This window comes from Acinetobacter sp. PW68, from assembly GCF_020982655.1.
Lineage (GTDB): Bacteria > Pseudomonadota > Gammaproteobacteria > Pseudomonadales > Moraxellaceae > Acinetobacter > Acinetobacter towneri_A.
This window is the reverse complement of the sequence record NZ_JAHZSX010000001.1, coordinates 1,729,040-2,651,785: the sequence shown is the minus strand read 5'-3', so window position 1 is coordinate 2,651,785 and position 922,746 is coordinate 1,729,040. Positions and strand designations below refer to the sequence as shown.

At 41.3% G+C, this 922,746-nt stretch carries 803 protein-coding genes, 33 tRNA genes, 6 rRNA genes, 2 other RNA genes, 40 pseudogenes, 6 CRISPR repeat arrays, 1 riboswitch and 3 other annotated features (2 of these 894 only partly in view); of the genes and pseudogenes, 517 read left to right on the top strand and 367 right to left on the bottom strand.

Annotation, left to right across the window (positions count from 1 at the left end; all coding sequences use genetic code 11):
- Window positions 1-1,369 (top strand): annotated as a pseudogene (locus K1T76_RS15055) (ATP-binding protein) (it extends 2,009 nt beyond the left edge of the window).
- Entirely contained in the window at window positions 1,362-2,558 is a 1,197-nt protein-coding gene (locus K1T76_RS12665; RefSeq protein ID WP_004974289.1) for a Wadjet anti-phage system protein JetD domain-containing protein, read from the top strand. Before K1T76_RS15055 ends, K1T76_RS12665 begins: the two are co-directional and overlap by 8 nt.
- A 31-nt stretch (window positions 2,559-2,589) precedes the next feature.
- Window positions 2,590-3,037: a CRISPR direct-repeat array (repeat unit 28 nt; unit sequence CTTCTAAACCATCTGGGCGATGGCAAAC).
- Between the two features lie 66 nt (window positions 3,038-3,103).
- Here K1T76_RS12665 and K1T76_RS12660 read toward each other — a convergent pair.
- From K1T76_RS12660 to K1T76_RS12635, 6 genes are all read right to left on the bottom strand, one after another.
- A protein-coding gene (locus K1T76_RS12660) for an IS3 family transposase (RefSeq protein ID WP_230244509.1) occupies window positions 3,104-4,323 on the bottom strand; the annotation gives its coding sequence in 2 pieces (ribosomal slippage) (window positions 3,104-4,047 and window positions 4,047-4,323; 1,221 coding nt in all).
- Window positions 3,932-4,048: a sequence feature (AL1L pseudoknot), on the bottom strand. (Overlaps the previous gene by 117 nt.)
- Window positions 4,324-4,414: 91 nt before the next feature.
- Window positions 4,415-7,203: a CRISPR direct-repeat array (repeat unit 28 nt; unit sequence CTTCTAAACCATCTGGGCGATGGCAAAC).
- 96 nt (window positions 7,204-7,299) lie between these two features.
- On the bottom strand, window positions 7,300-8,253 hold the full coding sequence (gene cas1f / locus K1T76_RS12655) for a type I-F CRISPR-associated endonuclease Cas1f (RefSeq protein ID WP_070154190.1): 954 nt from the start codon (window positions 8,251-8,253) through the stop codon (window positions 7,300-7,302).
- 2 nt (window positions 8,254-8,255) lie between these two features.
- On the bottom strand, window positions 8,256-8,927 hold the full coding sequence (locus K1T76_RS12650) for a type I-F CRISPR-associated endoribonuclease Cas6/Csy4 (protein WP_070154192.1): 672 nt from the start codon (window positions 8,925-8,927) through the stop codon (window positions 8,256-8,258).
- A 1-nt stretch (window position 8,928) separates the two neighbouring features.
- The gene (gene csy3 / locus K1T76_RS12645; RefSeq protein WP_070154194.1) at window positions 8,929-10,035 is read right to left on the bottom strand and encodes a type I-F CRISPR-associated protein Csy3; all 1,107 of its coding nucleotides are present in this window, start codon (window positions 10,033-10,035) and stop codon (window positions 8,929-8,931) included.
- A gap of 5 nt (window positions 10,036-10,040) precedes the next feature.
- Window positions 10,041-10,964: a type I-F CRISPR-associated protein Csy2 gene (gene csy2 / locus K1T76_RS12640; protein ID WP_230245527.1), complete on the bottom strand. Its 924-nt coding sequence runs from the start codon at window positions 10,962-10,964 to the stop codon at window positions 10,041-10,043.
- Window positions 10,961-12,133, bottom strand: coding sequence for a type I-F CRISPR-associated protein Csy1 (locus K1T76_RS12635; RefSeq protein ID WP_070154197.1), 1,173 nt, complete (start codon window positions 12,131-12,133; stop codon window positions 10,961-10,963). Before K1T76_RS12635 ends, csy2 begins: the two co-directional genes overlap by 4 nt.
- Before the next feature lie 868 nt (window positions 12,134-13,001).
- Between K1T76_RS12635 and cas3f the strand changes: the two genes are divergently transcribed.
- A complete protein-coding gene (gene cas3f, locus K1T76_RS12630) occupies window positions 13,002-16,190 on the top strand; it encodes a type I-F CRISPR-associated helicase Cas3f (protein ID WP_070153712.1) in 3,189 nt (1,062 codons plus the stop codon).
- 65 nt (window positions 16,191-16,255) lie between these two features.
- Here cas3f and K1T76_RS12625 read toward each other — a convergent pair whose 3' ends face one another.
- From K1T76_RS12625 to K1T76_RS12605, 5 genes and pseudogenes are all read right to left on the bottom strand, one after another.
- On the bottom strand, window positions 16,256-17,515 hold the full coding sequence (locus K1T76_RS12625; RefSeq protein WP_070153709.1) for a type II toxin-antitoxin system HipA family toxin: 1,260 nt from the start codon (window positions 17,513-17,515) through the stop codon (window positions 16,256-16,258).
- Between the two features lie 4 nt (window positions 17,516-17,519).
- Window positions 17,520-17,822 carry a helix-turn-helix transcriptional regulator gene (locus K1T76_RS12620; RefSeq protein WP_070153706.1) on the bottom strand — a complete coding sequence of 101 codons (303 nt, stop codon included), beginning with the start codon at window positions 17,820-17,822 and terminating at the stop codon, window positions 17,520-17,522.
- 568 nt (window positions 17,823-18,390) lie between these two features.
- Window positions 18,391-18,618: pseudogene (locus K1T76_RS12615) on the bottom strand (VF530 family DNA-binding protein); the annotation flags it as partial.
- 143 nt (window positions 18,619-18,761) lie between these two features.
- On the bottom strand, window positions 18,762-19,490 hold the full coding sequence (locus K1T76_RS12610) for an alpha-ketoglutarate-dependent dioxygenase AlkB family protein (protein WP_230245526.1): 729 nt from the start codon (window positions 19,488-19,490) through the stop codon (window positions 18,762-18,764).
- A gap of 15 nt (window positions 19,491-19,505) precedes the next feature.
- Entirely contained in the window at window positions 19,506-20,351 is an 846-nt protein-coding gene (locus K1T76_RS12605; protein ID WP_230245525.1) for a class I SAM-dependent methyltransferase, read from the bottom strand.
- A 945-nt stretch (window positions 20,352-21,296) separates the two neighbouring features.
- A CRISPR array of direct repeats spans window positions 21,297-22,244; the repeat unit is 37 nt; unit sequence GTCTTAATCCCTTATCAGCAGGGAAGTCTGTTCAGAC.
- Window positions 22,245-22,491: 247 nt separating this feature from the next.
- Between K1T76_RS12605 and cas2 (K1T76_RS12600) the strand changes: the two genes are divergently transcribed.
- The 15 genes from cas2 (K1T76_RS12600) to csx2 all read left to right on the top strand — a co-directional run bounded on the left by cas2 (K1T76_RS12600) (window position 22,492) and on the right by csx2 (window position 36,065).
- The gene (gene cas2, locus K1T76_RS12600) at window positions 22,492-22,770 is read left to right on the top strand and encodes a CRISPR-associated endonuclease Cas2 (protein WP_326845741.1); all 279 of its coding nucleotides are present in this window, start codon (window positions 22,492-22,494) and stop codon (window positions 22,768-22,770) included.
- Between the two features lie 34 nt (window positions 22,771-22,804).
- Complete coding sequence (gene cas1 / locus K1T76_RS12595) at window positions 22,805-23,746, top strand: CRISPR-associated endonuclease Cas1 (protein ID WP_230245524.1); 942 nt, start codon at window positions 22,805-22,807, stop codon at window positions 23,744-23,746.
- 17 nt (window positions 23,747-23,763) lie between these two features.
- Window positions 23,764-24,057, top strand: a complete 294-nt coding sequence (gene cas2, locus K1T76_RS12590) for a CRISPR-associated endonuclease Cas2 (RefSeq protein WP_180187086.1) — start codon at window positions 23,764-23,766, stop codon at window positions 24,055-24,057.
- A gap of 98 nt (window positions 24,058-24,155) precedes the next feature.
- Window positions 24,156-24,884: a hypothetical protein gene (locus K1T76_RS12585; protein ID WP_230245523.1), complete on the top strand. Its 729-nt coding sequence runs from the start codon at window positions 24,156-24,158 to the stop codon at window positions 24,882-24,884.
- Complete coding sequence (locus K1T76_RS12580; protein ID WP_230245522.1) at window positions 24,874-25,272, top strand: hypothetical protein; 399 nt, start codon at window positions 24,874-24,876, stop codon at window positions 25,270-25,272. The genes K1T76_RS12585 and K1T76_RS12580 overlap by 11 nt, the downstream gene beginning before the upstream one ends.
- A 49-nt stretch (window positions 25,273-25,321) precedes the next feature.
- Window positions 25,322-25,852 (top strand): GreA/GreB family elongation factor, encoded by a 531-nt coding sequence (locus K1T76_RS12575; protein ID WP_180187083.1) that lies wholly within the window; start codon window positions 25,322-25,324, stop codon window positions 25,850-25,852.
- Window positions 25,853-25,870: 18 nt separating this feature from the next.
- Window positions 25,871-26,494: a dTMP kinase gene (locus tag K1T76_RS12570; protein WP_230245521.1), complete on the top strand. Its 624-nt coding sequence runs from the start codon at window positions 25,871-25,873 to the stop codon at window positions 26,492-26,494.
- Between the two features lie 36 nt (window positions 26,495-26,530).
- Window positions 26,531-27,721, top strand: a complete 1,191-nt coding sequence (csm6, locus tag K1T76_RS12565) for a CRISPR-associated ring nuclease Csm6 (protein WP_230245520.1) — start codon at window positions 26,531-26,533, stop codon at window positions 27,719-27,721.
- Window positions 27,722-27,749: 28 nt separating this feature from the next.
- Complete coding sequence (gene cas10 / locus K1T76_RS12560) at window positions 27,750-30,218, top strand: type III-A CRISPR-associated protein Cas10/Csm1 (RefSeq protein WP_230245519.1); 2,469 nt, start codon at window positions 27,750-27,752, stop codon at window positions 30,216-30,218.
- A 17-nt stretch (window positions 30,219-30,235) separates the two neighbouring features.
- Window positions 30,236-30,610 carry a type III-A CRISPR-associated protein Csm2 gene (gene csm2, locus K1T76_RS12555; protein WP_004956687.1) on the top strand — a complete coding sequence of 125 codons (375 nt, stop codon included), beginning with the start codon at window positions 30,236-30,238 and terminating at the stop codon, window positions 30,608-30,610.
- 21 nt (window positions 30,611-30,631) lie between these two features.
- Window positions 30,632-31,357 (top strand): type III-A CRISPR-associated RAMP protein Csm3, encoded by a 726-nt coding sequence (gene csm3 / locus K1T76_RS12550; protein WP_230245518.1) that lies wholly within the window; start codon window positions 30,632-30,634, stop codon window positions 31,355-31,357.
- A 13-nt stretch (window positions 31,358-31,370) separates the two neighbouring features.
- Complete coding sequence (gene csm4 / locus K1T76_RS12545) at window positions 31,371-32,354, top strand: type III-A CRISPR-associated RAMP protein Csm4 (protein WP_230245517.1); 984 nt, start codon at window positions 31,371-31,373, stop codon at window positions 32,352-32,354.
- A complete protein-coding gene (csm5, locus tag K1T76_RS12540) occupies window positions 32,351-33,982 on the top strand; it encodes a type III-A CRISPR-associated RAMP protein Csm5 (RefSeq protein WP_230245516.1) in 1,632 nt (543 codons plus the stop codon). Before csm4 ends, csm5 begins: the two co-directional genes overlap by 4 nt.
- Window positions 33,979-34,899: a CRISPR system precrRNA processing endoribonuclease RAMP protein Cas6 gene (gene cas6, locus K1T76_RS15050; RefSeq protein WP_180187077.1), complete on the top strand. Its 921-nt coding sequence runs from the start codon at window positions 33,979-33,981 to the stop codon at window positions 34,897-34,899. Before csm5 ends, cas6 begins: the two co-directional genes overlap by 4 nt.
- Entirely contained in the window at window positions 34,899-36,065 is a 1,167-nt protein-coding gene (csx2, locus tag K1T76_RS12530) for a TIGR02221 family CRISPR-associated protein (RefSeq protein ID WP_230245515.1), read from the top strand. The genes cas6 and csx2 overlap by 1 nt, the downstream gene beginning before the upstream one ends.
- Window positions 36,066-36,092: 27 nt before the next feature.
- Here the strand turns inward: csx2 and K1T76_RS12525 are convergent, their stop codons facing one another.
- The 3 genes from K1T76_RS12525 to K1T76_RS12515 form a co-directional block, all read right to left on the bottom strand.
- Window positions 36,093-36,659 carry a hypothetical protein gene (locus tag K1T76_RS12525; protein ID WP_230245514.1) on the bottom strand — a complete coding sequence of 189 codons (567 nt, stop codon included), beginning with the start codon at window positions 36,657-36,659 and terminating at the stop codon, window positions 36,093-36,095.
- A gap of 16 nt (window positions 36,660-36,675) precedes the next feature.
- Complete coding sequence (locus tag K1T76_RS12520; RefSeq protein WP_230245513.1) at window positions 36,676-37,173, bottom strand: hypothetical protein; 498 nt, start codon at window positions 37,171-37,173, stop codon at window positions 36,676-36,678.
- A gap of 109 nt (window positions 37,174-37,282) precedes the next feature.
- Window positions 37,283-37,576 (bottom strand): hypothetical protein, encoded by a 294-nt coding sequence (locus K1T76_RS12515; RefSeq protein WP_004681132.1) that lies wholly within the window; start codon window positions 37,574-37,576, stop codon window positions 37,283-37,285.
- Between the two features lie 530 nt (window positions 37,577-38,106).
- Window positions 38,107-40,108: a CRISPR direct-repeat array (repeat unit 37 nt; unit sequence GTCTTAATCCCTTATCTACAGGGAAGTCTGTTCAGAC).
- Window positions 40,109-40,193: 85 nt separating this feature from the next.
- Here K1T76_RS12515 and K1T76_RS12510 point away from each other — a divergent pair.
- The 7 genes and pseudogenes from K1T76_RS12510 to K1T76_RS12480 form a co-directional block, all read left to right on the top strand.
- Window positions 40,194-40,577 carry a transposase gene (locus K1T76_RS12510; RefSeq protein WP_230245512.1) on the top strand — a complete coding sequence of 128 codons (384 nt, stop codon included), beginning with the start codon at window positions 40,194-40,196 and terminating at the stop codon, window positions 40,575-40,577.
- Window positions 40,574-40,909 (top strand): IS66 family insertion sequence element accessory protein TnpB, encoded by a 336-nt coding sequence (gene tnpB, locus K1T76_RS12505; RefSeq protein ID WP_165382150.1) that lies wholly within the window; start codon window positions 40,574-40,576, stop codon window positions 40,907-40,909. The genes K1T76_RS12510 and tnpB (K1T76_RS12505) overlap by 4 nt, the downstream gene beginning before the upstream one ends.
- 74 nt (window positions 40,910-40,983) lie before the next feature.
- A pseudogene (gene tnpC / locus K1T76_RS12500) lies at window positions 40,984-42,162 on the top strand (IS66 family transposase); the annotation flags it as partial.
- An 85-nt stretch (window positions 42,163-42,247) separates the two neighbouring features.
- Window positions 42,248-42,631, top strand: coding sequence for a transposase (locus tag K1T76_RS12495; RefSeq protein WP_230243836.1), 384 nt, complete (start codon window positions 42,248-42,250; stop codon window positions 42,629-42,631).
- The gene (gene tnpB, locus K1T76_RS12490) at window positions 42,628-42,963 is read left to right on the top strand and encodes an IS66 family insertion sequence element accessory protein TnpB (protein ID WP_000618091.1); all 336 of its coding nucleotides are present in this window, start codon (window positions 42,628-42,630) and stop codon (window positions 42,961-42,963) included. The genes K1T76_RS12495 and tnpB (K1T76_RS12490) overlap by 4 nt, the downstream gene beginning before the upstream one ends.
- Window positions 42,964-43,037: 74 nt before the next feature.
- Window positions 43,038-44,642, top strand: a complete 1,605-nt coding sequence (tnpC, locus tag K1T76_RS12485) for an IS66 family transposase (RefSeq protein ID WP_230243837.1) — start codon at window positions 43,038-43,040, stop codon at window positions 44,640-44,642.
- A 31-nt stretch (window positions 44,643-44,673) separates the two neighbouring features.
- Window positions 44,674-45,129, top strand: a pseudogene (locus K1T76_RS12480) (IS66 family transposase); the annotation flags it as partial.
- Window positions 45,130-45,200: 71 nt separating this feature from the next.
- A CRISPR array of direct repeats spans window positions 45,201-45,656; the repeat unit is 37 nt; unit sequence GTCTTAATCCCTTATCTACAGGGAAGTCTGTTCAGAC.
- 138 nt (window positions 45,657-45,794) lie between these two features.
- Window positions 45,795-46,742: a CRISPR direct-repeat array (repeat unit 37 nt; unit sequence GTCTTAATCCCTTATCTACAGGGAAGTCTGTTCAGAC).
- Between the two features lie 196 nt (window positions 46,743-46,938).
- Here the strand turns inward: K1T76_RS12480 and csx16 are convergent.
- Together csx16 and K1T76_RS12470 are read right to left on the bottom strand one after the other, a co-directional pair.
- Complete coding sequence (csx16, locus tag K1T76_RS12475) at window positions 46,939-47,241, bottom strand: CRISPR-associated protein Csx16 (protein WP_230245511.1); 303 nt, start codon at window positions 47,239-47,241, stop codon at window positions 46,939-46,941.
- Window positions 47,242-47,302: 61 nt separating this feature from the next.
- The gene (locus K1T76_RS12470) at window positions 47,303-48,511 is read right to left on the bottom strand and encodes a Card1-like endonuclease domain-containing protein (RefSeq protein WP_230245510.1); all 1,209 of its coding nucleotides are present in this window, start codon (window positions 48,509-48,511) and stop codon (window positions 47,303-47,305) included.
- Between the two features lie 173 nt (window positions 48,512-48,684).
- On the opposite strand from K1T76_RS12470, the pseudogene K1T76_RS12465 reads away from it, so the two are divergent.
- A pseudogene (locus tag K1T76_RS12465) lies at window positions 48,685-48,813 on the top strand (IS3 family transposase); the annotation flags it as partial.
- 155 nt (window positions 48,814-48,968) lie between these two features.
- Here K1T76_RS12465 and K1T76_RS12460 read toward each other — a convergent pair.
- Genes K1T76_RS12460 through K1T76_RS12450 form a run of 3 tightly spaced genes read right to left on the bottom strand, consistent with a single transcriptional unit; the run spans window position 48,969 to window position 55,133 of the window.
- Window positions 48,969-52,202 (bottom strand): site-specific integrase, encoded by a 3,234-nt coding sequence (locus tag K1T76_RS12460; RefSeq protein WP_230245509.1) that lies wholly within the window; start codon window positions 52,200-52,202, stop codon window positions 48,969-48,971.
- Window positions 52,186-54,459 carry a hypothetical protein gene (locus K1T76_RS12455; RefSeq protein ID WP_230245508.1) on the bottom strand — a complete coding sequence of 758 codons (2,274 nt, stop codon included), beginning with the start codon at window positions 54,457-54,459 and terminating at the stop codon, window positions 52,186-52,188. The genes K1T76_RS12460 and K1T76_RS12455 overlap by 17 nt, the downstream gene beginning before the upstream one ends.
- Window positions 54,459-55,133 (bottom strand): hypothetical protein, encoded by a 675-nt coding sequence (locus tag K1T76_RS12450; protein WP_230245507.1) that lies wholly within the window; start codon window positions 55,131-55,133, stop codon window positions 54,459-54,461. The genes K1T76_RS12455 and K1T76_RS12450 overlap by 1 nt, the downstream gene beginning before the upstream one ends.
- Window positions 55,134-55,496: 363 nt before the next feature.
- Between K1T76_RS12450 and K1T76_RS15045 the strand changes: the two are divergent.
- Window positions 55,497-55,734, top strand: a pseudogene (locus K1T76_RS15045) (hypothetical protein).
- Window positions 55,735-55,803: 69 nt separating this feature from the next.
- Here K1T76_RS15045 and K1T76_RS12445 read toward each other — a convergent pair.
- A complete protein-coding gene (locus K1T76_RS12445) occupies window positions 55,804-56,118 on the bottom strand; it encodes a hypothetical protein (protein ID WP_230245506.1) in 315 nt (104 codons plus the stop codon).
- Window positions 56,119-56,218: 100 nt separating this feature from the next.
- Window positions 56,219-56,548 carry a DUF4236 domain-containing protein gene (locus K1T76_RS12440; protein WP_230245505.1) on the bottom strand — a complete coding sequence of 110 codons (330 nt, stop codon included), beginning with the start codon at window positions 56,546-56,548 and terminating at the stop codon, window positions 56,219-56,221.
- A 151-nt stretch (window positions 56,549-56,699) separates the two neighbouring features.
- Here K1T76_RS12440 and K1T76_RS12435 point away from each other — a divergent pair, with 151 nt between their 5' ends.
- From K1T76_RS12435 to K1T76_RS12405, 8 genes and pseudogenes are all read left to right on the top strand, one after another.
- Window positions 56,700-57,290 carry a class I SAM-dependent methyltransferase gene (locus tag K1T76_RS12435; RefSeq protein ID WP_230245504.1) on the top strand — a complete coding sequence of 197 codons (591 nt, stop codon included), beginning with the start codon at window positions 56,700-56,702 and terminating at the stop codon, window positions 57,288-57,290.
- A 2-nt stretch (window positions 57,291-57,292) separates the two neighbouring features.
- Entirely contained in the window at window positions 57,293-58,336 is a 1,044-nt protein-coding gene (locus K1T76_RS12430; RefSeq protein WP_230245503.1) for an HNH endonuclease, read from the top strand.
- A 225-nt stretch (window positions 58,337-58,561) separates the two neighbouring features.
- Window positions 58,562-60,130 (top strand): type I restriction-modification system subunit M, encoded by a 1,569-nt coding sequence (locus K1T76_RS12425; RefSeq protein ID WP_230245502.1) that lies wholly within the window; start codon window positions 58,562-58,564, stop codon window positions 60,128-60,130.
- Window positions 60,130-60,606: pseudogene (locus K1T76_RS15150) on the top strand (restriction endonuclease subunit S); the annotation flags it as partial. The gene K1T76_RS12425 and the pseudogene K1T76_RS15150, both read left to right, overlap by 1 nt.
- Window positions 60,595-61,329 (top strand): annotated as a pseudogene (locus tag K1T76_RS15145) (restriction endonuclease subunit S); the annotation flags it as partial. The pseudogenes K1T76_RS15150 and K1T76_RS15145, both read left to right, overlap by 12 nt.
- A 58-nt stretch (window positions 61,330-61,387) precedes the next feature.
- Complete coding sequence (locus K1T76_RS12415) at window positions 61,388-62,515, top strand: PD-(D/E)XK nuclease family protein (RefSeq protein ID WP_230245500.1); 1,128 nt, start codon at window positions 61,388-61,390, stop codon at window positions 62,513-62,515.
- Between the two features lie 11 nt (window positions 62,516-62,526).
- Window positions 62,527-62,874: a hypothetical protein gene (locus K1T76_RS12410; RefSeq protein ID WP_230245499.1), complete on the top strand. Its 348-nt coding sequence runs from the start codon at window positions 62,527-62,529 to the stop codon at window positions 62,872-62,874.
- A 92-nt stretch (window positions 62,875-62,966) separates the two neighbouring features.
- A complete protein-coding gene (locus K1T76_RS12405; RefSeq protein ID WP_230245498.1) occupies window positions 62,967-65,843 on the top strand; it encodes a type I restriction endonuclease subunit R in 2,877 nt (958 codons plus the stop codon).
- Window positions 65,844-65,973: 130 nt separating this feature from the next.
- Here the strand turns inward: K1T76_RS12405 and K1T76_RS12400 are convergent.
- The 6 genes and pseudogenes from K1T76_RS12400 to K1T76_RS12375 form a co-directional block, all read right to left on the bottom strand.
- Window positions 65,974-66,392: pseudogene (locus tag K1T76_RS12400) on the bottom strand (ATP-binding protein); the annotation flags it as partial.
- A gap of 51 nt (window positions 66,393-66,443) precedes the next feature.
- Window positions 66,444-67,190 carry an ATP-binding protein gene (locus K1T76_RS12395; RefSeq protein WP_230245497.1) on the bottom strand — a complete coding sequence of 249 codons (747 nt, stop codon included), beginning with the start codon at window positions 67,188-67,190 and terminating at the stop codon, window positions 66,444-66,446.
- A gap of 10 nt (window positions 67,191-67,200) precedes the next feature.
- A complete protein-coding gene (locus K1T76_RS12390; protein ID WP_180059991.1) occupies window positions 67,201-67,755 on the bottom strand; it encodes a DUF1376 domain-containing protein in 555 nt (184 codons plus the stop codon).
- A 65-nt stretch (window positions 67,756-67,820) separates the two neighbouring features.
- Complete coding sequence (locus K1T76_RS12385; protein ID WP_001084945.1) at window positions 67,821-68,072, bottom strand: hypothetical protein; 252 nt, start codon at window positions 68,070-68,072, stop codon at window positions 67,821-67,823.
- Window positions 68,062-69,246: a site-specific integrase gene (locus K1T76_RS12380; protein WP_230245496.1), complete on the bottom strand. Its 1,185-nt coding sequence runs from the start codon at window positions 69,244-69,246 to the stop codon at window positions 68,062-68,064. The genes K1T76_RS12385 and K1T76_RS12380 overlap by 11 nt, the downstream gene beginning before the upstream one ends.
- A 19-nt stretch (window positions 69,247-69,265) precedes the next feature.
- Window positions 69,266-69,475: a hypothetical protein gene (locus K1T76_RS12375; protein WP_000122748.1), complete on the bottom strand. Its 210-nt coding sequence runs from the start codon at window positions 69,473-69,475 to the stop codon at window positions 69,266-69,268.
- A 112-nt stretch (window positions 69,476-69,587) separates the two neighbouring features.
- On the opposite strand from K1T76_RS12375, the gene K1T76_RS12370 reads away from it, so the two are divergent.
- Entirely contained in the window at window positions 69,588-69,815 is a 228-nt protein-coding gene (locus tag K1T76_RS12370; RefSeq protein WP_004974343.1) for a helix-turn-helix domain-containing protein, read from the top strand.
- A gap of 327 nt (window positions 69,816-70,142) precedes the next feature.
- Here the strand turns inward: K1T76_RS12370 and K1T76_RS12365 are convergent.
- The 8 genes from K1T76_RS12365 to ribBA all read right to left on the bottom strand — a co-directional run bounded on the left by K1T76_RS12365 (window position 70,143) and on the right by ribBA (window position 77,267).
- A tRNA-Gly gene (locus K1T76_RS12365) sits at window positions 70,143-70,218 on the bottom strand.
- Between the two features lie 312 nt (window positions 70,219-70,530).
- Complete coding sequence (gene glmS, locus K1T76_RS12360) at window positions 70,531-72,372, bottom strand: glutamine--fructose-6-phosphate transaminase (isomerizing) (protein WP_230245495.1); 1,842 nt, start codon at window positions 72,370-72,372, stop codon at window positions 70,531-70,533.
- 12 nt (window positions 72,373-72,384) lie between these two features.
- Entirely contained in the window at window positions 72,385-73,749 is a 1,365-nt protein-coding gene (gene glmU / locus K1T76_RS12355; RefSeq protein ID WP_230245494.1) for a bifunctional UDP-N-acetylglucosamine diphosphorylase/glucosamine-1-phosphate N-acetyltransferase GlmU, read from the bottom strand.
- Between the two features lie 18 nt (window positions 73,750-73,767).
- Complete coding sequence (locus K1T76_RS12350; RefSeq protein ID WP_096902633.1) at window positions 73,768-74,289, bottom strand: phosphatidylglycerophosphatase A family protein; 522 nt, start codon at window positions 74,287-74,289, stop codon at window positions 73,768-73,770.
- Window positions 74,255-75,184 (bottom strand): thiamine-phosphate kinase, encoded by a 930-nt coding sequence (gene thiL, locus K1T76_RS12345; protein ID WP_131260657.1) that lies wholly within the window; start codon window positions 75,182-75,184, stop codon window positions 74,255-74,257. Before thiL ends, K1T76_RS12350 begins: the two co-directional genes overlap by 35 nt.
- 25 nt (window positions 75,185-75,209) lie before the next feature.
- Window positions 75,210-75,659: a transcription antitermination factor NusB gene (nusB, locus tag K1T76_RS12340; RefSeq protein ID WP_004974349.1), complete on the bottom strand. Its 450-nt coding sequence runs from the start codon at window positions 75,657-75,659 to the stop codon at window positions 75,210-75,212.
- A gap of 4 nt (window positions 75,660-75,663) precedes the next feature.
- Window positions 75,664-76,134 carry a 6,7-dimethyl-8-ribityllumazine synthase gene (ribH, locus tag K1T76_RS12335; RefSeq protein WP_230245493.1) on the bottom strand — a complete coding sequence of 157 codons (471 nt, stop codon included), beginning with the start codon at window positions 76,132-76,134 and terminating at the stop codon, window positions 75,664-75,666.
- Window positions 76,135-76,145: 11 nt separating this feature from the next.
- Complete coding sequence (ribBA, locus tag K1T76_RS12330) at window positions 76,146-77,267, bottom strand: bifunctional 3,4-dihydroxy-2-butanone-4-phosphate synthase/GTP cyclohydrolase II (protein WP_230245492.1); 1,122 nt, start codon at window positions 77,265-77,267, stop codon at window positions 76,146-76,148.
- A 954-nt stretch (window positions 77,268-78,221) separates the two neighbouring features.
- Here ribBA and K1T76_RS12325 point away from each other — a divergent pair.
- Entirely contained in the window at window positions 78,222-78,872 is a 651-nt protein-coding gene (locus tag K1T76_RS12325; protein WP_004974358.1) for a response regulator, read from the top strand.
- Between the two features lie 216 nt (window positions 78,873-79,088).
- Here K1T76_RS12325 and K1T76_RS14970 read toward each other — a convergent pair whose 3' ends face one another.
- The 3 genes from K1T76_RS14970 to K1T76_RS12315 form a co-directional block, all read right to left on the bottom strand.
- A complete protein-coding gene (locus K1T76_RS14970; RefSeq protein ID WP_265937583.1) occupies window positions 79,089-79,217 on the bottom strand; it encodes a hypothetical protein in 129 nt (42 codons plus the stop codon).
- An 87-nt stretch (window positions 79,218-79,304) separates the two neighbouring features.
- Window positions 79,305-80,395, bottom strand: a protein-coding gene (locus K1T76_RS12320) for an IS4-like element ISAba1 family transposase (protein WP_114318428.1) whose coding sequence is annotated in 2 segments (ribosomal slippage) — window positions 79,305-79,855 and window positions 79,855-80,395 — 1,092 coding nt in all. Because the reading frame shifts where the segments join, the coding sequence is not laid out codon by codon here.
- Between the two features lie 217 nt (window positions 80,396-80,612).
- Window positions 80,613-80,703: transfer RNA gene (locus K1T76_RS12315), tRNA-Ser, on the bottom strand.
- A gap of 119 nt (window positions 80,704-80,822) precedes the next feature.
- Between K1T76_RS12315 and K1T76_RS12310 the strand changes: the two genes are divergently transcribed.
- A complete protein-coding gene (locus K1T76_RS12310) occupies window positions 80,823-82,703 on the top strand; it encodes a potassium transporter Kup (protein ID WP_019838239.1) in 1,881 nt (626 codons plus the stop codon).
- 82 nt (window positions 82,704-82,785) lie between these two features.
- Here the strand turns inward: K1T76_RS12310 and K1T76_RS12305 are convergent, their stop codons facing one another.
- The gene (locus K1T76_RS12305; protein ID WP_230245491.1) at window positions 82,786-83,388 is read right to left on the bottom strand and encodes a hypothetical protein; all 603 of its coding nucleotides are present in this window, start codon (window positions 83,386-83,388) and stop codon (window positions 82,786-82,788) included.
- Window positions 83,389-83,730: 342 nt separating this feature from the next.
- Between K1T76_RS12305 and K1T76_RS12300 the strand changes: the two genes are divergently transcribed.
- On the top strand, window positions 83,731-84,807 hold the full coding sequence (locus K1T76_RS12300; RefSeq protein ID WP_230245490.1) for a DNA/RNA non-specific endonuclease: 1,077 nt from the start codon (window positions 83,731-83,733) through the stop codon (window positions 84,805-84,807).
- Window positions 84,808-84,856: 49 nt separating this feature from the next.
- Window positions 84,857-85,102, top strand: a complete 246-nt coding sequence (locus K1T76_RS12295) for a hypothetical protein (protein WP_004974374.1) — start codon at window positions 84,857-84,859, stop codon at window positions 85,100-85,102.
- Window positions 85,103-85,211: 109 nt separating this feature from the next.
- Here K1T76_RS12295 and aqpZ read toward each other — a convergent pair.
- Window positions 85,212-85,841 (bottom strand): annotated as a pseudogene (gene aqpZ, locus K1T76_RS12290) (aquaporin Z).
- Between the two features lie 156 nt (window positions 85,842-85,997).
- Window positions 85,998-86,756, bottom strand: a complete 759-nt coding sequence (hisF, locus tag K1T76_RS12285) for an imidazole glycerol phosphate synthase subunit HisF (RefSeq protein WP_019838234.1) — start codon at window positions 86,754-86,756, stop codon at window positions 85,998-86,000.
- Between the two features lie 113 nt (window positions 86,757-86,869).
- Here hisF and K1T76_RS12280 point away from each other — a divergent pair, with 113 nt between their 5' ends.
- From K1T76_RS12280 to K1T76_RS12270, 3 genes are read left to right on the top strand one after another with little or no spacing between them, the layout of a single operon-like run.
- Window positions 86,870-87,820: a homoserine kinase gene (locus K1T76_RS12280; protein ID WP_230245489.1), complete on the top strand. Its 951-nt coding sequence runs from the start codon at window positions 86,870-86,872 to the stop codon at window positions 87,818-87,820.
- A 12-nt stretch (window positions 87,821-87,832) separates the two neighbouring features.
- Window positions 87,833-88,462 carry a DUF1294 domain-containing protein gene (locus K1T76_RS12275; protein WP_230245488.1) on the top strand — a complete coding sequence of 210 codons (630 nt, stop codon included), beginning with the start codon at window positions 87,833-87,835 and terminating at the stop codon, window positions 88,460-88,462.
- A 40-nt stretch (window positions 88,463-88,502) separates the two neighbouring features.
- Entirely contained in the window at window positions 88,503-88,907 is a 405-nt protein-coding gene (locus K1T76_RS12270; RefSeq protein ID WP_070153613.1) for a DUF4870 family protein, read from the top strand.
- Window positions 88,908-88,960: 53 nt separating this feature from the next.
- Here the strand turns inward: K1T76_RS12270 and K1T76_RS12265 are convergent, their stop codons facing one another.
- From K1T76_RS12265 to hisB, 6 genes are all read right to left on the bottom strand, one after another.
- Window positions 88,961-89,851, bottom strand: a complete 891-nt coding sequence (locus K1T76_RS12265) for a DMT family transporter (RefSeq protein WP_230245487.1) — start codon at window positions 89,849-89,851, stop codon at window positions 88,961-88,963.
- A 99-nt stretch (window positions 89,852-89,950) separates the two neighbouring features.
- The gene (gene hisA / locus K1T76_RS12260) at window positions 89,951-90,682 is read right to left on the bottom strand and encodes a 1-(5-phosphoribosyl)-5-[(5-phosphoribosylamino)methylideneamino]imidazole-4-carboxamide isomerase (protein WP_019838229.1); all 732 of its coding nucleotides are present in this window, start codon (window positions 90,680-90,682) and stop codon (window positions 89,951-89,953) included.
- A gap of 67 nt (window positions 90,683-90,749) precedes the next feature.
- A complete protein-coding gene (locus K1T76_RS12255; RefSeq protein ID WP_070153604.1) occupies window positions 90,750-91,427 on the bottom strand; it encodes a 3'-5' exonuclease in 678 nt (225 codons plus the stop codon).
- 169 nt (window positions 91,428-91,596) lie between these two features.
- Window positions 91,597-92,067 carry a DUF805 domain-containing protein gene (locus K1T76_RS12250; protein WP_070153601.1) on the bottom strand — a complete coding sequence of 157 codons (471 nt, stop codon included), beginning with the start codon at window positions 92,065-92,067 and terminating at the stop codon, window positions 91,597-91,599.
- Window positions 92,068-92,313: 246 nt separating this feature from the next.
- On the bottom strand, window positions 92,314-92,931 hold the full coding sequence (gene hisH, locus K1T76_RS12245) for an imidazole glycerol phosphate synthase subunit HisH (RefSeq protein WP_070153599.1): 618 nt from the start codon (window positions 92,929-92,931) through the stop codon (window positions 92,314-92,316).
- Window positions 92,931-93,524: an imidazoleglycerol-phosphate dehydratase HisB gene (hisB, locus tag K1T76_RS12240; protein ID WP_096902642.1), complete on the bottom strand. Its 594-nt coding sequence runs from the start codon at window positions 93,522-93,524 to the stop codon at window positions 92,931-92,933. Before hisB ends, hisH begins: the two co-directional genes overlap by 1 nt.
- Window positions 93,525-93,621: 97 nt before the next feature.
- Between hisB and K1T76_RS12235 the strand changes: the two genes are divergently transcribed.
- The 5 genes from K1T76_RS12235 (at window position 93,622) to K1T76_RS12215 (ending at window position 95,820) form a co-directional block, all read left to right on the top strand.
- Entirely contained in the window at window positions 93,622-93,999 is a 378-nt protein-coding gene (locus K1T76_RS12235; protein WP_019838225.1) for a GNAT family N-acetyltransferase, read from the top strand.
- Between the two features lie 142 nt (window positions 94,000-94,141).
- Window positions 94,142-94,217, top strand: a tRNA-Phe gene (locus K1T76_RS12230).
- A 133-nt stretch (window positions 94,218-94,350) separates the two neighbouring features.
- A tRNA-Phe gene (locus tag K1T76_RS12225) sits at window positions 94,351-94,426 on the top strand.
- 166 nt (window positions 94,427-94,592) lie between these two features.
- Entirely contained in the window at window positions 94,593-95,327 is a 735-nt protein-coding gene (locus K1T76_RS12220; RefSeq protein WP_019838224.1) for a class I SAM-dependent methyltransferase, read from the top strand.
- A 97-nt stretch (window positions 95,328-95,424) separates the two neighbouring features.
- Window positions 95,425-95,820, top strand: a complete 396-nt coding sequence (locus K1T76_RS12215) for a hypothetical protein (protein ID WP_230245486.1) — start codon at window positions 95,425-95,427, stop codon at window positions 95,818-95,820.
- Window positions 95,821-95,926: 106 nt separating this feature from the next.
- On the opposite strand, the gene K1T76_RS12210 is transcribed toward K1T76_RS12215, so the two are convergent.
- The 3 genes from K1T76_RS12210 to ompR all read right to left on the bottom strand — a co-directional run bounded on the left by K1T76_RS12210 (window position 95,927) and on the right by ompR (window position 100,152).
- Window positions 95,927-97,450 (bottom strand): acetyl-CoA hydrolase/transferase family protein, encoded by a 1,524-nt coding sequence (locus K1T76_RS12210; RefSeq protein WP_004974412.1) that lies wholly within the window; start codon window positions 97,448-97,450, stop codon window positions 95,927-95,929.
- Between the two features lie 308 nt (window positions 97,451-97,758).
- Window positions 97,759-99,219: an ATP-binding protein gene (locus tag K1T76_RS12205; protein ID WP_230245485.1), complete on the bottom strand. Its 1,461-nt coding sequence runs from the start codon at window positions 99,217-99,219 to the stop codon at window positions 97,759-97,761.
- Window positions 99,220-99,387: 168 nt separating this feature from the next.
- Complete coding sequence (gene ompR, locus K1T76_RS12200; RefSeq protein ID WP_004974415.1) at window positions 99,388-100,152, bottom strand: osmolarity response regulator transcription factor OmpR; 765 nt, start codon at window positions 100,150-100,152, stop codon at window positions 99,388-99,390.
- A 347-nt stretch (window positions 100,153-100,499) separates the two neighbouring features.
- On the opposite strand from ompR, the gene K1T76_RS12195 reads away from it, so the two are divergent.
- Complete coding sequence (locus tag K1T76_RS12195) at window positions 100,500-102,851, top strand: Tex family protein (protein WP_230245484.1); 2,352 nt, start codon at window positions 100,500-100,502, stop codon at window positions 102,849-102,851.
- Window positions 102,852-102,940: 89 nt separating this feature from the next.
- Here the strand turns inward: K1T76_RS12195 and K1T76_RS12190 are convergent, their stop codons facing one another.
- From K1T76_RS12190 to K1T76_RS12180, 3 genes are all read right to left on the bottom strand, one after another.
- Complete coding sequence (locus K1T76_RS12190) at window positions 102,941-103,252, bottom strand: hypothetical protein (RefSeq protein ID WP_019838218.1); 312 nt, start codon at window positions 103,250-103,252, stop codon at window positions 102,941-102,943.
- Between the two features lie 211 nt (window positions 103,253-103,463).
- On the bottom strand, window positions 103,464-104,351 hold the full coding sequence (locus K1T76_RS12185; protein WP_019838217.1) for an SDR family NAD(P)-dependent oxidoreductase: 888 nt from the start codon (window positions 104,349-104,351) through the stop codon (window positions 103,464-103,466).
- Window positions 104,352-104,658: 307 nt separating this feature from the next.
- Window positions 104,659-105,936, bottom strand: a complete 1,278-nt coding sequence (locus K1T76_RS12180) for an O-acetylhomoserine aminocarboxypropyltransferase/cysteine synthase family protein (RefSeq protein ID WP_019838216.1) — start codon at window positions 105,934-105,936, stop codon at window positions 104,659-104,661.
- Between the two features lie 281 nt (window positions 105,937-106,217).
- On the opposite strand from K1T76_RS12180, the gene ettA reads away from it, so the two are divergent.
- On the top strand, window positions 106,218-107,879 hold the full coding sequence (gene ettA, locus K1T76_RS12175; RefSeq protein WP_004974427.1) for an energy-dependent translational throttle protein EttA: 1,662 nt from the start codon (window positions 106,218-106,220) through the stop codon (window positions 107,877-107,879).
- A gap of 128 nt (window positions 107,880-108,007) precedes the next feature.
- Here ettA and K1T76_RS12170 read toward each other — a convergent pair whose 3' ends face one another.
- The 5 genes from K1T76_RS12170 to K1T76_RS12150 all read right to left on the bottom strand — a co-directional run bounded on the left by K1T76_RS12170 (window position 108,008) and on the right by K1T76_RS12150 (window position 110,685).
- On the bottom strand, window positions 108,008-108,349 hold the full coding sequence (locus K1T76_RS12170) for a hypothetical protein (RefSeq protein WP_230245483.1): 342 nt from the start codon (window positions 108,347-108,349) through the stop codon (window positions 108,008-108,010).
- Window positions 108,350-108,502: 153 nt separating this feature from the next.
- Window positions 108,503-108,578 (bottom strand) — tRNA-Glu (locus K1T76_RS12165).
- A 36-nt stretch (window positions 108,579-108,614) separates the two neighbouring features.
- Window positions 108,615-108,690: transfer RNA gene (locus tag K1T76_RS12160), tRNA-Ala, on the bottom strand.
- A gap of 57 nt (window positions 108,691-108,747) precedes the next feature.
- Complete coding sequence (gltX, locus tag K1T76_RS12155; RefSeq protein ID WP_230245482.1) at window positions 108,748-110,256, bottom strand: glutamate--tRNA ligase; 1,509 nt, start codon at window positions 110,254-110,256, stop codon at window positions 108,748-108,750.
- Between the two features lie 141 nt (window positions 110,257-110,397).
- A complete protein-coding gene (locus K1T76_RS12150) occupies window positions 110,398-110,685 on the bottom strand; it encodes a hypothetical protein (RefSeq protein ID WP_019838212.1) in 288 nt (95 codons plus the stop codon).
- 205 nt (window positions 110,686-110,890) lie between these two features.
- On the opposite strand from K1T76_RS12150, the gene K1T76_RS12145 reads away from it, so the two are divergent.
- From K1T76_RS12145 to K1T76_RS12100, 10 genes are all read left to right on the top strand, one after another.
- Window positions 110,891-111,981, top strand: a protein-coding gene (locus tag K1T76_RS12145; RefSeq protein WP_114318428.1) for an IS4-like element ISAba1 family transposase whose coding sequence is annotated in 2 segments (ribosomal slippage) — window positions 110,891-111,431 and window positions 111,431-111,981 — 1,092 coding nt in all. Because the reading frame shifts where the segments join, the coding sequence is not laid out codon by codon here.
- Between the two features lie 297 nt (window positions 111,982-112,278).
- A complete protein-coding gene (locus K1T76_RS12140; RefSeq protein WP_230245436.1) occupies window positions 112,279-113,337 on the top strand; it encodes an RNA-guided endonuclease InsQ/TnpB family protein in 1,059 nt (352 codons plus the stop codon).
- A 209-nt stretch (window positions 113,338-113,546) separates the two neighbouring features.
- Window positions 113,547-114,560 carry a sulfate ABC transporter substrate-binding protein gene (locus tag K1T76_RS12135; protein WP_230245481.1) on the top strand — a complete coding sequence of 338 codons (1,014 nt, stop codon included), beginning with the start codon at window positions 113,547-113,549 and terminating at the stop codon, window positions 114,558-114,560.
- Window positions 114,561-114,756: 196 nt separating this feature from the next.
- Window positions 114,757-115,668, top strand: coding sequence for a 16S rRNA (cytosine(1402)-N(4))-methyltransferase RsmH (rsmH, locus tag K1T76_RS12130; RefSeq protein WP_230245480.1), 912 nt, complete (start codon window positions 114,757-114,759; stop codon window positions 115,666-115,668).
- A gap of 11 nt (window positions 115,669-115,679) precedes the next feature.
- Window positions 115,680-116,009, top strand: coding sequence for a cell division protein FtsL (ftsL, locus tag K1T76_RS12125; RefSeq protein ID WP_372238848.1), 330 nt, complete (start codon window positions 115,680-115,682; stop codon window positions 116,007-116,009).
- 12 nt (window positions 116,010-116,021) lie between these two features.
- Window positions 116,022-117,845: a penicillin-binding protein PBP3 gene (gene ftsI / locus K1T76_RS12120; protein ID WP_230245479.1), complete on the top strand. Its 1,824-nt coding sequence runs from the start codon at window positions 116,022-116,024 to the stop codon at window positions 117,843-117,845.
- A gap of 10 nt (window positions 117,846-117,855) precedes the next feature.
- The gene (locus K1T76_RS12115) at window positions 117,856-119,349 is read left to right on the top strand and encodes a UDP-N-acetylmuramoyl-L-alanyl-D-glutamate--2,6-diaminopimelate ligase (RefSeq protein ID WP_230245478.1); all 1,494 of its coding nucleotides are present in this window, start codon (window positions 117,856-117,858) and stop codon (window positions 119,347-119,349) included.
- A gap of 9 nt (window positions 119,350-119,358) precedes the next feature.
- Complete coding sequence (locus K1T76_RS12110; RefSeq protein ID WP_230245477.1) at window positions 119,359-120,768, top strand: UDP-N-acetylmuramoyl-tripeptide--D-alanyl-D-alanine ligase; 1,410 nt, start codon at window positions 119,359-119,361, stop codon at window positions 120,766-120,768.
- Window positions 120,769-121,887 (top strand): phospho-N-acetylmuramoyl-pentapeptide-transferase, encoded by a 1,119-nt coding sequence (gene mraY / locus K1T76_RS12105; RefSeq protein WP_230245476.1) that lies wholly within the window; start codon window positions 120,769-120,771, stop codon window positions 121,885-121,887. It abuts the gene before it with no gap.
- Window positions 121,888-121,958: 71 nt separating this feature from the next.
- Complete coding sequence (locus K1T76_RS12100; protein ID WP_230245475.1) at window positions 121,959-122,762, top strand: putative RNA methyltransferase; 804 nt, start codon at window positions 121,959-121,961, stop codon at window positions 122,760-122,762.
- Between the two features lie 70 nt (window positions 122,763-122,832).
- On the opposite strand, the gene ponA is transcribed toward K1T76_RS12100, so the two are convergent.
- A complete protein-coding gene (gene ponA, locus K1T76_RS12095) occupies window positions 122,833-125,385 on the bottom strand; it encodes a penicillin-binding protein PBP1a (RefSeq protein WP_230245474.1) in 2,553 nt (850 codons plus the stop codon).
- 169 nt (window positions 125,386-125,554) lie between these two features.
- Between ponA and K1T76_RS12090 the strand changes: the two genes are divergently transcribed.
- From K1T76_RS12090 to K1T76_RS12015, 16 genes are all read left to right on the top strand, one after another.
- Window positions 125,555-126,613 (top strand): pilus assembly protein PilM, encoded by a 1,059-nt coding sequence (locus K1T76_RS12090; protein WP_230245473.1) that lies wholly within the window; start codon window positions 125,555-125,557, stop codon window positions 126,611-126,613.
- Window positions 126,613-127,248 carry a PilN domain-containing protein gene (locus K1T76_RS12085; RefSeq protein WP_230245472.1) on the top strand — a complete coding sequence of 212 codons (636 nt, stop codon included), beginning with the start codon at window positions 126,613-126,615 and terminating at the stop codon, window positions 127,246-127,248. Before K1T76_RS12090 ends, K1T76_RS12085 begins: the two co-directional genes overlap by 1 nt.
- Window positions 127,245-127,952 carry a type 4a pilus biogenesis protein PilO gene (locus K1T76_RS12080; RefSeq protein ID WP_230245471.1) on the top strand — a complete coding sequence of 236 codons (708 nt, stop codon included), beginning with the start codon at window positions 127,245-127,247 and terminating at the stop codon, window positions 127,950-127,952. The genes K1T76_RS12085 and K1T76_RS12080 overlap by 4 nt, the downstream gene beginning before the upstream one ends.
- Entirely contained in the window at window positions 127,952-128,476 is a 525-nt protein-coding gene (locus tag K1T76_RS12075) for a pilus assembly protein PilP (RefSeq protein ID WP_230245470.1), read from the top strand. The genes K1T76_RS12080 and K1T76_RS12075 overlap by 1 nt, the downstream gene beginning before the upstream one ends.
- Window positions 128,477-128,536: 60 nt before the next feature.
- On the top strand, window positions 128,537-130,678 hold the full coding sequence (pilQ, locus tag K1T76_RS12070) for a type IV pilus secretin PilQ family protein (protein ID WP_230245664.1): 2,142 nt from the start codon (window positions 128,537-128,539) through the stop codon (window positions 130,676-130,678).
- 37 nt (window positions 130,679-130,715) lie between these two features.
- Window positions 130,716-131,258: a shikimate kinase AroK gene (gene aroK / locus K1T76_RS12065; RefSeq protein ID WP_230245469.1), complete on the top strand. Its 543-nt coding sequence runs from the start codon at window positions 130,716-130,718 to the stop codon at window positions 131,256-131,258.
- Window positions 131,259-131,277: 19 nt separating this feature from the next.
- Window positions 131,278-132,357: a 3-dehydroquinate synthase gene (gene aroB / locus K1T76_RS12060; protein WP_230245468.1), complete on the top strand. Its 1,080-nt coding sequence runs from the start codon at window positions 131,278-131,280 to the stop codon at window positions 132,355-132,357.
- 9 nt (window positions 132,358-132,366) lie between these two features.
- Window positions 132,367-133,212, top strand: coding sequence for a hypothetical protein (locus K1T76_RS12055; RefSeq protein ID WP_230245467.1), 846 nt, complete (start codon window positions 132,367-132,369; stop codon window positions 133,210-133,212).
- A 545-nt stretch (window positions 133,213-133,757) separates the two neighbouring features.
- A complete protein-coding gene (gene gltB / locus K1T76_RS12050) occupies window positions 133,758-138,233 on the top strand; it encodes a glutamate synthase large subunit (protein WP_230245466.1) in 4,476 nt (1,491 codons plus the stop codon).
- Window positions 138,234-138,324: 91 nt separating this feature from the next.
- Window positions 138,325-139,746 (top strand): FAD-dependent oxidoreductase, encoded by a 1,422-nt coding sequence (locus K1T76_RS12045; RefSeq protein ID WP_230245465.1) that lies wholly within the window; start codon window positions 138,325-138,327, stop codon window positions 139,744-139,746.
- A 291-nt stretch (window positions 139,747-140,037) separates the two neighbouring features.
- Window positions 140,038-140,628 carry a LemA family protein gene (locus K1T76_RS12040; protein WP_019836149.1) on the top strand — a complete coding sequence of 197 codons (591 nt, stop codon included), beginning with the start codon at window positions 140,038-140,040 and terminating at the stop codon, window positions 140,626-140,628.
- Window positions 140,629-140,647: 19 nt separating this feature from the next.
- A complete protein-coding gene (locus tag K1T76_RS12035) occupies window positions 140,648-141,754 on the top strand; it encodes a TPM domain-containing protein (protein ID WP_230245464.1) in 1,107 nt (368 codons plus the stop codon).
- Window positions 141,748-142,308: a TPM domain-containing protein gene (locus tag K1T76_RS12030; protein ID WP_230245463.1), complete on the top strand. Its 561-nt coding sequence runs from the start codon at window positions 141,748-141,750 to the stop codon at window positions 142,306-142,308. The genes K1T76_RS12035 and K1T76_RS12030 overlap by 7 nt, the downstream gene beginning before the upstream one ends.
- A 580-nt stretch (window positions 142,309-142,888) precedes the next feature.
- A complete protein-coding gene (locus tag K1T76_RS12025; RefSeq protein ID WP_017400556.1) occupies window positions 142,889-143,401 on the top strand; it encodes a hypothetical protein in 513 nt (170 codons plus the stop codon).
- Between the two features lie 316 nt (window positions 143,402-143,717).
- The gene (locus K1T76_RS12020; RefSeq protein WP_005018086.1) at window positions 143,718-144,077 is read left to right on the top strand and encodes an antitoxin Xre/MbcA/ParS toxin-binding domain-containing protein; all 360 of its coding nucleotides are present in this window, start codon (window positions 143,718-143,720) and stop codon (window positions 144,075-144,077) included.
- A 98-nt stretch (window positions 144,078-144,175) separates the two neighbouring features.
- On the top strand, window positions 144,176-144,961 hold the full coding sequence (locus K1T76_RS12015; RefSeq protein WP_061519882.1) for a hypothetical protein: 786 nt from the start codon (window positions 144,176-144,178) through the stop codon (window positions 144,959-144,961).
- A gap of 31 nt (window positions 144,962-144,992) precedes the next feature.
- Here K1T76_RS12015 and K1T76_RS12010 read toward each other — a convergent pair.
- From K1T76_RS12010 to K1T76_RS11995, 4 genes and pseudogenes are all read right to left on the bottom strand, one after another.
- Window positions 144,993-145,196, bottom strand: a pseudogene (locus tag K1T76_RS12010) (HAD family hydrolase); the annotation flags it as partial.
- A gap of 40 nt (window positions 145,197-145,236) precedes the next feature.
- Window positions 145,237-146,421, bottom strand: a pseudogene (locus K1T76_RS12005) (IS3 family transposase).
- Window positions 146,030-146,146: a sequence feature (AL1L pseudoknot), on the bottom strand. It overlaps the preceding pseudogene by 117 nt.
- A gap of 46 nt (window positions 146,422-146,467) precedes the next feature.
- Window positions 146,468-146,890, bottom strand: a pseudogene (locus tag K1T76_RS12000) (HAD hydrolase-like protein); the annotation flags it as partial.
- A gap of 103 nt (window positions 146,891-146,993) precedes the next feature.
- Window positions 146,994-147,260 carry a hypothetical protein gene (locus K1T76_RS11995; RefSeq protein ID WP_004281168.1) on the bottom strand — a complete coding sequence of 89 codons (267 nt, stop codon included), beginning with the start codon at window positions 147,258-147,260 and terminating at the stop codon, window positions 146,994-146,996.
- Window positions 147,261-147,420: 160 nt separating this feature from the next.
- On the opposite strand from K1T76_RS11995, the gene K1T76_RS11990 reads away from it, so the two are divergent.
- Entirely contained in the window at window positions 147,421-147,630 is a 210-nt protein-coding gene (locus K1T76_RS11990) for a helix-turn-helix domain-containing protein (RefSeq protein ID WP_136143662.1), read from the top strand.
- Window positions 147,631-147,700: 70 nt separating this feature from the next.
- On the opposite strand, the gene K1T76_RS11985 is transcribed toward K1T76_RS11990, so the two are convergent.
- Window positions 147,701-148,126, bottom strand: coding sequence for a hypothetical protein (locus K1T76_RS11985; protein ID WP_136143661.1), 426 nt, complete (start codon window positions 148,124-148,126; stop codon window positions 147,701-147,703).
- Window positions 148,127-148,141: 15 nt separating this feature from the next.
- Window positions 148,142-148,525: a helix-turn-helix domain-containing protein gene (locus K1T76_RS11980; RefSeq protein ID WP_136143660.1), complete on the bottom strand. Its 384-nt coding sequence runs from the start codon at window positions 148,523-148,525 to the stop codon at window positions 148,142-148,144.
- 497 nt (window positions 148,526-149,022) lie between these two features.
- Between K1T76_RS11980 and K1T76_RS11975 the strand changes: the two genes are divergently transcribed.
- Genes K1T76_RS11975 through K1T76_RS11960 form a run of 4 tightly spaced genes read left to right on the top strand, consistent with a single transcriptional unit; the run spans window position 149,023 to window position 154,795 of the window.
- Complete coding sequence (locus tag K1T76_RS11975) at window positions 149,023-150,450, top strand: tyrosine-type recombinase/integrase (RefSeq protein ID WP_230245461.1); 1,428 nt, start codon at window positions 149,023-149,025, stop codon at window positions 150,448-150,450.
- Complete coding sequence (locus K1T76_RS11970) at window positions 150,447-152,384, top strand: hypothetical protein (RefSeq protein WP_230245460.1); 1,938 nt, start codon at window positions 150,447-150,449, stop codon at window positions 152,382-152,384. The genes K1T76_RS11975 and K1T76_RS11970 overlap by 4 nt, the downstream gene beginning before the upstream one ends.
- Window positions 152,381-154,438: a hypothetical protein gene (locus tag K1T76_RS11965; protein ID WP_230245459.1), complete on the top strand. Its 2,058-nt coding sequence runs from the start codon at window positions 152,381-152,383 to the stop codon at window positions 154,436-154,438. Before K1T76_RS11970 ends, K1T76_RS11965 begins: the two co-directional genes overlap by 4 nt.
- A 3-nt stretch (window positions 154,439-154,441) precedes the next feature.
- Window positions 154,442-154,795, top strand: coding sequence for a hypothetical protein (locus K1T76_RS11960; protein WP_230245458.1), 354 nt, complete (start codon window positions 154,442-154,444; stop codon window positions 154,793-154,795).
- Window positions 154,796-154,822: 27 nt separating this feature from the next.
- On the opposite strand, the gene K1T76_RS11955 is transcribed toward K1T76_RS11960, so the two are convergent.
- The 4 genes and pseudogenes from K1T76_RS11955 to K1T76_RS11940 all read right to left on the bottom strand — a co-directional run.
- Entirely contained in the window at window positions 154,823-155,167 is a 345-nt protein-coding gene (locus K1T76_RS11955) for a pilin (RefSeq protein ID WP_230245663.1), read from the bottom strand.
- Between the two features lie 5 nt (window positions 155,168-155,172).
- Window positions 155,173-155,266, bottom strand: a pseudogene (locus K1T76_RS15140) (prepilin-type N-terminal cleavage/methylation domain-containing protein); the annotation flags it as partial.
- Window positions 155,267-155,618: 352 nt separating this feature from the next.
- Window positions 155,619-155,873: a type II toxin-antitoxin system Phd/YefM family antitoxin gene (locus tag K1T76_RS11945; RefSeq protein WP_230245457.1), complete on the bottom strand. Its 255-nt coding sequence runs from the start codon at window positions 155,871-155,873 to the stop codon at window positions 155,619-155,621.
- An 83-nt stretch (window positions 155,874-155,956) separates the two neighbouring features.
- Window positions 155,957-156,079: pseudogene (locus K1T76_RS11940) on the bottom strand (type II toxin -antitoxin system TacA 1-like antitoxin); the annotation flags it as partial.
- A 348-nt stretch (window positions 156,080-156,427) separates the two neighbouring features.
- Here K1T76_RS11940 and K1T76_RS11935 point away from each other — a divergent pair.
- The 5 genes from K1T76_RS11935 (at window position 156,428) to K1T76_RS11915 (ending at window position 160,901) form a co-directional block, all read left to right on the top strand.
- Window positions 156,428-156,826 carry a pilin gene (locus K1T76_RS11935; protein ID WP_230245456.1) on the top strand — a complete coding sequence of 133 codons (399 nt, stop codon included), beginning with the start codon at window positions 156,428-156,430 and terminating at the stop codon, window positions 156,824-156,826.
- Window positions 156,827-156,845: 19 nt separating this feature from the next.
- Window positions 156,846-158,408, top strand: coding sequence for an O-antigen ligase family protein (locus tag K1T76_RS11930; RefSeq protein WP_230245455.1), 1,563 nt, complete (start codon window positions 156,846-156,848; stop codon window positions 158,406-158,408).
- Between the two features lie 114 nt (window positions 158,409-158,522).
- Entirely contained in the window at window positions 158,523-160,154 is a 1,632-nt protein-coding gene (locus K1T76_RS11925) for a PglL family O-oligosaccharyltransferase (RefSeq protein WP_230245454.1), read from the top strand.
- Window positions 160,155-160,372: 218 nt separating this feature from the next.
- Window positions 160,373-160,615, top strand: coding sequence for a type II toxin-antitoxin system ParD family antitoxin (locus K1T76_RS11920; protein WP_019836164.1), 243 nt, complete (start codon window positions 160,373-160,375; stop codon window positions 160,613-160,615).
- Window positions 160,608-160,901, top strand: coding sequence for a type II toxin-antitoxin system RelE/ParE family toxin (locus K1T76_RS11915; protein WP_179989812.1), 294 nt, complete (start codon window positions 160,608-160,610; stop codon window positions 160,899-160,901). Before K1T76_RS11920 ends, K1T76_RS11915 begins: the two co-directional genes overlap by 8 nt.
- Window positions 160,902-161,070: 169 nt before the next feature.
- On the opposite strand, the gene bfr is transcribed toward K1T76_RS11915, so the two are convergent.
- The 6 genes from bfr to gmk all read right to left on the bottom strand — a co-directional run bounded on the left by bfr (window position 161,071) and on the right by gmk (window position 165,967).
- Complete coding sequence (gene bfr / locus K1T76_RS11910; RefSeq protein ID WP_131260631.1) at window positions 161,071-161,535, bottom strand: heteropolymeric bacterioferritin subunit Bfr; 465 nt, start codon at window positions 161,533-161,535, stop codon at window positions 161,071-161,073.
- Between the two features lie 251 nt (window positions 161,536-161,786).
- A complete protein-coding gene (locus K1T76_RS11905) occupies window positions 161,787-161,981 on the bottom strand; it encodes a bacterioferritin-associated ferredoxin (protein ID WP_178866789.1) in 195 nt (64 codons plus the stop codon).
- 172 nt (window positions 161,982-162,153) lie between these two features.
- Window positions 162,154-162,537, bottom strand: a complete 384-nt coding sequence (locus K1T76_RS11900; RefSeq protein ID WP_230245453.1) for a RidA family protein — start codon at window positions 162,535-162,537, stop codon at window positions 162,154-162,156.
- Window positions 162,538-162,660: 123 nt separating this feature from the next.
- A complete protein-coding gene (locus tag K1T76_RS11895) occupies window positions 162,661-164,763 on the bottom strand; it encodes a RelA/SpoT family protein (RefSeq protein WP_230245452.1) in 2,103 nt (700 codons plus the stop codon).
- Between the two features lie 222 nt (window positions 164,764-164,985).
- Entirely contained in the window at window positions 164,986-165,267 is a 282-nt protein-coding gene (gene rpoZ, locus K1T76_RS11890) for a DNA-directed RNA polymerase subunit omega (protein WP_004809957.1), read from the bottom strand.
- A 76-nt stretch (window positions 165,268-165,343) separates the two neighbouring features.
- On the bottom strand, window positions 165,344-165,967 hold the full coding sequence (gene gmk / locus K1T76_RS11885) for a guanylate kinase (protein WP_179989816.1): 624 nt from the start codon (window positions 165,965-165,967) through the stop codon (window positions 165,344-165,346).
- Between the two features lie 134 nt (window positions 165,968-166,101).
- On the opposite strand from gmk, the gene ispH reads away from it, so the two are divergent.
- The 6 genes and pseudogenes from ispH (at window position 166,102) to K1T76_RS11855 (ending at window position 170,724) form a co-directional block, all read left to right on the top strand.
- Window positions 166,102-167,052 carry a 4-hydroxy-3-methylbut-2-enyl diphosphate reductase gene (ispH, locus tag K1T76_RS11880; protein WP_230245451.1) on the top strand — a complete coding sequence of 317 codons (951 nt, stop codon included), beginning with the start codon at window positions 166,102-166,104 and terminating at the stop codon, window positions 167,050-167,052.
- Between the two features lie 165 nt (window positions 167,053-167,217).
- Window positions 167,218-167,335, top strand: a pseudogene (locus K1T76_RS15135) (prepilin-type N-terminal cleavage/methylation domain-containing protein); the annotation flags it as partial.
- Window positions 167,336-167,669: 334 nt separating this feature from the next.
- Window positions 167,670-168,146 carry a pilus assembly FimT family protein gene (locus K1T76_RS11870; RefSeq protein ID WP_230245450.1) on the top strand — a complete coding sequence of 159 codons (477 nt, stop codon included), beginning with the start codon at window positions 167,670-167,672 and terminating at the stop codon, window positions 168,144-168,146.
- Window positions 168,121-168,540 (top strand): PulJ/GspJ family protein, encoded by a 420-nt coding sequence (locus K1T76_RS11865; RefSeq protein ID WP_230245449.1) that lies wholly within the window; start codon window positions 168,121-168,123, stop codon window positions 168,538-168,540. Before K1T76_RS11870 ends, K1T76_RS11865 begins: the two co-directional genes overlap by 26 nt.
- A gap of 11 nt (window positions 168,541-168,551) precedes the next feature.
- Window positions 168,552-169,265, top strand: a complete 714-nt coding sequence (locus tag K1T76_RS11860; protein ID WP_230245448.1) for a prepilin-type N-terminal cleavage/methylation domain-containing protein — start codon at window positions 168,552-168,554, stop codon at window positions 169,263-169,265.
- Window positions 169,266-169,332: 67 nt separating this feature from the next.
- A complete protein-coding gene (locus tag K1T76_RS11855; RefSeq protein WP_230245447.1) occupies window positions 169,333-170,724 on the top strand; it encodes a hypothetical protein in 1,392 nt (463 codons plus the stop codon).
- A 137-nt stretch (window positions 170,725-170,861) separates the two neighbouring features.
- On the opposite strand, the gene tnpC (K1T76_RS11850) is transcribed toward K1T76_RS11855, so the two are convergent.
- The 3 genes from tnpC (K1T76_RS11850) to K1T76_RS11840 all read right to left on the bottom strand — a co-directional run bounded on the left by tnpC (K1T76_RS11850) (window position 170,862) and on the right by K1T76_RS11840 (window position 173,256).
- Window positions 170,862-172,466, bottom strand: coding sequence for an IS66 family transposase (gene tnpC, locus K1T76_RS11850; RefSeq protein ID WP_230243837.1), 1,605 nt, complete (start codon window positions 172,464-172,466; stop codon window positions 170,862-170,864).
- A 74-nt stretch (window positions 172,467-172,540) separates the two neighbouring features.
- Entirely contained in the window at window positions 172,541-172,876 is a 336-nt protein-coding gene (gene tnpB / locus K1T76_RS11845; RefSeq protein WP_000618091.1) for an IS66 family insertion sequence element accessory protein TnpB, read from the bottom strand.
- Window positions 172,873-173,256: a transposase gene (locus tag K1T76_RS11840; RefSeq protein WP_230243836.1), complete on the bottom strand. Its 384-nt coding sequence runs from the start codon at window positions 173,254-173,256 to the stop codon at window positions 172,873-172,875. Before K1T76_RS11840 ends, tnpB (K1T76_RS11845) begins: the two co-directional genes overlap by 4 nt.
- A gap of 432 nt (window positions 173,257-173,688) precedes the next feature.
- Here K1T76_RS11840 and rpsP point away from each other — a divergent pair, with 432 nt between their 5' ends.
- From rpsP to rplS, 4 genes are all read left to right on the top strand, one after another.
- On the top strand, window positions 173,689-173,946 hold the full coding sequence (rpsP, locus tag K1T76_RS11835; protein WP_004974526.1) for a 30S ribosomal protein S16: 258 nt from the start codon (window positions 173,689-173,691) through the stop codon (window positions 173,944-173,946).
- A gap of 27 nt (window positions 173,947-173,973) precedes the next feature.
- Complete coding sequence (gene rimM / locus K1T76_RS11830) at window positions 173,974-174,522, top strand: ribosome maturation factor RimM (protein WP_230245446.1); 549 nt, start codon at window positions 173,974-173,976, stop codon at window positions 174,520-174,522.
- 42 nt (window positions 174,523-174,564) lie between these two features.
- On the top strand, window positions 174,565-175,305 hold the full coding sequence (gene trmD / locus K1T76_RS11825; protein ID WP_230245445.1) for a tRNA (guanosine(37)-N1)-methyltransferase TrmD: 741 nt from the start codon (window positions 174,565-174,567) through the stop codon (window positions 175,303-175,305).
- 206 nt (window positions 175,306-175,511) lie between these two features.
- Window positions 175,512-175,883 (top strand): 50S ribosomal protein L19, encoded by a 372-nt coding sequence (rplS, locus tag K1T76_RS11820; RefSeq protein ID WP_004974529.1) that lies wholly within the window; start codon window positions 175,512-175,514, stop codon window positions 175,881-175,883.
- Between the two features lie 68 nt (window positions 175,884-175,951).
- Here the strand turns inward: rplS and K1T76_RS11815 are convergent, their stop codons facing one another.
- The 3 genes from K1T76_RS11815 to K1T76_RS11805 form a co-directional block, all read right to left on the bottom strand.
- The gene (locus K1T76_RS11815; RefSeq protein WP_230245444.1) at window positions 175,952-176,920 is read right to left on the bottom strand and encodes a lipase family alpha/beta hydrolase; all 969 of its coding nucleotides are present in this window, start codon (window positions 176,918-176,920) and stop codon (window positions 175,952-175,954) included.
- A 179-nt stretch (window positions 176,921-177,099) separates the two neighbouring features.
- A complete protein-coding gene (locus K1T76_RS11810; RefSeq protein WP_442780685.1) occupies window positions 177,100-178,080 on the bottom strand; it encodes an esterase/lipase family protein in 981 nt (326 codons plus the stop codon).
- 351 nt (window positions 178,081-178,431) lie between these two features.
- On the bottom strand, window positions 178,432-179,460 hold the full coding sequence (locus K1T76_RS11805; protein WP_230245443.1) for a lipase secretion chaperone: 1,029 nt from the start codon (window positions 179,458-179,460) through the stop codon (window positions 178,432-178,434).
- A 144-nt stretch (window positions 179,461-179,604) separates the two neighbouring features.
- Between K1T76_RS11805 and truB the strand changes: the two genes are divergently transcribed.
- Together truB and K1T76_RS11795 are read left to right on the top strand one after the other, a co-directional pair.
- Window positions 179,605-180,510 carry a tRNA pseudouridine(55) synthase TruB gene (gene truB, locus K1T76_RS11800; protein WP_230245442.1) on the top strand — a complete coding sequence of 302 codons (906 nt, stop codon included), beginning with the start codon at window positions 179,605-179,607 and terminating at the stop codon, window positions 180,508-180,510.
- A gap of 211 nt (window positions 180,511-180,721) precedes the next feature.
- A complete protein-coding gene (locus K1T76_RS11795) occupies window positions 180,722-181,180 on the top strand; it encodes a hemerythrin domain-containing protein (protein WP_230245441.1) in 459 nt (152 codons plus the stop codon).
- A gap of 13 nt (window positions 181,181-181,193) precedes the next feature.
- Here K1T76_RS11795 and K1T76_RS11790 read toward each other — a convergent pair whose 3' ends face one another.
- Together K1T76_RS11790 and serA are read right to left on the bottom strand one after the other, a co-directional pair.
- On the bottom strand, window positions 181,194-182,072 hold the full coding sequence (locus K1T76_RS11790; RefSeq protein ID WP_019836183.1) for an EamA family transporter: 879 nt from the start codon (window positions 182,070-182,072) through the stop codon (window positions 181,194-181,196).
- Window positions 182,073-182,233: 161 nt separating this feature from the next.
- Window positions 182,234-183,466, bottom strand: coding sequence for a phosphoglycerate dehydrogenase (gene serA / locus K1T76_RS11785; RefSeq protein ID WP_004974541.1), 1,233 nt, complete (start codon window positions 183,464-183,466; stop codon window positions 182,234-182,236).
- A 348-nt stretch (window positions 183,467-183,814) separates the two neighbouring features.
- On the opposite strand from serA, the gene K1T76_RS11780 reads away from it, so the two are divergent.
- From K1T76_RS11780 to craA, 4 genes and pseudogenes are all read left to right on the top strand, one after another.
- On the top strand, window positions 183,815-185,224 hold the full coding sequence (locus K1T76_RS11780) for an FAD-binding oxidoreductase (protein ID WP_230245440.1): 1,410 nt from the start codon (window positions 183,815-183,817) through the stop codon (window positions 185,222-185,224).
- Window positions 185,225-185,363: 139 nt separating this feature from the next.
- On the top strand, window positions 185,364-185,735 hold the full coding sequence (locus K1T76_RS11775; RefSeq protein WP_019836185.1) for a hypothetical protein: 372 nt from the start codon (window positions 185,364-185,366) through the stop codon (window positions 185,733-185,735).
- Between the two features lie 176 nt (window positions 185,736-185,911).
- A pseudogene (locus K1T76_RS15035) lies at window positions 185,912-186,021 on the top strand (pirin family protein); the annotation flags it as partial.
- A gap of 181 nt (window positions 186,022-186,202) precedes the next feature.
- Complete coding sequence (gene craA / locus K1T76_RS11765; RefSeq protein WP_019836187.1) at window positions 186,203-187,432, top strand: chloramphenicol efflux MFS transporter CraA; 1,230 nt, start codon at window positions 186,203-186,205, stop codon at window positions 187,430-187,432.
- 123 nt (window positions 187,433-187,555) lie between these two features.
- On the opposite strand, the gene K1T76_RS11760 is transcribed toward craA, so the two are convergent.
- From K1T76_RS11760 to K1T76_RS11745, 4 genes are all read right to left on the bottom strand, one after another.
- Window positions 187,556-187,852 carry a DUF3817 domain-containing protein gene (locus tag K1T76_RS11760; protein WP_004974548.1) on the bottom strand — a complete coding sequence of 99 codons (297 nt, stop codon included), beginning with the start codon at window positions 187,850-187,852 and terminating at the stop codon, window positions 187,556-187,558.
- A 340-nt stretch (window positions 187,853-188,192) separates the two neighbouring features.
- Window positions 188,193-188,735 (bottom strand): superoxide dismutase family protein, encoded by a 543-nt coding sequence (gene sodC / locus K1T76_RS11755; RefSeq protein WP_230245439.1) that lies wholly within the window; start codon window positions 188,733-188,735, stop codon window positions 188,193-188,195.
- Between the two features lie 163 nt (window positions 188,736-188,898).
- Window positions 188,899-190,038: an AI-2E family transporter gene (locus tag K1T76_RS11750; RefSeq protein ID WP_230245438.1), complete on the bottom strand. Its 1,140-nt coding sequence runs from the start codon at window positions 190,036-190,038 to the stop codon at window positions 188,899-188,901.
- A gap of 108 nt (window positions 190,039-190,146) precedes the next feature.
- Entirely contained in the window at window positions 190,147-190,791 is a 645-nt protein-coding gene (locus K1T76_RS11745; protein WP_019836190.1) for a ParA family protein, read from the bottom strand.
- A gap of 117 nt (window positions 190,792-190,908) precedes the next feature.
- On the opposite strand from K1T76_RS11745, the gene K1T76_RS11740 reads away from it, so the two are divergent.
- The gene (locus tag K1T76_RS11740; RefSeq protein ID WP_230245437.1) at window positions 190,909-191,382 is read left to right on the top strand and encodes a Holliday junction resolvase-like protein; all 474 of its coding nucleotides are present in this window, start codon (window positions 190,909-190,911) and stop codon (window positions 191,380-191,382) included.
- Window positions 191,383-191,444: 62 nt separating this feature from the next.
- On the opposite strand, the gene K1T76_RS11735 is transcribed toward K1T76_RS11740, so the two are convergent.
- Entirely contained in the window at window positions 191,445-192,029 is a 585-nt protein-coding gene (locus tag K1T76_RS11735; protein ID WP_230245660.1) for a class I SAM-dependent methyltransferase, read from the bottom strand.
- Window positions 192,030-192,211: 182 nt separating this feature from the next.
- Between K1T76_RS11735 and K1T76_RS11730 the strand changes: the two genes are divergently transcribed.
- Window positions 192,212-193,270, top strand: coding sequence for an RNA-guided endonuclease InsQ/TnpB family protein (locus tag K1T76_RS11730; protein WP_230245436.1), 1,059 nt, complete (start codon window positions 192,212-192,214; stop codon window positions 193,268-193,270).
- Between the two features lie 194 nt (window positions 193,271-193,464).
- Window positions 193,465-194,031, top strand: a complete 567-nt coding sequence (locus tag K1T76_RS11725) for a hypothetical protein (RefSeq protein ID WP_019836898.1) — start codon at window positions 193,465-193,467, stop codon at window positions 194,029-194,031.
- A gap of 166 nt (window positions 194,032-194,197) precedes the next feature.
- Here the strand turns inward: K1T76_RS11725 and K1T76_RS11720 are convergent, their stop codons facing one another.
- Complete coding sequence (locus K1T76_RS11720; RefSeq protein WP_230245435.1) at window positions 194,198-194,530, bottom strand: HopJ type III effector protein; 333 nt, start codon at window positions 194,528-194,530, stop codon at window positions 194,198-194,200.
- A 181-nt stretch (window positions 194,531-194,711) separates the two neighbouring features.
- Here K1T76_RS11720 and crcB point away from each other — a divergent pair, with 181 nt between their 5' ends.
- Entirely contained in the window at window positions 194,712-195,089 is a 378-nt protein-coding gene (gene crcB, locus K1T76_RS11715; RefSeq protein WP_019836897.1) for a fluoride efflux transporter CrcB, read from the top strand.
- 195 nt (window positions 195,090-195,284) lie between these two features.
- Here crcB and K1T76_RS11710 read toward each other — a convergent pair whose 3' ends face one another.
- The 4 genes from K1T76_RS11710 to K1T76_RS11695 form a co-directional block, all read right to left on the bottom strand.
- Window positions 195,285-195,539, bottom strand: a complete 255-nt coding sequence (locus K1T76_RS11710; RefSeq protein ID WP_019836896.1) for a type B 50S ribosomal protein L31 — start codon at window positions 195,537-195,539, stop codon at window positions 195,285-195,287.
- 123 nt (window positions 195,540-195,662) lie between these two features.
- On the bottom strand, window positions 195,663-196,961 hold the full coding sequence (locus K1T76_RS11705) for an ABC1 kinase family protein (protein ID WP_230245434.1): 1,299 nt from the start codon (window positions 196,959-196,961) through the stop codon (window positions 195,663-195,665).
- A gap of 147 nt (window positions 196,962-197,108) precedes the next feature.
- Complete coding sequence (locus tag K1T76_RS11700) at window positions 197,109-198,473, bottom strand: MATE family efflux transporter (protein WP_326845738.1); 1,365 nt, start codon at window positions 198,471-198,473, stop codon at window positions 197,109-197,111.
- A 38-nt stretch (window positions 198,474-198,511) separates the two neighbouring features.
- Window positions 198,512-198,973: a DMT family transporter gene (locus K1T76_RS11695; RefSeq protein ID WP_230245433.1), complete on the bottom strand. Its 462-nt coding sequence runs from the start codon at window positions 198,971-198,973 to the stop codon at window positions 198,512-198,514.
- Window positions 198,974-199,095: 122 nt separating this feature from the next.
- Between K1T76_RS11695 and hemW the strand changes: the two genes are divergently transcribed.
- Entirely contained in the window at window positions 199,096-200,250 is a 1,155-nt protein-coding gene (gene hemW / locus K1T76_RS11690; RefSeq protein ID WP_230245432.1) for a radical SAM family heme chaperone HemW, read from the top strand.
- Between the two features lie 129 nt (window positions 200,251-200,379).
- On the opposite strand, the gene K1T76_RS11685 is transcribed toward hemW, so the two are convergent.
- The 4 genes from K1T76_RS11685 to hemF all read right to left on the bottom strand — a co-directional run bounded on the left by K1T76_RS11685 (window position 200,380) and on the right by hemF (window position 204,975).
- Window positions 200,380-202,203 (bottom strand): acyl-CoA dehydrogenase C-terminal domain-containing protein, encoded by a 1,824-nt coding sequence (locus K1T76_RS11685; protein ID WP_019836892.1) that lies wholly within the window; start codon window positions 202,201-202,203, stop codon window positions 200,380-200,382.
- Window positions 202,204-202,619: 416 nt separating this feature from the next.
- The gene (gene aroE / locus K1T76_RS11680; protein ID WP_230245431.1) at window positions 202,620-203,408 is read right to left on the bottom strand and encodes a shikimate dehydrogenase; all 789 of its coding nucleotides are present in this window, start codon (window positions 203,406-203,408) and stop codon (window positions 202,620-202,622) included.
- Between the two features lie 96 nt (window positions 203,409-203,504).
- Entirely contained in the window at window positions 203,505-203,711 is a 207-nt protein-coding gene (locus tag K1T76_RS11675; RefSeq protein WP_004974627.1) for a hypothetical protein, read from the bottom strand.
- A gap of 319 nt (window positions 203,712-204,030) precedes the next feature.
- Window positions 204,031-204,975: an oxygen-dependent coproporphyrinogen oxidase gene (gene hemF, locus K1T76_RS11670; protein WP_230245430.1), complete on the bottom strand. Its 945-nt coding sequence runs from the start codon at window positions 204,973-204,975 to the stop codon at window positions 204,031-204,033.
- A gap of 231 nt (window positions 204,976-205,206) precedes the next feature.
- Here hemF and hemN point away from each other — a divergent pair, with 231 nt between their 5' ends.
- Window positions 205,207-206,580 (top strand): oxygen-independent coproporphyrinogen III oxidase, encoded by a 1,374-nt coding sequence (gene hemN, locus K1T76_RS11665; protein ID WP_230245429.1) that lies wholly within the window; start codon window positions 205,207-205,209, stop codon window positions 206,578-206,580.
- 45 nt (window positions 206,581-206,625) lie between these two features.
- Here hemN and ribA read toward each other — a convergent pair whose 3' ends face one another.
- Window positions 206,626-207,228, bottom strand: coding sequence for a GTP cyclohydrolase II (gene ribA / locus K1T76_RS11660; protein ID WP_019836887.1), 603 nt, complete (start codon window positions 207,226-207,228; stop codon window positions 206,626-206,628).
- 308 nt (window positions 207,229-207,536) lie between these two features.
- Here ribA and dxs point away from each other — a divergent pair, with 308 nt between their 5' ends.
- The 9 genes from dxs to K1T76_RS11615 all read left to right on the top strand — a co-directional run bounded on the left by dxs (window position 207,537) and on the right by K1T76_RS11615 (window position 217,652).
- Window positions 207,537-209,447, top strand: coding sequence for a 1-deoxy-D-xylulose-5-phosphate synthase (gene dxs / locus K1T76_RS11655; RefSeq protein WP_230245428.1), 1,911 nt, complete (start codon window positions 207,537-207,539; stop codon window positions 209,445-209,447).
- A gap of 104 nt (window positions 209,448-209,551) precedes the next feature.
- Entirely contained in the window at window positions 209,552-210,382 is an 831-nt protein-coding gene (locus K1T76_RS11650) for an inositol monophosphatase family protein (protein ID WP_230245427.1), read from the top strand.
- Between the two features lie 487 nt (window positions 210,383-210,869).
- Window positions 210,870-212,720 carry a DEAD/DEAH box helicase gene (locus K1T76_RS11645; protein ID WP_019836884.1) on the top strand — a complete coding sequence of 617 codons (1,851 nt, stop codon included), beginning with the start codon at window positions 210,870-210,872 and terminating at the stop codon, window positions 212,718-212,720.
- 388 nt (window positions 212,721-213,108) lie between these two features.
- Entirely contained in the window at window positions 213,109-213,927 is an 819-nt protein-coding gene (locus K1T76_RS11640; protein ID WP_026438077.1) for an ABC transporter ATP-binding protein, read from the top strand.
- Window positions 213,924-214,703, top strand: coding sequence for a lipid asymmetry maintenance ABC transporter permease subunit MlaE (gene mlaE / locus K1T76_RS11635; RefSeq protein WP_019836882.1), 780 nt, complete (start codon window positions 213,924-213,926; stop codon window positions 214,701-214,703). Before K1T76_RS11640 ends, mlaE begins: the two co-directional genes overlap by 4 nt.
- Window positions 214,703-215,380, top strand: a complete 678-nt coding sequence (mlaD, locus tag K1T76_RS11630; protein ID WP_230245426.1) for an outer membrane lipid asymmetry maintenance protein MlaD — start codon at window positions 214,703-214,705, stop codon at window positions 215,378-215,380. The genes mlaE and mlaD overlap by 1 nt, the downstream gene beginning before the upstream one ends.
- Window positions 215,381-215,395: 15 nt before the next feature.
- Entirely contained in the window at window positions 215,396-216,031 is a 636-nt protein-coding gene (locus tag K1T76_RS11625; protein WP_004974651.1) for an MlaC/ttg2D family ABC transporter substrate-binding protein, read from the top strand.
- Between the two features lie 12 nt (window positions 216,032-216,043).
- On the top strand, window positions 216,044-216,331 hold the full coding sequence (locus K1T76_RS11620; protein ID WP_230245425.1) for an STAS domain-containing protein: 288 nt from the start codon (window positions 216,044-216,046) through the stop codon (window positions 216,329-216,331).
- Between the two features lie 98 nt (window positions 216,332-216,429).
- Window positions 216,430-217,652 (top strand): IS3 family transposase gene (locus tag K1T76_RS11615; RefSeq protein ID WP_230244305.1). Its coding sequence is split into 2 segments (ribosomal slippage): window positions 216,430-216,766 and window positions 216,766-217,652, totalling 1,224 coding nucleotides; the frame shifts between segments, so codons are not numbered across the junction.
- 111 nt (window positions 217,653-217,763) lie between these two features.
- On the opposite strand, the gene K1T76_RS11610 is transcribed toward K1T76_RS11615, so the two are convergent.
- The gene (locus K1T76_RS11610) at window positions 217,764-218,777 is read right to left on the bottom strand and encodes a CorA family divalent cation transporter (RefSeq protein ID WP_230245424.1); all 1,014 of its coding nucleotides are present in this window, start codon (window positions 218,775-218,777) and stop codon (window positions 217,764-217,766) included.
- Window positions 218,778-218,930: 153 nt separating this feature from the next.
- Between K1T76_RS11610 and K1T76_RS11605 the strand changes: the two genes are divergently transcribed.
- Both K1T76_RS11605 and K1T76_RS11600 read left to right on the top strand, forming a co-directional pair.
- A complete protein-coding gene (locus K1T76_RS11605; protein WP_230245423.1) occupies window positions 218,931-219,533 on the top strand; it encodes a TIGR00730 family Rossman fold protein in 603 nt (200 codons plus the stop codon).
- Window position 219,534: 1 nt separating this feature from the next.
- Window positions 219,535-219,948 (top strand): NUDIX hydrolase, encoded by a 414-nt coding sequence (locus K1T76_RS11600; RefSeq protein ID WP_230245422.1) that lies wholly within the window; start codon window positions 219,535-219,537, stop codon window positions 219,946-219,948.
- A gap of 78 nt (window positions 219,949-220,026) precedes the next feature.
- Here K1T76_RS11600 and K1T76_RS11595 read toward each other — a convergent pair whose 3' ends face one another.
- Window positions 220,027-220,662, bottom strand: coding sequence for a ComF family protein (locus K1T76_RS11595; protein WP_230245421.1), 636 nt, complete (start codon window positions 220,660-220,662; stop codon window positions 220,027-220,029).
- Window positions 220,663-220,680: 18 nt separating this feature from the next.
- Window positions 220,681-222,726 (bottom strand): ATP-dependent DNA helicase RecG, encoded by a 2,046-nt coding sequence (recG, locus tag K1T76_RS11590; protein WP_230245420.1) that lies wholly within the window; start codon window positions 222,724-222,726, stop codon window positions 220,681-220,683.
- Window positions 222,727-222,762: 36 nt separating this feature from the next.
- Between recG and K1T76_RS11585 the strand changes: the two genes are divergently transcribed.
- The gene (locus K1T76_RS11585; RefSeq protein WP_019836873.1) at window positions 222,763-223,596 is read left to right on the top strand and encodes an NAD-dependent epimerase/dehydratase family protein; all 834 of its coding nucleotides are present in this window, start codon (window positions 222,763-222,765) and stop codon (window positions 223,594-223,596) included.
- A gap of 126 nt (window positions 223,597-223,722) precedes the next feature.
- Here the strand turns inward: K1T76_RS11585 and plsB are convergent, their stop codons facing one another.
- Window positions 223,723-226,287: a glycerol-3-phosphate 1-O-acyltransferase PlsB gene (gene plsB, locus K1T76_RS11580; protein ID WP_230245419.1), complete on the bottom strand. Its 2,565-nt coding sequence runs from the start codon at window positions 226,285-226,287 to the stop codon at window positions 223,723-223,725.
- Between the two features lie 304 nt (window positions 226,288-226,591).
- Between plsB and K1T76_RS11575 the strand changes: the two genes are divergently transcribed.
- Entirely contained in the window at window positions 226,592-227,464 is an 873-nt protein-coding gene (locus K1T76_RS11575) for an acyl-CoA thioesterase (RefSeq protein ID WP_230245418.1), read from the top strand.
- A gap of 158 nt (window positions 227,465-227,622) precedes the next feature.
- Window positions 227,623-228,864, top strand: a complete 1,242-nt coding sequence (locus tag K1T76_RS11570) for a dicarboxylate/amino acid:cation symporter (RefSeq protein WP_230245417.1) — start codon at window positions 227,623-227,625, stop codon at window positions 228,862-228,864.
- 78 nt (window positions 228,865-228,942) lie between these two features.
- Here K1T76_RS11570 and K1T76_RS11565 read toward each other — a convergent pair whose 3' ends face one another.
- From K1T76_RS11565 to K1T76_RS11540, 6 genes are all read right to left on the bottom strand, one after another.
- Window positions 228,943-229,356, bottom strand: coding sequence for a VOC family protein (locus tag K1T76_RS11565; RefSeq protein ID WP_230245416.1), 414 nt, complete (start codon window positions 229,354-229,356; stop codon window positions 228,943-228,945).
- Between the two features lie 215 nt (window positions 229,357-229,571).
- Window positions 229,572-230,414, bottom strand: coding sequence for a ribosome biogenesis GTP-binding protein YihA/YsxC (yihA, locus tag K1T76_RS11560; protein ID WP_230245415.1), 843 nt, complete (start codon window positions 230,412-230,414; stop codon window positions 229,572-229,574).
- Between the two features lie 131 nt (window positions 230,415-230,545).
- A complete protein-coding gene (locus K1T76_RS11555) occupies window positions 230,546-230,989 on the bottom strand; it encodes an RrF2 family transcriptional regulator (RefSeq protein WP_230245414.1) in 444 nt (147 codons plus the stop codon).
- A gap of 92 nt (window positions 230,990-231,081) precedes the next feature.
- On the bottom strand, window positions 231,082-232,293 hold the full coding sequence (gene hmpA / locus K1T76_RS11550; protein ID WP_230245413.1) for an NO-inducible flavohemoprotein: 1,212 nt from the start codon (window positions 232,291-232,293) through the stop codon (window positions 231,082-231,084).
- Between the two features lie 239 nt (window positions 232,294-232,532).
- Window positions 232,533-234,116 carry a helicase HerA-like domain-containing protein gene (locus K1T76_RS11545; protein WP_230245412.1) on the bottom strand — a complete coding sequence of 528 codons (1,584 nt, stop codon included), beginning with the start codon at window positions 234,114-234,116 and terminating at the stop codon, window positions 232,533-232,535.
- A 51-nt stretch (window positions 234,117-234,167) separates the two neighbouring features.
- Window positions 234,168-235,358, bottom strand: coding sequence for a PLP-dependent transferase (locus tag K1T76_RS11540; RefSeq protein ID WP_230245411.1), 1,191 nt, complete (start codon window positions 235,356-235,358; stop codon window positions 234,168-234,170).
- Between the two features lie 160 nt (window positions 235,359-235,518).
- Between K1T76_RS11540 and K1T76_RS11535 the strand changes: the two genes are divergently transcribed.
- The 30 genes and pseudogenes from K1T76_RS11535 (at window position 235,519) to K1T76_RS11390 (ending at window position 251,783) form a co-directional block, all read left to right on the top strand.
- Entirely contained in the window at window positions 235,519-236,256 is a 738-nt protein-coding gene (locus tag K1T76_RS11535; protein ID WP_019836863.1) for a type 1 glutamine amidotransferase, read from the top strand.
- 278 nt (window positions 236,257-236,534) lie between these two features.
- A complete protein-coding gene (gene rpsJ / locus K1T76_RS11530; protein ID WP_000070912.1) occupies window positions 236,535-236,846 on the top strand; it encodes a 30S ribosomal protein S10 in 312 nt (103 codons plus the stop codon).
- 59 nt (window positions 236,847-236,905) lie between these two features.
- The gene (rplC, locus tag K1T76_RS11525) at window positions 236,906-237,544 is read left to right on the top strand and encodes a 50S ribosomal protein L3 (protein WP_230245410.1); all 639 of its coding nucleotides are present in this window, start codon (window positions 236,906-236,908) and stop codon (window positions 237,542-237,544) included.
- A gap of 11 nt (window positions 237,545-237,555) precedes the next feature.
- A complete protein-coding gene (gene rplD, locus K1T76_RS11520; RefSeq protein ID WP_019836861.1) occupies window positions 237,556-238,158 on the top strand; it encodes a 50S ribosomal protein L4 in 603 nt (200 codons plus the stop codon).
- Window positions 238,155-238,475 carry a 50S ribosomal protein L23 gene (rplW, locus tag K1T76_RS11515; protein WP_004974703.1) on the top strand — a complete coding sequence of 107 codons (321 nt, stop codon included), beginning with the start codon at window positions 238,155-238,157 and terminating at the stop codon, window positions 238,473-238,475. The genes rplD and rplW overlap by 4 nt, the downstream gene beginning before the upstream one ends.
- Before the next feature lie 11 nt (window positions 238,476-238,486).
- Window positions 238,487-239,311, top strand: a complete 825-nt coding sequence (gene rplB, locus K1T76_RS11510) for a 50S ribosomal protein L2 (RefSeq protein WP_004974706.1) — start codon at window positions 238,487-238,489, stop codon at window positions 239,309-239,311.
- A gap of 19 nt (window positions 239,312-239,330) precedes the next feature.
- On the top strand, window positions 239,331-239,606 hold the full coding sequence (gene rpsS, locus K1T76_RS11505; protein WP_004673001.1) for a 30S ribosomal protein S19: 276 nt from the start codon (window positions 239,331-239,333) through the stop codon (window positions 239,604-239,606).
- Between the two features lie 11 nt (window positions 239,607-239,617).
- Window positions 239,618-239,947, top strand: a complete 330-nt coding sequence (gene rplV, locus K1T76_RS11500) for a 50S ribosomal protein L22 (RefSeq protein ID WP_001982638.1) — start codon at window positions 239,618-239,620, stop codon at window positions 239,945-239,947.
- 1 nt (window position 239,948) lies between these two features.
- A pseudogene (gene rpsC / locus K1T76_RS11495) lies at window positions 239,949-240,765 on the top strand (30S ribosomal protein S3).
- Window positions 240,705-241,118 carry a 50S ribosomal protein L16 gene (gene rplP, locus K1T76_RS11490; RefSeq protein WP_004691317.1) on the top strand — a complete coding sequence of 138 codons (414 nt, stop codon included), beginning with the start codon at window positions 240,705-240,707 and terminating at the stop codon, window positions 241,116-241,118. Before rpsC ends, rplP begins: the two are co-directional and overlap by 61 nt.
- Complete coding sequence (gene rpmC, locus K1T76_RS11485; protein WP_004650482.1) at window positions 241,118-241,315, top strand: 50S ribosomal protein L29; 198 nt, start codon at window positions 241,118-241,120, stop codon at window positions 241,313-241,315. Before rplP ends, rpmC begins: the two co-directional genes overlap by 1 nt.
- The gene (gene rpsQ / locus K1T76_RS11480; protein WP_019836860.1) at window positions 241,312-241,569 is read left to right on the top strand and encodes a 30S ribosomal protein S17; all 258 of its coding nucleotides are present in this window, start codon (window positions 241,312-241,314) and stop codon (window positions 241,567-241,569) included. The genes rpmC and rpsQ overlap by 4 nt, the downstream gene beginning before the upstream one ends.
- Before the next feature lie 91 nt (window positions 241,570-241,660).
- Window positions 241,661-242,029 (top strand): 50S ribosomal protein L14, encoded by a 369-nt coding sequence (gene rplN, locus K1T76_RS11475; protein WP_001982634.1) that lies wholly within the window; start codon window positions 241,661-241,663, stop codon window positions 242,027-242,029.
- A gap of 9 nt (window positions 242,030-242,038) precedes the next feature.
- Window positions 242,039-242,356 carry a 50S ribosomal protein L24 gene (gene rplX / locus K1T76_RS11470; protein ID WP_004974717.1) on the top strand — a complete coding sequence of 106 codons (318 nt, stop codon included), beginning with the start codon at window positions 242,039-242,041 and terminating at the stop codon, window positions 242,354-242,356.
- A 16-nt stretch (window positions 242,357-242,372) separates the two neighbouring features.
- Entirely contained in the window at window positions 242,373-242,909 is a 537-nt protein-coding gene (gene rplE / locus K1T76_RS11465; RefSeq protein WP_004974719.1) for a 50S ribosomal protein L5, read from the top strand.
- Window positions 242,910-242,918: 9 nt separating this feature from the next.
- The gene (gene rpsN, locus K1T76_RS11460) at window positions 242,919-243,224 is read left to right on the top strand and encodes a 30S ribosomal protein S14 (protein ID WP_004825185.1); all 306 of its coding nucleotides are present in this window, start codon (window positions 242,919-242,921) and stop codon (window positions 243,222-243,224) included.
- Between the two features lie 12 nt (window positions 243,225-243,236).
- Window positions 243,237-243,632: a 30S ribosomal protein S8 gene (gene rpsH / locus K1T76_RS11455; RefSeq protein ID WP_004974720.1), complete on the top strand. Its 396-nt coding sequence runs from the start codon at window positions 243,237-243,239 to the stop codon at window positions 243,630-243,632.
- Between the two features lie 16 nt (window positions 243,633-243,648).
- Complete coding sequence (gene rplF, locus K1T76_RS11450) at window positions 243,649-244,182, top strand: 50S ribosomal protein L6 (protein ID WP_004974722.1); 534 nt, start codon at window positions 243,649-243,651, stop codon at window positions 244,180-244,182.
- Window positions 244,183-244,196: 14 nt separating this feature from the next.
- A complete protein-coding gene (rplR, locus tag K1T76_RS11445; protein ID WP_004281497.1) occupies window positions 244,197-244,547 on the top strand; it encodes a 50S ribosomal protein L18 in 351 nt (116 codons plus the stop codon).
- A gap of 2 nt (window positions 244,548-244,549) precedes the next feature.
- On the top strand, window positions 244,550-245,047 hold the full coding sequence (rpsE, locus tag K1T76_RS11440) for a 30S ribosomal protein S5 (protein ID WP_004974725.1): 498 nt from the start codon (window positions 244,550-244,552) through the stop codon (window positions 245,045-245,047).
- A 6-nt stretch (window positions 245,048-245,053) separates the two neighbouring features.
- On the top strand, window positions 245,054-245,230 hold the full coding sequence (gene rpmD, locus K1T76_RS11435) for a 50S ribosomal protein L30 (protein ID WP_004786899.1): 177 nt from the start codon (window positions 245,054-245,056) through the stop codon (window positions 245,228-245,230).
- Window positions 245,231-245,233: 3 nt separating this feature from the next.
- Entirely contained in the window at window positions 245,234-245,674 is a 441-nt protein-coding gene (rplO, locus tag K1T76_RS11430) for a 50S ribosomal protein L15 (RefSeq protein ID WP_004974728.1), read from the top strand.
- A 45-nt stretch (window positions 245,675-245,719) separates the two neighbouring features.
- Window positions 245,720-247,039, top strand: a complete 1,320-nt coding sequence (gene secY, locus K1T76_RS11425) for a preprotein translocase subunit SecY (RefSeq protein WP_230245658.1) — start codon at window positions 245,720-245,722, stop codon at window positions 247,037-247,039.
- Between the two features lie 20 nt (window positions 247,040-247,059).
- Window positions 247,060-247,176 (top strand): 50S ribosomal protein L36, encoded by a 117-nt coding sequence (gene rpmJ, locus K1T76_RS11420; RefSeq protein WP_000867907.1) that lies wholly within the window; start codon window positions 247,060-247,062, stop codon window positions 247,174-247,176.
- A gap of 107 nt (window positions 247,177-247,283) precedes the next feature.
- Window positions 247,284-247,640 carry a 30S ribosomal protein S13 gene (gene rpsM, locus K1T76_RS11415; protein ID WP_004974734.1) on the top strand — a complete coding sequence of 119 codons (357 nt, stop codon included), beginning with the start codon at window positions 247,284-247,286 and terminating at the stop codon, window positions 247,638-247,640.
- Window positions 247,641-247,659: 19 nt separating this feature from the next.
- On the top strand, window positions 247,660-248,046 hold the full coding sequence (gene rpsK / locus K1T76_RS11410; protein WP_001040166.1) for a 30S ribosomal protein S11: 387 nt from the start codon (window positions 247,660-247,662) through the stop codon (window positions 248,044-248,046).
- 12 nt (window positions 248,047-248,058) lie between these two features.
- On the top strand, window positions 248,059-248,685 hold the full coding sequence (gene rpsD, locus K1T76_RS11405) for a 30S ribosomal protein S4 (RefSeq protein ID WP_004786890.1): 627 nt from the start codon (window positions 248,059-248,061) through the stop codon (window positions 248,683-248,685).
- 17 nt (window positions 248,686-248,702) lie between these two features.
- Window positions 248,703-249,710, top strand: coding sequence for a DNA-directed RNA polymerase subunit alpha (locus K1T76_RS11400; protein ID WP_230245409.1), 1,008 nt, complete (start codon window positions 248,703-248,705; stop codon window positions 249,708-249,710).
- A gap of 18 nt (window positions 249,711-249,728) precedes the next feature.
- On the top strand, window positions 249,729-250,094 hold the full coding sequence (gene rplQ, locus K1T76_RS11395; protein ID WP_004974746.1) for a 50S ribosomal protein L17: 366 nt from the start codon (window positions 249,729-249,731) through the stop codon (window positions 250,092-250,094).
- Window positions 250,095-250,292: 198 nt separating this feature from the next.
- Window positions 250,293-251,783: a flavin-containing monooxygenase gene (locus tag K1T76_RS11390; protein ID WP_230245408.1), complete on the top strand. Its 1,491-nt coding sequence runs from the start codon at window positions 250,293-250,295 to the stop codon at window positions 251,781-251,783.
- A gap of 81 nt (window positions 251,784-251,864) precedes the next feature.
- Here the strand turns inward: K1T76_RS11390 and K1T76_RS11385 are convergent, their stop codons facing one another.
- Window positions 251,865-253,037, bottom strand: coding sequence for an acyl-CoA dehydrogenase family protein (locus K1T76_RS11385; RefSeq protein WP_019836856.1), 1,173 nt, complete (start codon window positions 253,035-253,037; stop codon window positions 251,865-251,867).
- Window positions 253,038-253,222: 185 nt separating this feature from the next.
- On the opposite strand from K1T76_RS11385, the gene K1T76_RS11380 reads away from it, so the two are divergent.
- The 5 genes from K1T76_RS11380 to K1T76_RS11360 all read left to right on the top strand — a co-directional run bounded on the left by K1T76_RS11380 (window position 253,223) and on the right by K1T76_RS11360 (window position 258,489).
- Window positions 253,223-253,480 carry an FAD assembly factor SdhE gene (locus K1T76_RS11380; protein WP_004974752.1) on the top strand — a complete coding sequence of 86 codons (258 nt, stop codon included), beginning with the start codon at window positions 253,223-253,225 and terminating at the stop codon, window positions 253,478-253,480.
- 49 nt (window positions 253,481-253,529) lie between these two features.
- The gene (locus K1T76_RS11375) at window positions 253,530-253,895 is read left to right on the top strand and encodes a hypothetical protein (protein WP_230245407.1); all 366 of its coding nucleotides are present in this window, start codon (window positions 253,530-253,532) and stop codon (window positions 253,893-253,895) included.
- 445 nt (window positions 253,896-254,340) lie between these two features.
- A complete protein-coding gene (locus tag K1T76_RS11370; RefSeq protein ID WP_004974758.1) occupies window positions 254,341-255,387 on the top strand; it encodes a hypothetical protein in 1,047 nt (348 codons plus the stop codon).
- A 103-nt stretch (window positions 255,388-255,490) separates the two neighbouring features.
- Window positions 255,491-256,072 carry a rhombosortase gene (rrtA, locus tag K1T76_RS11365; protein WP_070153792.1) on the top strand — a complete coding sequence of 194 codons (582 nt, stop codon included), beginning with the start codon at window positions 255,491-255,493 and terminating at the stop codon, window positions 256,070-256,072.
- 209 nt (window positions 256,073-256,281) lie between these two features.
- Window positions 256,282-258,489, top strand: coding sequence for a TRAP transporter large permease subunit (locus tag K1T76_RS11360; protein ID WP_019836851.1), 2,208 nt, complete (start codon window positions 256,282-256,284; stop codon window positions 258,487-258,489).
- Window positions 258,490-258,594: 105 nt separating this feature from the next.
- On the opposite strand, the gene K1T76_RS11355 is transcribed toward K1T76_RS11360, so the two are convergent.
- The 5 genes from K1T76_RS11355 to rnr form a co-directional block, all read right to left on the bottom strand.
- Complete coding sequence (locus K1T76_RS11355) at window positions 258,595-259,488, bottom strand: DMT family transporter (protein ID WP_230245406.1); 894 nt, start codon at window positions 259,486-259,488, stop codon at window positions 258,595-258,597.
- Window positions 259,489-259,589: 101 nt separating this feature from the next.
- Entirely contained in the window at window positions 259,590-260,000 is a 411-nt protein-coding gene (locus tag K1T76_RS11350; RefSeq protein WP_230245405.1) for a hypothetical protein, read from the bottom strand.
- 21 nt (window positions 260,001-260,021) lie between these two features.
- Entirely contained in the window at window positions 260,022-260,231 is a 210-nt protein-coding gene (locus K1T76_RS11345; protein WP_171062592.1) for a YheV family putative zinc ribbon protein, read from the bottom strand.
- Between the two features lie 40 nt (window positions 260,232-260,271).
- Complete coding sequence (locus K1T76_RS11340; RefSeq protein WP_230245404.1) at window positions 260,272-262,311, bottom strand: M3 family metallopeptidase; 2,040 nt, start codon at window positions 262,309-262,311, stop codon at window positions 260,272-260,274.
- Between the two features lie 187 nt (window positions 262,312-262,498).
- Window positions 262,499-264,922: a ribonuclease R gene (rnr, locus tag K1T76_RS11335; RefSeq protein ID WP_230245403.1), complete on the bottom strand. Its 2,424-nt coding sequence runs from the start codon at window positions 264,920-264,922 to the stop codon at window positions 262,499-262,501.
- Between the two features lie 264 nt (window positions 264,923-265,186).
- Here rnr and K1T76_RS11330 point away from each other — a divergent pair.
- The 6 genes from K1T76_RS11330 (at window position 265,187) to K1T76_RS11305 (ending at window position 267,155) form a co-directional block, all read left to right on the top strand.
- Window positions 265,187-265,276: transfer RNA gene (locus K1T76_RS11330), tRNA-Ser, on the top strand.
- Window positions 265,277-265,291: 15 nt separating this feature from the next.
- Window positions 265,292-265,368, top strand: a tRNA-Arg gene (locus K1T76_RS11325).
- A 49-nt stretch (window positions 265,369-265,417) separates the two neighbouring features.
- A tRNA-Arg gene (locus K1T76_RS11320) sits at window positions 265,418-265,494 on the top strand.
- Window positions 265,495-265,708: 214 nt separating this feature from the next.
- Window positions 265,709-265,785: transfer RNA gene (locus tag K1T76_RS11315), tRNA-Arg, on the top strand.
- 193 nt (window positions 265,786-265,978) lie between these two features.
- Complete coding sequence (locus K1T76_RS11310) at window positions 265,979-266,476, top strand: YcxB family protein (RefSeq protein WP_019836845.1); 498 nt, start codon at window positions 265,979-265,981, stop codon at window positions 266,474-266,476.
- A gap of 34 nt (window positions 266,477-266,510) precedes the next feature.
- Window positions 266,511-267,155, top strand: coding sequence for a fumarylacetoacetate hydrolase family protein (locus K1T76_RS11305; protein ID WP_326845737.1), 645 nt, complete (start codon window positions 266,511-266,513; stop codon window positions 267,153-267,155).
- A 70-nt stretch (window positions 267,156-267,225) separates the two neighbouring features.
- Here the strand turns inward: K1T76_RS11305 and msrA are convergent, their stop codons facing one another.
- The 7 genes from msrA to lgt form a co-directional block, all read right to left on the bottom strand.
- Complete coding sequence (gene msrA, locus K1T76_RS11300; protein WP_019836843.1) at window positions 267,226-267,747, bottom strand: peptide-methionine (S)-S-oxide reductase MsrA; 522 nt, start codon at window positions 267,745-267,747, stop codon at window positions 267,226-267,228.
- A 62-nt stretch (window positions 267,748-267,809) separates the two neighbouring features.
- The gene (locus K1T76_RS11295) at window positions 267,810-268,277 is read right to left on the bottom strand and encodes an META domain-containing protein (RefSeq protein ID WP_026438072.1); all 468 of its coding nucleotides are present in this window, start codon (window positions 268,275-268,277) and stop codon (window positions 267,810-267,812) included.
- Between the two features lie 151 nt (window positions 268,278-268,428).
- Window positions 268,429-269,484, bottom strand: coding sequence for an Lnb N-terminal periplasmic domain-containing protein (locus K1T76_RS11290; protein ID WP_230245402.1), 1,056 nt, complete (start codon window positions 269,482-269,484; stop codon window positions 268,429-268,431).
- Between the two features lie 70 nt (window positions 269,485-269,554).
- Window positions 269,555-270,067 (bottom strand): dihydrofolate reductase, encoded by a 513-nt coding sequence (locus K1T76_RS11285; protein ID WP_230245401.1) that lies wholly within the window; start codon window positions 270,065-270,067, stop codon window positions 269,555-269,557.
- A gap of 91 nt (window positions 270,068-270,158) precedes the next feature.
- The gene (gene thyA / locus K1T76_RS11280; RefSeq protein ID WP_004974795.1) at window positions 270,159-271,001 is read right to left on the bottom strand and encodes a thymidylate synthase; all 843 of its coding nucleotides are present in this window, start codon (window positions 270,999-271,001) and stop codon (window positions 270,159-270,161) included.
- A 98-nt stretch (window positions 271,002-271,099) separates the two neighbouring features.
- Window positions 271,100-271,483 carry an AzlD domain-containing protein gene (locus tag K1T76_RS11275; protein ID WP_070153281.1) on the bottom strand — a complete coding sequence of 128 codons (384 nt, stop codon included), beginning with the start codon at window positions 271,481-271,483 and terminating at the stop codon, window positions 271,100-271,102.
- 111 nt (window positions 271,484-271,594) lie between these two features.
- Window positions 271,595-272,404 (bottom strand): prolipoprotein diacylglyceryl transferase, encoded by an 810-nt coding sequence (lgt, locus tag K1T76_RS11270; RefSeq protein WP_070153278.1) that lies wholly within the window; start codon window positions 272,402-272,404, stop codon window positions 271,595-271,597.
- A gap of 93 nt (window positions 272,405-272,497) precedes the next feature.
- Between lgt and K1T76_RS11265 the strand changes: the two genes are divergently transcribed.
- The gene (locus K1T76_RS11265) at window positions 272,498-273,280 is read left to right on the top strand and encodes an NRDE family protein (RefSeq protein WP_230245400.1); all 783 of its coding nucleotides are present in this window, start codon (window positions 272,498-272,500) and stop codon (window positions 273,278-273,280) included.
- Window positions 273,281-273,320: 40 nt separating this feature from the next.
- Here K1T76_RS11265 and K1T76_RS11260 read toward each other — a convergent pair whose 3' ends face one another.
- The 5 genes from K1T76_RS11260 to rdgB all read right to left on the bottom strand — a co-directional run bounded on the left by K1T76_RS11260 (window position 273,321) and on the right by rdgB (window position 278,100).
- Window positions 273,321-275,636: a PhoX family protein gene (locus K1T76_RS11260; protein ID WP_131260576.1), complete on the bottom strand. Its 2,316-nt coding sequence runs from the start codon at window positions 275,634-275,636 to the stop codon at window positions 273,321-273,323.
- Window positions 275,637-275,808: 172 nt separating this feature from the next.
- On the bottom strand, window positions 275,809-276,594 hold the full coding sequence (gene tatC / locus K1T76_RS11255) for a twin-arginine translocase subunit TatC (protein ID WP_230245399.1): 786 nt from the start codon (window positions 276,592-276,594) through the stop codon (window positions 275,809-275,811).
- Window positions 276,591-277,061, bottom strand: coding sequence for a Sec-independent protein translocase protein TatB (gene tatB / locus K1T76_RS11250; RefSeq protein WP_167846331.1), 471 nt, complete (start codon window positions 277,059-277,061; stop codon window positions 276,591-276,593). The genes tatC and tatB overlap by 4 nt, the downstream gene beginning before the upstream one ends.
- An 18-nt stretch (window positions 277,062-277,079) precedes the next feature.
- Window positions 277,080-277,304, bottom strand: coding sequence for a Sec-independent protein translocase subunit TatA (gene tatA / locus K1T76_RS11245; RefSeq protein WP_004974820.1), 225 nt, complete (start codon window positions 277,302-277,304; stop codon window positions 277,080-277,082).
- A gap of 169 nt (window positions 277,305-277,473) precedes the next feature.
- The gene (rdgB, locus tag K1T76_RS11240) at window positions 277,474-278,100 is read right to left on the bottom strand and encodes an RdgB/HAM1 family non-canonical purine NTP pyrophosphatase (protein WP_004974822.1); all 627 of its coding nucleotides are present in this window, start codon (window positions 278,098-278,100) and stop codon (window positions 277,474-277,476) included.
- A 130-nt stretch (window positions 278,101-278,230) separates the two neighbouring features.
- Here rdgB and K1T76_RS11235 point away from each other — a divergent pair, with 130 nt between their 5' ends.
- Window positions 278,231-278,476: a cytoplasmic protein gene (locus tag K1T76_RS11235; RefSeq protein ID WP_230245398.1), complete on the top strand. Its 246-nt coding sequence runs from the start codon at window positions 278,231-278,233 to the stop codon at window positions 278,474-278,476.
- 49 nt (window positions 278,477-278,525) lie between these two features.
- On the opposite strand, the gene K1T76_RS11230 is transcribed toward K1T76_RS11235, so the two are convergent.
- The 8 genes from K1T76_RS11230 to K1T76_RS11195 form a co-directional block, all read right to left on the bottom strand.
- A complete protein-coding gene (locus K1T76_RS11230; RefSeq protein ID WP_230245397.1) occupies window positions 278,526-279,116 on the bottom strand; it encodes a tetratricopeptide repeat protein in 591 nt (196 codons plus the stop codon).
- The gene (gene metW, locus K1T76_RS11225) at window positions 279,113-279,706 is read right to left on the bottom strand and encodes a methionine biosynthesis protein MetW (protein ID WP_230245396.1); all 594 of its coding nucleotides are present in this window, start codon (window positions 279,704-279,706) and stop codon (window positions 279,113-279,115) included. The genes K1T76_RS11230 and metW overlap by 4 nt, the downstream gene beginning before the upstream one ends.
- Window positions 279,706-280,866 carry a homoserine O-succinyltransferase MetX gene (gene metX, locus K1T76_RS11220; RefSeq protein WP_019836832.1) on the bottom strand — a complete coding sequence of 387 codons (1,161 nt, stop codon included), beginning with the start codon at window positions 280,864-280,866 and terminating at the stop codon, window positions 279,706-279,708. The genes metW and metX overlap by 1 nt, the downstream gene beginning before the upstream one ends.
- Before the next feature lie 93 nt (window positions 280,867-280,959).
- Window positions 280,960-282,657 (bottom strand): 2-isopropylmalate synthase, encoded by a 1,698-nt coding sequence (leuA, locus tag K1T76_RS11215; protein ID WP_019836831.1) that lies wholly within the window; start codon window positions 282,655-282,657, stop codon window positions 280,960-280,962.
- Window positions 282,658-282,881: 224 nt separating this feature from the next.
- Window positions 282,882-283,991, bottom strand: a complete 1,110-nt coding sequence (locus K1T76_RS11210) for an alpha-hydroxy acid oxidase (RefSeq protein ID WP_230245395.1) — start codon at window positions 283,989-283,991, stop codon at window positions 282,882-282,884.
- On the bottom strand, window positions 283,988-284,671 hold the full coding sequence (locus K1T76_RS11205) for a Fe2+-dependent dioxygenase (protein WP_230245394.1): 684 nt from the start codon (window positions 284,669-284,671) through the stop codon (window positions 283,988-283,990). Before K1T76_RS11205 ends, K1T76_RS11210 begins: the two co-directional genes overlap by 4 nt.
- A gap of 159 nt (window positions 284,672-284,830) precedes the next feature.
- On the bottom strand, window positions 284,831-287,065 hold the full coding sequence (locus K1T76_RS11200) for a catecholate siderophore receptor Fiu (RefSeq protein ID WP_230245393.1): 2,235 nt from the start codon (window positions 287,063-287,065) through the stop codon (window positions 284,831-284,833).
- A 293-nt stretch (window positions 287,066-287,358) separates the two neighbouring features.
- The gene (locus K1T76_RS11195) at window positions 287,359-289,500 is read right to left on the bottom strand and encodes a TonB-dependent receptor domain-containing protein (protein ID WP_230245392.1); all 2,142 of its coding nucleotides are present in this window, start codon (window positions 289,498-289,500) and stop codon (window positions 287,359-287,361) included.
- A 265-nt stretch (window positions 289,501-289,765) separates the two neighbouring features.
- Here K1T76_RS11195 and tig point away from each other — a divergent pair, with 265 nt between their 5' ends.
- The 4 genes and pseudogenes from tig (at window position 289,766) to K1T76_RS11175 (ending at window position 294,144) form a co-directional block, all read left to right on the top strand.
- Window positions 289,766-291,097 (top strand): trigger factor, encoded by a 1,332-nt coding sequence (gene tig, locus K1T76_RS11190; protein ID WP_179995942.1) that lies wholly within the window; start codon window positions 289,766-289,768, stop codon window positions 291,095-291,097.
- Window positions 291,098-291,288: 191 nt separating this feature from the next.
- The gene (gene clpP / locus K1T76_RS11185; RefSeq protein ID WP_019836825.1) at window positions 291,289-291,894 is read left to right on the top strand and encodes an ATP-dependent Clp endopeptidase proteolytic subunit ClpP; all 606 of its coding nucleotides are present in this window, start codon (window positions 291,289-291,291) and stop codon (window positions 291,892-291,894) included.
- A gap of 29 nt (window positions 291,895-291,923) precedes the next feature.
- Window positions 291,924-293,234 carry an ATP-dependent protease ATP-binding subunit ClpX gene (gene clpX / locus K1T76_RS11180; RefSeq protein WP_194558024.1) on the top strand — a complete coding sequence of 437 codons (1,311 nt, stop codon included), beginning with the start codon at window positions 291,924-291,926 and terminating at the stop codon, window positions 293,232-293,234.
- Window positions 293,235-293,428: 194 nt separating this feature from the next.
- A pseudogene (locus K1T76_RS11175) lies at window positions 293,429-294,144 on the top strand (DUF2846 domain-containing protein).
- A gap of 102 nt (window positions 294,145-294,246) precedes the next feature.
- On the opposite strand, the gene K1T76_RS11170 reads toward K1T76_RS11175, so the two are convergent.
- A complete protein-coding gene (locus K1T76_RS11170) occupies window positions 294,247-295,773 on the bottom strand; it encodes a fumarate hydratase (RefSeq protein WP_004974861.1) in 1,527 nt (508 codons plus the stop codon).
- Between the two features lie 235 nt (window positions 295,774-296,008).
- On the opposite strand from K1T76_RS11170, the gene K1T76_RS11165 reads away from it, so the two are divergent.
- Entirely contained in the window at window positions 296,009-296,620 is a 612-nt protein-coding gene (locus K1T76_RS11165) for a class I SAM-dependent DNA methyltransferase (RefSeq protein ID WP_230245391.1), read from the top strand.
- Between the two features lie 129 nt (window positions 296,621-296,749).
- Here K1T76_RS11165 and pta read toward each other — a convergent pair whose 3' ends face one another.
- From pta to K1T76_RS11145, 4 genes are all read right to left on the bottom strand, one after another.
- Window positions 296,750-298,891 (bottom strand): phosphate acetyltransferase, encoded by a 2,142-nt coding sequence (gene pta, locus K1T76_RS11160; RefSeq protein WP_230245390.1) that lies wholly within the window; start codon window positions 298,889-298,891, stop codon window positions 296,750-296,752.
- A gap of 55 nt (window positions 298,892-298,946) precedes the next feature.
- Window positions 298,947-300,164: an acetate/propionate family kinase gene (locus K1T76_RS11155; protein ID WP_230245389.1), complete on the bottom strand. Its 1,218-nt coding sequence runs from the start codon at window positions 300,162-300,164 to the stop codon at window positions 298,947-298,949.
- Window positions 300,165-300,502: 338 nt separating this feature from the next.
- Window positions 300,503-300,913, bottom strand: coding sequence for a hypothetical protein (locus K1T76_RS11150; protein WP_180072711.1), 411 nt, complete (start codon window positions 300,911-300,913; stop codon window positions 300,503-300,505).
- Window positions 300,914-301,085: 172 nt separating this feature from the next.
- Window positions 301,086-302,351 (bottom strand): glutamate-5-semialdehyde dehydrogenase, encoded by a 1,266-nt coding sequence (locus K1T76_RS11145; protein WP_230245388.1) that lies wholly within the window; start codon window positions 302,349-302,351, stop codon window positions 301,086-301,088.
- A gap of 341 nt (window positions 302,352-302,692) precedes the next feature.
- Between K1T76_RS11145 and K1T76_RS11140 the strand changes: the two are divergent.
- Window positions 302,693-304,026: pseudogene (locus K1T76_RS11140) on the top strand (alpha/beta fold hydrolase).
- A 61-nt stretch (window positions 304,027-304,087) separates the two neighbouring features.
- Here K1T76_RS11140 and K1T76_RS11135 read toward each other — a convergent pair.
- Together K1T76_RS11135 and nagZ are read right to left on the bottom strand one after the other, a co-directional pair.
- A complete protein-coding gene (locus K1T76_RS11135) occupies window positions 304,088-304,978 on the bottom strand; it encodes a class I SAM-dependent methyltransferase (protein WP_230245657.1) in 891 nt (296 codons plus the stop codon).
- A gap of 245 nt (window positions 304,979-305,223) precedes the next feature.
- Window positions 305,224-306,327 (bottom strand): beta-N-acetylhexosaminidase, encoded by a 1,104-nt coding sequence (gene nagZ, locus K1T76_RS11130; RefSeq protein ID WP_026438068.1) that lies wholly within the window; start codon window positions 306,325-306,327, stop codon window positions 305,224-305,226.
- 195 nt (window positions 306,328-306,522) lie between these two features.
- Between nagZ and K1T76_RS11125 the strand changes: the two genes are divergently transcribed.
- The 12 genes and pseudogenes from K1T76_RS11125 to K1T76_RS11070 all read left to right on the top strand — a co-directional run bounded on the left by K1T76_RS11125 (window position 306,523) and on the right by K1T76_RS11070 (window position 321,401).
- Window positions 306,523-308,721 carry a carboxy terminal-processing peptidase gene (locus K1T76_RS11125; protein ID WP_230245387.1) on the top strand — a complete coding sequence of 733 codons (2,199 nt, stop codon included), beginning with the start codon at window positions 306,523-306,525 and terminating at the stop codon, window positions 308,719-308,721.
- Window positions 308,722-309,048: 327 nt separating this feature from the next.
- On the top strand, window positions 309,049-311,115 hold the full coding sequence (locus K1T76_RS11120; protein ID WP_230245656.1) for a putative bifunctional diguanylate cyclase/phosphodiesterase: 2,067 nt from the start codon (window positions 309,049-309,051) through the stop codon (window positions 311,113-311,115).
- A 3-nt stretch (window positions 311,116-311,118) separates the two neighbouring features.
- Window positions 311,119-311,343 (top strand): annotated as a pseudogene (locus K1T76_RS11115) (Fic family protein); the annotation flags it as partial.
- A gap of 186 nt (window positions 311,344-311,529) precedes the next feature.
- On the top strand, window positions 311,530-312,291 hold the full coding sequence (locus K1T76_RS11110) for a PP2C family protein-serine/threonine phosphatase (protein ID WP_230245386.1): 762 nt from the start codon (window positions 311,530-311,532) through the stop codon (window positions 312,289-312,291).
- A gap of 21 nt (window positions 312,292-312,312) precedes the next feature.
- On the top strand, window positions 312,313-312,525 hold the full coding sequence (locus tag K1T76_RS11105) for a DNA translocase FtsK (RefSeq protein ID WP_126117759.1): 213 nt from the start codon (window positions 312,313-312,315) through the stop codon (window positions 312,523-312,525).
- A gap of 43 nt (window positions 312,526-312,568) precedes the next feature.
- Window positions 312,569-313,978, top strand: a complete 1,410-nt coding sequence (locus K1T76_RS11100) for a DUF262 domain-containing protein (RefSeq protein ID WP_230245385.1) — start codon at window positions 312,569-312,571, stop codon at window positions 313,976-313,978.
- A gap of 13 nt (window positions 313,979-313,991) precedes the next feature.
- Window positions 313,992-316,034 (top strand): GmrSD restriction endonuclease domain-containing protein, encoded by a 2,043-nt coding sequence (locus tag K1T76_RS11095; protein WP_230245384.1) that lies wholly within the window; start codon window positions 313,992-313,994, stop codon window positions 316,032-316,034.
- Between the two features lie 130 nt (window positions 316,035-316,164).
- Window positions 316,165-317,757: a peptide chain release factor 3 gene (locus tag K1T76_RS11090; RefSeq protein ID WP_230245383.1), complete on the top strand. Its 1,593-nt coding sequence runs from the start codon at window positions 316,165-316,167 to the stop codon at window positions 317,755-317,757.
- A 97-nt stretch (window positions 317,758-317,854) separates the two neighbouring features.
- Window positions 317,855-318,670 carry a hypothetical protein gene (locus tag K1T76_RS11085; protein WP_230245382.1) on the top strand — a complete coding sequence of 272 codons (816 nt, stop codon included), beginning with the start codon at window positions 317,855-317,857 and terminating at the stop codon, window positions 318,668-318,670.
- A gap of 49 nt (window positions 318,671-318,719) precedes the next feature.
- Window positions 318,720-319,733, top strand: coding sequence for an RsiV family protein (locus tag K1T76_RS11080; protein WP_230245381.1), 1,014 nt, complete (start codon window positions 318,720-318,722; stop codon window positions 319,731-319,733).
- A gap of 1 nt (window position 319,734) precedes the next feature.
- On the top strand, window positions 319,735-320,559 hold the full coding sequence (locus tag K1T76_RS11075) for a TatD family hydrolase (protein ID WP_230245380.1): 825 nt from the start codon (window positions 319,735-319,737) through the stop codon (window positions 320,557-320,559).
- Between the two features lie 68 nt (window positions 320,560-320,627).
- A complete protein-coding gene (locus K1T76_RS11070) occupies window positions 320,628-321,401 on the top strand; it encodes a tRNA threonylcarbamoyladenosine dehydratase (RefSeq protein ID WP_070153201.1) in 774 nt (257 codons plus the stop codon).
- 63 nt (window positions 321,402-321,464) lie between these two features.
- Here the strand turns inward: K1T76_RS11070 and dusA are convergent, their stop codons facing one another.
- Window positions 321,465-322,487 (bottom strand): tRNA dihydrouridine(20/20a) synthase DusA, encoded by a 1,023-nt coding sequence (gene dusA / locus K1T76_RS11065; RefSeq protein ID WP_230245379.1) that lies wholly within the window; start codon window positions 322,485-322,487, stop codon window positions 321,465-321,467.
- Window positions 322,488-322,719: 232 nt separating this feature from the next.
- Here dusA and K1T76_RS11060 point away from each other — a divergent pair, with 232 nt between their 5' ends.
- The gene (locus K1T76_RS11060; RefSeq protein WP_019836708.1) at window positions 322,720-323,367 is read left to right on the top strand and encodes a hypothetical protein; all 648 of its coding nucleotides are present in this window, start codon (window positions 322,720-322,722) and stop codon (window positions 323,365-323,367) included.
- 28 nt (window positions 323,368-323,395) lie between these two features.
- Here the strand turns inward: K1T76_RS11060 and K1T76_RS11055 are convergent, their stop codons facing one another.
- Window positions 323,396-324,583 carry an MFS transporter gene (locus K1T76_RS11055; RefSeq protein ID WP_019836709.1) on the bottom strand — a complete coding sequence of 396 codons (1,188 nt, stop codon included), beginning with the start codon at window positions 324,581-324,583 and terminating at the stop codon, window positions 323,396-323,398.
- Between the two features lie 94 nt (window positions 324,584-324,677).
- Window positions 324,678-324,788, bottom strand: a pseudogene (locus tag K1T76_RS11050) (DMT family transporter); the annotation flags it as partial.
- An 862-nt stretch (window positions 324,789-325,650) separates the two neighbouring features.
- Here K1T76_RS11050 and K1T76_RS11045 point away from each other — a divergent pair.
- From K1T76_RS11045 to K1T76_RS11025, 5 genes are all read left to right on the top strand, one after another.
- On the top strand, window positions 325,651-326,778 hold the full coding sequence (locus K1T76_RS11045) for a Re/Si-specific NAD(P)(+) transhydrogenase subunit alpha (protein ID WP_019836710.1): 1,128 nt from the start codon (window positions 325,651-325,653) through the stop codon (window positions 326,776-326,778).
- Between the two features lie 11 nt (window positions 326,779-326,789).
- Window positions 326,790-327,113, top strand: coding sequence for a proton-translocating transhydrogenase family protein (locus tag K1T76_RS11040; protein WP_004974924.1), 324 nt, complete (start codon window positions 326,790-326,792; stop codon window positions 327,111-327,113).
- A 3-nt stretch (window positions 327,114-327,116) separates the two neighbouring features.
- Window positions 327,117-328,562: an NAD(P)(+) transhydrogenase (Re/Si-specific) subunit beta gene (locus K1T76_RS11035; RefSeq protein WP_019836711.1), complete on the top strand. Its 1,446-nt coding sequence runs from the start codon at window positions 327,117-327,119 to the stop codon at window positions 328,560-328,562.
- A 349-nt stretch (window positions 328,563-328,911) separates the two neighbouring features.
- On the top strand, window positions 328,912-330,171 hold the full coding sequence (locus tag K1T76_RS11030; protein WP_374706586.1) for an ammonium transporter: 1,260 nt from the start codon (window positions 328,912-328,914) through the stop codon (window positions 330,169-330,171).
- A gap of 18 nt (window positions 330,172-330,189) precedes the next feature.
- Entirely contained in the window at window positions 330,190-330,798 is a 609-nt protein-coding gene (locus K1T76_RS11025) for a hypothetical protein (protein WP_019836713.1), read from the top strand.
- Between the two features lie 56 nt (window positions 330,799-330,854).
- Here K1T76_RS11025 and rsfS read toward each other — a convergent pair whose 3' ends face one another.
- The 4 genes from rsfS to K1T76_RS11005 all read right to left on the bottom strand — a co-directional run bounded on the left by rsfS (window position 330,855) and on the right by K1T76_RS11005 (window position 333,920).
- The gene (gene rsfS / locus K1T76_RS11020) at window positions 330,855-331,262 is read right to left on the bottom strand and encodes a ribosome silencing factor (RefSeq protein WP_019836714.1); all 408 of its coding nucleotides are present in this window, start codon (window positions 331,260-331,262) and stop codon (window positions 330,855-330,857) included.
- A gap of 84 nt (window positions 331,263-331,346) precedes the next feature.
- Complete coding sequence (locus tag K1T76_RS11015; RefSeq protein WP_019836715.1) at window positions 331,347-332,132, bottom strand: hydroxypyruvate isomerase family protein; 786 nt, start codon at window positions 332,130-332,132, stop codon at window positions 331,347-331,349.
- 45 nt (window positions 332,133-332,177) lie between these two features.
- The gene (locus tag K1T76_RS11010; protein ID WP_019836716.1) at window positions 332,178-333,044 is read right to left on the bottom strand and encodes an NAD(P)-dependent oxidoreductase; all 867 of its coding nucleotides are present in this window, start codon (window positions 333,042-333,044) and stop codon (window positions 332,178-332,180) included.
- A 90-nt stretch (window positions 333,045-333,134) separates the two neighbouring features.
- Window positions 333,135-333,920: a crotonase/enoyl-CoA hydratase family protein gene (locus tag K1T76_RS11005; RefSeq protein ID WP_019836717.1), complete on the bottom strand. Its 786-nt coding sequence runs from the start codon at window positions 333,918-333,920 to the stop codon at window positions 333,135-333,137.
- Window positions 333,921-334,243: 323 nt separating this feature from the next.
- On the opposite strand from K1T76_RS11005, the gene K1T76_RS11000 reads away from it, so the two are divergent.
- Entirely contained in the window at window positions 334,244-335,302 is a 1,059-nt protein-coding gene (locus tag K1T76_RS11000) for an RNA-guided endonuclease InsQ/TnpB family protein (RefSeq protein ID WP_230245378.1), read from the top strand.
- 20 nt (window positions 335,303-335,322) lie between these two features.
- On the opposite strand, the gene K1T76_RS10995 is transcribed toward K1T76_RS11000, so the two are convergent.
- Window positions 335,323-338,142: a GacS-like sensor histidine kinase gene (locus K1T76_RS10995; protein ID WP_230245377.1), complete on the bottom strand. Its 2,820-nt coding sequence runs from the start codon at window positions 338,140-338,142 to the stop codon at window positions 335,323-335,325.
- Window positions 338,143-338,464: 322 nt separating this feature from the next.
- Here K1T76_RS10995 and cysM point away from each other — a divergent pair, with 322 nt between their 5' ends.
- The 5 genes from cysM to K1T76_RS10970 all read left to right on the top strand — a co-directional run bounded on the left by cysM (window position 338,465) and on the right by K1T76_RS10970 (window position 344,811).
- Complete coding sequence (cysM, locus tag K1T76_RS10990) at window positions 338,465-339,394, top strand: cysteine synthase CysM (protein WP_019836386.1); 930 nt, start codon at window positions 338,465-338,467, stop codon at window positions 339,392-339,394.
- A gap of 43 nt (window positions 339,395-339,437) precedes the next feature.
- The gene (locus K1T76_RS10985; RefSeq protein WP_230245376.1) at window positions 339,438-340,313 is read left to right on the top strand and encodes a 3'-5' exonuclease; all 876 of its coding nucleotides are present in this window, start codon (window positions 339,438-339,440) and stop codon (window positions 340,311-340,313) included.
- Between the two features lie 6 nt (window positions 340,314-340,319).
- The gene (rlmD, locus tag K1T76_RS10980; RefSeq protein WP_019836388.1) at window positions 340,320-341,711 is read left to right on the top strand and encodes a 23S rRNA (uracil(1939)-C(5))-methyltransferase RlmD; all 1,392 of its coding nucleotides are present in this window, start codon (window positions 340,320-340,322) and stop codon (window positions 341,709-341,711) included.
- A 29-nt stretch (window positions 341,712-341,740) separates the two neighbouring features.
- Complete coding sequence (locus K1T76_RS10975) at window positions 341,741-344,047, top strand: RelA/SpoT family protein (RefSeq protein ID WP_230245375.1); 2,307 nt, start codon at window positions 341,741-341,743, stop codon at window positions 344,045-344,047.
- A gap of 110 nt (window positions 344,048-344,157) precedes the next feature.
- Window positions 344,158-344,811: a 4'-phosphopantetheinyl transferase family protein gene (locus K1T76_RS10970; protein ID WP_019836389.1), complete on the top strand. Its 654-nt coding sequence runs from the start codon at window positions 344,158-344,160 to the stop codon at window positions 344,809-344,811.
- A 93-nt stretch (window positions 344,812-344,904) separates the two neighbouring features.
- Here K1T76_RS10970 and secF read toward each other — a convergent pair whose 3' ends face one another.
- The 4 genes from secF to tgt all read right to left on the bottom strand — a co-directional run bounded on the left by secF (window position 344,905) and on the right by tgt (window position 349,400).
- Complete coding sequence (gene secF, locus K1T76_RS10965) at window positions 344,905-345,882, bottom strand: protein translocase subunit SecF (RefSeq protein WP_230245655.1); 978 nt, start codon at window positions 345,880-345,882, stop codon at window positions 344,905-344,907.
- A gap of 8 nt (window positions 345,883-345,890) precedes the next feature.
- A complete protein-coding gene (secD, locus tag K1T76_RS10960; protein WP_230245374.1) occupies window positions 345,891-347,786 on the bottom strand; it encodes a protein translocase subunit SecD in 1,896 nt (631 codons plus the stop codon).
- 51 nt (window positions 347,787-347,837) lie between these two features.
- Entirely contained in the window at window positions 347,838-348,167 is a 330-nt protein-coding gene (yajC, locus tag K1T76_RS10955; RefSeq protein WP_004974939.1) for a preprotein translocase subunit YajC, read from the bottom strand.
- 102 nt (window positions 348,168-348,269) lie between these two features.
- On the bottom strand, window positions 348,270-349,400 hold the full coding sequence (tgt, locus tag K1T76_RS10950) for a tRNA guanosine(34) transglycosylase Tgt (RefSeq protein WP_230245373.1): 1,131 nt from the start codon (window positions 349,398-349,400) through the stop codon (window positions 348,270-348,272).
- A gap of 365 nt (window positions 349,401-349,765) precedes the next feature.
- Between tgt and K1T76_RS10945 the strand changes: the two genes are divergently transcribed.
- On the top strand, window positions 349,766-350,740 hold the full coding sequence (locus tag K1T76_RS10945; RefSeq protein ID WP_230245372.1) for a sensor domain-containing diguanylate cyclase: 975 nt from the start codon (window positions 349,766-349,768) through the stop codon (window positions 350,738-350,740).
- Window positions 350,741-350,801: 61 nt separating this feature from the next.
- Here K1T76_RS10945 and K1T76_RS10940 read toward each other — a convergent pair whose 3' ends face one another.
- Genes K1T76_RS10940 through queA form a run of 3 tightly spaced genes read right to left on the bottom strand, consistent with a single transcriptional unit; the run spans window position 350,802 to window position 353,483 of the window.
- Window positions 350,802-351,368 (bottom strand): LemA family protein, encoded by a 567-nt coding sequence (locus K1T76_RS10940; RefSeq protein ID WP_230245371.1) that lies wholly within the window; start codon window positions 351,366-351,368, stop codon window positions 350,802-350,804.
- Between the two features lie 23 nt (window positions 351,369-351,391).
- Complete coding sequence (locus K1T76_RS10935) at window positions 351,392-352,420, bottom strand: hypothetical protein (RefSeq protein WP_230245370.1); 1,029 nt, start codon at window positions 352,418-352,420, stop codon at window positions 351,392-351,394.
- A gap of 25 nt (window positions 352,421-352,445) precedes the next feature.
- Window positions 352,446-353,483: a tRNA preQ1(34) S-adenosylmethionine ribosyltransferase-isomerase QueA gene (gene queA, locus K1T76_RS10930; RefSeq protein WP_070152800.1), complete on the bottom strand. Its 1,038-nt coding sequence runs from the start codon at window positions 353,481-353,483 to the stop codon at window positions 352,446-352,448.
- A 177-nt stretch (window positions 353,484-353,660) separates the two neighbouring features.
- Here queA and K1T76_RS10925 point away from each other — a divergent pair.
- A tRNA-Leu gene (locus K1T76_RS10925) sits at window positions 353,661-353,747 on the top strand.
- A gap of 273 nt (window positions 353,748-354,020) precedes the next feature.
- On the opposite strand, the gene K1T76_RS10920 is transcribed toward K1T76_RS10925, so the two are convergent.
- Together K1T76_RS10920 and K1T76_RS10915 are read right to left on the bottom strand one after the other, a co-directional pair.
- Complete coding sequence (locus K1T76_RS10920; RefSeq protein ID WP_230245369.1) at window positions 354,021-354,320, bottom strand: HNH endonuclease; 300 nt, start codon at window positions 354,318-354,320, stop codon at window positions 354,021-354,023.
- A 191-nt stretch (window positions 354,321-354,511) separates the two neighbouring features.
- Window positions 354,512-356,746 carry an NADP-dependent isocitrate dehydrogenase gene (locus tag K1T76_RS10915; RefSeq protein ID WP_230245368.1) on the bottom strand — a complete coding sequence of 745 codons (2,235 nt, stop codon included), beginning with the start codon at window positions 356,744-356,746 and terminating at the stop codon, window positions 354,512-354,514.
- Between the two features lie 815 nt (window positions 356,747-357,561).
- On the opposite strand from K1T76_RS10915, the gene K1T76_RS10910 reads away from it, so the two are divergent.
- A complete protein-coding gene (locus tag K1T76_RS10910; protein ID WP_230245367.1) occupies window positions 357,562-358,830 on the top strand; it encodes a sensor histidine kinase in 1,269 nt (422 codons plus the stop codon).
- 96 nt (window positions 358,831-358,926) lie between these two features.
- Here the strand turns inward: K1T76_RS10910 and K1T76_RS10905 are convergent, their stop codons facing one another.
- Genes K1T76_RS10905 through K1T76_RS10895 form a run of 3 tightly spaced genes read right to left on the bottom strand, consistent with a single transcriptional unit; the run spans window position 358,927 to window position 363,695 of the window.
- On the bottom strand, window positions 358,927-360,363 hold the full coding sequence (locus tag K1T76_RS10905) for an efflux transporter outer membrane subunit (RefSeq protein ID WP_230245654.1): 1,437 nt from the start codon (window positions 360,361-360,363) through the stop codon (window positions 358,927-358,929).
- Window positions 360,364-360,385: 22 nt separating this feature from the next.
- The gene (locus K1T76_RS10900; RefSeq protein ID WP_230245366.1) at window positions 360,386-362,359 is read right to left on the bottom strand and encodes a MacB family efflux pump subunit; all 1,974 of its coding nucleotides are present in this window, start codon (window positions 362,357-362,359) and stop codon (window positions 360,386-360,388) included.
- 1 nt (window position 362,360) lies between these two features.
- Window positions 362,361-363,695, bottom strand: a complete 1,335-nt coding sequence (locus K1T76_RS10895; RefSeq protein WP_230245365.1) for an efflux RND transporter periplasmic adaptor subunit — start codon at window positions 363,693-363,695, stop codon at window positions 362,361-362,363.
- Window positions 363,696-364,132: 437 nt separating this feature from the next.
- On the opposite strand from K1T76_RS10895, the gene K1T76_RS10890 reads away from it, so the two are divergent.
- Window positions 364,133-364,558: a bacteriohemerythrin gene (locus K1T76_RS10890; RefSeq protein ID WP_230245653.1), complete on the top strand. Its 426-nt coding sequence runs from the start codon at window positions 364,133-364,135 to the stop codon at window positions 364,556-364,558.
- 54 nt (window positions 364,559-364,612) lie between these two features.
- Here K1T76_RS10890 and holA read toward each other — a convergent pair whose 3' ends face one another.
- The 4 genes from holA to K1T76_RS10870 form a co-directional block, all read right to left on the bottom strand.
- Window positions 364,613-365,611 (bottom strand): DNA polymerase III subunit delta, encoded by a 999-nt coding sequence (holA, locus tag K1T76_RS10885; protein ID WP_070152780.1) that lies wholly within the window; start codon window positions 365,609-365,611, stop codon window positions 364,613-364,615.
- An 18-nt stretch (window positions 365,612-365,629) separates the two neighbouring features.
- A complete protein-coding gene (locus K1T76_RS10880) occupies window positions 365,630-366,160 on the bottom strand; it encodes an LPS-assembly lipoprotein LptE (RefSeq protein ID WP_230245364.1) in 531 nt (176 codons plus the stop codon).
- A gap of 202 nt (window positions 366,161-366,362) precedes the next feature.
- Window positions 366,363-368,984 (bottom strand): leucine--tRNA ligase, encoded by a 2,622-nt coding sequence (leuS, locus tag K1T76_RS10875; protein ID WP_230245363.1) that lies wholly within the window; start codon window positions 368,982-368,984, stop codon window positions 366,363-366,365.
- A 154-nt stretch (window positions 368,985-369,138) separates the two neighbouring features.
- Complete coding sequence (locus tag K1T76_RS10870) at window positions 369,139-369,474, bottom strand: DUF4124 domain-containing protein (protein ID WP_394804452.1); 336 nt, start codon at window positions 369,472-369,474, stop codon at window positions 369,139-369,141.
- Between the two features lie 730 nt (window positions 369,475-370,204).
- Here K1T76_RS10870 and K1T76_RS10865 point away from each other — a divergent pair.
- The 3 genes from K1T76_RS10865 (at window position 370,205) to ilvC (ending at window position 373,563) form a co-directional block, all read left to right on the top strand.
- Window positions 370,205-371,932, top strand: a complete 1,728-nt coding sequence (locus K1T76_RS10865; protein ID WP_230245362.1) for an acetolactate synthase 3 large subunit — start codon at window positions 370,205-370,207, stop codon at window positions 371,930-371,932.
- On the top strand, window positions 371,929-372,420 hold the full coding sequence (gene ilvN / locus K1T76_RS10860; RefSeq protein WP_004974986.1) for an acetolactate synthase small subunit: 492 nt from the start codon (window positions 371,929-371,931) through the stop codon (window positions 372,418-372,420). The genes K1T76_RS10865 and ilvN overlap by 4 nt, the downstream gene beginning before the upstream one ends.
- Window positions 372,421-372,546: 126 nt before the next feature.
- Window positions 372,547-373,563, top strand: coding sequence for a ketol-acid reductoisomerase (gene ilvC / locus K1T76_RS10855; protein ID WP_004974988.1), 1,017 nt, complete (start codon window positions 372,547-372,549; stop codon window positions 373,561-373,563).
- A 284-nt stretch (window positions 373,564-373,847) separates the two neighbouring features.
- On the opposite strand, the gene K1T76_RS10850 is transcribed toward ilvC, so the two are convergent.
- Entirely contained in the window at window positions 373,848-375,017 is a 1,170-nt protein-coding gene (locus tag K1T76_RS10850; protein WP_230245361.1) for a nucleotide sugar dehydrogenase, read from the bottom strand.
- 177 nt (window positions 375,018-375,194) lie between these two features.
- On the opposite strand from K1T76_RS10850, the gene K1T76_RS10845 reads away from it, so the two are divergent.
- Together K1T76_RS10845 and K1T76_RS10840 are read left to right on the top strand one after the other, a co-directional pair.
- Entirely contained in the window at window positions 375,195-376,085 is an 891-nt protein-coding gene (locus tag K1T76_RS10845; protein ID WP_230245360.1) for a mitochondrial fission ELM1 family protein, read from the top strand.
- Between the two features lie 13 nt (window positions 376,086-376,098).
- On the top strand, window positions 376,099-376,905 hold the full coding sequence (locus tag K1T76_RS10840) for a polysaccharide deacetylase family protein (protein WP_230245359.1): 807 nt from the start codon (window positions 376,099-376,101) through the stop codon (window positions 376,903-376,905).
- Here the strand turns inward: K1T76_RS10840 and K1T76_RS10835 are convergent.
- Both K1T76_RS10835 and K1T76_RS10830 read right to left on the bottom strand, forming a co-directional pair.
- Window positions 376,902-377,840 (bottom strand): glycosyltransferase family 2 protein, encoded by a 939-nt coding sequence (locus tag K1T76_RS10835; protein ID WP_230245358.1) that lies wholly within the window; start codon window positions 377,838-377,840, stop codon window positions 376,902-376,904. The genes K1T76_RS10840 and K1T76_RS10835 overlap by 4 nt on opposite strands.
- A 1-nt stretch (window position 377,841) precedes the next feature.
- Window positions 377,842-378,810 (bottom strand): ELM1/GtrOC1 family putative glycosyltransferase, encoded by a 969-nt coding sequence (locus K1T76_RS10830; protein ID WP_034685952.1) that lies wholly within the window; start codon window positions 378,808-378,810, stop codon window positions 377,842-377,844.
- 176 nt (window positions 378,811-378,986) lie between these two features.
- Here K1T76_RS10830 and K1T76_RS10825 point away from each other — a divergent pair, with 176 nt between their 5' ends.
- Genes K1T76_RS10825 through K1T76_RS10815 form a run of 3 tightly spaced genes read left to right on the top strand, consistent with a single transcriptional unit; the run spans window position 378,987 to window position 382,007 of the window.
- On the top strand, window positions 378,987-380,072 hold the full coding sequence (locus tag K1T76_RS10825; protein ID WP_230245357.1) for a glycosyltransferase family 4 protein: 1,086 nt from the start codon (window positions 378,987-378,989) through the stop codon (window positions 380,070-380,072).
- Between the two features lie 58 nt (window positions 380,073-380,130).
- Window positions 380,131-381,282, top strand: coding sequence for a UDP-galactopyranose mutase (gene glf / locus K1T76_RS10820; protein WP_230245356.1), 1,152 nt, complete (start codon window positions 380,131-380,133; stop codon window positions 381,280-381,282).
- Window positions 381,282-382,007: a DUF4422 domain-containing protein gene (locus K1T76_RS10815; RefSeq protein WP_230245355.1), complete on the top strand. Its 726-nt coding sequence runs from the start codon at window positions 381,282-381,284 to the stop codon at window positions 382,005-382,007. The genes glf and K1T76_RS10815 overlap by 1 nt, the downstream gene beginning before the upstream one ends.
- Window positions 382,008-382,114: 107 nt before the next feature.
- Here the strand turns inward: K1T76_RS10815 and K1T76_RS10810 are convergent, their stop codons facing one another.
- The 4 genes from K1T76_RS10810 to K1T76_RS10795 form a co-directional block, all read right to left on the bottom strand.
- The gene (locus tag K1T76_RS10810; RefSeq protein ID WP_230245354.1) at window positions 382,115-383,005 is read right to left on the bottom strand and encodes a capsular polysaccharide synthesis protein; all 891 of its coding nucleotides are present in this window, start codon (window positions 383,003-383,005) and stop codon (window positions 382,115-382,117) included.
- Window positions 383,006-383,044: 39 nt separating this feature from the next.
- The gene (locus K1T76_RS10805) at window positions 383,045-383,263 is read right to left on the bottom strand and encodes a hypothetical protein (RefSeq protein WP_034686420.1); all 219 of its coding nucleotides are present in this window, start codon (window positions 383,261-383,263) and stop codon (window positions 383,045-383,047) included.
- Between the two features lie 114 nt (window positions 383,264-383,377).
- Window positions 383,378-385,162 carry an aspartate--tRNA ligase gene (gene aspS, locus K1T76_RS10800; RefSeq protein ID WP_230245353.1) on the bottom strand — a complete coding sequence of 595 codons (1,785 nt, stop codon included), beginning with the start codon at window positions 385,160-385,162 and terminating at the stop codon, window positions 383,378-383,380.
- A 195-nt stretch (window positions 385,163-385,357) separates the two neighbouring features.
- Window positions 385,358-386,122 (bottom strand): DUF4184 family protein, encoded by a 765-nt coding sequence (locus K1T76_RS10795; protein WP_230245352.1) that lies wholly within the window; start codon window positions 386,120-386,122, stop codon window positions 385,358-385,360.
- Between the two features lie 148 nt (window positions 386,123-386,270).
- Between K1T76_RS10795 and znuD the strand changes: the two genes are divergently transcribed.
- Both znuD and K1T76_RS10785 read left to right on the top strand, forming a co-directional pair.
- A complete protein-coding gene (znuD, locus tag K1T76_RS10790) occupies window positions 386,271-388,406 on the top strand; it encodes a zinc piracy TonB-dependent receptor ZnuD (protein WP_230245351.1) in 2,136 nt (711 codons plus the stop codon).
- 105 nt (window positions 388,407-388,511) lie between these two features.
- Window positions 388,512-389,975 (top strand): phospholipase D family protein, encoded by a 1,464-nt coding sequence (locus K1T76_RS10785; protein WP_230245350.1) that lies wholly within the window; start codon window positions 388,512-388,514, stop codon window positions 389,973-389,975.
- 68 nt (window positions 389,976-390,043) lie between these two features.
- Here K1T76_RS10785 and K1T76_RS10780 read toward each other — a convergent pair whose 3' ends face one another.
- Window positions 390,044-390,496 (bottom strand): hypothetical protein, encoded by a 453-nt coding sequence (locus K1T76_RS10780; protein ID WP_004975032.1) that lies wholly within the window; start codon window positions 390,494-390,496, stop codon window positions 390,044-390,046.
- A 179-nt stretch (window positions 390,497-390,675) separates the two neighbouring features.
- On the opposite strand from K1T76_RS10780, the gene K1T76_RS10775 reads away from it, so the two are divergent.
- A complete protein-coding gene (locus K1T76_RS10775) occupies window positions 390,676-391,146 on the top strand; it encodes an RcnB family protein (protein ID WP_004975035.1) in 471 nt (156 codons plus the stop codon).
- A gap of 78 nt (window positions 391,147-391,224) precedes the next feature.
- Here the strand turns inward: K1T76_RS10775 and K1T76_RS10770 are convergent, their stop codons facing one another.
- From K1T76_RS10770 to K1T76_RS10755, 4 genes are all read right to left on the bottom strand, one after another.
- Window positions 391,225-391,734, bottom strand: coding sequence for a phosphate-starvation-inducible protein PsiE (locus K1T76_RS10770; RefSeq protein WP_004975036.1), 510 nt, complete (start codon window positions 391,732-391,734; stop codon window positions 391,225-391,227).
- A gap of 139 nt (window positions 391,735-391,873) precedes the next feature.
- Window positions 391,874-393,655 (bottom strand): acyl-CoA dehydrogenase C-terminal domain-containing protein, encoded by a 1,782-nt coding sequence (locus K1T76_RS10765; RefSeq protein WP_230245349.1) that lies wholly within the window; start codon window positions 393,653-393,655, stop codon window positions 391,874-391,876.
- A gap of 203 nt (window positions 393,656-393,858) precedes the next feature.
- Window positions 393,859-395,661 (bottom strand): acyl-CoA dehydrogenase C-terminal domain-containing protein, encoded by a 1,803-nt coding sequence (locus tag K1T76_RS10760; RefSeq protein WP_230245652.1) that lies wholly within the window; start codon window positions 395,659-395,661, stop codon window positions 393,859-393,861.
- A 309-nt stretch (window positions 395,662-395,970) separates the two neighbouring features.
- On the bottom strand, window positions 395,971-396,588 hold the full coding sequence (locus K1T76_RS10755) for a hypothetical protein (protein WP_230245348.1): 618 nt from the start codon (window positions 396,586-396,588) through the stop codon (window positions 395,971-395,973).
- A 139-nt stretch (window positions 396,589-396,727) separates the two neighbouring features.
- Between K1T76_RS10755 and baeS the strand changes: the two genes are divergently transcribed.
- The gene (gene baeS, locus K1T76_RS10750) at window positions 396,728-398,380 is read left to right on the top strand and encodes a sensor histidine kinase efflux regulator BaeS (protein ID WP_230245347.1); all 1,653 of its coding nucleotides are present in this window, start codon (window positions 396,728-396,730) and stop codon (window positions 398,378-398,380) included.
- Window positions 398,381-398,400: 20 nt separating this feature from the next.
- Window positions 398,401-399,087 carry a response regulator gene (locus K1T76_RS10745; protein ID WP_168418565.1) on the top strand — a complete coding sequence of 229 codons (687 nt, stop codon included), beginning with the start codon at window positions 398,401-398,403 and terminating at the stop codon, window positions 399,085-399,087.
- A gap of 108 nt (window positions 399,088-399,195) precedes the next feature.
- Here K1T76_RS10745 and K1T76_RS10740 read toward each other — a convergent pair whose 3' ends face one another.
- From K1T76_RS10740 to K1T76_RS10715, 6 genes are all read right to left on the bottom strand, one after another.
- Window positions 399,196-399,582, bottom strand: a complete 387-nt coding sequence (locus K1T76_RS10740) for an MmcQ/YjbR family DNA-binding protein (RefSeq protein WP_230245346.1) — start codon at window positions 399,580-399,582, stop codon at window positions 399,196-399,198.
- A 106-nt stretch (window positions 399,583-399,688) separates the two neighbouring features.
- Complete coding sequence (locus K1T76_RS10735) at window positions 399,689-401,134, bottom strand: protein adenylyltransferase SelO (protein WP_230245345.1); 1,446 nt, start codon at window positions 401,132-401,134, stop codon at window positions 399,689-399,691.
- Window positions 401,135-401,259: 125 nt separating this feature from the next.
- The gene (locus tag K1T76_RS10730; protein WP_230245344.1) at window positions 401,260-402,426 is read right to left on the bottom strand and encodes an acyl-CoA desaturase; all 1,167 of its coding nucleotides are present in this window, start codon (window positions 402,424-402,426) and stop codon (window positions 401,260-401,262) included.
- A 291-nt stretch (window positions 402,427-402,717) separates the two neighbouring features.
- Window positions 402,718-403,431 carry a glycerophosphodiester phosphodiesterase gene (locus K1T76_RS10725; RefSeq protein WP_230245343.1) on the bottom strand — a complete coding sequence of 238 codons (714 nt, stop codon included), beginning with the start codon at window positions 403,429-403,431 and terminating at the stop codon, window positions 402,718-402,720.
- A gap of 155 nt (window positions 403,432-403,586) precedes the next feature.
- Window positions 403,587-404,171, bottom strand: a complete 585-nt coding sequence (locus K1T76_RS10720; protein WP_230245342.1) for a cob(I)yrinic acid a,c-diamide adenosyltransferase — start codon at window positions 404,169-404,171, stop codon at window positions 403,587-403,589.
- A gap of 139 nt (window positions 404,172-404,310) precedes the next feature.
- Window positions 404,311-406,191, bottom strand: a complete 1,881-nt coding sequence (locus K1T76_RS10715) for a TonB-dependent receptor plug domain-containing protein (protein WP_004975058.1) — start codon at window positions 406,189-406,191, stop codon at window positions 404,311-404,313.
- Window positions 406,192-406,227: 36 nt separating this feature from the next.
- A riboswitch (cobalamin riboswitch) is annotated at window positions 406,228-406,451 on the bottom strand.
- Between the two features lie 192 nt (window positions 406,452-406,643).
- Between K1T76_RS10715 and K1T76_RS10710 the strand changes: the two genes are divergently transcribed.
- The 23 genes and pseudogenes from K1T76_RS10710 (at window position 406,644) to der (ending at window position 432,099) form a co-directional block, all read left to right on the top strand.
- Window positions 406,644-407,297, top strand: coding sequence for a phosphoribosylanthranilate isomerase (locus tag K1T76_RS10710; protein WP_019836282.1), 654 nt, complete (start codon window positions 406,644-406,646; stop codon window positions 407,295-407,297).
- A complete protein-coding gene (gene trpB / locus K1T76_RS10705) occupies window positions 407,269-408,513 on the top strand; it encodes a tryptophan synthase subunit beta (RefSeq protein WP_004975067.1) in 1,245 nt (414 codons plus the stop codon). The genes K1T76_RS10710 and trpB overlap by 29 nt, the downstream gene beginning before the upstream one ends.
- 174 nt (window positions 408,514-408,687) lie before the next feature.
- Entirely contained in the window at window positions 408,688-409,209 is a 522-nt protein-coding gene (locus tag K1T76_RS10700) for a DUF1543 domain-containing protein (RefSeq protein WP_230245341.1), read from the top strand.
- A gap of 200 nt (window positions 409,210-409,409) precedes the next feature.
- Window positions 409,410-410,401: pseudogene (locus K1T76_RS10695) on the top strand (DUF2804 domain-containing protein).
- Between the two features lie 179 nt (window positions 410,402-410,580).
- Window positions 410,581-411,387: an enoyl-ACP reductase FabI gene (locus tag K1T76_RS10690; protein WP_230245340.1), complete on the top strand. Its 807-nt coding sequence runs from the start codon at window positions 410,581-410,583 to the stop codon at window positions 411,385-411,387.
- A gap of 173 nt (window positions 411,388-411,560) precedes the next feature.
- Window positions 411,561-414,305: a bifunctional [glutamate--ammonia ligase]-adenylyl-L-tyrosine phosphorylase/[glutamate--ammonia-ligase] adenylyltransferase gene (gene glnE / locus K1T76_RS10685; protein ID WP_230245339.1), complete on the top strand. Its 2,745-nt coding sequence runs from the start codon at window positions 411,561-411,563 to the stop codon at window positions 414,303-414,305.
- A gap of 34 nt (window positions 414,306-414,339) precedes the next feature.
- Window positions 414,340-415,266, top strand: coding sequence for a branched-chain amino acid transaminase (locus K1T76_RS10680; protein WP_019836287.1), 927 nt, complete (start codon window positions 414,340-414,342; stop codon window positions 415,264-415,266).
- 753 nt (window positions 415,267-416,019) lie between these two features.
- Window positions 416,020-416,550, top strand: a complete 531-nt coding sequence (locus tag K1T76_RS10675) for a hypothetical protein (protein WP_230245338.1) — start codon at window positions 416,020-416,022, stop codon at window positions 416,548-416,550.
- 98 nt (window positions 416,551-416,648) lie between these two features.
- Window positions 416,649-417,365 carry a fimbrial biogenesis chaperone gene (locus K1T76_RS10670; RefSeq protein WP_230245337.1) on the top strand — a complete coding sequence of 239 codons (717 nt, stop codon included), beginning with the start codon at window positions 416,649-416,651 and terminating at the stop codon, window positions 417,363-417,365.
- A 3-nt stretch (window positions 417,366-417,368) separates the two neighbouring features.
- Window positions 417,369-419,678, top strand: a complete 2,310-nt coding sequence (locus K1T76_RS10665) for a fimbria/pilus outer membrane usher protein (RefSeq protein WP_230245336.1) — start codon at window positions 417,369-417,371, stop codon at window positions 419,676-419,678.
- A 31-nt stretch (window positions 419,679-419,709) separates the two neighbouring features.
- The gene (locus K1T76_RS10660; protein WP_230245335.1) at window positions 419,710-420,135 is read left to right on the top strand and encodes a hypothetical protein; all 426 of its coding nucleotides are present in this window, start codon (window positions 419,710-419,712) and stop codon (window positions 420,133-420,135) included.
- Between the two features lie 219 nt (window positions 420,136-420,354).
- Complete coding sequence (locus tag K1T76_RS10655; protein ID WP_230245334.1) at window positions 420,355-421,638, top strand: glycosyltransferase family 4 protein; 1,284 nt, start codon at window positions 420,355-420,357, stop codon at window positions 421,636-421,638.
- A gap of 25 nt (window positions 421,639-421,663) precedes the next feature.
- Complete coding sequence (locus K1T76_RS10650) at window positions 421,664-422,215, top strand: phosphatase PAP2 family protein (RefSeq protein ID WP_230245333.1); 552 nt, start codon at window positions 421,664-421,666, stop codon at window positions 422,213-422,215.
- A 100-nt stretch (window positions 422,216-422,315) separates the two neighbouring features.
- Complete coding sequence (gene iscX, locus K1T76_RS10645; RefSeq protein ID WP_104852473.1) at window positions 422,316-422,516, top strand: Fe-S cluster assembly protein IscX; 201 nt, start codon at window positions 422,316-422,318, stop codon at window positions 422,514-422,516.
- A 162-nt stretch (window positions 422,517-422,678) separates the two neighbouring features.
- The gene (gene ndk, locus K1T76_RS10640) at window positions 422,679-423,110 is read left to right on the top strand and encodes a nucleoside-diphosphate kinase (protein WP_004975092.1); all 432 of its coding nucleotides are present in this window, start codon (window positions 422,679-422,681) and stop codon (window positions 423,108-423,110) included.
- Between the two features lie 138 nt (window positions 423,111-423,248).
- Window positions 423,249-424,481, top strand: coding sequence for a 23S rRNA (adenine(2503)-C(2))-methyltransferase RlmN (gene rlmN, locus K1T76_RS10635; protein WP_019836294.1), 1,233 nt, complete (start codon window positions 423,249-423,251; stop codon window positions 424,479-424,481).
- A 54-nt stretch (window positions 424,482-424,535) separates the two neighbouring features.
- Entirely contained in the window at window positions 424,536-425,345 is an 810-nt protein-coding gene (gene pilW / locus K1T76_RS10630; protein WP_019836295.1) for a type IV pilus biogenesis/stability protein PilW, read from the top strand.
- Entirely contained in the window at window positions 425,336-426,145 is an 810-nt protein-coding gene (locus K1T76_RS10625) for a helix-turn-helix domain-containing protein (protein ID WP_230245332.1), read from the top strand. Before pilW ends, K1T76_RS10625 begins: the two co-directional genes overlap by 10 nt.
- 22 nt (window positions 426,146-426,167) lie before the next feature.
- Window positions 426,168-427,289: a flavodoxin-dependent (E)-4-hydroxy-3-methylbut-2-enyl-diphosphate synthase gene (ispG, locus tag K1T76_RS10620; RefSeq protein WP_019836297.1), complete on the top strand. Its 1,122-nt coding sequence runs from the start codon at window positions 426,168-426,170 to the stop codon at window positions 427,287-427,289.
- A gap of 3 nt (window positions 427,290-427,292) precedes the next feature.
- Entirely contained in the window at window positions 427,293-428,588 is a 1,296-nt protein-coding gene (hisS, locus tag K1T76_RS10615) for a histidine--tRNA ligase (RefSeq protein WP_019836298.1), read from the top strand.
- Window positions 428,589-428,618: 30 nt separating this feature from the next.
- Entirely contained in the window at window positions 428,619-429,320 is a 702-nt protein-coding gene (locus K1T76_RS10610; RefSeq protein WP_019836299.1) for a YfgM family protein, read from the top strand.
- Complete coding sequence (gene bamB / locus K1T76_RS10605; protein WP_230245331.1) at window positions 429,320-430,468, top strand: outer membrane protein assembly factor BamB; 1,149 nt, start codon at window positions 429,320-429,322, stop codon at window positions 430,466-430,468. The genes K1T76_RS10610 and bamB overlap by 1 nt, the downstream gene beginning before the upstream one ends.
- Before the next feature lie 218 nt (window positions 430,469-430,686).
- Window positions 430,687-432,099 carry a ribosome biogenesis GTPase Der gene (gene der, locus K1T76_RS10600; protein ID WP_019836301.1) on the top strand — a complete coding sequence of 471 codons (1,413 nt, stop codon included), beginning with the start codon at window positions 430,687-430,689 and terminating at the stop codon, window positions 432,097-432,099.
- 91 nt (window positions 432,100-432,190) lie between these two features.
- On the opposite strand, the gene K1T76_RS10595 is transcribed toward der, so the two are convergent.
- The gene (locus K1T76_RS10595; RefSeq protein ID WP_019836302.1) at window positions 432,191-432,964 is read right to left on the bottom strand and encodes an SDR family oxidoreductase; all 774 of its coding nucleotides are present in this window, start codon (window positions 432,962-432,964) and stop codon (window positions 432,191-432,193) included.
- Between the two features lie 107 nt (window positions 432,965-433,071).
- On the opposite strand from K1T76_RS10595, the gene mazG reads away from it, so the two are divergent.
- From mazG to yjgA, 9 genes are all read left to right on the top strand, one after another.
- Window positions 433,072-433,833: a nucleoside triphosphate pyrophosphohydrolase gene (gene mazG, locus K1T76_RS10590; RefSeq protein WP_019836303.1), complete on the top strand. Its 762-nt coding sequence runs from the start codon at window positions 433,072-433,074 to the stop codon at window positions 433,831-433,833.
- A gap of 16 nt (window positions 433,834-433,849) precedes the next feature.
- Window positions 433,850-434,317 carry a ComEA family DNA-binding protein gene (locus K1T76_RS10585; protein WP_019836304.1) on the top strand — a complete coding sequence of 156 codons (468 nt, stop codon included), beginning with the start codon at window positions 433,850-433,852 and terminating at the stop codon, window positions 434,315-434,317.
- A gap of 129 nt (window positions 434,318-434,446) precedes the next feature.
- Window positions 434,447-435,913, top strand: coding sequence for a polynucleotide adenylyltransferase PcnB (gene pcnB, locus K1T76_RS10580; protein WP_230245330.1), 1,467 nt, complete (start codon window positions 434,447-434,449; stop codon window positions 435,911-435,913).
- Window positions 435,910-436,398 carry a 2-amino-4-hydroxy-6-hydroxymethyldihydropteridine diphosphokinase gene (gene folK, locus K1T76_RS10575; RefSeq protein WP_230245329.1) on the top strand — a complete coding sequence of 163 codons (489 nt, stop codon included), beginning with the start codon at window positions 435,910-435,912 and terminating at the stop codon, window positions 436,396-436,398. The genes pcnB and folK overlap by 4 nt, the downstream gene beginning before the upstream one ends.
- 49 nt (window positions 436,399-436,447) lie before the next feature.
- Complete coding sequence (gene panB, locus K1T76_RS10570) at window positions 436,448-437,257, top strand: 3-methyl-2-oxobutanoate hydroxymethyltransferase (protein WP_019836307.1); 810 nt, start codon at window positions 436,448-436,450, stop codon at window positions 437,255-437,257.
- Window position 437,258: 1 nt separating this feature from the next.
- Complete coding sequence (gene panC, locus K1T76_RS10565) at window positions 437,259-438,104, top strand: pantoate--beta-alanine ligase (protein ID WP_019836308.1); 846 nt, start codon at window positions 437,259-437,261, stop codon at window positions 438,102-438,104.
- 24 nt (window positions 438,105-438,128) lie between these two features.
- Entirely contained in the window at window positions 438,129-438,980 is an 852-nt protein-coding gene (gene rapZ / locus K1T76_RS10560; protein WP_019836309.1) for an RNase adapter RapZ, read from the top strand.
- The gene (locus tag K1T76_RS10555) at window positions 438,977-439,246 is read left to right on the top strand and encodes an HPr family phosphocarrier protein (RefSeq protein ID WP_019836310.1); all 270 of its coding nucleotides are present in this window, start codon (window positions 438,977-438,979) and stop codon (window positions 439,244-439,246) included. Before rapZ ends, K1T76_RS10555 begins: the two co-directional genes overlap by 4 nt.
- 2 nt (window positions 439,247-439,248) lie before the next feature.
- Window positions 439,249-439,782 (top strand): ribosome biogenesis factor YjgA, encoded by a 534-nt coding sequence (yjgA, locus tag K1T76_RS10550; protein WP_019836311.1) that lies wholly within the window; start codon window positions 439,249-439,251, stop codon window positions 439,780-439,782.
- Between the two features lie 113 nt (window positions 439,783-439,895).
- Here the strand turns inward: yjgA and K1T76_RS10545 are convergent, their stop codons facing one another.
- Complete coding sequence (locus K1T76_RS10545; protein ID WP_070154836.1) at window positions 439,896-441,542, bottom strand: acyl-CoA synthetase; 1,647 nt, start codon at window positions 441,540-441,542, stop codon at window positions 439,896-439,898.
- A 1,209-nt stretch (window positions 441,543-442,751) separates the two neighbouring features.
- Here K1T76_RS10545 and thrS point away from each other — a divergent pair.
- On the top strand, window positions 442,752-444,674 hold the full coding sequence (gene thrS, locus K1T76_RS10540) for a threonine--tRNA ligase (protein ID WP_019836315.1): 1,923 nt from the start codon (window positions 442,752-442,754) through the stop codon (window positions 444,672-444,674).
- 5 nt (window positions 444,675-444,679) lie between these two features.
- Window positions 444,680-445,228, top strand: coding sequence for a translation initiation factor IF-3 (gene infC, locus K1T76_RS10535; RefSeq protein WP_074964463.1), 549 nt, complete (start codon window positions 444,680-444,682; stop codon window positions 445,226-445,228).
- 269 nt (window positions 445,229-445,497) lie between these two features.
- Here infC and K1T76_RS10530 read toward each other — a convergent pair whose 3' ends face one another.
- Window positions 445,498-445,854, bottom strand: a complete 357-nt coding sequence (locus tag K1T76_RS10530) for a hypothetical protein (RefSeq protein WP_019836318.1) — start codon at window positions 445,852-445,854, stop codon at window positions 445,498-445,500.
- A 91-nt stretch (window positions 445,855-445,945) separates the two neighbouring features.
- A complete protein-coding gene (locus tag K1T76_RS10525; RefSeq protein WP_019836319.1) occupies window positions 445,946-446,419 on the bottom strand; it encodes an Hsp20 family protein in 474 nt (157 codons plus the stop codon).
- A gap of 278 nt (window positions 446,420-446,697) precedes the next feature.
- On the opposite strand from K1T76_RS10525, the gene K1T76_RS10520 reads away from it, so the two are divergent.
- From K1T76_RS10520 to K1T76_RS10510, 3 genes are all read left to right on the top strand, one after another.
- On the top strand, window positions 446,698-447,315 hold the full coding sequence (locus K1T76_RS10520) for a glutathione S-transferase N-terminal domain-containing protein (RefSeq protein ID WP_230245328.1): 618 nt from the start codon (window positions 446,698-446,700) through the stop codon (window positions 447,313-447,315).
- A 72-nt stretch (window positions 447,316-447,387) separates the two neighbouring features.
- The gene (locus K1T76_RS10515) at window positions 447,388-447,672 is read left to right on the top strand and encodes a hypothetical protein (protein WP_019836321.1); all 285 of its coding nucleotides are present in this window, start codon (window positions 447,388-447,390) and stop codon (window positions 447,670-447,672) included.
- 8 nt (window positions 447,673-447,680) lie between these two features.
- Window positions 447,681-448,109, top strand: a complete 429-nt coding sequence (locus tag K1T76_RS10510) for a YqaA family protein (RefSeq protein WP_019836322.1) — start codon at window positions 447,681-447,683, stop codon at window positions 448,107-448,109.
- Between the two features lie 28 nt (window positions 448,110-448,137).
- Here K1T76_RS10510 and K1T76_RS10505 read toward each other — a convergent pair whose 3' ends face one another.
- Complete coding sequence (locus K1T76_RS10505; protein ID WP_230245651.1) at window positions 448,138-448,896, bottom strand: energy transducer TonB; 759 nt, start codon at window positions 448,894-448,896, stop codon at window positions 448,138-448,140.
- 338 nt (window positions 448,897-449,234) lie between these two features.
- Between K1T76_RS10505 and rpmI the strand changes: the two genes are divergently transcribed.
- The gene (gene rpmI / locus K1T76_RS10500; RefSeq protein WP_004975152.1) at window positions 449,235-449,429 is read left to right on the top strand and encodes a 50S ribosomal protein L35; all 195 of its coding nucleotides are present in this window, start codon (window positions 449,235-449,237) and stop codon (window positions 449,427-449,429) included.
- An 11-nt stretch (window positions 449,430-449,440) separates the two neighbouring features.
- On the top strand, window positions 449,441-449,800 hold the full coding sequence (gene rplT / locus K1T76_RS10495; protein WP_230245327.1) for a 50S ribosomal protein L20: 360 nt from the start codon (window positions 449,441-449,443) through the stop codon (window positions 449,798-449,800).
- A 330-nt stretch (window positions 449,801-450,130) separates the two neighbouring features.
- Here rplT and K1T76_RS10490 read toward each other — a convergent pair whose 3' ends face one another.
- Window positions 450,131-451,159 (bottom strand): hypothetical protein, encoded by a 1,029-nt coding sequence (locus tag K1T76_RS10490; protein ID WP_230245326.1) that lies wholly within the window; start codon window positions 451,157-451,159, stop codon window positions 450,131-450,133.
- A gap of 159 nt (window positions 451,160-451,318) precedes the next feature.
- Here K1T76_RS10490 and pheS point away from each other — a divergent pair, with 159 nt between their 5' ends.
- From pheS to K1T76_RS10475, 3 genes are all read left to right on the top strand, one after another.
- Window positions 451,319-452,299, top strand: coding sequence for a phenylalanine--tRNA ligase subunit alpha (gene pheS / locus K1T76_RS10485; RefSeq protein WP_230245325.1), 981 nt, complete (start codon window positions 451,319-451,321; stop codon window positions 452,297-452,299).
- Between the two features lie 172 nt (window positions 452,300-452,471).
- Complete coding sequence (gene pheT / locus K1T76_RS10480; RefSeq protein ID WP_230245324.1) at window positions 452,472-454,853, top strand: phenylalanine--tRNA ligase subunit beta; 2,382 nt, start codon at window positions 452,472-452,474, stop codon at window positions 454,851-454,853.
- Complete coding sequence (locus K1T76_RS10475) at window positions 454,850-455,146, top strand: integration host factor subunit alpha (protein ID WP_004649746.1); 297 nt, start codon at window positions 454,850-454,852, stop codon at window positions 455,144-455,146. Before pheT ends, K1T76_RS10475 begins: the two co-directional genes overlap by 4 nt.
- Window positions 455,147-455,338: 192 nt before the next feature.
- Here K1T76_RS10475 and tnpC (K1T76_RS10470) read toward each other — a convergent pair whose 3' ends face one another.
- The 6 genes from tnpC (K1T76_RS10470) to trxA form a co-directional block, all read right to left on the bottom strand.
- Window positions 455,339-456,985 (bottom strand): IS66 family transposase, encoded by a 1,647-nt coding sequence (gene tnpC, locus K1T76_RS10470; RefSeq protein WP_230243708.1) that lies wholly within the window; start codon window positions 456,983-456,985, stop codon window positions 455,339-455,341.
- Window positions 456,986-457,059: 74 nt separating this feature from the next.
- Window positions 457,060-457,395 carry an IS66 family insertion sequence element accessory protein TnpB gene (gene tnpB / locus K1T76_RS10465; RefSeq protein ID WP_171489061.1) on the bottom strand — a complete coding sequence of 112 codons (336 nt, stop codon included), beginning with the start codon at window positions 457,393-457,395 and terminating at the stop codon, window positions 457,060-457,062.
- Window positions 457,392-457,775, bottom strand: coding sequence for an IS66-like element accessory protein TnpA (tnpA, locus tag K1T76_RS10460; RefSeq protein ID WP_004691518.1), 384 nt, complete (start codon window positions 457,773-457,775; stop codon window positions 457,392-457,394). Before tnpA ends, tnpB (K1T76_RS10465) begins: the two co-directional genes overlap by 4 nt.
- 362 nt (window positions 457,776-458,137) lie before the next feature.
- The gene (locus K1T76_RS10455) at window positions 458,138-458,437 is read right to left on the bottom strand and encodes a hypothetical protein (RefSeq protein ID WP_178318761.1); all 300 of its coding nucleotides are present in this window, start codon (window positions 458,435-458,437) and stop codon (window positions 458,138-458,140) included.
- Between the two features lie 421 nt (window positions 458,438-458,858).
- Window positions 458,859-460,127 carry a transcription termination factor Rho gene (gene rho, locus K1T76_RS10450; RefSeq protein WP_004975162.1) on the bottom strand — a complete coding sequence of 423 codons (1,269 nt, stop codon included), beginning with the start codon at window positions 460,125-460,127 and terminating at the stop codon, window positions 458,859-458,861.
- 335 nt (window positions 460,128-460,462) lie between these two features.
- Window positions 460,463-460,789 (bottom strand): thioredoxin, encoded by a 327-nt coding sequence (gene trxA, locus K1T76_RS10445; RefSeq protein ID WP_004975164.1) that lies wholly within the window; start codon window positions 460,787-460,789, stop codon window positions 460,463-460,465.
- A gap of 263 nt (window positions 460,790-461,052) precedes the next feature.
- Here trxA and ppx point away from each other — a divergent pair, with 263 nt between their 5' ends.
- From ppx to K1T76_RS10420, 5 genes are read left to right on the top strand one after another with little or no spacing between them, the layout of a single operon-like run.
- Window positions 461,053-462,573 carry an exopolyphosphatase gene (gene ppx, locus K1T76_RS10440; protein ID WP_004975167.1) on the top strand — a complete coding sequence of 507 codons (1,521 nt, stop codon included), beginning with the start codon at window positions 461,053-461,055 and terminating at the stop codon, window positions 462,571-462,573.
- 32 nt (window positions 462,574-462,605) lie between these two features.
- Window positions 462,606-463,427 (top strand): acetyl-CoA carboxylase carboxyltransferase subunit alpha, encoded by an 822-nt coding sequence (locus K1T76_RS10435; protein WP_019838189.1) that lies wholly within the window; start codon window positions 462,606-462,608, stop codon window positions 463,425-463,427.
- The gene (gene tilS / locus K1T76_RS10430; protein WP_230245323.1) at window positions 463,364-464,710 is read left to right on the top strand and encodes a tRNA lysidine(34) synthetase TilS; all 1,347 of its coding nucleotides are present in this window, start codon (window positions 463,364-463,366) and stop codon (window positions 464,708-464,710) included. Before K1T76_RS10435 ends, tilS begins: the two co-directional genes overlap by 64 nt.
- 30 nt (window positions 464,711-464,740) lie before the next feature.
- Entirely contained in the window at window positions 464,741-465,568 is an 828-nt protein-coding gene (gene proC / locus K1T76_RS10425) for a pyrroline-5-carboxylate reductase (RefSeq protein WP_230245322.1), read from the top strand.
- A 42-nt stretch (window positions 465,569-465,610) separates the two neighbouring features.
- Entirely contained in the window at window positions 465,611-466,180 is a 570-nt protein-coding gene (locus tag K1T76_RS10420; protein WP_180112611.1) for a YggT family protein, read from the top strand.
- A gap of 160 nt (window positions 466,181-466,340) precedes the next feature.
- On the opposite strand, the gene polA is transcribed toward K1T76_RS10420, so the two are convergent.
- Entirely contained in the window at window positions 466,341-469,100 is a 2,760-nt protein-coding gene (polA, locus tag K1T76_RS10415; protein ID WP_230245321.1) for a DNA polymerase I, read from the bottom strand.
- A 182-nt stretch (window positions 469,101-469,282) separates the two neighbouring features.
- On the opposite strand from polA, the gene K1T76_RS10410 reads away from it, so the two are divergent.
- Entirely contained in the window at window positions 469,283-472,276 is a 2,994-nt protein-coding gene (locus K1T76_RS10410; RefSeq protein WP_230245320.1) for a DUF2339 domain-containing protein, read from the top strand.
- Between the two features lie 48 nt (window positions 472,277-472,324).
- Here K1T76_RS10410 and K1T76_RS10405 read toward each other — a convergent pair whose 3' ends face one another.
- Window positions 472,325-473,248, bottom strand: a complete 924-nt coding sequence (locus K1T76_RS10405) for a mechanosensitive ion channel family protein (RefSeq protein WP_096902425.1) — start codon at window positions 473,246-473,248, stop codon at window positions 472,325-472,327.
- Window positions 473,249-473,257: 9 nt separating this feature from the next.
- Window positions 473,258-474,079, bottom strand: a complete 822-nt coding sequence (locus K1T76_RS10400; protein WP_230245319.1) for a hypothetical protein — start codon at window positions 474,077-474,079, stop codon at window positions 473,258-473,260.
- 102 nt (window positions 474,080-474,181) lie between these two features.
- Here K1T76_RS10400 and gspE point away from each other — a divergent pair, with 102 nt between their 5' ends.
- Window positions 474,182-475,669: a type II secretion system ATPase GspE gene (gspE, locus tag K1T76_RS10395; protein ID WP_230245318.1), complete on the top strand. Its 1,488-nt coding sequence runs from the start codon at window positions 474,182-474,184 to the stop codon at window positions 475,667-475,669.
- Window positions 475,670-475,745: 76 nt separating this feature from the next.
- On the opposite strand, the gene K1T76_RS10390 is transcribed toward gspE, so the two are convergent.
- The 4 genes from K1T76_RS10390 to K1T76_RS10375 all read right to left on the bottom strand — a co-directional run bounded on the left by K1T76_RS10390 (window position 475,746) and on the right by K1T76_RS10375 (window position 479,226).
- Window positions 475,746-476,570 (bottom strand): carbon-nitrogen hydrolase family protein, encoded by an 825-nt coding sequence (locus tag K1T76_RS10390; protein ID WP_230245317.1) that lies wholly within the window; start codon window positions 476,568-476,570, stop codon window positions 475,746-475,748.
- A gap of 21 nt (window positions 476,571-476,591) precedes the next feature.
- On the bottom strand, window positions 476,592-477,119 hold the full coding sequence (gigB, locus tag K1T76_RS10385) for an anti-anti-sigma factor GigB (RefSeq protein ID WP_019838180.1): 528 nt from the start codon (window positions 477,117-477,119) through the stop codon (window positions 476,592-476,594).
- A 113-nt stretch (window positions 477,120-477,232) separates the two neighbouring features.
- Window positions 477,233-478,201: an RsbU family protein phosphatase GigA gene (gigA, locus tag K1T76_RS10380; RefSeq protein ID WP_019838179.1), complete on the bottom strand. Its 969-nt coding sequence runs from the start codon at window positions 478,199-478,201 to the stop codon at window positions 477,233-477,235.
- A gap of 101 nt (window positions 478,202-478,302) precedes the next feature.
- On the bottom strand, window positions 478,303-479,226 hold the full coding sequence (locus tag K1T76_RS10375; RefSeq protein WP_230245316.1) for an MlaA family lipoprotein: 924 nt from the start codon (window positions 479,224-479,226) through the stop codon (window positions 478,303-478,305).
- 546 nt (window positions 479,227-479,772) lie between these two features.
- On the opposite strand from K1T76_RS10375, the gene K1T76_RS10370 reads away from it, so the two are divergent.
- The 5 genes from K1T76_RS10370 to rrf (K1T76_RS10350) all read left to right on the top strand — a co-directional run bounded on the left by K1T76_RS10370 (window position 479,773) and on the right by rrf (K1T76_RS10350) (window position 485,225).
- Window positions 479,773-481,311 (top strand): 16S ribosomal RNA (locus tag K1T76_RS10370).
- Window positions 481,312-481,370: 59 nt separating this feature from the next.
- Window positions 481,371-481,447, top strand: a tRNA-Ile gene (locus K1T76_RS10365).
- A gap of 70 nt (window positions 481,448-481,517) precedes the next feature.
- Window positions 481,518-481,593 (top strand) — tRNA-Ala (locus K1T76_RS10360).
- 411 nt (window positions 481,594-482,004) lie between these two features.
- A 23S ribosomal RNA gene (locus K1T76_RS10355) occupies window positions 482,005-484,898 on the top strand.
- A 212-nt stretch (window positions 484,899-485,110) separates the two neighbouring features.
- Window positions 485,111-485,225 (top strand): 5S ribosomal RNA (gene rrf, locus K1T76_RS10350).
- Together the 16S, 23S and 5S rRNA genes with 2 tRNA genes alongside form the textbook arrangement of a ribosomal RNA operon.
- A gap of 92 nt (window positions 485,226-485,317) precedes the next feature.
- Here the strand turns inward: rrf (K1T76_RS10350) and K1T76_RS10345 are convergent.
- On the bottom strand, window positions 485,318-485,971 hold the full coding sequence (locus K1T76_RS10345) for an FAD-dependent oxidoreductase (RefSeq protein WP_230245315.1): 654 nt from the start codon (window positions 485,969-485,971) through the stop codon (window positions 485,318-485,320).
- A gap of 811 nt (window positions 485,972-486,782) precedes the next feature.
- Here K1T76_RS10345 and K1T76_RS10340 point away from each other — a divergent pair.
- The 3 genes from K1T76_RS10340 (at window position 486,783) to K1T76_RS10330 (ending at window position 492,077) form a co-directional block, all read left to right on the top strand.
- Window positions 486,783-487,673 carry a hypothetical protein gene (locus tag K1T76_RS10340; RefSeq protein ID WP_230245314.1) on the top strand — a complete coding sequence of 297 codons (891 nt, stop codon included), beginning with the start codon at window positions 486,783-486,785 and terminating at the stop codon, window positions 487,671-487,673.
- Window positions 487,674-487,706: 33 nt separating this feature from the next.
- Window positions 487,707-488,408, top strand: a complete 702-nt coding sequence (locus K1T76_RS10335; protein WP_004730370.1) for an IS1 family transposase — start codon at window positions 487,707-487,709, stop codon at window positions 488,406-488,408.
- Window positions 488,409-488,576: 168 nt separating this feature from the next.
- Window positions 488,577-492,077, top strand: coding sequence for a hypothetical protein (locus tag K1T76_RS10330; protein ID WP_230245313.1), 3,501 nt, complete (start codon window positions 488,577-488,579; stop codon window positions 492,075-492,077).
- A 157-nt stretch (window positions 492,078-492,234) separates the two neighbouring features.
- On the opposite strand, the gene K1T76_RS10325 is transcribed toward K1T76_RS10330, so the two are convergent.
- Entirely contained in the window at window positions 492,235-492,657 is a 423-nt protein-coding gene (locus tag K1T76_RS10325; RefSeq protein ID WP_230245312.1) for a beta-lactamase hydrolase domain-containing protein, read from the bottom strand.
- The gene (locus K1T76_RS10320) at window positions 492,650-492,985 is read right to left on the bottom strand and encodes a TIGR01244 family sulfur transferase (RefSeq protein WP_019838040.1); all 336 of its coding nucleotides are present in this window, start codon (window positions 492,983-492,985) and stop codon (window positions 492,650-492,652) included. Before K1T76_RS10320 ends, K1T76_RS10325 begins: the two co-directional genes overlap by 8 nt.
- Window positions 492,986-493,109: 124 nt before the next feature.
- On the opposite strand from K1T76_RS10320, the gene K1T76_RS10315 reads away from it, so the two are divergent.
- The 3 genes from K1T76_RS10315 to K1T76_RS10305 all read left to right on the top strand — a co-directional run bounded on the left by K1T76_RS10315 (window position 493,110) and on the right by K1T76_RS10305 (window position 494,911).
- Window positions 493,110-494,009 carry an alpha/beta hydrolase gene (locus K1T76_RS10315; protein ID WP_230245311.1) on the top strand — a complete coding sequence of 300 codons (900 nt, stop codon included), beginning with the start codon at window positions 493,110-493,112 and terminating at the stop codon, window positions 494,007-494,009.
- The gene (trxC, locus tag K1T76_RS10310; RefSeq protein WP_230245310.1) at window positions 494,006-494,437 is read left to right on the top strand and encodes a thioredoxin TrxC; all 432 of its coding nucleotides are present in this window, start codon (window positions 494,006-494,008) and stop codon (window positions 494,435-494,437) included. Before K1T76_RS10315 ends, trxC begins: the two co-directional genes overlap by 4 nt.
- 96 nt (window positions 494,438-494,533) lie before the next feature.
- The gene (locus K1T76_RS10305; RefSeq protein WP_228748483.1) at window positions 494,534-494,911 is read left to right on the top strand and encodes an acyl-CoA thioesterase; all 378 of its coding nucleotides are present in this window, start codon (window positions 494,534-494,536) and stop codon (window positions 494,909-494,911) included.
- An 85-nt stretch (window positions 494,912-494,996) separates the two neighbouring features.
- Here the strand turns inward: K1T76_RS10305 and K1T76_RS10300 are convergent, their stop codons facing one another.
- The gene (locus K1T76_RS10300; protein ID WP_096902415.1) at window positions 494,997-495,500 is read right to left on the bottom strand and encodes a DUF4442 domain-containing protein; all 504 of its coding nucleotides are present in this window, start codon (window positions 495,498-495,500) and stop codon (window positions 494,997-494,999) included.
- A 12-nt stretch (window positions 495,501-495,512) separates the two neighbouring features.
- Complete coding sequence (locus tag K1T76_RS10295) at window positions 495,513-496,001, bottom strand: YajQ family cyclic di-GMP-binding protein (RefSeq protein ID WP_019838035.1); 489 nt, start codon at window positions 495,999-496,001, stop codon at window positions 495,513-495,515.
- Window positions 496,002-496,093: 92 nt separating this feature from the next.
- On the opposite strand from K1T76_RS10295, the gene K1T76_RS10290 reads away from it, so the two are divergent.
- Window positions 496,094-496,408: a rhodanese-like domain-containing protein gene (locus K1T76_RS10290; RefSeq protein ID WP_004976235.1), complete on the top strand. Its 315-nt coding sequence runs from the start codon at window positions 496,094-496,096 to the stop codon at window positions 496,406-496,408.
- Window positions 496,409-496,487: 79 nt separating this feature from the next.
- On the opposite strand, the gene mnmC is transcribed toward K1T76_RS10290, so the two are convergent.
- The 4 genes from mnmC to K1T76_RS10270 are packed head-to-tail and all read right to left on the bottom strand — an operon-like array spanning window position 496,488 to window position 499,840.
- Entirely contained in the window at window positions 496,488-498,398 is a 1,911-nt protein-coding gene (gene mnmC / locus K1T76_RS10285; RefSeq protein ID WP_230245309.1) for an FAD-dependent 5-carboxymethylaminomethyl-2-thiouridine(34) oxidoreductase MnmC, read from the bottom strand.
- Between the two features lie 37 nt (window positions 498,399-498,435).
- On the bottom strand, window positions 498,436-498,891 hold the full coding sequence (locus tag K1T76_RS10280) for a hypothetical protein (RefSeq protein WP_004976237.1): 456 nt from the start codon (window positions 498,889-498,891) through the stop codon (window positions 498,436-498,438).
- Window positions 498,892-498,896: 5 nt separating this feature from the next.
- Window positions 498,897-499,199 (bottom strand): YciI family protein, encoded by a 303-nt coding sequence (locus K1T76_RS10275; RefSeq protein WP_004976238.1) that lies wholly within the window; start codon window positions 499,197-499,199, stop codon window positions 498,897-498,899.
- 29 nt (window positions 499,200-499,228) lie between these two features.
- Window positions 499,229-499,840, bottom strand: a complete 612-nt coding sequence (locus tag K1T76_RS10270) for a septation protein IspZ (protein ID WP_180006147.1) — start codon at window positions 499,838-499,840, stop codon at window positions 499,229-499,231.
- A gap of 45 nt (window positions 499,841-499,885) precedes the next feature.
- Between K1T76_RS10270 and K1T76_RS10265 the strand changes: the two genes are divergently transcribed.
- Entirely contained in the window at window positions 499,886-500,740 is an 855-nt protein-coding gene (locus K1T76_RS10265) for a PHP domain-containing protein (RefSeq protein ID WP_070153844.1), read from the top strand.
- A 51-nt stretch (window positions 500,741-500,791) separates the two neighbouring features.
- On the opposite strand, the gene K1T76_RS10260 is transcribed toward K1T76_RS10265, so the two are convergent.
- Together K1T76_RS10260 and radC are read right to left on the bottom strand one after the other, a co-directional pair.
- Window positions 500,792-501,700 carry a bestrophin family protein gene (locus K1T76_RS10260; protein ID WP_070153846.1) on the bottom strand — a complete coding sequence of 303 codons (909 nt, stop codon included), beginning with the start codon at window positions 501,698-501,700 and terminating at the stop codon, window positions 500,792-500,794.
- Window positions 501,701-501,768: 68 nt separating this feature from the next.
- On the bottom strand, window positions 501,769-502,467 hold the full coding sequence (gene radC / locus K1T76_RS10255) for a RadC family protein (protein ID WP_104853058.1): 699 nt from the start codon (window positions 502,465-502,467) through the stop codon (window positions 501,769-501,771).
- A gap of 113 nt (window positions 502,468-502,580) precedes the next feature.
- Between radC and coaBC the strand changes: the two genes are divergently transcribed.
- Window positions 502,581-503,855, top strand: coding sequence for a bifunctional phosphopantothenoylcysteine decarboxylase/phosphopantothenate--cysteine ligase CoaBC (gene coaBC, locus K1T76_RS10250; protein ID WP_230245308.1), 1,275 nt, complete (start codon window positions 502,581-502,583; stop codon window positions 503,853-503,855).
- An 81-nt stretch (window positions 503,856-503,936) separates the two neighbouring features.
- On the opposite strand, the gene secB is transcribed toward coaBC, so the two are convergent.
- The 4 genes from secB to rsgA all read right to left on the bottom strand — a co-directional run bounded on the left by secB (window position 503,937) and on the right by rsgA (window position 506,278).
- Window positions 503,937-504,395 carry a protein-export chaperone SecB gene (secB, locus tag K1T76_RS10245; RefSeq protein WP_070153851.1) on the bottom strand — a complete coding sequence of 153 codons (459 nt, stop codon included), beginning with the start codon at window positions 504,393-504,395 and terminating at the stop codon, window positions 503,937-503,939.
- A 34-nt stretch (window positions 504,396-504,429) separates the two neighbouring features.
- Window positions 504,430-504,684 (bottom strand): glutaredoxin 3, encoded by a 255-nt coding sequence (gene grxC, locus K1T76_RS10240; protein WP_004976247.1) that lies wholly within the window; start codon window positions 504,682-504,684, stop codon window positions 504,430-504,432.
- 33 nt (window positions 504,685-504,717) lie between these two features.
- Complete coding sequence (locus K1T76_RS10235) at window positions 504,718-505,125, bottom strand: rhodanese-like domain-containing protein (RefSeq protein WP_004976250.1); 408 nt, start codon at window positions 505,123-505,125, stop codon at window positions 504,718-504,720.
- A gap of 94 nt (window positions 505,126-505,219) precedes the next feature.
- Complete coding sequence (rsgA, locus tag K1T76_RS10230) at window positions 505,220-506,278, bottom strand: small ribosomal subunit biogenesis GTPase RsgA (RefSeq protein WP_096902409.1); 1,059 nt, start codon at window positions 506,276-506,278, stop codon at window positions 505,220-505,222.
- 123 nt (window positions 506,279-506,401) lie between these two features.
- Here rsgA and orn point away from each other — a divergent pair, with 123 nt between their 5' ends.
- A complete protein-coding gene (orn, locus tag K1T76_RS10225) occupies window positions 506,402-506,959 on the top strand; it encodes an oligoribonuclease (RefSeq protein ID WP_004976254.1) in 558 nt (185 codons plus the stop codon).
- 209 nt (window positions 506,960-507,168) lie between these two features.
- Here the strand turns inward: orn and K1T76_RS10220 are convergent, their stop codons facing one another.
- The gene (locus K1T76_RS10220; RefSeq protein WP_019838023.1) at window positions 507,169-508,044 is read right to left on the bottom strand and encodes a metal-dependent hydrolase; all 876 of its coding nucleotides are present in this window, start codon (window positions 508,042-508,044) and stop codon (window positions 507,169-507,171) included.
- A gap of 132 nt (window positions 508,045-508,176) precedes the next feature.
- Between K1T76_RS10220 and K1T76_RS10215 the strand changes: the two genes are divergently transcribed.
- The 5 genes from K1T76_RS10215 (at window position 508,177) to K1T76_RS10195 (ending at window position 513,682) form a co-directional block, all read left to right on the top strand.
- Window positions 508,177-509,244 carry an AraC family transcriptional regulator gene (locus tag K1T76_RS10215; protein WP_230245307.1) on the top strand — a complete coding sequence of 356 codons (1,068 nt, stop codon included), beginning with the start codon at window positions 508,177-508,179 and terminating at the stop codon, window positions 509,242-509,244.
- A gap of 406 nt (window positions 509,245-509,650) precedes the next feature.
- Window positions 509,651-510,454 (top strand): tryptophan synthase subunit alpha, encoded by an 804-nt coding sequence (trpA, locus tag K1T76_RS10210; protein WP_230245306.1) that lies wholly within the window; start codon window positions 509,651-509,653, stop codon window positions 510,452-510,454.
- On the top strand, window positions 510,451-511,347 hold the full coding sequence (gene accD, locus K1T76_RS10205; protein ID WP_019838021.1) for an acetyl-CoA carboxylase, carboxyltransferase subunit beta: 897 nt from the start codon (window positions 510,451-510,453) through the stop codon (window positions 511,345-511,347). The genes trpA and accD overlap by 4 nt, the downstream gene beginning before the upstream one ends.
- Complete coding sequence (gene folC / locus K1T76_RS10200) at window positions 511,344-512,627, top strand: bifunctional tetrahydrofolate synthase/dihydrofolate synthase (protein ID WP_230245305.1); 1,284 nt, start codon at window positions 511,344-511,346, stop codon at window positions 512,625-512,627. Before accD ends, folC begins: the two co-directional genes overlap by 4 nt.
- The gene (locus tag K1T76_RS10195) at window positions 512,618-513,682 is read left to right on the top strand and encodes an SPOR domain-containing protein (RefSeq protein WP_435653761.1); all 1,065 of its coding nucleotides are present in this window, start codon (window positions 512,618-512,620) and stop codon (window positions 513,680-513,682) included. Before folC ends, K1T76_RS10195 begins: the two co-directional genes overlap by 10 nt.
- 62 nt (window positions 513,683-513,744) lie before the next feature.
- Here the strand turns inward: K1T76_RS10195 and K1T76_RS10190 are convergent, their stop codons facing one another.
- Together K1T76_RS10190 and K1T76_RS10185 are read right to left on the bottom strand one after the other, a co-directional pair.
- A complete protein-coding gene (locus K1T76_RS10190; protein WP_230245303.1) occupies window positions 513,745-514,569 on the bottom strand; it encodes an MBL fold metallo-hydrolase in 825 nt (274 codons plus the stop codon).
- A gap of 132 nt (window positions 514,570-514,701) precedes the next feature.
- Window positions 514,702-515,343, bottom strand: a complete 642-nt coding sequence (locus K1T76_RS10185; protein WP_136144594.1) for a peroxiredoxin — start codon at window positions 515,341-515,343, stop codon at window positions 514,702-514,704.
- A 338-nt stretch (window positions 515,344-515,681) separates the two neighbouring features.
- On the opposite strand from K1T76_RS10185, the gene secA reads away from it, so the two are divergent.
- The 8 genes from secA (at window position 515,682) to K1T76_RS10145 (ending at window position 522,115) form a co-directional block, all read left to right on the top strand.
- Window positions 515,682-518,396 carry a preprotein translocase subunit SecA gene (secA, locus tag K1T76_RS10180; RefSeq protein WP_230245302.1) on the top strand — a complete coding sequence of 905 codons (2,715 nt, stop codon included), beginning with the start codon at window positions 515,682-515,684 and terminating at the stop codon, window positions 518,394-518,396.
- A gap of 162 nt (window positions 518,397-518,558) precedes the next feature.
- A complete protein-coding gene (locus tag K1T76_RS10175; RefSeq protein ID WP_230245301.1) occupies window positions 518,559-518,915 on the top strand; it encodes a hypothetical protein in 357 nt (118 codons plus the stop codon).
- 197 nt (window positions 518,916-519,112) lie between these two features.
- Entirely contained in the window at window positions 519,113-520,333 is a 1,221-nt protein-coding gene (gene argJ, locus K1T76_RS10170) for a bifunctional glutamate N-acetyltransferase/amino-acid acetyltransferase ArgJ (protein ID WP_230245300.1), read from the top strand.
- Between the two features lie 149 nt (window positions 520,334-520,482).
- Window positions 520,483-521,550: a quinolinate synthase NadA gene (gene nadA / locus K1T76_RS10165; protein ID WP_230245298.1), complete on the top strand. Its 1,068-nt coding sequence runs from the start codon at window positions 520,483-520,485 to the stop codon at window positions 521,548-521,550.
- Between the two features lie 154 nt (window positions 521,551-521,704).
- A tRNA-Pro gene (locus K1T76_RS10160) sits at window positions 521,705-521,781 on the top strand.
- Window positions 521,782-521,827: 46 nt separating this feature from the next.
- Window positions 521,828-521,904 (top strand) — tRNA-Arg (locus tag K1T76_RS10155).
- A gap of 40 nt (window positions 521,905-521,944) precedes the next feature.
- Window positions 521,945-522,020: transfer RNA gene (locus tag K1T76_RS10150), tRNA-His, on the top strand.
- 18 nt (window positions 522,021-522,038) lie between these two features.
- Window positions 522,039-522,115: transfer RNA gene (locus K1T76_RS10145), tRNA-Pro, on the top strand.
- A gap of 190 nt (window positions 522,116-522,305) precedes the next feature.
- Here K1T76_RS10145 and K1T76_RS15130 read toward each other — a convergent pair.
- A pseudogene (locus tag K1T76_RS15130) lies at window positions 522,306-522,455 on the bottom strand (YfiR/HmsC family protein); the annotation flags it as partial.
- Between the two features lie 856 nt (window positions 522,456-523,311).
- Here K1T76_RS15130 and K1T76_RS10140 point away from each other — a divergent pair.
- From K1T76_RS10140 to hisC (K1T76_RS10085), 12 genes are all read left to right on the top strand, one after another.
- Window positions 523,312-524,850: ribosomal RNA gene (locus K1T76_RS10140) — 16S ribosomal RNA — on the top strand.
- A 59-nt stretch (window positions 524,851-524,909) separates the two neighbouring features.
- Window positions 524,910-524,986, top strand: a tRNA-Ile gene (locus K1T76_RS10135).
- Between the two features lie 103 nt (window positions 524,987-525,089).
- Window positions 525,090-525,165: transfer RNA gene (locus K1T76_RS10130), tRNA-Ala, on the top strand.
- Between the two features lie 386 nt (window positions 525,166-525,551).
- A 23S ribosomal RNA gene (locus K1T76_RS10125) occupies window positions 525,552-528,445 on the top strand.
- Window positions 528,446-528,657: 212 nt separating this feature from the next.
- Window positions 528,658-528,772 (top strand): 5S ribosomal RNA (rrf, locus tag K1T76_RS10120).
- Between the two features lie 210 nt (window positions 528,773-528,982).
- Window positions 528,983-530,437 carry an RNA polymerase factor sigma-54 gene (locus K1T76_RS10115; RefSeq protein WP_230245296.1) on the top strand — a complete coding sequence of 485 codons (1,455 nt, stop codon included), beginning with the start codon at window positions 528,983-528,985 and terminating at the stop codon, window positions 530,435-530,437.
- A gap of 168 nt (window positions 530,438-530,605) precedes the next feature.
- The gene (gene hpf, locus K1T76_RS10110; RefSeq protein ID WP_004975196.1) at window positions 530,606-530,938 is read left to right on the top strand and encodes a ribosome hibernation-promoting factor, HPF/YfiA family; all 333 of its coding nucleotides are present in this window, start codon (window positions 530,606-530,608) and stop codon (window positions 530,936-530,938) included.
- Between the two features lie 139 nt (window positions 530,939-531,077).
- Window positions 531,078-531,329, top strand: a complete 252-nt coding sequence (gene ibaG / locus K1T76_RS10105) for a BolA family iron metabolism protein IbaG (RefSeq protein ID WP_004975198.1) — start codon at window positions 531,078-531,080, stop codon at window positions 531,327-531,329.
- Between the two features lie 7 nt (window positions 531,330-531,336).
- Window positions 531,337-532,593: a UDP-N-acetylglucosamine 1-carboxyvinyltransferase gene (gene murA / locus K1T76_RS10100; RefSeq protein WP_230245294.1), complete on the top strand. Its 1,257-nt coding sequence runs from the start codon at window positions 531,337-531,339 to the stop codon at window positions 532,591-532,593.
- Window positions 532,593-533,288 carry an ATP phosphoribosyltransferase gene (gene hisG, locus K1T76_RS10095; protein WP_070155719.1) on the top strand — a complete coding sequence of 232 codons (696 nt, stop codon included), beginning with the start codon at window positions 532,593-532,595 and terminating at the stop codon, window positions 533,286-533,288. The genes murA and hisG overlap by 1 nt, the downstream gene beginning before the upstream one ends.
- Window positions 533,289-533,482: 194 nt before the next feature.
- Window positions 533,483-534,784, top strand: a complete 1,302-nt coding sequence (gene hisD, locus K1T76_RS10090; protein WP_230245288.1) for a histidinol dehydrogenase — start codon at window positions 533,483-533,485, stop codon at window positions 534,782-534,784.
- 177 nt (window positions 534,785-534,961) lie between these two features.
- The gene (gene hisC, locus K1T76_RS10085; RefSeq protein ID WP_230245287.1) at window positions 534,962-536,050 is read left to right on the top strand and encodes a histidinol-phosphate transaminase; all 1,089 of its coding nucleotides are present in this window, start codon (window positions 534,962-534,964) and stop codon (window positions 536,048-536,050) included.
- 66 nt (window positions 536,051-536,116) lie between these two features.
- On the opposite strand, the gene pabB is transcribed toward hisC (K1T76_RS10085), so the two are convergent.
- Entirely contained in the window at window positions 536,117-537,457 is a 1,341-nt protein-coding gene (gene pabB / locus K1T76_RS10080; protein WP_230245285.1) for an aminodeoxychorismate synthase component I, read from the bottom strand.
- Between the two features lie 125 nt (window positions 537,458-537,582).
- On the opposite strand from pabB, the gene filF reads away from it, so the two are divergent.
- On the top strand, window positions 537,583-538,554 hold the full coding sequence (gene filF, locus K1T76_RS10075) for a putative pilus system protein FilF (protein WP_230245283.1): 972 nt from the start codon (window positions 537,583-537,585) through the stop codon (window positions 538,552-538,554).
- Between the two features lie 99 nt (window positions 538,555-538,653).
- On the opposite strand, the gene K1T76_RS10070 is transcribed toward filF, so the two are convergent.
- A complete protein-coding gene (locus K1T76_RS10070; RefSeq protein ID WP_230245281.1) occupies window positions 538,654-539,202 on the bottom strand; it encodes an NUDIX hydrolase in 549 nt (182 codons plus the stop codon).
- Between the two features lie 123 nt (window positions 539,203-539,325).
- Here K1T76_RS10070 and K1T76_RS10065 point away from each other — a divergent pair, with 123 nt between their 5' ends.
- From K1T76_RS10065 to K1T76_RS10025, 9 genes are all read left to right on the top strand, one after another.
- Window positions 539,326-539,922, top strand: a complete 597-nt coding sequence (locus K1T76_RS10065; protein ID WP_004975226.1) for a CoA pyrophosphatase — start codon at window positions 539,326-539,328, stop codon at window positions 539,920-539,922.
- 31 nt (window positions 539,923-539,953) lie between these two features.
- Window positions 539,954-540,484 (top strand): gamma carbonic anhydrase family protein, encoded by a 531-nt coding sequence (locus tag K1T76_RS10060; protein ID WP_019837199.1) that lies wholly within the window; start codon window positions 539,954-539,956, stop codon window positions 540,482-540,484.
- 160 nt (window positions 540,485-540,644) lie between these two features.
- On the top strand, window positions 540,645-541,310 hold the full coding sequence (tsaB, locus tag K1T76_RS10055; protein ID WP_019837200.1) for a tRNA (adenosine(37)-N6)-threonylcarbamoyltransferase complex dimerization subunit type 1 TsaB: 666 nt from the start codon (window positions 540,645-540,647) through the stop codon (window positions 541,308-541,310).
- Between the two features lie 12 nt (window positions 541,311-541,322).
- Window positions 541,323-542,147 carry an undecaprenyl-diphosphate phosphatase gene (locus tag K1T76_RS10050; RefSeq protein WP_070154325.1) on the top strand — a complete coding sequence of 275 codons (825 nt, stop codon included), beginning with the start codon at window positions 541,323-541,325 and terminating at the stop codon, window positions 542,145-542,147.
- A complete protein-coding gene (locus tag K1T76_RS10045; protein WP_070154324.1) occupies window positions 542,141-542,962 on the top strand; it encodes a class I SAM-dependent methyltransferase in 822 nt (273 codons plus the stop codon). Before K1T76_RS10050 ends, K1T76_RS10045 begins: the two co-directional genes overlap by 7 nt.
- 146 nt (window positions 542,963-543,108) lie before the next feature.
- The gene (locus K1T76_RS10040; RefSeq protein ID WP_230245280.1) at window positions 543,109-544,518 is read left to right on the top strand and encodes a C13 family peptidase; all 1,410 of its coding nucleotides are present in this window, start codon (window positions 543,109-543,111) and stop codon (window positions 544,516-544,518) included.
- A gap of 18 nt (window positions 544,519-544,536) precedes the next feature.
- Window positions 544,537-545,376, top strand: a complete 840-nt coding sequence (gene fghA / locus K1T76_RS10035) for an S-formylglutathione hydrolase (protein ID WP_230245278.1) — start codon at window positions 544,537-544,539, stop codon at window positions 545,374-545,376.
- Window positions 545,377-545,543: 167 nt separating this feature from the next.
- Window positions 545,544-546,647, top strand: coding sequence for a YjgN family protein (locus K1T76_RS10030; protein ID WP_230245276.1), 1,104 nt, complete (start codon window positions 545,544-545,546; stop codon window positions 546,645-546,647).
- A 14-nt stretch (window positions 546,648-546,661) separates the two neighbouring features.
- Entirely contained in the window at window positions 546,662-547,693 is a 1,032-nt protein-coding gene (locus K1T76_RS10025; protein WP_230245275.1) for a M48 family metallopeptidase, read from the top strand.
- A 10-nt stretch (window positions 547,694-547,703) separates the two neighbouring features.
- On the opposite strand, the gene K1T76_RS10020 is transcribed toward K1T76_RS10025, so the two are convergent.
- Entirely contained in the window at window positions 547,704-547,985 is a 282-nt protein-coding gene (locus K1T76_RS10020) for a DUF2218 domain-containing protein (protein ID WP_230245273.1), read from the bottom strand.
- Between the two features lie 230 nt (window positions 547,986-548,215).
- On the opposite strand from K1T76_RS10020, the gene rpe reads away from it, so the two are divergent.
- The 8 genes from rpe (at window position 548,216) to K1T76_RS09980 (ending at window position 555,752) form a co-directional block, all read left to right on the top strand.
- Window positions 548,216-548,902, top strand: coding sequence for a ribulose-phosphate 3-epimerase (rpe, locus tag K1T76_RS10015; RefSeq protein WP_230245272.1), 687 nt, complete (start codon window positions 548,216-548,218; stop codon window positions 548,900-548,902).
- A gap of 473 nt (window positions 548,903-549,375) precedes the next feature.
- On the top strand, window positions 549,376-549,843 hold the full coding sequence (locus K1T76_RS10010) for a hypothetical protein (protein ID WP_230245268.1): 468 nt from the start codon (window positions 549,376-549,378) through the stop codon (window positions 549,841-549,843).
- A gap of 45 nt (window positions 549,844-549,888) precedes the next feature.
- Window positions 549,889-551,886 carry a multicopper oxidase domain-containing protein gene (locus tag K1T76_RS10005; protein ID WP_230245267.1) on the top strand — a complete coding sequence of 666 codons (1,998 nt, stop codon included), beginning with the start codon at window positions 549,889-549,891 and terminating at the stop codon, window positions 551,884-551,886.
- Window positions 551,873-552,817: a copper resistance protein B gene (locus K1T76_RS10000; protein WP_230245264.1), complete on the top strand. Its 945-nt coding sequence runs from the start codon at window positions 551,873-551,875 to the stop codon at window positions 552,815-552,817. Before K1T76_RS10005 ends, K1T76_RS10000 begins: the two co-directional genes overlap by 14 nt.
- Window positions 552,818-552,939: 122 nt before the next feature.
- Window positions 552,940-554,001 (top strand): cation transporter, encoded by a 1,062-nt coding sequence (locus K1T76_RS09995; RefSeq protein ID WP_230245263.1) that lies wholly within the window; start codon window positions 552,940-552,942, stop codon window positions 553,999-554,001.
- A 152-nt stretch (window positions 554,002-554,153) separates the two neighbouring features.
- Window positions 554,154-554,471 carry a DMT family transporter gene (locus K1T76_RS09990; RefSeq protein ID WP_230245262.1) on the top strand — a complete coding sequence of 106 codons (318 nt, stop codon included), beginning with the start codon at window positions 554,154-554,156 and terminating at the stop codon, window positions 554,469-554,471.
- A gap of 98 nt (window positions 554,472-554,569) precedes the next feature.
- Window positions 554,570-555,061: a methylated-DNA--[protein]-cysteine S-methyltransferase gene (locus tag K1T76_RS09985; protein ID WP_230245261.1), complete on the top strand. Its 492-nt coding sequence runs from the start codon at window positions 554,570-554,572 to the stop codon at window positions 555,059-555,061.
- Window positions 555,062-555,113: 52 nt separating this feature from the next.
- Complete coding sequence (locus K1T76_RS09980) at window positions 555,114-555,752, top strand: nuclease-related domain-containing protein (protein WP_230245259.1); 639 nt, start codon at window positions 555,114-555,116, stop codon at window positions 555,750-555,752.
- A gap of 61 nt (window positions 555,753-555,813) precedes the next feature.
- Here K1T76_RS09980 and K1T76_RS09975 read toward each other — a convergent pair whose 3' ends face one another.
- On the bottom strand, window positions 555,814-556,581 hold the full coding sequence (locus K1T76_RS09975) for a hydroxymethylpyrimidine/phosphomethylpyrimidine kinase (RefSeq protein ID WP_230245258.1): 768 nt from the start codon (window positions 556,579-556,581) through the stop codon (window positions 555,814-555,816).
- Window positions 556,582-556,669: 88 nt separating this feature from the next.
- On the opposite strand from K1T76_RS09975, the gene K1T76_RS09970 reads away from it, so the two are divergent.
- Window positions 556,670-557,332: an HAD-IA family hydrolase gene (locus tag K1T76_RS09970; RefSeq protein WP_230245256.1), complete on the top strand. Its 663-nt coding sequence runs from the start codon at window positions 556,670-556,672 to the stop codon at window positions 557,330-557,332.
- A gap of 87 nt (window positions 557,333-557,419) precedes the next feature.
- Window positions 557,420-557,782, top strand: a complete 363-nt coding sequence (locus K1T76_RS09965) for a hypothetical protein (protein WP_230245255.1) — start codon at window positions 557,420-557,422, stop codon at window positions 557,780-557,782.
- Between the two features lie 114 nt (window positions 557,783-557,896).
- Here the strand turns inward: K1T76_RS09965 and hemJ are convergent, their stop codons facing one another.
- Both hemJ and K1T76_RS09955 read right to left on the bottom strand, forming a co-directional pair.
- Window positions 557,897-558,349, bottom strand: coding sequence for a protoporphyrinogen oxidase HemJ (hemJ, locus tag K1T76_RS09960; protein ID WP_230245254.1), 453 nt, complete (start codon window positions 558,347-558,349; stop codon window positions 557,897-557,899).
- An 18-nt stretch (window positions 558,350-558,367) separates the two neighbouring features.
- Window positions 558,368-559,597: a beta-ketoacyl synthase N-terminal-like domain-containing protein gene (locus tag K1T76_RS09955; RefSeq protein ID WP_230245253.1), complete on the bottom strand. Its 1,230-nt coding sequence runs from the start codon at window positions 559,595-559,597 to the stop codon at window positions 558,368-558,370.
- A 284-nt stretch (window positions 559,598-559,881) separates the two neighbouring features.
- Here K1T76_RS09955 and K1T76_RS09950 point away from each other — a divergent pair, with 284 nt between their 5' ends.
- The 7 genes from K1T76_RS09950 (at window position 559,882) to rimI (ending at window position 567,922) form a co-directional block, all read left to right on the top strand.
- The gene (locus K1T76_RS09950; protein WP_230245252.1) at window positions 559,882-561,387 is read left to right on the top strand and encodes an EcsC family protein; all 1,506 of its coding nucleotides are present in this window, start codon (window positions 559,882-559,884) and stop codon (window positions 561,385-561,387) included.
- A 138-nt stretch (window positions 561,388-561,525) separates the two neighbouring features.
- Window positions 561,526-561,900 carry a 30S ribosomal protein S12 gene (gene rpsL / locus K1T76_RS09945; protein WP_019837219.1) on the top strand — a complete coding sequence of 125 codons (375 nt, stop codon included), beginning with the start codon at window positions 561,526-561,528 and terminating at the stop codon, window positions 561,898-561,900.
- A gap of 179 nt (window positions 561,901-562,079) precedes the next feature.
- Window positions 562,080-562,550 carry a 30S ribosomal protein S7 gene (gene rpsG, locus K1T76_RS09940; RefSeq protein WP_180064740.1) on the top strand — a complete coding sequence of 157 codons (471 nt, stop codon included), beginning with the start codon at window positions 562,080-562,082 and terminating at the stop codon, window positions 562,548-562,550.
- A gap of 130 nt (window positions 562,551-562,680) precedes the next feature.
- Window positions 562,681-564,816 carry an elongation factor G gene (gene fusA, locus K1T76_RS09935; RefSeq protein ID WP_230245251.1) on the top strand — a complete coding sequence of 712 codons (2,136 nt, stop codon included), beginning with the start codon at window positions 562,681-562,683 and terminating at the stop codon, window positions 564,814-564,816.
- 95 nt (window positions 564,817-564,911) lie between these two features.
- Window positions 564,912-566,102, top strand: a complete 1,191-nt coding sequence (tuf, locus tag K1T76_RS09930) for an elongation factor Tu (protein ID WP_230243906.1) — start codon at window positions 564,912-564,914, stop codon at window positions 566,100-566,102.
- A gap of 374 nt (window positions 566,103-566,476) precedes the next feature.
- Window positions 566,477-567,358 (top strand): metal-dependent hydrolase, encoded by an 882-nt coding sequence (locus tag K1T76_RS09925; RefSeq protein ID WP_230245250.1) that lies wholly within the window; start codon window positions 566,477-566,479, stop codon window positions 567,356-567,358.
- A gap of 105 nt (window positions 567,359-567,463) precedes the next feature.
- On the top strand, window positions 567,464-567,922 hold the full coding sequence (rimI, locus tag K1T76_RS09920; RefSeq protein WP_230245249.1) for a ribosomal protein S18-alanine N-acetyltransferase: 459 nt from the start codon (window positions 567,464-567,466) through the stop codon (window positions 567,920-567,922).
- Between the two features lie 39 nt (window positions 567,923-567,961).
- Here the strand turns inward: rimI and K1T76_RS09915 are convergent, their stop codons facing one another.
- From K1T76_RS09915 to trxB, 3 genes are all read right to left on the bottom strand, one after another.
- Entirely contained in the window at window positions 567,962-568,777 is an 816-nt protein-coding gene (locus tag K1T76_RS09915) for an arginyltransferase (RefSeq protein ID WP_230245247.1), read from the bottom strand.
- 24 nt (window positions 568,778-568,801) lie between these two features.
- Window positions 568,802-569,533 (bottom strand): leucyl/phenylalanyl-tRNA--protein transferase, encoded by a 732-nt coding sequence (aat, locus tag K1T76_RS09910; protein WP_230245242.1) that lies wholly within the window; start codon window positions 569,531-569,533, stop codon window positions 568,802-568,804.
- A gap of 107 nt (window positions 569,534-569,640) precedes the next feature.
- The gene (gene trxB, locus K1T76_RS09905) at window positions 569,641-570,594 is read right to left on the bottom strand and encodes a thioredoxin-disulfide reductase (protein ID WP_070154293.1); all 954 of its coding nucleotides are present in this window, start codon (window positions 570,592-570,594) and stop codon (window positions 569,641-569,643) included.
- Window positions 570,595-570,935: 341 nt separating this feature from the next.
- Here trxB and K1T76_RS09900 point away from each other — a divergent pair, with 341 nt between their 5' ends.
- Entirely contained in the window at window positions 570,936-574,121 is a 3,186-nt protein-coding gene (locus K1T76_RS09900; protein WP_230245650.1) for a DNA translocase FtsK, read from the top strand.
- Window positions 574,122-574,246: 125 nt separating this feature from the next.
- Here K1T76_RS09900 and K1T76_RS09895 read toward each other — a convergent pair whose 3' ends face one another.
- The 6 genes from K1T76_RS09895 to K1T76_RS09870 form a co-directional block, all read right to left on the bottom strand.
- On the bottom strand, window positions 574,247-574,534 hold the full coding sequence (locus K1T76_RS09895) for a PA4642 family protein (RefSeq protein WP_004975291.1): 288 nt from the start codon (window positions 574,532-574,534) through the stop codon (window positions 574,247-574,249).
- Between the two features lie 93 nt (window positions 574,535-574,627).
- Entirely contained in the window at window positions 574,628-574,900 is a 273-nt protein-coding gene (gene minE, locus K1T76_RS09890) for a cell division topological specificity factor MinE (protein ID WP_004975292.1), read from the bottom strand.
- Window positions 574,901-574,902: 2 nt separating this feature from the next.
- Window positions 574,903-575,715: a septum site-determining protein MinD gene (gene minD / locus K1T76_RS09885; RefSeq protein WP_004975294.1), complete on the bottom strand. Its 813-nt coding sequence runs from the start codon at window positions 575,713-575,715 to the stop codon at window positions 574,903-574,905.
- A 69-nt stretch (window positions 575,716-575,784) separates the two neighbouring features.
- A complete protein-coding gene (gene minC / locus K1T76_RS09880; RefSeq protein WP_019838277.1) occupies window positions 575,785-576,507 on the bottom strand; it encodes a septum site-determining protein MinC in 723 nt (240 codons plus the stop codon).
- Window positions 576,508-576,646: 139 nt separating this feature from the next.
- A complete protein-coding gene (locus K1T76_RS09875; RefSeq protein WP_019838278.1) occupies window positions 576,647-577,705 on the bottom strand; it encodes a hypothetical protein in 1,059 nt (352 codons plus the stop codon).
- Window positions 577,706-577,721: 16 nt separating this feature from the next.
- Window positions 577,722-578,648, bottom strand: a complete 927-nt coding sequence (locus tag K1T76_RS09870; RefSeq protein ID WP_230245237.1) for an acyltransferase — start codon at window positions 578,646-578,648, stop codon at window positions 577,722-577,724.
- 256 nt (window positions 578,649-578,904) lie between these two features.
- On the opposite strand from K1T76_RS09870, the gene K1T76_RS09865 reads away from it, so the two are divergent.
- The 10 genes from K1T76_RS09865 to K1T76_RS09820 all read left to right on the top strand — a co-directional run bounded on the left by K1T76_RS09865 (window position 578,905) and on the right by K1T76_RS09820 (window position 589,216).
- Window positions 578,905-579,558 carry an OmpA family protein gene (locus K1T76_RS09865; RefSeq protein ID WP_019838280.1) on the top strand — a complete coding sequence of 218 codons (654 nt, stop codon included), beginning with the start codon at window positions 578,905-578,907 and terminating at the stop codon, window positions 579,556-579,558.
- A 178-nt stretch (window positions 579,559-579,736) separates the two neighbouring features.
- The gene (locus tag K1T76_RS09860; protein WP_019838281.1) at window positions 579,737-581,776 is read left to right on the top strand and encodes a UvrD-helicase domain-containing protein; all 2,040 of its coding nucleotides are present in this window, start codon (window positions 579,737-579,739) and stop codon (window positions 581,774-581,776) included.
- A gap of 90 nt (window positions 581,777-581,866) precedes the next feature.
- On the top strand, window positions 581,867-582,319 hold the full coding sequence (dut, locus tag K1T76_RS09855; RefSeq protein WP_019838282.1) for a dUTP diphosphatase: 453 nt from the start codon (window positions 581,867-581,869) through the stop codon (window positions 582,317-582,319).
- A gap of 220 nt (window positions 582,320-582,539) precedes the next feature.
- Window positions 582,540-583,982, top strand: a complete 1,443-nt coding sequence (locus K1T76_RS09850; RefSeq protein WP_019838283.1) for a phosphomannomutase/phosphoglucomutase — start codon at window positions 582,540-582,542, stop codon at window positions 583,980-583,982.
- Between the two features lie 10 nt (window positions 583,983-583,992).
- A complete protein-coding gene (gene argB, locus K1T76_RS09845; RefSeq protein ID WP_230245236.1) occupies window positions 583,993-584,898 on the top strand; it encodes an acetylglutamate kinase in 906 nt (301 codons plus the stop codon).
- A 209-nt stretch (window positions 584,899-585,107) separates the two neighbouring features.
- Window positions 585,108-585,908 (top strand): GNAT family N-acetyltransferase, encoded by an 801-nt coding sequence (locus tag K1T76_RS09840; RefSeq protein WP_070154347.1) that lies wholly within the window; start codon window positions 585,108-585,110, stop codon window positions 585,906-585,908.
- Between the two features lie 148 nt (window positions 585,909-586,056).
- Window positions 586,057-586,905: a class II glutamine amidotransferase gene (locus K1T76_RS09835; RefSeq protein ID WP_070154279.1), complete on the top strand. Its 849-nt coding sequence runs from the start codon at window positions 586,057-586,059 to the stop codon at window positions 586,903-586,905.
- A 262-nt stretch (window positions 586,906-587,167) separates the two neighbouring features.
- Window positions 587,168-587,623: a bacteriohemerythrin gene (locus tag K1T76_RS09830; RefSeq protein ID WP_026438250.1), complete on the top strand. Its 456-nt coding sequence runs from the start codon at window positions 587,168-587,170 to the stop codon at window positions 587,621-587,623.
- Between the two features lie 190 nt (window positions 587,624-587,813).
- The gene (locus K1T76_RS09825) at window positions 587,814-588,899 is read left to right on the top strand and encodes a hypothetical protein (protein ID WP_230245235.1); all 1,086 of its coding nucleotides are present in this window, start codon (window positions 587,814-587,816) and stop codon (window positions 588,897-588,899) included.
- Window positions 588,896-589,216 carry an RnfH family protein gene (locus tag K1T76_RS09820; RefSeq protein WP_070154276.1) on the top strand — a complete coding sequence of 107 codons (321 nt, stop codon included), beginning with the start codon at window positions 588,896-588,898 and terminating at the stop codon, window positions 589,214-589,216. The genes K1T76_RS09825 and K1T76_RS09820 overlap by 4 nt, the downstream gene beginning before the upstream one ends.
- Before the next feature lie 55 nt (window positions 589,217-589,271).
- Here K1T76_RS09820 and K1T76_RS09815 read toward each other — a convergent pair whose 3' ends face one another.
- Window positions 589,272-589,670, bottom strand: a complete 399-nt coding sequence (locus tag K1T76_RS09815; RefSeq protein ID WP_004975323.1) for an outer membrane protein assembly factor BamE — start codon at window positions 589,668-589,670, stop codon at window positions 589,272-589,274.
- 117 nt (window positions 589,671-589,787) lie between these two features.
- Here K1T76_RS09815 and fur point away from each other — a divergent pair, with 117 nt between their 5' ends.
- Window positions 589,788-590,225 carry a ferric iron uptake transcriptional regulator gene (gene fur, locus K1T76_RS09810; RefSeq protein WP_019838290.1) on the top strand — a complete coding sequence of 146 codons (438 nt, stop codon included), beginning with the start codon at window positions 589,788-589,790 and terminating at the stop codon, window positions 590,223-590,225.
- Between the two features lie 63 nt (window positions 590,226-590,288).
- Here the strand turns inward: fur and K1T76_RS09805 are convergent, their stop codons facing one another.
- On the bottom strand, window positions 590,289-591,407 hold the full coding sequence (locus K1T76_RS09805; protein WP_230245234.1) for a PilT/PilU family type 4a pilus ATPase: 1,119 nt from the start codon (window positions 591,405-591,407) through the stop codon (window positions 590,289-590,291).
- Between the two features lie 21 nt (window positions 591,408-591,428).
- Window positions 591,429-592,466, bottom strand: a complete 1,038-nt coding sequence (locus K1T76_RS09800; protein WP_019838292.1) for a type IV pilus twitching motility protein PilT — start codon at window positions 592,464-592,466, stop codon at window positions 591,429-591,431.
- Window positions 592,467-592,590: 124 nt separating this feature from the next.
- Here K1T76_RS09800 and K1T76_RS09795 point away from each other — a divergent pair, with 124 nt between their 5' ends.
- Window positions 592,591-593,280 carry a YggS family pyridoxal phosphate-dependent enzyme gene (locus K1T76_RS09795; RefSeq protein WP_019838293.1) on the top strand — a complete coding sequence of 230 codons (690 nt, stop codon included), beginning with the start codon at window positions 592,591-592,593 and terminating at the stop codon, window positions 593,278-593,280.
- Window positions 593,281-594,054: 774 nt separating this feature from the next.
- Here K1T76_RS09795 and K1T76_RS09790 read toward each other — a convergent pair.
- The gene (locus tag K1T76_RS09790; protein WP_230245233.1) at window positions 594,055-597,666 is read right to left on the bottom strand and encodes an AAA family ATPase; all 3,612 of its coding nucleotides are present in this window, start codon (window positions 597,664-597,666) and stop codon (window positions 594,055-594,057) included.
- A 9-nt stretch (window positions 597,667-597,675) separates the two neighbouring features.
- Window positions 597,676-598,926, bottom strand: a complete 1,251-nt coding sequence (locus tag K1T76_RS09785) for an exonuclease SbcCD subunit D (RefSeq protein WP_019838296.1) — start codon at window positions 598,924-598,926, stop codon at window positions 597,676-597,678.
- Between the two features lie 481 nt (window positions 598,927-599,407).
- Here K1T76_RS09785 and K1T76_RS09780 point away from each other — a divergent pair, with 481 nt between their 5' ends.
- Both K1T76_RS09780 and K1T76_RS09775 read left to right on the top strand, forming a co-directional pair.
- Window positions 599,408-599,863: an ABZJ_00895 family protein gene (locus K1T76_RS09780; RefSeq protein ID WP_070154271.1), complete on the top strand. Its 456-nt coding sequence runs from the start codon at window positions 599,408-599,410 to the stop codon at window positions 599,861-599,863.
- Between the two features lie 125 nt (window positions 599,864-599,988).
- Window positions 599,989-600,906, top strand: coding sequence for a TIGR01777 family oxidoreductase (locus K1T76_RS09775; RefSeq protein ID WP_230245232.1), 918 nt, complete (start codon window positions 599,989-599,991; stop codon window positions 600,904-600,906).
- A 20-nt stretch (window positions 600,907-600,926) separates the two neighbouring features.
- Here the strand turns inward: K1T76_RS09775 and K1T76_RS09770 are convergent, their stop codons facing one another.
- Together K1T76_RS09770 and hemB are read right to left on the bottom strand one after the other, a co-directional pair.
- Window positions 600,927-602,045, bottom strand: a complete 1,119-nt coding sequence (locus tag K1T76_RS09770; RefSeq protein WP_070154268.1) for an NAD(P)/FAD-dependent oxidoreductase — start codon at window positions 602,043-602,045, stop codon at window positions 600,927-600,929.
- Between the two features lie 14 nt (window positions 602,046-602,059).
- Window positions 602,060-603,073 (bottom strand): porphobilinogen synthase, encoded by a 1,014-nt coding sequence (gene hemB / locus K1T76_RS09765; protein WP_230245231.1) that lies wholly within the window; start codon window positions 603,071-603,073, stop codon window positions 602,060-602,062.
- Window positions 603,074-603,193: 120 nt separating this feature from the next.
- Here hemB and K1T76_RS09760 point away from each other — a divergent pair, with 120 nt between their 5' ends.
- The gene (locus K1T76_RS09760; protein WP_019838301.1) at window positions 603,194-603,691 is read left to right on the top strand and encodes a thioesterase family protein; all 498 of its coding nucleotides are present in this window, start codon (window positions 603,194-603,196) and stop codon (window positions 603,689-603,691) included.
- Window positions 603,692-604,054: 363 nt separating this feature from the next.
- Here K1T76_RS09760 and K1T76_RS09755 read toward each other — a convergent pair.
- Window positions 604,055-605,377: pseudogene (locus tag K1T76_RS09755) on the bottom strand (TonB-dependent siderophore receptor); the annotation flags it as partial.
- An 87-nt stretch (window positions 605,378-605,464) separates the two neighbouring features.
- Between K1T76_RS09755 and K1T76_RS09750 the strand changes: the two are divergent.
- The 3 genes from K1T76_RS09750 (at window position 605,465) to tnpC (K1T76_RS09740) (ending at window position 607,880) form a co-directional block, all read left to right on the top strand.
- A complete protein-coding gene (locus tag K1T76_RS09750; RefSeq protein WP_130122116.1) occupies window positions 605,465-605,848 on the top strand; it encodes a transposase in 384 nt (127 codons plus the stop codon).
- On the top strand, window positions 605,845-606,180 hold the full coding sequence (tnpB, locus tag K1T76_RS09745; protein WP_165382150.1) for an IS66 family insertion sequence element accessory protein TnpB: 336 nt from the start codon (window positions 605,845-605,847) through the stop codon (window positions 606,178-606,180). Before K1T76_RS09750 ends, tnpB (K1T76_RS09745) begins: the two co-directional genes overlap by 4 nt.
- A gap of 74 nt (window positions 606,181-606,254) precedes the next feature.
- Window positions 606,255-607,880 carry an IS66 family transposase gene (tnpC, locus tag K1T76_RS09740; RefSeq protein ID WP_230243835.1) on the top strand — a complete coding sequence of 542 codons (1,626 nt, stop codon included), beginning with the start codon at window positions 606,255-606,257 and terminating at the stop codon, window positions 607,878-607,880.
- 29 nt (window positions 607,881-607,909) lie between these two features.
- Here the strand turns inward: tnpC (K1T76_RS09740) and K1T76_RS09735 are convergent.
- Window positions 607,910-608,766: pseudogene (locus K1T76_RS09735) on the bottom strand (TonB-dependent siderophore receptor); the annotation flags it as partial.
- Between the two features lie 392 nt (window positions 608,767-609,158).
- Between K1T76_RS09735 and K1T76_RS09730 the strand changes: the two are divergent.
- A protein-coding gene (locus tag K1T76_RS09730; RefSeq protein WP_180106673.1) for an IS3 family transposase occupies window positions 609,159-610,378 on the top strand; the annotation gives its coding sequence in 2 pieces (ribosomal slippage) (window positions 609,159-609,435 and window positions 609,435-610,378; 1,221 coding nt in all).
- Window positions 609,434-609,550, top strand: a sequence feature (AL1L pseudoknot). Its footprint overlaps the gene before it by 117 nt.
- A gap of 40 nt (window positions 610,379-610,418) precedes the next feature.
- Here K1T76_RS09730 and K1T76_RS09725 read toward each other — a convergent pair.
- Together K1T76_RS09725 and ssrA are read right to left on the bottom strand one after the other, a co-directional pair.
- Window positions 610,419-610,975: pseudogene (locus K1T76_RS09725) on the bottom strand (tyrosine-type recombinase/integrase); the annotation flags it as partial.
- A gap of 179 nt (window positions 610,976-611,154) precedes the next feature.
- Window positions 611,155-611,514: a transfer-messenger RNA gene (gene ssrA, locus K1T76_RS09720) on the bottom strand.
- A 128-nt stretch (window positions 611,515-611,642) separates the two neighbouring features.
- Between ssrA and glpK the strand changes: the two genes are divergently transcribed.
- The gene (gene glpK, locus K1T76_RS09715) at window positions 611,643-613,127 is read left to right on the top strand and encodes a glycerol kinase GlpK (RefSeq protein WP_230245230.1); all 1,485 of its coding nucleotides are present in this window, start codon (window positions 611,643-611,645) and stop codon (window positions 613,125-613,127) included.
- 131 nt (window positions 613,128-613,258) lie between these two features.
- Here glpK and K1T76_RS09710 read toward each other — a convergent pair whose 3' ends face one another.
- Both K1T76_RS09710 and K1T76_RS09705 read right to left on the bottom strand, forming a co-directional pair.
- The gene (locus tag K1T76_RS09710) at window positions 613,259-614,617 is read right to left on the bottom strand and encodes an NAD(P)-binding domain-containing protein (RefSeq protein ID WP_230245229.1); all 1,359 of its coding nucleotides are present in this window, start codon (window positions 614,615-614,617) and stop codon (window positions 613,259-613,261) included.
- 627 nt (window positions 614,618-615,244) lie between these two features.
- Window positions 615,245-615,451, bottom strand: a complete 207-nt coding sequence (locus K1T76_RS09705) for a hypothetical protein (RefSeq protein WP_019838358.1) — start codon at window positions 615,449-615,451, stop codon at window positions 615,245-615,247.
- A 398-nt stretch (window positions 615,452-615,849) separates the two neighbouring features.
- Between K1T76_RS09705 and sbmA the strand changes: the two genes are divergently transcribed.
- On the top strand, window positions 615,850-617,043 hold the full coding sequence (gene sbmA / locus K1T76_RS09700; protein ID WP_230245228.1) for a peptide antibiotic transporter SbmA: 1,194 nt from the start codon (window positions 615,850-615,852) through the stop codon (window positions 617,041-617,043).
- 314 nt (window positions 617,044-617,357) lie between these two features.
- Window positions 617,358-618,290, top strand: coding sequence for a hypothetical protein (locus tag K1T76_RS09695; RefSeq protein WP_230245227.1), 933 nt, complete (start codon window positions 617,358-617,360; stop codon window positions 618,288-618,290).
- A gap of 216 nt (window positions 618,291-618,506) precedes the next feature.
- Here K1T76_RS09695 and K1T76_RS09690 read toward each other — a convergent pair whose 3' ends face one another.
- Window positions 618,507-619,112, bottom strand: a complete 606-nt coding sequence (locus tag K1T76_RS09690; protein ID WP_326845736.1) for a hypothetical protein — start codon at window positions 619,110-619,112, stop codon at window positions 618,507-618,509.
- A gap of 77 nt (window positions 619,113-619,189) precedes the next feature.
- Between K1T76_RS09690 and K1T76_RS09685 the strand changes: the two genes are divergently transcribed.
- Window positions 619,190-620,404: a hypothetical protein gene (locus K1T76_RS09685; protein ID WP_230245225.1), complete on the top strand. Its 1,215-nt coding sequence runs from the start codon at window positions 619,190-619,192 to the stop codon at window positions 620,402-620,404.
- 29 nt (window positions 620,405-620,433) lie between these two features.
- Here K1T76_RS09685 and gatB read toward each other — a convergent pair whose 3' ends face one another.
- From gatB to gatC, 3 genes are read right to left on the bottom strand one after another with little or no spacing between them, the layout of a single operon-like run.
- Window positions 620,434-621,909 (bottom strand): Asp-tRNA(Asn)/Glu-tRNA(Gln) amidotransferase subunit GatB, encoded by a 1,476-nt coding sequence (gene gatB / locus K1T76_RS09680; protein ID WP_230245224.1) that lies wholly within the window; start codon window positions 621,907-621,909, stop codon window positions 620,434-620,436.
- Window positions 621,909-623,387 (bottom strand): Asp-tRNA(Asn)/Glu-tRNA(Gln) amidotransferase subunit GatA, encoded by a 1,479-nt coding sequence (gene gatA / locus K1T76_RS09675; protein WP_230245223.1) that lies wholly within the window; start codon window positions 623,385-623,387, stop codon window positions 621,909-621,911. The genes gatB and gatA overlap by 1 nt, the downstream gene beginning before the upstream one ends.
- 52 nt (window positions 623,388-623,439) lie before the next feature.
- The gene (gatC, locus tag K1T76_RS09670) at window positions 623,440-623,754 is read right to left on the bottom strand and encodes an Asp-tRNA(Asn)/Glu-tRNA(Gln) amidotransferase subunit GatC (protein ID WP_004975405.1); all 315 of its coding nucleotides are present in this window, start codon (window positions 623,752-623,754) and stop codon (window positions 623,440-623,442) included.
- A gap of 137 nt (window positions 623,755-623,891) precedes the next feature.
- On the opposite strand from gatC, the gene K1T76_RS09665 reads away from it, so the two are divergent.
- The 6 genes from K1T76_RS09665 (at window position 623,892) to K1T76_RS09640 (ending at window position 628,653) form a co-directional block, all read left to right on the top strand.
- Window positions 623,892-624,938 carry a rod shape-determining protein gene (locus K1T76_RS09665; RefSeq protein ID WP_326845735.1) on the top strand — a complete coding sequence of 349 codons (1,047 nt, stop codon included), beginning with the start codon at window positions 623,892-623,894 and terminating at the stop codon, window positions 624,936-624,938.
- A 16-nt stretch (window positions 624,939-624,954) separates the two neighbouring features.
- Window positions 624,955-625,812, top strand: coding sequence for a rod shape-determining protein MreC (gene mreC, locus K1T76_RS09660; RefSeq protein WP_019838366.1), 858 nt, complete (start codon window positions 624,955-624,957; stop codon window positions 625,810-625,812).
- The gene (gene mreD, locus K1T76_RS09655) at window positions 625,799-626,305 is read left to right on the top strand and encodes a rod shape-determining protein MreD (protein ID WP_230245222.1); all 507 of its coding nucleotides are present in this window, start codon (window positions 625,799-625,801) and stop codon (window positions 626,303-626,305) included. The genes mreC and mreD overlap by 14 nt, the downstream gene beginning before the upstream one ends.
- Window positions 626,293-626,859, top strand: a complete 567-nt coding sequence (locus K1T76_RS09650) for a Maf-like protein (RefSeq protein WP_230245221.1) — start codon at window positions 626,293-626,295, stop codon at window positions 626,857-626,859. Before mreD ends, K1T76_RS09650 begins: the two co-directional genes overlap by 13 nt.
- Window positions 626,860-626,898: 39 nt before the next feature.
- Window positions 626,899-628,353, top strand: a complete 1,455-nt coding sequence (gene rng, locus K1T76_RS09645; protein WP_230245220.1) for a ribonuclease G — start codon at window positions 626,899-626,901, stop codon at window positions 628,351-628,353.
- A gap of 129 nt (window positions 628,354-628,482) precedes the next feature.
- Window positions 628,483-628,653: a PA1571 family protein gene (locus tag K1T76_RS09640; RefSeq protein ID WP_019838370.1), complete on the top strand. Its 171-nt coding sequence runs from the start codon at window positions 628,483-628,485 to the stop codon at window positions 628,651-628,653.
- 42 nt (window positions 628,654-628,695) lie between these two features.
- Here K1T76_RS09640 and K1T76_RS09635 read toward each other — a convergent pair whose 3' ends face one another.
- Entirely contained in the window at window positions 628,696-630,075 is a 1,380-nt protein-coding gene (locus K1T76_RS09635) for a WS/DGAT/MGAT family O-acyltransferase (RefSeq protein ID WP_070155090.1), read from the bottom strand.
- A 191-nt stretch (window positions 630,076-630,266) separates the two neighbouring features.
- On the bottom strand, window positions 630,267-630,998 hold the full coding sequence (locus K1T76_RS09630; RefSeq protein ID WP_070155088.1) for a phosphoadenylyl-sulfate reductase: 732 nt from the start codon (window positions 630,996-630,998) through the stop codon (window positions 630,267-630,269).
- A 193-nt stretch (window positions 630,999-631,191) separates the two neighbouring features.
- Here K1T76_RS09630 and thrH point away from each other — a divergent pair, with 193 nt between their 5' ends.
- Window positions 631,192-631,809: a bifunctional phosphoserine phosphatase/homoserine phosphotransferase ThrH gene (gene thrH / locus K1T76_RS09625; RefSeq protein WP_230245219.1), complete on the top strand. Its 618-nt coding sequence runs from the start codon at window positions 631,192-631,194 to the stop codon at window positions 631,807-631,809.
- A gap of 72 nt (window positions 631,810-631,881) precedes the next feature.
- On the opposite strand, the gene K1T76_RS09620 is transcribed toward thrH, so the two are convergent.
- The 6 genes from K1T76_RS09620 to K1T76_RS09595 form a co-directional block, all read right to left on the bottom strand.
- Entirely contained in the window at window positions 631,882-633,102 is a 1,221-nt protein-coding gene (locus K1T76_RS09620) for an OmpP1/FadL family transporter (RefSeq protein WP_230245218.1), read from the bottom strand.
- Window positions 633,103-633,413: 311 nt separating this feature from the next.
- Window positions 633,414-634,742 carry an OmpP1/FadL family transporter gene (locus K1T76_RS09615; RefSeq protein WP_178896259.1) on the bottom strand — a complete coding sequence of 443 codons (1,329 nt, stop codon included), beginning with the start codon at window positions 634,740-634,742 and terminating at the stop codon, window positions 633,414-633,416.
- A 355-nt stretch (window positions 634,743-635,097) separates the two neighbouring features.
- Window positions 635,098-636,720, bottom strand: a complete 1,623-nt coding sequence (locus K1T76_RS09610; protein WP_230245217.1) for an ABC transporter permease — start codon at window positions 636,718-636,720, stop codon at window positions 635,098-635,100.
- Between the two features lie 87 nt (window positions 636,721-636,807).
- Window positions 636,808-637,824 carry an extracellular solute-binding protein gene (locus K1T76_RS09605; RefSeq protein ID WP_230245216.1) on the bottom strand — a complete coding sequence of 339 codons (1,017 nt, stop codon included), beginning with the start codon at window positions 637,822-637,824 and terminating at the stop codon, window positions 636,808-636,810.
- A 34-nt stretch (window positions 637,825-637,858) separates the two neighbouring features.
- Window positions 637,859-638,977, bottom strand: coding sequence for an ABC transporter ATP-binding protein (locus K1T76_RS09600; protein ID WP_230245215.1), 1,119 nt, complete (start codon window positions 638,975-638,977; stop codon window positions 637,859-637,861).
- Window positions 638,978-639,240: 263 nt separating this feature from the next.
- On the bottom strand, window positions 639,241-640,596 hold the full coding sequence (locus K1T76_RS09595) for an amino acid permease (protein WP_230245648.1): 1,356 nt from the start codon (window positions 640,594-640,596) through the stop codon (window positions 639,241-639,243).
- Between the two features lie 320 nt (window positions 640,597-640,916).
- On the opposite strand from K1T76_RS09595, the gene prpF reads away from it, so the two are divergent.
- Window positions 640,917-642,107, top strand: a complete 1,191-nt coding sequence (gene prpF / locus K1T76_RS09590) for a 2-methylaconitate cis-trans isomerase PrpF (RefSeq protein ID WP_230245214.1) — start codon at window positions 640,917-640,919, stop codon at window positions 642,105-642,107.
- Between the two features lie 156 nt (window positions 642,108-642,263).
- Entirely contained in the window at window positions 642,264-643,199 is a 936-nt protein-coding gene (locus tag K1T76_RS09585; RefSeq protein ID WP_268259898.1) for a farnesyl diphosphate synthase, read from the top strand.
- A gap of 121 nt (window positions 643,200-643,320) precedes the next feature.
- On the opposite strand, the gene K1T76_RS09580 is transcribed toward K1T76_RS09585, so the two are convergent.
- A complete protein-coding gene (locus K1T76_RS09580) occupies window positions 643,321-643,677 on the bottom strand; it encodes a hypothetical protein (protein ID WP_070155072.1) in 357 nt (118 codons plus the stop codon).
- Between the two features lie 439 nt (window positions 643,678-644,116).
- Between K1T76_RS09580 and ndhC the strand changes: the two genes are divergently transcribed.
- The 16 genes from ndhC to K1T76_RS09500 all read left to right on the top strand — a co-directional run bounded on the left by ndhC (window position 644,117) and on the right by K1T76_RS09500 (window position 660,985).
- Window positions 644,117-644,662, top strand: coding sequence for an NADH-quinone oxidoreductase subunit A (gene ndhC / locus K1T76_RS09575; RefSeq protein ID WP_004975445.1), 546 nt, complete (start codon window positions 644,117-644,119; stop codon window positions 644,660-644,662).
- Window positions 644,663-644,668: 6 nt separating this feature from the next.
- Window positions 644,669-645,346, top strand: a complete 678-nt coding sequence (locus K1T76_RS09570) for a NuoB/complex I 20 kDa subunit family protein (RefSeq protein WP_004975447.1) — start codon at window positions 644,669-644,671, stop codon at window positions 645,344-645,346.
- An 85-nt stretch (window positions 645,347-645,431) separates the two neighbouring features.
- On the top strand, window positions 645,432-647,219 hold the full coding sequence (nuoC, locus tag K1T76_RS09565) for an NADH-quinone oxidoreductase subunit C/D (protein ID WP_004975450.1): 1,788 nt from the start codon (window positions 645,432-645,434) through the stop codon (window positions 647,217-647,219).
- 14 nt (window positions 647,220-647,233) lie between these two features.
- Window positions 647,234-647,743 carry an NADH-quinone oxidoreductase subunit NuoE gene (nuoE, locus tag K1T76_RS09560; RefSeq protein ID WP_004975451.1) on the top strand — a complete coding sequence of 170 codons (510 nt, stop codon included), beginning with the start codon at window positions 647,234-647,236 and terminating at the stop codon, window positions 647,741-647,743.
- The gene (gene nuoF, locus K1T76_RS09555) at window positions 647,740-649,077 is read left to right on the top strand and encodes an NADH-quinone oxidoreductase subunit NuoF (protein WP_230245213.1); all 1,338 of its coding nucleotides are present in this window, start codon (window positions 647,740-647,742) and stop codon (window positions 649,075-649,077) included. Before nuoE ends, nuoF begins: the two co-directional genes overlap by 4 nt.
- Before the next feature lie 11 nt (window positions 649,078-649,088).
- Complete coding sequence (gene nuoG, locus K1T76_RS09550; protein ID WP_230245212.1) at window positions 649,089-651,773, top strand: NADH-quinone oxidoreductase subunit NuoG; 2,685 nt, start codon at window positions 649,089-649,091, stop codon at window positions 651,771-651,773.
- A gap of 3 nt (window positions 651,774-651,776) precedes the next feature.
- The gene (gene nuoH, locus K1T76_RS09545; RefSeq protein WP_004975457.1) at window positions 651,777-652,796 is read left to right on the top strand and encodes an NADH-quinone oxidoreductase subunit NuoH; all 1,020 of its coding nucleotides are present in this window, start codon (window positions 651,777-651,779) and stop codon (window positions 652,794-652,796) included.
- A gap of 18 nt (window positions 652,797-652,814) precedes the next feature.
- The gene (gene nuoI / locus K1T76_RS09540; protein WP_004975460.1) at window positions 652,815-653,357 is read left to right on the top strand and encodes an NADH-quinone oxidoreductase subunit NuoI; all 543 of its coding nucleotides are present in this window, start codon (window positions 652,815-652,817) and stop codon (window positions 653,355-653,357) included.
- Complete coding sequence (nuoJ, locus tag K1T76_RS09535; protein ID WP_019836331.1) at window positions 653,357-653,875, top strand: NADH-quinone oxidoreductase subunit J; 519 nt, start codon at window positions 653,357-653,359, stop codon at window positions 653,873-653,875. Before nuoI ends, nuoJ begins: the two co-directional genes overlap by 1 nt.
- Window positions 653,875-654,183, top strand: coding sequence for an NADH-quinone oxidoreductase subunit NuoK (gene nuoK, locus K1T76_RS09530; protein WP_004975463.1), 309 nt, complete (start codon window positions 653,875-653,877; stop codon window positions 654,181-654,183). Before nuoJ ends, nuoK begins: the two co-directional genes overlap by 1 nt.
- On the top strand, window positions 654,180-656,075 hold the full coding sequence (nuoL, locus tag K1T76_RS09525; RefSeq protein ID WP_230245211.1) for an NADH-quinone oxidoreductase subunit L: 1,896 nt from the start codon (window positions 654,180-654,182) through the stop codon (window positions 656,073-656,075). The genes nuoK and nuoL overlap by 4 nt, the downstream gene beginning before the upstream one ends.
- A gap of 1 nt (window position 656,076) precedes the next feature.
- Window positions 656,077-657,690: an NADH-quinone oxidoreductase subunit M gene (gene nuoM / locus K1T76_RS09520; RefSeq protein WP_167846183.1), complete on the top strand. Its 1,614-nt coding sequence runs from the start codon at window positions 656,077-656,079 to the stop codon at window positions 657,688-657,690.
- A 3-nt stretch (window positions 657,691-657,693) separates the two neighbouring features.
- Window positions 657,694-659,187 carry an NADH-quinone oxidoreductase subunit NuoN gene (gene nuoN, locus K1T76_RS09515; RefSeq protein ID WP_230245210.1) on the top strand — a complete coding sequence of 498 codons (1,494 nt, stop codon included), beginning with the start codon at window positions 657,694-657,696 and terminating at the stop codon, window positions 659,185-659,187.
- A gap of 126 nt (window positions 659,188-659,313) precedes the next feature.
- Window positions 659,314-659,949 (top strand): uracil phosphoribosyltransferase, encoded by a 636-nt coding sequence (gene upp, locus K1T76_RS09510; protein WP_004975475.1) that lies wholly within the window; start codon window positions 659,314-659,316, stop codon window positions 659,947-659,949.
- Window positions 659,950-660,030: 81 nt separating this feature from the next.
- A complete protein-coding gene (locus K1T76_RS09505; protein WP_070155053.1) occupies window positions 660,031-660,324 on the top strand; it encodes a cold-shock protein in 294 nt (97 codons plus the stop codon).
- 85 nt (window positions 660,325-660,409) lie between these two features.
- Window positions 660,410-660,985 (top strand): cold shock domain-containing protein, encoded by a 576-nt coding sequence (locus K1T76_RS09500; protein ID WP_230245209.1) that lies wholly within the window; start codon window positions 660,410-660,412, stop codon window positions 660,983-660,985.
- Window positions 660,986-661,024: 39 nt separating this feature from the next.
- Here K1T76_RS09500 and gigC read toward each other — a convergent pair whose 3' ends face one another.
- Window positions 661,025-661,906 carry a LysR family transcriptional regulator GigC gene (gene gigC / locus K1T76_RS09495; RefSeq protein ID WP_019837525.1) on the bottom strand — a complete coding sequence of 294 codons (882 nt, stop codon included), beginning with the start codon at window positions 661,904-661,906 and terminating at the stop codon, window positions 661,025-661,027.
- Between the two features lie 84 nt (window positions 661,907-661,990).
- Here gigC and K1T76_RS09490 point away from each other — a divergent pair, with 84 nt between their 5' ends.
- Window positions 661,991-662,752, top strand: a complete 762-nt coding sequence (locus K1T76_RS09490; protein ID WP_019837524.1) for a ferredoxin--NADP reductase — start codon at window positions 661,991-661,993, stop codon at window positions 662,750-662,752.
- Window positions 662,753-663,571: 819 nt separating this feature from the next.
- Here the strand turns inward: K1T76_RS09490 and K1T76_RS09485 are convergent.
- Window positions 663,572-663,994 carry a hypothetical protein gene (locus K1T76_RS09485; RefSeq protein WP_230245208.1) on the bottom strand — a complete coding sequence of 141 codons (423 nt, stop codon included), beginning with the start codon at window positions 663,992-663,994 and terminating at the stop codon, window positions 663,572-663,574.
- A 201-nt stretch (window positions 663,995-664,195) separates the two neighbouring features.
- Here K1T76_RS09485 and K1T76_RS09480 point away from each other — a divergent pair, with 201 nt between their 5' ends.
- The 4 genes from K1T76_RS09480 (at window position 664,196) to K1T76_RS09465 (ending at window position 667,053) form a co-directional block, all read left to right on the top strand.
- Window positions 664,196-664,474, top strand: coding sequence for a hypothetical protein (locus K1T76_RS09480; RefSeq protein WP_019837522.1), 279 nt, complete (start codon window positions 664,196-664,198; stop codon window positions 664,472-664,474).
- Window positions 664,475-664,728: 254 nt separating this feature from the next.
- Window positions 664,729-666,450 carry a mechanosensitive ion channel gene (locus K1T76_RS09475; RefSeq protein WP_230245207.1) on the top strand — a complete coding sequence of 574 codons (1,722 nt, stop codon included), beginning with the start codon at window positions 664,729-664,731 and terminating at the stop codon, window positions 666,448-666,450.
- Window positions 666,451-666,545: 95 nt separating this feature from the next.
- Window positions 666,546-666,716 carry a hypothetical protein gene (locus K1T76_RS09470; RefSeq protein ID WP_004975491.1) on the top strand — a complete coding sequence of 57 codons (171 nt, stop codon included), beginning with the start codon at window positions 666,546-666,548 and terminating at the stop codon, window positions 666,714-666,716.
- 169 nt (window positions 666,717-666,885) lie between these two features.
- A complete protein-coding gene (locus K1T76_RS09465) occupies window positions 666,886-667,053 on the top strand; it encodes a hypothetical protein (RefSeq protein ID WP_004975492.1) in 168 nt (55 codons plus the stop codon).
- 183 nt (window positions 667,054-667,236) lie between these two features.
- Here K1T76_RS09465 and K1T76_RS09460 read toward each other — a convergent pair whose 3' ends face one another.
- The 5 genes and pseudogenes from K1T76_RS09460 to K1T76_RS09440 form a co-directional block, all read right to left on the bottom strand.
- A complete protein-coding gene (locus K1T76_RS09460; RefSeq protein WP_019837518.1) occupies window positions 667,237-668,433 on the bottom strand; it encodes an NAD(P)/FAD-dependent oxidoreductase in 1,197 nt (398 codons plus the stop codon).
- A gap of 53 nt (window positions 668,434-668,486) precedes the next feature.
- On the bottom strand, window positions 668,487-669,359 hold the full coding sequence (locus tag K1T76_RS09455) for a 1-aminocyclopropane-1-carboxylate deaminase/D-cysteine desulfhydrase (protein ID WP_019837517.1): 873 nt from the start codon (window positions 669,357-669,359) through the stop codon (window positions 668,487-668,489).
- A 68-nt stretch (window positions 669,360-669,427) separates the two neighbouring features.
- Window positions 669,428-669,619: pseudogene (locus K1T76_RS09450) on the bottom strand (HlyD family secretion protein); the annotation flags it as partial.
- A pseudogene (locus tag K1T76_RS09445) lies at window positions 669,614-670,000 on the bottom strand (IS4-like element ISAba33 family transposase); the annotation flags it as partial. The pseudogenes K1T76_RS09445 and K1T76_RS09450, both read right to left, overlap by 6 nt.
- Before the next feature lie 135 nt (window positions 670,001-670,135).
- Complete coding sequence (locus tag K1T76_RS09440) at window positions 670,136-671,758, bottom strand: oleate hydratase (RefSeq protein ID WP_019837515.1); 1,623 nt, start codon at window positions 671,756-671,758, stop codon at window positions 670,136-670,138.
- Window positions 671,759-672,113: 355 nt separating this feature from the next.
- On the opposite strand from K1T76_RS09440, the gene K1T76_RS09435 reads away from it, so the two are divergent.
- Window positions 672,114-672,737 carry a LysE family translocator gene (locus tag K1T76_RS09435; RefSeq protein ID WP_019837514.1) on the top strand — a complete coding sequence of 208 codons (624 nt, stop codon included), beginning with the start codon at window positions 672,114-672,116 and terminating at the stop codon, window positions 672,735-672,737.
- A gap of 61 nt (window positions 672,738-672,798) precedes the next feature.
- Here the strand turns inward: K1T76_RS09435 and K1T76_RS09430 are convergent, their stop codons facing one another.
- Together K1T76_RS09430 and K1T76_RS09425 are read right to left on the bottom strand one after the other, a co-directional pair.
- A complete protein-coding gene (locus tag K1T76_RS09430) occupies window positions 672,799-673,767 on the bottom strand; it encodes an MBL fold metallo-hydrolase (protein WP_019837513.1) in 969 nt (322 codons plus the stop codon).
- Between the two features lie 15 nt (window positions 673,768-673,782).
- On the bottom strand, window positions 673,783-674,013 hold the full coding sequence (locus K1T76_RS09425; RefSeq protein ID WP_230245206.1) for a hypothetical protein: 231 nt from the start codon (window positions 674,011-674,013) through the stop codon (window positions 673,783-673,785).
- A 51-nt stretch (window positions 674,014-674,064) separates the two neighbouring features.
- Between K1T76_RS09425 and K1T76_RS09420 the strand changes: the two genes are divergently transcribed.
- The 3 genes from K1T76_RS09420 (at window position 674,065) to tnpC (K1T76_RS09410) (ending at window position 676,522) form a co-directional block, all read left to right on the top strand.
- The gene (locus tag K1T76_RS09420; RefSeq protein WP_019383553.1) at window positions 674,065-674,448 is read left to right on the top strand and encodes a transposase; all 384 of its coding nucleotides are present in this window, start codon (window positions 674,065-674,067) and stop codon (window positions 674,446-674,448) included.
- A complete protein-coding gene (tnpB, locus tag K1T76_RS09415) occupies window positions 674,445-674,780 on the top strand; it encodes an IS66 family insertion sequence element accessory protein TnpB (RefSeq protein WP_004828548.1) in 336 nt (111 codons plus the stop codon). The genes K1T76_RS09420 and tnpB (K1T76_RS09415) overlap by 4 nt, the downstream gene beginning before the upstream one ends.
- 74 nt (window positions 674,781-674,854) lie before the next feature.
- Complete coding sequence (gene tnpC, locus K1T76_RS09410) at window positions 674,855-676,522, top strand: IS66 family transposase (protein ID WP_230245205.1); 1,668 nt, start codon at window positions 674,855-674,857, stop codon at window positions 676,520-676,522.
- Between the two features lie 16 nt (window positions 676,523-676,538).
- On the opposite strand, the gene K1T76_RS09405 is transcribed toward tnpC (K1T76_RS09410), so the two are convergent.
- The gene (locus K1T76_RS09405) at window positions 676,539-677,888 is read right to left on the bottom strand and encodes an ATP-dependent nuclease (RefSeq protein WP_230245204.1); all 1,350 of its coding nucleotides are present in this window, start codon (window positions 677,886-677,888) and stop codon (window positions 676,539-676,541) included.
- A 92-nt stretch (window positions 677,889-677,980) separates the two neighbouring features.
- Window positions 677,981-680,038 carry a methionine--tRNA ligase gene (gene metG / locus K1T76_RS09400; protein WP_026438169.1) on the bottom strand — a complete coding sequence of 686 codons (2,058 nt, stop codon included), beginning with the start codon at window positions 680,036-680,038 and terminating at the stop codon, window positions 677,981-677,983.
- Window positions 680,039-680,314: 276 nt separating this feature from the next.
- Here metG and apbC point away from each other — a divergent pair, with 276 nt between their 5' ends.
- From apbC to K1T76_RS09370, 6 genes are all read left to right on the top strand, one after another.
- Entirely contained in the window at window positions 680,315-681,568 is a 1,254-nt protein-coding gene (gene apbC / locus K1T76_RS09395; protein ID WP_230245203.1) for an iron-sulfur cluster carrier protein ApbC, read from the top strand.
- Between the two features lie 376 nt (window positions 681,569-681,944).
- Window positions 681,945-682,538, top strand: a complete 594-nt coding sequence (locus K1T76_RS09390) for a LysE family translocator (RefSeq protein WP_019837508.1) — start codon at window positions 681,945-681,947, stop codon at window positions 682,536-682,538.
- 415 nt (window positions 682,539-682,953) lie between these two features.
- A complete protein-coding gene (dcd, locus tag K1T76_RS09385) occupies window positions 682,954-683,523 on the top strand; it encodes a dCTP deaminase (protein WP_004975507.1) in 570 nt (189 codons plus the stop codon).
- 242 nt (window positions 683,524-683,765) lie between these two features.
- Window positions 683,766-685,769, top strand: coding sequence for a hypothetical protein (locus K1T76_RS09380; protein WP_230245202.1), 2,004 nt, complete (start codon window positions 683,766-683,768; stop codon window positions 685,767-685,769).
- Window positions 685,770-685,782: 13 nt separating this feature from the next.
- Complete coding sequence (locus K1T76_RS09375; protein ID WP_004975509.1) at window positions 685,783-686,499, top strand: hypothetical protein; 717 nt, start codon at window positions 685,783-685,785, stop codon at window positions 686,497-686,499.
- 33 nt (window positions 686,500-686,532) lie between these two features.
- Window positions 686,533-686,943, top strand: coding sequence for a DUF6160 family protein (locus tag K1T76_RS09370; protein WP_230245201.1), 411 nt, complete (start codon window positions 686,533-686,535; stop codon window positions 686,941-686,943).
- 29 nt (window positions 686,944-686,972) lie between these two features.
- On the opposite strand, the gene K1T76_RS09365 is transcribed toward K1T76_RS09370, so the two are convergent.
- A complete protein-coding gene (locus tag K1T76_RS09365) occupies window positions 686,973-687,905 on the bottom strand; it encodes an IS5-like element IS17 family transposase (protein WP_104852498.1) in 933 nt (310 codons plus the stop codon).
- Window positions 687,906-687,946: 41 nt separating this feature from the next.
- Here K1T76_RS09365 and K1T76_RS09360 point away from each other — a divergent pair, with 41 nt between their 5' ends.
- A complete protein-coding gene (locus K1T76_RS09360; protein ID WP_230245200.1) occupies window positions 687,947-689,827 on the top strand; it encodes a hypothetical protein in 1,881 nt (626 codons plus the stop codon).
- Between the two features lie 14 nt (window positions 689,828-689,841).
- Entirely contained in the window at window positions 689,842-691,266 is a 1,425-nt protein-coding gene (locus K1T76_RS09355; RefSeq protein ID WP_019837502.1) for a hypothetical protein, read from the top strand.
- A gap of 58 nt (window positions 691,267-691,324) precedes the next feature.
- On the opposite strand, the gene K1T76_RS09350 is transcribed toward K1T76_RS09355, so the two are convergent.
- From K1T76_RS09350 to K1T76_RS09335, 4 genes are all read right to left on the bottom strand, one after another.
- Complete coding sequence (locus K1T76_RS09350; RefSeq protein WP_230245199.1) at window positions 691,325-693,040, bottom strand: proline--tRNA ligase; 1,716 nt, start codon at window positions 693,038-693,040, stop codon at window positions 691,325-691,327.
- A gap of 123 nt (window positions 693,041-693,163) precedes the next feature.
- On the bottom strand, window positions 693,164-696,268 hold the full coding sequence (locus K1T76_RS09345) for an efflux RND transporter permease subunit (protein ID WP_230245198.1): 3,105 nt from the start codon (window positions 696,266-696,268) through the stop codon (window positions 693,164-693,166).
- Between the two features lie 63 nt (window positions 696,269-696,331).
- On the bottom strand, window positions 696,332-697,465 hold the full coding sequence (locus K1T76_RS09340) for an efflux RND transporter periplasmic adaptor subunit (protein ID WP_019837499.1): 1,134 nt from the start codon (window positions 697,463-697,465) through the stop codon (window positions 696,332-696,334).
- A gap of 52 nt (window positions 697,466-697,517) precedes the next feature.
- Window positions 697,518-698,099, bottom strand: a complete 582-nt coding sequence (locus K1T76_RS09335; RefSeq protein ID WP_171066656.1) for a hypothetical protein — start codon at window positions 698,097-698,099, stop codon at window positions 697,518-697,520.
- Between the two features lie 338 nt (window positions 698,100-698,437).
- On the opposite strand from K1T76_RS09335, the gene pilG reads away from it, so the two are divergent.
- The 6 genes from pilG to K1T76_RS09305 all read left to right on the top strand — a co-directional run bounded on the left by pilG (window position 698,438) and on the right by K1T76_RS09305 (window position 707,078).
- Entirely contained in the window at window positions 698,438-698,821 is a 384-nt protein-coding gene (pilG, locus tag K1T76_RS09330; RefSeq protein ID WP_004975524.1) for a twitching motility response regulator PilG, read from the top strand.
- Between the two features lie 36 nt (window positions 698,822-698,857).
- Entirely contained in the window at window positions 698,858-699,226 is a 369-nt protein-coding gene (locus tag K1T76_RS09325) for a response regulator (protein ID WP_019837497.1), read from the top strand.
- A gap of 3 nt (window positions 699,227-699,229) precedes the next feature.
- Window positions 699,230-699,766 carry a chemotaxis protein CheW gene (locus tag K1T76_RS09320; protein WP_019837496.1) on the top strand — a complete coding sequence of 179 codons (537 nt, stop codon included), beginning with the start codon at window positions 699,230-699,232 and terminating at the stop codon, window positions 699,764-699,766.
- Between the two features lie 45 nt (window positions 699,767-699,811).
- Window positions 699,812-701,887 carry a methyl-accepting chemotaxis protein gene (locus K1T76_RS09315; RefSeq protein WP_019837495.1) on the top strand — a complete coding sequence of 692 codons (2,076 nt, stop codon included), beginning with the start codon at window positions 699,812-699,814 and terminating at the stop codon, window positions 701,885-701,887.
- 169 nt (window positions 701,888-702,056) lie between these two features.
- The gene (locus K1T76_RS09310) at window positions 702,057-706,616 is read left to right on the top strand and encodes a hybrid sensor histidine kinase/response regulator (RefSeq protein ID WP_230245197.1); all 4,560 of its coding nucleotides are present in this window, start codon (window positions 702,057-702,059) and stop codon (window positions 706,614-706,616) included.
- Window positions 706,617-706,619: 3 nt separating this feature from the next.
- Complete coding sequence (locus tag K1T76_RS09305) at window positions 706,620-707,078, top strand: hypothetical protein (protein ID WP_230245196.1); 459 nt, start codon at window positions 706,620-706,622, stop codon at window positions 707,076-707,078.
- Between the two features lie 82 nt (window positions 707,079-707,160).
- Here the strand turns inward: K1T76_RS09305 and dapE are convergent, their stop codons facing one another.
- The 3 genes from dapE to K1T76_RS09290 all read right to left on the bottom strand — a co-directional run bounded on the left by dapE (window position 707,161) and on the right by K1T76_RS09290 (window position 709,586).
- Complete coding sequence (gene dapE, locus K1T76_RS09300) at window positions 707,161-708,294, bottom strand: succinyl-diaminopimelate desuccinylase (RefSeq protein WP_230245195.1); 1,134 nt, start codon at window positions 708,292-708,294, stop codon at window positions 707,161-707,163.
- Between the two features lie 140 nt (window positions 708,295-708,434).
- Window positions 708,435-708,581 carry an entericidin A/B family lipoprotein gene (locus K1T76_RS09295; RefSeq protein ID WP_019837491.1) on the bottom strand — a complete coding sequence of 49 codons (147 nt, stop codon included), beginning with the start codon at window positions 708,579-708,581 and terminating at the stop codon, window positions 708,435-708,437.
- A gap of 120 nt (window positions 708,582-708,701) precedes the next feature.
- Window positions 708,702-709,586 (bottom strand): DUF1853 family protein, encoded by an 885-nt coding sequence (locus K1T76_RS09290; protein WP_230245194.1) that lies wholly within the window; start codon window positions 709,584-709,586, stop codon window positions 708,702-708,704.
- An 87-nt stretch (window positions 709,587-709,673) separates the two neighbouring features.
- On the opposite strand from K1T76_RS09290, the gene K1T76_RS09285 reads away from it, so the two are divergent.
- The 11 genes from K1T76_RS09285 to K1T76_RS09235 all read left to right on the top strand — a co-directional run bounded on the left by K1T76_RS09285 (window position 709,674) and on the right by K1T76_RS09235 (window position 712,403).
- Window positions 709,674-710,054, top strand: coding sequence for a YbaN family protein (locus tag K1T76_RS09285; RefSeq protein WP_019837489.1), 381 nt, complete (start codon window positions 709,674-709,676; stop codon window positions 710,052-710,054).
- A 9-nt stretch (window positions 710,055-710,063) separates the two neighbouring features.
- Complete coding sequence (gene elsL, locus K1T76_RS09280) at window positions 710,064-710,588, top strand: cell wall-recycling L,D-carboxypeptidase ElsL (RefSeq protein WP_019837488.1); 525 nt, start codon at window positions 710,064-710,066, stop codon at window positions 710,586-710,588.
- Between the two features lie 271 nt (window positions 710,589-710,859).
- Window positions 710,860-710,935: transfer RNA gene (locus tag K1T76_RS09275), tRNA-Val, on the top strand.
- Between the two features lie 26 nt (window positions 710,936-710,961).
- A tRNA-Asp gene (locus K1T76_RS09270) sits at window positions 710,962-711,038 on the top strand.
- 51 nt (window positions 711,039-711,089) lie between these two features.
- A tRNA-Asp gene (locus K1T76_RS09265) sits at window positions 711,090-711,166 on the top strand.
- A 20-nt stretch (window positions 711,167-711,186) separates the two neighbouring features.
- Window positions 711,187-711,262, top strand: a tRNA-Val gene (locus K1T76_RS09260).
- Window positions 711,263-711,276: 14 nt separating this feature from the next.
- Window positions 711,277-711,353 (top strand) — tRNA-Asp (locus K1T76_RS09255).
- Between the two features lie 101 nt (window positions 711,354-711,454).
- Window positions 711,455-711,530 (top strand) — tRNA-Val (locus K1T76_RS09250).
- A 65-nt stretch (window positions 711,531-711,595) separates the two neighbouring features.
- A tRNA-Asp gene (locus K1T76_RS09245) sits at window positions 711,596-711,672 on the top strand.
- Between the two features lie 97 nt (window positions 711,673-711,769).
- Window positions 711,770-711,845: transfer RNA gene (locus K1T76_RS09240), tRNA-Val, on the top strand.
- A gap of 96 nt (window positions 711,846-711,941) precedes the next feature.
- A complete protein-coding gene (locus K1T76_RS09235; RefSeq protein ID WP_230245193.1) occupies window positions 711,942-712,403 on the top strand; it encodes a DUF2750 domain-containing protein in 462 nt (153 codons plus the stop codon).
- A gap of 26 nt (window positions 712,404-712,429) precedes the next feature.
- Here K1T76_RS09235 and K1T76_RS09230 read toward each other — a convergent pair whose 3' ends face one another.
- The 4 genes from K1T76_RS09230 to yccS form a co-directional block, all read right to left on the bottom strand.
- Window positions 712,430-713,248 (bottom strand): YdcF family protein, encoded by an 819-nt coding sequence (locus tag K1T76_RS09230; RefSeq protein ID WP_230245192.1) that lies wholly within the window; start codon window positions 713,246-713,248, stop codon window positions 712,430-712,432.
- Between the two features lie 121 nt (window positions 713,249-713,369).
- A complete protein-coding gene (locus K1T76_RS09225; protein WP_230245191.1) occupies window positions 713,370-715,988 on the bottom strand; it encodes a PepSY domain-containing protein in 2,619 nt (872 codons plus the stop codon).
- A gap of 154 nt (window positions 715,989-716,142) precedes the next feature.
- Window positions 716,143-716,703: a YcxB family protein gene (locus K1T76_RS09220; RefSeq protein ID WP_019837484.1), complete on the bottom strand. Its 561-nt coding sequence runs from the start codon at window positions 716,701-716,703 to the stop codon at window positions 716,143-716,145.
- Window positions 716,704-716,850: 147 nt separating this feature from the next.
- A complete protein-coding gene (yccS, locus tag K1T76_RS09215; RefSeq protein ID WP_230245646.1) occupies window positions 716,851-719,025 on the bottom strand; it encodes a YccS family putative transporter in 2,175 nt (724 codons plus the stop codon).
- Window positions 719,026-719,274: 249 nt separating this feature from the next.
- Between yccS and K1T76_RS09210 the strand changes: the two genes are divergently transcribed.
- The 3 genes from K1T76_RS09210 (at window position 719,275) to gltS (ending at window position 723,978) form a co-directional block, all read left to right on the top strand.
- Window positions 719,275-720,459 (top strand): multidrug effflux MFS transporter, encoded by a 1,185-nt coding sequence (locus tag K1T76_RS09210; RefSeq protein WP_230245645.1) that lies wholly within the window; start codon window positions 719,275-719,277, stop codon window positions 720,457-720,459.
- Between the two features lie 400 nt (window positions 720,460-720,859).
- The gene (locus tag K1T76_RS09205) at window positions 720,860-722,122 is read left to right on the top strand and encodes a DcaP family trimeric outer membrane transporter (protein ID WP_230245190.1); all 1,263 of its coding nucleotides are present in this window, start codon (window positions 720,860-720,862) and stop codon (window positions 722,120-722,122) included.
- A gap of 614 nt (window positions 722,123-722,736) precedes the next feature.
- Complete coding sequence (gltS, locus tag K1T76_RS09200) at window positions 722,737-723,978, top strand: sodium/glutamate symporter (protein ID WP_230245189.1); 1,242 nt, start codon at window positions 722,737-722,739, stop codon at window positions 723,976-723,978.
- Between the two features lie 90 nt (window positions 723,979-724,068).
- On the opposite strand, the gene chrA is transcribed toward gltS, so the two are convergent.
- On the bottom strand, window positions 724,069-725,295 hold the full coding sequence (gene chrA / locus K1T76_RS09195; protein WP_230245188.1) for a chromate efflux transporter: 1,227 nt from the start codon (window positions 725,293-725,295) through the stop codon (window positions 724,069-724,071).
- A gap of 270 nt (window positions 725,296-725,565) precedes the next feature.
- On the opposite strand from chrA, the gene K1T76_RS09190 reads away from it, so the two are divergent.
- The 3 genes from K1T76_RS09190 (at window position 725,566) to K1T76_RS09180 (ending at window position 727,944) form a co-directional block, all read left to right on the top strand.
- Entirely contained in the window at window positions 725,566-726,540 is a 975-nt protein-coding gene (locus K1T76_RS09190) for a patatin-like phospholipase family protein (RefSeq protein WP_162164697.1), read from the top strand.
- Between the two features lie 355 nt (window positions 726,541-726,895).
- Window positions 726,896-727,066, top strand: a complete 171-nt coding sequence (locus K1T76_RS09185; RefSeq protein WP_165492551.1) for a hypothetical protein — start codon at window positions 726,896-726,898, stop codon at window positions 727,064-727,066.
- A gap of 356 nt (window positions 727,067-727,422) precedes the next feature.
- Entirely contained in the window at window positions 727,423-727,944 is a 522-nt protein-coding gene (locus K1T76_RS09180) for an acyl-CoA thioesterase (protein WP_230245187.1), read from the top strand.
- A gap of 185 nt (window positions 727,945-728,129) precedes the next feature.
- On the opposite strand, the gene K1T76_RS09175 is transcribed toward K1T76_RS09180, so the two are convergent.
- Window positions 728,130-728,342, bottom strand: coding sequence for a hypothetical protein (locus tag K1T76_RS09175; RefSeq protein ID WP_070152569.1), 213 nt, complete (start codon window positions 728,340-728,342; stop codon window positions 728,130-728,132).
- 518 nt (window positions 728,343-728,860) lie between these two features.
- On the opposite strand from K1T76_RS09175, the gene K1T76_RS09170 reads away from it, so the two are divergent.
- From K1T76_RS09170 to K1T76_RS09155, 4 genes are all read left to right on the top strand, one after another.
- Complete coding sequence (locus K1T76_RS09170) at window positions 728,861-729,883, top strand: CobW family GTP-binding protein (protein WP_230245186.1); 1,023 nt, start codon at window positions 728,861-728,863, stop codon at window positions 729,881-729,883.
- Window positions 729,884-729,975: 92 nt separating this feature from the next.
- Window positions 729,976-730,506: a YaeQ family protein gene (locus tag K1T76_RS09165; RefSeq protein WP_230245185.1), complete on the top strand. Its 531-nt coding sequence runs from the start codon at window positions 729,976-729,978 to the stop codon at window positions 730,504-730,506.
- 58 nt (window positions 730,507-730,564) lie between these two features.
- Window positions 730,565-730,906: an FKBP-type peptidyl-prolyl cis-trans isomerase gene (locus K1T76_RS09160; RefSeq protein WP_004977304.1), complete on the top strand. Its 342-nt coding sequence runs from the start codon at window positions 730,565-730,567 to the stop codon at window positions 730,904-730,906.
- Between the two features lie 161 nt (window positions 730,907-731,067).
- Window positions 731,068-732,909: a diguanylate cyclase domain-containing protein gene (locus K1T76_RS09155; RefSeq protein ID WP_442780677.1), complete on the top strand. Its 1,842-nt coding sequence runs from the start codon at window positions 731,068-731,070 to the stop codon at window positions 732,907-732,909.
- Between the two features lie 81 nt (window positions 732,910-732,990).
- Here K1T76_RS09155 and K1T76_RS09150 read toward each other — a convergent pair whose 3' ends face one another.
- Window positions 732,991-733,254 carry a thioredoxin family protein gene (locus K1T76_RS09150; protein WP_230245183.1) on the bottom strand — a complete coding sequence of 88 codons (264 nt, stop codon included), beginning with the start codon at window positions 733,252-733,254 and terminating at the stop codon, window positions 732,991-732,993.
- A 153-nt stretch (window positions 733,255-733,407) separates the two neighbouring features.
- Here K1T76_RS09150 and K1T76_RS09145 point away from each other — a divergent pair, with 153 nt between their 5' ends.
- Window positions 733,408-734,400, top strand: a complete 993-nt coding sequence (locus tag K1T76_RS09145) for an NAD(P)H-quinone oxidoreductase (protein WP_230245182.1) — start codon at window positions 733,408-733,410, stop codon at window positions 734,398-734,400.
- A 369-nt stretch (window positions 734,401-734,769) separates the two neighbouring features.
- Complete coding sequence (locus K1T76_RS09140) at window positions 734,770-735,276, top strand: hypothetical protein (protein ID WP_230245181.1); 507 nt, start codon at window positions 734,770-734,772, stop codon at window positions 735,274-735,276.
- A 134-nt stretch (window positions 735,277-735,410) separates the two neighbouring features.
- Here the strand turns inward: K1T76_RS09140 and K1T76_RS09135 are convergent, their stop codons facing one another.
- A complete protein-coding gene (locus K1T76_RS09135; protein WP_230245180.1) occupies window positions 735,411-736,739 on the bottom strand; it encodes a hemolysin family protein in 1,329 nt (442 codons plus the stop codon).
- Window positions 736,740-736,876: 137 nt separating this feature from the next.
- A complete protein-coding gene (locus K1T76_RS09130) occupies window positions 736,877-737,866 on the bottom strand; it encodes a LysR family transcriptional regulator (protein WP_019837830.1) in 990 nt (329 codons plus the stop codon).
- Between the two features lie 641 nt (window positions 737,867-738,507).
- Between K1T76_RS09130 and K1T76_RS09125 the strand changes: the two genes are divergently transcribed.
- Window positions 738,508-740,109, top strand: coding sequence for an isocitrate lyase (locus tag K1T76_RS09125; protein WP_230245179.1), 1,602 nt, complete (start codon window positions 738,508-738,510; stop codon window positions 740,107-740,109).
- Window positions 740,110-740,249: 140 nt separating this feature from the next.
- Here K1T76_RS09125 and K1T76_RS09120 read toward each other — a convergent pair whose 3' ends face one another.
- Window positions 740,250-741,068, bottom strand: coding sequence for a hypothetical protein (locus K1T76_RS09120; RefSeq protein ID WP_230245178.1), 819 nt, complete (start codon window positions 741,066-741,068; stop codon window positions 740,250-740,252).
- A gap of 425 nt (window positions 741,069-741,493) precedes the next feature.
- Between K1T76_RS09120 and K1T76_RS09115 the strand changes: the two genes are divergently transcribed.
- On the top strand, window positions 741,494-742,042 hold the full coding sequence (locus K1T76_RS09115) for a 1-acyl-sn-glycerol-3-phosphate acyltransferase (RefSeq protein WP_230245644.1): 549 nt from the start codon (window positions 741,494-741,496) through the stop codon (window positions 742,040-742,042).
- A 45-nt stretch (window positions 742,043-742,087) separates the two neighbouring features.
- Here K1T76_RS09115 and ykgO read toward each other — a convergent pair whose 3' ends face one another.
- The 3 genes from ykgO to mrdA all read right to left on the bottom strand — a co-directional run bounded on the left by ykgO (window position 742,088) and on the right by mrdA (window position 744,965).
- The gene (ykgO, locus tag K1T76_RS09110; protein ID WP_026438469.1) at window positions 742,088-742,210 is read right to left on the bottom strand and encodes a type B 50S ribosomal protein L36; all 123 of its coding nucleotides are present in this window, start codon (window positions 742,208-742,210) and stop codon (window positions 742,088-742,090) included.
- A 103-nt stretch (window positions 742,211-742,313) separates the two neighbouring features.
- A complete protein-coding gene (rsmD, locus tag K1T76_RS09105) occupies window positions 742,314-742,871 on the bottom strand; it encodes a 16S rRNA (guanine(966)-N(2))-methyltransferase RsmD (RefSeq protein WP_230245177.1) in 558 nt (185 codons plus the stop codon).
- 3 nt (window positions 742,872-742,874) lie between these two features.
- Window positions 742,875-744,965 carry a penicillin-binding protein 2 gene (gene mrdA / locus K1T76_RS09100; protein ID WP_230245176.1) on the bottom strand — a complete coding sequence of 697 codons (2,091 nt, stop codon included), beginning with the start codon at window positions 744,963-744,965 and terminating at the stop codon, window positions 742,875-742,877.
- 254 nt (window positions 744,966-745,219) lie between these two features.
- Here mrdA and K1T76_RS09095 point away from each other — a divergent pair, with 254 nt between their 5' ends.
- The 4 genes from K1T76_RS09095 to K1T76_RS09080 all read left to right on the top strand — a co-directional run bounded on the left by K1T76_RS09095 (window position 745,220) and on the right by K1T76_RS09080 (window position 748,183).
- Window positions 745,220-745,738 (top strand): hypothetical protein, encoded by a 519-nt coding sequence (locus K1T76_RS09095; protein WP_070152526.1) that lies wholly within the window; start codon window positions 745,220-745,222, stop codon window positions 745,736-745,738.
- Between the two features lie 63 nt (window positions 745,739-745,801).
- Window positions 745,802-747,118: a hypothetical protein gene (locus tag K1T76_RS09090; RefSeq protein ID WP_070152523.1), complete on the top strand. Its 1,317-nt coding sequence runs from the start codon at window positions 745,802-745,804 to the stop codon at window positions 747,116-747,118.
- A 78-nt stretch (window positions 747,119-747,196) separates the two neighbouring features.
- A complete protein-coding gene (gene adk / locus K1T76_RS09085) occupies window positions 747,197-747,856 on the top strand; it encodes an adenylate kinase (protein ID WP_070152520.1) in 660 nt (219 codons plus the stop codon).
- A gap of 129 nt (window positions 747,857-747,985) precedes the next feature.
- Entirely contained in the window at window positions 747,986-748,183 is a 198-nt protein-coding gene (locus K1T76_RS09080; protein ID WP_070152517.1) for a hypothetical protein, read from the top strand.
- Window positions 748,184-748,306: 123 nt separating this feature from the next.
- Here K1T76_RS09080 and nth read toward each other — a convergent pair whose 3' ends face one another.
- Window positions 748,307-748,996: an endonuclease III gene (gene nth, locus K1T76_RS09075; protein ID WP_070152701.1), complete on the bottom strand. Its 690-nt coding sequence runs from the start codon at window positions 748,994-748,996 to the stop codon at window positions 748,307-748,309.
- A gap of 92 nt (window positions 748,997-749,088) precedes the next feature.
- Window positions 749,089-749,883, bottom strand: a complete 795-nt coding sequence (locus tag K1T76_RS09070; protein ID WP_070152514.1) for an RnfABCDGE type electron transport complex subunit B — start codon at window positions 749,881-749,883, stop codon at window positions 749,089-749,091.
- A gap of 356 nt (window positions 749,884-750,239) precedes the next feature.
- Between K1T76_RS09070 and gdhA the strand changes: the two genes are divergently transcribed.
- Complete coding sequence (gdhA, locus tag K1T76_RS09065) at window positions 750,240-751,583, top strand: NADP-specific glutamate dehydrogenase (RefSeq protein ID WP_019837844.1); 1,344 nt, start codon at window positions 750,240-750,242, stop codon at window positions 751,581-751,583.
- A gap of 76 nt (window positions 751,584-751,659) precedes the next feature.
- On the opposite strand, the gene K1T76_RS09060 is transcribed toward gdhA, so the two are convergent.
- Both K1T76_RS09060 and rlmH read right to left on the bottom strand, forming a co-directional pair.
- The gene (locus K1T76_RS09060) at window positions 751,660-752,436 is read right to left on the bottom strand and encodes a dioxygenase family protein (protein WP_026438205.1); all 777 of its coding nucleotides are present in this window, start codon (window positions 752,434-752,436) and stop codon (window positions 751,660-751,662) included.
- A 147-nt stretch (window positions 752,437-752,583) separates the two neighbouring features.
- Window positions 752,584-753,066 (bottom strand): 23S rRNA (pseudouridine(1915)-N(3))-methyltransferase RlmH, encoded by a 483-nt coding sequence (gene rlmH / locus K1T76_RS09055; protein ID WP_026438445.1) that lies wholly within the window; start codon window positions 753,064-753,066, stop codon window positions 752,584-752,586.
- A gap of 157 nt (window positions 753,067-753,223) precedes the next feature.
- Between rlmH and K1T76_RS09050 the strand changes: the two genes are divergently transcribed.
- Window positions 753,224-754,189: a M28 family peptidase gene (locus tag K1T76_RS09050; RefSeq protein WP_442780675.1), complete on the top strand. Its 966-nt coding sequence runs from the start codon at window positions 753,224-753,226 to the stop codon at window positions 754,187-754,189.
- A gap of 358 nt (window positions 754,190-754,547) precedes the next feature.
- Here the strand turns inward: K1T76_RS09050 and lon are convergent, their stop codons facing one another.
- On the bottom strand, window positions 754,548-756,974 hold the full coding sequence (gene lon, locus K1T76_RS09045) for an endopeptidase La (RefSeq protein WP_230245175.1): 2,427 nt from the start codon (window positions 756,972-756,974) through the stop codon (window positions 754,548-754,550).
- Between the two features lie 148 nt (window positions 756,975-757,122).
- Window positions 757,123-757,725, bottom strand: a complete 603-nt coding sequence (locus K1T76_RS09040) for a 5-formyltetrahydrofolate cyclo-ligase (RefSeq protein ID WP_230245174.1) — start codon at window positions 757,723-757,725, stop codon at window positions 757,123-757,125.
- A gap of 748 nt (window positions 757,726-758,473) precedes the next feature.
- On the opposite strand from K1T76_RS09040, the gene lldP reads away from it, so the two are divergent.
- From lldP to dld, 4 genes and pseudogenes are all read left to right on the top strand, one after another.
- Window positions 758,474-760,144 (top strand): L-lactate permease, encoded by a 1,671-nt coding sequence (gene lldP / locus K1T76_RS09035; protein WP_230245173.1) that lies wholly within the window; start codon window positions 758,474-758,476, stop codon window positions 760,142-760,144.
- A 24-nt stretch (window positions 760,145-760,168) separates the two neighbouring features.
- Window positions 760,169-760,918, top strand: coding sequence for a transcriptional regulator LldR (gene lldR / locus K1T76_RS09030; protein ID WP_230245172.1), 750 nt, complete (start codon window positions 760,169-760,171; stop codon window positions 760,916-760,918).
- On the top strand, window positions 760,915-762,069 hold the full coding sequence (lldD, locus tag K1T76_RS09025) for an FMN-dependent L-lactate dehydrogenase LldD (protein WP_016659249.1): 1,155 nt from the start codon (window positions 760,915-760,917) through the stop codon (window positions 762,067-762,069). The genes lldR and lldD overlap by 4 nt, the downstream gene beginning before the upstream one ends.
- A 90-nt stretch (window positions 762,070-762,159) precedes the next feature.
- Window positions 762,160-763,365, top strand: a pseudogene (gene dld / locus K1T76_RS09020) (D-lactate dehydrogenase); the annotation flags it as partial.
- Here dld and K1T76_RS09015 read toward each other — a convergent pair.
- Window positions 763,357-764,447 (bottom strand): IS4-like element ISAba1 family transposase gene (locus K1T76_RS09015; RefSeq protein ID WP_085940413.1). Its coding sequence is split into 2 segments (ribosomal slippage): window positions 763,357-763,907 and window positions 763,907-764,447, totalling 1,092 coding nucleotides; the frame shifts between segments, so codons are not numbered across the junction. The pseudogene dld and the gene K1T76_RS09015 sit on opposite strands and share 9 nt — an antisense overlap.
- A gap of 71 nt (window positions 764,448-764,518) precedes the next feature.
- Between K1T76_RS09015 and K1T76_RS09010 the strand changes: the two are divergent.
- The 6 genes and pseudogenes from K1T76_RS09010 to K1T76_RS08985 form a co-directional block, all read left to right on the top strand.
- Window positions 764,519-765,064: pseudogene (locus tag K1T76_RS09010) on the top strand (D-lactate dehydrogenase); the annotation flags it as partial.
- A gap of 48 nt (window positions 765,065-765,112) precedes the next feature.
- Window positions 765,113-766,012: a LysR family transcriptional regulator gene (locus tag K1T76_RS09005; protein WP_230245171.1), complete on the top strand. Its 900-nt coding sequence runs from the start codon at window positions 765,113-765,115 to the stop codon at window positions 766,010-766,012.
- Window positions 766,013-767,052: 1,040 nt separating this feature from the next.
- Window positions 767,053-768,626, top strand: a pseudogene (locus tag K1T76_RS09000) (sensor domain-containing diguanylate cyclase).
- 42 nt (window positions 768,627-768,668) lie between these two features.
- The gene (locus K1T76_RS08995; RefSeq protein WP_230245170.1) at window positions 768,669-769,799 is read left to right on the top strand and encodes a DUF389 domain-containing protein; all 1,131 of its coding nucleotides are present in this window, start codon (window positions 768,669-768,671) and stop codon (window positions 769,797-769,799) included.
- Between the two features lie 173 nt (window positions 769,800-769,972).
- On the top strand, window positions 769,973-770,350 hold the full coding sequence (locus tag K1T76_RS08990; protein WP_230245169.1) for a diacylglycerol kinase: 378 nt from the start codon (window positions 769,973-769,975) through the stop codon (window positions 770,348-770,350).
- 58 nt (window positions 770,351-770,408) lie between these two features.
- The gene (locus tag K1T76_RS08985) at window positions 770,409-771,095 is read left to right on the top strand and encodes a phosphatase PAP2 family protein (RefSeq protein WP_230245168.1); all 687 of its coding nucleotides are present in this window, start codon (window positions 770,409-770,411) and stop codon (window positions 771,093-771,095) included.
- 9 nt (window positions 771,096-771,104) lie between these two features.
- Here K1T76_RS08985 and K1T76_RS08980 read toward each other — a convergent pair whose 3' ends face one another.
- From K1T76_RS08980 to K1T76_RS08950, 7 genes and pseudogenes are all read right to left on the bottom strand, one after another.
- Window positions 771,105-772,418 (bottom strand): ATP-binding protein, encoded by a 1,314-nt coding sequence (locus K1T76_RS08980; RefSeq protein ID WP_230245167.1) that lies wholly within the window; start codon window positions 772,416-772,418, stop codon window positions 771,105-771,107.
- Complete coding sequence (locus K1T76_RS08975) at window positions 772,418-773,095, bottom strand: response regulator transcription factor (RefSeq protein ID WP_070152486.1); 678 nt, start codon at window positions 773,093-773,095, stop codon at window positions 772,418-772,420. The genes K1T76_RS08980 and K1T76_RS08975 overlap by 1 nt, the downstream gene beginning before the upstream one ends.
- Window positions 773,088-774,809, bottom strand: coding sequence for a phosphoethanolamine transferase (locus tag K1T76_RS08970; RefSeq protein WP_230245166.1), 1,722 nt, complete (start codon window positions 774,807-774,809; stop codon window positions 773,088-773,090). The genes K1T76_RS08975 and K1T76_RS08970 overlap by 8 nt, the downstream gene beginning before the upstream one ends.
- Before the next feature lie 241 nt (window positions 774,810-775,050).
- Window positions 775,051-775,752 carry a VIT1/CCC1 transporter family protein gene (locus K1T76_RS08965; RefSeq protein ID WP_230245165.1) on the bottom strand — a complete coding sequence of 234 codons (702 nt, stop codon included), beginning with the start codon at window positions 775,750-775,752 and terminating at the stop codon, window positions 775,051-775,053.
- A 104-nt stretch (window positions 775,753-775,856) separates the two neighbouring features.
- A pseudogene (locus tag K1T76_RS08960) lies at window positions 775,857-776,078 on the bottom strand (transposase); the annotation flags it as partial.
- A 101-nt stretch (window positions 776,079-776,179) separates the two neighbouring features.
- Window positions 776,180-776,572, bottom strand: a complete 393-nt coding sequence (cueR, locus tag K1T76_RS08955) for a Cu(I)-responsive transcriptional regulator (RefSeq protein ID WP_131261754.1) — start codon at window positions 776,570-776,572, stop codon at window positions 776,180-776,182.
- Between the two features lie 58 nt (window positions 776,573-776,630).
- Window positions 776,631-779,102, bottom strand: coding sequence for a heavy metal translocating P-type ATPase (locus K1T76_RS08950; RefSeq protein ID WP_230245164.1), 2,472 nt, complete (start codon window positions 779,100-779,102; stop codon window positions 776,631-776,633).
- Window positions 779,103-779,260: 158 nt separating this feature from the next.
- Between K1T76_RS08950 and K1T76_RS08945 the strand changes: the two genes are divergently transcribed.
- The 6 genes from K1T76_RS08945 to K1T76_RS08920 all read left to right on the top strand — a co-directional run bounded on the left by K1T76_RS08945 (window position 779,261) and on the right by K1T76_RS08920 (window position 783,397).
- Entirely contained in the window at window positions 779,261-779,455 is a 195-nt protein-coding gene (locus K1T76_RS08945; protein ID WP_019836376.1) for a heavy-metal-associated domain-containing protein, read from the top strand.
- A gap of 503 nt (window positions 779,456-779,958) precedes the next feature.
- Window positions 779,959-780,960, top strand: a complete 1,002-nt coding sequence (locus tag K1T76_RS08940; RefSeq protein ID WP_230245163.1) for a putative oxygenase MesX — start codon at window positions 779,959-779,961, stop codon at window positions 780,958-780,960.
- A gap of 26 nt (window positions 780,961-780,986) precedes the next feature.
- Window positions 780,987-782,015, top strand: a complete 1,029-nt coding sequence (locus tag K1T76_RS08935) for a methionine synthase (protein WP_070152464.1) — start codon at window positions 780,987-780,989, stop codon at window positions 782,013-782,015.
- A gap of 122 nt (window positions 782,016-782,137) precedes the next feature.
- Window positions 782,138-782,632 (top strand): flavin reductase, encoded by a 495-nt coding sequence (locus K1T76_RS08930; protein ID WP_070152461.1) that lies wholly within the window; start codon window positions 782,138-782,140, stop codon window positions 782,630-782,632.
- Window positions 782,633-782,703: 71 nt separating this feature from the next.
- Window positions 782,704-782,994 carry a type II toxin-antitoxin system HigB family toxin gene (locus tag K1T76_RS08925; RefSeq protein WP_019836372.1) on the top strand — a complete coding sequence of 97 codons (291 nt, stop codon included), beginning with the start codon at window positions 782,704-782,706 and terminating at the stop codon, window positions 782,992-782,994.
- Between the two features lies 1 nt (window position 782,995).
- Window positions 782,996-783,397, top strand: a complete 402-nt coding sequence (locus tag K1T76_RS08920; RefSeq protein ID WP_004970519.1) for a helix-turn-helix domain-containing protein — start codon at window positions 782,996-782,998, stop codon at window positions 783,395-783,397.
- Between the two features lie 47 nt (window positions 783,398-783,444).
- Here K1T76_RS08920 and ssrS read toward each other — a convergent pair.
- From ssrS to K1T76_RS08905, 3 genes are all read right to left on the bottom strand, one after another.
- A non-coding RNA gene (gene ssrS, locus K1T76_RS08915) (6S RNA) lies at window positions 783,445-783,627 on the bottom strand.
- Between the two features lie 110 nt (window positions 783,628-783,737).
- Window positions 783,738-784,022 (bottom strand): cell division protein ZapA, encoded by a 285-nt coding sequence (locus tag K1T76_RS08910; RefSeq protein ID WP_004970518.1) that lies wholly within the window; start codon window positions 784,020-784,022, stop codon window positions 783,738-783,740.
- A gap of 1 nt (window position 784,023) precedes the next feature.
- The gene (locus tag K1T76_RS08905; protein WP_019836370.1) at window positions 784,024-784,575 is read right to left on the bottom strand and encodes a hypothetical protein; all 552 of its coding nucleotides are present in this window, start codon (window positions 784,573-784,575) and stop codon (window positions 784,024-784,026) included.
- A gap of 64 nt (window positions 784,576-784,639) precedes the next feature.
- Between K1T76_RS08905 and K1T76_RS08900 the strand changes: the two genes are divergently transcribed.
- The 5 genes from K1T76_RS08900 (at window position 784,640) to K1T76_RS08880 (ending at window position 789,877) form a co-directional block, all read left to right on the top strand.
- Entirely contained in the window at window positions 784,640-785,278 is a 639-nt protein-coding gene (locus K1T76_RS08900) for a UPF0149 family protein (protein ID WP_004970514.1), read from the top strand.
- 93 nt (window positions 785,279-785,371) lie between these two features.
- Window positions 785,372-786,706, top strand: a complete 1,335-nt coding sequence (gene pepP / locus K1T76_RS08895) for a Xaa-Pro aminopeptidase (RefSeq protein ID WP_019836369.1) — start codon at window positions 785,372-785,374, stop codon at window positions 786,704-786,706.
- A gap of 291 nt (window positions 786,707-786,997) precedes the next feature.
- Complete coding sequence (ubiH, locus tag K1T76_RS08890) at window positions 786,998-788,206, top strand: 2-octaprenyl-6-methoxyphenyl hydroxylase (protein WP_230245162.1); 1,209 nt, start codon at window positions 786,998-787,000, stop codon at window positions 788,204-788,206.
- On the top strand, window positions 788,203-789,453 hold the full coding sequence (locus K1T76_RS08885) for an FAD-dependent monooxygenase (protein ID WP_230245161.1): 1,251 nt from the start codon (window positions 788,203-788,205) through the stop codon (window positions 789,451-789,453). Before ubiH ends, K1T76_RS08885 begins: the two co-directional genes overlap by 4 nt.
- A gap of 175 nt (window positions 789,454-789,628) precedes the next feature.
- Entirely contained in the window at window positions 789,629-789,877 is a 249-nt protein-coding gene (locus K1T76_RS08880) for a hypothetical protein (RefSeq protein WP_019836366.1), read from the top strand.
- A gap of 190 nt (window positions 789,878-790,067) precedes the next feature.
- Here the strand turns inward: K1T76_RS08880 and rsmI are convergent, their stop codons facing one another.
- Window positions 790,068-790,910: a 16S rRNA (cytidine(1402)-2'-O)-methyltransferase gene (gene rsmI / locus K1T76_RS08875; RefSeq protein WP_070152449.1), complete on the bottom strand. Its 843-nt coding sequence runs from the start codon at window positions 790,908-790,910 to the stop codon at window positions 790,068-790,070.
- Between the two features lie 203 nt (window positions 790,911-791,113).
- Between rsmI and K1T76_RS08870 the strand changes: the two genes are divergently transcribed.
- The 3 genes from K1T76_RS08870 to K1T76_RS08860 all read left to right on the top strand — a co-directional run bounded on the left by K1T76_RS08870 (window position 791,114) and on the right by K1T76_RS08860 (window position 793,207).
- Window positions 791,114-791,542: a YraN family protein gene (locus K1T76_RS08870; protein ID WP_230245160.1), complete on the top strand. Its 429-nt coding sequence runs from the start codon at window positions 791,114-791,116 to the stop codon at window positions 791,540-791,542.
- Window positions 791,543-791,652: 110 nt separating this feature from the next.
- The gene (locus K1T76_RS08865; RefSeq protein ID WP_019836362.1) at window positions 791,653-792,330 is read left to right on the top strand and encodes a BON domain-containing protein; all 678 of its coding nucleotides are present in this window, start codon (window positions 791,653-791,655) and stop codon (window positions 792,328-792,330) included.
- The gene (locus K1T76_RS08860; RefSeq protein ID WP_230245159.1) at window positions 792,320-793,207 is read left to right on the top strand and encodes an alpha/beta hydrolase; all 888 of its coding nucleotides are present in this window, start codon (window positions 792,320-792,322) and stop codon (window positions 793,205-793,207) included. The genes K1T76_RS08865 and K1T76_RS08860 overlap by 11 nt, the downstream gene beginning before the upstream one ends.
- Before the next feature lie 95 nt (window positions 793,208-793,302).
- Here K1T76_RS08860 and nudC read toward each other — a convergent pair whose 3' ends face one another.
- The 3 genes from nudC to dnaQ form a co-directional block, all read right to left on the bottom strand.
- Window positions 793,303-794,076 (bottom strand): NAD(+) diphosphatase, encoded by a 774-nt coding sequence (gene nudC, locus K1T76_RS08855; RefSeq protein ID WP_070152435.1) that lies wholly within the window; start codon window positions 794,074-794,076, stop codon window positions 793,303-793,305.
- Window positions 794,073-795,719, bottom strand: a complete 1,647-nt coding sequence (locus tag K1T76_RS08850; RefSeq protein ID WP_230245158.1) for a chemotaxis protein — start codon at window positions 795,717-795,719, stop codon at window positions 794,073-794,075. Before K1T76_RS08850 ends, nudC begins: the two co-directional genes overlap by 4 nt.
- A gap of 128 nt (window positions 795,720-795,847) precedes the next feature.
- Window positions 795,848-797,326: a DNA polymerase III subunit epsilon gene (dnaQ, locus tag K1T76_RS08845; RefSeq protein WP_230245157.1), complete on the bottom strand. Its 1,479-nt coding sequence runs from the start codon at window positions 797,324-797,326 to the stop codon at window positions 795,848-795,850.
- Between the two features lie 212 nt (window positions 797,327-797,538).
- Between dnaQ and K1T76_RS08840 the strand changes: the two genes are divergently transcribed.
- The 6 genes and pseudogenes from K1T76_RS08840 to K1T76_RS08815 form a co-directional block, all read left to right on the top strand.
- Complete coding sequence (locus tag K1T76_RS08840; RefSeq protein ID WP_230245156.1) at window positions 797,539-800,808, top strand: lytic transglycosylase; 3,270 nt, start codon at window positions 797,539-797,541, stop codon at window positions 800,806-800,808.
- A gap of 65 nt (window positions 800,809-800,873) precedes the next feature.
- Window positions 800,874-802,721, top strand: a complete 1,848-nt coding sequence (locus K1T76_RS08835; protein WP_230245155.1) for an extracellular solute-binding protein — start codon at window positions 800,874-800,876, stop codon at window positions 802,719-802,721.
- Between the two features lie 64 nt (window positions 802,722-802,785).
- Window positions 802,786-803,856 carry a microcin C ABC transporter permease YejB gene (locus tag K1T76_RS08830; RefSeq protein ID WP_230245154.1) on the top strand — a complete coding sequence of 357 codons (1,071 nt, stop codon included), beginning with the start codon at window positions 802,786-802,788 and terminating at the stop codon, window positions 803,854-803,856.
- The gene (locus K1T76_RS08825; protein WP_019836356.1) at window positions 803,856-804,866 is read left to right on the top strand and encodes an ABC transporter permease; all 1,011 of its coding nucleotides are present in this window, start codon (window positions 803,856-803,858) and stop codon (window positions 804,864-804,866) included. The genes K1T76_RS08830 and K1T76_RS08825 overlap by 1 nt, the downstream gene beginning before the upstream one ends.
- The gene (locus K1T76_RS08820) at window positions 804,844-806,445 is read left to right on the top strand and encodes an ABC transporter ATP-binding protein (protein ID WP_230245642.1); all 1,602 of its coding nucleotides are present in this window, start codon (window positions 804,844-804,846) and stop codon (window positions 806,443-806,445) included. Before K1T76_RS08825 ends, K1T76_RS08820 begins: the two co-directional genes overlap by 23 nt.
- A 141-nt stretch (window positions 806,446-806,586) precedes the next feature.
- Window positions 806,587-807,475 (top strand): annotated as a pseudogene (locus tag K1T76_RS08815) (NADH:flavin oxidoreductase/NADH oxidase family protein); the annotation flags it as partial.
- A gap of 22 nt (window positions 807,476-807,497) precedes the next feature.
- Here the strand turns inward: K1T76_RS08815 and K1T76_RS08810 are convergent.
- Both K1T76_RS08810 and K1T76_RS08805 read right to left on the bottom strand, forming a co-directional pair.
- A protein-coding gene (locus tag K1T76_RS08810; protein WP_085940413.1) for an IS4-like element ISAba1 family transposase occupies window positions 807,498-808,588 on the bottom strand; the annotation gives its coding sequence in 2 pieces (ribosomal slippage) (window positions 807,498-808,048 and window positions 808,048-808,588; 1,092 coding nt in all).
- Between the two features lie 133 nt (window positions 808,589-808,721).
- The gene (locus K1T76_RS08805) at window positions 808,722-809,552 is read right to left on the bottom strand and encodes an OXA-134 family carbapenem-hydrolyzing class D beta-lactamase OXA-235 (protein ID WP_000854009.1); all 831 of its coding nucleotides are present in this window, start codon (window positions 809,550-809,552) and stop codon (window positions 808,722-808,724) included.
- Window positions 809,553-809,637: 85 nt separating this feature from the next.
- Between K1T76_RS08805 and K1T76_RS08800 the strand changes: the two genes are divergently transcribed.
- Window positions 809,638-810,728 (top strand): IS4-like element ISAba1 family transposase gene (locus tag K1T76_RS08800; RefSeq protein WP_085940413.1). Its coding sequence is split into 2 segments (ribosomal slippage): window positions 809,638-810,178 and window positions 810,178-810,728, totalling 1,092 coding nucleotides; the frame shifts between segments, so codons are not numbered across the junction.
- A gap of 19 nt (window positions 810,729-810,747) precedes the next feature.
- Window positions 810,748-811,107, top strand: a pseudogene (locus K1T76_RS08795) (NADH oxidase); the annotation flags it as partial.
- 65 nt (window positions 811,108-811,172) lie between these two features.
- Here K1T76_RS08795 and K1T76_RS08790 read toward each other — a convergent pair.
- The 10 genes from K1T76_RS08790 to pyrC form a co-directional block, all read right to left on the bottom strand.
- Window positions 811,173-812,594: an iron-containing redox enzyme family protein gene (locus tag K1T76_RS08790; protein WP_019836353.1), complete on the bottom strand. Its 1,422-nt coding sequence runs from the start codon at window positions 812,592-812,594 to the stop codon at window positions 811,173-811,175.
- 322 nt (window positions 812,595-812,916) lie between these two features.
- Window positions 812,917-813,780, bottom strand: coding sequence for an IS982 family transposase (locus K1T76_RS08785; protein ID WP_004679438.1), 864 nt, complete (start codon window positions 813,778-813,780; stop codon window positions 812,917-812,919).
- A gap of 113 nt (window positions 813,781-813,893) precedes the next feature.
- Window positions 813,894-813,969 (bottom strand) — tRNA-Glu (locus K1T76_RS08780).
- Window positions 813,970-814,014: 45 nt separating this feature from the next.
- Window positions 814,015-814,090: transfer RNA gene (locus tag K1T76_RS08775), tRNA-Glu, on the bottom strand.
- Window positions 814,091-814,114: 24 nt separating this feature from the next.
- Window positions 814,115-814,190 (bottom strand) — tRNA-Glu (locus K1T76_RS08770).
- A 291-nt stretch (window positions 814,191-814,481) separates the two neighbouring features.
- Window positions 814,482-815,897, bottom strand: a complete 1,416-nt coding sequence (locus tag K1T76_RS08765) for an amino acid permease (protein WP_070152415.1) — start codon at window positions 815,895-815,897, stop codon at window positions 814,482-814,484.
- 110 nt (window positions 815,898-816,007) lie between these two features.
- Window positions 816,008-816,083 (bottom strand) — tRNA-Glu (locus K1T76_RS08760).
- A 149-nt stretch (window positions 816,084-816,232) separates the two neighbouring features.
- On the bottom strand, window positions 816,233-816,391 hold the full coding sequence (locus K1T76_RS08755; protein WP_019836351.1) for a hypothetical protein: 159 nt from the start codon (window positions 816,389-816,391) through the stop codon (window positions 816,233-816,235).
- A gap of 215 nt (window positions 816,392-816,606) precedes the next feature.
- Window positions 816,607-817,269, bottom strand: coding sequence for a ribonuclease T (rnt, locus tag K1T76_RS08750; RefSeq protein ID WP_034606721.1), 663 nt, complete (start codon window positions 817,267-817,269; stop codon window positions 816,607-816,609).
- A complete protein-coding gene (gene pyrC / locus K1T76_RS08745) occupies window positions 817,254-818,288 on the bottom strand; it encodes a dihydroorotase (protein WP_019836349.1) in 1,035 nt (344 codons plus the stop codon). Before pyrC ends, rnt begins: the two co-directional genes overlap by 16 nt.
- Before the next feature lie 194 nt (window positions 818,289-818,482).
- On the opposite strand from pyrC, the gene K1T76_RS08740 reads away from it, so the two are divergent.
- On the top strand, window positions 818,483-819,742 hold the full coding sequence (locus tag K1T76_RS08740) for a GGDEF domain-containing protein (RefSeq protein ID WP_026438014.1): 1,260 nt from the start codon (window positions 818,483-818,485) through the stop codon (window positions 819,740-819,742).
- Between the two features lie 111 nt (window positions 819,743-819,853).
- On the opposite strand, the gene argG is transcribed toward K1T76_RS08740, so the two are convergent.
- Window positions 819,854-821,197: an argininosuccinate synthase gene (gene argG / locus K1T76_RS08735; protein ID WP_230245153.1), complete on the bottom strand. Its 1,344-nt coding sequence runs from the start codon at window positions 821,195-821,197 to the stop codon at window positions 819,854-819,856.
- A 647-nt stretch (window positions 821,198-821,844) separates the two neighbouring features.
- Here argG and K1T76_RS08730 point away from each other — a divergent pair.
- The 9 genes from K1T76_RS08730 to epmA all read left to right on the top strand — a co-directional run bounded on the left by K1T76_RS08730 (window position 821,845) and on the right by epmA (window position 836,282).
- Window positions 821,845-823,878 carry an NADPH-dependent 2,4-dienoyl-CoA reductase gene (locus K1T76_RS08730; RefSeq protein WP_230245152.1) on the top strand — a complete coding sequence of 678 codons (2,034 nt, stop codon included), beginning with the start codon at window positions 821,845-821,847 and terminating at the stop codon, window positions 823,876-823,878.
- A gap of 129 nt (window positions 823,879-824,007) precedes the next feature.
- Window positions 824,008-824,097, top strand: a tRNA-Ser gene (locus K1T76_RS08725).
- A gap of 768 nt (window positions 824,098-824,865) precedes the next feature.
- Complete coding sequence (locus K1T76_RS08720; protein WP_230245151.1) at window positions 824,866-826,323, top strand: TolC family protein; 1,458 nt, start codon at window positions 824,866-824,868, stop codon at window positions 826,321-826,323.
- Window positions 826,324-826,378: 55 nt separating this feature from the next.
- A complete protein-coding gene (locus K1T76_RS08715) occupies window positions 826,379-827,542 on the top strand; it encodes a biotin/lipoyl-binding protein (RefSeq protein WP_230245150.1) in 1,164 nt (387 codons plus the stop codon).
- The gene (locus tag K1T76_RS08710) at window positions 827,542-828,684 is read left to right on the top strand and encodes an ABC transporter permease (protein ID WP_070152395.1); all 1,143 of its coding nucleotides are present in this window, start codon (window positions 827,542-827,544) and stop codon (window positions 828,682-828,684) included. The genes K1T76_RS08715 and K1T76_RS08710 overlap by 1 nt, the downstream gene beginning before the upstream one ends.
- Window positions 828,668-829,786, top strand: a complete 1,119-nt coding sequence (locus K1T76_RS08705; RefSeq protein ID WP_019836549.1) for an ABC transporter permease — start codon at window positions 828,668-828,670, stop codon at window positions 829,784-829,786. The genes K1T76_RS08710 and K1T76_RS08705 overlap by 17 nt, the downstream gene beginning before the upstream one ends.
- Window positions 829,787-830,195: 409 nt before the next feature.
- Window positions 830,196-834,032, top strand: a complete 3,837-nt coding sequence (gene purL, locus K1T76_RS08700) for a phosphoribosylformylglycinamidine synthase (RefSeq protein WP_230245149.1) — start codon at window positions 830,196-830,198, stop codon at window positions 834,030-834,032.
- A gap of 205 nt (window positions 834,033-834,237) precedes the next feature.
- A complete protein-coding gene (locus K1T76_RS08695) occupies window positions 834,238-835,305 on the top strand; it encodes a 4-phosphoerythronate dehydrogenase (RefSeq protein WP_230245148.1) in 1,068 nt (355 codons plus the stop codon).
- Complete coding sequence (gene epmA, locus K1T76_RS08690) at window positions 835,302-836,282, top strand: EF-P lysine aminoacylase EpmA (protein ID WP_230245147.1); 981 nt, start codon at window positions 835,302-835,304, stop codon at window positions 836,280-836,282. The genes K1T76_RS08695 and epmA overlap by 4 nt, the downstream gene beginning before the upstream one ends.
- Window positions 836,283-836,470: 188 nt before the next feature.
- Here epmA and K1T76_RS08685 read toward each other — a convergent pair whose 3' ends face one another.
- The 6 genes from K1T76_RS08685 to ahcY all read right to left on the bottom strand — a co-directional run bounded on the left by K1T76_RS08685 (window position 836,471) and on the right by ahcY (window position 846,437).
- On the bottom strand, window positions 836,471-837,706 hold the full coding sequence (locus K1T76_RS08685) for a multifunctional CCA addition/repair protein (RefSeq protein WP_230245146.1): 1,236 nt from the start codon (window positions 837,704-837,706) through the stop codon (window positions 836,471-836,473).
- Between the two features lie 90 nt (window positions 837,707-837,796).
- A complete protein-coding gene (locus tag K1T76_RS08680; protein ID WP_230245145.1) occupies window positions 837,797-840,076 on the bottom strand; it encodes an NADP-dependent malic enzyme in 2,280 nt (759 codons plus the stop codon).
- Window positions 840,077-840,220: 144 nt separating this feature from the next.
- Window positions 840,221-843,091, bottom strand: a complete 2,871-nt coding sequence (locus K1T76_RS08675; protein ID WP_230245144.1) for a bifunctional diguanylate cyclase/phosphodiesterase — start codon at window positions 843,089-843,091, stop codon at window positions 840,221-840,223.
- A gap of 185 nt (window positions 843,092-843,276) precedes the next feature.
- The gene (locus tag K1T76_RS08670; protein WP_019836555.1) at window positions 843,277-843,993 is read right to left on the bottom strand and encodes a 16S rRNA (uracil(1498)-N(3))-methyltransferase; all 717 of its coding nucleotides are present in this window, start codon (window positions 843,991-843,993) and stop codon (window positions 843,277-843,279) included.
- A 41-nt stretch (window positions 843,994-844,034) separates the two neighbouring features.
- On the bottom strand, window positions 844,035-844,871 hold the full coding sequence (gene metF / locus K1T76_RS08665) for a methylenetetrahydrofolate reductase [NAD(P)H] (protein ID WP_004972760.1): 837 nt from the start codon (window positions 844,869-844,871) through the stop codon (window positions 844,035-844,037).
- A 183-nt stretch (window positions 844,872-845,054) separates the two neighbouring features.
- Window positions 845,055-846,437, bottom strand: coding sequence for an adenosylhomocysteinase (gene ahcY, locus K1T76_RS08660; RefSeq protein WP_004972762.1), 1,383 nt, complete (start codon window positions 846,435-846,437; stop codon window positions 845,055-845,057).
- A gap of 220 nt (window positions 846,438-846,657) precedes the next feature.
- On the opposite strand from ahcY, the gene K1T76_RS08655 reads away from it, so the two are divergent.
- Entirely contained in the window at window positions 846,658-847,164 is a 507-nt protein-coding gene (locus tag K1T76_RS08655; protein ID WP_026438038.1) for a cysteine peptidase family C39 domain-containing protein, read from the top strand.
- An 89-nt stretch (window positions 847,165-847,253) separates the two neighbouring features.
- Here K1T76_RS08655 and K1T76_RS08650 read toward each other — a convergent pair whose 3' ends face one another.
- Window positions 847,254-847,766 carry a tetratricopeptide repeat protein gene (locus K1T76_RS08650; RefSeq protein WP_026438039.1) on the bottom strand — a complete coding sequence of 171 codons (513 nt, stop codon included), beginning with the start codon at window positions 847,764-847,766 and terminating at the stop codon, window positions 847,254-847,256.
- A gap of 207 nt (window positions 847,767-847,973) precedes the next feature.
- Between K1T76_RS08650 and K1T76_RS08645 the strand changes: the two genes are divergently transcribed.
- Complete coding sequence (locus K1T76_RS08645) at window positions 847,974-848,234, top strand: hypothetical protein (RefSeq protein ID WP_019836558.1); 261 nt, start codon at window positions 847,974-847,976, stop codon at window positions 848,232-848,234.
- Between the two features lie 76 nt (window positions 848,235-848,310).
- On the opposite strand, the pseudogene K1T76_RS08640 reads toward K1T76_RS08645, so the two are convergent.
- Together K1T76_RS08640 and lipA are read right to left on the bottom strand one after the other, a co-directional pair.
- Window positions 848,311-848,454: pseudogene (locus K1T76_RS08640) on the bottom strand (carboxymuconolactone decarboxylase family protein); the annotation flags it as partial.
- A gap of 134 nt (window positions 848,455-848,588) precedes the next feature.
- Window positions 848,589-849,602 (bottom strand): lipoyl synthase, encoded by a 1,014-nt coding sequence (gene lipA, locus K1T76_RS08635; protein WP_230245143.1) that lies wholly within the window; start codon window positions 849,600-849,602, stop codon window positions 848,589-848,591.
- Window positions 849,603-849,889: 287 nt separating this feature from the next.
- Here lipA and sthA point away from each other — a divergent pair, with 287 nt between their 5' ends.
- On the top strand, window positions 849,890-851,305 hold the full coding sequence (sthA, locus tag K1T76_RS08630; protein WP_019836561.1) for a Si-specific NAD(P)(+) transhydrogenase: 1,416 nt from the start codon (window positions 849,890-849,892) through the stop codon (window positions 851,303-851,305).
- A gap of 128 nt (window positions 851,306-851,433) precedes the next feature.
- Here the strand turns inward: sthA and K1T76_RS08625 are convergent, their stop codons facing one another.
- From K1T76_RS08625 to map, 5 genes are all read right to left on the bottom strand, one after another.
- Window positions 851,434-851,859, bottom strand: coding sequence for a VOC family protein (locus tag K1T76_RS08625; RefSeq protein WP_019836562.1), 426 nt, complete (start codon window positions 851,857-851,859; stop codon window positions 851,434-851,436).
- Between the two features lie 67 nt (window positions 851,860-851,926).
- Complete coding sequence (locus K1T76_RS14965) at window positions 851,927-852,061, bottom strand: hypothetical protein (RefSeq protein WP_019836563.1); 135 nt, start codon at window positions 852,059-852,061, stop codon at window positions 851,927-851,929.
- The gene (locus K1T76_RS08620) at window positions 852,054-853,265 is read right to left on the bottom strand and encodes an MFS transporter (protein WP_019836564.1); all 1,212 of its coding nucleotides are present in this window, start codon (window positions 853,263-853,265) and stop codon (window positions 852,054-852,056) included. Before K1T76_RS08620 ends, K1T76_RS14965 begins: the two co-directional genes overlap by 8 nt.
- Before the next feature lie 195 nt (window positions 853,266-853,460).
- Window positions 853,461-854,513, bottom strand: a complete 1,053-nt coding sequence (locus tag K1T76_RS08615) for an OmpW/AlkL family protein (protein WP_230245142.1) — start codon at window positions 854,511-854,513, stop codon at window positions 853,461-853,463.
- A gap of 315 nt (window positions 854,514-854,828) precedes the next feature.
- On the bottom strand, window positions 854,829-855,656 hold the full coding sequence (gene map / locus K1T76_RS08610) for a type I methionyl aminopeptidase (protein WP_230245141.1): 828 nt from the start codon (window positions 855,654-855,656) through the stop codon (window positions 854,829-854,831).
- A gap of 207 nt (window positions 855,657-855,863) precedes the next feature.
- On the opposite strand from map, the gene rpsB reads away from it, so the two are divergent.
- From rpsB to K1T76_RS08595, 3 genes are all read left to right on the top strand, one after another.
- Window positions 855,864-856,610, top strand: coding sequence for a 30S ribosomal protein S2 (gene rpsB, locus K1T76_RS08605; protein WP_019836567.1), 747 nt, complete (start codon window positions 855,864-855,866; stop codon window positions 856,608-856,610).
- A gap of 143 nt (window positions 856,611-856,753) precedes the next feature.
- Window positions 856,754-857,629 carry a translation elongation factor Ts gene (gene tsf, locus K1T76_RS08600; RefSeq protein WP_019836568.1) on the top strand — a complete coding sequence of 292 codons (876 nt, stop codon included), beginning with the start codon at window positions 856,754-856,756 and terminating at the stop codon, window positions 857,627-857,629.
- A gap of 189 nt (window positions 857,630-857,818) precedes the next feature.
- Window positions 857,819-858,343 (top strand): DUF3465 domain-containing protein, encoded by a 525-nt coding sequence (locus K1T76_RS08595; protein WP_070152688.1) that lies wholly within the window; start codon window positions 857,819-857,821, stop codon window positions 858,341-858,343.
- 34 nt (window positions 858,344-858,377) lie between these two features.
- Here K1T76_RS08595 and K1T76_RS08590 read toward each other — a convergent pair whose 3' ends face one another.
- The 7 genes from K1T76_RS08590 to K1T76_RS08560 form a co-directional block, all read right to left on the bottom strand.
- Window positions 858,378-858,833: an Mpo1 family 2-hydroxy fatty acid dioxygenase gene (locus K1T76_RS08590; protein WP_019836570.1), complete on the bottom strand. Its 456-nt coding sequence runs from the start codon at window positions 858,831-858,833 to the stop codon at window positions 858,378-858,380.
- Between the two features lie 231 nt (window positions 858,834-859,064).
- Complete coding sequence (locus tag K1T76_RS08585) at window positions 859,065-859,673, bottom strand: septal ring lytic transglycosylase RlpA family protein (RefSeq protein ID WP_019836571.1); 609 nt, start codon at window positions 859,671-859,673, stop codon at window positions 859,065-859,067.
- 295 nt (window positions 859,674-859,968) lie between these two features.
- On the bottom strand, window positions 859,969-860,970 hold the full coding sequence (gene mltB, locus K1T76_RS08580; RefSeq protein WP_019836572.1) for a lytic murein transglycosylase B: 1,002 nt from the start codon (window positions 860,968-860,970) through the stop codon (window positions 859,969-859,971).
- Window positions 860,971-861,421: 451 nt separating this feature from the next.
- Window positions 861,422-862,072 (bottom strand): hypothetical protein, encoded by a 651-nt coding sequence (locus K1T76_RS08575; RefSeq protein WP_070152374.1) that lies wholly within the window; start codon window positions 862,070-862,072, stop codon window positions 861,422-861,424.
- 18 nt (window positions 862,073-862,090) lie between these two features.
- On the bottom strand, window positions 862,091-862,906 hold the full coding sequence (gene queF, locus K1T76_RS08570; RefSeq protein WP_004972810.1) for an NADPH-dependent 7-cyano-7-deazaguanine reductase QueF: 816 nt from the start codon (window positions 862,904-862,906) through the stop codon (window positions 862,091-862,093).
- Window positions 862,906-863,679 (bottom strand): ABC transporter permease, encoded by a 774-nt coding sequence (locus K1T76_RS08565; protein ID WP_230245140.1) that lies wholly within the window; start codon window positions 863,677-863,679, stop codon window positions 862,906-862,908. Before K1T76_RS08565 ends, queF begins: the two co-directional genes overlap by 1 nt.
- Window positions 863,676-864,611 carry an ABC transporter ATP-binding protein gene (locus K1T76_RS08560; RefSeq protein WP_230245139.1) on the bottom strand — a complete coding sequence of 312 codons (936 nt, stop codon included), beginning with the start codon at window positions 864,609-864,611 and terminating at the stop codon, window positions 863,676-863,678. Before K1T76_RS08560 ends, K1T76_RS08565 begins: the two co-directional genes overlap by 4 nt.
- 179 nt (window positions 864,612-864,790) lie before the next feature.
- On the opposite strand from K1T76_RS08560, the gene K1T76_RS08555 reads away from it, so the two are divergent.
- Both K1T76_RS08555 and K1T76_RS08550 read left to right on the top strand, forming a co-directional pair.
- Window positions 864,791-864,866, top strand: a tRNA-Arg gene (locus tag K1T76_RS08555).
- Between the two features lie 214 nt (window positions 864,867-865,080).
- Complete coding sequence (locus tag K1T76_RS08550; protein WP_158006182.1) at window positions 865,081-865,242, top strand: hypothetical protein; 162 nt, start codon at window positions 865,081-865,083, stop codon at window positions 865,240-865,242.
- A 391-nt stretch (window positions 865,243-865,633) separates the two neighbouring features.
- Here the strand turns inward: K1T76_RS08550 and K1T76_RS08545 are convergent.
- From K1T76_RS08545 to K1T76_RS08525, 5 genes and pseudogenes are all read right to left on the bottom strand, one after another.
- Window positions 865,634-866,709, bottom strand: a protein-coding gene (locus K1T76_RS08545; RefSeq protein ID WP_101235257.1) for an IS3 family transposase whose coding sequence is annotated in 2 segments (ribosomal slippage) — window positions 865,634-866,457 and window positions 866,457-866,709 — 1,077 coding nt in all. Because the reading frame shifts where the segments join, the coding sequence is not laid out codon by codon here.
- Window positions 866,710-866,801: 92 nt separating this feature from the next.
- Window positions 866,802-867,155, bottom strand: a complete 354-nt coding sequence (locus K1T76_RS08540; protein WP_070152361.1) for a hypothetical protein — start codon at window positions 867,153-867,155, stop codon at window positions 866,802-866,804.
- Between the two features lie 209 nt (window positions 867,156-867,364).
- Window positions 867,365-867,559 carry a hypothetical protein gene (locus K1T76_RS08535; RefSeq protein ID WP_019836642.1) on the bottom strand — a complete coding sequence of 65 codons (195 nt, stop codon included), beginning with the start codon at window positions 867,557-867,559 and terminating at the stop codon, window positions 867,365-867,367.
- A 42-nt stretch (window positions 867,560-867,601) separates the two neighbouring features.
- Window positions 867,602-868,702 (bottom strand): annotated as a pseudogene (locus K1T76_RS08530) (IS3 family transposase).
- Window positions 868,703-868,794: 92 nt separating this feature from the next.
- A pseudogene (locus tag K1T76_RS08525) lies at window positions 868,795-869,093 on the bottom strand (helix-turn-helix domain-containing protein); the annotation flags it as partial.
- Window positions 869,094-870,159: 1,066 nt separating this feature from the next.
- Between K1T76_RS08525 and K1T76_RS08520 the strand changes: the two are divergent.
- Window positions 870,160-870,378: a hypothetical protein gene (locus tag K1T76_RS08520; RefSeq protein ID WP_004972907.1), complete on the top strand. Its 219-nt coding sequence runs from the start codon at window positions 870,160-870,162 to the stop codon at window positions 870,376-870,378.
- 97 nt (window positions 870,379-870,475) lie between these two features.
- Here K1T76_RS08520 and K1T76_RS08515 read toward each other — a convergent pair.
- The 3 genes and pseudogenes from K1T76_RS08515 to K1T76_RS08505 form a co-directional block, all read right to left on the bottom strand.
- Window positions 870,476-870,844: pseudogene (locus K1T76_RS08515) on the bottom strand (hypothetical protein).
- 225 nt (window positions 870,845-871,069) lie between these two features.
- Window positions 871,070-871,759: a hypothetical protein gene (locus K1T76_RS08510; protein WP_019836646.1), complete on the bottom strand. Its 690-nt coding sequence runs from the start codon at window positions 871,757-871,759 to the stop codon at window positions 871,070-871,072.
- Between the two features lie 110 nt (window positions 871,760-871,869).
- Entirely contained in the window at window positions 871,870-872,568 is a 699-nt protein-coding gene (locus tag K1T76_RS08505) for an exonuclease domain-containing protein (protein ID WP_019836647.1), read from the bottom strand.
- A 150-nt stretch (window positions 872,569-872,718) separates the two neighbouring features.
- Between K1T76_RS08505 and K1T76_RS08500 the strand changes: the two genes are divergently transcribed.
- The 15 genes from K1T76_RS08500 (at window position 872,719) to ahpF (ending at window position 894,362) form a co-directional block, all read left to right on the top strand.
- A protein-coding gene (locus K1T76_RS08500) for an IS4-like element ISAba1 family transposase (protein WP_114318428.1) occupies window positions 872,719-873,809 on the top strand; the annotation gives its coding sequence in 2 pieces (ribosomal slippage) (window positions 872,719-873,259 and window positions 873,259-873,809; 1,092 coding nt in all).
- Between the two features lie 200 nt (window positions 873,810-874,009).
- Window positions 874,010-875,242 (top strand): alpha/beta hydrolase, encoded by a 1,233-nt coding sequence (locus K1T76_RS08495; protein WP_230245138.1) that lies wholly within the window; start codon window positions 874,010-874,012, stop codon window positions 875,240-875,242.
- 177 nt (window positions 875,243-875,419) lie between these two features.
- Window positions 875,420-876,673, top strand: a complete 1,254-nt coding sequence (glyA, locus tag K1T76_RS08490; protein ID WP_019836649.1) for a serine hydroxymethyltransferase — start codon at window positions 875,420-875,422, stop codon at window positions 876,671-876,673.
- A gap of 148 nt (window positions 876,674-876,821) precedes the next feature.
- Entirely contained in the window at window positions 876,822-878,288 is a 1,467-nt protein-coding gene (gmtY, locus tag K1T76_RS08485) for a gamma-mobile-trio recombinase GmtY (protein ID WP_180112503.1), read from the top strand.
- Window positions 878,289-878,290: 2 nt separating this feature from the next.
- On the top strand, window positions 878,291-880,921 hold the full coding sequence (gene gmtZ / locus K1T76_RS08480; protein WP_180112502.1) for a gamma-mobile-trio integrase GmtZ: 2,631 nt from the start codon (window positions 878,291-878,293) through the stop codon (window positions 880,919-880,921).
- Window positions 880,921-881,589 carry a gamma-mobile-trio protein GmtX gene (gene gmtX, locus K1T76_RS08475; RefSeq protein WP_180112501.1) on the top strand — a complete coding sequence of 223 codons (669 nt, stop codon included), beginning with the start codon at window positions 880,921-880,923 and terminating at the stop codon, window positions 881,587-881,589. The genes gmtZ and gmtX overlap by 1 nt, the downstream gene beginning before the upstream one ends.
- Entirely contained in the window at window positions 881,582-881,998 is a 417-nt protein-coding gene (locus K1T76_RS08470; RefSeq protein WP_180112500.1) for a hypothetical protein, read from the top strand. Before gmtX ends, K1T76_RS08470 begins: the two co-directional genes overlap by 8 nt.
- Window positions 881,995-884,202, top strand: a complete 2,208-nt coding sequence (locus K1T76_RS08465) for an ATP-dependent DNA helicase (protein ID WP_180112499.1) — start codon at window positions 881,995-881,997, stop codon at window positions 884,200-884,202. The genes K1T76_RS08470 and K1T76_RS08465 overlap by 4 nt, the downstream gene beginning before the upstream one ends.
- Window positions 884,203-884,295: 93 nt before the next feature.
- Window positions 884,296-885,822 (top strand): site-specific DNA-methyltransferase, encoded by a 1,527-nt coding sequence (locus K1T76_RS08460; protein WP_180112498.1) that lies wholly within the window; start codon window positions 884,296-884,298, stop codon window positions 885,820-885,822.
- A 15-nt stretch (window positions 885,823-885,837) separates the two neighbouring features.
- Window positions 885,838-888,540 carry a DEAD/DEAH box helicase gene (locus K1T76_RS08455; RefSeq protein ID WP_180112497.1) on the top strand — a complete coding sequence of 901 codons (2,703 nt, stop codon included), beginning with the start codon at window positions 885,838-885,840 and terminating at the stop codon, window positions 888,538-888,540.
- A 482-nt stretch (window positions 888,541-889,022) separates the two neighbouring features.
- The gene (rnk, locus tag K1T76_RS08450; protein WP_004972920.1) at window positions 889,023-889,427 is read left to right on the top strand and encodes a nucleoside diphosphate kinase regulator; all 405 of its coding nucleotides are present in this window, start codon (window positions 889,023-889,025) and stop codon (window positions 889,425-889,427) included.
- Window positions 889,428-889,640: 213 nt separating this feature from the next.
- Window positions 889,641-890,432, top strand: coding sequence for a hypothetical protein (locus K1T76_RS08445; protein ID WP_019836650.1), 792 nt, complete (start codon window positions 889,641-889,643; stop codon window positions 890,430-890,432).
- Window positions 890,433-890,462: 30 nt separating this feature from the next.
- Complete coding sequence (locus K1T76_RS08440; protein WP_019836651.1) at window positions 890,463-891,590, top strand: toxic anion resistance protein; 1,128 nt, start codon at window positions 890,463-890,465, stop codon at window positions 891,588-891,590.
- Window positions 891,591-891,645: 55 nt separating this feature from the next.
- The gene (locus tag K1T76_RS08435) at window positions 891,646-892,563 is read left to right on the top strand and encodes a hypothetical protein (protein ID WP_019836652.1); all 918 of its coding nucleotides are present in this window, start codon (window positions 891,646-891,648) and stop codon (window positions 892,561-892,563) included.
- A 233-nt stretch (window positions 892,564-892,796) separates the two neighbouring features.
- Window positions 892,797-894,362: an alkyl hydroperoxide reductase subunit F gene (gene ahpF / locus K1T76_RS08430; protein ID WP_019836653.1), complete on the top strand. Its 1,566-nt coding sequence runs from the start codon at window positions 892,797-892,799 to the stop codon at window positions 894,360-894,362.
- 235 nt (window positions 894,363-894,597) lie between these two features.
- On the opposite strand, the gene K1T76_RS08425 is transcribed toward ahpF, so the two are convergent.
- The 3 genes from K1T76_RS08425 to arsC form a co-directional block, all read right to left on the bottom strand.
- Window positions 894,598-894,867: a YfhL family 4Fe-4S dicluster ferredoxin gene (locus K1T76_RS08425; RefSeq protein ID WP_019836654.1), complete on the bottom strand. Its 270-nt coding sequence runs from the start codon at window positions 894,865-894,867 to the stop codon at window positions 894,598-894,600.
- Window positions 894,868-894,894: 27 nt separating this feature from the next.
- The gene (gene trhP / locus K1T76_RS08420) at window positions 894,895-896,277 is read right to left on the bottom strand and encodes a prephenate-dependent tRNA uridine(34) hydroxylase TrhP (protein ID WP_230245137.1); all 1,383 of its coding nucleotides are present in this window, start codon (window positions 896,275-896,277) and stop codon (window positions 894,895-894,897) included.
- Window positions 896,278-896,500: 223 nt separating this feature from the next.
- Entirely contained in the window at window positions 896,501-896,929 is a 429-nt protein-coding gene (gene arsC, locus K1T76_RS08415; RefSeq protein ID WP_070152349.1) for an arsenate reductase (glutaredoxin), read from the bottom strand.
- Window positions 896,930-897,027: 98 nt separating this feature from the next.
- Here arsC and K1T76_RS08410 point away from each other — a divergent pair, with 98 nt between their 5' ends.
- The 3 genes from K1T76_RS08410 (at window position 897,028) to arsH (ending at window position 899,182) form a co-directional block, all read left to right on the top strand.
- Window positions 897,028-897,345 (top strand): ArsR/SmtB family transcription factor, encoded by a 318-nt coding sequence (locus K1T76_RS08410; protein WP_070152346.1) that lies wholly within the window; start codon window positions 897,028-897,030, stop codon window positions 897,343-897,345.
- Between the two features lie 4 nt (window positions 897,346-897,349).
- Window positions 897,350-898,408 (top strand): ACR3 family arsenite efflux transporter, encoded by a 1,059-nt coding sequence (gene arsB / locus K1T76_RS08405; protein ID WP_070152343.1) that lies wholly within the window; start codon window positions 897,350-897,352, stop codon window positions 898,406-898,408.
- Window positions 898,409-898,480: 72 nt separating this feature from the next.
- A complete protein-coding gene (gene arsH / locus K1T76_RS08400; protein ID WP_070152340.1) occupies window positions 898,481-899,182 on the top strand; it encodes an arsenical resistance protein ArsH in 702 nt (233 codons plus the stop codon).
- 50 nt (window positions 899,183-899,232) lie between these two features.
- Here arsH and K1T76_RS08395 read toward each other — a convergent pair whose 3' ends face one another.
- Window positions 899,233-899,634 carry a MerR family transcriptional regulator gene (locus K1T76_RS08395; RefSeq protein WP_070152337.1) on the bottom strand — a complete coding sequence of 134 codons (402 nt, stop codon included), beginning with the start codon at window positions 899,632-899,634 and terminating at the stop codon, window positions 899,233-899,235.
- Between the two features lie 75 nt (window positions 899,635-899,709).
- Between K1T76_RS08395 and K1T76_RS08390 the strand changes: the two genes are divergently transcribed.
- The 3 genes from K1T76_RS08390 to K1T76_RS08380 all read left to right on the top strand — a co-directional run bounded on the left by K1T76_RS08390 (window position 899,710) and on the right by K1T76_RS08380 (window position 901,016).
- Entirely contained in the window at window positions 899,710-900,330 is a 621-nt protein-coding gene (locus K1T76_RS08390; RefSeq protein ID WP_070152334.1) for a cation transporter, read from the top strand.
- 225 nt (window positions 900,331-900,555) lie between these two features.
- Entirely contained in the window at window positions 900,556-900,810 is a 255-nt protein-coding gene (locus K1T76_RS08385; RefSeq protein WP_019836661.1) for a hypothetical protein, read from the top strand.
- Window positions 900,811-900,830: 20 nt separating this feature from the next.
- Window positions 900,831-901,016 (top strand): hypothetical protein, encoded by a 186-nt coding sequence (locus tag K1T76_RS08380; RefSeq protein WP_004972947.1) that lies wholly within the window; start codon window positions 900,831-900,833, stop codon window positions 901,014-901,016.
- 59 nt (window positions 901,017-901,075) lie between these two features.
- Here K1T76_RS08380 and K1T76_RS08375 read toward each other — a convergent pair whose 3' ends face one another.
- The gene (locus tag K1T76_RS08375) at window positions 901,076-901,855 is read right to left on the bottom strand and encodes a ferredoxin--NADP reductase (RefSeq protein WP_019836662.1); all 780 of its coding nucleotides are present in this window, start codon (window positions 901,853-901,855) and stop codon (window positions 901,076-901,078) included.
- A gap of 102 nt (window positions 901,856-901,957) precedes the next feature.
- On the opposite strand from K1T76_RS08375, the gene tsaA reads away from it, so the two are divergent.
- Window positions 901,958-902,713: a tRNA (N6-threonylcarbamoyladenosine(37)-N6)-methyltransferase TrmO gene (tsaA, locus tag K1T76_RS08370; RefSeq protein WP_034606831.1), complete on the top strand. Its 756-nt coding sequence runs from the start codon at window positions 901,958-901,960 to the stop codon at window positions 902,711-902,713.
- Here tsaA and K1T76_RS08365 read toward each other — a convergent pair.
- Window positions 902,710-903,912: pseudogene (locus tag K1T76_RS08365) on the bottom strand (MgtC/SapB family protein). The gene tsaA and the pseudogene K1T76_RS08365 overlap by 4 nt on opposite strands.
- 248 nt (window positions 903,913-904,160) lie before the next feature.
- On the opposite strand from K1T76_RS08365, the gene K1T76_RS08360 reads away from it, so the two are divergent.
- From K1T76_RS08360 to K1T76_RS08345, 4 genes are all read left to right on the top strand, one after another.
- Window positions 904,161-905,918, top strand: a complete 1,758-nt coding sequence (locus K1T76_RS08360; protein WP_230245136.1) for a GspE/PulE family protein — start codon at window positions 904,161-904,163, stop codon at window positions 905,916-905,918.
- Between the two features lie 113 nt (window positions 905,919-906,031).
- The gene (locus K1T76_RS08355; RefSeq protein WP_070152328.1) at window positions 906,032-906,388 is read left to right on the top strand and encodes a NirD/YgiW/YdeI family stress tolerance protein; all 357 of its coding nucleotides are present in this window, start codon (window positions 906,032-906,034) and stop codon (window positions 906,386-906,388) included.
- Between the two features lie 143 nt (window positions 906,389-906,531).
- On the top strand, window positions 906,532-907,194 hold the full coding sequence (locus tag K1T76_RS08350; protein WP_230245135.1) for a response regulator transcription factor: 663 nt from the start codon (window positions 906,532-906,534) through the stop codon (window positions 907,192-907,194).
- 17 nt (window positions 907,195-907,211) lie between these two features.
- Window positions 907,212-908,561, top strand: a complete 1,350-nt coding sequence (locus tag K1T76_RS08345) for a sensor histidine kinase (protein WP_230245134.1) — start codon at window positions 907,212-907,214, stop codon at window positions 908,559-908,561.
- 111 nt (window positions 908,562-908,672) lie between these two features.
- Here K1T76_RS08345 and hemP read toward each other — a convergent pair whose 3' ends face one another.
- Window positions 908,673-908,843: a hemin uptake protein HemP gene (gene hemP, locus K1T76_RS08340; protein ID WP_004972965.1), complete on the bottom strand. Its 171-nt coding sequence runs from the start codon at window positions 908,841-908,843 to the stop codon at window positions 908,673-908,675.
- Window positions 908,844-908,981: 138 nt separating this feature from the next.
- On the opposite strand from hemP, the gene K1T76_RS08335 reads away from it, so the two are divergent.
- Window positions 908,982-909,881: an NUDIX domain-containing protein gene (locus tag K1T76_RS08335; protein WP_230245133.1), complete on the top strand. Its 900-nt coding sequence runs from the start codon at window positions 908,982-908,984 to the stop codon at window positions 909,879-909,881.
- Window positions 909,882-909,960: 79 nt separating this feature from the next.
- On the opposite strand, the gene K1T76_RS08330 is transcribed toward K1T76_RS08335, so the two are convergent.
- Window positions 909,961-910,470 (bottom strand): tetratricopeptide repeat protein, encoded by a 510-nt coding sequence (locus K1T76_RS08330; protein ID WP_230245132.1) that lies wholly within the window; start codon window positions 910,468-910,470, stop codon window positions 909,961-909,963.
- Window positions 910,471-910,551: 81 nt separating this feature from the next.
- Entirely contained in the window at window positions 910,552-912,945 is a 2,394-nt protein-coding gene (mrcB, locus tag K1T76_RS08325) for a penicillin-binding protein 1B (RefSeq protein ID WP_230245131.1), read from the bottom strand.
- A 179-nt stretch (window positions 912,946-913,124) separates the two neighbouring features.
- Between mrcB and K1T76_RS08320 the strand changes: the two genes are divergently transcribed.
- Window positions 913,125-914,042, top strand: coding sequence for an NAD(+) kinase (locus K1T76_RS08320; RefSeq protein WP_230245641.1), 918 nt, complete (start codon window positions 913,125-913,127; stop codon window positions 914,040-914,042).
- Window positions 914,042-914,311, top strand: a complete 270-nt coding sequence (locus K1T76_RS08315) for a YeaC family protein (protein ID WP_168417984.1) — start codon at window positions 914,042-914,044, stop codon at window positions 914,309-914,311. The genes K1T76_RS08320 and K1T76_RS08315 overlap by 1 nt, the downstream gene beginning before the upstream one ends.
- Window positions 914,312-914,408: 97 nt before the next feature.
- On the opposite strand, the gene K1T76_RS08310 is transcribed toward K1T76_RS08315, so the two are convergent.
- Window positions 914,409-915,419, bottom strand: a complete 1,011-nt coding sequence (locus K1T76_RS08310; protein ID WP_230245130.1) for a glycosyl transferase family protein — start codon at window positions 915,417-915,419, stop codon at window positions 914,409-914,411.
- A 241-nt stretch (window positions 915,420-915,660) separates the two neighbouring features.
- Between K1T76_RS08310 and K1T76_RS08305 the strand changes: the two genes are divergently transcribed.
- From K1T76_RS08305 to yaaA, 6 genes are all read left to right on the top strand, one after another.
- Window positions 915,661-916,803, top strand: a complete 1,143-nt coding sequence (locus tag K1T76_RS08305; RefSeq protein ID WP_230245129.1) for an acyl-CoA dehydrogenase family protein — start codon at window positions 915,661-915,663, stop codon at window positions 916,801-916,803.
- Between the two features lie 342 nt (window positions 916,804-917,145).
- Window positions 917,146-918,255: a prephenate dehydratase gene (gene pheA, locus K1T76_RS08300; protein WP_230245128.1), complete on the top strand. Its 1,110-nt coding sequence runs from the start codon at window positions 917,146-917,148 to the stop codon at window positions 918,253-918,255.
- Window positions 918,256-918,327: 72 nt separating this feature from the next.
- Window positions 918,328-919,419, top strand: a complete 1,092-nt coding sequence (hisC, locus tag K1T76_RS08295; protein WP_230245127.1) for a histidinol-phosphate transaminase — start codon at window positions 918,328-918,330, stop codon at window positions 919,417-919,419.
- A 3-nt stretch (window positions 919,420-919,422) separates the two neighbouring features.
- Window positions 919,423-921,669: a bifunctional prephenate dehydrogenase/3-phosphoshikimate 1-carboxyvinyltransferase gene (locus tag K1T76_RS08290; RefSeq protein WP_230245126.1), complete on the top strand. Its 2,247-nt coding sequence runs from the start codon at window positions 919,423-919,425 to the stop codon at window positions 921,667-921,669.
- 135 nt (window positions 921,670-921,804) lie between these two features.
- A complete protein-coding gene (locus K1T76_RS08285; RefSeq protein WP_230245125.1) occupies window positions 921,805-922,170 on the top strand; it encodes a hypothetical protein in 366 nt (121 codons plus the stop codon).
- 428 nt (window positions 922,171-922,598) lie between these two features.
- Window positions 922,599-922,746, top strand: partial view of a peroxide stress protein YaaA gene (gene yaaA / locus K1T76_RS08280; protein ID WP_230245124.1) — the beginning only. The gene runs 632 nt beyond the window's last position; the window shows 148 of its 780 coding nt (coding positions 1-148); its start codon is at window positions 922,599-922,601; its stop codon lies off the right edge, out of view.

Genomic DNA, 922,746 nt, shown 5'->3' with positions numbered 1-922,746 from the left:
AATGTTACGTTACCAATGGGATATGATAAATATTCCTTATTGGACAGAGCGCCAGCAACAGACCAGCAATGACTTGCAACATTTACAGCGGGCAGATACCAATATTGAACAAGCTCGACAACGTTGGGAGCTTGCAAAAGAGGAATTAAAACAACTACAGGAACAGAAAGGACAGTTACAACACACTTGGGGGAAACTCAAACAGAAACTCAGTGATGCAGAAAAACAACAACAACAAGCGCAAAAGGCAGCAAACCAAGGTGTCCCAGAACAAGCCAGAGAACTGTTGCTACAGCGTATAGGAGAAACACCTCGGTTGGAGGATGCTTATCTTACTGCTGTGGAAAAAGAGCTAGAGCGTTTAATTGAACATACCAGCAACCAAAATACCTCAGCAAAAAATAGCGCAACGTACATTATTGGTCAGTTTCGTGGCAAGGATAAATGGTCACATATTGCATTACAACGTGAATGGGCAGTTGGTTTGGCCGCATTGGATGATTGCGTTGCCTATTTTCATGAACTAGAAAAGGAAGGTTTGCCTGCCTTAGTTGAACAGTTTGAACAGCGTCTGCAAAAACATACCATGCAGTCTTTAAGTGTGATTCAGAATCGCCTTGAGGCAGATAGAGAAGAAATTACTGACCGTATTGCCATAATTAATCAGGTTTTACGGCGTACAGAATTTAAGTCTGGCAGCTATCTAAGACTAGGATACAAAAAGGAAAAGTATCCACACGTCATAGATTTTGAGCAAAAACTAAAATGGGTCGTATCTAGTATTAATAGTATTGAATATGAACAACGTTTTAAAAAGTTAGCTGAATTAATTTCTATTTTAGAAAAAGCGAGTAACTCGGTTACAGCGCATACTTTTGAAAGCCAGCGTTTACTTGATCCTCGTCATCAAATGTCTTTCTATGCAGAAGAAGTCGATTTGGCTACAGAAGAAATACGAGATGTTTTGGAGTCATCGAGTGGTAAATCTGGCGGAGAAAAAGAATCATTTGCTGGAACCATTGTGGCAGCGAGTTTGGCTTATGTATTAACACCAGACGGCTATGATTATCCAATCTACAGTACAGTGTTTTTAGATGAAGTTTTTTCAAACACAGCTGAAGCGGTTAGTCGTCGAGTACTCAAAGTATTTAAGGCGTTGAAAATTCATGTCAATTTAATCACACCTTATAAAAACTTGAATTTAGCGCGTGAGTCAGCACGTTCTTTATTAATTGCCGAGCGTGATATTGAGAAACATGAAAGTCATTTATGTGAAATTACTTGGCAGGAAATTGATGAAAAAATGGCGCAAAAACAACAGCAACTGCATAGAGAGGCACAACAGTTTGGGGTGCAGTTAGATGCCTAAAATTGAGAAGTGGGGATTACTTCCAAATACCGTTTTGGGTATTTTGCATAAAAAAGAATGGGAAAATCGTCGAAATTTAAAGCAGCGGTTGTTAAATCAACGTCCTTTTCCAATCGAAATTTCACTGAAAGTGCCCACAGACCAACAAGCTAGAGATAATTTGGGTCATTTTCATGCTTTTTTTAAAGCGTGGACAGATTTTGCTTATCCTGAACTGGTTGAATGGCAAGAACGGCAGTATCGACAACTTTCAGAACAACGTGTTCCAGTAAAGTTACGAATTTTTTCTTTACAGCAGCTTACTGAGCTTTTAGGAACAGAGCAACAACTTGAAAACTGGTTGGATAAAATATCCAGCTTTTTGAAGCAGTCTTTTGTGCATGATCGTCATCAGCACCGTTTATTTCAAACTTTAATTCATCATTTAGAGCAGATAGAACGCTATAGCCAACAAGAATGGCAATGGTTGATTCAGCTGATTGAACAGCTGAAACCGAATATGGGGGCAGGGCTTTATTTAAGGGCCTTGCCATTAAGCGCTGTAAACACGAAGTTTCTTGAGCAGAACTTATTGCTGACGGAGGCAATTTGCAATGTACTTTATGATGATGAGATCGTACTGGCTGGAGGGTTGTTGGCATGGCTAGATTGCTTAGATAGCCCCAAAGGTTGGTTGACGATCAAACCCGTCTGCCCAAATGTGCAGGAAAAATTGGGAGGACTCCCCGTTTTTCAATTGTCCACAGAGGTGCTAGATCAATTTGAGTTACCTGCGGAACGAATAATTGTAGTTGAAAATATTCAGTCAGGTTTAGCGTGCCCTTACTTGGAAAATAGTATTGTGGTTTGTGGTGGGGGTAAAAATATTACATGGATGAAGGCCAAGTGGTTACAGTATAAACAGGTTTTTTATTGGGGAGATATCGACTCTGAAGGTTTAAATATTTTAAGTATGGTTCGGCAAAAAATTCCACACGTGATTGCTTTAATGATGGATGAAGCCACAGTGTTACAGTTCCAAAATCATATGGTGGATGAACCAGACTCTATTTTTAGTGAGCCACAATATCTCACTGCTGACGAGTTAAAATTATTTCATGATTTGCGTGCACAGACATTTAAAAATAGGCGTTTAGAGCAAGAGCGCATTTCGGTTGATTGGGTGCATCGTTATTTAGAGTTACTTTGAAAATTAATTTGATTGATAATAAGGGGTGTAATGTTTAAACCATGTAGGCGATGGCAAACAAATTAGATTTGCAGCTGGAAAGCCACCAAAACTTCTAAACCATCTAGGCGATGGCAAACTATATTGAGCGCTTTAGAAACTGCATGAAAATCTTCTAAACCATCTAGGCGATGGCAAACTCAAAAATTACCAAATGGTCTGATTCTTCAATCTTCTAAACCATCTGGGCGATGGCAAACAACTTGCATCCTCTAATTGATTCCAATATATACTTCTAAACCATCTGGGCGATGGCAAACAAACTATAAAGTTAAGAAAAAAAAGGGATTGACTTCTAAACCATCTGGGCGATGGCAAACGATGCGGAAAATTGTGGATGGCGCACCTGATTCTTCTAAACCATCTGGGCGATGGCAAACTAAATCTATCGTGGATCAAGGCCAGTCAATCTCTTCTAAACCATCTGGGCGATGGCAAACGACACAGGCAACTGAAATCAAACGCCCTGAACCGTACCGGGTTTATCGGAGACTTTTTTATTTAAGTTAGGCCACCTGACCTAACGGGTTAATCTTATCATAGTACATTGCTTCAAACTCAAAAGGGGATACATAACCCAGTACACTGTGTACACGCTTTTTATTGAACCAATCTACCCAGTTTAGTGTCGCAAGTTGTACATCTGCTAAACCTTGCCAATCTGCTTTTAAATATTCAATCACCTCTGTTTTGTATAAGCCATTCACCGTTTCAGCCAGTGCATTATCGTATGAATCACCAGTCGTACCGACTGATGCTCGTAAATTTGCAGCTTCTAAACGATTGGTATAGCGAATAGAAAGATATTGAACACCTCTATCGGAATGATGAATCACATTCTTTGGCATGCCTCGATCGTGCAATGCTTGCTCCAATGCATCGAGCACCATATCTGTATTCATCCGTGTAGATACTTTCCATCCAACAATTGCTCGTGAGAACACATCAATAATAAAGGCGGTATAGACCCAGCCTGAATTTGTTTGAATATAGGTAAAGTCAGCAACCCACAAGTGATTAGGCTGATCAGCTCTAAAATTCCGTTTCACCAAGTCAGGTGCTCGTTTTTGGTCATCTCGGCTACGGGTGGTTTGTTTATTCTTACCACGCCAAACACCTTGTATACCTAGCTTTTTCATTAATCGAGCAACAGTACAGCGTGCAATAATATAGCCTTCACGTTTCAGTTTTTGCCAGACTTTACGTACACCATACCGACCTGAACTTTCCTTCCAAATTCGTTTAATCTCCTCAGCATGATGCAAGTCATGTAAATCTCGCTTTGCTCGATGTTCTGGATTTTCGCAGAGATCTAGAGTCCGGTAATAGGTTGAGGGTGCGATCGGTAAAATTCTACAAATCGCCTCGACTCCGTACAGCTCTTTATTATTATGGATAAAATCCACCATTATTTGTGTGGGCGGTCGAGCTCCGCCTGGGCGAAAAAAGCGGCTGCTTTACGTAGAATCTCATTGGCGCGTTGCAGTTCTTTATTTTCACGTTCGAGTTGTTTAATACGTTCTTGATCTGAAAGCTGCTGTACTTTAACTGGATTTAGTTTATCTAAATATTTTTGATACCAAACACGTAGTGTTTCAGGAGTACAACCTATCTTGGGAGCAATAGCGGTGATCGCAGCCCAATTCGATGGATAATCTTTTTCAGATTCAATCAATAATTGAACCGCTCTTTCTCTGATTTCAGGGGTATATTTTAATTTTGTCATCGGGATAGTCTCTCAGAATATTGACTCTCCGACAAACCCGGTACGGTTCAGATGGCAAACCAGTATTATTGCTTCAATATCCAATCGGGCAACTTCTAAACCATCTGGGCGATGGCAAACTCTTGGAAGTAGTGTAGGGGTGACTTGTCGTACTTCTAAACCATCTGGGCGATGGCAAACATTTTCGGCAGCATGAATCAAAATGCCCTGCTCTTCTAAACCATCTGGGCGATGGCAAACCACTATCAGCAGCAATGGATTTGGTTTTATCTCTTCTAAACCATCTGGGCGATGGCAAACACCATGGCTATTTTGCAAGCTATAAAATATAACTTCTAAACCATCTGGGCGATGGCAAACAAGGGTGACCTCACCAAAGCTATTGGGAAATTCTTCTAAACCATCTGGGCGATGGCAAACGCAATGGCTGCCTTGCTTCAGGTTACTGAGCACTTCTAAACCATCTGGGCGATGGCAAACTCTCGACAGGCTTTATACAACCGCCGAGTGAACTTCTAAACCATCTGGGCGATGGCAAACAATCGGTGTTAGATCATGCCGAATTACTTTGGCTTCTAAACCATCTGGGCGATGGCAAACCATACCCGCCTGCCAATGTAGAACTGAATGGTCTTCTAAACCATCTGGGCGATGGCAAACGGAAGCGTCTGTCTTTTTCTTCAATAGGCAATCTTCTAAACCATCTGGGCGATGGCAAACGTACCCATTTTAGAAATAGGAGTTTAGGCAATCTTCTAAACCATCTGGGCGATGGCAAACCATAAATATTATGCCCTAACAATAATTTTGCACTTCTAAACCATCTGGGCGATGGCAAACTTGTTTATAGTCTGGCATAGGTGCAGGGGATTCTTCTAAACCATCTGGGCGATGGCAAACATCAATACGCTTGTTTACATCCTCACGCAAACCTTCTAAACCATCTGGGCGATGGCAAACGATAGCGGAAACGCCAGTATTTACCGCCAGATCTTCTAAACCATCTGGGCGATGGCAAACGATAGCGGAAACGCCAGTATTTACCGCCAGATCTTCTAAACCATCTGGGCGATGGCAAACGATGCGTACTTGTCTGTCTACTATTCGCACAGCTTCTAAACCATCTGGGCGATGGCAAACTTCGTCCTCCTTCGCCGTAATCTTCTGCTTCTCTTCTAAACCATCTGGGCGATGGCAAACTTATCGCGCCTTCTGGTGCGGTTCTGGGTTCTCTTCTAAACCATCTGGGCGATGGCAAACGCTCAGATTGATCGTAACCGTTCAAAGATTGACTTCTAAACCATCTGGGCGATGGCAAACATTACAATGGAGTAATCTTCCACTTAAACTCTCTTCTAAACCATCTGGGCGATGGCAAACGTTCAACCATCGCAGGTCGTTCAAACACTAAACTTCTAAACCATCTGGGCGATGGCAAACAAACGCCGCGCATTTATTGATTCGGGCGGTTTCTTCTAAACCATCTGGGCGATGGCAAACACGCACTGCGCGCCGTGGTCAAAGAAAACGAACTTCTAAACCATCTGGGCGATGGCAAACGCATATTTTGAAGTTTGGATCTTTGTGCGGATCTTCTAAACCATCTGGGCGATGGCAAACCTGGTGTCACGCCATACCACAAAATCGTCAGTCTTCTAAACCATCTGGGCGATGGCAAACGCATACCCCTAGAAAGAATAAAGGTCAGCATACTTCTAAACCATCTGGGCGATGGCAAACAATGTGTTTCATTTCATGCCCTTTCCCACATACTTCTAAACCATCTGGGCGATGGCAAACCTTTGGTTAAGCCACCCAACAACCCGCCTTTACTTCTAAACCATCTGGGCGATGGCAAACACGGTGTCGGATGAATTTAGAAAACTGGTTGACTTCTAAACCATCTGGGCGATGGCAAACTGCAAGATTTTTTTGTTGGCGCTTTCGAGAATCTTCTAAACCATCTGGGCGATGGCAAACACCTTGCGCCGAAAAATACATATTCACGGCTTCTTCTAAACCATCTGGGCGATGGCAAACTCTGTGAAGCCATCATTCCTTCTGCTGTTGGTCTTCTAAACCATCTGGGCGATGGCAAACGTGTTGCACGTATTGCACAAGTACACCAGGAACTTCTAAACCATCTGGGCGATGGCAAACAAGTCGGTTTAGATGGCTTCATTCCGATGCCTCTTCTAAACCATCTGGGCGATGGCAAACGTCAAGGCGGATCGATATACAACTTTGTGAGACTTCTAAACCATCTGGGCGATGGCAAACCGAGAGCGTCCTGATCTGTGCAACAAAACTATCTTCTAAACCATCTGGGCGATGGCAAACCTTAGGAATGAAGTTGAGCCAAAATTTAAGGACTTCTAAACCATCTGGGCGATGGCAAACTTGGCGATCAATACACCCGATCTTGGGTTTCTCTTCTAAACCATCTGGGCGATGGCAAACAGATGCGGTCAAAGTCCTTATTAATTGCAGGTCTTCTAAACCATCTGGGCGATGGCAAACTTCCAAAAGATGGCTGTTGGTGCTGAGACTATCTTCTAAACCATCTGGGCGATGGCAAACGGTCGGTGTATGGCGTGCTTCGGAAAATGAATCTTCTAAACCATCTGGGCGATGGCAAACTAGCACCCTACACAGCTATTGCTGATATTGATCTTCTAAACCATCTGGGCGATGGCAAACTAGGTTGGCTAAAATCTATAGCCTGTTCTTCTCTTCTAAACCATCTGGGCGATGGCAAACAATCATTACAATCTCAAGATGATTTATTCAGTCTTCTAAACCATCTGGGCGATGGCAAACCTGCATAATTTCAGGGTCAATTCCTGAGTTTACTTCTAAACCATCTGGGCGATGGCAAACTAGAACTTTTATCATAAAAAGCTCTAGATAATAATGATATAGGTTTTTAAAGAGTGAAAATAGATCAAAAAAACAAAAATCAATAAACTTTTGAAATCATTTGATTTTATTGCATAGCTCAGAAATGAAGTTAAACATATAGTCTAAGACATCCTGATCTTGGCAGGATTCAATCAGTTGCATTCTAAACTCTTTTTGATTATGTCCATTTTTGGCAGAAATAAACGCTTGTGGCATAACAAAAGCATCTTTTACTAAATCTGCAATATCGAAAACTAAACCACCACGACGTGTCTTACCGTGCAAAATAGGTAAGGCAAAACTTATTCCCATACCATTTAGTGTGACAGAAGCATAACCATAAGCAATGTAATTACCATGATCTAGATAACTATTGGCAATATCACGTAAGGACTCATGCGACCCTTTTCCTTCCTCACGGCTAAATTCAAAATTTAAACCCGATGCAAGTTGTTTATAGAGACTTTTTGCCCAACGGCCTTCGGCTGCTAATAATTCTGTTTGATTATTTGCCAAATCAATATCTTGTAGAAAACGTGTCATAGCAATGGGGTCAAGCGATATACCGTGTTGTATTAAGTTGATATTCTTTTTCCATGCTTTTTCAGTAATAGACACACGTTCGCTTAGTAAAACTTTAGCCATCAGTAAGCGAGCATCATCTTCAAGCCAAGCTCTCATCCACGTTTGCATATATTCGGTTGGGCGATATTCACTTTGTGGTGCGAGGAAAGTGAGATCAAGTGATGAAAAGAGAGGAGAACCGCCTGAACCACAAAATCCAACCATAACATTAGATTCTGCCAAACGACGGGCGGCAGCATCGGTTAAGGAGCTGCCTTTACCGAGCAATAAGAACGCCGTATTTTTTTCAGGAATATTATAAAAATGTTCCATCGGTTGAAGGTTATCCGTCAGATACACAATCCGATCATCTTTGAGCATGACACGTACCCGCTCAAGGTAAAATACACAGGCTCGTTTAGATAACATCAGAGCACGACTGCGTTGCTGACGGAAATCACTCATTTTTATACCTCAAACACAGGTAATGCGAAAGCGTGTTGTTTTCGTGCTAGGCCATACCCATCAGGCAAACCACTTTTTAACACGTTAACATCCTTGTAATTTTCAGGAAGTCCAAAATTTTCTTCCTCAAAATTAATATCAAAAATCTCAATAGGAACCGTAAAACTTTGCCCAGTACTTTGACTAATGACCTTAAAGTAAGGAAGTTTCTTGGCTTTATTAAGGCGTTTGGTGTGTAAACTTTCTCGTTCAGGATAATTCTTTAAAAAATTGGGTTCAGCTTTTAAGGTTGGTAATCGAAAACGAAAATAACAGCGCCAACCCGTCACCTTTGCTATAGGTACAGCAACAGGATGATTGAGTACAGCATAGTCCCTGATTTTCCAATGACCTTTAATGCGCTCAACCAATTGATCTAAATCATCTTGTTCCGATGCAAAAATACGTAAAACATCATAATTTGGTGTTATGGGATAATTATATTTTGCTTCTTTGGTCAGCATTTTTCGTTGCTGGCGTGGTGAAATTTCTAAAGCTAAGGCAAATTTTTCTGGCATTTTTCGAAAAGCACCATGCACAATACTGTAAATTTGATTGCGCAGATGGGTGAGGGTAAGCTCACCATCATCCGCACTGTCTAAAATACGAATATCAAGATAATAGTTGGGTTGCATATTACTCTCCCTCAGAGTAAACGCCGCCACGAACTAAGCAGGCTATTAAGAACATACCTTTATCGCTATTTGGGTCTAAACTGCGAATTTCTTTTAAAATATCAAAAGCAGAATCTTTTTTCTTTTTGTCTACACGGAAAAAGTCCTGTGCGTCTAGGCTTGCGCCATTTGGCTCTACAGGAATTGGTTTACTATCATTTTCTAAAAATTTGTCATACCAAGTATCAATGGTGCGTAAGGCATTACCAATTTTTTGGTCACGAATCGCTGCTTGTCCCAAAAACTGATTATCATTTGCTTCCTTTAGAGGGAACTTGGGATTTAATTGGTAAAGAGAACGTGAAAAACCATCTTGTTTCTTTTCTAAATAGTTTTGAGATGGAAAGACTTCAATACCGCCCATGCCAAAATCTACAATCGCTTCAATATGTAATCCTGAATTGACATCTCCTTGCATGCCTTTAACTAAGATATTGGCAATTTTATTTTCACTTTCAGAAACATCATCAAATGATTTTAGGCTGTAATCCAAAGCATTAAATTCAGCAATTAATTTATAGCTTTTAGTCGTCTGACTTTGATCATGTTCAATAATTTCGCTGACTTTAATCGAAATATGTTCTGCAACGCTGCGATTACGCCATAACCAACGTCCATTGACAATATTACGCACGTAGCGACAAGCAACTTCTTGTAGGCCTTTGCTTTCTTTCGCCTTTATTACGAAATCTGCAAATGCTTTTCTAAATTCTTTTTCTTGTGCTTTTTCTTCGGGTTTTCCTTTACCTGTCGAACTAGCAAAAAATATATGTTTTAAATCAATAAAACGTAAATCCCATTTGACTAGAAGCTTAGCATCGGGCAAAAGTTTCGCCGATTCTGTCATTTGAATATTGGAAACTTCACGGGCGATAGAGTTACCCGAAGCAGCACCTTTATCTTTATTGCCTGCCACGTTTTGAGTACCACGAATACCATGATACATCACATGTAGCGCTTCTTCTTTGCCATCAGCATGCAAATGATAGAAGGCAGCATCACTGATTAATGTTCCGCGTTGTAAAGAAAGGCTACCCGGTAATTTTTTGAAATTTTCAAATGTAGACATGATGTTTATTCCTTATAAATGTCAATTAGTTGTTGAACTGTTGATTTTTGTTGCAATAAAAAAACGTCATCTTGAATCCAGTGATACGACCATTGGATTTGTTCTAAATAGTCATCGGGATAAATTGATGTTTCAAGGCGGATTTCATTCAAGATTGAATTAAGTGAGTGATATTGAATCAAGCCTGTTAAAGGCTCTGCATAGGCATGCTGGGTTTCATCCTGATCATCGGCATGGCGAATCCCAGTACGATCAGCAGTTGGTTGTTCAAGTAAGGCATAACCTAAAGTTGTTGCAGAAAGCCATGCTAAGTTTTCATTCGGTAAATGTTCTAAAATAGGTGTATCACTATTTTTAGCTTGCGGACGATGCGCTAAAAGTTGGCTAAAGGCTTGTAAGCGATTTACTTGATATGCTTTTTGATAGGCGGTTAATAAATCATTCCTGTCATGAATTAAAAAGCCAGAGCTGATCTGAGCCAAGGCATCTTCAGCATCATTAAAATCTTGAATTTTCCCAAACTCGAGAATATGACCGCCTGCAAATTTACTTCTTTTGATAGTTTGAACTAATGTGTCTAGATCTGGACGTCTAGCGTCAAATTCAATCACTAAACTGAACAGCAAATGACAGCTTGCAGTAGGCTGTAGTGAAAGCGCATATTTATTTTTTGATGAGTAATCTGTTTTACCAATGAATGTCGCGCCGCGTCGTTGTGCTGGAGTGAAGCGACCATAAGCTTCTCCACCAAGTGGTTGTATATCATGGTGCACATAATAAAAACCAAGATCTTCAGCTTCAATTTGACGAGCAAGATGATGGCTAAACATGGCAGCAGCCATCAGTGGAGCACCACCCATAATTAAGCCAGTGCTCTGAAAATTTGCTGCTTGCACTTTAATGTATGGAATAACGACGAAGCAACTCATTTTAAAAGCTCCTGAATACGACGTGAGAGGAAGCTTTTGGCATCAGCTTCCGATAGGCTAATGTCAACCGTATTTTTAATCTCTTTTTTCCAATAACTGTGTTTCGTGATTCGTCTTGCTAAATCATCTGCAAAAAGCTGTTGCCAATCTTCAAATTGTTGTAGTTCAGGATTAATTAAGCCTTGAGCGATCAGAGATACACGCGGATGGCTCCACCTCGATTTTCTCTCCAACACTTTTAAACTAGGCAAATCATTTGCAACAGCCTTTAAAATTTGGAGGATGTCTTGCCCTTGTTGCAGAACATCATCGATAACTTTCTGAATAGTGGTTAATTCTGCTGCACGTGTTTGCATATTTGAAAAAGGGGCGTGTATACCATGTTCATGGAAGCCTACCTTCAAACTTAGTTTTTGTTGTTCAATCAAAGATTTTGCATATGTAGTCAATTCCTGATACATCGCTCGATTGATATAGGCATTTGAAATTTGGTAATCAAAGCCTTTATAAAAATACTGAAAAGCTAAACGAGTTTTTGGATCTAGGGTGGGTGAGCCAAGAACAATAGGGCGTTGTATTGCACGCATTAAAGGTGGAGTGCCACAATTTTGAACGTTGCTTCCACCTATGCCAAATACTGCTGACTTAATATTTTTGAGCTTTGAGTCTTTTCCCTCTACTTTACGTAGTTCTTTAATTGCTTCAAGTTTTTCATTAAGTACCAAATTCAAACCTGGTGCTGCAAGAGGGCTAATAGAAAGATATTCATCACTATTATACGGAATCAATAATTGACGCATACGAATATCGATTGTGTTTAGCCCACAAGAAAAGCCTTTTGATAATACTTTTTTAAAATGAGGTCGTAGAGTGAATACATTCTGTTGAAACTCTTCATCTAGTGTGGACGTATCTTCATTCAGTTGTACTGCATTTATCACTTTAAATAATGTGGCTGTGTTACCTGAGTTAGTATGGTAAGTAACAGGAATTAAAATATTTTCATTTAATAAAGTTCGAACAGAGATATAGGGTAGATCTAAATGTGCGGAATTAGAGACTCTTATACCTCCTCCTTTAATATTGGAATTAGTGATCTTTAGACTATGGTGAACAGATTCAGCCAAGGCTTGTTGATAGATATCTTCATCGAGATGTTTTGAAGTCATTATTAGATACTCTGTAATCTTTGGAAAACGTATGACTATTTTTAAAAATTCTATTCAGGTTATTTTTCTTCTTAAAAGAAGTCTTAACACTGATGATTGGTTGTTAAGAGTGATTAAGCTTTGATCAAATATAATCTTAAAAAAACCTTTAAGCAAGCAAGAAAAGTAAAACAAAAGAAAATAATACGCTATTGGGTAATATTATTTATATTTTTAGAAGTTATTAGTTGATTGTTTGAAAAATATTCACTATATTTTGGCTGTGTGCCAATAGGTTGTATGATTTTTTCCATTTTTAATGGTTTAGAAAAATAGGGTATTCCTTTTTTTTGTTGTTAATCATGGTCTTCCATCGCTAAGATGGTTAAATACCCTATTGGTTTTCTTTTGGAGGTCACGCTAGTCTGTCCGTCAAAAACTAGGCTAGCGTGATTGAATAATATCTGGAGATACTGTCCTAGATTTAAGCGTTCCAAATTATGGCTTGGCTATGCAAGATCTGAAAGTAGTGGTTTTATGGTTCACCGTAAAATAATTGTTCAACATAAATCAGGTGAAATGGAATACATCCATCAGATAAGAATTACAAATAAGAGACTTGTGTGGTTGGACAAAACTTTAAGTAGAGTTTTTGACACTTGTATATAAGTAAGAGCAAGTTAGTAGAATTCAATAGCCAAATTAAATCTACTACTTGTTATTCTTAAAATTTAAGAGAATGGGAGAAATTAAAAAAGCCAAAGTAAATATATGAATACAGTTTTAAAATTTTTTAAAATCAAATACTTGTGTTTTGTATTTCAGTATTCTTGGTGGTTTTTAATACAGCATTGTCCAACGACTTTCAATTTTTAATATGGTTTAGATTATGCACTGCATTCTAATATCCGCTTGTGAAAAACGCGCTTTAAAAAAGACCAGAGCTGTTTTAGATAGCTATGCAATTCGCACTGGGCAAAGTTCATGGCAGGCACCTATGACCATGGAAGGACTTAAAGAAATTCGTAGCGCACTGAAAAAAACGGCAACACGTCAAACTGCCGTAGCAGCTTATGTGAATTATGGTATGCGCAGAATGAAATTGGTTTGGGTCGTAGGCTCTAAGCATCGTTTTACTTTAGAGGGCGCTTATCCAGTTGCTTCGACATCTAAACAACAAAAGCAGCTGCAAGTGCCTGATTGGGTTCGAGCAGCAAGTTTACTTGCAGGTGCTGCAGGTGATGTACATGACATTGGTAAGGCTTCTGAGCATTTTCAAAGCAAATTAATTCCTGCGATGGCGGGACAGATGCTCAAAGATGATGTACGACATGAATGGTTGTCGATGAAACTATTGCAGCAAATGCGTAAAAATAACTGGAATTGGCCAGAAGCATGGAAAAATATTGATCGTAACTTAACAGATTTAACCCTAGGCGAACGCACTAAGATAAGAAAACAATTTTTGCTGAATGAATTAGAAGCTGTGGATTATTTGGTGGTCACACATCATGGTTTATTGGGAGATAACAACTGGTATCCAAATGCGGATTTGCATGTCAGGGAAAAACATCCTCGTGTAGAACAATTCACCTGTGCGGGTGATTTAAATGACAGCATATTTAAAAGTCACCAAAACCGTATGGCCCGCTTAGCGAAAATGACCCAAGCAACGGAAGATCAACAGTTATATTGGAAAGCTTTAGCACTACATAGCCGCGCAGCACTCATTCATGCAGACCATACCGTTTCTGCGGAACAGTTTTCTGAAACAAAACCTGAAAATGTCAGCCTATTTGCCAATACAAAGATAAAAAATAGTCCACAAGGCAAAAAGGAGCGAATGCAAGATCAACCTCTGGATTGGCATTTGCAGCAGGTTGGAGATCGTGCTGCGTATATCGCCACAAAAATGATGACAGATTTGAATCTTGCTGGTTTAAGTGAACAAACGGTTGAGTTTATCTGTCAGCCTTCTACTTTACCCAGATTTCAGTGGCAAAATTTGGTTGCTCATGCCTTACAAAAGCAAATCAATAAAATGCCAGATACCCCTTGCTTATTGCTGAATATTGCAGGAACGGGGAGTGGTAAAACCAGAATGAACCTGCGTGCAGCATGTATATTAAGACCGAATGATCCACGCCTTGCCATTGCACTGAATCTTCGCTCATTAACGTTACAGACTGGTGATGCACTTAAAAGCTCCATGAATCTGTCGGATGATGAAATTGCCGTGATTATTGGTGATCATGTCAGCCAAAAGTTATTTAATGAAAGTCGTGCAAATGCGTCTGTGGCTGATGAAGATGAAAATTTACCAGAACCTGTATTTGATGCTTATGCACAGGATCAAGACTTACCACAGTGGTTGCATCCTCTATTTACTAAAATAGTCAAAGGAAAAAGGGGAGTAGATAAAGTTGCTCAAAATGTTTTAGCCTCGCCTTTATTGGTATCCACGATTGATTATTTAATCGCGGCAGGCGAACCACACCGACAAGGGCATCATGTTAAAGCATTGCTCAGAATTATGAGCAGTGACCTGATTTTAGATGAAATTGATGGTTATGAACCTAAATCATTAATCGCTGTATTGCGTTTAGTCCAATTGGCTGCAATGTATGGTCGTCATGTCATTTGTTCATCTGCAACGCTTTCAGCAACAGTCGCAGATAGCATTTACCGCGCTTTTGAATCAGGAGTCGAGCTTCGCGCAGCCTTATATAAGGAACCACAAAAATTTATTGCAGCGATTGCAGACAATGAATTGAAGCCTAAAATACTGGTACAAAAAAGCCATGAACCATCAGTATTTAATCAGGTTTATCAACAGCATTTAGATGAGTTGCAGCACGTTCTTACGGTTAAAGCAGAACAGCCATATCGTTTGGCACGTTTAGCCAGTATTGAAAATCCTTCTGTTGATCAATGGAAAAGGACGATTTTGGAGCAGACAGAAGCTCTACATCAACAACATCGATGGTCACTTAAAAAACAGGACAAAAAACTTTCATTTGGTTTAATCCGTGTGGCAAATATCAAACATGCTATTGATTTAGCAAAGCATTTATCAGGCCGACTACCACATGCACAGATTGCTTGTTACCATGCTCATGATTGGCTAATTTCACGATTCCACAAAGAAAAACGACTCGACTTTTTGCTCACGCGGCATAAAAATGGCACAAAACGCCCAACGGGAAATGAACATATTTATACGGATGAAGAGATATTAAATATCGTTCAGACCTCTAACGCTATAGATATTCCATTGATTGTGATTGCGACGCCTGTAGAAGAAGTTGGGCGCGATCATGATTTTGACTGGGCGATTATTGATGCTTCAAGTGTGCAGTCGATAGTTCAGACAGCAGGGCGTGTTAATCGACATCGCTTAAATATTGTGCAACATCCCAACATTGTAATTCCACAATTTAACTATAAATACTGTGCAAATAAAGATAGAACTCAGCCAAAAAAGCAGGCGGTATTTAATCGGCCTGGTTATGAAGGTTATGTGGACACCAAAAAACAATATAAATCGCAAGATTTATCGCAACTTTTGCCTTGGTCTAATAATGAACTGGTGGTTGATGCCAGACTTAGATTCAATGCCAATACCTGCGACTTTACAAAATATGATGATGAACAAATTCAAAAGTTTAATCAGGACTTTTTTGCTTCAGAAGGTGAACAACTCTTTTCTAATATTCAGGTGAATGCAGCTTTGCTAACGGAACAGTTATATAAAGATACATGTCTAAGAGATATGCAAAATCAGGAAGTATATAGCTTTGATGTTGAGGATGATGAATTATCTATTTATCAGCATTTTCCAGATTCCGTAGAACTGAATATTCAGACTGGAAAATATGAGCAAGCTGTTAAAAGTGTCACCTTTAATATTGAACCAGCTCCTGATAATGCTTGGTTGAGTTTATCACCTGCGCAACTCAAGGAGCTAACATTAGAGTATGGGCTTGCAGTGCAAGAGGGATGTAAGTTGTCTTTGTCTGTTTATAATGACCAAAGCCCGCAGTGGATATACCATCTTGGGTTCGGGGTTTATCACTGATCTGTTATTGATTAAATTTTATATGTATTTCCAGATTGCTTTTGATTAAATCGGATGGTTTATATTCAATTCAATAAATGAATATTATGCTCAATCCTATTTTGGATCATTTGGAGAGTTTCAGATCTAATTTGTTCAGGTAATAGATCATGAGCAATCTTCGTAAATCGGCTGGCAACTTCGCAAATTGAGTTAATCATTTCATCAACCTCTTGAATAGAAAGCTCTGCTTCCTGAATGCCCAGTTTGACAATGGCAGACCGAGTAATATCCAGTGCTTCACCCATAATATCCATTTGATGATATCCACCTGGGCCTTCACAGAAAGTAACGTCGTAGGCTGGGGCGAGTTTCCATTGTCCATTTTGAGACATTAAAAACGAAAAGTTTTTGCAATGATCATCTCGATTATTGAACACCACATTGAAAACAGCGCGCTTGAATGCAATCGCTTTTTCGCGAATATCATTGGTACAAAAGTGTGTAGCACGAAGAAAGTTGCTGTAGTCTAAACTCCCAGGTGATTTAAAATCAGCCCCTGTAAAGGCAGCTAAACTTTGCATAGGGATGCGCATGCCATCGCAGCGGTCAAATCTTTTTGAGGCAAATGCAGTTAGGCCATTCGGAAGAGTGAAGTATTGGGTGTCTGGGGTGTCAATATGACAATGACGCAAACATTCTGCATAAACAGTTTCAATTGCACAAACTTCAGGATGCTCTTGCTGAGCGGGAAATTTGATCAGCCAAGCTTCATGTTGATGTGAGTGAACTGTTGAGAATTCATTAGTGACAGGATCACGATAAACAAGTGCTTTTGGCCTTGCACCTTGTGGAGACCCGCCCATAATTAATAAATGCTGTAAAAATTCGGCACCTTCTCCTTTGAGAACTTCCTGAACTTCTTGAGCGAGTCTTAGCAATGGAATATTTTCAGCTAATGTTAACTCGGATGCTGAAGGTTCAAAGGATAATGCCCCCATTGTATGTGTACTAATATACGTGAGGCGTTCTAAAGGCCCAACTCGTGCTGGATTAAGTCCATTTTTTTTAAATAAGCGATCCATCAGGAGCATGCCCCAGCCATCGGGTAAGGCATCGTATATAGGGCCTGGTAATCCCATTTGATGTGCAGGAAAGTTCTTTCTTAATGGGTCACCTTTTAGCGGAAGTAGGTAAGATGAAAGCTCTAAACCTTTACTAATTGCTTCTGCGCTGTATTCAAAAGCAATCAATGGTCGACCTGTGATTGCAGTTGAGGAAACTAGTGTGCCCCAAAGCCAATATTCGCCCCATCCATTGTAGTAAACATCAAGTTTTTTGAGCATGGATTCATTTCCTTTTGATACGTTGGCGAGCCGTATTACTCTCATAGCGGAGCATGTCATCTACACTATTTAAATGTGGTTTGAAAAGTTCCTCTAATTCTTTTAATCGGCCGAGCACCATGGCAACACGTACTAAATTTTCAAATGAAACATTTCGACCAGCTTCTAGATTAGATACAGTATTCACACCAATACCCGCACGCGCAGCAACATCTGCCTGAGTCATTTCCAGATAAAGACGTTCTTTACGAAGCCTCTCACATAATAAAGCAACAACTTCTTCAGGTTTTTTGAATATTAAATCCATAATATTGTGTTTTACATTGTGATATCACCATTAAAACACAAAAAAATGGATTTATGAAATTATGCCAGTTGGTCGATAATGAGATGCTTGATTGGCTGATGAGATTCTATTGGATTAAAGAAATCTAATGATTTTAATGCATTTATTTTTTGCAACTACCTACGAATATGTCGTATTTGGGGCCCGAAACTGTGAAATAAAAGATAATAAAGAAAGTATGATTGGGGATAACATAATATAAAATCAATAAAAAAGCCCCCATCTTTCGATGAGGGTTTTTTGAATTTGGAGCGGGAAACGAGACTCGAACTCGCGACCCCAACCTTGGCAAGAGTCACCGACATAAAATACACTAAATAACATAATTAGTATTTTAATAAACTCTATATATAACAGTTATATAGAGTTTTTATTTTGTGTGGTGTAATTTAAGGTAGGGTGGGGTACTTTGATTTTTGGTCACTAATTTATTGTGATAATCAACAATAATAACCAACATACACATGCTTAATCTAAAGGTGTTTTACTGACTGGTATAATTTTATAATGAGAGGGGTGTTGCCTGGGGCTACGGTTTCTGTTTTGCCTTTTGGCGTAAGACGTACAAATATAAGCTTTCTACTTTTTCACGTGCCCATGGTGTGGTACGCAAGAATCGCAATGATGATTTAACACTTGGGTCTATGCAAAAACATCTAATTTCAATTTTACGACTTAAGCCTTCAAAGCCACCGTAGTAATCCAATAATTCATCCAAAATGTCAGCAAGTTTTTTGCCGTGGAGTGGCTCATTGGATCAATCGTATTTGGCAAAGGAAGCAATTATGACCTAGGTCAGGTAGGAAAAACTAGCTTTGAGTATTTGTGATAATCATAAAGGGAAAGCCTGAATGATTGGTTGCTTACCCTGTACATTACTTTGAGAGAATTGAAAATTCGTTAGATTATTTCACGAAAAGTCATATTTAATCTTCCATGTTTAATTTTTGTCTGCTTAGGTACGCTATGTTGCCAAAAATGTTGTATTTCACCCTGCATAATTAAAAGGTCACCATGACCTAAATTAATTTCAATTTTATCAGCATGGTCATCATTACGTCTGAGTAAAAAGCGACGAGCTTCTCCGAAGTTTAATGAGGCGATAGTGGGGTTTTTACCTAACTCAGGTTCAGCATCTGTATGCCATGAAATATGATCTTGTCCACTTCGATACCAATTCAGTAAAACACTATTAAAAGGAGTATCGTTGATTGTAGAAAGTTGCTCTCTCATCCAAAGCAATGCCGGATTCCAAGGATGAGGGTGAAGTAAGATCCCTGAATATTTATAGCTCTTCCCTGTATCACCATACCAAGCTGATACACGTGGTAATTCATGTTTTTTACCGTAGAGTTTTACAGTATCTTGTTGCCAAGCAATATTTGTCCATTTAAGTTCATTAATATTATCAACATCATGCCAATTCGTATTTTCCCAATCGTAATGATCATTTTCAAAGAATACAGCCAAAGTGCGATCAGCTATTTTTTTCTCAATGAATTTGGGTATATAAATTAAGCTACCATAAGGGATTTTAATTTCAAAACCCCTACCACAAGCTGTAGGTTGACTTGCATATTGTTTGGTGCCAAAACAAGTTGTCTCTGATGCGAAAAGATCTTCTATCATGATTAGATTCCTATTTTATAGTTTCGCAGCATAGACACGAACAGGCGCTTTACGCATGGAAGTCTTTTGTGATGTATAGCGATATTCTTCAACTTCAATTGTGCCAGTTGTATTTAAATAAATCGTATTCGGGCGGGTCAATTCATGTAAAGCATCAAAGCCACGGTTGCCTGAAGAAAAATCAGGGCTGACGGCAAATATAAAATTTTCATTGGGCTGCATTTTAATGAGTTGTGTGAGCTTTGATAAGCTAAATATGCCAGCGCTATACATATCTAGAATGTTATTAAACAAATGAAAGCATGGATATTGTTTGATATTTGATGCTAGGTAGTCAGGCTCTAATTCATCAAATGTACAGGCTAAAGCGATCACTTCTATATTTATTTCTGCTGCTTTAGCTTTTTTTTCAATCCAATAAACAGCACGTTTTAAAGCACGAGCAGAGGGTTCAATCAGGACCAATTTCAAACATTTAATTTGAAGTTTTGACTCAATTAGATGATCTATAAAAGCTAGAGAGGCAATGCCTTGTCCACAGCCATAGTCAACTACACAGGCTTCAATTGGCTGTGTAATTTTAAAATGTGGCATCACTTGGACATAGTCAATAATCGTTCGCATTCGTTGATAATGGGCTAAGCCATACAGTGTCATATATGAAGTGAGATCATCAAATTGCTGAAGTGGATTTTTAGCACGAGCAGTACGATTGCAAAAAGCTGAATAGTTAAAATTTGCTTGTAAATAATGTTTGAAAAACTCAATATTACCTTGGCAAATGTCTTTAAAGTCGGTTGAGTCAATAGAGCTTAAAAACTGCTCTTCTAGTTTATCTTTGTATTGTAATAATGCGTTCATGAATCATCCAAATATATAAAACTTGGATGTACTTTATGATGGAATATTCTTTTATATATTTTTCATAAGCTTACGATAATTTTTGATATAAGTGCTTTATTCAAGCCTAAAATTTTGATTTGTATGTAAAAAAATTGCCATTATAAGCAGGAAAATCCTATCAGATATATGAGAAAGTAGAAATTCTACTTTTTCAAAACCTCTTAATCCCTTATTTTACGCCTTCTTCGAAACAGTGTTTCTCAGAGAGGCTCAGGAAGTCTGTTCAGACTGTGGGAGCAGGCTAAACTAGGCATGACGCCTTTGTCTTAATCCCTTATCAGCAGGGAAGTCCAAAAATACGACCTAGAATCAAATAGTCTTGCGCTTGGATTGAGCGTTGCTCAATTTGTTCCAAGCTCACCCATTATCAGCAGGGAAGTCTGTTCAGACTTGCGTACATTTATGGCTTGATCGCCATTGTAAAGTCTTAATCCCTTATCAGCAGGGAAGTCCAAAAATACGACCTAGAATCAAATAGTCTTGCGCTTGGATTGAGCGTTGCTCAATTTGTTCCAAGCTCACCCATTATCAGCAGGGAAGTCTTTTCAGACTGGCTGTTTTGCTCGTGCTATGGTTAAATCAGCGTCTTAATCCCTTATCAGCAGGGAAGTCCAAAAATACGACCTAGAATCAAATAGTCTTGCGCTTGGATTGAGCGTTGCTCAATTTGTTCCAAGCTCACCCATTATCAGCAGGGAAGTCTTTTCAGACTGACTGTTTTGCTCGTGCTATGGTTAAATCAGCGTCTTAATCCCTTATCAGCAGGGAAGTCCAAAAATACGACCTAGATTCAAATAGTCTTGCGCTTGGATTGAGCGTTGCTCAATTTATTCCAAGCTCACCCATTATCAGCAGGTAAGTCTTTTCAGACGATAAGGCTGAAAGATACCGTAAGCAAATAACGTCTTAATCCCTTATCAGCAGGGAAGTCTGTTCAGACTGGTTCCGTTATATTCTTAAAGGGTTTTAAATTGTCTTAATCCCTTATCAGCAGGGAAGTCTGTTCAGACAAAGCAGTCTTCTTTATCTGTTGAAAAAAGAGGGTCTTAATCCCTTATCAGCAGGGAAGTCTGTTCAGACAAATCTGATATTTTCACTATTGCAAATTCAGTTGTCTTAATCCCTTATCAGCAGGGAAGTCTGTTCAGACTAAATAATGTCGAAACATACCTCTTAATTGAGGTGTCTTAATCCCTTATCAGCAGGGAAGTCTGTTCAGACATTTGCGTGAACTAAAACACATGATAGAAAACGGGTCTTAATCCCTTATCAGCAGGGAAGTCTGTTCAGACGCTATCCTTAACATCAATCATTTTGATTTCTCTGTCTTAATCCCTTATCAGCAGGGAAGTCTGTTCAGACGTTTGAAAGAGAGCTTTTAGAAGAAGCTCAAGAGTCTTAATCCCTTATCAGCAGGGAAGTCTGTTCAGACAACCCTTCTGTTCTTGTTATATCTTTCTCAATGTCTTAATCCCTTATCAGCAGGGAAGTCTGTTCAGACTTCTAGGAACAATTGGTTCTGGTGTGGATTTTGGTCTTAATCCCTTATCAGCAGGGAAGTCTGTTCAGACTGTGGAAGTAAAAGAGGATGGTGAAGATCTTATCGTCTTAATCCCTTATCAGCAGGGAAGTCTGTTCAGACTTGATCGGACTGAGACCAAGACGACCGAGTGAGTCTTAATCCCTTATCAGCAGGGAAGTCTGTTCAGACTTTGGATTCCAACCAGAGCAGGAAGATGAACGCTGTCTTAATCCCTTATCAGCAGGGAAGTCTGTTCAGACCTGTAATTCATCATATTGCTAAGAGCGCGTCTGTCTTAATCCCTTATCAGCAGGGAAGTCTGTTCAGACTCTAACCTCATTTTTTCTTGTTGTAAAGCAGACACTTATAAAGCTCAAATATGACAAAGTATGTATCACTAAAGTTGCTGTATGACAAAATGTTTCACATTTTTTCTTATAAATATAAAAATCAATTACTTGAGTGAGTAAAGTGCATTTTTCTAAGTCAATCGGATTTTTGTAAGCTTGCATTTTGAACATCCAAAGATTTTTCAGGCTAGCGTAAAAATTATATCAGTAGCAGAGAGATCATTAAATGCGTAATTACTTAGGGATGTATGACGTAAGTTGTCCACGACATCGAAGTACATTGTTTAGACTTTTGAGTGCATATGGGATTCATCAACAGAAATCCGTATTTGAATGCGTGTTAAATACAGACTTTAGAAAACAAATGATCATCCAAATGCAATCACTGCCAAATGATCAGCCTCAAAGAATTATTCTTATTCAAATCTATCCAAATCATCAGGATACGGTTTATTTGGGCGCTGCTAAACGTTTGCCAGCAAGTAACTGTTTATATATAGCTTAAAACATAATTGTAGCCTGCTTAGAGGTAATTGCACATGCAAACTTTGTATATAGATCGAAGAGATACTCGACTTGATGTGGATCGTGAGCGCATCTTGGTACATAGTCCTTCACTTCCTAGGCCACTTTCCATTGCATTTACATATTTATCATCTATTGTCATCAGTGCCAAAACACAATTACACAGTCATGTGTTACTAGCATGTGCTAGCCGCGGAATTCCTGTCATTATTCTGGATCCACGTTCTTGTGAGTCTCATGCGCAATATATTCCGCCATCAAGTAAAGTTGTTCATAGAAAAATTAAACAATTTGAAGTGTTAGACCAAGATGGCAGGCGATTAGGATATGCCAAACAGCTAGTATATTCGCAAGCTTTACAGCAATATAAATTACTCCGATATTGGTTTAAAAATAGGGAAATTGAGCAGACGAACCAGGATCAATTGATTGAACGGCTCAAAACAATAATAAAAATGATAAGTACATGCCAGAGTCTTGAGCAGTTACGGGGCTTGGAAGGAGCAAGTGCAAAAATTATCTTTTATACGATGTCGTTACTTGTACCTGCGTGGTGTAAGTTCAAAGGCCGCAATCGCCGGCCACCAAGAGATCCCATCAATGTTTTATTATCTTTGTCATATAGTCTCATTTATGCTGAATGTACGCGTGCTTTAACAGCGCATGCCATTGACCCAATGTTAGGCTTCTATCATGAGCCTGTGCATGGTCGTTATTCACTAGCCTGTGATTTAACAGAACGTATTCGTACTGATATTGAAAAATGGGTCATCCAGCTGATATTGGAAGAGCATTTAAGACCTCCGCATTTTACATCTTCTGAACAATATCCTTGTGTATTAAATAAAGACGGACGCGCAATTTTTTATCCGCTATGGGAAAGGCGCTTTAAAGTATGGAAAAAGTACATCAGGATGAATGCACAGCAATGGGCAAGAACTATTGATCAGAGCTAAGGCTAAGAGGAAATACCATGTCAGCAAACGAATCACATTGGATTTGCAGTTATGATATTTGTCATCCAAAACGCTTGAATAAAGTGCATCGTGTTTTATGCGCGTTAGGAATTGCTATAAATTACTCAGTATTCTATTTAGCGTTGAGAGCTGAACAATTTAAAAAATTAGTCAAACAAATTGAAAAGCTGATTCACCCTGAAGATGATGTCAGATTCTATCGTACCGTTGCTTTGCATCGTGCCGTTGTGATAGGTACGCTCAGTCCCTTCGGTATTCAGCTGCTGAATGCTCAAGGACAACTGCTTTAATCATAAAAACTGGATAAAAACATAAGCTTGTAAAATCTGAGTAAAATTAAAATTCATCATTAAATAGCTTCACCAACGATAAGAACAGGGTGAAGCACATGATGAATACTAAAGCTCAAAACTTATTACAACACTACGCATCTCAGCTCGATCAATTTTTTGCTGTTCATCAAGACGCCAATGCGACTTTGTCAGATTGGTTAGCTTCAAATTTTTCAACCCATCAAATGATCGAATTGTTGCAATGCATTTTGGCAGATCAACACAGCCTCGCGCAAATTTCGGCACGCTCTTATCAACACGGTAACGGCTTTTTAAAAGTTGTGTTGTTGGACCATGGTTATAAGTTGCGTCTGCATATTTGGTTTGCAGGTCAAACGTGTGAAGAAAATATTCATGACCATCGTTGGAGTTTTTCTTCACTTATCTTAGCTGGAGCATTGACAAGTGAGATGTGGAAAGACGATCAGTCTGGCCAACAGTTTCAAGAATATGAATACCATGCCGCTACACCACAGCGGGCACCTTACAAGCTTGATCTGGGTTTAAAACATCTGAGCTTAGACAACGTGCAGATAAATACCGTGGGTGATCATTACGTGATGCCTAAAGGCAAACTGCATCGCATCATGAATCCAGGACATCAGTTGGTTGCGACCATGATGTGCAGTGCGCCAACCGAACAGGGCACGACGCGTCTTATTCCCATGCACGCTGGCATTGATCCAAATATTCAACCACCCAAAACAACTGCTGCGTATTTGGCATCAGCCCTAAGCGCATTTTTACAACATTTGCAATTACAGGATGCTCAATATGCTGCCTAAAACAGACCTTATTCATCAAATGCTTGAAAAAAATCGTATTCAATCGCTTGACACTCAACATTTGCAGCGACGTCAACAGCAGGAACTGATGAGTTTAAAGCAGTTGCAACAACGCCAGCCAAATTATCTGAATGATTATGATCAGCTGTTTCGTTATGTGACTTTGTGGTTATTACAACAGGGCTATGACCTTACCCCTCATGAACCACATCAGGTCTTAAAAAACGTCTGCTTATTTCACCTTCCTGATGTGGATATACAGGGCTTAATCAAACATCGCCATCAATTAAAGAAGGGCATGATTCAAAAATCAGATGCCAAACTTTGGGAAGAGCTGGTGTTTTGTCTAGATGATTTAAAAGCACTTTTACAAGCTTACGATTTATAAATTTCGATACGCTTTTCAATACACTAAAACCAAAATGATAGAGGCAAATATGCAGACTGATATGGAACACAATATTTTAATGACCCAAATTGGCTATGAAAATTTGCTTTGCAAAATAGCTGAAAAAGAAAAGGAATATGATCAGGTACGTGATCATCGTCAGGTCGCTTTTGAGCTGTCAGGCGATGGCTGGCATGACAACCCAGAATTCAATCGTATGCAGCAGCTTGAAGCCAATTTAAACCATACACTAAAAACACTGAACGACCGCTTAGATGTCATGAAATTCATTGATATTCATGATGATATGCGTAATGTGCAGCAAGTTGAAGTCGGTAGTATTGTGCAATTACGTCGTTACGATTTAGCCGATGATTCAGAACAAGAAGAAATCTGGGAAATCCGTGGTTTTGATGAAACAAATATAAAGCTGAAGCATTTGGCATATAACGCACCATTAGCGGAAAAAATCATGCATTTACATGTTGGTGATGTCGCAGAAGAAGTACAGATTGGCTCGCGTCACTTTGATATTGAAGTGTTGGCATTGTTTAAAACCCGTGAAAACGCCGGAATTTAATACAAGAGTTGTATAGAAATGTATATTGCAATTGAAGGCACCAAAGGCACAGGCAAATCGACTTTGCTTGAGAACTTGGAACATAAACTGCAACAAGAAGGAATTGATTTCCAAATGTTTGCACCGACCAAGGCTATGCCAAAAGATACGTGGTGGGAAAAAGCTTATGCTGACCATTGTCAGGATGATGTATATCTCGATTCTTTATATACGGCTCGGGCAAACTATCATGCATCAAAAATTGACTTTAATGCTTCGCTGGTCTTGGGTGACCGCAGCATGCTGACAAGCTTTGTGACCCGATGGCCTCATGATGATCTGAATCGTTTGGTACCCTATTTAAATCAAATTCGTCAAAAAGAATTTTTGGTGCCCTTACCTGATTTGGTATTTTATCTTGACTTGCCTTTAGAGGTGACTTTGGCTCGACTGGCGCAACGTGAACGTCATTATGGTTTATTGGATGAAAAAGTGGAGCGTTTGCAGCAAGCACAGCAGGCATATAACACTTTGTTGCAGTACAAAGATCAATTAGGTTTTGCCAATATGCAGTATCAATTAATTGATGCCAACCAACATCCTGAAGATGTACTGGAAAATGTATATGCTTTAGTTTTAAAACATCTAGAAAAATGTGAATGATTTCAATAGAATTGAAAAAATTGGGGTTTTGTTATTATGAAAAAAAATATTTTATTACTTGTAACGGGCGGAACACCCCAAATCATTACAGAAACGATTTGGGCGTTAGCATGCGATCCACAGCATAATGAACAATGGGTTCCAGATGAAGTTCATATCATCAGTACACGTTATGGTTTAAATGAAGTAAAAAATAAACTTTTGGGCAAGGATAAGATTCTTACTCGAATGAAAAACGAATATGCTCAAATTGCTAATCTGAGATTAGAGGAGAATTTTCTGCACTGTTTTACCGATCAAGAAGGTAATGAGCTTGAAGACTTAAGAACGCCTGAGGAAAATGAATTTGCAGCAAATTTAATTTGTGAAAAAATTCGCTATTTTAGTTCTGATGAAAAAGTGAGTTTGCATGTTTCAATTGCAGGTGGTCGTAAAACTATGGGGTTTTATGCAGGTTATGCGTTGTCCCTATATGGACGTGCGCAAGACCGTATGTCACATGTGTTGGTTGATGAAAAATTTGAAAAAGGAATTAATTTCTACTATCCATCAAAAAATGAAAACGATTTCATTATTGATCGAGAAAATAAAACCATTGGTCTTTCTAAAGATGCTCAAGTGTGGTTGGCGCAGATTCCTTTTGTACGTTTACGTACCTCATTACCTGAAGAAAGTCTGATCAAAAAAGCTAACTTCAGTGATGTGGTGAATGCAATCAACATGGCATCACAACCAATTAAACTCATTTTAGATGTAAAGCAGCAAAAAGTAATTATTGGTCAAAAAGAGTGTGAATTGTCATCTCGCGAATTTGCTTTCTATTATTGGTTTGTAAAAAATAAATTAAATAGAGCAGATGATATTGTTGCACCTGAAAAAGGAATTGTTGCATCTTCTGCAAATAAAGTTATTTATCCACAAATGATTAAATTGGCAGCAGATTATCTCAGTTTTTATAAGCCATTAAAAGGCTTTATGGGAAATGATAAAGTGGAAGAAACTTTGCAGTTTGGAATGGAACGTACATTCTTTGATGAGCGAAAAACTTCAGTTTTAAAAGCATTTAAGAAAACGTTTGGTTTAGACTTAGCTAATAAAATCGAGATTAAAAATATTGCACGATTACGTGGCACAAAAGGATTAAGTAAAGAACAAAAGCTAGCCTTACAAGGTAAATATGCACTTGAGCTGCATGATTCAAACATCGAAATTATTGGTAATTTTTAAAAAATAGTTATTAAGAAGGGGAATTATAATGTCGGTTGCTGAACAGCAAATCGAGCAAGCTCTGGCAACGTGGAGCAGTTATTTTTTACAAGTTGTCAGTTTTGCCCAAAGAGCTGAAATTATTGCATTTCAGGAAAATTTATCAACGTGTGAAGAACTCAATCAGCTTTACAGCAAACTTGAGGTTTTTTTACCTAATACATTTAAGAAATATAAAGATTCTATTATTCAGGAATTGTCGTCTCTTTCTGAACAGAACATGCTGGCACAGAGTGTTGCTATAGCTTTGGGTCTAAATGATCAATCAAAAAAACAGTTTTTTGATAACCATCAGAAAGGGGTTTCTTTAAAGGACGCTCAGAATAGACGTTTATTTAGTTTGTTGGAACAGATTCAGCAAGATAAACAAACAAGTGAATTGCAATATAAACAGCCTTTAAATACTTTAAGCCCAATATCATTATTTCCATCTGAAAACTCACTTGGTCAGACTTATACGGTGCTGTGGGATAAATTTATCCATGATTTGAAAAAAATCCCAATAAGCCATCAAAAGAATCTAAATATGTGGTTGGATCATTTTGATAGCTTATGGCAAATTTATGCACAAGCAATGCCTGCAGTGGTTTCGAACGACTTTATTTCTGAGTCATCGGCGTATGATCTAGCAAAAGTAAGCTCAGCACTTTTGATGGCGAAGAAACAAGCACCAGATATAGATACACCTTATTTATTGATACAAGGTGATTTCTTCGGTATTCAAAACTTTATTTTTGCTAGCGGTGGAGACACGGCTAAGCATGCAGCTAAGCTTTTGCGTGGACGTTCATTTTACGTATCTTTAATGGTTGAATGTGCCGCGTTAAAGATTGTCGAAAATCTTGGATTAAACAGTTCAAGTATTGTTCAGAATGCGGCTGGGAAATTTCTGATTGTCGCTGGAAATACAGCGCAAAATATTTTGGCCCTAGAAAAAATTCAGACTGAATTGAATGAATGGTTCTTAAAATATACCTATGGTTTATCTTCGCTAGGATTAGCTTGGACAGCTGTAGATGAAGAACAGTTTAAGCTTCAGGATACTGATAATAACTTCCAACAGGTGATGAAAAAACTGTTCGCTGTGCTTGAACGCAAAAAACTTTCCAATTTCGATCTATGTGGATCTGATTTACGTCCAACTGTGTTCGAAGGCTATCTTGATTCTTTTGACAATCGTTTAGGTGTTTGTGAGCTCAGCGGTTTTGCTCCTGCTACAATGCAATTTAGAAATTCGGTGGCAGTAAGTGATCTATCTCGTGATCATGTCATTGTGGGAGAAGCTTTAGCAAAACCTGCACTTCAACGTTTGATTATTTCAAAAGAGTCCATTGATCAAAGTGATAAATCATTAAAAGTCAGTTTATTTGGATACAGCATCCGATTTACTGAAGATGAAGAGATTTCAGGTAAATTTGGACCAAGTATTCAAGAGCATAAGATTCAACGTTTTTATGATTTCAGCTTAGCTCAAAATATGGAGGATCACGCTTGGCATGGTTATGCAAAGCGTCATATTAATAGCTACGTGCCTGTATTTAATAGCATTCCAGATGCTTTGGATTTGAGCCGTTATCCTGAATCAGAAAGGAATATCGAAACTGGTGTTTTAAAGAACTTCAATCACTTAGCCTATGATAATAAACAGCTGAATGAAAATTCTAAATGGCAGGGCATTGCTGCTTTAGCAGTGCTGAAAGGAGATATTGATAATTTAGGTACCATATTTCAGCAAGGTCAAAAACGTCCTAGTTTTACCAAAAGTGCCTTGCTTTCACGTCAGGTGAATGCGTTTTTTGCAGTGTATTTGCCAGCTCTATGCAAGGAGAAATACCGTAATAGCTATACGGTATTTGCAGGTGGTGATGACTTTTTTCTGATTGGTCCTTGGTATGAAATTATTTGTTTGGCTGCAGAAATGCGAAATAAATTTCATGAATATTGTGCCAACAATGAAAAATTACATTTTTCTGCAGGAGTGTTGCTGACTAAGCCTGGTGCACCTGTGAATCAGTTAGCCGAGCGTACTGAATCAGCATTAGAACTTGCAAAAAATGCGCTAGATCCGCAAGGCGAAGCATCTAAGAACAATGTGTATTGCCTAGAGCAAGTCATGAAGTGGAGTGATTTTGAACAAGTCGTTCAAGCATGTCACGATCTTAAAGACATACAGACACAATATGGGTTAAGTACAGCCTTTTTATATGCTTTACTGACATGGTGTGATATGGCTGAGCAAGAACATTTGCAGCCAGAGATGACACTTTGGCGTTCACAGCTATATTACAAGATTTACCGGCACTTAGAATCACTGCCTGCTTATAAGGGCAATAAAGATGCATTAAGAAAAAGTAGTTCTGATCTGGCAGTGATATTTGCCAAAAACTTAGAAAAATTTAAAGGCCGTTACCGTGTAGCCGTCACAACACATCTTTACCGTTATCGAAAATCAGCATAAATAAGGGGAATTAGAAAATGGCAATTAATTTAAAAGAGCCGAGTGATACATTATTTTCTGATGTTGCTGAGCACTATGCTCAGCGTATTGCAGATGCTGGGCAGCAGAGAAAAAACCGTAGTACTCAGCTTCGCGGTTTTTATGATGAAATTTTAAATTGGGAATCTCGTTCACGCCAAATGAATGATCAGCAGTTTAAAGAAAGTATTCCTTTGATCAAAATGCTGATTGCCAAAGTGACTTATGCTAAAGGCCGTGACCATGTCACTCAGGAATATGTAGATTTAATGCGTGAGTGTATTGCCCAAGTCAGTGATCGATCTACCTTGAGAAACTGCAAGCTGTTTTTTGAAGCATTTATGGGCTTTTATAAAGTTTATGGACCAAAATAATTTAATTTTTAGAGATTTATCATGCAATTAAATAACATTATTACTTTAGAAGCGACTTTAGAATTAGTAACTGGTTTACATATTGGTGCAGGTTCAGAAGAACTGCATATTGGTGGTATTGATAACCCAGTATTGAAACATCCATTTAATAATCAACCTTATATTCCCGGTTCGAGTTTAAAAGGCAAAATGCGTGCAATGCTTGAATGGAAAGCTGGAACCGTGAGTGTATCAAATGGCAAACCAGTAGATAAAAACACCTTGGCTAAGCTGAAAAACCAAGAAGAAAAATATGCACAAGCAAAATTAATCGCACAAGTTTTTGGTATCTCAGGTGATGCGAATGCTGCCGATTTAGCCGAAGAACTTGGACCTACGCGTATCAGTGTATGGGATGCACATTTGACGGAAAACTGGATTAATGAGCGTTTGATAAATGCCCAAAGCTTCACCGAGGCGAAGAGTGAAAACGTGATTGACCGTATTAAAGGTGTTGCAGAGCATCCACGTCAAAGTGAGCGGGTACCATCTGGTGCACAATTTAACTTTAAAGTCACTATTCGTCAGCTTGAAAATGATGATACAGAACAGCTGTTGAAGACTGTCTTATCAGGGCTAAAACTGTTAGAACTTGATGGTATTGGTGGCAGTGGTTCCCGTGGTTACGGCAAAATTAAATTTATAGGATTAAAACAGAATAATCAGGATATTCAGCAGACTTTTGATCAGTTAAATGCATTTGCATAAGTTGGGGCTATCCATGAGTTATCAGCTTTATAGGGTAAAGATACGCCCTGATAGTGCATTTGTGACAGCATTGGCTGCAGATACGCTGTTCGGTCATGTGTGCTGGGCAATTCGTCATCAGTTTGGTGAAACTAAGTTGAACGAATTACTGACAGGCTACACTGAAGATCAGCCATTTTTAGTCGTTGGTCAGCCGATTCCAGAAAATAAATTGCCTCGTCCGCATTTGCCTTTGGAAATTTTAGGTTTTGATTTAAGTGATGCTTCAAAACGTAAGCAGATTAAGAAACGCAAGTGGATAAAATTTGAAGAGGAATTGCTTAAAGCATCCTGTCAAACATGGGGGCAATATGCGACTTCAGACTTTGATCTAACAGATGAAAATCACCATTCACAATATGAATGGCAGGTTGAAAATACGCGTACGCATAATAGCCTTAGTCGAATCACAGGTTCAACGGGTGATGCTGAAGAAGGATTCTCACCTTACCAGAGAAAGCAGATATGGTTTCATCCAAAGGCTGTTTTTGATTGCTACATCGTTTTGGATGAGTCACGTTTTTCAATTCAGGAATTCACCGCTGTTTTTGAACAGATAGGTGCCTTCGGTTATGGTAAAGAAGCTTCTTCAGGCTTAGGTAAATTCACGCTGCTTTCAATAGATGCATGTGATTTTACAACTAAGTCGGAACATAATGCTTATTTGACTTTAGGACCGTGTTTACCGCAAGGCGGGCAATGGAAGCCTAGAGACTGCTATTATACTACTACAGTGAAATTTGGACGGCATGGTGCAGAAGCAGTCTATATGGGAAGTCCTTTTAAAAATCCCGTATTGATGGCTGAAACGGGCAGTGTATTCACACCACAGTCGATGAGCTCAAAGCTGTTTATTGGACGAGGTGTGACAGGTATTTCAAAAACGATTCAGCAAACTGTACATCAAGGTTATGCCCCAGTCCTAAGTGTTCAAATCGAGCAAGGAGCTGACAGATGAATTTTATCGAATCTAAAGCTGTTCAAATCACAACCTTAAGCCCTGTGCAATTAGGCAGCGGGGATGATTTTTATCCAACAAATTATGTGATTACAGATGACGGTTGGCTGCATCATTTTGATGAGTTAGCATTATCTTATGCCTTAAAAGGCAATTTGAGTAAGTTAAGCAATGCTTTGGAAAGTCAGCGTGGCGATGACATGATTCTGTCAATCCAAAGACTGATTCGAGAATATTCTAAGGATTTATCCAAACTAGCATTTTACAGTTTGCCGGTTTCACAAGGTTTTTTAACTTTCTATAAAAGCCGTATTGGACAGATTGCACAACGTGAAACTGGCAATAAACGGGTTGTTAATCGTTTGCAAATTTCACGGACCTTTATTCATCCTCATAAGCATGTACCTGTGATTCCAGGAAGTGCATTAAAAGGGGCAATACGCACGGCGATCGTGAATGATCTTGCTCAGCATGATATTGCTGAATTAAAACGTTTAGCGAGTGATCGTCAAGGCAGTAAAAAAGTTCAGGAAAAGGTTTTAAGTTACAGCCGTGTCAATGAAGACCCGATGAAGTTTTTTAAAGTCAGTGATGCTGAATATCAGCATAGCTACTTGCCGACAGAAATTATGTTTTCCGTGAGTCGTAAACGTAAACCTAAAGCAAATTATGAACCGGCTGAAGGCGTTTCAACCTATATGGAAGTTATTTCTCCATATCGTTTTCAGGCGTTCACTTCGGATCTGCGGTTTGTTGAAGCATTTGACCACAAGCAAAATACAGCTATTCCAACTTCTTTTGCTGAAGTGGCAAAAGTTTGTAATGCATATTATTTACCTAAACTGAAACTTGAGTTAGAACAGTTAAGTCAGCAGGCTGATTATTTGGATTCGAACTATGTAGCAGCAATTAATCATCTGATTGAATCTGAATGGGAAACGATGCTGAAAGCAAACAAAATTTTTGTTTTGCGTTTAGGTAAATTTAGTGGTGCACAAGATAAAACGCTGGATGGTTTGAAGCGTATCAAAATTCTTACACCCAAAGATCAGCCCAATGAGGAGCGTTCTGAAACCACGGAAGTCCGTTTAGCAGCTGAAATTGATGTTAAACAAAAGCATGGCTTACTGCCATTCGGTTGGGTGCTTGTGCAGCAGCAAGGTGTTCATTTGCCTAAAACCGCAGAGCTTTTAGATCAACTTGCTGTCAAACGCAGTTCTAAAGTTTTTCAGGAACAAGCAGTGCAGCTGAAGCAAGAAAAACATGACGCCCAGCAGCAGCTAGAGGAGCAGCGAGCACAGCAAGCACAAGCAGAGCAAGCCAAGCTCGAAAAGCAGCAGCAGGAGCAATCTGCGAAAGAAGCTATAGAAGCCAAAAAAGCTCAAATGACGGAAGAACAACAGTTGATTTTTGAACTGAAGTTAAAAACCGAGCAGGATAAAACTTCAAAAGGTGCTGGCAGTGCTTTATATAATGAATTGCGTGAGTTAATTATTGTAGCACAAGCATGGTCAGCTGAAGATAAAGCCGCACTGCGTGAAGAGGCAAAAGCTATTTTTAAACAATTGGGGGTTGATCCAAAAGCCAACAAACCGAAAGAGCTTCTAAAAATGGTGCCTGCATTGTGAGTTTAAAAGCACTTCAATTTCAAATACATGTTAAGCAGGAAGAGGATATTCTTCTTCCTGCTTTTTCTGGTTCAATGCTTAGAGGTGCATTTGGGCATTCTTTAAGGAAGATCGCCTGTATTACACGTATGCCTGACTGTAATCTATGTCCGCTAAAACATAATTGTAGTTACATTCGTATTTTTGAAACTGAGAAACTGTTTGATGACATTTCTCAATACGGTCAAGCTCAAAATCCGTATGCATTGCAGGTTGCACATTTAAGTAATCAAAAAATTGAAAAAGGACAGCACTGGTCTTTTTCGATGACATTGGTAGGAAAGGCAATTGATGATTTACCCATCGTGATGTTTGCTTGGCAAAAAGCTTTAGAGCGAGGACTAACTCATCAACGGATTATGTGTACATTGGTCAAGATTAGCCAAGGCGATGCGACCTTATATGATCCTTTAATCAATAAGTTTTTCCCTGCTCATATTTCAGAATTTAATCCTGTTCAGTCAATACCAGCCAAAAGGCTGCGTTTGACTTTTGAAAGTCCGGTCAGGCTCAAGCACAACGGTGAGTATATTTTAGAGGCATCTAAGCTGCATCCACAGCAAGTTTTATTGCGCCTGTATCAGCGTATCCAAAATTACTGCAGACAGCATGGGGAAGTGATGCCGATTGAGTTTGAACAGTTGAAGCCTGCATTGGATCAAATGCAAGGTCAAGCGATTGAACTGAATAAGAATCAAATCATCAGATTTTCGAACAGACAAAAGCAGCAGATTCAGCTGCAAGGGCTTGTTGGAACTTATGAATTATCTGGTTATCTCGACCCATGGCTACCTTTGTTGGAGTTTGGTCAAACGATTCATTTAGGCAAAAATGCCACACATGGCTTGGGGCAGTATAAAATAGAGCAGGTTTGCTAATGGTTACATTGGTGAGTTTTTTAGGAAAAGGTCAACATAATAGCGGCTATCGGGATACCGATTATATTTTTGATGATGGTGACGTCTATGCCCATCAGAAATATATTGGTCTAGCACTGCAGAAAAAACTTGAAGCAGACAAAGTCATTCTGCTTGGAACGTCAAGCAGCATGTGGGATGTATTCTTAGAGGCAGGCAGTGACGCACTTGAAGAACAATGGTTTTCTTTAAGTGATGCCGTAAAAACATCGTCAGTGACTGAAGAATTGCTGCAGCCTTTCGAACAGTATTTACAGCAGCAGTTAAATGTACAAGTAAGATGTATCTTAATTCCTTTTGCAAGAACTACGCAGGAGCAGATTGAGATTTTATCTGTTTTAGCGAATGCGCTGTCCGAACATGAAGACATTATACTGGACGTTACTCACGGCTTCCGGCATCTTCCAATGCTGTCTTTGGTTGCAGCTCGGTTTTTAAAAGTCCTTAAGTTTGTTCATGTACAGCATATTTACTATGGCGCTCTGGATATGACATCAGCAGAAGGCACACCTGTACTCAAGCTAGATGGATTGTTGAACTTATTAGATTGGATTGATGCTTTAGGTAAATTTGACAAAGATGGCGATTATGGTGAATTTTCTGAACTATTAATCAAAGAGGGGCTAACTCTTTCGGATGTCGAGCAGCTTAAGCAAGCTGCTTTCTACGAAAGAACTTCCAATAGCAGTAAAGCAAAAGAAAAGTTATCTACTCTATTTGCCAAACTTGAACAGATCAATACCCCTATATTTAATTTATTCAAGACGCAATTAATGAAGCGTTTAACTTGGTTTAAAGCCGCTAACCGTGGTTTACGTGAACAGCAGTTGGCACAAGAGTATTTTTCACGTCGTGATTATTTGCGAGCAGTAATTTACGCTATGGAAGGGATGATTTCTCAATATCTTTACGAACAAAAACAAGATGAAAACGATTTTTCTATTCGTAAAGATGCCCAAAATAAACTAAAAAACAAAGATTCTTTTAGAAAACTTACTTATCTTCGTAATGCCTTGGCTCATGGTGTGAAACCAGAAGATCGACAAAATGATATTCTTGCATCACTTGGTGATGAGCAAAAAATGCAACAGAGTCTAAGAGACCGATTCAAACATTTGCTTAAGTAAATGACAGCAAACTTTACAGTAAAAGAACTAAGCGCCTAAACGGCGCTGTTCAAGTCGAGCATACCATTCACGTCCAGGTTTTCCAGTATGTAAACGTATATGCTGTTTAAGTTGAGCAGTAGCTTCATTTAAGCTACGTAGATCTTTTAAAAAGCTCTCACTCTCAGCTTTATATGCGTCGATTGCTGTTTTTATTTGGGCATGGATGTCACGTTGCTGCCTAAGCATCTGTTGAATTTGCTTTTTTTCAGCCCCCGAAGCTTCTTCACGCTGTTGTTTGAGTTGGCCAATGGTCTCTCCTGAGCATTTTAGTTGAGTATATAAACCATTCAGCACTTTTTTTGTACTTGCATATAATTCAAATGCTTGATCTGCAGTTTGTTTAGACGCATGGTGCATTTCAATATATTTTTTATATTCCTGATATTCTGCTGTACTTTTTAACGCGGCTTGAATTTTTTCACGTTGTTGTGCAGTTTCACGACGTACTTGGCTACGTTTACGTTCCCAGCGATCATGCTGTGATTTGGTTTCGGCATCAAGTAAATAAAGAACGGCCGCTCCGATAGCAACACCTGCGAGTATGGGTAGCATTTCATTTCCCCTTTGTTCAACGAACATCTTTTAGATCTAATTGTGGACTAGATAGATCAATACCAAATTGATGATAGGCATCCATGAGTGTTTGATTTAAACGTGAGGTTTCTTCACGGTTTAACTCAATTTGTTTAAGTATCTGTTGCCACAGTGACATCAATGTCGTTTTGTTCGTTGGATCTTGTTCCTGTGCAATCAAATTTAAGATCATTATGCATTGCTCTTGGGCATGATCTTGCTGTTGTTTTTGCAAGGCAATCAATTGCTTATTGTGTTTTAAGCAAGTTTTGAATGCGCTAGATAATGCATCAATACGTTTGATTTCTGTCTTATGATTGAGCTCAATCTCTGCACGTATGATCTTTGACTGCTCATGCATTTGTTTGCGTTGAAATTCTAATTCAGCAACAGCACGTTTATAGTGCGCAATTTCACTCACCATATTACTAACGGCTTTAATGCCTTCTTGTACTGCCATTAAGCCCGCAGTTTGTGGAACTAAAGGATTCATTAATATTTCTCCATACGCTTTTAAACGTCAAATGAATGGTGCGATTTAGCAACTGAAAAGGATGTAAATAATCAATGGATACAATACAAAATCCATGGTTTTCCTGTTTTTATTTTTTGAGCAGGCTGAAGTCCCGGTTGCGGAACATGGTCAGGACTTTGCCATTGGTGGCTGTGACCAAATGCATGCCATTCATATTTTTAAGCATCGGGCAAATATCGGCATACTTATTTATTTCTTTATGACCAATGCTGTAGTAAATCGCATGGCGGTGAAATTGTTTACGGCCAAAACGTAATAAATGTGCAATATGTTGTTGCTGTATACCGCGTTGTGTACGTCGTTTATAGGCATGTACGCTTAAGCCTAATGCAATATCTTCGAAATTTAAATAACACGTCATTTTCTTACCCTCTAGTTCGCTTGGTGTATAGAGAATAAGAGATATTTTTGATTTATTTTTTAAACGTAAGCTTATAAAAAGCCATCAAGATGGTGTCTTGATGGCTTTTAAAATTGCTTATTTAGGGAAGAATCTAAAAGATACTATCGAGGGTGCACGTCTAACTCAAGCAAAGCTTTCGTCTTGCACTCGGGCAAAGCAGTGCTTTGCTGTTCCTCGTTCATCCCTTATCTACAGGGAAGTCTGTTCAGACCGACGAAACCGACGAAAAGCTTCAGGGTTTAAAGTCTTAATCCCTTATCTACAGGGAAGTCTGTTCAGACTATCCAACAATATCAAATCGACTCTGAACTGTTGTCTTAATCCCTTATCTACAGGGAAGTCTGTTCAGACTATGGCAATCCGATTCAGTGAGAAGACTAGCATGTCTTAATCCCTTATTTTACGCCTTCTTCGAAACAGTGTTTCTCAGAAAGGCTCAGGAAGTCTGTTCAGACTTATTGAGATTGAGCATCGTATTCTGAGCCTATAGTCTTAATCCCTTATCTACAGGGAAGTCTGTTTAGACGTTTCCGAACTCTTTGGACTCACCGTTGACCAAGTCTTAATCCCTTATCTACAGGGAAGTCTGTTTAGACACTGACGTGGATTTTGCCATGAACTTTGACTTCGTCTTAATCCCTTATCTACAGGGAAGTCTGTTCAGACAATTAACATGAAAGCAATTATCGTAGCAGCTGTAGTCTTAATCCCTTATCTACAGGGAAGTCTGTTCAGACCTAAGGTTAATGAGTTACTGAACAGTATCTCAGAGTCTTAATCCCTTATCTACAGGGAAGTCTGTTCAGACTATCCAACAATATCAAATCGACTCTGAACTGTTGTCTTAATCCCTTATCTACAGGGAAGTCTGTTCAGACTTTAAAAAAGGATATATTCCATGAAACATTTAAGTCTTAATCCCTTATCTACAGGGAAGTCTGTTCAGACGTTGGCGCCGCGCAATTTCACGTAGAGCCTGTGTCTTAATCCCTTATCTACAGGGAAGTCTGTTCAGACTTTGACATGTTAGATAAACGTTATCGTGTAGCAGTCTTAATCCCTTATCTACAGGGAAGTCTGTTCAGACGTGACCGCGCTCGTGAATTACTGATCGTCCCACCGTCTTAATCCCTTATCTACAGGGAAGTCTGTTCAGACCCCTGACACTCCATTAGAATTTCATCACCTATCTGTCTTAATCCCTTATCTACAGGGAAGTCTGTTCAGACTATATAATAAAATATCTTGAAGCACTTCAAAGGTCTTAATCCCTTATCTACAGGGAAGTCTGTTCAGACTATAAAAGTAGTTTGGATGTTTAGCCACATCTAGTCTTAATCCCTTATCTACAGGGAAGTCTGTTCAGACGAAAGCAGCTATACAAATAGGCTTAATCTGATGTCTTAATCCCTTATCTACAGGGAAGTCTGTTCAGACACAACAGGGTTCTTGTATACGTCACGATACAAGTGTCTTAATCCCTTATCTACAGGGAAGTCTGTTCAGACCTTGAGGAGATGGTAAATAATCTGCCATCAATGTCTTAATCCCTTATCTACAGGGAAGTCTGTTCAGACTATATTGCGCTTGGTTACAAGGGCAAGCAAGTGTCTTAATCCCTTATCTACAGGGAAGTCTGTTCAGACATTTAACAATCCGCTTATACGCGGAAAACCCAGGGTCTTAATCCCTTATCTACAGGGAAGTCTGTTTAGACACTGACGTGGATTTTGCCATGAACTTTGACTTCGTCTTAATCCCTTATCTACAGGGAAGTCTGTTCAGACTTATAAGAACGCTAAAGCTAAGCTGGATATGAGTCTTAATCCCTTATCTACAGGGAAGTCTGTTCAGACTGATGCAAAAGGTTCATACTCGTGCCAAGTATTCGTCTTAATCCCTTATCTACAGGGAAGTCTGTTCAGACAGAGGTATATCTCAGAAGAAGTAGCCGTTAATCCGTCTTAATCCCTTATCTACAGGGAAGTCTGTTCAGACCCAAAATCCAATGTCTGATTGCCCATGGGGTGATGTCTTAATCCCTTATCTACAGGGAAGTCTGTTCAGACGAGGGTACATATCCTATTCCGCAAGATTGTCTCGTCTTAATCCCTTATCTACAGGGAAGTCTGTTCAGACTTTGACATGTTAGATAAACGTTATCGTGTAGCAGTCTTAATCCCTTATCTACAGGGAAGTCTGTTCAGACGTGACCGCGCTCGTGAATTACTGATCGTCCCACCGTCTTAATCCCTTATCTACAGGGAAGTCTGTTCAGACCCCTGACACTCCATTAGAATTTCATCACCTATCTGTCTTAATCCCTTATCTACAGGGAAGTCTGTTCAGACTGTGGCAAACTCTGTAGTACTTGAATTACAGAAGTCTTAATCCCTTATCTACAGGGAAGTCTGTTCAGACGATGGATCTTGGCTCTTGGCTCCGATTCATCCGTCTTAATCCCTTATCTACAGGGAAGTCTGTTCAGACGTAAGCGTCCGCTGAACACACCTTCTGAATTCATCCTATAAGCCTTAATTTAGTCCCCACTTAGAAACAAGTGGGGACTTAATCCATGAACATGGATATATATTCAGCAACACCTCCTGTTGCTAAAAAACGCCGAAAATACAGCAAAGAATTCAAACTCAGTATTGTCAATGCCTGCAAAAATCCTAATACCTCGATCGCTTCGGTCGCACTGCAACATAGTATTAATGCCAACCTTGTCAGTCGTTGGATCAGGATCTTCAGCCATCATGATGGTGCCGTGCAGGATCCTACTCATGTGAATCCAGCATTTATTGCTTTGCCTTACACTGCTGCAATCAGCCAACCTATTGATGAGAGGATCACGTTGTGTATCACCGTGCCTCATACGAATAATGATATTCAGCTAAAATGGCAGACATCAGAAATACCTGTCTTGGCAGAATTACTCAAGGCACTTGCAACATGATCCGCATTGATGAAATCTGGTTGTCTACTCAGCCCATGGACATGCGTGCAGGTATGGATACGACCATGGCTCAGGTGGTGAGAGCCTTTGGCTACATCAAACCGCATTGCGCCTACCTGTTCTGTAATAAACGTGGCCATCGTATGAAAGTGCTGGTACATGATGGACTGGGCATCTGGCTGTGTGCCAGGCGGCTGGAACAGGGAAAATTCCACTGGGCTCAAGTTCACCAAGGTGAAACCGTGGTCCTCAACCCGGAACAGTTACAGGCATTAATCCAGGGTTTGCCCTGGCAGCGCATTGGACGACAGCAAGTGGTAACAATGCTCTAAACCAAGCTCGGCTATTCTGCTATTCTCCAAACGTTCTATTTCATTCTCTTCATGACCTCAGGCATACTGCGGTCATGAATACGCTGCCTGACTTAAGCCAACTGACCCATGAACAACTGCTGGAATTTACCCGGCAGTTGGCGATGCAGCATCAGTCTCTAGCACAATCAAACCAGCAATTAGATGCCAGAGTTCAACATCTTGAAGTCACCAATCAGCAATTAGATTCTAAAGTTCAACATCTTTCTATTCTCAATCAAAAATACGAGCATGAACTGGCGCTGTTTAAAAAGCACAAATTCGCCCAAAAGAATGAACACTTAACGGCAAAACAAATCCATCTGTGGGATGAAGCGGTTGAAGAAGATATTGCCGCGGTTGATCTAGAACTGGAACGGCTAAATGCAGATAAAACCAATGCAGCGACACACAAAGCCAAAACCAATAAACCTAAACGTCGACCACTGCCAGATCATCTACACACCATCCGTATTGAGCATGAACCTGCATCAACCCAATGTGCTTGTGGATGCCAACTCCGGCGTATCGGCGAAGATGTCAGTGAAAAACTGCATTTCAGACCGGCACAGTTCTATAAGGAACAGCATGTGCGTGGTAAATGGGTCTGTGATCAGTGTGACACCCTGACTCAGCAAGCGATGCCCGCCTATGTGATTGATAAAGGCATTGCTTCACCTGAACTGCTCAGCCATGTTTTGGTATCGAAATATGCCGATCATTTGCCGCTGTACCGTCAACGTCTGATCTATCAGCGGGCGGGAATCGAACTTTCTAGATCAACTTTATCTGACTGGATAGGTCGCTGCGGTGTAGAACTGGAACCTCTGGCCAATGCCTTAAAAGAGGTGGTACTACAACAGCAGGTGCTGCATGCAGATGAAACACCGGTCACCATCATGCGGATGGGTGAGAATGATAAAAAACCGAAGAAAGGTTATGTCTGGGCCTATGCCACTACACAGTACAATCCAGTTCAGGCGGTGATCTATGACTTTCAGGATAGTCGTTCAGGCCAGCATGCTGCAGAGTTCTTGAAAGGCTGGCAGGGTTATCTAGTCTGTGATGATTACAGTGGTTATAAAGCACGCTTCAAATCAGGTCAGGTCATTGAGGTGGGCTGCATGGCCCATGCACGTCGTAAATTCCATGAACTGCATGTAACTGGGAAAAGTCAGGTCGCTGAACAGGCATTGGTGCTGATTCAGAAACTGTATGCGATAGAAGCAGAACTGTAAGCATCCGGCTAACACAGCCTTACCAAGCGATCCTATAAGCCTTAATTTAGTTCCCACCTAAAAACAAGTGGGGACTTAATCCATGAACATGGATATATATTCAGCAACACCTCCTGTTGCTAAAAAACGCAGAACATACAGCAAAGAATTCAAACTCAGTATTGTCAATGCCTGTAAAAATCCTAATACCTCGATCGCTTCGGTCGCACTGCAACATAGTATTAATGCCAACCTTGTCAGTCGTTGGATCAGGATCTTCAGGCATCATGAGGGTGCCGTGCAGGATCCTACTCATGTGAATCCAGCATTTATTGCTTTGCCTTACACTGCTGCAATCAGCCAACCTATTGATGAGAGGATCACGTTGTGTATCACCGTGCCTCATACGAATAATGATATTCAGCTAAAATGGCAGACATCAGAAATACCTGCCTTGGCAGAATTACTCAAGGCACTTGCAACATGATCCGCATTGATGAAATCTGGTTGTCTACTCAGCCCATGGACATGCGTGCAGGTATGGATACGACCATGGCCCAGGTGGTGAGAGCCTTTGGCTACATCAAACCGCATTGTGCTTACCTGTTCTGTAATAAACGTGGCCATCGTATGAAAGTGTTGGTACATGATGGACTGGGCATCTGGCTGTGTGCCCGGCGTTTGGAACAGGGTAAATTTCACTGGGCTCAAGTTCACCAAGGTGAAACCGTGGCCCTCAGCCCGGAACAGTTACAGGCACTGATCCAGGGTTTGCCCTGGCAGCGCATTGGACGACAGCAGGTAGTGACGATGCTCTAAACCAGGTTGGTGCATTCTGCTATTCTCCAAACGTTCTATTTCATTCTCTTCATGACCTCAGGCATACTGCGGTCATGAATACACTGCCTGACTTAAACCAACTGACCCATGAACAACTGCTGGAATTTACCAGACAGTTGGCAATGCAGCATCAGTCTCTGGCACAATCAAATCAAGAATTAGAAAAATCAAACCAGCAATTGGATGCCAAAGTTCAGCATCTTTCTATTCTCAATCAAAAATACGAGCATGAACTGGCGCTGTTTAAAAAGCACGAATTCGCCCAAAAGAATGAACACTTAACGGCAAAACAAATCCATCTGTGGGATGAAGCGGTTGAAGAAGATATTGCCGCGGTTGATCTAGAACTGGAACGGCTAAATGCAGATAAAACCAATGCAGCGACACACAAAGCAACAGTCAACAAACCTAAACGTCGACCACTGCCAGATCATCTACACACCATCCGTATTGAGCATGAACCTGCATCAACCCAATGTGCTTGTGGCTGCCAACTCCGTCGTATCGGCGAAGATGTCAGTGAAAAACTGCATTTCAGACCGGCACAGTTCTATAAGGAACAGCATGTGCGTGGTAAATGGGTCTGTGATCAGTGTGACACTCTGACTCAGCAAGCGATGCCCGCCTATGTGATTGATAAAGGCATTGCTTCACCTGAATTGCTCAGCCATGTGCTGGTATCGAAGTATGCCGATCATTTGCCGCTGTACCGTCAACGTCTGATCTATCAGCGGGCGGGAATCGAACTTTCTAGATCAACTTTATCTGACTGGATAGGTCGCTGCGGTGTAGAACTGGAACCTCTGGCCAATGCCTTAAAAGAGGTGGTACTACAACAGCAGGTGCTGCATGCAGATGAAACACCGGTCACCATCATGCGGATGGGTGAGAATGATAAAAAACCGAAGAAAGGTTATGTCTGGGCCTATGCCACTACACAGTACAATCCAGTTCAGGCGGTGATCTATGACTTTCAGGATAGTCGTTCAGGCCAGCATGCTGAAGAGTTCTTGAAAGGCTGGCAGGGCTATCTAGTCTGTGATGATTACAGTGGTTATAAAGCACGCTTTAAATCAGGCGATGTCATTGAGGTGGGCTGCATGGCGCATGCACGTCGTAAATTCCATGAACTGCATGTAACTGGGAAAAGTCAGGTCGCTGAACAGGCATTAGTGCTGATTCAGAAACTGTATGCGATAGAAGCAGAGCTCAGGAAAAAGACCGATGGTACAGCGGAAGACCGCCGCGAATACCGACAACAGCATAGTCAACCAGTGATGCAACAACTATATGAATGGCTCAACCAACATCATCTGACAGTGCCATCGAGTTCTCCCACCGCCAAGGCCATCAATTACACTCTGAAGCGTTGGCCAGCTTTAAGCCGCTATCTGGATGATGGCAATCTACCGATTTGCAATAATTGGGTCGAGAATCAGATGCGTCCCTGGGCGTTGGGGCGCAAGAACTGGCTGTTTGCAGGTTCGCTGCGCAGTGGTCAGCGAGCGGCAAACATCATGACGTTAATCCAGTCAGCAAAGCTGAATGGCTTGGATCCGTATGCCTATTTAAGTGATGTGCTGAAAAGGCTGCCGACACATAAAGTGACCCAGATTGAAGAATTGCTGCCGCACTGCTGGAAACCTAAATCGAATTAAAAAATAGGTATGGGATTCAGCGGACGCTTACGCAGAACTCAGGAAAAAGACCGATAGTACAGCGGAAGACCGCTGCGAATACCGACAACAGCATAGTCAACCAGTGATGCAACAACTATATGAATGGCTCAACCAACATCATCTGACGGTGCCATCGAGTTCTCCCACCGCCAAGGCCATCAATTACACTCTGAAGCGTTGGCCAGCTTTAAGCCGCTATTTGGATGATGGCAATCTACCGATTTGCAATAATTGGGTAGAGAATCAAATGCGACCTTGGGCCTTAGGGCGCAAGAACTGGCTGTTTGCTGGCTCGCTGCGCAGCGGCCAGCGAGCGGCGAATATCATGACTTTAATCCAGTCAGCAAAGCTGAATGGCTTGGATCCGTATGCCTATTTAAGTGATGTGCTGAAAAGGTTACCGACACACAAAGTGACCCAAATTGAAGAATTGCTACCACACCGCTGGAAACCTAAATCGAATTAAAAAATAGGTATGGGATTCAGCGGACGCTTACGTTCAGACTATATAATAAAATATCTTGAAGCACTTCAAAGGTCTTAATCCCTTATCTACAGGGAAGTCTGTTCAGACTATAAAAGTAGTTTGGATGTTTAGCCACATCTAGTCTTAATCCCTTATCTACAGGGAAGTCTGTTCAGACGAAAGCAGCTATACAAATAGGCTTAATCTGATGTCTTAATCCCTTATCTACAGGGAAGTCTGTTCAGACACAACAGGGTTCTTGTATACGTCACGATACAAGTGTCTTAATCCCTTATCTACAGGGAAGTCTGTTCAGACCTTGAGGAGATGGTAAATAATCTGCCATCAATGTCTTAATCCCTTATCTACAGGGAAGTCTGTTCAGACTATATTGCGCTTGGTTACAAGGGCAAGCAAGTGTCTTAATCCCTTATCTACAGGGAAGTCTGTTCAGACATTTAACAATCCGCTTATACGCGGAAAACCCAGGGTCTTAATCCCTTATCTACAGGGAAGTCTGTTCAGACGTCATACAATCGTCGTGAAGTAAACGCATTCATTGTCTTAATCCCTTATTTTACGCCTTCTTCGAAACAGTGTTTCTCAGAAAGGCTCAGGAAGTCTGTTCAGACCTATTAGTAATAATACGGACTATATCTACTGGTCGTCTTAATCCCTTATCTACAGGGAAGTCTGTTCAGACTTATAAGAACGCTAAAGCTAAGCTGGATATGAGTCTTAATCCCTTATCTACAGGGAAGTCTGTTCAGACAGAGGTATATCTCAGAAGAAGTAGCCGTTAATCCGTCTTAATCCCTTATCTACAGGGAAGTCTGTTCAGACCCAAAATCCAATGTCTGATTGCCCATGGGGTGATGTCTTAATCCCTTATCTACAGGGAAGTCTGTTCAGACGAGGGTACATATCCTATTCCGCAAGATTGTCTCGTCTTAATCCCTTATCTACAGGGAAGTCTGTTCAGACGTTTCAGTGCAGTAACAAGTCAATCTGTAATGTGTCTTAATCCCTTATCTACAGGGAAGTCTGTTCAGACTATACCGCTTACAATGATGGACATGGGTTGGAGTCTTAATCCCTTATCTACAGGGAAGTCTGTTCAGACTATAGAGGGATTCAAAATGAAATTCTTAAAAGGTCTTAATCCCTTATCTACAGGGAAGTCTGTTCAGACTGTAAATCAAGCTCTAACTCCAGATATCCGTCAGCGTCTTAATCCCTTATCTACAGGGAAGTCTGTTCAGACCTTATCGTACTTGCTGTTATTGCTGCTGGTGAGTCTTAATCCCTTATCTACAGGGAAGTCTGTTCAGACAGACCGTTCTGTTGGTATTACCTCAGCGGATGGTCTTAATCCCTTATCTACAGGGAAGTCTGTTCAGACATACAGCTGAACTTAATCGTTGGATTGCTTTTGTCTTAATCCCTTATCTACAGGGAAGTCTGTTCAGACATTAACAGCACTAGCACTCATTCTATCTAAATAGGTCTTAATCCCTTATCTACAGGGAAGTCTGTTCAGACTGCTGAGCATGAAGAGTTGTTACGTACTCTATTCGTCTTAATCCCTTATCTACAGGGAAGTCTGTTCAGACTCTACCTCTATTTTTTTCTTTTGTAAAGCAAAGGCTTATAGAGGCTAAATATTTCAAAGTATGTATCAGTAAAGTTGCTGTATGACAAAATATTTCACAGTTTTTCTTATAAATATAAAAAACAATATGTTGTGATAATTTTTGTGCGAATATCATGTCAATACATGAATTGTAATCCCATACACGGGCGTGCTGATCAAATTGGGTTAGGGCGTACAACATAAAATTCCTCCAATCGGATATGACAATCGCGTAATTGTTGTGCGCTTAATTCTAAACCTCTGAAATGTGCAGGCACATGCATGGATAAATGAACATACCGAATACCTCGCACATGCAAGTCTGCAACCAAATGAATAGGTAAAGTCCCGATTACCGTATCTTCAGCACGCAGTTCATTAAAATTTGCTAAATGGGTAACATGCACATCGTAATGTACATGCTCCTCTTTAGCCCATTCTAATGCACCTTTATGGCGAGTAATAAAGTAAACGGTCATCTTATTTTCCACATCATTCAATATGTAAAAGCATGCCATAGATCAACTACAAACGTATGATCTATAAGCTTATACCTTGACTGATACTTGCCGATTCGGGCTGTAGCCATTCTGAAATAAGCTGACTTAAATTGAGTAAATCACGTTCTTGGAATATCCGAATTTCAGAATTATTGGCACGAGTTAAGTTGTAATCTTTTAAACTATACAGCGAAATAACCGCTTGTTTTTGATTGATTCCACCAAAATCTTGCAAAGAAGATAATTTATACAAAACATCTTTAGCTTGTTCATGTGCCATCGTTTTAGCTGTTTTACATTCTATACAATATAAATGAGCATGATGAATAAACATGACATCCATTTCATTTGGAGTATCTTTCTTTTTTAATTCAACATTAATAGCAAGTTCTGCCTGTGGGTTTAAACCAATAAGTGCTTTATAGCATTCATAGCCACTGTAGACTTCCAACCAGCCACCTTTCATATAATCTCGTGTTTCTTCAGATTTAAATTGAATTACACTTGAGGTGCTGTCAAATGAAAAGAAAGCTTCTTGACTAATTTGTGCTAGGACCTCTAAACCTTCGGCTTGTTCCGCTTGAATATTGTCAAAATGAACATTCAAACTGTTTTCATCATCCGACATAGAAGCCAATTTATTAATAAATGAGCAAAAGCGTCGTCCTTTTTGGAAATCATTTTTCATTACATCAATTAAGATTTGTGCATAGCGCAATTGTTCAAGTGAAATATCGGTGATTGGCTGTTGCTTTGTAATCTGGTAGCCGCGTGACAGCACACGTTGCTGCATATTTAGATTGCTGTTGATTGGGTAGACAATTTGGTTGGTCTGCCGTTGATACCAAACAACGTGCTGACCACGACTTTGGTAAAAACTTTCCGCACGTGCTGAACCCAAAAGCATAGATGCACGATCCATTGCAATACTCATCAGTTTTGTGCCACCTGTAGTATTAAAGATAAAACGATCTTTAGCTGGATGTTGGTTTGCCCAATTCAAAATCATTTCTTGGATGGCAAACATATTGGATTCTTCATAGCCGTTTGGAATATTTAATATCTCAATAGTTGCTTGGCTAATAAGTTTTAAACTTTGCACTAAAAGATCAGTCTTACCTTGTTGATCCATATACGTGGTGCTGAGTACTGTAATTTTATCAATAATGCTCTTATTTTCGATGAAATAACGGGCAGATTCTAAATTTGCTTCAGGATGGCCAGTAGTACTAAGAACTAAGATTCGCATATATTTTATCTGGTTATCAGGGGCTTATGAATAATTATATCTGATAACTTATTTGAGTACTAAATCAAAAAAAGACCACCAACTTGAGGTGAACCGTACCGAGTTTGTTGGAGCCCCATTTTCTTGAGATAAGAAGGATTGCTTCGCAAGACGTAGCAAAGCGTAGTGTCCCGATGAAAAAAGTAAAATATACCCCCGAAATCAGAGAAATAGCAGTTCAATAATTAATAGAATACGAAAAAGATTATCCATCGAATTGGGCCGCAATTACAGCTAAGATTGGCTGTACGCCTGAAACACTTTGTATTCTTGTTAAAGTACAATAGATAATAGTCTGACCATTGAAAATAAGAGGTATTTTACTATTTTAATAGTTATATAATAGCGAAAACTGACTATATTTTACTATTAAAATAGAATTATAGAGGGGTATACAACACACCATGGAAATCATAAATTAATCAGTTTTAAAAAGTTCCTCTTGGTGTAATGCAGCGATAGGTCTATGCAGGGTAACAGGCGCTATGTCATCTAACTCATTAAGCTGAACAGATCGTGGGCGACCAATACATGCTAGATGTAAGCAAAATTTAAATGCAGCAAGAGCATGACCATCTTTTACTGAGTAGAGTTGTAGACGAGGAAATTCCTCTTGAGTTGATGGATGTTTATCTGTTGATGCTTTTGCTAATTTGAAAAGTTGAGGCTGTTGTTTAGCATCTAACTTTGTTTGCAAATCTTGTCCAAGTAAGTGCCAAAATTTGGCAGGAAATAAAGCCTTAACTTGGGAGTAAAAATGTTCGAGTTGATCGATATCCTTCCAGCGATAATGGATACCTGTGTGTGATGCGGTCACTCGATTCAAAAAAATATTCAGGACGCTTGCAATTTGTATTGGATTTTTACGAGCTATTTTCTGTAGATGTTCAAAAAAATAAGTCACCGCATGAAGCTCTTCAGCGCTATCAAGCATTGCTGGTTTTAAGTGGGTTGAGCTATCAATACTAAATAAACGTGGATTCCCTTTTTTTGATTTAATGTTTGCTAAATTTAGAGCATTTTCATACCAATAATTGACGAGTTCTTCTGGCAAGCACATACGTTGAGCTGTACTTTTTGGATCGTTAGTAGTCTCCAATATATTGAGCGTTTCATAGAAGCGTTGAAGTGAAATTTTAGAATCTTCTGTTCCAACAAAGAAAGCAAAAAAATCATGGGATTGATCTATTTCTAACGACAGTTCATCTAAAATGTCAGTAGCATTACTTTGAAGCCATTTTGTTCGATCGTTCAATAATATAGTTGCTAGAGCGGCCTGGTTTTTTTCAAAATTAAAGTCTTTTTCATCATTTGTTATTTGCAAATTTTTAAACGTTGCATTGTGGCCCATAATTTTTTTAGCCAATTCATTAGGCATATCTGGATGATGTTTTAGTAGTTTTTGACCAGCGATCAGATAACTTAAATGAATATAGCTTTTGAATGTTTCAACTGGCTCTATATGTCCTAAGAGATGTGCAATAACAAACCAATGGTTTTGTCCATGTTGATTTTGAAGTAGCTCAGCTCGAATTTTTTGATATTCGTTTTCGCTATAGTCGGTTAGCTTTTGCACAAGTGGTGCATATTCACAGTTCAGTAAAAGCGATAAATGATTCGCTGCAGTGTGACGAAAAGAGTGAAAGGAGTAATGATGCCCTTTAAAGATCTGATTTAATATCAGTTTTAGGGGTACGGTGACAGTGTGTTTATTCAGTTTTTTATTTTCATTCAAGTTGCTGAATAAATATAAACTTTTCTTATTCTCTAAACGTTTTTCAACAACAAAATCGCTAAAGAATTGGTACTCATCATCTTTTAGCAAAGCGTATGCAGGCACAATCCGTTCCGCACTATCCGTTTTGAGCAGATGTTGATTCCCTTGTTTTTTTGAACCATAAGGTTGAACCCAGATAGAAAATTGATTTAAACCCTCGATATCTTTTACACGTAACCCGAGTATTTCGTTAATACGCATACCAGTACGGTAAGCCAAAATATAAATAATTTTTAATAATTTATAGTGATGGTCTGAGATGGATTGGTCATGTAAGAGCTGATTTAACTTCTTTAATATGACCTGGAAGGCTGTATGACCAATGATGCGTGCACGAGGTCTACTTTGCGATGCAATAAATTCAAGTTCGAAATCTTCCGCTTGAAAAACAATTTGTTGAAAGGTGTGAAAGCGTTTCAACATGCGGATTGTTTGGTCTTTAGATTTTTTAAACTCAGGTCGATCTGCTTCATCAGCAAGTCGTGTATTGCTAATGATTTGTTGATAGATTTTGTTCAGCAGATCATTAATGTCATCGTCGGCATCGAAGTATTGTAAGGCATGAGTTAAAAACGGTTCCGCGATCCGGGTGTAATATGTATAGATTGAACTATCTGCGAGTTTTTGATTATCTTGAAATACCTTCGTGTACTGAGTTGTATCAAAATCAAAGGTGGCTGATAATTTTTTTATTTGCTCTGAACTTGGTAGATAGAGACTGATGAGCCACAAAATAATACGTTTAGAAAACTCATTAAACTGCTCTTGGTGACGCAGGCAAAAATCAATAATGAGTTCAGCAATAGGTTGGTCCGTTGATGATGTGCGAATTATTTTCAGCAAGTTTTTATGAATAAATATCACATTCTCTACTGCTTCAGACGTATTGAGATCTGGTAGGACTTTGGCTGTAGAAGAGACATTTCGTTCGATTTCATCACTTAATTGAGTTTTAAATTTTGGGAATGCAAAGTTTTCAAACTCATGTTCTGATAAACCACACGTGAGTGTGTTTTCTAACAAACATTGTGAAAGGGCAGGATCAACATCTGCATTCTGCAGTTGTAGCCAATTAAAATTGGCGTAGTCACGTAAAAACTTAAAAGTCTTTTTGGTGTATGGATGTTTTATTTTTTGAAAAATGAGGTGCAGATACGCATTCACGTCTAGACTGATGTCACGAATTTGTCTTGTATTGAAGTGAATGAGCCAGAGTCGTGTGAGTTGATCTGGAACAAAATTACGTGATTTTCGAATAGTTTTTTCATCAACAAATAGATCGCCATAGCTTGGAGAAAGTGGCTCTAAAAAGATGATATTAAAATCGCAAATTTTTTGGATTTTTTCAGGGTTTTTTAAATGTTCGAGCAAAGCATTTAATGAAGCTGTTTGATTTAATCCACCGTATAACATTGAGCAAAGCAGAATATTCCCAATAATTTCATCATCAGAAAAAGCGGAACTATCTTGAGCAAGAATCCAGTAATCCCACAGTTTTTCGAGGATGATGTCAATTTCATGACCGGCTTGGATCCAATCTAAGGTGAAAATTGGTTCATCGCGTTTCATCTCAAAGGTGAGATAAGGTAGTGGGAGGTCTAGGTTATTACTTTTATTGAGGTCTTTGATATATGTTCGGAAGAATTCATGAGCATATTTTTTCCAGGCAAGATTCGGTGCTTTACGTTTAATAAACTCATAAATTGCAGGATAAGCTTGAATTAAGTCTTCATTTGAGAATTTTTGTTCATCAAAGTATTGTCGGAGCTCTTGTTCTGCACCAGCTCGTATGTCGTTTTTAGACTTATCTCGTTTGAATTGACGTCTGTCTTCAGCATAGCGTTTTTCTGAGATTTTTTTATTGCGTGATGACATGAGCTTCAACACCTGTAATTTTAAAATATGTTTTCATTTGCTCTAAAACATCTGCAATTTTAGAAAATTGAGAGAGCGATAAACTGGAAAATGGATGTGCTGCTTCTTGTTGCATTAGTTCATGCCCAAATAGAGCTAAAATTTCAGGTTCAGAAAATTTATGAGTCAAAAATGCACGAGCTGTGTGGCGATGCCAATTTTCATGAGCAAGTCCTAATTCAGGATGGAAATTTTTGACTGTATAAGGTCTTAGTGGTGTCCACTTGTTATTTTGAATGATTCCAAGCAAGGGTAACTTACTTGTTTCTATTTGTTGTATAGCATCACTTAAAGCAGGATGACTCATCATGATTTGAGTCGAAAAATATTCTAAAAATTTAAGGAATTTTTTTATCTCTTCAACTAAAAATGAACAAAGCGGAATGAGGCGTCCGAATCCATTACGGCCGCCTACTTCTTTGTCAGAAACCATCAAAATTTGGCGTTTTAAATTAAAGTTTTTAAGAAATCCAGGGAATTCAGCAACGGGGCGTGCTGCTGTAAAAAGAAGGAGGATATGCCATAGCCAGATATTATAATGATTAAAGATTGAAATTAGATCATCTTCGGCTTGTGAAAAAATATTAAATTTCAATACAGCAAAAATCTCTGTAATGACCTGTGGTTTTGGAGCTTTACGACTACCAAAATGAGTTATTGAATCAGGGAGCGAACGTACACAGCTTTCATATGTGCTTGCTACATCTGCACAAAGTGATTTTAGAATATCAATATATTGTGCATGTAATCGTGGAATATTCTGATGACAATAAGAAATAGATGATGACTGATTGGCATCAATCCCTGTGATTAAATCTGCGAGTTGTTTATTCCCTGTTTTTGCAAGAACCGTATGATGCAGTAGAGAACTCACCTTTACGACAGACAGTTTTGGAATCAATAATTCTTGTCTTAATTTGCGTAAATATTGCTGTATATCATCGAAACTAACCGAATCCATTTTGCGGAGATCCTCAATGAATAGATTCGGGATTGGAATGTCTAAATAGATCGTCTGATTAAGTAAGCTTGTTGAATACTCAAAATCACGGTTCTCAAATACATTAAATTTACTGTTTAAGAAGAATTGATCATTTTTATGGATCAATTTTTGGCGGTTATTTAAGTTTTTAGCTCGCTTGCTTTGTATATATAGCCACTCATTCACACTGTTGCCTGTCAAAAATGCGAGCATCAGGATTAAAGCACTTTTATTTTGATGTTCAGAGTAGTCCACATGAAGTCTTTTCAGTAGATGGTTCACGCTAGATGGATTCGGAAAAAAACTACTCGACGTGAGTAAATGTTCTTTGCGTTGAATATGTTTTGCAACAAGCGGTAGAACATAGCTTTGACTCGTTTCTGAATGTGCTGCGAGTGGTGTGACGTCAGTTGGATTGACAACAATTTGCCGATTAATCGGCTCATCGATTAAGGTTTCTATACTTAGTGCTTTAGGCGAGGCCCCTTTTTTTATTTCGATACTTTCTTCAATGAATTGTTCTTCATCAAGAAACTGATGTTGAAGCTGCGTATCGATACTTGCACGTGCAATCTTCGCTTTGTTTTTTAAAATGTAGTTAAAAGTAATGCGAATATCATTGAGTAGATTGCGATCAAACTCAGGCAATTCATCCGTATCTAATGTGATCAGATGTTGAATAAATTGTTCTAAGCTCTGTGTTGGATCTTGAAGATAGGTACTCCAGAGACGTTGATACTCTTTTGTATTTTGATATTTTTTTTCAGTATCTAAATTTTTATTTGCAGTCCTAAAGCGCTGGAATAAGCGCTTTACGGTATTGAAGTGTTCTGTGTGTGCTTGTTTAAAAAGCTCTGGTTTAAGCTCAGGAAGAGCAATTAAATAAATTGCCGCTTTTAAAACTAGAATATTCCAATTTTTTGCATGCGTCTGCGATTCAGGTAATTGCGCAATTGAATTGATGTATGACGTAATGGGTAAATCACTAATCTTAACTTTTTTCGTGAACGCGATTACCGGAGGTGTCGGCAGTTGCGAATCAAAGTCTACATCGATATCAAAGTAATCAAGATTGAGACCAACCAGAAAATTGTCAGTCTGTTGAGAAGACAATAGTTTAACCACAAAGTTGATATGTTGCGTACGTTCATATTGCTCATCACCAAACAGTTTTTCTAGTGTTTTTCGCAGTGAAATAGCTGGCAAATCAATATGCTCGTTTAGATTGTTCGACACTATGATCTCCAAATTTTTTCTGCACTCAGATCGCTATTTGAGTGATCTAAGAGATCTTTTACACATCTGCTGTGTAATGATAATTCATTAAAAATCTGTGTACGTTCTTGCTTGATCTTTTTCATCCGCTGATTGAGTTGGTTTCGAGAGCATGAAAGCAAGTGTGCAAGTAACTCTAGGCTCATTTGATGGTGTGGCTTCAAAGATGATTTTTTGTTAAGAGTTAATAGTGTTTGACGTGAAAGATGTGTGTTAATTAAATGCAATGTTTTTCGTGGATTTAACGACCGAATATCAAATTTTGAAGTTCTAATGAATTGAATAAATTCACGACTGCATAATTCCATCAGAAATGCTAACTCATCATCTGAAAAAGATTGTTGATGGTGAATAATTAAAGTGACTTCATTAATATCTTGCTTTAAATAGCTAAGATATAAGTGAATATTATTGAAAATGGAGTAGCCATCAAATTCTGAAGTTTTCCACACATGGAGTTCTTTTATGCGATTAGAAATATCTAAATCTGCAGTGAGATTTTTAAACATATTTAAGTAGCATAAGTTGAAACCATACGCTTGTGGATGAATGGTGATTCTGCTTTTTTTGAAATTTTTTAGAGTACTTATCTGTGTTGCTGGAAACTTCAAAAGTAGTTCAGATGTCAGATCCATGTGTGCTATTGAATAAAAATAATACAGCAATATTCACGTATATTTAGAGTTTTTGAATATGGCAGGAGGTATCATTTTTTCCTTGTTTTTAAAGTTTATTTATTATTGAAAGTTTCAAATTTTCCTCCTCGATTAGATACTCACTATTAGTTAGCTATATTTGTGAGTTGGCAAAAAATATCATGTTTCTATTATGATGTTCACATAGCAGATTACAATGAATACAGTAGGGATGAGTATAGTTGATTATTACAATAACAATGCTCAAATTTGATCTTTTTTAATGGTAATTAAAACCAAACAGGAATCAATTTTTGATAAGTATATAGATAAATTTAACTTGATTGATGGAGAGAACCAAGTATGGAAATTAAACAACTGAAACAGGTAGAAGTCGTTACAGATGATGTATGTGATGTACAACCAATCAACGAAACTGGAGTTTGGAACTTTATCGGTGCATTGGGGTTATGGCTCCAAGCATGATGGTGAAAAATGTTTCATTTATGCCCTGGCGACATTGAAAAAAGAGAGAGTCGATGAGTTTATGTTTGATGAAAATTTTGACCCTTCGACCCTAGAGGGGTTAGGCTTGAAGTGAACCTATCATCACGATAGGTTCTAAGAATCCAGAAAATACTGATTCATATCCACGCTAGCAGCTTCATTTTTAATGGCGAGTAAGGGATTCAGGAAAAATATTTTTCTTTGCTTCGAGGTCACTGAGTTCGGAAAATGCTTGAATACCGCCTGCGGCTTTAATTCCATCTAAAGCAACGGATAGAGCTTCCTGATCTGACGGGAATGTTTCATCCCATACCGTAGAAGTACCATTTTGGTTTACCACTTCCAGTGTCCAGTCACTATCAGGCAGTCGATAAATGAGAATTTCGACCTGCTGATTATGTTCCTGTAAAACTTGAGATAAGGGAGAGTCGATTAAATCATTTTCATCATAATCGTGAGTATGGTGATTGTCTGACATCAGAGGCAACCTTTATTGTACTTAACATCCGTCCATAGTAATGAATGAATCAGATTTTGCCTAGCAGGAGGAATATTATCGGTAAAAAGAGCGGTAAATTCTAAAAAAGAATTGCCCCGACAATAAAACAAAATAATCCAAAAATCACCCAAATCCAGACATTCGACCTAGGTTGCTCGGTATCTGATGTATAGAGCGGTTGTTGTTCCTGAGCAGGATTTTCTTGGTTGCCAACTCTGTTCTTATAGGGCTGGTGTTTTGAATAGGATAGGCCTGTGCCAGGAATACCAACGCTGGTTCGCGTACCTTTTTTGCCAATATTTAAAGAAGCACCAGGTTTACCAATGCTTGCACTGCTGATGCCTTTATGCGTCAGATTGATTTTTAATCCAGGTAATATTTTAATACTCTTGCGAAATCTGAAGCCCATATTTTTTCCATTTACAAGAACCAGTTTGGTTTCTATCTCAGTTGTCCAGATACAGTGAAATAAGAGTTTGATTCATTCATAGGACTGATCATTTGACTTATCTAGTGAAATATCAGTATGTTCTTTAACATAAGATATTGGCTTTTAGACAATGAATCAAACATCAAATTATTACAATCAACATGCTCAAGCATTTTTTGAAAATACCTATCAGGTTGAGATGGAAAGTCTTTACGCACCATTTCTAAGATATATGCCGGAACAGGCATTGATCCTGGATTTGGGCTGTGGTTCGGGTCGGGACACTTTGGCATTTAAGAAAAAAGGCTATCAAGTTGAGGCAATTGATTATTCTACCGAGCTGGTTGAAAAGGCGAGAAAGCTGACAGGCATCGAGGTACGTCAGCAAAGTTTTTATGAGCTGAATGAAGTAGCTAAGTATGATGGGATTTGGGCCTGTGCTTCTCTTTTACACTGTGAAAGAGATCGCCTGACTGAAGTGCTGGCGCGCATATTTAAAGCATTAAAGCCAAATGGTGTGTGTTATATGTCTTTTAAATATGGAAATACAGATCGTGAGAAAGAGGGGCGTAGCTTTACTGATCTAAATGAGCAGCAAGCTCATGACTTACTCAAACAAATCGACCAGGCTTTACTTTTACAGCAATGGATTACAGTAGATAAACGTCCAGACCGTACAGAAGAGTGGTTAAATATCCTGATTAGAAAAATGCAGGCTTAGCCATGTTATTTAGTACAGCTGAAATACCAAAACCTCAAGAACAGCTGAAATTCTTGAAGCATATTCAGCAGATATTGCAGTCAGGGACTTTTACTTCGACATATAAGTTTGCTTTGCTGATAAGTATCACGCGTCTGGCGATTGAACAGGGTCAAGATACCGGTGCTGCCTTGCATTTGGACTATCAGGATATTGCGGAAAAGTTTATTGACCTGTACTGGAAACAGTCTCTGCCGTTTCAGTTTAACCAGTATGAGCCTTTTACTATTCATCAAAGCACTGGTAAGCAGGCAAAGATCATCAGTGAAATTCAGAATGCACAGCAACAATTCAAGACCTTGGCCGCGTTGAGAAAGAATGTACTTTACTGGAATAGGCTGAAGCGAACAGTTGCGACAACGGTTAAGCAAATGCCGGTAGTATATTTGCAGAATTTGAATGGTCAAACCATAGAGTTTCTCTATAGTCTTGAAGATTCCAAGCAGTCCCTCAAGCTGTTGCCCAAGGTGATGTATTGCTTAAGACAATTTAGTGAAATCATTGAAGAGTTGTGCCAGAAGCGCTGGATTGATTTTGTTCGGCTAAACAAGCAGAACCTAGTGGTACTGGATGGTTTGCCTGATCTAGATGAATTCATGTTTGCCCCAAGTCGCAATCAACTGGGGAAGGTCGCGGACTTCTTAATTGACGTACAGCAATGCCAGTGTTTTTACTGTGGCAAAAGCCTAAAAAATTCAAAATATGCCGTGGATCATTTTATTCCATGGTCATTATATCCTGCCGATACCGGACATAATTTTGTCCTGGCGGATGAAAAGTGCAACTCACAAAAAAGTAATTATTTGGCGTCAGAACAATTTCTGCAACAGTGGCAGGAGCGGAACTATCTACATGATCAATCTATTGTTCGGGAAATTTCTCAATTAGGTTTTTTAACCGATCTGCAACGTTCGCATCGGGTTGCCGACTGGGCGTATAAGCAGGCAATAGAGAATGAATATTTAGTCTGGCTAGGTGGAAAAGATAAACATATATTAGGTGTTTAGTCCCATATCTGGAGTACTTTAATGTCTTTATTTTTCTGTAGTGAAGATTACTGGAGTAGGCTGCTATATAGTTTAGATTATGTCTCTATCTAGCGCCTGAATTGACAGATTACATCGCTTGACCACGACAATTCATGTCCTTGTCCACCTTTTTACTGCTGCATAATTTAGAATTTTAGGTAAAATCATTTTATTAATGATTTACTTATTTGGACTTCTATAACAATGACCCAAGTACAACTGCAACAATTACAAAAACAACTTTGGAATATTGCCAATACTTTGCGTGGCACCATGGGCGCTGATGAATTCCGTGATTACATTCTGGGTTTTATTTTCTTTAAATATTTATCGGAAAAGTCGGTGAACTTTGCCAATGAATTGCTCGATGGCGAAGACCTCAGCTTTTTAGAGTTAGATGAAAATAATCCTGAGCATGTGCCATACATCGAAGAAATTAAAAAGAATGCCATTGCCGAAGTCGGTTATGCGCTCACACCAAAACAGCTATTCCACACTCTCGCCGAGCGTAGTCGTCAGGGCGAATTCATTCTGGATGATTTAACTGCGACCTTAAAATCGATTGAACAAAGCACGTTAGGCACCGACTCTGCCGATGACTTTGCCAACCTGTTTGAAGATTTGGATCTAAACTCGACCAAGCTCGGCAATAATGCCAGTGACCGTAATGCACTGGTGGCGAAAGTCCTCAGTCATTTAGATGATATTGATTTTGATATTAGTAATACCGAAGCCGATGTACTGGGGGATGCTTACGAATACCTGATTGGTGAATTTGCCTCAGGCGCGGGCAAAAAAGCGGGGGAATTTTACACCCCGCAAACGGTATCGACTTTATTGGCAAAGATTGTCACCCAAGGCAAAGACCGTTTACGTTCAGTCTATGACCCGACTTGTGGTTCAGGTTCGTTGTTGCTTCGGGTAAAACGTGAAGTGAAAGATGTCGATATGATTTACGGTCAGGAGATGAACCGTACCACCTACAACTTGGCACGCATGAACATGATTCTACATGATGTGCATTTTGCCAAGTTCGACATCAAGCAGGAAAATACTTTAACCCGTCCGCAGCATTTAGATAAAAAGTTTGATGCTGTGGTGGCCAATCCGCCATTTTCTGCAAAATGGTCTGCCGATCCGTTATTTTTACAAGATGAACGCTTTGCCGCGTATGGCAAACTGGCGCCAAGTTCTAAAGCCGATATGGCTTTTGTACAGCACATGCTGTATCAACTGGATGACAATGGCACCATGGCGGTGGTGTTACCGCATGGCGTATTGTTCCGTGGTTCGAGTGAGGGCGTGATTCGTCAGTATTTGATTGAACAGTTGAATGTGGTGGATGCCATTATTGGTTTACCCGCCAATATTTTCTATGGCACTTCAATTCCGACCTGTATTTTGGTGTTGAAGAAAAACCGTGAGCAGAGCGGTAATATTCTATTTATTGATGCCAGCAATGATTTTGAAAAGCAGAAGAACCAAAACAAGTTATTGCCTGAGCATTTGGATAAGATTGTTGCGGCATTTGAAAAGCGTGAAAATATTGAAAAGTATGCGCATGTCGCGACTTTACAGGAAGTGAAAGACAACGATTACAATCTGAATATTCCGCGTTATGTAGATACCTTTGAAGCGGAAACCGAGATTGATTTAGATGCGATTGCAAAACAGCTTCAAGCTTTGGAACAAGACAGCCAAAAAACCGATGCGGTGATTGCAGATTTTTGCAAAGAGCTAGGCATTGCTTCGCCTTTTGCGGAGGTGAAGTAATGGCTTCGCCTAAGTTACGTTTTAAAGAGTTTGATGGGGATTGGTGTATATCACCTTTAAAAAATCTTTGTAAAATTAATCAAGGATTGCAAATTGCAATTGAGGAGCGTTTTCTAGAAGATGCTGAAAATAGGTTTTTTTACATTACAAATGAATTTCTCAGAGATGGTGCTAAAAAAAGCTATTTTATCGAGAATCCTCCTATCTCAGTAAGATGTAAATCAGAAGATATTTTGATGACTAGAACAGGAAATACTGGTCAGGTAGTTACTAATGTTGAAGGTGCATTTCACAATAACTTTTTTAAAATTGATTTTGATAGAAAGCAGATTGATAAAAACTTTTTTGTTGAGTTTTTAAGAAAAAATACAACTCAGCATTTGATTCTGAAATATGCAGGTGCATCTACGATCCCCGATCTTAATCACTCGGATTTTTATCGTATTCAGATGCCTATAACCTCAATAGATGAACAAACCAAAATCGCTTCTTTTCTTTCCGCAGTGGATGAAAAGATTAGCCAACTCACGCAAAAACATGAGCTGCTCAGCCAATACAAACAAGGCATGATGCAAAAGCTATTTAGCCAGCAGATTCGTTTTAAGGCGGATGATGGCAGTGAGTTTGGGGAGTGGGAGGAAATAGTACTTAGTGATGTTGCTACACGAATCAAGCGGAAGAATAAAGAAGATAATCAGAATGCACTAACTATCTCTGCTCAAATGGGACTAGTAAATCAACAAGAATACTTCAGCAAACAGATTGCATCTCGTGATTTGACTAAGTACTACTTATTGCATAAGGGAGAATTTGCTTATAACAAGAGCTATTCTGCGGGTTATCCAATGGGAGCAATTAAACGTCTAAAGCTATATGAAAAAGGCGTTGTTTCTACACTTTATATTTGTTTCTCACTAAATACAGAAATCAATTCTGATTTTTTTGAACATTATGTAGAAAGCGGTGCTTTGGTTCCTGAGTTGGAAAAAATTGCACAAGAAGGTGCTAGAAATCATGGTTTATTAAATATTAGCCTTCAAGAGTTTTTTGAGGTTGCTCTTTTTAAACCTTGCCTAGAAGAACAAACCAAAATAGCAAACTTCTTGTCCTCTATCGACCAAAAAATTGAAGTGGTGGCAGAGCAAATTGAACAGGCGAAAACGTGGAAAAAAGGCTTGTTGCAGCAGATGTTTGTTTAATTTTTTAAAGCCAAATCTTATAGGGAGGTTTGGCTTTTTAGATTAGAAAGGAGGAAATATGGCGGAATTAGACGATAAAGAATTACAAAGATATGAAAATTTATTGCTTAAAGCACAGCAGCATAAAACCCCTGAGCGGGAACTAACGATCTTTGATACTGCTGTGAATAGTCACTATGAAAATCCTACAACTGAATTATTAGCATTCTTTTTAGATCCTGAGCAAAAACATGGATTAGGTTCTAGTTTTTATAATGGATTTATAGAAGTAATTCGGGATTTATCTGGATATCAAGATATTGAATTGGGTCAATTTGTTCAGTTACAGACCCAACAATCAACTCAAGGAAATAAATTCATTGATTTGTGGTTGGAAACTGATAGTGCTTTGATCATCGTAGAAATTAAAGTTCATCATATACAAAATAATCCATTTGATGATTATGTTGTATGGGGCAAAGAAAAATTAGCAGAGATTAATAAAGATTTATCTGAATCAGCAACAGAAAAACAGCTCGTTCTTTTGATTTTAAGCCCAAATGGTGTGAGCCGAATTAAGCAGTGGTCTGGTCTGTCATTTACAGATTTATCTGAAAATGTTCAAAGAGCGTTAGGTTCACAGTTAATCGCTAATCCACTTAGTAAATGGCTCATATTCGCGCGAGATTTCTTATTACATTTAAATAGTTTTCATGAGCTACTGGATCTAAATATGGAAAAGGTTAATTTTGTTGTTGAAAATATGAAAAGCATTCAAGAATTAGTAAATCTACGTGAAGAGTGCTATCAAGAGATCATTGATCATATTAATAATAAGATTCAAGAAAAAATAGAGGATTATAAAGTCGGTATGCGAAGACACAATTGGGATGGTACCCCTGCATTGCGTTTTATTGGTAATCATTGGAAAGATTGGTCTGATACAGTATTAAATTTACATGTTAATGAATCCCCAATGAGTTGTAGCGTAAATATGTATATTCAGCATCCGACGGATGAAATTGTTAAAAAAGCTAAAGTGCTACTCAAAAAGAGTCCCTTTCCAATATCTGAACAAAGATATGAACAGAACAATAAATTTTGGGGAGCACACTTTAAATTTAATGCATTTAATTTAGAGGAAGTTACCCAGCTTATTATCTTTACCCAGCAGATTCTGAATAAAGTTGAAACTGAGTGGAAATAAGAATTTAGGTTGTGGCTCAGCAAATTGAACAAGCCAAAACTTGGAAAAAAGGCTTGATTGAAGGTCGAAAGCCCAACTACTGCATTTCAGCCGATGTTGCTGAGCATACAGATCAAAAAACTGAATATCTAGAGATGCGTGGTTTGGATGATCAGCATTATCAGGGACTGATTTTGGAATATTTAAAAAAGTTTGGTCAAGCCAAGCGTTCTGAGTTAGAAAAACTATTACTTGATAAGCTACCTCAAGTTTTAGATGAATCAAAAAAAATTAATAGAATTAGGAATCTAATGCAGAAAATGCGCTTAAATGGCTTAATTAAAACAGAAGGTAAAACTTGGAAAATAGCTAAGAAATAGCTAAAAATAACTAAGCTTAGTTATTTTTAGCTAAATTTAGTTATTTTGTTGCATAAATAATTGTTAAACATGGTTTTAATTAAGAGAAAATAATGACAGTACAGAGCGAATACCAACTTGAAAATGAACTGATGGGCCAGCTGCAACAATTGGGTTATGCCTCAGTGACGCTCAAGGACGAACGCCAGCTGCTGTCAAACCTGAAAACTCAAATTGAACGAGCTAATGGCCTGGCACCTTTGTCTGAAACCGAGTGGAAACAGGTCATCAGTTTTTTGAACACGGGCACAGTGTTTGAACGCGCCAAGAATCTGCGTGATCTGTTCCCAGTCAAATTTGATGATGGAACCAGTAAACACCTTTTTTTCCTGTCTGATGATCCTAGCAAAAATATTTATCAAGTCACCAATCAAATCAACATCGATCACCGCGACTATAATGGCAGAACCAGCCGTTTTGATGTGACCTTACTGGTCAATGGTTTGCCTTTGGTACAGATTGAGCTAAAAAAGCGCGGTATGGAAATTGCCGAAGCCTTTAATCAAACCCAACGCTATATTCGTGAAGCCTATTGGGCTGGGCAAGGGCTATTTGGCTTTATCCAGTTGTTTGTGATTAGTAATGGTGCCAATTCCCGTTATTACTCCAACGGCACCACAGGCATCGAGTTTGCCTTTCCATGGGCCGATGTCAGCAACAAACACATCAATGAAATTGTCGACTTTGCCGAAGCTTTTTTCAATCAGCAGCATCTGACCCAAATGCTGACTCAGTACATGGTGCTGCTAGAAACCACCAAAAGCCTGATGGTGCTGCGTCCCTATCAGATTTATGCGGTGCAGAAAATTGTGGAGCATGTGCAAAACTCCGATCAGAACGGCTATATCTGGCACACTACAGGTTCAGGCAAAACCCTGACTTCATTTAAAGCCAGTCAGATCATCATGCAAATGCCCGATGTTGAAAAGGTCTTGTTTGTGGTCGATCGTAACGACCTCGATACGCAAACCTCACGCGAATTTAATGCTTTTAAAGCCGACAGCGTCGACAGCACCGATAACACATCGACCTTGGTAAAACAGCTCGATCAACGACATGACAAACTGATTGTGACCACCATCCAAAAGCTCAATCGGGCCATCAGCACTGAACGTTATTTAGAATCGATTGATTATCTTAAAAATAAAAAAGTGGTCTTTATTTTTGATGAATGTCATCGCAGTCAATTTGGTGAGACCCATCAGAACATCAAAAAATTCTTCAGCAATGCACAAATGTTTGGTTTTACCGGTACGCCTATTTTTGAAAAGAACAGCCAAAGCAAAGCAGGTTTAAAACTCACCACAGATTACCTGTTTAATGAGTGTTTGCATAAATACGTGATTGTCGATGCCATCCGTGATCGTAACGTCTTGCAGTTCCAAATTGATTATCGGGGCAAATACACCGCCAAAGGCATGGCGACGAATGAAAGTTATGAGGAAGATGTAGAAGGCATCGATACCAAAGAACTGTATGATAATCCGCAACGCCTTGAAATGATTACCCGCTACATTGTCAATATTCACGATACCAAAACCCGTAATCGTGAGTTCACCGCGATGTTCTGTGTCAGTTCGGTCGAAACACTGACCCAATATTACGACCTCTTTGAAAAGGTGCAGGCTGAAAAACAAATTGAAGATGAAGCACAAGGTCGGATATTTAAACCGTTGACCATTGCCACCATCTTTTCCTATGCGGCAAATGAGGCTGTACCGACTGATGACTTAACTGGCTTGATTCACGAAGAAGCCGCAGATATTCCAACTCAGGTCAACTCATCCAGTCGGGATAAGCTAGATCGATACATTGCCAATTACAACCGACAGTTTAAAACCAACTACAATTCTGGTGATCAATTTTATGCGTACTACCGCGACATTGCACAGCGCGTAAAAAACAGACAGATTGATATTCTAATCGTGGTCAATATGTTCCTCACGGGATTTGACTCTAAGCCGTTAAATACCTTGTATGTCGATAAAAACCTAAAATATCATGGCTTGATTCAAGCATTCTCACGCACCAACCGTGTCTATAACGATAAAAAACCATTTGGCAATATCATCTGTTTCCGCAACCTAAAACGTGCAACAGATGAAGCACTGGCACTATTTTCCAATAAAGAAACGACCAAGATTGTACTTGTTCCCAGCTATGCGGAAATCGAACAGGATTATCAAGCTGCGGTGAGCAAATTGTTTGCCTTAACGCCCAATTACCAATCAGTCGATGATCTTGTTACTGAAGAACAGCAACTCGAATTTATTAAAGCTTTCCGTGAAGTGATGCGCTACAACGCCCAGCTACAAACTTTCATTGAATATGATCAAGACCAAACACAACTCGATAAACAGCACTTTGCGAATTTTGCCTCTAAGTATGCTGACCTATGTCGTGCCGTTAGAAAGACCACCAAGAAAGAAAAAGTATCGGTATTGGATGATGTCGATTTTCAACTGGATTTACTGCACAGTGATCGCATTAATGTGGGTTATATCATCAACCTCCTACAGCTTGTTGTTGATACGGACTCAGAGGACAAACGTCAGAAGTACCAAGCGCAAATTTACGATTTAATCAGTAGCGATATTAGCTTGCACGATAAGCAAGACCTGATTCAAAAATTCATTGAAGAAAACATACCTAAGATGATCAATGGTCAAAGCGTCCAAACGGCTTTTGCTGCATTCTGGGATGCTGAAAAAGAACAGGCCTATCAGCATCTTTGTAAAGAAGAAAACCTGAAACCAGAAGCCATGAAGCAGGTTCTGGAGCATTATGAGTTCACCAAACGCCTACCACGTAAAGAAGAGTTGAAGGACTTACCAAACTATAAGGTTAAGCTGTTTGAGCGGGAGAACGTGTTTAGCAATTTGCTGGTCAAGACACGCCAGTTGATTGAAAAGTTTTATGTGGGGTTTTAAATTGTCAAAGAAGTAAAGCACCTTAGTGGTGCTTTACTTCTTTAGGTGTATGCATTTGTTCCACCCTTTCTAAGACAGTGGCAGAGAACGGTGTCAACGGCATTCTAAAATTGACCCCTTTGACCTCGTATTAAGTTTCAACCTGTGGCTGAATCCCTATTCTTTTTTTATCCTTCAAACGATAACTCTCAACCGATATTTGTACCACATGACAGTGATGCAATAACGATCTAACATCGCAGCGGTCAACGTGACATCATCCTCAAACGACTTAGACCATTGGCTAAATGGTAAGTTACTCGTCAATATCGTACTGCCTTTTTCATAACGCTTGGCAATCACGTTAAAGAACAGATTCGCTTCTTCACGTCCAAAGGGCAAATAACCAATTTCATCGATAATCAATAATTTCGGGGCGAGTATCACGCGTTGCATATAGGTTTTCAATTTACCTTGCTGATAGGCTGTACTGAGTTACAGCATGAAATCGGCGGCGGTAATAAACTTGGTTTTGACATTGCTCATGATGGCCTTATAGGGAATCTTTAGAAAGAAAGCCAATCATCTCAGCAAGATAATTGGCTTAAGTGAGAGTCACGATTATCCGCTTATTCGTCGGTCATCCCAATAACACGGCACTACAATCAAATGGTTCTCATGTAACCGAGACCATAATCTTACACCTAAATCCCGCTGCATATTTTGGACTGTGAAATTGGAAATCAGCAGGGTAGATTTCATATTGTCATAACGACTATACAAAACCTTATGCACCATCTCCAGGCGTTTTTCATGCCGGTCATGCAGGCCATATTCATCAATCACCAATAAATCAAAACTGGAGAAATGGTCGATGACTTCTTTCTCAGAGCTCGAAGCATCTGACCAGGTATCCATCATTTTTTGAGCAATTTCTGCACTGGTATAGTAGCGTGCAGATTTTGTACTGTTATGCAGAATGTTGCGAATAATTGATGCACTCAGATGGGTTTTACCTGTACCCGGTGTACCAATCATCAACATGTTCGGGTTGTGGTCAGAAATAATTTGCTGTGCAAAGGCCTGACATAGTTTGATGGCATTGTCTTGTGCAGGGCATGCAACTACATAATTCTTGAAGCCACGATCCAGGTAGCGTTTATTGAGCCCTGAATTTTTAATTTTCTGTTGTAGCAATCGCTGTTGCAGTTCATTCTCATAGGCTGCATGTGAGTGATGGACGGTTTCTTTGGCACACAATTTACAGAGCCTGTGACCAGCAATTTCCATCAGGGGTATATGGTGGGTAGCGCAAAGTGTTTCCGTTGTTTCTGCGCGAAACTGGAGTGTTTTAAGCATGGTATTCATGACTGATCTCCTAAATCCACTTTGAATTTTCTAAAAAACTCTCATTTTTTTCTTCAAAATTTGAAGATGAAGATGAAGATGAAGATGAAGATGAAGATGAAGATGAAGATGAAGGGCATGGTTCAAGCATGACTTGAGTAATACTCGGGCTCTTCTCAGGAGCTGCTTGAGTATTTACTTTTCGTTGCTTGGTTGATGCTTGAGCATTACTAGCGGATTTCCCCCAACGTGCCTGAGCTGCATTTTTAGCTTTATCAGATTTCATTTGCTGATTTTGCAATGCCTGGCTTTTTAAACTGGTTAAAAAATTTGAATGAATCTGCTCAGATTCGATTTCAAACAATTCCAGGGCCATTAGCGTATTCAACAAAGTTTTAGCCTTGGTATGTTGCGATAATTTTGTGATGCTACATACAGTAGCTAGGTCATGAGGAATGGCACCATTTTTCCAGAAATCCATCATTAACAGTAGGGTTGCACCAATTTGTTCTGCCGTCATTCGTGCAAATTTTGCCTGTAGGTCGCCAATATAGAGTGGCATCCAAATTGAAATATCTTTATGCATGTGTTCACCTTTTTATAGGTATAAAGGGGCTGAGGTCATCAATTAGATGACCTTATATGTTTGTTTTATGAGTGAGCGAGACTCATTAAGCGGAGACGGGCCTGTTGAGCCAAGTCATCGTAATGAGCTTGCCCTTCATCCAGCATTCGCTGTAGCCAAAGTCTTAATGCTTGGTGATCATCGAAGCATTTATTGATTTCCAGCAAAAAGGCCAGATTATGTAGTTTGGGAATGTGTAGCTCATGGATTAATTCACGAGCGACCATATCTGCTTCAGGACTGACGACTACACCGCCAAAGAAAGCTTTACTGTTCATGTGTAAGCTCCTCTGTAGTGAGTCTCTCCAGCATGGCTTCAAAAGCACTGCCATCGCGACGGGTAACATTCGGAATGTAGCGGCTATAGACTCGGAACAACATTTCAGTGGTTGAATGCCCCAATTGGCGTGCGACCCATTCTGGATTTTCACCTGCCGCCAGCCAGAGCGTTGCTGCTGTATGGCGTGTCTGATAAGCACGACGAGGCGTTAATCCTAAAAAGCACAGGATAGGGTGCCATACACGCTTATTAACTAAACGGTAGTCTAGAGGACCGCCATCACGGTTACAGAAGACGAAGTCCGATTTTCCGTTGTTGAGGCTTTTCTGTTGCAGAAAGGCTTGGTATACCCGGTCATTCATCTGGATCGTGCGGTCAGAACCATACGTTTTGGTTCCACCAAGAACACCATTCACTAACGCTTCACGGATATGGATCTCACGACGTTGCAAGTCGATATTTTTCCATTGAAGGCCATCGATTTCACTGGTACGCATACCTGTGAAAAAGCGAATGGTGTAATAAGGCCTAAAGTCCTCACGCACCGCAGTGAGAATTTTATGCACCTCTTCCAGAGAAAAAGGTGTGACTTCGATCTTACTTTCCTTCAGATTGTTTATATTTTTATACGGCGACTCAAAATCGTATCGTTCTGCCGCATCATTCAGTATCATACGTAAAGGCGTCATGATTTGATTGATCCTCGATGCTTTCAGACTTGTTTGATCTTTTCCGTGTGTCACTTTGGCGAGGGAAGCACGGAAGTTCAGCAAGTCTGACTTCTTAATTTTTGAGAGAACCTGATTACCAAAAGCGGGGATCAAATAGTTTTTGATTACAATTGAAACCTTTTGTTGATATGAATCTCTCCATTCAATTTGTTTCTGTTTAAACCACAATTCAGCAAACTCTTTAAAAAGAGGAACCTTGGTTTGTACAGCGATTTGCTGACTTCTTTTTTCCTTAAACTCCTCAACACGTTTACTTTTTGGAAAATACTTTTCGTATTCAAAAGTTCCCAAAGTAATTTCAGCTTGAAGCTGCTCGAGACGTTTTTTTAAAATTCGGCGATTATAGGCATTGTCTTCAAGATTGGTTGTCTCTCTGCAACGGATGCCCATGTAGCGAAAATCGGCAATGAGTTTGCCACTTCTTTCCCGGATGGTAGCCATCGGTTAAACCTCCTGAACCTTATTGAAGAGCATCCATACTTAAACCAGTGAATTTAAGCATTTCAGTTTCAATACGTTCCCAAACAAAAAGAATTTTGCGACCACCAAAAGGACGGATGTAATGAACACCTTCAATAAAGACACTGTCCTTCAGTTGGTTGCGAATAGTACGAGCGTCGTACTGGATTTTTTCAGCCAGTTGCTGGGCTGTGAGATAGGTATATGACATAATAGAGCCTCATATTTTTTACTAGGTAACTAGGAAAAATTATTCCTAAGACATAAATTATCATATTTTTATGTTGTTGCAAGTACTTTTTATGATTTAAATAGGAAATTATATGATTATTTCAAACTTGGCAGTTTTATTAGCAGAAAGGAAACTTAAGGTTGCTGATTTGGTGAGAAGTACTGGAATTAATAAATCTACTTTACATAAACTTTATAATGATGAATCTGTACGGATTGATTTTGAAACCATTGATAAAATTTGTATTGCATTAGATGTGGAAGTGGGTGATTTATTGGTTTTTAAGAAAATTGATAATAATCAAAATGATAATAGCTAGTTTGGTCACAATTGGTCACATCAAAAAGTGAAATGGTTACAAATCCTTGATCGTTTGGTAAAAAACATCTTGTTTTGAAGAGAATAGGGTGATTTTTTACCTTCAAAAAAAGCTCTGAAAGTGGTGATCGATTGAAGACATTTAAGGTTAATTGAGACCATTTTTATTGTTGTGGGCACGCCATGGTCACATCTTGGTCACAAAATACAAATTACATTAAAAATATTTTTTATTGAATCGAATAACACAGGAAGAAGATTTTTTAAAAAATATAATAAAATCAACAAGAAAAAAGCCCTAATCTTTCGACTAGGGCTTTTTTGAATCTGGAGCGGGAAACGAGACTCGAACTCGCGACCCCAACCTTGGCAAGGTTGTGCTCTACCAACTGAGCTATTCCCGCATGCGGTGTATAATACATGATGCAAAAATAGGGTCAATCATTTTTTGCATGTCATTGTACTGACTGAATAAATAAACAACATTTTTAGAAAATAGTGTGGTTAAATGACTTAGGTTATTTGTTTTTATAAAAGTTTTCATTGTCTGCAAAAGTTTCAATATCGCTTGCTATGCACTGTAGTCATGCGAAAAATAAAAAGTATAAGACATAAAAAATCCGCAGCACTAAATTTCTAAGAAAGAAGCCGACTGCGGATTTTTTAGGTGATTCAAAATAATTTTATTAAATTTAAATCATTGAATTTAATCAATATTATTCCACTGTTACGCTTTTTGCCAAGTTTCTAGGCTGGTCGACATCTGTACCACGTAAAACCGCCACATGGTAAGACAACAACTGCACAGGAATACTATACACAATTGGCGCAAGCAACGCGCTGACCTGTGGTACATAAACCACATGCTGGCGTTCTTTATCTGCAGGAATGCCGCTGTGTTCATCTGCAAATACAAACAGCTCACCACCACGTGCCTGTACTTCTTCCATATTGGATTTCAGTTTATCCAGCATGTCATCTTGCGGTGCTAAAATCACCACAGGCATGTCATTATCGACCAATGCCAATGGGCCGTGCTTTAATTCACCCGCAGCATAACCTTCTGCGTGAATATATGAAATTTCTTTCAGTTTTAACGCACCTTCCAAGGCAATTGGGAATTGTGTGCCACGACCCAAGAACAAGCAGTGATTTTTCTCTACAAACAATTCAGACAAACGTAAAATTGCCGTATCATTTTGCAAAGTATCTAAAATCACTTTTGGTGTGTGCCACAAGCCTGCAATAATTTCAGCTGTATCTGTCGCTGCTATTGCATTTTTCACCTGACCAATTTTGAGCACCAACAGCATTAATGCTGCCAACTGTGTGGTAAAGGCTTTGGTCGATGCCACACCAATTTCAGGACCTGCAAGCGTCAACAAACTATGATGGGTTTCACGCACCATAGATGAAGTCGCTACGTTACAAATGGTCATGGTGCTAATATTTAAGCCTTTTGCAGCAGCACGTTTTTGCGTGTCGCGTAAAGCAGCTAAAGTATCTGCAGTTTCACCCGATTGTGAAATGCACACATACAACGTATTATTCACAATCACTGGCGTGCGATAACGGTATTCGCTGGCAATTTCCACATGACATGGCAAGTTAATCAGCTGTTCAAACCAATATTTTGCAATCATCCCCGCATGGTAGCTGGTACCACAGGCAATAATCTGTACCTGTTGAATCTTGGCAAAATCAAGCTCGGCATCTTTCAGGAAATCTTCACGTAAAGCGTTGCCATTCAATGCTTGTGAAATGGTTTGTTGAATTGCTTCAGGCTGCTCATAAATTTCTTTGAGCATGTAGTGTTTATATTCACCCTTCGATGCATTGCTTACAGTTGCATCCAGCTCTTTTACAGGGCGTTGAACCGTTTGACCATTTACAAAAACTTCAATGCTGTGGCGGGTTAAGCGGGCAATATCACCTTCTTCCAAATACATGAAACGGTTGGTAATTGGCAATAACGCCAATTGGTCTGAACTGATAAAGTTTTCGCCAATACCGACACCAATCACCAAAGGCGAACCTTCACGTACCGTGATCAACTCATCTGGATAATCGGTATGGATAATACCTAATGCATAGGCACCCTTAAGTTGTGGTACCACTTGTTGAACCGCAGTCAGTAAACCTGCTGCAGTTTTTAAGGCATGATTGACCAAATGTGCAACCACTTCGGTATCGGTTTGAGAGTTGAAAACGTAGCCTAAAGTTTCCAGCTCGTCTTTCAGTTCTTGATAATTTTCGATAATACCGTTGTGTACGACAGCAACATTGCCAGAAATATGCGGATGTGCATTGTTTTCAGTCGGTTTACCATGTGTTGCCCAACGCGTGTGCGCAATACCGAGTGAACCTGTTATTTGAGAATCGAGTACTGCTTGCTCAAGATTTGCGACTTTACCGACACGGCGCTCACGCAAGACCTGACCTTGACTAATCAGTGCCAAACCTGCGGAATCGTAACCGCGATATTCTAAACGCTTTAAACCTTCAATGAGGATATTGGTAATACTACGTTCTGCAACGCCACCGACAATACCGCACATAGGAACTTCCTCTTATTTTTTCAATTTTTGTGGACGTTGATAATTTTCTTTAGTGAACTGTTTAGAACGTTCCACAGCTAAACACTGTTCTGCAACATCACGGGTAATAGTCGAGCCTGCGCCTACCGTTGCACCATTGGCAATGGTGACAGGTGCAACCAATGAACTATTTGAGCCAATAAAGACGTGGTCACCAATAATGGTTTTAAACTTATTGGCACCATCATAATTGCAAGTAATTGTACCTGCACCAATATTGCTGCCTGCACCCACTTCGGCATCCCCTAAGTAGGTAAAGTGGTTGGCTTTGGAGCCTAAACCAATTTGACTGTTTTTCACTTCAACAAAGTTGCCAATATGTACTTCATTGGCCAATATCGCACCCGGACGTAAACGAGAAAATGGACCAATTTGTGCATCTTCGCCCACAACCGCTTGGTCAAATACGCTATACGGCTGAACTTTAGTGCCCGCAGCAATTTTAGTGTTTTTAAGAATACAACCTGCACCAATTTCTACGCCATCACCCAGTTCGCAATCGCCTTCGATAATCACGTTAATGTCAATGCGAACGTCTTTACCTGCAGTGAGATTACCACGTAAATCAAAACGGGTTGGGTCAATTAAATGCACACCTTGTTGCATGAGTTGCTTGGCTTGGAAGTTCTGGAATTCACGTTCTAAAGCAGCCAATTGCACACGGTCATTCACGCCTTCTACTTCAAAAGCCAGTTGAGGTTCTACCGATGCAACTACTAAACCATCGGCAATTGCCATCGCCACAATATCGGTCAGGTAATATTCACCCTGCGCATTGTTATTGCTCAGTTTTGGCAGCCATTCATGTAATTTGGCATTGCTGACGCAGTAAATACCCGTGTTGATTTCTTGAATTTGACGCTGTGCTTCAGATGCATCTTTATGTTCAACAATCGCTTGAATTTTACCGTTTTCACGCACAATACGACCATAACCCGTAGCATCGGCAAGGGTGAGTGTCACCAATCCAATTTGGGTTTCACGTGAAACATCGAGCAGCTTTTGTAAAGTTTGCTCTGTAATACAAGGCACATCACCCGATAAAATCAGAGATACGCCATCTTGTGGTAAAACAGGCAAGGTGACTTTCACTGCATGGCCTGTGCCGAGCTGTTCCGCTTGTTCGACCCACTGCACCTGTTCATGTGCAAACGCATTTTGAACCAAAGTACCGCCGTGACCGTAAATGGTAATAATATGATCGGCTTGTAATTTTTTTGCGGTATCGATCACGTGACCCAAGAGTGGGCGTCCTGCAAGAGGTTGTAATACTTTTGGTAAATTTGAACGCATGCGCGTGCCTTTACCTGCTGCAAGAATAATCACGGTGGTAGACATGTTGAATCCTAGTGATGGCTAAACCAAAGTAAAAGATAAATAAATATAAATACATAATGCGGCCCAAAGACCCGCAATAATATCGTCCAGCATGATGCCAAAACCACCCTCGACCCGACGGTCAATCACACGTATTGGCCAAGGTTTCCACACATCAAATAGTCGGAATAGGGCAAAACCCACAATTACCCAGACCCAGCTGATTTGATTGATAAAAATCAGGGGTAAAAAGGTAATCGATTGTCCTGCAAATTCATCCCAAACAATACGACCATCATCATGTACGCCCATAACCTGTGCAGTACGTCCACAGATATATATGCCAACGAGGGACATGATGGCAATGGCAAAAAGGCTTGGAATGAAACCAAGCGCGAACCAAATGGGAATGAACAGTAGGGCAAAGGCCGAACCAAAGGTACCAGGAGCTTTGGGTAGTAGACCTGAACCGAAGCCAACACCACAGCATACAATCAGTCGGTCAGTCCAAGACATGGCTTTGAAATTAATCGCGGGTTTTTGCAAAGTGTTGGTATCCATGAAAATGAAGTGAACGATCTACGCCATTCTGTTCAAAGCTTAAGCGGTTTTGATTGTTAATTTTGCCAATAATATGAATAGGGGTATTCAGCGGTTTTTGCAAAAGCTGCTGATAATTTTGTGGGCTTATTGTAAAGCATAACTCATAGTCATCGCCACCTGCCAAGGCATATTGCCACTGCTTTTGTTGTGGTAATTCGGTTAATGCAGCATCTATAGGCAGTTGGCTGAGTTCAATACAAGCACCGACCTGAGAGGCTTTGAGAATATGCCCTAAATCTTGTGCCAAGCCATCTGAAACATCAATCATGCTTGAAGCCAGACCTTTGAGTTGTTGCCCGAGTTGGCAGCGAGGTGTCGGGTAGTCTAAGCGTTGTTTTAAGGGGTGATCGAGATGATCTAAACCAAAAGCGGCATCGCCGACTTGTCCGCTGACACAAATATAATCGCCGACTTGTGCGCCTGAACGTGGAATTGCTTGCCCTTGTTCAATCCAGCCTAAGGCGGTAACGGAAATGGTGAGATGCGGGCTTTGTGTGGTATCTCCACCTATTAAACTTACCCCGAATTGATCGCAACAATCATGTAAACCCTGACTAAACCCTTTGAGCCAGTCATGATCAATTTGGGGTAGGCTCAATGCCAGTAAAATACTGTGTGGGGTGGCACCCATGGCGGCAATGTCAGATAAATTGACCGCAACCGATTTCCAACCAATCGCATGTGGGTTGGTATCGAGGGGGAAATGTCGTCCAGCGACTAAAGTGTCGGCACAAATGACCAATTGTTGTTGCGGCGGAGGGGTGAGCAGAGCTGAGTCATCACCGACACCTAAATCGACTGCATCGGGACGCGGTCTGTTGAAATAGGTCTCAATAATGGAAAACTCAGCCATACAACAATCGACTCAATACTTTGAATTAGTTGCTTTGTTGCTTTTCTGCTGCACGTAAGCTGTTGGCAAGACGGTCTAATACACCATTGATGTATTTGTGGCTGTCTGCACCACCAAAGTGTTTTGCCAATTCAATCGCTTCATCCAATACCACACGGTATGGAATTTCCAGATGTTGTTCTAACTCATAAGCACCTAAACGTAAGGTGGCGAGTTCAACACCATCGAGTGCTTGAATGTCACGATCAAGAACAGGCACCAGTAATGCATCCAATGCTTCATGATTGGCAACCACTTGAGTCAACAATTCATGATAATAGCCGAGATCCACTTTGTGCATGGCATTTTCCACACGGGTACGTGCTTCAATTTCATGTACTGGATTGTGGCTCATCTGCCATTCATAAATACCTTGCACAGCAAAACGACGTGCTTTACGTTTTGCTGCATAAGTTGCTTGAAGTGTTTGCGACATAGCGTTAAATAGCCTTTAACAAGTTAACCATTTCAATTGCAGTTAAGGCAGCTTCACTTCCTTTATTACCTGCTTTTGTTCCAGAGCGTTCAATCGCTTGTTCAATACTATCCGTAGTCAATACACCGTTAATCACAGGTAAGCCTGTATCTAAACCCACCACGCCTAAACCTTTGGCACATTCGCCTGCAACAAAGTCAAAATGTGGTGTGCTACCGCGTATTACTGCGCCGAGTGCAATAATCGCGTCATAACCATTCGTTGCAGCTAATTTTTTAGCTACAACAGGAAGTTCCCAAGCGCCTGGTGCATGAACAACGGTGATATTATCCTCTGATACGCCATGACGTTTCAATGTGTCAATTGCGCCATCAAGCAAATGCTCAACCACAAAACTATTAAAACGACCGACTAAAATCGCATAACGGCCTTCGCTAGCGAGATGTAATAAACCTTCAATACGGCGAATTGCCATAGCAACCTCGATTATTTCTCTGATGTTGGATCTGCGGTGACGTATTCCACCACTTCTAAGTTAAAGCCTGATAAAGCATTGAAACGTAATGGTGAGCTGAGCAGCTTCATTTTTTCAACACCTAAATCACGTAAAATTTGTGCACCGACGCCAATGGTTTGATACTGCTGTGATAATGCAGCATTGGCTTTGCCCTGTTTCGGGGTTTTAAGGCTGTCTAGGGCAGGGCCCAAGTCTTGCAATTGAGCTTGACCAATCCAGACCAAAACACCACGTTCACTGTTGGCAATTTCTTTTAAAGCACGGTCTAAATTCCACGTTGCCGAAGCATCTTCTTTTTTAAGCTTGAGTAAATCACGGGTTGGATTAAAACCATGCACACGTACTGTAGTAACGCCTTCTTTTGGTTCGCCCTTGACCAATGCTAAGTGAATGTCTGGGTTGCCCAGTTCACGGTAGCGATATAAGTCAAAAGTACCATATTCAGTGTCGATGCTTTGCTGATCCAAACGTTCTACGGTTTGCTCATTGGTCATGCGATAGTGGATTAAATCGGCAATGGTGCCAATTTTTAATCCGTGCTTTTCAGCAAAAATTTCTAAATCTGGACGACGTGCCATGGTGCCGTCTTCATTGATGATTTCACAAATTACCGATGCAGGCTCTAAACCTGCCAAACGGGCAAGATCACAACCTGCTTCGGTATGTCCTGCACGGTGCAATACACCACCTGGCTGTGCCATGAGTGGGAAAATATGCCCAGGCTGAACAATATCGGCAGGCTTGGCATGTGCAGCGACAGCGGTTTGAATGGTATGCGCACGTTCTGCGGCAGAAATACCCGTGGTAATGCCTTCAGCAGCTTCAATCGACAAAGTAAAGTTCGTACCGTGTTGTGCACCATTGGCATCAACCATTAACGGTAGGTTTAATTGCTGGCAACGGTCACGACTTAAGGTTAAGCAAACAAGACCACGCGCGTGTGTGATCATGAAGTTGATATCTTCAGGGCGAACGTGGGTTGCGGCAATGACTAAATCACCTTCATTTTCACGATCTTCATCATCCATGAGGATGACCATTTTTCCTGCACGGATATCTGCTACAAGCTCTTCGACAGTATTGAGCGGCATCAATCTTCACCTTCTTATTTGTCTGAAACGACATTGAATGAAAGAGATGCATAGTCTAACGTTTTTTTACCTGTTTTGCCTATGCTTATCATTTTCATTGCGTGATTTATGGTTATACACAGTGTCATCAGGCTTGGAAAGAGGCGAAAATGAGGATTTGCTGCGTTGCTGTAGATTGTTTAAGCAATTGAGATGAAATGCAAAATCTGTGAAAAATAAAATTGTATTAGTTATTAGGAATCATCGTCCTTATCGTTGCCTTCACGTGAACCCACTTAGGTTTTGGGAAAGGCAAGAATTGGGAAGACTTTGAACAGAAATATTTTAAAAGTTTAGAGGGGCTGGTTGTCAACGATACTGTCTAGGATCAGATGCATGCACGTGTAGCAGTCCTCAACAGATGTACGCAATTAGGTCGAGCACTTACCTAAGTTACGCCTTAAATTTGGTTCATTTCGGGGGCTTTGTCTTTCAAATCTTTGTGCAATAAACCCGTCGATTTAAATAGAAGTGACAGATGCAATGGTCTGTGAAAGCGGTTTTTTAATGCGAAATGGTATAACTGATAAGTTTATGAAAAATGAAAGGAGGGAATGAGCAAGCATCTTAAAAACAGAGTAATTTTTAAAGCAATTTTAATCTTATTCGCTTCATTCTCAGCTCAGTATTTTAAGTGGGCAGGTTAATCTGACCTGAATTATTCCAGTTAAAGCCCTAACCACTAATTGCTTGAAATATCAACTATATGTTTAAGAGTAGATGCGATTGAGGGACTGCAACAAAACGATGAGATGAAATACAGAATAAATAGCAGTTTTTATTTGAAATTTAAAAATAAACACTTTTCTGTGATTAATTGCACAATAAATGCAAAAAAGTCATGTCTTGCATATCCTTAATTGTCTTTGTGTGGTTAGAATATAACAACTGTGCCCAAGATCTCTCACGTCTGTTATGAATATATTAATCGTTGATGATCATCCGCTGTTTCGCCACGCCTTAATTCAGGCGGTTCGTTATAGCTTACCGCAAGCTCAAATTCATGAAACTGCTGCAGTCAATGAATTGTACGAGCGTTTGGAAAATGGACCTGAGCCTGATCTTGTTTTATTGGACTTGAATTTACCAGGGGCATCGGGCTTTTCTGCATTGGTGCATGTGCGTGCGCAATATCCATCTATCCCAATTATTGTGGTGTCCGCTCACGAAGAAGCATCGATTATTCAACGTTCAATTGCGCATGGGGCGATGGGTTATATCCCAAAATCGGCACATCCGAGCCATATTGGTGAAGCGATTCGTCAAGTTTTAGAAGGTGAGATTTGGTTGCCACCTAACCTGGCTGCGAATGTTAATTTTGACCCACGTGCTGCAGATGAAACGGCTTTGGCTGAACGTATTCAATCATTAACACCTCAGCAATTTCGTGTATTGATGATGGTGGCAGAAGGTTTGTTGAATAAACAAATTGCCTATGAATTGGATGTTTCTGAAGCAACGATTAAAGCGCACGTAACCGCAATTTTCCGTAAATTAGGTGTGCAAAATCGTACTCAGGCGGTATTGGCAATCAATGCATTAAATATTGAAGAAAAGAAAATGTAATATGTGACTGATCTGTAAAAGATGAGTTTAAAGCCGCTGTGTTGATCTTGAAGATTGAGCAGCGGTTTTTTTAGGTGTGTGGTTGATAAGAGGGTGATGCCAACAAAGTTGTTGATATGCCACCGTTTTAAGCTGTAGTGAGCTTTGTTGCTTAAATATTTTGCAAGATACTAATTTTTAAAGGTTTGTTGAGATTTAAAAATAAATATAATAAAATCATGTTTTTAGATATTTGTACAACAAAGCCCCACCGTCGTCAGGATGTCTTTGCTTCTTTGTACCATTTATATCGAAACGGAAGTATTTAACTTTAATTGCATCGAGCTTGTTGGATTCTTTAGCCATGAAGCAATCCTCACTTGTTGGTACTTTTTCTGAAAAAATAAAAAAACTCGATAGAGTGTTCGTTTTTCTCTCTGTACACGACAAATTTCACAGAACCCTTATCCTATCAGGATTCTGCTTTCTTAAAATTGCCAAAATTTCCTTAAACTCTTCTTTTTTCCCAAAACCAATTAAACGCTGAATCGCCATTTGAACATAGTCTAAACCATAGCGAAATAAACTCATTGAGAGTCGTCCATGCTTCTTTATTTTTATCGCTTTTTTTTGATCATGTTGCCATTCACCCGTTAAGTAACACCAACAGAAGCTTATAGCTAACACCGCAATCAATTTTTTCACTCGTCTAGGGTCTGTCAAGCGCGTATTTTCAAGATTAAACCCGCGTCCTTTGAGACAACTGAATAAGGTTTCAATTTCCCAGCGTAATGCATAATCCTGAATAGCATTGGCATTAAACTGAGGAGAAACGACGAGTAAAAGCTCTCCATTTTCTAACTGTAGTGCACTTATATATAGTTTCACCCGACCAACCAAAATCCGTCGTTTACGACATTCAATTTGACCAACTTTAAGATGGCGAAATAAATCACTAATTTTATGATTCTTTCCTAAATGATTGGTGACAATGAAGTTTTTTTAACACGAATGCAGAAGTTGATGTCTTGTTCAATTAACCATGTAAACCACTGCTCACCGATAAACTCTCTGTCTGCGAACACATTCACAATACGGTCTTTACCAAAAATGGCTATAAAGCGTTGAATCAAAGCAATACGCTCTTTCGTATCTGAATTTCCACGTTTATTAAGCAATGTCCAAAGGATAGGTATCGCTATTCCACGATAAACGATTGCGAGCATCAGGATATTAATATTTCGTTTTCCCCATTTCCAATTGGTTCTATCTAAAGTCAGTTGCACTTGGTCGAATGAAAACATATTGAAAATCAACTGAGAAATTTGACGATAATCAAAATACTGACCTGCAAAGAAGCGCTGCATACGTCGATAAAATGATTGTGGTAAGCACTTGATGGGCAAGGCTTTAGATGCAGAAGAAAGATTACATGTTTGCTTTAAAATAATCACAAGCATGATGAGCGCAAAGCACTTTAAATGTGACTTGTTCCATTTTAGAGATTTGTTTAAGATAAGATATAACTCATTGAGATGTGTCATAGTATTCGTCGTTAGAAAACAATTATTGTGACATTATTTCAATGAGTTATCTATTTTTGTCGTGTACAGAGCGTTTTTCTATAGATACCAACAAATATACCGACAAAGATGTCGGGATACTACTGGACTGCGCCGTAGTGTACAGGCGTAAAAAAAGGCTTAAACCCTTTAGATTTAAGCCTTTTGCACTACGGTTCAGTCCAGTAGAAATCAAATTTGGCGGTGAAAGAGGGATTCGAACCCTCGATACGCTATTAACGTATACACACTTTCCAGGCGTGCTCCTTCAGCCACTCGGACACTTCACCATAGGCGGTGGATAATAACCAAAAAATAGCACAAAGCCAAGTTGAAACATTTGATTTAGAGAAAAACTTTCAGCGTAGTGCTATGATTCTCAAAAATACCGTCTAAATCGAAGACACCTATGCAAAGTACTGCAAAAAAAGCAGCCTTACCCGTCATTACCTTGGCTGCGCTTGGCGTCGTATTTGGGGATATCGGAACCAGCCCCCTGTACGCCTTCCGACAAACTTTTTTAACGGCCCATCTTGCAATTACTCAAGCCAGTGTATTGGGAATTTTATCCCTGATTTTCTGGTGCATGATGCTCACCATCAGCTTCAAATACGTCACCATCATTATGCGTGCCGATAACAATGGCGAAGGCGGGATCATGTCATTATTGGCATTGAACCTGCGTACCACTCGCATTGCCGAAGACAAAAAAATCTTTCTGATCGCACTTGGCTTTATTGGCGCATCACTTTTCTTTGGCGATGGCATTATTACCCCCGCCATTTCAGTATTGTCAGCCATTGAAGGGCTAAGTATTGCCACACCTATATTTAATCAATGGCTCGTACCGCTCTCAATTGGTATTTTGGCGGGACTGTTCATTGTGCAGCGTCATGGTACCGGCACGATGGGCAAATTTTTTGGACCACTGACTTTGCTGTGGTTTTTAGCGATTGGCGGTGCGGGGCTGCTCAGTATCATCCAAACTCCGTTTGTATTGGCCATGGTCAGTCCACATTGGGCGTTTAACTTTGTAGTAGACCAACCCTTTGTTGCATTTCTCACTATGGGCGCCGTAATTTTGACCATGACAGGTGGCGAAGCACTCTATGCCGATATGGGACATTTTGGGCGGATGCCCATTCGCCTTGCGTGGTTTTTAATTGTCTTACCTTGTTTGTTATTGAATTACGCGGGACAAGGCGCATTACTGCTACGCAACCCTGCAGCAATTGAAAATCCGTTCTATATGTTGGTGCCTGAATGGGGCTTATATCCGATGATTGGTCTAGCCACAGCTGCAGCAGTGATCGCTTCTCAAGCGGTGATTACAGGGGTATTTTCAATGGTCAATCAGGCCATTCAATTGCGTTATTTGCCACGCCTGACCGTACGTCACACGTCCGATGTCGAACGTGGTCAAATCTATTTGCCATTCATTAACTGGGCCTTATTTATTTCGGTGCTCATCTTAATTTTACTGTTTGAAAATAGTGCCAATCTTGCCAGTGCCTATGGTGTGGCAGTGACCATGACCATGCTGTGTGGCACTATTTTAATTTCAGTGTTGGCCTATGGTTTTTGGCGTTGGCCGATGTGGAAGGTTGCCCTTTTTGCTGTGCCATTTTTAACACTAGATTTAATTTTTGTGGCTTCGACCTCGCTCAAAATTGTAGCGGGTGGCTGGGTACCAATTTTAATTGGCGCCATCATGTATACCATTTTAATGACGTGGAAAGATGGTCGTGCATTGGTTTTCAATCGTTTGGAAAAAGATGCTTTGCCGATAGACCTGTTCATTCACAGTATTAGTCTGGGCAACGAAACCATGTTCGTCCCTGGTGATGCGATTTTCCTGACAGGTACGCCTAACATCGTGCCGCATGCCATGCTGCATAATATTAAGCACAACAAGGTGTTACATGAACGTAATATCATGGTAACAGTTATCACGCGTGATATTCCATTTGTGCCGCAAGAAGATCGGATTCAAGTCGAAAAACTGGATGATCGTTTTTATCGAATTACCATGTACTACGGTTTTAAAGATCAACCGAATATTCCGAATGCCTTGAAACAAGCTTATGAACAGCTTGAGTTTGAATTCGATATGATGCAAATGAGTTTCTTTATTTCGCGTGATCGGATTGTGCATACGGTGGGCGATGGTATGTCACCGTGGCGTGAAAAACTGTTTATTTCAATGCAGCGCAATACCAGTCCAGTGAGTGATTTCTATCAAATTCCAACCAACCGTGTGGTGGAGTTGGGTAGTCAAATCGAAATTTAAAAATCACTCAACAGCTTGAAAAAACCAGCATTGCATCGTGCTGGTTTTTTATTTTTAACTCAAGCTTAGTCTTAAATTGATCCTATTGTTCAGTATCATTTGGCTGCAGATGATTTATTTCATTGTCATTTAAATCTGCGTCCTGTGCGGCAGGTGCTGTGGTTTCAAGCCGCTTAGTCATGGGCAGATTGACTGTTGACTCTTCAGGTGCAGCAGGGCTTGCTGGTGCAGCATTGAACGCTTCTGCGGTGACATCTACATCATTGCCAGCATTCACAGGTAAATCGGCTGAAGATGACAATAAGGGAGCAGAAGGGGCTGGTATGTGTTGTTCGTTCATCTGCTCAGCCTGCGCTGCGTGTTGAAGTTCAGATTCAGTTCTAGCAGGCATGGTCACTGGTACATGGTTTTGAGCCCGATTAGCTTGTTCAGCAGAAATTTGGTTTGCAGGTTGTTGCGCCATATTTTCTATTGGACTTGGTAAGTTTGCATCTGCACTCGATACAATCCGTATTTGACCATTGGCAATTAATTCTTGTAGTGACCCTGTTTGTCCATTAATCGTGGTGCTTATTTTTACCTTAGATAAGCTTTCCAAAGTATCACCTGCCTGAATGGGTGGTTCGGCAAAGGCAGAAATGCTGATGCTGCTGACCAAAGCACAAGCACAAAGATGAAAACGCATGTATTTCTCCATCAAAACTCGCAAGAAAAAGTTAAAACCAATTTAAATCGTCAATCACACCTAGCTTGAGCATCGTAATATGCTTAGGTGTCTTTGGACGATGTTTTAAGGTGTATTTAGCTTGGCAGATTCGCTGAAAGGGATGCAATCAAACCTACTAAACCTAATCTAGAGTGATGTCAAAAGTGCTTAAAACTCAGGTTGTGTGTGGCTTTTGTGGTGTTATAGCGCAGGTTTTGTATAATTGTTAGGCGAACAAGAGGTGCTTCATATACAAGCTGTGAGTGGATTGTTAAGCTCGGGCAAACTCTGCGGATATAGAGCGAAGTCACAGTAACGGTTATGGCAAGAAAACGGCGCAATTCCACCAATATTTGGACTCAAATTTTCAATCAAAACAGTTTGAAGGTGCTGCTTGGTGTAGTAGCAACTGGCAGTTTTGTGATTGCTTTTGGTCAAGAAAAAATTAGCCAGTGGACTTCACTGGTCCCGAGCACAGGTAATAGTGCTTGCTTAACTCAGTTTTATCGGGAAACGCCGCCCTATTTGCTGAAAAATAGCCTGCAAAAAAACAGCTATCCGCTTTGTTTTAATGACTTTAATGTGATGTATTCAGGGGTATCCAAAACTCCCTTATGGGTGGCAGAAGCTTTAACACCTGCGCGATTGAGCCAACGGATTCCGCGTGAAGATAACTTTCATGAAGAACCGCGCGTCAAAGCCGAGCATCGTGCAACTTTGCAGGATTATCGTGGTTCGGGTTATGACCGTGGACACATGGCTCCGAATGCTGACATGACCAACTTGGCAGCCCAGTTTGACAGTTTTTCTTTGGCAAATATGGTTCCGCAATCCCCTAAAAATAATCAGCAGGTTTGGCGTGAACTTGAAGAAGCTACGCGTGCGGTGGTGACCAAACAAAAGCAAGATGTGTACGTGATTACGGGGCCAAGTTTTAATGCCAAACGTCTAAAAACCATTGGCCAAGGGGTTATTGTGCCGACTGCGGTGTATAAAGCCGTGTATATGCCTAAAACAGGCGCGATAGGCGCTTATTACGCGCCCAATAATGATTCGCTACAGGTGCAAGTGGTGAGTGTCTGCTATTTAGAAGAACAGTTAGGCATCAATTTATTCCCACAATTAACTGAAGAAGAAAAGCGTAATACCTATAAATTGCCGTTGACTGCAAATGCTGTAAAAGCCAATATACCTATTGCTTATTCGCATTGGGATGCAGAAAGTCAGTGTGCGGAAGATGTATCTGCCGAGCAATTACAAGCTTTACAAAACGAATTTAAACGCTCGGGTAGTAGTCCAGCATCGGGCGCTAGCATTGATGCAGATACCCAAGATGCAATTGTGAAGCAATTGATTGAAGCTTTATTGCAATATATTTTACAGTTGTTGAAATCTTAAACTGGGTTAAGATGATGGATATTGCATCCTTCATGCTAAGGTGAATTCAATGTTTAAACCGTTTCAAAATGGGACTGAATCACATGCGATTCATGACTTAACCTTAGAAAATGATTTAGATTGCATCAATGTGTATGGCAATTTGCAAATCAGCAAAGATCAGGCGGGTTTACAGGCAGCCAAAGCACTACAGGCTTTTTTGAATGAAGTTGTTGCAACTTTGGAGCAGACTCCGAATCTGCCTGAAAAGTTAGATCGTCCTGAAGCGGGTGAAATTGAAAACCCATTTTTATAATGGATAAAATTGAAACGGATTGAACTGCCAAGCAACAAGAGATGAAAAAAGCCCGCTATTTTTAAGAGTGGGCTTTTTATTTAGAATCATTCAAATGCAAAGTTTTGAATTAGTCTTCAGCTTTTGCCAAAGCACGATATATTACCGCACCAATCACTGCAACCCAGAAAGCCCCTTAGCTGTCTGAGCACTGCAGTGTCTACAAAGAAGGCTCGCCCGTACTACGTGCATGGATCACCGAAGTATTGCTCACAGAAATGCTGATCAGGTGGATTAAGGTCAGTGCCAAACCAATTGCAATTGGAGCAAAACCTGCAGGCGCACGTTTGTCAGTTGCACCCATAATAATCATCAAGAAACCTGCAGTGAGTACAACTTCAATCATTAAAACTGAGCTAAGTGCGTATTTACCAGGAGATAAATCTCCATAGCCGTTGGTTGCGAAACCACCTGTACCTGCAAAGCCTGCTTGACCTTGAACAATCAGATACAGCACCAATGCCGCTAGCGTTGCACCAATAATTTGTGAAATAATATAAGGCGCCAGTTCTTTGGCTTCAAAACGACCGCCTGCCCATAAACCAATACTGACCGCAGGGTTAAAGTGTCCACCGGAAATGTGCCCAAGTGCATAGGCTGCAGTTAATACGGTCAGACCGAACGCAAGGCATACACCCACAAAACCAATACCTAATTCAGGAAAAGTTGTAGCCAATACCGCACTACCCACAACGATCAAAGGAACACAAGGGGTTCTTAAAGCGAAATATGGGACAGTAGAGGTATTCGGACTCTTTTTTTTGCCTGTTTTGCGCCTAAATAAAAAAAGTGTAATCCGAGGATTACACTTTTGAAACTTAAAATTAAAGTCAAAAACAGTTTTGTTTTTTAAAAATTACAAACGCATTTCAATACCTTGCGCTGCCAAATATTGTTTGGCTTCTGGAATAGTGTGCTGACCAAAGTGGAAAATTGAGGCAGCCAGTACCGCATCGGCGCCGCCTTTTAAAATACCATCTGCCAAGTGCTGTAAATTACCCACACCGCCAGATGCAATCGTCGGTACGGTGACACGGTCATTGATGGCACGCATGAGCGCCAAGTCATAGCCTGCTTGGGTACCATCGGCATCCATTGAAGTGATCAAGAGCTCACCTGCGCCATAGTCAGCCATTTTCACTGCCCATTCAAGCGCATCAATACCCGTTGGTTTACGGCCACCGTGAGTGAAAATTTCCCATTTGTTATCGCCCGTTTTTTTTGCATCAATAGCAACCACAATACATTGCGCGCCAAAACGCTGTGAGGCTTCTTGTACAAATTCAGGGTTAAAGACTGCTGCCGAGTTAATACTGACCTTGTCTGCACCTGCGTTCAGCAATAAGCGGATGTCTTCAACCTTACGCACACCACCCCCCACGGTGAGCGGCACGAACACAGTTTCTGCCATACGCTCTACGGTACGATAGGTCGTATCACGGCCATGATGGGTAGCGGTAATGTCTAAAAAGGTGATTTCATCGGCACCTTGTTCATTATAACGACGCGCCACTTCGACAGGGTCACCTGCATCACGAATATCAAGGAATTGCACGCCCTTGACCACGCGACCATTATCTACGTCTAGGCAAGGAATAATACGTTTCGCTAGCATAAATTTTTCCAATTATTACAGCCGATTATGAAACTCACCCACACAAGCGCTACACCTTGGCAGATGGAGCGGGTATTCTATCAAACTTAGCTCAGGTTTTTCGCAGGTTTTCTATGTCGGTTTATACTCCTTTGACTTTAAAGGAAGTTCAGGTTTTTGCAGCACCATATGGATTGGAGGTGGTCGAGCTGCTTCCCATTCAAGGCGGGATTCAAAACACCAATTATTTTTTGCGTTGCGACAATCAAAACCAGTATGTGCTGACCATTTTTGAAGAATTAGATCAGCAAGCGGCAGGCGAACTCATTCCTGTATTACAGCATTTAGGGCAAGCGGGTTTGCCTGTGGCAGTGCCTTTGTCACACTCAGGACAAGCCATTCATCGTTTAAAAGATAAACCTGCACAAATTGCACCACGTTTAATTGGGCAGCATCCGACACTGACAACAGTGGCACAAGTGGAAGCGATTGCGATTGCACAAGCCAAAATGCATGTGGCGTTACAAAATTTCCCTTTGCAGCGCGATCATGTACGTGATCATGCTTATTGGGCAGGAGTTGCCCGCCAATTAAAACCAAGCATGCAAGTGGCAGATCAAGCCTTATTATCCAAACTTTTGGGCTTGTATGAGGCTTTAACCGCAGTCTATCCGCAGCGTCCTAAAGGTTTTATTCATTCAGATTTATTTCGTGACAATAGCTTGTTCGTAGAGGAGCAGTTGCAGGGCATTTTAGATTTTTATGAATTAAATCAAGATGAATTGCTGTTTGATATTGCAATCACCCTGAATGATTTTTGTACCGATTTTCCAGAGCTCAGCTTAAATGAAAGCAAGGCGATTGCATTTTTAAATGCCTACGAAACGGTGCGTCCTTTAACCGAAGATGAAAAAGCCTGTCTGGAGCTGTATCTGGCAATGGCGGCAGGACGTTTTTGGTTAATGCGTTTGCAGGTGGCTTCTAAAAATGCGGCAGAAGGGCGGACAGGGGCAGATATTTTGCAGAAAAATCCAGATGAAATGCGGAATATGCTTATTGAACGCTTAAAGTTTGTGACGGCTTGAGGGATATAGTACATGCGTGATCAAGGACGTTTAGTCGAATGGTTTGATGAGCAGGGTTATGGGTTTATTCAGCCGAATGACCGTCAAAAAGATCGCGTGTTTTTACACATTAAGGACTTTGCTCGACAAGGGCCACGTCCCATTGTGGGCTGTGCGTTGGAATACACCGTAACTGTGGATGAGCGTGGACGTTACCGAGCGCAGCAAGTGGTGTATTTAAAAGCTTCACAGACCAAAGCAGCCAAGGCAGCTGCTGTGAGTGCAAAAACATCCAACAGCACGCAAAAAATGCAGCCAATGCAAATAGTGTGTGTGGCTTATATTGTTGCTTTGGCTTTGCTGACGCTGTTGGGATTGCTCAGCGGTATGTTGTTATTATTCATCAGTTTGATGAATGCGCTGAGTTATTGGCTGTATGCACAAGATAAAGAAGCTGCACAGCAGGGCGGGCGTCGTATTCCGGAAAATAACTTGCATATTGTGGCTTTTTTAGGGGGATGGCCTGCAGCATGGTTAGCACAACAAAAATTACGCCATAAAACACAAAAACAACCCTTTCGTAAGATTTATTTTTGTACGATAGGCTTAAATATCTTGCTGATTTTATGGTTAATTTCTCCGCTGAATCAGCTTAATACCTAATTGGGAATATTATTCCAGTAACAGGCTTGCCAGGTGCATTATGTCAGACGCAGAACATTCATATTCAGTGGACCAAGACCCACATCGTTTATTGACCATGATTTTATATGTGCTGTATATCGTAGCGATTTTTTCTGCGGGGATATTGGCTGTGATTGCCTTGATCATCAACTATTTAAAACGTAGTGATGTACAAGGTTCAATTTTTGCCAGTCATTTTACTTGGCAAATTCGCAGCTTCTGGTGGTATCTGTTTTGGAATATTGTGGCATTTGTGCCTTTCTTTTTGCTGTTCTTTAGTCCAGATGCGCAAAGCTTTGCCAGTATGACTTTGGCTGCGACACTTTTTTGTTTCGCAGTAGTTGCTATTTCATGGTTATGGATGGTTTACCGTGCTATACGCGGTTTAATTCGTGTGAATGACAATTTACCGATGTATCATTAAATCCACGTTCGTTGGTCTTTTAAGATGTTTTGAGCATCTCACCGAAATGCTGTTTATTCAGCTTTTTGGGATGATGTGTTTCGTTTTAAAAATTTTGGTCGCCATTCGCTGACCAGCACCCCTAAAACCACCAGTAGTCCCCCGAACAACGCCAAAACGGCTAAGCGCTCGCCTGCCAAACGTCCAATCAATGCGGCCCAAACAGGTTCACCTGCATAAATAATAGCCGCTTGCGCAGGGTCGACTTGTCGTTGTGCCCAGTTCATTACCAATTGAATCACGGCACTGGCAATGCCTAAGCCAAGCAAAACAGCAAGGAGTGACCACTGAAATTCGGGCAATTGAGTTTCTCCAACCAATGGCGCAATCGCAAAACACAATAACGATGCACATCCCAGTTGAATGAGAGTCACGCGCTTTAAATTGACCCGATTAGCAAAATAGCCAATTAAAATAATTTCAAAGGCAATCGCAATTGAACCGATTAAAGTAATGGCTTGTCCAAAATTTAACTGAATTGCGCCTAAGCCATTGCCTGTTAAAAAGACCAAGCCTACAAATGCCAAAATAGCACCCAACCATGTCATGATATGCGGACGTTGACCAAAGCATAACCACAGCAACAGCGGTACAAGCGGAACATACAGTGCGGTTAAAAAAGCCGATTCGCTACTGCTGATACTTTGTAGCCCAATGGTTTGAGTGGCATAACCTAGCGCAATGACTGCGCCTATAGCAAAACCTGCATAAAGTTCAACGAGGCTAAAACCACGTAGGCTTCGCCATGAAATTAATCCCACAGCCAAAGTGGCTGCGGCAAAACGTAAGCCTACAAACAGTACGGGACTGCTGAAATTCAAACCGTATTGCACGGTAATGAAGGTTGCACCCCAAATTAAAGTAATCAAAATGAGCGCCAGTTGCGGGGCTTTGCTGCGAAGCATTGGTGAAAGCTGAGACATATAATTTGTAGGAGATGAAAAAACTTAAGATGAGTAAAATAAAAAAGAGGTCCGCAGACCTCTTTAAAATACGCGGCAGAATTACAAAGATTGCTCATCTAAAAGCAACTGTGCTTCACGTAGGCTTAAGGTGCCTTCGTAAATTGCACGACCTGTAATCGCACCTAAAATGCCAGGCTGACCTTTTAGATTGCGTACGTCATCTAAATTGGTTACACCGCCAGAAGCAATCACAGGTAAGCCTGAATATTGTGCCAAGTTCACGGTTTGTTCTACGTTCACACCTTGCATCATGCCATCACGGGCAATATCGGTATAAACAATGCTAGATACACCTGCATCGGCAAAACGCTTGGCTAAATCTGTCGCTTTCACGTCTGTAACGTTGGCCCAGCCATCGGTAGCCACCATGCCATTCATGGCGTCAATGCCGACAATGATGTGTCCTGCGAATTTCTTGCAGGCTTCTTCTACAAAAGTAGGATCTTGTACGGCTTTGGTGCCAATAATCACGAACGATACGCCTGCATCTAAATAGTGTTCAATGGTTTCGAGTGAACGAATACCGCCACCAATTTGAATAGGGAGATCGGGTTGTGATTTTGCAATCGCTTCAACCACAGGTTTATGAATTGGCGTACCTGCGAAAGCGCCGTTTAAATCGACTAAATGCAAGCGACGCGCGCCTTCATTTACCCAGTGTTGTGCTGTTGCCACTGGATCGTCAGAAAATACAGTATCATCTTCCATACGACCTTGTTTTAAACGAACACATTTGCCATCTTTCAGGTCAATTGCAGGGATGATCAGCATGCTTTCGCTCCTTGCCAAAAACTTATTGAATTCAATTTATGCATCTTAACAAAGTATTGTTAAATCTCTAAGCATCTGTTGTAGGTTTTGTTTTAGAGGGACGAATTCGCAATTTGAGTGAACTGTTGGGGATATGCTCGGGCAATAGGCCTAAACGTCCCAATTCTTCAAATATCAATACAGGCGCGTAGGCATCGGCGGCGGCATAGGCAATTTGTGCTTCACTGAGCTGTTTGCGTGCCCAGTTTGATGTACTGATTCTTCGGCTTTTAGGGAAATGAACGTTAAATAATAAGGCCATGGCATTTTTAAGCCCAAGCGGACTTTTAAAACCAAAACTGCCAAAACACTTAGATAATTCAATCACGCTATTCAGTTGTATGCCTTTTTTACGAAATAAATGGGCATCATTTTTCAATCCAAACCCCACTTTAATTTGATCCCGATTGGCAAAAATTGGCTGCAAAAATTGCCAAATGTCATCATTGAGCTGAAATAAATAGGCTTTTTCTAAGGTTGCAAGCTGAATTAAATGCGGGCCTGTAGAAACTTCACCTACATTAAATGTCGGTTTGGATTCAGAATCGAAACCCAAGACAGCTGCAGTTTTCAGTTCAGCTTCAATCGCTCGACATTGTTCTAGATTTTGAATCAGAACAATATTTTGACGGGCAATATTTTCAAACAGTGGCAATTGCCGAATTTCATCAGGGCTAGGCAGGGTACGCAGACGAGTTTGATCCATAACATCCAAAGCGGTAAAGAGGTGGTTTTAGCCTAAAGGGTTTTGCAAAATTTGGCAAAATCTAAAAGATTGAAAATACTGTGTAAGACAAAGATTGAGGTGAATATCCTGAAAAAATAGCCCAACAGATGGGCTATTTTGAAAGATCAATCAAGCGGAATATTTTTGCTTAGAGATTGCTGAATATGCCTGCCGAGAAGCTGCCTATAATTGCCAAAATCATCAGCACAATAAAAATCCAAGCCAGTACTTTTTCCCAACCTGCGGTTTCACGTACCGCACCATAGCTATTTTGACGATCATCGCCAGGTGCAAATACCAAATATAAACCCAAAATAATATTCACCAAAGGCACCAAAATCAGCAAAGACAACCAGCCAGTATGATTACGGTCATGCAAGCGGCGGATGGTGAAAATAAAGCTAAAATAGAACGCCACGATATAAATGACCACGAGCAAGATCATGCCGATGCCCATAGAGCCAGAGCTGAGCTCTAGCAATAAATTAGGTGCAACAACGGCAATAATTGCAATCAGTACTGCAAGCCCCAAGCTGAGCAAACAGTTCCACGCTAAAAATGATAATCGACCAAAACGCCCCGCTGCACTGAGTGCAGAATCTTGTACATATTGACTCATTGTTGTAATTCCTAGATTTTTTGAATTTTCTGTCGCACAGCATATATTTGCGAAAAATCTTGTGAGATATTTCTCTCACATCGCAAACATAGACCAATTATCGACAGCCCCTCAGTTTATTTTGAATAAAAAGGTATAAAACGCTTTAATTTTAAACACAAATCAGTGTGCAATAACAGTGAAAAACATTCACGCATAAATAAAGCCGAGATTAACTCGGCTTTAAAGGGAGGATCATCTTGAAGATCAGATGTTCCATTCCACGAAGTTTTTTAGTAACTGTAAACCCACAGTGTGACTTTTTTCTGGATGGAACTGTGTCGCAAATAAGTTGTCTTGATGCAGAGCCGTACAGAACGTTAAACCGTAATCACAGGTCGCAGCCACGATTTTTTCATCTTGTGGTTCGACATAAAAACTATGCACGAAGTAAAAACGTGCATCTTGTTCAATGTTGTTCCACATAGGGTGGTTCGGGTCACGTTGGTGTACCTGATTCCAGCCCATGTGTGGCACTTTCAAACCTGCTACTTCAGGAAAGCGTTTGACTGTGCCTGCAAAAATACCCAGTGCATCGGCACCGCCATTTTCTTCTGAATGTTGCATCAGCGCCTGCATGCCTACGCAAATTGCCAGTACAGGTTTATTAAAGACCGCGTTGCGTACCACGTCATCAATGCCAGCTTCATGCATGCCTTGCATACAATCACGCATAGCACCCACACCTGGAAACACAATTTTATCGGCTTGTGCAATCAGTTTTGGGTCATTGGTCACATCTACCGTTGCACCCACATGCTCTAAAGCTTTCGCTGCAGAGTGTAAATTTCCCATGCCATAGTCAAGAAGGGCAATTCGGGTCATTAGAGTGTTCCTTTGGTTGATGCCACTGTATTTTCAGCACGTGGATCGACTTCACATGCCATGCGTAAAGCACGTGCAAATGCTTTAAATACGCTCTCAATTTGGTGGTGGCTGTTTTTACCTTTGAGGTTGTCGATGTGCAGCGTCATTAATGCATGGTTGACAAAGCCTTGGAAGAATTCTGAGAATAAATCCACATCAAAAGTACCAATACGCGCGCGGGTAAATGGAATATCCATAAATAAACCCGGACGGCCCGATAAATCCACAATGACACGGCTTAAAGATTCATCAAGCGGTGCATAAAAGTGACCGTAGCGTCGTAAACCTTTTTTATCGCCCAAAGCTTGCGCAAAAGCTTGTCCAAGCGTGATACCACAGTCTTCCACAGTGTGGTGATCATCAATTTCCAAGTCGCCATCACAATGAATATCAATATCAAACAAACCGTGTCGCTTGATTTGATCAATCATATGGTCTAAAAATGGAACTCCAGTGTTGAGTGTGCCTTGACCCGTACCGTCCAGATTCACACGAACTCGAATTTTAGTTTCGTTGGTATTCCTCACCACTTCACTGATACGTTGGGTCATAGACACGTTCCTCAAAAAAACGTCAAAAATGATTGATGTAAAATGTTTTCGCTGTGACGAAGTCTCAGCATATTAGATTGCTCAGGAGGGTTAATCAATGCCTATTACCGTACATGCCTATACTTCACTGGAAAATACCGAAGTGCGCAGCCAGCTTGAGCGACTGTATGATACCAGCCCTGAATTTGGTGATGGGCAAGATGCGGTAAGCCAACTTGAGCAGAACTTGGCTCAGTATACCCTACTTTACACGGCAGAATTTAATACTAAAGTGATTGGTGCGATTTGGTGCACAGGGCAAGATGAGCATCGTACGCTTGAATATATTGTGGTGCATCCTGCAAACCGAGGTCGAGGCGTGGCGGATCGCTTGGTAAGCGAAGTGTGCCGTATGGAAGAAGCCAAAGGTGTGCAGCATTTTCAGCCAGGCTGTGGCGCAATTCATCGTTGTTTAGCACATTTGGGTAAATTGTGAGTCGTCATAGGCACTAAGCCTATAATATCAGGTGATTTTTTATCCAATTTATGCGGGTTTTGCTGTAAAAGTAAACATTTACACTGAAAAGCGAAAAAGACTATTGACGACTTACAGCTGAAACTGTTTAATACGCGTCATTGGCGTGATAGCTCAGTCGGTAGAGCAACGGATTGAAAATCCGTGTGTCCCCAGTTCGATCCTGGGTCTCGCCACCATATTCTAAACGGTTAAACGTTTTCAATCCCTGATCCCATCAGGGATTTTTTTGCCTAAAGTTTATGCGATCAAATAAAAAAGTGATGATTTTTATTGACTATTCAGCCGAGATACGGCTTAATACAGGGCATTGGCGTGATAGCTCAGTCGGTAGAGCAACGGATTGAAAATCCGTGTGTCCCCAGTTCGATCCTGGGTCTCGCCACCATATTCAAAAGCCTCAAACACTGTTTGAGGCTTTTTTTATGCTCCAAATTTTTTCATGTCTAAAACCAAGCCTTGTACTCAAAGCCGCTTGGTATCTTCATCTAAAGTCCACGATCCCTGTAAAAAAAGTGGATTAGAATAAAGGACTCTTGGTCAGGGAATGCAGCATGAAAGATTTGTTTTCGCGGGGTAGCGATTTATATCGTCAGGCACGTCCGCAATATTCCACTGCAATTGTCGATACGATTTTACAGCACGTACCCGAGCGCGGTTTGGCATGGGACTGCGGTGCAGGTTCAGGGCAGTTTACCCAGTTATTAGCACCACATTTTCAACAGATTTTAGCCACAGATTTAAGTCGGGCACAGTTGGATCAAGCCCCACACTGGGCGAATGTGCGTTATCGCGCTTGTTTGGCGCAAGACAGTGGATTGGCAGATGCAAGTGTGGATTTGATTACCGTTGCGCAAGCGATTCACTGGTTTGATTTTGAAGCCTTTTACGCCGAAGTGCATCGGGTGTTAAAACCGCGTGGAGTATTCGCTGCGGTGGGCTATGGGCTGATTCAAGTTGTAGACCCTGGGGTGAATGCAGCAATTCAACGCTTGTATTTTCAGACCTTAAAAGGTTATTGGGATGCTGAGCGCCGTTATATTGATGATTTATATCGCACGATTCCTTTCCCATTTAAAGAAATCGTGACACCTGAACTTTCCCTAAAATATCGCTGGCCGGCAACACAATTGCTGAATTATTTAAACACCTGGTCGGGACTGCAGCATTATTTAAAGCAGCATACAGAGACGCCTTTGCTTGAATTACAACAATTGTTGCAGCAGCAATCTGTTCAAGATTTGGAAATTCGGTTTCCCATTTTGCTGCGTTTAGGTTGTTTGGTATAAAAAATCACTGTTTCGAAATTGCTTTGAGATTAAAATAAGGTTTGGGTGAAAAAGGATATTTCTCCACACGTGTAATGACTGATGTGTGAGGTGTTCTATGTTTAAATTTTTTCCTGCTGTTTTATTCAGCCTTGTGCTGTGCCTTCCTGTGACTGCTTTTGCCAATCTTGATCAGCCTTTACAGGCCTTAGATGACCGTGCATTAAGTGCTGAATATGGGCAATCCAACACCCTGAATTTGGTGCAAGATCAATACCGTTTTACTGCACAAGACCTCGTGAATCAGGTTCGAGCTGAACAAACCGCAGATTTGGCAAATAACTTTGCAGCTTTAAGCTCTCGTTTTTATATTAATCCGCAAGGTCAAACCGTGCTGCAAATTCAACGTGATGTGGTGTCTTTAGGTGTGATTGAAACCACACTCAGTGTGGATGGTTTACGCCAGTTAGGACAGCATTTTATAGATGAATTTAAAGCTTTGGCATTTGAGTAAAATGGAGTGCGTTGTCGCAAATGACCTTGTGACAATCTAAGACATAAAAACTTAAGACATAAAAAAACGCCCTGAAAAATCAGGGCGTTTTTTTATTGCACGCGAATTATGCTGGTTGCGCAGATTCTTGTTGTGCAGGAGTCAACATGTGACCGTGTTCTTCGAAGTTTGCATGCCAAGATAATGCTTCACGAAGTAGGTGAGGAGTGTGACCACCTTTTGCACATGCACGCTCAAAGTAATCATTCAATGCATTGCGGTACATTGGGTGTACACAGTTGTCGATAATCGCACGAGCGCGTTCACGTGGTGCAAGACCGCGTAAATCTGCTAAACCTTGCTCAGTGACTAAGATGTCAACGTCGTGTTCGTTGTGGTCTACATGCGCAGCCATTGGAACGATAGATGAAATGTCACCGCCTTTCGCAATCGATTTAGTCACGAAAATCGCCAAGTGTGCGTTACGCGCGAAGTCACCTGAACCACCAATACCGTTCATCATTTTGGTACCGCATACGTGGGTTGAGTTCACGTTACCGTAAATATCAAACTCAAGTGCAGTGTTAATGCCAATGATGCCTAAACGACGTACTAACTCAGGGAAGTTAGAGATTTCTTGTGGACGTAAAATGAATTTGTCTTTGTAGTGTGCAAGATTACCAAATACGCGATCGCCACATTTTTCAGACAAAGTCATTGAACAGCCAGAAGCGAACTTCATTTTGCCTGCATCAATCAATTCAAACGTACAGTCTTGGAGTACTTCTGAGTACATCACCAAGTCTTCAAAGTTAGAGTGTTTGAAGCCTGTTAATACTGCATTTGCAATTGAACCGATACCTGCTTGTAAAGGTGCCAAGTTTTTCGGTAAACGACCTTGAGCTACTTCGTTTTCAAAGAATGCGATCAAGTGATCTGCAATTGCTTGAGTTTCGTCATCTGGATCGGTCACGTTAGATGGAGAGTCAAGCAAGGTATCGTTAAATACAATACCCACAACTTTTGCAGGGTCTAACTGAATACCTTTGGTTCCAATACGTTGTTCAACGTGAGTTAATGGCACTGGACCACGTGTTGGACGTGCTTCAGGAATATAAATGTCGTGTAGGCCTTCAAATTCTGTACTTACAGTGGTGTTGATTTCGATAATGACTTTATCTGCATATTCAACAAAGCTTGCAGAGTTACCTACAGAAGTTGTTGGAATAATTAGGCTGTCTTCAGTAATTGCAACTGCTTCAACAATCGCGATGTCTGGGCGTTTTAGCGTGTTGTTACGCATTTGCTCAACAGTTTCAGACAAGTGTTGGTCAATGAACATAACTTGACCTTGGTTAATTGCTTTACGCAAGGTGTTGTCTACTTGGAACGGCATACGACGAGCCAAAACACCTGCTTCAGTCAATTGCTTGTCTAAATCATTACCAAGACTTGCGCCAGTAATTAAGTCAATTTTTAAAGGGTTGGTTTTAGCGCGTGCCACCAATGCAAGTGGAACAGCTTTTGCTTCACCCGCACGAGTAAAGCCACTCATACCTACGGTCATACCATCTTGAACGAATTCAGCAGCTTGTTCTGCGCTGATTACTTTGTCGTGGAGGGAGGCTAAACGGATGCGATCTAAAGACATGGCGAACTCTCATAAAATACTTGACTGATACCGATTGTACCGATCAAAAAAAGTATTTTGCATAGGTATTAGGCTAAGGTCTAATTTTCTGCCTAAATGCGCATATAAAAATACTAAATGATACATAATTTATTGAATTTAATATTTTATTTTTATACTAATCGGTAAATGAAAAAATATATTTGATATATTTTTATACAATTTTGATATGCACCATCTGAAATTTTTGCTTTGGTCATCCATCTGATTTGCTGTTGGCCTGAAATTGGTGTAAAGCAAGCCAGATGGAGATCAAATGAATCAGCCGTTTAGAAATGTTCACTCAAACTTTGTTTGATTTTTTCTAGCGTGCCAATATTACTTTTTTCTTCCACAATTTCAGCTTGTAGTGGCAGGGTTATAATGGCCTCTAGACCCCCGTGTTCACGATTTTGAATGGTCAACTCGCCTTGATGAATATCGACAATACGTTTCACAATTGCCAAGCCTAAGCCACTGCCTTGTACGGTGCGGGCTTCATTGCCACGTACAAACGGCTGCATTAAATCGGCAATCTGGTCTTCAGGAATTCCTGTACCATTGTCAGCAACACAAATCCGAATCTGATCCTCTAGCACTTCTGCTGAAAGTTCAATTGGTTCTGCCCCATAGCGTTTGGAGTTGTTAATTAAGTTACCAATCAGACGTTTTAGTGACAAACTACGTGCCTGAATTAGAGGTAATTCCTGTGCAGTATAGCGTATATCCAAAGGTTTAAACTGAATAATCAGTTCCTGCAACAACACATTTAAATCAGTTTCTTGTAATTCTTCATCGGAACCATCACGCATATAAGAAATGAATTGATTCAAAATCGCATCCATATCTTCTACATCGTAAATTAAGCCCTCTTTTAAAAAGTCTTCATCGGGCATCATTTCGGCACTTAAACGAATCCGTGTCAGTGGCGTGCGCAGGTCATGAGAAATACCCGCCAGCATGATCCGACGGTCACGTTCAGTCTGTTCCAAGGTATAAATCATGTGATTAAAGGCTTGGTTGACCTCGCGAATTTCCTGCGGGCCGTGATTGGTTTCCAAATAGGGTGCTTTGCCTGTTTTACTGTAGCTATTGGCGGCATTTTGCAGACGACGCAAAGGACGATTCAGCTGACGTACTAGAGTTAAAATAATCGCTGCAGCAAAAAGCGGAATACCCAAAAGCCAGCCAAAGACCAGTTCAGGGCTGTAGTTGGCATAGGTTTTAAGGGGTTCACGTACCCAGTTGCCATTCATTTCTGGGGTTTGAATCCAAATACGCGGGCTTGGTTTGAACTGGAAATAGACCGTGACATCCTGCATTTTTAATTCAGTTGCCAGTTTCTTTTCTATTTGTTGGGTAAAAAACTCTGCAATGACTTTTTCCCGTACATTGGGAAACTCACGTGGATCGGTTACATATTCAATGCCGACCCGATTTTTAAGCCACGCATCGACATCGACTTCGGCTTCATTGTGAAAAATGCGCAAATCTGGATTGTTTAAAATTTCCAGTTCAACCGCTAAATAGCGGGCGTGTTGTTGAATTTCAGGTAAATACAAGGTGCGCCAAAAGAACCACAACGACATAAACAGGCTAAACAACACCACAAAAACCACCAGTACCGTGGTGCGCATGGCTGCAGAGCGTGGTTTGATTTTGTCCAGAAAACGCTCCCAGCGGGTACGTTTCTTTTCAGAATACGCCACATAGTCGGTAAATTCTTGTGGGTCGATGGGTTCGAGTTTCACATCTTGTCCTGTGGCAGAGGTTGTAAAGCGAATTTAGTAAGTGAAATTTTATGATGAATATACTTGTTATTGGAATGTCTGTTCTTTAAATCTAGCACAATGATCGGTGTGCATAAATGTTGATCATTGCATGAAGATGTGAGGCTGAAGCCTCACATCATTTTCAACTTATTCCGCACCATCTGGAACAAATACATAACCGACACCCCAAACCGTTTGAATATAACGTGCACGGGCAGGGTTTTCTTCAATTAAACGACGTAAACGTGAAACCTGAACATCAATCGAACGCTCCATCGCACCCCATTCACGACCACGCGCCAAATTCATTAACTTGTCACGGGTTAAAGGCTCACGAGGATGTTGTACCAACGCTTTGAGTACTGCAAATTCACCTGTAGTTAGGGTCACGACCTGACCTTCACGTGTCAAAGTACGGGTCGATAAATCGAGTGACCATGGGCCAAAACCAACCACTTCCATTTGCTGACTTGGTGCACCTGGTACCTCGCGCACTTGACGACGCAATACAGCACGAATACGCGCTAACAGCTCATTTGGATTAAACGGTTTTGGTAAATAATCATCTGCACCTGCTTCAAGTCCTGCAATACGGTCAGAGTCACTGCCGCGAGCCGTCAGCATAATAATTGGCGTGTCGATGTTAGATTGACGTAAACGACGGCAAATACTTAAACCATCTTCAACAGGCAGCATAAAATCAAGCACGATTAAAGAGAACAGTTCACGCTGTAACAAACGATCCATTTGTGTCGCATCGTGGGCAGTTTTGACCACAAAGCCCTTATCTTCCAAGAAACGCTGTAACAGGGTACGTAAACGCACATCATCATCCACAACGAGAATGCGTTCAACGCGGTCAGTTTCGCTGTGTACGGTATCTGTTTTTTCAGCAGGTACAACTAAACTCATGATGTGCTCCTTTATTCTTTATTGTCATCGTAAACAAAAAGTTGAGTTGGCTTTGAGTATACGATTCATTGGTATCTATTGCCTATGCTCTAAAGCAACAAATATTGCAGATAAAATCAAGACATAGATACCAAATATATACAGCATTCCCATGCGAAAAACTGACATATTTGTCCGTTTGAGTCTAACATAAGCCTGAATTTTATTTAGATTTATAAAATTTAGCCGAATTGGCAAAAATCGCCAAAAAACCACCATTTATAAAATTCATAAAACAATTGTGGATTTTATAGTCTTGGTCTTTATAATCATGGCTTTTAGTATTTATCCTTGTAGGATCACACACGATGACTGACTTAGTTCAGCAGTTAGCAAAAGAACTTGCCGTACGACCAAATCAAGTAGAATCTGCCATCAAACTGATTGATGAAGGTGCTAGCGTTCCATTTATTGCACGTTACCGTAAAGAAGTGACGCAAGGTTTAGATGACACGCAGCTACGTCAGCTCGATACACGTTTATCGTATTTACGTGATTTATATGAGCGTCGCGAAAAAGTAATAGAATCACTCAAAGAACAAGATAAATTATCTGATGATTTATTGGCACGGGTTAACGCTGCTGAAACCAAAAATGCTTTAGAAGAAATTTACGCGCCTTACCGTCCAAAACGCACCAGTAAATCGTTTAAAGCTAAAGAAGCAGGTTTAGGCCCAATTGCAGCGCAAATTTTTGCAGAACAGGTTGAGCCAAGCGAAGCTTTAGCAGGCTTTAGTCATGCAGACTATCCTGATGCAGACAGTCATCTAGATGCGGTACAACACATTCTGATTGATGAATGGGCACAAAATATTGCCTTAACCACAGAATTAAAAGAAATTTTTGCCAAAACAGCGGTATTAAAAAGCTTGGTTGCTTCTGAAGAGAAAAAAGAAGTGGGCAAAAAATTCCGTGATTACTTCGATTTTTCAGAAAACCTCAACAAAGTGCCTTCACATCGCCTATTGGCGATGTTGCGTGGTCGCCAAGAAAACGTCTTGGGTTTAAAAGTTGATGGTGAAGACAGTGCACCTTTGGCACGTATTGAAACTGAATACAATTTAGATCAAATTCAGCCGCAAGCACGTCAGGACTTTTTAAAGCAAACGGCAAAATTGTTCTGGTTGGGCAAAGTGCGTCCACAAATCGAACATTCATTATTGACTGAAAAGCGTTTGGCTGCCGAAGCTGAAGCGATGGATGTCTTTGCAGAAAACTTGCGTCATTTATTGCTCTCTGCACCTGCAGGTGCGCGTTGTACGCTGGGCGTAGACCCTGGCATCCGTACAGGTGTCAAACTGGCTGTGGTGAACCAATCTGGCGATGTGGTTGCACATAGCACGGTTTATCCATTTGCACCTAAAGAAGACAAAGCAGGCGCGATTGAAGAACTTGCACGTTTATGCCGTGAGCACAATGTTGATTTAATCGCGATTGGTAACGGGACTGCAAGCCGTGAAACTGAAGCGGTTGTGGCAGAAATGATGGCGGCGCACAGTGACTTGAAATTAACACGTGTGTCTGTATCTGAAGCGGGTGCATCTGTGTATTCAGCTTCTGAATTGGCATCGCAAGAGTTGCCAGAACTAGATGTGTCGATTCGTGGTGCAGTGTCGATTGCACGTCGTTTGCAAGACCCATTGGCAGAGTTGGTAAAAATTGATCCAAAATCAATCGGTGTGGGTCAGTATCAACATGACGTGAATCAGGCAGGTTTAGCAAAAACCTTAGAAGCTGTGGTAGAAGACTGTGTGAACTCGGTCGGTGTCGATGTCAACACGGCATCTTCAGCAATTTTGGGTTATATCGCAGGTTTGAATAAAGCCATTGCACAGCAAATTGTTGAATACCGTAAAGAACATGGCCGTTTTGACAATCGGCAAGCTTTGAAAAACGTACCGCGTTTAGGCGAACGTACTTTTGAACAAGCAGCAGGTTTCTTGCGTATTCAGGCAGGTTCTGAGCCTTTGGATGCTTCTGCAGTGCACCCTGAATCTTATGGTTTAGTAGAAAAAATTGTGGCTGCCAAAGCGACCACGGTTAAAGATATTATTGGTAATACTGAAATTATCCGTTCGGTGAATGCTGAAGAATTTGTGGATGAGCAAGTCGGCTTACCAACTATTCAGGATGTTTTGTCTGAATTGGAAAAACCAGGTCGTGACCCACGTCCTGAATTCCGTACGGCTAAATTCCGTGAAGATATTACTGAAGTGGCGCAGTTGACTGAAGGCATGCAGCTTGAAGGTGTTGTAACCAACGTGACCAACTTTGGTGCTTTCGTGGATGTGGGCGTACATCAGGATGGTTTGGTGCATATTTCTGAGTTGGCCAATGAATTTGTGGCTGATCCGCATAAAGTGGTGAAACCAGGTCAAATTGTTCAAGTGCGTGTGTTGCAGGTTGATGTAGAGCGTAACCGTGTGAATTTATCGATGCGTCCTGAAGGTTCGGCTTCACCTGCAAAAGCGGCGCGTGCGCCACGTCGTGATCAAGAGCAACGTACAGAGCGTAAGCCACAGGCGAAACGTCCACAGCAGTCACATCCTCAGTCAGACCGTTCACCAGTGAAAAAACCACAAGCTGCTAAACCGCAAGAAAATAAAATTGGTGGTTTAGGCGCATTGTTGTTACAAGCAGGGATTAAAGGTTCGAAGTAAGCTTTAATTACGCAAACAAAAAGCTCCCGAAATTCGGGAGCTTTTTGTTTTGTGGGTATATTTTTAATCTACAGTTTGATTAATCATTTTTAAATCAACGGCACAATCCAGCTCACTAAAATCAGCATGATTCCCAAATGTCCAAGTTTACGCGTCACTGCCACTAGTTTTGACGGTGGTGCTTCAAGTTGACGAGCATATTCCTGAAGATTTAAACCTTGAGAGGCTTTGCTGCTAAATAAAAATACGCCTAAATCAATACAAATTAAAATCGTGCCTACATCGGCAACAACCTCTAAGAGTTCATATTCTTGCTGATAAAGCGCCGTTGCAACCTGATAACTTAAAAATAAGGCAAAGGCAAAACAGCCATACTGTAAAATGAGGGCTAGTGCTCGCATAATCCATTCAAAATACTTAAAACAGCTGTGTTATAGCATATAAATAAGGTGCAATTGAATGTTTTGTTCAAGCTGCATGGACATAAGATTAGGCTTGTTAACGTTATCTCTTGCAGTAGATGTTGCAAGATTGAAATAACGTAATATGAAATGATCGGAAATAAAATAGGCGATCCGTAGATCGCCTAAAGAAAACTTGAATGTGTATAAATTACCAGTGTTCACCTGGGAACAAGCGTGCATATGCCTTTTGTACCCAGTTCAGTTTTTGCTGCTCGCCTACAGAAGCGGAAGAGCTTGGGAATAGGTTATAACCAATCGACATAAGTTTGTTGTTGATGTCTGGTGCAATCGCATATGTGATTGAAGCCAAACGACCCAAGTGTGTCGCAATTTTCTTCGGACGTTTCACAATCGCATAGGCAATTAAATCTGCTGCTTGCTCAGGTGAAAGGGTGGGTACGTACTTGTAAATTTTGGTTGGTGCGATCATTGGGGTACGAACTAGTGGCATATACACTGATGTAATCGCAATTTTGTGTGTATGCGCTTCTGCAGATAGACAGCGACTAAACGCATCTAGTGCGGCTTTAGATGCCACATAAGCCGAGAAGCGCGTTGCGTTGGCTAATACACCAATCGAGCTGATATTGATGATGTGACCATCTTTGCGGTGCATCATCTGCGGCAAAATATTGAGTACTAAACGTACAGCACCAAAATAGTTGAGCTGCATAGTACGTTCAAAGTCGTGGAAACGATCAACCGACTCATGTACTGCACGACGGATTGAGCGGCCTGCGTTGTTAATTAAAATATCAATATGATCGACAGAGGCGAGAATTTGTTGTGATACAGCATCAATAGAGTCCATATCGTTTAAATCACAAGGGAAAACTGAAGCTTTACCACCACGTGCTTCAATTTCAGCTTTGACTTGTTCAAGCGTTTCCTGAGTACGTGCCACCAAAAGCACATGCGCACCTGCGTCGGCTAGTTTATGTGCTACGGTTAAACCAATACCACTCGATGCACCTGTAATAAGGGCAACTTTACCATTTACACGCTTTTGAAAAAGTTTCTCTAATTTTGGCTTCACGCTAATATTCCTGATTTTGATTCCTGAGTTGTCATTTTTATTGAAAGTGCCGATTCAAATTTCAGATTGAATTTGAACTGTTTTCCTTGGCTTTATGATAGCCGATTTCACAAAAAAAGCTATGCAATAAGTGGTTGAATTTAAAAATGAATTTAGAGTAATTGCTCTATTTTTGTGATTTGTATATCTTTATTTTTACCATAAACTAAAGCTAATGCAAAGACATACAAAGAAAAATTAAAATAAAAAAGCATCCTGTTGAAATTAATCAGCAGGATGTCAGTACAAAGCTTGAACTGATGAGTTTTTATACGGCTGCTAAAGCTTGCTCTAAATCAGCAATTAAGTCATCGGCATGTTCAATCCCGATGGACAAGCGCACCATATCTTCACTCACACCTGCAGCCTTGAGTTCATCTGCACTCAACTGACGGTGAGTGGTGGTCGCAGGGTGGCAAGCTAGACTCTTGGCATCGCCAATATTGACCAAGCGGGTGAATAATTGCAGCGCGTCAATAAAGCGAGTTCCGCCTTCACGACCATCTTGCACACCAAAGGACAGAATTGCAGAAGGTTTGCCTTTTACATATTTTTGCGCCAACGCATGTTGTGGGTGATCTTTTAAACCTGCGTAATTAACCCATTTCACTTTTGGATGTGACTGTAAATATTCCGCGACTTTTTGCGCATTTTCAGTATGGCGTTCCATACGCAGACTTAAGGTTTCTAAACCTTGTAAAATCAGGAATACGTTATGCGGGCTAATCGCTGCACCTGTGTTGCGCAGAGGTACTACACGTGCACGTGCAATAAATGCCGCAGCACCTAAAGCTTCTACATAATTAACCCCGTGATAGCTTGGATCAGGTGTATTTAGCGCTTTAAAACGCTCAGGATATTTGCCCCAAGGGAATTTGCCGCTATCGACAATAATGCCGCCAATAGACGTACCATGACCGCCTATATATTTGGTCAGTGAGTGAATAATAATGTCTGCGCCAAAATCAAATGATTTTTGCAAGACAGGTGTGGCTACGGTGTTATCCACCACCACAGGAATGCCGTATTCATGTGCAATTTTTGCAATCGCTTCAAGGTCAATAATATTGCCCAATGGGTTGCCAATTGACTCTACAAAGACCAGTTTGGTTTTGTCATCAATCAGGTCGCGCAAGCTTTCAGGCTGTTGATAATCGAAGAAACGCACCTCAATGCCTTGTTTAGGCAAGGTGTGGGCAAATAGGTTGTACGTACCGCCATATAAAGTTGATACTGAAGCAATGTTGTCGCCTGCTTCAGTAATGGTTTGAATGGCGTAGGTGATTGCAGCCATACCCGATGCTAAGGCCAAAGCTCCAATCCCGCCTTCAAGCGCTGCAACACGTTGCTCCAATACTGCAGTGGTTGGGTTCATAATACGGGTGTAAATATTGCCTTGTACTTTTAAATCAAATAAATCGGCACCATGTTGCGTATTATCAAAGGCATAAGAAGTGGTTTGGTAAATCGGCACTGCCACGGCTTTGGTGGTTGGTTCTGGGCTATAGCCTGCATGAATCGCCAAGGTTTCGTCTTTATAGGTCATGTTTACTTCATCTTCGTGAGTTAAATTGGCTTGAGTCTAGCACTTTTAAATATGAAAGAAAGTGTAAAAATGCTGCAATATTTAGCTGTAAATTTGATATAGCAGGCAAAAAGTCCTGTGCTTATCCGCTGATCGCTAGACTTGTAACAAAGCATGCAAGATGTTTGTGGTGTCTTATTTTTTCTGCGTATTCAGGTATAATACCCGATTATTTTTTCGCTCATTAGAGCAGGGGCTGCTCATCTGAGCCCCAGATTTGGTTTTCTATTGAGGAGTCCTACGTGGCCCAATATATTTATACGATGAACCGAGTGTCGAAAATGGTTCCGCCTAAGCGCGAAATCTTGAAAGACATCTCCTTATCATTTTTCCCAGGTGCGAAAATTGGTGTGCTTGGTTTAAACGGTGCAGGTAAATCGACTTTGCTCCGTATTATGGCGGGCGTAGATAAAGATTTCTCTGGTGAAGCTCGTGCGCAGCCAGGCATCAAAATTGGTTATCTTGAGCAAGAACCACCACTAGACCCGAGCAAAGATGTACGCGGCAACGTGGAAGATGGTGTGCGTGAAGCTTTAGATGCTTTAGAGCGTTTAGACCAAGTTTTTGCCGAATATGCAGACCCAGATGCAGACTTCGATAAACTTGCAAAAGAGCAAGAGAAGTTAGAAGCGATTATCCAAACTTGGGATGCACACAACCTGAACAATCAGCTTGAACAAGCAGCGGCAGCATTGAATTTGCCAGCTTGGGATGCTGATGTAAATAAATTGTCGGGTGGTGAGCGTCGTCGTGTGGCTTTATGCCGTTTGTTATTGTCTAAACCAGACATGTTACTTCTAGACGAACCGACGAACCACTTGGATGCAGAATCTGTATCTTGGTTAGAGCGTTTCTTAAAAGACTTCCCGGGTACGATTGTGGCAATTACCCACGACCGTTACTTCTTGGATAACGTCGCAGAATGGATTTTAGAACTTGACCGTGGACATGGTATTCCATATCAAGGGAACTACTCTTCATGGTTAGAGCAGAAAAATAACCGTTTAGAGCAAGAGCAGAAGCAAGAAGAGTCTTTTGCGAAAGCCTTGAAAAAAGAATTGGAATGGGTACGTTCTAATGCGAAAGGCCAGCAAAAGAAAAACAAAGCGCGTATGGAGCGTTTTGAAGAGCTTAACTCGCGTGAATTCCAACAGCGTAACGAAACTTCTGAAATTTATATTCCACCTGGCCCACGTTTAGGGAACAAAGTGGTGGAAGTGGAAAACATCAGCAAGTCATTTGGTGATCGCTTACTTTACGAAAACCTTTCCTTTACTGTGCCGCCTGCAGCGATTGTGGGGATTGTCGGTCCAAACGGTGCGGGTAAAACGACTTTATTCCGTATGATGACTGGCGAGCAGCAACCTGATACGGGCAGCGTGACTTTAGGTGACTCGGTAAAAGTGGCTTATGTCGGTCAGATTCGTGACACTCTAGATGATGACAAAACTGTTTGGGAAGAAGTTTCTGGCGGTTTAGACATTTTGAAAGTGGGCGATTATGAAATTGCATCGCGTGCTTATATTGGTCGCTTTAACTTTAAAGGTCAGGATCAGCAAAAACGCGTTGGTGAATTGTCGGGTGGTGAGCGTAACCGTTTACAATTGGCAAAAATTCTACAGCAGGGCGCAAACGTGATCTTGCTGGATGAGCCATCAAACGACTTGGATATTGAAACTTTACGTGCACTGGAAGATGCAATTTTAGTCTTCCCAGGTACAGTGATGGTGGTATCGCACGACCGTTGGTTCCTAGACCGTATTGCAACGCACATCTTGTCATTCGAAGATGAGCAACCAGAATTCTTTACAGGTAACTATACCGAGTTTGAAGAATATCGCCGCAAGAAATATGGTGATGATCTAGCAACTAAGCGTAGCAAATACCGTAAAATTGGCGCTTAAGTCTTAAAACTTGAATTCCCATAAAAAAAACCAGCCGTGAAGGCTGGTTTTTTTTATCTTGCTCGATAATGTGGGCTGGTGATCAACGTAGCAATATTCTGCGTAATTTGCTTGTAGATCAGTGAGGTTTAAACTTCCCACTCATGTGAGCATTCACGGCACTTCCATTGTTTTTGCGACTGCATAAAAGCTTGCATAGAAATTTTGAAATCAGGCAAATCACGATAAAACAAGAAACCTGCAATCACACACAGTACAAATACCGCCACAGTAATGCTTTGTAAGGTTGTACCTGCACCATCACCAAAAATCCACATGGCAATACTGATCAAAACAAGAAGTAATAAGACAAATACCGCTGGAATAAGCATCACCAAGCTTTTTGGCACGACAGGACGCGGTGTTGCTTGACCTGACTGTGCAACAGGCATGATTTTTGGGCTTTGACATTTAGGGCATCGGTATTGCATTACAACTCCAAAATTCTAATCTGATCGTTATTCTAACCAAATGTACGGCAAATCAAAAACAGTCTGTCAGAAAACAGGGCAATAAAAAAGCCCAAGTCATTGCTTGAGCTTTATTATAAGATGAATATAATCGATTTATATTCATCTTGAATATGGCGTCCCTACGGGGATTCGAACCCCGGTTACCGCCGTGAAAGGGCGATGTCCTAGGCCTCTAGACGATAGGGACTTGATGAGGCAACACAGGTAAAGCCTTATTTAAACTTGGTGGAGTCAAGCGGGATCGAACCGCTGACCTCTACAATGCCATTGTAGCGCTCTACCAACTGAGCTATGACCCCAGTCTGTGTGAGCGCAATATTAGGGCTATTGCGCTCACACGTCAACAAAAAAATGAATTAAGCTGGATCAATTGCATCATTTTTCGGCAATTTGATGCTTTCATTCAGTTTTTCCCAGACTTTCACTTCTTTTTTGCTTGGTCCACCAACCACTTCTAAGGCATGACGCAAACGTGCAAAAGTCAGATCAGGGCCAATGGTGACCATGGTTTGCATCACAGGGGTAGATGCAGTTGAACCTGCAATTGCAATAAAGAACGCAGGCATGAAATCACGCAATTTGACTTCCATTTGGTTCGCTAAATCCATCAGGGTTTGGCTCACCGTGTCGTTGTTCCAAGTAAATAGACTTTCTAAACGCCAAATTGCAAATTGCAAGCTTTGACGCACTTGTTCTTCAGACAGTTTTTTACTTTCAAACTGTTCCTTGCTTAAGCTTGGGAAATGGTTGAAGTAATGTGCAGACCAATTGACCGCTTCTGAGAGTAAATGAATACGCGGTTGAATCGCGGCAGCAATCTCTTCCAATTTGGCTCGATCTGCTTTCCAAGCCAATAAGGTATCTAAGAGCTCAGCAGGTGAAAGTGCTTTAATCCATTGACCATTCAGCCAATTGAGTTTTTCTACATCAAAGATAGGGCCGCCCAGTGAGACACGTTGAATATCAAAGTGTTTAATCATTTCGGCTAAAGTGAATTTTTCACTTTCATCTGGCATTGACCAACCCATGCGACCTAAATAGTTCAGCAACGCTTCGGGTAATACACCAATGTCTTTGTAATAGTTAATTGAAGTCGGGTTTTTACGTTTAGATAATTTTGATTTGTCTGGGTTACGCAACAGTGGCATGTGGCACAACACAGGCATATCCCAACCAAAATATTGATAAAGCAATTGGTGTTTCGGTGCCGATGGAATCCATTCTTCACCACGAATCACGTGGGTAATTTGCATCAAATGGTCATCGACCACATTCGCCAAATGGTAAGTTGGTAAGCCATCTGTTTTCAGCAGAATTTGCATATCGACTTGCGCCCATGGAATTTCCACTTCACCGCGCAGCATATCGTTAAATTTACATACGCCTTCGGTTGGCACTTTCATACGAATCACATGCGCTTCGCCTGCCGCTAAACGACGCTGCACTTCATCTGCTGACAAGTTTAAACCACGACCATCGTAGCGTGGGCTTTCACCACGTGCTTGCTGTTCTGCACGCATTTGATCGAGTTCTTCGCTAGTGGCGAAGCAATAGAAAGCATGTCCTTGTTCGACCAATTGCAAGGCATATTGCTTATAAATATCCATACGTTCAGATTGGCGATACGGTGCGTGCGGGCCGCCTACATCCGGACCTTCTGCCCAATTTAAGCCTAACCAACGCAATGAATCCAAAATCATTTTTTCAGATTCAGGGGTTGAACGCAGTTGGTCAGTATCTTCAATACGAAGAATAAACTCACCACCGTGTTGTTTGGCAAAACATAAGTTAAACAAGGCGATATACGCTGTTCCCACGTGCGGGAAACCAGTAGGAGAAGGCGCGATACGAGTACGAACAGTCATAAGCAAAAATTAATTCAAAATGTAAATTGCAACCATTATAACGAAAAAGCCCAAGTACTTAATGTTAAATTCAACATTCTGTACTTGGGCGTTTCAACTGCATTTGAAAAGGGGATCAAAGGCAGTAAGTTTGATGCGGAGTTATGAGTTATCTTGCGGGAATAAGGCTTGTACGAAACGGCTAAAACGCTGATTTTGCAAGGCAAAGAAGTTTTGTGTTGGAGCGACGTGAATAGAAGTCAGTACCTTTAAATCATTATTTGATTCAAATTTTTGCTTATCTGCCTGTTTTTGTTGGGTAAGGGCTTTTTCAATTAAAGAGCCTTTTTCCGCAGTTAAATGGGTCTTACTTTCAGTAGACTTGATCACAGCACTGTGACTGACTGTACTTAAAGTGAGTAATGCTGCGCATATGAGTTTAGATTTCATCTTGATTCCCCCCCTTTCCTTTATGAATGAACTCACAATTTATAAATTGTTTTAATCACTTAAATATTTAATCATAAAAACCTTAACAAAAGCAGACTTTCGTCACACTTTCAATAAGATCTTTATCATTATTTCTCTGTACACGACAAAAATAGATAACTCATTGAAATAATGTCACAATAATTGTTTTCTAACGACGAATACTATGACACATCTCAATGAGTTATATCTTATCTTAAACAAATCTCTAAAATGGAACAAGTCACATTTAAAGTGCTTTGCGCTCATCATGCTTGTGATTATTTTAAAGCAAACATGTAATCTTTCTTCTGCATCTAAAGCCTTGCCCATCAAGTGCTTACCACAATCATTTTATCGACGTATGCAGCGCTTCTTTGCAGGTCAGTATTTTGATTATCGTCAAATTTCTCAGTTGATTTTCAATATGTTTTCATTCGACCAAGTGCAACTGACTTTAGATAGAACCAATTGGAAATGGGGAAAACGAAATATTAATATCCTGATGCTCGCAATCGTTTATCGTGGAATAGCGATACCTATCCTTTGGACATTGCTTAATAAACGTGGAAATTCAGATACGAAAGAGCGTATTGCTTTGATTCAACGCTTTATAGCCATTTTTGGTAAAGACCGTATTGTGAATGTGTTCGCAGACAGAGAGTTTATCGGTGAGCAGTGGTTTACATGGTTAATTGAACAAGACATCAACTTCTGCATTCGTGTTAAAAAAACTTCATTGTCACCAATCATTTAGGAAAGAATCATAAAATTAGTGATTTATTTCGCCATCTTAAAGTTGGTCAAATTGAATGTCGTAAACGACGGATTTTGGTTGGTCGGGTGAAACTATATATAAGTGCACTACAGTTAGAAAATGGAGAGCTTTTACTCGTCGTTTCTCCTCAGTTTAATGCCAATGCTATTCAGGATTATGCATTACGCTGGGAAATTGAAACCTTATTCAGTTGTCTCAAAGGACGCGGGTTTAATCTTGAAAATACGCGCTTGACAGACCCTAGACGAGTGAAAAAATTGATTGCGGTGTTAGCTATAAGCTTCTGTTGGTGTTACTTAACGGGTGAATGGCAACATGATCAAAAAAAAGCGATAAAAATAAAGAAGCATGGACGACTCTCAATGAGTTTATTTCGCTATGGTTTAGACTATGTTCAAATGGCGATTCAGCGTTTAATTGGTTTTGGGAAAAAAGAAGAGTTTAAGGAAATTTTGGCAATTTTAAGAAAGCAGAATCCTGATAGGATAAGGGTTCTGTGAAATTTGTCGTGTACAGAGTCATTATTTACTCACTATATACCGATTTGTCCATTGAGCTTTGGATTAGAACATGTTGTAACAAACAACTGTGGAGATATCGTGAAGATTTTTACAAAAGTCACAATAAAATTAATTTGAGAAGGTTGGTTTGATGTTGTTTATCCACTGGAGCGTAAAACCTCGTGGTTCAGCATGAGGATATAAGCGACTAGGGTAAACCATATGAACGACACGAAATGTCGTTTTAAATACTTGTACTATAGTCATTATTAAGAAAAATATTGTTAAAATAATTGGATGAAGACACTCAAATTACGCATAAAAGACAAACATTGTAAGGTGCTAAATCAGTTAGCATCCGAAGTAAATTTTGTCTGGAATTATGTCAATGATTTGTGTTTTAAACATCTTCAAAGAAAACAACAATTCTTTTCAGCATACGATATTGCAAAATACACGAAAGGCACATCGAAAGAATGCAACTTGCACAGTCAAACTATTCAGGCAGTGACAGAAGAATTGGTCACAAGACGCAAGCAGTTCAAAAAAGCAAAACTAAAATGGCGTGTCAGTAATAAAAAATCAGCTAGACGTTCATTGGGTTGGATACCGTTTAAAAAGGTTGCAATCAAATATGCTGATGGCTATGTTCAATATGGCAAGCATCAATTTAAACTATGGGATAGTTACGGATTAAGTAAATACAATATCAAAACAGGCACATTCGTAGAAGATAGTCGTGGACGTTGGTATGTTTGTCTTGTAGTTGATGCAGTCAAAATAGAAAAAAACAACGCTAAAACCTCAATTGGCATAGATTTAGGTTTAAAAGATTTAGCGACTTGTTCAGATGGCGTAAAACTTAAAGCACCTCAAATCTATCGGCAATATGAACAAAAACTTGGTATTGCTCAACGTGCAAAAAATAAGAAACGTGTCAAAGCCATCCATGCTAAGATTAAAAATGTAAGACAAAACATGCTGCATCAATTCAGCCGAAAATTGGTTAATGAACATGCAGCCATCTTCGTTGGCAATGTGAATGCCAAAGCATTAGCACAAACCAGATTGGCTAAATCAGTGCTAGATGCCAGTTGGACAACACTAAGAACCATGCTCAAGTATAAATGCGAGAACGCAGGGGTATGTTATGAAGAAGTCAATGAAGCCTATACCACCCAAATCTGTTCGTGCTGTGGCTCACGCTCCAGTAGTCCGAAAGGTAGAGCAGGACTTGGAATAAGAGAGTGGCAGTGTGTGGAGTGCGGTACGCTCCATGATCGGGATGTAAATTCCGCACTGAATATTCTTGCGCTCGGACATGAGCGTCTAGCAGTAGGAATCTCCGTCCTTTAGGTCGGGGAGGATGTCAATCACTTTTCATATATCTAATTCATAAAAAGGTATAAACTTTGAATAACGCTGCATCTTAAATTAAATCTAATAAAAACAAATAAATAAAGCTGAATTCATTGAGTTTAAAGATTTTTTTGTGTTTTTACAAATTGCGCAGCGCCTAAGCATTGCATATATTGAGTGATAGATTAAAAGTGATGTGTGTTGTAATGAAAACTCAATTGAAAGCTTTATTGGCTGCTGCTCTATTGGCAACAGGTTTTGCTGCAACGACTGCTCAGGCTGCAGATCGTCAGTTTTTAAATGTATCGTATGATGCAACCCGCGAATTTTATGATGAATTTAACAAGTCGTTTGGTCAGTACTGGAAAAAACGTACAGGTTTAGACGTCAACTTTAAACAATCGCATGGTGGTTCGGGTAAGCAAGCGCGTTCCGTGGTCGATGGTTTAAAGGGCGATGTTGTAACTTTGGCATTAGCGAATGATATTGAAGAAATTGTAAAGTCAGGTCAGATTCAAGCGGGTTGGCAAAAAGAATTTCCTCATAACTCTGCGCCTTATACCTCGACCATCGTCTTTATGGTGCGTAAAGGCAATCCGAAAAAGATTAAAGATTGGAATGATCTAACCAAACCGGGCTTACAAATTATTACCCCAAACCCGAAAACAGGTGGTTTGCCGCGTTGGGTGTATTTGTCGGCTTGGGGTTATGCAGAAAAGCAACCGGGCGGTTCTAAAGCCAAAGCGCAAGAATTTGTAGGTAAGATGTACCACAACGTAAAAGTGATGGATTCGGCAGCACGTGCATCGATGACCACATTCGCTGAACGTGGCATTGGTGATGTGTTGTTGACTTGGGAAAATGAAGCCCTTGTGACTTTAAAAACCTTAGGCAAAGACAAGTTTGATATTGTTTATCCATCTATTTCTATTTTGACTGAACCTTCGGTGGCAATTGTAGATCGTACAGTAGAAAAAAATGGCAATAAATGGTTGGCGAAAGGTTATATCAACTATTTGTATTCGCCTTTAGGTCAGGAAATGGCGGCTAAACATTTCTACCGTCCACGTAATGAAAAAGTCCTTGCAAAATATGCTGCACAATTCCCGAAATTAAAAACTTTCACCATTGATGAAGTGTTCGGTGGTTGGGAAAATGCACAAAAAACCCATTTTGTGAATGGTGCAATTTTCGACCAAATTTATAATGCTAAGCGTTAAGCACATATTCATTGCTGTCTAATCTTTGATTGGATTGGCGCACAAAAAAATCTCTACGGAGATTTTTTTGTGCTTTAAAAGCTCAAAAACGGTTTTCCCTATGAAAAGTAATATTTATCTACAAAAAGACGTTTGGAGCTTTGCCAAAACAAGGTAATAATGTGCAGTTAAATTTTAGCTGTATTGATTGAACCTTATGTCGCATATTTCTGTATTACTTCATGAAACTGTTGATGCCGTGTTGGCAGATCGCAATACAGGAATTTATGTCGATGCTACCTTTGGACGCGGTGGACACACGCGTTTGTTATTATCCAAATTGGATGCGCAGGCGCGAGTCTATGCCTTTGATAAAGATCCACAAGCTTTGGCTGTGGCAGCAGAATTGGCGCAGCAAGATTCTCGCTTTCAAATTATTCATGCCAGTTTTGCCGATATGCAGCAAGCGTTAAATGATTTGGGTGTAATGCAGGTCGATGGTGTGATGGCTGATTTAGGCGTGTCGTCACCACAGCTCGATCAGGCAGAACGCGGTTTTAGCTTTATGAAAGATGGCCCGCTTGATATGCGTATGGACAATTCGCAAGGCCCGACTGCTGCAGAGTGGTTGGTGGATATTGAAGAAGAAGCCTTAGCCAATGTGATTTTTCAATATGGTGAAGAGCGCTATAGCCGCCGTATTGCCAAAGCCATTAAACAGGCGGGTTATATTGAAACCACTGCACAATTGGCTGAAATTGTAAAAGTTGCCCATCCGAAGTGGGAAAAAAACAAACATGCTGCAACGCGTACTTTTCAGGCAATTCGTATTGCGATTAATAAAGAATTAGAAGATATTGAAAACTTCTTGCCACAGGCGGTTGAGGTGTTGAAACCCGAAGGTCGTTTGGCTGTAATTAGTTTCCATTCTTTGGAAGATCGTTTAATTAAACAGTTTATTCAAAAAGAATCGAGCTTGCCTGAAGATTCAGGTTGGGGCTTGCCACAACAGCAACAAGATACACGTCGATTGAAAAAAATCTTACGTGTACGTGCTAGTGATGAAGAAGTCAAAGCCAATCCACGCTCACGCAGCGCATGGCTACGTGTTGCAGAACGATTAGCTTGAAAAGGCCAATAATGAAAACTGAAAGCGTTGAAAAAAATCAATCTCAAGTGCGACTGAAAAAAATGGTCGCCTATTTTATTTTATTGGCGCTGGTGTTTATCAGCGCGATTATGGTGGTGTTTCAGGTGTTTGAATATCGCCATGATTATCGTGAGCTGAGTTCTTATATGCGCGAGCGAGATGACTTAAATGCCGAGTGGGGGCGTTTGTTAATTGAACAGCAGACCTTTGGTGCAACTGCCCAAATTGGCACCCGTGCGGTGACGCAATTGCGCATGTATTCACCGCCTGCACAGCAAACGGTGGTGATTTCTTTGCCTACAACTTCAGCACAACAATAAGGCGAGTCGCACATGGTCGATACGCGCAAAAAGCAAACCCGAAAGAAACAGCAATCGGTAACTGGAAAAAATGCCATTCATGTAGAAATGTGGCGTTTTTACTTAATGTGGGCTGTGGTACTGCTAGTGTTCGTGGCACTGGTGGGACGGGCATTCTATGTGCAAATTATCAATCATGATTTTTTACAAAACAAAGCCAATGCCAATATTTTAAGAACTGAAAAACTAAAAGCCATGCGTGGGGTGATTTATGACCGCAATGGCGTGCCTTTGGCAATTAGTACCCCAATTATGAAAGTGGTGATTGATCCACGTGATTATTTTGACAATAAAAAGCTGTTTGATGAAATTACCGCAGAGCTGGAAAAAAATCCGACTAGCCGTAAATTGCGTCGTCAGTTACCAGATAAAAACTTAAATTTAGATGAACTGGCCGATGCGGTTGGCATGGATCGTCAGGAACTCAAACAAAAAATGAATGAGCGTCCACGCTCACGTTATTTGGTGCTGCAAAAAGAAGTGCCACCGCAACAGGCAGAACTGATTTTAAAACGCAATTTCCAAGGGGTATATACCGAAAAAAACTATAAGCGTTATTACCCACAGCCGCAGCCGAATGCACAAATTATTGGTTTGACCAACAGTGAGGGCACAGGTATTGAAGGCTTGGAAATGCAGCTGAATACCCGTTTGGCTGGTGTAGATGGCGAACAGCAAATCATCCGTGACAAAAAAGGTAACCGAGTTAAAGACCCTGAAGTCATTAAAGAAGTAGAACCGGGTGAAAATATCACCTTAAGTATTGATTCACGTTTGCAGTACATTATGTACCGTGAATTAACCGCAGCAGGTGTCGCCAATAATGCACGTTCGGCAACTGCTATTGCGGTAGATGTCAAAACAGGTGAAATTCTGGCAATGACCAGTTGGCCATCGTATAACCCGAATGACAAAAAAAGCTTATCGAACAAAGATGCGATGCGTAACCGTGGTGCGGTCGATTCTTTTGAGCCGGGTTCGACCATGAAGCCTATGACTGTGGCAATGGCACTGGAAAGCGGTAAATATTCACCGAATACCGTGGTTAATTTAAGTGGTGGCTCAATGCGGGTGGGTAATCACACCATCCGTGATACTCACAACTATGGCTCACTGACTTTGGCGGGGATTATCCAAAAATCGTCAAACGTGGGGGTGGCGAAAATAGCTTTATCTTTACCGTATGCTACCTTACCGACTTTTTATAAGCGTTTAGGATTTGGTGCGCGTTCGGCGGTGAAATTTCCGGGTGAAAGCGCAGGTTTAATCTTGCCGCCAAGCAAATGGAATGTGTCCGAAGTGGCGACCATGTCTTATGGTTATGGTTTGAATGCCACTGTGCTGCAATTGGCAGATGCTTATGCCATGCTTGCCAATAAAGGCGTAAAAATGCCGCTGAGTTTATATAAATTAGAAGAACAGCCCAAAGGTGAACAAATTGTCGATGCTAAAATTGCTGACCAAGTTCTACTGATGATGGAAGCGGTAACTTTGCCAGGTGGTACAGCACGTCAAGCCAATATTCCAGGCTATCGAGTTGCAGGTAAAACGGGTACAGCACATAAACTTCGTGCAGACCGCAAAGGCTATTCACAGACTGAATATCGTGCCTTGTTTGCTGGGGTTGCGCCAGTCAGTGATCCGCGTTTAGCCATGGTGGTCGTGGTGGAAAATCCAAAAGGACAGTATTATGGTGGTTTGGTGGCAGCGCCAGTATTTGCTCGTGTGATGCAAGAATCTTTACGTTTAATGAATGTACCTTTAGATAAACCTTTAGAAACTCCCAACATCCAATAACAGGTGACGCATGTCTATCAGCTTTCAACATATTTACCGCAGTTCTCGCGTTGCAGATTGGATGACACAAGACTTTCAGGGCTTTCAGCTCGACAGCCGCCATGTTACACCAGGGCAAATTTTTATTGCTCTGACCAGTTTGTCGCAGCCTGAAAAAACCGCTCAATTTGCACAAGCCGCTTTAGATCAAGGGGCTTTGGCGGTGATTTCGGAAACTGAACTGGCAGTTGCCAATAATTTGGTAGTGCCTGATGTGCGTCAGCGCATGGGACACTGGCAAAAACAATATTTACAAGCGCGACAGCCCATACCTTTGGCACGTATGCTTGCTGTTACGGGGACCAATGGTAAAACCACCATTTCACGTTTAATTGCCGAATTGTTGATGTTGCAAGCTCAACGCTGTGCGGTAATGGGTACCACGGGCAATGGAATTTTGCCTAATTTGGAAGCTTCAACGCATACCACTTTAGATGCCTTGCAACTGCAAAATGCTTTATACAGCTATGCACAACAAGGCGCAAAATTTGCCGCAATTGAAGCCAGTTCACACGGTTTAGAGCAAGGGCGCTTAAATGGTTGCGATATTGAAATTGCGGTATATAGCAACCTGAGCCGTGACCATTTGGATTATCACGGGACTTTAGAGGCGTATGCTGCAGCCAAAGCGATGCTGTTTCAGTTTTCCAGTTTAAAAGTTGCCATTATCAATTTAGATGATCAATATGCAGGCATCATGTTGCAAGCGGCTCAACAGAATCCTGCTCAACCAAAAATTTTGACCTATTCCACGCAGCAGGCGGCAGATTATCAAGCACAGCAGATTGAATACAGTCTGAATGGCGTACGTTTCCAGCTAAAAACTGCTACGGCAGAATATGTGGTGCAAAGTCCGTTGCTTGGACATTTTAATGTTGAAAATTTGCTGGCGAGTTTAATTGCCGCAGAGCAAGCAGGTTTTGCATTGCCAGATTTAATCCAAACGACTGCACAACTTCAAGGCGCACCGGGGCGTATGCAAGTGTTGCGTGATGCAGAGCGTTTATTTGTAGTGGATTATGCGCATACGCCAGATGCCCTTATTCAGGTGCTGCAAACTCTAAAACGTCATGTCAGCGCACAGCTTTGGGCGGTATTTGGCTGTGGTGGAGATCGGGATCGTGGCAAGCGTCCCCTGATGACTCAAGCGGCATTAGATTATGCCAATGTTGTGCTTTTGACCTCAGATAACCCGCGTACAGAAGATCCTTTGCAAATTTTTGCCGATATGCAAACTGGTGTAGATTTGTCGGTAGCACAGAGCCATGAAATTCATGATCGTCGTGAAGCGATTAAATATGCCGTCAAACATGCGCAATCGGGTGATATTGTCTTGATAGCAGGCAAAGGCCATGAAAATTATCAAGAAATAGATGGGGTAAGACACTGGTTTGACGATGTGGTTGAAGTGCAATCTGCGATTGATGCACAACATTGTTCAGCTACTGCTTATCCTGCCCAATAAGGAATTTGTATGCACACTTCCACCACCAGTACCGCAATTTTAGAACCTTGGACTGCCGAACAACTCAAACAAGCAACACAGGGTTATTGGTTTAATGGGCAAACACCGCAATGCGACATTCAACGTATTTTGACCGATTCACGTCATGCCAAAGCAGGCGATGCCTTTTTGGCTTTAAAAGGTGAGCGTTTTGATGCACATGACTTTGTGGCACAAGTGGCGGCACAGGGTTGTTCTATGGCAATTGTCAGCCAGCCTGTAGACGCAGATATTTGCCAATTGGTCGTGCCTGATACTCGTTTGGCCTTAGGGTACTTGGGCGCATTTCGTCGTCAGCAACATCCACAATTAAAAGTGATTGCGTTAACAGGCAGTAGTGGCAAAACCACCACCAAAGAAATGCTGGGTAGTATTTTGTCGCGTTTGGCACCGACTTTAATTACTCGTGGCAACCTGAATAATGACTTGGGTGTGCCGATGATGTTGTTGGAGTTGAATGCAAGCCATCAATATGCAGTGATGGAATTAGGCGCCAGTCATCAAGGTGAAATCGATTACACATCAAACTTGGTGCAGCCGCAGGTGGCAGGCATTATCAATATTGGTACTGCGCATTTGGGTGAGTTTGGTGGACGTGAGGGCATTTGTCGGGCTAAGTCTGAAATTTATGCACATATTGCCCCACAAGGCACGGCCATTGTCCCTGCTGCCGATGATTTTGCCGAACAGATTCGGCAAGCGGTTCAGTCGGAACAGCGTCTAAGTTTTGGGGAAGGCGGTGATGTATTTGCGACAGACATTCAGTTGCAGCCACAATCGGCAAGTTTTTGTTTAAATACTGCCCAAGGTGTGCGTCAGGTTCATTTACCCTTTGCAGGTGAACACAATGTACAAAATGCCACGGCAGCTGCTGCTTTTGCACTGGCAATTGGCGTAAGTTTAGATGATATTGTCGCAGGCTTAGAGCAGGCACAAGGCGCAAAAGGACGCTTGAACTTTATTCAGCAAGGCACACATTTGTTCATTGACGACACCTATAATGCCAATCCAACCTCTATGCGTGCTGCAGGCGAAGTCCTTGCACAGCAAACAGGGGTGCGAGTTATGGTCATTGGTGATATTGGTGAGTTGGGCAATAGTGCAGCACAACAGCACTATATGTTGGGGCGTGACTTGGTGTCTATTCGTGGCATCAACTTTGTGGTGGCTGTCGGTGAATTTGCACCCGCGACCCAAGAAGGTGCACGTAGTACCCAATATGGAAAAAAATTACAGGCTTTTGTCACTCAAGAACAAGCCTTACCGTTTTTAATTGATCTGGTAAAAACACATCAACCTCAGTCCATGAGTTTCCTATTTAAAGGTTCTCGTTATACCCATATGGAAACGTTGATGGCTGCATTGATGGAGAAAATTTAAATGCTGTTATGGTTATTTGAACAGCTGGCGGGCTATAACAGCTCCTTTCAGGTGGTTCGTTATTTAACATTACGTTCATTACTGAGTGTATTGACTGCGCTTGGCATCGGTTTGGTGCTAGGTCCTGTGATGATTCGTAAACTGCAAGCATTGAAATACGGTCAAGCAGTCAGCTCTTATGCACCTGAAGGACATGCCAAAAAAATGGGTACGCCAACCATGGGCGGGGTATTAATCCTACTTTCCATTGGTATTTCGACCCTATTATGGGCAGATTTATCTAACCCTTATGTCTGGATTGTACTGGCGGTCATGGTGATTTTTGGCGCCGTAGGCTGGGCAGATGACTGGATTAAAATTCGCTACAAAGACAATGCGGGTTTGCCTGCGCGTAAAAAGTTCTTTTGGACTTCGGTCGCATCATTGGGTGCGGGTATTGCATTGTATGTGATTGCAAGCCAACAACCAAATCCTACACAAACCGCAGATATGTTGGATGTGTTGATTCCATTCTTTAAAGATTTCAGCATTCCTTTATCTTTGATTCCACTCGGTGTTGGCTTCATTATCTTTACTTATTTGGTGATTAACGGTGCCTCAAATGCGGTAAACCTGACCGATGGTTTAGATGGCTTGGCGATTATGCCAATCGTGCTGGTTGCGGCCGGTTTGGGTGTATTTGCCTACTTGGCGGGGGATGTTCGTTTTGCTGATTATCTGCACATTCCTTATGTGAAATATGCGTCTGAGTTGGTGGTGATTTGTGCCGCGATGATTGGTGCGGGCTTAGCCTTCCTGTGGTATAACGCGCATCCTGCACAAGTCTTTATGGGCGATGTCGGTGCACTGTCTTTGGGGGCAATGCTGGGTACGATTGCCGTCATGGTACGTCAGGAAATCGTGTTTGCGATTATGGGTGGGGTGTTTGTGGTGGAAGCCATTTCGGTATTCTTGCAAATTGGTTCACTACGTATGCGCAATAAACGGGTATTCTTAATGGCGCCGTTGCATCACCACTATGAAAAGAAAGGCTGGCGTGAAACTCAAGTGGTGATTCGTTTCTGGATTATCACAATTATGCTGGTGGTTTTAGGTTTAATGACTTTAAAATTACGTTAAGCCTATCCAACCGAAAATTTTAAAAGTCGGCACTCGCCGACTTTTTTATGTGGTTCACTCTGGAGAAAATGATGAATTTGCTGATGTGTCCTGTGTGTCGTCAGGTCTTACAACTGCATGACAGAACGTGGCGCTGTGCCAGCAACCACAGTTATGATGTTGCGAAACAAGGCTATGTCAACTTGCATGTCGTGCAGCATAAGCACAGTAAAAATCCGGGGGATACACCTGCTTCGGTGCAGGCACGTCGTGCATTTTTAAGTGCAGGGCATTATGCGCCCTTGCAACAGGCAGTGGTGCAAAAAATTCGCACCTTACGCATCGAAAATTTGTTGGATATTGGCTGTGGTGAAGGCTATTACACCGCTGCCATGCAAGGCGAAGTGTTGCAGTGTGTTGGGGTGGATATTGCCAAGAATGCCGTACAAGTGGCGGCGAAACTGAATCCCGCAGTGACTTGGGTGGTGGGGACAGGGGCAACTTTGCCTGTTTTAGAACATTGTATTGATTTATGTGCCAGCTTGTTTAGCCCAATTCCACAACAGGAAATTTTGCGGGTTTTAAAACCACAAGGCTATTTGTTGGTAGTAACGCCTGCGTCTGAGCATTTATTGGCGATGCGTCAAGCTTTGTTTGAAGAAGTGAAGCCGCATGAACCTGAAAAATTTATCGCTCAATTGCAAGATGACTTTGATTTAGTCGATGCTAGCGTGGTGGAAACGCCGTTACAGCTCAATCAAAACGATTTAAATCATTTAATTGCTATGACACCTTATGCTTACAAAGCCAAAGCAGAGCGTCGTCAGACCTTGGAACAACAAACCCAATTTGATGTGACAGCACAGCATCAAATTTATCTGTTTCAGAAAAAGTAAGCTTGAATAGCCCATAAAAAAAGCCCTCATCTTTACGTAAGAGGGCTTTTTTCTGACTGCATGTCTGTGGTTATAAGACTTCATCAATTAAGTTTTCTAACGCATCGGGAGCAGGTTTAGGTGCTGCATTTGGTTTGGCAGGGCTGTTGTTTGGCGCTTGCATGGCAGGCGGTGCAGTGTTTTCAGGAATTAATACCTCATCGCCTGGTAAATCGTCAAAATCACGCTCAGGCGCACGTGCTGGCGCAACAGGTACAGGTCGATATAGTGGACGTGCCAAAGGCGGTGAAGCACGATAATCCTGCTTCTGTTCTGCATTCATTTGATTGAGTTCACGTTGTGGCGCTTTGGCTTTGCTGTCTAAACTGACCCATGCTTCAGGTGTGCCTTTAAGTGCATTGCCCATAAAATCTGTCCAAATTGGCAGCGCTGCGACACCCCCATATTCACGACGTCCTAAAGTGGTAGGTTGGTCAAAGCCGACCCAAGCTACAGTCACTAGTTTGCCGTTAAAACCTGCAAACCAAGCATCTTTGGCGTCGTTGGTGGTTCCTGTTTTACCGCCAATATCGCCACGACCAATTCTCAGCGCAGCACGTCCAGTACCATGTTGAATTACGTCACGTAAAATATTGGACATATCATACGCCGAGCTAGATTTTAAAATACGTTGTGCCTGTTTGTACTGACTACGCTCTGCCAATAATTGTGGATCCTGTTCAGCTTGTGCCAGTTTTTTATTGGTCACTTCAATCACTTCATCATCGGGCGTGGTGGCTTCGGCACTTTCAGTTGTTTGTTCTTTGGAATTAATACAAGCAATACACGCATATTCAGGATTGGCTTGATAAATCACCTTGCCATAAGCATCTTCAATACGGTTAATGAAGTGCGGTTGAATACGGTAACCACCGTTGGCAAAAGTGGCATAGCCCGTTGCCATTTGAATAGGCAAAACTTGTGGTGTACCTAATGCAATCGTGTAGTTACGCGGAATCTGATCTTCCTGTAAACCAAAATCCATGAATAGTTGGCGGGTACGCTCAATACCGACTTCTTGTAATAAGCGTACCGAAACCGTGTTACGAGATAAATAGAGTGCACGACGTAACGGAATCATGCCTAAATGACGACCATCGGAGTTACGTGGTGACCATTTACCAATGGTGATTGGACTGTCATTGACCATGGTGTGTGGTGTCATACCACGCTCTAAAGCCAGTGCATAGACAAAAGGTTTAATGGTAGAACCTGGTTGGCGCCAACCTTGTAAAGTACGGTTGAATTTGGATTGATAGAAATTATATCCACCCACCAATGCTTCAATGGCGCCGTTATTCGGGTTAATTGCCACCAATTGACCTTGCACTTTAGGTACTTGTACTAATGACCAAGCGGTTTTATTATCATTTGGGCGTAAACGGACAATATCTTTGACTTTTACAATCTGTGCCGCGCGACTTGGCGCATTGCCTATACTATTGGCGTTGCGATAGGGGCGCGCCCAAGACATACCTGACCACGGTACAGTAACCGTTGTGCCATCTTGCATTAACGCTTCAAAAGAATTATTGAGCACTTTGCTAACTTGCGCAGGGTAGGTATTGGCATAAGCACGAAACTCATGCAGAGGCTTGTCATGTGCCTCTGCACCACGCCATCCATGACGACGATCATAGGCTTCTAAACCTTCTTGCACCGCCTGTTCAGCATACATCTGACGTTTGCTGTCTACCGTCGTGTAAACTTTATAGCCCGAATCAACCGCTTGTTCGCCAAATTTACTGACCAGTTCAGCACGTACCATTTCTCCAATATAGGGATGTTTATTGCTAATGCTACGGTCTGGCATATCTAAATTAATGGGTTCAGCAATCGCTTTTTGGTACTCATTTTGGTTGATATACCCTAATTGCAACATGCGTCCTAAAATCCAGTTGCGACGCTCCAAAGCACGCTCAGGATTCACTACAGGATTGTAGCGTGAAGGTGCTTTAGGTAAGCCTGCAATCATAGCCATTTGTGCAATCGACAGTTCTTCTAGGCTTTTGTTGTAATAAATTTTGGCAGCTGCCGCGATACCATAAGCATTTTTACCCAAAAAGATTTTATTGACGTACAAGGTCAAAATTTCTTCTTTGCTCAGATTTTGTTCAATTTTACGTGCTAAAAAGATTTCGGTAAGTTTGCGCTTTAAGGTGCGTTCAGGGCTTAAATAATAATTTTTCGCAACTTGCATGGTAATGGTCGAACCGCCCGTTTGCACATTGGAGCCTGTTACGGCCTCGCTCACCGCGCGCCCCAAACCTTTGAAGCTGATTCCACTGTGTTCAAAAAAAGCAGAATCTTCAGCTGCCAAGAACGCAAAAATGAATTTTTCAGGAATATGTTCGTAGTCGACAGGTACAGAAAGTTTGCCGCCATACTCGGCAATCAGCTCATTATCGGCACTGTACACCTGCAATGGCTTTAGTAATGGTGCTTTTTTTAAGGTGGTCATTTCTGGCAAAGATGGGGCAATATAGAGATACATGCCATAGAAACCCATCGGTATTGCGACCAAAATTATAATTATGATCAAAAAAAATGGATGAACACGACCCGAACAAGATAGCTTTTTCATAACAAGTGCGTTTTAATAAGCGCTAATAGCAAACTAATTGCTGGTCAGTATAGCGAGTAGATTTACGGATTGTTAGATGAATTATTGTATCCGTAAAAAATTATAGACCAGCGCGGATTAGTAGGTTAAATTTTTTTGGGGATAAAAAAATAATAGGAATGGTATTATCGTGCGTAGGTTATATCGTAAGCCAAGTAAGGGGTTAATAGGTGTAGATATTAGTTCTACTTCTGTTAAATTATTAGAACTCTCTGTTAAGAATGGGAGATATTGGGTCGAAAGCTATGCGCTGGTCCCTCTTCCAGAAGGCAGTGTGGTCGAAAAAAACATTCTCAATCCAGAAGCAGTCGGGGATGCGCTTGAACGTGCATTGAACTTAGCAAACACGCAATCTACATCTGCAGCCTTAGCAATTCCAACATCAATGGTAATTACCAAAATCATCGAAATGGATGCAGATATGACCAGCGATGAGCGTGAAGTTCAAATTCGTATGGACGCCGAGCAATATATTCCATTCCCATTAGACGAAGTTAGTCTGGACTTTGAAGTTTTACCAGATCGCTTAGCCAATCCAAACCGAGTCAATGTGTTACTGGTTGCGACACGTTTAGAAAACGTCGAAGCACGAGTAGAAGCATTAGAGTTGGGTGGTTTGAAAGCCAAAATTGCCGATGTCGAAAGTTTTACCATCGAAAATGCCTTTAAAGTGTTCTCCGATACCCTGCCAATGGGTGTGAACACTATTGGTATTTTGGACATTGGTCATAGCATGACTACCTTGTCGGTGCTGCAAAATAACAAAATTATTTATACCCGCGAACAAACCTTTGGTGGTAAGCAGCTGACACAAGAAATTCAAAACCGTTATGGTTTGTCTTATGAAGAAGCAGGTCGCGCGAAAAAAAGCCGTACTTTGCCAGATGACTACGATGTAGAAGTGCTCGAACCGTTCTTAGAGGCGGTGGTGCAACAAGCTGCACGCTCACTGCAGTTTTTCTTTTCATCTTCACAATTTAACGAAATTGATCACATTTTATTGGCAGGGGGGAATGCCAATATTCCAGGTCTTGCGAAGTTGTTGCAGCAAAAACTGGGCTACCGTGTGACCATTGCCAATCCATTCTTGCAAATGGGCTTCTCTCCACAAATCGACATTAAAAAAATTGAAAGTGATGCACCGTCATTGATGGTGGCATGTGGTTTAGCAATGAGGAGTTTTGATTAATGGCAAAGATTAACTTACTCCCTTGGCGCGATGAGCTAAGAGAAAAACGAAAAAAAGAATTTATTGTATTTTGTATTGCAGCGGCTGCTGTTGGGGTGTTATTGGTGACTTTAGCGTGGTTCTTCTATAACGCGAAGTTAGAAGATCAAGAACAAGCCAATCAATTGGTGATCAGCACCAACCAAAACCTAGATGTACAATTAAAATCTTTAGAAGGCTTGCAAGAACAGCGGAATGCTATTGTTGAGCGCATGAAGTTAATTCAGGGCTTGCAAAGTCAGCGTCCAATTGCTGTGCGTTTAGTGGATGAATTGGTGCGTGTGACACCAAGCAATATGTACTTAACCAAAGTGAGTCGGACAGGCAATAAATTTACTTTTGAAGGCAAGGCTGAAAGTCCAAATACAGTGGCTGAATTCTTGCGTAATTTGGAAGCATCGCCTTGGTATCGCAATGCATTTATGAATTCATTCTTAGCCAAAGAAGAAAATAAAGATAAAGCACCAAGCTCTGTGGTTCCTCGTCTAGAGGAAAGTTACGGTACTTTCGTAGTGACTTCAGATTTAGAAGATATTGCGATTCCTGTAACACCAACAGAACCTAATCCAACATCAGCAGCGGGGGCAGCACAATGAGTCTCGATGAATATGATGAAGTAAATCAGGATGCTGCTGTTGCTCCGAAAAAGAAAATGACCGTTGAAAAGTTTTTTCAACAGTTCAATACTCTAGATCCAAACAATTATGGTGCTTGGCCGCTTTCGGTCAAAATTACCTGCTGGATTTTTATTATTTTCTTGATTTTGGCTTTAGGTTATTTTGTCGTGATCAAGCCAAAGTTAGATGCCATTGCAGCAGCACAAGCACAAGAACAAAACTTGTTAAATGAGTTCCGTGAAAAAGATTCTAAATTGCGTAATTTGCAGCAATATCAAGCACAATTACAAGAAATGGAAGCGAACTTTAATCAACAACTTGAACAATTGCCAAAAGAAACTGAAATTCCAGGATTGGTTGAAGATATTAACGTCACTGGCGTGAATTCAGGTTTAAAGTTTAAAAACATTCGTTTAGAGAATGAGATTAGGCAAGAGTTCTTTATTGAACAGCCAATTTCAATTGAAGCAACAGGTGATTACCATGCCTTTGGTTCATTCGTGAGCGGTACAGCAGCATTGCCACGTATTGTGACCATGCACGACTTTGAAATTGTAGCGACTGAAAATACAGACAAGAAAACTGATATTCCGCAAGTAACCTATAAAGCGCAAGCAAAAACTTATCGTTATGTAGGCAGTGCAGATACACAAACTGCGGGTAATGTTGGAGGGGCTGAATAATGAAAATTAAAAAGCTTTCGTTGGCTCTGATGGCGACTTTGTTGATGGTAGGTTGTGATTCACGGATTGATGCTGTGAATACACAAATGGCTGAAATTCGTAATCAGCCGCCACTGCCAATTGAACCCGCACCTGTGTTTGAACCTGCACCAACTTTTAACTATGCAGCACACCAGCTCAAAAGCCCATTTATGCCTAGTTCATTGGCGGCAGAGCTTAAAATAATGGCAGGGAAACGCGTTTATCCGAACCTTGCTCGCCAGTTACAACCCTTGGAAAATTACGCGCTTGAATCACTGACCATGAAAGGCAGTATGCGTCAAAATGGTCAAATTTTGGCATTGATTCAAACACCAGACGGTGAAATTGAGCGTATCCAACGTGGTAGCTATATGGGGGTAAATCATGGTCGTGTAGTAAATATTACACCTACACAAATTGATTTAATCGAAATTATTCCAGATGGTCGTGAAGGTTATGTAGAACGTCCAAGAAGTTTAGTTTTAATTGGGCCTGCGCCATAAATTAAAGGAATAAAAATGAATAACAGTGTGAAAGATTTTATTTTTGGGGATGGTAATACAATGAACAATTTGTTCCGTCAGTTTTCAATGGGTGCAGTCGCAATGGCCGTGATGCAAGTTGCCAATGCCCAAGTCAGCATTACCAACATCGTACCCATGCAAATTCCGGGGCAGGGCACCGAAATTCGTGTGATATTTAATGGTTTGCCACCACAACCTGCTGCATATCAGCTCGAACAACCTTCCCGCTTGATTCTAGATTTTGATAAAGCACAACAAACCCTGAAACAAAACAGTGTTGCTGTTGCGACAAAAGAAGCCAGTTCTGTAGAGGTCAGTTCAGATGCACAGCGTTCACGTTTAACTGTGAACTTAGCAGATGCGGGGGCATTCACCACGCGGGTTGAAGGCAACACCTTTATTTTAAAAATCAACTCAAAAACGGCAACCCCTGCGGCTGCCGTGACTGCTCAACGTAGCGCACAAGGCGTTTCCAATATTGGTTTCCAGCGCGGCGGTGAAGGTGAAGGTCAGGTGGTGATTGATCTACTCGGTAGCAATACGCCTGTAGATGTGCAGCAGCAAGGTAGCAAAATTGTGGTACGTACTTTAGGTAATAAAATACCTGCACATTTGGCGCGTCGTTTAAATGTCAATGATTTTGCAACACCTGTTTCGACCATTGATGCACACAATGATGGCAGCAATGGCGTGATTACTATTCAGGCTGCAGGCAGCTATGAATATATGGCATATCAAGCAGAAGACAAACTAACGATCAGCCTCAAACGCCCGGTTGATAAAAACCCGTTAAAACTTCGTGCAGCGCAAAGCTATACAGGCAAAAAGATTTCATTGGATTTCCAAGACATCGAAGTGCGTCGTGTATTGCAGTTACTGGCTGATTTCACAGGCGTAAACATGGTGGCAGCAGACACCGTGCAAGGTAACATTACCTTACGTTTAAAAGATGTACCTTGGGATCAGGCCTTAGATATTATCTTGAAAAGCAAAAACTTGGATAAGCGTCGTAATGGTAACGTCATCTGGATTGCGCCTGTTTCTGAATTGATTAAAGCCGAAGAAGAGGAAGCTAAGGCGATTGCGCAAAGTGTCAAGTTGGCGCCATTACAAACTGAATATATTCAATTGAACTATGCCAAAGCGGCAGATATTGAGAAGCTGATTACTGATGGTAAAAATGCCTCTAACTCACGTAGTGGTTCCAACACAAGTTCAAGTACTGACCCATTAGGTGATAGTGTGGGCAGCTTGCTCAGCCCTCGCGGTACAGTGTCGGTAGATCCACGTACCAATACCTTAATCATTAATGATACATCGGCAAAAATTGATCAGATTCGTCAAATGATTGATTTGCTTGATGTGTCTGTGAAGCAGGTGATGATTGAAGCACGTATTGTCCGTGCAACCACAGATTTCACCAAAGAAATGGGGGTGAAGTGGGGCATCTTGTCACAAGGGATTACCAACAATAATCACTTGTTAGTCGGTGGTAGTGATACGACCTTGTGGAACTTACGTGAACCAGAAAAAGATGATGATACGGGTGGTTGGAAGTATGAAATTGAACGTCCGCAAAACCTGAATGTCGATTTAGGAGTGACCAGTGCAGGTGCTAGCCGGATTGCCTTTGGTTTAATCAGTTTGTCTGACTTTATGCTAGATTTGGAATTGTCTGCATTACAAGCCGATGGTTACGGTGAAGTGATTTCTACACCAAAAATCCTGACTGCAGATAAGCAAAATGCCAAAGTCGCATCGGGTACTCAAATTCCGTATCAATCTTCTGAGGGTGGAGGTGTCAATGCGGTATCGACCACTGAATTTATTGATGCGACTTTAAGTCTGGATGTGACTCCAAGTATCACACCTGATGGTAAAGTTCAAATGCGATTAAATATTACCAGTGACTCACCAGGTGCAGCAACACCTACAGGTCAGCTCACCATTAACAAAAACGCCGTAAATACCAACGTTTTAGTGGACAATGGTGAAACTGTAGTCTTGGGCGGTATTTTTGAGCAACAAACGGCTAACTCTCAAACCAAGGTTCCATTCTTGGGCGATATTCCTTATATCGGACGTTTATTCCGTAAAGATGTTAAGTCGGAAAACAAACGTGAGTTACTGATTTTTGTTACACCACGAATTGTTAATGACAGTGTTTCAAGAAATCATTAATATATTTTCAATTTAAACAAAATTTATAGGTGACTCCTTGCTAAGCAAAGAGTTTGATACCCTACCAAATATCTATTTGGTAGGGCCGATGGGGGCAGGTAAGACTACTGTAGGACGCCATTTGGCGGAATTGTTAGGGCGTCAATTTCTAGACAGTGATCATGAAATTGAGCGTAAAACAGGCGCTACGATTCCTTGGATCTTTGAAAAAGAAGGCGAACAAGGGTTTCGTGGTCGTGAAACAGCAGTCATTGATGAGTTAACCACACGGCATAAACTTGTACTCGCTACAGGTGGTGGTGCGGTAACTCAAGCCTCGAATCGTGAATTTTTAAAACAACGCGGTATTGTTGTTTATCTATATACTCCTGTTGAAATTCAACTTCAGCGAACCTATCGCGACAAAAATCGTCCTTTACTTCAAGTCGAAAACCCCGAACAAAAATTACGCGATTTGCTTGCAGTGCGTGATCCGTTGTATCGTGAGGTGGCACATTATATTATTGAAACCAATCAGGGTGCTGCACGTGATTTGGCACAAAAAATATTAAATACGATTGTTTCAGAGCAAATATCTTAGGAAGAAAGCGACTCTTTTCATGCAGACTTTACATGTTGAACTCGGCGATCGCCGTTACCCTATTTTTATTGGTAGTGATCTTCAACCCCAAGAACTACTTGCACCTTATATTCAAGGGCGGCAAGTAATGATTGTAACCAATACCACGGTTGCAGCTTTGTATTTAAGTCACTATGTGACCGCTGTTGAAGCACTGGGCAAAAAAGTGGCAACCTGTATTTTGCCTGATGGAGAACAATACAAAGATATTCAGCATCTGACTCTTATTTTCGATGCTTTACTTGAAGCGGGTTTTAACCGCGACTGTACAGTGCTGGCTTTGGGTGGTGGCGTGATTGGCGATATGGCAGGCTTTGCTTCGGCAAGCTTCCAACGTGGGGTGTACTTCATTCAAGTACCGACCACTTTATTGTCACAAGTCGATTCAAGTGTGGGTGGCAAAACCGGGATTAATCATCCACTGGGTAAAAACATGATTGGCGCGTTTCAGCAACCACAAGTGGTGCTGGCCGATATGTCTCAACTAAATACTTTACCTGAGCGCGAGTTGTCTGCAGGCTTAGCCGAAGTCATTAAATATGCTCTTTTGGGAGATGTTGAGTTTCTAGAATGGCTTGAAACGCATATGGAAGCATTAGTGGCGCGTGATCCTGCTGTATTGGCAGAAGCGGTATATCGTTCATGTGCACACAAAGCACGTATTGTTGCCAATGATGAAAAAGAGCAAGGTGAGCGCGCTTTATTGAATCTTGGGCACACCTTTGGGCATGCAATTGAATCTTATTTGGGTTATGGTGAATGGTTACATGGTGAAGCTGTCGGGACAGGAATGGTGATGGCCGCTGATTTATCGCAGCGCATGGGCTGGATTTCTGCCGAAGATCTAGAGCGTACAAAAAAAATCATTTCTCGTGCTAATTTACCGATAGTATGTCCGAAAATTCCACTGGACAAGTTTTTGGCTTATATGGCACATGATAAAAAAGTGTTGAATGGTCAATTGCGTTTGGTGCTCATGAAGCAACTGGGTCAAGCCATCATCACCAAAGAGTTTGACTTAGAATTGATGAAACAGGCGATTATAGCCAATCAAGCATAAAGGCAGCATATGACAGCACTGCGTACACACTGGCAAAAAATTCAACAGTCGATTTGGTTGCTGGGCGCAATGCTGTGTTTATTGGCGGCACTGATTTTTTGGGCGGTGACTGACCGTGACGAACTGGTTGAAATTGAAAAACAACCTGAGTCTGAAATTGATCTGCAAATTCAACCTGAAAAGGTTGCTGCAACCACTTATTTAGGTGGTTTACAAGAAGAAGTTCGACCTTTGGAGCTCACCACGCGATTAACGGCTTCAGGCTTGCATGAGGCTGAATTTCGGGGTACTAAATTTATTCAGGAACAAAAAAATAACAGCACAATTGAATTGTTTCGGGTCAGTGATGAAAACATCATTAAAAGTTTTATTAAAAAGCAAACAGATCGGAGCAAACTGTTTTATATTCGTTTAAGTGGTGAGGGGCAGTCTGAACAATATGTGATGCTATATGGTAGTTTTGGCAATAAACGCGAAGCTGCACATGCATTGACAGCACTGCCATTCAAATTTCCTGAAACCATTCAGCCTGTAGTGGTGCAATTTGCAGATTATCGTCCTTATGTCAATGATTTAGGCGCAGATGAAATTCGATTGAGCACCAAATTATATGCAGTAAATTTACGTCCTGCAGCTGTGCCTGTAATCGATGAAAGTGTTTTAGCGCGTCCACCTGCAACCACAACGACTGCGCCGACTACGCAGGCTGTTGCCCCACAAAATAGTACCACCAGTACTACGATTACCCGCCGTGATCAGGAGGGTAATGTCGTGGATGTACAAAAATCACAAAGTGGTACTGCACCTGTTCAGCCCGATGCAACTGAACCTGAAGTGCGCGATCCTTTTAACTAATCACAAATATTTCCAATATTCTTTTAGCTTCATTTTAGTCATTCAAACCATCGCTTGCCTTTATTTGTTCTATTCTTTTTGTCTATGATTCGCATTGAGCTATTCTGGCTCAGTTGCACCAATTTGATCTAAAAATACTATTCTTCTCATGCATAATTGCGTTCTAAAATGGCGCAGCATGGTGTATAAAAATAATGAAGTGCACAAAAACAGTGCGAATTTGACTTAAAAATGCGATTTTATTTTACATTTATGCGGTGAATGCTGAAATTTGGTTATGGTTGAATAAAAAAATAAAGTTGGCATTATTTTTGCTTTTATTGGTGCGTGAATTGAGTTGTTGTCCCTATTTTGGCGCAAAAAAGATTCAATGATTGTGCGAAACTGTCAAATTTACCTGCTACATTCAAGTGTAAAAGTTGCGTAAATGAGAGATAGGTCATTTACTCTAAGTTGATGTTTAGAGTTGTAAATTGAGTTAAATCGCAAAAACAGATTGTTTAATTGGCCCAATTGGGCAAGTAAAAGAAGGGTACGCTATGCACATGCCATCGCCTAATACTGTAGCTCCCGCTCAAGGTTTATACCAACCGGATGAGTTTAAAGATAACTGTGGTTTCGGTTTAATTGCCCATATGCAGGGTGATGCAAGCCATGATCTCGTCAAGACTGCCATTCATAGCTTAAGTTGCATGACCCACCGTGGTGGTATTGCCGCAGACGGTAAAACGGGCGATGGATGTGGTTTGCTGTTGGCGATGCCAAAGCAATTTTTCCGTGAAGAAGCAAAACGCTTAAGTGACATTACTCTGAGCGAAATTTTTGCAGTGGGTACGGTATTTCTGAACCTTGACCCTGCTTTGGCGACACATGCTAAAAATATCCTGACCAAAGAAATTGAAGCAGAAGGCTGTAAAGTTTTGGCTTGGCGTGTGGTGCCAACCAATAATGACGCATTGGGCGAAATCGCCATGCAGTCTTTGCCTGCTTTTGAGCAAATTATTGTCAATTGCCCATTGGGTGTGACTGAAGTTGAATTTAACCGCAAATTATTCTTGGCGCGTCGTCGTGCCGAGCAGCAATTGACTGCCGATCCATATTTTTATGTGACCACGCTATGCTCAACCGTGATCAGCTATAAAGGTTTGATGATGCCTGCAGCGATTGCAGACTTTTATACCGACCTTGCCGATGAACGTCTGGCATCACATATTGTGGTGTTCCACCAGCGTTTCTCGACCAACACTTTGCCACGTTGGCCGTTGGCGCAGCCTTTCCGTTACTTGGCACACAATGGTGAAATCAACACCATTACCGCCAACCGGAACTGGGCGATGGCACGTACCCCTAAATTTGAAAATCCATTATTGCCAGGTTTGACAGAGCTAAACCCAATTGTAAACCGTACAGGTTCAGACTCCTCTAGCTTGGACAACATGCTGGAAATTCTGGTGGGTGGGGGAATGGATTTATTCCGTGCCTTGCGTATGCTGGTTCCGCCTGCATGGCAGAACGTAGAAACCATTGATGCCGATTTACGTGCTTTCTATGAGTTCAACTCTAAGCACATGGAAGCGTGGGATGGCCCAGCAGGTTTAGTAATTCAGGATGGCCGTCATGCCATCTGTATGCTGGACCGTAATGGCTTACGTCCTGCACGTTGGGTGATTACCAAAAACGGCTACATCACCTTGGCCTCTGAAATTGGGGTGTGGGGTTATGAGCCTGAAGATGTGATTTCTAAAGGACGTGTTGGTCCAGGTCAAATTTTGGTAGTCGATACCTTTACTGGCAAAGTGCTAGATACGCAGGATGTGAATAACCATCTGAAAAGAATGCGTCCTTATCGTGAATGGTTACGTGAAAATTCAATCCGTTTACAAGGTAGCCCAGAGCTTGAAGAATATTTATGTGATCACGGTTTAAAAGGCGATGCCTTAAAAGCTGCACAAAAAATGTTTATGGTGACCTTTGAAGAACGTGACCAGTTATTGCGTCCAATTGCAGAAAGTGGTCAGGAAGCTGTGGGTTCCATGGGTGATGATACGCCAATGGCAGTATTATCACGTCAGGTACGCCATGTGTCGGATTATTTCCGTCAGCAGTTCGCACAGGTAACCAATCCACCGATTGACCCATTGCGTGAATCGATCGTGATGTCTTTGGAAACCTGTTTAGGCCGTGAACAAAACGTATTTGAGCAAGGCCCAGAACATGCAGACCGCTTGATTATTTCAAGCCCTGTACTGACCAATTCCAAAATGCATCAGATTCGTACTTTAGGGCGTAAAGGCTATGAAATTGCCGACATCGATCTGAACTATGCAGAAAGTGAAGGTCTGCAAGCTGCTATTCAGCGTATTTGTGAAGCAGCTGCGCAAGCGGTGCGTGATGGAAAAACTTTATTGGTGCTTACTGATAAAAAAATCCGTGAAGGCTATTTGCCTGCCAATGCCGTCATGGCCACAGGTGCAGTACATCACTACTTAATTCAAGTCGGTTTACGTACCGATGCCAACATTATTGTCGAAACAGGTTTTGCTCGTGACCCACATCAATTTGCAGTATTGCTCGGTTTTGGTGCAACAGCGGTATATCCATATTTGGCTTATGATGTGATCAATGACTTGATTGCCAAAGGTGAATTATTGGGCGATCCAGTCTTTGCGCAAAGCAATTTCCGCAAAGGCATTGAAAAAGGCTTGCTCAAAGTTCTGTCTAAAATGGGTATTTCAACTGTAGCCTCTTACCGTGGTGGACAATTATTTGAAGCGGTTGGTTTGTCTGCTGAAGTGGTGAATACCTGCTTTAGCGGTGTGCCAAGCCGTATTCAGGGGGCAACCTTTGCCGACCTTGAAAATGATCAGAAAAAACTGGCAGACACTGCATGGAAATCACGTAAGCCGATTGATCAGGGTGGTTTGCTGAAATTTGTATTTGGCAAGGAATACCATGCCTTTAACCCAGATGTGATCAATGCCTTACACAAAGCGGTGCGTTCAGGCAATTATGCAGATTTTAAAGAATATGCAGAAATTGTAAATAATCGTCCAATTGCAACCATTCGTGATTTATTCAAGTTAAAAACAGACCATTCCATTGCCTTAGATCAAGTGGAGTCGGTTGAGCAAATCCTGCCACGTTTTGACTCTGCGGGGATGTCTTTGGGTGCGTTATCGCCAGAAGCACATGAAGCGATTGCCATTGCTATGAACACCATTGGTGGGCGTTCAAACTCAGGTGAGGGCGGTGAAGACCCTGCGCGTTATGGCACGATTCGTAACTCAAAAATCAAACAGATTGCTTCAGGGCGTTTCGGGGTAACCCCTGCTTACTTAACCTCTGCAGAAGTGTTGCAGATTAAAGTGGCACAGGGTGCAAAACCGGGTGAAGGTGGTCAGTTACCTGGCGGTAAAGTGAATGGCTTGATTGCACGTTTGCGTTACTCTGTGCCGGGTGTAACTTTGATTTCACCACCACCACACCACGATATTTATTCGATTGAAGACTTGTCACAATTGATTTTTGATTTAAAACAAGTCAATCCACAAGCCATGGTATCGGTCAAGTTGGTATCTGAACCAGGCGTGGGGACCATTGCAGCAGGTGTAGCCAAAGCCTATGCCGACTTCATTACCATCTCGGGCTATGATGGCGGTACAGCAGCATCGCCACTGTCATCTATTCACCATGCAGGTTCGCCGTGGGAATTGGGTTTAAGTGAGGCGCATCAGGCATTACGTGTGAATGACTTGCGTGGCAAAGTTCGTGTGCAAACCGATGGTGGCTTAAAAACTGGCCTAGATGTGGTGAAAGCGGCAATTTTAGGTGCGGAAAGCTTCGGTTTTGGTTCAACCCCAATGATTGCCTTGGGTTGTAAATACTTACGTATTTGCCACTTAAATAACTGCGCAACAGGGGTAGCGACTCAACAAGATCATTTGCGTCAGGAACACTATATTGGTGAACCACAAATGCTGATCAACTTCTTCACTTTCATTGCGGAAGAAACCCGTGAATGGTTAGCCGCATTGGGTGTGGCGAGCTTAAAAGACTTGATTGGCCGTACCGACTTGCTAGAAATTTTACCAGGTGAAACCGAAAAACATGCGCACTTAGATTTAAGTGCCTTGTTGGAATCGCACCCTGCGGCAGAAGGCAAAGCGCAATACTGTCAGGTTGAAGGCAATGCACCGTTTGATAAAGGTATCTTGGCTGAAAAAATGATTGCAGAAATGTTGCCTGCAATTGAAGCAGGTACAGGGGGCGAGTATTACTTTAATGTGAGCAACTGTGACCGTTCAATTGGTGCCCGTATTTCAGGTGAAATTGCGCGTCGTTATGGTAACTTGAGCATGGAACATCATCCTGTCAAATTGAACCTTACGGGTACAGCGGGACAATCTTTAGGTGTTTGGAATGCAGGAGGTTTGCATATCAAACTTGAAGGTGATGCCAATGACTATGTGGGTAAAGGCATGGCGGGTGGACGTATTTCCATCTTCCCACCAAAAGGTTCGCCGTTCCAAACGCAGAATACGGCCATTATTGGTAATACCTGTCTCTATGGTGCAACCGGTGGTAAATTATTTGCTGCAGGTACGGCAGGTGAGCGTTTCGCTGTTCGTAACTCAGGTGCTTTTGCAGTCATTGAAGGTGCTGGCGACCATTGCTGTGAATATATGACAGGCGGGATTGTAACGGTATTGGGCAAAGTGGGACATAACTTCGGTGCAGGTATGACAGGTGGTTTTGCCTATGTACTGGACTTAGATAATGACTTTGTAGACCGTTACAACCATGAACTGATTGAGCTGAATCGTATTTCAACGGAAGCGATGGAAGAACATAAAGCATTCTTAGGACGTATTTTAGATGAACACATTGCCGAAACAGGCAGTGCATGGGCTTATAAAATCCGCCATGAGTTTGATTTCTATAGCCGTAAATTCTGGCTGGTAAAACCAAAAGCTGCCAACTTGCAGACTTTGTTGAAAACCACCCAAGCAGATCCACAATAATCCACGACTCAGCATTCGGCAGATGTGGATAACTTTAGACTTATACCCAGTGTAAATGTCGCGTTATCCACATCCACCTACGGAGAAAGACATGGCAGAACGCCTACATAATGACTTTCAATTTCTGGATGTAGCACGCCAAGATCCAGAGAAAAAAGATCTCGATGTCCGCAAAAATGAGTTTGTGGAAATTTATAAACCGTTTACTGCAGAAGTGGCGGCCAATCAGACCCATCGTTGTTTGGGCTGTGGTAACCCGTACTGTGAATGGAAATGCCCTGTGCATAACTACATTCCGAACTGGCTTAAACTAATTTCGGAAGGTCGTGTTTTTCAGGCGGCAGAATTGTGTCATCAAACCAATACTTTGCCTGAAGTTTGTGGACGGGTTTGTCCACAAGACCGTTTGTGTGAAGGCGCATGTACCTTAAATGATGGTTTTGGTGCAGTGACCATTGGCAATGCCGAAAAGTACATTAACGATACTGCTTTTGCCTTGGGTTGGCGTCCAGATATGTCGCATGTGAAATGGACCGATAAAAAAGTTGCGATTATTGGTGCAGGCCCTGCAGGTTTGGGCTGTGCCGATATCTTGGTGCGTAATGGCGTCAAACCAGTGGTCTTTGACAAACGCCCTGAAATTGGTGGCTTACTGACCTTTGGTATTCCAGAATTTAAAATGGAAAAAGACGTGATGAAACGCCGCCGAGAAATTTTTTCTGGCATGGGGGTTGAATTCCGTTTAAATACCGAAATTGGTACAGATATCACGATTGAACAATTGCTTGCAGATTACGATGCCGTGTTTATGGGCATGGGCACTTATACCTATATGAAAGGTGGATTTGCCGGTGAAGATTTAGATGGTGTTTATGATGCGCTGGATTTCTTGATTGCCAATGTCAACCGTTGCCAAGGCTGGGAAAAAGACCCTGCAGAATACATTAGTGTTGAAGGCAAAAAAGTGATTGTACTGGGTGGTGGGGATACTGCCATGGACTGTAACCGTACATCTATTCGTCAAGGTGCGCAGCAAGTCACTTGTGCCTATCGTCGTGATGAAGCCAATATGCCAGGTTCACGCCGTGAAGTGACCAACGCCCGCGAAGAAGGGGTGAACTTCTTATTTAATCGCCAACCCATTGAAATTGTCGGTGAAAATGGCAAAGTCACAGGTGTTAAAGTGGTCACTACACAATTGGGTGAGCCTGACAGTCGTGGTCGTCGCAGCCCAGAGCCTGTGCCAGGTTCAGAAGAGGTTTTAGCTGCAGATGCGGTATTGCTTGCTTTTGGTTTCCGTGCCAGCCCTGCAGATTGGTTTGCCTCTGCCAATATTGGGGTAGATGGTTCAGGTCGTGTAGTTGCAGCAGAACAGCAAACATTTAAGTTCCAAACGTCTAACCCTAAAATTTTTGCAGGGGGCGATATGGTGCGTGGTTCTGATTTGGTCGTGACTGCAATTTGGGAAGGTCGTCAGGCGGCAGAAGGTATTTTAGATTATTTAGAGATCTAAACGAATTTGTTTTGCTTAGATCTTGAAAGGGCTGAGTTTTAAGGAATTCAGTCCTTTTTTATTGGATATTTTATCCCGCTCATCTTCTTGCGGAATATATTGCCATCCCTGAGCCATATATAGCCTAAGAGCAGAAATCTTAATATCAATTCAATCTGCTGTACAAGGTTATTGTTGGATGTAAACAGTTTGGTGATTCGCTCGATTAAACAAAATACACAAACAGGTCAGAATTTCACGTTAGAATGGAATCATTTCAAACAAATACAAAGAAAATTTAGAGGTTAATTTATGAATTTCACAAAAAAAACCATGCTCGCAGTGGCTTTAACCAGTACTTTGACATTAAGCGGATGTGGCTATAACACCTTACAAGTGAAAGATGAAGCCGTGACAGCATCTTGGTCAGAAGTCCAAAACCAATATCAACGCCGTGCTGATTTAGTGCCAAACTTGGTGAATGTGGTCAAAGGCTATGCCAAGCATGAAGAACAAGTCTTGACTGAAGTCACTCAGGCACGTGCCAATGTCGCAGGCTTAAAAGTGGATAAGTCGGTATTAGAAGACCCTGCGTTATTCCAGAAATATCAGGAAGCACAGGCGCAAATGACCAGTGCCTTATCACGTTTAATTGCGGTGTCTGAAAATTATCCAGACTTAAAAGCCAATGAGCAATTCCGTGATTTACAAGTACAACTAGAAGGCACAGAAAACCGTATTGCCGTGGCGCGTAACCGTTACATCAGCACAGTGCAAGACTTTAACAGCTATGCACGCCAGTTCCCGCAAGTAATGACCGCCAAAGTGATTGGCATGGACACCAAACCAAACTTCAGTGCCGAGCAAAGCGCACAAACTGCACCGAAAGTTTCGTTTGAATAACGCCTAGGAGGATGTCTGGATGCTGCAATCGCACAGCAAGATCTGTATAAATCTAGCGCAGATGCTGCTGCTCATGGCAGTTATGTGTTTCAGCTGCTTGGTATATAGTGAAGTTGCCACTGCAACCGATGAAACTGCCGAAGCTGTGGTGCTAGGTAAAATTGTGCAGCAACAGCATCCTCAAAATGCCAACCCTATCTCTGGTCTTGCAAACTCAGGTCAGCCTACATCGAGCACTCAGCAAGCACCTATAGAAACACCCGTTCAGCAACCGCAAATTGCCAATGATATGGCAGAGGGTAAATCTATCCGTGCTTTGCCGACCTTGAATCAGCCCGTAGTAGATCAAGCCAATTTGCTCACTGCTGCAGAAAAACAGCAAATCAGCCAGCGGATTTTAAATTTACATCAACAAGCCAAAGCACAAATTGGGGTGGTGATTGTACCGACCACAGGGCAGGAGGATATTTTTGATTTTGCCATGCGGGTCGCAGAACAATGGCAGCTCGGTTCTGCCAAGCAAGATAATGGTGTGTTGATGGCAATTGCAGTCAATGACCGTCGGATTCAAATTTTAACAGGTTATGGTTTAGAGGGCGTGCTACCCGATATTGTGGTCAGTCGGATTATTAACCAACGCATTACGCCATATTTTAAGCAAGCGCAATATGCACAAGGCATTGACGCAGGCTTGGCAGAAATTGAACGGATTTTAAACTTAGACCCTGAAGTTGCTGCACAGGCTGCGCAAGAACTGAAGCAACGTCAGGAACAAGCGCTGCAAGAACAACAGGCGCGTGAAAAAACCTTGGGCACTGCTTTATTTATTTTAATTGCAGGGGTAATTGGCTCACTGATTGTTGGAAAACGCTTAAGTGCTTCAACCGCTGCCGTGGCAGGTACAGTGGCAGGTTTGGTCAATGGTGCAGGCTTCATCACTAGTTTAATGATTGGCGCAGGAATTTTCTTTTTACTCATCACTGCCATTGCACAGACCATTTTCCAAATTTTCTTGTCCTCTGCGGGGCGTGGTGGCGGACGTGGCGGTGGCGGTTTTGGTGGTGGGGGCGGTTATAGCGGCGGCGGTGGTGGCTTTGGTGGGGGAGGAGCATCAGGATCATGGTAACTACAACAGATACAACAGAAATTATTACTCAACCGAAAATGGACATTGCAGCCCGTCCGAGTGTAAAGCGTTGGCTGAAGCACTTCTTTTATTTGCCTGCTACTAAGCGTTTCTTTAATGCGCAGGATCAACATGCGATTGCAGAAGCAGTGAGTGCTGCTGAACATGGGCATGTGGGTGAAATTCAGGTGGTGATAGAAGGCTGTTTACCCTCGCGTTTGGCGTATGCGGTAGATACACATACCCGCGCACGCCAGTTGTTTGCAGAGCTAGGTGTTTGGGATACTGAACTAAACAGCGGCGTTTTGCTGTACCTGAATTTGTGTGAACGCAAGGTGGAAATTGTGATTGACCGTGGCATTAAAACAGCGACCACGCAACAGGTGTGGGATGAAGTCTGTGCGCATATTGTGCAGGGTTTGGCACAGCAGCAGTATCGGCAAGCGGTAATCACAGGTGTGCAAGAAATTGGTGAAATTTTGGATGCGTTTTATGACCGTCAGTTGCTAGATCAGCAAAATGAATTGGGCAATGCGCCGATTATTTTGGGATAGATTTTTATCAACCAATCCCTTTCCTTCTTTTAAAGGGGGGGAGGGTTTAGGAGTAATTTTTTAAAAAAACCTTTCCATTTGCAATTCTAGAATTCTACTTTTTTGTGCCATAGATGGTTTCCCATGTTTAAAGTAGAGAAGTACAAAAGTACAAAGACATCCATCGCACAGAACTTAAATTTGCTAAAATATAAATCAAATAACTAAAAAATAGATGATGTAATAATTTAAAAATGTGATCTATTTCTCTAAAAATGACAAAATTTGTTAAGCTGAAATTTTTTAATCTGACAATTATTGTCACTTTTTAACATAAATAAACAGTTAGTTTGAATGTGAAAAAAAAATTATGTGTAAGATGCTGTTTTTTTGCGAGAATTGTCTATAATAAAAGTTGGCACGTTTAGTGCTAAGTATAAAATAGCTTACAAAGCTTATAATTAAATTACCAAACATTTGTGGAGAATGTTTATGAATACGATGCAAAAAGGTTTTACCCTTATCGATACTCCATAAGTGTCCATATAAAATGAACAATCCATAAGTAAGTCAATATGGACATAAAAATAATAAATTTGATATGAAAAATCACTATTATCTTTTTCTACTTTTTTCAATCTCCGTTTTTACTCATGCTCAAGAACTAGACTTCATTCAATATTCAGATATTTCATCAATTCCTCAAATTGTTTTGAATCCAAAAATACAAACAGAACTTCAAACATTGTTAAAGCATGATTATCTAAAATTTCAATCTAATTTTGACAATTACTCAGCGCCATATTTACTGAAAACAGATGAGGCGCTGTATTATGAAGGTCGGTCTGGAAGCACTTTAGATGCTTCATCCGCGATTGTGTTTAAAGATGGGCGATTGTTTGCTGCAATATATTTTTCCAATACCAAGACTTTAAAATACTTTAGCAACGATGCCAGTTGCTCAGAACAGTTACATCCTGCGATTCAAGTTTTTGCTCAGCAGCGTGAAATTCAAGGTATTGAATATGCAACAGCTAGAGCCAATACCGCTTTAAAATATAATTTTGGCCCCGCTTCAAAATGTGAAACCTATTTTAAAAAAATAGGAAGATAGCTGTGTTAGCGGCAGTGTAAAAATGCCCCCCCTAACGGCATTTAAAAACTGCCCCCTTGGTTAATATAGTGGTCGATTTATTGTTCTTGTTCCATCATTGTTCATCAAAAACTTACCTTGGAAGCAGCAGGGCGTGGTGTAAGTATGAATCATCAGGTGTCGGCAAAATTAGCTTATGTGACTATTTCTTGTCGTCTAACAAGTAAGAATAACTGGTATGCTACGAACAGGAATAGGTGATCGTTTTATCTAGTAATTTGTGTGATATTGTTAGATTTAAGGCTTGATCAGTAAAATTAGAGCTTGAGGTGATGCTATGACGTTATTGGAACAGCAGGTAGTACCAGCAGCTGTATTGGGAAAGTCAGTACTTAGGGCTGCCAAACTGCTTTCCCTTAGTCAGTCTCAGCTCGCAATAGTGCTAGATATGGATGTTGAGGCAATCACTCAATTGCAAAACCAACCTGAATTAGATCCAAATTCTAAACAGGGGAAATTAGCACTGTTGCTGATTCGTCTATACCAGGCTTTACATGCTTTGACAGGTGGTGATCAGGCTGCGATGAAGATTTTTTTAACGTCCGAAAATAGAGTCACTAGCGGTATCCCAATTCATCAAATAGAAACGATGAGTGGCTTGATTTCTGTTCTTAATTTTGTTGAAGCCCTTGAGTGACAATATACTCCTATGGACTAACTTACAATCAACTTTCACAAATTATGTTGTGTAACGCATGTAACAAGTTAGAATTATTTAAAAAAGGATAACTAAAAATGCAACCGACTGAATTAAAACAATTACCAGACTGGTTGTTAGAACAGTTACCCCAAATAACTGAACCAGCAATTTTATCACTGCGAGATACGAAACTTGTCGTCACTTACCCTGATCGTATGGAAGCAATTCATGAAAGCTTAAAAGACGTACAACACCAGATCCATCATGTCAAACCTACAGATTTACAGATTTTACCAGAGGTTTATCAATATTTTGGCAAGGATAAAGAGAGTGGAGGCTTATTTTTTAAAACCTCTGAGCATCTTTCTAGTAGTTTGTTTTCCTACACCGATAAAAATAAATTTGAGCATTTACAATCTGCTTTACAGACTGCCTTTGAAAATGAGCAAGCATATCTCGCAAATCCAACAGACTTTTTAACTGCCTATCATTTTATTGATACACACCCAGCTTTCTGGACGGTTATTGGTGATGTACCATCATGGCACTGGAATACATGGGGGCACTGCCAAAATGTTTATCACGGTGCATATAATGATGAAGATAATGGGCAATTAGTGATTTATTTAGAAACTGGCTCACATCTCAATAAAGTAGAAGATGGTGGTAAATTATACCAAGAGCATTATCATGATTATCGTTTAGATGTTTGGGCAAATACGTTTGAACAGGCGTTTATCAAGTTGGCGGCAAAGGTGTATAAGTTTTTTGACCATCAAGGTGTTGAGCGCCTAAATGTGCCACATATAAAACCAGCATGGGTTCTGGAGCTTGAAGAACGAATTGCAGAATTTAAAAAATGGAAAGATGAGGAGCTGTGAGTATTCACTATTAGGTGGCGTCCACGAGTTGTTAAAGTATGTCGCTTAAAACATCTGCCAGCTTTTGCCCACTCTTACGATCAATTAAAGGTGCTGACATACCAAATTCAGTTGGACCACTGTAATCAGCTAAAAGAGTATCTCCAATAAACAAAATGTCTTTGGCATGACATTGTAATTTATCAATTAAATATTGATAAATTTGTGACTCTGGTTTAATTGCTCCAACCTCATAATGAACCGTACCAGGTTTGTCGGAGACTTTTTTATTTAAGTTAGGCCACCTGACCTAACGGATTAATCTTATCATAGTACATTGCTTCAAACTCAAAAGGCGATACATAACCCAGTGCACTGTGTACACGCTTTTTGTTGAACCAATCTACCCAATTTAATGTCGCAAGTTGTACATCCGCTAAACCTTGCCAATCTGCTTTTAAATATTCAATCACCTCTGTTTTGTATAAGCCATTCACCGTTTCAGCCAGAGCATTATCGTATGAATCACCCGTTGTACCGACTGATGCTCGTAAATTTGCTGCTTCTAAACGATTGGTATAGCGAATGGAAAGATATTGCACACCTCTGTCGGAATGATGAATCACATTCTTTGGCATGCCTCGATCATGCAATGCTTGCTCCAGTGCATCAAGTACCATATCTGTATTCATCCGTGTTGATACTTTCCATCCAACAATTGCTCGCGAGAACACATCAATAATAAATGCGGTATATACCCAGCCAGAATTGGTTTGAATATACGTAAAGTCACTGACCCATAATTGGTCAGGTCGATCAGCACTAAAATTCCGTTTCACTAAATCATCTGCTCGTTTTTGATCATCTCGGCTGCGGGTAGTTTGTTTGTTCTTACCACGCCAAACACCTTGTATATCTAGCTTTTTCATCAATCGAGCAACTGTACAACGTGCAATAACATAGCCTTCACGTTTCAATTTTTGCCAAACTTTACGTACACCATATCGACCTAAACTTTCTTTCCAAATACGTTTGATTTGCTCGATGTTCTGGGTTATCAACGAGATCTAAAGCCCGATAATAGGTCGAAGCTGCAATCGGTAAAATTCTACAAATCGCTTCAACGCCATATCGATCTTTATTGTGATGGATAAAATCCACCATTATTTGTGTGGGCGGTCGAGCTCCGCCTGGGCGAAAAAAGCGGCTGCTTTACGTAGAATTTCATTGGCGCGTTGCAGTTCTTTATTTTCGCGTTCCATTTGCTTCATTTTTTCTTGGTCAGATATCTGTTGTACTTTGGCAGGATTTAGTTGATCCATATGCTTTAAATACCAAACACGCAATGTTTCAGGAGTACAACCGATTTTAGGAGCAATAGCTGTGATTGCTGCCCAAGTAGAAGGATAATCTTTTTCAGATTCAATTAGTAATTGAACCGCTCTTTCTCTAATTTCGGGGGTATAGTTTGGTTTTTTCATCGGAATAGTCTCTCAGAATATTGAGTCTCCGACAAACCTGGTACGGTTCATAACTCCAAGCATAAGCATCAAGAGAAGGTAAAAATGAAGAAACAACTTTTCCATATGGCATCGCTAAATTTGAGCATAATGCCAATCTGAATCCCAATTTTTTTAATTCTTCCAAAGTTGATAAGGTATCTTCATACAGTCTAATAGAGCGTAACTCTTTATCTAAATCATGCTCAAGTTCTTGCAGAAATTGGTCTGGAATATTTACTGCTAATCGCTTTGTAAGCTCTGCCAAATTTAAATTATGGGACATAATAAATTTGGCATCATCAGGTTGTGGTTGTCGTCCATTGTCTTTTAGCCATTTCATTAATTTTCTATATGGGGAACGTCTTTTCTCTATTTTTACAAGTGTACCAAACACGTCAAAAATAATGACTGAAGGCTCAATATGGCCTGCTTTTATAAATGATTCCATATTTTTACAACCAATTAAATTGAATTTCACTTTTTATTGAGATTACCATAAGAGCATTGCTATAAAAATTAAGGGAGATATTTGATATCTCCCTTTGATTATTTTATTCACTGAAATTTGCAAACATAATTTTAGGAAAATTTTTCATAAAGTGGCGTCTAACATGATTGAAGTCACTGAGATCATGTTGATTTTTTTCAAAATAATTCACCCAGGCTAAAGTCGCATCTTGGTCATTTAAGTTGGGGTTAACATTCAGAAACAAAGCTAAATCAAATGTACGGTCAATATTAAACTCTTTGATTAGTGCAACAGCAGTTGAACGAACTTCCTCTGAAACAGAGAATTTTGGAGAAAAATAGTTATTCATAGCTGAACTTCCTTAAAAAACTATATAATGAAATTTAGAACGGCTAATTTGTTTTTTAATAAAACAATATAACCTGCTGTAGGTTAAATTATCACGGTAAAAGTTATTTATCAAGTTTAATTAACCTGCTGTAGGTTAATTTTTTAATTTAAAGGTTGTTATGATTAGATGTAGGTTGTCAAATTTGATGGGTGAGCGAAAAATTTTAAAGTTAAGTGAGGTAGCTCAAGCGACTGGTATTAATCGTAATACGCTAACAAGTCTTTACTATGATCGTGCAGTACGAATTGAACTTTCAGTCGCTGATACCTTATGTAAATATTTTAATTGTAATATGCAAGATTTATTTGAATACAGTGAAGAATCGTAAAGCAGGGAGCTAAGTGGTTCATAATCTATTGATAAATTTAAAAATAATATAGAGTCAGCAAAGTTTTATGTTAGTGATAGCTTAAATTTTGATTGATATATTTTTTTGCTAAAAATCTAGCATAAACTCTACCTAGACAAAAAATTACAAGGCATAAAATTAATGTTGACATTAATGGGATCAAAGGCTCCATTAAATTATGTTTCTGAAATATAATACCCGCAAAATTTGGTAAACGTCCCATAATGAAATAGAATCCACCGATTACTAAGGTAAAGATTACCCAACAAATTGCGATAGCATGTTTTTGATAGCGAAAAAATGTCTGATTACGGAATGATGAGATACATTGATTACAATAAGGAAATCTCTGATAGTCTTCATAAGAAAGCATCCCATCACCATTTTTACATGGTAATGAGTGATTAATTGTTAAATTGCCGCCACATACATTGCCTGTATTTGAATGACCGACAGAAACAGAATTATTTGTCATAAGAATCCTAGCTATTTATTTAAGAGTTATATCTCTTCCTGCAACATTCCCAGTATTTGAGTCACCGACCGTAACAATATTACCCTTAGGTGGTTCTGGAGTATTTTGAGTTAATAACCCAGCCAAGATATGTCTTTGTACAGTTTCTGGTGCTTGCCGAAATAATTCAATCAGCATTTTTTCTTGTGTTGCCAGACTTAAAGACTCTCTTTTTCCTGTTAAAACGTAATTAATATCAAAGCCTAATTCCGTAAGTTTAGCAAGATACTCTGCATCTGGAGAGCGTTTGCCATTTTCATAATTAGACTGTGTAGGAATTGCTACACCAACAAATTCAGCTACATCTTTTGCTTTTAAATTCAACCTATTACGTTCTTCTGTTAAAAAAATCTTATTCATTTGAATAAATCCTATTGATTTTAGTTAATCAAACGATTAATATTAATTTGTTAGCGATACTAACATAGTGTAACACGCTCGAGAAAATCATGAACTAACACGCAAGGGTAAACGATATGAAAGGAAAGCCATTCTTGGTTCGGCTACCGAATCCTGAAATTCGTGAGGCTTATCAACGATATTGTTCAGATCATTTAAGAAGTCTTGATGCACAGTCTTCAGTACTGATTATGAGAGAACTTAAAATCCAAGGCTATTTGAATGATTTGTCAAGTATAAATCAAAAAACGCTACAAAAGAGATAGATGCTGTGGGCTAAATTTTAAAAGTAATTATTTTCATTCGGCAAAAAGTATAAAAGCCCATGCGGGAACATGAGCTCTTATGAATGTCTTCATTGCTGATCAGACATTTGTATTTTGATGAATAGGGGCATTTTTGTCAATCCTATATCAAGGTCACTTTTTGCCTGTTTTTTAATAAACAGGAGGCTCAAAATGAGCACAAAACTTAAAAATGGTCAGTCACGCTACCAATCAAAAGCCAAAGTCGTGACCATTAAAAAATTTCAGTTATTGACGTTGGTTAATGCAACCCGTTGTTTAAATGGTGCAGCGTTTGAAAAACATGGTGATGCTTACCTTGAATTCCCTGTAATTGTTCAGGGAGATGGAAGTCCATCAGAAGTTTTTAATCTGTATTTGCTGAAAAAACTTGAGCAAACAATACAGTACGATTTTAAAACTTTTGCATCTATTGCGAATCAGCTTGTTGATTTTCATCGCTTTTTGGAAGATGAACAGCTAGATTGTTTGAAATTCCATAAACTGAAACAGTTGAATGCGATTTTTAAATATCGTACTCGTCTGATTGAGCAAGCGAATGCAGGTCTAATTTCCGCTAGCTCAGCACGTAATCGAATTAATGCCGTTGTGAATTTTTATCGATTTCTTGTTACAGAAGATTTGATCGATCACCAACGTTACGGGCTTCCTTTCCAAGATGTTTACAAATATATTGCCGTCGATAATGAATTTGGTGCACGTAGAAAAATGGCAATCAAGTCGCATGATCTTGCGATTCATGTGCCTGCTAAAGCTCATAATTCTGAAGTGATTGTAGATGGTGGAGAGTTAAGTCCACTGACCGTTGAAGAACAAATAATCATATTAAAAGCATTGCTGAAGTCATCACGTGAATATCAGTTGATGTTCTATCTTGCATTATTCACTGGCGCACGTTTGCAAACTATTTGTACTTTAAGAATCTGTCATTTGCCGGATAAGAAAGTTGATAGTCATAGCTTTATCCATCTGTCAGTTGGATCGGGTACAGGTATTGATACTAAATTTCAAAAGCCGATGACTTTATTAATTCCAGGTTGGTTAGTACAAGATCTTAAAATCTATATTAATAGTGAGCAAGCACGTCAGCGTAGACAGAAGTCCAATTATGGGGATTCAGATAAAAATTATGTATTTCTCACCAAGCTTGGTACGCCTTTCTACACAAGCAAAGCAGAACAGCAAGAACTAACAGAGAAGATTAAAGCCTCTGACTCATTTGGAACTAAACTTAAACTCTATGAAGGCGAAGCGGTGCGCAGTTACTTAAAAGTCGTGCTATTACCAGAAATCCGCTTGATTGATCCACAATTTCAAAGCTTTAAATTTCATGATTTACGTGCCAGCTTTGGTATGAATTTACTGGAAAGCAAGTTACAGCATCTGCCCGAAGGACATTCGGCTATGATAGCTGTCGAATATGTGCAAGCACGCATGGGCCATTGCAACATCAGAACCACTTTACAGTACTTGAACTATAAATCACGATTGCAATGGCGTAGTAAAATTCAGCATGAGTATGAGTCAAACTTGATGCAGTATGTGATGTCTTCTGTCAATTCAGCAGGAGAATTGTCATGAATTTTAGACGCTCTCAGCTTTTTTTGCATATTGCAGATAGCAATAGACAGATTATAGAACATGAACGACTTGTTCTTGCTTGTAAAGATAAAACCGCTGCATTTAGTTTTAAAACTTTAGATATCGGAACTCTCTTTTTTCGTAAAAGAGAATTGTATGAAACTGTATCTGAAAATGAAATTTCTGCATCGTTTGATGAAAAAAGACGTTATTTTTTGCAGTGTTTAACTGACTATTTACTGCAAATGAGCGGATCCGATCTATCAAAAGGATTGTTTTATTATACAAGCAAAACTTTTTTAGACTGGATTGATAGTCAAAACAAAAATTTTGACTTATCGAATAAAGACAGTGTGATCGATGCGTATCGTCGTTATAGCAAATATTTAGTTGATCGCACTTTGCTTACGGATACAGAAGAGGAAAGTTTGGCTGCACATACAGCAAAGCAGTATCAGCGTAATGTAGCCAAATTAATAGCATATGTATTTGACTGTCACGAAATTGATATTGTTAGTCAAGCGATGCAAGTACAGTCTCAGCGTTATGATGTTCCTATATTACCGATTGCGGAGGAAGATCATCAGAAGACTTATGCTACTTTGCTTAATGTATTTCTTGAAATCCACCGTATCGTTGTTCAAGAAGGAAACTTTCCCGCACATTTTCAATCTGTGAATGAAGAAGACTTCTATTTTTACTCGGGCTTTCATCATCAAACTGAAAAACAGCATATCCAGTTTGATATACAGAGTTATTTAGCCAAATATAGCTCGATTCCGACATTGTCAAAGATGTTGGCTGATTTTGAATTAGAAGAAGATAGTGAATATCGAAAGCGTTTACGTGAGAATCGCAATCAAGCCATTCGTAACCTTGAGGAACGTAATAAAGACAAACGACACATGGAGCGAGAGCGACTTGCTTCCTATGGTCTTTGCATCGGCATGCTGTTATTTATCGCAAAAACTGGAGCCAATCTAGATACAGCACAGCAGTTGCAATTCGATACAATGGAAATCTTGCCATCAACACAAGGACGTCGTTTTTCAGGTACAAAAAGCCGCGCAGGTGGAAAGACGGTACACCCTGAATTTGGGGTGAAATTTGAGCCAATTTTTAGAAAAATTTTAGAACTTCGGGCTTGGTATATCCAAGATGAACCATGTGATTTCATCTTTCCGTTACGTAACGAAATTCAACAGTTGGGACCTGTTAGCTACGGCAGATTACAATTAATAAAAAAGTTTTTTCAGCGCATTTTCCCCAAAATGGTTTGGATTACACCGCAACAGTGGCGTAAGCATGTCAGTAGTCAATATGTACAGCTCAGCGATGGAGATTTATTGCTCGAAGCTGAAAAAATGGGACACTCACTCGATACTGCGAAGAAAAACTACAGTCGAACTTCATTTAAAGATGCGAGTCAGCAAATTTCGCAATTCTTTCATGAGTTGCGGGACGTTGCCGTAGAAAAAACTCGAACTGTTGAACGTATTGCTGTGCGAACTTTAGATGAAACTGTTGATGCTCAGATCTTACCTGTAGGTGCATGTATTACAGCAGCTCCACAGCCTGAAAAAGCTATTGGTTTTACCGCACAAGCTCCAACCCCAAACTGCCAACAATTTGAGAATTGCCTGTTCTGTCAACACTATGCAGTCCACGCTGATGAAGAAGATATACGTAAGCTTTTGTCACTAAAAAGTTTACTCGGCTATGTCAAACAAAAAGCTACGGATTTGATTAAATGGGAGTCACAATTCGGTGTGGTTTTACATCGAATTGACGAAGTACTCAACGAATTATCAGATACTTATGAAAATTTACGTGATCGTATTTTTTCAATTCAAGAAGAAGTAGAAAGTGGTGATATGGATGCTTACTGGCTGAATCATTTTGAGCTTTTAATAGATTTGGGGTGGGTGTCATGAGTTCATTTAATTCGTATTTGTATGCCAGTGGCGTTGCTGAGCCGTTTTTACCAGATGAATATCGTTTGGAGAATAATCAGCTGACTGTTCCCACAAGCTTTATTTTATCCCGTATGTCAAATGGCGCAACATTATCTCAATTTGGCGATGATGTTTGGGACTTTTCACCCTATCTGCCGAAGTGTCACTGTAAATTAAATTTTAAGAGCTGGTTGAAACATGCTCGTGAGAATGATTTTCTCTTCTGTCAAATACGTGATGAAATGAAAAAAATCATTTTTGCGTTGCTCTACATCAAAACAGGTAAGTCGATTATTAAAAGTGTTGAGCAACGCCATCTTGTCTTGCGACAGTTTGCTGCAATTGCTTACCGCAATGGTTGCACCTTGACACAATTATTTAGTGATGCAGCCTATATTGCGAAAGTACAAGATGCTTATGCTGGCATCAGTTACCAAAGAGCTAATCATATTAAAGCATTGTTAACAGATTGTTTTGCCTTACAGCAACAGTATCCGTTATTAATTCCAGCTTTTAATACATATCAACCGATTGAGCATTTAGCAAGGCTCGCTGCACAAATACGCTTGCAGTCGGGCAAAGTAGGTCCGCAAACTAAGTTGATTCCATCTCGTATTTATATAAGTTTAATTAATGGGTTAGCAGAGAAATTGAATGAGTTTAATCATTATGTACCTGCTTTACATCAGTGGTTTCAGCGCATTCAACAAGAGCCATCTTTTGCGCGTATGCCACGTGAGTTTAAAGATTATAAAAAAGCCGTGAGTTTTGTGGATGCTCGAGATTTGCTGGGGTTAACTCAGCTTTTTGAGAATCATCAGATTCAAAAACATGCCAACCTCACCCGTTATATGACGCTGATTCAAGGTATGGCCAAGTTGTGGATTCATCTGTTTACAGGGATGCGGGACAATGAAGTAAATCAGCTGTCTTCTGATTGCTATCAAACTATTCAAAGTAACGAGCATCTTGTGCATGTCATTATGGGCTATACATCAAAATTACATGGGGGTGGCAACAAGTCTACCTATTGGATCACGTTTGAAGATATTCAAGTAGGCGTAAATGCAGCACAAAGTATTGGTGAAATATACGCCCTGCTCAACCCACATTATGATATGTCTAATCCTGCTGAATACCCATTATTCCCAACACGATATTCACAAAAACATCGGCATAAAAATAATCGAAATATCATAAATGAAACGGATTTTATCTCTAATTTTGAGGGTGCTCCGACTCGAACACAGTCTAATTTTAATCAGTATTTAAGCCGTATTTCTGTATTGCTTGGAGAGGGGTTGAAAATCACAGAAAGTGATATCGCCGAGCTTGAAGCTTTTGATGGTTTTCGCAACTGGCGTGAAGAAAAGGACTGTCAAATTGGTCAATATTGGAATATCTGTACCCATCAATTTAGACGTTCGCTTGCAGTTTATGGCGCTCGTTCAGGCATGATCGGACTTGGCGCTTTGTCAGTCCAATTTAAGCATCTAACAGAGTCTATGACGTTGTATTACCGTAATAATGCGGTATTTGCACCAAATATTTTAGTGAATGACAGTCAAAAAGAGTTTATTCAAGAACTGGAATATCAGCGATTGGTGCATTCTTATGCTCAGTTTGAAGATGGTGTAATTAATAGTGCTAGCCGTTTACTTGGTGGGGCAGGAACCTATTTGCAGCTACAAAAAGACCGCGAGCAATTACTCACAGTATTTCCAAACCGTGATGAAGCGATTAAGCGTATGAAAAAAGGGGAAATAGCTTACAAGGCTAGCCTGTTTGGTACTTGTACTAATCCTGATTCTTGCGAAAAAATTTCATTTACTGCTATTACGAGCTGTCTGAGCTGTGCATATGCAATTTTCGATATTGCGAGTGCAGAGAAGATGGATAAAGCGGTTCAGAGGCTACAACGAGTACGAGATATGCAACAAAAGGATAGTTTGCTATACGGACAAATGGATAGTGAGATTATGGCATTGAATAAGACCATTCGAAAAATTAAAACTGTGAATATTGAGGGTTAAAACATGAGTGCACTCAATGAATATTATGCTGCTTTAGAGCGTTTAAAAGCGAATAAGCCGACCAAACTGCCTAAAGGTTCTGCCATCAATAACGACACAGTGGCACTAGAAGCTGGACGAAAGCGGGGTTCAATTAAGAAAAGCCGTTATGCTGTATTGGTGGAAGCAATTGGACAGGCTGCAAATGAAGCTGGACAAAATGTTCCATCTACTGCTCAGCAGATAGAGCAAGCAAGGAATAAGACCAAAGCAGTTAAAAGTGATTATGAGCAATTAAAGGAGGACTATGAAAAGCTCCTTGAAAAATGCAATTCACTGCTGTTAGAAAACTTTGAGTTGAAACAAAAACACACCTGAATTAGGTGTGTTTTTAATGACTAAATATTAAACGCCTGTGTTCGCTTTAGTACAACTACCACCAGATGCCGATGGTGTTGTTGCACCAGCCCATTTTAAGGTATTGCCATTGGTATCCAAAGTTGGAGTCCAAGTTACAGTACATCCCACTAGATCAGTTGAACCTGTCACAATAATAGCACCGTCAGTAGTAGTACTCATAGTTACAGTGCCATTAGTTGGAGCTGGAAGACCTGCATATCCTGTTTCAGTGCCAAGTTTTGCCGCGGTATTACAGCTACTTAAACTACCTGCCGTTTGCACACATTCCGCAATCGCAAGTTTTAATGAAGCAATTGATGCATTATTATCAGACCATTTTGCACGTGTCACATAGTCTTTATATTGAGGGATAGCAATCGCAGCCAAAATACCGATAATAGCGACCACAATCATCAGCTCGATCAATGTAAAGCCTTTTTGAGCGTTCATAAACATTCTCCACAAATGTTGTTAATTTAATTATAAGCTTTGTAAGCTATTTTAATATTAGCACTTAACGTGCCAACTTTTATTATAGACAATTTACACAGAAAAACAGCACCTTACACATAAAAAATTTAAGTCTTTTTATTCGATTGTATATTTTTGTTAAAAAGTGACAAATTTTGTCAGGTTGAATTTTATACTTTGGACAAATATTGTCATTGTGTGATGCATATCACATATATTCGATTGTTCTTTTTTAGGTGTTGTGATGTTGTTCTTTATGTTGAAGTCTATCGCTTGAAATTTTCTGGGTATAGTCGGGCGCTATTTCTACCATCGTTAGTGCATCTCAATCTCACTCTTTACTGAGTTTATGACACGTTGTTTCAGATGCTTCAATTTGCGCGATTGAGTCGCGTAACCGTTTTGCATTGGCAGGACTTTTGAGTAGGTACGCTGTTTCTTTAAAGGCATTACAATCATCTAGACTTATTATCAACACGGCTTGTTTATCTTCTCTATTAATAAGTACAGGTGCATGATCGTCTATAACGTAATCGAGTATATCCGCTAAGTTTTCTTGTAGCTCAGCACATGTAATGATTTTCATTTCTGCTCCTTAAAAATTTTTTTATCTAAAAGCTGGGCAGCCTGTTTTAATCGGGTAGGGACCTTATTTTGAGTTTTATATACCTAAACAAATTGTTCAAACTGAGCATGACTTAACTGAATATGAGAGTGTTCTTGTAAAACTTGTGGTGCGTGATTTTGAATTAAATAAATAAAAAACTCGGTGAGTGTAGCGTAACCTAGAGTAGTGGCAGTTCGTTATGCCAATTGCTTTGTTTAAGCATCTAGATGTATTTGTATACATTCATTGTTGGTCATCATTCATCTCCTTTGAGCATAAAATTTTTTATATTTCGCATGACGCATAACAAACATAAAATTTTAAGGTCGGTATGAATACAAAAATATATTTTGGAGATTGCTCATTTTTAATTAGGCGGACTAAAACACGTTTTTAACACCTTATGCATTTTTGAGGATATGGACAAACGTGAAAAATTTGTCGTTATAAAAGCATGTCCATATGGACAAAATATAAAATTGAGTAAATGAATAGAATTCAATAGTTTGGAGCGTGTCTATATAAAGTGACTTATGGAATGTAAACGATTAATGATCGTTGTTGCGATCATTGGTATTTTGGCTGCGATCGCGATTCCAGCTTATACAGACTATACAGTACGTGCTCGTGTAGCAGAAGGTTTGAGTACAGCAGCTGCTATGAAAGCAACAATTTCAGAAAATATTTCTAATGCTGGTGGTGTTGTTAATTCAAATAGTTGTGATGGCGTGCAGACAGTGGGTACATCTAATAAGACGGATAATGTATTATCTGCGACTTGTTCGTCTGGTGTAATTGAAGTAACAATGACGCCTGCTGCAAAAGATGCTGTATTAGTTATGACGCCAACTGCGAATGATGGGGGTGTCAAGTGGGCGTGTTCTGCAAAATCTGGTACGCCAACTAAATATTTGCCAGCAGAATGCCGTTAATCCTACTTAACATTTGATTTTGTCGTTATTAGTATATTTTCTATTAGGGCTAAGTTATCTTAGCCCTAATGCATTTATGCCGTGGCCAAATGCTAGTCAAGATTTTTTTGCTTTTTTATCTATAATTCTATTAACTTTTAATATCATAATATCAAGAAAAACATATACCGATAAAAGTATAATTTATATATATTTTTTTATTATAATTCAAATTTCTTTTCAATTTTTTCTTGATCTTTATATTTTAAAACAAGATTTATTTTTATCATTTCTTTATATTAATGTGTTTTTTTTAAGTGTAATTAATGGAATACATTTGCAAAAAAATAAAGATGAAATTATTAAATTAACTATTTTTTTTACGATAATAGGTTTTATTAGTGTTTTAATTCAACTTTTACAGTGGTTTAGTTTTGATGGTTTTTCATTTATTCTAAAGAGTAGTTTTCTTCGTCCATCTGCCAATATAGGGCAGCCCAATAATTTAGCAACATTATTGTTTATAAGTTTTTTTTCTTTGCTTTATTTATATTACAATAAGATTATAAATATTAATTTTTTTTTAATACTAGATATTTTTTTTGTTTTAGGTATAGCGTTAACTCAATCACGAACTAGTTGGGTTGTTTTTTTTGTATTGTTGGTGCTCTCTTTCACAAGAAGGGATCTTAAATTACTTAAGGTAATATATATTAATGCTATCATATTTTTATTTTTTTTGTTAGTTTTGCCATATAAAAATATTTTATTTAAAGGTGCAGGGTTAACATTATTTGAGCGAGCAGGTTCAGATTATTCAAGACTAGATATTTGGAAGCAGATTTATCTAGCTATAATAGATAAGCCAACTTTAGGGTATGGGTGGAATCAAACATCTATAGCACAGACAAAAACCTCATTAAAGTATCCCTTAAATCTATGGCTAGAATATTCTCATAATTTTTTCTTAGATTTATTTGTTTGGGTTGGAATACCTTTCGGCCTAATAATAATTTTTTTAATTGTTCGATGGTTTTTTTCTGCTTTTAATAAAATAAAGCATACAAATGACTTGATAATATTTTTTGCTATTATTTCTTTTTTTGTGCATTGCATGTTTGAGTTTCCATTTGCATATGCTTATTTTTTAGTGCCAATTGGTTTGTTTATTGGGATAGTTCATAAATTCGATAATAGCAATATTTATTTTAATAGATGGTTTTATTTGGTTATTCTAAGTTGGGTTGTATTTATTTTTATTATAATAATAAAGGATTATATTTTAATAAAGGATAAAATTGAAAAATATTCAAGTGAATATCTGTTTTATAGTAAAGTTACCCCTGTGGAGTATAATGTTAGAGTGTTAGATGGTTTGGATATTGGTGTTGATATTTTGTATTTAAATGATTGTTATGTTGTAAGTAAGTATGATTTTGAAAATGTAAAGGTTGTTTTTTATAGATATCCTACAAATAAAAACTTGGTATCTTATTATAATTATTCAATTTATGAAAATGAGAAAAATAGTAAATCTCTTGATTACATGAAATTGAGATATCCTAACTTTACTGGAAAACTGAGTGATATGAAGTGCAATTAGTAAATTATGCTATTAAAAATACTCGGCAGAGTAAAACTTGAAGTGCTACACAAAGCACTATCATCTTGCTTAAAAAAATATAAGATAGAGCCAGTTTTTTGGTCTATTTTTCCTATGAAATCTGCATTGCTATTTGTGGCTGCCATCCTCATCTCCCTTGCATGGCTATTGCCCATTCACTACCGGCCGTGGGTTACCTATACAGGCGAACTTTACGCATTTTTTGCCCTGTTTGCGCTTGCCGCTTGCCTATTCAAAGAAAAATTACAGATACCAAAAATCAGTCTGCCATTACTGGCACTGTGCTGTGTTCCGCTCATTCAGTGGGGTTTTGGTTTAGTCTACTTCTTTGACAAAGCCTTGCTCAGCAGTGTCTATATCTTCAGTTTTTGGTTAGCGATCATTTTTGGCTATAACCTCACGCAAATCAACAGCGAACGTGAACGCATCTTTACAGGCTTTAGTTATGTGCTACTCGGCGTGGGAAGTATTACCGCATTCATGGCAATTTGCCAGTGGCTCACACTCGATCAATACCTGCCAATGATGGTGGATATAAAAATTGGACAACGCCCTTATGCCAACTTCGCCCAACCGAATAATATGGCGACCTTTTTAGTCATGTCGCTTATGGCATGCCTATATTTATACGAAAAACAAAAACTTAAAACCGTATGGATTGTGATCGCAGCTGCCATGATTTTGGTCGGTGTGGTACTGAGTCAATCGCGGACTTCATGGTTGGCGTCACTGTGTCTCTTGACCTATTTGAGCTATCAACAATACCGTGGCGTGATGCGGATTAAATGGCGCTATAGCTTGCTGTGGTTTGCCGCATTTATCGGGCTGGTTTTTATCGCACCTACTTTTAGTCAATTACTCTCACAAAGTGCAGACCTTTCGGTGCAATCTCGTGATGTAGTACAACGCGCTACAGGTGATATGTCACGCTTGGCAATTTGGCAGCAAATGCTCGCTGCGATTGAACATCAACCGTGGTGGGGCTATGGTTGGCATCAAACCAGCGTGGCGTATGTCACGATTAGTGAATTTGTGCAAGGCCCTGTGTGGATTCGTAGCGCACACAATTTTATTTTAGATTTTTTACTTTGGAATGGTGTGTTGCTCGGTGTGCCATTTTTAGCATATTTGGGCTATTGGGGCTACCAATTGCATAAATATACCCAGTCGGTGGAATCGGTTGTGGGGATTTTAATGGTCGGTGCATTTAGCGTACATGCCATGCTGGAGTTTCCGCAAAATTATGCCTACTTCCTGCTGCCTGCAGGTTTTATCATCGGTATGATTCAGTCACAGCGCGTTGTGAAAGGTCTTACTTTATCTCCACTATATTTGCGCAGCACTTTTGTGGTGGGTGCATTGTTACTAGTGCTGATTTATCGTGATTATGAAGTGATGGTGCCAAAACTAAATCAGTCGGTGCGCTATGAACACACACCTGAAAAAATCACCCATCAAGATCGTATTTTGGTACTCGAAGAATTTAACCGCCGCATTGCGTGGATTCGATTAAATCCGTATAGCCTACAAACGCCTGAACAATTGCAGGATATCCATGAAATTGTGTTGAATTATCCAACCCGCTACGATTTATTGAAATATGCACGCGTATTAGCATTTAACGGTTATGAAGCAGAAGCCAAAAAGCAATTATGGTTGTTAAGCACTTTGTGGCAGGTCAATGTGGATTATGCGACTTTATTGGATGAGGCAAAGCCGCGCTGATTTGTGTAGCGCAAGGAGGGGGATTTGAAAATAGTGAGCCAAATATGGTGAAAATTTTCAATGTTGAAAATCTCTCCCAACTTCTCTTTAAAAAGAGAGGGGGTATTCATTATAAAATTGATTTCATGTGCGAAAATTTAAAGAGATGCTGAAATTTTGTTCAGATAAAGGGAGTTGTGTTAGAATTGTATGATCTATTCACACAATAAGGCATGCTGATGGCGAGAACTACAAGTGTAACAATTGGCCCACAACTCGATGACTTTGTGAGCAAACTGATTGAATCTGGACGTTATGGTTCAACCAGTGAAGTGATGCGATCTGCATTAAGATTATTGGAACAGCAAGAAAATCAAACTGCAGCTTTAAAGCAAGCGATTGAAGCAGGTGAGAACAGTGGAGAAAGTACACTTAGCCTAAAAGATATTGCGGCTCAAGTGAAGCAGAAGCATCGTGTATAAACTATCTAATTTAGCTGTCGATGACTTCACTGCTATTTATGAATACACCTTACTTAATTTTGGTGTAGCTCAGGCTGACCAATACACACAACATTTGGAAAATACCTTTCATTTGTTAGTGAGTTCACCATTGATTGGTTATGTATGTGTAGATATTGGCGAGGGAATACGCCGTCATGATCATCATCAACATGCTATTTTTTATAAAAAACAGGATTATGGCATTTTTATTATTCGGATATTGCATCAACAGATGCATCCCATGAAACATTTTTTTGCGTTATAAATACTTTTTTATAAATCCAAGAATTAAAAATGTGTATCAGCAAAAATATAAATTGATATTGAAAACATCTTCATGAGAGATAGGCAAGATACTGAATTTTAGGTAAAGTGCCCCAAAAAACAAAAGACTGGAAAAACCAGTCTTTTGTGCGATTGAAACGAGATGAATTTTAGAGTTGACTTTGAATATAGTTTTCAATGCCTACCGTTTCAACCAAATCAAGCTGTGTAGTTGCCCAGTCTAGGTACTCTTCTTCTTTCTCTAAAATTTCCTGAACCAAATCACGGGTTACATAGTCCAGTTGTTGCTCTGCCAAAACCACCGCTTTTTGGATTGCTTCAATATTTTCTTGGACTTTACGCACATCGCAGTTCAAAACTTCAACTGTATGCTGACCGATATACAATTTGCCCAAGTGTTGTAAGTTTGGCAGCCCTTCTAAAAATAAAATACGTTCAATAATTTTGTCAGCATGTTTCATTTGACGAATCGACTCTTTATATTCAGCCGAGCCGAGTTGTTCAATGCCCCAATCATTAAACATACGTGAATGTAAAAAATATTGGTTAATCGCAGTCAGGTGATGATACAAAACTTGGTTGAGTTGATTAATCACATCACGATTGCCTTTCATTGCAGCACTCCATCAACAATTTCTGCCTTAAACCGCTTAAGGCAATCTATATTTCTATCTTAAACAAGACTGGGCAAAATGGCGAGTGATTTAGGGAACCGCAAATGAAAATCGCAATCAAAAACAATTAGCTAGGCGGTGTGAAGAAATGTAAGCCAAGAAAAACCCGCTGTAGTCGGAAGCGGGGGAGGAAAAACACGGTAAAAAATTAAAATAACTAAATGTGGGGAATGTATTGGAAAATACGAGCTTTATGCAGCAATAGCAAGACGAGAAGCAATTTGAGCAATTTCATCACTGATGATGGCACGAGTTTCAGGTGCACAGCGACCACAGCACGTACCTAAGTCAAACATATCGCGAATTTCACGATAGCTCTCTGCACCATTCGCAACGGCTTCTTTGATGTCTTGATCTGTAATACCACGGCATAAGCAAACGTACATGAATGCAACCACAATAATTGAAATAAGATAAGTGTTATTATTGATAATTATTATCGTTTGTCAATAAAAATCATTTGAAAAGTCATTTATCATGATTGGGTTTTTGAATAAAAAAATGCCACCTGATAGGTGGCATCACTTAGTGATTTTTAACCAATTGAATAAGTGGAATTTATGAGTTGATGATAACCACACCATCCATTTCAACCAATGCACCTTTAGGTAAGCTGGCTACACCCAGCGCTGCGCGTGCAGGGTAAGGTTGCGCAAAATATTCCCCCATAATTTGATTGACCAATTGGAAGTGAGATAAATCGGTCAGGAAAATATTGAGCTTGGCAATATCGGTCAAAGAGCCACCCGCCGCTTCGCAAACGGCTTTTAAGTTATCAAATACGCGGCGAATTTGCGCTTCAATGCCTTCTACCAATTCCATGCTGTATGGGTCTAAACCAATTTGACCTGATAAATAAACAGTATTGCCCACTAAAATGGCTTGAGAGTAAGTACCAATTGCTGCAGGTGCATTTTCAGTATGGATGACTTGGCGAGACATTGATTTCTCCTAAAATAATGTACGAACATCATAGACCATCCGACTGCATTTCAATAGCCTGATGAGTCTATAATGCAAAATCGGTGAATGTGCGGCACAGTCAAACTATGCAGCCACATTAAATTAACAAGCTTTGGCTTCTTCTGCTATGCTGATGGGGCTCGCTAAACGGCTAATTCGTGGGAAACCGAAGCGCATACGTAAATCACGAATAATTTTGGCAATTTGCTTACGGTTATTCACCACAATATTCACATAGGTTTTGCCATCGTGGCTACGTACCATTTCTACTCCGGTTTTGGCCTTACGACATTGATAGATCAAATCGGAAATTTGTTCGTCATTCATATCCATATCAATGCTGAGATAAGCTGTAAAACTCACGTCATCTACATCTTCTGAAGTCCATTGTAGCGGCATGATATTTTCAGGATGCTGATGTTGCTCATGCAGTAAGTTGTTGCAACGCGCACGATGCACAATCAAGCCACGGCGTGACAAGTTACCCTGAATCGGATCGCCCAGTACAGGGTTGCAACAGTGCGCATATTTCACGTCAATGCCTTCTGTGCCCTGAATCAGACGGTCAGAATGTTCGCTGCTGTCGTGATCGAGTGCGTAAATGTGATTTGCCACCAACTGTGGCAATAAATCACCGACTGCAATTTGCTCAAATAAACGGTCTTTAGAGTCAATATGACGCCATTGCAACACATTTAACCAATCGGCTTCAGTTAAGTCTTGAATCGAGTGATTAAATAATTTCAGCGCACGGTTAAGCGCTTGCTGACCCACCAAACGCTGTTCTTCAATATCCTGATCACGCAGAATATTTTGTAAGGCACGACGGGCTTTTTGGGTATTAATGAAGCTCAGCCAATCTGGGTTGGGTGTAGCTAAAACATCGGTAATGATTTCGACCACTTGCCCGCTGGTGAGTGGTGTGGAAAGTGGTTTGCTTTCGCCATTAATTTTTGTACCGACGGCATGGTTACCTAAGAACAAACTGGCTGCATAGGCAAAATCAACTGCGGTGGCGCCTTGCGGCAATTCATGTAAATGTCCGTGCGGGGTATACACATGAATTTTCTCTTGGTGTAGATAATCCAGTAAATCGCTAAATGTGGTTTTAGCGCATTCACCATCAATCAACACGTTTAAACTTTTCATAGAGGCTTGAATGGCAGAACGGCAGGCTTGCGGTGCGTTTTCACCCAAGACTACGCCAAAACGTGCGGCTTTACGCATCAATTCAGTTTGAATGGTGAGTGATAAGGTGGTTTGTTCACCTTTAAGACGCATCATGAGTGATTGGTTACCGCCTGGCAAAGGGCGACGGATATGATCTTCATAATGCAAGACCTGAAAGTTGTCACGTAAAATATCGGCCAAACGGTCACAGTCAGCAATGCTTTGTAAAATAATTTCAAACGCATGGCTGTGGGTCAGTTCTTGTAGATCAATATCGTTTTTAACAAAGTGGCGCAGTAATTCAATATTATTATTTTTCTTTTTAATACGGCCTGTAATTTGATTGTCTTGCAGCAGGTCGGCAAGATTTTGTTCCCATTTAGACTGGTATTCGCAGCGTTTTGGCTTGGTTTGCAAAAGGGCGGCTTGCACATCGTTATACATATCTAAATCTAGGTTTTGATAACACAAATGTTCAAGGTTATCTGCCATTTCATTCATACCCACGATACGTGCCATAGGTACAAACACATCAAAAGTTTCTTGGGCAATGCGTGCGCGTTTGTCTGGTCGCAGCGCATCTAATGTGGTCATGTTGTGATAACGGTCTGCTAGTTTCACAATAATGACACGTGGATCCTGTAAGGTGGCTTGCAGAATTTTACGGAACGAAGCAGCTTTGTTGTATTCTTTGTCGCTGGAATGGCTCAGCTTGGTTACACCATCGACCAGTTCAGCAACGGTACGTCCGAATTTTTCTGTAATGTCATCTTTGCTGTAGTCAGTATCTTCAATGACATCGTGTAATAGCGCAGCAATGAGCGTGTCGGCATCCAAACGCATGTGTGCCAAAATGCAACTCACCGCAATCGGGTGTAGCACATAAGGTTCACCACTTTTACGGGTAACGCCATCATGCGCATGCTCAGCATAATCACAAGCCGTAAGCACCTGTTCGACTTCACTTACGCTAAGGTAAGGTTCGATCATGGTTTGAAGCTGTTGTTTGGCTTGGCTGACCATCGTGCCTGGCATATAACACCCTTTAAAATACAAGTGATAACGAATTTACAGTTAGACCTTATAATGAAAAGCATATTGCATGACTTGTCAATTTTTTTCATGCCAAAATAGTGATAAATTTGGCATTAATAAATAGGGTCTTAATCCTTATGTTATAACGGTTTTTAGCGCAAGATTAAAGTTCAGACAACAAAAAAGCCTAGTAAAAAACTAGGCTTTTTTAGAAAGTTGTTCTTATTGGAAAGAAAAACCATCTAAATTCAAATTATTTGCAGAAAGTGCAAGGTCAAGACTCGAAGTTTGATAGTCTTGATCACGTTGTTTCAAAATGTCTTTAGAAACGTGACCTTCTGCAATTTCACGTAAAGCAACAACGGTAGGTTTGTCGTTGTCCCACTCAACGGTAGGTTCTATGCCTTGACGTGCCAATTGACGCGCGCGCTTGCTTGCCACTAGTACAAGCTCAAAGCGGTTGTCTACATGGTCTAAACAATCTTCAACGGTAACGCGTGCCATAAGAATTCTCGTTCGAATAATAAATTTAAACAGACTGTGCAGTATAAGGTGCTTTGCTTATAGACTCAAGTTTTAATCACGCGCTTGGCGGGCTAATTAACTTTTCAATCAAGGCTTGATGACGATGTGCCTGCTGCGCCGTCACCAAACGGTTGGCAATAATCACTGCTTCTAAATCGTGCAGGGCTTTATTAAAGTCATCATTAATAATCACATAGTCAAAATTGACATATTGCTGCATGTCTTCAACTGCGCAGCCCAAACGATGCTCAATCACATCGACTGTATCGGTGCCACGGTTAGACAAGCGCTCACGTAAATCAAACTGGCTTGGTGGAAGAATAAAAATTTGCTTCGATTCAGGAAAAAGATTGCGTACTTGCTGAGCACCTTGCCAGTCAATTTCAAGTAACACATCGTGACCTTTGGCTAACTGCTCTTTAACGGTTGCTTGCGCAGTGCCGTAATAATTGCCAAATACTTCTGCATATTCAATAAAACCGCCCTGTTCTATCAAGTCGATAAAATCTTGTTTTTGCGTGAAGTGATAATGCACACCATCGAGTTCGCCGGGACGTTGACCGCGTGTTGTGTGAGAAACTGAAACGTGTAAATTATTCACACGCTCAAGCAGGGCTTTAACGAGGGATGTTTTGCCTGTTCCTGAAGCGGCAGAAACGACAAACAATAGACCCGACATGATATTTTTCCTGATATGATAAAATATCTTCTCTATTTTAGAGTAGACGCCCCTTAAACAAAATAGCCAAGTTGGCTTTTGTTGGCATAAATTTTTAAACATCCCACCTATTTAACTTCAACATAGAGGGTTCTATGGAAATTGTATTGGCGAATCCACGTGGTTTTTGTGCAGGTGTAGACCGAGCAATTGCGATTGTAAATCGTGCCCTTGAGTGTTTTAATCCCCCTATATATGTACGTCACGAAGTGGTACACAATAAATTTGTGGTAGATGACTTACGCCAACGCGGTGCAATTTTTGTTGATGAGCTAGATGAAGTGCCCGATAACAATATCGTGATTTTTAGTGCACATGGCGTATCTAAAGCGGTGCAGCAAGAAGCGGAGCGTCGCGGCTTAAAAGTATTTGATGCGACTTGTCCGTTGGTCACCAAAGTACATATTGAAGTCACCAAATATGCGCGTGAAGGCACAGAGGCGATTTTAATTGGTCACGAAGGACACCCCGAAGTTGAAGGGACGATGGGTCAGTACGACAAGAAAAATGGCGGCGAAATTTATTTGGTAGAAGATGAAGATGATGTTGCGGCTTTAAGCGTGCGTCATCCTGAAAAAGTCGCATTTGTCACCCAGACCACGCTGTCGATTGATGATACTGCCAAAGTAATTGATGCCTTGCGCCAAAAATATCCGAATATTCAGGGACCACGCAAAGACGATATTTGTTATGCCACTCAAAACCGTCAGGACGCAGTGCGTGACTTAGCCAATCAATGTGATGTGGTGTTGGTGGTGGGTTCGCCAAATTCATCTAACTCTAACCGTTTACGTGAGTTGGCTGAACGTATGGGTAAATCAGCTTATTTGGTCGATAATGCAGATGAACTTGAAAAAGATTGGTTTAAGCCAGACAGTAAAATTGGTGTGACAGCTGGCGCATCTGCACCTGAGATTCTCATCAAGCAGGTCATTCAGCGGTTACAGGATTGGGGTGCGACCCCTCCGCAAGAGCTTCAAGGGCGAGAGGAAAATATTACGTTTAGTCTACCTAAAGAGTTACGGATACAAGTGATTCAGGCATAACTGTTAAAGAGGTAACATTCTCTTTAAATTCTTAATTTGACAGATAATTGTATTTTGACAATTATCTGTTTTTTTATGCCTTTTATCCTTTATGTGTTTAGTTTGTAATTAAGTTAGGTATTATTTTTAATAGGGTAAAGTTTTATTACTTGTTTGAGGGGAAATATGCAGCAAATAGAAAGAAGTCAAGGTTTTACCTTAATTGAGCTCATGGTTGTGGTTGCAATTGTGGCGATTTTAGCTGCAATTGCATTGCCTGCTTATGGACAATATATCAAAAAAGCAAGAGCGAACAGTGCAAGTTCCGATTTAGCGACGTTAAGTTTGATGATGGGGCATATCTACCAAAAATCATTAACTTATCCAGCGGCTTCAACAACTACTACAACTGCAACACAAACTTATATTTCGACGAATACAGGTATTAGTTGGACACCTGCAGAAGATGCTAATTTTGTGTATAAAATTTCTTCTCCAGCCGCTACTGGAGATACTGCAGGGACAACCTATAAACTGACCGCAACAGGTCGAAATCAGAATAATGGTTGTGAGTTAACACTGACCGACAAGAATGTGAGAACAATTTCAGGTGGTGCTGCCTGTGGTGGATTAACGTCATGGTAGCGGCATCTAAAGGGGTAACCCTCATTGAATTAATGATTGTGATTGCCATTATTGGGATTTCAGCTGTTGCGCTGATTCCGCTTGGTGCCTCATGGGTTGCTAAAACCCAGGTTGAGAAAACCCAAAAATTGCTGGTTGAGGCTTATAACAAAGCTGTTACGGAAGCAATAAAAAACCCTAATGGCATACGACAAACCGATACTCCCCCAATGGTTGCAAAACTTACGGTAACGAATGGTAGCAGTGGTGCAGAAGGTGTCATTAATGTTAAAGCATCCGATGACAGCACTGTTTTATGGAGTGCAAAATTTCCTGCTACTGTCTCGATTGCGTTAGAGGCACCTAGTGGTTCTACCTGTGCGGCACTTGAATTAAATAACAATGCTGCACGCATAGGTACAACTTGTACTGGTGGCTATATAATATCTCGCTCAGGAGTTTCTAATGTTACAGTTACAGCACAGTTCTAAATATCAGCATCAGGCCGGTATTACACTGATCGAAGTGCTGATTTCTTTACTATTAATGGCGATTATTGGTTTAGGTGGTGCTTACATTGCTGCACGTACGGCTGTGGTACAGAGAGATGGTAACATTCAGCTGCAAACCATCAACAAGATGCGTCAAGTGGCGGTAAAAGCAGATACAATTTGTAGTAATACAAGTAGCATTACAATTAATGGCACAAGTGTTACTACACCATGTACCTTGACTCCAACCACCTATACGGTCAATGCATCAATTAATAGTAATCCACCGCCCACATCTCCGCCTTATTCGGCAAGCGTTACTGTTCAATCACCTTCCATACAGGTAAGTGATTCGGATCAGTTTGTTCCTGTTAAATCAATCATTTCTCCCTGAAGGTGCTTAAAATGAACAGTACAATAAAAAAGCAGCAGGGTATGTCACTGATTGAGATTATGATTGCGCTAACCATCTCTTTGGTTATTATTTTAGCGATATTAAGAGCTTATGTTTCTTTGGGGTATGTCTCTGCTGAAACGACACGCGGTGCCAGCATTGATGCCAATATTATGAAAGGCTTGATTGTTGCTGACCGTATTTTGCAGGGAGTAGGTTATAACATGACTGTACCTACAGATTCTTACGGAAGTTCCAGTGATAAGTTAATTCAAGCCTATGCAGGTACTACGGCAATAACGGCTTCTAATATTGAAACTACAGAAGCTGATGCACTTGTATGGAAATTATCAAGTGGCAATTGCCAAGCATTAAAATCTGAAGGTAAGAGTTTAATTTATTATCTTGGTACAGGTGGTGCAGGATATAGCTGTACGACGTTAGCACTTCCTTCAACAACCACGCCTCCACCTTCACAAACGTTGATTTCCACTGCGGCTACCATGCCGAGTACTGTGCATTCAGATGTAGGAAAAATATCGCTGAAGGTGACTAAATTAACAGGTTCTCATATTTGTACGCCTTTTGGTGTGAGGAATACGACGGCAACGGCAACTGGCGGTAAGTATTATGTAGAAATAAAAGCCAATATTTATGCTACCAGTACCAGTTCTACAGTATCTGCTCTAAGCAATTCAACCTGTTTATTTAATGTGACTACCTAAGGGAGCATTTAATATGTGTAATCATCAAGTTTTTCGAACTATGCGTTTTCCTGTGGGTAGTAGACAAATGCAAAAACAGACTGGCTTTGCTTCTATTTTGCTTATTCTATTGATTGGTCTTGCCTTAACCACTTTGGTTATCGGTATGGTCACGTCTGTACGGAGTTTACAAGATAGTTCATTGACAACTCATGCACAAACGCAGGCGCAGATTAAGTCGGCGATTGGCTATCAAGCTTTAACCGGTTTGTTAAAACCGTTGACCGCTACACAGATTGCTCAAATTAATAATGGCGTGATCAAGGATAATGGCTCCCCAGCAGCGACGATCGCAACATATAAAGTAGTGACTACAACAGAGGGTTGCCCTGCTAGTACAGGCGGTAAGAATTATTTTTGTTATGACATAACCGCAAAAAGCGGCGGCGCTTCTTCCGTAGTTCGGGCAATTTATACAGATATAACAACAGGAGGAGGAAGTTTTAATGGTTCAATATTTGCAGGGGGGCTGCAAATAGGTCATACGAGAAATCTACAAGGTGACCAAACGATACAGGTCGGTGCAGCGCCTGGGGGGGAGAATGGTGTAGTTAAGGGTAATGGTAGTAGCACTTTTTATGATGATCAGGCGCAGTTTACGCTAGCCACAGGTATTACAGTACAGGAATATACGCCAACAAAGTTTATGACTGCTGAAGAATTACGCGCTTCTGCAAATTATATTTTTTATGCAAATGGCAAGTGCGCTAAAAATAATTTGTATGGCGCTAGTATTTATAATACTGAAACAGAACCAGTAACTTGCAGTAGTATTTCTGGTATTACGGTTAGCGGTAGTGGGGCTAGTAAAAAATGGACAATTGATGCTGCCAGTTCAGCAATTCCAGTAGGCGTACTGTGGTTTGAGGGAGAGGTTGATATTAATCTAAATTCCTCTCGTGATTTAGTGAACACAATCATTGCAACTGGAGATATGAAAGTTATTACTACTAACCAAAGCGGGGCTGGTAAGGCTTATGCGCCTTATCATTACTATTTAGAAGCAAGTACAAATGCTGCTACAAAAAAAACTAGAATATGTGGCTCAAGCTCCACTGGTATACCAACACAATATTGCGATACGGCGGGTACACTTAAGGCACTTGATACAGAACTGGCTAAAATTGCAAATATTTTATTCTTAAGTAATAAAAATATAACTTTTGATGTTAAAAGTAATAGCCCTATGAGTCTTTATGGAAATATTATAGGTTCAGGTGGTGCGGGTGGTACTGGGGCTTCTTCAGGTAAATTTACTGGTAACGGAACAATCGATATTAAGGGCAATTTATCCTTTACAGGGGAAGGTCTAACCGTAACAAATGGTACCGTTAATGTAAAATTAAATAGGGGTGACAGCAGTGGAAATGTTACACCGAGTAAAAAAGTCATGACATTATCGGGTTTGCGTTATATGTGAGGCTTTGTTTAAAGGCAGAGCCAAAAAAAAGACTTGAAGATGGGTTTGCTGAATAGGCAAGCCCATTTTTTATGGGTACTCAACCCTGAGTAATGGCATGTTAAACGTAAGCGTCCGCTGAATCCCATACCTATTTTTTAATTCGATTTAGGTTTCCAGCAGTGCGGCAGCAATTCTTCAATCTGGGTCACTTTATGTGTCGGCAGCCTTTTCAGCACATCACTTAAATAGGCATACGGATCCAAGCCATTCAGCTTTGCTGACTGGATTAACGTCATGATGTTTGCCGCTCGCTGACCACTGCGCAGCGAACCTGCAAACAGCCAGTTCTTGCGCCCCAACGCCCAGGGACGCATCTGATTCTCGACCCAATTATTGCAAATCGGTAGATTGCCATCATCCAGATAGCGGCTTAAAGCTGGCCAACGCTTCAGAGTGTAATTGATGGCCTTGGCGGTGGGAGAACTCGATGGCACTGTCAGATGATGTTGGTTGAGCCATTCATATAGTTGTTGCATCACTGGTTGACTATGCTGTTGTCGGTATTCGCGGCGGTCTTCCGCTGTACCATCGGTCTTTTTCCTGAGCTCTGCTTCTATCGCATACAGTTTCTGAATCAGCACTAATGCCTGTTCAGCGACCTGACTTTTCCCAGTTACATGCAGTTCATGGAATTTACGACGTGCATGCGCCATGCAGCCCACCTCAATGACATCGCCTGATTTAAAGCGTGCTTTATAACCACTGTAATCATCACAGACTAGATAGCCCTGCCAGCCTTTCAAGAACTCTTCAGCATGCTGGCCTGAACGACTATCCTGAAAGTCATAGATCACCGCCTGAACTGGATTGTACTGTGTAGTGGCATAGGCCCAGACATAACCTTTCTTCGGTTTTTTATCATTCTCACCCATCCGCATGATGGTGACCGGTGTTTCATCTGCATGCAGCACCTGCTGTTGTAGTACCACCTCTTTTAAGGCATTGGCCAGAGGTTCCAGTTCTACACCGCAGCGACCTATCCAGTCAGATAAAGTTGATCTAGAAAGTTCGATTCCCGCCCGCTGATAGATCAGACGTTGACGGTACAGCGGCAAATGATCGGCATACTTCGATACCAGCACATGGCTGAGCAATTCAGGTGAAGCAATGCCTTTATCAATCACATAGGCGGGCATCGCTTGCTGAGTCAGAGTGTCACACTGATCACAGACCCATTTACCACGCACATGCTGTTCCTTATAGAACTGTGCCGGTCTGAAATGCAGTTTTTCACTGACATCTTCGCCGATACGACGGAGTTGGCAGCCACAAGCACATTGGGTTGATGCAGGTTCATGCTCAATACGGATGGTGTGTAGATGATCTGGCAGTGGTCGACGTTTAGGTTTGTTGACTGTTGCTTTGTGTGTCGCTGCATTGGTTTTATCTGCATTTAGCCGTTCCAGTTCTAGATCAACCGCGGCAATATCTTCTTCAACCGCTTCATCCCACAGATGGATTTGTTTTGCCGTTAAGTGTTCATTCTTTTGGGCGAATTCGTGCTTTTTAAACAGCGCCAGTTCATGCTCGTATTTTTGATTGAGAATAGAAAGATGCTGAACTTTGGCATCCAATTGCTGGTTTGATTTTTCTAATTCTTGATTTGATTGTGCCAGAGACTGATGCTGCATTGCCAACTGTCTGGTAAATTCCAGCAGTTGTTCATGGGTCAGTTGGTTTAAGTCAGGCAGTGTATTCATGACCGCAGTATGCCTGAGGTCATGAAGAGAATGAAATAGAACGTTTGGAGAATAGCAGAATGCACCAACCTGGTTTAGAGCATCGTCACTACCTGCTGTCGTCCAATGCGCTGCCAGGGCAAACCCTGGATCAGTGCCTGTAACTGTTCCGGGCTGAGGGCCACGGTTTCACCTTGGTGAACTTGAGCCCAGTGAAATTTACCCTGTTCCAAACGCCGGGCACACAGCCAGATGCCCAGTCCATCATGTACCAACACTTTCATACGATGGCCACGTTTATTACAGAACAGGTAAGCACAATGCGGTTTGATGTAGCCAAAGGCTCTCACCACCTGGGCCATGGTCGTATCCATACCTGCACGCATGTCCATGGGCTGAGTAGACAACCAGATTTCATCAATGCGGATCATGTTGCAAGTGCCTTGAGTAATTCTGCCAAGGCAGGTATTTCTGATGTCTGCCATTTTAGCTGAATATCATTATTCGTATGAGGCACGGTGATACACAACGTGATCCTCTCATCAATAGGTTGGCTGATTGCAGCAGTGTAAGGCAAAGCAATAAATGCTGGATTCACATGAGTAGGATCCTGCACGGCACCCTCATGATGCCTGAAGATCCTGATCCAACGACTGACAAGGTTGGCATTAATACTATGTTGCAGTGCGACCGAAGCGATCGAGGTATTAGGATTTTTACAGGCATTGACAATACTGAGTTTGAATTCTTTGCTGTATGTTCTGCGTTTTTTAGCAACAGGAGGTGTTGCTGAATATATATCCATGTTCATGGATTAAGTCCCCACTTGTTTTTAGGTGGGAACTAAATTAAGGCTTATAGGATCGCTTGGTAAGGCTGTGTTAGCCGGATGCTTACTGTTAAACTGTAAGCATCCGGCAAAGCACCTCTTTACCAATCTCTCTAATTAGCCTTATGTTAGTCTCCCACTTATTTTTAAGTGGGGACTTAATTTATGACTACAAATATCTATACAGCAACCGTTGGACAAAAGGGACGGATATTAATAGCTGCACAGCTTGTGAACTTTCCGCAACCTCCAACTGCGACGGGCGTTAAAATATAAATTCAAACTGTGGATAAATAAATTTTGATCTTCCTTTCATGGAAAATATAACGTAGAATATCGCCCTCTATGAAAGGGGTTTGAAATGCTGTCGGTGGTCGGCGCAGGGATAATCCGTAAAAATTATAAGGTTGTATCATGGTAGTTATTCGTCTTACTCGTGGTGGTGCTAAAAAGCGTCCATTCTATCAAATCGTTGTAACTGACAGCCGCAATGCGCGTGACGGTCGTTTCATCGAACGTATCGGTTTCTTTAACCCAACAGCGCAAGGTAAAGCAGAAAAACTTCGTTTAGATGCTGACCGTTTTGCACACTGGGTTGCTCAAGGTGCTCAACCGTCTGAACGTGTTGCTTCTTTAGCTGCTCAAGCAAAGAAAGCTGCAGCTGCTGCATAATTTAATTAATTAAGTAGTAGGTAGCCCATGACACCAACACAGAATGTGCCCGAAGATCGTATTCAGATTGGACAGCTACGTTCAGCTTATGGATTAAATGGGTGGCTCTGGGTCTATTCAAATACAGAACCTATGAGCAACATATTTGACTACCTGCCTTGGTACATTGAAACCAAAGCAGGTTGGCAAACTGTCGATGTAAAACGTTGGAAACCACATGGCAAAGGCTTGGTGGTCAGCTTAAAAGGTGTGATTGATCGTACCGCAGCAGACAACTTGGTTGGCGCAAATATCTGGATTTCAAAAGCGCAACTGCCTCAACCAGGCGTGGACGAGTATTATTGGTCTGATTTAAAAGGTCTAACAGTGTTAGGTCTGGACGATGACGAACAAGAAGTGAACCTCGGTCAAATCCATGAACTGTTTGAAACAGGTGCCAATGACGTGATGGTGGTTCGCGCAACTGCCGATAGCGTCGATGGCGAAGAGCGTATGATTCCATGGCATAAAGATGTGGTACAACGCGTTGATCTCGAAGCGGGTCGTATCTACGTGAATTGGGGCGTAGATTATTAATCCTTTCAGGATTCACATAGCAGGAAAATAGAGGAGTCTGCGGTGTTTTTTGCAGTCATTACGCTTTTTCCTGAAATGTTTGAAGCGATTACAGCTTACGGTATTAGCGGACGCGCAGCAAAACGCGATTTAATGCAAATAACTTGTATTAATCCACGCGATTTTGCACAGGGCAACTACAAAAGGGTGGATGAACGTCCATTTGGTGGTGGTCCAGGTATGGTGATGATGGCGGAGCCGTTGGCACAAGCAATCCAACATGCCAAAAACCTTGCACAGCAAGCGGGTGCAGTTCATGTGCCAGTGGTGTATATGTCACCACAAGGCAAAACCCTAAATGAAACTGCAGTACAACAATTCATTGAATATGATGGATTAATTGTATTGTGTGGCCGTTATGAGGGTGTCGATGAGCGTTTAATCCAAAACTATGTTGATCAGGAATGGTCGATTGGAGATTACGTTTTATCGGGTGGCGAGCTACCTGCGATGGTGTTGTTGGACAGTATTATTCGGAGACTTCCGGGTGCTATGTCTGATGAGCAATCTCATGTGCAAGACTCATTTGTGGATGGTCTTTTAGATTGCCCACAATATACCAAGCCAGACCATTTTGAAGGTTTGGATGTCCCTGAAGTATTAAAGTCGGGACATCATGCCAATATTGAAAAATGGCGGTTTTTGCAGCGTTATCAACGGACTTTAGAGCGTCGACCTGAGTTGATTGAAAAAGCTGAGTTGAGCAAGCAGCAAAAAAAATGGCTAAAAGATGAGCGAGGGTGAGTAAAGCATTGCTTTACCCGAGCGCAAGGCGAGAAGCTATGCTTCGAGCAAACTAAACTGCTTAATGTAAATTAAGTACTTAAATAGGCTCTTTATGCATTGAAGCGGTCAGGCATAAAGGGAAAGTCAATCGGGCCTATGCGCTTTAGCCTCTAGACCCAGTGGAAATCAGACCTCTTCTGACCCACACATATTGGAGATACCCCATGAGTGGTAAGCATCCTTTAGTACAAGCTGTTGAGAATGCACAGCTTAAGCAAGACATCCCAGCTTTTGCACCAGGCGATACAGTTATCGTTCAAGTAAAAGTAAAAGAAGGTGATCGTGAGCGTCTTCAAGCATTTGAAGGTGTTGTAATTGCGAAGAAAAACCGTGGTTTGAACTCTGCGTTCACAGTACGTAAAATTTCTAGCGGTGTTGGTGTTGAGCGTGTTTTCCAAACTCACTCTCCAATCGTTGCTAAAATTGAAGTGAAACGTCGCGGTGACGTTCGTCGTGCTAAACTTTATTACCTACGCGAATTGTCTGGTAAAGCTGCACGTATTCGTGAGAAATTACCAGCACGTAAACAAGGTTAATTTTAACTTTGCGTTACTGCTAAAAAATGCGCCGCTTAGGCGCATTTTTTTATGTTTGCTATTGGAATTTATAAGCCTTGTAGTTTTAGGCGGTTAGCATGTTGACGGTAGACATCGACAGGATCTGGGGCAAAGATATCTTTCATGCCCAAGACTTGATTGACTTCATCCAAGTGGTTCCAATAGTAGTTATCACGAATGGTTTTACCAAATTTGGCGCTGCAGCGTGATACCAAACCATCATTATCACGGCCATTATCAATCAATAAACTGGTCGCCAGCATGGCTGAGTCTGGATCAAGTATATTGGTAACAGCCGTATTACCCGTAAATGAATAGAACTGGATGCCTTTTTCTTGATAAGCGCCCTCACCACAACTCGTCGATGGCATACCCATTGGGAATTTGCTGTTAAATTGTGCTGAGCCAGCCAAAGTTAAGCTTTTTGCACTAGCCAACGAATCATGTGGATAGCTGTTTGGGTCTAAACCTTGTGCCCAAGTAATGGTTTTAGAAACTAAATTGACCATATCCATTAATGGTTTTTCGAGTGGTGTGCCTTGTACTTTTAAAATAAAATCAGCCACAGGCGAGCCTTTATTTGGTGAACCGACAGCAGTCAACGATGCGACTTTAGACGGCATCACGCCTGCAACATAACGAATGGTTGGCCCACCATGTGAGTGACCAATTAAGTTGACTTTGCTTGCACCTGTAATTGCAAGAATTTCATCGACTTGTTGTGCCAGTTGTTCACCACGAACTTCCGATGAGTTAAAAGGAGATACACGGGTAGCCCAAGCGTTGGCACCGTTACGTGCTAAATTGGGTAAAATTTGGTACCAATAGTCGACACCTAACTGATCTCCGCCAATATTGATAAAGCCTGCCATACCGTGAGTAAACACAATAGGGTATTTGGTTTTGGCATAACTGGAAATCACGAAGTTAGATTTGACCTGTTCTGCATTGGATGCGTGCACTGTACTGATGGTACTGGCCGCAATTAAGCCCGCAAGGAATAATCCATATTTCATATTATAATATCCTCTATTTTATTGTGCTTTCCTAGCATGACAATTTTTATTGTCAATTGTTATTATTCAGGAGATTTGCATTATTGCAAGTTCCGAATGATGAATGGTTATTGAACTTCTTGCACTTGAGTTTCAAGCACAGGAAGATGGTTTTGCCAAGATTGAAATGAGCTTTACTATTACAAACCTTGTAATTTCAATCGGTTGGCATGTTGTCGATACAGTGCAACTGGGTCAGGTGCAAACAAGCCCGTTAAGCCAAACATCATGTTGGCAAGGTCGGTATGATTTAGTCGGTAGTTGTCACGAATGACGTGTCCAATGTGGGTACTACAACGTGCGACCATGCCATCGTTGTCTAAATTGCCATAAGACAGTGGGCCGAGTTGCATTAAAACAGTGTCAATATCCAGTAAATTGGTGGCTTGTGCTACACCTGTCCATGAATAGTAATGAATCCCGCGATCTACTTTGGCACCGCTGCTGCTGCAATTTGCGGCCAAGGCTGTGGTTGGAAAACGACGGTTAAAATCTGCAGACACTGTTTCGGTTAAAGAAGCCATCGATGCATCAAAATCGACAGGCATGTCTGGCTGTTGCTGCGCCCAAGTAATGAGAGGCGCCACCATATAGTCGCCTAAAATATTAAACGCGGTGCGTGATAAACGATTATTTTGAATATCATCAGCAACTTTGGAGCCACGGAATGTACCTGCAACGCCCGTAATTGATGCCACATATTCAGGTTTGGTGGCAGCTACATAACGTACTGTTGGGCCACCATGTGAGTGACCAATTAAATTGACTTTGGATTTGCCAGTGATTGCCATGACTTCTTCGACTTGGGCAATCAGTTGCTCACCTCGAAATTCAGTACGGTGTGCAGGGGAGAGTTGTGCGGCAAATACGGTTGCGCCATTACGTGCCATATCTGGCAAAATTTGATACCAATAATCCATATTAAAGGTTTCATTGCCAATGCGTGACCATCCGAGCCAGCCGTGTACCATGAGCAATGGATATTTGGTTTTGGCATAGTCAGATTTGGCCTGTTCCTGAATAGGCAACACGCTTGGAGCAGCTTGAGCGACACCCATTGAACCGAGCAAGCAGCCAGTGACAGCCAATGTAATTGCCCGTATGTTAGAGATGATGGTCATAAAACAATCCTGTGTTCTTTATTTTTATTACAAGTGAAGTGGTGGCTTCGCTTCCCTCCTGAAAGCTCAGATATGCAAATTGCCGTTGGTTACGGCACATTATTGTGAGTCATCCTCGACTATTTTTTGTACGCTCAGGTATTTTTTCATGCGTAATTTAGAAAAAACATATCATTTGGGGACAGTTATTGCACATTCCCCCAGAGATTTGTAAATCCACATGCATCTTGATATCTATTTAATATTTATAGACATTTGTATATTAAATCGTTGTGGTGAGTTTGTACTAAAACAGCTTTTCAGGCATAAAAATGGGGCATGTTGAATGCCCCAGTTTCCTATGTAGATATGTTAGTCAGCAAAAGGTAATTTTCCACCTTGATCATGTACCTGTTCAAAGGTTTCTAAACGCAATTGCTCTTGTGGATTTTGAAAATGCTGTCCGCGTAATTGTTTCACGGCTTGTTGCTTGGCTTGATCATTCATTCCACTTTGCATGATTTGATCACGCGTACTTAAATAATCCTCTACTCGTGATTTCCACTGACTGCGTTGCCCATCTAATTGTTCTAAACGCTGAGTTGCTTCAGGACCAACCAGATTTAAACGCATTTGGCGGATTTCAGCAGCAGAACCACCACGTGCTTTAATTGCCGCAGTCAAGCTGCGTAAATCTTGCAAGGTGTTCAGCTGTTCTAAATTTTCTTGCCAATCTTGAGGTAATTGTTTAAATAATTCCTGCAATTGTCGTGCTTTTTCAGCTTCAGATAATTTTTTATCATCCATGACTGCCATGCGCTTTAGGGTATATTCGTGATAGGCATCTTCCGTACCAAATAAACCTTCAATTTCATAATCAGAAAAATATTGTTTACGCAGATTTTGCATGCTGCTAAAAATGCTGCGGTAATATTGCGGATCTTCCTGATTTAAATTCGGTGCTTGCAGTTGTCCAAGCGCATTGCGATAGTCCAAATAACGCTGCCATAAATCTAAAATTTGCGATAAGGCAGGCTCTTTATGTCCTTGTTGAATATACCTTTTAAAATCACCACGAATTTGTTTAATGCTTTTTTCGCCATATTGGGTAATAAAATATTCAAAACAGTTACGGGTTTGCTCATTCACAATCAGACGATGACTTGCATCCAGTTTAAGCTGACAATTGACTTCGGTGTCCTGCTGACTTGGGCTTAAAAAATTTGCAGCAGGGTTATTTTGCATGGCTTGCTGCATGCTCAAAGCTTGAGATGTTTCATCATTTGAGCTTTGCTGGGGTGATGTATGGGCAGAGGTTGATGGTGGCATTAGCCAATACACCAAAGCCGCAATCAGCAGTATCACTACGCCTAAAACAATCCATATTTTATGTTTCTGCATTCCAATGCACCTGTTTATCCATTTTATTTTTTTAATCTTAAGCGCCCAAATATGCCATAAAAGTAAGTCGCTGTTCTAGAAATGTTGTCATTTATCGCGGCAGATTGTTACCATGACGCAGTTTTGCTTTGACCTATGTGTGCTATGAAATCATCTGCTTCAAAAATCCAGCGCCGTGCCGTGAATGGTGTATTTTTATTGAATAAACCTTTGGGCATCAGTTCCAATGCAGCATTGCAAAAAGTGCGTTGGTTATATCGGGCGCAAAAAGCAGGGCATACAGGCGCATTAGATCCATTGGCTTCGGGTTTACTGCCGATTTGTTTGGGTGAAGCGACCAAATTTTCGCACTATTTACTCGATTCGGTGAAACGCTATCAAACCACCATTCAATTGGGACACAGCACCACCACGGGAGATGTCGAGGGTGAAGTGCTGTTGCAGCAGGCTGTACCTGCATTGAGCCAAAAGAGCATTGAACAGGTATTGGCACAATTTCAGGGCGATATTATGCAAGTTCCGCCCATGTATTCTGCCTTAAAAAAAGAAGGGCGTCCGTTGTATGAATTGGCACGACAAGGCATTGAAATTGAACGTGAAGCGCGTCCAGTCACAATTTATGCCATTGAGTTACTGTCTTTTACTGAACAGAGCATCACTTTGGATGTGACTTGTTCTAAAGGCACGTATATTCGTGTTTTAGGTGAAGACATTGCCAAAGCCTTGGGTACTTATGGACATTTGACTTATTTACATCGGATTAAAACAGGACATTTTGACCTGATTCCGAGTTATAGCATTGAATATTTGGAAAGTTTAAGTGAAGCAGAACGTGAGGCTTTATTGCTGCCTGCGTATGCACCTGTGCAGCATTTTCTACACATTCAAGTCCCTGAAGGACGCGCTGAATATTTTAGTCGTGGCATGGAAAGTAATATTGACCATCCTGCAGCAGCGCAAGTGTTGGTCTTTGATGGTGAAAAGTGTTTAGGTTTGGCTGAAATTACAGATAAAAAGCGCTTGGTACCGAAAAGGGTATTAAATCTCTAAATCTTGTTCAGATACATAACTTGAATAAAGTGGGTAAGTGAATTAAAGCTTTCTATACAAATAGTTGCAGGATTTTTGATTGATCTTCTATATAGTAGCTAGAAGATTAAAAAAAACGAAATCAAAAACTGACTCCAAAGCCGATGTGGATGTGCGAGTAGATTCTTATCAATCTGTTCGCCGCGCATGGTTAAACAAAAGAGGTCTGCATATGAATATTTTTGAAGCTTTACGCCAAAGTCACGAGATTCAACGAGATTTAGCCCGCCAACTGACGCAAACTTCAGGTGATAGCCCTGAACGTAGAGCGGTATTTGAACAACTTAAAAATGAATTATTTGCGCATGCAGTGGCAGAAGATCGCTATTTTTATATTCCCTTAATGATGACTGATGCGGGTTTAAATATCACTCGCCATGCTTTGGCAGAGCATCATCAAATGGATGAATTACTCGAACAATTAACCGAAACTGAAATGAGCAACACAGGTTGGTTGGCCATTGCAAAGCAACTGTCAGATAAAGTGCATCATCATTTAAAAGAAGAAGAACATGGCTTTTTTCAGCAGGCAGGCAAAATTTTGTCTGAACAGCAAAAACAAAGTCTAGCCAAGCAATATTTGGCAGAGTATGAAAAATACCAACAGATGTCTAAAGACAGTTTGGTTTAAGCATTATTCTGATTTAAACATTCTGCGGCTGTTTAGATTTTTTTACTGCTCTAAAAGTAACACCGACCGAAGCTAACATAATGCAGCATAAGGCGAGCCATTGCAGTGAAGTAATTTTCTCACCCAACAATACCAAGCCTGTCAGTGCGGCTAAAGCAGGCGACAAACTGGAAAGTGTGCCATAACTCATTTTGCTGAGTTGTTTCAGCGCTTGTAAATCTAAAGCATAAGGAATGGCGGTGGCGAGTACAGCAATGGCAAGTGCTTTGCCCCAATATTGAGTCTCAAACAACGCAGGTGCATTGTTATACAATCCAAATGGGATCAGTGCCAAAGCCGAAATACTGATGGCGATGGTCAGCGCGTGCATGCCAATATTTTGTTGCACCACTTTTTGCCCATAATAAATATAAAAAGCCCAGCACAATCCTGCACCTAAGGCACATGCTGCACCAAACAGACTAAAATGATCACCCTGCGCTTGTCCCCAAGGCACCATAAGAATAATGCCTAAAATCGCCAGCAATACCCAAACATAATCTTTACGGTTTTGAATGGACAATAAAGCCAAACCCAAAGGTCCGACAAACTCTAAACCTACCGCAATACCTTGCGGTAATTTGCCCAAAGACAGATAAAACAGAATATTCATTAAGCCCAAGGCTGCGCTATAGCACAATAAATCACGCCATTTTAACTGTGCGAGCCGCGACAGAATTTGCCATGAGCGAAACATGATTGCCACTATGACACTGGCAAAGCACAGTCGCAAAATCGTCACAGTAAGCGGGTCAAGCACCTGAAACAATTGTTTGGCAAAAGATGCACTAATTTGATAGGAGATCATGGATAAAACCATGAACAACACTGCAGTGAGTTGGGCGTTTGGCATGAGGACAGAAAAATACTCAACAGTGTGAAAATGAGAAAGTCAGGCAGATTATAGCAAGTTTAAAAATACAGAGCTGTGGCAACTCAAGGTCATGCCCATAGATCAGGCATAAAAAACCACAGTACTCAGACTGTGGTTTTTTGTAGCATCAGCGTGTGGTCTTAGAACAAGACACGTACGCGAATTGTGCCTTCAACTTCGTGTAAAGTATCAAGTGCTTCTTTCGATGCAGTTGCATCAACATCCATCACTAAATAACCAACATCACCTTTGGTCATAAGTGATTGACCAGAGATGTTGATGCCATGTTCAGCAAACAGGTTGTTAATTTTAGACAATACACCTGGAATATTTTGGTGAATATGCAATAAACGGTGCTTGCCTTCAGTTAATGGCAATGCAATTTCTGGGAAGTTCACTGCAGACAAAGTCATCCCTTTATCTGAATATGCTACAAACTTCTCTGCCACCTCTAAACCAATATTCGCTTGTGCTTCCATGGTAGAACCACCCACGTGCGGTGTTAAAATCACGTTTGGTAGGTTGCGTAGTGGAGAAACAAATTCTTCACCATTGGCTTTTGGTTCTTTCGGGAATACATCAACTGCAGCACCAGCAATATGACCAGACTTGATGGCGTCTGCCAAATCTTCAATTACCACACAAGTACCACGTGCCGCGTTAATGAAAATTGCGCCTTCTTTCATTTGTGCAAATTGTTCTTTTGCCATGAAATTGCGGGTAGATGGCACATCTGGAACGTGTAAAGAAACCACGTCAGCATTTGCCAATAATTCGCCCATTGAGCCCACTTGACGTGCATTACCTAAAGGTAATTTGGTCACTGCATCATAATAAATGACGTGCATACCCAAGCTTTCAGCCAATACTGAAAGTTGAGAACCAATTGAACCGTAACCCACGATACCTAAAGTTTTACCACGTGTTTCAAATGAACCAACTGCAGACTTGTTCCAGCCACCTGCATGTGTATCGGTTGATTTTTCAGGTACGCGACGTAGCAATAAAATTGCTTCAGCCAATACCAATTCTGCAACCGAACGGGTGTTTGAATAAGGGGCATTGAAAACTGGAATACCACGTTCCATTGCTGCAGTTAAGTTCACTTGGTTTGTACCAATACAGAAACAACCTACCGCAATTAGTTTGTTCGCAGCTTCAAAAACTTCTTCAGTTAGCTGTGTACGTGAACGAATTCCGATGAAATGCGCATCTTTAATCGCTTCTTTTAACGCATCGCCCTCAAGCGCTGTTTTACGATAATCGATGTTGGTATAACCCGCTGCATTTAACACGTCGATTGCGTTTTGGTGTACGCCTTCTAACAACAAGAAACGAATTTTATCTTTAGGTAGTGAAAGATGTTGGCTCATTACGGCTCCGCTACAAAGGCCAAATTTAGTGGCGGTATGATAACATAGGAGACGGGTCGATATACATTTCCTTTATGACCAAGAGTGCAGGTATTTTTTGTCAGATATAATCTCATTCAGAAATATTGGCTTCAATCTCCCTGTAATTTGCGGGTTATATTATCGGAATTGCCAATATTGACGGGTTTTTCAGAAAAATCGCTTATAATAAGCGGCATTCATGAAAGCCAACCCATGCTGTTGCTTTGATGCACAAAATTTTGTCTTAAGCATCTTCATCTAAAATCTTCAGAAGATGTTCAGACAGTCGCTTTTCTTCCTGTTTAATTCTTGCTAGGTCTGCAAACGATGAATGCTCCAGTCGCTTTAACACCTGAGTTATTGACCCAATTAACGGCAATAGTCGGTGAAAACCGTATTAAAACTGATGCTGATAGTCTCCAAAACTGGGGTCGTGACCATACAAAGCATTTTGATCCGAATCCATCGGTCATCGTTTTTCCATCCAGCACGGAACAAGTACAAGCCATTGTGAAACTGGCCAATCAGTTTAAGGTTGCAATTACGCCATCGGGCGGGCGTACTGGTTTATCTGCGGGTGCGGTAGCAGCCAATGGTGAAATTGTCGTTAGCATGGACAAGATGAACCAAATCTTGGAGTTTTTCCCTGCAGACCGTATGGTGCGTGTGCAAGCGGGTGTGGTGACTGAGCAACTACAAAACTATGCCGAAGAACAAGGCATGTATTATCCAGTCGATTTTGCATCTTCAGGTTCTTCACAAATTGGCGGTAATATCGGCACCAATGCGGGCGGTATTAAAGTTATTAAATACGGCATGACTCGTAACTGGGTGCTAGGTTTGACTGTGGTCACTGGCAAAGGAGATATCCTGCGTCTTAATAAAGGCATGATCAAAAATGCAACGGGTTATGCACTGCAACATTTATTTATTGGTGGTGAAGGTACACTCGGTTTAGTGACCGAAGCTGAAATTAAGTTAGAACGCCAACCCCAAGAATTACAAGTAATGGTGTTGGGCGTGCCTGATTTTAATTCGGTGATGCCTGTATTACACGCCTTCCAAGCCAAAATTGATCTGACTGCATTTGAATTCTTTGGTGAATTGGCGATGCAAAAAGTTTTAGATCATGGTCATGTGCAACGTCCATTTGAAACTCAATGTCCATTTTACGTGTTGCTTGAATTTGAAGCGCCATTTGAGCCAATTATGGACAAGGCGATGGAAATTTTCGAACACTGTATGGAACAAGGCTGGGTAATGGATGGCGTATTGAGCCAAAGCCTAGACCAAGTTGAAAGCTTATGGCGTTTGCGTGAAGACATTTCTGAGTCGATTGCACCGTTTATTCCATACAAAAACGATATTTCAGTATTGATTACTCATGTTCCTGCATTTATTCAGGAAATTGATGCAATTGTTGCAGAAAACTATCCTGATTTTGAAATTTGCTGGTTCGGTCATATTGGTGATGGTAACTTGCACCTGAATATTCTAAAACCTGCCGATTTAAGCAAAGACGAATTCTTTGCAAAATGTCAGGTAGTGAATAAGTATGTATTTGATACTGTAAAGAAATATGATGGTTCAATTTCTGCAGAACACGGTGTGGGCATGACCAAAAAACCATATTTGGAATATTCACGTTCGGCTGAAGAAATTGAATATATGAAAGCCTTGAAGCAAGTATTCGACCCTCAGGGCATTATGAATCCAGGCAAATTATTTGATCTGTAATTCATTTGAGTTAATAAAAAACGCATCCTAGAGATGCGTTTTTTATGCTTTTGTTTTAATTTTACATTTCTATGCTAGCGTTTTTGCGCTAACAGGGCATCATGGAAGCATAATTAATAATCAATATTTTGGAGGGGTTATGTTGCGTTTAATCACGGTTTCGGCATTGGGGGTTGCGTTGTTGTCAGGTTGTGCGACCACGCAAAACATTATTTCACAAGTAACGCCTGCAGAAACACCTTTGGCGCAGGTACTCAAACAACGTCCAGATTTGCGTAAAGAACTGGCTACCGTAGAGATTCGTCAATACTTTAACCGTGTCGAAGCACCAACTGCGGCTGAAGTGAAAATTACCGAAACAGGCTTAATGGATGATTCGGTGCGCTCAATTCGTAGCATTTATCACTTTAAAAATATAAATGGACAATGGCAGCAGGGCGATGTGCAAACCGATTACTTATGTGTACGTGGTAAAAATACCAAGACTTTCCAAAGTAAAAAATGTCCTTAAATTGCTGTAGGGCTTAGATAAACCTTGTATCTAAACCCAGATGTTTGAACTGTAAAATGAATTTGAACGCTGGTCTAAAAATGTAACACAGCGCCTGTGGATAATACTCTTCTTATCCACAGCTTTTATTTAGGATGACTTCATTCTAGTCAAAAATGTGTGAGCCTAGCATATCCATCAAAACGCTAGCATTTCTACACTGTAATGATCGCCTCATTGCCGTGGGTAGTTTTATCCTGTACTTTCGGTATTTTCATATTATCAATTGGGTAATACGGTATCGCCTTAACCCGCTGAAGGAGGTGATGCCTAACTTGGTCTGATGTCACATCAAGTACCGCAATTTATTTAACGGACTTAAAAAATGCGCCATAAATTTGCCATTCAACTCTGTTAAACTGCAGCTCAATTTTCTATTTTTATGGGCTAAACGCGGCTGAGTTGCATCGTTTTGTCCTTTATAACTCATGCCACAGCAGCAAAAAAATACCATTCAACGTGCCACACTCATGTTTCCCTTGGCTTTGGTCTTGTTTGAGTTCGCGGTTTATATTGGCAATGACTTGGTTCAACCCGCAATGTTGGCCATCACACAAGATTTTGGTGTCAGTAGTGCATGGGCTGCTTCGTCTATGTCATTTTATTTGCTTGGCGGTGCTTGTGTGGCGTGGTTATTGGGGCCACTCTCTGACCGTTTGGGACGCAAAAAAGTATTATTGGGCGGCGTGGCATTTTTTACCCTAACCTGTTTATTGATCTTATTGACTCAGAATATTGAAAGCTTCCTTGTTCTTCGTTTTTTTCAAGGTTTTGGTTTGTCAGTCATTAGTGCAGTGGGTTATGCGGCTATTCAGGAAAACTTTGCAGAACGTGATGCAATTAAAGTCATGGCGCTCATGGCGAACGTCTCTTTACTTGCTCCCTTGCTCGGCCCAGTCTTAGGTGCATTTATGATTGAGCATGTTTCTTGGCATTGGGGTTTTATCGGCATAGCACTTTTGGCATTTTTGAGTTGGTTTGGTTTGAAAGCCAAAATGCCTGAAACTCAGCAAAGTATTCCTAAACGTCCGTTTCGAGATGTGTGGGATGATTTTAAGCATGTCTTTCAAAATACTAGATTCTTAGGTCTGACATTGGCGCTGCCTTTATTGAGCATGCCTTTAATGTTGTGGATTGCATTATCTCCCGTGATGTTGGTTGAAGATTTAGGCTTTAGCAGTCTGCAATACGGTTTAGCACAGTTTCCTGTTTTGGGTGGTTTGATTTTAGGCAATCTGGTACTGATGAAAGTCATTGACCGTTTACCTTTAGGAAAAACAGTCTTGATTGGTTTACCTTTAATGTTGTTAGGTAGTGTGCTGATCGTATTGGGAGCAATTTGGCAAAGCTATTTTGTTTGGTGTTTGGTGATTGGTATGAGCTTGATTAGTTTCGGTGAGGGAATGAGCTTCTCAGTCTTATATCGTTTCGCCTTAATGTCATCGGAAGTGTCTAAAGGTACTGTTGCTGCTAGTGTTTCAATGCTATTGATGCTGTGCTTTTTTATTGTGATTGAACTGGTACGTGTTTTATATATGCGGTTTGATATTTGGGCGTATAGTTTGGCTTGTTTGGTGCTGATAACGCTCTGGTTTAGTTTGCCACGCATGATGCTTAAACAGGTGATGCAGGAGCGAGTTGCTGCAGGGCAGTTTTAAGGGTTTGAATTTTTTTAGCTGCATCATAAAAAAAGGCGATGTTGTATCGCCTTGCAATATTTGATTTAGAAATCAAATATCAAATAATGTGTAATGTGATAAACGCTAAAAAGGACTTGTAGATTAAGCTTGTACTGGTTGTTCCATCTTTTTCAATTTAGCATCAAAAACAAATGGGCCAAAAGGTAAAATTGATGCAATTAAGCCCAAAATAAACATTTTAAGAGACCATTTTTGTTTTTCACAAACCACAAAAAGCACCACTAAAAATGCGATAAACAATACGCCGTGACCCATACCTACATATTTCACTAAAATTGGGTTATCGAACATATATTTCATTGGCATGGCAATAAATAACAATAATAAGAATGAAATACCTTCTAGGAACCCAACCCAACGTAATGTTTTAATATTCATGCCCAAATCTTTTTCATGTCGATAAAACAGCAGTGTAGCGCAAATAGTGACAATCTCAAAGACGAGCTGTTGCGAGCTCTGCACATTGATGAACTAGATACGATGGCTGCAAAATTGAGCTAATTTTGTGCAAGTTAGTAGCAAGTTATTAAAAAACGAGTAAGTATGGTTATGAAAGACGAACGATATAAAGCAAGAAGAGCTGCATTGAGCGTCGTTTGAGAATAAGCCATAATAAGATAAATTCTACTTTTTGCGGATAAGTCGAAAGGCATGTGTATAACCCTTAACTTATCCACAATTGGTAATAAATGTTTTATTGAAAATGCATCATGCTCGCTTAAATAATCCCACAGGCAATTCGCTCACCGCCGCCGCCCAATGGTTTTGGATGGTCGGCATAGTTATCACCGCCTGCATGAATCATCAAGGCCAATCCTTCAACTTGTGCCAATGTTAAACGGGGTGCAATCACGGTCACTTTGGCTGTTCCGTCGTTTGCAATACTTAAAGCCGGTAAGTCCCCTAAATGTCCTGTCAGCGGCGTACCATGATGCGTGACATTTTTGGGATTATAATGTCCGCCCGCTGCCAAAGCAGCAACCATTTTTCCATCTTTTTCTGCTGCTGCACATGAACCTTTTTCATGGATATGAAAACCTCGTTCGCCTGCAGGGAGTTGTTGGAGTTGGGTGTGAATGACTAAGCCTGCTGCACTGTCACGCAGTTCAACCGTACCTAATTCCTTGCCAATCCCTTGTGCTGAAACAGCATGCATTTTTACAATTTTTGATTTTTGTTGTGTGGTCGCGGTGGTGCTGCAACCCATGAGTACTAGGCCACTAAAAGCAGCAAGACTGGCAAATTTGAGTATTGAGCGCATAAAAGACATCCTGTTTGTTGTGCATAATATTTAGGGATGTCTTGATTGAAGCAAAGTTAGCTCCGTTACAATACAACGTTTGCGTAGTAGTATGTATGTACTGTGTTGAGCTGATTTATTCAGATCAACACAGCCATGTGAGCAATATGATCAGTAAAACAGCTTAATCAAGCTTTGAATTGGATGATGAATCATCTTCAGGGAGATCATGCGCAAGGGTGGCTTTGGGCAACATTAAAGCTTCCGGCTGGTTATTTTCATGCAACCATTCACGCCAAATGGCCAGTAACACGGCCAAAATAACAGGGCCAATAAACAGGCCAATTAGGCCAAAGCTAGCAATGCCACCCAGTACACCAAACATAATCAATAAGAATGGAATTTGGGTTGCACCTGAAATCACCAAGGGGCGAATCACGTTATCGGCAGTGCTGACCACACATACACCCCATGCCATGACTCCAATAGCTTCCATGGTATGCCCTTGGCTAAATAACCAGAGCGACACCGAACCATAAGCTAAAGGTGGGCCAAACGGAATTAAGGCAAATAAGAAAGTCACAATGGTTAGCACCATCGGATTAGGTACCCCAGCGACAAAATAACTTAGGCCTGCGAGTAAAGCCTGCGCAATTGCTGTGAGTCCAACGCCATACACCACAGCACGTGTGGTTTCAGAAATAGTATCTAAATAGTGATGAATACGTGGCCCAATCACCATTTCTAGCGCTTTGCTGACTTGATGCAAAATGGTGTGACCATCGCGGTAGAAAAAGAATAATGACAGCAGGGCAAAACCCAGTTTGATCAGGTTTTTGCTAACTTCATTAATCACCACTTTGCCGTAATTTAAATGCCCTTGAATCCATAAGGAAATGGATTGCACAATGCTATTCGGGTCGTGATTAATTTCTTTAAGGGTACGCGTTACTTCTTTACCAATAATGGGTAAATTGCGAATGAAATCAGGGACATTTAAGTGCCCAGAAAAGACCTGTTTTTGTAATTCGTAATATAAATTACGACCTTCATGTTGCAGAATAAAAATGGCAAAGGTGAGTGGAATTCCCACCACCAAAGTAATCAATAGCATCATTAGGGCTGCACTGAGCGTAGGTCGCTGACCACATAGACGCAGCACAGATTGATACAGTGGCCAACTCATGTAGGCAATAATCGCTGCCCAAACAACAGGAACAATGAAGTATTTGAGGATGTGAAAACTCAAAAAAATCAGGACAAAAAACAGTCCAAACAATAAAATTTTTTGTAATGTTGGCGCGTATTGTTGCACTGAATTCACTGAAACATTCCTAAGGTCATCTGCCATATTAACTGAAAAAAAAGCTCCCGAAAACGAGAGCTTGGTAAGTTCTGGTGAATAAATTCTAAATGGTGGTGACTGTATGCATTAAAACCATTGGCTAGGGTCATCTACAATGGTGTTTAATACAGGTTGCCATTGGTTTTGCATCTGTAAATAAGTTTTTTGGGTTTTATCAAAAATACTGAGACCCTGCATGGCCAATTGTCCGTAAGCGGCACGTTCTGAAATCCAAGCCACAGGTTGTTGTTCAATTTTCTGGAAAAAGTCCTGAATATCTTTAGAGCTGGCAGAGTTGGGTTTAACACGGTTGGCCAGCAATAAAATTTGTACCTTGCCTTTGCGAATGCGCTTAATATCTTGTAAATGCTTTAAAAAGCGACGGGTGGAGTCAATGTCAAAAAATGAAGGTTGTAGTGGCGTGATAATGGCATGTGCTTCACTGATCAATTGCTCGGCATGCTCACCCGATAACGCACCAGGTGCATCAATAATTAAATATTCAATGTTTTTGGGTGCATCGCCAATCGACTTTTCATGACGCCAATCTAAACTTTGAATTGGAGCGGCTGTTTCTGGTCGTTGTTTTAACCATTGCAGCGCAGATTTTTGATTGTCGGCATCCGCCAAAGCAACTTTATAGCCTTTTTGTGCAAGCGCAGATGCTAAACTAATAGCCGTAATGGTTTTTCCACAGCCACCTTTTTGGTTGGCAATTAATATAGTTTTCATGACCCTCGAATCGATTTTAATCTGCTCATCCCTAGCATATCATTGTTTTGTGCTCGGAATATGACAGTTGACAAAAGTCGTATCGAGTTCTGCAAAAAAAGGTTTAGGAAGGTTTTTATGTCAATCTGGATGGCAATGCTGATAGGTGCCTGTATCGGCGTGGTGCTGACCACCTTAATATTAAGTAATAGCCGCAATGGACGGATTAAAGCCGAGTATGAACAATATATTGCAGAAATTGAACTGGCGCATCAGCAGGCGTTATTGCAGGCACAAAAGCGCAGTGTGAATACCAGTCGTGCGGTGCTGAAAGGCAAAATGGCAGAGCAATTGGCACCGATTATGCCCGAATTTCAATATTTACCGAGTGATGCTAAATTTTTAGGTGATCCTGTTGATTATATCGTGTTCGATGGCTATACCAATTATCGGGATGGCGATGGGCGTGCCGAAGATATTGCCATTGTTTTGATTGATATTAAAAGTGGTGGCGCACGTTTGACCAAAGGTCAGCAAGCAATTGCGCAGGCCATTCAACAGGGTAGACTGCGTTTTGAAACCATTCGGATTGATTTTGAAGATTGCGATTAAAATTGCTGCGTACAGCAACGTATCATCATCTTTATTTTTGTGGTGAGATTACACGTAATACTTTATTCCATAGTTGTACGAGGTTTATGTACTCGCGCCAATAACATGCGCTGTGCAAGACTGGGGATATCTGCAGCATCAACATATTGGATTTCACCCAACTCAAAACCAGTTTCCAGTAGGGCAATTTCAATGTCACGGTTTAAGTGACAGCCATCTGCAACTTTCTTTTGAATTGGTGTTAGCAGATGTTGTAAACGCTGAACATTCAAATTTTGTCGATTTAAAACGTGTTCTACGAGGTGCAAAGTACCGCCTGGTTGCAAGACGCGATAAATCTCTCGTAGGCTTTGTTCTAGGTCTGGAATACTGCACAAGGTCCACGTGGACACCACATGCTGCAATTGATCATTTACAAAAGGCAGTTGTTCTGCACTTGCGGTAATCTGCTCAACCACGAACGGTGCTGCATCAATTCGTTGCTGCGCCAATTTGAAAACTGCTGCATTGGGTTCTAAGGCATACACGGTATCTACACCCTGATAAAAAGGTAAATTTAAACCTGTGCCAAAGCCAATTTCCAAAACTTCTCCCGATACGCCCAATAAAAGCTCTCGTCGCAAATCCATTAAGGATGGGGTTTGCATGACTTGATTCAGCAAGTGCGGAAAAATATGTTTTTGAGAAAATTTATCCACTGGAGCGTAAAACCTCGTGGTTCAGCACGAGGATATAAGCGACTAGGGTAAACCATATTAACGACACGAAATGTCTTTTTAAATACTTGTACTATAATCATTATTAAGAAAAATATTGTTAAAATAATTGGATGAAGACACTCAAATTACGCATAAAAGACAAACATTGTAAGGTGCTAAATCAGTTAGCATCCGAAGTAAATTTTGTCTGGAATTATGTCAATGATTTGTGTTTTAAACATCTTCAAAGAAAACAACAATTCTTTTCAGCATACGACATTGCAAAATACACGAAAGGCACATCGAAAGAATGCAACTTGCACAGTCAAACTATTCAGGCAGTGACAGAAGAATTGGTCACAAGACGCAAGCAGTTCAAAAAAGCAAAACTAAAATGGCGTGTCAGTAATAAAAAATCAGCTAGACGTTCATTGGGTTGGATACCGTTTAAAAAGGTTGCAATCAAATATGCTGATGGCTATGTTCAATATGGCAAGCATCAATTTAAACTATGGGATAGTTACGGATTAAGTAAATACAATATCAAAACAGGCACATTCGTAGAAGATAGTCGTGGACGTTGGTATGTTTGTCTTGTAGTTGATGCAGTCAAAATAGAAAAAAACAACGCTAAAACCTCAATTGGCATAGATTTAGGTTTAAAAGATTTAGCGACTTGTTCAGATGGCGTAAAACTTAAAGCACCTCAAATCTATCGGCAATATGAACAAAAACTTGGTATTGCTCAACGTGCAAAAAATAAGAAACGTGTCAAAGCCATCCATGCTAAGATTAAAAATGTAAGACAAAACATGCTGCATCAATTCAGCCGAAAATTGGTTAATGAACATGCAGCCATCTTCGTTGGCAATGTGAATGCCAAAGCATTAGCACAAACCAGATTGGCTAAATCAGTGCTAGATGCCAGTTGGACAACACTAAGAACCATGCTCAAGTATAAATGCGAGAACGCAGGGGTATGTTATGAAGAAGTCAATGAAGCCTATACCACCCAAATCTGTTCGTGCTGTGGCTCACGCTCCAGTAGTCCGAAAGGTAGAGCAGGACTTGGAATAAGAGAATGGCAGTGTGTGGAGTGCGGTACGCTCCATGATCGGGATGTAAATTCCGCACTGAATATTCTTGCGCTCGGACATGAGCGTCTAGCAGTAGGAATCTCCGTCCTTTAGGTCGAGGAGGATGTCAAAGAGCATGTGCAGATCTGATTATGGATTTTATGACCCTAAGCTTAGCTGAAATTACAGGTTTTTGGTCATGCCAGAATAAGCGAATGAATGCATTTTGTTACCAATTTCAACTATTGTATTCATAATCTGTGATTAAGATAAATATAGATAGATGAATTTGTTAGGTAGATTTTAAGATGAACACACATATTTCGCTAAAACTCACGGCATTGTTACTGACTCTGGCTTTGCCATTTTCTGTCTATGCCTCAGTCGAGCGTAATATTGCCAAAGGTCTGCCTCCTGTATTGAAAAGTCAGTCGATTGAAGTGTTGCAACCCTTTAAAGGTGATTTTCGGATTTTGGGTTCAAAAATCTATCAAGATGATGCCCAAGCCAAATTTTCTCCGATTGATTATGCGGTGAGTTGGGGCTTGTTTGCTGAGCCTGAAATTGCCCGTCATATCACAGTCAATCAATATGACCGCTATTTAAACTGGAAAATAGACCGTTTACCTGTGCCTGCTGAACAAGCCATGCAAATGGTATCTAATATGCACATCATTCCTGCTAACCCAAAAATTGCCAAAGACATTCAAAAAGTAAAACGTGGTGATTTGGTGCGTTTAAAAGGTGAGTTGGTCGAAGTGAAAGATCACGACTTGGTTTGGACGTCCTCTCTTACACCAATCGATACGGGGGATGGTGCTTGTGAAGTATTTCGCGTTAGTTCAATTCAGTGGATTGAAAAAGCAAAAAGCTGAGTGTGATGTTTAGTTTAGAGTTTGAATTGTAGATACATGCCGAAACCGCATCTTAAACACGGTAAATAGCTTCAGTATTGCTCCTCGTGAAACGTACACATCCCTAATAAAAAACCGCATGATTAGGTTTAACTTTCATGCGGTTTTTGCTTGGTTAAAATTGTTTTTATTTGGCGCTAAGGGCTAGCGTTTCAAACTGAATACCATCCCAACCGTGCTGCATAAACTGGCGGATATTTTGATGATCAGTCCCTTCAGGTGTTGCAAGTACCGAAGCATAATGTTCTGCAAATAGGCTGAGGGTCTGCGCCTGATTTAAGCCATTGAGTTTCGCAAATGAAAAGATTTTGGCACTGCCTTGATTTTCATTGGCAGCGTTGAGCTGTTGCCCATTTTTAAAAGCAGTTGGCGTGTGGTTGTAACGTGCTTCAATAAATGTAAGCACATCGGTAAAGTTTGCAGTGCCTGCTTCAAGTTGCGCCAATAATTCCTGAGCCATCCTGTTCTCCATTGTGCCTAAAAATATTATGCAGACTAGCGCAATTTTTATAGCAAAGTCTATGTGTTTTTTGAGTGTAAAATGGCATTTAAAATCATGATTCTTGTATAGTGTGACTAAACTTTAATTGTGCGGTGATGGTTCATTCATCCCACTTTTTTTCATTAGGATTCAAAACACAATGAATTGGCTTTTGGTGGCAATGGGCGGTGCAATTGGCGCAAGTTTACGCTATTCTGCCAGCCTGTATTTATTTAAATCTACCCAGCATTTTCCGTGGGCCACGTGGACAGTGAATTTACTCGGTTGTTTTTTAGCGGGTGTATTTTTTGCATATAGTCAAAAATATCCCGCTTTACAGCAGGAAGCGCGTTTATTACTGATGGTGGGTGTTTTAGGTGGCTTTACTACTTTTTCTAGTTTTGGTTTGGAAACTTGGCAACTATTCAGACATGGACAGCAGGGGATGGCGTTTAGTTATGCGCTTTCTAGTGTGGTTTTAGGCGTGATGTTTCTAGGGTTGGGTTTTTATGTAATTCAACAGTTTTTAAAACATTAAATTAGGGTCTGTACCCGATTAATCGTTATGTAGAAGAAAATTACAAATAAAAAAGAAGCCCAAGCTGGAGGAGAGTGCTTGGGCTTTGAAGATAGAGGATATCGCATCGTTTCGATGAGCAATCTTGCTATTTTTAAAATATAAAACAAAAAGCTTAACTGAATATGAAGTGTTTGTGAGATTTTGCAATAAAACTCAAGCTTTGCGTTTGAAACGTGCAAAGCGTTTGTTGAAGCTCGCAACACGTCCTTCATTGCTGGTTTGACGTTGCTCGCCTGTGTAGAACGGATGCGATGCGCTTGAAATATCCAAAGTCACATAAGGATATACCTTGCCTTCATATTCTTTAGTTTGGCTGCTTTGTAAGGTGCTGCCAATCACAAAATAGGCATTGGCGTTGGTGTCGTGGAATAAAACTTCACGATATTCAGGGTGGATATTCGGACGCATGAGATTTCTCCAAACTAAGTGTGCAATTTGAGAAATGTTATAACATAACAATTGATTTAGCAAATAAAACCCAAACAGATTGAGTTTTATTTTCAGCATCCTTTGCTTCGTCCAAAGCTGAGTCTAAGCTCGTGGTGGAACCAGTTCTTCAAAAATATCATTTAAATTATCATGTACTTTTAAATGAATTAAATTCCAATAATGTCCTGAAACGGTACGATTCACCATTAATGTATCGGGAGAAGGCTTAAACACATCCCAATATTTCAGTGAACTTTTGACCAACTCAACACCATCATGATGCGCAGAATTTTCAGCAAAATCATAATGTGTGGTGAGTGGACGCATCAGCACTTCTAACCATTGCAAATATAAATCTTCAGGGAATTTGCCCAATGCAGAAATGGCCTGTAGTGCGTCTAAATGCTGTTCAATTTCGGCAATATCTTGCGCACGTGCAGCATGAATCAGTTGTCTAAAATGATGCACGACATCATTCGACAAAGTTTTGACGCCGCCGTAATCATAAATCACCACAGAACCATCTTGGCGGAACGCAAAGTTGCCCGGATGCGGGTCGCAATGAAAGCGTTTTAAATAAAAGATTTCTTGACCCATGGCACGCAATAAACGTCGTCCCAAAGTGTTGCGGGTACGCTGTGGCCATGTGCTTGCCGTTTCAATACTTTCACCTTGCTCTAGGCTCAATGTGAGGATATGCCGTGATGAATAGTCTTTAAACACTTGCGGGATAATAATTTTATCATCCAAAGCCGCATGAAACGTACGCGCTACTTCTAGGTTTTGTGCCTCAATCTGGTAATTCAGCTCATTGTCTAAACTTTCCTGAATTTCCTGAAATAGACGGTCTTGTAATTTACGGTCTATTTTAAGTACACCCATTAAACGCAGTGCCAAACGGACTTGTTTCAGGTCACTTTCGCAGGCTTCATCGACCCCAGGATATTGCACTTTGACCACCACTTGCTCGCCATTGGGTAAAATGGCTTTATGCACTTGCCCAATAGATGCGGCTGCAAACGGAGTTTCATCAAAGTGTTTAAAAATTTTGTCGAGCGGTTTACCGAGTTCTTTTTCAACTTGTGCCTTAATTTCAGCAAAAGGCATGGCAGGTGCTTGGCGCTGTAATTTACTGATGGCTTTGGCAACTTCAGGCGGAAAAATATCTTTATATTGCGAGGCAATTTGCCCGACTTTCATCACCGCACCTTTCATTTCGCCTAAGGTATCAGCGATTTGGATACCAATATCCTGAAACAATTGGCTGCGTGCCGCATTTTTTTGTTCTTCGTCTGCGGTGATGTTTTTTAACGAGTTCGTTACCGTTTTGGTTGCAATACTTGCTGTCATGCTCGCAAGTTTCATAAAGCGACGACCGGGTGTGCGCGCCGTTTTTGCCATGCGATGTTCCTCAAGATCATCTTTACTATCTTTTGATCATAAGTGTTCGTGAGCAAAATGCCTACTTTTAATTGTTAAAGCATTTATTTTCATCACACGACCCACATGCCAAAACGTATTTCAGCATGCGGGTAAGTAGGCTGAGGTTTATGCTGAAAACTGGCGTTCAAGTCGTCGATTATTGAAATATAAGCGGGTCAGAAGTAACACGCAGGCAATGCTTAAACCGACAATCAGTCCGACCCAAACCCCTGCAGCGCCCATACTGCTATAACGGGTTAAATACACGCCAATGGGGAAGGCCACAACCCAATAAGCGAGCATGGTAATCCACATTGGGCCTTGCGTGTCTTGCATGCCACGCAAACAACCTGCCGCGCTGATTTGCCACGCATCCATGAGTTGATAGGCAATCGCAAATATTAATAAAGACATCGTCACTTGCGCCACTTGCGGGTCACGGGTATAGATTGAAATGATTTCAGGACGGAAAAACCACATCAGTGCCATGGTGGAAAAGGCAAATACAGTTGCAGTTGCAAAGCCCAAGCCTTGTACTTTACGCATGGCGTGTATATTTTGTTCGCCATAATAGGTGCCAATACGAATGGTCAGGGCAATTGCTAAAGACATGGGAATCATAAATAACTGAGATGTGACCGACATGGCAATTTGATGGGCTGCCAGTTTGGTTTCTCCCAAAGGGCTAATCACAATAGCGGCAGTACTAAAAATACTCACTTCAAAGAAAATAGCTAAACCAATGGGCAGTCCTAACAGCAAAATACGTTTAATCCAGACCGCATCAATCGCTTCCCATTGGCTAAATACCTGTGTGCTTTGATAGGCGGGACTTTTAAAAATATAAAATGCCAAAGTTATAAACATTAACCATTGCAAAATGGCAGTGGCAAAACCACAACCCGCACTGCCCAGTTCAGGCATAGGCCCCCAACCATACATAAACATAAAGTTCAGTGGAACCAATAAAGCCAATGCCAACAGACTAATTACGGTCACAGGGCGTGGATAGCCCAATGCTTCTGAATAACCGCGCAAAGCGGCATACATGGTCACGGCAGGCATCCCAAAACCGATGGCATGTAAAAATAAGCCTGCTTTGGGCTGTAAATTTTCAGGCACACCAAATAACGGCAATAGTGCCGGCATGAGCTGTAAAATCAGTCCGGCAATCACGCCTAAAATAAATGCAATCCATAAAGATTGACGGGCGATGGTGGTAATTTTTTCTGGGGTACGTGCGCCTTTGGCTTCGGCGACTAAGGGTGTGGTGGCAATCATAATGCCACTGAACAGCAGCATAATGGGCATCCATAAACCAACCCCAACAGCAATGGCCGCTAAGTCGGTGGCAGACATGTGACCTGCCATAATGGTATCAATTAGACCTAAACCAGCTTGCGCAAATTGTGTGACCAAAATTGGAATCATCAGTTTAAAAAGCTGTTTTAATTCAAAACGGGTCGTGGTCACAGAATGTATATTTGACACAAAAAATCTCAATGGCTGAGGTGCTTAGCGTTTGGGTATTAGCGTTGTAAAGTGAGAAGCACACCAATAAAAATCACTACGCTACCTAGAAGACGTTGCCAGTTGATAGCAACTTTTTCAGTGCCCAGGAACCCAAAATGATCAATCAGCATTGAGGTGACCATTTGTCCAAAAATAATCACCCCAGACAAAGTAAGCAAACTTAGTTTGGGAGCACTATAAATACTCATGCTGATGGCATAAACCCCTAAACATCCGCCAATCCATAAATACCAAGGAATGTTGAGCAAGGTGCTGAGGTTGGGTTTTTCGACTTGCTGAAAAAATACCAGTACGGCTAAAACTATTGTACCAACCAAAAAAGAGAAAAGGGCAGCTTGTAGCGGAGAATATAAATATTCACGCAATTGGCTGTTGATTGCAGTTTGAAATGCCATTGCAATCCCGATGCCCATCGCCAGTGGCAAAATTAAGAGTAATTGGCTGGATATCTTCATCATTTGCACATTTTTTCTTATTTCATATACTCTAGTCTAAAGCAAATTCTAGGCAATACATCGGTGTCTTGCTGTAGTCATGTTAAAATCTGTATCACTGTTTTGATTTTGCATTGAGCCTGTCTTTGAACCCACTTCATCCCATTGATATTCCTTTATCTTTATATATTCACATGCCGTGGTGCGTGCGTAAGTGTCCGTATTGTGATTTTAATTCTCATGCTGTGCCTGACGGTAAATTGAGTTTAGATTTAGAGCAAGAATATCTACAGGCTTTGCTGGAAGATTTTAAAACTCAGACTCAGTTTGCGCAGGGACGAAAAATCCACAGCGTCTTTATTGGCGGTGGTACGCCTTCGCTGATTTCAGCACAGGGTTACCAATGGTTATTTACACAGCTTAAAGCCGTGCTTGCTTTTGAGGATGACTGCGAAATTACGCTGGAAGCCAATCCAGGTACAGTGGAGCATGATCCCTTTGCAGATTATTTGGCTGCAGGCATTAACCGTTTGTCGATTGGCGTGCAGAGTTTTAATACTGAGCATTTAAAAAAATTAGGGCGTATTCATTCTAATGATGATGCGATTGCCGCAATTGGCTTGGTGCGTGAAGCGGGCTTTCAGCGAATTAATGTCGATTTAATGCATGGCTTGCCTGAACAGACTTTGCAGCAGGCACTGCAGGATTTAAAACTGGCAGTGGAACATGGTGCAACGCATATTTCATGGTATCAATTGACCATCGAGCCTAATACTGTATTTTTCCGCACTCAGCCGATTTTACCTGTAGATGATGTCTTGGAAGAAATTCAGGCGCAAGGTGAAGCTTATTTAACTGCGCAAGGTTTTGTGAATTATGAAGTGTCTGCATGGCGTAAAGAGTTGCCGTCTGCGCATAATTTAAATTATTGGCAGTTTGGCGATTATTTGGCGATAGGTGCGGGGGCACATGGTAAAGTGACTATGCCTGATGGTGTGTATCGCTTCCAAAAAACCCGTTTGCCGAAAGATTACTTAGCCAAAGTACCTGCGGAAAACTTGCAGTTTAAAGCAATTGCAGCCGATGAGTTACCGTTTGAATTTATGATGAATGCACTGCGCCTGAATGATGGGGTTGAGGCAAACTTGTATGCTGCCCGTACAGGTTTAAATTTGGAAGATTTGCAGGATATTTTAAATACATTGCGTCAGCGGCAATTGTTGCAGGATGATCCGAAGCGATTGGCATGTACCGCGCAAGGGCATGTGTTTTTAAATTCGGTGTTGGAAGCATTTTTGTGATGCTTTGGGATTAGTCAAAATGGCAGCTGTGAATGATGATTCCAAAAAGATTTTGTAGATGGAAGTTTACAATTCAAAACCAAAAGAGCGCATTACGCGCTCTTTTGGTTTACATTTGCTTAGAATATTTTAGTAATCAAAACTAAAATGTTCTGGTGCTAATGCAGTCATGGTTTTAGATGGGTTGATCATGGCTTCTGCATGACCTTGGGTACGTGGCAATAAACGCTCAAAGTAGAAATCTGCAACTTTGATTTTGGCTTTATAGAACTCAGGTGTTTCCTGACCATTGCCTTCTGCCAATTTGGTCGAAGCCACAGCCGCTTGTTGCGCCCAGAAATAAGCCATCATGACATAACCAGAGAACATCAAGAAATCTACAGAAGCACTGGATACGATGTCACGGTCTTTACGAGCTGCCAACATAATGCGCACGGTTAATGCGTTCCATTGAGCACATAGCTTGGTTAAGTCCCATGCAAAACGACGCATGTATTTGTTACGTGCGTGTTGACCACAGAATTTCAAAATTTCAGCGGTGTAGTCACGAATCACTTTACCCTTAGAGCTTAACAACACTTTACGACCAATCAAGTCGAGTGCCTGAACGCCAGTTGTACCTTCATATAGTGTAGAAATACGTGAATCACGTACAATTTGCTCCATGCCCCATTCTTTAATATAGCCATGACCGCCGTACACTTGCATACCGTGGTTGGCAGCTTCATAACCCAACTCAGTCAAGAAGCCTTTTAAGATTGGGGTATAGAAACCTAAATGGTCATCATGTGCTTCAAAAGCAGCAGTATCACCACGCATTAAAGCGTCGTTCATTTTGTCTGCCAGTTGTGCAGCATGATAAATCATGGCACGACCACCTTCTGCTACGGCTTTTTGTGTTAATAGCATACGACGCACATCGGCATGGTGAATAATGGCATCGGCTACTTTTTCAGGGTCTTTTTTACCTGAAAGGGCACGCATCGACATACGTTCTTTGGCATACGGCAATGCACCTTGGAACGCCAATTCTGCATGGCAAATCCCCTGAATTGCCGTACCAATACGTGCAGTATTCATAAAGGTAAACATGGCATGTAAGCCTTTGTTTGGTTCACCAATCAAATAACCCACGGCATTGTCAAAGTTTAACACCGCAGTTGCTGAGGCTCGGATCCCCATTTTGTGTTCAATAGAACCACAGGTTACAGGATTGCGTTCACCCACCGTACCTTCTGCGGTTGGCAGGAATTTCGGTACGATAAATAATGAAATACCTTTCGTACCTTCCGGTGCTTCTGGGAGGCGTGCTAACACAATATGAATGATGTTTTCAGTCAGGTCATGCTCGCCTGCAGAAATAAAGATTTTGGTGCCTGAAATCGCATAGGTGCCATCGGCTTGCGGTTCTGCTTTGGTTTTTACCTGACCTAAGTCTGTGCCGCACTGTGGTTCAGTCAAACACATGGTGCCTGACCAAGTACCTGCAACCAAGTGTGGTAAATAGGTATCTTTTTGCGCGTCTGTACCAAATTGCATAATGGTATTGATACAACCTATGCTTAAACCCGGATACATTTGGAATGACCAGTTTGCAGTACCCATCATTTCAGATTTAATAAGGTTCAGCGACATTGGCAAGTTTTGACCGCCATATTGCTCAGGATAAGACAGACCTTGCCAACCACCTTGCACAAATTGATCATAAGCTTCTTTAAAGCCTTTAGGTGTGGTCACATTGCCATTTTCAAAATGACAGCCTTCTTCATCGCCTGATTGATTAAGAGGAGAAAGTACATTTTCACAGAAATCTGCTGCACCTTCCAAAATCATATCGACTGTATCTGCGTCCGCAAGTTCACCGTTAGAAAGATTTTTGTAGTGGGTTGGGTAATCAAGCACTTCGTTCATTAAGAAACGAATATCGTGTAATGGGGCTTTATACGCTGGCATAGTCTTAATCCTAATTTAGAAATAGTTTTGGATTATCTGTATCGATATGTTGATTATTCACACTCATGCTTAAAAAACATTGATAAGAATAGCGAATAAAAATGTCAGAAATGCGAATAAATTTTTTAGACAAGGATTAGTTTAGTTTTATCGTGAATCGTGAAGAATAACAAGGTGTAAATCTTTGATTTATTTGTATCATGTTGATTAATAATGCAAATATCAATATTAATACTTTGGTATATTGTGTTTCATAAGCTGCAATTTATATGGTTTTAAGGCGATATACGGTTGTCAATTAACCCAATTTTATGCGAAAAGATCATTTAATTTGCACAGGAAGTTTCAAATACTTTGAGCTAAGGAGCAGAAATCATGCCCCTTTGTGCCGAAAGTCATGGAGGTAGCATAAAACTTTAGAGGAAATCTTTCAGGTCAGGTTTTACGCCATTCCAGATATAAAAAGACTCAATTGCCTGTCCAACCAGCATGCCAAAACCTTCTGAGGTCGGTACGCCACGCGCTTTGGCTTGCTGTAAAAAGCTTGAAGGTTTGCCATAAGCCATTTCATAAGCAAAATTAAATTGCAAACATTCAGGCAAGGTAAGTGCATCTCCCGATAAACTAGCAGACGTCGCATTAATGGCTAAATCAAAATGACCTGTTAAATCGGTGAGCGCCATGGCTCGTAATTCTGCTTGCGGTACAGCGGCTTGCAAGTCGGCAACTAGTTGTTCAGCACGGGCAAGGGTGCGGTTGGCAATCACAATTTTTTTTGCACCTGCTTGTACCAACGGGTAAATTACGCCACGGGTTGCACCGCCAGCGCCAATAATCAAAATATCGCTATGATCTAAATTCCAGCCCAAAGTACGAATCGCATCAACCAAACCCTGACCATCGGTATTGTCGCCATGCAAAACACCATCTTGCATCCACAAGGTATTGACTGCCTTGGCAATTTGGGCTCGTTCGGTCAAGACGCCACATTCAGCAAATGCTTGTTCTTTAAAAGGTACGGTCACATTCATGCCTACGCCGCCATGGCTAAAAAAGTCTGCAACGCTGTCGCTGAAGCCATCAAGCGGCGCAAGGCGTTTGCTGTATTGCAGGTCTATGCCTGTTTTTTTTGCAAAGGCATGATGTAGTTCAGGAGAACGTGATTGTTCAATTGGGTTACCAATCACAGCAAATTGTTTGCGCATTTGCCTAAATCCATGTGCTGAAATGTGCATCAATATACGTCAAATTCAGCGCGGACTAAAGCCTATGAAGGTATAAAAGGGTGGGAGTCTTTGGACTTAAGGATTACAAATTTCTAAAACAGTTTCTAAAACCAAAATAGTGGCAATTACGAACATGGCAATGCCCGCTAAAATGCTGCTGCTAATCGCTAAACCATCTGAAAGATGACTTTCAAAAATAAAGGTCATGCAGATTGAGCCAAGTAACATGGCAAAGGTTGCCCAAAATAGAAAGATTTTGTGTTTGAACAGCGGGCTAAACATGCGGATCTCCTGACATATGTGGCGCAGTGTGATATAAGGCTTTGACAGTTTGATGAATTTGCCTTTGACTCATGATTTGATGATGAATGGTTAAATCCTGTTTGTGCATGGTCAAATAGGGTGCGCGATCACATCATTTATTAAAATCCATCCACACTATCATGACAGTTAATTCATGCTGTGCATATTTATTGATTTGAAAAGAAGCGATAAAGTTTGTAAGTAAAAAAGCGATTCGTGCAAGAATCGCTTTTTTTGAACATTGACTGTGATCTTATTTACACGGCACTGTATGCAGGGTTTGAACCAGTCGCGAGCTTTAACTCGTCTTGAGATTTAACCAATCGCGTGGTTTTAAGTAATAGTCAGTGAGTTTTTTTTCTGCAGAATCTTCTGCCCATTCAGGACGATACGACCATCCCGCCAAGTTCGGTAAGCTGACTAAAATGGATTCAATCCGTCCGCCTGTCTGCAAACCAAATAAAGTACCACGGTCATAGACCAGATTGTATTCCACATAACGTCCACGACGGTAAAGTTGGAATTGGCGTTGTGCTTCAGTATAGGCTTTGTCGCGATTACGCTCAAAAATAGGCAGAATTGCAGTCAAATAACCATTCCCAACCGCCTGAATATAGCTGAAACAGGTATCAAAGTCCCATTGATTCAGGTCATCAAAAAATAAACCACCCACGCCACGCTGTTCATCGCGGTGCTTCAAATAAAAATAGTCATCACACCATTGTTTATGTTCTGCATAGACTTGATTGCCAAAAGGGGCACATAAGTCATGTGCTGTTTGGTGCCATGCCACTACATCTTCATCATTTGGATAAAATGGTGTCAGGTCAAAACCACCACCAAACCACCAAATAGGCGGCTGTCCTTCAGGTTCTGCGACAAATAAACGCACATTGGCATGTGAAGTGGGTACATTTGGGTTTTTCGGATGAATCACCAATGACACGCCCATCGCCTGTGCAGGTGCGCCTGCAATATTCGGATGACGCTCGGTTGCAGATGCAGGCAGTTTGGAAATATTGATATGCGAGAACATCACCCCGCCTTTTTCAACCACCGTACCATTTTGTAAAACGCGGGAACGACCACCGCCACCTTCAGGGCGTTGCCAGTCATCAATTTCAAACTGTGCGCTTCCGCCACCTGCTTGTTCTTGTTGTTCTAAAGCCGCACAAATTCGCGCCTGCAAATCGAGAAGAAATTCCCGTACACGTTGAATATCCGCGTGAGTAGGATGCGACATGGCCACCTCAGCATAAAAATAAAATGGCTTACATCAAAACATAAAACTGTCTAAAAATTAAGGGGTTTATCCAGTTTGCTGCAAATCCATCCGGCAATTGCGTAAGGGGCTTTGTATTTCAGCGTGTATTCCGAGCAAAACACTTGGTTGATTTCCCTGCACAAGCTCAGCACAATAGTTTTTACAATCTAAATTTTATTCAGCAACAATTAACTGAATGGGGCAGAGTGGATGACACAGCAGGCAAATTCTTTAATTCAAAAATACAATGTGCCTGGACCACGTTATACCAGTTATCCAACCGTACCTTATTGGGATGAGGCCACCTTTTCAGCCAAGGCCTGGCAGCAGACGCTGAAGCGTTCGTTTGATGAATCCAATGCCAGCGAAGGCATCAGTCTGTATATTCATTTGCCATTTTGCGAAAGTTTATGCACTTTTTGTGGTTGTCATAAACGCGTCACTAAACGCCATGAAGTCGAGCAGCCATATATTCAGGCCTTATTAAAAGAGTGGGATTTATATTGCCAGTTGCTCGAAAGCACTCCCATCATTAAAGAAATTCATTTGGGCGGTGGCACACCAACTTTCTTTTCTGTTGAGCATTTGACGCAGCTCATTCAAGGCATTTTGGTAAAAGCCAAGGTGGCAGAACAGCACGAATTTAGTTTTGAAGGTCATCCCAATAACACCACCCGCGCACATTTACAGACTTTATATGACTTGGGTTTTCGTCGGGTTAGTTATGGCGTGCAGGATTATAATGAAAAAGTGCAGCGCGCCATTCATCGGATTCAGCCTTTTGAACATGTGCAACGTGTGACCGAGTGGGCGCGTGAAATTGGCTATGATTCTATTTCACATGATCTGGTTTTTGGTTTGCCCTTTCAAAATCTGGAAGATGTATTAAATACCATTGAGCAGACCCAACGTTTAATGCCAGACCGTTTAGCGTTTTACAGTTATGCACATGTGCCATGGATTAAAGGCAATGGGCAGCGTGGTTTTAAAGATGAAGATGTACCTAAAGATGAATTAAAACGTCAGTGCTATGAAGAGGGTAAAAATAGGCTCTTGGCACATGGTTATCATGAAATTGGAATGGATCACTTTGCCTTAGAAAGTGATGGTATGTATCAGTCGTTTAAAAATGGTACCTTGCATCGTAATTTTATGGGCTATACCGCATCTAAAACGCAGCTAATGATTGGCTTGGGTGTTTCATCTATTAGCGACAGTTGGTATAGCTTTGCGCAAAATGAAAAAAGCATTGAAGATTATTATGCACGTTTAGCCTGCAATGAAATTCCTGTGTTTAAAGGGCATGTGCTGGATCGGGAAGATTTGGTGATTCGTCAGCATATTTTGAATTTAATGTGCAGCTTTGAAACCTCTTGGGCTAATCCCGAACTGAACTTTGCAGAAATTGAGCAGGTATTACAGCAATTGCAAGAAATGCAAGAAGATGAATTGCTGTCGATTCAAGATCAGCGCATTCAAATTCTGGAAAAAGGCAAACCCTTTGTGCGCAATATTTGTATGGCCTTTGATTTGCGCTTAAAACGCCGTATGCCAAATAACCGTATTTTTTCGATGACGATTTAAGTAAATCAGGTCTAAATTGCGGCATCCCTAATTAAAAAAGGTGACTTAGAAGTCACCTTTATCATACATGTGCGCCATACGCTCATGCTTGGTTTGCAAATACTCCTCATTGAATGGATTCAAACCCACAGTGAGTGGTACGCGGTCTACCACCGTAATCCCTTGTTCTTGCAATGCTTGAATTTTCAACGGGTTATTGGTAATTAGGCGTACAGCCTTGACCTGCAAATGATCTAGCATAATGCTGCACATGTCATAGCGACGTGCATCGGCAGGTAAATTCAGCATCAAATTGGCATCGACGGTGTCATGTCCTTGATCTTGCAGGGCATAAGCACGAATTTTATTGGTCAAGCCAATGCCGCGGCCTTCTTGGCGTAAATATAAAATCACCCCTTGTCCTGCATCATTAATCAGGCGCTGAGTAGCTTGTAACTGCGGGCCACAATCGCACTTCAAAGACGCGAAAGCATCGCCAGTTAAACATTCTGAGTGGATGCGTACTAAAACAGGTTCGCTAGGTGCGGAGTCTAAACCTTTGGATAATGCCACATGTTCTTCGCCAGTTTCAGGATCTTGAAATACCGTAATCTTGAACTCACCAAATGCGGTCGGTAATCGTGAGGTTGCGACAAACTTAATCGGCACTGTTTAACTCGTGAAATAGTCGATAAATTGTTTAAAGTATAGCGTAATGCCCAGACATTAGTAGAATAGCGAACACGAATTTATACAGAAGATTTTCTTTTTTGTATAAAGCGCACGATAATGGTTGATAAATAGTGAGATTATTCAGGATAATCTACCCACCCAACGTGTGCCCAACTGAAATCACTGCTCAAAACTACATCGCTAGAAATGTGGCTGATTGAAGGTAATACCATTCGGTTATATGATCGAGTAATTCCCATTGACCTCGCTTAGGATTTGCCAGGCTTTAGAAGGCTTTGCCACATATGCTGTATACAGAAATTCCAACTCAACGCCCTGTAACACCATTGCTCGATACGATTGACCATCCGCAGCAATTACGTTTACTCGCGCAAAGCCAGCTTCCACAGGTGGCAGATGAGTTACGTCAATTCATTTTGTATGCCGCAGGTCAAAGTGGAGGACACTTTGGCGCAAACTTAGGCGTGATCGAACTGACTGTTGCGCTGCATTATTGCTTTAATACTCCACAAGACCGCTTAATTTGGGATGTCGGTCATCAGGCTTATCCGCATAAAGCCCTGACAGGACGCCGCGAGCAACTCACCACCATTCGTGCCAAAGATGGCTTGGCTGCATTTCCTGCGCGTGAAGAATCTATTTTTGATACCTTTGGTGTTGGTCACTCCTCAACAGCTATTTCTGCAGGTTTGGGGATGGCATTGGCACGTCGTTATCAGCAAAACCCATGTGAAGTGGTAGCAATTATTGGTGATGGCGCTATGACGGCAGGGATGGCCTTTGAAGCCATGAATGATGCAGTTGCGCATCAGGCCGATATGATGGTGGTGCTGAATGACAACGATATGTCAATTTCATGCAGCACAGGCGGCTTTGCCAAACATCTTGCAGCGATTTGGGAGCGTGGTGAGTCGGTTCATGTCAGTGAAACTGGCGAGGCTTACGTGCAGCCACATCCGAAGTGGACGTATAACTCGCGTTTGCACTGTGCCGCCACTGAAGCTGCAGACAATTTATTTAAAGCCATCGGGTTTGATTATTTCGGCCCTTTCGATGGGCATGATGTTGAACAACTCACACATGTGTTTAATGCGCTGAAAAAACGTAAAGGTCCACGTTTAATTCACGTTTACACCAAAAAAGGCAAAGGTTTTGCGCCTGCAGAAGCCGATCAAATAAAATATCACGCCATTGGTAAAATTCATGCCAAAGCTGGGCCCGTTAGCGCGCCTAAATATTCTGATGTATTTGGGCAGTGGTTATGTGATCAGGCAGAACAAGATTCACGTTTATTGGCCATAACGCCAGCCATGTGCGAAGGTTCAGGCATGGTGCAATTTGCCAAAAAATTTCCAGAACGCTATTTTGATGTCGCGATTGCCGAACAGCATGCCGTGACTTTGGCTGCGGGTATGGCCTGCGAAGGTTTAAAGCCTGTGGTGGCGATTTATTCTACCTTCTTGCAGCGCGGTTATGATCAACTGATTCATGATGTCGCTTTGCAAAATCTGGATGTCACTTTTGGTATCGACCGTGCAGGTTTGGTGGGTGAAGACGGCCCAACCCATGCAGGTGCTTACGACTACGCCTATATGCGTACCGTACCGAATATCGTGATTATGGCGCCAAAAGACGAAAATGAATGTCGTCAAATGCTGCATACGGCTTATTTATATAATGGCCCTGCAGCAGTGCGTTATCCACGCGGGCATGGTTTAGGGGTCGAAATTCAGCAGCAGATGACTGCAATTCCATTGGGACAAGCTGAAATTGTAGCGCTGTTCAATCTACAATATGATGACTACATTTCAGTGCTGGCTTTTGGTAGCCGTGTGCAAGCGGCAGTTGAAGCGGCTGAAGCATTTGCTCAGCAGCACGATGTCGCAGTACGTGTGGTGAATATGCGTTTTGTGAAACCACTGGATGAAAAACTGTTAGCTGAGATTTCAGACAGCACTGCATTATTCGTTACTGTTGAAGAACATGCGATTATGGGTGGTGCGGGCAGTGCCGTGAGTGAATACTTGGCGAAGGCACAGATTGTCAAACCCATCATTCATTTAGGTTTAGAAGACAGTTTTATGCATCAGGCAACACATGCTCAAATGCTGCAACAGGCTGGTTTAGACGCACAAGGCATTGAAAAATCGATGCAAAATACTTGGCAAAAACTGCATCAATCTATACTGAGTTAATTTTTAGCAACACTTCTTCCCCAAAAGCCTCAATATTTGCTAAAATATTGGGGCTTTCATGCATTATTCTTTATCAATCTCTTCAAATTTGTAGTGGGTGTTCAATGGAACCTATGGTGGTGATGGCTGCGCGTGCGGCTCAAACAGTTGGTCAAGAGCTTTTAAAAGCGCATCAGAATCGTCATAAACTCGATCTACAAGTCGAAGAAAAAGGCATTGATGGTCCTGTAACGCGCGTAGATCGTTACCTCGAGCAATTGACCATTGATACTTTACGCAAAAGTTATAAAAATCACAGCTTCCTCGGTGAAGAATTTGGCATGCAGGAAGGTAAAGGTCACGATGCCGACTGGTGCTGGGTAATTGATCCTCTAGACGGCACTTTAAACTTTGTTCACGGTTTCCCTCATTTTTGTATTTCCATTGCAGTGCAACACAAAGGTGTGACACAGCACGGTGTTATTTACGATCCTGTAAAAGATGAATTGTTCTCTGCGAGCCGTGGCCGTGGTGCGATGATGAATCAACGTCGTATTCGTGTAAATGTAAAAGACAGTTTAGATAACACTTTCTTGGCAGTGGGTCATGCTTATCGTGCCAAGCGTGATGGCGAAATTGTTTCTTATGCCAAAAACCATTTTGAAAGTTTATTGAATGTGACAGAAGCAGGCGCTCAATACCGCCGTGCAGGTTCTGCTGCATTGGACTTGGCTTATGTGGCTGCAGGTCGTTTAGATGGCTATTTTGAACTTGGCTTAAAACCGTGGGATATTGCTGCGGGTGAGTTAATTGTGAAAGAAGCGGGCGGTACTGTGGTCGATGCACGTGGTGGCAGCGACTCTATGGAAAATGGTCAAGTTTTAGCATGTTCAATGAAAATGTTAAAACCACTCATGCAAGCGGTTGTTCCAGCTTGGGGCGAAGCAGCGAAATAATCAGCTGATCGTATTTATAGTACCTAAATAGGACATTTAGCAAAGCTCTCATCCTGAGGGCTTTTCTTTTAGCTAATGGTCTAAAACTGCCGGTTTTAAATCTGTTGTTGTCGTCTGCATACTGGTCATAAAAGCACAATCTAACACTGTTTACACAAAAAACAGCCAAAGTCGATTAAATGAGGTGACTTTTAAAATAATCCTGCTATAATTCGCGCACGCACTTAATTTCTGTTCATTACCTGAACATTTCTCTTCTAATCATTGTGTATGCGCGTGCGGTCCAAAGAGAGGACGATATCTCGCGCCCCAATCGCTAAAGCGATTCCTTCAGGTTAAGCCGTAATCATGCGTGCGTTATATCACATCGTCGTTACTCGGATCGCCGCTGAATCTTAAATTGTCAGCGATAATTGCTGTACCGCTTTTTGCCGATGTCCATCTGACTTTATTTAATGGAGCACCCATTTTCAGGGTGAAAATCTCTATGAGCAAAACTTTTGCTGATTTTTCTTTACATGAATCTTTACAACAAGCTTTAGAAGGCTTGAACTTTACTACGCCGACTCCTGTTCAAGAACAATCGATCCCAGCGGCACTTGAAGGTAAAGACTTATTGGTATCTAGCCAAACAGGTTCTGGTAAAACTGCTGCATTTTTACTCCCAACTTTAAACGTATTGGCGAGCCAAGACACTTTCGTACCATTTAAAGAGCGTATGAAAGCTATTACTCAGCCTTCAATTTTAGTGCTTTGCCCAACACGTGAATTGGCTCAACAAGTTAGCCAAGATGCGATTGCATTTGTACGTCACATGAAAGGTGTACGTATTGCAGCAATTATGGGTGGTATGCCTTTTGGTAAGCAAATCCAACAATTAAAAGGTGCGCAAGTGGTTGTAGCGACTCCAGGTCGTTTACTTGACTTGGTGAACCGTCGTCAAATCAAACTTGATAAAGTTGATGCCTTAATTGTAGACGAAGCTGACCGTATGCTCGATTTAGGCTTCTCTGAAGACCTAGAAGCGATTAGCGATTTAGCTGCTAACCGTAAGCAAACCTTAATGTTCTCTGCAACTTTTGCAAGCCGTATTATCACACTTGCAGAACGCATGATGAATGAGCCTGTACGTATTGCGATTGAAACAGGTCACTCAACCAACATGGACATCACCCAGACTTTACACTGGACTGATGGTTTCGAGCACAAGAAAAAATTATTGTCACATTGGTTATCTGATGAAGGTGTAGATCAAGCGGTTGTATTTGCATCTACTCAAGAAGATACCGATATGTTGGCTGAAGAATTGGCTGAAGCGGGTCACTCGGTTGTTGCACTACACGGTGCAATGCCACAAACCGTTCGCAACCGTCGTTTACGCAGCATTCGTGAAGGTCGTGCAAAAATCTTGGTTGCAACAGACGTTGCAGCACGTGGTTTAGACGTACCAACTATTTCTCACGTGATTAACTTCGGTTTACCAATGAAGAATGAAGACTATGTACACCGTATTGGTCGTACAGGTCGTGCGGGTCGTACTGGTAACGCGATTACTTTGGCAACTTACCGTGAGCGCGGCAAAATCCGTGCGTTAGAAGATTTCTTAGATGCACGTTTAAGCGTTTCAGAAATTGAAGGTTTAGAGCCATCTCCACCTCCAGCACGTTCTGGTCGTGACGGTGGTCGTGGTCGTCGTGATGGCGGTCGCGGTGGTCGTGGCGGTTTTGGTGGCGGTCGTCGTTTTGAAGGCGAAAGCAACTTTAAACGTCGTGAAGGCGGTGAAGATCGTCCACGTCGCAGCTTTGATGACAAACCACGTGGCGAACGTCCTGCATTTGGTGAGGATCGTCCGCGTCGCGAGTTCAACTCAGATCGTCCACGCCGTGAAGGTGGTTTCGGTGATCGCCCACAACGTTCATTTGAAGATCGTCCGCGTCGTGAGTTCAATTCAGATCGTCCACGCCGTGAAGGTGGTTTCGGTGATCGTCCACAGCGTTCATTTGAAGATCGTCCACGTCGTGAATTTAATTCAGACCGTCCGCGTCGCGAAGGTGGCTTCAACGATAAGCCGCGTTTTGATGCGAATGATGACAACCGCGGCAACCGCGTAGACTACAAACCACGTCGTGAAGGTAGCTTCGGTGATCGTCCAAAACGTGATTTTGGTGATCGTCCTGCACGTCGTGAAGGTGGTTTTGGTGACCGTCAACCACGTTCGTTTGATGATCGTCCTAAGCGTTCTTTTGGTGGCGAAGATCGTCCACGTCGCGAGTTCAATTCAGATCGTCCACGCCGTGAAGGTGGTTTTGATCGTCCACGTCGTAAATTTAACGACTAAGACCGCGATAGCAATTTGTATAAAGAAAAACCAGTGCTCAGCGCTGGTTTTTTATGATAAAAATTTTTGCTTTAGATAAATAAAATGTATAATAGGTCACGTTTTTAACTCTATTTGCTAATTATGAACATCAGTAGCTTACGATTGCTTATGCAGACGAGAGAGGGAATGATGCCGTTTATTGGTTTAGCACTCATTTTATGCAATTTAGTGTATTATATTATTTCTTCTTACTTTTAAGTTGTTGCTGTCCTAAAAGTGATTTAAATAACAATAATAAGACTGCTTGAACAATATGCGCACATTTTTTAAAAATTTGCTAGATAACATTTTGCGCTTCAATCCTTTATAGTATGCGTGCTGAAAAAATGCAGGAAAACCCTCAGCTATGAATAATCCAATGCCTCAACATGAGCCGTCATTGATTGAAGTCAATGAACTGAGCTTTAAACGAGGAAAACGTGTCATTTATGAAAATGTCAGTTTAAAGATTCGCCGTGGTCAAATTACTGCCATTATGGGACCTTCAGGTACAGGTAAGACTACATTATTACGGTTGATTGGCGGTCAGTTGACTCCCGATCATGGTGATATTCTTCTAGATGGAAAAAATCTTGCGCAAATGTCGCGCCAGGAGTTGTTTGCTGCGCGCGCACGTATGGGCATGTTATTCCAAAGTGGTGCGCTATTTACTGATATGAGCGTATATGAAAACGTTGCATTTCCATTGCGTGCACATACCCAGTTACCTGAACATTTAATTGCGGAGCTGGTGGCTTTAAAACTCGAAGCAGTCGGTTTGCGTGGTACAGAACAACTCCTGCCTGCAGAACTCTCAGGCGGGATGAACCGTCGTGTGGCACTGGCACGTGCAATTGCGTTAGACCCTGAATTGATCATGTACGATGAACCGTTCGCCGGGCAAGACCCGATTGTAAAAGGCGTGTTGACCCGATTAATCCGTTCGTTGCGTGAAGCGTTAGATTTAACCACCATCATTGTCTCGCATGATGTTGCTGAAACTTTATCCATTGCTGATTATATTTATATTGTTGCGGAAGGCGTGATTCAGGGTGAAGGTACACCTGCAGAATTAAAACAGCATGAATCAGCATTTGTGCGTCAGTTCTTAACAGGCGCTGCCGAAGGGCCAGTCGATTATCAATTTAGCCATCGGGCTTATTTAAGTGATGAGGTGCGTTCATGAATGCTATTGCCGCACTAGGTCAACGCGTCATTGAGCGTGTTCGTGGCATTGGTGTCGCCACCCAAATGTTGTTGCAAATTCTGTTTTCAATGCCAACCCTGCTTGGGGTGAAGTTATTCCTGTACCAAATGTACCGTGTTGGCGTGATGTCATTATTGATTATTGCGGTTTCAGGATTATTTATTGGTCTGGTATTGGGCTTACAAGGCTACTCTATTTTGGTCAATATCGGTTCAGAAGCCATGTTAGGCACCATGGTGTCTTTGACTTTGTTACGTGAGCTTGCGCCTGTAGTGGCTGCACTTCTATTTGCAGGACGTGCAGGTTCTGCATTAACTGCAGAAATTGGTCTGATGAAAGCTACAGAGCAATTGGACAGTATGGAAATGATTGGGGTAGACCCACTCAAACGTATCGTGTCACCACGTTTATGGGCGGGAATTATCAGCCTGCCGATGCTGTCCATTATTTTTGCTGCGGTTGGCATTATGGGCGGTAAAATGGTTGGGGTCGATTTTCTAGGTGTCGATGAAGGTTCTTTCTGGAGTGGTATGCAAAGCAACGTCCAGTTTTATAAAGATATTTTCAACGGTACCATTATTAAAAGTTTTGTTTTTGCATTTATTTGTACTTGGATTGCAGTATATCAAGGATATGCCTGTGTCCCTACATCGGAAGGCATTGCGACATCGACCACACGAACCGTGGTGTATTCTTCATTATGTGTTTTAGGTTTTGATTTTGTGTTGACTGCGGTCATGTTCGGAGGTGTTTAATGAAATCACGTACAAGTGAGCTGGCCGTAGGTGTATTTGTCATTTTGACAGGCATTGCATTATTTTTCTTGGCCATGAAAGTCAGTGGATTGGTGGGTACCAATTTGCGCGACAGTTATAATATGACTGCAACATTCGACAACGTGAATGGTTTAAAACCACGCGCTAAAGTCACCATGAGCGGTGTCACGATTGGGCGTGTTCATGATATTAGCTTAGATCCTGTATCACGTTTGGCGACAGTTGAATTTGAACTCGATGGCAAGTTGACCAGTTTTAATCCTGAACAACTGAAAACAGTGCAAAATTATGCACTTGAAGAGTTGCGCTACAGTGCAGAATACCAAGACGCAAGTCCTCAGCAACAAAAAGAAATGGAACAACAACTGTTAGGCAACATGAAATCCATCACCAGTATTGATGAAGATGCTTATATAATGGTAGCAACAAATGGTCTATTGGGTGAGAAATATCTCAAAGTGGTTCCAGGTGGTGGTTTGAACTTTGTGAAGCGTGGTGAAAGAATTGCCAACACGCAAGGCACCATGGATCTAGAAGATTTAATCAGTAAGTTTATTACTGGCGGTGCAGCGAAAACATCCGGCGCAGCGTCAGACGCAGATAAAGATATAGCGACAGCTGAAACAACAGATGCGGAAGTGTCATTTGTTGAGTAATGAAGGAGATTGTCCGTGAAAACACTTTTAAAGCAAACTCTGGCGGTAAGTGTACTTTCGACCATGTTGGCAGGAACTGCATTTGCTGCACCTGCAGAGGCGCCACCAGCTTTTGTGAAAAAAGTTGCCGATAGCTTGATTGCACGTTTAAAAGCAGATCATGCTAAATTGCAGAACAATCCAGCATTGGTCAAAACGATTGTGCGTCAAAACCTTGATCCGTATGTAGATGCGCAAGCATTTACCCGTATTGTGATGGGTACTTATGCAACCAACCAATACAGTTCAGCAGCACAGCGCGCGCAGTTTGAGAAAAACTTCCGTGAAACTTTAATTGAGAATTATGGCACAGCGTTTGCGAAATTTAGCAACCAAAGCTACACCATGCGTCCTTATAAGGCGACCAACAGTAAGAACCCAGTGGTGACTATTGATTTCTTGCATAATGGTGAAAAAATTCCTGTGTCATTCCAGTTAGCAGACAAAGGCAGCCAATGGAAAATCCGAAACATTAACGTTTCGGGTATTGATTTAGGTTTGCAATTCCGTAACCAGTTCGCGGCAAACGTGAAGCGTAATGGTGGCAATATTGATAAAGCCATTGCAACCTTTAAACCAGATGCAGAAGCTGCGGTTGAAAAGAAAAAATAGGTTAGGTGTGGCGTGATTGAATTATCAAATCAGGAATTATGCGTTTCTGGAAAAATAAATTTCAGTAATGCAGAGCAATATTACCAAAAAGGTCTGCAGTTGATTCGTCAGCAGCAGTTACCTTTAGTGGTCAATTTGGCGCAGCTGCAACAGGGGAGCACTTTAGCTTTGGCTGTTTTGGTACAATGGTTGCGTCAGACACCTGAAGCCAAAGGCTTACAGTTTAAAGCGGTTCCTGAAAAAATGATGAAGATCATTCAAGCCTGTCATTTGCAAGATGATTTACAACTGCTCGCCTAAACTGAAAAACCACAAAAAAGCACCTTCTTGTAAGGTGCTTTTTTATTGGTTTAAGTGTCCCGTCCTGAAATAAGTTTACACCTTAAGAGACTTATTTTATGGAACATAAACGAGAACAACGAGTTAAACGTACACAACGTGACTATAGCTTTGCCTTTAAAATGATGGTGGTACATGAAGTAGAAAAAGGGCAAATTACTTATAAGCAAGCTCAGGCAAAATATGGTATTCAAGGAAGATCAACTGTGCTGGTATGGTTACGCAAGCACGGACAACAGGACTGGACTTCGAATATGCCGACTTCTTCTAAACGCCAATTGACACCCCAACAACGAATCCGCCAATTAGAAAAGCAGTTAGCCGCAGAAAAGCTTAAAACTGAATTTATTCAGGATGTGATTTATCACATTGATAAAGAATGTGGGACTGATCTTGGAAAAAAGTATACCGAGCACGTTTCAAAGATTGGCAAAGCCAAAGAAGACTAAGCGTTTCACGTTATTGTCAGTGGTTGGGAATCACCCGACAAGCTTATTATCAAGCAGAAAAACGTGCTCAAATGACTGCACAAGCAACTGAACAAATACTTGAGTTGGTTATGGAATATCGCTGTCTCATGCCAAGTATCGGAACACGTAAGCTGTATTGGCTTATTAAAGGCAAATTGTTGCAACGTGGTTTAAAGTGTGGACGGGATCAGTTATTTAAAATATTGAAAGAAAATAACTTATTGATTCGCCCTAAGCGTCGCTATACAAAAACTACGGATAGCAAGCATTGGATGAAGAAGCATCCAAATTTATTAAAGGATTATTCAGCAGTGCAAGCCAATGAAGTCTTTGTTAGTGATATTACCTATGTTGAGAGTGCTGAAGGTGTGCATTATTTATCCTTGGTGACAGATGCTTATACCCGACAGATTAAAGGTTATAAGTTATCGAATGATATGCGTGCGGAGAATGTTGTGCAGGCTCTACATATGGCGATGCAGCAAGCGACAGATCGAGCGACTAGGATGATTCATCATTCAGATAGAGGTGCTCAATATTGCTCTGAGCTATATCAATCGGCATTGCGCCATTATGGGATATGTCCTTCCATGACAGATGGCAAGGACTGTTATCAGAATGCATTAGCAGAGCGAATTAATGGAATATTAAAGCAGGAGTTTTTAACCACGCGATGTCAAACCATGAAGGAGTTAGATCACTTAATTGCGGAATCTATCATGATTTACAATTGTTATAGACCGCATTTAAGTTTAAATATGAACACCCCGAATCAGATGTATGAGCAAACAAAAACCGAGCTAATTGCTTAACTCGGTTTGAAGTGGAATACTGTCAATCTATTTCAGGACAAGACAAAGTTTCTTGCTGTATTCAACAAGTAAGTGAGATTGCAAATCTCTTTTAAAGGAGCGAGCAAGTCATCAAATCCATTTTTTCCATCTAAAATAAATTAATGGGCCAATAAAGAAGCCTAATAAAATAATACTGACTACAATAAAACTGGTGGCCCCTTTGGCAAAAGGCAACACGTCGGTGTTCATGCCATAAACACTAGCAACCAGCATCGGTGGCGCTAACATACTGGGTAAAATCGAGAATCGACGAATGGTGTCGTTTTGTTCGGTGTTAATGAAGCCCGAAGTTGTGTCGAGTAAGAAACGTACTTTCTGGAATAAGAAGGCATCGTGTTCGACCAGTGAGCGTACATCTTCACTGAGTTCTCGAATGTCGGCATCATAAATATGACTGCCCAACGCGCGCGGACGTGCCAAAAAGGTCAGGACGCGACGTAAATCAATCAAACACAGTTGAGCTTTTCCAAGCATGTCTTCTAATTGTGCCAGTCGGGTAATCATGTCATCGAGGTCTAAAATTTGCTCACGATGACGGTTATTCAGAACTTCTGTGGAATACTTTTCTAAGTCCTTGTGGATATCTTCTAAGATATCCGCAAGTTCGTCTAGTTTAGCTTCAAGCAAGCCTAAAAGTACCCAAGTCGGGTCTTTATAATCAATTTCGTAGTCGTTACGTCGTGCACGCGCTCGAAATGCCCGAAATGCCACTAATTTTTCACCACGTAGGGTAAATAGGCGTTCTTTATGTAAAATAAAGGCAACGGTTTGTACGGTAGCTAAAATACTGGAATGATCTTCAGTTTCGCCATCGACTTGATAGTTTTTATTTTTCGTTAAAAAATAGGTGCTTATGTGTAAAATACCGTCATCATCACGGTAGAATCGCGCCGAAGATGAAATGTCTTCTAAAGACTTTAAAGTGGGTAAATTTTGTGAGTATGCGTCTAGTACCCATTGCTGTTCTTCTTGTGAAGGGGCAATGAGGTCAATCCAGACCAGATCTGGATGCAAATCAAAACCACCGTTAATGGTGGCATCTTCCAGACTACCGCGCTCTGTGGCATAAAAGGCTTCAAGCATTCGTCTTTTCTCCTTGCGCAGTATGGGTTGTGTGGATGGGTGTATTTTAGACAAGGATCTTACTAAATACACTGCTCAGAATGCTATTTTATTTAAAAATCTCCCTGAAGTTTATTTTATGGCATGACAGCCAGATAACATGGTGAAAAAATGATGTCGTCAATTGCTATTTTCTGTGGTTCTGCCTCAGGAAAAGATACTGTTTTTGTTGAAAATGCACGAAAAGTGGGGGAAACCCTGGCTGCACAAGATAAAACTTTAATTTATGGCGGTGGGCGCTCAGGCTTAATGGGGGTGGTGGCAGATAGTACTTTGGCAGCAGGCGGCCGTGCAATTGGCGTTATGCCTGAAAGTTTGGCAGAGTATGAATTGGCGCATCCGCATTTGACTGAATTATATATTGTTGAAAACATGCACGCCCGTAAAATAAAAATGTCAGAATTGGCCGAGGGCTTTATTGCTTTGCCAGGTGGTTCGGGAACGTTAGAAGAAATTTTTGAGCAATGGACGTGGGCACAATTAGGCATTCACTCGAAACCCTGTGCTTTTTTAAATGTTGATGGCTTTTATGATGATTTGCTGAAGTTTTTAAGACAGACCTCTGAAAAAGGATTTACTCAGCCACGTTTTTGTGAGGCATTGATTGTATCGAACTGTATTGACAATATTTTACAGCGATTTGAACAATATAGTGCCCCTGAAATGAAATGGGGAGTGCCTGAGCTAGAGTGGGTGCAGCAGGAATTGGTGAAATAAAATGGCTAAGATCAACAGCAACATTATTACCGTTGCCGCCGCAATAATTTTGAATGCAAAACAGCAGTTATTGGTGGTACGTAAACAGCACACCGCGTGTTTTATGCAAGTCGGTGGCAAGTTAGAACGTAATGAAGCACCTGAAATGACCATGTTGCGAGAAATTGCAGAAGAAATTGGCTGTCAGGCGAAAATTCAACAATTTATTGGTCGCTATGAAACGGCAACGGCCAATGAACCGGATTGCCGATTAGTGAGTTATGTGTATTGGGTGCAGCTTGATCAGACCCCAAAAATTGCTGCTGAAATTGCTGAAATGAAGTGGGTGGATTTGGATGATCGAGATACTTTGTTGGCACCACTGACCCGTGAAGTGGTGATGCCGTGGTTAAGACAATATTTACAACTTGATTAGGCGTTATTGACCATTCGCATATATTTTAAGTGCAACTTTCTCATAAATTGAGCATGCCTAACCGAATAGTTTTATATTTTATTCGGCACTGGCGAGACAAACCGCCTCGACTTTTTGACAGCCAAGCTTGAGTAATTGTTGTTTGAGTGCATGAATTGAACTGCCCGTTGTGACCACATCATCCACAATTAAAACACGACGATAACGGATTTTAGGTGCAGTCTGAATTTGAAATTGCTGTTGGATGTCTTCTAATCGTTCTAAGCGACTTAAGCCTTTTTGCGCGTGCTGTTGCAAGCGGGTCACAGGCTGCCAAATCGGAACCTTTAAATGCCGCGCCAGTCCTTTTGCCAAAAATAAAGATTGATTGTAACCGCGTTCAGTCAGGCGGGTAGAGGAAATTGGCATCGGTACAATGGCTTGAATTTTAGGATAAGACAATTGTTTTAGCGCACCTACCAAAAGCAGTTGGTATTGTAACTGCTGTTCATATTTAAATTGTTGAATGATGCGATTAATTGGATAGTGATAATCAAAGGCGACTTGAATCTGCATTTCTTGACGTTGTACTGCTTGGCTACGCCACGGTAATTCTTGCCAACAGGTTTGACAGACCGAATGTTGCCATTGCGTGTCGCTATGACAGAGCTGACACGGTTGCAGTTGGCGCAGCCATTCTATGCCGCGTTGTACTAGGTTGATTGGCTGAGTCATCTTACGACTGCAATCCTTTTAAACATAGGCATAACGTGGTGCCTCAGGCAGCCAGCGTTTTAGCAAAGCTTCGGCATGTGCAGGATAATCTTTTAAAATTTGCTGTGCTACATGGTGTGCCTGTGCCAGTAAATGATCATCCCGTTCCAGTTTGGCCAGTCGAAAGCCCATATCTCCTGTTTGTTTGGTTCCCAAAAGTTCCCCAGGGCCACGCAGTTCTAAATCTTTTTCTGCAATCACAAAACCATCGTTGGTTTCGCGCATAATCCGCAAGCGTTCTTGTCCATTTTGCGAAAGTGGATTTTTATACAATAAGGCACAAAAACTGGCTTTGGCACCACGTCCAACCCGTCCACGTAACTGATGTAGCTGTGAAAGCCCTAAACGCTCGGCATTTTCGATCACCATAATTGAAGCATTGGGTACATCGACCCCAACCTCAATGACTGTGGTGGCAATCAGTAACTGAAGTTGATTGTCTTTAAATTGCTGCATGACAGCTTGTTTTTCATCTGCTTTCATTTTGCCGTGTACCAGCCCAATATTCAGTTCAGGAAAGCGTTCTTTAATTTCAGCAAAAGTCGCTTCGGCAGCTTGTGCATCTAAGGTTTCCGATTGTTCCACCAAGGTACAAACCCAATAGGCTTGTTTGCCTTCGGCACAATTGCTAGCAATCCGTTGCAGGACTTCTTCACGCCGATCTAGCGGAATGGTCACCGTTTGAATAGGCGTACGTCCTGGTGGTAGCTCATCAATCACTGAAGTATCTAAATCGCCATAGGCGGACATGGCTAAGGTTCGTGGAATAGGGGTTGCAGTCATCACCAATTGATGCGGTGTGGTGTGATTGGTGCCTTTATTGCGCAATGCCAGACGTTGATCGACCCCAAAACGGTGTTGTTCATCAATAATCACCAAACCTAATTTGGCAAATTGTACATTGTCTTGAAACAGCGCATGTGTACCAACCACCAAATTGGCACTGCCATCCTGAATGCTGAGTTCAGCCGCTGCGCGTGCCTTGCCTTTTTGTTTACCAGATAACCACGCCACAGTTAAGCCAAGTGGCTCAAACCATTTTTGAAAGTTCAGATAATGTTGTTCTGCCAAAATTTCAGTCGGTGCCATCAGCGCAACTTGCCAACCTTCTTCTAGGGCATGGCACGCCGCGACTGCAGCAACTAGCGTTTTACCTGCACCTACATCACCTTGTACCAAGCGCAGCATGGGTTTATTACGCTGCAAATCCTGCATGATTTCTTGCGAAACGCGTTGTTGTGCGCCTGTCATTTGAAATGGCATGTTACCGAGTAATGTAGGTGCTAGTTTTTGACTAGGGGCAAATGCAGGTGAGGCAATTTGCTGAATATAAGCCCGTCGGGTCAGTAAACTGACTTGATGCGCCACTAATTCTTCAAAAATCAGGCGTTGCTGCGCAGGGTGAGAACCTTGTGCCAATTGCAGCATATTGGCATTCAAAGGTGGGTGATGAATATACTCCAGCGCCTGTTTGAGTGCATAACCATTGGTCATTTTTTTAGGCAAGAGTTCAGGCAAATCATCACTATGCTGTGCCAAGGCTTGTTTGACGTATTCGCGCAATTTGGCTTGGGTCAACCCATCGGTGCTTGGGTAAATGGCAGTCAGTTGGGTTTTAGGTAGTGGGGTATGTTCAGTGATCAGTTCTAATTCGGGGTGATACATTTCCAGACCACGCGCTCCAACCCGTACTTCGCCAAATACTCTTAAACGATTGCCGAGTTTGGCACGATCTGTAATGCCTTTATAAATATGATAAAAACGTAAGGTGATTTTGCCAAATTCATCTTCTAAATTGATTGCCATTGACTTGCGTTTACCGGGTGGAAAATCCACCCCTTTGACCACGCCTTCGAGTAAATAGCTGCGCCCCACATTTAATTGGTTCATGGGGATGATCGTGCTACGATCTTCATAGTCACGCGGTAGATGAAACAACAAATCATCTGTAGTGAAAATATTTAATTTTTCGAGTAATGCAGCAGAGGCAGAGCCTACCCCTTGCAACTGATGGACTGCAGCCATGTCCCCTCAACTTTAAATGCTATGATTAGGTGCTGAATGCATATTCTATTTATTGGTTATGGTAAAACATCGCAGCGTGTTGCAAAACAACTATTTACGCTCGGTCATCAAATTACCACAATTAGCCGCAGTCCGAAAACAGATCATGATATGACGCATCTGCTTCAGGATATTCAACAGCTCGATTTATCACAGATTCAACCTGTAGATGCCGTTTATGTATTGCTTGCACCGTCTCGGAATACTGCTTTAAGTTCTATAGAAACGTATCAACAGACTTATGTAAATTCTGTGCCGTCGATCGTCGCTGCATTAAAAGATCATCCTGTAAAACGAATTATTGTGGTGTCATCTACACGGGTGTATGGTGAAAACGCAGGTGAACGTATTGATGATGAGACTGTGCCTAAGCCCAAGGATGTGCAAGGGCAGTTGTTGTTGCAGATGGAACATTTGTGGCAACAGGCTTATCCTGAACAATGTGTGATTGTGCGTCCTTCGGGTATTTATGGCGCATCGGTTGCACGCATGCTCAAACTTGCAGAAAGCACGATAAGTTACCCAAATATACATTGGTCAAATCGAATTCATATTGATGATTTGGCAAGTTTTTTGGCATATTTGCTTCACGTGGAACATCCTGAACCAGTTTATATTTGCAGCAACAACCAAGCTCAGTCTTTGCACGAAATGATTTTAAAGATTCAGCGTGAATTCAATTTACCTGAGTTGGTGTTGGAAAGTATGCGTGAAACAGGGAAGCGGATTTTTGCTACTCGCATGGAGAAAATAGGATTTCAGCGCAAACATGAGGATTATTGTGATCATCTAAGAATTACTCAAAGTGATTCACCTGAAATCAAAGAATAAAAATTCTCTTGCTAGGAAAGGGCTAGCGAGAGGTGATTTTTAAAATCTCAAATATTGAGCTTTAATTCAGCCTCATCCCCAACTGTCTGCCTGAGCCATTTATGGCGTAAGAGAAGAACCTTAAAATTACTTCTTCTTACGTTTCAAACGTTTCTTCGCCTGTTGTGCAGCAAGTGCTTCTAACGCCTCACGCAATTCTTCATCGCTAAAGGTGGTGATGTGTTGTAGCATCTGCAAAGTCACATCGTCCAACACTAAATTGGCATATTGTGCGACGTTTTTAAAGTTGTCATCAAACACGATCGCATTGTCACTGTTGGTGCTGATATAACCTTGCTGGGTCAAGACTTTAATAAAGCTCTGGAACAAGGCTTTGTCAAAGAATTCAGGTGAGTTGAATTCATACAGCACTGATAAACGCTGACCGACCAAATGGCTCAATTCTTCGACCTGACGTGCCGAAATATTGCCTGAGCCGCGTTGTGTAATCAGCGCCAGCGTCATGTAATATCGCTCTAAACTTTGCATTACAGGTGCAGCCAAGACCACCAGTTGGTTGTGATCTTCACTGTTTGGTGCAGGAGAAATCAAATTGCCTTCTGTATCTTCAGAAATCAATTTGGCCTGAATTAAAGCTTCTACATAAGCACAAATTTGTTCTTTGAGTTCCTGATCTTGCCATTTTAAGAATAGCTCAGCTTTCAGGAACGGATATAAGGTTCGAATGACATTGATGAGATCGCCACGACGAATAGAACCATTGTGTTTCACTAACGCAGCAATTAATGATGGCAAGACAAAGGCATGCAAAATATTGTTGCGGAAGTAGGTGAGTAACACCGCCTGATTGTCTTCAATCGCGATAATATCGCCCAGAACGTGTTGCACGCGTTTGATCAGTTTGAGTTTTAAGCCGTAGGCAATAATTTCTTTGCCTGACAATGGCGTGACTTGAGTGCGCTCATCGTAAGGCAGGGCAGTGAGCAGATTACGGTAAGTGTCTAGCTGCTTCACACAAATTTCTTCATCCAAGGTATGTTTTGGTGTTGCCAGTAAAATCAGCGATAACAAAGATACTGGGTTAATCACAGCAGCACGGTTAATGTTTTCCAAAATCGCATGTGCGGATGTGTTTACTGCATCTGACACTTGTGGCGGAATTGGATCATCATTTTTTTCAATGCTGATATGTTCTGCATCGTGTTGTTTCAGTACTTCATCTAAAAATACAGGTTCGCCAAAGTTGACATGCACCTTGCCAAAAATCCGTTCAATCTTGCGCATGGTTTTTAAAATGCCGATGAGCGATTCAGATTCTTTTGGCTTGCCTTGCATTTCGCCGACATAGGTTGAGCCTTCCATCAGGCGCTCATAGCCAATATATGTTGGTACAAAAGCAATCGGTTTAGCACGACCACGTAAGTGACTGTGAATGGTCATGGCCAACATGCCCGTTTTAGGGGGTAACAAACGGCCTGTACGTGAACGTCCACCTTCAATAAAGTATTCAAGCGGTGTGTTACGCGACAAAATACTGAATAAATACTCTTTAAAGACGGTGGTATATAAGCCATTGCCACGGAAAGTACGACGGATAAAAAACGCACCACCACCACGGAGCAATTGACCTACAAATGGCATGTTGAGGTTATCGCCCGCAGCAATGTACGGCACCATCATGCCGCGTTTGTAAATTACATAAGACAGCAATAAATAGTCGATATGACTGCGGTGACATGGGGTGTAGATAATTTCATAGTCTTTGGCCAGTTCGCGCACGGTACTGAAATTATGTACTTCCACGCCATCGTATAATTGTGTCCATAAGCGGGTCAGTGCCATATCGGCAAAGCGTACCGCTGCATGAGAATAGTCCGACACAATTTCATTTAAATAGCCGATCGCGCGACGCTCGGCTTCAATCACGCTAATTTTACTGCGCAAACTTTCACGACGAATGGCATCTTGCACATCGGGAGATTTGATTAGACTGAGCATGACATTGCGGCGGTCAGACAAGTCAGGGCCAAGTACGACTTCACGCTGTCCATCTAAGTAATTATTTAGCGTGTTGACAATAAAGGTCGCAGGCGACAGGTTTGGATGCTCAGTTTTGGCATGTTCAATTAAAGCACGTAATGATTGCGGTTCGTGAAATTCCAAATAAGACTGCCGACCATGCACCCCAATATTCATTAACTGCTTGACTGTACCAGGCGTTGCCCAAGTATCGGTAAACAGCAGTTTAAACCACGAATCTTCTTTGTCTGGAGAACGTCCCCACAATACGGTCACAGGGATCAGTTCAATATCAATTTCTGGGTGTTGTTCTAATTGTTCAATTAAACGTAACAAGCGTGGCGGAAAAGCATAAGGTGGTGGATTGAGTAGGTTGTTCTCATCGTGATGCTGTAAAAACAAAATCGAGGCTTTTTCCTTATGTGAGCCGATCACTAAAGGGTCAAGCGCAGGCGTGAGTTTTAAGCGACGTGTTTCGCCATCGACCACCAAAGCATTGCTACGTGAGTGATTTTGCAAGACATAGCAGGTTATCTTGGTGCGAGTAGCGTCTGAGTCTGCATTTTGTGCATCCTTGACAGGGACTTCACCCAAAACATGCGGTGTCACCACAAGGTCAAGCAGCTTACTAGAAAGCTGACGATACATTTGACCAAAACCACGCTTGGACATACTCACTCCTATTTCATCACCTAAGTCCCTAGCCAGTAGGGAATTTATTTTGCGTCATTGTATCTAATAATGGCGCTGCATTTTTAGATAATTTGCATAAATATTGTTAGATTTTATCGTTAAAAATCGTATTTTTAGCAAAATTAATCGGCTAAGTTGTGACACAGTGGTCAGTCTTGGATGGATAAAAGACGCAGAATGTATGGCAAAATAGTAGGCTTGAAAGCGTCATCTTATTTTGACGATTTATTTTTTCATTGACGTCGATTTTGCATCCCAAATTTCCGCCATACATAGGTTAGTTATGAACGCACTCACACAAGAGCTGGTTGAACTTCTTTGTTTAGAAAAGTTAGAAGAAAATATCTACCGAGGTATCAGTCGTAACTTGGTGGGTAAACGTGTTTTTGGTGGACAGGTTTTGGGACAGGCTTTACGTGCTGCATCCTATACCACTGATCGTCCTGCGCACTCATTGCATGCCTATTTCTTGTTTGGTGGCGATGTCAACGCACCTATTATTTATGAAGTTGACCGTTTGCGTGATGGTAAAAGTTTTTCTAGCCGTCAAGTGCGTGCGATTCAGCATGGACGTACCATTTTTACAGCAATGGTGTCCTTTGCACCGCTAGAAGAAGGTTTGAATTATCAAATTTCAGAACCTAACTATCCTGCGGCAGAATCCTTAAAAAACGAAGCGGAACTCAAACAGCATATTGTCGAGTTTGTGCCTGAAAACGTGCGTGCCAGTTTTATGCGTGATCGCTTGGTGGAGATTCGTCCGATTAATCCGAGCAATCCGTTTTTGCCACAGCCTGAAGCCCCTGCTTATGCACATTACATCCGCACTCATGACAGCATTTCGCCAGAGGTGGATGAAGTATCTTTGCATCAGGCGATTGCTGCATTCTATTCAGACTTCACGTTAATGACGACAGCGCTGCGCCCGCATGGTTTGAGCTATTTATCGCCAAGTTTACAATGTGCCAGTATTGACCATAGCATGTATTTCCATAAACCGTTCCGTGTGGATGACTGGATGCTGTACGACATGGAAGCCACCATTAGCTCTAGTTCGCGTGGTTTGAACTTTGGACGTATGTGGCAAAATGGTGAATTGGTGTGTAGCACCAGTCAGGAAGGACTGATTCGTTTACGTGAAATCGAAACGCAATAAATATAGCCTTTTAAAATTCAGATTCATCTGCCGACATCCATGTCGGCTTTTTTATTCTTGAGGCGTGATCTGAATCTTGTCAAAGTAGAAAAAAATACTCGATTCAATTTCGGCCACATGGCATAGTCCAAACATCACATTAAAAAACTCAATTGCGTATGAGCCTCAATACACAAATTCTAATTGCCGCAATTTTGGGCGTGGTGTTTGGTTTTGTTTTGAATCTATTTCCAGACAGCACTTTTTTTAGCGCCAGTTTGTATGGCGTTGGTTTGATGAGCAGTATTTTTATTGGTTTATTAAAAATGTTACTCATACCGCTGATTTTCAGCTCAATTGTGGTCGGCGTGTCGAACTTACAGGCTGTGGGACAATTGAGTCGGGTTTGGAAAATTACGTTGGCATGCTGTGTCACCACCACGACGTTGGCTTTAATTTTAGGTTTGGCATGTGCTCATTTATTTGCAGTTGGTAAAGGCGTAGATATTTTGATGTTTCAAGATGCTATGGCACAACATCAAACCCCAGACACCCTAACGCCATCATCGTTTTTTACCAATTTTATTCAAAACACCTTAATTAATCCGTTTAAAGCTTTTGCCGAGGGTAATGTTTTGGCGGTGGTGATTTTTGCTTTATTGGTGGGTGTGGCATTGGTCAAAGGCGGGGAGCACTTTAAAACGGTGCGTAAACTCAGTCAGCAATTTTTTGAAATCATGATGTTGATGATTGGCTGGGTAATGAAATTAGCACCTTTTGGGATTTTTGCCTTATTGGCGAAATTAGTCGCAACCGAAGATATTTCAGTTCTGAGTCGTTTGGCAGAATTTGCTGCGGTGGTCACAGGCACCACAATTTTTCATGGCGCGGTAGTCTTACCTTTGCTGCTGTGGATATTTGGCAAAATGAACCCGATCACCTTTTTTAAGGGTACACGTGCTGCCTTAATTACGGCTTTTGCCACCAGTTCTAGTTCTGCGACTATGCCACTTTCGATGAAATGTGCGCAGGAAAATTTAGGTGTGCGTCCGCAAACCGCAGGCTTTGTGATTCCGCTCGGTACGCAACTGAATATGGATGGTACGGCACTGTATGAAGCCGCAGCGGCGTTGTTTGTTGCCAATTTAATGGGGCTGGATTTAAGTTTAGGGCAGCAGTTAATTGTCTGTGCCACAGCCATGATCGCGTCTTTGGGCGCACCTGGTATTCCAAGTGCGGGTATGGTGACGATGATTATGGTATTGCAATCTGTGGGCTTGCCTGCAGAAGCGATTGCGATTTTATTGCCAATCGACCGTTTGTTGGATACCGTGCGTACGGTGGTCAATGTACAGGGCGATATGATGATTAGTGTGGTGGTCGATCGGCATACTCGTGATGACCCTGCGCTTCATTCCTGATATTGGGTTTAAAATCGAGTCAAATTTTTGGCATCATCCTATTTTATTGCAGTGGATAAAAGTATGATCCAAAGCAGATTAATCCCAACAAGGGTTGTAGACCACTTCCCAAACATGACCATCTAAGTCCTGAAAATAGCCTGCATAACCACCATAAAAGGTGCTCTGTGCAGGTTTTAAAATTTTTGCACCTGCATTTTGTGCTTGTTTCAATACCTGATCGACCTCAAGAGGACTATGCACATTATGTCCTAATGTGATTTGTGTGGCATTGCTGGCTGTACCTGTCAAGCCTGTATCTTGTTGCAGACTCTGTTTAGACCATAAAGCCAGTTTTAAGCCGGCTTGCAGTTCAAAAAAGACCACCGCACCTTGTTCAAATTCTTGCCCAATAATGCCTTCAGTCGCAAGTCCTAAGCCGTCGCGGTAAAAATCGAGTGCACGTTGTAAATCTTCTACCGCTAAGGTAATCACTGAAATGTGTGCCTGCATGTTTGATCTCCTTATCTCATGTCATTATTGAAGTGGCTAATTGTTATGATCTTGACAGTAGGGCATTTCTGTCTGCGTTGTAAAGTGCAACTTTGGTGGTGAGAAAAATTGTGATTACGCTGTAAAATGTAGGTGGAAATGTAAATAAAAAGTCCTATTCGATATTGAGCGAATAGGACTTTATTTGATAGACCAATAGTCAGTAATTTAATGGATTATTTGGTTTTAGTATCAGATGTGGTTGGATCATCAGTTTCTAAAAATTCAGGCTGATCAACATCAACATCAACATCATCGCCTGTTGCTTCTGGAATGCTGTCTAAATCAAATTGATGCGCTTGTTCTAAGGTGAAGTTCAAACGTCCGCCCATCACACTTGCCAGCTCTTCCAAGCCTTGTTTGTTGAGTGATGAAAATAATTGAATCGAGAAATCCAGTTTCATCTTTTTCAACTGCTGTTTGACTTCAAGCAATACTTTATTGGCTGGGCCACGGTTGAGTTTATCCGATTTGGTGAGCAATACATGCACGAATAATTTACGCGAATACGCCCATTCCAACATCATCACATCAAAGTGTTGTAAGGGATGGCGAATATCCATCAGTAACACCAAACCTTGTAAGCTTTTACGATGAATCAAGTAATTTTCGAGTTCTTTTTGCCACACAATTTTCATGGCTTCAGGTACAGCTGCATAACCATAACCAGGTAAATCGACCAAACGCTGTTCAGGGTTGCCCAAACTAAAGAAGTTGATCATTTGGGTGCGACCTGGTTTTTTAGAAGCACGCGCCAATTGTTTTTGATTGGTTAGCGCATTAATTGCACTGGACTTTCCTGCATTAGAACGTCCTGCAAAAGCCACTTCGTAGCCAGTATCTTCTACACATAAATTCAGTTTAGGCGCACTCATTAAAAACTCGGCTTTACGCAGCCAGTTTAAGGCGCGAACAGAGTATTCAGTAATGGCAGGGTCTACTTTTTTCTCGTAGCTAATTTTCTGCCGTGGCTGTGCTGCCGTCTTACTGTTTTTCGATTTTCCTCTGCTGTGATGCATAACTTAACTTCAATTCATGGTCTACAAACAGCCATTATAAAGCAAGTCATACAGGCAAGCGACCTTTGCGCCCTGCAAGCCCGAAAAAAGCAACATCTAGGATGATATTGCTTTAGCGGTTTAAACTGCTTTTAAAGATGGATCAGCGGAATTGGAGATTGTGAGCTGAACTGTAAATTGGGGACAGGCTGTAATACTTCACTTAAACTGTATTGATCTAAGCTTTGATAAAACTGTTCCATTGCCTGATTAAGAATGCCTTTTAGTCCACATTGCGCACGTAGCACGCAGGGCGGGGAATTACATTCTACAATTTGATTTTCACCTTGCAGGATTCTCACTACTTGACCTAAACGTAAAGGCAGTGTTTCAGGATGCAAACGAATCCCGCCACCTTTGCCACGTGTGGTAATGAGCCATCCTTGCTTACCCATAAAGTGCACAATTTTAACCAGATGGTTCTGGGAAACATGCAAATCCTGTGCAATTTCCGCAATGGTATAGGGTACATCTCGTGGACGCGAGATATACATTAAAATACGCAGCGCATAGTCGGTGAATTTATTTAATTGCATGATCGCACAGATATTTTTTTAAAATACAAATAAATTAAGGCTAGTCTAGCATAACTAGATTAGCCTTACCTATTGGCTTTTAACGCTTTGGATTAGTGGCGAACACCACCTGTACCAAACGCTTCGCTATGGATTTGTTCATCTTTGATGCCACGCGCAAGTAAAGCTTTGCGCTGTTCTGCCATGAATGGCATAGGACCACATAAGTAGTAATCTGCATCGGCTGGTAATAATGCTGCATCTACAGTGCTGAGGTCTAAACGGCCTGCAACATCGTAATCTTGACCCAGTACATCGCCTTCGTTCGGGAACTCATACGCAGTCAACGTATGAATACGTGGACATTTCGCAGTTAAGTCTTGTAGATGCTGTTTCATGGCATGTACTTGTTTGCTACGACATGCGTGAATGAACGTCACAGGTTGTGGTACATCTAAAGTCACCAATTGGTTCAACATCGCAATCATTGGGGTTAAGCCAACGCCGCCACTAATGAAGACATTACGTTTGTTGCTGTCGATGAGGAAGAAGTTACCTGTTGGTGCAGACACTTCAACTTCAGAACCTTCTGGTAATTGGTGCAATACGTTTGATACCCAACCTGCCACTTTATCTGCACCATTGCCTGGCTCACGTTTTACAGAAATACGTAAGTAATCTTGTTGTGGGCTAGTCGATAGCGTGTATTGACGTGGTTGCTTCAAGCCAAGTTCAGGAACAAATACGCGTACTGAAATATATTGACCTGCTTCGTAATTTGGTAAATCGCCACCATCTACTGGCTCGAAGTAAATAGAGGTGATTTCGTCACTTTCTACCACTTTCTTGGCAATTTTAAAGTTGCGCCAGCCTAACCAGCTACCTTTAGTTTGTTGATGCTGTTCGTAGATGGCACGTTCCGCATTAATAAATACCTCAGCCAATTGACCGTAGGCTGCTGCCCAAGCATCAATCAGTGGATCTTCCATCGAAATATTCAACACTTCACTAATAGAATGCAGCAGGTTTTCGCCCACAATATTATAGTCAGGTGCTTGAATGTTTAAGCTCACGTGTTTGTGGGCAATCAGCTCAATGACAGGAGCAAGTACAGATGGATCTTCAATATTTTCAGCATAAGCCAATACAGCACCTGCAAGCGCTTGAGCCTGCGCACCACTACGTTGGTGACCCATGTTAAAGGTTTCTTTTAGATCAGGATTATTTCCCAACATGCGATTATAGAAATAACCTGTGAGTGCGACACCATTTTCACGCAGTACAGGAACAGTTGCTTTTACAAGGTCAATTTGCTGTGGAGTCATGTTCGATCTCTCATGGCTGTTATTTATAAGATGTATTCAAAATACATCTTATAAATAAGGATTGCAACCAATTTTTGGAAAAACCTTAAAAAAATTATGTATTATAAAAATATCCCATAATTTTTAAAGTTTTTATGGAGTTTGTAGATGTGACAGCGAGAGGTTTTTAAGTGTTCATTCAGGTTTTGGGTGGTGCATCCATGAATGAAATTTATACAAACCTCATCGTTTATAACATGCTATTTCTTACCAAATAATGACCCTAACAAACCTCGTACAATTTTCTGTCCTGTAGACCCCCCTAAGCTGCGTGCTGCGCTTTTGGCAAAGGTACCCACAATATCCTGAGTCAGTTTTTCACGCTGTTTGGCAGCGCGCTCTGCTTCTTTTTGCTGTTCGCGGGCTAGACGCTCTTGCTCGCGCGCTTGTTGTTTGGCGAGTGCTTCGGCTTCTTTAGTCTCTTGCTTGGCGCGAGCTTCAGCTTCCTTGGCTTCAATTTTTGCTTGTTCTGCTGCTGCCGCTTGTTGCTGACGTTGCTCAACTTTTTGTTGCAGCATTTCATAAGCACTTTCACGATCTAGCTGCTGCTCATACACGCCTGCAATGACACTTTGGCTGATACAGGCTTGTCGTTCTTCTGTGCTGATTGGGCTAAACGATGAGTAGGGCGGCATTACCCAAGCACGTTCTACAATTTGCGGTGTGCCTTGTTCATCTAAGCAACTAATTAAGGCTTCACCTACCGCAAGTTCGGTAATGGCTTGTTCAACTTTAAAGTCTGGGTTGGCACGGAATGTATCTGCGGCAGTTTTTACTGCTTTTTGGTCTTTGGGTGTAAAAGCACGTAAGGCATGTTGTACGCGGTTTCCCAATTGTCCCAATACGCTTTCAGGTAAGTCCAGCGGGTTTTGGGTCACAAAATAAATCCCCACACCTTTTGAGCGAATCAGACGTACCACTTGTTCAATTTTTTCTTGTAGCGCGCTGCTGGCATTGTCAAATAACAAGTGTGCTTCATCAAAAAAGAATACCAGCTTTGGCTTGTCCATATCGCCCACTTCAGGCAATTGTTCAAACAGTTCCGATAACATCCATAGTAAAAAGGTGGCGTACAGTTTTGGTGTGTTCATGAGTTTGTCTGCAGCCAAGACATTAATATTGCCGCGTCCCTGACTATCGGTCTGAATAAAATCCAAAATATCCAAACTCGGCTCACCAAAGAATTTGTCACCGCCCTGATCGGCTAAAGCCAGTAAATTACGCTGAATTGCACCTAAACTGGCTGGTGAAAGATTGCCATACTCGGCTTTAAATTCACTGGCATGTTCGCTGACATAGGTCAGCATGGCTTTTAAATCTTTAAAATCAATCAGCAATAAACCTTGATCATCGGCAATACGGAATACAGCAGACAACACGCCTTCTTGGGTATCATTCAAATTCAGCATTTGCGCCAATAATAACGGGCCAATTTCAGAAATGGTGGTACGAATTGGATGACCCTGTTCGGCAAATAAATCCCAAAACACCACAGGAGATGCTGCAAACGGAATGCTTTCGATACCTAAGCTCTGAATACGTGCATCGAACTTTGGACTGCTGCTACCTGCTTTGGCTAGACTGGAAACATCGCCTTTGGCATCGGCTAAAAACACGGGTACACCAATTCGTGAAAAGCTTTCTGCCAAGACTTTTAAAGTGACGGTTTTACCTGTACCTGTTGCACCTGCAATTAAACCGTGGCGGTTGGCAAACTGTGAGTGTAAAACCACCTCTTGCTGAACGTCGGCAGTTTTTTTTCCAATAACGATTGCTGTACTCATATTTTTATCCTGATTTATATAGCTATTGTTAAAATGATGATCTGTGCTGCATTAGTCGGTGAAGCGTTGTAAGGCATTTTGAATATCTTGAATTAAATCTGCAGGATGTTCTAGCCCAATACAAAAACGCACCAATAATCCCTCAGCCAAGTGAGAGTGCGCTAGGGTACGCATGGACTTGAGATCGTAAAGCATTACCAAACTTACGGGGCCGCCCCAGCTAAAGCCGAGCTTAAATAAAGATAAAGCATCGCAGAATTGACGTACAGCGGCTAAATCATATTCAGGTTTAAAAATTACGCTGACCAAACCTGCACTGTGCCCATCGCGACAAATTTCTTTCCAATACACATGCCCTGCAGATGTAGCATCGGCAGGATGCAACACCTGAGCAAATTGCGGTTGTAGTTTTAGCCAGTTGAGTAAATCAATCGTACTTTTTGCTTGGTGCTCATAACGTAGTTGCATCGAAGCCAAACTGCGTTGTACTTGCGCGACATCATCACCCGATACACAAATACCTTGAATTGCATGCATACGAAACAGTTGGTGATGTAAATGTTGATCACGGGTCACCACAGAACCCATTAAAATATCACCACCGCCACTTGGGTACTTGGTCAGGGCATGGATGCTTATATCGACACTTAAATGTTCGTCCCCAAAATTGAAAGCATTAAACGCAAGCCCTGCACCCCAAGTGTTATCTAATGCTGTGAGCATGTGATGTGCTTTAGCTTTTTTAACCAATGCTGTTAGGTTTGGAAATTCCAGTGTGACCGATCCTGCCGCTTCTAACCAAATCAGTTTGGCTTGTGCAGAAGGTTGAAAGCTATCAACGTCAATTGGGTTATACACCTGAACTGTAATGCCGTAACGCTGCTCTAAATTACGCAAATGCTCCATGTTAGGGCCGTAAATATTGTCGGCCACCCAAACTTCATCGCCATAACTTAAAAAACAGGAATTAACTAAGTTGATTGCAGACAGGCCGCTAGGCGCCAGTAAGCAATATTGCCCGCCTTCTATTTGTGCAATCTGATCACCAAGTGTAAAGGTGGTGGGTGTGCCATGTGTACCATAACTATAGTCATAAGCATCGGTCCAATGGCGGTTGAATAAGGCATTGGTATTTTCAAAAATAATGGTCGATGCACGAAATAGGGGAGGTTGTACACTTGAAATATATTGTGGGGCACGTCTTGGTGCATGAATTAAAGCAGTTTGAGCATTTTTTTTCACAGGTTCACTCAGGTAAATCAATCTGTATTGGCTTTAGCTTAAGAGAAACACAGACTTTAGGCTATAAAAAATCGGAACTGTTTAAAAATACAACATGACTGTTGAAGTTGGCGCTATTTTTGCAGAAGCTCAGGGGTAGACATGAGAAAGGATGAGTAAAATGCAAGCGCCATTAAGAGTGCATTATTTTCAGCACATTGCTGGAGAAGGGTTCGGAAGTTGCTATTCCTATTTAAAGCAGATGCAGGCACAAATCAGTGCAACAGAATTTTTTGCCTTGCCGCCTGAACAAAATATCGAAATTGAAGCCCTGCCACGGGTAGAAGATGTTGATTTGTTGATTGTGATGGGCGGCGCCATGAGTGTAAACGATGAGGCAAATTTCCCATGGTTGAAAATAGAAAAACGCTGGATTCGTCGCTATTTGTCTCTGGGTAAGCCTGCAATTGGTTTGTGTCTGGGTGGGCAATTAATTGCTAATGCACTTGGCGCAGCAGTCAGTCGTAATCCTGAACAAGAACGTGGTTGGCATGATGTGTATAAGGTCAGTGATGTACCTGCTTCCTGTTTTGAGCTGCCTGATCAAATTAAGGTGATGCAATGGCATGGTGAAACCTTTGAATTACCAAAAGGTGCTATACGCTTAGCTACCAACCCCGTTTGTACCAATCAGCTTTATCAAATAGGCAACCATGTCCTCGGTTTCCAGTTCCATCCTGAAATCACCCCACAGGTACTACAATTGTTTTTAGATAATGATGCCGAGAAAAATATCTTTTCTGGCGCGTATGTGCAAGCGGCTGATGAATTGAAACGCAGCACAAGTCGTCAATTTCAGCCAGGTAATCAATTGCTAAATCGAGCAATTGATTATTTACTCGCACAAACAAGCACTTGAGAGCTAATGGCTGGAATTGATCTATCATTAAATTGGTAGAACATGAAAAATAAAGCAATAAAGGCTAAAAGGGATTTGCTTATGCATTAAACAATCGTTATAATGGGCGACCCTTTATGCAAGGGGGTTAACTGCGAAGAAAGTAGTTAACATCGTGACAGTCGTGGCATCGATCATGACCTTAGTGATAATTCACTGCCTTTGACACTTGCCTTAAATTAGTGGGGTGAGATGCGTCAAGGGTGATTCTTTATATATTTGGCTTGGAGTTAACTGGTATGTCTAACCAGAGAATTCGTATCCGTTTGAAGTCTTTTGATCACCGTCTGATTGATCAATCTGCTCAAGAAATCGTAGAAACCGCTAAGCGTACTGGCGCACAAGTGTGTGGTCCAATCCCGATGCCAACTCGCATCGAACGCTTCAACGTTTTAACATCACCACACGTAAACAAAGATGCGCGTGACCAGTACGAAATTCGTACTTATAAGCGTTTGATCGACATCGTTCAACCTACAGATAAAACTGTTGATGCGTTGATGAAATTAGATCTAGCAGCTGGTGTTGATGTTCAGATTGCATTGGGTTAAGGCTTTCGGTTAATTAACACTCTAAGTTAATTAGGCCGCTTTTTTAGAGGTTTATGCACATGGCTATTGGTTTAGTCGGTCGCAAGTGCGGTATGACCCGTATCTTTACAGATGCTGGTGTTTCTGTACCTGTTACAGTGATTGAGGTTGATCCTAACCGCATCACTCAAATCAAAACGCTTGAAACAGATGGTTATCAAGCAATTCAGGTTACTACTGGTGAACGTCGCGAATCTCGCGTAACTAACGCTCAGAAAGGTCACTTCGCTAAAGCGGGTGTTGCTGCTGGTCGTTTAGTTCAAGAATTTCGTGCTACAGAAGCTGAGCTTGAAGGTCGTGAAGTTGGCGGAACTATCGGTGTAGATTTGTTCACAGTAGGTCAGATCGTTGACGTTACTGGTCAGTCTAAAGGTAAGGGTTTCCAAGGTGGTGTTAAGCGTTGGAACTTCCGTACTCAAGACGCTACTCACGGTAACTCTGTTTCTCACCGTGTTCTAGGTTCTACAGGTCAAAACCAGACACCTGGTCGCGTATTCAAAGGCAAAAAAATGGCTGGCCATTTAGGTGCTGAACGCGTAACTGTACAGGGTCTTGAAATTGTATCTATCGACACAGAGCGTTCAGTTCTTGTTGTTAAAGGTGCGATTCCTGGTGCGACTGGTGGTGACGTAACTGTACGTCCTACGATCAAGGCTTGAGGGGAAATAACGTGAATTTAAATACTGTTTCCGGCTCTGCTGTTGAGTTATCTGAAGTTGCGTTCGGTCGTGAATTCAATGAAGCACTTGTACACCAAGTTGTTACAGCTTACTTAGCTGGTGGTCGTCAAGGCTCTAAAGCTCAGAAATCACGTGCAGACGTTTCTGGCGGTGGTAAAAAACCATTCCGTCAAAAAGGTACTGGCCGCGCTCGTGCTGGTTCTATTCGTAGCCCAATCTGGGTTGGTGGTGGTAAAACTTTTGCTGCTCGTCCACAAGATTGGTCTCAAAAAGTTAACCGCAAAATGTACCGCGGTGCAATGCAATGTATCTTAGCTGAACTTGTTCGCCAAGATCGTCTTGTATTGGTTGAAGAGTTTGTTGTTGAAGCTCCTAAAACTAAAGCATTGCTTGCAAAACTTAACGACTTGAATGCAACTCGCGCATTGATCGTAACTGAAGCTGTAGATGAGAATCTATATCTTGCAGCGCGTAACCTTCCACACGTTGATGTGGTTGATGCTACTGCAATCGATCCTGTTAGCTTGATCGCGTTCGACAAAGTTGTAATGTCTGTTGCTGCTGCTAAGAAAATTGAGGTAGAACTCGGATGAACAACGAACGTTTATATCAAGTCCTACAAGGACCTGTATTTTCAGAAAAAGCACAAGTTTTAGGCGAAACTGCTGGTGTTCAAGTATTCAAAGTTGCATTAAATGCAAACAAACTTGAAATCAAAAAAGCAGTTGAGCAATTATTTGGTGTGGAAGTTGTTAAAGTTAACACGACTATCACTAAAGGTAAGACTAAGCGCTTTGGTCGTACATTGGGGCGCCGTTCTGATGTTAAAAAAGCATACGTCACCCTGAAAGCTGGCCAAGATGTTGAAATGGCTGACTTGGGCGATACCGCTGAAAGCGCAGCGGAATAAGGACGAAATTTATGCCGATTCAAAAATGTAAGCCAACGTCTCCAGGACGTCGCTTTGTAGAGAAAGTCGTTCACGACCATCTTCACAAAGGTGCGCCTTATGCGCCGTTGGTAGAAGCTAAAAAACGTACTGGTGGTCGTAACAACAACGGTCACATTACTACACGTCACGTTGGTGGTGGTCATAAGCAACACTACCGTATCGTAGACTTCAAACGTAATAAAGATGGCATTCCTGCTGTAGTTGAGCGTATTGAATACGATCCAAACCGTACTGCACACATCGCATTGTTGAAGTATGCTGACGGTGAACGTCGTTATATTATTGCGCCTAAAGGTTTACGTGCTGGTGATCAAGTTCAATCTGGTAACGATGCTCCAATTCGTCCAGGTAACTGCTTACCACTTCGTAATATGCCAATCGGTGCTACTCTTCACAACATCGAACTTAAAATCGGTAAAGGTGCTCAATTAGCGCGTTCTGCTGGTACTTCGGTTCAATTGTTGGGTCGTGACGGTTCATACGCTATCGTTCGTCTACGTTCAGGCGAAATGCGTAAAGTGCACGTTGAGTGTCGCGCTGTGTTAGGTGAAGTATCTAACTCAGAAAGCAACCTTCGTTCACTTGGTAAAGCAGGTGCTTCGCGCTGGCGTGGTGTTCGTCCTACCGTTCGTGGTATGGCAATGAACCCGGTTGATCACCCGCACGGTGGTGGTGAAGGGCGTACTAAAGGTATCCAACCTGTAAGCCCATGGGGTCAAAAAGCTAAAGGGTACAAGACACGTACCAACAAGCGTACGACTAAGATGATTATTCGCGACCGTCGCGTTAAGTAACAAGTAAAGGAATCTGACAATGCCTCGTTCTCTGAAAAAAGGCCCATTCGTCGATGCGCACTTGTTCGCTAAGGTTGAAGCGGCAATCGCGGCTAATAACCGTAAGCCGATCAAAACTTGGTCGCGTCGTTCGATGATCCTCCCAGATTTTGTTGGTTTAACAATTTCTGTTCACAATGGTCGTAACCATGTTCCAGTGATTATCTCTGAACATATGGTTGGTCATAAACTCGGTGAATTCGCGCCAACTCGTACCTATCGTGGTCACGGTGTTGACAAGAAGTCTAAACGTTAATAGGTGCTATGATGGAAGTAACTGCTAAATTACGCGGTGCCGCTATCTCGGCACAAAAAGCACGTTTGGTTGCAGATCTTATCCGCGGCAAATCTGTTGCGCATGCACTTAACATTTTAAACTTCAGCAACAAAAAAGCTGCTGTTTTAGTTAAGAAAGCATTGGAATCTGCAATTGCAAATGCTGAACACAATAACAGTTTAGATGTAGACGACCTTAAAGTATCTACGATTTACGTTGATGAAGGCATGAGCCTTAAACGTATTATGCCACGTGCGAAAGGCCGTGCAGATCGTATTACTAAGCGTACTTGTCACATCACCGTTAAGGTAGGGGTTTGATATGGGTCAGAAGGTTCATCCAATCGGTATCCGCCTAGGTGTTGTGAAACGTCATAACGCTAACTGGTATGCGAATCCGAAACAATACGCTGAATACTTGCTTAAAGATCTTCAAGTTCGTGAGTTTTTAACTAAAAAACTTAAGAACGCAATGGTAAGCAATATTCTTATCGAACGTCCAACGGGTGCTGCTAAAGTAACAATTAGCACTGCGCGTCCTGGTATCGTAATCGGTAAAAAAGGCGAAGACATTGAGAAATTACAACGCGAATTAACATCTATTATGGGTGTTCCTGCGCAAGTAAGCATCAACGAAATTGACCGTCCAGACTTAGATGCTCGTTTAGTTGCTGAAGCAATCGCTTCTCAATTAGAAAAGCGTGTAATGTTCCGTCGTGCTATGAAGCGTGCGGTACAGAACTCTATGCGTGCTGGTGCTAAAGGTATCAAAGTTGAAGTTTCTGGTCGTTTAGGTGGTGCAGAGATTGCACGTACTGAATGGTATCGTGAAGGTCGTGTACCTTTGCATACACTTCGTGCGGACATTGACTATGCAACTATGCGTGCTGAAACAACTTACGGTACGATTGGTGTTAAAGTTTGGGTATTCCGTGGTGAAATCTTGGGTGGTATGAAGCAAGTCATGAACCCAGCACCTGCTGAAGAACGTCCAGCTAAACGCGGTCGCGGTCGTGGTGAAGGTCAAGAGCGTCGTGGTCGTCGCAATGATCGTTCTGCTGAAAAAGGAGAATAATCCATGTTGCAACCTAAACGTACTAAATTCCGTAAGGTGCAAAAAGGCCGTAACACTGGCTTAGCGCACCGTGGTAGCTCAGTATCTTTCGGTACTATCGCTCTTAAATCAGTTGAACGTGGTCAAATGACTGCGCGTCAAATTGAAGCGGCACGTCGTACAATCAGCCGTCGTATTAAGCGTGGTGGTAAGATCTTTATCCGTGTATTCCCAGACAAACCAATTACTTCTAAGCCTCTTGAAGTGCGTATGGGTAAAGGTAAAGGTTCTGTGGAATATTGGGTTTGTCAAATCAAACCAGGTAAAGTCTTGTACGAAATTGATGGTGTGAACGAAGAATTGGCGCGTGAAGCATTTACGCTTGCTGCTGCTAAACTTCCGTTTAAAACCACTATCGTGACTCGGACGGTAATGTAATGAAAACTAAAGATCTACGTGAAAAGTCGGTAGAAGAGTTGACAGCTTTGCTTGATGAGCAACAGCTTAACCAATTCCGTCTTCGTATGGCGAAAGCAACTGGTCAATTGGGTAAATCGCATGAAGTTGCGCTTACTCGTAAAACTATTGCACGCATCAAGACCCTCCTTACCGAAAAACAGGGGAACGGGCAATGAGTCAAAATACAGTCCGCACGTTAACTGGCAAAGTTGTAAGCGACAAAATGGAAAAATCTATTGTTGTCCTTATTGAACGCCAAGTTCAACACCCGTTGTATGGCAAATTGATTCGCCGTTCAACTAAATTACACGCTCATGATGAGAACAATACTGCCAAGATTGGTGATGTTGTAACCATCAAAGAAAGCCGCCCAATTTCTAAAACTAAGTCATGGACTTTAGTTGAAGTTGTTGAAGCTGCTGCTGAGTAATTAACGTTCTTGTTGCATCATCGGTCAATTTCGAGTACTCTTTGAGCCTTTCGAAATTGTGACCGGTGATGCTCGGTTTTGGAGTAGGGCAATGATTCAAACCGAAACGATGCTTGACGTAGCTGACAACAGTGGTGCTCGCCGCGTACAATGTATTAAAGTACTAGGTGGCTCACATCGTCGTTATGCTTCTGTTGGCGACATTATTAAAGTTACTGTAAAAGAAGCTATTCCACGCGCACGTGTTAAAAAAGGTGACGTGATGAATGCTGTTGTTGTACGTACAAAGTTCGGTATTCGTCGTCCAGACGGTTCTGTGATCCGTTTTGATGATAACGCTGCTGTTATTTTGAATAACAACAAAGCACCGATTGCAACTCGTATTTTCGGACCAGTGACTCGTGAACTTCGTACTGAACAGTTCATGAAAATCATTTCATTGGCTCCTGAAGTTCTATAAGAGGCAATCATGGCTAAGATTAAAAAAGGCGATCAAGTAATTGTGATCGCAGGTAAAGAAAAAGGCAAACAGGGTACTGTTCTGTCAGTTTCTAATGACCGTGTTAAGGTCGAAGGTCTTAACTTGGTTAAGAAGCACCAGAAGCCAAACCGTGCTACGGGCGCTGAAGGCGGTATCGTAACGCAGGAAGCTTCGCTTCATATCTCAAACGTGGCAATTTTTAATGCTACAACCCAAAAGGCTGACCGTGTTGGTTACCAAACGATTGATGGCGTGAAAACTCGCGTTTATAAATCGAATGGTGAATCAGTGGCGGTGGCGAAGTAATAGGTTGAAATAGGCAATGGCCAGACTTAAAACACGTTACAACGACGAACTTAAGGCTCAATTACAAGAACAATTGGGCGTTAAGAATGTGATGGAGATCCCTCGCATCACTAAAATTACCATCAACATGGGTGTTGGTGCTGCAGCTGCTGACAAGAAATTGTTAGATGGCGCTCTTTCTGATATGCAAGCTATTGCTGGTCAAAAACCAGTTTTAACATTAGCTCGTAAATCAATCGCTGGTTTTAAAATCCGTGATGGTTGGCCGATTGGTTGTAAAGTTACTTTACGCGGCGAACGTATGTACGAATTCTTAGACCGTTTGATCTCTATCGCGATCCCTCGTATCCGTGACTTCCGTGGTTTCTCTTCAAAATCATTCGATGGTCGTGGTAACTATTCTATGGGTCTCAAGGAACAAATCATGTTCCCTGAAATCGATTTCGATAAGATTGATCAAATTCGTGGTATGGACATCACCATTACTACGACTGCTCGCACCGATGACGAAGGCCGTGCGCTTATGCGTGCATTCGGCTTCCCGTTCAAATAAGAGGTCGATATGGCTAAGAAAGGTATGATTAATCGCGAATTGAAACGCGAAGCTACTGTTGCGAAATACGCTGCAAAACGTGCTGAATTAAAAGCTACGATTGCAAACGTAAATGCAAGCGACGAAGAGCGTTTTGAAGCGATGATGAAGTTACAAGCATTACCACGTAATGCGTCTCCAGTACGTCTTCGTAACCGTTGTGGTTTAACTGGTCGTCCTCATGGTTACTTCCGTAAGTTCGGTTTAAGCCGTAACAAATTACGTGACACAGTAATGCAAGGTGATGTACCGGGCGTTGTTAAGGCAAGCTGGTAAGGAGCACTATAAATGAGTATGCAAGATACCGTTGCCGACATGCTAACGCGTGTTCGTAACGCTCAAATGGCAAAGAAACAAACTGTTTCTATGCCTAATTCTAAGTTGAAGGTTGCTATTGCAAACGTACTTCAACAAGAAGGTTATATCGCAAATGTAGAAGTGGCTGACAACGAAGGCAAACCTACATTAACGATTACTTTAAAATACTATGAAGGCAAACCAGTGATTGAAACTGTGAAACGCGTAAGCCGTCCAGGTCTACGTCAGTATCGCGGTAAAGATGCACTTCCAAGCGTTAAGCAAGGTTTAGGTATTGCAATCGTTTCTACAAGCAAAGGCATCATGACTGATCGCGCTGCACGTGCTGCAGGTATCGGTGGTGAAGTTATTGCTTTTGTTTCTTAATAATAGGTGATTCCTCATGTCTCGTGTGGCTAAAGCCCCAGTAACTGTACCTAACGGTGTTACAGTTACTCAGAACGGCCGGCAGGTCGAAGTGAAAGGCAGCAAAGGTACATTGTCTTTCAACCTGCATGCGCTGGTCGAGCTAAAACAGGAAGACGGTATTTTAGCTATTGCTCCTAAAGCTGAGTCGAAAGATGCTTGGATGCAAGCTGGTACTGCTCGCGCTGTGCTTAACAACCTTGTAAAAGGTGTGAGCGAAGGCTTCGAACGTAAGTTGCAATTGATTGGTGTAGGTTATAAAGCTGCGGTAAAAGGTAATGTTGTTAACCTTAACCTTGGTTTTTCACACCCAATCGATTACACCCTTCCTGAAGGTGTAACTGCAGAAACTCCAACTGCAACTGAAATTATCCTTAAATCTGCTGATAAAGCAGCTTTAGGTCAAGTTGCTGCGGATATCCGTGGATACCGTCCACCAGAGCCATATAAAGGTAAAGGTGTTCGTTATTCGGATGAAGTTGTTCTTCGTAAAGAAGCTAAGAAGAAATAAGGCGCGAGGTTCTTATGAACGAAAAGAAACAATCCCGTTTGCGTCGTGCGAAAAGCACACGCTTGCACATCCGTGCATTGGGTGCGACTCGTTTGTGTGTAAACCGCACGCCGCGTCACATCTATGCTCAAGTTATTTCAGCAGATGGTGGTAAAGTTTTAGCGCAAGCTTCAACTTTAGATGCTACTTTACGTGCTGGTACAACTGGTAACGTTGAAGCAGCTCAAAAAGTAGGTGCTTTAATCGCAGAACGCGCGAAAGCAGCTGGCGTAACTAAAGTTGCGTTTGACCGTTCTGGTTTTAAATATCATGGTCGTATCAAAGCCTTGGCTGATGCTGCTCGTGAAAACGGCTTGGAGTTCTAATCATGGCTAAAGTTGAACAAAACGAAGGTCTTGTTGAAAAGCTGGTTGCCGTTGATCGCGTAGCCAAAGTTGTTAAAGGTGGTCGTATCTTCTCTTTCACAGCATTAACTGTTGTGGGTGATGGTAATGGTCGCGTAGGTTTTGGTCGTGGTAAAGCACGTGAAGTTCCAGCTGCTATTTCTAAAGCACTTGAAGCTGCACGTCGTAACATGATCACTATCGAATTGGCAGATGGTACTTTACAACACCCGATTCATGCACGTCATGGCGCAAGCCGTGTTTACATGCAACCAGCATCTGAAGGTACTGGTGTAATTGCGGGTGGTTCTATGCGTGCAGTTTTAGAAGCTGCAGGTGTACGTAACGTATTGACTAAATGCCGTGGTTCTACTAACGCTGCAAACGTAGTCAACGCAACTTTCAATGGTTTGCGTGACATGACAACTCCTGAAAAGGTTGCTGCGAAACGTGGTCTTTCAGTAGAACAAATTCAAGGGTAATCAATCATGAAAACGATTAAAGTTACCCAGACTAAATCTGCATCGCACCGCTTGAAAAATCACAAGCTTAGCCTTAAAGGTTTAGGTCTGCGTCGTATTGGTCATACTGTAGAAGTGCAAGATACGCCTTCTAACCGTGGTATGATCAACCAAGTCTACTATATGGTTAGTGTAGAGGAATAAGCCATGACTCTGCGTTTAAATGAACTTGCACCTGCAGAAGGTGCTAAGCGTGAAGCCCGTCGTCTAGGCCGTGGTATCGGTTCTGGCGTTGGTAAGACTGGTGGTCGTGGTATCAAAGGTCAAAACTCACGTAAGAGCGGTGGTACACGTCCAGGATTCGAAGGTGGTCAAACTGCGTTATATCGTCGTTTACCTAAATTCGGTTTCACTAGCCAAATCGCTTTGAAAACTGCTGAAGTACGTTTATCTGAGCTTGCTAAAGTGGAAGGCGACATTGTTAGCCTTGAAACTTTAAAAGCAGCGAACGTTGTACGTAAAGATATGGCTCGTGCTCGTATCGTACTTTCTGGTGAAATTACTCGCGCATTCACTATTCAAGGTGTTGCTGTGACTAAAGGCGCTAAAGCTGCTGTTGAAGCGGCTGGCGGTAAAGTCGAGGAGTAATCCCCAGTGTCTATGTCTCCTAGTTCTTCAGGTCATGTTCACATGATGAAAGGCCAACCATTTCACGTGAAATACCGTGAAATTATACGCCGAATGATGTTTCTCATTGGTGCGTTGTTGGTATTTCGACTAGGAGCGCATATTCCAGTACCAGGCATTAATAATGCTGCACTTGAACAATTGTTTAATGCAAACCAAGGTACAATCCTTGGTTTGTTTAACATGTTTTCGGGTGGTGCATTAGAGCGGATGTCGATTCTTGCTTTAGGGATCATGCCATACATTTCTGCTTCGATTATCGTACAGTTGATGTCTACCGTGGTTCCTTCGCTTGAAGCCTTGAAAAAAGAAGGCGAGCAAGGCAAACGCAAAATTAATCAATATACGCGCCAAGGTACGTTGTTCCTTGCACTTGTGCAAGCGATCGGGATGTGTGCAGGTTTGATTGGTCAAGGTATTACCTTAACTTCAGGCCTAGCTTTTTACGTTCCAGCTGTGACCTCTTTGGTTGCAGGCACAATGTTCCTAATGTGGTTGGGTGAACAAATTACCGAACGCGGAGTGGGTAATGGTATTTCCATGATCATTTTCGCAGGTATTGTTGCGGGCTTGCCTAATTTAATTATGCAATCCTTCACATCTATTGACAGTGGTCAGTCAAGCCTGATTGGTTTGGTAATTTTTGGTTTATTGTCTTTAGGTGTACTTGCAGCAATTGTGTTTATTGAGAAGGCGCAGCGTCGTATTCCAGTAAACTATGCACAAAAACAACAAGGTCGTCGTGTATTTACTGCTCAGCAAACGCATTTGCCATTAAAAATTAATATGGCAGGTGTGATCCCAGCAATTTTTGCCAGTTCATTGCTTCTGTTCCCAGCGAGCTTAGGTCAATGGGTCGGCAGTGCTGATCCAAATGCTGGGTTAATCAAGCGTAGTCTACAAGACTTGGCATTGGTATTGTCGCCTGGACAACCGTTGTATTTGGTGCTCTTTGGTGCGTTAATTATCTTTTTCTGTTACTTCTACACTGCGCTAGTTTTTAGCCCCAAAGAAGTTTCGGAAAACTTGAAACGCAGCGGAGCTTATGTGCCTGGTATTCGCCCAGGTGAGCAAACTGCTCGTTACTTAGATCATATTCTCAGTCGTTTGACCTTTATTGGCGCGATTTACATCACTGTAGTCTGCTTAATGCCGATGATTCTACAAAGCTCATTTGGAATTCCATTTAGCTTAGGTGGTACATCATTATTAATCGTTGTAGTGGTTGTGATGGACTTTATGGCTCAGCTTCAAGCACATCTCACCTCGCACCAGTACGATAATCAAACGTTAATGAGAAAAACGACTGCTCATCCTAAGGGATAAGCGCACTTAGAGGTTTCATCATGAAAGTACAAGCTTCTGTAAAGAAAATTTGTGGTAGCTGCAAAGTTATCCGTCGTAATGGGGTTATTCGCGTAATTTGCAGCGCAGAACCTCGTCATAAGCAGCGTCAAGGTTAATTTGATTAAGACCTGTTGATTTCAGTAGGCTAATTAGGTTATTATCCGCCCCTCAAGATTTTTGTGGGGCGGTTGATTATCTTAACTGCCTTTTTGGAGAAAATTGAATGGCTCGTATTGCCGGTGTAAACATTCCGGATAACAAGCACGCTGTTATCTCTCTCACTTATATCTTTGGTATTGGTCGTCACACTGCTAAGACTATCTTAGCTGCTGCTGGTATCGCGCCAACAACAAAGATCCGTGAATTAGATGACGCTCAGCTTGATGCGATTCGTGCAGAAGTTGCTAAGGTTCCGACCGAAGGTGACTTACGTCGCGAAATTTCCATGAACATTAAACGTTTAATGGATTTAGGCTGCTACCGCGGTCTTCGTCATCGTCGCAGCTTGCCTGTCCGTGGTCAACGCACCAAAACTAACGCACGTACCCGTAAAGGTCCGCGCAAACCGATTAAGAAATAAGATTTCTGGAAGCTAAAAGATGGCTAAAGATACTCGCACACGCAAGAAGGTCACTCGTACCGTCTCTGAAGGTGTTGCACACATTCACGCTTCTTTTAATAACACCATTGTGACCATTACCGATCGTCAAGGTAATGCACTGGCTTGGGCTACCTCAGGTGGACAAGGCTTCCGTGGATCACGTAAATCAACTCCGTTCGCTGCTCAGGTAGCTGCTGAAGTTGCTGGTAAAGCTGCTTTAGATTACGGTTTGAAAAACTTGGACGTCCTTGTGAAAGGTCCTGGTCCAGGTCGTGAGTCTGCGGTTCGTGCATTAGGTGCAGTGGGTTATAAAATTAACAGCATTACCGATGTGACTCCAATCCCTCACAACGGTTGCCGTCCACCTAAAAAACGTCGCGTGTAAGGAGAAACATTCATGGCTCGTTATATTGGTCCAAAATGCAAACTCTCTCGCCGCGAAGGGACAGACCTGCAACTAAAATCTGGCGTTAAACCATTTGACGTCAAAACTAAAAAACACGCTAAAGCTCCTGGCCAACATGGCGGGGCTCGTGGTGGTAAGCAATCTGAGTACTCACTACAATTACGTGAAAAACAAAAAGTACGTCGTATGTACGGTGTTTTAGAGCGTCAATTTAGTAACTACTATAAAGAAGCTGCTCGTGTGAAAGGTGCAACAGGTGAAAACTTGTTGAAATTGCTCGAAAGCCGTCTTGATAACGTTGTTTATCGCATGGGTTTTGGTTCTACACGTGCAGAAGCTCGTCAGCTTGTATCTCACCGTAGCATTACTTTAAATGGTCGTCGTGTTAACATTGCGTCTATTCAAGTTAAAGCTGGTGATGTAATTGCAGTTCACGAAGGTGCAAAACAACAATTACGTATTAAAAACGCAATTGAATTGGCTGCTCAACGTGGTATCCCTTCATGGATGGAAGTTGACCATTCTAAGCTTGAAGGTACGTTCAAAGCTGCACCAGATCGTTCTGATTTACCTGCTGAAATCAACGAAAGCTTGATTGTAGAATTGTATTCTAAATAATCCTTGAGGTAGCAATAATGACGCGTACTGCAAATGAGTTTCTAACTCCGCAAGCGATCAAGGTCGAAGCGGCAAGCGGGACCTCGGCAAAAGTTATTCTAGAACCATTAGAGCGTGGCTTTGGTCATACTCTTGGTAATGCTTTACGTCGCATCCTTCTTTCTTCTTTACCTGGCGCAGCTGTGGTAGAAGTTGAAATTGAAGGTGTCGAGCACGAGTACAGTACTTTGGAAGGCTTGCAGCAGGACATCGTCGAGCTCTTGCTGAACCTGAAAGGATTGTCTATTAAGCTGTTCGATCAAAATGAAGCTTATTTGACATTGGAAAAACAAGGTCCAGGCGATGTTACTGCTGCAGACCTTCGTTTACCTCATAATGTTGAAGTGGTTAACCCTGAACACTTGATCGGCACTTTAAGTGCTACAGGCAATTTAAAAATGCGCCTGAAAGTTGCTCAAGGTCGTGGTTATGAAACATCTGACTCACGTTTCCCAGAAGGCGAAACTCGCCCTGTAGGTCGTTTGCAGTTAGATGCTTCTTATAGCCCAATCAAACGTGTGTCTTACATCGTAGAAAATGCGCGTGTAGAACAACGTACTGACCTTGACAAGTTGATCATTGATCTTGAAACCAATGGTACAGTTGATCCAGAAGAAGCGATCCGCAAAGCGGCAACAATCTTGCAACAACAAATTGCAATTTTTGTTGATCTTCAGAAAGATCAAACTCCTGTTGCTCAAGAGCCTCGTGAAGAAGTTGACCCTATCTTGCTTCGTCCAGTAGATGATCTAGAGCTTACTGTTCGTTCTGCTAACTGTTTGAAAGCAGAAAATATTTACTACATTGGTGATCTTGTACAGCGTACTGAAGTTGAGCTACTTAAAACGCCTAACTTGGGTAAAAAATCGCTTACAGAGATCAAAGATGTTCTGGCTTCTAAAGGCTTACAGCTCGGCATGCGTTTAGAGAACTGGCCACCGGCTAGTCTCCGTATGGACGATCGTTTCGCCTATCGTAGCCGTTAATTAAGTAGGACTATCACCATGCGTCATCGTAATAGTGGTGTGAAATTAGGCCGTACAAGCAGCCATCGCAAAGCGATGTTCCAAAACTTGGCTAATTCTTTGTTCGAACACGAGTTAATCAAAACAACTGTTCCTAAAGCAAAAGAATTACGTCGTGTTGCTGAGCCTTTAATCACTTTAGCTAAAAACGATACAGTAGCAAACCGTCGTTTAGCGTTTGCTCGTACTCGTTCAGCAGCAACTGTTGGTAAATTATTTACCGTTCTTGGCCCTCGTTACAAAGAGCGTAACGGCGGTTATCTACGTGTTCTTAAAGCGGGCTTCCGTGCGGGTGATGCTGCACCGATGGCTTACGTTGAGCTTGTAGATCGCGAAGTTAAATAATTTCGCCAAGAATAACGCACGTTGTTCAGAAAAAGGCCGGTTTTACCGGTCTTTTTTTATGAAAAAAATAAGTTCAATATCAAAAATATTAAATTGTCCCGAATTGATATAAATTTAAGTGACTTTTGCTTAACTTGACATTGTGTATTGTCAAATATGTGCTTTAATAAAAAACATGATTCAAACTGGATAATAAACATGGATAAGCAGGTTGATATATTAATTATTGGGGCAGGGATTTCTGGCATTGGTTTAGCTGCACATTTGATTCAGAAGTGCCCACAGCGTTCTTTTGAAATTATTGAGCGTCGTCAAAATATTGGTGGCACTTGGGATTTATTTCAATATCCTGGTATTCGTTCTGATTCGGATATGTCGACCTTTGGTTATAATTTTAAACCTTGGAAAAAAACCAATGTACTTGCCGATGGTGCATCTATTAAAGGCTATTTAGCGGAAGTCATTCAAGAAAAAGCCTTGCATTCAAAAATTCATTTTCAGCATCGTGTGCTATCTGCCAATTATAATTCTCAAACACGAAATTGGACACTACGTATTGAAAATGCAGCACAGCAGATTGAAAATTGGGTGGCTAATTTTGTTATAGGCTGTACAGGATATTACAATTACGATCATGGTTTTCAGCCAGATTTCCCGAATCAGCAGGCATTTAAAGGCACATTTATCCACCCACAGCACTGGCCTGAGAATTTAGACTATCGTGGTAAAAAGGTGTTAATTATAGGCAGTGGTGCAACAGCCATTACCTTGGTACCTGCTATGTCGAAAGGTGGTGCAGCGCATGTCACTATGCTACAACGCTCACCGACTTATATAGCTTCTGTGCCTGCAATGGACTTCGTTTATCAGCAAATGCGTAAAGTTTTGCCTGAAGATATTGCATATAAAATCACCCGTGCACGTAACATTGGCATGCAACGCGCCATTTATGTTTTAGCGCAAAAGCAGCCGAAATTACTGCGTACTTTGTTATTGAAATCCATCCAAATCCAGCTCAAGGGCAAGGTAGATATGAAGCATTTCACGCCACATTATAATCCGTGGGATCAACGTTTATGTGTCGTGCCCGATGGTGATTTATTTAAGATTTTGCGCGAAGGTCATGCCTCGATTGAAACGGATCTAATAAATAGATTTACCGAAACTGGTGTGCAATTAAAATCAGGTAAGCATTTGGATGCTGATATTATTGTGTCTGCTACTGGTTTGAATATTCAAATTCTAGGCGGTATTCAAGCCACGATTGATGGTGAACCTTTGGACACATCGAAGCACATGCTATATCAAGGTGTGATGCTGAGTGATGTACCGAATATTGCAATGATTATTGGCTATATTAATGCGTCTTGGACACTGAAAGTGGATGTGGCTGCTGATTATATTTGTCGTTTGCTCAATTATATGGATCGACAAGGTTATGACGAGGTAATTCCTCAAGGTGACCAAACAGAGTTATTGGAAGATACGGTAATGGGCAGTTTGAGTTCGGGCTATATCGCACGTGCTGCTGATGTGATGCCGAAGCAAGGCAAACATGCACCATGGCGAGTGACAAATAACTACTTAGAAGATCGCAAAACCTTAAAACAGGCAAGTTTTGAAGATGGTATTTTAAAGTTCAAACAGACTGTGCCTGTACAGCTGCGTAAACCTAAATTAGTATCTTAAATTGTCGGGTGCGAAAGTTGTATGATTATGATGCAAGGGATTTAAAATCTCTTGCGCCATTTTCATGTTGTGGTAGATATTTTATAAAGAACGTGAAATCAGCTCTTTCATAATTTCATTGGTACCTGCATAAATACGATTGGCCCGATTGTCTAAGTAAGCACGTGCAATTGGATACTCAAGCATATAACCATAGCCACCATGCAGTTGTAGACATTCATCTACCACTTTGGAATACATCTCTGAAATTTTATATTTGGCAGCTGCAGCAGCTTCGACACTGAGTTGTTCTTGAAGTTGTGACAGCATACATTGATCTAAAAAAGCACGACAAAAATCAATTTCGGTGCGTAATTCTGCCAGTTTAAAGCGTGTATTTTGAAAGCTTTGGATGCTTTTGCCAAAGGCTTGTCGTTGCTGAGTATATTGCAGTGTATGCGCAAAAGCAGCTTCCGCACCTGCTTGACAAATTATCGCGACAATCAAGCGCTCCCAAGCCAGTTCTTTCATCAACATGATAAAGCCCATGCCTTCTGTGCCTAATAAATTGCTGCGAGGCACGCGGACATTATCAAAAAATAATTCGCAAGTGTCCTGACCTTTCATGCCAATTTTATTCAGTGGTTTGCCTTTGCTAAATCCAGCTCGATCCGCTTCTACCAGTATTAAAGACAGATTGGCTGAACCTTTGTCTGTGTTCGCTGTTTTACACACCACAATCGCCATGTCGCATAAATAGCCGTTGGTAATAAAAATTTTAGAACCATTAATCAAGTATTCATCGCCATCCAATACCGCAGAGGTGCGTACAGCTTGTAAGTCTGAACCTGTACCGGGTTCAGTCATGGCAATCGCGGTGATCACTTCGCCAGTTGCCATACGAGGTAACCAGTGTTGTTTTTGTTCAGTCGTGCCAAAGTTATGAATGTAATTGGCAACAATATCTGAATGCAGTGAAAAACCTGTGGCACTGTCGCCTGCATAAGCTTGTTCTTCAATCAAAATCATGCTGTATAAGCGGTCTACCCCTGAACCTGCATATTCTTCAGGCATGGTGCTACACAGCAAACCCAAAGCACCTGCTTTACGCCAAAGCTCACGATCTACATGCTGCTGTGCTTCAAATTTTTCAGTATGGGGGATGACTTCTTGTAAATAGAATTTTCGTACCAAATCACGAAAACTGTCGTGTTCAGTATTGAATAAGGTGCGCGGCAACATATTAGCAATGGGGCGAATAGCGGCAGATTGCATTGTTTCATCTTCCTGATGTTGTTATTTTGAATTCACCTTAGAAGAATTCATAGGGGTGAACAAGGTGCAAAAGTTTCAATTGCAGATGCAATATGATGCTTTTGGTCAATGCTGCATAAAAGTCATCGAAACTTTAAAAGGGGTCGGTTAAACTAGCCTGAGTTTATTTTGAATGGGGAATCCGCATGAGTGATGACATCAGCTTAGAAGAACGCAAAGTGATTTACCGTGCCCGTCGTGGTTTAAAGGAAATTGATGTCTATTTTGACCCGTATGTGAAAAATCATTATCTGACTGCCAGTGCGGAAGAAAAACAAATGTTTGCCGATTTGGTTGAGCAGGAAGACCCAGATTTATTGGATTGGTTTATGGAAGTGTCTGAGCCACCACGTCCTGAGTTGAAAGATTTTATTCGTAAACTGAAACATTATGTGCATGGCTAAACAGCAGTTTCAGCTGAAACCTAGTCTCATCGCAATAGTGTTTCAGCTGATGATCGCTCTACTCATCGTTTGGCTTTTGCTGCAAATGTTAACGCCATGGCTAAGCGTTATATGTATTGTCATTATAGGTTGGACATATTTTAAGTTTGTTCGTGCAAACCGAATTCTTGGCTTAGATCAATTAGATGACCGTGAATGGTCAATTTCCTATCTCGTGCCTCGTGTAGTATCACAACAGATTAAAAGTACAGCTCGTCAAACAGAAATTCAGCGTGTGGAATTGCATCAGGTGATAGATCATCAAATTTATATCGTCTTGGAATTTCAGCAAGCTGTTAAACCTGTGGTGATTTGGTGTGATCAGGTTTCTAAGACGCAGTGGAAAGCGCTAAAAGTATTGGCGAAAATGTTCTAATTTGCAGACAGTTGTATATTTTTATTAATTAAAAAAACAATAATTATCATAATGATAAAATTATCATCTATTTTTCATGCCCTGACCAGTCATTTTATATTGGCATATAAGATTACACCAATCGCTATTTTCAGTTATATTAACTCTAGACAATTGTAGATCAATAGCAATCACATTGCTGAAATGCACAGATTTAAATTTGACTAAAAGATTTTTTAAGATAAGCCCGAATTGGGCACCAGTTAATAAGTAGCATGTGCTGAACCGTCGCAATGCTACTTTTTTTTGCCTAAATTTTGTCGGATGACAGATTTTGGTCAATTTTAGTCACTTTAAAACATGGCACAGTTATCCATCTGAAGCAGCAAGTAGTCGCTTTTATTCAGATATTGCTTCTGCTATGTTTGTTGCAATGGACATAAACACAATTATAGAGGACAGGAAAATGTCGCAAGTCCAAAAAATAGGCCAGGGTGTGGCCGTATTTGCAATCACAAGTTTATTATTATCAGGTTGTTCACAAGTGATCAAAACAGGAGCCAATGTCGCTCTTGGATTTACTGAAAAACATATCGTGCCGCCTATTTTAGCAATGGAAGATGCTGAAATGGTGTGTAATTCTGGTAATTCTTTAACCCCCGCCATTATGGCCACCAAAGATATGGGCGCAGACCCAACCCGTGTTGCGGTACTGATGTACTCGGCGGCAGGCATTTGTGCCGAAGAAAAAGCTTTAGATGCTGAATTGCGTTATTTACGTGCAGCAAAAGCAGGGCAAGTGGGCGAAGCGCAAGATGCGCGGATTCAGCAAAAGCGTTGGGCAGCTTTGGCTGCACAGCGTCAATACACAGGCTATCAATTATTTCAGCATCGTTGGGAAAAGAAATACCGGAAACCTTTGGGCGAAGGTTGTCCAAAAATGAACAGTGATATTGATCAAACCGTGTATATGTTGGGGATGTTGAGTGGCTTGCAAGCCATGACCAATGATATTAATTCAGGCGGGGCAGTGCATGTGCCTAAAGACATTGCCGCGATTGTTGAACGTGGCATGACCTGTTTAAATAATGAAAAATTCTGGGGTGCACCAGAGGCCACACGTGCAGTAATATGGACTTTGCTTCCTGGTGCGGGAGATGGTAAACCTGATCCTTATCAAACCTTAAAGCAGTCGATGCAAATTGGTGAAAATAAAGGCGTGCGTTTATCACACGCTTTATATGCGGTTGCTGCCCAAGCCAGTGGTGAAGATGCCAAAATCCGCGATGCACTCAAAGCCTTTTCTAATGCACGCAGTGACGAAAAACCTGTAAATCCACAATTTAAATTGATTGATGCCATGGCGGGAAGCATGGTACAAGGAATTTCAGACCGTTACTGGACTGAACATACAGGTGTGCGTACGGGTGATCAGCAACGTTTCTGGGATGAGCAAGATGATTCATCTGAATTAGATGATTTATTTAATGAGGATACGGCAGCTCAATTGTAAAAATATCAAGATTGCCCAATTCAATATAGACAAGAAGTTTTAGGATTGGGCAATCCGTTTGCCGAAGCACATAACAAGAATAATTTGGAGGATGCAAGCGCCTATGCAATATTCATCTCAATTTCTCAGTCGAAAAATTGTGTTTATTGCGGCATGTATGTCGGTTTCGGCATGTTTGCAGATTTTTGCAGAGCATTTTATTTATTGGTCTACACATTTATTGGATGAATTCTGGCGTTTATGGACAGGGCATTGGGTGCATGTGGGTTGGATTCATTATTTACTCAATATGATCGCCTTTGCCTGTTTACCTTTTATTTTCCCGCATGCCAAAATAGGGCATTTTGTGGCGCTTTTGCTGCTACTACCGCCAGCGATTAGTCTGAGTTTCTTTTACTTGCTTACCGATGTTGATGCCTATGCAGGGCTTTCTGGGGTATTGCATGGTGCTTATGTGGCGGTGGCGTGTGTGCATTTGCTCTATAAAAAAGAACGTGGTTTTGCCGCATTGGTCTTGCTGCTTATTTTATCTAAATTGATTTGGGAAAATACTTTGGGCAGTTTGGGTACAGCAGAATTAATCGGAAGTCCTGTATTAGTTGAGGCACATTTATTGGGAGTGATTTGGGGAGTAATTTTTGCACTCGCTTATATTGGTTGGGTCTATTGCATTGATTCGCATTAAATTTACATCGGAAAGGACTCACAAAAAATCTCACAATTGACCATTTTTACTTAAAAGAAAATCTATATTGTCATTTTAAAAATAACGACGTTCATTCACATTTAAACTGAATGCAAAAATGCTCGATGGAAGATGGATATTCCGTTGAATAAGGACAGACAGAAATTCGAGTGTCTCGGTTTCTGCATAGAATAAAAACAGGAAAATATATGCACAATAACGGACAACGCAGGTCTGGCTTGGCTTTGCTCAGACATATATGGACAGAATGGATTTCTACATTCGTTATTTTGATCTTGTTGCTACTGACCCTCGTTATTGGTACAGGTGAAATGGTACATGGTCAGTTGTTGCGTATGGGTGAACGACTATATGGTGATCCTGCAACGGGTATGCAGTATTCGTTTTTGCGTGCCGAACCCACTACACCTGACTGCGAACGCAACCCCAATATCGATGCGCAGGTACATGCCCAAATGCAAGCCAATGCTGCTGATGAGTTTGCCGATATTTTTGGCACTGCCTCTGAATCCGATGTCCGCGCTTCCATTTTGGCAGCCAAACAAATTTGTGAAGAAAAATTTCAATTTCATGATCAGGCGATTCAGCATATTCAAGCCCATCCAAGCTTGAAAATGTATCGAAACATTGAAACCTCTTTTTTTGGTATTTTTAAATTTGGTACTGAAAACCGTGCCATTTTATTGGTGTTGATGGTGGTCTTTGCCGCGATCAGTGCCACTTTAAAAACCCATCACATTGGTTTACGTGGCCCTGCGACCAAAATTGATTTTATGGTGTATTCGACTTTAATGGTGGTGGCGAATGGTTTCTTAACCTCGTCAAGTATCAGTCAATATCGTTCAGTACTCGATTCAGGCGTGCCAATGAGTGGTGAAACGCAAATCATTTACTGGATGTGGATGATTCTGTTTGCAACTCTGACTTTAATTAGTTTATTCCAGCTTATTAAGCCACCTGCACCGACCCGTGAAGGCGGTAGTTTAGGTCTTGCTTTCCTGAGTGTACCTTTGTATGCCTATATGGCAATTAGTACAGGTTTCTCCTTTACCTTCCTGATGGACTATCCAATGGGGCAAGGGATATACCTGGGCCAGTTGGTCGAATTCTCTAGTATTTTCTTGAACTTGGCTTTGTTTATTTGGGCGGGGATGTTGCTCAAACAAACCCGAATTGTGGATTTGTTCCTGAATATTCTTCGACCGTGGAATTTGGCACCTGAAACCTTGACTTGGCTGATTTTGATTGCCGCAGCATTGCCGACGGCTTATACCGGTGCATCGGGGATTTTTGTCATTGCCGCAGGTGCGATCATTTATAAAGAGGTTTGGAATGCGGGTGGACGACGTCAGTTTGCATTAGCGGCAACTGCCATGTCGGGTTCAATGGGGGTGGTGCTTCGCCCTTGCCTATTAATTGTTGTGGTGGCATCGCTGAACAAAGAAGTCACAACGGACATGCTATATCACTATGGTTTGTATGTGTTTCTCTTGACTTCAACCCTGTTTTTAGTGATTTCGTTGTTCTTTGCTGAAAATAAATTCCGCATTGCTGCACCAAGAATAGCTGCGCCATTGTCCCTACGTGCTATTGGCCCTGTAATGCCCTATATCCTTATTTTTGTGTTGATTTGGCTGTTCTATAAATATGCTTTAGACACCAATATGAATGAATTTACTGCTCCTGTCATGATGCCGGTTATTTTATTGATGATGGTGCTATTTGATAAATTGCGCCATGAACCTGCACCTATTCCAGCCATGGGGCAGTGGGATCAGAGTTTTGATTATAAGCCTACAGCACAACAGACAACAGCTTCATCTGAGCGTTCATTATTGACCGCACCTGATTCACCATTGCGTCAATATGGTTTTTTCAAAGCACTGCATTTATCGACCAGTGAAACGGTGGGTCATATTGGGGCATTGGTGATTTTGATGGCGCTTTCAGTCAGTGTGGGCGGCTATTTAGAACGCATTGAAATTATGGAAGCGTTTCCAACAGACATTAGCAGCATCTTTATTGTGATTAGCCTGATTGTTGCCCTCATGATTTTTGTGGGCATGATTATGGATCCATTCGGTGCGGTGATTCTAATTTCTGCAACGGTTGCGCCTGTAGCTTATCAATATGGGATTCATCCTGCGCATTTCTGGATGATTACCCTAATTGGTTTTGAATTAGGCTATGTGACGCCACCTGTAGCGCTGAATCACTTATTGGCAAGGCAGTCGATTGGAGATGAAGAAGTCGCTGCAGCCGATGCAGAAGTTCGTCATAAATCGTTCTATTATCGTTATGAGCGTTGGATTTTGCCTATGATTGTGATGCTTCCTGCGATGTTGATTATTGCCTATGCACCGTATGCATTTAAGCTATTCGGCTGGTATGAATAAGCACATGGATACTTAATCACTGTCATCTTATTATTTAACAGCACCCTGTAGTTCGCTATGGGGTGTTTTTTTAATAGGTTGATATGCAGGGAATACAAAGCAGCATTATGAATGCGGGGAGTGATGATTCAGGTGTTTTTGTAACAGTGGACTGCACAAAATAATGGCAAGCAAAATCAGGGCAAAGCCAATTAAACTAAATAAGTCTGGCGTTTCATGCCAAAAGCTAAAGCCCCAAATCCCTGCAAAAATAATCGCAATGTAATTTACAGGACCAATTTGCCCTGCAGGGGCAAGACGGTAGGCATTGGACATAAAGATCTGACTGATATTGGCCAGTAATCCTGCACCAATTAAAAAACTCAATTCTTTTAAGTTGTAGGGGCGCCATGACCAAAACATAGGTACAACAGAAATGAGTGTCCCAATCATGCAAAAATAAAACACAATGCGTTCAGGAGGTTCTGTTTGAGTCAGGGCGCGTACTGTGACAAAAGCCATCGCTGCTAAAAAACTGGCACTGAGTCCAACAGCGGACATACTATTAAACATACCTGCATCGGGTTTGGAGACAAATAACACGCCAAATAAACCAATAAATGCAGCCCATAACATTGGTTTGGTGATTTTTTCTTTAAGGAATAGCCATGCAATTAGGGGAATAAAAATAGGCGATGAATAGGTAAAGACCATCGCATTGGACAGTTTTAGATTGGCAATTGCGTAGAAAAAACCATACATGGCGGTTAATCCGACCACTGAACGCCAAGTGTGCATCCATAACTTTTCAGTTTTAAAAAAGCCCAAGCCTTTATTGAAAATGAACGGGATAAAAATAAACAAACCAATAAAGTTACGGAAAAATACCACCGTGGCATTATCAACCGTTTCTGAGGCGTAACGAACGCAGACCCCCATGAGCGAAAACAGAAAGGCAGAGCAGGTTAACAGCATAATTGCTTTGAGCAAATTTTGTTGGGCAGAACCAGAAGATGTCATACAAATAAAGCCAGAATAACCTCAGGCTATTCTAGCTTAAATTGGCTACAACACTGACCATTTATCGTATTTTAAAATGACTGATGTGAAGCAGAGGAGGCTTACTGTGCCAGTTGGGCTTCCAGTATTTTGATTTGCTCTTCTTTCAGTTTAATCAACTCATCGGCATCACTATGTTGCTGTTTTAATAAGGCACGTTGATCATTCAGCTGATTTTGAATGTCATCTAATTTAGCCACTTCTTCTTTGACAAGGGCTGCATTTTCAGATACAGGCGCTTTGAGTAAATCTTCTGTGACCAACTGTTTTGGTGCTGCTTCATCTTCTTGCAATGGCGTTGCTTCAGCAGGTACAGCTTTCGCTACAGGCGCCGTAGTTGGGGCAGTTTCTATAGGCGCAGTATTGTCGCTCTCACCCATCCATTGAAAGATAAATACGGCAATAATGACAATAATTAACCCGCCCGTAATCGCCCATAAAAGCTTAGGGTTATGTCGTTGATCTTCAGTCATGCGTTGTTGAACCTTATTGTTTTACTTTGACTGACGCGGCTTAAACTGGATCACCCCAATTTCATCTGAAACCTCTGGGATTTCAGGTTCATCAATATGTGTTGGACGGTTTTCCGTATAATCACACTCGATGCATTCGATCCATTCAGCTTCGCCAGCGGTGAGCATGACAACCCGATCCATCGCCTGACATTTTGGACATTTTGCGCCTGCAATGAAACGACGTTTAATGGTCATCACGACTCCCCTAACTTCATCTAAAGTTCATAGTTTAAGCGGTTTTAACTGTGTTCGTCCAACCTTGATGACGTAATAGTGCGTCTATTTTTGGCTCGCGTCCGCGGAAATTGATAAATGCGTCAAGGGCTGAATCTTTTCCGCCAACTGCTAGAATAAACTGTCTAAACTGCTTACCCGTTTCGGTATTAAATAGCCCTTCATTTTCAAAGCGATCAAAGGCATCGCTGGCTAAAACCTCTGCCCATTTGTATGAATAATATCCTGCAGCATAACCGCCTGCGAAAATATGGCTGAAGCTGTGCTGGAAGCGGTTGTAGGCTGTAGTTGGCGCAACGGCATAGTTTTGGCGGATATCATTCAGCATAGCTTGAATCTGTTCTGCATTTAAAGCAGGGTTGCTGCGGTGAATACTTAAATCGAACAGGGCAAATTCAATTTGGCGCAGGCTTTGCATTCCCGACTGGAAGAAACGTGCATCTAACAGCGCTTTAAGCAGATGTTCAGGCAGGGTGTCTTGGGTTTCAATATGCGCACTCAGCATATCTAAACTGTCTTGATCCCAAGTCCAGAATTCCATGAATTGGCTTGGTAATTCCACCGCATCCCAAGCGACACCGTGTGTACCTGCCACAGCAATATTATCTACTTCAGTCAGCATGTGATGTAAGCCATGTCCAAATTCATGGAATAGGGTGATGACTTCATCATGCGTTAAAAGCGCGGGTTGATCTGCCACAGGCGGGGTAAAGTTACACACCATATAGCAAATTGGTTTTTGTAAACCCTGTGCCAATTGCATGCGGGAGCGGAAACCACTCATCCATGCGCCGCCGCGTTTGCCGGTACGGGCATATAGATCAAAGTAAAAACCACCAATCACTTGACCTTGCTCTTCAAGTTCAAAATAACGTGCATCAGGGTGCCAAACAGGGGCAGCGCGTTCAATAATATCGACATTGTATAAACGCTTAACGATGCTAAACAGACCTTCAACTACTTTTGGTGCAGGGAAATATGGCTTTAACATTTCTTGTGAAAGGTTAAATCTCTGTAATTTTAATTTTTCAGAATAGTAGCCTGTATCCCATGGTTGCAAGGTATCAATCCCATCTTGAGCTGCAATGGCTTTGAGTTCGGCAATTTCTTGTTCAGCGGGTGCTCGCGCATGTTCTGCCAGTTCACGCAAGAATTGATCGACTGCTTCGACACTTGGTGCCATTTTGCTGGCAAGGGATAATTCTGCATAGTTGTTAAAACCGAGCAATTGCGCCATTTCTTGACGTAAACGCAAGATTTCTTCCATGATCGGGGTGTTGTCAAATTCAGACTGGGCTGATTGATCGGACGCGCGAGTAGTGTATGCCTGATACAAGGTTTCGCGCAAAGCACGATCATCGGCATAGGTCATAATGGCTAAATAGGCAGGAATATCCAGTGTTGCCACAGGTTGTTCTAGCTCGCGTTGCTGACCATATTGTTTCAGCAATTCAACGCTGCTTGGCGGTAAACCTTTGAGCTGATCTTCTGACAATACTTTGTAATAGGCTTGAGTAGCATCCAAGACATGATTGGAAAAGTCCGATGACAGTTGCGATAAACGTGCTGAAATTTCAGCATAGCGTTTTTTGGCTTCGCCTTCTAAGGCCACGCCTGATAGTTTAAAGTCTCGCAAGGCCAGTTGAATTGCGCTTTGTTGTGCAGCAGGCAAATCTTTAAAGGTGTTGGCATCGTGAATATGTTGATAAGTTTGATATAACACCGTGTGCTGACCAAGCCGAGTATAGTAGTCACTTAAATTGGGTAATAACGCCTGATACACTTCACGCGTTTCAGTATTATTCATGACCGCATTTAAATGTGACAGCACGCCCCATGCTTCGCTCATATTATTTTCGAGCTGATCAATCTGTTCTAAAACACTTAATTGCGCCGTAATACTTTCAGGTACTGCAGTCAGCTTATTTAAAAAGCTTTGTCCCTGCTGAATAGCATGCTCAATTTTTTGTTTTAAATCTGCCAGTGTAATTTGATCAAACTGTGGAACAGGTAAAGTTGCTTGCTGTAATTTCATTTTTTGAATGCCATCTAAATTTCTTTCATGATTAATAGATGTAGGGCTTTTGAGGGCTGAAATCAAGGCAAAAGGGCAGATTTAGCTAATCAAGGTGATAACTTTGTCAGAATATGGCTGTTTGAGGCGATCCCAAAAAACAAAAAGAGCCGTAGCTCTTTTTGAAGTGGTTGGAAAAAAGCCGATGCTAGTCAAATTTAGACTTGGCATTGGCTTTTTTCTTTTTCTCTTTAGTCTTTTTCTTGGTTTTTTCTTTCGGTTTTATTTCCGACTTCGCTGAGGTTTTTTTACCATAAGAACTCGGTTTGTTTTTTTGCTTTTTCTTTGTCACAGGTTGCTCACCGTTTTCACTTAAAGTCGCCTTGCTTGGACGCTCAGAAAAAACTTCTTCGGTGGCTTCACGGCTGAATGGTTTTGCCACGCGAGGTGCGCGCATACGAATAGCACGACCTGCATGGGTGAGTTGTTGCATAAGTTCAAAATCAATTTTGCGGTCTTCTAAATTCACAGCCGCCACTTTAATTTTGACTTCATCGCCTAAGCTAAAGCTTTGACCACGTGCTTGTCCAATTAGACTTTGACTTGCTTGATCAAATACAAAGAAGTCATCGCCTAACTGGCTGACATGAATCATACCATCGACATAAAGGTCTTTGAGCGTAACAAATAGACCGAATTCTGCCACTGCAGAAATTATGCCCACAAATTCTTCACCTAAATGCTGCTGCATATAGTGGCATTTTAGCCATGTCGTGACAGAGCGCGAGGCTTCATCGGCACGACGTTCAGTTGCAGAATAATGTTCTCCTGCATCATCTAAAGCTGCGCCCGAAAGTGGGGATGGCTTGTGTCGTAAATGTGCTTTAATGGCACGGTGTAATAACAGGTCAGGGTAGCGGCGAATTGGTGAAGTGAAATGCGTGTAGGCATCATAAGCTAAACCAAAGTGTCCTGCATTGTTGGCACCATAATAGGCCTGCATCATGGAGCGTAATAACACCGCGTGAATACTTGGCGCATCAATACGATCTTTAGTGGCTTCAATCACCGCTTGATAGTCGGCCTGAGTTGGTTGTTCTGGGAAATGTAGCCCAAGTAATTTGACAAAATCACGGACTTTTTGAATACGTGAAAACTCTGGCGGTTCATGCACACGGTACAGCATCGGCACATCATGTTTGAGTGCATATTCTGCTGCTGCGACGTTGGCGAGTAACATACATTCTTCAATCAGTTTATGTGCATCGTTACGGGTGCGGGGCAAAATTTCTTTAATTCCACCTAACTCATCAAAGGTCATGTAGGTTTCAACGGTCTCAAACTCCATGGCATGACGTTCGGCACGTAAGCCTTTCAGCACTTGATACAGTTGGAACAGAGTGTTTAATGATTTGCGCACCTCCCGATCTTCTGGAATTGCCGCACTATCACCCTCAAAATATTGTGCCACTTGGGTATAGGTTAGACGTGCTTTAGAATGCATGACCGATGGATAGAATTCAAAACCTGTGACTCGACCTGCGCGTGACAGTTTTAAATCACAGACCATACATAAACGGTCAACCTGCGGATTGAGTGAACATAAGCCATTCGATAAAGCTTCAGGCAACATTGGCAATACAAAATGTGGGAAATACACCGAAGTCCCACGTTCCTGAGCTTCATTATCTAATGGTTTGCCTGAGCGGACATAATGGCTGACATCGGCAATGGCGACAACGACTCGGTAGCCACCGCCTGGACGTTTTTCGGCGTACACCGCATCGTCAAAGTCGCGGGCATCTTCACCATCAATGGTGACTAAGGGTAAATCGCGTAAATCAATACGTCCTTCACGATCTTGGGCAGTCGGTTCCTGAAAGCTTTCGGCTTCCTGAATGACATCTTCAGGAAATTCATAGGGCAGACCAAATTCTAAAATGGTTTGCGGGATAATAATTTCAGTATCAGCTTTGTCTGCCATCGACTGAATAATATGTCCTGTGGCGAATTCTTCACGGGTTGGATAGTCGTCAATGGCAATGCGAACAGAATCGCCCAGTTTAACTTGGGCATGTTCAATTAGTTCTTTTTCAAGGGTAATGGGTTGATGGCTATTTGGTTGGGCGGGCTGAATAAAATATTCACCATCGTATTCTGACAATTTACCAATGATTTGTTTGACACGACGCTGAGTGACTTCTGTAATAAAGCCCCATGCCTTGCCTTTACGATCTACCGAAGTCTGGCGGACTTTGACTTGATCGCCATTAAACACCAAACGTAGTTCACGTTCAGGCAATAAAATATCTTCATGACCTGCAATATTGGCTGTGCCTAAACCTTTACTGTTGATGTACACCGTGGCGTCATGAGTCGGTTGTTCTGCAGCAAGCTGGAACTTGAATCCATCTTTCATGAGCTGACCATCACGCACCATGGCAATTAAACGATGGCTTAACGCATCAATACTTTTTTGATCGGCAATGGCGAAATGCTCAACCAAGTCTGCATGTGACTGTGCCGCTTGCAGTGTTTCAATAGTTTCTAATATTAAGGTACGGCTTGGAATAGGATTTTCGTAACGTTCGGCTTCAGCTTTCGCTTCAGGATCGACCCAATTTTTCATCATGGAATAAGCTTCATGTCAGAAGGTAGGTTTAGCATAAGTCATGTACGTGAAGACTGCACGTAAATGATTGCAATAATGTGTTTTCTGTCGTTATTTTACGATGTTTCTGGTTTTTGTGTAGTGATTGCCAAAAGTTCAGGCGCAATTGTGGTGATGAATCCTGAAAATTGTTTAAAAAATATTTAATTGAGCAAAAATATGCAAAAATTGTGGTGTCTAAGCTTGCAGTGCTAGCACTTAATTTGTATTATGGCGGCACGTTACGGTGAGATGGGTGAGTGGCTGAAACCACGTCCCTGCTAAGGACGCATACGGGTAACTGTATCGAGGGTTCGAATCCCTCTCTCACCGCCACGCTTTACTTATGTCGCGCTCATAGCTCAGCTGGATAGAGCACTTGGCTACGAACTAAGGGGTCGGGAGTTCGAATCTCTCTGAGCGCACCAATAAGTAAACTGAACAGTAACGTATCGCCTAAATTGGCAAACAAGTAATGCGCTCATAGCTCAGCTGGATAGAGCACTTGGCTACGAACTAAGGGGTCGGGAGTTCGAATCTCTCTGAGCGCACCAACTTGAACAATCAACCGCTTAAATGCGGTTTTTTTGTGCCTGAAATTTGCTGATATAGTGTGTATCTGCATTTACCCGAAGCTAAGCCAATGCAATAATTGTATTTCGGTAAAATTTTTTGAATCGTCGAATATCTGTGCATTTGATTGCAAAATGATGAATTAATACTTAACAGCCAGACAAAAACACGTATAATGCACCCCATCAAGTCGTCGCGCTCATAGCTCAGCTGGATAGAGCACTTGGCTACGAACTAAGGGGTCGGGAGTTCGAATCTCTCTGAGCGCACCAACTTGAAATAAAAAACCGCACTTTTGATGCGGTTTTTTTGCATCTACACTATCTAAAAATGATGAAATTTCTGTGTCAAAAGTATGACTATTGTTTTACATCTGGCTTTGAGCGAATAAACACTAAAAAAATAAGGAATGTGCTCAATCTAGTGTAAGATTTAGCTCAATTTGAATGACTTGATGATGAGCTTATGTCTGACACGCAGCCAGCATTGTCTTTGCGCTATATTTTAAATTTAGAAGAATCTCAAGACGGCTTTGCCCTTGCGACTTTTGGTAAAAAACAATTCACCCGTTTTATTACACCACTGATGAGTGTGGCGATTATCGCTTGGGGCTTTTATTTGGGCTTCGATGGGGTAGGTCGCTATTATGTTGCACTCGGTGCGTTCTTTTTAATCTTGCAAACCTTAATGCGTTATTGGTTTTTGCCAATGATGTTTAAGCGCCAGTTTGTCAAATACCAATTTGGAAAAAGCGAGCAAGGTATTGATTTATTTCAAGACTATGCAGAATTGTATGCCAATGGTCGTAAACAGGTATTTCATTATAACGAGGTGCAAAATTTCGCTGTGGGTAAACTCACCTATATGCTGGAATTGAAAAACCGTACAGTGGTGATTGTGCCGAAACGTGCATTTAATCTGCCTGCAGAACAAACGGTTTTTGAAAATACCTTTAAAAAGTAAGTTCTAATTTTCCCAATTTACGAATTATTTGAGGATGATGATGAGTACACGTCCATCTAAAATTGTCTGTGTCGGTCGCAGTTATGCAGACCATGCCAAAGAATTAGGTAATGCTGTACCTGATCGTCCTGTGTTATTTATTAAACCGCCAAGCAGTTTACGCAGTTTAAGTGATGGGATTACGTGGAATAAGGTCTGGGGCAATTGTCACTATGAATGTGAATTGAGTTTACGCATTGACCATCCTTTAAATGCAGACACAGATCCTGCCAAAGTATTGGATGCTGTAGGTGCAGTGACTTTGGGTCTAGATTTAACTTTGCGTGAGTTGCAGGACGAACTCAAGAAAAAAGGACAGCCGTGGGAACGAGCCAAAGCGTTTGATGGTTCTTGTGTGTTGGCAGACTGGGTGGATGTATCGGAAATTCAGGACTGGAAAAACGTGCACTATCGTTTGGACATTAATGACGAATTACGTCAGCAAGGCGATACCAGTTTATTGATTTTTGATATTGCGGCATTATTGGCAGATATTAGCCAAGTGTTTAGTTTAGAACCTGGTGATGTGGTCATGACTGGTACGCCTGCAGGAGTGGCAGCATTACAGTCGGGCGATCAGTTGAAGATGACCTTACAAGGACGCACTCAGGCATTTGTCTGGACGACATTTGTGAAATAAATAGCGTTGTAAATGGTGAGACTCTAAAAGATGAGTATCACCGTTATTTAATTGCTTTTAAATGAGAAGGTTATACTTTCAGTAAATGCTGAAATTTACTGCGTAATTTATTCAGTTTCGGTGGAATAGAAAAATTGCAGTAGCCCTGATTTGGATTTTTGGCAAAAAAATTCTGATGATAGTCTTCTGCAGGGTAAAATTTAGGCGCTGCACTGAGTTCTGTCACCACATTCACACCTTCGGCTTGTAATGCTGCAATCATCTCGGCTGCAGTTTGTTGCTGTGTAGCATCTAAATAATAAATCACAGAGCGGTATTGTGTGCCGACATCATTGCCCTGACGGTTTAATGTGGTTGGGTCGTGTGTGGCAAAAAATACCTCAAGTAATTGTGTATAGCTGATCTGCTGCTCATCAAAATCAATCAAAATGACTTCTGCATGTCCGCTGTCGCCACGGCAAATATCTTCATAGCTTGGGTTTAAGGTGTGTCCACCTGCATAACCGCTGGTGACTTTTTCTACGCCCTGCAGTTGTAAAAATACAGCTTCGACACACCAGAAACATCCGCCACCAAACAATGCTTGTTGCATGATTTTGTCCTTATATTTTATCAATCAACCATTTTAAGCCTATTTATGGTTAGACTTAGCCATTAACGTACAGCCGTTGGTGTTTCAAATTGAATGAGTAAATTTCCATGACGATCTAGCAATTTCAGGGTTTTACCATAGACCTGATAATGTGTGACTTTATTCAGGGCTTCATGAAATTTCTGATCTAAGTTATTGTTATTTAAGCAAGCCATTCGCGTGGTCGCCAATTGACCCAATTGTAGGGTGTCACGTCCTGCGGTATAGCTAGCGTTGATTCGGTTACAACTATCTGAACCTGAGACTGTTTGTGTGGTGGCATCAAAGTTTAAATATGGCAAGTTTTGGCGGTTTGCTGCAGTATTTAACATACTGTTGCCCAATTGAGTAGCCGTCCATGTACGTTGTACCAAGTTAGCTTGATTGATTGCGGTAATTTGGCTGGTGCTCGTTTGAGTTGGCATATTTTCACATCCAGAGAAAAGCATGACTGAAGCAAATATTGCGAAACCAAAAGATTTTTTAAACATGAGATGATCTCTAATTTTTGAAATTGTTGCTATCTAAACAAATTATGCGCCGTGGCTCTAGTTGAATTTGTATGTTTGCTGCAACTTTTTCAAGAATGGGTGTAGTTTGCTATTTGAATGAATTGTATCTGGACAAAATGACCAAAATAGGTCAAGGCAGCACTTTGTTTTGGTAGGTTGGGTGCGAGTAAGGCGTGCTGATTTTTGCTGAGGAATCGAGCTGTACCCCTTGTCGAATAAGTCTGGAAAAGTCCTGACTGTGGATATTTTTTAAGTTTTCCACACGTGGGTTAATGTGGGCGCGTTGATACCAAGTTTGCATATCCCAACGATGATCCAGCGCATGCAAATCATATAAATAATTGGGTAAATAACCCGAAGCCAACAGGCGATAGTCTGCAGGGAAGCGTTTTTGTGATACTGACTGAATCATATCAAACAACAATGTGGTGCAATTACTGGTCAACGTATTATACCAACGCGCTTTGGCGGCTAAAGCATCGGCTTTATGCAGATATTCCTGAAACAGTGCTTGTGCTTCTTGTGGATTGAGCTGGATCGGGAAAAAATAAACTTGCTCACCCCGAATATTGCTGCGGGTGTAGATGATATCTTTTTCATCGGCAGCGACAAGGCTGAGTTCATATTGCCGAAAGAAGCCACCAATCGCAGAAAACTCTTCGTGTTTTTCTTTGCGAATTTCAATGGAAAAGGTGAGTGGCGCTTGATCGGCAAAGTCAAAACTGACTAAGGTATGCGCAATTTTAGGCCCCATCCAGTAAGAGGTGATGATATTCACCCCCGTAATCTGTTTCAGGTTAAATTGGCGGGTTTCCCAACGTTCGGTATAGCGACCATCGGCATGCCAGTCAAAATTGCGGACATTGTGCAGCGTGACCTGATCTTGTACTTGTTCATAATGCAGCATACGGGCTACTTCAGGGTTCCAGTCACGGTCTTGCTTGGCATCCATCCCAAAATACCAAAACAGCCCCAAGGTAAAACCCAAAAGATAAACCAAAATATCCTGATTGCGACTGAGCAAATGCTGAGTGATATAAATGCCCAAAATGCTGAGGGTGAAGGCTAGCCAAGTCCCAATCAGCACACGGCTCATTAACCAACCCAAAGGCTGATGAATCCACAAGGCCATACTGAGCCAAATAGAAGAAAGAACGACACCTAAACTGAATATGAAATGCAGCATCCGCCATTCCTGAGGCAAAGTTAAATTCCGTTTAAGTCATCATAATCAAATATTGCCAAGGCTGTCAGCATTATTTTTGATAGCGGGCAAACTCAAAGGCAATCCCTGATTTTTCATCGACATGCTGTTCTGAGGCCACTTTTTTAAACTCGGCAGGAATGGCAGGATAATGCGCATCTCCCTGAACATCTAGTTCAATATGTGTCAGTTCCAAACGGTCAGCAATCGGCATAGTTTGGCTAAAAATTTCACCACCACCAATAATAAATAAAGTGTTTGGTTTTTCTGAGGCTTGAACATCGGCAACGGCTTGTTGCAAGGCATCTTCAATGCTATGCGCCACTTTTGTGCCTTCAAATGCCCAGTTTGGGTCGCGGGTAATCACCCAATTGACACGTTTAGGCAGGGTGCGTCCCATCGACTCCAAGGTTTTGCGTCCCATAATCACCACGCCACCTTGGGTGATTTCTTTGAAGTGTTTTAAGTCTGTCGAAATATGCCACGGCAATTGGTTACCCTGACCAATGCAGCGTTGTTGATCCATAGCGACTACGTGTACAACTTCTAAATTTTGAAATGACATAATTAGGCTCGTATTTTCTTAGTCTGCCAAGCATGTTTTGGGGACGTTGGGGCAATTTAAATGTTGAGATGATAAATCTAGCAACAGGCAATTAAACAGCGACAGGTGCTTTAATTGCAGGATGTGACTCATAGCCTACAATTTCAATATCTTCAAATTTAAAATCGAAAATATCTTTGATTTCAGGATTGAGTTTTAACTGACATAACGCCAGTGGTTCACGGCTTAGCTGTAACTGTGCCTGTTCAAAGTGGTTGGCATATAAATGCGTATCGCCACCTGTCCAGACAAAATCTCCGACTTCTAAATCACAGACTTGCGCGATCATGTGGGTTAGTAAAGCATAGCTGGCAATATTAAAAGGCACGCCTAAAAACACATCGGCACTGCGTTGATATAGCTGGCATGAGAGTTTGCCGTTGTGCACAAAAAACTGGAATAAAGTATGGCAAGGCGGTAAAGCAACTTGACCTGCTTCTTTCGGGTTCCAGCCTGACACGATTAAACGACGTGAATTTGGATTGGTTTTAATTTCATTGATTAACCATGCAATTTGATCAAAACCATCTTGCTCATACAGACCATCGGCTTTTTGTGTTGCACCAAAATTACGCCATTGATGTCCGTACACTGGGCCAAGTTCACCTTCAGGACGACCAAAGCGCGCGGTTTGTTCTGCGGTAGACCATTCATCCCAAATACTGACTTTATGTTCTTGTAGATATTTGACGTTAGTATCGCCTTTTAAAAACCATAACAGCTCAATTACGATAGAACGGAAATGTACTTTTTTGGTAGTCAGCAGTGGAAAACCTTGTGCAAGGTTAAAACGCATTTGGTGCCCAAACACTGAACGTGTGCCTGTTCCGGTACGGTCACCTTTGTCGCCACCATGGTCAAGAATATGTTGGAGTAGGTCTAAATACTGGCGCATAGCGTTCTCTGGTCAAGCAAAAGTGAATATTTTTGGTTGGGCGATTCGATGCCCAGTAAATCACAAAGAATAATAGCAGAGTTTTTAAAGTTGTGACTTTATTGTGTGTCGGAAGTGTGATGTTGATGCAGCAATGACAGTGGTGAAAACAGGCAAATAGCCAAAGCGGTAAAGCCAATGCCTTGAGCGCCCGACAGTAAAATTTCACCGTGTTGAATCTGCATGAAAATTATTGCGAGTAACAACGCCAGTGGAATCCAAGTCAATAGTCGTGCCAACCAACCTGTGGGATGTTGTGCAGTAAAATGAATTTTGCAGTAACGACAAATTAAAAAAACAATACCTGTGGCCAGAAACATTAAAATCGCATCGAGCTTTAAGGGTTCTAAGAAGTATACCGCTGCAGTGACCAGCATGATCACCAGCAGCAGGGCAATTTTCTTTGTGATGGTAATCTGTGGGTTAAACCAAAATTCAAGCATGTGAGAGATTGATGTCTGAAAAGTGTAAGTAATAGATAGCACTGTAGCATAAAAAAGGCGAAGATTGACTTCGCCTGAATGGATGAAACCTGCATTTAAATGGGTAGTAGCTTAGCTGTTTTTCTGCGGACCCCAATCATAAATTTTCTTTTGATAGGCATGCCACATCATCCAGATACCGACCAAAATCATTGGCAAGCTCAGGAATTGCCCCTTACTCATCCATGCAATAAAGAGCTGACCATGATCGGGTTCGCGGAAAAATTCGACAACAAAGCGTGCCAAACCATAACCAATCAGGAACAGGGCAGACACTGCCATGCGTGGACGTGGCTTGGAGCTAAACCACCACAGTACAATAAATAGAATTAAACCTTCGCATAAGGCTTGATACAACTGAGATGGATGCCGTACCAATTGCAAAGGATCGGTCGGGAAAATCATCCCCAAGGCAAAGTCAGGATCGGTCACAGGGCGACCATATAACTCACCACCAATAAAATTACCAATACGACCAAACATCAGACCTGTAGGTACACATGGGGCAATAAAATCCAAAGTTTGAAACCACGTCATTTTGTATTTTTTACACCAGAACAGCATGGCTAAAATCACGCCCAGAAAGCCGCCATGGAAACTCATGCCGCCTGTCCAGACTTGGAATAACCACAGTGGATTTTCCAAAAATTGTTCAAAGCCGTAGAAAAACACATAACCGACACGTCCACCAATCACCACGCCCAAAGCGCCGTAAAAGATCAGGTCGGAAACCATGTCTGGTGTCCAGCCACGTTGTTTGGCACGGTAAGTTGCCAAACCCCATGCAAATAAAAATGCCAGTAAATACATCAAGCCATACCAATGGACTTGTAAAGGCCCGAGCGAAATAGCAACGGGGTCAATATTTGGATAGGTGAGCATTCCTGTTCCTTGTGATTCTGTTTTGCACAGATTTTAGCTGAATGTGATGAAAAATGTTGTACATTCAATGTGTAAAGATCAAGAGTTTAAATTATGTGTATTGTGGCATTGGCTTGGCAGGTCTTGACAGACACACCACTGTGTTTGATTTCAAATCGAGATGAGTTCTATCGGCGTCCGACAGCAGCACTGGCAGCATGGTCTGATAGTCCAATTGTTGCAGGGCAAGATTTAGAATCGGGCGGTACGTGGATGGGCATTACCCCATCGGGACGCTGGGCTGTGATTACCAATTATCGTGATGCGAATGATGTTCGTGAATATCCAACTTCACGTGGGCATATTATTCAGGCTTTTTTAGAATCTGAGCAAACGCCTATCCGTTTTGCGCAAGCCTTAGAAAAACAGCAATGTGAATATGCAGGTTTTAATTTATTTGTGGGTGACACCACTCAAGCGGTGTACATGAGTAACCGTGGAGAAGCGCCGCAGGTTTTAGCTAAAGGCGTTTATGTGGTGTCGAATGGATTGATGAGTGACCCTTGGGAGAAAACTGCACGCTTACGCAAACGCTTTACGCAGGAGTTTTTACCGATGCTGCAATTGCCTGATCTTGCAACGGCAGAGCTAAATGCTGCGGCGTGGGATATTTTGCAAGATGAACGCAAAGTTGCATCTGAATTGTTACCTCAAACAGGGATTTCATTGGAGATGGAAGCGTTGTTGTCATCGACTTTTATTCAAAGTCCACTTTACGGTACACGTTGTTCCAATTTTTTACGTATGCAGGCGCAGCAATTTACATGGCTGGAAAAAACACAATATGGTGAGCAAAAGGGAGATATTGTGCAGCAACAGTTGAAGATTGAGGCATAAAAAATGCCGACGTGATGTCGGCATTTTTAATTTATGGATGTTATCCAGCAATTGCTTTGCCGTCTTTACGGGTGATGACAACCGTTGCTGAACGAGGACGTGCAGTTTTATTGTTCATGTCAGTTTGTGTTGCAGGCCAATGGCTGCTTGGCGCATCAAAACTCTTTGAATCTTCACCTGGGTGCTGAACGTTAATAAAGATTGCTTTGTAGTCAGGTGTCATGGTTACACCTGTAATTTCACATTCTTTTGGCCCAACAAGGAAGCGACGTAAGTTTTTATCGGTGACTTGAGCACCAGCAATTGTACTTTGATCACCAACAGTTTTTACAACACCGCCATCACCAACTTGACCAGGTAGTGCTGCTAACATCATACAGTTTGTAACATCTGTATATGCGCCATCATCTGTTTGAATCCAAAGAACACCACGTGGGTCAAACCACATACCATCTGGACTTGAGAAGTCGTTTGCATCGCTTAAATTAGAAAGGTTAATTGTCGGATCCATACTTGCTTCAGCACCAAATAGATAGATATCCCATTCAAATGATGTTGCTGCAGTATTCTCTTCTTTAAAGCGGATAATATGACCATTGACGTTACCTTTACCACCTTCAGGATCGGTGTAGTTACGTGGGTTTGCAGGATCTGTTGCATAGCTTGAACCACGGTTCGAGTTATTGGTTAAAGTCACGTACACTTCACCATTTTCAGGGTTTACAGCAACCCATTCTGGACGATCCATTTTTGTAGCTCCTACAGCATCTGCTGCAAGACGAGCAAAAGTAAGGACATCCGCTTGTGAGCTAAATGGGTAAATAGCGTTTGTTTCGGTTAAGCCATTTTTACCATAAGCCAGTTCAATCCACTCTCCTGTGCCTGATGCATTAAATTTAGCGACATAGAATTTCCCTGAATTCATATATTTGTCGCCAGCTCGATAACCACCATTCACATCTTTAGGATCCCATGTTGCATCTGATACAAATTTGTAGATGTACTCACCGCGCGAGTCATCGCCCATATAGAATGCAAATTTTTGCCCTTCAATTGCGCGGCTGGCGCGACAGTCTTCGTGAGCAAAACGACCTAATGCAGTACGTTTTACTGGGTTTGAGCGGCTATCGAATGGATCAATTTCTACAATCCAGCCAAATGTATTTGGCGCATTACGATAGTCTTGAGTTGCAGACTCTTTGGTTACGTTAGCAGCCCAACGATCATACATGTCTTGAGATTCAAAACCAGCTTCTGCTGTTTCCCAACCATAGCGTGAAGATTTATTCAAATACACGATGCGATCTTGCTCATCGCGTTCTGGAATTTTTTTACCATCAGCATCTAAAATATAAATGATGTTGTTTTTCGCATCACGTTTAACACTACCGTCTGCATTTTTTTCAGTTTGATAAGAGATCTCTAAGCCTAAGCCATAGCGTTTAAGTGCTATTTTTTCAGCTTCACTACGGGCTGAGTATTGGTCTGTACCTGAGCGTTGGAAATAACCAATAAAATTTTCTTCAGCAGTTAAATAAGTGCCCCATGGTGTATAACCATTACCACAGTTATTTTGTGTGCCTCGAGTTTGACGACCAGCGGGAGAGAATGCTGTGTGCAGTAATGGAGAACCAGCTACAGGCCCTGCAAAATCCATGACAGTCGAAGCTGTAATACGACGGTTAAATGGTGATGACTTCACAATCTCTACAGCTTGAGTTTCAGCATTTTTCTTAATATGAACGACTGAAACACCGTGTGCATTTACTTCACGAATCACTTCATCTTCTGGGCGACGTCCATCCTTTTTAGTTGCGCCTTTTGGATGTAAGAAGGTTTGGTTGATATATTCGTGGTTCAAAACCAATAAGCCATGATCTGATGCATTTTCATCATAACGACCAGTTTTAGTACTTAAGCCAAAATAGCTCATGCCATCGTGACAGTCACCAGAGCGGAATTGGAAACTTGGGCCAGATGGAACATCTGCATCTGCATTCCAATTGCTATAAGAAGGATTGATCGAGTCACCTAAAGCATATAATACAGTTGCTTGGTAACCTTCAGGAACAGTAACAATATCATTTAAATTTTTATCTACAGCTTTAAATGTTAATGTTTCAGGCTTGGTATTGGGTTCTTCTTTACTTGTTGGTGGTGTTACATTTGTATCTTCATCATCATCACTACATGCAGATAAAGAAGAAGCTAAAGCTAAAGCTGCTGCACCGCTTGCAGTTTTTTTAATTAAACTGCGACGGCTCATGCGTTGTTCTAGAATGTCACGAAAGTGCGTATTGTCTGAAGTGTTATTATCTAACTCTTGATCTTCATTGTAAGGCATAAAATCAGTCATTTTTTTTCCTAGCAAATTGCTTAGTCGTTTGAAAGTTATATGTAAATTAGTGGCTAAACATGACATGCGGGTTAAGCTTATGTGTCAAACTGATTAAATCCGTTCAGTTGTGATCTACACGCACAAAAAAAGAAGCAACCATGTGCTTCTTTTTAAAATTCAATATTTTAGATTAGCTGTGACTGACTCGGCGCTTCTCAATTAATTTGCCAAAAAACAAACCAATTTCAAACAGCATCCACATCGGAATGGCAAGCATGATCATCGATAAAGCGTCTGGCGGTGTGACAAACATGGCCACAAAAAAACAGCCAACAATAATAAAGCGACGTTTTTCAACCAAAGTTTGCGTAGACACGACACCAATCATAATTAGCAAAAGTGTGACAATTGGAATCTCAAAGGTAAAACCAAAAACCAAAAACAGCTTCAAACAAAACGTAAGATAGCTATTAATGTCGGTCATCGGGGCGACTGTTTCAGGGGAAACGCTAATGAAAAAGTGCAGAATGGATGGCAAGGCGACAAAGTAAGCAAAGCTAATTCCGATATAGAACAAGCAAATACTGCCGATCAGCAAAGGCAGCGCCAAACTTTTTTCTTTTTCATATAACGCTGGTTTTACGAATGCCCAAATCTGATACAAAATAAATGGCATCGCAATGAACAGCGCGACAAAAAAGTTTAGTTTAAACGGCGCCATAAAGGTTGCGGTAACATCAGTCGCAATCATGGTTGATGTATGTGGCAACTGTGCACGTAATGGTTCCGACAATACTTGATAAGTTTTATTGGCAAAGGGCAATAAACAGAAGAATAAGGCAAGAATAAGCCCTACAATTTTAAAAAGATGATTACGCAGCACCATCAAGTGCTTGGTAATTGGCATTTCTTCTAATGCGGCTTGCTCTGCCTTCAAAGGCAAGTGTGAAAGCTCAGAAGCGTTTGATTGACTCATACTGCAACCTTCATTTCAGTATAGGGCGCTGTAGTATGTTGTAGCGCAGATAAATTTGAATGTGATGTCATTTTAGTTTTAGGGAGTAACACCGCAGAGGTTTTTTCAGTATTTAAAACCAAGGTGTAATGATGCTGTTGTAAGGTATTTTTTGATACGGCATGCGGGGAATGTGTGCTTTTTGCAGTTATATCTTCAAATATTTTTTCTTGCTGCATTTCATGCATTTGTGCTTGCATCTTTGCTTCAAGTTCCTGAATACGCGCCATTTCTTGCTGCATTTGCTCGCGTAATTCAGATAAACGCAATTCGCGGTCAATGTCATTTTGAACATTACTGACCATACGTTTAATTTTAGCGTACCACTTGCCGACAAAACGCGCTGCTTCAGGGAGTTTTTCAGGACCCAGCACCAATAATGCAATGATGCCGAAAATCAGCAGTTCCGTCATTCCAATATTGAGCATAATCTCAAACCCTCAGCCTTAATGCTTTACAGTCGAATTTACATCACTGCTATTGGCTTGATGTTCAATCGTACGAGGTTCTTTCAGTTGCGCCGCTTCTGCCTCATCATCTTTTATTGATTTTTTAAAATCTTTGACCGCGCCACCTACATCTTTACCTAAGTTTTTAAGCTTAGATGTACCAAATAATAAAATGACCACAATTGCAAAAATCAGCACGTGCCAAATAGATAATCCTGCCATGATTTAGACCTCTCAATAGTTGAGCCTATCTCAACAGGTCTGTATGACAATGCGGTGACGAATGTGTTGCGATTTGACGACAAGGGATGTTTGACCTGATTTGTAAAGCTTGAAAATAAAACAGCCCGTGTTTGAAAACGGGCTGTAAGATCAATCACATCTGTTAAATCTAAGCTTGTAAACTTGCTTTAAACAGTTGCATCGCCTGACCACGGTGACTGATTTTATTCTTTTCTGCTTTCGACATTTCTGCGCTCGACACTCCCAATTCAGGCAACCAAAAGAGCGGGTCATAGCCAAAACCATTTTCACCACGAGCTTCTGCTAAAATCTCGCCTTTCCAAATACCTTGGAAAATTTGTGGTAATGGATCATCGGCATGTTCAACCAAAGCCAAAACACAAACAAACATACCTTCAATTGCTGCGCCGTCTTGACGTAGTGGTTTGAGTTTATTCAGAAGTTTTTCATTATTAGCTGCATCATTGCCATGTTCACCTGCAAAACGTGCAGAGTAAATTCCTGGTGCGCCGCCTAAAATAGGCACACACAAACCAGAATCATCGGCAATCGCGGGCTTTCCTGAAATTTTCGCGGCATGGCGCGCTTTTAAAATGGCATTTTCAACAAAACTCAAACCATCTTCAACCGCATCTTCAATATTCAATTGACCTTGCGGAATCACTTGCACAGGCAAGTCTAATTGCGCAAACAGGGTTTCAAATTCTGCAATTTTTCCCTTGTTATTGCTTGCTAAAACCAAAGTACCTTGAGCGCGCCAATCAGTTGCAGCCATAATTCAGATCTTAATTCAAAATAATATTGGATATTTTAACGGATTTTTCAGACTTAAAAGTTTAATCTCGCATAGATTTGTTTTTATACATGCTAATAATATTTAGGTTTCAAAAAGTAGGGGAATCATGATGAGCAAAATTTCAGAGATCTACCGTTATACGAGTCAGCACCGTGCATTACTGCAGCAAAGTAAGCGTTGTGGCTGTTTTTACTGTCTGCAAATTTTTACTTATAGCGAAATTGAAGATTGGTGTGATGATGAGCAAACCGCAATGTGTCCGCATTGTGGTATAGATGCGGTATTGGGTTCTGCTGCAGTAGAAGAATTCAGCCCTGAATTGCTACAGGCCATGCAAGCGGTTTATTTCGGATAAGACAAAAAGCACCCGAAGGTGCATGAAGTTAATTTAAGCGCGATTAAATTTATTGTGCTTGAATCCATTTGTCAGCGCGGTCACGTGCTTGACGAATTTGTTCTTGAGTTAAGTTGGCTGCCAAAGCTGTTTTCTTGCCTTCAGACAAAGAAATCACTTTATTGTCGAGCATGCCATCACGGGTAGATAACTCATACCACTGATACGCGCCCATATAGTTTTTCTTTTGTTCTTCCATCATGGCAAGGTTAAAGCTGGCACGGTTATCACCACGGCTAGCCGCCTTTTCAAAATATTGACGTGCCAAGACTTCGTCTTTTTTCGTGCCAATACCATCCGCCAACATACGACCTACATTAAGTTGCGCAGCAGATAAACCTTGATCTGCAGCCGCTTTGTACCAAGCAAACGCTTGACGGCTGTCTTGTTGAACGTCTTTACCTTGTTGATATTTTGTCGCTAAGTAAAATTGTGCCCCTGCTTGACCTGCTTTGGCTGCTTTAATCAAGCCATTAATATCCATAGTTGAATATTGAGCTGCTTGGCTTGCTACAGAAGATGACGGTGAAACATAATCTGCATGGGCTTGAATGTTCAACAGTCCAACCAATAGCGTGGTGCTTAATAATAGTTTTTTCATAGAGCGCTCACTCGATAAATTGCGACTTCACCAAACAAATTAGGCAGATGCTTACTGAGTAAACTATCTTGTTGATTCCCATTCACGGCAAGTCGGTTAATGATGCGAATATTATTTTCGGCACAAAGTGCCTCAAAATCACGAAACGTACATAAATGAATATTTGGGGTGTTGTACCACATATAAGGTAATGCATCTGAAACAGGCATTTTTCCTTTTAAGGCAAGAAAAGAGCGAGTCTTCCAATGCGCAAAGTTTGGAAAGGTAATAATTGCCTGTTTAGCCACACGTACCATATCTCTTAATAATACGTCAGGTGCATCTACTGCTTGCAAGGCTTGTGCCATGACCACATAGTCGAAAGACTGATCGGCAAAGCGGCCAAGCCCCAAATTCAAGTCTTGTTGGATGATATTTAACCCGCGACTGATCGCAATTGCAATCTTTTCTTGATCAATTTCTAATCCGTATGCACGAATATTATGCTGTTTGCTCATGTGTGCCAACAGTTCACCATCGCCACAACCCAAATCGAGTACTTTAGAATTGGGTTTAATCCACTTTTCGGCAAGTTGCTGATCAAGACGCATTACACGGCCTCCTGTGGGGTTGCTTGAAGATGTTCTGTTCCACCCAAGAATGCACGCATGGCTTTCACGTACAGTGGAATTGGGAACAAAAACGAGTCGTGTCCTTGTTCGGCATCAATATCTAAATAGCTCACCGGCTTATGATTGCTAATTAACGCATCCACAATTTCCTGCGAACGCTCAGGGCTAAAACGCCAGTCGGTGGTAAAAGACACCACTAAAAACTTGCATTTTGTATTCGCCATGGCTTTTTGTAAGGATTGTTCGTATTCACGTGCAGGATCAAAATAATCCAGTGCCTTGGTCATAATTAAATAGGTATTGGCATCAAAATTACGGCTAAATTGTTCGCCCTGATAGCGTAAATAGCTTTCGACCTGAAACTCGACATCAAAGCCATACATAAACTTGCCAGATTTTAAGTCACGACCAAATTTCTGTTTCATGGCTTCTTCAGACAAATAAGTGATGTGTCCAACCATGCGCGCCAAAATCAATCCACGTTTTGGATAGCTGTCATGTTCCAAATAACGCCCATGATGAAAATCTGGGTCAGATAAAATCGACTGACGCGCGACTTCGTTAAAAGCAATATTTTGTGCGGAGAGTTTTGGTGCACTGGCAATAATGACGCATTTTTTCAGACGATCAGGATAATCAACCGACCATTGCAAAGCCTGCATGCCACCTAAAGAGCCGCCAATAATTGAATACCAAACCTCAATGCCTAAACGGTCAGACAGCATGGCTTGGGTTTTGACCCAATCTCGCACCGTCACTAAAGGGAAGTCAGGGCCATAGGGACGGTTGTCATTTTCAGGGTTGGGTGATGTGGGCCCCGTAGAGCCGTTGCAGCCACCAATATTGTTTAAGGCCACCACAAAAAAGTGGTTGGTATCAATGGCTTTTCCTGGGCCAATACAGGCATCCCACCAGCCTGCTTTTTTATCGTCGGCATGATGATAACCTGCAGCGTGATGATGCCCTGATAGTGCGTGACAGATTAGAATCGCATTGGATTTATCGGCATTGAGTGTGCCATAAGTTTCGACCATGAGTTCAAAGCGGGGCAGAACACGACCACATTCGAGTTCTAAAGGTTCTTCAAATTGGAATTTTTTTGGAACAACAATGCCTACTGAGTCAGCTGGAAAAGACACGGGAATAATTCGCCTTAAATCCTGAGGATGAATAAATAAAAGGATACCACTTGGGGTATCCTTTTCAAAATGCTTTTACATGTTAGCGCAAGATTATACTGCTGCTGCAACCACTTGATCTGTGCTTAACACACCTTGTTCAATCAAGCGGTTGGTGCAGGCAATAATTGCATCAATAGATGAGGTCACGATGTTGTCATGTACCCCTGCGCCAAAGGCAGATTTACCTGTACCTTTGACTTGCAACTCAATCAATGCCAACGCTTTTGCATGTGCGCCAGAGCTAATGCTGCGTTCTTCATAATTCAAAACATCAATTGGTAATTGAAGTGCATTCAAAATTGCTGAAATTGGGCCATTGCCTTCACCGCGTAAGCGTTGCGTTTCACCGTTCACGACCACATCTAACTCAATGACCTGATTGCCATTTTCATCAGACAACTTGTAGTTTTTCGTCGCATAGTGCGCATCTTTTACTGCAACGTAAGTGTCTTTAAACAAGTTCCAGATTTCGCTTGCGCTAATTTCAGTGCCTTGCTCATCGGTACGTTGTTGCACAATTTGTGAGAATTCGATTTGTAAACGACGTGGTAAAGTCACGTTGTAGTTCGATTCTAACAAGTAAGCAATCCCGCCTTTACCCGATTGTGAGTTGACACGAATCACCGCATCATAGTCACGACCTAAGTCTTTCGGGTCGATTGGCAAGTAAGGCATATCCCAAATTTCTTCGTTTTTCTGGAATTCAAAACCTTTCTTAATCGCGTCTTGGTGTGAACCAGAGAATGCTGTAAACACCAAATCACCTGCATACGGATGACGTGGATGCACTGGCAATCCTGTACATTCTTCAACTGTAGCAATAATTTCGTTGATGTTGGAGAAATCCAACTCTGGTGCAACACCTTGGGTGTACATGTTCAAGGCAATTGCAGCAACGTCTACGTTACCCGTACGTTCACCATTACCAAATACACAACCTTCAACACGGTCTGCACCTGCCATAATTGCCAATTCTGATGCGGCAATACCACAACCACGGTCATTGTGACAGTGTACTGAAATGATCACGCCATCACGACGCGCAATGTTGCGGTGCATCCATTCCACTTGGTCGGCATACACGTTTGGTGTAGACACTTCTACCGTTGCAGGCAAGTTTAAAATGACTTTATTGGTTGGCGATGCTTCCCAAATTTCAGTCACGGCATCACAAACGTCTTTAGCCACTTCCAATTCAGTTGCAGTAAAACATTCTGGGCTGTACTGGAATACCCATTCTGTTTCAGGTTGCTTCGCTGCGTATTCTTTGACTTTGCTAGCTGCATTGATCGCCAATTGTTTGGCACCCGCAACATCAACATTCAAGACTTTGTTGCGGAAGGTTGGCGAGTTGGCATTATAAATATGCACAATCGCACGTTTAGCACCTTGTAAAGATTCAAAAGTACGTGCGATTAAATGGTCACGCGCTTGTACCAAGACTTCAATATACACGTCATCTGGAATATGACCTTCTTCAATCAATTTACGCGTGAAATCGAAGTCAACTTGAGATGCCGATGGGAAACCAATTTCGATGTGTTTAAAACCAATTTTCACAAGCATTTGGAACATTTTGAATTTTTGTTCGATGTTCATTGGCTCAAAGATCGCTTGGTTACCGTCACGTAGGTCGGTACTCATCCAAATTGGCGCTTTGGTAATTTCGTTATTTGGCCATTGGCGGTCTGGTAAGTCGACACGTTGGTACATACGACGGTATTTTTTGCTTGGATCTGCCAACATCATGTGAAAACTCCTTGAATAGTAGCGGTTGCTTCGCGTGGATAACGGCAACTTACTATAAATATAGATTGTGTCTATTCTATCAATTTACAAGCTGTTTTCAGGAGGCTATCGCTAAAAGTAGAATCATGGCACTTGTAAACCAATATCTGTATGTTATTCGATCGGCAAGGGTAATAATTCCCTGTTTTTTACATATACGGCATGTGTTGTGAAATATTTTTCTGCTATTGGCTGTTTTGGTGATAAATATAACTGCTGTTGATTTGTTGGATGCAGTTTGTTCCCATAAGTGCCATTGTGACTTCAAATTCTTCTTTTAACAACTTGATAGTATGCGCTGCCCCTAGCGCGCCTGCAACTGCCAAGCCATAAATATACGGACGACCGACCAAAACTGCATTTGCTCCCAAGGCCAGTGCTTTAAAAATATCTGTGCCACGACGAATACCACTGTCCAATAAAATGGGGAAATCTTGCGGTAAAATTTTTCGCATCGTGCCTAAAATTTGAATTGGGCTGACTGCGGTATCTAAGATTCGACCACCATGATTAGACACAATAATACCGTGTACGCCGTACTGATACGCCTGCTGCGCATCGGCAGGATGTTGAATACCTTTGAGCAAAATAGGCAGTGGGCTGTGTTGTAACAACCACACAATATCTTCCCATATAGCAGCCTGCTGCATCAATCCATCAAAAAGAGGATGCTGATTTTCCTTGAGATGAGAGGTGTTTACAGGTGTTTGATATACTGCCCGAATATGTGCAGGTAATTGAAAATAAGCGCGACGTTCACGATCCCGAATGCCCATGTGTGGTGCATCAACCGTGAGTACAATCGCTTGAAAAGCATGATATTGAGCTTGAAAAATCAAATCCAAAGCGGCTTTACGACTGCCTTGCCAATACAGTTGAAACCATTTTGCTGCGGCTGAAACCTGATTCAGTGCGCTCATTGAGGTGGTGCTTAAATGGCTGAGAATCATGGGCGCTTGCATAGCGGAAGCTGCTTGTGCTGTGGCAATTTCCCCCTGCGGATGAAATAGCTGTTGATAAGCCACGGGAGCTAAAAAAATTGGGTGGGGATAGTGTTCACCAAAGAGCTGAATTTGCGTATTTGCCCCTGAAAAAGAATTTAAATGGCGGGGCAGTAATTGAATATCGGCAAACGCACGTAGATTGTTTTTTAGACTATACTCATCACCCGCAGCGCCTTCTAAATTGGCCCAAGTGGCTGCATCTAAGTGTAATTGTGCCTGTTTTTGATAGTCGGCAATGGTGTGTAAGTGTGGCGGAATGTGATTCAAAGCTGCCAAGGGGAGGCTATTCATAACTGACTCCATTGACGAATCAGATTGTGATAATGTGCAGTCAGTGCCAATACTTCTGCTGTATCTCCAAGTTGTTGACGCAATTGCAAAATAGTCATATCTAAATTGAACAGCATACTGCGTTGCCAGTCATCTTTTACCATACTTTGACACCATGTAAACGCTGCAATTCTTTGACCTGCTGTAACAGGTTCGACCCGATGTAAACTAGTAGCAGGGTACACGATGACATCACCTGCACTGAGTTTGACTTCATGACTACCGTAATTGTCTTCAATAATCAGTACACCGCCCTGATATTCTTCAGGCTCACTTAAAAAAAGGGTCATGGACACATCCGTGCGAATCGGACGTTGTACCTGTGCGCAATATTGCACGGCATTATCAACATGATTGCCATAGGTTGCTGTGTTTTGATAACAATTGAACATCGGCTGGAGGATATGCAAAGGGAGCGCGAACGACTGTAATAAAGTCTGCTGTTTCAGTGCGCTGAGGATGTCTTGTGACAGTGTTGCATAGCTCGGATGTTGCAGGTCAAACTGCAAATTCTGTTTAATTTTCTGTGCTTGAGCCCCTGCACTGAGTTGACCATTTTGCCATGCATCTGCGGTGTCCAATTCAGCACGAATTTGTTGGACTTGCACTTTGCTGAGCACTTTTGGAATGTGAAGCATCATACCGATTCTTCCTGAAAAAGTTTGAATTCAAACAGCCGAACATTCTACAGCGTTGTTCGGCATGCAAAGTACGAGCAATAGATGGTATGAAAAATAATCTATCGCTCGAATCTAAATCCGTAGCCTGTTTTAAGCGGGTTACTACAGATTTGCTATAACTTAGAACTTGTAGTTTAAGCTGATTGCTGCCGAGCGTGGCTGCCCAAGCACGACGCGACCACCACCATTGTTTAGCGTGCTGATGTATTCTTTATCGGCAAGGTTATAAAGGTTTAAATTTAACGAGGCATTATTGTTGAAGTTGTAGCCTGCCAATGCATCAAACACGACATAGCCTGGAATATTTGGCATGTTGGCTGGTGCATTGCTATCAGTCACAACACGTTTTTGTTCATCGACATAACGCGCGCCCAAACCTAATTTAAAGCCCGCCAAGTCATAGGTCGACCATAAACTTGCAGTCCACTCTGGCGACCAACGTTCCGATAAGGTTGTGGCACTCGATGAACGTTGATTCAGTTGTTTCACTTTCATGTGCGCAACGCCTGCAGACAAATTCCAGTTTTCGGTCATTTGACCGACGGCACTCAACTCAATGCCATCGACCCGTTTTTTACCCTCTTGTACAGCAAGCTGAGAAATTGGATCTATAGTCGATTGATTTTCATTTTCTGTACGATATGCTGCAGCAGCTAAAGCCAGTTTCCCTTGGAGTAACTCCCATTTACTGCCTAATTCATAGTGATGGGTTTCTTGAGGCTTGGCATTGATTGCGTCATTGCCCGATTCAGACAGGCTAAAGTTGGCGCTGCCGGGCGGAGTCAGCGATTTTGCATACGCAGCGTAAATGCTGCTATTTAATGTAGGCTTATACACAGCGCCAAGTTTCCAGCTAAACAGCGTATCGTGGGTGCTCAGATCTGTGGCCACCAAAGCATTTCCCCCACGTGGCAGAGTAAGCCCTTGATAATCTGTTTCATAATAATCGACCCGTACGCCACCATTCAGTTGAAAACGCTCCCCAAATTTTAGAGTATCAAATAAATATGCGGCTGCCGTTTGCGTTTCACCATCGGTATAACCACCATTGTAAATTAGTGGCGGCATGGCTTGATTTCGGTCTGGACGATAAAGATTGGCCCACGGTGTATTGGCAGTGGCTTCGCCAGGCATCTGGGTTGCCATGAGTTTGCTAGATTGCTGTTCTTTTAAAAACTCCATGCCTGCAACAACATCATGCTGTACTGCGCCCGTTTTGACACTCCAGTTTAAAGTGCTTTGATTGGCCAGAATTTTATTTTCTTGATCGACGCCTTGGCGGGAGCGGTTCACTTCCCATTCGGCAGGGTTTGATGAACCATTGGTTCGAAGACCATTTGCACCTGTATTGATGCCTGTTAAAACCCGATTCATGTGGGTTTTCGCTACACGGGTGATATTGGTCAGTTGGAGTTGATCGGTTAAATCACTTTCAATTTTCGCGGTGAACATATCAGCATTAACATCTTCATAGTCATTGACATGACCATAAAAATTTTCCCGATTGACCTTAGGCGCAGTGGCTAACAGTGAATCGGTATTGTAAAAGCCTTGCATGCCCACAGTTGGAATGCCACCATCTGGAATATTGCGTTGTCTGATGTGTTGAGAATATAAATAAAGGCGTGTGGCAGTGTTTAATCCAAAGGCAATAGAAGGGGCGATGGCATAACTATTGTTTTCAATATAGTCGCGTCCTTCTATGCCGCCTTCTTGCCCCATCACATTCAGGCGAAAGGCGGTATTTGGATTGATGGCCTGGTTAATATCTGCAGAAAGTCTTGTATGTTGTGCTGTGTTGTAAGTTGCAGAAATTTCCTGACTGCTTTCACTTTGCGGTAATTTGCTGACCAAATTGATATAACCCGATGCTGCACCACGACCCGCTTCTGAACCCGATGGGCCTTTGACAACTTCAATTTGATCAATGTTAAATACATCACGGCTGATTGCGCCTAAATCTCGGACACCATCAACATAGGTCGAGGTTTGGGTGGAAAAACCACGCATTTGAAAGGCATCGCCAGCACTAGTATTGCCATTTTCTCCCAATTGTAGAGTAATGCCTGGTGTATTGCGTAAGGCTTCAACTAAGGACGTTGCGCCTTGTTCTTGTAGCATTTCTTTTTTAATCACAGAAATTGTTTGTGGGGTATCTAACAACGGCTGAGTGTATTTTGCGGAACTTAAGTTATCAGCCTTGTATTTGCTTTCAGCTTCAGATTTAACCGTAATAGTGGGAAGCTGGGTGACGTCATCTTCAGGGTTTGCTGCATGAGCAAGTAGTGGAAGAGAGGCGGCTAAAGCCATCAGTTGCGCAGAGCGGTTGTGTTTGCGACTTTTGATCTGTGCCATTTATGCGATTTCCCTAAGTATGAACCAACACGAGGGCATGCTTTATTCGTTGGTTCAAGCTCAAAATGTGAATAAAGTGTGAAGTTATTGTTATGACGTCTATAACAAGTGTTGCTAATTGTATTGAGAATCATTATCAATCTCAATGTGTGAGCAGTAGGTTTGTGTGGTTTTTATTTGAAAATAATAATCATTATCAATATTTTTATTTAAAAAAACGATACAACAGTAAAAAAGAAGAGAGAAAAGGTAGAAAACCCTGCCGAAGCAGGGTTTAAAAAGAAATTTAAGGCTTAGAAGTCATAAGAAACAGAGAGCCAGTAGTTGCGACCTGCTAAATATGTGCCTTCAGAACTGCGTCCAATAGATAAATATTTATAAGCTTGTTGAGTATCACCATTGATATCAATGTAGTCCATATTTTCAGTAAAATCTTTATCAAGTAAGTTATTTACAGCCGCATTAATACGAATGCGATCATTTAATTGATAACTTGTACCCAAGTTAAAGAGATTATAACCAGAGAACTCATTATTTGTTTGTGTTTCAATGCTTTGCGATCCTGCATCTGTAGGTTTAACGGTATAGCGAGGACGACCAGATTGATATTCATGCTGTAGCCAAATATCGAATGCATCATTTACATGCCAAGTTGAAGTTAAGTTAAGTAAATGTTTTGCAGTTGATTCTAAAGCATAACCTTTATCTTCTCCTTTGGTAATTTCCGATTCGGTAAAGGTATAGGATGCTTTGATATCCCATTCTGGAATAATTTGATACTGTAAAGATGTTTCTAAACCATAAACCTCTGCTTCATCAGCATTAAAGCTCTTACTAAAAGAAGTAACTTTGTTGCTGAAATTAGAACAATCATTGGTTTGACAGCTAAAATTTTTAGAAATAATTTTATCTTTAATTTGGTTAAAGAATGCTGTTGTAGTTAGATTTAAAGTGTCTGTTGGTTGGTAATTAAAACCAATTTCGTAGTTAACTGAGGTTTCAGGCTCTAAGTCTGGGTTTCCTAAACTTGGTGTTGCCCCCTGCCCACTGTAACCATTGATTCCATTATATAAATCTTTAGCTGATGGAGTTTTATAGCCTGTGCTGATACCACCTTTAATTGTTAAGTCAGGAGTCGTATTCCAGACTAGATATGCGCGTGGGCTGAACTGTCCGCCGAAACCGCTGTGATCCTCAAAGCGTCCACCAAAGGTGAAATAAAGATTATTTCTTAATTGCCATTCATTTTCAGCATAGAGTGACCACGTATCTTGAGTAAATTCTTTTCCAATACCTGCGATATCATCGGCAATAGTCGTGTCTTTATACTCGGTACCAATAGTCAGTTTGTGATTTGCAATTGGTGCGACTAAGTGTGAATCTATAACTAAATCAGTATTTTCTAATTTACGCGGTTGTCCTGCCAATGCGGGAAATGCATCTGTTGGAATGGTGCGTCCTTTGGTTTCAGTCGTATTGTGGCTGATATAAGTTTTCCATAAACCGAAGTCATATTGTCCATCGTGACCTGCAGCAATTTGAACTCTATTAAATTCAAGCTCATCTTTATATCCAGCAATGCCACCACGTGAAATAAAGTTACCTAAACGTTGATCAGAGTTATCATATTTTTGTGTTGATGAAAAACCATCTACCCAAAAAGAGTTTTGATCATCCAGTTTAAAGTCTAATTTCGCACCAACATCATAGTTATCTGCTTTGTTTGGACGAGGATCACGACCAGTAGATCCATCAACAATACGCTCTGAACGTTGACGGTCTAAATAGCTACCACGTAGTTGTAAGCCTAAACGGTCATTGATCAGTGGGCCATTGACGATAAAACTGGTTTTCCATGAATCGGCTTCGGCATTGTTTTCCATCACATTACCGCTGATAGTAACATTACCATTCCATTCATCTGACACTTTTTTGGTAATGATATTAATCACACCGCCCATTGCCTCTGAGCCGTAGCGCGTCGCCATAGGGCCACGAATTACTTCAATGCGTTCAATTGCGGCAAGTGGTGGCAAAAATCCATTTGATGTTTCACCAAAACCATTCGGGGTGACATCTGAAGATGTACTTTGACGACGTCCATCAATTAGAATCAGGCTGTAATCATTTCCAAGCCCACGCATTTTCACATTTAGCCCCGACGTTTTACCTACGCCTGAGCGAATATCAATTCCAGGTACATCGGCCAATAAGTCAGCAATGCTGGTGGCATTTTTCTTTTCAATATCTTCTTTTGTTACCACACTAATAGAAGCGGGGGCATTTTTTAGTTCTTGTTCAAAACCTGCCGCTGAAACCACAATTGTGGAAAGTTGGTGGGTTGAAGTCGCATCGGTAGAGGTATTTGCGAAAACAGCAGTAGAGGTTGCCCCAAGTAATGCAAGACACAGCGGGTGTAGGTTGAACTTAGCCATAAAATTATATCTCTAATATGAATCAATGATCCTAATTCAGACCTATATGGTAATTAGAATCATTCATGAAGGAGTTGGTTAATAATAATGATAAGGATTCTTATTTACAACAAGAAATATACACAAAGTTGAAAATTTATAGAAAATAGCACCCTGATTAAAAAAATTCAGTCGAGATCAGAACGTATTTTGTATATCCTTTAATGTTGTCATATAATGTGGCACTTTTTTATAAACTGTTATTACTAACTATATCGAGGAAGCCATGCAAGTAACTTCTGAAGCGGTTTCGGGCGTTGCCCGTCGTTTAAATGTATCTGTACCGACGAGCCGTATTAACGAGCAGTTTGAAGCTCGCTTGAAACGCACTGCCAAAACTGTGAAGATCAACGGCTTCCGTCCAGGTAAAGTGCCTCTAAACGTTGTTCGTCGTGAATACGGTGCGGGTATTTATCAAGAAGTGGTCAACGACATTATTCGTGACACCGTGTTTGAAGCAATCCAACAAGAAAAAATCAATGCTGTGGGTATGCCAAACATCGAAAAAACTGAAATGAAAGACGACGCTTTAGTATATGAAGCGACTGTTGAAGTTTATCCAGAAGTTGAAGTGAAATTTGACGGTTTGGAAGTTGAACGCAAGTCTTCTGAAGTAAATGATAGCGATGTTGAACAAATGCTTGAAAACCTTCAAAAGCAACGTGCTTCTTGGGTTGAAACCAAAGGCATGGCGAAAAAAGACATGCAAGTGACTTTTGACTTTGAAGGCACTGTAGATGGCGAGAAGTTTGAAGGCGGTGAAGCTGAAGACTTTAAACTGGTACTTGGTTCTGGTCGCATGATTCCTGGTTTTGAAGATGGTATCGTGGGCATGAAAAAAGGCGAAGAGAAAGTGATTGATGTAACTTTCCCTGAAGACTACCAAGCAGCAAACCTTGCAGGTAAAGCAGCTCAATTCAAAATCACTGTGAAACTTGTTGAAAAGCAAAAACTTCCAGAAATTGATGCTGAATTCCTACAAATCTTCGGTATTTCTGAAGAAGATGGCGTAGACAAATTAAAAGCTGACGTTCGTAAAAACATGGAACGTGAAGTGAAAAATGGTTTACGTAACCAAGTGAAAGGCGCAACTTTTGATGCACTCGTTGCGGCAAACGAAGTTGAACTTCCAGCAGCGATGGTTGCTCAAGAAGTTGACCGTCAACGTCAGCAAATGATTCAGCAATTCACTCAGCAGTTTGGTGCGCAAGGTGCGAAAGCATTTGACTCAAGCATGCTTCCAGATGAATTGTTCAAAGAACAAGCTGAAAAATCTGTAAAACTAGGCGTATTGGTTAGCAAAGTATTGGCAGATGCTAAACTTGAAGTTGACCAAGCACGTGTAGATGCTTACATCGAAGATATGGCTTCTTCTTATGAAGATCCAAACGAAGTGATTGAATACTTCAAAAATGACAAACAACAGCGTTCACAAATTGAAGCAGTTGTTTTAGAAGATCAGGTTGTAGATCACATCTTGGCTTCTGCAAAAGTGACTGATACATCTGTAAGCTATGAAGACTTATTGAAAGAGCAACAAGCTCGTCAACAAGGCTAATAGGCTTTAGGTAAAAAAGGCGCTTTGTGCGCCTTTTTTATTGCATCGCAGTTTTTGGATTTTTCACAGATCAACAACATTTAACTCAAAATATCTACGATTTAAGCCGTGAATATTTTGCAATTTAGACAATTATCCCTCATATTGTGAACATGAGTCGTGTCACACAAATTTAGGAATAAATAACCATTATGTATGTTCCAACAATTGAAAATGCTTTAATTCCCATGGTGGTCGAACAATCCTCTCGTGGTGAGCGTTCTTTTGATATTTATTCACGTCTTTTACGTGAACGTGTCATTTTCTTAACGGGTGAAGTCGAAGATAATATGGCCAACTTAATTGTGGCGCAGATGTTGTTTTTAGAAGCTGAGAACCCAGATAAAGATATTCACCTTTACATTAACTCACCAGGCGGTTCAGTCACTGCAGGTATGGCAATTTACGATACCATGCAATTTATTAAACCAGATGTCGTGACTTACTGTATGGGACAAGCAGCATCTATGGGCGCCTTCCTGCTCAATGCAGGTGCAAAAGGTAAGCGGTACTGTCTTGAAAATGCCCGTGTCATGATTCATCAGCCGCTGGGTGGTTTCCGTGGTCAGGCATCAGATATTGAAATTCATGCGCGAGAAATTTTATTCATTAAAGAGCGTTTGAATCGTTTAATGGCAGAACATAGTGGTCAGGACTATGAAACTGTCGCAAGAGACACCGACCGTGACAATTTCATGACTGCACAGGCAGCAAAAGAATACGGTCTTGTGGATGAAGTTTTAACAAAACGTCCATAAGTTTTAAAGATTGAAATATTGGAGTGACTATGTCCGAACATCCTCAGGGACAAAAACATTGTTCATTTTGCGGTAAAACGCAGTCTGAAGTCGGGAAGCTGATTGCAGGCGAGGACGCATACATCTGTAATGAATGTGTGGACGTATGCTTAGACTTGGTTCAGACCAGTCAACAAGTTGAGTCGGGTGATTGGGCAACACGTCCATTGCCAAAACCACATGAAATTCGTGCTGCGCTAGACCAGTATGTGATTGGTCAAGATACTGCGAAAAAAACCTTATCGGTTGCAGTGTATAACCATTACAAACGTCTGAAAGTGACCCAGCAAGGGCATAAGTCAGACGATACTGTCGAAATTTCAAAAAGTAACATCATGCTGGTTGGGCCAACAGGTTCGGGTAAAACCTTACTTGCACAGACTTTGGCGCGCCTATTGGATGTTCCTTTTGCAATGGCAGACGCGACCACATTAACCGAAGCGGGTTATGTGGGGGAAGATGTCGAAAACATTGTGCAAAAGCTGTTGCAAAAAGCTGATTACGATGTAGAAAAAGCACAAAAAGGCATTATCTATATCGATGAGATCGACAAAATCACGCGTAAGTCTGAAAATCCATCTATCACCCGTGATGTATCAGGCGAGGGTGTTCAGCAAGCCTTGCTTAAAATGATTGAAGGCACGGTCGCATCTATTCCACCTCAAGGTGGTCGTAAGCATCCGCAGCAAGAATTCATTCAAATTGATACCTCAAATATCTTGTTTATTTGTGGTGGTGCATTCTCTGGTTTAGAGAAAATTGTACAGCAACGTCAGGAAAAAGGTGGGATTGGTTTTACTGCAGACGTGAAGAAAAAAGATGAAGGCAAGAAATTGTCGGATTTATTCCGTCAGGTAGAAGCAACTGACTTGGTGAAGTTTGGTTTAATTCCAGAGTTTATTGGTCGTTTGCCAGTGATTGCAACACTAGATGAACTGGATGAAGATGCATTATTACAAATTCTGACTGAACCCAAAAATGCTTTAACCCGTCAGTATCAATACTTATTCGAGATGGAAAATGTCGATTTAGTCTTTGAAGAGGCGGCTTTACGTGCAGTGGCGAAAAAAGCCCTTGAACGTAATACAGGTGCACGTGGTTTGCGTTCTATTTTAGAAAATGCTTTGCTTGAAACCATGTATGACCTGCCAAGCCGTACCGATGTAGGTACAGTGGTGGTGACTGAGGCTGTGATTGATGAAGGTGCGAAGCCTGAATTTCAGGTCGAGCGTCAAGCCAAAGCTGAAGAGCCAGTTGAAGAAAAAGTCGACTTAAAAGTATTAGACAGCAAAACAGCTTAATTCGCTGTTCGTCTGAAACGTGCCGAAACGCTAGGTTTCGGCACGTTTTTTATTGTCAAAAAAAACAAGGCGGTGTTAATCTTAGTTCAAGGCGAGGACGCCTATTATTCAAAACAACAATTGCAAAATGAATTTGCAGCTTGATTTGCAAAAAACTTAATTTACAAAAATAAGAAACGCAGTGAGGGATAGACATGCGTGGTGTCGCAATCTTGGTCGTGACCAGTTTAATGTTGCTGGGATGTCATGGCAAAAAAACGTGGTGCAACAAACGCAACCACCCAGTACCTTAAAAGTTTTAGATTTAGAACAAAAACCGGGTTTTGTAGAACAGCACCGTTTGGGCATGATGACGATTGGTGGTTGGGTCAATCAAAAACTAGGACAAAATTTTAAACCTGTTCAGGCACAACATGCTGATGCTGCCATCGTGTATTTATATCGGCCAGATTCCAAATGGAACAGACAGGAAATTGTCGCGACCAGTATGTTTATCAACAAACATAGGATTCCAAGTTTATTACACAATCATTATTACTGGGTTGAACTGGCACCGGGCGCGTATCGTCTGAGTGTGAGCCGTCCTTTAGGGGCATTACATTTCCAAAAACCGAAGTATTTGGATTTTCAGGTGCAGGCAGGGCAGTCGTATTTTATTAAATATGATGAAGAAAACTTGAGTACCCGCAAAGAAGTTTCTGGGCCTTTAATGCTCATGCCTGCAAGTACGGCACAACAGGAAATAGCGTTTACTCAATTGAAAACCGAAAGCTATAACTTCGTCGCGGAAGATCAAACCACAGGCAAGTTGCGTAAAAAGCCACAAAAAATCAAGCATGAGAAATATGACCCTGCGGAAGATGTGCACTTAACTCAACCCTTTAAATTGTGGGATCCGAGAACGTGGTAAGGGCTTGTATCTTTATCTCGCGCATCGCTTTCATTCATTTCTAGCAAGCATAAAAAAGCACCCAATTTTGGGTGCTTTTTCGCTTATTACTAAATTGGAATATTATTCTGCTGCTGCATCTACAACAGGAATTTTGCCAATTTTAGCTTGCCAGATTTTTGGTGCAATCGCGTGGATCGATGTACCGTTGACATCAACTGCAACAGACACAGGCATATCTTCTACTTTGAATTTGTAGATTGCTTCCATACCTAAGTCTTCAAAAGCAACCACTTCTGCTTCACGTACTGCTTTAGATACGAGGTAAGCTGCACCACCTACAGCCATGAGGTAAGTCGCTTTGTGATCTTTGATCGCTTCAATTGCTGCAGGACCACGATCTGCCTTACCAATCATACCGAACAAACCAGTGTGTTCTAAGACTTGGCGAGTAAATTTGTCCATACGGGTTGCCGTTGTTGGACCTGCAGGGCCAACGACCTCATCACCAACAGGATCGACAGGGCCAACGTAGTAAATGAATTTGCCTTTTAAGTCGACTGGTAATTCCTCACCATTGTTAATCATGTCGACCATGCGTTTATGTGCAGCATCACGACCTGTGTAAATCGTACCGTTTAATAACAACGTATCGCCCGGCTGCCAAGAGTTCATTTCTTCTTGAGTAATGTTGTCTAAATCTACACGTTTAGATTTAGAAGAATCCCAAGTCACTTCTGGGTAGTCTTCAAGTTTAGGCGCTTGAATATGAGCTACACCTGAACCATCTAACTGGAAGTGTGCGTGACGAGTTGCAGCACAGTTTGGAATCATACCCACAGGTTTTCCTGCAGCGTGGCAAGGGTAGTCTTTAATTTTAATATCAAGAACCGTCGTTAAGCCGCCCAAACCTTGTGCGCCAATACCAAGAGCATTCACTTTCTCGAAGATCTCGATACGGAGCTCTTCCATTTTGTTTTGTGGACCGCGACGTAATAATTCGTCCATGTTGATTTCTTCCATGAGTGCTTCTTTTGCAAGCATCATGGCTTTTTCAGCAGTACCACCAATACCAATACCAAGCATACCCGGTGGACACCAGCCTGCACCCATAGTCGGAACAGTTTTAAGTACCCAATCTACAATTGAGTCAGATGGGTTCAACATTGCCAATTTAGATTTGTTTTCTGAACCACCACCTTTGGCAGCAACTGTGATGTCTACTTTGTTACCCGGAACAAGTTTGTAGTGAATCACTGCAGGGGTGTTGTCTTTGGTATTTTTACGACCAAATGCAGGATCAGCCAATACCGATGCACGAAGTACGTTTGAGTTTTCTAGATAACCTTGACGCACACCTTCGTTAATCGCATCATCCAAGCTCATCGTTAAATCAAATTTAACATCTAAACCCACTTCAAGGAATACGTTTACGATACCAGTATCTTGACAGATTGGACGATGACCTTCTGCACACATACGTGAGTTAATTAAGATTTGTGCAATCGCATCTTTCGCAGCTTTGTTTTCTTCACGATCATAAGCACGGCTCATCGCTTGGATGAAGTCTTGTGGATGATAGTAGGAAATGAACTGAAGCGCGTCTTTGATCGAAGTGATCAAGTCATCTTGCTTGATAATAGTTGTCATATCAAAAATCTCTTGAGCGGGCGGATAGCTAGCGGGCTAAATTATAAGACAAAATGCAGCAATTGTGGGCACTTTGATCAAGCTTTGGGCGAAAGTTTAATAACACTGATCAGCTTTAAAGAATTTGTGAAATATCCATAAAATTATGTCGCCAAAACACAGCATGATTTTGTTGTTTTGTCTGTGTAAATTCAGCTATTTAAAGAACTTTTTTGCAATAGTGATTGAGGTTAATATGAATGATTCCTCGTATTTAGCTGCTCAGATTATCTCTATTTATCGACGGCATGCAAAAGCTTGGACGGACTTGCGTGGTCAGTTGTTATATGAAAAAACTTGGCTGGATCGTTTTCTTGGCCTTTTGCCTGCGCAGGCCAAAATTTTAGATTTAGGCTGTGGTTCGGGGCGTCCAATTGCTGCGTATCTATTGCAACATGGGCATCAACTTACAGGGGTAGATAGCGCGGACAGTATGCTGGAGATGGCGCGTGAACATTTTCCTACACAGTGCTGGATTGAAGCGGATATGCGTACGGTGGACTTGAATCAGTGCTTTGATGGTATTTTGGCGTGGGATAGCTTTTTTCATTTAACGCCAAACGATCAGCGCTGCATGTTCGAGAAATTTGCGCAATGGTCTACCACCAATACGGTTTTAATGTTTAGTAGTGGGCCTGCTGCGGGCGAGGCGATTGGGGAAATGTTTGGTGAGGCACTTTATCATGCCAGTTTGTCGCCAGAAGAATACCGTCAATTGTTAGCACAACATGGTTTTAAGGTATTAGGCATGCAAGCTGAAGATCAGGACTGTGCAGGGCATACGGTGTGGTTGGCGCAGAGGTTTTGAAAAATTCATTGGATGGCGTTAATCAATTTTTGTAGCAGTTTATTTTGTAGTGATCTATGAATCTACAGAGTGGGATAAAAAACCACCCAATTTTTCAATCAGGTGGTTTGTAAAACTTAACTTTACGAATTATTGAGCTGCTTGTTGCTCTGCCTGAATCGCAGTCAATGCAATGGTAAACACAATGTCATCTACCAATGCACCGCGGGATAAGTCATTCACTGGCTTATTCAAGCCTTGTAGCATTGGGCCAACACTCACCACATTGGCAGAACGCTGTACTGCTTTATATGTCGTGTTACCTGTGTTCAAGTCAGGGAAAATGAACACATTGGCGCGACCTGCAACTTGAGAGTTCGGTGCTTTAGAGCGACCAACACTTTCAACCGATGCCGCATCGTACTGTAATGGACCATCAATCAGTAAGTCAGGACGACGCTGTTTTGCAATTTCAGTCGCTTTCGCTACTTTTTCGACGTCAGCACCTGCACCTGAAGTACCCGTTGAGTAAGAAATCATGGCAATACGTGGGTCAATACCAAACGCTTTTGCAGAGTCTGCAGATTGTATCGCAATTTCAGCCAATTGTTCTGCATCTGGGTCTGGGTTAATCGCACAGTCACCGTACACATAGACTTCATCAGGTAACAGCATAAAGAATACTGAAGATACCAATGAATAATCAGGTGCAGTTTTAATGAGCTGGAACGCAGGGCGAACTGTATTGGCTGTAGTATGTACAGCGCCAGACACCAAGCCATCAACCTGATCAAGTGCTAACATCATCGTACCTAATACGACGGTGTCTTGCAGTTGTTCACGTGCTTGAACGTCAGTCAGTTTACCTTTACGCATTGCAACCATTTTTTCGACATAATTTTCACGAATCAAGTCAGGATCGATGATTTCTAAGTCGTGTGGCAGCTCTATACCACGTGCTTTGGCAACATCAACCACCGCTTCTGGTTTTGCCAATAATACGCAGTGGGCAATACCACGTGATTGACAAATCGCTGCGGCTTGAACGGTACGTGGCTCATCACCCTCTGGAAGCACGATACGTTTTTTAGCTGCGATTGATTTTTGCACTAATTCATGACGGAATGCAGAAGGTGATAAACGTGGTTTGTACGAATCGCTAATTAAATGAGACAACCACTCTTGATTGATGTGGCTAGCTACAAAACGGGTAACTTGTTCTGCTCGTTCAGTATCATCTACAGGAATTTCGTTGCTAAGATTTAACAACTGTTGCGCTGTTTCAAATGTGCTTAATTTAGTATGTAAAATTGGCAAGCCATTTTTCACAGCTGCTTGGCAGAATTCTAATGCTGCTGCGCTTGGTGCTTTTTGTTCAGTTAACACCAAACCAGCAAGTGGAATACCATTACTGCTGGCTAAGCTACTGGCAAGCAATACATCGACACGATCAGCACCACTAATAATGAGTTCACCTGCCACAAATTTATGCATTTCGTGTTCAATATTTGATGCAATCAAGCTGCTGTGTAATACACGACGCTGTGCTGCTTCACCTTGGTTAATCCATTCTGCTGAAATGTGCGCAGCCAAATCAGACATGCGTGGTACACTTAAAGTGTTGCTAAAAGGCACTAAGCCAATCACTGGCATGCAGTCTTTACCAATCATTGGATGTGTGGTTTGAATTTTGCTGACAAACTGGTTGGTGTCGCTAATTAAACGTAAATTTGGATCTAGCGTAACAGGAATTTGTGCAGAACCGTCAGGCAAACCTTTGGTGCGCATGAACAATACGCCCGCAGTACGTTCACCAGACGCACCACCAAAGAAACGGAATTGATTGTCTACTTTTGACGCTGTTTTAACCGGATTGTTGATGTCAGCATTGCTCACAATAATGACTTTTGCATCCAGTGCTTTGGCCAAATTTGCATTCAATTCAGTTGCAAATGGATCACGTCCGTTTGGCAATACGCCTTCGACAATAATAATATCGTGATTTTTAGAAATTTCACGATGTAAACGAACTGCATCTTCAAGCAATTCGTCATTTTCATCATTTTTTAAACGCTCAGTCAGTGCAGCATAAGAAATCGGTTCAACTGTTTCATGCTTGAACAGGTGACGATACAATGCAGTCGTACGGTCTGCTTCAGGTTGTAATTCTTGTGAAAAAGGTTTTAAGAAACCTGCTTTTACGCCTTGGCATTCCAAAGCGTAAATTAAACCTAAACATGCTGATGTTAAACCAACACCAATTTCTGTAGGAACCAAAAGTATTGTTTTCATAATTTTTTCTAAATCGTAAAGGGACTGATTGAAAGTGGCTGAGCACTACGATTGCTTAAGCAATCGCAGCGTCACATTCAGACTTTTTTGCAGCTAACTTTAGCTCCTCTGCAACTTGGGCAGTTTCTTGCGCAATACGGCCTTCTTCGTCAGTTGGTACAACCCAAATTTGTGGGCCGCCCGTACCTGCATCAATACGACCTTCAGTACCACGTTTTAAGCTGTCATTGCGTTCTTTACTGAAGTTAAAGCCGAAGTGTGGCAAGTAAGATACCGTTTTTTCACGGATGTAAGCAGAGTTTTCGCCAATACCGCCTGTGAAGAACAAGCCATCTAAGCGTGGTAAACCACAGCTAAGTGCAGCTAAAGATTTAGCTAAACGGTAGCAGAATACTTCAATGGCAAGCGTTGCATCTTCATTACCTTGTTCAGATGCTTCAATGAGGGTGCGCATGTCATTCGATAAGCCTGACAAACCAAGTAAACCACTTTGGCTGTTCAGCATTTTGTCAATTTTGTAAATATCCCAACCTAAGTTGCTTGCAAGGAAGCTGTGTAAGCTTGGGTCTACATCGCCACTACGCGTACCCATCACCAAGCCTTCAAGTGGGGTTAAGCCCATAGACGTATCTACACTTTGACCATTCCAAATTGCACAAGTCGAGCTACCGTTACCTAAGTGAGCAGTTAACCAACCACCTTGTTTAAAGCTGCCAGCCAACTCTGAACCACGCTCTGAAACGTATGCATGGCTTGTACCGTGGAAGCCATAACGACGTACGTTGTGGTCGGTATATAAGAATTTAGGTACTGCATAACGGTATGCACGTGCAGGCATGGTTTGGTGGAATGCAGTATCAAATACAGCCACTTGCGGAAGTTCAGGGAACAAACGCATTGTTGCTTCAATACCTACCAAGTGTGCAGGGTTGTGTAAAGGTGCAAGCGGAGTTGCTTCACGAATACGTTGCACGATTTCTTCGGTTAATAATTCTGCTTTGGTTAAAGTACCGCCGTGTACAACGCGGTGACCAATAGCTTGAGGCTTATATTGAGATAAGCGACCAAGAATAGTTTCCAGTGCTTTTTCATGGTCAGCATGGGGAATAGAAAGTTCGAGCGGCTCACCACCTGCGGTAATACCTTTAATGCGTGCATCAGCAGAACCTAGATTTTCTGCCAAACCAAAGATACGATCTCCAACGCTTTCAGACACGAGTGCATATTTAATAGAAGAAGATCCGCAGTTAATCACTAATACTGATGTAGTCACGTTTATGTACCCGAATTCTAATTGAAGTTATCCCTAGAGAATCAAGCTGCGCGGCAAGGATGGCAAATGGCAATGTGTTGCGCTGCAATCTTGATCAGTATGTATGTTTTATCATGGGTTTTTTGTTGCTCCTAGATAGACTTTAGGAGATTAGACTTAAGCATTATCGACCATGAAATCATAAATAATTAAAATTTATCAGTCCGAAACTTTCATTTATTTATGAAATAACGGTCAATTTTTCTGCTTAATTCCTGTTGTATTCTCTTAACATAGCACACTTCATTGCCTAGACGAGTGGCAAACTGTTTTAAATTATTTCTTAATTTGAATTTGGTTTATTTGGATTTAGCTGCGTACTTAATTTCCGACCAGCGGACAATCACATAAGCAATTAATGCCACCATAAAAAATACCAGCATCATCCAAGCCAAACCTTGCAATGTTTCAATAATGGTGCGGTAAATTTCTAGTACCCAGCGCTCCTGAGTCAGTTCTATTACAATTTTTTTATCATTTTCGGCATAGGTCAGCGGCGTGATGTATTTTTCCATATCGTAAATACGAATGCCTGATGATGTGCCCACCACCATGCCTGCAAACTTGGTGTATTTTGCCCATGCTTCATGGATAGGGTCGTGAATGATACGTGCCAAAATATCATTAATGGAGCCAGAGAATAGACGCATCACCACAAATGACACTAAAAGTGCCAAGGCAAAAGTACTAATAATTAAGTAATAAAACATAAGCAAGGTCACTCTTTTTACTGATTTTTTCTAATCATCAATTTTTAAATTTTAGGCGAGTGTAATTTGAAAGTGTGTAGTGGAACTGTGTCTAAAGCGAGTCGTCGGGTAATGTTCAGCTTCATGTGAAACTGAACATTACATTTAGATGTTGCAAAATTACAAATGGATTTTATTGGCGAATTTGACCATCACCAAAGACCACCCATTTTTGTGAGGTTAGGCCTTCTAAGCCTACAGGGCCACGGGTATGGATTTTGTCGGTTGAAATACCAATTTCAGCACCAAGGCCATATTCAAAACCATCGGCAAAGCGAGTAGATGCATTGATCATGACTGAGCTTGAATCGACCGCAGCAAGGAACTGGCGCGCCAAGCTAAAGTTTTCAGTAATAATCGCATCGGTATGATGTGAACCATATTTATTAATATGTTCAATCGCTTCATCTATGCCTGAAACCACTTTAATCGCCAAAATCGGACCTAGATATTCGGTGTACCAGTCTTCTTCTGTGGCAGTTTTGACGGTCGTGCCTAAAATCTTTTGGGTTGCTGGGCAACCGCGTAATTCGACCTGTTTCTCTGCATACAGTTCTGCAATGCGAGGTAGAAATTGTTCTGCAACTCGCTCATCGACCAACAAGGTTTCCATAGCATTACACACGCCATAACGGTGCGTTTTGGCATTCAGTGCAATTGGTAGCGCTTTTTGCAAGTCAGCCTGTGCTTCTACAAATACGTGACAGTTACCATCTAAATGTTTAATCACTGGTATACGTGCTTCATTGCTGATGCGTTCAATCAGACTTTTACCGCCACGTGGCACAATTACATCCACATATTCAGACATGGTAATCAGTTGCCCGACTGCAGCACGGTCTGAAGTGTTAATCACTTGCACCGAAGTTTCTGGCAAACCTGAAGCTTTTAAACCGTGTTGAATCGCAGTTGCAATGGCTTGATTGGATTCCAATGCTTCAGAACCACCACGTAAAATAATGGCATTGCCTGATTTTAAAGCCAAAGATGCAGCTTCAAGGGTCACGTTCGGACGTGATTCGTAAATCATGCCTACCACACCCAGTGGCACACGCATTTTGCCCAATTGAATACCAGATGGACGGTAAGCCATATCAGTAATTTCACCAATTGGATCCATGAGACCAATCACATCTTTTAGACCTTGTAACATGCCTTTAAAGCGTGCGGGGTTAAGTTCTAAGCGATCAAGCAGTGCGCTATCCAAGTTGTTGTTACGACCTTTGGTCATATCAATTTGGTTGGCAGCTAAAATAGCGGACTCGCTATTTTCCAATGCCGTATAAATAGCCGATAACGCATTGTTTTTAGATTGGGTAGAAGCGCTTGCTAAGACACGAGAGGCTTGGCGTGCTTGTTGTCCTACCGTTTGCATATATTGTTCAATAGACTCTTGCATAGCGGTTTGATCACTTAGAAATTTCAACTCGATATTAGCAGTCTGTGCCTGCACAATGAAGCATCTCGGCAGAAAATTGACTAAATTGTTCAATCTTTACATATTTTTCAATGCTTTCATCTTTAAAATAAATATTTTGAAATGCTTCATGATTTAAAAGTAGATGAGCGGTCATAGAAAATCTTGCGTATAAAATCAGCACCTGTATAGAATGATGCGATAACGACATTGATGTCATTCACAACAATAAGCAGGATGCCACTTTAATTCAGATAAGTGGGTAATCGTTCAATTACGAACACTTGCACAATAAAAATAAAATACGCATGGAGGTAAGGAATATGAATTCCATGATCCAGATGGACACGGATGTACAGGACGCAAGTTCGCATGTCTGTTTTTTTGATATTTACGATAAGCACAGCTTTAAACAACCCGCTCGTACTACTTGGATTAGTGGTTGGAAAGTGGAATACATGGCAATTGCTCAGCCAGAAACCGCTCATTTAACCCCAATTGTGATTATTGGCGGTGCATTCCAAAACTTTAATTCATATAAATATTGTGTGGAACAGCTCTTTCGTGCTGGGCCAATTATTTTAATTGATATGCCATCTATGGGCGCCAATCAGCAAATGACCAACGTCGAAACAGGTGAGTCGGCAGGAAAGTTGGAACTGCACGACTTAGGTCAGATGTTGGGTGACTGGCTAGATATTGTCGGCTTAGATAAAGTGTCCGTCATGGGCATGTCATTGGGTTCGGTGGTGGCATCGTGTCTGGCAGATCAGCGTCCTGAATTGATTGATCGCATGATTTTAATGGGGGTTATGCAAAAGACCCGTAAAAGTTGGCGCATGTTGCTTGAAGAATCGCTGCATTTAATGAAAGAGCAGCGCATGGATGAGTTTGGTCAGGCGGTGATTTTGTACTTGGTCAATCATGCCAAAATGGAACAAACTCGCATGTCTCCGACTGCAAAGCGTTTGTTTTACCGACAAATGGCCGACTTTACCGCCACAGAGCAAGATCGCTACGATGTGAACTGCAACCGTTTATTGCGTTTAACTAATGTGCCTATTCCACAATGTAAGGTTTTGGTGGCGTGTGGGCAATATGATAGTTTTACCTTACCGCATGAAAATGCCAATTTCGCTTTACAGTGCCCGAATATGGAGTTTGCCATGATTGCCAATGCAGATCATGTGCCGCAACTACAGCGCCGTAAAGAAACCATGAATTTGTTTGCGACTTTTTTAAGCGATGAATCTATTCAGGACTTAGATGGCATCATTCCTCTGACACGTGCGCAGTTGTTGACGATGGAACGTCGTGTGAAGCGCGTATTCGGGTGCAAAATCCGCAATGCCATTTACAATATCGTCATTCTGATTTGAACATTGCTACAAACATTATTGAGTTAAACTTCTTTGGTGTATTGCTTAATTTTGAAAATCTAGCGTTGGCGGCACAAGCAGCACAGTATGAACGAGATCTGGCCATAGAGTTACAGGATGAAGAAGGTAGTTTTAGCATTGAATGCTTAATTTTTGAAAGCGATGGGCAACAACTACGTGCATTATTTAAGCATGGTAGTTTTGAGGTGGCAGAGCGTTTGTTGCGTTATGTGGAACGTCAAAAAGTGGCTGCACAAAATTTGGAATCTGTCTGTTAGTCGGTGCAATCAGTTTGCTTAGTTTAAAATTATCCAAAGAAAATAGAAGCAAAATAGCGTGTTAAACCACGCTATTTTTTTTGTAGGCATGAATCATCCAGACTAAATCGCCTAAATGTTCTGTCGTTGTTTTTTCTAAAGAGGTATTTGAAAAATACAGTTGTGGTTGTTGTAGCTGCACTTGCTCAAAACCTGCGCTTTGAAAAAATTGAGTTAATTCCTGCGGAGTTTGAAAGTGGAAAGTGAAAGCACTGCGTGACATCAATTTCAATAAACGGCTGCAGTTCCAAATAAAGCTGGCGAGCTTGTTCTTGACGGGTTCAGGGTAAATATCGGTTAAATAATGTAGTTCTGGAAAGTCTTGGGTGTAGTTACACATGCCATTTAACAGCTGTTGCAGCATGTCTTTGGTGAAGTAGTTAATTAGACCTTCACTAATAATCACCAAGGGCTGCGAGTGGTCAAAATATTCAAAGACTTGTTGAAAGGAGTCACTAAAAATATCGGCGGTGAGCACTGCGGGTGCATCGTTGTCAATTTCTCGTAACGCTTGGGTTTTAATTTGCGCCATATCGGGCAAATCCAATTCACGGTAATTCAGTTCAGGATATTTTTGTCGAAAATTCCAGCTACGTGGTGACAGTCCTGAAGCAATTTCGAGCACTTGTAATTGCGGATGTTGTTGAATTAGTGCGGTTAAGTGAGCATCAATCATTTGATGACGTTGTTTGAGAGTGCTGCGCATACTGCCGCCCACATGACGTTCTGCCCAGTTTTCTAAAGGATGTACCAATTTGGCTAAAAACTTGCCTTTACGGGTGGCAAATACAGGATGTGAAATCCCCATTTGATACCAGATATATCCCGTGTAGTGTGCGGTAAAAGAAATATGTCGATGCGTGGACAATGCAGTCGTGTCTGCTTGAGTGGGTTTGACATCCGAATTGTACATTTCAGTCCTTTTTCCTGTCGTAATTTTGCTGTTCAGGAGTGTTTTTGTCATTTTGGTATAGACCTTAATTGTTTGTATGGTGGTCGTTGTCTTTTTAGGTATGCTTTGACACTCAAGCTGCGTTGTCAGGCATATATTCAAAATACAATAAGTTCATCATAATCAAAAAGGAACACGCTGTCGTGTTCCTTTGTCGTATAAATGCTGTTGAAAAAGTGAAGGCGTGTGGTTAGTTTGTGGTGATCTCAAGTTGCAGCGTTTTTAGTGGCACTTGAATAATTGGTCGGGTCGTGACTGGTTTGCGCTGCGAGTAGCGCGGCACTTTGTTCTTTAAATGCCAAGATACGATCACGGACGCTTCGCCATTCATCGCCTAAATCCAAAACTTCAGTAATCTTAAACTCCGCATTAAGTTTAGGGATTTTACCGCGCATGCGTTCTAAACGTGCCTGATCCGGCAAGGGTAAATCGGCAATCGCACTTAAAGCCAATCGTTGTGCTGCACGGTTGTTGCAGACCAGTCCCATGTCACAACCTGCGACTAAAGCGGCATGAATACGCGCATCGGCATCACCTGCCACACAAGCGGCCTGCATACTTAAATCATCTGAAAAAAGTACACCATCATAGCCCAAGTCTTTGCGAAGCACTTGCTGTAACCAAAATTCAGAAAAACCTGCAGGGTTCAGATCGACCTGATCATAAATGACATGCGCAGGCATGAGCGCATCTAGTTGATTTTGCAGTTGGATAAAGGTTTGCATATCCTGTTGCTGAATTTCGGTAAAAGAACGTGAATCTATCGCAGCAGCAACATGAGAGTCTGCTTTAACCGATCCATGCCCAGGAAAATGTTTGCCTGTGGTTGCCATTCCTGCACGATGCATTCCACGTAAAAAAGCATCTGCCAAAGCAATAATATCGGCAGGACGCGCAGCAAAAGCACGATCTCCAATGACATCACTGATGTCATTTAAATCTAAAACAGGCGCAAAACTAAAATCAATGCCTACCGCTAATACTTCGGTGGCCATCAACCAGCCACATTCTTCGGCTAAATCTAAGGCACGTTCAGGTTCGTTTTGGTATAACTCGCCAAATCTACCCATGGCAGGTAATAGGGTAAAACCTTGTTTTAAGCGTTGTACGCGTCCGCCTTCTTGATCGACTGCAATTAAAATATCAGGGCGCACCTGACGCATGTGGTCGGTCAAGGCGCGTACTTGCGCAGGAGATTGGATATTTCGGGCAAATAAAATGACTCCACCGACTTGCGGAGCGCTTAATAGTTCAATATCTTCTTGAGTAAGTTCTGTGCCAGCGATGTCGAGCATCAATGCGCCAATCATATTGGGTGTCCGTATTCGATTTTTATCAATTAAAAAAACAATACCTGAATTCTGCAATGATTTGCTACATTTTGACAGCACAGATTATGATAAAACTACACGACAGACCCCAATCGAGTTGTATAAGATTTTGAATCTGCTCAATTCATTGTGAAAAGCAGAGATTGGTCAAAAACCAAGGACGTAAATATTTTTATGAAACTTCAAACCATCGCTTGTGCGGTTGCTATTGCAACTGGCGGTTTTTTCTTTTCTCACGCCATTAATGAAGCGATTGCAGCCAATAACACCGCTGCAGTGGCCAACAGTATTGTGCCGACGCAGGAACAAGCTTTGGTTTCGCGTCAATTGGCGACCTTGGTCGATCGTCAGCATTATTTAAATCAGCGTTTGGATGCGTCTACATCTCAGCGTATTTTTGATTTTTATATCGACAGTTTAGACCCTGACCATACTTTGTTTTTGGCAAAGGAAGTTGAACAGTACCGTAAACAGTATGCGGCAACTTTTGGTGCATCCTTAAAAGCGGGTAATTTGGCTGGGCCGTATCAAATTCATACGCAGTACCGTGAGCGTTTAAAACAGTTTTATAATTTCATGTTGGCAGAGCTGAAAAAACCACAAAATTTAAAACAGCCAAATGTCAGTATTGAAACAGATAGAGAAAAAGCACCGTTCTTTAAAACAGAAGCAGAAATGCGTACACATTGGCAAAAAATGCTGGTGTCGCAGCTCATTAACCTGACCATTAGCAAAGAAGAAGAATTGGCAAAACAAAAAGCCATTAAAGAGAACCCTGAATTGACCAATGGTCAGGATTTGGCAAGTCCAGAAGATTTGACTCCAGTTCAGACTCTAACTAAGCGTTATACCCGCCAGTTAGAGCGTATGGATCGTTTAAAGAGCGATGATGTGCTGGATAAAACTTTAAATGCGATGATGCTGACTTATGATCCGCATAGCAATTATTTCCCACCTGTCGATGCGATGGAACTGAATCGTCAAACGACTTTGCAGCTTGAGGGGATTGGGGTGTCGATTCGTCCTGAACGAGGCAATGAAGACTACACCAAAATTGAAACCATTGTTGAAGGTGGCCCTGCCAGTAAAACAGGGCAGGTGAAATCAGGTGACCGCATTATTGGTGTGGCGCAAGATGGCGAAAAAATGGTGGATGTGGTCGGTTGGCCAAGTAATGAAATTGTCGGTTTGATTCGTGGTAAACGTGGCACTAAAGTGACCGTGCGTTTACTTGGGGCTGGTGCTGCCATGAATCAGGCACGTAATGTGACCATTGTGCGTGATGTGATTCAGGAAGAAGATGCGGGAGTTCGTTCACGGACGATTGACATCAAACGTGATGGTCAAACTTATACCTATGGTGTGATTGAAATTCCATCGTTTTATTTGAATTATCGTGCACGTCGTGCAGGCAATGAATATCGCTCGGTGTCGGAAGATACCAACAATGCCCTGAAAAGTTTGGCGGCCAAAAATGTCGCAGGGATTATTATCGATTTACGTAACAACCCTGGCGGTTCACTTGAAGAAGTGGCACGTATGCTCGGGCAAGTAATTAAATCAGGCCCTGTAGTGCAAATTCGTGATGGTAATGGCAACGTGAGCGTATTTGAAGATGACGATGGAGGTGCACAGACTTATGCAGGTCCATTGGCAGTGATGATTAACCTCGCTTCTGCTTCGGCCAGTGAAATTTACTCTGCTGCAATTCAGGACTATCAGCGCGGGATTGTGATTGGTAGCACCACCACAGGTAAAGGTACAGCGCAGGTACAACTCGACACCTTGGCCTATGGTCAGGCGACCTTAACTCAACGTAAGTTCTACCGTATCACAGGCGGAAGTACCCAAAACAAGGGTGTGATTCCAGACATTAAACTGGTGGATATTTACAATGAGGAGTTTGGTGAACGCAAAGCGAAAAATGCCTTGAAGTGGGATACCATTCCAACTGCGCCATTTAAGCGTGAAGGTTCAGTGCAGCCGTATATCACCAAGTTGAGTCAATTGTCACAGCAACGTGTAAAGCTTGATCCGCAATTTCAATATTTAGAACAACGTAAGCAAATTGCCAAACAAACTGAAGATCGCAAAAGTATTGTGTTAGATATTGAACAACGCAGAGCAGAGTTGCTGGCTTTGGAACAACAAACACTGACTGCGGAAAACAAACGCCGTCAGGAAACAGGTTTGAAACCATTTGCCAATTGGGAGAGCTATCAGGCATCCATTGATGCTTTGGCAGAAGCGCGTGCCAAAATGAAGGCGGCACAACGTCCTGCCTTGCCTGAGGAAGAAGCTTTTGTGATTGAAGCAGCGCAGGTGTTGCAAGATTATGCCATGTTACAAAAAGGTGTATCTGAGCCGAATTAACCATAAAACAATGTTAGAGCCTTCATCAAATAGAACCAGCAGCGAAAAGTTGCTGGTTTTTTTTCATCCTCAAGCTAAAAGTAAAATAGCAAACTGCGTATAGTTTTGAGTTAGACAGCTATACGCAGTTTTAAATTGCCATTATTTCATGACGATATATTATTTATTTGACTATTGACCAAAGCAGAATAGTATTAGATTCTAAAATCAATGCGGTCTTTGCTAGATCAATCCGCCGTTCAGGTTGCTTTTTAGTTATTATTTATAAGAGAGTGTGAGATTGAGTAACCAAAAAACAATAAAATATGACAGAGATGGACACATCTAATAATGCATGTACATTATGATCTGAGCTTGGTAATTGGCTCGGTAGCAATCTCAGTATTGGCCTGCTATTTTGCAGTGTCTGTTGAGCAAATGCTCTTTCAAAATGTACAACAACAACTAAAAAAAATTGCATTAATCATGAGTGGTTTGCTGCTAAGTGCGGCAGTGTGGATTATGCACTTTGTGGGCATGTTGGCCTGCCAATTCCCTGCGCCGTATCAGTTTGATCTTAGCTTTACGACCCTGTCTTTTGTTATTGCATTTATCGCCTCTACGTGTGCGGTTTGGCTGACCACACAATCGACCTTGCCTGTGGCGCGTTTGATCCTGAGCGGCATTTTGATGGGGTTGGGCATCTCAGGCATGCACTATACGGGCATGATGGGAATTCAGGTAGAAGGTTACCGTAGTTATTATGATCCCACGATTGTTTTGCTATCTGTATTAGTAGCGATTGGTGGAGCAATACTTACCTTTTGGTTTATGTTTCGCTCCAAGTGCAGAATGGAGCGTCAGGCACAATATAAAATTTTCATCGCGGTGCTCATGAGTCTGAGCATTGTTGCCATGCACTATATAGGCATGGAAGCACTGCATTTTTACTCTACAGCCGATTTGCCTCAATCAGGTCATTTCCAGATCGGGCAAGGACCAGCCCTGTTGGTGGTTATTTTAGTGACCAGTCTGATTTCTGCTGCTGCGGTGGGCGTATCTCTGCTGGAGCTGCGCTTAGAAGAAAAAAGCAGACAATTGTCTTTGGCTAATCGAGAATTAGCCGATCAGGCACTCAAAGATAATCTGACCAAATTGCCCAACCGTTTATATTTAGCTGAATATGCACAATTGCTTTTTTCTGAGCATCGGAAAAAAAATACTAAAATTGCGTTTTTATATATCGACTTAGACCGCTTTAAAGCGGTGAATGATGTATTTGGGCACCATGTTGGCGATCAATTGCTGATTCAGTTGTCTAAACGAGTGCAATCCCACTTAGGTGAAAATACCCAGTTAATAAGAATTGGTGACGATGAATTTCTTTTGGTGATAGAACATACCGATATTGCCGAAGCCACCGTGATTTCTGAAAAAATATTGGAGTTGATTCAGCAAAGTTTCTTAATTGCAGGCAAGGTGATTAATATTTCAGGCAGTATTGGCATTGCGATGTATCCAGAGCATGGCACCAATTTGCAAGATATTTTAATGAATGCCGATGCGGCGATGCTGACCTCTAAATATCAGGGGCGTAACACCAGTTCAGTCTTTAATTATGATCTAGAGTTACTTGAGGCCAAAAGCCAAAGTAAGTTGATTAATGATTTATATAAAGCAGCTGAACAACAACAATTGAAGCTGTTCTATCAGCCAAAGTTTAAAGCCACTGACCATAAAGTTTGTGGCGTAGAAGCTTTAATTCGTTGGTATCATCCCGTGCATGGTTTACTTACCCCAAATATGTTTATTAAAGGGGCTGAAAAGACGGGGTTGATTATTCAAATTGGCTATTGGACGCTAGAAGAAGCCTTTAAACAAATTCAAATTTGGGAAAGATCGGGCGCACCGTTATTCCCTGTGGCTGTGAATTTATCGGCAGTGCAGTTTGAACATAAGCATTTATTTTCGACTTTAGAAAACTTGTTTAAACGCTATGAGATTCAACCCCAACACCTGATGATTGAAGTGACTGAAAGCACGGCAATGCATCATATTGAATCGAGTATTCGTAGTTTTGAGCGTTTGCGTCAAATGGGGATTCAATTGGCGATTGATGATTTTGGTACAGGACATTCGAGCTTTTTATATTTGAAAAAATTGCCAGTCGATGAGTTGAAAATTGACCGTGCTTTTATTTTAGATTTGTGTTCGGGCAGTAAAGAAGAATTAATTTTAGAAAGTATTATTCAATTGGCGATTAAACTAGGTTTAACTGTGACTGCTGAAGGGGTGGAAACGCCATTGCAAGCAGAAATTTTAACCCGTTTGGGCTGTCAACAATTGCAGGGTTATTTATTAGGCTTGCCTATGGATGTTGAGCGTTTAGAAGAGTTGTTTAAACATTCGGCTTAAGTTAGCGATCATGCTACCGCTCCAGCTAGCGGCCAAGTCCAGCGCTTAATTTCAGCAATGAAGCAAGGAGACAGTACTTTCGCTGAGTTGATGCAATTGGTCGGATAAACTCATCGAGCAACGCTCCAAAAGAATTACTTGAATCCTGCTTTAGAAGCCGGCTTGATAGAGCGTACTATTCCAGATAAACCGAAAAGTCCGAAACAAAAGTATCGTCTTAAACCATGATTTAGCTTGAAAAATATTTTATTACATCTTTGCTTAAGTAGTTAGACATGAATGATAATCAAAAAGCGTAAAGTAAGTTTTTAATGAATAATTTATTACTAATCAATAATTTATTTAATATTTTTCTTGATTGTGCTATTGGGGTTTGGTAAAAATAAAACCATTACCAAGTGTGAGATCGGTGTGATGAGTACTTTTGAAATGCAAGGTCTGACATGGAAGGCAAGATCGAAGTATCAACAAGATGCCATATTGATTGAAAATAAGGTTATTCAACATGATGGGCTGATCAGTAAACTTTACAGCCATTCTGAAACAGAATTATGGTGTGTTGCTGTGGCGGATGGGATTAGTAATAGTCCAGTAGCTGAGCAAGCATCCTATACGGTCTTAAAAGCTTTAATGCAAAATAAAAAGATAGAACCTTGTCAAGCATTTACCATTCAGCAGTATCTTGTTGATCAATTAGCACATCAAAAAAATAGTTTTGGAGCCAGTTCAACACTTGCACTCATTCAAAATAATGGCGAACAAGGTTTTGTGACAATTCAACATATTGGGGATAGTCGAGTATATTTGTTTAGCCAGCATGATCAAAAGTGGCACTGCCTGACGAGAGATCACAATTATCTTGAGCAGTTAAGAGAAAGTGGCGAAGTAAAAGCTGGAGAAAACTATGCCAGTATTTATGATGCATTATTACAATACTTTTGTGCTGATCCTTTGCATGAAGTGATGGATTTTACAACAACAGAAGAATATTTGACTGAGAATGATGCCTTATTGGTTTGTACAGATGGTGTGCATGATGTGATGGAGTGTGGGGAATGGCTTCCTTTAAAAGCAGATATGGAGCTTCGAACATGGTTACTCAATATAAAAGCGTCATTAGATTCAAAACAGGCGTATGACAATGTCAGCATGGTCTTAGTACGAGCAAAAATTTAATTCATTGAGAATGGGGAAATTATGCAATCAGACGATCTTTTTGAACGTGCCAAATTATTCATAGAGGAAGTAGGTGTCGTTTCGGTATCGAGTTTACAACGTAAGTTTTTAATTGGATATACTCAAGCAGAACAAGTGCTAAATCAGTTAATTGAAGCAAGTATTTGTGAATCTACAAAAACTTTTGTTCTAGATTATGGGTATGGCTATAAATTGCATCAAGGTATGAAATAACAACTTTAACAATTAAAAAATTTTATTTTTAGGATAATTTTTTATGGCTCAGCATCAAGTTGATCAATTTAAGACAGGGATTTGGACAGTAAAAAATTTGCTATTAAGTTTAGATCAACTGAGTATTCCTGATTATCAGCGTCCATACAAGTGGACTGAAAAAAATTTAAATGCTCTCGTCAATGATATACAAGAACATAAAGATAAATCTGCATATCGATTGGGTACTATCGTATTACACCACGATAAAAATAATACGAGCCTTAAAAATATAAATATTGTGGATGGACAACAACGAACTTTAACTTTAATGCTGCTTGTTTGGGCGGTTATTCAGAAGCAAGAATTAGATTTAGAACGAGAGGATCTGAAAACAGCTTTGAATGAAATATCGAATCAAATTAATGTCTTTATGGATGGGCAAAAATTTAATAGTGATATTAGCCATTACAATATTTATCAGAATTTTAATGTCGCTAAACGGATCATTTCAGTAAACTTTTCGGAACAAGATATTGATTTTTTACTCAATAATTGTCAGGTTGCGGTTTTTATTTTAGATGATGTTTCAGAGGCATTTCAGTTTTTTGATTCACAAAATGCACGTGGTCGTGATTTAGAACCGCATGATCTTTTAAAAGCTTATCATCTACGAGAATTTTCTGCACACGAGCAACATTTAAAAGCCCAAACTGTTGCTCATTGGGAAAGTTTAGACTCGGCTCATTTGGCAAAGTTATTTTCGAACTATCTATTCCGTATTCGTCTTTGGTCAAGAGGAAAGTCCGCAAGATTTTTCAATAAAGATCATGTGCATCTTTTTAAAGGTATTCATCTTGGGCAATCAGAACATCATCCATATTTAGAAGCATTACGCATAGCGCATTATTTTATTGATGATTATAACGCACAATATCAACGGCAAATAGATCGACAAGAAATGAGTTTCCCATTTCAGCTTGATCAAATGATCATTAATGGTCGTCGATTTTTTGAAATGGTTGAGCACTATGAAAAACAGATCAGTAAAGTGGTGGATCATCAAGATCAGTCTGAGAAGATTTCTATATTTGGTGCGACACTACAGGATCGAGCGAATAGAATTATCAAAATATTGAATTCATATGATGCAAGAAATAGGGATGGGGATCGTTATGTGCGAACCTTGTTTGATTCTGCATTGATTTTTTATATCGATAAATTTGCTACAGATCGGTTATCAGAAGCGATTGAAAAGATTTTTATTTGGGCATATCGCTGTCGTATTAGTCAATATTCGGTGCAATTGGCAACGATAGATAATTATGTCCTAGAAAAGAACATATTCAGTTTACTGAAATATGCTCAATCACCCAGTGAGTTAATGGGATGGTCGCTTCCGATAGTCGATAAACAGGAAGGCACTAAAGTTGAGCCTTTGATCACTTTATTTAAAGAACTAAATTATCTCTAACAGGAACATCAGAATGAAAGCAGAGTCAATCCAAGCGCTTAAGGTTCAAGCCCTGTTCGAGAATAAACAGACTTATATTATCCCGATGTATCAGCGTAATTATGCTTGGGGTGAGAAAGAAATTGATCAGTTAATTTTGGATATTCAAGATTATCAAAAGCAATCTGATCAGTTAAATCAAGGGCAGACTCAAGGAAGTAAAAAATATTATATTGGAACGTTGGTTGTTTTTGAGCGTATTGATGGCACTTATGAAATTATCGATGGTCAGCAACGATTTACCACTTTAACCTTGTTAGCGATTTGCCTGAAACGATTATCCAAAGAAGAAAAAATTGTTCTTGATATGTCTTGGTTTAATCAATTCAATCTTGATTTTGAAAGTCGTCCAAAGTCTTCTTTAACGTTTCAGGCTTTACTTAGAGGCGATCATCTACAACATTTAAAATCATCCGAATATAACGCCGATTTAGTTCAGGGGTTTGAGTTGCTACAACGAGCAATCGAAAAAATCATCAATCAAGGCGGTTTGAGTGTTTTTTGCAAATATTTATTTGAAAATGTAGTCATCACACAAGTTTTAGTTCCGAAAGATACTGATCTCAATCATTATTTTGAGGTTATGAATAACCGTGGTGAACAATTAGAAAAGCATGAAATTTTAAAAGCGCAATTGATGAGCGTATTGAATCAAATCAAAGATGAAGCAGATAAAACATCAAGCATGACACTATTTACGAGTATTTGGAACGCGACTGCCAATATGGAGCGTTACGTTCAATATGGTTTTTCCACAACACAGCGTGATGTGATTTTTGGAAAGGATTGGGGTGATTTTGTTCCTGAAAATGCTTCTAGCTTGCTCGAAATTTTTAGCAAAAATGTAGAATCACAAGAACAAACAAATTCGGAAAGCAATTTTCAATCTATTTCTGAAATGTTAAAAAAAGTGCCTGAGCGTATTAGAAATAAAGATACAAAAGAAGAAAAGCCTGAACGATTCAACAGTATTATCAATTTTCCGAATTTCTTGTTACAGGTTTTACAAATTTGGCTAAGTCAAACGAACCGTAATGAAAAAGTGGCATTGGATGATAAGCAACTGATTGATCAATTTGAAAAATATATTCTGTTAAAAGGACAGGGAAACCAAGAGCATGAAAGGGTTATTAAGAATGTAAAAGGTTTTATGTTTACCCTGCTGAAGTGCAAATTTATATTTGATCAATACATAGTTAAGCGGGATTATTCTACGGATCATGATGATTGGAGTATAAAGCGGCTTAAACGATATAAAGATAGTAGTTCGTATGTGAATACATTGGATGGAGATAGTTCTGAAATTACCCAAAAAATTCTATTATTGATGACAGCATTTCATGTTTCCACGCCTACCTTGTCTTATAAGTATTGGTTAAATGGTGTGCTGTATTGGCTTTATCAAAATACAGATAAATCTGAGTCTGACTATTTTAATGCATTACAACATTTAGCGAGAAAGTTTATTTTTCAGCGGTATCTAAATGAAAAACAGATTGATTATTTTGATTTGATTTATGGCAATCAGACATTTGATGATTTTAAAATTGATCAATCCAAACTAAGCTTTGGCAATATTGAAAATAATTTTGTCTTTAACTATTTGGATTTCTTGATTTATTGTGATGCAGAAAATAGCAATGATAAGGTAATCAAAAACTTTAAATTTACGCAACGGAGTTCGGTTGAGCATTTTTATGCACAACAGATAGAGGGAGAGCGTGATAAATTAGATCATGAAAATTTACATCGCTTTGGGAACTTGTGTCTCATTAGTTCAAGTAAAAATTCAAGCATAGGGAATCGCTTGCCAAGTGCTAAACGTGATTATTTTATGCCTGAGATAAGGAAGGGTAAAATTGATACCCTTAAATTGTATTTGATGATTCAAACGCTTGAAGAAGAAAAAGTTTGGAAAAAAGAACAAATCCTAGATCACGAGAAAAAGATGCTTGATTTGTTTGAGTCAGATTACAAAGACTTTTGTGAAATGTGTGTTGGTGAATCTATTCAATAATTTGAATTGTGGATAAATTAGAACATATCAACAATCAATAAAATTTTATTCAAATCTGCTACAATTACGCCAATTTTTCATATTGATTATTTTGATCTTATACACTGCGGTTCTGCAGTAGGTGTCTTGCATGAGTTTTAAAGATGAGTTAGCGGCGCAGGTCGCACAGCGACGTACTTTCGCGATTATTTCCCACCCTGATGCTGGTAAAACCACTATGACAGAAAAACTGCTGTTATGGGGACAGGCTATTCAGGTTGCAGGGATGGTGAAAAGCCGTAAGTCTGATCGTGGTGCTACATCTGACTGGATGGAAATGGAAAAAGAACGTGGCATTTCCATTACGACTTCGGTGATGCAATTCCCATATAAAGACAAAATGATTAACCTACTCGACACCCCGGGGCATGAAGACTTCTCTGAAGATACTTACCGTACTTTAACGGCGGTAGATTCCGCACTGATGGTGATTGATGGTGCGAAAGGTGTCGAAGACCGTACCATTAAATTAATGGACGTATGTCGTATGCGTGACACACCTATCATTTCATTTGTTAACAAAATGGACCGGGAAATTCGTGAGCCACTAGAGTTGTTGGATGAAATTGAAAATGTCCTCAAAATTAAGTGCGTGCCAATTACTTGGCCAATGGGTACAGGTCGTGATTTCGCAGGGGTGTTTAACCTCATCGAAGAAAAATTTTATGTGTATAAATCAGGCTTCGGTTCAATCATTCCCGAGATAGAAGTACGTGATGGCTATAACCATGCAGACTTACGTGAAAAAGTCGGTGAATTGGCATGGGCAGCATTTGAAGAGTCACTTGAATTGGTACAAATGGCGAATGAGCCATTAGACCGTGAAGAATTCTTGGCAGGTCGTCAAACCCCTGTATTATTTGGTACTGCTTTGGGTAACTTCGGTGTAGATCATGTACTGAATGCTTTTAGTGAATATGCGCCACCACCAAAAGCACATCCAACTCAAGAGCGTGTTGTAGAAGCCGATGAAGAAGGCTTTAGTGGTTTTGTATTTAAGATTCAGGCCAATATGGATCCGAAACACCGTGACCGTATTGCATTCATGCGAATTTGTTCAGGGAAGTATGAAAAAGGCATGAAAATGAAACATGTACGCATTGATAAAGATGTGCGTATTAGTGATGCTTTAACCTTTTTAGCAGGTGACCGCCAGCATTTAGAAGAAGCTTGGCCAGGCGATATAATTGGTTTGCATAACCACGGCACTATTCAAATTGGCGATACATTCACTTCAGGTGAGAAGCTACAATTTACAGGTATTCCTCACTTTGCACCTGAAATGTTCCGTCGTGTGCGTTTGAAAGACCCATTGAAGTCCAAACAGCTGCAAAAAGGTCTTAAGGAGCTTTCAGAAGAAGGTGCAACGCAAGTCTTTATGCCACAAAACAGCAATGATTTAATCGTAGGTGCTGTGGGTGTGCTGCAGTTTGAAGTAGTCGCCTATCGCCTGAAAGAAGAATATAAGGTTGATTGTATGTATGAGCCAGTCAGCATCAATACTGTGCGTTGGGTGTCTTGTGCTGATGAGAAAAAATTTAACGAGTTTAAGAAAAAAGCCCACGACCAATTGTCTGTCGATGGGGGTGGCCACTTAACTTATCTCGCACCAAGCCGCGTGAATTTACAGTTAATGCAAGAGCGTTATCCTGATATTGAGTTTAGAAATACGCGTGAGCACTAAGTTCAAGCTTTCAAAAATAAAACAGCTTCATCACGAAGCTGTTTTATTATGGGTGATAAAAGTTAAAATTCATTTAGATAAATGAATTGAGGAAATCATGCAGCTAAAAATGGTTTATCTGGGTGCAATTTTGAGCGGGATGTTTTTGCTTAGCGCCTGTGACTCATCTAAACAAAATAAAAATGCAGATGAGCAAACCTCTATTTTTCAGAAAGATCAGGCAGAAGTTTTACCTTATTTAAATATCAAACAACAGGCGGCAGATATTGCCTTGCCTTTTTGTGAAAATAAAAACTGTATTGAATTAGAGGTGCAAACTTTAAATACCCAAGACGCATGGCTCAACAGTTGGATTGCTAAAAATCAGGCTATGGTGATTCAAGACCAAATCGGCCTAAAACAAAACATGAGTTTGCAGCAAGCCGTAGATGCCTATGTGAAAAAATCCGATGCTTGGCAGGCGCAATTAGATCAAAATAAAGCTTATGAACTAGCGATATATACCCGTATAGCATATCAACGCAATCAATATGTCTTGTTGCAAGTCGGGGTAGATAGCAAACAGGAAGGCACCCAAGTCAAAGAACGCTATTATTTCTTTGTCGCAGATCGGAAGCAGCAAAAAGCCTTGTCTGTTTTAGATGTGATTGATGCCAAACAACAAACCCGTATGAATACTTTTGTACAGCAGGCCTATCAGGATTGGCTCAAAACACAAAGCAGTGACGTGAAAAAAGTAGCACCCGCCAAATTATACTGGGGGCAGGCAGATTGGTTTTTTGATGATCAGGGTTTAGGATTGCATTACCGCACCCATGAAATTGTCAAAAATGGCACGCAGTTAGACATTTACCTAAGCAAAGCACAAACACAACAAGTTTTAAAAGCAGAGATCTATCTATCTATGTTTTAGTAGATGAGTACGATGGTAAGCAAAAATTGATGAAATCAAGGTTGGATCCATGTTGAAAAATAAAAGTATTTTGGCGATTAGTATTTTAATTACAATTTTAGGGATCACTGCATGTCAGCCAAAGAAAACAGAACCTGAAGCGGTCGAGGCGAAGCAAACGCAGACAGAACAGCAAAGCATAAAACTGGTCGGCGATATTGAAAAACTGAATTTATCGTTGCCTAAATGTGATGGAAAAAACTGCCCTGAAATCTCAATTGAACGTTTGAATAGCAATCAGGCCTTTATCGACCATTTTATTGATCAGAAAATTATTCAAGAATTGGCACAAATTTTAGAAATTGCACCACAGCAGGCGGCTTCTGAAGTTGCTGCAATTGACCATGCAGCTTCTGCAGCCAGTGCTACAGATGCACCGGCCAGCAACCCCACTGAAGCAGTCATTGCACAAGTTGAAACTTTGGCACAAAAATTAGAAAAACAAACCTTGCCTTATGTGCAAAGCTTTTTGGCGCTTGATCAGGAACTGAAAGCTTTAAGTTCAAATCATAAAATAAGTTTGATGATTAAGCCTAAAATTTTAAATGCAAATCAGCCTTTGGCAACAGTAGTACTAAATAGCAGTAGTTATTTGGGCGGAGCACATGGTGCATCGGCACAGCAATACTATAATTTTGATTTAGAGAAGAAAAAATTAGTATTGTTAAATGACATTTTGTTAGAGAAGCAGCGTCCACAATTGGAGCGTAAAGCTTATGAAGCGTTTAAACAATGGGTCATTGCATCTGAACTTTCCACCAATGTGGAAGAATATGAGCAAGCGTGGAAATTTAAGCTATCGGAAAATTACTATTTGGGTCAACAAGGTTTAATTTTGCAATATGCGGAATATGAAATCGGTCCTTATGTTGTTGGTTTGCCACGCTTAACCATTCCGTATGCAGAACTACAGGGAATTTTAAAAGCTGCATATTTGCCTGAAACAGAAGCAGCCTCTGAAGCATCAGCACAACCTGCTGAAGCCAGTGCAGCAAACACAACATCAACTAAAGCGAAATCTTAATATGAGCATTGCGCTGTTTGATACGCATACCCATTTTGATGTACCTGATTTTGACTCAGATCGGGATCAATTGGCGTATGCGGCAAAGGCGGCGGGCGTAGAACATTTGGTGTTGATTGGCTTTGTACAATCACGTTTTCAAGATTTAATCGCCACACAACAGTTTTTAAATCAACTTGAGCAGGTGCCACAAAGTCATCTTGCACCAGGCTTGCATCCTTTTTATATTGAACAGCATCAAAGCCAACATCTACAAGATTTAGAGCAGTTTTTGCAACAACAGCATTGTGTCGCTGTGGGCGAAATTGGCTTAGATACTTTTTTAGCTGAACATAAACAGCCCGAAGCGTTTCAAAAGCAGCAAGATTTTTTTGCCGCGCAATTGGAAATCGCTCGTCAGCAACATAAACCTGTACTGCTACATATTCGTAAGGCTCATGCCGAAACCTTAAAAATACTCAAACAGCAACAATTTCAGTTTGGTGGCATCGCACATGCTTTTAGTGGTGGGGTGCAAGAAGCCAAAACACTGATCAAATTGGGTTTTAAAATTGGTGTGACAGGTCAGATTACCAATCCGAATGCAAAAAAACTGCGCCGTGTTGTGCAGGAAATTGGTGCTAAACATTTGGTTTTGGAAACCGACTGCCCCGATATGACGCCTTTATGTTGTCAGACGGATGCCCAATCACGCACCCGTAATACCCCTGCGAATCTAATTTATGTGCTTGAAGGTTTAGCGGATTGTTTAGAAATTGCACCGCAGACTTTAGCCGCACAGCTTTGGCAGAATAGTGTTCAAGTATTAGACTTGCCGAAACTCTAGATGAAACAACACGAAGTCTGCGAAACGCAGTAAAATGCCCACAATTTGAAATTAGATTTGATTGCAGCATGACAGACCTTCTTCAAGATGATGAATATGAACGCCGTTTTGCAGGTGTGGCCAAAATTTATGGCGACAGTGCTTTTCAGCATTATGCCCAAAGTCATGTCATGGTGATTGGAATTGGCGGTGTCGGCTCTTGGGCTGTTGAGGCATTGGCACGTACAGGTATAGGCGAGCTGACACTGGTGGATATGGATGTGGTCGCTGCATCTAATATTAACCGTCAATTACCTGCCATGAGTTCAACTTTGGGATGTGAAAAAATTGATGTCATGGCAGAACGTTGTCGTTCTATTAATCCACGTATCAAAATTAATTTGGTCGATGATTACCTCAGTCCAGACAATGTCAAAGTCTTATTGGCGACGGCACCAGATTTGATTTTAGATTGCATTGATGATGTAAAAGCCAAACTGGCTTTAATGCTGCATTGCCGTTTTAACAAGATTCCTTTGATTGTGTCGGGTGGTGCAGGTGGCAAGCTAGATCCGCTGAAAATTCGAGTGGCAGATTTATCTAAAACTGAACAAGACCCGATGTTGGCAAAATTACGTGCTCAATTACGCAGCAAAGGTATTTGTAAAAAACCAAAAGAAAAGTTTGGGATTACTTGTGTGTACTCTATCGACAATCCATTTTCCAGTGCAAATGTTTGCCCTAGTGCAGGCTTGCGCTGTGGCGGTTATGGTTCGTCAGTCGTGGTTACCTCCAGTTTTGCGATGGTGGCGGTGGCAGAAGTGCTAAAAAAGTTAGATGCTTTACAAGCTAAAAATTCATAAATCAAAGCCATGCAAGGCATGGCTTAGAAAAATTCTCTTTGATTTTTCTTATCTCCAATGAGTTTACTCATTAGGTCGTTGTAGCTGCTGCTCTTTTAAATAGTCTTCTGTACGTTGCATTGCTGCTTGAATATTCACCAGTGCTTGCTCTACATCGGCAAATGTTTTGGCATTGCCGCCACTTAGTGCTTGACGCCATTTACGTGCCCCAGGCAGGTTTTGGAATAAACCTAAAATATGGCGGGTGATGACAGAAAGTGGTGCACCTTGTTGTAGACGTTGTTCAATATACGGCAACATGCGCTGCATAATTTCAAAACGATCAGGCAATTCTAATCCCCATAATTGTCCAAGCTCTGCCAGTAAATAAGGGTTGTGATAGGCTTCGCGACCAATCATTACCCCATCGACATGCTTGAGGTGTTGTTGGGTTTCGGCAAACGTTTTAATTCCACCATTAATTTCAATTAACAATTCAGGGCGGTCTTGTTTTAGACGATACACATCTTCATAACGCAGCGGTGGTACTTCACGGTTTTCTTTAGGTGATAAACCTTGTAATAAGGCAATTCGGGCATGCACGATAAAGTTGTTGCAACCTGTTTGAGCCACGGTATCCACAAAATGGAGCATCTCTGCATAAGAGTGCATGTCGTCAATCCCGATTCGATGTTTTACGGTTACAGGAATATCAACAGCTTGACGCATGGCGGCAATACATTCTGCCACCAAGTCTGGCTCTGCCATTAAACACGCGCCAATTTTATTGTTTTGTACTCGATCACTTGGGCAGCCAACGTTCAAGTTGATTTCATCATAACCCCAGTCTTGTGCCATTTTGCTGCAGGTCGCAAGGTCTTTTGGATTTGAACCACCAAGCTGCAAGACAATAGGATGTTCTTCCTTACTGTAATCTAAATGACGCTTAGCATCACCAAATAAAATCGCGCCTGTGGTCACCATTTCGGTATACAGAATGATATTGGGGTTAAATAAACGTGCAAAAAAACGGTAATCACGGGTAGTCCAATCCATCATCGGGGCAACCGAAATGCGAGGTTGTAAAGTTTGGATGGCACGTGTCATAACCCACCTGAATTGAAAAATAAAAGCACAAGACCGCGCATTATACGGGGTTTAAGTGAAAATCGACAGTGTCCACAACCCACATCCATTGGCATCAACTTTGCTTTGTTCGCTATGAAACACAGCAGCGCAACCGTAGATGCTAAAGCGGAACTGCTCAGTATTTGTATGCGTAGCCGTTTTTTAGTATGTTGAAAAGATAACGATAACGCAGCATAAGAGAGAGAATAAAATGTTGGTGTTAGAAGAAATTTATCGAACTAAGAAAAATGAATTTTCAACGGCATTTAATTTACGCATGCAGCGCAGTTTAAGTTGGTGGAAAAAAGCCATTGATTTTCATGATGATATTGATATGCAATTTATGACAGCATGGGTAGCCTTGAGTGCCTTGTATGCGCAAAGTCAGACAGCAGAGCATACACAACAACAGACCTTGCAGCAATTTGTGCAGCGCATGTATCAAAAAGATGTCGATCAGCGCATGGCGAAAATCATTTGGGACAAATATCCACAAAGTTTAGAGGTGTTGCTGACCAATCCTTATTTGTATCAAAGTTTTTGGGATTGGCGTAATCAAAAAATGACTGAAGCCGAATGGCGTGCAGATTATGAAGTAGAAAAACAGCAGATTATGCAGGCATTGCACATCCATGATTCAGCCACAATTTTGGCGTGTTTATTTAATCGCTTACTGACTTTACAGCAGCAACTTTTACAAGGTGGTACAACCTATAACAGCGCAATCAACCGCAAACAACTCAGCCATGCCAATACTTTATTGTGTGCGTTGATGCCGTGTTTTATCCAAATTTTATTGGAAAATTTAGAAAATGTGGAGTGGAGTCAGCCATTTTATCCTGTGATGCAAATGTCTTAAGCGACTTGCTTGATTGTAATCGCAGCGTTTAAGACATGGCGTGTTGACGTTGATGTTGCCAGTCGAGCAGGGCAAAGCTCATTGCGGCTGCAACAAAACATAAACCAACTAGGCAACTCCACAACCATCCACCGTGTTGCCACGCATAGATTCCCAAGGCAGAACCACAAGCACCGCCAGTAAAATAACTGGTCATATAAATTGAGTTAATCCGCGATTTGGCATCGGGGCGTAAGTGAAAAATTACGTTTTGGTTGCTGCTGTGTACGGTGGCAAGCCCAAGATTAATTAAGCCAAAACCAAGAATATAACTCCATAAGCTAAATTGTCCGTTGTATAGAAAGACCCAACTGATTGCCAATAACGCCAACCCCCCCCACGTCAGCGCTATAACATAGCCACGATCTGCAATTTTTCCTACGTGTTTGGTCGAAAGCGCACCGAATACTCCCACCATTGCCACAATGCCCACCATAAAGTCGGCTAAGCCAAAACTGGATTTGAGTAATACTGCGATGGTAGAAAACAATACGCTCATTGCAGCAAAAACAAACGCACCGATGAAGGCGCGATAGACCAAACGACGTTCTTCTAAAATGAGTTTGCCCATAGACTGAAACACGGCCAAATAGCTGAGTTTGCTTGTTGAGATAAAGGGTAAGCGCGCTTTAAGGACTGCGGCAATGCACAGCATCAGTATTCCACTAATTAGATAAATCACTTTCCAATGGAATAAATTGGACAGTAAACCTGCCAAACTGGTCGAAAGTAAAATACCGACCAGTAAGCCACTCATCAATAAACCAACCACTTCACCCATTTTTTCAGGTTTTACGGTCATGGTGGCAAAGGGAATTAAGACTTGTGCCGCCACAGAAAACAGCCCTGTGATAATCGTGCCAATCCATAGCATGCTTAAATTGCTGGAAAAGGCACATAAAAATAAGCCAATCGAGGCCAAAAACATCAATAGGGGAATGAATTTGGTTTTATTGACAATATCGCCCATAGGCACAATAAACAATAAACCCAGTGCATAAGATACTTGTGCAAAAGTCACCGTCAATGCCACTTGGGATTGCGGAATCTGGAAAGATTGATGAATCGAGTAAATCAGCGGTTGGCAATAATAATTGGCCCCCGCGCATAGGCCACAGGCAATCGCCATCAACCAGAGCAGGGTTTTATCTTGGCTGATGTCGGGTGCAGTGTTCATAGTTATCCTGAGATTTATGGTAAAACGGGGTTGCAGTAGCTCAAAGATTGAATCCAATATTCAACTTCATTAGTGGCAGGATGTCGCCTTTAACTTAATGAGAGAACTTGTTTTTGGACAAGGTGATCATCATCACGCCTACAATATTGAGCATGCAGCCGAACCATTGTATGCCATTTAGATGTTCACCTAAAAATGCTGTCGAGCAAGGCGGATGTAAGAAAAGTGACACTTGCTGCGCACAAAAATGCAAGTTGCATGATAGATAAACACAGATGCGACTGCATGGATAAAGCTGTGTGCTGTATTTGAGCAAGCATAGCCGATCTTATGCAGATGGTCTGATTGAGATGGCATAAATTTTGTAAAAGTAGAGCAAATGGGCTTTGCACGATAATGGTGCAAATTAGCTGAAAATATTACAAAACAGAGAAAATCCATCATCAGACTAAATGACGCACAAAAAAAATGAAAAAAATAGCAACGCTAACTTAGACCTGAGTTGAATAAATTTAAACTTCTTTTAAAAGTTTTACTGTTTGAAATATTCGGTTTTACTCATAAGGCAAAGGTAGGTTTTTCTAAGGTTTTCAGTTGCGCAAAACACTTCTAAATTGAACCTTGTTGTGCAGTGTAAAAATTGTCAAAAAAGTCAATTTGGTGTTTAAGTTTTGCTTTTAGCGCTTAAATGTATAGATATGCAATCTTTTAGCGCTAAGTCGGATTTTCCGAATTAAGTGAAATGCGTGTCAGAATGATCAATGCTTAATTCATTTAAATGTGGTCAACTGCAAGCTCAAAGCATCGCTTTTTTTCTTTTAGACACGCCAAATCGAAGTTTCGCTGAATAATTAGACTTATATTCAAGAAGCAAAACTTATCAATTATATCTCGCAACAATATTTTCATGAATCATCAGTTCAAAATATAGGTATTTATTAAATAAATATTGGGTGGTAATTTAAAAATGTTGCATTAGAATCCAAAAATTCAACAAAACTTATCCTGAGGGGAAAGCATCGTTATCGACGATGTTGACTTAAGAAAAACCAGCTTGAGGAACGCTCATGCAGATCGGAATTCCAACCGAAACTGTTGTCGGTGAAAATCGTGTCGCTGCGACGCCAGAAACAGTAAAGAAGTTGATTAGCGCGGGTCATAGCGTAGTCATTGAACGTGGTGCAGGCATCAAAGCCGCTTATATCGACAGCGCTTATGAACAAGTAGGCGCGACCATGACAGATGATGCTTATCGCGGTAGCCAAATGATTTTGAAAGTTCGTGCCCCAAAGGGTGAGGAAATTCAAAAACTTGCACCGAACAGCACTGTGGTGGCGATGTTTGATCCTTACCGTAATACTGAATTAGACCAATTTGCTGCGGCTCAGGTGTCTGCATTTGCTTTAGAGCTTTTGCCACGTACCTTGTCGCGTGCGCAAAATATGGACGTGTTGTCATCACAAGCCAACTTGGCAGGTTATAAATCTGTATTGTTGGCTGCCGCAGAATATCAACGTATGTTCCCAATGTTAATGACGGCAGCGGGTACTGTAAAACCTGCGCGTGTTGTGATCATGGGTGTAGGTGTTGCGGGCTTGCAAGCGATTGCAACGGCGAAGCGTTTAGGTGCTGTAGTAGAAGCAACTGACTTGCGTCCAACGGCAAAAGATCAGGTGGAATCTTTGGGTGGTAAGTGGTTAGACGTACCAATGTCTGAGGAAGAACAACAAAAAGCTGCCGATGCTGCCAAAAATGGTTACGGCTGGATGCCTGGTGAACAATACATTAAAGACCAAGCGGTGATTGTCGATAAAGCGGTTTCTAATGCGGATATCGTGATCACCACTGCGTTATTGCCAGGTCGTGATGCACCGCGCTTAATCAAAGCGGAAACTGTGGCAAAAATGAAGCCAGGTTCTGTGATTTTAGATATGGCGGTTGAAACGGGTGGTAACGTCGAAGGTTCACAATGCGGTGAAACTGTAGTGACTGCTAATGGTGTAAAAATTTTGGGTATTCCAAATATTCCATCGACTGTATCGACAGAGGCATCTGCACTATACGCGCGTAATGTGTTCAATTTTGTTGAAACATTATTTGATAACGACAAGAACTTCGCATTGAATCCAGAAGAAGAAATTCAGAAAGCATTGCTGGTCACTCATAACGGTCAAGTGCTGTTAAAGCGTGGTTAAGGAGAACTCTCATGGTTGAAACAATTACGATTTTTGTCCTTGCCATCTTCGTAGGTTACTACGTGGTGTGGGGGGTAACACCTGCGTTACATACGCCATTAATGGCAGTAACCAATGCACTTTCTTCAATTATTATTGTAGGTGCGATGATTCAAACTGTCGGTCTACCAATTATGGGTGTAGAAGGCAGTGTCGACTTCCAAACCATTAATGTGGTGAGTGTACTTGGTGCGATTGCTGTGTTCTTGGCAAGCATCAATATTTTCGGTGGTTTTGCAGTGACTGCGCGTATGCTGGAAATGTTCAAACCAAAAGCAAAGAAAAAAGAGGGCTAATGCATGGAATTTATTCGTGAATATGCAGACTGGTTCTATTTAATCGGGGCTGTGCTCTTTATCTTAACTTTACGTGGTTTGTCTGGCCCTAAAACTGCGATTGCGGGCAACCGTTATGGCATGATCGCAATGGCGATTGCAGTCTTGACCACATTCTTCGTGGCAGACAATCCTGTTGTGTGGATGATCCTGGCAGCCATGGCAGCAGGTGCAGTGGTGGGTATTGCCCGCGCACGTACGGTGCCAATGACTCAAATGCCTGAAACTGTAGCCTTAATGCACTCTTTAGTTGGTTTGGCTGCGGTTTTAATTGCGATTGCTGCGATTATTCATAACAACAAGTTGATCGAACTGGGTCCAGACTTGTTGACTGCAAATGGCATTACTTTCCATGAAATGAGCAAGGTTCATTTATTTGAACTGTTTGTAGGCTGTTTCGTGGGTGCGATTACCTTTACCGCATCTGTTTTTGCATACGGTAAATTGGCGGCAAAGAAATGGGCAAAAACCATTTCGGGTGCATGGGTAAAACCTGTTCAAGCGTTAATTTTCCTTGCTATGTTAGGTTTCGGGATTCACTTCTTCCTGAGCGGTAACATGACTTCATTCTGGGCAATGACAGGTCTGGCATTGGCATTCGGTTGGGTATGGATTGCACCAGTGGGTGGCGGTGACATGCCAGTTGTGGTGTCATTGTTGAACTCATTCTCAGGTTGGGCAGCAGCAGGTATTGGTTTCACGCTTGAAAATAACATGCTGATTGTTGCAGGCTCATTGGTCGGTTCTTCAGGTGCGATTCTGTCTTACATTATGTGTAAAGCCATGAACCGTTCAATCATCAACGTATTGTTTGGTGGTGCGATGGGCGGTGCAGCTGCACCAACAGCGGCAGCGGGTGCGCAAGTGCAACGTAACTACCGTTCTGGTTCTGCTGATGATGCTGGCTTCTTGATGTCAAATGCAGACAGCGTGGTGATTGTACCTGGTTATGGTATGGCACAAGGTCGTGCCCAGAATGCGGTAAAAGAATTGGCAAACTTGTTGAAAGAGCAAGGTGTAACAGTTCGCTTTGCGATTCACCCAGTGGCAGGTCGTATGCCAGGTCACATGAACGTATTGCTTGCAGAAGCTGATGTACCGTATGAAGATATCTTGGAAATGGACGAAATCAACTCAGATTTCCCTGCTACAGATGTGGTGTTGGTCATTGGTGCGAATGACGTAGTTAACCCTGCGGCAAAAGATGATCCAAACTCGCCAATTTACGGTATGCCAATTCTTGAAGCGCATAAAGCACGTACCATTATGGTCATCAAGCGCTCTATGGCAACAGGTTATGCTGGTCTAGACAACGACTTGTTCTATAACGACAAGACCATGATGATCTTTGGTGATGCCAAGAAAGTGGTGGAAGATATGACTAAAGCGATTAATGGTACAGGTCACTAATTCTCTCAATCATTCGATTCTAAAAAAATCCCTCTTTATTCAAAGGGGGATTTTTTTATGCCTGAAATATTTTCACTTATGTAGCTCATCTTTTGGGTATGTTTGATGAGAGCCGGAATTCGTGCAAATAAATAACTATTAAACAGGTTCGGATTTTATTTTTGTGATTTAAATTTTTGAAAAATAATAAAAATATATTTTTTAAATGCTCAGAAGAATCCGTAATAAATGGCACTGTTCTTGCATTTCTCTGTTTAAAAGGTAGGGGTGTTGCATGAAAATAAATCATTATATTGCGTTGTTCATTGGGGTATTGGCTCTACCTGCTTATGCAGCAGAGCAAGTTGAAATGATTCAAAATATTCAAGAGATTCGTATTTCACTCGATAGTGTGTGGGTGATTATGGGCGGAATTTTGGTGTTCTTTATGCAAGCCGGATTTGCCATGATTGAAAGTGGTTCGGTACGTAGTAAAAACACCGTCAATGTATTAATGAAAAATTATATGGACGCCTGCTTGGGTGGGCTGGTCTTTTGGATTGTGGGTTTTGGTTTGATGTTTGGGGTCAACCAAAGTGGTTGGTTAGGGACATCGCATTTTTTACCGAATCAGCTTGATGATTGGCATTGGAATCTTTTGTTCTTTCAAATGATGTTCGCTGCTACTGCGACCACCATTGCCAGTGGGGCAATGGCTGAACGGATTCGCTTTGTTGCCTATGTGGTGAGTGCGGCGGTGGTCAATGGTTTGATCTATCCGGTCTTTGGCAGTTGGGCGTGGGGGAGCTTATTTGCAGGAGAGGGTTGGCTCAAAGCCATGGGCTTTATTGATTTTGCCGGCTCTACGGTGGTGCATTCGATTGGAGGATGGGTCGCGCTTGCAGGCATTATCGTGCTCGGCCCACGAATTGGACGTTTTGGGCGTCATGGTCAAGTGCATCATTTGCCTGGGCATAACTTGCCCTTAATTGCCTTGGGTGGTTTTATCTTATGGCTTGCGTGGTTTGGCTTTAATGCTGCCTCCACGGTCAATGCCAATGTCAGCATCGGGCGTATTGCCTTAAATACTCACTTAGCAGCATGTTCCGCTGCAGTGGCTTATATGTTATTTGCACTCCTGATGCGTAAAGCGATTCTCATCAAAACCACGATTAATGCATCGCTTGGGGGCTTAGTCGGCATTACTGCGGGTTGTGCGACTATGAGTCCGATGTTCGCTGTACTGACCGGTTTGGTCGCAGGGTTAATGGTCAGCATTTTGCCTGCACTGCTTGAAAAACTCCGAGTGGATGATGTAGTCGATGCAGTCACCGTGCATGGCTTTTGCGGGGCATGGGGCACACTCGCTGCAGGGCTCTTCTTTGAAAGCAATATGTTTAATACCGAGATTATTCTTGTACAAGCCATGGGGGTGTTTGCGGCCTTTGCATGGGGGTTTGGAGTGGCATTTATTGTATTTAAAACCTTGCATGTCGTCTTGGGCGGCTTACGTGTCAGTGCGCAGCATGAGCAGCGTGGTTTAGATTATACCGAGCATGCGGAACTGTCTTATCCAGAATTTCAGCGTGATATTACCTGTGAAACTGATGACATCACCAAACGCCATTAAATGAGGAGGGAATTCAAGATGAATGCAGAAGTCCTGAATGTTGGACAACGTCGTTTAGCCATTCAACGTGCACTCCAACACTATTTTCATGGGGCACGTTTAGATCAGGTGGTAGGCTATTGGGAGCAGGAATACAGTGCAAAACCAGCCTTTGTGCTCAATCGATTTTTAAGTGAAATTTGCACCACAGAAGAGCTTAAGCAAAACCGTAAAGAAATGCTCAAGCAAGTATTATATGAGCTGACCATCATTGAAAAAGATGAGTTATTGCAGACCAATACGAAGGCACAAACCGTCAACGTTTCAGCGCAATATCATGCCTATATCGATTTTGTTGCTGAGGTGCTGCATGCTGTGCTTGAGCAAGATACAGATGACTTTTTTGATACGTTGAAAATGCAATTATTGAGAGATCGTATTTTGCTGAATGACTCCAGTGCGATGTACAACACGACACTTGCGATGATGGATCGTGCACAAGCCAAAGATCATGCCAAGGCCATTACCAGTTTATATCAGGTGCTGTGTGAGTTTTATGGACCACAACGTTCAGATCAAGTATTTGCGCAAGCTCGGCTAATGATTAAAGCGAAATATCCGGAGGCCGATTTGCATCAATTGCTCTAGTCGTATGCAGGCAATAAAAAAGCGACCGTGAGGGTCGCTTTTTTGAATCTTGGGTTTTACGCTACAGAGTCAGTATCTGTAGGATTGCGCCATAAGCTTTCTAGGTCGTAAAATTTACGTGCTGTTGGGAGCATGATGTGAACAACTACCATACCAAGATCGACCAAAATCCATTCTGCATCACGTTCACCTTCAATACCGATTGGGCGAAAGCCTGCTTTGCGCGCTTCTTCAGCAACATTATCGGCAATAGATTTTACGTGGCGAGTTGAAGTGCCGCTAGCAATTACAATGGCATCTGAAACATTACTAATGCTGCTGACATCAAGTTCAACAATTTCTTTGGCTTTTACATCAAGGAGAGCTTCATGTACAACTTTAAGACAGGTTTGTACGTCATGCTTTTGGGTATTCATTGCAAGATCGTGAGAATTAGAAGCGCCGGGCGATGGTTCTAAATTCATGGAGTGTATAATTTCCTAAAATTATTCATCATCTAATATAGCTGTTTTAGCCTGAAATTTCAAATTGGTTTAATTTCAAGCATTTTAAGGCGAGGCAAAATATTTGTCTTTCCATGCAAATGATTGATTTGACGTAAGACTTGGGCGGTATTCTGCAGCGACATAACCTGAATAAGCACTGAGCTGTAACCATTCAAAAATAGCAGCATAGTCTATCTCGCCCGAGCCAGGTTCATGGCGTCCTGGATTGTCAGCAAACTGGATATGACCAATATCCTGTATGTTTTCTTGCAATGCGCTCAGCACATCTTCGCCCATCATCGCCATATGATAACAGTCGTATTGCATTTTAAGAGCAGGATGTTTGACCGCTTCTAGTATCTCTTGAGCTTGCGCAATATTTTGTACTAAAAAACGAGGCATGTCGGTGCCATTAATCATTTCAAATACAGGCTGAATATGATGTTGAGTGAGCATCGAGCAGGCCAGTTTTAGATTTTCAGCCAGTGTGTTTAAGCACGGTAGTAAATCGGCATCGACAGGTTGTTTGCCTGCCAAAATATTAACGCGGGGGACATTTAACGCTGTGGCATAGCGGATAGCCAACTCTAGGGCATGATGAAATTCAATCTCTTGTCCAGGTACGCCCGCCAAACCATTGCCACCTTGCATGAGGTCACCTGCAGGGACATTAATTAAGCACAGGTTAAGCTGGTGGAGTGTGAGTTGGGTTTGAATTTGCTCAATACTTAGCTCATAGGGAAATTGAATTTCAACATGCTGAAAATCATGTTCCCGTGCAAGGGCAAAGCGTTCAATTAACGGCACTTCGGTAAAAATCATCGACAGATTAACCGCCAGTTTAGACATGCAGATGCTCCTTGCAGGCAAAGATTGGATCAGGAATCAAGCCGATTAAGCTTCGACCTGATGGATAATGGTGGCTAAATCTGCTTCTGCAAAACCCTTGGCTTGATGAGCTTGCAGTTGCGAAAGGGCTTTTTCTGCCACAGGAATCTGTAGCTGAAATTGCGCTGCCAGTTGTAAGGCATTGTTTAAATCTTTAGATAGGGTTTGGACTTTCCATTGCACAGGCTCAAAACTGTGGGTTGCCATGCGTGGCGTTAAAATCTGAAATGGTTTCGAGTCGGCAAAACCACCTGCCAAAGCAGGTGCAAGTAAACGGGTGTCTACGCCTGCCTGTCCAGCTAAAGCAACGGCTTCGGCAATTAGGGTACTGTTGGCAGCAACAATCAGTTGGTTACAGATTTTAGTAGCTTGACCTGTGCCTGTTTCGCCCATACGAGTCACACGTTGTGACAGCACATGATAAATCGGGCTTAATTTTTCGATGGTGTTTGCATCCCCCCCTGCAAAAATCACCAAACTGCCTTGTTCGGCTCCCGCAGTGCCTCCCGAAACAGGTGAGTCAATCCATGTGACCTGTTTGAGGCTGGCTTGCTGCGCTAGCTTTTGGGTTTGATCTACAGACAAACTGGAAAAATCGACTATGACTTGTTGAGCAGTCAAAAATGGCTCAATCTGATCAAAAACGGCTTGGACAGCATGATCATCGGCAAGGCAACTCAAGATCACTGGATATTGTCCAATCTCGCTCAATTGTAGTGATTTCGCCCCTAAGCTGAGCACGGGTTCGCAAGCCGCAGGGCTACGATTCCAAACTGCGACCTCAAAACCTGCCTGAACTAAGCGGGTTGCCATGCGTGTCCCCATAAGTCCCATACCTAAAAAAGCGATTTTTGTGTCACGATCAAAATGCATAGCGCTGATTCTCCATTTTTGCCTACAGTACAAGTCTGGCTTGAAATGTCAATTTAGCCTTTGGTCAAAGTCTGTTGTGTCTGAACTGCATTAAAACTGACGCGGTGCAAAGGTCACTTCAGGATTCTTGTCCTTTTTACGTGCCAGTTGGCTATTTTTACCTAGCAATAATTTTAATTGCCAAATTTTTTCTAAACGTAAAGATTTATTGGGAGAATGTTCCATGGCATCCAGCACTTGTTTGGCTGCAGCCAGTGCATCTGGGGAGCGCTGTGCAATTTCTTCGGCAAGAGTTTGTGCCTTTTGCAAAGGTGTTGCATTTAAATGCGTGACCAAGCCAATTTCTTTGGCATAGTTGGCATCAAAAATACGTGCAGTTAAGGTCAGCTCTTTGGCAAGATCTAGGCCAATTAAACCTTTTAAAGAGCGGCTCAGCCCCATATCAGGCACTAAGCCCCAGCGGCTTTCCATAATCGACATTTGCGTGTCAGGATGAGCGATACGAATATCTGCAGCTAAAGCCAATTGCATTCCTGCGCCAAAACAATAACCTTCAATTGCAGCAATTACAGGTACAGGCAATTGTTGCCAAACGAGAAATGCTTTTTGAAACAGGCTTTGCCCAGGCTTAATTAACTCCCAAGCTGCAAATGCACGGTTTTGTGGGTTATTGAGGTCGGCCAAATCAATGCCTGCACTAAATACGTTTGCTTCCCCTGTTAAAATCACACAACGTAAGCTGCGGTCTTTTTTAAGCTTTTCTGCAGTGCGCACCAATTCTTTGAGTAGGGCAAAACTCATGGCATTGCGTTTGTCTGGGCGGTTCAGGGAAACTGTGGCGATGCCATTATTTTTTTCGATTCGAAGTAAAGTCATGATGTGAGCTCTTATTTTTACTGAGCAAAGCATAGCATGCACAGACCCAAGATAAATGACAGCAGAGTCACGGCCAAAACCGTGGGCTCAGCCTGAAAGAATTGATAAAATTATGTGATGTGCTTCGTGAAACTTATATTTTAAAATACCATTTTTATTTGGACGAAATGACATTCATCCTACTTTATCCACTGGAGCGTAAAACCTCGTGGTTCAGCACGAGAATATAAGCGACTAGAGTAAATCATATGAACGACACGAAATGTCGTTTTAAATACTTGTACTATAGTCACTATTAAGAAAAATACTGTTAAAATAATTAGATGAAGACACTCAAATTACGCATAAAAGACAAACATTGCAAGGTGCTAAATCAGTTAGCATCCGAAGTAAATTTTGTCTGGAATTATGTCAATGATTTGTGTTTTAAACATCTTCAAAGAAAACAACAATTCTTTTCAGCATACGACATTGCAAAATACACGAAAGGCACATCGAAAGAATGCAACTTGCACAGTCAAACTATTCAGGCAGTGACAGAAGAATTGGTCACAAGACGCAAGCAGTTCAAAAAAGCAAAACTAAAATGGCGTGTCAGTAATAAAAAATCAGCTAGACGTTCATTGGGTTGGATACCGTTTAAAAAGATTGCAATCAAATATGCTGATGGCTATGTTCAATATGGCAAGCATCAATTTAAACTATGGGATAGTTACAGATTAAGTAAATACAATATCAAAACAGGCTCATTCGTAGAAGATAGTCGTGGACGTTGGTATGTATGTCTTGTAGTTGATGCAGTCAAAATAGAAAAAAACAACGCTAAAACTTCAATCGGCATAGATTTAGGTTTAAAAGATTTAGCGACTTGTTCAGATGGCGTAAAACTTAAAGCCCCTCAAATCTATCGGCAATATGAACAAAAACTTGGTATTGCTCAACGTGCAAAAAATAAGAAACGTGTCAAAGCCATCCATGCCAAGATTAAAAATGTACGACAAAACATGCTGCATCAATTCAGCCGAAAACTGGTGAATGAACATGCAGCCATCTTCGTTGGCAATGTGAATGCCAAAGCATTAGCGCAGACCAAACTAGCCAAGTCTGTGTTAGATGCCAGTTGGACAACACTAAGAACCATGCTCAAGTATAAATGCGAGAACGCAGGGGTATGTTATGAAGAAGTCAATGAAGCCTATACCACCCAAATTTGTTCGTGCTGTGGCTCACGCTCCAGTAGTCCGAAAGGTAGAGCAGGACTTGGAATAAGAGAATGGCAGTGTGTGGAGTGCGGTACGCTCCATGATCGGGATGTAAATTCCGCACTGAATATTCTTGCGCTCGGACATGAGCGTCTAGCAGTAGGAATCTCCGTCCTTTAGGTCGAGGAGGATGTCAACCACTATGAACTCGTTGCTGTATGTTGAGCAAAAATATGTTCTGCTGCATGTTCCACCTGTTGGATACATGCTTTTAACTCCTGATAACGATTGAGTACTTCCTGCACAAACAGATCATCGGCTTTACGGCGTTCTTTACGCAATGTCGAAACAAACTGTTCAAATGAACCTGTTACTTCTTGCAGGTTTGGCGTGCCAACATAACGGGTTGCACCATACAGACGATGCAACACATGCTCGAGTTGCGGGAAATCTTCGAGTTCAATCAGCTGTTCAATTTCATGCAATTCTGTGGCAAAGCTATCTACCAACATTTTCAGCAAATCCACTGCAAGGTCTTCTTTGTTGGCTGCCAACATTAGGCTTTGTTGCCAATTCAACACCTGTGGGTCTAGCGCTTCAATCACAATGGCTTTATCGATTGCAGGTGGTTTATTAAAACTTTGCGTCGTCCAATGGGTTAAAATCTGGATGATTTGTTCAATCTGAATCGGTTTGGTGACATAGTCATCCATACCAACTTTGAGTAATTTTTGCTTTTCATCGGCAAGTGCATGTGCGGTGAGGGCAATAATAGGCAAGCGTTTGTGGTTTTCTAAAGTCGACTCTAATGAACGAATTGCGCGAGTGGTATCTATCCCTGACATCACAGGCATTTGAATATCCATAAAGATCAGGTCAAAGGGTTGCTGCTCCTGTTCAATACGCTGCTGCAAAATCCCCAACGCTTCCTGACCACTTTGCGCTTTGGTAGTGGTCACATTCAGTTCGCCCAACAAGGCTTCAAGTACAATCAGGTTGGGTAGATGGTCATCCACCGCTAAAACGTGCAGGCCTTTACCATCAAATGATGCAGAATCTTGTTCATCAAAACTGTTTTCATTGTTAAGTAAGTCAATTAATGCTGAACGACTGAGCGGTTGATACAAAGCCCGTGCACGATATTCATTTAATAGGCTTGGGTCTAGCGCCATTTGATAGCCATATACCGCCAAGTTGCCTTGATAACGGGTACGAATTTCTTTTAACAAGGCTTCGGTGTCGCCGCTATGGTCAACAATCAACCAAGTGTTGTCTTGCAGGTCGGATACATCTTTTAAGCGGCTAAATAAATCTAGAATTGAAGCGGCTTCAATATGTCGCACCGCATAATTTTCAAGATAATGACGCAAGATATTGGCTGTGGCAGGGTGCGCCAAATAGGACACTACCTGAATTTCTTTAAAAGTTGGATGCTGCTGAGCATGCGCTTCATCTACCGTAAACAAGGCAGTAAACCAGAAGGTCGAGCCTTTTTCGGTTGGGGCACGTTCCTGATTGTCTTCAAAGCCAATTTGACCTTGCATTAAATGAACCAATTGTTTGGAAATGGCCAAACCTAACCCTGTACCACCAAATTGACGCGTAACCGAAGTATCACCCTGAGAGAACGACTCAAACAGTTTTTTACGGTCTGTGCCGCTTAAACCAATGCCGCTATCCTGTACGCTAAAGTGAATCAGGCATTGTCCAATATCGTCATGTTCCACGCGCGCACGTACAATAATTTCACCATCGGGTGTGAATTTAATCGCATTGGAAATCAGGTTGGTTAAAATTTGTTTAAAGCGTAAAGCATCACCCAACACATGCTGTGGTACGTTGTCGGCAAAGTAAAAAGCCATGTTGATGTGCTTTTGCGCGGCCAACGGCGAGAGCATATCCATCACATCAAAAATGGCTTCTTCTAAATCAAAAGGCGCAGTATCCAGTTCCAGTTTACCGGCATCAATTTTGGAAAAATCCAAGACATCATTAATTAAAGCCAAAAGGTGTGCAGACGACTTACGAATGGTTTGTAAATACAAATTTTGCTCATTACTCAGGTTTTCCTGACGCAATAACAGGTGAATAAAACCATCTATACTGTTCAGCGGGGTTCTGAGTTCGTGACTGATATTGGCCAAAAATACCGATTTGGATTGGTTGGCAGAAATCGCTTGGTCACGTGCCTGACGATAAGTGATGTTCTGTACTTCCAAAGTATCGAGGGTGCGACGCAAGTCATCTTCGGTTTGTTCGGTATGTTCTTTGAGTTCTAAAAAGCTGAAATGCAGGCGTTTTACCACATTGACAATATCCCGCTGCAATAAGCGTAATTCGCCAGTGCTGTTAATGACCATGTGTTGATCGAGTGTATCGGCATTTAGTCGTTGTAGTTGCATGCGAATTTCATACATGGGTGCAATCCAGCGACGTGAATAGAAGTTCAGACACAGCAATAACAGCAATAAAGTCAGTAAGCCTGTGGCAATTAATACAATCATGACCCGATAACGGGCTATTTGTAGCGGTTGATTGTCTAGTTCAATCAGCAACCATGCAGGTCGGTTGATGTCTTGCTGAATTTGCATGCCATACACATGATTGTTTTTATATTGAATTGGGCCAAAAAAATCGGCATTTTTAGGAAATTTGGGCCATTCGTCTTGATCTTGAAAGCCCATGCTTAAACGCCGTGTACCCGAAGCATCAATCAGTGCAGTACGAACCAAATGCTTTTCGTTCATCATATTTTGCATATAAGAACGAGCTTCTTCGTACTTCCACGGAAAGCTAGCCAGTTGATGCAAAGCTGCTTCAGATGGCAACTCAAAACGGGTCAAAATCGCAATTGCCATTTGTCGCTGCTGTGCTTTTGCGGCATTCGAGGTTTCGGATAAAACCAGCATTGTACCGACGCATGCCAAAATCATAATTGGCACAAAAATAAGTGCAATCAGCTGTCCATAAGCATGATTTAAATGTAAGCGCTTAAATAACTTTTTATTGATATTTGCCATGGTTGACGCAGTTCAATCCCTATGTTTGGCAGTTTAGCATGCTTTATTTCTGCTGACTGTGTTTTCATCTGCTTCTGTGCTAGTGATGCCAATTTTCATGGATGCGTAGGCCAATTATAGAAGTTAAGTCGTGTGGATTTAAACGCTATTTGATGTGGATGAAGCAATAAAAAATAAGTCAAAGCAATGAGGGGCCGCAACGATGTAAAGGAATGCATAAATTCTCGGCAGACTCTTGTCGATTTGAGAAAAAGCCAGTGAAAAACGTGCAGGAAGGTGCATTATTTCATACAATAAGCCCACCTTAATATTGGTACAGAGCATGCGTGATACCCAACCAGATTTCCAAAGTGATGAGTTTTTATTAGACCATTATGTGGGCAAAACCCCATTGGTGCGTTTGCAGCGTTTGGCTCAGCATACGCAGGCAACGGTTTTGGCAAAACTGGAAGGAAATAACCCTGCGGGTTCGGTCAAAGACCGTCCTGCCTATAACATGATTATGCAGGCAGAAAAACGCGGTGAAATTCGACCTGGCGATACTTTAATTGAAGCAACCAGTGGTAACACAGGCATTGCTTTGGCAATGGTAGCAGCCATGCGTGGTTATAAAATGCAGCTGATCATGCCTGATAATATGAGTCAGGAGCGTAAAGATGCTATGCGGGCTTATGGGGCAGAACTGATTGAAGTGACCAAAGCCCAAGGCATGGAAGGTGCACGTGATTTGGCTTTGCAAATGCAACGTGAAGGCAAAGGCTTGGTGCTGAATCAATTTGGTAATCCTGACAATGTGCAGGCACACTATCTGACTACAGGCCCTGAAATTTGGCAGCAAACGGGTGGAAAAATCACTCACTTTGTCAGCTCTATGGGTACCACAGGCACTATTATGGGCGTGTCTAAATATTTAAAAGAACAAAATCCAGATATTCAAATTATTGGTTTACAGCCTTCTGACGGTTCAAGCATTGCAGGTATCCGTCGCTGGCCTGAAGCCTATTTACCGACTATTTTTGACCGTAGCCGTGTTGATCGTATTATTGATATTCCGCAAATTGAAGCTGAAAAAACCATGCGCAGACTGGCACAAAAAGAAGGCATCAGTGCGGGAACATCTTCAGGTGGTGCGGTTTGGGCGGCATTAAAAATTGCTGAAGAAAATCCAGATGCAGTCATCGTGTGCATTATTTGTGACCGTGGTGACCGTTATTTATCGACAGGGTTATTCTCTGTTCAAGACCCTGAATAGCCGAAAAGCATTCATTTCTTTGTAGCTGACTGAGTGAAATCGTATGCGTTTACCTGTGCTGATTTTCGATATTGAAACCGTTACCGATTTGAAGTCAGGCGCGCATTTATATCAGCTGAATTTACCTGAGGCTGAGCTTGAACAGGCGTTGATGAAACTGCGTCGGCAAGAAGCGGGCACCGATTTTCAGCGTCTGCCTTTGCATGAAATAGTCTGCATTTCAGGCTTGTGGATTGATGAACACGGCATGAAACTGTTTTCATTTAGCCGAGAACAAGACAGTGAAGCAGCAATGCTGAAAAAGTTTTTGTCTATTTTTGATAAGCGTCATCCAACTTTGGTCAGTTGGAACGGTTCGCAGTTTGATTTGCCAGTGATTTTATTCCGTGCCATGTATCATGGGCTGTCTGCACCAAGTTTATTTGATCAGGGTGAGATTGATCAGCAAAAGCGCTATAACAATTATCAAAACCGTTACCATCAGCGTCATGTCGATTTAATGGATGTGATGGCCATGTTTAATGGTCGTCATTTTCAAAAGTTGGATGACATTGCCTATTTGTTAGGTTTTCCAGGTAAACGCGTAGATGCGGGCTATCATGTTCCTGCATTTATGCAAAGCGGTGAATGGTCGAGGCTGACGCGTTATTGTGAAGGCGATGTCTTAAATACTTGGCTCATTTACCTGCGTTGGCTGCTGCTCAAAGGGCAATTACTGCTTGAAGAGCATACTCAATGGGTACAGCACACCATTCATTATTTGCATACCCAGCCGCAGCATGCAGACTTTTTAAGCGTGTGGCAGCACAGTTCGCAGCAAACTGAATTTACCCGTACAGATTTTCCTGAAAAAAGTGTCAGCACGTCTTCAAATGAACCCGTGATGCCTTTTCAATCTTCCCCATCTTCCGATATTTAGACTGATATGAAGCATCGCAGTAAAAACCGTACCACGCAGCAGGCTGAGTATTGCTTTGATGTGGAATCGTTGTCACATGAAGGGCGAGGGATTGCACACTATACAGCTCAGTCGGGTCATCCTGCTGAAAAGCACGGTAAAACGGTGTTTATTGAAGGAGCTTTGCCCGGTGAAACTGTACGCGCCAAAATTACTCAAAGTAACAAGCGTTTAGAACAAGCCGAATGTTTAGAAGTACTAGGTGAGCCGTCAGCTTTGCGGGTAGCTCCGCCATGTCCGCATTATCAACAATGTGGTGGTTGCAGCATGCAGCATATTCAGGTGGATGAGCAGATTCGATTAAAGCAACAAGTGTTGCAGTCACACTTGCAGCACTTTGCGCAGGTGCAGCCTGAAGAGTGGCTTGCGCCATTACGTTCAAAACGTGAAGATTATCGTCGTAAAGCACGTGTTGGTGTGCGTTATTTGCCCAATCAAGATAAATTGGTGGTCGGTTTTCGTGAGCGCAACAGCAACAAACTGACCAGCATTGATCGTTGCTTGGTGCTTGATCAGGCTTTTGGTTCTTTGACTTGTCTTAAGCAGCTACTCCAAAGTCTAACAGGCAAAGCCCATATTGGTCATATAGAATTGGCCATGGGAGATCAAGAGATTGCTTTGGTGGTACGGCATACAGAAAAATTATCTGCAGCCGATGTCAACCAATTACAACAATTTGCGTTACAGAAACATTGGCAATTGTATTTGCAACCTGAAGGCCCAGACAGTTTACATCGGGTTGATGATCCATACGCGCCTATGCGTTTGCATTATCGTTTAGATGATTTTGATGTAGATTTTGGCTTTCATCCGCAAGACTTTACTCAGGTTAATTCAACCATTAACCCACAGATGGTGAAGCTGGCATGCGATTTGCTTGAGTTAAAATCAGGTGATCGGGTGCTTGATCTGTTTTGTGGATTGGGCAACTTTTCTTTACCACTGGCGCGCTGCGTTGGTGCGACAGGATCAGTGGTTGCAGTTGAAGGTTCTGAGCAGATGGTGCAGCGTGGTGCAGAAAATGCACAGCGCAATGATTTAGATCATGTTAGGTTTTATTCACAAGATTTAACAAAAGATTTTTCGCATCATTCTTGGGCAAATCAAGGATTTGAGGCATTATTAATTGACCCTCCGCGCTCAGGTGCAGAGGAGGTGATGCATTATGTGCCCAAATTTGGTGCAGATAGAATCGTTTATGTGTCGTGTAATCCAGCCACACTCGCAAGGGATGCAGGTGTATTGGTCAAGCAGGGCTATCAATTGAAAAAAGCAGGTGTGATGGACATGTTTACCCATACGGGTCACGTTGAATCCATTGCCTTGTTTCAGAAAGAAAAGCAAATAAACGATTTATAATATGAAGTACATAGAGGTAGGAGAAGGGTATGGTCACAGTACGTGAACAACTTCCTGGGCGTTTAAATGAACTGTCTGAGGAAACGACTGTAGAACATGCCGAGCAAGCCCGACAGGATTTAGCAGAATGGCTAGACCGAGTACGCGGGATTTACGATGGGGCGGCACTTGAACAATTAGAACGCGTTGCCCATTACAACCTAAAAAAAGAGTTAGAAACAGACGTTAGTCATCCATCGCATACCTTGTATACAGGTATTGAGATGGCGAATATTTTGGCGCACTTACATGTCGATGAAGATACTTTGTCTGCAGCGGTGCTCTATCGTAGTGTGCGTGAAAATGTCCTACAGTTAGATGATGTGCGTGAAAAATTTGGTGAAGCAGTGTACGGCTTGATCAAAGGCACCTTGTCGATGGGTAAGTTGTCTGAACTGATTGAGAAAAATAAGCGTTTAGAAGACCACTTTAATAATAACCAGCGTGAACATTTAACAGGCATTTATAAAATGCTGATTTCCATGACAGAAGATGTGCGCGTGGTGTTAATTAAACTGGCAGAACGTACTTATTCATTACGTGAGTTGGCAACTGCTTCCAAAGAACGTCAGGAGCGTGTGGCGCGGGAAATTTTAACCATTTACTCGCCATTGGCACACCGTTTAGGGATTGCCCAACTGAAATGGGAACTCGAAGATTTAGCATTCCGTTATTTGGCACCAGACCGTTATAAAGAAATTGCAACATTGCTGAATGAAAAGCGTTTAGAACGTGAAAATTACATTCAAAGCGTAATTGAGCAATTGCGTACAGAGCTAGGCAATAACGGGATTCATGCCGAAATTAGTGGACGGGTGAAACATATTTATTCGATTTATCGAAAAATGAAGAGTAAAAGCCTCAGCTTTGACCAGCTCTATGACATTCGTGCTGTACGTGTTTTGGTGAAAACCATTCCAGAGTGCTATCACTCGTTGGGTATCGTACATCAATTGTGGCGGCATATTCCGCACCAGTTTGATGATTACATTACCAATCCAAAAGCCAATGGTTATCGCTCATTGCATACTGCAGTGATTGCAGAAAACAAGTCGCTTGAAGTGCAAATTCGTACTTTGGATATGCACGAAGAAGCCGAGCTGGGGGTATGTTCGCACTTCAATTATAAAGAAGGTTCTAAAACCACAGACCACTCGTTCAATCATCGTTTACATTCTTTGCGTTCTGTTTTAGAGCACTATCAGGAACGTAACGATGCCAGTGCACATAAAGAAGATGATGATTCTGAAAACTTTGAACAAATCCAAGAGTTTGAAGATTTTGAAAAAATTTATGTATTCAGCCGTGATGGTGATATTAAAGAATTACCTCGTGGCTCAACAGTGCTGGACTTTGCCTATCATGTGCATACCGAAGTGGGTAACAAATGTTATGCTGCGCGGGTCAATCAGCGCTATGTACCGCTCACCTATAGCTTAAAAACAGGGGAGCAGGTCGAGATTTTGACCAAAAAAGACCGTGAACCGAACCGTGATTGGTTGGTAAACTCTTTAGGATATATTAAAACGGCACGTGCGCGCGATAAACTGCGTCATTGGTTTAGACAGCAGGACCGCAGTAAAAATCTAGAAGTAGGGCGTGAAGTACTCAACAAAGAGCTTTCTCGTTTGGCGATTCATCCAAAAAGTATTGATCTAAATGATTATTGCAATCACTTTAATGTCAAAACTGGTGAAGATATTCTGATTGGTTTGGTTAATGGTGATATTAGCCTGCATGCTTTAATTAATCAGGTCAATCGTCACATGCACTTAGATCAGGATGAACCTGAACTGGTGTTGAAGCCGACTTTGAATCCACGAGCCAGCCATACCTTATCGGCACATGGTATTTTGATTGATGGTTTGGATAACGTTGAACTGCATATCGCACAATGCTGTCAGCCCGTGCATGGTGAGGCGATTGCGGGGTATATCACTCTCAATCGTGGCGTGAGTATTCATAAAGTAGCGTGTTCAGACTATGTGCGCATGATTGGCAATGGACCTGAACGTGCAGTCGAAGCTGACTGGGAAATGCAGCCAACCCGTGGTCAAAGCGTGCAGATTGTGGTGGAAGCCTACGACCGCCGTGGTTTGCTCAAAGACTTAACTCAAGTGATTTTTGCCGATCAAATTAACATTCGTCAGGTGAATACTATTTCTGAAAATGATGGAATTGCCAATATGAAATTGTTGATTGAGGTCAAAGGCTTGGCGCAACTTTCTCGTCTGTTGGCACGTTTGGAGCAGCAACCTGGTATTATCAGTGCACGCCGTTTGGTGCAGGGGAGTTAATCAAAATCGCTTCTAAAAAAACCAGCATTGAGCTGGTTTTTTTCTATATGGCTTGGGGTGTAAATTTCAATTTGCTGTGGGTTAAAGCGAAAGGATTAGGTATATTCAGGATGGGTAAAACAGCTAAAAAAATTCATATAGATGTGTGCCGTATTCATAAAATTTTTGTTCCTGCTGCAACAGATTCACGAACAGAACAAATTCAGCAGCTAAAGCAGGCGATTTACCGTTATCGGAATCAATTGCTCTCAAAATATTTAGCACAGAATATTCAAAATAGTGATATTCAGCGCAATGTGCATGGCAAACCATTTTTGATGACATTCCCTCAATTGCAATTTAACCATAGTCATAGCCGCCAACATTATGCATTGGCAAGCAGTTTTGAGTTGTCAGATGTTGGGATAGACATTGAAGATTTAGACCGTAAGGTGCGTTTTGATGCCTTGGCGCAACATGCGTTTCATCCCAACGAACTCAAATACTGGCAAGATTTGGAACATGACGCCGATTATTGGTTTCGTGTCTGGACAACCAAAGAGGCGGTGCTGAAAGCATCGGGGTTGGGGATTCGTTTAAGCCTAAATGAGTTAGATACCCGGATGCATCCCAGTGCACAGGGCGGTCTTTGTCATCATCCACAGATTGGACATTTTGCTTATCAAAACTTTCGTTTACCAGATTGTATGCTGACTGTAGCATGGCGAGCTGCACCCTCCTGCGCAGGCTTTCAGTTTCCACAGATTGATATTATTCGGCATTAGCATCGCAATATCAGAGCAAATGTCGCAACGTCTAGCCACAAAAAAGCCTATCCAAAGATAGGCTTTTTTTTTGTTGGTGTCAGTAGAAATATATTAAGGAATTTCTTGCTCTTCACCCTCAAATTCTGGTTTAACTTGAACAATGAAGTCCTGACGGTTCAAACCGCGCCATAAGGCAAAGGCTGTACCAATGTAAATAGATGAATATGTTCCGACAAATACACCGACAAACATGGCAATCGAGAACCATTTCAGACCATCACCGCCCATGATCATCATTGCGACTACAACCAATAATAGGGTCATAGAGGTGTGAATGGTACGACGTAAAGTTTCTGTCAGTGCAATGTTCACCACTTCAAGCGGTGTTGCACCACGGATTTTACGGAAGTTTTCACGAATACGGTCAGATACAACAATGTTATCGTTAAGTGAGAAGCCAATAATTGCCAATAACGCTGCCAATACAGTCAGGTCAAATGGCCATTGCATCATGGCAAAAATACCCAGTGTTACAATAATATCGTGGAACAATGACAGTACCGCACCCATTGCCAATTTGAATTCAAAGCGAATGGTGACGTAAACCAGCATCAATAATAGCGCTAAAGCGACAGCGCCCGCAGAACGCACATATAGCTCATTACCGACTTGACCACCCACCACATCAACTTTAGGAACGGTTGCTGCATTATTTGGCAACTGTACCGCAGCGGTAATCGCTTTGGTTAGGTCTTCGGCTTCTACATCGTCTTGTACAGGCATACGTACCATGAGGTCGCGGTCAGAGCCCAGTGTTTGTACCACAGGGTCATTGAAGCCTGCTTTGATTAAAGCATTAGATACATCAGTCGCTTTGACAGGGTTGCTATAGTTAAGTTCTGCCGCAATACCGCCAGTAAAGTCCAAACCTAAATTTAAACCTTTAGTGGCAATAAAGAAGATGCTAGCAACCGTAAGTAGAATAGAAAGCAATGCCGCTGGCAAAGCAATCTTCATAAACGGAATCACGCGCTCATCATCAGGGCGACCGTATTTTTTTGAAGGCAGTTGAGTATTCTCAGTCATCAGTGATCTCCTTAAATGCTCAACTTTTTCAAGTTACGTTTTTTGCCATAAATGATTTGTACAATTGCACGGGTGACTGTAATTGCAGTAAACATCGAGCAGACAATACCAATCATGAGGGTCACCGCAAAGCCTTTGATTGGGCCTGTACCAATCGCAAACAGAATGAATGCCACCAAGAATGTGGTTAAGTTCGAATCGAAAATAGTGTTATACGCTCGGTCATAACCTGCCACAATCGCTTGTTTTGGCGAGGCGCCCCACTTAATTTCTTCTCGTATTCGCTCACAAATCAAGACGTTGGCATCCACCGCCATACCAATAGTGATCACGATACCCGCAATACCTGGTAAGGTGAGTGAAGCACCAATCCAAGACATGACGGTTAAAATCATGGCTAAGTTAAACACTAAAGCGAAGTTGGCAATCAAACCAAACAGGCGGAAGAACACCACCATCCAGATTGCCACCAAAATGAAGCCAATCTGAGTCGACAATACACCTTTATCAATGTTTTCTTGACCCAAGCTTGGACCAATCACACGTTCTTCGACAAAGTACATTGGCGCTGCTAAGGCACCTGCACGAAGCATTAATGCCAATTCAGAGGCTTCTTGTGGAGAATCTAGGCCTGTAATACGGAACTGTGAACCCAATACCGCCTGAATGGTTGCAGCATTAATGACGACAGATTCGGTGTACGGGGTACGTACTTCAGTTTGTGTACCATTTTCATCGGTCACATAGCTAATGCGTTGTTTATTTTCAATAAACAATACCGCCATACGTTTACCCACAGCGTTGCGCGTCGCATCTGCCATGAGCTTGCCGCCCGCAGCATCTAGGGTAATGTTAACTTCAGCACCGCCTGTATCTTGGCTAAAGCCACTTGACGCATTTTGAACACGCTCACCCGTTAAAATACGACTACGGTTCAATAATATTTGGCGGCCACTGTCCAAAGATTCAAAGGCAAAAGCTTCTGTGCCAGGTGGTACAGGACCTGTAAGCTGACCTGTGTATGGATCAATATATTGATCATTTAAGTCAGACACCAAGCGGAATTCGAGGTTCGCAGTACGACCCAAAACACGCTTCGCTTCAGCCGTATCTTGTACGCCTGGCAATTCCACCACAATACGGTTGCTACCTTGGGTTTGCACCAAAGCCTCAGCCACACCTAACTCGTTAATACGGTTACGTAAAGTGGTTAAGTTCTGATTGACCGCATACGACTGAATTTCCTGTTTACGAACATCTGTATAGTTCAGACGTAAGCTAGAACCTTCTGAGGTGGCTACGGCTTGCTGCGTGTACTCATTGCCGTTACGACGCAAGAAATCCATCACCGCATCACGGTCTGCATTATTGGCAAACTGTAGGGTGATGGTGTTGTTGTTCAGCGAAAGGCTATTAAATTTCAGCTTGTTGTCACGCAATTGACGGCGTAAATCGGCGGCTGAAGTTTCCATACGTTGGCTGATGGCCTTGTCCATATCCACTTCTAATAAGAAGTGCACACCACCACGTAAGTCCAGACCTAGCTTCATTGGTTTTGCACCAATTTTTTGTAGCCATTCTGGTGTGGTTGGCGCAAGGTTCAGCGCCACGACATAGTCATCCCCCAAACCGCGACGTAAAGCTTCTTTGGCTTTGAGTTGGGCTTCTGAGGTGTCTAAACGCAACAATGCGGCATTGTTGGTAAAGCTGTTGTCATGACTGGCAATATTTTCTGATTGTAAAATTTGCTCTGCTTTTTGTATGATGCTTTGATCAATTTGGGTACCAGCTTTGGCACCTGAAATTTGAACAGCAGGTTCATCTGGATACAAGCTAGGCAGGGCATATAATGTACTCACCACAAGAACAACAAGGATGAGCAGATATTTCCATGCTGGGTAACGCATTTATTTTCTTCTTAAAATGAAAAAGTCGTGCGTGAGCACGACTCTTTTTGATTAAAGGTTGTTTAATGTGCCTTCAGGAAGAACTGAAATGACACTCGCGCGTTGTACTTTTACTTCTACACCACGGTTCAGCTCTACCACTGCAAAATCACCTTCAATTTTAGTGATTTTACCCATAAGACCACCTGCGAATACCACTTCACTGCCTACGCCCAAGCTTTCAATCAGTGTGCGATGCTCTTTGGCACGCTTTGATTGTGGACGCCAAATCAGGAAGTAGAAAATTGCAATGAAGACTGCAATCATTAAAAGGTTAGCCACAAGGCTTGGTTGTTGTGCAGCTTCACCTGCTGCGTGAGCGGTCGAAATAAAAAGGCTCATTTCATTTTCCTAAACTAAAAACTGGCGATCAGTGATCTGATAATAAATGGGTTTGTTCTGCAATTTACCTTGTCTTTTTACTCAGCGCAAATACTGAAAAGACTAATCTTCAGGACAAGGCGGTACTTCTAGACCACGGCGAGCATAAAAGTCCTGTACAAAGTCATCGAAAGTGCCGTTATCTAAGGCATTGCGAATATCTTGGGTAAAGCGTTGGTAATAACGTAAGTTGTGAATCGTGCCCAACATTGACCCCAACATTTCGCCACATTTTTCTAAATGGAACAAATAGGCGCGGGTAAAATTCTGGCAAGTATAGCAATCACAATGCGGATCGAGCGGGCTTTGGTCATGACGATACTTACTGTTACGAATACGCACTAAGCCATCGGTGACAAAGTAATGACCATTACGCGCATTGCGGGTTGGCATTACGCAATCGAACATATCCACACCACGACGAATTGCTTCAACAATGTCTTCTGGCTTGCCCACGCCCATCAAATAACGTGGTTTATCTTCTGGCATTTTAGCAGGTAAATAATCCAGGACTTTGATCATTTCTTCTTTCGGTTCACCCACCGAAAGACCACCAATGGCATAACCATCAAAACCTATTTCAAGTAAGCCATTTAAAGATTCATCACGTAAATCTTCATACATGCCGCCTTGAATAATCCCGAACAGTGCGTTGCTGTTTTGTAGTTCATCATGGTGATGGGTTTTACAGCGTTTTGCCCAGCGTAAAGACAATTGCAAAGATTTTTGTGCTTCTTCATGCGTTGCAGGATAAGGCGTACATTCGTCAAAAATCATCACGATGTCAGAGTTCAAGGTTTTTTGAATTTCCATCGAGATTTCAGGCGAAAGAAAAACCTTTGACCCATCAATAGGCGAACGGAAGGTCACACCTTCTTCTTTAATTTTACGCATTGCGCCTAAGCTAAACACCTGAAAGCCACCAGAGTCAGTCAAAATAGGCTTATCCCATTTGATGAATTCGTGTAGACCGCCGTGTTGCTGAATCACTTCTAGCCCTGGACGCAAATATAAATGGAAGGTATTGCCTAAAATAATTTGTGCCTGAATTTCTTCGATATCACGTGGCAGCATGCCTTTGACTGTGCCATACGTTCCGACAGGCATAAACACAGGAGTTTCTACCACACCATGAGCAAGCGTTAAACGACCACGACGGGCACGCCCCGACTGACCTAATTTCTCAAACTTCATATATGTTCCAAATCAAGGCGAAAAAACAGTTCGCTGATTGTTCATGCTAAAAGTGCACTATTTTCCTAGATTCTGCACGGAATTGCCAGTTGAGATACGTTTTCCTTGGTAAAAATTACGAGTAAATATTTTGCTCAAATCCATTGCGTTTACATGGGTTAAATTGCTGAATATGTGGGTAATTTCTTCTTTATAGGCTTACTCTTTATTTTGGATTTTATATTTTGAGTAAGTTTCTTTATTTTTGCTCAACTACATGGTTGTTTCAAAGCTGAAGAAGAAAATGTCAATAAGACAGAACAAATTGTAGTCAAAGCTCACTTAAGTTGTTACATTGTAATTAAAATAAATTCATAGGGTGGGCTATGAGTGAAATAAACAGTGCATTAAAGAGTGAAATAAACAGTGCATTAAAAGAAGACCAATTCTATAAAACGCTTTTGGAAACCACGAATGCAATTCCGTGGCAGATTAACTGGAAAACCAAAGCTTTTAGCTACATCGGTCCTCAAATTGAGTCTTTACTGGGTTGGACGCAAGACAGTTGGAAAACTGCACAAGATTGGATTGATCGGATGCATTCTGAAGATCGAGACAAGACCGTAAATATGTGTGTGAGTTTGTCTGATCAAGGTACAGACCACGAAGCTGATTATCGTGCCTTAACCGCTACAGGAGATTATGTCTGGATTCGTGATGTGGTGCATGTGATTCGTGAAAATGACGAAACTGTAGCGATTATTGGGTTTATGTTTGATATTTCTGCACGTAAACAGATGGAGTTGGAACTTGAAGCGCTGAGTCGTAAAAATCTGGCTTTGAGTTTACAAGACCCGCTGACCTTGGTTGCTAATCGAAAGGCGCTCAGCGAGTGTATAGAGAATGAATTTAAACGTGCTTCACGTCATCAACACGCCTTGTCTATCCTGTTTATCGACATCGACCATTTTAAGCCTTATAACGACAATTATGGGCATTTACAAGGTGATCACTGTTTGATTAGCGTGGCGCAGTTGCTTAAACAACACTTTGCACGTGCATCTGACTTTGTGGCTCGCTTTGGTGGTGAAGAATTTGTGGTGCTATTGCCTGAAACGCCGCTGGAAGATGCCGTACAACTTGCTGAAAACTTTAGGCAGGCGGTATATTCACTGGAAATTCCACATACCAAGACTGGGGAAATCACCCAAGTCACTGTGAGTATTGGCGCAAATAGCCATCATCAAAATCAGCAGTATCACAATGTGGTCGATTTTCTGCACTCAGCCGATGAATTATTGTATTTGGCAAAAAATAAGGGGTGTAATCAGGTGCAGTATCTGACACAGTCAAGTGTTTAGTTGAAATCTGAAAAAACAGCAAGCTTCGTGCTTGCTGTTTTATTGACCTATCAAAAATAACTTAAAAGTTTGGACGATAATCAAAACTTTGCGCTGCACTGTTATCACGAAAAGCGCGCACTGGTTTTTTGGCTATGGTTGCAGTATTGATCATGTTGTTAGGAAAAACCTGTATATAATTATTAAATAGTTCAACATTGCGGTTATAAATTGTAATTGCAGCACCGACATTTTCATTCTGCTCATCAATTTCATGCATCATTTTTAAGTACAGTTGATCGGCTTTTAACTCAGGATAATTTTCGACCACCACATTCAAGCTGCGCATCAATTCTTTGCTTAAGGCTTCAACACGTTGTAATTGATGAACATCGGCATTGTTGATGTTTAGGTTCATAATATTTTGACGCAGTTCAGTCACTTTTTCTAAAGTGCCTTTTTCCATTCCTGCATATTGTTCGACCACTGGCGCAAGTTCTTCGAGTGTTTTTAATTTCTGTCGCTCAAAACTGGTCACATCTGCCCATGCACGAATGGTGGCATTGAAATGACGCACGATATTGTTGCGAATTGTTATAACAATCAAGATGATAGCAATAACGACCAAAAGAAAAATTGCGATGCCCATAGTGTTGCCCCAAGACCATTTTCTTATTCAAGAAAATCAACTAAATCGGTTTGTAATTGTTCCAAATAAGGTAATTTAAAAGTGCGTAAGTGTCCACGCAATGCGGAAATATCTTGAATATTTTTTGCTTTACTGGAAATTTCAAACAGGTTGCGATTGCCTAAAAAACACAGCGTGTTCCGCTCAGGGTGAAATAACAAATCACCTTGCTGATGCTGGAAAAAATCATCCAGTTTTAACACCAGAGCGGGGCTGAGTGTGCGCGCCATTTGAATCGCATCACTACCAAAGAAATTGAGTTTTTGATTCAGTCGGATGTCACTGGTATGCCATGGTACATGGTAGGGCGCACCAAAAGTTTTTTTATTGGTGCTAATGGCTAAACCTTGAATTTTCACATCAAAGACAAAGACACCCGATAAATAGCGCACCACTTCTTTGACTTTATAATCATTGCCATTTTTGTCTTTAATGCGGGTTTCACTGACATAACGATATTCAAACACCAAAACCTGATGCTGCTTGCCTTGTTGATCTTGCCAAACGGTACTGGCGTAACGGCGAATTTCATTGGACAGATTCCCTAAATTAAACAAGGGAAATAGACTTTTTAAATGGGCAATCAAATAAACGGGTTGTAAGGTGCGGGCAAGATGTTGCGGTGGTTGCTGCCATGCCAGTTGATAGCGCTGTGCAATGCTTTCTTGTTCTAAAAAGGTGATGACTTCTTCAATCGGGTCGTCTTGCTCATAGGTAATAAATGCCCAAAAAATACAGACTACACCAATCAGTAAACAAAATTGCAGCCAAATATTGCTCGGTTGAATCAAGAGCAATAAGCAGAACAACACCCCCATAATACCAAGCAAAATAGGCAAAACATTTTCAAACTTGAGGGTAATGTCATCTTGCCAAGGGTGCAAACCATCCAAAATTTCTTGATGGCTTTGCGCTTTTTTTCCTATATCCCATAACCGAGCGATATTGCGAAATACCCGCTGATTCTTCTTACGTCGAATATGAATGGAGTGTTTCACGGTATCGAGCGGCATGGCGATATCTTTTACAGTTTGAAAATTAAGACTGAGCTTGATCAATCAGCATGGCATCGCCATAACTAAAGAAACGATAGCGTTCAGCCACAGCATGTTGATACGCCCGCATGACATTTTCACGGCTCGAAAGCGCAGACACCAACATTAATAAGGTTGATTCAGGCAAGTGGAAATTGGTGATCAAACGATCCACCACTTTAAATTGATAACCTGGGTAGATAAAAATTTGCGTATCACCCGACCACGCCGCAAGTTCGCCTGCATGGGCTTGTGCCGCACTTTCCACAGCACGGGTGGCAGTTGTACCCACTGAAATAACTTTGTTGCCTCGTGCTTTGGTTTCACGAATCAGCGCTACGGCAGCCTCAGAAACCTCACACCATTCACTATGCATGATGTGATTGGCAATATCTTCAGTACGTACGGGCAGAAATGTGCCTGCGCCCACATGCAACGTCACAAAGGTTTTTTGAATGCCCTTAGCTTCTAACTGTTGAAGTAGAGCCTCATCAAAGTGCAAGCTAGCAGTGGGGGCGGCAACACTGGCGAGTTTTGTTGGGTCGTTAAATACGGTTTGATAACGTTCGGTATCAATCGCTTCGGCTTCGCGGTTAAAGTAGGGTGGAATTGGCAGCTGACCATAGGCATCTAACACGTCTAAAATAGGCTGTGAAAATTCGACAATAAATAAATTTTCATGACGTCCTTGAATAGTCACTTTTACAGCATCAGGCCCAATAAACAGTTCTGCACCTGCTTTTGGTGAGTTGCTGGCTTTAATATGACAATGGGCAATAAATTGATCTTGCAGACGTTCAACCAAGACCTCAACCGCACCGCCTGTGGCACGTTTACCTTTAAGACGTGCTTTCATGACTTTGGTGTCGTTAAGTATCAGTAAATCGCCTGCTTCGAGTAAATTCAGCAAGTCAGTAAATTGGTGGTCATGATATTGACCTTGAGCATCAAGATGCAGCAGGCGAGAGGCACTACGACTGGCTAGCGGGTAACGAGCAATGAGTTCATCGGGGAGATTAAAATTAAAGTCAGAAAGTTGCATGATAAAAAAAGTTAGATCACTGGAATAACTGCGCCTAGTATATGCTTTTTTAGGTTTTATAGATGAAATTGGTCGATTATAAATCAAAAAAATGACAGCTGATTTAATTTTAAGCAATTGCAAAAGAACTTACGTTGACAAGCTGTCAAAAAAGTTTATGATACCCATCAACACCTACCCGAGGTGGTGAAATTGGTAGACGCGGCGGACTCAAAATCCGCTGTCAGAGATGACGTGTCGGTTCGAGTCCGACCCTCGGGACCATATAAAGGAAAAGCCCTCAAGCATATTAAGACTTGGGGGCTTTTTTATTGTCTGTATATTAATGGGTTGTGCCATTTTTTAGCTCCAGTCTTGATGATTCCATTAGCCACTATTCAGGTGGTCACTTTGGAAAATGAGTACCCAAATGAGTACCTGATTTTTCATTGGTACTCATGGTGGAATCAGATGCTAAGCTTAAATTATTAGATCAATACAATAATCAAATGTGATTGATCGGGTGTCTTATAGGGCTTGTAGTACTTAAAAGCTTTATTAACTATCTAAAGCTACTTTGATGACATCTGCAATTGTCTCAGTGGTGACGCCTCTTTTTCGAGCATTCTCAGAATGGAGCCAAGTTGCTAAGTCTTTATTGCCTTTAGATGCATTACAGCCCACACAACAAATTGCAATATTGGTTAAGGTTGTAATTCTTATATCGTTGATAATGTGTTCCCAAGACTTCTTATTGGCTCTTTCAGTGCCAAACTTTTTGCCGCAATATACACAGCACAGGTCTCGCTCCAAGACCGCATCTTCTATGTGCTTTGGTATTCCCCACGAATTTGCCATTTTAGGTTGTCCTTATTTTATGGCTATAGTCGAATGAAAAATCCTAACCTTTGATAACTCACATTCATAAAATTTAGATCTAAGCATTAAATGAAATAGTTGTCATAACACTATATAAATGAGGGTGTAAAAAAACCAGCACCGAAGCGCTGGTTTTTTACATCACTAACTTAGGTTAGTTTTGCATCAACTTATTGAGCTGCATCAAGAGCAGCATTGAATGTTGGGCTTGGACGCATTACGGCATTCACTTTGGCTTGATCTACTGCGTAGTAACCACCGATATCAACCGATTTACCTTGTACTTCAGCAAGTTCAGCAACAATTTTGTCTTCATTTGCAGCTAAAGTTTGTGCAAGCGGTGCAAACTTCGCTTTTAACTCAGCATCTTGGTTTTGCGCAGCAAGTTCTTCAGCCCAGAATTTTGCCAAGTAGAAGTGGCTGCCACGGTTATCCAATTCGCCAGTACGACGTGATGGAGACTTATCTTTGTCCAGTAATTTGCTGGTCGCTTGATCAAGGGTAGATGCAAGTAATTTCGCACGCGTATTGTTTTCTTTAATGCCCATTTCTTCTAAAGAAGCAGCAAGTGCAAGGAACTCACCTAAAGAATCCCAACGTAAATGGTTTTCTTCAACAAGTTGTTGTACGTGTTTAGGCGCAGAACCACCCGCACCAGTTTCGTACATACCGCCACCCGCCATTAACGGAACGATGGACAGCATTTTCGCAGAAGTACCAAGTTCCATAATTGGGAACAAGTCAGTGAGGTAGTCACGTAAAATGTTACCTGTTACAGAAATGGTATCTAAACCACGCACAACGCGCTCAAGCGTATAGCGCATCGCACGTACTTGAGACATGATTTGAATGTCTAAACCAGTCGTGTCGTGATCTTTTAAGTATTTTTGCACTTTTTTGATCACTTCGTTTTCGTGTGGACGGTACGGGTCTAACCAGAAGATTGCTGGCATACCAGAGTTACGTGCACGAGTTACTGCAAGTTTAACCCAGTCGCGAATAGGTGCGTCTTTCACCTGACACATACGCCAGATATCGCCTTCTTCCACGTTTTGAGACATCAACACTTCACCTGTGTCAATGTCAGTGATGTTTGCAACACCCGCAGCAGGAACTTCAAAAGTCTTGTCGTGTGAACCGTATTCTTCAGCTTTTTGCGCCATCAAACCTACGTTTGGCACAGTGCCCATCGTACGTGGGTCGAAGTTACCATTCCACTTACAGAAATTGATCATTTCTTGGTAAATACGCGCGAAAGTAGACTCAGGCATTACAGCTTTACAGTCGTAAGGCTTGCCGTCAGCACCCCACATTTTACCGCCACCACGAATCATTGCAGGCATAGAAGCATCTACAATTACATCGTTTGGAGAGTGGAAGTTGGTGATGCCTTTTGCAGAATCCACCATTGCAAGTGCAGGGCGGTGTTCTTGGCATGCGTGTAAATCTTCGATGATTTCTTCACGTAAAGAAGTTGGTAAGGTTTCGATCTTTTCATAAAGACCTGCCATACCGTTGTTGACGTTAATGCCAAGTTCTTCAAACAATTTACCGTGTTTTTCAAACGCTTCTTTATAGTAAATTTTCACACAGTGACCAAATACAATTGGGTGTGAAACTTTCATCATGGTCGCTTTTACGTGTAAAGAGAACAAAATGCCTGCTTCTTTACAATCATCCAATTCTTTTTCATAGAAGTCGCAAAGCGCTTTCTTGCTCATGAACATAGAATCGATGATTTCGCCGTCAAGTAACTCTACTTTTTCTTTCAGTACAATGGTTTCACCAGAATGAGTGATGAGTTCCATTTTTACATTACGTGCGCGGTCAAGCGTCATTGATTTTTCGCCATGGTAGAAGTCGCCTTCATCCATGTGTGAAACGTGAGTTTGTGACCATTGCTTCCATTCACCCATAGAGTGAGGGTGTTTTTTTGCATAGTTTTTCACTGCAGCAGGTGCACGACGGTCAGAGTTACCTTCACGTAATACAGGGTTTACTGCTGAGCCTAAGCATTTACCAAAACGAGCGAGTAAAGCTTTCTCTTCTTCAGTATCCGCATTTTCAGGATAGTCAGGAATTGCATAGCCTTTTGCTTGTAATTCCTTGATACATGCAACTAACTGAGCAACTGAAGCACTGATGTTTGGAAGTTTGATGATATTGGTATCTGGATCTTGCGTGAGACGTCCAAGCTCTGCGAGGTTGTCGGCTACCTTCTGTTCTTCGCTTAGGTATTCCGAGAATTCAGAGAGTACGCGTGCTGCGACAGAGATATCACTCTTGACAATCTCGATGCCAGCAGGCTTAGTAAAGGTCTCAATGATCGGCAGTAGAGAGTAGGTCGCCAACAATGGCGCCTCATCGGTCAGTGTATAAATGATTTTTGACTTTCCACCAGCCATATATAGCCCCTTGCTTTGATTGAGTTTTTTAGGAGCGAGATCATGACTCAGCCCCTGCGAACCGATTTGCCTAATTTAACCTTGAGAGTATCGACTCTCTATGCATTTCAGTCAACGTAATTACAGTGATGACGCCATTTCGCTACGAAATGATGTGTCGCATTTGTGCGAATCAAGACACGGCTTAATGTAAAAACGAGCCTGTTTAAACCTAAAAATCGCCTTGAGTATTTAGTGTTGAAATACTAATCAAATCGTTTGATGAACATATGACATCAAAAATATATGTATATTTTATTATAAATTAACCAGTTGAGGGCTCGACTTAAGTCGTATGTTTGATAAATAATCGATGAAAATGATAGGTAGATATATTTATTCTATTTATTTTGTAAATTTATCAATATTTTACATTATTTTTTTACAGTATGATGTAATGTAAATTCTTGTATAGAAGTTGAGATTTTCTTTAAAAACGGCTGTAAATCTACAGATAAAAAGCCTGATTGAGATTCTAAAAGTTAAGATCTATTTTTATGGTCTAAATTTTACAAAAATCGGCGTATTTTTTTGCTGCTTTGAAGCAGTTCGATTCCTCCTCTGAAAGCGTGGTTCATCATGATCTCAACTCTTATTCATGCATAGATGAAAAAACAAGCTCGAAAGAAGAGGTGCCGATTTGTGGCACAGTTTTTTAATGTGTTTGAAAGCTTGTATTTTGTGTTAAAATTTGTAGGTTAACTCTGAATTCAATGGACGAGTTTTGCAGAAAAAATAATTCATAAGGCGGCACACTTTAAAATAACGAGGAAAAAATGAAAATACAGTTGCTGGAAATTGGTCCTGAGACGGAGCAACTCAATGCTTGCAAACTCTCGTTATTATTGGGCGTACATACGCCAAGTAACCAAATTGATGGTTTTTTGAAGTTTGCTCGTCAAATGCTGCAAGTCGATCATGCCATTTTAACTTTTAAAAATGAGCCCTATTTCTGGTATTCCACCACTCAAGTTTTTAAAGCTTTTCGTGCCAATCCAAATGCACAGCTAGGTGCATTCTTTCAGGGTCAGCAACTGATTGAACCCAAGCATCCGCAATATGCGAAGTTTGTGCAGCACATCGCAAGTTTGGGGATAGAAGCTGCGCGCTTAATTGCACTGGATTTACTCAAGACTGATGGAGAGTCAATTGGACAGTTGTTGTTATTTGATCATCGTGAAGAAGCGTTTAGTTTAGGTGCTGTGCCGACAGTGGCAGAGTTTGCTGCAGGTTTGGTGCGTTATATTGAATTAAAAGTTGATTATACTGACTTAAAAGAACTGTATGAACAGCAGTCTGCATTGAATTTTAGTAAAACCAAGTTTTTCCAGATTATTGCGCATGATTTGCGTGCGCCATTTCATGGATTATTGGGTTTTTCCGAGGTTTTGGCGCAAGAGCGCGAAACTTTGGATGATTCTAGTATTCAAAATATAGCTGATTATTTATTCGATACAGCACAATCGACTTATAACTTGTTAGAAAGTTTATTGAATTGGGCAATGGCAGAGGGTGGACGGTTTGTCTACCATCCAATCAATTTTGAGTTGAAACAATCGACCAAAATTGTTTGTAATGTTTTGAAAAGTTTAGCAATTAAGAAAAATATTGAACTCATTGATCAAGTTGAAGAAGGCATTAAAGTCTATGCTGACATCAATATGATTACCTCGGTGATTCAAAACTTGGTCTCGAATGCGCTGAAATTTACCTGTACCGATGGTACAGGCAAAGTCATTTTACGTGCAGAACAAACAGAAACTAGTGTGGATATTTATATCCAAGACACAGGTTTAGGCATGACTGCACAACAACTTGAAACGTTGTTCGAGCCTAAACTGACTGTTAGTTTTAAAGGCACTGCAGGTGAAAAGGGCACCGGTTTAGGTTTGGTCTTGTGTAAGCGTTTTGTCGATTTGAACCACGGGCAAATTGTGGTGGAATCGAAAGAAGGTGTGGGAACGACTTTTAAAGTCAGTTTGCCAATTGCGACCAGTAGCCATCAAGTATTAAGTAAAGAAGCGTTATTATCTGAGAAAACTTAATTTCAAAGTTTATATACAAAGCAAGCAAAAGCCCGTGGATGTTTAAAATCATCCACAGGCTTTTTTTATCGTGATCAATTTAGATCAACTCTTGCATTATTGAATGTTTTGAATCGGACTACCACCCAACGCTTGCAATAAAGTCACATAGGCGTTGTATTGGTTTTGCTTGGTCTGCAATAAACTTAAACGTGCATTGCGGGTGGTTTCTTGTGCATCTAGCAGGTTTTTTAAGGCAATCGCACCATGCCGATAACGCACCTCAGTTAAGCGTTCAGTTTTCTCTGCCAGTGCTAAATTGCGGCTTTGCAGCGCGACTTGTTGATTCAGCGCGGTTCGTGCTGACAGTGCATTTTCGACATCGGCAAAGGCTTTATATAAAGTTTGTCGATATTGCACAATGGCTTTTTCATATTCCAAAGCATTCACTTTTAAATCACGCTGCATATCATTCCATTGCAAAAATGGCAGGGTTAAACCTGCACCTAAAGTGGCAATTGGGTTTTTTAGGGCATCGCTTAAAGAGGTATGCGCGCCTGTACCGACACCTGTACTGAGTGTGCCTGTAAGACTGATGGATGGGTAATAACTGGCTCGATTGGCATCTTTATTGGCCAAAGCTTTACGTAAACGTAATTCGGCTGCACGTAAGTCGGGACGACGTGATAGTAATTCTGCAGGTAAGCCTGCAGTAATGTTGGGTAGACGAACAGCGGCTAAACTTTGTGGTTCATTGATATTCAGCATTTGCACAGGTTGATGCAGTAAAACTGCCAAGGCGGTACGCGTTTCAACTTTTTGCTGTGCAATTTGGCTTAAAGTCGATTTTTGACTTTGTAGGGCTTGCTCGGCTTGGTTTAAATCCAGCCCTGAAACTGCACCCGCACGATATTGTGCATTGACCAATTGATACGTTTTTTGCGTACTGGCAAGGTTTTGTTGTGCGACAACATAGCGTTCATTTAAATAACCCAATTGCCAATATAAATTGGCAGTGGTCGCAATCAGGCTTTGTGCAGTGGCTTGTAAGTCTTGTTCGGTGGCTAAGGCTTCCCAACGTGCAGCTTCAGTCTGATTGACAAGTTTACCGAATAAGTCCAATTCGTAGCTCAGTCTGGGATAATTCAGCGAAATCCCGCGTGCTGCGTCACCATTGCCCTCTAAACTAAATTGATGTTCTGTAGAAATACCTGCATTGCCAATTCGAATGCCTTGCTGACTTTGGCTTTGTTTGGCTTGTAATCTGGCTTGTTGCAAATTCAACCCTGCTACTGCAAGGTCACTGTTACGCGCCAAGACTTGTTCAATCAGTTGATTTAAAGCAGCATCGTGAAAGAGTGTCCACCAACGGTCTGTATTCAGTTGTGCAAGCACTTGCTGGCTTTTTTGCTGATGGTCAAACTGTTGTGGAATATCTACAGCAGGTGCCTGATAAGGTGTTTTGACTACGGCTGCACAACCCACCAAGCTGCTGCCAAGAAAAAGCGCAGTGACGAGTTGGCTGAATTGTCGTGACTTCTGGTTAAATCGCATCATCATTCCTTACTCTAATTCCTTATTCTCTAGATAGCGCATCGACAGGGTTCAGTTGGGCAGCATTACGTGCAGGAATAAAACCGAACACAATTCCAATCAGGCTTGAACAGACAAAAGCGGCTACAATCGAGGTGGTGGAGTACGCCATTTGAAAGGTTCCACCTGCCACATGATTAATCAATTGCCCAATTCCGAGTGCGAGCAAGACGCCAAGTACACCGCCTAAAATACACACTAAAATGGCTTCAATTAAAAATTGCTGCAAAATATCGCTTTGTCGTGCGCCGACTGCCATGCGTACCCCAATTTCTTGGGTGCGTTCTGTGACAGAGACCAACATGATGTTCATTACGCCAATTCCACCCACCACCAGTGAAATCACTGCAATAGCAGAAACCAGTAAGGTCATGGTGGCGGTAGTTTGTTGGATGGTTTCGCGAATACTGTCGGCATTTTGAGTAAATACATCCTGCGCACCATGACGCTGTACCAGCAGACTCAGAATGGCATTTTCTGCTGCAGCACTTGGATATTCATCTTTGACTCGTACAATAATGCTGCGCACATGGCTTTGACCGAGCATGCGACTCATTACCGTAGAGTAAGGCAAATACACATTTAAGCTGTCGGCATTGCCCATCATGCTTTTTTGTTCTTCGACCACGCCAATAATACGGCTGGGTACACTGCCCAATAAAATTACTTGCCCAACTGGGTTGCTGCCATCACTAAAGAAAGTATTTTTGGTATTGTGATCAATCACCACATCTTGCGCTTGTTCCAGTACGCTGTGTTTGTCAAAAGGCTGACCGGACTGGAAATTCATGCCGCGTACATAGAAAAAGTCTTCACTCACACCATTGACTGTGGCGGACGCTTCTGTGTCTTTAAAGCGTACTGTGACGTTGCTATTGACCGATGGGCTGACCCCATCCACATAAGGTTGTTCTGCCAAAGCATCGGCATCTGCAGGAATTAGGGTTTGGAGCTGAGATGAGCGTGAGGTATCGCCAAAACCACGCCCCTGAAACACTGTGATGGTATTGGTGCCTAAACTGCTGATATTCTCTAGAATTTGTTTCTGTGAACCATTGCCGAGTGCCACAACAGATACAACTGAAGCAATCCCGATAATAATCCCGAGCATGGTTAAAAAGGTGCGCATGCGATGTGCATTCATCGCCAGTAGCGCCATGCGGAAGGCTTCACCTAAACGATCAAATACAGAGCGCCAAGCTGAAGTTCTTTTTTGTGGTGGATGTTGCAAGGTTTGTTGGGCAATATCATCCTGGTTGGCAGGTGTGTTGGGCTGATCAGAAATAATAAGCCCATCACTGATTTCAATAATCCGTGTGGCATTTTTAGCGACATTATGGTCATGTGTGACCAAGATGATAGTGTGACCTTTGGCATTCAGCTCACGCAAAATCCGCATCACTTCAATACCGCTATTCTTGTCGAGTGCACCTGTGGGTTCATCGGCAAGAATCACATCACCACCATTCATCAAGGCACGTGCAATCGATACACGTTGTTGTTGTCCACCTGAAAGCTGACTTGGGCGGTTTTGAGTTTTATCGGCTAGACCTAAGTCACTGAGCAACGCAGTCGCGCGTGCTTGTCGTTCTTCAACATCGGCACCTGCATAAATTGCAGGCACTTCGACGTTGCCCGCAGCGCTTAAATCGCCCAATAAGTGATAGCGCTGGAAAATAAAACCAAAATATTCACGACGGAGCTGTGCCAGTTCATCGGCTTCAAGTTGTCGGGTTTCACGTCCTTTGACTTTATAGCTGCCAGTGGTGGGTTGATCAAGACAGCCCAAAATATTCATGAGGGTGGATTTTCCCGAACCCGACTGACCTACAATGGCAACCAATTCACCTGGGTAAATTTTCAGATCAATGCCTTTGAGAATCTGCACTGTAGATTCACCCGCAGGGAATTCACGGGTCAGATTGGTGACCTCTAACAGAGGTTGTGACTGACTCATCTTACATTCTCACTGATGGGCCAACACGACCACCACGCTTCGCCGCATCGTTTGAGGTATCAGAACCATCGGCAATAATGACTTGATCGCCCAGTTTTAGGCCGCGAATGACTTGTACCGTTGCACGGTTGTTTAAGCCAAGCAATACCGATTGTGGTCGAGCTGAACCATCGGCTTGTAGCACGCGTACCATGCCTAAAGAGGCTTTACCTTGATCAACCAAGGCTTTTTCATTGGCTGTCAATTCCAAACGGGCAGGGCGTTTGGCAGAGCTGGCATCGGTATTGTTGCGTTCAGTACGTGCGTTGCTGTCTGAGTTATTGCTGTTGCTACGACTGCGTGAACGGTTTGCACCTTGAACTGCAGCAGCAGGAATGGTCAGTACATTGCGTGCCTCTGCCAAAACAATGGACACTTGTGCGGTCATATTGATGCGTAGCTTGCCGTCTTCATTTGGTACGTCAAATAAAGCGTTGTAGTACACGGCAGAACTTGAAGATGATGAGGTGTTGTTATTGCTTTCGGTATTGATGGATTTGGGTGCAGGTTCTACCTGACGTAAAGTAGCGTAATGTTTTTTCTCGCTGTTGCCCAAGGTAGTGAAATAAACTGTTTGACCTTCTTCGACCTTCATCACATCTGCTTCAGAAATTTCTGCTTTCACGGTCATGGTGTCAAGTTTAGCTAATTTAACAATCGTGGGTGCGCTTTGATTAGCGTTCACGGTTTGACCTTCTTCGGTCACAATTGCGACGACAGTGCCATCCATCGGGGCAAGAATACGGGTGTAACCTAAATTTTCTTTAGACGTGTCTAAAGTTAGGCGTGATTGTTCAATTTGAGCGTTAATGGCAGCAATTTCTGCTTGCGAGGTTTTATAGTTAGCTAAGGCCGTTTCAAGTTCGGCGCGTGATGTCGCATCTTGCGCATACATGGCTTGTTGACGTTGATACTCTGCTGCGACTTTAGCGAGATTGGCTTGTCGAACCGCCAATTGTGCCTGTTGGTTTTTAATATTGGCTTGAGCTGTTTTAAACTCATTTTCCTGTCGTACGGAGTCAATTTGGGCAATCAACTGTCCTTGTTTGACCTGATCGCCTAACCGAACATACATTTTTTTGACTTGACCCGAAACTTGCGCACCAACACTGACCATTTTGGTGGCTTCAAGCACGCCTGTTGCTAAAACCGCACTTTCAATATCACCACGACTCACTTCGGCAGTAATGTATTGTGGTTGTTCTTGTTTTGGTTTTAAAAAATACCAAGCGGCAAATGCCAGCATCAGCGCAATGAGAATTCCCACAATAAGTTTGGTCGATTTTATTTTTGGCATGAGTCAAAAAACAGAAAAAAGAAATTAAAAAGAATTATAGAAGTGAAATAAGGATAAATCGTGAATTTTTTGAAGAAACTGCAAATGAGAATTATTTATTGGTGGTTTGAGCTAGATTTAACACAATCTGAATACTGTATTACATCCATAAAAAAAGGAAAATAGCATCTGCGAATGGGGTGGGGTATTTTGTTTCATCTCTATGATAATTTTATGAAATTTTACGATAAATGCTGAAAAATACAACTATGGTCTAAGTTGATTAAAAACCTTATTTTTTATATGGATTTAAGAATTAAAAGCAGATAGTATTAAATTCCATAAAATAATTATGGATTTAATCATTAGGATAATACGGCATCGGGATGATGCAATAAGACACGATTTTAAGCAAAAAATCTGAGGGGTAAATCATGGAGTAGAGTGAGAAATTTAATATCGGAATTGATGTGATTGACAATCAACATCGACAAATTCTGGACTATATTAATGCGCTAGAAAAAATTCGGGCGACAGGTGCGCGGGAGCAAATCAAGGAAGTTTTGGATGACTTGATTGACTATACGCAATCGCATTTTAGCTTTGAAGAAAACTTGTTGTCACAGGTCAATTATCAATACTTACCATCGCATCGCGGTATTCATGAACTCTTTGTGAAGCGTTTGAATGATTGCCGTCAGCGTTTTGCCAATGGCGAATCGGTAGAACATGACTTGTATCGTTTGTTGTCTAAATGGTTGATTAACCATATTCAGCATGATGATCAGGATTATGTCGATGCAGTACGCGACAATATGCTGCATTATTTGCGTTCGCAGGAACACAAAAAAGGCAAAAGTTGGTTTGCACGTTTCTTTAGCTAATCCGCTGAAAAGCAGACAATTTTAAAAATTATTTTGATGAAGAAGTCTGCTTAATTAAGCTGAGTGAGAAGCAAACAGCGTTTTACCACAGAGTTCTGTAATGGCTTGTAGCACTAAGTGTTCGGGGTTTTCCTTAGACATCCCTTTAATGGCGGCATCAATACGCAATAATAGGGCGGGCCACTGTAAGAAGCTATTTGGATTTAAACGTCGCAAAGCTTGCTGATAAACACTGACTTTGTTTTTCCAAATACCCAGTTGCAAAGCATTTTGTGGTTGTTCAAATAATTGCATCAGCAGGCGCATTTCTTTGCTGATGCTCCACAAAATTAAACTCATGGCTTCACCCGAAGCCATGAGGTATTGAAAGATTTTCATGGCTTGCGCCAGATTTCCTGCCAGTAAAGCATCATTTAAATCGTAAGTGCTATAACGCGATTGATCTTGTAAGCAGGCATGTAGATGTTCAATCTGAATCTGCTGAATTTCAGGAAAGGTGTCACTGACTCGCATCAAACTATTTTTGGCAGCCAAAAGGTTGTGCTCATGATGTTGTTCCAGCCATTGCCACGCATCATGGCCCAATTGAATACCCAGCTTTTCTGCTTCTAAAGCTAAAATCTGTTGCCGATCTTTAGGGTAGTTTGCCGTGAGTGCAACATTGACCCCATTGGCATCAATCAACTGAAAAAAACTAGATTTCAGGCTATTACTATCTTGTTTTGGCATCACCACCAATAGCAAGTTTTGTTCATTGTGCTGAATATAACTTTTCAGTTGTTTGAGTGTGCTGGCATCGGGTTTGATATTGCCGTGTACTTCAACTGCCAATTGACTCGAAAACAGTGACAAACTGTTCAAAGCATTGAATACATTTTTCCAGTCGCTCACGCTATTTAAGTCATAACGCTGGCGTTCAATCTCTTGTTTTTGCCAACTGGCACGAAAAGCATCCAGCAGGTTCTGTTCGAGCAGAGGTTCTTGACCATGCAAAATCCATGCGCCCCGTGCTTCATCGACACGTTTGAGAGCTTGTAGATAGTCAAGTTTCATAAAAAAGCACTCAGAAGCTTATTTCGGGTTTGAATACACAGGTGGATTGACCAGAGGTAAACGGTTCGAAGAAATTTGACGCACAATTTGTTGTGCCACATCATCAATAATCACTTCGTTTAAGAATTTTTGTTCCTGATCATCGGTATTCACCGTTGCGACATCGTATTGATAGCTGCGCGATGCCATGACGGTACGAGGTTCGGTAATCGGGTTGCCTTGCGCATCTTCAATACGGAATGTCACACTCAAACGTAATAAGGTTTCTACCAGTTTGCCATTCAATTCCAAGCGACGTGGCGTAAAGTCAAGTACACGCAGTACATAGGCATTCGGGGCATTACTGAGTTGTACGCCTGCCGTACCCAGATGAATAGAAAGTTTTTCTTCTAATTCTTCAGCATTGCTCGGTAAAGCTAGGCTCATTTTTGAATAAGCCACAGGTGCAATACTTGGGTTGCTGCCTTTAAGATGAAAACCACAGCCGACTGAGCCAGCACTGAGTCCACAAGTTAAAACAATGACTGCTAGACGTTGGCTAAAGTGCATGTGCTGTCCTCTGTAATATTTTCGAAAATTCTAAAGTGGAAGTTGAGAATATCTTGATTGTAGGTGCAAAGCCCGTTGACTGACAACGGGCTTTGTTTGGAAATTGTGAAATCCTTCAGAAAGTTTCTTCTCCCTCTAGGATGAGGGGGTATATATTTGCCTCTCCCTAGCCCTCTCCTAAAAGGATAGGGAAATTAAGGATTTAAACCACCAAATTCACTAACTTATTCGGTACCACAATTTCTTTCTTGGTTGGGCCAGTCAAGAATGGTTGTACTTCTGGTAAGGCTTTGGCAAGTGCAAGAATATCTTCTTTAGAAGCATCTATCGCGACATCGAGCTTGCCACGTAATTTACCATTTACTTGTACCACAATCGTTTGAGTATTGCGGGTTAATGCAGACTCATCGACCACGGGAAATAGAGTAGCGGTTAATTCAATTCCGAACTCTGCCAATAAGGTCTGGCTTAAGTGAGGTGCAAATGGTGCAAGCAAGGTTAATAAAGTCACAATCGCTTCGCGTTCAACTGCAAGGTCTTGTTCGCTCTGTGCTTCAAACTTGTTGCAAGCATTCAAGAGCTCCATCAATGCGGCAATCGCAGTGTTGAACGCATGACGACGCTCAATATCATCCTCTACTTTTTGAATGGTTTCATGGGTTTTGCGGCGTAAGTCTTGTGCTGCTGTAGCAAGTTTGCTGCTGTCAATTGCAGTTACATTACTGCCTTTTTCAAGGAATCCTGCCGCTAAACGCCAAACACGTTTTAAGAAGCGGTTAGCACCTTCAACGCCTGCATCTGACCATTCTAAAGACTGATCGGGTGGTGCAGCGAACATCATAAACACACGTGCAGTATCTGCGCCGTATTGATCAATAATGGCTTGCGGGTCGATACCATTATTTTTCGATTTCGACATTTTTTCCTGACCGCCAACAATCACAGCTTGACCATCGCCCGTATATTTGGCAGAAAGAACACGACCTTTTTCGTCTTTTTCAAGTTCAATATCGGCAGGGTTAAACCAAGTTTTTTTACCGTTTTCTGCTTCACGATAGAAAGTATCTGCCAAGACCATGCCTTGAGTCAGTAAGTTGGCAAATGGTTCATTGCCTTGTACCACGCCTTCATCACGCATGAGTTTGTGGAAGAAACGCGCGTACAATAAGTGCAAGATGGCGTGTTCTACACCACCAATATATTGATTGACTGGCAACCAAGTTTGTGCAGCTTCTTGCTTGACCATACCGCCCGTAAAATCTGGAGATGCATAGCGTGCGTAGTACCAAGATGATTCTACAAAAGTATCCAAAGTGTCGGTTTCACGACGTGCTTCGCCACCACAGCAAGGGCAGGTGGTTTGGTAGAATTCAGGCATTTTATTGAGTGGGTTGCCTGAACCATCTGGCACAACATCGGTAGGTAAAATCACAGGCAGTTGATCTTCTGGAACAGGGACTTGGCCACACTTTTCACAGTTGATCATTGGAATTGGGCAACCCCAATAACGTTGGCGTGAAACACCCCAGTCACGTAAGCGGAATTGTACTTTTACATTGGCTAAACCTTGTGGTTCTAATTTTGCCAATAGTGCATCAAATGCTGCTTGGAAATCTAAACCATCAAATTCGCCTGAATTGACCAATTTACCTTCTTTAGAGCCGTACCATTCTTGCCACTGAGTTGCGTTAAAGCCCGTATCTTCAGCACCTTTGGCATCAATCACTTGAATAATTGGCAATTGGAATTTATTGGCAAATTCAAAATCGCGCTCATCATGAGAAGGTACAGCCATCACTGCGCCAGAACCGTAAGACATCAACACGTAGTTGGCAATCCATACAGGTAGTTCTTTACCTGTTATAGGATGCTTCACAAATAAGCCAGTCGCCATCCCTTTTTTTTCGGCAGTGGCAAGATCAGCTTCCGCCACAGAACCCATACGGCATTCTTCAATAAAGGCTTTTAATTGTGCATTGTTTTCTGCTGCTTTTAACGCCATTGGATGTTCTGCTGCCACAGCCACATAAGTTGCGCCCATTAAGGTGTCGGCACGCGTGGTAAAAACAGTCAGACCCTCTGCATAAACTTCTGGATTTGCCGATGGGAATGTGATTTCCATCCCTTGCGAACGACCAATCCAGTTGCGTTGCATGGTTAAAACTTGCTGTGGCCAACCATTTTTTAAGGTTTCTAAATCATCTAATAGTTCTTGGGCATAATCGGTAATGCGGAAGTAGTACATTGGAATATCACGTTTTTCTACCAATGCACCTGAACGCCAACCACGACCATTTTCGACCTGTTCATTGGCCAACACTGTTTGATCGACAGGATCCCAGTTGACTGTCGAGAGTTTGCGATAAATTAAACCCTTTTTATACAGTTGCACGAATAACCATTGTTCCCAGTGATAATACTCTGGGGTGCAGGTGGCAAATTCACGATCCCAATCTACCGCCAAACCCAATTTTTTCAATTGGTCACGCATGTAAGCGATATTTTCAAAAGTCCATTTAGCAGGGGCAACCTGATGCGCAATCGCTGCATTTTCTGCAGGTAAACCAAAAGCATCCCAACCCATTGGTTGTAAAACGGTTTCACCCTTCAAACGGTGAAAACGACTAATTACATCCCCGATGGTATAGTTACGCACGTGACCCATGTGTAGTTTGCCGCTTGGGTAAGGGAACATCGAGAGGATATAACGACGTGGACCTTCGACAGTGTCGGCAACTTTAAAGGCTTTGCGAGATTCCCAGTCGCTTTGGACTTGAGGTTCAATCGCACTGGCTTGATATTCAGGGTCAATGTGAGTAGTCATAAGGTTAAATCAGGAATAAACGGTTAAAAAAGTGTGTCACACAGCATAGCGCAAAATGCAGATAAATTGAATTTTGCGCGTGGGATTGTGCAGTAAAATTTAAGCGAGTCGAATTTTATGGATTAAAATATCAAACTTGTGGACTGGCACGTTCTTATTGTGCTTGATTTAAAGCAGCATTGGCTTCACGTTGTTGCTGATCCATGAGTGAATTTCCTACAGGATGATTTGTAGTTGGTGTCGTTTGTTGGTTTGTTGCAGTAGGTGCTGGGTTCACAGCAGGATTTGCAGGAGTGGCAACGGTTGGTGCTGAATTTCTCCAGCCATAGGTATCGACTTTACCTTTTTTCTTGGCAGTTTTTGGTGGCGGTGTTGTGGTGTAATGGGTTGAACCATTTGCATCGACCCACTTGTAATATTGTTTTGCAGAAACGGCACTGGTGGCAAAAATTAAAATCAAGCTTGCAGAAAGACAACTCAAGCGGATCATTGGTGTTTTCATGTTTGGACGTCCTGAGCAAAAAGGTAAATGGCAGAAAACCAATTACAAAAAAATTATGTTGGCTAAATTTTAGCAATAATTACCCATGAAGCTAGGATTTATTGACAATTTTTTGATGATTTTTATCTGCAATAGTGCTTGTTTAAAATTGGGGCATGGGCTTGCCTATTTGCGAGTTAAAATAAGCTGAATTACGTTGGTGAATCATAACCAAGCGCTTTATATATTTTTTTAACTCATTCTTTATTTTTATGAATGTAATATGAAAAAATTATAAAAAATTCATCAAATATCTGAAGTTATTTGTTTTATATGGAAATATTAGACTTTGGATTAAATTGTGATGGATGACACAAAGCTTAAAAAATACCCAGTTTATCAATAAAGCAGAAAAAGCCGATTTTTAAACTTGACTTTAGTCAGGTAAACTACAAAAATGCACACTTTAGTTTTATGTGCCTTAGATCGATCACCCTTCGAATAAGTGTCATGTCATGCAATGGGCAACTTCTCTAGCCGAGAAGCTGAACAAAGCTTATAAAATGTGTTTACCCCAACACGTTTTAGATCTCATATTGCTTATACGGTAATCAGATCAGAAATTTTTCCTATTGCCATGAAAACTATGAAATATGTGTGCTATAACAGTGCAGGAATTAATGAACAAAACACTGCAGGTGTCTCCCATTTTGCAGTGACAAGACTAGGGTGAATCACGTTGGAACTTTTATCTGGTGGTGAAATGCTCGTTCGCGCATTGGCGGACGAAGGCGTTGAACATGTTTTTGGATACCCAGGCGGCGCAGTACTTCATATTTACGATGCGTTCTTTCAACAAGACAAAATTAATCATTACCTTGTGCGTCATGAGCAAGCTGCTGGTCATATGGCAGATGCCTACTCGCGTGTAACAGGTAAAACCGGTGTGGTACTGGTGACTTCAGGTCCAGGTGCAACCAACACGGTAACTCCAATTGCAACGGCTTATATGGACTCAATCCCAATGGTGATTTTGTCTGGTCAGGTTGCGAGTCACTTGATTGGTGAAGATGCCTTCCAAGAAACCGATATGGTGGGTATTTCACGTCCAATCGTAAAACATAGTTTCCAAGTGCGCCATGCCAGCGAAATTCCTTCGATTATTAAGAAGGCATTCTATATTGCATCTTCAGGCCGTCCAGGTCCTGTGGTGGTTGATATTCCTAAGGATGCAACCAATCCAACGGAAAAATTTGCGTACGAATATCCAGAAAAAGTGAAGATGCGTTCGTATCAACCGCCGCATCGTGGTCACTCAGGTCAAATTCGTAAAGCGATTGATGAATTATTAAATGCCAAACGTCCTGTGATTTATTCAGGCGGTGGCGTGGTTCAAGGCAATGCATCTGAGCAATTGACTGAACTTGCGCACATTTTGGGCTTTCCTGTAACCAATACATTGATGGGCTTGGGTGCGTTCCCGGGTAATGATCCACAATTTATTGGTATGTTGGGGATGCATGGCACGTATGAAGCTAACATGACCATGCACAACGCTGATGTGATTTTGTGTATTGGTGCGCGTTTTGATGACCGTGTAACCAATAATCCAGCAAAATTCTGTCCAAATGCCAAAGTCATTCATATTGACATTGACCCAGCGACCATTTCAAAAACCATCATGGCACACATTCCAATTGTAGGTGCAGTTGAACCTGTACTTCAGGAAATGTTGGTTCAATTGAAGCAATTAAATGTGTCTAAGCCAAACCCTGAAGCGATTGCTGCATGGTGGAATCAGATTAATGAATGGCGTAAGGTTCATGGTTTGAAATACGACAAACCAACCGATGGCACGATGAAGCCGCAACAAGTGGTTGAAGCTTTAGATAAAGTGACCAATGGTGATGCAATTATTACATCTGACGTTGGTCAGCACCAAATGTTTGGCGCGAACTACTATAAGTACAAGCGTCCACGCCAATGGTTGAACTCTGGCGGTTTAGGAACGATGGGTGTAGGTTTACCGTATGCAATGGCGGCTAAACTGGCATATCCAGATCAACAGGTTGTATGTATTACAGGTGAAGCATCGATTCAGATGTGTATCCAAGAGCTTTCTACCTGTAAGCAATATGGTTTAAACGTTAAGATCTTATGCTTGAATAACCAAGCTTTAGGTATGGTTAAACAATGGCAAGATATGAACTATGAAGGTCGTCACTCAAGTTCTTATGTTGACTCATTGCCTGACTTCCCTAAATTGATGGAAGCTTATGGTCACGTTGGTATTCAAATTAACCATGCCGATGAGCTTGAGTCTAAGCTTGCAGAAGCGATGGCGATTAATGACAAATGCGTATTCATTAATGTCATGGTTGACCGTACAGAGCACGTTTATCCGATGCAAATTGCGGGTCAATCCATGAAAGATATGTGGTTAGGTAAAGGGGAGCGCACAGAATGAGACACATTATTTCCGTTCTCGTTGAAAACGAATCAGGTGCGCTTTCTCGTTTAGTGGGTTTATTCTCTCAACGTGGTTATAACATTGAGACTTTAAATGTTGCACCAACTGAAGACCCAACACTTTCACGCTTAACGCTTACGACTTATGGTGATGATCATAAAATTGAGCAAATCACCAAACAACTGAATAAATTGGTTGAAGTGGTTAAAGTCGTCGACTTGTCAGAAGGTCCACATATTGAACGCGAATTGATGCTAATTAAAGTCAAAGCATCGGGTGCTGCACGTGCTGAAATTAAACGCACTGCTGACATCTTCCGTGGACAAATTGTTGATGTCACACCTACGACTTATACCGTGCAGCTTGCGGGTACAACTGAAAAATTAGATGGTTTTATTGATGCGATTGCAGAAAACACTATTTTAGAAGTTGTGCGTTCAGGTGTGTCGGGAATCGCACGTGGCGAAAAAGTTTTAACCATTTAACTAATTTTATAGTTAATTTTATTCATCGAATTCATTCCATCCCTAAGGATGGAACGCTTACTTTAGTACTGAATAGACAAGTACTTGAGTAAGATAGGAATCCAAAGCATTTTAGCGGAGACAGCAATGCAAATTTTTTACGATAAAGACTGCGACTTATCTATCATTCAATCTAAGAAAGTAGCGATCATTGGTTACGGTTCACAAGGTCACGCGCACGCGCTTAACCTGAAAGATTCTGGTGTAGACGTCACTGTAGGTTTACGTGCTGGTTCTGCTTCATGGAAAAAAGCTGAAAATTCGGGTCTTAAAGTTTCTGAAGTTCCTGCTGCTGTTGCTCAAGCTGACTTAGTTATGATTTTGACTCCAGATGAGTTCCAATCACAACTTTATCGTGACGTGATTGAGCCAAACATCAAGCAAGGCGCAACTTTAGCATTTGCTCACGGTTTCTCTGTACTTTATAACCAAGTTGTCCCACGTGCGGACTTAGACGTCATCATGGTTGCACCTAAAGCACCTGGTCACACTGTACGTTCTGAATTCCAACGTGGTTCAGGTGTTCCTGATCTTATCGCGATTCATCAAGATGCTTCTGGTAATGCACGTAACGTTGCGCTTTCTTACGCTTCAGGTGTGGGTGGTGGTCGTACAGGTATCATCGAAACTTCTTTCCGTGAAGAAACAGAAACAGACCTTTTTGGTGAGCAAGCAGTTCTGTGTGGCGGTGCTGTTGAATTGGTTAAAATGGGCTTCGAAACTCTTGTTGAAGCGGGTTATGCACCAGAAATGGCTTACTTCGAATGCTTACACGAGCTTAAATTGATCGTTGATTTGATGTTCGAAGGCGGTATCGCTGACATGAACTATTCAGTATCTAACAATGCTGAATATGGCGAGTATGTAACAGGTACTGAAGTAATTAATGAACAATCACGTGAAGCAATGCGTAATGCACTTAAACGTATTCAATCTGGTGAATATGCGAAGATGTTCATCCAAGAAGGTGCGTTGAACTACCCATCAATGACAGCTCGTCGTCGTCAAAATGCGGCGCATGGTATCGAAGTTACGGGTAACAAATTACGTGCAATGATGCCTTGGATTCAAGCGAACAAGATCGTAGACAAAGAAAAGAACTAAGGTTGCGTTACGTGCCTTAAAAAATGGGAAAGCAGTGCTTTCCCATTTTTTCGTACTTTGGATTCAAGCGAACAAGATTGTAGACAAAGATAAAAACTAAGTTTTAGTTTAATCTTTAAAAAAACCTTATTTGATATAAGGTTTTTTGCGTATGAAGTAAATATTGCTACGTGCCTTGCGCTTCATTTAAAGCAGTGTTTTGAATTCCTTGCGCTTCGCTCAGAACAATGTTTTCGCTCCTTGTGCTTCATTCACAGTAGGGTTTTGGGTCCTTATGCATTATTCTAATCATCCATCCCAAATACGTCGCGCGTATAGACCTTGTTATGCACATCATGAAGCAGTGAACATTTACGGTTACAGACAATTAAATCAGCACGTTGTTTAAACTCGGCTAAATCGTGAATCACTTTGGAATTTAAAAACTTTTTCTGATCTAATTCGGGTTCATAAATAATCACTTTTATGCCATAGGCTTTCAGATATTGCATCACGCCTTGTATAGCAGAGGCACGAAAATTATCTGAACCACTTTTCATGGTCAGGCGATAAATCCCAACCACTTTGGGTTGCTGTTTGCGAATGGATTCTGCAATAAATTCTTGACGGGTTTGATTGGCATCTACCACGGCTTTAATCAAGTTGCTTGGAACTTGAGCATAGTTTGCCAGTAATTGTTTGGTGTCTTTGGGTAAGCAATATCCGCCATAACCGAAGGATGGGTTATTGTAAAACTGACCAATACGTGAGTCTAAACAGACACCATCAATAATTTGACGTGTGTCTAGGTTGTAGATTTGAGCATAGGTATCTAACTCATTGAAATAAGCGACACGCATCGCCAGAAAAGTATTGGCGAATAGCTTAATCGCTTCGGCTTCGGTAGCTTCGGTAAACAGCACTGGACAGTCTTTTATGATTGAGCCTTCTAACAGCATATTCGCAAAAAGTTTGGCACGTTCTGATTTTTCACCCACAATAATCCGCGAAGGATAAAGGTTGTCATGTAGCGCTTTACCTTCGCGCAAAAATTCAGGTGAAAAAATAATATTTTCGGTGTGATATTTTTGTTTGATGTGTTGGGTAAAACCTACAGGTACAGTGGATTTAATCACCATGGTTGCCAAAGGATTAATCGCCAATACATCTTGAATGACCGCTTCAACACTTTGTGTATTGAAGTAATTGGTCTCTGGGTCATAATCGGTAGGGGTGGCAATAATCACAAAATCGGCATGTTGATAGGCATCGATTTTGCAATGAGTGGCTTGAAAATTTAATTCTGATTTTGTTAAAAATTCAGAAATTTCTTGGTCGCGAATGGGTGAGATGCGTTGATTGAGTAATTTAATTTTTTCTGCTTGAAGATCATAAGCCATGACCTGATGATGTTGAGCAAAAATCATGGCATTAGATAAACCGACGTAACCTGTACCTGCGATTGCGATTTTCATATTCAATCAAATTTCTTATTATTTATATGTTTTTAATGTGGTGAAAATATATTCAAGCTCGATGACGGTTTGGTGAAGGTTATATGTCGAGTCATTGGGGATAGATCGCTTTGCTTACTTTAACTGCTTTGATCGAGTAAAATAATATGATTCGTGCTTTAGATCTGGTGGGTGAATATGCATATTGTATATGTAAGTGATGGCAAGGCTGGTCATCGCTCTCAGGCATTAGGTCTTTTTAAGGCAATGCAAAAGCAAACAGATATTGAGCTCACTTTTGAAGAAATTTCGATTGATCATTTACCATTGTTGAGTTTGTTGGCCGCATATAAGAAACAAAAACTTGCAGCAGTATCGCAGCCACCAGATTATATTGTTGGGGTAGGCAGTCATACACAATTACGTGTTTTTTTGATGGGCAAGGTTTTTCCGCAAGCGAAAACTGTCATTTTAATGAAGCCAAATTTTCCATTGTCTTGGTTTGATTATGTGGCTATTCCTGAACATGATGGTGTACCAGAGCAGGCAAATGTGATTGTTACACAAGGTGCGCTGAATCCAATTGAAAATGAGCAGCGACACATAGCAAACCGTATTTTGATTGCATTAGGTGGTTCATCTAAACGGCATGTTTGGAATGCAGATAAGGTGTTGTCTGCGATTGGGCAGATCGTGCAGCAGAATATGCAGTGTGAGATTATTTTGACGAGTTCTAGGCGTACACCTGCTGATTTTTTAGCGACATTGGCTCAGCAAAGTTTTGCTTCACAATTGCAAATTTTCCCAGTTGAAGAAACGCCGCAGGGTTGGATTTTTGAAGAGATGCAAAAAGCGGAAGCAGTATGGGTGACTGAAGATAGTGTGTCTATGATATACGAGGCACTCACCGCAGGTTGTAAAGTAGGGCTTATTCAGATAGATCGAGTGAAAGAGGATCGGATTACGCGTTCGGTACAGCATTTAGTTGATCAAAAAATTGTATCGAATGCCAGACAAATTGCTCAATTATATTCTACGACTGCTTTTAAAGAAGCAGAGCGTGTGGCAACATATCTTTTAATCAAGTAGCTGTGATTGAATCGTGATTTATATTCTGATTGTTTTATTTATATTGTTGTTCGCATTCAGTTATAAGTACGCATGGTGGAAGCCAGCAGTAGATTGGAATAGACCACGTATATTAATGTATCACATGGTTCGTGAGCATATTCATGGTGCCAAGTTTAATAAATTACGGGTTAAGCCTATTGAGTTTGAAAAGCAAATAGCATGGCTTAAAGCAGAGGGTTTTAACTTTGTAACTATGCAGGAACTGCAGGATAATTGGGGGAATCACCCAGAAAAAACAGTTGCGATTACCTTTGATGATGGCTATTTAGATAACTTGGAAAATGCTTTTCCCATTTTAGAAAAATATCAAAGTAAAGCGACGATTTATGTAGTGGTAGACCGACATGATCGAGATTGGTCAACCTATAAAAAAGCGCACCATAACAGTGGTGAGTTGGCGCGTGAACCAAAGCTGAATGATGAGCAAGTCTGGTTTTTAGCAAATTCTGGTTTGGTGGAAATAGGTTCTCATACGCTAACACATGCCAATTTGGATAAGCTGAATGATGAAGAATGTTTACATGAGTTGGTTGATTCGAAAATTCAGCTAGGGCATTTAACACAACAATCTGTAAATAGTTTTGCCTATCCTTTCGGCATTTATTCTGAGCGCGATGTGCGTTTAGCAGAGCAGGCAGGATATAGTAATGCAGTAACAACACAAGAAGGTATAGATGGAAAAATGCCTGATTTTATGCAGTTACAGAGGATTAAAGTCAGCGGAAAAGATTCATTATTTGCTTTTAAATTACGAATGAAATTGGGGAAGCGGGCTTAATAGCTTTCTCTGCTATTAATTTTCCTTACATGATCTAATTGATTGAAGTAAGTTGTAAGCTTCATCCGATGTTTGTTCCATGTTTGAATTGGATGAAGATGACTTGTTAAGTAAATGACGAAGTCTGAAAATTTTCGCTGGGGTGTGTGGCGTATACTTTTCCAATAGGTTGAAATTGCTTTTTTGATCAGTAGTTTTTTATTTTGTTCAGCAATATCTGGATAGTCTCGGATAAAATCATCAATTGTGAAGAACATATCATGGTGTTGTTGTTCTAGATGGCGGGATAGGCGGTTTTCCCCACGAATAGATTTTGTTTCAGTCTCATCTAAAATAACAAAAACACTATGTAAGTCACTAGAGATTATTTTTTTTGAATATTTGGATAAGTTCAAAGCTAATGATTCATCTTGAATAAATATATTTTCATTGCAACCTTTAGACTTTTGAAATAATTCACGTGTACACATAACGCACATCTGCATAATATTATTTTCAAGTACATAATTTAAAGGTGTTGTGCTAGATTGCCATGTTGCAAGAGTATGCCTCTGAATTTCATTTAGATCGTGAATTTTCACCTTTTCTGCATAACATAAATCGGCATTTTGCTTTTGCATTTCTGCTAAAAACATATTGAGACGATTAGGTGCTAAAATATCATCAGCATCCATGAAAAATAGATAATCGCCAGTTGCAGAAAATGCACCTTGATTTAAGCGAACAGCTGGACCTTTATTATCTGTATTTTGAATGATTTTGATTTTTGGATAAGTCTCTATTAGATATTTACTGTTTTTGCTCCATTGTGGGTCTGTAGAGCAGTCATCTACCACAATAATTTCATGTAAATTTTTATCTTGCGGTTGTAGTGATTCAATGGTTCTATTGAGTAATAAACCTTTATTATAATGAGTGAGGATGACTGAAATCATTTTAATATCCTAAATTACGTTTAAATGCTTGAACAATCGGTCTAATTAAATCTAAGTCTTGGGTGTTTTTTAAATCAGGACGCTTAAAATTCTCTGCCAAATTTTGTCTCTGCATTAGATTGTATTGTAGATATTTACAATTCAAAGGCTCCAAAACAGATTTGGAACTATAAATTGAGCTAACTAAACGGCCACTTTGAATTGTTTCTGCCAGCATGGAGGTACTGTCTTCAGTAACAAAAATATAGCTGGACTGTTGAATAAGCTGCACCAAAGATAAAGCATTTTCAGTTTGAACTAAATGTAATTGAATATTTGAGGGAATAGAGGTCTTTTGAAAATAGCCTTCTAAATTAGGTGTGCGGCGAGAATTGGTAATTAATCCTTTCAACTGATTTTGAGCACAAAAAGCAATAAATTTTTTAATCATTTTTTCAAAATCTTCAGTTGAAAAAGGATGCTCATCTGTCGGACCACCTAAAACTAATAAAGCCGTAGTTTGATCAAGCTGATCATACTGTAAGGTAAAAAAGTCTTTTTTTACTGGAGGGGTAGTTAGCACTACTTGGTCAGAGTCCGTTTTTTGTTCTAGTGCTGTAATGGTACAGTTGACCAACTGTCCATTTACCTTGCGCAAATCGCCCGCATAAAATATTGGAACTTTTAATTTCCGGCTTATCGCAAGGCCATAGAGCAAATTTGGCATGCCTGAACAAATAATACAGTCAATATTTTGCTTGTGTGGCAAATCATTAAAAAGAATATGTGAGCAAAGATCGAATAAATAAGGATACCAAGTCAGTTTTTTTAACAGGCTGATCTGCCATTTTTTTATATCAGGAGTTTCTGCATTTTTTAAAGTTGTTGCATAAGCTGTTTCTAGGCAGTCATATACGCCAAGGCTGGGATTTAAATGTCCAGCACGTTGGTCATGAATGAGGAGAACTGCAAGACTAGGTTTGCTTTTCATAATATTTGAAAGTTTGATCTATCTATTTGGTATGGTAGCAAAATTCATTAAATTTGTCAGAACTGCTAGTTATGAGCTAAGTGTGTAATTTAAGAAAGGGGAATAGATTAAATAAGTTTAAAATATTAGAATATTGAGATAAAGGGTCACTGCTTAAATTGTTTTAAGGTTATATTTTGAAAAAATTGAAGATTATTAATACTGTATATGGTGATGCAACTGGCGGTAGATGGCAAGCTATGTTGAATATTGCCGATACCTTAGAGCAGATAGGAGGACATGAAGTTGTTCTATTGCGTGGTGAGGAAAATAAACATTTAAGCAGTGGTCAACGTCCTATTCATGTAATTCCAAATACTGGATTCTATAGCATTATTGCTGCCATGAAGGTTCGAAATTTTATCCAACAGCAACAACCGGATGCTGTAATCGCTCATAGTGGAAAAGCGGTATGGCTTTTCAAGAATGCTATGATTGGTATGGAAAAGAAAATTCCTGTTATTGCAGTTAATCATAGTCATAATGTGAAACGGACAGTGCGTGCAGATGCATTTATTCATATTACTCCTTATATTCAGGATTTAGTTAAATCAAGGCTCACTAAGGAGCAAGATGAACATAAAATGCATCGTGTCATTTCAAATCTTATGCATTTACCTGATGAGCCAGCACTTCCATCTCCTTTGAAATCTCCACCAACTATTGGCATGCTGACACGAATGATTCCAAATAAGGGAGTTCATGTTGTAATTGAAGCTATACATATACTTAATAAAAGAGGAATATCTATAAATGCTATTCTTGCTGGTGATGGCGAGAATAAACAAGAATATCAAGAAATGGTAAAGAGCTTCGGAATTGAACATCTAGTAAAATTTCCTGGCTGGGTAGATGCTCAACAAAAAGTCGAGATTTATCATCAAGCAGATATGATGGCGATTACCTCATTAACTGATATTCAACCACTCGGTATTTTAGATGCATTTGGCTGGGGAAAGATCGTATTGAGTAGTGATCATATTGGACCTATGCAAGTATGTAAGCATCGTGAAAATGCTTGGGTTAGTAAAGTTGGAGATCCTGAAGACTTGGCTAATGGTATTGAATATCTGATAAATCATCCAGATGAAGCATTAGAAATTGCACAAAATGCAAAACAAGAAGCATTAAATATTTATAGCTTTGAACAAATTGCGAAAGAGCATAATAAGTTTATTTCAGAAGTGGTTGAGTATTTTAATAGTTTAAGAGCAAAGTCTTAAATTTCAACTGTTTTTTAAATATAGAGTTGCGTAAACCTTTAGATTGATAGAGTAAATAATGAATTTTCTTATAGTTGGAGCTGGTTTTACAGGTGCTGTTATTGCCAGAGAGTTGGCCCAACAGGGACATCAAATCACGGTGATTGATCAGCGTTCTCATATTGCTGGAAATTGTCATACTTTACGAGACGAGAATACAGGGATCATGGAGCATGTCTATGGACCACATATTTTTCATACAAGTGATGAATTAGTATGGAAATATATTAATAAGTTTGGTGAGTTTGTTCCTTACATTAATCGTGTGAAAACAACATATAATAATGAAGTATATTCGTTACCAATTAATTTACATACGATTAATCAATTTTATAAAAAAAGTATGAACCCTCAAGAGGCAAAGGATTGGATTAAATCAATTGCATCAGATGATATTCAAGAACCAAAAAACTTTGAGGAGCAAGCTTTAAAGTTTATTGGTAAAGATTTATATGAGTCTTTTTTTAAAGGTTATACTAAAAAACAATGGGGATGTGAACCGAGTAGTTTGCCTGCCAGTATTCTAAAGCGTTTGCCTGTTCGTTTTAATTATGATGATAATTACTTTTCACATAAATATCAGGGTATGCCTCGAGATGGTTATACTTATTTAGTGCAAAATATTTTATCACATGAAAATATTGCTATTAAACTTACTACAAAATTCGATGCTGTATTAAAAAATGAATTTGATCATATCATTTGGACGGGCAAGCTTGATGAGTGGTTTGATTACAAAAAAGGTCATTTAGGTTATAGAACTCTAGATTTTATTAAGTTTGAGGCGGAAGGAGATTTTCAAGGTACTGCAGTAATGAATTATGGAAATGAAGAGGTTCCATTTACACGTATTTCAGAGCACAAGCACTTTACACCTTGGGAAGAACATCATCGAACTATTTATTTTAAAGAATATAGTCGAGCATGCACAGAAAAAGATATTCCTTATTATCCTATTAGATTGGTTGATGACAAAAAAATCTTAGATGAATATATAAAGCTTGCTCGGGATGAGCGAGGAGTAACATTTGCAGGACGATTAGCAACTTATCGTTATATGGATATGGATGTAACAATAAGAGAGGCTTTAGATTTGTCAGAAAAAATGCTTAAAGATATCGTACAAGGAAAACTGATTGAAAGTTTTTACCATCAGGAGGGTATTTCCTGATGAAACATGAGGTCTACATCGCAACGCACAAAGCATATGATTTTCCATATATAGAGCCTTATATTCCGATTCATGTTGGAAAGGAAAACTCATTATTAGATCTAGGTATTATCGGTGATAATACTGGAGATCATATATCTCACCTTAACTCTTCATTTTGTGAATTAACAGCTTTGTATTGGATGTGGAAAAATTCTGAGGCAAAAATATTAGGATTAGTACACTATCGACGTTATTTTGTGAATCAACAAGGTGAGCTACTAACAACAAATGATATTAGCCAATTAGCTGAAAATCATATTTGGGTCGCAAAGAGAAATCAGTTCTTTAAAGTTAAAAAAGTTTTTGGATTAAGATTTTCAAAAAAAGCTATTAGCGTTAAAGAACATTATGAAAAAGATCACTATCTGGCTGACTTTATTTTATTACGTCAAATAATTGAGAAGAATAGTCCTGAATATATTAAGGCATTTGATTGTTTGAGTAATTCGATTAAAGGAATATCTTTATTCAATATGTTTGTCATGCATAAAATTTGGTTAGACAAATACTGTAATTGGATGTTTAAAATTTTATTTGAGCTTGAAAAAGAATTAGATATTTCTTCTTATAATTCATATCAAAAAAGAATATTTGGTTTTTTGTCTGAGCGATTATTTAATGTGTTTTTATTGCATCATAATAATGAAATAAAAGTAAGTGAAATTGATGTCGTAATGAAATAATATTAGACTTCTTGCGTTAGTCACATTTTAAGTAGCCAAAAGCTATATTTTATGAGGCTTTAGCCAATTCAAAAATTAGATAAAACTATACTTTCGCAAGAGGTCTATTATTTGTTTAATATATATTTCTCGTAATATGTGCTGTTGATACTCTGTGATAGGGTATCAACTCTATGAGAAAGCTTATAAATTTTTATACTGTCTTGTTCTAATCGATAATTATTTGTAGGCGTGATAGGTTCGAAAAGTATTTCTGCAAGTAAGAAGATGTTATCCGCTAGATTTTCATTTTGTTCAAGTTGTAATTTAAATGAAGGTATATATTGATATGCTAGTTTAATAATATAATCTAATAAAAAGTAATCAATTACTTTGTTGTTTTTTGACCAATAATTTATTAATGCATCATATATAAATTTAGGGGTTGAGTCATTGGTACCAAATTTTATAAAGTTGCATGACCATTTCCCCTCAGGAAGCCATTTTTTAAAAAAATTTTCTGTACTAGAAAGCGTGAAAAAATTTTTTTTCAAAATTTTTGATGGTATTCCATTTATGCATAAATATGTTGCATCAATCCACATACCTCCATATTGAGATAACAATGCAAATCGAAGTACATCTGAAAAGTGAGCGGGTTGAATAATCTTTTTTTCAAATTTTTGTACTAGAAAATCTGGCATATCAATGAACTTATCATAATTTTTAAGATCTATAATAATTACATTACTATGATTTTTCTGTAGAGATGTGATGCATGTTTTGACAAGTGGAGGGGCATTCTCTATACCTTGTAGCCAACATACCCAGATTATATCGGAAGATGAGTTTGTAGACTGATTTATAGCGTCTACAAATAGGTATCCATTCTGTTCATATAAATATTGAAGTAACGACTTTTGATAGTATTTTTGAGCTGATTTTTCTAAAGAATTTAACCCAAGTTTCTTAAATAATTTGGGGGCTTTTTTAATTAGTCTTAAATAAGTCAAGTTCAAGGGGAACACCAATATTTTGAATGAGTAGGCTAATTTAAATTATTGTTTATCCGCATTCCCCGCCAACACCATATAAATTAGTCCCACAAAAATCACAAATGCACCGCCAATAGAACTTAAGCTAAAGTACAAAATACGGTCATTGGTGTCTAAGGCAAACAGGTTATTGGCCAGAATATAACGCATGAATAACCATTGAGCGACAGCAAATACAATTAGCATAATGCCACGATTACGAACTGCAGGACGCATAGCCATAGTAACGCTCAACTCAAAATTCAAAACGAAGCGCTATTATGCCACTAGCTTAGCTTTATCTCAATTCATAAAAAACCCTGCAAATTTGCAGGGTTCTTCTCACATTCTCAAAACTTATTCTTGAGATTCTGCTTTTGGTTTTTCACGTAAACGAATACCCAAATCACGCAATTGAGTCGCTTCAACTGGTGCTGGTGCTTGAGTCAATGGACATTCAGCTGTCTTAGTTTTCGGGAAGGCAATTACATCACGAATAGACGATGCGCCTGTCATCAACATCACCAAACGGTCTAAACCAAATGCCAAACCACCGTGCGGAGGCGCACCATATTTCAACGCATTCAGTAAGAAGCTGAATTTCTCTTCGGCTTCTTCTTCTTCAATACCTAAAGCTTCAAAAATCGCTTTTTGCATTTCTAAAGTATAAATACGTAGTGAACCACCACCAATTTCAGTACCGTTCAACACCATGTCGTACGCGACAGATAAAGCTTCACCTGGGTTGCTCTTTACATCTTCAACGCTTGATTTTGGCAAAGTGAATGGGTGATGCACAGAGGTCCATTTACCATCATCAGTTTCTTCAAACATTGGGAAATCAACCACCCAAAGCGGTGCCCATTCGCAAGTTGCAAGGTTCAAATCGTGACCAATTTTCACACGAAGTGCACCCATCGCATCGTTTACCACTTTGGCTTTATCTGCACCAAAGAATACGATGTCACCATTTTCAGCGCCTACACGTTTTAATAGATCAAGCACGATTGGCTCAATAAATTTCACGATTGGAGATTGTAAGCCTTCAATACCTTTTTCAAGTTCATTGACTTTGATGTAAGCCAAACCTTTTGCACCGTAGATGCCAACATATTTGGTGTACTCATCAATCGCGCTACGTGGTAATGAACCCGCGCCAGGTACGCGAAGCGCAACAATACGACCTTTAGGGTCTTTCGCAGGGCCTGCAAATACTTTGAACTCAACGTCTTGCATTAAGTCTGCAACATCTACCAATTTCAGTGGAATACGCAAGTCTGGCTTATCAGACGCATAATCTCGCATTGCTTCCGAATATGGCATACGTTGGAATTTTTCGAATTTCACGCCTAGAAGCTCATCGAACATCTTCACGGTCATGCCTTCCATCAAATCCATAATGTCATCGTCACTCATGAACGATGTTTCAATGTCGATTTGAGTAAACTCTGGCTGACGGTCTGCACGTAAATCTTCGTCACGGAAACATTTAGCGATTTGGTAATAACGGTCAATACCGCCCACCATCAACAATTGTTTAAATAATTGTGGAGATTGTGGTAGAGCGTAGAAGCTACCGTTAGATACACGGCTCGGCACTAAATAGTCACGTGCACCTTCAGGCGTTGCACGTGTCAAAATTGGGGTTTCAACATCCAAGAAACCATGATCGTCTAAATAGTTACGAATCAGGTTGGTGACTTTAGAACGGAAACGTAAGCGATCTAACATTTCTGGACGACGGATGTCCAAGAAACGGTATTTCAAACGAATTTCTTCTGAAATGTTGGTATTTTCGTCGTTTAATGGGAACGGAGGCGTTTCAGATGCTGCAAGAACTTCAATTTCCTTGCCTAAAACTTCAATTTGTCCACTGACCATATTGGCATTTTCTGTGCCTGCATAGCGACGACGTACACGACCTGTAATTTTTAATACAAATTCTGAACGTGCTTTGTCTGCAGTTGCAAATGCTTCTGGAGTGTCTGGGTCAATCACGACTTGCACAAGACCATCACGGTCACGCATGTCTAGGAAAATTACGCCACCGTGGTCACGACGACGGTGTACCCAGCCACACAGGGTCACGGTTTGATCAATTTGAGCTTCGGTTAAAGAACCGCAATAATGAGTTCGCATCATAGCGTTAAAAATCCAACTATATGGGTTAAGGAAGCGAATACGTAAACAGCGCACCGCCTTTAGCAAAGGTAGGATTATGCCTCTTTGGGCATGTGGCGACAAGAACTTGCCGCAAAAACAGCGGGTTTTTAGCCGGAATTTGATTGAAACTGAAGAATGTAGGCAGGTGAAAGAGAAAGTAGAGCGATAGAGCTTTTATTCCATCCGCCTTTGAAAATCTAAAATCAGAAATAGCATGCAGCCCAAACTCAACATGAGTAACGCGCCTTGACTAAATTCATTGATGGCGCGTCCCGTAAAATAATATAGTTCGGCTTGCCAAGTCGCATCGGGGATATGCCGTGCATAATCCCAAAGTGAAAAACCACCAAATACAATCGACAAGATAATTAGACCAATGGCATAAACGTGAATTTTAGTGCTTACAGAGCTGAGCTGCCGATGCTTGCGATAATAATCCAGGCTCATCCATAACAAAAAAGGCAGCACCAAAATAGAACTGCCAATTTGCAGTACGCGATGCATTGGATAAATACCTGTTCCTAATTGTACCGATTGTGCTAAAAAATCTTGAAAGGCAAAACTACGAAAGTCGTGATGGGTTAAACCATCCCAAATTAAATGGGTAGCATTGCCAATCAATAAGGCGAGAATCAAGCCACCTACAAACCCAAGTGCAGATTTTATTGTGTTTAGATTTAAAGGGTGATGGATTCCCACAAAGCGATACAATGCAGGGCGATAGAGCAAATACCACAGCGCACAAAAGACAAGCCCCAATAATAAATTTGGATACAGCAATGCTGACCATAAATGAGGAGTGGGATCATGACGCAAAGTAAACAGGCGGTGTAAATCTGGCAACATCGTACCTATTGCGAGAGCAGCGATGGGCAGACGTTGTCCTGAAAGCTTGGCGAGTGGTGGGGCAAGTACCGCATGTGAGAGCGTAAAGGGCATACCAATTCAAAGTAAAGAATATAAAAAATCAAAATAAATTGTGCTGAATAGCTTAATTGAGAATACAGAATAACAATGTTTTTTATTGCAATGTTAATGAAATGTTATATTATAACATTAATTATTTTTACTAATTTGAGCATGGGTCATGTCGTTCCATAAAAATTTAATAACACTTTCCATTTTTTCAGTGCTGACACCTGCAGCATTCGCCAATACTGAAAGCAGTAGCACACAACTGGCAACCATTCAGTTACAAGCACATCCTTTGGTGCAAACTGCTGCAGACTTTGCAGTGGCAGATCATGTGATTGATCAAAAAACGTTGGCAGAGCGCAGTACCACCATTGGTGATGCGATGGCAGATGAGCTAGGTGTATATTCCAATCAATATGGCTCAGGTTCTAGCCGCCCTGTCATTCGTGGACAAGATGGCCCACGGGTTAAAGTGCTGCAACATGCTTCAGAAACTGCCGATGTGTCTATGCTTTCACCAGACCATGCTATCACTGTAGATCCGATTTTAGCCAAACAAGTTGAAATTATTCGTGGCCCATCAACATTACTTTATGGTGCAGGAACGGTTGGTGGCTTAGTTAATGTGACTGATCAAAAGATTCCAACTCAAATGCCAAATAATGGTTTAGAAGGACAGGTAGGTTTACGTTACAACACGGGTAGCGATGAAAAGTTGGCGAGTGCGGGGGTAACTGCAGCACTCAGTGATCAATTTGCGCTGCGTATTGAAGGTTCAAAACGTAAAGCCAATGATTACATCACGCCAAATTATTGGGTAGAACACCATGATGATGAAGCAGGGCATGAAGATCATGATCATGATGATGAAGGCACACATTTAGATAAAGCACGCCGTGTAGACAATACCTTTGCTGAAGGGCAAACCGTGAATATTGGTGGATCATGGATTCATGATCGTGGTTTTGTAGGTGTGTCTTACAGTAACCGTCAAGACAAATATGGATTGCCAGGGCATAGCCATGAATATCATGATTGCCATCCCCATGGAAATAAATTGCATTGCGGAAGTCATGACCCTGCACCACAACCAGATCCACATGACGAACACGAACATGCACATGGTGGCCCGTGGATTGATTTGGAATCACACCGTTATGATTTACGTACTGAGTTTGATCAACCCTTTGCAGGTTTTGATAAACTTCGTGCGCACGCCAGCTTTACCGATTATGAACATGATGAATTAGAAGAAAATAAAGTTATCAGTAACTTTAGAAGTAAAGGCTACGATGCTCGATTAGAGTTGGTTCATCAACCTATTGCGGGTTGGGAAGGGGTGTTTGGTACACAGTATAGTCAGCAAAAAATTGATTTAACTGGACAAGTAGAACAACACGGCGATCATTCTCACGAAACCGTACCTATGCCTGATACCAAAACTCAAAAATATAGTTTATTCGGTTTAGAGCATAAACAATTTGGCGATGTGCATGTTGAACTCGGTGCACGGGTTGAACATCAAAAAATTGATGTCGATGCTCAGAAAAAAGATTATTCAGATACAGGTGTATCTGCTTCTGCCGCAGCCAACTGGCAGTTTGCACCGAACTATAAACTATCCCTTACAGGTTCACATCAGCAGCGTTTACCGTTGGCACAAGAGCTTTATGCAAATGGCATCCACTTTGCAACAAACACTTATGAGCGTGGCAATGCAAATTTAGATGTGGAAAAGTCGAATAATTTAGAACTTGGTTTGCACTATGAAGCTGACAAACTGGATTATTCGTTGCATGTCTATCATAACTGGTTTGATAACTATATTTATGGTGCAACTACTGACCATAAGGAAACTTTCCGTTTAATTGATTATCAACAAGACAAAGCCAAATTCTACGGTACAGAAGCTAAGTTAGGGTATCAGATTAGCCCTGATTATAAACTCAGTGTGTTTGGTGATTATGTGCGTGGTGAAATTGACAATCAAAATGCACCACGTGTACCTGCAGGGCGTTTGGGGACTAAAGTGGATGCCAATTTTGCCGATGGTTGGTCGGGTATGGCGGAATATTATCGTGTCTTTAAACAAGACAAGGTTGCTTATTTAGAGCAAGAAACAGCAGGCTATAATATGGTCAATGTTGGTGTGGCTTATGCAGGCAATTCTGCCAACAAACAAGATTATCGTGTGTATTTTAAAGCCAACAACTTGCTCGATGATGAAGTGTATTCACATGCCTCATTCTTGTCGAATATTCCACAAGTGGGTCGTAACTTTACAGTTGGTGTGGAATTTGGCTTCTAAAATTCAATTTGCTTTGAGCAGGATGTCTGCGTGAAAACACAGAAATCCTCTTGAAAATCCAAACAATTAAACCTAGTCTGAGCGCATCGGACTAGGTTTTTTGTTATGCGTATCTTTCAGCGAATTCATCAAAAATTGAATTGGTCGCCTCGGGCGTATGTGGGACTTATTATAAGTTTTCTGGCTTTAGGTTATTTGTCCTCGGCTATTTACCACAGTCTTAAACCGTTACCAGATGGTCTGAATTACACCGGAAAATTACGCCATGCACCTGTCAAATTTATTGCCGATCAGACCTATATTGATGCGCAAGGTGTTCAGCAACAACAGCATCAAATTTTTAATGAAATTTTAGGGCTGATTGATGCAGCACAAAGCACGATTGTATTGGATATGTTCTTATTTAACTCTGAAGTGGGAACGTCTAAACAGCAGCATCAACCGCTAACGCAGCAACTCACCGATGCTTTAATTCATAAACGTCGGATGCAGCCGAATATTGAAATCAAAGTCATTACTGATCCCATTAATTCGGTATATGGTGGCATCGCACCTGAGCATTATCGTCAATTGCGTCAGGCGGGTATTGACGTGATTGAAACAGATTTGACCCCGCTGCGCGCATCGAATCCGCTGTGGTCGGGGTTTTGGTATCTCTGCTGTCAGGGCATTCCAAATAATGCCGAAAAGGGTTGGCTACCCAGTCCGTTCGGCAAAGATAAAATTACCTTACGTAGTTATTTTAGCTTGCTTAATTTTAAAGCCAACCATCGTAAAACCATGGTGGTCGATACCGCCGAAGGTTGGAAAGCATTGGTCACGTCGTTTAATCCACATGATGGCAGTTCACGTCATTCCAACAGCGCGTTATTGGTGACGGGCAATACTGCAGTAGATGTATTGAAAACAGAACAAGCCGTCGCGCGGATGTCGCAGGGCAATCTGTCTGGGGTGATTGTGGGGGAGTTTGAGGCAGATTCGTCTTATCCTCAAGTGCAAGTCCTCACTGAACAAGCCATTTTAGAGGGCAGTTTGACACTGATTCGCCAGACCAAAGCGCAAGAGCATCTGGATTTGGCGATGTTCTATTTATCGGAGCGACAAATCATCAAGGCACTGATTGCTGCACAACAACGTGGCGTACAAGTGCGAGTATTACTGGACCCGAATAAAGATGCTTTTGGACGTGAAAAAAATGGCATTCCAAATCGACAGGTGGCGGCAGAATTACATGCTGCAGGGGTGAAGGTACGCTGGTGTAATACTCAAGGCGAGCAATGCCACAATAAAATGCTGATGAGATCGAATACCACACAGGCCGAATTGATTTTAGGTTCTGCCAATTTCACCGCACGTAATTTAAAAAACTATAATTTAGAAAGCAACTTGCGTGTGGTCGGACAGGTGCAAGACCCTGTATTTCAGGATGCTCAGCATTATTTTAATACCGCATGGTCAAACCTTGAAGGTAAAAATATGAGTGTGGATTATGCGGTGTATGCCGATGAGTCGAAGTGGAAATATGCGCTGTATCGCTTTATGGAATGGAGTGGTTTATCGACCTTTTGATTTTTAAATTCTATGCCTTGAACTCAAAAATCCCTCTTGTTGTAAGAGGGATTTTTTTGAGCCGAATATTACTTTACAGGATTTGGCGGCACCATTTCATCCAAATCTTTATCACTCATTTGATCTAACTCGGCAATATCGGTTTTGATTTTCCATTGTGCTTCATCATCCACAGGATTGGGTAAACGCGCTTCTAACCAATCACAAACCACATCTGGGCTAAATTCTGGATGGTTACATTGAATTACCCACGATAAAAAATCTTTGGCTTCACCATTCATATACGGTGGCGGTGAAACAGGTAAGAATTGAGTCGGCAAGCGTTCATCTCTGGAAATATAATTCAGCACATGCCCCAACTCCTGCACAGTTTGCCATGCTAACGGATGTTCTACATCAATTTGAAATTTGAACCACCATGCATGCTGACCGTCTGAACCATAAGCGTCTACACGGGCTTGCTGTACACTTGGAACTTTGCAGAAAAACTGATGAAGGCGGTCAAAATTTAATTCAGGCACGAGGTTTCATCCAATTTCAAAAAAAATGTATCTTAGCATAGGGGCTGGAGATATTTCATAAATGGCGAGCCGTGTCGGTGAAATCTGCGGAGATGAAAGTTTAAAATTGCTGATTTTTTATTCATTGTTTATCCTTAATTGGAGCTTAGAATAAAAATATGAAAATAGGAGTGCTAGATATAAAAGTCGCGATTTTAACTGCATTGAGTGGCATGCTATTTTTAGGTGTGTCGATGCAGAGCTTGGCCGAAACCAATCGTTGGGCAGGATATACAGGCGTCAATACACAGCGTGATCAGCATCGTCCTTATTCGCCACAACATCGTCCTGCTTATCCGCAGCATCGACCTTATCATTCACAGCAACCCTATTCCTATCCACCACATTATCCATACCATCAACGACCTGTGCCGCAGTGGGGGCAGCCCACGATTCGTAGTGGCATCAATATTCAATACAATGCGCCAAGTACTGTGCAATATAACCACCAAAGTTACAGTTGGGTAAATGGTGAGCCAAGTAGCGCACATATAGAAAGTTCGACCTATCGTGTGGTGACCGACTGGCAGCACTTGGGTTTACCCGCTCCGCCACGAGGTATGTACTGGATTTTTGAACATGGGCGTTATGTGTTGGTGGCAAATCGTTGAGAAAAAAGTGAAATCATAGACATCAATGCTTCTAGATATTGAGTATCTAGAAGCATTTTTTTGACCTATTTTAGATTTTTACGCCAATTCATCATCTTCTGGGCGAGGGGTTTTGCCTTGTGCTAAAGGCTTTTCACTGTGCTTGTCTCGAATAACGGAAGGGTAATGCCAAGATGCAAAACGCACCACTAAAATTGCAGCGGCTAAAATTAAAATTGAACCAGTAATAATCACTAAATCGAGATCAGCTTTATGGTCGTGTTGAATATCTGAAATTAACAAACGGGTTAGTGCGGTAATGGCAATATAAATTAAAAAACGTACAGGCATGTGATTGGTTTTAAAATAAATACCCACCATTGCCCCCAGTTCTAAATAGATAAAAAGCAATAAGATGTCATCAATAGTGGCATATTGTTTGATGGTGAAAATATCAATTACCGTATGTCCAGCAGACCAAATGACCATACAGCCAATGATAAAGAGCGCAAGATAATGAAAACTTTCTACTGCCCAATTGCCATATTTGTCTAATAGGCTTTCAACTGCTTGAATATTTTTATCTATTTTTGAACGACGTACTGCCATTTTCACCTTCTGTTTAAGTATGGATATTCAGACTTCACCAAAGGTGATGCAAATTTCATGCACAATTTAGAATAGGGATATAAAATTTAGTATAAAAAAACGCCTGATGATTCAGGCGTTTTTGCAGATACTGTATGAATTAAGACTGGTTGGTGAAGTAATCTTCACTGAAGTTCATTACCACTTCTGCACCCGCTTTCACTTTGGTAATGCGTAAAGCTAGTTCTGGCAAAATACGTTGTACAAAGTACAGTGCTAATGACAATTTGTTTTGATAGAACTCACCCTCTTTTTGTTTAGCTGCATTGGCAATGCGCGCAAACATATATGAGAAGCTGAGCAAACCTACCGCATGTAAATAATCAACCGCTGCTGCGTTCGGGAAATCTACATTTTCTTTAGCTGCATTTAAAATGTATTGGGTCACAGATTCAACTTCAGTCGCTGCATCTAAAGTTGCATCTTTAATGAAGTTGAGGTCTGCATCTAAACCATTGGCGAAATCACGGATTTCTGCAATGTATTCTGCAATAAATTCGCCATTACATTTAATAGTTTTACGACCAATTAAGTCTTGCGATTGTACGCCGTTGGTGCCTTCATAAATTTGGGCGATACGTAAATCACGAACACATTGCTCCATACCCCATTCACGGATATAACCATGACCACCGAAGACCATTTGTGAATCAATTACAGCGTTAAATGCAGTATCGGTTAAGTAGGCTTTGGCAATTGGAGTTAACAATGCAACACGCTCATTGGCTTTTTTCACAGCTTCTGCATCGGTAGAGAATTTAGTGATATCCAATTGTTGACCCACATATACCGCAAATGCACGCGAAGCTTCATTATTGGCACGCGCATTAAGTAACATACGACGTACATCGCCATGTACCAAAATGCTGTCTGCAGCTTTGTTTGGTGATTTTACACCCGATGCACTACGACCTTGGATACGGTCAGTCGCATATTGTGCAGCATTTTGATAGGCAAATTCTGATGCGCCTAAACCTTGAATCCCCATTGATAAACGTTCATAGTTCATCATTACGAACATTGCTGCAAGACCTTCGTTTTCTTTACCAACGAGATAACCTTTCGCACCGTCAAAGTTCATCACACAAGTCGCAGAGGCTTTAATGCCCATTTTGTGTTCGATTGAGCCTGGGGCTACAGGGTTGCGTTCACCCAATGAACCATCTTCATTCACCAAGAATTTTGGCACGATGAATAAAGAAATACCGCGTGAACCTGCAGGAGCATCCGGTGTTTTCGCTAAAACTAAGTGAATGATATTTTCTGCAAGGTCGTGATCACCACCTGTAATGAAGATCTTAGTACCTGTAATGTTATAAGTACCATCTTCGTTGCGTTCAGCTTTAGTTTTAATAATCCCTAAATCTGTACCTGCATGCGGTTCAGTTAAGCACATGGTACCTGACCATTCGCCAGAGTAGATTTTAGGTAAATACGTTTCTTTCTGTTCTTGTGATGCATAACTGCTTAACGCCATACCTGCACCGACAGACAGTAGTGGATACAATAAGAATGATGGGTTGGTGGCAAAGAGCATTTCATCTGACAATACTGTCAGCATTTTTGGCATGCCTTGACCGCCCCATTCTTCATCTGCGCCTAAACCAATCCAGCCGCCTTCGGCATATTGTTTAAATGCTTCTTTAAAACCAGCAGGGGTAGTGACTTCGCCATTGTTATAGATCGCGCCTTCTTCATCACCGCTACGGTTAATCGGCAGCGTCACGTTTTGGGCAAATTTTGCCATTTCTTCCAAAATTGCTTCAGCCGTTGCAGCATCAAGATGAGCGAGGTTTTCGTTGTTTTGCCAGAATTGTTCTGCATTGAATACATCATTTAAGATGAATTTCATATCGGCAAGTGGGGCATTATAAATTGGCATGTGAGTTCACCTGTTTATTGTTTGAATCTTGATTCGTTTAGTTCAGTGTAATCTACAATTGTGAATGTTGTAGGCGACTAAAGCGAAAGAATGCTTTATTTATAAAGAAAAAGGACTGCCAATGCTATGACCGTCCTTTCTCAATTTCTGTACTCAAGAGTACAACATTTTGAATATCTAGTTAAATATTCTCAATATTTAGCTTAGAAAGCAAAGTGTTCAGCATCTAATGCAAATAGTGGCTCTACACCTGTTGCAATCACGTCTACGTGTGAGCGAACACGTGGCAAGATTTTCTTGAAGTAGAAACGTGCAGTCGTCACTTTAGCATTGTAGAAGTCTACATCGGTTGTGCCTGCTGCAAGTGCTTCTTGAGCGACCAATGCCATACGTGCCCATAGGTAAGCTAGTGTTACATAACCAGAGAAGTACATGTAGTCTACTGCTGCAGCACCTACTTCCTCAGGGTTTTGCATTGCACGCATACCAATTTGCATGGTCAAATCGCCCCATTCTTTATTGAGCGCTGCGAGCGGTTCAACAAATTCTTGCATTGCTGCGTTGTCTTTGTTGGCTTCTGCAAATTTATGGATGATTTTGGTGAAGTCTTTCAACATTGCACCTTGTGTACCCAAAACTTTACGACCTAACAAATCGATTGCTTGAATTTCAGTTGTACCTTCGTACAAGCATGAAATACGTGTATCACGCACAATTTGTTCCATGCCATGCTCAGAAATGAAGCCATGACCGCCGAAGACTTGCACACCATGTTTTGCAGATTCAGAACCTGTTTCAGTTAAGAATGCTTTTGCAATAGGCGTCAATAAAGACAAGATGTTGTCAGAGAACTTACGTTCTTCTTCAGTTGCACCTTGTTCAACGATATCTGCGTGTAGAGACAACAGATACACTAGTGCGCGACCACCTTCAGCAAACGCTTTTTGAGTCAATAGCATATTGCGTACAGCAGGATGCACAATAATTGGATCTGCTTCTTTTTCAGGAGCTTTCGGACCAGAAAGTGAGCGCATTGCTAAACGGTCTTTGGCATAAGTCAACGCACCTTGGAAAGAACCTTCAGATGCTGCAAGACCTTGTACCGCTGTACCGATACGTGCAGTGTTCATGAACGTGAACATGCAGTTTAGACCACGGTTTTCAGGGCCAATCAAGAAACCTTTCGCATTATCAAAGTTGATGACGCAAGTTGCATTGCCATGAATACCCATTTTGTGTTCGATTGAACCACAACGTACACCATTACGCTCGCCTAAAGAGCCATCTGCATTTACATTGAACTTTGGTACGATAAATAAAGAAATACCCTTAGTACCTTTAGGTGCGCCAGGTAAACGTGCCAATACGATGTGCACGATATTCTCTGCCATGTCATGTTCACCAGCAGAGATAAAGATTTTCTCGCCAGAGATTGCATAGCTGCCGTCTGCTTGTGGTTCAGCTTTGGTACGGATAATACCCAAGTCAGAACCTGCATGAGATTCGGTTAAACACATGGTACCCGTCCACTCACCTGAAACAAGCTTTGGCAGATAGGTTGCTTTTTGTTCATCTGAACCGTGGTGTTCTAAAGTACGTACAGCACCATGAGAAAGACCTGGGTACATGCCCCATGCCCAGTTTGCTGTACCTACCATTTCTGAAATCACGTTACCTAGAGAAACAGGCAGACCTTGACCGCCATATTGCTCTTCAGCAGACAGCGATGGGAAACCGAGTTCGATATATTTTTGATACGCTTCTTTAAAGCCCGTTGGTGTTGTCACCACACCATCATTCCAAGTACATCCTTCACGGTCACCCACTTGGTTTAACGGAGATAATTCGTTTTCACAGAAATCTGCTGCAGCTTCCAAATATTGGTCAACCAATTCACGGCTTACGTTTTCTTGGAATGCAGGTAATTTTGAATAGTGATCTTCGGCATTTAATAATTCATGCAAAACAAATTGCATATCACGTAAAGGCGCTTTGTATTGTGGCATATCGGTTTCCTCAATACTGGTTTGACCAGCGTTATATTTTAAATGGATTTCAGCGCATGCCTTATTAGACATGCCGTGTTGCAATGGTTGTAATCGTGCAACATCTTCTAATTCGGTACAAGCATCTGCATAGCATTTCTTGGTGACTGTAAAGTCAAAGATTTTTACCTTGAAATGGCTAAGTTGTTTGAGTGTAAATAGTTTTGCTGAATTTGAAATGATACAAATAGTCAAAACCGTAAAGAGATATGTCCAATAAAAAAGGCGCAATTTGCGCCTTTTTTATCTATTTATGCTTTTTAGAGTGGTTTAAGCAGCCTTATCCGGTGCTGAAACAGGTGCATTAGGTTGGAAGTGAACGATACATTTGCCATCTATTGTTTGTATGCCGACTTTTAGCTGCACGGCTTTACCATCGGTTTGACCTTGGCAGGCTTTGGTCGCAGCTTGTTGACGCGCTTGACGTTCAGCTAAACGTTGATCGTATTGCTGGGTTAACTCAGCACGTTTGGCATCGGTTAGTGGTTCGCCACGATGCATATGCATGCCACGGAATTCACCACGATCGGCCTGATCGCCACGCATTGGGTGATGTTCACCTCGTTTCATTTTATCGCGGTTCGGTTTAAATGAAATCGCACATGTGCCTTCTAGTGTTTGTTCACCTGCTTTAATTTGAACTGCTGAACCCACCGCTTTGCCATCGCAGGCTTTTTTAATGTCTTGCATGACTTGTTTACGTTCAGTACGCATTTTTTCAAATTGTTTGCGTTGTTCAGGCGTCATGTGACGGTCTTTTTGATAATGACCATGCAAATATTGCGACTGCTTCATATCTTTTGGTGCTTGGGTGGATTGACAGGCAGTCAACGCACCTGCAGATAAAATGCTGGCAGTGGCTAAAGCAATTTTTGTCATCTTATTCATTCTAAATTCCCCCATACAAGAGCATGTGATTTTGGATGATTAAAGATTAAATAATAAAGATGTAGAAACAATGGAGAGTTTTTTCTAGCACTGTTGGTTACAATGCTCAAAATCGACAAAAAAAGCTGAGATTGCGCTTTTGAAAATTCGCCGTATACCCATCGCATTACGCCTGTTCTTAACAGTGCTGCTGACGACCTTGCTGATTACCACGGTCAGCTTGGGGGTATTGCATGTCAATATGCAGCGAAACTTCAGCAAATATGTGGCCGATGTCGAAATGCAAAAGCTGGACTTGCTCACTCAAAACTTGGCAGAAGTCTATGCGGTAATTCACGATTGGGGCAATGCCATTCAGGCGCAAATTCTCCAAATTGAAGGTGAAGCTGCGCCCGATGATTATGACCGTTTATCGCGGTGGTGGTTACGTCGTCAGTATGACATTGCTTTGCAGCAGCGTTATTTTCAGGAACACACCCTCGCCAATGTAAACTCAAGTGTAGTCGAGCCTGAGCCAGGCAAACGACAAGCCAATGCGGAAGAACTTCGCTGGTTAGAGCTGAATTTACCTTCACAATTTCAGCCATTTGAAGGTTTAGTATTTCCTTTGAGTGCCAATCAGAATGCTTTCCGTCCTGATCGTAAAAATGAAGGACACCAAAACACGACAGAATCATCTGGAAAAAAACAATTTATTTCGATGCCTGACCGTTTAGGCTTGAGTTCACGCTTATCTTTATATGATGCCCAGCGGCAATTTGTAGTGGGAGAGCCTGCTGAAACTCAAATTTCCTTTCGTCCAATTATGGTCGGTGAAAAAATCGTGGGTTATCTGGGCTTAAAACCTGTGTTAGATCAGGAAGATGCTTTAAGTATTAATTTTTTTAGTAAACAAACTCGTTATTTATTATTGGCTTATGCTTTAAGTATTTTGGCGAGCTTGATTGCTGCCTTATTGTTGGCGACCTATTTTAAAAAGCCAATTCAGCGCTTATTAAATGGCACACGTGAATTAACCAAAGGCCATTATCAGCATCAGGTCAAGGTCAATCGTAATGATGAGTTGGGTGATTTATCTACCGAATTGAATCATTTGGCGGTGATTTTAGATCAACATGAAACTTCACGTCGTCAGTGGGTGGCTGATACTTCGCATGAATTAAAAACGCCATTGGCGGTGTTGCAGGCGCAAATTGAAGCCATGCAAGATGGTATCCGCAAAGCCACACCAGAGCATTTGGCTGCGATGATGCATCAGGTCAATAGTCTAAAAAAACTCACACAGGATTTATCGGACTTGGCGCAAGCGGAAGCCATGCAGCTGAAATGTTATTTCTCGAGCATTGATCCATGGCAAGTGATTGAGCAGGAAATCGAAAGCTTTAAGCCGAAATTTGAGCAGGCTCAGTTGGACTTGATCGTGTCGGGTGAAGGCACGCAATTACAATTGGATATAGACCGCTTTAAACAAATTATGCTCAACTTGCTCAGTAATAGTATTCGCTATACCGAAGCAGGTGGGCAGGTGCATATTCACACCAGTCAAAGCGCAACCGAGTGGACGGTGTATGTAGATGATAGCCCGTTTGGTTTAAGTGATGAACAATTGGCACGTTTGGGTGAGCGTTTTTATCGTGCCGATGATTCACGCACTCGGGCGACAGGTGGTACAGGTTTAGGTTTGGCCTTATCGGTCAAAATTGCCAAAGCATTAGGCGGAGAGTTAAGTTTTGCTCATTCACCGTTGGGTGGTTTACGCTGCAAATTAAGTTTTCCAAAAATCAAATCTTAATGGACTTTAAGGAATCGTGCATGAAACATATCTTGCTGGTTGAAGATGAAATTGAACTGGCCCAATTGGTACGAGATTATTTAGAAGCTGCTGGATTTGAAGTCAGTATGTTTCATGATGGACAAGAGGCCTATGACAGCTTTTTGCAGCGTAAACCAAGCCTGATGATTTTGGATTTGATGGTACCACGCATGGACGGCCTGACCATTTGCCGCAAAGTACGTGAACAGTCCGATGTGCCAATTATTATGGTCACCGCCCGAACAGAAGAAATTGATCGGGTGCTGGGTTTAAACATGGGGGCAGACGATTATGTTTGTAAGCCTTTTAGTCCAAAAGAATTGGTCGCGCGCGTGCAAGCGGTTTTGCGTCGCTTAGAACGCAAAGTTGAGCCTGAAAGCAATGATTTATTCCGCATGGATAAAGCGCAGCAGCGTATTTGGTATCAGCAAAAAACCTTGAATTTGACCCCGACCGAATTTCGTTTATTGGAATTGTTTTTAGAGCATGTGGGGCAGGTGTATTCAAGAGCGCAATTGCTAGATCATATTAACCCTGACAGTTTTGAAGTAGCTGACCGTGTGATTGATAGCCACATTAAAAACTTACGCCGTAAAATTTCTGACGCTGCCGAAACAGGTAATCGGCATGAATGGATTCAAGCAGTGTATGGTGTAGGCTATCGCTTTGAGTATCCAGAAGAGTAAGTCTCAGGTATAGAAAAAGCGAATCTTGGAAGATTCGCTTTTGTTTTCTTAGTTAGATATTATGTTGAAAAAGTGCAGAGCAAATAGCTTTAAAAAATTTTTATTGACTCAAGTTGCGCTACGCAAAAGCTCAATCCGTTGTCTTTCTACTTTCTTTAATTTTGCGACCACCAGTTCATAAGAATTTAATACCAAATCTTGCACCAGTTGTGCATCTAAGTCCTCATCTGCAAAAATTGAAATCCAGTGCTGTTTGTTCATGTGCCAACCTGCATGGATATACGGATAAAAATCGCGTAGCATGGCGCCATGTTCAGGCTGAACTTTTAGATTGATGATGGCATGACCATTTAAATACAGACTCAGCATAAACACTTTATCAAATACCTTATGCACCAAACAGCCATCGCCAAAAGGTTCGCTTAAGCTCACTTCAGGTAATTTTTCTGCGGTATTGGCAGCAAGTTGATGCAGTGATTTCTGTGTTTGTGCCATTCATCTTCACCTTAAATGTTTATCCTGTGGATAACCACATCTTTATCCACAGAAAATGTGTATAACTTTGCTGGAGTTTTAAACGTCCTATTGCTTAAAAATAGCACTAAGATGAGCAGCTCACCATCACTTCGGGTACATCACTTGGCAAGGGTGCTAAATCTTCAGGCTGTTCTAACTCAGGCTGTTTGCTATACGGTTGGCTGAGTAGGGTAAATAAACGTTCAACTTCTGAAAAATCATCGCGTTCTGCTTGCTCAATTGCCTTTTGCGCCATGTGATTGCGTAAAATATAGTGCGGGTTGGCCTGTTGCATTGCGTCATCTAAAGCTTTTGTATCTTGATGTTCACGAATTTGTAGATACTGTGCCAAGAAGCTTTCCCACTGACGACGATCTAAACAATCATCCAATATTTCTGTGTATTGTTTATTTTGTAGGCGGATAAAACTTTGGGTGTAATCCAGTTGCTCACTTTGCAAAATACGTAAAAAGTTGGTTGCGCAATCAAAACTGTCTTTGTGGAAACTTGGCAGTCCCATTTTTTCACATAAACCGAGTTTATAATGCTCCAAAAAAGTGGGTTCAAAATGTTCTAAACATGCTGCCAGTGCTTGTTTCCAGTGTTCTTTTTGATCTTGGTTTTGCTCAAGCGGAATTAAATTATTCAGCCAAACCCATAAGTTCCAGTGCGCTACACTCGGTTGTTGTTGGTAGGTATAGCGCCCTTGGTAGTCCGAATGGTTGTTGATCCAGTTCGGGCGAAAACGCTCCATAAAACCATAAGGGCCAAAATCTAAAGTAGAGCCAGTGATATTTAAATTATCGGTATTCATCACACCATGCGCAAAACCGACCAATTGCCATTTCGCAATCATCACTGCTGTGCGCTGAATGACTTGGGTGGCAAAGGCGAGTATAGGCTGTTCGGCAGTCAAGCATTCAGGGTAATGCCATTCAATACATTTTTGCACAAATTCAGGTAGTAGTTCGGGTTGATACTGATTGATCCATTCAAAATGACCTAAACGAATATGACAGTCAGAGGTGCGTAATAACATGGCGCCCAGTTCTAGTTTTTCGCGTTGTACGCCTTGTGTAGATGAAGTGAATCCCACCGCATTGCTTGAAGGGACACCAAGTGCATTTAAAGCATGGCCTGCTAAATATTCACGAATTACAGAACGCAAAACCGCACGGCCATCGCCCATACGTGAATAAGGCGTTGAGCCAGCACCTTTTAAATGTAGGTCGATGGTACGTTGTTGAGTGTCCAGCACTTGTGCAATCAGTAAGCCTCGTCCATCTCCCAGTTGACCAGCCCATTGTCCAAATTGATGCCCTGCATACACCATCGCCAAAGCAGGAAATTCTGGAAATGTGGTTTGGCCACTGCAAATTTCTACCCAGTGCTGCTGTTCCTCAGCACTCCATTGCAGCTCTTTTGCCAATGCTGCATTAAAGTGTCCTGCTTTAGCACCTTTTAAGGGTAGGGGCTGCTGTTGATGATAAAGGCGAGCGGACAGTGTGGGATAACGTGGATTAAATTGCATAGTGGGGGAGTGTTTGGCACAAAGTGAGGTTCACTATAGCAAACTTGGACTTTAAAAACTGTAGTCTAAAAATGCATAAAGCCCTGAACAGGTCAGGGCTTTAGCGGAGTATCACAGCACAGTTCTTATTGTGATACTGGATTCTTTTTCAAGTTACGCATTAGCAAATTCAATGTTTCACGATGGTGTGAAAGACGCTGCTCAACCAACTGGAATTCAACTTTGAGTTTGTCATCCATTTGGTGGATTTTTTCAGCCATTGACGCTTTTTTCGCTTGAATTTCTTGCTCTTTTAATTTTGCCCAATCATTTAAAGTTTGGGTAAATGCATCATATTCTTGCGCAATACGGCTTTTCACTTGCACAATGTCATCATTCACATTGTGGCCATAAACTGCCAAGTCTTGCTCGGCGTATTTAAAGCGCATTGCTAACTCTGCTTTTTTAATGTTAAAGCTTGGAATACGACGTAAATTTTTAGCCAAACCTAATTTAGAGCATGTCCAAATTAACCATTTAGTTGGGTCATATTGCCACCATTTTACGCCATTACGATAATCGTATTGGAAAATATGGTGATAGTTATGATAACCCTCGCCCCAAGTGGCAATGGCTAACCAGAAGTTATCACGCGCGGTGTTTTCGTCAGTATAAGGACGTGAACCCCACATGTGGCACAGCGAGTTAATAAAGAAGGTAACATGGTGGCTTAAAATCAGACGCATTAAACCGCCCAATAGCAACACACCCCAAATATCGCCTACAGCCCAGCCAATTGGCACTAAAATGCCAACATGAACTGCAATTACCATTGGCACATAATATTTGTGCTGGAACATCACCAATTTGTCATTTAACAAATCTGGCGCATTTTTAAAGTTTGGCTCTGCGGCAGGGTAGTCACGTAACATCCAGCCCATGTGCGCAAACCAAAAACCATTGTTGATTGAATATGGGTCTTTTTCGACATCATCAACATGGCGGTGATGGGTACGGTGACCTGAACCCCAGAACAAAATACTGTTCTGAACGGCAAAAGTCCCCATAATCATCAAAAGAATTTTTAAAGGAAGCGTAGCTTCGTAGGCACGGTGTGCCCATAAACGGTGATAACCTGCTGTAATACCCAAGCTACTTACGCCAAGTAATACAAACATACTGATCCAAGCGGCTAAGCTAAAATCATGGTGATAGGCATACCAAGGAATTGCAATCACGGCAACAATAGGTAAGAAAACCAGTGCAAAGATGGCAATCCAGTTGATTGGGGCTTTGGGTAAGGGAGCATTCATCTCCAACAGCACTCCTAGAACCTTTGGGAGGTATAAGTAGACGCTTAATCCGTTATAAAATCATGATCTGCCCGAAGGAAATGATCATAGTATTAAAGTTTATAGGGATTAATTTTTTCGCATATTAGCATGAGCGTATTCACGATCACAGCATTATTGTACAGTTGTATTGTACTGGGTGGTAACAGAATATAATGGTATTTGTAGGTTTTTACGAAAATGTGCGGTATGACAGCCAAACCAGCACAGAAAATCTGTTATTTAAACATATATATGCGCTTAGCCTGCACTTTACAAGTGTTGCATCATTAGTTTTGGATAATCGGTAATTAGACCCTGAACACCCAAATCTTTAAGTTGTTTGGCGCGTTCAATTTGATTGACTGTCCAAACACTAATATTCAGTTTGGCCTGTTGTGTGGCCTGAATGAGTGCATTGGTTGCGAGTTCGTTCATCCAGCCAATTTGGCAACACCCTAATGCTAAAGCTTGATCAATGGCTTGGTATTGCAAATCATCTTCTACCAACAAACCACGTTTAAAGCGTGATTCTTGTTGTTGTAATGCCCAATGAATTTTAGGATCAAAACTGGTGATGATGGCGTTGTGCTCAAAACCTTGTAAATGTTGCTCTAGGCTTTGAGTGATTTTTTCGGCATCGGCATGTGAGTTGACTGCTTTAACCTCAACCTCAATATGATCAAAATTTTGAATAATAGTCATGGTCTGATTGAGTAGGGGCGTGGTTTCAACTTTATTCCAGTCTGACCACATCACTGCGTGGTTATAATGGTTTAAATCTTCCAGGCTACATTCGTACAGCGCTTTGTCTTGTCCTGTTGTACGGATGAATTGATCATCGTGCATGACCACTAATGCGTTGTCTTTGAGTTGACGCACATCAAATTCGACGGCACGAATACCAATATTTTGAATATATTCAAAACCACCAAGCGTGTTTTCAGGTGCTTCGCCACGCGCACCGCGATGACCAATTATGCGCATAATGTGCCCATGAATTGAAGGTTTGCTTTCATTTTGCAAGTACGACGTGACAGAGGGATGACAACTCTTATTTTGGTCAGATGGTGTGAAAATTCAAGCACCATCTGCTGTGATTTTTTAGATGTAAAATCAGGACTTTATTTTAGTTTCCGATGTCAGTTACTAATGCTGTCATTGATATTTTTTTGCCAAAGTACTTCGCTGCCACCTTCGGCGCGTTGCAAGCTGCGCGATGCGACAAATAGCCAGTCAGACAGTCGATTTAGTAATTGCAAAGACGGTGCTTGAATATTTTGATCACGGTTGTGTACGGTCATTAAACTGCGCTCTGAACGACGACATACGGCACGGGCTTGATGTGCATAACTGCATGCCAATGTACCTGCAGGCAGAATAAATTCTTTGAGCATTGGCAGGCTTTCATTCATGCGGTCAATGTCTTGTTCTAAGTATTCGATCGCAAGCGGTTGTACGAGGTGGTAATTGGGGATACAGACTTCACCGCCTAAATCGAATAGCCAGTGCTGAATCAGGCTAAGCGATTTGTCCCAAGTGTTTTTGTCTTGAATGTTGCTATGTGTAATTTGTGAGCGCAATACGCCTATGCAGGCATTGAGTTCATCGACATCGCCCAGTGCATGAATGCGTAAGTCGTCTTTGGCGACACGTGAGCCATCACCCAGTCCTGTTGTGCCTGAATCGCCTGTGCGGGTGTAGATTTTGCTTAAACGGTGGCCCATGATCGTTCCTTGTTTGAAAGTGAAAGTTGCGTTTACTTGGTTGTAAGAAATAAAAGCTGGCGCAATAAAAAAGGATAATGTCGGTCATTACATTATCCATAAACTGCGCTGTTTTAAAGTCTTTGTTGTTATGCGGGTTTTAGTAGCGGAAAGTTACACCTGCTGAAGCGAGGCGACCGCCGTTGATGTACCAACCATCACTAAAGTTATCTGCAATTTTGTATTCAACATCTCCGATATTTTGAATATTGCTAAAAACCTTAATATTCGGGTTAATATTCCAGTACATATTTAAATCAACTGTAGCATAACCAGGTACTTTAACTTTGTTTGCATGATCGGCATAAATGTCTGAACGTGCAATTACAGAAGCACTCACTCCATAAGAGGCATTTTCTAGACCGGTGGATAGAGTAAAGGTCTGTTTTGGTCGGTATGCAATATTATTGTTGGTTTTCTTATTTTTTGAATCTGCATAGGCATATTCAGTGGTTAAGAAGATATCTTGCTCTTTCCATTTAAAGCCAATTTCACCACCATTGACTTCAGATTTTTCTATATTGGCAAAGCTTGATTTGTTTTGCCCAAGATAGTTGGTAACAATAAGATTTTTAATGCGAGTGTGATAGGTAGAAAAATATGCTGTTAATTGGTTATTTATTTTTTGATCTACACCAATTTCATAGGCCATACTTTTTTCTGGTTTTAAATTGGGATTACCATAAGTTGGATAAGAACCCTCTACAAAATAATATAACTCTGTCAAAGATGGCGTTTTAAATGCAGAGCCAATATTTGCATAAATGCTTGTGGTTGGTAAAATTTGATAGCGAATAGCGCCTTGTCCAACAGTATGTGTTCCAAACAATTCATTATCTTCGGTGCGAATGCCTACTTGTGTATTTAATTTTTCAGATTTATGTTGATGTTGTAAATAATAACCAACTGAATCTATATCCTGTTTTTCATTTTTTATAGATTTGCTTTCAAAGTTGGACTTTAGATAAGTGCTACCTAATAAAATACTTTGCTGCGGTGTTAATGACCATCGAAGATTTAAATCCCCTTCTTTGTTTTCTGTGTCAAAATGACCAGGTTCGCTGTCTAAGACATATTGATTATCTATAAAGTTAGAAAGTCTTGCAGAAAGTGTTAGGTTATCTTGAAGATCAAATTCAGTATTTACGTTGATTAAACGATTTTCAAAAAAACGTTTAGCTTTATTTTGACTAGTTGCCCAATCATAGAACTGGTTCGTTCCTTCATTTTGGCTAATAGCAATATTCGCTTTTATATTATCTTTATTATCGTATCCGACCTTTGCACTGTATCCTTTTTGATCATAACTCGCTTTTTGGCTTTTATTTTGATAGTCGAGAATTTTGGTTCCATCCGTTTCTAGACGTTGGCCTCTAATCTGTGCATAAAAATTATCCTGTACAAGATCACTACCAATAATAGTTTTATATGTTTTATTTTCTGCATAAATACCAGTAATAAATCCAGAATTTTGGGTTGGAGTTGTTGTTATCATTTGTACAACACCACCAATGGCATCAGTACCATATTGTACTGATGCTGGACCCTTTAGAATTTCAATTTGTTTTAGGTCAGAGGTATCGATAAATGTCGGGAAAAGAGCACTAAAGTGGTTTTGGCTATTTAAACGGGCACCATCTTTAAGAACAAGGGTATGGTTGGATTTTGTACCACGAATTGAAATTTCTGTAGTTTGTCCCATGCCACCATATTGTTTCATAAAAACACTAGGGTCTTTTTGTACTTCATCTGACAAATTTAGAATAGGATTACGCTCAATACTATTTTGATCAATTACATTAATCCGTGCAGGCACATCTTTAATATTTTGTTCACTACGTGAAGCAGTAACAACAAGCGTATCTAAAGCAGCATTCACCACACGCTGATCTTGCGATTCTGCAGCAAAAACTGAAGTTGAAAAACCCATTGCAAGCGCAATTGCGCCCACTAAAGCAGTAGGCTGAAAAAGAGTAGACATGACTTTGCTCCATACATTCACCCCACGTGAATGATTGAGTTAAGGGCACAACAAGCAGGTCTCCGGACTACAATGTGCCAAGCATCTTCTAATTTATGATTGCTTCGCTGTATATCCACCTTCCCATATTGTTCATACAGTGGTGTAAATCATAAGATTTAAATCGATATACGTTTCATGGTTACCGTTGCGGGGGCAGTGTTGGACTTTCACCAACTTCCCTAAAGCTTAAAGCTAGAACTCGTTGCATTTGCGCGAAGTATAAAGTCTGTTCAGCATTTAAACAACGGAAATGTAGAATAATCCGCCTGAACTTCACTCAACCTCTGAAAATTGCATTACAATGATTCGCCCTAATATATGATTTTGTTTGTAAGAACAGACAATTTAAAAGTCACATACAGCAAGATCAGCAAAATGAAGATTGAAAATCAGGATTAGAGTGCAAAACGATGCGTACCCGTACCAAAATTTGCGGAATCACGCGAATTCAAGATATAAACAGTGTGGTACATGCGGGTGCAGATGCAATAGGCTTGGTGTTTTATCCTCCAAGTCCGCGCCATGTGAACATTGAACAAGCACAATGCTTGCTGCAAAACATTCCCGCTTATGTGCAAGTGGTCGGTTTATTTGTCAATGCAACGGCAGAAGAAATTGCCGCTGTACTCAAACAAGTACCTTTAGATATTCTGCAGTTTCATGGCGATGAAACACCGTTGCAATGTCTGCAAATAGCAGAGCAAGTTGGACGTCGATGGTACAAAGCCATTCAGGTCAAACCCGATTTAAATGTGTTGGATGCAATAAAAAGCTATCAACAAGCAGGTGCAAGCGCAGTATTATTAGACGCGTGGCATCCTGAGTTGAAAGGTGGTACAGGACACAGTTTTGACTGGTCAAAATTCCCCAAACTCGATATTCCTTTAATTTTGGCGGGTGGTTTAAACCCTGAAAATATTGAAGATGCAATTCAGACGACTCAAGCCTATGCTGTTGATGTCAGTGGCGGAGTTGAGTCTGCAAAAGGTATTAAAGACCAACAACTCATAGAAAACTTCATGCAAGGAGTCCAACGTGGATCAGCAAAGTACAAATCACAATAACTCAGTGATTGACTATACCCAATTCCCAGATGCAAAAGGGCATTTTGGGATCCATGGCGGACGTTTTGTGTCAGAAACGCTGATGGCGGCTTTACAAGATTTAGAAAAATTGTATTTCCGCATGAAAGATGATCCGCAGTTTTTGGCAGAATTCGACCGCGATCTCGCCTACTATGTAGGTCGTCCTAGTCCTTTGTATTATGCTGAGCGATGGTCAAAAGAGTTGGGTGGTGCGCAAATTTACTTAAAACGTGAAGATTTGAACCATACTGGCTCACATAAAGTGAATAACACCATTGGTCAGGCATTATTGGCAAAACTGTCTGGTAAAAAACGCATTATTGCCGAAACAGGTGCAGGTCAGCACGGTGTAGCAACCGCGACCATTGCCGCTCGTTTAGGCTTAGAATGTGTGGTGTTCATGGGTGCAGAAGACGTCAAACGTCAGGCCATGAACGTGTACCGCATGCGCTTACTCGGGGCAACGGTTGTGCCTGTAGAAAGTGGCTCTAAAACCTTAAAAGATGCCATGAACGAAGCTATGCGTGACTGGGTGACCAATGTCGATTCAACGTATTATGTGATTGGTACTGTGGCAGGCCCACATCCGTATCCGCAATTGGTACGTGATTTCCAATCTATTATTGGTCGTGAAGCACGTCGTCAAATTCAGGAGCAGGCAGGTCGTTTACCTGACGCACTTGTGGCGTGTGTTGGTGGTGGTTCCAATGCGATGGGCTTGTTCTATCCATTCTTGAATGATGCCGAAGTAAAAATGTACGGTGTTGAAGCTGCGGGCTTGGGCATTGAAACAGGCAAGCACTCTGCGCCATTGAATGCAGGACACGTGGGCGTATTACACGGCAACCGTACTTATTTAATGTCTGATGCACAAGGTCAGATCATCGAAACTCACTCTATTTCTGCAGGTCTGGATTATCCGGGTGTAGGGCCAGAACATAGCTTCCTGAAAGATATGCACCGTGTCGATTACGTGCCAATCAATGACCAAGAAGCATTGCAAGGTTTCCGTGATTTAACCCGTATTGAAGGGATTATTCCTGCTTTAGAAAGCTCACATGCTATGGCTTATGTGAGTAAGCTTGCGCCAACGATGGATAAAGATCAAATCATTATTGCGACTGTTTCAGGTCGTGGTGATAAGGATCTAATGACTGTTGCCCGCATTGATGGTGTGGAAATGGTGGATATGTAAATTTCAAGCTCCTTGAAATAAAGCATGCTGTATTTCAATTCAATCGTGCTGAAGCAATTCGGCACGATTTTTTATTTGGAGAATTAAAAAATTCTCGCTACTTTAAATGATCAAGCTTAAAAATCATCAACCCTTAAAGCGATCAAGCTTAGGATATTTGCGTAGGAGTTGGATATGCCCAGTTTATTTATCGTCATGTTAGGTGGGCGTCATGCGCGAGCCAATACTGAAGTGCATGATGTGGTACTCGCGGTAGGAGACTCTTTAGAAGAGACCTATCCTCAACTCAAGCAGGCTTGGTTTGCAGAACTGAAAGGTTTGCATATTGATGCATGGGCGCAAATTAACGGTGTTGAGTTTGAAGGCAAATCCTACTATTTGAAATTTACCGATGCGCAGCCGAATCAGGCAGAAAACCGACTGTATTTGATTAATTTAGGTGGATATGACCCACGTGAATTTGGTGAGTTGCATCGTTATGTGTTGGTGGTAGCACAAAATCCAATGGTGGCAAAACAGCGTGGTAAAGCCTATTTTGCTCAGCACTGGCAAAAACAACATACCGACCGGGTATTAGAAGTGGATGATTATATTGCGATAGATCAGGTGCATGGTCGCTATGTGCAATTGGTTGAAGGGTCATTTTCAGGCAATCGTTGGGAAAATACCTATCTGACTTTGAATGCTGATGCTTAAAAGCATTTAGAATATTGAGGCAGGAATAGATAAAATTATATTTTGTGTATTTAGTGAACGCTCAAACCTTAAAATAGTAAAACAATCTATGTTTTTATAGTTTTTGAACAAAATCATAAGTTGCGGGTTTTTTGTACATGCATTTGTAGGCATAATACGACCAAAGATGAATTGTTTTTAGACAATAGGGAATGTCTTCAATGGATTTAATTCAGGCGAATGGACAACCGCATTATGGACGTTTTAGTGAACTTCCCAAAAAAATTGATTATCAGGCTTACCAATATAAATCACCGTATGGTGAGGTACTATCAGGTTGGCGTAAACGCTTAAAATATAAAAAGTTTAAATTTTGTAGTATTCAACACGAACACTATACCATTGGGCTTGCGATTGCCGATATTGCTTGGGCAGGGCACGGTTTTGTCTATATTTATAATCACATGACGGGCGAAGTGCAGGAATGGAATGCGATTAATTTTTTATCGCGTAATACGGTTTTAGATGAGCAACCGTTATTTAATCAAAGTTTTTTTGAAAAATCGCCATTTCAAATTGAAATTCAACATGCCAATGGTGTGCGTTATATCCGCGTGACCAAATACGGTGAAATTAAACTCAGTGCGCGGATATTTTGTGCAGGTACAGACCCGCTAAGTATGTGTAGCCCAACAGGTATTAATGGCTGGACTTACACTCAAAAACTGACCACGCTCGGCTGTGAAGGCTATTTTATCAATAAAACTGGACAAACCATTCAATTCCATGAGCGTACCTTTGCCTCTTTAGATGACACCTGCGGTTTTTTACGTCCTGAAACAGCATGGTTTTGGTTGTCGTGTAACTTCTGGGATACCGAAAACCGACGTGTAGGCTTGAATTTGGCTTCTGGTGTGAATGAAAGTTTTGGCAACGAAAACTGTTTGTGGATTAATGGCGTGCTGTATCCATTAACAGATGTGTTGTTCCAACCTGAAGATGACTGTTCGTGGAGTATTCGTTCACTGGATCATCGTTTGAATTTAACTGTCAGCACAGGTTGGCGCCGTTATGAAAATCTGAATTTACGTCTGGTCGGCAGTCAATTTAGTCAATGGCAAGCCAAAATAGCGGTACTATTCAACAAGACGATACCGAAATTATTTTGTTAAACGAATACGGCTTGCTTGAACAGCATTATGCCAAGTGGTAGGGCAGATTTTTAATCACGATTGTAGTCACCGCTTGCAGATCAATCCTATAATTTTATCTATCACTCGCTTGAATCGCCATTGAGTTTTTACATAAACGGCAAAAAAAGGTGCATTATGCAATTTCACTATGCGTTCAGAATTGGCATGATATTGCGAAATATATCAAGGTGAGTTTCACATGGCACAAGGTCTTTTGGCGGGTAAGCGTTTTTTAATTGCTGGTATTGCAAGTAAATTATCTATGGCATTTGGTATTGCAGAAGCATTGCATCGTGAAGGTGCAGAATTAGCATTTACTTATCCGAATGAAAAACTCAAAAAACGTGTTGATGACTTCGCTGCACAATTTGGCTCAAGCATTGTACTGCCTTGCGATGTAGGCGTAGATGCAGAAATTGAGCAAGCTTTTGCTGATTTGGCAAAGCATTGGGATGGTTTGGATGGTTTAATTCACTCGATTGGTTTTGCGCCTGCGCATACTTTAGACGGTGACTTTACCGATGTAACAGACCGTGATGGTTTCAAAGTTGCGCATGATATTAGTGCTTATAGCTTTATTGCGATGGCACGTGCTGCAAAACCATTGTTACAAGCGCGCCAAGGTTGTTTATTGACTTTGACGTATCAAGGCTCTGAGCGCGTGATGCCAAACTACAATGTCATGGGTATGGCAAAAGCATCTTTAGAAGCAGGGGTACGTTACTTGGCTTCAAGTTTGGGTGCTGACGGTATTCGTGTAAATGCCATTTCTGCAGGCCCAATTCGTACGCTGGCAGCTTCAGGTATTAAATCGTTCCGTAAAATGTTAGACCTGAATGAAAAAGTTGCACCTTTAAAACGCAACGTGACAATTGAAGATGTCGGTAATGCTGCACTATTCCTCTGCTCACCATGGGCGAATGGTATTACCGGTGAAATTCTGTATGTCGATGCAGGTTTTAACACGGTTGGTATGAGCGCAGAATTAATGCTAGATGCTGAATAAATATTGCATGAAGCAGATAAAACCGAAGTTTAGGCTTCGGTTTTTTTTCGGTGTATTTGAGCAAGAGCTATTTTGCAGATTGCTGTAATTTTATTTTCTTCTTTGGCGCATCTGCTGCTATAAATAGGTTTATTGACAATATTTCAAAATAAAACTGGGTTTTAGGTCTTAAAATGAATGCGGAACAATTGCAAAAAACGTTACATGCCAGTCAATATGCAGAACAAGTCTTGGCAAATCACGAAAGCCTGTTACAGCAGGATTATGCAATTGACCAATTTCTAAAACCGCTGAGTGCAGACTATATTCATCAACTGGTGATTTCCACTTTACAAGACATTCAAGATGAAACCTTGTGGATGAAAACTCTGCGGATTTTACGCGCCCGTTTAATGTTTCGCTGGATTTGGCAAGATGCCAACCAGCTCACCGATGTGGTGACGTTGACGCAGGAACTTTCAGATTTTGCTGATATTTGCGTGCAAGTTGCCAAAGATTTCGCACGGATTCCATTGGTTGCCAAACATGGCGAACCGATAGGATATAACGGAAAAGTCCAAGACTTAATTGTGGTCGCCATGGGCAAGCATGGTGCGCAGGAATTGAATTTATCCAGTGATATCGACTTGATTTTTGCCTTTGATGAACAAGGTGAAACCAATGGACGCAAGTGCATTGAAGTGCAGCAATTCTGCATCTTATGGGGACAAAAACTGATCTATCTATTAGATCATATCACCGCCGATGGTTTTGTTTTCCGTGTCGATATGCGATTACGTCCGTGGGGCGATGGTTCGGCATTGGCAATTAGCCACGTGGCATTGGAAAAATATTTAAGTCAGCATGGACGTGAATGGGAACGCTATGCTTGGATTAAGGCACGTATTATCACAGGCGGGCAAGAAGGTCATGAATTGCTGCAAATGACCCGACCTTTCGTATTCCGCAAGTATGTCGATTACACCGCTTTCGAAGCTATGCGCGAAATGAAAGCTATGATTGAGCGCGAAGTACAGCGCCGTAATATCGAAGACAATATTAAATTAGGTGCAGGTGGTATTCGTGAAGTTGAATTTATTGTGCAGGTTTTTCAGCTCATTTACGGTGGTTCAAAACTAGAATTACAAGACCGCCAATGTTTGGTCAGTTTGCGTCATTTGGGCGAAGCTGAATTGCTAGAACCGCAAGCCGTACTTGATTTAGAAGATGCTTATTTATTTCTGCGTCGAGTAGAACATGCCATTCAAGCCTTGAATGATCAGCAAAGCCAAGCTTTACCAACCGAACCTGAGTTACGTGCACGCATTAGCGATACTTTGGGCTTTGCCGATTGGGATAGCTTTATGCAGACCCTCAATGAAAAGCGTGTCAAAGTCATTTATCAGTTTGAACATTTAATTAAAGAGAATGAACCCGATTCTTTGTTGGAAAATTATAGTCAGCTAGAAAAACAGCTCGATGCTGTACTAGACGACCAAGCGAAAAATTTAGTGCATGAGTTCTGGTATGGGCATGGCATTAAAAAACTTACCGCCAAAGCTTTACAGCGTTTAAAAACTTTTTGGCCACACTTGATTGAAGCGGTGTTGCAGTCGGAAAACCCACAGATGGCGCTTATGCGTTTAATGCCATTGGTCGAATCTGTACTACGTCGTACCGTGTATTTGGTCATGCTGATTGAAAGCAAAGGGGCGTTACAACGCTTGGTGAAAATGGCCACAGTCAGCCCGTGGATTTGTGAAGAATTGACGCAATATCCTGTGTTGCTAGATGAATTTTTATCTATGGATTTTGAATTGCCAAAACGCAGCGATTTGGAAGATTCTTTGCGCCAACAATTGCTGCGCATTGAACTCGATGAAGTTGAAGACCTCATGCGGGTGCTACGTTTATTCAAAAAGTCCAACGTATTGACAGTTGCAGCCAGCGATGTGCTGGCAGAAAGCCACTTGATGAAAGTGTCAGATGCTTTAACCGATATTGCTGAAGTGACCGTAAATGCAGCCCTGCAATTGGCCTATCAAATGATTGTCAAAAAACATGGTTATCCGCTAGATAGTGAAGGGCAGCGTTGTGGTTTGGAGCACAACGCTTTTGCCATTATTGGTTATGGCAAAGTGGGTGGCATTGAAATGGGTTATGGCTCCGATTTGGACGTGGTTTTTATTCACAACATGGATGAACAGGCCGATACCGATGGGATCAAACCGATTAGTGGCTTTGAATTCGCCATGCGGGTGGCACGTAAATTTGTATCTTTAATGACCACACAAACTTTAGATGGTCGTGTTTATGATGTCGATACCCGTTTACGTCCTTCGGGAGATGCGGGTTTATTGGTGACCAGTTTACGGGCCTTTGAGCAATATCAACTCAAAAGCGCGTGGTTATGGGAGCATCAGGCTTTGGTACGTGCGCGCAGTATTGCAGGAGAGCAACAGTTACGTGACAAGTTTGAAGTGTTGCGTTGTAAGATTTTAACCCAGCCGCGTGACGAAGCATATGTCCGCAGCGAAGTGCTGAAAATGCGTCAAAAAATGAAAGATCATTTGGGTTCATCTAAAGAGCAAAAAAAAGATGGAATTTTTCATTTAAAACAGGATGCAGGTGGTATCGTTGATATCGAATTTATGGCACAGTATGCGGTATTAGCCTGGAGTGGGTCGAATCCTGATCTCGCCCATTATTCCGACAACGTAAGAATCCTTGAAGATGCCGCAAAAACAGGTTGCTTATCCAGCGACGATGCGACAGCATTGATTCAAGCTTATCTCCGTGAACGAGCCGAAAGCCACCGCTTAGCTCTTGCAAATCAATCCATGCAAGTCAATGCTGCGGACTGGTACGATACCCGTGAGGTCGTTTGCAAGTTATGGCAAAGATTAATTGATCCGACTGCAACGTCTGCATTGGATTAAAGTGACTATTGTATAAACATTTGGAGTGTGTGCCATGAATTTGGCTGATCGTGATGGTTTTATTTGGCAAGATGGACAATTGGTTGACTGGCGTGATGCAAAAATTCACGTCTTAACGCATACCTTACACTACAGTATGGGTGTGTTTGAGGGTGTCCGCGCTTATGAAACGCCAAACGGAACTGCGATTTTCCGTCTTCAGGACCATACTAAGCGTTTGTTAAACTCTGCAAAAATCTATCAAATGAAAGTCCCATTCGATCAAGCAGCTCTAGAACAGGCGCAAATTGATGTGGTACGTGAAAACAAACTTTCATCGTGCTATTTACGCCCGTTAATCTGGATTGGTTCTGAAAAACTGGGTATTGCTGCAACCAATAACACCATTCATGCTGCGGTTGCGGCTTGGGGTTGGGGTGCATACTTGGGTGAAGAAGCGATGGCTAAAGGTATTCGCGTTAAAACTTCATCTTTTACGCACCATCATCCAAACGTGACTATGTGTAAAGCTAAAGCTTCTGGTAACTACACCTTGTCTATTCTTGCACACCAAGAAGTCGCGCAAGCAGGCTATGATGAAGCGATGTTGATGGACCCACAAGGTTATGTATGCCAAGGTTCTGGCGAAAATGTATTCTTAATTAAAGATGGCGTTTTACATACACCAGACATCGCAGGCGGTGCTTTAGATGGTATTACTCGTCAAACAGTGATCACTATTGCTAAAGACTTAGGTTATGATGTAGTTGAACGCCGTATTACGCGTGATGAATTCTATATTGCTGACGAAGCCTTCTTTACAGGTACAGCGGCAGAAGTTACCCCAATTCGTGAATACGATGACCGTGTGATTGGCTGTGGTTCACGTGGCCCAATTACCACTGAAATTCAAAAAACTTTCTTTGACGCAGTTCAAGGCAAGAATGACAAATATGCACATTGGTTGACTTACGTTAAATAAGTCACGCGTGTGTACCTGAGTCTATATTACTGACTCAGGTGTGATGACCCCATTCAGGCAGTGGCTTGAATGGGGTTTTATTTTGTCTGCTATTGCGTTATTGAACGGCTAAACTTCTTGCGAGGTTTATTTCTCACGTTACAGACATAGATGAATGATTAACTGTTTCTTCGTTGAGTTGGTGATGTAAAAATTTGATCTTTTGAATGAATTCAGCCGTTTAAAGCATGGGTTTTTATAGCGAAGTGCAATCCCTGTAATTGGTGAGATTTGATGTTAAAAATCGTTTAATCTGTCAAATGTGATAGGAGATAGTGAACTCAATACGTGAAAAGTGGATTAAAAAATGAGCTAAAATTTTATTTTTGACCATTCTTTTAAAAATAAACCGACTTAAAATGTAACAAAAGTTAAAATAAAAATGTTGTTAAAGTTAAATAAAAACAATGTGTTGTTTTAAATGTAAATAAATATATTTTTTTTAGTATCCCTAAAATTTGGATCACAAATTTTGGGGAGTGAACTGCTCCCTAGTTTTTTGTGATGTCATTTAAAACAATACTTTAATCTCCTAATTTGCTGAAATTCAAAGTTTATTCAATATTGCGTGAAATAGCGCGTATAGATGGATTTTTGTGAGAAATACCTAAAATGAAGAAACTTGCTAAGGATTGAGTTTCAATAATTCTAACGATATCTCAAGCGAGTGAATGATTAAAAAATGGTTTTTTATAAGAGTTATGGAGAAGTGACATGTCTAAATTTATTAAAACTGCTGCTGCTTTGATGGTTTTCGGAGCTTTTTCAACGGTAACAATGGCGGGTGGTGGTAATAATCCCCCTAAAGACCCTAACCCAACCCCAGTATGTAACGAAGGGCCATGTACAGGAAGTATTCCAATTCAAGTGATTGTGCCTAAGCGCTGTGAACTGAAGGTGAAAACACCAAGTATCTCATTAAAAGATGGTGCAGAAGCTTCAGGTCAATTTATGGTTGGGGCGAATGCAAACTACAACTTATTGGTCGATACCGACAACCGTGTTGGTGGGGGCAAAACAACCAAATCTGCAGCCAAATCAGGTAGCCATGCAGTGGGTTTAACCGTTGAAACCAAGCTTGCAGGTTCATCGTCTGTGATTCAGCTAAATGATCAGCAAACCAACATTGCGCCAGGTAGCAATGGCTGGAATTCTTACAATGTCTTGGTTAAAAGTGATGGCGTAGGTATTTCTAAACCAGCGGGTACTTACACAGATAAATACAACATTCGAGTGTCTTTCTAATTCGCTTGAACTCAATCTGAATCAGTTGGCTTTACCGACAGGGTGGAGTCAACTTTTTAGTCTAAATAAATACAAAATAAGACATTGCTGGGGGAAGCATGAAACGATTATTGAAATATATGCTGATTGCAAGTTGCTTATGTGTAGATGCAGTTTATGCAAATTTGGTGATTTCACCTACACAAATGTATTTGGGCGATAAAGCACGACAACGCAGTGCAACGGTTGTGATGGAAGCCACTGATCTTACCGAACCGAAAAGCTTTGAAATGTTTGCCTATAAATGGTCGCAAAATGCTCAGGGTGAAGATGTACTAGAGCCAGATCAAGACCTTTTAATTAATCCAAAAAACTTTGTTTTACAACCTAATACACAACAAATTATTCGTGTAGGTTTTAGCCGACCACTTTTGAAGGAAGAAATGGCGCAAGAAAAAACTTGGCGCATTGTTTTTAAAGAAATTGCTCCTGTAGTGGACGAAGACGCCTTACAATTTTTATTCACAATTTCTGTTCCTTTATTTGTGGGTAAGCAAGAAGCCATTCAGGTAACAGCAACTCCGCGTTATCAAAATGATCATTTATTTTTAGAGATAGAAAATCATGCTGCATCGCATGTGCAAATTTCTTCAATCAGTATTTTAAATCAACAAAAACAACCTGTCGCAACCACACGTGAAATGAAATATTTGTTGAATCAACAAAAGCACAGCTTTGATATGGGGCAAATCAAACTCAGTGATTTGAAAAATTACATACTCAAACTTGAAACAGATAAAAGTGAGCAAGCCATTGAGTTGAAAATGAAGGGCTAAATCATGCACAGAACTCGACTGTTTTTTGCGCTGCAATGTGTCCTGTGGGGGATACCATTACCTGCCAATGCTGCCAATACTGAAATGGCATTGAATAGTGTTTGGCTGAATGGCGTAGATCGTGTCATTGAAAGTCTGGTGTTGCAGCAGGATGGGCAACGCTATATGGAATGTGAGGTCTTGCAACAACTCGGTTTACAGCAAGACCGTTTGCAAAAACACAGCGCACAAACTCAGTTTTGTTCTGTAACCACCAATGAAATTCAGTCTGAGCAAGACTTTGCGTTGCAAGCGATTAAATTGACCGTACCTGCCAGCTATTTTATTGATACACAATTTACCCAAACGCATGCGATTCCCTCAAAAGCGGACTTGGGTGGCTTTTTAAATTATGATGTGCTGTATGCACGTTATGATAATTACAATGAAATAAATGGCTTGGCGGAGCTTGGTGTTTTTAAAGATTACTGGATTTTTAAAAATGCCATGATGTATCGCAAAGAGGTAGAACAAGATCAAGATAAGCTACTGCGTTTGAATACCAGTTTTGAAATAGAGTTTCCATCACGTTATCAGCGTTTAACCTTGGGTGATAACACCAGCATTTATAATCCATTACTAGATACATTTAGATTTGGCGGTGTATCTTTTGGTTCGAATTTTAGTAGTTATCCAGATTTTATTTATTGGAATGTACCCACCTTAAGAGGCAGTGCTGTACTGCCATCCACAGTCGATTTATACATTAATGGCATCAATTTATATCAACAACAGGTTACGCCTGGACACTATAGCTTAAATACAGGTGCCAATATTCAGCAGTCGGGTGAGGCACAGGTCGTGGTGGAAGATGTATTGGGTAACCGTACCGTACAATCCTTTCCTGTCTATGTCACCACGCAATTACTCAAACCTGGGTTAAATGAATATAACTTTTCTGCAGGCAAGCTGCGTTATGACTATGACTACGTATCGGATGATTATCGTGAGTTTTTTGGCAACTTATATTTCAGACGCGGGATTACCGACAGCACGACCTTAGGCACTAATTTAAATTATAGCAAGGATGTGCAAAATGTTGGTTTGTTATGGACACAAGCTATCAACAAATATGCCTTGTTAGATACGCATGCAGCTTCTAGTCACAGTGATTGGGGCGATGGCTATACCTTTGGCGCTTCGCTAAGCCGAAGTGGAAGTAGGATTGCGCTTGGTGCAAGTCATAAATACTACAGTCCTGAATACCGCGGTTTGGGATATAGCAATACGACGCAAACAGTGGAATACGACAATTTAGCTTATGTCAGTATTTTCAATATTCCTTTAATCAATACCTTAAATGTGAACTATCTAGAGCGCCGTTATCATCCCAATGCAAATAATAGTTTTACAGATAGCCAAATGCTTACAGTCGGTTTTTCTCGTATGTTGGGACGTCAAACCTCAATGTCGTTTTCTTATTATAAAGACTTGAAAATGCAGGATAGCGACGGAGCCTATTTAACCCTGAACTATCAATTTGACCAACGCCGCAGTGCGCAGCTTTCACATAATTTTGCAGAACAAACCCAGTTACGTTATGCGCAAAGCAGCCTAACTCAAAATGGTGTGGATTACACGCTTGCTGTGCGCCATCAGCAAGCTGAAGGAGATATTGGTGTAAATGCTTATACCGCCCTGAAAATGCCGATGGGCAATTTATATTTAAGCCACGATGAAAGTGAGAGCTTTAGCTACAGTCAAGCCAATTATCAGGGTGCATTAGTGTGGTTAGACCGTAAATGGGCCATGACCAAATATGTAGACAATGCTTTTGCTTTGGTGAATGTTGGTGATATTCCAAATGTGGAAGTACTGCGTGCGTTAAGGCCTGTTGGTAAAACCAATCAACACGGCTATGCGTTTGTGCATGACATTGTCCCTTACGTCAATTACGACGTGTCTTTTGATCAAGACCAGTTAGATATGTATGACAGCTTTGAATATTCAAGCCAAAAAGTGATTGGCATGAATCAACGTGGCTATAAAGTGAATTTCCCTGTTCAGCGTACAGGTTTGATTATATTGCGTTTACTTACGCCCGATCAGCAGACCTTTGTGCAGGGCAGTGAAGTGTATTTAAGTGATGATGCAACTGAGTTTGTACCTGTTGGCAGCGATGGAAAAGTACATTTATATGGTGTGAAAGCAGGCAGTTATATGCTTAAGGTTAAAACCAAAGGTGGAAAAGTTTGCCATAGCCAGCTTGAATTACCTCAAGTTAAAGCTGGCACTGTTCCACAAACCAGACAATTAGATTTGATTTGTCAGTAATTATATCAGCAGCATGATTGAGGATGAGAACATGAAAAGATTAGGGATCTTAAAAAAAATAAGTTTGTTGTTGTGTGGTTGTTGGGTCTGTGTTCCTACACAGGCCTGCACTATTGGTTCGGTGAGTGAGTCTTTATTGCAAATGAGCTCACAATACCGTAGTCAGACGGCAACCAGTTTTAATGTGCACTGTGATCGGGGTTATAGCATTCAGTTTAGTAGTCGTAATTTACGGGACAAGCACGGCAGCAGTTTTGTAAGCAATGGTACACACCGTTTACGTACCAGTATGAGCATTATGGGTGCAAAAAATAATCTGTGGAACACACCAATTGAAGGGCAGACTTCTGCATCAGGGCATAAATACAGTGTAGCGGTACAGTTAGATGAACAGCCGAGTTTGACAACGCCAGCAGGACGCTATACCGATGAGTTATATGTTAACTTACTGTTTTAGATGTTTTGATTTATAACAGACTCAAGATGATGTATTGAGCAGGTTGGTATTGAATATCTGCTTTTTTCATCTGTTATTAGGCTAAATGACAGCAAATTATGGGGGTTGCTAGCTTTTTAAAATTGAAAAAAATGACAAACGTGTCACCAAAGCATCATATTACTGCAATGCAGCTGCTCTATGCTAGCAAGTATAAAATAAGAATTGAGCAGAAAGGCGATGAGCAATGTATTGGCAAAGCAGAGCAGTAAATTAGAGCGTTACAGCGATGCATTTAAATTTCATTTCAAACAAGATCAAAAACAAAAAAGCAGCCAGCCTACCTCTGAACTCTCAGACCTTGTCCGCCCACGTTTAAAAATTGCCCTTGTAACAGAAACTTGGCCACCTGAAATTAATGGTGTGGCACGTTCACTGTTGCAGCTTTGCAAAGGATTGCAGGAACTTGGACACAAAATTTTATTGATTCGCCCTGAACAAAAACAAGCCTGCACTCAATTCCAACCGTATCAAGAATGTCTGGTAAAAGCACAAGCCATTCCTAAATATCATAATTTACAATTTGGCTGGCCGCAGTGGTCTAAACTTTCGCAGGCTTTAGATGAGTTTCAACCTGATGTGGTGCATATCGTCACTGAAGGCCCTTTAGGGCTTGCCAGTTTACATATTGCAAAATCAAAAAATATTCCAGTATCAAGTGGTTTTCACTCCGCATTTCAAGATTTTAGCCGTTTTTTCGATTTGGCATTTTTACTCAAGCCAATTCAGCACTATCTAAAATGGTTTCATAACAATACCTCGCTGACGTGTGTGCCAAGTAGCCATACTGAAAAATCATTGCGTCAGTTTGGTGTGCAAGGGCCTTTGGTGGTGGTTGGGCGTGGTGTCGATGTCGAGCACTTCTCTCCTGAGTTTCGTTCAACAGCGCTCAGAGCACGCTGGGGTGCGAGTGAAAATACGCGGGTGATGTTGTATGTCGGGCGTTTATCACCTGAAAAAGAAGTCAATCTTATTATTAATGCCTATCAGCGTATGCCAAAAAATACCGAACAGCCTGTGAAATTGGTGATTGTTGGAGATGGGCCAGACCGTGAGCGTTTAGAAGCCCTGAACACTCAGGGAGATATCATTTTTACAGGTAGTTTAAGTGGCACAGCACTTGCACAAGCCTATGCCAGTGCCGATGTGTTTGCTTTTGCCAGTCAGGTTGAAACCTTTGGCAATGTCGTGTTAGAAGCTATGGCCAGTGGCTTGCCTGTCATTGCTTATGACTATGCTTGCGCACGTTTAAACCTAAAACCGAATGAAACAGGTTGGTTGAGTCCACTCGGTCAGCCAGAAGATTTGGTCGGTCATATCCACCGACTTCCCGATCTTACAACCCTTAGACACATGGGCGAACATGCCCGCAAAGCGACTTTAAATATTGGCTGGCAGTATCCAGTCCAACAATTTGAGCAGGCGTTATATCAGGTGGCGAAGGAGCTACACATGCCATCTTAGCTATACGCCAAAGAGGAGAGAACTGATGAAGTTTAAAAATGCAAAAATAAGAATGCTGGATCTCGACTTAAAAGGCTGTTTGTATCTTAACCATTTTTCCCACTCTCAGCGGGTGGCACAATTTTTTAAAGTCATTAGCCGTTTGGGCGACGGTATTTTCTGGTATGTCATGCTCGCAAGTGCTTGGGTGATGCAGGGCATTGGCTATAGTTTACAAATTATTTATCTGTTGTTAGGCGGTTCTGTCGGTACAGGTATTTATAAATATTTAAAACAAAAAACAGTTCGTCCACGTCCCTATCAGGTACACCAAGTGATCCGTTTAGGTGAGCGTCCGCTAGATCATTTTAGCTTTCCATCGGGTCACACATTACATGCAGTAATGACCACCACAGTGTTGGGTTATATTCAGCCAGTATTGTTGATGTTGATGTTGCCCTTTACGATTTTGGTGGCTATTTCCCGTATGATTTTAGGCTTGCACTATCCGAGTGATGTGGCAGTCGGGGCGATGATTGGCGGTTCAGTGGCGAGTGCGATTATTTTGGCTGCACCTTATGTAAATATTGTTTTATAAGTCTGGATAAAACCAAATCGAAAATTCAGTGCAGAATGGCAGGCAGCCCATGCGAAATTTGTTAAAGTAATCGCTGTCTTGACTAGAATAGGAAGTACACATGGGTTTACGTTGGACAGACAGCATCGACATTGCCATTGAGTTGTATGAGGCGCATCCCGATGTCGATCCGCAATGGATCCGTTTTACCGATTTACACGCTTGGGTTTGTGCTTTGCCTGAGTTTGAAGATAACCCAGAAAAATCGACAGAAGGTTTGTTAGAAGCCATTCAAATGGCGTGGATTGACGAAGCACGTTAAAAATAGTGCTGTGAAGCCAGACGGATTTATCCGATGTCGATCTGCATAATTTGCTTCATATCGAAAAAAGCAATTTTTTTACACATCAAAAGCAGAAAACAGCCCATTATTCGGTATAATGCGGCAAAATTTTCGCGTCAACATTGACTTAAGGAGCCAATCATGGCTATTGAACGTACTTTATCTATCGTAAAACCAGATGCAGTTGCTAAAAACCACATCGGTGACATCTTTGCTCGTTTCGAAAAAGCTGGTCTTAAAATCGTTGCGACTAAAATGAAACACCTTTCTCAAGCTGAAGCTGAAGGCTTCTACGCTGAGCACAAAGAACGTGGTTTCTTTGGTGACCTAGTTGCGTTCATGACTTCTGGTCCAGTTGTTGTTTCAGTTCTTGAAGGTGAAAACGCAGTTCTTGCTCACCGTGAAATTTTAGGTGCGACAAACCCTAAAGAAGCTGCTCCTGGTACAATCCGTGCAGATTTCGCTGTAAGCATCGACGAAAACGCTGCTCACGGTTCAGACTCAGTTGCATCTGCAGAGCGTGAAGTAAACTACTTCTTTGCTCAAACTGAAGTTTGCCCACGTACTCGTTAATACGCAGTATTCAAACCAGATAAGTGTTATTATGCTTATCTGGTTTTTTATTCTCCGAATTTTTATTTTCTGAATAAACCCTTGCTCACCTCTTGAGCATCTCCTTTCATCTTTAGACATGGTTTAGGTAATACACACATGAGTACAGAAGTCCTCGCTGCATCTGCGACAGATGTTCAGCAAGCATCTGCATCCGCTCCTGCACAGTCCAATACTGCAGAGAAAGTGAATCTCCTTGGCATGTCACGTCCACAAATGGAAAAATTCTTTGAAGACTTAGGCGAAAAGAAATTCCGTGCAGGGCAGGTGATGAAATGGATTCACCAGTTTTTTGTCACAGATTTTGCCGAAATGACCAATATTTCTGGCAAGTTACGTGAAAAACTGGAAAAGATTTGTGAAATTAAAGCGCCTGAAGTGGTGCATAAAAACTATTCTAAAGACGGTACGCGTAAGTGGGTGTTCCGTGTGGGCGAAGGTGAAGGCTCACTCGTCGAAACTGTTCTGATTCCTGCAGAAGACAAAACTGGCTCACGCAAAACATTGTGTATATCATCGCAAGTGGGTTGTGCGCTGGACTGTTCATTTTGCTCTACAGGTAAACAAGGCTTCCAGCGTGACTTGACTCAAGCCGAAATTATTGGTCAGTTGTGGATGGCAAACTATTCCTACATGGAAGATGTGCCAGTGGTAGAGCGTGAGCGTTCTGTGACCAACGTGGTGATGATGGGCATGGGTGAACCATTGCTGAATTACGATGCTGTTTTGAATTCTATGCGAATCATGTTAGATGACTTTGCCTATGGTATGTCTAAGCGCCGTGTGACCTTATCTACCTCGGGCGTAGTGCCTAAAATTGATCAATTGGCACAAGACATTGATGTTGCCCTAGCAATTTCTTTACATGCCACCAATAACCAATTACGTGATGAGCTGGTTCCAATCAACAAAAAATATCCGTTGGAACAATTGATTGCGGCTTGTCAGCGTTATATTGGCAAAGATGGCAATGAAAGTGCCCGTAAACACGTGACCATTGAATATGTCATGTTAGATGGTGTGAATGACCATCCTGAACATGCACAGCAAATGATTCAGTTACTCAAGAACCTGCCAAGCAAAATTAATTTGATCCCATTTAATCCATTTCCGCACGCACCGTATGGGCGTTCTAGCCGAAATCGAATTATTTCTTTCCAAAAAACTTTGTCTGATGCAGGTTTTGTGTGTACGATTCGTCAGACACGTGGTGATGATATTGATGCTGCCTGTGGGCAATTGGTCGGACAAGTCGCCGATCGTACCCGTCGTGCAGAGCAGTGGAAAAAGAAAGTTGCAGCGCAAAATGAAATTATACGCTCGCAAGGATAATGACTTGTATAGATAAGCGACTTGCATCGAATTAAGACGCAAAGGGGATGTCCATTGAATAAGCCTGTATTTAAATTCGCACAAATTACAACCGTTTGTATTTCGGCAATTTTTGCTGCAGCTTGTCAAACCACAGCGCCAACGCTCGGACAAAAAGACCCAGAAAAAGCAGTACAAGTACGCACTCAACTTGCCGCAGAATATTTAAAAAATGGCGACTTAGATTCTGCTAAGCGTGCGTTGGATCAAGCTTTGGAAAGCGATTCACGCGATTCATCTGCCAATATGATGATGGGAGTGTTGTTGCAGCAAGAAGGTAGCAAGCTGAATCTAGAAAAAGCCGATGCCTATTTCAAGCGTGCCATTGCTGCTGACCCTCAAAATGCACAAGCGCGTAACAACTATGGTACGTATTTATATCAAGTAGAACGTTATAATGAGGCGATTGAACAGCTCAGTATTGCTGGTGCAACACTGGGTTATGATCAGCGTTTTAGAGCATTAGAAAACGTAGGGCGTATTTATTTAAAGTTGGGTGATGTCGCGAATGCCGAAAAATCATTCAAACAAGCCTTGCAAGCCAACCGCGATTCTTATGTTTCAATGTTAGAGTTGTCTGAAATTTTATATTTAAGACAACAATTTGCACCCGCTCGACAATTGTATGAACAGTTTGTACGTGCGGTCGGGCAAAAAAATCAGGGTGCGCGTGCCTTATGGATTGGGATTCGTTTAGCACGTGCCAATGGCGATCAATTGGGAACTCAGGTTTTAGTGAACCAGCTGCGTGCATTATTTCCCAATAGCCAAGAATACCAACGTTATTTGCAATTACAGTACAGTACTGAGGCCGTATGGAAGTAAATCCTAATTCACCGCAACCATCACAGGGGAGCAATCAGGTACCCCATGCATTAGGAAATGTTCAACGTCCAGGTGAGTACCTTCGTCAAATTCGTGTGAATCAAAAATGCGATCTGGCTGATGTTTCAAAAGATTTGAAAATTCCATTGAAAACACTGACTGCACTTGAGCAGGATGAATATACCGCCTTGCCAGAAGCGACCTTTATTAAAGGTTATTATCGTACCTATGCCAAATATTTGCAGGTCGATGCTTCTGCGATTATTCAGCGTTTTGATGAAATTTATGCCAACGATACAGGGTTGTTGCCAAATCACGCCTTGAACAATTCGCCCATTAAAATTATGGGAAAACTGCCTGGCTCTAACCGTGAACGGAATAAAAAGTGGCTTACTCGTATCGCCATAATTGTGGCGGTATTGCTGTTGTTGTGGGCATTGGTCTCGCTAATTCAAAACTGGATGTCATCTGGTCAAGAGGGGGCAGAACCTGAAATCGCAGTACTGCAATCCGATGTGCAAGTTATTTCAGACAATGCAACAGGCAGCACGCCTGTACTTGCTTCAGGCGATCAGCTGAATTTGCAATTTGCTCGTCCAACTTCAGTGCATATTGTTGACGCTACTGGCAAGGTTTTGGCAACAGGACGTCAAGCTTCTACTTTAAATTTACAAGGCGAAGCCCCGTTTCAAATTCGCTTAGATGATGCGACTGCTGTGTCATTAAGTTTGAACAATGAGTCGATTTCATTATCGCCATACACGGTGAACGGAAAAGCAGAATTCCGTTTATCTCGATAATACAGTAAGGTAAAGCGATATCATGATTGTAAATCCAATTCAACGCCGACCGACCCGTAAAATTCGTGTGGGTTCTGTTTATGTGGGTGGTGATGCGCCCATCAGCATCCAAAGTATGACCAATACAGAAACCTGCGATGTTGCTGCAACTGTGGCACAAATTCAGCGTTGTGTAGATGCGGGGGTAGACATCATGCGTGTTTCTGTACCCACAATGGAATCTGCCGCTGCATTTGGTGAAATTCGTAAGCAAGTCTCTGTGCCGTTGGTGGCAGACATTCACTTTGACTATAAAATTGCGTTGGCGGTTGCCGATGCGGGTGCGGACTGTTTACGGATTAACCCAGGCAATATTGGGTCGGAAGCCAAGATTCGTGAAGTGGTGGCTGCTGCCAAGCATCATGACATTTCTATGCGAATTGGTGTGAATGCGGGATCGTTAGAAAAAGATATTCAGAAAAAATATGGTGAGCCAACAGGCGCAGCATTGCTAGAATCTGCCATGCGTCATATTGATATTTTAGATCGCTTAGATTTTCAGGAATTTAAAATTTCAGTTAAAGCATCGAATGTGTTTTTAACCATGGATGCTTACCGCCTGTTGTCACAACAAATTGATAATCCATTACATTTGGGTGTAACCGAAGCAGGGATTTACCGTACAGGTACGGTTAAGTCAGCAATTGCTTTGGGTGGTCTGCTCATGGAAGGCATTGGTGATACCATGCGTATTTCATTGGCGGCAGAACCTGAAGATGAAGTAAAAATTGGTTTTGATATTCTTAAATCTTTAAGCTTACGTTCAAACGGCATTAACTTCATTGCTTGCCCAAGCTGTTCACGTCAGGAATTTAACGTAATTTCTGTCATGCAGGCCTTGGAAGAGCGTTTGGAAGATATCCGCACGCCTATGGATGTATCGGTTATTGGATGTAAAGTGAATGGCCCAGGCGAAGCCAAAGAGGCGGACATTGGTGTCGTGGGGGCAAGTCCACGTTCGTTGGTATATCGAAATGGTGAAAAAAGCCATTTAATTGATACCAACCAACTTGTTGATGAAATCGAAAGCATGGTTCGTCAACGTGTGACAGAGCTTGAAGAAGCTAAATCTAAAGAGATTATTCGTACAAATTTTTCTGAGTAAGACATGAGTTCAATTGTTGCAATCAAAGGTTTTAATGACATTCTACCTACGCAAACTCCTGCGTGGAGACGTCTAGAGCAACATTTAGCATCACTAATGGATGCTTATGGTTATCAACAAATTCGTTTGCCAATGGTCGAGCAAACCAATTTGTTTAAGCGTTCAATTGGTGATGCGACCGATATTGTTGAAAAAGAAATGTACACCTTTTTGGACAAAGGCAATCCGCCAGAGTCTTTGACTTTGCGTCCTGAAGGTACTGCGGGCTGTGTACGTGCCATGTTAGAGCACAATTTACTACGTGGCGCGACCCCGCGTGTGTGGTATATCGGCCCGATGTTCCGCTATGAAAAGCCGCAAAAAGGCCGTTACCGCCAATTTCATCAGTTTGGTGTAGAAACCTTTGGGGTTGCAACGCCAGACATGGATGCCGAACTGATTTTAATGACCGCACGGTTATGGAAGCGCATGGGCGTTGCCGATAAAGTTCGCTTAGAGTTGAATACTTTGGGTGAGTCGGATGAGCGTGCTGCGTATCGTGCTGCTTTGGTTGAGTTTTTAGAAGCTCACAAGGCCGATTTAGATGAAGATTCTCAGCGTCGTTTAAGTACTAATCCACTGCGTATTTTGGACTCTAAAGATGCTAAAACACAAAGCATCTTAGAAAATGCACCGAAATTACATGATTTTATGGGTGAAGATACCCTAAATCACTTTGCCCAGTTACAGCAATATTTAACAGATGCAGGCATTGATTTTGTAATTAATCAAAAATTGGTACGTGGTCTAGATTATTACAACAAAACAGTATTTGAATGGACAACCACGCATTTAGGTTCGCAAGGCACAGTTTGTGCAGGTGGACGCTACGATGGTTTGGTTGGGCAATTGAAAGGTAAGGCAGATCAGTCAGTACCTGCCGTGGGCTTCGCCATGGGCATTGAGCGTTTATTGTTGTTGCTTGAACAAGTTGAAGATAATACGCCTGTACGTGATTGTGAAGTGTTCTTGTTGGCAGACCCAACAACTCAAGGCAAAGCGTTGGTTTTAGCTGAGCAAATTCGTGACCAATTGGAGCAAGCAGACAGTCCGATTCGCTTAAAAGTTGGTTCACAAGGCTCAATGAAAAGCCAAATGAAAAAAGCCGATCAATCAGGTGCAATCTATGCCTTGATTTTTGGTGAGCGCGAAGCAGAAGCACAGCAATTGGCAGTCAAAACTTTGGCAACTGCTGAGCAAACGACTGTTGCAGTGACCGAAATTGTGCCTTTCATCATTGAAAAATTTTCTTCACAATAAGCCAAATAACATAAGGAAAAGGGTAATCCAATGAGCGCATTGAGTGATGACGAACAACTTGATAGTTTAAAATCGTTTGCGAAAAAATATGGTTCAGCCATGATTAGCGGGATTTTAATTGCGTTGATTGCCTTTTTCGGATGGCAATATTGGCAGAAAAAAACCTTGGCAGAGCAGCAAATGAATACTGCGAAAGTGCAACAATTGATGGATGATGCACGTACAGCAGAAGGCAATCCAGATGCCTTTAGTCAATTGTCTGCAACTGCCGATAAAATTGTGAAAGAAGCCCCGGATTCTGCGCAAGCCATTCAAACCCAATTCTTAATGGCTAAACTCGCTTACGATCAGCAAGATTTTGCTGCCGCAGAAAAAGCCTTAAAGAAAGTTGAAAACTCTAAAGTAAAAGACCAAGGCTTAGTGCAATTGGTTAAGTTGCGTTTGGCTTATGCACAGTTGGCGCAAAAGAAATACGATGAAGCTATTCAAACTTTGGCCGCGGTGACTGATCCTGCATTTAAAGCGACTGCAGATGAAGCGCGTGGCGATGTTTATGTCGCGAAAAATGACCGTGAAAATGCCAAAAAAGCCTATCAAAGTGCATGGGATACTTTGGTGGAACGTAAACAAGAACGTCAAATTTTACAAATAAAACTCGAAAGTGTTGGTGTTTTGGTGGATGATCCTGAAATTGAACGCCCAGTATTAGAAACACAAGTGGATGAGAGCTAATGAATAGAAAGTATAAAATACCGTTTGCACTGACCGTTTTAACCCTCGCTTTAGTGGGGTGTTCTACCAATAAAATTAAAGTTGCAGAAGTTAAGCCAAATCCACTGCCAAAACTTGAGCAAGCACAAAGTCTAGTTCCTGTATTTTCACAAAGCGTTGCATCGACTACATCAGCCGATCCACTACGCCTGCAATTAGATGCCGAAAACGGGGTAATTTATACTGTTGATCCTAAAGGTGAGATGGCAGCCTATCAAGGCAAGCAACGTCTTTGGCAAAAACAAGTGTCTAAGCAAGGCTTAACTGCAGGTGTCAATGCTGCTGATGGCATTGTGGTTGCAGGAAACAGTAAAGGACAATTGTTTGCTTTAGATCAGCAAACAGGTGAGCAAAAGTGGGTTGCACAGTTAACAGGTGCAATTCTTGCGCCATCGTTAATTCAGGCGGGTCGTGTGGTGACTGTAAGTAATGACGGCACGGTATATGCACACAATGCCGAAACAGGTCAGTTGGTGTGGACTTACAACTTGCCAAACGTGCAATTTAGTTTGCGTGGTATGGCTGCACCTGTGGCGCTCGATTCACGTACTGTACTGATTGCTTCTGCAAATGCCTATGTCTATGCACTGGATATTGTGACAGGTGTACCACGTATGCAGCGCCGTGTTGCTATAAGTGAAGGACGTTCAGACATTCAACGCTTAAATGACATTGATGGTGACCCTGTGGTTGCAGGTCAATTCTTGGTGACGACAAGCTACCAAGGTCAGGTCACTGTATTGGATTTGGCTTCACAACAAGTGATTTGGAGTGAAGATGCAAGTAGTACCAAACGCCCAGAAGTCGCGGGGAATGGTGTATTTGTCAGCACTGCAGATGGCAAAATTGCAGCTTATGAAATCACATCTGGGCAAGCACTTTGGGAAAATGACATTTTACTGAACCGTCGTTTATCTAATCCTGTATTGTTTGGAAAATATTTGGTGGTCGGTGATTTAGATGGTGTCTTACATCTCATTGATCCAAGCTCAGGGCAACTGGTTGGACGTTCAAAAACCAATGGCGAAGTCCGTTCTTTGCGTGTAATAGACAATCAACTCTATGTCGCAACGCAAAAGGGCGCATTAAGCGTTTGGCAGAACCGCTAATTTTGTTCTGACTTTTATGCTAAAATAGTTGTCCGTATTTTTACGCGGGGTAATTGAATCATCAATGCCCCGTGTTTTTATTTAATAGGGTGGTCGATGTTCTCTTTGTCGTTTGCGTGGTCGCAACGCTGAATCCAACATCCATACTCTGTTCTTTCTTCCACAGTTTCGGATGTACAGACCATTGAAACTGACTGATCTTGAATAAAGGTTAATCTATGAAACCCGTAATTGCGCTCATTGGTCGTCCGAACGTCGGAAAATCAACGCTGTTTAACCAGATTACCAAGAGCCGTGATGCACTTGTTGCCGACTTTGCGGGTCTGACACGTGACCGCAAATATGGTGATGCAAGCTATCAAAATAAATCTTTCATTGTGGTCGATACCGGCGGTATTGGCGAAAGTGAAGGTGGCATCGACTCATATATGGCTGAACAATCTAAAACAGCCATCCACGAAGCCGATATCATCATTTTTGTAGTCGATGCACGTGCAGGCTTGTTAGCATCGGATGAGCAAATTGCCCGTGAATTGCGTACTTTGGGCAAAAAAGTTTTCTTGGTGGCGAACAAAGTAGATGGCGTACATGCCGAAGCCGCTTTGGTTGAATTCTTTAAATTGGGAATGGGGGAGCCATTGCAAGTGGCTGCTAGTCATGGTCGAGGCGTTCAGCAAATGCTGGAAGACGTTTTGGCAGATGTTCCTGAAGATGAAAATCCAGATGCACATGATCAAGATACAGGTTTGCGTTTAGCCATTATTGGACGTCCAAACGTGGGTAAATCGACACTAGTTAACCGTTTATTGGGCGAAGAACGTGTGGTGGCATACGATCAGCCAGGAACGACCCGTGACTCTGTCTATATTCCGTTTGAGCGCAATGAACGTAAATACACCTTGATTGATACTGCAGGTGTGCGTCGTAAAGGTAAGGTCGATGAAATGATCGAGAAGTTCTCGATTGTGAAAACCTTGCAAGCCATGAAAGATGCACACGTGGTGGTGATTGTGGTGGATGCACGTGATGGCATTGTCGAGCAAGATTTGCACTTAATTGGTTACGCGCTTGAAGCAGGGCGTGCCATGGTGATTGCGATTAACAAATGGGACAATATGTCCGAATATGATCGCAAACAATGTAAATTAGATGTTGAGCGTCGTTTTGACTTTATTCCATGGGCAAAAATTCACCTAATTTCTGCCTTGCATGGTACAGGTGTGGGCGATTTATATCCTTCTATTCACCGTGCCTATGAATCATCGCACTTAAAAGTGTCACCTGCGAAACTGACCCAGATTTTGAATGATGCAACAGATGCACACCATCCGCCTAAGGTTCAAGGTCGTGCCATCAAAATGCGTTATGCACACATGGGTGGACAGAACCCGCCAACCATCGTGATTCATGGGAATAAGGTCGATAAAACCCCTGCAGATTACCGCCGCTATTTAGAAAATGTGTTCCGTAAAGTCTATAAGCTAGAAGGCACACCTGTAAAAATTGAATTTAAAACCTCTGAAAACCCATTTGAAGGACGTAAGTCACAAGTAGATGAGCGCACAGCGGCACGTCGTCGTCGTTATGTGCAGAAGTTTAAGAAAGCCGAGAAGAAGTTTAAGCGAGGCTAAGGCTTAAACTTTGACGAGTTTGATAAAAAAATCCCGAATGTGAATTCGGGATTTTTTTGAGTCACTTAATTTAAATATGATGGGTATCGGACTAATGACGCTTCGCCAATAAGCTATTGGATAGACGATTTAACCATTGCGGACTAATACTCGAAAGTTGCATCAGGGTTTTGGCTTTTAAACCAACTGCACGATGCGTATTGGTAAGAATTGAATCTTTAACCGTCGCTTGCTGATATACCACCTGAGCAACATCTTCTGTTGATAAATGCACACCCATGTTTTGAATGGTGGCTGCATCCATATCTTTAACCATTGCAGTATGTACAAATAGCGGCATGACATCTAAGACCCTAATACCGTATTTTTGCCACTCTATATCTAAACCTTCCGTAATGCCACGCACTGCAAATTTTGAAGCAGAATAAGAAATTAAATCGGCTTGTCCATAAATCGCAGATGCTGAAGATAAGTTAATTACCCGTGCAAAACTTGCTTGTTTTAAATAAGGCAAAGCTGAATGACAGCCGTTCAACACACCATTTACATTCACCGCCATAGTTCGATGATGCGCTTCAATAGGGGTGTTCTCAAATGCACCTGAGTAGAGAATTCCTGCATTATTCACCAAAATATTCAGCTCACCTGCCCATTGGCAAAAATCAGATAATGCAGCTTGCCAACTCGCATAGTCCGCCACATCAAGTAAACCTGCATGTGCACGCTCACCCAATTGGTCTGCCAATTGCCGCGCTTGTGCGAGATGAATATCATAAATACCGACACGGTAACCTTGCTGATAAAACAATTGTGCGATCGCCGCACCAATGCCTTGTGCAGCGCCACTAATCAAGATACTGTGCATTTGAACTTCCTCCCTGATGTTATTTTTGTTGTGCATATCGTCTTTGCTGTCTGAGCATAACAAAAAATAGCTACATTCGTTCAATAAATTGAAATAAGGAACAACCCATGCAGCAATTGCTTTCAATCATGCAACAGTTACGTCAACAATGCCCGTGGGATCAAAAACAAACCCCAGAAAGTTTGACTCAATATGCGATTGAAGAAGCGTATGAAGTTGAAGCGGCGGTACGCTCAGGCAAGGTGGATGATGTACGTGATGAGCTAGGTGATTTGTTGTTGCAAGTGGTGTTTCAGGCACAAATGTATAGCGAGCAAGGTGCATTTAATTTTCAGGATGTGGTGCAAGCCATTTGCGATAAATTGATCCGTCGGCATCCGCATGTGTTTCAGGCTGAGCAGTTTGCGAAGCTCAGCGCAGAAGATGTGGCTGCCTTATGGAAAACCATCAAACAACAAGAAAAACAGGGTAAAGCAAAGTCCCGTTTAGATGAAGTGAAACACGCACCCGCCTTGGTGCAAGCACAGCAAATTCAACAGCATGCGGCACAATTGGCCTTTGATTTTCATACTGTGCAAGATGCTTTTGGTAAGTTAGAAGAAGAATTGCAAGAATTACAACAGGCGATTCAGCAGCAACAATCCGACGAAATACGGGATGAATTTGGTGATTGTTTGTTTTCTTTAATCAATGTTGGGCGTAAACTTGGCGTGTCCAGTGAGATGGCATTATTGGGTACGATTCATAAATTTAGAACACGCTTTGCTTTCATTGAAGATCAGGCCAAATTACAACAAAAAACAATAGAAGATATGACTTTAGAAGAAATGGATCAACTTTGGGAGCAGGCAAAACAACAATTAAAATGACAGGTTTTGCGGCAACATGAATATATCGCAGCAGTTAAAAGCATCTTTTCGCTTTTTTTCTTTCGGATGGCAGTGCTGGCTTGCATTGCTGTTATGCATTATCAGCGCATGGAGTGCAGCACAAAATGTGCAGTCCAGGCCTGCTCAGGTGAATGGTCACAGCTATGATCAAAATTATTTAAAATGGAAAGCGCAGCAAACCGCGCAAGATCAGCGTTTAAGCGCGACTCAAGCCACATCATCAACCACCGAACATTATTTAGCGCGTCCTACTCAGCAAAGTGCGCATTCAAATCAGGTGCGTTTAAATAGTGCTTCACTAGAACAATTGCAGCAATTGTCTGGGGTGGGTATGAAAAAAGCACAAGCGATTGTGGAATACCGAAAACAAAATGGAAAATTTCAAAGTATTGAAGAACTTCAGCAAGTCAAAGGGATTGGACCTGCCTTATTTGCCAAGAATAAGCATAAGTTGGCATTGTAGCTGCAAGCAGAATTTTAGCACTGCACATTGCAAAATTAGCGTGTGAATCAAATTGCCCTTTGATTGTGTTAGGGATATGATTAGCAACATCTTATCTGTTTTACGTTCAGACGTAGGAGACAGCGTCTTTTGCAAACTTTGCGCGCGTCAAAATGTGGTTTATCTACCGCTCAATTACCTTCTTCCATTTTAGATGTTCTAGATGCTTTAACCAAAGCAGGCTATGAAGCCTATATCGTCGGTGGTGGAGTTCGTGACTTAATGTTAGGGCTAAATCCGAAGGATTTTGATGCCGTAACGAATGCTACACCCTCACAAGTGAAAGAAGTTTTCGGACGACGTTGCCGAATTATAGGACGACGTTTTGAGCTGGCGCATGTCTATGCAGGGCGTGAACTAATTGAAGTGGCCACTTTCCGTGCGCCACCGAAAAAAGCTGTGACGTCTGCGGCGGGGATGATTCTGCGCGATAATAACTGGGGCACAATCGAGCAAGATTCTGCCCGTCGTGACTTTTCAATCAATGCGTTGTATTACCAGCCACGTAAAGGCATCGTGCTCGATTTTTGCAATGCGGTAGATGATATTAAGCACAGAAACTTGCGCTTATTGGGCGATCCAACCATACGTTTTGAAGAAGACCCAGTGCGTATGCTGCGTACTTTGCGTTTTGCTGCTAAATTAAATTTCAATATTGATCCAAAAATTCTTAAAATTTTTACGCCTGAAATGACGCAGTTATTGCGTGATGTTTCGCCACACCGTTTATATGATGAGTCGCAAAAACTCTTTACGATGGGACATCTAAACAAAGTCCTGCCGATGTTGATTGAGTTTGGTATTTGGCGTCAGTTATTTGCTGATATCAAACCAGACATCAACTCATTTATTGAACGTGCAGCAAAAAATACCGATCAACGGATTGCGATAGGTAAAACCATCAACCCTGCATTTTTCTATGCGGTGCTGTTGTGGCAACCATTTTTAGAGCGTTGTGACTTTTATCTGTCTAAAGGTGTGGTGGCCTCCGAAGCGCGAGCACAAGCTGGTTTAGATGTACTAAAACGTCAGGCGACACGTACCATTATTCCGCGCTTTGCTGAAACTTTTATTCGTGAAGTCTGGGAAATGCAAACCCGTTTATTGCAGCCGAAACCCCAGCAAATTGAAGCATTGTCTGGGCATGCACGTTTCCGTGCAGGATTTGACTTTTTATTACTGCGTGAAAAATCAGGTGATAGCTCGACTTTAGGGATGGGACAGTGGTGGGATGCCTACCAACTCATGAGCACCGATGAAAAAGAACGTGCGATTGCTCAATACAATCGACTACGAGCCAAAAGCCGCCGTAAAACAGCGCAAGAGCCTGTTGATGTGACACCAGCAACACATGCTCGTGATATGCAGATTGAACCCTTGGTGAATGAGCCTGAGCCTCGTAGTCGTCGGGCCCGTAAAGCCAAACAGTATGAAGAAAATCGAGCACAATTGACTGCGACAGCAAGCAGTTCAGGTATTGGTGCAGATCATCCAATTTTAAAACGTAAACGTGTGCAACGTGATTTAAGCCAAGTGATTTTTGGACCAATACAATGAGCAACATCACCTATATTGGTTTAGGCAGTAATTTGGGCGATTCGCGTCAAATTTTGACTGAAGCGGTGCAAAAACTGGCAACATTGGGGCAAGTGCAGACATCTAAACTGTATCAAAGCCCACCCATGGGACCACAAGATCAGCCGAATTATTTGAATGCTGTGGTACGTTTAGATACCGAACTTGAAGTGTTGGCATTGTTAGATGAATTACAGCGTTTTGAACAAGAGTCAGGTCGGGTACGTTTACGTCATTGGGGTGAGCGTACGCTAGATTTAGACTTGTTAATTTATGCTGATGCCAATATTCAAAATGAACGTCTGACTGTACCGCATGTAGGGGTATTAGAACGTGATTTTGTCGTCATCCCGCTGTTAGATTTAGATGCTAACTTAAGCGTCAAAGGACAATTATTAAAACACTCGCCATTGCTTGAACATCCGAGCTTAACTGTTGTGGATGCAGGCAATTGGGCAGGGCTATAAAGTTTTAAATTAAGCATGCGTGATGCTTTTTCCATAGAGGAATATTTTCATGATTAGTTTAAGTGACCTCAGAAAATTTAAAGCGGAAGGTCGAAAATTCTCCTGCTTAACTTGCTATGATGCAAGCATGGCGAAAGCAATGGAAATTGCTGAAATTGATACGATTTTAATTGGTGATTCTTTGGGTATGTCTATTCAGGGACGTGACTCAACCTTGCCTGTCAGCGTGGCGGATATGGCTTATCACACTGCGGCGGTGCGTCGTGGTAATCAACACGCTTTTATTTTGACTGACTTACCATTTATGAGTTATGCCACCTTAAATGATGCATTGCAAAGCTCCAAAGAAGTGATGCAGGCGGGTGCGCAAATGGTCAAAATGGAAGGTGGTGCATGGCTCAGTGAAACCGTTGCAACACTGACTCGTAATGGTATTCCTGTCTGTGTGCACTTAGGTTTAACGCCACAATCGGTGCATGTATTTGGGGGTTATAAATTACAGGCACGTACCCGGGAAGCTGCAGACAAACTAATTGCTGACTGTAAAGCTGTTGTAGAAGCTGGTGCGGCGATTCTATTATTAGAATGTGTGCCAGCTCAGCTAGGTCAAGAAATTTCTGCCTTGTTCCCTGAAATTCCAGTAATTGGAATTGGCGCGGGCGCAGACACTGATGGTCAGGTATTGGTGGTGCAAGACATGCTGGGGCTGACTTTTGGTCGTGTCGCAAAATTCGTGCGTAACTTCATGAAAGAACAAGCGGGTGAAAATGCGATTTTAGATGCGTTTAAAGCCTATCATGCTGCAGTTCAAGATGGTTCTTTCCCAGCACGTGAACAAACTTTCCAAGTCGAGTTGTAATATGAAAACTGAAACCACAATTCAAGGCTTAGCGGCTTCATTACAGCCTGCACGCGCTGCACGAAAAACCATTGGTTTTGTTCCGACCATGGGCAATTTGCACGAAGGGCATTTAACCTTAGTGCGCGAAGCGAAAAAAATATGTGATGTGGTGGTGGTCAGTATTTTTGTCAATCCAATTCAATTTGGGCCTAATGAAGATTTTGATAGTTATCCACGAACTTTAGACCAAGACAGTCAATTGTTGGCAGAGGTTGGTTGCGACATTATTTTTGCACCTTCAGTTGAGCAAATGTATGGCAACAAACCACGTTTGACCAATATTTCAGTGAGCGAGATTACGGCAGACTTATGTGGTTTGCAGCGTCCTGGACACTTTGATGGTGTTGCGGTGGTCGTGACCAAATTATTCAATATGGTACAGCCAAACTATGCTTTCTTTGGTGAAAAAGACTATCAACAATTGGCAGTCATTCGCCAGTTTGTACGCGACTTGAATATTCCGCTAGAGGTGATTGGTGTGCCAATTGTACGTGCGGCAGATGGTTTGGCACTTAGTTCACGCAATGGTTATTTGAGTGCAGAACAGCGTCAAATTGCACCGACAATCTATCAAAGTTTAAAAGCTGCTGCACAAGCATTACAACAAGGTGAAACTTTGTCGCAAGTGTTAGCGAATATTAAAGCAACATTGACAGCGGCAGGCTTTGTTGTGGACTATGTAGAGGCACGTACAACAGAACTGCAGAAAATTGAAGCATTTAGTGAAGATCTAGTGTTGTTCGTTGCGGCAAAATTGGGCAATACACGTTTAATTGATAATTTGCAGGTCAAACATTCTGCATAGCTGGCAATAGAAGGGTTGCATGCCATGAAACGTATTTTGATCGTAACAGGTCAATCGGGTTCAGGAAAATCTTCGGCATTACAAGTGTTGGAAGATTTGGGTTATTACTGTATTGACAATTTACCTTTGGCATTGCTTCCTGAAATTGTGGATAAACTGGATCAGGAAAATAACTTAGAACAGTTGGCATTGGGGGTAGATGTACGCAGTACCCGTGCCGACTTGCAAGAGTTTGATTTGGTATTTGAACAACTGCAAAAGCATGGTTCAGTCGATATTATTTTTCTGACCACGCAAGATCAGGAATTGATTGCACGTTTTAGCGCATCACGCCGTCCGCATCCACTCTCTAATCGTTTTAAAAGCTTAAATGAATGTATTCAAGAAGAAAAAAACTTGTTGATGCCCATTCAGTTTCGCTCTACGGTACATATTGATACCACTGACAAAAGTGTGCATGATCTAAAACACGTATTATTGTCTAAGCTTGGACAAACCGACAATCTTATTGTAATTTTACAATCCTTTGGCTATAAGCACGGAATTCCCTTAGATGCCGATTATGTGTTTGATGTGCGCCATTTGCCCAATCCACATTGGGATCTGGAGCTTAGGCAATATTCAGGCTTAGATGCCCCTGTGCAGGAATTTTTGCAACAAAGTTCACAAACGCATGAAATGTTTCACGACATTCAGCAGTTTTTAGAAAAATGGTTGCCAGCCTTTGCCGAAGGGCATCGACACTACATTACCATTTCAATTGGCTGTACGGGTGGGCAACACCGTTCAGTTTATATCGTTGATAGACTAAAAAAAGCACTTGAGGCAAAATGGTCTATTCAAGTCTTACACCGAGAAATGAAGCACTGGTCATGATTGACACAACTGTTGACGTAATTAATAAACTAGGTTTACATGCACGGGCATCTGGGAAACTGATTGAAGTGACCACTAAATTCCGTTCGTCAATCCAAATTGGTAAAGGCGACAAATTGGTTGATGCCAAAAATATTATGTCCTTGCTCATGTTAGGTGCAGGCAAGGGAACTACTTTACGCTTGGTGATTGATGGTACAGATGAAGAAAAAGCTTTATCTGATATTCAAGCACTGTTTGCAGCAAAATTTTACGAGGCAGATTAATCGTGGCACGTCGACCGCAACGTTTTACCGAAGATGACTTTGAATCTTTAGAAGGGCGTGCAAGTAAAACCGAACAGAAAAAAGCCGTACAACGTATGGCCGCGCTGGGCGAACAATTGGCGCAGTTAAGTACCAAACAAATTCAAAAACTTCCAGTAGAAGAGCGTTTAATTGATGCTTTACTGGAATTGCAAAGTATTACTTCACATGAAGCACGTCGTCGTCAGTGTCAGCGTATTGGTAAATTGTTGCGTAATGAAGATGAAAGCGTAATTTTGTCTTATTTGACGCCGCAGCAAGGTGCGAAAAAAACCGCACAGTTACAGCGTTGGGTAGAGCGAATTATTAAAGACGGCGACCCTGTGATTAATGATTTTAGTAAAACCTATAAAGCAGCTGAGCGTCATACGCTGCGTCAGCATGTATTGCGTATCCATCGTGATATGAAGCAGGAAATTTCTGCAGAAGAACTTGAAGCATCTAAACTTAAGTTGTTTAACTATGTGCAGCAAGTTGCTTTATTGTCAGAAAGCTAGATTAGCATTACTTATCTAAGAAGATAGATAGTGTGAGCTGATGATTGCACAAAAAACGACTCATGACGAGTCGTTTTTCATTAGGTCTTTTATGTGTATGGATTTTTCAAACTTTAGCTAAACTCACCAACTGAACGCTCTTTGGCCCATTCGCGGAGTACAAATTTTTGTAGTTTACCTGTCGACGTTTTGGGAATTTCAGTAATCACCACCTCCTTTGGCACTTTAAAACGCGCCAAATGTTGACTGCAATAAGCAATAATTTCTTCAGGGCTGACCTGTTTACCTTCTTTTAGTTCAATAAAGGCACACGGGACTTCTTGCCAACGTGGATCTGGTTTTGCCACCACTGCGGCGGTCAAAACTGCAGGATGTTGATACAACACTTCTTCGACTTCGAGTGAAGAAATATTTTCACCACCTGAAATAATTACATCTTTAGAACGGTCAGTAATTTTGGCGTAGCCATCAGGTTGGCAGACAGCTAAATCGCCCGTATGGAACCAGCCACCTGCAAAAGCTTCTGCGGTAGCTTCTGGGTTTTTCAAATAGCCTTTCATCACGATATTACCACGGAACATAATTTCGCCCATGGTTTTGCCATCTTTCGGCACAGGTTGCATGGTTTCAGGGTCTAAAACTTTCATGCCATCTTGCAGCGGATAAGGCACGCCTTGTCGCGAATGTAACTGTGCCTGTTCCTGAATGGATAGGTCGCTCCATCCTGCTTGAGAAGCACACAAAGCAGATGGGCCATAGGTTTCAGTTAAGCCATAAACGTGAGTCACATTAATGCCAATATTGCGCATGCCCTCAATAATTGCTGCTGGCGGCGCAGCACCCGCAACCATCACTTCGACACGGTGATCAAACTGGGTCTTTTTCTGTTCTGGGGTGTTAATAAGCATCGACAAAACAATTGGCGCACCGCAGAAATAATCGACTTTGTGCTCTGCGATTAATTTAAAAATCAGTTCAGGGTCGACTTTACGTAAGCAGATATTGGTGCCACCGTTGGCTGCCATCGTCCATGCAAAACACCAGCCATTACAGTGGAATAGGGGCAGTGTCCATAAGTAGGTCGCACGGGGTGTCATCCCGCAGGCAATAATATTGCTGGCTGCATTAATGTAAGCACCACGATGATGATAGACCACGCCCTTCGGGTTGCCTGTCGTGCCAGACGTATAGTTCAGGCTAATTGCATCCCATTCATCTTGAGGTAAATGCCATTCAAAATTCGGGTCACCAGCAGCCAGCCAAGTTTCATATTCAATCTGTCCGATGCTAAGGGCGTTGGCGGCATGTTCATATTCTGTATCGCTGACATCAATCACATAAACTTCATGATTAACCATCTCTAACGCTTCTTGTGCTAAAGCTGCAAATTCAGGGTCCACCAAAAGCACTTTGGATTCTGCGTGATTAAGCATAAATGCCAGTGTTTTAGCATCCAGACGAGTATTTAAGGTATTCAGCACTGCACCTGCCATTGGTACGGCAAAGTGTGCTTCTAGCATGGCGGGAACATTAGGGAGCAGCACTGAAACAGTATCATTTTTGCTGATGCCTAAATTTTGAAGTTGATGCGCAAATTGGCAGCAGCGCAAATAAGTTTCGCGCCAGGTAATTTGACGGGAACCGTGAATAATTGCGTTTTGGTGAGGGTAAATATAAGCTGCCCGTTCTAAGTAACGTAACGGGGACAAGGCGACAAAGTTCGCAGGGGTACGCGGTAGTTCATCGTATGCGCTGACCATTGTTTTCTCCATATGTGTCGTTATTTTATCCTGCCTAAAACGATAGGGACTTTATGGCCGTTATGCAGTTATGCTTTAGTCGAAAATCTGTTGTTTTTATTTTGAATCACTTGTAAGTACGTTTAAAAATTAGTTTAGGTATAACTAGCAGTTTTTTATCTAATAAAAATAATCACTTATTCTATTATTTGTCTTTTATAGCGTAATAGGCGAAGTTCGTCCAATACTAAAATACATGGCTAAATTCACGTAATTCTCTAAAGTCAAGTTGTTGGCTAATTTTAGTCATGTTCAAAGACGAGATATTATGTTTGTTGGTTATTTATAGTCATAAATTTAAGTCCCTGCTTGTTTTAAGTAGGGACTAAATTAAGGCTTATAGAATGAATTCATAAGGTCTATTCAATGGACGCTTACTTTTATTCAACTCCTTGAACAGCTTAATCTACAGCAAAAATGGGTTAATCCATTTTCATTCAGATTTCAACGACTCCAAGTTTGCGTGCAGCGCGATATTCAATAAACAACTCAAGCAATCGCCAAAGTAAGCGCATGGAATAGGGGAGCGTGACATGCACAGAGATTATTTTTAGAAACTACTCAAAGTTTGCAGCATCAGGATACAGGAACACCACAACTGATTGTGGATATAGCACGTTTTCAGCATAACTTGGATTATGTTGCAGCGCATTTGCCTGCGCGGGTGTAGCTACGACTGGTGATGAAATCGCTAGCGTGTTGGGAAATATTGCAAAATGCAAGCCAAAATCTGAATACGCAACGTTTTATGGTGGCTATTAGATGGGGAGATTATTTTATTTTGAGGATAGTCATCCACACGCCTTATATGGACGCAGCAGCAATCAAGAGTTGGTTCAAGTACCCAAACAGTATCGCATTCAAATAGAGGATTAGGTGTTTTTACGCCAACAGTAGAGTGAGACGGTGTTACCACACTTTGCCGAGGTGTATACCTATCTGCATCAACAATACACGCCTTGGGCAACACTTAGGGAATAAAAACAGCTGAAATACCGATTCTTTGGCTTTTTTAGGACACAATGGTTTAAACCTGTACGCAAGCCGTGTAAAATTTAAGGCGCTTTTTTATTTATACACCGTTTTTATCTTTTGAGGGTCTCCCTTAATCATAATCTCGCGGTGATATGCTCCATGGTACGGGGCATCACTCCTTAAGGATTTTTATCTATGCCTATTATCACTTTGCCAAATGGCGATCAAAAACAGTTTGATCAAGCCGTATCTGTGATGGAAGTTGCTCAAAGCATCGGTCCAGGTCTTGCCAAAAATACAGTTGCTGGACGCGTCAATGACCGTTTGGTAGATGCTTGTGATTTAATCACCGAAGATGCAACCTTACAAATTATCACGCCAAAAGATGAAGAAGGCGTAGAAATTATCCGTCACTCATGTGCGCACTTGGTAGGGCATGCTGTAAAGCAGCTTTTCCCAGAAGCAAAAATGGTGATTGGTCCTGTTATTGAAGAAGGTTTCTACTACGACATCTGGATGCCACGTCCATTTACCTTAGATGACTTGGCTGCTATCGAAGAGCGCATGAAAAAGCTCATCGACCAAGACTATGATGTCGTGAAAAAAATGACCCCGCGTGATGAAGTGATTGCAGAATTTACCGCACGTGGCGAAGAATATAAATTACGTTTGATTGCAGATATGCCAAACGAAACCCAAATGGGCTTGTACTATCACCAAGACTATTTGGATATGTGTCGTGGTCCACACGTACCGAACACTAAATTCTTAAAATCATTTAAATTGACCAAAATCTCGGGTGCTTACTGGCGCGGAGATGCGAAAAACGAACAGTTACAACGTATTTATGGTACGGCTTGGGCAGACAAAAAGCAGCTTGCAGCCTACATCAAACGTATTGAAGAAGCTGAAAAGCGCGACCACCGTAAAATTGGTAAAGCATTAGACTTGTTCCACATGCAGGAAGAAGCACCAGGTATGGTGTTCTGGCATCCAAATGGCTGGACGATTTATCAAGTACTTGAGCAATACATGCGTAAAGTACAACAAGACAACGGTTACCTAGAAATTCGTACCCCGCAAGTGGTCGATTTCACGCTATGGGAAAAATCAGGACATGCTGCCAACTACGCAGACAATATGTTCACGACCCATTCTGAAAACCGTAACTATGCAGTAAAACCAATGAACTGCCCATGTCACGTACAAGTCTTTAACCAAGGGCTAAAGTCGTATCGTGATTTGCCAATTCGTCTGGCAGAATTTGGTTCATGTCACCGTAACGAGCCATCGGGTTCACTGCACGGCATTATGCGCGTACGTGGCTTTACCCAAGATGACGCCCATATTTTCTGTACCAAAGAACAAATTGGGCCAGAAGTTGCAGACTTCATCAGACTGACTTTAGATGTGTATAAAGATTTCGGTTTTGAAGAGGTGCAAATGAAGCTGTCTACACGTCCTGAAAAACGTGTGGGAGATGATGCACTTTGGGATATGGCAGAAAAATCTTTGGCAGATGCTTTGGATGCTGCAGGTCTGGAATGGGAGTTGCAACCAGGCGAAGGCGCGTTCTACGGTCCGAAAATTGAATTCTCACTGAAAGACTGCTTAGGTCGTGTGTGGCAATGTGGTACAATCCAGTGTGACTTTAACTTGCCTGAGCGTTTAGAGGCATCTTATGTCACTGAAGACAATGATCGTGATCAGCCTGTAATGTTGCACCGTGCAATTCTTGGCAGCTTTGAACGATTTATTGGTATACTTATTGAGCACTATGCAGGCTTTATGCCACCATGGTTAGCGCCAGTGCAAGCTTGTGTGATGAATATTACTGACTCACAAGCAGCTGCAAGTGAACAGGTCGTCGCAAAACTTAAAGAAAACGGTATTCGTGCTATTTCTGACTTGAGAAATGAGAAAATCGGCTTTAAGATTCGTGAGCGTACATTAGAGCGTATTCCATACTTATTGGTACTTGGGGACCGTGAAGTGGAAGAGGGAACGGTAAACGTTCGTACTCGCTCAGGAACAAATTTGGGTACTATGTCAATTGATGCTTTCATTGACCTAGTGAAAACAGCCGTCGCAGAACGCGGCCGGTATATTGTGGAGTAACAGCGATTAAACAGCCTGACCGTAATCAACAGGGCGGAAAATCTAACCGTCCTGCTTTGAATGATGAAATTCGTGCAAAAGAAGTCCGTCTTGTAGACGAAAATGGTGAGCAAAAAGGTATTGTAAGCTTGGCTGATGCATTGCGCGCAGCAGAAAGCGTCGACCTTGATTTGGTGGAAATTGTGGCAAATGCCGAACCACCAGTATGTAAAATCATGGACTTTAACAAGCATTTGTTTGATCTAAAGCAAAAGCAGAAAGAAGCGAAGAAAAAACAGCATCAAGTACAGGTGAAAGAAATCAAGCTGCGCCCTGCGACTGATGTTGGCGATTACAACGTAAAATTACGTGCAATTATCAAATTCCTTGAAGAAGGAAACAAGGTAAAAATCACTTTACGCTTCCGTGGTCGTGAAATGGCTCACCAACAGTTAGGTTTGGCTCAATTGCAAAAAGTTGAAGCTGACGTAGTTGAATATGGTGTAGTTGAACAAGCACCAAAAATGGAAGGTCGTCAAATGGGTATGTTGCTTGGTCCTAAAAAGAAAAAGTAAGCACTCATTGAGTCTAAAAAGCCCTGCAATCGCAGGGCTTTTTGATGCTGGTTTTATGAGTCTCGATGGAATTTTAACTTCCAGTGGTCTTGAAGCATTTGAACAATGGCATGACGATGCTGTTTGGAAAAACTGAGTAAATATATCAGGCTGAATTTATGTCTCAGCCAATTGATGAGTTGTTGATGAATAAAAACAAACTCTATGGTTCCCATTTTTCTGTCAAATGCATCCAGATCACTCGTTGAATCGAAAGTTTTTACTTGCCTTTACATCCAAGTAAGTGGTGCATCAAACTGATGATTAATCCGGCAATCATAAATTTCATGTTTTTGAATGCTGAAAGTAATAGGAATGTTCCAAACACTATAATAAATTTTCTGTGGTGTAATGATTAAACGTAAATTCCATAAGACCACTGCGATAGCAATACAGCCTAGATTGTATAAGTGCATGGTCAGTTCCAGCTCAATGAATAGCGTCCAGATTTCTACATAAGTCCTATTATTGCTCCGCCCGATATAGAAAATAACTGAAGTTACCAAGAGCGGTAAGAGAACAAAAAATACGGCTGCAAGTTTAAAGATAGCAACCGGATACTGTTTTATTGAAGGTTGTGCTTTCATCTATGTTTTTATTATGCATTTTTTGAATCTACTATACTGTTATGTATAAAAAAGAAAGACTCCAGTTGGAGTCTTTCTTTGAATAAGCACATTATTCCGTATTCACGGTTTTTTCGGTCACCTTTTCCGGATTTTCTAGCAGTAACTTTTTGCCGATCGGGATTTGTCGCGGCAACTTCTCTTCTGGAATGATACGTTGCAGATCAATCACCAACAGACCATTTTCATAATCGGCTTGTTGTACTTCAATGTGCTCGTCTAAACGCAATGACAGTTTAAAGGAGCGACGGGCAATACCTTTATGCAGATATTCAGTACCTTCGGTTTGCACAACCTCAGGCTTGCCGGAAATGGTCAGTAAACGGTTTTCAAGTGAAATATCCAGCTCGTTTTGGTCGAAACCAGCAGTTGCCACTACAATGCGGTAATGGTTTTCGCCATGTTTTTCAATATTGTAGGGCGGATAGTTGGGTGCATCGCTTTGCATGGCATAATCAATGAAATCATTCAATCGATCAAAACCAATACTGCGACGGAAAAGTGGATGAAGATTGATGTTACTCATTATTAGAACCTCCTGAGGTCAGCAAAGTCTTAAAACAAGAATTTATCTGTCATGATCATCATCGACAGGGCAAAAGATGAAATATCATCCTGATGCAAAAATAAATATGTGTTTGAGTGAAAAAAATTCAAGGAAGAGCGCGAAAATTTTTTATTTTAAGTTTCAAGTAATTGAATAGATAATAAAAATTTATTTTTCGGTGCAATACTTGTTGTTTTTGGTCAGATCTATTATGTTGTTGAAACACCAAAATAAAGGTGCACGGAGCATAGGCACAAATGATTGATTTATATTATTGGGGTACGCCCAACGGTCATAAAATTACAATTGCATTAGAAGAAATGGGCTTGGAATATCAAATTTTCCCCATCAATATTTCAGAAGATGATCAATTTCAGCCAGATTTTTTAAAAATTTCGCCCAATAATAAAATTCCTGCAATTGTCGATCAGAACGGTCCACGTGGTGAGCCAATCTCTGTGTTTGAGTCGGGTGCAATTTTGCAATATCTTGGGCGAAAATCAGGCATGTTCTACCCTAACGATGAGCAAGAACGTGTGGAAGTAGAGCAGTGGCTCATGTGGCAAATGGGTGGTTTTGGTCCAATGTTAGGACAGAATCATCATTTTAGCCGTTATGCACCAGAGAAAATTCCTTATGCGATTGAACGCTATATCAATGAATCCAAGCGTTTGTATGGTGTGTTAAATAAGCAGTTGATGGGGCAAAAATACGTGGCAGGTGAGTATTCAATTGCTGATATGGCTATTTTGCCGTGGGCGTTACGTCATGACTGGCAAAATATTTCGTTGGAAGATTATCCTTATGTACAAGACTATATTACACGTCTGACTGCGCGCCCTGCGGTGCAGAAAGCACTCGCGATTCAAGTTTAAATCTACTTTTATGCTAAGATGCCAGCCACCTGATACCTCACTTTTTCAGGTGGTTTTTTTATTGGATGGGTTATGCAAGAATTTTTTTTAAACTTTACCAAGATTGTTGAAAAAAATGCCAAAGTGTATTGGAGCATTATTTTAGGCATTGTGTCTTGCTTGATCTTATTTGTGGTTGAAGCATTTCATGTGCAGAATATGATTGCGGCTTTAAATAGCACAGATCAGCAGGTTTTACGTGCTGCGATTGAGCCTATTACCCAGCGTTATACATGGGCACGTGCGGCACTTATTTTACTCAGTATTGTTTGGGCGAACTGGGAATATCGTAAAACTAAACGGGCTTTAGGGCTTTAAAATAGTCTATGCTTTGGACGCTATTTGGTTTATTTTTATCTGCATTTGGTGCGGCCACTTTATTGCCTTTGCAGTCCGAAGCCGTGTTGTTGGGGTTGTTATATGAAGGCAGTTATGCACCCATTTGGCTGATTAGCATTGCCAGTCTAGGCAATATTTTAGGTTCTTGTGTGAACTGGTATTTGGGACTCAAGATCGAACATTATAAAGATAAGAAGTGGTTTCCTGTTTCGGCTACACAATTAGAAAAAGCGCAGCACACCTACGCCAAATATGGGTTTTGGTCTTTATTACTCAGTTGGGTGCCGATTATTGGTGATCCAATTGCGTTGATTGCAGGTTTAATGAAAGAACATTTTGCCCGTTTTGTGTTGATGGTGAGTCTTGCCAAAATCGGGCGTTATCTGTTTATTTATTTTGTTTATACGTGGGTTTAAGCAAACAACCCCCTATATCTATCTACACTTATGACTGTTCTTGAACATCACACGTGTCTAAATCAAAATAAATTTCATCTTTTAATTTAGACTTTTTATACAGCCAAAATTGACGCGGTACATCTACTTGGGCAGTTTTCACTGCAGCTAAAACTTGTTGATCAAGCGGATATTGTCCCGAACCTTGTGTCAATTTCACACGTTTCACTTCGCCATGCTTATTCACTTTGAATTGAAACTTTAACTTGCGTGAGTGGTTTTTTAAATCTTCGGCACTTAAGTTTAATTGTGGTTGACTACGATACTTAAATTGAACTTTTTGCTGTTGTTGCTGTGCTAACCATTGTTTAGATTGAAAATCAAACTGGCAATTTTCGTGTTGGTTATCCTGAAATCTTAAATTAAAGCTTTGAAAACCGATGGTCGGAACGGCAGTATCGTCGACATAGGTCGGTTGAATTTCAGCAGTGCGAACCGCTTGTAATAAGGCATCATCTAATTTTTTCAGCCCTGTACTTTCTTGAATAGTGGCTTGACTAATTTTGCCCGTTTCATCTGCATAAATGCGCACAATTGCAGCACGGTTTTGTTGATTTAAATCTTCATTTTTATATTTGGGCTGTGGAAACTTGCGCCATGCTAAGCGTGTGGTGAGATGAGCAGGCAAGGCAGCACTTTTTTGTACTTCGAGTGTGGTTTTTGGTGTTGGTTTCTGCTGCGGTGGTTTTGCATAAAGATGCGACGCACTGAGTCCAAGCAATAGAGTTATATATAAAGATGTTTTCATCATGTTACGGTCTTTTTATCTCACATAGGCCGAGGCGAAGTATTGATTGAATTGAGGATAATCGCAAGGGTAATCCGTAACTTATTGCAAGTTTCTAGGATGTTGATCTGCACAATTTTTGACAGAGCTTTAGCTTTGTTTTGAATTGATGTGGGTGTTCGCAATTCCAGTATTTTTCCTGAGTTTAATTACGGCAAACGAGTGAGGTGATGATCATTTTTTATTTAGCCAATATGCTTTTGTTTTAAGCAAAGATGCTTTAGAATACTCGCTCCCTTACCTGCAGGTCGTTTTTGCAATGGTGCAGACGTGCCGAACAGGTGTTTAAAGAGGTTGTTATGGCTAAGTTAAAAACTCGCCGTGGTGCAGCTAAACGTTTCAAAGCGACTGCTAACGGTTTCAAGCGTAAACAAGCGTTCAAACGCCACATTTTGACCAAAAAATCTGCTAAACGTATCCGTCAATTGCGCGGCTGTGTAATGGTTCACGTGAGTGACGTTGCTGCTGTTCGTGCTATGTGCCCATACATCTAAGGAGATTATAAATGGCTCGTGTAAAACGTGGTGTACAGGCTCATCGCCGTCATAAAAAAATTCTTGCTCGTGCTAAAGGTTACTATGGCGCTCGTTCACGCGTATATCGCGTAGCGTTCCAAGCGGTAATCAAAGCAGGTCAATACGCTTACCGTGACCGTCGTCAAAAGAAACGTCAATTCCGTGCTTTATGGATTGCGCGTATCAATGCGGGCGCTCGTCAAAATGGTTTGTCGTACAGCCGTATGATCGCTGGCTTGAAAAAAGCTCAAGTGATTATCGACCGTCGCGTACTTGCTGACATCGCTATGCAAGACGCAGTTGCATTTGCTGCTTTAGCTACAAAAGCTAAAGATGCATTAGCTGCATAAGTCTTTTATGACTTAAAAAAAAGACCGCATTTGCGGTCTTTTTTTATGCCTGAAATTTGGGGGCTGTTGCCATTTCATAAATGGCTTGCGCTGTAGGCTAAAACTGAGCAGATCAGGCACCAAACGCAGGGAATAGTGGGTCTATTGCCAAGTTTCATAACGCAATCTTAGAAAGTTTTAGCCACAGCCTTTCAGGGCGAGCATATTTTTTGCTGCTATTGCGTTATGTGCCAGTCATTTAGAATGACTAAATTTCCCGTCCCATGCCTTATATCAGCTAAAAAATATGCATCGCCGCAAACATAGACGAATTGTCAACAGACCCTAAGCTTATAAACCAAAATAATAAGCAGCTGCACAAATAACCACAGTCATTAAAATCAGTTTAATCACGGCAGATGTGCCTACTTTATGCGTAGCTGCAGGTGTTGGTATTTGTGGTGAAGCGATGTTTTGTACTTGACTAGGCGTTGATTCAAAAGGATTAGGCGTTTGTACTGGAATGAGCTGCGCGGTCTGATAATGGTTTGCCACCTTAGTGATAAATTTGGCGTGTAAATCCTCAAGTTTCTGAGAAAAATGACGTAAATTGAGTTGCTCACTCGGTTCGAGTTCTGTGCCATCGGCATGATAAGGATGCTGGATTTTACTCTGGATGAATTGATCCAGTGCATCTAATTGATACAGCATTTGATGTGCATACGTAGCAGGGTAGTCTGCGGGAATTAACGCTAAAGTTGGGTGCATGCTTTCAGTTGAGTTTTGAGTCAGATCTGAGCCAAAATAAGGTCTAGTGCTTTGCTCTGGTTCAATAAATTCGGCAGCACAAGGATTTAAAAATAATTCAGAGCGAATAAAGCGATCAATCTCATCCCAGTTGGGGGCTACAAAATCTACATCGAGCTGTTTGGCGAGTTTGTGGCTTAGTTGATAACGCCACATCACTTCCTGACGTAGCTCGCTCTGTTGCGAAACGGGCGCTATAAAATCTTGTTCTGCAGTATACCATTCTGCAAGTTCTTTTCCGAAAATCCAGGCAGATTTGTGCTGTGGCTCGTGGCTTACAATAAAGTGTGCAAAAGGTAATAACTCTACATTGGGATTGGGGTTTTTCTCATCATTTAAAATACTTGCCTGATGTAGGCTTAAACGTCGCACACCTTGTTGTTTAAGATGCTCTAACCAAATTTGAAAGTGTTGTGCCAATAAATGTTGTGACAATAAATCACGAAATTGAATTTGATGCTGGTTAAATACTTGATGCTTGAGCCAATGATTTAAACTTAAATCTTGAGCCAAATATTCATTGCCATAAGTCACAAGGGCAAGTTGCTGTTTCCAAATCTGATCGAGCGCCATAATATCGAGATCTCGTGATGATTGGCTTTATCTTATACTTTTTGTATTTCAAGATGCTAATCTAATTTTCATTACATCGAAGCTTCATCATGGCGACTAAAAACTGTTAGAATACGGGGTTTTTTAATTATTTCTAAATTGTTGCTTTTGAGAGTTACTATGTCACTGGAAGCCCTGACCAATGAAGCGCTCGCTGCAATTGCAGCAGCAGAGGACCTTGCTACACTCGACCAGGTGCGAGTGCAATTTACGGGGAAAAAAAGCCAGCTTGCGGAACAATCCAAAGCACTGGGTAAAATGGACCCTGAACAGCGTAAAGAGTTTGGTGCACAAATTCACACTGTGCGTGAAGTAATCAATGCGGCATTAACTGCGCGTCAATCTGAATTACAACAAGCGGCTTTGGCGCAAAAACTGGCCAATGAAACCGTTGATATTACTTTGCCAGGTCGTGGTCAAAGCATTGGCAGTATTCACCCAGTTACGCAGGTACAGGAACGTATTTGCCAATTCTTTACCAAAACAGGTTTTACCGTGGCTACGGGGCCAGAAGTTGAAGATGACTATCACAACTTTGAAGCGTTGAATATTCCAGGACATCACCCTGCGCGTGCCATGCACGATACTTTCTATTTTGATGTGAATCATTTATTGCGTACACATACGTCTGGCGTACAGATTCGCACCATGGAAAATCAGCAGCCGCCTATTCGTATTGTTTGTCCAGGTCGTGTGTATCGCTGCGACTCAGACCAAACACACTCACCAATGTTCCATCAAATTGAAGGCTTATACGTCGCAGAAAATACCAGTTTTGCAGAACTCAAAGGTTTGTTGATTAACCTATTGAATGAATTCTTTGAAAAAGACTTAAAAGTACGTTTCCGCCCATCTTATTTCCCATTCACAGAGCCAAGTGCTGAAGTGGATATTATGGATGAACGTGGTCGCTGGCTGGAAGTTTTGGGCTGCGGCATGGTGCATCCAAACGTGTTACGCGCTTCAGGCATCGACCCAGAAAAATATAAAGGTTTTGCCTTCGGTTTAGGGGTAGAGCGTTTTGCGATGTTGCGTTATGGCATCAATGACTTGCGTATGTTCTACCAAAATGATGTGCGTTTCTTGCGCCAGTTTGCTTAAAACTTTTTTAAACAACCTTTCCTACAATTAGGAGAGGAGAAAAGAGATTATTATTAGATTTTAAAATCCCTCTAAATCCCTCTTGTAAAGGGGGCTTACGCGAAATAAATAGAAGTGTGGGAATTCCCCTTTTTGTTAAAGAGGGGTTAGGGGAGATTCAGGAAATGAATGTATGAAAATTAGCGAAAATTGGTTACGCACTTGGGTCAACCCAGCTATTGATAGTGAAACCTTATCGAATCAACTCACGATGCTGGGGCTAGAAGTCGATGATATGTCACCAGCAGCAAAGCCATTTACAGGCGTTGTGGTAGGTGAAGTCTTAACGGTTGAACAGCATCCAGATGCTGATCGTTTACGTGTCACTACGGTAAACATTGGTTCAGGTGAGCCATTGCAGATTGTGTGCGGTGCGCCAAACGTACGTGCAGGTATGAAAGCACCTGTGGCAACCATTGGTGCGGTATTGCCAGGCGACTTTAAAATCAAAAAAGGTAAATTGCGTGGTGTGGAATCGCAAGGGATGTTGTGCGGTGCGTCAGAAATTGATCTTGAGGATAAACTTGATGGTTTATTAGAACTGCCTGCAGATGCACCTGTAGGCGTGAATGTACGTGAATACCTTGATCTAGATGACCATGTCATTGATATCAGCATTACGCCTAACCGTGGTGACTGCTTCAGTATTCGTGGTGTGGCTCGTGAAATTGGGGTGATTAACCAATTGTCCGTTAATTCACCTGATATTCAGCCAGTAGCATCAACCATTCACGATGAAAAAACCGTACAAAGTTTGACTGAAGGCTGCCCACGTTATTTAGGTCGTGTGATTAAAAATGTCAATACCAAAGCAGCTACACCTGAGTGGATGGAGCGCGCGTTGGCACGTTCAGGGATCCGTCAACATAGTATTTTGGTAGATATTACTAACTATGTCTTGATTGAATTGGGTCAGCCAATGCACGCTTTTGATGGTGCGAAAATTCAAGGTGGTATCCAAGTTCGACAAGCGACTGCAGCAGAGAAAATGGTGCTGTTAAACGAGCAAGAAGTTGAGTTGCAAGAAGATGTGATGGTGATTGCTGATGATGCAAAAGTATTGGCGATGGCGGGCATCATGGGTGGCTTATCTTCTGCGGTAAGTGATGAAACCACAGAAATTTTCCTTGAATCCGCTTTCTTTGCACCATTGCATATTGCAGGTCGTGCACGTCGTTATGGCCTACATACCGATGCCTCACAGCGTTATGAACGTGGTGTCGATTTTGAATTGCCATTATTGGCCATGAACCGTGCATCCCAACTGATTGCAGAATTAGCGGGTGGCGAATTTGGTCCAATTACAGTGGCAGAACAAGCAGCACACTTACCAACACGTGCAGCAATTCTGTTAAATCAGTCGCAAGTCGATCAGCTCTTGGGCTATCACGTCGATGCGGAATTTATCGCCGATGCTTTAACCCGTTTAGGTTGTCAAGTGACTGTTCAAGCTGAAGGTCAGTGGAGCGTTGTGCCCCCATCGCATCGTTTTGATATGGCAATTTACCAAGACTTAATTGAAGAAATTGCCCGTATTCATGGTTATGACAACATTCAAATCAGTTTGCCTGTGATTGATGTGCAATTGGCAAAATACCAAGATCAGTTTGAAGTTGCTCAATTACGTCAAACTGCAGTGACTTTGGGCTATCAAGAAGCAATTAGCTTTAGTTTTGCCGATGCAAAATTGGAAAAACAATTAAATCCTGCGGTGAACCCGTTGGCATTAGCAAATCCCATTTCGAGCGATTTAGCAGTGATGCGCTCAACACTGTTATCAAGCTTGATTCCATGTGTGCAGTACAACGTGAATCGTCAACAAAATCGTGTGCGTTTCTTTGAGTTGGGATTGCGTTTTGATTATCAACATGCAGTAAGCATTCATGATTTAAAACAAATTCCAACTTTGGCATTGATTGCCGTGGGTGCTAAATACCCAGAATCATGGCATGTCAAGCCACAGCCTATGGACTTCTTTGATTTTAAAGGTGATATTGAAGAAGTTTTAGCTGCAGGTCGTGTACAGGTTGAGTATGTTCGTTCAGAGCGCACTTGGTTGCATCCTGGGCAATCTGCTGAAATTTTAGTAGATGGTCAGTCTATTGGTTACTTGGGTCGTTTGCATCCATCTTTAGAAAATGAGCTAGATCTAGGCACGACATGGGTGGCAGAACTCGATCAAACAGCAGTTTTGCAAACTTATGTATCTAATTTTACAGAATTATCACGTTTTCCATCGGTTAGACGTGATATTGCGCTTTTAATTAGTGATAAGATAAATGTAAGTGAAATTCAGCAACTTATTGAAAAAACGGGTGGAGCACTGTTAGACTCGACTTGGTTATTCGATGTGTATACCGGTAAAGGGGTTGAACAAGGCAAACGTTCTTTGGCTTTTGCCTTGTTATGGCAACACCCAACACGTACACTTGAAGATGCTGAAATTAAATCTGGTATGGATAACATTCTGCAAGTGTTGGAAAACACTTACCAAGCGACATTGAGGGCTTCATGACAGCATTAACAAAAGCAGAAATGGCTGATCATTTAAGTGAGCTCACGAGTTTAAACCGCCGTGAAGCGAAACAAATGGTTGAGTTATTTTTTGATGAGATCAGCCAAGCACTGATCTCTGGCGAACAAGTTAAACTTTCAGGGTTTGGGAACTTCGAGTTACGTGATAAACGTCAACGACCTGGTCGCAACCCAAAAACGGGCGAAGAAATTCCAATTTCAGCACGCCGTGTCGTCACATTCCGCGCAGGGCAGAAATTCCGCCAGCGTGTAGGAAATGAGCAGATCGATTGATCTGCTTTTTTTATGCCTTTCTTATGGTCTTCGCTAGTCAAAGTTGGGTAAACATCATAAATAAAACGGGTATACGGTGTTGTCTGGTTCTTGCACGATATGTGGTTTAGCAAATGTCGAAGATGGAGGTCTAAATCATGTGCTTCGCAGCTGAATAAAAAGTAAGCGTCCGCTGAATCCCATACCTATTTTTTAATTTTGGTCGGATTTCCAGCGGTGTGGCAGTAATTCTTCTATTTGGGTCACTTTATGTGTCGGCAACCTTTTCAGAACATCACTTAAATAGGCATACGGATCCAGCCCATTCAGCTTTGCTGACTGGATTAATGTCATGATATTGGCTGCTCGCTGACCGCTGCGCAGCGAACCTGCAAATAGCCAATTCTTACGTCCCAACGCCCAAGGTCGCATCTGGTTTTCCACCCAATTATTATCTATAGGTAGATTGCCATCATCCAGATAGCGGCTTAAAGCTGGCCAACGCTTCAGAGTGTAATTGATGGCCTTGGCGGTTGGAGAACTCGATGGCACAGTCAGTTGATGTTGGTTAAGCCATTCATACAGTTGTTGCATCACCGGTTGACTATGCTGTTGTCGGTATTCGCGGCGGTCTTCCGCTGTACCATCGGTCTTTTTCCTGAGTTCTGCTTCTATCGCATACAGTTTCTGAATCAGCACTAAGGCCTGTTCAGCGACCTGACTTTTCCCGGTCACATGCAGTTCATGGAATTTACGACGTGCATGGGCCATGCAGCCCACCTCTATGACCTGGCCTGATTTAAAGCGTGCTTTATAACCACTGTAATCATCACAGACCAGATGGCCCTGCCAGCCTTTCAAGAACTCTGCAGCATGCTGGCCTGAACGACTATCCTGAAAGTCATAGATCACCGCCTGAACTGGATTGTACTGTGTAGTGGCATAGGCCCAGACATAACCTTTCTTCGGTTTTTTATCATTCTCACCCATCCGCATGATGGTGACCGGTGTTTCATCTGCATGCAGCACCTGCTGTTGTAGTACCACCTCTTTTAAGGCATTGGCCAGAGGTTCCAGTTCTACACCGCAGCGACCTATCCAGTCAGATAAAGTTGATCTAGAAAGTTCGATTCCCGCCCGCTGATAGATCAGACGTTGACGGTACAGCGGCAAATGATCGGCATATTTCGATACCAAAACATGGCTGAGCAGTTCAGGTGAAGCAATGCCTTTATCAATCACATAGGCGGGCATCGCTTGCTGAGTCAGGGTGTCACACTGATCACAGACCCATTTACCACGCACATGCTGTTCCTTATAGAACTGTGCCGGTCTGAAATGCAGTTTTTCACTGACATCTTCGCCGATACGACGAAGTTGGCAGCCACAAGCACATTGGGTTGATGCAGGTTCATGCTCAATACGGATGGTGTGTAGATGATCTGGCAGTGGTCGACGTTTAGGTTTATTGGTTTTGGCTTTGTGTGTCACTGCATCGGTTTTATCTGCATTCAGCCGTTCCAGTTCTAGATCAACCGCGGCAATATCTTCTTCAACCGCTTCATCCCACAGGTGGATTTGTTTTGCAGTGAGATGTTCGTTTTTACTGCCGAATTTGTGCTTTTTAAACAGCGCAAGTTCATGCTCGTATTTTTGATTGAGAATGGAAAGATGTTGAACTTGAGCATCTAATTGCTGATTGGATACTTCAAGATGCTGAACTTTGGTATCTAATTGTTGGTTTGATTTTTCTAATTCTTGATTTGATTGTGCCAGAGACTGATGCTGCATTGCCAACTGTCTGGTAAATTCCAGCAGTTGTTCATGGGTCAGTTGGCTTAAATCAGGCAGCGTATTCATGACCGCAGTATGCCTGAGGTCATGAGAAGAATGAAATACAACATTTGGAGAATAGCAGAATGGACCAAGCTAGTTTAGAGCATTGTGACCACTTGCTGTCGTCCAATGCGCTGCCAAGGCAAACCCTGGATCAGTGCCTGTAACTGTTCCGGGCTGAGGGCTACGCTTTCACCCTGGTGAACTTTAGCCCAGTGAAATTTGCCCTGTTCCAACCGCCGGGCACACAGCCAGATGCCCAGTCCATCATGTACCAGCACTTTCATGCGATGGCCACGTTTATTACAGAACAGGTAGGCGCAATGCGGTTTAATGTAGCCAAAGGCTTTCATAATCTGCGCCATGACCGTATCCATCCCTGCTCGCATATCCAGAGGTTGGGTAGAAAGCCAGATTTCATCAATGCGGATCATGTTGCAAGTGCCTTGAGTAATTCTGCTAAAGCAGATATTTCTGATACTTGCCATTTCAAGCCAATTTCTGCTTTTGAGTGGGGTAAAGTAATTTGAACCGTTAACATGTCAGTAGGAGTAGGATCTAATGGTGCAGAGCAAGATAAGGCAATAAATGCAGGTTTATTCGGTAGTGGTGAGCGATCATTCCCTGGCTTAGCATCAATTAAGCGAATCCATTTGGATACAAGATTTGTATTCAATCCATGTTGCAAAGCGACTGAAGCAATTGAAACGTCCGGTGCTTTACAAGCCTGAACGATCTGCTGTTTAAATTCAGCACTGTATGTTCTTCGTTTTTTCGCAAGAGATGCGATGGATGTCTGGTGATTTGTAGTCATAAATTTTAGTCCCCACTTGTTTTTAAGTGGGGACTAAATTAAGGCTTATAGGATGAATTCATAAGGTGTGTTCAGCGGACGCTTACAATAAAAAGGCGAGTTGCTTAGATTGTTTGCGAGGCTAAATAACGGCTAGGTCTAAATAAATAGAAATTAACTGCCTTATTTGGGGTAAATAGGGGTATTAGATGAGCCTACTTGTATGGTTATACGTATTAGAGTGGCACGCTAAAGATGAAGAAAATAAAGTGCGAAAAGTGGTACTTAGACGGTTTGATTAATAAACAAATATTTTAAATAAGTTCAAATGTAAATAAAAAAGAGAGCCAAAGGCTCTCTTTTGTACTGCATAATCGTATCGATTATTGAGCAGCAGCTTCAGAAGCAGCAGCAGCAGCGTCTACAGCAGCGTCAGCAGCATCAGTTGCAGCAGCAGCAGCAGTGTCAGCAGCATCAGCAGCAGCGTCTACAGCAACTTCAGCGTCAGAAGCAACTTCAACAGCAGCAGCGTCAGCAGCAGCTTCAGCTTCAGATGCAGCTACAACAGCTTCAGATGCAGCAGCGTTAGCGTCAGCAGCAGCTTCTTCAGTTTTTTTAGCACAACCAACGAAAGCTAAAGTAGTAGCAACTGCAGCAGCAATAGCGATTTTTTTGAATAACATGGCATCACTCTCTAAAATATGAGATTAAAAAAAACCGAAGTTAGTCTGTTGTATGCTTTTATTATTCCTAAATTTTGTTAGGCACTAACAACGCAGGCGCAGTCTAACTGGTCTGCGAATATGCTATCACTGCGCTTTTTGAATTGCTACTAGGTTGATTGAAAAAAAGGCAAAAAAACGCGAAAAATACGTGCTTTTTTAACAGAAAATAACAATTAATTTGGCATTTTAGATTGGAGACTCGCGCGTTAACTGGCTAAAAACTAAAAGATTTTTACTAAATATTTTTTAATAATCATTTACTTAAAAATAAGTTTACATATATCACGTGCAATTGTGTCTTTATGTAAAATTTGTCAACCAAATAAAAAAGCCATCGTTATAAGATGACTTTTTTAGGTGTTCTAATATTTATAGCAGTTTAATTGGCAGCTTTACGTTTCATTTGATCAAAGAAATCGTCATTGGTTTTTGTTTCTTTCATGCGATCAAGCAAGAATTCCATTGCTGCCAATTCATCTTGAGTGTGTAACAATTTACGTAAAATCCAAACCTTACGTAGATTATCTTCACTCATTAAACGCTCTTCACGACGCGTGCCTGATTTCTTGATGTTCATGGCAGGGAAAACACGTTTTTCTGCAATACGGCGGTCTAAGGTGATCTCTTGGTTGCCTGTACCTTTAAACTCTTCGTAAATCACTTCATCCATTTTACTGCCTGTTTCAATCAGTGCTGTTGAAATAATGGTTAGAGAACCACCTTCTTCAATATTACGTGCAGCACCAAAGAAACGTTTTGGACGTTCTAGAGCATGTGCATCCACACCACCCGTTAAAACTTTACCTGAAGATGGTACAACGGTGTTATAGGCACGAGCCAAACGGGTAATCGAATCCAGTAAAATCACGACATCTTTTTTGTGTTCAACCAAACGTTTGGCTTTTTCAATAACCATTTCAGCCACTTGAACGTGACGTGCAGGTGATTCATCAAAGGTTGATGCAATCACTTCACCGCGCACGGTGCGTTCCATTTCCGTCACTTCTTCAGGGCGTTCGTCAATCAGAAGGACGATTAAGAAAACCTCAGGATTGTTGCGCACAATCGACTGGGCGATGTTTTGAAGCAACATGGTTTTACCCGCTTTAGGCGGAGCGACAATAATTGAACGCTGACCTTTACCAATTGGGGCAACCAAATCTACTACACGAGCAGTTAAGTCTTCAGTTGTTCCATTACCCAACTCCATTACCAATTGTTCTGTTGGGAAAAGTGGAGTCAAGTTTTCAAATAAAATTTTATTACGTGAATTTTCAGGGGTGTCGTAGTTAATTTGGTTTACTTTAAGTAAAGCAAAATAACGTTCACCTTCTTTAGGTGGGCGAATGGTCCCTGTAATTGTGTCACCTGTTCGTAGGTTAAAGCGACGAATTTGTGAAGGGCTGACATAAATGTCATCTGGGCCAGCTAGGTATGAACCAGCAGCAGAGCGTAGGAAACCAAAACCATCAGAGAGAATTTCTAGAACGCCATCACCAAAAATCTCTTCACCATTCATGGCATGGCGCTTTAAGATGGCAAAAATAATGTCTTGCTTGCGGTTACGCGCCATTCCTTCAAGGCCCATAAACTCGGCAATCTTGATGAGTTCGCCAATCGGTTTTTTCTTGAGTTCGGTTAAATTCATAGAGATTCTGATAGAATTAAAATTCTGGGGTACAGGTTAGAGAGGGAGCAACATTTAGCCGCATTCATACAATAAAATGAAAGCAATTGTATTTGCACAATAACGATTCAGAGCACTGATTCATTGTTTGATTGAAAAATGTGAAAAACAATTTCTGTTGCCGAGCGGCATTTTTGTGTTGTGTCTTTTCAGAAAGAGGATGAAAGATCCTGCGTTTCCTGAGCATGCAATATAAGAGAGAAACGTCTACTTGTCAATTTGTAGGCAAAAAAAATACGCCAATGCGTGGCGTATTTTTTTCATCATCTCTATAAATAGACGATGGATCCATCGACTTAGATATTTTCGTCAATAAATGCAGTCAATTTAGATTTAGGTGCTGCACCGACTTGCTGTGCAACCACTTCACCATTTTTGAACATAAGTAATGCTGGAATATTGCGGATGTTGTAGTTCACAGCAGTTTGTTCGCAAGAAGTCACATCCACTTTCACAATTTTCACTTTGCCTTGATATTCGTCTGCAAGTACTTCAAGTACTGGTGCAATTGCTTTACATGGCGCACACCAGCCAGCCCAGAAGTCAACCAATACAGGAGTATCTGATTGAAGAACATCTGCTTCGAAGTTTGCATCAGTGGTGTTTACGATGTTGCCAGACATGGATTACGCTCCAAATAATTTTTAAAAATAGCTATACCAATTAGTATTACATAGCCATCTTGAACAAAGTAGGGGGAATCTTTGGATTTTCCATCCAAAATACAAATTTGTCTAATTGATCCTCACGATCACGACAATTCTGTAACACAATTGTCATATATGCAGAATTTTTAAATAGTCGTCAAATTGTGCTGATAAATGGCTTTTAAATTAGGTGTATGTGAATTACTCTAGGCACAATTCTGTCTAGGTTTGTTTGAAGAATGTCTGATTTTTTAATTGATGAAGAGTTACTCGCAGCCATCGATATGGGGTCGAATAGTTTCCACTTAGCCATTGCGCGGGTGGATCATGGTGAAGTAAAAAAAGTGGCATCAATGTCAGAAAAAGTGCAGTTGGCCGCTGGTTTAGATGAAAACAAGAATTTAACCGAAGCAGCACAACAACGTGGTTTGGCATGTTTAGCACGTTTTGTTGGGCGTTTAACTGCGGTACAGTCAAACCGTTTGCGTATTGTTGCCACCAATGCTTTGCGTCAGGCCAAAAACGGACATGAGTTTATTCAAAAAGCTGCAGAAATTTTGCCTAAGCCAATTGAGATTATTGCAGGGCGTGAAGAAGCGCGCTTAATTTATTTGGGTGTATCACACACCATGGCCAATAGTGGTCGTCGTTTAGTGATTGATATTGGTGGTGGTTCGACAGAATTAATTATTGGCGAAGAATTTGAGCCAATTCACACCGAATCTTTACAAATGGGCTGTGTGGCCTATACCAAAGCCTATTTTGCCGATGGTGAAATTAGCAAAAGCAGTTTTGAAAAAGCAGTGGTAGCGGCACGTAAAGAGCTGTATTCAATTGCCAATACCTATAAAGAAGCAGGTTGGGATACCGTTGCAGGCTCGAGCGGCACCATTAAGGCATGTCGCCAAATTACGGTAAATATGGGCTGGAGCAATGAGCAGGAAAATCTGACTCGTGAAGGTTTAGAAAAACTCAAAGACCGTTTGCTCAAGTTTAAACACGTATCAGAAATGGAATTTGATGGTCTAAAAGAAGACCGTCGAGCAGTTTTGCCAGCAGGTTTGGCAATTTTATATGCGGTATTTGATGTATTAGATATCGATAAATTGGTGTATTCCGATGGGGCTTTGCGTGAAGGCGTAATGTATGACTTGTTGGGACGTTTCCAGCATGAAGACATTCGTGATCGCAGTGTACAGGCCTTGATGGGGCGTTATAACTCAGACCCGAAACAGGCTGGACGTGTGGTGAAAACTGCGCAACATTTATTTGACAGCGTGGCAGAATCATTAAAATTAAATAACGAAGATAGTGACTTATTGCGTCGTGCTGCGTACTTACATGAAATTGGTTTAGCCATCAGTCACAGCAGTTATCATCGTCACGGTGCATATTTATTGCAACATTCGGACATTCCCGGTTTCTCACAAATTGACCAAAACTATCTCTCGCATTTGGTCGGCAACCATCGTCGAAAGTTGCGCCAAGACGCGAAAACAGAAGCACTGAAAGCGGGTGGCAATAAAATTGTTTACTTAAGTTTGTTGCTTCGCCTTGCAGTTTTGGTCAACGCAAGTCGTAGCGATGCGATGCTTCCTGCCATTGAATTAAGCATCCGCAATGCGCAACAATGGCAGCTCAGCGTGTCGGGTGATGCCAAACAATGGCCATTGCTTGTCGCTGAATTGCACGATGAACAAGTGCAATTCAAGAATTGGGACATTGAATTGAATATTCAGTCGGAACAATTTGTCGATTAAGATTTGGTTAATTTAGGGATAACAGTCGACTTATGAAAAAAGCTGCTCAATCTAAAGCATGGAAAACCGTGCAAATTGCACGTCATCCTGAACGTCCGCAATTTCTAGACTATGTGGGTGAAATTTTCACTGAATTTGATGCCTTACATGGTGATCGCTTATTTGGTGATGATGGTGCAATGATCGGTGGATTGGCACGCTTTGATGGTCAGCCTGTTATGGTGATAGGTCAACATCGTGGTCGCAGTACCCGCGAAAAATTACAACACAACTTCGGGATGTGTAATCCAGAAGGCTATCGTAAGGCACAGCGTCTTATGGATATGGCAGAGCGTTTTAATCTGCCAGTTTTCACTTTTGTTGATACGATGGGCGCATACCCAGGTGTAGGTGCAGAAGAGCGTGGTCAGGCAGAAGCGATTGCGACCAGCTTGGCACAACTGTCGAACTTAAAAGTACCTGTAATTGCTACAGTATTGGGCGAAGGTGGTTCAGGCGGTGCGTTGGGTATTGGTGTGGCAGACCGTGTGGTGATGTTGTCACACAGTATTTATTCTGTTATTTCACCAGAAGGTTGTGCGTCTATTCTCTGGAAAACTGCAGAAAAAGCCGAACAAGCCAGTGAAGCATTAGCATTGACCGCAGAAAAACTGCAAAAGATTGGTATTGTAGAATACGTGGTTGATGAAGGTGAGGGTGCACATTTAAACCCTGAACACGTCATGCACAGTCTGAAAAATGTGTTAAAAGAAGCTTTGAATGAATTGCAAGCGATGGATGCAACACAACGATGCGAAGAACGTTACCAACGTTTAATGAAGTTTGGCAGCGACAATTTAGGTCTAGCGTCTTAAGTCAACTACAGGCTTTTCCTGCACAGACAAAATTTTTAATCGGATGTAGTGGCGGCATGGATTCCGTGTTGCTACTGCATCTTTTGTCATTTTTGTGTCCTGAAAAAGTACGTGCGATTTACATTGATCACCAATTGCAAAGTCCAAGCGCAGCGTGGGGCGAGTTGGTGCAAGCCACCTGTCAGAATTTAAATGTACCGTGTGTACTGCAAAAAGTCAGTGTGTGTGAGGGCAATCTAGAAAATCAGGCACGTCAGGCGCGTTATCAGGCCTATATGCAGCACTTGGATAGCGACGAAGTTTTAGTGTTGGCGCACCATCAGCAAGATCAGGCGGAAACCGTATTGCTGCGTTTGTTTTCAGGCGCAGGTGTGCAAGGACTTGCTGCCATGAAGGTTGTCGATGTACGGGATGATTTCAGTATTTGGCGTCCGTTATTGGAGGTCTCGCGTGAGCAGATTTGCCAATGGAGTGCTGAATTAAAGCTGGATTATGTGCAAGACCCAAGCAATCAGGATGTGCATTATGACCGAGCATGGGCGAGAGAAATGTTGTGGCCAGTGTTGCAACAACGTTTTCCTAAAATGCAGCAAGCTGTGGCACGTACTGCAAACTTGATGCAAGATACCGAACATATTTTGGCCGAAGTTTTAGCGCAGGATTTAGCGGCTTGCGGTTCAGCTTCGCAGTTGAATTTAATTCAGTTACAACAATTATCTTTGCCACGGCAACGTCAGCTTTTATCGACGTGGATGAAAGGGCAAGCACAATATCGCCCAAGTTATGATATGGTCGATCGTTTGCAGCGAGAAGTGATTCAGGCCAAAGTCGATGCACAAGCGGCGTTACATTGTCAGGATTATTATTATTTGCGTTATCAGCAACAATTATTTCGTTTGCCAAAAGCAGAGTATTTAGCTGCAGAACAGTTTGAGGCAGAAGAACAAGCGTTATGTTTACAGGAAAATCAGACTTTTCAAGTGTGGTCTGGCAGTTATCAACTGCAACAAGCCAAAGTTGGTTTATCTGCAACTTTGCTGAATCGTCGATTAACTTTACGGCCACGTTTAGGTGGTGAAAAAATTCATTTGTATGGTCGGGTGGGTACATGGCCACTGAAAAAAGCTATTCAGGAAGCACAAATTTTTCCGTGGACACGTCATACAATTCAAATATTAAGCCTAGATAATGTTATGCTAGGCGTTTTTAGCCCTAAAGGCTTTTGGCTTGCACAATCGGACTATTGTGTCGCAGATGGATGGCAACCGATTTTAGTCTCTTAACGACAAACAACTCAACGAAGAGCGTGGATCATGAGTGCAGTATTGAATTGTAATATTAGTTTCATTGGCGGTGGCAACATGGCGCAAGCCTTGATTGGTGGTTTGATTGCCAGAGGTTTGCCGCCTACCCGTATTACAGTTTCAGATCCTGTAGAACAAGTACGTGATTTATTGAAAGAAAAAGATGTGCATGTCACTGAGGATAATTTGGCTGCAATCGCACAGGCAGATATTGTCGTATTTGCAGTCAAGCCTCAGGTTTTGGCACAAGTGTTGCGTCCATTGTACGGTCAGTTTGATGATAAACTGGTGATTTCGATTGTTGCAGGCGCAGAAATTGCCACGATTTCTGAGTTATTGGGTACAGAACGTGTGGTGCGTGTAATGCCAAATACACCTGCTTTGGTGCAAACAGGTGCGCATGGTTTGTATGCAACCGAACAGGTCAATAGCACAGACCGTGAATTAGCAAGTCAGGTTTTGGCGGCAACAGGTTTAACCATTTGGGTAAACTCTGAAGCACAAATTGATGCCGTAACTGCTGTATCGGGTTCAGGGCCAGCATATTTTTTCTATTTGATGGAAAGCATGATTCGTGCAGGCAAGAACTTAGGTTTAGATGAAAAAGTTGCGACAGCATTGACCTTGCAAACTGCTTTGGGTGCTGCGCAAATGGCAATTACTAGCTCGAATACACCTGCAGAATTACGCAAAAATGTGACTTCACCAAATGGCACGACCCAAGCTGCGATTGAAGTGTTTGATCATGCACAAATTTCACAAAATATTCAGGCGGCGTTGGCTGCTGCTAAAACGCGTAGTCAAGAATTAGCGCAAGAGTTGAGTGATAGTATTTAATTATTGAAAAACAACGAATTTAAATTTTAGGAAAGTTTAAGTATGGGTGCAAATTCTGCGCTAATTTTTGGCATTATCATTAACGTAGCGATTTTGCTCGTATTCTTCCGTTTCCTAATGCAATTGGCAGCGGTGAGTCCTTATAACCCTGTGGTGCTTTCAACCATTAAAGCCACCAAAATTGTAGATGTATTTGGACGTATCTTTCCAACAGTTGGCAAAGGTCGGGTCAATTCTGCTGCCTTAGCTTTGTTGGTGGTGCTGTATTTACTCAAAATATTTGGTGTCATGTACTTAAATGGTGCGATGCCAAATAGTCCAATTCACTTAGTGATTCTGACTTTTGTGACTATGATTCAGGATTTAATCCGTTTCTGTCGTTATTTGATTTTTGCCACCATTATTTTAAGTTGGGTGGTGATGTTTACTCAATCTCGAGGCCCGTATATTGAAGTGATTCAAGAGTTGGCAGAGCCGTTGTTGGCACCATTTCGTCGTTTATTGCCAAACATGGGGATGATTGATTTGTCGCCTATTATTGCATTTTTGGCTTTATATATCGCTGAAATCATTATGAATCAGGTGGCGATTGTTTTGCTGACAGGCTTATAAGTCGCAATATTCCAGAACCATTAAAAAGGACTCTTGGAGTCCTTTTTAATGCTTGAAGTTTGGACTGACGACCTTAATATGTCTTTGGGAATACAAATAACCTTCACCCTGACCTTCCTTCTCGAAGAAGGAAGGTGCGGAAAAAGAGAGTGCAACGATTTTAGTGTGCTTCATCCCAGTTATTGCCTTGACCGACTTCCACTACCAATGGTACTGAAATTTCTACTACAGATTGCATGACTTCTGCCAACTTTGGTGCGAGTTCATCTGCCGCATCGGCATCCACTTCAAATACCAATTCATCGTGTACTTGCAGCAACATTTTGGCTTGCGCTTGTGGTAACATTTTGTCGACTTCAATCATCGCCATTTTAATAATATCAGCAGCAGAGCCTTGTAATGGTGCGTTAATTGCCGCACGTTCTGCCGCTTTACGTACCATCATATTACGTGCAGCAATATCTGGTGTATAGAGGCGACGACCTAAAATAGTTTCTACAAAACCTTGTTCTAGCGCGACTTGGCGAGTGCGCTGCATATATTCATAAATGCCTGGATAACGCTGAAAGTATTGCTTGATGTAGTTTTGTGATTCTTCACGGGTAAACCCAAGCTGACGGATCAAGCCAAATTCAGACATACCGTAGAGCAGACCGAAGTTTACGGCTTTGGCCTGACGACGCTGATCTGAGGTCACATCTTCTAAAGCAATACCCAAGACTTCTGCTGCAGTACGGCGGTGTACGTCTTGTCCGTGGTTAAAGGCATCGAGCAGGGCATCATCTTGTGAAAAATGCGCCATTAAACGCAATTCAATTTGCGAGTAGTCGGCTGCCAACAACACACGACCTTCAGGGGCGACAAAGGCTTTACGAATTTGACGACCAATTTCGGTACGAATTGGAATGTTTTGTAAGTTTGGATCAGTAGAAGATAAACGTCCTGTCGCAGTCAAAGCTTGGTGATAACTGGTATGCACTCGATGCGTATTGTCGTTGGCTTGTTTCAGCAAACCATCGGTATAGGTGCTTTTTAGTTTAGATAAACCGCGATAGTCTAAAATTAAGCTACTAATCGGATGCTCAATTTTTTCCAAGACACTTTCGCTGGTACTGTATTGACCTGTTGCAGTTTTCTTGCCGCCTTTGAGTCCGAGTTTATCAAATAGGATTTCACCCACTTGTTTTGGTGAGCTGACATTAAAGTTTTCACCTGCCAATTCTACAATTTGGTTTTCTAAATCTTGCATGGTTCGGGCAAAATCGACACCTAATTGATCTAAAAAGTTCAGATCAAGCTGAATGCCGTTTTCTTCCATACTGGTTAGCACACGTGCTACAGGCATTTCAATATTGTGCAAAATATTGACCAATTCAGGATATTTTTGTAGCTTCTCAGACAGCACTTTATATAAACGATAAGTGACATGTGCATCTTCTGCAGCGTAGTGTGCAGCCGTTTCAATTTCAATTTGATTGAATGTTTTTTGCTTGACGCCTTTGCCTGCAATTTGCTCATACGATGTGGTCAGGTGGCTTAAATATAAACGTGCCACATCATCCATGCCGTGACGAGTTGCGACCGAATTGAGTACATAAGAGGCCAACATGGTATCGAAATACCAACCTTGTAAATGAATACCGTGATTTTCAAGCACGTGCGCATCATATTTTAAATGATGACCAATTTTCTCCACCGCATTATTTTCTAAAATAGGTTTGATTTGTGCCAAAACCTGATCACGGTTGAGCTGCTGTGGCGCGCCCGCATAATCATGCGCCAAAGGTACGTAATAGGCATCTTTGGCATCAAATGCGACAGAGAAACCAACAATTTCTGCCACGCGATAATCTAGACTGGTGGTTTCGGTATCAAAGGCGAAGCGTTGTGCAGTTTGCAAGCGTTGCAGCAAAGCATCCCAATGTGCCTGATCTAAAATGGTGTGGTATGTTGCAGCACCAAGTTGATCATCGACACTGCTTTGCGTGGCTTGATCTTCAGTTTCAATTTCATTGGCTGTCGGTGCGGCGACTGTTTTTGCAGCTTGTTTATAATTGCTGTTATTTGGATTATTTGGATGATCGAGCGATTGTAATTGATTACGGAATTCTAGCTCGGTATATAAATTGCGTAAGGCTTCAACATTAGGGTCTTGTAGTTTTAGATCGGCATAACCAAAGTTCAGATCAAGGTCACAAACAATGCTGGCGAGTTGATGATCTAGCGCGATGCCATCGGCATTGTCTTTAATATTTTGTCCGACTTTGCCTTTAATATGATCGACATTTTCTAAAATCGCACCAATCGAGCCATATTCGGTCAGTAGTTTTGCAGCAGTTTTGGCGCCAATGCCGGGCACGCCCATAATACCATCGGAAGCATCACCCATGAGGGTCAGATAATCAATAATTTGATGCGGCCATACGCCAAACTTGTCAAATACAGCCTGAATATCCATTGGCTTTTCTTTGAAGCTGTCTTCAAGGGTAACTTTTTCAGTCACCAACTGCGCCATGTCTTTATCGCCCGTAGAAATCAGTACTTGCTGTCCTTCGGCTTCGGCACGTTTGGCTAAAGTTCCAATAATATCATCGGCTTCTGCGCCTGGTAGCATGTAAAGTGGAATACCCAAAGCACGAATTAAAGCATGTAAGTATGGAATTTGCTGAGAAAGTTCCTCAGGCATACTTGGGCGGTCACCTTTATAAATTGGCGATAGTTCGTGACGGAAAGTCGGCTCAGGCGTATCAAAAATTACCGCCATGTGAGTAGGCTGAGTACGACGCATCAACTTTTGAATCGCAGAGATCGCGCCACGAATAGCATTGGTATGTAAACCAGTTGACGTGGTTAATGGTGGTAGTGCGTGAAAGGCACGAAATAGAAAATATGAGCCATCGACCAAGACAAATGGTGGCATGGATTGATTCCTTCTGCAAATAAGCAGTTTATTGTACGTGATTTTTGCAGTTGTCGCAGAAACTGATTTTTAAGGCAAGTGCTGCCCACGAGCAGTTACCGAATTGCTGATGAATACTGATTCAGATTCGTGCTGGCTGTTGTATGATCGGAGCCATGACAATATCAATAAAATGAAGAGCAATGCAGACAGGGCAGAATGAAATTCGAATCATTTGGTTCATGCTATTAATCATAATTGCAATTGGCGCATGGTGGCTCGATGTGCCGATGCTGAGTTATATCTGTGCAGTTGCTGCGGTGATCAGCGTGATGTTTTTTGTGGGACGAGTGCAGAACTCACTGGAACAGGTTGCAGGGGCACAGTCACAAGTACAACGCCAAAGCTCTAGAACTCCTTTATATATTGCGGCTTTAATTGCTTTTTTAGCGATATTGGTGGATTGGTATTTATTGGCAGCTGTTGCTTTAAGTGTGTGGGTTTTTATGTTACTGCGATGGTTGCATCGTTTGGAACAAGGCCTCTATCAATTACAGCAATTACAAAGTGCTGCTGCCCATACGCATGTCCAAAAGACGAAGACTCAAACACACTTAGTAGAGCATGTTTTAGCTAATACATCTGAGCTTGATGCAGATCTTTCATCGGTTAAGGCAAAGGTGGATGAGACTGTTATATCAACCACTTCTCAACCTGAAATCATCGCTATTCAATCTGATTCCACATTGTCGAGTGCGCCAAACTCGGTTCAGGAACAACCAGCTCATGTTTCTTATCCATCTCAAGATCAAGAATATCCACATCAAGAACATCTTCATCAAGAATATTCCGCTTCCGATTTAGCCAATTCCTCAAGGTCTGCCACACCTTTTGCAACACAGGCACGTGCATCAACTAATAGCTTATTGCAACAAGTTCAATCCTGGCTGTTACATGGCAATCCTGTGTTAAAAGCGGCAATTTCAGTCTTACTCATTGGCGTGGTGTTGCTGTTACGTTTTGCTACTGAGCATTGGCAATTTAGTTTGGCAGTGAAACTTTTGTTCGTTGCTGGTGTGAGTGCTGCAGTGACAGTTTTCGGTTATTTGTTACGCAACAAAAATCGCAGCTTTGCTTTGGGTGTGCAAGGTTTGGGGTTGGCAGGGCTGTGCCTGACTTTATTTTTTGCTTATTACAATTTGGTCATTCCAAATTTAGCTATTGCCAGTCTATGTTTTATTGTGGTGATGTTGCTCACGCTCTGGCTGAGTTTGAAACAACAATCAGTCGAACTTGCCCTCATGGCGATGCTAATTGCTTATTTTGCACCGTTTACTTTACCTGTACGTAATGCCACAGCCATTGAATTTATTGCTTATTATCTGCTGATTAATATTTCGGTTGCCATTTTAAGTAGTTTACGTCCGTGGAAATATTTAAATCAAATCGCATTTTTAATGACGGTTGTGGTGGGTGGCGGTTATGCCTTTTATCATGGTTATATCTTTGAACGGCAGGTGTTAACACTTTTAGTTTTGGCGCATGCGGCTATTTTTATTTGGTTGGGTTTTCGTTTTAGTCAGCTTTTGGCAAAGGATGATGTTGTCACGTTTCAGCTGAAACCTATTTTAGACCTTGCCTTGATTTTTGGTGCACCCATTGTCGGTTATGCTTGTTTATATCTAATGTATTTTGAAGAAACAGCAGAGCAGGCAGCCTTTAGTTTGTTGTTTGCTATGGTTTTTGCAGGTTTGTATTGGCTAACCAAACAGCATCGGCAGACAAAATTTATTGCACAAAGTTATTTCAGTTTGATGCTGATTTTTAGTGTGTTGATTCCACCTATTTTACTGCCTGAACAATGGAGTGTCATTGGTTGGGCATTACAAGGCGTGGCTGTGTTTATTTTTGCCTTTATTCAATATTCTAAAATTAGCCGTTATTTGGCACTAGGTTTGTTTGCCGTAGCGGGCTTATCTGGGCTGTATTATTTAGTAGAGTTGCCTTATTTCGAGCGCAGTATTTATTGGGTACTGAGCCTAAGTTATGCCACGGTTGTGGTGTTTTCCAACAGCCGTGCAGCTTTCAGACAACAACTGAGCACAGCAACCACGAGCGTACTGTGTTTAATGATGTTGTCTGCAACCAGTTTATGGCTATGGTTAGGTTTAGATTACTTTGATGGAGAACTTGCAACCGTACAGACGCTTTTGGCGGTGGTGGTCATTTATTTACTTATCAACGAAGTACTACTTTCTCGTCAAGCGACATGGTCATGGCTATTGCCCAAATGGTTAGGTCTAACGCCAGTTTCGCTCACTGCAGCAGGTTTATTATTCAGCCGTAGCTATGATGGGGCGGTACATTGGATTTCGGACACTGAACGTCTGTTATTTGCCTTGTTTGCAGGCGTGCTCAGTGTGTTGTGGTTGCGTCCTTTATGGACTGTCCTTAGCGACAAAGAATGGGTGAGTTTAGGACTGTTACCCATTTTGGCGATGGCGAGTTTAACGCTGTTACCACAGCATCCGTATAGCAGCGTGGTGATTTTACCATTGCTCTTTGCGGCGTGGTGTTGGTGGCAACAACCGGATTCAGATTGGCGCAAATTTTGGTATGCGCGTAGCAATTTAATCTTTATGTTGATGTGGATGCTATGTTCACAACTTTTGACTGAACACGCATTTTACGGCTATGTACTGCCTATTTTGAATCCATTTGATTTGGTCAGTATCGCCATGTTGGTGGCTATTTTGTGGATGCTGAATCTGCAACGCAAAACCCATTTAGATCAAGGCTTGGCTGCGGTAATTATGATCTTGAGTTTACTGTGGCTAAGTAGTTATGTGCTATTACGTGCCTTACATCTGTATTTGGGAACGCCAATCAACCAGATTGCTGTTTGGCAAGATGCCACTGTGCAGCTCAGTTTGACCTTGCTTTGGGTGGGTTTGGCTTGTATCGCCATGTGGATTGCCAGTCTGAAACAATTACGTGCCTTATGGATTTTAGGCAGCAGTATTTTGGTGATTGTGACCTTAAAATTGGTGCTTTTAGATTTATCTAATATTGGAACTTTAATGCGCGTGCTGTCATTCTTTGCTGCAGGTTTAGGTATGCTACTGATTGCATATATTGCCCCAATTCCTGAGCCAGATCTCGTAAAAAACAACACTTCGCCGTCTTCCAAAGCTTGAGCAGATCCTCAAGTTTAGTTGGAGGCAAAGTGTCGAAGACTGAAACGATTACTTTAAGTCAGGTTCTCGTTTCAGTGCTTGGGCATTGGCATATTGATCAAGTTCTTCATTATTTAAAGGGCGCGATAAAGGATGATCAACAAAACCCATTTTGGGTACAGGAATTTCGATTTGGTTGTCTAGGAAACCATTACGGATACGTTCCTGCATTTCATCACGTACCTTTAAAAAGTTTTCTTGCTGACACCACACCGCAAACAACAATTCAATTGAAGATTCACGGAAAGCTGTAACTGTCACCGCGGGTTTAGGGTCAGACAGCACGAGCGGATATTGATTGGCGACACTGAGCAACACTTCACGCACTTTAATAATATCTTCGTGAAAATTAATCGCGAGGGTAATGGGCACACGTCGGATTGGAAACTTAGACAAGTTGTGTACGGGTGCACGAATCAATTGTTCATTGGGTAAACGCACATAAATATTGTCTTGGGTCAGCAATTTAACTGAAAGTAAGTCAATTGAGATCACTTCACCTTCAATGGTGTGTCCGCGAATCAGGGTGATTTGAATGGTATCGCCCACTTCAAAAGAACCTTCGCCAATCAGGAACATACCACTAATTAAATTGGATGCCGAGGTTTGTGAGGCAAAACCCAAAGCCACGGTTAAAATACCCGCTGCACCTAAAAACACGCTGAGTTTAAAGCCTGCTTCTTTCAGGCTCGCCATCACAAACAGCAGGAAAATAAAGTAAAAAATCCCGCGTCGCCAAACTAAGCGTTGATGCGCATTAAAACGTGCGCCAATAGTGCGTACAAAAGTATTGGAAACAAAACGTGCAATTAAGAAACCAATCAAAGACAATACAATTGCGACCAAAATTTCGGTCAGACGATCTGTATTGATACTGGTAAAAATTCCTTTGAGGCTGTTGGTGATTTCTTTGGAAATATTGGAATCTGCCATAATATCCTCTTAGAAAAATGAATCAAACATATTAAATAAAGCACCTGCCGTTTCACGCGGTGGTTGCAAATAGGTCACTTCACCTGCATGTGGCGGGGTGCGATTTTCAATCCGAATTCGTGGCGGGCGGTCTAAACCTTCATGCATCACTTTAATTTGTGAAGTCCATAAACGACCTGTACTTTCGCTGAAAAATAAAGGCAGCGCAGGCACAGGCACATTCATTCGGTCAAAACGCAATTGTTGATTGCTGGTGTTGTGAAATTCAATAGGCGTGACGGCACGAAATGCACGTGGTTTTAATTGATGTAATTCGGTACGGCCATCGACTGCTGTGGCATAGCAAATTTCACCTGTACGATGATTGGGGCCAAACCAAGTATCTTTCGGGCGAATAATCGGCAAATCAAAAATGGGTTCACGTTGACCATCGACAAAGGCAGACATCCACAACGGTGTGCTGATATACAAGGTGCCGCGTTGCCCCGCAGGAATATAAATTGGATCGACAGGTTTAATCACCACTGAACGGTCTGCCAAACGAGGCATGAGCTGTAATTTACTTTGTGTAGATTTGAACATATAGCGTTCAATTTTCACAGGTTGTGGAAAGGCAAATTCAGGATCATCAATGTTATGCCATTGCTGTTCATAATCGTATTGAACCTGCGGACGATAGTATTCCAAACGCCATTCTTGCATGCCACGTGTCAAACGTACTAAGAGTGAGCCAAATTGCCATGCTTTAGGATGATTGAGCTCAAACTCATAGTCACCCCACCATTTTAATTTAGCTGAATCAGTTTCTGAAATCTCATGATTTTGTGACAATGGCCTATCCCTTTCTTGATAAATCAGCGAAAACAGACTTCACGCTGTCATACGCTTAGAGTACACTCAAATTAAATTTTTTCATCATTATTATAATCGCTGATGCAAGTACTGAAACAATTACAAATACCGTATAGCTTTGCCAAACGCCATGGGGTGTTAATTCGTTATGAGGGCGATCATGCCTTTATTGTACGTCGTGAAAACACGCCGATGCTTGCTATTCAGGAAGCACGTCGTTTTTTGGGGCATCCTGCAAAGCATCAACTTTGTACTGATCAGGAGTTTCACCAATTATTAAGCAGCAGTTTTGCTGGTGATACGGGTGAGTCGCAGCAAGTCGCTGCAGGACTGGAAGATCATCCTGACTTGCTCAGTTTAGCAGATTCTGTTCCAGAAGCAGAAGATCTGATGGATCAGGAAGATGATGCACCGATTGTGCGCTTAATCAATGCCTTACTATCTGAAGCGATTCGGGTCGGTGCATCCGATATTCATATCGAATCTTTTGAGAAAAAATTGTCAGTCCGTTTACGGGTCGATGGTCAGCTACGTGAAATTGTACAACCTCGTCGTGAATTGGCGCCATTGTTGGTGTCACGTATTAAAGTCATGGCTAAGCTTGATATTGCAGAAAAACGTATTCCTCAAGATGGTCGCATTTCGCTCAGACTGGCGGGTCGTGAGGTTGATGTGCGTGTTTCAACGCTACCATCTTCACATGGTGAGCGTGTGGTGATGCGTTTGCTAGACAAGCAAGCAGGTCGTTTAAACATGACGCATTTGGGGTTGATGCAAAATGATTATGATCGCTTAAAGCAACTGGTACATCGACCACACGGGATTATTTTGGTTACAGGGCCGACAGGTTCCGGTAAAACCACGACCTTATATGCTGCCTTATCCGACCTAAATGACGGTTCTAAAAATATTTTGACTGCAGAAGACCCAATTGAATATCAACTAGAAGGGATTGGGCAAACACAGGTCAACACCAAAGTGGATATGACCTTTGCACGTGCTTTAAAAGCAATGCTGCGCCAAGACCCCGATGTGGTGATGGTCGGGGAAATTCGTGACTTGGAAACTGCCGAAATTGCGGTGCAGGCTTCTTTAACTGGTCACTTGGTGTTGTCTACACTACATACCAATACGGCCATTGGTGCAGTCACCCGTTTAAAAGATATGGGCATCGAGCCTTTTTTGCTGTCAAGTTCTTTAATTGGGGTGATCGCACAGCGTTTGGTACGTACCTTATGTTCACAATGTGCCACATGGCATGCTGCAGATGACTTTGAACAAGAACTGTTTAAAAGTGTGACCGATGCAACCGATTTAAAACTTCCGCAACCCAAAGGCTGTGAACATTGCTCACATACAGGTTTTACGGGGCGTACTGCAATTTATGAAATTGTCCCTGTAGATGAAGCGATGCGCCGTTTGATTCATGGTAATGCTGCAGAATATGAACTAGAAGATTATGCACGACAGCAATCGGGTTCTATTCGTGAAGATGGATTGCGTAAGGTATTGGCAGGTAAAACGACCTTGGAAGAAGTGCTACGCGTGACCAATGAAGTGGCTGAATAGCAAAAAAGTAAGATTAGAAATAAAAAAGGGTTGATCACTATATTGCAGATCAACCCTTTTTTATTGAAATTCGATTTTAAAATTGCAATAAACGACGATGCTGCATTAACGGCATCGACTCTCGAATTTTGCTTTGTTCGTCTAAATCAAAAGGCACTGTAATCAGTTGCATACCTTCGTCTTGCACCATTGACAATAGCTGCCCGCGTGAATTGGTAGCGCCTGAATGTCCCCAAGTCTGACGCTTTTCACCATGCCAGCCTTGTTGGGCTGCACCTAAAACCTGACATTGACTGTCCATGCCACGTGCCTGCAAGAGCAATTGCCAGTGCATTTGACCTGTGGTGTAAGTAAAAGCCGATGGCGCGGTTAAAATATTTGCGCCTTGCGCACGTAAAGTTAAGGCTAATTCAGGAAAGCGCAAGTCATAACACACCATTAAGCCAATATTGCCAAATGGTGTTTTCGCAACAACGACTTCAGAACCAGGTTCAAAAAACTTAGATTCCTGATAACCGCCAACAGAGTCACCAACTTGCACATCAAACAAATGAATTTTGTCATATCGTGCTTCAGTTTTTTCTGGGCTAATACATAAACTGACCGTACGCACACGACCATCTGCAATTGTTGAGCCATCAGGGCGATACGGGCAGGGCAATGTACCCGCCACAATCCAGATTTGATATTGATGCGCAAGCTGTTCCAAACGCTGTTGAATACTTTCAAACTGTGCCGCGGTTTCACGTTGTTTACCTGCGGCAAAACATACAAAGTTTTCTGGAAAAACGATCAGTTCAGCGCCATCAGCTTTACTCTGTTGAATCAATGTTTCAATGATTTTGAAGTTTTCTTCAATATCATTTTGCGAGTTCATTTGAGCAACAGAAAGTAAAGTCATCAAAGCATTCCTGAGTGAAGATCAAGCGTTCTGCTGATTTTGCTCAGCACATTGATCGAGATTATCTTGTTCTTTTTGTAGCTGTTTCACCAAAGGTTCGAACATATTTTGGTTGTTTTCATTCAGCTTCATGAGGGTTTTATGGGCATCTAATACTGTGGTGAGCATATTGCTATGTGTGACGTGTTCTTCTACCAGCTCACGCGTGCAGAATGTTGGATCGCCACAGTAATTTAAAATCACAAACACCTGTCCTAAGCCCATGCTATTTGCGAGCGTAGTAATGTCTGGATTGGTAGATAACATAACTGCCTGAATATGATGGATTTGTTTTAGTTTTAAGCCTAGCTTAGCCAATATACCTAAAACTGTACTGTCAATAAATGTAGTTTGGGTTAAATCTACAATTGCACCCACCACATTGGATTGCTGTTCAATTTTACTGAGTAGTTTGTCTAGACTAATACAAGATTGGGCACGCACTTCGCCAAAAAGCTTAAAGATATGCGTTCCATTCAAACTTGCATATTCAACATGACCTGTTGACATATAAATGCCATTTGCAGAGAAGGATTGGATAATTATCCCATAGCGACTATATAGACTCAAGTAGCTTACAGTCGTATATCTAAGGTTAAGAAGTTAACTGGCTGATTTGTTGGTTATTTTGTTCGACACAAACTCAAGATTGCAATGTCATCGGCTACATGATCGGGTGCTTGGAATGATTGATTTTGCAAGTGAAAGACCAATTGTTCAAACTGTTCATTCAAACCACCGCTATAAGGTTCTAACGCACCATCAGAGCAGATAATAAACCGTGCCTGTTTATTTAATACGCACTCAAATTCCTCAACTTCTAAATCTTCAGTCAGTCCTAAAGGAAAACTACTGGTATTTAAAATCCTAGGTGCTTGATTGGGTTCAATAATAATGGCAGGTGGATAATGCCCCGCACTCGACCAGCGCAGCTCATGAGTTTCAATATTTAAAATCCCACTAATCATGGTGATATGCTTTTCAATATTTTCTTGAACCAGCATACCGTTCAGCTTTTTAATCAGTTCGCGCGGTGTTTTGGAGCGACCATGAAATGCAGCCATCCAAGACGTCAGCAAACTACTGGTTACGCCATGCCCAGACACATCGGCCAAATAGAACATGATTTCTTTGTCACTGATTTTCCAGTAATCAAACCAATCGCCCGATAAATAAGCCGAAGGTTTAAATAACGTATCTACACGGTAATTACACAGTTCGATAGGATTCGGTAGTAATTTTTTTTGTAGTTCCGCCGCAGAAGGTAAGTCACGGCTGTCTTGATTGCGTTTATATTGTGCGTCAATTTTGCGTAAGGCTTGCGGTGGATTTTCTGGTAAACGACTCCACAACCAACCTGCTAAAGCGCCTTGTTCCCATGCTTGAACCAATGCCGTCCCTTCATCTTCAAAGGCCAATACAATCGTGGGTAAATTCCATTGATAAGTTAAATAATCTTGCACATCAGCAATTGCAATAATGGTTGGGTCATACAAGCTGATGTCATCTATGTGAATCATTTGCACACTAGGCAGTGTGTCGAGCACCTGTTCTAGATATGGAATATCACGTGTGGGTTGAATGAAATACATAGAGTTTTGTGTTGACCCTGAACCTAAACAAAGCGTTACTATAACAATGCCTGAATACTCAAGGAAAGTAAAAACTCACCTTGAGTAAAATGTTTTACAAATTATTCTGTGCTTTCTTCAGGCAGGTTTATTTCTTCTTGATCATCAAAAAGTTCTTCGGTTTCATCATCTACAAACGAAATATTGTCGGCATCAAGTCCTTTCTTTTCCGCAATTTCAAAGTTTTTACGTTGCAAGTAAATATCCCGAATCGCGGCATATTTGTCACCCTGTAACACTTGCTCTACTTCTAAGAGTTGCGAGCGAGTATCTACGCCGCGCATAACTTGCTCCGACCAATATAAACGGTCATCGTCATCTAAAATGTATTTTTGCGGACGCGCCTGACCATCTACAAGTGTGCCAAAACCATCACGGAAAGTACTTGGACCGTAAATTGGTAACATAACATAAGGCCCTGAAGGGACACCGAAGTAGCCCAAGGTTGTACCAAAATTTTCTTCTTCTGTGTCTAAACCTAAACGACGTGCAGGATCAGCCATTCCTAAAGTTGTAATGGTATTTAAGCTAAAACGACCTAAAGTTTTTGCGGCACGTAAAGGGCGACCTTGAATCAATTGGTTAACCGCATTCCAAGGTTCACCCAAGTTTTTTCGGAACTGACGATATGAGCCGCGCACTTCACCAGGAACTTTCTTTGTATATTGCAATGCAAGTGGACGGGCGACATTACGATCTAGCATGTCGTTGAATGCATAAATTTGACGGTTCAAAGGTTGTAGTGGATCTTTGACTTCATCGGGTTGTGCAGCATTTGCATTCACTTTTAAATCTTTGGCTTTGACACTTTTTAATTCTTTAAGCGCATCCAAACGACTACTTTTAGTTTTAGAAGATGAATCTGCCACAATAACTTCAGCGGTTTCTTCTTGAGCAGCTTCTTTAGTAGAAGGTGTTGCTGCATGTGTTGAGGTGATGAATCCTAAAGAAACAAGGCACACCCAAAGATATTTTTGTTGATACATAAAGAATCCTAGCGCTTAAATCTGAGTAAGCAAAAGCTGTTATATCGCCGATGGGTATATATTAACAGTTAATTGAAACAATGTATTAAAGCAAATTTGCTCAAAATGTGTGTAAAAAAAGCAAAAATGAATAAAAAATAAACACCCGATATATTTCTTTTAAAAAAGGGGTTGCGTGTTAAAATAATTGTCCTATAATGCACATCCATCGGCGGTGATGTAGATTAAAACTTCTGATAAAACAATGACTTGATTGAAATTGATTGGGTTGGGTTTTAGAAAGTAAGTTTAAAATAATTTAAATTACCAGTTGACACTTTAGAAATAAAGCGTAATATAGCCGACCTAGCTTGATGCTGACGAAGCGTTGAGAAGATCATTAAGAGATTATGAAGAACAACTTGTGTGGATTTTTACTGATTGATTGATCGAAATTATTTCATTGATTGATTGGTTTAAATTACTCGAAGTTTATTTGAGCGAAATTTAAGTCAGAAAATTGATGAGCCAGATTTGGAAGTTTAGATTAAAACTTCAAAATGATTTTAACTGAAGAGTTTGATCATGGCTCAGATTGAACGCTGGCGGCAGGCTTAACACATGCAAGTCGAGCGGGCGAGGTTGCTTCGGTAACTGAGCTAGCGGCGGACGGGTGAGTAAAGCTTAGGAATCTGCCTATTAGTGGGGGACAACATTCCGAAAGGGATGCTAATACCGCATACGTCCTACGGGAGAAAGCAGGGGATCACTTGTGACCTTGCGCTAATAGATGAGCCTAAGTCGGATTAGCTAGTTGGTGGGGTAAAGGCCTACCAAGGCGACGATCTGTAGCGGGTCTGAGAGGATGATCCGCCACACTGGGACTGAGACACGGCCCAGACTCCTACGGGAGGCAGCAGTGGGGAATATTGGACAATGGGGGGAACCCTGATCCAGCCATGCCGCGTGTGTGAAGAAGGCCTTTTGGTTGTAAAGCACTTTAAGCGAGGAGGAGGCTTACCTGGTTAATACCTGGGATAAGTGGACGTTACTCGCAGAATAAGCACCGGCTAACTCTGTGCCAGCAGCCGCGGTAATACAGAGGGTGCGAGCGTTAATCGGATTTACTGGGCGTAAAGCGCGCGTAGGTGGTTAATTAAGTCAAATGTGAAATCCCCGAGCTTAACTTGGGAATTGCATTCGATACTGGTTAGCTAGAGTATGGGAGAGGATGGTAGAATTCCAGGTGTAGCGGTGAAATGCGTAGAGATCTGGAGGAATACCGATGGCGAAGGCAGCCATCTGGCCTAATACTGACACTGAGGTGCGAAAGCATGGGGAGCAAACAGGATTAGATACCCTGGTAGTCCATGCCGTAAACGATGTCTACTAGCCGTTGGGGGATTTGATCCTTTAGTGGCGCAGCTAACGCGATAAGTAGACCGCCTGGGGAGTACGGTCGCAAGACTAAAACTCAAATGAATTGACGGGGGCCCGCACAAGCGGTGGAGCATGTGGTTTAATTCGATGCAACGCGAAGAACCTTACCTGGCCTTGACATAGTAGAGACTTTCCAGAGATGGATTGGTGCCTTCGGGAATCTACATACAGGTGCTGCATGGCTGTCGTCAGCTCGTGTCGTGAGATGTTGGGTTAAGTCCCGCAACGAGCGCAACCCTTTTCCTTACTTGCCAGCATTTCGGATGGGAACTTTAAGGATACTGCCAGTGACAAACTGGAGGAAGGCGGGGACGACGTCAAGTCATCATGGCCCTTACGGCCAGGGCTACACACGTGCTACAATGGTCGGTACAAAGGGTTGCTACACAGCGATGTGATGCTAATCTCAAAAAGCCGATCGTAGTCCGGATCGCAGTCTGCAACTCGACTGCGTGAAGTCGGAATCGCTAGTAATCGCGGATCAGAATGCCGCGGTGAATACGTTCCCGGGCCTTGTACACACCGCCCGTCACACCATGGGAGTTTGTTGCACCAGAAGTAGGTAGTCTAACCGCAAGGAGGACGCTTACCACGGTGTGGCCGATGACTGGGGTGAAGTCGTAACAAGGTAGCCGTAGGGGAACCTGCGGCTGGATCACCTCCTTAACGAAAGATTGACGATTGGTAAGAATCCACAACAAGTTGTTCTTCATTGATGTATCTGAGGGTCTGTAGCTCAGTTGGTTAGAGCACACGCTTGATAAGCGTGGGGTCACAAGTTCAAGTCTTGTCAGACCCACCATGACTTTGACCTAGATTGAATCAATCAAGTTACAGGAATTGAAGATACATCGAATCACAGATGATAAGCTGGGGACTTAGCTTAGTTGGTAGAGCGCCTGCTTTGCACGCAGGAGGTCAGGAGTTCGACTCTCCTAGTCTCCACCACGTACTTATTAAGTGCGGGAATAAGCTAAAGATTGCAGAACTTAATAAAAGATCGAAAGAATCGAGAGATTAGATTTGATGGTTTATTAAGTTCTGTGATTTATCACAGTTGACTGCAGTCCGACGAGGATGCAGTGAATCATTAACAGATTGGCAAAAATTGAGTCTGAAATAAATTGTTCAACTCATTTCATTTAAGATTGACAGTAATGCTTCGGTGTTACGGTTTAATTACGAATTGAAATGAGCACTAGCAAATTAACTGAATCAAGCGTTTTGGTATATGAATTTAGATTGAAGCTGTACGGTGCTTAAGTGCACGAGACTTTGAACTGTAGATTAAATAGATCATTGATTTATTTAATTGTCTTAATCCTACTTGTAGGGATTAACGACTGTTTGGGGTTGTATAGTCAAGTAATTAAGTGCATGTGGTGGATGCCTTGGCAGTCAGAGGCGAAGAAAGACGTGATAGCCTGCGAAAAGCTCCGGGGAGGCGGCAAATATCCTTTGATCCGGAGATGTCTGAATGGGGGAACCCACCTACCTTAAGGTAGGTATTGCAACATGAATACATAGTGTTGCAAGGCGAACGAGGGGAAGTGAAACATCTCAGTACCCTTAGGAAAAGAAATCAATTGAGATTCCCTCAGTAGCGGCGAGCGAAAGGGGAAAAGCCCATTAAGTTATGTGTGTTTTAGTGGAATGCTCTGGGAAGTGCAACCATAGTGGGTGATAGTCCTGTACACGAAAGGGCACACATAATGATGACGAGTAGGGCGAGGCACGTGAAACCTTGTCTGAATATGGGGGGACCATCCTCCAAGGCTAAATACTCCTGACTGACCGATAGTGAACCAGTACCGTGAGGGAAAGGCGAAAAGAACCCCTGTGAGGGGAGTGAAATAGATCCTGAAACCGCATGCATACAAGCAGTGGGAGCCGACTTGTTCGGTGACTGCGTACCTTTTGTATAATGGGTCAGCGACTTATATTCAGTAGCGAGGTTAACCGAATAGGGGAGCCGTAGAGAAATCGAGTCTTAATAGGGCGTATAGTTGCTGGGTATAGACCCGAAACCGGGTGATCTATCCATGAGCAGGTTGAAGGTTGGGTAACACTAACTGGAGGACCGAACCCACTGTCGTTGAAAAGCCAGGGGATGACTTGTGGATAGGGGTGAAAGGCTAATCAAACTCGGTGATAGCTGGTTCTCCCCGAAAGCTATTTAGGTAGCGCCTCGGACGAATACCATTGGGGGTAGAGCACTGTTTCGGCTAGGGGGTCATCCCGACTTACCAAACCGATGCAAACTCCGAATACCAATGAGTACTATCCGGGAGACAGACTGCGGGTGCTAACGTCCGTAGTCAAGAGGAAAACAATCCAGACCGCCAGCTAAGGCCCCAAAATCATAGTTAAGTGGGAAACGATGTGGGAAGGCATAGACAGCTAGGAGGTTGGCTTAGAAGCAGCCACCCTTTAAAGAAAGCGTAATAGCTCACTAGTCGAGTCGGCCTGCGCGGAAGATGTAACGGGGCTAAAACTATGTGCCGAAGCTGCGGATGCATAATTTATTATGCGTGGTAGGGGAGCGTTCTGTAAGCCGAAGAAGGTGTATTGAGAAGTATGCTGGAGGTATCAGAAGTGCGAATGCTGACGTGAGTAACGACAAAACGGGTGAAAAACCCGTTCGCTGAAAGACCAAGGGTTCCAGTCCAACGTTAATCGGGGCTGGGTGAGTCGACCCCTAAGGCGAGGCCGAGAGGCGTAGTCGATGGGAAATTGGTTAATATTCCAATACTTCAGTGTAATGCGATGAGAGGACGGAGAAGGTTAAGTCAGCCTGGCGTTGGTAGTCCAGGTGAAAGGAAGTAGGCATGCATCTTAGGCAAATCCGGGGTGCTCTATGCTGAGATCTGATAGCAAGCTGTACTTGTACAGTGAAGTGGCTGATACCCTGCTTCCAGGAAAAGTCTCTAAGCTTCAGTTACACTGGAATCGTACCCGAAACCGACACAGGTGGTCAGGTCGAGTAGACCAAAGCGCTTGAGAGAACTCTGCTGAAGGAACTAGGCAAAATGGTACCGTAACTTCGGGAGAAGGTACGCTGTTGACGGTGATGGGACTTGCTCCCTGAGCGGTTGACAGCCTCAGAAACCAGGCCGCTGCAACTGTTTATTAAAAACATAGCACTCTGCAAACACGAAAGTGGACGTATAGGGTGTGATGCCTGCCCGGTGCTGGAAGGTTAATTGATGGGGTTAGCGTAAGCGAAGCTCTTGATCGAAGCCCCAGTAAACGGCGGCCGTAACTATAACGGTCCTAAGGTAGCGAAATTCCTTGTCGGGTAAGTTCCGACCTGCACGAATGGCATAATGATGGCGGCGCTGTCTCCAGCAGAGGCTCAGTGAAATCGAATTCGCCGTGAAGATGCGGTGTACCCGCGGCTAGACGGAAAGACCCCGTGAACCTTTACTGCAGCTTGACATTGAACTTTGACCTTACTTGTGTAGGATAGGTGGGAGGCTTTGAAACTTGGACGCTAGTCCGAGTGGAGCCGTCCTTGAAATACCACCCTGGTAATGTTGAGGTTCTAACTCTGTCCCGTTATCCGGGACGAGGACCATGTCTGGTGGGTAGTTTGACTGGGGCGGTCTCCTCCTAAAGAGTAACGGAGGAGTACGAAGGTGCGCTCAGCGTGGTCGGAAATCACGCGTAGAGTATAAAGGCAAAAGCGCGCTTAACTGCGAGACCCACAAGTCGAGCAGGTACGAAAGTAGGTCTTAGTGATCCGGTGGTTCTGTATGGAAGGGCCATCGCTCAACGGATAAAAGGTACTCTGGGGATAACAGGCTGATACCGCCCAAGAGTTCATATCGACGGCGGTGTTTGGCACCTCGATGTCGGCTCATCTCATCCTGGGGCTGAAGCAGGTCCCAAGGGTATGGCTGTTCGCCATTTAAAGAGGTACGCGAGCTGGGTTTAGAACGTCGTGAGACAGTTCGGTCCCTATCTACCGTGGGCGCTGGAAATTTGAGAGGATCTGCTCCTAGTACGAGAGGACCAGAGTGGACGAACCTCTGGTGTACCGGTTGTGACGCCAGTCGCATCGCCGGGTAGCTATGTTCGGAAGGGATAACCGCTGAAAGCATCTAAGCGGGAAGCCTACCTCAAGATAAGATTTCCCCGAGGCTTTATGCCTCCTAAAGAGCCGTTGAAGACTACGACGTTGATAGGTTGGATGTGGAAGCATAGCGATATGTGAAGCTGACCAATACTAATTGCTCGTGAGGCTTGACTATACAACACCCAAACAGTTGGGGTTGAATGTTCAATCGATTCAAATCCAATCAGTCAATACAGACTGACCTTGATTTAGTTAAGGCTAAACAATAAAATTCAGACCCAATAGCCAACCTGTTAATAACTCATTTGGAACAAAGTAAGGCATTACATGCAAAAGCATCAAGCAAAAGCAATGTAACTAAGACCCGAACAAGTCCATAACAGTTGTGCTGGCGACAATAGCAAGAGTGAACCACCTGATCCCTTCCCGAACTCAGAAGTGAAACCTCTTCGCGCTGATGGTAGTGTGGGGTTACCCATGTGAGAGTAAGTCATCGCCAGCTCATTATTCAAACACCCTCAACAAACGTTGGGGGTGTTTTTTTATGTCTGTATTAAATTAAAAATTATATAAATAGAAGGCAAAATAAAACCCTCAGGGGGATTTAGTCACAGGTTGAAACTTAATACAAAAGGTCAAAGGGGTCAATTTTAGAATGCCTTTGACAACTTCAATTTTTCTTAGTACCAAAGCTCGACCTCGCTTATCATAAGAAACAAAGCCTGTCGTAAATGCAATATTTTGCTCTTTCAGTTGTTTATAGTTTTGTCCTACAGATGCCATTTCAGGTGAGCTAAACACAATGCCCATGGGTGTTAATGTTTTTATATTTTCAATGTTTGGAAAGCTTAAACAATTATGCACGGCTGCACGCCCTTCATGTGCTGCTTCATGTTGAATGGGAGTATTCGTGTGTGCATCACCCACAATAAAAATAGCATGCTGTCCGAGTTGTTTGGTATGAGGATCAATTGGGAGTTGTTTGATGTTGTTGAAACTTGTATCAATATTTTCAAGTTGAAGCTGATCTAAATAGCTGCGTCTACCCGTGGCAACCAATACATAATCGGCAGTTAAGCTCTGTGTTTGTCCATCTTCTTGATATTCAATTTGCACGCCTTGTTCTGTTCTTTGTAGTTGTGTTGGCAAGGTTTCAAATTTGATATTAAATGCTTCACTGTGTGTATCTTGTGCAAAGATTTGCAGTTCTAGGCTGCTGAGTAAGCTAACTCGATTGCAATGATCCAATGCCTATGACGGTCTAAGATTGCGGTAGACTTTCTAATTCAAAGATTTGATCTGATGTAATTAAGCGTTTGTCAAAATTTTCTTTCCATGCTTGGTCATAATCAGGGTTAGACCCGGCTACAATAATAAAAGCTTTTGTCTGATATAGTTGTTCATTCACTTGAATTGTATAAGCAACTATAGCTAAATTTTAAAAACACTAGCACATGGAAACATCTGTAAAACTTCATTTCCTGTGGTTTTAGGTGTGATGATAAATTAAGTATTCAGCCATATAAAAGTCGCAAAGCCTGAAACTTCGTGATATGCATCCCAACGATCTACCGGCAAGGGCAAAACAATCACGTCATTGGCGTACGTTTGTCATGATTTGGGGTGTATCAATTTTTGCATCTACTGTTAATGTACCTTCTTATGCGTGCTGAATGTGGTTCATGTGATTGGCACAGGAGATGAAGACTTTGCTAGGCATACAGCCAACACGGGCACAGGTGGTGTTCCATGGGCTGTGATTGATGATGAGTAGGTTCTGGGTGTGTTGAATTGCTTCTTTATAGGCGCTGATAACTGCGTGCCTGCAGCAATGTTAGTGAGGTCGTACATGTTGGGTACACTTTTTTATTTTAATAGTTAATAAATATTAATGTCTAACCTTTGCATTGAAATAACTATAATTAATAGGTGATATGATGATTTAATTTGTAGTTTGGAAAATTTACGTTGAATATTTTTGTAATTTTGAGTAAATTCCGTTAAAAGCCGTAAACTATCTTGCGGATCTGTGACATTTATAAAAATGATGGGTACAAACATGACATATTTTATTAATTTAAAAAAATTAGGGGTAAAGTCTACAGTATTGGCTTCTTCTATCGCATTGGTTGCATGTGGCGGTGGAGGAAGTGATGGTTATTACAATACGGATAATAGTAGTACAACTAATCCTCCAAATAGTGGTGGAGACAATACATCAACAACAGACACGTCACAGGTAGCAACACATTTAACAAGAGATTTACAGAGTGCAAGTAGTCAGGAAATTCAATTTGCACCAGATAAGTCAAAAGTTTACTTGGCGGTTAAAGCTTTAAATGCTGACAATGGTGGTATTGCCAACAAAAATATTCGCTTATCAATTGCGACAAATGAGTTTGGTGTAAGCAGCACTAACTCTGTAGTTGCGACTGATGAAAATGGTGTAGCTAAATTTGAAATTAATGTTCCTGCGTTAGCACAAGCTGAAGGTTCAGTACAATTAACTGCTACTGTTGATGGGACTTCAGTTAGTATCCCTTACACTTTAAATATCAAGAAAAGTAGTACGATTGTCAGTGACTATAAAATCAATGTGACCCAGGGCACAGTATTAAATCTACCAAATGGCAGTGTGGATGTTATTGCGACTGTAACAGATGCTAAGGGTGGTATTAAAGCGAATCAGTCTGTTACTTTAAATATGCCTGAAGCGATGCGCGGTAAATTTATTATCACTAATGGCGCAGCAACTCAACAAACAAATGCTCAGGGTGAGGTGAAATATACACTTAAAGCGAGTAGTAATTTTTCATCAGCTGATCTTGCTACTTTTGCGGGTAAGTCTGAAACATTAAGTTTTTTGCTAGTTGATGAACATAAAGCGGAAAAAACTGCAACAGCAGATTTAACATTTAAAGACACGGTGGTGTTTCAAAAAGTATGCTGAAAAAAACAATATGGCTTTTGATAAAATAGAGTTATGAAAATAACGCTACAAATCAAATGTCCTACCTGTCTAAGTAACAATATAAAGAGAAATGGCATCAAAGTAGATGGAAAACAAAACCATCAGTGCAAAGATTGCAAACGTCAATTTATTGGTGATCATGCATTAAGCTATCAAGGGTGTAACTCAGGTATTACCGGCAAGATACTACATTTAATGGTCAGAGGAAGCGGTGTAAGAGATATTGCTGAAGTCGAGCGTATCAGCATTGGCAAGGTATTACGAACCTTAAGTGAATCGATCTATCAGATTCAGCCTAAACAAAGCCACTACGAATGTCTTGAAGTCGATGAACTTTGGACTTTTGTAGGGAATAAGCAAAATAAACAATGGCTTATTTATGCCTACCATCGAGAATCTGGAGAAATTGTTGCTTATGTTTGGGGTAAGCGGGATTTAGCAACGGTTCAACGTCTTAAAGCTAGACTTAAAAAGCTTGGGGTTCAATATGCTCGAATTGCGAGTGATCATTGGGATAGTTTTATCACAGCATTTCAATGTTGCAAGCAAGTGATCGGTAAGTTTTTTACCGTCGGTATTGAAGGTAACAATTGTAGAATTCGTCATCGAATCAGGCGTGGATTTAGGAGAAGTTGCAACTTTTCTAAAAAGCTCGAAAATCATTTTAAAGCCTTTGATTTGACTTTCTTTTACCTTAATAACGGATTTGTTTAACGCCAGCATACTTTTTGAAACACCACCAAAGACACATCTCAGATTGTCTCAACTCTTTCAGTAATTAAGCCAGATCAGGCTGTTGCTGCGAAAAGTACAACACCCGTAAAAATTCAAGTATTAGCAAAGAATGATCAACATGAGCCATTAAGTGGAAAAGAGATTCGTTTGAGCTTTACAAAGGCTGAGCTCGCGTATGGCGTTAAACTCAATAATGCGACTGCTAAAACGAATGCACAAGGTATTGCAGAATTTACGATTAGCACGGCCGATGTTACACATCCACTTGCTTTATCCGACACAGGTATTTCGTTAAGCGCAACCTATACAGATGGTATTAACCTTGCTTCTGGTAGTGTTATCGTTGATGTGGTAACAGAAAATGTAAATGCTTCGGATGCCGAAGCTATTCAGCGTTTAGAAATTGCATCCTCATATAAAGTGAATGCAAAAAATGATTCAGTTGCTGTAACTGTTAAGGCAATTAATAATAAAGGCTTAGCAGCAACTAAAGGTAAGGTTAAACTTGACTTAAATGCTGAGGCAACATCAAATGGTGTAACATTCGATGGGGCTGCGGAAAAAGATTTTGTTGATGGGTTTGCCACTTTTAATATTAAAACAAATGCCCAAACACCTGCTGCAGTAGAAGCATTGGTAAAAGCAGGAATTAAAGCTAATTTTACGACTGATAATGGTGTAAGCAATTCTATTGCTATTACAGTTGCTAATGAAGAAGTTTCTGAAGAAGCGACGCGCTATTTAGCTATAGATCCAATCACTTCTTCGACAGATCCAAAACTAGCGGTATTTGATTATACAAAAACTCAAACTTTCACAGTTAAAGTGAAGGCAGTCGGTGTTAACGGTAGTGCACTAATTGGCGAAACTGTGTCTTTGAATATTGCAGGGTCTTTAAGTGATAAACAGTTGCAAGATTTAGGCTTGAATCATACAGGTCAGTCTTCTAAACAGACAGATGCGGATGGATATGCAACTTTTATTCTTGACTACAAGGCGAATTTATCGCCTGAGCAAGCTGCTTTAGCGATTAAAGGTGTACCGTTAGTTGCGACTTCAGCAAATGGTAAGACACAAACATTGCGTTTGAACTTTAAAGCACCGACAGAGCAAGGTGTGATTGATCTTGATCACTTTACAGTTGATATGTTGGGAGATTTGACTCTAGCAGTTGGCCAAGAGCAAACATTAACTGTTGATGTCACTGCAAAAGGTACAGATGGCGAATTACTTAAAAATCAGCTGATCAGTATTGGTTTAAATGATGCAGCATTAAATAATGGTGTGAGTTACGTTTCTACACAAGCTATTCGCACAGATGTAAATGGTCATGCAAAATTTACAATTAAAGTAAAAGCGGGCAATGTAACTGAACTCACGAATCTAATTGCGAATGGTTTAACGGTAGTCGTGAAATCAACTCGTACAGATGGTTCCGCATTTACTGTTACAAAGAAAGTTGATGTTGCACAACCACCAGTCGTTTTACCAGAGCTTGCAGGTCTTGATATTGCATATGTAGGTAATATTCAAACTGTGTCAGTGCTGGGTGGTGAAGTTCGTGTTAAAATTGTTGCGAAAGATAAAGACAATGCCATTATTCCAAATACGCCAATTCAAATTGCTTTGTCTTCGTTAACTAGCTCACGTGTGTCTTTATCTTCTAACTCGGCTGTAACCAATAGCAAGGGTGAAGCAGAATTTACTGTTCGTGTGGCTGAAGGTGCGTACGATGCAAACTTGATTAAAAATGGTATCGTTTTTGCTGTAGTCGGCACAAGTTTAAATAACCCGAATGACCGTTTACAGCAAACAGGTTCAATTCAAGTTGAGATTCCAAAGGATTCTGTAAACTTACGTTTAACAGCAGATCAATCTAATTTGGAATTAGGTAAGAATTATACAGTGCAAGTAGCCGTTAAGGACGAGCTTGGAGCAAATTCAGCTTATCCTGTGAATTTGGCATTGAATACTGAAGCAATTACAGCTGGTGTGAAACTGAGTGCAGATTTAGTTTCTACGTCAGCTAATGGACAATTACCAGTAACTCTTACATTACCTAAAGATATTCCAGCTGTTGCAAAACAAGCTTTATTAGACAAGGGTATTCAGGTTAAAGGTATTATCACTAACCCTAAAGGCGAAAAGCTTGAAACTACGCTTAGCTTTACGGTAACTGAAGCGATTAACACGAATCACTTAACAATACAGAGTTCTAAAGCGAATTTAAGCACTGCGGGTGACCGTTCAATTATAACTGTTGCATTATTAGATCAAAATAACCAGCCAGTTCGTAATCAACCAGTAAGGCTGTCTGCTAATAACGCAGCTACATTAATTATTGGTACACCAGGAAGTGGGCATCAAACCAATACCAGTGAACCTCAAACAGTGATTACGGATTCAAAAGGTAATGCGTTCTTCTCGGTTGAGATTGATGGAAGTACAGTTGATGCTGATTTATTGATTGCAAGTGGAATCGAGCTAACTGCAAGTCATACTAATGAAGCAGGTACAGTATCTCAAATACACCGTTTAACAGCATTTACACCTGCACCTATTGTGACTCCAACACCTCAACCACAGCCTGCACGTTATAGTCTACGTGTTGCAGCTGCTAAACCAATCATGAATGTACGTAATGATATGACGGATGTTACCGTGACTTTGGTTGATGCTAATGGTGGTGGCATAGCTGATAAGTACGTTGAATTGGCTATTGATAATTTTGCACGTAACGGGGCAATAATTGTAGGAGCATCAGGTTTAACCACGGATGCCAACGGACAAGCCGTATTTAAAGTACAAGTGGATGAGCGTGAACGAGATGGAAATTATGATGCCGCAACATTTGCAAATGAAGATTTACGTTTAACAGCGAAATTTAAAGAAGATGGCTTTATTGATGCGACTCAAGTAACCCAAGTTGATATTGTTCAGGCGGCAGTACAAAATCCAATTGCATCAATTGTAATAGGAGTAAACCCATCGGAAGTTGGTTCATCGGATGATGGAGTTTATTACACACGTAACCTTTCTGTGAGTGTGGTAGATTTTGATGGTAAACCGCTAGCTAATCAAGAAGTTGTGATGGATATTACACCTATTACTTATCGTAAAGGTCAGTACATCTGGAGAAACTCAGTTAAACTAGGTGAAAAAACAGCTAGTGAACAATGGATTGCCGCAGGCGAACGTTATTATGATCTGACGAATCCAAATCATTATGTGCGAAATGGTTTAGTCATGCATAATAGAGGTACGCCAGCTGATGATACAGATGATGTACCTGCAAACCTAAGCACTCAGCCAATCAGTGTTTGTCCGGCAAATGCTTCAGGTGTAGCTATTACTAATCCTGAAGTTATGAATGTACCTGTAAAAGTTCCAACATTCCTAGGGCAAGGAGAAACCGCTAAATATACAACGGATAAAGATGGTAAATTCGATTTTATAATTCGTTATCCAAAAATTTATGCGAATTGGTTAAATGTTCAAATTGGTGCAGCATCTACTATCACTTCATTGCCACAAAGAACAACTTATAATTTAACTTTACCTGCTTTAACTAGCGATTATAGTTCGAATGGTACATTTGGACCTAACCTGGAAAGTCCGTATGGTGTAAATACAACAACATGCCCATAATTAAAAACTAAAAAACAGCGCTTCAGCGCTGTTTTTTTTATGGTGATTTTAATTTAAAAATTAAAGCGAAGTCCCCACACTCACACCCACAGTCGGGCGCACTTGCATCGAATTACATGCACTGAGAACCAAGACACACATCACCACCAATAAAACTTTATTCATGCAACAAACCTTGAGATTTTGCCTGATGAAATAACGCACTAGAACGAGCGCCACTACGACAAATCATCAGAATGGGTTTTGGAAGCTCATTATAATATTTAGCGAATTCAAGAATGTCTGTTTGAGAAATTTTACCGCTGTTGACAGGTTGATAAATCATACTGATCTGGGATTTTTCCGCGATATTGCGTAATTCGCTGACCTTGACCACATTGCCCATTTCTTGATCAGGGCGGTTCACAATCACAGATTTAAAACCTTGCCGCATCAACTGTGAAAATTTGGCAGCATTCATCTGACCTGCAACACTGACTTTGGTATTTAAAGTCTGAACATCGTTTTGAGCGTGACTCAGCGAGATACTGCTGCAGATCAGAATACCGCAAAACACATGTTTGAGGATGTGTTTAGTCATCCAACAAATCCATTTGTTTAGCTAACTGAAATAAGTTGTTTGAGCGGTTACCTGTACGGCAGAACATCAACACAGGTTTTGGCAATTCATTATAGTGATTGGCAAATGCACGAACATCTAACTCGGTAATTTGACCAGACACTACAGGCTGATAAACATAATCCAAACCTGCAGCACGTGCTGCTTCTTCAATTTGTGCACTAGTGGGCTGTTCAGGACCACCTTCCATATCTGGGCGGTTATTAATAATTGACTTAAAACCTTTCTCAAGAACCTGAGTTACATGCTCAGGACCAATTTGACCTGCAAAACCGACTTGTTCAGACATGGGGAACACTCCATCATTTTATTCATGACAATATGCTTTATGATAGCATTAAGCAGATTCATGAGCTGAATGTTCTGAAATATTTATAACGACGATAACGATAAAATATCGCAATGGAGCGCTTATGCATTCCTATATGGTTGAGCCTTTATATGTCAAAAGTGATCATGAGGTGATTGCTGCAGACTTTTATCGCCCTAAATCTATAGAAAAACCCGCGGTGATTCTGATGGCGCATGGTCTGGCGGCCTTGCGGCATTTTAAATTGGTGCAATACGCACAACACTTTGCTCAGGCAGGCTATGCCGTGGTGCTATTTGATTATCGCTATTGGGGCGGAAGTACAGGACGTCCACGTGAGTTGGTGTCCATAGAGGCGCAGTTAGATGACTGGCGCAGCATGATTTCACACATTGCAGAACGTAAATCGATTGATGCCAAACGTATGATTCTGTGGGGGACTTCACTAAGTGGGGGATATGTACTGAGTTTGGCCTCGCGCTTACACAATATTGCCGCAGTCATGGTACAAGTGCCTTTTGTAGATGGTGCGGAAAGTGCCAAGTTGTATCCTTTGCAGCAACTTCCGAAAGCTTTAAAAATTTCCAGTCAGGACTATATGGGAGCAAAGGTGGGGATGTCACCTAAAACACTGGCAGTGGTGGCGCAAAAAGAACTGTGTTTTTTTCCGACTGCAGACAGTTATGCAGGTTATATGTCGATTGTGAACCCCGACCATTATTGGAGTGGGGAAATTCCTGCGCGGGTATTTTTTAATTTGATACGTTATCGTCCCATTCAAGAAGTGCGGCAAATCAACATTCCTGTGTTATTTATTGCCGCACTGCGTGACAGCCTGATTCCAATTGAATCGAGTCGTGAAACCGCCACCAATATTGCACCTTATGTGCAATATGAGGAGTGGGATATACATCATTTCGATATTTATCACGGCGAATGGTTTAAAAAAGCCATTCAGACCCAATTAGAGTTTTTACAGCAACTGTTTGGAGTCAGTAAATGATTATTGTATGCCCTGAATGCGGTGCAAAAAACCGTGTACCTGAAGATAAATTATCTGCCAATCCTGCATGTGGGCAGTGTCATCAAGCGCTGATTCCGCTTGCACCCATTGAATTAAATGAGCAAAATTTCAGTAATTTTATCCAAAATAGTGATTTACCTATTTTGATTGACCTTTGGGCGGACTGGTGTGGCCCTTGTAAAATGATGGCACCACATTTTGCAACAGTCGCTAAGCAAAATCCGCAGGTGGTGTTTGCCAAAATTGATACCGAAGCCAATCCACGTTTAAGCAGCGCGTTTCATGTGCGCAGTATTCCAACACTGGTATTGATGAATAAAAGCAATGAAATTGCTAGAATAAGCGGCGCGCTACGAGCGACTGAATTACAACAATGGTTGGATCAGCATCTCAACGCCCAGTCTTAATGCACTGTTCGTGCTAATTTATTGCAAATGTCCGGAGTGAACGTGTCAGATTCTCATGCAAAACCAGAGGGAGTGCTTTCCCTACAAACAATTGCCATGCCAGCAGATACCAACTGGAGTGGAGATGTCTTTGGAGGCTGGATCGTTTCACAGATGGACTTGGCAGGTGCGATTCATGCCGAGCGTTTTAGTAAAGGACGTTGTGCCACGATTTCCATTAACCAAATGACTTTTTTGGTGCCTGTAAAAGTGGGCGATGTGATCAGTTGCTACACCAAAATTTTGAAAGTGGGCAATACTTCAATTCAAATGCAAATTGAAGTGTGGGACAGCCATGACGATTCACGTGAAGCCGTGCGTGTCACCGAAGGCGTATTTACCTTTGTTGCGGTTGATGTCAAAGGCTCAAAACGTCAGATTCCTGAAGAAGCCAAACAGAAGTTTTTAGAAGCTCAGGCTAGTCAAGCATCATAATTATCAAGCTAATCAACCATCGTAATGAAAAAATCCCAGCACAGTAGCTGGGATTTTTTTATTGGAGAAGAAACAAGTATTAGGCTTATTTCTGCTTTAAATGTGATTTTGACACCCATGCCCACAACATTTCACACTGAATCGGGGCTTCGCCTGATTCATCAATCACACTGACATTGACCAGTGTTTCGCCTTTGTCGGTGCTGTGCATGAGTTGTTGCTGTTCTGGGCTGAGTGTGGCAATGGCTGTCATTGCACCTTGAGTTGGACGTTTAAAGTCCACTTTCAGGCTTTTAATCAGCACAATGGCACTATCAGGTACATTCATAGCAGTCACAAAACCTGTAGCAGTTTCGGCAAGCAGCGCCATAGCACAGGCATGTACCTGTCCAATATGGTTTTGCATGGCTTTATGATTGGCAAGACTGACTACCACTTGCGATGGGGTTACTTCTTGATAGCGAATTTTCGCAGTGCCCACCATCGGCACGACACGACCAAAGGCTTGACTCAAAAGGCGGCTTTGAATGCCTTTCGGCAATTTTGATGTTGCTTTGACCAGTTTGTTTAAGCGATTGGTTGGTGTCATGACATCCCCAAATTAATCTTTAAAGTTGTTAAATTGCAGTGGCAGACCAAATTGTTGCTCTTTCAAGAACGCCATTACTTGTTGCAATGTGTCGCGTTTCTTGTCGGTCACACGAATTTTGTCACCTTGAATAGAAGATTGCACTTTAATGCCACTGTCTTTAATGGCTTTGTTAATTTTTTTTGCGGTATCTGAGTCAAGACCATCTTTAAGTTTGATCACTTGAATCACATTTTTACCCGATGCGGTCATTTTTTGTGGGTCAAGTGCTTGAATGTCGACTTTACGCTTATAGAAGTGATTTTCGAGCATGGTATACACTTGCTCACATTGGAAATCACTTTCAGTGGTAATTTTGATCTCTTTGTTTTTTTCATTGAGGTCGATAGAAACATCTTGACCACGAAAATCGAAACGAGTACCGATTTCTTTTTGTGTGTTTTGAACCGCATGATTCACTTCAAAAAGTTCTAATTCAGAAACAATATCGAAAGAAGGCATAATGAAGACCTTTGCAAATGGAAACAATATCTGAGATGCTAGGGATGTTTTCTTCATTTGCCAAGTGTTGTTTTACATCAAAGGAGTGCGCAATGATCCGTAAACAAGAAATTACAACATTTGAGTTCCCAGCTGACGCGATTATCTGGGATGTACGTGATGCAAGTGCTTATGCCGAAGCTCATGTTAAAGGTGCTGTGAATCAGCCAATTAACGATCTATCAGCAGAGAGCCTCACTCAGGTGTCGGCGGATCAACCCATTTACATTTTATGTGGTGGTGGTAGTAAAGCCCCACGTGCAGCGGAAAAACTAGAAGGTTTGGACAGCTCACGTGAATATGTAGTTTTAATGGGTGGTACACGTGCTGCGCGTGATGCAGGTATGCCTTTGGAACAAGGTCACTAAGTATCCTTAATATGAAGAAAGCGCCGCAAGGCGCTTTTTTGTTGGGTATCGCTTTATTTCTGTTCGCTATAAGCGAGCGTTAGGTTGAAGGCGGAAGAGCTTTAAAATACGGCTTCTTGGTTTTCACCTTTTTCTGAAAGCGTGTAGCTGCTAGTTTTTGTAGTAAATTTTTAGGTACAGGACAGGCTTCTGCTAAAACTTGTGCTGCCAGTATTTCACTGCACAACGGAGCAAATAAAAAGCCTTTGGAACCCAGTCCTGCAAAGCTGTAAATTTCCTGATCATCACGCATTTTACCAAGCAAGGGGAAATAATCTTGACTTTGGGCGCGTAGCGAAGCACGGCCTTGCCAAGTGTCTACAGGGGCTAAATTTTTGGCATAGGCAGGAAATACACTGTGGATAAGTTCGTAGTTATGCACATGGTCTTCTGCCAAGACGTCACAATCTTCCCGATTTGGATAAAACGATGCACCTAAAATCAGTTGATCAGCATTGAGCTGCATACAATAGCCGCCATAGCTATAGGCTTGTGATAATGGCAAAGCCTGATCGGTATTATTTAACCAGCTGACTTGCCCACGAATAGGTTTTAGCACAGGGTAATGCTCAAAAAAAGCACCGCTTTGCAGCGCTGCACAGACGATGACATGATCAAACACTCCAAGTTCAACATCTACGCTGTGTAAAATCAGTTGCTGTGCTGTCGTGGTGATTTGTTTAATTTGAGCTTGCTGAAACTGAATGTGTGGATGTGCAAGAATTTCATCACGAAGTTGATGTGGAGAAATCGCACCTGCTTGTAATAAATTCAAACTGGCAAAATCACATTGTGGCGTGAGTTCGGTTGCATGTTGTGTTGCTAAAATACCTTTTGGGTAGTGTGCGGCTAAACCTAGCAATTCATCGGCATGTTTAAGTGCCATTTGGTGAATCTGCAACGGACGAAATGCTTTGAATGCGGCATAGTGATTTAAAGCATATTGCCATGCCAAAGTCATTAAATGGTCGGCAGTTTGATGAACTGGACAAAGTTTTGGGTTTAACAATGCCAAGGGATTGCCTGAACCACCTGCAAGTGGCGCTGTTTGATCGTAGAGCGTGACTTGATGCCCACGTTGTGCAAATGCCCAAGCACAGCTTAAACCTGCAATTCCTGCGCCTACAATCGCAATATGGCGCTGTTTGGTGGCTGCATTGCGGTTTGTTGCCGCAATTTGTGCCATTTCAGTCTGATCTGCTGTTTGTGGCATCATGTCCGGCGCTTGCCAAACTGCTTTTAGCATTTCCCGTTTATGCCCAAAACCACGTGGGCGGGTAATCTGAATACCGTGTTGTTTTAAGCCACGTTTAAGTACGCCTGCCACACTGAATGAGGCAAAGGTCGTGCCATAGTCTGATAAGGCTACAATGGGGTTCAGTACCGTTTCCTGCCACATATCTGGGTTGCAAGAGGGGGCAAAGCCATCTAAAAACCAAGCGTTTACAGGTGTGGTTTTGGCAATTGCAGGGAATACTTCCTGTGCATCGCCTAGCCATAAATCGAGGCTAAAGCGTTCATCTGGAAAATTTAAACGATGACAGCCTGCTATGGCTGCAGGGTATTGCTGAATCAGCTGTTCAGACAGATGACTCAGTTCTGGCCAAGCGGCTAAGGCACGAATTAGATCGGCTTTGCGGAGTGGAAATTTTTCTACAGAAATGGCGTGCAAGTGACTGTGATTATTAGGACGTACCTGTTGCCACAATTGCCACAGCGCTAAAATATTTAAGCCTGTTCCAAAGCCTGTTTCACCTACGCAAAAATATTCAAAATCGTTGAGTGCTGCCAAGCGGGTGGGTAAGTCGTTGCCCTGTAAAAACACATGCCGCGTTTCGAGCAGGCCATTGTCTTTAGAGAAATACACATCACCAAACTGTTTGGAAATGGGCACATCAATGCCATCGACCAGTTGCCAATCCAGCTCGGCAGTTTGAATAGGCTGAAACAAAACAAAAGTCCTTTAAATGAAAAGGTGCGCAGTCAGATTACCATTGACGACGACGCTTGGTATAAACATAACTGGCAATTAAAAAGCCGAGCAATACGCCAACAGCGAGTGTTGCAGCACCGTATAAAAACATTTGCGCACTGCGTTCACTTTGCAGTACTTGAACTTGCACGCCTAAATTATCGTTTTTAAGTTGCAGTTCCTGATTCTGTGCCAAAGCATCGAGGTTTGCCTGTTCAAGTTGTTGCAAACGTGTGCTCTGATCTTTAATCAAGGCTTTGGTTTTAGCTTCCTGAAGGGCTTTATTTTTGGCAATTTGTTCTGCAGTCAGGGGCTTATCTTGTGCAGGAGTAACCCCATTGGCTGTTGCTACAGCTGCCGTGTTGGTCACAGCAGCAGGAGCAGGTGCAGTAGGTGTGGTTGTGGCTGGCTCAACTGCATATACAGGTGAACTGAGCAGAACAGCAACAACACTGGCAACAACGAAACGCATAGCGCTTATCCTTGAGGGAATGCTTTATTGAATGGCTTAACGTCAATGTGGCTATATACGCCTTCTTTTAAGAAAGGTTCATCTTGTAGCCAAGCATCGAGTGCTTCACGACTGTCAAAATCGACAATCATGGTGCTGCCATAAAAGCCTGCTTGTGGATTGCTTGGGTCTTTTGGCATTGCCCCCGCCACAATTAAGCGACCTTCGGCATCGAGTTGTTGCAAACGTGCAAGATGTGCAGGACGGGTCGCAAGACGTTTTTCCAGTGTACCTTCACGGTCAGTACAACTCAGAACAAATAAAGGCATAGTTACTCTCGAATATCGCAGATCAGAAATTATTCAGATGTTTTAAAGTATTTGCGCAATACAATAAACTGCACAATGATAAAGGAAAACATCACAATCATGTCACCAAAAGCAGTGAATTCGCCCCAATATTTTCCGTCCATAAATAAAAATGCAAAAAATACGTGTAGGAAAGACATGACTGCAAACATGGCTGCCCAAGTATAATTCAGGTTTTTCCAGCCAGCTTCGGTCAAGTTGAATACAGGCCCAAATAAGCGTTGAATCAGTGGTTTACGGTCTTTGCTGAACCATGGTGATAGCAAAAAAGCACCTGCAAATACAATGTTTAAAATGGCAGCTTTCAGGCGAATATAAAAGTCATCGCTTAACATTAAAGTAACGCCACCAAAAATAACGGTCATAAACAGCACAATCCATTGTTGTTTATCTAGACGGAATTTTTGCATGACAAATAATGCGCCATACACCACCAACATGGACATGATTAGACCTGTGGTTGCCACAAGAATATGATTATTATCGACACCGCCTGCAGAGCCGATGAGTTGTAATAATTGATGGTCGGTGTCTTTTGGATCTACAGTTTTGTATAAATAAAAGAAAATAATGAGGGGCACAAAGTCTAAAAGTGCTTTCATGTTAGAGTATCTAAATCTGATTAAATAAATGACATAGTATAAGTGATGCACGGCGTAGATTTACATACACACAGTAATATTTCTGATGGAACTTTGTCACCTGCAGAATTGGTGTCTGCCGCCATTCAACAGGGCATTCATACCTTGGCATTGACTGATCATGACAGCATGGATGGTGTGGCGTTGGCGCGACAAGCGGCACAGGGGCAAGATTTAAAGATTATTTCGGGAGTGGAAATATCTAGCCAATGGTCACGTCCTGCCACTCAAAAAAGCTACAGCGTGCATGTGGTGGCGCTCAATATGCAAAATCCTGCACCTTTACAGGCGCTGCTGGAACAGCAAAAACAAATTCGTGCAGAACGTGCCAAGCAAATTTGTGATTTACTGATTCCGCTTATTGGACAAGATATTTATAACGATGTGCTGCTTAAAGTTGAAGGCGTGGCAGATCGGATTACCCGCACACATATTGCCAAAACCTTACAGGAAAAAGGCATTATAACGCGTGTACAGCAAGCCTTTGATAAATATATTAAAGAAGGCAAAAAGGCTTATGTAAAATTTGACGGCGTGAGTTTAGAAGATACGATTCAGGTAATTCATGACAGTCAGGGCTTTGCCGTGTTGGCGCATCCAACTCGTTATGATTTATCTGCCACCAATATTCGTTATTTGATTGAAATTTTTGCCAAATATGGGGGCGATGCAGTGGAATTGCCGCCTAATATTGACCCTGCATCGACCCGTCAAATGGTGGATCGCATGATTGCTGAACATGGTCTAAAAGTATCTGTTGGCAGCGATTTTCATGGTGAAAATATGCCGTGGATTAAATTGGGTAATATTCCACGGGTCAAAGAAGGGCAAGTGGGGATTTGGGAAAGTTTTGTTGAGTAATTCCCTCATCCCAACCTTCGCCATAGAAAAGAGCTAGGGAGAAGTATTAAATTAAAGCAAATTATGGTCGTGTGCCTGAATTGGTGGTGGCGTTGGTTTACCCAACGTACCCAATAATTCAATTTCAATGGTTCTTACCATGGCATCTAAAGGTAAGTCATTGCTTTGCGTGCCAAAAGGTTCTTCAATTTCAGAACTGAGCGCATCCAGACCTAAAAAAGTATAAGCCAAAATACCGACCAAAAGCGGAGTCGCCAATCCGAGTGTAGACCCTAAACTAAAGGGCAACATAAAACAGAAAAAGTACACTGTTCGGTTAAGTAGGACTGAATACGCAAAAGGGAGCGGTGTGGTAGCAATACGGTCACAACCCGTGAGTACCAAACTCAGCTCTGTGACGTGTTGATTCATTTGTGTGTAAATAATATCGGAAATTTCGCCCTCTTTAAGTGCTTGCATTAACTCCCATTGAATCAAACTGAGCGTGTATTGCGGCGCATTGGCTTGTTGATACAGTTGGGTAATGGCTTGCTGACTCATGCCACTGGTTTGAATTAACTCGGTTGGATTGGCAGTTTGATGACGCAGGCGGTCGCGCAAGACATTGGCAAATACAATGACGTGCTGAATGACGCGTTCACGTCGTGCTTGACTAAGTATACGGCAGTCGCGGTCAAAGTGGCGCGCGTTGGCAATCAGCATGCCCCAAAGTTTACGTGCCTCCCACCAACGGTCATAACAGGCAGAGTTTTTAAAGCCCAAAAAAATCGACAGCACCACCCCAATTAAAGTAAAGCCAACCAAAGGCAATTCTGGAAAATGAAAATAACCAATATAAGACAAACCGCCAATAATGGTGGAGATCAACATCACCACGCCCAAAGGCGGTAAGACCTTCGGTAAAATCGTGCCCCGCCAAGAAAACAACAAATTAAATACGCTTGGTTGATCGACTATCATTTTATTAGAATCATCACAATTTTTTGATGATCTTCTGTGCTTGTGCAGGCTTTGTCAATATGCAAATTTTAAGTGTGCTCAAATTTAAGCAGTTGTTGTTCGGCAAAGGAAAAATTACCTTCACTTGAGATGATACAGTGATCGATCAAACGCAGCTCTAGCAACTGACAGGCTTGCTGAATCTGCTGCGTCAGGATTAAATCTGCACGTGAGGGATGTGGCAATCCGAAAGGATGATTGTGTGCAATCACAATCGCCGTAGCGTGTTGGCTAATTGCAAAACGCAGCAATTGATTAATAGAAATTTCACACGAATTCACTGCGCCATAAAATAACTTTTTAAAGCTGATTTTGCGTAAACAGGCATCTAGACAAAGTACCGCAAACACTTCTTGGGTTTCGCCCAAAAGTTCAAAACGCAAATACTCCATCAAACGTTTGGAGTTGCTAAGCTCTAGCGCATCTTGTTTTAAATGTTCAGCCACATAACGCCGTCCGAGTTCTTTAACTGCCATGAGCTGTGAATATTTACTGTTACCCATGCCGTGAAATTGACACAACTCGGCAATGGGTGCATCGAGTAAAGTAGTGAGATTGCCAAAATGCTGAATTAGCAATCGTGCCAACTCCACCGCAGAATGTTGTTGCGAGCCTGAGCGCAGGAAAATAGCCAGTAGTTCGGCATCAGATAAACTGGCAGCACCATTTTGAATCAGACGTTCACGTGGCCGTTCTTGTTCAGGCCAATGTTTAATAGATAAATGCATTGTTATTTGACTTTTTTATTCTAAATTTGAAACTTAAATCCCAACAGGTCTCTTGGGAATGACATTATTTAATGCTATTGTGAGCGCCACTGCAACAAAAAGGTGGCTTATTTGTGAGCTTCGATTTAAGCGTCCTCCCTCATAAAAACATTATTTTAGCTGTGACAGGTGGCATTGCGGCCTATAAAAGTGCGATTTTAGTGCGTCGTTTAAAGGATGCGGGGTTTAGTGTTCGTGTGGTCATGACCAAGGGGGCACAAGCTTTTATTACACCGCTGACCTTTCAAGCACTGTCTGGCAATCCAGTACATACCGAATTATTAGATACCGAAGCTGAAGCAGGTATGGGGCATATTGAATTGGCACGGTGGGCCGATTTAATTTTGGTTGCGCCCGCCAGTTGCGACACCTTAGCCAAATTTGCTGCAGGTCTGGCCGATGACTTGCTTAGTACTTTATATTTAGCCACTAATGCACCAGTTTGGGTTGCACCAGCCATGAATCAGCAAATGTGGGCCGCCAAAGCCACACAGCGTAATTTAACCACTTTGGTGGAAGATGGCGTGCATGTAATTATGCCCGATGCGGGCGAACAAGCCTGTGGCGATGTTGGTTTAGGGCGTATGCCAGAACCTGAAGATTTGGCGCATCAGGTGACGCAGTATTTTCATCAGGCACAGCGTGCTTTGGTGGAAAAATTTGGCATGTTGGCAGGTAAAAATGTCACCATTACGGCAGGTCCAACCCGCGAAGCTTTAGACCCTGTGCGTTATATTTCTAACCACAGTACAGGCAAAATGGGTTTTTCTTTGGCGGCAGCCTGTTATGCGGCAGGGGCAAAAGTAACGCTTATTGCAGGTCCAGTTAGCTTAGATACACCAAATGGAGTACAGCGTATTAATGTGTCTTCTGCAATTCAAATGCTAGACACTAGTTTGCAAATGCTAGAACAAGGCTGTGATATTTTCATCGCGACAGCCGCAGTGGCAGATTACCGTGTGGCAGAAATTGCTGAACACAAAATTAAAAAATCAGGCGATGAGCTGAATGTGGCCTTGGTGAAAAACCCAGATATTGTTGCGACTATTGCTCAGCAGGAAAAACGTCCATTTATGGTGGGTTTTGCGGCAGAAACTCGCAATGTAGAAGAATATGCAGCGGGTAAATTGGTGGCGAAAAAGCTAGATATGATTGCCTGCAATGATGTTTCCCGTGCCGATATTGGCTTTGCTTCAGATGAAAATGCCATGACCGTATTTTTTGCTGAAAGCTACCACATGGAAAAACGTGATTTGGAAAAAGCCTCGAAGCAAGAAATTGCACAGCAATTGGTTGAGGCGATACATGATGCTTTATATCGTGATCCATCACAGGATGATGAGTTTTAACCTTGAGCGTATATCCATAAGTTAATGACATAAAAAAACCGCTGAAATTTCAGCGGTTTTTTAGCTTAAATACAGCGTAAATTAAGCTTGGCCTTCTGCTGCAGCAGCTTGCGCACGTTGCATATTGGCTTCAAACTCGGCATCGAAGTTGATTGGGGTGAGCAATAATTGCGGGAAGCTGCCTTTGGTGACCATATCATTTACAGATTCACGTAAGAATGGGAACAAAATGTTCGGGCAGTATGCGCCCAGAATATACGGTAAACGCTCTTCTTCAACGCCATCAACTAGGAAAATACCAGCTTGGGTAACATCAACAATAAATGCAGTATCGCCACCGTTGTTGGCTTGAACCACAACTTTTAATGCCACTTCAAAGTGAGTTGGATCAATTTTTTCTGCTGAAGATGACAGGTTGATGTTCAATTCAGGCTGCCATTCTTTGGTAAATACTTGTGCCCCAGGAACTTCAAAAGAAATGTCTTTGGTATAAATACGCTCTAATGCCAATTGTGGTTGAGCTTGTTGTTCTTCACTCATGTTAAATCCTTAAGAGTTGGTTATCGTGTTATGTTTATGCCAATAATTGATCAAGCTTGCCTTCGCGATCTAACGCATATAATTGGTCAAAGCCGCCAATAAATTGGTCATTGATGAAAATTTGTGGAACGGTACGATGATTGGTACGTTGCATTAATTCAACACGTACTTCAGGCGCTTCATTCGACAAATTAATTTCTTTATAGGCAACGCCTTTACGCTCAAGGAGTTGTTTTGCACGAATGCAGTATGGACATACAGTCGTTGAATAAATAGTGACTTCAGCCATGATTGTTCTCCTTGCGAAAAATATTGGGTAAAACTATTTGCTTTTTACTAAAGGTAAACCTTGTGCTTTCCAGTTGCTAATACCGCCATCTAAACGATAGGCATCGGTATGTGCGACCTGTTGTAAAGCACTGCCTGCAACCTGACCCAAGTTACAGATAAAGACCAATGGACGATCTGAGGTTTTTAACTCTTCAACATGCTTGGTAATTTGGCTATAGGGAATATTGCGGCTACCACTGATATGACCTTCACGAAAATCTTTGGCATCACGTAAATCAATCAACATGGCATTTTTAGCTTTGACTAAAATACCCAAAGATTGTGGGGAAATTTTGCGACCATTGCGTTGACCTTCTAACACAAAGAACAACACTACCAATACAGCCAGCGTCCCAAATAAGAAGGGATGATTCCCCATAAATTCGAACCAACGTTCCACAAGTCACCTAATTACAATGTCAAAATTGTTCAAGAGTATAGCGTATAAATATGGCGATCAAAAACACCGCTTCAAGGGCAGCGCCATAATAAAATTAATTTTTTTGTTGCGCTTCGGCAATTTCATCACACAGTCTTAAATAACTGTCTAAACGACGCGATAATATTTCACCTTCTGCAGCAGCCAGTCGCAGCGCACATTGCTTTTCATGTTTATGGGTACAGTTGCGGAATTGGCAATGCCCCAGCAGGTTTTCAATTTCAGGAAAACCATTTTGAATTTTATCTTGGCTTAAGTGCCATAAACCAAATTCACGAATCCCCGGTGAGTCAATTAAGGCTGCACCATCTCCAAAGCCAATTAAGCGGGTAGAGGTTGTGGTGTGTTGTCCAAGTGCTGAGTTTTCTGAAATGATATTGGTCTTTTGCGCCGCTTCAGGCACGATGGCATTAATCAGCGAGCTTTTCCCCACACCCGATTGTCCAACAAAAGCCACCGTTTCACCTGCCAAACGTGCCGCCAAATGTTCTAAATTCGCATCGGACTGGGTTTGCATGACTTCATACCCCAAGTCTTGATATTCCTTAAGCAAGTCTAAAATCGGGTCGTTTTCTTTGAGTAAATCAGATTTGTTTAAAACCAATAAGGCGGGAATATCGGCATCGGCACAAGCAACCAAATAGCGGTCAATCAAGCCCGGTGCAGGTTCAGGCAAAGGCGCAAAAACAATCACAATCAAACTGATATTGGCGGCAACAGGTTTAACTTTGTGATAACGATCAGGTCGGGTCAATAAAGATTGGCGTGGATGAATCGCGGTAATAATTCCTAAACCTGTATTCGGATCGGCTTGCCATTTGACCCGATCTCCCGTCACCAATAATTCTAAATTGGTGCGAGTATGACAGCGCCAAATACTGCCTATTTCGATAGGTTTCCAAAACGGTTCAGGCTCACCTGCGTGCACCACAGGTTTTTCAGGATGAATTTCAGGAACAGATAAAGCCTGCACTTCTAATTGACGACCATAGTGTTGTACCACCAAGCCTTCTAAATCATGTGAAGTGTCAATGTCTGCCTGACGTGACTTGTGTTGTTTTTCAATTCGACGTTGCTGTTGTTCAGTCAATCGACGCTTACGAATTAAAGCCATTCATATCCTAAAAAACCATGAACTCAGGATGGCAAAAATAGCATGAAGCGGGGGCACAGTTACAGCCAAGAAGCAAGAAATTTGCTACTATGTTGTTTTTAAGCCGAATAAGATTGCACATTTATGAGCAGCACGCCTGATACTCGCCTCATTTGGATTGATTTGGAAATGACAGGTTTGGATACCGACAACGACCAAATTATTGAAGTGGCTACCATTGTGACCGATGATCATTTAAATATTTTGGCAGAAGGTCCTGTGCTGGCTGTGCATCAGCCCGATCGTATTTTAAATGCTATGGATGAATGGAATACACGTCAGCATGGACAATCGGGCTTAATTGAGCGTGTGCGTCGCAGCAAACTCACTGCGCAGGATGCAGAGCAGCAAACCATTGAGTTTCTAAAAAAATGGGTCAATCCTAAAACATCGCCAATGTGTGGCAACTCAATTTGCCAAGACCGCCGTTTTTTACACCGTTTAATGCCTGAATTGGAACAGTACTTCCATTATCGTAATCTGGATGTATCGTCAGTGAAAGAGTTGGCAAAGCGCTGGCGTCCAGAAATTATGAGCGGTTTGAAAAAGAATGCGTCGCATTTGGCGATGGATGATATTCGTGATTCGATTGCCGAGCTGAAATATTATCGCCAGTACTTTTTTATTATGAATCAGGACTAAAACCTTTTTCTGCGTAGGAGATGGGGCTGTAACAGTAACAGCGATCTCTTGCGCCAAAACGGTATGAGTCACTCATAAATAAGAAATAATAAGATATGACTCAGCATTGCCTTATGTCTTACTTTATATAGAGATATTAGAGGCAAGTTTGTATAAAGTTAAGCAATGCTGAGGTGTTTATTGGTTAAAAACCAAGCAAAATAAAAGCTTTATTTTCCTGCCTGCCAAAATGCTTCACCTGCCTGAATTGGGTCGCCTGTTTGCGCTAAAGTCTCAAGCCAGACATCATATTGCGCGATAATTGGATGTTGGCTAGGGTGAAAGTCAAGTTTAAACCAATCACGGTATTGTGATTGCATTTTGCGTAACTTCCCTCGTTTGCCAAACAGCCATTGCAAGCCACGTACATTCATTTTAATGCGCTGGGTGCGATTAAACCCATCGCATTTCAGCATGACATTGGCGCGGTACAGGGTAAATCCGAACATTAAACCTGTGGTCAGCACCAACGCCATTTTTCGGGTCACTTCAGGTACATTGCCCACCTGCTGCATTACATCAAACGCCACATCACGATGTTCCATTTCTTCAATCGCATGCCATGCAAATAAGGCGCGGACATAAGGATGTGCATCTTTTAGCGTTTCTTTTTCGCCATAAAAAGTTTCTGCCATGAGTGCAGTTAAATGTTCTGCAGCCGCTGTCATGGCGATATTGTATTGGGGCGAGCGATATTTGAGTTCAAACTTAAACACTTTGTTTAGACGCTGAATAAACTGATCTACAGGCATGCCTTGATCTTTCATAACCTGATTCATTTTGTCGTGTGCAATGCCGTGCTGAGCTTCTTGCCGAATAAAATCGGCAACACGCTGTTTTAAGTCAGGGTCTTGAATTTGATCGCGGAACAAACGAACTGATTGAATGAAATAACGCTCGCCATCAGGAAAAGTCAGGCTCAAAGCATCAAACATGCGGGTCAGAAACGGATCACCCGCAAACCAGTAACGCGGCACATCAGCTAATTTAAAATCGAGATTGCTGCGTACTATGGGCGTAGCATGATATTGGACAAGTGCATTCATTTTATTTTATTTCACTCTGGTCAATCCTGTTTGCAGTATGTCGGGCTTTTGCAGATTTGTTTTGACAGTATTTGCCAGTTTTTATACATTAAACGACAAAAGAAAATGATGCATGTCAAGATGAGCAAGCACATGAGCGAAATTCAAATTCCAAATGGCTATTATCAACTTTATTTACGCTATTTATCAGCACGGGGCAGAGTTCCTGAGCAGCTTGGATTTTCGCCTGCACAATTGCAGCAGTTACAACATGTGTTGGCATTGCCTATGGATACCCAATCGTCTTATCAGTTTTTTAACGAGATCATCCAACACAGTATTCAGTTTTTAGATTGTCCAACGCTCGTTTTTGAATTGGCACGTTATATTCAGCCTGAACATTTTGGCGTGCTTGGCTATATGGCATCGCGTAGTAATAGTGTTGCAGAAGCTATTCAATATATGATGCGTTTTAGTCGTTTGGTGGTAGATGGTACGGCAGCAGTACCGATGCGGCTGGAACAACAACTAGATGCCTTATATTTATCATGGCCATTGGTGGATGAAAAATACAGCTTGGTTCATGAAATGACTTTTGCCTGTATGACTCAATTGGCCATGCAAATTTTTGATTTTCAACACTCTCCGATACGGGAGATTCATTTTGCCCATGCACCGCGTATGGCGATGCTGCATTATGAAAAGTTTTATGGTTGTAAGGTTTTATTTAAGCAAGCGGAATATCAAATTGTTTTAAATTTAGAAAGTCTTAGTTTAAAACCACAGCAAGCCGATCCCTCTTTAATTCATTTACTCACCAAACAAGCTGAAGATGCGATTGCGTTAAAACCACAATTAGAAACCGTGCGGCAACAAGTACAAGAGCTGGTGGCGCATTATTTACGTTATGAACAGCAAGTACCGAATATTGAATGGGTGGCACAGCGTTTATTTCGTTCAGGGCGGACGTTACAGCGTCAGCTTAAACAGGAAGGTACGGGTTTTAAACAGATTCTGGAAATAGAACGGATGCAGCGCTGTGAAAACTTACTACAACAAAATGTGAGTCTAAGCGACATTGCACAGTTGTTGGGTTATTCAGACCAGTCGGCTTTGGCACGTGCTTATAAAGCCTGCACAGGACAGACGCTGCTAAAACGTAAACAGCAATTGCAGCAAGCAGAGAATGATGCATTTTCTATACAGCAAGGTACGCCATAAATCGGATCAATTGGCTCATGATCAACAGGTCATTTTGCGCTAACAGATTGAAGATAAGCGGTTTGCAGCCACGACTGAAACAGCTTTTGCAAGGTTGATAAAGCCTATGATAAATTCTGAAGTTATTTATTTTTATCAAAATTTTTAAATTTAAAAGCTCTGTTGAACAAGTTTCTAAAACCGATAAGCAGGCAAAATTAGGCATCTTTGATCATTGAGAAAAAAGCGCAAATATCAGTAAATGTAGCCTCGCGGTTGTTCTGAATAAATCGTTTTGCAAACAGAAATGCAGCAACCCATGCCTGTACGCTATTCATTGAGTAAAAAATAGCGTTACAATGGGTCAATTTGTATTTCTACAATAGCAAATGTTTCAGTTTTAATCATTCAAGGAAAATACAACCCTATGTCACGTTTAGCCACACGATTTGCACAGCTTGAATCTCAACAACGTAAGGCTTTGGTTTCTTATGTTATGGCAGGTGACCCTCATCCAGAAGTCACAGTTCCGTTGTTACATCAAATGGTCGAGGCAGGGGTAGACATCGTTGAATTAGGTTTGCCGTTTTCAGACCCAATGGCTGATGGTCCAGTGATTGCCCTCGCCGCTGAGCGTGCTTTGGCAGGTGGAACCAATACGCTAGATGCTTTAAACATGGTCAAAGAATTCCGTCAAAAAGATCAGGAAACGCCTGTGGTGTTGATGGGATATTTAAACCCTGTAGAAGTTATTGGTTATGAAAAGTTTGTTGAATATGCACATGACTGTGGTGTAGATGGTGTACTTCTGGTCGATTTACCGCCTGAAGAAGCCCAAGAGTTTGATGAAGTGCTGAATAAATACGGGATGAATCAAATTTTCTTGTTAGCGCCAACTTCTACACCAGAGCGTATTCAATTTGTGGCAAACCAAGCCAGTGGCTTTATTTACTATGTTTCTTTGAAAGGCGTGACGGGTGCAGCAACACTTGATGTTGCAGAAGCAGCGGCCCGCATCCAACAGATTAAAGCTGTAACTTCCGTGCCTGTAGGTGTGGGTTTTGGTATCAGTGATGCTGCATCTGCCAAAACAATGGGCGCGGCTGCCGATGCAGTTATTGTCGGAAGTGCTTTTGTAAAACAATTTGCGAGCTTAGCACCAGAACAAGCCGTCATTGCAACGGTTAATAAAGTGAAGGAGCTTCGAGCTGCGCTCGATGAGTTAGTATGAGTCAAGAAGTGAAAACAGGGAAAATTCTAAGCCCATCGACGCCGTGGACTGCACGTGGTGTACCTGGTATTGAAACACCAGATGAGCAACAATCATTAAAAGCGATCTTTACTGAACCAACGATTGAATGTCCAGAATGTCATGCTTTGGTGACACGTACAGCAATGTCATTCAACGCTTATGTATGTCCACAATGTGATGAACATTTACGCATGAAAGCGCGTGAGCGTTTAACTTGGTTCTTTGACCAAGTGCAAAATGAATTAGGTCAAGAATTCTCTGCTAAAGACCCACTTAAATTTGTAGATAGCAAAGCATATCCTGAGCGTATGACTGAAGCGCAAAAGAAGACGGGTGAAACCGAAGCTTTAGTAGTGATGCAGGGCTTATTAAAAAATATGCCAGTCATTGCTTGCGCATTTGAGTTTGACTTTATGGGCGGCTCAATGGGTACTGTCGTTGGTGACCGTTTTGTGCAAGCCGCTGAACGTGCGATTCAGCAAAAACAACCATTAGTTTGCTTCGCAGCATCGGGTGGTGCGCGTATGCAAGAAGGCATGTTGTCTTTAATGCAAATGGCGCGAACCTCTGCTGCAATTCAACGCATGAAAGAAGCAGGCTTGCCGTACATCGTGGTATTAACTCATCCTGTTTACGGTGGTGTAACTGCATCATTGGCGATGTTGGGTGATGTACACATTGCAGAACCTAAAGCGATGATTGGTTTTGCGGGTAAACGTGTGATTGAGCAAACTGTACGAGAAAAACTCGAAGAGCCGTTCCAACGAGCAGAATACTTACTTGATCATGGTGTGGTCGATCAAATTGTCCATCGTCATGCATTACGTGATACAGTTTATCGTATTCTTGCGAAACTGATGAACTTGCCTTGAACACAGCGCCTCTTGCAACCGATGATTTAAACACATGGCTCAATTATTGGAGCCATGTTCACGTTACAGGTATTGATTTAGGTTTGGAACGGGTCATTCCTGTTGCAGAAAAACTGGGGGTAACCCATCCTAAGGCCAAAGTCATTACAGTTGCGGGAACCAATGGTAAAGGCTCAACCACAACCACTTTAGCGGCTATTCTAAATGCGCAGGGTTATCGGGTTGGGTTGTACCAATCGCCACATATTTACCGTTTTAATGAACGAGTCAAATTAGCAGGCGTCGAGGTCGATGACCAAAGTTTGATTGATGCTTTTGTTCAAGTCGATCAAGCGCGACGTGATTGCGATCTGAGTTTATCTTTCTTTGAAGCCACGACTTTGGCGGCCTTTGTGATTTTTAAAGCACGTGACTGCGATGTGTGGGTGCTTGAAGTCGGTTTAGGTGGGCGTTTAGATGTGGTTAACGTCGTCAATCCAGATGTGGCGGTTATTACCAATATTGGTTTAGACCATGTCGATTGGTTGGGCGATAGCATCGAAAAAATTGCCTATGAGAAAGCAGGCATTATTCGTCCTCACATTCCTGTTATTTTTGCAGGTCAGCAAGATTTGCCTCAGGCTATTCAAGATAAGGCCTTAGCCTGCAATGCCTCCTTATTTGTTTTGAATCGTGATTATTTTTATCGAGAAATGCAAGATGGTGAGTCGTGGATGTTTGCTGCATCGGGTTGCACCTTAAAACTTCCAACAGGCAGCTTGGCGCTCGATAATATTTCAACCGCGGTGGCAGCAGTCTTGCGTAGCGGTTTAGAAATCACCCAAGATGCGATTGCACAAGGTATTCAAACTGCTAAATTGGCAGGGCGTTTTGAAATTCGTCAAATTCAGGGCAAAACTGTGATTTTTGATGCAGGACATAACCCGCATGGCGTTGAATTTTTGTTAAAGCAATTGCGCGATTTCTTAAATTACAATAAACAGTACACTGAAGTAATCAGTGTTTTTTCAATGCTTGCAGATAAAGATATAAATTCTGTGGTTGAGTTATTGAAAGATAGTGTCGTAATGTGGAAAATTGCTACATTAAATGTGCCTCGTGCGGCAGAGATCACAATTTTGGATCAGGCTTTGCAAGGCGAAACAATACAACACTTCGACAGTATACAATTGGCTTTTAAATCAGCACTGGATGAAACTAAAAATAATCAGCTGATTTTGGTATGTGGATCATTTCATACCTTAGAAGCGGTATGGGAGTATTTGGAAGAATGTCAATGAATAACAAACAACGCTGGATGGGTGGCGTTGTTTTATTAGGTGGTGGTGTTTTATTGGCAGCATTGCTTTTAAAAGGGCAAGAAGAAATACATCAAAATAATGTGAAAACCCCAAGCCAAGCCGAACAAGTTCAAGATAAAAATGCCAATCAGGCAGAAATGGTGCAATTGCAACCTTTAACTGTCGATGTGCAAACCGAGCAGCGTCTGCTTGAAGAGCAGCGCCGTGCGCGTGAAAAAGCAGTGGCAGAGCAAGAAGCACGTGCAGCTGAGTTTTTAGCAATGCAGCAACAGGCAGAAGCTGAAGCAGCGCGTAAAGCTGCAGAAGAATATGCTGCCTTAAATGCCTTACGTTCTGGTCAGCAGCAAAGTTCTGACAATATTCCGCCTGAATTGGTCGAAGATGAACAAGTCAAGCAAAAGCGTTTGGCTGAAGAAAAAGCCGCTCAGCAAAAGAAGTTAGAGCAGCTACAGGCAACGGATGCCAAGAAAGCTGCTGAGTTAAAAGCTGCGCAAGAGCGTAGTGCTGCAGAGAAAAAAACAGCAGATGAAAAGCGTTTAGCGGAAGAAAAACGTATTGCAGAAGAGAAGCGCAAAGCGGAAGAACAACGCCAAGCCGATGCAAAACGTAAAGCTGAACAAGAGCGTAAAGCTGAACAAGAACGTAAAGCAGCTGAAGCAAAAAAAGAAGCAGAACGTAAGGCTGCCGAAGAAAAGCGTAAAGCTGAGGAAAAACGCAAAGCTGAAGAAGCTGCCAAGAAAAAGGCTGAGGCTGAAAAAGCACGTAAGTTATTGGAAGAAGGTGATAAACAATGGATGGTACAGGTGGCTTTGGCGGCTAACCAAGCCAATGCCGATGCTTTGGCGGCAAAATTGAAAGCCAAAGGCTATAAAGTCACCCAAAGTCCAACGTCTAAAGGGGTTCGGATTATGGTTGGGCCATCTAAAGACCGTGATGCTGCCGATGCAACCCGTAAGAAAATTACCGCAGACCCAAGTTTGAATATGAAATCTGCATGGGTGATTGATTGGGTGCCGTTAGATAAACGTGACTAGATCATTCGATCAAGATGTTTATTAAAAAAGGATTTAATCTTTCAGGTTAAATCCTTTTTTATTTAGGCTTTTGGTATTTGATATTGCGCTAAGGCAATTGGATCATGTGCGCAAATAATCTCAACTTGTGGTGCAGTTTGAGCCAAATGCTGAATATTCGCTAAAGTCTTTAAACGCATTAAATTATTTTCTGCAAACAAATACTCAACTGTATGTAGTGCTGGGAAGCATTGTTTAGGGTCTAGCTGTGCTTGCGCATAATAAGCATCGCCACAGAAAAATAACCAGCCCTGTGCCTGCCGAATGGCAATGCCACAATGACCAGCGGAGTGTCCAGGCAAAGGAATCAGTAAAATTTCATCCTTAAAAATTGTTAAACCTTGCACACGATTAAAATTAAACCAAGCTTCACCTTGGGTTGGTTCTAAAAAATCCCAATGAGTATGTTGCTGAAATTGCTTAGGTTTATAACGCATGCGATTTTTTAAAGACTTTAAATTGCAGGCTGCCTTGTATTCACTCGCGAGGATATGCACAGTCGCGTTTGGAAAATCAGCAATCCCACCCGCATGATCAAAGTCCAAATGCGATACCAAAATATGTTGCACATCACTGGCCTGATAACCAAGTTGCTGGATTTGCTTGAGTGCGGTCTGGCTTAAGTCGTGTTGAATCCGAGCGGTATGGGTCAGTAATGTGCCTAAACGCTGTTTGGGATGTAAATAATCCTCAACGCCTAAGCCTGTATCGACCAAGACCAAGCCTTGATCTGTTTCTAATAATAGACAATGGCAGACCAATTTTGCCTGCCAACCTTGTTGTCCAAATAAAGGCGCACAGATTGGGCAAAACGTGCCGCAATGTAAATGATGAATGTTGTAGATCACAAAATGACGTTTTTTTATGAATGTTATTTTGCTTATACCTGATCTGTTGTGTGTCGCCAATCACAATCGGATTAACGGAATTGGAGCATAAAAAAGCCTATCCGAAGATAGGCTTGCTCATGTAACACTTAATTAAGTGCGGTTCGGTTGTTTGGTCAAACGTAAATAAGGCTTGATGGCTTTATATCCACTTGGGAAGCGTTCTTTAAGCTCTGCTTCGTCCTGAATGGCAGGCACAATGACCACATCTTCACCATCTTGCCAGTTGGCAGGCGTTGCAACCTTGTAATTGTCAGTCAGTTGTAGTGAATCAATGACACGTAAAATTTCGTGGAAATTACGTCCTGTAGAAGCAGGATAAGTAATGATCAAGCGTACTTTTTTATTTGGATCAATAATGATTAATGAGCGGACAGTCAGTGTTTCGCTGGCATTCGGGTGAATAAAATCGTACAGGGTAGACACTTTACGATCTTGGTCAGCAAGAATTGGGAAATTAACCGTTGTATCTTGAGTTTCGTTAATATCTTGAATCCAGCCTTTATGAGATTCAGCATCATCTACAGAAAGTGCAATCGCTTTGACATTGCGCTTGCTGAATTCATCTTTCAGTTTTGCGGTATAGCCTAGCTCGGTGGTGCAGACAGGTGTGTAATCGGCAGGATGCGAAAATAGAATGCCCCAGCTGTCACCTAAAAATTCATAAAAATCAATGGGGCCTTCATTTGAATCTTGTGTGAAGTTGGGTGCGATGTCACCTAAGCGAATAGTCATTGTGTACCTCTGTCTTGTTTTGTTGTGTGATGTATGCGTACTACTATGCGCCATTCCTTTTGCAGAATTAAATAGTGTTTTTTTATGTGCTTATGAATAATTTGAATATGCTGTGTCATTTTTATTGCATTTTCAAAATAGATTGATGTGTGATTGCTATATATCGTCCGCTCGAAATTTGTTACATTAACTGCTACTTAGCAGCGAGAAATGGCAAGTAGAGATTGGAATTTTTAATAGGTTTTTGTGCAAAACCCTTGTACTTCAAATTTCTAGCACCATAATAACCACTAAGAAAAACCTATTTATTTGACAAGCAAGATTTAGAGAGTTTATTCATGTTGGCAAGTCTGATCGGAGGAATCTTCGGTACTAAAAATGAGCGCGAACTCAAACGCATGCGTAAAATCGTAGACAAGATTAATGCGCTCGAGCCGACGATATCTGCCTTAAGCGATGCAGACTTATCTGCAAAAACCGAAGAATTCAAACAACGTTATAACAAAGGCGAAAGTTTAGATAAATTATTACCAGAAGCATTTGCAGTATGTCGTGAAGCCGCCAAACGTGTCATGAGCATGCGTCACTATGACGTGCAGTTGATTGGTGGTATTACCTTGCATGAAGGTAAAATTGCAGAAATGCGTACAGGTGAAGGTAAAACCCTAATGGGAACTTTGGCCTGTTATTTAAATGCTTTAAGCGGTCAGGGCGTGCACGTCATTACTGTGAACGACTACTTGGCACAGCGTGATGCCGAACTCAACCGCCCTTTATTTGAGTTTTTAGGTTTAAGCATTGGCATTATCTATTCCATGCAAGACCCGACTGAAAAAGCACAGGCTTATCGCGCAGACATTACCTACGGTACCAATAACGAATTTGGTTTCGACTACTTGCGTGACAACATGGTGTTCTCGCTGAGTGAGAAAAAACAGCGTGGCCTGACGTATGCCATTATTGATGAAGTGGACTCGATCTTAATTGATGAAGCACGTACCCCATTAATCATTTCTGGTCAAAGCGATGACTCATCTCAGTTATATGCAGCGATCAATACTATTCCGCCAAAATTGCATCCGCAAAAAGAAGAAAAAGTAGCTGATGGTGGACACTTCTGGATTGATGAAAAACAACGTACTGTAGAAATGACCGAAATTGGTTATGAAATGGTAGAAAATGAACTAATCCAAATGGGTTTATTGGCAGAAGGCGAAAGTCTTTATTCTGCATCTAACCTGAATTTAGTCCATCATGTATCTGCAGCTATTCGTGCTCACTTCCTGTATCAACGTAACGTCCATTACATCATCCATGATGGTGAAGTGATTATTGTTGATGAAAATACAGGTCGTACCATGCCTGGTCGTCGTTGGTCTGAAGGTTTACACCAGGCGGTAGAAGCCAAAGAGGGTTTGGAAATTCAGCCTGAAAACCAGACTTTAGCGACCACAACCTTCCAGAACTATTTCCGTTTATACAAAAAACTGTCAGGAATGACGGGTACTGCAGACACTGAAGCTGCAGAAATGAAAGAAATTTATGGTCTAGATGTTGTTATTATTCCAACGCACCGACCAATGATCCGTAATGACCAAAACGATTTAATTTATTTAAACCGCACAGGCAAATACAACGCGATTATTCAAGAAATTAAACGTGTGCATGAAGCAGGTGTCGCACCCATTCTAATTGGTACAGCGACCATTGAGGCTTCAGAAATTTTATCGGATAAATTACGTGAAGCGGGTATTCAGCACGAAGTATTGAACGCGAAGCAACACGAACGCGAAGCTGACATTATCGCGCAAGCAGGTGCCCCACGTGCGGTGACCATTGCCACGAACATGGCAGGCCGTGGTACAGATATTTTGCTAGGTGGTAACTGGAAAGCCCTGCTAGCCAAAATTGAAAACCCAACCCCTGAAGATGAAGCGCGTTTAAAGGCAGAGTGGGAACAAAATCACGACATGGTGTTAAGTTCAGGTGGCTTACACATTATTGGTTCAGAACGTCACGAATCGCGCCGTATTGACAACCAGTTGCGTGGTCGTGCAGGTCGTCAGGGTGACCCAGGCGTGTCACGTTTCTATTTGTCACTTGAAGATGACTTAATGCGTATTTTCGCAGGTGATCGTGTTGTAGCAATGATGCGTGCTATGGGCTTGCAGGAAGATGAAGCAATTGAACACAAAATGGTGTCACGCTCTATCGAAAATGCACAACGCAAAGTTGAGGCACGTAACTTCGATATTCGTAAAAACTTGTTGAAATACGATGACGTAAATAACGAACAACGTAAGATTATTTATTCACAGCGTGATGATATTCTGGCAGAAAGCACGTTGCAAGACTACATTGAAGAAATGCATCGTGAAGTGGTCACAGGCATGATCGCCAATTATATTCCACCAGAATCCATTCATGATCAGTGGGATATTGATGGTTTAGAGCGTGCCTTGCGTGATGATTTAGGCATTGATTTACCCATTAACCAATGGCTTGAAGATGATCGTCGTCTAGATGAAGAAGCTTTGGTTGAGCGTATTGCCGATGAAGTTGTGGCGCGTTACCGTGCACGTCGTGAGCAAATGGGTGATGAATCTGCCGTGATGTTAGAACGTCACTTTATGCTCAGTTCACTTGATCGTCACTGGAAAGATCATTTGGCGGCTATGGACTATTTGCGTCAAGGGATTCATTTACGTGGTTATGCACAAAAGAACCCTGAACAAGAGTACAAGAAAGAAGCCTTTAACTTGTTTGTGAATATGTTGGGTGTGATTAAAGCCGATGTCGTGACCGATCTTTCGCGTGTGCATGTACCGACACCTGAAGAATTGGCTGCAATGGAAGCACAACAGCAAGCGCAGGCAGAAGCGATGCAGCTTAATCTTTCACATGCCGATGTAGACGGTTTAACGGGCGAAACCTTTGAATCAGAACCACAGTATAGTGCAGCTGAACAAACTATTGTGCCGCCTGTAAGTCGTAACTCGCCATGCCCATGCGGTTCAGGATTAAAATATAAACAGTGTCACGGTAAAATCTAAACCTGACTTATTGCAACTTAAGCAGAACTTCGGTTCTGCTTTTTTGTTTTTTGCTGCAAAAATCTTTGTGGTAATAGTTTTGCAAGATGTGTATAGCATTTGCAGATTGTGGAATTAAATGCTATTTAGTTGCACATGCAATATCCACGTGTGGAACAAAAAATGAAAAAAGTATTAAAACCTTTAATGATTGTTGCCTTGAGCTTGCCTAGCTTCGCATTTGCAAATGCGGCAACCACGACAACGCCTGCAAAAGTACAAGCAGCTGTGGGAGCGACTACAGCTCAGGTACAGGTGGATAATGGTCATGTGACTGTGGCAAGCCCACGCACAGGTATTCGTTATACCTTTGCTAATCCAGATCAGCGTCCAATCGTGCTGCATACTGCAGCGATTGCACCTGCGAATGCTGCAAATGTAAATCGTATTGTGGCTGCTAATCCTGCTTTATCTGCAGCAAGTCAAGAACGTGCAAAACAAGCTTTATTGGGTGAAACCGTGGTTGCGACCAAGCCATAATCCAAATTGAGCCCAATCAGTATAACTTCAGGTGCTTACGTATTAAAGTGAAGATAAAAAACCAGTCCAAACGGGCTGGTTTTTTATATATGACCTTGTTCATGAACAGAAGTAGAATCATATAGGGTGAATGCTCGATTTTTTCTTCAATTTCCACTAAGCTGTGACACTCTCAAATTTGTACTGGAAATTTCAAAATGGCAGTTGGTGACGTCTCTATGCCACATATGCATGTGGTCAAAGGTGTAAAAATTGGTTCAGCAGAGGCTTATGTGCGTTATCAGAACCGACGTGACCTGGTTATTTTTGAATTTGCAGCAGGCTCAAATGTGGTGGGTGTATTTACTCAAAACGCATTCTGCGCCGCGCCTGTGCATGTATCTAAAGCACATTTGACTCAAGGCAATCCGCGTTATTTGGTCATTAACACAGGCAATGCCAATGCGGGTACAGGCAAATTGGGGTTGCAAAATGCAGAAACCACCTGTGCCAAATTGGCTGAATTGGCGGGTGTATCTTCCCAAGAAGTTTTGCCATTTTCTACAGGTGTGATTGGAGAACAATTACCCATGGAACGCTTGGTTGCAGGTTTAGCGCCTGCGTTGGCATCGTTACGTGAGGATGCTTGGCATGATGCTGCGACAGGTATTATGACCACAGATACTACACCAAAAGGTGCTTCTGAGCAGTTTGAGTTGGATGGCATTATTTATAGCATGACAGGCATTTCTAAAGGTGCAGGTATGATTCGCCCGAATATGGCGACCATGCTTAGTTATGTTGCAACCGATGCACCTATTCAACGTGACATCTTGCAGCAATTGCTCAAACACAGCGTAGAACAATCGTTTAACCGTATTACTGTAGATGGCGATACATCGACCAATGATTCATGTATCTTAGCGGCGACAGGTCAGGCGGGTGGCACTGAAATTTGCAGTGAAAATGACCCGCGTTATGCTGTGGTGCTGGATGTTTTGAATCGTGTGATGTTGCGTTTAGCGCAACTGATTATCCGTGATGGTGAAGGTGCAACAAAATTCATTACAGTACGTGTTGAAAGTGGTGCCAATACCCAAGAATGTTGTGATATTGCATACAGCATCGCCCATTCACCATTGGTAAAAACTGCCATTTTTGCCTCAGATCCAAATTGGGGACGTATTCTTGCTGCGATTGGTTATGCAGGCGTGCCAAATTTAGACGTTGAAAAAATTCAGGTTTGGTTAGATGATGTGCAAATTTGTAAAGATGGCGGTGCTGCAGTCGATTATACCGAAGCAGCAGGCGCACGCGTCATGGCGCAAACTGAAATGACCATTCGTGTAAATTTAGGACGTGGTGAAGCGACAGATACAGTCTATACTTGTGACTTATCTTACGATTATGTCAAGATTAACGCGGATTACCGCTCGTAAAATTCAAATTGAGTGATAAAGCCTCCGTTGTGAGGCTTTTTTAGCATTCAATTGGCAAAGGGCTGGTGAATGAGTAAATTGCCCCCATATCATCAGTGACTTGAGTAAGCTTGTGTTCGGGCAAGCATGAAGATAGAGAAGACGTTGTTATGAATGATGCGACCAATTTAATTGCCAATGAAGCCAAATTAATTGTGCAGGCGCATTTAGATCGCTTGGGCGAAACCAAAGAACATCATTTGAGTGAGCAAGCCAAGCAGGAAAAATTTGCGCAAATTCAAGCAGAACTCGAAAAGCGTAATGCTGTCTTGGTCGCCCATTACTATTGCGATCCTGAAGTACAGGAACTGGCTGAATTAACAGGTGGCTGTGTTTCAGATTCACTGGAAATGGCACGTTTTGGTCGTGATCATGAGGCAACCACGTTAGTTGTGGCTGGGGTAAAGTTTATGGGTGAAACTGCCAAAATTTTATCGCCAGAAAAAACCATTCTTATGCCAACTTTAGAAGCGACTTGTTCACTAGATTTAGGTTGCCCTGTCGATGAGTTTGGCCGCTTCTGTGATGCGCATCCTGATCATACAGTTGTGGTTTATGCCAACACATCAGCTGCGGTAAAAGCACGTGCGGATTGGGTCGTCACCTCAAGCTGTGCGGTTGAAATTATTGAACACCTCGATAGTTTAGGTGAAAAAATTATTTGGGCGCCAGATCAGCACTTAGGACGCTATATTCAAAAGAAAACTGGCGCAGATATGCTGCTTTGGGATGGCTCGTGTATTGTGCATGAAGAATTCCGTTCACGCGGTATTGCCAATATGAAAGCCTTGTATCCTGATGCAGCAGTTTTGGTGCATCCAGAATCACCAGAATCTGTTGTTGATGTGGCTGATGCAGTAGGCAGTACCTCGCAACTTATTCAGGCGGCAAAAACTTTGCCACACGAGCGTTTAATTGTGGCAACTGACCGCGGTATTTTCTACAAGATGCAGCAAGCTGTACCAAATAAAATTCTAATTGAAGCCCCAACTGCAGGCGAGGGTGCAACCTGTCGTTCATGCGCACATTGCCCGTGGATGGCGATGAATGAATTAGATGGAATTTTGCATGTATTGCAAACGGGGGATCAAGAAGTATTCGTCGAACCTGCTTTGGCAGAACGTGCTAAATTACCATTAGATCGTATGTTGAATTTCAGTGCGAGCTTAAAACGCTAAAATTGATTGAAAAATATCAAAAAATGTTTGATAAATATACGGTTGAAGCTTTTTTTTAATTTTTTTTAAATATAGGTGTTGACGTCTCCGGGCGTCGCGCCTAGAATGCACACCGTACCGCACGATGTGCGATATACAAAAAGCTGAGATGAATCGGAGCATAGCACAGCCTGGTAGTGCACCTGGTTTGGGACCAGGGGGTCGTAGGTTCGAATCCTACTGCTCCGACCAATTCTTCAAGGCAACGTATCGCATGATATTATGTATCATCGGTCATGCGCCTGTAGCTCAGTTGGATAGAGCATCCGCCTTCTAAGCGGATGGTCACAGGTTCGAATCCTGTCAGGCGCGCCATTATTGTTGGTGGCTTGGTATAAAAGAACCCAACTTGATGGTGGATGTAGCTCAGTTGGTAGAGCCCTGGATTGTGATTCCAGTTGTCGCGGGTTCGAATCCCGTCATTCACCCCAATCTCTTTAAGAGATCAACGGAGCATAGCACAGCCTGGTAGTGCACCTGGTTTGGGACCAGGGGGTCGTAGGTTCGAATCCTACTGCTCCGACCATTATTCTAAATAGAATAGCTGCTAAACAGATATGGTCAAATCAATAAAGATACCGCGTTAAGCGGTTTTTTTATGCCTGAAATTTATGAAAGCCTTATTAGTTTAAAAAGGCTTTGTTGCACAAAGATTTCATAATTATATGATTTTAAAAGTTTTGATTATTTTTGATCCAGAATTAAATTTATTTAAATCATATGCTTACACATTTATGCAACAAAGCCACTTTAGACTGGGTTAAGCTTTCCATATTAACTTTAAAGGCATAATTTTGATTCTTCTTATAGATGCAAAATGCGCTTCCTGTTTCACAGTCTAGATTGTTCATGCTAATAGATAAGGCAGGAAATTGTACTTGAGTATTTAGAGTAAGTTGTTCTTGTACTGAAGAAAGCGTAAAAAAATTAAGATTTGGTAGTTGGTCTGAGCAATATTTCTGAGTGAAATAGAGTGATTGTCATAGTTGTGATGTGAACGCTTGGCTTTTTTAAATTGTTGTGCCATCACATGATTGTCTATGATGCAAAGCTTTGGCGTGTCATGTTCCCATTTTGCGTAAGATAAAATAGGGAATGTAGTGCTATAAAGATTCGATGTGGGTAAAGCACACAAAAGTAGGCGTTAGCATTGCTACAAATGACAGCAAGTTTATTATTTAAAATTTTGAGTCATTGGGCACAACACGAACGAACATAAAAATCGTGTAGCTAATATTTTAAAATAAGCCTACTGTTAATTTTGAGCAAGAATGATACAGATTTAAAATATTTTGCTGAATAAATAACCACTCGAACTGAAAAACGCATAAAACTTAAAAAGAGGGGTTGCTTGTTAAAATAATTGTCCTATAATGCACATCCATCGGCGGTGATGCAGATTAAAACTTCTGATAAAACAATGACTTGATTGAAATTGATTGGGTTGAGTTTTAGAAAGTAAGTTTAAAATAATTTAAATTACCAGTTGACACTTTAGAAATAAAGCGTAATATAGCCGACCTAGCTTGATGCTGACGAAGCGTTGAGAAGATCATTAAGAGATTATGAAGAACAACTTGTGTGGATTTTTACTGATTGATTGATCGAAATTATTTCATTGATTGATTGGTTTAAATTACTCGAAGTTTATTTGAGCGAAATTTAAGTCAGAAAATTGATGAGCCAGATTTGGAAGTTTAGATTAAAACTTCAAAATGATTTTAACTGAAGAGTTTGATCATGGCTCAGATTGAACGCTGGCGGCAGGCTTAACACATGCAAGTCGAGCGGGCGAGGTTGCTTCGGTAACTGAGCTAGCGGCGGACGGGTGAGTAAAGCTTAGGAATCTGCCTATTAGTGGGGGACAACATTCCGAAAGGGATGCTAATACCGCATACGTCCTACGGGAGAAAGCAGGGGATCACTTGTGACCTTGCGCTAATAGATGAGCCTAAGTCGGATTAGCTAGTTGGTGGGGTAAAGGCCTACCAAGGCGACGATCTGTAGCGGGTCTGAGAGGATGATCCGCCACACTGGGACTGAGACACGGCCCAGACTCCTACGGGAGGCAGCAGTGGGGAATATTGGACAATGGGGGGAACCCTGATCCAGCCATGCCGCGTGTGTGAAGAAGGCCTTTTGGTTGTAAAGCACTTTAAGCGAGGAGGAGGCTTACCTGGTTAATACCTGGGATAAGTGGACGTTACTCGCAGAATAAGCACCGGCTAACTCTGTGCCAGCAGCCGCGGTAATACAGAGGGTGCGAGCGTTAATCGGATTTACTGGGCGTAAAGCGCGCGTAGGTGGTTAATTAAGTCAAATGTGAAATCCCCGAGCTTAACTTGGGAATTGCATTCGATACTGGTTAGCTAGAGTATGGGAGAGGATGGTAGAATTCCAGGTGTAGCGGTGAAATGCGTAGAGATCTGGAGGAATACCGATGGCGAAGGCAGCCATCTGGCCTAATACTGACACTGAGGTGCGAAAGCATGGGGAGCAAACAGGATTAGATACCCTGGTAGTCCATGCCGTAAACGATGTCTACTAGCCGTTGGGGGATTTGATCCTTTAGTGGCGCAGCTAACGCGATAAGTAGACCGCCTGGGGAGTACGGTCGCAAGACTAAAACTCAAATGAATTGACGGGGGCCCGCACAAGCGGTGGAGCATGTGGTTTAATTCGATGCAACGCGAAGAACCTTACCTGGCCTTGACATAGTAGAGACTTTCCAGAGATGGATTGGTGCCTTCGGGAATCTACATACAGGTGCTGCATGGCTGTCGTCAGCTCGTGTCGTGAGATGTTGGGTTAAGTCCCGCAACGAGCGCAACCCTTTTCCTTACTTGCCAGCATTTCGGATGGGAACTTTAAGGATACTGCCAGTGACAAACTGGAGGAAGGCGGGGACGACGTCAAGTCATCATGGCCCTTACGGCCAGGGCTACACACGTGCTACAATGGTCGGTACAAAGGGTTGCTACACAGCGATGTGATGCTAATCTCAAAAAGCCGATCGTAGTCCGGATCGCAGTCTGCAACTCGACTGCGTGAAGTCGGAATCGCTAGTAATCGCGGATCAGAATGCCGCGGTGAATACGTTCCCGGGCCTTGTACACACCGCCCGTCACACCATGGGAGTTTGTTGCACCAGAAGTAGGTAGTCTAACCGCAAGGAGGACGCTTACCACGGTGTGGCCGATGACTGGGGTGAAGTCGTAACAAGGTAGCCGTAGGGGAACCTGCGGCTGGATCACCTCCTTAACGAAAGATTGACGATTGGTAAGAATCCACAACAAGTTGTTCTTCATTGATGTATCTGAGGGTCTGTAGCTCAGTTGGTTAGAGCACACGCTTGATAAGCGTGGGGTCACAAGTTCAAGTCTTGTCAGACCCACCATGAGCAAGACTTAAAGCACTGCTTTAAGGCGAAGCGCAAGGCAAACGAACGTGAGTGAGTGCGCAGGCTATAATCTGATACATCGAATCACAGATGATAAGCTGGGGACTTAGCTTAGTTGGTAGAGCGCCTGCTTTGCACGCAGGAGGTCAGGAGTTCGACTCTCCTAGTCTCCACCACGTACTTATTAAGTGCGGGAATAAGCTAAAGATTGCAGAACTTAATAAAAGATCGAAAGAATCGAGAGATTAGATTTGATGGTTTATTAAGTTCTGTGATTTATCACAGTTGACTGCAGTCCGACGAGGATGCAGTGAATCATTAACAGATTGGCAAAAATTGAGTCTGAAATAAATTGTTCAACTCATTTCATATAGGATTGACAGTAATACTTCGGTGTTACGGTTTAATTACGAATTGAAATGAGAACTAGCAAATTAACTGAATCAAGCGTTTTGGTATATGAATTTAGATTGAAGCTGTATGGTGCTTAAGTGCACAGTGCTCTAAACTGAAATGTTGAAGTTACTAACTTGTAGGTAACGTCGACTGTTTGGGGTTGTATAGTCAAGTAATTAAGTGCATGTGGTGGATGCCTTGGCAGTCAGAGGCGAAGAAAGACGTGATAGCCTGCGAAAAGCTCCGGGGAGGCGGCAAATATCCTTTGATCCGGAGATGTCTGAATGGGGGAACCCACCTACCTTAAGGTAGGTATTGCAACATGAATACATAGTGTTGCAAGGCGAACGAGGGGAAGTGAAACATCTCAGTACCCTTAGGAAAAGAAATCAATTGAGATTCCCTCAGTAGCGGCGAGCGAAAGGGGAAAAGCCCATTAAGTTATGTGTGTTTTAGTGGAATGCTCTGGGAAGTGCAACCATAGTGGGTGATAGTCCTGTACACGAAAGGGCACACATAATGATGACGAGTAGGGCGAGGCACGTGAAACCTTGTCTGAATATGGGGGGACCATCCTCCAAGGCTAAATACTCCTGACTGACCGATAGTGAACCAGTACCGTGAGGGAAAGGCGAAAAGAACCCCTGTGAGGGGAGTGAAATAGATCCTGAAACCGCATGCATACAAGCAGTGGGAGCCGACTTGTTCGGTGACTGCGTACCTTTTGTATAATGGGTCAGCGACTTATATTCAGTAGCGAGGTTAACCGAATAGGGGAGCCGTAGAGAAATCGAGTCTTAATAGGGCGTATAGTTGCTGGGTATAGACCCGAAACCGGGTGATCTATCCATGAGCAGGTTGAAGGTTGGGTAACACTAACTGGAGGACCGAACCCACTGTCGTTGAAAAGCCAGGGGATGACTTGTGGATAGGGGTGAAAGGCTAATCAAACTCGGTGATAGCTGGTTCTCCCCGAAAGCTATTTAGGTAGCGCCTCGGACGAATACCATTGGGGGTAGAGCACTGTTTCGGCTAGGGGGTCATCCCGACTTACCAAACCGATGCAAACTCCGAATACCAATGAGTACTATCCGGGAGACAGACTGCGGGTGCTAACGTCCGTAGTCAAGAGGAAAACAATCCAGACCGCCAGCTAAGGCCCCAAAATCATAGTTAAGTGGGAAACGATGTGGGAAGGCATAGACAGCTAGGAGGTTGGCTTAGAAGCAGCCACCCTTTAAAGAAAGCGTAATAGCTCACTAGTCGAGTCGGCCTGCGCGGAAGATGTAACGGGGCTAAAACTATGTGCCGAAGCTGCGGATGCATAATTTATTATGCGTGGTAGGGGAGCGTTCTGTAAGCCGAAGAAGGTGTATTGAGAAGTATGCTGGAGGTATCAGAAGTGCGAATGCTGACGTGAGTAACGACAAAACGGGTGAAAAACCCGTTCGCTGAAAGACCAAGGGTTCCAGTCCAACGTTAATCGGGGCTGGGTGAGTCGACCCCTAAGGCGAGGCCGAGAGGCGTAGTCGATGGGAAATTGGTTAATATTCCAATACTTCAGTGTAATGCGATGAGAGGACGGAGAAGGTTAAGTCAGCCTGGCGTTGGTAGTCCAGGTGAAAGGAAGTAGGCATGCATCTTAGGCAAATCCGGGGTGCTCTATGCTGAGATCTGATAGCAAGCTGTACTTGTACAGTGAAGTGGCTGATACCCTGCTTCCAGGAAAAGTCTCTAAGCTTCAGTTACACTGGAATCGTACCCGAAACCGACACAGGTGGTCAGGTCGAGTAGACCAAAGCGCTTGAGAGAACTCTGCTGAAGGAACTAGGCAAAATGGTACCGTAACTTCGGGAGAAGGTACGCTGTTGACGGTGATGGGACTTGCTCCCTGAGCGGTTGACAGCCTCAGAAACCAGGCCGCTGCAACTGTTTATTAAAAACATAGCACTCTGCAAACACGAAAGTGGACGTATAGGGTGTGATGCCTGCCCGGTGCTGGAAGGTTAATTGATGGGGTTAGCGTAAGCGAAGCTCTTGATCGAAGCCCCAGTAAACGGCGGCCGTAACTATAACGGTCCTAAGGTAGCGAAATTCCTTGTCGGGTAAGTTCCGACCTGCACGAATGGCATAATGATGGCGGCGCTGTCTCCAGCAGAGGCTCAGTGAAATCGAATTCGCCGTGAAGATGCGGTGTACCCGCGGCTAGACGGAAAGACCCCGTGAACCTTTACTGCAGCTTGACATTGAACTTTGACCTTACTTGTGTAGGATAGGTGGGAGGCTTTGAAACTTGGACGCTAGTCCGAGTGGAGCCGTCCTTGAAATACCACCCTGGTAATGTTGAGGTTCTAACTCTGTCCCGTTATCCGGGACGAGGACCATGTCTGGTGGGTAGTTTGACTGGGGCGGTCTCCTCCTAAAGAGTAACGGAGGAGTACGAAGGTGCGCTCAGCGTGGTCGGAAATCACGCGTAGAGTATAAAGGCAAAAGCGCGCTTAACTGCGAGACCCACAAGTCGAGCAGGTACGAAAGTAGGTCTTAGTGATCCGGTGGTTCTGTATGGAAGGGCCATCGCTCAACGGATAAAAGGTACTCTGGGGATAACAGGCTGATACCGCCCAAGAGTTCATATCGACGGCGGTGTTTGGCACCTCGATGTCGGCTCATCTCATCCTGGGGCTGAAGCAGGTCCCAAGGGTATGGCTGTTCGCCATTTAAAGAGGTACGCGAGCTGGGTTTAGAACGTCGTGAGACAGTTCGGTCCCTATCTACCGTGGGCGCTGGAAATTTGAGAGGATCTGCTCCTAGTACGAGAGGACCAGAGTGGACGAACCTCTGGTGTACCGGTTGTGACGCCAGTCGCATCGCCGGGTAGCTATGTTCGGAAGGGATAACCGCTGAAAGCATCTAAGCGGGAAGCCTACCTCAAGATAAGATTTCCCCGAGGCTTTATGCCTCCTAAAGAGCCGTTGAAGACTACGACGTTGATAGGTTGGATGTGGAAGCATAGCGATATGTGAAGCTGACCAATACTAATTGCTCGTGAGGCTTGACTATACAACACCCAAACAGTTGGGGTTGAATGTTCAATCGATTCAAATCCAATCAGTCAATACAGACTGACCTTGATTTAGTTAAGGCTAAACAATAAAATTCAGACCCAATAGCCAACCTGTTAATAACTCATTTGGAACAAAGTAAGGCATTACATGCAAAAGCATCAAGCAAAAGCAATGTAACTAAGACCCGAACAAGTCCATAACAGTTGTGCTGGCGACAATAGCAAGAGTGAACCACCTGATCCCTTCCCGAACTCAGAAGTGAAACCTCTTCGCGCTGATGGTAGTGTGGGGTTACCCATGTGAGAGTAAGTCATCGCCAGCTCATTATTCAAACACCCTCAACTAACGTTGGGGGTGTTTTTTTATGGGGAAAGATAAGTAGAAAAAGAGAATAAATTGAATAGATTTTCTAATTAAAATCTTTATGTTTTTTCATAAATTTATGTTATATCTAATAAAACGGCATAGAAATTGCTTATCAAAAACTTATGTATTAAGTTTTTGAAAAAATAAATTTAAAAGAGTGGTGAAAATGAAGTTATCGGTTGGATTAAAAGTTGCAAACTCCTTGTCGCTGACACCGCAGTTACAACAAGCCATTCGTTTGCTTCAGCTTTCAAGTTTAGAGCTTGAACAAGAAGTTCAAATTCAGTTGGACAGTAACCCTCTATTAGAAAAAGTCGAAGAACAAAGTAGTTTCGAAAGTTTATCCACTTTAGAAGAGCAAGAACATAATCAAAAAGATTTAACCAAAGAATTAAATGCAGATCATCTGCCTAATGACTTGCCTGTCGATACAGACTGGGATGATGTGTACACTCATTTACCCACGAGTTTGGGCACGGCGGAATATGAAGAGCGAGAGGATAATCGTCAAGGGCACTTGGGTTTAAAAGAGCATATGATGCAACAAATCAATCTGTTGCATTTTTCTCAAGTCGAGCAGCTCATTGCTTACTGTATTGTTGATGCTTTGGATGACAATGGTTTCTTGGATTGTGAAATATCGGAAATCACAGCATCTGTGCAACATTTATTGATCTCAATGGAATACGATGATGAAGTTGAAGACGATGAAGTTTTAGTCGTTTTGAAACATATTCAGCGTTTAGATCCAATTGGAATTGGTTCTCGTAATTTGGCGGAATGCTTATCTATTCAGCTTGAAAGTTTGGCTACAGATGTACCGTATCGGCAGGAAGCACTGCAACTATTGCAGCATTATGAGTTATTAATTTCTAATGATTTAGCCAAGTTGATTAAGCAAACGGGTTTAAGCGCCGATCAGCTTCAGCATGCAGTGGCTTTATTAAAAACGTTGAAAGCGCATCCTGGTACTGCATTTGAAGATCAGGAGTCAGACTATCAAATTCCCGATGTGGTGGTCAGTAAAAAGCAGGACCATTGGCAGGTGCAGCTGAATCCTGATGTTGTACCGAAGCTTAGAATCAATTCATTTTATGCCAATATGATTAAACGCGCAGATCAAAGCGAAGAAAATCAATATTTGCGCAATCATATGTTGGATGCAAAAAACTTTATTAAAAGTGTCGATGAGCGTCATAAAACTTTATTAAAAGTCGCGACCTGTATTGTGCAGCATCAACGTGAATTTTTAGAAATTGGTGCTGAAGGAATGAAGCCTCTGATTTTGCGTGATGTCGCCGATGAGGTGGAGTTGCATGAATCTACAGTTTCACGGGTGACGACCAATAAATATATGTTAACTCCGCGCGGTTTATTTGAATTGAAATATTTCTTTTCAAGTCATGTCGGAACTAGTTCGGGTGGAGAAGCATCTTCAACTGCGATTCGAGCCAAGATTAAAAAGTTAATTGCAGATGAAAATCCACGTAAACCTTTGTCAGATAACACAATTGCTAATCTTCTTAAGGAAGAAGGAATTGATGTCGCACGTAGAACGGTTGCGAAATATCGTGAGTCATTAAATATTCCGTCATCTTCTGAGCGAAAAGTCTTGATCTAATTTTTAAAATCGGTCTATTCTAAGGATTCATTATGACCAAATAATGAATCTTTTTTTTGAAGGAATAGTTAGACATGATTTAAAGTGACCTCAGCAGTGTTCTGTTATTTGACAATCAATCATGTGAACTATGCCTTCCTAATTCTAATGAAGGTGAGGGATAGAATTATGCAAATAACAATTCGTGGACATCACTTAGCTATAACCCCTGCAATTGAAGAAAATATTCGACTTAAATTTGCACAAATGACCAAACATCTCGATCAGGTCAATAGTATGCAGGTGAAATTAAGCAAAGATCATCAAATCGATAAACATTCTAAAAAAGGCAGCGCCAATCATATTGCAGAAGCGATTATTCGTTTACCTGGAACGGAGCTTTTTGCGCAGGCCAGTGCTGATGATATGTATACTTCAATTAAGATGATGACAGAAAAATTAAAACGTCAGTTAGAAAAACATCGGAAGATGCAGCTGGATTATCAGCCTTTAGCCATCTAGTCAAAATATGATTTAAAAAAGAGGTTTTGGATAAACCTCTTTTTTTATTGCGATAATGTATAGGATTAATGAATTATTTTTTCTATTTATAGTAAAATGACAGGTTTTTACACCGTTGGTCCTATAAGAGGTCTTTGTGATGAATAGTGAACAGCTCACTGAAATTTTAAAAGCTGCTTTTCCAGAGGCTGAAGTTGCTGTAAGTGGGCAAGGCGGCAAGTTTGATCTTCGTATTGTAGATAATCAGTTTGAAGGTAAGCGTCCTGTTGCTCGTCAACAAGCAGTGTATGCACCATTGAATAGCTATATTGCCAGCGGTGAAGTTCATGCGGTCACAATTCGTGCAATGACACAAGAAGAATGGCGTAAAGCAAGCTTATTTGGAGCTTAATAATTTAATGGATAAATTTTTAATTCAGGGCGGTAATAAGCTCGAAGGTGAAGTGCGCATTTCTGGTGCAAAAAATGCAGCCTTGCCACTTCTTGCTGCAATGATTCTTGCAGAAACACCAATAACATTGAAAAATGTTCCAAATTTAAAAGATGTAAATACCTTGGTGAAGTTGATCGCAGGCTTGGGCATTAATATGTCTTATGAGGGCGATACTGTCATTGCGGATACCTCAACATTGGACAACCAATTTGCACCTTATGAATTAGTCAAAACCATGCGTGCTTCTATTTTGGTGCTTGGTCCATTAGTCGCGCGCTATGGTAGTGCAAAAGTATCTTTGCCTGGTGGCTGTGCAATTGGTTCTCGTCCTGTCGATCAACATCTTAAAGCACTTGAAGCTTTAGGCGCAGAAATTGAAGTTGAGAATGGTTATGTGAATGCCAAAGTCAATGGTCGCCTTAAAGGTGGCGAAGTGGTCTTTGATATGGTCACAGTTGGCGGTACAGAAAATATTCTCATGGCGGCAGTATTGGCAGAAGGTGTGACTACTATTCGTAATGCTGCACGTGAACCTGAAATTACTGATCTTGCGCAAATGCTTATTAAAATGGGCGCTAAAATTGAAGGTTTAGACACCGATACTTTAGTGGTTACAGGTGTTGAGCACTTGCATGGTTGTGAGTATTCGGTGGTTGCTGACCGTATCGAAACGGGTTCTTATTTGGCTGCAGCTGCAATTACAGGCGGTAAAATCAGAACCACACATACCGATCCTGCCTTGCTAGAATCTGTGTTAGATAAGTTTGAAGAAATGGGTGCGGAAGTCACACGTGGCGATGACTGGATTGAACTGGACATGATGGGCAAGCGCCCTAAAGCCGTGAGTTTCAGAACTTTACCACATCCTGAATTTCCAACAGACATGCAAGCACAGTTAATGGCGGTGAATGCGATTGGACGCGGTTTTGCTACCATTTCGGAAACTATTTTTGAAAACCGTTTTATGCATGTCCCTGAGTTGTCACGTATGGGTGCCAATATTCAAGTAGAAGGCAATGATGCGGTGGTGACAGGCGTGGAAAAACTTTCTGCTGCACCTGTTATGGCAACTGATTTACGTGCCTCATTCTCGTTGGTGTTAGCAGCATTGGCGGCAGAAGGCGAAACATTGATTGACCGTATTTATCATATTGATCGCGGTTATGAAAATGTAGAACAAAAGTTACAAGGTTTAGGCGCCCAAATTAAGCGAGTAAATTGATGAATGACATGAGAAACGATGATCCAAATTTTGACGTCATGGGCAATTTTGATCATGGTTTAACTTTGGCATTAAGTAAGGGGCGAATTTTAAAAGAAACTTTGCCTTTATTAGAAACTGCGGGAATTAATTTACTGGAAGACCCAGATAAATCACGTAAGCTAATTTTCCCAACCACACATAAACAAGTGCGTATTTTAATTTTACGTGCTTCTGATGTACCCACTTATGTTGAAAATGGTGCGGCAGATATTGGGGTAGCGGGTAAAGATGTGTTGATGGAGCATGGCGCTCAAAATGTATATGAGCCGCTAGATCTGAAAATTGCCAATTGTAAATTGATGACTGCGGGCAAGGTTGGTATGCAGCGTCCAAAAGGTCGTTTAAAAATTGCCACTAAATACGTGAATTTGACCCGTCAATACTATGCCAGCTTGGGTGAGCAGGTTGATGTCATTAAACTCTATGGTTCAATGGAATTAGCACCATTGGTCGGTTTGGGGGATTACATTGTCGATGTGGTGGATACAGGCAATACTTTGCGTGCCAATGGTTTAGAGCCGTTAGAAGAAATCTGTAAAGTATCTTCACGTTTAATTGTCAACAAAGCCAGTTTTAAGCGTAAGCAAGATTTGCTCAATCCAATTTTGGCACAACTTGAAAAAGCTGTGGCAGAACGCGAGTTGGCAAAATAATCTGCTTAAATCTGTATCCGTCATCCTGTCTTCTCAAAAAACCGTCATTCAATGGCGGTTTTTTATGTTAGTGCATGATTCTGTTCTTGAATGATTTTAAACGTGAATTTCCATCAAAACATACTGCTTTCGCCATGTATAGACTCCCACAAAGCCCTAGAAACAAGGTAAACTAAACTTTTCTATCAAACCTTGTGGGTAAATTGATGCGACGTTTATCGACTCAAGATCAAAGCTTTAAACAAGCCTTTGCAGACTTGTTGGCTTTTGAAACTGTCAGTGATCCTGAACTTTTAAAAACTGTAGATCAAATTATTGCTGATGTACGTCAGCATGGCGATGCTCAGGTTCTTAAACTCACTCAACAGTTCGATCGACATCCAGCGCATCAATTTTCAGAACTTGAGTTAAGTCAGGAACAGCTGAAAGCCGCATTTGATGCTTTAGAGCGCGAAGTTCGTGAGGCATTGGAATTGGCTGCTTTACGTATTCGTGAATTTCACCAAGCGCAAAAACAGGATGGATGGAGTTATGTTGATGCTTTGGGCAATACACTCGGACAAAAAGTCACACCATTAGACCGTGTGGGTATTTATGTGCCAGGTGGTTTGGCGTCTTATCCATCTTCAGTGCTTATGAATGCTGTACCTGCGCATGTTGCTGGTGTGCCTGAAATTATTATGGTTGTGCCTGCACCGAATGGTGAACTCAATCCATTGGTTTTGGCCGCTGCATATTTGGCAGGGGTGACTCGTGTATTTACCATTGGCGGCGCGCAAGCCGTTGCTGCATTGGCTTATGGTACAGAAACTATCCCCTCGGTAGATAAAATTACGGGGCCAGGTAACCGCTTTGTAGCAGCTGCAAAACGTGCTGTGTTTGGTCAGGTTGGCATTGATATGATTGCAGGACCATCCGAAATTTTGGTTTATGCTGAAGGTGAGAATAATCCTGAATGGTTGGCCATGGACTTACTTTCTCAAGCCGAGCATGACACGGTTGCACAATCTATTTTTATGACACCAGATCAGCAATTGCTAAATCAGGTTGAGCAAGCGATTGAACAGCACTTGGCGAATTTGCCTAAAGCTGAAATTGCCCGTACTTCTATTGCAAATCGTGGTGCATTGGTTTTGGTGAAAGATCGCCAAGAGGCGATTGAATTGATCAACCAAGTTGCGCCCGAACACTTAGAATTGTGTATGGATGATCCTCAAGGAATGGCAGAAGAAATTCGTCATGCGGGTGCAATATTTATGGGGCGCTATACACCAGAAGCGATTGGTGATTATTGTGCAGGACCAAACCACGTTTTGCCAACGTCGGGTACGGCACGTTTTTCATCACCATTGGGTGTTTACGATTTCCAAAAACGCTCAAGTCTGATTATGTGTTCGGCTGAGGGTGTGAAGAGCTTGGCGAAAACCGCTGATATTTTAGCGCAGCAGGAAAATCTAGATGCGCATGCACGATCAGCACGTTATCGTTATCAGTAATTAATTAAAAAACTCTCTTTAAAGCTCCTTCTCTCTTTGAGCAAGAAGTATGACTTCGTAAAAGGAGGAGAGCTGCAACCTTTAATTCAGTTTGGCATGGTTTAAACCTTATCCAAACCTTCTCCTGAAAAGAGGGCTTACGCGAGAGTAAGTTGAGTGCATGAACGAGAATATAAAATGAAAATCACAGCAGAACAAATGCGTTTTTGGAGCCCTGAAGTACGTGAGTTAGAGCCTTATGTACCAGGTGAGCAGCCAAAAATCCAAAATTTATTAAAATTAAACACCAATGAAAACCCGTACCCACCTTCACCTAAAGTAGTGGAAGCGGTGCAAAAGGTTTTAGAAAACTCGGCAGATGCATTGCGTTTATATCCAGACCCAGATGCATCTGAACTTAAGCAAGCCATTGCGAAACAGCAAAATATAGCTGTGGAAAATGTCTTTGTTGGCAATGGTTCAGATGAAGTCCTTGCTCATATTTTTAAGGCTTTTTTTGTTCAGGAACAGCCATTACTGTATCCAGATATCACCTATAGCTTTTACCCTGTATATAGTCAATTTTTTGGGGTAAAAACTAAAATTTTGCCTTTAAATGATGATTTTGAAATTGTAGTTGATGATTATAAGCAAGCCAATGGCGGCATTATCATCACCAATCCGAATGCTCCGACCAGTATTGCTTTGGGTTTAAGCGCTATTGAAGAAATTTTACAGGCCAATCCAAATTCTGTGGTCGTGATTGATGAGGCCTATGTCGATTTTGGTGCAGAGTCTGCAGTGAAATTGGTGGAAAAGTATGAGAATCTGGTGGTATGCCAAACCACGTCTAAATCACGTTCTTTGGCAGGTTTACGTGTTGGTTTTGCGATTGCGCAACCACATTTAATTGCCGCACTAGAAGCCGTAAAAAATAGTTTTAACTCCTATCCAATGGATCGTTTTGCCATTGCAGCTGCGGTGGCATCTTTTCAAGATCAGGCGTATTTTGAAGCCCAATGCCAAAAAGTTATTGCTAGCCGTGAGAAATTGGTGATGGATTTAACCAGCTTGGGCTTTAAGATATTGCCATCACACGCCAACTTTATTTTTGCATCACATCCTCAACAGGATGCGGGAGAATTAGCTGCAGCATTACGTGAACGCGGTATTATTGTGCGTTATTTTAATAAACCACGCATCAATCAATATTTGCGCATTACTATTGGTACAGATGATCAAAATCAACGCTTAGTAGATACTTTAAAATACGATATTTTGGCTTAATTGTTAAAATATCGTAGAGGCGAGTGAAGCATTGAATTCACTCGCTTTTTTTGTTTTTGCGACATGCTATTGCGCAGGTTTGTACCAGCGGTTCAATAAGTCCAACATCGCGGAAACCTTGTCAAAACATTCTTGATATTCTGCTTCACAAACAGATGCAATCGTGACTCCGCCACCAGCCCATAATGAAACATCTTGCTGATTTTTTTGAATAGAACGGATCAGAATATTCCAAGAACCCGTTCCATCGGCATCAAAATAACCCATAGAGCCGCAATAGGTGCCACGTGCTGCACCTTCGAGTTCATCTATAATTTGCATGGCACGAATTTTTGGTGCGCCAGTAATTGAGCCACCTGGCAAGGCAGACATCAACACAGCAAAAGGATTCATTTCTGCTTTTAGTGTTGCGCTAACTTCACTGACCATGTGATGCACCTGATTAAAAGACTCGATATGGAATAACTTTGGCGTTTTGACGCTGCCTGTTTCAGCATAAACACTTAAATCATTACGTAATAAATCCACAATCATCACATTTTCGGCCTGATCTTTTTCAGATTCACTTAATTGTTGTTTCGATTGTCGATCTAATTCAGGATCATCATAACGTGGCATGGTGCCTTTAATTGGTTTTGTGGTAATTTTTCGATTTTCCTCAAAATTAATAAAGAGTTCTGGCGAACAACTTAAAACTTCAAAATCACCAATACGTAAATAACCTGCATAAGGTGCATTGGTCAGTTGCCAAAACTTTGCTGCAGTTGCTAAAAGTGGACCTTGAGCCTTAGCGCTAAACTCTTGCGTAAGATTAATTTGATAACAATCTCCCGCGACTATATAGTCTTGAACACGCTGAAAGGCACGTTGGTAATCTGTGAAATTCCAGCGTGCTTGACACTTTTGGCTTAATTGGAACTGTTCAATAACGGCAGATTGGCTGTATAAATTTAAAATAAAATCATAAGTTTGTATTGCATTGTCATCTGAACTATAAAAATACCAGCCATCTGGTTCTTGCTGTAAATAGCTTTTAAATTGACCTAAAAAAGCACTTGGCTGGGCGCGGGATTGCATATTGATGTGTTGCTGTGCTGCAGCATCATACGAAATAAAACCCATTACACTGCAAAATGGGGCAGTGTTTGTATCATTTGAAGTGCCTAGATGAGCTGTTAAATCTAATTGAGTTGGACTTAATTCGTATTGATTGAATGCTGTTTTTTGAAAGTAAAAATGTTGATGGTTTTGCTGCACACAATAGCGTTCGGCCAAAAATGCAATACGCGCCTTTCCATTATTTTGCAAATAAATACAATGTGAAAGTGCTGCCAAAGCTTGCAGAATTTTTGCAGCCTCGCATTCAGGTTCACAGAATAATTTTTTAAAATGAGTAGGATAGGACATAAAGTGTAAACAGCTGAGAGATTTAAAAAGGCTATTTTACATGATTGCAGCACATAAAAAAGTAAATAACCGTTTGTCGGTAAGATGTGGATTGCGACCAACAGCAGTTGAACAAAAAATAACTCGTGAGTGGTGAGTTGATTCGTAAAGTACGTCCTGAGCGAATGGTGGCAGCACCACAAACTACATGGGTCAACCCATTGAATAAACGTATTCAGGGACCATTTCATTTTAGTGTGAATGACAATGCGGCTGATGATTTTAAAATTACCCAAGGTAAGGTGTTTAATGATTATTTAATTGCGGGTACGGAAGGTTTTTATAAATTATTGACCAAATCTACAACAGCAAATCCTTCAGATTATGGTCAATGGCAACAAACCATAGGCACCGATCAGTTCAAAGGATCTTTTGATGCCTACAAATTCTTTTCTGTGAACTTTTTGGATAATCGTGTTTTTAAAACCCAGAAAAATGTACCTTTAGGCAGTCGCTATATTTTCCCAATTTATGCAACCTTGACCTTTAATTTTGATGGTGGAACGACTACAGATACCATCAAATTAGGTATTGTTTTAGATGAGGATGGCAATATTCGTACAGATATAGCACCTAATGCCACAGCAACCGATATGTCTGGTCAATGTGCTGCAATTAGTCAGTCTGCTGCTGAATATGTTGATACAAATGGTGTGCAGCAATACCGTATTGGTGTGTTAGGTGCAACCGATATTGACAATAAAGCAGTCACTTTGCGTATGATTTTAGCCAATCCAAAATTTCATAAACTTGATGGCGCAGTCATTGGTTTAAATACCAAAATTGAAGCGGTTGAAGGTGGGAATGGTCAAGTGGTGGGTGGTGCACGCGCTAATATAGGCAATTTAGTTGCTGCCAACTCTACACGTATTACTTTGTCTGATTTTAATGGCTCAGCAGTGAAGTGGAGCAATATTTATCATGCGCAACTAGCAACTTACGTGGCTCAGAACCCAACTTTAGCAACCGATGCAGATAAAGCTTTGGTGAAAGCTCAAGGTGGAGCTGTAAGTCTAGATGTTGCTGAGTGTTATAACCCAAATAAAGTGCGTATTTAACCTTCATTTTAGGTAACATCGAGATAAAAATAGCCCACTGCGAGAGTGGGCTATTTTTATTCGGATTTCGGGTTGATTCAAATGAACATCATGTGGGGGTTAACCCGTGTGATCGGTACGTGAACCTAAGGTTTCTAAATGAATCGTGAAGTGATTGTTTTTTCGGTCTGCAAAGTAGTGCTGTAAAGTACGTTCTACACTTGGGAACGCCAGTTCAGACCACGGAATCTCATCTTCACTAAACAAACGTGATTCGATGGTTTCTTCACCCGCACCAAATTGACCATTCAACAATTGAGCTTTGAACAGCACATAAATTTGCCCAATCCGAGGAATGTTATACATGCAATAAAGTTGTTCGATTTCAATTTCAGCTTCGGCTTCTTCGCGGGTTTCACGGGCAGAACCTTGCTCCATGGTTTCAAACATTTCCATATAGCCTGCAGGTAAAGTCCACAAACCATAGCGCGGTTCAATTGCACGACGACACAATAATACTTTATTTTCCCAAATGACCAATGCCCCACAAATGACTTTTGGATTGACGTAGTGAATGCTGCCACATGCGCTACACACTTGACGTAATTGCTGATCGCCAAGCGGAATTTTCGTTATTGTTTTTTGCCCACAATTTCCACAAAAGTTCATAGTGATCGTCATTGTTAAAGGGAACTCTCAGAATAACTTAAAATTTCAACTTTGGCATCCTCTCTATCTATTGCCTATCTATTTCAGCTATGATGAAAACTTAGACAAGGAGAATAATAAGGCATGATTGATCATTCGCTCACGCATCTATTACAGCAACGTTTGCGCTTTTCTAAAACGTTCATGGAAGCGCATGCAGCGGTATTGATTGCCATTACCGATGAGTCCGATCCTAAGGTGTTGCTCACACGCCGGTCTACCTTGCTCAATAATCATGCGGGTGAGGTGTCTTTTCCAGGAGGTAAACGCGATCCGCAAGATACCAGTAATATTGTGGTGGCGTTGCGCGAAGCACAGGAAGAAACCGCATTAAATCCATTTGAAGTGCAGTTGATTGGCGATTTGCCCATGCAAAAAGCCCGTAATGGAATGTTAGTCAAACCTGTGGTGGGGCTGATTCCCCCAAAAGTAGAACTAATTCCACAACCTTCAGAAATTGATCGCATCTTTTTTGCCTCTTTACAGCATTTGATGGAAGCGCCACCAACGCCGTATGAAGTGAGCTTTGCACAACAAAAATTATATTTTCCGAGTATGCAGGTTGAAGATGAAGTGGTTTGGGGTTTAACAGCGCGGATGTTAGTGTCTTTATTTGAATATGGTTTGGATTATCGTAAAGAATGGCCGTTTTTGTTAAATTCACCAACATTTAAGAAATAGAAAAATTTTGATGTGAGGATAGGAAAGAACCATGTTGTATAAATTTAAAGGATATGCGCCTAAAGCAATGCGGCAACCGTGGGATGGTTGGGTAGCGGATAATGCCACAGTCATTGGTCAGGTTGAGTTGGGGCAGAAAGTCAGTATTTGGTTTGGGGCTGTGGTGCGCGCCGATAACAGCAAAATCAAATTGGGAAATTTTAGCAATGTTCAGGAAAATGCTGTGTTGCACACCGATGCAGGTATTGAAATGCAGATTGGTGATTATGTGACTATTGGACATCAGGCGATGTTACATGGTTGTACCGTGGGAGATAACAGTCTGATAGGTATTAATGCGGTGGTACTGAATCATGCGGTGATTGGTAAAAACTGTATTATTGGTGCGAATGCTTTAATTCCTGAAGGGAAAGTGATTCCTGATAATTCTGTGGTGATGGGCTCTCCTGGGAAAGTGGTCAAGACATTGGATGAGTCAGCAGCAGCACGTTTAAAAATGAGTGCGCTACACTATGCTGAACATTTTCAACATTTTGTAAACCTAGAGCCTTGCACACTTTAAAATTGAATTTGCATCGTACAATCAAACGCATATTTTCGCTGTAATGACTGAGAGTTTTATACGCAGGAATTGCAATCTGGTACGTGTAAAACCTCGCTTGAATTTTAGGAGTGGAGTATCATAACGCCAATTTTTGATATTTAATTCTTGAAGGTTGTGCATGAAATTGCTGGCATTGGAAACTGCCAATGAGCAGTGTTCCGTTTCGATTGTAGATGAAACACAGGAACTCTTTTTTCAATTAGATGCGCGAGCAAAAGCACAAACGCAAACCATCTTACCGATGATTGAGCAAGGCTTTGCTGAAACTCAAATCAGTACGGCCGAGCTAACTGCAATTGCCTTTAGCCGTGGCCCGGGTTCTTTTAGCGGTGTGCGAATTAATGCGGCAGTGACGCAAGCTTTGGCGTGGTCGCATGATTTGCCTGTAATTCCTGTATCGACTTTGCAGGCATTGGCGCAAGCGGCTTATCGTCTTGAAGGATTAACTGCAGTTACTGTTGTGTTGGATGCACGCATGAATGAAGTGTATATCGCCAGTTATGAGCTAGATGCACAAGGGATTATGCAGGCGGTTGATCAGGAACAATTATTGAATTATAGCGATGCTGCACAGGTGGTACGCTTTCAATTGGTCGGTTCTGGGTCGGGTCTGATTGATCAAGAACAAATACAATACAAAGGCTTAAGTGCAACCGCACAAGATATTGCTACTATTGCACGCGTCTGTGCACAGCAACAGCAATGGGTCAGCGCAGAACAAGCATTGCCTGTTTATTTACGTGACAATGCTTGGAAAAAAATTCCAGAACAAGGCAAGGCATAATTAGGGTTATTTATGGATCTTTTACTGCTGCTCAAAGCAGCAATTATGGGTATTGTAGAAGGGATTACCGAATTTCTACCCATTTCTAGCACAGGACATTTGATTCTAGCTGCAGAGCTAATGGACTTTTGGACCAAAGAAAAAAGTGATGTATTTGTAATTGCCATTCAAATGGGGGCAATTGCAGCGGTCATATATGAGTATTGGGCACGTCTATGGGGCGCAGCCACAGGTATGTTTACAGGCGAAGAAAAAGGTCGACGCTTGGGCTTCGGTCTGATCATAGCATCTATTCCAATTATTCTGATTGGATTGACCTTTGGACAAACAGTAAAAGAGTTACTCTTTAATGATGTTGCCGTGGCGATTGGTTTGATTATTGGCGGCTTTATCATTATGTGGATTGAAAAACATCCACCACAAGTACGTGCTCATGAGGTTGAAGAACTAACTTACCGAGATGCGATTTGGATTGGTCTAATTCAGGTATTGTCGCTGATTCCAGGGACTTCGCGTTCAGGTGCAACCATTATTGGCGCGATGTTCTTGGGTGTGTCGCGTAAAGCAGCAACCGAGTTTTCCTTCTTTTTGGGGATTCCAGTCATTATTGGTGCAGGCTTACTCGACTTGTATCAAAGCTATGATATATTCCAAACCACCGAAGATTGGACCGTACTCAGCTTCGGGATTATTGTTTCATTTGTTTCCGCACTTTTGCTGATCCGTGCATTGGTGGCTTATGTTGCGAAACGTGATTTTATGATTTTTGCTTGGTATCGTATTGCTTCAGGTTTAATCATTTTATTGTTCGCATTCACAGGCTGGAAACTATGGTAAGCGAACTTCGCTTATACACTGAAGCCGAGTGTCTCACTCAAGCACAGCATTATTCTGCTGTGCTTTTATCTAGAGGCGTGCAAACGCGCATTGAAACAGTAGAAAAACTCAATGCGCGTTTTTTGCGTTTGAACCCTGAATTGGCATTGTGTGTCGATGCTGAAGGGCTGTGGTTATGTGCCCATGGCATGAAAATGCAACCCGATTGGAAAGCTGAAACTGGGCGGTTAAAGCGTGCCTCTTTAAAATCGGAAATGATTGCTCGCGCCTGTAATTTGTCGGAAAAACCAAGCCTGATTGATGCTACGGCAGGATTAGGACACGATAGCTTGCTCATGGCACATTTGGGTGCTCAGGTCACATTGTTGGAACGTCATCCGATTCTTTTTACTTTGTTGGAAGATGCTAAACGTCAAGCCGCAGATGATCCTTTTTTAGCAAGTGTTGTTGCTCGTATCCAATTGGTTTTTACAGATTCAGCAGATTATTTACGTGACTGTATAGCGCAGAGTAAAGTGGTTGATGTGGTGTATTTAGATCCGATGTTTCCGCAGCGAGATCAACATCAACAGGCGCAGAAAAAGCAGGCTCAAGTCAAAAAACAAATGCAGTTATTACATTTGCTGTTACCTGAAGATGGGGAAATGGATTTAGGTGATCATTTACTGGGTTTGGCACAGCAAATTGCCAAACGTGTTGTGGTGAAGCGCCCACGTTTAGCAGTATTTTTGGCGGGACAGGAAACCACACATCAATGGCAGGGTGATGCTTGCCGATTTGATGCTTATTTCCAAGCACATTTGAACAACGGGTAGATTTCTACCACTAAAGCAGTGGCAAGCCGTTCAATGCTTCTATAATGCGCAAAGATTTGTTATATAGTTAAAATTGACAATTGATAATTACGACGACAAGCATAAACTTGGAGTGTGGAAACGCGAGCTGCGATTAACAGAATCCTATGATTGACTTCAAACCCTCCATTAATTTTTGGCACGATTTTAAAAGCAACCAAGCCGCGGGCGTTTGGTTATTTTTGGGTTCGCGACGCTCTTTGCAAATTATTCGTCCTTCTATCTTACAACTGATTTTTTGGGGGATTTTAGGCGGTCTTGCCAATACCTTATTCAGTTGGTTGGTGGCGGGAGAAGTGGGGGAATTTAACCCACAGGGGTTGGTTAGTTATGCTTTGTGGCCTTTTATTGCCTTAATTGTCGGAATTATTCTTTCTCAGCGTGTCAATAACCCGCGTTTATTGTTAGTCCCTGCTTTGTTGTGGTTAGTATTAGATACTCACGTTGCTTTATTACAAAGCTTGATTCAATACATGGGCATGATGGATGTCTTACCGTATGTGTTGTATGACTATTTGCCTACCATTTTTATGGTGCTGTTTGTTTGGCAAAGCTTGGCCGTGGTGTGGGTATTTTCACGTGAGCTACATTGGCCGTGGTGGGAACGTGCACTGATTGTTTTGGCGACCTTATTCACTTTGGTGGTTTGGCAAATGTCAGTGAAAAGTCAGCCCATTTGGAAAGTAGAAGAAGTTCCACCAAGTTTAAGCGAAGAAGCTTTTTATGCACAAAGCCGTGTACTGAATAAAGCTTTAGATAGTATTCAATATGGGGAATTTGCCCAATCGCATTGGTACTTTTTAGGCGTTGCAGGGGCGAGCTATCAAGACGTATTTATGTCTGAAATTGAGCGCATTCGTGAACAGTTTGATACCCGTTTTGGCACTTTTGGGCGTTCGATGGTACTCATTAATAACCCAATGACCCGTAATGTAATTCCAATTGCTTCGCAAACCAGTATTGAATTGGCGCTGCGCCGTATTGGGCAACGCATGAACCGTGAAAGTGATGTACTGTTTTTATATATGACCTCACACGGTTTAAAAGATCATTTTGAAATTGAAAATGCGCCACTCGACTTAAATCAGGTCGATCCGAAATGGCTGCGTGATACTTTGGATAAATCGGGTATTCGCTGGCGCGTGATTGTCATTTCAGCTTGTTATTCTGGTAGCTTCGTATCTGCTTTGCAAGATGATAATACCTTGGTGATTACTGCATCGGCAGCAGATCGTGAGTCGTTTGGCTGTTCAAATGAAGCAGACTACACCTATTTTGGCCGTGCCTTTTTTGATCAGGCTATGCGTGAACAAAACTCTTTTGCCAATGCCTTTAATGAAGCCAAAGTGACTGTGGCCAAGTGGGAGCAAGCGCAAGGTTTTGAACCTTCAGAGCCGCAATGGGCAATTGGTAAAAATATGGAATTGATGTTGCCACAATTAGAGCAGCGTTTGTTTCCACAAAAAAGTGTTGCAACATCGGCAGAAATTCAATTGAGTGCGCAGCCTGTTCAATAAGCCAAAGAGGAGAGGGTGATGGAGTTAATTCAGAGCAACCGCTGTTTTGAGGGTGAGCAACGGATTTATCGTTTTCATTCAAATGCTTTACAGACTGAAACTCAGTTTGGCATTTTTTTACCAGAACAAGCTTTGGCGGGGCAGGCATGTCCTGCGGTATTTTATTTGGCGGGTTTAACGTGTAACGAAGAAACTTTTGCGATTAAAGCACATGCGCAGCACATGGCAGCACAATTGGGACTAATCTTGATTAGTCCAGATACTTCACCACGTGGTGAGGCTGTTGCTAAAGGCGACCATTGGGATATTGGACACGGTGCAGGTTTCTATATCAATGCGACACAAGCACCGTGGGCGACACATTACCAAATGGAAACTTTTATCGCAGATGAGCTTTATCAATTGGTACTGCAACAGTTCCCAATTCAGGCACAGCACGTTGGCATCATGGGGCACAGTATGGGCGGTCATGGTGCATTGACCCTTGCGTTTAAATATCGTGAAAAATTTAAGTCCGTGTCTGCTTTCGCTCCGATTTGTGCACCAAGCCAATGCCCGTGGGGTGAAAAAGCATTTTCGAATTATTTAGGTACAGATCAGCAAGTATGGTTACAGCACGATGCGACTGCTTTGGTGCAGGCCAAAGGTGCATTGTTCAGTGAAATTTTGATTGATCAGGGATTGAAAGACCAATTCTACAGTCAGCTCAATCCTGCATTATTTCAGCAAGCTTGTGATACGGTCGGACAAAAATTGAGTTTGCGTGAACAGGCGGGCTATGATCATGGCTATTATTTCATTCAAAGCTTTATAGATCAGCATTTGCAATTTCATGTGGTGCAACTACAAGCAGACTAAGCCATGCACTCAATTTTACACATTGATTTTTAAACTTTTCTAGGCACGTTGTTTCTGTTTAATAGAATGGTGAACGCTTGCTTTTTTACCAATTAGAAAGATTGCTCATTTGGGTTTGAGTTTCTGGGTAAAAGAACGACTGCACAATAAAATAACTAAGGCATCACATGCACAATTCAGAATGGGATTTACCACAACAAACACCGTCATCTTCCCCGTTTTTTCCAGCGGAGCCTACAACGCCGCCTGCGCTGAATCCATTACTTGGACGGATTCATCATTTTCAGTTTCATGGTAGCGCCTCAGAGTATTTTGGCATTTGGATTGTCAATATTTTGTTGATGATTGTAACCTTCGGGCTATATGCACCGTGGGCAAAAGTACGTCGTTTGCGCTATTTTTATGGCAATACCGAATTAATCAAACGCCGTTTTGATTTCACGGGTATCCCACATAAAATTTTATTAGGGCGTTTAATTGCCATTGGAATTTATGTTGCGATCTCGGTGATTTCCAATTATTCAGTCAAAGCCATGCTCATTGGCGTGGTGGCTTTATATTTAGCTGTGCCGTGGTTGATTCGAGCGACCATCCGTTTCAAGGCGCGAAATAGTAAATTTGGTAATGCGCGTTTTTATTTTTCAGGCAGTAACAAAGAAGCCTACTGGGTATTTTTAAAATGTATCGTGATTAATCTGTTTACATTGGGCTTATTTTTTCCTGTATTGGTGTGGATGTATAAGCGTTACTGCCTCGACCATTTATATGCAGGACAGCTTAAATTTAAATTAAAAGCTGACTGGCCTGCTTTTATGCGCGCGATGTATATACCTATTTTCTTATTCTTTGGTATTTTGCTTGCTGTGGGGATGATATTGGCTTTCGCAGGACAGTTAAGTCGAAATCCTGCACAGTTGGTGTGGTTGTTTTTAGCGGTTTATCTGCTGGGGTTGTTTTTAATTTGGCCGCTGATGTCGGCGCGAATTTTTATCACTACATGGAACAATACCAGTATCAGTGGTAGTGAATTTCAGACCGATTGTGGGCAGTGGCACTATACTTGGATTGTGCTGACCAATTGGATTGTGAAAGTTCTGAGTTTGGGGTTAATGACTCCATGGGCAGCCATTCGTTTATATCGCTATCAGGTTGAGTCTTTAAGTCTACATTTAAAAAATGATCCAGATTTGATGATCAATAAACTGCAAGCTGAACATAGCGCACTTGCAGAAGAAATCAGTGATATTTTTGATATTGATGTTTCGCTGTAAGGTGGGAGAGAGATATGGCGGCACAGGTCGTGGATGTGGTGTTTTATGATGGCGTGGTATCTAAACCATGGCCAGCCAAAATCTCGCCTATTGATGCTCAGTCGGTACTCATTTGTTATGGTGAGAACTTACAACAACAACGGCGCTATCATTATCAAGACATGATGTTGGTGGGCGCACTGGGTAAAATTCAGCCTGTCATTGAACTTAAAGACGATGCACGTATTGAGTTTTCTCAAGCCTTGCCTGAGTGGTTTCAACTGCGAAATAAACAGGTGCAGCATTCCATCTGGAAATTGGAACGCACGCCAAGTCTGATCGTATTTAGTCTGGTTTTTGTGTCGTTGATGGTATTTGTCACAGTGCAGTGGGGCATCCCAAGTGCATCCAAATATGTTGCCTTTCAATTGCCTGCGAACACCTTAAATCAAATTGGTGATGAGGCAGAGCGTTATATTTTAGATATGACAGCGCCAAGTCAATTGTCCGCAGTACGTCAGCAGAAAATTTTGGCAGATTATCGCAAGCTCATTGCAGGAGATACACCTGCCAAAGTGCTGTTTCGACAAGGTGATCGCTTAGGAGCGAATGCTTTGGCAATTCCGAATAACACCATTATTTTGACCGATGAATTGGTGGAATTGGCGCAGAATGATCAGGAAATCATTGGTGTTTTGGCACATGAACAAGGGCATTTGGCAGAAAGACACAGTTTGCAACAAGCCTTATCGAGTTTAGGGTTTAGTATTATTTTGCTCGCGATTACAGGTGATGGTACAGATTTAGTTTCGACCTTGCCTGTGGCGCTCGTCGGGGCAAATTATTCACGTAATTTTGAATCTGAAGCAGATCATTATGCTTTAAATACGATGCACGCTCAGGGCATTCCAGCCATTCATTTCGCTCATTTTCTGGAACGTTTGGCAGAAGATGCAGGTGAAGACACCGCCAACAACCCTTTGGATTTTTTGCAAAGCCATCCTTCAACACAAAAACGTATTCAAGCGGTTAAGGATTTTGAACAGACACAGCGTTTAGCGCCTTAACATGAAACAGTTAGTGGTGTTGCCAAACCGCGCTCAATTCTGTTTGTGCCATACGACTTAAATGATCAAGCACGACTTGTTCGAGGTAACTTAAATCTGTTTCAGCCTCTTTGGCTTGAATTTCAACCACAAGCTCATCTGTTTGAGGTGTAAGCAAAATTGTGGCGCTTGGCATCATAATTTGGTATAGGGTTGCATTGTCTACAACGTCAAATTTATGTTTCCAGTGGTTGAGTAGACGCTTGGCAATGCGACTTGCTTGTGTTGTTTGAATATGGGCAGAACTGTTCATCATCTATCTGTTTAAACTAACATTGTGTTTAAATGGGTAAAGACCTTTAGCATAACAAAGCCAGACTGAAAGAACAGTGGAATGCTGCAACAGAGCGTTGCGCATATAGAATTATAAAATTGTAATCTAACTGAATCATCGAACTGAATGATCCAATCGTAACAGAATCCACCACACCAACCAGTCTTTGCTATAATGCGCCTCAATCCAATTTTCAGCTAGGTTCTCCCATGTCCAAGCCTTATTTAATTGCGCCGTCTATTTTATCTGCAGATTTTGCTCGTCTAGGCGAAGAAGTGGAAAATGTACTTCAGGCAGGTGCCGATGTGGTGCATTTTGATGTGATGGATAATCACTATGTACCGAATTTAACTTTCGGTGCAGGTGTGTGTAAGGCATTGAAAAACTATGGTATTACTGCACCAATTGATGTGCATTTGATGGTAAAACCTGTAGACCGAATGATTGGTGATTTTCTTGAAGCGGGTGCAGATATTATCACTTTCCATCCTGAAGCTTCTGAGCATATTGACCGTTCATTACAACTGATTAAATCGGGCGGTGCAAAAGCGGGTTTGGTATTTAACCCTGCTACACCGCTACATTATTTAGATTATGTACTTGATAAAGTCGATCAGATTTTACTCATGAGTGTGAACCCAGGGTTTGGTGGGCAAAAATTCATTCCGATGACTTTAGAGAAATTACGTCAGGCACGTCAAATTATTGATGCGTCAGGTCGTGATATTCGTTTAGAAGTTGATGGCGGTGTAGGACCTGCCAATATTCGTGAAATTGCAGAAGCGGGTGCAGATATGTTTGTTGCAGGTTCAGCAATTTTTGGCAAGCCAAACTATAAAACGGTGATTGATGAAATGCGTGCTGAATTGGCAAAAGTTGGCGCAGTCAAAGTATAAGTTTCTACAATCACAAGGTCTTAAACTGTGGATAACTTTGTAGATAACCGTATGGATATCTATGTTGATAACACTATGGATAAACAGATTAATTTATAAACATTGGTACATCAGTGGTTTATGAATTATACGAAATAAGTATAAAAAGGATTCAATTGAATCCTTTTTGTTTATTTTAAATACACTAAATTTATTGAGTATTTACTCAGTTAATTATAAAAATAAGTTGCTTAATATATAACTTGATTGTTTTAGTTGGCTTTCAAATCGCACGGATTCATTCTGTTTTTAATTGTAGAAGACATTGTGTATAAGTGGAGCTTGAATTATATTGAGTAGATTGTGGATTGCACTTGGCAAAAATGTTCAATTCTTGTGCAAGTTCAGGTCTACATCTTTAATACTCAGGAATTCATTTAGTGCTGACTCAACCCTACAAACAAATGTGGTTTGTTGTCCTAATGACATTTGTCATGGGGTGGAGTGGTATTGTCAGTGCTGCGGTCAAACCTGCACATGATTGGATGATGTCAAATCATGCAGTAGGGTCTGAAAATCGGCATTCTGCAACCGCAGCGAGTGAAATGACATCTTTACCAGATTGTCATACCACAGCTTTACAAACGTATCCTGAAACCAAGCAGCATATATCTGGGCATGATGCCAAGGCCAACCATCATCTCAGTCAGCACACATCCGCAACGGATACCGATTTAAATGCGGCAGATTGTTATGGCTCGGCTGATTTTTCTACTGCTGGCATGAATTGTCAAGACTGTGTGCAGTTGCATTGTCAAAACTTAAACAGTGTGTTGCATGTGCAAGTTCCTGAATTGATTCAACCTATAGCACTCTCATCTGTCAATATTCTATTGCCTGCTTATCACGCTCAACATTTACTTGGGCATTGGCAGCAAATTTTACGTCCACCCAAAGCTTAATCCTGAATTCAAAACACTTTTACGTTTTATTTTAAGGATTAAGTCATGTCTAAATTTTATCAGCCTGCGCTGTTTTTAACAGTCTGTGCCTTGTGTTCGAGTTCTGCATTTGCTGCGGTCAAGGAATATCACCTGACCATTGCAGAACAAACAGTCAATATCACGGGAAAACCTGTTCAACGCATTACGGTTAATGGGCAGTTTCCCGCGCCTGCACTCGAATTTGAAGAGGGTGATGAAGCGGTGATTCACGTTCATAATCAATTAAAAAATCAGGATTCATCTATTCACTGGCATGGTTTATTGTTGCCCGGTTTGATGGATGGTGTACCTGGATTTAACGGTTTTCAAGGGATTAAGCCGCAAGGGCATTTTATTTATCAATTTAAAGTGCGACAAAGTGGTACCTATTGGTATCACGCACATTCCAAAGGTCAGGAACAAGATGGTCTATACGGCTCTTTGGTGATTCATCCTAAAGCCAAGCCAGCCGTAAACGCACATGAATATGCAGATCGTGATTATGTGGTGATGCTGTCAGATTTTCATGAAAAATCTAGCAATCAAATTCAGAAAGATTTAAAAATTTCAGCCGAGTTTTATCAAAATCAGCGTGAAACCTTAGGTGATGTTTGGCGTCAAATACAGCGTGATGGACTAAAAGCCACATGGTCAGACCGTAAAATGTGGAATCAAATGCGTATGCTGAAAACCGACCTTTCCGATGTCACAGGCTATACTTTTTTAATGAATGGCAAGACACCTGAACAGAACTGGACAGGTGCATTCAAGCCAAATGAAAAAGTGCGTTTGCGCTTTATCAATGCCTCTGCCATGTCATTTTATGATGTTCGGATTCCAAACTTAAAAATGACAGTGGTCAGTGCTGATGGTCAGCCAGTCAAACCTGTCACAGTGGATGAATTTCGTATAGGCACTGCGGAAACTTACGATGTGATTGTTCAACCTCAAGCAGCGCACTATCAAATTGAAGCAGAATCGATAGACCGCTCAGGTTTTGCAGTGGGGAGTTTGCAGAGTGAATTTCATTCTGCAAAATCAAATCTACAGCTACCTGCAGCGCGTCCGCGTGCTTTACTCACCATGCAAGATATGGGGCATGCCACAGAGCATTCAGGTGATGATCATTCCAAAATGAATCATGCATCAGTGTCTGAGGTGGATCACTCCAAAATGAACCATGCAACGATGTCTGAGATGAATCACTCCAAAATGAATCATGCGGCAATTGATCATTCGAAAATGAATCATGCTGCGATGTCTGAGATGGATCACTCCAAGATGAATCATGGGGCAATGTCTGAGATGGATCATTCCAAGATGAATCATGCAGCGATGTCTGAAATTGATCATTCCAAAATGAATCATGCATCAATGTCTGAGATGGATCACTCCAAAATGAACCACGCTGCAATGTCTGAAAATGCGAATACACAACATCGTATGCCTTCAGCAGAACACAAAAATGTAGTGGTATATGGATGGGCAAATGCTTCTACACCTGCGGGGCATAAGGCCTTGAATTATGAGGATTTGAAATCGCTGCAGCCACAAGCAGATACACGTGAACCCACCAGTGAATTGGTCGTGCGTTTAGGCGGTACGATGGAGCGTTATATCTGGACAATCAACGGTAAGAAATTTAGTGATGCCACACCGCTCAAGGTGAAATATGGTGAGCGTATTCGGATCAAATTTATCAATGACAGCATGATGGCGCATCCAATGCATTTACATGGCATGTTTATGCAGTTGGAAAATGGTCAAACGGCAGCAGAAATGCCGAATAAACACACATTAATTGTGCCGCCAGGTCAAACTGTAACTGCACTGCTTACTGCAGATGAATTAGGTGAATGGGCAATACATTGTCATTTGCTCTATCACATGAGCGCGGGAATGATGAATAAATTGATTGTAGCGCAGGTGAGTGAAAATGAACCGCTTTCAACCACAGCAATTCAAGCCACTCAAACCTCTTCAGCGACAGCGCAAAAAGGAGCAACACATGCACAACATTAATCTTATTGCGAAAACGGTTTTAAGTATTTCTGTCTGCTGCATCAGTACAGTTGGGCTGGCAGCGACAGAGGAACATAGTGCACATGCTAGTTCCGCAGAGGTTGCAACAATCGCTGCTCAGGAAGATACTCAATCGCATCAATCGCATCAATCGCATCAATCGCATCAATCGCATCAATCGCATCAATCGCATCAATCGCATCAATCGCATCAATCGCATCAATCCGCCTCGCCCGTACAAGAGTTGCAGTCACATGATCATCGTAAAGAACATGGTGCGCAAATATATACGGTGAGCACTTTAGATACACAATGGCAAGTGAACGACCATGCCGAGGGAGTACTCAAATCTGAATTACAAACTCGTATTGGAACTGATGAAAACAAGTTGTTTGTGAAAATTCATAGCGATAAGCACGAATCACAAGCGACTGAATATGATGCCAAGTTGTTATACAGTCGTATGATTTCAGATTTCTGGGATGTGCAAGCAGGTGTGCGTTATCGACATGAAGTGAATCAGCAAGCGCATCAAACAGACCGAGAAAATAAGTTTGACGCTGTGCTTGGCTTACATGGTTTAGCTCCATATTTTTTTGAAACCGATGCTTATTTTTATTTGGGTGAAGATCAATATGCGGCTTTGAGTTTGGAAGCCACACGGGATCTGTTATTGACTCAGAAATTGATTGCACAGCCTTATTTAGATGTAGATGTTATTCTGCAGGATGATGCCAAATATGCGAAAAAAACAGGACTCAACCGCGCGGCTGTGGGGGTGGAAATGCGTTATGAAATCAGCAAGAACATCATGCCGTATATCAGTGCAGGTTATGAATATACGAAAGGCGATCAACACACTGCTTGGCAGTCTGCAACCGATTCCGAGCAGAGCGGCTTATATGCGATAGGCTTGCGTTTCAGGTTTTAATGATTAGGGGTATTTATCAATGATTAAGTCAATGGATCGTTGCTGCTTCTAAATAGAATAGATTGTCCCTAAATACATAGGCTTGGTTTATACTGAGCCTATTGTATTTTTGGGTGTGGCGTATGTCTTCATCAACTCAAGATCCTCAATCGAATCAAGATAAAAACTTAGAAAACCAAAATCTAAACAATACTGGCTGTGGTTGTGATACGCAAAAAAATGTAAACCAGCCTTGTGCAACTGCGCCTACACACTCCAAGTCATGTGGCGATACAGGCTGTGGTTCGTCTTGCGATACAGAAAAAAGCTGTGCTGATCAAAATAGCTGTACATCTGCAACGACTGCCAAGACAGATAAATCAACAGTCGTAGGTTCTGAACTTTTGAGTCCGTGGGTGAGTGCGTACCATATTCCTAAAATGGATTGCGGTGCTGAAGAACAAATGGTGCGAATTGCTTTGGCAGACCATAATGATATTGCTGCCTTATCTTTTGATTTGCCTGCACGACTTTTAAAGGTTAATCACAACAATCAATCTGCCACAGAAATCACCCATAAATTAGAAGCATTGGGTTTGGGTGCTGTGTTACAACAAACTGAAGCCAATACACAAACCGAATTGCCTGTATCTAACAGCGCTGCACAACAAAAAGTGCTGTATGCCTTGCTTGGCATTAATGCTGCTATGTTTTTGGTGGAATTGATTGCAGGTTTAATTGCATCTTCTACAGGGTTAATTGCCGACTCCTTAGATATGTTTGCCGATGCCGCCGTGTATGGTTTGGCACTATTTGTGGTGGGACAATCGGCTAAAAAGCAACTTAAAGCTGCACATCTTTCAGGTTGGGTGCAATTGGCTTTGGCCGCATTGGTGATTGTGGATGTACTGCGTCGTTTCGTCTTGGGCAGCGAACCAGAATCTATGTTGATGATGCTCATTGGCGCTGCTGCATTGGTAGCGAATGTCACCTGTTTATGGCTGATTTCAGGGCATAAGGATGGTGGAACCCTCATGCAGGCTAGTTATATTTTTTCGGCCAATGACGTAATTGTGAATTTAGGCGTGATTATCGCGGGCGGTTTAGTGATGCTCACAGGCTCGAATTATCCAGACCTGATCATTGGCTTAATTGTGGCCATGTTTGTGTTGAATGGTGCGCGCAAAATTTTAAGTTTAAAATAGGTACGGGTACAGTATCGCTGTGCGGTAGCTTAAATTGCAACAGGAGGAACGACCTCCCTTGTTTGGGTTTTTGGAAATAGTCAAAGCGACTAAATACTCGACAAGAAAAATCTTCAGGACGGCCTGATTTCATGATATTGAAGGAGGGCGTTATGGCCTGGATGATGTTGATATTGGCGGGTATTTTTGAAGTGGTTTGGGCATATTCCATGAAGTTGTCTGACGGCTTTAGTAAATTAACGCCCAGTATCGTGACTATCTTTTTTATGATTTTAAGTTTTGCGCTTTTGGCCTATGCCATGCGTACTTTGCCATTAGGCACGGCTTATACGATTTGGACAGGTATAGGCGCAGTCGGTTCATTTTTAGTGGGTGTTTTTGTGTTAGGCGAACCTGCCAGTGCTATGCGTATGTTGGCAGCTGTTCTGATTATTTCAGGTTTGGTGCTTATGAAAATTTCATCTAGCTAACTTGGAATCTGGTCAATTGGCGTGAGCGCTCATTAACAGATCGGTTTGAGTTAAAAACAGGATGAGCTGATACCCAACCTGCTTGAGGAGAAAAAATAATGCAACTGGCATTTACTGAAATGGACACTCCTGTAGGCGTGCTTAAATTGGTGGCTCACGATCATGCATTGGTTGCGGTAATGTGGGATAACGAAGATCATAAACGGGTACGTTTAGCCAATTTAGTTCGACAAGATGATCATCCAATTTTGCTCAAAACTCAGCAGCAACTCCAAGACTATTTTTCAGGTCAGCGTCAGCAATTTGATGTGCCTCTTGATTTTGAAGGCACTGAATTTCAGAAGAAAGTTTGGCAGGCGTTATTAAACATTCCTTTTGGGGAAACTCGCAGTTATAAGCAAATTGCCGAACAAGTTGGTAGTGTCAATGCGATGCGCGCCGTAGGTGCGGCAAATGGCAAAAATCCAATTTCGATTATTGCGCCGTGTCATCGGGTGGTGGGTGCAAGTGGAAAGCTGGTGGGCTTTGCAGGTGGCTTGGATAATAAAGCGATTTTGTTAAAGTTAGAATCATCAACTTCAAAATTTTAAATAACTGATATTAAATAAAAATTTTTGATCTAAATAAAATAGAGCAGAGGAAATGTTAAAAACATTATTGTTACAGTTTTGGTGGCTTATTCTGCTTGTTGCAGGTGTGGGACTGATCAAAATTTTCAAACCTTTTCTAAAGGGAAAGGCGGGGGAACTCGCAGTAAGTATGCATGTGAAGTTGTATTTAGATGAACATTATATTTTGTTGAATGATGTAACTCTGCCTGATGAGTCCGCAGGAACAACTCAAATAGATCATATTTTATTGAGTCCTTTTGGAGTTTTTGTGATTGAAACAAAAAACTATAAAGGCTGGATTTTTGGTGGAGAACGCCAAAAAGTATGGACACAAAAAATTTATAAAAAGAGCTATAAGTTTCAGAATCCTGTCTATCAGAACTATAAGCATATAAAAGTTTTGGAATCAGTATTGAGCGATATTGTCGAGCCTGAATATCTGCATTCTGTGATTGTATTTATGCCAGACTGTGAATTTAAGACCTCCTTGCCTAACAATGTTTTTAAAGGCAGTGCATGGGTTGAGTATGTCAAAGGTTTTCGGCATGAAGTTATTTCACCGATGAAACTGAAACGTATTCAACTGAGAATTGAAAAAGAACTACTGGATAAGTCTTGGAAAACCAATCGTCAGCATGTTGAAAATTTAAAGCAAAGGCACGAACGTTAAAAGTTGCAATAAAAAACCTGATACAGTGTGATCAGGGTATGAAAGAGTTGAACGTTAAATACTAAAACCTTTTCGGAATTTTCTGTCCATTCGGTACAGGCGTTTCCGCATTTTTAAGCACACCAAACAGCCAAGTTTCAGCATGTTGTACCGCTTGTTTCAGTTGATCGCCTAATGCCAAGCGCCCTGCAATAAAACTTGCCAATGAACAACCTGAACCGTGATATTCACCTTCAAGACGTGGACAGCGAGTTTCAGAAATCATTTCATTGTTGATATACAGTGCATTACGAATATGATCAGGAGTATCTTCATGTCCACCTTTGACCAAAACAGCCTGTGCCCCCATTGCAAATAATTTAGCTGTTGCGCATTCTAAATCATCTTCACCCGTTAAAGCACGTAATTCCACAGTATTTGGCGTGATTAACGTCGCCAGTGGAATTAATTCGACAAATGCCTGAACCAAAGTCGCTTGATCGCCTAAAGACCCTCCGCTATTGGCAACCAAAACAGGGTCAAGCACATATAAATAATCAGGATGTGCACGTAAAAAATCTGCCAGTGCTGCAATGTTTTCAGTGGTGCCTAACATGCCCGACTTTACGACTTTAAGGGGCAAATCATTCACCACCGCATTGGCTTGTGCCAATAACAATTCTTTAGAGGTGGCTTCAAAGCCAAACACTTGCTGAGAGTTTTGAATAGTCAGTGCTGTGCAGGCAATTGCTGCATGTGCACCGCTATTGCCAATGGCTTCAATATCAGCCTGTAAACCAGCACCACCCGAAGGGTCTAAACCAGAAAAACAAAGTACTGTTGGTCGCACACACATATCCTTAATTGCTTCTATTTACGTTAGTATAGGCAACTTTGGAATAACTCTCGATAGTCATTTAGGCACATAGGCTGACATTGTGATAAAGAACCTTTTAATTGATTTAGATGGCACGCTGACCGACCCGAAAGAGGGCATTACCGCTTCTGCGCGTTATGGTTTGGCTAAGGTTGGACATCCTATTTCAGATACGGAAAATATTGATTGGATTATCGGGCCGCCCTTAAAAGCCTCTTTGGCAAAATTACTTGATGTAGATGTGCATGACGTATTGGCAGAGCAAGCCTTAGCAGGCTATCGAGAGCGTTTTGCTGCAACAGGCTTGTTTGAAAATCACGTCTTTGATGATGCTGCTGCAACATTGGCAGATTTAAAACAACAAGGCTATAAACTGTTTTTAGCAACAGCCAAGCCTGAAATTTATGCACGCCAAATTTTAGATCATTTCGATTTATTGCAATATTTTGAATATCCCTATGGTAGTGAACTGAATGGTGAGCGTACCAATAAAGCGGATTTAATTGCCTATATTTTGCAGCAAGAACAATTGCAACCTGAACAATGTTTAATGATTGGAGATCGTGAACACGATATTTTCGGTGCGCGAGCCAATGGCATCGATTGTGTTGCAGTCGAATATGGCTATGGTTCGGCTCAGGAGCTAGACTACGCTGCACCAAAATACAGAATTCAGCGTTTTGCGCAAATCTTGTCGGTGCTTGAACAGTTACTTGATGAGTGAGATGCTTACATCTGTTTGCATTTCTAGCGCAGTATTATCACAAAGATCATGTTTCAATATTTAGGGTCTGTTGAAAGAGGGTATGTGATGAAGATATCTAGTCAATTTAATGCAATCGTAGCTGCTCCAATGCTGATAGCTGCCATGTTTATGACAGCGTGTGCCAATCATGCTGTTACATCCACAACACCTGCTGCACAGGTCGAAATGTACACATCATTGCAACATCGACAGTGTGAGCCAGATTCAGGTTTAACCCTTACAGAAATTGTTCAGCGTTTACAGCAGGCACAGATTCAAGTGAAGCATGCCAGTGTAGGTTCAGATGGGCGGATGTATGCACAGGTCTGTGGCGGAGCAGATGGAAAAATTGCTATAGTCACGATTCCTCAATCTCAGCAAAAACAAGCAGCGGCATTGGGTTTTCAGCCTTACTCAGCAATACGCTGATTCAAAGCTTAAATGATGTTTGAGTTGTCATCCATAAAAAACCTCAGCTCCTTGAACTGAGGTTTTTTAAAACCGAATTAGGGTGAGATGTCTAGATGCTTGGCTTTTCAAATTTTAGAGCTGAGGTTTTACCACGACTAAAATTACAATCGCCAATAACAGCACAGTTGGCATTTCATTGAAGAATCGCCAAAACTTGTGTGATTTATAATGCGCATTGCCAATCAGTTTTTGGCGGTAATAGCCACAAACTAAATGGTAAATCACCAATAACCCGACCAATGCTACTTTCAGGTAAAACCATAACGCATCGTGGTAATTGCGGGTCGCATCGCCCCAATCTACCAAAAAGTGTGCCGTAATGAGGGTCGCAATCATCGACGGCCACATAATTCCTCGGTACAACTTGCGCTCCATGATTTCAAAACGCTGATGGCTCAGTGTATCTTCACTCATGGCATGGTAAACATATAAACGTGGTAAGTAGAACAATGCAGCGAACCAGCAAACCACGGCAATAATATGTAATGCTTTTACCCATAAAAAAGCATCAGAAGGTGCATCCATCGACTATCCTATAGGAGATTATTCATCCCACTTCTTGAAAATAAGGCAGGCATTTACACCGCCAAAACCGAAACTGTTACTCATCACAGTATTCAATTTTGTGTTGCGTTTTTCAAGTACGATATCAAATGCTTTCGCGCCTTCATCCAGTTCAGTGACGTTGATGTTTGGTGCAATGAAGTCATTTTGCATCATCAAGACAGAATAAATCGCCTCTTGAACCCCAGCAGCACCTAAGCTGTGACCTGTCATTGACTTCGTTGAGCTGAGAGCAGGCACTTTACCTTCACCAAACGCACGTTCCATGGCTTTTAATTCAGTCACGTCACCTGCTGGAGTAGAAGTACCATGTGTGTTGACATAGTCAATTGCGTCTACACCGTGTTGTTTCGCTTCTTCTAAAGCCATCAAGATACAACGTGTTGCACCTTCACCGCTTGGTGCAACCATATCTGCACCGTCAGAGTTTGCAGCATACGCAACCACTTCAGCTAAGATATTTGCACCACGCGCTTGAGCGTGTTCAAGTGATTCAAGCACCACGAAACCACCACCGCCAGCAATCACGAAACCGTCGCGGTCTGCAGAATACGGACGAGATGCAGTTTCAGGTGTGTCATTGTATTTAGAACATAATGCGCCCATCGCATCAAACAATAAGCTTTGTGACCAGTGATCTTCTTCACCGCCACCTGCAAGCATTAAATCTTGTTTACCCAATTGAATTAGGTTGTAGGCATAACCAATTGCATCTGCAGAAGTTGCGCATGCGCTAGTAATTGAGTGAGCGATCCCTTGTAATTTGAACGCAACGCCCAAGTTAGCTGTAATCGTGTTCGACATGTTACGTGGTACGAAGAAAGGACCAATTTTACGTGCGCCTTTTTCTTCAAGTAACTCGATCATTTCTGCAACAGATGCAGTTGAGTTACCACCAGAACCACCCGCGATACCGTAACGTGGGTTGCCTGCTAAATCTTCTTGCTTTAAGCCAGCATGTTCAATCGCATCGACTGCAGCGTTGTAAGCGTACATCGCACACACGCCCATGAAGCGTTTTAATTTACGGTCAATGTGGTCAAAATTTTGTTCAGCAGCTGCACTAACATGGCTCTTGAAATTCAGTTCAGCATACGTTGGGTTGGAACGTGTTCCAGAAATACCGTTTTGTAAAGAATGAGTCACAGCTTCTAAAGTATTACCAATGCACGAGTTAATGCCCATGCCGGTGATTACAACACGTTTCATCTACAGATCCCTTATATGGTGATAATGTTGAGCCGAACACCGCAATTGCACAGCTGTGCCTGATACGGGATGACTCATGTCTTTCAATTGCGTTCATAATAACAGAAAGAATTTTGAATTCTTATGGCAAATATGATGCCACTTTGCAGCAGTGTTCAAACCACCAAAACACAGCAGAATGGATGCAGGAAGCCAACCAAAAGATACACAATCATATTGAGATAAACTTAGACTACACCTAGTATTTACCTATAAATCATAGAAATTAAAAATGAGGAGTAAGAATGTCAGATTCCAACAATAACCAATCAAGCGGATTCTTCTCGAATGCGATTGGAGTGGCTAAAAAGCTCAGCAGAACAGGCATCCATGTTTTGCAGCAAGTTGCACCAAGTGCTGTAGCGAAGGATGAGCACAGTGCAAAATCAGGACAAATTATTGAAGGTCAGGCGCGTAGCTTTAGTGCTTTTCAAGCACGTCAATATGACAATCCTCAACACATGCTCAGACAGCATGTGCCACAAGTTTCACGTCAGCTTTTAGGTCGTCACTATAACCGCGTCAATCAGGTGGCGAGTTTTGTGTCGCCCGATTTTTCTGACAAAATTTCAGATTATTTATTTGATCAGTTGAATAGTTTTACTTCCAATATTAGCTCAGTTGATGATGTGCTTGATCAGGCTGGTGTACATGATTTAGAAGAATTGACTCAGGATGTGGATCGTTCTAAGCGAATTGGTCAAGCACTCGCAGAACAAAATAAATGGATTGCATCACTGCAAGGCGCATTAACAGGTGCGACAGGAGTAATGGGTTCAACCATTGATGTGCCTGCATCTATTGTGATGTCTTTGCGTACCATTTATCAGGTGGGGCGTGCCTACGGTTTTGAACTGAATAAAGATACTGAGCAAGAAATTGTTCAGTTTATTTTTAAACAAATTGATTTGGGCGTTATTGCAGAAAAGCAAGCAGTGCTGATGGGGCTGAAAACCTTATCCAATATGCTACAAACTCATGATGTGCATCAATTACAAAATATGCTCGGTTCAAGCAATGATTATGAGGCTTTAAAGAAATACTTCTTGAATGAGCAAGGTCAAGTCAAATGGCCTTGGTTGAATCATGTACCTAAGTTCTCTATGCTGAATAAACTTACGCCTGTTGCAACAGCATCGGTCAGTGCTATATATAGCTGGAAATTGGTAGAAGATGTACATCACAAAGCGCAACAAGTATTCTCCAATGCTCGCAGCTATTTAATTCAACATAAAGACAGCAACTTATCTGCCATTCATGCTTATGAAAAGTCGTTAGAATTACTTGCACAGGCTGCGCCTAAACTATTGGAACAGTTAAAAGGTGAAGATAAGGCTCAAGACGATCTAGATGAGTCATTAGATACAAATAACCAAGCTGCAGAACCTTATGATGCGACCACACAAGTACTAACGGATCATCAAAGCATCCGTAAAGTCAAAGTACAGAAAAAATCTGACAAAGTGGACGCAACCGAAACACAGCGAGATGAAAATATTCAGCAAGGTTTAGAAGAATTGGCAGATCAAATGCTAGAGCCACATGCTGAAGTTGCACCGCAAAAACCTGCTGTAACTGCAGAAGGAATTGATGAATATATGCAGGAAGATGCTTTAGAGCCTGTGGAGGATTCAACCCAAGTGACTGAAACTGCTTCTGAAAACTCAGTAACATCAAGCACAGAAAATGCAAAGCAGGTTAAAAAAAAACCGAGAACTCGTACAAGTACTCGTAAGCCAAAAGCTGAATAAAAACAAATGATAAGTAGAAATATGGTTGGTATTTTAACTGCCTATGAAATATTGACCATTTTTCTATCTTCGCTTACAATTGCATGCCCTCAAAAAGTAGTATGTTTTGGGGCTTTTTATTAACGGGAGAATTGCCACATGGCAACAACAAATCAGTTGATCCGTAAGGGTCGTACGACTTTGGTTGAAAAATCAAAAGTTCCTGCGTTGAAGGCTTGTCCACAACGTCGTGGTGTTTGTACACGTGTTTACACAACTACACCTAAAAAACCTAACTCAGCAATGCGTAAAGTTTGCCGTGTTCGCTTAACTTCAGGTTTTGAAGTTTCTAGCTACATCGGTGGTGAAGGTCACAACCTACAAGAGCACAGTGTTGTTCTTATCCGTGGTGGTCGTGTTAAAGACTTACCAGGTGTACGTTACCATACCGTTCGTGGTTCTTTAGACTGTGCTGGCGTGAAAGATCGTAACCAGGCACGTTCTAAATACGGTGCTAAACGTCCTAAGAAATAATCTTTTGAAGATTAACCGCTTAGTTCGTAGAACTGCAATCCTTTATCGTCTCGCTTGTCTGATTTCTGCATTTAATTTTGTGAAATTCAAGCGACGTGTAGTAAGGCCAGCGAAATGCACACGACACTTTGTGCTACGGCTGGATCACCCTGAAGTGTCATATTTATAGGTAGTTTAAAATGCCAAGACGTCGCGTAGTCGCTGCTCGTGAAATCCTTCCGGATCCTAAATTCAGCAGCCAAACAATCGCTAAATTCATGAACCACGTAATGCAAGATGGTAAAAAATCTATTGCTGAAAGTATCGTTTACGGTGCTTTAGACCGCGTTCAAGAAAAATCTAAAGTTGACCCAGTTGAATTTTTTGAAGCTACGCTTGAAAAAGTTCGTCCAATGGTCGAAGTAAAAGCACGCCGTGTTGGTGGTGCTACTTATCAAGTTCCTATGGAAGTGCGCCCATCCCGTCGTACTGCTTTAGCGATGCGTTGGTTGGTAGATGCTGCTGCTAAGCGTTCTGAAAAAACTATGGCTTTACGTCTTGCTGGTGAGTTGCTTGATGCAGCTGAAGGTAAAGGCGCAGCGGTTAAAAAACGTGATGACGTGCATCGTATGGCTGAAGCCAACAAAGCATTCTCTCACTACCGCTTCTAAGCGACTAAAACAGCCCCTATTCAGGAGGGTGATAGCTTGGTTTACGCCAAACTGTCATCGAATCGCTTTAAGCTGTCCGTCAGCTTAAAGCGCCTGTTTTAAACAACAAAATTTAGGAATGCAAGAGATCATGGCACGTCAAACCCCAATTTCTCGTTATCGTAACATTGGTATTTCTGCGCACATTGATGCTGGTAAAACCACGACTACAGAACGTATTTTGTTCTACACAGGTGTATCTCACAAAATTGGTGAAGTACACGATGGTGCAGCAACAATGGACTGGATGGAGCAAGAGCAAGAACGTGGTATTACCATTACTTCTGCTGCTACGACTACATTCTGGTCAGGTATGTCTAAACAGTTCCCTGAACACCGTATCAACGTAATTGATACACCGGGACACGTTGACTTCACCATCGAAGTTGAACGTTCTATGCGTGTTCTTGATGGTGCGTGTATGGTTTACTGTGCTGTAGGTGGTGTACAACCTCAGTCTGAAACTGTATGGCGTCAAGCGAACAAATACCAAGTGCCTCGTTTAGCATTCGTGAACAAGATGGACCGTACGGGTGCCAACTTCTTCCGTGTTGTTGAACAAATGAAGACACGTTTAGGTGCATCTCCAGTACCTGTAGTAATCCCTGTTGGCGCTGAAGAAAACTTCCAAGGCGTAATCGACTTGATCGAAATGAAAGCGATCATTTGGGACGAAGCTTCACAAGGTATGAAGTTTGAATACGGCGAGATCCCAGCTGATCTTCAAGCAACTGCTGAAGAATGGCGTACTAACATGGTTGAAGCTGCTGCTGAAGCTTCTGAAGAGCTAATGGACAAATACCTAGAAGAAGGCGATCTTTCTAAAGAAGATATCGTTAATGGTCTACGTATTCAAACTTTGGCTTGTCAAATTCAACCAATGCTTTGTGGTACAGCATTCAAAAACAAAGGTGTTCAACGTATGTTGGACGCAGTTATTGAATTCTTACCATCGCCTACAGAAGTTAAAGCGATTGAAGGTATTCTTGACGACAAAGCTGAGACTAAAGCGATTCGTGAAGCATCTGACGAAGCTCCGTTCTCTGCACTTGCGTTCAAAATCATGAACGACAAATTCGTAGGTAACTTAACTTTCGTACGTGTTTATTCTGGTGTTCTTAAACAAGGTGATTCTGTTTATAACCCAGTTAAATCTAAACGTGAACGTATCGGTCGTATCGTGCAAATGCACGCGAACGATCGTCAAGACGTTGAAGAAATTCGTGCGGGTGATATCGCTGCGTGTGTAGGTCTTAAAGACGTAACTACAGGTGATACACTTTGTGATGAGAAAAATGTCATCACACTTGAGCGTATGGAATTCCCAGAGCCAGTAATTGCATTGGCTGTTGAACCAAAAACTAAAGCTGACCAAGAAAAAATGTCAATTGCTTTAGGTCGTTTGGCGAAAGAAGATCCATCATTCCGCGTTCGTACAGATGAAGAATCTGGTCAAACGATCATTGCGGGTATGGGTGAACTTCACCTTGACATCATCGTTGACCGTATGAAGCGTGAATTCGGTGTTGAAGCAAACATTGGTAAACCAATGGTTGCGTACCGCGAAACGATCAAAAAGACGATTGAGCAAGAAGGTAAATTCGTACGTCAAACTGGTGGTAAAGGTAAATTCGGTCACGTATACGTACGTTTAGAGCCGCTTGATCCTGAAGCTGGTAAAGACTATGAATTCGCTGAAGAAGTTGTAGGTGGTGTAGTACCTAAAGAATTCTTCGGTGCAGTAGACAAAGGTATCCAAGAACGTATGAAGAATGGTGTCTTAGCTGGTTACCCAGTTGTAGGCATTAAAGCGACATTATTCGACGGTTCATACCACGATGTCGACTCTGACGAATTATCGTTCAAAATGGCGGGTTCTTACGCGTTCCGTGACGGTTTCATGAAAGCAGATCCTGTTCTTCTTGAGCCAATCATGAAAGTTGAAGTAGAAACTCCAGAAGACTACATGGGCGATATCATGGGTGACTTAAACCGTCGTCGTGGTATTGTTCAAGGTATGGACGACTTACCTGGTGGTACTAAAGCAATTCGTGCAGAAGTTCCACTTGCAGAGATGTTTGGTTACGCAACACAAATGCGTTCAATGTCTCAAGGTCGTGCGACTTACTCTATGGAATTTGCTAAATATGCTGAAACTCCACGTAACGTGGCAGAGGGCATCATTGCTAAATTCCAGTCTGGTGGTAAAAAAGGTGACGACGAGTAATCTTTCGATTACTATAAGCGCAAACTAATTTATAGTTAAAAAACCTAATGCTCATGGAGTGATCCTCCATGAGTTGTTTTAAAAAGGAAGATCTCATGGCTAAGGCTAAGTTTGAACGTAATAAGCCACACGTTAACGTGGGCACAATCGGTCACGTTGACCATGGTAAAACAACTTTAACAGCTGCAATTGCAACTGTATGTGCAAAAAAATTCGGTGGTGAAGCGAAAGACTACGCTGCAATCGACTCTGCACCAGAAGAAAAAGCACGTGGTATTACAATTAATACTTCTCACGTAGAATATGACTCTCCAACTCGTCACTACGCGCACGTAGACTGCCCAGGCCACGCCGATTATGTTAAAAACATGATTACTGGTGCTGCTCAGATGGACGGCGCGATCCTTGTATGTGCTGCGACTGACGGTCCAATGCCACAAACTCGTGAACACATCCTTCTTTCTCGTCAGGTAGGTGTACCTTACATCATCGTATTCTTAAACAAATGCGACCTTGTAGACGACGAAGAACTTCTTGAATTGGTTGAAATGGAAGTTCGTGAACTTCTTTCTACTTACGACTTCCCAGGTGATGACACTCCAGTTATCCGTGGTTCAGCTCTTCTTGCGCTTAACGGTGACGCTGGTCAATATGGTGAAGCTGCAGTTGAAGCTCTTGTTGAAGCGCTTGACACTTACATCCCAGAGCCAGTACGTGCAATCGACCAAGCATTCTTAATGCCAATCGAAGACGTATTCTCTATTTCTGGTCGTGGTACAGTAGTAACTGGCCGTGTAGAAACTGGTATCGTGAAAGTAGGCGAAGAAGTTGAAATCGTAGGTATCAAAGACACAGTTAAAACAACTGTAACTGGCGTTGAAATGTTCCGTAAACTTCTAGACGAAGGTCGTGCGGGCGAGAACTGTGGTGTTCTTTTACGTGGTACTAAGCGTGAAGACGTACAACGTGGTCAAGTACTTGCTAAGCCAGGTACAATCAAGCCACACACTAAATTCGATGCGGAAGTATACGTACTTTCTAAAGAAGAAGGTGGTCGTCACACTCCATTCCTTAACGGTTACCGTCCTCAATTCTATTTCCGTACAACTGACGTAACTGGTGCAATCCAGTTGAAAGAAGGCGTTGAAATGGTAATGCCAGGTGACAACGTTGAAATGTCAGTAGAATTAATCCACCCAATCGCAATGGACGCTGGTTTACGCTTTGCGATCCGTGAAGGTGGTCGTACTGTAGGTGCGGGCGTTGTTGCTAAAGTAACAGCATAATCACTTTATAGTGTGAAAAGCGCTCCGTTTGGGGCGCTTTTTTTATGGCTGTATTTTGCGTGCTAGTTTCCAGATGGATGAAAGCTTGCTGTATTGATGGTTGAAATAACGCTCTTTGAACCTTGAATCAATCTACAAAATATTTTATGACCTTCTTTTGCTATGGTGTTAATAGCTTATTTTTTCTCGTAAATAAAAAAATAATTTCACTTATCTTTATTTTTTGTTGCTCATGTCCTGAACTGACAATTGGCTGTCCTTAAGTGCAGTTAAATAACGCACAGAAAACCGTAATATGAAATCATACCGATAAATAAAAAAAAGTGGGTTACAGCGTGAGTAACGTCATGGATGTAGCCTCAGGAGTAAGTAACATGAATGCTAAGTTGAGTGTAAGTGAACGTGCTGGTGCGAGTTTTCCTGTCCGTCGTATGAATTTCAACTTTGATGCTGTACCTGAATATTGGATGAGTGGTAATGCAGGCTTAACTCATTTTATGACTGCTTTATCTGCATTATTCCCTGCAGGAGAGAAGTTTTTTATAGATAGTGTACGTTCGGTGCGTTATCACCCAATGCTGAAAGACAATGCAGATTTACAGAAAGAAATTAGTGCATTTATTGGACAAGAAGCCATGCACACGCATGAGCATGTTAGTTTTAATGCCGCTGCACAGAAATTTGGACATGATGTAGATACTTTAGATCGTTATACAGATATCGTGATTCAAACTAGTCGTAAATTTATAGCAAAGTTAGCTAAACCGATTGGCATTACACAGGAAATGGTAGATTTAACTTCAACTACTGCGCTAGAACATTTTACGGCAACGATTGCTTCACAATTATTGACCAATTCACATATTCAAGAATTGATGACTGATGACACTATGAAAAGCATGTGGTTGTGGCATGCAATTGAAGAAAGTGAACATAAAGCTGTGGCTTATGATGTGTTTGAAGGTGTGTTTGGTAAGGGTTTGAAAGCTTATGCACTACGGACAAGTTCTTTGGTTATCTCGATGCTGACTTTATTTTTAGTACAAAACTATTTTTTATTGCGTTTATTAAAACAAGACAAGCAGTTGAATCTAGAAAATTTACGTATGATTTATCGTTTTGCTTATAGTCCATCTAAAGGGATTATTACCGGCATGGGCAAAGAAATGTTGTTCTATTTCAAGCCGAATTTTCATCCTAACGATTTTGACACCACAGCTTTATTAAATACTTGGAAAGCTAAATTAGGCTTTTAAACTTTTCCCTTTGGTCAGGCAACGCAAGTTGCCTTTTTTTTTACTCGATTTTTTTGTAGTGAAATCTATAATGCCTACATCTTAGAACAGCACAAGATCATTCTTATGATTCGTTTAATGCAGACCCATGATGTCGCTGATGTGGTTGCGATTGAAAATTTGGTACAAAGTCATCCGTGGAGTACCAAACAATTTGCCGAAGCGGTGGACAGTTATCACAGTACCGTGATTGAACACGCAGGGAAAGTGGTGGGTTTTTGTATTTTACAACCTGTGTTGGATGAAGCAAATTTGTTGTTGATGGCGGTACACCCAAGCCAGCAAGGCAAAGGTTTAGGTTATCAACTGCTAGAACATTCTATTGCGGGATTGAAGAATCAACCTGTGCAGATTTTTTTAGAAGTGCGTGAAAGTAATTTAGCTGCGATAGCCCTGTATGAAAAGTCAGGTTTTCATCAAATTGATTTACGTAAAAATTATTATCCTAAAACGGATGGGACACGCGAGCATGCCATTATTATGGTGAAATCTTGTAGTGATGATTTTGCCAGTTTGTTTAAGTAAATCAGATGAAGGTAAAAACTGGTCTTGTGTGAATTCAGTTTATTTGATGATGGAGTTATTCCAACCTAAGGGCAGAGTGGTCATTAAGGAGTTTCCCAACTGCTGCACCTCATCGGTATTTAGGCTGCGGTTAATGCGTCGCCATTGACCATCGAGAAGTAGCTCAAGGGGCACATATTGCGATTTGTAGTTCATTTTGTTGGAATGAGGCACCCAATAGCCTAAGTAAACATATTGCAACTCCAAATGCTGTGCCTGTTCAATTTGTTTTAATACTGCAAATGTTCCGAGTGAGCGACGACTTTCGTCTGGATCAAAAAAGGTATAGACCGCAGAAATACCATCATCTAAATAATCACAGGTCGATACTGCAATTAAGCGATCAGCTTGCCAAACTTCTAAAAAGAAGCTGTTGGTACAACTGTGGATGAGGAATTTTTCAAATTGGTCACGACTGGCAGGGAACATATCGCCATCGGCATGTCGTTCATTTATATAGCGTTCATACAGCGCATAATGTAAATCGCCCGCATCTTGCGGCTTGGTGATTTTGATCTGTAAATCATGATTGCGTTTCCAAGCTTTCTTTTGGGTGCTGTTCATTTTAAATTCAGCGACAGGAATACGCGAAGAAAGGCATTGACGGCACAAATGACATTCTGGGCGATAAACAAAATCGCCACTGCGACGAAAACCGACCCGAGAAAGTTCAGACAAGGTCAGCACATCAATTTTATGTGCAGGGTCTAAAAAAACCATTCGCGCAGATTTTTCAGGTAAATAGCTGCAATCGTGCGGCGGAGTAATGTAATACTGCAAATCATTTAGCAGGGATTTTGGGTGATATGAATTCATTTTCAAGATCCCTCTCTGTTATTCTCATTCAAGTAGGCGCGCATACTGCGCTATTGTTTTACTTGAAAATACACTGTCCTGAAATTTTTTCCAATTGATCGCAGGCTGTTTTACAACATCTTGTAACGATATAAGATAGTCTTGGCGAGAAAGTGTACATGCTCCGAGACTAATTAAATGGTCATTGACCAATTGGCAGTCAATCCAAGGCAATTGTTGTTCTTGTCCGAGCAGCATCAAACTATAAAAAGCCATTTTGGAGACATCGGTACGCTGGCTAAACATAGACTCGCCAAAACAGCTTTTGCCAATACTCACACCATATAAACCACCGACCAAAAGATCTTGCTCCCAAACTTCTACACTATAGCCATAACCTGCTGCAAAAAGCTGACAATAACCTTGAATGATCTCTTCAGAAATCCAAGTTTCATTGGCGTAGCTACGGGGCAAGGCACAATTGCGAATCACTTGTTCAAAGGCATGATTAATAGTAATGCGATAATCTATTTTTTTCATGTTGCGGATTAAAGACTTACTCGGCTGATAATGTTGCGGAATAATTACGCAACGTGGCTCAGGACTCCACCAACAAATAGGATCACCTTCTGAAAACCATGGAAATAAGCCATGTGTATAGGCTTCATATAAGGTTGAAGGGGAAAGGTCTGCACCTACACAAATCAAGCCTTCACCCTCAGGATCAACTTCAATGGGATCGGGGAAAATGAATTGTGAAGCCGGGAGCGTGTGCATATCAATTGCCGTATGAAGTTTTACGATGAACTTGATTTCATCATACCTAAAAATGTCGTGATAAAAAAACCGCTCAAGGAGAGCGGTCTTTAAACTTGGACACTAAATTATTCACCAAGTGCATCTAAATATTTTTCTGCATCCAGTGCTGCCATACAGCCTGAACCTGCAGAAGTAATCGCTTGGCGATAAATGGAATCGGCTACATCACCCGCAGCAAATACGCCAGCCACAGAAGTTTGTGTCGCATTGCCTGCAGTGCCGCTTTGTACTTGGATATAACCATCACGCAAGTTTAATTGACCTTCAAACATGCCTGTATTTGGTTTGTGACCAATTGCAATGAATAAGCCAGACACATCAACATCTTGAGTAGAGCCATCAGTGGTTGATTTTAAACGTACTGAAGTTACGCCTGTGTTGTCGCCCAAGACTTCATCAACTTGGTTATTCCAAAGAATACTGATTTTGCCTTCTTTTTCTTTGGCAAATAAATGATCTTGCAAGATTTTTTCAGATCGAAGTGAATCACGACGATGCACCAATGTCACGTGTGATGCAATGTTAGACAGGTATAATGCTTCTTCAACAGCCGTGTTACCACCACCAACGACCATCACTTTTTGGTTTTTGTAGAAGAAACCATCACAGGTAGCACAAGCACTTACGCCTTGACCCATAAATGCTGCTTCAGATTCTAAACCTAAATATTGTGCAGTCGCACCTGTGCAAATGATTAAAGCATCACAGGTAAATTCTTCCATATCGCCTTTGAGTACAAATGGGCGCACATTCAGGTTCACTTCATTGATATGGTCATACACGATTTCTGTGCCAAAACGCTCTGCATGCGCTTGCATACGCTCCATTAGCGCTGGGCCTGTTAAACCTTCAGGATCGCCTGGCCAGTTATCAACTTCTGTGGTCGTAGTGAGCTGACCACCCAATTGTAAGCCTGCAATTAAGGTCGGTTTTAAGTTGGCACGTGCGGCATAGACTGCGGCACTATAACCTGCAGGGCCTGAACCTAAAATAATTAAACGTGAGTGACGAGCGCTCATGCACAGCATCCTTTTTTTATTTAGAAATTTATGGAATTATACGTGAAACAGGATGAGTTTGCTGTGTGATTAAAGTTGATATTACTGATCATGTAAATCGATTTGAGCTATATAGAAAAAGTTAACAACACACTTCAATAATCTTGCATCTTTTTCTAGGCAACACATGCATAATAGAAGGTCTGTTATAATTTATAGCTTGCTGTGTGATGAAGCTTGCATCGTGAAATGCAACTTAAATGACACAGCTAAATGAAATACAGATGCTCCGAATCAGGTGGCTTTTTAAGACCATCGAACAAACAAAAAACATTGATGAAGAATTGGCGACAGGACAATATATGACTGCGGTGTCGGGTGCTTATGCACATCGCTTAATAGCGACATTATTTTTGGTCTCTTTTGGAATATATCTGTTCCTTGCAACAGTAACCTATACTCCATTTGACCCAGGTTGGATGCATATTTCCAGTGACACCCAACAGGTTTCAAATGCGAGTGGAATCGCAGGTGCGTGGATTGCTGATTTATTGTTTGGCTTTTTAGGTTGGGCGAGTCTGCTTCTTCCTGCTTATTTTTTTATTGAAGCCTTACAAGTCTGGTGGCCACGTAGTTTTTTAAACCGTCCATTTCGTTATGCTGCACAATTCTTCATTTTATTGGCCACTGCAAGTTTGCTGTATTTGTTTTGGCAAGTGCCTGCCGATACGTTAGACAACGCCTCAGGTGGCATCATTGGTTTTGAACTTGGGAAAAGTTTATCGCAAATTTTAACCATTTATGGGGCAACACTTTTTTTAGTCGTCTTTTGGATTTTCTTATTTACCCTCGCATTTGGGGTGAAATGGAACAGAACCTGGGCAACTTTAAAAGCCACACCTGCTTATATGCAAGACTTGTTTTACCGCAATGTGCCTGAAGCAGAATCTGACTTTGACCGTTCCGCACCACAGGTGAAAAAGACCGTTGTCGCTGCTGCACCTGTGGTTGCTGCTGAAGTGGCGTCAACCGATTTAGAACCGAGTGAACCCGTGGTTGCACAGGTGAAACAATCTGAAGTAGCTACGCCACATCCTGCAGCAGAGCGTATGTTTAATCACATGCTGCAACGTGAAGAAGAAGAACAGCAGGCGCAGCAACAGTTATTGGTGCAAGATGAAATTGATGATGTTGAATTAGAAAAAACCATCGAAAAGGCGCATCGCTTAGAACAAGACAGCCAGCGTATTGTTGCGACAGGCGAAGTGTGGCGCGCTTTAAAAGAAAATACCGACAGTCAGCATAACCAAGACATTCATGCTTTATTACGTGCTTCTGAAGAACCAGAGCCACATCTGCAATCAAAGCCTTTTGATGAAGTGCGTCCTGTATCTGCGGCGTCTCAATCCACTGCAAAATTATCATTGGATTGGGATGATGACCAAATTTTTGATGAATTGCTCGCGGCAGTTCCACAAGGCAAAGCTGCAAGTGATTTACATAGCCCATTCCAAAACCATGCGGGAATGGATGCTTTAGATGAGCCTGCGACCCAGCAAGAAACAGTGCGTCCGCACTCGAATCCTGCAATTCACGATTTTAACGATGAACTCAGCAGATTTGAGTCAGATTTTAATCCGCCATCTTCAAATGCTTCGAATACGCAAAATCAGGCTGTACGCCAAGAACGTCATTTGCAGCATGATTTAGACAGTTTAGATGACTTGTTGGTGGATGATCTTTTGGGTGATGAGTTACAGCAAGATGCATTTCAAGATCAAGCGCCTGTAGCGCGTAGTACCAGTAGCTATGCACAAAGTTCTGCTTTTGTTCAGGCACCTATTCAGACGGCAGCCACTGCCGCAGTGATGGCAAACGCAGCGACTGCTACACAGGCTGAACAAGCAGAAAAAGTGGCGTTATCCAAAGAAGCATTTATCGAAGCTTGGCAGGAAACCGCAGGCAAACCACTAGACGAAGATGACTTTGATTTTGATGCGCCCTTGACCGATGCACATGGTCGTCCGATGTCCCGCGCCATGCAGGTTGCAGAAAAACGTCGTGATCTTTCTCCGCTTCCAGGTTTGGATTTGCTCGATAAAGTCGATCCAAACAAAAAAGTGAACTTCACTGCAGAACAATTATCGCGCTTGTCGGAATTGCTGGAAATTAAATTACAGGAATTTAATGTCAAAGCCAAAGTGGTTGAAGCACAGCCTGGCCCTGTTGTGACCCGTTTTGAGCTGGATTTGGCACCCGGGGTCAAAGCGTCGAAAGTGACCAATATTTCCCGTGACTTAGCGCGTTCAATGTCAATGGCATCGGTACGTGTGGTCGAAGTGATTCCGGGCAAGCCGTATATTGGTATTGAGGTACCGAATAGTTCCCGTGAAATGGTACGTTTGATTGAGTTATTACAAACGCCTGCTTTTGAAGATCCAAACGGCATTTTATCTATGGCGATGGGGAAAGATATTTCAGGCAATCCCGTGATTACTGAATTGGGCAAAGCACCGCACATGCTGGTGGCGGGGACGACGGGTTCTGGTAAATCGGTAGCAGTGAACTCGATGATTTTGTCGATGTTGCTGAAATATAAGCCTGATCAATTGCGTTTAATTTTGATTGACCCGAAACAACTGGAGCTCGCTAACTATAATGACATTCCACATTTGTTGACGCCTGTGGTGACTGACATGAAAGATGCGGTCAGTGCTTTAAATTGGTGTGTCAATGAAATGGAACGTCGCTATAAGCTGATGTCTTTCCTAAAAATTCGTAAATTAAGCGACTATAACCGTAAGGTTGAAGAATCTATTGCCAATGGTGAAGATTTAATTGATCCAACTTGGAAACCTGGCGATTCTGCAACGCAGGAACGTGCACCGCGCTTAACGCCATTGCCATCTATTGTCATTGTGGCAGATGAGTTTGCCGACATGATTATGCAAGTAGGAAAGAAAGCGGAAGAAATGATTACCCGTTTAGCACAAAAATCACGTGCAGCAGGGATTCACTTACTTTTGGCAACTCAGCGTCCATCGGTAGATGTGATCACTGGTCTAATTAAAGCCAACATTCCAACTCGTGTGGCTTTACGTGTAAACTCAAAAATTGACTCACGAACTATTTTGGATGCAGGTGGCGCAGAAGATCTGCTCGGTCATGGTGACATGCTGTTTTTAGGGCCAGGTAAAATTGAACCAGAACGTGTACATGGTGCATTTATTTCGGATGATGAAGTCAACCGTATTTGTGATGCATGGCGTGAGCGTGGTGATCCTGACTATGTTGATGAAATCTTGACACCATTTGATGAAGAACCGTCTTCACGTGGTTTTGAAGATGGTGAGGGCAGTCCAGACCGTGATGTGCTATATGATCAGTGTGTGGCGTTTGTGCTAGAAACACGTAAAGTATCGACCTCATCTTTACAGCGGAAATTCAGCTTGGGCTATAACCGTGCAGCGCGTATTGTTGATCAGATGCAAGAGCAAGGTATTGTGAGCGAGCAGGGTGCAAATGGGAAACGTGAAATTTTAGTGTAAAGCTTCATTTTCTGTTTGATCTTGAATCAAGTACTGTAATAAAAAAATCCCGCAATTCAATATTGTGGGATTTTTTTAATTCAAGCGCTTTGGCTGAGTTTAGCCAGAGATTGTATTTAAACAGTTTAAGCAAACTTGGCTAAAACTGCTAAAAAACCATCTTTTTGACGTGGAAATTCAGCAATCACATCGTGAATACGTTGACCTTCAGGATTGGTGGCATTCACATCACGACCATCGGCAACAAATTGTGTCAATAGACGTTCATAGTCGCTTGGACGCATGTGTTTAAATGCGTGATAGAGTACGTGAAAATCTGCATTCACACCTGCAGGTGGTAACTGATTTAAGTAAGCAAACACACGTTCATCCGACCATGCTTCGTTAAAGGTTGCAGGTTGAGATAATGCCATAGCAATCTCCTTTATATTCTTTTGAAAAAATAGGGCAAAATAACTTGTGTTATTTTGCCCTGATTCAATTTGCTTGACTAATCAGTATTCAGATTATCGCTCTTCAGGCAAATTGATATTCATTTCTAGCATTTCAATATTGGCTTCTGAACGTACTGACATTTGAATGTGTTGTTCATCTACCCCACGCACGTAGCGGTTCACCACTTGCATGATTTCTTTCTTCATCTGATCAATTTTTTCTTGGCTTAAGCGTTTACCAAGACCTTGTTCAGAAGCAACAATCACTTTTAAGCGATCTTTTGCTGTTTGTGCGCTAGATGGCTTATCTTCACCGCTAAATAATTTGCTCCAAAATCCTGCCATGTCTACGCTCCAAATAATCGTGCTAACCAGCCCTTAGGTTTCGCTTCAATATGGCGAAACGGACGTTCTTCACCTAAGAATCGTGCAACCAAGTCATCATAAGCCTGACCTGCAGCAGCATCGCTATACAGAATGACAGGTTTACCTTCGTTTGATGCTTGAAGTACGCTCTTACATTCAGGAATTACGCCTAAAGTAGGTACACGTAAAATATCTTTAGAAATGTCATCAATCGTCAGCATTTCTTGTTTATCGGCACGTTCTGGGTTGTAACGTGTAATACACAGGTGCTTACGGATACGGCCTTCGTTTTGTTCTACTTTTTTAGTTTTGCTGTCTAGCATACCAATAATACGGTCAGAGTCACGTACTGAAGAAATTTCAGGGTTAGTCACAATAATCGCTTCATCGGCATGATACATCGCTAAAATAGCGCCGCGCTCAATCCCAGCAGGTGAGTCACAAATAATGTAATCAAACTCTTGTGCAAGCTCATCCATAATACGTGCCACGCCTTCATCGGTCAGGGCATCTTTATCACGGGTTTGTGAGGCTGGAAGAATATAAAGGTTTTCAATATCTTTATCGCGAATTAATGCTTGTTGTAAACGCGCTTCATTATTTAAAACATTCACAAAATCATAAACAACGCGACGTTCACAACCCATAATTAAGTCAAGGTTACGTAAACCCACGTCAAAATCGATAACAACAGTTTTGTGACCACGTAGGGCTAAACCTGTTGCAAAAGATGCACTTGTAGTGGTTTTACCTACGCCACCTTTGCCTGATGTTACGACAACAATTTTCGCCACCGAATCCACTCCTGTTATGGTTTAAATTCCCCTATATTTTCTCGGGGATTTTTGGTGATTATTTATACATTAAAATTGTAGAGCTTCAAATACAAGCTCTTGGTTATCATTTAAGTAAATATGCACAGGTTTTTTGGTCACATGCTGTGGAATGTCGTCCGCAACGCAATATGTGCCTGCAATAGATACCAATTCTGCTTCTAGGGAATGGCAGAAAATTCGTGCTGCAATATTCCCGCCCGCGCCGGCAATGACTCTACCACGTACACTACCATAAATATGTATATTTCCTGAAGCAATCACTTCTGAACCGCTGTTAATGCCTGCGGTTAAAATGATGTCGCCCTGATGCTGTACCAGACATTGGCCTGTACGCAAAATTTCATCGTGATACGACGTAATATGTGCCACTGCAGGTGCCGTTTCAGCGACTTGATTTTCAGCCTGTTGTTCTGCGGCAGGCTCAGGTTTAACTTCCACCACTTGTTCTTTGGTCGCTTTCACTTCCTGAAGTGGGCGGTCTTGTGGAATCACAGGAAATTGAATGGCACGTGCCTGATCGCCCAATAGTCCTTCGGTCACCGCAATTGGCTGTGCCTCTAAACTAATGAGTAATTGAATCAGTGCAATCAGTTCCTGTTCGACTGAACTTTCAATAACCACCAAAACACCTGGTGGAAATGATTTTTGCAACATTGGGCTTAGTTGCTGGCGGATCGCATCATGATCATTGGTGTCTAAGCTAATGCGAATCGCATTGACCAATCTGCCTTTTATCCGTATGTCAGCCATAATAATTCCTTAACACTTCTGACTCTGCTGGTTGTCGAAGTCATATTATAAATAGAGCAAATCCTAGAACAAATTGGGTGAATTCTCTAGTTGCATGACTAAAAATATTTATCCCAATCGTAAAAATGTTAAAACGCACTCATGAAATATTCTGTTGTTGTCCTTCATCTAAAATTTGTTGCCATTGTTTGACTTTTACTTGTTTGCGAATGGCTTCCAAACTTTCAAATACTGCTGACTCTACTAATTTATCAATATGCTGATTATGTTCAACTTCTATCTGACTAATTTTTTCGGCAATCATTTGATACGTCGGGTTGCTGGACTGTGCGTTCGGTTGTGCAAAAGGTTCAATCAAGCCTTGGGTGATGTTTTCGCCTAGTCGCTGACCAATACTTTGAATTTGCTGTTCAATACGACCACCAACCAATGGAATCAGACGCAGAAGCTGAGTCAGCTCAGGCGTATCTTCAATGGCTTGATTGACTACCAGCCCTACATTTTTTGCAATTTGGTGGCGTTGGGCTTGCAACTCTTTACCCAAGGATTCTTGCAGAATATCCGCCAGTGCAATGGCCAGTAACTGACGATGCCGCTCGACCAAATCATCAATAAACTGTTTGTGTGTGGTGCTGGTGGTCAGTTCACGCTGTACGCCATTCAGCACAGTCAGTACCACTCGGCTACTCAGTTCTTCCATCAATAAGCTGTAATAGAAGTTGCCACGTTTATACCAACTATTTGGGATGACTTTATAACCGTGACTATGCAGGTTGTAACCAATCGCGATGGCACGTAATAAACGTAAAAAACGCAATTGCGGAATGATCGCAAGAATTTCATACCAGTGAATAAACGGGAAAAACCACCAACGTTGATGATGTTTGAAAATGATTGCAATACCCCAACGCACGCCCAACTCTACAATTAAAAAAGTGGTAAACCAGCCTTCAGTGATAATCACCCAAGGACGTAACTCGCCCCGATAAAACTGTAAGATTTCAGGCAGGCGAATAAAGTCGAACAGCCATTCACCAAAATCACTCATTAAAATGGCATTGGCACTTAAACAGAACAAGTTAAAGATGATTAAACCCATCAAAAACAAGTCATAAATTAAGGCAATTTTCCAACCCCATGAATCTTTACGTAGGGTATGGAATGAGGATTTGATTACAGGCTCTTCAGACTTTTTCATGGTTCACCTGATTGGGTTAGACCGTTGGGGCAGCAAATTTTTGTTGCATGGATTCAATCAGCTGATCTTTTTCCAACCATAATTCATGCACCCATTGCTGGAAACGCTCACGGTATTCAGCATCATCTTCGTAATTACCACCCAAGACCCAGTCTGGAATGTTGATTTTTCGTAAATTTACCGCAATGCGAGGAACTTCTCCGAGCCAGAACTCGCTATAGCCTGGCACGCCATCTGGGTAAACAATGGTCATATCCACCAAGGCATCAATTTGATCGCCCAAAATATTTAATGCCAACGCTAAACCGCCAGCTTTTGGCTTTAATAAATGTTGATAAGGCGATTGTTGTTGATCATGTTTTTCTTTAGTAAAGCGAGTGCCTTCTAAATAATTTAGCAAGGTAAAGGGCTGACTTAATAATTGTTGGCAGGCTTTACGTGCCTCTTGCATATCACGATCTTTCAGTGCTGGTTTTTTTTCAATTTGTGCTTTGCTGTGACGCTTCATCATTGGGAAGCCTAAAATTTTAAAGGCCTGCCCCACAAAGGGAATAAAGATCAGCTCCCACTTGGTAAAAAAGCGGGTCAAAGGCATGCGGGTTAAACCAAAATATTGATTTACTGTGGTATCGACCCAACTTTGATGGTTACAGGTCATCAGATAACGACCTTGCATGCTCAGCTGCAAATTTTCATCAATGCTGATATCCCATTGGGTATTGGGTAACACATGATCAATCAGCCAGTTATTTACACTGAGCCAACTGTTGGTAATTTGAATATTGGCTTCATCGACCTTACTTGACTGCTTGAAGAGTTTGGTTAAGCCTAAAGCCAACACAGGAGGGCCGTGAAAAAATGTACTGCCAGTAATGACTGTACCCACAGTGAGTCCTTTTGTGATTTTTTTTAATAAAGGCTGTTTTTTTGCTTGCGATGACATATAAATCAATCCTGAAGATAAATCGTCCAATGCGTCACGTATTTGTAGATTACTCCACTATAAATGTTGTTTTTAAAATAAAAAAGTGTAGAAGTGAAAGTGTGTAGAAATTGTGATGAAGTTATACCCAGATTTGTACATGATCATGTATATTTGTAAGTAAAAGTTTTTTTATTAACAAAAAATCAATGGTCTAAGTGTATTTTTTCATTCAATATTCAGCCTGTACAACAAAACACAAGTAAGGAGGCATGCCATGCGTGCATTAGTAATATCGACAGCAGTTGTAGGGGCAATGGTATTAACAGGTTGTCAATCGACTGGTAACAACCTTGGTGGTATGGAATATGACAAAACAGCGTTAGGTACAGTAATTGGTGCTGCTGCAGGTTATGGGGTCTCTAAAAGTAACGCAAACACAAGTGCACAAAACAACCGTGCTGCAGCGATTGGTGCTGTAGTGGGTACTGCTGCGGGTGTTTATCTTGACAATAAAGAAAAACAACTTCGTCAACAAATGGCTGGTACAGGCGTAGAAGTAAACCGTAATGCCGATGGTTCTGTTGGCTTGATCATGCCGGGTAACATCACGTTTGATACGAACAAATCAAACATCAAACCAAACTTCTATTCTACATTGGACAAAGTAGCGCAAACGCTAACCCAAGATAACAAGAGCGGTATTTTGGTAACAGGTTATACTGACAGCACTGGTAACGACGCAATCAACATTCCATTGTCACAAGCACGTGCACAATCGGTTGCAAACTACTTGGCTAGCCGTGGTGTATCAACTTCACGTATTAATGCACAAGGTCACGGTGCTGCAAACCCAATCGCATCGAATGCTACTGCAGAAGGTCGTGAGCAAAACCGTCGTGTAGAAATCAGCATTTATGCGATCCAATAATCTGGCATTGTATAAACTGTAAAGAACCGCCTTCGGGCGGTTTTTTCATGTCAAAAATTTAGTGTTGTCTAATTGCATACTCAGCAAATAGACAATGACGTTGAAAGCAGCATTTTAGATTAGTCATCTTAGGCTGAGATGACTATAATCAAGCTCGAACCGAAATAGAGGAAATACTATGTCACTGGCAAGTCAGTTAAACGACAAGCAACTTGAAGCGATGAAATACACTCAAGGACCCTTGTTAGTGCTTGCAGGGGCGGGTTCAGGTAAAACTTCGGTGATTACCCGAAAAATTGCCTATTTGGTTAAGCATTGCGGGATTCCTGCGCATCGTATTACAGCGATGACTTTTACCAATAAAGCAGCACGAGAAATGAAAGAGCGTGTGACCAAATTGTTGTCACGAGAAGAAGCTAAAGGATTATCGGTTTCGACTTTCCACACCTTTGGTCTGAACTTATTACGTTTTGAATTAAAACACACGCCGTTAAAAGCCAACTTCTCTATTTTAGATGCCGATGACTGCAAACGTATTCTGATGGACTTAATGCACCGCGATAATTTGTCGGGTGCAGAAAGCAAAGAATTGATTGCCAAAGCCATGAAGATGATTTCAGACTGGAAAAATGATCTGATTGCACCAGAGCAGGCGCATACCACCTGCGAAACGCCAGAAGACATCCAATTTGCACATTTATATCAACTTTATGAACGTAATTTACGTGCCTATAACGCGGTAGATTTTGATGATTTAATTGTAATGCCGACACGGCTTTTGCAAGAAAATGCCGAAGTGCGTGACAAGTGGCAAAACCGTGTTCGTTATTTATTGGTCGATGAGTATCAGGATACCAATACCGCACAATATATCTTGGTGAAATTACTTGTAGGTGTGATGGGGCAGTTTACTGCGGTAGGTGATGACGACCAATCGATTTACGCGTGGCGCGGTGCGAAGCCTGAAAATATGGCCTTACTGAAAGACGATTTTCCAAATTTAAAAGTGATTAAACTTGAGCAAAACTATCGCTCGACTAGTCGTATTTTAAAAGCAGCCAACACTGTTATTGGTAATAATCCACATATTTTTGATAAAAAACTCTGGTCAGATAAAGGTCATGGTGAAGTGATTCGGGTGATCACTTGCCGAAACGATGATGATGAATCAGAACGCGTGGTGAAAGACTTACTCACCCATAAGTTAATGAACGGTAAAAGCTGGAAAGATTATGCGATTTTGTATCGTGGTAACTTTCAGGCGCGCATTTTGGAAACCCAATTACGCCAAATGCAAATTCCGTACAAGCTTTCGGGTGGTCAGTCATTCTTCGCGCGTGCTGAAATCAAAGACATCATGAGTTATTTGCGTTTGATTATTAACCCTGAAGATGACAGCGCATTCTTACGCATTATTAACACGCCTAAACGTGCGATTGGCCCTGTGACTTTGGAAAAACTAGGGCTGTTTGCACAGGAAAACCATTTGTCATTATTGGCTGCTGCAGGTGATCAACGCCTGACGATGGCAATTCCGAAAAAAGCCACGACGCAGTTGGCAGAGTTTGCAGATTTTATTGGTAATTTTACTCGTAATTTATTGGAAGATGATGAGCCTGTGCCAATCATCCGTCAAATGATGCTCGAAGCAGGTTATATCGACTACATTAAAGAGCAAGCAGCTACCCCTGCGCAGGAAAAAACCAAGCTGGATAATATCGAAGTTCTATATAGCAGCATCCAAAGTTTGATTAACCGTGCTGAAGATGTCGATGAAAAGAATATTGAAAGCGTGATTCGTAAAATGGTGCTGCTCGATATGCTCGAACAGCAACAGGAAGAAGAAGACACTGATAAAGTCAATTTACTCACCCTGCATGCGTCCAAAGGCTTGGAATTTCCGTACGTGTATTTGATTGGTTTGGAAGAAGAGCTTTTACCGCATAAAAACTCGATTGTGGCAGATACTGTCGAGGAAGAACGCCGTTTGATGTACGTGGGGATTACTCGTGCACGTCAGGGCTTAACCATTACTTTGGCAGAACAGCGCAAAGCGGGCGGGCAAATGAAACAAATGACCCCAAGTCGTTTTTTGGATGAATTACCACAAGATGAATTGGAATGGCTCGGACGTAAGAAAAAGTTAGCCGGTGATGTCGATCCGAAATTACAGGCACAGCATTATTTGGAAAATTTACGTGCCCTGATTAAGCGCTGAAAAACACAGGGGGTGTTGATGCAAGTACAGCATCAAATGGCACATCGAAAATCGAAAGCACATTGAAAATTTAAAAGCAGGATAAACTTCATGAAAGTTCAAGTTAAAGTCTTAGATTCACGTTTAGGCACAGAATGGCCAATGCCAACTTATGCAACCGCAGGTTCGGCAGGTTTGGACTTACGTGCTTGTGTAGACAGCAGCACCGTGATTGAGCCAGGTCAAACTGTATTGGTCAAAACAGGTTTAGCGATTTATATTCAAGATACAGGTTTTGCAGGCATGATTTTGCCGCGTTCAGGCTTGGGTCACAAACATGGCATCGTGTTAGGTAACTTGGTGGGTTTGATTGATTCAGATTATCAGGGTGAGTTGATGGTTTCGGTTTGGAACCGTAGCCAAACTGCATTTAGTCTAGAACCTGGTGAGCGTTTAGCGCAATACGTTTTGGTACCTGTGGTGCAGGCTGAGTTTGAACAGGTGGATGAATTTGTGGCCACTGAACGCGGTGCAGGTGGTTTTGGGCATACGGGTAAAAACTGAGTTTACTGAGGTTTTAGCCTAAATCGTTTGGTAAGGTTTTACCTGAAACTTTACCAACAATTCTTGAAAAGTAACGAAAGATGTACTAATAATGACAAGTAAATCACTAGCTCTGATGAGACCATTGCACATCTATTAAAAAATCTAATTAGAATTTTCAAAATATCTCGAGCCAAGATTTATTCACTTTATGTTGGCTCATCTTTGTAGTTGTAAGCCTATGAACAATCCACAAACACTTTTTCCACAGCATATTTTTCGCGCTTACGACATACGTGGCAAAGAAACTGTGCTGACTGTGAAATTGATAAACGCGATTGCACAAGGATTGGTGCAACAATATCAACAAGAAAAGCAAACTCAAATTAGTATTGGTTATGATGCGCGTTTAAATAGTCCTGCTTATGCTGAAATTGTACGCCAGGTCTTTCTTGCCCATCAATTTCAAGTAAAGATGGTGGGTTGTTGTTCCAGCCCCATGTTGTATTTTATGGCACGACTTACGGCAGGCAATGGCATTATGCTTACGGCCAGTCATAATCCAAAATCAGACAACGGCATTAAATGGATAGTACAGGGCGAACCGCCAAGCCCTGAAATGATTCAACAAGTGGCACACGATGCAGCACCATATTATTTAAATACCGATGTAGCAACATTCCTTGAATTACAACAAGCTGACAATATCTCTCATGAATTTATTGAAGATGCGTGTCAGCAATATCAAAATGCGATATTGCAAGACCTTCATCTGGCACGCACTTATAAAGTTGTGTTGGATGGGATGTATGGCTCGGCTGGGCATTGTGCTGCTCTGGTATTGCAAAAGATGGGTTGCGAGGTAATTGCTTTACGCTGCGAAGCCAATGGTCATTTTCCAGAGCATGCACCCGATCCATCTCAAGAAAAACACTTACAGCATTTAAAAAATGCGGTGCGTGAACATCAGGCAGACATTGGCATTGCTTTAGATGGCGATGGTGATCGTGTCGTCTTGTTGGATGAACGTGCAAATGTACTTTCTGCAGATCGCTTGTTGTCCTTATTTGCAGAAATGTGCTTAAAAACCCATCCTCAGCATCAAGTGGTATTTGATGTAAAATGTTCCACCATGGTACGCAATACCGTACGTGATTTGGGTGGCGAACCAGTGATGATTCGTACAGGTAGCACCTTCTTACGTCGTTATTTGGCGCAGTCGCAAGGCAAAGCTGTATTCGGTGGCGAATATGCAGGACATTATGTATTTAATGATGGACGTGGTTTTGGTTATGACGATGGTATTTACGCAGCGCTGCGCGTGCTGGAATATTTAAGCCATAGTTCATACAGTGGCCTTTCAGCACTGATGCAGAAATACCCTGAGCGTTGCTGCACCGAAGACACTTATATCAGCACACGTAATATTGAACCGAGTATGGTTTTAAATGATGTTGAAAGTTATAGCCATCGCAGTGGGGCAGAATTAAGTAAAATAGATGGTGTAAGACTTGATTTTGAAGATGGATTTGGCATTATTCGAGCATCTAATACAGGCGAATATTTTACGGTGCGTTTTGATGCCGATAATCCATCACGACTGAATGATATTCGCGATACATTTGTTTCCATGTTAAGTGAGCGATATCCTGAAATCGCCCAAGACATTTTAGATGCTCAATAAGGAGAGGCGAATGCCACATCAACAGACTGGTATCGACAAAGCGCAAATTTTGACCGAAGCTTTGCCGTATATTCAACGTTTTGCGGGCAAGACCCTTGTTGTGAAATATGGTGGCAATGCCATGACCGATCCTGAGCTAGAAAGTTCTTTTGCTCGTGATATTGTGTTGTTAAAAACCGTGGGCTTAAACCCAATTGTGGTTCATGGTGGTGGCCCACAAGTGGATTCTATGCTCAAGCAATTGGGACGTGAGTCTGACCGTATTGATGGTATGCGTGTCACCGATCCTGCGACCATGGAAGTTGTAGAGATGGTTTTGGGCGGAAGCGTCAATAAATCTATCGTCAATTTAATTAACCAACATGGCGGTCGTGCCATTGGTTTGACGGGTAAAGATGGTAACTTGATTCGCGCACAGAAATTATTGATGCAAAAAACCACTGAAACAGGCGAAGTACAACAGATTGATCTTGGCTTGGTGGGTGAAGTGGTGGGTGTCAAAACCGATGTGTTGGAAATGTTTACTAGCAGTGACTTTATTCCAGTGATTGCACCTTTGGGTGTCGATGATGCAGGCAATACCTATAACATTAATGCCGATTTAGTCGCAGGTAAAGTTGCTGAAGCATTGGGGGCTGAAAAGTTAATTTTGCTGACCAATATTTCGGGTGTATTAGACGAAAATAAAAAACTGTTAACCGGTTTGACCACTCAGGAAGTGGATCGTTTAATTGATACAGGCGTGATTTACGGTGGTATGATTCCAAAAGTGGGTTGTGCTTTGGATGCCGTTAAAGGCGGTGTAATCAGCGCACATATTGTCGATGGTCGTGTGCCACATGCTACTTTATTGGAAATCTTTACTGATCATGGTGTGGGAACTTTAATTACCAACCGTGTCCAAGTGCGTAAATGAAACTTTAGAAAATGATCCCTAAAAGAGCTTCTCAATTGAAGCTCTTTTTTTGTATAAGACTTTGAGCACAAAACTTAAATTTTTTGATTCAGCATCCTTGAAATCGCTTTATCGCGATCCTGAAATCTTAAAGTTTTAGTCAGTGACACCGCAGTCATCATAGTGTCATGTCGCTGTCCTAGTGTAGGAGAAAACATGAGGTATCTATGATGCTACAAAAATTGAATCAGTATCGTCAGCAGTTTAGCTTTCCTATGGTGAAAGTGGGTAAAGCTCAGAAAAAAAATAGTAAAGCCACACAATATGCATTTGAATGGGTTGAAAATTTAAAGCAACTACAAGAAGTTCAGCGTTTTCGTGCAAAACAATTTTCCAAGCAATTTGGCATTGAATTTGAATCGGGTTTAGATCAGGACTTGTACGATTTTGGCTGTGAACACGCCGTACTTAGAGATAAATCTACGGGCGAAATTGTTGCCTATACCCGTTTAAAACTTTGGCAAGGGCATGAGCTTGCGAATAGTTATAGCGCGCACGAGTTCAAAATTATAGATGAGTTAGGCCATCTCTCGAATATTGTCGAAATGGGGCGTACTTGTGTGCATCCATATTATCGTTCAGGGAAAACACTCTCTATTTTATGGCTAAATTTAGTACCTAAAGTGTTATGGGAAATGCGTGCCAAACACCTGATTGGCTGTGTCAGTATTCGTTTAGAAGGCAATGAAGCGCGGGCTTATCATACTCATCAAGTGATTCAACAATTGGCTGAAAATCAGCGCTGCGATATTCAGTCACAGCAGCCGTTTGAGCCTAGTTGCCCGAGTCACAGTTTTAGCCAAGATGAACGAATTCCTAAATTGTTTGATGTTTATCTGAAAATGAATGCCAAGTTGTCTGAACAAGCATTTTACGATCGTGATTTTAACTGTTTGGACTATTTTGTTTTGTTAGATGTGAAACAGATGGCAAAGCATTTTATTCGCCAAAAGAAAGTAAAAGCATCATAACATCGTGATGAAAAAGAGATTTCTACAGCACTGCATATTTATAGAATGGTGATGTAGAAATCTATTTATATTTTTCAGATTTGAATTATGTACATGGCTGATGCACAATAATCAGATAATTTCATTATTTGTATAAAGATAAGGCCTTATGTGTCAGTTGCTTGGAATGAATTGTGCGACACCTACCGATATTACCTTTTCATTTCGGGGATTTTCGCAGCGCGCAGGAATCACCTCAGACCATTCTGATGGCTTTGGCATTGCTTTTTTTGAAGATAAAGCTTGCCGTTTATTTGTTGATAACCAATCTGCAGTAGAATCACCCATTGCAGAATTGATCCGCAACTATCCCATCAAATCGCGCAATGTGATTGCCCATATTCGTAAAGCGACACAAGGCAAAATTAATTTAGAAAATTCGCATCCGTTTAGTCGTGAGTTGTGGGGACGCGAGTGGATTTTTGCCCATAATGGTGATTTACATGACTTTCATCCACATTTATCAGGTCGTTTTACCCCTGTGGGTAATACCGACAGTGAACGAGCATTTTGTTATTTGTTAGATCAATTGGTAAATCGTTTTGGTTATGATGAACCTAGCCTGACACAAGTTTTTGATCTATTAGTCGAAATATCTCCTACAATAGCAGAACATGGCACCTTTAATTTTTGTTTATCTAATGGTCAGGCATTATTTAGTTATGCAGTGACCAAATTACATTGGTTGGTACGCGCTTATCCATTTCAACCTGCACAATTAATTGATTTAGATGTTGAGGTCGATTTTAGCCAAGTCACCACAGCAGAGGATTGTGTGGCAGTGATTACCACCGAACCTTTGACTCAAAATGAAACATGGACTGCATTTCAACCAGGTGAAATGATTTTATTTCAACATGGACGCCCAATTAAAAGCCAAATGACACATATTGCGCGATTGGAACGAGAGCGTTTAAATCCTGAACTAAGACGGATGACCAAAGCAGATCAATATTAATTTATACGGGTATACATGATTAAAAAATATCCGTTTTATTGTCGTATATTTCAAATAAAACAAGAATAAAAATGTATAAGTTGGTTAAATAATAACTTAGTCTTTTGGTAGACTATTTTGGTTTAAATTAATTTAAATCAATATGTTGAGTTGGTTTTTTGTGTTTTTAGTCAATCCCTACCAATTCACTTCATTTTTATTTAAGGTAAATACGTCTACCATTTACAGTGTGATTATTCATTTATTTCTGTAAGGTGGTCGTATGAAGATGAAATGGGTTCCAGAATACAACACTGGTATCGATGTGATTGACGATCAGCATAGACGTATCCTCGATTACATTAATGAAATTGTTGAAATTAGCGATGCCAGTGATCGAGCACGTGTAAAGCAGATTTTAGATAATATTATTGATTACACTCAGTCGCATTTTACCTTTGAAGAATCTTTACAAGAAGAAGCTGGTTATAAATACCGCGTACCGCATAAACGGGTGCATGATTTATTTATTAAAAAAATTGAGTCTTATCGTGATCGTTTCGAAATGGGGCAATCCATTGAAAGCGAATTGCATGAAGTCCTATCAAAATGGTTAATTAATCATATTCAACACGATGACGCCGATTATGTAGGGGCTGTGAAAGAGAATATGATGGGCATTATTAAAGAAAATGAGAAGAAGAAAGGTAAAGGCTGGTTCGCACGTTTCTTCTCATAAGTCTGAAGCCATAAAAAATGAAAGAATAAAAATTATAAATTCGCGCAGCAAACTAGAGGAGTTGCTGACACTATCATCAATAGATGGAGTGTTAGCAACCTCTCAGACAGTTTGCTTTTTTCTTTTTGAGGTTTTGCTTTTCCTTGATGACAAAGGCAAAATAGCCATAGATTTTTATTAGGACAGCGTCATGCAGGACAATGCTATGTCACGATGGTTATCGCCGCTGATGGCATTTGGTTTATCATTCATTATTATTGCTACACTCGCACCGATGACAGGTATTCAGGTTGAGCGTCAGCTCGACTTTTGGTTATTGTGGTTAGCAACCATGCTGATTTTGGCATTACCGATCACTTATTTGGAAATTGCCTTAGCCAAACGCTCAAAAACGACAGCATTACAAGCACTTTCAAGTTTAACTCGTGATGCCGATGCCTCTCAAAAATGGCGTTTGGTGGGCTGGCTTGCAGTGGTGTTCATTCCATTTTTAGCAGGCGGTTTGTTGTCTAATGCTGCGCAAATTTTAAATCAATATGCCGCTGCGGACTTGGCTAGTCATGTCTTGTTTGTGATTGTGGCTGTTTTAGCACTGGCATTGTCATTAGTGCCGCGTCAAATTTTATTGCTATGTACCACTGTTGCTGTTGTGGCGGCTTTGGTTTTATCGATGGTGATGGGTTCAGAACTTCCTGCATGGCAAGTCACTTCAATTGAGTTTAGCGAATGGGGGAGTGCAACTGTTTTGGCTTTGGTGGCCAGTGGTTTAGGTATGGGCTTGTACTGGCAAACTAGCTTGCAGCAAGCACAGCAACAATCTGCAGCAACCGCAACGGTATTGCCAATTTGGATTGCTCAGCTATTGGCCGTCTTTGCTTTTGCATTCTTTGCCGTACAGGTACAAATTCCAGCACTTGCTCTGGTGGTGGCAACTGTTGCAGCAGCAGCGGTTTTATTGCAATTGGCACGTGAACAATTAGCACAACGTCAAATGGCGGTTGCGATTCAGTGGATTGTATTGATTGCAGCAACTTTGGTTTGGGCAATTCCTGCCATGAGTCCAGTATTTAATTTTGCCTTGTTGCTTTGGGGCTTAGTCATTTGTTTGATTTACGCTATTTTTGCAGGCTGGATTATGAAAATCAGTCATCTGCGTAAAGCCATGAACTTTAGTAGTGAGGCGTTTTATAACATTTGGCGTATTGCGGTACGTGTGGTGTTGCCTGTATCTATCGTAGTTGCAATAGTGGCATTAATTGGACAGTGGTTCGGATGAGTCAAATGGCACAGGTTTGGGTGGCCTATGCCACACCCGAACAACAATGGCATATGACTGTTGCATTTCAGCAGGGCATGACCGTTTTGGATGCAATTCAGCAAAGTGGAATTGCAACAGCAACGACTTTATCTGAACCGTTGATGGTGGGTATTTTTGGTGTACGAGTTGAGCCGCAGCATGTACTTCAAGCAGGTGATCGGGTTGAGATTTATCGTGCTTTAACCATTAATCCGAAAGATATTCGTCGTAACCGTGCCGCAAAGAACCCTGTGGGACGTTATGCCAAAAGCAATCGCTTGAGACAATTGAAATGATTTCAAGACCCCTCAGATGAATTTCAGTGAGGGGTTTCTTTTTATTCTAAAGCGGCTATAGTGGAGGCGCGTTGAGAATCGCTTCTTTCGATCCTGGTAGACCAGGTTGAGATTCTGGAATCGTTTCCAAGCCTTCAACTTTTTCTACTATACCATTTTGATTGAAAAAGATTTTCAAATGCTGACCATGCGCGGCAGGGATCTTGGCTTTTTTAGCATAAGTTCCTGGGATATAGTTGTAAATGTAGTCCCACCGTAGCGGATTCATCGGATCGGCAATGGTTGGACTGCCCAGCAAAAAGCGAACTTGCTGATGACTCATACCGACTTGGACTTTAGACGCTTGAGCTTGGGTTAAAGGTGTACCCTGTGGAATATCGACTTTATAAACGCCCAAGGTCGAACAGCCTGCGAGCAGTGAAGTGACCAATAACGTCAACATGATTTTTTGCATTTTGCTACACTATCCCAAATTAATTATGATGCATTTGATCTTGATTCAGTGTTAGATCATACTGCATCTTAACTTTGTTGCATATTCCAACTTTAATTTTGTTGAGAGACCTTTTTCATGCCTATTTCAAACCAAGAATTACGCAAAGCTGGACTTAAAGTGACCCTTCCACGAATTAAAATCTTAGAATTATTAGAAAATTCAAAACAACATCATTTAAGTGCAGAAGAAATCTACAAAACTTTACTCGATCAGGGTGAAGATGTGGGTTTAGCAACTGTGTATCGTGTGTTAACACAGTTTGAAGCAGCGGGCATTATTGAGCGTCATAATTTTGAGAACAATCATTCTGTGTTTGAAATTATGCAGGAAGATCACCACGATCATCTCGTTTGCTTAAACTGTAGCAAAGTGGTTGAATTTATTAATGATACCATTGAAAAAGAACAGCATGATGTGGCAGAAAAATTTGGTTTTGAGCTTACAGGTCACTCGCTGAATTTATATGGTTATTGTGATGCGCCAGAATGTCGTGAAGCATTACGCAAAAAATAATTTACTAAACGTATAAAAAATAGGCTTGCGTATGCAAGCCTATTTTTTTGTGTTTAAGCGTTGTTATTGCCCATCGAAAGTAATATTCGAGGTTGCATGTAACAATCGCTCGCCGCCTTCTTCGGCAAGTTTGATTTGTAGACGCAAATCGTTTGGCGAGTCGGCGTGTTTGAGCGCATCTTTATAACTAATTTGCTTGGCTTTATAGAGGTCGTATAAAGCTTGGTCAAAGGTTTGCATACCTAATTCACGTGAACGCTTCATTAGGTCTTTAATTTCATGCACATCACCTTTACGGATTAAATCTGCAACTAATGGTGAGTTAATTAAAATTTCAATCGCAGCTCGTCGTGAGTTGCCATCAATAGTTGGGATTAACTGCTGCGCCACAATTGCTTTCAGGTTTAGTGATAAATCCATGAACAACTGGTTATGACGGTCTGCCTCAAAGAAGTGAATAATACGGTCAATGGCTTGGTTAGCATTGTTGGCGTGCAGGGTGGCAAATACCAAATGCCCCGTTTCTGCAAAGGCAATGGCATAATCCATGGTTTCGCGGGAACGAATCTCACCAATTAGAATCACATCAGGCGCTTGTCGTAAGGTGTTTTTTAATGCGATTTCAAAGGAATCGGTATCAATCCCGACTTCACGTTGGGTAATAATACAGCCCGCATGTTCATGCACAAATTCAATCGGGTCTTCAATGGTGATGATATGACCTTTAGAGTTTTGGTTGCGGTAACCAATAATAGATGCCAAAGAAGTCGATTTACCTGTACCCGTTGCGCCTACAAAAATGATGATGCCACGTTTGGTCATCGCCAAATCTTTGAGAATAGGTGGCAGTTTCAAGTCATCCATGGCCGGAATTTTGGTTTCAATCCGACGCAGTACCATGCCCGGCTCATCACGTTGCTGGAATGCGCTGACACGAAAACGTGCTGTTTTTTCGCGGTTGGTGATCGCAAAGTTACACTCACGGGTTTCGGCAAATTCCTTGCGCTGTTTTTCACTCATAATTGAGTTAAGCAGCTGACCGACAATTTCACCTGAGAGCTTACTTTTTGCCACAGGTACAATTTGTCCATGAATTTTCATGGAAGGTTCAACATCGGCTGTAATAAACAAGTCTGATGCTTGTTGCTGAATCATTAAATTCAATAAATCATTAAAGTCCATCGCGTATCTCGAATTTTAAACTTATAAGAATGATTCAGGTTGTTTTGCAACCGTTCGAGCCGTTTGTGGGCTAATCACACCGCGCGATACCAAGTTCTTCAAACTCTGGTCGAGGGTAGTCATACCGTAGTTGGCACCTGTCTGAATTGCCGAGTACATTTGAGCTACTTTATTTTCACGAATCAAGTTTCGCACCGCAGGAATACCAATCATGATTTCATGCGCTGCTACACGGCCACCGCCATTTTTCTTGAGCAGGGATTGTGAAATGACGGCTTGTAAAGATTCAGATAACATGGCGCGTACCATGTCTTTTTCTTCGGCAGGGAATACGTCAATTACACGGTCAATGGTTTTTGCTGCAGAGGTGGTGTGTAGCGTCCCAAATACCAAGTGACCCGTTTCGGCAGCAGTCAGTGCTAAACGAATGGTTTCTAAATCACGCATCTCACCCACTAGAATAATGTCAGGGTCTTCACGCAGTGCTGAACGTAATGCTTCGTTAAAGCCATGCGTATCACGGTGTACTTCACGTTGGTTAACCAAACATTTTTTAGATTGGTGTACAAATTCGATTGGGTCTTCGACGGTCAGAATATGGTCGTAGCGATTGTCATTAATAAAGTCAATCATCGCGGCAAGTGTGGTTGATTTACCTGAACCCGTTGGGCCTGTCACCAATACCAAACCACGTGGATATTCACAAATATCTTTAAAGATTTGTCCCATGCCTAAATCTTCAAGGGTCAAAACTTTAGAAGGAATGGTACGGAATACTGCACCTGCACCACGGTTTTGGTTAAATGCGTTCACACGGAAACGAGCCACGCCTGGGACTTCAAAAGAAAAGTCCGTTTCTAGATTTTCTTCATAATCACGACGTTGTTTATCATTCATAATGTCGTACACTAATTTGTGTACTTCTTTATGTTCTAATGCTGGTAAGTTAATTCGACGAACTTCACCATCCACACGAATCAGTGGTGGCATGCCCGCAGATAAGTGTAAATCCGAAGCGCCGTTTTTAGCGGAGAACGCCAATAATTCTGTAATATCCATGAAAGTCCCCGAGATCAATTAAATCTTAATTATTTTGATAGAATAATACGGCTTTCCATCAGCTTAACCAACTGTTAGTTGCTGGACAAGGTAAAAAAAGATGAATGAAATGAGAAATGCATCAATGAATAATCTGCAGCTTATGCGCACTCAGGTTTTGCAACAAATTCAACAGGCATGCCAGTTGGCACAGCGCGAGCCAAATACGGTGCAATTGTTGGCAGTGTCTAAGACTCATCCGAGTGAAGCCTTGCGTGAAATGTATGCGACAGGGCAGCGCGCTTTTGGCGAAAATTATTTGCAAGAAGCTTTGGATAAAATGCAGGCCCTGAGTGATTTAGAAATTGAATGGCACTTTATTGGGCATGTGCAGCGCAATAAAACCAAACATTTGGCAGAAAAATTTGCATGGGTGAATGGGGTAGATCGTTTGATTATTGCCGAGCGTTTATCGAATCAGCGCGATGCTCAACAAGTGCCCCTGAATATTTGTTTACAAGTAAATATTGATGCGCAAGACACGAAGGATGGTTGTCAGCCGAGCGAAGTTGCAGAATTAGTCCGACAGATCAGCCAATTACCGCATTTAAAACTACGCGGTTTGATGGTGATTCCTGCGCCCAATCACCCGCAAGCTTTTCAGGATGCCAAACAATTGTTTGATGCAGTGAAAGCACAACATGCACAACCTGAAGATTGGGATACTTTGAGTATGGGGATGTCGGGCGATTTAAATGCAGCAATTGCAGCAGGTTCAACTATGGTACGGATTGGTACAGCATTGTTTGGTGCACGTGACTATTCCAAGGCTTAATTGCTAGATGAACAAAGAATCTGCCAAGATTTTGCAAACATTATCTTGTACGTTTTGGCTGACATGAAATGCGGAATTTTGCGGCTAGTGCTGAAGGGTGGATTTTCTTAATATGAACTTATCGGGAAACAGGGAGTTTCCTAAATAAGAAGAATAAGAAATAGAACAACACGGAAGTGCTTGGTACGACAGGAGTTATACCAAAAACTGAATCTAGAAAGCCTCGATAGGATGTCGAGGCTTTTTTAGTTTTGTGTCGTAAAGCTGTCAAAGTTTTGGCTTGTTTAGATTATTTTTAATAACCTTCACGATTTTTAGAAAGCGCCACTTCCGTCCAGTAAATAGGTGAAATAGACATTCAAGATTTATTCTCTATCCAGATTCGAATACGTGCTATTAGTAAAAATAACAAAAAACAGAACTGAAAGAAGCCTGTGAAAATGATGATCCAACCGCTATTTCCTGGTGTTTTTCTTGCATCCAACTCAATGACTAAAGTGCAGACGGTGAGGATGATTTCAAAAATTAAAACCGCTTTAAAAACCCAAGGTTTAGGGAAACGTATTAACCATGTGAGAAAAATAATACTTAAACAGGGCAATACAGCAAAGAGAATAATCGTTTTTATATCCATAAAATTAAGTACTTAAAGTGTGGGTGATTTTAAAATCAACCCAATATAACTTCAGGGAAGCCTAAAATCTGAAATCTCACGGTCATCTCAATAATTCTTCAATCGACAAATAATCTTCAGATTTTAGGCAGTATTGGCTTTTAACCCATCACATTGACTTCACTTGCTCCTGCACCCACAGGTTTGACTTGAATTTGCACAGGAATTCGTTCGTGCATTTCCTGAATATGCGAAATCAACACTACTTTACGTCCCTGACTTTGCAGATGGTCTAAGGCATTCATCACCATATGCAAGGAAGTCGGGTCGAGTGTGCCAAAGCCTTCATCAATAAATAGTGATTCCAGTTTCATTGAACCAGATGCCATATTGGCAATTGCCAGTGCCAAAGCCAAAGAAACTAAAAAGGTTTCCCCACCAGATAAAGACAGGACAGGGCGAATTTCACTGTTCATGTCTAAATCAATAATCGCCAAACCCAAACTGTCAGGAATACGATGCAATTGATAACGCGAACTGAGTGGTAGTAATTGCTGATTGGCGTATTCCACCAAAATATCCAAGTGATGTTCTTGGGCAATTTTCTTAAATTTTGTCCCTTCTTTATGCCCAATTAAATCGTAAATACGTCCCCAACGATATTCTTCAGCTTTGATACTTTCAATTTGAGTCTGGTAGGCTGCAAAAATCCCCTGATTGGTGCGATTCAGGCGTAGTTGCGCCTCAATGTCATTATAGTCTTGCTGTTGTTTGACTTTGTCTGTTTGCAGTGCAGAAAGTTGAGTAGTGACTTCGTCAAAACTTAATTGCGGCTGTTGTTTTAAGTGCTTTTGATATTGCTCTTCTAACGTTTGCCAAGCTGTTTTAGCACTTTCTAGAGTGTTTTGCTGTTGCTGTAGCATCTTGCGTATTTGCTGATGTTCAGCATAAGAAATTTGTAAACATTTATCAATGATGCTGGCTTGAAAGTGCGTGTGTGTCGCTTGCCAAGTTGCAATGTGATGCTGACATTCAGTGTGTTGCTGCATGCGCTGTTGAATTTTACTGTCCAAACCATGTTTTTGTAGTTGTAAGTCTTTTAACACCTGTTCTGCTTGGTTGAGTGCAGTTCGTTGTGTGCTAAGTGCAAGACTTAGTTGCTGTTGTTGCTGATCTAAAGCCTGCTGCCATTCTTGATAGGTCTGATATTCACATCCCGCATGAGTTCTTGTAAGCTGCTTAATTTGATCACGCAGCTCACTTCCTGCAGTTTTAATCTGCTGCAGTTGTAGGGTTTTCTCTGCATGTTGCTGTTGTAAAAATAGCAACTTTTCTTGCACTTGCTGCTGTTGTTGAGTCAGTTGTTCAATCGTTTTGCTCAGTTGAACTTGCTGCTGCTGTAAGTGGTGACGTTGTTCTAACAGTTGCAAGGCATGTTGATAGTACTCAATTGGTTGATTGAGCCAAGCGTTTCTTTGCTCCGTATCCAAAAGTGACAAAATAGGCTGTAAACGCTGAGAGAGGTCTTGGCGTTGTTGAATAGCATATTTGAGTTGTTCTGCCTGCTGTGCAGCATTGCGCCATTGTTTCAGGGTATCGTTTGCTTGTTGAATACTCTGCTGCAAGTGTTGAGTGGATTGATGTGTTGTTGCCCAATGTTGCTGTACGCTTTCAATTTGCTTTGCAACAGGCAGCGCCGCATCCACATCTAATGATAAGGATGCTGTAAGCTGTTGTACCAATGTCTGCTGCTGCTCAAGTTGCTGTTGCAGCTCCAGTTTACGTTGTTGTTGTTGCTGATAAATTGCATTGTATTGACTGCAATCACGCTCCAATTGCTGTAACTGTTTTTGAGCATGCTCAAATTCAGTTTTGGCTTGCTGCAATTGCTGATCCTGCAATTGGTTTAAAGCATCACTGAGTAAGTTTTCATGCTGAATAAACGGATGTTCAAGGCTGCCACACACCATACAAGCTTCATTCGGTTTTAATTGGGCGCGTAAATCCTGCACACTTTGATGCTGCAATAAACGCTGTTGTTCAAAAATCTGCTGTAATTGTTGCAAGGCTTGTTCAGCAATTTGCACTTGCTGCTGTTGGGTTTGAATTTGAGTCTGTGTCTGCTGTTGCAAGCTTAAAGTTTCTTGCTGACGCAGTTGTAACTGCTCAAATAAGGTGATCTGTTGTTGCCATTGTTCAAGTGCTTGTTGCATGCGCTCTAAAACATGCATACTCTTTAAAGCATGTTGTAATTGCTGTTGCTCTGCCGTGAGTTGTTGCTCAAGTTGTTCAGGGTGTTGATATTGTTTTTCCCAAACTAAAAGTTGTTGTTGTATATGTTGTTGTTGCTCAATTAAAGCATCTAATGCAGATTGGAATAGCGTAGGGTTTTGCTGACGTAGCTGCTGTTCAAGCTGCAAATAATCTTGCAGACGTTGCAACGTAAGGGCTAAATTATCATCAAAATTTGCCCATGCCGCAGTCTGTTTGAATTGCTGTTGTAAATGTTGCTGTTGTTGTTGCTCGGTTGCAAGTTGAGTCGTCAGTTGCTTCAAATTATTTTGCACAGGCTGAATTTGCTGCTCTGCAAATAATTTTTGTGCAGCATCCAAAGCGGTATATTGTTGAAGTTTGCTAGAAATTTCATGTTGTAACTGTGCCGCAATTTCAAGTTGTGGTTTCAATTGTTCAACATGCTGCTGCCATGCCTCAAGTTCTTTCTCCGCTTGCTGTTGCTGACTCTTCGCTTGCTGTTGTGCGAGTTCTGCTTGTTGCAAGTTTGGTTCAAATTTCAAAAGCTGCTCATTTAGGTTTTTTAGCTCGTTGTCCGCTTGCTGACGTAAGACAAATTGCTCTCGGATGGTTTGAAATTTATCTAAATGTTTGAGCAATTGTTTTTGCGAAGCGAGCTTAAGATCAGCATCGACTTGAACATCGTATATTTCTTTTTTAGCTTGGGTGCTGGCATAGAGTTCATGGCAATCTTTGTGCCATTTCACATCATTTTCATACAGTTTTTCGGTTTGGGTCAACAAAGCTAACTGCTGACTCAGCTCATGTTTTTGGGCTTCTAAACCTTTCAGTGTTTCCTCGCTGAGGAGCACCACATGCCCCATGACATTTTCAAGATCTGTCCTTTTTTGTTTAATTTCACTAAATTTAACGGCTGCACGTTTACTGACTTCGGTAAAAATTTGCGAATTGGTTAAATATTCAAGCAAATCTGCCCGTTCATGGTCTTTGGCTTTTAGAAATGCCCCGACTTCCGATTGTGCCAATAATACTGCGCGTGTGAATTGTTCAAAACTAAGGCCAATCAGTTGTTCTACAATCGGCGTGGCTTCTGAAATTTTTTGATTTAAAACCCGTTGCTCATCTAGACAGGTAATGGCACGTTCAACTTTTAAGTTTCCATCCACTTTATTATGTGCACGGCGAATTTGCCAACGTGCCGAATAGCGTTTTTGATCGAGCGCGATAAATTCAAGTTCTGCAAAGCCAGAAGTCGTACCACGACGTAAAATATGCTTAGAGTCTTTTAAGGAAATTTCTTTGCCTGCGGTATCGGTCAGACTGCCTGTAGCACCTCTTAAACGTGGAATTTCATCATAAAGTGCCAAACACATGGCATCGAGCAAGGTTGATTTACCTGCACCCGTTTTGCCCGTAATTGCAATTAAACCTGCCTGTGCCAGTGGCTCTTCTTCAAAATTGATGACATGGGTGCCTGCCAAAGATGCCAAATTATTTAAACTTAGACGTAAAATTTTCATGGCAAATCCTTAAGCTTTATTCTGATCAAGTTCGTGTTGGGCTTCGGCCAAAAGCTGTAAAAAATCTTGGCTCACTTCTGGGTCTGGTTGATAACCCATTTTTTCCCATAAATCTAAAAATAATTTTTCAGGCGTTGGCGGTTCTAAATCAATTTTTGATTGTTGCAAGTTCGAGTTTTCACTATTTTGAAAGCGTCGTGCAATACGCAGTAAACGATAGCGGTTGGCAGGTAGTGCTTGTTCAATTTGTTGACGTAAATCAATGGGTGGCGGCGCATCGCTGATATATTCAATTTCTAAAAAATGCCGTGCGCAGACTTCTGCAATTTCATCTTTTGGCAATTGATGAAGTTCTGTGATTAATTCAGAAAGTTCGCAGCGAATCCGAAGCAGCTCTACCGTGCGTGGAATAAGCAAGCTTTCATATTGGAAACGCTGTGCATCTGCCTGCAACGGGTCAATTCTGACCTCAAGAACTTGGTGTTTATAATTCAGCTCGCTAAATGATAAGGGAATGGGTGAACCGCTATAACGGATATGCGGCTTTCCCACCTGTTGCGGTTTGTGTAAGTGTCCAAGTGCGACATAGTCAATCACCTCATCAAACACTGCAGTCGATAAGGCTTCTTCATTCCCCACTACAATGGGGCGTTCTGAGTCAGAAGTTTCGCCGCCTTGCATGTGCGCATGTGACATTAAAATTAAGGCTTGATCGGGCTGTTTACGGGCTTTGGCTTCTGCAATGAGTTGTTGATGCAAATAAGCAACTGCAGATTGATTGTCACTGCTATGTTCATTTAAACCTGTAATTTCTGCACTGCGTAAATAGGGCAGGGTCAGACACCAGGCCACAATATTTTGCGCAGCATCATAAATAGGCACTAAGAGTTTATCTAAATCTAATTTTTGCTCAGCTGTTTTGCCAATCACGCCCACGGCTTTGGCGTTGAAGCGATCTAAAAAGGGTTCAACTTGCTCAATGCGATAGCCAGAGTCATGATTACCAGCAATCATTAAGGTTTGCATGTGTGGCGCAAGCGCATGCGCATCGGTAAGGAATTGGTAGAGTTGTTTTTGAGCGCTCGAAGCAGGATTTACTACATCAAAAATATCGCCTGCAATGAGCAGCGCATTTGGCTGTTTGCTTTTAATTTGAGTTAAGAGCCAATTCAAAAATTCAGTATGTTCATATTCACGTTCATGGTGATGGAAAAATTGTCCCAAATGCCAATCAGACGTATGTAAAAAATGAACAGCCATGCGTGTTCCAATCTTGATGTTGAATTATGAGATAACTTAACATAACTGAGCGCAACACTGCGGCAAAAAACCAGTTTTCTGCTTTTAAAGCGACAATTTAGGTCGCAGAAATTTTAAAGAGAAGAGAAAATAAAATCTGTCGCGATCTGTATAGAAAAATAGGAATAGTCAAAGTCTGATGCTAAATAAGCGAGATAAAAAGGTCTTAAAAAATAAAGACCGACGATTCGAGTGATGATGAAATCGTCGGTCAAAGAAAAACTTGCGATACAGTAAAGCTTGGGCTGCTGTTCAAAGCATGACTGTATGCGATTTATTGCTTTAGTAGGTCACCGAAAATATTGTGGATGCCATACACATTAACGGTTGTTGTGACCTTGTAGCCTATATAACGTCAGGCTTTTGTATTCGGTTGACAATTTCATGAAAAAAAAACCAATTTTTTTTATACTAGGCTGAATCTTTTGTCTGAGTCATTTTCATGGTATCGCTAAGCCGTTATTTTCTCTGGTTTTTCTTGTATTGCTTTGTGATGACCTGTATTTGTGGCGTATTGGCTGCATTGTTACCTGCGGGTGTAGGCGGGATTTTAACTGCAGTGCCTTATTTGGTTGCCATGATTTTAGTGCTGTATAAGTTTTTAAAACAACAACGCCGCGCACCGAATGACAAGGAACGCAAGACATTTACTTTGGGATTTAGCCTGATTTTCTGGGGCTATAACTTGGCATTTTTATTATTAGGTTTGGTCATATTCTCTCGCCAAAACCCAAGCATTTGGCAAGATTTTTTACAATATTTACAACAGCCACAATTTATAAGCGTGGTGGTGATCATGTTTTTATTGATTGCAATTCCACTGTATTTGCTGACTTATTGGTTTTATGGCAAACAAGCACAGCGTATGGCAGTGAAAATGTTTGGCTTGCAAAAATAGTTATTAGTCACTGATTTTATTCAAATACATGATCAGTTATGTGATGATGATTTGCTTAGACTTGAACATTTAGTCTAAATCACGTATAGCTAAAACTATATTTTTCATCATGCTGAGATTGGACAATGCATAAACCTTTGGTGCTGGTAACAGGGGCAAGTGGTTTTATTGGTTCACAATTGTTGCCATTTTTATTGCAACAGGATTATCGGGTGGTGGGGTTAACCCGACAGCCTAATCGAGTATCCAAACATCCTCAATTGCGCTGGATTCAGCAGTTGGATGAACTCGACACCGACAAAATTGATTATGTGATTAATATGGCGGGAGAAAGTATTGGGCAGGGCAGATGGACTGCGGCACGTAAACAAAAATTGCTCGATAGTCGGGTTCAGACCACAGTGCACTTATATCAATATCTTGAAAAGCGCCGTATTTTTCCAAAGTGTATTATTTCAGGTTCGGCTGTAGGGTATTACGGAATTGATCCGCAGGAACAATGGTCAGCAGTATGTACCGAGCACAGTGCGGCACAAGATATTTTTATGTCACAGTTGTGCCAACAATGGGAACAGGCTGCATTAAGCTTCAGTCAGCAAAAAACCAAAATTATGCGCTTGGGCGTGGTGTTTGGACGCGGTGGCGGCATTTTACCGCAAATGTTGTTACCAATTCGTTTAAATGCTGTCGGGCGGATTGGGCATGGACGGCAGCCTGTGGCATGGGTACATATACAAGATGTTTTACAAGTCATTCACTTGTTAATGACGCAAACTGTAGACGCCAAAATTCTGAATGTAGTTGCACCTGAAAAAACCAGTCAACAGGATTTTGCCGAAACTGCAGCTCGGCTTTTAAAACGTCGTCCATTTTTTGTGTTACCTGCTTTTGTCTTACGTGGGCTATTGGGCGAGCAATCACAATTGGTGCTGAATGGGCAATATGTCAAACCCCAAGCCTTAGAGCACGCGGGTTATTGTTTTCAATATCCAAAACTTGAACAGGCGCTAGCGGCTTGTTTAGGTGCATCATCCTCTACTTAAATAGAGGATGATGCTGAACATTATGCATTGATAGCAGTTGAATGTAATTGCTTTGGATCATAAGCAGCAGGATCCACAATTGTCTCTTGCCCAAGCATGAGTTGTCTTAATAACTGCGCTGAAGCAGTGCCCATACATAGGCCATTACGGAAGTGTCCGAAATTCACCCAAACATTATTCAAGTTTGGTACTTTGCCGATATAGGGCACACCTGTAGGCGAGCCTGGACGTAAACCCGCCCATTGTTTCACAATGGGGAATTGTGCCAATTCAGGCACCATTTCAAAACAGGCACTTAAAATATCCTGTTTAATTTGTGGGTCAGGGGAAGTATCAAAACCAACATGACGCATACTTGAACCGCAGAGCACATGCCCATCTTGACGTGGAATCAAGTACATGACCTTGTTCATGCACATGCTGGGTAACCATTGTGCAGGGGTTTTAAACAATACGATTTGCCCTTGCACAGGCTGTATAGGAATCTGTAAACCCAGTTGTGCCGCCCACTGTTGTGACCATGCGCCTGTTGTAAGTACGATATGATCTGCTTGATGTAAACGGCCATCGGCAGATTGAATGGCTTGAATACGATTTTCAATGATCTGAAATTGTTGAATTGGGCAGTGTTCAAAAAATCGCACGCGCGGATGTTGTTTCAAATATTGCGTGAGCGATTGTAATAAGCGCGGATTGCGCACATTGGCAAGCTGTGAAAAATACAGGGCTTGTTGAAATTTGGGATGGATATGCGGGTTAATTTGTTCGAGCTGTTTCCGATTCAGATATTCGGCTTGCTGCATGGTTTCGTGATGACGCTCGGCATAATTTAAACCAATTTCAAAATCATCTTCATCAAAAATCAGCATACCTGTTTCATGGATTTCAAAATTAATGCCTGTGATAGGTTTGAGTTTTTCATTCCATGCTTGGTACTGTGGTTTGGCAAATTTAGCTAAGTCATTGACCGCTTGAGGATAACGCCATGGATACATGGGAGAAAGAATTCCACTCCCTGCCCATGATGCGGCTTGAGCTGCCTGTTGTTGATCAAAAATACTGATAGAGCAACCTTGCTCTACCAGTTCGAGTGCAGACAACAAACCGCTGATGCCTGCACCAATAATTGCGATGTGCATGAAAGCCGCCTATTTTATGCCATATCTTTAAGTTTGAGAGCAGCTTCTTCGGCAAAATACGTCCAAATACCATCTGCACCTGCACGGCGGCAACTCATTAGCGATTCAATAATCACACTGTCCGACAACCAGCCATTTTGAATCGCTGCAGCAAGCATGGCGTATTCACCACTCACTTGATAAACAAAGGTGGGCACACCAAAGTTATCTTTCACTTCACGTACAATGTCTAAATAAGGCATGCCTGGTTTTACAATCACCATGTCTGCACCTTCTTGAATATCCAGTGCAATTTCATGCAGGGCTTCAGCACGGTTGCCAATATCCATTTGATAATTGTATTTGTTGCCGCCTTTTAGGTTACTCGAAGAACCAACGGCATCACGGAACGGACCGTAAAAGCTAGAGGCGTATTTGGCAGAGTAGGCCATGATAGAGGTATAAATATGTCCGTTGCTTTCGAGCGCCTGACGAATCGCCCCAATACGACCATCCATCATATCACTTGGCGCAACGACATCTGCACCCGCTTCGGCATGGCTTAATGCCTGTTTAATTAGATATTCAACGGTTTCATCATTCAATACATAGCCTGTGTCATCAATAATGCCATCTTGACCATGCGTGGTGTATGGGTCGAGTGCACCATCGGTAATCAGAACCATTTCTGGTAATTCTTTTTTCAGCAGACGTAGCGTGTTTTGCACCAAGCCATCTTCACGCCATGCAGCTTCTGCGTTTAGGCTCTTATCTTCTTGTGGCGTGACTGGAAATAAGGCCAGTTTAGATACACCTAGCTGCATTAAACGCTCGGCTTTTTTGAGTAATAAGTCTCCCGATAAACGCTGAATGTTCGGCATGCTTGGAATAACTTGGGTTTGATTTTTTCCTGGTAAAACAAATACAGGATAAATCAAGTGATCTGTGCTTAAGTGAGTTTCGCGAACCATGGCGCGTAATTGATCATTTTTACGGATACGACGCATACGAGTGGCAGGAAATGCAGGGCGATTGAACGTATAGGTCATAAAAATCTCACTGATCGGTATTAAACTAGACAACTATTGTAGCCCCTTAAATTTCATTTGGGCATACATTGAGTTTTTTTATTGTTGGTAAATTGAGTTATTTGGACTTTTGGGCACGTTATGAATAATGCAGAGCAAAATTGGACTGGGAATATACATTTAGGCGCGAAAGTCGATATTGATATCGTGCTAAGACAATTGGTCAATGCATTTAATGAATCGCCATTTTTTCAACACAATGGCATGAGCATGCGTGTGGTAGATGGTCAAATTGAAGCATATATTGAGATGCGACCGTATATGATAGGCAATGTGGCATTTCAAATTTTACATGGTGGCGTTGCTGCAACCATTTTGGATAGTGTGGGTGGTATTGTGGCGATGGGTGAGTTATATAAAAGTAGTAAACCTGATAATTTGCCCGACACCATAAAAAAAGTCACCCGTTTGGCTACAGTAGATATGCGGGTGGATTATTTAGCGCCGGGACGTGGCAAGTATTTTATTGCCCGTGCGGAAACTTTACGTTTAGGGCGTAAAGGTTGCACTATGCGTATGACGATGGTGAATGATGAAGATAAACCCATTGCAACGGCAATAGCGTCTTATGCCTATTAAAATCTAAGCTAGGGCGCAAACCATTGTATTTTAGCTAGGTGTTTATTCCCAGATTTAAATGCTGCCAGATAAGTCTATTCCATACGGTTCACTTGCTCAAAATACCTTTCTGTAAATGTCTTCACGCGGTTGATGGTCAAGGCACGCCAGTTGATTGAGAAGTTTTATACTGGTTTTAATTAAATAATACACTTCAAAATGTGACTTTATTTCTGAAAATTATTGCTGAAAAAGCTTTTACAAATAGGTACGTGCAACAAAGCCCTTTTAAACTCAATTATTTTCAGGAAGGTTAGCCTTTCGACTTAACCTTCTTTTAGATCAATCAGGACTTCATTTAATCTTGGCATTTTTTGGGAAATACTACCTAAATTTAAAGGTTGCCCGTAATACCGCTTGCCGAGATTCACCTTGAGACACCGCTAAATTATTTACACTGGCTGTGTAGTAGGTTTTGTCTAAGATATTATTTAAATTAAATTGGAAAGTGACCGCTTGTTTAGCAATGGTCGTGTCATAACTGACAAAGGCATTGGCAAGCGCATAATCAGGCAGGTCAAAGGTATTTTCCGAATCGCCAGCACGTTTGCCTACATAGTTACCGCTTATACCGAAACGTAAATTACCGTTGTAAAGTTCGCCATACTCATACGCTAGTGCCAAAGATGCAGTATTTTTTGCCACATTCATTAGGCGATTGCCTTCAAGGCCAGTTTCATCTTCAGTTACTTTCGCATCTGTATAGGCATAGGTCAGGGTCGCATCAAGCTGATCGGTTACACGTCCTGTCAGGTCAAGTTCCGCACCTTTAGAACGCACTGCACCTGTCGTATGCAATTCGACTTCATTGGTCGATGAGTTCGTCACTTTAGCTAAGACATTACGCTTTTTAATATCATAGAGGGCAAAGTTGGCTTTAATACGGTCATTTAACTCATATTTCGCGCCAACTTCATAAGACTTGGCTTGTTCAGGTTGAACATCAGAGTCAATAACCGCATTGCCCAAGGGAGCGATTGTAGAGTTCGGTTTAAGTGACTCAGTATAACTGCCATAGAATGAAAGCTGATCATTCCATTTATAGACTAAACCTGCATGTGGAAGCCAAGCATCATCGTTAGTGTTGGTGTTCTCTTTAAACGGTCTGCCACGACCAGCATTCTGTTGATAGTTCAGGTAACGTCCACCCAGTACAGCAATCCATTTTTCATTTAAGTGAATTGCATCTTGCACATAAAAACCAAAGGTATGCAGTTTATCGGTTTGGTCACTATCTGACGCGACCACATTTTGAGATGCTTCAACAGTTGCATAACTTGGATTTAAATAATCTAATGTTGAGCTGCTGCCACGAACCATATCTGGACGGAAATATTTACGGTATTCGATGTCTGAACCAAGTTGAATATCATGCTTTAAACCAAACAGATGGGTTGAACCATTGATGTAGGCTTGAGCATTACTATCTTCACTCTGAGCATTTAAAGTCGCATCGGTACGGCGTGTCACGGTGTGATTGGTAGTATCTAATTTGGTTATGCGTAACTGGTTAGCATCATAAGTTTCGTAGTTGTAGGTATAGCCTAAGTGAGCTGACCAGTTGTCATTAATCTGGTGGTCAACTAACAATTGAGCCAAATGATCTTCGCCTTTCATTTGGTTAAATGCTTCATCTAGACGTTGATATGTAAGCATCCGGCTAACACAGCCTTACCAAGCGATCCTATAAGCCTTAATTTAGTTCCCACCTAAAAACAAGTGGGGACTTAATCCATGAACATGGATATATATTCAGCAACACCTCCTGTTGCTAAAAAACGCAGAACATACAGCAAAGAATTCAAACTCAGTATTGTCAATGCCTGTAAAAATCCTAATACCTCGATCGCTTCGGTCGCACTGCAACATAGTATTAATGCCAACCTTGTCAGTCGTTGGATCAGGATCTTCAGGCATCATGAGGGTGCCGTGCAGGATCCTACTCATGTGAATCCAGCATTTATTGCTTTGCCTTACACTGCTGCAATCAGCCAACCTATTGATGAGAGGATCACGTTGTGTATCACCGTGCCTCATACGAATAATGATATTCAGCTAAAATGGCAGACATCAGAAATACCTGTCTTGGCAGAATTACTCAAGGCACTTGCAACATGATCCGCATTGATGAAATCTGGTTGTCTACTCAGCCCATGGACATGCGTGCAGGTATGGATACGACCATGGCTCAGGTGGTGAGAGCCTTTGGCTACATCAAACCGCATTGCGCCTACCTGTTCTGTAATAAACGTGGCCATCGTATGAAAGTGCTGGTACATGATGGACTGGGCATCTGGCTGTGTGCCAGGCGGCTGGAACAGGGAAAATTCCACTGGGCTCAAGTTCACCAAGGTGAAACCGTGGTCCTCAACCCGGAACAGTTACAGGCATTAATCCAGGGTTTGCCCTGGCAGCGCATTGGACGACAGCAAGTGGTAACAATGCTCTAAACCAAGCTCGGCTATTCTGCTATTCTCCAAACGTTCTATTTCATTCTCTTCATGACCTCAGGCATACTGCGGTCATGAATACGCTGCCTGACTTAAGCCAACTGACCCATGAACAACTGCTGGAATTTACCCGGCAGTTGGCGATGCAGCATCAGTCTCTAGCACAATCAAACCAGCAATTAGATGCCAGAGTTCAACATCTTGAAGTCACCAATCAGCAATTAGATTCTAAAGTTCAACATCTTTCTATTCTCAATCAAAAATACGAGCATGAACTGGCGCTGTTTAAAAAGCACAAATTCGCCCAAAAGAATGAACACTTAACGGCAAAACAAATCCATCTGTGGGATGAAGCGGTTGAAGAAGATATTGCCGCGGTTGATCTAGAACTGGAACGGCTAAATGCAGATAAAACCAATGCAGCGACACACAAAGCCAAAACCAATAAACCTAAACGTCGACCACTGCCAGATCATCTACACACCATCCGTATTGAGCATGAACCTGCATCAACCCAATGTGCTTGTGGATGCCAACTCCGGCGTATCGGCGAAGATGTCAGTGAAAAACTGCATTTCAGACCGGCACAGTTCTATAAGGAACAGCATGTGCGTGGTAAATGGGTCTGTGATCAGTGTGACACCCTGACTCAGCAAGCGATGCCCGCCTATGTGATTGATAAAGGCATTGCTTCACCTGAACTGCTCAGCCATGTTTTGGTATCGAAATATGCCGATCATTTGCCGCTGTACCGTCAACGTCTGATCTATCAGCGGGCGGGAATCGAACTTTCTAGATCAACTTTATCTGACTGGATAGGTCGCTGCGGTGTAGAACTGGAACCTCTGGCCAATGCCTTAAAAGAGGTGGTACTACAACAGCAGGTGCTGCATGCAGATGAAACACCGGTCACCATCATGCGGATGGGTGAGAATGATAAAAAACCGAAGAAAGGTTATGTCTGGGCCTATGCCACTACACAGTACAATCCAGTTCAGGCGGTGATCTATGACTTTCAGGATAGTCGTTCAGGCCAGCATGCTGCAGAGTTCTTGAAAGGCTGGCAGGGTTATCTAGTCTGTGATGATTACAGTGGTTATAAAGCACGCTTTAAATCAGGCCAGGTCATAGAGGTGGGCTGCATGGCCCATGCACGTCGTAAATTCCATGAACTGCATGTAACTGGGAAAAGTCAGGTCGCTGAACAGGCATTAGTGCTGATTCAGAAACTGTATGCCATAGAAGCAGAGCTCAGGAAAAAGACCGATGGTACAGCGGAAGACCGCCGCGAATACCGACAACAGCATAGTCAACCAGTGATGCAACAACTATATGAATGGCTCAACCAACATCATCTGACAGTGCCATCGAGTTCTCCCACCGCCAAGGCCATCAATTACACTCTGAAGCGTTGGCCAGCTTTAAGCCGCTATTTGGATGATGGCAATCTACCGATTTGCAATAATTGGGTAGAGAATCAAATGCGACCTTGGGCGTTGGGACGTAAGAACTGGCTGTTTGCTGGCTCGCTGCGCAGTGGTCAGCGAGCGGCAAACATCATGACGTTAATCCAGTCAGCAAAGCTGAATGGCTTGGATCCGTATGCCTATTTAAGTGATGTGCTGAAAAGGTTACCGACACACAAAGTGACCCAAATTGAAGAATTGCTACCACACCGCTGGAAACCTAAATCGAATTAAAAAATAGGTATGGGATTCAGCGGACGCTTACGTTGATATTTAGAGATCGGTAGGGCTTTATTGGTTTTTGGGTCAAAAACGGTAGAGCGGTCAAAAGGTACATCAAAGTGACGATATTGATAACTCAGGTTCACTTTAGTTTGACCATTATCCCATGCGACAGATGGAGCAATTAAAGTCTGTTTGAGATTACCAAAATTACGCCAGTAGTCTGCATCGGAATGATCTGCAATAAAGCGATAAGCAAAATTACTGTCACCAATTGCACCCGTAGTATCTATGCTTGCACCTAAGCCATTTTTACCTGCTGCATAGCTTGAACCGTAAACGGAAAGTTCAGTTTTCTGAGTCGTCTCAGGTTTTTTTGTAATGACATTGATTACACCACCCGGGTCCATAATGCCATAGAGCAATGAAGAAGGACCTTTTAATACTTCAACTTGTTCAACTGCCGCATTCATGGTTCGGCCTTGCACAATAGGCATACCATTTACGGTAATTGAACCGTCACGGTTATCACCAAAGCCGCGTTTCATGACCGTGTCTTGTGTGCCCCCTAAATATTACCCTGTGTAATGCCGCTGACTTGAGTCAGTGCATTGTCCAAGTTCGCAGGTAAATAATCTTTCATGTATTGCTTAGATACAACGTTAACAGTTTGGGGGCTTTCTAGATTTTTTTGTTTGCCTCTGAGGGTCGACGCCGTTTATGTTGCGATATAACTTGAGTCTGCTTCAGCCTGAACTTTAATCGTTTCTAGTTGTTGCGGTTGAATCACGGTTGCTTCTGCCCAAGACATCATCGGGATGAAGGATAAAATTAAGCAGCTACTATGTTTTAAAATTTCAACAGTAATTAAATTTTTACGTGGGGAGAAAGCAAACATACGTATACCTAAGTAATATAAAAACATGAAAGGCAAAAAAAGAGCGACGATTCAGTGAGGAACAGGATTGCCGACTAGGCTCAAAAAAGTGTGTAAAGTATATATAAATGAGACTCATTTGCAATGACTTGCCAGCAACAAAGCTGCAGGAATAATTAGCGGCCGTTTATATTTATGGTTCACAATTAAATCTATACAGTTAGCTAGAAAAATATAGCTCTTAACCGTGGGGGTAACTCAAGTTTGCTCACAGGCAACATATTTTGTTTTTTGCCTTGTTGCAGACAATTTGTATGACTTCAAGTGGGTTGTAGTCCATAGGTCCAGTGACCTTTGCAAAATTGAACCGTACCGGGTTTGTCGGAGACCACTTTTCTTGAGAGAATGTCCCGATGAAAAAAGTAAAATACACCCCTGAAATCAGAGATAGAGCGGTTCAATTATTGATTGAATCCGAAAAAGATTATCCATCGAATTGGGCTGCGATCACAGCAATTGCGCCTAAGATTGGTTGTACTCCTGAAACACTTCGTGTTTGGTATCAAAAATATTTAGATAAACAAAATCCAGTTAAAGTACAGCAGCTTTCAGACCAAGAACGTATCAAACAACTCGAACGCGAAAATAAAGAACTGCAACGCGCCAATGAGATTCTACGTAAAGCAGCCGCTTTTTTCGCCCAGGCGGAGCTCGACCGCCCACACAAATAATGGTGGATTTTATCCATAACAATAAAGATCGATATGGTGTTGATGCGATTTGTAGGATTTTACCGATCGCAGCTTCAACCTATTACCGAACTTTAGATCTCGCTGACAATCCAGAACATCGAGCGAAACGAGATCTACATGATGAGCATCATGCTGAACAAATTCAACGAATTTGGAAAGAAAGTTCAGGTCGATATGGTGTGCGTAAGGTCTGGCAACAATTGAAACGTGAAGGTTATGTTATCGCACGTTGTACAGTTGCTCGATTGATGCAGAAGCTAGCTATACAAGGTGTTTGGCGTGGTAAGAATAAACAAACCACCCGTAGCCGAGATGATCAAAAAAGAGCAGATGATTTAGTGAAACGTAATTTTAATGCTGATCATCCTGACCAACTGTGGGTGAGTGACTTTACGTATATTCAAACTCATTCAGGCTGGGTCTATACCGCCTTTATTATTGATGTGTTCTCACGAGCAATTGTTGGATGGAAAGTATCTACACGGATGAATACAGATATGGTGCTCGATGCACTTGAGCAAGCATTGCACGATCGAGGCATGCCAAAGAATGTGATTCATCATTCCGATAGAGGTGTTCAATATCTTTCTATTCGCTATACCAATCGTTTAGAAGCTGCAAATTTACGAGCATCAGTCGGTACGACTGGTGATTCATACGATAATGCTTTGGCTGAAACGGTGAATGGCTTATACAAAACAGAGGTGATTGAATATTTAAAAGCAGATTGGCAAGGTTTAGCAGATGTACAACTTGCGACACTAAACTGGGTAGATTGGTTCAATAAAAAGCGTGTACACAGTGCACTGGGTTATGTATCGCCTTTTGAGTTTGAAGCAATGTACTATGATAAGATTAACCCGTTAGGTCAGGTGGCCTAACTTAAATAAAAAAGTCTCCGACAAACCCGGTACGGTTCAAATCGTAAATGTCACGACACATAGCACGGATGCGGTTCACTTGTTCATAAATCTTATGTTCTTGTTGTATCCCTTTTAAATGATTCATCCATTCAATCGGACGGATAGAGGTATATAGGCGTTTACCAAAAACAGGGTAGATATGTTTTTCTAATGCTCCCTTATTTCGAGTCATAGTGTCAGCGACCCATCTATTTTGTTTGGTATCTAACCATTCCTTTGCCGATACTTCAAAAGTGGCATTGTTATCTTCAAGTTCTTTCCGCTTTCGTTCCTGTTTGGTGATGATAGGATTTTCACCTTTACTAATATCCGTAATGAGTTCTTGTGCCTTTTTTCGTGCTAGTTGCCCACTTATTTCAGGATAGCCACCAATACCTAACCACGACCATTTACCATCAGGCTTTTTATATCTTAATTGCCAAGATTTATTTCCATCAGGTTTGACACGGAAATATAAGCCTTTACCGTCTAGCTCCCGATATTCTTTTGATTTAGGCTCAAGGGTTGCAAGTCGGTGGCTGCTAGTGGTCTGCGTTTTATGTCTGTTCTTTTCAGGGCTTGTACACCAACGGATTCAATAAATCTTGCAATGTACATGGTAGTGTACACGGTGTATGTACACTGTAGATAGTTATATTTGGTTATGTTTAGGCAAGAAAAAAGGCTCAATCCCTTTAGAATCAAGCCTTTATCTTTTAAAACTTGGCATATTTTGCCATGTTTTGTTAGGTATATGGTGGAGGTGGCGGGAGTTGAACCCGCGTCCGCCAACACTACACTCGAGAATACTACATGCTTAGATATCGTCTATTATTTTAACACTCTAAGACCCGACGAACAGGGTTCAAAGTGCGATCCTCTAAGTTTGGTATAAAGTCCCGAGGCTCAACTTTATACGGACTTGTGTGCGTGCGCTTCAGTCGGGTTCACTGACCACAAGTATTCAGTGAAGCGGACAAGCTGCCCTTAGGCAGCTAGAGCGTAAGATTCGTCGTTTGCGACTATTTTAATGCAAATTTGATTTACGAGAGAAAATGCGCTCTCGGCATGCATCTATGAGCTTCATCATCAGCGTCGAAGCCAATAACACCCCCATATCACAGCGCTATCATAGCATAGTTGGCAAAAATTACGATGTATTTTCTGCTCAATTAAACATTTCAATGCGCTTAGTTACATAATTGCGCTAATATTTTCTTTTTCAAGTCAAATACAAAAAAATATGGGTTATTTACTAGCACTCGATCAAGGCACAACCTCTAGTCGCGCCATCATCTTCAATGAACACGGACAAGTTCAGGCTACGGCACAACGTGAAACCCAAATTCAGACTCCGCAATCAGGCTGGGTGGAGCAAGATGCCCAAGAAATTTGGTCAAATCAAATTGCAGTGGTGCAACAGGCATTGGCAACTGCAGGTATTTTGGCCAAAGACATTTGCGCAATTGGAGTAACCAATCAACGTGAAACCACAGTAGTGTGGGATAAACGCACAGGCAAACCTCTAGCGCCCGCAATAATTTGGCAAGATCGTCGTGCGGCGGATTGGTGTCATCACTTGATTCAAAATAACCAGATGCAATTGATTCAACAAAAAACGGGTCTGCGTATCGATCCATATTTTAGTGCAGGCAAGCTGGTGTGGCTGCTGGAGCATGTCGGTGGATTAAAAGCATTAGCACAGCAGGGGCATGTGGCTTTTGGCACCATCGACAGTTGGCTAATTTGGAATTTGACCCAAGGTGCAGAGCATGTCATTGAAGCGAGTAATGCCTCAAGAACCATGTTGATGAATTTACATCGTCAAACTTGGGATGAAGAATTGCTGGAATTATTTCAAATTCCTGCATCCGTTCTACCCAAAATTATTGCATCCGATAGTTATATTGCAGATACGGCAACAGGTTTATTGGGCGCAAATATTCCCATTACAGGTATTTTGGGGGATCAGCAAGCGGCATTATTTGGGCAATCTTGTTTGGAGGTTGGCACAGCAAAAAACACCTACGGTACAGGCTGTTTTATGTTGTTCAATACAGGCAATCAGGTGCAGTTTAGTAAAAATAAATTACTCACCACTTTGGCGTGGCAATGTCAAAATCAAACCCATTTTGCCCTAGAGGGCAGTGTCTTTATGGCTGGGGCTGTGGTGCAATGGCTACGGGATGGTTTGGGGATTATTCAACAAAGCTGTGATGTTGAACAACTCGCCAATAGTGTAACTTCGAGCGAAGGGGTGGTGCTAGTTCCGGCTTTTACAGGACTTGGAGCGCCACATTGGGACAGTGAAGCGCGAGCGCTTTTATGTGGAATGTCACGTGGCACGAACAAGGCACATATTGCGCGTGCTGCCTTGGAATCTATTGCATTTCAAGTGTCGGATGTACTTTCTGCGATGCAATCCGATTTAGATCATCCACTGAAAGAACTGCGGGTCGATGGTGGGGCGAGTCAAAATGATATGTTGATGCAATTCCAAGCCGATATTTTAAATGTGCCTGTGTTACGTCCTAAAATGTTGGAATCAACTGCTTGGGGAGCAGCAGCCATGGCAGGTTTAAAGGCGGGTGTATTTTCTGACTTATCTGAAATTTCAGCATCTTGGCAGTTAGATCGGTTATTTGAACCTCAAATGAATGAAGCAGAGCGGGCTGAACATTTAGCGCGTTGGCAACAAGCCTTAAAACGCGCCAAGTCAGATTTATAATGAGCGCTATTTCTTAAATAGCGATAAGTTAAATAAATCTTAAACTACAAGCCTCATCAGCTGTGTTTATCAGGCTTGTAGTTATTTTTTCTTCGTTACAACAAGCGTGCATTGATCTTATAGATCACGCCTTACATTGCCTCACGTTGAGCTTCATCTTCCAAATAACTTTCCAGAGAATCATCTAGTGCATACAGCCATGGTGTGTGATGAGGCTTGGCCATTTTTCCTGTCATCACTGAGCGATAAACTTTATCTCTAAAGCCCATAATATTTTCTTTTTTATGCTTTTTCCATTGCATGAAAATATCGTGTACTGCATCAATATTGAAAGATGGATAGTCGGTCTGCGCAATCAGGCGTTTGATGTAATCACCTTGGAAACGCGCGGATTGTTCATCATTCATTAAGCATTGTTCTTTTTCATGTAAGGCTTGGGTATGGCGTTGCATTTCGTCTGTGCTTGGTAACGCAATTTTGCCCAAAATCACATCACGGACAAACCATGCCTGCGCATCGAACATATTGAAAGTGTACCATTGATCTTGCATGCCTAAATAGAACAAACGAGGATTCTTTTCCCACACCACGCCCTGATATAAACCTAGAGGATAAAGACAGTTATGCGTTCTGAGGCGCAAGTTATCTTCAATAAATGGGAAATGGTGTAAATAGCCCGTACATAAAATAATGGCATCAATTTTGGCCGATGTTCCATCGCCAAAATAAGCAGTATTTTCGTCTACACGCAGTAATTGTGGTTTTTCAGACCAGTTTTTTGGCCACTTAAAGCCCATGGGTTTAGTGCGATAGCAACTGTAAATTTGTTTGGCGCCGTATTTATAGCATTGTGAGCCAATGTCTTCGGCAGAGTAGCTGCTGCCCACCAGCAATACTGTTTTACCTTTAAATTCCAGTGCATCACGGAAATCATGTGCATGTAGAATACGACCATGGAATTGATCAAAGCCTTCATAAACAGGTACGCGCGGGGTAGAAAAATGCCCCGAGGCCACCACGACATAATCAAACTGTTCTGAATAATGACGTTGTTGTGCGTAATCTTCGACATCAACTGTAAATTTTTGCGTCGCATCATCATAATGAATATGTTGAACGGCAGTGTTAAAGCGGACTAAATCTTTCACCTGCGCTTTTTCTGCACGCCCTTGAATATAATCCCACAACACTGCGCGTGGCGGATAAGACGCGATGGGTTTTTTGAAGTGTTCATCAAAAGTATAATCGGCAAATTCTAGTGCTTCTTTAGGGCCATTTGACCATAAATAACGGTACATACTGCCGTGGACAGGTTCACCATGTTCATCTATACCTGTGCGCCAAGTATAGTTCCAGAGTCCACCCCAATCATTTTGTTTTTCGAAACATACAATTTCAGGAACTTGTAGACCTTTGGCCTTTGCTGACTGAAACGCTCTTAATTGGGCCATGCCGCTTGGGCCAGCGCCAATAATTGCAATTCGATCCATTGCTATCTCCATTAGTTTTTGAGTTCTTAATTACTTCTCCAATTTTGAGTGACACAATTCAGGATTTTAAATATCCGCATTATTAAAATAAGCAAATACAATCCTAAATTTAGAGGTCAAATAGACCTTGTCAAAATAGGATGTGAATTAAAAAAATAGAAAAAATAAAATACACAAAAGACAGTAAAAATTGCTTAAGCAACTCATCTTTATAAAAAAATGTATTTTACAAGAAGCATGATCTTATCATAATTTCTGATTGATTTTGGCTTTTCTTAGTTGTAAAAGTGAATTTGAGGTCATTCTGTTAATGTGGTTAATTTTACCTTTTGGTATATTTAATTGATTCTTAAGTAATTTTCCCTATGGTCTCTAAATAGAATTTGGTTAGATTTTTTTAAAATTTGTTTGAATTGAAGTGCTTTAAGGGCGCTGAGAAACTTTTTTGTGAGCTCACTTACAATGATGAAAGATAACAGCAATAAGAAAGCAGAGTAGATGATTGCGATTCGAAGTTCATTGAGTGAGGTTTATCGTTTGTGGAGTAAAGGATAAACAGAGAAACTTAAACATTGGATGAACTAGGCGCACCCAATGTTTTTAATTTTGAGTAGAGATAAAGAAGAATTAAAGTTTACGCCACACCTTATTTTCATCTTCTAAAGCGATAGTAAAGTTAAATTCGTCATCTACGGTCACTAAGTAAGAATTAGGATTAACCAATAGAACTTTTAAAATTGTACCTTGCTCGAATTCAATTGGTGCGCAGTTTTCTTTACGTAGAACAATAGGTTCAAGTAGCTCAATAGCAATGTTTTCTGTTGGAGATTCCATACCGCACCCTAAATGAGTTATTTTTAATCAACTGTATTATATAGTAAATTGATGAATAATCTACACAAAATCGTAAATTTGTGTCGGGTTTAAACATTTGGTATTTAAATGGTTGGTCAAAAAAACGCAATAAATATCTCCAATACTGCATAATTTGACACTTTAAAAATATAGAGAAAAATTGCAATTTCATTTAATTTTTTAGATGAATGGCAAATGAACAGCGCAGTAAAATATAGCCGATTGATGAAATTTACAGTTTTCAGTATAAAAATAAAATTATTGCTGAAAAAACAGCGTATAAAGTATAAAAGTTAAAGTATCCATCCACGCTTTTTTAAGTGGTGAAGGCACTGGGTTTTACATTCCAATTTAAAAAATAAAGGCTTTTTGTCTGCATGTTTAAGTCATTTTTTCCAAATCCAAAGTGGTTTTTTATTTCATTGCTTTTTTGGTTCGCGATCAATCTAGCTTTGTGGTATTCAGGCGGTAGCGCATGGGGCAGTTGGATTGGTTTCCCGCAAGGCTATGCCGAAGCAACATTACCCATCGATGTCAGCCGTTTTTGGTCACCTGCATTTTTATGGTTTTACCTGTGGTTTTTTGTGGCAACGACGCTGTTTGCCATTTTCTGGAAACTTAAAGCAAATCACCCATGGCAGCGCTGGTCGGTATGGGGATCGGCATTCATCCTGTTTAATATTTGGTTTGGGGTACAAGTCAATGTTGTGGTGAATGCTTGGTACAACCCATTTTATGACCTGATTCAAAAAATGCTCAGTAGTGGCGGTGGAGATGTCAATGAACTCTATGCAGGTGTGCTGACCTTTTTATACATCGCCATGGTAGCAGTGACCTTAATGGTTTTGAATTTATTTTTTGTTAGTCACTATGTTTTTCGTTGGCGTACGGCAATGAATAATTATTACACCGCACATTGGGAAAAACTCAGACATATTGAAGGGGCTTCACAGCGTATTCAAGAAGATACCATGCGCTTTGCCAGAACCATGGAAACTTTAGGGGTAAATTTAGTCGAAGCCCTAATGACTTTGTTGGCATTTTTACCTGTGCTGTTTAGTTTGTCTGTGCATGTCAAAGCCCTGCCTATAGTGGGGGAAATTTCGTATGCCTTAGTTTGGGCTGCAGTGGGTTGGGCAGTATTTGGTACAGTGGTGTTAATTGTGGTGGGTGCGAAGTTACCAGGTCTGGAATTTAATAACCAAAAAGTTGAGGCGGCTTATCGTAAAGAATTGGTTTATGGTGAAGATCACGCTGAACGTGCTGATCCGCTGAGTTTAAAAGAACTGTTTAGCAAAGTGCGTTTGAACTATTTCCGTTTATATTTCCACTATGCCTATTTTAACTTGGTACGCATTTGGTACATGCAATTGGACAATATTTACGGTTTATTTGTATTGTTCCCAAGTATTGCCGCAGGGGCTATTACATTAGGTTTGATGATGCAAATTGCCAACGTATTTGGCAAAGTTCGTGAATCTTTTCAGTATCTGATTGCATCTTGGCCAACCATTATTGAGCTCTTGTCTATCTATAAGCGTTTAAAAGCATTTGAATCGACATTGGATTAATAGTTGTGGTGGCGACATCCATGATTTGTTGTGGATGTCGCGTTCACATGTTCAGAACCGTGATTGCAATATAAATAGATCTGAACAGTTGTATAAAAATAATATGAGTGATAGTGTTCAAAATCATAAAAAACTGTGATGAATTGGATTGTTTTATAAAAATATCAAACTCGATTCAAATAAAGCGATGATTATTTAACTATAAAATCAAGGTGTTAGATTTGTTATTTTTCGCCAATTCATATATTTTCATTCCTATAAAAACAATTGAGAATTGAAACGTGACCTGCAAAAAAATACTTTTAATGGGGGGGATGGGCAGCCTATTATTTGGTTGTGCAACAGTCGATCAATATAGCCCAAATTCAGTGAAGCATTTTGCATCTCCACAAGAACTAATTGTTCAAAAAAAATTAAATCAGCCCAGTGGTGGTGCTAAAGAATATGTCTATTATTGGGGCCCGCAGCGTAAAGATCAACCTGCTGAATCTATGCTGCCACGTAAATATCTAGGCAGTTACTGTCAGTCACAAAATGGACGCCTCACCCTTGCCTATAAAAGCTCAATGAGTTTAGTCAAAAATGCATGGTCTAAAAAATTACTCAATACTTATCGAGATGTAAAACAGGGGATTGGGGCATACCGTTGTGTAGGTAATCAGGGTGAAAATTGGATCGTATCCATTGAGCCTGTGGCAGAGCGCCAGTTAGAACAGCGTGGTGAAGCGCGAGAGGTGAGTTTGGTCACTAAAATAATGTCTGAAGATGAAGCACGACGCTTTTACCGTGCGACTTCTGAATCCGCAAAGGCAGGACCTAAAGCAACTCCAAGTAATCCCAAAACAATAAATAAAACCAAAGTTGCTGAAGTGAAAGAAAAACCTGAAGAGAAAAAAGAGCCAGTGGCTGCATCAGTAAAAACAGCTCCACCACGTGTGGTTGAAACACCGCAACAGCAACAGACACGTTTATATGTTGCGGCACGTCGCGATTTAAACAGTGGGCTTAATCAAATTAATGCCTGTAATAATGCGCAACGTGCTTATAACTATGGCAAGTTGCAAGGCGCAGAAGGTACACGTGTTTATACAGAATCTGGCATGTTGGTGGCACGTTGTTTAACGGGAGTTTCGAATTATCGGAGTCGTTTCCCAAATTCAGATGCGCAGGCAAAACGTATTTTGCAGAATTTAGCCAATAATTATAATCATGCAGGGGCTAAGAATATGTTAAGAGGCATGAAATGAGGAGCGCATAATTTCTGATCTGCTCTTCATTTTAAAATTTAAATATTCATCTCTCCCTTGCACCACAGTGCAGTTTATCACTAGTGCTTGTTTTAAAGACCTTTTCAATATCTAATATTAAATTTTTGATGGCATTTAATTGGTAATGGAAGCTCCTTCTCCCACTGGGATGAGTAGTACTGCTGCGCAAGGGGGAGGGTAATTTAAAAGAGAAAACTAAATAAGATCAGGATAAAACTGCTCAAATTCTTGATTCACTGCTTCCCCACGTAATAAATAGCCTTTGGGTTGGATATAACTATAAATTTCCCGTGTTGGCTGTTCATGCCAACCAATATTAAAAGCGCACAGTTTTGGGAAAAACTGCATATAACTATAGTTCAAGTGGTTATGAATCCAATAGGCGAGTTGTTGCCAATTGGCTTGATCTTTTTCATATAGCTCTAAAAATGATGGAATGACAATACACGCCGTTGCCCCATAACCTTTTGCATCGGGGTAGTCCCAAATGTGACTGGCAAAGTTTTTCTCGTTACTGGCGCAGTTATGTCCTTTTTCATTACCAAGTTGGTTTACGCTTGGTGAGCGATACGCCGAGCGAATCGCAATTCGTCCAAATTTTTCTTGTAATGGTTCAAGCAATTGTTCGCACAGTTGTGTGCCTGTGTAGATGGTTTTTTCAGGATGGTCGGGGAAGTTCGGCACACCGTACCAATTGGCGATTTCGCTATAGAGAAAGTCACGCATAAAGAAGGACTTTGACAGCTGGACGCGCCCTAAGTCTTCGAGTTTGGTGATTGAGGTTACTTTTTTGATGTTCATGTTGTTTTAATTTACTAGAGGTAATGAATATTATATAGTAATTGTATGAAAAAATTATTTATAAATATCAGGGCAATATGATTTCAAGATTATATTTTGAATGCTTAACTTGTGATGGGTTTATAATTACTAGAACACAAATTTCTCATGGATTGAAGCAGGAGTTACACTTTACATGTCCACATTGTGAGGCTAATTCTAAATTAGTTTTGTTATTAGATAATCCACCACAGGTGAATATTTCATTCAATGAGTTAGAAAATCTAATTTATGTTGAAAGTGAAGATGTGGATGAAGAAAAATCTTTAGTAGTTAATCTCAGTACAGATTTCACAGTACCAGATGAGGTTAGGAATAAAGAATTATATTCATCATTTTTGTATCAAATGCAGGAAATTCTTAAAGAAGCTTTTGGGGAAAATTATAATCCGGAAAAGATAGATGGAGTAATGGGAGTTTCAAACATTGAAGAAATTTGGAAAGATTTATATAAGGCATACAAATTTAATACCAGAGGAAATTTACTTCAAAGAGATAAAATCATTCAAGGGAAGGAGTTAACCGAGTTAATATTTCGTTTTATAGGGATGTTTATTGGTAGTGAACTGCTAACGAGGGATATGGATATATTTGGAGATTTTTCTAGAAGTATTTTACAAAAAAATAAGACAGAATTTCACAGGTTTGCCAAAGATGAATTATTGCCTAAACTAGAAGAAAAAATTAATGACTATATGGAGGTTTTTGATACTTTCTTTTCAAATTATCAAGAATTTAAGCAAATGAATTTGCAAGCACGTTTAGAGGTTGAAACATTTAAAAATTCGAAGGTTTCGTCAAATAATTTTAAGCGTACAAAAATGATATATGGTGAAATTTTTGAGGTTTTAGGTTCAAATATAAACACGATAGCTTTTTTAAATAATATTGAAAATCAAAGAAAATATAATGAATTTCAAAGTGAAAAATTAACATATCAAAGGTACTTAACTATTGATAAGGCAACAAAGATGAAGTGTTTTGAGGAGAATACAAGTATCTTTAATATTTTTAGTCGGGAATATGATAGTAAATTAAGAAATGCAACTCATCATAAGTGGCTGAAATATAATGAATCTACGCAGATTATCACCTGCCCGATATCTGGCTCTAGTTCTGAAAAAATCACGTTGTCCTATACAGAATATTTATTGAAGACAAATAATATAGTTATGTCACTCATGATTTTACTTTCATTTGAATTAGGAATAGCTTTTAACCTAGGATTTCGCTTAAATAAAAACCCGCTCTAAAGCGGGTTTTTATTTAAAGAAAGATCAGATCAACCAATCAATTTCTTCATCAATTCATTTACTTGCGCAGGGTTAGCTTTGCCTTTCGCAGCTTTCATCACTTGACCAACAAGACCGTTAAAGGCTTTCTCTTTACCAGATTTATACTCTTCAACCATTTTTTCGTTGGCAGCGAGAACTTCTTTAATGATTGCTTCAATCGCGCCTGTATCAGTTTCCTGTTTCAAGCCTTTTTCAGCAATAATTTCATCCGCAGATTTGCCTTCGTCCCACATAAAGCCGAATACTTGCTTTGCAATCTTACCGTTAATTGTGTTGTCCACAATACGCGCGATCATACCGCCAAGTTTTTCCGCAGATACAGGAGAATCAGCCAAATCTAAGCCTGCTTTATTTAAAGCACCTGAGAATTCACCCATTACCCAGTTTGCCGCAATCTTACCTTGTGCAGCACCGCCAGCAGCTTTCACCACTTCTTCATAAAACTCTGACATTTCACGAGTTAATGTAAGCACGTGAGCATCGTAATCAGTTACACCAAAGTCCGCCACGAAACGTGCACGACGTGCAGCAGGAAGCTCAGGCATAGTTGCTTTAATGGCTTCAATTTGCGCATCAGGAATAATCACAGGCAACAAGTCTGGATCAGGGAAGTAGCGGTAATCGTTCGCTTCTTCCTTTGAACGCATTGAACGAGTTTCCATCTTCACAGGGTCGAACAGACGTGTTTCTTGGTCAATCGTGCCATCCCATTCCAAAATTTCCATTTGACGTTCAATTTCAACATTGATCGCTTGTTCAATGAAACGGAATGAGTTCAAGTTTTTAAGCTCACAACGTGTACCGAATGGCTGACCTGGTCGACGTAGCGACACGTTACAGTCCGCACGGAATGAACCTTCTGCCATGTTGCCGTCAGAAATGCCCAACCAACGTACCAAAGTGTGAATTGCTTTAATATAAGCAACCGCTTCTTCAACTGAGCGCATATCGGGTTCAGATACTATTTCCAATAAAGGTGTGCCTGCACGGTTTAAGTCAATGCCTGACATGCCTTCAAATTGGTCATGGATTGATTTACCCGCATCTTCCTCAAGGTGCGCACGAGTTACGCCAATGCGTTTGGTTGTGCCATCTTCAAGTTGAATGTCGATATGACCCAAGCCTACAATCGGGTTGTCCATTTGGCTAATTTGGTAGCCTTTAGGCGAGTCTGGGTAGAAGTAGTTTTTGCGCGCAAACACAGAAGCTTGGTCGATGTAAGCATCAATGCCCAAACCAAAACGGATTGCCAAATCCACCACTTCTTTATTCAGCACTGGCAAAACGCCCGGCATGGCTAAATCAACAAGGCTGGCTTGCGTATTTGGGTCTTGACCAAATTCGGTTGATGAACCTGAGAAAATTTTAGAATGGGTTGCAAGCTGAGTATGAATCTCAATACCAATCACGACTTCCCAACCATCAATCAGGTTTGATTTTGGTTTAGCAGTATTCTTCGCCATTATGCGTTCTCCTCAGCAATTGCAGCGCGTTGAGTATGCCAATCGGTCGCTTGTTGATACTGATGTACCACAGATAGCAGTTGCGATTCAGACCAATAATTGCCAATTAATTGTAAACCCACAGGCAAGTGATCTTGGTCAAAACCAACAGGCGCACTAATTGCAGGTAAGCCCGCTAAGTTCACCGCGATGGTGTAAATATCACCCAAATACATTTCAACAGGGTCTAAAGACGCGCCAATTTTGTAGGCAGTTGTTGGTGCAGTTGGTGCTGCAATCACATCAACCTGTTCAAAGGCTTTTAAGAAGTCTTGCTGAATTAAACGACGTACTTTTTGCGCTTTCACATAGTAAGCATCGTAATAACCCGCAGAAAGAGCATAAGTACCAATCAAGATACGACGTTGCACTTCTGCACCAAAACCTTCAGAACGTGAGCGTTTGTAAAGGTCTAAAATATCTTGAGGATTTTCTGCACGGTAGCCATAACGCACACCATCGTAACGAGAAAGGTTAGACGATGCTTCTGCAGGCGCAATCAGATAGTAGGTGGGTACATAGGCTTCAGTCATGTTGAGATCAATCTCAACCAATACTGCGCCCAATTCTTCTAATTTTTTTAGTGATTCTTCAACACGTGCTTTCACCGCAGCATCTAAACCAGCCACATTGAAGTATTGTTTCGGAATACCAATGCGTAAGCCTTTGAGCGTTGTTGCATTCAGGTTCGCCACATAATCTTCAACCGCTTTATCCATAGAGGTTGAGTCTTTGGCGTCATGACCTGCCATTACATTCATTAAATATGCGCAGTCTTCTGCAGAGCGTGCCATTGGACCTGCCTGATCTAAAGATGATGCATAAGCGATGATGCCGTAACGTGAAACACGTCCGTAAGTTGGTTTGAGACCAGTCAAACCACAGAAAGACGCAGGCTGACGGATTGAACCACCTGTATCTGTACCTGTAGCAAATGGTGCAAGGTCAGCCGCCACGACAGCAGCAGAACCACCTGACGAACCACCCGGTACATGGTCAAGTGCCCATGGGTTTTTGGTCGCGCCATAGAACGAACTTTCAGAGGTTGAACCCATTGCGAATTCGTCCATGTTCACTTTACCCAAAGTGACCAAACCTGCATTTTTACCTTGTGCCACCACAGTTGCGTCATAAGGCGAGATAAAATTGTCCAGCATTTTTGAACCCGCAGAGGTTTTAATGCCTTGAGTACAAAAAATATCTTTATGCGCAACAGGAATACCTGTTAAAGCTGTCGCTTGACCTGCCTGACGCAACGCGTCGGCTGCATCTGCCTGAGCAAGTGCAACCTCATTGGTTACGGTGACATAAGAGCGTACTTGCGGATCAATTTTGGCAATACGTTTTAAATAATGTTCTGTTAGTTCGCGAGAGGAGAATTTGGCTGCCGCTAAACCCTCAGAGATTTCACGAATCGATAAGCGATGTAAATCTGTCATGAGAAAAATTCTTTTACCTTTTTATGAAGTCAAAATGTAACAGCCGAATAAATTATTCAATCACACGTGGAACAAGGTACAAGCCATCCTGAACTGCAGGGGCAACAGCTTGATATTGCTCACGATGATTCTGTTCGGTTACGACGTCTTCACGTAATGGTTGCGGGTGGTCAAATGGACTTTTTAAAGGCTCAACGTCATCGGTATTTATGCCTTTTAAGCTTTCCATCATGCCTAAAATTTTATTTAGACTTTGAGCATACTCAGCAGATTGCGTATCATTGAGTTTAAGACGAGCAAGATGGGCAATTGCTGAAACTGTTTGTGCATTTAAATCTGCAGAATGCTGAGCATCCGAGGTAGACATAACATCACCTAAAATCAGTATTAATAAAAAATTTCAAAATATCGTGCGTTATAATAAGCGATTGACTTGTTCAACGCACCACATTTAGTTAAAGTTGCCAACTTGCGTCCACATAAAGTTTAATCGAGAACGACTCCGTGATTCTAAAACGACTAATTGGCTTGTTTTCGCCAGACCTAGCCATTGATTTAGGTACAGCAAATACACTTATTTATGCGCCAGGACGAGGCATTATATTAAATGAACCGACGGTTGTGGCTATTCGTCACAGCGGTTCACAAAAAATTGTTGCCGCAGTCGGTCTTGATGCCAAACAAATGTTGGGTCGTACCCCAGCAAATATTTCTGCAATTCGCCCAATGAAAGATGGAGTCATCGCTGATTTTGAAGTGACTGAAACCATGCTGAACCAATTTATTGGCAAAGTGCATGAAAAGCGTTTATTCCCACCTGCACCGCGTGTAGTGGTGTGTGTACCATGCAAATCGACTTTGGTAGAGCGCCGTGCGATTCGTGAAGCCGTGTTTAATGCGGGTGCGCGAGATGTACGTTTAATTGAAGAACCCATGGCTGCGGCAATTGGTGCAGGTATGCCAGTCGAGCAAGCTTGTGGTTCAATGGTGGTAGATGTTGGTGGGGGCACGACAGAAATCGCGATCATTTCATTACAAGGTTGTGTTTATTCTGATTCATTGCGTATTGGTGGCGATGTGTTTGATGAGCAAATCATTAACTATGTACGCAAGGCTCATGGTTGTGTGATTGGTGAAACCACAGCAGAAACCATTAAGAAAGAAGTCGGTATGGCTTTGCCAGATGAAGGTGCTAAACCACTGGAAATTGAAGTGCGTGGTCGTAATTTGGCAGAAGGTGTGCCACGTGCCATTACGGTAACTTCTGATGAAATTACCCAAGCTATTTCTGATCCATTACAAAGTATTGTATCGGCAGTAAAATCTGCACTGGAGCAAACTCCACCTGAACTTTCTTCAGATATTGCAGAGCGTGGAATTGTGCTGACTGGTGGTGGTGCGTTAATGCGTAACCTAGACAAGCTTTTGGCACAAGAAACAGGCTTACCTGTGGTGGTTGCTGAAGAACCATTAACTTGCGTGACCCGTGGTGGCGGTAAGGTCTTGGAATTCTTTGATAATCCAAACCACGATATGTTATTTGTTGGCTAATACATAGGATTCGGCGGTGCAAACTAATCTGTTTTCCAGACAACCGCCATCTTTTCGCTCTTTTATCATTGCGGTAATTACTTGCTTGGTCATCCTGTTTTTTAACTGGCGTGTTCCTCATGTAATTCAACCCGCACGTGATGTTTTGTATGCGGCATATAATCCAATTTATGCCCTTGCAAGCTATCCTGTATTGTCGCGAGAATGGCTAAGTCAACAAAGCAAGTCTGAGGCTCAATTGCGTCGTGAAAATACGGCGATGCAGGCAGAGCTATTACAGGCTCAAGTCCGTTTGCAAAAGTTATCTGAACTCTCTGCAGAAAATACCCGCCTGCGTGGTTTACTCGATACTCCTCTAATTATTGATGGACGCATGGAAATTGCCGAAGTGATTGGCACAGATGCCGATCCTTTGCGTCACATTATTGTGATTAACCGTGGTTCACAAAATCAGCTCAAAGTCGGGCAAACCGTTTTGGATGATAAAGGCATTATGGGGCAGATTATCGCTGTGTATCCACACAGTAGCCGTGTCATGTTGCTTTCTGATAAGGAACATTCGCTTTCGGTGCGTTTAGAGCATACAGGCATGCGTGCGATTGTGTCAGGTACTGGCGATTTGGGACGTTTAAAAATGGAATATGTGCCGACCAGTGCCAATATTCAAGTTGGAGAAAAGGTCTATAGCTCAGGCTTGGGCGAGCATTTTCCCGCAGGGTATTTGGTTGGCAGCATTACCAAAATCAGCCGACATAATTCTGGTGAGTTTGCACAAATTGATGTGATGCCTGCAGCACAATTGGCGGGTGGTCATCATGTAGTGGTGCTTTTCTCAGAATCTTTAGCGAAGGAGCAGCCAAATGCCAATCGCTAAAATTGGACAAACTCGACTGGGACAAAATAAGAATAAAGATCCACTATTTCCGATTATTTTTTCTGTAATTGCTGCATCTGTACTCATGGTGTATCCGCTGTCTTATACAGGCTCGGGTTGGCGACCATTGTTTATGTTGATGGTGACCTTGTTTTGGGTGCTTGGGCAACCAACTTGGTGTGGTATTTGGTTTGCCTTTGGTACAGGCTTGTTTGCAGACTTGCTCCTCGATGCACCTTTGGGCATGAATGCCCTAAGTTTTGTGGTGATTACTTTTGTGGCGCGTTTCCTGACTCGTGAGCGCCGTATTATGACGTTTGCGAATTTATGGGTCATTAGTGTAATCGCAATTTTGGCACACCTCGCTTTGATTTGGGTGTTGCAAGTCATGGGTGGGATTCAATTCCCATTTGCGCGTCATTGGCAACCTTTGCTGAGTAGTATTTTACTTTGGCCTGTGCTGTATTATTTCTTGCGAAAATGGCGCATTTAATTCTCGCTTCAAGTTCACCGCGTCGTCGGGAACTCCTACAACAGCTCGGACTTAAATTTGAAATTTACAGTCCAGATATTGATGAATCTATTTTAGCGGGCGAAGATGTAGCCACATATGTTGAACGTTTGGCGTGTGCCAAAGCAGATGCCGTTTTGCAGCTATTTCCTGATGCTATGGTGATTGCTGCCGATACCAGTTTGGGCGTAGATGGGCAGATTTTTGGAAAGCCGGAATCCAAAGCACATGCCTTTGCCATTTGGTCACAACTTTCTGGGCGAAAACATGATGTTTTTTCAGGCGTTTGTGTGGGTACAAAACAGAAAAAATCCAGTATAGTGGTACGTACACAGGTTGAATTTCAATCGCTTAGCCTAGATGATATGGAAAGTTACTGGGCAACAGGTGAGCCCATTGGAAAAGCGGGTGCTTATGCAATTCAAGGCATTGCAGCACGTTATATTCCGCGTATTGAGGGCAGTTATAGCAACGTTGTTGGCTTGCCACTCTATGAAACCGTACAGTTATTACAAACAGTTAAGGCACTAAATTAACTGCTGCACAAAAATCTTTATAATGTTTTGAGTTTTATTATGTCTGACGAGTTGTTGATTAATGTCACACCGATGGAGTGTCGGGTGGCGTTAATTCAAAACGGCACGGTCAATGAATTATTCGTTGAACGTACTGCCAAGCGTGGTCTGGTAGGCAATATTTATAAAGGCAAAGTCGTGCGTGTGTTGCCAGGTATGCAAGCTGCTTTTGTCGATATTGGTTTATCACGTACTGCTTTTTTACATATTAATGACATGATTTGGCCACGTAGCCAGCCGACACCCAATGTATTTGAGTTGTTGCAGCCAGGGCAAATTCTCACGGTACAAGTCATGAAGGATATGCTAGGTACTAAAGGAGCCCGACTGAGTACTGATCTTTCCATTCCTTCGCGTTATTTAGTGTTAATGCCCTATGGTAGTCATATTGGCGTATCACAACGTATTGAATCGAGTGAAGAGCGTGAGCGTCTACGCGGGATCATTGAAACCATTCAGGCCGAGCATAAACTGCCAGGTTCAGTGATTGTTCGCACAGCAGCCGAAGGCGTCGATGAAGCGGCCTTAGTGCAAGATATGTGTTACTTGGCAAAATTGTGGGAATACATTCAGCGTAAACAAAAAAGCATTGCTGTGCCTTCCTTGATTTTTGAAGAGTTGCCCTTACCGCAACGTGTAATTCGTGATTTGGCAAATGATAACACTGCTAAAATTTATGTCGATTCACGTGAAATTCACGCCAAGTTAAAAGAATTTGTGGATGAGTTTGTGCCCAGTATGCACAATCGCCTGATTCATTACCCAGGTGAACGCCCACTGTTCGATTTATACAATGTCGAAGAAGATATTCAAAAAGCATTGCAAACCCGTGTGGCATTAAAGTCGGGTGGTTATTTGATGATTGATCAAACCGAAGCCATGACTACTATTGATGTAAATACGGGTTCTTATGTCGGTGGTCGCACTTTAGAAGACACTGTATTTAAAACCAATATGGAAGCCACGCAGGTCATTGCCCGCCAATTACGTTTGCGTAATTTGGGCGGTATTATCATTATTGACTTCATTGATATGCAAGAAGTGCAGCATCGGGATGAAGTTTTGAGTCAGTTTGAGCGTATGCTTGAACGAGATCATGCCAAGACCAAAATAACCCAAGTATCTGAACTGGGCTTGGTCGAGATGACCCGTAAACGTACCCGTGAATCTTTAGAACATTTACTTTGTGAAGCCTGTCCAACTTGTCAGGGGCGAGGATATGTTAAAACAGCAGAGACAGTGTGTTACGAAATTTTTCGAGAAATTTTAAGATATGCACGTGCATTTGAATCACAACGTGGCTTTACTGTCGTTGCGCATCCAGCAGTGATTGATCGTTTGTTAACTGCAGAAGCGCCAGCAGTGGCAGATTTAGAGCACTTTATTAGCCGTGTAATTAAATTTCAGGTGGAAAATTTATATACGCAAGAGCAATACGATATCATTCTGAGTTGAAATTGTAACAGGATATCGCTAAACAGTTGTTACATCTGAAATTTTACTTTTTTGAGCGAATTCTCAATACTAAGGATACAGCGTAGCCAAAGCCGAATATCTCCTTCGGTTTAGCAAATGAGGTATGTCATGGGTATGAGTGAAGTCGTAATTCAAAAGAGTTTAAAAGTGTTAGATCGTAAAGTGACACATAACGGTTATATTGTGGATGAGCAAGGTAAAGAAACTCAAATTACCACTGCAATGATTAGCGCAGTTTGTCAGCAATTATTAAAACAGTGTCGTACTATTCAAAAATAAGGGGCAGCAATTGCCCCTTAATTGTTTTGATGGATTGGCGTATCAATCCACGATTTTATTGACCCCTTCAGGTGCATCAATAATCTGTTCAAAACGCTGAATTTCATCTTCCAAGTGCTGCAATAAGTTTTGCATTTTGGGTAAGGCTTGACGACAAGCGGTTAAACCAACTTCCAATTTGTCTAAATAGCTAGTCATGGTAATGTTTAAAGCTTGCCCATCTAACACAATTGAAGCAGGATAAAGCGCATCTAGTTTTGCACCATTCCAATACAAAGGTTCACGCGGACCAGGTACATTAGAAATCACCAAGTTAAAGGCCTGACGCTTTGGCATAATACCTGACAAAATATTTAAACCTGCAGCGCCGTAAACAAAAGCACTATAGTTCATAATCTGATTAGGATTCATGCGCTTAAAACGCTGCTTAGAATTTTGCACACTGCGGCGCACAATTCTTAAACGCTCAAGCGGATCTTCTTTGTGTGTACCTAAGTTGGCTAAAATCATGGTGATTCGATTGGATACTTCAGAATCGTCATCACGAATAGAGGCAGGTACCATCGCAATGAGCGGTTTTTTAGGTAAGGCATATTGGCTGAGTAAATACTCACGTAATGCGCCTGAGCAAATTGCCAGCACCACATCATTAATAGTTACACCCAAAGCTTTGGCAATACGGTGCAAACGTGCAAACTCAAAAGATTGAGCGGCAAAACGACGTGAGGCGCTCACACGTTGGTTTAAGATGGTGCTTGGTGCTTGGAAGCTGGAGACATAATCAGGGTTACGTCCCATATCTTTGGCAACAGTTTGTGATACTTCATAAACTGCGCGAGGGGTTGCTTCAAACTGACCTTTAAGTCCACCAAAAATTTTCTTTAAACGGCTGACTTTCGGTTCTTTCAGACGTTTAGCACGTGGGCCTTCTACACACCAAGGTGGTACAATTCTTTTTGCATTTTCGTCGTGCGAAAGGGATTTTTCCACCAAACGCATGCCAGCAATACCATCTACCATGGCATGATGAATTTTAAAGAACATCGCAAAACGATTATCTTCAATACCTTCAATAATATGGCAAGTCCATAAAGGTTTGGCGCGATCAATCAACGAGCTGTGTTCTTGTGAAATATAAGTTAATAATTCACGAATACGGCCTGGCTTTGGCAAGGCGATATGACGGAAGTGATGATCGAGATCGAACTCTTCATCTTCATCCCAAAATAGACCATTGAGCTTATTGTTAAATGGTGCAATAGGCATTGACTTTGAATTGCGAATATCGGCAACCAAGTCTTGAATAAAAGTGTCTGGCGCATGTTCTGGAATTTGGAATAGGAATAATCCACCCACATGCATGGGCTGTTGACGTTTTTCGAGTGACAGGAAAATAAAATCAATAGGGTGTAATGGTCGCATATTGTGGATTGCCTCACTGCAATTTCTACGCCTGTTCTTTGCTGAACGGGCTTTTTAGAGTTATATAAGATTTAATTTCAGTATATCTTTTTTATCAAACAAATATAGTGGTTTTTGCGCCATCATCCGTCAATAAAAATCACAGTAGGTGGGTGATTTTTATTGACCTTAATAGGGTAATAGGGTGGAGATTATTTGAGATTTCCTGCATGCAGACCACATTCTTTGTGCGTTGCTTCTTCCCACCACCAACGACCTTCGCGTTCATGTTGGTTTGGGAGCACAGGGCGGGTGCAAGGTTCACAGCCAATTGAAATAAAACCTTTTTCATGCAAACGATTGTATGGGATTTCCATCATGCGAATGTAGTTCCACACGTCACTGCTTGACCAGTTTGCCAGTGGATTGTATTTAATTAGTTGTTTATTTGGACCAGCAAAACCTGCATCGGCTTGTACCACGGGAATATCTTGGCGTGTACCCGGGCTTTGGTCTTTACGTTGTCCTGTAATCCAGCCATCTAAAGTTGCCAGTTTTTTGCGCAAAGGTTGAACTTTGCGAATTCCGCAACATTCCTGATGTCCATCTTCAAAAAAGCTAAACAAACCTTTTTCTTGTACTAATTGTTGGACTGCTTCGGTTTCAGGAAAGCAAATTTCGATCTCAATATTATAATATTTGCGTACAGTTTCTAAAAATTGATAGGTTTCAGGATGCAAACGTCCTGTATCTAAACTAAATACACGAAATGGCAAACCTAAATTAGACGCCATATCAATCAGTACCACATCCTCTGCACCAGAAAAAGAAATTGCAACTTCACCCTGCTGGTTCAAAGCAAGTTTTAAAATTTCGCTAGGCGATTTGTCAGCATATTCGGTTGCGAGTGCATCAACGATATCTATAGTTGGAATGGTGGTCATAATATGTTCCTAGCATTCGGCTTGGAGAAGCTAAACTTACTGAATTAGGCGCTTATTTTAATAGAATTGTCAAAACTCTATTATCACTAAAAAATAAATGCTTATGAACTAAATAGATTTAAAAAAGAACAAGGCAAAAACCGAATCTTCGGCTATGATAGTGAAAATTTTTATTGGTATTTTGGGAGAACTCATGGAAATCGTATGTCTTGATCTTGAAGGTGTGTTAGTTCCAGAAATTTGGATCAACTTTGCTAAAAAAACTGGAATTAAAGAACTAGAAGCAACTACACGTGATATTCCAGACTACGATGTGTTGATGACTCAGCGTTTAAATATTCTAAAACAGCATGGCTTGGGCTTAAATGATATTCAAGCAGTGATTGCAGACATGGGGCCATTCCCGGGCGCGAAAGAGTTTGTAGAGTGGGTGAGCACACACTTCCAATTGATTATTCTTTCAGACACGTTCTATGAGTTTGCACATCCGTTGATGAAGCAATTGGGCTGGCCAACCATTTTCTGTCACAAATTAGAAACAGATGAAAATGGCATGATTACAGCATACAAATTGCGTCAACCCGACCAAAAGCGCCAGGCAGTTAAAGCCTTACACGGTTTAAATTTCCGTGTAATTGCTGCAGGTGATTCGTATAACGATACAACGATGCTAGGTGAAGCGGACAAAGGTTTCTTATTTGATGCACCTGATAATGTGATTGCCGAATTTCCGCAATTCCCTGCAATTCATGGTTATGCAGCATTAAAAGAAGCAATTCGTGGTGCTTCGTTACGTGATATTCCTGCTTAATCTGAAGCTGAATACAATAAAGGGCATCATTTGATGCCCTTTGTTTTTATGCGATATTAACAGTGCATTGATTTAGAAGCGGTAGCCAATATTTAATCCATATGCAACAGCGTAATTATTTTCAAACTTGCCTGCTTCCGTATGTGCACCTGTGACGGCATCAGCATCACCTAACCAGAAGTATTTAAATCCTGCACCAATGAAATAATTTTCGGTAGGTGAGTAGCGAACACCTGTACCCACACTCCAGTAGCCTTCAGTTGGACCTAAGGTCGTAACAGGGTTGCCGGCACCAGAATCCCAGCCTACAGATACATTACCACCCCAACGATCATTGAACTTACGTCCTACACCAACAGTTGCAGAAATTTGGTCATCTTTATAGTCAATAAGGTTAAATCCATTAGGTTTGGTGGGTACATAACCAGCTTGGCCTAATATTTGAGTAAGCTTGCCAAATTTGTATGGTTGTACTTTAAAATTTGACCAGTCCACCCAGCGAAGGTTTACAAATGCAACGGTGTTCGCCATAATTCCCGTTTGGAAATCTAGATTGACAGATTGTGGTGTTGTTAGTTGTGTTTTACCTGTAGTAGAACTAATTTGCGTCATAGTTGCATCTAGTGTAGGGATTTGGGTAAATCCTATTGCACCAAAGTTTTCATAAGCAGTCATTTCATGCTCAATTTCAGATCGGTAAGTAACAGAAGCTTTAAGTGCGATTTCAGGGATTTGATACGCAACACCCGCTAACCAACCCACAGACTCATCTTCACCTGTTTTAAAATCATAACCATTAAAGGCTGAATATGCAGTACCACGTAAAATAACAGTACCATCTACTGTCTGATATACAGCACCAGCATATAGATTCCAATTTTCATTAGGTTGATAACCCACTAACAGGTTTAAATTTTGGGTATCAACCACAACAGAAGTACTGCCTTGAAATGGTACAGGTCTACTTTCAACAAAATTATTGTTCCCAAAATATTCAGCATCGGCGCCAAAAGGTTGATCGTAAATTAAACCAATCGACACTTTGTTAGTTGCTTGAACTTTTAATGCAGCGTGTGGAAAGTAATAATCACCTGCCATGTCATCTGCTTGGTGTTTATCTTTGTCTTGACCAGATACATTTGGATCTAAAATAGAAATACCTGCTTCTGCATAATTACCCGGTTGTAAAAATGCAGCAATAGATTGACCAGAACGGTCTAAACCAGCAGCTAGCGCAGGTGTAAGTGGGAGAGTGCTAAGTAAAATAGCCGAATAAATTCTATTGAGCTTCATGGTCGTTCCCTGATGCCATCTGTAACAAAAATGTGCTGGGAAAGTAACATAATTTTAAAAAGAGTAAATACTCAGCTCTGTTGAAGAAATGAACTAAGGCGGTTAAATAAAAGGGTTGCTTAGAGTATTTATACTATATTTTTATATTAACTAAATGATAAATAAGAAAATAAAAATAAAAGATAAATTTTAAAAAATTAATATTTGGAGCAGGATTAATTGCTTGTAAAACAAGCAAATGATATGCAAGTGTATAAAATTAGAGTTAAAAAATAAAAACCACTCGAAAGTGGTTTTTATTTAATCAGAGCTTAGAAGCGATAGCCCATTTTTAAGCCGTAACCTAAAGCATGGTTATCTTCAAATTGTGCTACAGAGTTTCCTGTACCAAACATTGATGCAGGTTGAGCTTTAACATCACCTAACCAGAAGTACTTCACACCACCAGCGATAAAGTAGTTTGCAGCAGGTGAGAATTGCAGACCTAGGCCAACATTCCAGTAACCTTCAGTTGGACCTAAAGTTGAAACAGGGTTGCCTGCACCTGAATCCCAACCTACAGAGACATTACCTGCCCATTTTTCATTAAATTTACGGCCTACACCTACAGTAGCTGACCATTGATCATCTGTATAACCAACTAAATCAAAGCCATTTGGATTATCTGGGGTTAAGTTGGCAGCACCTAAAGCTTCTGAAACTGTGCCAAACTGTTCAGGACGAATTGAGAAATCTTCCCAGTTTACCCAACGCACATTAGCAAAAGCTACTGTATCAGCCATTACACCAGTTTGGAAATCAAGGTTTACAGATTGTGGAGTTGTAATCTTGGTAGAAGTATTTTCGTTATATACTGCACCTGGCCCAGGAACTAAACCAGTTAAAATTAAGCTTGTACCATATTCGTTGGTTGCTGCTTCGTGATCAATTTCAGAACGATAAGTTAATGATGCTTTTAATGCAATTTCAGGAATTTGGTAAGCTAAACCTGCAATCCAGCCTACTGCAGAATCTTCTTTCATATCTGCATTATATTGGCCTAATGCAATAGTAGAACCGTATGCGGTACCACGTAGTTGAACATTCCCTTTAATGGTCTGATATACCGCACCACCATATAGATTCCAGTTTTCAGTTGGTTGGAAGCCTACTAGGAATGTTAAATTTTCGGTTGTAACTTCTACTTCAGTTGCTTCTTGGCCGTTATGGAATAAGCCTTGTCCAGCAAATAATGCAGCTGGAAGACCCAAACCTGCTAATGCTGGGTTTGCTCCAGCATCACCAACTGAATAGGCCGCATCAGCACCAAAAGGTTGATCATATAAAAGACCCACTGATAAATTATCAGCTACTTGAAACTTTAATGCTGCACTTGGGAAGTAATAATCTTCGCCCATGTCTGATAGAGAGGTATTCTCAAGACCAGCTAATGCTGCAGGAATAGCAGGGTTAGGAGTATAGCCTGCATTAGCTTTACCAGATACAGATGGATCTAATACAGAAATACCAGCCTCAAAGTAATTACCTGGTTGTAAAAACGCTGCGATAGATTGACCTGAGCGATCTAAAGCTGCTGCAAATGCACCCGTCATTGGTACAGTTGCTAAAATCATTGCTGTGCTTAGTGCTTTTAATTTCATTATACATTTCCCTTGGGCTATAAAGTCTTTTATGACAGTTTTTGTTGATGCTTTAAGCTTTCATCTAGGATGATTTCGGCTTGTATTCACCGAGACCATTTGTTACTCCATGTGACAAAAATATCACATTTAAAATAAGAGTAAATGCTCTAGAAAAAACTATTCAGTATAAAAATTAAACCAAATAGAGTATTTGTTCTAATAAAGAGGTGTTTTTTTTCTATTAGTATTTGATAAATAAGAAATAAAATTAAAAAATTCGCTATTGCTAGAGTGTTTTTGATTGATTAAAAAAAATACTATTTTTACTCTAAAACCCATTGTTGCTCTACATATTTAGCAACAATGGGACAGATCAACGTGGGGTTTTTCCAAGCTTTGCCAATAAAATAACAGGAATCAGACCGACCAATACAATTAGTAAAGCTGCTACTGCGCCATCTTCATAAGTGCCCCTAGACGCTTCTGCATATAGCTGGGTAGCGAGTGTTTCCATATTTAAAGGACGGAGCAATAAAGTTGCTGGCAGCTCTTTCATGCAGTCTACAAAAATTAATAAAGCTGCAGAAATAATGGCAGGACGCAATAATGGCAAGTGCACACGCCATAAAATCGCAAAGCTGTTTTGTCCTAAATTACGTGCAGCATCATCAAAAACACCATGAATACGGTTATGGCCTGACTCAATGCCGCCCACCGAAATAGCTAAAAAACGCACAGCATAAGCATAAATAAGGGTAAAACTGGTGCCGAGGAATAATAAACCTGTGTGTATCCCTAATTTAAATTCTAAAAAGTCGGCAATAGTATGATCAATTTTACCCAAAGCCAGCATGAGACCAATTGCCAAAACCGTTCCTGGAATGGCATAGCCTAAGCTCGAAATGCGGCTAAACCAAGTGTGTTTGCTAAAACGTGCTGCACTGACAATAAAGAAACCAATCAAAATGGTGACGATGGTGGCAATACTAGCAAGTGATAGTGTGTTGATGGATGCTTGGATCAGATAATCTGAGAACCCTGCATATTGAATACGTTTATAGGATTCGACCAATAAATGACTGGTTGGAATTAAAAAGCCAATACAAACAGGAATTAAGCACAAACCTAGTAACACAAGCGCTTTAAGCCCTTTGACCGATTGTGCAGGCATTAAACGGCTGCGTTGAGCCGAGTTCATATAGCGCTGTTTACGCCGACCTAAACGCTCTACTAACACCAATAAGGTAATAATCATCAACATGAAAATGGCAATTTGTGCGGCACTGGCTAAATCGGACTGATTGGTCCAGGTTGAATAAATCGACAAAGTTAAGGTTTTAATGCCTAAAAATTCTGTTGCACCGATATCATTAATGGTTTCCATTAAAACCAGACTGGTACCCACAGCAATCGCAGGACGTGCCAGTGGAATTGCAACACGTAAAAACACTTGATCGGGTTTTAATCCTAATGTACGTGCGACCTCAATTAAACTGGCCGATTGCATCAGAAACATTGCACGGGTACTTAAATACACATACGGATACAGCACAAAGCTAAGCAAGAAAATGCCGCCCCAAACGCTACGAATATTGGGAAACCAAAACTGTTGTAATTCTAAATTAAACCAATCACGCAGAATGCTTTGCACAGGACCAATAGGATGCAAAATGTCGATATAACTATACGCAATAATATAAGTTGGTACAGCTAAAGGCAGCAGTAAGGCCCAATCTAAAAATGCACGACCTCGGAATTGATACGCTGTTACAATCCATGCGCTGCCTGTACCAATCAGGATGGTGAGAATACCCACACCCAACAATAAAAACCCTGTTTCTGCCAACGTGTGTGGAATTACATAACGCAGCAGATGCCCCCAAATTTCGCTATCACCTTGTAATGCTGTCCAAATTAAAGCGAGCACAGGTAAACAGGCGAGTAGCGTCAATAACCCACTGAGCGAAAATAAAAAATTAAATTTATTTTTAAGCATTGCAATAGAGGTACTAAATAAGGGGGAGGGATCAGCTGAGCATCTTACAGTGCAAAGCGCTGCACTGTAAGACAAAAGCAGAAAATTTTAGCGGTTAAATTGGACTTTATCGACCAATAAGTTTGCAGCTTTACGGTGACGTGCAATATCGCTTAAACGAATTGAATCAATATTCAGTTTGCCAAAACTAGCGATAATCGGGTCAATTTTCACCCCAGGTTTGACAGGGTATTCAAAGCCGTTTTGTGCGTAGATGGCTTGCGCATGATCTGAAGCTAAAAACTCGAGCAGTTGTACAGCTTCTTTACGGTTTGGTGCATGTTTAGAAACCACTGCACCCGATACGTTTACATGCGTTCCACCATTTTTAAAACGTGGTAACACAACATTAATCGCATTGCCCCAGCGCTTTTGTTCTGCATCACCTGTACGCATCGTGCCGACATAATAGGTGTTGGCAACGCCAATATCACAAATTTTACCTAAAATATCACGTGCCACATCACGGTCACCACCGCTGGCTGGGCGAGCTAAATTGGCTTTCACACCACGCAACCAAGTTTCGGCTTGTTTTTCACCATGATGGGCAATATAAGCCGCAATCAAACCGGTGTTATATGGATGGTTGCCTGAGCGAATACAGATTTTATTTTTCCATTTTGGATTGGCTAAATCTTCATAAGTAATCGCATTAAGCGGTGTACGGTCTTTAGAGGCATAGACGGCACGTGCACGCATCGACAAGGCATACCAATGACCATTGGCAGCACGTAAATTGGCAGGAATTGCACTATTTAAGGTTTTAGAACTCACGCGCTGAGTTAGACCACTTTCAACCAAATCAACCAAGTTCCCAAAATCTACAGTCAACATCACGTCGGCAGGCGAGCGACGGCCTTCTGCTTTCACACGTTCTAATAAACCATCTTTAATAAAAACCGTATTTACTTTTACCCCAGTTTTTTGGGTAAATTCAGTCAATAAAGTTTGAATGAGCACAGGTTCACGTGTGGTGTATAAATTGACTTCCGCTGCTTGTGCGACACTTGCACCAAATGCAAGTAAACCTGTAACAATTAATGATAGTTTCGACAATGGTTTCATACAATATTCCTAATTAAAAAATTTAAATTGAAATCTAAACCTGAATCGCGGCCTGAGTGGAAGGTGGTGTGGTGGCTGATTGCTCATCAGAAGCCAAGTAATAACAGCTGTTTAAATCGACAGAAACATAGACCTGGTCAGTAGGTTGAATATCTTGAAGGTGGTTCACTTGTGCTAAAAGCGTGAGATCATGATCGCGTAGTTTTAGATGCAGTTGTTGTGCATGACCCATAAAACTGGATGACACAATGCTTGCTGGTAATGCATTTTCACTTGGTGTTTGGCTGAGGCGCAATTGATGCGGACGGAAGCAGCAAACGATTGAGTCTTGAGCGTTTACATGTTCTGGTAAATCAATCTTGCCAAATACAGTGTGAATTTCTTGCTGCTTGATGCGCGTTGGAATTTCATTCAACGAAGAAAAATAACGTGCAGCAAACAACGTTTTCGGCTGTAAATAAAGTTGTTTCGGTGAACCAATTTGAATAATTTGCCCTTGGTGCATCAAAATAATTTGATCGGCAATTTGCAGTGCTTCTTCTGGGTCATGTGTCACGATAACCGTAGTCGTTTCAGTTTGTTTGAGCAGTTGAATGGTGTTTTGACGAATTTGATCACGCAGACGATGATCCAAATTTGAAAAAGGTTCATCCATTAACAAGACTTGTGGTTCTGGTGCTAAGGCGCGCGCTAGGGCAACGCGTTGTTGTTCACCGCCTGAAAGTGTATATGGATAGCTGTCTTTGTGGTGCAGCATGGAAACATGGGCTAAAGCCTGTTTGGCAATAGTTTCCCGCTGCGCTTTGGGAAATTTCTTTAAGCCAAAGATAACATTGTCTAACACACTTAAATGCGGAAAAAGTGCGTAATCTTGAAAGACTAAACCAATATGGCGAGCTTCTGCAGGAATCTGCGCATGTTCACTCCACAAGGTATTCTGTTCTAGTTGAATTGTGCCGCTGCTAGGTGTTTCCAAACCTGCAATCAGACGCAGCATCGTGGTTTTGCCACAGCCTGAATGACCTAATAAACATACAATTTGTCCACTCATTGCCGACCATGTTGCTTGTTGCACTGCAAAACGCGAGCCAAACTTTTTACTGAGCTGTTGAATCGTCAAGACTTTGGCAGGTTGAGCAGCGTACGCATTCATAGTTCATTCACACGACAAATTTTGTGCTCAAATGATAACTAAGAATTCTTCTCATGTAGAGTCTTTTTATCATTTGGAATGTAAATGATGTAGCTTTTGCGACAGAAAAGTTGAAATATCAACTGAAAAGAATAGGTTGGAATTTAAATTATTTTACATGCAATGCTTTATTTAGGGGGCGAAAGAGGATGTTGCACTTAAAAGCAAAAAAGTTACTGCCGAAGCAATAACTTTTTAGTTTTTAGAAATATATGCTGTACAAATTAAGGTTTTTTCGCATTAAGCACTTTAAATAAAATGTACATCAAGACCACCCACACAGGAATCATAATGACTGATTCTTTAAAGCCTTGAGTCCACATAATATAAAGTACCACTGCAATAAACGCTAAAACCAAATAGTTGCTCAATGGTGACCATAGCGCAGGGAACTTGGTTGGAATCGCTAATTTTTTCAGTGTGCTAGTAAATTTGAGGTGAGTCAAACTGATCATCGCCCAGTTTAAAACCAATGCACCCACGACAATATACATGAGGTGGCTTAAAGCTTCTTCAGGAACAAAGTAGTTCAATAATACACAGCCGAAAATTAATACTGCAGAGAATAATACTGCTGGAATTGGCACACCTTGTTTATTCACTTTCAGGAAAATCTTTGGTGCGTTGCCTTGTTTGGCTAAACCAAACAGCATACGGCTGTTGGCATACATCCCACTGTTATATACAGAAAGTGCCGCAGTCAAAATCACGAAATTCAGTAAGTGTGCTGCCCATTCAATGCCCATTTGACTAAAGATCATCACGAATGGACTTTTATCTAACCCGCCTAAATCTAACTGATTCCAAGGCACTAAAGATAATAGAATGGTGAGTGAACCGATATAGAAAACCAGAATACGGAACACCACTTGGTTAATGGCTTTAGGAATGGTTTTTTCAGGATCTTGCGCTTCTGCGGCTGCCATACCAATTAACTCAATGCCGCCAAAGGCAAACATGAGGAATGCCAACATAAAGAACAGACCTTCAAAGCCATTCGGGAAGAAGCCACCATGCGTCCAAAGGTTGCTGAATGATGCGGTTGAATTGGCATCTGCAGAAAGTAAGAGATACAAACCAAAGACAATCATCGAAACCACAGCTGCGACTTTAATGATTGCTAGCCAGAACTCTGATTCACCGTAGAACTTTACATTGCCCAAGTTAATAATGGTAATTACAATGAAAAAGAACAGTGCCGAAGTCCAAGCAGGAATATGCGGCCACCAATAGTTAATATATTTGGCAACTGCGGTGAGTTCTGCCATTGCCACCAAAATATACAAAATCCAGTAATTCCAACCTGCTAAAAAGCCGGGGAATTTACCTGCATATTTATAGGCAAAGTGACTGAATGATCCTGCAACGGGCTCATGAACAATCATTTCCCCCAATTGGCGCATAATTAAAAATGCAATAAGACCACCAATGGCATAACCCAAAATAATAGAGGGGCCAGCAGATTGGATGACCTGCGCGGAACCTAAGAATAAGCCTGTACCAATTGCGCCACCCATGGCAATCAATTGAATATGGCGGTTCTTTAAGCCACGCTGAAGTTGTGAAGACTCGTTGTTCAAAGTATTCAGCCCGACAAGGAAAAAGTGACAAGATTGTAATAGATCAAATTTCATTAGCCTAGTAGCTAGACAATAATGAAATAAATTTATGATAAATATTAAAATACTTTATCGTTTCTATTCGTATAAAAAATAAGTGAATCAATATATTAATTTTATTTTTACTATATAAATCAAGATGACTGGTTAGGTTGAAATTCACCAAATGTTGTTTTTTTATACTTAAGTCAAGGCCGCGATACCTTTTGAATAAAAACCGTTATGATGCAAAAGGGTCTTTTTAAATGGCCATAACAATCAAAAACAAGGGAATAAAATTCATGCGTTTTGCACCACAAGTTAAAATTCCAGCAACATATATGCGTGGCGGTACCAGTAAAGGCGTATTTTTTAAAGTTGATGATTTACCTGCAGCAGCGCAGCAGCCAGGGAAAGTTCGAGATCAAATTTTATTGCGTGTGATTGGCAGTCCAGATCCCTACGCCAAGCAAATTGATGGAATGGGTGGTGCGAGCTCGAGTACTAGTAAAACCGTGATTTTAGCCAAAAGTATTCAACTCGATCACGATGTCGATTATTTATTTGGACAAGTTTCGATTGATCAGCCATTTGTAGATTGGAGTGGTAACTGCGGTAACTTAACAGCTGCAGTCGGGGCGTTTGCAATCAGCAACGGCTTGGTTGATGCCAGTAAAATTCCAGAAAACGGCATTTGTACCGTACGCATTTGGCAAAAAAATATTGAAAAAACCATAATCGCGCATGTGCCAATGATAAATGGTCAGGTGCAAGAAACGGGTGATTTTGAGTTGGATGGCGTGACTTTTCCTGCCGCAGAAGTACAAATTGAATTTTTAGACCCTGCCGATGATGGAGAAGAAGGTGGGGCAATGTTCCCCACTGGAAATGTCGTGGATACTTTGCATGTGCCAGATATTGGAACATTTCAAGCGACTTTTATTAATGCGGGTATCCCAACAATTTTCCTCAATGCAGAAGAAATTGGTTATACAGGCACAGAACTGCAAGATGCAATCAATGGTGATGCACAAGCTTTGGCACGTTTTGAAACCATTCGCGCTTATGGGGCTAAACAAATGGGGCTGATTCAGGAAATTGCTGAAGCTGAAAAACGTCAACATACGCCAAAAATTGCCTTTGTTTCTGCGCCAAAAAGTTATGTATCTTCAAGTGGCAAACAGATTCAGGCTGAAGACACTGATTTGTTAGTCCGTGCATTGTCGATGGGTAAATTACACCATGCCATGATGGGCACTGCAGCTGTCGCAATTGGTACAGCTGCAGCTATTCCAGGAACTTTGGTTAACTTGGCTGCAGGCGGGGGCGAACGTGAAGCTGTACGTTTTGGACATCCATCAGGTACGCTTCGTGTGGGTGCGCAAGCCGTACAGGAAAATGGACAATGGCAAGTGAAAAAAGCCGTGATGAGCCGTAGTGCGCGTGTATTAATGGAAGGTTGGGTGCGTGTACCTGCGGAAACATTAGAATAAGTTTTGCTTTGAACAAATAATAGCTAGCGATATATAGCCTCTATTTCAATAGGGGCTTTTTTATGGCTGGAATGTTATATCAGTTCAGTTAAGGCTTAAAAAACTTTGAATTATAGGTACAATGCAGCTACACAGGTAGCTTACTGCTTATTAGACATGAACCAACAACTCGAGGCGAATGTGTCATCTCTTCACGATTTACAGGCGCATGCATTAACCGCAGCCCAACAACGTATTCAGCCAGACTTGCTTACCGCTTTAGAGGCTTTTGCATTGCCAGAACCGTTAAAATCTGCTGTGCATCATGCAGTCATGTTGGGTGGAAAACGTGTTCGTCCTGCCTTGTGTTATGCCACTGCAGCATTAAGACCGAATCAAAACTCTGCTGCGGTACGCCGTGCTGCGGTTGCGATTGAACTCATTCATTGCTACTCATTGGCTCATGATGATCTGCCATGTATGGATAATGATTTATTGCGTCGTGGGCAACCGACGTGCCATGCGGCGTATGGTGAAGATACAGCACTGTTGGCAGGTGATATTTTACAGTCGATGGCATTTGAAATCTTAGGCAGCCGATTGTTTGATCAGTCTGCTGCGGTAGATCAAGGCATTGTGCTCAAACAGATGCAAATTTTAGCCACTGCTTCTTCAAAAATGGTGTGTGGACAGGTTTTAGACTTGCAGTCTGAAGGTAAACAGGTGGATCAGGCGACTTTGGAAAATATCCACCGTAATAAAACAGGTGCGTTAATTTCTGCAGCCGTGATGATGGCCGCTGTGACAGTGTTTGATGGACGTGATAAAGCGATTCCGCAATTACGTGAATATGCGCAGGCGATTGGTTTAGCCTTTCAGGTGCAAGACGATATTTTAGATATTATTTCGGATACTGAAGTATTGGGTAAAACTGCAGGGAAAGATCAAGAAGTTGAAAAATCGACCTATCCTGCACTCATGGGCTTGGAAAAAGCACAAGCTTATGCACAAGAATTGCACGATCAAGCCTTTGCTGCATTAACATATTTTAAAAACGACAACGTCTTAGAGTTACAGCAGATTTCAGAGTTTTTATTGTCACGTAAAAGCTGAATTATTTGAGATAAGGGGCTTATGGCTCCCGATACTCAAAAGCGAGCAGATGCTCGCTTTTTTTTGCTTTATGAAAGTGTTAGCTGTTTAAAACACACTTTAATGCAGATTCTATACGGCTTTATTCTTGCAGGGTTGCATCGGGTGCCAAAATTGCTTTGCCTTGTTTTAAGCTGTCTAAAGCCTCACGGTTAAAATCTACCAACAAAGAATTGTTTTGTGGATCAATCGCATAACGACTAATTAATTTTTGATCGCCCTGTAAGGTTTCAAGGCGGTATTCATCTGCAATATTCATAATGCCGTCTAAATTAATGGTGGCAGATGCTTTGTCTTGGCGAAATAATTCGTAAATATCACGCAGGTCAAAAATTGCATTTTGTGCATCAGGATGCTTTTCAAAATAATTTTGCAAATGACGAATAAATAATTGCGCAAACATAAAGTAATTTGGTTTGTGGGTATAGTCTAAGCTCATGTGTTTACTCCTTATTATTCAAATTTTAATGCATACTAGGAATAGCACACTCTGGACGAAAAATTAAAGAAACTCAGGGCTTAAGTTGCAAAAAATACACAAACTTTTGTGTGGCTTAAACTAAGCTGAAACCTGAAGTTGCGATGATCTCTCTATAAATTTAAAAACTTTGCAACGAAGCGCTTAATTGGTGTTATGGAAAAAATAATCACAACTGATTTATCTATTTATTAAAGCGATTAAGAGCCCTGCGGAGTAGTGGAATTCTAAAATATCAAGTATTTGAATAAAAAATCATCCGAAAGACTAAGACTTATGAACTAGCAAGTGAAATCATAAATCAGGTACAATTGGCGTGATTAATTTTGTGTTTGGTGTATTTGAAGGCCAATACATACATTCTTTGTTAATAAATAGGCCTGCCAGGAGTTATCCCCGCATGAGTGCCATTACTCCATACGAATGGGCAATTATTGCCTTCGTGATCGGCGTTACATTTTTATGCGTCTTTATGCTGACTGTTCCTTTACTCCTTGGGGGTAAATCATGGGGGCGTGCGAAGCAAGAGCAGTTTGAGTCGGGTGTTGTAGGTGCTGGTGGAGCACGTATCCGCTTATCTGCAAAGTTCTATTTGGTTGCAATTTTCTTCGTTGTTTTCGACTTAGAAGCACTTTATCTATACGCATGGGCAGCTTCTGTTCGTGAAGTAGGTTGGGTGGGCTTTGCAACGGCTGCTGTATTTATTTTAGTTTTACTCGTTGGCTTAATTTATGAATTATCAACTGGTGCGCTGAACTGGGCTCCATCTGATAAGCGTAAAGCAGCAGGGATTAAACCTAAAATTGGTTCGCCAAATATGGATCTTGCAGAAATCACACGCTTTAACTCAATTGAAGAATTGGTAACGGACCCTACCGGTCAAATTCCAGCTCAATCCTCTGGTCGTGTAAAAAAATCTGCGACTACCTCATCTGACAAGGAGTAACTCGGGATGAAATATACCTTAACCCGTGCGAATCCCGATGCTGATCAATATCCACTTCAAGAGCGTCAAATCGTAACCGATCCGCTTGAAGAAGAAGTGAATAAAAATGTGTTCATGACTCGTTTAGAGGACCTGGCACATACAGCAGTAAACTGGGGACGTAAGAACTCAGTTTGGCCGTTTAACTTTGGCACATCGTGCTGCTACGTTGAGTATGCAACCACCTTAACAGGTGTGCATGACTTGTCACGTTTTGGTGCAGAGGTTATTCGTGCTTCACCGCGTCAGGCAGACTTAATGATTGTTGCAGGTACGTGTTTTGTGAAAATGGCACCTGTAATTCAGCGTTTGTACGAGCAAATGCTTGAGCCTAAATGGGTCATATCAATGGGCGCCTGTGCAAACTCAGGTGGTATGTACGACATTTATTCAGTTGTGCAAGGTGTGGATAAAATCATTCCTGTGGATGTGTACATTCCAGGTTGCCCACCGCGTCCTGAAGCATTAATCCAAGCATTGATGTTATTACAAGACCAAATTCAATTAGAGCGTCGTCCGTTGTCAGCGGTGATTGGTGATGATCTTAAGCCAGTGTATAAGCCGAAGATGATGCCAGAACGTGACCGTAAGAATGCGCAGCGTATTGCGGTGAAAAACTTACGCTCTATGGATGAAATTAAATAATTTAAACGTACAAATATTGATGCACCCGACGGGTGTAGTTGTCGTTTAGGTTGACTGAATTTGTATTAAATAGGAAGCCAAGCCAATGGCTGAAACTGACATTGCTATGCCAGAATCAACTGCAGTTGATTCACGCCCAGCATTTGCAATTGTAGAAGAGCTCAAAACCAAATTTGGTGAGAACTTCTACGTGCAAACGACTTTTGAAGATTTTCCAACAGTCTGGGTTGAGCGCGCACGTGTACAAGAAGTTTTAATGTTCTTGCGTACAGTGTCACGTCCATACGTGATGTTGTTCGACTTGTCTGCGGTAGATGAGCGTTTGCGTACTCACCGCGATGGTCTACCTGCGTCTGACTTTACTGTGTTCTATCACTTGTTATCGCTTGAGCGTAACACGGACATTCGTATTAAAGTTGCCTTGAATGAGAGTGATCTCAACATTCCAACAGCAACCAACATTTGGCCAAATGCCAACTGGTACGAGCGTGAAGCTTACGATATGTTTGGTATCAACTTCGAAGGGCATCCAATGCTTCGTCGTATCTTGTTGCCAACATATTGGGAAGGTCATCCTTTACGCAAAGAGTATTCTGCACGTGCAACGGAATATACACCGTATATGCAGAACCAAGCCAAACAAGACTTCGAGCAAGAACACCTTCGCTTTGTGCCTGAAGATTGGGGCTTAAAGCGGGGTAATAAAGACGAAGACTTCATGTTCCTGAACTTGGGTCCTAACCACCCATCTGCGCACGGTGCGTTCCGTGTAATTTTGCAGTTGGATGGTGAAGAAGTGAAAGACTGTGTGCCAGATATCGGCTATCACCACCGTGGTGTGGAAAAGATGGCTGAACGTCAAACTTGGCATTCATTCATTCCGTATACTGACCGTGTGGACTATTTGGGTGGTTGTGCTCAAAACATGCCGTATGTGATGGGTGTGGAACAATTGGCAGGCATTACTGTGCCAGACCGCGCACAATGTATTCGTGTCATGATGTCTGAATTGTTCCGTATCAATAACCACTTATTGTTCATTGGTACTGCAATTCAGGATGCGGGTGGTATGACCCCTGTATTCTATATGTTCGCAGACCGTCAAAAAATCTACGATGCGATTGAAGCCATTACGGGTTACCGTATGCACCCAGCATGGTTCCGTATCGGTGGTACCGCACACGACTTACCAAACAACTGGCAACACCTGATTCGTGAAATCTTAGAGTGGATGCCAAAACGTATGAACGAATACTACACTGCGGCATTACGCAACTCGGTATTCATGGGTCGTACGCAAGGCGTAGCGCAGTATGATGCGAAATCTGCCTTGGCTTGGGGTGTGACAGGTACTGGTTTACGTGCAACAGGTATCGACTTTGACGTGCGTAAATACCGTCCATACAGTGGTTATGAAAACTATGACTTCGAAGTACCTGTAGAGTACGAAGGCGATGCTTACGCACGTGTACTGGTTCACTTCCGTGAAATCGAAGAGTCATTGAAAATCATCAAACAATGTCTAGATAACATGCCATCTGGTCCATATAAAGCAGACCATCCATTGGCTGTTCCACCACCAAAAGACAAGACATTACAAGATATTGAAACCTTGATTACGCACTTCTTAAGCGTGTCTTGGGGTCCTGTAATGCCTGCTGGTGAAGCATCTGTAATGGCAGAAGTGGTGAAAGGTGCATCTAACTATTACTTGACTTCAGATAAGTCGACGATGAGTTACCGTACCCGTATTCGTACACCAACTTTCACGCATTTACAGCAAATGCCTTCTGTGATTAACGGCAGTCTGGTATCTGACTTAATCATTTATTTAGCGACCATTGACGTCGTAATGGCAGACGTGGATCGCTAAGGGGTAAACGCATTATGATGATTTTGACTGATAAAAAGCCACGTGTGAATGTTGAAGGGATTTTAACTGCGGAAGAAATCCATGAAATTGAACATCACATTGGTCATTATCCGTACCCACGTGCAGCATCTTTAGATGCCTTGAAGTGTGTACAGCGCCGTAATGGCTGGGTAGATGACGCGCAGTTAAATGCAATTGCACAGCTTCTCACCATCAGCGTTGCTGATTTAGAAGGTGTTGCAACTTTCTATAACCGTATTTATCGCCAGCCTGTAGGTCGCCACGTGATTTTATTGTGTGACTCGATTGCATGCTTCTTGATGGGTGCAGAAACACTGGCAGAAGCATTCCAACGTGAATTAGGCATTCAGTTTGGTCAAACGACTGCAGATGGTCGTTTCACGTTATTGCCAATTTGCTGTTTAGGAAATTGCGACAAGGGACCTACCTTGATGATTGATGAAGATACTCACGGTTTAGTTGAGGTGACATCGGTGCAACAGTTATTGGAGAAGTATGTATGAATACCGAACCAAGACCAATTTATGGTGACGGTAACCCAGAAACGCATCCATTAACTTGGCGTTTAAGCAAGCAAGAGCACGTGCGTAATGCAGATGATTACGAAGCGCTAGAAGGTTATGCAGGCTTTAAGAAAGCGATTTCTATGCCGCCTAAAGATGTGCTTGAAGTCATTAAAGCTGCGACAGTAAAAGGTCGTGGTGGTGCAGGCTTCCCAGCAGGGATCAAATGGTCACTGATGGCGCCAAACGACAATTCAGGTCCACGTTACCTGATTTGTAATGCTGATGAGATGGAGCCGGGTACTTTCAAAGACCGTTTGTTGATGGAAAAACTTCCTCATCAACTGATTGAAGGTATGTTGATTGCAGCTTATACGCTTGAAGCTACACACGGTTATATCTTTATTCGTGGCGAATACATCGAAGCTGCACAGTACTTAAATGAAGCGATTGAGCAAATTCGTGCCAAAGGTTATTTGGGCGAAAACATTTTAGGTACAGGTTGGGGCTTTGAGCTATACGTGCACACAGGCGCAGGTCGTTATATCTGTGGTGAAGAAACTGCATTGATTAACTCGCTTGAAGGCCGTCGTGCTAACCCACGTACTAAACCACCATTCCCGCAAGTTGCAGGGGCATGGGGTCGTCCAACGATTGTCAACAACGTAGAAACCTATAACAACTTACCTGCAATCATGTTACGTGGTGCAGAGTGGTATATCGGTTTATCTGCAGGCAAATCGAAAGATCCTGGCACAAAAATTTACGGTGCGTCAGGTAAGGTGAAATTCCCTGGTCTATGGGAACTTCCATTTGGTACGACTGCACGTGAAGTGATTGAAGACTATGCGGGTGGCATGCGTGATGGCTTGAAGCTAAAAGCATGGTTACCAGGTGGTGCATCTACTGACTTCTTGGCGGCAGAACACATTGACTTGCCAATGGATGCAGAGAGCATCATGAAAGCAGGTTCACGTTTAGGTACGTGTTTGCTGATGGTGGTCGATGAAACCCAATGTATGGTTTCTGCAACCCGTAACTTAGAAGAATTCTTTGCGCGCGAATCATGTGGTTTCTGTACCCCATGTCGTGATGGCTTACCATGGGCTGTAAAAGCACTCAAAGCAATTGAAAATGGCGAGGGGAAAGAAGAAGACATTCAACATCTTCAAGAACTCACCAAAAAATTGTGGATTGGTAAGACCTTCTGTGCTCACGCACCAGGTGCGATGGAGCCATTAATGGGCGCACTCAAATATTTCCGTAGCGAGTTTGAAGCAAAAGTGGCAAATAGCCGTCCTGCTACTCAAGCTAGCAACGTAGAACAAGCTTAAGGAATTCGACTATGGCTACAATTCATGTCGATGGAAAATCGTACGAAGTCAATGGCTCGGAAAACTTGCTGCAAGCATGTTTGAGCCTTGGGATCGACATTCCGTACTTTTGTTGGCATCCATCCTTAGGTTCTGTCGGTTCTTGCCGTCAATGTGCCGTGACCCAATATGCGAACCCTGAAGATACTCGTGGTCGCTTGGTGATGTCATGTATGACACCTGCTGCTGACAATACCTATATCTCTATTGAAGACAAGGAAGCGACTGAGTTCCGTGCTTCAATTGTAGAGTTCTTGATGACGAACCACCCACACGACTGCCCTGTCTGTGAAGAAGGTGGTCACTGTCATTTACAAGATATGACTGTAATGACGCAGCATGACCGTCGTCGTTATCGCTTCACCAAACGTACGCACTATAACCAAGAGCTAGGTTCGTTCATTGCACATGAAATGAACCGTTGTATCGCATGTTATCGTTGTGTGCGTTACTACAAAGACTATGCAGGCGGTACAGACTTTGGCGTTTATGCCAACGCATCACGTGTGTACTTTGGTCGTCCTGAGTCGGGTACTTTAGAATCTGAATTCTCTGGCAACTTGACTGAAGTATGTCCAACAGGTGTATTTACCGACAAAACGCACTCTGCACGTTATAACCGTAAGTGGGATATGCAATATGCGCCAAGCGTATGCCAAGGCTGTTCTTCTGGCTGTAACATCTCTCCGGGTGAGCGTTATGGCGAATTACGTCGTGTAGAAAACCGCTTTAACGGTGAAGTTAACCAATACTTCCTGTGCGACAAAGGTCGTTTCGGTACAGGTTATGTGAACCGTGAAGATCGTCCACGTCAGCCACAGTTCCGTAATGGTGCGAGTGTAGAAACCATTTCTGTAGATACTGCACTTGATACGATTATTGCCAAAGTTCAAGGCAAAAAAGTTTTGGGTATTGGTTCGCCACGTGCATCGCTTGAATCAAACTTTGCTTTGCGTGAGTTAGTGGGTCAAGACAACTACTCAACAGGCTTATCGCAAAAAGAGCAAAACTTGGTAGAGCTTGCAGCTTCAATCATGCAAACCGAAGGTATTTACAACCCAGGTATGCGTGAAATTGAAGATTACGATGCTGTGTTAATTTTGGGTGAAGATTTAACCCAAACTGCACCACGTATGGCCTTATCTGTCCGTCAAGCGGCGAAAAACAAAGCCAAAGAAATGGCTGCAGAGCGTCGTACCCCAGACTGGCTGGCTGAACCTGTGCAACGTATTGCGCAAGATGCAAAATCACCAATTTATATTTTAGCTGCAACGCAAACTCGTTTAGCCGATGTTGCCACTGGTGAAGTTGTTGCATCTCCAAACGACATTGCACGTCTAGGTTTTGCAATTGCTGCTGCAGTAGCAGGTGATGTGATCACTGGTTTAGATGATGATGCCAAAGCATTTGCACAAACTATTGCCGACACGTTAAAAGCTGCGAAAAAGCCATTGGTGATTTCAGGTACAAGCTTACAAGAAGCTGCCATTATGGAAGCGGCTGCACAAGTGGCACAAAACTTGGGCGCAAATGCAGGTTTAACCCTAACTGTGCCAGAAGTGAACTCAATGGGCTTGGCAATTTTAGGTGGTCAAAGCTTAGAGCAAGCATTTGCACAAGATTATGATGCTGTGATTGTGGTTGAAAATGACTTATACCGTCGTTTACCTGCGGCACAAGTTGATGCCGCTTTGGCAAAAGCACAAGATGTAATCGTGCTTGATCATGCTGAAACAGCAACAGTGCAAAAAGCCAACATCGTACTTTCTGCAGCAAGCTTTGCTGAGGGTGATGGTACTGTAGTGAGCCAAGAAGGTCGTGCACAACGCTTCTTCCAAGTGTATGACCCAAGCTACTACAAACCTGAATTGGCGATTAAGGAATCTTGGCGCTGGTTACACGCACTTGAAACAGGCTTAAAAGGTAAAGCAATTTCTTGGACTGTTTTAGATGACGTGATTGAATCTGTTGCGAAAAATATTCCAACACTTGAAGCAATTCAGGATGTTGCACCAGATGCAGGTTTCCGTGTACATGGCTTGAAAGTTGCGCGTGAACCACGTCGTTACTCAGGTCGTACTGCAATGCGTGCGCCGTTATCTATTCACGAGCCAAAACAACCGACCGATGTCGATTCTGCATTAACTTTCTCTATGGAAGGTTATGTTGGTAACCAAACACCATCGGCACTTGTACCATTTGCATGGTCTGCAGGTTGGAACTCACCACAAGCTTGGAACAAATTCCAAGACAATGTGGGCGGTCACTTAAAAGGTGGTGATTCAGGCATTCGTTTATTCGATCGCTTAGCAAAACGTCCTGCACGTAGCTATGTGGCACCAGCACCTGTGCTAGCTAATCCTGAAAGCTTCCGTTTAATTCCAATGCATCACATTTTTGCATCGGGTGAATTTACGGTGAAAACACCTGTAATGGAAACGCGTATTCCTGAAGCTGTATTTGCTGTAGGCACGCAAGATGCGCAGCGTTTGAATGTACAAGATGGTCAAACAATTACCGTACAAGCAGGTGAAACGTCTATCGAACTGCCAGTACAAGTGATTGAATATTTACCTACAGGTTATATTGGCTACCCAATTGGTCTTGCACCAACGGTATCTCTTGCAGAGCCTGTTTCAGTCGCGGTAGGAGTGTAATTCATGCAACAAGAATTAATCCGTCAGACGCCGCTTTGGGCTGAGAACTGGCCAATTGCCTATTCAGTCATTCAAGCGATTGTCATTTTGCTGGTTGTGGTATTGATTGCTGCACTCATGTCTTTTATTGAGCGTCGTTTACTGGGCTTATGGCAAGACCGTTATGGTCCGAACCGTGTAGGTCCAGGCGGTATGTTCCAGATTGTTGCCGACATGCTGAAAATCATGTTCAAAGAAGACTGGACACCAAAATTTGCCGACAAACTTACCTTCCGTATGGCACCAGCAGTTGCAATGGCAACTGCGGTACTGTCGTTCATGGTTATTCCTGTATCACCTTATTTAGGTGTTGCAGACATGAGCATTGGCCTGTTGTTCTTTATGGCAATGGCAGGTATCGCAGTGTATGCGGTGTTATTTGGTGGTTGGTCATCAAATAACAAATACGCCTTGCTTGGTGGTTTACGTTCAGCCGCGCAAACCATTTCTTATGAAGTGTTCTTGGGTATTTCACTCATGGGTGTGGTTGCAATTGCAGGCTCATTCAACATGCGTGAAATTGTTGAAGCGCAACGTGATGTTTGGTTTGTGATTCCACAATTCTTAGGTTTCTTGATTTTCGTGGTTGCAGGTGTTGCGGTAACTCACCGTCACCCATTTGACCAACCAGAAGCAGAACAAGAATTGGCTGAAGGTTATCACGTAGAATATGGCGGTATGAAGTGGGGTATGTTCTTCGTTGCAGAATATGTCAACGTAGTTCTGATCTCTGCGCTTATCGTGACTTTATTCTTCGGTGGATGGCTTGCGCCGTTTAACCTTGAAATTCCATTCATTCCAGCAGCTTTCTGGTTCATTATCAAAACAGCATTCTTTGTGATGATGTTTGTCTTGGCACGTGGTTCTTTAATGCGTCCACGTTATGACCAAGTGATGAACTTTGGTTGGAAAATTTGCTTGCCATTGGCGCTTGTTAACCTTTTGGTAACTGGTGCTGTGATTCTTATGAATCATTCGGCCTAAGACAGCAGGGAGAACAATATGTTTAAGTTTCTAGCTGGATTTGGGTCAATTGTACGTTCACTGTGGATGGTTTTCTCGCACGTGACACGTAAACGTGACACCATTTTGTATCCGGAAGTACCAGCCGAAGAAATTGTACCTCCACGCTTCCGTGGTCGTATTGTGTTAACACGCGATCCAGATGGCGAAGAGCGTTGTGTTGCATGTAACCTCTGTGCAGTTGCTTGTCCAGTAGGTTGTATTTCGCTGCAAAAAGCAGAACAAGAAGATGGTCGTTGGTATCCAGAGTTTTTCCGTATCAACTTCTCACGCTGTATTTTCTGCGGTATGTGCGAAGAAGCATGTCCAACGACTGCAATTCAATTAACACCTGACTTTGAGTTAGGTGAATATGTGCGTCAAGACTTGGTGTATGAGAAAGAACATTTACTCATTTCAGGTCCTGGTAAATATCCTGACTACAACTTCTACCGTGTAACGGGTATGGCTGTTACAGGTAAAGACAAAGGTCAAGCGCAACGTGAAAGCGCACCTATTGATGTACGGAGTCTATTACCATGATGTGGCCGTTTTATTTGATGGCACTCGTGGCCATTGTTTCTACGGTTCGTGTAGTAACTAACGCGAACCCAGTACATGCTTTATTAAGCCTGATCGTGTCATTACTTGCTGTTGCAGGTATATTCATGATCGTAGGTGCACCATTTGCTGGCGCCTTGGAAATCATTGTTTATGCGGGTGCGATCATGGTCTTGTTCGTATTCGTGGTGATGATGCTCAACCTCGGCCAGCAAACTGTTGAGCAAGAGCGTAAATGGTTGACGTCATCAACTTGGGCATACCCAGCTTTGATGAGCTTCCTGATTGGTTTGGTTTTAGTGTGGTCATTAAGCTCAGACTACACTGCACCAAGCGCGCTTATGGGCACAGAAATGGTGGGTCCAAAAGCAGTGGGTCAAGCACTCTTTACTCAGTACTTATTGTTGGTTGAAGTTGCCGCAATGTTATTACTTGGAGCCTTGGTTGCAGGCTTCCACATCGGTAAACGTGAACCAAGTGCAGAAGAGGAAAAAGAATAATGGGCAACATCCCTTTAGAACATGGTTTGATTGTCGCAACCATTCTTTTTGCACTCGGTTTTTACGGTGTGATGGTGCGACGCAACCTACTATTTATTTTAATGGGCCTTGAAATCATGATGAACGCTGCGGCATTGGCGTTTGTCTTGGCTGGTAGTGCATGGGTACAACCAGATGGTCAGATCATGTTTATCCTGATCTTGACACTTGCTGCGGCAGAGGCGTGTATCGGTCTTGCGATCGTCCTTCAGTTCTATCATCGCTTCCATCATTTGGATGTGGATGCTGCTAGTGAGATGCGCGGATGAGTTATTTATATCTAACAGTATTGTTTCCGCTCATTGGTTTTATCCTTTTAGCGGCAGGGCGTAACAACTTACCTGAAAAAGTTGCTGCGATTATTGGCGTAGGTTCAGTCGGTCTGTCTGCATTATTTGCGTTAATTGCAGGCATGGACTTTGTGAACAACGGTTCAGTTGCAACGACTCAACATTTATGGACTTGGTTCAATGTAGGTGGTCTTGCACCTGCGTTTAGCTTGCACCTAGACGGTTTATCTTTGCTTATGCTGGGCATGATTACAGGCGTGGGTTTCTTAATTCACATCTTTGCATCATGGTATATGCGTGGTGAAGAAGACTTCGCACGTTTCTTCTCTTACTTCAACTTGTTCGTTGCGAGCATGTTATTGTTGGTACTTGGCGATAACTTGGCGTTATTGTTCCTCGGTTGGGAAGGTGTAGGTCTGTGCTCTTACTTGCTGATTGGTTATTACTACCAAAACCCTGCAAATGGTTTTGCAGCAATCAAAGCATTTACCGTAACACGTGTGGGTGACGTTTTCCTACTGATCGCGTTGTTCTTGTTGTATCAACAATTTGGTACGTTGAACACACAATACATCGTAGAAAATGCAGCCAATGTAATGACTCAAAGCTCGTCTATTACCATTTGGACAGCGTTAATGTTGTTCTTGGGTGCTGCGGGTAAATCTGCACAAATTCCGTTGCAAACTTGGTTAGCCGATGCGATGGCAGGTCCTACACCTGTATCTGCATTGATCCACGCTGCGACCATGGTCACTGCGGGTGTTTATTTATGCTGCCGTATGTTCAGCGTATTTGAACTTGCGCCTGAAGTGATGTTATTCATTTCAATTACAGGTGCTGTGACCTTACTGGTTGCTGGTTTTGCAGCATTGGTTCAAACCGACATCAAACGTATTTTGGCTTACTCAACCATGAGTCAGCTAGGCTATATGTTTATGGCAGTTGGTGCAGAAGCATACCAAGCGGGTTTGTTCCACATGCTCACTCACGCATTCTTCAAGGCATTATTATTCTTGTCTTCTGGTGCGGTGATTTTGGCTTACCATCACGAACAAAACATTTTCAAAATGGGCGGCTTGTTCTACAAGAACAAATTCCTGTTTGCATGTTTCGCAATTGGTGGCGGTGCATTGGCAGCGATTCCATTCTTGACCATTGGTTTCTTCTCAAAAGACGCTATTTTGGCAGCAGTTTGGACGCAAAGTCATATCGCAGGTATTCCGCTATATAACACCTTATATTGGGTGGGTGTAGCTGGTGCATTCTTAACATCAATTTATACATTCCGTTTAATTTGGGTTGTATTCTTCGGTAAAGAAAACACACCGTATCACGAGATCAAAGGCGCAACTTATTGGTTCCCATTGGCTGTACTTGCAGTACTTTCAACTGGTTTAGCGATTGTATTAAAAGCGCCAGTCATGAGCATTCTTGATGCTGCAAAAATCCCAGCATTTGTGATTCCTGAAGCATTAGAAGCAGGTGCACATGGTGCAGAGTATGTTGCAATTGGTGTGGCTTTGGCTGGTTTAGCTGTAGGTGTTGTGTTATTTGCCTTTGCTTACGATGCGGTAAAAGGATTCGCACAAACTTCATTGGGTGCAGGTCTTGCCAATATTTGCCGTAATGCACTTGGTTTCGATGCGTTGTATGACATCGTATTTGTAAAACCATACTTGCTGATTGCCAAACTATTAGGTCGTGATCCAGTTGATGGCATGTGGTTAGTACTGCCTGCACTGGTCAAAGGTGGTCATAGCTTCACAAGTTCACGTCAAACGGGCTCATTACGTGAGTACGCATCGAGTATGGCACTTGGTGTTGTGGTCTTACTAATGATCTTGATCGTGATTCAGGTCGTGGGGAAATAAGATGGACGCTCCAAACAATTTAATTCTACCCGCGCTGATCCTTGTTCCGTTCATTGCAGGTTTTATTTGCTGGTTGGTCGATAAACTCGACGATAAATTACCGCGTTACATTGCTTTAGTGGGTATGCTCGTAACTTTGGGCTTAACTATCGCATTGTGGCAAGGTGCCAGCTATAACTACGAATTAGGCGCTCAAGTTCCAACTTGGTCGGCTGAATTTATGTTGCCTTGGATTCAAACCCTAGGCATCAACATTCACTTAGCGGTGGATGGCTTATCTTTACTTATGGTCGGCTTAACTGCATTACTGGGTGTTTTGGCAGTAGGCTGTTCATTTGGTGAGATTCAAAAGAACGTTGGTTTCTTCCACCTTAACCTTTTATGGTCTTTGGGTGGTGTAATTGGTGTATTCCTTGCAATTGACTTGTTCCTATTCTTCTTCTTCTGGGAGATGATGCTTGTACCAATCTACTTCCTGATTGCGTTATGGGGTCATAAAGGTTCAAATGGTCGTTCACGTGTTTATGCTGCAACCAAATTCTTTATCTACACGCAAGTTGCTGGTTTAATCATGTTGGTGGGTATCTTAGGTCTAGTGATCTACGGATACATGATGTCAGGTACGATTTCGTTCAACTACAACTATTTATTAGCTGTAGCGAATACACTTGACGCACAATTACCAGCAGTCGCTTATGCCTTCATGATCTGTTTATTCATCGGTTTTGCGGTAAAACTTCCTGTTTTCCCATTACACGGTTGGTTACCAGATGCGCACGCACAAGCGCCTACAGCGGGTTCTGTCGACCTTGCAGGTATTTTGATTAAAACTGCAGCGTACGGTTTACTACGTTTCGTAATTCCATTCTTCCCAGCGGCATCTGCTCAATTTGCAGACATTGCCATTATTTTGGGTTTAATTGGTGTGTTCTACGGTGCGTGGTGTGCTTTCCAGCAAACCGACATGAAGCGTTTACTAGCTTATACCTCTATTTCGCACATGGGCTTCGTATTACTTGCAATTTATGCAGGTAATATCCTGACTTACCAAGGCTTAATGATCATGATGTTGGCACATGGCTTGTCATCTGCAGCATTGTTCATTATGTGTGGCCAAATTTATGAGCGCGTACACACACGTGACATGCGTTTAATGGGCGGTATTCGTGGTCAATTCCAATACCTTTCATTCTTCCTGATGTTCTTTGTGGCAGCGTTAGTTGGTATTCCTGGTTTAGGTAACTTTATTGGTGAATTCCTGATTTTGATGGGTTCATTCGAGCAGTTCCCAGCCTTCACAATTATTGCGGCAGTGAGCTTGGTCTTTGCAGGTGTATACGGTTTAATCCTGATTCACAAAGCTTTGTTTGGTGTGCCAAATGAAGAGCAAAAACAGCACTATGCAAATCCGTTAAAAGATTTAAATGCACGTGAAGTTGTGATTCTTTTAATCTGTGCACTGGGTCTAGTATGGCTTGGTCTGTATCCACAAACCTTCCTTGATATTTCAAACTCAAGTATGGCGTGGTTAGCGAATAGCTACATCCCAGTTCAAGAAGTAGTTGAAGTTACTCATGAAGTAACAACTCAACTCGAAAATGTGGAGATCCAATAAGCCATGAACTTCACAATGTCATTTTCTGAGCTTATGCCTTTAGCTCCTGTGATGATCGTGGCTTTAACTGCGATTGTCGTGATGATCCTTACTGCAATTAAGCGTAACCATAACTTAATTGCTACAGCATCAGTGGTGGGCTTGAACCTCGCTGCGGCTTACCTTTTACTCATGATGTTTGGTGGGAACTTTGCTCCTGCCAGCGTGATGGGCATGTTTATGATTGATCCGTTCAGCTTGTTATATCAACTTGTGATTCTGATCGCAGCATTGGCATGTTCTACTTTGTCGCATGTGTATATTGAAACGTATAAAGACAACCGCGAAGAACTCTACATCTTAATGTTATGTTCTGTAGCGGGTGCTATGTTGATGGTATCAAGTTCGCACTATGCATCGTTCTTCATTAGCCTTGAGTTAATGTCAATTCCTGTTTATGGCTTATTGGCATATACCCACCAGCGTTCTAAATCTTTAGAAGCGGGTGTGAAGTACTTAGTATTGTCTGCAACTGCATCAGCAATGTTGCTTATGGGTATGGCGTACATTTATGCGTACACAGGTTCATTGTCGTTCTATGACTCTGTTCAAGCATTAATGCAAAACATCCAGCAACCTTTGGTAATTTTAGGTTTAGGCTTAATTGTCTTTGCTGTGGCATTTAAACTGTCTTTGGCGCCATTCCACAAATGGACACCAGACGTTTATGACGGTGCGCCTGCACCAATCGCAACCTTCCTTGCGACTGCAGCGAAAGTAGCAACCATTGGTTTGTTCGTGCGTTACATTTTGGGTTCAGGGGCAATCCTGATCGACTCGATTGTAACTATCATGACCATTATTGCCGTGCTTTCAATTTTGGTGGGTAACTTCCTTGCTGTACGTCAAGTGAACTTGAAACGTATTTTGGCTTACTCATCAATTGCACACTTTGGTTATTTGTTGATTGGTTTGATCAGCATGACTTATGCAAGCTTGGGTAATGTCAGCGTTTATGTGATTACCTATGTCTTGACGACTATTGGCGCGTTTGGTGCAGTGGCATTAATGTCTAGCCCATACAACAACGTAGCAGAAGCTGAAAGTTTGGCTGACTACCGTGGTTTGTTCTGGCGTCGTCCAGTATTGACTGCTGTATTAACCGTGATGATGCTTTCTCTTGCAGGTATTCCACTCACTGCAGGCTTCATTGGTAAGTTCTTGGTGGTGATGGCTGCGGTAACGACTCAGCACTGGTTCTTAGCTGCGATGATTATCGTGGGTTCAGGTATTGGTTTGTACTACTACTTGCGCGTTATGGTGGTGATGTATATGACACCGCCAGACGAACCAAAAATGGATGCTGTCGATCATTGGGGTCAAAAAGTGGGCGGTATTATGGTATTGGCTGCAGCTTTAGCGGTATTGGTGATTGGTGTTTATCCAGACCCAATTATCAAAATTGCACTTGAAGCTGAAATTTTGTCACCAATCCATTTCATGCTGTCACAGCAATAATTTGAAAGAAGTTTAACTTTCAGTCAAAAAGCCTTCATAAATTGAGGGCTTTTTGGTTTATATACACAATAAAAACAGCATATAATAAAAGGATATTTGCTTTTCTTTCCTTTTAGGTGTTCTCCCGTGGCTATTCATGAAATCCGACATCCGCTTATTCGTCATAAATTAGGGCTATTACGTCGTGCTGATATCAGCACCAAAAACTTCCGTGAATTGGCACAAGAAGTCACCATGTTGCTGACTTATGAAGCGACCAAAGATTTGCCTATGGTCGAGCACGAAATTGCGGGTTGGAATGGTGCAGTCACTGTAGACCGTATTGCGGGTAAAAAAATTACGGTGGTGCCTATTTTACGTGCAGGTATTGGCATGTTAGATGGTTTCTTAAACTTGATTCCAAGTGCCAAAGTGTCTGTACTTGGCTTGGAACGTGATGAAGAAACTTTAGAAGCGCGTACGTACTACAAAAAATTAGTACCAGATGTACAAAACCGTATTGCGATGATTATTGACCCTATGCTTGCCACAGGTTCATCTTTAGTGGCAGCGATTGATTTGCTCAAAGCCAGTGGTTGTAAAGACATTCGTGTGATGGTTTTGGTTGCAGCGCCAGAAGGCATTCAACGTGTAGAAGCCGCGCATCCAGATGTGGTGATCTTTACTGCATCGGTAGATGAAGGTTTAAACCAAGATGGTTATATTGTGCCTGGCTTGGGGGATGCAGGCGATAAAATTTTTGGTTCAGTCCAAAAAGATTAAGACGAATATTGGTAAAAAAGAGGCATTAACTGCCTCTTTTTTATATACTCACATATAGTGCAGCTCGTAAAAGGTTAAGCCATGAAATCTGAACAATATCAAGGGAAAATCAAACAATACAATGCCGAAAAAGGCTATGGATTTATTGCCGCACCTGAAGGTGAAGTGTTTTTCCATATCTCAGATTTTCCTGCGGCAGTAGGCGAACCAAAGCGCAATGATCGGGTTAAATTTAATGTGGTCCAAAATCGAGATCGTTACAAAGCCATTAATATTGAACCTGTAGAAGATAAATCTAAGAAAGCGAAAAAAGCCAAAACGGTTGCTGCAAATACGTCAATTACGTCTGCATTGTTATCGAACTTAAAGCGTTAGTTTTAAATATTTTCATGATCAGAAAAGAGGCATTTTCGCCCTTTTTTTATACAATAATCAAAAACTAACGTGTAAAGAGTAATTTATGTTTTTAGAAGGAAAAATAAAAACTTATAACGAAGAACGAGGCTTTGGTTTTATTCAAATAGAAGGAGAGCCTAAAGATTTATTTTTTCATATTAAAGATTTTCCCAATAAAAATATTCCACTAAAAGTGGGAGAAAATCTAAAATTTCGTAAAGTAGAAGAAAATGGCAAGTTCAAAGCAGATAATATTGTCCGTTTAGATATTAAGGTTGCAGTCGAAAGGCATACACCTCAATCAAGGGCAATTCATACGACAAAGCAGAATCATAAAAGACAGCAGAAGTCTGAAAATAACTCATCCAATTTTGTGACTTATATTGGTATATTGATTATATTCGGCTTGGCTTATGCAGTATTTAATAAGTACCAAGCTTGGCAAAATAGCCAGCCTGAAGCTTTATCAGTACAAAAAGTAGTAGAAGTTCCAGTTGTTGAACAGAACTTTACTTGTGATGGGCGTGAGCACTGTAGTCAAATGACGTCTTACGAAGAAGCGTTATTCTTTATACGAAATTGTCCAAATACTAAAATGGACGGTGATGGTGACGGCATACCATGTGAGAGTCAGTTTTAATGGTAAAAAAAAGAGTACCTTGATTGGTACTCCTGTGAATTATTTCGCGTCGCAAAACTTCATAAATGCCCTTAAACCAGGCCCTTGGTATTTCTGACGATGCACCAACATGAATAACGGGCGCGTCAGTTGCCAGAAAGGCGTATCCAAAATTACCAATTGCCCTTTTTCTAGTAAAGGTTCAATCGCCAATCGTGAAATACACGACATACCAATTCCACCTGCGACAATTTTTAAAATCGCTTCGTTATGACCCAAAGTTAAACGAATATTGGCATCAGGCAGGTCTTTTAAAATTGCATTGTCAAATACTTCACGGGTACCTGAACCTTCTTCACGTAAAATCCACTCGGCATCTTCAAAATCTGCAATGCTTAAGGCACGGTTTAACTGCGCTAGAGGATGACTTGGCGCACAGCACACTGCGAGCTCATCATCACGCCAATGAATACATTGGAGTTGTGGTAAGTGACAAGAGCCTTCTATCAAGGCTAAATCTAGCTGAAACTGATTCACAGCTTCAATCATTTGGCGGGTATTGCCCACTTGTAATTGTAAATGCGCCTGTGGTTGAATTTGCAAAAAGTCTGCCATTAAATCAGGCATCAAATAGTCACTAATGGTGAGAGTTGCGCCTAAACGCAAATCGATGCTTTGCAGCTCACCTTTAGCGGCTTGCTCAAATGCTTCACAACGACCCAAAATTTCTAAGGCTTGTGGCAATAAAAAACGACCCAAATCATTTAGTTGTAGACGCTTACCCAAACGGTCAAACAGTGGAGCACCCAAGCCATCCTCCAAATCTGCTAAGGCCATGCTTGCAGCACTTTGGGTGAGCTTAACGGCATCACTGGCTTTGGTTACTGTCCCTTCTTGGGCAACTGCTACAAAAACCGCCAACTGGCGTAAAGTCATGCGCATGAATCAAGCCTTAACATTTAAAAATATTCATAAATTACCCCGACATGCTAACATGAGCACAGTCTTTCATGCCACGATCAAATCATGTCAATTGAAAAATTTACTTTAGAAAAAGTGCTTTCGGTTCATCGTTGGACCAAAACCTTATTTAGCTTCACCATGACCCGACCTGCACATTTTAAATTTACCGCAGGGCAGTTTGCACGTATCGGGTTAAAAGTGGGCGATGAATTGGTAGTACGTGCTTATTCGGTGGTGTCATCGCCCTTTGATGAAACTTTAGAGTTTTTCTCGATTGTCGTGCCAGATGGTGCGTTTACTTCTAACTTGCAGCACCTTCAAGTGGGTGATGAACTGTACTTGGAAAAAATCCCGTATGGTTTTTTGACCTTGGCGCGTTATCAATTGCCTGCGCCACACGATTTATGGTTGTTGGCCACAGGTACAGGTCTTGCACCGTTTTTATCCATGCTGCAAGATTTTGAAACGTGGACAAAATATCAATATATCTATTTGGTTTATAGTGTGCGCACCGAAGCCGAATTGGCTTATGTCGATAAAATTCACGAAATTGCCGAAACTTTTGGCGAAGGGCATACAGGCTTTAAATTTATCCCAATTATCACTCGCGACCCTCAAGCTGATTTACATGATCGTTTGCCTGTATTAATTGAAAATGGTGAACTCGAACAGGCCGCGGGCAGTGTACTCAACCCTGAAACTAGCCATGTGATGTTATGCGGTAACCCTGCCATGGTTGATGATACCAAAGAAGCCTTAAAAACACGTGGTTTAAGCATGAATCGCCGCGGGGAAGGTAATATTGCAGTTGAAAATTATTGGTGAGGATGTGATGCAGCTATTTAAATAACCACTATTTAAATTTCTGGGCAGTATAGGCTTCATGTTTCATATTTATAGTTGCACATACTACACAGGCTGAAATTGAGATAAAACAGGTATCTGTGTAAGATCATGTATTCATTTTAAGATGGACCACTTAGCTCACAACCCATTGCGCTATCTGCGAAATTACATAAACAGTCAGACAAGATAAACACCTTAACACTCAATAGCTGTGGTCGCGTGATCTGCCCGCATTGATTTGGATCATTGAGTTTATGATCATCAACTGAATGTAGAAGTTGCGCAGTATTGCTTTTCTTCATGTGCGAATTATGTATTTCCTGCGGGCAAAGTGAAATATTTAAATTTGCGTAACCACGGGAGCAGCATGGAAGCAGTTGTCAATTATTGCAATTTGACAGTGCCGAATGGAGCAGATGTATTAAGAAAAAATTGGCTCAATCCGTGCGAAAGATACCTCTTTTTCAGAAAATCAAAGTTCAGCATAGCTAAACCATTGCAAGGTAGGCGCTTGAATATGAAAAATATAACGTTGGGTCGTTTGGTGTTATACGTCTAATAAAATACAAAGTATTTGTAAATATTAGGTGCGTTTTACGCCGTTTTTTGGTTGCCTAAATCAAGTTGTAAAGTAAATCTATTTTCACAATTCGCTAAAATTTGGTTGTTGATGTAACTTTCATTATGCATATAAAAACCTCATCTACAATGTTGCAGATGAGGTTTTTTACTTAGCACGATTTCAGATTGAAAACAGCTTTTGAGGGCAATGCTTTAAAGTGATTTTTTTTAAAGAGATTAATGCACAAACATATCCATATATTCGCGGATTTCCTGAATCGCGCTATCGACGTCGCTACTTAGCCAAGTCGGTTCGAAAAAGCCTGCATAATGTTCTAAGCGTTCTTGAGGAACCACCAAACGCACAGGGCATTCTTCTTCAAGTAAGCGCCACGGCAAAATTGGCACTTCATTATCCAAAAATGCAGCAATGTTGCGAATATCAATGATCATGGCATTTACACAATCTGGAAATGGCATGACCGAAAATTCTTCGGTACGACGACGAAAATATTCTAAATCGCTCCAGTTAAGCAGATAGCTTGGCTTGCTAAATTCAATAATACCAATTAAATGCCCATCACGAGTATAGTGCAAGGCACATTGATGAGTGACGTCAGTGTCAAGATCAAGCGATACACTTTGTTGACGATACGCCATAAAATTCAAAGTACACAAAAAAATGGTACGTGATTATAGCGCATTTCTGTGGGAGAGGCAGCTTTGTCCATAAAAGGATGAATTGGTGTCACTTAAGGCATATTACATCTTTTCACCATCTTGCTATGTATTTTCACACAATAAGCGTGAGGAGCTTGTTAGTATAAAAATTCATCAGATAAATACATAAGTGAGGGGAACATGCCACATGATTTGAATAAACCACCTCATGTAAACTCAGCTGAAGATATCAAGCGAAAAAAACGTATTCCAGTATATATGCTTGTACTGGTGGGAATTTTTTTATTGGCACTGTTGGTTTACATGTTGGCGGATCGCAAACCGAGTCCAAATGAAGCGCCTCCTGGGCATCCTAATCCAACCGTACAACAAGCAACGCCAAATAGCACGACTACGGGCACAGCTGGAGATGAAGCACGTGCAGATGACAGCAATACTGCAACAGCAACAGACCAGTAGTTTAGCCTAAGTGTCAAAAAATCGTATTTACTAATTCAGCCTTGCCTAGTTGCAGGGCTTTTTTGTGGATTTTCGCAAGGTTTATTATCCCTCCTTTGTAGAATTGTTGCGATTCTGCATCTCAAGGTTGAATAAAAAATATGCAAATTCTATGGTGGGTAGAGCTTTACTCAATAATTTGAATCGATAAAAAGCAGTTTTGCGCTGCGGCGCAAACCAAAAAATGAATCTAAACACCATGAGGATTAAACAAGATGAATGATTATTTTAATGGCAACCTACATGGTAGAGGTTTTAATGCCATGTATTATTGGGAGCAATTTCAGCCGATTCTGGCGGCTGTTGCAATATTGCTGATCGGATGGGTTGTGGCATTACTTGTGGCTGGAGGGGTTAAAAAAGTCCTGCAAAAATTGGGTACGGATCATAAATTATCAAATGCAACGGGGCATCGTTCAAATATTGAACTGATTGTGTCACGTGTCGTGTTTTGGGTGATTTTAATTATTGCGGTCATTGGAGCGCTAAATGTGTTGAATCTGACCAGTGTCAGTGGACCATTCAGTAATATGATTCAGCAGTTCTTACTGTTTATTCCTTCTTTACTAGCTGCTGTAGCCGTTGCTTTTATTGGGTGGATTTTGGCAAATCTGGTCAAAGTGGGGATGCAAAAACTCTTGGGACGTACCCAGTTGGATGAAAAACTCAGTGCCGATGTCGGTGTGAGTGGCTTAAGTCAAAATATCAGTGAAATTGTTTATTGGCTGATTTTATTGCTGTTCTTGCCAATTGTGTTATCAATTTTAGGCTTAAACGGTCTGTTGTTCCCTGTGCAGAACATGGTGAATGAAGTTGTGCTGTATTTACCGAACATCTTCATTGCAGGCGTGATCGTTTTTGTTGGATACATTCTGGCAAAAATTGTGCGTGGCATTGTCGAAGGTTTATTGGGCAGCCTGAATATTCAACAGCATGCTGAAAAAGTCGGTATCTTCAAAAACTCAAATTTACCTAAATTACTCGGTTCGTTTGTTTTCGCCTTGGTGATCATCACCGCCTTAATCATTGGTTTTGAAGCACTTGGAATTGAAGCCATTTCTCAGCCTGCGACTGCCATGCTGTATGAAATTATGAATGCGATCCCGCATATTATTGCGGCAGGTCTGATTCTTATTTTAGCTTATGTGGTGTCACGTTTTGTAGCCAATATTGTGGTGGAAGTGGTTGCAGGCACAGGAGTCGATGATATTCCTGCCAAACTCGATTTACAGCGCTTTTTAGGTACGACTAAAATTTCATGTGTAGTCGGTTATCTGATCGTATTCTTTACCATGCTATTTGCGGTATCTGAAGCGGCGAACCGTTTGGGCTTTGATCAAGTCAGCGGCTTGATTGCCATGTTTATCCAGTTTGGTGCAGATATCCTGTTGGGTGCTGTTATTTTGGTGGTGGGTTTCTGGCTCGCAAATTTGGTTGCCAAAGTGGTACAGCGTGGTGAATATAACAGCTCACGTTGGTTGGCAAACTTAGTCCGTATTTTAATTATGGGCTTGGTGGTTGCCATGGGCTTACGCGCGATGGGTATTGCCGATTCGATTGTGAACTTGGCCTTTGGTTTAACCCTCGGTTCTGTTGCAGTGGCTTTCGCACTTGCCTTTGGTTTAGGTGGTCGTCAACCTGCAGAGCGTGTGTTAACTGATTTGATTGATAAAGCCAAACGTGAAGCGAATCAACCGAATCCTTTACACAAAACAGAAACGGCAACGTCAGCATCAAACGTGATGACGCCTATTGTATCTGAGCAGCCACAAACGTCTGTAAGTGATGTGACTACAACACCTGAAGCGGCAACTGATCATGCTGTGCCAGATACGTTAAAGGTTGATCCTGAACATCCACCAGTCAATAACCCATTTGGTTCGACAGGTGAGGCTGAGCCAGATGTCGATGAACATCCCAAAAATGACCCGAAATAACCTGTTCAAATTTTGATTTGAATCGCTAAGATGATCGACCAATCACCGTATTGGTCGATTTCTTTTCGGTTTTCATTAAAAAAGAGGAAACGATAATGTCCAAATCAGCACCCGATAAGTTTTTTGCCCCAATCGTGATTGCTGGCATCACCATCGGCTTTTTTGTTGCAGCCTATAAATTTGTTTTTGCCAAGCCAGAAGCCACCGCAAAACCAACTGAAAATGTTGAGAAAAATCATCCAAAAGAGGATAGACCAAGCTCTTAAATTATGTTAAAAATTAATCAACTTTGGCAGGAATGAGCCAAAGACTGATTTGGATAAATCAGATCAATAGCTTGGAAAGCTTGATGAGGGTTTAAGGGAAAAATAAAAAACTTGGGTTTTAACCAAGCTGAAATATTTGAGTCTTAAAATTCGCGCAAGGATGACAATAATGAGAGAAATCAATATGCTAAACAAATTACGTATCAGTTTAAAAGTTCAAGTGGCAAATTCGTTACCTATGCATCAACAAAATGCGGTGCTTAAAATGCAGCAAACTGAATCACGTTTGGCAAATACGCCAAAATTGGTATTATTTCGTACCGATTATTTAGAATAAAATAACAGGATTCACGTATTGCTAAGTCTTTATAGTACGTGACGGTGTTAAAGAAAAAGCCAGTTTAGAAAAAACTGGCTTTTGTCATTTTGCAATTTGATCGGCAAGATCAATATTATTCTGTTTAGACTAGAATCATTTTTATCACATTCATTTGTTTGCATGTTTCATCTAAAAGCAAACTTAAACATACTCCGATGCTGCATGTGCAGATGACCACGCCCATTGGAAATTATAGCCGCCCAAATGTCCTGTCACATCTAAAACTTCACCAACAAAATACAAGCCTTTTTGTTTTTTACTTTCCATAGTTTTAGAGGAAACTTCTTGGGTATCCACTCCACCTAAAGTAACTTCGGCAGTACGATAACCCTCTGTACCCGATGGTTTAACTTCAAAGGCATTTAAACGTGCTGCAATATGTTCTAGCTTGTCATCACTAATATTGCCAACTGCAGTTTCAGAAAGCTCTGGCCAAATTAGTTGCTGTAACTCTACTACTACACTTTTTGGCAAATGTTCACTGAGCAAGGTGCGCAGTAAAACTTTAGGACTGTTTTGTTTTTTATTTTTAAAAAAATCATAGAGTTCTAAGTAAGGCAAAAAGTTAATTTTAAAATTTTGTCCGACATCCCAATAATTAGAAAGCTGTAAGGCACTTGGTCCACTTAAACCACGATGGGTAAATAGCAGTGCTTCGGTAAAACTATTCAGTGAATTTGATAAAGTCACATCCACCGCATTACCGCTTAAACGTGTGGTGACTTCTTTAAAGCTGTCTGAGAAAGTAAACGGCACTAAGCCTGCACGGGTCGGATAAACACGATGACCAAACTGTTTCGCAATTTCATAGCCAACTCCAGAGCCACCTAAAGTTGGAATAGATAAGCCACCAGTCGCCACAACGAGAGATTCACACTGATAAGTGCCTTGATTGGTTTCAATGATAAAACCTGAATCTGTTTGTGCTGTTATGCTTTGTACTTCGCAATGGGTCTGAATCTGAACTCGTTTCGATTTATTGCACTCTGCAAGTAAAAGTTCGAGGATTTCTTTAGCGCCTTTGATTGTAAATAGCTGACCGTGTTTACGTTCTTCATATTCAATACCATATTCGCAGACCAAACCAATAAAATCCCAGTTGGTGTAACGAGTGAGAGCAGAAATGACAAAATGTGGATTATGTGAAATATAATGGTTTGGTTCGACTTCTAAATTGGTGAAATTACATTTACCACCACCAGACATTAGAATCTTTTTACCTACTTTATTGGCTTTTTCTAATACGACAACGGAACGTCCACGTTTACCAGCCTCTGCAGCCAACATCAAGCCTGATGCACCCGCACCTAAAACAACAACATCAACCTGATGAACCATGAGTATTACTCGGTAGACGAAAAGCGAGCAATTATAAAAGATTTGTGGGGGTTTTAATATGCTTTAAGCTTTCCTTGCAACCCACCTGTATGAATGGCCAGAATTCGAGTGTGGGCAGGGAAATGATTGTGCTGGATTAAATCAAGAAGTCCCATCATCATTTTACCTGTATAAATGTGTTCGAGTGGAATTTGATATTTTTGCTCAAAATTTTGAATAAATTTCAATAATTCAGGTGTAGTTTTGGCATAGCCGCCACCACAATAGGCATCGGTTAAAGACCAATTGCTTTTATCGGTCCATTGTTGAATGTCCTGTTTGAGAAAATCACCTTTCAAGGCTGAAAAGCCTAAAATGTGCTGGTGATCTGAACTGCTTTCAATGATGCCTGCAAGAGTTCCACCTGTACCCACGGCACAACAAATTACGTCATAATTTTCTAAATCATCAGGGGAGAGGATTTCCTGTGTCCCTTGAATGGCAAGGGCATTGCTTCCACCTTCAGGAATAATAAAGGCTTGAGGATATTGCTGTTGAAGTTGTTGTAAATATTCCACTTCATGGCGCAGACGATATTCGGCTCGGCTGACAAAATGCAGTTGCATGCCAAAATCTTGCGCTGTTTGTAGGGTAGGATTTAAGTCTTGGGTCGCAAGTTCTTGACCACGAATGATGCCAATACTTTGAAAGCCAAAGCGTTGAGCTGCATAAGCCGTTGCTGCAATATGATTGGAAAATGCACCGCCAAAAGTGAGGACTTGAGAAAAACCTTGCTGTTGTGCTGCCAAGAGGTTGTATTTGAGTTTAAAAAACTTGTTGCCCGAAATCTGGGGATGAATCTGATCAAGGCGTTTGATGGTCAGTTGAACAGGCTGGGGAAGTTCTAATGTTTGATAAGGGGTAGGAAAAGCAATGTGATCAAACATTTTTTTGCGAACGAGAAATGAATTTGACCACATTGTAAATGTATTTGATTGAAAATGTCAGTGTTGGTTTATGAGTCGGTATCCACCGACGTGATCACCGACATACCAGGACGTAGGTTTTCCATGCCTTTTTGTTCTGGATCAATGGCGATGCGTACCGCAATACGTTGAACGACTTTGGTAAAATTTTCTGTGGGACTGTCAGGTTTAAGTACACTGAACTCTGAACCCGCAGCAGTGGAAATCTGCTCCACATGGCCTGGTTTATTGAGCAATGTCCAAACAATAGGTATCGCTATTCCACGATAGATGATGGCTAACATCAAGATATTGATATCTCGTTTTCCCCATTTCCGGTTGGTTCTATCCAAAGTTAATTGGACTTTATCGAATAAAAATATATTGAAAATTAACTGAGAAATTTGACGATAATCGAAATACTGATCTGCAAAGAAGCGTTGTATACGTCGATGAAATGATTGTGGTAAGCACGTGATGGGTAAGGCTTTAGATGCAGAAGAAAGATTACATGTCTGTTTTACAATTAATGCCAGCATAATCAGTGTAAAACATTTTACATGTGACTTGTTCCACTTTAAATATTTGTTTAAGATGAGATGTAACTTATTGAAATGTTTCATCATATTTGTCGTTGGAAAACAAGTATTATGCCATTATTTCAATGAGTTATCTTTTTTTGTCGTGTACAAAGATCGTTTTATCAAAGTAAGTTGAATAACCATAGGGCAGCAATTTACCCTATGGCTTTTTAAAATTTAATGAAAAACTGCTTCCAAAGCATTTAAGCCAACTTTAGGATCGAGTAAACCATTGTAAATCTCTGGAATTTCACGTTCGACACCTAAGAGCTGATAAATGGCAATCATGGCACAACGTACGGAATATTCCACAGTGAAAACCACATCATCTTCAAGCTCTACGAATTGACCTAAGAAAGCAAAGTTGACCGCATTTTCTGGAATGACCAATGGACGATCACCTGCTTTACGACATGCAAATAGGGCAGAGGCATAAGGCATCATTACTGTGGTAATGTCGGTATGTGCCAACACATGATCCAAGATGTCATCGAAACCAAGTTGATGAATCAACTCAATTAAAATCTCTTGACCTGTGGCTTCACTCATCGGTTTTTTAATGTAATCGCCGATATGGTCAATTTCAAAACCATAACCCCATAAGGTGAATTTACCTTCTGGTAAGTCAGCAAAATGCGGTTGAGCTGGAACGACCACAGATAGATGCCAACCAGATTCAAACCAAGTCATGAGTGCACCAGTACCCGGTTCATTTCCTGTGTAATCAATAATCCGTTTTAGCAGCACATCATCATGCATGGTGAGCGTAAAGGATTTCCATTTATGCTCATCAATGTTGCCATAGAAGGTCATTGGACGACCAAAATCAGGAGCTTTTTGAGCCAATGTTTCCCACAAACGCCAGCCATGATCTTGTCGATCACGAATCAGCTCAGGAACATCGAATTTATCGCCATAACGTGAATCAGCCGTAATCGAACCTAAAGTAAAGAGCGCAAGATCATGCTCACCCAGTTGAATTTGTTCAGTGCCTTCTGGAATGTTGACATAAAGTTGGGTTGCCTTACGTTCCTTCGTTTGGGCATCTTCGACAAAGTCTGCATCTGTGACATAACTACCGAAACGAACATCAACGCCTTGTTCCACCAACCAGCGTTGTAGAGGATAAATCATTGAATCATATTGATTGTATTTAGTTCGTTTCACACCTGCTAAGGTATGGATGCGTGGTAATTCTTGAATGAAACGTAGAAAATAACGGCGTAATTCCGCTGCGCTATGCCATTTTTGAAAGGCAAACGTGGTTCGCCACATCCGCCAAAAATTACTTTGGAAAAATGCATCATCAAAAAATTCATCAATACGGCGACTACCGATACGATCTTCTTTTAATGCCAGTAGACGTAACATTTGAGCACGGTTGAGCGTTGATAATCCCAATTTTTGAGCTTCTGCAATAATATGATTTGAGTCGATCAAACGTGCTTGAGCATTGGTTTTAATTTGTTCGTTAAATTCACGACATTCTTCGCGAACAGAAATGTCTGGATTTTCTAAAGATGGGATGCTTGAAAATAAATCCCAAGTACACAAATAAGTTTCATCAGTTAGCATACGCCCACCACGTGTGACCCATGCTTGGTTCGGATTAAGCGGATTATGTCCACCATCCATCGAACCACCAGAAACATTCAATTCTTCTAAAATATGGATATGTTCGGCTGGCACTTTAGCATCACGAATCGCAAAAGCAGCAGCAGCCATACCAGCTATGCCTCCACCTACAATCCAAAGATGTGATTTAGAGCGGTCTAATGTTTTCAATCTTTTATTTTGCATCTGATGTGCCTCGTTTGTAGTTCTAAAGAAAATTAAAGCCGTAATTTTATTATGGGATTATGTGTTTTAAAAATATATGAAAGTTCTGCTAAAAATCGATGATAAATTATTATCAGAAAAAAACTTTAATAGAAAAAATGGATGCACAATAAAATTTTACTGTTCATATGCTATGTTTTAACTGTTTGATATTAAAATTAAATTGAGTTTTTACTCTATTTTTGGTTTTTTACTAAATATCAAATTGCTTGAAAAATCCTTAAATTTATAAACATAAATCAAAAAATTATATCTTCTATTATGGTTTTTTAAGTAAAATAAATAGTTGAAAATTATTCTAATCTTGAGGTCTACCTTGGAATCATTATTGATTTTAGGCTCTATTGCTTTGGCATTAATGCTAGGTGCAATGAGTCCTGGGCCTACCTTTATTTATGTGGCAAAAAATTCGATAGCCATTTCACGTAAGCATGGTTTATTTACTGCTTTAGGCACGGGTACGGGTGCCGCAATTTTTGGTTTATTGGCGGTGATGGGGTTGCAGGCTATTTTATTGGCTGTGCCTTCTGCATATTTTCTGCTTAAAATTTGTGGTGGTTTATATCTGTTATTTTTGGCTTATAAAATAGTGAAGCATGCCAAAGCGCCTATTCAAACCAATCTTGCACATGGACAGCAAATGTCGCTTCGCCGTGCGTTTACCACAGGTTTAATTACGCAGTTATCTAACCCTAAAATTGCAATTGTCTTGGCGAGTATTTTTACAGCTTTGTTGCCTAAAGAAATTCCAACTTATTTCTATGTGGTGTTGCCAGTTTTGTGTTTCTTTATTGATGCAGGTTGGTGTTCATTGGTTGCAGTGGCTTTGTCTGCAGAAAAACCACGTAAAGTCTATTTGAAGTTTAAAGCGGGTTTTGATCGGCTAGCAGGGGCAGTGATGATAGTGCTTGGGTTAAAGCTGATTTTTGGGATGAAGTGACTAATATATAGAGTGCCTTCATTCAAACCTTCTCCTAAAGGGAGAAGGTTTTATAGAATCATTAATCTTTAAAATGAATAGGCATCCATTGATAGCTCTTTCCATCCTGAGAATAAATATGACCGATCCCTGGGAACGGTAAATGTGGAGCGGCAATGGTTTGTCCATTTTTAGCGAAATTAGCAAATTGCTTTAAACGTGTTTGAACAGCTTTTTTCGGGTCTATGTCGTATTCAATTGCCGTTTCAGGTTTATCAAATTGCACAGTATGTGAATGTACGATATCTCCAATAAAGACCACGTTTTCACCTTTGGTTTTTAGTGCATAACTAAAATGTCCCGGTGTATGTCCCGCCGTGTTAATGACTTTAAAGCCCTGAATGTCATCTCCGAGTTTATACGTTTTAAAACCTTGCTTTGTTTGGTAAGGCGCAATCGCTTGTTTAATTTTATCAACCGTGCCTAAGTAATTGGCTTGTTTATCTTTTGGTAATTTTGCCGCTTGTTTGGGATCTAGCCAATATTTTGCTTCATCATCAGATACATAGACTGTCGCATTTGGGAAATTGGCAACGCCATCTTTACTGATTCCACAGACATGATCGGGATGTAGATGTGTGAGTAGAATGGTATCGACTTGTTCAGGTTGATAGCCTGATGCTTTTAGGTTGGTTAAAACTGAACCTAAATGAGCACCAAAACAACTCGCTGCACCGCTATCCACTAATACTAGAGATTTTCCTGTATTAACGAGGAAGGCATTGACGGAGGTTTGTACGCCTTTCTCTTGATCTACATAGTATTTCTTTAAAATCTCGTGAACTTCTTGTTGTGGAATGTCTTTAAACAAGCTTGGTGACATAAAGTTTGTACCATCGAGCAGGGCTGTGATTTGTACGTCACCTGCTTGATATTGGTAGTAATCAGCGACTTGTTTTTGTTGTTCAATGGCAGGTTGAACTGCGTAAATAGCACTGGTGGTTGCTGTGCTTAGAGTTAGTGTTAGGAATAGTGATTTTAAAGCTTTCATAAGATTTCTCATTTATCATAATTCTTGTGAAAATTGTTCATAAACTTGCATAATAAAATTTGATAATTCATGTAAGTAATTTTCACCTTCAGAAGAGTCTCTGAATAGATTCCAACAATAATCAAAAACTTCATCTTTGTCAGTGAATTCAGAGTTGTTGATTATGGCTTGAAAGAAATAATGGTTATTCTCATTGTTAAGGTAGTACTGAAGTAAGCGTCCGCTGAACACACCTTCTGAATTCATCCTATAAGCCTTAATTTAGTTCCCACCTAAAAACAAGTGGGGACTTAATCCATGAACATGGATATATATTCAGCAACACCTCCTGTTGCTAAAAAACGCCGAAAATACAGCAAAGAATTCAAACTCAGTATTGTCAATGCCTGCAAAAATCCTAATACCTCGATCGCTTCGGTCGCACTGCAACATAGTATTAATGCCAACCTTGTCAGTCGTTGGATCAGGATCTTCAGCCATCATGATGGTGCCGTGCAGGATCCTACTCATGTGAATCCAGCATTTATTGCTTTGCCTTACACTGCTGCAATCAGCCAACCTATTGATGAGAGGATCACGTTGTGTATCACCGTGCCTCATACGAATAATGATATTCAGCTAAAATGGCAGACATCAGAAATACCTGCCTTGGCAGAATTACTCAAGGCACTTGCAACATGATCCGCATTGATGAAATCTGGCTTTCTACCCAACCTCTGGATATGCGAGCAGGGATGGATACTGTCATGGCTCAGGTGGTGAGAGCCTTTGGCTACATTAAACCGCATTGTGCTTACCTGTTCTGTAATAAACGTGGCCATCGCATGAAAGTGCTGGTACATGATGGACTGGGCATCTGGCTGTGTGCCCGGCGGCTGGAACAGGGAAAATTCCACTGGGCTAAAGTTCACCAGGGTGAAAGCGTAGCTCTCAACCCGGAACAGTTACAGGCATTAATCCAGGGTTTGCCTTGGCAGCGCATTGGACGACAGCAGGTGGTCACGATGCTCTAAACCAAGCTCGGCTATTCTGCTATCCTCCAAACGTTCTATTTCATTCTTCTCATGACCTCAGGCATACTGCGGTCATGAATACGCTGCCAGATTTAAGCCAACTGACCCATGAACAACTGCTGGAATTCACCCGGCAGTTGGCGATGCAGCATCAACAACTCGCAGAAGATAAACAACAATTAGATGCTCAAGTTCAACATCTGGAAGTATCAAATCAACAATTAGGTACCAAAGTTCAACATCTTGAAGTCACCAATCAGCAATTAGATTCTAAAGTTCAGCATCTTTCTATTCTCAATCAAAAATACGAGCATGAACTGGCGCTGTTTAAACAGCATAAATTCGGCAGTAAAAACGAACATCTCACCGCAAAACAAATCCATCTGTGGGATGAGGCGGTCGAAGAAGATATCGCAGCCGTTGATCTGGAATTAGAACGATTAAATGCAGATAAAACCCATGCAGCGACACAGAAAGCCACAGTCAACAAACCTAAACGTCGACTGCTGCCAGATCATCTACACACCATCCGTATTGAGCATGAACCTGCATCAACCCAATGCAGTTGTGGCTGCCAGTTACGTCGTATCGGCGAAGATATCAGTGAAAAACTGCATTTCAGACCAGCACAGTTCTATAAGGAACAGCATGTACGTGGCAAATGGGTCTGTGATCAGTGCGACACCCTGACTCAGCAAGCGATGCCCGCCTATGTGATTGATAAAGGCATTGCTTCACCTGAATTGCTCAGCCATGTGCTGGTATCGAAGTATGCCGATCATTTGCCGCTGTACCGTCAACGTCTGATCTATCAGCGGGCGGGAATCGAACTTTCTAGATCAACTTTATCTGACTGGATTGGTCGCTGCGGTGTGGAACTGGAACCTCTGGCCAATGCCTTAAAACAGGTGGTGCTGCAACAGCGGGTGATCCATGCCGATGAAACGCCGGTCACCATCATGCGGATGGGTGAGAATAATAAAAAACCGAAGAAAGGTTATGTCTGGGCCTATGCCACTACACAGTACAATCCAGTTCAAGCCGTGATCTATGACTTTCAGGATAGTCGTTCAGGTCAGCATGCTGAAGCGTTCCTGAAAGACTGGCAGGGCCATCTGGTCTGTGATGATTACAGCGGTTATAAAGCACGCTTTAAATCAGGTCAGGTCATTGAGGTGGGCTGCATGGCCCATGCACGTCGTAAATTCCATGAACTGCATGTGACCAAAAAAAGTCAGGTCGCTGAACAGGCATTAGTGCTGATTCAGAAACTGTATGCGATAGAAGCAGAACTCAGGAAAAAGACCGATGGTACAGCGGAAGACCGCCGCGAATACCGACAACAGCATAGTCAACCGGTGATGCAACAACTGTATGAATGGCTCAACCAACATCAACTGACTGTGCCATCGAGTTCTCCCACCGCCAAGGCGATCAATTACACTCTGAAGCGTTGGCCAGCTTTAAGCCGCTATTTGGATGATGGCAATCTACCGATTTGCAATAATTGGGTAGAGAATCAAATGCGACCTTGGGCGTTGGGACGTAAGAACTGGCTGTTTGCTGGCTCGCTGCGCAGCGGCCAACGAGCTGCCAATATCATGACTTTAATCCAGTCAGCAAAGCTGAATGGCTTGGATCCGTATGCCTATTTAAGTGATGTGCTGAAAAGGTTGCCGACACATAAAGTGACTCAGATTGAAGAATTGCTACCACACCGCTGGAAACCTGAACCGAATTAAAAAATAGGCATGGGGTTCAGCGGACGCTTACGTACTGAATAGCTGTATTAGGATGGGAACTTAAATAAAAGCGAGTTAAAAATTTTTCAGGTGATTCATTTGAATATATAAAGTGTAGATTTTGGTGTTCTGGATATCGTATTTCTCCATTTTCTTTAAATTTCATGTCTCCATCTAATACACAAGCATAGCCTGATCTTATTTTTTTATTAGGATATGTTTCTGCGTGACATTTAAAGAAGTTATAAACTTTATCAGCTGTTCCAAGAGGAATAATGTTTATCAGTTCATCAAGCTTTTGAATATTATTTATCTTAGCACAATGCTTTATTCCTCTTGAAATTATTTTTTCTGCTACTTTATCTTCACAATATAAATCTACTAGTGGGAATGACTTAGCATCCATTTTAGTTAATGCTGCACTAACACTAATATTGTTAATTGATTTATACTCTGAAGCGTATGTTTTTTCTATAAAAATTCTTGATTTGGGACTTACGGAATCTAAAACAGTCGAAGAGTGTGAAGTTATAATAAATTGCTTTTTATCAATCTTACTAATATCTCTGATTACATCAATTAGCCTTCTTTGTACTTTCGGATGAAGTCCCATTTCTACTTCGTCAATCAGAATTAAAGATTTTTCTTTAGCTTCGATAATATCAATTAGAATACGAGTTAATACATCTTCACCCGTAGCTGTGTTGAAGCTAGAATATTCAAATGCATTAGTATAGTTGAAAACATCTTTATCATTTACTTTAGCAATAGCCTTAATACTAAACTCCTGCTCTAAAATATAAGAAAGATAATTTTCTAACTTTCTCTTCATCTCAGGAGATAATTTATCAACACTGCTTGTTTTCGCGGTATTAAATACTTTAGCGGTAAAAAATCTTGCTGGTAATATTCTATCTAAATCAATAAAAACCACATCACGAAAAGTAAATTGGGATTCTTTTTTACCAATTCCATTCCACTTGCCAGTTTTAGTTTTTCTTTGTCCACGTTTAGCGCGTTCTAATTTATCACCCTTACGATAAGTAATATGGTATGTCCAATCTTCACATTGTTTATCATGATTTGTAAACTTCATTAGAGAGCTCCAAGTATTTCTCTCTAAATTTCCATTTGTTGGATTTCGACGCATAAATTTTATATGACTACAAGCTAGAGCCATTAAAACAGTTGTCTTCCCCGAGCGATTTGTTCCAGAAATAACAGAGATTGGATGCTGAAAATCTAACTTCAAGTGAGGGATATGTCTAAATCTTTCAAATTCTATATTTTTTAGAAAAAATGGATATAAATTATGGTCATCAATATTTACATTAGAAAAAAAATCATTGTTGGAGTTAATGTTCATATTTTTTGCATAGTATAAATCTTATTTTTATTATAGATTAACTTGATTAAATAAGTTAGCCCTAACAATAAGTTAAGGCTAACATAAAAATCCTAAGACACTTTATCACCAGCTTTAGCACCAGATTCAGGTGAGATCACCCAAACACCTTCGCCATTACCCGCTGCAAGTACCATACCGTTAGAAATACCAAAACGCATTTTACGAGGTGCAAGGTTCGCCACCATTACCACCAATTTGCCTTTTAAGTCTTCAGGTTGGTAGAACTCACGAATACCGCTAAACACGTTACGTGGCTCGGCTTCACCAACATTTAAAGTCAATTGAAGGAGCTTGTCAGAACCTTCAACCGTAGCCACTTCAAGAACTTCTGCAACACGTAAATCAATTTTGACAAAGTCATCAATGGTGATAATTTCCGCTTCACCGACTTTAGGTTCTGCTTTTTTCTCTTTGGCTTTTTCTTTTTTCTTTTCCGTTTTTGGTGCTTCAGCAGGTGCGGCTAAAGAATCTTTAGATGCGTCCACCATTGCTGCAACGGCTTTAGGATCAACACGCTGCATAAGCGGTTGGAATTGAGCAATTTCATGTGCAACGAGGATTTGTTGACGTGATGCAAAGTCAAAGCTTTCAAGTTGTAAGAAAGACTGAACTTGAGCCGCAAGTGTTGGAAGCACTGGAGCCAAGTAAATCGCAAGCTGACGGAATAAGTTAATACCGACTGAGCAAACATCATGAACTTGTTGTTCTTGACCTTCTTGCTTGGCAAGTGCCCACGGTTTTTTCTCATCAATATATTGATTCGCTTTGTCCGCAAGCGCCATGATTTCACGAATAGCAGCAGAGAATTCACGTGCTTCATAGGCTTGAGCAATTGAGTCGCCCGCAGCAATAAAGCTTTGTACTAACTCAGGTTCTGCACAGCTCGCACTTAATTTGTTATCAAATTTGGTGTTGATGAATTTGGCACAACGGCTGGCAATATTCACCACTTTACCTACAAGGTCAGAGTTTACTTTCTGCACAAAATCATCCAGATTTAAGTCAGAGTCTTCAACTTTGTCAGACAGTTTTGAGGCAAAGTAATAGCGTAAAAATTCAGGGTTTAAATGCTGTAAATACGTTTCTGCCTTAATGAATGTGCCGCGAGATTTTGACATTTTTTGACCATTTACAGTCAAAAAGCCATTTACAAATAAACCTGTAGGTGTGCGATAACCCGCACCATCTAACATTGCAGGCCAGAATAATGCGTGGAAATATACGATGTCTTTACCAATGAAGTGGTAGACTTCTTTGTCTGAATCTTTTTTCCAATAATCGTCAAAATTCAGGTCGGGGCGTTTGGTTTTTACGTAGTTTTCAAAACTCGACATATAACCAATTGGTGCATCAACCCAGACATAAAAATATTTATTTGGTGCATCTGGAATTTCAAAACCAAAATATGGCGCATCGCGTGAAATATCCCAGTCATTCAAGCCATTTTCAAACCATTCATCTAATTTGTTGGCAATTGAAACTGGCAAACGACCTTCATCACGCGTCCATTTTTGCAAATATTCGCCAAAATTAGGCAATTTAAAGAAGTAATGATCTGATGATTTTTCTACAGGCGTTGCACCGCTTAAAGTCGATTTTGGATTAATCAGCTCAGTCGCGTTATAGGTTGTGCCGCAAACTTCGCAAGAGTCGCCGTATTGATCTTCTGCTTTACATTTAGGGCAAGTGCCTTTAATAAAACGATCTGATAAGAACATGCCTTTTTCAGGATCAAACAATTGCGTGACAGGACGAACAGCAATATTGCCTGCATCACGGTTTTTAACATAAATTTCGCTGGCACGTGCGCGGTTGGTGTCGCTATGCGTTGAATCATAATGATCAAAATGCACGCCAAAACCGTCAAAATCACGAATGTGTTCTTGTTGCACATTGGCAATTTGCTGTTCAGGGCTAATTCCATTGGCTTCGGCACGCAGCATGATTGCTGTACCATGCGCATCATCCGCACAGACATAAGTCACGTCATGTCCCATTGCACGCATGGCGCGAACCCAGATATCTGCCTGGATATAACCGAGTAAGTGACCCATATGGATCGGGCCATTGGCGTATGGTAGGGCGTTAGTGACTAAAATTTGACGCACGGATATAACTCTCTCATATAGGGCTGATGCAATTTGGGCAATTTTACCTTAGATAGCTCATAGATGCACAAGGGATTCCATGAATTCTTTTCAAATCCGCCTAGAAGTCTAAATACAATATCTAAACAAGGAATAGGTCTGCATTTGTCCATAAATCATGTAAAACCAAGCAATACGCTCAGAATTAAGTATTTCAGTGATAGCACGACTTAACCTTATACTGAATTATCGTTACACTATCAAAATCGCGGTATTTCCAAACTTTGGAGTAAATCTATGTCTTGGCTTTCTTCACTTAAATCAGTTTTTTCACCTTCGCATACGGTGAATGAGGAAGCTATTCAGCACGTGCTACAAAGTTATGTCTTGCCTGAATCTGAACATGCCTTAAAAGATCGTATTTCTCAAGTGAATTTGCAAGGTGACATCCTGCAAATCACCATCAATACTTATCCTGAAGAAAAACAACATTTACAACAAATTCATGATGATTTGGCAGATGCATTAGAAAAATGCGGCATTAAAGAATTGAATATGCATGTGATTCAGCAGAAAACTGGACAGAAAAAAGAAAGTTGTGGGCATCAACATGCTGAAGGTCAAAGCTGCTCAACATCGACCACACAGACCACAGCATCTCATTTACCACCAGTGGTGGATGCTGCAGGTCAAAGTTCTATGCAAGAAGCCGATCCGAATAATCTACCGATTCAAAAAGCTGCGCCACACCAACGTGATGTGCCGAAACATCCGCGTATTCAAAACGTAATTTTGGTATCTTCAGGCAAAGGCGGGGTTGGAAAATCTACCACTACAGTAAATTTGGCTTTAGCTTTGCAAAAGCTCGGCTTAAAAGTTGGCGTATTGGATGCCGATATTTATGGTCCAAGTATTCCGACCATGCTCGGCAATGCAGGCAGAACCCCAATGATTGAAGCCGAGCAGTTTGTACCGTTGGATGCTTTTGGGATGCCTGTGTTATCCATCGGACATTTAACAGGTGACCACAATACACCTGTAGCGTGGCGTGGACCAAAAGCCACAGGTGCATTAATGCAGCTCTTTAATCAAACCTTATGGCCAGATTTAGATGTGTTGATGATTGATATGCCACCAGGAACAGGGGATATTCAACTGACACTTGCACAGCGTATTCCTGTAACGGGAGCGGTAATTGTAACCACACCACAAAATGTTGCCTTAATGGATGCTGTGAAAGGCATCGAACTGTTTAATCGTGTGCAAATTCCTGTCATGGGCGTAATTGAGAATATGTCGACGCATATCTGCTCAAACTGCGGCTACGAAGAACAAATTTTTGGTCAGGGCGGTGGCGATAAACTGGCAGAACAATATGACATTCCGTTGCTTGGGCGTTTACCCTTAAATGTCAGTATTCGTGAAAATGTTGATGCAGGCACGCCGTCAGTGATTGCAGGCGATGATGCTGCCGATAGTTACATTGCGATTGCTCAGCAAATTGCAAAAAAACTGCCTAAAGCTGAAAAAGATCAGAATCGTATTTTTTAATGGGGGATCTCAGCTTGGAATGATCGCAGTTATCGTCATTCAGATGTCGTACTTCAAATTTTAAGTGATCCATCTTTAAAAGCTAAGTCACAATATTTTGAAAATTCGGCTCACTTCGGTGGGCTATCTTTTTTTTTGATTAAAAAACACGCAAACATCTGATTTAAAGGTGTTTAATCTCCAAATACCTTAAAAATGTTAAGAAAAAATGACTTATAAGTTACCATTCGATTAAAAAATATTTTTTAAATAAGTGGTTGAATAAAAATAATAAATCTAAAATGTTAGACTGATCAAAAATTTGTCTTACAAAATATTTTTTGCCAATTGCAATGAACTATTTTAATCTGCGCTCATTCAGTAGTGAGGTCAATGCATGATTTCATGGTTTTTTATCGGTTTAGTGATCACAATTTTATTGACACCAGGGCCAACGAATACCTTGCTTGCATCATCAGGTATTCAGGTTGGTATCCGTAAATCTTTCCGATTAATTCCAGCAGAAGCATTGGGTTATTTGATCTCTATTACACTTTGGGGTGCCTTAATTGGTACGGTGTCTACCCATCTCCCGTTGTTGCCCATCATTCTAAAATTATTCAGTGCAAGCTATATTATTTTCTTGGCGATTAAATTGTGGCGTACGGCCAACGTCGAGCAAAGCTTTAATCAACCCACGATCCGTGCCAGTGAGCTATTTTTAGCGACTTTACTCAACCCTAAGGCATTGTTGTTTGCTTCTGCAATTTTCCCAACAATTGCATGGGTAAAAGCAGACTATTATGTTGCACACATGCTGGCGTTTTTATGTTTAATCGTGCCGATTGCCTTTTTCTGGACTTTTATTGGTTCTGTGCTCGCTAAAAATAAAATTAGCTGGCTCAATCAGTGCAATCTACAAAAAACAGCTTCTATTGTGTTGCTGAGCTTTTCAATTCCTTTAAGTTATTCGGCTTTGTTGAGTCTATAAGGCCAACGTTGTATCCAAAAGTTGTATCTACTGGAAATAGGGTCTGTTGACATTTCATAAATGGCTTGCGCTGTAGGCTAAAACTGAGCAGATCAGGCATGAAACGCAGGGAATAGTGGGTCTCTTGCCAAGTTTCATAACGCAATCTGAGAAAGTTTTAGCCACAGCCTTTCAGGACAAGCATATTTTTTGCTGCTATTGCGTTATGTGCCAGTCATTTAGAATGACTAAATTTCCTGTCCCATGCCTTATATCAGCTAAAAAATATGCGTTGTCGCAAACATAGACGAATTGTCAACAGCCCCTAATCATTGCACTTAAAAAAGCGATGTGAGGGAAACGGCTGGTTTTCATTAACTTAGATTTCAGTTAAAGTACAGCACAGTTAAACATTCATATTTTGGATAGAAAATAAATGGCAATTAAGTCTGATCGTTGGATTCGTGAAATGAGCGAAAAACACGGCATGATTGAACCGTATGCAGAAAACCAAGTTCGCTTTGACGAAAATGGAGAGAAACTCATCTCCTATGGTGTTTCTAGCTATGGTTATGACGTACGTTGTGCACGTGAATTTAAAGTCTTTACCAATGTTCACTCAGCAATTGTCGATCCAAAAAACTTTGATGAAAAAAGTTTTATCGATATTGAATCAGATGTGTGCATCATTCCGCCAAACTCGTTTGCCTTGGCGCGTACCGTTGAATATTTCCGTATTCCGCGCAATGTATTGACAGTGTGTTTAGGTAAATCGACCTATGCACGTTGCGGTATTATTGTGAATGTGACGCCACTGGAACCAGAGTGGGAAGGTCATGTAACTTTAGAATTTTCCAATACCACGAACTTACCTGCACGTATTTATGCAGGCGAAGGTGTGGCACAAATGTTGTTCTTTGAATCAGATGAAGTCTGCGAAACTTCGTACAAAGACCGTGGTGGTAAATATCAAGGGCAGACAGGCGTTACCTTGCCTAAAGCATAAGTTATTAACTCATCATAATTTTTCTGTTGAACAAGCGAGCCAATGTGCTCGCTTTTTTTTCATTCATCGGAAAGCTGTGCAGTTTAGCCAGTTTGTTTTGCATTTGCATAAATATTCAGCATAATTAAATATGAGAATGCTTTGGCATAATCACGTTTTTAAGGATAAAAACACTCAAATAAATAGCCAAGCTCTAGATAAATAAAAAAAGATGCGGAGCATCAGATAAAAGGAAGGTCGAGATGACTGAACACGCAATTACTTACCCTTTTCGTAAGCATTGCTTAGCCACTGCTATAGGCTTACTTTTAGCGAACCCGAGTTATGCTTTACAAGCACTCTCCGATGACTCTTTGTCAAATACCACAGGCGAAGGGGTTGCTTTAGTCCTTGATGACTTCAAAATGGTGTTTCAGCAGCCGAACGACCTATCAACTGGGTCGAGCTATACACGTGGCTTAGAAAACCCAAGTCAATATGATACGGGCTTTATTCGTATTATCCCGACGGGGGAGAATTATCAGAATATTTCAGAACATACCTATAAGAAAGTTTATAATCAGGTTTATGATGCTGAATATTTGGCAGGTGTTTCAACTACATCAACATTATACCAAAGTACCTATACAACGACTTTCAATAACTATAAAACACAAAATTATAGCTCTACAAAAACAGCAGTGAGCAGTGAAATCTCAGTTGGTGTGCGTCAAAGTCTAGTGGCAGAATACTTTGAATCTGACCGAATGAAACAATATTATCAACAGCGTTATAATGACTACTATAATGGTACAATTATTTCTGGATTAACAAATGATGGGACTACCTCATACACGTTAACGGTAGGGCAGGCAAGTAAATCTAGAGAATATGCATCAATAAATACCTATGAAATGATTGAAATTTTATATGGTAATAGAAGTGCTGATACCGTACCTTCAACACAGTGGACGCAAGGGGTTGCAAGAGTTAATCATATTGATCCTAAGGTTGCTCAAACTGTAGAAACTGTAACTCAAGAGCGGCTAAACTATGAAGGGGATAAAATTGCAAACACAGCAGCTTCAAATGCAATCAAAGAATTAGAATTATTAGCAGTAGATAACGCAACTCAAGCAGCAAAAACAGCAGCAGCACAAACTTCAGTGGGTTCACTCAGAACCAAAGCAGATGTCTTTATTTATGGTCTGGCATTATCTAAAAGTGATAACTCTTTAAGCAGTCGTTATAGCAATCAGGGTTTTAACTGGGGTTCTGCAGACAATCCATGGTTATTCCGTGCTGGTACAGAAAAAGTAAAACAATTTAAAAATGTAGAAAAAGATGTCGGTTATTTGGCACTTGAGGCACCGCTCGCAACTACAACGCCAACTGAAAGTGATAATAATATTAAATTGGGCTTTTGGACTGATATTTTTTCGCGTCAGTTGAATTCAAGCGCAGAGGTTGATCCGAGCACTGGAGCACCAAAATCGGGTTTAGATAAAGAGCACCGTTTACGTACTCAGTTTGTTGCCAATGGTTTAAGTTTAAATGGTTCACAGACTCGACTATTTCAGACTTTAGACTCGGATAACCCAAATCATCATCAAACCTTGGGTATGGCAAGTGTATTGCGTTTAAATACCAATGATAATCCTGCGAATTTAAGTTTCACAGACTCAAACTTAGACAGTAAAGGAATTCGCATTAGTACAGCAGCAAAATCAGACACTTTAGATGGAACTGCGGTCACACCAGCAATAGATGGTTCATTGGCACCAGTTTTTCATGATACAGAGGGTTTGTATTTATACAGTCCGAATATCAATTTAGTTTTAGGGAATATGTATCAGCCTTTTGTGGTTGGTTCTGAGGGCAATAATATTGTGCTAGAAGTAACACGTATTCCGAATGTTCCTGAAATTTACAATAAAATTTATCAAAATTATGAAGATGGAAAGGGTGGGTATTTAGGTTCTACAGCATTTACAGGTTCTACGTGTAATGTGGTGAGTTGTGGCACACCGCTAAAAGCCAATGTCAATGACAGTGCTGCGATGTATCAAGGACGTAATGCGACGCATAGTAGTATTGCAATTGGTACTGTAGAACGCTTGCCAAATAATATGTTGCGTGCCAAAGATCATACGGATGCCACAGGTGTTGTATTTAAGGGTGTAGATGGTACTGCTAAGAATCTAGGTTCAGTTGCAATAGATGGTGTGCTGATTCAGCACCTTAAATTTAAAACAACAGGTCTATAAAAGGAGAATCATCATGTTGAAAAAACTGTCTTGTATTGCATTGATGTGTAGTCCTTTGACCCATGCCAATTTAATTGCACTGGAAAATCATGAATTAACGCAGGCTACTGGTCAAGGTGGAGCAGACCTCAGTTGGACGTTATCGTTAAACCATGAATATGCCGAAAATTTAGAACTCAGCAATATTTCTAAATTTAATGGTGGGACTAAACCTACAGAAGTTTATTATCGCTATAGTAAAAATTGTGCTGACAATAATGTGCTTTGTCGTTTAGCGATTGCACCCAATAACCATGAAGATAATAACGGCAATAAAAAATGGCTGGTATTTAAACAAATTCAGGGCACCATACAAATAGATAAATTTTCTTTAGATGGCACGACTATTATTAATCATAAAAATGACCCACAAACGGCAATGCAGCTTAAGTTTTATGATGATAAGCCATTAAAAATAAGAAATTTGGGTTTTGCAACCATGGCGATCGAAACAGGTACAGGGCAGGGAGCAAATGAAGGTTATGCAAATTCAGAGGTATATACCAAATTTCAAGGAAGAAATTATCAACAAGATGGTAGTTATAACTTAGTTCAGCAAGATGTACCTTTGTTTGATCAGGGCGCTGAAAAAGGATTTATGGGCTTAAATATTCACGGCAATATGCACATGTCTGGCAATGTGAAAATATTTAGCTACAACTGTACAGGTTCAGCAGCAAGTCGTTGTTGAATATAGGATTAAGTACAGTATAGGGAAATAACAATGAAAAAAATAATGCAGTTGAATTTATTAACATTGAGCGTACTTTGTGCGCAACAAGTGTATGCTTTAGAGCTGATTGCAGACCAGCATTTGTCTGATGTAAGTGGGCAAGATGGTATTGTAATCACCCATGAAATGTCTAAAGCCACGATTAATCAAGTCAATTGGTATGATCCTGATTTAGTGGCTGGAACTCAACAGGGTTTAGGCTTACATAATGTAGAAATTAAAGGACAGAATAACCAGCCTATTATCAGTAAGCTTGCTTTAGATGTGGGGAAAACTGATGTTGGCGCAGGTGTGCGTATCGATGCGAGTATTGATGCTTTTCAATCGACTGCAGATTTAAACTTGGTCAAAAAAAACTGTGTCGGAAATAGTTGTACTAGGCTTTGTTGCACAAAGATTTGAAATGCAAAGCGCCCCTAATTGAGCCAAATTTAAGGCGTAACTTGGGTAAGTGGTCGACCTAATTCCGTAAATCTGTTGAGGACTGCTACACGTGCATGAATTTCATTCACCTGACTAGGAAAGCTTCTTGCCATTAATTTATCGCCTAATAATTTGATGCAATGCATCTTGGTTTCCACCAAACTGCGGCGATGATAGCCTGACCATTTTTTCCATAATGTCCTGCCTAAACGTTTAACTGTTCGAAGTAATTCATTTCGCTCTAGCGAGCTGATCTTTGTATCTTTCCATGGTTTCGCATTTTTTCTTGGTGGAATCACCGCATGTGCTTGCCGATCTGCAATGACCTGACGGCATTGCTTGGTGTCATAAGCTCCATCGGTATAAACAGAGTCAATCTGCTCATCTTGTGGAATCTGATTAAGTAAATCACCAAGCACCTGTGAATCACTGACATTATTGGTTGTGAGCTGAATAGCGCGTATTTGTAGGGTTTTGGCATCTATACCAATATGTAGTTTACGCCATTGGCGACGATATTCAGCTCCATGTTTCTTGCGTTTCCATTCGCCCTCACCTAGAAACTTCATGCCTGTAGAGTCTACGAGTAGATGCAGCCCATCGCTACTTTTTTGGTAGCTGATTGCAATATCAATATGCTTTTGTCTTCTACAAAGCGTACTGTAATCTGGTGCGGTCCAATTTAATCCGCAAAGTTCAATCAGACTTTGCACAAAGCCAGTGACCATACGTAAAGATAGACGGAATAAGGATTTAATCATTAAGCAGCATTGGATAGCTGCGTCGGAGTAGGTTTGATTTCGCCCTTGTTTGCCTTTTGATGGAGCATACCATTGCGTAGCAGGATCAAACCAAATGACAATATTTCCGCGACTCATGAGTGCTCGGTTATATGCGGGCCAATTGGTTGTGCGGTAGATTTTGTGTGTAGGCTTCTTCATTTGAAAATTATATCGCTGAAAAAGGCTTTACAGATAGGTTTGTGCAACAAAGCCGTTGTACTAAAGAAACACAAAGCTTGGGTCAGTTCGGCTTAGAAACTAAATCACCTTTAAAAGTTTTATTAGAAACCAAAGCAGGTTTATTCAATCAAAATGAAACGGCACATTTAAACTTCCAGTTACAGAATGCCAAAATTAGTCATGGTTTAGGTAAGCATGAATTATCTATGCATGATTTTAACTTTAATTTTGCGACTGACGGCTATATGTACATTGATGCCGATGAGGGATTGGTCTTTACCACTAAAAATGGCACCACCGACCATTTTGTGAATCTTGGACGAGTGAAAGACCTGAGTGATGTTGCTAGTAGCCGACAAAATGCAACCAATCCTGGGGTCAATATTGACTTGCGTTATGATGATAAAAATTTAATTCGCTTTGGTGCATCAGGTGCGGTAAGCAATTCGAAATTGTTTTTTAATGGGCATCAAAAAAATGTTGCCAATTTTGACGTTTCGAATAAGGTCAATGGTGTAATTGAAACTAAAAATACCGCAGTTACAGGCTACGATACTGTGGTGGGGCAAGGTGGTTTGCATTTGGGCTTATCTGCTGATTTTACCAATCAAAATACGGCAGGCTTGGCTGCAGGGCAATTACCAACAACCTTAGAAATTGGGCACACAGGAAAAGGCAGTTATGCGGTTGAGTTTTCGAATTTAAGACCGCTAACCACACGTGATGCACAAGGTGCTTTGCACAATAAAAATGCTTATATTGATTTTGGCGATATTTATATTAATACCGTACAAGCGAAAAACCTCAATTTTTTAGTCAATGAAAATATTAAAAATACCATTGGTGCAACCAGTCCTATTTTAAACCAGTTGCTATCGAGTAAGCTTGAAGGTGACCAGTTCTCACTGATCGCTGTTCGTGGTATGGACTTTCAGTCTATTGCAGCCAAAGCTAGAATTATTTCTGACAACTCTTTAAATGAATTGACAGGAGATGGTGGTTCTTGGGGTATTGGGATTCCAATTTATAATTTAAATGCCAATGTGGCCTTGTCGGGTAAACAATATCTGTCACCTTATGATGGAACGAACAAAACTGGAATTGGTTATAACGCTATTGTTTCTACCGAAGGTTATGGCATTGATTCAAAAACAGGCTTACCAAGTACCACTTCTATTATCTTAATTGACGGGCAAGACAGCCTGCATGCTGGTGAAGCTGTCAACTATTATGCTGGTTTAAGAAATATTGATGCATTAATTCAGTCCGACGGTGTGATTGGTTATGAAGATGAAGGGATTTATATTCGTGCAGATCATTTATTAGTTGCAGCAAAAGCAGAGTTAGCGATTGGACAATTACCAGGTTCGAAATACAACTGCGTCACAGGATCAACTAAATGCGGTGGCTTTGTACCTTACGATAATTTCTCTAAGAAAGATGATGTGTTGACCACAATTGCTTTTAAATTAGATGGCAATGGTGAATTGTTGGTAATTCCTGGAGTGGATCCTACCGATACTAATCCGAACTCAAACTTTTTGTCTTTTGATGCGAACTTTAAGTTTAGAAGTTTAGATAGCACAGAAAAGTCGAATCCGAAGAACTTAGGTAGTTATTTTAGTTTAATTAATGAAGATCAAGTGAATAATGAAACTGTTCAAACTTCTTCTATAAACTTGAATCGAATGGAAGGTCATATAGGTGTTAAAGGAAAAGTAGTCGTTAGTGCAGATACGGTCACTTTAGACAATCAAGTTAAATTTAATTATAAAAATGATATTGCTCAACCCTTTAAAACAAACTTTGCAATGTCTACCAATGGCAATATGCAGAAAATCGCATCTGTCGCGCTTACAGGTGGAACCATGCGCAGCACATTCGGCATTACGCCACGCTAAAGGATAGAAATAAAATGAAAAAAACAATTTTAGTTGCATCTATTTTAAGTACAGCTTTTTCATTCAATTCTGCTCAAGCGATGCAGGCTTTAAATGATGATCAGTTATCTCATGTACAAGGTCAGGCACTTTTGAACCTGATGACTGCGACAGATCAATCACAAGGGCTCAACTTTTATAAGCTGAGTGTTGATGCGCTTATGGAGCTCAATGCCAATATTAAAACACTACAACTAGGTTGTGGCGGTGTAAATAATGCGATTGGTAGTAAAGCGGGATGTGATATTGATATTTCCAATATTGCATTAAGTGGCTTGAATGAATCTTATGATTCAACAGGTAGTCCAAAGTTTAATGGTGAACGTGCGGGTACTAGTGCGCAAATTACTAATCCATTTATTGAATTTGCGATTAGTGGAAATAGTGCGTCAACACGTGAAGTGGTTGGTTTTCGCTTAGGTGCAGAAGAAATTTTAGGTCTCCTGACTTTGGGTACAGATAACGTACAAAACCCCAATGACGGGATTAAAAGTTTCAGTGGTTATATGAAAATGGCACAAACTCAAGGTCATTCATTTACTGAGCAAGCGACATTTGGTATGACCGATGATGAAATTATTTCTGGTCGTTTAAAGGCTTTGGGGCAAACAAGACAGTTTGATAGTAAGCCATTTACAAATGGTGTTAGAACAGAAGGGCATACAGGGATTACAGTTCCTTCTATGAAAGTAGATTTTACTATGCCAGAAACGGTGGTTACGGGTCAACGTATGACTGCTGCCAAAGTGAGTGGTATTCGCTCTTCTATTCCTTCTATTCCTTTAGCTGTTGCAGAGCCGGGTAAGAGTTTACCGGGTAGTGTTCAAGGAACTCCTGATTTCTCTCAAGACCAGCTTTATGTAGAATTCCCTGCTTTATTATTTGGTTCTCTTGGGACACACTCATTCTTTAAAATGGCAGCAGGCTCGAGTTTGGATGAACTTAATATGGATATTACTTTTGTTCAAGCTTTGAATATGATTCACAATATTCCACTCAATGGCACAGGAGGGTATTTATCTCTGCAAAGTAAACCTGTGCATTGGCAAGGAGCCGATCAGGGTGATGTTGCTCAACAAGGGTGGTGGATGTCTTTTAAAGAACCTATACAACTGGGATATTTAGCAACAACAGATAAGGTTGATATTTCTTCGGTATTACCACAAGTAGCTACAGCGATTAGTGACTATTTGCTCAATAAATCCGAACCAATTGATGTTGGTGCTTTTGAGGCTTTAGGTTCTTTGGCTGGCGTAGCTGTTGAAAAAAAATTGAATATTAATGTAGGTCAATTTACGAATTATGCAACAGGAAATCCAGCTACGATTACATTAAAGGATAAGCTTTTAAATAACCAAAACGTTACCCCTAACTGTTATGGTGGTATGAAATTCTGTTAATTCCAAATGAAAAAAATCCCGCAACTTGTGCGGGATTTTTTATGCTTAGTGTTTAATCTTAGTTAGCAATTTTGATTAGTAATTCTTCTTTCGTTAGGTTGCTAGATTCAGCATCACGACGACCTTTATATTCAAAAGTACCTGCATCTAAACCTTTCTCACCAATCACAATACGGTGCGGAATACCTGTAAGCTCAAGATCAGAGAATTTCACCCCAGGACGTTCATTACGATCATCCAGTAATACATCATAACCTGCAGCTTGAAGTTCAGCATAAAGTGCTTCTGCTGCTTCTAATGTACGTGGTGATTTATGTGCGTTCATTGGCACAATCGCAATTTCAAATGGTGCGATGGCTGCAGGCCAAATAATCCCTTTATCATCAAAGTTCTGTTCAATGGCAGAGGCAACCACACGTGTAACACCAATCCCATAGCATCCCATGGTAACAGTAAACGGTTTGCCATCTTCACCAAGAACTTTACAGCCCAAAGCTTCTGAGTATTTAGTACCAAGCTGGAAGATATGACCGACTTCAATACCGCGTTTAATTTGCAGAGTTCCTTTCCCATCGGGAGATGGATCGCCCTCAACGACATTACGTAAATCATAAACTTCAGTATATTGTGCATCGCGCTCCCAGTTTACACCTGTTGCGTGTTGATCAACTTGGTTTGCACCTGCAACGAAGTCAGACAATACCGATGCAGCACGGTCTACAATCACAGTTATGCCTTTTTCGACCAAACCTTGTGGACCAACAAAGCCAGCAGTTAAACCTAACGCTGCAATTTGTGCATCGGTTGCAAAAGTAAGTGGTGCAGCAATTTGTGGATGCTTTTCTGCTTTAATTTCGTTGAGTTCATGATCACCACGCAGGAATAATGCAATCACAGGTATTTGCCCTGATTCATCTGCAACACCTTGAACCAAGAGCGCTTTGACTGACTGGTTGCTATTTGTGCCTAAAAATGCAGAAACTTCCGCAATGGTTTTTTGGTTTGGTGTCTCTACAATGTTGAGTTCTTGCGTTGCAGCAGCACGTTCACCCACCAAAATGGCTTCAGCCATTTCAATATTGGCTGCATAATCAGATTCTGTAGAGAAGGCAATATCATCTTCACCACTTGAAGCCAGAACGTGGAATTCATGTGAACCAGAACCACCAATAGAACCTGTATCTGCTTGTACTGGGCGGAAGTCTAAACCTAAGCGTGAGAAAATTCTGCAGTATGTGTCGTACATGACATCATAGGTTTCTTGTAGGGAGGCTTGATTGGTATGGAAAGAATAAGCATCTTTCATAATAAACTCACGTGAACGCATTACCCCAAAACGTGGTCGAATTTCGTCACGGAATTTAGTTTGAATTTGATAGAAGTTGATTGGCAATTGCTTATAGCTTTGTAATTCATTACGTGCCAAATCAGTAATGACTTCTTCATGTGTTGGACCAAGTACAAAAGGATTGTCGTGGCGGTCTTTAAAGCGCAGTAACTCAGGACCATATTGCACATAACGCCCTGATTCTTCCCAAAGTGAAGCAGGTTGCGTGACAGGCATAAATGTTTCTAAAGCACCTGCGCGGTTCATTTCTTCACGAACAATGGCTTCAACTTTATTTAGCACACGCACACCCATTGGCAGCCAAGTATATAAACCCGAAGCCAATTTACGAATCATACCCGCACGTATCATTAGCTGGTGAGAAATCACCTCGGCATCGTTTGGGGTTTCTCTTAACGTAGCAAATAAAAAGCGACTCGCGCGCATGGAAACTGTCCTAAAAAATGAAGCGTTAAATGGAATTTTTTCAGAGCCGGATTATACAATAAAAATGGGGCTAAGCTTGCGTTAAAATTTAGCCCCTCCATTATACGTCAATGTCGTTTGATGCTATGAAAGCAATTTGCGGGTTTGGTGCAGCATAAAGTTTTTAAAGTCATCTAAGTAAGTAAAAATCACGGGTACAACAACTAAGGTCAGCAGTGTAGACGTAATCACACCACCAATAACAGCATGTGCCATAGGTGCACTTTGCTCACCGCCTTCACCTAGTCCAAGTGCGAGGGGTACCATCCCCATTACCATGGCACTAGTGGTCATTAAAATAGGGCGTAGTCTGGTTTTACCTGCGGTAATAATAGCGTCATAACGTGACTCACCTTGATCCATGGCTTTCTTTATAAAATCAATCAGTAGAATCGCATTTTTGGTCACCAGTCCCATCAGCATAATAATGCCAATAATAGAAAATAGGTTCATGGTGGAATTAAAAATAAACAGCGCCAAGAACACACCAATCAGCGACAACGGCAAAGAAGTCATAATTGCTGCGGGGTGAATAAAGCTGTTAAATTGCGAGCCTAAAACAATATAAATAAATACGATGGAGAGTGTAATTGCTGTGAGTGCATAACCCGCAGATTCGGCCATATCGGCATTGGAACCTTGGGTGTCAAAACTATAGCCCGCAGGGAGCTTAAAATTATCCTGAATTTTTTGTATGTCGGCACCAATGTCACCAGCAGGACGTCCTGCGGTGTTTGCTTCGACCAAAACTTCACGGGCTAAATCACGGCGGTGGATTTGTGCTGCACCTAAACTTTCCTCAAACTTTGCCACACTCGCTAAAGGCACTAAAATATTTTGTCCATTGGCATCGGTTTTTTGTGAAGTTAAATACATATTTTGCACATCGCTCGGCAAGCTACGACGGTTTTCTGTAAGGCGAACATTAACATCGTAGGTTTCGCCATGTTCATCTTGCCATGTAGTGACATCATCCCCTGCAATGAGTGGGCGGATAATATTGGCAATTTGATTCACCGATAGCCCCAAATCGCTAGCAAGGACGCGATTTATATGAACACCTAATGTAGGTTTAGGGGCTTTTAGCGAGCTTTCTAAATCGACAATACCATCCACCTGAGCAATTTCTTTCATAAAGTGGTCAGAAATTTTTTGTAACTCTGCTAAATTAGGGCCTTTAATGGACACCATCACAGGTTTTTGTCCTCCCGAAACTGTTTCATCGGCAGATGCGACAGAGGTGATGGTGATACCTGCAATGCTTTGTAGACGTTGGCGGAATTCGTTATTGAGTTCTGTCAATGTTTGTTCACGTTCATTACGTGGGCTGACAGTTACACGTAAATTAACATGATTTTTCCCGCGATCTGTCACGCTGTTAATGGCCGCGTAAGTTGCACGAACTTCAGGGTGTTGACGAATGATTTGATCTACTTGTTTTAATTTTGCTTGTGAATATTCAAGTGAGGCATCCACAGGTGTTTCAAATTTAATCCGAATTTCACCTTTGTCGGGTACAGGTACAAATTCTGTACCAATAAGTTTAGATAATCCGAGTGCGGCAAATAATGAAGCTACGGCAATCAATAAGGTAATAACGCGAAATCGTAGCGCTAATTTTAAAAGTTTTTCATAATGATGACTTAAATTGTCGAGTTTGTTGGAAATCCAGTTTAAGAAACGTTTTACCCGTCCAGGTTGTTTATTGGGATTGGGTTTTTCTGCCCAATGTGCAGACAGCATTGGGTCTAGGGTAAAACTGACAAACATGGAAATCAGTACTGCAGTACTGACGGTTACACCAAATTGATAGAAAAAACGTCCGATAATCCCGCCCATAAATGCTACAGGTAAAAATACCGCAATAATGGTTAGCGTGGTGGCTAAAACCGCCAAGCCAATTTCTTTAGTGCCATCCAAAGCAGCAGTGACATGGTCTTTGCCCATAGCGGCATGACGCACGATATTTTCACGAACCACAATTGCATCATCAATCAATAAGCCAATACTGAGCGAGAGCGCCAGTAAGGTCATCATGTTGATGGTAAAGCCAAATGCCCAAATAAAGGTGAGTGTACCGAGTAGGGCGATGGGCAGGGTCAATCCTGTAATGGCGGTAGAACGGAATGAACCGAGAAACAATAGTACAATCAGGACGGCTAGAATCGCACCCTCAATAATGGTGCGTGCTACATCACGGATACTGCCACGAATCCCTTTAGAAGAATCCGCCACGACTTTTGCAGTCATGCCTGCAGGCAGTTGGGTTTGAATACGTTCCAAGGTTTTGTAGGTGTTATCTACCACTTCAATGATATTAGAGTCTGAGCTACGCAAGATATCGACAGCAACCGCAGTTTGCCCATTTAGAAACGCACTAGTTTCCAGCTCTGCCTGACTGTCTTGAATTGTAGCCACTTGTTTTAAAAAGATTGGCGCACCATTTTTATTGGCAATAATTAAATCGCCAAAAGCCAGAGGGTGAATGACTTTGGATTGAATTTCGACCACCAATTCACTATTGGCTTGTTTGAGTGTACCGCCTGGCACTTCAATATTTTCAGCTTTGAGGGTATTGATCACCTGATCCACACCTAAGCCCAAACTCATTAATTTTTGTGGATCGACCTCAATTCGAATTTGTCGCTGTGCATCCCCCAATAAATTGACAGTTCCGACGCCAGACACAGTGCGCAGTTGTGGCACAACCTGTTGATCTAAATAGGAACTTAAATCCCGCAAGGACATTTGTGAGGATTCAAAGACAATCGACAGAACCGCATTAGCAGTGGGGTCGTAGCGCTCCACCACAGGGTCTTGAATTTCATCTCGAAAGCCTGCACTGACAGACGAAATTTTATCGCGTACATCTTGTGCTGCCACTGCCGAAGGAACATCTAAATTAAATTCGGCTATAATGGTAGATAACCCTTCACTGGATTGTGAAACCAGTTGTTTGAGTCCAGAAATGGTGTTGATCTGATCTTCCATTTTCTTGGTGATTTCAGATTCAACTGTTTCAGGTGATGCACCCGGATAACTGGTATAAACCACTACAAACGGAAAATCGACGTCAGGAAATTCTTCCACGCCCATACGTTGCCATGAAGCCAAGCCAAGCACCATTAGACAAAACATCATCATGATGGTAAAAACGGGATACTTGACGCTAACTCGGGTAAACCACATAACAACGATCCTGATTTTTTATTTATTGGACATCTGCACTACTGCATTGAGATGAAATTCAATTTATTGAGGGTTATTTTGAATGATCACCTGCTGCTGAATTTGATCGGGGTTGAACACCACTCGACTGACTAGATCACTGCTCTGTAAGCCTTGAATCACAGCAGTATTGTCACTATAGCGCTGTTCTAAAACTGTGATATCCACGCGGGCAATTTTTTGATCTCGAATCACCCAAACATAAGGTTTGTTTTGGATATCGTGAATGGTATTGAGTGGGATGATTTGCCCTGAAATAGTGCTTTTCGCTAAAATATGACCATCCACAAATGCCCCAATACTTAAAGAAGGAAGACGCTCAAGCGGGGTCGCAAAAAACTCAATTTGACGACTGGCTAAATCTGCTACAGGGGAAACGCGACTAATTTGTGCATTAAATATGTTTGCTTGGCCTTGAAGTTGATATTCAATTTTTTGACCAATTTTGAGTGCGGCTTGTAATTCGCTTGGTAATTTTGCTTGAATTTCTAATTGCTTCGGATCGACGATTTCAAATAAGGTTTGTCCTGCAGCCACAGTTTGCCCAGGCTCAACTTGACGTTCTGTAATGATGCCATGAATAGGGCTGGTAATTGTGCCATCTTGATCGGCTTTTAAAGCGATATCAACATTGGCTTGTTGCGCGCGTACACTTTCCATTTGTGCACGGTAATCTAGCTGACTTTGCTCATATTCCACTTGCGAAATAAAACCCTGATCGAGCAAACGCTTTTTTCGTTGCATCATGTTGCGAGCTTGGTTGGCTTGTGCTTGCGTTGCAGCTAAATTGGCGCGAGCTTGAGCCAAACGTGCAGCATTATCCTGATTATTCAAGCGTAGCAAGGTTTGACCACGTTGTACGCTATCGCCCACTTTGACATAGACTGAAGTTGCTGTGGCAGTCACCTGTGCTTGAATACTGCTTTGATTGACTGCACGTACTGTGCCTGTAAAGGCAGTTTTACTAATGGCACTGCCTTGTTGGGGTGTCACTAAATCTTGTTGAATTAATTCTATTTTTTCTGGTGTGGGAGCAACATTTTCTGTTTCATTTTTTTGGCAGGCAGAAAGAAATACACATAACCCAAGTGTACTGATCCGAAGAAGTGGCAAAGGTTGTTGATTAAAAATGAATGAGATACGCTGTGCAATGTGCATGCATATTTGTCCTTATTTTAATGTCAAAATGACAACGCAAAAAAAGCCAGCCCTATTCTAGGGCTTTGAGGCGTTGAATAATTCTGTCGTATTCTGCTTGGGTATTTCGATAGCTTGTTTGTAAAGATTGAATCATGTCTTTTTTTAATTCAATATTTTTTAAGTTATTGTCTAAATTGGTTTTCAGTTGTGGTGGTACAGGCTTAACTTTACGTAAATACTCCATTTCCTGACGTTTAAAACTAATACGGTCAGTTTGGAGTTGCTTGAGTTGTTCTTGTTGAAAGCTAATTTGCTTTTTAATGTGCGCTAAAGTGTTATTTCTCTTAATGGTGGCAGTTTGACTGTTGGTATAGGCTTTTTTTAGACGCTGGTCCGACTCACTCTGACGTGCTTGAGCAGCACGTTGTGGTGCTTTTTTAATATCGGTTTCAGTATTATAGGGACGAGCACGCTGAATCACTTGCATGTTCCGATCCAAAGCCTCATAGCCATAGCGGATATGATTGGGGGTCACATTGCTGCTAATATTGGCTACGCCTTTTTGATCATAATAACGATACCATACTGCTTTATTTTGAGTTTCAGCCATCAATTGAGCAGAGGGAAACAGAAGCAACGCTAGCATCGCCATTTTGAACGACTTTTTGTTTTGTTTTAATTTGACAGCGAGTAATTGTGCAAAATAAGTGCTCACGTTGTCCCCCAAATGAAAGTTGACTAAATTACTTAAATTAAACGTAATATATAGTGTTATATTAGATCAAAATTAGAAATTAAAAAAACACAACCGATAAAAAAATATCGATGGTCACCAGAAAGTGTGAGTGATTTGGTGATAATGGTGTAAAAGTGTAGCTTCGAGCTAAATATGTTCATTGAAACTACAAGTAAAGATATGTTAAAAATACGATCAATGTGTAAAAATTTCTACTCAGTTGCTTGTACAAACAAAATGGGAAGGGTCATTGAATGGACGATAAATTCCAAAATCTAAAAGTCATGGTGATTGATGATTCAAAAACCATTCGCCGTACAGCCGAAACGCTCTTACAACGAGAAGGTTGCGAAGTGGTTACCGCAGTAGATGGATTTGAAGCTTTATCCAAAATTGCAGAATCAAATCCTGATATTGTGTTCGTAGATATTATGATGCCGCGCCTAGATGGTTACCAAACGTGTGCCTTAATTAAAAACTCGCAAAATTACCAAAACATTCCTGTGATTATGCTATCTAGTAAAGATGGTTTATTTGATCAAGCCAAAGGACGTGTTGTGGGTTCTGATGAGTATCTGACTAAACCATTTAGTAAAGATGAATTATTAAACGCCATTCGTAACCACGTGACAGCATAATTATTAGTTAGTTAGATAGATTTATTGGGGAAAATAATGGCTCGTATTCTTATTGTAGATGATTCACCTACAGAAACATTCCGCTTTAGAGAAATCTTGACCAAGCGTGGGTTTGATGTCATTGAAGCAACGAATGGGGCAGATGGCGTGACCATGGCCCAAGCTGAATTACCAGATTTAATATTAATGGATGTAGTTATGCCAGGCGTGAACGGCTTTCAGGCAACACGTCAAATTTCGCGTGGTGATACTACTAAACATATTCCAATTGTAATTGTGAGTACCAAAGATCAGGCCACCGATCGTGTTTGGGGAAAACGCCAAGGTGCAAGCGATTACTTAACTAAGCCTGTTGACGAAAAACAATTAATTGATGTGATTAATCAACACCTTAATGCAGGATAAGTTATGGCTGCAAATGGTTTTATTGAATTACTTCGGCTATCTAAACGTGGAAACAAAAACTACGTAAGTACCGAAAATGAGGTAAACCGCTGGTCTGGTATTGCTTTTGAAATGATGGGGCAATATTTCGTTGCTCCATTAGGAGAAGTTTCTGAGGTGATTTATCCACCGAAATACACGCCAGTACCTAATACCCAGCCTTGGGTAGTAGGTTTAGCGAATATTCGCGGAAGATTACTTTCAGTTTCAGATTTGGCACATTATGTTTCTGGGCAAAGTAGCCAATATTCACCTACTCAAAAGGTAATGTGTATTAGTCATAATGACCATTATGTCGGTTTAGTTGTAGATCAAGTTTTGGGTATACAGCACTTTAATAAGAAAAGTTTCTTTTCTAAACACAATGATTTAGATAGTAATTTACAAGAATATTGTCAGGGGTATTTTCACCAACATAACCAACAATGGCATGTTTTCTTATTGAGTCGTTTATTGCAAAACCCAAAATACATGAACGCATCTATAAAATTTATAAATTAACTGTCGCGCACCTAAAAATGAAGGCGTCAATCGGGGAGAAGCTGCATGGGCTTTAAACTTAAAAAGAAAAATTCAGGCGAAGAAACCGTCCGTAAAGCAAGTGGTCCAGGTTTTTTTGCAAAACTACAGGCGCGAACAGAAGAGTTTGCGAGTGTATTTGGCGAAACAGAAAAATCTAAGCCACTTATTTTAGGTGCAGCTTTTTGTATCCTCTTATCGCTTTTCCTGTTGCTATATCTTTTTTATAGCGTGCCGCGTAATAACGACTTTACCCGTAGTTTGGGTGAATTACGTCTGTTGTCTCAAACCATTTCTCGTCAAGCAACTGAAGCGACTGCATCAGGTACACCTGAATCGATTAAAAACTTAACAGATTCACAAAAAGCCTTTGCTGCTAATTTAGAAACAGTGAAAGACATTCATGCAAATACAGATACCTTGCGCGAAGTAGAAACACAGTGGAAATCAATTTCTGAAAATATTGATTTGATTGCTTCACAACAAAAAATTATTAACCAGCTTTATGACACGAGCATTGCAATTGGTGAAACCATTCCAGGTATTCAGGCGGAATATAATTTGATGGTTGACCAAATGGCACGTCAAGACATGCCAAGTAGCCAAGTGGTTATTGCCAAGAACCAAGTGTTCATTGCAGAGCGTATTTTACGTTCAATCAGTTCTGTATTGACAGGTACAGACAGTTCTCGTGAATCTGCAGATGACTTTAGTGCCGATACCGAAACGTTTGGTGCTTACTTAGCAGCGCAGTTAAATGGTAGTGCAGAACTGGGCGTACAGCGTATTACTCAAGAAGATTTACGTAGTTCATTAGAAGGCATTCAAGCAGAATATGAAGAAGTATTGAAATCTGCAGCTGCAACGGTTTTAAAGAACTCATCACAAATTGTAAAAGTACGTCAGGCATCATCTTCTATTTTTGATCAGTCAGATAAGCTTTTAAACAATTTAAATAAGTTGTCTGGCAGTTCAGGTTGGTCGATTGCGATTCCTGCAATTGGATTGATTGCAGCATTACTTGCATTCTTGTTCTGTGTATTCAAGTTACTTAGTTTACGTGGTGAAGCCGATAAAGCTCGCGTGGTTCGTCTACAAGATGAATATGACCGTAACCAAAACGCGATTTTACGTTTACTTGATGAGATTGCTGACCTTGCGGATGGTGACCTACGTTCTTATGCAACAGTATCGGAAGACTTCACCGGTGCTATTGCCGACTCGATTAACTTTGCGATTGACCAATTACGTGATCTGGTATCTCGTATTCACGAAACATCACACGAAGTTGCACAATATACGGCAACCACACAGAACATTACCAACCAGTTAGCAGAAGCATCTGAGCATCAGGCGCAAGAAATTGCAGGTGCATCAGCCGCTATTAACGAAATGGCCATGTCAATTGACCAAGTATCTGCCAACGCCGAAGAATCAGCAGCGGTAGCAGAACGATCAGTACATATTGCATCGAATGGTGCAGATGTTGTAAACCGTTCAATCGAAGGTATGGATATTATTCGTGAGCAGATTCAAGAAACCTCAAAGCGTATTAAGCGTTTGGGTGAATCTTCACAAGAGATTGGTAACATTGTTGCCTTAATTAATGATATTGCTGACCAAACTAACATTTTGGCATTAAACGCAGCAATTCAGGCATCTATGGCGGGTGAAGCTGGTCGAGGTTTCGCAGTCGTAGCCGACGAGGTACAGCGTCTAGCGGAACGTTCAGCATCTGCAACTAAGCAGATTGAGACACTGGTAAAAACCATTCAGACCGATACCAACGAAGCCGTAATTTCGATGGAACAAACCACATCTGAAGTTGTACGTGGTGCGAACTTATCTAAGGATGCGGGTGTTGCACTGGATGAAATTCAAACGGTATCGAGCAACCTTGCGAAATTGATTTCTAACATTTCGGATGCTGCAAAACTTCAGTCGGCTTCTGCTGGTCACATTGCAACCACGATGAACGTTGTACAGGAAATTACCTCACAAACGACCAGTGCAACTTTTGATACTGCACGTTCGGTATCTGAGTTAGCCAACATGGCAGAATCATTACGTGAATCTGTAACTGACTTTAAACTACCTGAATAAGCGGGATTCCAGCTTGGGGAAAGGTGTACCTATACACAGTTATGGGTACACCATCATTCAGAGATAAAGCATCGCAAAGATGAACTTAACTTTTGGGTTAGGGGCATTCAGGATGGTTACAATTAAGTTGAAGTACCTTTGGGTGCTGAAAACGTAAGAAGCCTTAGCTATGAAAGAAATATTAAAAAATTTAGTCGAAACAATGACGCTTCCTGAAGATAGTTATCTTGAGCAAGATGCGGAAATTCTTGAAATTTTTGTCGAAGAAATTGAAGAAATCTTCGAAGAATTAAATCCATTATTTACAACTTGGTTTGCCAACCCAACAGATCAAGAAACTTTAGTGACTATTCGTCGTCACTTTCACACTTTAAAAGGCTCGGGTCGCATGGTGGGTGCGAAGTCTGCGGGCGAATTGGCATGGACGGTTGAAGATACTTTAAACCGTGTGCTTTCGGGTACGGTAACACTCAATACTGATATTCAAAAATACGCAAAAACTGTTTTCAATCTTTATCAATACAAGCTTTATCCAATTTTTAAACAAGTCGGTTTAATTGATCTTGATTTACGCCCATTGGTGCTTTTAGGACAACAATTACAGCAAAACCAAACTCCTGAACCTGCACTGGAAGAGTTGCTAGTTCTAGCGGATCAACTGACTGCAACTGATATGCCGACAGGACTAGAGTTGGCGGATGCTGCAGTTGAAACAGCAGTTGAATCATCTGAAGATGTAATGACAGCTGAAGAAATGTCTCAGACAGAAGTTGCACAAGAAGCGGCTGCTGATGCGAGCCTATTGGCTGAAACTCTGGCTATTTTTGTGGAAGAAGCTGAAGAGCATTTAGCGACCATTGATCAGTTCTTGGCGCAAGATCAGATTCACTCACAAGACTATAATGGCTTAATCCGTGCTTTACATACACTGCGCGGCAGTTCGTCTATGGCGCAAATTGATCAAGTTTTTCAAGCCAGTTCTAAAGTTGAAAACTTGTTTAAAACATTTGTGCAAGATGAAATTGAATCCACCTCTAAAGAAACTGCGCTGTTGGTGCAATACGCAGAATTTGTCCGTGATTATCTGCATGTACTTCGCCAAGGTTACTGTGATGGTTTAGATGTTATCTATGCAACTTTTAGTAAAGCATGGGATAGCTACGGCTTTAGCACCAGCGATACAGAAGACTCTAATCCTCAAGGTTTGGTATCGAGACTCATCGAACTGAATATTGATCGTTTACTTGATGCTGAATTTGAATTTGATAAATTGGCGCAAGCGCAATTCCCAAGCTATTTAGAAGAACTCAGCGCACAAGCGCAATTATTGGTAGAGCATACTGATAACCGTGCATCAGTGGGTATCCATCAATTTACTGAAGAACTTAAAGCAGCTTACGACAGTGTTTTAGCTAAGCCAATTTTGCTTAACTCTGAATATGGTTATGAGTTATTTGCACAGGCGCACCAAGAGTTTATTCATTTATTTGATACCTTGGCTGCGGGACAGCGTGTTACGGTTACTGAAGATATTCAGAAAACCTTAAATGACTTAACTGCATTCGTGCAGCAAGACATTGATGCAATTGCACTTGAAGATGCAGAAACATCGGTGAGCGACAATGCTGTAGAAAGAGCAGTTGTTGCAGAACCTGATGTGGCGTCTGCTGTAGTTGCTAGCGAAAGTTCGGGCACGGTGAATTTAGCGCAATTGTCACAACGTATTGCATCAGATCAACAAAACATGCATGCCGATGATGCCAATAAAGACTTCGATCCTGAATTGCTGGATATCTTTTTGGAAGAAGCTGAAGAGCTTTTGGTGGGTATGGATGAAGACGTCAATACTTGGTCAAAAGACGCCAGCGACACTTCGGCTTTAAACAACTTAATGCGTTATTTGCACACTTTGAAAGGTGGCGCAAATATGATTTCTGCGACGCATATTGGTTTAATTGCACACAACCTCGAGTCGATTTACGAGCGTATCATTAACAACCAAATTGTTGTATCACCTGCGTTAATTCAAATTATCCGTTTGGTGCAAGATGATATTGCAGACCGTATTCAGACCATTCGCGATGAGCGTGTGGACTATGCTGCGACACAGTCAATTGCTATTTTAGGCAACATTGTCAGCTTGGCACAAGGCGATGCAGATGTGTCAGTCACAAGTGCTGTAACTACAGCGCAGCCTGAACAGGTGATCGAAGCAGAAGAGGTTGATGCACAGCCTGAGTTGGCAGCAAAAGCCTTGCAAGACACGACTGCAGATTTAGCTGAAGATGATATCGCTATTGCTGATGAGGCAAGTCTGGAAGATGCTGTTACTGCGTCATTTGAACCGGTAACACAAACTGCAAGTCATGAAGCAAATGCTGAATCTGAAGATGAGCAATTACATTCAATTGTGGTTGAAACTTTCCGAGAAGAAGCGGAAGAAATTTTGGATGCTGCAGATCAGCGCTTGAAACAATGGTTTGAGCAGCGTAGTGACCGTAGTGTCTTGCTTCAATTACAACGTGCGGCGCACAGCTTAAAAGGCGGTGCACGTATGGCTGAAATTGAATCTGTTGCGCAAATTGCCTATCAACTTGAAAGTGCCTTTGAACAGTTTGCAGTGCATCAATTTAACTCAAATGTTTATGATGCCTTGCTGCAAACCACATTGGCATGGTTGCGTGATGCAATTTTCAAAGCAGATTACACTGATTATGACAGTTTAAAATCTAGCTTATCGGCGATGCAGTTTGTAGATGTATCTGCACAATTGCCTGAGCGGTTAACGCATAACGACTTGTTATCACCAAGCCGTAGTTATGAGTTTGTTCAGGGTGATGGTACAGAACCACCTGCAATGTCAGGTGAGTGGGGCGAAACCACAAAACTAGATAACAGCAATGAGATGATTCGTATCTCTGCCGATTTAGTCGAGAAGATGATTGACTTGTCAGGCGAGAACTCGATTAACCGTTCACGTATTGAAATGGAGCTAGGGCAACTGGGCGGTACGTTGAATGAGATGGAATTGGCGATTAAACGACTTGCCGATCAGTTACGTCGAATGGAAGGCGAGCTAGAATCGCAAATTATTGCCAAACATGGTTCTGAAAACTCACGTTATGCAGACTTTGACCCATTAGAGATGGACCAATATTCATCGTTGAATCAGTTGTCTAAATCTCTGGCAGAATCTGCATCGGACTTGGTGGACTTTAAGAGCACATTGGCTGACAAAATCCGTGATGCCGAAGGTTTGTTATTACAACAATCACGTATTCAGGCCGAAATTCAAGAAAGCTTGATGCGTACACGCCTTGTACCATTCTCGCGTTTATTGCCACGCTTACAACGTATTGTGCGTCAGACTTCATCGACCTTGAACCGTCCGACAGAATTGGTGGTTAATAACACTGAAGGTGAATTAGACCGTACTATTCTAGAACGTTTGGTGACACCTTTTGAACACATGCTGCGTAATGCGGTAGACCATGGTATTGAAGACCCTGTGCAACGTGCTGCTGCTAATAAATCTGAGGTTGGTAAAATTGAACTGAACATCACCCGCCAAGGTACAGATGTTGTGGTGACTTTTGTGGATGATGGTAAGGGTATTGATGATGCCAAGATTAAAGAAAAAGCATTGAGCTTAGGTTTAATCAAAGCTGATCAGAATTTAGATAAAAATGAAATTCTGCAATACATTTTCCACCCAGGTTTTACGACAGCAAAATCGGTTACACAAATTTCAGGTCGTGGTGTGGGCTTAGATGTGGTACAAAGTGAAATTAAGGCACTTGGTGGTCACGTATCAGTAGATTCAACATTGGGTCAAGGTACAACCTTCAGTATTCGCGTACCAACCACGGTTGCGGTATCTGATGCCTTAATGGTAAAAGTTGGTGATCAACAATTTGCTGTACCGTTAGCGCAAATTGACCGTATTGTACGTATAGCACCAACGACCTTGGAATCTTACTTCAACAGCAATGAAGATTTCTTCCAAATTGATAACCAGAACTATAAGTTACGTTACTTATCTGAGTTCGTTGGTAATCAGCCATTGCCGCGTTTAAGCCATGTGGGTCATTCACTACCAGTTCTGTTAATTAAAGGCAGTACAGGTCAAAGTATTGCCTTACTAGTTGATCAGTTGATTGGTTCGCGTGGTCAAATTGTTGTGAAGCCAATTGGACAACAGTTCTCAAGCATTGGTGCAATTGCAGGCGCAACCATTTTGGGTGATGGTCAAGTTTGTTTGATTTTGGATGGTCAGAATATAGCCCGTCAAATTCTTGCAACGCACCGAACTAAACAAGCCAGCGATCAACGTGATATCCAACGTCGTGATACACGCCGCTTAATTATGATTGTGGATGACTCAGTCACCGTACGTAAAGTAACTTCACGTCTGCTTGAGCGTCAAGGTTATGACATCGTGACCGCCAAAGATGGTATCGATGCCATGGAGCAGCTTGAAAACGTCAAACCTGACTTGATGTTGCTGGATATTGAAATGCCACGTATGGATGGTTTTGAGGTAACTAACCTCGTACGCCACCACGATATGCATAACAATCTGCCAATCATCATGATTACGTCCCGTACAGGTGAAAAACACCGTGAGCGCGCGTTTAGCTTAGGTGTGACACACTACATGGGTAAACCGTTCCAAGAGGCAGAATTACTTGCCAATATTGAACAACTATTAGCAGTCAGTCAGGGGTAAACGATGAGTCAGACGAATGGTCCCAATTTACTTGGGCAAATTAGTCAACAAGAGTTGCACCATTTAATCACCGTTTCTACGGGTTTTATTGATGCTTATATTGTTGAATGTCATGGTAAACACCCGATGCTGATACCTCAAAATATTGTGTTATCCGCACTAGATAATGCCACTCAAGTAAAGACTGTAGAATGGCACGAATCGCAATTGCCTGTTTATGCAGTCAATGACCCAGAGAAAAAAATGGGCGTGGCACTGGTTATTGAAGGCGATGAAATGGAGCAGCGTTTTGCTTTGATGTGCAATGAAATGCCTAAAACACTGCGCTTGCGTATTTCTGAAGTGGTAGATGATGACCAACAAAACACGACTGATCCTGCGGTATTCCAATATGTCCGTATGGGTGAGCAGATCTTTCATGTACCAAATTTGCAATACATTCAAGAAAACTTAACGGCTTAACCGCAATTTTCTAAGTTGTAAAACAGAAAAGGAACTCCAATAGAGTTCCTTTTCTGTTTTTTGTAACTAACTCTTATTCAATTTAAGTGAGTAACCCTTCTAAAATCTGCTCATAAATTTCCGCTAAGGGTTCTAAATCAGCCACATCAACGTGCTCGTTAATTTGGTGAATGGTGGCATTGAGTAGGCCTAACTCCAACACTTGCGCTCCTGTTGGCGCAATGAAACGACCATCGGAAGTGCCGCCACTGGTCGATAATTCTGTTTCAACACCTGTGACATTGCGAATGGCCTGACGTGCAGCATTGACCAATTCACCCACAGGGGTTAAAAATGGCAAACCTGAAAGTGTCCACTCGATATCATAATCGACTTGATGGTGATCTAAAATTTGCAACACACGTGCTTTTAGTTCATCTGCCGTCACTTCAGTCGAATAACGGAAGTTAAAGGTCACGGTCATGTTGCCAGGGACAACATTGGTTGCACCTGTCCCTGCTTGAATATTTGAAATTTGAAATGAGGTGGCAGGGAAATATTCATTGCCATAATCCCATACCGTTTCACACAGTTCTGCAATTGCTTTAGACGCGGTATGAATCGGGTTAATTGCCAAGTGTGGATAAGCCACATGACCTTGTTTACCTTTTACAGTCAAGACCCCATTCAGTGAACCACGACGCCCATTTTTAATAATATCGCCAAGTTTATGCGTACTTGAAGGTTCACCGACCAAACACCAAGTCATTTTTTCCTGACGTGCTTCTAAAGTTTCAACGACTTTTACGGTGCCGTTAATGGATGGGCCTTCTTCGTCTGAGGTGATCAAAAAGGCAATTGAGCCTTTGTGATCAGGATGTTTGGCGACAAAGCGTTCAGAGGCAACGACCATGGCAGCCAATGCTGTTTTCATATCGGCACTGCCACGACCATAAAGTTTGCCATCACGAATTTCAGGTACAAATGGATTGGTATTCCATGCGTCTAAATTGCCAGTCGGTACAACATCGGTATGACCTGCAAAGCAAAAGACAGGTGCTTCTGTACCTTTACGCGCCCAGAGGTTATCTACATCGTCAAAACGCATAGACTCAATCTTAAATCCAATTTTTTCTAAGCGTTCTGCCATGAGGTTTTGACAGTTGTGATCGACAGGAGTGACAGACGGTTGGCGTAAAAGCTGAAGGCTTAAATCCAGAGTAGCAGAAGAGGTCATGAGAGTTTCAGACGTTTATCAAGAATAAGTAATAATAATAGGGGAAAAATGCAACAAAAGTGAAATTTTAGCGTGAAAAAAACCTTGTTCACGGACAAGGTTTTTAGGTTTTTGTGAAAATATTTCTGAAATGCTCAGAATTATTTGCGGATTTCTTGTTGGGTTTTTTCAGCAGAGTTACTCACCGCGTTTCCTGCAGAAGATACGTCTTCGCCCACACCTTTAATTGTATTACAACCCGTTAAAATAAAGGTCAATAACAGTGAAGTCGCTAAAATTTTTTTCATGTTCATCTCCAATATGCGCTAGATAGATTATTTTGATGTGTTTTTAAGCATAGAAAATAATCAGAATAATAAATAGGTAACTTTTATGGTGCTTGCGTAATAAAATGTTGAAACTGTTATTCAGCGTGTTAATGGAAGATAGCTAATCAAGGGTGCAGCGCGGTACATATAAAATTGTGAATGTGCTGCCTGAAAATATAAACCATCGGTCCACCATTGATTCGGTAGGCTACTGACTTGAGCATTTTGGCAAATCCATTCATGCCGTTGCAGGCGATAAAACTGTTCTGCTGGCGCTGGAATATCACTCCCCCAAAGTCCTAAACGACGAGCGCGATTGACCCAGTGTGGGCTAAGTATTGTAGCTGATTCTTTCAAGTGATACGTGGCGAAATACAATTGTCCTTTGAGTACGGCAAAGCGACGTTCAATTGACACATCTAAAGCTTGTTTAAATTGAAATTGCTTTTGACTAAAATGATTCAGTTTTCGCGCCAAAGTATCGGAGCGGTTTAAACCATACCAATGTGCCAAAGAGCAGTCCGTTTCAGCTAAATAGTATTTTAAAGCCACTTCCCAGTGTTCAACCTGCTTTGTGTCATGGTTGCACAGTAAAAAATCCAGTTCACCCACAGTTTTAGCACCATCAATAATTTGAATACTGTGCCCCAATAATTCGAAGGGATGATAGTCACGATCACGCAGCCAAAACCACATCAACATTTCAAAGCGTAAGCCTAAACGGGTACTTTTCAGCTGATTTAAAAACTCGTACACCGCTTCGGGATGAGAATCTAAATAGGCTAAACGTGATTGATAAGCTTGATAATGCTTTTGCCAAAAAGCATTTGCATGGAATTCAAAAGTATGTTGAATGGGCAATTGCTCAGGCACAGCAGATAAAATATTCGGGCTGGCCACACTAAAAGCCAACTGACGGATAAGCGGGGTTTTATAAGTCAGCCAGACTTCGGGCATAAGCTCGGATTGATGCAACTCAATCATTATGAATCCATACTGAAAAATGCAGAATTACAACGGAAAATTAAAAAACGCTTTATACTACCGCAATTCGAAGTTTAGGACAGTAGTATGCAACGCTTGTTATGGCGAGGTTTAGTGGTGATCTTTGTCATCCTTGGCTTTATTGGTGCATTGTTACCAGGTATGCCTACTACTGTCTTCTTGATTTTAGCAGCTTGGGCATCATCACGTGGTTGGCCGCAAATGGATAACTGGTTACTGAATCATCCTAAATATGGCAGTACACTCAGGGATTGGCGTGCTAATGGCACAGTACCGCGTAAAGCCAAATGGTTAGCAACGATCATGATGAGTATCAGTGCCGTACTCATGCTGTTTACAACTGCGCCTGTTGCGGTCAAAGTTTTTACCAATACCACCATGTTGGTGGTGTGTATTTGGTTGTGGTTACGTCCTGAACCACAGCCGCTTAAGAAAGAAGAAGAATAGGGTAACGCAATGACTTTTTTATATACACAAGCAGATATTTTGATTGATTTGTCCGAGCAAACTTTATATTTGCCTAAGCATCAGAAATTTTATGTCATTTCTAGTGGGGTGAATGGCATTGGTGAAACTGAAAATAGTGGTAAAACACCGCGTGGTTGGCATGAAGTCGCTTTGAAATTTGGTGAAAATGAACCTGAAAATGCAGTGTTCATTGCGCGTCAACCTACGGGTGAAATTTACAATTTAGATTTAGCCGAACAATTTCCTGAACGGGACTGGATTTTAAGCCGTATTTTATGGCTTAGTGGTCTGCAAGAGGGTTTTAATCAGGGCATCGGCTGCGATACTTTTCAGCGTTATATCTATATACATGGCACACCAGACACAGAACCAATGGGCATTCCTGCATCGCATGGCTGTATTCGGATGCGTAACCAAGATATTTTAGAATTGTTTGAACTGATACCAGAAAAAGCGCTGGTTTATATTTCTGAACACAAACTGGATTTAAATAGTTTAGGTTTACTTAGTTGATGGTGCTTGCGAGGTGAATTTAGATGAATAATGTTGCATCTATCACTACCTAAAAGCTGGCTGATTGAGCAGGTAGATTGCAGCGCTAACAAGTTGAAAAGCACATTAATTTTGTTTGAAAACTAAAATAACCTGCAGAATTTGTTTGTTTTTATAGCGGATCACCTATTTTTTAATCACTCGATCACAAAAAACTGAAAACAAGCCGAAAAGCGTTTGACAGGCGGTAAAGATTCTCTATAATGCACCTCACAAACGATAAAGACGTTAAGGGCGCTTAGCTCAGTTGGTAGAGCGTCTGCCTTACAAGCAGAATGTCGGCGGTTCGATCCCGTCAGCGCCCACCAAGCCTTTACGTTATAGATTCTTACGTGCAGCGGTAGTTCAGTTGGTTAGAATACCGGCCTGTCACGCCGGGGGTCGCGGGTTCGAGCCCCGTCCGCTGCGCCACTTAAGATTCTTTAACCATCGTTTGTACCACAAGAGTGACTTTGTGTAAGTGCAGCGGTAGTTCAGTTGGTTAGAATACCGGCCTGTCACGCCGGGGGTCGCGGGTTCGAGCCCCGTCCGCTGCGCCATTTACATAAATTTCTTTTGAGGGCGCTTAGCTCAGTTGGTAGAGCGTCTGCCTTACAAGCAGAATGTCGGCGGTTCGATCCCGTCAGCGCCCACCAGATTCTTTTGCGATGCAGCGGTAGTTCAGTTGGTTAGAATACCGGCCTGTCACGCCGGGGGTCGCGGGTTCGAGCCCCGTCCGCTGCGCCATTCAAAAGAGAAGTTTAAGTTTACTGATAGATATAAACTTAAATGATGCAAAATTTGACAGTTTTGCAAAATCAGAACAAAATGTTGTTTTGATCTGTTCAGGGCGCTTAGCTCAGTTGGTAGAGCGTCTGCCTTACAAGCAGAATGTCGGCGGTTCGATCCCGTCAGCGCCCACCATATTTTAGTATTGATGCTTGGCATACATACAAAAAAGCCCTTAATTGCTTAATGCAATTACCGTTGCAGCGGTAGTTCAGTTGGTTAGAATACCGGCCTGTCACGCCGGGGGTCGCGGGTTCGAGCCCCGTCCGCTGCGCCATTTTTCATTCCCTGATATGAAAAGTGAGTTTCAAAGTTCAAGACTATGCACTTCGCTTGTTTTGCAACGTAAAATAACAATGTTATTTTTCTCTTCAGGGCGCTTAGCTCAGTTGGTAGAGCGTCTGCCTTACAAGCAGAATGTCGGCGGTTCGATCCCGTCAGCGCCCACCATATCTTTTCATACACCTTCATCTCATATTTCTTGCATATTGCAATAAATTCGCCTAGAATTTTTTTTATTTATAATAATACTAATATCCGTGACTTATGAGAAATCCTTATCAACGAAAAGCTGCATCTAAGCAAGCGCCGCAAATTTATAATGTGCAAGATATTTACAAGCAATTTATTGAAACCATTGTTTCTCAGGGGAATGTTTTTGCATTGTATGAAGATGGTTGGGCGCTTTGTGCTACGCCTACAGGGCAGCGTGCTTTTGCAATATGGCAAAATAAAAGTCTAGCTAAACTGTTAATCAAAGACAATTGGGCCAATTATCAAGTTGAAGAAATTTCACTGAAAGATTTTATTGAAAAAGTGATTCCGTTTTTACGTCAGGAAGCCACTAATGTTTCTATGAATCTAAGCCCTGAAGGGCAGAATGTATTGGTTGCTCCTGAAAAGTTATTGCTAGATCTAAAAAATTATTTGTATCAGGTGTATATACAAAAACCTGAATTTTTTAAAGAGATGCAAATTCCTTTGCCACGCTCAATTCGTTTGAATTAAGCGATGTGCATGTTAGATTTTATTTTTCAATACTCATTGAGCAGCCAACCACTGATATAAGCAAAATATTCGCGTAACCACGCGTTATAGCGGCTATAGAGCGGTGTTGATGCGCTCAACATACTGAACTGTGTGTATCCCTGTCGTTTAGCAATAGCTGCTGCACGGAGGGTATGAAAATCACTCGTGACAATCGTAATTGGTTGGGTTTTATCTGTGCCGATTTGATGCAGCAAAGGTTGACTGTTTTTTAAATTGAGTGCCGTACTGGTACTTTGGGTTTCTAAGATAATGCGTGATGCTGCAATTGCATAGCGTTGTTGTAAATAGTTGGACATCACCTGCGCTTCAGTGAGTTGTTCCGCAAAAGCGGGGCCACCACTGACAATTAAATAACTGTGTGGATGTTCTAAGGCATAAGCTGCTGCGGTATCTAGCCGTTTGGCGAGCGTGGGCGATGGTTGTCCATTTTCTATGCCACTGCCGAGTACAATCACCACTTTGGCATTGTTGCTTGCAGTATTTTGCTGCTGTGTACTGAAATGAATATAAGCAAAAAAGATCAATAGGCTGATGCACCATAACCAAAATATGCCCCAACCGAATTTCCATAACCAATCTAAGCGTGTATGTTGTTTTAAGTGGCTTTGAATCCAAGTATAGAAAATGGCATAACACAGCAGCATCGTGCCTATTAACAAAGGTAAAACGGTGCCGAAATGAATTTTCTTTAAGTTGATGAGATAGACACCATCCAAAACTAAAATTAATCCAATTAGGCTACTTAATATTCTTTTGAATGGACTTGATTGCGGCTGTACGTGACTTTCTTGCATGCCTTGCATAACTGTATTGCGCTATGATGCTGTGTAAACAGTATAGCCGAAGCTGCTTAAAAATTTAGCCCCAACTGAAGTATGTTTCGGTTGAGGCTATGGGTAAAATTAGGTGAATTACAAGTTGAGATTAATACACATCTCGGCGATAACGTCCATGCTGACGTAATTGTTCTAGTTGATTTTCACCCAAAATATCTTTTAAAGCTTGGTCGACATCACTGGCCATGCCTTGAATACTACCGCAAACATAAATCACGGCACCTTGTTCAACCCATCGTTTTAAATCTTCAGCCTGTTCACGTAACTTATGGTGAATATAGACTTTATCGGCTTGATCGCGGGAAAAAGCCAAATCAAGCCGTTGTAGCACGCCTGTGCTTTGCCAAGCCTCGATGGTGCGTTGATAAAAGTAATCGTGCGCTTGCTGGCGTTCACCAAAAAACAACCAGTTTTGGGTGTAATTCAGGCGGGTACGTGCATGCAATAAGCTCATTAAACCCGCAAGTCCTGTGCCGTTGCCAATACAAATAATTGGGCGGTCATCATCAATTAAATGGAAAGATGGATTATTGCGAATGCGTAGTGCGATATTTTGTCCGATTGCTGCATGGGCAGTTAACCAACCTGAACCTAAGCCCAGCTCACCTTGAGCATCAAATTTTTGACGTACCACAAGTCTTAAAACCTGTTGTGAAGGAATACTGGCAATTGAATATTCACGACTAGGTAAGGGTGAAAGTTGTGCCAATAATTCATCGACAGTTTTAAATGTCTGAATAGGGGTTGTCAGGTCTTTATATGCCAAAGCCTGTGCTAGGGTTTGCTGACCATCAGCAATAATAGTATTGGCATCAAGTTGATGTTGTTTTAAAAAATCCTGAATCCGTACAGAACTGTTTTCTGGTTGAATTTCAGCAATATCACCTGCAGCCCAATGTGCTTCGTGCTGCGGTACAAGTTCAATATTAAACGCAGGTGAACCCAAACTATTCGGATTTAGCAAATCACGTTGTTGCAAACGCCATGTATCAAAGGTTTTGTCAATTTGCATGCTTTGTAATTCAAGCTGAGTCACCTGTGCCAATGCTTGATTCCAACGCTGTACATCAGCAGAATTGGCATTGTCTACCTCAATAGTGTCAAACAAAGCGTGAGCCTGATTGCGTTGCAGCCATGCAGCAAGACGATGTCCAAAATCGCAATAACTGTCAGGATACTCTTTGGAGCCTAGGGCTAAAACCGCATAACGTAAATGAGAGAGGTCTAAGCTTTGGGACATGATTTTTTTCACAAAGTTAGAGGATAAATCGGGTGCATCTCCTGTGCCGTATGTGCTGGCAACAAACAAAATTTGAGTATTGTTTTTGAGGTCAGCTATCTGCAATTCTTGAATAGCTTTGACTGTGACAGGTTGATGTGCCTCTTGCAGACTGGTTGCAGTGCGCCATGCCAATTGTTCAGCAGTACCTGTTTGGCTGGCATAGACGATGAGCCAGTGTTCAGCATTTGGGTCAATTTTCAATTGAGTTTGATTTTGACGTGCAGCAAGAGTCAAACGCTTTTGTTTACGACGTTTTAAATATAGCATCCAGCCTGTGACGAAAAACAGCGGCATCATCAATGCAGCAAGCATGGCCAAAAATTGATAAACAGGTCCAAAGAAACTACCCCGATGCACAGGCAGCATACTGCTCATGATTTTTTCATTAAGCTGTTTGTCTGCATATAATTCAAGTTGAGTAATACGCGCTTGTTGATAATCAAAAGTTGCGCTATTGCGGGCACGTTCATGTTGTGGAATGACATCGACAAAGTTAATTTCAATTTCACTATTGGCGTGTTTAGGCATATTAAAAGTGATGCTCGAATAATCCTGCTCTAACTGCTGCGGGAAATGTTGCCATGCCTGCGTCAAAGCAAGATTAATTTGTGCCTGATCCAGTGTATTTTTTTTGGTAGGATCCGTGATATTTGGGCCATGTTCCACAACTTGTGTCTGCCTTGCTTGATGAGGTGTTTGATTATTTTGATTTTCTTTTTTATTGCGTCCATCTGCTTGTAATTGTGCTTGTGGTCTTTCTACGCCCATGACTTTAAACATGCCATTGCGCCACCAATCATACGACCAATATAGCCCTGTGCATGCCATAACAAGATAGAAGATCACTACCCATGTACCGACCACAGCATGTAAGTCCCAAATAAAATTGCGACCTTTGAGTTGTGGTTTAATCGCAAACCATTGTTTGAATGAATGGCGTTTCGGCCAGCGCAGATAAATGCCACTTAACACAAAGAACAACAACATGAGGGTACATGCGGCTGTAATTTGCTTACCAATAGGCCCTACGGTTAAATTGCGGTGTAATTGTTGGATAAATTGAAAAAAATCACGCCCTTTCACTTCAGGTAAAATGTCTGCAGAGTAGGGATTAATCATGATATTTTGACCGCGTCTGGCGCCTTCTTTCGCAATATTGATGCTTGAAGATGCTGCAGGATCTTGGGCAATGGTAATGCTGTTAATTTTATAATTTGGTTGGACTTGCTGAAAATGTGTGTAAATTTCTGCAGGAGTAAGTTTGGGTTTCTGCTCAACTTGAACTTGGTAACTGTCTGGATTCAACCATTTTAGAATTTGTTGTTCATAGGAATAAATTGCCCCAGTGACACCCATGAGTGACAAAATAAGCCCTGCTGTAATGCCAAGGAACCAGTGAATTTGGAAAAAAGTTTTTTTTAACATGATGAATGCGGGTTGAGCACAAATTTTGCAGAAGAATAATCTAGATACAAAGTTAATGCAAATGCTATTTATTCTCATTATCGTTCATTATTTTGATTTTAAGTAAAAAAACCTCCATCGCAGGGGATAGAGGTTTATTTTTAGATCGGGATATTTAGATTTGCTTGGCTTCGCCTGCAGCTTCGGTTAAATGTTTGCGAATGGTGTTGAACGAAAAGTTCTTGCTGTCCATGCGCTTAGGTAGAATATAAGCACCTTGCTGACCTTTTACTTTGAAGTTCATCAAAATAAATTCAGGGGTGTTGTACCATTCATATACATCTTTCCAGCCGATTGCACCCACGCCTTCTTGAGCGCCCATTTGCTGACGCATTACGATTCCGTGTGGTTGTACGCCTAAACGAATCCCTTTAATTTCTTGAACAGGAAATTCATTCATTTTGCGTTTAACGTACCATTCCAAGCCGTATTTACGCACCAGCAGGTAGAGTGCCACACAGACAATGGCGACCCAGCAGAAAATAGTCGAATAATTTTTTAATAGCAGAATGCCTAAAATGGAAAGGGCGACTATCACCCCCATAATAATCCATGCTTTCATGCTAATTTTATTGGTACTGCGCCATATTACCAGTTGAGCGTGACGTTGTTCTTCTTCAGAAACTTCGTAGATTACAGGCTGTAGTGTGTAGGCGTATAAACTTTTCGCGGTCATAGTGAAACTAACAAATTTAAAACTATAAAAAGTTTAGCATTAATTGCTGTCATTCAGTGAGTATATTGTCGCAAAATCATGCTAAGGTCGATGAATTCATATTGTGCTAAGGCTGAGAAAGTAGGCATGGATCCTTTGCAGGATGATTTATAAAGACGCCAGTTCAGTTGCATCCTGATCATGTTCGTGGCTTAAACTTTGTTTTAATCGACTTAATTGCTGCAAGATACTCATCATCAAAGATAATTGCTGCAAAATAATCAATGATTTTTGATCTTGCTCATTGTTTTGACTTAAAAGCTGACGAATGGTTTGCAGCATATTATGTGCGCTCAAATCAGGCGTTTCATCGTTGAGTAAAGCACCTTGAATATCGTCCATCGCTTGATCGAGCAGTTCCAAGACTTCCTGATCTTCAATTTTGTCACGATGCGCACCCAGTGCAGCGATATAACTAATAAAGGTGTGACTCAAACACAAGAACTCAAAGGCCTGAGCTTTTTGATCAGGATCAAAATCAGGCTCGGTGGCGAGTGTTGAAATCAGTGATGCAACTTCTGCGTCGGCATTGTGAGCAGCGCGGCGCACCACACGATAATTCAAGCCGTTATTGCGTCCATTTTTATATTGTTCAATCACTTCTGCCAAATAGTCACATTGTGCGGTGAGTGAGCGACGAATCGTGCGTGATAGACGACGGAATTTCCAGTCGGGGAAGATAAAACTTACGCCAAACCATGCCAGCGCACAACCAATTAAGGTGTCGACCATACGTGGTACAGCTGCGGCAAAGCCCAAACCTTCTAGGTTAAAGTTCATCAGCGCCAAAATAGTCATAAAAGCAGTCGCTTGTGCATATTGTTTACTGCGTAATTCAAAGAACAACATGCCACTAATAATTAAAACCACCAATTGCCCTTCTACAGATGGCACAAAATATAAAATGGTGTAGCCGACCACAATCCCTGCCAGTGTCCCAATAATACGCAAACGTAAACGGCGTTTGGTGGTATTAAAGTTAGGCTGCATCACAAACAAGGCGGTCAGTAAAATCCAGTAGCCATATTGAATATTGGTGACTTGTACAAAAACATAGCCAATTAACAGTACAATCGACAAACGAATGGCATGGCGGAACAAGACAGATTCAGGGGTTAAATGCTGTTTGATACGGATGACAATATCATCCCAGCTTTTTAAGTCATCATCTATGAGTTGTTGTTCAATATGCTTGGATTTATCCAGTTTAATATTACGTTCGGTTTCAAGATTACGCAGTTGAGCGTCAATTGATTTTAGGTTTTGATATAAGGCAAACAGTGCATTAATCCAAACCTGGTCATATTGCTGCTCGCTGCGCAGCTTTTCTAAAGACTGTTTAAGATTTTCAAAAGCATGTTTAAAACGCTTGTTATGCACATAAGGTTTACGATGCAGAATACTTTCACTTAAATCTTTACAGGCTTTACCTTGAATAGACAAAATGCGCTGGAAGCGAAATAAAATATCGCTGTGCTGAAATATTTTCGCCAGTTTTTGATAATCAATATGTGCAGAGTCGGCACGTTCATGAATGTCTTGTGCGACAAAATAATACTGTAAGCTGCGTCGGGTATCTTTTTGCCCGCGGTCACCTTTTAAACGCGTCAGCAAAGCAGTTTTTAAGTCGTTAAAAATCGCAATTAATTTGCCATTTTCAAGTGATAAATCAATGATGCTTTGCTGATAACTAGATGCAGTCATATCCACATCGAATAGATTAGATTTGGCAAATAAAAAATCGCCCAGAGAAGAATAACTGAGCGAAAGTTTGTCTTGTAAAGCACGAACAGGGAACAGTAAAAAGCTGATGGTCGAAATTACGCCGTACCAGATTGCGCCCGAGACCAAAAGTAGCGGTTGCATGTACCAGTCATCAAATAGATTGACACCAAGCATGGCGTACACCGATACCACCAAACAGCCATAAGAAATGGTGGCATAACGCCGTCCGAGCGAACCGAGCAAAATTAAGACAATACACGACAGGATTAAGCCTGTGGCAAATAAAATAGGGTGCGGAAATAAAAACTGTATCGAAGTGGCGGTTACAAAGAACCCAATATAAGTATAGAGCTGATTAAGGATACGTACCGAAAAACGGTCATCTATATCACTCAAACCTGCGGCAACCACACCTAAAGTTAAAGGAATGGTGGCAACTTGCATTCCCATAAAATAGGGAACAAAAGCAGTTCCCGCAAATGCAATGAGCATGCGGATGTTATACATAAATGTGGTGTTATAGGTCGCTTGTTTGAGCTTAATCAGCCAAGGTTTCAACATCGTTCCTTTAAGTAAAATTTTTTTTCTAAACAGTGATTATGCTATGAAATGAAAGGTTGCGTACATTGTAACTGTAGATGAGTGTTTAGAGAATTTAATATGTGAAAATTCATCTTTAATCACTACAAATGATAGTATGAAGCGTGCAAGCTTCTCTATACATTTGTCATTCCACCTTAAAATATGAGCATATCGAAAACTTTACCAAGTTCAAATAGTACGCCACCATCTGCGCCAGAACCCAACATGCAGCAATATTCGACAGCCTGGATTTTGTTGTTGGCGTTACTGACCTCACTTGGGCCTTTGTCGATTGATATGTATTTGCCTGCCTTGCCAATAATGGCAAGCGAGTTTGGTGTATCGACCCAAATGGTCGCAAACAGTTTGCCTGCCTATTTTTTAGGTTTGGCGTTGGGGCAACTGATTTATGGGCCGCTGAGTGATCGGATTGGACGTAAGCCGCCTTTATATATTGGCTTGGTATTGTTTTCACTGGCCAGTATGTTGTGCGTGTTTGCACACAATGAATGGGGATTGATTGCTGCACGTATTTTGCAGGCGTTGGGCGGTTGTGTGGGCGTGGTGATTGCACGAGCAGCCATTCGTGATCGCTTGGATTTGCAAACGTCCGCTCAAGCTTTTTCGAGCATGATGATTGTGATGACCATTGCACCCATTATTGCACCAACGCTGGGTGCATGGGTGCTTAGATGGATGAATTGGGAAGCCATTTTTGTGGTGCTGACCTGTGTTGGAATTATTTGCTGTTTATGTGTACATTTCTTTTTTAAAGAAACTTTAGCCAAAGAACGCCGTTTAAAGTTGAGTTTTCAGCAAGTCCTGACCTTATATTTCGCAATTTTAAAAGATCGTGATTTTCGTTTTCCAATGTTAGCAGGGTGTCTGACAGGTGGGGCATTGTTTTGCTATATCAGCGGTTCAAGTGCGCTCATGATGGATCAATATGGCTTGACTGAAACGGCTTTTGCTTATGTGTTTGGTGCCAATGCCTTTGGCATTATGTTGTTTTCGACCCTAAATAAAAAAATCAGTGGAAAATTGGGCGTTTTGCAACGCTTAAAACTAGGCAGCTTCATTCAACTGAGTGGTACGGTCATTCTATTGCTTGCAGGTAGTTTGGGGTATGCACCTTTGGCATTGGTAATGATCGGCTTATTTCTTGCAGTGTCTGGGATTGGTTTTACAGGCCCGAATGCCATGGCGCTGGCAATGGCAAAACAAGGCGCACGAGCTGGAACAGCCAGTGCGATCATGGGCAGTGTGCAATTCTTTTGTGGCTTGATTGGTGGGGTATTACTTAACTTTTTAACAGGCAGTGCTTTGCTGAATATGGCGGTATTAATGCTGCTATTTATTGGGTCGGGGATGTTTGCCGTTTTTCATATTTTACAACCTCAATCAGATTGAGTTGGGGTCAATACTTTTTCAAATGGTGATTTTTTTCGAAAAAATCGGGCTTTTTAACAGAACTGAAATATATACAATAGTCTAATGGTGGTGTAAATACTTGAATAATCAACCTATTTAAGGTGTTGAATTTTATATGGTTTAATTGTTTGAATCTGTAATTATGATTAATTGTGATTTCTTATTCGGGAAAACTGATTTTAATAAACGTCATAACTTGATAGATTGAAGCCTGTAATAAATGACACAAATTGTAATATTTTAAATATTTGGGTGTCTTGGACTATTTGGCAAAAGTGTTTTGATTTTTAAGCCATTTTTATAATTCGATGTGAAATCGATAGATGACGAACAAAATCATCATGCACGGATGCAGCGTTGTTTTATTTTGGAGAGATAAATGAGTCAATTACTCAACGGTCAATTTATGATCAAAGGTTTAGCTATTGCCGTTACAACATTAATGGTAGGTACTGCACACGCAGCAAAAACTGAGCAACAACAAATTCAAGAACTTCGTCAAGAAGTTGAAGCGTTAAAATCGTTAATTCAGCAACAACAGCAAGTACAACAACAGCAGCAAACTCAAATTGCCCAAGTACAACAGGCGAAACCTGCTGCACCTGCAAGTGTATTAAGCAGCTTAAAGTCTAAATCTGGTGCAGACGTATCTATTTATGGTTCGATCCGTGGTGATGCGAACTATATTATTAAAGGTGCAGATAGTGACTTTAACTCGACGCATACTAGTAAAGATAATGTAAGCGATAAACTTGTAGCTACATCTAAAGTGACACGTTTAGGTTTAGACTTTAATACACCAGTGGGCGACAGCAAACTTGGTGGTAAAGTTGAAGTTGACTTTGCTGGCACATCTGACAACTTGCGTATCCGTCATGCGTACTTAACTTTAAATAACTGGTTATTTGGTCAAACCACATCAAACTTCTTGTCTAATCATGCACCAGAAATGATTGACTTTGCGACGAATATTGGTGGTGGTACAACACGTGTCCCGCAAGTACGTTATGGTTATAAGCTAGCACCTACAACTCAGTTATTCGTTTCTGCTGAAGAGGGGAATAGTTCAGGTGATAGCCTTACCTATCGTGTACCAAATTTGACAGCTAAAGTGGTACAAACTTACGCTGGAGGTAAAGGCTCTGCTTCTGCACGTGCATTGGTGGAACATTACAAATCAGAAGCAGCAAATGATGATAAAACTGGTTGGGGTGTTGCTGCAGGTACGAATTATCAAGTTGCAGAACCTTTAAAAGTATCTGCAGACGTATCTTATGTAAAAGGTAACAGCAATTACTTATATGGTAATAACTCTGCATTTGTTGTTGATAGTAATAGCATTGAGCAAAATGAAACGATTGGTGTACAAGTGGGTGCAACCTATCAGTTCTCTCCACAACTACGTTCAACTTTGGCGTATGGTGCTTTATTTGCAGATGATGGCACAGACTTTGCGCGTGCAGCAAATAAACCTGATAATAAACAGAATGAGAAAGTACAACAAGCGTGGATTAACTTTATCTATTCACCTGTAAAACCAGTGGATTTAGGTATTGAATATATTAATGGTGAGCGTAAAAACTTTCATGGTCAAAAATTCAGTGATGACCGCGTAGGCTTTATGGCGCGTTATAGCTTCTAAGTCGCTACTTTTGAGCAAAATCCAAAACAGAGCTTAATGTTAAGCTCTGTTTTTTTATGTTGAAAATTTATGTTATCAATTCAATAATTTAAATTTTATTCAGTTTTATAAAATGCTGTAACTTGCACTTATAGTTGAAAATAATCAATAAAATTTATAGAAATAATGCAGAAAATAGCAGCTTTTTGTCAAAAAAAATGCATAATGATCGACCTTTAATCTTGCTGTTTTTTATCAAGTGATTGAATATCTTTATCGCAAGGTATTTATCCACCTCAGATATTTTGGAGCTTATATGAGATTACCTCTCAGTCTTAAGCCGATTCAGTTGTTTGCACTCGAAGACACCCCGAAAGTGAAATTGCTGTCTTTTGTCTTTCTTTTCTTCTGTTCTAGGCAAACGCAGATGATAACGCTTGAGTGAAACCAAAGGATGGGTTGGCTGAGCAAAATGCATACCTCTTAAACTTCGGTCAAATACGATACTGTTTACATACTTTGTATTGCGGCATTTTTTAGTTGATTTAGAGTCATAATGATGCAAATACTTTGGTTTGCATAGACAGTTCTTGATCATATTAAAAATAATCTGCAATCACTATATGGATATTGCCATGGAATTTACTTTTAATGCGTTTTATACGCTGATTGCTGCGGTCATCGTCCTGCTCTTAGGGCGACTTTTAGTCAATAAAATTGATTTTTTAAAACGCTATAATATTCCTGAACCTGTTGCAGGTGGTTTGGTTGCCGCTATTGTTTCATTGTTGGTGAATCAATTTTGGGGTTATAGCATTACCACCAGTAGCGCATTGCAAACTAGCTTTATGCTTATTTTCTTCGCCTCGATTGGTTTAAGCGCGAACTTCACAAAATTGCGTCAGGGCGGAATCGGTTTAATTATTTTCTTGATTGCAATTTCCACATTTATTGTGTTGCAAAACATTGTCGGCATTAGTCTTGCAACATTGTTAGGTATTGATCCACTAATTGGTTTAATTGCAGGATCGATTACTTTAACTGGCGGTCATGGTACAGCAGGTGCGTGGGGTGAAATTTTAGAAACCCAATATGGTATTCAAGGTGCTTTGGCACTGGGCATGGCAAGTGCGACCTTTGGTTTAATTATTGGTGGTTTAATTGGTGGTCCACTGGCTAAAACTTTAATCAACCGTCATCAATTGGCAGTGCCACGTACTGAAGAACAAATTGAAAAACGTGACAATACGCCTGCAGATCAAGACTCTAATGAGTTTATTCCATTTGAATATCCGCATCAGGTTCGTTTAATTACAGCAGATAATGCAATTACCACTTTGGGTTTATTTGCCGCATGTTTGGCTTTTGCCGAATTTATGACAGGCGCTGCCAAAGGCACGATGTTTGAATTACCAACTTTCGTTTGGGCATTGGCGGGCGGTGTGATTCTGCGTAATGTTTTAGAAAGTATTTTTAAGGTCAATATTTTTGACCGTGCGATTGATGTGTTTGGGAATGCATCTTTATCGTTATATTTGGCGATGGCGTTGTTGTCACTCAAATTATGGCAATTGGCCGATTTGGCAGGCCCTTTAATGGTGATTTTAGGTGCGCAAGCACTCACAATGGCGTTATATGCAGCTTTTGTGACCTTCCGTCTTATGGGGAAAAACTACGATGCAGCCGTGTTGGCAGCAGGACACTGTGGTTTTGGCATGGGGGCAACGCCAACAGCAGTCGCCAATATGCAGGCCATTACCAATATGTATGGTCCATCTTATAAAGCGTTCTTGATTGTGCCGCTGTGTGGTGCATTCTTTGTCGATTTAATTAACGTTGCGGTGATTCAATCTATTCTAAAATTCTTTGGTGGCTAAGCTCCAAAGCATGAAGGATTGATTTAATCATCCACAAAAAATGTCAGTTCAATTGAACTGGCATTTTATTTGATCTATAGCATTTTTAATTTAAGCCATGAAATGCAAGAATGCTGTATAGACCAGAAAACTACCAATTAAACTGAGCCAAACAGGTAGTTTGGATTTTAATAATCCAATCACCAAAACAATAAACAGCAGATCAACAATACTCAAAATATAACGCTGTGCCATTTCGAGCACCATATACAGCAGCAATCCGACTACCGCTGCATTAATCCCTGTAACCGCATGACGAATATAGGCTTGCTGCATCAACCAAGACCAATAAGGCAAAGTCGAAAATACCAAAAAGAAAGATGGCAGAAAAACCGCCAACGTGGCTAAAGTCGCATTCAGCAGCATAGATTCTGTCATTGGAATCAAACTGCCCAAATATGTTGCAAAGCTGAACAGTGGGCCAGGCACCAATTGCGCCATGGCATAACCCAAATCGAACTGTTCTGCACTGACTAAGCCTGTGCTAACAAAATCTTGATGCAATAAAGGCAAAATGACATGCCCACCGCCAAAGACCAAAGATGCGGCTTGATAGAAACTTAAATTAGCTGCATAGAGTAAATGAGGTTGTAGCCAGTTTAGACCTGACAGCACAATAAAGGGTGCAACAAAAAGTACTGCCCAAAATACAGCATAACGACGATGTTTGAGTAAATGTGCCGCAGTAAAATGCGTATCTGTCGCCCGTGTATTGATGGATGATTGTGCAGCAGTTGGTGCTGCGCGTTTCGCCATCCAAATGCCAAAACAAGCTGCAATCAGAATCACTAAAACTTGATTGAAGCTCAAGGGCATCAGATAAATAAATAGGGCAGAAGCAAACATTAAGGCATATTGCCAAACCGTTTTACAAAAACTACGCAACATTTGCCAAAATGCCCAAGCCACCACGGCCAATACGATCAGTTGAATACTGTGAAAGCTATTTGACGACAGTACATCTAAATATTGATGTCCCAAAACTGCAACCAAAGCCATAAACAACGCTGAAGGTAGGGTGAAACCCAACCAAGCTAGGACTGCACCCCAATAGCCTTTTTGCAAATAACCAATCGCTAACCCCACCTGACTACTAGTTGGGCCAGGTAAGAGTTGTGCAAGTGCGACAATTTGTGAATACTGGGATTCATCTAGCCATTTGAGTTGTTGCACAAAACGCTGATGGAAAAACACCAAATGCGCTGCAGGCCCACCAAAAGACAGACAGCCTAATTGCAGAAAAATCCAGAATAATAAGGAATAAGAAGGTGTTGGCATATAATTTTAGACAGATTCGACTTGTGCGCCACTGTAGTCGCTAGACGTGACAGTTTAACGAATTACTACAAGGATCGGTTAAAATAATAGATAGACTATGGGCGCTCATGCAAGGTAAAAACAGAGAGCATAACTGTTGACGTTAAGAGGGTTGCTGTATCAAGTAGGCTGATCAACCTTGACACGATTGATGGTGAAATATCGACTGAAACCTATGGATTCAAGAAGGTCATTATGAAAATTGGGTATGTATCTCTTACAGCATTACTGATGGTGGGATGTCAGGTGGTGCCATCGCAGCAGCAATTTTCGACTCAAACTTTGCGTGAGTCGCAGCCCGTGGTTGAAGCAGAGTCGCGCCTGAATCAAATTGATTTTCGTCAGTTAAAACAACAAAAAAAACGTCCAGTTGTCGCCTTGGTTTTGGGCAGTGGTGGCGCACGTGGTTATGCACATATTGGGGTGATTGAAGTACTTGAGCAATACGGTATTCATCCTGATTTTATTGTGGGCAGCAGCGCAGGCAGCATTGTCGGTTCAATTTATGCCAGTGGTAAAAATGCACAGCAATTACGTGAAATTGCCATGAATATGAAAGCCAATGATGTGCGGGATGTGACTTTAGATTTAAAAGGCTTTTTTGATGGTAAAAAAGTTGAAAATTATGTCAATGCACAAGTCGATCAACTCCGTTTGGAGCAATTTAAAATCCCGATGTACGTGGTGGCGACTGAATTAAAAGAAGGCAAAAAAGTCGTATTTAATTATGGCAATACGGGGCAGGCAGTGCGTGCGTCAGTGTCTATCCCAAGTATGTTTGTACCTACTAAAATTGCAGAACATGAATATGTCGATGGTGGTTTAGTGAGCCCTGTACCTGTCAAGGTTGCACGCGATTTAGGGGCAGATATTGTGATTGCCGTGAATATTTTGGCGCAGCCTATTCATACTGAAACCAGTAATGTGTGGGGATTGTTTAACCAAAATATTAATATTATGCAAAAGCATTTGGCCAATGAAGAATTGAAACTGGCAGATGTGGTCATTCAACCCGATTTACGTGAAAAAGCCCATATTTTTGATGTAAAAGGGCGCGAAGCGACTATGCTGGCAGGTGCAGAAGCAACCGCAGCGCAATTAAATAAAATTGATCAGGTCTATCAACAGCATCATTATGCGCATGGACATAGAATTGTAGACTATAAAGTGAGTAATACTTTTGGGCTTTATGGACAGTTTAAATAGCTGTCCAGATCCTTCATTTAGGTCAATTCAATGAAATCAACAGATTTAACTTAAGTCTAATTAGGTGCTTGATAAAAATAACTTTAATGTTAGATTGCTTAGATTTATTCTTTGTAAGTATTTGATATTATAGTTTAAAAATAAAGATACCCTAAAGATATCTAAATACTGAGATGAGGTATTTAGACTTAAAATCAATTTTTTAGCGTGTTCTTTCGCACTGTTTCCATTTATTCTATGCAGCATTTACTGAATTAGTTTTTTAAGCAGTTTACCAATTGAACATGCTTGCAAGACGGCCTAACTTTTGTGCTTCAGGACTTTAAAACTTTATAAAAAATCGAGGGGATACTTCATGCACGGCTTTGAAATTGGACAGCAGGTGAAACTTGCTACTATGGAGCAAGTTATTTTTACAGTGACGATGATTAATCCAGATGGTTCTTATGTGATTGAAGCTGCACTGAGTACTGAACAAACTTTGACTTATAGCAATGTGTCGCAGGAAATGCTGCGCTTGGCTTAAATGTCGCAGCGAAGTTTGAAAATTTACGGGGAAATTGAACTTTTTTTGTGTAAATTCGCCGAAATTTGCTTGAATAATCCATTGAATAAAAGATTTTAGATTGTTTTTTGAACACTTGAATCAGGGGGATTCACGTAATATTCAATTTGAACAAATATTCTAAAAAATTAGAAATGGATTAAAAAATAACAGCTTGGGAGTCTTAGTGTTAGTCTTATAATTTTAAATAAATGTTATCATAAACAATATAAATAATAATGATGCAGTTGTTGCCGAAATGAACATTCAAACTTTTATAAACGCGATATAATAATAGGCTCATATCTTACTGTCTTTAAAAGAGTCTAGAGAACGCGATGTCACCATTAGATCAAATTGCCCCAGTGTTAGATGACCAGTCAGAATTAACCATGACCGTGTTAATGACACCCGACATGGCAAATTTCTCAGGGAATGTACATGGTGGAACAATTTTAAAACTATTAGACCAAGTGGCGTATGCATGTGCAAGCCGCTATTCGGGTAGTTATGTGGTGACCCTTTCGGTTGATAAAGTGAACTTTAAAGAGCCGATTCATGTGGGTGAATTGGTGACTTTCCTTGCTAGTGTGAACCATGTGGGTCGTACTTCAATGGAAATTGGGATTCGTGTAGAAGCACAAAATATTCAAAAGCGTACCGTGCGCCACACCAACAGCTGTTACTTCACTATGGTTGCAGTCGATGAAAATGGTAAACCTAAACAAATCCCTGCGTTGAAATTAGACAACGATTGGAAGCGTTGCCGTTTTGAAGCAGCAGAGCAGCGTAAAGTTGCACGTTTGCAAGAAAATCATCATCCATCTTGCAGTATTTATAAGAAAACTGAACAAATCTAAGTTTTCATCAAATTCAGCTGAAAACCTGTTTGCAATTGCATACAGGTTTTTTTGTGCCTATTTTTTAATTTTGTCCAAGGCAATATTGATTAGTTATGCAGATAAACAAAAACTGAGTAAACCGAGAGAGTGGCTTAAAACTCAGTTTTTGTATTTAATTTACATTTTAAAATGTATCGCTTTTTTTAAGGTTGTTGGGTCGATGCTGCTGGTGTTTCAGTGCTAGCTTCAGATGCAGGTTGTGCAGCAGCTTGTTCTGAAGCAGGTCCAGCCACAGTTTCCTGCGTTGAAACAATCACTTTTTCCTGTTCTTGAACTTTCGATTCAGCCTGTGCTGCAAAAGTGGTTGCAGTGGCAAAAGCAAAAGTTGAAGTGAGTAAAATTTGTGTCAATTTCATGGTTTGGCATCCTTATTTAAAGTTTTCACGAATGATCAAAATGTTCAGCAAAAGCATGAAATAAAAAAACTTAATGCGGCTAAAGTGTTCAAGTCAGTCATCACCTGATTTGAACGAGCTGAACAGGAACTCATCCTAATAGCCTTGGTGTAGGATCAATGCTTGCAACAAAGCAAAACAAAGATGGTTACTTGAATCGCACAATGATGATGAACAGGTTTAATTTTGGTAATTTTTGTTAAATAAAAGTAGCCAAATTTAGCGAAAATGACTGTATTTTATGCAAGAAAACTGCAGGGTTAGCAATAAAACATAACATCAAGCGACTAAAACTTGGTGAATCTGCTAAAACAAGTGGCAAATCATTACGCAATAAATGTAAGAAAATTTTTCAAGTCACGACATCAATGAATATCAACAATTGGATAAATTTGTGTGTGTTTAGATTCAGATTGATCTCATCGCTAAACTTGCTTAGCATGCTTGAGTTGTTTGAAACTCAATAAAGTGAGCTTATTTTGAAATTAATTGCACCACAAAAAGCAGTCCCGACGCATATTATTTCTGGTTTTCTCGGTGCAGGAAAAACCACATTATTGAAACAGTTACTCATCCAAAAACCTGAACATGAAGTCTGGGCGGTGCTGATGAATGAATTTGGACAAATCGGTGTCGATCAACAACTTTTACCTCAGCAACAAGGCTATCAGGTCAAAGAATTATTGGGCGGCTGCTTATGTTGTAGCAGTCAGTTGCCTATGCAAATTGCCTTGTCGCGTTTATTGTCTGAAGCGAAGCCTGACCGTTTATTCATTGAACCGACAGGTTTGGGGCATCCTGCGCAACTCGTGGAACAATTGACTGAACCACATTGGCATACCCATTTATCGATGCGTGCCTTGGTTACGGTGGTCGATGGTTCGCGTTTGCATGATCAGGCGTGGACGCAGCAAAACTTGTATGCCGATCAGCTCAAAGCTGCACAAATTATTGTGGTGTCACATGCAGATCAAATGCAGGTGGCAGATGAGCAGGCGCTGGTGCAGTTGCAACACGAATATCAAGCCTATGCGCAAAAATGGTTGAAAGCGGAACAGGGTAATCTGGCTTTGATTGAAATTGATACGCTGTATGTCGGCACACAGCGTAAAATTCAGCCTTTATTAAAATTACAAAAAACGCTGATTCCAGCTGCAAATACGTCTGAACCAGAAATTAAACAGTTGCCATATCATTATGTAGAAACTGCTCAGGGTTATTCGGTAGCGGGCTGGAAATTCCCTAAACGCTGGCAATTCGATTTTTATCCACTTCTAGATTTACTCTGTGAACAGCAAGATTGGCTGCGTATTAAAGGAATTTTTTATACCAATCAGGGTTGGAAAATTTTCAACTTCAATCCGCAGCAATTTAATTATCAATCTACCGATGAAGGCATAGACAATCGGTTGGAAATTATTTATCAAAGCGAGCGTGATTGGGAAAAATTTGAGGCTGAACTATTGGCGTATCGGGTCGATGCTGCTGCGGTTCTAGACTGAAATCTATACGTTATCGGGCAAACGATACAGCAAAATCACAGAAAATCCATTATGCTTAGTGGCAAATTTAAACATAGTTTTAGGAATAGACAATGGCGCTGAAAGCGACAATTTATAAGGCAGATTTGAACATTGCCAATATGGATGTGCATCAATACGGTGACTATCAGCTCACCATGGCATTGCATCCTTCTGAAACTATTGAGCGATTGATGGTGCGTATTTTGGCATTCGCACGTTATGCAGATGAAGCTTTGGAATTTACCAAAGATTTGTTTGAAACCGATGAGCCTGCTTTGTGGGAAAAAGACTTAACAGGGCAGTTAATTAAGTGGATTGAAGTCGGTTGCCCAGATGAAGACAAAGTCAAAAAAGCCAGTTCGCGTTGTAAGCAAGTTGCGATTATTGCATATGGTTCATCGGTAGATGAATGGTACAAACGTAACAGTAAAATCAAAACTTTAAATAATGCTGAAGTGTGGCAACTATCGCCAGCGAGTACCGAAGCCGTTCAAGCTTTATGCGAACGTACCATGCAATTGCAGTTGAATGTAATGGATGGCGAATGGGCATTGATTGGCGATCAGGCGCAGGCTCAGATTGAGTGGACACAGTTGCAATAACACTTGCACGAGCTGGAAATTATCTTAAACATCGAAGTGTAAATATTTGGAGATGAACATGAGTGCAGAATTAGAAATTATTGATTTGGTGGTGGGTGAGGGGAAAGAAGCGGTTAAAGGCGCTTTAATTACTACGCATTACACAGGCTGGTTGGAAGATGGCACCAAGTTTGATTCATCCTTAGACCGTGGTAACTATTTTGAAACCGTGATTGGTACAGGTCGTGTCATTAAAGGCTGGGATCAAGGCATCATGGGGATGAAAGTGGGTGGTAAACGCAAACTGATCGTACCTGCGCATTTGGCTTATGGTGAGCGCAAAATGGGCAATATCATTCCTGCTAATTCTAATTTGATTTTTGAAATTGAATTGTATGATGTGAAAACACGCGATCAATAAACACTTTTTAATTTAGCCATACAGCTAGAACTTAAGTCATTCATCCGATGTCAGTAGGGTCTAACATGAATGACTTAATTTTTTACTTTAAATTTAGCGCAAGAACGATTAGATTAAAAAACAAGCACAATAGGGTTTTTGCATTTTTGAATTTCACTCGGATGTGGCACAAGTGTGCATTATTATTCTTGATTTTACTGTGTAGTGTACTCACCCCACCGTGTGTGTTGGCACAGTATGAGTCTGCACCTGAATCTTACTATCTACATCAACAACTGCTCAATTCTGTTCAATTTACTGAAGATCAATCGAGTATTTTGACTGGGCGATGGTTGTTTTATCCGCAACAATTGATTCAAGAACCCAGTGCGGTACTGGCATCGAATACCGTTGAATTGCCTGCTTCATTTGAAGATTTAATGGGCAATGCCAATACTTACGGCACTTTTATTGGGCACTTTCAAATTCCAAAAGAATTTCTAGGCAGACGTATTGCGATTTGGATTCCCAACCAATATGGCGCCTATCGGGTATTTTTAAATGGCGATCCACTGGTGCGTGTTGGCACAGTCGGTGCAGATGCGAGTAGTCACCAAACCGAAAAAGCCCCACGAATTGCATATTTTGTTCCTGAAAGTGAATATTTTACCCTGACCATTCAAGCGTCTAGCTTTCAGAGCTTGCAAGGTGGTTTAAAAAATCCAATGAAAATTGGTTTAAGTCGCACCATCAATCAACAGTATCAGCGTTTGATGATGAGTATTGCCATGATTTGTGGGGCAGTACTTGGTATTGGTTTGTTTACCTTGATGTTTTCGGCATTTAGTCTTGCAAATGGTGGAAAGATCAAGCGTATTTTTATTTTCGGCATTTTTATTGTTTTTCTGGCATTACACAATTTATTTTCTGCACCCTATGCCTATACCACTTTCCTGAATTTAAGTTGGTCTTGGGGAATAAGACTCGAATATTTATTTAGTTTTTTAGCGATTTTATTTTTCCTGAGTTATATGTTTTTGCTCAGTTCGCGCTATTTGCATCGTTGGGTATATAGCGCGGCAATGCTGTTATTGAGCTTTAATATTGGGGTGACGCTGTGGGCAGAACCCACTATTTTTCAGCAGTTGGCATTTTATAGTTCTTTTTTCTTTGTGCTGGTTTTGGCAAATTTTGCCTATGGGTTTTATCAAACTCTGCGTTCAGGAGAGCATTATTCCAAAATCAATTTTTGGGCAGTAATTATTCTGTGTGGCACATTTATTCATGATTTTTTATTAATGCTGAATCTGGTCAATTCCATTCATTTATCATTTATTTCGACCAGTATTTATGCATTGCTCATTATGTTTCAGCAGGCACGAAATTATGCCTACCATAACTTGCGCATTGAACGCTTGAACCAAAAGCTGATTCATTTAAACAACTCGTTAGATTTAAAAGTGCAGGAACGCACTGAACAACTCAGTCTTTTGAATGAAAAACTGGAAATACAGATTAATACTGATGCATTAACGGAGGCGTATAACCGCCGTGCATTAAATGAAGAAATTCAGCGTTTGTATTTTGAAACCTTGCAAAATAAGCGACATATTTTGGTTTTTGCGATGCTCGATGTCGATTATTTTAAAAAATACAATGATCATTATGGGCACTTAAAAGGTGATCAAATTCTGCAAAACTTAGTTAAGGTTTTACAAAACACTTTGCCTAAAAATGCGTTTGTGGCACGTTATGGTGGCGAAGAGTTTGCCATTTTACTGCACGATATTCCACACCCTGCAATTGCACCACTCATGCAAAAAGTCTTGCAGGCTGTGCGTGATGCAGCTTTTGAGCATGTGGCACGAGAAGACCATAAACAATATGTGACTTTAAGTATGGGTGTAGCATGGATGACTCGAGAGCAAGCATATACGCACGTGGATGATTTTATGAAAGCCGCAGATGCGCATTTATATCAAGCCAAACAGGCAGGACGTGATCAGGTGGTCATTCAGACTTAATCTGTTGTAGCGACTCTACATGAGTTAAAGATAACTTTGAATTTTTTTTTGAAGTTGTGCGACAGAAACATTGCCCGATAGTCATTCAACAATTCGCTCATCTTTAAAAATTAAGGTGGTGAGTAAACCAAAGACTTGATAACGCAAAGTCAAAATTGAAGATTGATTAACGTTCACTTTGCCAAACTTTACCGAAGCATCAAAAAGTTGGGCGAGCTGCTCAAAAAATGGGGCATTTTTAACACAAGACGTACACCACGTCGCATAAAAACGAATCACCGCAACGCCTGTTTCATATTCAAATTCACGGTAATTATTTTCGTTGTGTTCTACAATTTCTGACATCAAACACGCTTTAATCATAAATGAAAATTGAATCACGCATGAAAACAACACGGTACGAGAATTATACCTAAGTTGATCTGGGTTTTAATGCTTTGCTGTTATATGTTCAAATAGTAAAAATTCATCTCCATTTCAAACAATCAGGGATTTGCCATGACACAAAACACAATGCAGCAGATTATTATTACAGAACCAGGTGGACCAGAAAAATTAGCCTATGAAACGGTTGCAATACCTGAACCACAAGCCAATGAGGTTTTGGTCAAAGTACATGCTTTTGGTTTGAATCGTCCTGATATTTTACAGCGTCAGGGTCTGTATCCTATGCCTAAAGGTGTGACGCCAGTGCCAGGCTTAGAAGTAGCAGGTGAAGTGGTTGCTGTGGGTGCAGATGTCAGCCAATTTAAAGTTGGTGATGCTGTGTGCGGCTTAACCAATGGTGGTGGTTATGCAGAATATTGTGTTGTACCTGAAAGCCAGACTTTGACGATTCCAACAGGTGTCAGCTTTGTGCAAGCCGCAGCGATACCTGAAACATTTTTTACTGTGTGGGCCAACGTGTTCCAAATGGGCAAAGCCAAAGCGGGCGAAACGGCATTAATTCATGGTGGCACCAGTGGCATTGGTACAACTGCTTTAATGCTGTGTAATGCCTTAGGTTTAAAAACTTTTGCAACTGTAGGTTCAGATGAAAAAGTAAAAGCAATTTCACATCTCACCACAGCCATTAATTACAAAACACAAGATTTTGAACAAGTGATTAACGCAGCGACAGACAATGCTGGGGTCGATATCATTTTAGATATTGTTGGTGCACCGTATTTGGAACGTAATTTAAATTTATTACGCCGTGATGGTCGCTTGGTGTATATCGCATTTTTAGGGGGTGCAAAAGCCAAAGAGGTGAAACTTGGTCAAATCATGATGAAGCGTCTTACTATTACAGGTTCGACCATGCGCGCCCGCAATACTGCAGAAAAAGCTGAAATTGCCAAAGGGTTGCAAGAGATCGTTTGGCCATTGTTAGCAAAAGGTGAATGTCTGCCTATGATTTATAAAACCTTTAAGTTTGATCAAATTCAACAGGCACATGCCGAAATGGATACAGGCGAGCACGTGGGTAAAGTAGTGGTGGAAGTGATTTAAAGACTCCAAATTTAAAATCAACATGCAAAAAAAACTGACTGAGTGTCAGTTTTTTTATGCGTATTTTATAGAGAATTTAAAAAAAATTTTGAATCAGTTTTAGCAATTATTTGGCTTTGTTGCATAAATATGTAAGCATCAGATTTAAATAAATTTAATTTTGGATAAGAAATAATCAAAACATTTAAAATCATATAGTTATGAAATCTTTGTGCAACAAAGCCGATCAAAACTGAAAGATAGATTTTAAACTGCTGCACTGTAATAGGTACAGCACAGCAGGGTGTGAACAATTGCTTCGGAATGTGTCGAGCTTTTAGCTAAATTATGCGAAAATAGCGTTTTGCTATTTTTGTCCAAGGACAGTACATGATTGACCAATCTCCTGAATCATTAAGTGATATCGAAATACTCGACATTTTGCAGTCTATGAAAAGCGATGAGTTAGACACAGAGGCAAAAGAAATTATCCGTAATGGTGGGAAAGCAGGTCGTCAGGAAGCGCATAAAGCAGCGTTGGTGGCATTGAATCAGTCATTCGAAAGCAAATTCGTAGAAGCGGTAAGTTTGGCTTTGCAGTTAAACGAAGCGCAAATGAAAAAAATCCGTTATAAAAAAGACCGTGTACGTATTTTAAAAGCACGTGGAATTGATTATTTAGCCATCGATGGTGCAGAAACCGCGCAAGTATTGGCTCAGGTTGCACAAGCAATTATGCGTGAAGATGCTGTGGTGACGCATGATTTGCACAATATTTTTCCTTTCTGGAAGGAGGGTTGGCCGATGGTGCAATTCGACAATGTCTATAAAATTTTAGCTGAAGATATTGCGATACACTATCAAGCGGTATTAGATGAATTGATCAGTAAATATTAAATAAATACTCAGCTGAATTTTAGATGTATCAGTTAAGATTTGAAAAAAGCACCGCTTATTTTGATGTAGTGCTTTTTTGTAAATGCTAGAAAATGTGGATACAGATCAAGTCCATACGAATAGAGTGAATCTCACTATCCATCTGCTTCAGTGTTGTTTTGTATTTCCGGTGTTTCTACAATTCGTGTCACTAAAAGTTGGTCAATTTTAAAATGATCGACATCGACTACTTCAAATTTATAACCATCAAAATGTACAGAATCGGCAGGACGCGGGATTTTACGTAGCTTATACATCATAAAACCTGCAATGGTTTCATAATTTTCATCATCTGGCATTTCATCAATTTGCAGCGCGTGTTTAATGTCTTCAATTGGCGTACTGCCATCAATTAACCAAGAATGGTTATCACGTTTAATGATTTGCTGATCTTCTTCAATAGGTGTTACCCAATCGCCCATCACAGTAATCATAATGTCAGACAGGGTAATTACGCCTACAACCAATGCATATTCATTAATCACTACGGCAAATTTTTCTTTGGTCGAGCGGAAACGATCTAACACTTCAGACAGCGTGAGTGTATCTGGAATGGTTAATACATTACGGATGGTGCTTTCATTCAGTTGTAGTAAAGATTGATTATTCAGGATTCTGACCAAAATATCTTTGGCATCAACATAGCCGATTACATCATCAATATTTTCACTACAGACTAAAAATTTCGAATAAGGATATTCTGCAAGCTTTTGACGAATACTGGCTTCTGATTCCTTTAGAGTAAAAAACACCACATTTTCACGTGTGGTCATACTCGAAGGTACGTTACGTTCTTCAAGTTCAAACACATTTTCGATAAAGTGATGTTCCTGCTTTTGTAAAACACCTGCTTGAGCACCTGCATCCATGACTGCAGAGATATCATCAAACGTAATATTGTCTTCGCGCGTGGTATTGACTTTAAATAAGCGGAACAACACATTGGCAATCGCATTAATCATCCATGCCAAAGGCTTGCATACCCGAATAAAAATTTGAATCGGGTTGATCACCGATATTGCAATTTTTTCAGGGGCAATCATTGCCAAACGCTTAGGCATCAGGTCAGCAAATAAAATAAATAGGGAAGTCACTAAGGTAAATGACAAGGCAAAACTAAGCGTTTCAGCCCATGGCCCTTGATAAAAGCGTACTACAAGATTGTAGAAATAAGGACGAAAAGCACCTTCACCTAAAATACCACCTAAAATGGCAACTGCATTTAAGCCAATTTGGGAGGCAGCAAAAAAGTCAGCTGAATTTTCTTGCAGGTCTAAAACTTTTTGAGCACGTTCATCGCCTGATTCGGCTAGAATTTTCAGTTTAACTTTACGTGCACCAGCCAATGCAATTTCAGTGAGCGATAAAAAACCAGCTCCGACAATGAGGATGAAGATAATAACAATATTTTGGAAGAGGCTCACGAATCCACCTGTGGATTATATTATTTTAAATATAACAATTTGAATCTTTATTCAACCATGATTAAACAAGGAGGAATATCAAAATATTCCTCATCTGAGTATAAGCTTTTGTGCCAATAAGTTCAGTGAATTTTTAATTAATAGGCTGAAAATTGAGAGTTATTCAGTAAAAACTCACGGTTTTCTTCTTCAATCATTTGGCGCGCTACATATAAAATTAATTGGCGTAACCAACGGTGTGCAGGGTGATGATGTAACAACGGACACCATGCCATCTTTAATTCAAATTCTGGAATATAAAATGGCGGGTCTTTAATCAGTAAATTCTGGCTTTTGGCCTGTAAAAGCGCAATACGGGTAGGCAAGGTTGCGACTAAATCCACATTAGATGCGAGTAGTGCAGGCATTTGATAATGACGGGTAAATACCGAAATTTTACGTTTTTGTCCAATACGCTCTAAAGCTTGATCAATCCAGCCGAGACCTGCTTGTTTTTCAGGATTCACACCAAAACCAACGCCCATACCTGTTTTAGAAACCCAAATATGTTGTGCATCTAAGTAGCTTTTTAAATTGAGGTTATTGGCAGCAGGGTGTTTATGATTGAGCAGGCAAGAGAAACTATCACGCCAAACTAAAACTTGATGGAAACTTTGAGGAATTTCATTAAAACGGTTAATCGCTAAATCGACTTTACCTTGCTCCATGTCACGGTAAGACACATCACTTGGTGTTAAAAAGTCCAATACCACATTGGGTGCTTCAGAGCGTAAAGCTTTAACCAAGCGTGGTACTAATGTGGCTTCTGCGTAATCGGAAGTCATAATCCGAAATACCCGATTTGAAGTATAAGGACGGAACTCAGTACGAGGTTCCAAAATCATAGAAAGGTCAGATAAAGCATCACGGATACGCGGTTGTAACTCAAGAGCGCGTTCAGTTGGCGTCATGCCTTCAGAAGAACGAATCAGCAGGGGATCATTAAATAGATTGCGCAAACGACGTAAAATGTTACTCATTGCAGGTTGGGTAACACCCAATTGTTCTGCAGCACGGGTTACATTTTTTTCACGAAGTAAGACGTCAAGATAAATTAATAGATTAAGATCAACCCGCTCCAGATTCATAAAATAAATACCGAAAATAAAATCACTAAATTATAGGGATTATGCCATAAGCCGTAAGGCTTGTGTATAAATGATGATGAAAAAATCGACGAGATGAACAGCAAAAAAATCTGAAAAACAGTCAACCCAGCATTGTTTTCAAAAAAAATGAAGGGTGCTAGAAATTCATTTATATTTTAATTTTAAATGCAAAAACACTTAAAAGCATTGGCTGAACTGATAGCAGATAACATGTTGTCTGAAACTTATGCGGTTACTTTGAGCTGAAAAGCATCAAAACTTTGCAATAAAATGGCAGATATTGCTAATGCATGTATTTTTTTTATGAAAGGCAAGACTTAAGTCTAATGCAGAAAATATTGGCACAAAATAGAATTTGTAAGCAAAGATATTTGATAAAATTTCTAAGTAATACATTAAAAAACAGTGAATTATATTTCTGTTGTATTTTCGGATTAAGACTTTGATCTATACATTTTTTAAAAAAATACCGAGAATTACACTAGAATATTGGATTAATTCATTCAGTCACTCTACTCTGTATCCATCGTAACGAAGTGCTCTAAATCTGAGCAATCAAACATAAGCGCGATTTAGCCTTCGATTGATAAATCCTAAATAATATTACAGGGTACAATATCATGACTACATACCAAACAGCGATTGATGCAATCCGCGAATTAAAAGCAAAATTCGGCAACACTTGGGCAGACATCAGTCCTGAAGATGCTGCGCGTATGCAAATGCAAAACCGTTTCAAAACTGGTTTAGACATTGCTAAATATACAGCTGCGATTATGCGTCGTGATATGGCTGCTTATGATGCAGACTCTAGCAAATACACTCAATCACTAGGCTGCTGGCACGGTTTTATCGCTCAGCAAAAAATGATTGCGAACAAAAAATACTTCGGTACAACTGAGCGTCGCTATATCTACCTTTCTGGTTGGATGGTTGCTGCACTTCGTTCAGAATTCGGTCCACTTCCTGACCAATCTATGCACGAAAAAACTTCTGTTCCTGCATTGATCGAAGAAATCTACACATTCTTACGTCAAGCTGACGCAAAAGAATTAAACGATTTGTTCCGTGCACTTAAAAAAGCACAAGACGCTGGTGACACTGCTAAAGCTGCTGAAATCACTGCACAAATCGACAACTTTGAAACTCACGTTGTGCCAATTATTGCGGACATCGACGCTGGTTTCGGTAACGAAGAAGCAACTTACTTATTAGCTAAGAAAATGATCGAAGCGGGTGCATGTGCACTTCAAATCGAAAACCAAGTTTCTGACGCGAAACAATGTGGTCACCAAGCTGGTAAAGTAACTGTTCCACACGAAGACTTCATCGCTAAAATCCACGCGTTACGTTATGCGTTCTTAGAAATGGGTCTTGACGACGGTATCATCGTTGCACGTACTGACTCTGAAGGTGCTGACTTAACTCAAAAAATCCCAGTAGTTAAAGAGCCAGGCGACATCGCTTCTCAATACATCAGCTACTTAGACACTCAAGAAATTGACATCTCTGAAGCGAAAGAAGACGAAATCCTAATCAAACGTGATGGTAAATTACACCGTCCTAAGCGTTTAGCTTCTGGCTTGTACCAGTTCCGCGAAGGCACTCAAATTGACCGCGTTGTACTTGACTGTGTGACTAGCTTACAAAACGGTGCTGACCTTCTTTGGATCGAAACTGCGACTCCAAACGTAGCTGAAATCGCTCACATGGTTAACCGTGTTAAAGAAGTTGTTCCAAATGCGAAACTTGTTTATAACAACTCTCCATCGTTCAACTGGACTTTAAACTTCCGTCAACAAGCTTACGACCGTTGGGTTGCTGAAGGTAAAGACGTTTCTGCATACGACCGTACTAAGTTAATGAGCGCTGAGTACGACAACACTGAATTAGCTGCTGAAGCTGACGAAAAAGTACGTACATTCCAAGCAGACGCTTCTCGTGAAGCAGGTGTGTTCCACCACTTGATCACACTTCCGACTTACCACACTGCTGCGCTTTCTACTCATGAGCTTGCAGAAGGTTACTTCGGTTCTGAAGGTATGTTGGCTTATGTTGCTGGCGTACAACGTAAAGAAATCCGTGGTGGTATCGCTTGCGTTAAACACCAAGCAATGGCTGGTTCTGACATCGGTGACGATCACAAAGAAATCTTCTCTGGTGATAACGCGCTTAAAGCAGCGGACGAAGCTAAAAACACAATGAACCAATTCAACGCGTAATCGCTTGATGGTTTAAAAGAAAACCCTGCATCTGCAGGGTTTTTTTATGGCGATAAAAATAATCAAAGAATGTTGAAACACTTTTAAGAAACATCTTTAAAGAGATGTTTCTTTATTTATAAACAGTCAGCAGTTTGAACTTATTTAATTTTGATCACATCTGCCTGTACAGAAGTAGGGTAATGGAAAGACACCTTAATCCATTGTTTTTGTTGTGCGGGAATAGGCACTAAAAACTGTGGATCGACTACAGCAGCGTATTCCTGATACTGCTGATCGACCAAAATCAAATCACTGGCATGCAATTGCAATGCTTGATTAGATTGATTGTGAATTGCTAGAAAATAATCATGTGCCATCACAGGGTCGTTTAACTCTTTGACCTCAATATTTTGTACGTGTTCAGCCTGAATATCGACATGCTTCAGCGCATTACTGACTTTCATACTTTCTACAGGATGTAAGAAAACCTGGGTTTCAATTTTCGGCTGATCTTTTATATTTTTTTGCTTGTATAAATTGAATTTAAGACCGTGAGTTGTAAGCTGAATGCGCGCGTAGGCTTCTCCATTTTCTGTGTTGAGCAACCATTCATTTGCAGTGGTTTGTGATAAGTGTTGGGGCTGTTTGTTGTCCTGATCAGCGTGAATCGTGCCTGTCACTAGGTTTTCGCGATGGCGCTCTTTCCAACGTTTAATGTCGCTAAGTTGAAAGGTTTGATTATCATTCATGCGTAAGTGAATCACATGTTGTTCACAGTAGTCACAAGGTAATAAGGCTTTAAAGTTACCAGTAGCTTGTCGTGACCAAGAAGTTGCTGAGTTTTGAAATTCAGTTTTGTGCGCGACTGGTGATTCAGAAGCCAAATTAGCTTGATATTCCTTACTTTGCTCGGTTGACCCGCAAGCTGCTAAAAGTAAGCTAAGTGTACTGAGTGCAATCGGATAACGATTCAGCATATATGTTCTGAACTCAAAACTCGTGTTGCTGCCACCTTAAACTTTCACCTTGTATCTGAAAAGCTAATTCACCTTATATTTAATGAAAATTTGTAGCAAATCATAACAAGTTCTGTGTTTTAAATTTAACTTCAAGGATTCCATAGGATTAGACCTTAAAACTCATCAAACTACGCGTAAATTTATATATTTACAATTTTTAAACCTGCTTAAATCTGGTAATGAATGGATGTTAAAACAGTATGATTTTGCATGGAATGAGAAAATTGAGATGAGTGCAGGGAATTTTTATACATTTATAAAGTATTTGTTTATTTATTCATCGTTTTAGACTTTTATATTTGGTGATGCTTGCTAAAATTCGCACACTTTATTTGGGGTATGCGGTTGTGTTTGAAAAGTTAGCTGAGCGAAGCTTAAATTTAATGGGTTGGGAAATCGACAATCATTGTCCGTTGGAATTAGACCAATATGTGATGATTGCAGCACCGCATACCAGTAATTGGGATGCCTTATATGCACGCTTAGGGCTTAAAGCTTTGGGCGTCAATGTTCGTCTGACCATTAAAGACAGCTATATGAAATTGCCGTTTGGGCCGTTTATCCGTGCCATGGGTGGTATTGGTATCGACCGTCGTCCGAAAGCACCAGGCGAACCACGACCAAGTATGGTTCAGCTCATGACGGACTTATTTAAAACCCATCCTAAATTGGTGATGTTGGTGACGCCAGAAGCCACACGTGCGCGTCAAGAACAATGGAAAACAGGTTTTTATCATGTTGCGTTAAATGCAGGTGTGCCAATTGCTTTGGCGTATATGGACTATGCAAAAAAGAAAACGGGTGTGGGAAAAATTGTGCATCCAACCGGTGATTTTGAAAAAGATATGGCTGAAATCATGGCATTTTATGCGCAGGTTCAAGCAAAATTTCCTGAAAGTTTTAGTGTCGATACACGTTACTATTCAGAATAAGCACTATTTCAGTGTAATAATCTATCAAAACTAAAAGACAGGGGATTATCCCTGTCTTGCTTTAAAACGTGGATTGGATTTGCAAATCACAAATAATTTGCCACGACGTTTCACAATTTGACAATCGGCACGCGATTTTGCACTTTTTAAAGATGAACGAACTTTCATGAAGATAAACATTTTAACTGTAATGTTATAATATAACATTATTTACTAACTGTCGAAAAGTGTCAAAACCAGAAAGTTACAACATCTCTTTTAAGAAAAAAATTTAAACAATAATCTTTTGATACAAGCCTGCACGTACAGTGCCCGCTTTGCTCTCTTTAATTTTTTGCCAAGTCTGCGGTAATTTTAACAGGTTTAAATCACGATCTGCTTCAACATAAATCAGACCTTGTGCTGCAATATGTGGATCAGCCAACGCTGCCAATTCTTCCCATAAATCTAAACTGTAGGGTGGGTCTAAAAATACCAAATCAAACTGATCTTTTAGTGTTGCCAAGGCATGCTGTGCGGTAGAAATTTTCAATTGTGCCGTGCTTTTATTCACACGTAATAATTCTAAATTTTGCTGTAAAAACTGCGCTTGTGTGCGGTTTGGCTCAATCATGACCACGTGTGCCGCACCGCGGGACAGGGCTTCAAAAGCTAAAGCGCCCGAACCTGAACAGAGGTCTAACACTTTGGCGTTTTGCACATCCCACATTAACCAGTTAAATAAGGTTTCGCGTACTCGGTCAGGCGTTGGTCGTAATCCCTCAATTGAAGCAAAAGCCAACTGACGACGTTTCCATTCTCCACCAATAATGCGTAGTTGATTTTTCATGGATTAGTCGCTCTCAATTGGGCTGGCTGGTACAACTGCTGCGGGCGCAGCTGCAGGTGAATTGGTTGTCGTTGAGCTCGGAGCTGTTTGTACATGATTTGGGTTTGCTGTAGGGTTATTGCTCGCAATATTTGGATGATTGGGGCTTTGAGTATCTGGGGCAGTAGATGATGGGACTTCACCACTTGGTAACTCACTTGGTTTTAAACCCGCAGTCATTAAGCCACCACTTACTTGTGCCACAGATGGACGAATAGGCTTTTTATTTTTATTGAGTAACCAATAATCTAAAATTGGACGCGCCAAGGCTGTTGCGGCAGAACCACCACGACCATTTTCAAGAATAATTGCAATTGCAATTTCAGGGTTTTCAGCAGGTGCAAAGCCGACAAACAAGCCGTGGTCAAGCTGACGATCTGTTAGCAATGCTTCATTATAGCGTTTGCCCTGTGCAATACTTTTAACCTGTGCTGTACCCGTTTTACCTGCAATCGAATATTGTAATCCGCCTTTAATCCCTTTACCTGTACCAGATTGAATCACATCAACCATGGCATCGCGCATTTTAATCCAGTCTTCTTCTGTGCCGTTAAAATCAATTTTACCGTTGGTGCCATTGTGAACTTTAAATGGTTTCGCGCCACGACTTTCACGTAACACGTGCGGTGTAACTTTAAAGCCTTTGTTAGCGGTGATGGCGGTAGCCATTGCTAATTGCAATGGTGTCGAGGTAAATGCACCCTGACCAATACTGACGGAAATTGTTTCACCTTTCATCCATTTGGCATTACGAGTACGCATTTTCCAATCTGGGTTTGGGTAGAGCCCTGTGCTTTCATTTGGTAAATCGACTCCAGTTTTTTCACTAAAACCAAATTGACGCATCCAGTCGTTCATTTTTTCAATGCCCATACGATAGGACAATACATAGAAATAGGTATCACAGGACACCACCTGAGCAGTGTGCATATTGACAATGCCATGCCCCGATTTTTTATGGTCACGAAAACGGTGGCTATCACCCGGTAAAGTAAAATATCCATAATCCTGAATGGCAGTTTTCCAATCGACATAGCCATAATGAATACCGCCTAAACCAAACATCGGCTTAATGGTAGAACCAGGTGGATAAACACCTTGTACCGCACGGTTATAGAGCGGCTGATCTAAATTATCACGTAGAGCTGAGTAGTCGGTATGACTAATGCCTGTGACAAATAAGTTAGGGTTAAAGCTAGGACTAGATACCAAAGCTAAAATTTCACCTGTGCGTGGGTCGAGTGCCACAATTGCACCACGACGTTCTGCCAATTGTTCAGAGGCAACCACTTGCAAGCCGTAATCCAGTGATAAAAACAAATCATTGCCACGTAAAGGGTCTTTACGTCCTAAATTGCGTAGCACATTACCATGCGCATCGGCTTCTACAGATTCGTTGCCAGGTACGCCATGTAGTAAGTGCTCATACGATTTTTCCACCCCAATTTTACCAATCAGATTAGTGCCTGCATAAGCATCTTTGTCAATTTCTTTCAGTTCTTTGTCGTTAATACGTCCGACATAACCAATCACATGCGCAAATAATTCACCGTGTGGATAATAACGAGTCATTTGAGTTTCAATATTGACACCAGGGAACTGAAATTTGACTTCACTAAAACGCGCAATATCTGATTCATTTAAATTCAGTTTGATCGATACACGTTCGGTTTTACGTGAAGTTTTAATCCGACTTTTAAAGCGCTCAATATCTTCTTCTGTCAGTTGTAAAACAGGCGTCAGTCGCGCAATGGTGTCATCAATATCTTCAACATCTGCTCGGCTTAAGGTAGCAGAGAATACAGGGTAGTTATCGGCCAATAACACGCCATTGCGGTCATAAATATAACCACGTGCAGGCGCGAGTGGTTGTAATCGAATACGGTTTTTATCTGATGCAGTTGAAAATTCATCGTAGCCACTAATTTGTAAATAAGCATAACGAGCCACCAACAGCAGCAAGAAAAAAACCACAACACCCACCGAAAAAAAGATGCGATTGCGAAAAATACGCTTCTCTTGCTGAGCATTTTTTAACGGATAGTGTTGTTTCATACAAAAATTGGCTTAACAAAAATGAGGGAGAACGAATTTGGACTATTCTAACGCATCTATTGGCAATTTTGAGTAACCATATTTGACTGAATTGCCCGATTTAACCTAGAAGATGGGCGCAATCTTAATTTTTGACTTTAGCGACATCAAAATTGTAATTTGCTGTATATAAGAATCCTGACAATTCTGCTAGAGTCAAAACACGAAAACAGGACTGTTTTTAAAATTAAAACAAATGGACACTGGTGACAATAATGACAAAAGTCTATTCTTTCGTGGCATTACTTGCCTTTTCAAGTTTTAGCTTTGCTGGGAACACTACTTTTTTACCTGAAGCAAAAATTAGCGCAGATAGCGCAAAAACCTGGAATGTAGGGGTGGGTATTACCCAAAAATTACTGCATTTGAATGGTGAATGGGTCAATCCCTATGGCATTGCCTATCTAAAAGCGGGGGCTTTTTTAAATGGTGACCATGAAGTCGGTGGGCAAACAGGTTTTCGTTACCCATACCACCTCACAGGTAAAGACAAAAATGGTTATTATATTGGCGCTTACGCAGGACACCTAGAATCTAAATGGGTGGATGGTGAAGAAAAAGCGCGTTTAGGTGCAGGCATTGATCTGGCTTATGTATTACTGAGCCCTGAACGCATCAGTAGCTTTAGTGTTGGCATTGGCGCAGGTGAAAAATTGGAAGATCGACAAGGGCGAGTGATTGCGGAAACTGAGCCTAGACTACAATTTTCCTATACGCTCAGTATGGGTTTGTAGTCAGAATAGTGACTTTTAACTACTTTAGAATCTTGTAATTAGAACTAAATATGGAAAAAATGCATGCTTGAGTACGTCAATCAGTTGTGGCAAACCTTTTTGAATCGTCCAGATTTCTGGGCCGTGCTCAGTATTATACCTGTGACTGCTTTTGTGACCTGGGCGCATGTATGGATGGCACTGAAAATGGTGTTCTATCCAATCAGCTTTTGGGGTTTTCACGTTGGGCCTATTCCTGTGGGATGGCAGGGGATTGTGCCGCGTAAAGCTGGGCGTATCTCAGGCATCATTACCGATAACACTTTGTCAAAATTGGGCTCATTGCGTGAATTTCTTAACGCCATGGACCCAGAAGATATGGCGCGCATTATTGGTGAGCAAGTGGATTTTGAACTTGAACACTTAATTGATGAGGTCATGTTAGACCGTAATGCAGTGCTTTGGGAGAACTTACCGTATTCGATTAAACGCCGTATTTACGCTCAGGCGCATAAACAACTGCCAGGTGTGCTACGCGAATTGGTGACTGAACTGACCCTGAACGTTGAATCTTTGGTGGATATGCGTGAAATGGTGGTTAGCCAAATGGAAGGAGACCGCCGCTTAATGGTGCGTATGTTCCTAAAAGTTGGTCAAAAAGAAATTAATTTTATTTGGCATATTAGTGCATTGATTGGGATGTTCTTTGGTATTTTCCAAATGATCGTTTGGTTTCTAGTGCCATGGCACTGGACGGTCCCATTTTGGGCGGCAATTTGGGGCTTCTTGACCAATTGGATTGCCATTTGGATGGTATTCAACCCAGTTCACCCGCATTACGTGAAATATCCGCAGTTCTTTAAATTGACCGAAAATCGTCAATTTCCATGGATCAAGCCAGTGATTCCACGCATTGGGACTTATAATATTCAGGGTGCGTTCATGAAACGCCAAGATGAAGTCTCGGATGTGTTTGCAAAGGTAGTAACAGAAGATCTGATTACGTTAAAATCCATTATGACTGAAATGATGTATGGCAGTAAAAAAGACAAAACCCGCCGTATTGTCAAACGCCACATCAACGAAATTATGGAAACACCATTGGTTCGTACCTCTTTACAGTTGTCTTTGGGGCCAAAAGAGTATGCCAAACTCAAGACTGACTTGATTGATCGTTCGATTGAAATTACGATGGTGCCTGTATGCGACCCTGCCTTTAATGCGAGCCGTGCACAGAAAATTTATCAAATGTTCAGAGATCGTATTCGTGAACTGACGCCAAAAGAATTCCAGAATCTCTTGCGTCCTGCCTTTCAGGAAGATGAGTGGATTTTAATTGTCTTGGGTGGTGTAACTGGTTTTATTGCTGGTTTAATACATTTGTTTGTCGCTTTCTTATAAGAGGATGCTGGCTGCGTAAAGGGCGATGGCTCTGATGCAACGAGTGTCAAATACATTGTTAAAATGAGGATGTTTTTTATGCGCATTATCTTACTCGGACCACCTGGAGCAGGTAAAGGTACACAAGCTCAGTTGATCTGTAAGCGCTACAATATCCCACAAATTTCAACCGGTGATATGCTCCGTGCTGCAATTCGTGAAGGTACTGAATTAGGTCTACAAGCCCAAAGCGTTATGGATGGTGGAGGTTTGGTATCTGACGAACTTATCATTGGCTTAGTTAAAGAGCGTATTGCGCAGCCAGATTGCGTGAATGGTTGTATTTTTGATGGTTTCCCTCGCACAATTCCACAAGCTGAAGCTTTGGAAAGCGAAGGCATCAATATTGACCATGTGATTGAAATTGATGTTGCAGACGAAGAAATCGTACAGCGTTTGTCTGGTCGTCGTCAGCACCCTGCGTCTGGCCGTATTTATCACCTTGTTTACAATCCTCCAAAAGTGGAAGGTAAAGATGATGAAACAGGTGAAGACTTAGTACAACGTCCAGATGATCAAGAAGAAACTATTCGTAAGCGTTTAAAAGCGTATCACTCAGAAACTGAGCAATTGATTGGCTTCTATCAGGGTCGTGCTGCTTCTGGAGAAAATGCACCAAGCTACAACAAATTGAATGGTCTTCGTCCAATTGAAGAAGTTCAAGCAGATTTGTTTGCGATTTTAGACCAAGCAAAATAAGCCTAGGTTTTAGACCAAGTCTGTTTAAATGAAAAATAAAACCGTTTAAACAGGCGGCTTGTTTTGACTTTAAAAGAGTCCTGATACATATTAGGGCTCGTTTTATTTGTTTCAGTTTGGGAGAGTGCTTTGCAACATGCTGCTGTGATCATCATGTTATTGGCAAGTATTGCCGTTTTAGGCTTTCTTGTTTTTGTGAGCTATAAGTTGTTGCGCAATACACAAGCTCAAAATTCGTCTGAAAAAAAATCAGGCAAGCACTATCCGGTGCATCCGAAACTTAAACAACAGCAACAACGTCAGTCTGAACATTCTCAGGATAAATAAATCATCTCTACACAATTTGTGTATAGATTGCACAGTTATCCACACTATTTTGGATGATCCACATTGCTTTAATGATTTAGCATCTCTTCAATAAGTTTAGATCACTAAAGTCTACTGAAGTGTTTACTGAGGGATGAGCTCGTGATGAATTTTATGCAGCTTAATCTGGCGGTGTGCACCAAATTCAAAGCGATCAGGCCAGTTACACACATCAGACACTACACATTCACCACATTTAGGCTTACGCGCAATACAGCAATAACGTCCATGCAAAATTAGCCAGTGATGCGAGTCAATTAAAAATTCTTTAGGAATGACTTTAATTAAACGCTGTTCGACTTCTAAAACATTTTTACCCACAGCCAAACCTGTACGGTTACCCAAACGGAAAATATGCGTATCAACCGCCATAGTGGGCTGTCCAAATGCAGTATTTAACACCACATTGGCAGTTTTACGTCCCACGCCAGGTAAGGCTTCTAAATCGGCTCGATTATCAGGCACCATACTGCCATGTTTTTCGATGAGAATTTTACAGGTTTTAATGACATTTTCGGCTTTGGAGTTATAGAGTCCAATGGTTTTAATATATTCCTTTAGGCCATCTACACCTAAGGCATAAATTTCCTCAGGCGTGTTGGCAACGGGAAACAATTTGTCAGTGGCTTTATTGACACTGACGTCCGTAGCTTGAGCCGATAAAGTCACGGCAATCAATAATTCAAAAGGATTGGAAAAATTCAGCTCAGTGGTTGGGTTAGGGCGCTGCTCACGCAAGCGTTCAAAAAAAGTCTGAATCTGTTTTTTGGTCATGTTTTTTGAAGATTTTTCTTTGACCGTAACCGCTTTTTTTGACGCTTCTTTAACGGGCTTGGTTTTTAAGGTCGTGCTTTTTAAGGACATATTTATGCTCCTAATTCACGTAATTGTTGTTGTAAATTGGCAAGCATGACACGTTTTTTCTCATCTTCACGCACGCTCAGTTGTTTTTCGAGTTTTTTAATTTGCGTGCGTAATTTTGCCAGTTCGATGGTGGTTTGTGCATCGGCAGTAGAAATCTTTTCATTTTTTTGTACAGGCAACTCAATCACAGGAACAGCAGCATCGGTTTGTGCTGAGAATTGTGCAAACAGCTCAGTATCAATTTCTGCTCGCACTACGGGGCCTTTACGTTGCAGACGACGTTGTTCTTCACGTTGAATGTGGGCGTAGTAACGCTGACGTAAATCATTCTGTTCTGCTACACGTGCGCTTTCAGAAAGCAGAGGTTGTGTATCTTCCACTAAGTCAATGCAATCGACAGGACAAGGTGGAATACATAATTCACAGCCTGTACACAAATCAGTCAAAATGCTGTGCATGAGTTTACCTGAACCTAAAATTGCATCGACAGGACAGGCATTAATACATTTGGTACAGCCAATGCACTCATCTTCCCGAATTAATGCTTTCATACGTTGTGGGCGGCCATCTGCCTGCACAGGCCAAACACTTGCTTCTGCGATTAATAACGGGCGTTGCAGTAAGTTTGCCAGTGCATCTGCAACAGGTTGCCCACCAGGTACACATTTGTTGGCCGCTTCGCCTTCCGCAATCGCTTTGGCATAGGGTAAACAGCCATCACGATGACCACATAAGCCACATTGAGTTTGAGGAAGGAGCGCATCAATATTTTGAATCAGAGCAATTTGCGAATTCATGGACAAACCAACGCCACTTTAACAGCAGCAGAAAAACGGAAAATAAATCTTGAGGAAAATTCTAGGTAAATGATTTTAGCATGATTTTTGCTTTTAGGCTTGTGCGCAAATTAAGAACAACAATGGCTAGTTTTTTGTGCAAAAATGCTCAACACTATGAATTAATTTGTTACATAAACTTATAGGCTTAACACGCTAAAAAATAAGTTAAATTTATGAAAATACAAATGTTTTAAAGTTTTTTGAAAAAAACTATTGTAGATTGTGAACAAAACATATTTAATATTTTGCGCCAAAATATATCATTGATTGAAATTTTGACCAATTTTGATCCATTTTCTGCTGAGGATTAAGCGTTGAAATACAACAGCCTTAACGAATTCCTAGATTACGTTAAAACACGTGATGCACATCAACCAGAGTTTCTACAAGCTGTAGAAGAAGTAATGACCAGCCTTTGGCCGTTTATTGAAAAGAACCCTCAATATGCAGCACATGGTTTGCTTGAGCGTTTGGTTGAGCCTGAGCGTGCCATTCAATTCCGCGTTTCTTGGGTAGATGACCAAGGTCAAACCCACGTAAACCGTGCATTCCGTGTACAGTACAACTCAGCAATTGGTCCATTTAAAGGTGGTATGCGTTTCCATCCATCAGTGAACCTTTCTATTTTAAAATTCTTAGGTTTTGAACAAACCTTTAAAAATGCTTTGACTACATTGCCAATGGGCGGTGGTAAAGGTGGTTCAGACTTTGACCCTAAAGGTAAGTCTGAAGGCGAAATTATGCGTTTCTGCCAAGCCTTAATGATCGAGTTATATCGTCATTTAGGTTCTAACACGGATATTCCTGCGGGTGATATTGGTGTAGGCGGCCGTGAAGTAGGTTACATGGCGGGTATGATGAAGAAGCTCAGCAATGACACTTCATGTGTATTCACAGGTAAAGGCTTATCTTTCGGTGGTTCTTTGGCGCGTCCAGAAGCTACAGGTTACGGTACTGTGTATTTCGCTGAGGAAATGCTCAAGACTCGTGGCGATAGCTTTAAAGATAAAGTCGTTGCGATTTCTGGTTCAGGCAACGTTGCACAATTTGCTGCAGATAAAGCAATGTACTTGGGTGCGAAAGTCGTTTCACTTTCTGACTCTAATGGTACGGTGTACGTGAAAGAAGGTTTCACACCAGAATTACTTGCTGAAGTGATGGAACTTAAAAACGTAAAACGTGGTCGTATTTCTGAATTTGCATCTAAACACGGTTTCGAATATCTTGAAGGCCAACGTCCTTGGGGGATCAAGTGTGACATCGCATTACCATGTGCAACTCAAAATGAGTTGAATGGTGATGATGCAGCAACTTTACTTGCGAATGGCACAATCTGTGTGGCTGAAGGTGCGAACATGCCTTCTACTTTGGATGCTGTTGAGAAATTTGTAGAAGCGAAAATCTTATACGCACCAGGTAAAGCATCAAATGCAGGTGGCGTAGCAACTTCTGGTCTTGAAATGTCTCAAAACGCGATTCGTTTAGGTTGGACGTTTGAAGAAGTGGATGAGCGTTTACATGCAATTATGAAAGAAATTCACCGCAACTGCGTGAAATACGGTACACAAGAAGATGGTACTGTAAACTATGTAGATGGTGCGAATATTGCTGGTTTTGTAAAAGTTGCCGATGCAATGTTAGCGCAAGGTGTATTCTAAGCTTTGTCTTAAATAGACTTTCAAAAAACCGATGCACATGCATCGGTTTTTTTATGGTTTTTAGTTAGCAAAGTGCTTAATCAAAACGATAAATATCCATACCGAGTGAACCCATGCTAAAGCTACTATGAACAATATTAAATCGATCACCTGTGCCCATCGCAAAAAACAGCGGTGCAAAGTGTTCTAGGGTCGGGTGATTACGTGTCGCATACGGCAATTGTTGCCAATCCAGCACAGCATCATAATTGCGATGACTTAAATGCTGCACTACACGATTACGGAAACTAGATGCCCATTCAGGCACAGCCGCATTGGGTGTATTCCATGATAATTCACGCAAGTTATGGGTGATGCTGCCTGAGCCAATCAGTAGTATTTGCTGATCACGCAGTGGCGCCAAGCTTTGCCCAACATAATAAATCTGTTCGGCACTCATATTTGTAGGCAAAGAAATAGCGATTACAGGAATATTGGCATCGGGATACATGTGTAGTAATGGCATCCACACGCCATGATCATGCGGACGTGTGCTGTTGGCATGTGCAGCAAAGCCCGCATCAGCCAAACGCTGCAAAATATCTTCTGCCAGTTCAGGCAAGCCAGGCGCAGGGTAACGAAGAGTATACAAAGCTTCAGGGAAACCACGGAAGTCATGCCATGTTTCAGGGCGAATACCTGTATTGACTTCTAGGGCATTACTTTCCCAGTGCGCAGACATCACTACAATGGCTTGCGGTGTTGGTAAATTTTCACTTAAACGGCTAAGCGCGGGTCCAACCTGTTCAGGATTGAGTGCTAACAGGGGCGAACCATGTGAGATAAATAAACCAGGTAATGTCTGTAAGTTCATGCCGAGCTCCATATAGCCTGCTGTTCTTCAGCATCGCAAAAAAGTGTGTGCAGCGAAATGTACTTTTGTTGAACGCTATGTTGCAGCTTTGCAACGTCGCTAAATTGGTATATTCCGATGACTTCACGTGTAAATTGAGTTGCTTAATTAGCCCGCACGGTGATAAGGGTGGTTATGATTAATGCTCATAGCGCGGTATAGTTGTTCGATCAGCATCACGCGAACTAAAGGGTGTGGCAAAGTAAGTTTGGATAAGGACCAATGCCATGCTGCTGCTTTACGTACTGCTTCAGAATGACCATCTGGTCCGCCAATCGCAAGCACGACATCATTGCCCTCTAACATCCAGCCTTTCATGGTTTCTGCAAGTTTTTCGGTGCTGAACTCTTTGCCGCCCACTTCCAAGGCAATTAACAGCTCATTGTTTTTCATGGCATTTAAAATGCTATCACCTTCAATTTGGCGATATTTTAGAATATCGGCCTCAGAATCATTTTTGCCACGTTTCGCCATTGGCAGTTCGACAATTTGAGTCTGCACAAAAGGCTGAATCCGTTTGAAATAATCTTCAAAACCAGTCAGCACCCAAGCAGGCATTTTTTGTCCAATGGTCAGAATGCGAATTTTCATAGGCGAGTTCATGTAGCGAGCAATCAGAATCTCGCATTATAACCATGATTCAATACAAGCGCTGTGTGACGACACAATTTGCAATTGAATTTGCCAACAGGCTGTTGCTTTAATACTCAGCAATCTTATTGGTCTTTTTTGTCTTGGAATTATCAGCATGCGCGCGTTTCAAAGTCAGCAGTTATATTCATGGATATTGGGCGCGGGTATGGGATTGATGCCCACTGCTACATTTGCTGTGCCTGAGGCTCAATGGGCAGAACCAAACAATTTGCAAGTCTATATGCAGCAAGTGATTGGGCAGCAGGGTTTGGGTAATTCCGAACAGTATCGTCATTATAAAAATGTGAATGAACTGAATCGGGTTTCGGCATGGATTCGGGAACAAATGCGAGTATTTGGAATTCCGTGTCAATTTCAAAATTATGTGGTCAATCAGCAAAGCTACCGCAATGTGGTGTGCAAATTGAATGTCGGTGCTGCGCAAAAAACGATTTTTGGTGCGCATTACGATGTTTATGGGCAGCAGCAGGGGGCAAATGACAACGCTTCTGGCGTGGCAGGTGTAATCGAAACAGCACGAATTTTGGCGCAGGAAAAGAATAAACTTAGTCAAAATGTCGAATTTGTATTCTATACCTTGGCAGAGCCACCATTTTTTAAAACCGAGTCGATGGGCAGTTTTGTACATGCCAAATCTGTGCAGGCAGAAAAAGAAAAAATCCGTGCGGTGTATGTGTTGGATATGATTGGTTATTACGATAAAAATTTGGTGCAAAATTACCCAATCGGTTTAAAGTGGATTTACCCAAGTCATGGCAATTTTATTGTGGCATTGAGTAATATGCAATCACGTGAAATGAGTGCAAGCTATTGCAATACAATGCAGCGTTTGAACCAGTTGCAATGTGAGCGCGTGGTGGCACCGACTTTCATCAAGGGTATAGATTTTTCAGATCATTTAAATTATTGGAAATATGATATTCCAGCTATTTTAATTACCGATACCGGCAGTTATCGCAGCTCACTTCGCCACACCACAGGTGATACTTTAAAAACAGTAAATTTTGAAAAAATGGCGCACGTTGTGAATGGCTTGGTTGCACAGCTTTTATCACCTTGATGAATGATTGCAGTGCATAAAAAACGCAGCCCTGAATTGAACTAGGACTGCGGTTAAAAGGTCATCCATCTGGAGATATGGATGACCAGAACATGAAGCACGCTTCAATCAAAAGCGTCTGATCAATTTGTCGGTCTAAATAGACCAAACAAGAAACATACAGCGCGATGTATCTTAAATTTATATATGTGGATGGTTTACCTATTTTTCAAGGAAATTGAATTAAAAATTGGCTATCCATTTGAAAAATGAATTAAAAAATATTCAACTACGTTTCAAAATCTAGAGTCTAAATACAACAAAAGAGCACCGAAGTGCTCTTTTGAGAAGTTCTATGCTTAAAAGCAGAGTAACTGGCTTAATGACGTGCGGCTTTGCCTGCTGCCACCGGCTTCACAATGGGTGCCTTGGTTAAAGGCTTAGGCATACTGGTCAGTGCCAAAGGCAAGATTTCATCAATGCTTTTTACAGCCTTGATTTCCAAACCTTCTTTGACATTGTCTGGAATTTCAGACAAGTCACGCACGTTTTCCTCTGGAATAAATACCAGTTTGATACCACCACGATGTGCCGCAAGAAGTTTCTCTTTCAAGCCACCAATGCGCATTGCACGACCACGTAAACTGGTTTCACCAGTCATGGCAATATCAGGACGAATTGGAATACCTGTAAACGCAGACACCAATGCTGTGGTCAATGCCAAACCTGCAGATGGACCATCTTTAGGTGTTGCACCTTCTGGCAAGTGTACGTGCACATCGGTTTCGGCAAATACACTCGCCTCAATGCCTAAGCTGTCAGCACGGGTACGCACAACGGTCATCGCAGCTTTAATCGACTCTTGCATCACATCCCCCAATGAACCTGTGGTGATGAAATTGCCTTTGCCTTTCATAGTTGCTACTTCAATGGTAAGTAATTCACCACCCACTGAAGTCCAAGCCAAGCCATTTACGCGACCCACTTCGGCTTCTTCTTCTGCCATACCATAGTCAAATTTGTGTGGACCAAGGTAATCTGGCAAGTTTTGTGAAGTCACATCTACCTGTAGGTTTTTGGCTTTTTTGCTGACTGCTTCTTTCACCACTTTACGGGCAATTTTTGACACTTCACGTTCAAGACTACGCACACCTGCTTCACGCGTATAGCGCTGTACAATGTCACGAATCGCTTCCTCATGAACCGTCAATTCTTTAGCACGCAAGCCATTATTTTTGATGGCTTTAGGTACAAGATAGCGTTCAGCAATATTCACTTTTTCATCTTCGGTATAACCCGGTAGACGAATCACTTCCATACGATCTAGCAGAGCTTCTGGAATATTCATGCTGTTGGCAGTACAAATGAACATCACTTCAGACAAGTCTAAGTCTAGATCTAAATAGTGATCGTTAAACTTGTTGTTTTGTGATGGATCAAGCACTTCTAACAAAGCAGATGCAGGGTCACCACGGTAATCCTGTGCCATTTTGTCAATTTCATCGAGCAAGAATAATGGGTTTTTCACACCGACTTTGGTCAATGACTGTACAATTTTACCCGGCATCGCACCAATATAGGTACGACGGTGACCGCGAATTTCCGCTTCATCACGAACGCCGCCTAGCGCCATACGCACAAACTCACGTCCAGTGGCTTTTGCAACCGACTCACCTAGTGAGGTTTTACCTACACCCGGAGGACCAACTAAGCACAGAATTGGGCCTTTAAGTTTTTTCACGCGCGACTGCACAGCAAGGTATTCCACAATACGGTCTTTAACTTCGTCTAAACCGTAATGGTCGGCATCTAAAATTTCTTGTGCTTTTGCTAAGTTAATGCTGACTTTACTGGCTTTGTTCCATGGCGTATCTAAAATGACTTCTAGATAGTTACGTACCACAGCTGCTTCGCTAGATGCAGGTTGCATCGCTTTAAGTTTACGGAACTCAGCTTCTGCTTTTTTACGTACATGCTCAGGCAAGTCTGCTTCTGCCAGACGTTTTTCAATTTCAGCGACATCATCTTCCGCACCGCCGTTCATATCGGACAGCTCGCGTTGAATGACTTTCATCTTCTCATTTAAGAAGTATTCACGCTGATTTTTTTCCATCTGACGTTTAACTGAGTCATGCAAAGTTTGCTCAATCTGCTGTTCTTCAGACTGTTGCAATAAATAAGTCATTAACTCCATTAAGTGAGCTTCAAACTCGTCGTGCTCAAGGAATTTTTGTTTAATATCAATGTTCAACGGCACGCGAGTTGCAACAAAGAACAACAATTGCGATAAATCTTCAATTTTATTGGCAGCAGCAATCAGTTCACGTGCATTGCGTAATTTTGCTTCAGCATATTGCGCAAATAAGGCACGTAATTCTTGCAAGCGTGTTGCTTGGGTATTCTCATCCATCGCAACAGTCATTGGGCTTAAGCTGTGCTCTGCAGTTAAATACGCGTCTTCATCAATAATTTTTTCGAGTTTGGCGCGGAATAAGCCTTCAATCAGCACTTTAATACAGTTTTCATCATTTTCGTGATTTACAACTTGCACAATTTTCGCGACAGTACCGTATTGATACAAATTGTCGTGATCAATTTCTTCTGTAAGCGAATCTTTTTGCGCAACTACAAATACTAGATTGTCACTGTTACGAGCCACATCAACTGCATTGATCGATTTTTCACGACCTACAAATAGCGCGATTTGCATGTGCGGATAAACCACCACATCACGTAGCGCTAAAAGCGGTAATACACTTGGAACCTGAGGCTCTAAGGTTTCTTGATTCATAATAATTTCAGACATGGGCACTCCTAATGAGTGACAACGGTGTTGCCATGTTTTTTATAGTGATGGGTATTTTAAAAAAAACAAGGGCAGGTCAACATAAATTGTTTAAAAAAGTAGCTAAGTATTTGATTTTAAATTGACCTATCCAGTCAAAATGATCAATTTAGCGTTTCAAGTTGCGTTTAAACTGTAAAAAACACTCTGGTGTCAGTAAAGCATCTAGAGGTTGATCCCAGTTTTTACGTGGCAAGTTTGCATGAATCAGCTGAAAGTCATGTGCAATACCTAAGCGATAAGGGCGCTGTGGAGCAGATGCCAGCGTGCGGTCATAATAACCACCACCCATTCCAATTCGAGTGCCGTGTGTATCGCAGGCCAATAAGGGCATCAATACCATATCTAAATGCGAGATATGTTTCCCGCGACTTGTTCTGGGTTCTTGCATGCCTAGACGGTGATGGGCAAAACGCTGCGTAAGATATTGTTGTAGGCTGATTTGTACCCACACCAAGCATTGATTCATATTGCAAATCATTGGCAAATACACTTGTTTGCCTTGCACGAAGCAGTATTCAATGATGCGCTGTGTATGAATTTCACCAAATGCATCTAAATACAACCCCACTTTTTTTGCGTACTGAAATTTTGGCAACCGTATTAGGCGCTGCAAAACAGCTTGCTGCGCTTGCTGCTGTTGATTAGGCGTGACTGCTCTGCGCTGTTGTCGAAGCTGTTTACGTAAGGTGTTAAGTTTCAACAACTGCATCTGGGCACATCCTTATATACCTGAGTTTAAATGCTTGAATGGGTATGGAATTACTATCATTGCATCGACAAAAAACAAGCTTTTATCATGCTTGGCATTTTAACAGGATGTAATGTTATATTTCTGATTATCTGAACCTGACCTACTATGGGATAGTTTGGCTTGAATCTAGATAGAAAATTAAAAAACACACTGATGCTATAGCGCAATGAATGCCGCACTAAAAATCTTCACGGTCGCTACGAGATAAATTGGGCCGAGTTCAGTTAAAACAACAATTATGTAAAACACGTGCCAAAACAAAAACAATACTTTCATTTTGCAGTTATAAGAACTGAAAAAAATGTTTCCGACCCGCGTTAGATGAATTTGGACGTAAAGACTTATCAAGCGTTCAATTCATCTTGCTAGAAATCACACTGATTCCATTGTATTGGACTAAAGTTGTATAAAGCTGTGCGAAATAAATTTGGTTTTTCCTTCCTTTTAAAAACTCCAGAAAAAACAAAGTTTAAATATTTTTTTGGCATATTTTTATGCTTTATATAATGAAATACTTTTACCAAAATTGGTATGACCATTTGAAATAAAAAATCATACCAATCTTGACTTTTTCTTGTCTAAAACTATCATTTGTTCCTTATATTGAGGAAATTCTGATTTCCATCTCAATATTGGTCAGACCAAAACTAGAATTTTACCTCTATGCTTAGACCTATGTTTACGTTTGAGTGAGCATTTCAAGGAGATGACAATGCTTCAACATTGGCAACAGATCTATGATCCAATGGCAAATATTTGGATTTCGAGTCTTATTGCATCAATCCCGATTATTTTTTTCTTTTTAGCACTGGCTGTATTTCGCTTAAAGGGAAGTGTTGCGGGAACAATTACGGTGATTTTGGCATTATTAGTGTCTTTATTTGCCTATGGCATGCCTGCACCAATGGCTTTTGCTTCATTGATCTATGGATTTTTCTACGGTTTATGGCCAATCGCATGGATTATTATTGGCGCATTATTCTTATATAAAATCTCTGTAAAAACAGGGCAATTTAACATTATTCGCTCATCTATTCTTTCGATTACAGAAGATCAGCGTCTCCAGATGCTATTAGTCGGCTTCGCGTTTGGGACATTTTTAGAAGGTGCAGCGGGCTTTGGGGCGCCAGTGGCAATTACTGCTGCTTTGCTTGTAGGTTTGGGTTTTAAACCTTTATACGCTGCGGGTTTATGTCTGATTGTGAACACCGCACCGGTTGCGTTTGGCGCAATGGGGATTCCAATTATTGTGGCGGGTCAGGTTTCGGGTGTAGAAACCATGGAAATTAGCCAGATGGTTGGACGTCAGTTGCCATTTATGGTGCCAATTGTGCTGTTCTGGATTATGGCAATTATGGATGGCTGGCGCGGTGTGAAAGAAACTTGGCCTGCAGTGTTGGTGGGTGGTGGTGCTTTTGCGATTGCACAATACTTGACCTCTAACTTTGTTGGACCTGAGTTACCTGACATTACCGCTGCAATTGCCTCTTTGGTCAGTTTAACGGTGTTGTTTAAATTCTGGCAGCCAAAACACATATTCCGTTTTAGCGATGCAGATACAAAAGTAGATGCCAACTTGGTTGCAGAACAACAGCAAAAATACAGCATAGGGCAGATTGTTAAAGCATGGTCACCTTTTGCAGTGTTAACGGTGATGGTTACCATTTGGAGTATTAAACCGTTTAAAGATTTATTTGCCAAAGATGGGGCAATGCATGACTGGGTAATTTCCATCAAAGTGCCATTTTTACATCAATTGGTGCAAAAAATGCCGCCTGTGGTGGCAGATGTCAAAGACTACGATGCGATCTTTAAGTTCGATTGGCTGAGTGCAACAGGGACTGCAATTATGATTGCGGCTGTCATCACCATCATTTACTTAAAAATGAAACCGCGTGAAGCTGTTAAAACTTTTGCAGAAACCATCAACGAGCTAAAAACACCTATTTATTCTATTGGTATGGTGCTGGCTTTTGCTTTTATCGCCAATTATTCAGGTATGTCTGCCACTTTGGCATTGGCTTTGGCTCATACAGGTAATGCCTTTACTTTCTTCTCGCCATTTTTAGGTTGGATTGGAGTGTTCTTGACAGGTTCAGATACATCAGCCAATGCCTTATTTGCTGCCTTGCAAGCCACAACTGCACAGCAAATTGGTGTACCAGAAGTCTTGTTGGTTGCTGCCAATACCAGTGGTGGAGTAACAGGCAAAATGATTTCACCACAATCGATTGCAATTGCCTGTGCGGCAGTGGGTTTAGTCGGAAAAGAATCTGATTTATTCCGCTTTACCGTAAAACACAGTATCACGTTCACCGTAATGATCGGTATTATTATCACTCTACAAGCTTATGTGTTCCCATGGATGATTCCATAACCACATGCACAAGAGGATAGCCGCATGAAAGTCTCCGACAAAGTTGTACAAGACCTGCGCACACTGGTTGAAAAAAATCAGATGCAAGTCGGAGACCGATTGCCTGCCGAAAGAAAGTTATGTGAACAACTCGGGGTTTCACGTTCCTCTTTGCGTGAGGCTATTCAGCAATTGACCAGTCAGGGCATGCTGGTCAGCAAAGTTGGAGCGGGTACTTTTTTGCAACAGCTACCCACCAATTGGTCGCAATATCAAATTGTGCAGCCTTTAAGTAACCTGATTGATGAAGACCCTGCTTATCGTTTTGATGTGCAAGAAGCTCGAATGGTGCTTGAAGGTGGTACGGCATGGTATGCCGCACAGCGGGCAACTGCTGAGGATTTGAAAAACATCCGTGCCTGTTATGAGCAAATCGCCCATTTCCAAATTTTAGGTGATGACGATCAGGCTGCAATTGCCGATGCCAAGTTTCATTTGGCAATTGCCGAAGCATCGCACAATTTGGTGCTCATTCAAATGATGCGTGGCTTATTTGATTTGTTGCAATACAACGTAGTTTTGGGCAGACGCAAAGTCTATACCGAAGCCCACCGTTTCGATCAGTTGCATGATCAACACTTTCAAGTGATGGATGCAATTGAACGCCAGGATCCAGAAGCTGCCCGTTCGGCAGTGTGTGGACATATTGAATTTGTAGTTCAACAAGTACGTATGATAGACGAGGAAGAGGCGCGTCGTCAGCGTGCGAGTCGATTAAACAGGATAGCGCCATGATTATTTCTTCTGCGAATGATTACCGCGAAGCAGCTAAACGCCGTTTACCGCCATTTTTATTTCACTATATTGATGGAGGTGCGTACGCGGAACAAACGCTAAAAAGAAATGTGGAAGACCTTTCACAGATCGCCTTGCGCCAACGTGTTTTGAATGACATGTCGGCTTTGAGTTTAGAAACCACTTTATTTAATGAAACCTTGTCAATGCCTGTGGCGTTGGCACCTGTGGGTTTAACGGGCATGTATGCGCGCCGTGGTGAAGTGCAGGCTGCAGTTGCAGCTGACAAAAAAGGCATTCCATTTACTTTGTCTACCGTGTCGGTGTGTCCAATTGAAGAAGTGGTGCCTGCCATTTCACGCCCAATGTGGTTTCAATTATATGTATTGCGTGACCGCGGTTTTATGCGCAATGCTTTGGAACGTGCTAAAGCCGCAGGCTGTTCAACCTTGGTCTTTACAGTAGATATGCCTGTGCCTGGTGCACGTTATCGGGATGCACATTCGGGCATGAGTGGTCCAAATGCTGCTATGCGACGCTATATGCAGGCAGTGATGCATCCAAACTGGGCATGGGATGTGGGTTTACTGGGTCGTCCGCATGACTTGGGCAATATCTCTAAATACTTAGGCAAACCAACAGGACTTGAAGATTATATTGGCTGGTTAGGCAATAACTTTGATCCATCTATTTCATGGAAAGACTTGGAGTGGATTCGTGAATTCTGGGATGGCCCAATGGTCATTAAAGGCATTTTAGACCCAGAAGATGCTAAGGATGCTGTTCGTTTTGGGGCTGACGGAATTGTGGTGTCCAATCACGGTGGCCGTCAGTTAGATGGTGTACTCTCAACTGCACGTGCTTTACCGCCAATTGCTGATGCGGTGAAAGGAGATCTTAAAATTCTAGTGGATTCAGGTATTCGTAATGGCCTAGATGTGGTGCGCATGCTGGCGATGGGCGCGGATACTTGTATGCTCGGACGTGCTTTTATTTATGCACTAGGTGCAGCAGGCGGGGCGGGTGTCAGTAATTTACTCGAATTGATTGATAAAGAAATGCGAGTCGCAATGACCTTAACGGGTGCTAAAAACATTCAGGCGATTAACTCAGATTGCTTGGTACAACTTGAGCGTGAACTGAAAGGCTAAATTGCCAGCAAGAGCGATCAATCCATCAACCGATGCATTTGGCTGAATCGCTTAATTGTATTTTTCACCCTGTTTCAGGACTTGCACACCATGCCACAGACAATTTCTTCTGCAACACCATTTGATGCTGCAGCAACCCTCAAAAACTTGGTCGATATTGTGGGAAAAGCGCATGTATTGACCCATGAATCAGATACTCGTTTATATCGTCAAGGGCGACGTTTTGGCGAAGGACAGGTTTTTGCGGTGGTCACGCCAGGTTCTTTATTGCAGCAGTGGCAAGTGTTACAAGTGGCTGTGGCAGCAGATTGCATTATTATTATGCAAGCCGCCAATACTGGACTCACGGGTGGTTCTACCCCTTTTGGTGATGACTATGATCGTCCTGTAATTTTGATCAACACCCAACGTTTAAAAGGTATTCAGCTCATCAACGATGCCAAGCAAGTGATTTGCTTGCCTGGTGCAACATTGGATGCTTTGGAACAAAAATTGGCGCCACATCAGCGTGAGCCACACTCAGTCATTGGTTCATCTTGTATTGGTGCTTCGGTGTTGGGTGGGGTATGTAATAATTCAGGTGGTGCATTGGTCAGACGTGGCCCTGCCTATACTGAGTTGGCCTTATATGCACAAGTCAATGAACTGGGCGAGTTGCAACTCATCAATCATCTGGGGGTGAATTTAGGAAACTCGCCAGAAGAAATTTTAACCAGACTTGAGCAACAGCAATATCGCTCTGAAGATATTGAATATTCGGAACATTGTTGTGCTTCAGATCAGCGTTATGTGCATGATGTTGCCCAAGTCGACGCCGATACGCCTGCACGATTCAATGCCGACCCGAGCCGTTTGTTTGAAGCTTCGGGTTCGGCAGGTAAAGTCTGTGTGTTTGCTGTGCGTTTGGATACGTTTGAGAAAATTCCGAGTCAGGTGTTTTATATCGGCAGCAATCAGCAGGATGATTTAACCGCGATTCGCCGTTTTTTATTACGTGATTTGCCGCGTGTACCGATTGCAGGCGAGTATATTCATCGAGATGCCTATGACATTGGTGCAGAATACGGCAAAGACAGCTTCTTGTTTATCGAGAAGTTTGGCACCAGTAAAGTACCTGCAGCTTTTGCCATGAAAGACAAAGTTGATGGTTTTCTAACCCGTTGGGGCATGCGTGGATTGTCGGATAAAGTTTTGCAAATGTTCACGAAACTACTGCCAAATCATTTACCAGAACGCATGAACCAATTTCGTGATTTGTATGAACATCATCTCTGTACACGACAAATTTCACAGAACCCTTATCCTATCAGGGTTCTGCCTTCTTAAAATTGCCAAAATTTCCTTAAACTCTTCTTTTTTCCCAAAACCAATTAAACGCTGAATCGCCATTTGAACATAGTCTAAACCATAGCGAAATAAACTCATTGAGAGTCGTCCATGCTTCTTTATTTTTATCGCTTTTTTTTGATCATGTTGCCATTCACCCGTTAAGTAACACCAACAGAAGCTTATAGCTAACACCGCAATCAATTTTTTCACTCGTCTAGGGTCTGTCAAGCGCGTATTTTCAAGATTAAACCCGCGTCCTTTGAGACAACTGAATAAGGTTTCAATTTCCCAGCGTAATGCATAATCCTGAATAGCATTGGCATTAAACTGAGGAGAAACGACGAGTAAAAGCTCTCCATTTTCTAACTGTAGTGCACTTATATATAGTTTCACCCGACCAACCAAAATCCGTCGTTTACGACATTCAATTTGACCAACTTTAAGATGGCGAAATAAATCACTAATTTTATGATTCTTTCCTAAATGATTGGTGACAATGAAGTTTTTTTAACACGAATGCAGAAGTTGATGTCTTGTTCAATTAACCATGTAAACCACTGCTCACCGATAAACTCTCTGTCTGCGAACACATTCACAATACGGTCTTTACCAAAAATGGCTATAAAGCGTTGAATCAAAGCAATACGCTCTTTCGTATCTGAATTTCCACGTTTATTAAGCAATGTCCAAAGGATAGGTATCGCTATTCCACGATAAACGATTGCGAGCATCAGGATATTAATATTTCGTTTTCCCCATTTCCAATTGGTTCTATCTAAAGTCAGTTGCACTTGGTCGAATGAAAACATATTGAAAATCAACTGAGAAATTTGACGATAATCAAAATACTGACCTGCAAAGAAGCGCTGCATACGTCGATAAAATGATTGTGGTAAGCACTTGATGGGCAAGGCTTTAGATGCAGAAGAAAGATTACATGTTTGCTTTAAAATAATCACAAGCATGATGAGCGCAAAGCACTTTAAATGTGACTTGTTCCATTTTAGATATTTGTTTAAGATAAGATATAACTCATTGAGATGTGTCATAGTATTCGTCGTTAGAAAACAATTATTATGACATTATTTCAATGAGTTATCTATTTTTGTCGTGTACAGAGGAACATCATTTAATTTTGCGCATTGAGCAGCAAGATGTTGCGGCAGTACAGCAGTTTTTACTGGATTATTTTATCACGCGCAATTCCGGCAGTTTTTTTCTATGTAATGAAGATGAAGGCAGAAAGGCTTTTCTGCATCGCTTTGCAGTAGCAGGTGCTGCAATCCGTTATCGTGATACACACCGAAATGAAGTGGAAGACATTGTTGCTTTAGATATTGCGTTAAGACGTAATGATCAGCAATGGGTTGAAACCTTGCCCGAAGAGTTGGAGCAGGCGATTATACATAAGTTGTATTATGGTCATTTTTTATGTCATGTCTTTCATCAGGACTATATTATTAAAAAAGGTCTAGACCCATTGGCAATGGAACATCAAATGTGGTCATTACTAGATGCACGTGGGGCAGAGTATCCTGCAGAACATAATGTTGGGCATTTATATGTGGCGAAGCCTGCCCTGAAGCAGCATTATCAAAAATTGGACCCGACCAATTGTTTTAATGTGGGCATTGGACATAGCTCAAAATTAAAAGCTTGGCGTTAAATACAGATGAAAACTGAGCAGTGAAACTGATTCTAAGGATAGATGGATATGTTTAAGTTAGATAGCAGACTGCTACAGATTTTTTATTATGTGTATAAATTAAAAAATGTGTCTGCTGCCGCAGATGCGTTGGGCATGAGTCAGCCTGCGGTTAGTAACTGTTTAAATAAGATTCGTCAGCATTTTAATGACCCATTGTTTTTAAGGGTGGGCAATGAAATGTTGCCAACAGAGTTGGCGAAACAGATTTTTTCACCGATTAGTGAAATTCTTAATAAAATTGAAACGGTTAATAACTTTAAAGTCGATTTTGATCCGACCCATTCCGATCAATTATTTACCTTGGCAATGACCGATGTTTCGCATTTGGTTCTATTGCCAAAGTTGACAAAGTTTTTAAAAAAACATGCGCCTTCGGTACGGATTAAAATTCGTCCTATTACCCGTGAAACCAGTTATCAAATGGCAAATGGTGAAATTGATTTTGCGATTGGATTTTTACCTGAATTAGAACAGGGTTTTTATCAGCAGCAATTATTTTTACAATATTATGTGGTGATTAGTCGTAAAGATCATCCACGTATTTGTGAAAAAAGTTTAGATGTTGAAGCATATATTCGTGAGTCGCATGTCGATGTGGATACGAGTATAGGTCACTACCATATTGAAAATGAATTAAGCAATCGCGGTTTAAGACGCAATATTTTAATGAGTATTCCAAGTTATTTGGGTGTTGGTTTAATTGTGCAAGAAACCGATATGATTGCGACAGTACCTTATTATTTAAGTGAGGTATTGTTGGCACGGGGGAATTTACAAGTAGTAAGTGCGCCGTTGAATTTTCCAATTTATCCTGTACGACAGTATTGGCATACGTCTTGTCATCACCAAACCTGTCATCAGTGGTTAAGAAAAGTGATTTTTGATTTGTTTAGCCAACATCCTTAATTAATGGTGTTTAAATTTTTTTAAAGTTGTTTTTAAATCATCATTCACTAATTCCCCATTTTTAAATGAAAAAACTAGGTTAATCGGATGAGTGATTTTTATTTGTAATGCAATAAAATTGAATTTCTGACCACGATTTAGATTGCAGCTATACATTTTCATTTTTCCATATAAATGTCTCAACATTCGCCTGTATCTGCACTACGAATACACTGACTATCGAGATACCATTTTGGTTACTTTGTCCATTAAAGTTATAAGCAATAACTTCAGCATCATCATGTTTCTGTTTTCCTGCGACATCTAGGTGTTTGCCTTGCATGGTAATGTTTTGATGAGGATGGAAAATAAAATGCGGATGAGTAGCATCATGACAATGCGAAGTCTGAAAGCTAAGTTGGTTTCTATGACTAAAATCGACGCAGCGACCATTTTAGGTTTTAATTTTGAATTTTTTGTTACTATGTTTGTACAGGATAAGACCAAGGTATTGCCACATAAATGGTTTGTTGAGCAGCGCATTCCATAGGTGTACTGGGTAGAGTTTGAGGTTGAGTTATGATCATGGGAATCTGCCCTGATGCTAATGAGTCCACAACAAAAAAGACTGTTAAAAATGAGCAACCGCCTGAATTAAAATACTGCTTAAATATAAGAAAAGAACCTATTTATTAAGTGGTTATGTAAATTTAAAGCAAAAAAAGATAATAATTTTTTGTAATTTTATGAGTAATTGACCCTAAAAATTTATCGAGTAGACACGGTTTTTAGCAAAAATAAGAACGAAAATTCAAGTTGTCATTATTTGTTATTAGTCGGTGTATTCTGAGGACGTGTGTGGTAGAAATTGTATTCAGAGGATATGTTTCTGATTTAGGTGGTGGTCAGCAACAAACGAACTATCTAATTTGTGCAATTGAACATCAAAAATAGACAACTAAAATTCAACTATATTGCTTTCAAATTATGTGATTGAGTTTTAAAATTATGTGTTAAAATTGGCACTTGTCACAGTTTTTGAATTTTTGGGGTAGGAACTGTTGAAACATTTTTTACTAAGACTCGGATTGAATCTGCGTAAACTTATTTTAATTTCCACAATTTTAAGTGTATCAGGCTTATTTGTCGTAAGTATTTTTATTTTAAATTATGTAATTAAACAACAATTAATTCAAAATTCACTTTCGATCAATGAAAAATATGCAGAAAAAATTGCCACCAGTGCCAATCAACATTTTTCAGATATGCTGCAAGAGTTGGATTATAGTGCACGTTTATTAGAAAAAAATTTTTATAGTACACAAGTTAGAAAAGAAGAAGTACTACGCTTAAAAAATCAATCCGATAATTTTAATAGTATTTTATTGGTGGGACAGAATAAACATATTTTGGCTTATGCACCTAATACATTAAAACTTAATTTTAATCAGGCTTATAGTTCTGTTGGTATTGATGGATCTATTGAAAAAAAGAAAACTTATATTTCATCTCCCTATTGGTCTATAAGTAATAATTTAATCGTCATGATGTCACAACCTATTTATGATAAAACACATCAATATTTAGGCTTAATCAGTGGTACGATTTATTTACAGGAGCAGAACTTGATTAATACCATGCTCAATACTCAGTATGATTATAAAAAAAGCTATATGTATGTGATTGATCAACATAATCGTATTATTTTTCATCCAGATAAAAATCGCATTGGTGAAAAAATTATCAATAATACAGGTTTGGATTATATTAATAAGAATATAAAGGGATCAATTCGTTTAAAGAATAGTTTAGGTATAGATAATTTGGCGGGTTTTGCACATATTCCAAGTGTAAATTGGATTGTAGTTTCTCAGCAGCCCACAGATGATTTACTTGCCCAAGCCAATACCCTGATTTTAAAAGTATCGATTGGTGTCTTTATTTTCTACTTTTTTATTTTTTTATTGATTTGGTATATCTCAAGCTTTATTTCTTCACCTTTGAACCGCTTGGCACGTATGGCAAGTATGCTCAATCATGCGGACATTGAAAATAAAATTAAAGAAGTTGATCCATGGTATTTCGAGGTTTTAAAGTTTAGAACCTCATTATTAATGAGTTCGGAAACCTTTAGTCATCGGATTGCGGAGTTAAAACATCATGTCAATACGGACCCGTTGACAGGTTTATATAACCGTCGTGGTATGCAATTATTTTTAAATGAACTGCTAGAGACTCGTACCGAATTTGCAGTATTAGCCATTGATATTGATTTTTTAAGAAAATTAATGATCAGTATGGACATGATCAAGGTGACGTGGTACTTAAAACGCTCGCGCAACTAATGCTAACTAATTTTAGGGAACAGGATATTTGCTGTCGTAGTGGCGGTGAAGAATTTTTGGTTTTAATGACGACTGCAGATGCAAATGTGGCGTACAAAGCTGCAGAGCGGCTCAGAAAAACCATGCAGGAAACTACGATTAATCAGATGGGTCAAATCACCATCTCTGTTGGCATCGCTTTTTGGCCTCGAGATGCAGAAGATGTGTCTGATGTACTGAAACTTGCAGATAATAAATTGTATGAAGCTAAACATGATGGACGTAATTGTACAAAGTCTACGGCTGTATGAGGATTTGGAAAGATTCTTCTTTAGCTGACACGGAGGTATGCTTTGGAAAAAGATCAAGATCCCACGATAGTGGTTGAAGACAGTCCTGAACAAGAAAAATATGAACTTTTGAAAGAAAAGCTGAAATACAAACAGGCGGAGCGCGAAAATTCTAAAAAAATTGATCATAAACAAGTACGGTTGAACATTCAGGCGGATGCTTTACCAAGCAAAACCTTCTTTATTATGAATGCTTTGGCAGCAATTATTGCGGGCTACGGTTTATTGTCAAATTCAGCCGCAGTAGTGATTGGTGCAATGCTAGTTGCGATGATGCTAGGCCCTATTTCAGGTATTGCACTCGCCTTTATTGATAATCGTTGGTTACTGTTTAAAACGGCCTTTAGGACCTTGTTGCTTGGTGTATCGATGATTGTCAGTATTGGCATCATTTTAGGTCTGATCAATTTTAACTTGCCCATCACCCATGAAATTTTGTCTAGAACTCAGCCCACCATTATGGATTTAATGATTGCACTTGCAGGTGGTGCGGCAGGGGCATTTGCAGCCGTTTCGCCGCGATTGTCTGTGGCTGTTGTTGGTGTTGCAGTTGCGACCGCTTTAGTACCCCCTTTGGTTGCAAGTGGCATATTAATTGCGCATCTAGAATGGAAACATGCAGCAAACGCGCTGCTGTTGGCACTGACCAATATTGTCGCGATTCAAATCAGTTCCTCTTTGGTATTGTGGGCAGCAGGTTTTAGACGCGGTTCGGATGAAGAAGTACAAAGTAATGTACTTGAGTTTTTAAAAAGAAATTTGGCAAGCTTAGTGGTTTTAGTGCTTTTAAGTATTTATTTGAGTTTCAATTTTATGTTGATGCTGAAAAAGCAGATTTATGAGCAGCAAGCTGAAAGCATGATTAGCAATCAGTTTAATCAGCATAATAATTTAATTGATACGGTGCAGTTTGATCGGCGTAAAGAGATGACTCTAATTCGCGTAGTATTACGTGGAGATATAGCGCCAAAACCTCAACAGATTTCTGCATTAAATCAAAAACTGGCACAGGATCCACGCGGAAAACCCAGTGTTGTTCAAGTGCGCTTTATTCCTGTGCAAATTATTCAAGCCAAAGAAAGTCCTGATTTTGAGATGAAGCAAGTTGAAGCTGAGCAGTTGGTACAACCTTAGATGAAGAAATTGTTGGTATTTATAGCTTACTTTAGATGGAGTCTTATTATTCAATAGGGCTCTCAGAATGTTACGTATTACACAGATTTAATTTAATAGTTTCAAAAGGTTATAGTTAAGCCAATTTTAAGTTAAACCATTTAACATCCGATTTATTTCAAATCAGATTCACTATGCTTCCACGCTCTCCTTACAAAGGCACTTCTGGTTTACAAAGGATTTTGAATGCCACAGGCTATTCTTTGGCAGGCTTTAAAGCCGCCTTTCAAAACGAAGCAGCATTTCGGCAAATCATTCTGATTAATTCAATGCTGATTCCACTCAGTTTTTTCATGCCTGTTAGTCGTGTCGAACAAGTGATTATGATTGTGGTGTGTTTGCTTGCCATCATTGTCGAACTGATTAATTCAGCCATTGAAGCTGTGGTCGATCGTGTTTCAATGGAGCAACATCCCTTGTCTAAAAATGCAAAAGATATGGGGAGTGCAGCGCAATTTGTTGCTTTGGCAATTATCGCATTGACCTGGGGCGCATGCCTGATTCCTGCTTAATCCCTTAAAAACAAGCATAAAACAGACTTTAAAATAGATAGTGAGTTGAGTATTCCTCATGCGGCATCAGCATTCAAAATTTTTACTTCTGCAAGCAATTTTACTCCTTCTGAGTTTGCTGATGTTACTCAATTTTTTTAGCGTTGCAGGCAGGCTAGATTTACACCTCATTCAACCCTTTATGGATGCTCATGCAGAATTTCCACTTCGACAAGACTGGGCATTGGCTGAATTAAATCATCGGTATGTCAAATATATCCTCATTGCGGTATATCTGAGTTATTTACTTGCTTGGTTGCTGTCTTTCAGATTTCAAAAATTACGTGCTCGTCGTTGGGAGTTTGGCTATTTCTTTTGGATGGTGGTGATTTCGACCAGTGTGATTGCAATACTTAAATCACAGTCGGCACATGCTTGCCCGTGGGATATGAGTTTAGCCACAGCGCATGGTGTTCGGTGGGATTTAAGTGCAACGGCAGGGCATTGTTTTCCTGGTGGGCATGCCTCAAGTGGTTTTGCTTTATTGGTAGGATATTTTGTTTATCGGGTTGCTCAACCTAAACGTGCTTATTTTTTCTTCATTGCGGCTTGCATTTTAGGCATGGGGATGGGCTGGGCACAAATGATGCGCGGGGCACATTTTTTTAGTCATAATCTTTGGACAGGCTGGATTACTTGGTGTTTGAACGTAGTCGCTTATGCGTTCTTTGCGCATAAATTGCCACAATCAAAAAATCTAACTTAAAACTCGATCTTAACGCATCGGAAATTTAACCTGCACACATAAACCACCTAAACTGGCACTTTTAGAAAACTCTAAATTTGCACCTAAGCGTTGGGTGGCTTTATCTACAATAGATAAACCTAAACCGCTGCCAATTTCTGCATGGTTGTGAATACGGTAAAAACGCTGTCGAATTTGACTGAACAGTGCGGGGTCAATGCCTGCACCACTGTCTTCAATTTGCAAAATTGCATGTTGTTCTTGCTGAAAAATAGTCACATTAATCACGCCTTGTTTGGGCGTATATTTAATCGCGTTATCAATTAAATTATAAATAATGGAATGCAAAGCAGAACTTTGCCCATGAAAATTCAACTCTTGGCGTTGTTCGACACCTAAATCAATATCTTTTTGCAATGCCAATTGAATGAGCTGTTCCACACAGGCAATGGTCATTTGATTTAAAGAGAGGGTTTGATCGCTTTCAATCAGACTATCTAAGGCATCTTGCTTGGCTAAGCTTAATAATTGATTGACCAAATGCTGTAAACGCAAAACCCCTTGGCTTAAATTATAGAGGGCATCACTATGTGGAAATTGCTGCAATAGAATTTGTACTTGTAAATTGAGTGCAGTGAGCGGGGTACGTAATTCATGTGCAGCATCGACAACGAACTGGCGCTGTTCCTGCTGTGCGACAGAAATTCGCGTAAATAATTGATTCATTTCCTGAATAGTAGGTGCAAGCTCAACTGGATAATCCAGCATTCTAATTGGATTGAGATCCTGCGCTTTACGACGTGCCAATTCACTTTTAAAGTCATTTAGAGGTCGAAAATTATGGCGAATTAGCCAACTTAAAGCCAATAATGCAAAGGGTAAAAATAGTCCATAGGGAATAAACATATTTGCTGCTAACTCTAAAGCTAAATATTGGCGCACAGAGTTTTGCTGGCTAATTTGAATTTGCAGATTTTCCTGCGGCAAAATATAAGTACGCCACAATTCAGATTGAGTTTGATGACTATAAAAACCCGGTTTTTCTACAGGCTGTAGTAGTAATACATCTTGAGGGTGTAATTGTGGTGTTGCATCAGCATATGCCCAAATATCGACAAATAAGTCTTCTTCACTATATTTTTGATCTAAATTGATTTGGCTTCGCGTAGGTTCTGGGTGATTCGCTGCAATGCGTTCTGCCAAACTTTGCATTTGTGCATCTAAAATTTCATTGATTTCTTCTAGGGCAATTCGATAGGCTGCAAATACCAAAGCGCAGCCCAACATGACACTAAAGATAGAAACATAAACAATCAGACGTTTTTGCAAAGAGTAGGATTGCATTAAATTTGCCCTAAACGGTAACCTAAACCACGAATGGTACGAATAAAGTCCTTACCGAGTTTGGCGCGTAAATGGTGAATATAGACTTCAATAGTGTTGCTACTGACTTCACTGTCAAAATCATATAATTTATCTTCTAAATTATTTTTAGAGAAAATTTTATTTGGGTGGCTGAGCAAAGCCATTAAAATTGCCCATTCACGATTCGACAGTTCAATATATTCACCTTTGAATTTTGCCAAATGTTGTTCGGTATCTAAGACTAAATCGCCATAACTTAAAATATGCGCAGTATTATTCACTGGATTTTGTGTACCGCTGCGTCTGAGTAGGGCATAAATTCGCGCCAGTAATTCATCAAACTCATAGGGCTTAATTAGATAATCATCTGCGCCCTGATTCAAACCATCAACCCGTTGTTGCAATTGATCACGCGCAGAAATAATCAGCACGGGCAATTGTGGATGTAACTGGCGAATATTTTTTAATACCTGCATGCCGTCCATCATGGGTAAGCCTAAGTCCAGCAACACCAGCTGGATATCATGTTGCTGTAATTGCTTTAAGCCATCCATCCCGTTATTCACCCAAGTAACATCAAATTGTTGTAGCTTGAGCAAGGTCTGGGTCGATTCGGCAATCATAAAATCATCTTCGATGATTAAAATTTTAGGCATGTGATGTCTCGTGCTGCAGTTGGGCGATATATGGAGTAGGACATTGATTCAGCATATCATTTTTCGGGTCAATTACTTTGCTGTTTACATCCAGCAAGCTTAATAAACTTGGGAAAAGATTATCCTGACTCAATGTTGCTTGACGTTGTGCTTTTAAGCAATTCACTTGCGCAGAATTTTGTTGTTGCCAAGTTTCTGAAAACCACATCAGCATAGGTACATGCGTTTGTTGAGTAGGTGCCATAGAATATGGTGCACCGTGCAAATATAAACCATGTTCACCTGTCGATTCACCATGGTCAGACAAATACCAAAAACCGGTTTGATAGTGCTTTTGTTGCGCTAAAGTTTGAATCAACTGACTTAAAACATGGTCGGTATAGACAATCGAGTTGTCATAGGTATTGCGTAAGGCATCGGCACTGCAACCCTGAATCGCATTGCTGTTACAAGTGGGTTGGAAAGGTTGATAAGCTGCGGTTGAGCGTTTGAAATAAGCAGGTCCATGACTGCCCATTTGGTGCAATACAATTAAATGTGAGCGCGTGTCTTTCGGGTCAAGCTGAGCAAGATAAGCCTGTAAACTGTCCACTAAAATTTCATCTAAACATTCACCGCTGGCATCACACCATTTTTGTTTTAGCGCTGCAGGAATTTGATATTGCTGCACCCGATCACAAGCACCTTTACAGCCTGAATTGTTATCAATCCAAGTGACTTGATAACCAGCATGCTGTGCAATATCCAGTAAACCTTCGCGGTGACTTGCCAGTTGTTCATCATAGTTTTGGCGTGGCATCCCCGAGAACATGCACGGCACAGAAACAGCCGTGGCTGTACCACATGAGCTGACTTGAGTGAAATTAATCACAGGCAGATTGGACAGTTCAGGATTGGTGTTTTTTGCGTAGCCATTCAGCGAGAAGCTTTCGGCACGTGCAGTTTCACCAACCACCAACAGCATAATTTTGGGTGCTGTGCCTGTTTGCGCACGTTGAATTAAATGCGCATCTTCACCATAGCGCAGCAGCGGCAAATTCTGTTTAGGAGCTTTCTTTTTATAATAGGACAGACCAGATGCAATCGCATTTTGTGGCGAAAGCATGCCTTTTAAATCACGATGTTCACGGAAGATTGCAGCATAATCGACATAAAAACAGAACAATAAACCCGAAATCAGCACAATAGAAACTACACTACCCAAGGTCTTTTGCAGTAATTGTCGAGCAAAATGAGTCGGCTGAATTTTAACAGACCACACTAAAACCAATGGCAGTAGCACAAACAGCACACTCCAAACCACCAAACGTACAGACCAGAGATCACGTACTTCACGCACATCGGTTTGCAGCATATTCTGAATTTGGTCTGCGGTAATCACTACACCTAAACTATTAACAAAATAAGCGCTGAATCCACCAACTACAATCAAAATGCTTGCTAATATTTTGGCATTCCAACGCCAGTTCAGCCATTGCAGCAACAGATGATATGCTGACACAATCACGATCACAGTTGCGATCACTAGGTTAGTGGCTTTAATTCCTTGATAAGGTGTGAATTGTTTAATTTTCTCATAAAATCCATAGTTCAATACCAAGCCTAACCATAGGGCAAGCATTAGATTGAAATAGAATAAAGAAATCGGTTTTTGCCAAACGCGCAGTCGGGCCAAGAAAGACGGAGCAAGTGGTGATTGGGTCTGCTTAGACATCGTCAATGATTCAAAAGACTTTAAGATGCTTTAGCCTAAAATTTGAAACTTAAAACTGACTTAAAATTGTGGGCTGAATCTGTCGTAGTTTTATTTGAATAACTTTGAAGATAGAAATTTTAGAGAAGTGAACTTTGCATAAGTAACCTGTTTATTCACTTTATTTCTGAAGTTTCCCCCTATCTCTGAATATATTTTTATTCAAAGACAGGGCAGAGATTTATACTGAATTTCCTAGGTTTTAAGCCACTGCAACATGGAACATTGAACCAATCCACGCACTAAATACCATGGCGACAATACCCCAAATCATGACGCGCAATGCGCCTGTCCACATACTAGCACCACCGACATAGCTGGCAAGCGCGCCCATAATGCCTAGGCTGATTACACCGACCAACATCACGCCTTTGTCTAACAGATGTTCAGGTAAGAGTAAAATAGACACCAACGGGAATAATGAACCTACAGTAAATGCCAATGCCGAAGAAAATGCTGCGGTAAAGGGTCGCGCTGCGGTGTGTTCTAAAATACCAATTTCATCACGGGCATGGGCATCTAAAGCATTGTGAGCAGTCAATTGTATGGCCACTTGTTCTGCCAATTTGGCATCTAAACCGCGAATCATATAAATATTGGTGAGCTCTTTTAGCTCATGCTCTGGGTTGAGTTTTAATTCACGGGCTTCCATCGCAAGGTCATTTTTTTCAATGTCTTGTTGAGATTTCACTGAAATATATTCACCCGCTGCCATAGAAGCAGCGCCCGAAATTAAACCCGCAATACAGGTAATCAACAATGTTTGTGAAGATGCACCACTAGCTGCCATCCCAACGACCAAACTCGTCACAGAGATAATTCCATCGTTCGCCCCTAAAACTGCAGCACGTAACCATCCAGATCGTGAAATATAATGTTTTTCGAGGTGGTAAGAATGAGGCATAGATCAAATTCTCTTGTTATTCAATTTTCATTGATTGATGTGTGATATAGCATAAATCATTCTAAAAAAATTATCGGCTAAATAGGTGCTTTATTTCAGAAAAAGATGTTTTGTACAAAGCCAATGACCATGGGTAAAGAAAGACGGAATAATGATTTCATCATTAAGCAGCATTTGATGGCTGCTTTGGAGTAGGTTTGGTTTAACCCTTGTTTGCCTTTTGATGGAGCTTAGCATTACGACGCAGCAGGCTCAAACCAAATGGCAATATTTTCGCGATGAATGAGTGCTCGGTAATATGAAGACCAATGGGTTGTCGGATAAATTTAAGGTTTAGGCTTATTCGTTTGGAAATTATATTGTGGAATAAGCCTTAGAGATAGTTTGTGCACCAAAGCCATTTAAAATTAAATGTTGAGTTGAATTCTCACTTGCCCAATTCAATATTCTTCAAAATCACACAATCGGCTTGCTCATCACCAGAGCAATGATCTGCAGAACTTTGTAGCCAATTCGCCATTTCCTGTAATTGTGCAATCTTTTGATTTAAGGTTTCAATATGTTTAAGCGTGAGCTGCTTCACCTCTGCACTTTGTCGGTCAGCATTTTTCCATAAACCTAGCAATTCTTTCATTTGCTCAGAAGAAAAACCCAAATCCCGCGCATGTTTAATAAAAGACAAGGTTTTTAAATCTTGCTCAGAATAAATACGATAACCCGAAGCAGAGCGTTTGGCGCTATCCAACAAACCAATTTGCTCATAATAACGAATCATTTTGCTGGAAATACCCGATAGTTTAGAGGCTTGACCAATATTCATGTGACTTCTTCTCATAAAAGGGCATAGAACAATCTTCTAAACCCTTTGTAGGTTGCATTTAAACCTGTGTTGCTTGGAAATATTTTAAGCGGAGCGCATTCCCCAATACAAATACTGAAGATAATGCCATCGCACCCGCAGCAAAAATAGGCGAGAGCAAAATACCTGCAAAGGGATACAGTACGCCTGCAGCAATTGGAATCAAGGCAATATTATAAATAAATGCCCAAAATAGATTTTGACGAATATTGCGGATGGTGGCTTTACTCAATGCAATTGCATTGGGTACACCTTGTAAATTGCCCGACATCAACACCACTTCGGCCGCTTCAATCGCAACATCTGTGCCTGTACCAATCGCAATCCCAACATCGGCTTGTGCCAAAGCAGGGGCATCATTAATACCATCGCCCACAAAAGTCACACGTCCAAATTGCTGTTGTAATTCACGTACAACATCAACCTTGCCTTCGGGTAAAACCTCAGCCACCACATGATCAATCTGTAAACGTGCAGCAATCGCCTGAGCCGTATGTCGGTTATCACCCGTAATCATCGCCACTTTTAAGCCCAGTTGATGCAAGGCTGCGATTGCAGCAAAAGTCGTATCTTTAATCGGGTCTGCAACGGCTACAATGGCTGCCAGTTGTTGATCAATCGCCATATAAATTGGCGTTTTGCCTTCTTGTCCTAAACGCGCAGCTTCTGCATCAAAAGCGCTAACATCTAGCCCAATTTGCTGCATATAACGATCTGCACCAATCTGAATATGCTGACCAGCTACTTGTGCTTCAATGCCTGAACCTGTGATGCTGTCAAACTCGGTCACAGGCAGTAAACTAACTTGCTTTTCTGTTGCAGCTTGCACAATCGCCAATGCAATAGGATGCTCAGACTTTGCTTCTACTGATGCTAAAAATGCAAAGACTTGATCTGCATCAAAACCCGATTGCACATGAAAATCGGTTAATGTCGGTTTGCCTTCGGTGAGTGTTCCTGTTTTATCCACCGCGACCACTTTGACGTCTTGCAAAAGCTGCAAAGCCTCGCCTTTACGAAATAGCACCCCCATTTCTGCGCCACGACCTGTTCCCACCATAATCGAAGTGGGTGTGGCTAAACCCATTGCACATGGGCAGGCAATAATCAGAACTGCGACTGCATTGACCAAACCAAAGGTTAGGGCAGGTTCTGGGCCAAAAATAAACCAGACCATAAAAGTCAGGGCAGCCAATAACATCACGGCAGGTACAAACCACATGGTTACTTGATCCACCAAGGCTTGGATGGGCAATTTAGAACCTTGCGCCTGCTCGACCATGCGAATAATTTGCGCCAACACCGAGGCTTCACCAATGGCAGTAGCGCGAATATTCAGTGTGCCATTTTGGTTGATGGTGCCGCCCACAACTTGATTGCCGACCTGTTTGGCTACAGGAACAGGTTCACCCGTAATCATCGACTCATCTATATAACTATGACCTTCGACCACTTCACCATCTACAGGAATGCGCTCACCCGGGCGGATTTCAACAATGGTATTGGAGCTCACTTCTGCCACAGGTACTTCCATAATTTGACCATCCCGATGAATCCGGGCAGTTTTGGCTTGCATGCCAATTAAATGCTGAATGGCCTGAGAGGTGCGCCCTTTAGCTTTGGCTTCAAAATAACGACCCAGCAAAATCAAACTGACAATCACTGCTGCAGCTTCATAATAAACATGAACTGTGCCTTCGGGTAAAAGCTGTGGCATAAATGTTGCCACCAATGAAAAACTGTATGCAGCCAAAGTTCCCACAGCCACCAAAGAGTTCATATCAGGCGCAAAACGTAACAGCGCAGGAATCCCTTTTTGATAAAAACGACGTCCAGGTAAAAGCAGTACCAATGTGGTTAAAGCAAATTGAATCCACCAGCTTTGTTGTTGTCCAATATTGTGCATTACCCACATGTGAAAGGCGGGAATCATGTGTGATCCCATTTCTAGAATAAATACAGGCAAGGCTAAAATGAGTGAAATCACTAAATCACGTTTCAGTTGTTGCTGTTCTAGATTCTTTTTATCGTTTTGTTCATTAGCGTCGTGTTGCAGCAGTTTGGCGTCGTAACCTGCTTTTTTAATCGCTTGAATTAGGTCTTGGCTAGAAACATTGGCATTCGGCTGAATCCATGCGCGTTCAGTCGCCAAATTGACATTGGCTTGTTCTACACCAGGCACTTTTTTTAAGGCTTTTTCGACACGTGCCACACACGAAGCACAGGTCATACCTTCTATAGACAGTTCGATTGGTTGAATGGCTAGCACATCAAAACCTGCACGTTGCACCGCCTTAATGAGCAGCGCACGGTCTAAAGGTTGCGATGCGTGAATCAGTGCTTTTTCAGTTGCAAGATTCACTTCAGCTTTTTCTACACCATCAATTTTTTTTAAGGCTTTTTCGACCCGCCCGACACATGAGGCACAGGTCATACCTTCTATAGACAAGGTTTCCTGATAGAGAGAGGCATTTTGGTGTTTTGCGTCCATGGTCATCTCAATCATCTCGATCATTTTGGGGATGTGCTTAGCATATAGATTGACATGATGGTAAGGTCAAGTAAATTCTTGCTCAGAATAAGCTTGACCTTGCCAGCATGGTAAGCTTTAAACTACAGTTCAATAAAGGCAGAAGTGTGGAGTTAGCAATGAAACTATTGATTGAAAATATGACTTGTGGCGGTTGTGCACGTGGCGTCACTGCAACGGTTCAAGATGTTGATCCTGCTGCAAAAGTTGAAGTCGATTTAGCAACTAAAATTGTGACTGTAGAAAGCACTGCAACCGTAGATCAAATTACGGCTGCATTGGCTGAAGATGGTTTTCCTGCACAAGTTCAATAAAACTGTATCATCTATGATGCCCCAAGGTGTAGGCTTATAGTTAAGGTCAATTAGTCAACTGACGAATTGACCTATTTTTTTGGCTGCTAATTTTTGCATGTTGTTTTTTGATATGATCCAATGCATACATTTTGATCACGAAGATGCTAAACCAAACCAATCAGAAGCTGAGATTTTTTAACTTCAAGCTGAGTTTCATTCATTCAGGGCTGAAACTTGATGAATAGGTAATGGACTGTCATCTAAAATCTACGCTTCAATATTGATTAGAATAAAAATATTTTTTACATTAAAATATTGTTATTAAAGTATTTATTTTAATTTTAAAAATTTTGTTATAGCAGAAAAATCATTATTTTTAGTTGTTTTGCTGCATTATCTAAACCAAGGTGAATAAAATTCACTTTGGACTGAGGTTAAATCATTTTTATTCACTTTGTCATTGCAGTATAAATACCCTCATTCAGAAATTTTAACTTTTTAAATTTGGGTAGTAGATCATCATGACCAAGCCATTCACCTGTTCAATTAAACGCATTCGTTTTGACGAAAACTATGAACCTGCTAACAGCACGCGTTTAACCACCAACTTTGCAAATTTAGCGCGTGGTGAAAGCCGTCAGGAAAATTTACGCAGAACCTTAGCGATGATCAATAATCGTTTTAACTCGCTCGCATCTTGCGATAACCCGAAAGGTGATCGTTATTCGCTTGAAATTGACATCATTTCTGCAGAAATTGATATTGAAGGAAACGGCAAAACTTTCCCATTCATTGAAATGCTAAAAAGTACGATCACAGATCATCAAACAAATGAACGCATTGAAGGCATGATTGGTAACAGTTTTTCTTCTTATGTCCGCGATTATGACTTTAGTGTGGTATTGCCTGCATTCGGCTGTAAAGTGAATGAAAAGCCTGAAAGTTTTGGCGATTTACACGGTAAGCTTTATCAGCATTTGGTCAGTTCAGCAGTGTTTCAAACTGAGTTTCAAAAACAACCAGTGATTTGCCTGAGCGTATCAACCACGAAAACTTATTACCGCACAACCAATGTGCATCCTGTTTTAGGTACAGAATATAAAAATGATGAATATTCACGTACCGATGACTACTTTGAAAAAATGGGTTTAACCGTGCGTTATTTCAAACCTGAAAATAGCAATGCACCGCTTGCGTTCTATTTCTCTGGTGATTTACTGCGTGATTACACAGATTTTGAGCTGATCAGTGCCATCAGCACCATGGAAAGCTTCCAGAAAATTTACCGTCCTGAAATTTATAACACCAACTCACCTGCAGGCGAGGTCTATCAGCCAAGTTTGAATTATCAGGATTATTCATTGACCCAAGTTGTGTATGACCGAGTTGAGCGTGCTCAGTTGGCAGTGAAGCAGGGTAAATGGACTGAAGAAAACTTTATCAAGCCTTATCAAGACATTCTTGAACAATGGGCTGCTAATTTCGTACCGCCGCATGCTGCTAATCAAGAACGTGTTGCTTAACTTAAAATACAGATAGAAGATTCAAAATGACTATTTTATTACCGACATCAACGGCTGGCAGTTTACCTAAACCTTCGTGGCTGGCAGAACCTGAAAAGCTTTGGTCGGCTTGGAAATTAACAGGGCAAGAATTACTGGACGCAAAACAAGATGCGCTACGTCTATCACTGCATGAACAACAGCAAGCAGGGATTGATATTGTGAGTGATGGGGAACAAACCCGCCAGCATTTTGTTACCACTTTTATTGAACACCTTGAAGGTGTCGATTTTGAGAAACGTGAAACAGTCAAAATTCGTGATCGTTATGATGCCAGTGTCCCTTCTGTGGTGGGTGCAGTTTCTCGGCAAAAACCAGTATTTGTCGAAGATGCCAAATTCTTGCGTTCACTGACAGATCAACCTATTAAATGGGCGCTGCCTGGCCCTATGACCATGATTGATACTTTATACGATGCACACTACAAGAGCCGTGAAAAGTTGGCATGGGAATTTGCCAAAATCCTGAATCAGGAAGCGCGTGAACTTGAAGCTGCAGGAGTAGACATCATTCAGTTTGATGAACCTGCGTTTAACGTGTTTTTTGATGAAGTGAATGACTGGGGCGTGGCAACATTAGAGCGTGCTTTAGAAGGTTTGAAATGTGAAACGGCCGTGCATATTTGCTATGGTTATGGCATTAAAGCCAATACTGATTGGAAAAAAACACTCGGCTCAGAATGGCGTCAATACGAAGCAGTTTTCCCAAAATTACAGCAATCAAATTTGGATATTATCTCACTCGAATGTCACAACTCACGTGTTCCGATGGATTTGCTTGAACTTATCCGTGGTAAAAAGGTGATGGTGGGTGCGATTGATGTCGCAACGAATACGATTGAAACAGCCGATGAAGTTGCAGATACATTGCGCAAAGCATTGCAATTTGTCGATGCTGACAAGTTGTACCCATCGACTAACTGTGGAATGGCACCATTGAGTCGTCAGGTTGCACGAGGCAAGTTACAGGCTTTGGCTGCTGGTACGAAGATTATTCGCCAAGAATTATCTAGTTAAGCGTTCGATCAGGCGAAGTGAATTCAAGCCAAGTGAATTTAAGTTAAGTGAATCAGGGATGCTTTTTCAGGCAAAAAGCATCCTTTGAACTTTCTAAAAAAGTTGAGTGTTGGAATACGGTGATGGTTAAAGCAACAGACTTCAAAAATGCAATGTCTTTCTTATCAAGTGCAGTCAATGTAGTGACGACAATGGGAGATGCAGGACGTCATGGTTTTACTGCATCTGCGGTATGTAGCGTGACAGATACACCGCCAACATTATTGGTGTGTATGAATAAATCATCGCGTTCACATCTCAGTTTTTTAGAGAATAAAGTGCTGTGTGTGAATGTGCTGAATGCAGAACAAGAACACCTTGCCAATTCGTTTGCCTCATCAAAATTAAGCTCAGATGAGCGTTTTAAGCTGGCGGAATGGGGTGCTTTAGAAACGGGTGCTCCTATATTAAAAAATGCATTAGTGAGCTTTGATTGTGAAATTTCGCAAATTCAAGAAGTCGGAACGCATACTATTTTTATTTGCCCAATTGTTGCCATTCAAAAAAATCAACAAGATCAGGCGTTGGTTTATTTTAATCGTCACTATCATCAAGTTGGTGAAACTGAGTTTGTTTAATTCGCTATAAAATATTGCAATATGCGATAATCAGTTTATACTTGATTTATAGCAAAATGCGATAAAATATTATGCATGTGATCACCCACGCTAGAATTATAGAGGCAATGCACAAGTGGCCACAGGCTGAAACAGCACTCGATGGTTGGTATCGAATTATTAAGGCAAATGATCCGAAAGACTTTGCCGAAATGAAGCAGTTATTTCCAGCAGTTGATAAAGTTGGAAAGTTTCATGTATTCGATATTGGTGGGAATAAGATTCGACTTATTGCTGTTGTGATGTATCAGGCAAAGCGTGTGTATATTCGTCATGTGTTATCCCATAAAGAATATGACAAAGGTCATTGGAAGGAGGATTAGTATGAACGCAATGATTAAACAGGCTGTAGATCACTGGCACTACGTTGCTCCTTTGCTGAGTAAACCAGAAAATGAAAAAGATTTTCATGCACTTGTCGAGGCTTTAGATGAGCTTTTAGATATTGTTGGTGATGATGAAACGCATCCTTTAATGGGGCTGATTCATCAACTCGGTGACTTGGTTTCTGTTTATGAAAATGAACACCTGCCTATTCCTCATGGAGATGGTCGTGCTGCTTTAGCTTTTTTGATGGCGCAACATGGATTAGGTCAATCTGACTTGGCAGAGGTTGCAACTCAATCTGTGATTTCGGAGATTTTAAGTGGCAAACGCCAGTTGAATATTCGTCATATTAAAGCGCTGTCTGAGCGGTTTAAGGTTTCTGCTGATACATTTTTCTAAACGATTTTATATTTTTTAGACATTTTATTTTTAGATATTTAAAAATAAATAGCTCCGAAGATGCCGCTGCATGTCGTTACCCTGAACCCGAAAAAGTTCAAGGCGGACGCGACGCATACTTGCTGGGTTTCCCATACGAGATGGGCATACGCTCTAAATATGCAGAACACAATCCTAAGATTTAAGTATCGGCAGGGATATAGACTCGCTGGCGAACACCTCAGAGTTAGAATTAGTATAACCCATCTCAGTTGCTTGGCAACTCATGTTCACGAATTAACTGTAAAGATAGAGCTTGTTTGCATAGCCTTTATGCAAACTTAAGTCAAAAAAACGACACTTAAGTAAGGGCTTCAACTTCTTGCAAAATGGTGCTGAGTAAACGCTCACAATGCTCATAATGCTGCAAAGATTTATTCATAGAAAGAACCTCTTGCATCAACTCTAAAGCCACCACAATAATCAGTTTGCTCGGTTCCATATTGGGCGCTTTACGACGAAACTCATCATAGCGTTCATTCAATAATTGTGCTGCACGCTCTAAATCTTCTCTTTTTTCTTCAGTTGTGGCTAAACGGAAACTATGTCCTAAAACACGTAAATCAATTGGAATTTGAACTGACATATTAACCTTCCTCGCTCACTTCGGCAGGGTGGGCAAGTTGTTGAATTTCTTGCGCATGATGATCTTGAGCTGTACCTAAAATTGCAAGACGCTGAATAATAGCTTCAACTTTGGCTTTGGCATGCTCATTTTTTTGTAACAATCTTTCACGTTCTTGTTTGAGTGTCTGAATTTCATGCTGATTCATACGCTGATCATTCAGCATTTTTTCTTTCAGAATGCGTAATTCATTGCGCTCAGCCAAAATTTCCTGAAAGCGGTTTTTCAAATCAGTACAGCTTTTTTCCAAACGACTGTAACGGTCTGCCAGTGCTGTCGCATCTTGGTTTAACTGCTGAAATTGCGCCTGAGTGCTGCTTAATTGCTCAGTCAGATTCTCAATTTCATCTTGCTTGGCAGTAATAATGCTGTTTCTTTGCACAATTTGTGCATGATGCTGTTCCTCAGCAGTTTGCTTGGCTGTGCTGAGGGCGGTATTTTCACTTTCATAATGATCAATTCGTGTTTTTAAAACACCAATATGCGCTTGTAGACGCTGTAATTCTTCTAACATATCGTGGTCGCACAGTATTGCAAACAAAGGTAATATATACGAAGTATAGAGATTGGATAAACGAATGCAAGACGATATTTCAGGTTGGTCGGAATGGTTCCGCAATTTTTCTAACATTGAAGAAATTTCAAGCCCAAGTGAGTTACATGGCTTGCTGACAGGTATAGTTTGTGTGACAAATGCACCAACTGAAACCGAGTGGCAGCAGATTTTAGAAACCCTCAATGTGCCAGAATTAGAGCCAGCCGCACTGTCACTTTTAACCGATGAATCGGAAGATGTCGCACATGCTTTGTCTGAAGATGAGTTAGATTATCTGCCGTTATTGCCAGATGATGAACATCTTTTACAAGAACGTGTGCAAGCTTTGGCAGATTGGTGTGCAGGCGTTGTGCTTGGTTTTGGTTTGGCTTCTGGGCATATTCGTTCAGATGAAATTGAACTGATTGAGCATTTACAAGATGTTGCTGCGGTTGAATTTGAAGATTCAGACAATGACGAAGAAGGCGAAGAAAGCTATCAGGAATTGTATGAATTTGTACGTTTGATTCCTGTGAGTTTATCTGTTGGGCGTAAAAAAGTACCAGTAGAAGAAAGCTCTTTATTGCAAAACTTACATGCTAAGTCGCGTCAACAAACTGCACAAACCACACAAAACGCAAGTGCTGTTGTTGAAATGTTTACGCCACACCGTCCGAGTTAATCGGGCGTTGTGTGCCTAAGTATGTCGGTGTAAGGTGCTTTAAGTCATTACAACAATCATATTTTCATCATTTTATATATGTAGACCGTATTTATGAAAAAACTGACTCAAGTCGAATTTAAAGAACGTCGTGATCAACTTGCAGAACTGATGGGGCCCAATAGTGTCGCAATTATTGCAACCAGTCCTGTGGCAATGCGTAATCGTGATGCAGATTATAAATATCGTGCCGACAGCAGTTTTTTCTATTTAACAGGTTTTGCTGAACCTGAAGCAGTTGCTGTGATTGAAACCTATGAATCAATTGATGAAGGTTATACCTACACGTTGTTCTGCCGTGAACGTAACCGTGAAATGGAAATCTGGAATGGTTATCGCGCAGGTTTAGAAGGTGCAATTGAGCTGTTTGAGGCAGATGAGTCTTTTGCAATTGCGCAATTAGATGCAGAAATCATCGCCAAAATTGTCAATAAAGACACGTTGTATTATCGTTTAGGGCAGCAGCCTGAATTTGATGTACGTGTTGCGGCATGGAACCAACAAGCCGATGCACAACATCGTCAAGGCAATACTGCACCTGCTAAAATTGTTCAGTTAGATCGTTTGCTGGATAAAATGCGTTTGCATAAAACTGAGTCTGAATTGGAGTTGATGCAAATTGCCTCAAATATTAGTGCAGAAGCGCATATTCGTGCTATGCAAACAGTAAAAGTAGGCATGATGGAATATGAGCTAGAAGCTGAACTGAATTATATTTTTGGTAAAAATGGCTGCGTACCTGCCTATAACAGTATTGTCGGTGGTGGTGAAAATGCCTGCATTTTGCATTATGTCGAAAATGACAAAGTGCTTAAAGATGGCGATTTAGTCCTGATAGATGCTGCCTGTGAATATCAGTGCTATGCCTCAGATATTACCCGTACTTTTCCCGTGAATGGTCAATTCAGTCCAGAACAAAAAGCACTGTATAACATTGTATTGGATGCGCAAATTGCAGCAATTGAAGCCGTGCAAATTGGTAACTCCTACAAAGAGCCGCATCATGTTGCGGTGCGTATTTTGGTGCAAGGTTTGCTTGATCTAGGCATTATGCAGGGCGATTTAGAAGAAATTATTGCTTCAGAAAGTTATCGTCAGTTTTATATGCACGGTACAGGGCATTGGTTGGGCATGGATGTGCATGATGTCGGTAGCTATAAACACGGTGAAGACTGGCGTGTGTATGAAGAGGGTATGGTGGTGACCATTGAGCCAGGTCTGTACATTGCACCCGATGATGAAACTGTAGATGCTAAATGGCGTGGTATAGGCATCCGTATTGAAGATGATATTGTGGCGACTGCGAACGGGCCATTGAATCTGACTTCAAAAGTGGTGAAAACCGTGGAAGAGATTGAAGCATTGATGGCAAAAGCAAAATCTGCTTAATTGAACCTCATTAAAGCTGGTCAGATGATCAGCTTTTTTTAAAAAAAGCGCGTGTAAATTTTGAGTAAGTAAATAATTTTAAGTCTTTTATTCGATTTTTTATTTGATTATAAACAAGGCAATCAACACGCTTTAATCGAACTTTTGCCAGAAGTCTAATCATCTTCCATAGCTTCAACACTAATTCATTATAAAAATAAATGACTTTGCGGTAAGATAAAATCCATTACAGATTATACGTATTTCGATTGAATCTTTTGAAGTCGAATACATCATAAAAAGGATCAAGGCATGCAACAAGAAGTGATCATTGTAGGCGGTGGTATGGTCGGGCTAAGCTTAGCCTTGATGTTGGCTAAGTCAAACATTGCAGTGAAGTTGCTAGAAGCGATTCAATACCCCAATTATGATGATGCCAACCTTGCGCCGTATCACTCCAGTTTTGATGCACGTAACAGTGCCTTGTCGCGTCGCAGCGTACAAATTTACCAAGAGCTAGGTTTATGGGATGCCTTGCAAGAACATGCCACACCTATTTTAGAAGTTCAAATTACCGAACAAGGCAGTTTTGGCAAAGCACGTTTATTGGCCGAACAAGAAAAAGTCGAAAGCTTTGGGCAGGTGATTGAAAATGCATGGCTTGGTCGAGTGTTGTTGACCGAAGTACGTAAACAGCCTTTGATTGAATTGATTGATGGTGTGCAGGTCATCAGTCTTAAACAAGATACAGATTTTGCCTATATTGAAGCCGTACGTGGTCAGGAACAATTACAGCTTGCTGCCAAACTACTAATTGCTGCCGATGGTCGTGATTCTTTCTGCCGTAAAGCCTTGGGCATCGGTGCATCGGAACATGATTATGACCAAGTGGCGATAGTGACGACAGTACAAACCTCCAAACCGCATGCACATGTCGGCTTTGAGCGTTTTAGCCATTTAGGGCCTTTGGCATTGTTACCACTACCAGGTGAATATCGCCGTTCTGTGGTGTGGCCTGTACCAAAAGGTACAGAACATGAATGGATGGGCGATGAAAATGATCAACACTTTTTAAATGCCTTGCAACAAGCCTATGGTGATCGTGCAGGGAAATTTGAAAAAACAGGACGTCGTTTTAGTTTTCCATTATCACAAGTTCTGGCGGAAAAACAGGCGGTTGGTCGCGTTGTACTGATGGGCAATGCAGCCCATACCATTCACCCAGTCGCAGGGCAAGGGTTTAACCTGTGTATGCGAGATGCATATGTCTTATTGCGTTATCTCACCGAACAGGCGGCTCAGTCAGGAGATTTAGGTGATGCTACAATGCTGCGTGACTATGAACAATCGCGTTTGAAAGATCAGCAGCGAGTCATCAAATTCTGTGACAGTGTCGTACGAGGATTTAGCAATCAAAACCCAATCCTGAAATTTATGCGCAATACAGGCTTAGTCGCGTTTGATACTATTCCAGGCATTAAACCTTTGGTCGCCAATTATGCCATGGGGTTAAAAGCATGAGCACAGCAAATCAACAAACTCAAGTTTTAGATGTCGTCATTATTGGTGGGGGCTTGGTGGGGGGCTTAACTGCACTCTTGTTGGAACAAGGCGGTGTACAGGCGACGGTTTTAGATGCGGCACCTATTTTAGATGCAGAGAAAACTCTTGCAGTTGCCAATCCGCGTGTATTGGCTTTAAGTCAAGCAACCATCCACCTGTTAAAAACAGTCGATGTATGGTCTAAGCTGGCGCGACACATGCCGTATAGCGGCATGCAGGTGTGGAACAAAAATGGTTATGGCGAAATTAATTTTGGGGTAAGTAGCGCAGGTACACCCGTCATTGAGCAAGCACTGGGGTCAATGGTTGAGCCAAGTATATTAAATCTAGCGATTCAGCAACAAATGTTGCAACAATTGCACGATTATCGCACGCAAGTCAAAGTGACGCGTTTAGAACGCGGTGTTGATGTTTGGCATATTTATTTAGCCGATGGTACGCAATTACAGACTAAATTGGTGATTGGGGCAGATGGTGCCAACTCCTTTGTGCGCGAACAAGCCTATATTGATTTTGATGTGCTGGATTATCGTCAGGCAGGTTTAACCTGTGCAATTCGTACTGCACAGCCGCATCAGCATGTTGCACGTCAAATTTTCTTAGAAACAGGTCCTTTGGCCTATTTACCGATGGCGAGTTTACAAGCAGAACAGGAAGGGCATTGGCAGTCGATTGTTTGGACTTTACCTGATGATTATGCCGAAGAATATGCCAAGCTCAATGATGCCGACTTTAGCCAGCTTTTGACTCGTGAAAGTCATCATATGCTTGGAGAAGTCTTAGAGGCAACCCCGCGTGCTATTTTTCCACTGAAAGCACGTGCAGCGCAGCGCTATGTGCAAGATGGTCTGGCACTTATTGGTGATGCCGCGCATGTGATTCATCCACTTGCAGGGCAAGGGGTGAATATTGGTTGTCTGGATGCGGCTGTACTGTGTGATGTATTGTTACACGATTTCAAACGTGGCGTTTGGGCGCATGAGCAGACCTTAAAGCGTTATGAGCATCGCCGTAAAGGACAAAATGATGCCATGATGCATAGCATGTCTGCGATTGGCTGGATGGAAACCACCACTTTATTCCCGGTGGTGTGGGCACGTAACTTTGGTTTGAAACAGGTAGAACAGCAGCCTGCGTTAAAAGATGCCTTCATGGCACAAGCCAATGGATTAAGTCTACTTAAAGACACACGCTACGCCGTTTAAGCAAAACAGTCGTTTTTTGTACGGTCATACATACGTTATTACCAATTTGATTAAAAAAGATACGTTTTTTTTAATCTAGACTCTATGCGAAAGGTCAAGAGATTGCTAAATTTCATCGTAATTCATAACCAGTTTTCACTTGGACTAAATTGAAGTCATTTGTGGGGAGATTAAGATGACGGACATGAACGATTACGATGATGTAGAAGATTCAACTGTTGACGAAGATGAAGCGAAAGCTGCCGAAAAAGGCGCTGCAGATTCAGAAGAAAGCGCTGCAGATGGAGATTTAGCAGAAGCAGAAACACTCACCGTAACTGCCAAACTGAAACAGCGTCAGGCATTGGAAGATGAAGTTGCTGCATTCTTGGCACGTGGTGGAAAAATTACCGAAGTACCACCAGATGAGTCTGCACGCGACTAATCTGTTGAACGTATTTGCTAATTGCGTTGATTGAATTTATTCGTTGAACTGTTGAGTGGGTCTAGCGGAGTGCTGATTATGTAGGCTACTCTAATGCTTATCACTTCAACATAAAAAAAGCATCACCTTGCATAAAGTGTGATGCTTTTTTATGCGTGATGATTGTCATTATCTTTATTGATCAACAGGCTTATTCAGCTGCTTGGCTTAACTCCAAGGCACGTTGATAGGCAATTTTCTTTTTAATTCCTGTTAAGTCAGCAGCCAATTGTGATGCTGCTTTTACCGATAAATCTTGCAATAAACGCTGCAATAGCTGATCTAATTTTTCTTGTTCAAGGTCTTTTTCTTCGCTCGCTCCACCCACCACCAATACAATTTCACCTTTTTGTTGATGATGATCTGCTGCGATAAATTCAAGCAATTCGCCCAAAGTCATCTTTTTAATGGTTTCAAAGGTTTTGGTAATTTCACGGGCAAAGCCAACAGGACGGTCTGCACCAAATACGCCCGCCATATCTTTGACCGAATCTAAAATTCGATGCGGTGCTTCATAAAAAATCAGGGTTTGGGTTTCATCTTTTAGCTTTTCAAGTTGCTGTAATCGCTGTGATTGTTTAGACGCGAGAAATCCCTGAAAACTAAAGCGATCACTGGGTAAACCAACTGCACTTAGCGCTGCAATGGCTGCACATGCACCGGGTACTGGAATCACACGGATACCATTGGCTTGTGCTGCACGAACCAATTTAAAACCTGGGTCGCTAATCAGTGGCGTACCTGCATCGCTAATGAGCGCAATATCTTCGCCATTGAGTAATTTTTGGACTAAAATATCAATCTTGTTACTTTCGTTGTGTTCATGGCAGGCTGTAAGCGGAGTTGAAATATTAAAATGTTTCATTAATTGTGCAGAGGTGCGGGTATCTTCAGCAGCAATTAGGCTGACCGATTTGAGCACATCAATTGCACGGTAGCTCATATCATCTAAGTGACCAATTGGGGTAGCAACAACAAATAACTGGGCACTCATTGAGTTTTCTCCGTGGGAAATAACAAACTAAAATAAAAAAAGATCAAACACGAAACAACGGCAGTATTGGCTTGCGTCTGATGCAAGTTACAGACCAAACGCGTATTCTACCTGAATTGCAGTCTGACGTGTGAAACTCGCGTCATTTCACCTCAGTGAATACTATGACTGATCAGCATAACAAAATAAAAATTGGATATAACATGAATCAAAAAACACTCCAGCAAAACATTGGCACATGGGCAGAGCAGGCGGCTTGGCAATATTTACAACAACATGGCTGGCGCATGTTGGAGCAGAATTATCACAGTGCTTTTGGTGAAATAGACGGTATTTTTATTCAAGCAGAACAACTGATATTTGTAGAAGTTAAAGCGCGTTCACAAACTGGCTATGGCAAAGCCTATGAAGTGGTGTCTACATCTAAGCAGCGTAAAATTATGAAAACCGCCCTGCAGTTTTTAACAGAATATCCACACTATTCAGAATATTATTGTCGTTTTGATGTGATTTGCTTTGATTTTTCTCGGCAATTTGCAAAAACAGTACAGCAAGACTTTTCCAAATTCCCGTATGATTTGCAATGGATTGAAAATGCTTTTACTTTTGATGCAGACTTGATTAATCTTTGAGTGAAATTTAAAGCAAAAGCATCAGTCGGTGTATTGTTGATCGTGCAAATCTAAGGATGAAATGCACAGCACAAGCCAGAATTGAAAGAAAATAATAGGAGTCTTGCTGAGTGTTCAATCGTATTGCAGTGACCTTGCTGTGTGTAGCAAGTTTATCGGGTTGTGCAAGTTTTATTTCAAGTGGCACAGGCACTGCGCCAGTGGGTACAGAAAGTGGTGCACGCTCACTTGGGCAAGTGTTTATAGATAATTCTATTGAACGTACTGCAAAAATTAATTTATATAAATTGGATTCACGTTTTAAACAATCACGTGTCAATATAGAAAGTTTTCACGGCAATGTGTTGTTGACAGGGCAAGTGCCTGATGCGCATTTAAAACAGTTGGCAGAAGACAATGTGCGTGCCATGAGTGATGTAAAAACCATCCATAACTATATTACAGTGGGCAATCAAATCAGTTATAGCACTATTATGCAGGACACTACGGTCACTGCAAATACACGCGGCTTGATTATGAAAGCGCCTGTAGTGTCAGACAGCAAAGTGCGTATTCATACCGAAGATGGCGTGTTGTATGTGATGGGACGTTTAAACAATGCGGAATCGCAGGATTTAAACCAAGTGCTACAGCAAGTAGGTAATGTCACTAAAATTATTACCTTAATTGATAATATTGAGCTACAACCAAGCAATAACGCGAACTTTGTAAGTCCAATGGTTGCTCCAGAAACACAAACGCCTGTCGCGATTGACCCAGATCAGGTTGAACCGACGCATGTTCAATAATGTGGAACACTGGTTTAAACAACTGAATAAAACTTTAGAACAGGCGAAACGTATTTATGAAGAATTTCGTCTGTATAGTTTGGGCAGCTATGCGCTGAACCGTTTAACGCCACGTCAGGGTTATACCGTTCAAAGCAATATTGCTTATGGTTTACGTGCACGGCATCGTTTGGATTTGTACCGCACCATAACACCACGCCCACAGCGTCCACTCATGGTGTTTGTGCATGGTGGGTCATGGTCACATGGCGATAAGCAAGATTATCGTTTTGTGGGCGAAGCTTTTGCAAAAGAAGGCTTTGATGTCGCGGTGATGAACTATCAGCTCGCGCCACAACATATTTTTCCCACTTACATTGATGATTTAACCCTTGCGTTGAATTACTTGACTCAGCAGCAACATAAACTGGGTATTTCCACTGCACAGGTGGTGTTGATGGGACATTCTGCTGGGGCGTTTAATGTGATGTCTTTGTTATACCATCCACAGCCGTATGCTTTAAGTTGTAAAGATCACATCCGGGCCATTATCGGATTAGCTGGGCCTTATCATTTTGATTATAAGGATGATCCGCTATGTGCCGATGCCTTTGATCAAGAGGTGCCATATCAGGATGTGATGCCGTATTATTTTGTGGAGTCGAATTCAGTCAAACACTATTTATTGGTGGCAGAAAAAGATCAAATTGTGGGTGCAAATAATGCCACAGACTTCGATCACGTGCTAAAGAAATATGGCAATCACAGCGAAATTATTGTCATTCCAAAAACAGGCCATGTCAGTGTCATGGCATCGGTGTCGAGTCTGTTTAGCCGTTTCTTTGCGACCAAACGTCAAATATTGCGTGCTTTAGATCAGGCGCTTAAAGATAGCTGATGTTGATTGATCTTTCACTGAAAATAGTCATAAAAAACCGTTGCAGCTTGTGGCTTGCAACGGTTTTTTATATGTCAGATCATGAATTATAAGACTTATAGCCAAGCTTTGGTGTCATCTGCCACAGGTGTGCCTTGAGTCACATGCATAATCATGGCATGGGCGATACTGCCTTTAAATGGAATATCAGGCAGTTGATCAAACTTAAAGAACTGCGCATCACGAATTTCTTCTTCCTGTAACTGAATTTCACCGCCTGCATATTCAGCTTTAAATGCGATCATTAAGTTACTTGGAAAAGGCCATGGCTGGCTGGCAAGATACTGAATATTTTTAAGCTGCAAACCCACTTCTTCAAAAGTCTCACGACGCACGGCTTCTTCAAGTGTTTCACCCACTTCCACAAAGCCTGCGATTAAACCGTAAACTGGCAATTTATTGCTTGAATGACGTGCCAATAAAACTTCATCTTTACCACGGGTAATCACGGTAATGACACAGGGATTTACGCGCGGATATTGGTGATAGCCACAAGCAGGGCAGACCATAGCGTATTGTTTCGCATGGACTTCGGTTTTATGACCGCAATGGCTGCAGAATTTATGATTGCGACGCCATTCGAGTAACTGAATAGCACGGCTGGCTTGTTCAAACTGCTGCGTGTTCCAGACTTGTAAAAGTTGTCGGATTGGAACCAGTTGAAATCCCTCAGGTATAGATTCATTGTCAAGCAGATCTCGGGCAATCACTTGATCACCCGAGCTAAAACTTAAATCACTTGCCAGCTTTTCTACACGTGGTAATTGGAAGTTTTCATCGACTAAAAGCTGTTGTCGCTGAAATATATATGCAAGTGAGAGTTCAGTCATTGTGCTACAGTTTTCAATTTTTCACTACTGTCCAATGCTACCTTAAACATGCTGTGTAGAACAGGCTGTTTGTTCTTTAAATTGTCAATCAGCATGTCTGCGCTCGCAAGTGAATCCAAGATGTGATTGACTTGCTCTAGCGTTAAGTGCTGACATGCTTCAACTTGTGCATGCACAAAATCTGCAGATACTTTCAGTGCTTTTTGACCATTTTCAGCATTTAAGAACAGCATAGCCCCTGCAACTTCACGAATTTGTGCAGAAGTATGCTCTAAATCTGCAACGTTTTGATTTTCTAGGTGTAGTGTTAGTGTTTGCGTGATGAGGTCAATCAGTAATTTGGTTTCATTCAGTAAGGCTTCATGTGCTTCATCTAAACGATCTAGCGAAATGTTCATGTTATTCACGCGTAATTGTAAACGACTAGAAGTGTGATGACGCTCCAACACACCAATAGAGTTCATCGCCGATAAAATCACGTTCATTAATTGCTGAGCAAAGTTTTCATCTTTAAGCAATTCAGGTCGACTTAAAGATTCTGCTTGACGTTGCAGATCAATTTGCGCTTCATTTAAGTTCAGCACTTTAAATAAATTGGCTAACTCGTTTAATTTGCTTTGCAATTCCCGTGTTTTTTCAGGACTCATGTTTTGATAGTTGTATTCGATGTCATTGCGAATTTGTGTCATTTCAGTGGTCACTAAATTGCTAATGGTATGCATGGTGTCAAAGTCTGGACCATACAAATGACGGCTGAATACTTGTAACTGTGTATCGGTGAGTAGGTCTTCGCCCAAATTGATTTGACTGCGAATATGTTGAGAAACTTCATCTTCCTGACTAATGCACAAGCTTAAAACATTGGCAAGGTCAGTGAGGTTTGCTTGAAAGCTTTCTGGCGCAGCAAAGTATTGACGCATATTGTGCTCAATACCAATAAAAGTACGCAAACGTGGCTCATTCAACAACAAGTTATCAATATGGTTAAAGGCAACGTGTACTAAGCCCCAATATTGCTGACTAGGATGGTTTGCTGCCAAGCCTGCCAAATACGTTCCTACTAATTTGATTGCTTGAAGATCCATTACAGATTCTTCTTGCTTGAGCAGTTTATGTAATGACAGCTTATATAAGCGATGCACATAAGCCGATTTTTCTAAAGAAGGCGCTTGCGGCAATTGGAAACTTGGAGTGATGCAGTCCAGCAATGTTTCGATATGCTGACCTTCTTGAGTCAACGGTTTCCCCAATGCCAATTCTAAACGGTTTAAAGTATCGAGCAGAAATTGTGGAATTTTAACTTCACGTAGGCAAATGAACTCAATATAACGCTTGAGCATGGTGGTGCCTTCGCTAAGTGCAATCACTTCCTGCGTGTTGATATTGCCTGGGTTCCCCATAATTTTACGCATGAGCTCTGCTGAGTATTGCGCAATTTTTGCCAAGCTTTCCATATCAATTAAGGCTAAAACCTGAGCACACTGTTCAAATTGATCGAGTGCATCGTCAATCCCAAAAGGCAAAGTTTGATCTTCAGCTAAGGTACTTACTGCGGATTCAACCAATTTGATAGAATTATCAACCTCATTTTTTATTATCAGCAAGGCAGTTGGATCAAAATGTATAGAGGTTTGGTAAGACATGGATCTGCACCTTTCCTAGAGTTTTATCTGTTTGTTGGTTCTTTGCAAAATATACAAAGTCCTATTTGCTTTAACTATAACTGAACTGGCAAATCTTTAAATACATAAAATTACAAAACTCGTAGATTTTATTTGGCAAAAAAGCAAGGTTTACCGTGTTTTTCTTCAAATTGTTTGACCCAATTCTCATGTGCAGCCAATTCTTCTTCTGATGGCAGAATCACAGCAAGATCAATATCAATGCTTAAACGATCACTTTGACGTTGCTGTTCTTCGCTTGCAGACAGAGCATCCATATCAAAGGCGACTTGTCCGCCAGTCATTGCCAAGTAAACATCGGCTAGAATTTCAGCATCTAGTAATGCGCCGTGGAACGTACGGTCACGCGCAGGAATTTCATAGCGTCTGACGAGCGCATCGAGTGAGTTTTTTTGCCCAGGATGCTTACTTTTTGCCATGAGCAGTGAGTCGGTCACTTCGCATACTTCGGACAAATTGCCCAACCCCGCACGACTGAACTCCATATCTAAGAAGTTCATATCGAAGGTGGCGTTATGCGCAATAATTTCTGCACCTTTAAGATATTGATACAGCACATCGGCAATTTCGGCAAACTTGGGTTTGTCTTTTAAGAACTCATCTGAAATACCGTGAATGTTTTCTGATTCACCGACCAGTTTTTCAGGCTGAATATAAATGTGGATGGAACTGCCCGTGAGTTTACGGTTAATCATTTCCAGCGCACCGACTTCAATAATTCGGTCACCATCTTGATAGTAAAAACCTGTGGTTTCGGTATCCAGAATCAGTTGGCGCGGGCCGTGTAGCTCCATTGTGGCAGGGGTGACCACAATATGCGGATGCAATTGAGTTGTGTTCACTGCGTCAACGCGAGCTGATGGATTGGTTTTTTCTGTTTCAGTTTCATCTGTAATGGTTGATTCAGTTGCAGGCAAGTTATCTGCTGTTTCAAGTTCCGTCTCAGTTGTCTGATGAGTTTCCTGAAGCGTATTTTGCATATCTTCTGTTTCAGCCTCGGCATCAGCGCCCATTAAATCAAAACCAAAGGGGTCATCTAACAACCAGTCAGATTCGGTTTTTTTTTTATCATGTTCTGTGGTGTCTGCTGTCGATGTGACTAAGGTTGCGCTGAGGGTTGGGTTTGAGTCTCCAGTTTTCAACATTTTGCTGACTTGATCTGCACCCACATTGGCGAGTTGATCTGCCATTTCATTGCCCGCATGTCCTGCATGACCTTTAATCCAGTTCCATTCAATTTCACGACCTTGACAGACCGCATCTAGTTTTTGCCAGAGATCAGGATTTTTGACATCTTTCCAGTTTTTCTTTTTCCAGCCGTGAATCCACTCGGTAATGCCTTGTTTGACGTAATTGGAGTCAGTCCAAATAATCAGCTTGGCATCCATTGGGCAAAATAAAATGCCTTCAATCGCTGCAGTCAATTCCATACGGTTATTGGTGGTTTGAGCTTCGCCACCATATAATTTATGTTCTGCTTGTTCAGTAACAATATACGCACCCCAGCCACCCAAGCCAGGATTACCACGACAAGCACCATCAACATATAATGTGATTGTTTGAGACATAAATCAGATCCGCAGGTTGTGCAAAATAAATCGAAATAAAAAGCTATTGTATATCGCCAATTCAGTTTAGACGTGTAAATCCTATCTATTTTTTAATTTCTTGTAACATTTATAGACGAAACGCGCTAAATTAATGCCTTGTGTCGTTGTCTAGCTCTACTACAATGGCAAGTCTAAAAAATAATTTATATACGAGTTGTTTGGATTTTTTTATGTATAAACCAACCACGCGCATGTGGCAGCCGACTTTACCTTCATTTTTTAAAATTACAGTTTTAGGTTCAGCATTAGCTGCCCTTGGTTTGATGACGGGTTGTAGCTCGACTCAAGGTGCGAGCAAGCCACTCACTTCAAGTCAGGTCGGGTCGGGTTATTTAGATGCCAGTACTTTAGATGGGCTGGAAGATTTACTCTCTGCAACAGATATGCGCGCGGTAGAAGGTGACCGTTTATTAATTTTAAAACACGGTGATGTCTGGAAGCGTATGACCGTTGGTTTCAAAATGGATTTAAACCATTGGAATCCACGTATTGAAGCGCAGCGTGGCTGGTTTATTTCACGTCAGCCGTATTTGGATCGTTTAAGTGCGCGTGCTTCACGTTATTTGTATCACACAGTTAAAGAAGCTGAACGTCGTGGCATGCCAACTGAATTGGCGTTGTTACCAGTCATCGAAAGTTCTTATGACCCTGCCGCGACCAGTAGTGCAGCTGCCGCAGGTTTATGGCAGTTCATTCCAAGTACGGGGCGTATTTACGGCTTAAAACAAACTTCGATGTACGATGGTCGCCGTGATGTCGTGGAATCGACTCGTGCCGCCTATGAGTTTTTGGGCAGTTTATATAATCAGTTTGGTTCTTGGGAACTGGCATTGGCGGCTTATAACGCAGGGCCAGGTCGTATTCAACAAGCCATTAACCGCAATAAAGCTGCAGGTTTACCAACCGATTATTGGTCTTTAAAACTGCCGCAAGAAACCATGAACTATGTGCCGCGTTTCTTGGCGGTGGCACAAATTATTAAAAGCCCGCATGCTTATGGCGTGTCTTTGCCGCCAATTGCCAACCGTCCACACTTCCGTGAAATTAATGTAGGTGCGGTAAATTTAAATGATGTGGCCAATATTACAGGGCTAAGTCGTGCCGAATTGTATTCGCTTAACCCAGGACATCGTGGGGATCGGATTGACACCCAAAGTCCAATGCGTATTTTAATTCCTGCAGATTTAAGCCCGACAGTCGATGCACGATTGAAAAAACTCCAAGGTGGTAGCGGTTTACTGGCAAGTAATAACAGCAATACCCCATCGTTTTCATCTTCTGGTGTGACCATTACACCGTCTAAATCTGAACCACCTGCTTTAACGACCAGTACCACAACCAGAACGACTACAGGCAAGCCTGCTGCCTCTACGGCAGTCACAACTACCACTACACCAAGCACAGCATCGACTACAGCCAGTGTTTCAAAACCAGCAACGACTACGCCTACACGTTTGTCACGTACGCCACAAGGTTCGGACGCTTTGGCAGCATTTGCTGCGGGTAGCGATATTCCAAGTGCGCCGCGTATTCCTGTTGCTGTTACACCTGCTGCCAATATTCAGCCTGTGCGGATTGAACCACCAATTTCCAATACTGAGCGTGAGCAAATTCTTGCAGCAGTGCAGGCAGAAGGTAGCAATAAAACTGTAGAAGAAGTGTTGCAGCCTGTGGCTTCTAAAGCAGAACAAGAACAACTTGTGGCCGAGTTGAAACAAATTGCGCCGCAAGGCACTGAAATTGTTGATCCATACGATGGCAAAATTAAGCTGACCGCTATTCAGACCAGTCAGTCTGTTGCAGAGCAGCAAGGTAAAGAATTAACCAAGGGTTTTGCTTACCCGAAAAGTGTGGCAGAAAACACGCGCCCAGATTCAGAAGAAGCAAAGCGTAACCAAGGTAAGAACTATGTACGTACGGAGTCTGAAGTGGTGGTCGTTCCACCCAAAGGTAAACGTAGCACGTACACCGTGTTAGCGGGGGACACCTTGGCCAGTATCGCTATGAAAAATGGTTTGAATTGGCGTGATATTGCCAAGTGGAACCAAATTGCCCCAGATGCAACTTTGTATGTGGGCACCAGTATTTATTTATATGATGCTAAGCCACAAGTACAGGCAGAGCCTGCCAAGCCAAAAACTATGCCTGAGCAATACGTGGTGCAAGCCAATGACACCTTAACAGGTGTCGCCAGTCAGTTTGGTTTAACTGTAAAACAATTGGCAGACTTGAATAACTTAAGCAGCACCAGTGGTTTATTTGTAGGGCAGCGCCTAAGGTTAAAAGAAACTGCTGCATCTAAAGCCAAAGCAGAAGCCGACAAAAAAACTGCAGAACAGGCTGCAAAAATTACAACCAAAACTTACGTGGTGAAGCGCGGCGAATATTTAAAACTGATTGCAGATCGTTATGCCTTGTCGAATCAGGAATTGGCCGATTTAACTCCAGGTTTAAATGCGAACAGTAATTTATTGGTTGGGCAGCGTATTCATGTACCTGTGCATGAGGTAACTGCACCAAAAGTGGAAGCGAGCAAAGCTGAAGTGAGTCAGTCAGATGTAAAAACAGCAGAGCCAAAATATTCGACTGAAAATTATCAAGTACAGCGAGGCGATACTTTATCGAGCATTGCCAACCAAGCCAAAATTTCTTTGGCAGAGCTCGCCAGTTTAAATAATTTAAGCACGCAAAGCGGTGTGCGTATTGGTCAAACCCTCAAAGTGCCTGCAGGTGTTAATGTGCCTGAGCGTTATACGGTACAACGTGGCGATACCTTATCGGCGATTTCGACAAAATATAATCTCAGCCAAGACTATATTGCAGACTTAAACAATCTTAGCCGTAACAGTGGTTTAAGAGCAGGGCAAAGTTTGAAACTTACAGGTGATGTTCCTGAGAAAAAAGTCCAAGTTGAAGCGGTGGCTGAAAACACCAATGACATTCACGTGGTCAAAGCAGGGGAAACTTTAAGCAGTATCGCCCGCCAATATAAATTGCAATTGAATTATTTGGCAGAGCTGAATGACCTTTCACGTACTGCAAATGTGCGCATTGGGCAACGTTTAAAAGTCGATGCCAGTGCTGCAAAGAATGAAGCAAAAACAGAGGTCACAAGTTTAGCGAAAAGCAGCAGTAGCAAAGCCACCGAAGCCTATACCGTTAAAAGTGGTGAGTCGCTAAATTCGATTGCTAACCGTGTAGGTGTGTCAGTTGCAGAATTGGCGAGTTTAAATAAATTAACCCCACGTTCAGGTTTGCGCGTTGGACAAAGTATACAAATTCCTAAAACCGTGACTGATTATAAAGTGAAACGTGGGGATACGCTGATTGGCTTAGCCAGTCGTTATGGTATCGACACTAAAGCATTGGCAGATTTAAATGATATGCAGCCGAATACCCAATTACGTATTGGCGATATGATTAAAGTCCCGAATCTGTAAAGTTTAATCTTGTGGATGCGGTGCTTGATTGTATCCTCAGGAATACTGCACAAGGAGCTGTGTGTATGTCATATGCCAAAAAAAAGACACATCAATATCTGGGCTACATTTTAGGTTGTGTGGTCTTGCCACAGTGTGGATGGGCCGCATTACAAACCACGCCATATATTGCTGTACATAGCCAGCCTCAGTATGTAGGTCGTTCGGCTATGCCTTATGCCAACCCGCAAGCGCCTAAAGGTGGCGATTTAATTCGTGCCAGTAATGGCACTTTTGATAATTTAAATGGTATGAATGGCAAGGGCAGCTCCACCGATGGAGTGGATTTATTATTTGATTCACTCATGAGCAGTTCTTTAGATGAGCCCGGGGTGATGTATCCCTTATTGGCAGAAAAAGTCAGCTATGATCCGAAGCAAACTGCATTCGTCATTTTTCATTTAAATCCTAAAGCCAAATTTAGTGATGGCAGCCCGCTCACAGCAGATGATGTCAAATTCAGTTTTGATGCTTTTCAGACCAAGTCCAATCCGGGTTTACAAATGTATTTATCCGATTTAGATAAAACCACGGTCTTGTCTAAGCATCAGGTCAAAGTGAGTTTTAAATCCAGTAACAATGCCGAAATGCCACTGATTTTGTCGCAAATGCCAATCTATTCTAAGAAAGACTGGCAAAAGCGTGATTTTACCCGTATTACCCTAGAACCGATTTTAGGTTCAGGACCGTATCTTATTGAGCGGATTGATGCAGGGCGCAGCATTACTTATAAGCGTAATCCAAATTATTGGGGCAAAGATTTACCTGTAAATAAAGGGCGCTATAATTTTGACCGCCTGAAGTATGTTTATTACCGTAATCTAGATATTGCCTTTGAAGGGTTTAAGTCAGGGCAATACACGCTGCATGAAGAATATACGGCACGAAAATGGGTTACGGAATATCGTTTTCCTGCTGTGAATGCGGGCATGGTGGTCAAGCATAAATTTCAGCACCAAAATCCAATTCCGACCCAAAGTTTTGTTTTTAATACCCGCAGACATGCGTTTCAGGATATTCGCTTTAGGCAGGCTTTAACCTACGCTTATGATTTTGAATGGCAAAACAAAGCCCTGTTTTATGGGCAATATCGCCGTTTGCAAAGTTATTTTTCCAACAGCGAGTTAGAAGCCAAAGGCACTCCTTCAGCCGCAGAATTGGCTGTTTTAAAACCCTTTTTGGCCAAGCTGCATCCTATTCAACGTCAAGGCGTATTGCAAAATTGGCAGTATCCTGTGACCGATGCCAGTGGCTTTAACCGAAGCGGTTTGCTGAAAGCCCGTGAATTGCTTTTGAAAGCGGGTTATCGTTTTCAGCAAGGTAAATTGATAGATGCCAAAGGCAAAGCCATTCAAATTGAATTTTTAATCCATCAGGATGGTTTGCAACGCACACTCATGCCTTTTGTGCGCAATATGAAACGTCTGGGTGTTAGGGTAAATATTCGGCATGTAGATGTGCCGCAATATATTGAACGCATGCGTCGTGCCGATTTTGATATGACCACCAGTGTCATGCCGCAATCTTTAAGCCCGGGCAATGAACAGGCACAGCTTTGGAGTAGTGCTGCCGCAGATCAACCAGGAAACTACAATTACGCAGGCATTAAAAACCCAGTGATTGATGAAGTGGTACAACAGTTGATACGTGCACCTAATCGTGAACAATTGATTGTGCGTACCAAAGTTTTGGATCGTTTATTGCGCGCAGGGTATTATCAAATTCCAACCTATGGCAAAGGTGAAAACTGGTATGCCTATTGGAATATGTATCGTCAGCCCGCCACCAAACCTAAATTATCGGCAGGAATTGATTATTGGTGGAGCGATGCGGCACAAGCCAAGAAAGTTGCGCATTATTTACGTCAAAAATAACGATTTTATAACTCAAGCATGACAGTGTTTGCGATAAACCAGAACATTGCCAAAAGGTAAGCACATGGGCACATACATACTTAAAAGATTGCTCCTGATTATTCCAACCTTGTTTTTCATTTTATTGATTAACTTTGTGGTGATTCAAATTGCACCAGGCGGGCCAGTCGAACAAGCAATTCAGCAAGCCGAAGCTTTTCAGGGCATGGGGACGACAGGCGGTGAAACTGCTGCAACATCTAATAGTAGTAATTATCAAGGTGCTAAAGGTTTAAGTGATGAAATGGTCGCAAAAATCGAAGCACAATATGGATTTGATAAACCCGCACATGAACGTTTTTGGCAAATGCTCACGAGCTATGTGCGGCTTGATTTTGGCACCAGTTTTTTTAAAGACAAACCTGTGACCCAATTGTTATGGGAAAAATTGCCCGTATCGCTATCTTTAGGTTTATGGAGTACCTTGCTGATTTATTTAATTTCTATTCCTTTAGGTATTAAAAAAGCCCGTCAGCATGGTTTGTTGTTCGATAAAGCCACTTCTATTTTGTTGGCAGTCGGTTATGCCATTCCTGCGTTTGCCTTTGCTATTTTGCTGATTGTATTTTTTGCAGGCGGTTCATATTTTCAGTGGTTTCCCTTACAGGGTTTGGTGTCTGAAAACTTTGCGCAATTGAGTCTGTGGGGCAAAATCACCGACTATTTTTGGCACATGACTTTGCCTTTATTGGCGATGGTGATTGGTGGTTTTGCAGGGCTGACCTATCTGACAAAATACTCTTTTATGGAGGAATTAAACAAACAATATGTGTTGGCGGCACGTTCTAAAGGTCTAACCGAATCGCGTGTGTTTTATGGGCATGTGTTTCGTAATGCTATGCTGATTGTGATTGCAGGTTTGCCCGAAGCGTTGGTGGGTATTTTCTTTGTCGGGAACTTGTTCATCGAAATTATTTTTAATTTAGATGGATTAGGCCTGCTTGGTTTTGAAGCGATTGTGCAGCGTGATTATCCTGTAATTTTTGGTACTTTGTTTATTTTTACCTTATTGGGCTTAATTCTGCGCTTAATCAGTGATGTGTTATATCAGGTGATTGACCCACGTATTAGTTTTGAGTCGCGAGGGGCCAAATGATGACACCGATCATGCAGGCGCGCGTGCAGCGTTTTAAACAGAACAAATTGAGTTTTGGTTGTTTAATTGTCTTTATCATTATTTTTGTATTGTCTTTAGCGGCAGAATTGATTGCCAATGACAAACCGTTATTAGTCAAATATGAGCAATCTTTATATCTGCCAGTGTTCAAGGCTTATCCTGAAACGACCTTTGGCGGTGTATTTGAAACTGAAGCCGATTATAAAGACCCGGTGGTGCAACAACTGATTGCAGACCGAGGATGGGCAGTTTGGCCGCTCATTGAGTTTTCTTACCAGACTCCGAATTTAGATTTGACCGTGCCTGTACCTTCAGCACCAACTGCACAAAACTGGCTAGGTACAGATGACCAAGGACGTGATGTGTTGGCGCGAATTTTATATGGCTTGCGTGTATCTCTGTTATTTGGTTTTGCACTGACTTTCGCATCGGCAGCTCTAGGTATTTTGGTCGGAGCAATACAGGGCTACTACGGTGGTTGGGTTGATTTAATTGGTCAGCGTGTTTTAGAAGTGTGGGGTGGTTTACCGATGCTGTTCATGGTGATGATTTTGGTCAGCATGTTTACCCCAAGTGTGTATTGGCTATTTGTAATTATGCTGCTATTTGGCTGGACGACACTGGTCGGCTTAGTTCGGGCAGAGTTTTTGCGCGCCCGAAATTTTGATTATGTCCGTGCAGCGCGAAGTTTAGGCGTAACCGATCGTACCATTATGTTTCGGCATATTTTACCCAATGCCATGAGTTCGAGTTTGTCGCAGTTGCCTTTTATGCTGACCGCCAATATTACAGCTTTAACTGCACTGGATTTTTTGGGTTATGGCTTACCGCCCGATGCAGCATCTTTAGGGGAATTGCTGTTACAAGGCAAAAATAATTTAAATGCACCGTGGTTAGCGTTGTCAGGCTTTTTTACCTTAGCGATTGTGCTGTCCTTGTTGATTTATATTGGAGAAGCGACCCGTGATGCATTCGATCCAAGACGTTAATCCTTCAACTGCGTCACAGCCTGCAGTATTGCTAACAGTCAGTCATCTGCATATTCGGCAGCAGGAACAGGTTTTGCTGCATGATTTAAACTTTGAGCTGCATGCAGGCGAAACTATTGCATTAGTCGGTGAAAGTGGTTCGGGAAAATCTATTAGCAGTTTGGCATTACTAGGTTTATTGCCCGAACGTTTACAGGTGCAAGGTCAGGCAATCTTTGCAGAACAGGATTTACTTCGCCTTAAACCGCAACAATTGCGGCAAGTTCGTGGTCAAAAAATTGCCATGATTTTTCAGGAACCGATGACGGCTTTAAATCCGTTGCATCGCGTGGAAAAAATTATTGGTGAAAGTTTGTTGCTCCAAGGTTGGAGCAAGGAAAAAACGCGTGCCCGTGTGTTGCAATTACTTGAAGATGTTGGCATTCCTCAGCCTGAAGAAAAACTAAAGCGTTATCCACATGAATTATCTGGGGGGCAACGTCAGCGAGTGATGATCGCCATGGCGTTGGCACTTGATCCCGATATTGTGATTGCCGATGAACCAACCACTGCTTTAGATGTCACTTTGCAGGCGCAGATTTTGGATTTATTAAAAAGCCTGCAAGTGCGTCATAATATGGCCATGGTTTTGATCAGCCACGATTTGAACTTGGTCAAACACTATGCAGATCAGGTCATTGTCATGAATCAGGGACGGGTCGAAGAACAGGGCAGTGTGGCAGATATTTTTAATAGACCGCAGCAAGCCTATACTCAAAATTTGTTAAACCATGATTTTGGCGAAGCTTTGCAAATTGATGAGTTGCCGACTATTTTGGCGTTAGATCAGGTTGCTGTGAAATTCCCGATTAAACAAGGCTTGCTGAATCGGGTTAAAGATTATGTGGTTGCGGTTGAACCGTTAAGCTTGGAACTTCCGCAAGGTCAATCGATTGGTATTGTCGGTGAAAGCGGTTCGGGTAAAAGTTCATTGGCACTTGCCATTGCAAGACTGATTGAAAGTGATGGAAAAATTGAACTACATGGGCGAGACCTGAATCAACTGAATGAACGTCAATTGCGTCCCTTAAGACAGCAGTTTCAAATTGTATTTCAAGATCCGTTTAGCAGCTTAAATCCACGTTTAAATGTGGAACAAACCATTGGTGAAGGTTTGACATTGCAACATTTATCCAAACCTGAAATCATTCAGCGCATAGATGAAGCTTTAAGCAAAGTAGAATTGCCTGTGAGTTTTAAACAGCGCTATCCGCATGAATTGTCGGGTGGGCAACGTCAACGGATTGCATTAGCACGTGCGTTGGTATTACGCCCTAAACTGTTAATTATGGATGAGCCGACCTCTGCCTTAGATCGTAGCACCCAACGCGCTGTAGTGCAGTTGTTGCGCCGCTTACAGCGGCAAGAACAGATGAGTTATTTGTTTATCAGCCACGATTTGCAAGTGGTGAAAGCGCTTTGTCAAAAAGTGTTGGTGCTACATCAAGCTAAAGTTATGGAATTTCAGGAGACTGCACAGCTATTTAGAGATCCTCAAACGGAATACACCCGTCAACTGATAGCAGCTAGTGAATATTAACTCTTCAATATTTAGAACAACTATTGGGGCTTATAGGTATGGGTTACCATTATTGACAATAAGATTTGTCAAAATGGCATTGACCTGTTCTGAAAAATCTTTAGAGTAAAAAGATCAATAAAATACAATACGGAACAGTGTATGAGCCATCTTGCCAAAACAATTCAGATTCGTAATAGCATGTTTAAAAATCGCATTATTAAAGGTGCCATGAGTGAGGCGTTGGCGAATGATGCAGGCCAACCTAATCAAGCCCATTTAAAGTTGTATGAGGCTTGGGCCAAAGGCGGTTTAGGCTGTGCGATAACGGGTAATGTTATGGTGGACTTTCGTGCCAAGAATGAACCCGGTGTAGTTGTGGTAGAAACTGAACGTGATTTGGAAAAGTTAAAGGCGTGGGCGAATGTCGGAAAACGTCATGGCATGATACAACTGGTACAGTTATCTCATCCGGGGCGTCAGTGCCCTAAAGGCTTGAATAAAGAAACAGTAGCACCTTCAGCTGTACCTTTTAGTCCAGCATTGGCGATGAGTTTCGGTACGCCACGTGAACTGCGTGAAGATGAAATTTTAGATATTATCCAGCGCTTTGCGACTTCAGCTGCCATTTGTGAAAAGGCGGGATTTGAAGGCGTACAGCTACATGGTGCACATGGCTATCTGATTAGCCAGTTTTTATCTCCACTGACCAATAAACGTCAAGATCAGTGGGGTGGCAGTATTGAAAACCGCAGCCGATTTTTGCTAGAAGCCTATAAGGCGGTGCGTGCAGCAACTTCAGAGAATTTTATTATTTCAGTAAAATTAAATTCGGCAGACTTCCAGCGCGGTGGCATTAGTGAGGAAGACGTTATTTATGTTTTTAAGGCGATGGATGCAGCCGGGATCGATATTATTGAAGTTTCTGGTGGAACCTATGAAGCACCAGCAATGGCCGGGGTAAAAGCAGAGAAACGTAAAGCATCAACAGTTGCCCGCGAAGCCTATTTCCTTGACTTTGCCGAAAAGATCCGTCAGGAAGTTAATTGTCATTTCTCTGTACACGACAAATTTCACAGAACCCTTATCCTATCAGGGTTCTGCCTTCTTAAAATTGCCAAAATTTCCTTAAACTCTTCTTTTTTCCCAAAACCAATTAAACGCTGAATCGCCATTTGAACATAGTCTAAACCATAGCGAAATAAACTCATTGAGAGTCGTCCATGCTTCTTTATTTTTATCGCTTTTTTTTGATCATGTTGCCATTCACCCGTTAAGTAACACCAACAGAAGCTTATAGCTAACACCGCAATCAATTTTTTCACTCGTCTAGGGTCTGTCAAGCGCGTATTTTCAAGATTAAACCCGCGTCCTTTGAGACAACTGAATAAGGTTTCAATTTCCCAGCGTAATGCATAATCCTGAATAGCATTGGCATTAAACTGAGGAGAAACGACGAGTAAAAGCTCTCCATTTTCTAACTGTAGTGCACTTATATATAGTTTCACCCGACCAACCAAAATCCGTCGTTTACGACATTCAATTTGACCAACTTTAAGATGGCGAAATAAATCACTAATTTTATGATTCTTTCCTAAATGATTGGTGACAATGAAGTTTTTTTAACACGAATGCAGAAGTTGATGTCTTGTTCAATTAACCATGTAAACCACTGCTCACCGATAAACTCTCTGTCTGCGAACACATTCACAATACGGTCTTTACCAAAAATGGCTATAAAGCGTTGAATCAAAGCAATACGCTCTTTCGTATCTGAATTTCCACGTTTATTAAGCAATGTCCAAAGGATAGGTATCGCTATTCCACGATAAACGATTGCGAGCATCAGGATATTAATATTTCGTTTTCCCCATTTCCAATTGGTTCTATCTAAAGTCAGTTGCACTTGGTCGAATGAAAACATATTGAAAATCAACTGAGAAATTTGACGATAATCAAAATACTGACCTGCAAAGAAGCGCTGCATACGTCGATAAAATGATTGTGGTAAGCACTTGATGGGCAAGGCTTTAGATGCAGAAGAAAGATTACATGTTTGCTTTAAAATAATCACAAGCATGATGAGCGCAAAGCACTTTAAATGTGACTTGTTCCATTTTAGATATTTGTTTAAGATAAGATATAACTCATTGAGATGTGTCATAGTATTCGTCGTTAGAAAACAATTATTATGACATTATTTCAATGAGTTATCTATTTTTGTCGTGTACAGAGATTTAAATGTTTATTCTTAAAAATATAGCTTAAATTTGGCGTTTTTCCCATGCCTATTTACGTTACCCTTCAGCTTTCGGATAAAGCGCTAATTCGGCCAAGGCCTGCTGCAAAATTTTAAGACGGATCGCCGGATCCATATTACTTTGCATCTGCATATTCAGTGAAAATGCCACGATTTCGTCCTGAGGTGTTTCGATCCAGCCGGTGAGCCAGCCGACTTGCGGCTCCACATCCATACCCCAACCAGATTTGGCATATAGTCGATAATCTTGTCGCTCCTGTAACAGTAACATGGCTTTGACTTGTTGCTGGACTTGAGGATCAAAGGCAAGTTGCTCTTGAGCAAGCGCAGAGGCAAATTCGACTTCTTGTTCCGGGGTGATTTTCAAAGGTCCGACTAACCAGAAGTTGTCGATATGCTGACCAATCTGCTGATTACCAAATCGAATGCGTTGCACTTCCTGTTGCATTAGTTCCAGACCAATGCGACGTGCCAGTTCCTGATAGACGGGTACAGCAGAAGCTTGCATGGCTTGGCCGAGAGTCATGTCTTTTTCCCAGGCTGCAAAACTGCGCTTCTTGCCATCCCATTTAAAGATTTCATTGGTCGTGGCTTTACCATGTTGCAGGCCAATCAGGGCATTGAGTATTTTAAAGGTTGAAGCAGGAATATATTCGGTATGTGCACGACTCAAATCATTGCCATAGACCTGTAGATGTGGGCCCCGTTGAATTACTAAAACGCCAGAGCTTTGTGCCTGATCAAATAATTTGGCAATGGTTTGAATAGATTGAGTTGAAGTGATTTGAGAGGACGAATTTGAAACAGGCAAGCTACAGGCTGTCAGGCTCAAGCAACTAAGTAAAGGCAACAAAATAAGAGTTTTCATAAGTTCAGGATATTCTCTGTACACGACAAAAATAGATAACTCATTGAAATAATGTCATAATAATTGTTTTCTAACGACGAATACTATGACACATCTCAATGAGTTATATCTTATCTTAAACAAATATCTAAAATGGAACAAGTCACATTTAAAGTGCTTTGCGCTCATCATGCTTGTGATTATTTTAAAGCAAACATGTAATCTTTCTTCTGCATCTAAAGCCTTGCCCATCAAGTGCTTACCACAATCATTTTATCGACGTATGCAGCGCTTCTTTGCAGGTCAGTATTTTGATTATCGTCAAATTTCTCAGTTGATTTTCAATATGTTTTCATTCGACCAAGTGCAACTGACTTTAGATAGAACCAATTGGAAATGGGGAAAACGAAATATTAATATCCTGATGCTCGCAATCGTTTATCGTGGAATAGCGATACCTATCCTTTGGACATTGCTTAATAAACGTGGAAATTCAGATACGAAAGAGCGTATTGCTTTGATTCAACGCTTTATAGCCATTTTTGGTAAAGACCGTATTGTGAATGTGTTCGCAGACAGAGAGTTTATCGGTGAGCAGTGGTTTACATGGTTAATTGAACAAGACATCAACTTCTGCATTCGTGTTAAAAAAACTTCATTGTCACCAATCATTTAGGAAAGAATCATAAAATTAGTGATTTATTTCGCCATCTTAAAGTTGGTCAAATTGAATGTCGTAAACGACGGATTTTGGTTGGTCGGGTGAAACTATATATAAGTGCACTACAGTTAGAAAATGGAGAGCTTTTACTCGTCGTTTCTCCTCAGTTTAATGCCAATGCTATTCAGGATTATGCATTACGCTGGGAAATTGAAACCTTATTCAGTTGTCTCAAAGGACGCGGGTTTAATCTTGAAAATACGCGCTTGACAGACCCTAGACGAGTGAAAAAATTGATTGCGGTGTTAGCTATAAGCTTCTGTTGGTGTTACTTAACGGGTGAATGGCAACATGATCAAAAAAAAGCGATAAAAATAAAGAAGCATGGACGACTCTCAATGAGTTTATTTCGCTATGGTTTAGACTATGTTCAAATGGCGATTCAGCGTTTAATTGGTTTTGGGAAAAAAGAAGAGTTTAAGGAAATTTTGGCAATTTTAAGAAGGCAGAACCCTGATAGGATAAGGGTTCTGTGAAATTTGTCGTGTACAGAGTTGTCATTTGATGGTGACGGGTGGCTTCCGTACCGCAGCAGGTATGAATGCAGCCCTAGATAGTAGCGCATGTGATTTTGTCGGTATTGCACGTCCATTTGCGGTCGAGCCTGATCTGGGTAACCGTCTGGTTGCAGGACAGGATGTACGTTATGCAGTGGAGAAAATTAAAACCGGTATTCCAATGATCGATAAAATGGCGATTATGGAAATCATCTGGTATGCCGCGCAATTTAAGGAAATTGCCAAAGGTAATCGACCAAATCCAAAACTGTCGCCTTTAAAGGTATTTTTAAATTACGTAAAAGGCAATGTGAAAGCTGTGATTAAAGGTCAGATCAATTCACGTAAATCGGCCTAATGTGCATAATGTATTGAAGCAAAAACAGGGCATATACAATGCCCTGTTTTTTATGAGTGATCTTTCTAAGAATAAGTCATGGCTTGAGTCTGAAAAGGGAAGAGCAGCTGGGAAAGCTGACGCGTTGCCCACAAGCCTACTTCCTGATGATGCATATACGGTGCTACATAAGGAATCAATAAATCAATCTTTTGTTCGGCAGCGGCACAGCGATTCAGACGGCTTTTCAACTGATGAATCTGTTGCTGGTCAATACGGTTCAATACCGGTTCCATCTGGTTATGAACTTGAGATCTGCTACGTGATGACAGACGAGCGGCAAAAGTCTCACCTTGAATCCAGTCTTTAATAATCTGTTTTTCAGTCGCATTAAATACACCAAACATTTTGCCATCTGGATCATCAATCATTTTCCAGAACCGGCTTTGTTCTACAGGTGCATCTTTTACAATCCAGCCTTTTTCAATCATGACTTTCAAGAAGTCTGCAATCTGTGCCGGATCGGATAACCACTCATTAATGGTCTTGCCATTAAACTGGCATTTCTGGTTATGGATATATTGTCCAATCAGCGCTTTGTTCTGGAACACTTTCAAAGCCAGTTTTTCAGTATCCAGCTGCTTGATGATCTGGGTAGAACTTTTACCAATGTCATTCAGCACATAACCTTTTTTAATCAGGTCTAGATACTGGGCAGGATCTTCAGCGAGTGCATAATGATCAAAATATGCTTGCAGCGATTTTTGTGCATGACCGTTGTGAGCATTATCAATGGTAATGTGCACATTGAAATAATGTGGATCAATACCGAGTTCAGATAACTCATAATTGGTAATTAACAGATGTAAGGGCAGCTGTTCATAACCCAGATTAAAACCAATGACTAACGGCAAATATTCAGGTGGTGCATAGGCCAATGCCAGTTGAACGGCTGCTTGTTCATAATAACTGGCATCCAGCTGCTCGGCATAGCTATTCAGCTCATAATGATTCAGCAAGTCCCGATACATGGTGACATGATTGGCACGAGTATGACCCATGCCCAGTTCTTCCAGATAGATATAAATCAGATCTTTGGTTTCCGGCCGATTCCAGTTTTGCACAGTTGAATAAAGCCATGAGCCGTCTACCAGTTTTACAGGTGAAACTTTGGCAATAAACTCAAATGCATGTGACACAGTCGGGAAATACTCACGTCCTTGCTGCTTTTTACGCCGCTCTACATAAGACTGGAAAATTGCGCAGGTTTGGTGGTGCTGTTCCAGAAAATGTTGCTCTACATGTCTGGGTTGATCCAGCCATTCCAACCCAGCCACATCAACCTGCTGGATTAAATCTCTTAAATAGTTCTCAGCCTGTTCGGTCTTTACTGCCGTCGAAATCTGTTGATCTTGAAAGAAGTTGATCCAATCTTTAAAGTTATTAAATTGATGATTATGGTTTTTAATAGATGATTCAGGCGAACTTAACTTTGTAATGACGAACATAATCTGATCCCTGCAGATATATTATGCATTCTACCTTAACGGCATGCTCATACCACGGGTGTTGATTTTTTGTTCGGATTTATAGTGCGATTGCTGTAAATGAATATGAATGGATAACGAGTTGAAGAGAAATGTTAAAGAGTAAGATTTTTGAATGAACCATTTTTAAACAAATAAAATTGCAATCAAAGAAATTTGATCAAACGTTAAAAACAGGAATGAGGGAACAAGCAACAAAACAAGCAATAAAAAAGCCCAAGTCATCATGCTTGGGCTTTTTCATGAGAAGTTTATTAATTAACCTGAGTTCGATGAAATCCACTTAACCTTTTAGCATATTTTGGAAAGTTGGCTTATTGGGGTTCAAACAATAAGCCACTACAGCAGCCATGATATTCACCATGAAGTTATTTACCGAACGATGACGTGAATGTTCAAGTTGATGTAAATTTTTTAATTGATCATTCACTGTTTCGATCAATCCTCTTCTGCAAAGTAATTGTTTTTCTTCTTCAGTTTGGATGGGTTTATTTTTCATATTCCGACGTGATGGGGTCAATATTTTCAGTCCTCTTGCTGCTAAAGCTTCGGCTTTTGCTTTGCTCAAATAGCCTTTGTCTCCGAGTAGGATCCCTTTTAATTCTTGAGTTAAAGATTCTAATATAGCAACATCATGAACATTTCCCGATGTCAGCTTGAGATTAATAATTTCACCTAAATTATTGATAACGAGATGTAATTTAAAACCATAAAACCAACCCGTACTACTTTTTCCACGACCGGCCAAGCCTTTAAATACACGATGCCTTTTAATCCGAAGATTATGGCAAACTACCAATTTAGTGGAGTCAATGATACTGATTCCCGTATCTTTTCCTTTCACCTGATGGAAGAAACTACTCAGAGCTTGCAAACAACGGGGCATGATTTCAATAAATCGGTTGTAGCTAAGCAGTTTAGGAAAAGCAGATTTCCAGAATGGAACGATCATTTGGCAATAAAAATATTTGAAGAATCTAAAACCGGATTGATGAAATAAAATGACAATGGTCATTGCTTCAGACAAGCTTAAAGCTGACTTTTTCAACCTGGTTTTTTGATTAGAAATTAAAGCTTTCTCTAAAGATTCATTAAATTTTTTGCAGAAATCATCCAAAATACAAAATAATTCGGTAATATGATCCATTGAGAAGCCTTGTTTTATAACATTTTGTCTTGAGAACCAATATGTTACAAAAACAGGGCTTTTTTTCTACTCTTTTTTTATATCGAACTCAGGTTAATTAACTATCTCGAATATGGCGTCCCTACGGGGATTCGAACCCCGGTTACCGCCGTGAAAGGGCGATGTCCTAGGCCTCTAGACGATAGGGACAATGTAGAAGTGATATTTTAAACCAGAACTTTTGATCTAAAGTAATGGCGTCCCTACGGGGATTCGAACCCCGGTTACCGCCGTGAAAGGGCGATGTCCTAGGCCTCTAGACGATAGGGACTTAATAAAATATTACTTCTGAAATTGGCGTCCCTACGGGGATTCGAACCCCGGTTACCGCCGTGAAAGGGCGATGTCCTAGGCCTCTAGACGATAGGGACGTTTCAGAGGTGGGCGTATAATAGGGCGTATAAAGGGGGGTGTCAAACGCTTTTCGGCAATAATTCTGAAAAAAATGATCAACTGAATAAAATTAAAACTATTCTGCTGTCGTAATATGTTTGAAGTGCTAAAAATGATGTTTTTAAGCTATAGTTTAAATAGATGCCTATATTGGAGCAGGGTGATTCTCTTTGTATTTCGCTATTTGTTGTTACTTAACAAAACTCAGAAAAAAGGGCAATCCTAAGATTGCCCGCTATTGTTTTTACATTCTCGCTAAAAAAGCATTATCATTTTTTGTGATAAATCATGTAATAACTGGCATAGCACAACACAATAAAAATCATACAGCCGATAAAACCTGCCAGCATTTCAGGGTCAAATAACATACTCAGGCAAGTTATAAAACAGAATACAAAACCTAAAATAGGCACTATTGGAAATAGCGGTGCAGCAAAACCTAAATCCTGTACGGTTTTGCCTTGTTTATACCATTGGCGACGGAAGTTAAACTGGCTTAAACAAATACTCATCCAGACCACAACCATTGTAAATGCAGCCACACCTAAGAGGTTTTTAAAGATGGTTTCTGGCGCAAATTGCTCAGACAATAACCCTGGCATTGCTCCGAGCATGGTGACTATGACTGCTATATAAGGAATACCACGCGCATTTACCTTAGAAAAAATCTGTGGCAATTGCTTTTGGTGTGAGAGCGACCACATCATTCGTGAAGCTGCAAATAAGCCTGAGTTCGCTGCAGAGAGCAAGGCTGTGATAATCACAAAACGGATAATATCTTCAGCATAAGGAATGCCAATCTGATTAAATACCGTCACAAAAGGGCTACTGCTTACCCCTTCTGCAGCCAAACCTGCAGCCTGATGTGGTAATAAGGCACTAATTACCACAATAGTACCTACAAAGAAAATCAACAGGCGGAAAATTGCAGTATTGATTGCTTTAGGCACGTTTTTGGCAGGGTTTTTGGTTTCACCTGCAGCAACACCAATTAACTCCGTACCCGAAAAAGCGAAATTAACAATCAACATGGTGGCAAAAATAGGGAATAGCCCTTCAGGAAACCAGCCTTGTGCAGTTAAATTGCTAAATAAAGGTGCCGAGCTATAACCTTGATAGGATACAACCCCAAAAATTGCCATTAAACCCAAAACAATAAAGGCAATAACAGTCACGACCTTGACCAAAGACAGCCAAAACTCAGATTCTGCAAACAGCCGTGTGGAAATCATATTTAAACTAAATACGACACCACCAAAAATCAGTGTCCAAATCCACATGGAAATATGCGGGAACCATTCCTGCATTAACAACGCGGCGGCGGTAAACTCTGTGCCTAAAGTAACCGACCACGTGAGCCAATACAACCAAGTGATGGTATAGCCCGTGCCAGGCCCAATATATTGTTTAGCGTATGCGCCAAACGAACCTGAAACAGGCATGTGTACGGCAAGCTCACCCAAACACAGCATCACCATATAGGCAATTAAACCACCAAAAATATAAGCGATGATGGCGCCAACGGGGCCTGTTTGTGCAATGACTTCACCTGAGCCTAAAAATAGACCTGTGCCAATGGCACCGCCTAGTGAAATCATGACCAAATGTCGAGTGCTCATGGCACGTTTTAAAGGCTCAGTATTACCTTGATGCACAGCACCATTTTGATGATTCGATGACGGCATAAGTGTTAGGAGAAAATATGGAATGAAGCGGAGTATTGTAGAGAAAAACTACAAATCTGCAATCTTGAAATAATAAATTTGGATTAGAAATGATCGTATAGCAAGATATATGGCGTCCCTACGGGGATTCGAACCCCGGTTACCGCCGTGAAAGGGCGATGTCCTAGGCCTCTAGACGATAGGGACGATACGAGGTGAGGCGTATATTATGAATTTTTTGCGACAGTGTCAAACCTGAATCCTAAAAAATACCGCGCTTTATGATATTTGTTTAAAAAAATGTATCTTTAAAAATAATAAATTACCAAACACAAATTTGAACGCTGTGCAGCATTTTAATGATCAGGGGTTTGATATTGTTTTTCAGTGGTTGTTGTTTGTGTTGCTGCGGGTTGAGGGTTTGGTTCAGGTTGGGCAGGCTCACGATTCACAATATAAAGATACAACGCAGAAGGCGCGAGAATGACCAAGACCAATACAATTTTTTTCAACATAGCAGAATAAGTTACACAAATTGGAATATTGCCATTATAACCAAAGTCAGCTTAAAAGACTGTATGCATAAAGGCTGATTCAAAGTAAAAATCATTTCGATACTCAACCTTGAGGCTGAGAAACATGAATTAAGATCACAACATTAAAAAGAAAACAGGATGACAAACGCAGTCTGTCATCCTGTAAACCTCTCAATGTTTGAGTACCAAGCGTATTATTGATCTGGGTTGAGTAAGTTCTCTACCATGTGCGGTGCAAGTTTATTCAGAATAAAACAAAATAGCTCTGCAGTTTTTTGCGTATCGTATAAAGCTGAATGTGCTTCTTTGCCATCAAACTCAATACCTGCCTGAATACATGATTTTGCCAGCACTGTTTGACCAAACATCACCGCACTTAAAGTCACTGTATCAAACACTGAAAAGCTATGGAATGGGTTTTGGTTCTTCGTACCTGTGCGGGCAATGGCTGCTTGCACAAAGCCTAAATCGAAATGCGCATTGTGACCGACTAAAATGGCATGGGTGCAATTTTGTTGGCGACGCACTTCATTGACCGATTTGAAAATCCGTTTTAACGCAGTTTTTTCATCTTCAGCCATGGCCATACGCATAGGGTTGAAAGGATCAATCCCAATAAAGTCCAAAGAGCGGCGGTCTAAATTTGCCCCTTCAAACGGGTTGATATGCGCATGACACGCTTCGCCTGGTACAAATTTGCCTTCCGCATCATAAACAATTGGAATAGCTGCAATTTCTAACAAAGCATCAGTTTGGGCATTAAAGCCTGCGGTTTCCACATCGACCACCACAGGCAAAAAACCACGAAAACGTTGCCCCATAACGGGCAAAGTTGTATCTGTCACACTTTTCTCCATTGAATGGTTTTACCCGCATATAACGGAATAATTTGTTCACCATCCAAGTAGTCTAAACTGGTTGGAATGATTTGCTCTTCTTTTACCAAGGTAATGGTGTTGGTATTACGCGGCAAACCATAGAAATCTGCACCAAACAAGCTTGCAAAGCCTTCTAAGCGCTCAATACGTCCAGCTTGATCAAAAGCTTGTGCATACAGCTCAATTGCCGTAGGTGCACTATAGCAGCCTGCACAGCCACATGCATTTTCTTTGGCATTTTTTGAGTGCGGTGCGCTATCTGTCCCTAAGAAAAACTTAGGATTTCCGCTAGTCGCGACTTCCAATAAGGTTTGCTGATGGGTTTGACGTTTTAAAATAGGCAAACAATAGAAATGTGGTTTCACACCACCCACCAACATATCATTACGGTTAAATAATAAATGTTGTGGGGTAATGGTTGCAGCGACATTCCGGCCTTGTTCTAAAACAAATTGTGCTGCTTCAGAGGTGGTTATGTGCTCAAGCACCAATTTCAAATTTGGAAATTGTTGTAATAATGGTGAAAGCACTTCATCTAAGAAGCGTTTTTCACGGTCAAAAATATCGACATGATTATGCGTGACTTCACCATGCAATAATAATGGCACTTGTTGTTCTTCAAGTTGCTCTATCACCGCATAAACTTTACGAATGTCGCTTACCCCATTGTCTGAATTGGTGGTGGCACCAGCAGGGTAAAGTTTAATCGCATTTACATGCGCCGAGGCTTTAATTTTCTTGACTTCTTCAGGAGAGGTTTGATCGGTAAAATACAACACCATACGCGGATCAAAATTTACACCTTCAGGAACATGTGCCATGATGCGTTCACGATACGCTTCTGCTTCTTCTACCGTTTTTACTGGCGGAACAAGGTTAGGCATACAAATTGCGCGTGAAAATTGCTTGGCAAGATCAGGAACAGTACGTTGTAGTGCTAAACCATCACGTAAATGAGCATGCCAGTCATCTGGCTGGATAAGAGTAATTGTATTCAAGGCGCTGCCAGTTTGAAAAATAAAACAGATGATAATCTATAAATGTTAAAATGATAACGCCGAAAGCCATAAAAAATAGAAATGCCTGAATGAATAGTTTAGACATTGTGTTATTTTAGAAACATTAAAATTATATTCAGGCTGTTACAGGTTTGCTGTGCAACAATCGTGATTAAATGGAATTTAAAGCATCCATGGAATACAAATATAAGTTAGCCAAGCTACAGTACGACAAAGAAAAAAATGAAGAGTTGATTAAACATCAACGTAAACGTGCGGGTCAGGTTTTTCCGAAACAACTCGAAGTGGAGTTTTGGAAACAGCATCTTGAACAAGCACGGCATAACATTAACCAATATTTTTGGTCGGGCGTACTCATCTACTTTATTATCACTGTGATGATTATTACTGGGGATTACTGGATTATTGATCGAAATTTTTTTAAGCACGACTTTATCCATTCCTTACTAGGCCTAGTCAATGGTGCATTTTGCTTACTGACCCTGTTCTTTTTTGCCCATTATAAAATTTTACGCTCATATTATCCTTATGCAGCCATGGCGTTGACTTTTTGGGCCATTGTGTCGATGACTTGGCTGACCATGACAGTGCTTACCGAAGTGTTTAGATATCAAGCCGTGATGATCATTAGTATGATTTATATTATGGGCTTTGTACTGACAGGGGTGAAGCCGTTTCACATGCTGCTGACAGGGCTAATGGCTGCGGTGGTTGCCATGATTATGTTATTAAGCTTGCATATTCCAATAGATGTGATGGTGATGGGGCGGGTGTTGGTTGGCAGTAGTGTGATGGGTTTTTTAATCAGCAAAATGCTGTGTACCCGAGAGCGGATGATTTTTTTGGTGATGCACCAAGCTCGACTTAGTGAAAAAATTAATCGTATCCATGCCGAAGAGTTGTTGCATTTAAGTCAGCATGATGCGCTGACCAAAGTGTCTAACCGACGTACCTTTGATGAAATGCTAGATAGCTATTTTGAACAGGCACGGCATGATGAAGTGCCATTATCCTTACTCTTTATCGATGTCGATTTTTTTAAAAAATATAACGATCATTATGGGCATCAAAAGGGAGATGAAGTCATTTCAGCGATTGCCAAATCGATTAAAGACTCGATTCGTCACATGGATTTTGTCGCACGTTATGGTGGCGAAGAATTTGTGGTGTTATTGCCAGAAACAGATGCACATGGTGCGTATGCTGTGGCTTCCAATATTTTTAAAGCAGTTGAGCGTTTGGCGATTCCCCATAGCCAATCTTTAGTTTCCAGTAATGTCACAATCAGTTTAGGTTTTACTGTTTATAAAGGTGAGGCGGAAATTTTTAAAAGCGATTTCTTGCAACGTGCAGACCAAGCCTTGTACCGTGCAAAACAGTTGGGACGTAATCAAATTTATTACCACACTGTGCAGGTGGAAGAGGTCCTGTAAGTTTTTCTATCGCAGCTTTTAGTATGAATTTTTTAGTCTTCATGTTTAAACGTATATAAAAAAGCCGCTCAATTTGAGCGGCTTCGATTTCAAAAAATGATCAGCAAGTGATTATTTGTTTTTGTCTTTCAATTGAGGCACTGCAGAACCTGAACCAATCGACAATAAGCCAGAATTGGTATAAAGACCTAATTTAGCGCGTGTATCGGTAATGTCTAGGTTACGCATCGTTAACTGACCAATACGATCCATTGGCGTAAACATTGAATCACCTTTCTCCATGGTTAAACGCTCAGCTTCATAAGTGAGGTTCGGAGATTCAGTGTTCATAATGGTATAGTCATTACCACGACGTAACTCTAAAGTCACAGTACCTGTAATCGCTTTCGCAACCCAACGCTGTGCAGTTTCACGAAGCATTAATGCTTGAGAATCGAACCAACGACCTTGATACAATAAACGGCCTAAACGTAAACCGTTAATGCGGTATTGTTCAATCGTATCTTCGTTATGAATACCCGTAACTAAACGCTCATAAGCAATGTGTAATAATGCCATGCCCGGTGCTTCGTAAATACCGCGAGATTTCGCTTCAATAATACGGTTTTCGATTTGGTCAGACATTCCCAAACCATGACGACCACCAATACGGTTCGCTTCAAGAATCAACTCAACAGGGTTTTCAATACGCTGACCGTTCAGTGCAACAGGCATACCTTCTTCAAAGGTTACTGACACTTCTTCGGCTTTCACTTCAACGTCATCTTTCCAGAATGCTACGCCCATGATTGGGTCAACAATTTTGATGCCAGCATTTAGGTACTCAAGGTCTTTCGCTTCGTGTGTTGCACCGAGCATGTTTGAGTCAGTTGAATACGCTTTTTCTTTTGACATTTTATAGTCAAAACCATTGTCGATGAGGAATTGTGACATTTCCGCACGACCGCCCAACTCATCAATAAAGGTTTGGTCTAACCATGGCTTATAAATTTTAAGCGCAGGATTGGTCAATAAACCATAACGATAGAAACGCTCAATATCGTTACCCTTATAAGTTGAACCATCACCCCAAATGTTGACGTCATCTTCTTTCATGGCAGTCACGAGCATCGTACCTGTTACTGCACGACCAAGCGGGGTGGTGTTAAAGTAAGGCATACCACCTGTGTTGATATGGAATGCACCACATTGAATGGCAGCAATACCTTCCAAAGCCAACTGTAAACGGCAGTCAACCAAGCGTGCTTTTACCGCACCATATTCTTCTGCTTTCTTTGGAATGGCATCATAGTCATCTTCATCTGGCTGCCCCAAGTTTGCGGTATACGCATACGGTTCAGCGCCTTTTTGCTTCATCCACAATAAAGCAGCTGAAGTATCTAGACCACCAGAAAAGGCGATACCGACTTTTTTGCCTACTGGTACATTCTGCAAGATAGTTGCATTATCAGTCATTGCTAGTCCTAAGTTTTTAAAATATGCACCACATTTTGGTGGCCAAGGAGAATTCTAAACTGCAAATTATAGCACTCTTTAAAATGCTTGTTTTCGTTAAAAAAGCACATTTGATAAAAAAATCAGGTTCAGGCTTAAATTTTCATTTAGAAATGGCAAACTTGGTGTAGAAATTGAAAAACAAAAACCGCAATTTGGATGGTGCAAAATAAAATCACTTTTATTTTTTGGCGTTTTTGTATCAAATTTAGATCAAGAATAGTTAGGGTCTGTTGACACTTCGTCTATGTTTGCGACGACGCATATTTTTTAGCTGATATAAGGCATGAGGCAGGAAATTTAGTAACTCTAAATGACTGACTCATAACGCAATAGCAGCAAAAAATATGCTTGTCCTGAAAGGCTGTGGCTAAAACTTTCTCAGATTGCGTTATGAAACTTGGCAATAGTCTCGCTATTCCCTGCGTTTCATTCCTGATCTGCTCAGTTTTAGCCTACAGCACAAACCATTAATGAAATATCAACAGACCCTATAAATTGACGATTGTGCCACGCAGTCGAACTTTAGAGTCATAAACAGTTTATAAAAATCGGTTAAAGTATTATTCATGCAACAAGTTGCAAAGCTCATTATATAAGGATTCATCATGACAACTCGCTATGCAAATATTCTAAAACCATTACATTTAGGATTTACGACCATTAAAAACCGTGTCGTGATGGGTTCAATGCACACAGGATTGGAAGATCGTTTTTATAACTATCCAAAACTGGCTGCCTATTTTGGAGAACGTGCTAAAGGTGGCGTGGGTTTGATTATTACGGGCGGTATTTCACCTAACCGTCAAGGTTGGTTATTGCCTGCGGGTGGTACCATGAATACATTGGGCGATGTTGCACCGCATCGACTGGTGACACATGCAGTTCATAAGCATGGCGCGAAAATTTTAATGCAAATTCTGCATTCAGGACGCTACGGTTATCAGCCATTTGTGGTGTCTGCAAGCCCGATTAAATCTCCAATTTCACCATTTAAACCTCGTAAAATGAGTGAAAGACAAATTTTAAATACCATTGAAGATTATGCGAAAACAGCCAGTCTAGCCAAAATGGCAGGTTACGATGGTGTCGAAATTATGGGTTCGGAAGGCTATTTGCTGAACCAGTTTTTAAGCCGTCATGTGAATCAGCGTGAAGACCAATGGGGCGGTGCAATTGAAAATCGTATGCGTTTTGCTTTGGAGGTGGTGAAAGCTATTCGTGCTGAAGTAGGAGAAAAATTTATTATTTGCTTCCGTTTGTCAATGTTGGATTTAGTCCACGATGGCAACACTATGCAGGAAGTGATTACCGTTGCAAAAGCCTTAGAGCAAGCGGGTGTGAACTTACTCAATACTGGAATTGGCTGGCATGAAGCTCGTATTCCGACCATTGTGACTTCTGTGCCACGTGCAGCTTTTGCTGATTATACCGCGGAAGTAAAGAAACACGTTGAAATTCCTGTAATTGCATCCAATCGTATTAATATGCCAGATACTGCAGAAGAAATTTTGGCAGCGGGTAAAGCCGATATGATTCAAATGGCACGCCCATTATTGGCAGATGCATTCTGGGTCAATAAAACTGCAACCAATCGTGTCAATGAAATCAACACGTGTATTGCCTGTAACCAAGCATGTTTAGATCATACCTTTAAAAATCAGCGTGCGACTTGTTTAGTCAATCCGCGTGCAGCCTACGAAACTGAATTGGTCTATGAGAAAACCAAGCAACCGAAGCGTATTGCCGTTGTGGGCGGTGGTGTTGCGGGAATGTCTGCAGCCACAGTTGCTGCGAGTCGTGGGCATCAGGTGACTTTATTTGAAGCCAGCAATGAAGTGGGTGGACAATTCAATTTGGCTAAAGTGGTGCCGGGCAAAGAAGAATTTCATGAAACCATCCGCTACTTTAAAGTGCAAATTGAAAAAACTGGGGTCGATTTACGTTTAAATACCAAAGTCAACCGCGAGCAACTCGAACGTGAAGGTTTTGATGAAGTGGTGATTGCAACAGGTGTTGTACCACGTGCTTTAAAAATTGAAGGTAGCGATGCACCGCAAGTATTGTCTTATGCAGAAGTATTACGTGGCGCACCTGTTGGACAAAAAGTTGCTGTGATTGGTGCAGGCGGAATCGGTTTCGATGTGTCGGAGTTTTTACTGAAACCTGAACATCAGCCACAACCTCAGCCTTTGGCTGAATGGCAGCGTGAATGGGGAGTTGATCCAAATCCTAATTATGTGACTGAAGGCGGCATGTGTGCTCCAGAAGTACATCCTCCAATCCGTGAAATCTATTTATTGCAACGTAAAACGACGGCTTTTGGTGCTGGTTTGGGTAAAACTTCAGGGTGGGTACACCGCGCACAGTTAAAAAAACATGCCGTGCGTATGCTACGTGGTGTGCAATATAAAGCAATTACCAATGAAGGCTTATGGATTGAAATGGCAGGTCAAGACCAATTGTTACGTGTAGATAGCATTGTAGTCTGTGCTGGGCAAGAATCAGTTAAAGATTTAATGCCTGCGGCAGATGAAAATACTTTGGCTAATTATCATATTATTGGTGGGGCAAAGCTTGCTGCAGAGTTAGATGCAAAACGTGCGATTCGTGAAGGGGCAGAGTTAGCCGCTAAACTTTAAAGATTGAGGTAGCTATGCTCTTGTTTTGATGAGCTTTAGCATTGATTTGGTGAAACAATATTCACTTGAGTGGTAACGAAGAATTTTTTACTTGTCATCAAATCAAAAGCTTCGTATCATGGCCCACATGGAAGCGTGGCAGAGCGGTTTAATGCACCGGTCTTGAAAACCGACGAGGGTGTGAGTCCTCCGTGAGTTCGAATCTCACCGCTTCCGCCAAATATCTAAATAAGCCCTTGTTTTTACAAGGGCTTATTTTTGTCTGTAGTTTTGCCCCTCAAATTACCCCTCATCAAATTTTGGATTGGATTGATTTCTTTTGGTGGTATTTGGAAGATTAAGGAAAATAGTTAAATAAGCTGAAACTTGGTCCTAGAAATTGACGATGACGATGAAGACAGTCGCGGCAATCGCTCTTCACAAGATGATCGACGAAATAATAGTCATCGAAAACGTGATGAATATGGGCGATTTACAAGTTAATGTGTGAAATAAATTATATTAACCAATTGTCTTCTATATTCAAGACAATTGGTTTTATTAAGTTTTATAAGAATAAATAGTATTACATTACGTAAAAATGAATACTAAGAGTTTTCCTATCTGTTTTATTTTCTTCTTTCACTATAGATTGCCAAATAAATGAGGGCCTTGATTTTTAAAAACATCCCTAAAGAGAATACATCTATATCTCATTTACTAAATACTGACGGGATTAATACTTTTCCTAATTTACAAAAAAATAAAGCAGATTATAATAGCTCATCTCTATTTAGCGATGAGAAGCTGAATTGATCCCCAAAATAATAGATTATTTTTAATTTTAAATTAATAGGGTTTTGTTGCATAAATATGGAAATATCTGATTTGAATAAATTTAATTTTGGGTTAAAAAATAATCAAAACTTTTAAAATCATATGGTTATGAAATCTTTGTGCGACAAAACCAATAAGATACAACAATCAATGGAGCCAGTGAAAGTGGATATGAAACATTTTAAAGAGCAATCCAAATTTATATTACTGGCTATTACCATTTTATATAATCCTGCTACTTGTGCCCAAACTTTGAGCTTCATACAAGCAGAGCAATATATTCTTCATAATTCATATAGTACTCAAGCCAGTCAGGCGTTACAACAGGCTTCACGATTAGAAGCCACTGCGTTAAAGGGTTTGGGATTGCCTCGTGTGGACTTAAATGTAAGAGCTTATACTTATCATCAAGAATTGGAAGTACCACTCGGCGGAATAAAAAATAATTTAGAACAGACATTAAGCAATAACGTGAATCAAAAAGTTGATCAATGGTTAGGAGGTAGTTCGAATACCGCTGTCATAAAAGATGGAATCGGTCAAAGTATACAAGAGGGTGTCGGCTTAATTCCGAATGCATATCAGCTCAACTTAGATAATCAAGTTGTTCAACCCACCATTTCGATGATGATCCCGCTTTATACAGGCGGTTTCATCAGCTCAACTAAAGAAGTGGCGCAAATTAATGCGGACCGCCAACAATTAAATGATCAGCAACAGCAAGATTTACAGCGTTTTGAGTTAATACAGGTCTATTTCAATAGCCAATTACAGCAACAGCTTTTAGCAGCCAGTCAGTATAATTTAAAAGCTATACAGGGACATTACCAAAATGCGTTAAAACTAGAACAACAGGGTTTTATTAGCAAGGGTCAACGCATGCAGTTTGAAGTGGCTAAGAACAATGCTGAACGTGGTTTGCAAAACAGCGAGGCAAATTATAGTTCAAGTCTATTCCAATTGAATAATCTACTCCAAAGTAGTCAAATTAAGGATTTAAGCACGCCTTTATTTGTGAATAAGACTCCATCTACGTCATTAAATGCATTATTAAAAAGCTACCCAGAGCAATCAGTATTGATTCGTAAAATGCAAAAGGACATTCAACTGGCGAATGCTCAAGTTAAAATTAAAAGTGCTGCGACCAAACCTAATGTTTTTGCTTTTGGCGAATATGGACTAGAAGATAACCCTCACTGGATTGTGGGTGTTGCTGCGCGCTACAATTTATTTTCAGGTGTAGATCATAAAAAAAGTATCCAAGCTGCAGAATTACAGCGTTACGCGACTGAGTTGATGACTGCGCGAAGCAAGCAAGAGATTGAAACTCTCATATATAAATCTTATAGTGAAATGCTTACCGCTCAACAAAGCGATATTTTGCTCCAGCAAAATTTAAAAGCTGCAGTTGAAAACTTAAGAATTCAAGAATTATCATTTAAAGAAGATATGGCCACAGCCAATCAAGTCATTGACGCACAGAATATGTTAAGTGGTTTAAAAGCAGAAATGGCATTAAATGCGTACAAATATGTAATGTCACTGGCTACTTTATTACACAGTCATGGTTCGATTGATCAATTCTCAGAGTATCTGACCCAACCTAACACACATTATATTAATTCATGATGATGAGATAATTCCAGTGAATCAAGATCAGAATAATTCGAATCAGGAAGACAGAATGTCTGAATTGTCAGAGAATCAATCTTTAACAGCAAATTCAGCATCAGAGCAGCAGACTGCTATCCACCAACAAATGGATAATGAAATTGAAAATGATGATAAGTTGTTAGAGAGTGAATCAGTTGACACTTCACAAACTGCTCAAGATCAGGCGCAAGCCCTAAAGCCTGATTCGACAAAATCTAGAAAGTTAAAAATATTTGCGACATTATTGCTGATTTTAATACTCAGTTTAATTGGTTTTGGGCTTTGGAAAAGTTATCAGCCTCAACAAATTGAACTTCAAGGGCGTGTGGAAGCGGAAACAATATATGTGAGCACCAAAGTTCCGAGTCGTATAGAAGAGCTTTATGTACAAGAAGGACAGGTCGTTAAACAAAATCAGCCATTAGTTCGGCTTTGGAGCCCTGAAGTTTCAGCCAAAAAACAACAGGCTTTGGCAAGTCTTCAATCAGCACTAGCTTTTCAATCTACCGCTACACGCGGTTCTCAGCAAGAAAACATTGACAGCTTGTATGCGAACTGGCAAGCCTTGAAAGCACAGGAAGCATTAGCCAATACGACCTTACAACGGAGTATAAATTTATTTCGCGAAGGGGTGATTTCTAGACAACGCCGTGATGAAATTCAAGCAGCTGCTACTTCAGCATCTCAGATGACTGAAGCAGCTTACCAACAGTATGCACGTGCTAAACGCGGTAGTACCCCCGAACAAAAATCCACAGCAGATGCACAGGTAGAAATTGCAAAAGCGGCAGTGGCAGAAGCAAATGCATTAGAAGCAGAAACACAATTGAATGTACCTGTAGATGGGGTTGTTTCCAAAACCTATGGCAAAGTTTCTGAACTAATCGCCATGGGAGTACCTGTGGTGAGTATTATTCAAAATGATATTTGGGTGAGTTTGACTGTTCGTGAAGATCAATATGCATCTATTTATCAGCTTAAACAATTACAAGGCTATATACCTGCACTTGATCAGTATATGCTGTTTAATATCAAAAATATTGATGCGGAAGGTGAATTTGCTACCATAAAAACAACTCGTCAAACGGGCGGTTATGATATTCGAAGTTTTAAAGTGCATTTGGTGCCTGCCACGCCGAATCCTAATTTGAAAGTAGGTATGAGTGTGCTCTTTAAATTAAATAAGGCACACTAATGTTTGCGGGTTTTTTTCGAGAGTTAGAATATTTAATTAATCACAAATGGGATTTGAGTTTAGTCACCCTTGCGCCGTTGGTAATTATACTATTATTCAGTAGCATGTTTTATCAGGGTAAACCTGAACATTTGCCAATTGCTGTTGTCGATCAAGATCGGAGCGAACTCAGTCGTCAAATTAAAAAATATCTTACCCATCAATCTACGTTGCATATTGAGCTTGTTACTCAAAATCTAAGTGATGCAGAACGAAAGTTAAACCAGAATAAAATATGGGGCTATGTAGTTATCCCTGCTGGTGCAGAAGAACGTTTGGTTCACGCTGAAGATGCGCAAATTGGTATTTTTTTTAATCAAAGCTATTTTAGTGTTGGTAATAGTATCTCTTCAGCTATGTTTGTGAGTAGTCTCGAGGGAATTCAAGACTATATGAGACACCACTACTTAGTTCGCCATTTACCTGAGCTGGAATTACCGACAGCTACCGTAAAAATTTCACCTTTATATAATCCAGACTTGAATTATGAGCTCTATTTAGAGCCTTATATGATCCCAGCAATTTTGCATTTATTACTTTGCTGTTGTGTTGCATTTTCTGTTGGACAAGAGCTTAAATTTAAAACCACAGCTACCTGGGTAATGGGAGGGTCTGCATGGCGTGCTTTAATAACAAAAAATTTAACTTATGTCTTTATTTTTAGTTTCTGGACTTGGGTATGGATGTTCTGGCTGATTGAAGTACGAGGGTGGTTTGTTGTAGGGCAGTTGTGGGTGATTATTTTTGCACAATTTTTATTGTATTGTGCCTATGCATTTATAAGCAGTGCAATGGTTTTAGCCACTCAAAACTTAAGTAAAACTTTTGGTCTGATTGCTGTTTATGGTGGGTCATCCCTAAGTTTTGCAGGTGTGACTTTACCTTTAAATAATGCGCCATTATTTACAAAAATTTGGGCCAATATTATTCCGTATACACCTTATGCAAAATTGCAAACGCAGCAGTGGATTGTGGGTAGTCCGCTTGCGACTTCTGTTCTGCCATTTTTTATTTTAATTCTATATGCGGTGTTGTATTTTATTTTGGCGCTGTTTCTGCTTAAACATCGGCTTAAGGCGGGCAAAAATGAAACTATTTTTTAAATATTATACCAAAACATTTAAAGATATTTTTGCAAATTCAGCGATTTTCACAACACTGATTTTATCTGTATTTTTATATAGTTTCTTTTATCCTACCGCATATAAATCACAACATGCTGAATTTTTACCTATTGTAATTGTAGATGAAGAACGTAGTCCTCTCACTCAGCAAATTATAAGTGAGGTTGGTAAAAGTCCGAATGTTAGAATTAAAACCATCACAGGAAACTTTGCTGAAGCCGAAAGCTTGATTAAACAACAACAGGTAGATGGTATTTTATTGTTGCCAAATAACTTATCACACAGTATTCGGCGCGGTGATGTTGGTGGAGTTGGTTTATATTTAAGTACTGCTAACTTTCTAAAAACCAAGCAAATAGGTTTTGGTTTGGCACAGTCAATTGAAAGTGTGCTAATGACCCAAACTGAAAGGTTTAGAGAAATTTCAGATTTTTCTCCTGTTCTATCTGTCCATCAAATTCCATTATTTAACACAACTTCAGGCTATGGTAGTTATATTTTTCCTGCAATTGCTCCTCTCATCATTCATCAAACCATTCTTTTGGGTTTAAGTATGCTTATAGCAACTTATAAGGAACGAGGCTGGAAACCGAGCAAAACTGAAGTATTTGGAATATTCACTGCTATTTTAAGTATAGGGTGTTTAGGGTGCTTTTACTTATTCGGTTTTACTTTTTGGCTTTATGATTATCCTCGTGGAGGTAATTTTGAGGGAATGTTATTAGCTGTTCCTATTTATATTGGTAGTGTAATTGGCTTGAGTTTTTTAATTGCCAGTTATTTTGATATGCCTGAACGTGCAGGACAAGTTTTAGTTTTTACTTCAATTCCATTGTTTATGCTATCAGGAGCGGCTTGGCCACACGCAGCTATGCCGCTTTGGATGCAATACATTGCCAATATATTTCCTTCAACTCAAGCTATTCAACTGTTTATACAACTAAATCAAATGGGCGTTAAAACTTCAGTTGTATTGCCTAAATTAATTTATTTATTAGCATCTGGTAGTATTTTCTTGTTTTTAGGGGTTTGGCGAATTCGTAGGTCTAAGAATGAGTTGAGTTTCGCAAAGAAAATATAATAAGTTTTTCTTTGTGAGGATATCTTCTGATGGACTTTGTTGCACAAACATTTTGCAACTGACTAATTTTAAAATTTCTGTATAAATTTTAATCTATAAATAAATATAATAAAATCATACGCTTAATTTTTATGCAACAAAGCCTTTTCAAATTAGGATTACTAAAGGCGCTTTGAGTAGTTTGAATCAATTATTTGATTCAAGTTTGATATAGGGCGACAAATCTATGTTTTAGGTAGTCGGCTTAAATTTTGTGATAAAAATAACATTCAGAAGTTTTACTGCCGAAACGCGCCAAGAAAACTATTTTTCATCTAGCTGATTATGGCATTTCGCAGTAGAATATGCGCTCTCTTCAAGTCACATTGTGGCATGGTCCAAAAGATCAGCCCGTGGAGCCAAAATCAGCATGTTTATCGTTGCCGGTGCACCTGCACATTCATCTTTTAAGAAAACTCAACTCTTAAACCGTTTAGCGTCAATGAGTTCTGTTCAATCTTTCGATAGCCAATGGATTTATTTATTTGACCAAGCGCTCGACGAGCAACAACAGCAATCTGCTTTACAGCTTTTAAATGATGGTGCATCTTTTGAATTACGCCAAGCTGCAAGTGATGAAGTTCAAATTTTAGTGACACCACGTGTGGGCACAATTTCTCCTTGGTCATCAAAAGCAACCGATATTTTTGCCAACTGTAATACGCCTGTACACCGCTTAGAACGCGGTGTTTTGTTTACCTTAAAGGGTATTGCAGACGTTTCAAACGAAGTAAAACAAGTATTGCATGACCGCATGACTGAAAGTGTGTTTAATCACATTGATGATGCTGCAGCGTTATTTGTTGAAACTGAACCAAAACCTTTAAATAGCATTGATATTTTGGGTGAAGGTAAAGCAGCATTGGTAAAAGCCAACAGCGAGTTTGGTTTTGCCTTGTCTGACGAAGAAATTGATTATTTAACCGAAGCATTTATCAAGTTAGGCCGTAATCCGCATGACATCGAATTGATGATGTTTGCGCAAGCCAATTCTGAACACTGCCGTCACAAAATCTTTGGTTCAGAATGGACAATTGATGGCGAAGTACAGCCATTGTCACTGTTCCAAATGATCAAAAACACTTATAAAGAATCACCAACAGATGTATTGTCGGCTTATAAAGACAACGCTTCGGTGATAGTTGGTTTTGACACGCAGCGTTTCTATCCGAAAAAAGATGCTGCAACAGGTCACTACGTTTATAAATATAAGAGCCAAGCTGCCCACATTCTAATGAAAGTGGAAACGCACAACCATCCAACTGCAATTGCACCATTTGCAGGTGCTGCGACAGGTTCGGGTGGTGAAATCCGTGATGAAGGCGCGACAGGTCGTGGTGGTAAACCAAAAGCAGGTTTAACAGGCTTTACAGTATCGAATTTAAATATTCCTGGTTTTGAACAGCCTTGGGAAGAAAATTATGGCAAGCCTTCACGTATGGCATCGCCATTACAAATTATGATTGAAGGCCCATTGGGCGGTGCAGCGTTTAACAACGAATTTGGTCGTCCTGCGTTAAATGGTTACTTCCGTACTTTCGAGCAAAACGTGAATGGTGAAGTAAAAGGCTTCCATAAACCAATCATGATTGCAGGTGGTTACGGCAACATTCGTCCAGACCATGTCGAAAAAGACCCAATTCAGCCAGGCGATTTATTAATCGTTTTAGGCGGCCCTGCGATGTTGATCGGTTTAGGCGGTGGCGCTGCATCTTCTGTAGATAGCGGAACCATGGGTGAAAATCTTGACTTCGCTTCAGTACAACGTGAAAACCCAGAAATGGAACGCCGTTGCCAAGAAGTGATTGATACATGCTGGCGTTTGGAAGATGCTAACCCAATCGTATCAGTGCATGACGTGGGTGCAGGTGGTATTTCGAACGCAATGCCTGAGTTGGTGAATGATCACGAATTAGGTGCTGTACTTGATTTGCGTAAGATTCCATCTTTAGAACCAGGCATGTCACCAATGGAAATTTGGTCAAACGAAGCGCAAGAGCGTTATGTATTGGCCATCCGTCCAAGTTCTTTAGAATTATTTGAATCAATCTGTGCGCGTGAGCGTTGTCCGTTTGCAGTATTGGGTGAAGCGACAGAAGCGCGTCATTTAACGGTTGAAGATCCACTGTTCAATAACAAAGCTGTAGATATGCCAATGCAGGTCTTGTTAGGTGGTACGCCACGCATGAGCCGTTCTTATGAAAGCATTGAGCGTCAAGGTGATGATTTTGATGCAGCTCAAGTTACTGATCTGAAAGATGCGATTTACCGTGTTATCAAGAATCCAACCGTTGCTTCTAAATCATTCCTCATTACCATTGGTGACCGTTCAATTACAGGTATGGTTGCACGTGATCAGATGGTTGGCCCATGGCAAGTGCCTGTTGCAGATGCAGCAGTGACCACCACCAGCTTACAAGGCTTTACAGGTGAGGCAATGGCGATGGGTGAACGTCCACCTGTAGCCTTATTGAATCCTGCAGCATCTGCGCGTTTGGCAGTGGCGGAATCTATTTCCAATATCATGTCAGCCAAAATTGACCAGATTAGCGACATTAAATTGTCTGCAAACTGGATGGCAGCAGCAGGTCAAAAAGGTGAAGACCAAGCCTTGTTTGAAGGTGTTAAAGCGATTGGTATGGAAATGTGTCCTGCGCTAGGAATTGCAATTCCTGTAGGTAAAGACTCATTGTCTATGCGTACGACGTGGAATGACGAAGGTGTTGATAAATCTGTAACTTCACCAATGTCAGGTATAATTACTGCATTTGCACCAGTGACCGATGTGCGCAAAACGCTAACCCCTGAACTAAAAAATACCGATTCAGTATTGGTGCGTATCGACTTGTCTAAAGGTCAGTTCCGTTTAGGCGGTTCGATGTTGGCGCAAGTGTATAAAGCCATTGGTTCAGTGACACCAGATGTCGATAACTTTGACGAATTCAAAGCATTCTTTGCTTTGATACAAGACTGGAATAACCGCGGCTTGATTCAAGCTTATCACGACATTGGCGATGGTGGTTTATTAGCAACTGTAGCTGAAATGATGTTCGCTTCACGCTTAGGTGTGGCGTTAGAAGATCAATCTGTTGCGGCATTGTTTGCGGAAGAAATTGGTGCAGTACTACAAATTTCTAAAGCAGATTGGGCTGACTTAGCTACTGAAGTTGCTGCATCTACCTTGAAAGATGCAATTTCGGTAGTCGGTACAGTCAATAACACAGACCAACTTGCTGTAAATGACTTGGTGCTTGAACGTGCTGACTTGCAAACGGCTTGGAGTGAAGTATCACACCAAATCCAGCGTTTACGTGACAACTCAGAAACTGCTGATCAAGAATTTGCCTTGATTACAGATAAGAACCACAAAGGCTTGATTGCTCAACCGACATTCGACTTAAATGAGCCAGTTGAAGCGCCGTACATCAACACACGTCGTCCTAATATGGTGATTTTACGTGAACAAGGTGTAAACGGTCATGTAGAAATGGCGGCAGCATTTGACAAAGTCGGCTTTAACACTATTGACGTGCACATGAGTGACTTGCTTGCAGGACATGTCGATTTAGACGACTTTGAAGGCTTAGTGGCGTGTGGTGGTTTCTCTTACGGTGACGTCTTGGGTGCGGGCGGTGGCTGGGCAAAGTCAGTCTTGTTTAACCCGAAATTACGTGACCAGTTTGAGAAATTCTTTAACCGTCAAGAAACATTCTCACTTGGTATCTGTAACGGTTGTCAAATGTTGTCACAATTAGCACCACTCATTCCAGGTTCAGAAGCGTGGCCACGTTTCCATCGTAATACCTCAGAAGTGTTTGAAGCGCGTAGCGTTAATGTACGCGTTGAAAAATCGAATTCTGTATTATTGGAAGATATGGAAGGCTCGATTTTACCAATCGCAGTGGCGCATGGCGAAGGTCGTGTCGTAGCACCTGAAGCTAATTTGGCAGCCTTAAACGCAGGTAACCAAGTGATTTTACGTTATGTCGATAGCCACGGAAATGCGACCCAGCATTATCCAATGAACCCGAATGGTTCGCCAGAGGGTATTTCAGGTGTGACTTCAAAAGATGGTCGTGCAACAATTATGATGCCGCACCCTGAACGTAATTTCCGTGCGCTTCAACATTCTTGGAAACCTGAAGAATGGACTGAAGATGGTGCATGGTTACGTATGTTCCGCAATGCGCGTAGATTTATTGGTTAAGCTTCCACTCGCTTAATCTTTAGCAGTCAGCCACCCGAAGGTGGCTGATTTTTTTTATGCCAACTTACAAGCTTATATAAACCTGTATGCTTCTCTCAAAAAACGTTGGATTGCTGTCTAACAATTCTGCATCCATGCCAACTAGCATAGTCATCCTAGACAACACAAGCTATCATAAACAGGCAAATACACATGGGATGGCGTTATGAAAATCATTGCAGATGAAAATCTGGCATATACCGATTATTTCTTTGCAGATTTGGCAGAAATAGAGCACAAGGCTGGACGCCGTCTAACGCATCAAGATGTGCAAGATGCTGATGCGCTGATAGTTCGTTCCGTCACCCAAGTGAATGCAGCATTGATTCAACAGACCGCGCTTCAATTTATTGGCAGCGCGACCATTGGCACAGACCACCTTGATATCCCAGCCATCGAGCAGCAGGGCATTGCATGGTCAAATGCGGCAGGTTGTAATGCGCAGGCGGTGAGTGAGTATGTGATTACCGCATTGCTTCATCTCGAGCCTGAATTACTACATGCCAATCAAAACTTTAAACTTGGCATTATTGGACTGGGCAATGTCGGCTCACGCTTGGTCAAAATGGCACAATTATTAGGTTGGAATGTCATCGCATACGATCCATTTGTGCAGTTGCCCAATGTGCAGCAATGCGACTTAGATGCACTATTACAACAGGCAGATGCGGTTTCTATTCATGTGCCATTAACTGAAACTGGCGAGCATCCTACCTATCATTTAATCAATGCAGCGCGTTTGGCATGTCTGAAACCTCAAGCCATATTGATTAATTCAGCGCGTGGGCCAGTGGTAGAAGAAGCGGCTTTAATGCAGGATATTCAACATACTCAGCGTTTAGTGGTATTAGATGTTTTTGAATATGAACCTGAAATCTCTGCAGAATTATTAGATTTGCTTGCTTTGGCAACCCCGCATATTGCAGGGTATAGCCTAGAAGGCAAGGCACGCGGCACACAAATGATTTATCAGGCTTTTTGTGAAAATTTTGGTTTAGATGCCACAAAACAATTTGAAACTCAATTGCCAAGCTGCGCGCAATATTTCAAAACCCAAGATTTGAAAAATAGTCTGCATGCACATTTAAGTCAAATTTATGATATTGCACAGGATGATGCCAATTTACGTGCCTGTGTCAAAGCGGGCAAAGTTGAGCAGCAGGCTTTTGATCATTTAAGAAAAACCTATCCTCTGCGTCGTGAATGGGCAGCACACGGAGGCCCGCAAGCATGAGTTCAAATCTCCAACATCAACCCACTTGCGACTTAAAAAGCATGCGCGCACGTGCACAATTGTATGCACAAATACGCCAGTTTTTTGCGGAACGTGAGGTACTTGAAGTTGAAACGCCAATCTTGTCACAGGCAGGGGTGACTGATGTGCATTTGGCTTCAGTGCAAGCGCAGCGCCACGTGCAGGGAAAATTGCATACGCACTATTTACAGACCTCACCAGAATTTGCCATGAAGCGTTTATTGGCCAGTGGTAGTGGTGCTATTTATCAAATTTGCAAAGTCTTTCGTGATGATGAGCATGGACGTAAACACAACAGCGAATTTACCATGTTGGAATGGTATCGTCCCCAATTTAGCCTGAAAGAGCTTATGTTTGAGGTGACAGATTTACTTAATCTGACGTTAAAACAACGCTTTGGCGAAGTACGTCCAACATTGTTGAGTTATAAACACGCATTTATGGATCGTTTGGATTTAAATCCTTTACAGGCAAGTCTGCAACAATTGAAAGACTGCTGTCATCGTGTGGGTTTGCATCTGGATTTGGGTGATGACCGTCTAGGCTACATCGACCTATTGTTTTCACATTTTGTAGAACCAAGTTTGGGCTTTGATGCTCCTGTATTTTTAACCGATTTTCCACCTGAATTAGCATCTTTGGCTAAAACCAGAACAGATGATGATGGGGAATTGGTCGCAGCCCGTTTTGAGCTATATATCGAAGGTTTAGAGCTTGCCAATGCCTATGATGAATTGCTTGATGCTGCGGTGCTGCGTTCCCGTTTTGAAGCCGATAATGCAGAACGCGTACGACTTGGTTTGCATGTGATGCCCATTGATGAATATTTATTGGCTGCATTACCGCATATGCCTGAATGTTCAGGGATTGCCTTAGGAATAGATCGCTTGTTGATGGTTGTAACTGAGCAGATGCGTTTAGAGCGAGTGATTAGCTTTCCTGCACAGATTGCCTAATAGTTAAAATTCAGTAGTTTCTCAATTCGCAATGTATTTTGTCGAAAACCTCAAGCACTAAAAAAGCCGTAACTTCATATTTTTGAGAAGATTGCGGCTTTTTGAGTAAAACTTTAGGCTAGCTTTAAATAGGCTAAAGAGGATTGATAAAAGAACGCATGTAATGACGTTGCATAGACTAAAATAGCCTAAGCAGTAGCAGCCACGTGACGTGCCTTCAATTGTTCAATCGCTTTGATACGCCGTTCAATCAGCATTTCACCAATATCGGGTCCTTGGACATCAGCAGGTAAGTCTTGCGCTTTAATGCTTCGTACCACTTGAATCGCTTCTAATATATAGCTCGCTTGTGGATAGTCACGATCTTCCAAACCTAAACGCCCACGAGAGTCACATTCACAGGCTTGTACGAAGGCTTCTACACGCTCAGGACGACGCAAGACATCCAATCGTTGTAATAAACGCCATAATGTGCCAGGTTTTAAGCTCAAAGCTTGGTGGCATTTTAAATGCTCTTTACATACAGCCAGTGCCAGTTGTTTGGTAGTGTTCGGTACGCGCAGGCGTTCACATACTTCCGTTACAGGTCTAATCCCACGTTCTTCATGCATAATGTGTCTTGGCAATTCATCGGCAGGGGTCAAGGCCTTACCCAAATCATGCAATAACACAGCAAAGCGTACATCGAGTGAGTAATTGGCACGACAGGCTTGTTGAAGTGACATCATGGTGTGTACACCACAGTCTATTTCAGGGTGATATTCAGGGCGCTGTGGAATACCGAATAAAGCATCTAATTCTGGAAACAAAACTTTTAAAGCACCACAGGCACGTAATGTTTCAAAATACACATCGGCATGCGCTTCCATTAGGGCACGCGAAGTTTCTTTCCATACGCGCTCAGGCGTCAGCGCATCTAATTCGCCAGACTCTGCCAACTCTTGCATTAATAACAAGGTTTCAGGGGCAATCATAAAGCCTAGAGCGTGATAACGTGCGGCAAAACGGGCAATACGCAGCACTCGTAACGGGTCTTCTACAAATGCATTGGATACATGGCGCAGTACTTTATTGCACAAATCTTGCTGCCCACCGTAAGGATCGTAGACATTACCATCCTTATCCATCGCCATGGCATTTATGGTTAAATCACGACGGATTAAATCTTCTTCTAAGGTCACGCTTGGGTCGGTATGAAATTCAAAACCGTGATAACCGTGTCCAGATTTGCACTCAGTGCGAGCAAGTGCATATTCATCTTTGGTTTCAGGATGAAGAAAAACAGGGAAGTCTTTGCCCACAGGTTGAAAGCCTTGAGCCAAAAGTTGTTCGGGCGTTGCGCCAACCACAACATAATCTTTTTCGTGATAGGGATGCCCGAGTAAGTGATCTCGAACTGCACCGCCTACTAAATAAACTTGCATGAAAAAACCTCTATTCTTCAAGCAATCATGCTACAGAATAGAGGTTTTCTCAAGTATATAATTCTGAGTCAGTCACTCAGAAATATAGGTTTATGCTTTAACTTGTGCTGTTTGTTGAATTTCAGCAACAGTGAGGGCAGTCATATTCACAACACGACGTGTCGTTGCAGTCGGAGTCAAAATATGTACAGGTTTTGCTGCACCTAACAAGATAGGGCCAATCGTAACATTGTTACCTGAAGTCGATTTCAACAAGTTAAATGAAATATTGGCAGCATCTAAGTTCGGCATAATCAACAAGTTTGCAGAACCTTTGAAGCGTGAGTTCGGGAAAGCAAAATGACGGATATTTTCGTCTAATGCTGCATCACCGTGCATTTCACCTTCAACTTCAAGCTCAGGTGCAATCTCACTCAAGATTTCAAAGACTTTACGCATTTTTTGTGCGCTAGAGTCTTGTTGGTCAGAACCAAAACTTGAGTGAGAAAGTAGAGCAACGCGTGGTGTCATACCAAAACGGCGTACTTCTTCAGCCGCTAAAAGTGTCATTTCAGCCAACTGTTCAGCAGTTGGGTTGGTATTGACATAGGTATCGGCAATGAACAAATTGCGATCTTCAAGCATCAATGCATTAAGGGTAAAGAAGTTAGTACGACCTTCTTTTAGACCAATCACATTTTTTACGAAATCAAGGTGAATATCGTAGCTTGAATAAGTACCACATAACATACCATCGGCTAAACCATGCTTCACTAGCATTGCTGCAATGAGGGTAGAACGACGACGTGCTTCACGCTGCGCGTATTCAGGTGTCACACCTTTACGCTGCATGATAGTGTAGTAATCATCTGCAAATTTTTCGTAGTTTGGGTTGTTTTCCTGATCTACAATTTCTATATTCACGCCATGTTCAAGACGTAAACCTAGCTTTTTAATGTTTGCTTCAATCACAGCAGTACGGCCGATAAGGATTGGTTTTGCCAAGCCTTCATCTACTGCAATTTGTACTGCGCGAAGTACGCGTAGGTCTTCGCCTTCTGCATAAGCAATACGCTTAGGATCAGTTTTTGCTTGAGCAAAAATAGGCTTCATCATCAATGCCGAGTTATATACAAACTCAGACAAACGTTGACGATATGCAGAGAAGTCTTGAATTGGACGACTTGCAACACCTGAATCCATAGCGGCTTGAGCAACTGCAGGTGCAATTTCAAGAATTAATCGCTGATCAAGAGGTCGTGGAATTAAATAATCACGGCCGAAAGATGCAGATTTTTCACCATAAGTTGAGGCATCTGCTTCAATGTGTGCCATACGTGCAATTGCGTGTACGCAAGCAATTTTCATTTCTTCGTTGATAGTTGTTGCGCCAACGTCTAATGCACCACGGAAAATATATGGGAAGCAAAGTGCGTTGTTGACTTGGTTCGGGTAGTCTGAACGACCTGTCGCCATAATTACGTCTGGACGTACTTCGTGCGCATGTTCAGGTAGGATTTCTGGGTCGGGGTTAGCCAAAGCAAAGATAATTGGATTTTCAGCCATTTCTTTAACCATAGCTTTAGTCAAGATACCCGCTGCAGAAAGACCAAGGAACATATCCGCACCGCTAATTACATCAGCAAGTTGCGTTCCTTCAATGTCTTGCATATAGCGTTTTTTCGAGTCATCCAAACCTTCACGTTTGGTGGTGATTAGACCACGCGAGTCTGCAACAATGATATTTTCTTTTTTCGCGCCCAACGCACATAATAGGTCTAAACAAGATAGTGCGGCGGCACCTGCACCTGAAGCTACAATTTTGATTTCTTCAATTTTCTTGCCATTGAGCAACAAAGCATTGAGTAGGGCTGAACCGACAATGATTGAGGTACCGTGTTGGTCATCGTGGAACACTGGAATGTTCATACGTTCACGAAGTTTTTGCTCAATGTAGAAACATTCTGGTGCCTTGATGTCTTCAAGGTTAATACCACCAAAAGTTGGTTCTAATGCTGCCACAATATCAACAATTTTATCTGGATCATTTTCAGCAATTTCGATATCAAAAACATCGACACCAGCAAACTTTTTAAAGAGTACGCCTTTACCTTCCATCACAGGTTTAGACGCCAAAGGACCGATATTACCTAAACCCAATACTGCTGTACCGTTACTCACGACAGCAACCAAGTTACCGCGAGCGGTATAAAGTGCAGCTTTTGAAGGGTCACGTTCAATCTCTAAACATGGTGCTGCGACACCTGGTGAGTAAGCAAGCGCTAAGTCACGTTGATTGACCAGCTGCTTACTTGGAGTAACGCTGATTTTTCCTGGTGTTGGAAATTCGTGATAGTAAAGTGCCTGCTGTTTTAATGATTGATCGTCCATCTGAATCTCTTATGTGACAAGTTGGCCAGCGATGCTGGTGAATTTTTATGAATCTTATGGAAATATACCATTACTTGCCCTCTTAGCACAGTCGTCACTGTTTATTTTTAGAACAAACTTGGAGCTTTTAGGTCTAGTTTCAGGTTAAGGAGCGATAAGCGCAGATACTAAATTTGCTTTTAGAAATTGAGTCGCTTCACTTTCAGGCAAAGGCCTAGAGAATAAATAACCCTGTGCAATATCACACTTTAAATTCTGCAAATACTGGAGTTGTTGTTCAGTTTCAATTCCTTCAGCCACTACAGTCATGCCCATGGTTTTGCCCATAGCAATGATTGCATTAACAATGGCTTCTTGTTTGGTATTTCCAATTTTAGAAATAAAACTACGGTCTATTTTTAAACTGTCAATTGGGAAGTCAGTTAAGTAAGAAAGTGAAGAATAGCCTGTACCAAAATCATCTAAGGCGATATGAATATCACGTTGTTTAATTTCATCTAATAAGGACTTCACGGTCGTACAATTTTCCACCAAAGAGGATTCTGTAATTTCTAATTCTAAGCTTGCACCTGAAATTTGATAGGTGTTAAGCGCATCATCTAAATCTTGAAGTAATTGACCACGTTGCAGTTGTTGTGCAACCACATTGACTGATACTTGAATATGATCAAAACCTAACAGGTTCCATTCACGAATTTGTTTGGCTGTTTGTTGAATCACAACTCGACCAATATCGGAAATTAAACTGGTTTGTTCTGCAATAGGAATAAATAGGTTGGGTGGAATAATGCCTTTGCTCGGATGCTGCCAACGTAACAATGCCTCAAACCCAACCACTTGATAGTTATGGAAATCAATTTTAGGTTGATAATATACAATTAATTCATCATTTTTAATGGCTTGGCGTAAGTCGCGCTCTAAATGCACGTCTTGCTCTAGCAGTTTGGTGTTGTCTAAAGTGTAATATTTAATTGTATTGCCACCTAAACGCTTAGCCTCAGACAAGGCTTGTTCAGCACAATTATTTAGATAATCCAACTGGCGTCCATGTTCAGGATAGAGGGAAACCCCCATCGACAGGGTAATAATGTGTTCTTGTCCCTGTACATTAAACGGCAAATTAAAGGCTTTGGTGATACGTTCACAGTGCTCTTCGATTGAAGGGCGAATATGAGAAATTTCATAAACAATTGCAAAATCATCGCCATTTAAGTGTGCAACAAACAGCGCTTCGGCATTGGTGATACGTAAACGCTGCGCCACTTGGCGGAGTAATTCATCGCCACCATTATTGCTTAAATATTCGTTTAAAGGTCTGAAACGGTCAATATTGAGTCGAATGACCGCCAATTGCTGCAATGAATCTTGCTGTGAAATAAGATATTGATGTAGTTGATAATTATAATAAAAACGATTGGGGAGATTGGTCAGCGCATCATAATTTTCTAAATAGGATAAACGCTGTTCTTGTAGTTTATGTTCGGTTAAATCAGACACAATTCCAATATAATTAATAATACGGTTTTGCTCATCTTTGACTGCATTGATATGCAAACGAACTTCTAATTCTTTTCCTGAGCGGAATTTTATACTCTTTTCAGTATGATATTCACCCTTGTTGAGTAATTGTTGAACAATTTCCTCTTGTGTCATGCGTGGATTTGCTTTGTTGGATTTGACTAGATCAAACAGATATTTACCTATAATATGGTCACGTTGAAATCCACTCATTTGTGCATAAAATGGATTGCTTTCAATATAGCGCAGGTTTTCATCTAAAATAAAAATACCTTCAGCCGCTTGTTCAAGTACGCTAGCAGTGAGTTTTAAGCGTTCTTGTGCAATTCGTTCTTGGTGAATGTCACGGCGAACCCCGACCATGCGTAAAGGTTTATTGGTGACAGGATCACGCTCAATTACCCGCCCAATATCTTGCACCCAATACCATTGACCTGAATTATGTTGAATGCGATAAGTGGCTTGATAGCGTTCTGTCTGACCACGTAAATGCTCTTTCATGGTTTGATGAAGGTGTGCAATATCATCACGGTGAATTAATTGCTGTAATTTATTCCGATGCTTTTTGGAATTTTTTAAACGAGTTTGCTGTGAGCCAGTGCCAAAGACAATGCTTCTTTCTCGGATATTCCAGTCCCACGCTTTAATACCTGCGGCTTCATGTGCCAAAATTAAACTATGTTGTTGATTGATTAAGTCTAGATGGGTTTGTTCTAAGTCAAAGGTACGTTCTCTAATTTTTTGTTCCAGCATTTGATTGTTAAATTGCAGTTGTAATTCAATATCTTTAGATTTGTTCATTTCCACTTGCAATTGTTGGCGGAGTTGATCTGTCCAGTCAACTTGTTGCTCTGCGGCTTTTTTTAATTGGTCGTTTTTAAAATTGACGCTCGATAACCGACGATGCATATGCATTGAAGTATTGGCACAAATGAGTAAGGTGATTAATGCAAAATTTGTTGCCAGAAAAAAGAAAGCAGAAGTTTCAGAGCGAATTAAAAACTGCGCGGCAATATAGGGCGTAATGACTGGAATGAATACCCAACAAAAATAACTCAAGCGTTGTGTTAAAAAGGTGAGGGCAAAGGTTTGACTCACAATAATTAATAAGGCAGCTAGAATAATGGCTTCATGGATGTTCAGTTCAGGGTTTTGATGGGGTAAAAAGTAATACAGCAAAGTTACCCCAACTGCGATTGCAGTTCCAATTAAGAAACATACCAATTTTAACCAGCGATCTGCATGTTGGAGTTGATATTGCCCCGTTTTAAAGTGAATCGCAGTGAGCAGTAAACACGAACCAATGGTCAGTTCAGTGAGAATAAACCAGATATTGAGGTAGGGTGATGATTGTGAGAAAGAAATTTGATAAATAAAAAACACATACAGACAAACAATCAGGATGCTGACCAAAAAGAATCGAATAAGCCGAATGGTATTGGTGATTTGCGCAGCATCTAAGTATTGCTGCAACAATTCATCTTGAGCGTCTGACATACTTCCCCAAAATCTAGTTAAATGATTCCATCATTTATATTTTTAAATAACATTACGTTGATGCATAAACTATTGCGGTTTGTGTTTAAATTTTGTGCAAAATTTTTAAGATCTTCTTCGAGAGTAATCCTGTGCTTTATAAATTGCAATGTTATTGGCTATCGATTTCTGCAAAAGTGGATAAATTACTCAGCTAAGCGATAATTTAAGATTGCTAAAGCAACCACGGGTGCGGTTTCAGTGCGTAATATCCGAGAACCAATACACCAGTTTTGAAAGCCAACAGCATTTGCAGCGCTAATTTCAGCCTCGCTTAAACCACCTTCAGGCCCAATTAATAAAGCCAAATCTTTGCTGGCGTTGTTTAACACATCGACTTGATCTTTATTTGGTGCTAACACTAATTTGGTAGCAGGAAGGTCGCTATTGAGCCAGTCCTCTAACCGTAGTGGGGCTAAAATTTTCGGGACGATATTCATGCCACACTGTTCGCAGGCTGCAATGGTAATGCCTTGCCAATGATCTATTTTCTTTTGATCACGGTCATATTTTAAGCGCATTTCACAGCGTTCAGAGGTGAGCAACTGAATGTTAGTTACGCCAAGCTCTACCGCTTTTTGAATCGCATAATCCATACGATCGCCTTTGCTCATTACTTGTCCTAATAAGGCGCTAAAGCTTGGGATGCGATTGTCTGGATTAAAACTTTTAATCTGCACTAGCGCTGTTTTTTTGGTAACTTCAACCAGTTCCACTTCATATTCACCACCTTGCCCATTGAACAAGGTGGCGGTTTCACCGACTTGTGCGCGTAGTACTTTCACCCAGTGATGAAATACTGTTTCAGTCAGTTCAACTTGTGTATCTACTGCTAATTCAGCCTCAATATAAAAACGGGGCATAGGGATTACTCGTTCAAGTCAATAAATATGAAAAATACAGCTTAAGCCAAACCAAGATCTGTCACTAATTGACGAGTCGGTTCGGTGTTGTTCATGGTGTAAAAATGCAAACTTGGTGCACCACCTGCAATCAGGCGTTCGCACAGTTTAATAATCACTTCATGACCAAAGGCTTTGATTGAAGCTGTGTCATCACCATAGGTTGCTAATTGCTTACGAATCCAGCGTGGAATTTCTGCACCTGTACCATCTGCAAAGCGAATTAAATTGCTGGCATTGGTAATCGGCATAATGCCAGGCGCAACAGGAATATTCACACCTTGCTTTTGAATACGTTCTACAAAGTAAAAGTACGCATCTGGATTAAAAAAGAACTGGGTGATGGCAGCATTGGCACCAGCATTTACTTTGGTGACAAAGTTTTTAATGTCTTGATCAAAGTGGTCTGCTTGTGGATGCATTTCAGGATAAGCCGCAACTTCAATGTGAAAATGATCACCTGAATGTTCACGAATAAAACGCACCAAGTCAGACGCATACGGCAATTCGCCTAAACCAACTTGACCTGAAGGTAAATCACCACGCAAAGCCACAATGCGGTCAATGCCTTGTGCTTTATAAATATCAAGCAATTCAGCAATACGCGCTTTGTCATCACCAATACAAGACAGGTGCGGCGCTACAGGTGTGCCTTTGCCATTGAAGTCGCTAATGGTCGATAAAGTACGTTCACGAGTAGAACCACCTGCACCATAAGTGATAGAAAAAAACTCTGGATTTAAAAGTTGTAATTCTTGATGCACAACTTTGAGTTTTTCTGCACCTACATCGGTTTTAGATGGGAAAAATTCAAATGAAATAGGAACTTGTTTGGTCATAATTAAATCCTTGTTATAAATACTTATTTATATTTTTTCACCTCTCCTAAATCCTCTCTTGCGCTGGGTTTAAAAGCAGTGCTTTAAACTTGCTCAGGAGAGGACTTACCCTCGAATACATTCATTAAACAATGAATCATTCCCTCTCCCTATGAGAGAGGGTTAGGGAGAAGGATTAAAAACTTAGTATTTATAAGCATCCGATTTAAACGGACCTTCAACAGCTACACCTAAGTAGTCCGCTTGTACTTGAGTCAATTGTGTTAATACACCACCAAAACCAGCAACCATTGCAGCAGCAACTTCTTCGTCTAGTTTTTTCGGTAAGATTTCAACACGAATTGCCGCTTGTTTTTGATCGGCAGGAAGATCGGCAAATTTCTCTGCAAATAAGTGCATTTGTGCCAATACTTGGTTAGCAAATGAACCATCCATAATACGTGATGGGTGACCTGTTGCGTTACCCAAGTTCACTAAACGACCTTCAGAAAGCAAGATTAAATAATCGTTTTCGTTTTCTGAACGATACACTTGGTGTACTTGTGGCTTCACTTCAACCCACTTATAACCACGTAAGTAGTTGGTGTCGATTTCAGTATCGAAGTGACCAATGTTGCATACAACAGCGCCTGCTTTAAGTGTATCTAGCATTGCCGCATCACACACATGATAGTTACCTGTTGTAGTCACAATCAAGTCAGTATTTTCTAACAGCTCTAGGTTAACGTCTGCTTTATTGCCTGTTTGTACGCCATTTTTGTATGGAGATACAACTTCGTAACCATCCATACATGCTTGCATTGCACAAATTGGGTCAATTTCAGAAACACGAACAATCATGCCTTCTTGTCGTAAAGATTGTGCAGAACCTTTACCCACATCACCGTAACCAATCACCAATGCACGACGGCCAGACAATAGCATGTCTGTACCACGTTTAATTGCATCGTTGAGTGAGTGACGGCAACCGTATTTATTGTCGTTTTTAGATTTAGTCACAGAGTCGTTGACGTTAATTGCAGGCACTTTTAAAGAACCATCTTTCCACATTTCAATTAGACGTTGTACGCCCGTAGTGGTTTCTTCAGTAATGCCGTGAATGCGCTCTAATAATGCAGGATATTTTTCGTGAACAAGTGCAGTTAAGTCACCGCCATCGTCCAAAATCATGTTGGCATCCCATGGTGTGCCATTTACATTAATTTGTTGTTCGAGACACCATACATATTCTTCTTCAGTTTCGCCTTTCCAAGCAAAAACAGGCACACCTGAAGCAGCAATTGCTGCAGCAGCGTGGTCTTGAGTAGAGAAGATGTTACAAGAAGTCCAACGAACTTCTGCGCCCAATTCAACTAGCGTTTCAATTAAAACAGCAGTTTGAATGGTCATGTGGATACAGCCGAGAATTTTCGCGCCTGCAAGAGGTTTTGCAGCTGAGTAGCGCTTACGCAAACCCATAAGGGCTGGCATTTCTGCTTCTGCAAGTTTGATTTCTTTACGACCAAAATCAGCTAGTGTGATATCGGCAACTTTATAATCTGTAAATGAAGCATTAACCGCGTTCATCACGATCTCCTTATAAAAAACAATTGATCATTCAGTTCGCGGATGCCGTTTCTTGCATAGCAAACGCGTTGCTATGCTGGTCGAGCCTGGCGATTTTACATTTCGTGCCTGTAAAACGTCGCAGCATCCCTCGACTAGCGCGATATTGTACTTGGAAATTGATTCAGTTCCAATCATGTTTTGTTTATTATCACTACAAACATATTTTTGAGATTGAATGATGGCTTTAGAGCTTCCTCAAGAGTTGGCAAATTTAGAAGCCAACGGCGGGATTTACGCAGTGTGGATGTTGCTACGACACTTAGGAATTGATGCCGATATTCAACAATTGATTGAAGTGTGTGGTTATACGCCAGAGCAGGGCACAACCACAATTGGTTTGGCTGTTGGACTGAAAAAGTTTGGCTTTAATGTGCAGTTTTATACTGACCCTGACCCAGATTTACAAGATGCAGAAAAGTTAAGTTATGCCGAAGCTAAACAGCTTAAATTGCCTGTATTGGCGGCAATCGGCTATCAGCAAATTCAGCACGCATTTGATGAAAATAAATTTATAATCGTCTATTACGACACTTTAGAAGGCGTGGGCAATCACTCATTGCTATATTCAATTGATGATGCAGAAATTTGTTTCTTTGACAGTTTTGAGCCGATGCCTGCGGCTGTGTTTGAACAACAGCGTCAGCAAGCGGGTATTTGCAGACAAGTAATAGTGGTCGAAGTTTAAGCATTATTAAAAGTCTAAGCTTGATTCAATGACGGTTCGAATTATGCAAAAATTATCTAGCCCATCAATTGATCGGCTAGAAAAATCAATTACTCCGCTGCATCGGCTTTTTGTGTCCAATATTCAGCTTTGTTTTCATCAGTATCTACACCCAAAGCATTTGCATAAATAAAAGCAAGGTCACGCATGGCTTGTACTTCGCCTAGTTCAGCAGCTTGCTGAACCAATGCGACAGAGCGAGCGACATCTTGCTCAACAACATCACCACGACGGTAATAGCCTGCCAACTCTAAAATAGCTGCAGGGTGTTGTGCATCACTGGCTTTTTTGAGCCAGACAAAAGCATCTTCAAAATGTTGTTTGGCATCTTCAGGGTCATCTTGCTGAATGTCTTTGGCATATACGGTATAGCCTTCACCAAGCCAATACATGGCTTCGATATGTCCATTTGCGGCTGCTTTGAGTGCCCATTGTTCAGCAAGTTCAATATCTTCATTAAAATCGCTTTGCATATACAGCACCGCCACTTCAAATTGGGCATCGGCTTGTCCTGCAATGGCGCGGTTCATTAGCGCAGGGGAGATTGAAACAGATTCTGACATAATGCTATCCAGCAAAATTACAACATAAGAATGTGCGATAGCCTAAAAGGTCTGCAGGGAAAAAGCCATCTTCGATGTGATTTTATTTTCTAAAACTAGGCTCTGTTGATTATTCAATTATGCAGACAATAACAAAAAATCACTTGAGCGATATTATCAACTTTCAATATGCTGAATCTTAAATAACGACATGATGAGAACAATAAGATGGCAAATTTTTTAACTGCTGAACAAGCAAAAGTTTATTCAGATCATGCCAAGCTAGATATTGAATTGTACAAGCAGCGTTTGGCGTCTTTAATTGAAGAGAATGCTAAGCAGGGCAATACTGCAGTTTTTAGCGTGCTGCCAAAACATTTACCTTTAGAAGATATTCGGAATTTATCGGCACAGCTGACTGATTTAGGTTATCAGGTGCGCTTTGAGTTAAATGAGTTCTTTTATAGCTTTAATGTGTATTGGATTTAAATTCAATCACATCGATATTTCACGGAATAGTTTCAGTGAAATGCCGAGGGTTTATATGTTTTGATTTAGATTGCGTTTAAGTATTTGCAGTGTGTTCTGCCAAAACTTCCAACGCTGCGCGAAAAGCTTCCTGAGTTGCAGGTGCGCCACAATAAGGCAAGCTGTGTAACAAGACTTCCTGAATTTCTTCGACACTTGCCTCGTTATTTAGTGCAACACGATGCGCACTTGGTCGTAAATAATCAAAAATATCCGTATCGACCTGCCAAAGTGAATCCATAAGGCATAAAAAAAGCCCCAAACATAAAGTCGGGGCTGTTTTAGCATTATCACAAATTTTGAAATAAGCGAGTGTTAAGCTTCAATGGTTTGTACGCTAATTTTTTTAGCAGGGTCAGCTTTACGACGTACTGTTGGTACAGGTTCGCCATAATATTGACGGTCTGCAAAATAACTTGAACGTACCATTGGTGCAGCCCAAATATTTTTAAAACCTAACTTTTGACCATGCGCTGTATAACGCTCAAATTCTTCAGGTGTTACAAAACGGTCAATTGGTGCATGCTCTTTAGATGGCTGTAAATATTGACCAATGGTCACATAATCTACATCGTGTGCTTTAAGATCATCTAACAGTGCAATGACTTCTTCTTCAGTTTCGCCAATACCCACCATCAAACCGCATTTGGTTGGAATATCTGGGCAATATTCTTTAAACATTTTCAGCAAGTTTAAAGAATGCTGATAGTCTGAACCCGGACGCATCGCTTTATATAAGCGTGGCACAGTTTCAATGTTGTGGTTAAAAACATCTGGCGGACATTCGGTCATAATGCGTAGTGCAATATCCATACGACCACGAAAGTCTGGCACCAAAATTTCCAACAACGTATTTGGGCTTAAAGAACGAGTTTCTTTAATACAATCGACAAAATGTTGTGCACCACCATCTAATAAGTCATCACGGTCTACAGAGGTGATCACGGCATATTTTAAGCCTAAGTTGGCAATGGTTTCTGCCATGTGGCGTGGTTCTTCAGGATCTAATGCATTTGGACGACCATGCGCAACATCACAGAACGGGCAGCGACGCGTACAAATATCACCCATGATCATAAAGGTTGCTGTACCGCCGCCAAAACATTCTGGCAGGTTTGGACAAGCAGCTTCTTCACAAACGGTGTTCAATTTTTGCTGACGCAAAGTGGTTTTAATGCGTTGAACTTCTTCTGGGGCCGTCATTTTGACCCGAATCCAGTCAGGCTTACGAGGCGTTTCAACCGTAGGAATAACTTTTACAGGAATACGTGCGACTTTTTCAGCACCACGAAGTTTGACACCCTGTTCTGGTTTACGGTTTGCAGACATATTCAACTTTTCCACTGTTTTTGAAAGGGGAGAGATATAGTGTAGGGTAGATTTTACGTGAAATAGAATCTGTTTAAACCGAATCTAAGTGCCAAAGTAAAATGTCACCTTAACTTCATCATAAGATGATTATTATAACGAAATTGTGCTTAAATTGGGTAAAAACGATATTCATATAAAAAATGTGGTTATCACGTAATATATGCACAGTAAATACAGAAAATTCAAAAGATTTACGTCATAATATAGCCCATTGAAAAGACAGATTTAAAGAAAAGGAGCGTTGAATGCCACGTAAAAAAGAGGTCGTTAGTGGAACTTTCGTGAAGTATGACGCGGTTGTTCTCGGTTCAGGCCCAGCGGGTGAAGGCGCGGCAATGAAACTTGCCAAATCAGGTAAGCGGGTTGCGATTGTAGATGTTCGTGAGCAGCTTGGCGGTAACTGTACTCATGTGGGCACCATTCCAAGTAAAGCATTGCGTCAGACAGTGTCGAATATTATCCGTTATCGCCGTGACCCGATGTTTAAAAAAATGGGTGATTGGCGTCAGTTCACCATGAAACAAGTGTTGCAAAGTGCACATAAAGTTATTCAGCAGCAAGTTGAAACGCACTCTCGCTTTTATGACCGTAACGAAATTGCGATTTATCATGGTCGTGCTTATATCCAAGATAAAAATACGGTCTTGGTATTTGGTGCCGATGGCATTAAAGAAACCATGAGGTGTCAGCAAATTGTGATTGCGACAGGTAGCCGTCCATATCGTCCAGAAATGTTAGATTTCAATCATCCGCGTGTATTTGATTCAGACAAAATTTTGGATTTAGATTTCTCAATTCAAAAAATCATTATTTATGGGGCGGGTGTGATTGGTTGCGAATATGCATCCATCTTCATTGGTTTAGATCATAAGGTTGATTTGATTAATACTCAGCATAAATTGCTCAGCTATTTGGATGATGAAATTTCAGATGCTTTGTCATATCACTTGCGTGCGCAAGGGGTGCTAATTCGTCACAACGAGCAAATTGATCATTTAGAAACTTTTGATGATCACGTGGTTTTATATTTGCAAAGTGGTAAGAAAATCAAAGCCGATGCGATTTTGTGGTGTAACGGACGTTCAGGGAATACCGATGGTTTAGGTTTAGAAAATGTAGAACTGAAACCAAACAGCCGTGGTCAATTAACAGTGAATGATCAATATCAAACCGAAGTAGAGAATATTTATGCTGCGGGTGATGTGATTGGCTGGCCTTCGTTGGCATCTGCTGCCTATGACCAAGGTCGTTGTGCGGGTGCAAATATGAGTGGCGAAGAAAATGTTGCACCTGTGACCGATATTCCAACAGGTATTTATACCATTCCTGAAATTTCTTCGATTGGTAAAACTGAGCAGGAATTGACGGAAGAAAAAATTCCTTATGAAGTTGGTCAGGCATCTTTCCGTCATTTGGCACGTGCGCAAATTACGGGTGATACTGTGGGCGAATTGAAGATTTTATTCCACCGTGACACTTTAGAAGTCTTGGGCGTGCATTGCTTTGGTAATAATGCGGCAGAGATTATCCACATTGGTCAGGCGGTGATGAACAGCCCGAACAATACCATTAAGTATTTTGTGGAAACTACATTCAACTATCCAACCATGGCGGAAGCGTATCGTGTCGCGACCTTAAATGGGATGAATCGTTTGTTTTAAGTGATTCTGCTAGAGCGCAAAAAAAATTTAAAACACCCTATAAGATCATTCTTGTGGGGTGTTTTTTATTGATTTGCTGTAAGGAAATTTATGCACAGGAGAGGCGTTAATCTATGGAACAGAGAGCGTTAAATATCAATTATGACTGATGCTGCGCTGCGTTGTGCTTCGCCATGAAAGACAGCTTCAATATTGTTGCCATCAGGATCAAGCACATAAGCTGAATAATAATCAGGATGATAAGCACGTTCATCAGGTTTGCCATTGCATCTACCACCATGCGCCAATGCTGCAAGATAGAAAGCATTGACCATTTGACGATTTTTAGCTTGAAAGGCGAGATGATGACGCCCAGTGAGTGTACCTTGTGCGGCAGGGCTTTCTACTGACGAGATAAAGAGTTCATCTGCCCAAAAGTGATCATTGGTAGTTCCCATAACTGGAATATCTAGCACCGCTAATATGGCAGTATAAAATGCCCGACTTGCCTCAAGGTCATTCACCACAAGATGAATATGGTCAATCAATCTTCCACGATGCAATTGAATCTGCATAAGACGCTCCATGTCTAAAGCGGAGTTTTGAGTAGCAAAATCGACTTAATATTTTAGAAATCGCGTTTTAATGCGCACAAAACGCCTGATTAAAATATTCAAACAGTTGTGGCGTTTGCATCCATAAAAAAATCGACAAGCCAAAAAGGGCAGTGATTGCGAGTGTGAGCAATACTTTAAAATTCAATAAAGAATTAATCATGAATGACGTGCTCCTCATCTACCCAAAAATGTACCAAGACCGCAAACGCACTTAAAGCAATAGAAACAATCCAGATAACATTATAGTTACCTGTCAGGTCGTGATTTAAACCGCCAAGCCATCCACCAAAAAAAGAGCCGACTTGGTGTGTGAAAAACACAATGCCACTGAGCATGGTCAGGTATTTAATTCCAAACATATTTGCCACAATACCATTGGTTAAAGGCACAGTAGATAACCACAATAAGCCCATAATGATCCCGAATGCATAAATTGTCCAGATGCTTAAAGGCAGGATTAAAAAGACGATAATGGCAATACCGCGTAGTCCGTAAAGCCACATCAGCAAGTGCGGTTTCGAATAGCGACCGCCTAACCAACCTGCGGTATAGGTGCCTACAATATTAAATAAACCCACGAGTGCTAGAAAAACTGTGCCTGTGGTTGCATTAAAGCCATGATCAATTAAGTAGCTAGGGAGGTGAATCCCGATAAACACCACTTGAAAACCACAGACAAAAAAGCCCAAAGCTAAAAACCAAAAGGGTTTATGGTTTTTGGCAATCACCAAAACTTGTTTAAAGCCTAAAGCGGGTTGGCTGACTGAACTTGCATTAGGGTTTTGATACATGGGTGCTTTGAGCATCCATGCCAAAGGAACAATCAAGACAATTAAAATCGCACTGACAATTAATGCGCCCGACCAACCTACACTTTGTAATAACAATAAGGTCGATGGCAACATGATAAATTGCCCAAACGAGCCTGCAGCACTGGCAATACCCATTGCAAGGCTACGCTTTTCTGGAGGAGCAGCACGACCCACTGCAGAAAGTAGTACAGGGAATGAGGTCGCAGAAAGCGCCAATCCTAAAATTAAACCCACACTTAAATTTAGCAATAAGCCTGTTGAGCTGACGGCCATAAGTAATAAGCCGAGTGCATATAGTGCGCCACCGACTGCAACTACAATTTTACTGCCGTATTTGTCTGCAAAAGCACCTGTGATGGGTTGGACTGCACCCCAAATCAGGTTTTGCGTGGCAATGGCTAAACTAAAGACATTATGTCCCCAACCAAATTCATGGCTCATAGGCACCAAATACAAACCAAATGCATGCCGAACCCCAAGCGATAATGCCAAAATAATGGCACTTCCAATTAACATGTAAATCAGAGGTTTGGAAAATTGAGCATTCGACATAAGGCATCCAACAACAGCAAACAGACTGCTATGGTAGTCGATTCAGCTCAGGATCGCGATAAAATAAAATTCATCAAATGATAAAATTGAGTTATCAAGATTGAAGCGATTACTTTAATTAAAAAGTACAAAAAAAAATAAGACGACCGTAGCCGTCTTATTTTTAGTTAAAAGTGGGAAGAGTAAAATTATAGCTTAAAAGCGCATCCCAAAACCTGCGTATGCAATGATCGGATTCACTTCAATATCGGCTTTGGAGTGAATGAGTTCGCCGTGTTTAGCATCGGTCACAGTAATGGTGGTTTTGTTTTTAAGATGTGCATAAGATACAGAACCGACCGCAAACCATTTTTCATTAAAGTCATAGGTAAAGCCGACAGTGGCAACGGGTGCAAAGGCATCGGTGGCGTCTAATTCAACTTTAGGGTTGGCTGCACTTGGTGTGCCTTCTAAAGATGCGCCCGCTTTTCCTTCTTTAATATTTGCAATCATGTGACCTGCGGCGATTAGGTCTTGTTCAGTGCGTGGGTTAATTTCTAATTCATTAAAATAAGCGTACATTAAACCGACACCGACATAAGGACGGAATTTATTTACACCAGTTTTGCCAAAATGGTATTGAAACTCAAATGCAGGTGTCCATGCACGGGCAGATGCAGCAGGGCCATGTGCTTCTAAATCGGTAATGAAAATATCATTTTGTAATTCAAGCTCACCCAATGCACCACCTAATGGACGTGCAATTGCTGAAAAGGGTGCATAGATTTTACCTTTGCCTTGTAAATCAACTTTAGGGGGAATACCACCTTTGACTTCAAAGGAAATATTATCGGTAAAGAAATAGTTGCTGATGATACCCAGCGTGGTGACATCATCTGCTTCTAAACCTGTACCAGGATTATCCCATTGTTCCAAACCTGAAATTGTGGCTTGTCCACTCATGTTGGCAGGAACGGTAGGCAGCAAATTTAATGCCCCACTTAATAATACGTGTGGCTCAAAACCGTCGCGTAAATTATCTTTTACAGTTTGGGATTGAACCTCACCGACATCGGCTGTGTAGCCATTTTGAATAGCTGTATTGACTCGAAAAGGTTGTGCCTTGCCTTGCGGCATAACATGCAGTGCACCGACCGATACAGAAAAGCGTTTAAATCCATCACCATCTTGTAGACTAAAATACGGTGAGGCATAAGAAACAGCAGGTAAGGCCAACAGCGTGCTGGCAAATAATAAGGTCTTCTTCATATAAGGGACTCCATGTCCAATTTATTGCTCGTTTTTATAAGGGGCCATTATTTAATAGTTAGATAAAGCAAGACTGTTGTTTTTGAAGAAGATTGTTTTATTACATTTGTAACATTCTAAAAATAAGTTTGCTGCTCTGTGACTTGTTTATGACTTGTGTAGCTTGAAATAATGAATACATTTTTTAGGTATGAAACCTAAATCCTTATATAAGTTTTTGATTAATAAGTTTTAAGTAGGAATTTGGGGTGATAAAAAAGGCCACATAAATGTGACCTTTCTGACATTTTTTTTAGTTTTTACGCCAATGACAGCTTAAGACTGGAAACGCGACAGGTCTTCTTCAGGACGTGCAGTCAGGACTTCTAGACCGTCTTTAGTCACTAAAATAGTGTGTTCATATTGCGCTGAAAGTTTATGATCTTTGGTCACCACAGTCCATTTGTCACCCAGTAATTTGGTTTGCCAAACGCCTGCATTCACCATTGGCTCAATGGTAAAGGTCATGCCTTCTTCTAAAATCATGCCGGTATCTGGCTGGCAATAATGCAGCACTTGTGGTTCATCATGAAAGGTTGTTCCAATGCCGTGACCGCAATATTCGCGCACAACACTAAAGCGCTCAGATTCGACATATTTCTGGATGGCATGACCAATATCACCAATGGTCGCGCCCGGTTTTACAACTTGCATACCGCGGTACATGGCTTCCTGTGCTACTTTGCATAGACGGTTGGCAAGAATAGAAGTTTCACCGCCCACCACGTACATCATGTTGGTATCGCCGTGGTAGCCATCTTTAATGACCGTGACATCAATATTCAGGATATCACCTTTTTTCAATATCTTGTTTTCAGATGGAATACCGTGACAGACCACGTGGTTTACCGAAGTACAGATAGTATGCTGGAAGGCTGGACGACCCGGGGCAGCACCATAGCCTAGGCAGGCTGGAATGGCATGTTGTACATTGACAATATAATCGTGACAAATCGTATCAAGCTCAAGTGTAGTTACACCTGGTTTGATATGTGGCTTGATCATATCCAAAACTTCCGCTGCCAGTCGTCCCGCTACCCGCATTTTCTCAATTTCATCTTCGGTTTTAATTAATCGACGAGGCGCTTGATAAGTACTGTTCATGATCTCTAAAAACTTTTGGAAATTTATATGTGACTATGGTATAAATAGCCGCCCATTTTATCAAATGCTTTTTATGAATATGTTTCATGCGGCGTGGTAAAAGGGAAATTAAAAATCCGCACATATATCGTCACATTACTCTGGGTGCCCTTTGGGGTGGAGAATGCGGATATATGGAGGCCTAACCCAAACTTTAAGGTAAAGAAAATGGCAGATTACAACGTAAGCATGCGCGACCTTCTTCAAGCTGGCGCACACTTTGGTCACCAAACACGTTTCTGGAACCCAAAGATGCGTCAATACATCTTTGGTGCGCGTAACAAAATTCACATCATCAACCTTGAGCACACTGTTCCTGCGTTAAATGATGCTTTGAACTTTGCAAACCAATTGGCTAGCAAAAAGAACAAAGTTTTGTTCGTTGGTACAAAACGTGCTGCTTCTGCAATCATCCGTGAACAAGCTCAACGTGCTGGTCAACCGTATGTAGATCACCGTTGGTTAGGTGGTATGTTGACGAACTGGAAAACACTTCGCCAATCTATCAGCCGTTTAAAAGATCTTCAAGTTCAGTCTACTGACGGTACTTTTGCTAAGCTTACTAAACGTGAAGCTTTAGAGCGTACCCGTGAGATGGAAAAACTTGAGCGCGCTTTAGGCGGTGTGAAAAACATGGGTGGTTTACCTGACGCATTATTCGTAATTGACGTTGATCACGAAGCGATTGCAATTAAAGAAGCTAAAAACTTAGGTATTCCTGTAATTGGTATCGTTGATACAAACTCTAACCCAGACAACGTAGACTACGTTATTCCGGGTAACGACGATGCGATCCGTGCAGTAACACTTTACGCTTCTTCAATGGCTGATGCGATCATTGCTGGTAAAGAATACGCTCAAACTCAAGCCAATGCTCAAGCAAAAGGCGAAGAAGCTCCTGCTTCTGAGGCTTAATGCGTTTTGACGTAAGCTTGTCATTTTTGCGACATGTGATGGTGGCAAAGTAAGCGTCATGTATGCAGACGGCCCAAGAGACACCCTCTGGGCCGTTTCTGTTAAAAAAAGAATTCATTTTCTACCGATTTTAGGAGATAAACATGACTGCAGTTACAGCAAGCATGGTTAAAGAATTGCGTGATCGTACTGGTCTAGCAATGATGGAATGTAAAAAAGCATTAACAGAAGCGGGCGGTGACATCGAATTAGCGATTGACAACCTTCGTAAATCTGGTCAAGCAAAAGCTGCTAAAAAAGCAGGTAACATTGCTGCTGATGGTGCAATCACAATCGTTCAAGAAGGCAACAAAGCGATTCTTTTAGAAGTAAACTGTCAAACTGACTTCGTTGCAAAAGACGAAAACTTTGCTGGTTTCTCTGCGAAAGTTGCTGCTGCTGCACTTGCTGCAAACGAAACTGATGCTGCTAAAATTGCTGAGCTTAAACTTGAAGATGGCGCAACTGTTGAAGAAACGCGTATTGCACTTGTTCAAAAAATTGGTGAAAACATTCAAGTTCGTCGTGCACAAATCGTTGAAGGCGAAAACCTTGCTGTGTACAAGCACGGTTTAAAAATCGGTGTTGTTGTTTCTTACACAGGTGATGATGCAACTGGTAAAGGTATTGCAATGCACGTTGCTGCATTTAACCCAGTTGCTGTTACTGCTGAACAAGTTCCTGCTGATCTTATCGCTAAAGAGAAAGAAATTGCAGAAGCGAAAGCAGTTGAATCTGGTAAGCCTGCAAACATCGTAGAGAAGATGGTCACTGGTTCAGTTGAAAAATACTTGAACGAAGTTGCGCTTGATCGTCAAATGTACGTAATTGACAACGAGAAGAAAGTTGCTGAAGTATTAAAAGCGACTGGTACTACTGTTGCTCAATTCGTTCGTTTCGAAGTGGGTGAAGGTATTGAGAAAAAAGCAGAAATGAGCTTTGCTGAAGAAGTTGCTGCTGCTCAAGCTGCTGCAAAATAATTTTTACTGAACGTAAAACATTTTGTAAGAAAAGCCCCAATTTATTTTGGGGCTTTTTTGTGAATATAGCTTTTTCGATCTGCAATTGAGGCATAAATATTGATATAAAACTATAAATATTATTTTAAATCAGTATTTTATAACTAACTAACTTCATCTTATAGTTTGGAATCAGAACAAGAAGGTTATATGGCAAATAAAAAGAATTTAGGCATAGGCGCAATTATTGTAGTGTTAATTGCTGCATTTTTTTGCATAGATTTACAACAGTTTCAGTCTGAAACATCAAACGCGCCAACTACAAGTACTACGCGCACATCGCAAACTGAAAAAGAACAGTCGAACCTACAGCGAGATAAGCTGCAAGGACAAGATGCTCAGGGTGTTCAGCTGATTGAACGTGCATTTGAGCGTAGCCAGAGTAATCTACAAGTTCATGCGAGTGGGCAGGTCATTGCAGTGTTGGCAGATGACAACGAAGGCTCACGGCATCAAAAATTTATTTTAAAACTGAATAATGGGCAAACTGTGTTGGTTGCACATAATATTGATCTTGCACCACGAATTACTAGCCTTGCCAAAGGCGATATCGTTGAGTTTTTTGGTGAATATGAATACTCAGATAAGGGTGGGGTGATTCACTGGACACATCATGATCCAGCAAATAGACACGTGGGTGGATGGTTAAAACATCAAGGAAGAACCTATCAATAAAGGTTCTTCCGATAATGAAAATAGGATATAGCGTTTAAACGCTCATAATGCTGTTTTTACGACGTGTTTTCCAAGAGGGTAGGATTTTACCTAAATAGGCATCCATGCACCAAATTGGGCCAATGAGAAGAAATTGGAGATCTTTGAAGAATGAAGGCTTTTTCCCTTCAATTTTGTGACCATAAAACTGTCCAATCCACGCCAAAACAAAAATTGCGATATAAAAACCCATACCCATAGGCAAAACATAGATCAGCCATGCCATTACCAGCATTAAAGCGGCCATTGCAACTGCAAGAATCAAATCTAAACGTGCATAAAAAATAAAACTGAGCACCAGAAGTAAAGTCGTCAGTAAAGCACTGAAATGAGCCAATATGCCGACAATTGAAAAAAAGATCGTAGGTACGCAAACCCAGTGAATTAATTTATTGGTTTTATTTTGATGGCTGTCGCTGTATTCATCGAGCCATTCACTTACTGTCTTCATGTGCTACTCCTGTAGACCGATCATCCGTTGTTATTGTTTAACTGTATAAAATATAACTGAGAACAAAGAGGTGGTCAAAACAGTAATTATATTTTCATCATGAAGTAGCCACAAAATTGGTGTAAATCATCTGAGTGCATAGATGCATAGGGTGGTTATAAATTTTACAGGCATTAAAAAAGCCACATTGCTGTGGCTTTTAAGTCAAATGCGAAATCGTGTAAGTGAATATTAAGAGTTTGGACCGTCAATACGCTCGATGCTTACTTTGGCAGTACCTGCATTAGTGATGCCCAATTGTTTTGCAGCGCCATAAGAAAGATCAAGTACACGGTTGCCATGGAACGGACCACGGTCATTTACTTTAACTACAACGCTTTTACCATTGTTTTTGTTGGTTACGCGAATATAGCAGTTTAGCGGCAAGCTACGGTGTGCAGCAGTCATTGCATTCATGTCGAATGTTTCACCGCTTGCAGTTTTACGACCGTGGAATTGGCGACCGTACCAAGATGCCATACCTGTTTGGCTAAATTTACGTACAGTGTTCGATGCCACTGCGTTTAACTTTTCAATCACTGAAGGCTCTTCAGCAGGAATTTCAATTTTCGCTGCAATCGTTTGACGACGGATTTGGTCACCTGAACGTTCGGTGATTGAAAGGCTATTTAAATTTGAGAAATGTGAATTAAAACTTTGTGTTTCTTTGTTGAGTACACGCGCAGCTAGGCTAGATGACTCATTATCATTGTTGAATGATGATTGCACCATTTCAGCTTGCGACTGACTTAGGGCAACAGCTGCAGAAAGTGCAAGTAAGTATTTAAGTGGACTGGGCATGGTTTGAACTCCTGAAGACAGAATTATTAACTTAATTTCGCTCTTAACTGATTGAAATAGTGGTAATCCTGTCTGTAATTTCACTTTTTCGACTACATTTGACGAAATGGATAATATTCATCCCTTACTAAAGGTGTCTAGTCTTTATACGAAAATAATGACAAAAAGTACCAAAAACCAACTCTAATTGATTAAAAAATAATCAGTATTGTAACATAGTGTGTAAAAAGTTGGTTTTGTGATCAAATTGTTGGAAATATTTCTTGACTTTCGTGTTCTTCACTTAATTTTTTGCTTAGCGACTCGCAATTTCAGTGCCCAATAACCACAGTGCAGTCGCATACATACGGCTACGGTTATAAGTCGTAATCACCTGAAAATTTGGATAGGTTATATAGTAGATATGACCATAATTTTCTTGTAATTGAATGACATTGACCAAGTCAAGGTCATCTATTTGCACAATGGGATTCATTGGCATCACCCCTTGCGATTTTAAAACCCCATAAGGCGTTGGCAGGGTTAAATCTTTGGCAATGACGTTGTCAGGATTGTTACCTGTATATCGAGCAGCAAATGCAATGGGTTGATTACGCTGCCACCCATGTTGCGCCAAATAATTCGCAATAGAGCCAACGGCATCGACTGCCGAGTTACGTAGGTCAATATGTCCGTTCCCGTCATAATCGACCCCAAATTTTGGAATATTGCTAGGCATAAACTGCGGATAACCAACAGCGCCTGCATAAGAACCAACAATTGAAGAAGTTGGCACACCATCTTTATATGACCATGCGATCAGTGCCGCGAGTTCATCTTTAAAGTATTCTGCACGACGTTCATAACCAAAGCCTAAGGTGGCAAGGGCATCACGGGTTACAAAAGAGCCTTTATTGCTTCCAAAGCCTGTTTCTACACCTAAAATGCCTAAAATAATGGATTGCGGTACACCAAATTGCTGTTCAGCACGATTGAGGGTGTCTGCATATTGTTGTTTAAAGCGCACACCACGTTGAATAGTGCTTTCTGCAAGAAAATTGGTTTTATAGTCGTACCATGGCTTACTTTCGCCTGGGCGGTTCATGATATTGATGATATTCGGTAAGTTTTTAGAGCCTTCCATCGCCCAATCAACTTGTGCTGCACTTAAGCCATAGGTCTGCATGGTTTTTTGTTTAAAACTGGCATAAGACGGATGATTTTGGAAATCATTGGCCTGACAAAAACTGGTAATAGAAAATGCACCAATGAGTAAAGAAAGACGTTTTAATTTGTTATAAAAATCAAGATTGAACATGTTGGGGTAAATTCCAAATTGATGATTTACACAACTTATTTATATGCAGTAAATAAGTTGCTTTATATATGAAGAATAAGCCGCTATTGGGGCCAAACTGCGAAAGCGAAGCAAGCGACTAAGATAGCATTCATGCGTGACTGGCTTGCAAAAACTTATACAAAAATAGACAAAGAATGTGTAAAAAGCGCGCAGGATTTGTAACAAAATTCAATTTAGGTGCAAAAAGTTATTCTTTATTGTGTAAAAGTTGCAGCCATATCACAATCTTCAACTGCATATAAAATGCCTGATCGAAATCAGGCATTGGGTAGGTTGGTTACATCTTTTAGGAATGCTGCATCTTCAGTTTGTGCTGTGTAAGAAGCGTATAGCAAGTGCGATTCTCGCTATTTCGCACATAATATGCAAAAAAGGGCTTAAAACTGATCAGCAGCTCAACTTACTGATATTAATGATGGAATAATGTGTCGTGATATTCCGCTAAAACCAAGAGTTCCTCTTTGGTTAAATTTGGGATGATTTTATCCACCGCAATATGGACAGCTTTAATTACCGCTGCTGCGCCAATATCTGCTGCTTTACGCTTAATCATGCCCAAATCGAGGGTTTTGTTAAAGTCGCTCATAAAGTGGCGTACCGTCGCTTCTGCAAACTGTTTATATAGTTCGGTTAAAGCAGCTTTGTTCACTTCATTGCCTGCTTGAATTTCGGCATAGTTGTGTTTCAGGTTGGTCACTAAACTTGCATCGAGCGTTTCACCTACACGTGCATTGCCTGCTGCATCTTTAAAGCTACTGCGCTCAGAAAATTCAATCGATTGTTTCACGACATCATTTGGCGCTTTGCTTAATAATTGTTTCAGTAATACAGCAACAGTAGATTTGACATAACCTGCAAGTTTTTCAGCTGTGTCGCGTTTATCGCTAGCAGGAAAACGACGCACCAACTCGGTTAAAATGGCATCAATAATTTCTTCATTAATCATTAATGCGGTTTTGTCGCGCAGTGGGTACAGCGGCTCACTTGAATTTTTTTTCTGTTGTGCAGTTTCAATCGTATTTAATAATTCTGCAGATGGAATGAATCCAAAAAATGGCATTGTTCAACCTCAATGTTGTTATTGTCGCGCTAAACGAATAGGGCGAGGCATCCATGTTAAGTCCGATACACGGCAAGGGTTAATGTCTAAACCACCACGACGTGTATAGGTTGCATATACCATCAGTTTTTCTGGTGCGAATTTTTGCCAGATGTCTGCAAACATCTGTTCCACACATTGTTCATGGAAACCATTATGCTGACGATAAGAAATAATATAAGCCAAAATACTGCGATAACAAGGTTTTTTGCCTTGATAACGGATAAAAACCGTGCCCCAGTCAGGTTGTCCTGTGACAGGACAATTGCTGCGTAATAAATGTGAGAAAAGTTGTACCTCTATATCTTCCGCTTGTTCTAAATCGAATTGCAATAAACTTGGGTCAGGATGCTGCTCTAAACGCTCAGGCGTGAGCTGATCAATACAAATACCTTCAGGTTGGCTAATTGCCAAATCATCAACCTTAAATAAAGTTAGCGTAACAGGTGCTTGTGCTGCAGCCGTTAAATCATGCTCAACAGTTTCAATGAAATTGGCTTCAGACTGAAAGCGAGTAAAGTTCATACTATTAAAGTAGAGCTTTAATGATTTTGATTCGATCAGGTTAGGTGATGAAGCAGGTAGCGTAATCCGACCAATCGCAACCTGTGGAACACCTGCGGCATTCAACCACGAAATTTCAAAAACGTGCCACCAGTCTTGCCCGAGTTGGATTCCCTCAACATCTGCATATTTTTCACGTGCAGCAGCACGTGAAATAGGGAATAAAATATCGGGTTGATATTCTGTAGGATAATTGGTGTCTTTACCAAGGAGAGATTGTTCAACACTCATTATTCACGCATTCCTGAACCACGAGAAAGTAAATGATAGGCAATACCATAAAGCACTGCGCAGCATAGTGTAATCACAGATAATGAAATCGTCACGTTGACATCACTATGTCCTAAAATGCCGTAACGGAAAGCATTAACCATATACACCACAGGGTTAATTAAAGAGAGATTTTGCCAAAAAGGGCTTAAGGCACTAATGGCATAGAATACACCACCTAAATAAGTCAGTGGAGTCAGTACAAAAGTTGGAATAATAGAAATATCATCAAATGATTTGGCATAAACAGCATTAATAAAACCGCCTAATGAAAATAAAAAGGACGTAATTAATACGGTATAAATGGTAACAAACCAATTGGTAATATAAAGGTCGGTAAAGAATAGACTCATGGTGGTGACAATAATACCGACCAATACGCCACGACTAACACCACCCAAAACATAGCCCCATAAAATGGCATGCAAAGGTACAGGGCTCATGATTAGTTCTTCAATGCTTTTCTGGAATTTTGCACTAAAAAAACTTGAAGATACGTTGGCATAGCTGTTGGTAATGACTGCCATCATAATTAAGCCGGGCACAATAAATTGCATATAGCTAAAGCCGCCCATTTCACCAATACGCGAACCGACCAAATTACCAAAAATCACGAAGTACAAACTCATGGTGATAGCAGGTGGTAACAAGGTTTGTGGCCAAATGCGCATAAAACGACGAATTTCTTTATGCACTATGGTATAGAGTGCAATCCGCAGTTGGGTAAAATTCATTGCGCAGCTCCATCTAAATTCTTTTCGACCATTTTGACAAATAACTCTTCTAGACGGTTGGACTTATTGCGCATACTGCGCACGCGAATGCCTTGCGCTTCTAAAAGTTGGAATAAATCATTTAAGGTATGAGCTTTATCCATGGTGACTTCTAGGGTCACTGCATCAATTAGGTTGAAACGTACACCAATAATATCTAAATGAATGGGTTGAATCGGTTCAGCTAAATCGAAAATAAAAGATTCTTCACTTAACTGGTTTAAGAAGTTTTTCATGGAAGTGTCTTCTTTAATCACTCCACGATCAATAATCGCGATACGACGACACAACATTTCGGCTTCTTCTAAATAGTGGGTAGTGAGAATGATTGAGGTGCCTTTATCATTCATCTCTGTTAAAAAATCCCACATTGAACGACGCAGCTCAATATCTACACCTGCAGTGGGTTCATCCAAAATAAGCAGTTTCGGCTCGTGCATCATGGCACGTGCAATCATTAAACGACGTTTCATACCGCCAGACAGCATTCGCGCTTGAGTGGCACGTTTATCCCATAAACCCAGTTTTTCTAAATATTCTTCGGCACGTTGTTCGGCAACTTTTTTTGAAATACCGTAATATCCTGCTTGTGTGACCAAAATATCAAAGGTCTTTTCAAACTGACCAAAGTTAAATTCTTGCGGTACTACTCCTAAGCATTGCTTGGCTTGGGATGGTTGGGTATCTAGATTATGCCCAAAAATTTCGACAGTACCTGCCGTTTTTTTTGTGAGAGAACTGATGATGCTAATGGTTGTAGATTTACCTGCACCATTAGGTCCAAGTAGGGCATAAAACTCACCTTCAGGAACGGTTAAATTAATTCCTTTCAGTGCTTGGAAACCATTTCGATAGGTCTTTGACACGTCTCTTAACGTCAATGCATCAGTCATGAAATTCTCACTTGAGGAATAGAGCTACTATTGTGAGCGATCCGTATCAATAAACCAAGTAAGTTACATGGAATTCTTTGTTCCAAGTTTGGAACATTGTTTAAAGCATAAGCATAAAAATACGTAACATACATATAGTTGCTTTACCTTCAGCAATTTTTTGTTATGATGTGCAGCGCGCGCTCATAGCTCAACTGGATAGAGTACAGGTCTCCGAAGCCTGTGGCGTGGGTTCGAGTCCCGCTGAGCGCACCATATTAATATGTTAAATATCTGATTTTAAAGAACAATATAAGTAAAAATTATGTCTTGTGTACTCATTTGTGTACTCATAATTAATTTCACCACTTTGTAAGCTAATATTTCAAGATTCCCGAAATTTTTTTCTATTATGTTGATATTTCTACAATTGCACTGATTTTATATAAAAATTGGTTTAAGTCTTCTATTAATAAGAATTGAAATAAGGATGATGCAAAGATTATGTACAGCTACTCCAACAAATAAAGAATTTGATAAAGCTCAAGAACTGTTTTTTAAGATGGGTTATGAGTGGAATGGCTTTGAAATGGAAATTGAAGGCAGCCAGGAATTAATAGAACATAGTGGTGCTACATTGCCCATATTTTGATTAATTTTTTAGAAAGACAGGAACATATTCTTTTGCGTATTCAGGGTAGTCTTTGCAGATAATTTTCTTACTGATTTCTATTGATCTGTTCGGACTATCTAATTGATCTAGAAAATTACTCATCTTTTCATCAGCAGCCTTAAATTATTCAATCATTTTTGAATCATGATGCGCCGTAGATGATGCCTCTAATATTCAGGTTCCTTTTGGAACCGTTAAGAGTGATAGTGAAAAGTAAGCTGGTCAGGAGGATTTTTTGTATGGTCAAAGTTTTATTGTTATTAGATTTTAAACTATAAGCGGTAATAGGCAAAAGAAAACCCACCGCTGGGGTGGGTTGGTAATACCCCCATTTTTAATTGAATTAATGGGTAGAAAATCTAAAGCCTTGTTATTGTTTAAAAATAGGTGGACAACCATTTACTGACATATGAGGTCGTTCATGATTATAAAAGTACTGCCAGTCAGTTGTATAGTCCTGCACCTCGCTCAGATCTCGAAATAAATATTGATTTAGACACTCATAACGTACTGTACGATTAAATCGCTCAACATATGCATTTTGCTGTGGATTGCCTGGTTGAGTAAATACATGCTCAATACCATGCTGATCACACCACTTTTCCATCAGCTCACTTATATACTCTGGGCCATTGTCGGTTCTAATGCGTTTAGGTTTGCCTCGCCATTCAATGAGCTGATCAAGTCCTCTCAGTACACGTTCTGCTGGCAATGAAAAGTCAATCAATATATCCAATGACTCGCGATTATAGTCATCAATCACGTTGTGAACACGATAACTACGTCCATCACTGAGTTGATCATGCATAAAGTCCATTGACCATGATTCATTCTTAGCTGTCGGTACTGCAAGGGGTTCTGGCTGTTCTCGTTTAATCCGCTTATTAGGCTTGATTCTTAAATTAAGCTCAAGCTCCTTATAAATGCGATAGACACGTTTATGATTCCACTGATAGTTTTTGATATTACGCAGATACAAAAAGCAGAGTTTGAAGCCCCAAGTCTTATGTTCATTGGTCAGTTTAATCAGCCAATCTGCGATTTGAATATTCTCCTGATCCAAACGAGCTTTATAGCGATAACACGTTTGACTGACTTTAAAAATTAAGCAGGCCATGCTGATTGAAATCTTAAATTGCTCAGTAGCTTGCTGAGCAAGTGACTTTCGCTGAACAGGCCTTAAAACTTTTTTAAAAGTGCATCTTGCAAGATGTCTGACTTTAGCCGCTCATCAGCATACATGCGTTTTAAACGGGCATTTTCAGCCTCAAGTTCTTTAAGCCGAGTCATCATTGAAAGATCCATGCCGCCATATTTGGACTTCCACTTATAGAATGTAGCAGAGCTCATACCATGTTCGCGGCACAAGTTCGGTATGGGTGTTCCTGCTTCAGCTTGCTTCAAGATACTCATGATCAAGCTGTCTGAATACTTAGATGTTTTCATAGAAAATCTCCTTAAATCAAGGTTATTCGATTTTCTACTTTTAAACTCAATTATTTTTAGGGGGGATTACCGGTTGATTTTCACTAGATACTTTATTTTTTTACTTCAGTAATACTGATCGGCTTGTCTTTTTCAAACTCGACAATACCTTCACCGCCTTTGAAGTGAATAGAAACACCATCATCATTCGCTAAGCGAACTCCACTACCAGAAACAGCGCGTTTAAGATGATAAACTTCACCCGATCCATCAATCATTTGTGCAGTTTCAAATAGGTCAGATGATTTTAGGTAAAGTTTTAAATCATTAGGGCCTACAAAACTGATAACTTGTGTGTTTTCAGGGGCATTGCGTATCACGTTTTCGCGCGTTACTTCTTTATTTGGAGTCGAAGTACAGCCAGTGATCGCTAGAGCTATAAGAGTTGCACCTAACACGTATTTCATTTTATTTTCCTTTTTGTCTTCTAAACATTAGAGTAAATATAATAAATGGTATAAAACTACGTTTAAATCCACTGTTACAGAGTTATTACACAAAAAGAACCCATCGATAGGCATTGATGAGTTTGTTTTGCGCTACTTCGTTATAACAGGTGAGGATTGCGATTGACCTTAATTAGACAGTAGTAACTAGATATGGCACGAGCTTTACTTTACTGATTGCAGTCAATCACATACTTTTCTTTGTAGTAGTCCACGGCTCTATCGAGTGCCTGACTTAATTCTTCATCGGTATATTCTGGTGAAAGTTGCTTTAAAGCAGGGACGTACTGCTTGTAATAGATATCAGGCCAGTCTTTGCAAAGGAACTGTTTGCGTACTTTTTGTGAAGTATCTGGATTTTCCAATAAATCGAAATAGCCGTTAATTTTTTCATCCGATTCTTGATCCTAGACAGTATCGTGGACAACAAATCCCTCTAAATTCTTAAAATATTTCTGTTCAAAGGCTTCTGGGCTTAACCAGCCGTTTGCGGAATGCCTTCTGACCCGATTGTAATAAATCTCAATATAGTCAAACAAGACAGTATTCGCTTCTTTTCGAGTGGCAAACACACTGCCATGGACCACATGACCTTTCAATGTATGAAAGAAGCTTTCGGTCACTGCATTATCCCAACATGAGCAGTATACTGCGCAAGACTGTGTGACATACTTTGAACGCAGTTATTCGTCAATAATAGCGTCCTAAAATCACGACTACAGTACTGTGAGCCTTGGTCCGAATGCACCATGACACCCATTGGATACCCCTGACGAGCCATTGCATAATGAAACGCATCACACACAAATACAGCCAACCTTGCTTAGTACGGATATAGGTAATATCCGTTGTCCAGATCTTATTGGGTTCATTGACCGTAAATTGACGATCCAACAAGTTGGGTGCTGTAGGCAAACGATGGTTTGAATCAGTCGTATGCTTGTATTTACGTGCAATCCTGCTACGTAAACCAAGCTTTTTTAGCATCCTTCCAATAGTACGTTCGCTCATGTTGTAATCTAATTCATGCATGTCATGTACTAATGAAGGTGCCCCCAATCGTGCATGATGCTGCCAATATACGGCTTTTAAGTCATTATATTTCTGTGCTGGATTGGCTTGACGTTTTTGCCAGGCATAATAGCCTGAAGTGCTGACACCTAGGTATTTACAGGCAGAAGATACGGTGACTTCATTCATATCTAGATCTTGAATTACCGTGTACTTTTCTTGGCATGATCTGTTAGAAAGTACACATGCGCTTTTTTTAAGATGTCATTGGCTTCCTTGAGCTGTTTGACTTCTTTCTCTAATTCCAAGATCCGCTGTTGTTCTGGTGAAAGTTGACGTTTGCTTGAACCCACAGGATTGGCTTCACGAATCCATTTGTCTAAGGTTGAATAACCCACACCTAATTTCTGGGCGATTGCAGCTATAGCTTCGTGGGAGTTTGAAAGTGCATAATCAATCGCTTGCTGTTTAAATTCGGGACTAAAACGTTTAGCCATTTCTTGAATCTCCAAAGATTAAAGTTACGTTATCTTTAGAGGGACGTGCTGTCCATTATTTTGGCTAGGATCACTAGATGGATAGTCGCTTAGGACAACGAGATTCTGTGCAGCCTCATCAATTCTGTTTGCAAACCTAGAGCACCAAGATTTCTAGCCGAGCGCATTTCTAATATTAAAGCTTCTTGCTCAGCATCGATTTTAATATTTGGCGATTTAAAGGACGTTTACTCTGACTACTTAATCCATCAATACCTTGTTAAGAATATCTTTTCCACCACTTGCGCAACGTTGGTCTAGAAATGCCACATCTCCGACAAACTAGGCCAGCATCATTGGTCTCTTCAAATAATTTAACCCATACGAATCTTAGTTGAACTTCTCTATTCATAAACACCCATTATATTGAAAATGATGTCTCTGAATCACACACTTTTAGGTGCTGCAAAGCGCAAGCTTATACATCTGAGTTATGGCATTTTAAAACATCAGACTGCCTTTTAAATACATTATTTATTAATCGAATAATCTCTAAACCTGATTAGCTGCCAAGACGGTATCTCAGGTATGACGCTATGGAAAATAGGTCAGGCTATCATCTGCACAGTTCGGTTGAAACTATGGTACATGTCATCCGATGCTTAGGAGAGAACCTTAGTGCAAGGCGCTTTGTATTTCAAATCATAGTGCAACAAAGTCATATAATACTCACCTATTTTAAAACTGAAAATCTGAGAGCAACTTCCTGGGCTATATCATTCAACTTTTTCCACATCAGAAATTGGCACCACGGAATTTCGTTGTAAAGCCGTGGCAGAAGGGGAGCAGGTTTGTTTTATGATTTTGCTGAAGCTACAGCAATGGTAAAGCTATACAATAAAGATATGCTGCAAGATGTTAATTATGAAATTGAATTAATTGAGTAATCAGCTGCGTATTGTTTTTTTAATTTATTTTTGATTCGCACAGAAGCTAATCGTAAAGCTGGAGCTTTTAGCCGCATAAAATTATGCCGCAACTGAAAATTAAATCAATTGAAATTTTGCTGTGTGAATGTGTTGAAATGTAGTGGGCTATTGCAGTAAAAAATAAGTTTCACTATATTGAAATTACAGTAGGTCATTCAATGTAATTGACGCTACGATGCAGTTGGACGGATCAATGACAGCTCGTTGAGTTTGCAACTTTTGTTCAAACAATAAAATCAGCACTAGCCTTCCAACATAAAAAAACTCGCAGCAATGCGAGTTTTTTCTGTGCTAGAATAAAAAACAAGCAACTTTACTGTGATTTTGTAAGTTGTAAATAAAATTTTAAAAAATATGTGGTTGAATTTATTAAATAATTAAAATTTAGTTTAAAAAATACTACATTGTCAAACAATCTAACAACTCACTTTTTTAAAAAATTTATAAGCTATGGTATAAAAAACTTCCGTCAAGAAAAAAGGAACAACAATGACGCAAATCATCGATATTAAAGTTAAAGACCAGTTTAGCCATATTTACGAAGCAAAAGCATTGCTACGTAATATCCCAGAAACTTCATTGGCAGCGGGTTTGGCACTATTTCACAAAATTGAACACATTATTGTGGAAGGTGAAGTAATTTTACCAAGCATCGAACTTTTGTTTGAAAGCCGAGAGTCTGATAGTATTTTCCGTGTGTTGGAGTAATTATTTGTGAGACCACTTGATTTTTAGAAAAGCTCATTTCGATGAGCTTTTTTGTGCACAAATTTTTAAGTAGATGCAAGTAAAGTGCTCATCAAGCTCAGAACATGTCACATTTAACCGCCTGATCTTTTACATGTAGGATATTTACATCGTATTTATCAAATTCTTGGATAGTTTTGAATGACGGCGTGCCCAATTTATTATCAGGCTCAAAACTCAACTCTTGTTTGGTTTGACTATCAAAACATTCAATCTGCAAGATTTACCAGAGCAGGACATCTGTACTTTGTTGAATTACCAAGCATCGCGGTTGTAAATGTGCCGAAATTTGACGTAGTAATAGATTGGTAATCGCCAGCTGTATTTGGCTTTACTGATCTTTTGGGCTTAAAAAGGTAATCACCCAATTGCCAACTTTACCGAGTTGCATTGGATTGTCATAAGCATCAAACGCTAAAAAATGCATGACTCATCATAACCTTGTGCCTCAACAATTCTAGAAAATACTATATCGTTGATTTTTATGAGTCGGGGCTATGCCGCTAAAGTCTTAGTTTTTATAGGGATAATGAATCTAAGATTTACATGTGTTCTTAAGATGTTGAAAAATAATAAAAATAAATTAATGCATATCCCTAAGCATAGTTTTAATTGTTAAAAAGACTTAAAACTAAGTACAAAAATCTAAGCTTTAAGTCGGATTAAGCTTTTGCAGAGAGTGGTTGATTTGCTGCAAAATCTGATTGAGTGCTTTCGGTGGCAAACGTGTTTCTTGCAAAGAGGTAATCCATTGCATTTGGCAGAGTTTTAAGCTGCGAATATCCTGCGCTTGTACAATTCGCTGAATCAGTTGTTTTGCCATTAATCCACAATGACGTTGTAAAGTATCCATCATGAGAAATTTTACATCTTCAAAACTCAAAGCTGAAATTTCAGGCTGTGTTTCTGCTTGTGGTTCAGGTTGTTCAGCGGCCTGTTCTGTAGTATTGATAGCAGCTGCAACACGTGCTTCTAAATATGCAGGAACTGAATTTACTTGAAGATGTTGAGTGCGGATTGGTTCTGCCAAACTTTCTGCATGTGCTTGAGGGATGCTGCTTGCAAGTTGGCTATGAATTTCTGTGTGTAAAGGGTTCGGTGTTGGTACTTGCTCTTGTTGTTGCAATCTGTCTTGCTCAAGCGTAGCAGGCGCAATCAATTGCATATCTAATAGCTGTTCAATCAATTCAGGTGGTGCAAGACGTTGCTTGAATTGATCTCCGAGTAAATCAAAATCTTCAGTACCAATCAGTACCAATAAACGACGTTGACGTGCATTTAAATCACGTGTGCGTTGTTGTAATGCATCTAGACCGAGTTGAGTTTTTTGATAATTAAACATGAGCCTTAATTTATTTCCCTCAATAAATTAAGGCAAAGCATAGACTTTGAAAATTACATTAAGATGAATAAATTATGACAAGTAAAAAGTGGATGATTCACTTGAAATATTTATAAAGTCAAAATACTGGTATTTTCGAGCGCCTTGCGTAAGTAAGGATCTAAATCTTCTTGTCTTAATAACCATTGCACATAATCGGTAGGAAGGTTAGCAATTGCAGTACCACGATGTTTGCCAAAATTGATAATGTGTGGAATACGTGCTTCCTCTGAGGCGATATAGAGTTCTTCAATACTTTGAATTTGTAGTTGATGAACTTCGTGCATCAAAATATTGGCCGTTAAAATAATATCCATATCGGCACGATGCGCTTTTTTAATCATGTCACGCGCTTTTTCGCTGCCTTTGGTAATCATATAAATTAAAGCTGAAATATTGTGTGCTTCTGCATTCGGCCATACGCGACGGGCAAGTGCCAAAGTACAAATGGCTTTAATTTTAGAGGTATCTACACCACATTTATCTAGAGCGCGAATATCGTAATCAATATTATGCCCAATGATATAGTTGGTTTGGGCAGGTAATTCAAAACTACTGTAATGTGGTTGATCAATTAAGTCAGACTCTAAAATATGATGTACCGCCATTGCTGCGAATGAAATAGGCTCATCGACCTGATATAACTGATCGAAAATTTGACTTTTATCCAGACTAATTTTGCCATCTTGAATTTGTATGGGGGCGTAAGCAATCTCAATAGGTTGTCCATTTAAAGTATGGGTTTCAGTGTCGAGAATAATAGCCTGCATGTCCTAATTCGCTTGCGTCATTCAATACAAATGCAATCTAACATTAGCGGTTGCGTATGACAAATTGAATCGAAATTTTCTCTGTACACGACAAAAATAGATAACTCATTGAAATAATGTCACAATAATTGTTTTCTAACGACGAATACTATGACACATCTCAATGAGTTATATCTTATCTTAAACAAATCTCTAAAATGGAACAAGTCACATTTAAAGTGCTTTGCGCTCATCATGCTTGTGATTATTTTAAAGCAAACATGTAATCTTTCTTCTGCATCTAAAGCCTTGCCCATCAAGTGCTTACCACAATCATTTTATCGACGTATGCAGCGCTTCTTTGCAGGTCAGTATTTTGATTATCGTCAAATTTCTCAGTTGATTTTCAATATGTTTTCATTCGACCAAGTGCAACTGACTTTAGATAGAACCAATTGGAAATGGGGAAAACGAAATATTAATATCCTGATGCTCGCAATCGTTTATCGTGGAATAGCGATACCTATCCTTTGGACATTGCTTAATAAACGTGGAAATTCAGATACGAAAGAGCGTATTGCTTTGATTCAACGCTTTATAGCCATTTTTGGTAAAGACCGTATTGTGAATGTGTTCGCAGACAGAGAGTTTATCGGTGAGCAGTGGTTTACATGGTTAATTGAACAAGACATCAACTTCTGCATTCGTGTTAAAAAAACTTCATTGTCACCAATCATTTAGGAAAGAATCATAAAATTAGTGATTTATTTCGCCATCTTAAAGTTGGTCAAATTGAATGTCGTAAACGACGGATTTTGGTTGGTCGGGTGAAACTATATATAAGTGCACTACAGTTAGAAAATGGAGAGCTTTTACTCGTCGTTTCTCCTCAGTTTAATGCCAATGCTATTCAGGATTATGCATTACGCTGGGAAATTGAAACCTTATTCAGTTGTCTCAAAGGACGCGGGTTTAATCTTGAAAATACGCGCTTGACAGACCCTAGACGAGTGAAAAAATTGATTGCGGTGTTAGCTATAAGCTTCTGTTGGTGTTACTTAACGGGTGAATGGCAACATGATCAAAAAAAAGCGATAAAAATAAAGAAGCATGGACGACTCTCAATGAGTTTATTTCGCTATGGTTTAGACTATGTTCAAATGGCGATTCAGCGTTTAATTGGTTTTGGGAAAAAAGAAGAGTTTAAGGAAATTTTGGCAATTTTAAGAAAGCAGAATCCTGATAGGATAAGGGTTCTGTGAAATTTGTCGTGTACAGAGCGAAATTTTATAAACTACTCTATATGTGATCGATTGACCGGTTTTTTAAAGTAAGTGTTTAATTTTAAATAAAATACAGTTGCATATTAATTTGTATAGTCTTGCCTGATGCTATAAAAAAGCGTACAAATAAAGATTGCGAAGGATGCAATCAATAAGAATATGAAGACAAGGGTAAGCAAATGAAAAAAATATGGTTAAGTGTGGCTTTGGTCAGTAGCAGTTTGTTGTTAACGGCATGTAATGATGATCATGACGATACTAGCGTTGTAGTAATTGATGATGGTATTCCGAAATATAATATTAGTCAGCCATTAGTCGTGACGCCTGAAAACTATGGATTGTCCAATATGACAACTGTGGCGGGGCAAAGTGTCAAAATGACCTATAGGATGTTAGGCGTAAATGGAAGTGAAGTACAAGCGACTTCTTTGTTATTTACACCTAAAACAACGCCACCAATCACAGGTTGGCCTATTGTGGTTTGGGCGCATGGTACAACAGGTGTAGCAGATAAGTGTGCTCCAAGTAAAACAGCATTAAATCTACATGTTGAAGACATGATTAAAAAGCTGTTAGCTGCAGGTTATGTGGTAGTCGCACCAGATTATGAGGGTTTAGGTGAGCCAAGTTCAAATGAAGCTCATCCTTTCTTAAACTTGCAGAGCGCTGCATTTTCAATTACAGATGCAGTGGTTGCAGCGCGTAATTATTTGGGTAATCAAGCCGCTAAACAATGGGTAACTGTGGGTCATTCACAAGGTGGACATGCTGCATTAGGGGCTGCGCAGTATGCATCACGTGCTCAGTTGGATTATAAAGGTACGATTGCGATCGCTCCTGCTTCTAATTTAGCTGCAATTTTGACTGTGGGAGAACAGAGAGCAGCTCAATTAACAAATGTAGAAGATAAAATTAATACCTTAGCTATGTTGGATACTTATACCGCATTGATTACGGCGGGGCTAAGAAATAAAAATCCTAGTCTAAGTTATCAGCAAGTATTTAAATCTCCAACTGATGGGATTGCAGCACTTGCAGACACGGAATGTTCAGATGTTTTAGGTGTAACACTAGGGGCAGCAATGGGGCAATATGCTGCAGGAAATGAGTGGAGTATCGATGGATATCCGCGGACGCAACCAAATTTCTTAAGCTTGCCAGATGTAAGTCAATTTTTATCGAAAGATTCGCAACCATTACAAGTCAAAGTTATTCAGCCAGTTATTATTTACCAAGGTGGGGCTGATGCGGTAGTACCTAAAGATGCAACAGATTTATTATTGAATGGTACGGCAGCAAAGCAATCGAATATTCAATATCGTGCAGAAGCAACTTGGGATCATGGCACCGCCTACGCGCTCAATATTCCGAATATTGTCAAAGATGTTCAATCACTAATGCCTATTCAATAAGTCATTGAATTAAGATAAAGATTGATTTGACCTGAAATAGCTCGTGTTTTATCTGAAGCATGAGCTATTTTTATGTAAAACTGAGAAAAGTTCATTCTCTCAGTTCACAAACTTTATGCTACAATACGCGCCAATCTTAGCACGGCTTAAAAGCCCTAAATTAATAGGACCTCGCTAATGTTTGCCAATATTTCTATTGCCGAATTTGATCCAGAATTAGCTCAAGCGATCACCAATGAAGATGCGCGCCAAGAAGCTCATATTGAGTTAATTGCTTCTGAAAACTACTGTTCACCTGCAGTAATGGAAGCTCAGGGTTCAAAACTTACCAATAAATATGCAGAAGGCTACCCAGGCAAACGCTACTACGGCGGTTGCGAATACGTAGATATTATTGAACAACTGGCGATTGACCGTGCTAAAGAACTCTTTGGTGCAGATTATGCTAACGTTCAACCACACGCTGGTTCACAAGCAAACTCTGCAGTTTACTTAGCTTTACTTAACCCAGGCGATACTGTGTTAGGTATGAGCTTGGCACATGGTGGTCACTTGACTCACGGTGCTAAAGTAAGCTTCTCAGGTAAAACATATAACGCTATCCAATATGGTTTAAACCCAGAAACTGGCGAAATTGATTACGAAGAAGTTGAGCGTTTAGCGCTTGAACACAAACCACGCATGATTGTTGCGGGTTTCTCTGCGTATAGCCAAATTGTGGATTGGCAGCGTTTCCGTGATATCGCAGACAAAGTTGGTGCTTATTTATTTGTAGATATGGCACACGTAGCAGGTCTAGTGGCTGCTGGTGTATATCCGAACCCTGTGCAAATTGCTGACGTAACGACTACGACAACACACAAAACATTGCGTGGTCCACGTTCTGGTCTAATTCTTGCCAAAGCAAACGAAGAGATCGAGAAAAAATTACAATCTGCTGTGTTCCCTGGTAACCAAGGTGGTCCATTGGTACACGCAGTTGCAGCAAAAGCAATTTGTTTTAAAGAAGCAATGGCGCCTGAATACAAAGCGTATCAACAACAAGTTGTTAAAAATGCGCAAGCGATGGCTGAAGTTCTTATCGAACGTGGTTATGATGTCGTATCTGGTGGTACGAAAAACCACTTGTTCTTGCTTTCTTTAATCAAGCAAGATATTACAGGTAAAGATGCAGATGCATGGTTAGGTGCTGCGCACATTACTGTAAACAAAAACTCTGTACCGAACGATCCACGTTCTCCATTTGTAACTTCTGGTATCCGTATTGGTACTCCAGCAGTAACTACACGTGGTTTTGGTGAAGCAGAAGTACGTGATCTTGCAGGTTGGATTGCAGACATTCTTGACAGCAAAGGTGACGAAGCTGTAATTAATACTGTAAAAGCAAAAGTTGAAGCTGTTTGCGCGAAATTCCCAGTTTACGCAAAATAAGCACAGCCTTGAGAAAAGCCCCTCAAGTTCTTTATAGTACCTAAAAGTGTGTAACTTTGATAATAACCTCCTGTAAAGGGGGTTATTTTTTGCTTGAAATGTAGGAGTACTTATAGTATATTGTGTGTAATATGTGTAAGGAATCGAGATGATAGCGACCAAAGTTACTGCAAAAATAGTCGAGGACAGTAGTGGCATCGCCACAGAAATACCTGTCATTTTGACTGATGAAGGCGTGCTGGAATCAGTAGCCGACTATGTGCTGAGTTTGCATGTGAACGGTACTTCTCAATCGACTATTTCCAAGCACATTCGATCTATTATCTTGCTGATCGAATTCATGGACGCCAACAAGTCCATGTTCAACGATCCCGAAGATTTATTCAGAGTGTTCGTCCGTCGATTATATAGCGGAACAGTTGGCGATGACGGACTTGATCCGTCAGGTCTGTACTGGATTCCAGCAACGACAAGCACCATTTCCCGACATATATCGCATCTCACTAGCTTCACTCAGTGGATGAGTGATCAGGGACTGGGCAAAGAGCTTAACGCGCTCAGAACTGCCACCAAGCATGAAGAGCGCATTCAGTATGCCGCGTGGTTCCGCAAAAATAGAAATGACTTCTTAGGACACATCAAGGACAAGTCGTTCAACACCACGGTCAAAAGGGCGCGCTCCATCAAAGGAAGAACGCCCCTCGCCAAGACGGAAGATGATGCTATCGCCTTTCCAGCAAAGCATTTCGAGAACTTTTACCTGAATGGTGTCGGTGGCGCTAGCGATCCTCGTGTTGCTCTGCGTGACAAGCTTATCCTGTTACTGATGCAAGGCGCTGGATTCAGGGCCAGTGAGGCTCTGTTGCTGTGGGTGACTGACGTTTTTGAAGATCCACATGACAATGATGCGGTGATTGTCCGAATCTACAACGAGATCGATGGTAAGGCTCCTGATAACTGGAAATCACGCAAAGGCGTGAGTACGCGCAAAGCCTATTTGCAGGAAAAATACGGAAGAATCCCACGACAAGAGATGCTAGGCACTCAGCGCCTTGGGTGGAAGTCGAGAATGGTAGACCACAAGGATAGTTACCTAGAAGGTTACTTTTTCCCTAACGAATACCGCTATGTGTTCATGAAACTGTGGCGTGAATATCTGGTTTACCGAGCCGCTGTACCCTGCAATCACCCGTATGCATTTATCAGCTTCGATTCGCGCTACTTGGGTAATCCATACACCCAGAATGCCTTTAACCAGAGCTATGCAGCGGGTCTGAGACGAATCGGCTTAGAGCCCAATAAAGCAGAGGGTCTTGACCCTCACGGACATCGACATCGCTTTGGTCGTGAACTGACTAGCGCAGGGGTTGATCCGCTGGTTATCAAAAAGTGCCTGCATCATAAAAGCCTAGCGTCTCAAGACCCGTATACGATGCCGTCCAGTCAGCAAGTTTCGAATGCCCTTTCCAACGCTTCTGATCAGCTCAAGCTGGAATCGGACACGCCAAAACTGGCTAACTCATTTGACTGGAAAACACTGGCAGAACATGGCTTTGAAGATATAGACCCCGATGGGTATTTCACGGGCAAGAATCCACGATTAGGGAAGAAGTAACGATGGTTAAGAAATCAAAAGCGAAAGGTTATAGCACCGATCTAACGCTGAACTGGATCACTGAAGATTTAGGGCCAGACTGGCTACAGTGGCAGCAGTATGGGACTGAATGGCTTGCTCAAGAACAGGCAGGTATTGGTCATAAACTCAAAGGTATCAGACACTTCTTAAACTATCTTGCGACCCACGCTCCGTATGCGGTTGATGTCGTCTCCATGTTTCAAGGACACCCTCAGGGGCACAAGGTCTCAAGCGAAGAGTTTAATAACTACCTCAAATCCAAAGGGGTAAATTCAGATAATCACAAGTATGTTACTTACACTGTTGAGTTGTCGGATTACATTCTAAAGACACATTTGTGCGCCGAAGCTGATAATGGAACTTCTATTCCTCTGTATCAGAACCCTTTTGATAGAATTGCCAGCTCGCGCTCAAATACTGAAACCGTCCACAGCCCACTACCTTACCGTTACATCCAGCAGTTACGCCAGATTGTCTGTCCTTATCCTCCCGAATCCAATACTCAGAAGCCGTGGATAGGTCGTCATTTCAGCGATTGGCACTGGTCAATTGAACACCTTCAAAGTGGAAATCTTGCGTGGATGGAGGTTTCGCCTGAGGTGATTGACCCTGACGATCCAGACTGTATCTCCCTCACTCGAACTGTTTCACGCAAAGTCGGTAAAAACTATGAACCGATAGAGATTCACGAAATCTGGTCGCCTGTTATGGCGATGTTTATGTTTACCAAACTTCACCTGCCGCTGCGCTCGTTTCAGGTGCGTTTTCTGGACTCTGGTGAAGGCGATACGTGGCGTTACGAACAGGGTCAGTGGGTGGAAAACACCAAGCACGCGTTTAAGTACGGCACCGCTAAACGCCCTTATCAGAAAGGTGTGTTCAAGCGTATTTTCGACTCGATGAGCGAGAGCTATTCAACGGGTCTGTACATCTCCACAAACAAAACAGCCGACCAGAATAAAGATGAAATCCAACGCGGCTACACCGTCCCGTGGGAGCACGAAGAACTGCTGTATTGGCTGGAAAAACTTCGTAATTGGCAAGAGAAGTACAATCCAATAGATCGTCTAGCCAAAGGCACAGAGCTTAAGCGTAACGACTTCGGAAACACTAAATCCGAAGCGCAAAAAAAGGCATTAGGAGAGTTTGCATTCTTGTTCCGTGCACCAAACTCTCAGTTTTGCATTAGCGGTAACGAAATATCGAACCCTTGGTATCGCCTCTTATCTAAACTTGAGGATGATGTGTTTGCCAGTGGTCAAACGATGTCGAACGGTGACCGCCTGCGCTTCGTTAAGGATTACGGAGAGGATTACGCTGGTAACGAAACAAGTAAGGTATCAACAGAATATCCCCTACACAGCTTGAGGGTGTCGCTGATCACCTGTTACACGATGGATACGGATCTGCCACTGCCCGTCATATCTAAGCTCTTAGCTGGCCATACACGCCTTCTTATGACGATCTACTACAACAAGATCACGCCTTCAGTCATGGCTGAAAAAATGAAAGAAGCCAACGCAGCACTCATAGAAAAAGGTGAAGCGTCACTTAAGAATTTTCTGGTCGATGCTGAGATGAATCAGATCGAACTACGTGCCGCTTATCATTCGGATACTCATAACTCAATCGAGGCAGTATTGGCGAATCGCAATCCGATTGGTTGGGAAGAGCGTGCAACGGGACTCTGTTTGGTCGGCGGTAATACCGTGCGTTCCGATGAGCTTTCAACCGTGGGCGGCTGCTGGAATGGTGGCCCGATTATCAAGGATTCGGCGGAGTATTCCAAAATGCGCGTTTATGCCCCTGTACCTCATGGCCCCGAAAACTGCCCACGTTGCCGCTGGTTTATCACCGATGCCAGTTACCTCCCTGCACTTAACTCGCACTTCAACCAGATCAGCTACAAAGCGCATCAGGCGGCAAAACTGGCGACTGAGCTTGAGGGCGATCTGGAGGCGCTTAAAGACGAGCTGTATATGGCTGAAGAGCAGGGTCACCCCTTCCTCAAACTTGAGCAACTGCAAGCCCTTGAGCGCCGTTATGATAAGCAGCGAGTTGAGGCTGACGAATACGCGAAGGACTACATCGCAACCTTCAATCTGATCAACCGCATCATCCAGATTGAGAATCAGCGTGAAGATGATGATGAAGGTCAGAAGCTGATTGCGGTGGGTTCTGGTGACGACCTCAGTGTAAGCATGAAGTTCATCGAAACCGAGTCTGAACTGCTGCACTTGTCGCTGCTATGTGACGATGCTGAGTTCTATCCCGACCTGCACGATGACCTGCGTAAAACCCCTGCCATCGCGAAGCGTACCAACGCTCTTAGCCGCATGATGGCACGCTATGGCTACCAGCCCATTTTCCTTGAAATGGATGAGCAAACCCAACTCATTGCGGGTAATGCGATCATGCGAAAAATGGCGATGATTGCGAACCCCGATGATAAGCTTGAGGGGTATAGAATCGCATCCAATTACATAGAAGCTCAGCAATACCTAACGGATGCACGCTTGCTAGAATCAGGCTTTGAGGAGCTATGCAATATTAAACCGCTTACCTTGACGAATAATAACGCCAAGCGAATTTCACTGATGGAGGTGGTCTGATGCAGATAGATATAAACGCTGTTTTAGAGACGTTGAAAGTAGGTAAATCTGCAAAAACGCAAGCATCATTGGATAAGCTGAACGAGACGCTCAAAACCTATTTTGAGTTAGGTAGGCGCGACTTTTCAATTACAACAATTGGGCGTGTTTCAGAGGAAGCAAGAGGCGTTGGTTATCAGTCAATTCGTGCAACTGCCAACAAGCATTACCGCGATTTGATTGAAGCTTGGGCAGCGAAGGCTCAGACCACAACCAAGAAGCCGCCTTCAGTCGCTGCTCGCAAATCGGGGCAGGATTATCAGTTGCTAGAGCGCATCGATGACACGGCAGTCCGTGCTCTTTTTGGTCAGATAATTCGTGAGCGTGATCGCTACAAGAGCGAAGTGAACATGCTCAAAAACAAGACGCAGATCGTGATTGATAAGCGCCCGACAACGTACACCGCGCCTCAGTCTGAATCCACGGTTGAGCTACTTCCGTCACTGAAAGGTATCTGCTCCGAGAACGAGATTAAAGCTCTTCAATCAGTCTGCACGGATGAATGGCTAGAAGCGCTGGATTTTAAGGCTACAGCTCATGGACGGGTGACGGATGAGTATGGTCAAGAAATCCTGCCTCGCGGCTTTTTGACGGGTCTAAAGAAGCTCTTGGGTGAGATCAATGAGTAATGGGGTTCAGAAGGGCAAAGACAATGCTCTGGCTGTCCAGCAGTGGATTGCTGAGCGCGATGCTACGGGTGACTACGGTGAATACGAACGCCGTGGAATCATCAATCGTTCTGCACTGTTCGATGAGCTAGGTATTCCACGTTCCTCAATGGGTTCGAATAATAAAATTCGCCAGATGATTGAGGCAGCAGATGTTCGATGGTTTGGGGAGAAAGAGGCTGACATTAAGGCTCAAAAAGCCGCTCGTGAACGATCAGAAAAACGTGTCGCATCAACCAATGCAGAAGTCAGCAAGCTGATGGATCAGATCGTCAAGCTTAAAGCAGAAAATGCCCAACTCAAGCGTGAAAACGAAAAGTATGCAGCGATGAAAGAGGTGCTACTGGAAACAGGTTATCAACCACGATGATTAAGGTTCAGATCGCTAAAATACGTCCTAAAGGAGTCCGCACAGCATGGGAGATCGCTGAGGACGGATCGATCATCAGACGCATGACTACGCTATGTTTGGTTTTTCCTGAGAAATGCAGAGATGCCGCTGAGGTAGGCACTGTTTGGAAGGTAGCAGGCGGTACGAGGAATCATAGGTTCAAAGCGGGCAATCAGGATATTACTGAGCGCTACATGAAGGTCAAAGAGGCTGAGTTCCTTCGTCCATCAGGCGAACTGTTGGCAAGATGGATTGCTGCGAACATCGAAGGGGTCGGCGAAGTAAAAGCAAAGCGCTTGGTACGTCAATATCCCGACCTTGACAGTAGAGTCCGTCAGAGGGACGTAGAGGCGCTTACAAGCGTTGCTGGCGTATCAACTCAGTCAGCACAGGCAATCATTGATAAATGGCCGTCAGAGAGCTTCTACGCAGCGTTAGAGTGGCTTCAAGGTTCAAAACTTCCCCTGTCCCTTGCTCAAGCCCTTGCCAGAGTTTATGACGATCCCGTAAAAACCATCAGTGATGACCCTCTAATTCTCACCGCGTTCGGGGTGTCTTTTGATGACACGCTCAAACTGATCAAGCGCATGAAGTTAGATGTCACAAAGAGTCGAATAAAATCTGCAATAGCAGAGCAAATCGCTACCCAATATTGTTTTTCAACGGGTTCGACTGTCATACCTGAATGCGAACTTTCTGAGCGATCAAAGTTATTATGCAAAGGGCTAGAACTTGATTCTAATGGTGTTGCAGACGCAGCGATAAAGCATGGTTCACTCCTACAAGTTGAAGGTGGATTTCAGAGCCTCGGCGCAGCGATTCAGGAACGCACGGTAGGTCGTTTCTTAGAGAAGTGCCATCAACGTCCTCAAGGTTCGGGATCATTGTTGGCTGTGTGGGAGAACGACCTTACAAACGACAAAATTGAGTCAGCGCTCCAATCATTTGAAAGCACCTTACCCTTTAATATGACCTCCGAACAACGAGAGGCTGTTGTAGGTGCAGTGAAGTCTTCGGTGTCCATCATTTCAGGAGGCGCTGGAACAGGAAAAACGACCATTCTTCTAGCTATGTTGGCTGTTTACGAGAAACTGTCATCAGGCATGGCGATTCATCAACTGGCATTGTCAGGAAGAGCTGCAAAGCGCATGGAGGAAAGCACAGGACGATCAGCCCAAACGATTGCCAAGTTTATATCCGACCAACTTGGCGAGAAGAAGCCAGATGTAGAAGAACATATTCTCCTTGTAGTCGATGAAGCCTCCATGGTTGATCTGGTCTCAGCATACAGGGTTGTTGGACTGCTGCCCTACGCCACACGTATTGTCATGGTTGGAGATGTATCACAGCTCCCTCCAGTTGGAGGAGGTCTCATTTTTCATGCAGCGATGAACAGCGCACTGCCTGTTTTCGAGTTGACACAGGTTAAGCGTCAAGGCGAACAAAGTGGCATCCATCAACTGGCGACTTCAATCCGAACTGGAAAGCTAGATACCAATCTGCTTAATAGTTCAACAGGTGATACTCGATATTTGCCAGAATCCACACATGAAGCCCTCGTTTCAGAGTACAAGAAAACCAAAGAAGCCGCAGACTGCATTGTGCTGACCCCTACACGCAAAGGGCCATTGGGTGTAGAAGAGATCAACAAACTCATTCAAGCACAGTATGACGAGTATGCGCCTAATGAACTTCACCATAAGCACCCTTGTTATGGGTGGATTCCTTGGGTTACCCATAGCGGAGCGAAGCTTCGATTGGGTGACCGTATTATGGTCACACGAAACGACTATGATGCTGATATTCGAAACGGCGACTTAGGTGAAATCGTTGAGGTCTACGATAGTCCTCATATGGGTGAGTATGGAGTGATGAATATCGATGGGAATCACATTGATATAACAGACGACACCATCGAGAATATCGACCTCGGCTACGCAATCACGATTCACAAATCACAGGGATCACAATGGCCTAAGTGCATACTCATGCTGCCAAGCTACGCCTCAAGAATGACTGACCAATCATTGCTATACACGGCGGTTACTCGCCCGACTAGTGAGCTGGTGATGATGGGAGATTCAAGTTTGATTCAAAGCGCTATCGACATGGGAAACTCAGCTACCAAACGAATCACTAACATCGCGCCGTTCCTTCTTCCTAGCAAGCTTGTGGGGGAATGATGCTAAAATGGCACCGAATTTAGCAAAATGAGAAACCTTACCAGCCGATTGAAACAAGCTGGCTTAGACGTAGATAAAATTTGAGGATCTAAGATGCCAATTTTGAACTGGCTTAACAAAGACGAAGCTATAACAATGTCTAAAAAATGCACTTACAGGCTCTTGGAAGAAATACCTGAACTATCTTATGGCTGCGAAGATAATGAGAATTTAATAATTCAAGGAGATAACCTAGAGGCATTAAAATCTCTAATTCCTCATTACGCAGGAAAGATCAAGTGCATTTACATCGACCCTCCTTATAACATTGGTAGCGCATTTGAGCACTACGATGATAATTTGGAACATAGTCTATGGTTGACTCTTATTTACCCAAGGCTTGAGTTGCTATGGGAGTTACTGGCAGATAATGGTTCCATTTGGATTTCTTGCGATGACAGGGAATCTCATTATCTTAAAGTAATTTGCGACGAGCTTTTTGGTCGCAGTAACTTCATTGCTTCGAATGTATGGCAAAAGCGATATTCGCGAGAAAATCGTGAAGCGATTGGGGATGTCCATGAGTACATTTTTGTTTATGCCAAAAAGCCGCAACTGTTCAAGCAACTAAGAAATAAAGTTCCACTAACCGAAGAACAAGCAAAAGTTTATAAAAACCCCAACAATGACCCTAAGGGCCGCTGGCGTGGAATACCAATGACTGCACAAGCAGGGCACGCAACAGCTGAGCAATTCTATCCAATTACAGCTCCAAGCGGCAAAGTACATTACCCACCAGAAGGACGTTGCTGGGGATTGGCAGAAGCTACTTTTAAGAAATTGCTGGCAGAAGGTCGTATTTATTTTGGAAAAAAGGGAGACAGTCAGCCAAACGTCATTAGATACCTGTCAGAGGTTGAAGGTGTAACCCCCTGGACTTGGTGGCCTAGTGATGAAGTTGGACACACTGATGAGTCCAAAAAAGAAATTCATGCAATCTTTGGCAAAAAAAATGCGTTTGACACACCAAAACCTGAAAGACTGTTAGAACGTATCCTTCATATAGCCACCAATAAGGGGGACTTAGTTCTAGACTCTTTTCTTGGCTCAGGAACTACTGCTGCCGTAGCTCATAAAATGGGGCGTAAATTCATTGGCGTGGAGATTGGTGAACACGCACAAACACATTGCCAAAGTAGATTAAAGCAGGTTGTAGATGGACAACAGGTTGGTGTGTCTGAGAGCAATAACTGGCAAGGTGGTGGCGGATTCAGATTCTATAAGCTGGGTGAAGCTGTATTCGACGAATATGGCTGCCTCAATACCGACATTAAGTTTCCAACCTTGGCGTCGCATATCTGGTATTTAGAAACAAAAACACCACTTGGTAACAAAGCCGATACTCCATTACTGGGTGTTCATAACGATACCGCATACTACTTGCTCTATAACGGTATCTTAGGTGATCGCCGACCAGCAGGTGGCAATGTACTAACAAGCAAAGTACTCAACAACTTACCAGATATCGGTAAACATGAACGCATCGTGATCTACGGTGAATCAAGCCGTTTGGGTGAGGCTCGCTTGAAACAAGCGAACATCACGTTCAAGCAGATCCCATACGACGTCGGCACTCATTGATAAGGAACCCACAGTATGTTTAAGTTAAAAGGTTATCAACAACGTGCCGTTGATGTGATGCAATCTTTCCTCTCTCACTGCCTCAGTAGTGACAGTGTTGAAGAAGCGTATAAGTTAGCTCTGGAAGAACAAGAACTCCCTTCACACGCTTACCGTGATTATGGTTTCGAGCAAGTCCCGTACTTTTGTATGCGCATTCCAACAGGCGGTGGTAAAACTGTTCTTGGCTCATATGCTATTGAAGTTGCTGCACGTCATCACCTAGAGACCGAAGCTCCTATTGCTCTATGGCTAGTCCCAAGCATCACGATTCGCGAGCAAACAGTAGAAGCGTTGAAAACACCAGGTCACCCTTATCGTGAAAAGCTTGATGCTGCTTTCAATCGACAAGTTCTGGTGCTCGATATTGATGAAGTGACTCAAATACGTCCACAAGACTTAGGTAGCAAGGCGATTGTAGTGGTATCGACTTTAGCTAACTTGAGAGTTTCCGACACCTCTGGACGCAAAGTTTACGCTTATCACGAAAACTTTGAGCCGCACTTTGCCAAGATTCCTGCAAACCACCCTTCCTTGCCGTTGCTGGAGAGGGTTTCTGAGGCTGATGTACAAGAGAACGGTTTGAGCAGTCGTGAAATTGGTAATATCAAATTCTCTTTTGCCAACCTATTGGCCCTATATCGGCCAGTTGTGATCGTGGATGAAGCTCATAATGCTCGTACCAGCTTAACCTTTGATACGTTGAGACGAGTCCATCCTGCCGCTGTCATTGAATTTACCGCTACACCAAACACCACTAGCGCAAACGGTAGTAACGTTCTGTTTCATGTTTCAGCTTCCGAACTGAAAGCCGAAGAGATGATTAAATTGCCGATTGTTTTGACGGAACATCAGAATTGGCAAGATGCTGTTCAGGATGCTGTGATCACTCGTAACAAACTTCAGACGGATGCTCAAAAAGACGAAGACTACATCCGCCCCATAGCCTTGTTCCAAGCTGAAAACAAAAATGGCGAGGTGACTGTCGAGTTACTTAGAGATCATCTTATAAATCAGCTTAACATTGATGAAGATAAGATTGCGGTCGCAACAGGTAGCCAGCGAGAGCTAGATGGAATTAACCTGTTCGAACAAAATTGCCCGGTCGAATACATCATCACTATCGAAGCCCTGAAAGAAGGTTGGGATTGCGCTTTTGCCTACGTATTCTGTTCGGTGAAGCAAGTGTCGTCTAGTAAAGATGCTGAACAGTTACTTGGCCGTGTACTGCGTATGCCTTACGCCCGCCGTCGAACCATTGAAGATTTGAACCGTGCTTATGCGCATCTTGCGACGTCGAAGTTTGCAAAAGCAGCTCAAGAGCTGACGGATAAGCTCATCGCTATGGGTTTTGAGGAAATGGAGATCGCAGCATTTTTACGTGAGCAAGCTCCGACGGGGGGTCAAGGGGATCTATTCGGTGGTGAGCAGGAGCAAACTCAAGTAAAACCGACACCACCTCCTGCTATTGTTGTAGAGGTTGAAGATTTACCAGATCTAACAGAGCTTTCTGAGTCAGAGAAGAAGCAGATCACGATGACTCGTGATGAGCAAACTGACACCGCAGTGGTCAAAGTGTCAGGCGAAGTTTCACCAAGCATACAAAAAGCGCTAACGAAGCACGTAAAAGCGGGTAAAAAGCGTGAAGCCTTTGAACGTGATATTCGAGTGCATAATCAGGCTATTGAAGCTATGAAGGCACCTTCAGAACGTGGGGAAAAATTCGGCTCACTTCCTTATCTGTGCATGATGGAACAAGGCGAGTTGGAGCTTGTTGAATCAGAAGTTTTTCTTCACGCACATAGCTGGAATCTGCTCGACTACTCAGCAGAGTTGACCAACTTTGTAATGAACGAGACTAGCAATAGTTTTGCTATTGACATGGACGGTAAGTCTCTCACTTATAAGGTTGCCGATCAAAAGGAAATCATCGCTTTCAACCAAGGCTTTGTTGACGTAACAGAGCAAGATCTCGTTCGATGGCTAGACAGGGAGCTGAGACAGCCAGATGTCCTACAGCATCAACTTGTTGGCTTCTTGGGCCGTCTAGTCAAAAATTTGCTTCAAAATCCTAACTTGTCCCTTACAGCTTTGGTTCGCAACAAATTTCCATTGGCACGTGCTATACGAGATCTTATCCGTTTATACCGAAAGCAAGCTCAGCAAGCTGGATATCAAGCGTGCTTGTTCAGTGCTGAAAGTACAGCGTGTGTATCCGATGAGTTCATGTACAACTTCGAGCCGAGCCACTACCCATCTCGTCCACCTTACTATTCTGGTCGCTATAAATTCCAGAAGCATTACTTTCCGCAGAACCTTATTGAGGATTTAAAAGCTACAGGGGAGGAATATGAATGTGCCATAGCAATAGACGGCCTACCAGAAGTAAAACACTGGATTCGCAACCTTGTACGCCGAGATCAAGCTTCATTTTGGCTGCCACTGGCTCATAGCAAGTTTTACCCAGACTTTGTATGTGAGCTTAACGATGGTCGCATGCTAGTTGTCGAGTACAAAGGAGAAGCTTATGTAACTAATGACGACTCAGCGGAAAAACGTGCTATCGGTGATAAATGGGCAGAACTAAGCAATGAGAAATGTCTTTTCATTATGGCTGTTGAACAAGACGGGCAAGGCCGTGATGTTCGCCAGCAGATTCAATCGTTAATCTCAAGATGAGCCGAGATAGCTATGGTATTTTGAGGAATCGTTTTGCGCGGTTCCTCAAATTTTGTTACTAAACATACAAGTGAAAAAGATTTGATGAGACTGGCTTTTGCCCAGAAATGAGTTGCAGCTAGTATGATGATGCCTAAGTTCTCAGTTGTGCTCTTATAACTTTATAAGCGGTTAGCAAAATAATACTGCCTCTGATCCTGCAAGACACTTTAATTAGCGCCTCTGATTTTTACACACACCATTACACAGTATGTAATAGTGAAAAGTCCTCTGAAATATAGTATTCAAAGGACTTTCAGTCAGTCACTCAGAGTATTACATAGAATTTACTATATTCTCATCATTTGGGGCTTTTTTTATGGATGTAAAAAATTGATTTTTCGTTCAATAAGCTGAATTTCTGTTATAACTTAAGCGTATTGAATATGATTGTAGGCAAGCTGATGATGACAGTATTGTCGGAATGACAGGAATAAAAGTAAATGATTAGACCAAAGATTATTATTTCAGAACAAGATTTGCACCGTTTGGAAACGATGCTTGAGCATCAACCTAAATTGACGCCAACGATGCAACATCTAGAAGATGAATTGGCACGTGCTGAAGTGGTTGCGCCACAAGATGTACCGAATAATGTGGTGAGCATGAATGCCCGCGCATTGATTACCATTGCACCTGCAAAAGAACCGACTGAAATTACCTTGGTTTATCCGCATGACTTTAAAGGTGAGAAAGGGCAGGTGAATGTGGTTGCACCTGTCGGGACTGCCATTTTAGGTTTAGCTGAAGGTCAGGAAATTGAATGGCCACAGCCCGATGGTCATATGATGAAAGTCAAAATTGAGAAGATTTTGTATCAGCCAGAGCGTGAAGGCGATTATTTATAATCTGTTTATCATCCTGCGTTAGGAACATTGAAAGCCATGTTGATCATGGCTTTTTTATGCACTGGTGTTTTGAATCAGGCATCTTGTGACTGATGTTATGCGAATCTATAAAAAAGCATTTAAGCAGATCGAAATAAAAAATTGCAAAATATTACATGACCTTAGCCGAAAAACACGTACTATAAAATCATGTAAAGAGGGTTGTGATGGTCTATGGCTCAGTTTGAAGTGTTGCTGCCTTTGCAAGAGATTACGGTGGATCGTGCTGAGCTTTTGGCGATTCAACGCAATGATTTAGTACCGTTGTTGAATGATCAATATCGTCTAAATCATTATGCAGATCAGGTGATTCAAGCGCAGTCAGTTTTATTGGATGGGGTAGATCCACATTTAACCCAGCAATTGAGTGTGACCATTGAGCAGTTGATTCAGGCGCTTGGCAAATCTAAAAAAGTGTTAAAGCAACGTAAGTTTAATGCACTACAAAAGTGGCTAGGCATAGATTTGGAATATGGCGCGGGGCAAGTGCAATATTATAAAAACCTAGATCATTTGTTAGGGCAAGCAGACCGTTTGAGTCAAAAGCTGCAAATTGAAATTCAGAAATCACAATCACGTTTTCAGCAGTTGGTTGGTTTGCGTGAGCAAATGGCGAAATATATTCAAGCTGCCGATGAATTTTTATTGGAATATCCACGATTTGTGCGCAATCAGCATCCTTTGGATAATTTTAGCGAACGACTGGCCAAGAAAATTTATAGTTTAAAGACTTTGCAAAGTAGTAATGATATTGCGATTACTCAAATGCAACTTTCACAGCAACTCTCTTTTAGTTTGTTAGATCGCTTTAAAGAAGCGCAGCAGGTACTCATTCCTGCATGGCAATATCATGTCAAACAAAGTCAGCAAAGTGGCTCACACAGTCAGCTAGAAAAGCTGGATCAAAGTCGTGAGCATTTAATTAAGACATTAAAAAAATCCTTAGAAAAACCTGCGCAATCATAAGGCATGGTTTTGATTAGATAGAGGCGAAATATGACAACTTCTGAACAACGCAACGTCGCTGTGCAAGTGAGTGATGAACAGACTCAGCAACAATTTCAGCAACTCAATTTGCAGGAAATTGGCTTACAGCCTGATGACTTTCAGGAGGTGCTGGCTGCGCGTAAAGAATTAAGCGATCTTAGCCATCATTCGGTTGCAGAATATGGCAAAAATATCGCCACTAAAACGTCAAGTTATACCGATGAGCTTTTAGGTTTGGTGCAAAATAAGGATTTGGATGTCACAGGGCAAAAGCTGAATCAGGTGGTGCAGGTTGCACAGCAGTTAAATACCAACAGTATTTTAAATCCAAACAAAAGCAGTGGCTTTTTGGGTGGTTTATTCAATAAGTTAAAAGGCGCTAAACAAAGTTTTGATCAAAACTTTAACAGCACCAAAGCGCAAATTGATAGTCTGGTCACAGAAATTGAAAGCTCACAAAATGGTTTAAAAAACCGTGTAGATACACTGGATAAAATGTTTCATGGTGTGCAAGATGAATATAAACAATTGGGGATTTATATTGCAGCAGGTAAGTTAAAACAGCAGGAAATTCAGCAGCAAATTTCTGAATTTTCCGCGCAGCCGCAGGATCAGACCACGACTCAAAAAATTTATGATCTCAATCATCTTGCTAATAATTTAGAAAAGCGGGTGAGTGATTTGCAGGTGTTGCAACAATCTGCCATGCAAACTTTGCCGATGATTCGGATTATCCAGTCCAATAATTTAATGTTGGTCGATAAATTTTATGCGATTAAAAACATTACCTTACCTGCGTGGAAAAACCAGATTAGTTTGGCGATTTCTTTAAATGAGCAGAAAAACAGTGTGCAACTGGCCAACAGTATTGATGATGCCACCAATGAATTACTGCGCCGTAATGCAGATTTATTGCATCAAAACTCGGTGGATACTGCCAAAGCCAATCAGCGTTCGGTGATTGATATTGAAACCCTTGAACACGTACAAAATACCCTCATTAAAACTGTGAACGATGTGATTCAGGTACAAAAAGAAGGCATGCAAAAACGTGCAGAAGCGACTACGCGTTTACGAGCCTTGCAAGAGAATCTAAATCAATTGGTGATTGGATCAAGCCAACAGTTTGGTGAATAAACGTGTTTGACAATGACTTCATTTAATCTGAAATTTACCTGAAAAGGAGTCGGATTTGCCCGCACTTGATGAATATGCCATTCAGCCACAGCAACTAAAAACAGGTGTTGTGGCATTACAGCAGCGCCAAAAAAAGCTCAGTTTTTTGGCTGTGCTGTCTATGACGGTGGTGCTTATATCGGCAATTGGCTTTTTTATTCAGCAAGATGTGATTTATAGCTTCTTTGGTTTAAGCACTGAAGTTCAGCAATTACACATGCCTGCAAGTGTCGATGCGACTTTGGCAAATTTAGGGCAGCAACCTGATTATTTTTTCAGCTTATTGAGCTGGTTTGGTTGGTTGATTTTAAAACTGTCTGTGTCGTTTATGGGTGCATTCGTTTTAGTTCATCTACTTAGGAAAATTCGTTTTTTCTACGTACGCTTTCAATCCTTTGTCTTGAAGTTTGTAGCTTGGTTGCTGAGTTTTATCTTACTCTGGTCGGCATTGAGTTATGTGCAGCATGACCGACAAGATGATACGCAGCAGGTATATGCTAAAATTGTGCATTATGAAAAGCACATTCAAGAAAGTGAATTGGCGCGTTATTTACAAAATGCAGACATGGCCATGCCTGTTAAAGCTTACTTGTTGGCGCAAACAGCTTTATTGCACCATCCTGCAGATAAAGATGCAGCCATTCCACAAGTATTAACTTTGGTCAAAGCCGAGCAGCAAGATCCGGAATTTTTACAATATGGCTTTAAACCTGAACAATTGTGGGCGATCCAACAGCAAGTTTATGGCAAAGCTTTAACACCTATGGCGCAAAGCGTACAGAAACAAGTGCAGCAAGCAGAACAATTAAATAGACTTGCTTATTATTTGAATTTCGTGGTGATGGTGTTTATGTTAATCCTCTCTGCGGTACTGTGGTTTTTATCGCGACATCTACAGCAACGTATTCAGCGGATTCAACAACATTTGGAATAAAAGTAGAGGATAATAATCGTTGCAGCAGTCAAGCATAAAATATGTTATTGTGGAATATGAATACGTTAGCTACATTTTCGATGCTGGAACAAAGTTGCTGAATTTATATTTTAAAAATTTAGCAATCATTCAAAAAAACGATCATAAATATAAAAATAAACCGTTTCCCCTATGTAACTATTTTTCGTAAGATAACCTTAACAAATAAATTTACTCCCTTGGAGACGTTAGCTATGTTAGACCAAAATACTTCAGCACAACTTAAAACTTTATTAGAACGTCTTGAAAGCCCAATCGAACTTGTGGCGACTTTAGATGGTTCTGATAAATCAGCCAAAATTAAAGAATTGGTTGAAGAAATTGCGGCACTTTCACCACAAGTTACAGCACGTTTTGACGGTAACAATACACGTGTACCAAGTTTTGGGATTGCAAAAGTAGGTGAGCAACCGCGCGTATTCTTCGCAGGTTTACCAATGGGGCACGAGTTCACTTCATTAATTTTGGCGTTATTGCAAACTTCTGGCTATGCACCAAAAGTATCGGATGAAGTATTAACGCAAATCAAAGCATTGAATCTTTCATCTCACTTTGATGTGTTTGTATCGCTGAGCTGCCACAACTGTCCAGACGTTGTACAAGCTTTGAACCTCATTGCGATTTACAACCCTGGCACAACAGCAACCATGATTGATGGTGCATTCTTCCAAGAAGAAGTTGAGCAGCGCAAAATTATGGCTGTGCCAATCGTATTCCAAGATGGCAACCACATCGGTCAAGGTCGTATGACTTTGGAAGAAATTGTAGCTAAATTAGATACAGATGCTGCAAGCAAAGATGCAGCTAAACTGAATGCCAAAGAAGCTTTTGATGTCTTGGTAATTGGTGGCGGCCCTGCTGGGAATACATCTGCAATCTATGCAGCGCGTAAAGGTATTCGTACAGGTATTGTGGCTGAGCGCATGGGCGGTCAGGTCATGGACACCATGGATATTGAAAACTTTACTTCTATCCAAAAAACACAAGGTCCAAAGTTTGCGGCAGAAATGGAAGCGCATGTGCGTGAATACGATGTAGATATTATGAATCTACAAAAAGTATCTGCCATTAAAGGTGCTGATGAAACTGCCAATGGTTTGGTCGAAGTGACTTTGGAAAATGGTGCAACACTTGAATCGAAAACGGTGATCTTATCTACAGGTGCACGTTGGAGAGAAATGAATGTACCAGGTGAAGCAGAATACCGTACCCGTGGCGTGGCATACTGCCCACACTGTGATGGCCCATTATTTAAAGGCAAACGTGTTGCAGTGATTGGTGGTGGTAACTCAGGTGTAGAAGCAGCGATTGACCTTGCAGGGATTGTAGAGCATGTGACTTTGGTCGAGTTTGATACTAAATTACGTGCAGACCAAGTCTTGCAAAACAAATTGAACAGCTTGCCAAATATCACTGTAATTACCAATGCATTATCGACTGAAGTGATTGGTGATGGTGCGCAAGTGACTGCATTGAAATATAAAGACCGCGCGACAGATGTTGAGCATACTGTTGAGCTTGCAGGAATTTTCGTGCAAATTGGTTTATTACCAAATACGGATTTCTTAAAAGCGTCAAAAGTAGAGTTGACGAATCGTGGTGAGATTGTGATTAATGAGCGCAACGAAACCAATGTAAAAGGTGTATTTGCCGCAGGTGACTGTACAACTGTACCGTACAAGCAAATCATCATTGCAACAGGTGAAGGCGCGAAAGCATCACTTTCAGCATTTGATTACATCATTCGTTCAGGTCAATAAGTCTGAACGAATACATCTGAATACGCGGATGAATCATCCTTAAATGTATTCGCTAAAAAGATAGCGCCTGAGTTCCCCAATACTCAGGCGCTATGTTCAGTAAATTGCGTTATCGGACAGTATTAAAAGTTTATTTATTCTATTTTTGGTTTTAAGAACTGGGTCGGCTAACAATTCAGTTCTTTTTTTATTTTTAACATCCAGTTTGCTTTACTATAGTTGGATTCATTTCAGTCTAATTAGCCTTATTATTTATTCCAAATAAATTTAGCTGATTAAACTTTTCCTGCAGTTGCTCTTTGGTTTCGACATGCTCAGGATGCGGAATAATACATTCAATTGGGCAGACTGAAACGCAGGTTTGGTAGTCATAAAACCCCACACATTCTGTACAACGCGCCACATCAATTTCATACACCTTATCCCCCTCATAAATCGCTTCATTCGGGCATTCGGGTAAGCACATATCACAATTGATGCATTGGTCGGTAATCAGGAGTGCCATCGCAATACTCGCTTAGTTTATTGCCACTTAGTTGGCTTGATAAGCCAAGGATGAGGCAGAAATATCTGCAGTCGAATTTGGCAAGTTGCGAATCAGCAGGGCATAACGCATATCGACATCTGCAGGTACAGGGATTTCTACAATATGCCCTGAACCTTTGGCATCTTCAATCAAATTGCCTTTTTTATCTTTAATTTCAGTTAAAGTAAAATAGATATTGCCTTGTGGTGTCATCAATTCTAAAGAGTCACCTACCACAAAACGATTTTTTACATCAATTTTAATGTAGTCGCCATTGCGTTCTAAGACTTCACCACAGAATTGTTGATGATCAAAATTTGATGAACCTGTTGCGTAGTTTTGATATTCGCTGTGCACATGACGACGCAAGAAACCTTCGGTATAACCACGGTTAGCTAAGCCTTCTAATTGAGTCATCAATGCAGGGTCAAATGGTTTGCCTGCAAGCGCATCATCAATGGCTTTACGGTAAATTTGTGCAGTTCGTGCGCAGTAGAAATAAGATTTGGTGCGACCTTCAATTTTTAATGAATGGATGCCCATTTTAGTTAAACGGTCAACGTGTTGCACTGCACGCAAATCTTTAGAATTCATAAAGTAAGTGCCGTGTTCATCTTCTTCAGCAGCAAACATATCTTCATCATTACGTTGTAATAACACAGGCTCGTTAAATTGATGCTGTGCCTGCATGTGTTGTTCATCTGCATCGGCAGATTCAGAAAGATTTTTGACAGGAATTACGTCGCCTGTTTCATCTTCTTTTGCATCGTGAATTTTATATTCCCAACGGCAGGCATTGGTACATGCGCCTTGGTTGGCATCACGTTTATTCATATAGCCTGAAAGCATGCAACGACCTGAATAGGCCATGCACAGCGCACCATGCACAAATACTTCAATTTCCATGCCAGGAACTTTATTTTTTATTTCTTCTATTTCTTCAATTGACAATTCACGCGAAAGAATGACACGGGTTAAACCCATATTTTGCCAGAATTTCACCGTTGCCCAGTTCACCGCATTGGCTTGTACCGATAAATGTACAGGCATGTCGGGGAAATTTTCACGCACCATCATAATCAGACCTGGGTCAGACATGATCAGCGCATCGGGTTGCATAGCAACTACAGGTTCTAGATCACGAATAAAGTTTTTGAGTTTGCTGTTATGCGGCTGGATATTCACCACCACATAAAACTTTTTGCCTAATTTATGTGCTTCTTGAATACCAATTGCCAAATTGTCATGATCAAATTCGTTATTCCGCACGCGCAAACTGTAACGCGGCTGACCTGCATAGACTGCATCTGCACCATAAGCGAATGCATAGCGCATGTTTTTTAAAGAACCAGCAGGAGAAAGAAGTTCGGTGACGTGGGAAATGACCATGATCAAAAAGCAATAGCAGAAATATGGCTTTATTGTATGAATCTAAATTTAGGATTCAACCTAGTAAATAGCTCGGGATTCAGAAGAAAACTCGTGCTGAAACGCTGGGCTAATCTTGATATTGAAAGTTCTTTATCCTGTGCCATACGGAATGCAAGAGTAGGGACTTTCAATACCAATCTGACTGATCACCTATAATCAATTTTTAAATGATGAAAGCGTTTTAACGCACTCGTTGCCCTTGTTCATCAATCACCACTTCACCATCTTCTTTGCTGAAGCTTTTTAGTTGTGGTTGACTGAGTAAATCTAAGACCAGTTCCGAAGGGCGGCACAGTTTTACACCCAACTCGGTCACAACAAATGGACGATTAATTAAAATCGGATGCTCGACCATCAATGCAATTAATTCTGTATCGCTGTGTGAGCTGCCTTCAAGCTGCAACTGTTCGTATGGTTCAACATTTTTACGGATCGCATCGCGGACACTTAAACCTGCTTGTTGAATCATGCTAGCAAGTTCAGCCTGTGTAGGTGGTGTTTTTAAATATTCGATAATTTCAGGTTCTTGTCCTGTATTTCGAATTAATTCTAGAGTGTTGCGTGACGTCCCACAGGCAGGGTTATGAAAAATTTTGATAGTGTTACTCATGCGTAGTGACTCGTTTTAGGTCGATAAAATTTCAATATTGCATTTATATATGGATATGCGTATATTCGCAATAGTTAATATTGAAGTGCAGATAAAAAATGAATCAAACTGATTTTTTTAAATGTTTGTCAGACCCAACCCGACTGGACATTCTGAAATTGGTGATGGCTCAACACAATATTTGTGTGTGCGAATTGACAGAACAATTGCAGTTAAATCAACCGAAAATATCACGTCATTTGGCGTTGTTACGCAACTTATCTATTTTGCTCGATCAACGTCAGGGGCAGTGGGTGTATTACCGTTTGAACCCAGATTTACCCGAATGGGCGTTTGCTGTTTTAAATATTATTTCGCAGCAAGATGTCAGCCCGATGACGCACATCAACCCTACAATTGCAACACATTGCGAGTAAGCACATGGCACAGTCCAAACTTTCTTTTTTAGATCGTAATCTGACCTTATGGATTTTTATTGCCATGGGGCTAGGTGTTGCGATTGGCGTGGTATTTCCTGCAGTATCGGCAAGCTTAGATCAAATGAGTGTGGGAACAGTCAATCTTCCCATTGCGATTGGTTTGATTTTGATGATGTATCCACCATTGGCAAAAGTCGATTACGCAGCTTTGCCAGAAGTGTTTAAAGACCGCCGAACCTTGTTGTTGTCTTTGGTACAAAACTGGTTGATTGCTCCGTGTTTGATGTTCGCTTTGGCGATTATTTTCTTGCAAAACTATCCTGAATATATGACAGGTTTGATTTTAATTGGTCTGGCACGCTGTATCGCGATGGTCTTGGTCTGGAACAACTTGGCTTGTGGTGATAACCAATACGTGGCTGCATTAGTTGCGTTTAACAGTATTTTTCAGATTGTATTCTTTAGTACTTATGCATGGCTGTTTCTGAGTTTCTTGCCGCCGTATTTTGGCGTGGCAGGACAAGTGATTGATGTTGGTTTTTGGACAATCACCCAAGCTGTTTTAATCTATTTGGGTATTCCTTTTTTGATGGGCTTTTTAACACGCTTGATTTTAGTGAAAAGCAAAGGCTTAGATTGGTATCAAACGTCTTTTTTACCCAAAATTAGCCCATTTAGTCTGTTGGCATTGCTATTTACCATTGTGGCGATGTTCGCACTAAAAGGCGCTGAAGTACTGAGCTTGCCGATGGATGTTTTACGCATTTCCATTCCATTGATTATTTACTTCGTTGCCATGTTCTTTATTAGCTTCTTTATGAGCAAATGGATGGGCAATGATTATCCACGGACGACCGCCATTTCCTTTACCGCAGCAGGGAATAATTTTGAATTAGCACTTGCTGTTGCCATTGCAACGTTTGGCTTGGCTTCTCCCGTTGCATTTACCACGATTATTGGCCCTTTGGTTGAAGTGCCTGTGTTGATTGCTTTAGTGAGTGTGTCTTTATGGCTGCGTAAAAAGTTTTATCAAAATGAGTCATTCATTAGTTCAAAGTAATTTTCTTCATTTTGAGGTTGAAGATAAAAACCTGGGTATTCACTGCCCATTTTAGTTGTAAGAGTATGCAGCATGTTATTGCCCAATATTGATTTAGATTTATTGCCTACACCAAGTTTTGAACAGGTGCAGGCAAAGCCGTTAAACCATCCGCCACGAATTTTATTGATGTATGGTTCAAACCGTGAGCGTTCTTATAGTCGTTTGGCGGTACAAGAAGCAGGCAGAATTTTGGAGCACTTTGGTGCTGAGGTCAAAATTTTCCATCCTAAAGGTTTACCTTTACCTGAAGATGGTGATGCTTCACACCCCAAAGTTCAAGAGCTGCATGAATTGTTGGCGTGGGCAGAAGGTATGGTTTGGTGTAGCCCAGAACGTCATGGTTCGATGAGCTCGATTTTTAAAGCACAAATTGACTGGATTCCACTTGCTGCAGGTGCAATTCGTGCCACACAAGGTAAAACGCTTGCTTTAATGCAGGTGTGTGGCGGGTCGCAGTCATTTAACAGTGTTAATCAATTACGTATTTTAGGACGTTGGATGCGGATGATCACCATCCCCAATCAGTCTTCTATTCCTAAAGCCTTTTTAGAGTTTGAGGAAGATGGTCGCATGAAAGCATCTAGCTATTACGACCGTATTGTCGATGTAATGGAAGAGTTATATAAATTTACTTTGCTGACGCGCGGGCAAGCTGCATATTTGGTAGATCGTTATTCTGAGCGTGTGGAAACTGCCGAGCAGTTGTCGAAGCGTGTTAACCAGAAGTCTTAATAATTCAATTTTAAATACGCAAAACCATGTTTAAAAAGCTTGGAGCGTGATTATTCGGCTTCGAGCCGTTTTAAAATCTGACAATCATCAATGGTCGTTTTCGTGGTGCAGGCTTGTCTAAGTTGCTGAAGTTGTAGCTGAAAATGCTGCAACTCGGCAATTTTATCTGCTACATGCCTTAAATGTTCATCAATTAATTCATTCACGGCGCAGCAGTTTTGCTTTGGCTGTTTTTCTAATTCAATTAAGGCTTCAATTTCTTTTAAGTTCATATCTAAAGCACGGCAACGCTTAATAAAAATCAAACGCTTGAGAGCATCATCATTGTAATAGCGATAATTATTTTCGGCACGAAAGCTGGGATTGAGTAAGTGTTTCTTTTCGTAAAAGCGAATTGTATCTGTGCTGACACCAACTTTTTTAGCCAGTTCATGAATTAAATATTGTGCCATGCTTGACCTTGGACTAAGTCTATAGTTTTAAATGAGCATAATCGAAACAGTTTCATTTTGAAAGAAGGTGTGTCTATGGCATGTACGTGTAGTCATGAGCCTGCGCCAATCAAACCGAATAGTAAATTTAGAACCGCGTTATGGATTGCATTGGTGATCAATCTCAGCATGTTTTTTATCGAGTTGATTGGTGGTGCCTATGCCCATTCATCATCCCTGTGGGCAGATTCGCTAGATTTCTTTGGTGATTCAGTCAATTACGGGATTTCACTTGCGGTGTTAAGTGCAAGTTTATATTGGCGCGCTACTGTGGCTTTGCTCAAAGGCATCACTATGGCATTGTTTGGTGTGGTGGTGATGGCTAAAGTCATCTATGCCTATATACAAGGTATTCCACCTGAGGCCATCACCATGGGTATTATTGGGATTATTGCCTTATTGGCTAATGTGGTTACTGCATTGATTTTATATGCATTTCGTGATGGCGACTCGAATATGAAATCGGTGTGGTTATGTAGCCGTAATGATGCGATTGGTAATTTCGCAGTTATTTTGGCGGCAGTGGGTGTATTTGGTACGGGTAGTTTGATTCCAGACCTTGTTGTAGCCGTGATTATGGCAAGTTTGGGCTTAACAGCGGGGTATCATGTGATTCAGCAAGCGTTGGTTGAACGAAGAATGAATGTACCTGAGTAAAGAATAAACGTAAAAAGCACTCCATCTGATCTGAGTAATATAGATGGAGTGCTTTTAATTTTTGTAGCTGCAACAATTTTAAAATTTGAAGTGAAAATAACGATAAGTTATTTCAAATTGTTATTTACAAAAAAATAATATATAACTAAAATTAAAAATAAATTGATGTGTTTAAAAAGAATTTTCACGACGAATAATATTTAATTATTTTAAATTGAGGGTTAAATGAAACTAATTAACTTATTTTCTATAGCAAGCTTAATTGCTTTGGCTGGCTGTAGTTCTAAAGTAGTGACTTATGATACTGCAGGGCAAGTGATTGGTTCATGTGTTGCTACACAGGGTTTTATTTTGGGGGCGAAAGCTGTGTGTTATGGTGGTGCCAACATACAAGGCATTAACTATTCTAAAGTAGATGAGCGCACGGGTTTCTTGCCGACCATACCAAATAATTCGCAGATTTCACTGCAACAAGACTAATTTTTTAGAGGGGTAATACAATGAAAATTTCTAGTTTAATCGCATTAACGGCGGCTATTTTGATGACAGGTTGTGCTTCAAAAGTGACAACGTATGATTCGAGTGGTCGTATGATTGGTTCATGTCAGGCAGAGCGTGGGTTTGTAATTGGCGGCGGTGCACACTGTGAAGGACGTGCTAACCAAGAAGGTCGTAGCGTACGTTAATTGATGCCAATGACAAAAAAACCGAGCTATTTAGCTCGGTTTTTTAGATTCAATAGCTCTTATTTTTCAACGAAAGCACGTTCAATCACGTAATCGCCCAATTCACCCATACGTGGTGATTCTTTTAAACCATGTTGGTCAAGTAATGCTGCAACATCTTTTAAGAATGCAGGGCTACCACATAACATGGCACGGTCAGTTTCAGGGTTAAAACGTGGCAAACCAATTTTTTCAAAGAGTTCACCCGATTCAATAGCTGTGGTCACACGTCCTTGGTTTGGATATTCTTCACGTGTAACGGTTGGGTAATACACCAGTTTTTCACGAATACCAAGTTCTTGGAAAAACTCGTGGTTTGGCAATTCATTTAGAATTAAATCTTGATAAGCCAATTCAGAAATGAAACGTGTACCGTGAACCACAATTACTTTTTCAAAGCGTTCATAAGTTTCAGGATCACGGATGGTCGCCAAAAATGGAGCTAGACCTGTACCTGAAGAAAGCAAGTATAAATTTTTACCAGGATTTAAATCATCCAGCACCAAAGTGCCTGTTGGTTTTTTAGAAACCAGTAATTCATCACCCACTTTTACTTTTTGTAAAATAGAGGTTAAAGGGCCATCGGGTACTTTAATTGAGAAGAACTCTAGCTCTTCTTCATAGTTAGCACTGGCAATTGAGTAAGCGCGCATTAAAGGCTTGCCATTGACTTCTAGACCAATCATCACAAATTGACCGTTTTTAAAACGTAGTGCAGTATCACGAGTCGTTTTAAAACTGAATAAAGTGTCATTCCAGTGGTGTACGTGAGTAATCTTTTCGACGTTGAAAGCAGCCATTAAAGGTCTCAATAAATTATCAAATTAGAACAGCTTGCTATTCTAATCTAAAATCATTCTCTATAAACTGAATATATTTAATTGAGCTTATCAGAAAAAGTGATGAAGACTGATCTAAAAATGCCAATAATCGGATTTATGCACTCTCCCTACCGAGAAAAATTTGGTATTCCTCGTCAACCCAATCTGGTACAGGTCGAATCGTATATTGAAATGCAAGCACCATATAACGATGTGTTGGCATTCGAAGGGATCGAAGCGTTTAGTCATTTATGGTTAATATGGCAATTTCACGACAATAAAAACCAAACCGATACGCATCAAACATTACAGAAACAGCAAAGCCCTAGTTTTCGTGCGCAAGTACGTCCGCCACGTTTGGGTGGCAATCAAAAATTAGGTGTATTTGCGACGCGCAGCATGTATCGTCCTGCACCGATTGGTTTGTCTGTAGTGCAATTTAAACAGGTCAAAAAAGTGGGTAAGTCATTGCGAGTTTATGTAACCGGGGCAGATTTACTGCATGGCACGCCTATTTTGGATATTAAGCCTTATATTCAATATTCAGATGCCGTGCCTGATGCACAAAGTGGCTATGCGCAAGACGAACCCATAAGAAAAACAGTGCTATGGATGGACACAGCCGAAGCGCAAAAAAATCAGTTACTCAGCGCTGGCGTATTGCAACCACAAATTGCGCAGGAATTGGAACAGGTCTTGTCTTTAGATCCACGACCTGCATATCAGGATGATGCTGAACGAATTTACACCATAAATTTTGCAGACTTTGATGTCAGTTTCCGTGTCGATCAGGACGCGGTACACATCCTTAATATTGTTTTAATCACTGTCGATTAAACCTGCATATATAAAATCGCCACCAACGCCAGAATGTGCAAAATTTGGGTAGGGGCGAAATACAGCGCAAAGCGCAGGCCACCAATGAGTGCGGCATTGACGCATTTAGCAATTGCATGTGCCACCACACCTAAAATTAAGGCATACAAAAGTACTTGTTGACTTGGTGGACCTTGCATCACCACGGTTGCAATTGCAGCGTGAACCTCAAATAAAGAGGCGAGCAGAGTACCAATAATTAAACCTGTATCCCCGAGGGTTTGATCCAAGCCGTAAACCATGGCTTGAATTGCTGTTAAGGTTGCCACAATAATTGCTGCTTCTTTAAGGCTAAACATACGGGTATCGGTTTCTGGCTTTGCCACTGCCGTACTTTTATGCTGTTTAAGCAACCACACACCCGCGACAACCAAAATCGTGATTCCGACCAAACTTGGAATAATTAATAATTTAAACCACGCCAGATTGACACCTGCCACAATAATCAACATTTGCGCTAAAGTCGCCACGCAAGACATCAGTGCTGCACCTGCATTGACACGTGCTTCACCACGACCCGCTCGCACTTCCATGCCTAAACTAGCGATGGTCGCAGTGCTTGATACAAAACCTGAAGCAATCGCAGATAACATGAGGGCATTGCTGCTTGAAAGTAAGCGTTTGGCGATATGTGCCAACGCTTGCACACTTAAAATTAAAATCAATTATTTTAAAATCACATAAGGATTAAGCACATTGCCCCACAAGGGGGTATTGGGCGTCAGTGGTAAAGCAATCAGCACTAAGGCTAATAAGAACAAGCCATCACGCAGTTCTGCTTCGGTAATCCATTGACTGACAATGCCGTGCATAGTGTGTTTGGTCATCAGTAAACCTGTCAAAATGACAGATAAACCCGCAGCAAGTGGAATGTTCCATAAACACAATCCACCTATAAAATAGGTCATCACGAAGGCAAGTTCGGTGGTTGCACCTGGGTCATCTTCGGTTTGGTTTTTAAGGGAATATAAGCCTATTCCGCCAACAATCAGTGCACCCACAATGGCAATGCTCATGCCCAATAAGAAGCAAATTGCACCGAGTAATGCGCAAATACCAAAGGTACGCACGCCTGCAAAATGGTGATGTTGTCCATTTTTTTTACTGCGTTCGCGTTCTAACCCAATCAGTAAGCCACAACCGAGTGCTGCTGCAAACATGGTGAGCAGTTCGGGAAAATTGGTTGTAACCAAAGATGGAGGAGTCAGAAAATCCACAGCAACATTCCAAATACAAGGTGTTATTTTAAACATCATATATTTGAAATGAGTTGATCGCCATTTATGAATCTATTTTTGCTCTAAAATTATGGCTTAATCGAACTATACAAGATTGCCGTGTGAAAGAAGTCATTCAGCCTTGAAAGCAAACTCTGCTATAGTAAACCCAGATTTTGGGGCATATAACAATGAATTTTAATTTTGAAATAGACAGTACTTGGTGCTTAGAACAATTAGTCAAAGATGGCAAAATTACTGAACGTGATCAGGCTTTGGTCCAAACCACGCATCGTCAACGTGATCAATTAAAATGGCATCCACTACAATGGATTGCCAACTTTAATTTGGTCGATCAAAGCCATCCCCAAACCACTTTAACTTTAAACCGTTTATGCCAATGGCTGGCTGATAAATCAGGCTTGCCATTTTATATTATTGATCCATTAAAAGCCGATGTTGCCGCTTTAACTGCTGTGATGTCGCAGGAATTTGCGCTGCATAACCGTATTTTAGCGGTAGAAGTGACTGCAGATGCGGTATTAATTGCGACAGATCAACCTTATAAAAAAGAATGGGTTGCTAACTTAGAACATAGTTTATTGCCCAAAAAAATTCAGCGGGTTTTACTCAGCCCAGATCAATTACAGCGCTACTTGATTGAATATTACCAAGTGAGTCGTGCAGTACATTCATCGCAAAAATCTTCTGCACATGATCGCGAAAATAAAGGGGTCGAGGCTTTATTGCAATTGGGCGATACCCAAAACCCAGATGCCAATGATCAACATATTGTGAAGTTGGTGGATTGGGTGCTGCAATTTGCCTTTGAACAAGGCGCAAGTGATATCCATCTCGAACCACGCAAAGACACAGGCAAAGTACGTTTTCGTATTGATGGCGTGTTGCATACGATCTATAACATGCCTGCCAATACACTCACAGCAGTCATCTCACGGATTAAAATTTTAGGGCGTATGAATGTAGCCGAAAAACGTAAACCGCAAGATGGACGTTTAAAAACCCGCACTCCAAAAGGGCAAGAAACCGAACTGCGTTTATCGACCTTGCCAACGGCGTTTGGTGAAAAACTGGTGATGCGTATTTTTGACCCCGAAGTATTGGTACGCAGTTTTCAGCAATTGGGTTTTGATAGTCGTTTGTTGAATGAATGGCATGCACTGACCGCACATAGTCACGGCATTATTTTGGTTACAGGCCCTACAGGTTCGGGTAAAACCACCACGTTGTATTCATCGCTAAAGCAATTGGCCACCGACGAAGTCAATGTCTGCACTATTGAAGATCCGATTGAAATGTTAGAACCGAGTTTTAACCAAATGCAGGTCAATACTGCAATTGATTTAGGTTTTGCCGATGGTGTGCGTGCCTTAATGCGTCAAGACCCTGACATTATTATGGTCGGGGAAATTCGAGATCAGGATACCGCAAATATGGCGATACAAGCGGCACTGACAGGACATTTGGTTTTATCGACATTGCATACCAATGATGCGCCTTCAAGTTTGACTCGCTTGCATGATTTAGGGGTGCAGCCATTTTTGACTGCTGCCACAATTTTAGGTGTCTTGGCACAGCGTTTAGTGCGTAAGCTGTGTCCACATTGTAAGCAGGAAGGCTCAATAAATGAAAAAGATTGGGAACATTTGACCTTTGACTACATTATGGAAATGCCAGCACAAGTGTTTAAACCTATTGGATGCGATGAATGTCGTCAAACAGGTTATAAAGGTCGGGTCGGAATTTATGAATTTATGCCTTTAAGTTTAAACACCAAACAGCTCATCAGCGCTAATGCCAATTTAAATGAATTACGTCAGCAAGCTAAAAAAGAGGGCATTGAACCGTTACGTATTGCGGGCGCGCGTAAAGTTTTAGAAGGTGTGACCACTTTAGAGGAAGTGTTGCGCGTAGTGCCATTAAATTAGCAGATTCAAACTTTTTAAAAATGAATTTTAAAAAAATGGAAATCTTAAGATTCAGCTCATCTTGCTTTGTTTTAATTACCATAACGAAATGAGCAACACAAAAAGGTGAAGCAATGAAATTTACAATGAAAGCAATGTTGATGGCAGGTTTAATGGCAACGGCTTCAATCACTATGGCAAACGACAGCATTAACACCCAAGCACTACATCAAAATGTAACGGTAAAACAAGCATTAAGCCTGAAAGATGACAGTAAAGTGCAGTTAAAAGGTTATGTGGTGAAATCTATTGGTGATGAAAAATATCAGTTCCGTGATAACACAGGCACCATTACAGTCGATATTGATGATGATTTATGGAATGGCAAAGCAATTTCTGCCAAAACGCCTGTTACCTTAATCGGTGAAGTGGATATTGATCATAAACCTGCAAAACGTATTGAAATAGATGTGGATCAAGTTCGTTTCTAAATCTACGCTGTGTAAAACAGCATTATTTCTTACACAAAACTGATTTCACTCAAAAGCCACATACGCTGTAAGGTGTATGTGGTTTTATCATGTAAAGTATTTTCAAATCATAAAATTTTGAAGCATAAATAACAGAGAATGATATGCGCATACTCTTGGCTGAAGACGATGTATCTCAAGCAGAAAGCATAAAAACTTGGCTGGAAATGGATGGCTATAATGTTGATTGGGTTGAGTGTGGCGATCATGCCATTTTAACCATTCAGCAGCATCATTATGATTGTGTGTTGTTAGACCGTGGGTTGCCTAGAAATAGTGGTGATGAAATTCTGCACGCATTACGACAGCAGCAACAGGACACACCTGTTATTTTTATTACTGCGCGCGATAGTATTCAAGATCGAGTACAGGGACTTGATTTAGGCGCCAATGATTATTTGGTCAAACCGTTTAGCCTTGAAGAACTATCAGCGCGGGTACGCAGTCAATTACGCAATGCGCAAAGTCTTCCGACAAAGCAGCTTGAATTTGCCAACTTGGTTTTAGACACGCAAAGTAAACAAGTGAAAGTGGATGATCAACAGGTCAATTTAACAGCTAAGGAATTCCAGATTTTACATAAACTGATGCAAAACCCACAGCATGTGGTGACTCGTGAACAGCTCGAAGAGTCTTTATATGCATGGGGCGATGAAATTGAAAGTAATGCGATTGAAGTATTTATTTATCAATTACGCAAAAAAATTGGCAGTAGCCGTATTAAAACCATACGAGGTTTAGGCTATCGTATGCAGCAAAATAACTAATTCAGTTTGATCTCCGCATGTCTAAACAGGTTATTTCTTTACAGTCCAAACTGGTTAAAAGCTCCGTTTTAAGCTCGGTCTTGGCGGGTGGGTTCGCGCTGATTTTATTATTGGCGGTTGCCAGTTATCAGACCATGCGTGTGCATGACGACATTATGGATGAAATAGCCGATATGTTGCTGCGAGCAGACTTGCGTGACCATGCAGGCAATCAGGTCGATGAGTTGAGTGAGCAATTTCATATTGCTTATCAATTGGGTTTAGATGATCTGATTCTGACTACCTCTGAAGATGAACATGACATTTCTCAGCTTCACTTGCCTCAGCTTGCTGTGGCATCTGAGCATGGTTTTTCATTTCACTGGCAAGACGGGCAAATTTGGCGCAGCTATGTGGCAGAGGAAGATGGCTTGCATGTGATTGTCGCGCAGCCGCTTAAATATCGCTTCAAGGAAACTGCTGCAACCAGTTTAGGTTATGCCGCTATTTTATTGCTGTTGTGGTTACTGCAATGGGCCATTTTGCATTTTATGATTGGTCGTCAATTTAATCGGATTCAGCAACTCTCCCAACAAATTGCAGAAAAAAATCAACATGATTTGACGCCAATTATCCCCACGCAACCTGAATTGAAAGAACTGCAACCGATGCTGCAGCAATTGAATAAATTGTTGGGGCGGGTAGAGCAATCTTTAATTGCAGAACAGCGATTTACTGCAGATGCCTCGCATGAATTACGCTCTCCTTTATCTGCCATTCAATTGCGTTTACAGGTGTTAAAACGTAAATACCACCAACAACCTGAGTTGGCACAAGATTTAGAGCAAATTCAGCGTGATGTCAGCCGTGGTACACAGGTATTGGAAAACTTGCTGTTATTGGCACGTTTAGACCCGACCGATGCTGCATCATTAAAAAAAAGTGCGGTATCTATAGCAGACTTGGTACAGGAAGTTTTACAAAGCCTGACACCATTTATTCAGGAAAAAGCCATTCAGATTCAGTCAGATATTCAACAGATACAAGTGCAAGGCAATCCTGAATTGCTATTTAGCTGCCTGCGTAACTTAATTGACAATGCCGTGCGTTATGCAGCACCTCAAGGAAGTATTTGGATTGAAGCAAAACCGCATGAATTGATGCAGGAAATTTGCATCGCCGACAATGGTCAAGCGGTGACTGATGAAGTGTTGGCACGTTTGGGCGAACGTTTTTACCGTGCTTTGGGCAGCAAAACTCAAGGTTCTGGTTTAGGATTGTCGATTTGTAAGAAAATTATAGAGTTGCATGCAGGAAAAATTGAATTTTTACGTGCTGAACAAGGTGGATTAAAAGTGCGCATTTTGTTGCCTAAAGCACAACTGTAACTATGCTTAGTTTTGGGAAGCAAGTTAAAATTGAACAAGTCAGCACTTAAAAGCAGTATGCGCTGATTCATACTGCTGTTTCCACGTTTGTTATTGTGTTGATTGTTTTAATTATTTTGTGAGAATAAGACGATTGTTACGGGTTAAGCGTAAACGATATTCTTCACCTGCATGCAAAATACGAATTTCGCGTCCTAGCGCAAACAAGTTATTTGAATGTAACATAGGTAGGGCATGCTGAGTGTCTGAATGACGTGAAAATAGGTTAAATGGGGCGTTCATTTTTGTTACTCCGTGGTGTGTAAGAATTGTTTTAAATGATAATCATTATCATATAATCCTGTCAACGGATTATTGTTGAATTTATAAAAGTCTACAATTTGCAGTGAAACGTACATTGCAAAAAAAGGAATCGGGTTCATGTCTAAGCCAAATATTCATGTGGCAATTGCGTTGTTATTTCATCAAAACAAAGTGTTAGTGGGGTGGCGCGAAGCCAAACAACATCAGGGCAATAAGCACGAATTTCCAGGTGGAAAAGTAGAAGCAGGTGAAACCCCTGTAGATGCCTGCCGCCGTGAAGTGTTCGAAGAAGTGGGTATTGGGATTCAGCACTGGCATGCCTTTGATATTATTTGCCATGAATATGATGATGTGATTGTCAATCTCCATATTTTTCAGGCTGCTGTACCCGCGGCGTTATTAAAAGATATTCAAGTGCCTTGGATGTGGTTTAGCCGCCCGCAACTTTTAGAGCTGAATTTTCCGAACGCCAATCGTGCAATTGTGCAACGACTAGCGTGGCAACAGACAATTAAAGTCAGTGATGATTTAAAACAATTGACAAATTTGCCTAAGCAAAAGCTACTGTATTGGCGGGTTGAGCCAAACCCTGCATGCAAGGTCGAATTGTCGGAGTATGGCATTGAGCAACTGGGGCAAGTGATTGTCAATTTGGAATTGTGGAAGCAATTAAATACGATTCAGCATCATGCTATTGCAGCAATTCATTTGAAACAATCGCAACTGATGCAATTACAAAAGGGCGATTTAAAAGTCGGGCAGCGATATATTGCAGCGTGTCATGATATTGTTTCGGCACAACATGCACAGCAAATTGGTTGTGAAGCAATTTTACTCAGTCCTGTTTTAGCAACCACCACGCATGATGATGCCACACCTTTAGGATGGGAAAAATTCCAGCAGATTGCTGAATTTGTCGATATTCCTGTATTTGCTTTAGGTGGCTTAACTCAGGATGATTTCTCTACGGCAGAGCAGCATCATGCCTATGGCATTGCAGGCATACGTTTTATTTGATTTTTTCTAGTTTGTACTAATAAAAAAATCGCTGATGTGCTCACACTCAGCGATTTTTCAGTTGATTAAATCACTGCCATTACAAATTTTTTAAAGCCTGTTGAGCCTGCGCAAGGCTTTTAGCATTATTTTGTTGCTGTGCTGCTTTTTGAATGACTAACCACAATTGACGTTTCATGGCAGCGCTTTGCGCATAAGTCAAACCGCGGCGTGCCAAAGCTTCGGCATTGGCAGGTTGTTTCTTTTGATTGGCAACTAAAGCCAAATATAAATAGGTCTCAGCCGCTTGCGGGGCAAGTCGCTGCGCTTGCAGAGCCGCGGTTTCGGCCTGATTGAATTGGCCTTTTTTATACGCGGTCTGGGTTTGCTGCATCAACTTTTGAAAAGCAGGCAAACTACGGCCATCTTCTAATTTTTGTTGTACGCTTTGTTGTGGCACCACCACTTGCAACGATTGACGCTTAATTTCTTCACGTTCATAAGGACGAATAACCACACCTTCTGCTGTAGTTACAGTTTGAGGTTTCTCAGGCGCAGGCTGAGGTGCGGGCGTTTCAGGTAAACTCTGGCAAGCTACAATCGTTGCCATCGTCCCTACTACAAACGTGGTGAAAAAAACTTGCCTTAAAAGAGATAATTTCATAAGCCTAACTGACCGATATCCTCAAGTTTAATTGATATAACTGCCGCTTGAGATGACACGACCATCGGTATTGTCATCCGTTACAGGTTCTGTTTCACGGATATAATTTTCGATACTATCATTGGTCTCAGGAGCTGCTTGCTGAGTTTCGGTATCGGGTTGGTAAACGGGTTCAACTTGATAGTGTGAAAAACCACATGCGGTTGCCTGACGCGGTACATTATTACGATTTATAGGAATGTACATCGCGCCTTCACAGCCTTGCGCAGATAAATGTCCCGTACTGCGATCAATCCAATGCCATTGAATTTGTTCAGTCTGACGTAAGTTGACAGGTTTTTGGCGCAATTGCTGCATTACATTGCTCCACACGGGCAAAGCACCAGATGAGCCTGTTAAGCCTGTGACTTTGTTATCATCCAAACCGAGCCATACAACGGTTAAATAATTGCCTGAATAGCCTGCAAACCATGAATCACGGGTATCATTGGTGGTACCAGATTTACCTGCCAATTTCAAATCTTTCGATAGGCTATTATATGCCGCACGACCTGTACCAGAATTCATGACTTGCTGTAAACCATAATTCAAAATATAGGCGGCAGAAGGATCAATGGTTTGTTGTACAGTTAAACCATAACGGTCAAGTAAACGTCCATTGGCATCGACCACCGTACGAATCGCTTTGGTCGGATATTTAAAACCACCAGTGGCAAAGTTGCCATAAATATCCATCACCTGCATAGGCGATAAATCTACTGCACCCAAGAAAATAGACGGATACGGCGGAATTGCATCACTTGGGACACCAAATTTAATGAGGTGATTACGGAAGGTCGATAGTCCAAACTCTTGTCCTAAACGAACTGCAGATAAGTTATAAGACTGAGATAAGGCTTGCGACATAGGCACAATCCCGTGATCACTGCCACTGTAATTACGTGGTGTCCATGATTTACCATCAATCGGGATGCTAATCTGACTATCTTCTACAGGGCTTGCCCAATTATAACGACCAGACTCAATTGCACTTAAATAAATAATCGGTTTCAGCAGCGAGCCAACTTGACGCTTGGCATCCAAGGCACGGTTAAATCCTGTAAAATCTTGTGTAGAACCCACCGCTGCCACTAACTCGCCATTTTCAGGGTGAGAAATTAGCACCGCACCCTGTAAATCTTTTAAGCGTTTTGGATTGGCTTTGCTTAAACGCTCAACTGATGCTTTAAAGGCATTTTGTACGTTGGTTTGCGCAATAGGATCAAGCGTGGTGAAGATACGCAAACCCTGATTGGTCAAATCTCCTTCTTGATATTCAGTACGCAATTGACGGCGGACTATATCTAAAAAGTCGGGGAAGCGGGCAGGGCCGAGGGAAGGTTTTGTAATGACATTTAAAGGGCGTGCAGTTTCTTTTTCATATTGTTCTTGGTTTAAATACCCCATCACCAACATATTGTTTAGCACAATATCACGGCGTTTCTTGGCAGCTTCTGGGTTGCGCCAAGGATTATATAATGATGGGCCTTGTACCAAACCCACTAAAAAAGCTTGCTGTGCAATGTTGAGTTCACGCAATGGCATACCAAAATAAAACTGTGAAGCCAAACCATAACCGTTAATAGAGTAGTTACCGTTTTGTCCTAAATTTACTTCATTTAAATAAGCTTCTAAAATTTCATCTTTGTTGTAATGTAGCTCAATCAGCATCGCCATGAGCGCTTCATTGGCTTTACGCTTTAAAGTGCGTTCTGGACTCAAATAAAAATTTTTTACCAATTGCTGGGTAAGAGTGGAACCGCCCTGACGTTTGCCACCAGTGACGTTGCTGACAATTGCACGTGCAGTACCACGAATTGAAACGCCGTAGTGTTGATAGAAATTGCGATCTTCGGTAGCGATGAGGGCCTCAATCAATGGTTTAGGTACTTTATTCAGTTTAATCAGTACTCGATCTTCATTGTGCTGCGGATAAATCCCGCCAATTAACATGGGTTCTAAACGTGCGATACCCGTATTAGAAGGTTTGGTGGCACTCACTTCACTAATTTGATTATTGGCAAAACTGACTTTTAAAACCTGTTCAGGTTCGACACTGTCGCCAAAGTCAAAACCACGAGTATGTACAAATAAAGTATTGCCATCGCTAACATAACTGCCTGATTTAGCATAATTATCTGTATTTTTGTAGCCAAGCAGTTTCAGTTCCTGAGTAAAGTCAGTCTGGCTAACAGGTGCGTTGCTATACACTTCTAATGGGCGTGCAAAAACCTTGGCTGGAATATCCCAACGCTGTCCTTCAAACTTGTCTCTAACAATATTATCTAGACGAATCAAGTAGATACTAAATGCAATAAACCCGCCAATAACGATGATGCAAAATAGTAAAGCAATTATGCCTATGCCACGCTCAGACTTCATAAATCGCGATAAGATCCTTATAAATTTTGCTAATCATGCGAAGCTTTTGCTGAATTTGCAATAATTAATCTGTGACTGAAGCGAAAATATCATCATAAAATTGAGCAGAAATGTAGTTTTAAAGTTTTTTTAAATCAACTAGGTTAGTGCTATGATAAGTGTCGAATCGTAGCGGAGCGATATCGCAGGTGCAAATTTCACATAAGAACTTTCGGAACATTGGACTGATTGGGCGTCCGGACAAATATTCTGTCGTAGAAACATTATGTCTGATTCACGACCATATTTTAGGATTGGGTTTGCATCCCGTTTTTGATTCTGACACTGCTCAACTTGTACCTTATAACAATACCCAAACGGTTAGCCGTGCTTTACTAGGTGAAGTGGTCGATTTAGTGATTGTAGTGGGTGGTGATGGTTCCTTGCTGCATGCAGCGCGCGCTTTGGTTAAATACAATACCCCTGTAATTGGTGTGAACCGTGGACGTTTAGGCTTTTTAACCGATATTAAACCGACTGAAGTTATTTTTAAATTAGATCAGGTGTTACAGGGGCATTTCCAGTCAGACCGTCGTTTTTTACTGGAAATGGAAGTGCGCTCTAAAGGCGAAATCATTTATGAAGCGATTGCTTTAAATGATGTGGTGCTGCATTCGGGCAAGTCTGTGCACATGATTGACTTTGAGCTGAACATTGATGGGCAGTATGTCTACCGTCAGCATAGTGATGGTCTAATTGTTTCAACCCCTACAGGTTCAACCGCTTATGCTTTGTCGGGTGGTGGGCCAATTGTACATCCAAGCATGGATGCAATTGCGTTGGTGCCTATGCATCCACATACGTTGTCTTCGCGTCCAATTGTGGTAGGCGGACACAGTGAAATTAAAATCCAGATTCGTGAAAACCGTGTGTTACCAATGGTCAGTCCCGATGGTCAACATAGTGTTTCATTAAATGTTGGAGATAGTTTGCATATCCGCAAACATCCTTATAAATTGAATTTATTACATCCACCTGGTTATGACTTTTATATGGCATGTCGTACCAAGTTAGGATGGAATCAAGATTTTGAATCAATGCAACAGCAGGATGAATGATGAATATTGAACAAATGCTTGCCGTACTCGATCCTGAAATTGTTGGACGTTTAAAAACGGCAGTTGAAATTGGTAAATGGCCAAATGGCGTTGCTTTGACCAAGGAGCAACGTGAAATTTGCATGCAAGCGGTATATGCATGGGAAATGAAAAACCTGCCTGAAACCGAGCGCAGTGGCTATATTGACCGTGGCACTAAAGAAGAAGGCGAGCAATGTGATGACGATCATCACAAGCATGAGGAATTTAAACCTATTCGTTTTGTTTAAATCACGCCATGTAACTTTTAATTTAGAATTGAAAGCGCAAAAAGACACCTCTGAAGGTGTCTTTTTTATTGCCGTATTTTTAGCAAAGTTTTGGGTTTTAGTGATGGCGATTTTGCCAAAGCTGCTGTGCGGTTTGCATTGCTGCATCATAATCGTCACAAACGCCCATGGTGTATAAAGCAATGCCCATGGTTTCAGTCACTGCAATTTCACCATATTCATGCGGTTGCTGACCTAACCACACCGCTTTCAAAACAGCCAAATCTAGTTCTTCTTCTACAGGGCTGCGGCTATCGGTCAATTTAGGTAGTTCGTGCTCATATAAGGTACCATTCTTAATACCACAAATTAAAGTTCTGGCATCTGGATTGCGTTCAAATTCACCACCTTCACCTTTAATGACCGCACTGTTTTGATAACCTAGCTGAAATGCCGCTTGTTGATGTGAACTGCGGTAAGCAGGATGAAAAATCGCCTGCATGGTGGCTTTGGCATTAAAAGGGTTGATTAAACGGGCAAGGGTATGAATGGGTGAACGTAAACCCATCACATTGCGTAAATTAATCAACTCACTCAAAATCGGTGAAATAACATCCAATGGTAAGTAAGCAAAATTACGCTGTGCCAATTGCTGTTCAACGTCTAGGTCATTTTGGCAAATTGGATAATCTAAATATTGCAGTGCTTGTTCGGTATATAAACGGTTGATGGTATGCCCAGAAGCACCATGCATCACCACTTTATAGTTATGTTTTGCTAAAGTCAGCGCTGCCAATAAAAACCACGGGTAATGTCTGCGTTTACCTGCATAAGATGACCAGTCTAAATCGACCTGAAGCGGTTTAAATTGCAGTTGATCACGGGTGGCTTGCACAAAACCTGCCAACTCCTCTACAGATTCTTCCTTCACACGCAGCAGCATTAAAAAAGCGCCTAATTGAACGTCCAAGACTTCATTGCGCAAAATCATAGAAAAAGCTTGATAGGCTTCATCATAGGTCAGTGAACGTGCGCCTGTTTTGCCTTTGCCAATAATACGGATAAATTGTGCAAATGGATGTTCTGCATCTTTATAAATATTTCTTTTATTGGGGTTTGTATTTGGCATAAGTGAGTTCACACGACATCAATTTTAATTTAACTAGTGTATAAACTTCGGCAACAGTTTGCAGCACTATTCAGAGCTTCAGTTTATACAAGCTGCCCAAGTTGCGTTTGCACTTCTGAAATGAAGACTAAAGTTTGACTGTAAAGTAAGACAATCTGTAGGGATAACACATGACAGCCTGAATAAAAATGCATAGCATGGATACTGTTGAATACAACAATTGAAAAATAAAGGATTGGATATGCTGGCTTATGATGCTGATTTAGAATTATTTAGAGATAACTTTAGACGTTTTATGCAGGAGCATATTGCACCGCATTATGCTGCGTGGGAACGTGAGGGTATCATGCCGCGCAGTGTGTGGAATCTGTTAGGTGAAAATGGTTTTTTATGTATTGATGTGCCTGAAGAATATGGCGGTTATGGTGTTCCAACGCATTATTCTTTAATGTTGGTCGAAGAATCGGCACGTGCAGGTTATAGCGCACTTTCTACAGGTATTTCCTGTCACTCTGAAATCGCTGCACCGTACATTTTGCATATTGGTACAGAAGAACAAAAACAATACTGGCTGCCTAAAATGGTGTCGGGTGAAGTGGTCGGTGCAATTGGCATGACCGAGCCAGGCGCGGGTTCAGACTTGCAAGCTATGCGGACCAATGCAATTTTGCAAGATGATCATTATGTACTGAATGGCTCTAAAACCTTTATTTCTAATGGTCAGCATGCAGATTTGGTGGTATTGGCAGTAAAAACAGATCCGCAAGCACGTGCCAAAGGTGTGTCGCTCATGTTGGTCGATACTCATTTGGAAGGCTTTAAAAAAGGCACCAATTTGGAAAAAATTGGTTTGCATTCACAAGATACCTCAGAGCTATTCTTTGACAATGTCAAAGTGCCGAAAAATCAATTGTTGGGACAGGCAGGGTATGGTTTTGCCTATTTAATGCAGGAATTGCCGCGTGAGCGTACTGCAATTGCTGCCACGGCATTGGGTGCTATTCGTGGTTCAATTGATGTGACTACGCAATATGTGCAAGAGCGTCAGGCGTTCGGACAAGCGATTGGTCAGTTCCAGAATACCCGTTTTGTATTGGCACAGGCGAAAATTGATGAATTGGCAACTGCTGCTTTTTATAATCAAAACGTCGAATTGTATATGCAGGGCAAACTGGACGTAGAAACTGCAGCCGCTCTAAAAAGTTTTGCAACCGATATGCAAATGAAAGTTGCCGATCAAATGCTACAACTGTTTGGCGGTTATGGCTATATGACGGAATATCCAATTTCTCGTTTCTTTGTCGATGCACGAATCCAGCGGATTTACGGCGGAACAAATGAAATTATGAAAGAAATTGTCGCGCGTGGTTTATTGGGGCGTTAAAACAATGCTTCAAAGTCTGATTGAATAAAGATCAACGATCATCAGAGTCAGCCCCGTGCTGGCTCTTTTTTATGATTTCATCAGAGTTAAAAATAATGCGCTGATTGAGAATTACACTTAAAAAAATTACACCGCTTAGAATGAGAGACAAAAAAAGAAATGTAGAGTTGCACAGTTTTAAGAGGTACGTTGTGCAAAGTTACAGCTTAAATGTATAGATTGAGGATGCTTTGCTCAACTGTATGTTTTTGCATCTGAAACACTGAAAGTTGTATTGCGCAACATTTGAAAGCTAACTATTGTTATACTATTTGCAAAATGTTTTTGAAGGGCGACATAACAATGATCCAAGACGATCAGAACACAACGACTTCTCTTGATCTCGCTAAAATCCGCGAAGATATTGACTCTGTAGATCAACAGATTCAGCAGCTGATTAACCGCCGAGCACAACTTGCTGAAGCGGTGGCGAAAGCAAAATTTGCATCAGAAGAGAGCCCGTTGTTTTACCGTCCTGAACGTGAAGCTCAAGTTTTACGTAATGTTATGGAACGCAACGAAGGACCGTTATCCGATGTGACCATGGCACGTTTATTTCGTGAAATTATGTCGGCATGTTTGGCACTTGAAGCGCCACAAAGTATTGCTTTTTTAGGGCCAATTGGTACTTATACACATTCCGCAGTGCTTAAACATTTTGGTCATGATGCGATTGTACGTCCTTTGCCTACTATTGATGAAGTATTTCGTGAAGTGGAAGCAGGTAGCGCTCACTATGGTTTAGTGCCTGTCGAAAACTCGTCTGAAGGTGTGGTGAACCATACTTTAGATTGTTTTAAATCATCGTCATTAAATGTCATTGGTGAAGTGGAGTTGCGTATTCATCACCAATTTCTTGTGTCTGAAAACACCCGTAAAGACAGCATTAAACAAATTTATGCGCATCAGCAAACTTTGGCACAATGCCGTAAATGGTTAGATGTGCATTATCCTGGGGTGGAACGTGTAGCACTCACCTCAAACGCAGAAGCAGCACGCCGTATTCGTAATGAATGGCATTCTGCTGCAATTGCCTCTGAAATAGCGGCCAATATTTACGAACTCGAAATTTTACATAGCAATATTGAAGATAACCCAGAAAACACCACACGTTTCTTGGTGATTGGCCGTGAGAAGGTTCCACCAAGTGGCAACGACAAAACTTCATTGTTGGTATCTGCACATGACCGTGCAGGGGCGCTGCTCGAAATTCTTGTACCATTTGCGAAGCACAATATTAGCTTGACCAGTATTGAAACGCGTCCTGCTTTGCCAGAAAAATGGGCCTATGTATTCTTCATTGACCTTGAAGGGCATGTCGAGCAAGACAATGTTCGTGCAGCGATTGAAGAAATCCGTCCATTAGTGAAAGAAGTTCGTGTCTTGGGCTCTTATCCTGCTGCTGTGTTATAACAATATTAATTCAGTGGTGTGCATGTTTATCATGCGCACCACCTTTATCACCTAGTCAACTGGAAGTGTAAAATGTCGTTTGTCCCAGCCAATGAAGGCATCTCGAAGTTAAAGCCTTATCAACCAGGTAAACCAATCAGTGAGCTTGAGCGTGAGTTGGGCATTTCAGATATCGTCAAACTTGCTTCAAATGAAAACCCATTGGGCTGTTCAGACAAAGTCAAAGAAGCCGTTGCTGCTGAAATTGCTGAAATTAGTCGTTATCCAGATGGTGGTGGTTTTATTCTAAAAGACCAAATTCACAAACAATTTGGCTTCGCGCATGATCGCATTACTTTGGGCAATGGTTCAAATGATTTGCTAGAAATGTTTGCGCGTACTTTCGTTTCAGATCAAGATTCTGTGTTGTATAGCCAGCACGCCTTTGCAGTATATGCTTTGCTAACACAAGCCATTAATGCACAAGCCATTGAAGTACCTGCCAAAGGTTTTTCACATGACTTGGATGCTATGGCGGCAGCAATTCAAGACAACACCAAGTTAATTTTTATTGCTAACCCAAATAACCCAACAGGTACATGGTTTGAAGAGGCTGAATTTGAAGCCTTTATGCAAAAAGTGCCTGCACGGGTGATTGTGGTATTAGATGAAGCTTATGTGGAATATTTTCCAGAAAACTTCAACAGCCTCAAATTTCTTGAGCAATATCCAAACTTAATCGTGAGTCGTACTTTATCTAAGTGTTATGGTTTGGCGGCATTGCGCGTTGGTTTTGCTTTGGCTTCAGCTGAAGTGACTGGTTATTTAAACCGTATTCGTCAACCCTTTAACGTCAATCACTTGGCAATGGTGGCTGCGGTTGCGGCATTAAAAGATGAAGATTTTATCGAAAAATCACGTATTGCTAACAAAGCAGGCATGGCACAATTGGAAGCAGGCTTTAAAGCATTAGGTCTGAATTATGTGCCTTCACGTGCTAACTTTATTTTGGTAGATGTGGAAGCCGATCCGGGTCAAACCTTTAATGCTTTATTGAAAGAAGGTGTGATTGTACGTCCTGTGGGTATTACAACCCATTTACGTGTTTCAATTGGTACAGAAGCAGAAAATGCGAAGTTTCTCTGTGCGTTAGCCAAAGTATTGGGCAAGGAAGCAAAGGCATAAAACATGGCGCAACCATTGTTTGAAAAAGTTGCATTTATCGGACTCGGGCTCATTGGCTCGAGTTTGGCACGTGTAATGCTGGCAGAAAATTTAAGTCGGCGTATTGTGGCATCGACCCGTTCTGAAAAAACGCTGCAAGATGCTTTGGAATTAGGATTAATTGAACAAGGCTTTAACAATCCTATTGATGCGGTACAAGGCGCAGATTTAGTGGTGTTGGCCCTACCTGTGCAAGCCACAGAAAAAGTCTTGCGATTAATTCAGCCCCATTTGGCAGACAAAGTAATTCTGACTGATGTAGGCAGTACCAAAGGCAGTGTCGTGGCTGCAGCCAAAGCGGTATTTGGTGAACATTTACCTGCAGGTTTTGTACCCGGGCATCCGATTGCTGGGGCAGAAAATACGGGCGTGCATGCAGGCAAGGTCGATTTATTTGCCAACCACAAAGTCATTTTGACACCATTACCAAGCAGTGCGCCGTGGGCAGTCAATAAACTGATTCAAATGTGGGAAAGCGCCAAAGCCGAAGTAATTTGCATGGATGTGGAAAAACATGATGAGGTATTGGCATATACCAGTCATCTTCCACATTTAATGGCCTTTAATTTGGTCGAACAATTGGCAAATCGTGAAGATAATTTAGACATTTTCCGCTATGCTGCCGGGGGCTTTCGTGACTTCTCACGTATTGCAGCAAGCGATCCACAAATGTGGCATGACATTTTCTTTGCCAATAAAACTGCATTGTTAAAAGCGGTGGATGGTTTTGAAAGTCAACTCACGATTATTCGCCAACTGATTGAACAAGAAGACTCGCATGCTTTAATGGGCTTGCTTGGACATGCACAAGCGGCACGACAGCATTTTAATCATATGCTCGCCAAGAAACCTTTTATGGAGAACAATCACGTGACACAACAATTTACGATTTTGCCGGGTGCTAAGACTTTCCAAGGTAAATTTACCGTACCAGGTGACAAATCTGTGTCACATCGTTCCATTATGTTTGGTGCAATTGCCGAAGGCACTACGCATGTGACAGGTTTCCTTGAAGGTGAAGATGCATTGGCGACTTTACAGGCATTCCGTGATATGGGTGTGAGCATTGAAGGCCCTAAAAATGGTGAAGTCATCATTCATGGCGTAGGTATGCAAGGTTTAAAAGCACCTGCAGGCCCAATTTATATGGGTAACTCAGGCACATCTATGCGTTTGTTGGCAGGCATGTTGTCTGCACAGCAGTTTGATTCTGTTATGACAGGTGATGCGTCACTGACCAAGCGTCCAATGGAGCGTATTGCTAAACCATTGCGTGAAATGGGGGCACAAATTCAAACAACGGGTGAACGTGGCACACCGCCGGTATCTATTACAGGTGCGCAAGCGTTAAAAGGCATTCACTATGATTTGCCAATGGCATCTGCACAAGTGAAATCGGGTATTTTATTGGCAGGACTTTGGGCAGAAGGTGAAACCTCAGTGACTGAGCCTGAACCAACGCGTGACCATACCGAACGTATGTTACGTGCATTTGGTTATGAAGTGAAAACTGAAGGCAACCGTATTTCATTGCAAGGTGGCGGTAAATTGGTGGGTACAGATATTCAAGTACCTTCTGATATTTCATCTGCGGCGTTCTTTATGGTGGGTGCAGCCATTACAGAAAATTCAGATGTAACCTTAGAAGCGGTGGGCATTAACCCAACTCGTACAGGGGTGATTGAAATTCTGAAACAAATGGGTGCAGACCTGAGCGTTGAAAATGAACGTATTGCAGGCGGTGAACCAATTGCAGATATTCGTATTCGTGGTTCACGTACTTTAAAAGGGATTCATGTTCCTGAAGATCAAGTGCCATTGGCGATTGATGAATTTCCTGCATTGTTCATAGCTGCAGCTTGTGCTGAAGGTCAAACTGTACTGACAGGTGCTGCAGAATTACGCGTGAAAGAATCAGACCGTATTCAAGTGATGGCAGATGGTTTAAAAACCATGGGTATTGACTGCACACCCACTGACGATGGCATCATCATTCAGGGTAAAGGCAAAGCAGGTGACTGGTCCGCGATATTCACAGGTGGCGAGATTGAATCACATCACGATCACCGTATTGCCATGAGTTTTTCTATGGCAGGCTTGCGTACTTCTGGAGAAATTAAAATTGTCGGTACAGAAACAGTAGCGACAAGTTTCCCAACCTTTACTGAGCTTGCAGGTTTGGCAGGTCTGAATATTCAAGTGACAGAATAAGCCAAAACGATACGGGCTGCGATGACAAATCGCAAAGCCTAGACTTTATGCTGAAACAGCCAAGCTTTTGCTTGGCTGTTTGCGTTTTATTGCTTATGCTAAACCCATACAAGAAAAAAGCCTTTGGGTTCGAGCATGCGCAAATTAAAATTTATGGCAAATTGTGAAAATAAACAAGAGTTACAAGATTGCACTTTGACACAGAATTATGTGGCGAATTTACTTTCACAAAACTTATCTCACTATGGCTTTCAAACGTTGCCGCAGAGTGGTGCACAAGTCGCTGTAAGTGTAGATCAACATGCGCTGCCTTTGGCTGTGAACTGTCAAAGCCGAGGTGAGGATGGACACCTTGTTTGTGAAATTACTTCATACCCCAATGAGGAACAAGACTGGCTAGAACGGATTACAGAGCAAAGTTTATTAAATCAATTGGCGCAAGCGGTAGAAAATACTCTGAAAGAAGACCAATCTTTTAGTGAATTTGAGTGGAAAGGTTAAACTAGGACGATATGTGTTGGATGTTTAAAATTTATACATGATTTTTAAATCAAAATCATTCGTTTTTTTAATTGAAATGTCATCTAAATGACACATCACAACCGTATAATAAGCAGCAAGAACAATACAACAAAATAATTTTTATTTAACCCGCTTAATTTGGGAGAGTTAAGTGGGTTTTTTATTGCCTAGAGAAAAGTTGTAAGTACTGCAAAAAATAAGCTCAACTGGTCAGAGCGAATCAATATTTTTAAAAACATGCGCTGAAATAAAAGTAGCTCAGTATCTACGTTAGATTGATCTTATGAGATCATCGTCAGGAAGCACAACGCAACGTGTTTTTCCGATAGGGCTAAACAAAAACACGCATTGGAGTTTGTTGAAAGCTGCTGCTATAGTGAGCGCAGTATTTTTTATTTAGGTGGTTTATGCTCGCTTTAATTTCTCCAGCCAAGACTTTAGATTATGAAACTGCATTACCAAGCGATGAATATACTCAACCTAGATTACTTCAACATTCACAAGAGTTAATTGATGTAGCACGTAAACTTTCTGCAACAGAAATTGCCAGTTTAA

Coding starts and splice junctions, on each gene's coding strand:
- K1T76_RS10945 (WP_230245372.1), top strand. CDS start 349,766: ATGAGTGAAATAAACAGTGCATTAAAGAGTGAAATAAACAGTGCATTA.
- K1T76_RS12395 (WP_230245497.1), bottom strand. CDS start 67,190: ATGAATACCATGCTTAAAACACTCCAGTTTCGCGCAGAAACAACGGAA.
- K1T76_RS11080 (WP_230245381.1), top strand. CDS start 318,720: ATGTTGAAAAATAAAAGTATTTTGGCGATTAGTATTTTAATTACAATT.
- K1T76_RS10670 (WP_230245337.1), top strand. CDS start 416,649: ATGAAACGATTATTGAAATATATGCTGATTGCAAGTTGCTTATGTGTA.
- rplP (WP_004691317.1), top strand. CDS start 240,705: ATGTTGCAACCTAAACGTACTAAATTCCGTAAGGTGCAAAAAGGCCGT.
- arsC (WP_070152349.1), bottom strand. CDS start 896,929: ATGAGTAACACTATCAAAATTTTTCATAACCCTGCCTGTGGGACGTCA.
- K1T76_RS08830 (WP_230245154.1), top strand. CDS start 802,786: ATGGGCACATACATACTTAAAAGATTGCTCCTGATTATTCCAACCTTG.
- K1T76_RS10045 (WP_070154324.1), top strand. CDS start 542,141: ATGGTAAGCGAACTTCGCTTATACACTGAAGCCGAGTGTCTCACTCAA.
- K1T76_RS11905 (WP_178866789.1), bottom strand. CDS start 161,981: ATGTACGTTTGCTTATGCCGTGGTATTACAGATCAAGACATCAAAGAA.
- K1T76_RS08495 (WP_230245138.1), top strand. CDS start 874,010: ATGAAAAAAATATGGTTAAGTGTGGCTTTGGTCAGTAGCAGTTTGTTG.
- nuoH (WP_004975457.1), top strand. CDS start 651,777: ATGCAACAAGAATTAATCCGTCAGACGCCGCTTTGGGCTGAGAACTGG.
- K1T76_RS11795 (WP_230245441.1), top strand. CDS start 180,722: ATGAATATTTTTGAAGCTTTACGCCAAAGTCACGAGATTCAACGAGAT.
- K1T76_RS12665 (WP_004974289.1), top strand. CDS start 1,362: ATGCCTAAAATTGAGAAGTGGGGATTACTTCCAAATACCGTTTTGGGT.
- K1T76_RS10290 (WP_004976235.1), top strand. CDS start 496,094: ATGATCCGTAAACAAGAAATTACAACATTTGAGTTCCCAGCTGACGCG.
- K1T76_RS09150 (WP_230245183.1), bottom strand. CDS start 733,254: ATGTCAGAAATTGTAGAACACAACGAAAATAATTACCGTGAATTTGAA.
- K1T76_RS09405 (WP_230245204.1), bottom strand. CDS start 677,888: ATGAACATTAACTCCAACAATGATTTTTTTTCTAATGTAAATATTGAT.
- pilG (WP_004975524.1), top strand. CDS start 698,438: ATGGACGATAAATTCCAAAATCTAAAAGTCATGGTGATTGATGATTCA.
- aat (WP_230245242.1), bottom strand. CDS start 569,533: ATGCACACGCTCCCGGCTTCACAATTCATTTTCCCCGATCCCATTGAA.
- K1T76_RS11970 (WP_230245460.1), top strand. CDS start 150,447: ATGAATTTTAGACGCTCTCAGCTTTTTTTGCATATTGCAGATAGCAAT.
- K1T76_RS08520 (WP_004972907.1), top strand. CDS start 870,160: ATGACGCAAATCATCGATATTAAAGTTAAAGACCAGTTTAGCCATATT.
- K1T76_RS12440 (WP_230245505.1), bottom strand. CDS start 56,548: ATGGGCTTCAGATTTCGCAAGAGTATTAAAATATTACCTGGATTAAAA.
- rlmN (WP_019836294.1), top strand. CDS start 423,249: ATGAGTACAGAAGTCCTCGCTGCATCTGCGACAGATGTTCAGCAAGCA.
- rplN (WP_001982634.1), top strand. CDS start 241,661: ATGATTCAAACCGAAACGATGCTTGACGTAGCTGACAACAGTGGTGCT.
- K1T76_RS10195 (WP_435653761.1), top strand. CDS start 512,618: ATGTCAATGAATAACAAACAACGCTGGATGGGTGGCGTTGTTTTATTA.
- K1T76_RS09570 (WP_004975447.1), top strand. CDS start 644,669: ATGAAATATACCTTAACCCGTGCGAATCCCGATGCTGATCAATATCCA.
- K1T76_RS12605 (WP_230245525.1), bottom strand. CDS start 20,351: ATGAACGCATTATTACAATACAAAGATAAACTAGAAGAGCAGTTTTTA.
- purL (WP_230245149.1), top strand. CDS start 830,196: ATGTTTATCGTTGCCGGTGCACCTGCACATTCATCTTTTAAGAAAACT.
- nuoK (WP_004975463.1), top strand. CDS start 653,875: ATGGGCAACATCCCTTTAGAACATGGTTTGATTGTCGCAACCATTCTT.
- K1T76_RS08620 (WP_019836564.1), bottom strand. CDS start 853,265: ATGTCGAATGCTCAATTTTCCAAACCTCTGATTTACATGTTAATTGGA.
- K1T76_RS08595 (WP_070152688.1), top strand. CDS start 857,819: ATGGCAAATAAAAAGAATTTAGGCATAGGCGCAATTATTGTAGTGTTA.
- panC (WP_019836308.1), top strand. CDS start 437,259: ATGAAAACTGAAACCACAATTCAAGGCTTAGCGGCTTCATTACAGCCT.
- K1T76_RS10870 (WP_394804452.1), bottom strand. CDS start 369,474: ATGATCCGCTTGAGTTGTCTTTCTGCAAGCTTGATTTTAATTTTTGCC.
- K1T76_RS10435 (WP_019838189.1), top strand. CDS start 462,606: ATGAAAAAAGCTGCTCAATCTAAAGCATGGAAAACCGTGCAAATTGCA.
- K1T76_RS10475 (WP_004649746.1), top strand. CDS start 454,850: ATGACAGCATTAACAAAAGCAGAAATGGCTGATCATTTAAGTGAGCTC.
- K1T76_RS08355 (WP_070152328.1), top strand. CDS start 906,032: ATGAAATTTACAATGAAAGCAATGTTGATGGCAGGTTTAATGGCAACG.
- secB (WP_070153851.1), bottom strand. CDS start 504,395: ATGAGTGAAGAACAACAAGCTCAACCACAATTGGCATTAGAGCGTATT.
- adk (WP_070152520.1), top strand. CDS start 747,197: ATGCGCATTATCTTACTCGGACCACCTGGAGCAGGTAAAGGTACACAA.
- K1T76_RS10905 (WP_230245654.1), bottom strand. CDS start 360,363: ATGCGATTTAACCAGAAGTCACGACAATTCAGCCAACTCGTCACTGCG.
- K1T76_RS09335 (WP_171066656.1), bottom strand. CDS start 698,099: ATGGCGATGCTAGCGTTGCTTCTGTTTCCCTCTGCTCAATTGATGGCT.
- K1T76_RS09870 (WP_230245237.1), bottom strand. CDS start 578,648: ATGTCATCGCAAGCAAAAAAACAGCCTTTATTAAAAAAAATCACAAAA.
- K1T76_RS11370 (WP_004974758.1), top strand. CDS start 254,341: ATGTCGCAAGTCCAAAAAATAGGCCAGGGTGTGGCCGTATTTGCAATC.
- rplC (WP_230245410.1), top strand. CDS start 236,906: ATGGCTATTGGTTTAGTCGGTCGCAAGTGCGGTATGACCCGTATCTTT.
- K1T76_RS10050 (WP_070154325.1), top strand. CDS start 541,323: ATGGATCTTTTACTGCTGCTCAAAGCAGCAATTATGGGTATTGTAGAA.
- nuoF (WP_230245213.1), top strand. CDS start 647,740: ATGAATACCGAACCAAGACCAATTTATGGTGACGGTAACCCAGAAACG.
- K1T76_RS09705 (WP_019838358.1), bottom strand. CDS start 615,451: ATGGAATCTCCAACAGAAAACATTGCTATTGAGCTACTTGAACCTATT.
- lgt (WP_070153278.1), bottom strand. CDS start 272,404: ATGCTCACCTATCCAAATATTGACCCCGTTGCTATTTCGCTCGGGCCT.
- K1T76_RS12025 (WP_017400556.1), top strand. CDS start 142,889: ATGAAAAATCACTATTATCTTTTTCTACTTTTTTCAATCTCCGTTTTT.
- K1T76_RS09375 (WP_004975509.1), top strand. CDS start 685,783: ATGTTGAAAAAACTGTCTTGTATTGCATTGATGTGTAGTCCTTTGACC.
- K1T76_RS09345 (WP_230245198.1), bottom strand. CDS start 696,268: ATGTGGTTTACCCGAGTTAGCGTCAAGTATCCCGTTTTTACCATCATG.
- K1T76_RS09220 (WP_019837484.1), bottom strand. CDS start 716,703: ATGACCGCGAAAAGTTTATACGCCTACACACTACAGCCTGTAATCTAC.
- lipA (WP_230245143.1), bottom strand. CDS start 849,602: ATGTCTGCAAACCGTAAACCAGAACAGGGTGTCAAACTTCGTGGTGCT.
- metF (WP_004972760.1), bottom strand. CDS start 844,871: ATGACCAAACAAGTTCCTATTTCATTTGAATTTTTCCCATCTAAAACC.
- rpsK (WP_001040166.1), top strand. CDS start 247,660: ATGGCTAAAGATACTCGCACACGCAAGAAGGTCACTCGTACCGTCTCT.
- K1T76_RS08930 (WP_070152461.1), top strand. CDS start 782,138: ATGGTTAAAGCAACAGACTTCAAAAATGCAATGTCTTTCTTATCAAGT.
- K1T76_RS11745 (WP_019836190.1), bottom strand. CDS start 190,791: ATGAAAACTATATTAATTGCCAACCAAAAAGGTGGCTGTGGAAAAACC.
- ilvC (WP_004974988.1), top strand. CDS start 372,547: ATGCAAATTTTTTACGATAAAGACTGCGACTTATCTATCATTCAATCT.
- K1T76_RS10455 (WP_178318761.1), bottom strand. CDS start 458,437: ATGTTATTCAAAAAAATCGCTATTGCTGCTGCAGTTGCTACTACTTTA.
- K1T76_RS08880 (WP_019836366.1), top strand. CDS start 789,629: ATGACGGACATGAACGATTACGATGATGTAGAAGATTCAACTGTTGAC.
- glnE (WP_230245339.1), top strand. CDS start 411,561: ATGAATGCGGAACAATTGCAAAAAACGTTACATGCCAGTCAATATGCA.
- K1T76_RS08790 (WP_019836353.1), bottom strand. CDS start 812,594: ATGTTCGTCATTACAAAGTTAAGTTCGCCTGAATCATCTATTAAAAAC.
- K1T76_RS11650 (WP_230245427.1), top strand. CDS start 209,552: ATGGAACCTATGGTGGTGATGGCTGCGCGTGCGGCTCAAACAGTTGGT.
- K1T76_RS09155 (WP_442780677.1), top strand. CDS start 731,068: ATGTGGCACAAGTGTGCATTATTATTCTTGATTTTACTGTGTAGTGTA.
- K1T76_RS11350 (WP_230245405.1), bottom strand. CDS start 260,000: ATGACTGAAGATCAACGACATAACCCTAAGCTTTTATGGGCGATTACG.
- K1T76_RS12610 (WP_230245526.1), bottom strand. CDS start 19,490: ATGATAGAAGATCTTTTCGCATCAGAGACAACTTGTTTTGGCACCAAA.
- K1T76_RS09650 (WP_230245221.1), top strand. CDS start 626,293: ATGGCGCATTTAATTCTCGCTTCAAGTTCACCGCGTCGTCGGGAACTC.
- K1T76_RS09130 (WP_019837830.1), bottom strand. CDS start 737,866: ATGAATCTGGAGCGGGTTGATCTTAATCTATTAATTTATCTTGACGTC.
- K1T76_RS11045 (WP_019836710.1), top strand. CDS start 325,651: ATGCAGATCGGAATTCCAACCGAAACTGTTGTCGGTGAAAATCGTGTC.
- K1T76_RS12280 (WP_230245489.1), top strand. CDS start 86,870: ATGTCGGTTTATACTCCTTTGACTTTAAAGGAAGTTCAGGTTTTTGCA.
- K1T76_RS10320 (WP_019838040.1), bottom strand. CDS start 492,985: ATGTCTGAACAAGTCGGTTTTGCAGGTCAAATTGGTCCTGAGCATGTA.
- pepP (WP_019836369.1), top strand. CDS start 785,372: ATGAAAAAACTGACTCAAGTCGAATTTAAAGAACGTCGTGATCAACTT.
- rplT (WP_230245327.1), top strand. CDS start 449,441: ATGGCTCGTGTAAAACGTGGTGTACAGGCTCATCGCCGTCATAAAAAA.
- K1T76_RS09600 (WP_230245215.1), bottom strand. CDS start 638,977: ATGAATGCGTACGCTGCTCAACCTGCCAAAGTCTTGACGATTCAACAG.
- K1T76_RS10295 (WP_019838035.1), bottom strand. CDS start 496,001: ATGCCTTCTTTCGATATTGTTTCTGAATTAGAACTTTTTGAAGTGAAT.
- hisC (WP_230245287.1), top strand. CDS start 534,962: ATGAAAATCACAGCAGAACAAATGCGTTTTTGGAGCCCTGAAGTACGT.
- tnpB (WP_000618091.1), bottom strand. CDS start 172,876: ATGATCCGCATTGATGAAATCTGGTTGTCTACTCAGCCCATGGACATG.
- queF (WP_004972810.1), bottom strand. CDS start 862,906: ATGAGTGTTGAACAATCTCTCCTTGGTAAAGACACCAATTATCCTACA.
- rnk (WP_004972920.1), top strand. CDS start 889,023: ATGATTAGACCAAAGATTATTATTTCAGAACAAGATTTGCACCGTTTG.
- rpmC (WP_004650482.1), top strand. CDS start 241,118: ATGAAAACTAAAGATCTACGTGAAAAGTCGGTAGAAGAGTTGACAGCT.
- K1T76_RS08970 (WP_230245166.1), bottom strand. CDS start 774,809: ATGTCTAAGCAGACCCAATCACCACTTGCTCCGTCTTTCTTGGCCCGA.
- K1T76_RS12135 (WP_230245481.1), top strand. CDS start 113,547: ATGAAAACTCAATTGAAAGCTTTATTGGCTGCTGCTCTATTGGCAACA.
- K1T76_RS10715 (WP_004975058.1), bottom strand. CDS start 406,191: ATGTCTACTCTTTTTCAGCCTACTGCTTTAGTGGGCGCAATTGCGCTT.
- rimM (WP_230245446.1), top strand. CDS start 173,974: ATGACACCAACACAGAATGTGCCCGAAGATCGTATTCAGATTGGACAG.
- cas2 (WP_180187086.1), top strand. CDS start 23,764: ATGTCAGCAAACGAATCACATTGGATTTGCAGTTATGATATTTGTCAT.
- K1T76_RS11600 (WP_230245422.1), top strand. CDS start 219,535: ATGGCTAAGATCAACAGCAACATTATTACCGTTGCCGCCGCAATAATT.
- K1T76_RS09070 (WP_070152514.1), bottom strand. CDS start 749,883: ATGAATTCGCAAATTGCTCTGATTCAAAATATTGATGCGCTCCTTCCT.
- K1T76_RS11290 (WP_230245402.1), bottom strand. CDS start 269,484: ATGCTGCATTTCATATTCAGTTTAGGTGTCGTTCTTTCTTCTATTTGG.
- hemN (WP_230245429.1), top strand. CDS start 205,207: ATGACACAGCAGGCAAATTCTTTAATTCAAAAATACAATGTGCCTGGA.
- K1T76_RS11870 (WP_230245450.1), top strand. CDS start 167,670: ATGGTAGCGGCATCTAAAGGGGTAACCCTCATTGAATTAATGATTGTG.
- K1T76_RS08820 (WP_230245642.1), top strand. CDS start 804,844: ATGCATTCGATCCAAGACGTTAATCCTTCAACTGCGTCACAGCCTGCA.
- aspS (WP_230245353.1), bottom strand. CDS start 385,162: ATGATGCGAACTCATTATTGCGGTTCTTTAACCGAAGCTCAAATTGAT.
- K1T76_RS08465 (WP_180112499.1), top strand. CDS start 881,995: ATGATTAAGGTTCAGATCGCTAAAATACGTCCTAAAGGAGTCCGCACA.
- K1T76_RS10215 (WP_230245307.1), top strand. CDS start 508,177: ATGAGCGAAATTCAAATTCCAAATGGCTATTATCAACTTTATTTACGC.
- polA (WP_230245321.1), bottom strand. CDS start 469,100: ATGCCACCATTTGTCTTGGTCGATGGCTCATATTTTCTATTTCGTGCC.
- tnpC (WP_230243708.1), bottom strand. CDS start 456,985: ATGAATACGCTGCCTGATTTAAGCCAACTGACCCATGAACAACTGCTG.
- iscX (WP_104852473.1), top strand. CDS start 422,316: ATGGGTTTACGTTGGACAGACAGCATCGACATTGCCATTGAGTTGTAT.
- minC (WP_019838277.1), bottom strand. CDS start 576,507: ATGGCTGACATACGGATAAAAGGCAGATTGGTCAATGCGATTCGCATT.
- lldR (WP_230245172.1), top strand. CDS start 760,169: ATGAAAGTCTCCGACAAAGTTGTACAAGACCTGCGCACACTGGTTGAA.
- K1T76_RS11710 (WP_019836896.1), bottom strand. CDS start 195,539: ATGCGTCCGAATATCCACCCTGAATATCGTGAAGTTTTATTCCACGAC.
- mraY (WP_230245476.1), top strand. CDS start 120,769: ATGCTGTTATGGTTATTTGAACAGCTGGCGGGCTATAACAGCTCCTTT.
- K1T76_RS12055 (WP_230245467.1), top strand. CDS start 132,367: ATGACAGCACTGCGTACACACTGGCAAAAAATTCAACAGTCGATTTGG.
- K1T76_RS11210 (WP_230245395.1), bottom strand. CDS start 283,991: ATGAATAGCCTCCCCTTGGCAGCTTTGAATCACATTCCGCCACACTTA.
- K1T76_RS11645 (WP_019836884.1), top strand. CDS start 210,870: ATGAGCAAAACTTTTGCTGATTTTTCTTTACATGAATCTTTACAACAA.
- K1T76_RS10710 (WP_019836282.1), top strand. CDS start 406,644: ATGCGTACCCGTACCAAAATTTGCGGAATCACGCGAATTCAAGATATA.
- K1T76_RS10060 (WP_019837199.1), top strand. CDS start 539,954: ATGTTGTATAAATTTAAAGGATATGCGCCTAAAGCAATGCGGCAACCG.
- K1T76_RS11205 (WP_230245394.1), bottom strand. CDS start 284,671: ATGATGCTTCACATTCCAAAAGTGCTCAGCAAAGTGCAAGTCCAACAA.
- K1T76_RS12215 (WP_230245486.1), top strand. CDS start 95,425: ATGTTTAAATTTTTTCCTGCTGTTTTATTCAGCCTTGTGCTGTGCCTT.
- K1T76_RS11965 (WP_230245459.1), top strand. CDS start 152,381: ATGAGTTCATTTAATTCGTATTTGTATGCCAGTGGCGTTGCTGAGCCG.
- K1T76_RS10740 (WP_230245346.1), bottom strand. CDS start 399,582: ATGGCACAAACACAGAAATCACTGCATCAACTTGCTGCCAATACCGCA.
- K1T76_RS11390 (WP_230245408.1), top strand. CDS start 250,293: ATGGATAAGCAGGTTGATATATTAATTATTGGGGCAGGGATTTCTGGC.
- mrdA (WP_230245176.1), bottom strand. CDS start 744,965: ATGAAACAACACTATCCGTTAAAAAATGCTCAGCAAGAGAAGCGTATT.
- dxs (WP_230245428.1), top strand. CDS start 207,537: ATGCTGTATACAGAAATTCCAACTCAACGCCCTGTAACACCATTGCTC.
- K1T76_RS12520 (WP_230245513.1), bottom strand. CDS start 37,173: ATGAATCCTTTAGTTCCACAAACTGCGGGCTTAATGGCAGTACAAGAA.
- K1T76_RS10420 (WP_180112611.1), top strand. CDS start 465,611: ATGGGTGCAAATTCTGCGCTAATTTTTGGCATTATCATTAACGTAGCG.
- K1T76_RS10305 (WP_228748483.1), top strand. CDS start 494,534: ATGCCAGCAGATACCAACTGGAGTGGAGATGTCTTTGGAGGCTGGATC.
- K1T76_RS09505 (WP_070155053.1), top strand. CDS start 660,031: ATGAAATCTGAACAATATCAAGGGAAAATCAAACAATACAATGCCGAA.
- K1T76_RS11790 (WP_019836183.1), bottom strand. CDS start 182,072: ATGCCAAACGCCCAACTCACTGCAGTGTTGTTCATGGTTTTATCCATG.
- K1T76_RS09925 (WP_230245250.1), top strand. CDS start 566,477: ATGAATGCTAAGTTGAGTGTAAGTGAACGTGCTGGTGCGAGTTTTCCT.
- K1T76_RS12140 (WP_230245436.1), top strand. CDS start 112,279: ATGAAGACACTCAAATTACGCATAAAAGACAAACATTGTAAGGTGCTA.
- K1T76_RS10995 (WP_230245377.1), bottom strand. CDS start 338,142: ATGGCAAATATCAATAAAAAGTTATTTAAGCGCTTACATTTAAATCAT.
- hemP (WP_004972965.1), bottom strand. CDS start 908,843: ATGAACGCCCCATTTAACCTATTTTCACGTCATTCAGACACTCAGCAT.
- yajC (WP_004974939.1), bottom strand. CDS start 348,167: ATGAGCCTTTTTATTTCGACCGCTCACGCAGCAGGTGAAGCTGCACAA.
- K1T76_RS10815 (WP_230245355.1), top strand. CDS start 381,282: ATGAAACATGAGGTCTACATCGCAACGCACAAAGCATATGATTTTCCA.
- K1T76_RS09895 (WP_004975291.1), bottom strand. CDS start 574,534: ATGGCATTATCTCAACCTGCAACCTTTAACGAAGCATGGTCGGATGAA.
- rpsE (WP_004974725.1), top strand. CDS start 244,550: ATGGCTAAAGTTGAACAAAACGAAGGTCTTGTTGAAAAGCTGGTTGCC.
- ahcY (WP_004972762.1), bottom strand. CDS start 846,437: ATGAACGCGGTTAATGCTTCATTTACAGATTATAAAGTTGCCGATATC.
- K1T76_RS11920 (WP_019836164.1), top strand. CDS start 160,373: ATGGCGAGAACTACAAGTGTAACAATTGGCCCACAACTCGATGACTTT.
- dcd (WP_004975507.1), top strand. CDS start 682,954: ATGGCAATTAAGTCTGATCGTTGGATTCGTGAAATGAGCGAAAAACAC.
- thrS (WP_019836315.1), top strand. CDS start 442,752: ATGCCTATTATCACTTTGCCAAATGGCGATCAAAAACAGTTTGATCAA.
- K1T76_RS11610 (WP_230245424.1), bottom strand. CDS start 218,777: ATGCTTGAAGCCTTTTATGCCACAGAGCGCGGTAGTCTGGAAGATGCC.
- K1T76_RS10880 (WP_230245364.1), bottom strand. CDS start 366,160: ATGCACTTTAGCCAACGTCTAGCAGTCATTGTTTTAACTTGTGGACTC.
- K1T76_RS08680 (WP_230245145.1), bottom strand. CDS start 840,076: ATGGACGATCAATCATTAAAACAGCAGGCACTTTACTATCACGAATTT.
- K1T76_RS09500 (WP_230245209.1), top strand. CDS start 660,410: ATGTTTTTAGAAGGAAAAATAAAAACTTATAACGAAGAACGAGGCTTT.
- K1T76_RS12425 (WP_230245502.1), top strand. CDS start 58,562: ATGACCCAAGTACAACTGCAACAATTACAAAAACAACTTTGGAATATT.
- K1T76_RS10270 (WP_180006147.1), bottom strand. CDS start 499,840: ATGAAAGCACTTTTAGACTTTGTGCCCCTCATTATTTTCTTTTATTTA.
- K1T76_RS08575 (WP_070152374.1), bottom strand. CDS start 862,072: ATGCCATTTTTTGGATTCATTCCATCTGCAGAATTATTAAATACGATT.
- K1T76_RS09040 (WP_230245174.1), bottom strand. CDS start 757,725: ATGCAGTTGTTGAAACTTAACACCTTACGTAAACAGCTTCGACAACAG.
- K1T76_RS10935 (WP_230245370.1), bottom strand. CDS start 352,420: ATGCCGCTCGATACCGTGAAACACTCCATTCATATTCGACGTAAGAAG.
- K1T76_RS14970 (WP_265937583.1), bottom strand. CDS start 79,217: ATGGCTAAAGAATCCAACAAGCTCGATGCAATTAAAGTTAAATACTTC.
- K1T76_RS11055 (WP_019836709.1), bottom strand. CDS start 324,583: ATGAACACTGCACCCGACATCAGCCAAGATAAAACCCTGCTCTGGTTG.
- K1T76_RS09630 (WP_070155088.1), bottom strand. CDS start 630,998: ATGACCACCATTCCAACTATAGATATCGTTGATGCACTCGCAACCGAA.
- K1T76_RS09190 (WP_162164697.1), top strand. CDS start 725,566: ATGGTGGGATGTCAGGTGGTGCCATCGCAGCAGCAATTTTCGACTCAA.
- K1T76_RS11935 (WP_230245456.1), top strand. CDS start 156,428: ATGGAATGTAAACGATTAATGATCGTTGTTGCGATCATTGGTATTTTG.
- arsH (WP_070152340.1), top strand. CDS start 898,481: ATGTTATTGCCCAATATTGATTTAGATTTATTGCCTACACCAAGTTTT.
- secA (WP_230245302.1), top strand. CDS start 515,682: ATGTTGGCAAGTCTGATCGGAGGAATCTTCGGTACTAAAAATGAGCGC.
- K1T76_RS12190 (WP_019838218.1), bottom strand. CDS start 103,252: ATGCGAGCACTAGCCCTCATTTTACAGTATGGCTGTTTTGCCTTTGCC.
- K1T76_RS09230 (WP_230245192.1), bottom strand. CDS start 713,248: ATGCAAGGCATGCAAGAAAGTCACGTACAGCCGCAATCAAGTCCATTC.
- K1T76_RS11575 (WP_230245418.1), top strand. CDS start 226,592: ATGAACGCACTCACACAAGAGCTGGTTGAACTTCTTTGTTTAGAAAAG.
- K1T76_RS11340 (WP_230245404.1), bottom strand. CDS start 262,311: ATGAAATTACAGCAAGCAACTTTACCTGTTCCACAGTTTGATCAAATT.
- ompR (WP_004974415.1), bottom strand. CDS start 100,152: ATGAGTTTAGTTGTACCTGCTGAAAAAACAGATACCGTACACAGCGAA.
- K1T76_RS11385 (WP_019836856.1), bottom strand. CDS start 253,037: ATGCAATCTGCCGCTATTCGCCCCATTGCTAATATGTTGCCGCGCACC.
- K1T76_RS11010 (WP_019836716.1), bottom strand. CDS start 333,044: ATGCATTTTGATCGTGACACAAAAATCGCTTTTTTAGGTATGGGACTT.
- K1T76_RS11090 (WP_230245383.1), top strand. CDS start 316,165: ATGAGTTTTAAAGATGAGTTAGCGGCGCAGGTCGCACAGCGACGTACT.
- K1T76_RS08965 (WP_230245165.1), bottom strand. CDS start 775,752: ATGCCTCATTCTTACCACCTCGAAAAACATTATATTTCACGATCTGGA.
- rng (WP_230245220.1), top strand. CDS start 626,899: ATGTCTGACGAGTTGTTGATTAATGTCACACCGATGGAGTGTCGGGTG.
- K1T76_RS08360 (WP_230245136.1), top strand. CDS start 904,161: ATGAATTTTAATTTTGAAATAGACAGTACTTGGTGCTTAGAACAATTA.
- K1T76_RS10730 (WP_230245344.1), bottom strand. CDS start 402,426: ATGAATGCTCCCTTACCCAAAGCCCCAATCAACTGGATTGCCATCTTT.
- K1T76_RS10745 (WP_168418565.1), top strand. CDS start 398,401: ATGAAACATATCTTGCTGGTTGAAGATGAAATTGAACTGGCCCAATTG.
- K1T76_RS11165 (WP_230245391.1), top strand. CDS start 296,009: ATGAATGATTCCTCGTATTTAGCTGCTCAGATTATCTCTATTTATCGA.
- fghA (WP_230245278.1), top strand. CDS start 544,537: ATGGAGTTAATTCAGAGCAACCGCTGTTTTGAGGGTGAGCAACGGATT.
- gmtY (WP_180112503.1), top strand. CDS start 876,822: ATGATAGCGACCAAAGTTACTGCAAAAATAGTCGAGGACAGTAGTGGC.
- K1T76_RS08375 (WP_019836662.1), bottom strand. CDS start 901,855: ATGGCTGCTTTCAACGTCGAAAAGATTACTCACGTACACCACTGGAAT.
- K1T76_RS08765 (WP_070152415.1), bottom strand. CDS start 815,897: ATGCCGTCATCGAATCATCAAAATGGTGCTGTGCATCAAGGTAATACT.
- K1T76_RS08805 (WP_000854009.1), bottom strand. CDS start 809,552: ATGAAAACTCTTATTTTGTTGCCTTTACTTAGTTGCTTGAGCCTGACA.
- hpf (WP_004975196.1), top strand. CDS start 530,606: ATGCAAATAACAATTCGTGGACATCACTTAGCTATAACCCCTGCAATT.
- rplX (WP_004974717.1), top strand. CDS start 242,039: ATGGCTAAGATTAAAAAAGGCGATCAAGTAATTGTGATCGCAGGTAAA.
- K1T76_RS08675 (WP_230245144.1), bottom strand. CDS start 843,091: ATGTCAGACGCTCAAGATGAATTGTTGCAGCAATACTTAGATGCTGCG.
- K1T76_RS12300 (WP_230245490.1), top strand. CDS start 83,731: ATGGCAAGAAAACGGCGCAATTCCACCAATATTTGGACTCAAATTTTC.
- K1T76_RS12210 (WP_004974412.1), bottom strand. CDS start 97,450: ATGTCTTTAGATCGCATCCGTTTAGCCTCCCTCCACGACAAAGTAATC.
- K1T76_RS12170 (WP_230245483.1), bottom strand. CDS start 108,349: ATGCAATACCGATGCCCTAAATGTCAAAGCCCAAAAATCATGCCTGTT.
- thyA (WP_004974795.1), bottom strand. CDS start 271,001: ATGCGCCAGTATTTAGACCTACTCCAACATATTCTTGACCATGGTGGC.
- K1T76_RS11135 (WP_230245657.1), bottom strand. CDS start 304,978: ATGTACAATTCGGATGTCAAACCCACTCAAGCAGACACGACTGCATTG.
- gatC (WP_004975405.1), bottom strand. CDS start 623,754: ATGTCTACCTCGGATGCTCAGCATTCTGCAGATTTAAATGCACAAACA.
- K1T76_RS09795 (WP_019838293.1), top strand. CDS start 592,591: ATGAATAATCTGCAGCTTATGCGCACTCAGGTTTTGCAACAAATTCAA.
- K1T76_RS10410 (WP_230245320.1), top strand. CDS start 469,283: ATGCAGACAGGGCAGAATGAAATTCGAATCATTTGGTTCATGCTATTA.
- K1T76_RS12220 (WP_019838224.1), top strand. CDS start 94,593: ATGAAAGATTTGTTTTCGCGGGGTAGCGATTTATATCGTCAGGCACGT.
- K1T76_RS10260 (WP_070153846.1), bottom strand. CDS start 501,700: ATGATAGTCGATCAACCAAGCGTATTTAATTTGTTGTTTTCTTGGCGG.
- K1T76_RS08900 (WP_004970514.1), top strand. CDS start 784,640: ATGCAAGACGATATTTCAGGTTGGTCGGAATGGTTCCGCAATTTTTCT.
- nuoL (WP_230245211.1), top strand. CDS start 654,180: ATGAGTTATTTATATCTAACAGTATTGTTTCCGCTCATTGGTTTTATC.
- tnpB (WP_000618091.1), top strand. CDS start 42,628: ATGATCCGCATTGATGAAATCTGGTTGTCTACTCAGCCCATGGACATG.
- K1T76_RS12620 (WP_070153706.1), bottom strand. CDS start 17,822: ATGGATTTAATATTCAAAAAACCTGAAGAAGTTGTTGCTTTATTATGT.
- K1T76_RS10505 (WP_230245651.1), bottom strand. CDS start 448,896: ATGAAAACATCTTTATATATAACTCTATTGCTTGGACTCAGTGCGTCG.
- ahpF (WP_019836653.1), top strand. CDS start 892,797: ATGTTAGACCAAAATACTTCAGCACAACTTAAAACTTTATTAGAACGT.
- K1T76_RS12650 (WP_070154192.1), bottom strand. CDS start 8,927: ATGCAACCCAACTATTATCTTGATATTCGTATTTTAGACAGTGCGGAT.
- secD (WP_230245374.1), bottom strand. CDS start 347,786: ATGCGTTACCCAGCATGGAAATATCTGCTCATCCTTGTTGTTCTTGTG.
- aroE (WP_230245431.1), bottom strand. CDS start 203,408: ATGCGCAAACAATTTGCTGTGATTGGTAACCCAATTGAACAATCACGT.
- K1T76_RS10555 (WP_019836310.1), top strand. CDS start 438,977: ATGATTGACACAACTGTTGACGTAATTAATAAACTAGGTTTACATGCA.
- K1T76_RS09900 (WP_230245650.1), top strand. CDS start 570,936: ATGACTGCGGTGTCGGGTGCTTATGCACATCGCTTAATAGCGACATTA.
- glmU (WP_230245494.1), bottom strand. CDS start 73,749: ATGTCTACCACCGTGATTATTCTTGCAGCAGGTAAAGGCACGCGCATG.
- K1T76_RS10020 (WP_230245273.1), bottom strand. CDS start 547,985: ATGAACAGTTCTGCCCATATTCAAACAACACAAGCAAGTCGCATTGCC.
- K1T76_RS11595 (WP_230245421.1), bottom strand. CDS start 220,662: ATGACTCAGCCAATCAACCTAGTACAACGCGGCATAGAATGGCTGCGC.
- K1T76_RS12460 (WP_230245509.1), bottom strand. CDS start 52,202: ATGTCATCACGCAATAAAAAAATCTCAGAAAAACGCTATGCTGAAGAC.
- K1T76_RS11355 (WP_230245406.1), bottom strand. CDS start 259,488: ATGACATCTTCTGGTTCTGCCCAACAAAATTTGCTCAAAGCAATTATG.
- K1T76_RS12435 (WP_230245504.1), top strand. CDS start 56,700: ATGAATCAAACATCAAATTATTACAATCAACATGCTCAAGCATTTTTT.
- tsaB (WP_019837200.1), top strand. CDS start 540,645: ATGAAATTGCTGGCATTGGAAACTGCCAATGAGCAGTGTTCCGTTTCG.
- K1T76_RS10665 (WP_230245336.1), top strand. CDS start 417,369: ATGCACAGAACTCGACTGTTTTTTGCGCTGCAATGTGTCCTGTGGGGG.
- K1T76_RS09710 (WP_230245229.1), bottom strand. CDS start 614,617: ATGGATCGAATTGCAATTATTGGCGCTGGCCCAAGCGGCATGGCCCAA.
- K1T76_RS09860 (WP_019838281.1), top strand. CDS start 579,737: ATGTCACTGGCAAGTCAGTTAAACGACAAGCAACTTGAAGCGATGAAA.
- ndk (WP_004975092.1), top strand. CDS start 422,679: ATGGCTATTGAACGTACTTTATCTATCGTAAAACCAGATGCAGTTGCT.
- rpsG (WP_180064740.1), top strand. CDS start 562,080: ATGCCAAGACGTCGCGTAGTCGCTGCTCGTGAAATCCTTCCGGATCCT.
- K1T76_RS10115 (WP_230245296.1), top strand. CDS start 528,983: ATGAAGTTATCGGTTGGATTAAAAGTTGCAAACTCCTTGTCGCTGACA.
- dusA (WP_230245379.1), bottom strand. CDS start 322,487: ATGACACGTGCCATCCAAACTTTACAACCTCGCATTTCGGTTGCCCCG.
- K1T76_RS10795 (WP_230245352.1), bottom strand. CDS start 386,122: ATGCCCTTTACGCTCTCACATGCGGTACTTGCCCCACCACTCGCCAAG.
- tsaA (WP_034606831.1), top strand. CDS start 901,958: ATGAAGACTGATCTAAAAATGCCAATAATCGGATTTATGCACTCTCCC.
- K1T76_RS08985 (WP_230245168.1), top strand. CDS start 770,409: ATGCGGCATCAGCATTCAAAATTTTTACTTCTGCAAGCAATTTTACTC.
- K1T76_RS12250 (WP_070153601.1), bottom strand. CDS start 92,067: ATGAGTCAATATGTACAAGATTCTGCACTCAGTGCAGCGGGGCGTTTT.
- K1T76_RS08505 (WP_019836647.1), bottom strand. CDS start 872,568: ATGCAGGCTATTATTCTCGACACTGAAACCCATACTTTAAATGGACAA.
- K1T76_RS08560 (WP_230245139.1), bottom strand. CDS start 864,611: ATGACTGATGCATTGACGTTAAGAGACGTGTCAAAGACCTATCGAAAT.
- K1T76_RS10515 (WP_019836321.1), top strand. CDS start 447,388: ATGCAAGAATTTTTTTTAAACTTTACCAAGATTGTTGAAAAAAATGCC.
- K1T76_RS11760 (WP_004974548.1), bottom strand. CDS start 187,852: ATGAATATTAAAACATTACGTTGGGTTGGGTTCCTAGAAGGTATTTCA.
- K1T76_RS09635 (WP_070155090.1), bottom strand. CDS start 630,075: ATGCGACCATTACACCCTATTGATTTTATTTTCCTGTCACTCGAAAAA.
- gigC (WP_019837525.1), bottom strand. CDS start 661,906: ATGCGCATGACTTTACGCCAGTTGGCGGTTTTTGTAGCAGTTGCCCAA.
- K1T76_RS10785 (WP_230245350.1), top strand. CDS start 388,512: ATGCGTATCTTTCAGCGAATTCATCAAAAATTGAATTGGTCGCCTCGG.
- K1T76_RS10830 (WP_034685952.1), bottom strand. CDS start 378,810: ATGAAAAGCAAACCTAGTCTTGCAGTTCTCCTCATTCATGACCAACGT.
- K1T76_RS10405 (WP_096902425.1), bottom strand. CDS start 473,248: ATGGCAGATTCCAATATTTCCAAAGAAATCACCAACAGCCTCAAAGGA.
- K1T76_RS09140 (WP_230245181.1), top strand. CDS start 734,770: ATGATTGACCAATCTCCTGAATCATTAAGTGATATCGAAATACTCGAC.
- K1T76_RS08840 (WP_230245156.1), top strand. CDS start 797,539: ATGTATAAACCAACCACGCGCATGTGGCAGCCGACTTTACCTTCATTT.
- K1T76_RS11195 (WP_230245392.1), bottom strand. CDS start 289,500: ATGGCTAAGTTCAACCTACACCCGCTGTGTCTTGCATTACTTGGGGCA.
- hemJ (WP_230245254.1), bottom strand. CDS start 558,349: ATGGATGCACCTTCTGATGCTTTTTTATGGGTAAAAGCATTACATATT.
- K1T76_RS10900 (WP_230245366.1), bottom strand. CDS start 362,359: ATGAGTCAGTCACAACCTCTGTTAGAGGTCACCAATCTGACCCGTGAA.
- nuoJ (WP_019836331.1), top strand. CDS start 653,357: ATGTGGCCGTTTTATTTGATGGCACTCGTGGCCATTGTTTCTACGGTT.
- metW (WP_230245396.1), bottom strand. CDS start 279,706: ATGCGTCTTGATCAGCAACTTGCCGAAAAGTGGATTAAACCCAATTCT.
- K1T76_RS08310 (WP_230245130.1), bottom strand. CDS start 915,419: ATGCCAAATACAAACCCCAATAAAAGAAATATTTATAAAGATGCAGAA.
- K1T76_RS09865 (WP_019838280.1), top strand. CDS start 578,905: ATGCGTGCATTAGTAATATCGACAGCAGTTGTAGGGGCAATGGTATTA.
- K1T76_RS09460 (WP_019837518.1), bottom strand. CDS start 668,433: ATGGTTCATCAGGTTGATGTTGTTGTTTTAGGTGCGGGTGCATCAGGC.
- K1T76_RS12415 (WP_230245500.1), top strand. CDS start 61,388: ATGGCGGAATTAGACGATAAAGAATTACAAAGATATGAAAATTTATTG.
- K1T76_RS08920 (WP_004970519.1), top strand. CDS start 782,996: ATGAACGCAATGATTAAACAGGCTGTAGATCACTGGCACTACGTTGCT.
- K1T76_RS10525 (WP_019836319.1), bottom strand. CDS start 446,419: ATGAGTAACATCAATCTTCATCCACTTTTCCGTCGCAGTATTGGTTTT.
- K1T76_RS12100 (WP_230245475.1), top strand. CDS start 121,959: ATGAATTTGCTGATGTGTCCTGTGTGTCGTCAGGTCTTACAACTGCAT.
- trhP (WP_230245137.1), bottom strand. CDS start 896,277: ATGGTCATTTCCCACGTCACCGAACTTCTTTCTCCTGCTGGTTCTTTA.
- K1T76_RS08705 (WP_019836549.1), top strand. CDS start 828,668: ATGAAACTATTTTTTAAATATTATACCAAAACATTTAAAGATATTTTT.
- msrA (WP_019836843.1), bottom strand. CDS start 267,747: ATGCAACAAGCATTGTTTGGTGGCGGATGTTTCTGGTGTGTCGAAGCT.
- K1T76_RS12235 (WP_019838225.1), top strand. CDS start 93,622: ATGCCTATTACCGTACATGCCTATACTTCACTGGAAAATACCGAAGTG.
- K1T76_RS08860 (WP_230245159.1), top strand. CDS start 792,320: ATGTTCAATAATGTGGAACACTGGTTTAAACAACTGAATAAAACTTTA.
- K1T76_RS11585 (WP_019836873.1), top strand. CDS start 222,763: ATGCATATTCTATTTATTGGTTATGGTAAAACATCGCAGCGTGTTGCA.
- apbC (WP_230245203.1), top strand. CDS start 680,315: ATGTCTTGGCTTTCTTCACTTAAATCAGTTTTTTCACCTTCGCATACG.
- rimI (WP_230245249.1), top strand. CDS start 567,464: ATGATTCGTTTAATGCAGACCCATGATGTCGCTGATGTGGTTGCGATT.
- K1T76_RS11960 (WP_230245458.1), top strand. CDS start 154,442: ATGAGTGCACTCAATGAATATTATGCTGCTTTAGAGCGTTTAAAAGCG.
- K1T76_RS09950 (WP_230245252.1), top strand. CDS start 559,882: ATGTCAGATTCCAACAATAACCAATCAAGCGGATTCTTCTCGAATGCG.
- K1T76_RS12150 (WP_019838212.1), bottom strand. CDS start 110,685: ATGAAATCTAAACTCATATGCGCAGCATTACTCACTTTAAGTACAGTC.
- K1T76_RS11105 (WP_126117759.1), top strand. CDS start 312,313: ATGCAATCAGACGATCTTTTTGAACGTGCCAAATTATTCATAGAGGAA.
- K1T76_RS10915 (WP_230245368.1), bottom strand. CDS start 356,746: ATGGCTGGTGGAAAGTCAAAAATCATTTATACACTGACCGATGAGGCG.
- tgt (WP_230245373.1), bottom strand. CDS start 349,400: ATGAAGTTTGAGAAATTAGGTCAGTCGGGGCGTGCCCGTCGTGGTCGT.
- K1T76_RS11980 (WP_136143660.1), bottom strand. CDS start 148,525: ATGAATAAGATTTTTTTAACAGAAGAACGTAATAGGTTGAATTTAAAA.
- glmS (WP_230245495.1), bottom strand. CDS start 72,372: ATGTGCGGTATTGTCGGTGGCGTTGCAGAACGTAGTATTACCAATATC.
- rpmJ (WP_000867907.1), top strand. CDS start 247,060: ATGAAAGTACAAGCTTCTGTAAAGAAAATTTGTGGTAGCTGCAAAGTT.
- K1T76_RS09060 (WP_026438205.1), bottom strand. CDS start 752,436: ATGAACTTACAGACATTACCTGGTTTATTTATCTCACATGGTTCGCCC.
- cas1 (WP_230245524.1), top strand. CDS start 22,805: ATGCAAACTTTGTATATAGATCGAAGAGATACTCGACTTGATGTGGAT.
- K1T76_RS10040 (WP_230245280.1), top strand. CDS start 543,109: ATGATTGACTTCAAACCCTCCATTAATTTTTGGCACGATTTTAAAAGC.
- K1T76_RS09355 (WP_019837502.1), top strand. CDS start 689,842: ATGAAAAAAACAATTTTAGTTGCATCTATTTTAAGTACAGCTTTTTCA.
- cas3f (WP_070153712.1), top strand. CDS start 13,002: ATGCACTGCATTCTAATATCCGCTTGTGAAAAACGCGCTTTAAAAAAG.
- rrtA (WP_070153792.1), top strand. CDS start 255,491: ATGCAATATTCATCTCAATTTCTCAGTCGAAAAATTGTGTTTATTGCG.
- K1T76_RS10765 (WP_230245349.1), bottom strand. CDS start 393,655: ATGCCAATTTATAATGCCCCACTTGCCGATATGAAATTCATCTTAAAT.
- hmpA (WP_230245413.1), bottom strand. CDS start 232,293: ATGACTCCACAGCAAATTGACCTTGTAAAAGCAACTGTTCCTGTACTG.
- K1T76_RS10175 (WP_230245301.1), top strand. CDS start 518,559: ATGAAAAAAGTATTAAAACCTTTAATGATTGTTGCCTTGAGCTTGCCT.
- K1T76_RS09095 (WP_070152526.1), top strand. CDS start 745,220: ATGACAAAAGTCTATTCTTTCGTGGCATTACTTGCCTTTTCAAGTTTT.
- K1T76_RS10655 (WP_230245334.1), top strand. CDS start 420,355: ATGAGCAATGTATTGGCAAAGCAGAGCAGTAAATTAGAGCGTTACAGC.
- K1T76_RS12305 (WP_230245491.1), bottom strand. CDS start 83,388: ATGCGTTTTCATCTTTGTGCTTGTGCTTTGGTCAGCAGCATCAGCATT.
- K1T76_RS09605 (WP_230245216.1), bottom strand. CDS start 637,824: ATGAAACCATTGTCGAAACTATCATTAATTGTTACAGGTTTACTTGCA.
- minE (WP_004975292.1), bottom strand. CDS start 574,900: ATGGCAGGATTTTGGAGCAAATTATTTAGCGGTGAAGATAAGCCATCT.
- rpsS (WP_004673001.1), top strand. CDS start 239,331: ATGCCTCGTTCTCTGAAAAAAGGCCCATTCGTCGATGCGCACTTGTTC.
- K1T76_RS09490 (WP_019837524.1), top strand. CDS start 661,991: ATGTCAATTGAAAAATTTACTTTAGAAAAAGTGCTTTCGGTTCATCGT.
- K1T76_RS09340 (WP_019837499.1), bottom strand. CDS start 697,465: ATGCACATTGCACAGCGTATCTCATTCATTTTTAATCAACAACCTTTG.
- sodC (WP_230245439.1), bottom strand. CDS start 188,735: ATGCGCTCAATACTCAAATTTGCCAGTCTTGCTGCTTTTAGTGGCCTA.
- K1T76_RS09380 (WP_230245202.1), top strand. CDS start 683,766: ATGACTGAACACGCAATTACTTACCCTTTTCGTAAGCATTGCTTAGCC.
- K1T76_RS12085 (WP_230245472.1), top strand. CDS start 126,613: ATGGCAAAGATTAACTTACTCCCTTGGCGCGATGAGCTAAGAGAAAAA.
- K1T76_RS09690 (WP_326845736.1), bottom strand. CDS start 619,112: ATGAACATCAAAAAAGTAACCTCAATCACCAAACTCGAAGACTTAGGG.
- K1T76_RS10340 (WP_230245314.1), top strand. CDS start 486,783: ATGACATATTTTATTAATTTAAAAAAATTAGGGGTAAAGTCTACAGTA.
- K1T76_RS09850 (WP_019838283.1), top strand. CDS start 582,540: ATGAACAATCCACAAACACTTTTTCCACAGCATATTTTTCGCGCTTAC.
- ponA (WP_230245474.1), bottom strand. CDS start 125,385: ATGAAAAAGCTATCTTGTTCGGGTCGTGTTCATCCATTTTTTTTGATC.
- rnr (WP_230245403.1), bottom strand. CDS start 264,922: ATGATGAAAAATTGGGTCGATCCTGAAGCGAAAGCTGAAGCCGAACGT.
- K1T76_RS11075 (WP_230245380.1), top strand. CDS start 319,735: ATGAGCATTGCGCTGTTTGATACGCATACCCATTTTGATGTACCTGAT.
- K1T76_RS09185 (WP_165492551.1), top strand. CDS start 726,896: ATGCACGGCTTTGAAATTGGACAGCAGGTGAAACTTGCTACTATGGAG.
- queA (WP_070152800.1), bottom strand. CDS start 353,483: ATGCAACTTTCTGACTTTAATTTTAATCTCCCCGATGAACTCATTGCT.
- K1T76_RS09980 (WP_230245259.1), top strand. CDS start 555,114: ATGTTAAAAACATTATTGTTACAGTTTTGGTGGCTTATTCTGCTTGTT.
- radC (WP_104853058.1), bottom strand. CDS start 502,467: ATGCATTTATCTATTAAACATTGGCCTGAACAAGAACGGCCACGTGAA.
- rsmD (WP_230245177.1), bottom strand. CDS start 742,871: ATGAAAAATCAACTACGCATTATTGGTGGAGAATGGAAACGTCGTCAG.
- hisA (WP_019838229.1), bottom strand. CDS start 90,682: ATGCTGATCATCCCTGCAATTGACCTGAAAGATGGCAAATGTGTTCGT.
- K1T76_RS09840 (WP_070154347.1), top strand. CDS start 585,108: ATGCTACAAAAATTGAATCAGTATCGTCAGCAGTTTAGCTTTCCTATG.
- ispH (WP_230245451.1), top strand. CDS start 166,102: ATGGAAATTGTATTGGCGAATCCACGTGGTTTTTGTGCAGGTGTAGAC.
- K1T76_RS09310 (WP_230245197.1), top strand. CDS start 702,057: ATGAAAGAAATATTAAAAAATTTAGTCGAAACAATGACGCTTCCTGAA.
- K1T76_RS11990 (WP_136143662.1), top strand. CDS start 147,421: ATGATTAGATGTAGGTTGTCAAATTTGATGGGTGAGCGAAAAATTTTA.
- K1T76_RS11675 (WP_004974627.1), bottom strand. CDS start 203,711: ATGTTTAGCCCGCTGTTCAAACACAAAATCTTTCTATTTTGGGCAACC.
- ykgO (WP_026438469.1), bottom strand. CDS start 742,210: ATGAAAGTTCGTTCATCTTTAAAAAGTGCAAAATCGCGTGCCGATTGT.
- K1T76_RS08470 (WP_180112500.1), top strand. CDS start 881,582: ATGAGTAATGGGGTTCAGAAGGGCAAAGACAATGCTCTGGCTGTCCAG.
- K1T76_RS11805 (WP_230245443.1), bottom strand. CDS start 179,460: ATGCAGAAACATAAAATATGGATTGTTTTAGGCGTAGTGATACTGCTG.
- K1T76_RS08345 (WP_230245134.1), top strand. CDS start 907,212: ATGTCTAAACAGGTTATTTCTTTACAGTCCAAACTGGTTAAAAGCTCC.
- K1T76_RS09805 (WP_230245234.1), bottom strand. CDS start 591,407: ATGGACTTTAATGATTTATTGAATTTAATGATTCAGCAACAAGCATCA.
- K1T76_RS08835 (WP_230245155.1), top strand. CDS start 800,874: ATGTCATATGCCAAAAAAAAGACACATCAATATCTGGGCTACATTTTA.
- K1T76_RS11360 (WP_019836851.1), top strand. CDS start 256,282: ATGCACAATAACGGACAACGCAGGTCTGGCTTGGCTTTGCTCAGACAT.
- K1T76_RS10625 (WP_230245332.1), top strand. CDS start 425,336: ATGGAAGTAAATCCTAATTCACCGCAACCATCACAGGGGAGCAATCAG.
- K1T76_RS12075 (WP_230245470.1), top strand. CDS start 127,952: ATGAAAATTAAAAAGCTTTCGTTGGCTCTGATGGCGACTTTGTTGATG.
- K1T76_RS12325 (WP_004974358.1), top strand. CDS start 78,222: ATGAATATATTAATCGTTGATGATCATCCGCTGTTTCGCCACGCCTTA.
- rpsP (WP_004974526.1), top strand. CDS start 173,689: ATGGTAGTTATTCGTCTTACTCGTGGTGGTGCTAAAAAGCGTCCATTC.
- mltB (WP_019836572.1), bottom strand. CDS start 860,970: ATGTTCAATCTTGATTTTTATAACAAATTAAAACGTCTTTCTTTACTC.
- gltX (WP_230245482.1), bottom strand. CDS start 110,256: ATGACTGTTCGTACTCGTATCGCGCCTTCTCCTACTGGTTTCCCGCAC.
- K1T76_RS10975 (WP_230245375.1), top strand. CDS start 341,741: ATGGTCACAGTACGTGAACAACTTCCTGGGCGTTTAAATGAACTGTCT.
- K1T76_RS08445 (WP_019836650.1), top strand. CDS start 889,641: ATGGCTCAGTTTGAAGTGTTGCTGCCTTTGCAAGAGATTACGGTGGAT.
- K1T76_RS09965 (WP_230245255.1), top strand. CDS start 557,420: ATGAAGATATCTAGTCAATTTAATGCAATCGTAGCTGCTCCAATGCTG.
- K1T76_RS09305 (WP_230245196.1), top strand. CDS start 706,620: ATGAGTCAGACGAATGGTCCCAATTTACTTGGGCAAATTAGTCAACAA.
- K1T76_RS08740 (WP_026438014.1), top strand. CDS start 818,483: ATGGAATACAAATATAAGTTAGCCAAGCTACAGTACGACAAAGAAAAA.
- aroB (WP_230245468.1), top strand. CDS start 131,278: ATGCAGACTTTACATGTTGAACTCGGCGATCGCCGTTACCCTATTTTT.
- K1T76_RS10845 (WP_230245360.1), top strand. CDS start 375,195: ATGCATATTGTATATGTAAGTGATGGCAAGGCTGGTCATCGCTCTCAG.
- K1T76_RS08785 (WP_004679438.1), bottom strand. CDS start 813,780: ATGGATCATATTACCGAATTATTTTGTATTTTGGATGATTTCTGCAAA.
- K1T76_RS10265 (WP_070153844.1), top strand. CDS start 499,886: ATGCACGGCGTAGATTTACATACACACAGTAATATTTCTGATGGAACT.
- K1T76_RS12430 (WP_230245503.1), top strand. CDS start 57,293: ATGTTATTTAGTACAGCTGAAATACCAAAACCTCAAGAACAGCTGAAA.
- K1T76_RS08425 (WP_019836654.1), bottom strand. CDS start 894,867: ATGGCACTCCTGATTACCGACCAATGCATCAATTGTGATATGTGCTTA.
- bamB (WP_230245331.1), top strand. CDS start 429,320: ATGAATAGAAAGTATAAAATACCGTTTGCACTGACCGTTTTAACCCTC.
- K1T76_RS08685 (WP_230245146.1), bottom strand. CDS start 837,706: ATGCAAGTTTATTTAGTAGGCGGTGCAGTTCGAGATCACTTACTCGGG.
- K1T76_RS11900 (WP_230245453.1), bottom strand. CDS start 162,537: ATGTCTCGCCAAGTCATCCATACTGAAAATGCACCTGCAGCAATTGGT.
- grxC (WP_004976247.1), bottom strand. CDS start 504,684: ATGGCTGAAGTCACTATTTATTCAACGACTGTATGTCCATACTGCATT.
- K1T76_RS08910 (WP_004970518.1), bottom strand. CDS start 784,022: ATGTCAGTTCAAATTCCAATTGATTTACGTGTTTTAGGACATAGTTTC.
- K1T76_RS09390 (WP_019837508.1), top strand. CDS start 681,945: ATGATTTCATGGTTTTTTATCGGTTTAGTGATCACAATTTTATTGACA.
- K1T76_RS12510 (WP_230245512.1), top strand. CDS start 40,194: ATGAACATGGATATATATTCAGCAACACCTCCTGTTGCTAAAAAACGC.
- leuA (WP_019836831.1), bottom strand. CDS start 282,657: ATGATGTTGGCAGATCCAAGCAAAAAATACCGTCGTATGTACCAACGT.
- K1T76_RS08825 (WP_019836356.1), top strand. CDS start 803,856: ATGACACCGATCATGCAGGCGCGCGTGCAGCGTTTTAAACAGAACAAA.
- K1T76_RS11775 (WP_019836185.1), top strand. CDS start 185,364: ATGTTGCGTTTAATCACGGTTTCGGCATTGGGGGTTGCGTTGTTGTCA.
- tnpA (WP_004691518.1), bottom strand. CDS start 457,775: ATGACTACAAATCACCAGACATCCATCGCATCTCTTGCGAAAAAACGA.
- K1T76_RS08330 (WP_230245132.1), bottom strand. CDS start 910,470: ATGGCAACGATTGTAGCTTGCCAGAGTTTACCTGAAACGCCCGCACCT.
- rpsM (WP_004974734.1), top strand. CDS start 247,284: ATGGCTCGTATTGCCGGTGTAAACATTCCGGATAACAAGCACGCTGTT.
- K1T76_RS09695 (WP_230245227.1), top strand. CDS start 617,358: ATGGGCAGCCTATTATTTGGTTGTGCAACAGTCGATCAATATAGCCCA.
- ilvN (WP_004974986.1), top strand. CDS start 371,929: ATGAGACACATTATTTCCGTTCTCGTTGAAAACGAATCAGGTGCGCTT.
- K1T76_RS09290 (WP_230245194.1), bottom strand. CDS start 709,586: ATGATTGAGTTGCATCAATCCGAGCTTATGCCCGAAGTCTGGCTGACT.
- rsgA (WP_096902409.1), bottom strand. CDS start 506,278: ATGGCTTTAATTCGTAAGCGTCGATTGACTGAACAACAGCAACGTCGA.
- tnpB (WP_171489061.1), bottom strand. CDS start 457,395: ATGATCCGCATTGATGAAATCTGGCTTTCTACCCAACCTCTGGATATG.
- nadA (WP_230245298.1), top strand. CDS start 520,483: ATGAATGATGCGACCAATTTAATTGCCAATGAAGCCAAATTAATTGTG.
- K1T76_RS08670 (WP_019836555.1), bottom strand. CDS start 843,993: ATGCCCCGTTTTTATATTGAGGCTGAATTAGCAGTAGATACACAAGTT.
- K1T76_RS11730 (WP_230245436.1), top strand. CDS start 192,212: ATGAAGACACTCAAATTACGCATAAAAGACAAACATTGTAAGGTGCTA.
- K1T76_RS09770 (WP_070154268.1), bottom strand. CDS start 602,045: ATGCACATCGCAATTATTGGTGCAGGCATCAGCGGTTTGTTGTCTGCA.
- K1T76_RS11815 (WP_230245444.1), bottom strand. CDS start 176,920: ATGAAATATGGATTATTCCTTGCGGGCTTAATTGCGGCCAGTACCATC.
- K1T76_RS09815 (WP_004975323.1), bottom strand. CDS start 589,670: ATGCAAAAAATCATGTTGACGTTATTGGTCACTTCACTGCTCGCAGGC.
- tnpB (WP_165382150.1), top strand. CDS start 40,574: ATGATCCGCATTGATGAAATCTGGTTGTCTACTCAGCCCATGGACATG.
- tnpC (WP_230245205.1), top strand. CDS start 674,855: ATGAATACGCTGCCAGATTTAAGCCAACTGACCCATGAACAACTGCTG.
- csm6 (WP_230245520.1), top strand. CDS start 26,531: ATGAAAAAAAATATTTTATTACTTGTAACGGGCGGAACACCCCAAATC.
- K1T76_RS12110 (WP_230245477.1), top strand. CDS start 119,359: ATGCACACTTCCACCACCAGTACCGCAATTTTAGAACCTTGGACTGCC.
- gatA (WP_230245223.1), bottom strand. CDS start 623,387: ATGACAGATTTACATCGCTTATCGATTCGTGAAATCTCTGAGGGTTTA.
- K1T76_RS11040 (WP_004974924.1), top strand. CDS start 326,790: ATGGTTGAAACAATTACGATTTTTGTCCTTGCCATCTTCGTAGGTTAC.
- K1T76_RS11230 (WP_230245397.1), bottom strand. CDS start 279,116: ATGAAAAAACTATTATTAAGCACCACGCTATTGGTTGGACTGTTGAAC.
- K1T76_RS10520 (WP_230245328.1), top strand. CDS start 446,698: ATGATTGATTTATATTATTGGGGTACGCCCAACGGTCATAAAATTACA.
- K1T76_RS14965 (WP_019836563.1), bottom strand. CDS start 852,061: ATGATTAATTCTTTATTGAATTTTAAAGTATTGCTCACACTCGCAATC.
- dnaQ (WP_230245157.1), bottom strand. CDS start 797,326: ATGTCTCAAACAATCACATTATATGTTGATGGTGCTTGTCGTGGTAAT.
- rplQ (WP_004974746.1), top strand. CDS start 249,729: ATGCGTCATCGTAATAGTGGTGTGAAATTAGGCCGTACAAGCAGCCAT.
- rpsB (WP_019836567.1), top strand. CDS start 855,864: ATGGCAGATTACAACGTAAGCATGCGCGACCTTCTTCAAGCTGGCGCA.
- K1T76_RS12265 (WP_230245487.1), bottom strand. CDS start 89,851: ATGCTTCGCAGCAAAGCCCCGCAACTGGCGCTCATTTTGATTACTTTA.
- glf (WP_230245356.1), top strand. CDS start 380,131: ATGAATTTTCTTATAGTTGGAGCTGGTTTTACAGGTGCTGTTATTGCC.
- K1T76_RS09210 (WP_230245645.1), top strand. CDS start 719,275: ATGCAGCAATATTCGACAGCCTGGATTTTGTTGTTGGCGTTACTGACC.
- K1T76_RS08870 (WP_230245160.1), top strand. CDS start 791,114: ATGAATCAAAAAACACTCCAGCAAAACATTGGCACATGGGCAGAGCAG.
- K1T76_RS10755 (WP_230245348.1), bottom strand. CDS start 396,588: ATGAATAAGATGACAAAAATTGCTTTAGCCACTGCCAGCATTTTATCT.
- hisH (WP_070153599.1), bottom strand. CDS start 92,931: ATGACCCGAATTGCCCTTCTTGACTATGGCATGGGAAATTTACACTCT.
- K1T76_RS11305 (WP_326845737.1), top strand. CDS start 266,511: ATGATGATGAGTACACGTCCATCTAAAATTGTCTGTGTCGGTCGCAGT.
- K1T76_RS11380 (WP_004974752.1), top strand. CDS start 253,223: ATGAGTGATGACATCAGCTTAGAAGAACGCAAAGTGATTTACCGTGCC.
- secY (WP_230245658.1), top strand. CDS start 245,720: ATGAAAGGCCAACCATTTCACGTGAAATACCGTGAAATTATACGCCGA.
- K1T76_RS10025 (WP_230245275.1), top strand. CDS start 546,662: ATGGCGGCACAGGTCGTGGATGTGGTGTTTTATGATGGCGTGGTATCT.
- K1T76_RS12385 (WP_001084945.1), bottom strand. CDS start 68,072: ATGAACAGTAAAGCTTTCTTTGGCGGTGTAGTCGTCAGTCCTGAAGCA.
- K1T76_RS09615 (WP_178896259.1), bottom strand. CDS start 634,742: ATGAAATTAAAAGCACTAAGCACAGCAATGATTTTAGCAACTGTACCA.
- pilQ (WP_230245664.1), top strand. CDS start 128,537: ATGAACAATTTGTTCCGTCAGTTTTCAATGGGTGCAGTCGCAATGGCC.
- K1T76_RS11015 (WP_019836715.1), bottom strand. CDS start 332,132: ATGTCTAAACTGGCGGTTAATCTGTCGATGATTTTTACCGAAGTGCCG.
- nth (WP_070152701.1), bottom strand. CDS start 748,996: ATGACCAAAAAACAGATTCAGACTTTTTTTGAACGCTTGCGTGAGCAG.
- K1T76_RS10700 (WP_230245341.1), top strand. CDS start 408,688: ATGCCCAGTTTATTTATCGTCATGTTAGGTGGGCGTCATGCGCGAGCC.
- csx16 (WP_230245511.1), bottom strand. CDS start 47,241: ATGACCGTTTACTTTATTACTCGCCATAAAGGTGCATTAGAATGGGCT.
- K1T76_RS09205 (WP_230245190.1), top strand. CDS start 720,860: ATGAGTCAATTACTCAACGGTCAATTTATGATCAAAGGTTTAGCTATT.
- nuoG (WP_230245212.1), top strand. CDS start 649,089: ATGGCTACAATTCATGTCGATGGAAAATCGTACGAAGTCAATGGCTCG.
- K1T76_RS09350 (WP_230245199.1), bottom strand. CDS start 693,040: ATGCGCGCGAGTCGCTTTTTATTTGCTACGTTAAGAGAAACCCCAAAC.
- K1T76_RS08710 (WP_070152395.1), top strand. CDS start 827,542: ATGTTTGCGGGTTTTTTTCGAGAGTTAGAATATTTAATTAATCACAAA.
- K1T76_RS10770 (WP_004975036.1), bottom strand. CDS start 391,734: ATGGCAGTACGTCGTTCAAAAATAGATAAAAATATTCAAGCAGTTGAA.
- K1T76_RS10030 (WP_230245276.1), top strand. CDS start 545,544: ATGCACAATTCAGAATGGGATTTACCACAACAAACACCGTCATCTTCC.
- K1T76_RS12015 (WP_061519882.1), top strand. CDS start 144,176: ATGCAACCGACTGAATTAAAACAATTACCAGACTGGTTGTTAGAACAG.
- K1T76_RS12570 (WP_230245521.1), top strand. CDS start 25,871: ATGTATATTGCAATTGAAGGCACCAAAGGCACAGGCAAATCGACTTTG.
- K1T76_RS08305 (WP_230245129.1), top strand. CDS start 915,661: ATGCTGGCTTATGATGCTGATTTAGAATTATTTAGAGATAACTTTAGA.
- K1T76_RS10910 (WP_230245367.1), top strand. CDS start 357,562: ATGAAAATACAGTTGCTGGAAATTGGTCCTGAGACGGAGCAACTCAAT.
- dapE (WP_230245195.1), bottom strand. CDS start 708,294: ATGACCTCTTCTGCTACTCTGGATTTAAGCCTTCAGCTTTTACGCCAA.
- K1T76_RS11285 (WP_230245401.1), bottom strand. CDS start 270,067: ATGTCATTTCAAAATTTAGAAGTTGTACACGTAGTCGCTATGGATCAA.
- lldP (WP_230245173.1), top strand. CDS start 758,474: ATGACAATGCTTCAACATTGGCAACAGATCTATGATCCAATGGCAAAT.
- K1T76_RS11005 (WP_019836717.1), bottom strand. CDS start 333,920: ATGACTTTACTTCGAATCGAAAAAAATAATGGCATCGCCACAGTTTCC.
- pheS (WP_230245325.1), top strand. CDS start 451,319: ATGTCACTGGAAGCCCTGACCAATGAAGCGCTCGCTGCAATTGCAGCA.
- trxA (WP_004975164.1), bottom strand. CDS start 460,789: ATGTCTGGCAACATCGTAAACACCACTGATGCAAACTTCGAAGCAGAT.
- K1T76_RS10585 (WP_019836304.1), top strand. CDS start 433,850: ATGAATATATCGCAGCAGTTAAAAGCATCTTTTCGCTTTTTTTCTTTC.
- mlaE (WP_019836882.1), top strand. CDS start 213,924: ATGAATGCTATTGCCGCACTAGGTCAACGCGTCATTGAGCGTGTTCGT.
- K1T76_RS08935 (WP_070152464.1), top strand. CDS start 780,987: ATGACTATTTTATTACCGACATCAACGGCTGGCAGTTTACCTAAACCT.
- K1T76_RS11025 (WP_019836713.1), top strand. CDS start 330,190: ATGAATGCAGAAGTCCTGAATGTTGGACAACGTCGTTTAGCCATTCAA.
- rpmD (WP_004786899.1), top strand. CDS start 245,054: ATGAAAACGATTAAAGTTACCCAGACTAAATCTGCATCGCACCGCTTG.
- K1T76_RS09480 (WP_019837522.1), top strand. CDS start 664,196: ATGCCACATGATTTGAATAAACCACCTCATGTAAACTCAGCTGAAGAT.
- K1T76_RS11035 (WP_019836711.1), top strand. CDS start 327,117: ATGGAATTTATTCGTGAATATGCAGACTGGTTCTATTTAATCGGGGCT.
- ribH (WP_230245493.1), bottom strand. CDS start 76,134: ATGGCAATTCGCCGTATTGAAGGTTTATTACATCTCGCTAGCGAAGGC.
- K1T76_RS11810 (WP_442780685.1), bottom strand. CDS start 178,080: ATGACCATCATCTCTAACATACGGGCAATTACATTGGCTGTCACTGGC.
- rplS (WP_004974529.1), top strand. CDS start 175,512: ATGAGTGGTAAGCATCCTTTAGTACAAGCTGTTGAGAATGCACAGCTT.
- K1T76_RS10985 (WP_230245376.1), top strand. CDS start 339,438: ATGCGTTTACCTGTGCTGATTTTCGATATTGAAACCGTTACCGATTTG.
- dut (WP_019838282.1), top strand. CDS start 581,867: ATGAAAGTTCAAGTTAAAGTCTTAGATTCACGTTTAGGCACAGAATGG.
- K1T76_RS10835 (WP_230245358.1), bottom strand. CDS start 377,840: ATGATTTCAGTCATCCTCACTCATTATAATAAAGGTTTATTACTCAAT.
- K1T76_RS09485 (WP_230245208.1), bottom strand. CDS start 663,994: ATGGCGTATCGTCAACAAAGTGTATCGCTTGATCTTGACACTGACGTC.
- ibaG (WP_004975198.1), top strand. CDS start 531,078: ATGAATAGTGAACAGCTCACTGAAATTTTAAAAGCTGCTTTTCCAGAG.
- tig (WP_179995942.1), top strand. CDS start 289,766: ATGCAAGTAACTTCTGAAGCGGTTTCGGGCGTTGCCCGTCGTTTAAAT.
- rlmH (WP_026438445.1), bottom strand. CDS start 753,066: ATGAAAATTCGCATTCTGACCATTGGACAAAAAATGCCTGCTTGGGTG.
- K1T76_RS08615 (WP_230245142.1), bottom strand. CDS start 854,513: ATGAAGAAGACCTTATTATTTGCCAGCACGCTGTTGGCCTTACCTGCT.
- K1T76_RS09285 (WP_019837489.1), top strand. CDS start 709,674: ATGCAACGCTTGTTATGGCGAGGTTTAGTGGTGATCTTTGTCATCCTT.
- crcB (WP_019836897.1), top strand. CDS start 194,712: ATGAATTGGCTTTTGGTGGCAATGGGCGGTGCAATTGGCGCAAGTTTA.
- mazG (WP_019836303.1), top strand. CDS start 433,072: ATGCAGCAATTGCTTTCAATCATGCAACAGTTACGTCAACAATGCCCG.
- K1T76_RS12180 (WP_019838216.1), bottom strand. CDS start 105,936: ATGACCTATAAAGACGAAACCTTGGCGATTCATGCAGGCTATAGCCCA.
- K1T76_RS08645 (WP_019836558.1), top strand. CDS start 847,974: ATGGCAAATTTTTTAACTGCTGAACAAGCAAAAGTTTATTCAGATCAT.
- cas1f (WP_070154190.1), bottom strand. CDS start 8,253: ATGAGTGATTTCCGTCAGCAACGCAGTCGTGCTCTGATGTTATCTAAA.
- K1T76_RS10920 (WP_230245369.1), bottom strand. CDS start 354,320: ATGGCAAATTCGTGGGGAATACCAAAGCACATAGAAGATGCGGTCTTG.
- K1T76_RS11860 (WP_230245448.1), top strand. CDS start 168,552: ATGAACAGTACAATAAAAAAGCAGCAGGGTATGTCACTGATTGAGATT.
- K1T76_RS10065 (WP_004975226.1), top strand. CDS start 539,326: ATGATTGATCATTCGCTCACGCATCTATTACAGCAACGTTTGCGCTTT.
- K1T76_RS08455 (WP_180112497.1), top strand. CDS start 885,838: ATGTTTAAGTTAAAAGGTTATCAACAACGTGCCGTTGATGTGATGCAA.
- trxB (WP_070154293.1), bottom strand. CDS start 570,594: ATGAGCGCTCGTCACTCACGTTTAATTATTTTAGGTTCAGGCCCTGCA.
- nuoI (WP_004975460.1), top strand. CDS start 652,815: ATGTTTAAGTTTCTAGCTGGATTTGGGTCAATTGTACGTTCACTGTGG.
- tnpC (WP_230243837.1), bottom strand. CDS start 172,466: ATGAATACACTGCCTGACTTAAACCAACTGACCCATGAACAACTGCTG.
- rnt (WP_034606721.1), bottom strand. CDS start 817,269: ATGGAGAAAAGTGTGACAGATACAACTTTGCCCGTTATGGGGCAACGT.
- K1T76_RS09295 (WP_019837491.1), bottom strand. CDS start 708,581: ATGAAAAAAATTTTAGCGACTTCACTGTTATTGACCTTTATTTTAACG.
- K1T76_RS09440 (WP_019837515.1), bottom strand. CDS start 671,758: ATGCAAAATAAAAGATTGAAAACATTAGACCGCTCTAAATCACATCTT.
- K1T76_RS08650 (WP_026438039.1), bottom strand. CDS start 847,766: ATGTCAGAATCTGTTTCAATCTCCCCTGCGCTAATGAACCGCGCCATT.
- K1T76_RS11125 (WP_230245387.1), top strand. CDS start 306,523: ATGAAACTTCAAACCATCGCTTGTGCGGTTGCTATTGCAACTGGCGGT.
- K1T76_RS08380 (WP_004972947.1), top strand. CDS start 900,831: ATGAAAATTTCTAGTTTAATCGCATTAACGGCGGCTATTTTGATGACA.
- K1T76_RS12405 (WP_230245498.1), top strand. CDS start 62,967: ATGACAGTACAGAGCGAATACCAACTTGAAAATGAACTGATGGGCCAG.
- K1T76_RS09875 (WP_019838278.1), bottom strand. CDS start 577,705: ATGAAAAAGTCTGAAGAGCCTGTAATCAAATCCTCATTCCATACCCTA.
- K1T76_RS10335 (WP_004730370.1), top strand. CDS start 487,707: ATGAAAATAACGCTACAAATCAAATGTCCTACCTGTCTAAGTAACAAT.
- K1T76_RS11605 (WP_230245423.1), top strand. CDS start 218,931: ATGTCGTCAATTGCTATTTTCTGTGGTTCTGCCTCAGGAAAAGATACT.
- hisS (WP_019836298.1), top strand. CDS start 427,293: ATGAGTTCAATTGTTGCAATCAAAGGTTTTAATGACATTCTACCTACG.
- lldD (WP_016659249.1), top strand. CDS start 760,915: ATGATTATTTCTTCTGCGAATGATTACCGCGAAGCAGCTAAACGCCGT.
- csm4 (WP_230245517.1), top strand. CDS start 31,371: ATGAGTTATCAGCTTTATAGGGTAAAGATACGCCCTGATAGTGCATTT.
- nuoE (WP_004975451.1), top strand. CDS start 647,234: ATGATGATTTTGACTGATAAAAAGCCACGTGTGAATGTTGAAGGGATT.
- K1T76_RS09785 (WP_019838296.1), bottom strand. CDS start 598,926: ATGGCTGTTCATTTTTTACATACGTCTGATTGGCATTTGGGACAATTT.
- rlmD (WP_019836388.1), top strand. CDS start 340,320: ATGAAGCATCGCAGTAAAAACCGTACCACGCAGCAGGCTGAGTATTGC.
- map (WP_230245141.1), bottom strand. CDS start 855,656: ATGAACAGTACTTATCAAGCGCCTCGTCGATTAATTAAAACCGAAGAT.
- argJ (WP_230245300.1), top strand. CDS start 519,113: ATGGCAGTTGGTGACGTCTCTATGCCACATATGCATGTGGTCAAAGGT.
- pheA (WP_230245128.1), top strand. CDS start 917,146: ATGATCCAAGACGATCAGAACACAACGACTTCTCTTGATCTCGCTAAA.
- csy2 (WP_230245527.1), bottom strand. CDS start 10,964: ATGAGTTGCTTCGTCGTTATTCCATACATTAAAGTGCAAGCAGCAAAT.
- K1T76_RS08905 (WP_019836370.1), bottom strand. CDS start 784,575: ATGTTAGAAGAATTACAGCGTCTACAAGCGCATATTGGTGTTTTAAAA.
- K1T76_RS11720 (WP_230245435.1), bottom strand. CDS start 194,530: ATGGCTCAGGAATTATTGGCGCAACTTGAAGCAGGCACTGCAAACTTT.
- K1T76_RS12030 (WP_230245463.1), top strand. CDS start 141,748: ATGGTAACTACAACAGATACAACAGAAATTATTACTCAACCGAAAATG.
- K1T76_RS09050 (WP_442780675.1), top strand. CDS start 753,224: ATGCGCGCGTTTCAAAGTCAGCAGTTATATTCATGGATATTGGGCGCG.
- K1T76_RS11260 (WP_131260576.1), bottom strand. CDS start 275,636: ATGACTGATTTTATGCCTTACAATGAAGATCAAGAGTTAGATAATAAC.
- K1T76_RS10280 (WP_004976237.1), bottom strand. CDS start 498,891: ATGCGTTTCGTTGTTGCCAGTGTTGTTGCTGTTCTGCTCAGTTCACCT.
- rsmH (WP_230245480.1), top strand. CDS start 114,757: ATGTCGCATATTTCTGTATTACTTCATGAAACTGTTGATGCCGTGTTG.
- K1T76_RS12470 (WP_230245510.1), bottom strand. CDS start 48,511: ATGCGAATCTTAGTTCTTAGTACTACTGGCCATCCTGAAGCAAATTTA.
- K1T76_RS12635 (WP_070154197.1), bottom strand. CDS start 12,133: ATGACTTCAAAACATCTCGATGAAGATATCTATCAACAAGCCTTGGCT.
- K1T76_RS09180 (WP_230245187.1), top strand. CDS start 727,423: ATGTCACCATTAGATCAAATTGCCCCAGTGTTAGATGACCAGTCAGAA.
- trpA (WP_230245306.1), top strand. CDS start 509,651: ATGTCACGTTTAGCCACACGATTTGCACAGCTTGAATCTCAACAACGT.
- K1T76_RS08290 (WP_230245126.1), top strand. CDS start 919,423: ATGGCGCAACCATTGTTTGAAAAAGTTGCATTTATCGGACTCGGGCTC.
- rplV (WP_001982638.1), top strand. CDS start 239,618: ATGGAAGTAACTGCTAAATTACGCGGTGCCGCTATCTCGGCACAAAAA.
- K1T76_RS12020 (WP_005018086.1), top strand. CDS start 143,718: ATGACGTTATTGGAACAGCAGGTAGTACCAGCAGCTGTATTGGGAAAG.
- nuoM (WP_167846183.1), top strand. CDS start 656,077: ATGGACGCTCCAAACAATTTAATTCTACCCGCGCTGATCCTTGTTCCG.
- K1T76_RS09640 (WP_019838370.1), top strand. CDS start 628,483: ATGGGTATGAGTGAAGTCGTAATTCAAAAGAGTTTAAAAGTGTTAGAT.
- K1T76_RS08950 (WP_230245164.1), bottom strand. CDS start 779,102: ATGGACGCAAAACACCAAAATGCCTCTCTCTATCAGGAAACCTTGTCT.
- cas10 (WP_230245519.1), top strand. CDS start 27,750: ATGTCGGTTGCTGAACAGCAAATCGAGCAAGCTCTGGCAACGTGGAGC.
- K1T76_RS09820 (WP_070154276.1), top strand. CDS start 588,896: ATGAGTCAAATGGCACAGGTTTGGGTGGCCTATGCCACACCCGAACAA.
- K1T76_RS10735 (WP_230245345.1), bottom strand. CDS start 401,134: ATGCAATTTAATCCACGTTATCCCACACTGTCCGCTCGCCTTTATCAT.
- K1T76_RS09580 (WP_070155072.1), bottom strand. CDS start 643,677: ATGAGCTTAGACTATACCCACAAACCAAATTACTTTATGTTTGCGCAA.
- K1T76_RS11565 (WP_230245416.1), bottom strand. CDS start 229,356: ATGCAGGCACACATTTCAGTGATTACCTTAGCGGTAGAAGATTTACAA.
- fusA (WP_230245251.1), top strand. CDS start 562,681: ATGGCACGTCAAACCCCAATTTCTCGTTATCGTAACATTGGTATTTCT.
- accD (WP_019838021.1), top strand. CDS start 510,451: ATGAGTCAAGAAGTGAAAACAGGGAAAATTCTAAGCCCATCGACGCCG.
- K1T76_RS10000 (WP_230245264.1), top strand. CDS start 551,873: ATGCACAACATTAATCTTATTGCGAAAACGGTTTTAAGTATTTCTGTC.
- K1T76_RS10510 (WP_019836322.1), top strand. CDS start 447,681: ATGCTTTGGACGCTATTTGGTTTATTTTTATCTGCATTTGGTGCGGCC.
- K1T76_RS10650 (WP_230245333.1), top strand. CDS start 421,664: ATGAAGTTTAAAAATGCAAAAATAAGAATGCTGGATCTCGACTTAAAA.
- clpP (WP_019836825.1), top strand. CDS start 291,289: ATGTATGTTCCAACAATTGAAAATGCTTTAATTCCCATGGTGGTCGAA.
- K1T76_RS09835 (WP_070154279.1), top strand. CDS start 586,057: ATGTGTCAGTTGCTTGGAATGAATTGTGCGACACCTACCGATATTACC.
- K1T76_RS11310 (WP_019836845.1), top strand. CDS start 265,979: ATGTCTGACACGCAGCCAGCATTGTCTTTGCGCTATATTTTAAATTTA.
- K1T76_RS11865 (WP_230245449.1), top strand. CDS start 168,121: ATGTTACAGTTACAGCACAGTTCTAAATATCAGCATCAGGCCGGTATT.
- K1T76_RS09165 (WP_230245185.1), top strand. CDS start 729,976: ATGGCGCTGAAAGCGACAATTTATAAGGCAGATTTGAACATTGCCAAT.
- K1T76_RS10375 (WP_230245316.1), bottom strand. CDS start 479,226: ATGTATCAACAAAAATATCTTTGGGTGTGCCTTGTTTCTTTAGGATTC.
- elsL (WP_019837488.1), top strand. CDS start 710,064: ATGACTTTTTTATATACACAAGCAGATATTTTGATTGATTTGTCCGAG.
- K1T76_RS12350 (WP_096902633.1), bottom strand. CDS start 74,289: ATGGATACCAACACTTTGCAAAAACCCGCGATTAATTTCAAAGCCATG.
- K1T76_RS10805 (WP_034686420.1), bottom strand. CDS start 383,263: ATGGCTATGCGTCCTGCAGTTCGTAATCGTGGCATTATGCTAATTGTA.
- K1T76_RS09985 (WP_230245261.1), top strand. CDS start 554,570: ATGCAACTGGCATTTACTGAAATGGACACTCCTGTAGGCGTGCTTAAA.
- K1T76_RS09800 (WP_019838292.1), bottom strand. CDS start 592,466: ATGGATATTACAGAATTATTGGCGTTCTCCGCTAAAAACGGCGCTTCG.
- bfr (WP_131260631.1), bottom strand. CDS start 161,535: ATGAAAGGCAATCGTGATGTGATTAATCAACTCAACCAAGTTTTGTAT.
- K1T76_RS08695 (WP_230245148.1), top strand. CDS start 834,238: ATGAAAATCATTGCAGATGAAAATCTGGCATATACCGATTATTTCTTT.
- K1T76_RS09115 (WP_230245644.1), top strand. CDS start 741,494: ATGGGTTGGGAAATCGACAATCATTGTCCGTTGGAATTAGACCAATAT.
- hisG (WP_070155719.1), top strand. CDS start 532,593: ATGAATGACATGAGAAACGATGATCCAAATTTTGACGTCATGGGCAAT.
- K1T76_RS11030 (WP_374706586.1), top strand. CDS start 328,912: ATGATTCAAAATATTCAAGAGATTCGTATTTCACTCGATAGTGTGTGG.
- K1T76_RS12445 (WP_230245506.1), bottom strand. CDS start 56,118: ATGTCAGACAATCACCATACTCACGATTATGATGAAAATGATTTAATC.
- K1T76_RS10680 (WP_019836287.1), top strand. CDS start 414,340: ATGAATTTGGCTGATCGTGATGGTTTTATTTGGCAAGATGGACAATTG.
- K1T76_RS10545 (WP_070154836.1), bottom strand. CDS start 441,542: ATGGTCAGCGCATACGATGAACTACCGCGTACCCCTGCGAACTTTGTC.
- K1T76_RS11925 (WP_230245454.1), top strand. CDS start 158,523: ATGAAATCTGCATTGCTATTTGTGGCTGCCATCCTCATCTCCCTTGCA.
- K1T76_RS09145 (WP_230245182.1), top strand. CDS start 733,408: ATGACACAAAACACAATGCAGCAGATTATTATTACAGAACCAGGTGGA.
- panB (WP_019836307.1), top strand. CDS start 436,448: ATGATTAGTTTAAGTGACCTCAGAAAATTTAAAGCGGAAGGTCGAAAA.
- K1T76_RS10390 (WP_230245317.1), bottom strand. CDS start 476,570: ATGACTTTACTTTCTGTTGCTCAAATGAACTCGCAAAATGATATTGAA.
- K1T76_RS08655 (WP_026438038.1), top strand. CDS start 846,658: ATGGCTTTAGAGCTTCCTCAAGAGTTGGCAAATTTAGAAGCCAACGGC.
- mrcB (WP_230245131.1), bottom strand. CDS start 912,945: ATGAAGTCTGAGCGTGGCATAGGCATAATTGCTTTACTATTTTGCATC.
- gatB (WP_230245224.1), bottom strand. CDS start 621,909: ATGGCGAAGAATACTGCTAAACCAAAATCAAACCTGATTGATGGTTGG.
- K1T76_RS08285 (WP_230245125.1), top strand. CDS start 921,805: ATGCGCAAATTAAAATTTATGGCAAATTGTGAAAATAAACAAGAGTTA.
- rpsD (WP_004786890.1), top strand. CDS start 248,059: ATGGCTCGTTATATTGGTCCAAAATGCAAACTCTCTCGCCGCGAAGGG.
- thrH (WP_230245219.1), top strand. CDS start 631,192: ATGGAAATCGTATGTCTTGATCTTGAAGGTGTGTTAGTTCCAGAAATT.
- K1T76_RS12045 (WP_230245465.1), top strand. CDS start 138,325: ATGGCAGAACGCCTACATAATGACTTTCAATTTCTGGATGTAGCACGC.
- K1T76_RS09775 (WP_230245232.1), top strand. CDS start 599,989: ATGCATAAACCTTTGGTGCTGGTAACAGGGGCAAGTGGTTTTATTGGT.
- truB (WP_230245442.1), top strand. CDS start 179,605: ATGAAATCATCTGCTTCAAAAATCCAGCGCCGTGCCGTGAATGGTGTA.
- K1T76_RS10970 (WP_019836389.1), top strand. CDS start 344,158: ATGGGTAAAACAGCTAAAAAAATTCATATAGATGTGTGCCGTATTCAT.
- K1T76_RS10220 (WP_019838023.1), bottom strand. CDS start 508,044: ATGAATGCACTTGTCCAATATCATGCTACGCCCATAGTACGCAGCAAT.
- K1T76_RS11705 (WP_230245434.1), bottom strand. CDS start 196,961: ATGGCAAAAACGGCGCGCACACCCGGTCGTCGCTTTATGAAACTTGCG.
- gltB (WP_230245466.1), top strand. CDS start 133,758: ATGCCATCGCCTAATACTGTAGCTCCCGCTCAAGGTTTATACCAACCG.
- K1T76_RS08975 (WP_070152486.1), bottom strand. CDS start 773,095: ATGCCTAAAATTTTAATCATCGAAGATGATTTTATGATTGCCGAATCG.
- tatB (WP_167846331.1), bottom strand. CDS start 277,061: ATGCTCAATATTGGAATGACGGAACTGCTGATTTTCGGCATCATTGCA.
- gltS (WP_230245189.1), top strand. CDS start 722,737: ATGGAATTTACTTTTAATGCGTTTTATACGCTGATTGCTGCGGTCATC.
- K1T76_RS12495 (WP_230243836.1), top strand. CDS start 42,248: ATGAACATGGATATATATTCAGCAACACCTCCTGTTGCTAAAAAACGC.
- K1T76_RS08730 (WP_230245152.1), top strand. CDS start 821,845: ATGACAACTCGCTATGCAAATATTCTAAAACCATTACATTTAGGATTT.
- K1T76_RS08565 (WP_230245140.1), bottom strand. CDS start 863,679: ATGAATTTTACCCAACTGCGGATTGCACTCTATACCATAGTGCATAAA.
- K1T76_RS11000 (WP_230245378.1), top strand. CDS start 334,244: ATGAAGACACTCAAATTACGCATAAAAGACAAACATTGCAAGGTGCTA.
- pta (WP_230245390.1), bottom strand. CDS start 298,891: ATGAAAACAATACTTTTGGTTCCTACAGAAATTGGTGTTGGTTTAACA.
- K1T76_RS10490 (WP_230245326.1), bottom strand. CDS start 451,159: ATGGCGCTCGATCAGATTTGGAAACAGCAACTTGCCCTTGTGACTTAT.
- rplF (WP_004974722.1), top strand. CDS start 243,649: ATGTCTCGTGTGGCTAAAGCCCCAGTAACTGTACCTAACGGTGTTACA.
- K1T76_RS12580 (WP_230245522.1), top strand. CDS start 24,874: ATGCTGCCTAAAACAGACCTTATTCATCAAATGCTTGAAAAAAATCGT.
- K1T76_RS12625 (WP_070153709.1), bottom strand. CDS start 17,515: ATGCTCAAAAAACTTGATGTTTACTACAATGGATGGGGCGAATATTGG.
- K1T76_RS09610 (WP_230245217.1), bottom strand. CDS start 636,720: ATGCTTAAAAATAAATTTAATTTTTTATTTTCGCTCAGTGGGTTATTG.
- K1T76_RS08510 (WP_019836646.1), bottom strand. CDS start 871,759: ATGTTTAATTATCAAAAAACTCAACTCGGTCTAGATGCATTACAACAA.
- prpF (WP_230245214.1), top strand. CDS start 640,917: ATGCGTTTTGCACCACAAGTTAAAATTCCAGCAACATATATGCGTGGC.
- K1T76_RS09990 (WP_230245262.1), top strand. CDS start 554,154: ATGGCCTGGATGATGTTGATATTGGCGGGTATTTTTGAAGTGGTTTGG.
- K1T76_RS08925 (WP_019836372.1), top strand. CDS start 782,704: ATGCATGTGATCACCCACGCTAGAATTATAGAGGCAATGCACAAGTGG.
- K1T76_RS10185 (WP_136144594.1), bottom strand. CDS start 515,343: ATGACTATTCGCTTAGGTGACATCGCACCCAACTTCACACAAGATTCA.
- K1T76_RS11145 (WP_230245388.1), bottom strand. CDS start 302,351: ATGCAAGAGTCTATTGAACAATATATGCAAACGGTAGGACAACAAGCA.
- K1T76_RS10940 (WP_230245371.1), bottom strand. CDS start 351,368: ATGGGCATCGCAATTTTTCTTTTGGTCGTTATTGCTATCATCTTGATT.
- K1T76_RS12115 (WP_230245478.1), top strand. CDS start 117,856: ATGTCTATCAGCTTTCAACATATTTACCGCAGTTCTCGCGTTGCAGAT.
- K1T76_RS11780 (WP_230245440.1), top strand. CDS start 183,815: ATGAATGCTCCAGTCGCTTTAACACCTGAGTTATTGACCCAATTAACG.
- gmtZ (WP_180112502.1), top strand. CDS start 878,291: ATGGTTAAGAAATCAAAAGCGAAAGGTTATAGCACCGATCTAACGCTG.
- K1T76_RS09470 (WP_004975491.1), top strand. CDS start 666,546: ATGTCCAAATCAGCACCCGATAAGTTTTTTGCCCCAATCGTGATTGCT.
- K1T76_RS10070 (WP_230245281.1), bottom strand. CDS start 539,202: ATGAACTTTTGTGGAAATTGTGGGCAAAAAACAATAACGAAAATTCCG.
- K1T76_RS12255 (WP_070153604.1), bottom strand. CDS start 91,427: ATGGATCAAACTCGTCTGCGTACCCTGCCTAGCCCTGATGAAATTCGG.
- K1T76_RS12585 (WP_230245523.1), top strand. CDS start 24,156: ATGATGAATACTAAAGCTCAAAACTTATTACAACACTACGCATCTCAG.
- argG (WP_230245153.1), bottom strand. CDS start 821,197: ATGACTGATAATGCAACTATCTTGCAGAATGTACCAGTAGGCAAAAAA.
- K1T76_RS12275 (WP_230245488.1), top strand. CDS start 87,833: ATGCGTGATCAAGGACGTTTAGTCGAATGGTTTGATGAGCAGGGTTAT.
- K1T76_RS11570 (WP_230245417.1), top strand. CDS start 227,623: ATGAGCCTCAATACACAAATTCTAATTGCCGCAATTTTGGGCGTGGTG.
- K1T76_RS10690 (WP_230245340.1), top strand. CDS start 410,581: ATGGCACAAGGTCTTTTGGCGGGTAAGCGTTTTTTAATTGCTGGTATT.
- cueR (WP_131261754.1), bottom strand. CDS start 776,572: ATGAATATTGGTCAAGCCTCTAAACTATCGGGTATTTCCAGCAAAATG.
- K1T76_RS11275 (WP_070153281.1), bottom strand. CDS start 271,483: ATGCTTGAATTTTGGTTTAACCCACAGATTACCATCACAAAGAAAATT.
- K1T76_RS08990 (WP_230245169.1), top strand. CDS start 769,973: ATGCTTCCACGCTCTCCTTACAAAGGCACTTCTGGTTTACAAAGGATT.
- ftsI (WP_230245479.1), top strand. CDS start 116,022: ATGGTCGATACGCGCAAAAAGCAAACCCGAAAGAAACAGCAATCGGTA.
- K1T76_RS10725 (WP_230245343.1), bottom strand. CDS start 403,431: ATGCGCATAATTGGTCATCGCGGTGCGCGTGGCGAAGCACCTGAAAAC.
- gigB (WP_019838180.1), bottom strand. CDS start 477,119: ATGTCAACAGGTCATGTTGAATATGCAAGTTTGAATGGAACGCATATC.
- K1T76_RS12270 (WP_070153613.1), top strand. CDS start 88,503: ATGTCAGACGCAGAACATTCATATTCAGTGGACCAAGACCCACATCGT.
- rho (WP_004975162.1), bottom strand. CDS start 460,127: ATGAATTTAACCGAACTCAAGAAAAAACCGATTGGCGAACTCATCAAG.
- K1T76_RS09780 (WP_070154271.1), top strand. CDS start 599,408: ATGGTATCGCTAAGCCGTTATTTTCTCTGGTTTTTCTTGTATTGCTTT.
- K1T76_RS11235 (WP_230245398.1), top strand. CDS start 278,231: ATGAGCAAAATTTCAGAGATCTACCGTTATACGAGTCAGCACCGTGCA.
- rpsJ (WP_000070912.1), top strand. CDS start 236,535: ATGTCTAACCAGAGAATTCGTATCCGTTTGAAGTCTTTTGATCACCGT.
- K1T76_RS08945 (WP_019836376.1), top strand. CDS start 779,261: ATGAAACTATTGATTGAAAATATGACTTGTGGCGGTTGTGCACGTGGC.
- rsmI (WP_070152449.1), bottom strand. CDS start 790,910: ATGAGTGCCCAGTTATTTGTTGTTGCTACCCCAATTGGTCACTTAGAT.
- K1T76_RS09365 (WP_104852498.1), bottom strand. CDS start 687,905: ATGAAGAAGCCTACACACAAAATCTACCGCACAACCAATTGGCCCGCA.
- K1T76_RS08395 (WP_070152337.1), bottom strand. CDS start 899,634: ATGGCACAATATTTAATTCATGAACTGGCTAAAAAAGTTGGTGTCAGC.
- gigA (WP_019838179.1), bottom strand. CDS start 478,201: ATGTATTTCATTCAACCCACACGTGATATTCCATATCTAGAACAGGTG.
- K1T76_RS09455 (WP_019837517.1), bottom strand. CDS start 669,359: ATGTTTGATCACATTGCTTTTCCTACCCCTTATCAAACATTAGAACTT.
- K1T76_RS12035 (WP_230245464.1), top strand. CDS start 140,648: ATGCTGCAATCGCACAGCAAGATCTGTATAAATCTAGCGCAGATGCTG.
- K1T76_RS08885 (WP_230245161.1), top strand. CDS start 788,203: ATGAGCACAGCAAATCAACAAACTCAAGTTTTAGATGTCGTCATTATT.
- K1T76_RS09225 (WP_230245191.1), bottom strand. CDS start 715,988: ATGTTAAAAAAAACTTTTTTCCAAATTCACTGGTTCCTTGGCATTACA.
- K1T76_RS09175 (WP_070152569.1), bottom strand. CDS start 728,342: ATGAAATTGACACAAATTTTACTCACTTCAACTTTTGCTTTTGCCACT.
- K1T76_RS08410 (WP_070152346.1), top strand. CDS start 897,028: ATGAATCAAACTGATTTTTTTAAATGTTTGTCAGACCCAACCCGACTG.
- K1T76_RS10275 (WP_004976238.1), bottom strand. CDS start 499,199: ATGCCTTTATTTGTTCTGAGTTGTACTGACCGTGAAGGTACACTGGAA.
- K1T76_RS09005 (WP_230245171.1), top strand. CDS start 765,113: ATGTTTAAGTTAGATAGCAGACTGCTACAGATTTTTTATTATGTGTAT.
- rplB (WP_004974706.1), top strand. CDS start 238,487: ATGCCGATTCAAAAATGTAAGCCAACGTCTCCAGGACGTCGCTTTGTA.
- K1T76_RS11060 (WP_019836708.1), top strand. CDS start 322,720: ATGTTGGTGTTAGAAGAAATTTATCGAACTAAGAAAAATGAATTTTCA.
- folK (WP_230245329.1), top strand. CDS start 435,910: ATGAGCAACATCACCTATATTGGTTTAGGCAGTAATTTGGGCGATTCG.
- K1T76_RS09125 (WP_230245179.1), top strand. CDS start 738,508: ATGACTACATACCAAACAGCGATTGATGCAATCCGCGAATTAAAAGCA.
- epmA (WP_230245147.1), top strand. CDS start 835,302: ATGAGTTCAAATCTCCAACATCAACCCACTTGCGACTTAAAAAGCATG.
- K1T76_RS10660 (WP_230245335.1), top strand. CDS start 419,710: ATGAAAAGATTAGGGATCTTAAAAAAAATAAGTTTGTTGTTGTGTGGT.
- tnpC (WP_230243837.1), top strand. CDS start 43,038: ATGAATACACTGCCTGACTTAAACCAACTGACCCATGAACAACTGCTG.
- murA (WP_230245294.1), top strand. CDS start 531,337: ATGGATAAATTTTTAATTCAGGGCGGTAATAAGCTCGAAGGTGAAGTG.
- K1T76_RS09420 (WP_019383553.1), top strand. CDS start 674,065: ATGAACATGGATATATATTCAGCAACACCTCCTGTTGCTAAAAAACGC.
- K1T76_RS11995 (WP_004281168.1), bottom strand. CDS start 147,260: ATGAATAACTATTTTTCTCCAAAATTCTCTGTTTCAGAGGAAGTTCGT.
- K1T76_RS08755 (WP_019836351.1), bottom strand. CDS start 816,391: ATGTTGAAAAAAATTGTATTGGTCTTGGTCATTCTCGCGCCTTCTGCG.
- sbmA (WP_230245228.1), top strand. CDS start 615,850: ATGTTTAAGTCATTTTTTCCAAATCCAAAGTGGTTTTTTATTTCATTG.
- ispG (WP_019836297.1), top strand. CDS start 426,168: ATGATTGTAAATCCAATTCAACGCCGACCGACCCGTAAAATTCGTGTG.
- K1T76_RS11170 (WP_004974861.1), bottom strand. CDS start 295,773: ATGACAACTATTATCAAGCAAGATGACTTGATCACTTCGATCAAAGAC.
- K1T76_RS12295 (WP_004974374.1), top strand. CDS start 84,857: ATGTTTAAACCGTTTCAAAATGGGACTGAATCACATGCGATTCATGAC.
- csm3 (WP_230245518.1), top strand. CDS start 30,632: ATGCAATTAAATAACATTATTACTTTAGAAGCGACTTTAGAATTAGTA.
- K1T76_RS10610 (WP_019836299.1), top strand. CDS start 428,619: ATGAGCGCATTGAGTGATGACGAACAACTTGATAGTTTAAAATCGTTT.
- K1T76_RS12450 (WP_230245507.1), bottom strand. CDS start 55,133: ATGGATCTGACATCTGAACTACTTTTGAAGTTTCCAGCAACACAGATA.
- K1T76_RS11735 (WP_230245660.1), bottom strand. CDS start 192,029: ATGCAAACCCCATCCTTAATGGATTTGCGACGAGAGCTTTTATTGGGC.
- tilS (WP_230245323.1), top strand. CDS start 463,364: ATGCGAAGAACGTTACCAACGTTTAATGAAGTTTGGCAGCGACAATTT.
- csy3 (WP_070154194.1), bottom strand. CDS start 10,035: ATGTCTACATTTGAAAATTTCAAAAAATTACCGGGTAGCCTTTCTTTA.
- K1T76_RS09370 (WP_230245201.1), top strand. CDS start 686,533: ATGAAAAAAATAATGCAGTTGAATTTATTAACATTGAGCGTACTTTGT.
- K1T76_RS09750 (WP_130122116.1), top strand. CDS start 605,465: ATGAACATGGATATATATTCAGCAACACCTCCTGTTGCTAAAAAACGC.
- recG (WP_230245420.1), bottom strand. CDS start 222,726: ATGGCTGCAGTCCATCAGTTGCAAGGGGTAGGCTCTGCCTCTGCTGCA.
- rpsH (WP_004974720.1), top strand. CDS start 243,237: ATGAGTATGCAAGATACCGTTGCCGACATGCTAACGCGTGTTCGTAAC.
- rpsN (WP_004825185.1), top strand. CDS start 242,919: ATGGCTAAGAAAGGTATGATTAATCGCGAATTGAAACGCGAAGCTACT.
- rplO (WP_004974728.1), top strand. CDS start 245,234: ATGACTCTGCGTTTAAATGAACTTGCACCTGCAGAAGGTGCTAAGCGT.
- hisF (WP_019838234.1), bottom strand. CDS start 86,756: ATGCTAGCGAAACGTATTATTCCTTGCCTAGACGTAGATAATGGTCGC.
- K1T76_RS10720 (WP_230245342.1), bottom strand. CDS start 404,171: ATGGGCCACCGTTTAAGCAAAATCTACACCCGCACAGGCGATTCAGGC.
- nusB (WP_004974349.1), bottom strand. CDS start 75,659: ATGTCGCAAACACTTCAAGCAACTTATGCAGCAAAACGTAAAGCACGT.
- K1T76_RS08720 (WP_230245151.1), top strand. CDS start 824,866: ATGAAACATTTTAAAGAGCAATCCAAATTTATATTACTGGCTATTACC.
- K1T76_RS11855 (WP_230245447.1), top strand. CDS start 169,333: ATGCAAAAACAGACTGGCTTTGCTTCTATTTTGCTTATTCTATTGATT.
- tatC (WP_230245399.1), bottom strand. CDS start 276,594: ATGAGTCAATCAAACGCTTCTGAGCTTTCACACTTGCCTTTGAAGGCA.
- K1T76_RS11895 (WP_230245452.1), bottom strand. CDS start 164,763: ATGCCAGGCACGATGGTCAGCCAAGCCAAACAACAGCTTCAAACCATG.
- tnpB (WP_165382150.1), top strand. CDS start 605,845: ATGATCCGCATTGATGAAATCTGGTTGTCTACTCAGCCCATGGACATG.
- chrA (WP_230245188.1), bottom strand. CDS start 725,295: ATGCCAACACCTTCTTATTCCTTATTATTCTGGATTTTTCTGCAATTA.
- K1T76_RS10300 (WP_096902415.1), bottom strand. CDS start 495,500: ATGACACCAACCAATCGCTTAAACAAACTGGTCAAAGCAACATCAAAA.
- rpsQ (WP_019836860.1), top strand. CDS start 241,312: ATGAGTCAAAATACAGTCCGCACGTTAACTGGCAAAGTTGTAAGCGAC.
- K1T76_RS11985 (WP_136143661.1), bottom strand. CDS start 148,126: ATGACAAATAATTCTGTTTCTGTCGGTCATTCAAATACAGGCAATGTA.
- K1T76_RS10595 (WP_019836302.1), bottom strand. CDS start 432,964: ATGCACAGTATCTTGATTAGTGGCGCTGCACAAGGCATTGGTGCGGCG.
- hisC (WP_230245127.1), top strand. CDS start 918,328: ATGTCGTTTGTCCCAGCCAATGAAGGCATCTCGAAGTTAAAGCCTTAT.
- K1T76_RS12080 (WP_230245471.1), top strand. CDS start 127,245: ATGAGTCTCGATGAATATGATGAAGTAAATCAGGATGCTGCTGTTGCT.
- glpK (WP_230245230.1), top strand. CDS start 611,643: ATGGGTTATTTACTAGCACTCGATCAAGGCACAACCTCTAGTCGCGCC.
- rpoZ (WP_004809957.1), bottom strand. CDS start 165,267: ATGGCACGCGTTACCGTTGAAGATTGTTTAGACCATGTAGACAACCGC.
- rplR (WP_004281497.1), top strand. CDS start 244,197: ATGAACGAAAAGAAACAATCCCGTTTGCGTCGTGCGAAAAGCACACGC.
- K1T76_RS11200 (WP_230245393.1), bottom strand. CDS start 287,065: ATGGCACAGATCAAAAGTCGCAAACACAACCGCTCTGCGCAACTGATG.
- K1T76_RS12375 (WP_000122748.1), bottom strand. CDS start 69,475: ATGTCATATACCTATCTCACAGCCCAGCAACTGGCTGAAAAAATCCAG.
- K1T76_RS09160 (WP_004977304.1), top strand. CDS start 730,565: ATGAGTGCAGAATTAGAAATTATTGATTTGGTGGTGGGTGAGGGGAAA.
- K1T76_RS08390 (WP_070152334.1), top strand. CDS start 899,710: ATGGCATGTACGTGTAGTCATGAGCCTGCGCCAATCAAACCGAATAGT.
- ppx (WP_004975167.1), top strand. CDS start 461,053: ATGTCTGATTTTTTAATTGATGAAGAGTTACTCGCAGCCATCGATATG.
- pheT (WP_230245324.1), top strand. CDS start 452,472: ATGAAAATTAGCGAAAATTGGTTACGCACTTGGGTCAACCCAGCTATT.
- rdgB (WP_004974822.1), bottom strand. CDS start 278,100: ATGGCTGCAACTGATTGGCGCGCTCAAGGTACTTTGGTTTTAGCAAGC.
- K1T76_RS10315 (WP_230245311.1), top strand. CDS start 493,110: ATGCATTCCTATATGGTTGAGCCTTTATATGTCAAAAGTGATCATGAG.
- K1T76_RS10530 (WP_019836318.1), bottom strand. CDS start 445,854: ATGAAAGCACAACCTTCAATAAAACAGTATCCGGTTGCTATCTTTAAA.
- K1T76_RS12390 (WP_180059991.1), bottom strand. CDS start 67,755: ATGCATAAAGATATTTCAATTTGGATGCCACTCTATATTGGCGACCTA.
- K1T76_RS12310 (WP_019838239.1), top strand. CDS start 80,823: ATGCAAAGTACTGCAAAAAAAGCAGCCTTACCCGTCATTACCTTGGCT.
- K1T76_RS11295 (WP_026438072.1), bottom strand. CDS start 268,277: ATGTTTAAAAAATCTTTTGGTTTCGCAATATTTGCTTCAGTCATGCTT.
- nagZ (WP_026438068.1), bottom strand. CDS start 306,327: ATGATTGGCGCATTGATGCTCGACATCGCTGGCACAGAACTTACTCAA.
- K1T76_RS09955 (WP_230245253.1), bottom strand. CDS start 559,597: ATGAAACGTGTTGTAATCACCGGCATGGGCATTAACTCGTGCATTGGT.
- nudC (WP_070152435.1), bottom strand. CDS start 794,076: ATGACTGAACTCTCACTTGCATATATATTTCAGCGACAACAGCTTTTA.
- K1T76_RS08940 (WP_230245163.1), top strand. CDS start 779,959: ATGACCAAGCCATTCACCTGTTCAATTAAACGCATTCGTTTTGACGAA.
- K1T76_RS09790 (WP_230245233.1), bottom strand. CDS start 597,666: ATGAAAATTTTACGTCTAAGTTTAAATAATTTGGCATCTTTGGCAGGC.
- hemF (WP_230245430.1), bottom strand. CDS start 204,975: ATGTCGCATCCTACTCACGCGGATATTCAACGTGTACGGGAATTTCTT.
- K1T76_RS09825 (WP_230245235.1), top strand. CDS start 587,814: ATGCAGGACAATGCTATGTCACGATGGTTATCGCCGCTGATGGCATTT.
- K1T76_RS10760 (WP_230245652.1), bottom strand. CDS start 395,661: ATGCCACAATACAAAGCGCCTTTACGTGATATGCAATTTGTTTTGCAT.
- K1T76_RS08590 (WP_019836570.1), bottom strand. CDS start 858,833: ATGAAGACAGTAAGTGAATGGCTCGATGAATACAGCGACAGCCATCAA.
- K1T76_RS09830 (WP_026438250.1), top strand. CDS start 587,168: ATGAAGATGAAATGGGTTCCAGAATACAACACTGGTATCGATGTGATT.
- lon (WP_230245175.1), bottom strand. CDS start 756,974: ATGTCTGAAATTATTATGAATCAAGAAACCTTAGAGCCTCAGGTTCCA.
- der (WP_019836301.1), top strand. CDS start 430,687: ATGAAACCCGTAATTGCGCTCATTGGTCGTCCGAACGTCGGAAAATCA.
- K1T76_RS11555 (WP_230245414.1), bottom strand. CDS start 230,989: ATGCAATTAAATAAATTCACCGACTATGCGCTGCGTATTTTAATGTAT.
- K1T76_RS10675 (WP_230245338.1), top strand. CDS start 416,020: ATGTCTAAATTTATTAAAACTGCTGCTGCTTTGATGGTTTTCGGAGCT.
- K1T76_RS12515 (WP_004681132.1), bottom strand. CDS start 37,576: ATGACGTGTTATTTAAATTTCGAAGATATTGCATTAGGCTTAAGCGTA.
- csx2 (WP_230245515.1), top strand. CDS start 34,899: ATGGTTACATTGGTGAGTTTTTTAGGAAAAGGTCAACATAATAGCGGC.
- nuoN (WP_230245210.1), top strand. CDS start 657,694: ATGAACTTCACAATGTCATTTTCTGAGCTTATGCCTTTAGCTCCTGTG.
- K1T76_RS09430 (WP_019837513.1), bottom strand. CDS start 673,767: ATGAAAGCTTTAAAATCACTATTCCTAACACTAACTCTAAGCACAGCA.
- leuS (WP_230245363.1), bottom strand. CDS start 368,984: ATGACTACTCACATTGACCCTGAATATCAAGCCAGTGCGATTGAACCT.
- K1T76_RS08625 (WP_019836562.1), bottom strand. CDS start 851,859: ATGCAGATTCAATTGCATCGTGGAAGATTGATTGACCATATTCATCTT.
- ftsL (WP_372238848.1), top strand. CDS start 115,680: ATGAAAACTGAAAGCGTTGAAAAAAATCAATCTCAAGTGCGACTGAAA.
- K1T76_RS11070 (WP_070153201.1), top strand. CDS start 320,628: ATGACAGACCTTCTTCAAGATGATGAATATGAACGCCGTTTTGCAGGT.
- K1T76_RS09325 (WP_019837497.1), top strand. CDS start 698,858: ATGGCTCGTATTCTTATTGTAGATGATTCACCTACAGAAACATTCCGC.
- K1T76_RS10010 (WP_230245268.1), top strand. CDS start 549,376: ATGGGGTGGAGTGGTATTGTCAGTGCTGCGGTCAAACCTGCACATGAT.
- K1T76_RS10005 (WP_230245267.1), top strand. CDS start 549,889: ATGTCTAAATTTTATCAGCCTGCGCTGTTTTTAACAGTCTGTGCCTTG.
- ubiH (WP_230245162.1), top strand. CDS start 786,998: ATGCAACAAGAAGTGATCATTGTAGGCGGTGGTATGGTCGGGCTAAGC.
- K1T76_RS09685 (WP_230245225.1), top strand. CDS start 619,190: ATGATTTCAAGATTATATTTTGAATGCTTAACTTGTGATGGGTTTATA.
- rapZ (WP_019836309.1), top strand. CDS start 438,129: ATGAAACGTATTTTGATCGTAACAGGTCAATCGGGTTCAGGAAAATCT.
- ribBA (WP_230245492.1), bottom strand. CDS start 77,267: ATGCCGCTCAATACTGTCGAAGAGCTTGTAGCAGATATCCGTGCAGGA.
- gspE (WP_230245318.1), top strand. CDS start 474,182: ATGCAAGTACTGAAACAATTACAAATACCGTATAGCTTTGCCAAACGC.
- K1T76_RS11740 (WP_230245437.1), top strand. CDS start 190,909: ATGTCAATCTGGATGGCAATGCTGATAGGTGCCTGTATCGGCGTGGTG.
- K1T76_RS11375 (WP_230245407.1), top strand. CDS start 253,530: ATGATCGCTCTACTCATCGTTTGGCTTTTGCTGCAAATGTTAACGCCA.
- nuoC (WP_004975450.1), top strand. CDS start 645,432: ATGGCTGAAACTGACATTGCTATGCCAGAATCAACTGCAGTTGATTCA.
- holA (WP_070152780.1), bottom strand. CDS start 365,611: ATGAAACTTGACTATCTACAAGCTCTCAAACGTGTCGATGAAGCACGG.
- hemB (WP_230245231.1), bottom strand. CDS start 603,073: ATGACCTATACGTTCAATCGCCCTGCATTTCCTGCCACTCGTATGCGT.
- K1T76_RS11265 (WP_230245400.1), top strand. CDS start 272,498: ATGTGTATTGTGGCATTGGCTTGGCAGGTCTTGACAGACACACCACTG.
- K1T76_RS09915 (WP_230245247.1), bottom strand. CDS start 568,777: ATGAATTCATATCACCCAAAATCCCTGCTAAATGATTTGCAGTATTAC.
- rplE (WP_004974719.1), top strand. CDS start 242,373: ATGGCCAGACTTAAAACACGTTACAACGACGAACTTAAGGCTCAATTA.
- rpe (WP_230245272.1), top strand. CDS start 548,216: ATGTCCAAGCCTTATTTAATTGCGCCGTCTATTTTATCTGCAGATTTT.
- tnpB (WP_004828548.1), top strand. CDS start 674,445: ATGATCCGCATTGATGAAATCTGGCTTTCTACCCAACCTCTGGATATG.
- sthA (WP_019836561.1), top strand. CDS start 849,890: ATGCCACGTAAAAAAGAGGTCGTTAGTGGAACTTTCGTGAAGTATGAC.
- K1T76_RS11695 (WP_230245433.1), bottom strand. CDS start 198,973: ATGATGAAGATATCCAGCCAATTACTCTTAATTTTGCCACTGGCGATG.
- K1T76_RS11945 (WP_230245457.1), bottom strand. CDS start 155,873: ATGAAAATCATTACATGTGCTGAGCTACAAGAAAACTTAGCGGATATA.
- gmtX (WP_180112501.1), top strand. CDS start 880,921: ATGCAGATAGATATAAACGCTGTTTTAGAGACGTTGAAAGTAGGTAAA.
- K1T76_RS11640 (WP_026438077.1), top strand. CDS start 213,109: ATGAATAATCCAATGCCTCAACATGAGCCGTCATTGATTGAAGTCAAT.
- clpX (WP_194558024.1), top strand. CDS start 291,924: ATGTCCGAACATCCTCAGGGACAAAAACATTGTTCATTTTGCGGTAAA.
- proC (WP_230245322.1), top strand. CDS start 464,741: ATGAGTGCAGTATTGAATTGTAATATTAGTTTCATTGGCGGTGGCAAC.
- tsf (WP_019836568.1), top strand. CDS start 856,754: ATGACTGCAGTTACAGCAAGCATGGTTAAAGAATTGCGTGATCGTACT.
- K1T76_RS08585 (WP_019836571.1), bottom strand. CDS start 859,673: ATGCCCAGTCCACTTAAATACTTACTTGCACTTTCTGCAGCTGTTGCC.
- K1T76_RS08715 (WP_230245150.1), top strand. CDS start 826,379: ATGTCTGAATTGTCAGAGAATCAATCTTTAACAGCAAATTCAGCATCA.
- K1T76_RS09465 (WP_004975492.1), top strand. CDS start 666,886: ATGAGAGAAATCAATATGCTAAACAAATTACGTATCAGTTTAAAAGTT.
- K1T76_RS12040 (WP_019836149.1), top strand. CDS start 140,038: ATGAATTTCACAAAAAAAACCATGCTCGCAGTGGCTTTAACCAGTACT.
- K1T76_RS12370 (WP_004974343.1), top strand. CDS start 69,588: ATGATTATTTCAAACTTGGCAGTTTTATTAGCAGAAAGGAAACTTAAG.
- K1T76_RS09120 (WP_230245178.1), bottom strand. CDS start 741,068: ATGCTGAATCGTTATCCGATTGCACTCAGTACACTTAGCTTACTTTTA.
- K1T76_RS11100 (WP_230245385.1), top strand. CDS start 312,569: ATGGCTCAGCATCAAGTTGATCAATTTAAGACAGGGATTTGGACAGTA.
- K1T76_RS12575 (WP_180187083.1), top strand. CDS start 25,322: ATGCAGACTGATATGGAACACAATATTTTAATGACCCAAATTGGCTAT.
- K1T76_RS09090 (WP_070152523.1), top strand. CDS start 745,802: ATGCTTGAGTACGTCAATCAGTTGTGGCAAACCTTTTTGAATCGTCCA.
- yihA (WP_230245415.1), bottom strand. CDS start 230,414: ATGCATCACAGCAGAGGAAAATCGAAAAACAGTAAGACGGCAGCACAG.
- K1T76_RS11725 (WP_019836898.1), top strand. CDS start 193,465: ATGAACACACATATTTCGCTAAAACTCACGGCATTGTTACTGACTCTG.
- ndhC (WP_004975445.1), top strand. CDS start 644,117: ATGAGTGCCATTACTCCATACGAATGGGCAATTATTGCCTTCGTGATC.
- K1T76_RS08540 (WP_070152361.1), bottom strand. CDS start 867,155: ATGAAATACGTGTTAGGTGCAACTCTTATAGCTCTAGCGATCACTGGC.
- gmk (WP_179989816.1), bottom strand. CDS start 165,967: ATGTCGGGTCTATTGTTTGTCGTTTCTGCCGCTTCAGGAACAGGCAAA.
- K1T76_RS08850 (WP_230245158.1), bottom strand. CDS start 795,719: ATGTCTTACCAAACCTCTATACATTTTGATCCAACTGCCTTGCTGATA.
- K1T76_RS08550 (WP_158006182.1), top strand. CDS start 865,081: ATGATGCAAAGATTATGTACAGCTACTCCAACAAATAAAGAATTTGAT.
- K1T76_RS09425 (WP_230245206.1), bottom strand. CDS start 674,013: ATGAATTCAGAAGGTGTGTTCAGCGGACGCTTACTTCAGTACTACCTT.
- K1T76_RS08385 (WP_019836661.1), top strand. CDS start 900,556: ATGAAACTAATTAACTTATTTTCTATAGCAAGCTTAATTGCTTTGGCT.
- hisB (WP_096902642.1), bottom strand. CDS start 93,524: ATGACCCAACGTATCAGTGAAGTGGTGAGGAATACCAACGAAACTAAA.
- orn (WP_004976254.1), top strand. CDS start 506,402: ATGAGCAGCACGCCTGATACTCGCCTCATTTGGATTGATTTGGAAATG.
- K1T76_RS12525 (WP_230245514.1), bottom strand. CDS start 36,659: ATGCTACCCATACTCGCAGGTGTTGCTATCGGAGCGGCCGTTCTTTAT.
- K1T76_RS08315 (WP_168417984.1), top strand. CDS start 914,042: ATGAATATTGAACAAATGCTTGCCGTACTCGATCCTGAAATTGTTGGA.
- K1T76_RS09585 (WP_268259898.1), top strand. CDS start 642,264: ATGAACCAACAACTCGAGGCGAATGTGTCATCTCTTCACGATTTACAG.
- mlaD (WP_230245426.1), top strand. CDS start 214,703: ATGAAATCACGTACAAGTGAGCTGGCCGTAGGTGTATTTGTCATTTTG.
- craA (WP_019836187.1), top strand. CDS start 186,203: ATGCCACAGCAGCAAAAAAATACCATTCAACGTGCCACACTCATGTTT.
- arsB (WP_070152343.1), top strand. CDS start 897,350: ATGGCACAGTCCAAACTTTCTTTTTTAGATCGTAATCTGACCTTATGG.
- csm2 (WP_004956687.1), top strand. CDS start 30,236: ATGGCAATTAATTTAAAAGAGCCGAGTGATACATTATTTTCTGATGTT.
- K1T76_RS11975 (WP_230245461.1), top strand. CDS start 149,023: ATGAGCACAAAACTTAAAAATGGTCAGTCACGCTACCAATCAAAAGCC.
- rpsL (WP_019837219.1), top strand. CDS start 561,526: ATGGCAACAACAAATCAGTTGATCCGTAAGGGTCGTACGACTTTGGTT.
- serA (WP_004974541.1), bottom strand. CDS start 183,466: ATGAGCCAACATCTTTCACTACCTAAAGATAAAATTCGTTTCTTGTTG.
- znuD (WP_230245351.1), top strand. CDS start 386,271: ATGTCGTTCCATAAAAATTTAATAACACTTTCCATTTTTTCAGTGCTG.
- cas2 (WP_326845741.1), top strand. CDS start 22,492: ATGCGTAATTACTTAGGGATGTATGACGTAAGTTGTCCACGACATCGA.
- K1T76_RS08440 (WP_019836651.1), top strand. CDS start 890,463: ATGACAACTTCTGAACAACGCAACGTCGCTGTGCAAGTGAGTGATGAA.
- K1T76_RS09620 (WP_230245218.1), bottom strand. CDS start 633,102: ATGAAGCTCAATAGAATTTATTCGGCTATTTTACTTAGCACTCTCCCA.
- rpmI (WP_004975152.1), top strand. CDS start 449,235: ATGGCTAAGTTAAAAACTCGCCGTGGTGCAGCTAAACGTTTCAAAGCG.
- plsB (WP_230245419.1), bottom strand. CDS start 226,287: ATGTCCAAGCGTGGTTTTGGTCAAATGTATCGTCAGCTTTCTAGTAAG.
- K1T76_RS08335 (WP_230245133.1), top strand. CDS start 908,982: ATGTCTAAGCCAAATATTCATGTGGCAATTGCGTTGTTATTTCATCAA.
- rsfS (WP_019836714.1), bottom strand. CDS start 331,262: ATGAATTTAGAACCATCGCCCGGCGCTTCTAATTCTCACGATCTTGCA.
- K1T76_RS11150 (WP_180072711.1), bottom strand. CDS start 300,913: ATGTTTTATTACTTAATTATTAGTACTTTTGCCTTGGCACTTTTAGTG.
- rplW (WP_004974703.1), top strand. CDS start 238,155: ATGAACAACGAACGTTTATATCAAGTCCTACAAGGACCTGTATTTTCA.
- K1T76_RS09475 (WP_230245207.1), top strand. CDS start 664,729: ATGAATGATTATTTTAATGGCAACCTACATGGTAGAGGTTTTAATGCC.
- argB (WP_230245236.1), top strand. CDS start 583,993: ATGCCACATCAACAGACTGGTATCGACAAAGCGCAAATTTTGACCGAA.
- K1T76_RS08350 (WP_230245135.1), top strand. CDS start 906,532: ATGCGCATACTCTTGGCTGAAGACGATGTATCTCAAGCAGAAAGCATA.
- tnpC (WP_230243835.1), top strand. CDS start 606,255: ATGAATACGCTGCCTGACTTAAGCCAACTGACCCATGAACAACTGCTG.
- K1T76_RS09760 (WP_019838301.1), top strand. CDS start 603,194: ATGAATAATGCAGAGCAAAATTGGACTGGGAATATACATTTAGGCGCG.
- K1T76_RS11095 (WP_230245384.1), top strand. CDS start 313,992: ATGAAAGCAGAGTCAATCCAAGCGCTTAAGGTTCAAGCCCTGTTCGAG.
- K1T76_RS12380 (WP_230245496.1), bottom strand. CDS start 69,246: ATGGCTACCATCCGGGAAAGAAGTGGCAAACTCATTGCCGATTTTCGC.
- K1T76_RS08460 (WP_180112498.1), top strand. CDS start 884,296: ATGCCAATTTTGAACTGGCTTAACAAAGACGAAGCTATAACAATGTCT.
- K1T76_RS12195 (WP_230245484.1), top strand. CDS start 100,500: ATGACTGACTTAGTTCAGCAGTTAGCAAAAGAACTTGCCGTACGACCA.
- K1T76_RS11840 (WP_230243836.1), bottom strand. CDS start 173,256: ATGAACATGGATATATATTCAGCAACACCTCCTGTTGCTAAAAAACGC.
- K1T76_RS09320 (WP_019837496.1), top strand. CDS start 699,230: ATGGCTGCAAATGGTTTTATTGAATTACTTCGGCTATCTAAACGTGGA.
- K1T76_RS11085 (WP_230245382.1), top strand. CDS start 317,855: ATGCAGCTAAAAATGGTTTATCTGGGTGCAATTTTGAGCGGGATGTTT.
- tatA (WP_004974820.1), bottom strand. CDS start 277,304: ATGGCAGGATTATCTATTTGGCACGTGCTGATTTTTGCAATTGTGGTC.
- K1T76_RS10895 (WP_230245365.1), bottom strand. CDS start 363,695: ATGCCAAAAATAAAATCGACCAAACTTATTGTGGGAATTCTCATTGCG.
- fur (WP_019838290.1), top strand. CDS start 589,788: ATGCCTATTTCAAACCAAGAATTACGCAAAGCTGGACTTAAAGTGACC.
- mreD (WP_230245222.1), top strand. CDS start 625,799: ATGCCAATCGCTAAAATTGGACAAACTCGACTGGGACAAAATAAGAAT.
- tuf (WP_230243906.1), top strand. CDS start 564,912: ATGGCTAAGGCTAAGTTTGAACGTAATAAGCCACACGTTAACGTGGGC.
- K1T76_RS09995 (WP_230245263.1), top strand. CDS start 552,940: ATGTCTTCATCAACTCAAGATCCTCAATCGAATCAAGATAAAAACTTA.
- K1T76_RS10325 (WP_230245312.1), bottom strand. CDS start 492,657: ATGACTAAACACATCCTCAAACATGTGTTTTGCGGTATTCTGATCTGC.
- trxC (WP_230245310.1), top strand. CDS start 494,006: ATGATTATTGTATGCCCTGAATGCGGTGCAAAAAACCGTGTACCTGAA.
- csm5 (WP_230245516.1), top strand. CDS start 32,351: ATGAATTTTATCGAATCTAAAGCTGTTCAAATCACAACCTTAAGCCCT.
- K1T76_RS11400 (WP_230245409.1), top strand. CDS start 248,703: ATGACGCGTACTGCAAATGAGTTTCTAACTCCGCAAGCGATCAAGGTC.
- K1T76_RS09315 (WP_019837495.1), top strand. CDS start 699,812: ATGGGCTTTAAACTTAAAAAGAAAAATTCAGGCGAAGAAACCGTCCGT.
- K1T76_RS08980 (WP_230245167.1), bottom strand. CDS start 772,418: ATGCAATCCTACTCTTTGCAAAAACGTCTGATTGTTTATGTTTCTATC.
- K1T76_RS11110 (WP_230245386.1), top strand. CDS start 311,530: ATGAGTACTTTTGAAATGCAAGGTCTGACATGGAAGGCAAGATCGAAG.
- cysM (WP_019836386.1), top strand. CDS start 338,465: ATGCGTGATACCCAACCAGATTTCCAAAGTGATGAGTTTTTATTAGAC.
- K1T76_RS10850 (WP_230245361.1), bottom strand. CDS start 375,017: ATGAAAATCGCAATCGCAGGTACAGGTTACGTCGGTTTATCTAATGCC.
- glyA (WP_019836649.1), top strand. CDS start 875,420: ATGTTTGCCAATATTTCTATTGCCGAATTTGATCCAGAATTAGCTCAA.
- K1T76_RS11535 (WP_019836863.1), top strand. CDS start 235,519: ATGCAAGCGCCATTAAGAGTGCATTATTTTCAGCACATTGCTGGAGAA.
- K1T76_RS09235 (WP_230245193.1), top strand. CDS start 711,942: ATGAGAAATCCTTATCAACGAAAAGCTGCATCTAAGCAAGCGCCGCAA.
- K1T76_RS11685 (WP_019836892.1), bottom strand. CDS start 202,203: ATGCCAGCGTATAAAGCCCCATTACACGATATTCGTTTCTTAATGAAC.
- thiL (WP_131260657.1), bottom strand. CDS start 75,184: ATGGCTGAGTTTTCCATTATTGAGACCTATTTCAACAGACCGCGTCCC.
- K1T76_RS11545 (WP_230245412.1), bottom strand. CDS start 234,116: ATGAGTACAGCAATCGTTATTGGAAAAAAAACTGCCGACGTTCAGCAA.
- pabB (WP_230245285.1), bottom strand. CDS start 537,457: ATGTCCTATCCTACTCATTTTAAAAAATTATTCTGTGAACCTGAATGC.